This is a genomic window from Ruegeria sp. HU-ET01832 (genome assembly GCF_040371315.1).
In the GTDB taxonomy this organism is placed as follows: Bacteria; Pseudomonadota; Alphaproteobacteria; order Rhodobacterales; family Rhodobacteraceae; genus Ruegeria; species Ruegeria lacuscaerulensis_A.
Window position 1 is genome coordinate 1 of record NZ_BAABWL010000002.1, and the last position, 911,476, is coordinate 911,476.

The window sequence follows — 911,476 nt, forward strand, 5'->3', positions numbered from 1 at the left end:
GCGTCAGAAATCCCCTACACAGCCCGGTCAGACTAAAATTGATCCCCCGGATCAAGGGCTTAACGTCGCAACCGCGCCATGCACACAACCTGAAGGTCAGAGGCGCAAATCCTACTCCCGCAACCAATCTCTAAAACCAGAAAACAATAGATTACACGCCGCCTTCGGGCGGTGTTTGTATTTGACGTGTTGGAGCGTGGTGCTACAGCGGTGCTACGCAACAGAGCAAAGAACAGCACACTAATTGAACCAAAACGAACCACTGTAGTCGCCGATTCTCTACGCTGAAGAAAAACCAACCCACAGTTTCCGTGGGTACTGTCAGCCAAGTGTAACTGCATAGCTCGTTGACGTTTGCGTAAGTATTTTCTGCTTGTTCGAAACAACCCACGCGACCGAACCGCGCGAGTCGGGTTATCGATGTGGCAGCCGGTCAGGATCAGCAATCGGGATCCCGCCGCAACGATTCAGAGTTAGAGGGCTCAGAATCGATTAATCACTGAGTGCTAAAAAATGAATTTCAAGCTTGGTGGAAACAATAAGTGAATAACTTGTATGTGGATCACCAATTCATGTTCAAAAATGACCGTAGTCAGCGAGGAAAGACAATTAGCTTAAAGCATGTGACACCAAGTTTCCGTGCCCCTAATCGACTAAACCAAACAAGTAGGTTGTTTAGTTCGGAAAAATAATACGAGCACAGCAGCATTTCAAGTGTTGGAAATACAATGGAAAAATTGGCACACATACCGCTAGGATAGCGTTCGCGAGTACTCGTCTCACCGGGTATGACGATGCCGCAGAGTCTCGGGTTTGAAGACGGTACAAGCTATCCGATTAAAAGAATGTGTCCCAAAATTGACAAAATTCGTTCATTTCCAGTTCATTTTAAGTTCATTTTGGTGTAAGTTATTAACTGCTTTTTCAAATTGTTCACGGTTCCACCAGTTATGAGTTGTTCAGATGGGTACAGATTTTGAAGATTTGACCGAAGGAAAATCGGTATTCCTTTCGATAAAGCGAAGCCAGCAAACCAGCGATGACGCATGTGGATTGATGACCCGTTTCCGTAGCGAGTCCGAGGGTGCGGTTCTGGTTTTGGTCGCCATGATGATCATCCCGATGCTTGCATTTATTGGATTTGCGCTGGAGCTTGCGCTGACCGAGAATGTTCGGGTCAAACTGCAAAATACGACGGACGCGGCCAGCCTTGCCTCGGCGGATCTTGAGCAGGTTTTGGATCCTGAAGATCTGGTCGAGGATTTTTTTGAAAAAGCAGGGCTTGCTGCCAACCTGAAGAATGTCTCGATAGTAAACACGCCAACTGAACGGACGATTAGAATTACTGCGGGCGAAGAAGTTCCGGCTTATCTAACACAAGTTGTGGGTTGGGAGTCATGGGATGTACCCGTTGTTGGTGCTGCAACAGAGTCGCGCCAGGATCTGGAAATTGCAGTCGCCCTGGACAATTCCGGTTCGATGTCGTGGGCGCCAGGGGCTACCAGCGGGCCAGCTGCCACACCGTCTCGGATGGATTTGTTGATTCCAGCAGCCCAAGCATTCGTAGACGCTGTCCAGCCCCGCCCGGGTCAGCCTGGTAACACAACGATTTCACTCGTTCCATTTGCAACCCAGGTTTCCGTTGGTGAAGCATTGCTTAGCAACTTCACGGTCAGTTCTGAGCATTCCACTTCGAACTGCGTGACCTTCAGCAACGCTTCCGACTACCAAACGACAGTCATCCCTACAGATACGACCCTATCCAGAACAGCGCACCATGACGCCCGAGGGCTTGGCAGCGATGTCACTCAGTTTGGCGCAGTTTGCCCAACTGACTCTGCTGTACGTGACATTGTTCCATGGGCGGAGGATCCCGAAGTTCTTAAGGCGCGTATCCGAGCAATGCAGCCTTACGGTTTCACTTCGATTGAAATGGCGGCGAAATGGGGCGCTGCCATGCTGGATCCGTCGTTGAGACCGGTTTTGTCATCCTTGTCAGGAACTGCCGGATTTGAATACTTAGCCGCTCCGGCCGCACGAAACGTTCCTGATGACTTCACCAGCGCCGATACGGTAAAATATCTGATCGTGATGTCAGACGGCGAGAATACGCAGAGCTACGACATCAAACCCCCCTTTCGCAGTGGCAATTCGCCGGTATTCAACGTGCCAGGAACGAACAGGTATGCCTATTTCAGGAACCGTCGCGGGCCATTTGATTACTATCACGTCCCGGGTAACTTCTGGAGCACGTCGCCAGGCGGAGGAGCCGTCCGTTTGACTTGGCCAGAGGTCTGGGCAGCTATGCCAGTACGCCGATTTGTAAACGACATACTTGCGCCAGCGGATACCCGGCGATCGGCCAACAACCATTATAATCGGATCGTCACATCAACCCTAAACACGACGAAGAACCCTCGTACCTCCGCGATCTGTCAGGCGGCCAAGGACAGTGGTATCACTATCTTTACCATCGGCATGGATACCTATGCGCAGGGCGATGCCACTCTTTTGGACTGTGCCTCGTCCCCCGCCTTTTTCTATGACGTGAATAGCCTTGATATTGCTTCGGCCTTTGAGTCGATCGCGCGGCAGATCAACCGCTTGCGATTGACACAGTAACGAGGGCGGAGGGTTTTGATCATGACTACCATTCGTAACGACAAAAATATGGCCGTATCGCAACAACCAGAATCCGATGCGAACAGCGGCTTTGTGACCAGACTTCGAAATTGGCGAAAGAACGAAGTGGGCGCAGTGCTGGTCGAATATGCGTTCTGCTTACCGCTGCTTTTGTTGATCTGCTATATGACGCTTGAGTTCAGCTTTCTGAAGATGCGTCAGATCTCGCTGGATCGTGTGACGGACCAGACTTTTCGCGAGCTACGCCTCGGATTGATTCCCGATCCGGATCACGAAAAGGTCAAAGATGCTATGTGTGCCAAACCCTTGGCGCGTTTCATCCTTTGGAATTGTTCGGACAACCTGTTGCTGCAGGTGCGCGAGGTAGAAAGATCGGTGTGGAACTTGGATCTGGGTCAAACCAATTGCCTCGATACGACACCGGAAGACGGTTATATGCCGCCAATTGATTTCAGTACTGGAATCGAGAACCAGTTGATGGTGGCGCGGGCCTGCCTGATTCAGGGCTCATTGTTTCCCCCGATCAACGCGCTGCGATCGCTGCCGCGGTATGACGAGTTCGGGAATTTCGCCCTTGTGTCCAAATCAGCCTTTGTGAACGAGCCTTTCTGACATGTTTAACCAGTTGAACAGTTACGTCCGCGCCGTGTCTGGCGCTGTTGCCCGCCTTAAAGCAGATACAAGCGGTGCCGCGCTTGTCGAAATGGGAATGGTGTTACCGTTTCTGATCTTTTTGACGGCCGGAGGTATCGTTGTGCAGGATGCGATACGGGTTACGTATCTGCAGTCTAAGGCAGCCTATACCGTATCTGACATGGTCAGCCGGGAAGACAATTTCATCGATTCAGGCTATTTCGACGGTATGGACAGCATTTACAGGTTTCTGACAAACAACAGCTATCCAACCGAACTCAGGATGTCGACGGTCGAGTGTACGGCAGATTGCGCGGATCAGGCGCAGCGTGTTTTGGAATTCTGTTGGTCCGAGTCGACCGACGGGCTGACGGATCTCACAAATGCGCAGATGATCTTCTACGCGGACCGGATCCCGCTTTTTGCTGAGGGTGACACGTTACTCATGACCGAGGCGTTTCTGGACTATACTCCTTGGTTTGGCGATTTGATTATCTCAGCCCAAACCTTTGATTCGATTGCCTTCACTCGCCCGCGTTTGGCACCGCAAATTAAGTTCGATACGGGCGCCATAGATACGGACGGTAACCAGATCATCCGGGATTGTTTTAACAACTAATTCAAAGCCCGGATGCCACCGACGATTGTGCCTCTGCCGTTCGGCTTAAACGACGTCCTGTAGTAATTTCCAAGGCTGCTAAAATTTTCGGTGAAGTAAATATAAATCTTTGATTTAAAACACACTTTCAACACATGCCGTGCACCTCTACGGTCCTGATGCCGACTAGCTCTGAACCCGTGTTTCATCGGGTTGGAGAAAAGGGATGTGGAGCTGCGGAGCGAAACTACGGGTGGAAGGTCGCAAAACCAACCGGTACCGTGCCGGTCTGGTCATGTGTCTTGCTTGGGTTGGCTTGCTGTGTCTGCCGACGGTCAGTTTGGCGGAAACGTTTAACTCCTTCGTAGTTGGTAATGATCGGGGTGGATATTTACACGATCGCATTGTCGAGCTGGAGAATCTTCAAAGACATGGGGTTCAGATCGAAATTCGCGGGCGTGTCTGTTTTTCGACCTGTACAATGTTTCTGGGCTTGACCGGTACGTGCGTTGAACCACGCACGGTTTTCGGGTTCCATGGTCCTTCACGTGGGCGGCGCCGGTTGTCGAAAGAGGATTTTGACTACTTTAGCCAAGTCATGGCGGCATATTACCCCGAACCTTTGCGATCATGGTTTATGGAGACTGGACGCAACAGAATTCATGGCGTGCACAAGATCAAAGGTGCCGAGCTGATACCTCCGACACGGGCGAAATACCCGTCAAGCTTGGCATCCCACCGAAACCCGATAGCGGGAGTCTCGACCGCATGTGCGGTGATGCATGCGTGCAAACGGTGAGACACGACCGTATCCATGGCCTTTATGGCGGTGACAAGCTCTCGCGGTTTTTGTGGTCGCGGCATCCGGAACAGATTTTGCTTGGATGAAAGGGACGTCCACAGTTGTTCCAGCATCTCTTCATCTTCGCCCGCCCCGTTTGTGAACAGCGTGACGGGTTCTTGTCGGGTTTGGAACTCGGCCAGAATCGACTGGTATTGAGATAGGGACTGTCGGAAGCCAAGCGCGTCTTGATCGGTATGGGTTTTGATGGCCGCCGGGTGTGCGACACCCAATCCGATGGTTCCCGCAACATCGGCTGGCGGTGGAGGCAAGTCCAAATTGCCCGCGATGAGGGCCGGATCAGGAACAACGTGAATCTCTGGTGTGTTCAACCCTAGTGTTTCGTAGTGCTGACGAAGATTGTCCGCCGACCCCTGATCGCGAACAGACACAAAGCACAATTTGGTCGAGCTCAATAGATCGGCGAAAACCGCAAGACCGCGGGGTGACCAGGTTTTTGCGACGCCAACGGAATGTAGGGCGATGGGCAGGTCGCGCCGCTCTGCTTCATGCACGACACGGGATATCTTGAAGGGAAAATTCAGGTTGGCATCGCTCAGCAACTGACCTCCGCCAATCACGACGGCCGTGGCGTCGCCAAAGCGATCAGGGATCAAGGGTTCAAGCCGTTTGCGGATTTGTCGCCTGACAAGTCGGGTCGCAAGGTGTTGAGAGATGCCTTGGGGCAACCGGTTTAGCAGGGACAATAGTAAGGTCCGGGCACCCTTTGGTGGTTTGGCAAACGTCTGACGCCCCGCCAGGTCCAACCAACACATATAAAGACCTTCGTTTTGGCGACGCAACTCAGTTGTCAGACAATCGGCGATCAAACCGTCCCCGAGATTGGGGCTATGCATGACTGCGGCCAATACGATCTTCATCCCGTTCCCTTTGATACCAAAATGTTTGCCAACAGCGCCTGATCCGGTCCGAACCGGTTTTGCAGGTCTTCCAGAGTCTGCGCCTTGGGCGCGGCAGGGTTTGATCCGGCATCAGAGGTGAACAGGATTTTCGAAACCAGCGAATTGCTTTTGACCCTGGATACGACGCCGGGCAACCCAAGACGGCGGACCGCCCAACCGCTATTGCGCAATAGGCCGACAAGCATCGGACTTCGAGCGGCCTGTGCTTCGAGGATCCGGTCGTCATAGGACAGGGTGTCCATGAAACGAATGCCCAGTGCTTCGCTCATGGCGCGACCAAACCCATGTGGATCTGATCTGAGTTGCCCGAAATCCAGAACATGCACGCGATCTTTTCCAAGGTGGCGCATGGCGTTCTGAACGTGCTTGCCGAACAACGAGTGTTCGATGATCTGCGGCTTCTGGTGTAAGGCGTCTTCGAAACTGGCAGTCGTCCGGCCAATCTTTCGCAGGTATTTCCAATGAGAGACGCTGCGCGAAACCGGGTCGCGTACCGTCACCAGAAACCGGCTGTGCTGTGGCAGATCTTGCGCAATCCTTTGCAACACCACCTCGGAATAAAGATAATCGTGGCAGATCTCACCGATGCGTATGGCGTTGGTTTCGTCGGGAAATTGACGGCGGTACCAGTCCGGACCTTTGTCGTAAAAGCGGTCGAAATAGAAAATCTCTTTCGCGGTGGCCAGAGCGACATCGGGATGCTGGTTCAAAATATGCCAAATCCAGGTCGAGCCGCATTTGTCGCCCCCCAGATACAAAAAGTTCACGGGGCTTTTTTGATCGCTCATGCCCGTGGCTCCTTTGCAAGGAAGGATAGGTTTACCAGTCCGGAAGAGATCCCTGTTTTCCGGAAAACATAAAAATAGGCAGCACAGTTCAGAGCAATCAGGTTCAGGCTTATGCAAAACGCAGCGCCCATGGTCCCCCAAGCCGAAACGGAAAAGGGCAAGGCCGCCAAGGACAGACCGGTTGTGACGGACAGCATGACAAAGTGCACCCGCTCATGTCCCGACATCTCCATGATCTGGGTCGTCGGCCCTGAAAAGGCGCTGACAAGATAGCCAAAGCTGATCACGATCAACTCGGGGTGAACCACTGCGTATCCGGGGCCAAACAGCTCTAATATGTGGTCCCCCCACAGAACGAATATCAGGAAGCTGACCAACGTTGGCAGGCCCAGCATCAGGCTAATCCGGCGACAGGTGGTTTCCGCACCATTGTGATCGTTCCTGCCAAACTGGGCCGCCAGCAAGGGGGCTGCGACGATGTTGATCGCCATCAGGAACAGTTCAAGCACCATGGCCGTGCGCATTGCGGCAAAAACGGCACCCACCATAGCGGCAGGAAGCAGCCCGCCAAGGATGACAATCGCCACGTTGCGCCCAGCCGCGTTGACAACCGAGTTTCCCCACATCCCCCATGAGGCCGACAGCCATTTGCGTTTCTCACTGAAATCGGCAGGCCCGCGCAGCAATCGCACCGGGTTTGTCAGGGGGAGCAGAAAGGACTGCGCCAATGTCAGCACGATCAAAAGGCCCGACATGGTCAACACTGTGGTCACTGCATTCAAACCAGGCAACCATCCGGATACCGCCAGAGCGGCCACTGAGATCACGATCAGGCGGAACAGGATGTCCCTTGGAACAAGTGCGATCCAGACCGAACCCGCAGCCCTTTGTGGATTGGGCTGAAACTCGGCCAGAGCCAGCGCAACCGTCAACAGGGCCGCAGACCACAAGAAGCCCTGCTGGTTTGCGAAGGACGGCAGGGCGTATGCCGTCAAAGCCAAGCCCAATGCCGCTATGATCGAACCGCTTAGGACAATGGCATAGCTGAACCGCAAAACGCCCCGGGCTTTGGCGTCCTCTTGTTCGTGCAAATAGAACGAAGCAAAGCGCAGAATGACACTGCGTTGCCCGATCGACCCGACAATCGCCAATATAGTCGCCAATGAAAACGCAAAGCTGAACTGTCCAAATCCCACGTCGCCAAGGCTGCGTGACAAGGCGACGAACATCAGAAATGAAAGCCCCGCCGCTCCGCATTTTATACACAGAGCGGCTAGGCTTCTAAGGGCAAACCTTCTGCCCGAGGTCTTTGTACCCGTGTTAGTGTCGCTTTGGAGCATTATGCGCGGCGCAGGTCCGGGGCGGTCAGGTGCAGTTCTTGCCTCACCAGATCCGCGATTTTGGCCTTGAAGACCCATTGATCGAACCTGGCCGCATGCGCGCGTATTTTCGAAGGTGCATTGGTTAGCGCCACGTCGCCCTCAAGCGCATCAATCGCGGCATTCAACGCTGTCACTGTCTGGTCGTGAAAATGCACGCCTGAAACACCCGGCAGCACTGTATCCAATGCTCCGCCGCGCCCATAGGCCACCACTGGGCGCCCCGAGGCCATCACCTCGACCGGGATGATCCCGAAATCTTCTTCCCCGGGGAAGACCAGCGCTTTGCAGGTTGCAAATTGGCGTTTCAGCTCCGCAAAGGGCAAACGCCCAAGAAACGTGATGTTGTCTTTGGCGTTTTTCGTCAGCTCTTCGCGCAGTTCGCCATCGCCGACGACAACCAGTTTACGCCCCGAAGCGTTAAAGGCATCAATGGCCAGATCGGCCCGTTTATAAGACACCATTTCCCCCGCCAGAAGATAGTGATCGCCGACGTCGTCCGAGATGCTGAAGTCATCGATTTCGACGGGCGGGAAAATGACATCTGCTTCGCGCCTGTAATACTTGTTTATGCGCTGGGCGACGAAGCCCGAATTTGCCATGAAACGGTCCACCCGTGCGGCGCTGGTGACATCCCATATCCGCAGCTTGTGCGCCACAAACGGCATTGCCAGACGGGCGAAGCGACCGGCAGAGGCGCGATAGATGTGATAATGGTCCCAGATATAGCGCATGGGCGAATGACAGTAGCACAGATGCACCGCGTCGGGTCGGGGGATGATACCTTTGGCCGGGCCACTTTCGCTGGACAGGATCACGTCGAACTCGGTCATATCCATAAGCTCAAGCGCCATTGGCATCAGAGGCAGGTATTTCTGATAGTGCTTTCGCGCGCCGGGCAGCTTCGAGATAAAGGTTTCCCGAACCTCGTGCCGTCTGATCCTGTCACTGACCTGAGCGGGGTCGTAGACATGGGTGATTATGACCGCGTTCGGAAACAGCTCCAGAAGGCTTTCGACAACTTTTTCGCCTCCACGCATGCCCAAAAGCCAATAGTGAACAATTGCCACCCGAAGCCCCGCCAAATCGGCCGAATTCCTCTCGGAATGCTCGGTTGGAAGCGCTTTAAAATCTGTCATTCAAAAAACCTGTGAAACTGACAGCGCTTCAATACCGCGCTGCCGTCAAGTTGATGCGATCAGTCCCGCGCATAAACGTCTTCGTATCGAATGATGTCATCTTCGCCGACATAGGCCCCGGTTTGAACTTCGATCAGTACCATGGGCACTTTGCCCGGATTCTCCATCCGGTGGACCGAGCCGAGCGGTACGTAAACGCTCTGGTTCTCGGTCACCAGTTTTACGTCGTCGTCGATTGTCACTTTTGCGGTGCCTTCGACCACGATCCAATGCTCAGAGCGGTGGACATGGCTTTGCAGCGACAATGACGCGCCGGGATGGACAAGTATCCGCTTGACCTGAAAGCGGTCACCCACAACCAGGCTCTCAAACCACCCCCAAGGCCGATGGTCCTTGGGGAATTGGGTGGCCTGCGCAGACCCCTTGGCCTTAAGCGCGGAAACGGCTTTCTTGACATCCTGCGCTCGGGACTTGTCTGCCACCAGCACCGCATCATTCATCGCGACGGCCATGATATTGTTCAACCCGATACCCACGACCTCAAGCCTGTCGCTGTCCGACCGTAGCAGAGTGTCATGACAGTCGATGGCGGTGGCATCTCCGGTGGTCACGACTCCGTCGGCATCTGGCCCGCTTTCGCGCCATACCGCGTCCCAGCCGCCCAGATCCGACCAGGCTGCATCAAACGGAACCACGGCTAGGTTGTCCGCCTTTTCCATGACTGCATAGTCGATCGAGATATCCTCGGCCTTCGACCATGGTTCAGCCGCAAGACGCAGAAAGCCCAGGTCAGGTTTGGCGACGTCCAGCGCTTTTTGTACCGGCTCCAACAGCGTTGGCGCATGTTTTTCGAAAGCTGCGATGATATCGGTCGCGCGGAACAGAAAGATACCGGCGTTCCATTTGAAATTCCCAGCTGCCAACATCTGAGCCGCCCGCTTGGCATCGGGCTTTTCCACGAATTGCTTCAAAGGAACAGCGGCGCCGTCGGTGCCGGGTTGTTCAGCCAGTTCCAGATATCCATAAGCCGTTTCCGCATGTGTCGGCGTTATGCCAAATGTCACCAGTTGCCCCTGCGCCACCGCATCTAGACCCTGTGCCACAGCAGCGTGAAATGCTGCGACATCAGGAACGACGTGGTCAGACGGTGCAACCAACAGCACTGCGTCTTTGTCTTCAGCATGCGCATGAAGGGCGGCAGCCAGAACGGCTGGGGCGGTGTTGCGGCCCTCGGGCTCGATCAGGATGGCTCCGGGGTCGATGCCAACGGACTGCAATTGCTCGGTCACGATAAAGCGAAAGTCCGAGTTGGTCAGAACCATTGGTGCAGTGCATTGCAGCTGATCGTTGTCAGCGGACAATCGCAGCGCCGAGCTTTGAAACAGGGTATTGTCCCCGATCAGCGACACGAATTGTTTTGGATAGCTTTTGCGGGAAAGCGGCCACAAGCGGGTTCCAGAGCCTCCGCACAAAAGAACGGGAGTAATCTGCATGATGGTTTCACTCAATCAAACCTAGGTTGTCTTTGGTCCTAGAGAATGGCCTTTCCTTTGACAAGCTAAGGGGCATGTTTGCGATGTAGAATTCTCATTTTTGATTGAGTTCGTACATTTTTGACTCACCCGCTATCCAAAAGGTGAAACTCATGTGCTCAAGACTGCCCTATCGCCGTTTGGACGACACTAAGCATTTGTTTCTAAACGCCGAAAAGAGTTTGCAGGCGATGATTAAAAAATGATCGCCAGAGTCAAAAAACCGTGCAACCAACCCGCTAAGCCAGATGAACAATTTGACTGAACAGTAAAAAAATGCTCGCATCCCAAAAAACAGGAGAGTGTCATGGCTGATCATAAATTATCGCGAAGGTTATTGCTTGCTGCCGTTGCGGCGGCGTCCACTTTGTACTCTGCCGGTCTGGCGGCGGCTGAGACGGTCAAGGTGGCCGCAATCTACACTCTGCCGGTGGAACAACAGTGGATCAGCCGCATCCACAAAGCGCTGAACGCTGCCGCCGAGCGCGGCGATATCGAATACGTATTCTCGGAGAACGTGGCCAACACGGATTACGAGCGGGTGATGCGCGAATATGCTGAACAGGGCTCGCAACTGATCGTGGGCGAGGTGTTTGGTCTGGAACGTGCGGCGCGCAAAGTGGCCAAGGATTATCCTGACACGGCATTTCTGATGGGATCGTCCTTCGGTCCTGTGGGGCCGAATTTCTCGGTCTTTGACAATTGGATTCACGAACCATCCTATCTGACAGGCATGGTTGCCGGTGCCGCGACTGAATCAAACGTGATCGGTATGGTCGGCGGTTACGCCATCCCCGAGGTAAACCGCCTGATGAACGCCTTCATGGACGGCGCACGCGAGGTGAACCCGGATGTCAAATTCCTCGTGACCTTTATCGACAGCTGGTACGACCCGCCTAAAGCTAAGGAAAGCGCGATCGCCATGATGGATGCAGGTGCGGACATCATGTATGCCGAACGTTTTGGTGTATCGGATGCAGCGGTTGAGCGCGGCGTCAAGGCCGTTGGCAACGTCATCGACACGTCGGGCGACTATCCGGGTACGATCATGGCATCGGCCTTGTGGCATATGGAGCCGACAATCGACAAAGCCATCGCCAACGTTTCCAGCGGCACGTTCGAGGCGTCGGATTACGGCCAGTACAGCTTTATGGGCTATGGCGGTGGCTCGATGGTTCTGGACGAGGAGCTGGTGCCTGCTGATGTTGTCGAAGCGGTCAATGCCCGTCAGGCGGAAATCCTTGATGGTCTGTTCCGCGTGAATGTGAATGACGATCGCCCGGTCTCGGACCAGTGATCCTTTTCGGGCCGGTCTGTGATACCGGCCCATTTTCCAAATGACCAAATCCACAGTTCTGAAACTCAACGGGTTGAGCAAGCATTTCGGCCCGGTCATCGCCAATGACAACGTCCACCTGAGCCTGAACAAAGGTGAGGTTCTGGCATTGCTGGGCGAAAACGGCGCGGGTAAGACCACGCTGATGAATATGCTGTTTGGGCATTATTTGCCCGATTCAGGCTCTATTGACGTAGCGGATGAGGCCGGGCATCTGCACCCCTTGCCGCTGGGCCATCCGCAGGTGGCACTGGCTTCGGGTGTGGGAATGGTGCATCAGCATTTCACGCTGGCCGAGAATATTTCGGCTTTGGACAACATTACGCTTGGGTCCGAACCATTGTTTGCCTTGCGCCGCAAACGGCGCGAAGCACGCCGCAAGATCGAGGCGATCATGGCGCAAAGCGGCCTGACCGCTCCCCTGGACACACCGGTCGGGCGTTTGTCAGTGGGTGAGCGTCAGCGTGTCGAGATTCTCAAAGCCCTCTACCGCGACGCGCGCATTCTGGTTCTGGACGAACCGACTGCCGTTCTGACCCCGCAAGAGGCCGACACGCTGTTCCAGAACATTCGACAGATGACGGACGAGGGGCTGTCAGTCATTTTCATCAGTCACAAACTGCGCGAAGTTTTGTCTTTCTCTGATCGTATCGCTGTGTTGCGCCACGGGAAGAAGGTCGGCGAGATGTTGACTGCGGATGCCGACGAGAAATCGATCGCACGCATGATGGTTGGTGCCGACACGCCCGAGCTGGCCGGGTCCGAACTGACACCGGGTGATCCCGTGCTGACCATGTCCGACGTTTCAGTTCCAGGGCGGTCCAAACGGGACACATTGACCGGGGTGAACCTGACTGTTCGTGCGCATGAAATTCTGGGGATTGCCGGTGTATCGGGCAACGGGCAAAGCGGTCTGGCCAACGTCATTGCGGGTCTGACACGGCCAGAACAGGGTCTAATTCGGGTGGATGGAGTCGAAATCACCTCTCCGACCCCCGCCAAAATGGTGGGTGCAGGCGTTGGCCGGATTCCCGAAGATCGGCATCACGAGGGGATCGTAGGGGCCATGAGCGTGGCCGAAAACATGGTGATAGAGCGGTTAAACGACCCCGAGGTTCAGTCCTATGGTTTGTTGCTGCGGGAAGATATCCAAGACAACGCCGCGCGGCTGTCCAAAGCCTATGACGTGCGCGGACCGGGTGTTGATGCGCCAGCGCGCTTGTTGTCGGGGGGCAATATCCAAAAGCTTATTCTGGCGCGTGTGTTTGACCGCTCCCCGCGCCTTATTCTGGCAAACCAACCGACACGTGGTCTGGACATGGGCGCGGCGGCAGAGGTCGGCAAACGTTTGCTGAACGCACGGGCGCGTGGCGCTGGTGTGGTCCTGATTTCCGAGGACCTTGATGAATTGCTATGCCTAGCGGACCGCATCGTTGTGATCCGTGACGGCGAATTGCATGAAGCCCCCGGTCGCGACCGCGAGCAGATCGGACTGATGATGGCAGGAGAACCAGCATGATCCGCATCGAACCGCGCCAAACCCAGTCGCGGGCTTTCACTCTGGGTGTGCCCATCCTGTCCGCCGTGATCGCGCTGGGCTTTGCTGCCATTCCCCTGCTGGCTGCGGGTGCAGATCCGATCACTGCATACGCCGAGATGTTTCGTGGCGTCTTTGGGTCGGTCTTTGCCTTCTCTGAGGTGCTGACGCGGGCGACACCGTTGATCTTCACCGGCCTCGCTGCCGCGTTGGCCTTTCGCGCAAAGCTGTGGAACATCGGGGCCGAGGGACAGCTTTATCTGGGCGCTATGGCCGCCGTGGCTATTGGATCTGGGGTGCTGGATATCTCTGGCATCCTTCTGTTACCGCTGATCGTTCTTTTGGGCGCGGCGGCGGGGGCGGCGGGGATGGTCGCCCCCACTTATTTGAAAACCCGCTTTGGTGCGGATGAGGTGGTCACGACGCTGTTGCTGAACTTCATTATCCTGATCTTCGTTCAGATGATGCTGGAAGGGCCATTGAAAGATCCGATGGGGTTGGGTTGGCCGCAATCTGCTCCGGTTTTGGAACAGGGAATGCTGCCTCCGTTGTTGGACCGGATGCGCGTTCATTCGGGGCTTATTTTGGCTCTAATACTTGCCGGATTGGCACAATTCATGTTGGCGCGATCTGTATGTGGCTTCCGCCTGCGCGCAGTCGGAGAGAACGCCGCCGCCGCGCGTCACGCAGGGATCAACGTGAACCGATCGCTGTTCGGCGTGGCCATTCTGTCGGGTGGTCTGGCCGGGCTTGCGGGTGTCAGTGAAGTCGCAGGTCTGAAAGGATACCTAACCGCTGATCTGTCGCCGGGCTTTGGCTACACGGGCATTGTCGTCGCCATGCTGGCGGGGCTTTCGCCGGTGGGGGTTGTGATTGCTGCGCTGTTTATCGCCTCAATCTTCGTGGGCGCCGACAGTATGAGCCGGGCCATGGGTGTCTCGTCGTTCCTGGCGGATCTGGTCGTTTCAATGTCGTTGCTCTGCGTTCTGGTCGGCGGGTTCGTGGCGCGGTATCGCATCGTCCGGGCCAGCACCACGAGGGCTGCGTCATGATGGATATCCTCAACATCCTGCTCTCTGAAAGCTTTTGGGCTGCGTCCCTGCGTATTGCCACACCGCTGATCTTTGGCGTGCTGGGCGCGCTGATCTGCGAACGGGCGGGCGTTTTGAACCTTGGAATCGAGGGCATCTTTGTCGTTGGCGCCATGTGCGGCTGGATGGCCGTCTGGTTGGGTGCTGGCTTGTGGGGCGGTGTTTTGGTTGCCGCGTTGGCCGGAGGGTTCTTCGGCTTGCTGCACGCGATCCTGACGGTGCCTTTGGGGTTGTCGCAGCACGTCTCGGGGTTAGGGATCACGTTGTTTGCGACCTCGGCCAGCTATTACACCTATCGCACGGCGCTGCCGAACGTTTCGTCACCGCCGAGGATCGAGCCGTTTCAGCCACTGGATTTGCCTGTGCTGTCAGATTTACCTTTTTTAGGGTCCGTTTTGTTCCAACAGACGGCGCTGACATGGCTTGCGCTGCTGCTGGTTGTGGTGGTCTGGTACGTGCTGAACCGCACCGCGCTGGGCGTGGCCATCAAGGCCGTGGGGGACAACCCCGACAGCGTCGATGCGCAGGGCCTTTCGGTCTATGGGCTGCGGATCGGTGCCATCGTCGTGGGTTCGGCCCTGATGGCTCTGGGCGGAGCCTTCCTGACCATGAGCGCCTTTGACGCTTTCTTTTTCGGTATGGTCAACGGGCGCGGCTGGGTCTGTATTGCGCTGGTCATTTTCGCCAGTTGGAGGCCGGGCAAGGCGCTGCTGGGCGCGCTGCTATTCGGTGCGTTCGACGCGCTTCAGGTACGCTTGCAAACCGAGGTTGGTGCGTTGGTCCCCGGTCAGGTCTTCCTGATGGTACCCTATGTCCTGTCGATCATCGCCCTTGTGATCGCCGCGCGCTCGGCCGATTATCCACGAGCATTGCTTACCCCATGGTTTAAAGGTCAACGCTGATTATGGTCGATCTGCTTATCAAAAACGCCACCTTGAAGGACGGTCAGACCGGCATGGATATCGCCTGTCAGGACGGCAAGATTACGGCGGTCGAAGCCGGGATCACCACCGACGCGGCAGAAGTGATCGACGCCCAGGGTCAGTTGGTCTCACCCCCATTTGTCGATCCGCATTTCCACATGGACGCGACCCTATCACTGGGCAATCCACGCATGAATGTCTCGGGCACGCTGCTTGAGGGGATCGCGCTGTGGGGTGAGTTAAAGCCGTTGCAATCGGTCGATGACATCGTCGCCCGCGCGTTGCGCTATTGCGAGCTTGCCGTAGCCAAGGGCATCGGCGCGATCCGCAGCCATGTGGATACTTGCGATGATGAACTGAAGGGCGTGCAGGCGCTGTTGCAGGTACGCGAGCAGGTAAAAGACTATTTGGACCTGCAATTGGTGGCCTTCCCGCAGGATGGTGTGTTACGCGACCCGACCGCGATGCAGAACACACTCCGCGCGCTGGATATGGGCGTTGATGTGGTGGGCGGTATCCCGCATTTCGAAAGGACCATGTCGGATGGGGCGGAATCCGTCCGACTGCTGTGTGAAATCGCGGCTGAACGCGGCTTGATGGTCGATATGCACTGTGATGAGAGCGACGACCCCCATAGCCGCCATATCGAGACGCTTGCCTATGAAACCCAGCGATTGGGGCTGAATGGCCGGGTGGCGGGGTCTCATCTGACGTCGATGCACTCGATGGACAATTACTACGTTTCGAAACTGATCCCGCTGATGGTCGAGGCCGGGGTGCATGCGATCCCGAATCCTCTGATCAACATCATGCTGCAAGGCCGCCATGACAGCTATCCCAAGCGACGGGGCCAGACCCGCGTACGAGAGTTGCGCGATGCGGGGATCACGGTCGGGTTCGGCTCTGACTGTGTGATGGATCCCTGGTATTCGCTGGGCAAGGCCGACATGCTGGACGTGGCCTTTATGGGGTTGCATGTGGGGCAGTTATCCAGCCGCGCAGACATGGCATGGTGTTTCGAAGCAGTAACTACGAATTCCGCCCGCATCATGGGGTTGGACGGATACGGTGTGGCCAAAGGCTGTGATGCGAATTTCGTGCTGTTGCAAGCGGCAGATCCGATTGAGGCGATCCGCTTACGCGCGCACCGGCTGGCTGTGGTGCGCAAGGGGCGGGTGATCTCTCGGTCGGCCCCGGTGACGCATGATCTGAGCCTGCCGTCCGGAAAAAGAACGCTGGACGAGGCTCGTGTTCCATTTGAAGGATAGTTATCAAACCTTCGGCAGCGGCAAACATCCCGGCAGGCCCGCCGGCAGAACCAGCCTTGCTCCGCTGGCGTAGAGCGATTTGGCGAAGCCCGGAACGTCCGAGGCCACTGTGATGCTTAACCGCGAGGCCGTCAGCACCGCTGTGTCGTCAGGAAGGTTCCGAAGTAACCCGTCCTGCGGTAGCACCACTACATAGGCCGGAGCTTCGTCCGTCAGCAGGGCAACGATTACAAGCGTCGCTATCCAGCCCAGCAACACCATGGGCAAGGTGGTTAGGATCGACTTAATAGTCATGTACGTGTTCCAGCGTCAGACCCGAGCTCTCTAGCTGGCGCAGGGTTTCGAGAAGAGCCGGAACCTTTACCACGATCAGATGCCGATAATCCCCATATCCCTGACGAGGGGTACTGAATACGGAACCTGCTGTGGTTGGTTGATCCGAAATAGCGGTGAACATTATGTCGTCATTACCCGCGATCTCGACCACTTCCAGCCCGTCGCGGGCCATCTGAGCCAACAGATTGGTCAGGGTACGGTAGCGGGGAGTTTCAACTTCAGTCCCTTCTGGTCGAATGGCGATAACCTTAACATCCGTATAGCCAGTGATGTCCTCATCTGCGGCCAGGATCATTCGCAGGGTCAGTTCATCGGTGCCCACCTGCGCCACGGCTTGTTCAATTACGCCAGCATAGGCGTCTTTCGCCGTATACTCCAACCCCAGCGCAATGGCCCGTTCGCTGTCACGCAAAGATCCGGTGGATTGTTCCAACAGGGCTTGTGCGTCTTCGGCAAATGGCCATTTGTACCATGGAACCTGCTGCAGGAATTCTGCATATGAAGAGGCTTGTCGCGCAGAAAGATCGTCAAGTGGTGCTCGATCAGGTTCGCGCAGTGCGGCAAACAGGCGGCCCACCGTTTCTTCATAGGCAGCTTTCATGGCCAATTCGGTGGTAAAGCTGGTGCCGATAACGTAGACCATCTGTTTGGTGGGCCAATCAATCTCACCATGGGCCGAGGCGTTTTCAGTCAGGGCACAGAGCGATGTCCAGAACCCGGTGATCCCCTGCCAGAAGCCGTAATCATGCGGGTCTCCCGTGCTGATAACCTTGGCATAGTCATCATAGGCATGAACGATATGCCATTCGGGATAGGTCATTAGTGTCCGCGTTTCCGGGCGGTGATGTTCCGGGGGCAGAAGCGAAGCGTATGATTGCGGCTGTGCGGTGCCTTTGCAGCTTGTTTCGACATAGATGATGGGTGCGGCCAGTGCGATCACGATAACAACAACGAGCAGAACCAGGCGCCGAAGCCAGCGCAGAAGAAACCTCACGATGATCTCATTGCGTCACGCAGTCCGGCCCAGGCGGCGATGCCGCCCAATGCCAGATGCGGAAGATTGGCAAAGATACGCCCCAGCGACAGGTCCATCCCGGCCGACGGATTGGTGAAGATGCCCAAGTCCAGATAGCCGTAACCGGTGAAAAAGCCGAAGACGCCATCGCCCAGATAGGCCAGCCCGAACAGGATCAGGAACGTGCGCGCCGCTTTGTGCGACATGAGCCCCGCGATCAAAGCCCATAGGGCCGAGGCCACGTGTAGCGCGTCGTCATAGATATCCAGCGCGAAAATACCGAAGGCCAGCCCGTTTTCATCAGTCAGGCCGGGCACATAGTTCAACGACGCCGCAATCATCAGCGCGACGAAATAAACGATACATAGCTTTTGAAGGTTCGTCATACTTGCCCCAGATAGCTGTCCCAAAGGTTGTTTCGCAGCACCAGTTGCGGGTCGAGCGTACGCTTGACCCGCGCGAATTCTGCTGCGCGCGGATAAGCGGCTGTCAGTTGATCCAGCGTGGCATGCGGGCGGTAGGGCAGGTAATAGGCCCCTCCGATCTCAACAATCCGGTCAATCAGAGCGCGAGTTATGCGGGCCATGTCGGCCTCGCCCCGCTGCGTCATTTCCTGGCTGAAAGACATCACAGCGGCGATCCGGGGTTCCGAGGCAAACGACAGCACTGCCTGTTCGTCCTGTGCAACATAGCGCAGTGTGACATTCAGGAATTCCTGGTACGAGGCCGGTATCACTTCGCGGCAGGCAGTCAGGAAATCATCAAAGGCGTCGAAGCCCACGAAGTATTCGTGCAGGATATCCGTGCGATCCGGGTTGCGGTCATCCAGCGTGACGACGGGTTCGTTAATCAACGAATTCCGTGTCGCCTCGCCACCGCCCAGGGCCGGGCCCAGTTTGGTTTCGTTCCACCAGCGGAAGGTCTTGAACGCCTCGCTGCCCAGTTGCGCCCGATAAAGGCGGCTGGCTGCGTGTGACATCCACCCCGATCCCGCCGCAGGGGGCAGGTCCGACTGATCATCGGTTTCGCGATAGGCGATCAGCAGGGCGTGTTCGAAGAACGTCTCACGTTCAACATTCAGGCGACCATAGGCCATCGTGACAGCTGGATCTTCGACAGCCGCTTTGAAGCTGTCGGCAAAAGCGGTCGCCTCCATCACGTCAAAAGACGGTGTCAGTCGGGTATTCGGGACCATCTCGACCTCAAGGTCCACGATTAAGCCGATCAGCCCGTAGCCACCCATGCCGAGGTTGAACAGATCGGCGTTTTCGGTGGGTGAACAGGTAACAAGCTCTCCGGATGGCAACACCATGCGCAGTGACCGCACCGTAGATCCCATAGGACCGAAGGGCACCGGCCATCCGTGTGCATTGACCGAATAGGTCGCAGCAACGCCGAAATCATGGTTTGACTGCATGACCTTTGGCGAAAATCCTGCAGGGTCCAGCGCCGAGATCACCTGAGACCACCGCGCGCCCGCATGCGCCAGATAGGTCTGCGCGGTACTGTCCATCTGAACAGAGCCATTATCGAAAGTCAGCGCCGTGCCGTTGCGCGGAATGGCCTGACCGCCCATCGAGTGTCGGGCCGCGCCCACGTTGACCGGCCGCCCATCTGCCTGCGCCCGCGTCAACTCATTTCGAATTGCGGTCACAAGCGCGTCGCCGGCATCCTCGGTTATGACCAGATGTTTGTGGATCGGGGTCGGTGACAGGCCGCTGGCATCGTTCATGATCTTCGCGTCTTGGGGCGCAAAGGTGCGGTGCGTTCCGTCATAACTTGGCAAATCGGCGCCAAGCAAGCGCGACAGGCCCCAACCGGCCACCCCTCCGGCGGCAATCAAGGCGGCTCTTCTGGTGAATGTGCTCATGAATCGGCCTCGTCAGGTCGTGCGTTTGAAAGGGTTTGCAATATCTCGATCAGCGCGGCCTGAAACGCCTGTGGGTCTTCAAGCTGAGGGATATGTCCCACGCCCTGAAGCGCCCTGTATTGCGCATCGGGGATCAAGGTCAGCAATTCCTGGGCCTGTTCCAAAGGCGTCACGGTATCTTCAATACCCCAAATCAGACCGACCGGCAGTTGCAGCGCTTGCCAGTTCTCGGCTCGGGTGCTGAGCGCATTTTGGGGCGGAACCAGCAGCTGGGGTAACCAGTCTGCCACCGCGTCAGTATATCCGATGCGGGCCATGGGTTCTAGCAGCAGCGCGGTGACATCATCCGTCGCTGCGGACTTGATGTGCAGGAAGCTGCGCAGGAAAGCTTTGGTCAAAATCGGATTCGACACCGTGGCCGAGGCGATAAACGGGCGCACAGTGTCGCTTTGCAGGTAAATCGGGGTCTCGGTTGGTGGATCATGCCTGCCAAGGGCTATCGCTCCGTTCACTACAACAAGGCCCGACACCAGATCAGGGCGGCGCATTACGGCTTCGACAACAGGGCCTGCCCCGATGGAATGCGCGACGGCTATTGGCTGGTTGTCCAATGCCTCAAGCAGGGCGATCACACTATCGGCTTGTTTGGGGCGGCTGTAATCGCTGTCGTCAGGGTGTTGTGACCATCCAAACGGGGGCATATCAAACGCGATTGCGTGAAAGCCTGCGTCCGCGACGGAATCGAGCGTAGGAAGCCACAGGCCGGACCAGGCTGCCGTACCGTGCGCAAACAAGACCGGAGCGCCAGTGTCAGGGCCACGTTCCAGCACAAAAACGGCACCTTCGGCTGTCTCGATCAACTGGCCGCCCAATGGCAGTTCCTGCCCCAAAGCGATGGTTTCGCGGTTGTTTGCAACAAGGCGCAGCCCGATCAGAACCATCGCCACAAGGAGCAAACCCGTAAAAACAAATCTAAAAAATACACGCATTGAATTTATAGTTGGGCGCTTGAAGTTTTAATGCAACCGAGGAAAACCTTACCGTTCCAAAGCGTGTGATTTTGGCAAAAGCTGACAGATCTCCGGCAGCTTGCTAGGGTAGTTTTACTTTTAATCGGAGTTTTTTTGCATGCTTTTCATAACCAACAGATTCCCGACCCAAAGCATTCGTACCCGACGCGGGCGCCGGTTCACTTTTGACCTCAACAACAATGCGCCGTCCAATTCGGTGTTCTATTGCGAAAAGGGTGAAGACGAACACCATACCGAAATCACAAGTGCCGAATTGTTGCGGCGGGTCCGTGACAGCGATTGCCGCCAGATTCTGCTATACCTGCATGGGTTCAACAACCTGCCTGACGATGTCCTTCGAACCACAGCCGAGCTGCAACGCCTGTGTGATCTGGCCGATCCGGGCGAAGTGATGGTGCTGCCACTTATCTGGCCCAGTGACAACGAGCATGGGATCGTTCAGAAATACTGGGACGACCAGAAATCCGCAGACCAAAGCGGGTATTCCTTTGCGCGCGTGTTGGAGCGGTTTCTGGAATGGCGCAACAGCGCCGAGAATGAACCTGACGTGGCCCCGTGTCTAAAGCGGATCAACCTGCTGGCGCATTCAATGGGCAACCGCGTGTTGAGGCAAACGCTGATCGAATGGGACCGCTATGATCTGGCCTCGGGCGTGCCGCTATTGTTTCGTAACACGTTTATGGTCGCAGCTGATGTGGTGAATGAAACGGTGCACGAAGACGAACCGGGAGTTCTGGTCAGCCATGCGTCGCGCAATGTAGTGGTTTATTTCGCGTCAGACGATCTGGCGCTGCGGGCCAGTAAGGCGGCGAACCTCAAGAATAAAGTGGCCTCGCGGCGATTGGGGCACACAGGCCCCGAAAACATCGACCGAACGCCACGCAACGTGTTTCAGGTCGATTGCGATGACGTCAACACGCGCTATGATAGCCCGACAGGTCACAATTATTTTGGGCCGGTAACGCCGGGCGGTGAGCCCGGACAGGTGTTCAAGCATATCTTTGACTGTATTCAATCCGGACGTGTCTTCCCCCATGAGGAATATCGCAGGTCCGTTATTCTGCCTTCACCCTAGACGATGAGTAGACCCTAATAAGGTCTATGGATGAATTTCATGGCTATCTATCCGTTTTGATCACAATCTGGTGTTGCAACTGTGAAAATGATCTGGATGATCAGGACCACCAAGGCCACGGAATTGGCCTGCCGCCTGGAATGGCGGCGCTAACAATAAACGGGGAGATCAAAATGATCCTGAGAAACTTGATGTTGGCTGCCAGCGCCACCGCGCTGATGGCCACAGGTGCTTCGGCTGAAACCCTGCGCTGGGCGCGCGCTGGTGACGCGCTGACGCTGGACCCGCATTCGCAAAACGAAGGTCCGTCGCACACCATTCGGCACCAAATGTATGAGCCGCTGATCATTCGCGACGTAACCGGCGCGTTTGAGCCCGCGCTGGCGACCGAGTGGGGGCCCAAGGCCGATGATCCGAACGTCTGGGTTTTCAAGCTGCGGGAAGGTGTAAAGTTCCACGACGGTGCTGATTTCAACGCCGAAGACGTGGTGTTCAGCTTTGAGCGCGCCAAGCAGCCGAACTCGGACATGAAAGAGCTGATTGGCTCGATCACCGAAGTGCGCGCGGTTGACGACTACACCGTCGAGATCGTCACCGATGGTCCGAACCCGATCCTGCCGTCGAACCTGACCAACCTGTTCATTCTGGACAAAGGCTGGGCCGAGGCCAATGACACCGTCAATGTGCAGGATTTTGAGGGTGGCGAGATCACCTATGCCACCACCAACGCCAACGGCACGGGGCCGTATAAACTGCAAAGCCGCGAGCCTGACGTGAAAACCGTGATGGTGCGCAACGACGACTATTGGGGCATCGACCAGTTCCCGATGGAAGTGACCGAGATCATCTATACTCCGATCCAGAACGCTGCGACGCGTGTGGCAGCGATGCTGTCGGGCGAGGTGAACTTCCTTCAGGATATGCCCGTGCAGGATATCGAGCGCGTCAACGGTGCGGATGGCCTGATGGTCAAGCAAGCGCCGCAGAACCGTGTGATCTTCTTTGGTATGAACCAGGGCTCGGATGACATCGAAGCGGACAACGTGGACGGCAAGAACCCTCTGGCCGATGTTCGTGTGCGTCAGGCCATGTCGATGGCGATCAACCGTGATGCGATCAAACAGGTCGTGATGCGCGGCCAGTCGCAGCCTGCGGGCATGATCGCACCGCCCTTCGTGAACGGTTGGACCGCTGATATGGACGGCGAATCCTCGACCGATCTGGAAAAGGCCAAGGCCCTGATGGCCGAGGCAGGCTATGGCGACGGATTCTCGCTGCGGCTGGACTGCCCGAACGACCGCTACATCAATGATGAGGCGATCTGTCAGGCGGCCGTCGGTATGCTGGGTCAGATCGGCGTGACTGTGAATCTGGACGCTAAGCCCAAGGCGCAGCATTTCCCGCTGATCACCGACAGCAAGACCGACTTCTACATGCTGGGTTGGGGTGTGCCGACATATGACTCGGAATACATTTTCAACTTCCTGGTCCATGGTCGCGAAGACGATATCGGCACGTGGAACGGCACCGGCTATCAGGACGATGCGCTGGATGCGAAGATCAAGTCGCTGGCCTCGAACACCGATCTGGACGCGCGGAACGCCGACATCGCCGACATCTGGCGCGTGGTGCAGGACGAAGCGCTGTACATCCCGATCCACCACCAGGTTCTGAACTGGGGTATGGCTGATGGCGTGGGCATTGAAGTGGATGCGGAAGACCAGCCGAAGGTCAAATACTTCACCATGAACTAAATCGGTTCGATTGCGAACAATGCAGGGCGCGGTTTTCGCGCCCTGTTTTTTGTTTCGACCTGAGATTTCCTTGCGCAGGCGAAAAAAACCAAGAAAACTTGAACGCAGAGAACACGGAGAGACAAAAATGATCCTTAGAAACAGTGCCATTGGCCTGGCCCTGCTGGTTGCGACCAGCGTTCAGGCGGCCGAGTTCAAATGGGCCTCGACCACCGATCCGCAGACTATGGACCCACACGCCGTCAACTCGGCCCCGGTTCTGGGTTTTCTCAACAATGTCTACGAAGGGCTGGTGCGCCGCGGCAAGGACATGACAGTCGAACCCGCGCTGGCCGTAAGTTGGGAGCCGATCGGAGAGGGTGAAGGCTGGCGATTCAAGCTGCGTGAGGGCGTGACCTTTCACGACGGCAGCACGTTCGATGCGCAAGACGTGCTGTTCAGCTATCAGCGGGCCTCGGATGAGTCGGCGGATACGCGCAGCTGGTTTGCGCCGGTTAGTGAGGTGATCGTGGTCGATGACTACACGGTCGATATCATGACTTCGGCGCCGAACCCGCTGTTCCCGTCCTCGATCGCCAACTGGATGATCATCGATCAAGGCTGGGCCGAGGCGAATGACGCCGTGGTGCCCGATAAGGAAACCGGCAACTACGCCACGATCAATGCCAACGGCACCGGCGCGTTCAAGGTGACAGCCCGCGAACCGGGGCTTAAGACCGTGTTAGAGCCGCATGGCGACTGGTGGGGCGAGGTCGAACACAACATTACTCGCGCCGAGTTCAACCCAATCCAGAACCCAGCGACTGCCGTTGCGGCGCTGCTGTCGGGTGATGTGGACATGATCAATCCTGTGCCCATTCAGGACGTTGCACGCCTCAAGGAAAACGCCGATGTGGACGTCATTCAGGGGATCGAGGCGCGCGTGATCATGCTGGGTTTCGATCATGAAGCCGAAACGCTGAAATACACCGATGACGCGGGCAAACCGAACCCGTTCCGTGATGCGCGGGTCCGTCAGGCGGTGGCGCAGGCGATCAATGTGGATGCAATTCTGGCCACGATCATGCGCGGCAATGCCGAAGCCGCCTCGCAACTGGTAAGCCCGGCTATGAGCGGCTATTCCGCCGCCAATGCAGATCGCCCCGCCTTTGATGTCGAAGGTGCCAAGGCCCTTCTGGCCGAGGCGGGCTATGGCGATGGGTTCTCGTTCGGGCTGAAGTGCCCCAATGACCGCTATCTGAATGACGAACCGGTCTGTCAGGCCGTCGTCACCATGCTGGCGCAGATTGGGATCACGGCGGAACTGGATGCCATGCCCGTCCGCAACTACTGGCCAGAGCTGCGCGAGGATAACTACGACATGTATATGCTGGGCTGGAGCCCCGGCACATTCGACGCCGAACATCCCGTTCGCTTTCTGGTAGCCACGCCCAACGAGGAAAAGAAGCTGGGCAGCTGGAATTTCGGCGGATACTCGAACGAACGGGTGGATGAACTTTTGCCGATGATCCAATCCGAGCTGGACGCGACGAAGCGTCAGGCCATGCTGGATGAGGTGACGGCCATCTATCAGGACGATCATGTCTATGTGCCGATGTATGTTCAGCCTCTGGTTTGGGGGACCGGTAGCAATATCGACCTGACACAACGCCCGGATAACTTCTTCATCCTGCGCTGGGTTACGGTGAACTGACCGCATGGGCGTTATGATTGCCGGGGTCTACCACGTGGACGACCCCGCCCCCGACACATCGCTTGACGGCGCATACCGTCGTCAAGCGTCGACCATCCGCAACGCTCTGCCAAACGGCCCTTATGAGCCGGGGCGGTTCCACCTGTATGCCGCGTGGAATTGCCCTTGGGCGCATCGGGTCCTGCTGACGCGCGCCGTTAAGGGATTGGAAGATGTGATCACGGTCGCCTATGCTCGCCCGCGTCGCACGCCGGACGGTTGGGTGTACGACATCGAAGGGGAATATGCCGACCCTGTATTCGGTGTCACCGCGTTGCATCAAGCCTATGCAAAGGTTGATCCTGCTTATACCGGGCGCATCACCGTGCCTTTGTTGTGGGATCGCGCCGAAAACCTCGCGGTGTCGAATGAATCCGCCGATCTCGTGCGTATGCTGGGCAAGTTAGAAGGCTATGGCCCCAATCTGGCCCCGCCAGACAAGTTGTATCAGATCGATGCCTGGAACGACAAAATCTATCCGCGCCTGAACAATGGCGTCTATCGCGCCGGGTTTGCCCGCACGCAAGAGGCGTACGAGGCCGGGTTTCACGACGTCTTCGCCATGCTGGACGAGATCGAGGCGCATCTGGCCACTAATCGATACCTGTGCGGCGACGATCTGACCGAGGCCGACCTGCGCCTGTTCCCGACCCTGGCGCGGTTCGATGTAGCCTATCACTATGCATTCCGCTGCAATTTGCGGCGTCTGGTGGACTATCCGCATCTGTGGGGTTATGCGCGGGATCTGTATGCCCGACCTGAAATAGCCCGAACAGTGAAACCCGAGATCTATAAGGCCGGATATTTCTCACCCTCCGAGTTGCGAAACCCGCTGGGGATCGTGCCATTGGGGCCACAGATAAACTGGGCTGAGCCACAGGATCGGGTCAGCTTGTCCTCTGCGACATCTTGACCATTTGGACAGGGCGTGCGTAGAGAGGCAGATCAACGGGGAAACTAAATGTTCGCATATATCGTTCGAAGGATGTTCCAATCCGTGATCGTGCTCTTGGTCGTGGGTCTGGTCGCTTTTTCCATGTTCCGATTTGTCGGCGATCCGATCGACAACATGCTGGGGCAAGAGCGCACCCAGGCCGATATCGACCGGCTTAGGGGCGAGCTTGGGTTGGATAAGCCCTTCCCGGTCCAGTATTTCAAGTTCCTGCAAGGGGCCGTTCAGGGCAATTTTGGCGTCTCTTACCGCCAGGGTCGTCCGGTTTCGACCATCATCGCAGAACGTGCACCCGCGACGCTGGAACTGGCTTTTGTGTCAGGTTTCCTGGCCATTACGATGGGCATTGCTCTGGGCGTGTTCACAGCGATCCGACGACAAGGGATCGCGGCGAATGTGATTATGACCGTCAGTTTGATCGGGGTTTCGTTGCCGACCTTCCTGATCGGGATTTTGCTGATCTATATCTTCTCGGTCGAACTTGACCTTCTTCCCAGCTTCGGGAGGGGCGAAACCGTTATGATTGGGAACTGGTCTACGGGCTTTTTGACGTCGTCGGGCCTTAAGGCGTTGATCCTGCCTGCGATCACGCTGGGCCTGTATCAGATGACGCTGATCATGCGGCTTGTGCGGTCCGAGATGCTGGAAGTGTTGCGCGCCGACTACGTTCGTTTTGCCCGTGCCCGCGGATTGTCGGACCGGGTGATCAACTTCCGCCACGCGCTGAAGAACACACTGGTGCCGGTGATCACCATTACCGGTTTGCAACTAGGCTCGATCATTGCGTTCGCCATCATCACCGAGACGGTGTTCCAATGGCCGGGCGTCGGTCTGCTGTTCATCAACGCGATCCAGTTCGTCGATATCCCCGTCATGGCCGCCTATCTGATGCTGATTTCGGTCATGTTCGTGACGATCAACCTGATTGTCGATCTTCTTTACTATGCTATTGACCCGCGCCTGCGTGTCGACGCGAGGGCCACATGACCGATATTCTCGATACCCCCAAAGCGCCGGAAAAGTCGCGGTTCGCCAAGTTCTGGGACGGCGACTTCGCATGGTCCTTTCGGCATTCACCTGTGGCTATTGTCGCGACTCTGGTTGTCGCCATACTTGTGCTTTCGGCGATCTTTGCGCCGCTGATCGCGCCCTACAATCCGTTCGACCCGTCCTCACTGAACCTGATGAACGGGTTTACGCCGCCCGGAACACCCAACGCCTTTACGCAGGAAACCTTTCTGCTGGGCACCGACGATCAGGGGCGCGACGTATTCTCGACCATCCTGTACGGGATGCGCGTTTCCCTGTTCGTGGGCGCATCTGCCGTGCTGTTGGCCTTGATCATCGGCATCGTTCTTGGGCTGGTCGCGGCTTATTTCGGCGGCTGGATTGAAACGCTGATCATGCGGGTCGCCGATGTGCAGCTGACTTTCCCGGCCATTCTGGTCGCCATGTTGATCTTTGGTATCGCCAAAGGCGTCACCCCGCCGGAATACCGCGATGAGATGGCGATCTACGTCCTGATCGTCGCCATTGCGCTGTCTGACTGGGTCCAGTTCGCCCGTGTTGTGCGTGGTGCGGCGTTGGTCGAGAAAAACAAGGAATACGTCCAAGCCGCCCGTCTGATCGGGCGCGGATCTTTCCCGATCATGTTCCGCCATATCCTGCCCAATGTCCTCAGCCCGGTTCTGGTGATTGCCACGATCTCGCTGGCGCTGGCGATCATTGCCGAGGCGACGCTCAGCTTTCTGGGTGTGGGCGCGCCTCCGACCCAGCCGTCTTTGGGCACACTGATCCGCATCGGGCAGGGTTTCCTGTTCTCGGGTGAGTGGTGGATTCTGTTCTTCCCGGCCTGCACTCTTCTGGCGTTGGCCTTGTCTGTGAACCTGCTGGGCGACTGGCTGCGCGATGCGCTGAACCCCAAGCTGCGGTGATTTTATGAGCCTTCTGACGATCAATGACCTTACGGTCGAATTCCCGACACGCCGCAAACTGTTCACTGCCGTGGACCATGTGGACCTGTCGGTGGAACCGGGCGAAATCCACGGTCTTGTGGGCGAATCCGGGGCCGGTAAATCCACCATTGGCGCCGCCATCATGGGCCTGCTGGATCGCCCCGGCCGTATTGCCAGCGGCACCATCCGGCTGAGCGGTGATCAGATCAGCGGTCTGGACGCCGACGCGATGCGTGGGCTGCGCGGCAAAAAGATCTCGATGATCTTTCAGGATCCGCTGACCTCGCTGAACCCGCTGTTCACCGTGCGAGAGCAATTGGTCGAGACCATTCAGGCGCATCTGGGTGGCTCGGACGCCGAGGCCAATAAACGCGCCCGCGATCTGATCGACCGCGTGGGTATTCCCGACCCTGACACGCGGCTGGATCAATATCCGCACCAGTTCTCGGGCGGGATGCGGCAGCGTGTGGTGATCGCTCTGGCCCTGTGCACCGAGCCCGACGTGATCATCGCGGATGAACCGACGACCGCGTTGGATGTATCCGTTCAGGCGCAGATTCTGGACCTGATCAAGGAACTGGCGACCGAGCGGCAGGTAGGGGTCATCCTGATCACCCACGACATGGGCGTGATTGCCGACACCACCGACAAGGTGACGGTGATGTATGCGGGTAAAGTGGTCGAAAGCGGCCCTACGTCTCAGGTCATGGGCCAGCCGACCCACGAATACACCAAGTCCCTGATCGCCGCCGTACCGCGCCCAACACTCAAACTGCACCGGTTTCCGCAGATTAGCTATGGCGGGCGCGAGACCCGCTTTGCGATCGAAGACATGGCCCGCCACTGGCCCAAGGTGGACAATGACACCAGCAAGCCGGTGTTTGAAATCCGTAACCTGACCAAGAAGTTCCTGCAAAAGCGCGGACTTCTGCCGTGGGACCGCACCTATTTCACCGCTGTGGACGATGTCAGCTTTGATATCCGCGCAGGCGAGGTGTTTGGCGTTGTGGGTGAATCCGGCTCGGGCAAGTCCACCGTCGCGCGCATGATTGCGGGGCTTTACCCTGTTGATGGCGGCACGATCACCTTCGAAGGGCAGACGGTCAGCGATCTGACCAACAAGGCCGCGCTGGATGCCTATCGCAAGAACATCCAGATGATCTTTCAGGACCCGTATTCCTCACTCAACCCCCGGATGCGGGTGGATGAGATTGTGGCAGAGCCGATCCGTCATCACAAACTGATGGACGGTGCTGACATCAAGCGCCGAGTGGATGAATTGCTGGATCAGGTTGGGCTGGGTCATGAGGCTGGGCTGAAGTATCCGCATGAATTCTCGGGCGGTCAGCGTCAGCGGATTTCCATTGCACGCGCGCTTGCCACGCAGCCGCGCTTCCTGATCTGTGACGAACCAACCAGCGCGCTGGACGTGTCTATTCAGGCCCAAATCCTGAACATTCTGAAGGATTTGCAGGAGCATCTGGGTCTGACCCTGCTGTTCATCAGTCATGACCTGCCGGTCGTGCGCCAGATGTGCGACCGAGTTGCCGTGATGAAACAGGGCAAGGTGGTAGAACTGCAAGAGACCAACGATCTGTTTGCCAATCCGCAGACTGAATATGCAAGCGAACTGCTGCGGCTGATGCCCAAACTGGACGATCTGTCCACCGAAGGGCTGAGCCCCGAGGCATGAACACCACAATCCGACCCGCCCGGTACATCAGACCCTGAAGGGTTTGTCGTGCCGCGGGGAGGTGCCGTTACGATAAATCACATGTCAGATTTCTGACAGCGGGCATGTCATACAAAAAAGCTATGATGCATATCCTAAAGAAGTAAATCTCAATACAGTGACCGGGCCAAACCGCTTTTCAAAAAGGCCGTGCCCGATGACTTCTTTGCCCCGCCCGCAACTTGGTGAGCCTTACTTGCTGACACCGGGTCCTCTGACGACGTCATATACCGTGAAACAAGCGATGCTGCGCGACTGGGGTAGCTGGGATAGCGACTTCCGCGCCATGACAGCCGAACTGCGCGCGCGGCTGCTGAGCCTGCTGGGCGACGGGCACGAGGCATATAATTGCGTTCCGATGCAGGGCTCGGGCAGTTTCGCGGTCGAGGCGATGCTGACCTCTTTCATCCCGCAAGATGGCAAGGCGCTAGTGCTGGCCAACGGGGCTTATGGCAAACGGGCGGCGCAGACGCTGGACTATGCCGGGCGGGCCTGTGTTGTGTTGGACAAGGGCGACTATCTGCCGCCGCGTGGGGTCGAAGTGGCACAATTTCTGGCTGATGATCCGGCGATCACCCATGTGGTTGCAATCCATTGCGAGACCAGCTCAGGCATCCTGAACCCTCTGCACGAGCTTTCACAGGCCACCGAAGCGGCGGGCCGCAAGCTGTTGATCGACAGTATGTCGGCTTTTGGTGCGATCCCGCTGTCCCCCAGCGAATATACGTTCGAGGCGATGGTTTCCTCGGCCAATAAATGTATCGAAGGCGTACCGGGTTTTGGTTTTGTGTTGGCCCGCAAAACGGCGCTGACCTCGGCCAAGGGGAATTGCCCCTCGCTCAGTCTGGACCTGTACGCGCAATGGGACGCGATGGAGAAAACCGGCCAGTGGCGCTTTACCCCACCGACTCATGTGGTTGCCGCCTTTCTGCAAGCATTGAACGAACACGCGGCCGAGGGTGGCGTGGCCGGGCGCGGCGCGCGTTATGCGGAGAACCGCGATGTGATGGTCGCGGGGATGCGCGCGCTGGGGTTTGAAACCCTGCTGCCGGATGCGTGGTTGTCGCCCATCATCGTGACATTCTTTTGCCCTGCCGATCCGCGTTTCGAATTTACGCGGTTCTATGATCTGATGAAGGAACAAGGCTTTATCATCTATCCCGGCAAACTGACCGAGGTGGACAGTTTCCGCATCGGCTGCATTGGCCGCATGGATGCCGAGGTCATGCGCGCTGTTGTGGCGGCAGCGGATCATGCGCTGAAACAAATGGGGGTGCGTAGCGCCGCACCGCCTGCAGCGGCAATCGCATCACGGATGGCGCAAGTCGGATAAATGACGGAAAAACCGTCGAAATGACGGAATAATCGATAACTTCGTCAAGATTGCCCCTGCGGACCGAACAGCCGTGCCTTCATACTTTCCCAAAACGAAAGAGGAGGCGCGTTTTGAGCTGGAATATTTGTGTCATCGGAGCAGGCAAGATCGGTCAGATGATCGCTGCCCTGCTGAAATCATCATCCAACTACTCGGTCACAGTGGCCGACCGCGATCTGGCCGCGTTGTCGGGATTGAACCGGCAAGGTATTTCCACACGGCAGATTGACGTCACCGATGCGGTGCAACTGACCAAGGGGTTGGATGGGTTCGACGCGGTGATCTCGGCCGCGCCTTTCTTTCTGACGCCGCAGATCGCCAAGGCGGCCAAAGATGCCGGTGCGCATTACTTTGACCTGACCGAGGATGTCGCCGCCACCGATGCCGTGCGTGATCTGGCCGAAGGCAGCGAAACCGCCTTCATGCCGCAATGTGGTCTGGCGCCGGGTTTTGTCGGCATCGCTGGGGCGGCGCTGGCGGCCGAGTTCGATACACTGGACAGCCTGCATATGCGGGTAGGGGCGTTGCCTCTGTTCCCGACCAACGCGCTGAAATACAACCTGACATGGTCCACCGACGGGCTGATTAACGAATACTGCAACCCTTGCGACGCGATCGTGAACGGCGCACGGGTCAAGACCGCCCCGCTGGAGGATTACGAGCGGATCGGCCATGACGGGGTGGAGTATGAGTGTTTCAACACCTCGGGTGGTTTAGGTACGCTGCCCGAAACGCTGGACGGCAAGGCGCGGGCCGTGTCCTATCGCTCGATCCGGTATCCGGGACATTGCGATATCCTGAAACTGTTGCTGAATGATCTGGGGCTGGAACGTCGGCGCGATCTGCTCAAGGATATTTTCGAGACCGCCCTTCCGCGTACGGATCAGGATGTGGTGCTGGTTTATTGCACTGCCAAAGGCCAGATCGACGGGGTACTGCGCGAGAAATCCCTTATCAATAAAAGCTATGCCCGCACCATCAACGGCCAGACTTGGAGTGCCATTCAAGTCACCACCGCCGCCGGTGTTCTGGGTGTGGTCGATCTGATGCGCACCGGTGCGCTGCCTTCCAAGGGCTTTGTCCGGCAGGAACAAGTGGTCCTGTCCGATTTCCTAAACACCGAATTTGGCCAGCTGTACCGCGCTGGCGATGCAACCCAACAAAACAAGGCGGCCTGAGATATGAAAGACATCGTGATGACTGCGCAAACAACCCTAGCCAATCTGGACCTGACAGTCGCAGAACTAACCGGCGGCTCGCTGGCCGTGCATTCGCCCATCGACGGCAGCCTGTTGGCCGAGGTGCATGAAACCCCGGCGGGCGACATGGAGACGGTGTTTGCCAATGCCAAAACTGCATTCAAAGCCTGGCGCACCGTGCCCGCCCCGCGCCGGGGAGAACTGATCCGCCTGCTGGGCGAGGAACTGCGCGCCGCCAAGGACGACCTGGGCGCGCTGGTCAGTTGGGAGGCGGGCAAGATCACCTCCGAAGGTTTGGGCGAAGTGCAGGAGATGATCGACATCTGCGACTTTGCCGTGGGTCTGTCGCGGCAGCTTTATGGTCTGACGATTGCGTCCGAGCGCCCTGGCCACCGGATGATGGAGACGTGGCACCCGGCGGGGCCAGTCGGCGTGATTTCGGCCTTCAACTTCCCGGTTGCGGTGTGGTCGTGGAACGCGGCGATTGCGCTGGTCTGCGGCGATACGGTGATCTGGAAACCGTCCGAAAAAACACCACTGACCGCGATGGCCTGCCAGAAGATCTTTGAACGCGCGCTAGCCCGTTTCGGCGATGCGCCCGACCATCTGCTGCAAACGCTGATCGGCGGTGCCGCGCTGGGCGAGGCGCTGGTGGCCAGCGAGGATGTGCCGGTGATCTCGGCTACCGGCTCCACCCGCATGGGCCGCGCGGTGGCACCCGTGGTGGCACAGCGGTTCGGTAAATGCATTCTGGAGCTGGGAGGCAACAATGCGATGATCGTTGGCCCCTCGGCCGATTTGGAAATGGCGGTGCGGGCGATTGTGTTCTCGGCGGTGGGCACAGCCGGCCAACGCTGCACCACGTTGCGCCGCCTGATCGTACATAACTCAATCCGCGAGGAACTAGTGGGCCGCCTGAAGAAAGCCTATGCCGGTCTGCCCATCGGCAACCCGCTGACCGAGGGCACGCTGATTGGCCCGCTGGTCGATGAGGCCTCGGGCGCGGCCATGACGGCCGCGCTGAAGGCCGCCGAGGCCGAAGGTGGCGCAGTGTTCGGCGGCCAGCGCGTCACCGAGGGCGTGCCGGATGGCGTCTATATGCAGCCCGCTATTGTCGAGATGCCGGGCCAGACGGCCACCGTAAAGACCGAGACCTTTGCGCCGATCCTCTATGTGATGGGCTATGATGATTTCGATAACGCCATCGAGATTCAGAACGACGTGCCACAAGGTCTGTCGTCCTGCGTATTCACCCTGAACATGCGCGAAGCGGAACAGTTCCTGACCGCAGCCGGATCGGATTGCGGTATCGCCAACGTCAATATCGGTCCGTCTGGGGCCGAGATCGGCGGAGCCTTTGGCGGCGAGAAAGAAACCGGCGGCGGGCGCGAAAGCGGATCGGACGCGTGGAAGGCCTATATGCGGCGCCAGACCAATACGGTGAATTACTCGGCCGAACTGCCGCTGGCGCAGGGCGTGAAGTTCGACATCTGAACAAGCAGCCCGGCGGCGCAAAACAGCGCCGCCGGATCAATCCGCGAAAAGGTAATCCAGCTGCATGATCGCTTGCGCCTTTTCTTTCGATACACGCAGAAACCGGGCAACCGCAGCCTCGTTCTCGGCCCGCGAATTTGTCTCGCGCAAGCGTGTGTATTCATCAAGTGCGGCGCTTCTGATCAATTCAGATTCATAGGCCAAGGCATTGCGCAGCGTTGGCACCAATGGCGCAACAGTGTCCGCAGGACTATCCACTCCGGCCAATCCGACACGTCGGGCATGACCGATCAGGTAGTCGTCAGAATACTGACATTCTATCTCTAACACATGAGTTTTGGCTTGATCGGCGCAGAAATCCTCGATGATGTCCAGGTTGGCCGGATCGACGCACAAGACCAGAGCATCACTTTCAAAGCTTTCAAACAGCATCCGCACGACGGCACGCCGGTGGCGCGACCGTTTCAATAATGTTGTTTCTATACCGCCCAAGTCGGGTAATTGGGTATCATCTTCGTTGAACAGGTATTCGACGCAAGGAACATCCGTTTCCGTGGCGATTTGGTCGACAAGGCGCTTGGCGACATGCCACTTTTTGCACACGACCACGAACAGCTCGCGCTCGGACCCCAGAGTATTGCTGGCTTCCCAGAAGCGTTGCCCATGTCGGCGCCCAACACGGCCACGTCCTGTCAGAAAGCTATAGAGGTTGCGCCCTTCGTTCGAGATCGGGAAATCAACGCCCTTGGTTGCATAAAGTCGGCCCAAACGTTCTTTCAACTCGTGAGCCTCTGGGCTGATTTTGCGGGCGAACAGGTAATCCTGACCCAACAACATGTCATAGTGATCGTTGTAAAACGTCACGGGCATCCCGTAGTCCGAGAACATCAGGAAAGTTGGGGTGCGGTTGTCGATCTCTTCTTTTGGCACAAGATGGCGAACAAGCGTTTGAAAAAACGTCTCGTCCGGAATCCAGGTGGTTGAGAAAAACCGTTTCACGTCCGGCCTCTGGCGCAGGAAATCCAGGATCATCTCGATCGTGCGGCGGCGCAGGCACCACCATTGGCTGCCGATCATCACCTGAATATCCGCCGGAACCTCGCGGGTCAGGCCAAAGCGTTTCTGCAATTCGTATGAGGTATAGAAGGGCCAGCTTTGCGTGCGTTCGTTGAAGAAATGGCGATAGATCAGCCGGTCTTCCTTCATCCCGGTTTTGATCCAATTGCTTTCGAAGAAATCGTGGCATTCCACGATATCCATGTCCTGCTCGGCCAGAAAACGATGCGTGTATTCCGCAGTCTTGATGGCCATGCAATCGCCGGACAGCATGTAGAAATGCGTGGCCCGAGGAAACGCATGCACCGCAGCCTGCAAAGCGTACAGTGTCGCTTGAACTAGGGACCACTCCCCCCAACCGCACTTGATCCGCTTGCCGGCAAAGGTCACATTCGGATTGTCTTTCAGCGCATCCTGTATGCGTTGAAACGCCACCGCATCGGCGCGGGCATCAAAGTGTATAGACATACAGTCACCGGCCGCAGTCAGCTGTTCGGCCTGCGCTATGATTGCGTCCGGATCTTTATGACACAGAAGGATATAGGCAATGCGCGCCATGTTGGTTCATTGTTTCCCATTTTCGCCCGGTGCCACCCGTGATACTGAGGATGAACGATTGAATAAACAGAATATTTTTGGTTTTTTGCAATGAAATGCGAGTGCGGCAAACCGCATAGGAGGCTTGCAGATGGGTTTTCCCGGAACATGGATGACCGAGAGTGAAAGCATGGTGTACCGTGTGGTACCGAAATGCGCCTGCTCGACCATCGGGCAGATCATGTACTATTCGGATCACGGTCAGTTTTTTGAAGGTGACATCCATGACGCCAAGGATGGGATGCACAAATGGGCTTTTGATGGCAGTCAGGGGCCGATCTCGGACAATGTCAGGTCTCACGCGTCTTACGCGTTCACATGCGTTCGCAATCCTTACACGCGGATTCTCAGTTCGTTTTTTGACAAGATCTGCGGGATTCAGCGCAACGGCAAGCGCTATCGCGGCAATCTGGTGCCGACGCTGATCTATAATTATGGGATTGAGGTTGGCGGCGATGACGGCAAAGGTGAGTTCGACCAGATCGCCAGTTTCCGCCGGTTCTTGCTGTTCGCGCGGGACACGATCCGCTGGCGCAGACCGATGGACCCGGATATTCACTGGTCGGCCATGTCAGGTCATGTCTCGACCTTTATCGTCAACGGTGGGCGGTATGACCGGATTTTCTGGACCGAAGCGTTCAATGACGGGATGCAGGATGTCCTGGACCATCTGGACACGCCGCACGCTGTGGACCTGTCCCAGATCCCGCGCTTCAACGAATCCGAAGGCCACGGCCCAAAGCGGGCGCACCCGGTCGAGGACTACTTCGACGATCTGTCGATGCATCTGGTCTATGAAATCTACAAACAGGATTTCGAGCTGTTCAAATATGATTTCGAGAACCCTGCGAACAAAATGCCAATCGGCGAGATTGATCTGGACGAGGTTCACGCCAAACTGGGCGATTGAGGGGCCGCAGGCGCCCCCGGGCAGAGATGCATTTGTCTAGGGCATGATTTGCACATTAGCGTCTGCTTTGAGTCCACTTTGATCTACGCTGTGCATTGCACAAGCGGAGTCAATGCGCAGAAAGCGGACTTCTCGCAGTTAGGCGAATACCCCCGTGCGGATAGTCATTCGGGCATTGGTAAAGGTCTGAAAAGCAACCACAGCAGGCCAAACAGATTGCGCTTAAACTTATGGAAATCTGCTAACTGGTATCGCTAATTGCGACTTGTTGACCGCAAGGAGGAGAGTACACCTGCTTCTAGTCGCGTCTAGGCTGCTATGCGTGAGGTTTCGTTTGTTGGACTCAAGTTTGACAGGCGCTTTCGCAGCGGCAACATTCTCAGGAGACGCTGGTGAAAACCGGCCACTAGCACAGGAAATCCATCTTTTTCTCGGAGCAGCAAAAAGACAGAGAATCCAGTAAGCCTCGTTCTCGGATAAACTGACGTTTCGTGCAATTAGCGACGCGTCTTCAATAACGCCATAGCAAGCTCACTTCGGTGTTTCGCCAAAGAAACCTCCAAAATATGCGCTCATTGCCAACAACACACCAACCAGTATCACGATCACAAGCAGTGCCCCGCTACCTTTGGCAAAATATCCCAATGAAACTAAGCCAACCACGAAGATGCCGACTAGAAAGTAGAGTACCGTATTGTCCATCTTTACCCCCGAATGAGTTGTCTAAACTCAACAACTACATGCTCCACAAAAAACGATCCAAAGACCGCTAAAAAAGGTGACGTCAAACCGCTTTCGGTGACTGTCGAATGCCGCTCAGCGTGGCGAACAAGACCGGGACCAGAATCATTGTGAGCATCGTACCCACCGTCAAACCGCCCATGATCGTGACAGCAAGACCGACCCAAAACACGTCTGGGAGTAGCGGTATCACACCCAAAACGGTAGTGGCGGCGGCCAGTACGACGGGGCGAAGTCTTGAGGCCCCGGCATTCAAAACGGCGTCATAGCCCGGCTGACCTTCGGCCAAGTTATCGTTGATCTGATCGATCAGAACGATTGCGTTTTTGATCATCATGCCCGCCAGGCTCATGCCCCCGAGCAATGCAACGAACCCAAACGGTGTATTTGTCAGAAGTAGGCTCGGAACAATACCTATCAGCACAAAAGGTACTGTCAGGAAAATGACCAACGGTCTGCGGTATGAGTTAAATAGCCCAACGACAATCAGTGCCATGATCGAAAACGCGGGGATCATACCCGGAATCAAAGACGCTTGCGCAGACACTGTGTCCTCGTACTCTCCACCCCATTCCATGCTGTAGCCCGGTGGCAAGTCAGCCTCCAAAGCTTCAAAATCGGCAAGAACTGCGGCGCGATAACTTGGCAGAGTTACGCTATCGATTGGATTGGCTTGCACAGTCAGAACACGGCGCCGGTCGCGACGATTGATCGTTGGATCTTCGGGCTGAATATTCACGCCGCGTACAACCTGTGCCAATGGGACAGGCTCAACAGAAAACGGTGACTGAAGTTGCAACAGTTCAAAGTTGTCGACGGCTGCCACATCTTCTGTGCCAGGCCGAACGATGATTGGCAGCAACTCGTCACCTTCGCGGTAGAGGCCGACCGAACGCCCGTCAAATGCACGTTTTGTTGTGTTTCCGAGATCTTCATAGGTGATACCGGTCCACCGTGCTCGGTCCTGGTCATAGTCTGGGACAGTTTTCAGGACACGGTTGCGCCAATCGGTGCGCGCCACTTTCGTCCATTGATGCTGATCCAGTATCGCAACTGCTCTGTCACCAATTTCGCGCAGAGTCTCAGGATCAGCATCCGATGGGCCGATGATGCGGTTCTCGAATGCCCAGGTGTTGCTGGGGCCCACACCGAATTGACGTGTGAAAGAGGTCGCCTCAGGCATGTTGGCTGATATCCAAAGCGATATCTCTTTGGTCATCTCGGGAATGTCGCGGTAATCCTCTACATTCACAATGACTTGCGCGTAGGACGGGTTGGTTCCCTCGGGGTCGACCGGCAGGTAGAAACGCGGCGGGCCAGCTCCGATAAAGCTGGCGATGCCGGTCACACGATCGTCCATTTCAACCTTTTCTTCGATCCGTGAGATCGCTTCTGACACGGCTTCAATCCGAGTTCCCTCGGGTGCGTAATAGTCGATCATGTATTTGGTCATCGACGAGGTCGGGAAGAACAGCTGTGTGACAGAGCCAAAGCCAACCCCGGCAATGACCAAAGCACCCAAAGCCACCCCGATCGTCAGATAACGCACGCGGATCGCCGCAGCCAGAAAGCGGCGGTAAATCGCATAGAAACCGGTGTCAAAGGTCTCGCTTGCTCCACCTTTTGGCTCCGGTAGCATGGCAACGCATTGCAGTGGCGTAACCGTCATCGACAGCAACCAACTGACCAGCAGCGCGATCCCGACAACTGAGAAGAGTGTTCGGCAGTACTCCCCTGCGCTCTCGACAGATGCAAAGATCGGGTAGAAAGCCATGACCGCGACAAACGTGGCCCCAAGCAACGACATGGCAGGACGCGTTGCGGCTTCAATCGCAGCCTTTGCTCGGTCCATTCCTTGCGACATCCGTACCATCGCGCCGTCCGCTACGACGATCGAGTTGTCTACCATCATGCCGAGCGCAATGATCAATGCACCCAAGGACATGCGCTGAAGATCTATGCCAAGTGCTGCCAAGGGTATGAAGGTGGCAAGGATTGTTAGAATCAGCCCGCTGCCGATGATGATCCCCATCCGAACACCCATCGCCAAAGTTAAAACGACCAGGACGATTGCGACGGCTTGGGCAAGGCTCACAAGAAAACTGCTGACCGCAAGGTTTACGTCATCGGATTGCCAATGAACCCGTTCAACCTCGATGCCCATCGGCAGGCTTGCGATCAGTTCTGATACTCTCGCATCTACCGCCTCACCAACACTGACAACGTTGACCCCAGACTGGAAGGATATGGCCAACCCAATAGATGGAAGGCCATTATAGCGCATCATAGTTATCGGTGGGTCAATGTAGCCTTCTTTAACCTCAACTATGTCGCCCAGCCTTAGCAACTCTGGCCCACGACGTTGACCGCTTTGAGCCTGATCCAGACCACTCGGTCGGACGACTAGATCTGCGATGTCAGTTGGGCTTGTGAAGGTTCCGCTGGGCGCTATGCGCATGCGGTAGTCACCGACGTTTACCCGCCCTGCATCCACGATCGCATTCTGGGTCTGTAAGGTGTTGAGAATTGTCTGAGCCGAGACTCCCAATGCGGCCAAGGCTTCTTCCCGTGTTTCCAGATAAATCACCCTGTCGCGTTCGCCCCAAAGATCGACGCGGCCGACACCGTCGATTAACGAGAGCTCTCGCTTGAAATCTTCGGCATACCCATCAAGCTCCTGAGCGGAGAACCCATCGGACGTCATCGCCAGCAGTAGACCGAAGACATCACCGAAATCATCGTTGATGGCAGGACGACCCGCGCCAGGGGGCAGGTCTGTTTCCACGTCTCTGACTTTCCGACGTAGTGTGTCCCAGATTTGCGGTAGCTGGTCCGACCAATAGTTCGGGCGAATTTCGACTTTAATCGTCGACACACCCGCCCTGCTTTCGCTCGAGATGTAATCAATCTCCTTAATTTCCTGGAGTTTCAGCTCGATCCGTTCTGTGATCTCTTGCTCAACTTCTTTAGGGCTGGCGCCGGGATAGAGGGTGGTCACAACCGCAGTTTTGATAGTGAACTCGGGGTCTTCTAGCTGCCCCAGACTAAAGAAAGCCGAAATGCCGCCCAACGTAAGCATGACTACCGTGAACCAAACGAATTTGGCGTTGCGGATGGAGAACGCCGCGAGACCCATTACTCTGTATCCTCGGAAAGTCGAGAAACTTTTTGGCCTTCTCGCAAAGAGTTCGCTCCGGCAGTGACGACCACATCACCAAATTCCAGACCTTCACTAACGGCCACCCCTTGCGACCGGGGCGTGCCAAGCGAAACCTTCCTTGCCGTTACGGTTTCTGAGCTGGCATCGAATACCCAGACATGCGGATCTGTTTCCCCTTCAGGCACGAAAACCGCGCTGGCAGGAACCATGATCGCATCGAATGGTTCGTGCCCTTCCTTTGGCTGGCCACGGACGCGCCCTGCCATACCCGGAAGAACAATTGCGTCTTCCGGTTGCTCCATAATCAACGTGACAGGGAAGGTTCGGGTCGTCGCCGAAGCCTCTGATCCAATCTCGCTGATTTCCGCCGGTAGAACCACATCCCCCAGAGCATCAAAAGTAACGGTGATGTCTTCAATGTGGGGGATCAGGGCGATGTATCGTTCGGGGATATCGATCACCACTTCGATGCGTTCGGCATCCAGAATGCGCAGCACCGGAGTCTGAGCGGCGACTTCTTCGAAATCTTCAATGTATTTGCCGACAACACGGCCATCGAACGGTGCCGCCAAACTCGTATAGGTTAAATCCAGAGTGGCTCTGTCCAGAGCGCCTTGAACAGAATTGATGGCCGCCTGAGCGGATGTCTCGCCAGCGATAAATCGGTCGAGTGTAGCCTGAGCAGCAACGTCCTTTTCGACCAGCGATCGTTGCCGATCTGTTTGCAACTTGGCGTTCTAAAACGTTGCTTGTGCGCTTGCTAGTTCGGCGGTAAGCCGGTCTACTTCAGCCTGGTATGGAGCTGGATCCAAGGCTGCCATAATGGCACCCTTCGTTACAAGGTCGCCAACCTGAACATCGACGCCAACAACATTGCCCGGTACGCGAAAGGCCAAAGAGACTTCGCGCGCGGCCCTGGCTGTTCCGACAAAATATCGGTCATGCAAACTGGAGAGGTCGGAAATCTCGATGGCTCTGACAGGTCGAATAAGTGTTTGGGTCGCATCTTCTTCCTTCTCCCAGCAGCCGGTAAGCAACACGAAGGCAAATAGCCAACCAAAAATTCTCTTCATATCCCTCTCCCGTGCCTTCCGCGTTCCTTACTTCGTCGCTGTGAAGGTGGCCTAACTTGCGGATTTTGCGCCTAAAGCTGTTACAATTGTACGCGCTTACCAAACAAAGTCAAAAATACGAATTAGTTAAAGTGAGGCGGAGAGAGACCCGAGCACTTCTTGTCAAACTGAATAGACAACTTCGCAATACGTCGTCGTCTCGGTGCTGCTGTTTGTCTTATCGGCAGCTCATAAGGCCGCATTTCGAGTTAGTGTAGCTGCGTTAAAAGGTAAACGCGCGGAGGTTACACTGCGACTCAGCAAAGCCAAGGCGGTCGTCCGGACCAACGTGTGGAGCGGAAATGTCCGCTTTCTCGCGAACCGCTGCCAACGCTTACTTATTAGCTAATTGCAGCTTTGTCTGCAGAACCGTCATTCAGCCCAGGTGCGGCAAATGTCTGCTCCGAGCCTAAACCAAACGATGCTACACTCTGACCAAACGGTTGCTCTGTGCGCATCTATGCCAGATCAGGCATCCCGCACTTCGGAAATCGATGTTTCGCTAAGCTTCTGGATAAGGCTCTGTTCGATTTCCTCAAGGACACCGGATACGCGTTTTTGCAACGCGTGCTCGACGGAACATGCAGGGGCTTCGCTGATCTCGTCAGAAGCGACCAAACGCTCATCAAGGGCAAGGTAGACATCGGCCAGGGAAATTTCTTGCGGTTTGCGGGCGAGGCGCCAACCGCCTGCGTGACCCTTCTCCGAGGTCAGCAGACCCGCCTCTCGCAGCCTTCCTAGCACACGGCGGACCACAACAGGATTGGTGCCCGCGTGATCTGCGATGTCGGACGACGTCCGCACGCGGTCCGGCTCTCCGGCCATATGGCTGAGTGTATGCAGAGCAAGCGACAGGCGAGAGTTTCGTTTCATGTGCGGTTTTTCTCCAAACGGATCATACACGTAACTTTTGCAGTTGCATTGGTCTAGTAACTGCGTAAGTTGCGAGAAATATCACATCAGCTTTGGAGCGGTTTATGTCAGATGAACGTCTTCCGGTCACGGTGCTTTCCGGCTTTCTGGGTGCGGGAAAAACAACTCTTCTCAACCGGGTTCTCAATAATCGGGACGGAAGAAAAGTCGCGGTTATCGTCAACGATATGTCGGAAGTGAACATTGATGCGGACCTGGTCCGGGCCGATACCGAGCTTAGTCGAACGGACGAGACGCTGGTGGAGATGTCAAACGGTTGCATTTGCTGCACCCTGCGTGATGACCTGCTTGACGAAGTGCGCCGCTTGGCCACAGAGGGGCGCTTTGACTATCTTCTGATCGAATCCACAGGGATATCCGAACCACTGCCCGTCGCCGCCACTTTCGATTTCAGAGATGAATTCGGGGAAAGCCTGTCAGATGTGGCTCGGCTCGATACCATGGTCACGGTGGTTGATGCCGTGAACCTTCTGAACGACTACGGCAGCCACGATTTCCTGAGCGATCGCGGCGAAACCATGGGCGAAGAGGACGAACGCACCCTCGTGCATCTGCTGACAGATCAGATTGAGTTTGCCGATGTTGTCATCTTGAACAAGGTCAATGATGCAGGCCCCGAAAAGGTCGACGCGGCGCGCAAGATAATCCGAAGCCTCAATGCCGATGCGGAAATCATCGAAACCAACCAATCGCAGGTTGCAGCTGAAAAGATCCTCGATACAGGTCTTTTCGATTTCGAGCAGGCACATGAACATCCGATGTGGGCAAATGAGCTGTATGGTTTTGCTGACCATGTGCCTGAGACAGAGGAATATGGTGTGGCCTCCTACGTTTACCGTGCAAAGGCTCCGTTTATCCCTGAAAAAATTCTTGCAGCCTTGAACGATGACATGCCGGGCGTCATCCGGGCTAAAGGTCATTTCTGGATCGCAACCCGACCAGAATGGGTGGCGGAATTTTCGCTGGCTGGATCGTTGTCGAGCATCAAGCCCATTGGAACCTGGTGGGCGAGCGTGCCCAAAGATCGCTGGCCCGAACATGTCGCGGCATCTGGCTACATGAAACAACATTGGGCAGAGCCTTGGGGAGACCGGCGGCAGGAACTGGTTTTCATCGGTGCGGGCATTAACTGGACCGCTCTGAAGGTAAAACTGGATGCCTGCCTTGTTCCGACTGTCGTGGCAAGCGGACCAGACGCCTTGCCGCTTGACCTGCCCGATCCGTTTCCGGGGTGGCGTCGCGTTGAGGATGCAGCATGAATTTTGCCCGGAAGAAGATCAAGGATGCCGCCATTGGTGTCGGTATCGCAGATGATCCAACGGCCTTGAGCACGTTCCTGAAGCCCGGCTGTGCAGCTGCGATCTGGCGTCGGCAAACGCCGCCAGAGGTGCAATCCTGGTTGGATGGCGTTGACGTCGAAACTCTGCCTCGCGCTCGGGTTATCCTTCCGGCGCATGCAGTTGGTGAAACGGTCCAGCGCCTCTTTGACATGGCCAATTTGCCCGCCGGGGCGGAACGCGACTGGCTTCAGGCGGATATCGCTGGGCTGGCCGACATGTTCTCAGACTTGATGACCGCCAGTTTCCTGCGACTGCGGTTGGACGTCGTAACAACCAACGCCTGTCGCAGGTTTCACATCGACGCCATCACTGCACGGCTTGTGTGCACCTATCGAGGCACCGGAACGCAATACGGAATATCGACCGACGGTACCGAACCGAAACGTGTGTTCACGGTTCAAACCGGCTCACCCATCCTCTTGCGTGGAACGCTTTGGCCTGCCGAGACACCTTCGGGTTTGCTACATCGATCGCCGCCCATTGAGGGAACAGGCGAAACCCGGCTCGTCCTCGTTCTCGACCCCGTGACCGATCAGGAAGATGAAATATGAGCGGCAATCTTGAACAAAGTAGCCTCCGCCGCAAACGTCGGACTCGTGATCCCATGTCAGCCTTTGATGGCCTGCCAGCGCCTCTGAGACTGTGGTTGTCAGAGGCTGCCTTACCCTGGTCTCCCGTATCTGCACGCCGTTTGTGGTCGAAATCGTGCGCCAAGGGCCTGACAGAAGAAGAAACGCAGGCGTCGCTGAACGTGGCCGAGGCTAAAACGCTTGCCCGAGATCGGCATTCGACACTCTTTGATTTCAACACGCAGAACTGAAAAGTTTTACGAAGAATTGCCATTGGTGAAGCCGCAGCGAAAGCGCGGTTTTGTCCGCATGAAATAACAAAAACGGCCCACCCTAAAGGTGGGCCGCTTTTTTCTTGAGCGGTGTCTAACTCAAACCTGGCGCACAGCCCCTTTGGCGGCGCTTGTGGTCAGTTTGGCATAGGCTTTCAGCGCCGTGGAGACTTTGCGTTTGCGCGGAGCGGCAGGTTCCCAGCCTTTTTCATCCTGCTCGGCGCGGCGGGTAGCCAGTTCTTCGTCCGAGACCGCCAGATGGATCGAGCGTTTGGGGATGTCGATCTCGATCTTGTCACCCTGGCGCACCAGACCGATGACGCCACCCTCGGCCGCTTCGGGCGAGACATGGCCGATCGACAGGCCCGAAGTACCGCCCGAGAACCGCCCATCGGTCAGCAGCGCGCAGGCTTTGCCCAGACCTTTGGATTTCAGGTATGAGGTCGGGTACAGCATTTCCTGCATCCCCGGACCACCGCGCGGACCTTCGTAGCGGATGACGACCACGTCGCCCTCTTTCACCTTGCCGGTCAGGATGTCGTTCACCGCCTGATCTTGGCTTTCGCAGACATAGGCCGAGCCGGTGAAGGTCAGGCTGGCCGGGTCCACACCGGCGGTTTTCACAATACAGCCGTCGCGCGCGATATTGCCGAACAGAACGGCCAGACCGCCATCTTGACTGAACGCGTGTTCCTTGGACCGGATCACGCCGCCTTCGCGGTCGGTGTCCAATTCTTTGTACCGGTTGGACTGGCTGAATGCCTGCGTTGTGCGCACTCCACCGGGGGCCGCTTTGAACAGGTCTTGCGCCTTGGGGTTATTGGCAACCTTGATGTCCCAATTGGCAATCGCTTCACCCATGGTGCCGGAATGTACAGTGCTGCAGCCCTCGTGCAGCAAGCCAGCGCGGCTGAGTTCCCCGAGGATCGAGAAGATGCCACCGGCGCGGTGAACGTCTTCCATATGCACATTCTCGGTATTGGGTGCGACTTTGCACAGACACGGCACTTTCCGGCTGAGCCGATCCATGTCGGACATGTCGAAATCCACGCCGCCCTCATGCGCGATGGCCAACAGGTGCAGCACGGTGTTGGTCGAGCCACCCATGGCGATATCCAGCGACATGGCGTTTTCGAACGCATCAAACGTGGCGATTTCGCGGGGCAGGAAGCCTTTTTCGTCGAGATCATAGTGGCGCTTGGTGATCTCGACGATGCGGCGACCGGCTTCAAGGAACAGCTCTTTGCGATCCGAGTGGGTGGCGAGCGTGGACCCGTTGCCCGGCAGTGCCAGACCCAGCGCCTCGGCCAGACAGTTCATCGAGTTTGCAGTGAACATGCCCGAGCACGACCCGCAGGTGGGGCAGGCATTTTCCTCGATATGCTGGACCTGCTCGTCGGTGAACCGGTCGTCGGCGGCAGCAACCATTGCATCCACAAGGTCGATTTTCTTGGCGTCCAGATCGGCGATGTCGATCTTGCCCGCCTCCATCGGCCCGCCCGAAACAAAGATCGCAGGGATGTTCAGGCGCATGGCGGCCATCAGCATACCTGGCGTGATCTTGTCACAGTTGGAGATACAGACCATCGCATCGGCGCAATGTGCATTGACCATGTATTCTACCGAATCCGCGATCACCTCGCGCGAGGGCAGCGAATACAGCATCCCGTCATGGCCCATGGCGATGCCATCATCCACGGCGATCGTGTTGAACTCTTTGGCGACGCCACCGGCCTTTTCAACCTCGCGCGCGACCATCTGGCCAAGGTCTTTCAGGTGGACGTGACCGGGCACAAATTGCGTGAACGAGTTGACGATGGCGATGATTGGCTTGCCGAAATCGTCATCCCCCATGCCGGTTGCGCGCCACAGGCCGCGGGCGCCGGCCATGTTGCGGCCATGAGTAGAGGTTCTGGATCGGTATAGTGGCATGACGCTGTGTCCCTGTTGCCTCGGGTTGCATGTCTTGGGGTTCGTACGTTATAGCGCACGTACCACATGTGCGCTATAACGCACAAGAGGATTCGAAAGACGAACGACATGGCACAGGACGACATTACGCTGAAACTACGGGATGTGCGCGCGGCCTCTGGGCTGAGCCTGTCCAAGGTGGCCGAGATGACAGGTGTCAGCAAAGCCATGCTGGGCCAGATCGAGCGCGGCGAATCCAGCCCGACCATTGCGACCCTTTGGAAGATCGCCAAAGGGTTTCAGTTGCCGCTCAGCGCGCTGATAGGATCGTCGGTGTTGCGTGACCCTACGGATGAAAGCCTGTTTCGAACCGTGACTTTCCCCGGCAGCATCGAGGTCAAGATCGTCTTTCCCTATGATCCTGTTCTGGGTGCCGAGACCTTTCATGTCGATCTGGCTCCAAATCAGAGCCACGAATCCGCTGCCCACGCCGCAGGCGTTACCGAAGAGGTGTTCGTGCTGAACGGATCGCTAGAGATTCTGCGCGATGGCGAATGGGTGCCTTTGCAATCCGGGCAAGGGCTGCGGTTTGCCGCCGATCTGCCGCATGGCTATCGTGCTGGACCGCAGGGTGCCGCGTTTCTGAACATGCACCACTATGGGCAGGCCGGTTAAGCGGTCCGCTGCCCCCATCCAGTCTTGAACCTGCACCCCTGCGCGTATAGGGAAAACCCAAGCTCGCTTAGGGGAGGCTTTGATGCAGGACGATCCGAAAACCCTCGTTTCTACCGACTGGCTTGCGGCCCATATGAAAGACCCGGACCTGCGGGTTCTGGATGGGTCGTGGTATCTGCCTGCGCAGAACCGCGATGCCAAGGCCGAATATGACGCGGCCCATATCCCCGGTGCGCGGTTCTTTGATATTGATGAAATCTCCGACCGGCGCTCGGACCTGCCGCATATGGCGCCCCCGGTTGAAAAGTTCATGTCACGGATGCGGGCCATGGGCGTGGGCGACGGCCATCAGGTTGTGGTCTATGACGGTGCCGGGCTGATGTCGGCGGCACGGGTCTGGTGGCTGTTCCGTCTGATGGGGCAAGAGAACGTGGCCGTGCTGGACGGTGGCTTTCCCAAATGGCAGGCCGAGGGCCGCGAGATCGAAGACCTGCCCCCGGTAATCCGTGACCGCCACATGACTGTGCGCGTGCAGAACCATCTGGTGCGGGACGTGACGCAGGTCTCGGCCGCTGCCAAGCTGAATGACCACGAAATCATCGACGCACGCGCGGCTGCGCGCTTTGCTGGCACTGCGCCCGAACCGCGCGAGGGGCTGCGCTCGGGCCATATCCCGGGTTCGCACAACGTACCTTTTGGCGAATTATTGAACAAAAACGGCACGATGAAATCGCCCGAGGATTGCCGCGCCGTGTTCGAGGCCGCAGGCGTTGATCTGACAAAACCCGCGATCACCACTTGCGGGTCGGGCGTGACCGCCGCGATCCTTAGCCTGGCGCTGGAACGCTTGGGCAAGAAAGACCATTCGCTTTATGACGGCTCCTGGGCTGAATGGGGTGCCTTCCCGACCCTGCCCGTCGCAACCGGAGAGAACTGATGTTCGAGAACCTCAAACCGCAGCCCGCCGATAAAATCCTGGCGCTGATGCAGATGTACCGCGAAGACCCGCGCGATCAAAAGATCGACTTGGGTGTGGGCGTCTACAAGAATGCCGAAGGCGTGACCCCGGTGATGCGCGCCGTCAAGGCCGCCGAAAAGCGCATTCTGGAGGAACAGGAGAGCAAGGCTTACACAGGTCTGGCAGGTGATCCGGCCTATGCCGATGCGATGATTAACCTGATCCTTGACGACGCCGTGCCGCGCGGCAATATCGCTGCCGTGGCAACGCCCGGTGGCACCGGTGCCTGTCGTCAAGCGTTCGAGATGATCCGCATGGCCAACCCTTCGGCGCGCGTCTTTGTGTCGAACCCAACATGGCCGAACCATCTGTCGATCCTGAACTATCTGGGGATGGAGACGGTTCCCTATCGGTACTTCGACGGTGAGACCCGTGGCGTTGATTTCGACGGTATGATTGCCGATCTGAAAACCGCCAAAGCAGGCGACGTCGTGCTGCTGCATGGCTGCTGCCACAACCCGACCGGGGCCAACCTGAACATGGTCCAATGGCAAGAGGTGGTGAACGTCATTAACGCGCTGGGCCTCGTGGCGATGGTCGACATTGCCTATCAGGGCTTTGGTGACGGGCTTGAGGAGGACGCGCAGGCAACCCGTCTGGTGGCCTCGTCGGTCAAGCGTTGCCTGATCGCGGCGTCCTGCTCGAAGAACTTCGGTGTTTATCGCGAACGGACTGGCTTGCTGATGGCGATCAGTGATGACGCAGCGCAAACGTCGCTTAACCAGTCGACGCTGGCCTTCCTGAACCGTCAGAACTATTCCTTCCCGCCCGACCACGGCGCGCGGGTTGTGACCACGATCCTGAATGACGACGCCCTGCGTGCCGACTGGGCGGCCGAGCTGGAAGAGGTCCGCCTGTCCATGCTGGGCCTGCGTCAGCAACTGGCCGATGAGCTGCAGCGCCTGACCGGATCAGACCGCTTTGGTTTTATCGCCCAGCACCGCGGCATGTTCTCGCGTCTGGGCGCAGCACCTGAATTGGTCGAGCAACTGCGCAATGATCACGGGATCTATATGGTGGGAGACAGCCGTTTGAATATCGCTGGTCTGAACTCCAACACGGTGCCGATTCTGGCCAAGGCAATTGTCGACGTAGGCGTTTAAGCCTATCTGAAACGCATATCAAAGCCGCGCCCTAGGGCGCGGTTTTTTTCATGCCTGTATGATCCAAAGAAAAAGCCGGGCGCGAACGCCCGGCTTTGGTTTGGGTATCTCAGCGATATTAACCCTTCGAGAATTCCGGGTAGGCTTCCATGCCCAGCTCGGCCATGTCGAGACCGTTGATCTCGTCTTCTTCACTGACACGGATGCCAAGGGTGGTCTTCAGGATGACCCACAGGATCAGCGCGCCGACAAAGGTGAACACACCGTAAGCTGCGATGCCCAGCAGCTGAGTGCCCAACGAGGCTTCACCATAGAAGATCACGGCGATGGTGCCCCAGATACCGGCGAACAGGTGAACCGGGATCGCACCGACAACGTCGTCCAGCTTGAACTTATCCAGCATCGGAACCGCGAAGACTACAATGACACCGCCCACGGCACCGATCCAAAGTGCACCGAACAGGGTCGGGGCCAGAGGTTCAGCCGTGATCGAGACCAGACCGGCCAGCGCGCCGTTGAGCACCATGGTCAGGTCAGGCTTTTTGTACAGCAGTTGCGTCAGGATCAGCGCGGCTACGGCACCGGATGCAGCGGCCATGTTGGTGTTGGCAAAGATGCGCGACACGTCGGAAACGTCACCCACGGTGCCCATTGCCAGCTGCGAGCCGCCGTTGAAGCCGAACCAACCCAGCCACAGGATGAACGTACCCAGGGTTGCCAGCGCCAGGTTCGAACCGGGCATCGGGTGGACTTTACCGTCTTTGTACTTGCCGATACGCGGGCCCAGAACGATCACGCCTGCCAGAGCGGCCCAGCCGCCGACCGAGTGTACAACGGTCGAACCAGCGAAGTCCGAGAAGCCAGCTTCAGACAGCCAGCCGCCGCCCCACTGCCACGAACCAGAGATCGGGTACAGGATGCCGGTCAGAACAACGACGAAGATCAGGAAGGGCCACAGCTTGATACGCTCGGCTACTGCACCTGACACGATCGAGGCCGTTGCGGCAACGAAGACCAGCTGGAAGAAGAAGTCCGATCCGATCGAGGCATAATCCAGCGCCGCATCCGCAGACGCAATGCCAACCGGATCAAGAACGGTCTGACCACCAAGGGAGAAGAAACCGTTAAAGTCGCCGGGATACATCGTGTTGAAGCCAACCAGCCAATACATGATCGCCGCAATCGAAAACAGCGCGATGTTCTTGGTCATCTGCATCGCCACGTTCTTGGAGCGCACAAGGCCACCTTCCAACATGGCAAACCCGGCCGCCATGAAGAAGACCAGGAAACCGGCCATCAGGAACAGCAGAGTGGTGAAGATATAGCCCACGTCCTCCATCGACGAAGGCGGGTCATTAGCGAAGGCAGCCGCAGGAAAGGCGACCAGCACAGCGGCTGTGGTTAGAATTCGGTTTAGTTTCATTGGATATCTGTCCTTTTACGGGTGGGGGCGCCTTACAGCGCCTCTTCGTTCGTTTCCCCGGTCCGCACGCGCAGGGCCTGCTCGACATCAAGGACGAAAATCTTGCCGTCGCCGATCTTGCCGGTCTTGGCGGTTTTGGTGATGGTTTCGACGATCTGGTCGGCCATCGTGGCGGGCACCACGATTTCCAGCTTGATCTTGGGTACGAAGTTCACGGCGTATTCGGCGCCGCGGTAAATCTCGGTGTGACCGGACTGCGAGCCGAAGCCCTTGATTTCGGTCACCATCATGCCGCGCACACCGGCCTCGGTCAGTGCCTCGCGCACCTCCTCCAGCTTGAACGGCTTGATTGTCGCAATGATCAGTTTCACGTTGATCCCCTCTGCTTCCCGGTCTGTCCGGCTTGTTTGCACTCGCAGCAAAAAAGCCTGACTGGCCGCGTTTAGGAACGCCGAGAGCAGCCAAACGCTGGGGAAATTTGCGGCGAGGTGCACAATTTTTGCACAGAATGAGGACAACGCCTAAAAATTGTGCACAATAAGGAAGCGATTTACCTGAAATTCAGACCTCAACTTCATTGGTCGGGCAAGGTATGGTGGCTCAAAACGATAACCGGGCAGAGTTCGGAAATGACAGATTCCAGGCGTCGCAAATCCCCTTTGGTTGCGGACAAAAGATACCCGTCCAAGGGTCGTAAACCCCAGGCGACCAAGCGCACCGCGAAACCTGCGGGCAAGAAGGCTGTCGCACGCAAGACCACCACCCGAAAGTCCACCCGTAAGAAAACACGTAAGAAATCAGGCGGCAAAGGGGGCGGATTTTTCCGCCGCCTGTTCCGTTGGCTCTGGCGTATGGTCTGGGGCGTGACCTGGCGCGTGGGGGCCGTGTGCGCGCTGTTGCTCGCGTTGGCGATCGGTGTTGTCTACACCTCACTGCCTGATGTCGATTCGCTGTTGGACGGACGCGCACGGGGTTCCGTGACGATGCTGGACCGCGAGGGTAAGGTCTTTGCATGGCGCGGCGACCAATTCGGCGGTGTGATCACAGCAGATACCGTTTCACCGCATCTGAAACACGCGGTCATCGCGACCGAGGATAAACGGTTCTACCGTCATTTTGGTGTCAGCCCTCGTGGTGTGGCAAGTGCCGTGCGTATCAACCTTAGCGAAGGACGGGGGCCGTTGTCGGGCCATGGGGGCTCGACCATCACGCAGCAGACGGCCAAGCTGTTGTGCCTGGGCGTGCCTTACGATCCTGCCGAGTGGGAGTCAGAGGCCGCATACGAGTCCGATTGCCGACAGGGTTCGCTCTGGCGCAAGGCAAAAGAGGCCGTCTATGCGATGGCGATGGAGGTGAAATACTCCAAGGACGAGATTCTGACGATCTACCTCAACCGTGCTTTCCTTGGCGCAGGCGCCCGCGGGTTCGAAGCCGCCAGCCAGCGTTATTTCGGTATTTCAGCGGCCGAGGTTTCACCGTCCGAGGCGGCGATGCTCGCGGGCTTGCTGGTTGCTCCCACCCGCTATGCGCCGACCAATAACCTGCAACGATCGCAGGACCGGGCGCGGCTTGTTGTTGGGTTGATGGAGGATCAGGGATACCTGTCCACCGCGCAGGCCAGCGAGGCGCGCGCACGGCCCGCACAACTGTCCGAGGCCGCGGCTGCGCGCGCAGGCGGGTATTTCGCCGATTGGGTCATGGCCAGCGGACCCGAGTTCTTTACCCGAAACACCACTGAGGATGTGGTGATCCGCACGACTCTGGATCAGCGGCTGCAGAAGTCGGCGGAAGAAGCGTTGCAATATATCTTTCAGGAAAAGGTGCGTGAAGGATCCAAGGCTCAGGCCGCGATTGTTGTGATGTCGGCGGATGGTGCGGTGCGCGCGATGGTCGGCGGACGCAAGACCCGCGTCTCGGGTGCGTTCAATCGCGCCACACAAGCACTGCGCCAGACCGGATCATCTTTCAAACCTTTCGTCTATGCGACTGCGCTTGAGCTGGGCTATTCGCCGCTGGATACGGTGATGGACGAACCCTACTGCATCGATATTCCCGGTTCGGGACCATGGTGTCCCAAGAACTATACCAACAAGTTCTATGGCCGGGTGACATTGGCAGACGCACTGATGAACTCGCTGAATATCCCGGCGGTGAAGGTGGCCGAGATATCGGGGCTTGAAAACGTGCGCACTGTTGCCAACGGGTTTGGCATCGCAAACGACTTGGCCGAGGGGCCAGCTCTGGCGCTGGGCGCGTCCGAGAGTACGCTGATCGAGATGACCGGCGCTTATGCGGGTATCCTGAACGGCGGTTCGTCGGTCGAGCCTTATGGCCTGACTGAACTGAAGCTGTTGGGCGATGAAACGCCCGTCATGGTGACGACAACTGGTATCGGCGAGCGTGTGATCAACGATAAGGCGGCCAAGCAGCTGACCTGGATGATGGAGCGTGTGGTGTCCGAAGGGACCGGCGGGCGCGCGAAACTGCCGGGTTGGCAGGTGGCAGGCAAGACAGGTACAACGCAGGCCGCTCGGGATGCGTGGTTTATCGGCTTCACGGCGGATTACGTGGCTGGTGTATGGATGGGGTATGATGACAACACGCCCCTATCCGGTGTTACCGGAGGTGGTTTGCCCGCCGAGATCTGGAAAGAGACAATGGTCCGCGTGACCGAGGGGATGACGCCCACACCACTGCCGATGTTGGCACCGGACCCGCCCGTCAGGACCGCTCAGCCACAGCAACAGCGTCGTAAAAAGCAAACCGGTTTGGATCGGGCCATCAATAACCTGCTGAACAACATTTTCGGGAATTGACCGGCCAAAGAAAAAGGCGGTGCACTGGGCACCGCCTTTATTTGACTTGGGTCGAGGGGATTAGACGCTTTCGTCTAGCGCCGCCAGAATCGCGTCACCCATTTCAGTGGTCGACACAGGCTGTACGCCCTCTTCGGCCAGCAGGTCAGCGGTGCGGACACCATCGGCCAGCACTTTTTCAATTGCCGCTTCCAGGCGATCCGCCTCATCTCCTTGATCAAAGCTATAGCGCAGCGCCATAGCAAAGCTGAGGATACAGGCAATCGGGTTGGCCTTGCCCTGACCCGCGATATCGGGGGCCGAGCCATGCACGGGTTCATACATTGCCTTGGGGCGACCGTTGGCCATCGGTGCACCCAGCGAAGCGGAGGGTAGCATCCCAAGCGAACCAGTCAGCATCGCCGCACAATCCGACAGGATATCGCCGAACAGGTTATCGGTGACGATCACGTCAAACTGCTTGGGCGCGCGCACCAACTGCATCGCGCCGTTGTCAGCATACATGTGGGTCAGCTCGACCTCGGGGTAATCGGCGGCCACACGGTCTACGACCTCGCGCCACAGGATGCCCGATTCCATCACGTTGGCTTTCTCCATCGAGCACAGCTTTTTGTTCCGGCGCATCGCCAGTTCAAAGGCCGAGCGCGCGGCGCGTTCGATTTCGGACTCGGTGTAACGCTGGGTGTTGATGCCCACGCGTTCATTGCCTTCGTTGAAGATGCCGCGCGGTTCGCCGAAATAGACGCCCGAGGTCAGCTCGCGCACGATCATGATGTCCAGTCCGGCCACGATGTCTTTCTTCAGCGACGAGAAATCCGCCAGCGCGTCAAAGCACTGGGCCGGGCGCAGGTTAGAAAACAGGTCCATTTCCTTGCGCAGGCGCAACAGGCCGCGTTCAGGTTTTACGCTGAAATCAAGATCGTCGTATTTCGGGCCGCCCACGGCACCCAGCAGAACCGCGTCCACCTCTTGTGCCTTGGCCATGGTTTCATCCGAAAGGGGCTTGCCAAGCGCGTCATAAGCGGCACCGCCGACCAGATCCTCGCTCACGTCAAAGTGAAGGCCGCGTTTGTCGCCGAACCATCCGATGATTCTGCGCACTTCGGCCATAACTTCCGGGCCAATTCCGTCTCCGGGCAGGATGAGGAGCGAAGGGTTGGACATGAAGGATCTCCTTGCGTTTCGTCGCACAGGGCCTAGCGTCTGGACCCGAGCGGGTCAATGAGACGATCCAGCCAAGTCACGAGGAAAACACATGTTAACACCGGGAAATCCTGTTCCAGGCCTGAAAATCGATACCGTCAGCCACGGAAGTTTCGATCTGGATGCCGATAAGGGTGAAAACGGCACGCTGGTGATTCAATATCGCGGGCTGCATTGCCCCATCTGCATCAAGCAGATTTCCGAGGTAGGGGCCGCGCTGGACGATTTCGCCGCTCTGGGTGTCGAGGTGATCATGGTGACCACGGATACTGCTGAACGTGCTGCGGAAACTGCCGAAAAAGCCGGGGTGTCGAGTCTGCGTGTGGGTCACAGCCTGCCTTTGGCCGCCGCGCGTGAGGATTGGGGGCTGCAAATCTCAACCGCGCGCGAGGGCAGTACCGAGCCCGCGATGTTCGCCGAACCCGGCCATTTCTATATCGGGACAGACAGAACGTTGTACTATGCGTGGCAGCAGACAACGCCGTTCGGCCGCCCGGCCATTTCTGATATCGTCGGCGGCCTGAAATTCACGTTAGGCAATGATTACCCGCCGCGTGGCACCTATACCGGCCCGCTCTGATTGAATTCTGTAACACAGCCCGGATATCTGCTGGTCCGGGCTGATGTCCTTTGCGGGGTTTGTATTACTGCTGATATCGCTTTTAGAGCCTCTAAGGCTGGGCCAGGTCGACCCATACCAAACGGTGGCGACTGGCTGCTTGCGCCTCTTTTCGCAAGCCTGTGTCTGTGTCGGGCCAATGAATGCCCGCGTCCACCACGCGCAAATGCGTCGAAGGCAGAACGTAGTCGACCCGCATTTCCCCAACTGCTTTCCAACTGACTGTGGCCGTGTTGCCGGTTGGGTCCGCAGGCTCGGGGTCTTGCAGACGTTGGTCTTCTAACAGCATGCGAATGGCCTCTTTGCGCCCTTCACCCCGTGACGGGTCCAGGTTTGCGTCTCCGGCAATGACGAAAGCCGCGTGGGGTGGTGTGCCGATCCGATCGTCTAAAAGGGCACGCCACAACAGGATTTCATCTTTGTTGCGCAGGCCATTGCGGTCTTCAGGCCCGTCGAACACCGGCGGCGCCGCGTGGAAGGTTAGCAGGTCCAATGGCCCAAAGGGCGTTTCGATCGGAACAACCCAATGCCCGACCGAAGACAAGCGCTGAACGCGGTGCGCCGCGTCGGATGGGAAGGGGGCACCATCCTTGACCGGTAGCTGCGCATCGGGTGCATTGCGCCACAGCAATGGCGTGAAATCCTGAACGCCTTCACGCACAATGGGATAGCGGGACAGAACTACTATGCCCGCCTGACCAGTAAAGCGACCCCAACCCTGAGCGTCTCCGGGACCATGTGTGCGACCATCGCCATCCAGATCCAGATCGGTTTCCAAACCTGCGTTTGGTTGCGCGGAAAAGTGGTGCAAATAGTCCAGCCCAGCCAAGCGCAGCTCGGACTTCAGAGCAGCAAGCACTTCGCCATTCAGGTCCCAGTCGACACCCTGAAGCGCAACGATATCGGGGCGGGTCCGTGTCAGAACCGCGACCACGGCCTGTACCTGCGTATCGCCGCGCCGAATATCGCGCAGCAGCAGGCCCGGGCCGTCACGGCTGAGTTCGGTGTTGAAGGAGGCTACACGGATGGTGTCTGCCTGCGCCGCAAAGGGCAGCAGCAGCAAAAGCAAGACGCGGATCATGCGGTCTGTGTGGACTCGGTTGTTGAATATGCGCGGCGCTTTTCGACGATCAGGTTCGCGATGCGCAGGGTGGCCATACCACGCATTATCATACTAGCCGGCAGGAAGGCCCAGGCGCTCATGGTCCAGATCAGCGTCTGCGGGTTACTGAGCGAGATCGGATTCGCATAGTCGGTCAGCAGTTTGATCAGCGCCGGTATCAGGAAGGGCAGCAATACTCCGATCGAGATATTCAGACGACCGTCTCGCTGCAGGCGGGTGACGACGTCTCCGCCTTTGGTTGGGTCGAACAGGGGTAGGTTGGTCCAGACATTGAACGCGCCATTGCCTGTGGGCCACCCGCGCAGTTTAACCGCATATGCAAAGCTGCCGATCGTGGCCAGCGCAGCCACATACGCAACGCTGGCTGAAATGCGAACCAGTTCGGTCAGTGGAATGCTTGCGTCAACGGGCAGCATTAGAACTATCAGCCGAACGGGCGAATACGGGAAATCGACGACATTCGCGACACCAACGCCTATCGTGTAGAATACCTCGGTCAGAGCGGTCGGCGCGTAGGCATTCTTGCAGATCAGTGTCAGGAACATGATCATCGATACAAGTCCGACGAACCTCAGGCGGTTTACAGGCGGCGCATCTCGGAATTCGATAAAGCTGGGAAAGGCCGAGTTATATTCGGCAAAGGTCAGGAAAAACGCGAGAATGGCGAGAAACACGACGATCTCGGTCCCATTCGTTGACGATACGGGCAGATACAACGCGGGGGTCAGCACCATCAGTGCAACCAATATCCCCCGAATTGCCGCCCCTGTTGTGCGCGCAATCACTATCCGAACCCTTTCAAACTGGATAGGCCGATTCTTTGCCGACTTCTTTCCAACTTGTGCCCGCCGTTGATTATTCTGACGGATGCCTCTTTAGCGCCAACACTGGCCCCCTAAGGCACTTCGCTCAAGCCAAGGTGCAGAAAACACGCCATTTTGGGCAAAAAGATGGCAAAACTGGTGCGGGTTTGCATCATTCGTGTCGCAAATCCGACGCGGTATTTAAGATGCCCGCTACATGTTGTGGTTGCGTTAATCTCGACCCCAAGAATGCGAAAGGGGCCGCTGACGCGACCCCAATAAGTTGAGTGTTTGCAGAATCGAAAGAATCAGACCCAGGGGCGGGCCTGGCTTGCGTGATCCTCGAACTTGTCGATGTGGTGATCTTTCTCCATGGTCAGGCCAATGTCGTCCAGACCGTTCAGCAAGCAATGTTTGCGGTGCGGGTCGATGTCAAACGTGATCTCGACGCCGTCCGAAGTGGTGATCTTCTGCTCTTCCAGATGCACGGTCATGCGGGCGTTTTCACCCTTATGCGCGTCATCCATCAGGATCGCATGGTGCTCGTCCTCGACCACGATGGGCAGGATACCGTTCTTGAAACAGTTGTTGAAGAAGATGTCGGCAAAGCTGGTCGAGATCACGACCTTGATGCCGAAATCCTTGATCGCCCAGGGCGCGTGTTCGCGCGACGAGCCGCAGCCGAAATTGTCGCCGGCCACCAGAATTTCGGTGTTGCGATAGGCGGGTTTGTTCAGAACGAAATCTTCGTTCTCGCCGCCGTGGTCGTGATAGCGCATCTCGTCAAACAGCACGACGCCAAGGCCGGACCGTTTGATCGTTTTCAGGTGCACTTTGGGGATGATCATATCGGTGTCGATATTGATCAGCGGCATTGGGGCGGCCACCCCGTGGACTTTTTCGAACTTTTCCATCTCTACACTCCTGCAGGGGAGGGCCGCGCCCGTGCCCTGCTTTTAAGCTTGTTTCGCTTCTGTGGTTTCGTCAGGTGATAGGGTGGCATCGGGGTTGTTCTTGACGAAGAACGCCATGAAGACCAGACCAAGCCCGTTGAACAGCATCTCGATCCCCAGCAGAATGCCCAGCAACTGGAACAATACCGCAGGGTCGGTGGCAGCAAAGCGCCAGATCAGGACAGCCAGAACAATCGACATCACGCCCGAGATCAGCGTTGCCCAGAAATACTGTGTGCCACGCATCTGGAACGACAGGATAACCCGGGCGATACCGCCAGCCAGAAACAGGATCAGGCAGACGGTTGCCAATGTCAGCGTGCCCTCAAGCGGATGCATCCAGAAGGACCATCCAAGGAACACCATCACCACACCCATGATAAGCGACAGGATCTTGTTACCGGTGCCCTCGACCGTAAAGCCGCCGACAATCTGCAACACACCCGAAATCAGCAGTAACACACCGGTTACCACCGTTACTGCAATAGACGCCACCGCGGGCGCGCCCAGCACAAAGATGCCAAACGCGATGGACAGAAGCCCCAACAGCAGCCATTTGATCCAGTCACTCATCAGTTCAATCCCTCAAATATTCAGATATGAGGGTACCTTACATCAATTCACGGACGTCTGTCAGCCGTCCTGTGAGTGCCGCAGCGGCAGCCATGGCCGGGCTTAGCAGGTGGGTGCGGCCTCCGCGGCCCTGACGGCCTTCGAAGTTGCGGTTCGAGGTCGCGGCACAGCGCTCGCCCGGTTGCAACTGGTCGGGGTTCATCGCCAGACACATGGAGCATCCCGCCAGACGCCATTCGAATCCGGCCTCTTTGAAGATATCTGCCAGCCCTTCTTCCTCGGCCTGCAGGCGCACAAGGCCCGAGCCAGGCACGACCATGGCGCGCATTCCGTCCTTGATCTTTTTGCCCTTCAGGATTTCAGCAGCTGCGCGCAAATCTTCGATCCGGCCATTGGTGCAAGACCCGATAAAGACGGTGTCGATTTCCACATCGCTCAGCTTTTGACCGGCTTCCAGACCCATATACTCGATCGAGCGGCGGGCCGCGTCGACCTTGCCACCTTCGAAATCTTCGGGGTTCGGCACGGTTGCGGTGATCGGCAACACGTCCTCGGGGCTGGTGCCCCATGTGACGACGGGCGCGATGTCTTCACCGCGCAGGGTGATAACTTTGTCGAAATGCGCGCCTTCGTCGGTGTAGAGCGTTTTCCACCAGTCCATCGCGGCTTCCCATTGCGCGCCTTTCGGGGCGTGGGGGCGGCCTTTGACATATTCGAACGTGGTCTCGTCGGGGGCGATCAGGCCCGCGCGGGCGCCACCTTCGATCGCCATGTTACAGACGGTCATGCGGCCTTCCATCGACAGATCGCGGATCGCTTCACCGCAATATTCGATGACATAGCCGGTGCCGCCAGCGGTACCGGTCTCACCGATCACGGCCAGAGTGATGTCCTTGGCGGTCACGCCCGGCTGCAATTTGCCGGTGATTTCCACCTTCATGTTCTTGGATTTTTTCTGGATCAGGGTCTGCGTGGCCAGAACGTGCTCAACCTCGGATGTGCCGATGCCGTGGGCCAGCGCGCCAAACGCGCCGTGGGTGGCGGTGTGGCTGTCGCCGCAGACAACGGTCATGCCGGGCAGGGTCCAGCCCTGTTCGGGGCCGACAATGTGGACGATGCCCTGACGCACGTCATGCACAGGATAGTAGTGAATGCCAAAATCCTTGGCGTTCTTGTCCAGCGCCTCGACCTGAATGCGCGATTCCGGGTTCTCGATCCCGTTCACACGGTCCGGCGTGGTGGGTACGTTGTGATCCGGCACGGCGATGGTTTTTTCCGGCGCGCGCACTTTGCGGCCCGCCATACGCAGCCCTTCAAAGGCCTGCGGGCTGGTCACTTCGTGAACCAGGTGGCGGTCAATATACAGCAGGCAGGTGCCATCATCGGCTTCGTGCGCGACATGGGCATCCCAGATCTTGTCATAGAGTGTTTTGGGGGACATCGGTCCTCTCCCGTATGTAATGAGAAATGGCTGGCGAAATGGCTCAGGCCGCGGATAGCCGCGCCAGAACCGTGCGGGCAGCGCCAAAGAACCGTTCACGCAGACGCGCGCGGTCTTCCAGGTTCTGAATTTGGGCTACAGTGAGTCTCATGGCGTCCAGATATATCGCGGCTTGCCGTCAATCAAGGTTCAAAACTGCGTCAGGCTTGCATCATGGGGCTGTGGTGTCCAAGCTGGGGGCATGAATCAAGACCTGATCCCCAGCTCGCTGTCGGACCTTTATGACAACATGGTCGCGGGCTTTTCGGTGCAATTCGAAAACCTTCTTGAACTGGTGGTCACGCCGGGCTGGCGTCAGCACCAGCTGGTGATCATTCTATTGCTATGGGCTTTGGCATTTGGCCTTAAACTTTTCACGCAAGGCCGGTGGGATTCTTGGGCGCGGGCGCGCACGGGGTGGCCCAAATGGCGTTTGCGCGTTTTAGTACAGCTGATGCAGCGCTTGACGCTGGTCTATTTCGTAGTGCTGTCCTGGGCACTGTATCTGGTCATGCAGCAGATCACATGGCCGTCCCGCAGCTATATCATTGGCGTTATCGCGACTTTGGCGACGGCGTGGTTGGCCATAGCGCTGGTGGCGCGACTGGTGCGCAACCGGACGCTGCGGCGGATCTTCAAATGGGCCATGTGGGTCTATGCAACGCTTGTTGCCCTGAATCTGACTGATGACGTGGCCGAGTTTTTGGACGGAGTCGCGATTTCTATCGGAGATCTGCATATCTCGGTGCTGGGGATCATCAAGGCGACGCTGTTGATCGGTGTTCTGCTGACGTTGGCGCGTGTGGGTACGCGCGCAGCCGAACGTGGTTTGAAAAACAACGACGACATTACGCCTTCCATGCAGGTGCTATTGGCCAAGGGCATTCAGGTGGTTTTGTATGGTGCGGTTTTCTTGGCAGCCATTCGAACGCTGGGCTTTGACCTGACCGGGATTGCGCTGTTGTCAGGTGCCATCGGTGTGGGCATCGGGTTTGGGCTGCAAAAGGTGGTGTCTAACCTGATCTCGGGGATTATCATCTTGATGGATCGCTCGATCAAGCCGGGCGATGTGATCTCGCTTGGCGATACGTTTGGGTGGATCAATGCGCTGGGCGCGCGTTATGTCTCGGTCGTGACACGGGATGGGCGGGAATACCTGATCCCGAACGAAGATCTGATCACCAGTCAGGTCGTGAACTGGTCGCATTCCGACAAGTTCGTGCGGCTGGATCTTGAGTTCGGCACCAGCTACGACGACGACCCGCACCAGGTACGTGCAACGGCCATCAAATCAGTAAAAGCGGTAGGTCGGGTTCTGAGCGGGGGTCTACATGAACCGGTCTGCCATATTACCGGTTTCGGGGACAGCAGCGTCGACTATGTACTGCGCTTTTGGATCAGCGACCCGACCAAGGGGCTGACGAACATCCGTGGCAATGTCTATCTGGCGCTGTGGGATGCGTTTAAAGCCGAGGGGATATCTCTGCCTTTCCCGCAGCGTGAAGTGCGACTTTTGTCCGACGCAGAGTAGCAACAGATCGCATTGGAGTGACCCTACGTTGCGCGGCGGTTCATTGAAATGTTGCATTCCCCTTGTTACCCTATTAGTACCCCGGCGCCGGGATTTGATGGCGTGCAGCAAAGGAGGACTATGTCCTGTCTCTACATACCCAGGCGGGTTTGCCCGCCGATGACGGGGCCAGCGTGATGGCCCACTCTCAGTCAATCAGCGACAAGCTGCTTGAGCGTATCCTTTCCTCACTTTCCGATGACAAGGCCGAAGACGTCGTGCAGATCAACCTGCAAGGTAAGTCTTCTGTTGCGGATCACATGGTGATTGCCTCGGGTCGGTCGACCCGTCAGGTGGCGGCCATGGCGGAAAAGCTGACGGATCGCATCAAGCAGGAATTCGGTTTCACCTCGAAGGTCGAAGGCAAGGATGCCGGCGACTGGGTGCTGATCGATACGGGCGACGTGATCGTCCATATCTTCCGCCCCGAAGTTCGTGAATTCTACCAGCTGGAAAAGATGTGGCTGCCTGCGGGCGGCAGCGCCTCGGCCAACTGAGGCGCCATCCCGGCCCCTGTTGAAGGGTCGGAGGCGAGAGAGACATGCGCATCAGCATAGTTGCGGTCGGGCGATTGCGCGCCGGACCCGAAAAGACCCTGCTTGACGATTACCTGACCCGATTTGACCGGACCGGCCGCGCGCTGGGCCTTGGTCCCGCGCGGGTGATTGAGGTTGAAGACAAAAAAAACGCAGGCATGGGGGCTGAGGCCGCGCTGCTACGCAAGGCGCTGCCCAAGGGCGCGGTGATCTGTACGCTGGACGAACGCGGGCGAGTGATGTCCTCGCCGGATTTTGCCAAAAAGCTGGGCGGCTGGCGTGATGCCGGGCGGCAGGATTTGGCGCTGATCATCGGCGGGGCTGACGGAATAGACCCTAATCTGCGGGATGAAGCGGATTTTTCCATCTCATTCGGGTCGATGGTCTGGCCCCATATGCTGGTCCGTGTGATGCTGGCCGAGCAACTCTATCGGGCCGCGACCATTCTCTCGGGCGGCCCTTACCATCGGGTCTGATATGGCGCAGCTGTTGATCGTCTACCATTCGCGTACTGGCGGGGCCCGGCAGATGGCCGAAGCCGCAGCGCAGGCCGCGCGGGATGAGGCGGATGTGGTTCTGAAAACCGCGGATCAGGCCGGACCCGAAGACTTACTGCAAGCCGACGGCTATATCTTCTGCGCGCCTGAGAATCTGGCCGCTATTTCGGGTCTAATGAAAGAGTTCTTCGATCGCAGCTACTACCCGGTTCTGGGCGGCATTGAGGGCCGCCCCTATGCGCAAATGGTTTGCGCCGGGTCCGATGGCGAAAACGCCGCCCGCCAAACCGCCCGCATCGCAACGGGCTGGCGGTTGAAAGAGGTGCAGCCGCCTTTGATCATCTGCACCCATGCGCAAACGCCCGAGGCGATATTGGCCGAGAAAACCATCCCCGACGCCCAGTTGGACAACTGCCGCGAATTGGGTTTGGCCATGGCCGCTGGGTTGGCGATGGGGGTCTTCTGACCTCAGTTCAGATCGACCACAAAGGTCTCTTTGGCCCAGCCGTCCGTGTTGGTGCGGGCTTGCACCTGAACCTGCGCCACTCCTTCGGGAATCGCCACACCACTGAGCGATCGGGTGAAGGGTTGTTCATTCTCATGCGGGTGATGCAGTACGCGCATCCCTAGCTCTTTCCCCTCCATATCCAGCACGCGCCAGCCATCTGCGTAGTCATCCCAACCCGTTTCGGGATGGAGGACGGTGACATCGAATCGCCATGTCGCGCCGCTCTGTTTGGCAGTGACGGCCTCGATCACGGGATCATCGGCAAGGGCGGGGGTGGCCAGAAGGGCGGTCAAAACAAGATATCGCATGATGTGAACTTAACCCCATTGATGCAGAGTGGTGATCACGATCTGGTGTTAAGCAGCACCGTGCGCGAATGCGATGCGAACTCGCGCCGATACAGCATCGCCAGTGTTGCTACGGTCCCCGCAATCAAAGCTACAGGCCCTAGAATCCACGCCACGGCCGCCAGTGCGAAATACGTCGCCCGCAGGCCGCGATTAAAGGCGCGGGCGGCGGTAACGCAGATCTCGGCTGCTTGCCCGGCACGGGGATAAGCGGTGGGATCATCGGGGTCATTTGGGACGGCGGCCATCAGCACGGCGCAATAGCCAAACAGTCTATGCGCCCAGACATATTTCAGAAAGGCATTGGCCAAAAACAACAGGATGATCAGGATCTTGACCTCCCACACCAACGCGGGTGCGGTCCCAAGGGCCAGATCCTGCGCCAGTCCTGCCAACCGTTCGGTATTGCCCAACAGGGCCAGCCCACCCCCGATGGCGATCATCGTAGTCGAGGCGAAGAATGTGCTGCCCTGTCGCATCGTGCCCACCACTTGCGCGTCAAACATACGCGGCTGGCGCGTGACCATTTCCTTCATCCAGTCCCGGCGATAGCCATCCATGATCATCCCGACCGAGGGTTTTTCAGGGGGCGGATTTTCGATCCGCCAGCCGATCCACAGCCACGCGCCGATCAGCAAGGCGATGCCGATAAAATCGAGTGGCGCGAAGGGCAGAGACTGATCAATCCAGGACATAAGCGTGACACTAGGTTGTGACGTTAGAACTTGCCAGATCAGAAAATTGGTAATATTATTTTACCAAACTGGAGGGCCGCCATGGAAATGCCAAAGCCAAACCCCGACATCCTGCGTCGAAAGGACGTGGTTCTGCGCCGATTGCAGCAGGTTCTGCCAGAAGATGCGGTGATCCACGACCCGGCCGAGACGCGCGCGTATGAGTGCGACGCGCTGACTGCTTATCGCTGCCCTCCGATGTTGGCGGTGCTACCGTCTACGACGTCTGAGGTCTCGGACGTGCTGCGCATCTGCAATGAAGAGGGCGTGCCGGTGGTTCCGCGCGGCTCGGGCACGTCGCTGGCAGGTGGGGCGTTGCCCACGGCGGACAGCGTCATTCTTGGCATCGCCCGAATGAATGAAGTTCTGGAAACCGACTATGATAACCGCTTCATCCGCGTTCAGACCGGCCGTACTAATCTGAGTGTAACCGGTGCCGTGGAAGAAGATGATTTCTTCTATGCCCCCGACCCGTCGTCGCAGCTGGCTTGCGCGATTGCGGGCAATATCGGGATGAATTCGGGTGGGGCGCATTGCCTGAAATACGGTGTGACGACGAACAACTTGCTGGGCGTCACGATGGTGATGATGGATGGCAGTGTGGTCGAAATCGGTGGCGCGCATCTGGACGCGAGCGGGCTGGACTTGCTGGGCGTGGTCTGCGGATCCGAGGGACAGTTGGGTGTCGTGACCGAGGCGACGCTGCGCATCCTGCGCAAGCCCGAAGGCGCGCGGCCCGTTCTGATGGGCTTTGATGGTAACGAAGTCGCCGGGCAATGTGTGTCTGATATTATAAAATCGGGTATCCTGCCGGTGGCGATCGAGTTCATGGATGCGCTGTGTATCAAGGCGTGCGAGAACTTTGCTCAGGCCGGCTACCCCGACTGCCACGCCTTGCTGATCGTCGAGGTCGAAGGCTCTGAGGCCGAAATCGACTATCAGCTGTCCAAGATCATAGAGATTGCTAAGCGTCACAACCCTGTCGAGCTGCGCGAAAGTCAGTCCGCAGAAGAAAGCGCCAAGATTTGGCTAGGGCGCAAATCGGCCTTCGGCGCGATGGGTCAGATGAACGACTATATGTGTCTGGATGGGACCATCCCGGTCTCGGCATTGCCGCAGGTTTTGCGCCGTATCGGAGAGCTGAGCGAGGAGTATGGCCTGCCCGTGGGCAACGTGTTCCACGCGGGCGATGGAAATATGCACCCGCTGATCCTTTTCGATGCCAATAAACCCGGCGATCTTGAGAAATGCGAAGCGTTCGGAGCGGATATCCTAAAGCTCTGCGTGGATGTGGGCGGCTGCCTGACCGGCGAGCATGGTGTGGGCATCGAAAAGCGGGATCTGATGTCGCATCAATACGCGCCTGCGGATCTTGAGGCGCAGATGGCCGTCAAGGATGTATTCGATCCGAACTGGTTGCTGAACCCGGCCAAAGTGTTCCCATTGGATGTTTCTCAGCCCCGCCGCGAGGCGCGGATCGCTGCAGAATAGGCTCTAATAAAGAAGAAATATGATGAAACCCAGGACTGAGGCCGAGCTGGCCGAAACAGTGGCCGGGCTGCAGGATCCCGTGCGAATTGCCGGTGGCGGCACCCGTGGGATCGGCGGTCCAGAGATGACTATCGAAACCGGCGGACTTAGCGGGATCACCCTGTACGAACCGGGCGCGCTGACGGTTGTGGCGCAAGCCGGCACCCCCGTGGCAGAGATCGAGGCCGCGTTGGAGGCCGAAGGGCAGCAACTAGCGTTTGAGCCGATGGATCATCGCGGTCTGTTGGGTACGAATGGTGCACCGACCATTGGCGGTGTCGTGGCCGCCAATATCTCGGGCCCGCGCCGCATTCAGGCCGGGGCATGTCGCGATTTCCTGCTGGGTGTGCGCTATGTCGATGGCAAGGGCCAAGTGGTCAAGAATGGCGGGCGGGTGATGAAGAACGTCACCGGCTATGATCTGGTCAAGCTGATGGGCGGGTCGTGGGGCACATTGGGTGTGTTGACCGAAGTGTCGCTGAAAGTGCTGCCCAAGCCACAGGCGGTGGCGACGTTGGCAGTGCGAGTTGCGGATGCATCCCGTGCGGTGGGGGCATTGTCTGCGGCCTTGAAATCCCCTTTCGAGGTCTCGGGTGCGGCCTTTGATCCGCAAGACGGTCATGCTTTGCTTAGAATTGAGGGTTTCGCTGACTCCGTGGCGTATCGCGTTGGGCAGTTAAAGTCGGTTTTGGCGGAATATGGGGATGTCGCGGAGCGCGACGGTTCGGCCGAGATTTGGCAGGCCATTCGGGACGTATCGGCGTTTCACGGGCATGAAGGAGATGTATGGCGGATCTCGGTCAAACCCTCGGATGCGCCTGGGATTGCGGCGCGGCTTGGGGCGGATCAGACTCTGTTCGATTGGGGTGGCGGGCTGATTTGGGCGCTGGTGCGCAAAGGGGACGACCTGCGGGCACGTCTTGGGGCATTTGACGGCCACGCGACCCTGGTCAGGGCAGCGGCCGAAACGGTTGAGGCCCTGGGGCGGTTCCAGCCGGAAAGTGCCGGGATTCAGGCTCTGACACAGAGCATTCGTCAGCGTTTCGACCCGCGCGGGTTGTTCAATCCGGGATTGATGGGGTAGGCCGATGCAGACGACATTCACCGAAAAACAACTGCAAGACCCGGCGATCCAGCGCTCGAACCAGATTCTGCGCAGTTGTGTGCATTGCGGCTTTTGCACCGCCACATGCCCCACCTATCAGGTGCTGGGCGACGAGTTGGACAGCCCCCGCGGGCGCATTTACCTGATCAAGGACATGCTGGAGAACGAGCGTGTACCGGATGAAAAAACGGTCAAACATATCGACCGCTGCCTGTCCTGTCTGGCCTGCATGACCACTTGTCCATCCGGTGTGCATTACATGCATCTGGTCGATCACGCGCGCGAATATATCGAGCAGAAGTACAAACGTCCTTTCACCGACCGCGCTCTGCGATGGGTGCTGGCGCAGATCCTGCCTTATCCGATGCGGTTCCGCTGGGCTTTGATCGGGGCCAAGCTGGGCCGTCCGTTCAAATTCCTGATGCCGGATGCGCGGTTGCGGGCGATGCTGGATATGGCGCCAAAACATATCCCTCCGGTCAGTCGCAATGATGATCCGCAAAGCTTTGCCCCCAAGGGTGCGCGCAAAAAGCGTGTGGCGCTGATGACGGGATGCGCTCAGAAGGCGCTGAACACTAATATAAACGATGCCACCATCCGCCTGCTGACCCGGCTGGGCTGCGAGGTCGTAGTAGCCGAGGGCGCGGGTTGTTGTGGGGCGCTGACGCATCACATGGGCAAGTCCGATGACAGCCACAAAGCGGCCGCTGACAATATCCGCGCTTGGGTGGCCGAGATGGACGGGGACGGGTTGGATGCCATCGTCATTAACACATCGGGTTGTGGGACGACCGTGAAGGATTACCGGCATATGTTCCGCAATGACGCCTTGGCCAAGGACGCGGCGCGAGTGTCGGATATCGCCATGGACATCAGCGAGGTGCTGATGCAGTTGGACCTGTCTGAGGGCGCGGATAAGGGCATGACTGTCGCCTACCACGCGGCCTGTTCGCTGCAGCATGGGCAAAAGATCAAGACCTTTCCAAAGGATCTGCTGAAACGCGCGGGTTTTTCAGTGGTTGAACCCGCCGACAGCCATCTGTGTTGCGGCAGCGCGGGCACGTACAATTTGATGCAGCCCGAAATCTCGGGCAAGCTGAAACAACGCAAGGTTAGAACGTTGGAGGCCAAGAACCCCGACGTTATTGCCGCAGGTAATATCGGATGTATGATGCAAATAGGGTCGGCCACCGAGGTTCCGATTCTGCATACGGTCGAACTGCTTGATTGGGCGACCGGAGGTCCGCTGCCGCGGGCTATGCAGCAGGACCGCAGGCCAGACCGAGAGGTGCCGATCTTAAGGTAGGTATCTGATGCGGCAGCGCTAGACTGTCGCGATCGGATTCGACCCGACAGGCAAGCGCCCTAATTTCGCCCCACGTGGCGCGTAGGAGGAAACGTACCAAGCAACGTCGGAGAAGCGCTTGCGACACTGGTTGAAGGTTCTGACACTGGCTTTGATGCCGATGGCTGCGATGGCGCAGGATTCCAGGTTGAAAAGCCTGGATACGACTGATGCGGGCCGCGCGTGGATGGCGGTTGGACGCCTGGATATTGGCGGAACGGGGTTCTGTACTGGTACTCTGATCTCGCCGACGCTGGTTCTGACGGCTGCGCATTGCCTGTTTGACAAAGCCACAGGTCAACGTGTGGATTTGTCTGATGTCGAGTTTCTGGCCGCATGGCGACTTGGGCGCGCATCTGCCTATCGCGCCGCGCGTCGAGCGGTTGTGCATCCGAAATTCCAGTATGGCGAAGATGCGACCGCAGCCCGCATCGGCAATGACATTGCGCTGATCGAGTTGTGGCAACCGATCCGAAACACAACGGTTATTCCTTTTGAAACAGGTGATCGCCCTGCCCGAGGGGAAGAGGTTGGTGTCGTATCCTATGCGCGAGACAGGGCCGAAGCTCCGGCGCTGCAAGAGGTGTGCTCAGTCATGAGCCGCAGGTCCGACGTTCTTGTCATGTCTTGTGACGTAGAGTTCGGGTCCTCTGGTGCGCCAGTATTTTCCTTCGAGGGTGATCGTCCTCGCATTGTGTCCGTGGTCGCCGCAAAGGCAGAATTTGACGGACAGCGCGTGGCGGTCGGAACAACGGTCGAAGATTCTCTGACCATTCTGCAAAGGGAATTGTCGGCGGGGCGTGGCTTTATCGCCAAGACCCCGCAGGGCGCCGCGCGAAATAATGTTGGCGCAAGGTTCGTCAAACCATGATCCGTGCATTGCTGACTGCTTTGTGCCTTATCGGCCTAGCGACCGCATCTTTTGCACAGAGCGCAAAGCGAAAGCTGACCGACCGGGATGATCTTTACGGTTGGGAGGCTGTGGGGCGTCTGGATATCGGCAACCGAGGGTTTTGCACCGGCACTCTGATCGCGCAGGATATTGTCCTGACCGCTGCCCATTGTGCGCTGGATCGGGGAACCGGGCAATTATATGCACCCGGCCAGTTAACATTTCGGGCTGGGCTGAGCGATGGTGAGGCACTGGCCGAGCGCAAAGTCGAACAGATCGCCATTCATCCCGACTATACCAAGCACGGTGGGCTATCGGCCGAGGCTGTTCGGATTGACGTTGCGCTGATGCGGCTGGATCAGCCGATCCCGTATTCGGTGGCCAATCCTTTCGCCCTGCACAGCGGGCGCGTTTTGGGCAATGAGGTCAGCCTTGCTTCGTACGGGCGCGGCCGGTCCGAGGCGATAACGCGGGAACGCTCTTGTCGTATTCTGCAGCGCCATCAGGGATTGATCACGTTCAATTGCGATATCACCTTTGGGTCGTCCGGTTCGGCCTTGCTGGCCCGGAGCGGGTCACGCTGGCAGATTCTCTCCGTAGTATCCGCGGTCGGCAGCGACGGGCGGCAAAAGGTCGGGTTCGGGATGGAATTGTCCGGAATAGTGTCGGAATTGAAGGCCGCGCTGCGTCGGGACGCGCCGCAACCCAAAGCCGAGATCCGACGCTTGCAGGTCGGTTCGGGCAAGTCCAATTCCGGCGCGAAATTCATCAGCTCGGGCGGGGGTTGAACTCGGTCAAATCGTTACCCATCTGAACTGTATCGGGTCGCCAATGATGGGGCCTGACACAGCAAACGCCCGTCCAAACCGGAGGGCATATCGTAGATCGCTCAGATGAGGATACACCACATGCGTAGTTTTGATTTTGCACCGCTGCACCGCGCCACCATTGGCTTTGACCAGATCGCCGACATGATGGATCGCGTTCTGACCAATGACGTGGCCCAGCCCAGCTATCCGCCTTACAACATCGAAAAAACCGATGCCGACACCTATCGGATTTCCGTCGCTGTCGCCGGTTTTGCCGAGGCCGATCTGTCGGTTGAAGTAAAAGAAAACGCCCTGATCGTGGCCGGTAAGAAAGCTGCCGAGGACAAGGACCGTTCCTACCTGCACCGTGGCATTGCCACCCGTGCGTTCGAGCGCCGCTTTGCGCTGGCAGATCACGTGCGCGTCACCGGTGCCAGCCATGAGAACGGGATGCTGAACATCGACCTCAAGCGCGAGGTGCCCGAAGCGCTCAAACCGCGCCGGATTCAGATTTCGTCTGGTCAGGCCATCGAAAAGGACGTGGTTGACGCCAAAGCCGTGAACTAAGGCCGTCCGACCACCGCGATAGTCCTGCCTCTCGGGGCTATCGCAGACTGCACGCCCCGCGTTCCTCCAGACGCGGGGCGTTGTTCCCCAAACCAATATCTATCCTGCGCAATAGTGCAGAGGTTGAATGTTCAACGAGCTACTTGAACCCAGCCATCTTGATCTGGGTCAGTTCCGTGGTGGGTAGGGGTTCGTTGGGACTTACATGACCAAAAGTAAGGACAACTGAGTGCGAGTGAATGGAAGGAATGTGAAATGAAGAAAGTAACTATATCTTGCCTGCTTTTGGGCACGCTTGCTTTGGCGGCGTGCGGGGCGCCAACGACGCCAACACAGGCCCAGGTCCAACACGATGCGCGTTGCGCAGCAGGTATTTTGGGCGGCGCGGCTCTTGGTGGCGTTGTCGGTAATCGCTTCGGCGGCGGATCAGGCCAAACACTGGCGACTGCGGCAGGTGCCGGACTTGGAATGTATGCAGGTCAGTCGGCTTGCAACTGACGAAAAGTTACATGCTAAAAAGTTTAGCGCCGCGCAGGTAATGCGCGGCGCCAATAATTTAGGAATATGTGCTTCAGTTCCCAGCCGTCACCGACCCGATCGACCAGAACATCGTCTCGCCCGAGGCATCGTCGACGCCGTCATTGTCGGTCATCACAAACGCCTCGCCCGAGGGTAGGATGGCAAGACCTTCGATCTTGTCCAGAACATAGCCTCCGGTCGAGGTCAGGTCAGGCAGCAGGTCGCGAACCTCTTCCTTGCTGACCACTGGCAGGGGGCCGCCCAGCGGGGCAGGGGTCATTTCCGACAGTGGGACGCGATAGACCTTTTTGGTCACGGCGCGGTGGTCGTGCTGGTTGTCGCGCTCGATCACATAGACATGGTCGCCGAAGGCCACGATTTCCGACAGGCCGACCCAACCGGTATCCGGGTCCGCTTTGGGGTAGTGAACCGCGCCCCATTCTTTGGTCTCAAGGTTATAGGCCACCAGTTTCACGTGGTTTTCCGGGTCGTCCTTCCATTCACGCTGAACGGCCATCCACAGAGTGTCACCGACGCGGGTGATGCCCTCGAAGCCAAAGCGTTTCTCGACCGCCATCAACTCGGCAGGCAGGCCGATCTCGCCTTTGCGATCCTTGATCTTGCCCTCGGCTGAAACGTGGTAGATCGCGTGCGGGATCACACGGTCAGTGCGACCTTCGGATGCGACGTAGAAGCCACCCTTGCCGTCCAGCGTGATGCCCTCAAGGTCCAGCTTCTGCGCTGGGTTGCCATCCTGACGGTGGATGCGGATCACGTCCACGATGCGCGCGGGTTGCTGGCTGGGGTCGATCTTGAAGATCGACGGCTGGAAGCCGTAGAAGCTGTCATTGACCGCATAGATCATGCCGTCTTCATCCGCCACCAGACCGGACAGCGCACCCCATCCAATCAGCTCATCCGCGCCTTCCGATGTCAGGTGCGGGTAGGCGGCGGGCGCATCCTGATATTCGAAGATCGACACATGTGCACGCGGGCCACCATCTTCGATCAAGTCTTTTTCGTTGGCCGAGATCAGCAGGTTCCGCTCGGGGATTGCCACATAGCCTTCCGGACCAACGCCCGAGGGCAGCAGTTGTTTCAGAACCGGGCTCGCAGGGTCGGTGGCGTCATAGACCCCCACGACCGAGGCGCGCTCGGCCCCCACAAAGATCATCGGAGTACCGCCAAAGGTGGCTGCGGTCACGCTTTCCGGCTCAACGCCTTTGCTGTCCGAGCGTTTGTCAGGGTAGTGGCCGATCTGAATGATGGCCTTTTCGAAATCGGTGCCGTTTTCGTAAACAACGGTCCCGTCCTTGTGGAAGATCGTCCAACCGCGCGAGCCGCCCTCGTAATCGCCTTCATTGGCGGTGGCGAAGTGGTTGTCGTCGATCCATTTCACCGCGTCCGGCTCGCGCAGACGGCCCGGCTGGCTTTCGGTGAAGATCAGCGCGCCGCGCTCATCGGTGGCGTCGATGCCTTCCAGATCCACGCTGCCGGCCGAGAAATGGCTGATCACGGTGCCGTCTTTGGCAACAACCGCGATGTGGTTGTTTTCCTGCAGGGTGACGACCGTTTCGCCAAGGCCGTTGATATCCACGAACTCGGGCTCGGGATCGGTGGGCGCAACCTCGGCCAGGCCGGTCAGCGAGGCCATTTTCATGCCTGCGCAATCCAGCGCGCCATCTTTTAGCGGTACCAGCGCCAGCTCACCTGCGGGCAGCTGCGGGATGATGCCATCGTTGAGGTCTTCGTCCCGCTCATTTTCTATCGCCACAGCAACAAAGCTGGCATCGGGAGCGATGGCGACGCTGTCTGGCTGACCGCCCAGATCACAGGCGCCGGTCTGCGCCTTTCCCGCGATATCGACCGAAATAAGTTTGCCCGACGGGGCGGTATAGCTGTCCGAAGTGTTCACGCCAACAAAAGCATTTGCGCCAACGATCCCGACTGAGGTCGGCTCGCCACCAACCTCCATCGCACCCAAGGGCGCAGGGTTCGCGGGATCGGTGATGTCGACCATGCCGATCACGCCCAGCGGGCTGTCGGTGTAGACCAGCGTCATGCCATCTGCGGTCGCCGCGATGATCTCGGGCGAGGTTTCGCGGGTGGTGTCCGCGCCTTCGGCCATGTTTTTCACCACGGGGAAGGATGCAATTCGGTTGAAATTCATCTCTGCCAAGGCCTGACCAGCAGTCAGAGCAAGGGCAGATGTCAGGCAGACAGTGCGCAACGACATCGGTGGGTTTCCTCTTTTCACTCGGATGCGAGGGGGATGGACCGGGATCGTTGCGGTGTTGTGACAGTTTGGCTTCAGTTTTGTGACAAACGCGGCCACTACCGGGGCAGTGGCCGCGAAGAGTTAGACCGAAAGACAGACGTATTTCATCTCAAGGTAGTCCTCCATTCCGTGATGGCTGCCTTCGCGACCCAGGCCGGACTGTTTGACACCGCCAAAAGGCCCAACCTCGGTCGAGATGATGCCCGTGTTCACACCGACTATGCCATACTCCAATGCCTCGGCCACCTTGTAGACGCGGCTCAGATCTTTGGCATAGAAGTAAGAGGCCAGACCAAAGATCGTGTCATTGGCCATGGCAATCACGTGATCTTCGTCCTCGAATTTGAACAGCGGGGCCAGCGGGCCGAAGGTTTCATCCTGCGCGACCATCATGTCCTGCGTCACGCCAGTTACGATGGTGGGCTGGAAGAAGGTGCCACCCAGATCATGCGGCAGACCCCCAGTCAAAACGGCACCGCCCTTGTCGGTGACGTCCTTGATATGCTCTTCGACCTTGGCAACGGCCTCTGCGTTGATAAGCGGGCCCGTGGTCGTGCCTTCGGACAGGCCATCACCAATCTTCAGCGCCTCAACGGCGGCTTTCAGTTTAGCCGCGAAAGCGTCATAGACACCTGCCTGCACGTAGATACGGTTCGCGCAGACACAGGTCTGACCATTGTTGCGGAACTTGCACAGCATTGCACCCTCGACCGCGGCATCCAGATCTGCGTCGTCAAACACGATGAACGGCGCGTTGCCGCCCAGCTCCATCGAGCATTTCATGACCTGATCGGCCGCTTGTTTCAGCAGGATGCGGCCCACTTCGGTCGAGCCGGTAAAGGTCAGTTTGCGCACGCCGGGGTTTTCGCAGAACTCCTTGCCGATCTCGCTGGCGCTGGAGGACGGCAGCACGTTGAAAACGCCCGCCGGAATGCCAGCCTGTTCGGCCAGAACGCCCATGACCAGCGCAGACAAAGGTGTTTCCTTAGCAGGGCGCGCAACAAAGGCGCATCCGGCGGCCAGTGCCGGCGCGGCTTTGCGCGTAATCATCGCGTTGGGAAAGTTCCACGGCGTGATCGAGGCTGCAACGCCTATGGGTTGCTTCAGAACCATGATCCGCTTGTCGCGCTGATGGCCCGGGATCATTTCACCGTAAACCCGCTTTGCCTCTTCGCCGAAGAATTCGATGAAGGACGCACCATAACCGATTTCGCCAATCGCTTCAGCCAGCGGTTTGCCCTGTTCGGCGGTCAGAATCTTGCCCAGATCCTCGGCGTTTTCCATCATAAGGTCGAACCAGCGGCGCAGGATAACTGCGCGTTCTTTACCAGTCAGTTTGGCCCATTCCTTTTGCGCTGCCTCGGCCTGCGCAATCGCACCTGCTACCTGCGCGCGGCTTAGGTCCGCGACCTCGGCCACGACATCTCCGCGCGCGGGGTTCGTGACAGCAAAAGTGCCGTTGTCGCCGTCCACCCACTGACCGCCAATATAGGCCTTGGTTGCTAGGAGATCGGGGTTTTTCAGGATGGATTTCAGATCGGTTGTCGTGTCCAGCATAGCTTGGCCTCCGGCAGGAATTTAGAGTTGTCGCACACAAACAGGTGGGGTCTGGAATGTCTATGTCCACAACCCGTCAGGGATCAATCCAGATTTGATCAAAAGCGGCACTCGGGCGCGAAAGATCGCGCCTATCTTTTTCGGGCCGAGTTTGCCACAGTTTGCAGGAATTTTGTCTCTCGGGGGATGTAAATAGATGTAACATTCCCTATCTTATTGGGTAATTGAACAAAAAAGGGGATAGTGCAGATGTCGAACCATAAATTTGACGCGTTGATCGAAGAAACGCAGGCAAAAGTCCGCGAAAGCCAGTCGCAGATCGAAAACCTGACCTCGCGCATTGACGCCGCCCGGGCCAAGATTGGCACGGCCGAGGCCGAGGCCGATATCGACATCGAAAACGCTACGCTGGAAGATGTGCACGCCCATACTGAAGTGATGAACGCCAATATTGCCGAGCTGATCATGGGTCTGGATGACGTCACCAACGCGTTCTCCAAGGATTTCGACGAGATGCGCTCGAAAACCGGGTGGGAGAGTTTTGTTGGCATCTTCGCCAGGGGCAAGTCCGAATCCATGCGGCAGGAGCGGATGCGCACCGCCAATATCGACGACAAGCTGCAGGACCTGATCGCCAAATCCGACGTGATCGTGAAACTGCTGGAAGGGCAGCTGTCCGTGCTGGAGGAACAGCGCGTGAAGGTCGAGGACAACCTGACCGGCACGCTGGATGATCGTGAGGCGACAGTGGCCGAACTGGAAGCATTGCGGGCTGAAATTCAGGGCATGGACCCGACCATCATTACGCTGGAAAACAAGATCAGCGTCGAACAGGACGCCGCCGCGCGCACTCAGCTTGAAACCGAGCTGGCCGAACTGAACAAGCAATACAACGCCAAGGTTCAGGAAGAGCAGGTCAAGCTGGCTAAGTCGCAGACGCTTGAGCGTTACATTGAAAAGGGCAAGACTTGGGTCGATTCACTGCAGAACCAGGCGGCGACGCAGATGGTGCTGATCAACAAGCTGCAGACAGACACGCAGCAGCGCGTGGTGCTGTACGATGCCCTGACCAAATCGCTGAAAACCGCACAGCAGCAGGACGTGGCCCACCGCATCAACGAGATCGGCGTGCAGACCGACCAAGAGGCGCAGACGGCCATGGCCGCCATCGGCACAGCGACCAACCAGAAAATGGCCGACATGCTTGAGGCGCACGAAGGCCACATGGTCTTTGCCCGCGACGTGCTTGAAAAAAAGGCCAAGGCAGACGAACGCTTTGCCCGCCGGTTTGCCTCGATTGTCGAGAAGCATGATAAGAATTTGTATGGGGGTTAAGTGAGTTTTGCTCGCCAGCAGTTCCTTTTGCTAGCTGCAAGCCTTGGACCGTTAGAGCTGCCGAGGCTACTGGAGCAATTGGGGATAATCGACGAGAAACCGGCTTATCCGGAAGCAGTCCAGACTCTGATGATAATGGTCGTAGCAGCTTGCCTTATTAGGCTTCTGTGCTGGCTGAGTTGGGGCAGCGAGAGAGGGCGTCGTTTTCAACGCCGAGTTGGAATTAACCCCGAGGTGGTTCTGCACAGCATCGGTTCGCCTCTGTATAGATGGTGGTTTCACATCGACAGGAATGGAAAGGGCTTGGACACTCCAAGATGAACGAAACTAACCCCACCCAAGACCATGTCGGCCTGACCGACACCTTCGCCTCGCGTCGCTATTTCCGCAAATTCGAGGTGATCACCGTCCACCTCCTGCGCGTGGCCGCGACGATGGAGGCCGAGGGCGCGATCAGCAAGCAAGAGGTGCGGATCGTGTCGCGCTACCTCTCGGGGTTGCTCTATACGTTCCGGGCACTGTCCATGAAATACCTGCTGGTCGGGCGTGATACGGGGCGGTTCTTTGGCAGCCTTGCCATGGACAAGCGCGACAGCGGGTTTCCGGTGGCGGCCGAGTTGCTGACCATGGCCAACGACGCGCAGCAGGCGCAGGTGCATCTGGCCAATATGCCATCAGCCGACGATCTGAAAACCGACATGGTGCGCACCATCATTGGTGACCGCGAGATACCGACCAAGCTGCAATTCGCACTGTCGCAAAGGCTCTATTACGAGGAATTGCTGAAAGGACAGCTGTTCTGGGCCCGTAACGATCCCGAATGCCATTGGCTCGGGAATGAAGGGGATCGGCGCAAGTTTCTGATCCACTGGGCGGTTTATGACAGCCAGATCAACCTGCCAGTCATCTACATGATGAAGTTGGAGGACAGCGGGCGCACGGCCCTACCCAAGGACCAGCGTCGCTGGCCCGAGGTGCAGGCGCATCTGATGGCGCAGTCTTTGGGCGGGCTGAAGCTGGTGACGATCGCCACGGGCTTCGATCAGGATTTTGACGACCTGCACCCCAAACACCTGCGCCGCATCCATGTGGGCCCGATGTATTCCTCGGCCTATACCGAGCAATCCGGACCCCTGCGGCAAGTGCTGGAGGACTCGCAGGCTCCTGAAGGTCAGGATTGGGCGCTGGCCTGGACCATGGAACAGTTGGAAAGCGAGGACGTGATCGAAGAACGCGCTGGGTGGTTCTCGACCGTCGAGCGCGAGGTGTTCGCCTTGGACCCGTTCGGCGGGCAGGGGGCCGAGACCGGAGCGACGCAAACGCAGCGGTCGATCATCCTGCCCCAGCGTCCGTTTCAGGTTCTGGCCGAGCGCAGCCCGCCGGGGTTTGCTGATGTGCGCAAATTCGTTGTCAGCAAGACGGGGCAGGTGTTGAGATACTAGTTTTTTCGCATCGGGCGGAAGTATTTTTGAACAGAAGAAGCAACGGCGGTTTTTTAAATGAGTTTGACGTCAGATCAGATGGAATTGCGCGAAGACGATCTTCGCAAGCATTACCCGGCAGCGACCGCTTTGCTGAACGGGTTCGAACACGCGCCGCGGATTGCCAAACCGGTTGAGGCAGCGGTCGAGCGTTCTCCGGGTGTTTCGACCGGACGGCGGTTTCGATCCACGACGCCGGGGCTGGTGACGCGGCGCACCGCGCGCGCGGACGGGGTGCATCTGGTTGAGCGGATCGAGGCCTCGGACGACGGCGATACGCTGGTCTCACCACCGCAAGCCACAACGCAGCAAGCCATTCGCCGGGCGATTGCGATCGCTCTGGCCGTGGCCGAGGCTTATGCGGAACAGACCCCGCTGGCCAATCTGAAACGCGCCAACCTGGCGGGGGATCTGCCCGCCGCGCGCAAAACAGAATTCTCGGAATTGCTGACGGCTGAGGCTTTGATCACGTCCCATACCTTCGGGAATGCGCTGGCCTACCTGATGTCTTCGCATCTGGGCGAGACCACCGTCGACCTCGGCGAGATCGAAGAGGTCCTGACCGACAATGGCCAGCTTGCGTTGCATGGTGCCCTGTGGGAACTGGATCAAGTGTTGGCGAAACACGCCCCCGACGACGCGCATCTGATCGCGGCTACGAGCGCCTATGCCGAACAACTGATGGACAAGGCCGCCCTGCGCGCGCAGTCGGCGGATCATCTAGCCCCGTTCCAGAACGCCGCGTGGCATATCGAGGCGGATGACCTGACGATCCGGGGGTTCGAACCCGCCTCCAAGGCCAAATCCACCACCCTGACCATGACGTTCAAGAAGCCGAACGAGGTGGTGGGAAACCACATCGCCAAATATCAGGCCATGAAGCTGGCCAAGATGCTGATGGCTTATGACTTTGACCGCCGCCTGAACCCGTTTGCGGAACTCGGCGGGTTCATCTTTACCTTCATGGGCGACGGCAAGCCGGGCACCGGCAAGACCACCCTGATCCAAATGATGGCCGGGCTGATCAACGATTATTGCCAGAACGCGGGCTATCCTTTCCGCTATCAAAACCTGAGCACCGACAATATAGACAGCTATCAGGGCAAATCCGGACAGAACGCCAAGGCGTTTATCAACACGATCATCGACCCCTCGGTTATCGGCTTTGGCACCATCGACGATATCGATCAACTGGCGGGTAAACGCGGCGACCGGCAGTCCTCGGCTGGGCAGCTGGAAATCACCGCCGTTCTGATGGAGAGCTTTGCGGGCGCCAACACCGTCGTGCGCGGCAATTGCACCTTTGGCATGTTCTCGAACTATCCCGAGAACGTGGACGATGCTCTTCGCCAGCGGGCGGGAGCGCGGTTTCTGGTGGACGGGCCGCAAACGCGCGAGGACTACATCGACATTCTGCACCTGTTGATGGGCCGCAACCACGACATCCCGTTGGGGGAACACGAGGCTTATGCCGCGCAGGAGATCAAAAAGGCCGTCGCTGCCAGTTTTGAAAGCCACTCCCACCCGCATGAGGACGCCTTGCTGCAGGTTTATAATCGGGTTTCGGGCGAGATCGGCCAGATGGACACGATTGCCAAGCTGGGCACCTACCTAAAGGCGATCCAGCAGGCGGACGAGCGGTTTACGGGCCGCGCCATCAAGAACATCACCGACGCGGTCAAGGTCCGCGCGATGGATTTCGAACTGCCTGATGAGTGGATGGAGAACCCCGACCTGTTCCTGTTCCGCGACTACGACACCAAGAAGGCCATGATTGAGGACCTGCGCCAGCCGATCACGGTGGACATGGTGATGCAGGAAGTCAACCGCTACGCCGACAGTGAATTCCGCTATGCCGACAAGAGCGACGAGGTCGCCATCGAGAACGCCGTCCGAGAAATGGGCCGGATGGAAGAAGCCAAGCGGCGGTATCTGAAGGGGAAAACATGACCGGCGGCTTGATCCTGATCTTCGGATCGCTGATCAGCGCGTGCCTGTTTTTCGGCATTACGGTCGCGCGTCGCCGCGCGGCTGCCCGACCCGCCTTTAGAATGTTGGCACTAATTATTTTCGCGGTTGCTTACGTCTGGAGCGCGTTGTTTGAAATCTGGATCAACGGTGCCTCGGTCCTGCGCCCCGCCTCACTGGTCCACGCCTTTGGTCCGGGTCAGGCCCCTTCACATTTTCTTGCGCAGGCGTTGTTCTGGTTCGTCCCCGCAATGATCTTGTCCGGCGGAGCGTATGCAGTAACGCATCGCCGGAAAAAGGACGTAATGACATGACTTTAACTCTCGCAATCTCTGGTTTGGCGCTTGTACTGGGCCTGATCCTGCCCCTGCGTTGGGGTGTGTTCGGATTTCTGGGCGCCGTCGCGGTTCTGTATCTGACTCAGTTCGGTGTGAATGCAGGCAGCGGCTTTGAAGGCGCGTCGTGGGACGAGACCCTGATCCTGTTTGAAGGCAGTGTGGTGTCTTATATCGGCTTCAACTTGCAGATCACCGCGCGGGCGTTTGCGCTGCCACTGTTGGTGCTGGCAGTTGTGGTTGTTGGTCGTCTAAATAGAATGATGAGGTGACGAACTTGAGAGCGATCATCGCCGCAGTCTTATTTGCAGTCATTCTGGCTGTATTTATGACCACCACTATTTGCGGTTGGGACGGGCTGATGCCCGAAAACTTCCGGGTCATTCGTAGTTGCGGCACAACGGATTCACCAAACGAAGTTTTTCTCAGCTTCCTAGTATTTGGGTGTTTCCTCGGCGTGATCTTATCAATTTTGCTTCTTCTGGAGCGATGGGTTTTCAAAAGGTATCTTCCATGATCCGTCTCATCGAAAAAGGCCTGATGTTTGGCAACCTCGTCCACATTTCCAGCCCGGCCTTGGTCGAGCGGTATAACCGCGCTTTGCAGCATCTGACGGGCAAGACCACTGATCTGACAGATTTCCATGTAGATATCTCGGGCTATTCGCCCGAAGTGGGCCAGGAATTGGACGACCCGCTCTACCTCAACCCCAACGGGGTCAACCGGCAGTTCATCCTGTTGACGACCGAGCAAAAACGAGCGCCGTTGCTGAACGTCAAATTCTCGACCTCGCGCGATATTCTGCGCGAGTTCATCGAGATGAACGAGGCGCAATTGTTCGCCCTGACCGCCACGGATGCGGTGGCCGGAGAGCTGGTGAACTCGGTCTTCAAACTCACCACGTCCGCCGATCTTCTGAACTTACGAAAGATTGAGATTGAAGCCGACACGGTGGGCGGCACTCTGCGCAGGGCCGAACAACTTGCAGGTATGGTCGAACAGTTCAAAACCCAAGAGGACGCCTGGTTCGACGATGTGCTGATCGCCAAAATGATCGAAACCGCCAAAGAAACCGGCGACGTCACTCGCAATCCGATCCACCTGCGCCACACCGCGTTTGAGCAGCGCAATTTCTGGACGGCGCATTTCGGTGGGCTCTACCTGTTCCCCGACCTGGACTATCCGGCGGCGATTTGCATGGGCGACCGGGCTGATGATTTGCCGTTGAACCACGTGTTCGATCCGGTTCAACGGCACCAGATCGCGGCGTTTCTGAACGACAACAATCTGGTTGAAACGATTATCGAGGCGCGCGGTGTGAACTCGGCTGCTGTGTTGCAGCAAAAGATGGATTTCCTGACCATCCATGCCGCCGCCGACGCGGGCGTTGACCTGACCGGGTTGGACCGCAGCGACATGCGCCGTCTCGCCCGCAACCACGCCGGTCACTTGCCCGAGGCCTATCATGGCCTGGCCCAGTTGCTGCGCTGGGCTAGTGACGGGGGGCCGTGGCCGCGGATCACCTCGGACCACCCAGCTTATTTCTATACGCTGCGCGCCGCCGATACGCCGAACCGCGATCTGGTGAACATGCTACTGGCCGAGCTGGCCCCGCTGGACCCGCGCCAGATGTTCATCTGCCACAAAGAGCTGTTCTATCGGACCTATTCCACTTGGCCGGACACCAAGAAAGCCTATGTTGCCGACTTCCTCGCGCGCGAGTATCAGGTGGACAAAGCCGGTGCCCGCGCCGCGCTGTTCGGTCATGAACCGGATATGAGCGGCACCGACCGGGTCAGCGACGCGGTCATCGCGCGGGTCGGCCCTTGGGGCGCGGTAGGGAGAAGCTGAATGATCGTCGCAATCCGTTTTCTGATCCCCTTACTGGTAATTCTGACAGTGATTTATGTCGGGTTGTCGATCTATTCCCGTCTGATACGCCGTCGTAAACTGATCGCACATTGGGAAAAGAAAGGGCTGCACGGCGATCGTGACGCATTTCTACAGCGGGGGATGCGGCAGTATGATAACTCGTTTCGAAAGAAACTGTTGCTGGGTGTCTATGTCATCCCGCTGGGGGGCATTGCCCTGCTGATCTATATAACAAATTTCATGTGAGGGCCGAATAGATGGTCTATATCAAATGGGCATTCATCATCGTCTTCTGGGGGCTGGTTGCTTCGGTTCTGGAATACACCCTGCCGCAGCAGGATGTGGTGCGGATCGTCAAGACCGAGGTGCGGCGTGTCGATTTCGGTGAGAACTCGATCTTCTGGGCGCAGCAGGATACCGGGCAAGAGGGCGCGCAAACCGTCAATCGCGATGTGCGCTTTGTCGAAACCTTCCGCCCTAATGGCAAACCGCGTGTTTACCGCAATGAAGATACCGGCTGGGGATGGCCACCATACTTCAAACTCGATAGTTCGAACCTGCAGGCCGAACTGACCAATTTGGTCTCGACTGCGGATAACCCGCAATGGGTGGTGCTACGCCATTACGGCTGGCGCAATCAGCTAATGTCGATCTTTCCAAATGCTGTTTCTGTTCGCCCGGTCGATAGCCCCGATGTGCGGCTGATACCTTGGTTCAACATCATTTTCCTGACCGTCTTTTTCGCGATCGTCTGGGCCATATGGGTGCGTTGGCGCAGGTTCCGCGCGGCACGAGTCGATCCTGTGATCGAAAACGTCGAAGACGGGTTATACGCCGCCGGGGATGCGATTGGAGAGCAAAGCAGCAGGTTCAGGAAGTGGCTGGACAGCTGGAAATCCAAGTAATGCCCGTTCTTCTTTCGGAAAAGGTAAGATGGGGCCCATGGACCCGCCGCACCCTTAACGCACTACAAATTCCGCGTGCAATGCCCCAGCGGCTTTGATCGTTTTCAGAATATCGATCATGTCGCGGGGGGAAACGCCTAGTGCGTTCAGGCCGGCAACAACCTCTGATAGGGTTGTTGCCTCGGGGATTTCGGCCAAACCAGTCCCTTCTTCTTCTTCGATCCCGGCGATCGTTCGGGGGACAACAACTGTTTCACCACGCGCAAACGGGTTGGGTTGTACTGCAATAGGTGCTTCTTCTACCGTGAGGGTCAGGTTCCCCTGCGAGACTGCAACGCGCGAAATGCGGACTTCTTGACCCATGACAATCGTGCCAGAGCGCTGATCCACGACGACGCGCGCTTTGGTTTCCGGCTCAACCAGAATGTTTTCGATCCGACCCAACGCATGCGCAGTCGAGATCGACTGTGTCGCGGCAATGTTCAACTCCACCGTGCCAGAATCTCGCATGATGGCAACGGGGCGATTAAATTCCGTGTTGATTGCAGACTCAATCCGGCCAGCAGTAGTAAAATCCGGCTCTCTGAGCGCCAGCCGCATTTGTGTCAGTGACGAAAGGTCAAAATCAATCTCGCGCTCGACCCTCGCCCCAGAGGGGATGACGCCAGAGGTCGGAACCCCGCGCACGACAGACGCGGCTTCGCCCTCGACAGCAGCACCACCTGCCAGAACGGTGCCTTGGGCGACCGCATAGATCTGACCGTCCGCTGCGTTCAAGGGCGTCATGATCAGGGTGCCTCCTAAAAGACTGTTGGAATCCCCGATGGCTGAAACCGTCACATCAATCTGGCCACCGACCCTGGCAAATGGTGGCAAGCTGGCGGTTACCAACACGGCGGCCACGTTCTTGGGTCGAAAATCCTCACCGTTCACGTTCACGCCCAAACGCTCGAGGATGTTGGACATGATTTCCTCGGTGAACGGGGAATTGCGCAGCCCATCCCCTGTTCCGTTCAGGCCAACCACAAGGCCATAGCCGACAAGGTCATTTCCCCGAACACCATCAAAGTCCACGAGATCTTTCAACCGGATCGCGCCGGCCGAGGCCAGACTAGGCAGCAACATCAAAATGAAAACCAGAACTCTCATCTCAGGAAGTTCACCAGTGACAGGTTCGCGTTGCGAACGGTTACGGAATACAGGCTTTCCAATTGAAACTGGACTGTCTGCAACTGCGCAGCGGTTTGATAAGGGTCCGCGGCAATCAGTTCGTTTCGACTGAATTCAAGGCTTGTCATTGCTGCGCTGTTGCGTGTTGCCGCCTGATCAATTCGGGCTTCTGCTGCACCGACCAGAGCGCGCAGGTTTACTGTTTCATTTTGCGTGTTGGCCAGATCGACACCCAACTGCTTGAACAGCGCGGTTCGTTGATCACGGCCGGAATCTGCGTAACCAGCCCATCGCCTACGGTGAGAATCGCATAGGTTTCAAACGCCGAAGAAACCGGCATCCCATGGACGATCACCCCCATGATCAGTCCCATCACAAGGTTCAACAACGTGATCAGCAGACCCGCAACCGCGTCTCCTTTGACGAATTTCGATGCACCATCAAGTGAGCCGAAAAAGGTAGTCTCTTGCTGTTCCCGTTCGCGCCTTTCCTTGGCCTGTTGATGGTCGATGGCACCGGCGGACATGTCGCTGTCGATGGCCAGTTGCTTGCCCGGCATCCCGTCCAGCGCAAAGCGCGCGCCGACTTCGGCCATGCGGGCGGCGCCCTTGGTGATGACCATGAAATTCACGATCAGCAGCACGCCGAATACCACGAGACCCAGAAAGATGCTGCCGCCCATGACGAAGTTAGCAAACCCCTCAATCACGTCGCCCGCGGCGTTGGGGCCGGTATGGCCCTGACCGATGATCAGCTTGGTCGAGGACACGTTCAGCGATAGCCGCAACATAAGTGAGGCCAGCAGGATCGTCGGGAAGGATGAGAAATCCAGCGGCCGCTCGACAAACAGGGTCAGCGTAAAAATCAAAATGGCCAACGCGAATGAGGCCGCCAACCCAACGTCCAGCACCCAGGCTGGCATCGGCAGGATCATCATTACGATGACCGTCATCAGAGCCACTGCCAGCAGTACGGTCGGGGAAAACAGGGAACGGGCGTCGATCTTGGGCACGCGAGGCTCCTAGTTGAAGGAAATGAAGGCAGAGGCAGATCCGGTCGCCGGCATCAGCGACCTAAGCGCGCCAGCGGGCGCTTGGTCGGCCCGCAGCGGGATCAGCGGAGACGCCGATCCGGTAAACGGATAGCGTGACGCGATGGCGCGTGTTTCGTTGTAGTCCAACTGCGCCAAGACACGCTGGAACCTATCAGAATAGGTCTGTGCCAAATGGGGTGTGCGCGAGTGGTATGCCCCCGCAGCCGCGGTCCACGAGCCGAGCTCAGCATAATGATCTTTCAGGAACCGTGCGGCGTAAGTGGCGTTTTCATCGGGGTCAAACATTGCGTCGATGGAACGGAACGCCTTGCCATGCCAGCGGTAGTTGATCTGGAAACATCCAATGTCAAAGCTGCGTTTTCCTGCCTTGAAGATATTGAAAACATAAGACTTTGCCTCAAACTCGGATTTGAACCAAAAGCCCTTTCCTTCGACATTGATGGCCCACGGCCAAGGCGAAAGCCGTCCGTCAATGGCGCGGCCTGTTTCAACGCGTGTTATGGCGTGCAACACCTCAAGCGGGACGCCTTCGGACGTAGCCGCGCGCTGGGCGGCCCGATCGCATATGTCTGCAGTGCGGAGGTTGGGTATGGCGAGCGCCTGTTGACCCACGCAAAGCGCAAGCGCCAAAAGTCCTGAAATCGTGCGATGGGGCATTCTGCCGGTCCGGGATTCTGATCAATCCGGGTCAGGTTAGCTGCGGCAGGGTTTACAGAGGGTTAGCGCCCAATCATTTCCGGTCGATCCTGCGGCCAAAAACAACGCTGGTATTGGTGCGCAGAACACCGGGGATTTTAGCCAATTCGTCAACCAGAATATCCAGGTCCTCGATTCTGGGGGCTTCGGCGGACAGAAGCAGGTCAAACTCGCCATTGATCGACAGACACCGCTTGACCTCTGGGTAAGCCTCAAGCCGTTTGATGATGCGGGTCGTCTCTTTCTGTTGAACTTCCAGCATCACCACGACCTGAACACGCGGGGTGTCTTCGGCCTTGTTGAGCACAACGGAATACCCTGCGATGACTCCGCTTTCCTCCATCCGCCTGATCCGCTCATGCACGGTTGTGCGTGCCAACCCAAGTTTGGCTGCGATCTTGGTAGTTGATTCCCGCGCGTTGTGTTGCAGTGCGGCGATGATACGACGGTCTAGTTGATCCATAACGACAAGGTGTAAGGCAGAGTGGGGCACAGCCTCAAGGCTTGGACGCATCTTTACCTGCGGTTCCCTCGGGTGATTTTTCAGGCCACAGCACACTGACAATGACAAGACCAGCAAACGCAGCAATGGTCATCCAAGTCAGCGTCACTGCCGTGCCTTTCGTTGTCATTAGCCAACCGGCCAATGGATAAAGCATCAGCCAGCATAGATGTGACAGTGTAAACTGCGCGGCAAAAACGGCCGGGCGGTCTTCTGGTTTCGCGGATCGGGACAGTAAGCGCCCGGACGGTGTCAGGGTGGACGAATACCCAAACCCAACGCAGGCCCAGATCAAGGCGAGTGTAGGGAGTGTCATCGGGAAATTGGCAAACAGATAAGCAGCCATGGCCATGAAAATTGTGCCTGTGGTGGCCCCGAACAGCATAACCGAGCGGTCCCGAAACCTGTTCAGCAAAGATGGCAGAGTGATGGCTGCCAGCATTGATCCCCCTCCGAATCCGGCCAAAGCCAGTGCGACTGCGCTTTCCGGTAACCCCATATCGGTGCGCACGATGACGACTGTGTTCACGATGACCATCGCGCTGAGGGCGGCAGCGGTCCATGTCAGGGCCAGCAGCGCCCGCAGACGCGGAGTGTTCAGGTAGATACGAATGCCACGGGTTGTGCGGTCGTAGATCCCGCGGGGCCGTGTCGGCATCGGCGAAGGCAAGGCGACCGAAACGACCAGCAGAGCAGAAGCGACAAAGCCCAAGGCGGTGCCCCAGAACAGGTTGTCGAAGCTGACGATAGTCAGCAAAGCTGCAGCCAAGGATGGGCTCAGGACACTTTCCATATCATAGGCCAGCCGGGACAGCGAAAGGGCCTTGGTATAATCCTGTTCGTCAGTCAACACGTCGGGGATGGTGGCCTGAAAGGCCGGAGTGAAACCGGCAGACGCCGATTGCAGGATGAAGATCAGCACATAGACCTGCCAGACTTCGGTTACGAAGGGCAGGAACACCGCGACGGCTGCGCGCACGATATCCAGCACAACAAGCATTTTGCGCCGATCGACGCGCTCGGCAAACGCCGCAGCCAGTGGTGCTACGGTGACATAGGCTACCATTTTGATTGTCAAAACAGTTCCAAGCACCAATGCTGCAGCGTCTTGTGCGAGGTCAAAGGCCAGCAAACCCAAGGCAATTGTTGCCAACCCGGTTCCGGTCAAGGCCGCGACCTGCGCGGCCAGCAAGTGGCGGTAGGTTCGGTTGCGCAGCACGCTCAGCATTTGCGATACCTCGGGGTTTCCTAAGCGCGATATTAACGACACGGGGGTGGCCGCCATTTTCCAGCACTGGAACGCGAGGTCAATAAACCCGCGCATATAGGCCGCGTTCCACGGATGGCGTTGAGTTTACGGATCAAACCGCCTATCTCGGAGGCGAAATCGCACAAAGGACAAGCTCGTTGGCCAACCATCTCTATAAAAACGACCTGCCGGACGGGTTGGACCTTGGCCCTGTCGTGGCCATCGACTGCGAAACCATGGGTCTGAACCCGCATCGGGATCGCCTGTGCGTGATCCAGATGTCGGGTGGCGACGGAAACAGCCACATCGTACAAGTGGAAAAGGGTCAGACCAAAGCCCCGAACCTGTGTGCGATGCTTGAAAATCCCAATGTGTTGAAACTGTTCCACTTTGGCCGTTTTGACATCGCCGCGATGTACCATGCCTTTGGTGCCCTGGCCGCGCCTGTCTATTGCACCAAGATCGCCAGTCGTCTGGTGCGCACCTATACCGACCGTCACGGACTGAAAAACCTGTGTCAGGAGCTGATCGGCGTCGACATCTCGAAACAGCAACAGATGAGCGATTGGGGAGCGGAGACCCTGACCGACGCACAGTTGGAATATGCTGCCTCGGACGTTTTGTACCTGCACCGCCTGCGCGAGGCGCTGAACGGGCGGCTGGCCCGCGAAGGCCGAACGGAAATGGCTCAGGCCTGTTTTGACTTCTTGCCGATGCGTGCGAAACTTGACCTCGCCGGTTGGCCCGAAACGGATATTTTTGCGCACTCATGACCGATACCGAAGCTTTCCTGAGAACCGCCCGACAGGTCGTCACCGACGAGGCCCGCGCGCTTGACGTGCTGGCCGATAGCCTGAACGAAGATTTCGCCGAGGCCGTGCAGCTGATCTTGCAGGCGACAGGCCGTATCATCATCAGTGGCATCGGCAAATCCGGGCATATCGGCCATAAGATTGCGGCGACATTGGCGAGCACCGGAACACCCGCTTATTTTGTTCACCCGGCCGAGGCGAGTCATGGCGATCTGGGAATGGTGTCCAAAGAGGACGTTGTTCTTGCGATCTCGAATTCGGGCGAAGCGCCTGAACTGGCAAACCTTCTGGCTTTCACGCGCCGCTTTGGCATTCCGCTGATCGGCTTGTCCAGCAAACCCGAAAGCACGCTGATGAAACAAGCGGACGTGCATTTGCTGATCCCGTCGATGGGCGAGGCGTGCGGGTTTGGAATGGTGCCTTCCATCTCGACCACGCTGACGCTGGCGATGGGGGATGCGCTGGCGATTGCGCTGATGAAGTATCGAGATTTCAAGCCCGAGGACTTTCGCGCATTTCATCCCGGCGGCAAACTGGGTGCACGGCTTAGCACGGTGCGAGATTTGATGCACACGGGCAGTGCTTTACCGTTGTTGGCGTCAAACGTCGCGATGAGCGACGCGCTGATCGAAATCAGCCAAAAAGGCTTTGGCGTCGCCGGCGTGACAACGGCTGACGGACAACTTGCCGGGATCATCACCGACGGGGACCTTCGTCGCCACATGGACGGTTTGCTGACCAAAACCGCAGTTCAGGTGATGACGGAAAACCCGACCACTATTGGCCCCGACGCGTTGGCAGAAGAGGCAGTGGCCATCATGAATGATCGTAAGATTACGTCTTTGTTCGTTGTCGAACCGGATGCAGACGGGCAGACGCTGGGCCTGCTGCATATCCACGACTGCCTGCGCGTTGGACTGGGTTAAGAGGGCGCGACCGTGGACAGCCATTCACGCATGGTGCAATTCCTCAAGGTGCTGCTGCCGTTGGTGGCCATCGTGATGCTGTCCACCGTGTTCCTTCTGTCCCGCAGTATCGAAACCGACGTCAAAGTTCCCTTCACACAACGCGATATAGAAGAACGTCTGGCGGATCAGATCGTGACTCGGCCCAATTATCGCGGAACCACGCGCAAGGGCGAAGAAGTTCAGATCGAAGCAATCCAGGCCACACAAGGTACCGAGAACTCGGTCCCGACAGCATCCGAGTTCCGTGGGCGGCTGGGGCTGTCTAACGGGGGTATTATCACTCTGGATTCGAACTCGGGCATGATCCGTCCTGACAAGAACACTGCGACCTTCATCGGTGATGTGGTGATCACGACCACTGACGGAATCGAAGTGACCACGAATTTGCTGAACACCGCGCTGGACGAGATACGCGGCGACACTCCGGGTCAGGTCAATGGGACCGGAGTTATCGGAAATTTTTCAGCAGGTCGCATGACCTTTGGGGCCGAAAAAAAGGACGGCCCGGTCCATATTATTTTTACAGACGGCGTGAAACTGATATACGAGCCGAAAAGAGCAGAAAGATAGCCTGTGTTCGATTTTCGAATTGCCCTTGTCGGAATTGCCTTGTTGAGCAGCACTTTTTCAGTGTCCGCTCAGGAAACACAAGTGGCGTTTGGCGCACAAAAAGCTGACCCCAGCCTGCCAGTCGAAGTCACGTCTGAATCGTTGAACGTGAATCAGGAAGATGGCTCGGCCGAGTTCATTGGCAATGTAATTGTCATTCAGGGTGAAATGCGCCTGACGGCCGAGCGCGTGCTTGTCATCTACAACGCGGATCGGTCTGGCATTGAGCGTATGGAAGCGACCGAGGATGTGGTTCTGGTCAGCCCGCCAGATGCAGCTGAAGGGGATTGGGCCGAATATACCATCGATTCGGGTGTGATCGTCATGCGCGGCAACGTTCTGCTGACGCAAGGGCCAAGTACGATCAGCGGCGACCAGATGAACGCCAACCTGACGACAGGTACGGCGACCATGACGGGCAACGTTAAAACCATTCTGCAGCAGGGTGCCAACTGATGGCTGGACCGAACCTGAAACTGGCTCAGGGCAGTTCGGGGCTCAGGATCGAAAAGCTGCGGAAGTCTTATCGGAAAAAGACCGTCATCCGAGATGTGTCAATGACGTTGGACCGATCCGAAGTGGTCGCGTTGCTGGGGCCGAACGGGTCCGGCAAGACCACCACTTTCTATTCTGTTGCAGGGTTGGTTTTTCCCGAAGCTGGTCGCGTAACCATCGATGGGCAGGTGGTGACGACCCTTCCAATGTATCGCCGGGCGCGGCTTGGGATCGGATATTTGCCGCAAGAGATGTCGATTTTTCGCGGGATGAGCGTTGAAGACAATATCTCGGCTGTTCTGGATATCACTGTGGGGCACGCCCATCGCCGCAAAGAACGCCTGGAAGAGCTGCTGTCCGATTTCTCGATCGAGCATCTGCGCCGTGCGCCCGCGTTGGCCTTGTCGGGTGGTGAGCGCCGCCGGGTCGAGATTGCGCGTTGTCTGGCTGCCGATCCAAAGTACCTGTTGCTCGACGAACCTTTTGCCGGGGTCGACCCGATCAGCGTGGGTGACATCCGTCATCTGGTCGCTGATCTGAAAAAACGCGGGATCGGGGTTTTGATCACGGATCACAACGTGCGTGAAACGCTCGAGATCGTGGACCGCGCTTATATTTTGCATGACGGTCAGGTACTTATGTCCGGAACACCGGACGAAGTCGTTGAAAACGAAAACGTGCGGCGCGTCTATTTGGGCGAAAACTTCCGTATTTCATAGGTTTGCGCGGTATTGCGCCGAATGCATGGCGGAAATCTCGTATATACACGCCTGTTTTGATTGACTCTTCCGCCGTCTCTTGCCTCAATTGGGTCATGGCATTTTTTCGGTTCCAGTCTGGATCACGATGCCCCTTCTTGGAAGGGATCAAGTTCCGGCTACCGCGGAACATGCCGATACCCCCCACCCGATAAAAAGAAGCGCGCTGTGTTACGCAGCGTCAGAATGGGTGTGAATTGTGAAGGAGATCACATGCGTTACCAAATCAGCGGAAAACAGATCGACATCGGTGAAGCACTTCAGACCCATGTGCAGACCGAACTTGGCGAGGTTGTGGGCAAATACGCCCAGCGACCGACCGACGCCAATGTCGTCTTTTCCCGTTCTGCGCATGAATATGTGTGCGAGACCACCGTACATCTTTCCACCGGCCTGACGGCGCAGGCCAAAGCCCATGCTACCGAGATTTACGCGGCATTCGAGGGGTGCTGTGACAAGATGGAAACACAATTGCGCCGCTATAAACGCCGCCTCAAGGATCACCACAAGGATCGGGTCGAGCCGGTTGAACTCTTCGGAGCTTCCTCTTATATCCTCGCCTCTGACGAATCTGAGTCGGCAGATGAGCCAGAATCTCTGCAGCCGATGATCGTGGCTGAGATGGAAACCAAGATCCCATCGCTGAGTGTTGGTGAAGCCGTTATGCAGATGGAATTGGCTGGTGCCCCGGTGCTGGTGTTCCGGAATGAGAACAAGGATGGATTGAATGTCGTGTATCGTCGGGAAGACGGTAACATAGGCTGGATCGATCCATAACAGGCAAGATTAGAAAGGCGTGCCCCTGCATTGGCAGGGGCTTGCCATTGGAGCAAAATCATGGAGCTTTCGAGCATTCTGAAGCCCGAAGCAGTACGTGTATTGTCAGCCGCTTCCAGCAAGAAGCGGCTGTTTCAGGAAATTGGCGATGTTGCTGCGGCAACCCTGGGCCTGGACGAGCAAACTGTCGTTGATGGTCTGCTCGAACGTGAAAGCCTTGGGCCCACGGGTGTGGGCCATGGCGTTGCGCTTCCCCATGCGCGTCTGACTGAAATCGAACAGGTCGCTGGCGCGTTTGTCATGCTGGAAAAGCCCATCGATTTTGGCTCGGTTGATCGTCAGCCAGTCGATATCGCCTTCGCGCTTTTCGCACCGGAAGAAGCGGGTGTAGACCATCTGAAAGCGCTCGCGCTGGTGTCTCGTACCCTGCGTGACACAGCGGTTTGCGCCAAGCTGCGGGCCAACCCTGACCCGGTCAAGCTCTATGCAATCCTAACCGAGGCGCAATCGATGCAAGCGGCCTGATCCTGCGCTTGAAGCGTACTAACGAAAAAGCCCCCGATAATCGGGGGCTTTGTTTTTCCACGCTACGGCGGTGGTCAGCCGCCGGTTCCCATTTCCAACGTCCACCAGATTTTTCCACCCGATTCTTGATGCCAAGCAAATCCCATCTGCGTGGCTTGAGGGTCCAGTATCACTGATCGTGGACCGGGTTCCTGCATCCAGGCAGCCAATGTCTCGGTTTCGGTTTCGAAGGTTTCCGAAATAGCTTCGCCCAGGAATGTGCCGTAATACCCAACGCGCGCGGCCCGATCTATTGGGGATGATCCATCGGACCCAAAATGCCATGGCCGGTTTTGGCGTGCCATATCTTTGGAATGTGTGGCAGCCGCAGCATTGAGCTGTGAATTCAGTTGCACAGGCTGCAGACCCGAAGCCTGCCGCAGTGCGTTAACCGAATCAAGCATGCGGAACTGCAGCTTTTCGGGATTGCCGCGAATCTTGTAAACGGTGGGCAGCGGACGGCCATCCGCACCAATCGTCGTGGTTGAGCTTGGGGTACAAGCCGCCACAGCAGCAAAACATAAGAACAGAAGTGTAATAATACGCGTCATGGTCGACCTGATTTTTGTGTCATCTTACGCAATAGCGCGACCAACGGGCTTGGGCAAACCTGCAATGGCTGATTCCCGCGTGATTTTGCCGGTTTGATTTGCGATTGACGTATTCAGGCAATAAAATGCGTCAAATTCCTTTTCTGGTTTAGCAAAGGACCGACACAAATGGTCAAGAAACTCATTCCTTCCTCGCGCCGCGGATTTCTGGTCGGTGCGTCCGCCTTTCTGTCTACTCCGGCGATTGCTCAGTACATTCCGGGCGATCCTCTGCGTCCGGCACCCGAACCCGAACCGCAGGTGCGGCGAAACATTTCGGGTTTCCGTGCTTTGGACTGGCAGCCCTATTTTGACAACACGCGCAATGGCGCAATCCTGGTCGATACCGTTTCACGGGCACTGCATTATTGGTCAGACGACCAAAGCGTGTATAAACTCTACCCATCATCGGTTCCGCTGACCGAAGAACTCACGCGTCGCGGTCGCACAAGCGTCATTCGCAAGGTCGAAGGGCCCAGCTGGGCGCCGACACCTTCGATGAAGAAGCGAAACCCCGAATGGCCGGACTATATCCCACCGGGTCCAGATAACCCGTTGGGAACGCACGCTTTGTATCTAAGCTGGAAGTACTACCGAATCCACGGAACCCACGATACGCGCAAAATAGGGCGTCGGTCTTCGAACGGATGCATCGGTCTTTTCAACGAAGATATCGCCGAGCTGTTTTCGATGGCGAAGGTTGGCACTCAAGTGTTGCTAATTTGACGACAAAACCGCGCATGAAGTCGCTTGCGAAGCAACTTCCATTTGCATTCCAGTTGGATAGCTGGTTAGAAAAAAACACGAGGTAAGTCTTGGGTGTGCGGTTTCGCTATCTGAAACCGTGCTTATTCTGGAGGTTAATATGAAGAAACTCGTTCTCGCCGCTGCACTGACTGCTGCTGCTTCGACCGCTTATGCTGGCAACCTGGAAGAGCCGGTTGTTGAAGCACCTGTTGTTGTCGAAGAAACTCAGGGTTCGTCGCAGGGCATCATCCTGCCGCTGATCCTGCTGGTTGTTGTTGCAGCAGCTGTTGCAGCAAGCTAATTCGATACGAATTATCCAAGAAAAAGGCGGTGGAGAAATCCATCGCCTTTTTTGTGTCTGTTCGCCGGCCCTGACAGAGCTGGTCAGTCCAGCCAGCCTTTCAAATTGTCCTCGATTACTTTGCCCAAAGCAGCAATGTGCGAATCGTCGTCGTTGAGGCAGGGAATATAGGTAAAGCTCTCGCCGCCGGCCTCTTCAAAGCTTTCCTTGATCTCTTCGTTGATTTCTTCCAGCGTCTCGATGCAATCGGCCGAAAACGCAGGCGCGATCACCGCGATATTCTTTTTCCCCTGACGCGCCAGTTCTGCCACGTGATCGACCGTGTAAGGCTTCAGCCATTCCTCGGGGCCGAATCGCGACTGGAAGGTTGAGACAAGCTGATCATCCGCCCAACCCAGCCGTTCTTTCAGAAGGCGAGAGGTTTTTGCACATTGGCAGTGATAGGGATCGCCCTGCTGCAGATAGCGGTCCGGCATTCCGTGATAGGAGCAGACCAGAATATCGGGCTTGGTCTCCATCGCGGCGTAGGCCTGTTCCACCGACCCGGCCAAAGCGTCGATATAGGCAGGTTCGTCGAAATAAGCCGGAACCGTGCGGCTGGCGGGTTGCCAAGCCTCCTCCATCAGGGCGCGGAAGAACTGGTCATTGGCAGTAGCGGTCGTTGCACCCGCGTATTGCGGGTAGAGCGGAAAGAACAGGATGCGATCACAGCCCGCGGCCACCATCTCGCGAACTTTGGATTTGGTTGAGGGGTTGCCGTATCGCATACAGAAATCGACCATCACCTGATCGCCATAGCGCGCCTGCATCGCATCGCGCATCTTGGCTGTTTGGTCCTTTGTGATTGTCATCAGCGGGCTTTCGCCCTTGTCGTGGTTCCAGATCGACTTGTACGCCTCGCCCGAGCTGAAGGGCCGTTTGGTCAAAATGATCCCCTGCAGGATAGGCTGCCATTTCCATTTCGGATAGTCGATGACGCGCTGATCCGACAAGAACTCGTTCAGGTAACGGCGCATGGGCCAATACGTATAGTCGTCCGGCGTGCCCAGATTGGCCAGAAGAATGCCGACGCGGCCCATTTTCACCTTCGGGTGGTCGGCAGGGGCATGGGCGGGGCGAGTGGCGTCAAACATGAGGGGCTTCCTGAATTTCTTTGTACCGGGCTGAGATAAACGGATTTGTCCAGTCGTCAATCGGTCAGTTTGCCCTCTTTTGTGCCCAGCGCTTCAGCAAGGCGGGTTTGGGCCGATCCAGGGCGCAGGGGCTTTTGCTGACTGTCATCAGGGGACCAGCCGGTCAGGCAGATCAGTTCATAGGTGGTGTTCAGCCGCCCTTCGGGCGTTGCAAAGTGATCGGCGTATATCTGCTGGGCGCGGTCAAAGACCTGTCGCCGGGTGGGGCGTTTGATGCGGTCGGTCAGGCTGTTGGTCTCACCCATGGCACGCAAGTCCTGCATCAGGTGCCGCAGGTCGCGGTATTCCGCCGTCAGTCGCGCCGTATCTGCCACCGGCAAGGCCAGCCCGGCCCGTTGCAGCAAGCCGCCCAAATCACGCAGTTCGCCCATCGGTGCGATACGTGGGCTGAGCCCGCCAGAGATTTCGATCTCGGCCTGTCCCAAAGCGGCGCGTAGTTCGTGCAAGGTTTCCCCGCCTAGGCAGACCACCAGCAGCAGCCCGTCAGGCTTTAGCGCCCGATGGCATTGGATCAACTGGCCTACGGGGTCGTTGGCCCAGTGCAGCGCCAACGCGTGGATCACCAGATCATGCGCGCCAGGGATCAGGTTCAGCACCTCATCATCCGCCACGATCTGCGCTTTTGGCATCACATCTCGCCAGACATGGGCGAAGGGCGTCACCACAGCCGGAGCCGTAAAGGTTTTGTTAACCATGCTGAGTCGATCCTGAACCTCGTCCACGGCGGCGCGGTGCAAGAACAGCGCCTCGTCCCGCGCGCGGGCGCGATGCAGGGTCAGGGCCTTGCGGTCGAACAGAGAGGGTGCGTTGGAAGCAGGCAGTTTCATAGGGCGCAAGTATCGCATCTGGCCGCGGATTCAAACCGCCCTTCAGATGATCTATCCACCCCGCTGCATGGGGTGTGGAGAGCTGACCGAGTCCGATTTCGGCCTCTGCGGCCCCTGTTGGCGCGACACGCCCTTTATCGGAGGGGTGGTCTGCGAAAGCTGCGGAATGCCTCTGCCTGGTGTGGCAGATGGCCACCGGATTGAATGCGACGACTGTATGAAAACGCCCCGACCATGGCAGGACGGACGCTCGGCGCTGTTGTATGATGGTAAGGCACGGGGGCTGATCCTTGCGTTGAAACATGGCGACAGGCCGGAATTGGCACGTCCGGCGGCGCGGTGGATGGCGCAGGCGGGTCGAGATTTGTTCCGCGACGATATGTTGCTCGCCCCGGTACCTCTGCATTGGTCCCGATTGTTGAAACGGCGCTATAACCAGTCGGCCCTGCTGGCGCAGCATCTGGGGCGGCACACGGGGCTTGAGGTCTGCCCTGACCTGCTGATCCGATGCATCAAAACCCCGGTTCTGGATGGAAAAACCGCCGCGCAGCGGGCCGAGACGCTGGAAAACGCTATTGCGCCGCATCCCAAACGCTTAAACCGGATGCACGGGCGGGATGTGCTGTTGGTGGATGACGTGATGACCTCGGGCGCGACGCTGGCGGCTTGTGCGCGAGTCTGTCTTGCGTCGGGCGCAAGTCATATTTTCGTGTTGACCCTAGCACGCGTTGCCAAGGATACCTAATTCGCGCAGGATTACGCGAAACCCGAAGGGACGACTTATGAAACCGGTTGAGATTTACACATCGCCTCTGTGCGGCTTCTGCCACGCCGCCAAACGCCTGCTGAAACAGAAAGGCGTCGAGTTCAAAGAGGTCGACGTTCTGATGCACCCCAAGCGCAAGCCCGAGATGATCAAACGTGCGGGCGGCAAACGCACCGTGCCGCAAATCTTCATAGGCACCCAGCACGTGGGTGGCTGCGATGACCTGTACGAGCTGGACCGTCAGGGCAAGCTGGACCGTCTGCTGGCGGCATGAAGACTGCGCTGCTGCAGATCACCTCGTCGGATGATCCGTCTGATAATCTGAACATGGTGCGCGCCCTGATGGCCGAGGCTGCCGGGCAGGGCGCGCAGTTCATTCTGACGCCTGAGGTGACGAATTGTGTGTCTAATTCCACCACGCGCCAGCGCGAGGTTCTGCAGCACGAGGAAGACGACCAGACGCTGGTGGGTCTGCGCGATCAGGCCGCCGCGCTGGGCGTTTGGCTGCTGATCGGCTCGCTTGGGATCAAGACGCATGACGCCGATGGGCGCTTTGCCAACCGATCCTACATGATCGACCCGCAAGGGCAGATCGTGGCGCGCTATGACAAGATCCATATGTTCGACGTGCAGGTCTCAGACTCCGAGACCTTCCGCGAATCGAAAAACTACCGCCCCGGCGACCGGGCGGTGATTGCGCAGACCGATTTCGGCAAGGTCGGCATGGCCATCTGCTACGACATACGCTTTCCGCATCTGTTTGCCGCCTTGACGCAGGGCGGGGCGCGGATTCTGACCGTTCCGGCGGCATTTTCGCCGGTCACCGGCAAGGCGCACTGGGAATCGCTTCTGCGCGCACGGGCGATTGAAAACGGAGCCTGGGTACTGGCCCCGGCGCAAACCGGCGCGCATCCGAAAACCCGTGGCAAGACCCGCCACACCCACGGTCACAGCATGGTTGTGGCCCCATGGGGAGAGGTCGTCATCGACGCAGGCACCGATCCGGGCATTCACATTTTCGATTTGGATGATAGTTCTGTGACAGAGGCGCGCCGCCGCGTGCCCTCATTGACGCACCTGCGGGCTTTTGACGGCCCCTGATCCAGAGCCGGACCCAATGACGGACGACACCAATGCCCTTGCGGTCACGCTGTTCAGCGAGATCCTGACCGCCGACCAGCTATTGCGCAACCGACTAAGCCGGGTGCTGCCCAAGGGCATGGAAATCTCGCATTTCTCGGTGCTGAACCATCTGGTGTTTGTCGGCGATGAACGCACACCGGCGCAACTGGCCAGCACCTTCCATGTGACGCGTGGGGCGATGACCAACACTTTGGCCAAGCTGGAATGGGCCGGATACATCCACATCCGTCCCGACTGGGACGACGCCCGCCGCAAGATGGTCGCCATCAGCCCAGCCGGTCGCCGCGCCCGCGATCAGGCGATTTCCTCGATTGCACCGCTGATCAACCGCGTGGTCGGAGAGTTAGGGTTGGAGCGGGTGCGCAGCACGTTGCCCGTGCTGCGGGATTTGAGGTTGCAGTTGGAGGGGGAGTAGCCTCACCCGGGCTTCACACTCGCCGTCACATAATTCACGCTTAGATCGCGGTCCGAGATCGACCAGCTCCACAGGATCGGGTTGAAGACGAACCCCTTGCGGTCCACTGGCTCCAGCCCGGCTTGGCGCAGCAGGTCGAACAGCTCATCGGGGGTGATGAACTTGTTCCACTCATGCGTGCCGCGCGGCAGCCAGCGCATGACGACTTCGGCCCCGAAGATGGCCATCGCATAGGATTTTGGGTTGCGGTTTATGGTCGAACATACCTGCAACCCGCCGGGTTTTAGCAACTGTTGTGTTGCGGTGAGATAACCCAGAGGGTCGGCCACGTGTTCGACCACCTCCATATTCAGCACCACGTCGAATTGCTCGCCCGCGGCGGCCATGTTCTCGGCGGTGGTGTAGCGATAATCGATCTCAAGCCCCGACTGCTCGGCATGAATGCGGGCTACGGGTAGATTGCGCTCGGCGGCGTCTGCGCCCACGACCGTCGCGCCCAGACGCGCCATCGGTTCGCTCAGCAGCCCGCCGCCGCAGCCGATATCCAGCAGGCGCAGGCCCTCGAAAGGTTTCGCAGCCGTCAGGTCACGGTCAAATTCACCCGCAATCTGCTGTGTGATATAGTCCAGACGGCACGGATTGAGCATGTGCAAGGGTTTGAATTTCCCATGGGGCTCCCACCATTCTGCGGCCATCGCCTCGAATTTTGCGATCTCGGACGGGTCCACCGTGTTCGGATGCGCTTGCATTCCTGTCTCCGTGTGCTCTTTTACGTTTAAATACTATATAGGGCCCTAATGGATAAGTACCCGGACCAAAAGCGCGCAGTTCAATATCTGTACCCGCCGATCGACCCGTTCGATCAGCGGATGGTCGATGTGGGCGACGGGCACCGTATTTATATGGAGCAATGCGGCAATCCCGAAGGGCTGCCAGTTGTGATCCTGCATGGCGGCCCCGGTGGCGGGTGCAGCCCGGCGATGCGGCGCTATTTTGATCCGCGTGTGTTTCGGGTGATTCTGTTTGATCAGCGCGGGTGTGGTCGGTCGCGGCCGCATGCCTCGGTGGTGGATAACACGACGTGGGATCTGGTGGATGACATCGAGCGTCTGCGGACGTTGCTGGATATCGACGACTGGACGGTGTTTGGCGGCAGCTGGGGCGCGACGCTGGCGTTGGTCTATGCGCAGGCGTATCCGGACCGGGTGAACCGGCTGGTGCTGCGCGGTGTGTTTCTGGCGACGCAGGCCGAGCTGGATTGGTTCTATGGCGGCGGCGCGGGCAAGTTCTGGCCCGAGCAATGGGCGAAATTCACCGCTCTGCTGACCGAGGATGAGCTGTCGGATACCATAGGCGCCTATCACAAACGACTGTTCTCGGGCGATCGGGCGACGGAAATCCTGTATGCGCGGGCCTGGTCGGCGTGGGAGAACGCGCTGGCTTCGATCCATTCGCACGGTTCTACAGGTGAAAGCCCCGGAGAATACGCGCGCGCCTTTGCGCGGCTTGAAAATCACTATTTCACCCATGGGGCTTTCCTTGAGAAAGACGGGCAGATTTTGGATCAGATGGACCGAATCGCCCATATCCCCGGACATATCGTGCAGGGGCGCTATGACATGATCTGCCCGCCGCAGGCCGCGTGGTCTTTGGCCGAACGCTGGCCCAATGCCGAGCTGAAGATGGTGCGCCAAGCAGGTCATGCCCTGTCCGAGCCCGGCATCAGCGCCGAGCTGGTGCGGATCATGGACCGTGTAGCGGAGGGCATCGCATGACCCGGATGGACCGTCGTGCCTTATTCGCCTCGGGTGCTGCGGCGGCTTTGCTGGCGGCCACAGGGGCCTCGCTGGCAGATACGCCCAAAAAGGGCGGGACGTTGCGACTGGCCGTGCCGCGCGATGACAGTTTGGAACAGGTGGCGCGTGGGGCTGTCTTTGATACCCTGACCGAGATCGCGCCCGATGGCACCCTGCGCGGCGAATTGGCGAGCGGGTGGCACACGGATGCGGATGCGCGGGTCTGGAGCTTTGATCTGCGGGCTGATGTGGCATTTCATGACGGTGCGGCACTGAATGTGGCGGATGTGGTGTCGGTGCTGCAACAGGTCGGGCAGGCCGAGGCTCTGACGGCAGATTCGGTGCGGCTGGAACTGACCGAGGCGAATCCCGGCTTGCCTTTCCTGTTGGCTGATACCCGGTTCGTTATCACGCGCGATGGGCAGGGCGTGACGCCCTTGCACACCGCCAATGGTACCGGATGCTACCGGGTGAAACGGGCCGAGGATGATCGGCATTTTTTTGGCCGCCGGGTGTCGGATCACTACAAGGACGGACAGGCCGGTTGGGCCGATGCGCTTGAGGTTATTGTGATCCCTGACGCCAAAGTCCGGGCCGAGGCGTTGCGTGACGGTTATGTGGACGTGGCGGCGCTGCCCGACAGCGATGGCCTGAAGGATCAGCGCGGCCTGCGGTACCACCCCAGCCAAGATGACATGGCGCTGGCCGTGGCCGGACAGGTGGGAATGCCGCGCCAGATCGGGGGGCGTGCGCTGGACGATGGGCGCATTGCAGAACGGTGGTGGCTGGCCTGACCTGATCACGTTTCACGCCGGGGGTTGCAGACTCGGCAACTCCTGCGTATATGCAGTTGCAACAGCGGCGCGTTGGACTTCTGGTCCAAAGCTCCACCGGAAAATACGACGGGCCGCGCGCCCGTTTTTTTGTGCCCGATTGAAGGGTAGAGACCTGAATGACAAACGACCTGATAGCCAAAGCAGCCATCGACCGGCGACTGGCAGAGATCATCACCCCCGTGATCGAGGATCTGGGGTATGAGCTTGTCCGTATTCGCTTGATGAGCGGCAAGACCACCACGCTGCAGATCATGGCCGATAAGCCCGATGGCGGCATCGAAGTGGATGACTGCGCCGAGATTTCCAACGCCGTCAGCGCTTCGCTGGATGTCGAGGACCCGATTCTGGACGCCTATACGCTTGAGGTGTCGAGCCCCGGTATCGACCGGCCTCTGACCCGTCTCAAGGATTTTGAGATGTTCGAAGGCTATGAGGCCAAGATCGAAACCGCCGAGCTGATCGACGGCCGTCGCCGCTTTAAGGGCGAATTGGCCGGGATCGAAGGGGATGAGGTTCTGATCAACATCCCCGAAGGGTCTGAGACGATCACAATCGGTCTGCAATTCGACTGGTTGAGCGACGCCAAGCTGGTTTTGACCGATGACCTGATCAAGGAAATGCTGCGCCAGCGCAAAGACGCCGGTGCCCTGAACGAAAACGCTTTCGACGAGATTGAGACCGAAGGGTCCGAAGAGGAGACGAACTGATGGCAATCACCTCAGCCAACCAGCTGGAGCTGCTGCAGACCGCCGAGGCCGTGGCCCGCGAAAAGATGATCGACCCCGGTCTGGTTGTCGAAGCGATGGAAGAATCGCTCGCCCGCGCCGCCAAGAGCCGCTACGGCGCCGAGATGGACATCCGTGTCAGCATCGACCGCAAGACAGGTAAGGCGACCTTTACCCGCGTCCGCACCGTTGTTGAGGATGAAGAGCTGGAAAACTATCAGGCCGAGTTCACTGTCGAACAAGCCAAGCAATATATGGAAAACCCCGAGGTCGGTGACGTCTTCGTCGAAGAAGTTCCCCCGGTTGAAATGGGCCGTATCGCAGCTCAATCCGCCAAACAGGTGATTCTGCAGAAGGTCCGCGAAGCGGAACGTGATCGTCAGTACGAAGAATTCAAGGATCGCGCAGGCACCATCATCAACGGTGCGGTCAAGCGCGAAGAATTTGGCAATGTCATCGTCGATCTTGGCGGGGCCGAGGCCGTTCTGCGTCGCAACGACAAGATCGGCCGCGAAAGCTATCGCCCCAACGACCGCGTGCGCGCCTACATCAAAGAGGTTCGCCGCGAGGTTCGTGGTCACCAGATCTTCCTGTCGCGCACCGCGCCGGAATTCATGGCCGAGCTGTTCAAGATGGAAGTGCCGGAAATCTATGACGGCATCATTGAGGTTAAGGCTGTGGCCCGCGACCCCGGTTCGCGCGCCAAGATTGCCGTGATCTCGTATGACGGCTCGATCGACCCTGTCGGTGCCTGTGTTGGTATGCGCGGCAGCCGTGTGCAGGCGGTTGTGAACGAACTGCAGGGTGAAAAGATCGACATCATCCCGTGGAACGAAGATCAGCCGACCTTCCTTGTGAACGCTCTGCAGCCCGCCGAAGTGTCCAAGGTGGTTCTGGATGAAGAAGCCGGAAAAATCGAAGTTGTGGTGCCTGAGGAGCAGCTCTCGCTGGCAATCGGTCGCCGCGGTCAGAACGTGCGTCTGGCCAGCCAGCTGACCAATCTTGACATCGACATCATGACCGAGGCCGAAGAATCGGCACGTCGCCAGAAGGAATTCGAAGCCCGCACCCAGCTGTTCATGGAAACGCTGGATCTGGACGAATTCTTCGCGCAATTGCTGGTCTCGGAAGGCTTCACCAACCTCGAAGAGGTGGCCTATGTCGAGCTGGACGAGCTTCTGGTCATCGACGGCGTGGACGAAGGCACCGCGCAGGAGCTGCAGACCCGCGCGCGTGAATTCCTGGAAGCACAGGCCAAGGCGGCTCTGGACGCAGCCCGTGCGTTGGGCGTCGAGGACAGCCTTATTGAATTCGAAGGCCTCACACCCCAGATGGTAGAGGCGCTGGCCAAGGATGACGTGAAGACTCTGGAAGACTTCGCCACCTGCGCCGACTGGGAACTGGCCGGTGGCTGGACCACGGTCGACGGCGAGCGCATCAAGGATGATGGTGTTCTGGAACCTTTCGGCGTGACGCTGGAAGAGGCACAGGACTTGGTCATGACGGCACGGATCATGCTGGGCTGGGTGGACCCGGCCGAGTTGGAGCAAGCCGACGAAGAAGGCGAGATCGAAGAGGAGGCCGAGGCCTGATCTCAGGGCCTCGGGGTGCTGACATGGGTCGCGGTGGCGTCCATAAGGATCGGTCGGACGGACCCGAACGCAAGTGCATCGCCACGGGCGAGGTTCAGCCAAAATATGGGCTGATCCGCTTTGTAATGGGTCCGGACGGTCAGGTCTTTCCCGATGTTGCGGCGAAATTGCCGGGGCGCGGGGTCTATGTGGCGGCGGATCGCGCCGTGCTGGACAAGGCCGTTGGCAAAAAGCTGTTCTCGCGCGGGTTCAAGACGCAGGCGACTGCGCAAACGGACCTGGCGGATGAGGTTGAAAAGCAAGTCGCGCGGCGGGTGATCGAGTTGATTAGCCTGGCGCGCAAGTCCGGTGACGCGGTCGCTGGGTATGAAAAGGTCAAGACGTGGCTGGACCGGGAAGAGGCTCAGGTACTGATTCAGGCCAGCGATGGATCGGGGCGCGGCAAGTCGAAACTCAGCACGCCGCACTTCGGAAAATACATCGGATGGCTGACAGCGGACGAGTTGGGGGCGGCATTTGGGCGCCAAACCGTGATTCATGCGGCGCTGGCCTCTGGCGGACTCGCCAAACGTGTTGTAGAGGAAGCGCAGCGCCTGCGTGGCTTGCGCGAAACGGATGACGGCGGCAAGGGCCGCACGGAAGGGTAAGAAGCTTTATGAGCGATAGTGACGGCAAAAAGACATTGGGTCTTCGTGGCGGGGCACGCCCCGGAAATGTGAAACAGAGTTTCAGCCACGGACGCACCAAGAATGTCGTGGTGGAAACCAAACGCAAACGCGTGGTGGTCCCCAAGCCGGGTGCCGGAAAGCCGGGTGGCGGAGCAACGCCCTCGGGCGATCCGTCGCGCCGTCCTGCCGGGATCTCCGACGCCGAAATGGCACGCCGGATGAAGGCGCTGCAGGCCGCCAAGGCGCGCGAGGCCGAAGAGGCCGCCGCCCGCGAGGCTGCTGAAAGAGCGCGTGAAGAAGAACGCGCCCGTCGCCGTGCCGAGCAGGAAGCCAAGGAACGCGAACAGCGCGAGGCCGAAGAGAAAGCCCGCGCCAAGGCCGAAGAGGAAGAGCGCAAGCGCAAAGAGGCAGAAGAAGCTGCCAAACGCGCGGCTGCCGCCCCGGCCCCGGAAGAGCCTAAAGCGGCCCGCAGCCCGGCCAGCAAGCCTGCGCCTGCGGCTGCTCCGCGCAAGCAGGACCGCGAGCGTGATCAGCGTGGTCGTGGCAAAGGCCGCGACGACAACCGCCGTTCGGGCAAGCTGACACTGGGTCAGGCCACTGGTGGCGAGGGCAACCGCCAACGCTCGATGGCTGCGATGAAGCGCAAGCAAGAGCGCGCGCGTCAGAAAGCCATGGGTGGTTCGGTTGAACGCGAAAAGGTGATCCGCGACGTTCAGTTGCCCGAGGCGATCATGGTCTCGGAGCTGGCCAACCGTATGGCCGAGCGTGTGGCTGACGTTGTCAAATCGCTGATGCAGATGGGCATGATGGTCACGCAGAACCAGACCATCGACGCTGACACTGCGGAACTGATCATCGAAGAATTTGGCCACAAGGTCACACGTGTTTCGGACTCAGACGTGGAAGACGTCATCAAAGAGGTCGAAGACAGCGAAGACGATCTGCAGCCGCGCCCGCCGGTCATCACCATCATGGGTCACGTTGACCACGGTAAGACTTCGCTGTTGGACGCAATCCGCGACGCGCGCGTTGTGGCCGGTGAGGCCGGGGGCATCACCCAGCATATCGGTGCCTATCAGGTAAAAACCGAAGGCGGTGCCACGCTGACCTTCCTGGATACTCCGGGCCACGCTGCGTTTACGTCGATGCGCTCGCGCGGGGCTCAGGTCACGGATATCGTGGTTTTGGTTGTGGCTGCCGATGACGCCGTGATGCCGCAGACGATCGAGGCGATCAACCACGCCAAAGCGGCCCAGGTGCCGATGATCGTGGCGATCAACAAGGTCGATAAACCCGAAGCCAACCCCGACAAAGTGCGCACCGACCTGCTGCAGCATGAGGTGATCGTCGAGAAGATGTCGGGTGATGTGCAGGACGTTGAGGTTTCGGCCCATACCGGTCAGGGGCTGGACGAACTGCTGGAAGCAATCGCGCTGCAGGCTGAGATTCTGGAACTGAAAGCCAACCCCGACCGCGCCGCCCAAGGTGCCGTGATCGAGGCGCAGCTGGATGTGGGCCGTGGCCCCGTCGCCACCGTTCTGGTTCAAACCGGCACGCTGCGTCAGGGCGATATCTTCGTTGTGGGTGAGCAATACGGTAAGGTCCGTGCGCTGATCAACGACAAGGGCGACCGCGTGAAGGAAGCTGGCCCCTCGGTTCCGGTCGAGGTGCTGGGTCTGAACGGCACACCCGAAGCGGGCGACGTTTTGAACGTGACCGAGACCGAAGCACAGGCCCGTGAGATCGCCGAATACCGCGAACAGGCCGCCAAGGACAAACGTGCTGCCGCTGGCGCCGCAACGACCCTTGAGCAGCTAATGCAGAAGGCCAAGGAAGACGAGAACGTCAACGAACTGCCAATTCTAATGAAAGCAGACGTTCAGGGCTCGGCTGAGGCCATCGTTCAGGCGATGGAGAAAATCGGCAACGATGAGGTACGCGTGCGCGTGCTGCATTCTGGCGTTGGTGCGATTACCGAGACTGATGTCGGTCTTGCCGAAGCATCCGGTGCACCTATCCTCGGCTTCAACGTCCGTGCGAACGCCTCTGCGCGGAACACTGCGAACCAGAAGGGTGTGGAAATCCGCTATTACTCGGTGATCTATGACCTCGTGGATGACGTGAAAGCGGCAGCCTCGGGCCTGCTGAGCGCCGAGATCCGCGAAAAGTTCATCGGTTACGCCGAGATCCGCGAAGTCTTCAAGGTCACCGGCGTCGGCAAGGTTGCTGGCTGTCTGGTCACCGAGGGTGTGGCCCGTCGTTCCGCGGGCGTCCGCCTGCTGCGCGACAACGTGGTGATCCACGAAGGTACGCTGAAGACGCTCAAGCGCTTCAAAGACGAAGTGGCCGAGGTTCAGTCGGGTCAGGAATGCGGTATGGCGTTCGAGAACTACGACGATATCCGCGCGGGCGACGTGATCGAAATCTTCGAGCGCGAAGAGGTTACGCGGACGCTGGATTGATCCGCTACGGTAAAGAAATCAGAAAACAGCGGTCCTTTGGGGCCGCTGTTTTTCTTTTGGGGGGTTACAGCGAAGAAATTCGGGGCTTTCTGGGTACATTTAGTGCACTCAAGCAAAGCATCCTTGCTCTCTTTCCAATCAACACTCACCTGAATTCGACAGGGCGAGGCATAGTTGTCTTAAACATATAGACACTGGATGCTTGGGTCTGATTTGTTACGCGTAAAGACCGAGAACGTGCAACTGCTATCGGCCGGTAAGAGATCGGGTGACGTCTTTGGTTTGATATAACTCGGAGATTCAATTGATGCGTTTTCTTGCGGTATTCCTCTTCTTCATCGCGCTGTCCGTTGGGCCGTCTGCTGCGCACGAACGGTTTGCTTTGGTGATCGGCAATGCCGGTTACACAAGTGTCCCGGCACTTGATAATCCTGTGAACGATGCGCGCCTGATGAGCGATGAGTTACGGGGCGCAGGATTTGAGGTCACGACGCTGACGGACGTGAGCCTTGATGAGATGACGGGTGAAGTTGATACTTTTTCCAGCAAGGTACGTGCGGCGGGGTCCGAGGCGCTGGCCGTGTTTTACTTCGCGGGGCACGGCGTACGCAGTGATGGTTTCAACTACCTTCTTCCCCTTGATGTAAACATTCAGTCTGAGGCCGACATTGCAGGCCAAGCTGTTCCGGCAGAATGGGTTCTGGACCGCATTCACACGCCACAGGCGGTTAGCGTTATGATTTTGGATGCCTGTCGCGACAATCCATTTGGTGGCCAAGCGGACGTGAATCTGGATGTGGGTGACGGGCTTGCACGTATGACTGCGCGCACCAACAATCTGATCGCGTATGCGACAGGGCCCGGCGAAGTTGCCTTGGACGGGACCGGAACAAACAGCCCTTACACCGCCGCGATTGCGCGTGCCATCAGAACCTCGGGCCGGCCTTTGGAACAGATGTTCGAAGAGGTGCGCACGGATGTGATCAGTGAAACGGATGGCATCCAGACCCCTTGGGCACGGTCGTCGTTGAATATAACGATCGGTATGAAAGACCCAACAGCGTCGCAATAGGGAAATCAGCCGTGATCAGCACGTCAGGGCTAGGCAGATAGTTACCGAATTTATCCCAAACCCCGACCGTATCCCTAACGCGGTGCTGCCAAGAACGTCGCCGGATGCATGATGATGTCAAAATGCTGCACCCCATTTTGCAGATCGAAGCTGACCGAATGCCCGGCCTTTCGAAGCAACTCGGCATAGTCTCGGCTTTGACGGATGAATTCGGGTGTGTCGCGCTCACCCACGGTCACGCGATAGCGGGGGCCGGGGGCCGGGAGGTGTCGGATGGGCGACAGATCGTGCACCTCAACTGGTGTCAGTTGTAAGGGTTCGTTCACAGGCGTTAGACTGATCGGTTCCAGATCATAGACGCCGCTGATCAGGATCACGTCGCGCACCCGAAGCCCCGCGCGGGCCAGCGCATCGGCTGAGGTGGCCATGACCATACTCGCCAGTTGCGCCCCTGCACTGTGGCCGGACAGGGTGACTCGTGACGGATTAAACCCCAAGTCAGGCGCGTTGGCGGCTAACCAAAGCAGGGCGTTTCGGCACTCGTCGATCATGTCACCGATCCGCGCATCCGGGGCCAGTGTGTAATTGAGAGTCGCAAAGGAGTACTCGGCTTCAACCAACGCAGGGGCCATCATTGCCGATTCGCGCTGACTTAGGGCTTGCCAATATCCTCCGTGGATGAACACATGCAGTGGCGCACCTGTGCCTTTCGCGGGGAAGAAATCCAGAACCTGTGCGGTACTGTCCCCGTATGAAACGTTGCCGATCACATCCATCTGCGCCCGGTACTGCGCACTGAGCGCGGCGTAACTGTTCAGATAGGGTGTCAAGTCGCCGCCGATCATCGACCGGGGAGAGTATTCCTGATCCAGTTCGGCCTGGGTGAAACCTCGGTACAGCATGGGCTACTCCTGATCCGCATACATCAATTCGGTGCGCACATCGTAGAGATCATGAAAGAACCGCAAATCCAAGGCTTTGCGCAGGAAGGACACGCCGCTGGACCCGCCAGTGCCGGGTTGGTTTCCAATTACACGCTCGACCGCGGTGACATGGTCAAAGCGCCAGCGCTGGAACAGCGATTCCACATCCATCAGTTTTTCGGCCAGCGCATACAGATCCCAGTGCTTGTCCGTGTTGCGGAACACTTGCACCCACAGTTTCACAACACGCGGATCACCTGAATAGGGCTGCGCATAGTCGCGGTTCAGCAGGTCATCGGGAACATCAAATCCCTGCCGCGCCATCATCTGCAGCACTTCGTCATAGAGCGAAGGTTTGGTCAGCGCGGCGGTCAGCATCTGTATCACTTCGGGGTCATGAGCGTGCACTTTCAGGGTCGCGGCGTCCTTGTTGCCCAGAATGAACTCGATCTGGCGGTAGCCATAGCTTTGGAACCCCGATGAGCTGCCAAGGGCCTGCCGGAAGGTCATGTAATCGGCCGGGGTCATGGTCAGCAGGGTTTCCCACGCGGCGATCAACTGCCGCTGGATTGCCTTCACCCGGTCCAGATTCTTCATTGCCGGGCCGAAGTCGTCCTTTTGCAGAAAGTGGCGCACCTCGACCAGTTGGTGGTGCATCAGCTTCAACCACAGCTCGCTGACCTGATGGATGATGATGAAAAGCATCTCATCGGGTTGGGCCGGGTCTTGAAAGGTTTTCTGCAGGTTCAACAGCGTCTTGAGCTGAAGGAAGTCGCCATAGCTTTTGCGGTGGGTCTGGGTGAAATCGGTCACAAGGGATGCTTCGATTCCACGTTCCAGATATCTTTCAGTCTTGTCGCTCATGACGCCCCCTTGATGCGTTATTTCGCACCTGTCTAAGGCGTCATTTTGCAACTATCCAGCGCGTCAGGTCCAGTCTAGCACCACCTTGCCCGATTGGCCGGATTTCATCGCGGCGAAGCCGTCGGCAAAGTCGTCGACTTTCATTTGGTGCGTAATCACCCGGCTGACATCCAGACCGTTCTGCAGCATGGCGATCATCTTGTACCAGGTCTCGAACATCTCACGGCCATAGACGCCCTTGATGGTGATCGCTTTGAACACGATGCGCGACCAGTCCACAGGGGATTTTCCGGGCGGAATCCCCAGCAGAGCGATCTTGCCGCCCATCACCAGTGCCTCGACCATCTGGTCCAGCGCGGCTTGCGAACCGGACATTTCCAGGCCCACATCGAACCCCTGCGTCATACCAAGATCCGCAATGACATCTTGCAGGTCTTCATTCGAGACATCGACGCTGCGCACGGTTGGCACCACATGTTCGGCCAGTTTCAGGCGGTCGGGATTGATATCGGTGATCACCACATGGCGCGCACCGGCATGGCGGGCCACGGCTGCCGCCATTATGCCGATGGGGCCAGCGCCGGTGATCAGAACATCCTCGCCCAGCAAATCAAAGCTGAGCGCGGTGTGAACGGCATTGCCCAACGGATCGAGGATTGCCCCGATCTCATCCGGGATATCGTCGGGCAGCGGCACCACGTTAAAGGCGGGCAGTTTCAGGTATTGGGCAAAGGCACCCTGTTCGTTCACGCCAATTCCGCGCGTGCCGGGGTCCAGATGGAACTTGCCCGCGCGGCTTTGGCGACTGTCGTTGGTGATCAGATGCCCCTCGCCCGAGCATCTTTGACCGACTTCCAGACCGGTTACGTTTCGCCCCAATTCCACGATCTCACCGGCGAATTCATGGCCAGTGATCATCGGAACCGGCACCGTGGCCGAAGCCCATTCATCCCAGTTCCAGATGTGAATGTCGGTGCCGCAGATGCCAGTCTTGTTGATGCGGATCAGAACTTCATCTGGGCCGATCTCGGGCACCGGGGCCTGCACCATCCACAGGCCCTCTTCCGGTTTGGATTTCTCGAGCGCTTTCATAGTGTTGGGTCGCATCGAATTACTCCCACAAATCGGTCGACAGGTATTTCAACCCGCTGTCACACATCACAATCGCAACGCAGCCGCCCTTTTCCGGGCCGCGCAGCAGTTCGATCGCTCCGGCAAGGTTCGCGCCCGCCGAGTAGCCCGCGAAAATGCCTTCTGTTCGGGCCAGTAACCGCGCCCCATCCCGCGCCGCGTCGCCTGATACGGACAGATGCCCGGCCAATGAGATACGGTTCAGGTGAACCAGATCATCCATTGCGTATCCGCCGCCTTGGATTGGGTGATCGGGGTTGGTGATGGCTTCGCCAGCGATGGCCCGCGCGCCTTCGGGTTCCACGGCGTAGCAGCGCACGCCATGCGGTGCGAGAAAAGCCGCGGCCCCGGCCAGAGTACCGCCAGAGCCCGCAAAATCGCAAAAGGCTGTGACGGTGCCACCGGATTGCTCCCAGATTTCGGGTCCGGTGCCGGTTACATGGGATTTGGGATTGCCGGAATGGCCGAATTGATCAGCCCGAAAAGCGTCGCGCTCGGCCGTGATGCGTTGTGCGGTCTCATCCACCAGCGCCAGATCTGCGCCCGATACCTCGCCAGGTTTGCTGCCCTCGGCTTGCGGCACGATCACGACTTCGGCCCCCAAGGCGCGCATCATGCGCGCGCGCTCGACCGAGTTTCCTGCGCTCATCACCGCTACAAAAGGATGCCCCAGAATGCCGCAGACAATCGCCAACCCGGTGCCCATATTGCCCGAGGTTAGCTCAACGATCGTCTGCCCCGGTGACAGGGTGCCATCTGCGCGGGCCAGTTCGATGATCGACCTTGCGGCGCGGTCTTTTTTCGAGAACCCCGGCAACAGGTAATCCAGCTTGGCCAGAATGCGCCCGTCCAGATCCAGGTGCTGACAAATCCGTGACAGGTCTACAAGCGGGGTATTCCCAATCGCGTCGATTACAGAGGATAGGATCACGAAATCACTCCTAATTCTTTGCCGACCTTGCCAAACGCGGCCAAGGCGCGGTCCAACTCGTCGCGGGTCAACGCTGCGTTCATTTGTGTTCTGATCCGCGCCTGTCCGCGCGGGACGACCGGGAAGAAAAAGCCCGAGACATAGACGCCCTCGTCAAACAGCCTGTTGGCCATGTCCTGCGCCAGCGTCGCCTCGCCCAGCATCACCGGGATGATCGGGTGTTCGCCGGGCAGCAGGTCAAAACCTAGTTTTTCCAGACCTTCCCGCCAGTAATTTGCGTTTTCAAACAGCCGGGTACGCAGGTCCGCACCTTCTTCGACAAGGCGAATGGCCTCAAGCCCGGCAGCGACAATCGACGGCGGCAGCGAGTTCGAGAACAGATAGGGCCGCGCCCGCTGCCGCAGCAGGTCGATCACTGGCTGCGGCCCGGCGATATAACCGCCGATTGCCCCCCCAAGTGCCTTGCCCAAGGTTCCCGTCAGAATATCCACCTCGACACCGAAATGATCCGGCGTACCCGCCCCGTTTGGCCCCATGAAGCCGGTCGAGTGGCAGTCATCTACCATGACAATGGCGTCGTATTCCTTGGCCAGCCCTGTGATTTCGGGCAGGTTCGCCAGATAGCCGTCCATGGAGAACACGCCGTCTGTCGCGATCATGACATGGCGCGCGCCCTCGTTGCGGGCGTGTTTCAGCGTCTCTTCCAGCTCTTTCATGTCATTATTGGCATAGCGGTAGCGTTTCGCTTTGCACAGCCGCACGCCATCGATGATCGAGGCATGGTTCAAGCTGTCCGAGATAATAGCGTCCTCGGGGCCCAGCAGCGGCTCGAACAGCCCGCCATTGGCGTCAAAACAGGCGGCAAACAGGATCGCGTCATCCTTGTTGAGAAATTGCGCCAGCTTCTGCTCCAACTCGCGATGAATATCCTGCGTGCCGCAGATAAACCGGACCGAGGCCATGCCGAAGCCTTTAGGTTCCATCGCGCCTTTGGCCGCGTCAATCAGGGCCGGGTGATCGGCCAGACCCAGATAGTTGTTGGCGCACAGGTTGATAACCTGCCGCTCGCCCACCGTAATCTCACCGCCCTGAGGCGAGGTGATCATGCGTTCGCGTTTATACAGACCCTCGGATTCGATCTGCGCAAGTGTGTCCGTGATGTGGGACAGGAATGCATCTGCCATGGCGGTCTCCGTTACTGTGAGTCGCACGTCTAACATAACGGAAAAGATTCCCAAATGGGGGAATTACAATATTTGGGAAAAAAATCCGTGAAGTCGGATTTTTCTGAGATCAGGCGTTTTTGACAATCAAAAAGACGCGGGCGGGACCGCCGGCAGCAATCGAATGCGTGACATCCGCCGCGTAGCGGGCGGTATCTCCTTGCTGCAGGTCACGGGTAGCGGTGCCCGAGGTTATGCGCACTGCGCCATCCAGAACGGTCAGCTGTTCCTGCGCGCCCCTTGCATGAGGTTGGCTGTTCAAAGCGCCGTCAGCGTCAAAAGCGATGTCATAAACCTCATGCCCGCCAGCCTCTTCGGGCGGGGACAGAATGCGGATGCGGCAGTTCTGACCCATATTGTCGATGCTGGGCACCTCGGTCTTGCGCAGAACTTCGATATGGTCCGAGGTCTGCTCGTCATCCAGCAACCCCGCGAAATCCACCTGCAGCGCGCGGGTCAGGTTCCACAGCGTCGAGATGGTGGGGCTGCTTTCGCCGCGTTCGATCTGGCTGACCATGGATCGGGACACGCCGCTGAGATTGGCCACGGCTTCCAGAGACAGGCCCTTGGCGCGGCGGGCCTCTTTCAGGCGGGCGGGCAGGCGCGTCAGGATATCGTCTGTGTTTTCCGTCATGGCGGAATCTGATGCGCTTTTCGCGATGGGTTGTCAATTCTGCTTGTGACAGGACGTCCCATGGGACAGCCTGACGGCACAGATGCATAGTGCCGCCAAATCCAATTGGGAGAAGAGACATGAAAGATATCGTCATTCTGGATGGGGCCCGCACGGCTGTTGGGACATTTGGCGGGGCGCTGGCTTCGACCGCGCCGATTGACCTGGCGACCGTTGTGACCGAAGCCGCGATGGAGAAGTCGGGTGTTGAGGGGGCTCAGATCGGCAACGTCGTGTTCGGCCATGTGATCAACACCGAGCCGCGCGACATGTACCTGTCGCGTGCGGCGGCGAAACAGGCGGGTATCCCAGTTGAAACCCCCGCGATGAACGTGAACCGTCTGTGTGGTTCGGGAGCGCAGGCGATTGTGTCGGCGGTGCAGTCGCTGATGCTGGGCGATGCCGAATTTGCCGTGGCCGGTGGTGCCGAAAGCATGTCGCGCAGCCCCTACATCTTGCAGCAGGCGCGCTGGGGTGCAAAGATGGGCGATATCAAATCGCTGGACATGATGCTGGGCGCGCTGAATTGCCCCTTTGGCACCGGTCATATGGGTGTCACGGCTGAGAACGTCGCGGATGAGCACCAAGTCACGCGCGAGCAGATGGATGAGTTCGCCCTGACCAGCCAGACTCGTGCTGCTGCGGCGATTGAGGCCGGATACTTCCAAAGCCAGATCACGCCGGTTCAGGTCAAGGTCAAGCGCGACATGGTCGATTTCATGGTCGACGAGCATCCCAAGGCGACCTCGATCGAAGCACTGGCCGGTCTGCGCCCCGCGTTCAAGAAGGATGGTCGGGTGACAGCAGGCAATGCGTCGGGCATCAATGACGGGGCGGCGGCGATGGTTCTGGCCACGGCTGACGCGGCTGAAAAGGCGGGTTTGAAGCCCAGGGCGCGTATTCTGGGGTACGGCCACGCCGGAGTGCGCCCCGAGGTGATGGGCATTGGTCCGGTGCCTGCGGTGCAGAACCTGTTGGCCCGCACTGGTCTGTCGGTCGAAGATTTCGATGTGATCGAAAGCAACGAAGCCTTCGCCTCGCAGGCGCTGGCCGTGAACAAAGAGCTGGGTCTGGACGCTGCCAAGGTGAATCCGAATGGTGGCGCGATTGCGTTGGGTCACCCTGTTGGGGCAACCGGGGCGATCATCACGCTGAAAGCTCTGTACGAGCTGGAGCGGATTGGTGGATCCAAAGGTTTGGTCACCATGTGCATCGGCGGTGGTCAGGGTATCGCCATTGCCTTTGAGCGTCTCTGAGTTGAGATGTTGGTGGGGGGCTGTCTGCCCCCCATCGCGCCTTTGGCACGATTCCCCCCGAAGATATTTTTAGCCAGATGAAGAGGCGGATCAGGTCTAGCTGAGCGCCGTTAGGATCAGGACAAGACCCGCGCCTGCGGCTGCGCCGAGGGTTACGGGCAGTACGACAGACCACAGGCGTGAACCTTTAGGCTCGTCTTTCTGGGTTTGCGCGATCAGCGCGTTTTCGACCAGAGCAGGTAGACGGGGGCCGAAACGAGCCAAGACCATTGCGGTTTTGCCGAAATCGCGCAGGGCCGCGCGCGGGCCAATGGATTTCTTGATGTAATCCTCAACCACGGGGCGGGCGACTTCCCAGATATTGATATGCGGGTCCAGTGACCGCGCGACGCCTTCAACCACAACCATTGTGCGTTGCAGAAGGATCAGCTCGGTCCGGGTTTCCATACCGAAGCGTTCGGTCACTTCGAACAGGTAATTCAGCAGGCGGCCCATCGAGATATGGGTGGCGTCCATGCCGAAGATCGGTTCTCCGACAGCGCGCAGGGCGCGGGCGAATTCGTCGACGTCCTGGTTGGCGGGGACATAGCCGGCCTCGAAATGTACCTCGGCCACGCGCTTATAGTCGCGTCGAATGAAGCCAAAGAGGATCTCTGCGTATACCCGGCGGGTGTATTCGTCGATGTGGCCCATGATGCCGTAATCATAGGCGATGACATCCCCATTGGCGGCGACCTTGAGGTTGCCCTGGTGCATATCGGCGTGAAAAAAGCCATCGCGCAGCGCGTGCAGTAGGAACAGGCGCAGGACACGCTCGCCCAGATCGCGGCGGTTGTGGCTGGCTGCATCCAGCGCGTCATTGTCGCCCAGAGCAATGCCGTCGGCCCAGCTGAGCGTCATCACCCGGCGCGCGGACAGGGACCACACCACCGGCGGCAACCAGAAGCCTTCGTCATCCTTGGTGTTGGCGGCGTATTCCGAGGCTGCGGCACTTTCAAGGCGCAGGTCCAGTTCACCGCGCACGACGCCGTCGAAATGTTCGACCACCTCCATCGGGCGCAGGCGGCGGGCACCGGGGGCGCAGAGCTGTACGATGCGGGCGGCGAAATAGAACGCATCCACATCCTTGCGGAAGGCACGCTCGATGCCGGGGCGCAGGACTTTGACGGCGACGTCTTCGCCGGTGCTGGACAGTTTCGCCTTGTGGACCTGCGCGATGGAGGCGGCGGCGATCGGGTCGCTGAATTCGTCGAAAATTTCAGACACGGGCTGGCCCAGTTCCTTTTCGACCTCGGCCATTGCCTCCGCCTTGGGGAAGGGCGGCAGTTTGTCCTGCAACACCCGCAGCTGTTCCGCCAGTTCGTTCCCGACAACATCGGGACGGGTCGAAAGCACCTGACCGAATTTGATATAGGCCGGACCCAGCGCCGTCAGGGCGCGGGTGGCGGGCGGCATGTCCGGATCGCCCTTGTATCCCAGCCATTGAAACGGCTTGCCCAGAGCGTGGGCCACAAAGCGCAGCGCGCGTGGGGCTTCGAACGCGTCCAGAACCACGTTCATGGCGCCCGTGCGCTCTAGCGTGGCGCCTGTGCGGATCAGGCGAATGATGTTGTGAGGACCCCGCATTTAGATTTTCCAGCCGGAATGCAGCGCGGCGATACCCATGCTGAGATTGCGGTATTTGGCGTTTTCGAACCCGGCGATGCGAACCATGTTCAGGAACGTCTCCTGATCAGGGAATTTGCGGATTGACTCCACCAGATACTGATAGCTGTCGTAATCATTTGCGATCAGCTTGCCCATGCGCGGGATGACGTTGAAACTGTAGAGATCATAGAGCTTTTGCAGCCCGTCATTGGGCAGTTGGCTAAATTCCAGCACCATCAAGCGGCCGCCGGGCTTCAGCACGCGATAGGCTTCGTTCAACGCCTCTTGCGGGCGGGTCACGTTCCGGATGCCGAACGAGATCGTGTAGACGTCAAAGGTGTTATCCTCGAAGGGCAAGGACATCGCGTCGCCCACCACCCAGTTCAGGCTGTCAGACATCTGATCAGCCTCGGCGCGCTGGCGGCCTTCGACCAGCATCGGCTCGGTCAGGTCCAGAACGGTGGCGTGGCCGTGGCCCGCGCGTTTGAGAAAGCGAAACGAGATGTCTCCGGTACCACCTGCCACGTCCAGCAGCCGTTGACCGGGGCGCGGGGCCAGCCAGTCCATCATCGCGTCTTTCCAGACCCTGTGGATGCCCATCGACATGACATCATTCATCACGTCGTATTTTGACGCGACCGAGTTGAAAACGCCCTGCACGCGGCCCGCTTTTTCCGCCTCGGGCACGGTTTCGAATCCAAAATGTGTGGTTTTGTCGTTGGAGTCGGACATGTAAGACGCCTTTGTCTGTGTTGCTCATCCTTATAGGCCGCGCGGCGGGGAAGACAATCGCGCGAAAAGGTAGCAGGTGCACGGAACCGTCCGGCGTGCCACATATTTTCCTTAGTCGCGGTGTAAGATGCGGATAGTTTTAGAAGAAGTTAGATTCAAATGTCGAATTATTCGAGTTTAGTGGCCGTATCAGGCGTGGTCCTGTCATTTGCCTTTATTATCTGGCGCGTTCGTGCCGTTTTTCAAACTTTCATGCGATTCCATCGGGCGAAGGGGTTCGGTGACAAGATGGACGCCGCAGCACGTCATTTCCCCAAGGATATATTGGAAGAATCAATGCTGCGCGCCGGCAGCGAAAGACCTGCACAACGCTCTCTGACCCGCATGACATTTCGCACGGCGCCGGGCGTTATCGTTGTTACGATTTTGGTGTTGGCCGTTTTGTTCTTTATCGGGTTCATCAGGCCCGAGCTGGCTCCGAACGAGATATTCATCCCCGTCAAGGATGCTGAAACTGCGGTGCTGATCAAGCTGGGACTTGTTGGGTTGGTGATCTACACATTGATCTATCATCTGGCCAATTCAACTTCGATCGATGGGGCCGAGCTGACGACCATGAGTCCGCTGTTTCAGCGTCGGACCTATGACCTGAATAAGCTCTGCCAGATCAGATTGAGGCACAATGGGAACTACGTGCTGCGTTTTTCAGATGGGAAGACAGCGCGTATTCTGAAATATGTTACCGGACATGATGAAATGGTGCAGGCGCTGGAACAAGCGCTGGCAGCAAATCAGGAGAGCACATGCCGGAACTTCCCGAAGTCGAAACGGTCCGCCGTGGGCTGAGCCCCGCGATGGAAGGCGTGGTGATCGAACGGGCGGACGTGAACCGCCCGGACCTGCGCTGGCCTTTTCCGGATCGAATGGCCGAACGCTTGACAGGCCAGCGCGTGGACAGGTTGCGGCGGCGTTCAAAGTACATTCTGGCTGATCTTGGCAGTGGCGAAACCCTGTTGATCCATCTTGGCATGTCCGGGCGGATGACCGTGTCGGGCGATCCGCTGGGGCAATTCGTGCATGATCATCCGATGCCGGAAAAGCACGATCATGTTGTATTTCACATGGCCAATGGCGCACGGGTGACATTTAATGACCCGCGCCGGTTCGGTGCGATGGATCTGCTGCCCACTGCAACGGCCGAGGACCACAAGTTGCTGTCGGTTCTGGGGCCGGAACCCTTGGGCAATGACTTCCACGAACAGCACTTGGTTGATGCGTTCAAAGGCAAGAACACGCCGGTCAAATCAGCGCTTCTGGATCAGGGAATCGTTGCCGGATTGGGGAATATCTACGTGTGTGAGGCGCTTTATCGCGCCGGTGTGTCGCCACGTCGCAAAGCCGGGCAGATTTCGGTGCACCGAGTTGCGGCCCTTGTTCCGATCATTCGGCAGGTTCTGCAAGACGCTATCCGGGCTGGGGGGTCATCCTTGCGTGATTTCCGTCAAGCCGATGGAGAACTTGGATATTTTCAGCACAGCTTTGACGTTTATGGCCGTGAAGGCGAACCCTGCCGCACCGAAGGTTGCGGTGCCGCCATAAAAAGAATCACTCAGTCCGGTCGCTCATCCTTCTATTGCGCGCAATGCCAAAGATAACTTGATCCAGCTTTTGCGCGTGATAATGAATCGTATCTGAACGGAACAACCGGAAGCTTACACCTCATGGCTTTTGAGACGATCATCGTCGAAATCGAAGACCACGTCGCGCTAGTGAAACTCAACAGGCCGGACGCAATGAATGCGCTGAACAGCCAGTTGATTGCTGAATTGTGCGAAGCGCTGGAAGACGCCGACAAGAATGACAAGGTGCGCTGCATCGTCATTACGGGCTCGGACAAGGCTTTTGCCGCTGGCGCGGACATCAAGGAAATGTCCGAGATGAGTTTTGTGGACGTCTACACCACGAACCTTTTCGCGGATATCAACGACCGGGTCAGTGACATCCGCAAGCCTGTAATCGCGGCTGTTGCGGGCTATGCGCTGGGTGGCGGTTGCGAATTGGCGATGATCTGCGATTTCATCATTGCGGCAGATACCGCAAAGTTTGGGCAGCCGGAAATCAATCTTGGCGTTATTGCGGGCCTTGGCGGCAGCCAGCGTCTGACCCGCTTTGTGGGCAAGTCCAAGTCGATGGATATGAACCTAACCGGCCGCTTCATGGACGCAGAAGAGGCAGAGCGTGCCGGGCTTGTTAGCCGCGTCGTGCCTGCCAAAAAGCTGTTGGAAGAGGCAATAGCCGCAGCTCAAAAGATCGCCGAGAAATCGCAGCTGAGCGCGATTGCCGCGAAAGAGGCGGTGAACCGCAGCTACGAAGTGTCGCTAAGCGAAGGGTTGTTGTTCGAACGCCGTGTCTTTCACTCGATGTTCGCCACGGAAGATCAGAAAGAGGGTATGGCAGCCTTTCTGGAAAAGCGTGCGGCGCAGTTCCGCGACAAGTAAGCCATCAAGGTGGGGAAAGGCGGGCGTGTGCCCGCCTGTTTCATACCTGCTGTGCGCGGCCAAGAATCTGCTTGGCAAACCCCTGCAACTTGGATAGTACACGCCGCTATACATGCGCGTGCGGCCCGCTTGGCCCGACTCACACTCGTGATTTCTGATCCGGTGCGGATTTTCCGTGGCGCGCTTTCGATAAAACCGTACCGAACAAAGGTCAGAGACACATGGCTAACTCGCCCCAGGCAAAGAAACGCGCACGTCAGAACGAAAAGCGTTTCGCAATTAACAAAGCACGTCGTTCGCGCATCCGCACTTATCTGCGTAAAGTTGAAGAAGCGATCGCATCCGGCGACAAAGATGCGGCAACCGCAGCTCTGCGCGCTGCCCAGCCCGAACTGATGCGCGGCGTCACCAAAGGCGTTTTCCACAAAAACACCGCATCGCGTAAAATGTCGCGTCTGTCGGCCCGCGTCAAAGCGCTTGGCTGAGTCGCGATTTGATCTTTGGTGACCCTAGGTCACGTAAGAAAGACTGAACTATTTAAGGGGCGTCGCGCAGTGCGGCGCCCTTTGTCTGTTGCCAGAATACCGCGTCCTCACGAAACCGAGAGATTCTTTCGCGCTCAGACCCGAGTCAATATCAGAGTTTCGTTGAAGCGACTGCCGACCTCTTGTTACCACTGAGTCAGCGATTCACTCGCTTGGGGGGACAGGCTGTTTCTTTGGTCAGACTGACGGGCATCAGGATGATCTGGAGGCGAATGTTGGTAACTCGGGGACAACCGATTTGCTGATCTGCTGTGGGACTTGGCGCGGCCAGGATTCCAGCCCTGTCGAAAATTGAGATTGCGTTGCGCAACCTGAAAAAGGGATGCCCTGCTGTGGGGCATCTGATCGTCTGGTTATGCACGCCGTCAAGGACGAAAGCGCCGAATCTATTTGATTCGGTGGGTGGGGGCCCTTTGTCCGAGTGAACGCGCATACCGGGGGACCGGACATAGAAATAAGGCCGACAGGCCAATAAAGAATGGGATGCGTGAGGCGCTGAATGACACAAGAGAAATGGGGACTACTGCAAAACAAACTGCTCAAGGCGATCGGAAAGAACAATTACACCACATGGATTGAACCTCTGCAGTTCCAAGAGGTCCAGGACGGTGTCGCTGTTTTCTCGGTGCCGACCAATTTCATGGGCAATTACGTGAGCCAGAATTTTGCAGATCTCATCCTGTATGAGATGAACACTGCGGGAGAAACCGTCCAGCGACTGGCCTTTCGGGTTGCCGCCAATTCGACCGCACGGCCCGCGAATGTTGCTGAAACTAATTCGGTAGAGATCGCACAAACACCGGAACCTCGAATGTCCGTGGGATCAAGCGAGGCGCTGGAATCACTGCAAGCGGCGCCTTTGGATGCCCGATTCACCTTTGACAGCTTCGTGGTCGGTAAACCCAACGAGTTGGCGCATGCTGCGGCGCGCCGTGTCTCGGAAGGTGGGCCTGTAACTTTCAACCCGCTGGTTCTGTATGGCGGTGTCGGTCTGGGTAAAACGCACCTGATGCATGCGATTGCCTGGGAACTGAAAACCAAACGCCCCGAGTTGAATGTTCTGTACCTGTCGGCGGAACAGTTCATGTACCGGTTCGTACAGGCGCTGCGTGAACGTCGAATGATGGATTTCAAACATCTGTTCCGTTCGGTCGATGTGCTGATGGTCGATGACGTTCAGTTCATCGCGGGCAAGGATTCCACGCAGGAGGAGTTCTTTCACACCTTCAATGCGTTGGTGGATCAGAACAAACAGATCATTATCTCTGCCGACCGCGCTCCGGGTGAGATCAAGGATCTGGAAGACCGCGTGAAGTCGCGTCTGCAATGTGGTCTGGTCGTTGACCTGCACCCCACCGACTATGAGCTGCGTCTGGGCATTTTGCAGAACAAGGTTCAGCATTACAGCACTACCTATCCCGATCTGCAGATCGCTGATGGCGTGCTGGAGTTTCTGGCCCACCGTATCTCGACCAATGTGCGGGTGTTGGAAGGCGCGCTGACTCGTCTGTTTGCCTTTGCCTCGCTCGTAGGGCGTGAGATCGACATGGAGCTGACGCAGGATTGCCTGGCCGACGTACTGCGCGCGTCCGAGCGCAAAATCACCGTCGAGGAAATTCAGCGTAAGGTTTCGGATTACTACAATATCCGTCTGAGCGATATTATTGGCCCCAAGCGCCTGCGGTCTTATGCTCGTCCGCGTCAGGTCGCGATGTATCTGTGTAAACAGCTGACCAGCCGGTCTCTGCCTGAGATCGGTCGTCGCTTTGGCGGGCGTGACCACACCACCGTTATGCATGGTGTGAAGCGCATCGAAGAGCTGAAAACCACCGACGGCCAGATCGCCGAAGACGTGGAAATGCTGCGCCGGTCACTCGAAGCGTAGGTTACATCGGCACGAACATCAAAACGCCCCGGATCCTCACGCCCGGGGCGTTTTCTTGTGCGAAAATCTCCACGGTCGGCTATGAACTGTGCCCACGCGGCCACGCGGCCCTTGACGCCTCGGGCAATCCGACTCAGAAATCCATAAAAAATCCTTGTGCCTCAGGGTGGAACCGCTAACGTGCCAGTCCCGCCCATTTCGGCACGCAAGTCAGAGGAATTGAGGGTATGAAGATCAGCATCGAACGCGGCACCCTTCTTAAGGCCGTTTCTCAGGCCCAATCCGTTGTGGAACGTCGCAACACCATTCCTATCCTTGCCAACGTACTGATCGAGGCCGAAGGCGATCAAGCCATGTTCCGCGCCACCGATCTGGATATCGAGGTGGTCGATAAGGCCCCCGCACAGGTCGAACGGGCCGGTGCGACCACCGTGGCCGCTACCACCTTGCATGAAATCGTGCGCAAGCTGCCCGATGGGGCTTTGGTGACGCTGACCGCCGACAGCGCCGCAGGGCGTCTGACGGTCGAGGCCGGGCGGTCGAACTTCTCGCTGGCGACGCTGCCGAAAGAGGATTTTCCGGTGATGGCGTCCTCGGAGTATCAGTCGAACTTTACAGCCTCGGCTGCACTGCTGCGTCGGCTGTTCGACAAGTCGAAATTCGCGATCTCGACCGAAGAGACGCGCTATTATCTAAACGGCGTTTATATGCATGTGGCCGATGGGTCCGAGGGCGGCAAAGTGCTGCGCTGCGTGGCCACCGATGGCCACCGTCTGGCGCGCATCGACGCGGATCTGCCCGACGGCGCGGCAGATATGCCGGGCGTGATCGTGCCCCGCAAAACCGTGGGTGAGCTGCGCAAGCTGCTGGACGATGACGAGATGGACATCGCCGTGTCGGTCAGCGAGACCAAAGTGCGCTTTGCCACGCCCGATATTACGCTTACCTCGAAGGTGATCGACGGTACCTTTCCCGACTACACCCGGGTTATTCCGCAGGGCAACACGCGCCAGTTGGAAGTGGATGCTGCCGAATTCGCGCAGGCCGTGGACCGGGTTGCGACTGTTTCGTCCGAACGCTCGCGCGCGGTGAAGTTGCAGTTGGATGCGGATAAACTGGTTCTGTCGGTCAATGCGCCCGATAGCGGAGCGGCTGAGGAAGAACTGGCCGTGGCTTATGGCGATGAGCGGCTGGAGATTGGCTTCAACGCGAAGTACCTGCTTGAAATTGCGTCGCAGGTGGATCGTGAGAATGCGGTGTTCTTGTTCAACTCGGCCGGTGACCCGACCCTGATGCGCGAAGGCAATGACCAAAGCGCGGTGTATGTGGTCATGCCGATGCGTGTCTGATCGCGCTGAAACCTTCTGATGAAAGGGAGGGGTCATGGGTTTGACCCTGACCGAACTGACGGTCTCGCATTTTCGCTCGCACAAGCTGGCGCGTCTGGCTTTGGACGGGCGGCCTGTGGCGATTCACGGGCCGAACGGGGCGGGGAAGACCAACATTCTTGAAGCGGTGTCTCTGTTCTCGCCCGGTCGCGGCATGCGCCGGGCGAGTGCGGCTGAGATGACGCGCCGCCCTGAGGCGCTGGGGTGGAAGCTGTCCGGTCTGCTGAACGCGCAAGGGCAGAATTACGAGATCGAGACATGGTCCGAAGGCGGCGCAGCGCGGCAGGTTCGGATCGATGGCAAGGCGGCCAGTCAGATTGATCTGGGCAAGCTGGCGCGTGTCGTGTGGCTGATCCCGTCGATGGACCGGCTGTGGATCGAAGGGGCCGAGGGGCGGCGACGGTTTCTGGACCGTATCGCGCTGAGTTTTGATCCCGCCCATGCCGAGGCTTCGCTGACCTATGAAAAGGCAATGCGCGAACGCAACCGCCTGCTGAAAGAACAGGTGCGCGATGCCCATTGGTATGCCGCGTTAGAAGGGCAGATGGCCGAGACCGGGCACCGCATCCACGCGGCGCGGCTGGCGGCCTTGGATCACTTGCGCGCGGCGCAGGATCAGGCCGAAACCGCGTTTCCGTCCGCTGATCTGGAGCTGGTTCAGTCCGAAGGCGCGATGCCGGACACAGTCGAGGACCTGCGCGAGGCGCTGAATGAAAGCCGGTTTCGCGATCTGGCGGCGGGCCGGACCTTGGTGGGACCGCATCGGTCTGACCTGTACGGCGTTTTCGCAGCCAAGGGTGTTCCGGCCAGGGATTGCTCGACCGGAGAGCAAAAGGCCCTGCTGGTCTCCCTGATCCTGTCGAATGCGCGGGCTCTGGCCGGGATAGTGGGTGCGCCGCCGATTGTTTTGCTGGATGAGGTGGCCGCCCATCTGGATGCCGGACGGCGGGCCGCGCTTTATGATGAGATCTGCGCGCTGGGTGCTCAGGCCTGGATGACGGGCACTGGGCCTGAACTGTTTGCCGAACTGGGGGACCGGGCCCAGACGCTGACTGTCAACGACAGCGACGCGGGCTCGGTCGTGACTTAGGCGGGTTCTCCCACTTTACGTTCCCACAGGAAGCCGCGCATCACCTCGTCGACGGGGGTTTGGGCCATGTGGTTGACGTAGTTCGACATGGTTTTCTGGGCCAAACCCAGCACCACGTCCAGAACCGCGCGATGCGAATAGCCCGCGTCAAAGAAGGCCTGAAGCTGTTCTTCGGTCGGGTTGCCACGGCTTTCCATCACTTGCAGGGTGAAGGCGCGCAGCGCCTCAAGCTTGGGTGAGGGCAAGGGGGTTTCGTTGCGCAGAGCCTCGGTGATGTCGTCCGAGATTTTCATCATCTTGGCGATGCCGGTATGGGCGGGCACGCAGTAGTGGCATTCGTTTGCAACGTTGATGGTCTGCCAGACGACGGTCTTTTCGTCATTGTCGAAATCGGTCTGCAGGAATAGGCCATGCAGAAGCTGATAAGCTTCAAGGTGCTGTGGGCTTTCTGCCATGACCTTGTGAAGGCCGGGAAGGCGGCCAAAAGCGGCTTGCGACTTTTCCAGTAGCGGTTTGGACCCTTCGGGGGCGGATTCGAGGTCATGAGAGGGGAAGTTTGCCATGTCAAAGCTCCTGTTTCTGGCGAGGTGAATCACATTTAGGCTTTCTTGAGCGATCACTCAAGTATATATTTGAGCAGACGCTCAAGAATTGGTGACTGCAATGCCCCGCAAACCTTCATATGACCGCGATGCTCTGATTGCGCAGGCTCGGGATTTGTTCTGGCAACAAGGCTGGGCGGGAACTTCGTTGAAGGATCTTGAAAGCGCGCTGAATCTGAAGCCCGGCAGTTTCTATGCGGCGTTTGGCTCTAAGGACGCTCTTTATGCGCTGACACTGGAGCGGTACGCGCAGGACGGCGTGGCGCGTCTGATGGCGATGGCGGATGAAATGGGTCCGCTGCGTGCGCTGAAGGCGCAACCCCATGTGGTGATCGACGAGCGCGAGATGCCCGCGCGGGCCTGTATGCTGGCCAAAACCTATGCCGAGCTGCAATCCAAAGGACATGATCTGGCCGATAAGGCCGGGTGCCACATGGCCGATATGAAGGCGTGTTTCGCCACTCTCTTTCGGCGCGCGCAACAGACCGGAGAGATCGGGCCAGACCATGACCCTGACCGTCTTGCCGCGCGCTATCAGTCGGACATTCTGGGTCTGCGATTGTCGGCCGAACGCAGGGATGTGAATGCGGCTGAAATTGCCGAGGACATAGCTGCAGATCTGGATCGGCTTTGATCAGCTGAAAACAACCCGTGACAGCACAAAATGTTGGGGGATGGCGTGACATTCCCCACCAGAAAACGTATAAGTTACCAAAATAATATAGGTACTAACCGCATGTCCGAAGACGCACAGGCACCACAGGAATATGGCGCTGATTCTATCAAGGTTCTCAAAGGCTTAGAGGCTGTCCGCAAACGTCCCGGTATGTATATCGGTGATACAGATGATGGCTCGGGTCTGCACCACATGGTGTATGAGGTCGTGGACAACGGAATTGACGAAGCGCTGGCCGGTCACGCCGACCATGTGACCGTGAAAATCCACGCCGATTCCAGTGTCTCGGTCAGCGATAACGGGCGCGGTATTCCGGTGGATATCCACCCCGAAGAGGGTGTGTCCGCCGCCGAGGTCATCATGACCCAGCTGCACGCGGGCGGTAAGTTCGACAGCAACTCGTACAAGGTGTCGGGCGGTCTGCACGGCGTGGGTGTTTCGGTTGTGAACGCCCTTTCAGATTGGCTGGAACTGCGCGTCTGGCGCAATGGCAAGGAACACGTTGCGCGCTTTGAGGGTGGCGAGACGGCGGAACACCTGAAGGTGGTTCAGGAGTGCGGTGACCGGACCGGGACCGAGGTGCGGTTTCTGGCCTCGACCGATACGTTCTCGAACCTCGAATATTCGTTCGATACGCTGGAAAAGCGCCTGCGCGAGCTGGCCTTCCTGAACTCGGGCGTGCGGATCATCCTGATCGACGAACGCCCGGCTGAACGGCTGGAGACCGAACTGTTCTATGAGGGTGGTGTTAAGGAATTCGTCAAATACCTTGATCGTTCGAAGACGCCCGCGATGCCCGAACCGATTTACATCAAGGGTGAGCGCGACGATATCGGCGTGGAAATCGCCATGTGGTGGAATGACAGCTATCACGAGACGGTTCTGCCCTTTACCAACAACATCCCTCAGCGGGACGGCGGCACGCACGTGGCGGGCTTCCGGGGTGCTTTGACCCGGACAATCAACAACTATGCGCAGTCCAGCGGGATCGCGAAAAAGGAAAAGGTCAGCTTTACCGGCGATGATGCGCGCGAAGGTCTAACTTGTGTGTTGTCGGTCAAAGTGCCCGACCCGAAATTCTCATCCCAGACCAAGGACAAGCTGGTGTCGTCCGAAGTGCGCCCGGCGGTCGAAGGCCTGATGAACGAAAAGCTGGCCGAGTGGTTCGAGGAAAACCCGAACGAGGCCAAAGGGATCGTCGGCAAGATCATCGAGGCTGCGCTGGCCCGTGAGGCGGCGCGCAAAGCCCGTGAACTGACCCGTCGTAAGACGGCGATGGATGTGAACTATCTGGCCGGGAAGCTGAAAGACTGTTCCGAGAAAGACCCGTCCAAGACCGAAGTGTTTCTGGTCGAGGGGGACTCGGCTGGTGGGTCTGCGCAGACGGGACGGGATCGTTTGACGCAAGCGGTTCTACCCCTGCGCGGGAAAATCCTGAACGTCGAACGCGCGCGGTTTGACCGGATGCTGTCCTCTCAAGAGATCGGCAATCTGGTGATGGCGCTGGGCACCGGCATTGGCCGTGATGAGTTCAACATCGAAAAGCTGCGCTACCACAAGATCGTCATCATGACGGATGCGGACGTCGATGGCGCGCATATTCGAACTCTGTTGCTGACCTTCTTCTACCGGCAGATGCCGGAACTGATCGAGGGCGGATATCTTTATATCGCACAGCCACCGCTCTATAAGGTTTCACGTGGCAAATCAGAGGTTTACCTGAAGGATCAGGCGGCGCTGGACGATTACCTGATCAATCAGGGCGTCGAGGGCGCAGTGCTGAAACTGGGCTCGGGTGAGGAAATCATCGGGCAGGACCTGACCCGTGTGGTGGACGAAGCACGCCAATTGAAACGCGTTCTGGACGCCTTCCCAACGCATTACCCGCGCCACATTCTGGAACAGGCCGCTGTTGCGGGGGCCTTTGTGCCGGGTGCGGTCGATGCCGACCTGCAAGGCGTTGCCGACAAGGTCGCCGCCCGCCTCGACCTGATCGCGCTGGAATATGAACGCGGCTGGCAGGGCCGGATCACACAGGATCACGGCATTCGTCTGGCCCGCATCCTGCGCGGCGTGGAAGAGGTCCGCACTCTGGACGGCCCCATGCTACGCTCGGGCGAGGCCCGCAAAACCGGCAGCTTCACCCAAAGCCTGCAAGAGGTCTACAACACCCCCGCCACGCTGGTACGTCGCGACCGGATGCAGGCGATCCACGGCCCGCTGGACCTGCTGCGCGCCATTCTGGAAGAGGGCGAAAAGGGCCTGTCGCTACAACGTTACAAAGGTCTGGGCGAGATGAACCCTGATCAGCTGTGGGAAACAACGCTCGACCCGGATGCGCGTACCCTCTTGCAGGTGCGTGTGGATGACATGGTCGAAGCGGATGATCTGTTCACCAAACTGATGGGCGATGTGGTCGAACCGCGCCGCGAATTCATCCAGCAAAATGCCCTGAGCGTGGAAAATCTGGATTTCTAAAGCAGTGTAGGTTTGCGCATAACACTTCGCGCACCCCATAAGTTTGCGTAGTTTGCCCATAGTTTTGCGCTGCGCGATTGTCTGCCCTAGCGGTGAATTCAATCAGTTTTTGGCGTAGTCGTTGCTGTTATGGCCCTTTGCGTTGCTCAATCCCGCAAAGGGCCCCCCTAAGGAACCTTGGGTTCCATGCGGCCTTTTTGCTTGGATTCTCGCGAAGGTCTGCGACGCGCAGAAAGCAGACTTCGCAAAGTCTCCGTTCAAAGTTTCGCCTGCCTAACCTGACCGGCCCGGAGCCGCCGTACGTTCAGGCGTATCAAGCTACCGCGCAGCTTCAGGAAAGCAGTCATTGAAGTGTCTGCTCAAGCTACCTACTGGTTTGCGCAAAATAACTGCAAACTTGTCAACGATTTGCCGGGGAGTTCTTGTCACAGCTAGTACTTTGATTCATTGCTGAGCACAGCGTGCAGGTCAAAAACGATTGTTTGGGGTTACGTCTGGTGAACAAGGATCGACGTGACCGTCTGCACCTGCCATAAACTGTTCATTCAATTTAGTGGCGAGTATTTTGCGAATGGGCATTGATAGGGCCGAGGTAAAGAAATTTCTTAGAAATTGGGCAAACACTGAATCGAAACCCCACTTTGCGGTTTTGGTCGAAGGGCGTTGGGGCTGCGGGAAAACTCATTTTGTATTGCAGTTGTTAGAAGATGAGTCGTTCACAGACCGCAAACCCATCTACCTTTCGGTGTTTGGTATCCCCGACGTCCAGTCATTGGAGACCAACCTCTTTTTTTGCATCTAGGCCAACGGGTAGCCAGCGCCTTGGACAAGAACTTCTTTGACTTCGATACGTCCGTTTGCACTGGCCATGTTAGTGGCATCGCCCGTCGTCACAAATAGCGTTCTGCCATCTTCACCACCTAGCATACAGGCAATGCCGCCTTGGGAAAGGCTGACCCCATCGACAATTTCACCTGCCGGAGAAACCCGTAGGACTTCTGCTCGCAAAGGGTTCGCGACCCAGATATGGTTTTCTTGATCCAAGCAAATTCCATCCGGAACGACACTCCGTGCAAACATCGCTGCCGTGTCTTCTACGATGCCCAAATTGTCAAACTCGATGAGTGATCGTCGAGAAACCAAATGTCCTGAATTATCGATGTTGAATTGAGTTATCCTGCCAGCGAAGGTCTCTGCCACCGTTAACACGTCTCCAGTTTGAGAGAGTGAAAGCCCGTTTGGAAAAGCCAGGTCTTCGGCAATTATTTGCGCCTTCCCATCGCAATCAATAGCGACCAGCCGACCTACAGAGTAAGGATCTCGTCCGACAAGAAACGCGCTGTCGGACACAAAAATTCGATCTTCTTGTCCTACTATAAGTTCATTTGGGTACTCTGCAATTCCGTCAAGGCCAACCCAATCTTCGAACTCATTATTTCCGGGTCGCAATATCAATACTTTTCGATGAAACGCCGCGGCAACAACTACGCAACCGTTACTTAGAAACCCGATACCGGCTGGACCGCCATCGACCGGGTAAACCTTCGCATCTGAACCGTTCTTGTAAAGAGACCGGACGGTCCCGACTTCTGCAAACGCTTCTGAAACCCAAAGCTTGCCATCGTGCCAACGGGGGCTTTCCGGCCAAACGAGACCATCCCGGATTACCGAAGTCTCGAAATTCGAATTCATAAACCAATTTCCTTTTTTGTCCTTGACAATAACGACGACGGCAACTCTCCAAATTGCCTTTGAAATTGTTCCGCGAACCGACCAGATTTGCTGAATCCCAGCTCAAGCGCCACTTGTTTTACTGAATGCGGTAGGTTGTGAACGTCAGACAGACGGAAAAGCGCTGCATCCAAGCGAATTTTCTGTAAACAAGCATGTGGGGGTAAACCCTGCTGTTCCATAAAGCACTCAAACAGACGGGTTTGCCCAACTCCCGTGACTTTACAAAGTTCAGAAAGACTAGGCACCTTGGCGCCATTTATTTGCATGGCATAACTTAGTGCTTCTCCGACGACGTCACTAGACCTCCTGATACGGCCTGTGCTCCGACTCCATTTAGTGCATGTTGGCAAAAGTTCGGAAGCTATCTGATCGATGATTTCCTGCGACGTTAAATCGGTTATATATTGCCCTTTGAAGTGCGCAATTTCTAGTTGCGGCATTTTGCTGTCCGAATTCACTGCGTTCAGTACCAATCGAAGAAGGTAAGCAGTTGGGCGGAGATTTAATTCTTCAATTGCGAGATCGTCTTCCATGTGCCCGGTCAACGAGCGCATTGTGTCGAAAATTACGTTTTTAGGGACGCCTATAGTCAGCGCATCGCGATCCCTACCACGCCCGAAGTAACCATTTGGACAATCGGAAACCACGGCGTCACCGACCGTAAGTTCGCGCCCATTGAAAAAATAGGAGCCACTCCATTTCAGAGGGATGTGAAAAACAAGCCAGGCTGGATTGGGAACCGTGTATGCCGAGTATTCTTGACTTATGATTGTCCGCGCGATGACTAAGTTTTTGCCCCGTGCATGAAGCGCAACGATGTTGGGCTTCCCACCATTTTTGTATGTAATTCCGGCCTCTAAAACTGGCATCCCGCGGGATGAGTGCTGTAGAGTCGCAAACTTTTGTAAACGGCTGTTTTGCAGCAGTTTTGCGGACTTATATGTGTTCATTGCGTTATTCAAATGCGGTGCTTCCGAAAACTTGCTTTACGTTTTCCAGGATATCATAAACACGAAAAGGCGTTCGCTGAAAGAAACGGGTCAGCGTAGCGAAAGATTTGGGCCCAACTTCCTAGCAAGAAATCTGTCAATGCGCGCTACAAATTCCCTGAAGGGCCTTTCGAATGGGTCGGCTTCGACAATCAGAAGAGGCAGACAGGGAGCAGAATAATTGCGCTATTGTATGGCATTGTGTCGTTGTGCGGCAAAATATTGCGTAATGCTTGCCGGTTTTTGGTTTGTTTTCGCGCCAGGAATGGCGTTTTCACAATCTGCCAGCGAGGCGCTTTCCGGCCCCGATGCCACAGATAACGTACTCGCCCGCGATGCTGCGCCGAAGGACGACCTTTTGGACATCGATGCCCAAAGGCCATTTGACGCATGGAAAACAAGATTGAACCAACGGACAGGTTTGGACTTTGGACTCGATTACAATGCTCTCGGTTTTGTGGCTTCCAACAGTCTCGGAGATGACACCTCGGCTTCAGGCGCATTTCGTGTATTTGGGACTTGGGAACTTGTGAACCGAGACGAAACGGACACTGGCCAATTAATTTTCAAATTTGAGAACCGACACTCATTTACGGATGTGCCGCCGACGGGATTTGGGCCAGAAATTGGATATGCAGGATTGGTCAGTTCTGTTTTTAGTGACGATCAATGGCGGCTAACGCATTTTTACTGGCAACAAGACTTCGCTCAGGATCGAGGAACTGTGTTTGCAGGCTGGTTGGACGTGACGGATTACACCGATGTCTACGCGCTGGCGAGCCCGTGGTCGGGCTTTTCCAACTTAGCGTTCCAAACAGGCTCCGGAACTATTGGCGGGCTTCCTGATGGTGCACTAGGTGTAATGGCCGGAGGTTTCTTGAATGACAACTTTTACATTTCTGGCAGTATCGCCGACGCTAACGCCGACGCGACAGATCCGTTAGAGGGGTTTGATACCTTTTTTAACGATTTCGAAACGTTCAAAACGCTTGAATTCGGTTGGACAGAAGGCAGGAAAGCCCTTTTTACCAACCACGCGCATATCACTCTTTGGCAGATAGATGCACGTAAAGATGCCGGAACTCCGGAAGGCAAGGGAATCGCGTTCTCTTATATGAACGTTATTGACGGCACGTGGCTTCCGTTTCTTCGTGGCGGTTGGTCGGATGGAGGCGGAAGCCTCTACGAGGCCGCAATTTCCGGTGGGTTCGGCTATTCTCGCCAACTCGGCAGGGACCTTTTGGGCGTGGGTCTGAATTGGAGCAAGCCAAATGAGGACACATTTGGCCCTGGGTTGGACGATCAACTTACCGTCGAGATATTTCAGCAATGGCAGATAACCGAGGGTATTGAGCTAACTCCTAGTGTGCAGATCATCCATAACCCAGCGTTGAACCCGCAGGAGGATACGATAGCGCTGTTTGGTCTTCGCTTCAGAGCGGCATTCTAGCAAGGCACTTTGCCTTCTAAACTCGAAATTTTGGAATTCTTCGGAGGTCGAAATGAATACGTTCAAGCTTACGACTTTGACGGTGGTATCTGTCTTGTCTCTGGCAAGTATAGGGAACGCGCAACAATACGACATGGTCATTCTAAACGGGCGCGTCATGGACCCAGAAACCATGTTGGACGCTGTATTGAACGTCGGCATTAAGGACGGGATAATCCAAACAATTACAGCCGAAGAAATAACTGGTGAGAAAACGATCTTTGCGCAGGGCCACGTCGTCGCACCTGGTTTCATTGATTTTCATTTCCATGCTTTGGACGGATTGTCATTGAAACTCGCTGCTCTCGACGGTGTCACAACGGGCATGGACCTCGAAATCGGAGCGATCAACGTCGATCAATGGTATTCAGCTAAGGAAGGCACATGGCCTCTCAACTATGGCACAGGTGTTAGCCAAGAAGGAGCGAGGCTGCGTGTTCATGATCCCGAAGTTGCGATTAATGGCTGGTATGATGCGCCACTTATACTCGGCGGCCTACGAGCTGAAGCCTGCGCAGACGGCTATTGTGGCTGGCAGGACGGTCGTAGCGATCTCGATCAACTAAACCAAGTGCTTGAGATAATTGACGAGGAGCTCAAAGCGGGTGCTCTTAATATCTCATCGACTGTTGGGTACATGAGCAATGGCCTTACAACCTTTGAGATGTACAAAACTCAAGAACTTGGTGGAAAGTACGGTCGTTACCTTGGAGCACACGTTCGCTTTCACGGCAGTCCTCGAACTCCGGAGGCACAACTTGGTTTCGATGAAATCCTATCAAATGCTATGGCTCTCGATGCCCCTGTAAGCCTGTTACACAATAATGACTACGGTTGGTGGGAAAACGAAGAAAAGGCGCAATCAGCACGTGCCCAAGGGTACAATGTTTGGACAGAATACTACCCCTATACCGCCGCTTCTACATCGATTTCATCTGACTTTTTTTTGCCAGAGACTTTCATGGTTCTCAGTGGCGGCGCTCCCTATGAGGAGGTTATGTACGATCCAATCGCCGACAAATTTCTTACGCAAGAAGAATATGAGGCAACACGCGATAGCGATCCTAGCCGACTGGTTGTTGTTTTTAGTCCCAGCCGAGCGGAATGGTTGCAGTACTGGTTACGCATGCCACACATGATCGTGGCATCAGACTCAATTTACTCAGGCAAGGGGTTGGACAGTTGGGATCTAGACCCCTCTGAATATGCCGGTCACCCGAGAACTGCTGGTACACATGGTACTGTGTTGCGACTGGGGCGCGAACAAGGTGTTCCGTTAATGTTTGCACTTGCGCAAATGTCCTATTGGCCCGCGAAGCACTTGGGTGACACCGGGTTGAAAGATATGCAGATGCGCGGCCGTATTCAGGAAGGAATGGTAGCGGACATTACAATTTTTGATCCCCAACGCGTCACCGACAATGCAACCTTTAAAGCCGGTGAACAGGGAACTCCCACAACTGGCATTCCATACGTTATCGTTAACGGGCAATTGGTCGTAAACGAAGGTCAATTCCAAAAAGTATGGGCTGGTCAACCAATTCGCTTTCCCGTGGAAGATCGTGGGATGCATGAAACTTTGACAACTGACGAATGGTTGCAGCAGCGCGCAATCTCCACGATCAGCGTACTTCAAGATGGTGCGGATATCGTTGAAGCTTCGGACGAGGAGTAGAAATGCGAAGGTCTCGCCGCCCAAATGGAAGCTTGCGCCGATCCTCAGTAGTAATCGCAGTGTACCTATGCTGTATCTGCGGTTTGCCATCAGAAAGCGGTGCGTTGGACGATAGTTTTGTTTTGGGGACGCCGAGCATGAAAACTCCTGCGGAAAAAGCTTCTATGCCAAACGACGGAAAAACGCTCACGATTGCCGTAACGGGGAATCGAGACACTAGTTCCCCTCGTAATGCCTCGGATTTGTCCCGAAAGGCGATTGCACAGAGTCCTTCTTTGAAAAGTCTCGATGATTTTTCAAGAATGGTCGGGATCGATGCCGCAGTTTTAAGCGCATCCATGAACCAACAAAGAGGAGTAAAAGCCGACTTCTCTACTTGGTTTTTCTGTCAGATTCATCAGACTTACGAACTCCGTAACCGCCAAACCGTAAGACTAGACACTAGAAAAACATCGGGGCTTAAACGAATTTTTAAAGACGCGAACGTAGAACCTTGAGATCATTAGCAGCCGTTACCCGCTTCGAGGTTTTTGGTGAATACGTCTAAGGCATATTTTCCAGCTAAAACTACTTCAGTTGGTGGTCGTGGAATGAGTGCAAAACTCGAAGGAGAACCTTTTAAAAACCGCTTATTGATCGCGGCCGTTTTTTTCGCAAGCTCACTCGGTGGTTCAGCTTACGCAGACGGTCAATTTGTTGGCATGACACCAAGTTTCATCCCCAGTCACTTCGGTCTCGGATTTGGAAGTTATCCAGAACATATCGGGTCTGAAAAAAACGAAATCGGCTTCGCACCGTTCGGCAGATATTCATGGGGAAAAAATCGTTATATTGCATTGGAAGTAAACTATGCTTCCATGAACCTTTTAGAACACAGAAATTGGCGCTTCGGCCCTGCGGGAATGTGGCGATTTGGAAGAAAAGACGTTGATGACCCTGTTGTTAACGAACTGCCAGACATTGACGGTTCGTTGGAAGTTGGGTTTTTTGGTGCTTTTGAGCAAGTCGGCGAAGATCCAAGAGATCGATGGTGGTTCGGCGGCAACATCACTCAAGGCATAACTGGTGATAACAATGGTTACACTATTACCGCTTCTGTGCGGCGCTGGATGCCGATTGGCCGTTTCTCTGCTTTTGGCCTTTCTCTTGGTACGACTTATGGTTCCTCAGATTACATGGACACCTTTTTCTCTGTTGACACAACGGGTTCTGATGCCAGCGGTTTACCCGTTTTTCAGGCTCGTTCTGGCATAAGGGATGTGCGCGTTGCAGCGATCTTCATGCAACCTGTAAGCAGAAAGTGGGTCATTGGTGGCGGTCTACTTTACAGCCGCCTTTTGGAAGACGCAGCAAACAGCCCAATTGTGTCCCAAAGGGGTGATCCTGATCAACTCGTATTCGGGTTCGGCTTGGCACGCGGATTCTAGTTTTTTGCACTTCCTTTGGCCAAGATACCCGCCAACACAAGAAAATAAAATGCCGCTGAATTACAGCTAGGCAGTTGCGAAATCTGACAACACCGCCTTTTGCATTCTTGGTTTAGTATCGCTATTTGCCTTTTTCTTCGGTAAGCGTGCAAGACCAAAATCAGGAGGCATAAGCGTGCAAAAGTAGAACAAAGACCAAGACCACTAGAAGTGCCGGCCCATGCCGCAAATAGTGAAACAACACTAGTCCATCGCAGATTTGACGGGCTTCGGCGAGCATCGCACCTCGAAGACTTTTTCGAGAGCTACCCACTGCACCGAAATCGGATGTTGAGATGGCTCGGGTCAACTTCCGCTTTATCGGGCAAAGCTTCGCTTCTCTGCCGCGCAGCATCCCGACTGTACTACGTCAGCGATGCGCAGGAAGCGGACTTTGCAAATTCTGGCGCGCAGCCTGTATCAAACTTGAAGAAGCCGTTTTTTATGCAGTGTCATTCAGGCAGCCCGGCCGCGCGTAATCCTTCTTGAAAGCGGCTTTGTCCGATTGGATCGGTAATCTGAATAAAGCTGGTGGAAATGCTCGCATCTGGCATCCGTTCCAAAATGGCTTCAATTGCTAAGTTCGCATTTTCGGCATCTCCGAGTTGGCCATAGACAGCCGCACGCCACCATAGATTTCCAATAAAGCGTGGATTTTTTGCCCGAGAAATCTCAAGATGTTCCAGCGCTTCTTCGTAGCGACCTTGCAGATATATGGCTTGCCCCAACAGCTGGTCTGCCAGCCAATTGTGATAGGGATTCAAGCGCACTGAAAGACGAAGCAGTTCTTCGGCTTCCCTGCCGCGACCAAGAAAAATCAAAGCCAATGCCGAGCGGGTCAACAGTTGCGGATGTGCGGGTTCAAGCTCCATTGCGAGCGTAAACTGCTCAAGCGCCCCTTCATAGTCACGCAGGTTCAATAGTGATTGCGCAAGGACCTGACGCGAGTACCAGTCACTGGGTTCAAGACGCACGACTTCCTGCGCAATATCAAGACCAGTCTCCAGAGCAGTTGTCGGGTCGTCGGCAACTCGAAAGTACCCAGTTTGCGTCTCAACAAATCCCAACAAAGCTTTGGCTCTCACAAAGTTGGGATCCAGTGCAAGTGCTTCTCGAGCCAAAGCGCGCGCTCTTTGATAGGAAGCTGGGGTATTTACCCAACTTGCCTCGTCCGCGCGCGCCCAGAGTAAAAAGGCTTCGGGGTTCTCAGTGAAGCGATGCTGGCCCGTGACGCGTTCCAAATCTTCAGAAAACTGCTGCGCCAATTGTTCCACGAGTGAGTCCTGAAGCTCGAAAACGTCAGCGGACGCGCGATTAATCCTGTCGCTCCACATTATTCGCCCGGACAAGGTATCGATCAGTTCGACGTCGACGCGCACCTGTTCGCCTGAACGTCTCAATGAGCCGCGCACAACGTGAGCAACGCCCAATTCTTCCGCAACGGAGGCGGGACTGGTGTTTTGGTCGCGATATCGTTCTGTCGAACTGCTAGCAATTACGAAAAGCCCGTCTACCCGTGCAAGAGCACGGGTCAGATCCTCGGTAACTGCATTGGCCAACAGCGTTTCTTCTTCAGAGCTTGATAGTGTCTTGAAGGGAATAATTGCAACCGATGGCTTATCGGGCAGTGCTAGCTGCATTCTTTCTAGCGACGCCGCTTCCATCTCGCTGTGACGCAATTGCTCCCAGGCTGAGGGGCCAAAAATGAGTAATGCCAACAAAATAATGCCCGCCGCAATCGGTTTCCAGAAACGCCTTTGCCGCTTGAACAGAGCCTGAGTTTCTGAGACTGTGTTTGAATCCACCACATTGAAAACTCGAACCGGGCGGGCAATGTTCTTTACCTGAACTTCCCCAAGATCTTGTAGAGTGATGTCCAATTTATCGAGGATCTGGTCCCGCGCCGAGCGTGAGATTGCGATACCACCGGGCTCTGCCAAAGCCTCGATCCGCGCCGCTACATTGATCCCATCTCCGTGAAGATCATCTCCCTCGACGATGACATCACCCAAGTTAATCCCGATCCTTAACGTAAGGTCGTTGTGATCGGAAAAGCTCCTTTGAATTGACGCCGCGCATTCGACAGCTTCGACAACAGAGGCGAATTCAGCCAGATATCCGTCCCCCATTGTTTTGAACAAACGTCCGCGATGACGTTCGAAAGCCGGTGCAATGATTTTGTCAAATGCTGCGTTCAAAAGCGCTCTAGTGCCAGTTTCATCACGCTCGATCAGCGAGGAGTAACCGACCACGTCGGCGGCGAGTATCGCGGCAAGCCGGCGCTCGACCCTGACCTCAGTCATAATTGTTGTCCAATGCGGCCATACTCAACAATTGCTTAAGTTCGATGAGATTGCACGTCTCACCTTAAGTATACACGTACAAAATCACAGCCCAACAAGGAGTTCCGAAACCGCCATAGATTATTTTTGAGCTTTCTTTTTAGGGATGTTCTCAAACAAAAAAGATGCCGGAACCAGTGCCGCAGCGCTAAAGTCGACAAAAAACTTGGTCAAACTTCGTAGGCTGACGCCTTACAACACAATACAATTGCTCTGGCTCAATTTGGCGTCAGGAGCTTCGTTCGGCTAGGCGCTAATCTGTTGATGGAACTTGCTATCACGCCGCTCCGCCAGAGCTTGGCGCACAATTTGCACAGATGACGACAAAAACAAACCTGCCATGATCGTCGCGACGATGAGGTCGGGCCATCCTGTGGCTGTGCCCCAAACGCCGAGAGCGGCAAACATCACTGCCACGTTCCCGATGGCGTCATTGCGGGAACAAAGCCAGACGGAGCGGACATTCGCGTCTCCATCTTTGTACCTGACGAGCAGAAGAACACTGGCAAGGTTAGTAAGCAGAGCAAGGAACCCCACCACCCCCATGATTTCAGCCTCAGGAACTCCGACGTAGAACACGCGATAAACTGTCGATCCGAGCACCCATGAACCCATCAGAAAAAGGCTGAGACCTTTGGCTAAAGCAGCATTTGTGCGTGCACGGATCGACGCACCAATTACAGCCAGAGAAATGCCATAGGTCAGGGCATCTCCCAAAAAGTCGAGTGCATCGGCCTGTAATGCCTGAGATTTCGCATAGTGCCCTGCGGTCATCTCGACCACGAACATTGTGGCATTGAGTGCAATGACGATCCACAATCGCCTTTTGTAATCATCTGAAACGCCGTCAAACTTAGCGCCGTGTCCACAACATCCAGACATAGTTAGGCCTCTTTGAATCTGTCTTTAGCATAGTGTAGTGTCTCTAGTGACTAGAGGTTCAAGGGGTAATTTGATGTTTTCGATTGGTGACTTGTCCAAGCGCACAAAGGTCAAGATTCCGACCATTCGTTACTATGAGGAAATGGGGCTGCTCAGTGCGCCAGAACGCACCGAAGGCAATCAGCGGCGTTACGATGCGGCGGGAATGGAACGCCTTAGTTTCATCAAGCACGCGCGTGACCTTGGGTTCTCGCTGGAGGCGATATCTGAACTGATCGATTTACAAGGCCATCCGGATCGCTCGTGCAAAGCCGCAACCGATATAGCAGCCGCTCAGCTCTCGGAGGTCCGGGCAAAAATCAAAAGGCTCCGCGCACTTGAGAAAGAGCTGAACCGGATTTCAAAAGGCTGTAGTGGAGATGGGGTTTCAGAGCACTGCTACGTGCTTGCTTCACTCGCCGACCATGATCTGTGCCGTCACGAACACTGATCTTTGGAAGCTGATTTTGCCTTTAACCGCAGCACGAACTGCCTACTTGAATTGGCGGGCACGGGACAGTTGCGTAGGAACAAAAAACACAGCAATCGCCTTCTAAAGGCTTCAAGACTGCTTTGCATGATTTGCATTCATAAAACCACTGGCACGAGTCAGTTGGCATTTTCTCGATTTCAACGTGCCCACACCGAGGGCAGGTCAAAGTGCTATCCAGCACCACAGTTTGTTTTGTCATTGTCTCACATCTGCATGATTAGATAATCGTTGATTTGAGCCTCATTGAACACGATGACCCATGCCAGCGCGGTGATCGCCGTGCTTCCGACAAGCCACCATTTCAGGTTTGCCAACGTCCCGTTTCGATGCGCTACGAACCACGAAACCGCGATCAGCGCTGTTGAGATGGCGAGAACATAGTAGCTTGCTGCCGCTATTTTTCCGAATATCGCCAACCAACTGCCACCCAAGCCGAGCAACATCATGGCCATTGGAAGAACACAGCATGTCGCAACTCCCAGAGCGGAAACCGATCCCAGGTAGCTGAGGGTCAAATACTTCTTCATCTTTCGCTCCCTGGGTACTCGATTTGAATGTGTTGAGGCACCGGCATTCAGAGCGTATAACTCCTGTAGTAACTACAGGATCAAGCGGAGGCACTTCACATGATTGCGATAGGTGAGGCTTCTCGGCAAAGCGGGGTTGGAATAGAAACCATCCGCTATTACGAGCGCGAAGGTATCGTACCGAGACCCGCGCGAGCTCTGAACAATCGCCGCCTCTATTCAGCAAGCGATGTTGGAAGACTTCGATTTTTGAAGAAATGCCGCGACCTGGGGTTTCCTCTCTCAGACGCAAAAGCGCTTTTGGAGTTGTCAGAAGGAAGTGCCGAAGACTGCCGATCAGTGAAAGAACTGGACGAGACACACATTGCCAGCGTTAGAAGCAAGATTGATGAGCTCAGACGTCTGGAGCACGCCTTGAGTGAGCTTACGGCCAATTGTGATAGCGGAAACGTTCAATGCCCGATGCTGCAAAGACTGAGAACGATGGATGATATCTGACTCTGGCCACTGGGTGGAATCAAAGTATCTGAGATTTGGTCAGATCGCGTCAGACCAAGGTCTGTGGTGCGGTAACAGATTGTAGTTCATAGTCGATTTCACGATGAGAGTGAAAGTAACTGACCTGACGATTGGCAATTGGTCGTTGTCGCGAGTGTTTCTTGCGGCCAGCATCGTTGTGATGGGCACTGCTACCGCAATTGTCGGGGTCTGGGTGTCAAATCGAATCCAGAACGCAGTCGTGCAAAACTCCGCCAACTCTGCGGCTCTATATATGGAAAGCGTGGTATCCCCGCTCAGCCAGGAATTGGCTCATGGCGACCGCATTTCTGAGCAGGCGAGCCTGGCGCTGGACGAGATTTTTATGACCCAGCCAATGCGTGACCGCATCGTCTCCTACAAATTCTGGAAGCAAGGCGGTGTGATTGCGCATGCCTCGGATACAGACATCATTGGAAACCGTTTCAATCCAACGGATGACTTAAGGCGGGCGTGGAGCGGTGATATCTCCGGCTCTTTCGAAGAGCTTAATCATGCCGAGAGCGCCGCCGAGGCGGCATTGGGGATACCATTACTTGAAGTTTACAGCCCCATCCGCGAACTCTGGTCCGGCGAAATCATCGCAGTTGCGGAGTTCTACGAAAGAGCCGATCAGCTGGAGATAGATTTGGCCAAGGCCAGGCGAACAAGTTGGTTGGTCGTCGGTTCCGCATTTCTGGCAAGTACTATTGTTCTGTATTCCATCGTCGCAATTGGTGACAAAACAATTCGACGACAGGGGGCTCTTCTTAAACAGCGCCTGACAGAAAGTGAGAGGATGGCCGAGCAGAATGCCCGGCTGCGGTCGCGTGTAGTCGAGGCGTCAGAAAGATATGCTACGCAAACAGATCGGTTCCTCAAGAAACTCGGTGCCGAGCTACATGATGGTCCTGCGCAGTACCTGTCGCTCGCCGCTCTTAGACTGGAGGCGGCGTTTTCCGAAGAGTCCGAAAGGCCTATGGATGCAGAAGAAATTCAGCAGTCTTTGCAAAAATCTCTTGCTGAGATTCGTGCAATATCGCGAGGGCTGTCCGCGCCAGATATCGACAGCCTGTCATTCGTCGATGTTGTAAAGAGAGCAGTAGAGGATCATGCCGAACACAGCCCGTTGCGACCAGATATTTCATTCCAAGGTAGCCAGGCCCCAGAGTTGTCATTGTCGGACAAGCTGTGCGTTTTTCGGTTCCTTCAGGAAACGCTTTCCAATGCCGCAAGATATGCTCCAGCTTCCAAGTGCACGGTTATCTCTGAGGCGCAGAACGACCGCATAGTTGTAAAGGTCAAAGACGACGGACCTGGATTTGACAGGTCAGAAGAAACCGCGTTGCGAGACGATGGTGGCCAGGGGCTTATGGGCTTGCGAGATCGGGTCGAGAGTATTGGTGGCAAGTTCGAAGTCGTATCGAGACCGGGTGAAGGCACCACCATTGCTATGACACTCTTTCCCAGAAAGTTAGGCACATCATGACTACATCCGTCGTAATAGCTGATGATCACCCGATATTTAGGGATGGTTTGCAACGCACGTTAGATGAAGCTGATGGTTTCGAAGTTTTGGCCGCTGGGTCCAACGCTGAAGAGGCAGTATCGCTGGTCGGCGCGCATCAGCCGGACATAGCTATTCTTGACCTTTCTATGCCCGGCGGTGGAATAAATGCGACACGTAAAATTGCGGCAATGGCAAATCCACCCGTCATTGCAATCTTGACGGTCTCAGAGAACAGCAGCGATGTCGCGGACGCCTTAGAGGCGGGCGCGATTGGGTACATTGTGAAGGGAGTAACCGCGAGCGAATTGACCGCTTCCCTACGCAGCATCGCCGCAGGTGAAGGGTTCGTTTCTCCGGGCTTGGCCTCGCGAGTATTGCTGCAAATCAATGCTGACAGCGGCATGTCTATAAACAGCAGCATTCTCGATGACCTTACGCATCGTGAGGAAGAAATACTGAGACGTGTAGCCAAAGGACTGAGTAATCGTGAAATCGCTGACGAGTTAGACCTTCAGGAAAAGACCGTGAAGCACTACATGACGGCAATCCTGTCCAAGCTTCATGCGCGAAATCGGGTAGAGGCCGCGCTCATTGCCCATGATGTTTGGAACAAGGGAGATTAACAGCGGTCTCTTTATCGACGATGGCGGCCCCTCTCTATGAGAAGCCGCCAACAGATTATCGACTGGTGTTGCTGTTCAATTGGCAACCGATTGTAACCTCTGGCGATCAGAGGCCGTTGCATTTCTCTCAACAACAGTCCGGTTGTACGGGTCTTTCAACTCGTAGCGCCCAAACTCGATCTCCTCTTTCCACCCATTGGCATAGTTTACTTCGATATTGTTGCCCTGGCGTTCGATTTTCGTGGGCCGACTTCCAGTAGTGCCGCCTTGCCCAGAAGAACGCACGCTGTCGATTGAGATACCATTCGCCAAAGACCGAAGCCTTGAGACGTCAGCACCGGTCGCAGGGCGCTCCTCAACAGTTCGGTTCTGCGCATTCTTTCTCTCATACCGCCCGTTTTCGATCTCCTCCTTGGTTCCGTCGGCGTAACGTACTTCAATGCCATTAGCGTTTGTTTCGACCTTTGTTACCCCAGCCGAACGCGACGGTTTGCCCCCTGCTTGAGACCGGTCCTTCTTTCCGCTGCCTCTATTGGAGCGTTTCGAGTCGTCATCGTCATCGTCGTCATCGTCGTCGCGACCACTTTTGCCTGACCCTGAATTGTCGTCACGATCATCATCTCGGTCGTCGTCGCGATCATCGTCTCTATCGTCATCACGATCATCGTCCCGGTCACCACCACGGCCGCTACTACCCGACCCCGAGTTGTCGTCCCGATCATCATCTCTGTCGTCGTCACGATCATCATCCCGATCATCGTCGCGACCATCCCCGTCTTTCCCCTTGCCGCTCTTGGCAAAGGCATATGACGGTTCAAAATGTAAGCGACCATCGGCATCGAACGCTGGCACATAAGGCGTCGCCGCAATCAACGAAGCCAACGCCGCTGTACTAAGAAGTTGACCCAGCTTTCTTTGAATTTTCATTTTCGCCTCCAATTCTGATCATCACGCGTCGTGACATTGAAGACAGGTTACTTCTGGTTCGGCTTTCCCACATCGGGCTTAGGTCTGACGAATTTCAAGCCGAACGTCTTAGTCAGATCAGTCATACTAATAGAGTTTTGCTGACCCATTTGACCAGTTTAGTGGGAATTAACCCCGTCACCCTTCAACTCGTCATCAGGTTCGAGGTGAATGACAAAGACGGAACCCGGATACAAACGATCCAATTCTTCCTCGATGTCATTGCAAATATCATGCGCCGCGCTGACTGGCATTGTGCCGTCCACAACAAGATGAAACTCCACGAAGATGACATTCGCGGATCTGCGCCCTTTGAGGTCGTGATACTCTAAGGCTGTGCCGAGGTTTGCTTCGATTGCATTAGAAACAGTCTGCAAGTCATGTTCCGACAGGCTCACATCCATCAGGCCATCGACGGACGACCGAATAACTTTCCAACCCTCCCACAAGATGTTCAGTGCAACGAGAATTGCCAGAATCGGATCGAGGATCAGCCAGCCGGTGACAAGCGCCAGTATCAGACCTGCAATGACACCAACTGAAGTCATGACATCTGTAAAAATGTGCCGGGAGCTTGCCTCCAATGCAGGCGAACCCTCGCGCCTGCCGATTTTGAGCAATAGGTAAGCCCATGCGCCATTCACACCCGTTGCAATAACATTGACGACGATTCCAAGCAGCGGTGCATCCTCAAGATGCGGGTTTGGGAGCGCCAGCACAGCTTCTCTGATGATCAAGAACGCCGCCAGCACAATCAGTACGCCCTCGACGACGGCAGAAAGATACTCGGCTTTTTTGTGACCAAAGGGGTGGTTTTCATCAGGGGGTTTATTGGCAACCCGAACTGCGAAGTATGCCAGCAACGCCGCAACGACATTCACGGTAGATTCCATTGCGTCCGACAGCAATGCCACCGAGCCTGTCAGCCACCAAGCCAACAGTTTTAGAGCCAGTACCGCAATGGATATCGGAATGGACCAAAGAGCGATTTTTTGTGTCATTCCGTCACGACCCTTAGTCAATCGTTACAAATGATCCTGGGAACAGGTGAGCGCCCGTACTTAACACGTAAGACAGGAGTTGGGTAATAATGAATAGGGCCACAGGGTCGGTCATGCACGACCGGCTGTAGTGAATGGCTCCAGCACCATAGTGTCATACATCCGTTGCTTGGATGGACCTGATGGTTACATAGAGCTAGCATCTGTGATCAAACAGTACGAAGGGAGACACACATGTCGAAGTTCACCAACAGAAAAACTGCTCATGGGGTTGTTGCACTCGTAATCTGCTGTATCGCTGCGACTGCACACGCGCAATCGGCAGGCGAGGAGATGTCGTTTTTCATCACTAGTGTGGGCAAGGGGGACGGTGCAAATCTAGGCGGCCTCGAAGGCGCCGATGCTCATTGCAATGCGCTTGCTTCCGCGACCGGTTCTACCAAGACTTTTGCGGCCTATCTGAGCACCTCAATGTCCATTGATCGCAGCACCGACCCAATGACAATCACCAATGGCGTTTCTGCTCGCGACCGGATCGGATCGGGTCCGTGGTACAATGCCAACGGAGAGCTCATCGCCAACAACGTTGAGGACCTGCACAGCAACAGCGTGAACATTAATCTACAGACCGCGCTCGACGAAAATGGTAACCCTGTCAATGGGCGTGGCAGTCAGCCAAACAAACACGACATTCTGACCGGCTCCGATTCCGCGGGATACTTCTCGACGGCAGGAGGCGACACAACATGCAGTAACTGGACTTCGAATAGTGAAGATGGATCTGCGATTGTCGGGCACCATGATCGTGTAGGTCTCAACGATGCTCGAAACATGATATCCTGGAACTCATCGCACGGCTCGCGCGGTTGCGGAGAGGAACATCTGCCACGTTCAGGCGGGGCAGGTCTGTTTTATTGCTTTGCAACGGACTAATCGGGCAGCATTGGTACGCGTGACGCCCGCATTGAACCTGACATTACCAAGTCAGTTTGGGGGATAGCGTTTTGGAAGCGGTTTTTGGGCGGAAATAGTCTAGATGCCGCTTCGTTGCGAGTTTACTAAATTGCAATGCTTGGGTGAGAAGGTTCAGTTTGGGCTGCTTCAAGTCACTTATTTGCAAGTCAGCGAAAGGCGCATCCGAGGAGGATACTGGACATTGCAATGTTTGGCCGGTTCCCGAAAGTCGACATTGCCGTGGGCGACACTGAACTCAAAGGTGTTCATGTTGCATTGTGAATTAGCGGCAGCGACAAATCAGGGTGCAGTCGTCAACGTTGTGGGGAACGCTTCGAATTGACCCTGCGACGTGCTGATGTCAAGCGGCAAACGTAGTCATACTGCGATCTTGGAAACTGTTATGTTTATTGGCCGCTTCGTTTGCAATTTCAGGCGATTCTCACCGTCCAGGATTGGATTTCGCGATACTGCAAAGCAGATCAACATGTCGATCCAACCAATCCTCGTCCAGTGCCTCGTAACGAATGAGCTTGCGGAAATAAGGTGCCGCGATTGCCAGTTCTATGAGCTGGTCAACCGGAACGTCGGCGGTGATCTCACCACGATCTATTGCTGCTGCAAATACTGCTTCAACACTTGCGAACCTGTCTTTCATGAATTCAGTGATCACCAACCGCGCTTCTTCGTCGGTGGACGCAGCAGCGACCACCTGAGGCGCGATTTGGCCCCACGGTGTGTCATTCAAGGCTCCCATCAGTACACCGAGTAACCAGCGCAAGTCAGATCGTAGCGGGCCATCGGTTTTGGGCGGTATGTTTGGCGGTGTTGCGATGCGCCGGAATGCTGCATCACGCAGACTGCGCGCATCTGGCCAGTGCCTGTAAAGTGTACTGCGCGAAATGCGCGTTGCCTTTGATACTGCGCCATGAGTTACGTGCAGCACGCCTTCATCCATCAGTATCTTTTGCGCAGCATCAAGCGCAGTCTGTCGTGTGGCGATCAGCCTGGGATCTTCTTTCAATCACTCCTCCTATAGAACAATTTGTTGCATAGTAGAACATTTTGTCCTAAAAGTATGGTCGGCCAAAACCTAAATCCCAAAACTCAATTCCACAAACACGTCTTGTCAAAATAGGAGCGTATCAATGTTCAAAGTGGCAGCAACCCCGCTGGCGGTACTCTTAACGATGGGCGCGACAACCGCATTGTCCGAGAGTGGCAGCTACGAGCTGGATCCTGGACACAGCCAGGTATTGTTCAGCTACGACCACATCGGTTTCTCAGAAACGTTTGGAATGTTCTCAGGTTTTAGCGGCGAGATAGAGTTCAACGAAGATGATCCGTCTGCGTCGTCTGTCACAGTGTCTATGCCTGTAAAATCCATGATCACGGGCTGGGACGCCCGTCTGCAACACTTCATGTCCGATGACTTTTTTAGCGCGAGCGACGGTGACGTGGTCACTTTCGCCTCAACCAGCATTGAAGTGACCGGTGACAATACCGCGAATATTTCTGGCGACCTGACCATGAATGGCGTCACCAAATCTGTTGTTCTGGAAACAACGCTTAACAAGTCAGCGCCATACCCGTTTGGTCCGAAAGAGGGCACGCCGACCTTGGGGCTGGCTGCCACGGCGACTATCGTGCGGTCTGAATTCGGACTTGGGGCATTTGCGCCAGCGGTGAGCGACGAAATAGAGCTCTTGATCAATATCGAAGCATTAAAGGCTGAGTAATGTGTGCAAGGGCGCTGATACTGCGCTGAGCGCTCATTCTCAACTATTGACGGGCTGGCAACAAAATGAATGTGTTCCTTAGACTACTGGCGGTTGCTGCGATAGCGGTGGCGTTGACGTGCCCGTTGGCATTCGCACAAGAGCGCTCCTTGCCGGAGCGCACCTCACCCCGCCCTGAAACGACAAGCGGAGTACCGCATACTCAGATTGGTGTCGAAATTGATGCCGATTTGGCCAAGCTATTGCTGGAGCGTGTTGCGCAATTCCCAGGGGTCACGCTTGGCCCAACACGCATATCGCTTCCGGGCGCGATTGGCTTTCAGCTTGATCCCGACATGTTGTTGTCCCAACCGAACTCTATCGTCGGTGGGTTTGAGTTTGCGCACATGCATCCTGATGGCAGTTTGCACGCTTCGCTCGACCCAGAAATGGCTCGAAGGGCAATTGAGGCTGGCTGGGCCGGAGCTCACCCTTGGTCCAAGCAACGTCCTGGGTGGAGCGGCTTTGTCATGATCTATACTCCAACCACACCCGAAGAGCTGGATGTCGTCATCGATCTGGTTGAAAGCTCGTACACCTTCATCACCGGCATCGCTCTGGGCTAAACACCCACCTGCTGACCTTTCCGTTGCTGACTAATGCGCAGGTCAGTCAAAATTCAGTTTTACCGGAATTTCAGATGATTCATGTCCCACCGCTCTAGACGGGCCGAATCCAGAGATGTGGGGCAACTTCAATGGATGCAACTAGGATCGTTTGCTTCGACACATCCTCGTAACTTGTCAAAACTACATACCCCCAGTAGATATTTGGTATGTTTCGCTTGATCCTGTCGATACTTCTTGTTGTTGCATTCTCTGGCGCATCCGCAGCGTCCGTGAAGCATGGCTTGATCCATGGATCGGATCATTCTGGTCATCATGCTCAAATGGCGGACGACGATCCGTTGGCTAATGCCGAGAAAGCTGTTGCGGATTGTTGCGACACCACCAGCGGCATGGGTTCAGCATCCTGTTTTAGTGATCTTGTCGCCACGGCGGGGATTTCGCCGATTGCTCCATTGGTGATCTCAGTTGGTGGTGTGACGCACGCTGCTTCCGATTTTTCGGGCCTCGCACTGAGCGTCCCCACCGGTCCTCCGAAAGCCTGAACGGCAACGGGCGCCCGCCCGCAATCCGTTCAAATTTCACATCAAAGGACCGACAGACATGATCACACGTCGTCACTTCACCACACTGTCCGCAACTGCTCTCATCGCGACCGCTCTTCCCGTCCGTGCAGTCACTCCAATGCACGTGCTCAGCTCACCAGGTTGCGGATGTTGTCACGCCTGGGCCGACTTGGCTCGCGCACGTGGCTACGCCGTAACCGTTGAGGAACTGACAGACCCCGAGGCACAGAAGTCAGCGCGGGGTATACCGCTGAACCTCGCATCCTGTCACACCATTGAAGCCGATGGTTATGTCTTTGAAGGCCATGTGCCGTTCGAAGCACTGGAAACCGTGTTGAAGGATCGGCCTGACATCACAGGGCTAGCTGTTCCTGGCATGCCAATGGGCTCTCCTGGTATGGGCGACGATCCTTCCGCCCGCTACGACGTCATCGCATTTGGGGGAGATGCCGGGACCGGAACGGTGTACTACCGCGCGGGCACAGCTCAGCCGTTCGACACCTGATGGTAGGGCGCACAACACTCTTGGTTACCGGTGGGCTTGCGCTCGCCGGTTTCACCGTAGCGTTCGTTCTGGCCCAAGCCTCTGAAGCGGTCGGTCTTTTGACACCTGATGACGCGGAAGTTGTCGCCATTGGCCAAGATATTTACGCGGACCAGTGTGCTGCCTGCCACGGTGAGAACCTTGAAGGACAGCCAAACTGGCGGAAACACGGCGAGGATGGTTTGCTACCAGCACCGCCGCATGACGCCACAGGGCATACGTGGCACCACGATGATGAAGCGCTCTTCACCTTGACCAAATTTGGCCTGGCCGGACTGATGGAAAATGCGCCCCCAACCGGTATGCCGGTCTATGAAGGTGTGCTCAGCGATCACGAAATCATAGCGGTCCTTTCTTATATCAAGTCAACCTGGCCCAATGACCTTCGTGAGTACCACGATGAGCTGAATGCCCAATCCGAATAGAGGAAAACTCAGATGATCAAACAAACTCTTGTTGGCTTGGTCGTAGCAATGGCTCCAATAATTGCGGCCGCGCATTCCAAGTCCGAAGAAACGACGCCGGCTGACGGCGCGACTGTCACGGACGTGCCGGAGCTTACCATGCGGTTCGATGATCCGATGCGCATTATCTCGGTCACGCTGACCTCATCAGATGGCGAAGTCGAAATTGACCGCGAAACGGGTATGGACCCCGCTACAGAATTCCGGGCTGTGCCGTTGGAAGAGCTCACACCGGGAAGCTACCGCTTCGACTGGCGCGGTATGGCTTCCGACGGTCACCCGATGCAGGGCAGCTTCTCTTTCACAGTCGCTAAATGACTGGACTGGCCCCCATTGACTGTGTTGTCGTCTTGGCCATTTTGGCGAAAGCACTTGGCTACGGATCGGTGTTGCTAGCGATGGGTAGCGTCCTGTTCACGGCCCTCTTTGCCAAGCGCGCTGAAAAGTCTGTTTTACGCCTTGCGCGGCACCTCGCGGTCGGAGCTGCGATTGTCGGTTTGTCCGTGCTTGCTTTACGTTTTGGCATCAGAGCAGCGCGGATATCCGGGATGGGCTTTGAGGGCGCGACGGACCCAATGATGCTTGGTTTTGTTTGGGATAGTCCGCTTGGCACCGCCGCGATTTGGCGAGGGGTGGGTGAATTCGCGATATTGGCAATCCTGCTCCCCCGCGTAGGGCAGTGGGTCGCTTTGGTGGGTTGCCTCGCCATTGCGATTTCATTTGCCCAAGTTGGGCACTCGCTCGGAGAGCCTAGAGCGGTTCTCGCGGTCTTGCTGGTTCTTCATCTGATGGCTGCCGCGTTTTGGGTCGGTGCTCTCCTACCCTTACGCAAAGCAGCGCTCACTTCCACTGGAGCCGATCTACTGCACCACTTTGGCAGTGTCGCTGCTTATGGAGTTGCCGTCCTGCTTGTTGCGGGCGCAGCGCTCGCGTGGTTGCTTTCGGGCTCCGTAGCCGCCTTGTTTGGGACGGCATATGGATTGGGGCTTTTGATCAAGGTCGTGATCGTTTCTGCCCTCCTTGGCCTCGCGGCGCTGAACAAGCTGAGATTTGTTCCGGCTCTCAGGACTGAGAAGCGTGGCGCGGAAATTGCTCTCCGGTGGGCGATTTCAATGGAGATGTTGGCTATTGTCCTGATCCTGTTTGCAACGGCGACGCTAACCAGTGTGACGACACCTCCCATCAATCTCTGACGCCTTTTGGTCCAAATCCGGAAACGCAAAGCCTTGTTGCGAGTGTCCGTTAAGGGCTGCGAACTGACGCTGATGCCAAGGGCGGAGAGCGCCAGAAAGAGCCCTGAGCGAACCTCGTATTCAGGCAGTTGGAGTAGAGGGCCGCATCATCTATCGTCGAACGCATGTCGGACAAGGGACAACAGTTGCAACGAAGGTTGGCGGCGATACTAGCTGCGGATGTCGTTGGGTATTCGGCGCTTATGCACCAAGATGAGCAAGCCACAATTCTCATGCTTGATCACCTGGAAAGCGACATCGTCACCCCAACGATAGCAGGCCAGTCAGGTCGTGTTGTGAAGAGCATGGGCGATGGTTGGTTGGTGCAATTTGACAGCGCGGCGCAAGCTGTAACCGCAGCAATGCAGCTACAAGAGCAGTTGGCTGAACACTCGTTAATGAACATGCGGATCGGTGTTCATGTGGGTGACATCACAGAAAAAGGTGATGACATCCTAGGTGATGGTGTAAACATTGCCGCACGGCTTGAGAGCATTGCGCCAACCGGTGGCATCGCAATTTCTGAACCCGTACATTTGAACCTTGAACACACTCTGGCAGACGCTTTCAAAGCAGTTGGGAAAAAGAAGCTCAAGAACATCCAGCGCAGCTTGGATGTGTGGATTCACGATGGACCACACCTGGGTGTATCGCAAAGTTCGCCTTCTTTCACAGAGACGAGCTTGCCAAAGCTATCCATCCATCCTGTCATGTGCAGCGACCAACGCACTGAATTACAAGAAATGGCCGCAGCTCTCACTTCAGATTTCGGTTCTTATTTTCGAACGATCAACTGGTTAAACGCAGCGATATCTTCCACAGAACCATCAGAGGGATATGCACTTCGTGGCGTGCTGCGTGGACACGGAGACCGATTGCGCCTGGAAGCCCGCTTAAATGACTCTTCTGGTTCCGAAATCTGGACCCAGAAGTTCGACGGTTCGGTCGAAGCAATCTTTGATTGGCAAGACGAGGTCGTAGAAAAGCTGTTGGATGCCGTCAGTGGGATCTTGATCCAGTCGCTGACCGCAAAGCTCTCGGCTTTGCCTGAAGACGAACTGACTGCCGAACAGTGCGTCCTGATGGGCATGATCACATGGTCGGAGGCCAGCATCGACAGCTATGAAGAGACGTTGTCGTACCACGCCAGGGCCATCGAAGCCAAACCAACCCTCGCTGCCGCCTATGCCGAAGCTATTTGGACAATGAATGGCGCGAGAACCTATGATCTTCGTCGCCAGCTGTCATCCTACTACCAGAATCTGCCACACTGGATCGAGGCCGGTCGACACATGGCAGGTCAAAGCCCAACGCTTGATCTGAGTATTGCAGTGGCTGACTACAATGTTGACGGGGACGCGGATCGACTTTCCGTGGCGCTTGAGCAAATACGGCAACGAGCGCCATTAGATGCCCGCCTGCATTTGTTTATGGGTTGGGGGTACAACTGGGCCGGTTTTCCTGAAATGGCACTAAGCTGTTTTCAGACAGCGCTTCGGTTGGGCCGATATGGAGCCGTTTTCGTGGGTGCTTCCGGAGGTGCCGCCACCTCTTGCGTAATGCTGGGTCGAGACCGCGATGCCATCGCCTACGCAGAGGCAGGTTTGCGCTTTTCAAAGAACTATGCCGCACTTCACAGCACGAGGGCCGCTGCTCACGCAATGCTTGGGGAACCTGAAAAAGCGTCTGAGGCTTTAGCGCAAATGCTGCAAATGGAACCTGATGAAACGATCTCGAAATGGCGTAGCAACGTTGACTATGGTAGCTCTGAAGGCGCTGAACGCTACTTTGAGGCGCTTCGCCGCGCAGGGTTGCCAGAATAGCGGTGCCGGAACCAAGTTGAGTTTGTAAAATCGGTGGCTTGGTTGCGTATCTCAGTAACTGCAAAGCTCGGAATTGAATGTCGGCTCCGGGCTGGTTGCGGTCAACCATGCTTATCGTAAAGACTGGTAGTACATGGTTCCGCAGAGCAGTGTTGGGGAAATGCTTATCCGGGACGCTTTGGTTCCTAGCAGGAGAGGCGCTTAGAAGAAGCGCGCACTACTACAACAACAGTCGCCATATAAGACATCTTATATCAAACATTGGGTAATGGCGGCAGGTAAGCTGTACTAGCGGTCTGGGTCTGTATCGAGTTTGCCCCAGAGATCGTCAACCAGATCTGAGAAGCCATCATTCGAGGCCTCCTTGGGCAGTAGACCAGCTCTTCGCCGGCGTTCGACCTCAGCCATTAGTTCTTCCTCTGTGGCTGTCTCAACCACGTCACATCGAAGAGCTTCGATCTCGTCTGCTGTCCACCACTCAAATTTGTCAGCGTAGAAGCCCAGGGAATAAGGCTCGTCATCAGAAATCTGCTTGATCACAGCATTCCAATCTTCGCTCTGGTTCGATTCCTTTTCGACCCTCTCATCTAGTTCGCGGATAGACTTGCGGATCATCGGCAGCAGCTCTGCCTGAACGCTTTCTTCACCTACACCAGTCCCTGCAAGCCAAAGGTCTGCGATCTTGCGGACGAGCGCCCAGGCCGTCTGATTTCGAGGGTGGCCTTTAATCCGGCCGCCGAGACCTTTTTCTTGAATGCCAAACCGCTCGGCAGCACGTTCGTTCATCCGGATATTGTAATCGGACACGTCCGCGAGTTCTGAAACGTTCTCAGCCACAGCTCGGGCGACCTCTTGATCACCAACATAGACAACCACCTTCAACATTCCGCTACGCCTTCCTTCGCCGGTTCATCACTCGGCCCAGGTGGCTGTTGTCCAGATCTCGCATGATCCTTTGCACTCGCTCCGGATCGACTTCGCGATCTTTTCCGGCAGTGTGGACGATGTGTCTGACGTAGATCGCCAACGCGACAATGATCACGGCGGATAAGATCAAGCTGAAATGCTCGGCCCCCATCACTAAGCCTTCTTCCTTGGGTCTTCGATCCCGAGGTCGTCGAACACGTTGCCGCTACCATCAGTGATCTCGACATCATCGTCGTCAGTCACTAGATCCCAGGTGTTCTCTTTGACCCATTCATCCCGCCATTTGGGCGCATCGGCCGGACGCTGTGCAAAATCGGCGATTTGCTCGAAAATCATTTTGCGCAATGCAAGCCAGACCTCCGGATCCTCTCTGCGACGAGCTTGCAACTCTGCGATCAAGGCATCCAGAGGAACATCCTGTAACGGGCGCCCGAAGATCTCTTCTTCTGAAAAATCATCTGTCATCACTCAACATCCTCGACACTGATCGCCAAGACTAAGATCTTGTTTGGTTTTACAGTGATTTCTTTTCCTTCAATCGCTCGAAGTTGGCCGTTCACCAAAGTCTCGCAGATTACGAAAATTGGGATTTCCTCTTCTGTAGTCTCGTCACTCATCTGGCTTACCCTTCGGATCAGGCACCTTTCGCGCCCGGATCTCATCCGCTGAGATCGGCTTGGTTAGTTTTGCTCGACCGGCCGCAATTTCAGCCTCCCTAAGCCTAAGCAAACGCAAGGTTTGTTCATCCAGCTCAACGTCGTCGCCATCACCCATCAGACTTCTCTCGAGTACAGTAACAGTGAGAACAGAGCACTTGTGATTTGTCAGTTGTCCGAACGATATCGCCTACGTGGCCGCACTCTTCACACGTCACACCGCATCGAAATTCCATCCAATCAGCGTACTCCTGAATGAGATCGTGGTATCGACTGAAACCGATACAAATCTTGCCATCCTGGCCTTTCTTAATGTCCGAGATCTGAATAGTTCCAGGGTCCAGTGCCCTGAAATCCTGACTGAAGGAAAGCTTGTGGAGTGCTTGCGAAATCATGACGAGCCAGCCCTTTCTGACAGCAGGAACAAGAGATGCGCAATCCGGAGAAACGAGGTCTGGATAGTTTTCCACAATGTCCAGCCTCAGGCTGTCGGGCCAGGATTCTTCGGCGCCCTCAAATCGCCGCCGCAGAGCATCATTGTAGCACCAGCTGCAAAGCGTCGTCACAAACCCAAGGATGCTCTGGCGTTGGGCAGAATTAGAACAACCTTCACAGGTTTGCTCAATCTGATCGACATCCCATTGAATCTCTTCACTCGTAGCCTGGTTGCAGCCCGGGCCCTCATAGACGCGCAAGCCTCCCCATTTCTGCTTGATCTGAACGATAGACGGGCGTTCATCACCAAACAGGTCGGGCTGCTCGTCGATCAACCTCTTCACTTTCTTAAGTGCAAGCGTAAGCTGCTTCGCCCACCCGGCACGATGCTCACCAAGCTGCTTGAAGACGCTTCCATGAATATCGTTCCAGTCGACAACACTGCTCATCACTGACCTCCGGGCGTGCGCCTCTTTGAGATCGTGTGAAACCTCCGCCATAGCAGTCATCATACGGTCGACCACTTCGCGGTCATCACACTCGACATGCAGACCCTCGGTCGACCATGTGACGTCAGAGACGCGCGGAGCTGGGTAGTTGTGCGCCATCACCAAACGCATCTCTTCGGCGTACCAGGCGTCAAATGAGCGGAGGTCATCTGGAGCTCCATGGTCCTCGATCACACCTCGAACCTTTTCTCGGAATTCCTTCCAGCTCTTTTCGACATCATCCATCAATCACATTCTCCAGAACTTGGTCTTGTTGAGATGGAAGACCCCTCTCGAGATCTGGCAAGCCGGACCAGCCTTCGGGTGTGCGTCCGAGGCTCTCCTCGACCGATTGCTTGATGTCTTTGAAATCAATTGCGTTCGTAACTTCGTCCGCCATGTCGGACACCTCCTGAGGATGGTAGGAGGCGTCGGAATCGAACCGACTCGTGCACTCTAATCTGGAGCAATTACAAGGATATAAGCCTCGCCCGCATACCAATGCTGCCTCCCACGGATTTTGCGTGGGTTATCGACCTCAGGCCGATATTCGATGGCAGTGGATGCGTGTTAACGTCATGACCGAAAGCTGAACCAGTTCGCATAACCATGTCAAGACAGAGCGTGCTGCACTTAGAAATTCACCGCGTAGTTCTGGGAACCTTCTAGCTTAGCGTGTGCCCGATACACTGATACATCTTATTTTGCGGGTCAGTACAGCGTCGAGTAGCTCTCAGACAGCGAAGCGATTCGATACCCTGTGATCCGGAATCGAACTCAGAAACTCTGTCGATAGTTCGCTCTGAACCGACGCGCGTCTTTTGATATGCGTCTGATGCGCTCCGTTCTGGAGAAATACAAAAGTCTTGATCTGAACAAACCTCAGCGGCAGCATTGACCTGCATCTTTCGAAAATGGAGATCCCGGTTGCAAGACTTTGTAAGTCTCATTCCATTTAGCGTCTCGAGTAATTTGTGATGATACGTTCCTCACCTGAACTGCTGGCAGTTTCGAGGCGTTGGTATGAAATACTCAGAACCAAGAAGAATACTGACGAGTTGCAGGATTTTCCGTCGAAAGCAGATGAACTAAGGTTCGTTGGGACAGGCGAAGGTGAGTTTTGGAGCGGGCAAGCAGTTCGCGATGGGGTTAGCGGCTTTTTTGCGGAGATCCCGGCACCCGTCGTTTTCGAAGAAGTTGAAGCTGAGGCCTTCGAAAACGGAGAAACGGGATGGTCATCCTTCGTCCACAAGATTCAGTTTGTCGGCTTTGATGAACCCGTCTTCTACCGCACCGTCCTGATTTTTGTCCCGGAGGGAGCGGCATGGAAGATCATCAATCGCCACGCCTCAGTGCCAACTCCAAATATTGAACTCGTGGGTAAAGAGCAGCTGGCCATCCAAAAGCTGGTTGATGCTGCGCGCGAAGATGGACCCGAGCTGATCCAAACCGAAGGTTTGGCTTCGGTACTTTTCACTGATGTTGAGGGCAGTACAACGTTGGCGGAGGCTTTGGGCGATCAGCATTGGTCGATGCTGATCGAAAACCACTTCCAAGTCTTGGCGGCGATCATTGAAAAGTATCATGGCCAGTTCGTGAAGTCTCTTGGAGACGGAACGTTGTCCGTCTTTCCGTCCGCGAAAGAAGCACTAACAGCAGCTATCAAGATTCAGGGGGCTATTGCATCGGCATCCGTGGAGCCATCTTTCGGTGTTCGGATTGGGATTCACACTGGTGATGTCGTTCAATCTCGTGGAGATTTCTTCGGTACTGTGGTCAACAAAGCGTCACGGATAACGACCGTTGGTGCGGCAGGCGAGATACTCGTGTCAGATGCGACTCGCGCCATGGTCGGAGGACGAACCGATTTCTCATTTTCTGAAATAGAGCCGAGACTCCTGAAAGGTCTACGCGGTCACCACGTCTTATATCGGCTGGAGTGGCAAGATTGAGTATTGCGGCTGCTCTAACGCCGACAAACCACACAGATACCCAGCAGAGCAAAGTCGCAAAACGTCTTTTGCTACGCAGCACGCCTCACATCGCCAGCAATTCCCGATGAATTGCGACCATCGCCCAGGTGTCGCGCGTGCAATACGCCACAAGATCAGCATATACCTTCTCGCGCGCTGGATCATCCGGTTCCGTCAGTGTTACGTCCTTCCAAAGGCGAGACGCGCTCGCCCCCTCTTTGATGTCCAGATCATCGTATGAAAGTTCTGGCAAAAACGCTGGAAGAACGGCCTTGATAGAGGCGCTTCCCTTGAACGCGGGATCGTTGATCACTTCATCCGCAAACGGCTTCATAAGATCTACAACGCGGGCGTTTAGGCCTTTCAGGAACTCTGCATGCTCTGGATAAGTTTCCGCCATTTCCGTATTGCGCGATTTCTCGAACGGAGCATACCAAACCACTACAGAGCCAACGTTTCCTATGTCCTCACGAAGCCTTTTCAGCAAGGCTGGCATTGGGTTACTGGCGTCTCGGTGGAGATACTCCCTGTGCTCAATTTCTCCGCCAGGCTCATGCTGGATATGCAAGGAATACTGGAAAGCCACTTGCTGATAGGGACGCGTTCCGTCCCAGGGTGGCAGCAAACTCTGAGATGTCTCGTAGTCAAAATAGTGAACCGGATAGACAATCTCGCTCAGAAACCTGCTTAACTCCTGATGATCGATTGTGCGTTCACCGTTCGCCACTGTTCTCAAGTAGCGCTGTGTCGACTTGCCCAACACAGATGGATCACTGATCTCGTCAATCTTTGTGATCCCATTTGCGATGAGTTCCGAGGCTTTTTCCGCATTCATGAACGGAAGGCGGTGGATACTGTCATGCGCGAGAGGTGGGTCGAATTTTTCGCGGATCTCCAGCCATTCACCATAGGATTTAAGGCGCGCACGTTCGGGGGACGGATCAGGCATCGTACCGCTGGCAACGACGCTCAATGCCTGATCGATAAGCGTGCGTGTTTTTTCGAGCTGCTCAGTCACCGCATCCGTGATGTCAGTGATGCCGACAAGCTCTTGCGGATTGATTTCGCCGTTTCTGACGTAATCACGGTTCACATGTGCAACTTCGCAGCGCGTAATGGGGAACCCGGCCGCCTCAATCACGACACGCTGGAATGCGAGATCAAAAGTGTGCTCGGGTTTTGCAGAAGTCCCGCTCTTGATCTCTGTCAGAACGTACCCATCATCACTGCGGCTCACGATGTCGGAGATGCAAGTTATGGTTCCATCTTCATAGCGTCCCTGCGCCACTGCGTTTGCACCGTTTCTCCAAGCCTCCAAAGTACGCGCGGGCAGAGCCTGGTATTCTGAAAAATCTGAAAAACCGAGGCGAACGAGATCACCAAAAAGCTCCTCTGCATATGGTTCAAAGGCGTGCCCCTCGTCAAAGCGTGCTTGCAACGAAGGGTCAATTGGCGGCAACAGATGCCTGGCATGCTTCTTGATCCAGAGCCAGGCAGGGTGCCTGAGAAACAACATGTAGTCTGATTTGGATAGCATCGTGTAATTTGCATTCCAGAATTGGTGAAACCAGTGGAAGACCATCATGGTCAGCTATTGAGAGTAACTTTTCTTTGGTGCAGTCGGCGTTACCACTCTACCAAAGCCTCATGTAAATCGTACCGATAGCTCGGCGTCCATCACGCCACCAAAACCAGCTGACCATTCTTCACCTGGAGACACTGGCCATGCGTCTGTCAATGTGCCAGTTGTGACTAGCTCGCCTCCCTGAAGCTGGTCGTCTTTGAAAAGCAGAGACACAAGATGAGCCAGGACTTTAATTGGGCCGCCGAGCGCGTTTTCACCCTTGCCGGCCTCGATAGCCTCGGTGCCCTTGAACAACGCTAGTGGCACTTCGGCCAAGCCGGTCAAGATATCATGCGTCGCCTCGATTTTGTCGCCAAGAACAAGGCAGCCGTGCAATCCTTGTGCTGCGATTGAGTCTTCGACCGAGAATTTCCAGTTGGGATAAATCGATTGGACGATTTCAAATCCTGGAGCGACCCACTCCACGCAACCTGCCAACTGCTCATCGTTCATTTCAGCCGTCGGTGTATGTCTAAGGCCGAGTACGATTTCTGGTTCAATCCTCGGTTCTGAATACCTTGCCAAGTTTACCGGCTGATCAGTCGAAAACAGCCCATCTGCGTGGACCTCTCCCCAAATGGGTTGATCCACACCGTAAACAGGCCAAATCGTGCGGTTCGTGAAGCCGACTTTTCTGCCAACTCTTTCTTTGTCCAGAATCTCGCGGACACGACTAGCAATCGAATAAGCGTCATCCAGCGATAGCTGTCCTGCCTCTGAAGACAGTTTAGGTATCTGCTGGGCAGAGGTCAGGGCATCAGCAATTGTCTGAGCGTTAGATTCAATATCTCTTGTCATATTCGCATTATACGCTCCGACGGCTGGATTGCGATGCAAGCGAGGTTTTGAAGGGCCATCGTCGGAAACTCAAAGGCTTGCAATGAAAGTGTGGATATGCCTCATTAACCTTCTGAGAGATGACAACCTTCGGTTGATGTCTATTCTTCAACTTAACCTTGGTTGGAAACCAGCTTCCCACTCGGAAGAATTCCTCTAAGGCTTCAAGATGTGCCTGGCGCTACTGCCGCTTTCGTTTGACCGAGATAATGCATCCGGAATGCTTCGGGTGCCGTGCTGGTACATCACGAGCCATCGCATCCACATTTCCAAGGTGTCGTAGTGCCCCGCTGTTCAGCAACACGCCGCGCCCGGCATCATACCGACGTTGCCCAAATCCGCTGGCAACGCATTCCCAGTCTTCCTTGGCCGCCGCGTTGCGGAATCTCGGTAGGTCGTGCGGATCATGCCGCCCAGGTGTTGCTGCGACGTGATCGTGTTTCTTCGCATTGCTTTGGTGGGTTATATGGTGGGTCACTTGAGTTGTTCCAGGTCGCTGGACAGTACCGGTCGTCGGCCTCGGCTTAGGGCGCATGATTGTCACGACGCCTTGTGGTTTCGGATGCCCTGGGACGGCCACGTGAGTTGCCGTAGGTTTTGGTGTCAACTGTGGAACCTGGCCAGGAACCGCCGTGGGAACCTGATTGGGGGTTGCTGTTGGGACAAGCGGTGGCGTCGCTGTTGTACCGCTGGGTTGCGGAACACGGCCGGGCACTGCGACCGGAATTTGGTTTGGTGTTGCAGTCGGGACGAGCGGTGGCACAGCAGTTTGACCGGTGGGCTGAGGCGGGACCTGACCAGGAACTGCGACTGGTATTTGGTTTGGTGTCGCGGTGGGCACAAGTGGCGGCACCGCTGTTGGGCCGGTAGGTTGAGGCGGAACCTGGCCAGGGATAGCTATCGGAACTTGATTGGGAGTTGCAGTCGGAACTTGCGGCGGCACCGCGGTAGGCCCGGTAGCCAATGGCGGAACCTGATTTGGAACGGCTGTCGGAACCCGGTTTGGAGTCGCATTTGGAGTCAAAGGCGGAGCTAGGGTCGGCGCTACTACCGGCGTGGGAACCTGACCGGGAACCGCTATTGGTGTCGCGATAGGAACCTGACCGGGAATTGCGTTCGGAACCGCGCCCGGCGCAAGGACTGGAACAGTAACGGATGTGGGCGTTTGCTGGGTTCCCTTAGGCGGCAACTGATTTGCTACCGGCTGAGTTGGGCCGGTAATTTGATTACCTGTTCCTTGCCCACCGGCCTGCCCGCATCCTTGGCTTGACTGGTGAGGATTCCCCACGCCACGGCACCACCCGTACTGATTTCCGCCGGCAACGACCTGTGTAGCGGCCAGTTCTGCAATCAAACAAGCTGTTGTAAGTAACGCAATTCTGTTCAGTTTCATAACATCCTCACCAACTTGTTGTCAGAGCAAGATACGCGCCAGGATCGCCAGAGTCGGTCAAAGGACCGTCTCTCAAAGGGACACCGACATATCCGGACAGGAATAAGTTTTGCTTAAACTCAACGTCCAGCCCCAACCCGGTCGATGCCAGTGTTGCACTTCCCACTTCGAAACTGGCGGGATCATTATTCGAGATGTAACCAACGTCGAAAAAAGCGAAGGGCGTCAGACGATTTACGCTCTGCGAGCTTGGGAAATAGGAGTGAGATACTTCGAAGATTGCTGAGATCCCTGAATCACCATCCACTTCGTCAAAGCGGTATCCACGCAACGCATAACGATCACCAAGGAAGTACTCTTCGACAGAGGGTAACCGGTCTGTTGTGTACTGACCCCAGATCTCTGTCCGCCAAGCTGTGTTGGGCGATAAGCCCGGTAGGGGGCTTTCATATCCGATGCCGCCCCTCAAATGCCAGAACGAAGAGTCCCCGTCATCAAAATTCGCGTCTGTCGTGTCGTTGTCATTGTCACCAAAAGATAAGGTTAGCCCCGCTTCCAGAGCTTGTCCCTTTGGATAGTTTTGCCCGTAAAGATATGTAAGGCCAACGACACTCGCGTCACTGGATAGTGGAACGCCACCACTGACTGAATCCGCTTTTGAAAGGCGATAGTCCAGCAGAAGATATCCATAACGGGCCACATCGCGGATCACGGGGTAACCCATCGCGACTGTGAAGTTCTCGCCGTCAATATCTGTTCTCGCAAAGTCCCCTGAGAGGTCACGTTTTGCGTTTATGTTCCCGTAGAAGATCTCACCGTACAGACCATTGCTGTTCAGCGGCGTGCGATAGGTAAGAGCGCCCCATAAAGAGTGCTCATCGTCTTTGTCCCAATTGTAATTGCCTGATCCCTCAAATCGCAGCATATCCCCGACGGTCAGCGTTGAATAAAACTCTTGCACGACATAGAAGCTTAGCGCTTCTCCAAGCTCACGCGGAGGGTTGTCGAGTGTCGCACTACCGGCTTGTTTTCGCAGTGGCTCTCCCAATACTCTCAGCCGAGCACCAGCCTGATCCGGGTAATCAAGTTCGGTCGACAACTCCAAGTCAGGTATGTCCTCGGCTAGCATAACCGCCCGCTCAAATCGTTTCAGCGTTATGGGATAGGAGGTGGTGAGGGGCTGAAAAATCTTCTCTAGGGTTTGGAACGTGCGCGTATCTACACCTTCAATTTCGATGGTTTGAATGCGCCCTTCATCAACAATTATGCTCTGCCCATCGGGGCCGGGCCAGGCCTCAGCCAAGAAGTAACCGTCTTCTCGGTAGATCTGCGTGATCGTTGATGCGACATCCACTGCTGTGATGCGCCCTGACCGATCAAAAGCCAACTGACCGGCAAACGTTAACAGCTCATCCGTATCATATACCGTTACGCCGCTGACAGAGTGCTGTGATGCGATGTCCCAGGTTTGGGCAATGCTGTATTTTGGAACTGCAACAAAGGCCACTAAAGTGCAAATGATCGCAATTACAACCGAATTGGATACGGGCATTATCGATAACCTTAAGGTGACTGAGCATGTTGAAGCCCAACGTTATTACATGGTTCGCATGTGTGAACCTGACGCTATTCGAATATATTGATGGGTGATGTTTTTTAGAAACATATCGAACAGAGCGCAGATTTACTTAATATGCTGCACATAAGACGGCACTCATTTACACAACCCCGCTTTTCAACCACGCAGAGTAGAGAACTAGTAGGACAGTCCTCACAACTCCGGTTGCTCAAAAACATAAAGCCGCGATTTCTTGGCATCATCTGTCAGGATATAGAGAAGCCCTCTGATCTCATCGAGAGCGATCCCTTCGGGATGTTTAACTTCTTTTTGTTTTCCATCTTCTGTGAACGTCAAACTGATAGACTTTACGGACTTGGATTCTGGATTGTAGATGAAGATCTGACGGCCTTTGTCACTCACAATCCAAAGAGAACGCGAGGACCGGGACCATGCCAGGCCGCTCAAATCCAGTTCATCATCATCTACACGCTCGGAGATAAAACCTGCATCGCGGGCTAAAGGAATGATCTCAATAATTTCGTCTAGCTCTGGCGATAACACCATTAACAACCTTGGTTGTCCCTCAATGCCAACGAAGACCCGCCCGGATTCCGGGTCAACGGCGATACCTTCGGGTCCCTTATTCAAAGGGTTGCCGACGAGTAATTCAGCGGCGGTCGGGTAACCTTTAAGAGATGCGAGAGGTATTGTCGTCAGTTGAGTGGGGTCAGTTGGGTGAACGACTAGGATTGATCGGTCAGTTTCTTGAAGCACCAAAACAGACCCATCTTTTCGAGGTGCAACACCCTCCAAATCTGATCCTGCCAATGCTGGCAACTTGAAAGAGTTTCCTAATACCCCGTCGACTCCGAGTAGGTGCAGTTTAGGTTCGGCATCACTTACAGACCACAAGAAGCCTTCAGTGTTAGACATTGCCAAACCGGAAGGCTCTGAAAATCCCTCTGATTTGTCTGCCACCTTGAATTTATCGACCAGAACCAAACCAGCACTTTCGGCGTAGGCAAAATCGGTCCAAGGCAAGAAGGCTGCCGCAACCAAGCTGGCCGTAAAAGCGAGTCGTCTAAGTTTGCAGAAACACCGTGAAATTGTAGGTTTTGACGGAAACACTTTGTTTTCTGCCATTCAATTTTCTCGCGCTTGGACCATATCCTTGTATCAGCGTTCGTATCACAGTCCGGACGCGATGTCCGAAGAATGCACGGTAATCTCTTTACCTGATCCCGCCTGTTGCGATTGAATTGAATAGGGCACGATGTGCCTTTGGTGAAGCGTAAGCCTTTGGCGTGAGCAGGAAGGAAGACAAGTTGAATACGACCCTCACATTTGTGACCGTGTTGTTGATGCTGCTGTTGCCAGGTGCTGCGGTGTCACAAGTCGACCCTGCGACGATGCTGGCCGGGGCTTCGGAATCGGAAATTCTCATCGAACGCCAGTGGACGCAGTTTCGTGGCAAACAGGAACTGTATTTCTTTACTCTCGATGTGATCGTCACGATCATTCTGGCTGGCTTGATCGTCTATCATCCGGTGAGACGTAAAGCCCGTAGAAGTGTCAGCGATATCGTCATGCCGCGACTGTTCTTCCTTTATGCGCTTGTCGGCATGGCGGTTGGGTTTCTGGTCGTACAGCACGGATCGATGATCGGGTTCGTGATTTTTGGAATAGGAGCTCTGTTAAGGTTCCGATCAAATATGGATGACCCGGTCGACACGGTGGAAATGATTATAGTCACCGTGCTTGGGCTGGCGGTAGGGCTGGGCTTACCCTTGATGGCCACACTGGTGGCGGTTGTATGTTGGTGTTTCATTTGGCTCGGTGGGCGAAACAAGGGCGTGGAAATTTCGCTCAAGGCTTCAAACGAAGAGCACTCATTGAAAGTCAGCGGGGACATTGAAGCCATGGCCGCAGACGCTGGCTGGAAGCTGGTCAGAAAACACCACGTCCCCGGAAAGTCTCGCGTCTCATTGCTTTTCATCACCTCGGGAGGGCTTTCAGAAGCCCGGATAGAAGAGATGATAAACGATCTGGTCCCTGATAAAGTTGAGCTGAAACTCAACCTCTAGTCATTTCACAAGGTCCAAACGTTTCAACACTGCATTCGGGGATCTGATCTCTTCCGGAAGCGACTTGAAATTTACCGACCTTTCGAAGTCAGGTCCTCGATATACTGCTATCCCAAATTTTCCGTTTGGCTGGAACGTAACATGAGTGAAGCTGTGAGGTGATCCGGCTTTTGATCCGATAAGCCGTCGCGGGCCACCTCCCAAACAAGCTTGGGAGACGTAAGTAACACCATCTTTCCAACCCGGATAGAAGGCATGATGGTGGCCTGACAGATGCAGAACCACACCGCTTTCCAAATAGATTTTTTCAAGTGTTGGGTCACCGATGATTTCGCGTTCACGCTTGATCGCGAAGGGCCAAAGTGGGAGGTGACTGAAAGTGACAATCGGGTCTCCACTTGTACCCAGTTCCACAAGTCGGTCCTGCTGATCGCCGGACAGCGGCCCTAGGGTCGTAGCATCCAGAGACGCAAACGTAATGCCTTGCATCTCAAATGCGTAGAAGAACGGGTAGTCATCTGAAACCAGGAAGTCGACGTCTGGCTTTCTCGGCGTCCATTCCTCTGCGTATATTTTTCTTTCACGCTCGAACCCTCGGTAAGCGGAGGCGTCATGGTTTCCCGGCGTGACCGCAAACGGAATTCCGGCAGCCGTTAAAGGATCTGATACCGCCTCATGAAACGCTTTCCACATTTCCCTGACCTGTTTGTCGGACAAGTTGGGAATGCGCTGTCCCGCAACCATATCTCCGGTCGAAATAACCAGATCTGGATCAATCTCGACTATCCGCTCAATCGCCTTGTCGACGCGGGCATCGTATTTTACCGAACCGTAGCTTCCGTTCAGATCCGATATGACGATGACATCCAATGCCGCGGCCTTGCAGGCTAGCAGAGCTGTCCAAATGCACGCCGCAAAAAGGGTAGAAAGGTTACGGGTCACTACAGTCTAAGGCCTCTTGCTCGGCGTCGCTTGTCAGAAAAAATGCGGCGGGATCCAAATCGAATATCAATTCACCATTTGAACAATTGCTCTGGAGGATGGACGTTGCCAGCGCGGTATTTTTGACGACTTGTGCAATCTGACTGTCTGACAGCCCAAGGCTTTGCGACAGCCAGTTATAAACCGGGCCTTGAGTTTGAAGCTCACTATTCAGCGCAACCAAGCGTCGGTATGTGCTTGGAGAGAAATGCCGCATTTTCTCTAGCATTTGAGTAGATTTCGCGAAGTTGGCATACTCAACCCGCCCACCAGCATCGTTGTCGTTTAGATTGCTGCGACGGATCAATAATGCGTCGGCGGGAACGTCTCCATCGTTTGGCTGATGGTGCTTGGCCTTCCTATGCTTCAGGTCTCCGTCTTCGACCCAATACCAATAGGGTGTGAAGTCTATGTTTCCTACGCGGTCCTGCTGGCTAAAGATGAAATCTAGGAGAACAATCTCGGTAAGTTCTTGCATCCAAAATGCCATCTGTTGGTCGCTGACATCGGGGCCGAGATCCTTGTTGATCATCCGGTCTCTTCGACCTTCTCTGACGCCCTCTGCGATTGCCTCTGACAATGGTTTTGAAGACCGCAAAGCTAAGAAAGCGGGCGTTTCCTGAAAATCACGGTTTTGGCCTTTCCCCCAACCAGATTTACGGGTGCCGTTGATTTCCGAGCCGTATCGATGCCCAGGGCTATCAAGCAGTACACCGTATATTTGCGTTCGATCCGAGGTGAACAGATCATCGGTTGGTTGGTATGAGTTTGGGTCGGCATCCGCAGCCGCGAAGACCCGCCAGCCTTCGTGGTTCATGCGCCCGCCATGAGAGCCACCAGAAATCACGAGGCCAGGCTCTGCGACTTCGGAAAAATGCGCCTGGGCGTCCATGCTGCGCCAAACGGCGACTGGAACTTTGACAGTCGTGTCGAAATATCTGGAGAAATGATAGTAAAGCAGCGAAGAGGTGGAAAACGTTCCACTAGTGCCCTTTTGGTTCATGGTGGATTTGAATTTGGCCACCCTGTCCTTGGCCAGATCTTTCGCCGCCTTCCCCTCTTTGCAAGCGTTTCTCTCGAACTCAGAACGGTTCCCCGCGTAGGGCCCTTCCGAAATATCGTAGACGGCCATTCCTGGGCTGGTACTCCAGGTTTTTGGGCAAATAGCAATTTCGGAGGCATAGAAATCGATCTCGCAATAGGCCGTTTCTTCCTCAAGATCGCTGTTCTTGTACTCGCCCGTTGGAACTTTTTCGATCCGAATACAGCGTTCAGTAATGCCGTTGGGGCTATCAAATGTCGTGGCTTCACCTAGAACATTGTCGTTCGCCCACACGACAGTGGGTGCAATGAGAGCAAGTGACCCCAGAAGATTGAACTTCATTTGGATAGTCCTCCCGGTATCATTTAGGGCAAATCGCTGCCTGTTGTTCGGTGGAGATTTTTAACTTTGGGTCGACACTGAAGTTGGAGAACTTTGAGTCAATCCACTTGTCGCATCCGCCTGAACAAGGCGCCCCGTTTCGGGCCTCATTCCAATAATCCTTGGCCCTTTCTTCTGTCCAACCGCAAAACTGAACGAGCGCCATCGCCGACAATGCACCTGAGGAATGAACCCCCCACATACAGTGCACCAGAACAGGGCCCTTTCCAGGGTTTTCTATCACCTCGTGTATGGACGCCATAACAGCACCGGGTCGGGAGGATCTGGCGCTTTGATAGTCAAAGGATCCGTTTCCACAACTGGTGCGACCGTATTCAGTGTTTTTGCCAAAGTCGGCATAAAACCCGATTGAGAACCCTTCACCACATAGAGTTTCGCGTTGACCTTCACTTAGGCCCGTTCGCTCCTTGTCGCCGCCTTTGAAACCAGAGCGATACAATACTCCACTTAAGACTGGGCGAAAGAAAGCGACACCATCAACACCGCCGTTGCTACCCTTTGAAAGCAATTGACTGTCGCTTGGGCCACCGTTTCGACTGGTCACGTCAGAATTGGCAGCGGTTGCGAGAACACCAATGAATATGAGGGACATCAAAAACCGCATGCCAGCTCCTTCCTATTTTTCAGCCTGTTATGCTCAAACTCTTCCCACTTAGTAGCCTTTTGGAGCGGTTCATTATTGGCAGCTATATCGAGTGGACGATAATCTTTCCGCCGTGAAGCATCAAATCGGCCACACCAGATTGATGATAAAGACGACAACGAAGTAGGCCAGAAAAACTTTCCAGTTCCATTGGTGCTTGTTTTCTTCGTTTATCACGCCGGCCGATTTCAATGCCAGGTTTGTGACAACTAGAGCGGCAATGATGACCGCCGCATGAGCCAGGTCGAAATGCAAACTAAAGCTCCCTTTCGCAGATGTTTGATTGATGAAAATGTGTCAGCAGTCACCTGATGGCAGCATAGTCACATCTGAGTACCTTCCCTCAGACGTCGTTATCCGAGCACAGGCACCAGTATCCTTGTTAAACCAGTACGAGGTCAGCCCTTCACTGCGGATGAGTTCAAATCCGAGACTCTGGATGCCCATTTCAGCTTGGCCCGCTCTTGCCCCTTCAAATGACGAAAGATCGCTGGAGCTGCCCACAGTTGGTGCACTTGCATCCACTGATCCGCCACTGTCGTCGCATGCTGCAAGCACAGTAATACACGCCGTGCCGATCACCAATTGGACCTTGGTTTTCATCTGTTTTTCCCTCGCTTTTTTTGGACTTGTGTTCCAGGGTTTCTGATTGATCACCTATTCAATTCCGAAAATGACGTTGTAATCGACTGAAGAGTTGCTGCGATTGATAACTTCCACGACATGATCACCGGATTGCCAAAGTTGTCCTCGATACTCCTTGTCCGCCGACATCAATCCTAAGAGTTCAGAACCGTCGGGGTTACGAATAACGTAGTCCAAGGAGCCATTTCGCGGAGCAACGCGGACGTAAAGAAACTGTTCGTTTTTGGCACCCAAAACGTATTGCTGCGACGCTCCGGGCGCGAGTTCACCAACGAGTTCGGCGCCGGTGGAACCAGCATCGAATTTGACACGTTGGCTACCAGTAGACCCGGCGGCGCCTGCCATGGCTCCACCGCCATCATCCATCGCTTCGACAACCGACATCTCGCCGATGCTACCATCCTTGTACGCGATGCAGCGCCAAAGTGTTCCGCCTGCGTCTCGTAGCATGACGAGCGTGCCCGCTTCTGAGAACTCCGAGCTTTCAATCGTACCTGATTGACCGTCTGGTCCTCCAACCTGTCGCAAATGATCGATACACGCGTCGTCTGCTTCAGACATTGCAAAAGAAGCCGTGCCCGAGATTGCGAACATGGGTGTGAGGAGTTTGAGTAAATCGAGTTTCATCAGATGGTCCCCTGTTGGCTTGTCCTTACATTTTTGCTCCGTACAAAGCGGAACCTCACTTCGCGTCTCGTAACTTTGACAGAAATTCATCGCATGCCTGCGCGCTGCCGACGATCTCGTCCGTCGTTTCAATTCCTTGCAGTGACGCCATTTCGGAATTTACGCGGTTGAGGATCTGATCCGCTTGCTCGGCGGTGATAAGGTTCTCAGCTTGTGCTCCTTTCAATGTGGTGCAGACACCGGCGGACAAGCCTGTTGCAACGCCGACACCCACCGCGGCCCCGCCACCCAAGGTCATCGCCCCAACCACGCCGAGGACGAGCCCGATCACAATTCCCAAGATCACTTTCCCCATTTTTTTCTCCCTGTTGGTGAGAACGAGCTCAGCCTTCACTGCTGCCGCAAACTGCGTGCCCATCTACAAATCATGACCAGCACCAAAAGGTTGAGAGCCGGTGCAAGCGCCGCGAACCACGGCTTGGCTGCCTCCCAGACCAAGTCCGCCACAAGTATCCAAGGTAGTCCCAACGGCAGCAGGAACACTCCGGACAAAGGGTCTCGTTCCTGTCCCAACCAGCCAAATGTGCCCGTTAAGAACGCAACTAACGCAAACAGGTAAAGGACCGCGAATACGATGATGGTGGTTCTACAAACCAAGTCGAGCCTCAGCAGATCAAGCCAGTGCTGCGCAGCCGTTTTCAGCTACGCAGCAGACAGGTCACAATGCGCCTTCGTCGCCCAGGAACTCGATACCAGCCGTCGCGCCATCACTGTAAGCAATGCAATTCCAAGGAGCACGATCCTCGCCAACGCCGACTGTGACCTGTGTTCCCGCCTCGCTAAACGCGGATGAGAGCACCACGACTTGCGAATTGTTCGTCGTGTTGGCTACATCTCGCAAACACGCCTGCTGAGCCGGCGTGAGCTCGGCGGACGCGCTTGATGTACTCGTATCGTCGCAGGCCACAAGCAGTGCGAAACATGTCGCGCCTGCAATCATCACCATCTTGTTAGACATTTTCTTCTCCCTCTGGTTCCCTTGAAATTAGTGAAATTGGATGCGCTTGTTTGAAGCTCTCGCGTCAGAGCAGGCTATGGAACATACTTCGACCCTGTGATTTCCCTTTCCAACAACTTGTCGCGGGGGGGGGCGGGCAGAGCGATTTTACTTTGACTACCGAGACCGCCGACAACGTGTGAAAGCTGAATGACGACACTGGCAATAGCTCGAGCGAATTCTGGAAATAGGGCGAGTACGTTTAGTCTGAGCATCGCGTCCTCCCAGCGCTCAATCATTGTAAAGTGCCTTCCGACCGCCAGCATTCACTCCAGCAGTCGGAAGGGCTCGGCACAGCGAGCAGCAACGACAACAACGGAGGTAAAATAAAGTTGTGTCGAATTCGCATGTTTGAATCTTATTTTTTATAAATCAACATTTTTTCCGCGCGTAAATTTCGCTACCTTTTTGAAAGATAGGTTTTTAGCGTTCAAACAAAAATGGAAGGCGGAAAAACCCAGAAGGGCGAAGGCGTGCTTTTGGGTCCGCGAGGCGTTCTGAGGCCGCACAGAAACTAAGAAAGGATTGAAAAATGGGATTTGGTGAAGCCGTTAAAACGTGTTTCTCGAAGTACTTCCAGTTCTCCGGCCGGGCTTTACGCTCAGAATATTGGTGGTTCTTCTTGTTTGTGGTTGTCGTGAGTGCTGGTTTAGCTGTGCTGGATACGATCATATTCGGGACCAACCCCGAAACAGACCAGGGATCTCGGGTCCTGTCCTCTGTTTTCCAGCTGGCTGTTCTCATACCTATGCTGGCCGCCGGTTGGCGAAGGCTGCATGATACAGGACGACCTGGCTGGTATTTGCTGCTGCCGATGGCGCTCAGCATTACAACGCTATTTGTTATGCTGGGTGGGGTAGCGTTCTTTTCGGTATTGGAGCAAGGGACCGAAAACCCCGATGCATTACGGGGACCCGCGGCAGTCTTGGGCGTGACCGGTATCGTGGTTGTCTCAATTCTTCAATTGGTTCTGTCTATCCTGATGATCTGGTGGCTGACGCGACCTTCCCAAGAAGGCGCAAACGAATACGGCGAACCTGTTTCCTGATCTGGCTGTCCGGGCAATTGGCTGGAACTTCTGCTGAACGACAGTGCGAACCGTAACTCAATGGAGAGAAAAAATGAGCTGCAAAACCATTTCCATTGGAATGCTACTTATGGCAGTGGCGACCACAGCATCAGCGGAGTGGTCGTTCAGCTCAGGGCCCAACCCCAATGCGTTTATTCAGACAGGAAACATGACGCTGGAGCTTCAGTGCAACCGTATCCGCTTTGCTCCGGCTGGATACGAGGACAGCCAGGACATTATGGACAAGCAGGGGCTGTCTATTCGTTTTTTGAAGAACGGCACAACCGAGGTTGGTGCTTTTCAGGTTGGCGCTGAAAACGCTGCCTTGCAGATCGTCGACAATTATCCCGTCGAGATCAGTTTTGATAGTCAGCAGGACTATGGTTTTGTACTGGACCAGCTTGCGGCCAATGCGGCGGTCAATCTGTCGATGATTGATCAAGATGTCAGCTATGGGATCTTTGACTTGAAAGGTTCCAGCGCGGCAATTCGGTCCCTTCGTTCCGCGTGCGATTCAGATCCTAGTCTGGGGGCTTCTTACGAAGCACCCGAAGGCATCGTCTATTGTGGTGGCGGAGCGATTGAGCGCGTGATCGAACCCGTAATTTTGGACAATCCGGAGGGAGAGTGGGACGCACGAGTAACGGTCAACGGCGAGTCGATCAGAGCCATGACGGCCTACAGTTACTTTGGAAACTATGAGCCGCCGGCCGGATTTGTCGTCGCGCTGCTTGGGGAAGACAGGTCCGAGTTTCTGATTTTTAGCGAAGGCTCGGCAAACTGGCTGGAATACGGGGACTATAGGTATGATCAATGCAATTGATGCCCCCCTCCAACCGATTTCCCAATTGGTAAGCCAGTTTAAATGTTTGGTTTCCTCGATTGTGCTGGGTTCGGGTCTAGTTTGGACCTCACCAGCGTTCGCGGCTGACGGTTCGCAACTTCCAACCGGTTTGCGGGCGAAGGTTGATCTGGCGGCACTGGCCTGCGCAGAGTTCAACAACGGTCAGTTTGACTTAGATTGGGGCGCGGTTGAAAGGGTGGATCTTGACGGAGATCTACAACGCGACTGGGTTCTGAATGAGTCTGGTTTTGCGTGTTCGAGCGCCGCATCTCTTTACTGCGGCACTGGCGGATGCATGTCGCACTTCTTGATTGAAGAGGAGGTTCACTCCTTGCTCAACCAGGGCTGGACGGTCGTTGACTTCGGGCGTCAACGCATTGTCCTTGCTGACGTCCACGGAACCAATTGTGACGGAATAAACCCGACGCCTTGCACAACAGCCAGTGTTTGGGATGCGGAAGCTAAGACGTGGCGCTCGTCTGCTGGCGATTGGGAGTAAGCTGCAATTGGGCACCGCAGATAGCCAAACTACGATCACGTTGGGGTGTTGTTAGGCAAACTTACCTTCGGATGTATTCCAACAGAAGCTCTGTGCGGATCCCAGAATTGCTTTAAGGTTGCGTATGCACCGTTAGGTTCCTCACTTTGAGACAAAGCTATCCAAAGCAAGACTGAAAGAGAATTGAATGAAACGCCTGTTTCCATCTCTGCCTGAGAACGCGACGCTTGGAAGTGTCTATCAAGCCTTTCCAGACAAACTTTCGCCGCTTTGCGCGTACGAAAGCCTGGTTATGAGGGGCGAGAGCGACCTCTCGGTTGCTGAGCGTGAACTAATCGCAGCTTATGTCTCTGGCTTGAATGCTTGTGCGTATTGCCATGGGGCGCACATCGTTTTCGCCAAAGCCTACGGCATTGAGGTCGAGACAATCGAGGCACTGATGGAAGACCGCGATGCAGCACCCGTCGAAGACCAACTCAAACCGTTACTGGCATACATTGAAAAGCTCACCGTCTCACCATCCCGAATGACGGAAGCCGACGCAAAAGCAGTCTACGCGGCAGGCTGGTCGGAGAGTGCGCTGTTCGATGCTATCCAAGTTTGCGGTGTCTTTAATCTCGTGAATCGCTTCATAGAAGGAACAGGTGTCCAAAGCCCTGGCACCGACCCAAGAGAAGCGGACGAAGCCACTTTAAACCGATGCCGCAGTGACAGCTTCTATACCGATTTCGGACGAGAGAACGGCCTCAACATCCCTTGAATTGATGTTGTTCTAACGTTTCCAATCGGAAATGGTTTTGGCTGCGTCGCAAAACTCTTGCGTCAGATCAATGCCTCTAACCTTAGCGCTTGCTTCTTCTGCAATTGTTTTGGTGACCCCACCCAAGCCACTACCAATATCAAGTACATTCGCGCCTGTCGTTAACTTCAGTTTCTCCAATAACTGTAAAGTCGTCTGTCTGCCTCGGAAATGGTACTCATTGATTGGTTAGAAATCCGCGGCGCGTAGTTTCTTCGGGTCAATGCTCGCGGCCTTCAGGCTATCAGCTATCTGGTCGATCAGCCTGCGGCTGGGACCATAGTAGTCGGAAACTTGCTCTCTCATTCTCAACCCCTTTTACCAATCATGTTGAATGCTACTGAATGCCCATCAGATCAAAACTCGCGGAGGGTCGGCAGGCACTCGAGTGCTCAAGGTAGAGCTTCGAACCAGTCTAGCACCGCGTCCCGCCAGCCCTCCGGAACGCCGTGTCCGCCTTTGGTGACCTTCAACCGAATCGAGCCGGCCTCACAGTCCATCCAATCCTTCTGCATCGAACCATCGTCGCCAAAGCTGTTTTCCGCGCTACCTAAGCAGGCGTTTTCTCGGCGCCAGACGTCCAAGCCCTTCATGACGTTACCCTGGTGAAAATCGACACCCTCCCATGTCAGCTCTCGGCCTTCGAACGGCACCATTCTGTCTTTGAAGCCGTGTACGTGAAACAGGTGAACTGGCGCATCGCACTCAGTGGTCATAGGCTCCCAGAACGCCCCAGCCGCAGCGGCAAAACCTCTTGCCATCTCTGGCGCTTGGCACGCAATGTCCCAGACCATCGAGCCGCCGCGGGAGAAGCCTGCGATCAGTATTCGCGACGGGTCAATTCCGAAGCGCTCCACCGCGTCGGCGCGTACGGCGTCGATAAAGGCTACATCATCGCGCGCCAGGTCATATCCGTCAGCCACACCCCAATCGAGGTCTTTGTCATTAATACTGGGCTGCCCGCTCGGCATAATCACCGCGTAGCCACGCCGGATGAAAGGGTCAACATAGGCGGAATTCTGGATCATCGCCTTGCCAGACCGTCCATAACCGTGCAACCAAATGACGGCAGGTCGTTCATCCGGAGCCTCTGGCAGGGCCACGTAGTATTTACCGCCTTCCAGTGTGCACGGTGCATCTGGCGCACCACACTCTCCATCAGAAGCGAGGGCAGCGTTCGGCTTCGCAGCAATAACAGCAATGGCAATACCGAGCGTCAAAATGCGATTGCGCGTTTCGGGTCGCATCAAAAGTGTACCTCTGTGGTTAGGTCACAGAAGATCATAGCACAGCGTTGCGCATCTCCGAAGGCAGCGGCCAAGCGTTTGTGAACCATCTGAAGTCTAGGCAAAGTTGGCCGGTCTATCTCTATCCAAATGAGTAGTTATGAGCTTGGGAAAGAACTTAGATTTTGTTCGAGAACCCAGGTAACTTTCATTAAAGTGGTACGGGGGGACTTATGGAACGCCGTCTAACTGCCATTATGGCTGCGGATTTTGTGGGATTCTCACGCCTGATCGAGCGTGATGAAGAGGGCACCATTACAGCGCTAAAGGGCTACCGAAAACTCATTGATGGCCTCATCTCAAACTACGGTGGTCGCGTGTTCGGCAGCGCGGGTGACAGCGTCATCGCTGAATTCACAAGTGCAACGGACGCGTCCCGCTGTGCATTGGAAATTCAAAGAGAGCTGAAGGTCCGGAACCTCGATCTGCCGGAAAAAGGGCGCATGAACCTTCGTATCGGAATACATCTCGGTGATGTCGTGGCAGATGGCGATAACCTGCTGGGAGACGGTGTCAACATTGCGGCTCGGTTGGAAGCAATCGCACCGCCCGGAGGCCTTTGTGTTTCCAAAGCAGTTGCCGATCAACTTTCGGGAAAGGTGGACGCGGAATTTGCGCATGCTGGCGCCCATGAATTGAAGAATATCGCCAATAAGGTCGAGGTTTGGACCTGGCCTCCGGAACTTGCGGTCAAACCCAAGCGCAGCGCAGCGATCCGATGGACTGCCGCGACGGCTGTTGTCGCCACAGCTACCGCGATTTCAGCATTTTTTGTATTTGGAAGAGATGATCCGCGCGACCTTCCGTCAGGTGCGCGGATTGTCATTACACCTTTTGAAACAATCGGGGAAAACAAGGAAGACGAGTATTTCGCTGAAGGTTTGACGCGTGATCTTAACGCCTTGTTGGCGAAGTTCTCTAACCTGTTTGTTATAGCTCCCGAAGCTGGAGCCGACTTCAGCAGTAACAAAGATTGCGAAGCGATCAGGGATGCGTTAGGGGCCGATTACATACTTGGCGGCACGGCCCAACGGTCTGACTCGAAACTGCGGGTGACAACTACATTCATCAATGCAAGGACTTGCCGTCAACTCACACCGCCGGGCCCCTTTGATATGGACCTCAGTATCGCAAATGTCCTGGATATCCAGGTTGAGATTGCAAGAAAGGTCGCCTCGCAAATCGGTTCAAGCGATGCCCCGTTGTTCAACACTTCTGTACAGCAGGCTATCCGCGACAAGGCACCGGAAAACCTGGAAGCCTATGAATGTTATCTGTTGGGATTCTGGTTTTATCAAAGTTTCAGCATTGAAGCGCATCGCAAGGCTCGGGACTGTCTATTGCGAACCGTGAAGGAAGAACCTGGTTACTCTCTTGCTTGGTCGCGATTGGCCTTTAACTATCTCGAGTCTAAGAAACGATCATTCGACACCGATCCGGATTGGGCAAATAAGGCCCGAGACGCCGCCACACGTGCACTTGAGGAAGACCCGGACAATGCGGATGCGCACTACGCCCTGGCAATCCTCAGCAGAATGACGGGAGAAGACAAGGCGGTCTTCTTTGAACACGCAAAGAACGCCACGGAGCTTAGTCCCAATGATTCCTGGATCCTCGCGGATCTGGGTATCTTTCTTGCTTACTCCGGCGAGTTTGAAAAAGGTAAAGAGTGGATTTCCCGCGCAAAAGACCTCAACCCCAAACTTCATCCTGGCTACGATAACGCTTGGGTGCTGCACGCGATCTTGCGAGGCAATTATGATGAGGCACAAAAAGTCATCTTGAGCTGGGGTACGCCGAAATCCACCATGTCGATGGCAACCCTGACTGCAAGCTATGCTTTGGACGGCGAGCAACAAAAGGCGCAAGAGATGGCGCGACGCTTGCAAAACGAACACCCGGAGTTTCTTGACGATCCACGCTCACCGTATCGAGCGCGTGGAATGCCAACGGAGCTGATCGAAAAGATAATGGATGGGCTTCGCATTGCCGGTATTGAAGTTTCAGAGAACTAACGCCGCGATTGCTTGCAAACATCGCTTTCAGAATGGCGGGCGTAGAATGTTTGTAGCGGCTCTGGAACCAAGTTGCGTTTGCTACCTAACGCTGTTGCCGACACCGAATAAGGAGATTCGTAATTTCTAAGGACAGTTTTGCGGACGCAGAAATTGGAAGACACCTAGCGGACGCTGCACGTCGTTGCCGCATGGTTTTCTTCACTGGATTGCCGGCATCTGGAAAGTCATTCCTATTGCGCCAGCAAATATCCATTGCGATCTCCTTGGGACGTCGCGTGCATATCATGCGTTGGGATAAGGGGCTCGCGGCGTTTCAGACCGAAGACATACTAACAAAGTATCCAGATGTTTCGGATGGAACTCATCCGTTGATCCGAAGGGCCGCCGGATTGTGGGGCCGGAGAACCTTAGCGCGATGGCAGGTGGAGAATTCCGATCCCACAGACATGATTGTGGGCGAAGTCCCTATCATCGGAAACAGGTTTTCAGAGTTCATCCAGGCGCAGCCGGATCAGATTGAGCCTGCCTTAGCTTCCGAGGAAACCAAATTCATCTATCCGGTTCCCACAAAGGGCTTACGTGCCAATCTCGAAGCTATTCGAAGATCTACGTTTGCGAACCCCGGACATCCTGAAGAGGCCAGGGACGCGCCACCATCCACAATGGAACTGGCTTGGCGTTTGACGTGTGCCAAGGCCGCAGAATTGGGCTTGATCTCTGAAGCGGATATTCATTCTCCGTACGAGGAGATGATTTATGTGCGGTTTTTTGAGCACCTGCTGCAACTCCGACACGCCATCAGAATTGGGGTCGATACGATCTATTCAAATGCAGGGTCAGCCCATGATCTGGATGCGGACGCCTTAGAACTCAGTGCTAGCTCAGACGAAGTAAAGTACGCAATCGCAGAGGTAGAGACTACTTTTACAGCCGAAGAAGCCGCCCGAGAAGTTGAAAACTGGTATCGGGTGTAGTCTCGGACAAAGGTCTGTTCGGTTAGCATTTCGGACTTTGCAAATTTACGAGAACGGATCAAAGGAAATTGCCTTTCACCAAACGACGAACATGCGGAGGTGAGGTGAGGTGAGTGACCTTTGCCAGCAGGTGGCTCACTTCAATATCGTCAAACAAGGCGCCAGGTTGCACGAGAAGGTCTCGTGTTGGTACTTACTCAATGGCTACAACACAGGTGCGTGGCTGTCACTTCCAGCTTGCAGCTGAATTTGGCGTGATCTAATCGCCTTGTTCGGCCGATTGTCACCAAGTGTCGTCAGAACCTTCCTGGATACAGACTCATCATGTTCTGCACGTCAAGTTCACTCGAAAACGCAGCGGGACTACTCCAGATCACGTCATTAATATAGTCGCGTTCCGCGTGAAGATTGTTGGCTGTAGGCCGCGGCTTCCGGGTTTCGGGGCAGGCTCTTTTGGTCCAACCGAACAGTCCATCAAATACGGTCCAGATGCTGGGTGACATTGTATGGGAAGCCATCTCATGGTCCTTTTCGAGTTACTTGCGCTGTCGCAACAAGAGTAACTGTTCACCCGTTTTTCTGGTATCCGGCACAAAATTGTGCTGTTCTACAAAAATGAAGAACGGGTTCCGAAATTGGTCGGATATTCGTGTGTTCCTCTCTGTCTTCAGAGAAGGGTCGACGCTTGCGGCCTCCAGAAAGCTAAAGGTCTCCCAACCAACGGTTGCCCGACGCATTGATGTTCTCGAAAGAGAAACAGGCTTGACGCTTTTTGAGCGCGGTACGCACGGGTTCAAACCGACCCCAGAAGCCCTTCGCCTCGTTCCCCTCGCCGAAGCAATCGAGACTTCAGTCCTTGAATTTGCCGATTGCGCGAAAGAATTGACGTCGACACAACCCATCCGTATCACCGCTTACTCAGCAAACTTCTCTGCACGCATGATTGAAATCGTAAACGAGTTTTCCGCCGACAATCAGGATGTCGCATTCGAGTTTTTGTCCAGCGTTCGGGCGCTGGACCTGATGGCGGGCGAGGCCGACATTGCTTTGCGCCTTGCAAGAACTGAACCTGATCCTGACCTGATCTGTCGTAAGATCAGCACGGCCCGCTGGTCTTTGTTCGGCAGCAGAAATTACGCGGACAAATTTGGCTTACCGGGGTCAACGAATGATCTGGCCGGGCATCAGTTTGTTACCTTTCAGCGGGACGACGTACCAAATGTATTCCACGAATGGTTGACCAATCACGTGGAGCCGGACCAGATCGTCATGTCTTTCACTGAACTGGAGCTAATGCATGCGGCGATCAGGTCAGGGCAAGGCCTTGGAATCAGCAATGTCAAGCTGGTGGAAACAGACATGTCTTTTATCCGATGTTTCGACGAAATCCCCGAACTTGCGGTGCCGCACCTAATGCTCATTTCGCCGGAAGCCTATCGTCGGCCAGAGGTTAGAGCCTTCGTTAAGTTCTTCGCACCTCGTTATGCGGCAATCTACAAGTAGTTATTTAGGCAAAAAAGGATTGAGAACACGCGAACAAGCTAGTTTGCATGTACGCCACGACCGCAATTGCGAATAGAAGCTTTATGTGGCGAGCCCAAGGATACTCTTGAAGATGGCAAAGGGAGGTCGAATTGATCGCCGCGCCCAAGTCGCTGCAAACCGCCTTAACTCCGACATGCCATCACGTGGTGCATGACCAGGTTAAGAACTTCAACATCGTTCTGGTTAAATGTCTGGTATCGGAATTTGACCGTTCCCCGGTCTGGCTTCGAACGTGATGGTGTAATTGCTTCAACCGTGACGCGCACGCTGATCGTGTCACCGGAATACACCGGAGCCAGCCACCGTACCTCGTCCATACCATGTCCACCCAGATTGGTGCCGGTAAGTACACCAGTGTCGCGGAACAACCTGAAAGTAAGCGCTATTGTTTGAAATCCACTGGCGATGAGACCGCCGAAAATCGACTCTGCGGCAGCCACTTTGTTAACGTGGAAGGGCTGCGGGTCATGAACCAGTGCGAAGTCAACAATCGCTCCCTCGGTCAGCGTAACGCCACCGGTTTCGAAAGTTTCGCCAACCGACAAATCGTCGATGTATTTTCCGCTGGCCATGGCAAAAGTATAGTTTGATGCACACTCAACCGTCAACGCGGAGTCACGCTCGGCAGCCACTAATGCCGCATTGTCTTTCGACCATGGCAAAGATCGTAATTGAGAACTGAGCCAGTGGTCGTTGACCTATGCCGCGGCGACAAAAAGGTGCGCTTCTTGCGGTACGTGCAATACGCCTTCATTGTCATATCTAGACAAAGCGTCTGCAACCTCTTCCACGACCTTGTTGGTGACGTCATCACCTGCATCCCTAAGATCAGTTTCGATTGGCAGCGCCATGATTTGCGCACGAAGGTCAATAAATCTTCGCTCTAGTACCAATGGCTCGTGACGAGCTATCTTGAAGCCTGCATCGACCAACAAGTTCGAAATGAGGTCCCCATCTCGAAACGAAAAAGGCGCTCTGGCCTTGACTGCGGCATCTGTTCCAACATGCTGTTCGAGAGCTTTTGCAAGTGCTCCATTGAAGGGCGACACAGCGCGCCAACATGTCAAAAACAGCTGACCGTCATTGCGCAAGATCCTATGAACTTCTTTCAACGCGGCGGATTTGTCGGGGAAGAACTGAAGCCCCTGTTGTATGAAGGCATAGTCAAACGTAGCATCTCCATCACCCATCCTCTTAACGACATTACCGCGATGATCGCTAACCAAAGGATCAAATAACTCTCGACGTAGAACACGAAGTTCGCCGAGAGTCCTATTTTCATCTGCCTTAATCTGGCCTGAGTAGTTTACTACATCGGCCGAGAGTACTGCGGAAAGTCTGCGGTCTCCATTCATGTCTATTGGTAGCGCAAATTACGCTGCTTGGAAAAGACCACATGATTTCCTGAACGTCGCGCATGTCCTATTGAATGGCTTGGTGCAAAACTGAAAAGCGTGACTGTGATTGTCTGCTTCGGGCTGCCATCGGCCCATCCGCACACCGCAGAGAATGATTAATTCGAGCCCAGTGCGGACGCAAAGTTAGATGGGCAGACGGGCGTGGATCTCAATCGGGGCTATCAATCCGCCTTCTATGTTTCGCACCATGTTTTGGACCTTTAGCGCTGTGTCGTCGCCCATGATCAGATGCAGGCCAAGATGTGGAGGACCATCCGCACGGCTTTGCGCAGCCGCCAAATCTTCAAAGAATTGTTTGGCAAACACGGTGCGGTCGATCCTATCGGTCAATTCGAAACCAACGGACTTCAAAGCCGCCTCATATGTCTCTGGTGGTGCAAGCGCACTCTGATCCGAAGTCGAAGCCCAAGGCGCTGGATAATCCATATTGCCCTCGCCGACTTGCATCACATCGTAAATCGCAAAAATACCCCCTGGTTTAAGCACACGCATTGCCTCCCGCGCGATGCCAACTTTGTCCGCAATGTTCATGCCGACGTGGATCATGTAAGCAGCGTCCATCGAGTCAGATTCTAACGGCAGATCAAGTACGCTTCCTTCGATGAGTTGAACCCGATCCGACATGCCCGTCCATTCTGTAAGGGCGCGTCCTGTTTCCACAAACTCGGCGGTTAAATCGATGCCGGTCACATGAGCCCCAGTGGCCGCTGCTACATAGCGGGCAGGACCACCGAGGCCACATCCAAAATCGACAACCCGACTTTGGGGCGAAAGGTCTAAAGCCTTCACAAAAGGTTCGGTCGCAAGGCGTCCGCCAATGTGAAACTCGTCAACCGGCGCCAAAGCGTCGCGAGAAATCGGTGGGGTCAAGTCCAGTGCTGCGCAACCATCAGAAATTCGCTTTAGCAAGTGACCAGAGTGGTAGTGGTGCGCGACTTTATTGGGATCGGTCATGTTGAAGCCTCCCTAACTTATGCCTCTATGGTAGACACGGTGATCTTGAATGTCAGCTCCGTCCGCTTATCCGGATTTGAAAAGTCCAGTTGCGAATGTCTGTCTAGGGCTGACTATCTACGCCAGGCATCGTCCGCCAAAATCATCGCTCATCTCCTTCCTTCGAGGCCTTCGCTGCTTGGTAGCAGGTCCACAACCGCTCCACCTCATCGAGCGGATCGTCACTGGACCGCTTGTGTGAATTCAGCTGCTGTTTCATCGCTCGACGAGATGCATCATCCTGTATGATCTGGTCCGCACGGAGCACATCGACTTTTTGAACGTATTCAACATCTGCTTCTGCCAGCAAGCGCTCCAGTAGTCCTGACGTTGAAGAAGAATCTGAATAGATCCAACCCGCCGGGCATTGGTCGATGATGCCCAAAACCTGGCTTGCAACATCCACGGCAGGTGGAGCCGTCGAAAGGTTGATTGGAGATGCGTCCAAAACCTGATGTGACCAGTTCAGGGGTCGCGACCCGTTATGACAGGTGCTTTATCATCTTTATGTCCGCCATCGCCCTCGCGACAAAGTTTTTGTTTCGGTCATAAATCGAAACTTTGGGTAATCGCCGTCGAACAGATAAAGCTCGATCCAAAAGTTCTGGGCCATTAGGCCAGGCGCGTAAAACAACCGCTAGCGCTGCGCGGGCTTACTCTGGCGCCGAACCAACGGTTAAAATCTTCCCATTGCTCCAAACTAGCGCCTCGTAACAAACCTCGGCTCCTGCGCCTCCGCACCAACCACCGTCTCGTCCAATAAGCAGTATACGGTCAGGCCCCCAGTCAAAAAGACGCCAACCCGTTACCTGCCACGACATGATCTCACCGTCGACGATAAGATTGAGCATGCACCCCCCTGTTCCGCAGTACATAGAGGCAGCAGAAGAACAGGAATACTGGCTTTCATCTACGAGTTCAGCCTTAACCGTGCCAAACTGGGAGCGCAGCTCGATCTCGGTCACAGCGTCACCCTGATCAAACTCTCCATTCTCGAAGTCTTTGCAATCAGCAGCTGCGCTTTCGATGATCCGTTGTGCTTCCTGAGAGGAGGCCAAAACTGTTGTGGCGCAAAGCATCACGGCGACCATTGATGCCAGAAGCGTTGCAAATACAAATTTCACCCTTTTCATGCTGTCCTCTTCGTTTGAATTCAGTGATATCCCGCCAAAATAGCATCGTAAGAGGTGGTTTCGCCGAAGTTTTCCATCACCCATTCCGGATCGTAGTAGGTGTCGAGATAACGATTTCCGTCGTCACAAAGAATAGTGACAATGGAGCCAGATCGTCCGGCAGCCTCCATCTCTTGCGCAATTTGCAAAGCCCCCCAAAGGTTTGTGCCTGTTGATGGGCCTGCCCGCCGCCTGATCCGATCTTCAAGCCAGAGCATAGTCGCAATGCTTGCCGCATCGGGCACTTGGATCATACGGTCGATTACATCTGCCAAAAATGACTTCTCTACCTTGGGACGTCCGATACCTTCAATACGACTTGAACAGGGGCGGGTCAGGGTCCTGTCTCCAGTTCGAAAGCTTTCAAAAAACACTGAGTTTTCGGGGTCCACAACAACCAACTCACTTTTAAAGCCCTTGTAGCGAATGTACCGCCCCAGCGTTGCTGAAGTTCCGCCAGTGCCCGCGCTCATCACAATAACCGATGGAATTGGATGTGGCTCTCGTTCCATCTGGCGAAAAAGGCTTTCTGCAATGTTGTTGTTTCCTCTCCAATCCGTCGCCCGCTCGGCGTACGTAAACTGATCCATGAAGTAGCCACCGACTTCAGCTGCCAGTTCAACCGAGGCCTGGTGCATGTCCGGCGCCGCATCGACGAAGTGGATTTCCCCACCTTGGAACCGGATTAGGTCGATTTTGCTCTTGGCGGTAGATTTTGGGAGAACCGCGGTAAAAGGCACTCCGATCATACGGGCGAAGTAAGCTTCTGAAACGGCGGTGCTGCCAGACGAGGCTTCGATTACACGTGTCTCTTCCCATATTTTCCCGTTTACAAGCGCATAAAGGAAAAGCGAGCGTGCCAGCCTGTGCTTGAGGCTGCCAGTGGGATGTGTACTTTCATCCTTGAGATAGATGTCTACGCCCTTCAGCCCCCGGACGGGAAGCTTGAAAAGGTGCGTATCGGCAGAGCGGTGAGCATCTGCATTGATCTTGGCAATCGAATCCGAAATCCAACGGTCCATGCCTCTACTCAAACGCCCTGTTTAGGGCCCGTCAAGCTTGGGAAAATCGTCTTTGAAATTCATGGGGATGCAAGCATGCGTCACCAATAGGACCGACTGTCCATCTAACGGGCAGGAATACCTATCGTGCCAGATTGTGCTTCAATGAACAGCCAGTGATTAAGAGGGAAAAATGTTAGGGTACTGAAGGCGACGACTTGAACCCCAAGGAGAACCAGGCCGAATACATGAATGAGTGCAGGTATTTGATCTTCGTAAGCAAGCAGCAGAATTGACACGATCTGGCCGATGCAAATTGCTGCAACAAATATTCCAATATCAATCAACAAAAAGTTGCGCTCAAATATCGCTGTGTATGCTGTGAATACTATTACAATTAAAATAGCAGTAATTGCGAGGCTAACTCCTTTAGCACTAAATACGTCCCTTCTTGTAAGTCGGGGTGGAAGCGGCATTAGGCAGGCCCAAAACAAGCCTGGCCAAAAAGCCAGCTTTAAGTGTTCCCAAATTGACTCGTTGACAGCTGCCACAAGCGCCATTGGCGTCCAACTTCCAAGCAAAACAAATGCAAAGTGCAGCCCGGACCCAAGTAGGATCATTAGGATCGCCCCTATCGCTTCGAGCCAAACTATTCGGGACGAAGCTTCCGGCATGTTTGGATCTCCCAATCCTGATTGTCGAATACTCTGCTTAGATTCTCAAAAGTGAAATGCCCGCAGACATAGAAGGTCTAGAAATAGCTTTCACCCCCCCTTGGTGAGCGGCAATGTCCAAGTTCTTGTAAGAGTCTGTAAAGTTGACCCTTCCTGATTTTTAACCCCAGTTGCTGTCATTGCCAGGTGCTACAATAGACCGTAGGCTGGATTAAAATCCGGGGTTGAGCATGCACGATAAAAGGTGGGAAATATTATCGGTTGGATTTATTGCTCTGGCCACAGCGTCGTGTACAGATCTGTATCCTGACGCCGACGTCATGCCCACTCGCGCTGATGGGGCAGCCTTTTTCTCAGAAAACTGTAGTTCTTGTCATGGTGTGGATGGCAGAGGCGGTGGCCCGGCAAGCAGCGGTCTTTCCGTTGCGCCAACAGATTTGACAACATTGAGCGCGAAGAACGGAGGCACTTTCCCTCAAGCACGGGCCCTAAGCTACATCTATGGCGACCCAGGAAACAGCCATCTTGCTCGGGTTATGCCGGAATTTGGCGGGGAAATGGCGGAAGACCTGGTTCCGGTTGAAATCGAGGGTGTCTTGACGCCCACACCGCGCGAGTTAGCAGGGTTATTGTTTTTCTTAGAAAGCATCCAACAGTAGATTAGTGTTTTTGGCGCTAGGTCAGCAATTGATCGTTTGCCGGTGTTCTGGACCTGCACCTTTTTTTGACCCGGTGACAATTCCAGGCCTAGCATTGTGAAGCGCCGTGCTCTGCTAGGCGTAAGCAGTCATTCAAAATCATTTGGCCGAATTGGCGTGTCGAGTCCAATTCTGGCAGACTGCGAAGTGACATATGATTTATGTCAAAGAGCCGAGCGCTTTCACATGCTAAATTTCGAATGTTAAATGGTGAAGCTGTTCTGAGCTCGTTGCTGCCTGTCCCCATCAATCGGTTTTGGGCCATAGGATAGCAAGTGTTATATGGTAAAGGACCGACGTTGACCGGGGGAAGATGTCGGTCCATTTCTGTTGTAATAAACTCTCGTTTGGCAAAGGACCTCCAACTTATGAGGTACTTTATGATCGTTGCAAGCATAGTAATTTCTTCGGTTCCAACGATATCTGCGGCCGACGAGTTTTTGGACTTTGGGAAAGACCTTTTTTTCGAGCATTGCACCAGGTGTCACGGAGTCGATGCGACAGGAAATGGGCCTGACGCCACTGATTTGAAAACAGTGCCTGCTGATTTAACAAAGATTTCCGAACGCAGAGGGGGTGTGTGGCCCATGTTGGAGGTCATGTCGATCTTGGACGGTTATTTGAAAGTTCAAGAACCTCGCGATGACATGCCTATTATCACCGAGTTGAACGACGGCCCTACTGTCGAATTTGATACGGGGAATGGTTTGGTTACGCGTATTCCTTCCAGACTAATCGAAATTGCTGAGTATTTGGAGAGTATTCAGTCTCCGAAGCCGGAACGATATGTTCCGTGAAGTTCTGCTTCGCAGTTGAGTACGCAAAAGAGTGCTGCGTTGGGCGGGTGCCGTAATTGCCTGGAAGCAGCGAATATACGGATCGACTTGTAGACGATGCCGTCGCGGTCTGGCCTAGCTTGCTTCAATATCAGGTCTCGCGCTTCACAGCGGTCTAATCCAAGACTTCTTGTAGTACCTCACCGCTCGCACCATTAGGACGTGCCGTACTTAATAATGCAGACAGTGTGGATGCGATAGCAGTCGTACAAACCCGGCGTGCAACCCGTTGCGGTTTTAAGTTCGCTCCAGCAAAGAAAATCGGCACATGTGTGTCACCGCGCCACGGTGACCCGTGGGTGGATGTGACGGACAGACCATCGATGTCTGCGATGAACCAGCCGGGTTTGAAAATTACGTATATGTTCCCGGATCGGGTGGGGTGGTAGTTGTTGCGGACCAAGCGCATGATGTCGGTATCGGGTAGGAGGTTTGCTTCGATAGCCGTACTGGGGACGGCGAATGCCACATCGGGAAAGGATAGAAGCTCTTCTGCAATAGCTGACTCCAGCGTGGATAAATCAATATCAATGCGAGCCAATACTTCGGGGGCGATATTGAGATAGGGGTGATTATAACCTTCAAGCAATTTCCCGGTGATCCCAAACCGCTCCTTAAGCTTGGCTATCTGTTCCGTCGGGTCCCATGTGTCCGGAGCAACAAGGCCAGTTCGGATGCCAACACTCTCCAAATAGCCCGGCGCATCGGTGGTGCCGTGGTCCGCCGATAGAACGATCAAAACGTTTTCCAGCCCAATCCGTTCGTCGATAAACGCGAAGAGAATCATGAGAGTCTGATCGAGGCGGTATATCGTATCCTCGGCTTCAAGACTGGAGGGGCCAAACACATGGTTGACGTAATCCACGGACGAGAAGCTAATCGCCAGATAATCCGTTACCGCATCTTGCCCGATATCCTCGGCATCAATCAACCGTTTGGCAAACTGCGCCGTCAGATCGTCGCCAGCAGGACTAAGCGTTAAAAAGGTCGTAAAGTAGGGATTTTCCAGCGGGTCAAACCCATTTTGCGTCGAAGAATAGCGATGAGGAAAGGTTATGCCGAACCCGGCAACATCCGTCTCCCATGGTTGGTTGTCACGGTCGCCAAAGAGATAGGCTTCCTTTGGGTGCATCAACTCCCAAGAGGTTCCTTCAAAGGATGCGCTCGGCGATGCGTCATTCCATGAGGAAACCCAATCCGGGTATTTGTCATAGTAATAGGAGCTTGTGACAAAACGATTTGCGGCTTTTGAGAACCAGAAGGCTTTGCCGCTTTGCCCCGCCATTGTAATTGCCCCACGGTCTTTGATTGAAACTCCAAAGACCTTGGCCGCACCAGCAGTGGAAGCGCTTAATTCATCCGAAAGCGTCGTAACAAGTATAGCGCGTGGTGACCGGCCATCTGTGCCAGCTGCCGCCTGTGTTGGGTCAATTTCAATATCGTCATTGACACCAGCGCCATCTCCAAGAAGCGGAGCGGTGCTGTCTTCAACGTTGTAGACAACGCGGTCCAAGGTTCTGTCGAACCAGATATTTCCGATCATCCCGTGTACTGCCGGAGTTGCCCCGGTCGCCAATGTGGCGTGTCCGACAACCGTCTCTGTATTGGCATGGCAATGATGGGCGTCCAGATAGTGTACACCGTTTTCCAGTAAATACTTAAGGCCACCCTCCCCAAGATTCTCAAAGTAGCGTGTCGGCAGATCGCCCCGAAACGCGTCGACGGTTAGCTGCAAAACGAGACGAGGAGGTTCTTGTGCGTACGCAGGAGTGACTGCAACCAACCACAAAGACAAACAAGCTCTCAGTGTTTTAGGCACAGTGTTTCCTTTCGCTGTATTGCGCAGCAGGTTGGCGGCAACCGCAATTGCGCGCTAGAACAACCCGTTTCAATACCAAACTGATAACAAAAACGCTTCAAGTCTACTTCTTCCGCCCTATCGCGAAAGAGCCTGCAACACCCAAAACGGTGTTCATACAAACAATTGCTTGGAACTGAGGTGTCCGGATCGTTTTTGATCCAAAACAAGGCTTTGAGTCTTTTGAGACACTAAACTCTGCGCCAGAAACCCTGTCTCAGGTAAAACGCTATGACCAAAAACCTATCGGTTTTTCTTATTTTGGCTGGTTTGGTAATTGCTGGTGCGTTGCTGTATGTCGTTGTTGCCGAGGATGGCGATGAATTGCCGGTCGGATTTGTGCAAGGAAACGGGCGGGTTGAAGCGGAACAAGTCGAAATAGCACCAACTAATGCAGGTCGGGTTGCGAAGGTAACGGCAACAGAGGGCAGTATGGTTGCAGCCGGTCAAATCCTGGCCGAAATGGACATAGACGAGCTATCTGCCGCTCTGGACCGGGCTAGAGCCGAAGTAGCCTTGGCAAATCAGACAAGGGCCGAAGCAGATGCGCTCGTTGTGCAACGCGAAAGCGAACAGCGCAGGGCTGAGCAAGAGCTTGATCGTGCCACGGCGTTGCTGGCAGGACAAAATATCTCCAAAACTATTTTTGAAGATCGCGATACCACTCATAAGGTTGCTACAGCAGTATTGGGCGCCGCCAAAGCCCGAGTTGCAACCGCAGAAAGCCGTATTGCTGCCGCTGAGGCGGGAGTGCGCAGGATTGAGGCACAGATTGAAGACAGCGCTCTAGTGGCACCTTTGCCGGGACGCGTGCTTTACCGGCTCGCAGAACCCGGAGAGGTGGTTGGCGCGGGCGAACCAATCCTCACTATTCTTGGCCTTGAGAATGTTTACATGGAAGTTTTTCTTCCGGCGCGTGAAGCCGGACTTTTGCCCATTGGAGCTGAGGCTCGCATCGTGCTCGACGCTTTGCCGGAATATGCGATACCTGCATACGTGAGCTTTGTTTCTCCCGAGGCACAATTCACCCCCAAACAGGTCGAGACCCTGGATGAGCGAGAGCAACTGGTTTTTCGCGTTCGCGTCCGTATCCCAATAGACTTGGTTGAAAGTCGGATTGAGCACGTCAAAACCGGTCTGCGCGGTGTCGCGGTGATCCGGCTGAACCCAGCCGCTGCTTGGCCTGAGGCGCTTGAACAACGCATCCCAGAAGAGCTGTTCGAATGAGAGTTGAGGATGACGCCTGCGATATTCACATTTCAGGTGTTACGCACCGTTATCGCAAGCATGTCGCATTGGATTCTGTTTCGTTAGAACTGCCAGGCGGCCAGCTTGTTGGCTTTATCGGGCCGGATGGGGTGGGAAAGTCTACACTGCTTGGTTTGATCACCGGCGCGAAGAAACTGCAGTGCGGCAATATCGACGTTTTAGGCGGCCCGATTGGCGATTCTGGTCATCGACACAACATTTGCCCAGCCATCGCGTTCATGCCGCAAGGGCTGGGTCGAAACCTGTATACGGAGCTGTCTGTACGCGAGAACCTTGAGTTCTTCTCAGGTCTCTTTGCTCAAGGGCATGCAGAGCGGGATGACCGTATCGCAGCGCTATTGGCTGCGACAGGGCTTGCGCAGTTTGAAGACCGTTTGATGGGCAAGCTCTCGGGTGGGATGAAGCAAAAACTAGGTCTTTGCTGTGCGTTAATCCATGACCCCAAACTTTTGGTTTTGGATGAGCCAACGACCGGGGTCGACCCGTTGTCGCGTCGGCAGTTCTGGGCTTTGATTGATGCAATCCGAGCAAAAAGCCCCGAACTGTCGGTATTGGTTTCAACGGCGTACATGGAAGAAGCCGACGGTTTTGACCGGATTGTCGCGATGGACGCGGGTCAAGTCATCTTTCATGGGAAGCCCGCCGAATTGAAAGGGAGTGATGACGACCTCGAAATTGCATATCGGCGTCTGAGAGCACGGGAGTTGCCTGTCGAACCGGCGGGGAAAAACAAAACGAATGGGAAGATCGAAGCAAGCCCAGTGATAGTTGCGCGTGGACTGACACGACGCTTTGGTGATTTCACGGCCGTAGACAACGTCGACTTCACAATCAATCGCGGAGAGATATTCGGGTTTCTAGGATCAAACGGTTGCGGCAAGTCCACGACAATGAAGATGTTGACTGGCTTGTTACCATCCAGCTCAGGTGAAGCACTGCTGTTTGGCAACCCTGTCGATGCATATGACCGAAAAATGAGGCGTGAAATAGGCTACATGAGCCAGGCCTTTTCCTTGTATGGCGAGTTGTCGGTCCATCAGAACCTACAATTGCATGCGCGGATATTTGCAATTGCCAACCGAGAACAACGTGTTTCGGAACTCACTGAGCGCTTTGGGCTCGAAGAGCACCGGCATACGTTGGCGACGGCACTGCCTCTAGGGATCAAACAGCGACTGTCGCTAGCCGTAGCAGTGATCCACCGTCCGCGGGTGCTAATACTCGACGAACCAACATCCGGTGTGGATCCAGAGGCGCGCGATTCCTTCTGGGACTTGTTGACTGAGCTTTCGCGAAATGAGTCGGTAACGATCTTTGTGTCCACTCATTTCATGGGTGAGGCGGAACGCTGTGATCGCGTTTCGTTTATGCATGCTGGTAGAGTTCTAGCGGAAGGTACTCCGGCTGAACTGATCGCCGTCGAAGGGGCGAAAAACCTTGAAGACGCCTTCATTTCGATATTGGAAGCAGCAGAAAAACCAGTCTCTGTTGTCGCGCCAGAGGTCGGTTTTAGGGCCAGATCCCACGCCGGGGGAGGAGCGTTTTCTCGTGTATTGGCTTATACGCGGCGCGAGACCGTTGAAGTAGCTCGTGACCCGGTGCGTCTGGCTTTCGCGTTTCTGGGTTCTGCTATTCTAATGTTGGTTTTTTGCTTTGGAATTACGCTGGATATCGATGAGCTTGAATTCGCGGTACTTGACCTTTCTCAGGGGCCGGAGAGTCGTGCTTATGCGGCTGAATTCGCCGGATCGTCCTACTTTAAAGCCACATCGCCGCTGCAAAGCGCCAGCGAAGGGCGCGACCGTCTAGTGTCAGGTGAGGTCTCTCTGGTTGTTGAGTTACCACCTGACTTTGACCGAAAGATGAGTACGGGTGAACCAACCCAGATACTTGCAACTGTAGACGGTGCTATCCCATTTAAGGGTGAGACGGTTGAAGGTTATGTTTCCGGATTGCACCAATCATTTCTCGCGGAATATGCCCTTAACAATGGCAAAAGCCAGATAGATATCGCCAAGATCGAACCCCGGTTTCGCTACAATCAGAGCTTTGAGAGCATCGCCGCGATGGCTCCAGCAATGCCTGCTATCCTACTGATTATGTTGCCAGCTGTTTTGACTGCCGTAAGCGTAGCAAGGGAACGAGAGCTGGGGTCAGTTGTCAATTTCTACGTGACACCAACCACGCGGCTTGAATTCCTAGTCGGCAAACAAATTCCGTACATTTTGATCGCCTACGCAAATTTTCTGCTTTTGGCCGGAATGACCGTTTTTCTTTTCGGGGTGCCGTTAAAAGGAAATCCTTTCCCTTTGGCTGTTGGTGCCCTTCTTTACGTTTGGGCAACGACATCCTACGGGCTGTTGATCGCTACAATGACATCCAGTCAGGTGGCCGCGACATTTGCAACTGCCATCGCCTCAGTCGTCCCAACAATCCAGTTCTCAGGCCTGTTGCAACCTGTTTCAACGCTTGAAGGAGGCGCACAAGTGGTGGGCTCTCTTTGGCCTTCCTCATATTTCCTACACCTAAACTTCGGTGCCTTCACTAAAGGTTTGGGTTGGGAGGCCCTTGCGCCAGACATTCTGGCCCTCGCCTGCTTCGGACCAGTTCTGACACTGATCGCAGCCCTATGTCTTCGAGCGCAGGAGAAGTGAATGCAACGCTTCTACTGCATATTCTGGCTAGGCTTGAAGGAAGTGATGAGCCTGCGCCGTGATTGGGTGATGATGGCATTGTTGGTTTGGTCTTTCACGCTGGCCCCGATCATGGAAGCAACGGGAGTGGCAAGTTCTGTAAACAATGCCTCGATAGCGTTTGCGGATGAAGACGACTCGCCACTTTCTCGAGCACTTGCCACCGCGTTTTTCCCACCAGAGTTCCAACCGGTCGTCCAAATCGAACCCGGAAAAGGACCTGCCTACATGGACGCTGCGCGCTTTATTTTCGTTGTGGCTGTGCCCCCCGGATTCGAGAAGGATCTGCGCGCAGGGCGCAGTCCGGAGATTCAAGTTCTTATTGACGCAACCGCTATGGAACAGGCCGGTATTGGTGCAAACTACATCACCAGTATCTTGAGCGCTGAAATACATCGCTATGCAATTGGTATCGATCTAGTAGATGCTCCCTCAATCAGTGTCATTCTAAGAAGCGCCTTCAACCCAAATAGAGATACTGTACGTTTTGCTGGTATCGTTGCTCTGATTGGCCAGATCATGTGGCTCACAACCATTTTGACCGGAGCGGCAATGATTAGAGAGCGAGAGCACGGGACTATTGAACATCTCCTTGCCATGCCGCTTGCCCCATTTGACATTGCTATTGCTAAAATTTGGGCGAATGCAGCAGTGGTTTTGGTAGCGGCTGGTCTTTCACTAACCTTTGTGATGCAGGGTTCTCTGGGCATTAGTATCGCTGGATCCAATATGTTGTTTTTGGTTGGCACGGCGTTGTTTCTTTTTACTGCGACGGCGCTTGGGGTGTTTCTGGCAACCATTGCGCGCTCTATGGCGCAGTTCGCGCTTCTGGTCATGTTGATTGTGCTGCCAATGCTAATGCTGTCAGGTGGAGAGACCCCAATTGAAGGGCAGCCGGCGTGGTTGCAGGCAGGTACTTTGGTTCTGCCGTCACGCCACTACATGTCAGCAAGTCAGGCTATTGTTTTCAAAGGCGCTGGTATTGAGACTGTCTGGCCGGAATTCGTTTGGATGACGTTGTTGGGAACGGCTTTGTTGTTAATGAGTTTACGGCTTTTTCGGCGTTCTCTTGCGCAGATCAGCTAGCGCTCCAATCTGTTGGCTTTGACAGATTGGAGCGCTAGCTACTCCGCCTCTGAAGACAGTTTGGATATCTGCTGGTCAGAAGTCAGGGCATCAGCGACTGTATGAGCGTTAGCCTAGATATCTCTAGTCATGTTCGTACTATAACCGACGTTAGGTGCTAAGTGATAAGCTTGCGACGCAGTCTTTCAAAGCGGTTGTTCGCGGCCGGTATTTGGTCCAATTCAAGCTGAGCTCGCATGTGCCAAAGCAGCGTTCAAAAGCGGTCTCTTAAAGCATTACTAGCGGCTTCTTCCTACTTTGAAACTTTGACTTCGATGAGTTCTGGCTACATTCCAGAAAGCCCAGCGTTGGTATTCAATAGAAACTGGCGGAAAATTGGGCTGCTAGCCGCCCCAATGCCACGAGCGTTTTCCCCAACCGCTGCGGCCTCCACGACCGGAGGAATCAAACCGCGTTTGTCTTGGTTGATTAAGTAACGGCGAACCCTTGACACCAGTTCTTCCCGAATTTCAGGCGGGAACGCGCCATCGATAAAAATGGCCTCGAAGTCGATGACAGCACAGATTGAAAGAGCGGCCTTAGCTAATTCTTGCGCCGTGGTGCCAATCCATGGTTCTACATAGCGAGAAATGCTGCTCCAATTCTGCGGCTTCTTCCATAGAATCCCCGGGTCGACACCCGCTTCTATCAATCGGTCCTCAAGCAAAAACAGCGACGCCGTGTCGATCAGTTGCTGACTCTCACCCAAAGGACCGGTCGTGCGCATGGCGCCCAATGCACCGGCATTGCCTTGGTTGCCTTCGAACACGGTGCCGTTCAATGCAACGCCGCCGCCGATCATTGAGCCAATAAAAAAGTAGAAGTAGTCACGGTATTCTGCCCCACGCCCATAGAGATGCTCTGCGTGACACGCGGCTGTTGCGTCGTTGACCACAAAAACCGGCAAATCGCTGAACTTGGCGACCTCGGAAAAGAAATTCACATTTCTCCAAGACCGAAATTTTTTTGCAGCAAGCCCAGACAGATCGTGCCATTTCCAAAGTTCAAATGGGGTCCCGATACCGATCCCACAAACACGATCACGAAGCCTTTGGGGCTCGTGGGACAGAAGCGTTTCCAAACCAGTCTCCAAAAAACCGAAAATGACCTCTGGTAGCGGATAGTCATAAGTCGTGGAAAGTTGGCGGCGCGGCGTGCCAGTAAAGTCGATCAAGAGCAGATCGGCGCTACGCCGCCCGATCTTCATCCCAACCGACAAGATGCCTTCCGGATTTAGTTCCATAGGGATTGAGGGCTTTCCAACCTTCCCGCGCAGTGGGGTTCCACGCTTGAGAATTGTGTCTTTTTCAAGCTTGCGCAAAATGATTGATACGGTCTGAGGAGATAGGCCTGTTAATCGCGCAACGTCGGCGCCTGCGGCGGGCCCATGCCGTTGTAAAACTGTCAAAATCAGACGTTCGTTGTGATCGCGAACCCCGCTTTGACTTACCCCCCCGGTCAGTGTGTTGAGCGCCTCTCTTTCCATAGCCTGAACATAAACACCTTATTTTCTTATGAAAAGGTGCTTAGGTAAATTAATAAATAAACTTTATTTATTTATTGACAGAAAGGCTAGAATCGCAGTTTCTTGAATAAGACCTTCATTGGAGGATGAGGGCGAGTCTCGTTGGCTTGCCATGCGGGGCATCAACAATTTTCTGGGAGGACTACATGAAAAATCTATTCAAGATAGCCGCATCTGCTACCGCGCTTACGGTGGCTGCCGCATCTGCCCACGCGGCCGGAGAAACCGTTTGTCTGATCACGAAGACAGATACCAATCCATTCTTTGTAAAGATGAAGGAAGGCGCAACGGCCAAGGCTGAAGAGCTTGGCATGACCTTGAAGGCCTTTGCCGGTAAAATCGACGGCGACCATGAAACTCAAGTTCAGGCCATTGAAACTTGTATTCTCGACGGCGCAAAGGGAATTCTCCTGACGGCTTCGGACACAAGTTCGATTGTGCCCGCTGTTCAGCAGGCGCGTGATGCTGGCTTGCTGGTTATCGCTCTGGACACGCCACTAAGCCCGATTGATTCCGCTGACGCAACCTTTGCGACAGACAACTACAAAGCTGGCCTATTGATCGGGCAATGGGCGAAGGCAAAGATGGGCGACGCAGCGGCTGACGCAAAAATTGCGACGCTTGATCTTAACGTCAGTCAGCCAACCGTGGACGTTCTCCGCAATCAGGGCTTCCTCGACGGCTTCGGTGTGGACCTGGCAGACCCCAATGTCATCGGCGATGAATCTGATGCACGATTGGTCGGCAGTGACGTGACCGACGGCAACGAAGAAGGTGGGCGCCGCGCCATGGAAAACCTTTTGGCCAAGGACTCGACGATCAACGTTGTTCACACGATCAATGAACCGGCAGCGGCAGGTGCTTATGAGGCTCTGAAATCCATTGGGCGTGAAAACGATGTACTGATCGTTTCGGTCGATGGTGGCTGCCCCGGTGTACAAAATGTGCAGGCCGGAGTTATTGGAGCTACAAGTCAGCAGTATCCGCTTTTGATGGCTTCGCTTGGGGTCGAGGCTGTTAAAAAGTGGGCTGAGGAAGGCGTAAAGCCAGAAAACACGCCCGGAAAAGACTTCTACGATACCGGAGTCGCTCTCATCACGGACCAACCTGTTGATGGCGTGGAATCGATTTCGGTCGCCGAAGGCTTGGAGCTCTGCTGGGGCTAAATCAGACCTAGTGTATGAGGCGCATGAGAGCGCCTCATCACTCCTTTCACCAGCAAACCGAAACTTCCTGTACACTCATCTCGTGGGCATTACATCGCCCGCGAAAAGGGGGAGATATGTCCGAAGCAAACCAGAGCGCCAAGGAATTTGAATCCGCTGCCAGCAGGACAGAAACTGTTGCAGCTTTTGAGGACCATCGGCGTGGCGTTTTGGGGAGGTTGCAGCATCTTCTCCACGTCAACCCATCTTTTGTGCCGCTTATCGTTCTGGTCGGTGCGATTTTGATTTTCGGACTGCTATTGGGATCGAAGTTCTTTTCGCCTTTTGCCATGACCTTGATCCTCCAGCAGGTTCAGATCGTCGGAATCGTGGCCGCAGCTCAAAGCCTGGTTATTCTGACCGCCGGCATCGATCTGAGCGTTGGCGCAATTATGGTATTTTCTTCTGTTATCATGGGGCAGTTCTCTTTCCGATACGGCATTCCAGTGCCAATCGCTGTAATGTCCGGGCTTGCGGTTGGAACCTTGATCGGAGCACTGAACGGCTGGCTTGTCAGCCGCGTTAAACTTCCCCCCTTCATTGTCACACTAGGGATGTGGCAGATCGTACTGGCGACTAACTTCCTGTATTCCGCGAACGAGACTATTCGCAGTCAGGATATCGAAGCCAACGCTCCCTTCCTTCAATTCTTCGGAACCAAGTTCAGCATTGGTGGAGCGACCTTTACTGTCGGCGTCATTTTCATGCTCGCCCTGATTTTTGTGTTGGCCTATGCACTTAAACACACGGCTTGGGGAAGGCACGTCTATGCCGTGGGTGACGATCCTGAGGCGGCCGAACTGTCAGGTGTCAACGTCCATCGAACACTCATGTCCGTCTATATGTTGTCAGGCTTGATTTGTGCCTTCGCGGGCTGGGCTCTGATTGGGCGCATCGGATCAGTCTCGCCAACGTCCGGCCAATTGGCCAACATTGAAAGCATCACTGCTGTTGTGATCGGAGGTATCTCTCTGTTCGGTGGACGGGGGTCCATTCTGGGGTCACTATTCGGCGCACTGATCGTCGGCGTGTTTACTCTTGGGCTAAGGCTGCTCGGCGCAGACGCGCAGTGGACCTTCCTGTTGATCGGTCTTCTCATCATCGCAGCGGTCGCAGTCGACCAGTGGATCAGAAAGGTATCGGGCTAATGTCAGACACAACTCCAGTCGTCCAAGGGCGCGGGATCGTGAAGCGCTATGGCCACGTCACCGCCATCGACCATTCCGACTTTGAGCTGCGGAAAGGAGAAATCCTTGCAGTTATTGGGGACAACGGTGCGGGTAAATCTTCCATCGTCAAGGCGATTTGCGGGGCCACCATCCCGGATGAGGGCGAGATTCTGATCGAAGGGAAGAAGGTAAACTTTACCTCTCCAATCGACGCCCGCAATATGGGTATCGAAATCGTCTATCAACAGCTTGCCATGTCTCCTGCCCTTTCGATTGCGGACAACATGTTCATGGGGCGCGAGATCCGCAAAAAGGGGTTCATGGGCAAATACATGCGTCAGCTCGACCGGCCAGCTATGGAGAAGTTCGCCCGTGAAAAACTGACCGAGCTTGGCCTTATGACAGTACAGTCGATCAATCAGGCAATTGAGACGCTGTCTGGCGGCCAGCGTCAAGGCGTTGCCGTTGCGCGCGCAGCCGCCTTTGCGACCAAGTTCATCATTATGGATGAACCGACGGCTGCTTTGGGCGTGAAGGAAAGCCGCAAGGTGCTTGAGCTGATCCAGGACGTACGGGCGCGTGGTATTCCGATCATTCTGATCAGCCACAATATGCCGCATGTCTTCGAAGTCGCTGACCGAATTCATGTGCACCGGCTCGGTAAAAGGCTCTGCACGATTGATCCCAAGGACTACACGATGTCCGACGCCGTGGCCTTTATGACCGGCGCCAAAGAACCACCAGAAGAAGACGCCGCGTGATCGAACAGGATGCAAAGCGCGTGTGCGACCTGATCTTCTCCCGGAAGCAGGTTGGGGTTCGGACGATTGTCGCAATCTCCGGCCCCCCTGCATCCGGAAAGTCGACCCTGGCAGAATCCGTTGTGCAATTGCTGAACGCAAAACAGAACTCGGCGGTTCCTTTAGCCACGTTAGTGCCTATGGATGGCTACCATTTAGACAATCGTGTACTTGAAACACGAGGATTTCTGGCGAGAAAAGGCGCGCCAGAAACCTTCGATGCAATTGGGTTTTGCAATGCAATAAAAAAGTTACAATCCGCACAGCATGAATCATTTCACCCCAGATTTGACCGTCAAATGGATCTCGCCATTGCCAACGCGATTGCGGTTCACCCCGACACTCGGACTGTTGTTGTTGAAGGGAACTACCTTCTGATGGATAGCGACCCGTGGAGAACATTGGCGGATGTCTATGCCGCAACGGTTTTTGTCAGCCCAACTTTGGAAGAACTCGTAAAGCGGTTGCATCACCGCTGGATCAAGCATGGATTTGATCCGAAAACCGCGTTGCAACGCGCGAAAACGAACGATCTGCCCAACGCTGAACGTGTCATCCGTGATAGTCGGAAAGCCGATCTTACACTGAACCAGAATTACACCGAATTCGGGATGCGCTACGCATTCTGAGTTTGCGCATTGGATTCACCCATCCGTTAAAGCAGCACCTCTAGGCGGGTTTTACCGCGTCCCATCCATGTAGATCCGAATCGAGCCGAATTTCTGCTTGATCTGGCCGACCGATGGATAGCTTTCCTCACGCCGGTCGCAGTGCTTCTTGATCGCTTCAAAGCACTCGGTGACAATCCGAACCCAGCCCAGATTGTCTTTTCCGAGGTGCTTCTCAACCGAGCGGCGGATGTCATCATAACCGAAGGTGTTAGTCATCTGCCGGATCCCCGGTTCTAGGGGGGTCGGATTCTTGCACTGAAGCGATTTCCTCTAGCGCGGCAATGAGACGATGCAGGCCTTTTTCTGCCTCTGCCGCCACCGTCAATTTGAGAGCAGAGAAGTGTTCGTCCGGTAAACCATTCCCTGCTTTATGCTTCCCAAGCTGGAGAGGTGATGACACCTCAAGGTCGCTTTGGGTTGATTGATGATCCTGAAACCTTCGACATCGCGCCTTTCAAACCCAAATCGATCTCATTGCATTTGGAGTTCATGTACACTCGGTCGCTTTTTGCGACTGGAGATATGAACCGTCAAAGCGAAATCCTGAATCAGGTCGCCGGGTTGATAGATGACGGAAAGATCAGATCCTCAGCGACCGATACACTTGGTAGGATCAATGCTACAAACTTAAAGAAAACGCATGCTATCCTTGAAAGCGGCAGGGCCAAAGGAAAGCTCGTGCTTGAGGGTTTTTAGATGCGAATTGAGCGGCTGGATCATGTGAATATCGTGACGACTAGGTTGCCTAAGATGGTTACTTGGTATGAAGAGGTCTTGGGTTTAAAACTCGGGGTCCGCCCTGATTTTCCGTTTACTGGAGCTTGGTTGTATGCGGGTGATCACGCCGTGGTTCACCTTGTGGGTCACGAAGGAACGCCTAATGTCGGCTCCGAAGTGAAGCTCAAGCTCGAGCATTTTGCGCTCTCAGCCACAGGGTTGAGAGCATTCGAAGAAAAACTGATCTCGTGTCAAATCCAGTATCGCAAAACTGATGTCCCGGGGGCTGGAATGGTCCAAATCCATGTGGCCGATCCTGATGGAAATCACATTCACATAGACTTTGAAGAAATCGAGTAAGGGATAAACACTCGAAATAGTCGGAACGCAAAACTAAGCTCGTAAATTCTTGCCGATTAGTGATCGAGATCATTACCGAGTTGCTTCCAAGAATTACCCGGACCAACATTTTTGGGCGGTACAAGCGTAGAATTGGAGATCAGCATGCTGGACCTCGAAACCAACAAGAAGAATGTCATTGCTTTCTACGAAATGATGTTCAATGAGTGTCGGCCTGCGGAAGCCATAGATATCTTTGTTGGTGATACCTATACGCAGCACAACCCGCATGTTGGCGACGGCAAGCAAGCCTTTGTCGAATATTTCGAACGCATGGCCGCCGAATATCCGGGAAAGCGTGTGGATATCAAACGTGCGTTTGCTGAAGACGACCACGTTGTTCTGCATTGCCACCAAATCTGGCCCGATGGTCTCGAGTACGCAGGTATCGATATTTTTCGCCTGGATGCTGAAGGTAAGGTTGTCGAACACTGGGACGTTCTTCAGGAGGTTCCGGCAAACAGCGAGAATGACAATGGCATGTTTTGACTTAACCGTTCTGACAGTGGTGCATGGAACTTCGAAAGGTCCTGTCGGCTAAACCACGATAGTCAAAGGGTATAAGTCTGATCCAAGAAACCCGCCGAAGCGTATCTATCAAGAACCTTTTAGAAAGGAGATAAATATGCTCCCGAAGAGTATTCTCGCGGCGACCCTTGGATTATTTGCAGCTACTTCGCTTCAAGCCGGTGTACAAATTCGCTTTATAGAAGGAGCACCCAAGGACCGTTTTGTTCTGACAAACGTTGGAGCTTGTGAAGTAGAAGCCTCGATCCTCAAAATTGACTTGTCGCAATCAGCTGGACGTCTGATTTTCGACGTCACCGACAAGGGCGCGGGTGTAGAGGTCTACCAACCTCTCGAATTCGTTGAAGGTGCGGATGCTCTGCGGCAAATTCCAGCGGTCGTGGACGGGCAAGATACAATAGAACTTGAAATCGCCTCCTTCGCAGCCGGGGACACACTCGCCTTTACCATCGATGTCGATGATACTATCGGGCAACGCGAAATCACTGTTACAGGCTCGGAGATCGAAGGCGCCACGGTGTCATATACCGTTGCGGAAGAGACCAGTACTGCGACCTTCTCTTCGGACGCGCTTGTGAACGTGACGACCAGGGACTGCTGAAAGCCATCCTACAATGTCGAATTGGTTGATCCGCATAGCATTCCTCGCGCTTATGTTGGGAGGCGGCATCCTGATCGGAACACTGACCGCACCTGGCGAATGGTATGCTCAGCTTTCTAAACCGGCTTTCAATCCACCTAATTGGATTTTCGGGCCGGTTTGGACGCTGCTATATGTCTTGATCGCTATGGTTGGTTGGCGTCAGTTCGAAGCGGACCGAAGCTCGACCGCCATGAAGCTGTGGTGGGCGCAGATGGGTCTGAACTTTTTATGGTCCCCAACCTTTTTCGTACTGCAACTGCCGTGGTTTGCCCTTTTGGTCATTGTCGCGTTGTTGGCTGCCATCGTCATGTTCATCACTCAGGTTAGGAATTCAGATCGGGTCTCCGCACTGTCTTTCCTGCCGTACTTTGCATGGGTCGCATTTGCCACGGCGCTGAACCTTTCCATTGCGATACTGAACTGACAAGGAACAATATGCGTGCAAACTTCATCGGGCTTGTTTCAGGTCTTGTTATCATCGGATGCACAATGGCTCAGGCTGATGAAAAACTGACTGAAGACTTTTCCAGGTCTCCGGAGACGCGTTGGGACTACGTTGCCGACACCGTCATGGGAGGAGTTTCCTCAGGACAGGTGCAGTTTCGTTCGGAAGGTGGTGTTGAATTCGCGCGGCTGACCGGAACCGTGAGTACAGAAAACAACGGGGGCTTCATCCAGTTCCGACGCAAGTTGTCTGAGCGACTGGATGAGGCTGTATCAGGCGTCAGGCTATTGGTACGGGGAAACGGCGAGCAATACTTCGTTCACCTCAGAACACGTGGCACGGTGCTTCCGTGGCAATACTACCAGGCCGCGTTCGCAACTTCTGAAGACTGGACCGAAGTCTATTTGCCTCTGTCAGGCTTCAAGGCTTCAGGTGCCATGTTGCGCGCTATTCCCGATGCGGAAGCAATAACCTCAGTTGGGGTTGTAGCCTTCGGGCACGATCATGAGGCCAGCGTAGATGTCAGCGAGATTGGTTTCTACTGAAGGTCGCCCGGGTGCAACGCTCCAATCTTCGTTGAACCAGCCAGATCAGGCGACTCAAAAAAAGCATGCGACAATGCAAATCCAATAGCCTTTGCTCATCCTTTGCAAGCGACTAACTTGGGTCCATGGAAGAAGTCACTCGACTAACCGAATGGATGATCACAGAAGGTCGTCGCTCCGGCGATCCTGTAAAAGTGGTGTCACACTTTTGTTCCTCCTTGGTCGAAGCCGGAGTTCCGCTGTGGCGAGTTAACATTGGCCAGCGCTTTGCCAATCCACTGCTTATTGCTTGGGGCGTGGTTTGGACGCCCAACGGCACCGACAGCTACGATGTCACCCATGAGACGACGTTGACAGATGGTTATGTCGGGAGCTCATTTGAGTATATTCTGGCGAATAGAAAGCCGCTTCACAAAAGTCTCCAGCAACTGGACTCAGAAACAGAGCATTCATCCTATTTGGAGTTTGCAGAGCAAGGCGGCACCGACTACTACGCTACTTTGCTTTACTACGGTGATGGATCGCTGCATGGTTGTACGTTCGTTACACAGGTGCCGGATGGATTCTCGCCGGAACATCTAAGGCTGATTGAAGCGGTCTTACCTGCCCTATCTTCCGCTCTTGAACCTGTGACGATGCGAAAATCGTCTAAAGGTCTACTTCGAACCTATTTAGGAGATGGACCTTCTGAGGCAGTCTGGAGCGGCAACATCAAGCGCGGTGAGCGAACAACTCTGGATGCCGTGGTTATGTTCTCTGATCTGCGAGGCTTTACGGCACTTTCCGAAACCTTTACGGAAGAAGAAGTTTTCGACACGCTCAGCGACTATTTTGATCTGGTGGTCAACGCCGTGGAAGACAACGGTGGAGATGTCCTCAAGTTCATGGGTGATGGCATCCTGTCGATCTTCACAATTGAAGCTCAAAAAAACCATGCCGACCGTTGCAGAATGGCGGCTCTTGCAGCGCAGAGTGTGCTGAGTGGTTTGAAAGCTCTCAACACTAGACGAGACGAGTTCCAAAATCCGCCCTTAGACATTGGAATTGGGATCAACGTTGGGCAGGTCAGTTATGGTAACATAGGCAGTCCCGGCAGGCTTGATTTTACGGTTTTGGGCGGTGCGGTGAACGTCGCAAGCCGAATTGAAAACTTAACAAAATCAATTGGTCAGAGAGTGTTGGCGACGTCAGCCGTTGCATGTGCTGCACCGAACATGTTCGTTAGCTGTGGCGATCACGAAATACGCAGCCTTGCTCAGCCCATTGAGCTGTTCTTTCTCACTGAAGGGGCGCAATAATCAGGTATTTTTTTTAAACAGCATACCTTTCCGGGAGCATTCTGAGTGTTTGCAAGAACCATAGCCGTACTGATCTGCGCTGGGGCTTCTCCGGCCACGGCATTGGAGCTTCGCGAAACTGGGCGCTATGAGCTCAATCAGCCCGCAAGTCTTGACTACGATCCAACGTTTTGTGGGTTGTGGATCGCGAATGAGGGGCCCGAGGCCATTCTCGTTACATTGCAAGGTGATGAGTTGCGCCGCATATCCAGCGATCTCTTCCGTATCAAGGCAATTGCTATCGAAGGAGATCACTTGTTGGTAGGCGACGGTCTTGGCAGCCTCCAACGTGTCACGAAGGAAGGAGTCACTTTAGGAGCACCCTTTGAACTTGAAGGTGGATTTGCGGATACCGAAGGGATCGCGATCGATGCAAAGGGGCAGATCGTGACCGTAGAAGATGATCCGGAACGGTTGTCTTGGTTCACTTCAGAAGGCTTCCTTACGGCAAGGTTGGATACCATGAAGCTCTCTCCCCCCTTAAGCGAGGCACAGGGCATCGCAATTGACCCACGCACCGGTCACATGTTGATCGTTGATGACTGGGAAGGGTCAAACAGCCTGTATGAGTTCACGGCAGATGGCCAACTGCTCGCCCAGCAAAGCCTGTTGGAATTCGGAACTGACCCGGAAGGCATCGCCATTAGGCCGGGATCTAACCAACTGTTCGTGGCGTTCGACGGTGGCGCGAAGATTGTGACATTTGACTACACACCCACCTTGCCTGAAGGATCGCCGCCGCTGCCGCCGGGCGCGGATTGCATGATGTTCTGAGAGCTTTTCTGTTTGCTTGGGTCGACGCAAGTTTCCGCTAGTCGCGCTCGCTGTCCAAAGTTTCGCGTATAAGCGTCAGATTAGGCAGCGTTTCACGAAACAGCTCAGGCCCGAGTTCGGACAACACCGGACCGAGGGCTACCGACATCCGGTCCATACACGTTTCCAAAAACTCAGCGCCTTGCGGCGTGGACCGGGCAATTTTCGAACGCTTGTCATTGGGGTTGGTTTCAAGGGTAATCAGGGCATGATTTTCTAGGCTCGCGAGCATGTGCGTCATCGACGTCTTGGGCACTTGAAAAGCGTTCGACAGCTGTAGTGGCGTTTCCCCCTCGGGGCGCCGGACCAGGTGGCCCAATATGCCAAACTGGGTAGCGGTCATTCTGCCAGGTAAGAACGCTTCAAGCTTGGTCGAGATCAGCTGGTTGATGATCCCGACCTCGGTGAAGAACCGGTAGACTTCGTTGGTCTCATCTTCAGGCTTCATTCAGAATTCGTGTCTCCAGAGGCCAACGGGGCGTGGCAATTGGTTCAGGCCCATACCCCAAACGCAACAACATTTGCACCGTGTGGCCTGGTGACGCAAGAAGCTCATGCGCAAGATCGTATTCATCGGCCATCTCGGGATATTCCTGAAGGGCCTGACTGACCGGATGCACGCCCAGACCTATTTCGGTTGTCTTCAGGTAGAAACGCATCAATTGACGTCCGGCTTCGAGTTGATCGCTTCGCGTGTTTGTAGCTGTCGTGAGGACTGCGTATTGCGCGGTCGCGTCTAGCATAGCGAAGTAGCCTCGCATGTGAGACTGAGTGCCTGGGTGGTCAACATTCATAAGGGTCTCATTGTCCAATAGGCCAGTAAGTCGCAGCGTTTCCAGCATGGGATCGCGTAACTCAATCCCGTCGGGGTTGGCGTTGATTTCTGCTTTCCCGATCCGCATGAGGTCGACGGATTCTTTCAAGGTCTGCGGTGTTCGCATTTCGATTTCGAAAGCGCGTTTCGTAAGGTCTCGAATACGGGTCACCAAATCTTCATCGGTAATCAGGGTGGCGTAGTTTTCAAGGACCGACACTTCCGTCTCGGACAGCCGCTGTTCAGTGTACGGTTCTTTGTTGGAATGCCGTTTGAGGATTTGATCTGATAGTGGATCGGGTGCTCCGCCAGAAACAAACACTGCTTCTGCGATTGGTCCGTCATCCCCATCAGGCAGTAACTTGACCTCGGTATCAAATCCCTGTGCACCTGCAGCCAGGACCATCGTCTCAACAAATGCGCCGAGGCCAATATAGAGCTGGCGGTGGTAAGGATCGGTTTCCGGAAGCTCGCGATCTGTATCGCGGTGGATGCGAACCTTGTCTTGCCCAACTAACTCGACCAGCCAAGGTTGCAAGTTGTGCGGGTTAGGGGCGAGAATCGCGTAGGACAAAGCGGCTTTGCGGGGGTCGTCATATGGTTGTGGCGTCCACGGAGCCAGCGCGTCATGCGGTGTGCGTGTCGCTAGGAACCCAACCGCGCCCGTTGCCGCCAGTATTGTGCCTCCGCCTAAAATCTTGAGAAAACGTCTTCGATTTGGCATCTTGAGTCTCCAGTAGTACGATATCGAACTAATATAATCCGAAATCGTACTATTTCAACTCCATTGATGCAGTGGTTGGTTGAGTGACCCGAAAAAAGTAAATCAGAACAGCCGGCCTCTACGATAGACTGCCGTGTTAGACAGGTGTTCGGAGAGCCTTTTGTGCCTAAAAAAGCAGCTATTCTAGTTGATTAACGACCGGATGCGAGAAGATCAGAGGCTGTTAAGCCGATGCTTTTCGAGGATGCCGCAAAGCATAGCCTGTGCTTGCAGCCTGTGTTCTCGATGACGTTCACGGGCGGCATCTGGACGACCTTCACTAATCGCTTGAAAAACAACCCGGTGATCTTCGTTGGATTTAACGGGCAGGGGCCTGATGAACAACGTCGTTGCACGCGCGCGGCGGACTTGGTCGCTCATCATGGCAACAATCGCTTCGACTCGTTTGTTGCCGCCCAACCGAACGAGCTCTTGATGAAACAACTCGTCTGCCTCTGCCCACGCTTCAAGGTCTTCGGCTTCGATGGCTTGGTCCATCTTCGCAATTGATCCAGCGAGTACCGCCAGTTCATCTTCTGAATAACCCGCTTCGGCAGCGCGCTGTGCCGCGAGACTCTCAAGTTCCGTCAGGATGTCGTAGATTTCACGCATATCATCTGATGAAACAGGCAGTATCCGAACGCCCTTTCGGGGTCGCATTTCCAGCAACCCCTTACTTTCCAACATCAGCGCAGCTTCCCGTATCGGGGTGCGGGACATGCCAAGGGTCTCGGCGAGTTCCGACTCCAGATGGTCAGTTCCGGCCGCAAGTTCGCCAGACAGGATCATCCGCCGCAAATCCCTAACAGCGCGTTGTGTATTGGAAAGAGTTTTTGCGTCCTGATCCTTCACGGTGTCTCCAGGTTGATTTTTCGTCCTTCCGCAGCTGAGAGATAGATATTCTCTTCAATGCGGATCACATCCAAATAGTCTCGGGCCGTGTTTTCCAAAGGCGTGCCCAGTAGAAGGCCCGAAATAACGTGACTTTGCAAGGCGTGAACGCAGTCTCCTCCAAATCCATCATGATCGCTTGGAGGTAGAATCTGCTGTCTCTCCTGTTTTCCAAACGCGCGGAGGTCAACGGAACCGTCGCCGTAAAGAACTAGTGCTCCTTCCGTTCCTTCGATGAGAGCTTCGCCCATGGTCTGACGCGGGTTTTTGGCGCTGTGGTCAAGGCATCTGTTGCCATCGAACAGAGTTTTCAAACCGTTGGGGTGGTCAAACAGGATGTAACCTGCGTCCTCGCCCGCGATAACGGGGTTAACTTGGCGCAAGTCCGCATAAACTGCGCTGGGCGCATCGAACAAAAATCGGAATGTGTCTACCCAGTGAACCGCTGTCTCATGAACTAGGAAACGTGGCATTTTCTGAAAGTACGGCTGCCGGTCCAGGTAGGCTCGCGGTCCCTGTCCGTCGCCGGGCCGAAGCCGGAAAGTCGCTTGTAGAGGTGTTCCAATTCGACCCTCGGTCATCGCCACCTTGATTGCACGATACCAAGGCTGAAAGCGAAAATTCTCATGCACGACAATAGTTGCACCTACCGCTTCAGCCTCTGAAACGATCTTCTCCGCTTCATCCAGAGACATGCAGAAAGGTTTTTGGCAGATCAGCCATTTTATGCCCGAATGCAGCGCAGTTCGAATGGCGTCGGCCTGCGCCACAGGTGGAAGAATGATGTCCACGAGATCTGGTTTTTCCGTCTCCAGCATTTTTGACAGATCATCGTAAGCGGCCAGTCCTGTTTCCTTCGCCTTGTTGATATCACGGTTGCAGGATGCAATCAGAACCGCTCTGGGCATTCGGGACCAACTTTCGTAGTGGAACCTACTGAAATACCCCGCACCCACACACGCGACCCTGATGGCTTGTTGAGTATTCATGCCCGCAATGCTTCCAATACCGATGAGGCTGCGTCCTGCGTTCCGGCGGTGCCACCTAGGTCATGAGTCAGGTTCTGTCCGTTCGCAGTCACCTTTTCCACGGCTTCACGCAACCGTTCGCCGTCGTTGGACAGGCCTGGGTGATCATGGGTCAACCCCAACCATTCAAGCATCATTGCTGCGGACAGGATCATCGCAAAGGGGTTGGCAATACCCTGTCCTGCAATGTCTGGAGCGGAACCATGGCAGGGTTGGAATACAGCGTGATTCAATCCGATATCCGCTGACGGAGCCAGTCCAAGACCGCCCATGAGACCTGCACCAAGGTCGGAGAGGATGTCTCCGAACATGTTCTCGGTCACCATGACATCGAACTCCCAAGGTTTTTGGACCATCCACAGTGCGGTGGCATCAACATAAGCATGGTCTGCCTGCAAATCGGGATGTTGGGCGGCTTCTGCATCAAACATCGATCTGAAGAATGCAAAGGCGCGGAATACATTGGCTTTGTCGACACATGTAACTCGACCCTGACCGCGCCCGGTTCTTTTGCGGTTCTGGGCGAGTTCAAACGCGAAACGGAACAGTTTTTCGGACACCTCACGAGTGATCAGCAGAGTTTCACGTGCTTCGTCTTCGGTAACTTCGCCAGCGCCTTGGGTGAAGAACAGTCCTTCTGTGCTTTCGCGTATCAAGACAAAGTCGATCTCTTTTCCGGGAGGCAGCGCCAAGGGGGTCATTTGTCCACTGCTTACCTTTACTGGTCGTACACCAGCGAAAAGTCCCAGTTGCTTTCGCAGATCGATTTGCGGTGAAATCTCGGTTCCGTCAGGGTATCGAACATCTGGCAAGCCCATTGCAGACAGCAGAATCGCGTCAGCGCTGCGTGCAGTTTCGAGTGATCCAGCCGGAAACGATTCTCCAGTTTTGGCGTAGTGGCCTGCACCTGCCGGCGCATCTGTAAACGCCAGTTCGTAGGTGCGGTTGCCGAGCGAGAGGTGGTGCAGAATTTCAAGCGTAGGGGCCATAATTTCAGGGCCGATCCCATCCCCGTGGAACACTGCGACATCGTAAGTCTTTTTCATTTTGGCCCGCTTCCTTCCCGTTTCGCATTCATAGCGCGATAGCAGCTTCCACTACAGTCCGTTGACAACGCATTCTTTAATGTATACGCAAATAAATGCAACAATAAACGCAAAGTTGTTTGGGAGGACTTGGAAATGAAACGAAAACTAGGGCGGTTGGTGGTCGCAGCGGTGTTGGCGACCGGTATTACTGGGACGGCGTCTGCGCAGGATTACCCCTATCGTGATATCACCACAGCTGTGGTCTGGGGGGCCGGTGGCGGGACGGACACAATCAACCGTATGATCATGGCTGAAATGGAAAAACACCTTCCGGTCTCGATCAATGTGATCAATCAAACAGGTGGTGTCGCGGGTTCCAACGGTATGGTCTACGTCATGAACCAACCAGACGATGGCTACACATTGGTTGGCCTGTCAGAGTCTAACGTCACCGCTGCCGTGCAGGGTGGTTGGGATAAGAAATTTGATTTTTGGTACCCGTTTATCGTTGGCGGATCACCTGATCTGATCTCGGTCCCGGCAGACAGCCCTTACAATACTCTGGAAGAACTGGTCGACGCTGCGAAAGCTGCTCCTGGGACTATTCCGGCTGCGGCTTCCGGCGCAGGTTCGATCCACCACTTGAACCTTCTGGCCATCGAAAAAGGATCCGGTGCAGAATTCAAGTTTGTTCCATACAAAGGCTCAGCGCCAGGGCAGGAAGCAGCGATAGCGGGTGAAGTTGCGTTGGTTGTGACTTCTCTAGCTGAACAGGCCGCGTTGATCGAAGGCGGTCAACTTAAACCGCTTGCGATGTTGACGCCCGAAGATGCGCAGATCGCAGGGGCAACAGTGCCTTCTGCCTTTGGCATTTATGACGGTCTCGATCAGTATTTGCCGCTCAAGCAGGCCATCGGGTTTGCAGTTCACAGTTCAGCCGGGGACGACGTAAAGGCCGCGCTTGGTAATGCCTTCGAGCAAGCGATTGCCTCCGACACCGTCGCTGAATGGGCCACTGCAAACAATTATGATGTCGGTGGTCAACACGGCGAAGAAGCTCAAGAGCTGTTTGCGAACCTCGAAGCTACCTTTGCCTATACCTTGCAAGATCTGGGCGCAGCGACCGTAGATCCGGCATCGCTGGGTATCGAGAAGCCATAATCCTATCACTTTTTCAAGGGCGCGCCTGATCGCGCCCTTTCTGACAAGAGGCAGGCAATGGACAAACCTGACGATACACTGATCATGCGGGCGCGCGATTTCTGGGCATCGATTGGTCTGATAACAATTTCCACTTTTTTCCTTTGGAAGACGTCGGACATCCCGCTTTGGGGTGAAAACCGCGCAGGTGTAAATGGGTCTGATTGGTACAACTCGGCAGCAATTGTACCGCTGTTCATCTTCGGTGGATTGCTTGTCTTGTCCTTCGTGTTGCTGGCGATTTCGATCCGTTCAGGAGGAGCCCAACACGCGCTCAGTGCTTTAGGGGTCGGATGGGATAAGTCGGAAGCCTATCGAGCTTCAACCATAGGCCTGATTCTTCTTGCATATGTCGTCGGGCTGGTTCCCAGAGTGGACTTCATTCTGTGCTCTGGGTTGCTGATCACGGCTTTGACTTACGGTTACTACGGGGGTCATGCGCGGCGTGCTTTGGTGGCTTGTATAGCAGTTGTCGTCGCCGGTTTGTTTGCGTTCGCCGTGTTTCCTGCTCAGGCGGATTGGAATGCACACGCTGATGATTGGTTCACACTGGCCTTGTGGGTGGCGTTAACACTAGTGGTATTGACCAAAGCGGCTTCAGAGCGCGTTTTGCGGTTCGTTCCATTGGTAGCAATACTTGCCCCGCTCATCCTCGTTTGTGCGATGGCCTTTGTTTTCCGGCAGAACGTGCCCGCGCGCGGCGGGCTGATCTTCAAGCAAATCGAATACCACTACTACGTGACGCTTCGTCCGCTGTGGAAAGACTGACCGGATGGACTTTATCCTTTCGCAACTGGCTGGGTTTGGGACCGCATTCGTGGGCCTGGCAGTAGACCCGCTGACTTATCTGTATCTGATCGCTTCCGTGTTCCTGGGCATCACGTTCGGCGCATTACCCGGCCTTACGGCAACCCTGGCTGTGACGATCCTGACGGGTTTCTTCGGCAACAAAATCCCGCTCGACTATTCGCTCATCGCTTTGCTCGGGGCCTATGTCGGCGCGATTTACGGCGGCTCTTATCCGTCTATTTTGCTGAACATTCCGGGCACGGCAGCCAGCGCGGCGACTGCCATGGATGGCTACCCTCTGGCCAAAGCGGGTCGAGGGGGCGAAGCACTTGGGCTGACCACGACGGCCAGCTTCATTGGCACAGTTATCGGGACCATCACGCTTTTGATTTTCGTGTGGGCTCTGCTCTTGGTTTCAAAGAACATCGCAAGCCCGGAGAAAGCATTGCTGGCCCTGTTCGGCATTCTGCTTTCTGGCACTTTGATGAGCGAAGACCTGGTGATTAAGGGATGGATCGCCGGTTTGATCGGGCTTGCGATGTCCATGGTGGGCCTCGACCCTCTGTTGTCTGAGCCGCGCTATACTTTCGGCTGGTCCTATCTGATGAGCGGGTTTCAGGTCGTGCCAGTTTTGATGGGGGCCTTTGCCATTCCCCAAATCATTGACGGTTTGAGGCACGTTGAGGCCGGGAAAGTTCTGGCCCTGAAAGGTCGCATTTTTCCGAACCTTCGCTCTATTCGGCTCTACCTGCCTACCATTGGCCGGTCAGGGGTGATTGGGACTGGAGTAGGAGCGCTTCCTGGCGTCGGCGAAGATGTCGCCGGTTGGGTCAGCTACGGTGTTGGCAAGACCGTTTCTGCCGAGGGCGACAAGTTTGGAAAAGGGTCATTGGAAGGTCTGCTGTGCTCTGAAACAGCAAATAACGCCTGCATTGGGGGCGCGCTGATCCCGCTTTTGGTTTTGGGCATTCCCGGTTCACCACCCGCCGCGGCTTTGATGGGGGCTTTCAAGATCAACAACGTGATCCCAGGTCCGACGATAGACCCCGAGATCATTCTGCGCGTGGTTGCAATTTTGGTGCTGGCCTCCCTGACAATGTTCTTAATGGGCCTGTTCACTGCTCGGGTCTTTATCAAAATACTCGCCATCCCGCAGACCATCTTCTTGCCCGTCGTTATGGTTCTGACAACCATTGGGTCTTTCAGCGTTGGTGGTGGCATCAATGATCTTTATCTGATGCTTGGCGTCGGCGCGGTTGCCTATTTCATGAACCTGATGAAGTACCCAATCGCGCCGTTGGTGATAGGCGTTATTCTGGGTAGCCTGTTTGACGAAACCTTCCGTCGGTCGCTGTTCCTGTCGGATGGGGATCTTTCGGTCTTCTTTTCTCGGCCTGGTGCGGCCATTCTGCTGGTGCTCAACATTGGTCTGATCCTCAGCCAACTGCCCGTCGCGAAACGCGTTTTCTCACGCCTAAAAGGAATTTCAGTCTGATGTTTGCGGTTACTGTCACCTTCACTCTCAAGCCCGGTAATAGAGATGTCTTCTTGCCACTTATGGTCGAAAACGCTTCAACTTCTTTGCGTGAAGAAATCGGATGCCGGCAGTTTGACGTATGTCTCGGCGACGATCCTGAGACAGTTTTTCTCTATGAGGTTTATGATGACAGCGTGGCGTTCTCTGCCCACCTAGAAAGCGCGCATTTTCAGTCCTTTGATACGGCAGTGGCTGATATGATCTCCACCAAGGTGGTACACCAGTATTCCGAGGTCATCCAATGAACGATTGGGAAATCCATGCCGTGAAATACGCGGACCGCAACGCCCGGACGCGAGCTGATAGTTTCATCATCGATGATAATCACGACGCTCCCCATGCGATGGACTATTTCGTTTGGGTGCTCAAACGCGGCAGCAAAGTCATTCTGGTCGATACTGGTTACGACTCCGATGAGGCAGCCGCTCGTGGTCGTCCCATCGCGATGGACCCTCGCGAGGCTCTAAGCCCTTTAGACATTATGCCAGAAGCTGTGACTGAGGTCATCGTGACCCACCTTCATTATGACCATGCAGGGGGGCTGCATATGTTCCCTAACGCGAAATTGCACATGCAGTCGGCGGAAATGGCCTTCGCCACAGGTCCATGCATGTGCCAGGATCACCTGCGTGCGCCTTTCACGGCTGGCCATGTCTGCGAGGTCGTAAAGCGTCTCTATTCAGGCAAGGTGGTGTTCTACAATGGAGAAGCCGAGATTGCAGATGGGGTAACGGTGCACTGCATCGGAGGGCATTCGCGTGGGTTGCAATGCGTTCGCGTAAGAACGGCAGCCGGGTGGATGGTACTCGCCTCTGATGCCTCGCACTATTACGAGAATTTCATGGCGCGCAAAGCTTTTCCTATCGTCGTCGACCTGCAAGACATGATGGATGGTTTCGAGACACTTGAGAGGTTGGCCTCGCATCCTAGGCTTATCGTGCCCGGCCATGATCCACTTGTGCGTGAGGTATTTCCCGTAGGCGCGGCACCGCATATCCATAGGCTGGATCCAGGGCCGACGCGGGACATTGAACTATGAAAATCGGTGTCATAGCGGACGACTTCACTGGTGCGAGCGATATCGCGAACACCTTGGCGAAGGGCGTTGAGCCGGAAGGTGGGTTACGAACGGCTCAATTTCCGGGTATTCCGATGACCCCAGCCAACGAAGAGATCGAGGCGGGCGTCATCTCGCTCAAGAGCCGCACTGCACCGGTCAAGGAAGCCGTTGCAGACAGTCTGAGTGCCTTGAGGTGGCTCGTGGACCAAGGATGCCAGCAGTTCATCTTCAAATATTGCTCGACATTCGATTCCACGATGGAAGGAAATATCGGCCCCGTTGCGGAAGCGCTGGCCAACGAACTGGGCGCGCAAAAAGTGACTTTCTGCCCGGCCTTTCCGACAACGGGACGCACGGTCTATCACGGTCATCTTTTTGTGTTCGGCAAGCTGTTGAACGAGTCCGGGGTGGAAAATCACCCCCTTACTCCGATGACGGATGCCAACATCAGGCGTTGGTTGCAGCATCAGACCCAAGAAGCGGTTGGGTCGGTGTCAATTGACGCCGTGAAGCAGGGACCAGAGGCGATTTCTGATGCGTTGCGGAACGCAGACGGGCGCTTTGTGATCGGTGATGCGATTTCGGATGAAGATTTGTTGGCCTGGGGCGAAGCTCTAAAGGATGCCAAGCTCATTACTGGGGGGTCGGGTATAGCGCTGGGTCTACCAAGAAACTTCCTGAGAGAGGCTTCATCCAAAAGTGTTGGCATTGCGTTCACTGGTATCGCAGGGCCCGCCGCTATCCTTGCAGGGTCTTGTTCAGGTGCGACACGCGGGCAGATCGATGTTCATGCGGAATCCAATCCGACGTTCGCCATTGATGTTCCAGGTGTCATGTCCGGGGATGTGACCACGCAAACGCTTCTGGATTTCTTTGAAACGCATCCGGGTCAGGCGCCGCTCGCGTATTCATCAGGAAGCCCGGATGATGTGCGCGCGATCCAAAGTCAATTCGGTCAGGAAGCTGTGGCGGAAAAGCTGGACAATCTCTTTGCTGAAACTGCCCGGGAACTTGTCCAAACGGGCTATAAGCGCCTTGTCGTTGCCGGAGGGGAGACGTCGGGAGCTGTCGCCAAGGTCGTATCTGAGGCACTGGGGTCTCCTGCCATGTCAATTGGTCCAGAGATCGACCCGGGCGTGCCAGTCTTGAGCGTTGGAAAAACTGAACCCATTGCGCTGGCTCTAAAGTCTGGAAACTTCGGCGCTCCGGATTTTTTCGCGAAGGCCCTCAGAATGATGGAGGTCGGTAAATGAGTTCTGAAGAACTGGCGCTGCGACAGCAGATGTCGGAACTGTGCGCCTCGCTGTTTGCGCGTGGCTTTTCCGTCGGCACTGCGGGCAATGTCTCTGCCCGGCTGCATAACGGAATCCTTATGACACCTACCAACTCGACTTTGGGGAATATCGATCCCGAGCGCATCGCCAAGATTGACTTGGATGGCAACCACGTCTCCGGGGACAAGCCGACCAAGGAAGTCTTTCTGCATCAAGCCTTCTATGAGACAAGACCAGAAGCGGGCGCCGTGGTTCATCTGCATTCGACCTGGGCCACCGCACTGTCGTGTCTGGAAGACACCGATCCAGACGACTGTATTCCACCGCTTACACCATACGTGGTCATGCGCGTCGGCACGGTCAAACTGGTTCCATACGTCAAGCCGGGTGATCCGAAATCAGGTGATCTGATCCGTAAACTGGGCGGCAAATTTAGTGCTGTTCTGTTGGCCAATCACGGACCTGTCATATCGGGAAAGGATCTCTTCTCGGCGGTCTGTGCAGCTGAAGAGTTGGAAGAAACAGCTAAGCTGCTCGTGGCATTGCGGGACATGCCAACCCGGATGTTGGATGCAGCACAAGTCGCAGAACTCAAAAAGACTTTCGGAAGGATGTAATTCTACACCGAAATGGGGGCGTGCAAACTTTTGGGCAAATCGTGCAAAATTATGCGCAAATACGGCGCAAAGTTATGGGCAAGCACACTGGAATTTGATGAACGAAATCAATAGCAGGAGCGCAGCGTTATGAGCGCGCCTACAAGCAGTATAGGCGCGCGCATAGTATTTCGCGCACCTCATAAGTTTGCGTATTTTGCCAATATTTTATCATCTTCATGTCTGACATCGCCCTCGCGACAAAGCTTTTGTTCCGTAAACCGCGCAATACGTCAAAGTTCACCGACTACTCGGCCAGGGAAATTTCGTGGTTGCTTTTGGCCATGTAAAACAAGACGAGGATGATTGGGCCGTCTTTGACTTGTTCCGGCTGAAGCGTGGAAAGATCGTCGAACATTTGATGTTCAGGAACAGATCGGCCCGAAAGAGACCTGGAACAACTCTGGCAAATTCTAGGGGAGTAGAGTGTAACAGCTTATCTGGCGGAGGCCGATGATGATTTCTTTCTCAGGCAAAGGCGCGTTGATGTCGGGTCAACATTCCAGAAATCGAATGGTTGTCTTTGACTGAACCAGCGCGATAGTCTGATTGCATCTAAGGATTGGCGGAACATGTGTGGAGCTTTGAATGAACAGGTTGGTGTTATCAGCAATGGCATTGATCTCCACTGGCGCGGTGTGGGCCGCCGGTATGGAACGGTGGGGTGAATCCGGCGACTGGACAATCCTTATTGATGCCGAAAAGGGCAATGGCTGTCTTGCGTGGAAGCCCTTTGAAAATGACATGACCGTTGAAATCGGCGCAGCACCTAATCAGGACGGCGGCTTTTTTGGCGCTTTTAATCCGGCCTGGGTGCAAATCGAAGAAGGTGCGACCGGGATCGTACAGTTCGATTTTGGTGATGCGAGATTCGAAGGCGAAGCGGTGGGTGTCTACAAGAATGGCGTGCCCGGTGGTTACGCCTTTTTCGACAACCCGGCATTTGTAACCGAGTTTGGAAAACGCCAAAGCGTCACGATTATTGGCGAAAGCGGGACCGAGGTTGAACTCGATCTCAGCGGGTCTGCCAAAGCCATTGAGGCCGTTCTGACGTGTCAGGCCGAACAGCCGGAACCACTAAAGAACTAGGTCGCGTCAGATCACTGCAATTGGTTGATATCAGGCACGCAGGGTTGCCTGTCGACAGGCATAGCATCGGCGCCGTCTGGAGCTTTGTTTCTGGACCCGCCTACATCCAGCTTGAACTTTGGCGACGAAAGTTGGCCAGTCACATCAAAGGGCCAAGCGCTTCTGGATAAGGGTTTGCCAACGCGCCGCGGCTCAGCTCTGATCGCAATGCTGTCGTTCCGCCAGTCCACTTGTCCCCTGGCCACCAATTGAACCGATCCTGTTTCAATGACGATAGAGTTTGAACTGACTCGCCCGGCTTGGATGTCAACCGGGGCAACCACGCAAGTGATGTCGGTGTAGCCTTGTCTGAACTCCTCTGAAAACAGCCAGGGGAAAATGCCTAGCCCCGCCAGCTCCAATAGGCTGGTGCTGATATAGCCCTGCGACATCGACAAAGACGCGTTGCCGCGCATCGAGTTGATGAAGGCTTTGCCGGAGCTGGTGCTGCCAGAAACGTTGAACTCTCCGCTCAAACGGCCATAGGCATCAATACCAATTCCCAATTCATCAAGGATCTCACCGAATTCCCATCCCGAGGTTGATCCCGACAATGAAAGCCAATCGGGTGAATCAATCAGGTCCATGACCGCCCGAAGGCTGAAGTTTCCGCCACCGTAAGCCATCTGAAGGGGGCCGAAATCCACGGTTCCTTCTTTTGCTGACAATTGGCTTGAAACAGACGTTACACCTTGCTGGCCTACAATCTCTTTGAATTCGATCTGTACCTCGACGTCAGCTTCTCGTAGCACGCGCTGCACATCCAGAAGATCGGCAGGTTTCCCTTTTTCCTTTGGCAATACCAAGGGCTGCACGTCTGTCTCCTTCGGTAAAACTAAAGGTTGCACTTCGGCTTCAGGTTCTTTTGAGGTCTCCCCTACCAGACTTTTCAGTTGGTTCAGCACCGCAGTCAGGTTCTTCAGGTCGTTGAGATCGAGCTTTTCGCTCGTGATGTTGCCCCGAACAACAGATGTGCCCTCGGGGAAATTAGCGTTCAAAGTCGCAAGGAGATGCGAAGACCCGGCTTCGAACTGGATTGCGGCATCAAAGTCTTCGCCCTGTTTGGAGGTTTCAGCATCGATAGCTAGTGCCCCGAGCTCGACAGGTTGTAGATTAACTGCGGTCAGAAACTCGACGCTGTCGTCGACATCCAATTCCACATCAAAATCGAGACCGGCCAGCCCTTTTAGCTCGTTGAGGGATAGTGCAAGATCAAGCGCCCAGAGATCGGTGTCGTAAGTGGTCGCGTTAAATCTGTTGAGAGAAACCGGCCCGCCCGCATTGGATACGTTGAAGTCGGCTTTGATGCCGCCGAACTGGTCAACGTAGTCTTTATCGAGGTTGGGCAAAATCAACTTGGCGGGCCCGTTTAGCTCCCCATCGAAAGTTACGTCCTGAAGCTGAAGCAGATCGAGGATTTCACCTTCGGCTTTCAGGACAGGCTCTTCAATTGGACCGGCTTGTAGCTCAATGCCCAACATGGCGAGCCGTCCGTCTGGCATGCGGCGAATGCTTTCGATTGAGGCTGGGCCGATTACGTCTAGCCCTTGGTCAAATGCATTGGTTTGGAACAGCAACTTCTCGAATTCGAAGGAAGCCAGAGATCCGACCATATGCATTTCAAAGCCGGTGAATTTCAGATCTTGGATACGTTTTGCTGCAGGCGGCGGCTGTCCTTCGGGATGAAGCCGTGCGTTGAAAAACAGATCGACGCCTTGTGCGGTGTAGAGGTCATCTATTGCGCCCTCAGCTTCGAGCTTCTGCCCATCTTCCAGGCTGACGGTGGTCTTAAACGCCTCGATCTTCAGAGCGTCCTGAGACACAAGCTCTGCTTGCAGCTGACCATTGCCTTCCAGAACGCGTTCCAATCCTATGACATCTAGAAAGTCACCGAATTCTCCGGTGTCCATCTCCAATACAGCCCGATAGCCGCCCCCTTCGTCTGCCGATAAGGGCTCGCCATCGTAGCTGACGGTTATTTCTCCGAAATTGGCCCGTGTGGTAAACGGTGCGTCATGGGGGTAGTCGCCTTCGATTTCGAAGCCTTGACCGTTGACGGAGCCGGAACCAGCGACCTTTGTTCTTTGTCCATTATCTACTTGTTCGAGCGCGAGTGACTTAAGGTCAAACACAAACGAGAAGCCCGAGACCTTGTCGTCGATGTTTAACCCGATTGACGTGAAGCTGACGTTCTTGTCGCTCAGGAAGGTCAGGATTCCGCTGCCTTCTGTGTCGTTCTCATTGGTACTATCAGCGCTAGCGACGTCTTTTGGACCATCCGCTGATACAGTTTCCTCGGACAGTGGTTTGGGTGTTGGCCTGTCTTTTCGCCAGCTTGTGGTGCCGTTTTCGGCTGTAAGAATATTTGCTTGGAGGCCTTCCACGACGAGATTGTCAAAATGCAGACGCCCGTTGGTCAAGGCGATAATATCCAACTCCAGTTCTAACAGGTTCAATTCTACAAGAGGTGACTCCGGCATTGTCAGGCTCGGGATAACCACCTCGCCGACGTAGATGTGACTAACACGCCCAAGCGCTACGCTCACATCATCGTTTACTAGAAGGGGCCGACCAATTTGTTCCGAAAGAACTTTTTCTACAAGGTCGCGCCGCATGTCCGAGAACATCGGAGCCGCAAGCAACAACCAAACAAATGCGACCGTTGTGAAAGCGAGAATTGCGACAAGCCCAATTATTCTAATAAGCCAAACCTTCATGCGCTCCTCTATCGCCGCTTTCGCCGTTCAGTCTTTCACGAGCAGCAATTTAGCCCACCAGCTTGAACGCTCGTTCTGAAACATATTCTGATCAATTGGTTCGTGTCACTAATCGTCTCTGATAACCCCGCCAGTCGCCTTGATCCTTCCCATCAATACACGTTCTCTATTGGTTGAAGCCTCTTCGGAAGTCTGGATTGGTCCAAAAGTCTGAACGTCATCGACCTTCATAGTGAACGCAGCCTTCATGAGGACAGTACCATCAACAACCAGCATTTCCTTCTGCGTCGGCTCGATCCTGATTTGACCAGTTACAACGATGGGTTCGTAGAACGTTGATGGCGTCCATGAATCGCTTAGGTGCAAACGCACCATCTGGTTCGGAGGTGGAGGTGGTACGTGGCTACACATTCCACGTTCCGGCACGATATATGCCATTTGGGAACCATCTTCGTCGCGGGGTGCCGGGATCACAAAACCGCCCAACGAAACGATCATGCCGTCGATGTCGATGTTAGCGGCCGTGCCCGCCTTTTCACGTCTTTCCATCACGACCCAGCGTTGGGAAATCAGCCAGTTCGCATCAACGCCTTCCTCAGCAAGGGTTGCTTCGGTCGCCTCGATATCCACTTGAAGCTGGTCCAACAGCTCTGGCGACGACCCGCCTTTTTCTTGCTGCGCGCGCAACCGGACCAATTTTCGAAGCGTGTTAAGCTGTTTGCCCGTCAATTCGACGAATGGATCTTCGTAGTTCTGAGCAGTTTCATCGATCAAGTCAGCCCATTCGATACGTGTAACTTCTGAGTGAACCGGCAAAGCCAAGAAAAATGCGAGAACTGTTGGAACAAGTGTCAGTTTGGCTCGAATTCTCATTTTGAGAAGTTCCCATTTGTAGAGCTAGGGATGCGCGGGGTGCCGAGGTAAATTCACCCCGCGCGACACTCAATCGAGTGTATTCTTGTAGATCAAACCATCTTTCATGATCAGGTCGATGTTGTTGGTGTAGTCGACCAGGATCTCGGCATCCTCGACCGGGTTTCCCTCGACCAGCAGCAGATCGGCGTACGCGCCCTGTTCGATCACGCCCAGCGGACCTGCTTGATAGGGGTTGAGTTTTCCTGACAGTGCCAGAAGTGCGGCCGATTTTGACGTGGCTTGTTGCAGGATTTCGTACGAAGTCCACGCCTCCAGCCGGTATTTGAACTCATCATTCTGCTTGGTCAGAGCCACCGGGTCGCCGATGATATCGGTCGAGAATGCGACGTTTTCGATCTCGTATTCTTTCAACAGTTTCATCTGATTGCGCGCACCGGCCTGAACATCAAGGAATTTGGGAGCTGCCGCAGGGCCAAGCGCCTTCTTCACAACTTCCTCATCAAGCCCAAGCAGAGTATAAAACGGGACAATCCAGGCGCCAGTGTCCTTGATGGCCTGCGCCGATACTTCAGTCATCAGTTGCCCATGTTCTATGCTGATGACGCCCGCTTCCAGTGACCGCAGGATCGAGTCGTCGTTATAGGCGTGGACCATGACATAGGTTCCCCAATCAGCCGCCGCGCGAACCGAAGCCTCTAACTCTTCTGGCAATCCTTGAACGGTGTGCAACGGATCAACCGAAGATGACACACCACCGCCTGCCATTACCTTGATCTGCACCGCGCCCATGCGCAGTGCTTCTCGCGTTGCCCGCAGTACTTCGGGCACGCCATCGGCCAGGAACTCGACGTGCTGGTTAAAGAAAGACGGCTGCGCCCCCATGAAGTTCGGGTGGGGTTCGGTGTAGACCCGATGCTCGCCATGTCCGGAAGTCTGCGAAATGACTGGCCCTGATGCATAAATCCTTGGCCCCACGGCCTTGCCGCGGTCTATAGCTTTTTGCAGACCAATTGCCGGGCCGCCCGCGTCCCGAACGGTTGTGAAACCACGCAAGAGCATTTTCTCGGCTTCAATTGTGGAAACCGCGCCCCAGTACATCCAGTCAAAGTTGTCCCTCAAATCTGCGACGGGCTCGGTGATTGCCATATGCACGTGGGCATCGATCAAGCCTGGCATCAGTGTTCGACCTCCGCCGTCAATGATCTGAGCATTGGCGACGGCCAACGGTTCTGACGATACTTCTGCGATCAGGTTGTCCACGACCAGAACGTTTGCGTTCTCAATTCGCTGTTCATCAACGCCGTTAAACACGTGGATGTTGGTAAAGAGGATCGGAAAGCTCTCTTCCTGCGCCAAACCTTGGCCCGCGATTGCCAGGCTTGCAGAAAAGGCTGTCGTGGCCACCAGGTGTTTGAGTTTCGGCGTCATCGAAGTTCTCCAAATGCGAATCACAAATGTATATTTCTGAATGTGATTTTAGAGTGATCGCCGAATATTGCCTGACAGTATGGCAGATTTCGCCAAACTGATTTGGCATTCTGCAAGCTTTTGGCGCCTTTTTGTGTGTTTACTGTCTTTCTGTCGTTACCTTCATGATATTTGAGGGCGACATGGACGCATTTGACCAAAACACAAAGAAGGCCTTGCCGTTGGTTCGGGCATCGGTTGCTGCACCCGTGGTAGCTGCTTTACGTGGTGCCGGTGTTGAACCGTCCTTCGTTCTAGACCCTCTGGGCGTAAGCGAATCCCAAGTGATGGATCGCCAGAATTTCTTGCCACACGAGACGATCTATAAAATCCATCAAGCCGCTGCTGATGCAACAGCACCAGACTTCTGCGCGCAAGTTGGTCAATCACTCGACCTTGTACGGTTTCTTCCTCTAGGTGACATGTTGGCCGAGGCGTTGACGCTGGGCGACTTCTTTACGCGCTACACTCAAGCAGTCTCGAAAGAATCCAACGCGGTCACGCAATCGCTGCTTGTGGAAGGCGAGCACGCTTATTTCAGTGCTAAACGGAATTTCAACATTTCGGTTTCCCCCGGACAGACCGATGCATTTCTGGCGAGCATTTGGATATCACTACTGCACCGGGTTATGGATTTCAGGTGGGATCCGAGCCAAATCATTTTACGGGTAAGCGAACCAGACGTGCTACCTAGGCACTTTCATGGTGTTCAAGCCATAAAGTGCAGCCCACAGGGATTTTCGATCCGGTTTCCCTCAATCTGGCTGAGCCATCAGTTGCTATCGGAAACATTGGAAAACCCGTCAGACCTGACACGTGCTACCCCCGAGCAGCATGCGCCTCAAGATTTCTTAACCGGGCTTCAGGGCCTGATCCGAATTCATCTTGGCGAAGCAGGATTTGGTGTAAACGAACTGGCGCGCCTATGCGGTTTCCACCGGGAGACATTGAACAATCGGCTGGTCCCTTACGGGCAATCGGCCTCTCAGGTTATGTCTGGCGTCAAACTGGAAGAAGCAAAGAAGCTGCTGGGTCCAGCAGGAAAGTCCGTTAGTGAGACCGCACTGCGGCTTGGATACGCAGACCCCACTGCGTTTTCGAGGGCCTTCCGAAAATGGTCAGGAATGTCGCCGTCAGCTTATAGGAATTTGGTGAAGGCGCAGGCCTGACCATCTCGGTGCCAATGTTGATCGAGGTTTTTGTGCTCACCACAAGATTGCACCAATTAGTGGTTTTAAATGCTCGGCAGGAAGATCGCTGAACTAATCCCAAGTAATTGTCAGTGACCTTGCATCCTTCTTGTTGGGCTTGAATTTCGTTCATCGAAGTGCACTTTTGATTGGAAAATAACGATTTTATTTGAGTGGTTTGCACGACGCCGTCGACATCCCAGCGTCCTGTTTTTTGATCATGCCGACGACCTGCGGTTCCGTGAAATAGCTCTTTGCATCCGTTTGATTCTTCAAAAGGTTGAGCAAACTCTACATTTGAACGAGGGACGATTAGGGTGGCAGATCACCAGGGGCGCAGCTTTGCTGCGGCTGACTTGTCATGCCATCAGCAGCGAACGGCATTGAACGAGTATCCAAGCGACTTGGCTCCCTTTCCCGCCCAATATTTTACCATGGCTACATTCGCTTGAATGTTTAGGGCTCAGCCGTCAGCCTTTTGGCTCCCAACCAGCGTCTTTCATTGCCCGCCCGAGTTCCTCGCCGTGTTTGGGATCAGCGAACAGTCTTTGAAAAAGCAAATCAACGCGACTGTCGGGCCATTCGCGCGAAAGTTTTTTTGACAGGGTCTGCGCTTCGGCGACGTTGCCCAGCATCTGATGTGCCGCCATCAAGTAAGCGACCGAGACGGGCCCAACCGGGCCTCCTTTTTCGGCCACGTGTTCGAAGGTGGATACTGTGCCTTTGTAATCCTTGAGGTGGAACTTTGCAGACCCCATCGCATTTTGAAACACGTATCCCCTCTCTAGATCGATTTTCGAGAGCGCCTCTTTGCTGATGGAAACAACGTGCTCAAATGAGCCCGAATAGAGAAGGATCAGCGAGACGAATTCCAGCACGTGCACATCATTCGGGGCCAAGCGGCGCGCTCTCTCCGCGAAGTCCGTGGCTTCTGGCCAATTGCCTTTGGCGAATTCAACCCACGCCTTGGCAGCTTGGCTCCAACCTGTTTCAGGTGCCTGCTCGAGCGCCATTAGGGCCTGACTGTCTGCGTAGGCAAGCATGTCGCGGGTCAGGTCCGGATCCGGTGTAACCACTGCCATTGTCGCGGCGACCTGGGCAGCTCCGGCATATCCGCCGAAATAACTGGGGTCATTCTTGATTGCACCTTCGAACATGATCAAAGCGGCATTCAACCGTGCGGGCTCCAGGGCAGGAAAAATCAGATCCCGACCTGAATTGGCGAGGTTTACAGCTTCAAGCCGCATTGGGGATGCATCGAAAATGGCGCTGCGCTCATCTGGGCTAAGGCCATCCACCATTGATCGACCCGGCGCGTCCCTTTTGGGCGATGTCAGCATAAGTACCGTAGCGAACCCGACTAGAACGACAATCCCTGCTGCGCCAATGCCCGGACGATGCCATGCGCGGGCCTTGATATGCGGCGCCACTGGACTGTCAGGCATGACCCCGCTGGGTACCCTTACTGTTATCTGAGGCGCATACCCCCCCTTGGGTAAGTCGAACAGTGTGTCCTCATTCCGGCCAACGTCGGCATAGTACTCTGACAGCTTGCGCCTCAGGCGACCTGCGTCCACGCGTACAACGTTTTCACGGCGCGCCATCTCGGACATCGTTCCCCCATACACATCCATAGCGATGGTCTTCGCCCGGATATCATCGGCTCTGCCCCTCAGAGACTCTTCGACCACATAGATCAGGAAGTCCTGTAGTCGCTGCGAACCCGCAAAGGTGGAAGATTTGACAAGTCGCTGCAGCGCCGCCCGCACATCTTTGGCGTCCGGCGTCTGGCCCTTATTCACAGTCAGTGATGTATTTCCAGATAACTTCATGATTACAGCAGGTTAGACCTATGATTAAACCGTATTATGCCCCGATAAACCTTTTGTGAGAAGAAAATTCCGCGAACAGTTTGGGAACCATGTCGATCCAACAAACGAGCGTCAGAATTGAAAGGCTGTTCTCTTGATACAGAATTTCCCGACCACCGATCCGCCATTGCGGATCTTCGGCGCGTGGATGCGGTGTTCGATGAGATTTGCCGTGACTACCAGCTTTTGTGTGGGGAGCATCTGTCAATGAATTCTGAGCCCGGAAGTCGGTCATATCTGATTACCTGCGATATCCGCGAAACCCTAAGCGGTCTTCGGGGTGAAATCGTTCAGGCGCTTCGGCGCGCAGGAAAGATGTAGTTCAAAAATGGGGAAGGGATACCGATGAAATCACTGTTGCAACATGCTTCGGTCATGGTGCTGATGGCTGGCGCCAGTTTGGCGCAGGACACGCCGCCCATCATTCATGATGGAGAGTTTCAGTTTCTTCGCGCGCAGTTCGGCGAAGAATGGGACGCTCAGGATGCGGAAATTGAAGCAAAACTTGCCGAGATCCGCGAAGCCAAAGGCGGGCAGCCCCCCAATTTTCTATATATTTTGATTGACGATGTAAGCTTTGGTCAGATGGGCAACCGGACGATGAACTACGTTACCGGTTTCGATACGCCCAACATCAACGACTTTGCCACGGAAGGTATGTCCTTGATGAGAATGTATACCGAGCCATCCTGCACTCCGACACGAACGGCCATGTTGACCGGTCGTCATCCCGTGCGTGCGGGCGTTGAAGAGGTCAAAGTCGCGCTGGTCGGCGAGGGGCTTGCGGCTGAAGAAGTTACCATCGCTGAAATTCTGAAAGAAAAAGGATACAACACGTCGCATGTCGGGAAGTGGCATCAGGGCGACATTGAGGAAGCTTATCCGCATAATCAGGGTTTTGACTGGGCGGCATTTCCGTTGCATCAGCAAGTCCAACTTAGCCTGATGACAAGGGATGCAATGGTGGCCAACAATATGCTTGGCTTTCATCCGTCGGGGCAGTCCAACCAGTTCCAGTTGGATCAGCGTTTCAAGCCGTACGGCCTTGTAACTGGGGTTGAAGGCCAGGCCGGTGGGATTGCTCGGGAAGTCGACATGGCGCCCGGCGAGGAATGGACGCAGGCGAAATACGAAGAAATGAACCTGCGCTACCAGCGTCAGGCATTGGAGCAGTTAGAGCAGTTGGCCGCGCAAGACTCCCCGTTCTTTATGCAATACTGGCCGCTTTACCCGCTGAATTTTGCTTATCCTGATCAAGCCGTTTCAAGAAATGGTGGGTTCCATGCTGACAAGTTGCAGGTTCTGGATGGCTGGATCGGCGAAGTTTTGGACAAACTGGATGAAACGGGTGAGGCGGACAACACCGTTGTCATGATTATGGCTGATAACGGCTTGATGTATCATTACGAGGGTACTTCGGGACTGAACCAGTTGATCTATCGCGGGGGTAAGACCCAACACCTCGAAGGTGGTGTGCGCACGGATGCGTTCATCCGGTGGCCCGGTGCAATTAAGCCGGGCAGCGCGGCGGGCGACATCGTGCATGTCTCGGATCTGTTCACAACCTTCGCGCGCATTGCAGGTGCGACTGACCAAATTCCGCGCGACCGTGTGATTGACGGGATCGACCAGACCGCGCTGTTGCTTGAAGGCGAAGGTAATTCCCGCCGCGACTATGTTTATGTTTACGAAGGGCCGGTATTGCGCTCGGTGGTCAAGCAAGAGTTCAAGATGCATCTGGCTGCCCCCGGTCAACCCGGCGCTGCAGCGCCTGTGTTCAACGTTTACCGTGATCCACGGGAAGAGCATCCGCTTGTCGGGTATTCGTTGTGGTCGGGGGCGTCTTTCCAGGACATGGTAAAGCGTCATCAGAAAACCATTGCCGAACATCCGCATCTGCCGCTTGGAAAAGGTATCCCCTATGAAGGGATCGAGAACCTGCGTCCCGAGAGCGAATTGACCCGAGAGATTTTCGCCAGCTGGCAGTGACAAACGCAGGGCGGTGGCAAATTGGCCGCCGCCGTCCCGATCGCCCAAAATCGCGTGGTTTAGATAAGGGCTCGTCGCTTGGTGGCAGGAGCTCGGCCAGAATAGAGCTCAAGGCACTCAGCTTCTGGAAGAGGGCGCCTGTTCGGTTGGTTATCGTCCGCAGGGTGGCAAAACTCACGGCCCCGGTGTTGCCGTTTGCGAAGCGGCAATGATCGGGCGCGCTTCTGATTGCCCGACAATCTGGGCACCAGTGTCGAACAGCAGTTTGAAAGTTAAAAGCGGCTAAATTCCAAGGAAACTTCCATGCAACATCTGCAATTACTCGTTGCCGTGGCGCTTGCGACGGCCCTAGTCGCAACACCTGCGCCTGCTCGCGCTCAATCTTTGCCCCCACTTGGGCAGGATGAGCGGGGGTGGCGACACGCGGCTTCGGTCTTCCTGTTTGCACCCCTGCGTACCACCGGGACATCCACTGTTGCGGGGCAATCAGTAGAGCTTGATCTGGATATCGGAGACGTGCTGGACGCGCTCGAGTTCGCGGCTTCAGGCCGGTATGAGGCATGGAATGGGAACTTTGGGATCATAATTGACGCCAACTATGTCGGCATAGAGCAGGATACCACATTGCCCAGCCCTTTGGGCGCACGCCTTGATGTCGATGTACGCCAAAAGTGGTTTGGTGTTCTTGGCGCGTACCGGGTCATGGACGGCACATATGGTGACAGAAAGAAACGCTATGCAATCGACCTGCAGGGCGGGTTGCGATACAACTCTATTCGCCAGGAAATTGAGCTGACAAACCCAGGTCCGGTAAGCCCACCTGTGTTAGGCGGGGATCAGAATTGGATCGAACCTGTCTTTGGCGCACGCGGCATGTGGCGGCTGAACCAAAAATGGACCGGAATTGCATCGGTTGAGCTTGGCGGCTTCGGTACAGGAGGTAACGACCTCCAAATTGGCGCAAATGTTGGGTTCGACTATCAGCCGTGGGAAAAAACGGCGCTTACTTTTGGATATCGGTATTTTAGCGTCGACTACAGTGACACGCTGAGTTCCGGAGAATTTGCCTATGACGTCGACCAGCATGGGCCATATTTTGGCATCAAGTATTTCATTCAATAAGCAGGTGCACGACCTTCGCGACTGCGGGGTTTCAGACCCGCGTCCTGGAAACGGTTAGGGCGAAAAGCTGTTGCCTATAGCGAAAAAGGCCCCGGCGTTTCCACCGGGGCCTTCATCATGGGAAAGAGCGATGGATTATTCCGCGTCTTCTTTCTTTTCTTTCTTTTCGGGAACGATCTCTTCACCGGTTTCCTGATCGACCACTTTCATCGACAGGCGAACCTTGCCGCGGTCGTCAAAGCCCAGCAACTTGACCTTAACTTCCTGACCTTCTTTCAGAACATCCGAGGGGTGGTTCAGGCGGCGGTTTTCGATCTGGGACACGTGGACCAGACCGTCGCGCTTGCCAAAGAAGTTCACGAAGGCACCAAAGTCGACGATCTTGACCACTTTGCCGGTGTAAATCTGACCTTCTTCCGGCTCGGCTACGATCGAATAGATCATGTCATAGGCCTTCTGGATCGACTCTCCGTCCGGCGAGGCGATCTTAATCACGCCGTCGTCGTTGATGTCGACCTTGGCGCCCGAAACCTCGACGATTTCGCGGATGACCTTACCGCCCGAGCCGATCACTTCGCGGATCTTGTCGGTCGGGATGTTCATGGTTTCGATGCGCGGGGCGTGGACCGAGAATTCGTTGGTCTCGGACAGGGCTTTGCCCATCTCGCCCAGGATGTGCATCCGGCCGTCCTTGGCTTGCGCCAGGGCTTTTTCCATGATCTCGGGCGTGATGCCCGCAACCTTGATGTCCATCTGCAGCGAGGTGATGCCGTTTTCGGTACCCGCCACTTTGAAGTCCATGTCGCCCAGGTGGTCTTCGTCACCCAAAATGTCCGACAGGATGGCATAGTTGCCGTCATCTTCCAGGATCAGACCCATGGCCACACCGGCAACCGGTGCTTTCAGCGGAACGCCCGCATCCATCATCGACAGCGAGCCGCCGCAGACCGACGCCATCGAGGACGATCCGTTGGATTCGGTGATCTCGGACACGATACGGATCGTGTAGGGGAAGTCGGTCGCCGCAGGCAGAACCGCCTGCAGGGCGCGCCATGCCAGCTTGCCGTGGCCGATCTCACGACGACCGGGGCCACCTACGCGGCCAACTTCACCAACCGAATAGGGGGGGAAGTTGTAGTGCAGCAGGAAGTTCGATTTGAAGTTGCCGTGCAGCGCGTCGATGAACTGCTCGTCATCACCGGTGCCCAGGGTGGTCACGGCCAGCGCCTGCGTTTCACCACGGGTGAACAGGGCGGAACCGTGCGTACGCGGCAGCATCGAGGTTTCGGCCACGATCGAACGGATATCAGTGGTCGAACGACCGTCGATCCGCTTGCCACCTTTAACGACGTCACCGCGCAGGATGCCGGCTTCCAGCTTTTTCATCGCCGAGCCAAGGTTGGCGTCTTCCAGCTGTTCCTCGGTCAGGGCTGCCTTGATGGTTTCGCGGGCAGCAGAGACGGCGGCGGTGCGCTCTTGCTTGTCGGTGATCGCGAAAGCCGCGCGCATCTGCTCTTCACCGGCTGCAGCAACAGCGGCATACAGGTCCGCATAGTCGGGAGCTGCGAATTCAAACGGCTCTTTCGCGGCGTCTTCGGCCAGCGAGATGATCAGGTCGATCACCGGCTGAATCTGCGCGTGCGCAAAGTTCACCGCGCCCAGCATTTCAGCCTCAGAGAGCTCATACGCTTCGGATTCCACCATCATCACGGCGTCTTTGGTCCCGGCGACAATCAGGTCCAGACGCTGTTCAGGGTTCAGGCGCAGGTCCTGCATGTCGTCCACTGTCGGGTTCAGGACGTATTCGCCATCCACGAAACCAACGCGGGCACCGGCGATAGGGCCCATGAACGGCGCGCCGGAAATGGTCAGGGCAGCAGACGCCGCGATCATCGCCACGATGTCGGGATCGTTGACCAGATCGTGAGACAGCACGGTGCACATGACCAGAACTTCGTTTTTGAAGCCGTCAACGAACAGCGGGCGGATCGGACGGTCGATCAGACGCGCGGTCAGCGTCTCTTTCTCGGTCGGGCGCGCCTCGCGCTTGAAGAAGCCACCCGGAACTTTACCGGCGGCATAGTATTTCTCTTGGTAGTGTACGGTCAGCGGGAAAAAATCCTGACCGGGTTTTTGGCTCTTGGCAAAGGTCACGTTGGCCATGACGCTGGTTTCGCCCAGCGTGGCAATCACGGTGCCGTCGGCCTGACGGGCAACCTTGCCGGTTTCCAGTGTCAGCGTCTCTTCGCCCCACTGCATAGATTTCTTAGTTACATCAAACATATGCGTATCCTAGAACGGAGCACTCCCGCCCCTGCGGGTCTCCGGTTTGCATGGCGGCCCCATTGCCGCCGACCCCATTTATCTTCCATTCGAGTGCCAGGGTCAGGGCACAACGTCTCAGATACCCGCGCGCATACATGAGATTGGTGTCAAAGGGAAGGGATAAGGCAGCCGAGGGCGTTTGGGTTAACAGCCGTCGTAATTCTTGTTGCCGCTTGCCGTTATCGTGTAGGTCCCGCCCCGTGGACCTGTATAGCATTTGGAGTAGGTTCGCCTGACGACGGGCGTGGGTCGGCGGTATGTCGATATCTTTCGGATTTGCGTGCCCCACTCGCAGGCGAGGCCGTCGCCATCTCCATCAAGATTATGAGGGTCGGAAACCGGACCACCAGAAGCCAAAAAGAACTTCTGAGCCGCCGCGCCGGTTGGAAAGTCGCTGCAATCATATGTGTCTACGCTGGGCGCGTCGGACCTTGAATAGATTGTCTTCCCAGCCGTCGACACACTGAATTGACCGTAGTTGCCCAAAGTGCATTGGTTTACCCCGCGCTCGGCCAGTTCTGCTTCGATCATGAGTTTACCGCGGGAGGTGGTTTGCGGCTGAAAGTAGGCACCGCACAATTCTGAAGTCGATGCCTGAGTGACTTTCGAAGACAGAGCCTCGGGTGAGAGCAGGTCAGCGGAGCAGGCAGTGATTAACATTATGGCAAAATAGAATGAAAGGCGCACTAGAGTCCTCAATTCGGCTAAGTATATGCTGGCGTTGATCGGAGGCGAATGGTCAAAATGGTTTAAGTCAAATTCAGGATTGAGAGCCTAGCCTACTGAGTGATTTTTGAAAGAGGCGGGGGTAACCGGCTCGCAATAATTGCAGGCTTGCACATTGATTTATTGCGCTAACATTCGTCCAAAAGAATGCATTTTGGGAAATATTGCTTTGCGTGTAGGCTGTTAGCACTGAACCCGCGGTCGAAAAGACGGAACGACGCCAAGGGGGTACGATATTCTTGTCCGTCAGCCGACCGACTACCTTGGCGTTTGCACCTAGCGGACAGAGGGGCTTCGAATGGCTCAAACCAAGAAAATGCTGGATCCCGATCCAAGGATCTATGACTTTGAAACAGAATACGAATTGGGGCAGGACAACGTTCGCCCGTTCGGTCTGGATATACACAATCCGGTCTTTTTGATCTCAAGCATCCTGATCTTTGCGTTCGTCCTGATCGCTCTGGCCAACCAAGAGGCAGCCGCAACGTTTTTTGGGTGGCTCAGGCCATGGCTAACCAGCACGTTTGACTGGTTTCTTGTCTTGTCGGTGGACGCCATAACCTTGTTCTGTCTGGTGTTGATCGTTCTGCCTGTCGGCAGCGTGCGCATTGGCGGTAAGGACGCCAAACCAGACTATTCCTATGCCGGGTGGATCGCGATGATGTTCGCGGCCGGTATTGGTATCGGCCTGCTGTTTTTTGGCGTGATGGAGCCGGTTTATTACAACTTCGCCGAGGGCGGCAACGCCGTACCGCTGGGCATTGATATCGCTGTGCCGGGCAATGAATACGCGGGCGTTGTGGGTACGATCCACCACTGGGGTCTGGAAGGCTGGGCAGTTTACGCTGCCGTGGGCCTGAGCCTTGCGATCTTTGCCTATAATCTGGACCTGCCGTTGACCCTACGGTCGGCCTTCTACCCGATCCTCGGCGAACGCGTCTGGGGCTGGTGGGGTCACATTATCGACACTCTGGCGGTGTTTGCCACGCTGTTCGGCCTGACCACATCCCTGGGTCTGGGTGCGCAGCAGGTTGCAGCCGGGTTGAATGAGGTGTTCGGCATCGAACCCAGCCCGACCGTCGTTGTCCTGCTGATCATCGGCATCACGCTGATCGCTCTGGGCTCGGTCCTGATGGGCATGGATGCCGGCGTGAAACGGCTGAGCGAGATTAATATGATCATGGCCGTAGGTCTGTTCATCTTTGTGATCGTCGTCACCGGCGTCGGAACCGCCATCGCGCGGTATTTCAACGTCATGGTGGATTACGTGACGCACCTACCGGCCTTGTCCAACCCGTTCGGGCGTGAAGATACCAGTTATTTCCATGGCTGGACGACCTTCTACTGGGCGTGGTGGATCGCGTGGTCTCCGTTCGTGGGCATGTTCATCGCCCGCATCTCCAAGGGTCGCACGGTTCGCGAGTTCATCCTGTGTGCGCTGCTGGCACCTACTGCAGTCTGCGCGCTTTGGATGTCGACCTTTGGCGGAGCGGCCATCGACATGCTGAACGCAGGCGGCGCCGAAGGCGTCCGCGCCACGGTGATCGACAGCTATGCGCCCGAGGGCGCGCTGTTCGGCTTCCTGAAAGAGTTGCCGTTGTATTCGATCGTGGCCCCCATCGCACTGGTTCTGATCGTGGTGTTCTTTGTCACCTCGTCGGACTCGGGCTCGCTGGTGATCGACACGATCACGGCGGGTGGCAAGATGGATGCGCCAGTGATCCAGCGCGTGTTCTGGTGTACGCTTGAAGGTTTGGTGGCGATTGCCCTATTGCTGGGTGGCGGTCTGTCGGCCCTGCAGGGCGCGGCGGTGTCAACCGGTATCCCGTTCACGCTGGTCGTTCTGATGATGTGCTACTGCCTGTGGCTGGCACTGAAATCGGAAAAGGCCAAGATGTAAGACCGGGAGCTGTCAAAAAAGCGAAATGCCCGCCCTTTGGCGGGCATTTTTTTCGAAAGTGACCGTCGACTAAGGGCCCACTTTCACAATTGCTGCGCTACAGCCAAAGGTCCGCCTTTCGGTAAGATAGCCAGAGCCTAACCTGTGACCTCTGCCTCATTGGTTCATCTGTTGAAGAACTCTGCAACGGCATCGGTCGATGCTTTCACAGCTTCGGGCTTGTAGTAGAAGTCTACATGGCTGAACTCGTCAAAAGCTACTTCCTCGTGCTCGTTAGTCAGCTTCTCGATGAAGGCCGTTGAGCAAATCGCAGTGACTGCAGTTGTGCCGTAGATAGTCAGAGACGGTTGCGTGATCTTGTCGGCGTAGGCTTCACAAATCGAGAACAGCGACTGCATGGGCTGATCGCCAATATGCATGTTGGTGTAGTTTGGAACCGCAACCGGGCCTTTGGCACCGTCACGTCCGTAGTAGTCGTAAGTTTCCCCCGCCATTGGGTTGATACCAAGGTCGATGAAGTCTTGTCGGGACATCTCGTCGTTTAGGCCGAAGGGGGCAACGAAGTCTGGTTCGCCGGTCTCATATTGCTTTTGCATCGAGGCGTTTGCGGCCTCGATCATCTGGTCGACCATGTCGCGGTCGGTCCACTGGAACGCGTTTGAGGCCATCATGCCCGAGACCATCGCAATTTTCTTGATGCGGTGGTCGGTCACCGCTGCCGATGCAATGGTCTGACCACCCTGACAGACGCCGAGGCCGTAGATTACCTCAACGAAGGGTAACGTGCCCAAATAGGATACCGCGTCCCATGTGTTTTCGATCAGGCGGAAGTTATAGCGCGACTGTTTGTGTTCGCCCGGAAGCGCCGGGGAGTCGCCCATGCCGAGATAATCGAAGCCAAGATAGATGAAGCCGCGTGCCGCCATTTCTGGCCCATAGGTTGCCGGAATTTGGTCCTTTACCTGCGGGAAGGGGCTGGCCCCTACGATGGCCTTGTAGGTCTTTGTCTCATCAAAGCCTTCTGGCAGGTAAAGATCACCTGCCAAATCCACGCCAAAGGATTTGAAGGTCACTTGGTTTTTGCCAGCAGTGAAAGTTTTGGTAGCCATGATCCAGGTCCTCTTGGGTTGGAAGGCACATTGCCTTGCAAAAGTAAATTATGAAGTTTACTTATGAGAGGATGTGATGATTGTAAACAGGTGATTTTACTTTTGAGGCGAAAACCGTGAAACGTACTGAAAAAAAACGGAAAGATATCATCGACGCAGCCATCGATGAGTTCAAGGAACAGGGGTTTCTGGGGGCGAAGACCACCTCCATTGCCAAAAAAGCGAACGTATCGAGTCGCACGCTTTACAATCACTTCGAAAGCAAGGAGGCGCTGTTTGACGCGATTTCAGAGATCATGTTGGAACAGAACCGGAGCATGGAGCCGGTCTCCTACGACCCAGAGCGCGACTTTGTTGAGCAATTGAGGGATGCTTTGTGGAAGTATATCGCCATCATAACGGAAGAGACGGCGATCGGCTTAAATCGTATGGTCTTGTCAGAGTTGATCCGTGACCTCGACCGGTCCCGAAGTTTTTTCACAGAGACCGAAACCCACGACTACCCGATGACGCGGTTGATCGAAGAAGCCATGGACGCAGGCGTGATCCGCAAAGCCGATCCGGTCTTCGCAACTAACCAACTCCTGGCGCTCGCGAAAAACTTCTTTTTCTGGCCAGAGTTCTTTCTTGGTGAGAACCCAACGCCAAGAGAAATTATGGATGACTGCATCGCAATGTTTCTAGCGCACTACAAAGCGGAGATTTGATCGGTCATCACCGACGGAAAGAAAGCCCCTCGCGGTTGACACCGCCGAGTGCTACTGGCGCTATGCCGTGACGGTGCCGCCGAACTCGTAAAGCCACAAATAAAACGCCCACCAAATTGGCGGGCGTTCAAATCGGAAATATCCGGTTTCAAGTCTGTTGCAAGAAGCGTTTAGCGGCGGATGCCCAGCTTTTTGATCAGGTCCTGATACCGTGCTTCTTCCTTGCCCTTCAGGTAGTCCAGCAGCTTACGGCGCTGGGCGACCATTTTCAGCAGACCGCGACGCCCGTGGTTGTCTTTTTTGTGGGTCTTGAAGTGCTCGGTCAGGGTGGTGATGCGCGAGGTCAGGATAGCAACCTGGACTTCAGGCGAACCGGTGTCGCCTTCTTTGGTTGCGAATTCTTTCATGACGCGTGCTTTTTCAGCGGCAGTAATCGACATCGGGGTCTCCTTGTAAAAGGTTAAGGTTGATGGCGCAGGCCGGGATGTCGTCCAGCACAGGCCCATGGAGAAAACCGCACCGATTCCGATGCGGATGCGCGCGTATAAGCGGTATTGGGAGAAATGGCAAAGAGATTCTGTGACGCTCAGCCCTGCGTCATTTGACCCAGTGCGTTCAGTTGCGCCAGATCTCCTTCGGAGATCAGCTGGATATCATCGGGGGTCAGCCCCTCGGCCTTTAGCAGCTGAGCAATGGTCTGGCCGTTGATCGTGACATTGGTCAGACTGTCATCCTCGGTATCCGGTTCGATCTGAATGTCGGGGTCTTCCTCACCCTCCCACGAGATCAGCAGCTTGTCCTCACCCGGTTGGAAGTCCATGACAGTGACGGCGGCGTCATCTTCTTCGGGCGTGATCACGATGTCATCCTCGCCTTCGCCGCCGGTGACGATATCCACGCTTTCGGCCAGAATCGTGTCATCCCCTGCGCCGCCATTGAGGAAATCAACCGCATCCCCATCCGCGCCATCCTGCCCGATCAGCACGTCATCGCCATCGCCACCAAACAGAACGTCTTCGCCTTCGCCACCGTCAAGATGATCGTCCCCATATCCCCCATGCAGCGCATCACCGCCCGCATCCCCGGTCAGAGTGTCATCGTCCTGCCCGCCGTAAAGCTCGTCCTCACCGTCGCCGCCTGTCAGGGTGTCATCACCGAAATGACCAAACAACGTGTCGTCGCCCTGATCACCAGAGAGCTGGTCGTCGTCGTCCTCACCATGCAGCACGTCGTCATCAAGGCCGCCCGTGATAATGTCATCCCCTTTGCCGCCGTGCAGCACATCTTCGCCCGCGCCGCCGATGATGGTGTCGTCGCCTTCATACCCGTTAATCTGATCGTCGCCGTCCTGCCCGGTCAAAAGGTCGGTATCTTCGGACCCGGTGATGATCAGATTGCCGCCTTGCTCCGAAAGCACCGATCCGGTCGAGATTTCCCAGGTTTCGGGGGCGTCGATATTCTCATCCATGTCCAGCAGGTTGCCCTCGGACAGGTCGACGGGTTCCTCTTCCTGGATGTCGTCCTCTTCGACCTCTTCCTCGGGCTCAAACACATCGCTGATTGCATAGGCTGCACCGCCCATGGCGGCCAGACCGAGTAGTCCGATCAAGAACATGGCAACCCTCCGTGAACGCAGTTCTCCGAGGGTGATTTATCCTATTTTCGTAAGGCTTTGGTCAAAGGCAGGTTGGACTCGTGGTTAACTGTTTGTCACCACGGTTCGGGCTGCTGGGTATAGGCGATGTACAGAGGGTGCTTTGGATGCCCCGCCTTTGTCAGCCCCAGATGGAACAGCGGTTGGCCGGTGCCGCGCAGCAGCGCCTCGACCGCCGGGCCGCGATCCAGATGCGCGCCATGGGTGCCCCATGCGGCAATGACCTGATCCGCCCATTCGACACCGTCTAGAATGGCGGCGTCATTCGCGGGGCCTACCGGATCGGCGGCGGCGCGCATCTTGCGTGGGTCAGTATCGCGCCAGGCAAAGATATTAGTTACCTGAAACGCACCGAACCCCAACGCCCGCGCGCGCCGTTCGCAGCGCTCGACCGTGGGGTCATTCTGTACCTCGGTCGCGGTCGAGGGGTTCAGCATCACAAACAGCGCCTTGCGCCCGCCCGCATCCCACACGCGGGTCAGGCTATAGCGATACTTCTCGCAATCGGAGTAGACGGCGGTCGAGGGCGCATCGCCCTTGGTATGCGTTCGGGTGATCATGCCCCCGCCTAACACGGAGTTCAGGAGACGAACACCCGGCTGGGGTGCAATTCGCCGGATTTATAGATGCCCACTGCTACGGCTTTGCCTTCGAGCGAGGCCCAAGCCTCGTCGCCATATTCCACGTCGCTAGCCAGTACCATACCCGGATTGCCATTGCGCAGGCGGGTGGCGCCCTCGGGCGTGCATTTCAGCTCGGGCAGGTCGGCGAGGCCGGTTTCCAGCGGGTGCAGATAGGCGTCCAAGGCTTCGGTCTTGGCCATCTCGTCGATCTGTTCGATGCTTATCCCGTCTTCGACCTCAAACGGGCCGGACCAGATGCGACGCAGCTCTTTGACATGGCCGTGGCATCCCAAAGCGGCACCCAGATCGCGGGCAATGGAGCGGACATAACCTCCCTTGCCGCAGGTCATTTCCAGCACCACGTGATCGGCGTCGGGTCGGTCCACAAGGATCAGTTCCTCAACCCACAGAGGCCGGGCAGACAGTTCCACATCCTCACCATCGCGGGCCAGTTTATAGGCGCGCTGGCCGTCGAGTTTTACGGCGGAGAACTTGGGCGGCACCTGCATGATGTCACCCAGAAACGGCGTCAGCGCCTGTTTGATGGCGTCATCTGATGGACGCGCATCGCTGGAGGCGATCACCTCGCCCTCGGCATCGTCGGTGTTGGTGGCTTGCCCCAAACGCACAGTGAAGGTGTAGGCTTTCAACGCATCGGTGATGTAAGGAACGGTCTTGGTCGCCTCACCCAGAGCCACGGCCAGAACGCCGGTTGCCTCGGGATCCAGCGTGCCCGCATGGCCTGCCTTTTTCGCGTCCATCGCCCACCGCACCTTGTTGACCACAGCGGTTGAGGTCATGCCCGCAGGCTTGTCCACCACCAGCCAACCGGAAATGTCGCGGCCCTTGCGTTTGCGTCCCATATCACACCTTGATTCATGCTAAGGCGCGCGGGGTAGCGGATCACATGGGCGCTGTCAATTTACGGGTGCGCTTTCGACCACACCCACGATCGGCCCCAGCGAGAACCCGATATCCGAGCGGCCCTCGGCCCGGTCATACATGCGCGAGATATTGCCGTCGAAGAACAGCGCGTTGGGCGTTTTCAGCACGTCCCGAAACAGGCTGCCAAACTCGTGGAAGGTGACATAATCGTCCGAGATCGCGAATACCGCGCGGGTGCCATCAGCACTAGTGCCCACCCCATTGCGTACGAACAGCGAGGTCGAGTCGGGCAGAAAACGCGGATGCAGTTCTCCGTCGATCACCAACATGGGGCCGGATTGAGTGGCAAAGCGGCAGTCCGGCGCTTGATCGACGAAATCTAGCGTCTCAAACACGTCAGCGCGGCCGTCGCGGATACAGAACACCCCATTGGGTAGAAGGCCGAAATTACCGGGGCCGGGGTTGGAGATGACGCGCATCTGTTCCTGCCCGTCCTCGACATAATGACCCACGGGCGAGCGATCGTCGTGATACATGCCCGCATTCATCGCAAAGGCCAGACGTTCACCACCGGGGGCCAACGCCTCGTTGACCGAGGAAAAATGCCCCAGCAGATCGCCACTGTCATCGTTCAGAAACAGGCGCAGGTCTTCATTGGCGGCGTCCACTTCACAAACAGTATAGCGCTTGCCGTCGTGGGTGACTTTCTCGCAGCTTACCGCACCGGCTTGCGCGGCCCATAGGAGCGCGCCCAATGTGGCCAGCGTGCGGATCACTCGTCCAGATCGCGGCGCACCGCGTCCTGTTCGAACATGCGGCGGGTGTCGTCCAGACGGTCAAACGTGTCATCCAGACGGAACCGCAGATCGGGGGAAAACTTCAGGTTCAGCTTCTTGCCGATCATGCGCCGCAGCTCACCTTTGTTGCGGGCCAGCAGCTCGATCACGTTCTCTTGCCCCTTGCCGCCCAAAGGCAGCACATAGGCGGTGGCGATCTTCAGATCGGGCGAGGTGCGCACTTCGCCTACAGTGATCGACATGCGGTTCAGGTCGGGGTCGTGGACATCTCCGCGCGCCAGAACCTCGGACAGGGTGCGGCGGATCAGTTCGCCGACACGCAGTTGCCGTTGGGACGGGCCGGGGCCGTCGTGGAATTTGTTCTTTGCCATGACTTCGATCTAAGCCCAAATCCCACCTTTGCCAAGCGGGCGCGAACCGGGTAGGAGGCTTTGAGCCGACTAATGCGAAAGGACCAGCGCCATGACCCATATTCCGGGGATCGTCATCACAGGGGCTTCGGGCCGTATGGGGCAGATGCTGATCAAGACCGTGTCTGAGAGCGATCAGGCGCGTCTCGTCGGTGTTGTTGAACGTGCGGGCCATGACTGGATCGGGCAGGATGTAGGGACGGCTATGGGCGGTTCAGCGCTGGGCGTCACAGTTACCGATGATCCGCTGGAGGCCTTTGCGCAAGCGCAGGCGGTGATCGACTTCACCGCGCCCGAGGCAACGCTGGAGTTCGCCGCGCTGGCTGCGCAGGCGCGCTGTGTGCATGTGATCGGCACCACCGGCATGACGGATGAACAGATCGCGGCGCTGGAACCTGCCGCGCGCCATGCGGTGATCGTGCGGGCCGGAAACATGAGCCTCGGCGTCAACCTGCTGGTGCAGCTGACCAAAAAGGTCGCGGCCGCACTGGACGAAGATTTCGATATCGAGGTCATCGAAGGCCACCACCACCACAAGGTCGACGCGCCCTCGGGCACGGCCCTGATGCTGGGCGAGGCCGCCGCCGAGGGGCGCGGGGTCAACTTGGCCGATGTGTCCGACCGGGGCCGCGACGGTATCACCGGCGCGCGCAAACGCGGCGACATCGGTTTCCACGCGATTCGCGGCGGAGACATCGTGGGCGAACATGACGTCCTGTTCGCCGCGCCGGGTGAACGTATCGTCCTGCGCCATCTGGCCACCGACCGCGCCATCTTTGCCCGCGGCGCGCTGAAAGCGGCGCTGTGGGGGCAGGGCAAAGCGCCGGGTCAGTATGACATGGTGGATGTGCTGGGCCTCTGAGCCATAGACGCGGAGACCAAAGGCGCTAGGGTCAGCTTATGCGAACCGTGAAGTCTCGCGTAGTTTTGGGCTTGTTGCTGGTGGTGTTCTATCTGACGCTGCTGCCTTTCGTCGTACATGGTTTTAGCATGATCCGTGTCGGGCTGTCTGAAGACGCGGCGCAGCAAAGCTATTTGTTTTCAGACGGGCAGGGCGTCGGCAATTTGGCGATGCTGGTGCATATATTCGCCGGGACCGTATTGGTCGCGCTTGTCCCTTTGCAAGTGCTGCCAGGCTTGCGGCGGAAATACACCCGTTTCCATCGCATTTTGGGCCGAGTGCTGGTCACACTTGCACTGATCACGGGTTTGGCCGGGATGACCTATATCCCCCTGCGCGGCACGATCGGAGGTCCGGTCATGTCGGCGGCCTTTTTCCTTTATGGGCTTTGCCTGTTCACGGCAGCGCTGATGGCGGCGCGTATGGCGTTGAACAAAGACCGTGCCGGTCATTGGGCTTGGGGCCTGCGCCTGTTCTGGCTGGCGCTGGGATCGTGGCTTTATCGGGTGCACTACACGATTTGGTATCTGCTGACCGGTGGGCTGGGGTCCGAGCCCGATTTCTCGGGCCCGTTTGACCTTGTACAGAACTTTGCGTTCTACGTGCCGTATCTGATGGCCGTTCAGCTATGGGTTACTCGCAAGCGGCGGGCGCATACTGGGGCTTTGCCTACACTTCCTTAATCTTGTCCGCGCGCAGCGGGCAAGACAGGTAGACGCCGAACTCTTTCCCGATATCGGCGCTGACGCGCGCATGAACTGCGCCCTGACGGTCAAGAAACCGCTGGCTGTCTTGGACCGGGAAAATTCCCTCGTGCCAGATGCCGGGATGAATATAGAGCCCGCGTGAGCCGTCGCACCAGAAGGCCACGACCTTCTCGGGCGTCAGGTTGTCGCCGGGCAGGGCAGCAGGAACGATGAAGGGCTTGTTGTCCAGGGGCCAGAACATCTGACCGCCATCCGGGTGATAGTTCATGTGCCACAGCAGGACCTGATCACGAGGCGCGGTTTGGCGTGCGGTTTGCGCCTGCTGCGGATCGGCGGACCAGCCCAGAACATAGTGGCCTTTGACCGCCTCGTTCTCGCCATAGAGCACGTCGCCTTGCCAGTCGCATTTGAACGTGCCTTCAACCCAGCCGCCTTCGTCGCCGGTGCCCTCGTCGATGGGCCGCCAGCCTTGCTGCGGCCAGCGGGTGATCTCGATCTCGAACCCTTGAGGGTCATCGACCAAACAACCATAGCCTTTGACGGATGCATCGGTGGCCCGGATCAGGGGCACCTCGTGCCAAGGTAGGGACGGCTTGGTGCTGGCTTCAAAGATGTATTCAGGCGCGGTCATGCGGCCCCCATATGCTTATCGACCATGCGCCGCACCATCGGGGCGAAATGGGCGAAATCGGGGGTTTCCATGCCCGCGCGTTTGCCAGCCTCGTCCAGATAGCGGACCTGAATGATCTCTTTCAGGTTCGGGTTGGCCTCGAACGCGGCCACCTCTTCGGGGTTCATCGGGCCGCCCTGCAACTCCAATGTGTGGACCGAGGCGGTGGACAGCCGGTTGAAATACTCGGGCTTGGTGGCGCAGAGATAGCGCTTGGCCGCCACGTGATACCGGCAGCAATCGGTGATGACGGACGGGAAGAACTGCTCCAGCACTTCGGCACCTGCATCCTCGTGGTGGCGGTCTTCGGTGTCGTCGGGGTGATAGGTGCCGAACTCGGACGTAAAGTGGCCGATATCGTGCAGCAGGGCGCCGACGATGATTTCCTCGGGCATGCCGTTCTGTTCAGCAATCGTGGCCCCTTGCAGCATATGTTCGGCCATGGTGACGGGTTCGCCCAGATATTCCTCGCCGCCGCGGCGGTCGAAGATGTCGCCGATGAAGGCCACGATATTGTCGCGGTTCAGGGTCGAGAAATCGGGTTTCATTCCGCCGCCTCCGGCTGTGCCATTTCCATCGCCGCCAGTGTGGACAGCAAGCCATCCTTGTCGGCGTAACACCCCTGCAACCAGCGCGATCCAGTGCCGGAATAGCCCAGCCGCGCATGCAGGACGCGGGTGTTGTCGACGATGAAGCTCTCACCTGGTGCCAGTTTGAAGGACACACCCATGGCCGGGTCGTCGATGATGTCGCCAAGCTGACGATAGGCGGCGTAATAGGCCTCCATCCGGTCGAACGGGATATCGACAAACGGTGCAGAGGAGCGGTTATTGAACCGGATGCTGACCAGCTCGCCATCCGGTGACAGCTCGATCATCGGGCGGCGCGACCGCAGGCAGACGCCGTCTTCGCCCTTGTATTCGAACCGCGCCGGGTATCCGGCCAGCAGGGCAAAACCATCGGGGTTCTGATCGCGCAACTTTTCGGCGGCGCGGAAGCCGTCCACCACGATGGAATCGCCGCCCTCAGCGCTGTTTTCCAGACAATATAGGATCTGCAGCGTGGGCACCGGATCGCGATAGGGATTGTCGGTATGGGCCTGCAATCCCAGCCCGGTAAAGGCAAGGTTGGTCGGGTTCACCTCGGTGCGGACCTCGAAATAGGGGCCGTAGTTGGTTTCGCGCACATAGCCGAACAGATCAGCCACCTGCAGCAGCGATTCCGGTTCGGTCGAGCCGCCGGCCAGCTTGGCAAAGCCGAACTCTGCCACGGCGGCCAGCCAGTCGCGCTTGGCCTTGGGGTCGGCGTGGACTGCGTTCCAATCCGCGCTGGGCGGGGTCAGAGTGCTGTCCCATGTGGTGAGGCCGGGGGCGAGGCGACCCCTCTTTTCAGTATGGTCATGGTCATAGATGTGATCGGCCAGCCAATGGGCGGGGAAGGTCACCGTCTTGCCTTCGGGCTGGAAGGTGACGCTCAGATCGCCGTTCAGAACTTCGGCCGCGCTGACCGAGACATTGACGGGAATGTCCCCGATGGTGATCAGGCGCTGACCATTGCCCGGCGCGCGGGTGTCGGGGTCCAGCGCATTGTCGCGCAGCCAGATGGCGTGAAAGCGCGCTTGTGTGCCATCGGCAAATTCAACAGTCACGATCTGCGTGGTGTGAGTGGCGGTGCGCAGCATGAGGTCTCTCCTGTTCGGCGCGGGCTATGGTTGAGGAGATACGCCCCTCGTGGCATTACCACAATTAAACCTTATTGCGACTGAGGGATGGAAAAACTTATGGCTCGGAAAAAGATCGGATTGCCACCTCTGGACTGGTTGCGCGTGTTTGAGGCCGCCGGTCGGCTGGGCGGATTCTCTGCAGCGGCGAAGGAATTCGGGCTGACGCAGGCGGCGGTCAGTCAGCGGATCGCGAACCTTGAGGCTTGGCTGGGCCGGACCCTGTTTGTCCGCGAGGCACGCGGCGTGTCGCTGACGGTCGAAGGCGAAAGCTATTTGCCGCTGGTGCAGGACAGCCTGCAGGCGTTGGAACGCAACACCGAGGATTTGTTCGGCAAAGCCCCGCGCGAACTGCGCGTGGCGGGGCTGTCGTCGAACATCCACGCGCTTGTGGTTCCGGCGATCCCCCGGTTTCAGCAGATGCGTCCCAAGGTGCGGGTGATGACGGATTCTGTCGCGCGGCGGTCATCGCTGGACGAGGAACGCACTTGGCTGCAGATCCGCTACGGGCGCGGTGCGTGGCCGGGGCGCGGGGCTGAACGGATCGCGCTCGAGGTTCTGGTGCCCATGGCCGCCCCCGGTGTCTACTGGGGAGCCCCCCTGATCGACCTGCGTGGCGAGCGACCTGCCTGGCGCGACTGGGCGCGCAAGACTGGCCATGACGATCTGCCGCCTTCGGTGATCAGCTTCGACTCGATGGAACACGCCCTGTCGGCAGCACGGCAAGGGATGGGGGTGGCGTTGGGGTCCGAACCTCTGGCGCAGGCCGATCTGCAGGCCGGGCGCTTGCGGCGTCTGGACTTGCACGCGCTGAACACGAAAGACGGCTATTGGCTGACATGGCCCGAGGATCGGGCGAAATCCAAAAAACAGCGCGCGTTGATTGCCGATTTCCTGACCGCGCTGCGGGGCTGAGCGGTCAGAAATCGATCGCGATGCCCTTCTTCTCCCAATCGCCATAGCGGGCGGGGTCGGGGCCGTCGCGGCCACCCAGTTCCTTGGGCTGCTCTTTCGCCTCGGCTGCGGCCTTGCGGCGGCGGTCCTCGGCCTCGGCCAAAGCGCGTTGGGCGGCGGGCGGCAGGTCTTTGCGGTCGTCGCTCATGAGATCGGGTTCCTTTCCGTGCTAGGGCTTGATATACGCCCCCGTCCGCGTTTGGCAATGCGGGCGAGGGTCACATCAAAGGCGGTTCCATGTCCGACAACGCAACAGCCGCGCGGCGCAGCGCGATCTATCTGCTGGATCAGATATTGGGCGAAGGGCGTCTGTTGTCCGAATGTCTGGCCGCCGGCGCATTGGACCGGCTGGACCGCGAAGACCGCGCCCGCGCACAGCGCCTGACGTTGGAAACCCTGCGCGGGTTGGAACGCGCCGACCGTCTGCTGGACAACCATTTGAACCGGACCCCTGCGTTGACCGTACATAACGCCCTGCGTCTTGGCGCAGTGGAACTGTGTCACGGCGAGGCCGCGCATGGGGTAGTCAATTCTATGGTCGAGATCGTTGGCCGGTCGCGCAAACATGGCCGCCTCAAGGGTCTGGTGAACGCGGTGCTGCGCAAGGTGGCCGCTGAAGCGCCCGAGGCATGGCCCAAGATGCGCGTTCCTCGACTGCCCAAATGGCTGCGCGACCCGCTGACCGTGGCTTGGGGCCCTGATGCCATCACCGGTATGGAGCAAGCGCATTTCGCAGGCGCGCCGCTGGATATTACCGTCAAACCCGGCGCCAACGGCCCCGGTGAGACGCTGCCCACTGGCTCGCGCCGGGTACAGGATGGGGGGCAGGTCTCGACCTTGCCGGGGTTCGACAATGGCGATTGGTGGGTACAGGATGCTGCTGCAGCTATCCCCGTTCAGGTACTTGCACCGAAGGCCGGAGAGAACATACTTGACCTCTGCGCCGCCCCCGGTGGGAAAACCATGCAGATTGCCGCGGCCGGAGCGAACGTTACAGCGCTTGATGTGTCGGATTCTCGGTTAGAACGTGTGCGCGAGAATCTCCAACGAACGGGGCTGAAAGCCAAGGTCATCGCTGGTGATGTGCTAGAGCATCAGGGCCAATACGACGCGATCCTGTTGGACGCGCCCTGTTCGGCAACCGGTACGATCCGCCGCCACCCGGACCTGCCCTTTGCCAAGGATGGCTCGGAATTTGGCGGGTTGATCGAATTGCAGGCACAGATGCTGGCCCATGCGTGGGGCCTGCTCAAACCCGGCGGGCGGCTGGTTTACTGCACCTGTTCCCTGCTGCCGGACGAGGGTGAGGTTCAGATCGAAGAAGCGTTGGATCTTTTCCCGGACATGCAGGTCGACCGCGAGGCGCTGGATATTGCTGGCATCGACAAGGTTTGGATCACCGAAGAAGGCGGCCTGCGCCTGCGGCCTGACTATTGGGCGGATCGGGGTGGTATGGATGGTTTCTATATCGCGTGCCTGAACAAATCTGCCTGATGCGACGCTTTTCGATGACATGACGCGCGACGCGGTTTATCGTTGCGCTTAGGCGCCAGCAGAGCGCACAGGGCAGAGTAACGGGCGGCATGTCAAACAAGGATACCATGGCAAACCGGTGGACGCGGTTTCAAAACCGCCTCTACGCGCGGCTCAGTCAGCGGCGCAAACCCGTCAGTGGTTTTGTGGGTGAGCCCGAACCCCGGACGATTGGCGCGTTTGCCCGGGGTCGACAGCTGGTCGCCGGAAACCTTCTGTTTGCAGGTTTTCTGGTCGAGGCACAGGATACCGAGCTATGGGATGTTACGGCCCCAAGTGCCGGTTTCGACAATGAACGGCACGGGTTTGCATGGCTCGATGATCTGGCGGCCGTTGGCGACATGCGTGCGCGCGAGAAGGCGCAACGCTGGGTCTGGGGTTGGATTGCGGCACATGGGCGCGGTCACGGTCCCGGCTGGGCGCCTGATCTGACCGGGCGTCGTGTGATGCGCTGGGTCAACCACTCTGCCTTTTTGTTACGTGGTACGGATGAAAAACAGCGCCAGCAGTTTTTTCGAGTTTTGTCGCAGCAGACTTGGTTTCTGTCCAAGCGCTGGAAAGCCGCCACGCCGGGATTGCCGCGGTTCGAAGCTTTGGCGGGTTTGGTTCAGGCCGGTCTGGCGCTGGAGGGTCTTGAACATATGGCAGACCCGGCCCTGCGCGCTTTGGCGCGGGAATGTGACAGTCAAATTGACCCTAAGGGTGGTTTACTGACCCGCAATCCAGAAGAATTGCTTGAGGTTTTCACGTTGCTGGCCTGGACATCCGCAGCACTCAGCGAGCTAGGCAGGGGGACGCCCGGCGCACAGGCGGGTGCGATCAAGCGGATGGCCCCCACACTGCGCTGTCTGCGGCACTCGGACGGGGGACTGGCGCGGTTTCACGGAGGCGGGCGCGGGCTAGAAGGACGTTTGGATCAGGCGCTGGCGCAAAGTGGCGTGCGGCCACATCATGCCACTGGCCTGTCGATGGGCTACGCGCGCCTTTATGCAGCGCGAACCAGTGTAATCGTGGATGCCAGCGCACCGCCCAAGGGGCCAGCGTCGTATAACGCGCATGCCTCAACCTTGGCTTTCGAACTGACCTCGGGCCGACGCCCCCTGATCGTGAATTGCGGATCAGGGGAAACCTTCGGCGCGGAATGGCGCCGGGCAGGACGCGCAACCCCGTCGCATTCAACCTTGTGCCTTGATGGCTATTCCAGCGCCCGCCTGACCAGCCCTGACCACCGAGGAGCCGAAGCCCTGGTCGATGCACCGACTGATGTTCCGAACGAATTCGAAGAATCCTTTGAAGGTGCGAAGTTCATGGCCGGGCATGATGGCTATTCGAAAGTGTTCGGCCTGACCCACGCCCGTACGTTCGAACTGCGCTTTGACGGGCGCGAACTGGTTTGCGAGGATATTCTGCTGACGTCGGATGACCGGGCAAAACGACAATTCGACAAGGCGATGAACGCCTCGAGCCTGCAAGGCATCGGATTCGATATTAGATTCCACCTGCATCCCGACGTTGATGCGGCGCTGGATTTGGGCGGCGCGGCGGTGTCAATGGCGCTCAAAAGCGGTGAGATCTGGGTATTTCGTCATGACGGGGTGGCAAAACTGACTGTCGAACCAAGCGTTTATCTTGAAAAAGGGCGTCTAAAGCCGCGCGCGACAAAACAGATCGTTCTATCTGGCCGCGCAATGGAGTATGCGACGCGCATTCGGTGGACGTTGAGCAAGGCACAGGATACAGCCTATGCCGTGCGCGATGTGCACCGGGACGAGCCCGATTTCGACTGACGCCAAAAGGACCTTTGGACCCATGACCGACCTTCACCTCGTGCGCCGCGCGCTGCTTTCCGTATCCGATAAGACCGGATTGATCGATCTGGGCAAGGCGCTGGCCGAGCGCGGGGTCGAGTTGTTGTCAACCGGCGGCACCGCAAAGGCCCTGCGCGAGGCGGGGCTGGACGTGAAAGACGTCAGCGAGATCACCGGTTTTCCCGAAATGATGGACGGCCGGGTCAAGACCCTGCACCCGATGGTGCATGGCGGGCTGCTGGCGCTGCGTGACAACGACACCCATGTGGCCGCGATGACCGAGCACGGGATTAGCGCGATCGACCTGCTGGTGGTGAACCTCTACCCGTTCGAGGCGACCGTGGCGAAGGGGGCTGGATATGACGAATGTGTCGAGAATATCGACATTGGCGGCCCTGCGATGATCCGCGCGGCAGCAAAGAACCATGCCTTTGTAAACGTGGTCGTTGATGTCGAGGATTACGACAAACTGCTGGGCGATATGGATCAGCACAACGGCGCGACCTGCCCGAAATTCCGCCGCAAGCTGGCGCAAAAAGCCTATGCCCGCACCGCCGCCTATGACACCGCCGTGTCCAACTGGCTGGCCGACGCGCTGGAGCTTGAGGCCCCCAAACGCCGCGCCTTTGCGGGTGAGCTGAAACAGACCCTGCGCTATGGCGAGAACAGCCACCAACAGGCGGCTTTCTACACCGACGGCACCAATCGGCCCGGCGTTGCCACGGCGGTGCAGCATCAGGGCAAAGAACTCAGCTACAACAACATCAACGACACCGACGCAGCCTTTGAACTGGTGGCTGAATTCGACCCGGCGCAAGGTGCTGCCTGTGCTATCATCAAACACGCCAACCCCTGCGGTGTGGCAACGGGCCCCACGCTGATCGATGCCTATAAGGCGGCGTTCGACTGCGACCGCACCTCGGCCTTTGGTGGGATCGTGGCGCTGAACCAGCCGTTGGATGCGGAAACCGCGCAGGAAATCACCGGGATTTTCACTGAGGTTGTGATTGCTCCGGGCGCGTCGGATGAGGCCAAGGCGATCTTTGCTGCCAAGAAGAACCTGCGTCTGCTGACGACCGAAGGGCTGCCGGATGTGACCGCAGGCGGCAAGACCGTCCGTCAAGTGGCCGGTGGCCTGCTTGTGCAGGACAAGGACAATGGCTTTGTCGGTATGGATGACCTGAAAGTGGTCACCAAGAAAGCGCCAACTGATGAACAAATGCGCGATCTGCTGTTTGCTTGGAAAGTGGCGAAACACGTCAAGTCCAACGCCATCGTCTACGTCAAGGACGGCGCGACAGTGGGTGTGGGTGCTGGCCAGATGAGCCGCGTGGACTCGGCGCTGATTGCGGCCAAGAAAGCCGAGCGTATGGCCGATGTGCTGGGGCTGCCGCAGCCGTTGACCATCGGCTCGGCTGTGGCGTCGGATGCGTTCTTCCCCTTCCCCGACGGTTTGATGGAGGCCGCCGAGGCCGGCGCGACCTGTGTGATCCAGCCGGGTGGTTCGATGCGTGATGACGAAGTGATCGCAGCGGCGGACGAGGCCGGTCTGGCCATGGTTTTCACCGGTATGCGGCACTTCCGTCACTAATGCGCTGTCGCTTGCTCCTTTTGGCTGCGCTTGCGGCGTTCGCGATCGACCAGATCAGCAAATATCTGGTCATCCACGTCATGCGCGTGGCCGAGGGCGATATCGACGTTCTGCCGCCCTTGCTTGTGCTCAAATACGGCGAGAATCGGGGCATCAATTTCGGCTTGTTTCAGGGCGATAGCGACGCGGCGCGCTGGGTGCTGATCGGCGTGTCCGTTGCGATCTCGGTTGCTGTGTTGATCTGGCTGATGCGCTCTGCGCCATCAAAGCTGATGCTGTTCTGCGGCGGTTTGCTGATCGGCGGAGCGTTGGGCAATGTTGTTGACCGTGTGCTCTATGGTTTTGTTCTCGATTTTCTGAACATGTCATGTTGCGGCATCAACAACCCATATGTTTTCAACCTTGCCGACGTGTTCATTTTTGCGGGGGCCATAGGGCTGGTGCTCTTCGACAGCAAAAAGCCCTCGTGACGCGCTCGTCGATATGCGTTAAAACGCCCGAAACAGGCTGGAGACTCTGATGCGGTTGCCGCGTTCCATATTTGCTGTGACATTGGCCTTTGCGGTTGCGGGATGTTCCGATATCGGCCTGCGCCACCTTGAAGCGCCGGGGCCAGGGCCGGACGAGTTTTCCGTGCTGCCAGTCAAACCTCTGACGCAGCCTGAAGATTATCAGTTTCTGCCTGCTCCAACCCCGGGCGGTGGTAACCTGACCGACCCAACGCCAACAGCCGATGCGGTTGCGGCGCTTGGCGGCAATCCGGCAGCTCTGAATCCGAATACGGCGATTCCATCGACGGATGCCGCGTTGGTGACAGCCTCAAGCCGCTACGGCGTCCCGTCCAATACCCGTCAGGTGGTTGATACTGAGGATGCCGAGTTCCGTAGGAAGCAAGGTCGACTGACCCGTTTGCGTTTGTTCAAGATCGACCGCTATGAGCAGGTCTACCGGAAAGAGGCGCTGAACGCGGATCAACAGAACCAGGCGGCCCGTCGTGCAGGTATCGAAACGCCTTCGGCCCCTCCTTTGGATGAATAATCCTTAACTTTTCGTCATCGGCCTTGAACCTGCGCCGCACCACCGTAGTTTGAACCTCAGCAAACTATACGGAGGATGCCCCATGGTTCGGGCCTTGGCATTGTCGGCTGCCCTGATCGCCGCCACCCCGGTCTTCGCCGAGGATGGGCAGGAGGCGGTCACTACCTTCACGCTTGATAACGGCATGGATGTCGTGGTGGTTGAAGATCACCGCGCCCCTGTGGTGCAGCATATGGTCTGGTATCGAGCAGGGTCTGCGGATGAGCCGATTGGGTCGTCTGGTGTGGCGCATTTTCTGGAACATTTGCTGTTCAAAGGCACGGATACGCTTGCACCGGGTGAGTTTTCGGCCACGGTCGCAGCCAATGGTGGTAATGACAACGCTTTCACCTCCTACGACTATACAGCGTATTTCCAACGCGTGGCCTCTGACCGACTAGAGCTTATGATGCGGATGGAATCCGACAGGATGCGCAATATCCGCTTGAGTGAGGAAGATATTCTTACCGAACGCGACGTGATCCTTGAAGAGCGTAACCAGCGCAAAGAAAACAACCCGCGCGCCCTGTTCAGCGAGCAGATGAGCGCGGCGCAGTACCTCAACCATCGCTATGGTGTGCCGATCATCGGCTGGCGGCATGAGATGGAGACACTGGACATGCAGGATGCGCTGTCCTTCTACCAGACCCATTACGCCCCCAATAACGCCATTCTGGTCGTTACCGGCGACGTCGATCCCGATGACGTAAAAACCTTGGCCGAGAAATACTATGGCGTCATTCCGGCCAACCCAGATCTGCCCGAGCGCATAAGGTCGCAAGAGCCGCCTCAGACCGCAGCGCGGAGGCTGACCTATAAAGATCCGCGCGTCTCGCAACCCTATGTTCAGCGTAGTTATCTGGCGCAAGAGCGCGACGCGGGCGCGCAGGAAAAGGCTGCGGCGTTGTTCCTGCTGGCCGAGCTTTTGGGCGGGGGCAATACGTCATACCTGTCCGAAAAGCTGCAGTTCGACCAGCAGAAGGCGGTCTTCAGCGGTGCGTTTTATCGCGGGACGTCGTTGGATAATACGACCTTTGATCTTGTGGTCGTCCCGGCGCAGGGCGTGTCTTTGCAAGAAGCCGAAGATGCGATGGATCAGGCTGTTGCGGATTTTATTGCCGAAGGTGTGAACGAGGAAGACCTGGATCGCATCAAGATGCAGTTGCGGGCATCGCAGACCTATGCGCGTGACAACGTGGACGGAATCGGCAACCGCTATGGCCGTGCTTTGACCACCGGTTTGACAGTCGAAGACGTGCAGGCCTGGCCCGATATTCTTCAGGCCGTTACCGGCGATGAGATCATCGCGGCCGCACGCGAAGTCTTTCAACTCGAAACATCAGTCACCGGGTGGCTGATGCGCGACGATGAGGTGACACAATGAAACGGATCTTTGCCACTCTGATCGCTTTCATTATCGCTTTGCCCGCCTGGGCCGAGATCGAAATTCAGGAAGTCACGTCGCCCGGGGGTATTACCGCCTGGCTGGTCGAGGATCATTCGATTCCCTTCACCGTGATCGAGTTGCGGTTTCGCGGCGGCACCTCGCTAGATGATCCGGACAAACGCGGTGCAGTATACCTAATGGCGGGCCTGATCGAAGAAGGCGCGGGAGATATGGACTCGCGCACTTATGCTCGCGAGTTGGAATCTCTGGCCGCCTCTTTCCGGTATAACGCAACTGACGATCAGGTATCGGTGTCGGCGCAGTTTCTGACCGAAAATCGCGACGAGGTGGTCGATCTGCTGCGCGTTACTTTGCATGAGCCGCGCTTTGATCAGGACGCTGTGGACCGCGTGCGGGCGCAGGTTCTGTCTGGGCTGCGCTCGGATCAAACCGATCCCAATGACATTGCCGGTCGCAACTTTGCCCGCATGGCCTATGGTGATCATCCCTATGGGTCCGAGGGCAAAGGGACCATCGACAGCGTGACCACCCTGACGCGGGACGATATTGTCACGGCCTACGAAAATGTGTTCGCCAAGGACCGCATGTATGTTGGCGCAGTTGGCGACATCACGGCCGAGGAACTGGGCGTGCTGCTGGATAAGCTGTTGGCCGACCTGCCCGCAAGCGGCAAACCGATACCGGGCCGTGCTCAGGTGACCATTCCCGGTGGTGTAAGCGTGGTCGAATTCGACACTCCGCAATCGGTGGCATTGTTTGGCCATGAGGGGATCGACCGTGATGATCCCGACTTCTTTGCGGCCTTTGTTCTGAACCACATCCTAGGCGGGGGTGGTTTTGAAAGCCGCCTGATGCATGAGGTGCGTGAAAAACGGGGCCTTACCTATGGTGTCAGCACCTATCTGGTGCCCAAGGATCTGGCCTCGGTTTATCTGGGATCCGTGTCTTCGGCCAATGATCGTATTGCCGAGGCCGTCAAAGTCATTCGTGACGAATGGGCCCGCGCGGCAGACGAAGGTGTGACGCAGACGGAATTGGATGATGCAAAGACCTATCTGACCGGTGCCTACCCGTTGCGCTTTGACGGAAACAGCCAGATCGCGTCGATCATGGTTGGGATGCAAATGGAAGACCTGCCGATCGACTATATCGCGACACGCAACGATCAGGTGAACGCCGTTACGTTGGAGGATGTGAACCGCGTTGCATCCGAGCTGTTGGATCCAGAAGGGTTGCATTTCACCATTGTCGGCAAACCCGAAGATCTGGACGGTTGATCCGGTTAGGCAGCGGCGGGTCTTTTCTGGGCCAGTAACGTATGCTTGTTGCTGCTTAGCAGCTTTTGCCGCGCATGTCTGAAATGCGCGGCCTTTAGCGCATCATCAATATGTCTGTTTCGTTTGAGCAAGCGCGTCAGCTTGATGTTGTCGAAAACCAGGCATCTGGTCGGTTCGGTTGCGATGACGGTGGCAGTTGCGGGAAGGCCAAGGCCGAAGGTCAGCTCTCCGAGTATTTCATCCGATCCGCAGCAGTTGATCACGTGACCGTCTTTCAGGATCGTGGTTCGACCGGTCAATACAAATCCCAGAAAATCGGTGGTCTTGCCTTCTTCGATCAGGATATCCCCGGTTGGGAACTCTTTCACGGTGGCCGTATTCAGCAACCTGCGGGCCTGATGGGGTTTTAACGATTCCAGATGTAATGCGATGAATTGGCGCTCGTCCTCCGAGAACCGCACCAAGTGCCGGGACAAGTAGCCTCGCAATAGACCAAGGACCGAGATCAGAATATATGCCATCTGGATGATCGAACCGGCCAGATTGAATTCTTCAGCCATGCTGATCAGGACGCAACTGGCGGCGATAATGGTCAGGACGGGGTAAAGGATACCTGTTCCCCTGATGACACCCATCTGCAGCATGAAGTAGTTCAGAATGTACAGTCCGGCGCCGCAGACGCCAACCAACGTGACAATCTGTAAAGAGGTTGAGAAATCAATCGGTAAACTCAGCATGAAAAAAGGCCCATTCTAGATTAGAATGGACCTTACGTTGGGTCAGGCAAGCGGCTTTGTCTGTGACCCCATTCACAAAATGTCTGCACATGAGCGGGCTTTCGCCTGCGTTCTGTATCGCTTTACTCGCCGTAGGGCACCCAGATGTTCTTGACCTCGGTCGCGGCCTGCAAAAAACGGCGTGTGTGGTCGATGCTCCAGTCGGTTGTCGCGCCGTTATTGACCCATGTACGTTTCAGGTTCCCTGCAGATACAACCTCAATCTCTTTGGACAGGTCAGTGGACGAGAACGTCCAGACCGCATCCACGTTCATGTGTGAGGCAAGTGGTTTCGCCAGCTCCGCGTGACTGCCGGTCAGGATGTTGACCACCCCTGCGGGTACATCCGAGGTTTCAAGGATCTGATAGAAATCCGTCGCCGCCAACGGATAGGGCTCGGATGCGGCCAGCACCACCCGGTTGCCCATCGCAATTGCGGGGGCCATGGTCGAGATCAGGCCCAGCAGCGGGGCTTCATCCGCGCAGAGCGCGCCGATCACACCGACGGGTTCCTTCATCGCAAGGGCAACGCCCCGGATCGGGACGCCATGCACCTGACCGTCATACTTGTCGGCCCATGCAGCGGCGGTGAACAGGCGCTGAATCGAGGTTTCAACCTCGGCCGCGCCGGTTTGGCCGCCGGTCATGGCGTCGATCCGGGCGGCGAATTCATCCGCGCGGGCCGAGAGGTTTTCGCCGATGTAGTACAGGATCTGCGCCCGCAGATGGCCGGTGGTCTTGGACCAGCCTTTCGCGCCTGCCGCGGCCTCAACCGCGTTGCGCACGTCTTTGCGGTTGGCCAGCCCTACATGTCCCAGCAGGCCGGATTTGCCCCCGACGGGTTTCGAATAACCGCCATCGGGCCGTGCCTGTTTGCCGCCCACATACATCTTGGCGGTGCGATCAATAGGATCAACCGGCGCGCCTTGGCCCATTGCAGCCTCGACCTTTGCCAGCGGCTTGGTCTTGCCTTTGGGCTTGGTATAGGCGGCCAGCCCTTCCCAGCCGCCTTCACGGCCAAAGCCGCTTTCGCGTACTCCGCCGAACCCGGCAGCGGCGTCAAACAGGTTGGTGGCATTCACCCAGACCACGCCCGCAACCAGCTTGGGCGCGATATCGAGCGCTAGGTTTACGTTCTCGGTCCACACGGTCGCGGCCAGCCCATAGCGGGTGTTGTTGGCCAGTTCGACCGCCTCAGTAGGCGTGCGGAAGGTCGAGGAGACCAGAACCGGGCCGAAGATCTCTTCTTGCATCAGCGGATCGGATGTCTCCAGACCCGAGATCAGCGTGGGCGGATAATAGCAGCCGTTCTCGGGCAGCGCGCAGGCCGCCTGATAAACCTCGCCTGCGGTGTTGCTGTCGACCATGCCTTTGATCGTCTGCAACTGGATCGGGTCCACAACCGCGCCCACGTCGATGCACTTGTCCAGAGGATCGCCGATGCGCAAGCCGTCCATCCGCGCGCGCAGCTTGGCGTGGAATCGGTCGGAAATGCCTTCCTGTATCAACAGGCGCGAGCCCGCACAGCAGACCTGACCCTGATTGAACCAGATCGCATCGACCAGCCCTTCAATGGCGCTATCGAGATCGGCATCGTCGAACACGATATAGGCGGATTTACCGCCCAGCTCCAACGTCAGTTCCTTGCGGGATCCAGCAGTCGCCTCGCGGATGCGTCGCCCAACGGTGGTTGAGCCGGTGAAGGCAACCTTGTCCACGTCGGCGTTGACGATCATCTCACCCACCGCGCCGTCGCCGGTGACGATATTGACCACGCCCTTCGGCAGTCCGGCCTGCGTGCAGATGTCAGCAAACAGCAATGCGGTCAGCGAGGTATACTCGGCAGGCTTCAGAACCACCGTGTTCCCCATCGCCAGCGCGGGCGCGATTTTCCACGCTAGCATCAGCAACGGGAAGTTCCACGGGATGATCTGCCCGCAAACGCCCAGAGCCTGGGCATCGGGCAATTCGCTTTCCATCAGCTGCGCCATGCCAGCGTGGTAATAGAAGTGCCGCTGGGCCAGAGGGATGTCGATGTCGCGCGATTCACGGATCGGTTTGCCGTTGTCCAGGCTTTCCAGCACCGCAAACAAACGCGAATGCTTCTGCAGCAGGCGCGCAATGGCATAGAGATACCGCGCACGTCCCGCGCCGCCCAGTTTCTCCCACTTCGGCTGTGCTTTCCCGGCGGCGGCCACCGCGGCGTCCACATCGGCCTGTTTGGCTTGGGTCAGCTTGGCCAACACCTCTCCGGTCGCCGGGTTGCGGCTGTCAAAGCCTTTACCGGGTTTGGTGAAGGCCCCGTCGATATAGTGGCCGAATTTGTCACCCTGATCGACCAGCCAAGCCAGCGCCTCGGCTGCGCTTTCGGGGGCTGGGCCGTAATCCATGGTTTCGAAAATCTCTTTGACTGTCATTGTTCTTGTCCTCAGCCCATGGAGTGACGGTAGCCAGCCGAGTACGCCCCGGTGACATAATGTTCCAACTGCCGCTCGATATCGCCCAGCAGTGACGAGGCGCCGAACCGGAACAGGTCCGGCTCCAGCCAGCGATCGCCCAACTCGTCCTTGATCAGCGACAGATAGACCAGTGCATCCTTGGCCTTGGAAATCCCGCCCGCAGGTTTGTAGCCGACGCGGTATCCTGTGCGGTCATAGTAATCGCGGATCGCGCGGATCATCACCAGCGACACGGGCAGGGTAGCGTTGACGCTTTCCTTGCCGGTCGAGGTCTTGATGAAATCCGCCCCCGCCATCATGCACACGACCGAAGCACGCGCGACATTGCGCAGGCTGCCCAGCTCTCCGGTCGCCAGAATGGCTTTGACATGGGCATCGCCACAGGCGGCGCGGAAGGCCTTCATCTCGTCATACAAAGCCTGCCAGTCACCCGACAGCACGTGACGGCGCGAGATCACGATGTCGATTTCCTCGGCCCCGGCCTTCACGCTTTCTTCGATCTCGGCCACGCGCAGATGGAACGGCGACAGGCCCGCCGGGAACCCGGTCGAGACAGCAGCCACTGGAATGCCAGTGCCTTTCAACGCCACAACAGCGGGTTCGATCATGTCGTGATAAACACAGACCGCGCCAGTGGTGATCGGCGGCATATCCATTGCCTGCAGCAGTGCGGGCGCAACGGGCTGGCGCGCCTTGGCGCACAGGCGGCGCACTCGGCCCACCGTGTCATCGCCCGACAACGTGGTCAGGTCGATCATCGTGATCGCCTTCAGCAGCCATGCGGCCTGATAGTCTTTCTTTACCGAACGACGACCGGGCAGGGTTGCGGCACGGCGTTCAATGGCCGAGGTGTTGGCCTGCACGGCGCGCACCCAGTCCAGATCCAGATCCATGCCCGGATTGCGGGGTTCGGTCACTTGCGGCAGATGCGCGGTGCGCACGGCGCTTTTAGGGCTCTGCGTTTCCATTCTCACATCCTTTGGGAGGTTTGCGCCAAAATCGCACGGGTTGCGCCCAAATGAAAGGCAAACCGGCAATTCAAAGACAACTTTTTGTCCATTTGGTCAAAAATAAATGCTTTGTTGCGAATAATTCGCAATAGCATTGACTAAGTTGCGAATGGTTCTCATATTAATGGTCGTGGGGATATCAGATCGGGGTCTGACATGATTCGTCGTAACTTTCTTGCTGCGTTGGCTTTGGCTGTCGCTTTGCCAATTTCGGCCCATGCCGAAACGCCACTGAAAGTGGTTGCGACAACCGGTATGATTGCCGACGCCGTGCGCCAGGTCGGTGGCGATCAGGTCGAGGTCAAGGGCCTGATGGGCCCCGGCGTCGATCCGCACGCCTATCGCCAGACCCGCAGCGACATCGTCGCCATGACCCGCGCGGACCTGACCCTGTGGCACGGCTTGTATCTTGAGGCGCAGATGGAGGATTTCTTTCACGACCTATCCCGCAAGCGCAACGTGGTGGCCGTGGCCGAAGGGATCGACACGTCCAAGCTACGCGCCCATGACGATTACGCCGACAAATACGACCCGCATGTGTGGATGAGCCCGGCCCTGTGGCGCGACGTGGTGGTTCAGGTGCAAATTGCGCTGACCGACACCCGCCCCGAAGCGGCCGAGATTTTCGCCTCCAATGCGCAAGCCCATCTGGCCGAGATTGCTCAGTTGGAAGCCTACGGGAAACAGATGCTGGCCGCCGTCCCAAAGGACAATCGCATTCTGGTGACGGCCCACGACGCATTTGGCTATTTCGGTGCGGAATACGGCTATGAGGTGTTGGGCATTCAGGGCATCTCGACCCAGTCCGAGGCCGGTCTGAACCGGATCGGCGAACTGGTTGATACGCTGGTTGATCAGCAATTGACAGCGGTGTTCGTGGAAAGCTCGGTCTCGGATCGGTCCATGCGCGCGCTGATCGAGGGTGCCGCGGCCAAGGGGCATCAGGTGGATGTGGGCGGAGAGCTGTATTCCGACGCCATGGGCGAGCCGGGCACCTATGAAGGCACCTATATCGGAATGCTGGATCACAATATCACTGTCATTGCCAGCGCGCTGGGTGCGGATGCACCGGCACTGGGCATGAATGGCAAATTGTCGGCGGGGTTCTGAGATGACACTTGAACTGGCCGCAAATCACGGAGTTTCGGTTCAGGAAAATGGGCTGGGCGGTAGCCCTCTGGCCGTTCGCGGGCTGACCGTGTCTTACGGTCAGAAACCGGCGGTATTCTCGGTGGACATGACGGTGCAGCCCGGTGCGATGACGGCCATTATCGGGCCGAACGGCGCTGGCAAGTCGACTATGCTGAAGGCTGCGTTGGGGATTGTGCCCGCGCTGTCGGGCCAGGTGACGGTTTACGGCGACGCGCTTGAGAAACAGCGCGCTCGCATCGCCTATGTCCCGCAGCGCGCCAGCGTCGATTGGGATTTCCCGACCCGCGTGATCGACGTGGTGCTGATGGGCCTCTCACGCGAATTGGGTCTGTTGGGCCGCATTCGGGGACGCCATCGCGCGCAGGCTATGGATTGCCTGAACCGTGTTGGTATGCGTGATTTCGCGGATCGTCAGATCGGTCAGCTTTCGGGCGGTCAGCAACAACGTGTCTTTCTAGCCCGCGCTTTGGCGCAGGGGGCTGATCTGTATCTGCTGGACGAACCCTTTGCCGGGGTTGATGCAGCCACCGAAAAGGCCATCATCGCAGTGCTGAAAGCGCTGAAAGAGGCCGGGAAGACCGTGGTTGTCGTGCATCACGATCTGGCCACCGTCACCGACTATTTCGACCATGTCTTCCTGATCAACACCAGCAAAGTGGCCGAGGGCCCGGTGGATCAGGCCTTCACCGCCGAGACCCTGCAAGCCGCCTATGGAGGCCGTCTGGCGACTGCCCAGATCGACCAGATCTCGCGCGCGTTGGGGTAATCCATGCTTTGGGACGCCTTGACCCTTCAGCTGGGCTATAACGCCTCGCTGGTCGCCATCGGGGCTGCGCTGCTGGGCGTGTCGGCGGGGGTGACAGGGACGTTCCTGTTTCTGCGCAAACGCGCGCTGGTCAGCGACGCGATCAGCCATGCAACGCTGCCGGGTGTGTGTCTGGCCTTTATGGTGCTGGTCGCCTTTGGCGGCGACGGGCGTAATCTGCTGGGACTGCTGGCTGGTTCGGCCCTGTCGGCTTGGGTGGGCCTGCTGTGCATGAACTGGCTAACCCGCCACACGCGACTGGCCGAGGATGCCGCGATTGGTGCGGTTTTGTCGGTATTCTTCGGCTTTGGCATAGTGCTGCTGACTGTCATCCAGACCATCGGCGTGGGCCGTCAGGCGGGGCTTGAAGGGTTCCTGCTGGGCTCGACCGCCGGGATGCTCTGGGCCGATGCGCTGGTCATCGCGCTGGGCGGGGCGGCCACGCTGGTGCTGGTAATGATCCTGCGCCGGCCCATGACCATGGTGGCCTTTGACCCCGAATATGCCGCCGCCCGGGGGCTGCCGGTGCATCGCATCGACCTTGCGATGATGGGGCTGGTGATGGCCGTCACGGTGGTGGGGCTGAAAATCGTCGGCCTGATCCTGATCGTGGCGCTGCTGATCATTCCCGCTGTCACGGCGCGGTTCTGGACCGAACGGTCCGACCGCGTGGTGCTGCTTGCCGGGATTGCCGGAGGGGTATCGGGCTATGTGGGCGCGGCGCTGTCGGCCTCGGCCCCTAACCTGCCGACGGGTCCGATCATCGTGCTGGTAAGCTTTGCCCTGTTTGCCCTGTCGCTGCTGCTGGCCCCGGTGCGCGGCGTTCTGGCCGCCGTGCTGCGCCATTTGCGGTTTCAGCGCCGGGTGCATATCCGTCAGGGCCTGCTGGCGCTGGCGCAGGGGCAGAAGATTTACGAGCCTCTGACCCTGCGTCTGTTGAAGCGCGCCGGTCTGGCCCGCGCCGATGGTGTCGCGACCGAGGCTGGGAAGGCCCGCGCCGCCAAGGCCCTGCGGGATGAAAAACGTTGGGAAATTGTCCGCGCGGATCAGGCGCATGAGGCAACAGCGGCGCTGTACGACGGGTTGCGTGATATCGAGACTGTCCTGACCCGAGACCAGATCGCTGAAATCGACCGTCAGATCGGCGGCCCACAGGGGGTGATGGCATGAGCGGTGAAGAGTTTGTCCCCCTGTCCCTTACGCCCTTGCTGATTGGCACATTCGCGGCGATTGCCTGCGCGTTGCCGGGTAATTTTCTGGTGCTGCGTAAACAGGCGTTGATCGGCGATGCGATCAGCCATGTGGTGCTACCGGGGATTGTCGTGGCCTTTATCCTGACCGGAGCAATATCCACATGGCCCATGATGCTGGGTGCGGCGGGGGCCGCAGTGGTCGCCGTGGTAATGATCGAAGCGATCCGGAGACTGGGCCAGATCGAACCCGGTGCCGCGATGGGTGTGGTCTTTACCACCATGTTCGCCGCCGGGGTGCTGTTGCTGGAACAGACCGATACTTCGACCGTGCATCTGGACGTGGAACATGCGCTCTATGGCAATCTGGAAAGTCTGATCTGGCTCGACTCAGTGGGTTGGTCTTCGTTGCTGGATCTGACCGCGTTGGCTGGGCTGCCACCTGAACTGCCGCGCATTGCCGCGACTTTGCTGGGTGTAACGCTATTCATCTGGTTGTTCTGGCGACCGTTGAAGATTTCCACCTTCGACGAAGGGTTCGCCCGCACTATCGGCATCCGCACGGGGGCGCTGGGCCTGGCGCTGGTGGTGGTTGCGGCGATTGCGGCGGTGGCGGCCTTTGACGCGGTGGGGTCGATCATCGTGATCGCCATGTTCATCTGCCCCCCCGCCGCCGCGCGGATGATGACCAACCGGTTAGAGAGTCAGATCGCTTGGTCCGTTGCCTTTGCAGTGGTTTCCGCCGTTGCGGGCTATGTTCTGGCAGGCTATGGGCCGCTTTGGTTGGGTATGGCCGATGCAGTCAGTGCGGCCGGTATGATTGCTGCAGTCGCTGGTTTGATCCTGGCCGCAGCTGCGATATGGGGGCCGTGCCGGACCCGCGCCGGAGCGCCGAGGCAACAACCCGGTATCGGCTGAACTCCGCCCAGATTTACGCGGTGGTCACAGTTAGCAAGCCTCAATGTGGGTTTCGTGTTACGGAATGTTCACATAAGGCGAACGACCACCACTCACTTTGGACCGTTCGGGCAATCGTTGCCTCTGTGTTGCCACGACGGCTGACACGACGATTGTCCGAACGCCCCCCTCATTCCTTAAACAGTTCAGCGTAAATCAGTGGTAGAATCGCGCACGCATGTGCTAGGTCTAGGGGTATGGCGCAGGCAAACCCCAATATCAGCGATACCCGTCCCGTAATACGACAGTTGGACGATGCTGCGATCAACCGTATCGCGGCAGGCGAAGTGGTCGAACGTCCGGCCTCGGCAGTCAAAGAGCTGGTGGAAAACGCCATTGATGCAGGGTCCAGCCGGATCGCCATCGACATTGCCGATGGGGGTAAGACGCTGATTCGCGTCACCGATGATGGTTGCGGGATCGCGGCCGATGATCTGCCACTGGCGCTGTCGCGCCATGCGACCTCCAAGATCGACGGGTCAGACCTGCTGAACATTCATACTTTTGGCTTCCGGGGCGAGGCGCTGCCCTCGCTGGGCGCAGTAGGTCGGTTGACCATCACCAGCCGCGTGGCCGGGGGGGAGGCAGCGCAGATCAACGTCTCAGGCGGCAGGATGGGGTCGGTCAAACCCGCTGCCCTGCGCACGGGCACGGTGGTCGAGCTGCGCGATCTGTTCTTTGCCACGCCCGCCCGGCTGAAGTTCATGCGCACCGACCGGGCCGAGGCGCAGGCGATCAGCGACACAGTCAAGCGTTTGGCCATGGCCGAACCGTCGATCACCTTTACCCTGCGCGATGTCTCGGGCGGGGGCGAGGGGCGCGTAACTTTCCGCGCCGACCGCGAGAATGGCGATCTGTTCGATGCGTTGCACGCCCGTCTGGCCCGCGTGATCGGGCGCGAGTTTGCCGAGAACGCTCTGCAAATCGACGCCACGCGTGAGGGGATCAGGCTGTACGGATACGTCGCCCTGCCGACCTATTCGCGGGGCGCGGCGGTGGCGCAGTACCTGTTCGTCAATGGCCGTCCGGTGCGGGACAAGATGCTGACCGGAGCGCTGCGGGCGGCCTATTTCGATTTCCTCAGCCGGGATCGCCATCCGGCAGCCGCGCTGTTCATCGACTGTGATCCGACGCTGGTCGACGTGAATGTGCATCCGGCAAAATCCGAGGTCCGGTTCCGCGATCCCGGCGTGGCGCGGGGGCTGATCGTGTCTGCCCTGCGGCACGCGCTGGCCGAGGCGGGGCATCGGGCCTCTTCGACCGTGGCCAATGCGACTTTGGGCGCGATGCGGCCTGAACCGGCACAGCCTGCGCCCGCGCGGGTCTATCAGATGGACCGGCCGTCGCTGGCGGCCCGGCAGGCATCCTATCAGGCGCAGGCTCCGGGCTTTGCGGAACTGTCGCAAGATTACAGCGGCAGCATCGTGGAGCCCGCACCCGTTGTCGCAGAAGGACCCCCGGCGCAGGATCTGCCGCTGGGCGCGGCGCGCGGGCAAGTGCATGAGAACTACATCATCGCCCAAACCGCCGATGGAATGGTGATCGTCGATCAGCACGCCGCGCATGAGCGGCTGGTCTATGAGAAACTCAAACGCCAGATGGCGGAAAACGGCGTCGCTGCGCAGGCGCTGCTGATCCCCGAGATCGTAGAACTGTCTGGCAGCGATTGTGCCCGCCTGATGGCCGTGGCCGACGACCTGACCCGCCTTGGCCTGACGTTGGAGCCCTTTGGTGGCGGAGCTATTGCCGTACGCGAAACCCCAGCCATTCTGGGCGAAGTCGATGCCCGCGCGATGATCCTGGATATCCTTGATGAACTGGCCGATCAGGGCGAAAGCCAGACGGTTCAGGCGCGGATTGAGGCGATCCTCAGCCGGGTGGCCTGTCATGGATCGGTCCGGTCGGGCCGCCGGATGCGGGCCGAGGAGATGAACGCCCTACTGCGCGAGATGGAGGCGACGCCCCATTCCGGCCAATGCAACCACGGGCGGCCAACTTATGTGGAACTCAAACTGTCCGATATTGAACGGCTGTTCGGGCGCAGTTGATCCCTCCACCTGCGTGCGGTATGAAGAATAAAACAAGAACATCCGAGGCGACATGATCGAGATTGCTGGCACCCAAATCGCCCTAAACGACCCCGTGATTCTGATCGGCGGCGGGTTGGTGGCGCTGATCCTCTTACTGCTGTTTCTGTCGCTGCGTGCGGCGCAGCAGTCCGCCCGCATGGCTGAACCGCTGGCGCGGCAGATGGCGCATTTGGGTCAGCATGTGCAGCAATTGGGACAGGGGCAGGAGCAACTCCGTGGCGGGTTGCAGCATGTTTCAGACACGCAGGCCAATGCGCAGGTACAGGTGATCCAGACGGTCGAATCGCGCCTGTCCTCGGTGCAGCAGCAGATGAATGACCGGCTGGCGGATAATGCGATGAAATCCGCGCGTGCTTTGGCCGAGATGCAGGAGAGGATGAAGGAATCGCTGCATGGCTCGTCGAAACAGACCGCGACCTCGCTGACCCAGCTGCAGGAACGGCTGGCGGCCATCGACAAGGCTCAGGACAATATCACCAAACTGTCAGGCGATGTGCTGTCGCTGCAGGATATCCTGTCGAACAAGCAGACGCGCGGCGCTTTTGGGGAAATTCAGCTGAATGATATCGTGTCCAAGGCGCTGCCCTCGGACAGTTTCCGACTGCAGGCGACCTTGTCGAACGGGCGGCGCGCCGATTGCCTGATAAACCTGCCGAACCCACCGGGCCCCATCGTGATCGACAGCAAATTTCCGCTGGAGGCCTATGAGGCGCTGATCGGATCGGCCAACGATGCCGAGCTGAAGGCAGCGGTGCAGATGTTCCGCAGCACAGTTCGCAAGCATATCAACGACATTGCCGAGAAATACATTCTGGATGGCGAAACCGCCGATGGCGCGCTGATGTTCCTGCCGTCCGAGGCGGTTTATGCCGAGCTGCACGCCAAGTTCCCCGAATTGGTGCAGGAGAGTTTCAGCAAGCGCGTCTGGATCGTGTCGCCTACCACCTGCATGGCGACGCTGAACACCATGCGCGCGATCCTGAAAGACGCGCGGATGCGCGAGCAAGCGGGTGCCATTCGCAAGGAATTGGGGATGCTACACAAGGATGTGGAGCGTCTCGGCGACCGGGTGTCCAATCTGGACCGCCACTTTGGACAGGCGGCCAAGGACATCTCGGAAATCAAGATCAGCGCCGAAAAGGCTGGCCGCCGGGCGCAGCGGCTGGACAATTTCGATTTCGAGGAACTGGCCCCGGACGATCACTCCAATGTGGTACCGCTGGGCAAGACAGAAGGTTAGCCGCTACTGGATCGACAGGTCCAGATTGTAACCGACCGTCTTGCCGGTATCGCGATCATTGCCCATCAGGTAAACGCGGATCGTGTAATCTCCGCTTTGGGGCAGGGCGATACGCGCGGTGTTGCCGTCGATCGAACCGATATAGATCGCCTCACCCTCGCTGCCCGGTGGCAGGATGTTGAAATAGATCACGCCGTTGCCATTGGTATCGCTGACCTTCAGATCGGCGAAAATCTCTTGACCGGCCTGAGCGCCCAGCTTGTAGTCGAAATACTCGTCCCCGGTGATGGTGCCGTTGACCATCGTGCCGTAATTGCCGGGTTGGAATTTGACCTCGGCGACGCGTTGGGCCGAGGCCGAAGTGGCCAGACCCAGGATTGCTGCGATAAAGATCAGGCGTTTCATCATGCACTATCCTCCGACGAATGACGGCAGCTTAGCACAACGTGTCTCTGCCGTCAGATTCGTAGAAAAGGCTGGAACAGGCGCGGCATCAGCTTGTTGAACTTCAACGGTGCGTCGGTCACGGCCAGACAGATGCAATCCTCGGACATATCGGCCGTGGGCGTGTGATGCAGGTCCTCGTCTGCGATTTCCACATCGCCGCGGGCGAAATGGTCGACCTCATCCGAAAACGCCCCTTGCAAGACCATTGTCAGCTCCATCCCGTTGTGGCTGTGGTCCGGTACGGCGGCCCCAGCGGGGATAAACAGCAATCGCGCGGTTGCTTCACTAGTAGTCGGCAGGATAGCCTGTTTCACACCCATGCCGATTGAGCGCCACTTGATCGCCTCAACATTTCCGCCCACGTAATCCTGCAACGGAGCAGGCAGGACCGAACATCCCGGTTGGGCTGGTTTTGCAATCGGTGCACCTTGCGCAATCAACGCCATAGTTGCCGCAAGCGATCCGTCGCTCATCCGAGCGGCGCTTTCCTGATCTTCCAGGACACAGCCCCCGACGGCATCAAAGCTTTCGGCCCGCGCGCGGCAGTGGTCGCACAGAGACAGATGCGTAGCGACCATGAGGTCGAACGCTTCGGGCAGATTGCCTGCGGCGTAAGCCATCAGCAGGTCATCCGTCAGGTGATGTTTTATGTTTTTGCTCATCGTCGTTGTCTCAATTCATCGAATGGCGCAAGCGGTCCAACGCCAATCTAATTCGCGATTTGATCGTGCCCAGTGGTAATCCGGTTTGCGAGGCAATTTCTCGGTGGCTCAGGTCACCGAAATAGGCCTTTTCGATCAATTCTCTTTGCGCCTCTGGCAACGCGGTCATCGCGTCGCGCAGCTGCGCGGTTTCCTGTTGCAGCGCCATAATGTCGTGCTGGTCCGGCTCGGCCTCGGGTCCCCATCCCAGATCTTCGGGCTCGGGGCGGCGTTGCTTGCGCAGCACGTCAATGCGCTTGTTCCGAGCAATCGTGAACACCCATGTGGCCACCGTTGCGCGGGCCGGATCGAACAGATGCGCCTTGTGCCACAAGGTGGCCATCACCTCTTGCGCACATTCCTCGGCCAGGGTCACGTCCGACCCCGATTTTATCAGGAACGCTTTGACCCGAGGCGCAAAATGCTGGAACAGCTCGGCAAATGCCGCCTGATCCTGCGCGTCGCGGATACGGGCAACATGGTTAACCCACTCCGTTCTGGTCTCGCAATTGCCGTCTGCGTGGTTCACCGGTCGTCCTTTTACTCGTTGTTTCCCGCGCGGGGGCATAACAACGGGCTTTTCAGCCACCGGTTCACCCAAGCTCGCGGTATCGATCTCGGTAAACATACTCTTTTTACGCGGGCTGTCCCAACTTGGATCACTAAGCACGAAAATTTTAATCCAAACGAGCTGTCTTGTCGTAGTATCCCTATGAATTGGCCGCAAAAAATAAGCGCTGTTTGATCAAATCGCGGGCAGAATGGAAAATGTGGAATGAACCGGATAGACCATATTGCAGGGCAAACCTATCATGGGCGTAAAGGGGCCATCGAAAACGCATTTCGTTATTCGGTCGACTACATCCTGTTTGACCCCGAGAAAAAGGCCGCAACGCCGCGTCTGTTTTCCTTGAACGGCGCAAACATTACGAACTGGAGAGATAGGGACCACGGCGGTGCGCCAGGTAAGGGGCGCGGCGCGGCTTGGTTGCGTGAACAGTTCGATGCGCTGGGCGTTTTGCAACCGGCGCACATCATGCTGCTGACGCAACCCCGTGTTCTGGGCCATGTGTTTAATCCGGTCAGCTTCTGGTTCTGTTTCGATGATTGCGACAACCTTTACTCAGTGGTGGCTGAGGTAACGAACACTTATGGCACGCGGCACAGCTACCTGTGCCACAATGCCAATTTCGCGCCCATCCAACCCACTGATCGCATCGTGGCAGACAAGCTGATGCATGTATCGCCATTTCAGAAGATCGAAGGCTCTTACACGTTTCGATTTGACTACCGCGCTGACCGGGTTGGTATTTGGATTGATTATGGGCGCAAGTCAGGGGGGTTGATTGCCACTCTTACCGGCCCAAGGGCACCTTTGACCGATCGCGCGATCCTCTGGTCTTTGGTGCGACGTCCGTTTGGGGCGCGGCGTGCCTTCACTTTGATCGTGTGGCAGGCGCTTAAACTGAAATTAAAAAAGGCCCAATTCCGTCCTTTCCGTACCGCACCCGTTCCGGATCATCCGATTTCTCGGATACGCAAGTCATAACCCGCCGCTGTTTGCGTAAGATCAAAGACTCAATCCTTTGAGAATGGTTCTGGTAGTAAGTAAGTCGCGAACACGAGGAGTTGGGACATGTTGGAAATCTCGGCAAGAAAAATAGCTCAGGTCGCCATGATGGGGCGTGAACTGGACCGGGCCGAGGGCGAATTGCGCGCTTTTATTGGCCGGATGAGCGAAGACGAGCAGGCCGAACTGGTTGCCGTCATGTGGATCGGACGTGAAAGCTTTTTCGCGGATGATCTGGCTGAAGCTGTCGCGACCGCCAAGTCCGAGGCGTCGACTCCTTGCGCGGACTACTTGATTGGAACACCGCACCTGTCTGACCATTTAGAAAACGGTTTGGACGCCTTGGGCATTTCGGTTGAAGACATCGAAAACGATCTGATGTAAGGTCGTGCGCTCCGTAGGCGATCCGCAGCGGGGTCGAAAGACCCGACACGCGTCCAGAAATATGGCCTGGCCTATTCTTTTAGTGGCCGACAGTACTTGCCGAGCCAGTACGCCAAGGCCGTCAATCGAAGATCGTTCAGGCCCTGACCTCACGGGCACGATGACTGAACATTGCCTGACCTGATTGAACGTCTGTCCGGAAATCCGCCACTCGACCGGGAAGCGAGCGATAGAACTGACGCAAGCCAGGCTCGATTTCGACCGCGATGGCCAAACAGTGCCCGCACAACTGCTCGATCCTATCGTACGGCTGCCGGTCTCGGATTGCGGAAATAAGTTCGTTATGTGCCTCTGAAAGCCGTTGAAACGACGCGCTGTCCAGCACGGTGTTGTCTCCGATAAGAACGAACACCGCTTCGAGATCCGTTTTGCCTTTCAGATCGACAAATCCGGCTTCAAGCATTGCCATATCCTGATGCGCTGCGTTGTAGACTGAGTGCGAAACAACGATGTCGTAATCGACATGGCGACAGCTTTGTTCAATGCGGGCCGCCACGTTCACTACATCACCGATGACCGTATAGTTGAACCGGCTGCGTGATCCGATATTGCCGACGCAGGCGTGTCCCGTGGCGCATCCCGTGGCAAGGGCAATCGGTGGTCGGTCCTGCATCACCTTCGACGCGTTGAATGCAATCAGAGCTTTGCGCATCAACAATGCCGCGTGCGCAGCGCGACAGGGGTGGTCTTCTACCGGCAAAGGCGCATTCCAAAACGCCATAACTGCATCGCCTATGAATTTGTCGATTGTGCCTCTTTCATGCAAGATCTGGTCGCCCACCTGCGAGAAAAGTTCGTTCAGCAAGGTCACCAGTTCGGTTGCGGACACGGATTCAGAGAGTGGAGTAAATCCCCGTATGTCCGAGAACATGACCGTGATCTCCTGCGTCTCGCCGCCTAGTTTCAAACGGTGGCCGGACTGCTCCATTTCGTCGAGGATTTCCGGTGCTACGTAATGTGAAAAAACCTTGCGGATTTCGTGCTTCTCACGCTCGGTTGAGACAAAGAGATACCCGGCTAACAAGCCGAAATTGGCCATTCCCCCAGCCAGAGGGAACGTCACATCAAACAAGATCAGCTGATTTTGAAAAGCAAGCCAACTTGTGCCGATGACCACAGCAGCGGCTAAACCCCCAGCAACAAATGATGCAACTGCCCCAAAGCTGGACATGACAGCGATCACGATCAGGCCGAGCAACACGAAAGACAGCAGCTCCAGCGCAGCGGTTACATCTGACCGGCTCAGCATTTCGCCGGTCAGGATCTGTTCCAGCAATTGTGCGTGGATGGAAACGCCGGGGACGGACTCGCCAAGTGGCGTCTGGTGCATGTCGAACAAACCTGCTGCAGAAGTGCCAATCAAAATGATCCGGCCTTCGATTTCAGCTTGCAGCGCGGGGTCATCAGGACTTGTCATTACGTCATTGGCCGACAGGTAGAGCTCGGGTTGGTCGCGCCTGTATCTGATCCAGACCTCGCCGTTTTCAGTGGTCGGCAACCGAAAATCACCAAGCTCGACCGCAAGCATAATGCCCTCTTCATCGGATGATCCCTCGGCCAGCACAAAGGGCGCGCCGATTGCCACCCTGAGTGCTTCGATGCCAAGGCCGGGAAGTGGACCGCTGGGGCCGTTCCAAAGAACCGGAACGCGCCTTACAACGCCCGTTCCCCCCAGGGGTGAGACATTCACACCGCCAATGCCAGCAGCGCTGCGCCCCAGAGGCGGCGCAATTGGCGTCCAGAACGGGACAGAGACCAGCCCGGATGCCGGTTGTTCACCGACTTCAATAATGCCTGCCTTCGGTGTAATTTTGGCACCTTCCTGCGAGACCCGGGCAGCAGTTCCCAAGACAACGGGCCAATTCGCTACTTCCAGACCGAACAGAACGTCGTAGTCCATCTTCTGTGCATGGTGTACGACCGTCAGAACACCCGCCAAGGCAGGGTCGTTTAGCAACCGCGCAGGCGAGTATCTGTCGGGCTCGACAAACAACATATCAAAAGCGATTGCCGCAGCGCCGCTTTCGCCCAGGTTTTGCACCATCTGGGCCAATAGCGTTCGGGGCCATGGCCATTGGCCCCAGACCGCCAGGGTTTCTTCGTCAATGTCCAGAACGCGGATCGGCAAGTCCGGGTTGTATTCGCGCGGTGAAACACGTTGCAGCAGGTCGAAGTAAATCAAACGGCTCATGCGAATGGGATAAGGGTCAATGACCCTGATGAAGCAACCGATCAGTATCAAACCCAGCCCGACCAGGCGAAAACCGCGCCGCCGTCCCGTTTTTTCTCTGGATTTCCCGGTCAAGTGTGCCTCCGATAACATCGGGCGAGGGTTGCCCGGTTTGGGTTATCAGCTCGCTGACGCGTCTGCGTGCGCTGGCACGTCACTGTGCCGTAGAAAGGGCGCATGTACTCAAGCGTCGCCCCTGTCTCGCTTACCTTTCCCGCGCCCTTGACCTTTCCCGTGCCCTGGCCCCTTGCCCTTTCCGGGGTTGTTAACCCCACCAGATGGCCCGCCCCGACCTGCTGGGTTAGAACCATCAGCCTGACCCGACCTGCTTTTTGGGTCCGAAGGCTCCGGTGCAGGCGGCTCGGGCGCAGGCGGTTCGGGTGCAGGCGGTTCGGGTGCAGGCGGCTCCGGCGCAGGCGGTTCAGGTGCCGGTGGTTCCGGCGCAGGTGGCTCAGGGGCGGCGGGGGGGTCAGCTGCCGGTGGGTCTGCACGGGGGGCAGCAGTGATTTTTGCTTGCTGCCGGATGCGTCGCGGTGTCGGTGCGTCGGACTTAATGGGTGGCAATGGAACGGATTCAGCTGCGCAGCCACCAATCCCGACTTTAAGCGGGCTTAGTAGTTCGTCTTGAGACTGTACGAAAGGAAAGCCAGTCTTCAGCGCCAACTCGTATTGTTCCTGATCTATAGGTCGACCAACATTGCCGCGCTGAGTGGTCGCGAACAGACTGCACTGTCGCCCAGTGGAGCGGCATGTACCGCCGAGGCCACACATTCGAACAGTGCCATCCAAAACCAGCATTGCGCTTTGCGTTCCGGGAACAACCCACATGTCGAACGTTGTGCCCCGAACAGCCATGGTGGCTGTCGGGGTTTGGATGGAATATGCCCTTTTCTTACTTTTACCCGAGATGAAGCGAAAACTACCGCCCAATGCCTGAACCGCAAAGGACTTTGCTTTTTGCTTGCCGCGCAACATGGTCACATCAAGTACCATGCTGGCGTTCGGTCCGATCGCTATTTTGGTTTCATCGACAAATATCAATTGAACCAATCCATTTTGGTCGGTTGTTATGGCGTCGCCAGACTCGACCTCCATACCGGACCGTAAGGGCTTTGATTCTCCGCTTCTGACGATTTGTGCGCCTTGTTTGACACCGACGACTTTTCCTATGTTGGCCCAGACTTGCACAGGTACAAGCAATATAGACAACACAACACAAAATACTTTTAACCAGGCCAAGCTTATATACCCCCAATAGCTTAGAAATGGGCTGAACGCCCACTGCCCGGTTTTGCCCCATTAAATTTAATCTTATCGGCTTCTTAAATATGTATAAGCAAATATGCCTTAAACCATGTCCTGTTGGCAAGTTTTCTGACTCGCCCTGCTTCCACACCCAACTCGGCGTCATGCGTTGGAACGGTTTCTCGGCGCGCACTTACGCCAACTCGGTGTGTCTTTTACGAATTCTGATGCCACCTTTGGGTCGTAAGTTAGAAAAATACCAGCAGCTGGGAAAATCGCCTTGTAACTGGTCGCCGGGCAGGGATATACCGGCCAACGGAGACGTGGCCGAGTGGTCGAAGGCGCTCCCCTGCTAAGGGAGTAGGCGGGAAACCGTCTCGAGGGTTCGAATCCCTTCGTCTCCGCCATCAAACCGATATACGCATTCTGGCTAGTCATTGAAAAATATGGCTATTTTAGAAAATCTCTTCATCAGGGATGTGAATTGGGCATTGTTCTGCTGCACATCTTGCTGCACAATTTGCCTCACAACAGGTTTTTTTGGTGTAGAATGAGCTTAAAACTAAGAGGGAAATCTTACTACTTGTGCAGAAGAGTCCCTCGTCGGTTTGCCGAGGTCGAATCTAGAGCAGCCGTATGGGTTTGCCTCAAAACCGACTCAAAATCTGTGGCTGAGCAGAAGGCCTTGGCGGTCTGGCAACAGCTCCTAGATGCTTGGGAACTCAAAGTGCATGGCCAAAGTGAAGACGCCGAGATCAAATTTCGAGCGGCCAAAAATTTGGCTCAAGCACGTGGATTCAACTATTTGCCATCAACTTCTGTTGCGCAGCTTCCTTTGGCGGAGCTGTTGAACAGAGTGGAAGCAATTTCCGTATTGGAAAACCGACCTGATACAATCGAAGCCGGCGCATTGCTTGGCGCAGTTCCGGCGCCAAAAATCACAATCAGTCGCGCCTTGGAACTTTATTGGGAGCACACAGTCGATCTGACGCTCAACAAAGACGACGATCAAGTCCGTCGGTGGAAGAACCCGAAGAGAAAGGCCATCCAGAACCTGATCAACCTGATCGGAGACAAGCCCATCTCAAAAATCACCCGGCACGACATGATCGAGTTTCGGAAATGGTGGATCGACCGAATTAAAGAAGAGGGTCTGACCCCAAACAGCGCAAACAAGGATTTTACTCACGCATCGTCCGTCTTGCGGGTGGTGAATGACATGGAAGGCTTGGGGCTCGATCTTCCACTGTACAAGTTGAGTTTAAAGGATGCCGCCCAAAAAAAACGCCCTTCGTTTTCTACAGCATGGATCAAAGAGCAAATCCTAAAGGAAGGCGCCCTAACTGGTCTCAATGGAGAAGCGAAATGCCTCCTGTTGGGAATGATCAACACAGGATACCGACCATCGGAGGCTGCCAACCTGACGCCGCCACAAATTCGGCTGGACGCAGACACACCACATATTTCCATCGAGCCCGTTGAAAGGGAACTAAAATCCGAAGCTTCGCGCCGTGAACTCCCTTTGGTAGGAGTCAGCTTGGAAGCTTTCAGGAACTATCCAGGCGGGTTTCCGCGTTACAGGGGCAAAGACTCGCTCTCAGCGACAGTAAATAAGTTCCTCAGGGAAAATGGGCTACTGGAAACTCCCGACCACACGATGTACTCACTTCGCCATTCGTTTGAAGACAGAATGATCGCAGCTGAAGTCGATGATCGAATCCGGAGAGACTTGTTTGGGCACACACTTAATCATCAGCGTTATGGGCAAGGCGCGACTTTGGAACACAAAGCGCGGATTCTTCAAAGCATCGCGGTTGCCTGAGCAATTCTTTTGGCGCGATCCAACGGGTTAGCTTTGATGCGACCTTCCAACTGTTTAATTTCAATTTCAATTCGCTCAAAGATTGGCAAGTAGACTGGGTCTGCCGCGGCAAGGGTAGCTGTCGTAACAAGCGCGTTGTTGAGGCGCTTCAGCAGAGCATAAAGTTCGGAGTTTGAGCCATGGAAATCCGAAGGCAGCAACAGGTGTTGCTCGCCTTTGAAGTGATCGGATTTCAAGGGAAGGTTCATCTTGCTTTTTACGTCTCAAAGGGTCGAGTTGATTGGCAGGTATTTGGTTGATGGCCAAAAGGGTTTGGCCGGAATTAATTTGCAGCTTCAAATCCCCTGCCGGATAGACCCCAGCAGTTTTTCGGATTTAAGGTGACTTGTAGGGCGTTGGGCTAGAACATCTGGCTAAACCCAACGTCGTTGCTCTTGTTATCCGAACGAGGCAAAATTCTCTTACGGCATTTGCCAGAAATCTCTCAGTGCCCTTCGCCTCGGCGAGCACGACGAACAAGCTCTGAAAGCAAGTTTTGGATAGCGGAAAGTGAGGGGTCACTTTCAGTATCCAACTGTTTCACGACGTATCTGATGGAGCGCTCTAGATGCTTGAGGTCCATCCCTTCTGCGACATCCCGCAATTCGTCGAGCTGCTGGAGTTGCATGAAGTACAAATCTGCGCCGGAACCCGCCGAATAAGCGACGTGATTGAGTTGCCTATGGCTCCACTCGGCAATAGCAATCTTGAAACAACGGTTTGCTTCCAAGCCGAATGCAAACACGCTTTGATCCTTGACAGTGAATTCTTCAAGGCTGTCCAGCTCTGCTAGAATGTCAACGCGGGGCAGGAGTTGAAGGTATTGCAAATACAACTCCTCTCTTGTGCTAGACGCTTGAGGTTTCCCAGAATTTTGTTCCACACTCATAAGCCAATCTCCTGAATGTGGTTTTCAGCTCTCAAAAGGGTTTGCACTGCAATTTCGAAAGCAGAGCTGCTTTCTCTAGGCAATTTTTGGAGCTCCGCGGTTTCGACGCAGGTCGATACTTTGCGCGAGGCACAGCTTCTCTGTTTCCGCAGATGCGGATTAATGTGTCTATCCATCTCTCTTTCCTTTTTTTCGCGGCGCAGGATGGGGTACTTCAGTTCTAAATGCACCCAGGCGTCGCGGCGTTTTCGATAACTGAGTGTTGCGCAGTAATACTTCGATGTCAAATTCGGACAGCGCTTAACATACTGTTATTTATAACATTTTTCCAGAGCTCGTTCGAAGAGTTACAAGGATAGCCAAGAATAGAAGTGCGCAAATCTAGCTTTCGAAGTGCTATTGGAAAGGATAGTCAAGAATAGAGCGTTGCTCTTGTTGCATATTAGATATGCAAAAAAATCATATCAACTGGTGTGATTTCCTAGAGTAATTGAAAAAAACAGTGAAAAACTCTCTCTCAGCGGTACTGGATCCAAGCGAAACAGCTTTAAGGTTGCAGCCCAAAGAACGAAGCGTTTGGGTGCTTTGGTGCTAAAGCGGCCTCCTGTAAGTTGCTTTTATCCGGCATTTTCTCCCGCTAATGTTGGAGCGAAAGGCCGTGCACATGCTGAAGGCTTTTAACAAAAACAAAAAAACGGAGTTCGAGCATGAGTACGACGCCCCAACCTGGTTCCGTTGTCGAGGTTCGCTCAGCGATATGGAAAGTTCTTGGACTGACCAACCTAAAGGGTGGCGACAGAGAGGTGTATTGCCGCGGTATTTCAGGGCTTGTGCGCGACAAAGAAGCTCGCTTTGTCTGGCGTTTGGAAAAGAACGCTCGTGTTCTAGATCCCTCTGCTGTGAGCTTAGTGCCTGACACCTCCTCGGGCCTTATGGACACGAAGCTCTTCCTCGAGGCGGCATTTCGGCAAACGGCTACCACAACACGGCAGCCTTTGACCTTTGGCCAAGCTGCCATTGACGACTTGTCGTTTCAGCATTTGCCAGTTGAGCGCGCGCTTTCACAAGATCGCGTGCGTTTGTTGATTGCCGATGACGTCGGCCTTGGCAAAACACTCGAAGCAGGAATGATAACGTCTGAACTGGCATTGCGTGGGCGCGCTGATCGCATACTGGTAGTTACGACACGTGCGATGCTCACGCAGTTCCAAAAAGAGTTCTGGACCCGATTTTCGATCCCGTTGTCGCGTCTTGACAGCGCGGCTATTCGTCGGATGCGCAACAAAATTCCCGCCCACTACAATGTCTTTGACCAATTTGACCGCTCGATTGTGTCAATAGACACTTTGAAACGAGATGCGCAAATCCGGGCCGCAATCGATGCATCCTATTGGGACCTGATCATTATCGACGAAGCCCACAATACGGCGCGGCGCAAAAACACTGCTGGCACCAACTCTCAACGGGCTGAGCTTGCAAAATTGCTTTCTCGCCGAACAGACTCACTACTCCTGTTAACAGCAACACCGCATGATGGATCACATGAAAGCTTTGCAAGCTTGATCGAAATGCTTGATCCAACTCGCGTGCCCGACCCCACTAAGCTCAAACGCGAAGACATCGAAGATCTGGTCGTCAGGCGCTTTCGTTCCTCTCAAGAGGTTATAGAAGATCTGGGAGAGATCGTGCCGCAGAGAAAACTGATCAGACGAGATTTTCCTCTCAGCCCTGAAGAAGAAGAAGCATATCAATCGATTGCAGATCTTCATCTGGATCTTGACGAAGAAAACAAGCGCGGTCGCGCAATTGACCTCTTTCGTACAACCTTGGCAAAGGCCATTTTTTCTAGCCCCACCGCCTGTCTGGAAACGCTGAACAATCGCATTCGGGGTATCGAGAAAAAAACGTCTCGCGGCACCGAAGAAGATCGAGAACGCCTGCAAGCGCTTGCCGATCAGGTTGAAAAAATCGGTGTTGGCGAATTCAGCAAGTATCAGGATTTGCTGGAGGCTTTGAAGGCGGCAAAATGGACCGGAAGCAAGAAGCGCGACCGCCTTGTTATTTTCTCAGAGCGCATCGCTACTGTGTCCTGGCTTGCCGAACGGATGCAGGAGGATCTAGGGCTCAAAGAAGATCAGATTGCTCGAATTGACGGCGGTAGTGTTGAAGCCGACATCAAAACCCAGAAGGTCATTGAGGATTTTGGGCAGGAAAACTCATCTATCCGGGTTTTGATTGCGTCCGATATGGCCTCCGAAGGCCTTAACCTTCACTTCCAATGTCACCGGCTGATCCATTTTGATCTGCCCTGGTCTCTACTGCGGTTTCAGCAACGCAACGGTCGGATCGACCGTTACGGGCAGGACCGCGCACCGCAGATCACATATTTTGTTGGAGAAAGCACCCACCCAAAAGTTCGCCAGATGTGGGTTTTGGACAAGCTCGTTGAAAGAGATGAGAAAGCCCAGGAAGGTGTAGGTGACCCTGCTGTTTTCCTTGGCCAAGGGGATGCCGAAGGTGAGGAAGTTGTTACCGCAGAGGCCATCGCGTCAGGTGCCGGTGAGGACGCGTTTGAACGCGATATGGATGAGCGCGCGTCGCAAGCAAAAGCTCTCGATGATGCTTTTGACGCGATCTTTGGGGACTATGCTGACAACGTGGATGAACAAACGAGTGCCGTCTCAACTACAGAGGCGAAGCCGCCGAGACTGTTTGCAGACACGTTTTCTTATACGGGCAGCATGTTGGAACGGCTTGGTCGACCAGAAGAGCAGGTATTTGATACGCCTCCAAGCATCTCTGAGGCTCAACGCCTCATAAAGCTCCAGATACCAGACGATATGAAAGCACGTGATGGCTTCGGCTATGCAAGTGTTGGGGCGGTTGATGGGCGGTACATGCCGGCAGAGGCAGTGGATCGCTCTGGCAAGGTCGAACTGACAGATCAGGCGGATACAATTACCAGGGCCATTAATGAAGCGAAAATGAGAGAGCGGTCCTGGCCAGACGTCCAGTATCTTTGGGATGGGCACCCAATTCTGGAGTGGTTTGCCGACCGCTCTAATACGTTCTTTCCTCAACACTCCGCGCCGATTGCCTCGCTAAAGGGCCGACTTGCTGATGGCGAAATAGCTTTCGTCATACACGGAGCGGCCCCTAATTCACTGGGTGCGCCAGTGGTTGACCGGTGGGCTGTGGTCGTTCGGACCCCCGCCGGTGAATTGCAAGTTGAGGAAATCGATGAATTTCTTACACGTATCCAACTCAAACAGAATACACCAAGTCAGCCAATTACTGGTCAAGAGGCAGCTCAAAACGCTCTACGCTCGGCCGTAGACTTTTTCCAAACCCATTTGCGACAGCTCCGGAATCAAAGAGCCGCAGAAATCGAGACGGAAATGAACGGGGTTCTCGAGCGCCTATCAAAGCTGGAACTTCGGCACAAAGCCCAATTGGACTTTGATTTTAGCGAGGTCACCACGAATGAACGCGCTTTGACTACGGCTCAAAAGCGCGCACTGACTCTGCGGCAAAATAAAGAGAAGGGAATAGACCGCCTTTTTGAGGACTGGACCGAGTGGTTCGAAAGAACGCGCAAGGTTATTGATGACCCCAATCCGCATGTCGACGTCAAAGCAGTGTTCGTAGGGTAAGCTTATGGAACTCATTGGAATTGAAAACGAAGCAGAGTTTTTTCCTTCCGGAACGCTATCAGACGTTCTGAAAGAAGAATTGGCCGATATCACTGCCCGTTGGGCTGGTCTGGAAAAGAAAAAGCACCCAGTCGAACGTTTGCAGGGTGTTTCCGGCACGACGTTGGATGCTTACCGACAAATTCGTGCATCAAGTGAAGCGTCGAAAAGGTTAGGGCTCACGCAGGAGACTCGCTTCAAGGTTTTGGAAGCGCTCGGCTATGAGTGGAAACGGGAAGCGATGCCCGCGGGCTTGGATGGCCAGACACTGATACCGCTTCTCGGCAGAGTCTCAAATGCAGATGGAAAAGATGCGCTTTGGATAATCGAAGCTCCGGTTCCAAGTAACGAGGACGAAGCGTCTGACCCGTTGGATGCGAAGTTTTCCAAAGATCAGTTTGCAGAAGAGGACCGGGACGCGGCTCTATTGGACCAGACAATCGGCGAGTTTCTGGCCAAAGGCGTGTTTGAATTGCCGGATGGACCCAGAAACGTATTGATTGTTGGTCTTTCCCAACTTGTCCTTGTCGACAAACGCAAATGGCCTGCGCGTTCGGTACTTCGCTTCAATTTGCAAGAGATCTTTGCACGATCCGAACGTGACACGCTGGTTTTGGTGGCTTGCCTGATTGCAAGAGAGGCTCGGGTGCCTGAGCAAGGCGTGCCGATTTCCGACAGACTTGAAGAAGAAGCTCAGCGAAACGCTAATGCGGTGACATCATCTCTCAAGAAAACAGTGCGAGATGCTATTGAGCTGCTGGGGCAAGAAGTTCTCGAAGTCACCGAAGGCAAGTTTCCGTCGAATTATCCTATCAAGTCCAAACGCGGTGTCTGGATAGAAGGTCCAGACCTGTCTCGTGAATGTTTACGATATATGTATCGCTTGCTGTTCATGTTCTATGCCGAAGCCAACCCGCGGCTCAGCCTGCTTGATTTGAAAAACCCGATTTACAACTCTGGATACTCTCTGGAAGGCCTGCGCGATTTGGAATCCGTTCCGCTTAGAACCACCGCGGATCGAGCCGGGACGTTCCTTTGGGAAAGCCTGCAAACGACTTTGAACTTGCTCTACACCGGCCTTGATCTAGTAGACGACGCCAAAGGTACAGGGCTCCGCCTACCGGCGGTGAAAGTGTCCTTGCTTGATCCGCGGAGCACGCCGCTCCTGAACAGCCTTAGTCTCCGCAATGAGGCTATGCAGAAGGTCATTCGGCTTCTGTCCCTGCGCTCCACCAACAAAAGTACGGGACGCATTTCCTATGCCAAGCTCGGAATCGGACAGTTAGGTGCCGTCTATGAAACACTGATTTCCTTTACTGGGGTTGTTGCCAAGAATGATCTGATTGAATTGCTTCCCAGCAAAGGTAAAAAGTCCGATGCCGATCCAGACGCTCCAGTAAATCGCGTAGATGAAGTAGATCCGCTTGCACCCAGTTGGTTTGTGGAACGCCGTCGTCTTCTGAACGGTGAGTTCACCTCTGAAGAGGTGGTGTTCAAAGGCAGCGAAGCACTTGTCTATCCGAAGGGGACATTCATCTATCGCCTTGCGGGTCGAGATCGAGAAAAGTCGGCGTCCTACTATACCCCTGAACCGCTGGCCAGATTGCTAGTAAAACACGCTCTCACGGAGCGCTGCAAACATCTCAGTGCGGATGAACTGCTGGAGCTGAAGATCCTTGAGCCCGCGATGGGATCGGCGGCCTTCCTGGTCGAGACCACAAACCAGCTGGCGGACCTCTATCTGGACCGCAAACAACAGGAGTTGGGCAAGACCATTCCGCAAGACCAAATCGTCGTCGAGAAGCAAAAGGTACGCAGTTTCATCGCCGACCGAAATTGCTTCGGTGTCGACTTGAACCCTATCGCGGTTGAACTCGGCGCGATCTCGCTTTGGCTCAATGGCCTGCACAACAGTACGTTTTCGCCGTGGTTCGGAGACCAGTTGCATGCCGGGAACTCGTTGCTGGGCGCACGAAGGGCGTCCTATGATCCGAAGCTCACGACAGCATCTAGAGCGGCAGATCTATGGCTCAATGCCAAGCCGCAGGAGATAGGCTGGCGCAGCAAGTTGCCAGTAGGCCAGATCTGGCAGTGGCTACTCCCGGCCAAGGACATGGCCAAATTTGATGGCGACAAGACTATCAAACCTTTTGCCGAAGATGAGCAAAAGCGGATCAAAGATTGGCGCCAAGGCGGGTTCTTCAAAAAACTTGAAAAGCACGAAGTCCAATTGGTCCAGAAACTCAGCAAAGTGGCTGAAGCTTTATTCGAACAAGTCGCCGATGATCTGGAGAAGACCCGTATTTCTTCCAACGACGAGATTACCATTTGGCCCGATCATGAAATGGCTGGCAACAAGCGGATGGATTTCCATGCCAAGGCAAAGCTGACCGCGCATTTGGTTGGCGATGATCACGCCACTAATACCCTACCTTACAAGCGGCTCAAAACGGCGATGGACGCGTGGTGCGCTCTGTGGCTTTGGCCGTTGGATCAGGCGGACAAACTGCCATCGCGGCTCGAGTTCCTTAACGGCATGGCCATGATCCTTGAGGGCGGGTTTTCTGCTGACGGATCGCTTGAAGCACCAAGTATGTCAGAGTTCTCGGACCCGGAACTGGATTTCTTTGACCAGCTTGAACCGGATGCCCCCGCGCGTGATCTGTTCAAAGCAGCGGACAAGACCCAAGACCTGCTATTCCGCGAAACCAATGTCGAGGCGTTGATCGAAACCTTCGACTGGCTTGGCGTGGCAACCGAAGTGGCTGAGCGGGAACGCTTTGTGCATTTCGATCTGATCTTTGCCGATGTAATGCGCGCTCGCGGTGGGTTCGACGTGATCGTTGGGAATCCGCCATGGGCAAAGCCCTCCTGGAATGAAGGGTTGGTGCTGGCGGATATTGATCCCTATCACCGTGGTTTGTCAGCTACCGAGGCACGGGATGTCTTGGGCGAAGCACTTGAAAAGGCGCGTGGCGTTGCGCGGTTCTCGCAAGAATATGTTTCGACAAGGGGAGCAATGGCGATCACAGCCTCGGAAGTGATGCAGCCTTTTGCTGGCGGTGGTTCGAACAATCTCTATCGGTGCTTTGTTGATCTCTCTTTCCGGTTGACCGCGCCTCAGGGCTATGCCGCGCTTATCCACCAAGATGGGCATCTTGGGGATCCCAATTCTGGGGAGTTCCGGTCGCATTGGTATGCGAGAACAGTTAGCCACTTCGAATTTATTAACAGAATGAAATCACGCAATTTTGCAGAAGTTGACCACAACGTTCGATTTAGTTTGAACATCTATCGCGGCGAACCAACTTTCGACGGGTTTGATAAGTTCACATATGCGTTTGCAGCTTCTCAAGTGGAAGACTCTTATGCTGATCAAGACGGGTTGGGTGACCTCCCAGGTATCAAGAACGACGAGGGAAACTGGGATACACGCGGTCACCGTGACCGGATCATGCGGATTGATCGTGATGCGCTGTCAGTCATTCATGCGCTCTCAGAAGAGGCAGATGTTCCCGTCGAACAAGCTCGGTTTATTCAACCGTTTTCGGCCCGCACACTAGATGTGTTTAAGCAAATGGCAAAGTTCCCGAAGCTGGACGCCGCCATTCCAAAGAAGTTGATGCCAGGTGGTGAAGAGGTGCCGCTGTGGCAGATGTCAGCGCATTGGCACGAAACCGGAGCGCAAAAAGATGGTACAATCAAACGCGCGACCGAATTTCGAACTGCGGAAGCATCTGTGCTGCAAGGGCCGCTCTTTCACGTTGGTAACCCACTATATAAAACACCCCGTGCCGTCAGCCGAACCAATGCCGATTACGATGTGATCGACCTGACCTCTGCGCCGGATGACTATTTGCCGCGCACGAATTATGGACCAGCGGTAGAGATGTCCGAATACCGCCGCCGTATGACACGCTGCCGCTGGGACTCCACCAAGAGTCATACAGATTTTTATCGGGTGGCATTTCGCAACATGATAGCCCTAAACGGTGAACGGAGCTTGATCTCAGCGCTCATCCCTCCCCAGATCGCACACATTCATAAAGTCGAGAGCATTGTTTGCGAAAGCGAGAAAACGACTCTTTCGATCCAGTCCATATCATCCTCAATCCCCTTTGATTTTCTTTTGAAAGCGAGCGGTAGAGGAGACCTGTTTGCTTCTGACATCGCTCGTTGGCCCTTCCCCGACCTCGGTGACAGCTGCCTGCATCGTACATTACGACTGAATTGCCTAACATCCGCCTACGCTGATTTGTGGAACCGAAATGCCCCTGACTTGCAACCAATGCCTTGGTCCACCGATGACCCGCGTCTCACACTAGCGAGTTCAGCCGAAGGTCCCTCAAATTGGGACCGACGCGCGGGTCTTAGAACGGAATTCACCCGTCGCATGGCGCTTGTTGAAATTGATGTGTTGGTTGCGCAAGCGCTTGGCCTGACTCTTGACCAGCTGATCGAGATCTACGGCATCTACTTCCCTATTCTGCAAGAAAACGAAGCCGGCACATGGTATGATCAAGAAGGACGCATTGTTTGGACATGTTCTCGAGGCCTGCCAGGCGTCGGGCATCTTACAAAAAACAACAAAGGGGTGATGACAAAGCTAGGTGAAGCTGAATGGCTTTCAATTCTTTCCTCCGACCCCGATGAGTTGATCAGCAATGCAATTGACGATACCCAACCCGGTGGCCCCCGCGAAATCACTCGCCGCTTTGTCGGCCCCTTCACCCGTTGCGACCGCATCGAAGACTACAAACGCGCCTGGGCTCATTTCGAGGCGCTGAAGGCGCAAGGGGGCAGCTGACATGAACCCGATCCTGCTCAACCGTCATGTGCAACAAACCCTGCGCGAACTGGTTCATTCCACGCTCAACACCTCAAGCAAGTCGTTTGAAGGGATCGTGGAGCGGTTTCTTGATGCGCCCGATAATTTCATCAAGGGCCCCTGGATCTCGGTCGATATGCCCTTTCGCCAGATTGACGGGGCCGCGGATGGGAAATGGGATCAGCCCTTTCCAGAAGTGCCACTGAAGTTTCCGCCCTATCAGCACCAGATGGACGCCTTTGCACGGTTGAGCGGTGATGAGATGCGCTCGACCCTTGTGGCGACAGGCACGGGGTCTGGTAAGACAGAAAGCTACCTCTGGCCGATTTTGGAGCATTGCCGGCAACACAAGGACGAGCCGGGGATCAAAGCGATCCTGATCTATCCGATGAACGCTTTGGCAAGTGACCAGGCGCGGCGGATCGCAGCGGCGATCAATGATCTGCCGGGATTGGATGGCGTCAGGGCAGGTATCTTTGCAGATGCTGAGCCAAAAAACCCCACGATGGATGTGACACCGGACAGCGTGATCACGCATCGCGATACAATGCGGAAGAACCCACCGGATATCCTGCTGACCAACTACAAAATGTTGGACTACTTGCTGCTGCGAGGGCGGGATAAACCGCTGTGGGATCAGAATGCTCCCGAAACTTTAAAGTTTCTAGTCGTAGACGAGATGCACACTTTCGATGGCGCACAAGGGGCCGACCTGGCGTTGCTGATACGTCGCCTGAAGAACCGCCTGAATACTCCGGACGGGCATCTGACTTGCGTTGGCTCATCCGCCACATTGGGCTCAGGCGATGGGGCCAAAAAAGAGCTGCGCGAGTACGCCCAAACGATATTTGGGGAGACGTTTGACGAAGATGCCGTGGTTACAGAAACCCGGAAATCTGCTTCTGAAGTTTTTGATCACCCTGAATACACAGATCGCCCTGAACCGGATGACATTCGGGCGGCTCTGGGTGCTGCTGAAGACATGAGCCAGGCGGATGCGGCGAAACATCTGGCCCTGTGCCTGTTTCCAGATGCTTCCGACCCTGACTTGGAGGCGCTTTATTCTGGAGACCCATCATCGCCTGAATGGCGCGTATTACTGGGCAATCTGCTAAAGGAGCAACAGCTCGCACAACGTACGTTGATGATCATTGCTGAACACACGGGGCCTGCATCGCTGGAGGATGTGGCCAAGGGATTGTCATCAGTCAAGGCTCTGAGAGGCTGGTCCGAAGGCGATCACCATGCTTTGGCAGAAATGATTGTTGCCTTGGTGGCATGGGCAAGATCAGAAGGCGGACGCCCTCTATTCAACGTTCGACTCCAGGTCTGGATTCGTGAAATGGCGCGGATGGTCGCGAACCTGCCAAGGTTGCAAGCAGGGCTGAAGAAATCTCCAATTGACCTGATCCATGCTATCGATCTTGATACGCAAGCTTTGCGCGGAACGCTGCCGGTTGTGAATTGCAACAGATGTGGAACAAGCGCGCATCTGGGACGTCAAAATGCAAACTCCACATCGTGCTGGGCGCCTCTTGAGCAACTCTATGAAGAGTTCTTCTCCTACGACGATGGCGGTCGATTGAGGCTCTTTTTTCATGAAGACTTGGATCGCAATCTTTCTGCCACATCAAGTGGTAACCGGATTGTTCCAGGTATGCTGGATTCTGAAAGCATGGAGTTCAGCCCCTCGAACCATGACGATTTGGAAGTTGGGCCAGCCTCGCCCGTTTGGATGTATGATCCAACAGATGACAGTGGGCGAATGGATGCGACATGCCCCGCCTGTGGCCAATCTCGTGGCCTACTGCTTTTTGGGATGCGGGCGGCACGGCTCACGACCGGCGTTACTGGAACTATGTACTCCTCCGAGCAGAACGAGGAGAGTGCGGAGGCCAAGCCCCGATTTCTGGTCTTTTCAGACTCTGTTCAGGATGCGGCTCATCGCGCCGCTGTTGCAGAAACCCGCAATACGCTTTCTGTCTACCAAAAATCATTGTTCCAAGCTTTGACCAAGGCCTCTGAGGGAAAACTATCTCTGCATGACGTGATCCAGACTGTTCCACAGGAACACCTGGCAAATCTCGGTGGAGACAAATTTACCGCCACGTTCATTCCCAAAGAACAAACCTGGCGCCACCCTTATGTGGATCTCACTGAACACGGTGTATCCATCACCGACCCGGTGTTTCTGGATCATATGGCTATGCGGTTGGGCTGGGAGTATTTCGTTGATTTGAGTTACAGATCCCACTTCAACCACACATTGGAACTCAACGGCGCAGCAGCAGCGGATGTGCCGGCGGAACAGTTGCGAGACAGTGCTGACAAACTCGCGCAGCAGCTCAAAAACGCGTTCAGCGGCGCCCCTGAAGTGCCAGCCACGGACATGATGCGGTTTCTTTTGGGCCTTTTGCAGCGTATGCGACGTCAAGGATCTGTTGCCCACCCGTATGTTGAACTCGCTGCTGAAGCGTCTAGCGGCTCCTATGGAATGAACTGGTTTAGTGCAAGCAGCAGGCTTGGCCTTCAACGTACAGGCACTCTTCCGACACCGAGCGCGATTCGAGGCGCTGCACCAATTCCTATTACCTTGGGAAAAGCGCTAGCGGGTGTTGAGAAAATCACTCGAAAGCACATCGTGAATTGGTATCGGGACTGGCTATTTCGTTGCTTATCGGAGGTAGATATTCGCATCGCAACGGATCCGGAGGAGGTATACAAACTCGCGCTTGACCGCCTGTGCTCTGACGGTCTCATAAAGAGGGTCGATGGTGCGGATGGTTCTAGGCATGTTTGGCTTGTTGATCCCAAGAACATCGCGGTGTCCTTGGCGACTTCTCCATTGACTTGTGATACTTGTGGCCGTCGCGAGTTAACGCTTTCAGATAATCAGGAGCTTCTTGTCGGCTCAAATTGCCCCAAAATTGGTTGCAAGGGGCACCTCTATGCAGCTAACACACCGGATCGTCCTGCATTGAAGCGTTCATTGCATTCTGATCGAAACCACCGAGTCGTTGCCCGCGAACACACCGGTCTCTTGGACGCGGACCAGAGGCATCTGGTCGAAACAGGCTATATCAATGAAGAAACGGCTTGGGCTCCAAATTTGATTTCTGCGACGCCGACCCTCGAAATGGGTATAGATATTGGGGATTTGTCCACTCTGCTGCTCGGTTCCGTGCCGCCTGAGGAAGCCAACTACGTGCAACGCATGGGACGAAGTGGGCGAAGGGACGGCAATGCACTGAACCTTGTTCTGGCGAATGCGAGGCCCCATGACATTCAGTTTTGGGAAGATCCAACGCCCATGCTGGCAGGACAGGTTAGCCCGCCAGGGGTGTTTCTTGCGGCCGAGGAAGTACTTCTGAGACAGGTGACGGCATTCACACTTGATGCCTACGTCCTAACGGTCGGTGGCAGTGACGACTACGGCAAAGTGCGAGACGTCCTCAAATCCAGAAAAGGCGGGGTGACAACCGGCTTTCCGATTGAATGGCTCGAGATGGTCAAAACCAATGGAGCAGATCTCGCAGAGCAGTTTATCAGACGGCTGCCAGAAGACGTGCAATCCAGAACTGATTTGTGCGACCGCATCAAACAGTTTCTGGCAGCGACAGATGACCGTTCTCTTCCCTGGCGCATCATGTCTGTCTTTGACAGTGCGGAGGAGGAGCGCGCCCGTTTGGTCGAAAAACGAGACGAGGCGACCCAGGAGCTTGCGAGTCTGAGAAGGCGTGAAGCGGAGCTCACAATCGACGAGTTTGAAAAACGCAAAAATGACATTGAGCGGGATCGAAAAGAAATCAACGCGATGATCCGCCAAGGAATCGATGACGTTCAAGTGATCAAATTCCTTACAGACAAAGGCGTTTTGCCCAACTACGCATTCCCTGAAGAAGGCGTGAAGCTCACATCGATATTGTTCCGTCAGGACAAGAATTCCGGGCAACCTGATGAGCCTCGTCAACTCGAATACTCGCGTCCGGCCAGTTCAGCTCTGTCCGAGTTTGCACCGGGTCAATATTTTTACGCCAATGGCCGACAGGTTCGGATAGAACGCATCGAGATCGGTAAGGAGGATTTGTCGGTTTGGACGTTCTGCCAATCCTGCTCGTATGTAGCTCCACGCCTTGAATCGGGAGGTGCAACAGGAAACTGCCCTAAATGCGGGGATAATATGTGGGTCGACAGTGGATCCGAGCATAATGTTGTTAAGCTGAAATCCGTTATTGCCGCGAACAGTGAGGAAAAAGCCGCAATCCGTGACGGGGACCAGCGGGATCAGCAACTCTTTGACCGGGAGTTGACACCTTTCCATGCGGAAGCCGACATTTTGTCTTCCTGGTTCACAGACAAGGATAACGGTGCGCCTTTTGGGTTTGAATTCATACCGGATTGTACCTTCCGAGATTTTAACTATGGATCGAAGTCTTCTGCACCGATTGGACCAACTATTGCTGGCTCAAAGCGTGAATCCCTACCGTTTCTGATTTGCAAACACTGTGGGACGTTACAAAAGCCGCTTCGTCAGGACGGTGACCCTGGTGTGCACCCTCCCAGCTGCAAAGCTTTGCGAGACGACATCGAGCGCTCTGATTGGGAAACCGAGGTATTCCTAATGAGAAGCTTCGAGACCGAAGCGATGCGTATTATCATTCCAGTGGCCGGGGACGCTGATCACAATGACCTCAAGAGTTTTGTTGCAGCCATAAATCTCGGTATGCGACGCCATTTTGCAGGCAAGGTAGATCACATCCGGTCGACGGTTTATGAAGCCCGGCTGGATAGCCAGGTTTCCGTTCGAAGTTTGTATCTTTATGACGCAGTTCCGGGGGGCTCCGGCTATCTCCGACAAATAGCTGAGCATCCCGACACCATGAAATCGATTGTTGTAAACGCAATCGAAGCTTTGAGGGAATGCCGTTGTAATCACGATGTGCCTGAGAAAGATGGGTGTTTCCGGTGTGTGAAACCCTATCGCAGTCAATTTGGACGGGGCGAACCAAGTCGTGATCGCGCCCGGGCACTTATGGAAAGCACGCTAGGTAAATGGGATAGCCTGACCCAAACAGCGCGAAACATCGACGAATCCATCATGGGTGCATTGGTCGATAGCAAGTTGGAGGCGCGCTTTCTCAATGCGCTTATGAAGGTCTACGGTGAAGCCGCTTTGAAGCCTCAAGTTTTGGAAGGGGGGCGTAGAGGATATATTCTTCGTGTAGACACTGCGGGCAAACCCAAACTTTGGACAGTTGAACCTCAGGTTCAACTGGAGACGCGTTTCAAGGGGGTTCCCAAGAAGCGCGTCGACTTCCTGATGACTCCGTTAACAGATGTGGCCCGTCCGCCTGTTGTCATCGAAATGGACGGCTATGAGTATCACGCCGACACAATTGAACAGGATCTTTTGGACCGCATTGATATGGTCCGTTCTGGTGAGGTCAGGGTCTGGACGCTTGGGTGGAAAGATCTCGATGATACGGTAGATCACACGGTAAACCCGTTCTTAGAAAGAACCTTTACAGCTCGCCAGGCCGGAATCCTTGGACAGGTTCTCGCAATTGAAGTTTTTAAGGGGTACAAAGATCCCATCAAAAACTTGCAGTCTCGATCCAGTTTTGAGGGCTTTGTGAACTTCATAAACTGTGGTGACGAAACTGACTTGGGCGCTTGGTCGGTACTCATGCGCTGCTTTGTGAAGTCAGAAAATCGCATTTTTAACGATCTTCCAAATGTTGCCCAACTTAGCGACGCAAGCAGGGTTTTTCTGCAAGATGCGAGTGCTGCCTCGCACTTTGGCAATCAGCAACTTGAGCTGTTTGTGTCCTGCAATGAACGACCGCCCTCAGAATGGAGCAACGAGTTTGGTGATCTGCGCTGCGTGTTGAAGGCCCACCTTCCAGACGCTTCCGGTTCGACCACTTCAAAAAAAGTGTTGGAAGACATCTGGAGAGGACTTTGGAGAGCGGTGAATTTCCTACAGTCAGTGCCCGGCTTGCACATCGACATTGCAGGTCTCGATACACTTCTGCCGCCAAGTCTGACAGATGTAGCGGAATCTGAAGAAAACAACGATGAGGCATGGCTTGAAGCACGTACGCTGTGCGATGAAGACTTCCACCCATTGATAGATGCGCTTATCGCGGCCGGGGTAAAAGGCCCTGATAAGATCGGCGAAGATCTCATGGTGTCCGGCCGGGTCGTCGGCGCGATGGAATTTGGATGGTCCAAGCACAACTTATGCGTGTCAGAAGAAGCTCATGACAATACCGGGTGGAAAACTCTGACCTTTATCCCAGAAGTGAGCCACGTAAGCGAAACCATCGCCGAAATCCTGAAAGCAATTGAGGAGACGAGCAAATGAACCAACCGATTGCGAAACGGGTTTCGTACGACATCGGCTGCATGAAGAGCCTCAGGAAACTTCCAGATAAAGTTTCGCTTAGATTCATGGATATGATGACCCGCTACATGTCGGCCCCTGAAAGCAACGGGTTGAACCTTGAGACGGTCGAAGGTTCAAAAGACAGTTCCATAAAGTCTTTGCGGGTGGATCAAGGCTACCGGGCAATAGCTTTCGAGCTGGGCCGTGACATCATGTTTGTGCATGTTGGCGAGCATGACAAGGCGTACCGATGGGCGACAGGGCGACGGGTGAAGCTCGACCCTGCGACCAATCGTGTCCGTATTATCCAGGAAATTGACGCTGAAACTGAAACACAAACCGCTGCGGCTCAACTTGGATTGTTTGATGGTTTCGCGGATAAGAAACTCCGCGCCTTGGGCATACCGGATGAAGAACTACCCGCCATTCGGAAAATTACCTCATTTGAAGAACTTGAAACGGACGAAGATAAATTTGACCCCCTCAGCTATCAGGTCCTTTATGCATTAGCAGCGGGTTACTCCGAAGAAGAAGTCTACGCGATGACGGGCGTTGTCGAAGGTGGTACGGAAGAAGCTAACCAAGGTGACGGCGACGTTTCGTTTGACAAGCTCATTGAGACCGATGAAAGCCGGCAGACCATTTTCATACCTGAAAGTGAAGCGGAGCTAAGGCGCGTTTTTGAGGAAGGGCTCGAAGGTTGGCGCGTCTTCCTTCATCCCGAGCAGCGTAAGCTAGCGTATCGCGATTATAACGGCCCGGCTATGGTACGCGGAGGTGCTGGCACCGGTAAAACCGTTGTTGCAATGCATCGTGCGAAACATCTCGCGGATCAAATCGCGGCTGATCCGAGGCGGGTCGGAGAGAAGGTTCTATTCACAACCTTCACGACAAGCCTGGTGCAGGATATTCTTAACAATCTTCGCACACTCTGCCCTGAACACTTAGATTCAAAGCCGGCAAGGATTGAAGTGATTAACTTGGATCGTTGGGTGTCTCAGTTTCTGAGACGAAAAGACTTTGGCCGGCAAGTTGCGTATTCCAGCGAAGCGCGTAATCAACTTGAAGAGATTTGGGGGGAAGTGTTTGAAGTACATGAATTGCCAGAAAACCTGAACGAAGATTTTGCAAAAGCTGAATGGGTTCAGGTTGTTCAGGCGAAAGGACTGACAGACAAAAGGGCTTACCTGAAGGTTTCGAGAGCGGGGCGCGGCACGTCACTTGATCGACGAAAAAGGGCCACCTTGTGGGATATTTTCTCGGACTATAGAGCCCGCGTGGTCAGCGCGGGCCTGGCCGAAGCAGATGATGCTTACCGCGAGGCGGCCGAGTTACTGTTATCTGAAGCACCAAACCTGCCTTACGCCGCCGTCGTTGTGGATGAAGCACAGGATATGGGTGAACAGGCGTTCAAACTGATTAGGGCCATCGTCCCGGAAAAAACGACCGGTGATAAAAACACGATCTTTATCGTTGGAGATGCGCATCAACGAATTTATGCCCGTCGTGCCAGCATGTCCGCTTGCGGCATAAACATCCGCGGCCGCTCACGCCGACTGCGACTGAATTACCGTACAACACAGGAAATCCGTGCCTGGGCCGTATCAATCCTGGAAGGTGTGAGTGTCGATGACCTTGATGAAGGTACGGATACACTGAAGGGATACGTAAGTTTGTTGAAAGGGCCAAACCCCGAGCTTTCGTCCTATCCATCAGAAATCGAAGAACTGACTGGTCTGGCCGATTGGGTAAGTAAGGTGATTTCTTCTGGAACAGCTCCTGAAGACATTGGCATCCTTTGCAATCGCAGAAAGGACATTGCGCGTGTGGAGGATGCTCTTCATCGGATAGAGGTTCAAACTTTAGAACTTAAAGCTGGAGAAGCTGATAGCCGTGACAAGCCCGGGGTGAGAATTACAACAATGCACCGCGCCAAAGGCCTGGAGTTTTTTGCCGTGGCAATTCCGTTCATGTCGAAATCTGCTTTTCCTCCGAAAATAGCTATAGAGTCTGCCGTTGATGATGCGGATTTGCATGACATCATCAACCAGTACCGTTCCCTTTTGCACGTGGCAGCCACACGGGCCAAAAAGGAGCTTCGCGTCTCATGGTCTGGGGAGGTAACCGACTTGGCAGTAGTTGGCCCTAGCGAATAGTTCATTGCAATTACGGAACTCGAGCTTTGTGCGTATGTGTTTCGCAGACGGGGGAGATGGTAGTCCCTTTCCTCACCGGTCTAGACGGTGTTTTCCGTTCTTTCGGTGGGGTCTGTCTTTCTGAAAGTGTTGAATTCTGGAAGCGGCGACCGGCTTCTGAATTGCTCAGAAAACCTGCGCGATAGGAGAGGAAAGCAGGACACTAAATTGTAGTGTTAAATGATTAGAGGACCTTTTTTTCGTAGTGTTTTCTGTTTCTTAAACCATCAGTTCGTAAATAACTGTCAAGTGAGAGCTCATTTTATCGAGAAAATGCGTCACTTTGCGTCTTTCAGCGAAGTTGGGATCTTACTGTCCTGAATGCCACAATGTGACCTGGACAGGTTGAAAACAAACTGGCAATCGCGCAGAACATGTCCAGAACACGCGCCCTGCCGCCAAAAACAAGAAACGCACATGAAAAGATCGAGCGCAACCTTCCAGGCTCCCCGTACAACCCGAAGCAACCGGATCTCCGGTGAAATGTTATCCAAGAACTTGGCGGTGGCTGAGACCGTCGCAGATGTCTTGCGGGACAGAGGTGAAAAACAGGAAGGGGCAAGCGGTCGAATACGGCAACCAGGTTATCTTTCTTACCAACCTCTTGGAGAAGGCAGAGGATACGAAAGCCCCTCTGATTGGGTCGCGCGCCTCAAGCGATACAGCGCGGATATTAATCCTGAGTACAGATGTCCGGCTGCTCTCGTGGATCTAAACCCGTCGCGGAAGATGACCTGTAATGCTCTAAAATTGATGCATTTCATCCTGGCCTCATGCGCCCATGCAAAATCGAAAAAGGTCAGCCTGAAGAAAGGAACCCTGTCAGATTTTCTTGGAGCAACGACACCACGTGTTGTTGATGCGATCCGCACACTGAACGAGTGCCAGCTCACACTGAATGCACTATCGGTAAAGTCTGGTTCCAAGTCACACCAATCCAAATTGCTAAAGAAACTGGATGTCGGAAGATACATGGTGTCTGTAGAACTTTCCGACCCCGTCTGGTTGGAGCTGCGCAACCCTGGTTTCTTTGCTTTCGTCGACCTTCAGGTCGTTCGAAATCTTAAGTCAACTCATGCGATCTTGTTGACCCCTCTCGCTTCGCTTTTGAGCGTTTTGCAGCGCGACACCAGGTTCAAGCTCCAACGTCATACCAACACCGCAACAGGAGCACACATAAGTACGTTTTCAATTGAAGTCTGGCCTTCAGAGTTCATGCAATGGCTCGGGTATACACCGAACGAAAACGTGCATCGGGAACCTGCAAGATTGGTTAAGTCCGTTTCAAACGCACAAAAGCAGATCGAGAAAGCCTTCGGCAAAGATACCTACGCACCGTCGTTCTCAATGAGGCCCTTCGAGGATTACGAAAATTTCAAAAGAGATCTAAGCAAGCCCGACAAAACAAAGCTCAGGATCACGCTACGACCTGCGGCTCGAAACGTGATGTATGAATTCATGGATCGAGATATCTATGAGCAATTTAATCTCAGTGCGCCGAAAGACCTCTACATTAGCCCAAAGAGGTTTGTCGCCATATTGGATGCGCTTCATCTGGATGTATCCGCAGATTTCCTCGAGGCGCATATGAGTGCGGTTCAGCTGGCTTGGAAACACTTCCTCTATCAGAAATACCAGAATGGTGTGGCGATTGAACCAATCAATGGGCCGCAATTGATCTCAGAGTTCATCGATGAATGTCTTAGTTTTGGTGTTCAGACTGGACAAGCAGATCAGTTGGTTGCTGCGGAGCTGGCGTTTGAGGATATTGTTTTTGGCCGGTTGAAGCCCGTTTCAGGAGCAGATGAAACCGATGAGGACGATCTGGGCTCGGTGTTTACCCACCACCTCTCAGAAACAACGCGGGAAACTGCTCTCGTTGGGCCTGTACGACGTGAACGGCGTGATGCAAACGTTCTCACCAAGTACCGGATCAAAACCAGTGGTGATGGCAAGCATTGGAAGTTTGACGATGTCGTATTCGAAGACCGGTTGAACCCGAAAACCAAGAACATGGAAAGAACTTACCTACCGATAAGCGACATCGTTTCGGGTAAGGTCAATCCACAGACCTACGCATTCCGAAACGTCCATCTCACAAGCATGGAAAGGTCAACTTATTTTGAGATCCAGACGCGCACCGAGCGTCTACTTGCACGGGATTCAAGCAAAGCTGCTCCCTGACCGATTGCGAAAGTCGACCGATGGAAAAATGCTCCATTAACATTGCTCAGTTACCATCTGACGCCTTTTGGTCGGCGTTCATCGACATTATGTGCAGAAGTAGGAACGACAAGTTCTGAAAAATTCAAACCAGCTTGAAGGTTACTCGTTTTCGTATTGCTTGCTTAAGGCGTCAAAGTCCGCGTCCAAGACGGTTTTCAAGACCTGTACGTGTGCTTTGACCTGCTCTAGATCCCAACCGTCGACCATGACAAAAACCCAGCCGGAACCACCCGCAGGTCCTTGGTCAGGCGGGCAGTCATACAAAGCGGCCACACTCGGCAGTGCGCTAATAAAGGTCTCCACGGAATAAGGGTCCGCTTGGAGGTCAATGGTTTCACTTTCGCATTGGAACTGGAGTCGCCGATACAGCGCTCCAAGCTCATCTGCCATAGTCGCATATCCAGCCCAATCAAAGTCGTACAATGGCGCAAGCTCTTCGCCGGTCATAAATTCCCCGTCAAAGATGTTCCCAAGATATCCGGGAGTTTCCTCGACGGGTATTGGATCGCCGTTTTCATCGGTGTATTTGACTTCGTCCATCACGCCCGTCCTCCCAAAGTTACAGCCACTCCTTTAAATCACCTGTTGCTCGAGGCCCCAGTAAAATTCTCGAAGTTCTTTGAGCAATTCTTGATTATCCAATCCTTCGGAACTCATCGCCCGGAGTTCAGCATTAACTTTTTCTAGCGTCGTCCATTCAGATATTGTCTCAACTGGCATAAGCCATTTTTCTCGGACGTAGTCGCGGAACTTTGCCAGATCATTTTTTGATAACAGATCTGGCCGGTAGAATGCCACGATGCGCCGACCCAGCTGCCTCAAGCGCGGATCCGACAAGTTCGAAACAATCTCACCCCGACGTGACCATTCGCTTGAATGAAATTCTTCAAGAAGGTTTTTGTCTGAAGCAGAATAGAAGCTGCCATAGATTTGTTTTTCAACCGGTCTTTGCAGCCTATCTTCCTCGTCCAAGAAACGTCGCGCCATGGCTTCGCCCACTCGGCCTTGGAATTCTGGAGCCTCCGAGATTAGTTTTGCCCTTCGCAGAATTTCGTTACTTGGATTGCGAGTGTTGAGAAGCGCTGGAGCTTTGTTTGTGGCTATGCCCCTGATAATTTTGGGGGACGCGTCTACGGCAGAAAACAGTTGGTCATCATCCGCGTTTAAGAAATCAGATGGATCAGCTGCCTCCAGGTCGAAAAACCCGGCTTGTGACTTGTTTCCGGCAGAGTAGCCGCAAAAGCACCCAACATATGTTCGGGGTTCGCCTCCTCCAAACCGGACCACCAGTTCTTGCGGGTGAAAGGTTTCGAGTTTGGATTGAACATTGGCTTTATGGGCGTTGTCTAGCAATTCGGCCCACAGGTCCGGGGCTTTTGACGCGATCAAACGCGCGATGTGAATTGTTGCTTCGACATCCCCGAGCGCGTCATGCGCGTTATGGGAGGTAAACCCGTTTGTCGGCGCTAATTGGTCCAGTTTAAAAACTGTGCGCCCCTGATCGTTGTTCGGCCAAATCAGTGTATCAGGGGTGCGAGTTCGAACAGCGTATACCGCTGGTAAGATATCAAATCGCGTGTTTCCGTGAAACTGCGTCGCGTAAACATCCGGGATTAAATTCTGATAGAAGCATTGCCTTAGGAATTCCTCGTCAAACTTCATGGAGTTGTATCCGGTCCAGATGGCAGGGGACCAGGTCTTGATCAATTCTGAGAGCTTCTCAGCAAACTCCAACAATGTGGGAAGACTTGTGTCCGTCAGCTGCGCTGGAGATACCCCCGTCACGAGCAAAGCTTGCGGTGAAGGCAGAATGTGTGGCGCCAGGCGACATCGCAAGTTGACGCGTTCTTTCTCTGCAAAGTTCTCGTCGGTGCGGATCGCGGCAAACTGGAGCGGCTGATCGTATTCCGGCGAAATTCCCGACGTCTCCAGGTCATAAAATACATAATCCATGCGTCATCACCTTGTTGGGAAAAGCTTCAAGCCAAACGCGCGTTTCCTCTGATCCAAGCTTTCATATACTCTAGATCGTCCTGTGAAAGGATTGGATCCTTTACCAGTTTGTAACCTGCCATTCGCTCCTTGTGCTCACTCTTAAGCATCGAGCCATCATAGAACGTTCTCAGAGATAGGATCGGGTGCGCTCGATGATGGTAATCGCGTGCTCCAGCATTTGCCCGCAGCATTCGAGCCCAAAAGGCTCCATCAGCATAGGGCACGATCAAATCATATGTTTTGTCTTGGTCCAGTTTGGACATTTCAAAAAATTGCCGGAGTTGGCGTGCGCTCATGAGTATTTCCCATACGTCAGAAATGAAATTGTCCGGTGAAATGAGCTCCCGCTCTAACATCCTTGTTAACGTGTGGTGGCTCATATGAGCCGCAGTCATGATAAATACGCCTGGTTCTTCAGAACTGCTCTCAAACTGTAGATCGGTCAAAAAAACGGAGCGCTCGGGTTTGTCGAAATGCAGCGTTTCTGCTTCCGCATTCTCAAAGATGTGTGCCTCAAAAGCTGTAGTGACAGAGGAGGCAAACGCAATTTTCAAGTCCTCGCGCCAAATTGGCGCTTTCGGACGTTCAAAGGGAGGATTGATCAAAGGTGCTACTCTATTGAGAGTCCATTCCGGGACTTCAGAGTTGCTCGTTTGTTCAAATATTGCTTGCGCTTCTCTCGCCTTGCCACTTTCCAACCACTCTCGTATCGAAGCGTAATCTGGCAAGTCTTTCATTAACTTTTTCGCATGCCGCTTGGCCAGTTTTTCATCCATTTTGGTCTCTGCTCTACTCGTAGGCTCTAATGAGGTGTTTGCTTACAAAAAGGTTTGGGAGCACCGGCAAAATTGCACGGTTTAGCCTGGGTTTACTTGAAATCTGTCCAAGCTGTACTCAGTTGGATTCGTCCGCTTCAAGTCCCTTTTTCACCAATTCCCTGATCGCCTTCGTTCGAGCCCTGATCCTGTTTTTGAAACCCCAATTATCGATTGCATCGATCTCGTCCTGGGGCAGGTAGATGTGGAGTCGAACGCTCTTCTCCTTTGTGACGTCATCCGGCATGTCGAGCCTCCTTTGACCCAAGATGTAACTCATAGGCTTTTGTGTCAATTGTGTGGTTGACACAAAACAAAAATTTTGACACAAAAAGCCCACTTAGCACAAAACTGGAGGCGCTCATGTTTGGGATTATCAAAGTAGCGTATCACCAACTGCATATCATTGCGGTTATCATCCATGTCGTGCTCGTTTTCGGCGAGCTGCTCCACGTCATTCCCCTCGCGTAAAGGAGCCAGACGATGATCCAGTGCCTTCAGATAACAGGGCCGGTGCAGCCTCAGGTCTTTACCGTTCAATCAACGCCTGAATGACCTAACGCGTGGCAACCGTCGCAACTTAGGCTGCACCGGCTCCTCAATTTCCTTACTCACTGAAAACTTCAGTAGAAAGAACTTCGTGTCGTCGGCTTGTCGACACATCCAGCAACCGATTTCATATTCCTTTGCCTCAAGGTTCACGATGCCAGACAGGTGAGGTAAGCGTTCGGATTTTCGGTTTTTCAGAACTGTCAGTCTCGCTTTGTGGGTTATCCTGACGCCTGATCTTCGTTGATGAATTTCAATATCGATAGCGGCTTGGGAAGGCAGCGTGACCGCGACAGTCGCTGTCGCAAGATACCTTTTGTGACCAAAGTCAAGAATGCCCAACCACTGTGAGTTTGATGACCCTTTGTGAACTCTGTTTTGAAAGAGTTCTGCAATTCCAACTTCTGACATGCGCCATGCTCATTTTATTCGAAGAGCAAATGTCATTCGACTTGCAAAACACAACGCATGGATGGTTTTGGAGCTGATTTGTAAATTGCGTAACCCCGGCAAACTCTTTGATTACGCACAATACAAGTTGTGCCGCTAGCACACTAAGCTGGAGCAAACCTGCATGAAGAAAACAAAGTGCCGTCAATCGGAGCCAATTGGCCTGCGCATCGACCCAATGTTGAAACAGTTACTGATCCAAGAGGCAAATGCACAAGGGGTGTCACCGACATCCTGCGCACGTCAGATTCTTGCCGAAGGCCTGAACTATAACGTTAACCTGCCGGCTCAAGCGTCGCCCAAACGTCATCCCAAAAAGGCTGTTTCTGCCGACCTGCACAGAGCGGTCGCGTTTCTTGCGTGCATGCAAGATGCCCGCCGTGAGTTACGCGCCATCTCGTGGTCACTTCGACAACACCAGGCACCCTGGTCGCAAAAGCTCGCCGCGATTTTAGCTCTCAAGCAGGTCAACATGACCTTGTCCCGGCTTCAACACAGCCTGATCGGAACGAAGGAATGATAATCAAGTCGAGTCGCGTTCGAACAGAGCGCACAGCAGCAATGGCAAGGTATCTTTCTGCTCAGGGCGCAAACGAACGGATCACGTGGCAATCGGGTATGCCCGAAGATATTCAGATAATGGGGGAGATATCAAAGCTTGCTGGCAAAACCTTTTCCGTCCGACATGTCGTCATCTCACCCGGCGCAAAAACCTGCAATCGAGACCTGGTAAAAATTCTTAAAGAGATATGCCTCGAGTATAATGTGCCATCGGCCGTTGCACGTCGCCTATGCATTGTTAAGCATCAAAAGGCTCGAGCGGGTTCAGACGTAAAAGTGCATTGGCATGTCGCGCTTTCGGAAACAGATCCTATTTCGTTGCGAACCATGGAAAGTTCTTTTAGCCGCATTCGGGACGAAAAGCTCTCCAGAATTGCTGAACTCATCTTGGGTCATTCCGTAACACCAGGTCGCTTCAACAAGGAGATTTACCAAACTCTATCCCGGGAGCGAAAAGACCTGGACCTCAAACCGTTTCGGCAGGCTCTGCGAAGCGAATGCAGGAGGGCCGGGCTGGAGAGTTCCAACTGGCTTCACGTTCGCCGGATACGAAAAAAGCATGCACCTCAGCGTGATCCGGATGCGCTCTCTACACCGTCACCGCGGAACACCCTATGGGGCATGTCCCCAGAGCTTTGAAACCTTTGCAAAACTGTAGCCAAGTCTTGTTCCACAAGCTCACGCTCAGACATCAGCCTTCTAGCCAAAAACTCAACCGTGTTGCGTTGAGAAACCAGGATGTTCCGGGCCTGCCGCTGCGCGGCTTCCAAATGCGCCATGATCCTCTTTGCGATGTTGGTATCTTGCAACAAGGCGTTCAGGTTTTCCTCAGTAACTGGCCTCCAAATCAGCGGCTCCAGCCCAAACCCGTGTTGTGTTTCCAAACGAGCGGCCAAGAAGGTCGCTTTGCTCAGGTCGCTTTCTCGTCCGCCCCCTGCGCCGGTGGATACGGAAGAGAGCATTAAATCTTCAGCTTCGCGCCCGGCCAACAAGGTGGCCAATTGTGCTTCCATCTGTGGCAGTGTCGGGTTGGGATGGCTTTCACGAAATGTCACAGCCCCGCCGTGATGTCCAACTTCTGCGCGCAGAGGCACGCCCAGACCTAGCTTGAAACCCACAACGCTGTGCCCCGCCTCATGGTAGGCAATCCTCGCGATGTCCTTTTGGGAGCTTTGGGGACAAACAGCAGTCGCCGCCTCCAAAAGATCTTCATCGCTCAAATCCCGACCATTTCGGCGTGCAAGACTTCCGGCATGCCGTACAAGCGCCGCCGCATCCGCACCGCTGCAACCGAGAAGATGTGAGGCAGCGCCTACAATCGCCGTTTGAGAAACGACCGACCCAGCATGCTCGGACAGAATTGCCGCAAGCGTAGCTTTACCCGGCAACTTCAATGCAACCTTGAGATCAAATCTTCCGGAGCGCACAAGTGCGCGATCAAGTTTTTCAGGATGGTTGCAAGCACCAATAACCAAGACACCTTGGTTCTTTGTTGCCCCGTCCATCGCTTCCAGGAGGCCATTCAAAGCGGCGCGCGTGTAGTTCGCATTCTCTCCAGTTGCGGTCGCGCGGTCTTCAAAAGAGTCAATTTCATCAATGAAAAGCACGGAAGGCGTGCGCTTGCTCGCATCGCCAAATGACCGGCGCATTGCTGCCAGGAAGTCTCCGAGATGGCCATGCCGCTGCCAATCGGAATAACTGGTCGCGATGAAATGCGCACCAATATGTTCCGCAAGCTTGCCGGCCAGAAACGTTTTTCCCGTACCTGGTGGGCCGTACAACAAAACACCTCTTGGAATATCATCCCAGCCAAGTTCGCCATGGTCCCATGCCTGCATGTCAGCAGCTAGTTGCTCCAGTTGGGCTCTGCTTGCTCCCAGCCCTTTCACTTCGTCCAACGCCTGATGGCTCGTAGAAATTTCATTCCCTGCTGCGAAACTTGAAATTTTCGCCACCATTTCTTGGAAGTCAGTATGTCTCACTGAAACTGCCAATTGATCCGGGGTCAGGAGTTGCAAAGCGTCGTCGACAGGCAGTTTGTGGTCGGCGACTCTGATTGTGCGATCAGGTTCTTTCCGATGGACTACTTGGTGGAGTGTCAAGACGACTTGTCTGGAGACTTTTGCTAGCCGCACAACTTGTGAGACAGATGACCTGAAAGGCGCGGGAATGGACTCTACATCCCGAACAACACAAATAACAGGTTGTGCATTTGAAATACCCTCCTTGAAGGAGTTCTGGAATTCTTTGTGCCGACTAATGGGGTTTCGCGAAACGCCGCTGAATCTGTCGGTCAGCACCGAAACTGCTGGCAGGTATCTATAAGCCCGGCGCATTGCAGGAAGCAGTCCACTTTCAAGTGCATCTGCTACATGCTCGATCCAATCCGGATCAGGTGTTTCAATCACTGTTACACTGAACGGGTCAAAAAGGGAGCCCACCAGCGTTGTGGTCTCAGCCTTTTGAGAAACAAAAAACAGGATCAAAGCCGCAGTTGAGTGAATATTCAGTAAGGACCGTTGCGTAAGCCATTTTACACCCGGCTCGTTTTCTTCAACTTCTTCTGTCCATTCAGAAGAAAGAACGTCGCGCGTGTCTAGTTCTCGCAAGGCTTCGCCAAGCCATGAATCTAGTTCAAGAGTATTGGTGGAAGAGTCTTTGACAACACAGGTCACTGTGCATTCCTTTTTCGCATACATTCTGAAACAGCCAACAGCGCACGCAATACGAGCGCTAAAAATCAGCTGAGAGATATCAGCTGTGCCAACGCGTATTCGCGCGGATCAGTAGAAAAAGCGAAACAGGACAAAAATATCTCCAAAAAGGGATCTCAAATTACTACCATTTGTTATTATTATCAAGCGCAAAGCTAGAAAATTTCTCGATCCGCTTCGGTTTCAAGGTTAAGATAGCTTGGATCGCTTGAAGGTTGGAACGTGAGCTGGAAAAGACTGCTCACGAGCTTAACTGAAACCAAGCACGAGCTGGTTTATGGATACCCCGGGCGAAAACAATATTCAGGTGCTTTCAGACTAGCTTTGACTATCACCTTTAGTGCAATCCGTTCATGGAATAAACCGCGCCTGAAGTAGCGCATTGGCGGGAATTCAAAACTTTTCGGCGTCACAAAAAAAGCGATCCCGCCTTGTCGACCTCATATTTGGTTTGAACTTGAATGACGCGAGACACCATGCTTCCGGCACCGCCCATCCGGTAATCCACCAGTCAGCGATCCAAGCCGAGAGGCACTGCTAGTGTCGTACTTCGCAGGTTTCAGTCGTTGTTAGATTTGGTTTGCTGGAAGGAAGTTACATGCACCTAAGAACAAAACATGAAATCGCGACGCTATTTGTATTGGCTGAAAAAACCATAGACCATAACGGCAAACGTGGTTTCTTTGGCAAAGACAAAGGCGCCGAAGCTGCGAGTTTGATGATAGACCAATTGGATCGCGTTGTGAAAATTGCGCTTCAAAACGGCGATCTAGAAGAAGCAAAATTTACCGAAATCATGAACCTCATCAAAAGGGGCACAGAACACGCGCGAATTCGTGATGATGCAAGTCACGTTTTGTCGCGCGTGATTGCTAACAAGTGTGGTTTCGATTTTGACCAGCTGTTGGAACATAAAAAATCTGAAGAAACAAAAAGGATTGCTGAAGAGATCGAAGACGCTTTCGACAATCTCGTTGAGTTTGCCCTTGCTCTGTCAGACGGAGACAAGAAACGTATCGAGTATTGGGGCGAGCAGCGGAACTCCTCCTACGACACTTTGTACCGTTACAATGTAGAGGAAAAGGAAATCGAGCGTCGCGTCGCAGAAGAACTGGCAAGCGCGCAGGAAGCAATCCGGCTAGAAAACGAAACCCGTCGCGCACTTAGGACACTGACCTATGCCCGCATGGAATTGCAGGCCAATGACCTCGACACGAGTACAAATGGGCAGATTGAGGCGTTGCGGCTCCTACGCGAAAACGGTGTCACCGGCCGAGAACTTGAAGAAAAGATTCAGGAGACACGGGAAGCAGTTGTTAGCGCAGCGCGAGGCGTACTTGAGGATTTTGACGCTGAGACGGTTATTGATGACGCGATTTTTGACATCGCTTATGTCGAATATGGAAAGAAGACCAACCAACAACTGGATGAACAGGACTACAAAGATGTAATCACTGCGGTCGAGACACTTCGGCGGCTTAACGTAAGTGAGCAAGAGGCGAAGCTACGCACTGAAGCTGAGGTGGAGAAACTAATGTCTGACGATGCCCAAAAAGCGGCTGTTCGCGAGAGTGAAATTAAAGCTGAGCGTGAAAAATTCGACGCCTCCGCCCTGGTTCTCGCAACCCACCGACGAGCGGTTCAGACCGCCAACCGCACGCTGCCTTCTCATGAGCGCGTGAAACCCGGGCCGGAAACTGATGTGCAAACACCTGAAGGTCGCGAAGCACGCGAACACCTTCTCGAGTATTTCACGCCCGAACAAGTAGAGAAACTCATTGAAGTTCAGTCTGGCGAACTTTGGTACTCCGAAGCACTTGAAAACGCTCGAAAGTCTCAAGAGGAGTATTGGGGAACCTCTGCACATGAGGCTTCAGAACTAACCAGAGAACAAATATCCGACATGCGCTCTGTTGGCCATTTCCCTCCGCAACCGGAAGGCTTTCCGCTGATAGCCACGTCTGTAGATTTCTGCTTCTATATCGATCCTTCAAAAACCCGGAAGCCTATTAAAAGTTGTCCCAACTGAAACCCATAAACCCCGTGGATTTCGACGACATTGACTTGACCAATCTTCAGCTGGATGTGTGAGTTGACCTGAATTCCCTACTGAGGCAACTGCTTTTGCAAAAAAATAGGGCCAAACCATAAGGAAAGAAAGTGACGTCGGTATGATTGAAAGAGAGACCATCCTCGAATGGGCGGTGAAAACCCTCGAAGAAAATAACGTCCCGATGCACGTAAACGATATTGCCGCGGAAATAGCCGGCCGAGACCCCGGGCTTGCCATGTCAGGTGCTGATCTATCAGCGCGTCTGCAATCGGTCCTATTGAGCGAAAGTAAAAAGAAGGGCTCCAGAATAAAGAAACCGCTAAACAGACAAAAAAAACCTCGGAAGGGCATGTATAGGGTTTCTAAAGCGCCTGCGCCAAAACTGAAACCAAATACTCCGGTTCATCCAATCAGTACACAGAACACTGGTGCGGCTGGAGAACACGCAGTCGTTTCGGAGTTGCTGTACAGAGGTTTCAATGCTTCGAAAATGGCAGTCGACGACGGCATTGATATCGTAGCGTCAAAAGAAAACTCGTTCTTTCATATTCAGGTTAAGACATCTAACCAAAATAAGAGCGGCTCGTTTTCCTTTACGGTTCCTAAGAGCAGTTTTTCGGCGAAAGACTGGCAGAGCACGTACTACGTTTTTGTTTTGAGAAGACTGCTGGCGAACAGATACATAAATGACTTCATTGTTTTGCCAAACAGCATCTTAAATCATTATGTCTCAACTGGTGTAGTTAGCGGGAAGAATTCGATCTCGCTTACTGTAACCTGTGAAGGGTCAGATCTGTTCAAGGTCAACAAATCTGAAGACGTTACCAAATACGTGAATAACTGGAGTGTAATGAAGGGTGGATAAGCGCGCTACTTTGGCAATGCAAACGCACCTATAGGGCAATAAACTTGACTTGAGACAACTTACTCAAAGCGTTGGCTTGTGCCAGGTTCATTCGCAAGACAGCAACTTGTGTATTATCACCCGGATAGAAACCTTCGACTAAGTCTATGTCGAGACAATCCGGGATTCCGTTGAGAGAAAAGAACCTGAAAGCCTCCAGAAAAGGATTTCCGGACTCGCCCGCGTAGTCCCAATCTTCTGCGTCCGGGCATTCTAGAAGCCAGGAATTTATCGAGCGTAATACTTCCGTTTTGTCTCCTGTTACGTTGAGTGTCTTAAGGATATCACTCGGTTCGTTGAAATCTTCCCTTGCTGACAAGATCTTATTTAAGTCGTCCTGCTTTTTCGATGTACCCTGTTCCAATTCATACCAAAGCTCGTCATCCAATTGCTCGATCAGTGTACTTAGTGGATCGCACAATGAGGCTTCTTGAATTGCTTTTTCCAAGCTGTCGAAGCTGCTGAAATCAAAGAGTTCAGATCGGGTCTCGACCTCCTGCGGCATTTGAGTGGCTATTTGACCCGTTTCCATATCTACATAGAGATTTTGCAAAACCTACTTCTCCATTTCGCGGCAAACGAACAAACCGGTTACCTTATTCTCACCAGAAAAACCTACGACCGCACTCAAGATACACAATTAAGAGCGCAATTTGGCGTACAATCAAAAGACTTCGACACATAATCGAAAGCCCAGCTCTTGTAGCTTTTTGTTCGCATGGCTATCTTGCGTTCGTGTGAAGAGATCAGCAAGCGCTGACGGCAACCTGTCCCGGACAAGGTGCCCCCGTTTGACCGGCACACGGCCGAACCATGGTTTGGCAACATCGGGGACCAAGATCCCAAACCTGTAGCATAACCGCTCTTGCGGTCACGCTCGTCTGTCGAGCCGTACCTGTAAGTCGCGGATGACCGCCGGGGTATCGACCGCCTGAGACATGCATGCGACCGGTGCGATTTTTGGTCGTGAGCTATTGCCGCTCACCTGACGATGACTGAAGGCACAGTCGAAACCTAACGCGCCAGCTTCAAACGTATTAATGCGATTGAACAAAAATGTTGGATTGATCCAACGTTTCGCGCGCCAAAACAAGCAATTAGCGATAGAGGAGACAGTAATGACAATTTCTTTGGCGTGGTCGTCCTGGCGTGAATGGACCCCACGAGAGGACAATTCAATACCACCAGAAATACGTCCCGGAGTCGTTTTCGAAGCCGATGTGCACGCGCCACCGCAATGGGCACTCCGTAATTTTTATTGGGTGACCTGGGGCGAGCGGCAAACAGGGGTCGTTGTCGATGGAAGCTCTTGGATGATGTACCCGGTGGACGTGGATATCGCTCGAGTCTGGCGCTACCGCGTCTTGATCGAAACTCAAGCAAAATCAGATGAAACCGAATACGAACTGGTCGCTTGAATCACTGACACAATATGGAATTTTCGAACACAGTTGGGTCGATTTATCGCCTTCGGAGACATCGATAGACTTTCGTGTTCATCCGGTAAAATTCGTGGTCACTACCAACCCTATTATTGAAAGGAGGCGTTGAAATGCAACAGCCCCAACTTTGCGTCTCCGTGTCTGGAATGACGTCTGGAATTAGAACAGCGGTTAACGACATCAGAGAAAGACTTATGCTCCAGGCACCAGATTGCGTGCCCTCAAATTTTGACGGACCAGCACAAGTTGTTCTCATGGAGTACGACCATTGTGCCGACAGAATGTTTTACTCCGTCTACTCAGGAAGAGCTTTTCACCAACAAAACTACAAGGGCCCAATGGGCAATGGATGGATGCAGCCTGAACAAAAAGCGGAGTTTGCTTGGAGAGAAGGAAGCTTTCTCAGGGTTAGTGAGTGGAAGCCTGCAAGTGGGTTTGAGTTTCTGATCGACCCCAAGCACATTTGGATAGATGTCGCCTACCAGCAGGAAGGAATTCCAGAAGTCGAGGGCTTGTGCGACCACGAAGATTTGCTCGAACCTTTCCTATTGCACGGTACTCCCATGGAGGCAGAACAAGCTGCCTCCGAACTCAGTTATTGGAATGACTGGAGTGGATTTCAGGAAGAACTACCGTTCGAGTACCTTCCGAGACATTATGATCATAGACCTGACTGGGAATACTCCCAGACGGTCCAGTACTACCCACTGCAAATCCCATTCACACAAACAAGGCCTGCTACCGATCCATAAAGCAGACTTATCATAATTCGAGGCACAATGACGGGCGGCAAAGCTGTGCCACACAATGGACTGACCCGGAGCCTCTCCAATGAGTAACCAGAAACCTGAGAGCAGAGCTCGCTTGTACAGGCTGCACTTTAGGCGGCGAACGACCAGTGCAACCAGCGGAATGATTTGGGCAAATGCGGCAAGTTGGGTATTTCGCCAAACGCCGAAACCTCGGCATGCGGAAGGAGGGTATACAGGCTTTGAAATTGAAACCCTGCAACACCCAATTGAAGCAAAGCTTGCGCTTGAAAAAGCAACTGGAGGCATATGGGAAATGCACCTTCTTCAATCCCGCCCGGCAGAAAGTGGAGAAGGCGAAGGCATTTGCAAAGGAGAAAACCCTTGGAAAAACGGTTGGCCTGAATCAGATTTTCAGACCGATTGATACCCGTTCGGTCAACGGTGTCGGCCAGAGTGCATCATTGAGACAACATCTAGGCGTTCGGAGAAATGCTTGTTCCGGATTTGATCCGGCTACTGGATAATATCGTTTCCGATTTCGGACCCTCTGAAACTCCAGAGTGGTCTTTATGTCGCAAATTGGGCGATTGGGGATGTGCTTAGGCGTTTGTACCAGGAACGGGGTTTGCTCGGTGGCCGGGTCAAGTAACCTTCAGGTGAGAAGTGCGACTGATCGCAGGCATCAAACCTTAAGTCCCCGAGGCCTTGCGAAACAAAAACACTGACCATTTGTTTTGCCTGCTTCAACTGATTGCAGCAAAAAAGGAACTCGAATGTATCACATCATACCGGACATACACGGGCAGGCCGACAAGTTAGATGATGCTCTGGCCCAACTTGGTTGGAGAAAGTCAACGGCTGGTTGGCAGGGTCCTAGCCCGGCTCAAAGGATCATGTTTCTTGGAGATTTTATCGACCGAGGCCCTGAAAACAGGCGTGTCCTAGAAACAGTACGGTCGCTAATGGACAGCGGCAAAGCCGAAGCTGTCATGGGTAACCATGAGTTCAATGCAATCCACTTCCACACAGAAGTAGATGGCAAGCCGTTGCGAGAGAGATCGCGGAAAAACATTGGCCAGCACCAGAGCTTTCTTGAAGAGTTCCCGATAAATAGCTCTGAAGCTCGCGAAGCAATCAAATGGATGATGACACTTCCGTTATTTGTGGAAAACCAACAGTTCCGAGCCGTTCATGCGTGCTGGTATTCCCCGGCCATTGATCTTCTGAGGTCCGAACTTGCTGGCTCACGTTTAACCGACGAGATGTTGCAGCGCCCTTCTTGGCAAGACGGAGATATCTGGGAAGCGTTGCAGTGCGTCACGTCCGGCGTCGAGTTTGAATTACCAACGGGTTACTCCTTTTTCGACAAAAGCGGATATGAACGACATCATATTCGAATGGGCTGGTGGCTATACGGCGCCAAAACCTGGAAAGAAGTCGCGCGAAGCGTACCTGATGCCTCTAATTTGCCGGACGGCGAAATTCCTAGTAGCGCCGCAAAATTTGTATACAAAGACACCAAACCCGTCTTTTTTGGGCACTATTGGTTAACTGGTACGCCAGCTATCGAGGCGCCCTATGCTCTTTGTCTCGACTATTCAGCAGGAAAAGATGGGCCGCTGGTGGCATATAGGTTTGATCCGCAACAGTCGGCAAATGACGTCCGGAACATCTTTCGCCCTGTGACGGATTTGAATCATGGACGAGGTTGAAAGCATGAGCGAATTTCCAAAAGCTGGCCCGGTTAGCGTGATAGTCGAGTGGGGTTATGACCTTCACGAGATTGTTCTATCAAAGAAAAATTGGTCATTGATACTACGCGGCAATCCGCTTCGAATTCGCTCGCGTGGCTATTATGAAGGTGCCGACCAATGGGAGTACTGGAATTTCGCCGGTGGTCTAGACGGAGCGCTTTTGGTCGAGTACGGCGAGGACGGCGCGGTAGGGTTTGAAGGACACTTAAAGGACGCGTTTGTTAAGGCCACAGGGTAAACTTTATTGGACTCAAGGCTAAACTGAATGAGTTAAAGGCGAAAAGTGGATCGTACGAAAATGGAAAGTCCTCTAGGAATATTCCGTGACAGGTCCCAACGAGCCGGATGACGAATTGACAAAATTCTCAACTTGGATAGGGCTGTTCCCTCGACGCATTCGAATGGATAGCAATGGGATGGCACCCAAGCTTACCGAGATGCCGTCAGCCAAGCGCCAGTCGCCTTGGTAAACGCAACACTGAATGAAGAACAAGTTGCGTTAGAAGGTAAAAGGTAAGGGCACCCACCGCGGACAACCAAGCTGTTTCCCGATTGGCCGTGATCCCCGGCTGGAAACCCTCCAACGTTTTTTGCCCCGTATCTGAATGTTCCAGAATGCTTAGCGCCGTATAAGCATAGCTAATCGGGTTTGCGTCACCGATTAAGGTTGCATAACTCGAAAGACTGTCGTGACGCTTAAATATCGCGTCCATCCGCCGCCCCCTGGACTGAACAAAAGGGTCAGGGTTCTCTAATAGGCGATTGATTGCGTTCTCAACGGTCAAGCCGTTCTTACGTGCGTCAAACTCAAATTCCTGAACTATGCCTGAAAGCTCCGTCAACGCGCCACTTAGATATTGAATGTGTTGCTGTTTGAAGTGAGGCAGCTGCGAAAAGAAGATCGCGCCCGACAAAGTCACTACAACAAACAACGGTGTTTCAATTAGTCTCCGCCACATGCATTTCTTCCTTTGAGTTCAGTCACTTTTGAACTTGCGTTCTCCTTTGAATGTGAGATCTGCTGCTCCGATTTTCTTGCGATTTCACGCCACTTTGGCATCACTTGGTGCCAGAGTGCCCTTAATTGTGATTGAGGCTGTGGAGTCCTCGCGCTCTCGATACCCTTTACGACAGATGTCCTGAAATCTTCATGTCAGCCATCGCTCTCGCTGCAAATGTATTATTCTGGTTATGAGCCCAGAGCCTAAGGCTGTTAGGTATCTCCAAGATCACCAAAATCATGCTCTCCACTGAGAAACCCGTTCCCGAGGTTCCATTTGTGAAACCCTGACGGCAGGCGCTGGTTGGATTGAACATATTCTTCCAAAAATGCCCTGATTCTCGTTCTTTCGGACGGGCGATGTATCCCGGCAACTCCTCGCGTCAGGTGACCATCAAGTTTGGCGCAGTATTCTTCAATTTTTCTTTGAAAAGGCTCGACTATCAGAGCCCGGCCCTGACTCTCTTTTCGTCTTCGCCTCTGCTCTCTTCTGAGCAGTAACACCTCTCCTCGGCGAAATTGATCGGAAAGCTCTGTGTCAAAAGGCAGTAGCGTCTCTGCAATCTTGTCAATATCAAATTCTGACAGCTGCTCGCCGATGCCCTCCAGCATTTGACACAGTTCATGGTACAGATCTGCTCCACGACGTAACCCATCGACCGTTTCAAGGTGGATTTCATCCACCTTGTCCACTGGATCTATCATTTCTTGCTTTGCTGACAGCGAGTAAGCCCCATTGGCGTGCTGTTCAACTATGAAGCTCCATGACCATTCCTGTCCAACCATGTTTCCACTAGAAAATCGAAGAACTTCTTTTTGCATCGCTCACCTTTCAATTCAGATGTGCCGGGTTCATCCACAAGGAATAAGTCGGCATCCGAACCCGCCCTCTAAGTTTTATTATTCACGCGCATCAGGCGGGACTACTTTACCCGCGTACTAACTATAACTACGCAGTGCGACACTGAGAGGCCTCCTCTGACTGGTCCAATTTGATTTTAATTCATCATTTGCCACTGATCCATCGGGATGATGGTTTCAAAGCTTGTGGGCGGTAGCTCAGAGCACTGTGGGGCTGGATTGTGTTGTAGTGTTTCCTCCATTGCTCTATTCGCGAAGTAGCTTTGGAGCTTAAGAAACAAAAATTTTTCTCTAGAACCCGACGAAATATCAGTCGGAACGTGCAATCTCTTTTTACAACTACGCGAGAAAAGAAACGCTTAGGACATCGTCCCAGTTTTTATTAAGAAGGGTTCTCCAAAGGAGTGAAACAGAATATGGACTGGTTTCAAGCGATTACAGGTTTTGCAGAGCAAGGCTACGCAAAAACGCGGTCTCTCCTGTCAATACACGACGGATATCTGGTCTCTGAAAAAAGTAATCGAAAATGTGCAGTCGGAAAGCTGACTTTAACTAGCCTCAATACTCTTAGAACGTCGGTGCCGCATCCCTGCGATAGGGGTATGCTTACAGTCACAAATGCGAGCGCCGATGTGCGCGAACTCCATAGCGTTCCAGAAAACAATGGGGCGGTTTTTCAAGTAGCCTCTCAGTTCAATATGTTGGAAATGATGGACCCTGATATAACGCCAGAGGACGGGGTTACGCGGTATCAGTTTGACAAAACTCAAGGCCCTGCCTGCGCAATAGCCGGGGGAGCTGCGACTATATTTCGGAATTACTTCGCGCAAGTGGGCGAGAAATCCGGACAGACCGCAACTAATCAGCTCAATGGATTAGGAGAGCTTGCTGCCACACTTGGTGATCATATGGGGAAGAATGGCGACGAGATATTGCCTGTTCGAAACGGCTATACATTACCGAGTTATGGTTCCTTGGTTGATGTCAACCGAGCATTGGAAAACTTGAACGCACAAAGCTTGAGGAATTTGGAGGGGGCTCTGGAGGTTGGTGTTCACGTTGATGTTGAGGTGACGGATCAGACGAGTTCGAACCCCAACTCCGTAACGCAAGTATTCTGTTCGGCCATGCCAGTTGGCTATTCTAACGTTAACGCATCTCTTTGGGAGCCGCTGGCTCGATTGATTTTGAACTCAGCTTATGAAGCTACGCTTTGGACCGGGCTACGGAACAAACTTGAAGGCCGATCTCAACGTGTGTTCCTCACTCGCCTTGGCGGTGGGGCCTTCGGCAATCGAGATTCTTGGATCGACGATGCCATGAAAGCGGCGCTCGCCAAGTTTCGCGGCAGCGGTTTAGAAGTAATCATTGTAAGTTATGGTGAGCCGCCGCAATCAATGCTGGCCTTGTCGCGAGAATTTGGAGGTAACTGAAGTGTCCTGGGATATGTCGTCTGACAAAAGCCGTAACGGCGCCTTCAGGAACCTATTGAATTCGGTTACACTCGACCTCGAACGTCGGGCGGAAGAGCTCTGGTCAGTTTTGCCTGAACCCAAGTCGGAAAGTGCAACGGCTATCGCTCAAAGACTTGACCTAAAAACGTCCGGTCGAGCTGTCATACAAGACTTGCTACACTTAATGATCGCAGAACACGCTGAATTTAGGAGAAATTTGCTAGTACAATTTGGCTCATACGCGGACGCCAAAGGCGTGGGAACGGGAATGCAGATTGACAACCGGGAGCAAATGGCATCGCATCTTGCAGCACGTCGCATGGAAGCTCGTTTGGCAGGACGGACACCTCCGAGCGACTTCGATGGATTGGTTGAGGATTGGATGAAAGTCTAAATTAGCGGGCCTTAGGTTCCAGCCGACTTTAATTTCATCCAGGGCAAGACGGTCGCTGAGAGGAAGACCGTGGGGGAATCGAACCAACTCATCTGTTGCGATTGGTCAAAAGACGCACACTCAGCGCACGCCGATCAATAATCTCGGCTTGCCGTGGCTTTTTAATGAATGGCTGAAGACGCTCCAATTGATCGTCAGTCAACCAGAATAGTTTAGTCTTTAGCAGCACTTGAATCTCAGTGGCTTAACTCGCGCAGCCGAAATGCGGGCAGGCAGATTAATGGGCTCCCCAACCTAGTAAATCAGACAATATGATTAGGCCAAAGTGCAAGTCTATGGCGATCAACTAAAATTACGCCATTTTCTTCTGCAAGTTTCCGTGCTCCCGTCGTGAAACCTTCTGCATTGGTTATGACAACGCCAATCGACCCTTTATCCGTGGGATATCGCGTTGCCGCGTGCAACACTTCATGTACAGGTTTTTCATTCAGGTAGCGCTCATCCTGATTGGTGAATTTACACTGGACCAGAACAACATCTCCTCTCTCAATATGTTCCATGTGCAGATCGAGACCGCCGTCACCAGATGCCGGCGTATCAGAGACTCTCCATATTCCGACGGACTTGGCCATATTTCTCGTCCAGACCTCGAAGGCCTTCCAATCGAGGCTATCTATCTGAGAAATATCGAACTTATTCTCGTTGGTTAATCCGCTGATCATAGCACTTTGGTCTGAATCAAAATCTTCAACCGGCATCAAAATATCGCGAAATAGCTTTCGCTTTCGGATCATTATGTCGTTCAGAATGCAATCAAAACTCGCGCGTTGATGATACGGGTGAACAGCAATAGGGATGTGGATAGTTACATCACGATCCTGACCAATTCGATATATTCGGTCGTTGCACTGTTCCTCGATAGCGGGATTCCACCAGCGCGATAAGTGTATGATGTGTGTCGCAGCAGTCATGGTGATCCCAACTCCCGCAGATTTCGGGGACAGAATTCGAATGTCAAACAAACCATCCCCACGCGTGTTTTGGAACTGTTGGACGATCTCGCCGCGTCGACTTGGCGACGTTTGCCCATTGATGATTGGAATATCAGGAAGATTATATCTTCTCGACAAAAGTCGCCTGAGCTGATGTTGCATTTGATGTGTTTCAAGAAACAACAACACCTTTTCACCTTTCTCACTCAGGCTGTCCAATATCTTCAGAGTCTGCGCAATTCTTGCAGACCTTTCAGCTAAGGCCGCGAGAGGGTCTGGATCATCATCCAATTGATCAAGACTACCAGGATACAGGGAAACAGTTCTAAGCTGATGTAGCACTTTGAGGGCCTTGCCTCGTGTCTCGCTCCTTAGTTTTGGAAAAATCATGTCGTACGCCTGAGCTTGCAAAGTCGGCATTGCTTCAGGGTAAAAGCGATAGTTCTTAAGCGGCAATTCGGCGACAGTTTCGCTTTTCATTCTGCGGATACCTAGCGCAGGCGCTGCCAGGTCGTCTTGAGTTTTGTAATAGCCCACATCAAAGATCTGTTTATTTAATTCACGGTATTTCGGCTCTGTTGCGTCCTTATACTCGCCGGCGAAGTCCTTCAGGCTACCGAACGAGCCTGGTGCCAGAGTATCCATAATGGCCCACAACTCAGTAATTGAGTTTTCTACGGGCGTTCCTGTAAGGCCAATCTGAAAATCAGCTTTAAGAGACTGAGCTGCTCGATGCGCAAGTGTGGTAACATTTTTGATTGCCTGAATTTCGTCAAACACGACGGCACCAAAATCGATCTTTCCGAACTCTACTTGGTTTTGAGCCAAAGTCGTGTAAGTCGTTAGAACCCATATCAGCTTGTCATTTGGGTTTGAGAGGCCCTCAAGGCCCAGGTCCATGTACTCAGAACCATCATGTGCAACACGTTTCAGGTCTTTTAGTCCTGAGCCATAGGCATCAATTCTCGTGCCCAGTCCAAACTGACCGTCCATATGCGTTTCAACCTCATGAGACCAGTTTCTCAGAAGCGTGGTTGGCGCCACTACTAGGAGGGGTTTTTTTTTCGACGGCGGTGCCGCCTTCATGTTCTCCTGAAGCCAAGCCAGGAAAGACATGGTCTGAAGGGTCTTTCCGAGCCCTTGGTCGTCAGCGTTCAGGATTCCCGGCAGCCCACCAAGATATGCGTCCACCTGCCAATCCATAGAAGTTTCTTGGTGGCTCATAAGCGACGTCATTATTTGGGAGGCTCGGTTTTGACTTGTATATCGCTCTCGGGGGAAAACCTGCCTACGATACTGTTCCTCTTCAAAATTGTCTTTGACCAGAAGAACGGTGTGTTCACCTGGTTGCTTTGGAGGATTGGCTCCCCCATCCGGAGTTTCTGGTGAAATCACAGAGACAAGCTGTGACAATACAGATTTGACCGCTTCGGTTGCCGGAATCTGTCTGCCGTCGAATTTCACTGTCTTTTGTCCGGCTCCGATGGCCCGCTCGATTTCCTGACGAAGGTTGTCGATTTCCTTCGGTGGAATGGTAACAAACTCATTTCCCAGATAAATTCCGAACTCCTCTGGTTCCCACGAATTGGGTTGTTTCTTTATCCAGGGGACAACTGGCGGCTCCCAAAGGCCAAGACCTGTCACTCGATCAGAGTATTCGCGTGTTTCAACAAAAACCGACGAAATGAGCCTTTCCAACTGCTCTTCTTGTATGTCATCAGCCAAGTCTTCGTTCGAGGTGGACTGAATTTGCTCTCTATAAAGTCCAACAAGAGCCTTGGCCGGGTTTCTTGCAAATTCCTCCCGCTCTTCGGGCGCCGCAGACTCCAGAGACCGAATATGATCCACCGCCGGGAATAGTGTGTCGTCAATTAAGATGTACTCGCCGGAGGCCAACAAGTACGTACGCTTTGCGGGCGCCGATGCGAAAAAACCTTGGCTTGGGTGGCTTTCAAAAACAACACGCTCTTCGCTATTTAACAGACTGTCTTGCTCACTGATTGTCTCATTTTGCGAATCTGGGCATCTCTCAAACAATACCGGAGTGATCTTGTACCCATTTTCATTTTTGAATTCGACCGACACCGAAAGCGCTCGTGCCAGGCGAACTTTGAATTGGGAAAGCGCACCTTCAAGCTTCACTTGCAGTTGGTTGCTTTTCTCAGGATCGCTTCCTTCGTCTCCAATTGACGAAAAGTCTTCTTCTGAATTGAGGCTCTCGCTAGTTTGCGTTCCATTGATCAAGGAAAGAATGTCCGCGACCAGATTGACTCGTTCCTGAACGTTGCTCTTCTTGTCATCGCTCAACTCTTCGAGACGTTCCAAAATGGTAAAGATTGGATTAGGAATTACCCAGTCCTGTCCTTCTGCCCGTAAGATGGCGCCGAAGCGTTTTGTGAGAATGGGGCGACCTTCAACTTGCCAAACTGGAACAACCTCAAAGTCATGGCTTGCAAGACTTCCTCTTTGTTGCAAGCTGAACTGAAACTCTGGGTTCGTCGGTAAATTCAGAGCTGTTAGTGTGTTGTTGCTTAACTGAGCCAGCATCGCATGCTGGATAGTGATCACGCCGTCGCTCTCAGCGATTAAACCCGGCTCTGCTTCTTTGAGACGCAGCAATTCAAAATAGGCGAGCGCACCCGATGCCCCTGAAGCTTTTGACCACTCGCGCAAATCACTTGGTGTCAGCTTTCTAGACATGCCGAAAAGACTACGAGTCTCTTCTACGAACTTGATTTCCACACCATATTTGGAACGCTTGAATTCAGTCTTAAACACTTCTCACCGACCTACTTGTTTCGACGTATGTAGTCCCGAGTTTTTTGCATCCAGCGATTGTTCACATCATGTGTGAAAGCTTCGTCACAACGTGAGGCTGGCACTACTAATTGGTGGTATTGATAGTCTCGTAGGCCCAGGTTGGGACCTCTACTTGACTGATCTTTGAAAAATCGAACTTTGAAACTGTGGGTTCCTTCAACGACGGTTAGACGACCAATTCTCATAATAAAATAACATTTTTCTCCACTATCGCTTATTTTTCCGTGAGTTTTGAAGGTTGGATCGCTGTATTGCTTCGCCAAATTTTGGGCGATCCTTTGACCGTCCCAATTCAACACAACCCATGCATCATCTATGAGATCGTCTTTGTCTGCCTCCATCCAGAACTTTCTACGCGGTTCCCACATATGGCTGCCCTCAAACCGGTCGATAATATCGAAGAAGACTTTGAGGGATTTGCTCGTCAACCAACGCTTGACGATGGCCAGAGCTTTTTCAGATACACCAGACCACGCCGGTAAACTGACTCTGGGGTCATTATAAGTGTCGACCAAAAAACGCTCCAACTGATCTCTGAGCGCAGCAGGTCCGCCTTTTGCAAATGGGAGCACTAAGGCGTCAACACCTTCAGCCCTGCCAATCTCAGCTTTGGTTTGTTGGTCAGGTCGCAGCCATTTCATTACTTTGTTGAAAGTTTCTTCATCGAACGCGTTTAGTTCGCTGGACAGCTCTTCGAGCATCGCTTTGAACGCCGCGAAATAGAGCCCTTGAGCATGAGGAGACCAGGCTCCGAGCTGTTTGAGTTCCGCATACGGATTGGCGGACTTTGCCATGCGCGATCCTAGTTGGAGATGACCGACGTTGGCATCAAATACATCAACACAATCAAGGAGTTCTTTTTGCCCCACGAAGTTTTCACTCGCTTTGGACTTAAGCGTCTCCTTTAGTTTGATGGCCCTTGGTGTGTTTGAGCCATATGTCAGTAGGTACGCGTCTAGTGCAGCGCGGCAATAGTTTTTCCTGTCTGTAACCTTGAGGGTCTCCAACAGGATTTCGCAGACATTCTCCCATCGGTTTTCTGACAAGTCTTCACTTGAAAAGAAGGACCGCAGTAGGTCCGATGCTTCATGCCAGGGATATCTGTCCCAGTTATTGCTGGAGTATCGCGTCTCAAACTCCGTCAATCTCTCCGCGAGATCCGTTGGACTGGAACTCTCAGCCCCAACTCCATACATCATTTGAAAACGCTTTACCGCACGCTCGAGATTGACAGTGTTGCCGCTTCCATCTCTCAGTTCCGGAGGTGAATAACTTACGAGAAGATCGGACAGCTTTCTAGGTTCCATCATTCGCCCACCGACCTCTTAGCTGCATCCTGAACCGCTGCCACAAGCTGCTTGGCTTCACCCAAGTCCTTGGGCGTGGTCATGATGAAACGAAGATCGATCCGGCGATTAGCATCGCGAGCGCTGGATGTATCTTCGAATTCCACGGGGCGCGTGGCAGCATACCCCGAAACAGACAGGACTGGTTGTCCAGAGATTGACTGTTGATTCTTTTGATTGAGAACGTAGTTGGCGTTTAGGTAGGTGCTCAGCGCTGGGCGATGCAGTACAAATTCACGATAGGTGGTTGCCGCACGCTTGGCAGAAAGATCCAAGTTGTCACGAACGCTGCCCGATGGTCTCACAGGAATAGCGTCTGTATGTCCTTCTATCTGGATGGCCTCAACAATCGACAAATGTTGATTGCAGCTCTCATCGATGGTTGAGAACTCCCCCAAAGTAAAACAACTCAATTCTTCCGCAAGAATATCAGCGACCAACTTCATCCTGTCCCTGACCTGTGGTGTAGGTTCGAAGCTGGCGCTCCGAAAACGGATGACGTTTTCGTCAAATCTAATTACGCCACTAACTTCATCTACTTCTACCTTGATACCATTTTCGAGCAGCCGCTCCTGAATTGTGGAAAGCAGTCTCCGTCGCGTCTCTGAAATATTCGCCAAAGTATCGGATAAACGCTCTTCAGATTGTCGACTTTGCTCCAATGCGGCCACGACTTCTCGCAACCTTTGATTGTCCGTCCTCAGCGCTGCAATCCGATCTTCCAGTGTGGCATCACCGTCCAGTTCAAACTCTAAGGTTGCAATGCGGGCTCGGAGCGTCTCGTTTTCATCTTTCAAGCGCGCATTCACTGCTTTGAGATTGTCAATCTCTACAGTTGCCGCGGCATACAGTTCTCGGATTTTGCTCTCGCTGGCCAAAACATCCTTCAATCGCTGTTTAAGAATGTCATTCTCGCGAAGCAACTGAGCGACAAGACTGGTTTTTGCCTCGAGGGCGCTCTCCAGTTCCCCGACGCGTTCACTCAGCTGTTCGTTGGCGTTCGTTAGAACCGCATTTTGGTCTATCAAATCTGCAATTTTCTCATCACGAACCGAAACTTCGTATTCGAATTTTTCTCGTGAAACCGTGTCTTGATTAACAAATGACTTTGCGAAAAAAGCCATCAAGATCATCACGATGAATAAGATAGAGATCATCAAGTCGGTCATCGAGACGAAAACCGACTCTTCTTCTTCTTCTCTTTGGTATCGACGGGTAAGAATTGCCATGACTAAGCACTCATTCTCACGGGTTCAAACTCGCTCAAACCGTCCATTACACTCTGGATGGACTGAATGCCTTGGGTGAATTGGCCGTTAATGTCATCGGCAAATGCTTTTACCTGCTCTTGGGACGCCACCAACCCTTGTGAAATCTTCTCGAACGCCTTGCCAAGCCCCGCATCAATGTCTTCTACGTCAGATACAACAGTCTTAAGTTGTTGCATCGTTAGATCCAGCGCTTTCATCGAGCCATCAACGCTCGTTTTAGTGGTTTCCATCAAGGCGACATTGCTCTCAAGAGCCCGTCGAATGGTCTCGTTGATGGCCACAATGCGTTCAACGCTGCTTGCAATTGGTTTGCCTGCCTGAACAAGCGAATTGGTTGCTTGAGACAATTGGTTTGCCGCGTCGGTCTGGCTGCCAGTTGCAGTTTCAATCGCCTGTGCATGCCGACCTAGTTCCCGGTTTGAGGCCGCGAGGTTTTGAGACATCTCGCGGATCGGACTAGCAAGCTTATCCTCAATTCCTTCCTGGAAATTTGCAAGATTTTCGAGAATGGTTCCAGTCACGTCAGAAAGACGAGAGTTAAGATCGAGGCTAGCCTTGCTCAAACTATCAGTTGCGTGGTCCCCGATGGCGGTTACCGTTGCAGTGGCCTTCGCTGAAGCAGCATCACCAGCCTCTGCAATTGAGCCGACCAGGTTCTGGGCTGCTTCGGAAAGGTCTGCGGCCGCGCTCTCCAGCTTGCTGCTGCTTTCACGCGTATTGCTTTCGATGGCGGCCAAAAGGTCTGCCATCGCTCTTTGACCCTGTGCCCGCTCAACTTGCATTTGCTCTTGTGTCGCCTGACTTTGTTGCTCCATCTGCAATCTGAGGGCTTCAGCAACACCATTTAGATTTGCCACACCATTAGCCATTTCCGACCCAATCGAGCCTCCGCTCGAAACGAGTACGTCTGCTACGTCAACCAGTGTTTTGTTGATTGTGCCAAGTGTGTTTGACATCTCATTCAAGCTTTCATTTAGCTTCGCATGCAAGGCCTCTCCAAGGTTGGAAACCATCCCGCGAACCTCATTTTGTGAGGTATTTCCCATTGTCTCAAAGACTTCGCCAAAGTTTTCCGAGATCACTTGCCCGACGTGAGCGCCGACTTGGGCACCCAGATCGTTTCCCAGAACTTTGAGTTGTTCGGATTGTTCTTGAACCGCTTTTAACTGTTCTGCCGCAATCTGTTCCGGTGCTTGAAACAACACGCGGTACTCAATTTCATCCGCCAAACTGGCGATCACATGGTCAAGTTGGTAGGTCCGGTATCGGTAGTAAATTCCAAAAATGATGGATGCGAACAAACCCGACAAAGACATAATAAACTTTGATTTTGCTGTATTCAGAAACAACCCCATTCCTTGGTTGTCGAACGCAAATACTCCTTCTTTCCCAACCAAGACTCCAAAAGCGGCGATAATTCCCAAAAAGGTCAAGAATAGCCCTACGGAAACAAATATGCCTGGTAAATGACGCCAAAACCCATGATCAAAGCCCAAGTCCACACTGTTGAAGAAGTAACTTGGACGCACAGTGTTACGGATGACTTGGCCACTTGTGTGCACTTCAGGGAGTACCAGCGTTTCCGCATACTCGTCCCATGCTCTTTTTATTGCCCAGTCAAAAGGTCGGCTTTTTCGCTTTTCGTATGGAACTGAACTGGTCAAGCTTTCATTGATGCTTTGAAATTCACTCGTAAAGTCTGACCGAGACGAGCTTAACTGAATAACCTTCAGAGCACTTTTAACCGCTTTTTGCCTCTTTGCGCTTACGAGCTGGAATGAAATAATTGAAGCGACAAGCGCGCAGAGAATTAGACCCGCGGCAAGACCCGCGGCCCCCGGGCTGGCGACAGCACTCGAGATACTGAGCACAAAGCTTTCAATATTCCCCCCAAATCCTAAGCCGTTCATATTCATTCCTTTTCTCATTCCAAGGTCAAAACTTGCTTGGTTGCTGACCACAGGTTTACCCAATACGAAGCCTCCACTCTGCTTGGCAGCAAAAGTGGGCGAATCTATGGACCTAAGCTGGATTGCGCTCCCGGTTACAAAAGAGCGCTGAGGTGGGATTCACCTGTCATTTTATTCATTTAGTAAATATGCTTCTCGATGCTTTTGCACTTTGCACAGAGCGCCAAAAACTTTTTATTTTCTGCCAATTTCACTTTTTCTGTTTTGTTTGGAGTACTTTGCACACCTTGAATTAGCTTTGCTAGCGAGGTTTCGAAGTGGCATTTTTTTCCATCGGTTTAGCCAGCGTAGCCGAAATCTCTTCGTGGCTAACTTGATTGCTTCAATGCGCCTCAGAGTAATCGCGGGGTGCGAGACCGCTCCAACGTTTAAACGCCGTTGAGAACGCAGCTTGATCGGCATAGCCGAGAGCAAACGCAATTTCGGACAGCGCCATGTCATCTTTTATGAAAGTCTTTGCCAGATCAAATCTCAGTTCGTCTACAATTGTTCGAAAAGTGAGACGCTCTTCTTTTAGCCGGCGTGCGAAGGTCCTTGGGCTCATACCAAGACTAGCGGCAATTTCATCCGCTGACAGAATTCGCGCAGGCAGCGCCTTGGTCAAAAGACCCTCAGTCCGCGACCTAAGCGATTGTTTTCCCTCCCCGCGTTCTTCCAGTAAACGCCCACCATACTCGGTTAGGTGCTCTCTCAATCGCAGATCATATGTAGGTATAGGCAGATCCAACGTGGCAAGCGGTAATATGATCTCCAAGCTTTCTGTTCCAAAAACTACCGGGAAACCTGCCAATTTTTGAAACTTTTCAGCTGACTTCTTAACCTCGTGATCAAACCGAATTTCTAGAGGATAAAAGTCGGTTTGCGTGATCGCTCTCATCCGCGATAGGACACCAAACAACAGGAACTCCGTATGCCGATGAAACTTTGCGTAGCTCGGGTCCTTCCAAACCACTTCGAAAGAGGCTGAGTTGCTAGAAATCCTTAGACTGTACTGAACGGCTGGGTCGATGATGTCATGAAAACGCGCTGTATTTTCAATTGCGGCCCTCAAGTCCTTTGAGTATTTGCTAATATAGCCTGTAAGACTATTTGACACTCGCCAAGTAGACCCGGCTCTTGCTGCAAATGTTATGTCTCCAAGAGCGTCACAAGCTTCCCGCACGAACCTTGCTTCTTTGTCATAGTCGAAGTATTTCGCGTCAAGTAAAGCATCTTTGGGTGATAAGCCGCTGTTTTTTAAAACTTTTCGGGTGATTCTTTTATCAATAGCTGACTTTTCCAGTTCAGCTACCAAGTGCCGAAGCCGACTTGCATCTACCTGCATCGTCTCGCCTGAAACTGCAATCAATGTACTCTCATTTCACGGACGGAAATTACATATGCAAAAGCTTGCATCATCCTCAAACCGTGTTCAAGGCGCTCGGTGAAGACTTCCGCCTTTCTTGCTAGTTTCGTTAGGCAAAAGGCTCAGACACTAAACGATCAAGTTTTTCTCGATAGGCGCTTTTTGAGTTCTAGGAGTTCAGGGGCGGCCTCACTCAGGGTAGGCCTAGACGCTGCAAATTCACTCTCGATTTCTTCGAGACGTGATTTAACGACCCTATTTACAATGTTGCGGAACTTGGTGTCATTCTGCGACCGCTTATAGTCAGTCCCAACCGAAAGGTTTTTTGATTGAGGAGTGTTTGACCGTACAGCGGATGCAGCAAACCAAGCTAACCGCGGTGTCCACTTTTCTCCAATGGCCGTGGTAATCAAGAGTTTGTTCAATAAGCGACTGATTTCTGCCGCGGATCCAATTCCGTTTTTTCTTGCCGCTTCGATCACAGTTTTGATTTGCTTTGCCTGATCGATTTTCCCGTACTTCAAAAAGTCCAAATGCGGTTTGTCAGCAGTTGCAATTCGAGGAGGGTGCTTTTTGTAGATGTCATGCATACTGATTTTTGGACTAGAAGAGCGCTTTTGCGCTCCTCGCTGCATTGACCTAACTTTCGCTTTACTCAAAGTGTCTCCATTTCTTCGTCGGAATCCGTTTGGTTGGTCTCAACGGATGGTTCAATCGGTTCGAGGTGAACAAGCGCATCTCGGAGACCTTGTGCGACTTTCTGCCAAACGTAGATTTGTTTCTGAACTCGTTCACCCCGGCTCGGCATCGTCAGCAACTCTTGTTGCTTTTCGGAAGCGAGCGCGTGCAACCGAAGCAATTTATTAAATTCAGCCTTTTCTACTTTTACTGCTTCTGTCCGTTTCACAATCATGTCTACTTCCTACGTTAGTACCACTGCTCTGAAAATGGTGCTAAAGTAAGGGGACGACTTGCGAAAGTCGGTCAACTTTTTGTTTTGAGGTGTCATCTGGAAAGATAAAAATGACCGGCTGAGATCATCTTGCCGTTCACGCAACTCGAGACTCTGCCGGGCGAAAAACGAACTTTGGAACAACCACTGACCACTCATCCCTGACAGGAGCCCGATGGTCTTGATTATTTGAAGGGTCGTTTGTTCTGGACACCATCCAACCGACTTCTGCTCTTTCACAAATATACCCCTTGGGCGGCGAGAATGCGCGCGCCATAGAACCAACGACGTCTCCATTTTGATTTCTCAGCTGCCAATTAACCCAGCCATTGCCTTCGTTGAGGGTTAGACGAAGGCCGTCGCCCGTTTGAGCTCGAGATAGAGCACGATAACCAGCAGAATTGTCAGGTATCCTCCCACCGAACCCAATATTAACCTCGCGCATTGATGCAGTCCGGTAGAGCCGTTGAGTGGCTACGCGATTATAGGAAGGCACCTTTCCAGGTCGTCGTAAGAAAGCCTGTGCCATTTCCTCCGGAATGAAAGCTTGACGATCTGCACCTTCCAAAAGACACAAGGAGTTACGAGCGCGCGTCATCGCGACATAAAAGAGCCGCCTCTGTTCATCGGGGTCCTCGTTTGCTTTTGACTGCCAGGCGTCATCCAGTACCACCACATGGTCAAACTCCAACCCCTTGGCGGAATGCGCGGTTACAAGAGTTAGACCCTTCCCGGCAATACCGTATTCACGGCCCCATTCCCCAATCCATGACAACGCATCTTTGGCTGAAATATCACCAACGCCGAGATCTTCCCTCATTTGTTCAGTAAGGTTGCCCAAGGTGCTCCACACAGAGCTTGTTCCCTGCGATGCGATCCATTCTTGCATTTCTGAGATAGCCACCATTGGTGTTTCTCGTGCTGTCAGCCAGTTTGCCAGTCTTTGATATTCCATAAGCTGCCAAAGGGTCGGGCGGTCTCTGACCTCGCGGCGATCCACAACAGGAATACCCAGGCTTTCACAATAGCTTCGCACTGGGTCTAGTGCACTCCAGGTGCGGGATATGACAGCTGCGTTGTTCCAGGCCCAATTGCCTGCAAGTGTGGACAAACGACTAAGTTCTGACACAGCTGCAACAGCCTGGTCAGTCTGATTGGTCAGGCCAGTTAAAACCTGGACACGGCCCCGTCCGACAGGGTCTCGGTCGGACAATAGCCCTCCCTCTGGGCGGTTTTGTCGTAATGCGTCAATTCTGATCGGATGATCGGTCTTCATTCTGTCTCTTGCGGGACCGATTACTAAGTTGGAAGCTTCAATAATATTCCCGGTCGATCTGTAGTTTTGGGTCAGATAGCTTGGTCGAGCACGAAAATCTTCTGAGAACTTTCTGATAAACTCCACTGACGCACCATTGAACCCGTAGATCGCCTGGTCGTCGTCACCTACCGCAAACAGTGTTCTGCGATTGTCCGGGTCGCTTCTGGCAAGGCCTGCTATCGCCGAAATTAAGGCATACTCGTCTGGTCCGATATCCTGGTACTCATCGACCAGTATCCACCGGTATCCCTCCAGCAAGCTTTCTTTTGCTAGGGCATCACTTTGCATGATCCGAACCGCCTCGCGCAGAATTGCGCGAAAATCCTCACCTTTTGGCCTTTCTCCGACGAGACTTCGTCCTGTCAACCAAAGCGCGAGACCATGACAGGTTCGGACGGTGACCCGCCGCGCGCTGTCTCCCACCAGGTTTCTCAGCCGTGATCGAATTTCCTGAGCTGCGTGCTGGTTATATGCAAGGGCGATGATTCCGGCCGGGTCTTCCCGTCGCACAGAGAGCAGGTACGCAATACGATGGACCAACACGCGGGTTTTCCCGGATCCGGGCCCTGCGAGCACAAGTGCGTTTGCCTCTTGTCGGTCGTCAGCCACAATGCGCATCTGGTCTGGTGCGCGAAGATCATCAACAATCTTCGCATAGAGCTCCGGCTGAACAGGTCGTTCCGTTTCGGGTTGCTTCATATCTGGTAGCCAGCGCGCAACAAATGGGGCCGTTTCCATATCAAAATAGTCCCGCACCAAGCTTTGCGCCTGATCGCGGTCCTGAATAGCCAATTCCCCATAGCGGGACATGATATGAACCTGCCTCGTAAGTTCGGTATAGTGGTCCTCCAGCGGCTTGAAATCAGCTTCTGTGAATGTACGCGGCTCGGGCGTTAGTTTAATGGTAATAGCCGGAGCAAAGAGAAAGAGACCAGAACCAACAAACAGAACATCCATTGCATGCATCCACAGCAACGTACGGTCCACGACGCGCGTTCCCAACTCCGCAATCAAGAAACGCATTTCCATGTCGTTTTGAATAAGATCGTAGAGTTCAGTCAAAGGGACTGGGACAGGCAGCGATCCGCCTTTGGCACCCTTTTCTAACTTACTCTCTAAGTTCGCCGCGATCATGCTGGCCACTGAATGGCGTCTATCCGCGACGCTGCGAAGCTCATCGAAAGTTCCGTTTAAGACGAGATGAACTCTTTCACGATCAATGGGTCGCATACCAATCGGAGGTATCTCTTCTAAATCTCGTCGGCCATCGGTTGCTAGTGTCCGCAGAAGTCGCAACAATTGATCCGGTCGGTGCCCGATCTGACCTCGGTCTCGTAGATCCTGGGCTAAACGTCTCAAGTTGATCACAACGCCTTCCGGTGGTGCCGTTGCAAGATCGGCCTGCAATGCCTCAAGCATCTCTCGCTCCAAAGATGCCACGCGAGCCAGCTTTTCACGAGACGGATTCTGCACCCCATGTGCAATGTAGACCACCAGGTTCGTGTCTCTCGCAATTAAGCCAATGCGATCAAGATCACGCAGGATTTCGCGCACTTGCCAGCCTGATCGCGAAACGATGTCTGCAATGTCATCTATCGTAAAGCTTTCTGTCGGAGCAGCTTCAAGCAGAACCGTCAAAATCGAAAGCGCCGCTTTGCCTCTCGCCGCTGCTATACCATTTGCTCTCAACTCGCTCTCGGCTTCTGCAACGGTTCGGACCCGCAGGCAGGATGGCTCAACTGTCACGCGATTGGCACCTCGCGTGAGCAAACCAGCCTCCTCAAGCCACGCAATGGCAGTTATGGCTCGTGTTCGTCCCGCTCCGTTATGCCCCGCAGGTATGCCGGCTCGTCGCAATAGATCATCTACCTGAACGACGAGTTCGTCTTCTTTTGCGAAACGCTGCGCCATATCTCGAAGTGTTTTAAGGACTCGCCCGACCTCTCGCCGCGATAGTCTGTTTTGAGCCTGACGCTGAAAATGAGCTTCGACTTGAGCGGGATCATAAAGAAGGTTGCATTTTGCGTATTCCCCGTCACGACCTGCTCTCCCCGCTTCCTGGAGATAGTTTTCCAAAGATCCTGGGACATCCGCGTGAACAACCAAACGAATATTCGGCTTGTCAACTCCCATGCCAAAGGCATTTGTAGCGGCAATTGAGGTCAATTTTTCGTCCAGATAGTCTTCCAGCACATGTTGCCTGACCTCGCGACCTAACCCCGCATGATAGGCTGCCGCGTCGACCGGAATCGCCTTTAAAACTTCAGTTACTCGTTCAGTTTCTGATCGGGTCGCGCAATAGACCAAGCTCGCCCCATTCTCTACTTGCTCTTGTACTGTTTCGCCCACAACCCCAAGCTTGGACAGCTTGGTAATTGGCGCAGCACTGAACTCCAAATTGGTTCTCGAGGCACCACCATTTATCAGGCAAACATCTCTTTCGGTGACCGACTTAATCTGATCACATATATCTTGGACAACGCTTTTTTTGGCTGTGGCCGTCACGCACAAAACTTGTGGCGGAGGATCGTCCCCACCGATCTCCGCGAGACATCGAACGGCGTATCTATAATCGGGCCTGAAATCATGACCCCATTTACTGATGCAGTGTGCTTCATCGAAAACCCATAACCCGATTTTTCGACTGTCTATCGCTTGCCGAATGGTCACGTTACGGAGCTGCTCGGGCGCGATCAGCAACATGCTCGCATCACCGTAGGTGACCTGGTCCAGCGCTTCTTGTCGATGCAGCGGAGAAAGAGAACCATTTATCACGACACAGGTGTCAACACCGTGATTTCTTAACAACCCATCGCGCTGATCCGCCATCAAAGCAACAAGAGGCGAAATAACAACTGTTAGCTGGTCTAGTGCGTCATGTCGCTCAAGGGCAGGTAACTGGTAGCAGATCGATTTTCCCGTTCCAGTTGGGAGAATACCAAGGACATCTCTTCGCTCCAATACGGCGTCGATAATCGCCTTTTGCATTGGCAAGCCGTCTTTTGTTTTCGGAGATGCTCGAAAGTCTTCGTAGCCAAACCAGCGTCTCAGCGAACCCTTGCTGTTTCTCCGTGTTGCGCACCATTTGCAGCTTGCGCTTTCGCAGGCACTACCTCTCAGCAATTCCAAGGCTGATTGAACACTTGGAAACCGGCGCCTTACCCAAGGCGAAAAGCCAGCCCCGGGCCGCCTCGATGCTATGCGGTTCAGCAGGTATGGGACGGACGGATCTCCCTCACGAACCAATTCAAGCAATACATCAATTTGAGCTTCGCAAATTCGACCAGCAGTCAGTCGCTTTACAGCCCCATCGCGCTGTTCTCTGAATGGCGGGCTTCGATCCAGCAACTCAGAAAACACTTTGCCCTTCGCGAAAGCGGCATGATCGAGCGTTGCCCCGTGAAGCGCAGTTGCAAGATCTGGAGAGGATGCCAAACGGTCTCTCAGCGCCGATTTAGCGTCGCGATAAAGTCGCAAAGCAGCTTTTGCATCCAACACTGGGTCGTTTGGCTCCGCCGCTCCAAGCGTGCCGTCGCGATTTATTTTTTTGAGCCGTAGTGACCTTGGTTCAGGCCATGCGAGCGCTGCAAGCCAAAGAGTATCAACGTGTAGAATTTGGTCGAAATGATGACTCGGCTGATTGGCCAACAGGTGCGCCAGATCAAAAGATCCAAGATTGTGGCCAACTACGAATTCCGCACCCTGAATATACTTGATTAAGCTATTGGCGCCCTTGCTTGCGTCTGAGCCTCGCCAATGGAATGTCTCTTCGCTGTCTGAGCGAATAGAGCCAATAGCAATTATTCTCGAGGTTTCCGGACAAACCTCGAGATCAATCGCAGCTATCTGCTGCACGCAATCAGCGTCGCCTATTGGTACGTTTCTTTCCATCTGCCTTTCATAAGGTCAATTTAATTCAATGAAGTGCGCTTAGTGCCACAGAAAAAAGTCAATAATTTGAATACGATCAAATCGCGTGTATCTCACGCAACACTGGCAGCTCGACACTTCTAAAATGGCGGATCAGTAAGATCCCAATCCTCTACGTTGGATATTTGTGATCCAGCATTTATCGGCTCTGAGGGACGCTCTTGTTCGTTGGTTTGTTCCCGTTCAAGTTTGAAAAGTTTGCAAGCAAAACCATCCAGCACCACCTCGGTCCTGTAGCGCTTTTCCCCTGCTTTATCGGACCAGCTTCTTGTCTGGATCTTGCCCTCAACGTAGATCTTTGCCCCTTTTGGGAGTTGTTCAGCTACCTTGACTAAGTCTTCACGATACACTGCAACTGAATGCCACAGAGTACGCGATTTCAGCTCTCCGGAAGCGCGATCCTTCCAGCGTTCGTTGGTTGCAAGACTTAGATTGCAAACCTTCTTCCCAATAGAGATTTCATTGATCTGTGGATCTCTTCCGAGATTCCCTACCAAGACAACTTTGTTAACACCTGCCAACGTGAGTCCCCTCTCTCAACTTGTTATAGCGCTGCCATCCCAGGTAGTTTTCAGGGCTGTTCTTGCCTTTGCTTGCACCTTGGGAGTACTTTAAGTACAGCTCTGCATCCTCAAGCCCAGAACCGCTGCGTTCGAACAGATCCATGAATGCAGCCGCACGCTCCGTCGCCAAAATGCTTCGTTGCATATCTGTCAGATCGCGCCGAATTCGTGTTCCAACCAAACAATCTGATGCTTCCAAAGCAGCACGCGTATCCCAAGACCAACGTCGGTAATACGCGAGGTGGATCAGTAAATCGGCAGGCATGTGGTCTTCCACCTGGCTTGCCCAATGCTCGACAATGCGCCGCCCAATTTTGATCGAAGCAGACCAATGCTCCGAAAAGTTCTCTAGCATCTTTACGGCTGAGTAGACTTTATGTCTCGTCTCACGATCAGTCCGCGAAAACTGCGTTGTCCACGCCCATCTGACCAAGCGAAGGTGATCCAGGTTTTGAATAGAAACAACTGGGAGACCATTGCCCGAAAGTTCGTTGATGATTTCTCGACGTTCGTCGGCCGGAGTCTTCGTTGTTCGGATCAGATTGTGTAAAGCGTGATCCCTTGGAACAATTACGATCCAATTCGAAAGAGCCTGTCGCAGAAGTTTCCTGACAGCTCCGTTGGCGTCAGAAACTTCGAATCCTGCGTTGTCTACGCCTCGTACAACATATTCGTCTTCGTTGTACGGATTGTACAAAAGAATGCCGTCTGTTGGACAATCATCGTTAGTCTTCCAAACATGGAAAAACTCATGTAATTCAAATTTATCGTCCATAGCAGTCTCCGCATGCGCAGTCTAATTCTACCTGTTGAATTGAAGCGTAGGTTACTTGTGAAAAGCGGCCAATTGCTTGTTCGGAAACGCCACTCTCTTGAATTTCGGATGTTTCACACTGTTCTTTAGGCAGTAGAAACACCGTTCTGGCTTATCCCTCAGTATCAGCTTTGCAGGTAGTCCAATGTTTGACTTCGATAATGTTCCAAGATTTTTGAAACGGTTCGAGTACTCCGAGGCTACAACGCTCGGTTTCTGCTACTTCCTTGGTCTGACGGCGCTGGTCGCCAAAGGAGAAGAGACGACTGTCACCGATATTCAGAGTCGCCTCGCTCAACTTCCTTCAGTAGACATTGATGCGGAGATCGACACCCTGCTGGGGCCTCTGGATGATCGTGACCTTTACACGGTGTTTGACGAGCTGGTGTGGCGTTTTCGAGGTGAGTTTGAACCAAGAGAAATAAAGGTAAGTGAGACTGCTGAACCGGTTTTTGTGTATGAGTTTCGCAATCACGGTCGCATTTTCTCAGATTCCAGAGAGGTTAGTGACTTACACAGTGCTGAGGAGATCTTCTCCGAAGCTATGCGCATGTTTGGAGAGCCATTCGTAGAGAGCGGATATGACCCGGTGAAGTGCTTTAAAACCGGTCTAATTATTGCAAATCTCAGGATACATGCGGATACAAAAACTTCTCATGCCTCTTTCGCTTTTGTCGAAAAATTCTTGCCTCTGGTTTTTGGCGCGGCCCACCGGATGGCGCGCGCACCCTTTATAGATTGGAGTCAGCATCTGGATGTGCAAGTTCCACTTCAAGTGTTTCTAACGGGAGTGAATCCTGACCTGGGAGAAATGATTTGGGCGTATCAATCTCACTTCCATTACAAAGACGGAAATCTGAAGCCGGGCGTAACCGAATTGAATGATCTGGATTATATGGCTGGTTGCAAAGAGGCGGCGATCACTTTTTTTGAGAAGTACCCAACTCAATGCATCGAACTAGCTTCGCAAAAGTTTCATTGGAACTCATTTTCGCCCTTAAGAAACGGTTTTGACGAACGTGGCGCCATCTTGGACGTACTTCACAATACGCTTGGTTATAGCAGTGGTGAGAACAGCAGTTATTCAGATCAATGCACGCGCAAGGCACTAATTCTATTTGGCTACTTCTGCTCTTTATGTGAGACGATCCTGCTCGAGCAAGGCAAGACCCAAGAGCAGTAACTTCATCACCATCAGATCCATTCAATTGTGTTGATCGGAATGTACCAACGGCAAAATGCTGCGCAAGCAATGATGCATCGAGGCGCAACCTCGAATAATCCGGCAGGCCAAGAACAAGTTAAGGAGTAGGTGGTGGTGCTTTCCTTCCTTCCTTATGCTGGGTTTCATCGACATCATGATAAACTACCCGGACGCGGACTGGTGAAAACCTCACTTCGCTTGGATACGGGATTGATCCCGACACTGTGCCCAAATAACTATTCAATTCGGCAACGCAGGTTAGGAAGCGACGTTCATGTCCAGATTTAATCCCCACGAAAATGCACCCCCTGTTTACGATGCTGCCAGTACCTGGGTTGAGACGTGCCTAAAAGAAGACGGTTCGTTGTTTTCGGAAGGAAAAGAGTTATGGACAAAGGATCTTTTTGACGAGCTCGATCTCCACTACGTTCAGAACCTCGATGAGGGCGAAGGTAGCTTTTATGAGAAGTTGGAGGCACAGCTTTCACAATGCTCGCCATTTGCCAAACAGCTTATGGCAGAGGTGACGTGGCTGATCTTGTTGTTCGCGTCTCGAATTTCTCCTGCGAAGAAGCGCGCAGATATTCAATTAATCTGGTCATGGTCTGACGAAGAATTGGATATGAACCACCCCTTGCTGGCAGAAAAAGCTTTGGGAGGTATTGGCCATACAGGAACTGCATACAACACACAACGTTGGCGGGAGTACATATTTTTAATCAACCTGTTGCGTGACTTTAAGTCTAAGTCGAAGGTTGAGCAAACACAGCTGATGAATGGTCCTTGGGATTTCAATGATTGGTTGCTGGGGGTCGCCGACGGAACCAACCGCCAACTTCGCCATATCCTTGCGAACTTGGTGTTTCCGGATAATTTTGAGAGAAGTAGTAGTTTCAAAGACAAAAAGCTTATTGTCTCGGCATTTCGAAGTACTCCAATGAGAGAGGTCAACGGCTGGGAGCCGCAGCGTGTAGATCGCGAGTTGTTTGATCTTCGCAACGAGATCGAAGGTCAGAGACGGGATCAAATTGACTTTTACCAGGAAGAATTCGTTGGAGACTGGAGGCCAACAAAAAGCAAAAAGCTTCCGGACAAAGCTGAGAGGCCGGCATCTTCAACGGCGCTAGAAATCAAAGATGAAATCGTTGAACCTTTTGCCAACGGCATCGCTAGCTCTCTAAACACCATATTATATGGCCCACCGGGAACAGGGAAAACCTACGAAACGGCGAGGCGAGCCGTCGCGATTTGCGATGGGATAATCCCGTCTACGCGTTCAGAACTCATGGATCGCTACACGGAGTTGCAAAACGAAAAGCGTATCGAGTTTGTGACGTTCCACCAGAGCTATAGCTATGAAGAGTTTGTAGAAGGGCTGCGACCGGAAACCGGAGACGAAGACACCGATGGAGTCTCATCCGCTGGTTTCCGCCTTTCACCACGTTCGGGAGTGCTAAAGCGTATCGCCGAGCGCGCTCGACAAAAACCCGCGAAGCTCGCCAACCAGAGCGACTACTCTGACAGAAAGATCTTTAAGATTTCACTGGGGCGCGCCTGGCATGCTGAGGACGAACCAATCCGCAGCGAAGCCTACGAGAAAGGCCTGATTTCATTAGGGTACGGAGGCGAAATAGACTGGTCTGACCCTCTGTATGACAGTTTTGAGAAAGTTGGTGAAAAGTGGCGCAGCGAACCCGGAGAAAGTGAAGCGACTGGAAAAAACCCAAATATCGAATTTATTAATCAACTTAGAAATTTGATGAGAGTCGGGGACATCATCATTGCCAGCCAAGGCAATCATCGTTTTCGGGCGGTAGGAGTGGTCACCGGGGAATACGAGTTTGACCCGGATGCCCATCACCCGCATCGACGTAAGGTGGAGTGGCGATGGCAGTCCGAAGATGAAAATGGCCTGGAAGTGGGAGATATCTATGCAAGCAATTTCTCTCAACAATCAATTTACCAACTCTATCCCACAAAAATCAATTGGCCCAACTTGTTGGCCTTCCTGGAGCCAGCCACGGCGGCGGAGCCGCACCCGTCGCATGTTTTAATTATTGATGAGATAAATCGAGCAAATATCTCCAAAGTCTTGGGCGAGCTTATTACGCTGCTTGAAGAAGACAAACGCGTTGGCGCGTTAAACGAGCTATCCGTAATACTTCCTTACTCCGGCGAACCGTTCTCCCTACCGTCCAACCTATACATTGTTGGAACAATGAATACCGCTGACAGATCCATTGCATTGCTGGACACCGCTCTGCGGCGGCGGTTTAGGTTTGAAGAAGTGCCGCCAAATCCAGAGGTTCTTGAGGGTACTATCGTTGAAGGTGTCCCAGTTGATCGCGTTCTAAGGGCCATTAACCAGCGTTTAGAGTGGTTCTTGGGTGCAGATCATTTGATCGGGCATGGCTATTTCACAGGCGTGCAAAACCTGGCACAACTCGACGGCGTGGTTGCCAGTAAAGTTTTGCCATTGTTGCGGGAATACTTCCACGAAGACCTGGGGCGCGTTCGATCTATTCTTGGAGGCGGGGACAGTTTTTTGCGTCGCGAACGCATCCCGGTTCCGCCCGGGATGCAATCAGCTTATGAAGAGCCCCGATTCAGGTATGTCGATAACTACTTGGAATTTGGAGAGTATGGCTCGGATGCATATGATGAGCTCCTGGCCGTTGGTGCTGATCGGGGTGAATGAGCCTAATGATACCAAGTCAAGCTCGCTTGCAAACGTGGGTCACTAGGGAGTGGAGCTCCCTTCCAATAGGTCAACAAGGCGTTTCTGACGAGCAAGCTGAACGATTTCAAACAGCGGCAGAGAAAGCAGCCACAACTTTGCGGTTGCCACAAGGCTCAGTTCTGAGCCGTGTTGGAAACACCTTGAAAGCCGGGCAGGTTTGCGGCGTTTTAGCGCTATCAGGTCAGGCTATAGAAATTTTGCCAAAGATAGAGGGGCTGACCGAAGGCCGTAGCAGGCACACTCTTGTTAGAATGTTGTCAGCAACTCATGACCTAAGGATTTCAGACGGAGACCTGGCTCAATTCGACACACAGAAACACGACATCCTTGAGCTTCTAATTCGGGTATTTGTCCGTCGCCTTAGAAAGGCGGTACGGGGCGGTTTACAAAGACAGTACCAGAACCACGAGGATGATCTGCCATTCGTACGTGGAAATTTGGAGGTAGTGAGGCAGCTAACAAAGAGACCAGTAGCTCCAACGAAGCTGTTTTGTCGATTTGATGACCTGTCTGAAAATACGGCTCTGAACCGCTTGATAAAGGCGACGTTGGAAATGCTAGTGCGCGTATCGAGATTACAGGAAACGCAGCGAGAGCTTCTCCAGTTGTTGGATACATTCGGGAAAGTGGGATCTTCGATTAGTCCCTTGGAAGAACGTATTCAGTTTGATCGAACGACTACAGTTTTCGGCGATTTGATCCCACTTGCGCGACTACTGCTGAGCGGCAACTGGCAAAGTACAAAGCGCGGAGCTTCCTCAGGAGTTTCTCTCCTTTTCCCAATGAATAATCTGTTTGAGCGCTACGTCGCCACACGAGCTCAAAAAACATTCGGAATCGACATCGTTAAAACGCAAAATGCTCGACATCATGTCCTGCAAAACAACTTGTTTCGCATGATGCCCGACATCGTTTTCGACTACAAATCTGGACCGGTAATAATAGATACAAAGTGGAAAGAGCTGGACCCATTAGACCGTCGCAAGCTGGGTGTTGCTCAGTCAGATGTTTACCAGATGCTTGCCTACGGTCATGGGTATTCTAAACATGGCGCTAAGCCTAGGCTTATTCTGCTGTATCCTCATCACGCGAGTTTAGGCGGCCCAGAAGGTATTCTTCGAAAATGGGTCACCTCCGGTTCGGAGATGGATTTACTCATCTGCACCGTTGATTTGTCCGAGCGAAAGTCACCTCAGGATTGGAAGCAGCTTTTGGGCAACGTCACCGGGACAGTGCATCCATCTGTGCATCAACTCACGACTACTTTTCATAGTTGATTGAGGAAGACATTTGCCTTGAGAATTGAGTATTTGCCCGCCGCTATCGCTCAAACGACAGAGTTATTTGTCCGTTGTCAGATGATTAGTGGCCTGATCTAGGAGAGGATCTGGCTCAAACCGTTGGTTTGCTAACGCCGATGTTTCGCCGGCTCTTTGCGCCTTTTTGATACACCTGAATAGACCTTTAAAGTGTCGACCCTGTTTGAGCTCGATCAGAAGAAGCAGAATCCTCATAGGCAGAAAATACATTCGTTCAGTGCCATGTTGCAGCGAAACAGCTCCTGCTTTCTAAGACCAGGCCAAGCAAAATGTTTAGGTAAGGGTAATCATGGGAAACTGGCGAAATACGAAATTTTTGGATCTAGCCCGTCAGTACCCATCGGCTTTGTGCCCAAAAAAGACCTTCGTCACATCCTCGATGATGTCCCAAGTCACACGACTTCCATCCAGTACAAAGAGACTGTCCCCTGGTTTGAGCTCGCTAATCTGACCGCTCACCATATCGATCAAGCGAAAGCTCCCCGAAAGAATGGTCATCAGCTCATCCCCCTGTTCAGTGCATTCAAAAACACCTTTGGTACATCGCCAGATACCAGTACGGGTCGTATGCCCAACACCCCCGGCGTCTATGCGGCCCGCCGCGCGAGGGTTGCCGTCCTTGATTTGATAATCACTAAGTGGGTTGTCGAAGGGCCAATCAATTAGCGGTCCCACATCAACCCCGGGTTTGTACTTCAACATCTCTCAATCCGATTTGCCGCAAGTCAGCGGAGAATGACGATCCCGCGCCGTGTATACCGTGACATAGACGCAGATTTCCACATCTTGTCTTGAAGACACAAAGTTGTCGACCTGGCCTTACGTCAATGGGCAGAGCTACAGTCGTCGAAACAAGTCCTAGCTCCTCGCTAAACCTATCGCGTAACTCCCTAGACACCTGCGCTTTACCGACAATAGCCGGCCCGTTTCAAGCGTGATTTCGCCGCTGGGGTCTCCAAATGCTTGTATCGCCCACCCGAGTACCTTGCGCAATCTAAAGCGTGACCCGCAGCGATTACGGCAGCTCCAATGTCTTGACCGTCGGCATAGCAGACTCCAACCCAACGGTCATACGTTCGCTCACCGTTGAGCTTGCACTCAACGTCCTTGCCTCGCAGAAAGTTAACCATCCAGCGTTTAGCGTCTTGACCGGAACGAGTACCAAGCTCCGGTGCGTCCACTCCGTTTAAACGGACAGGAGTACCATCGACAACGATTGTGTCTGCGTCACGTACTTGGAGGCCACCGGCTTCGGCAGTCGTGGCGAACAATGCCAAGGCAATGGTTAGCTTCTTCAACAAGGCGAAGTCCTCGGTGTTTCTTGTTAATCGATTATTTGGGTTGCTAAGCGTGTATCCACGAGTTCTTCCTCGACAAGCGCATAGATTTCCTCGGGTGGAGTATTCAGCGAAAATAGCATCAACGACGGGTCCACGCCCATGTCGATAAGATGCTGCATGGTTTCTCCTTGTCCCTTTTGGATACCTTCGACAGCGAAAACGACAGGAATTAATCGAGGCTGGTCGTAGTAGTGCTGATGCATTCCCACAATGCTGCGAAGTGAGACGGTGCGTTCTTGCCCGCCCGCTAAGATGTAAGGACATGACGATACGCACATCGAGCCAGCCAGAACGGCGGTAGAAAGCTCGGCACCTCTCATCTGCTTACCAATGGACAGCGCCTCAGAAACCACTCCTCCCGGGCTGTGGAGAGCCACAAGGTCGGGCTTCTCCTGCATGTCGGACAAGTACGAAGCGAAGCGGGCCGAGTCGTCCACCTCTATCTGGCCGCTAAGAAGAAGTACCCTTCCTAGTCCTTCGACTTCCTGTACTGAGAAGTCCAATCGGTTTGGAAAAGCCTCTGGCACGGGTACATCCAGAGGACCATCCTGAGGCAAAAGCGACGGATCGCTCCGATCAGTGCGATACTCTCGACGCTGATCTCCCGGGGATATCGGACCAGTCGGGAGTTCAACACGCTCCTTGAACGGGCTGGAAATGACGCCGAGAACGTCCGACGCTATTAAAACGCCCGCAATTGCGAATTGTAGGATAAGAACGTAGCGCAGCCCAGAACGTGGATCGAGACGATTTAGTAAGTTCATCAAGTTTCATCTTTTTGTGGATTGGCGCGGTTGAGGATAGCTGCGTCTGCCACGCCCATTGTCGCCTCCACGTCCTTCATGGCGTTCATTGCGGCTCTGAGGTCTGCAAGCGTCAAAGTATCCTCGATGCTCATACCGTCCTTACCACTGCGGATTGCGGCCTGTGTGATAGCCAGCACAAACACCAACACGGCGGGCAACAAGTCGATGGCTATAGCTCCGGCCCACGAAGGTACGAAGTTGTGGGCGTACTTGATTACTGCATCGGCGCTGGAAATCGGGTTGTACGCCGTCTCGATAGGCGGCTCCATGTCAAGCACCTCGTCCGCAGCGTTCTTGAGTGTCTTGCTGCGTTGGTCCAGCGCATTCAAAACTGAGTTAATTGTCGATGATTGCGCATCTCTTACATCGGAACTGCGTCCATCAAGTTCGGGAAGTACAACCGAGGATGGCAGGTCCTCAGCAGCGCGGGCGACAAGTGGTGCTACGCTGTACTGGTTGAGCCGCGAGATCACACCTGCCAACTTCACGCTTTCCTCAGAAAACTGAACCGAGCGGCGATCTACTGGACCAGGTGCAACGGTAAGCTCACGCATCTTTGCGAGGATTTCGTTGCCCTGTTGGAAGGCTTCCTCGATAGGTTCTTGTTGTGCAGCGATTTGTTCCTCGAGGTTACGCAATTCCTCAGCCTTTTGAGTGAGAACACGGAATACGGCACCTCGACCAGCTGTACCTGATAGATCACCAGACTGCTCAAGTTCCGCGAGTTCTACAAAACTCTGGCGGGCGCGTTCCACCTCGCGACCCAACGCCTGTCCACTCAGAGCTATATCATTAGCTTGCTCAAGAGCCGCTTGGTAGTCTCTAACTGTGTTTTCCAAGTGTTGCTCAACCGCGGCGGAGCCTGCGAGAGCGGCAGCGTTAAGCCAGCTGGACATGGCGATAATGGCGACGGAGCCAACAATTGTGGAGATCGTCAGACCAATGAAACCACTGGCCGTGCGCATCGAAGGCAGCAGCCGAAGCATATAGCTCCAAAAGACAAAGATGCCGACAGAAACGGCAATTGAATATGCGACGGCGGCGAAGAAAGAGACTGCACCGTTGTCTTCCAAAAGCGAGGAAACACCGAGATAAGTGTAAATACCAGACGCTATAGCTAGGACGCCCAAAGCCGCGGGTGTAAATGTGTCCAGCCAGGCTAAATGACCTTCGAGTTCTTTAGCGGTTCTAAGTCCCTTTGCTTCCTCAGCCGTCAAGCGATCCTTGTTCTCCGTCATAGTACGCCTTGCTCCACACTCATCACGCGATAGTTCGTCACTTAATCAGTTGTTAAGACTTTTCACCCTGGGTTGCATATCTGGACGTTAAGAAACGATTGCTTTTGTAAAACTGCCAGTCTTCTGTGAGTTTCTGCCAACTTGCGCCACCAGTCCTAGTAGATGTGAATAGTAGGAACTAACTGAAACACCGGTTGTTATTCTGAGAGTTTCGATAGGTAGAGATCAGCTGCATCGCTGTCCGATGCGTGAAAACGCCCAGCGGGATTGAGTAGCCTCATCTGACTGGTCCAATTTGATTGTTAGTGCATCATTGGCCTGTGATCCATCGGTATGATGGTTTCGGGCGCTGGCGGGCGGTGTGGATCGCGCGATAACAACGTGAAATTGCTTGGATGCCAGTAAAAAGTGGTTCATAAAAAATTCCCGACCGGGGTCACGAATGTACAAGTTTCCTCGCCGGATTTCAGCAGGTAAACTTCTGGTTGAACTGCCATGAGTACGGGGGCATTGTCTGGGCGTGAAGTGGCCGTATTGGTTAGGCTCAAATTGATCGGGTTTTTTTGTCATGGACAAAGATACAAGAAATACCGCCCAAGTTGAGCGCGCTACGGCATGGATAGTTCGGTCAGAACGCCTTTTTTTGACGCCAATGTCAAAGCCACAGATCTTAGCGCTCGGGCGATTCCAGCTAAGTATTCAATTGGTCAATTGGTGATGTGACCATGAGCTTGTTTCAGGAGAGTCTTTCATCAGCGATTGGCGACCAAAAGCATTTTGTCGCGGAGCGAGACGTGCTGCGTGTTTCGGGTCAAGTTTTGAATACTCATCAAGACCACACCTTTAGCGCAGCACGTAATTTGGCGTTAGAATGGGTCAAAGAACGTTCTGGTGGCAAACTTCCGAAAGACGCTTGGAAATTCGCTGATTTCAGGACCGATGTTGCGGGACGAAACACAGAGTGTTTGGCGCAAGACTTTGATGGTTTGGAAGTTTGGTCCGTGAGGGCCGAGGATCCGGATGGAAAGGTTCCGGGGCGGAATTGGAAGACCGAAGTTACTTTCGCAAGAGAGCCCAGCTCTCGCATCATGTTTTCCCTACGTCTTCGGGTCTCCAGTCATGTGCTCGATCAGAACTTCACTCCTGCAAGTCCAAGACTTGTTTCTTCAATAATAGATGAGTTGGGACTCAAGCTAGGCGATCATTCATGCAGTACGACACCGATCACCGTTCGAGATCACACAAGCTACGATCTGTTTGTCGAGCACTTGCTTGCGACGTCTCGAAAGACGCCACTGGTCGTACAGAGCTTTGTGCCGAACCATCGCGGCATCAATGTGTCGGCCATTTGTCGTCGCTTGGCCGGTTTGGCGCATGTCTACTCGATAAGTCCGGTTTTTGCCCGGAAACTATCCGACGAGATCGGCAAGGAACTGTCTGTATTTGATGGCGGGGTTAGAATCTACACACCAGATTTCGAAGTTGCCGATGACCCTAATGGCCATAGACTGTTTCTCAGGCGCTTCATTCAGCAAGGTGATAACCAAAGGCTCGTTGAACGCCACATCGCGCAAGACGTGGCGGCTTTGGGTCTACGAAGCAACAGAATTGGCAAAGAGGTTCTGGCTTTTTCTGATGTTTCCGCCCGCCTCTACAAGTATCGGGCAGATCAAAAAGGCAAACTGTTGGCGGCGGGTCGCGCTGAGGAAAATGATGAACTGATCATGAGCCTACGAGAGCAAGTGCGCTCTCTTGAAGAACAGGTGACAGAGGCAAAAGAACTAGAAACAATCGCACTCGAAGAGAACCAAGCATACCGCGAACGAGCTGAAGACGCAGAGTCCCGCGCTCGCGCATACACGAGCCAAATTCAAGGCCTCAAGGCAAGCCTGGCTCAGAATGCGGGCGCATCCAGCAGAGAAGTAGCGCGCCCCGAAGATTGGCCAAGCTTCATAGGCTGGGTGGAAAGTACCTTTGCTGGCCAGATAGTCCTAACCGGCGCAGCCAAGAGAGAAATCAAGAAAGCTCAATTTACGAATATTGAACTGGCCTGTGATTGTTTATCTTGGCTGGCGACGGACGGGATCAATTCAAGAGTTTCGGGTGCGGATGGAGCGTCCACGAGGGAAATGCCGGTCGCGGAGGGCGCCATTCATGCTCATTGCGGCGGTGACGCGTATGATTTTGATTGGCAGGGGCAGAGGCACACTGCTGATTGGCATATCAAAGGCAGCAGCAGTCGGGACCCCAAGCACTGTCTGCGCATCTACTTCGCTTGGGACGATCAATCACAGCAGATAATCGTGTCACACATGCCGTCTCATAGAACTACAAGTATGTCATGAACTTGCCTGAAGACCTCGTTTTGGGCTGCTATCGGCAACTTGCAAGACCTTGAGTGGCGGTATGGGAAAGTCTTCGATTGCGTCTGATGGGCCGACGAAGCGGCGCTTCGCACATGTCGAGGTGCTCCTGCTCGAGGAGATGTCAGGCGCGGTTACTCCTAGCTTCTTGCCTCACTGAGAGACACCTTTCTTAATGCGCTGAAGTCGTGCAGGCAAAAAACTCGACTTAGAGAGAGAAGTAAATGAACGCAAAAATGAATCCGAAGTCACTAAAAAAGGCACTCCTCGATAGACGCCTACGCGCGGAACTTGATTGTTTATTGCGAGTGCGTCCCTTCATGAACGAGGGAAAGCGTGATGAAGGATGGATGTGTAGGGAGCACTCCTTGATCGTGGCCTGCATAGCAGCCCTTAAGGGCTTCGTGCCGCACATCTGTTGGGGAAAGATGTTCGTCACTGGAGCAGACTATGAAACGGGTGAACTCAAGCACTTGAGGGTCGATACACATTCTTGGAACGCCATAGATGATTTTGGCTTTTTAGACCTGAGCATCAGTTTGAAAAACGGGGAGCACTCTGGATGGCGTAATTGGAAAGCCAACTGTATGCTTCAAAACAAACTCTACCCACAGGATAACGCGGATTTTTTTTACTTTGTTTCGCATGATCGGGCGAGGTTCGAACATGCTGCAACTCTATCAATCCAAACAAAGAAACCCACAATCGCTTATCTTGGAGAAGAAATTGCGATTCTGGCATCGGACTATCTTCGGGGAAGCACAAAGTATGTTAACTCGCCGCTCACTGACGAGCTCAAATCCCTGCCAAAGTTTGATGAAACCATTTATCTCAAAGCAGCATGGCACGTTTGGCTTGTTCTAAATCGAAAGACGAAACCGCTACAAGGAGTCTCTCGCCTGGAAGCCTGGTCCCACATATCAGAAAATTACGAAGGTGCTGATGCTCGATTACTTTCATTGACAGGGAAACTCCCAGCCAGTTAGGCATCTAAAACTTTCTGTTCACGGGCCATCTTCGAATATGTACGTGAACGAACGAATGTTCAGTGAAAAATTGTTATCTGAGGTTCTGCCGGCGAAACCAGGAGTTGGAGGGGGCCCAACTCTTTCGTATCTCGTCTATGACGCGATGAGCCAAGCTGAAAGCGGAAGTCAATCAGCTCCGAACTCAATCCAAACTCGGAGTTAAGAGACACCGGCCTTGTACGTTCTGATTGCAGCTACTAATTTTGCCATGCGTTTTCGTGACAAAGCTGCTGCGGTGGCTCAGCCCATGAACGTTACTGAGAAAGAACGCGAGCACATTTGTGACCTGAGATGCGCCTTGGACCCGGACCTGGTAGGAACACATAAACTACCAGAATTAGTTCGCTAGTAGGTCTTTGGGAAAATCACTCCGTGTGTCCGCAATGGAGGCTTGCATGGAAGAGATCAAAACGGTCGCTAGGGAAATCGCCATATTCTTGGAAGAAAACCTTCCTTCGCTTGGCGACAACTGGTGGGCCACCCACGTCATTGATAGCCTAACTTTCCAGCAGCAACGGATTGTAACAGAAAAAGGCATCAAGTCGCTCAAAGGATTGGATCTTGCGGCGCTTCTTCGTGTGCTTGATCGAAACTGGTTTGAGTTAAGCTCGAAGTGTAACTTGGCGAGGGAAGGTCGGAACTGGATAAAAGAGTCACAATCAGTTCGAAACAAGTGGGCCCACTTATCCACTGAAGCAACTCCACCCTCTGAGTCATACCGCGACCTGGATACCCTCTGGCGTTTGATGGATCTCGTCGATGCTTCAGAAGGAGCAAAAGAACTCTTAGCTGCGCATCGAGATGCGGCCTTGGAGCAAATGAAATCACGTGAAGTTGCCTTGCCCGGAAGTATCAAAGCTCCTCAAGAACATGAGCATTCATCTGCGTTGAACCCATCTCCCAACCCGGCCGCCTTTTCTCCAGGAGATATGGTAGTCTTAAGAGCTGAGCCCGACAGAGTTATGGCCGTGATTTCCGTCCATCTGGACGGGGCTGAGCCGAAGTATACGGTTTTTGCAGACGGCAAAACGAGTACACTCTACGAGAGCCAGTTGGCTCAGCCGGAAGAAGTCAGCGGTTTTTCCGGGATTTCGTCCTGTGCAGATGTGCGATCAAGTATAACCTCAGCGCATGTCCTCTCTCCTTCGGCCTCTAATCTGCTGTCCGTGGGTTCTGGGCGGGTGAACTTTGTTCCGTACCAGTACCGGCCCGTGCTCAAACTCATTAACTCCGACAGGCCTCGAATTCTGATTGCTGATGAAGTCGGCGTCGGCAAGACAATCGAAGCGGGATTAATCCTCAAAGAGTTGAGAGCCCGCTTGGACATCCAATCAGTTCTGGTTGTCTGCCCAAAAGCTCTCGTTGCAGAACGTAAGTGGTTCAATGAGATGAAGCGGTTTGACGAGAGCTTCTTTTCGCTCGATGGGAAATCGTTCCGTCACTGCCTCGCAGAAGTCGATTTGGAAGGCGAGTGGCCGGATAACTATTCGAAGGCAATACTTCCATTTTCTCTGTTTGATTCGGACCTTGTGTTTGGCGGCGACGGACGCGGCAAGCGCAGGAAGAAACGCGATGGTCTTCTGGACCTCAATCCACCACCTCAATTCGACCTAGTTATCGTCGACGAGGCTCACCACCTTAGAAACAGCGACACTTTCCTGCACCAAGGCGTCAAATTCCTGTGCGATCACGCTAAAGCGGTCGTTTTGATGACCGCGACGCCGGTGCAACTCGGAAGCGATGATCTGTTCACGCTATTGAATATAGTTCGTCCCGACTTGATCATTGACCAAGCCAGCTTCGGGCAGATGGCGGAACCAAACCCCCACATTAATGCAGCGGTTCAGCATTGCCGTTCGGCAGAATCCGAGTGGGCCGGCCTTGCCAAGGCAGAGCTTGATGCAGCAGCGAACACGGATTGGGGCGCGAAATTCCTCCGAGAGTCACCAGATTTCCAATCCGTGTATGACAGGCTGCTTGATGATGAAATCGTTGAAGAAGACCGAGTGGTTTTGACACGCGATATCGAAGAGCTATACACGTTCAGTTCGATAATTAATCGTACCAGGCGTAGAGATATCGGGGAGTTCACGACGCGTAAGCCGGAAACCATCGAGGTTCCATTTTCGAATGCGCAGCGCGAACTCCATGACCGTTTGCTGTTCATCATCGCCCGAATTCTGGAACGCACGCACGGAAGCCAGAATGTGAAGTTCATGATGACAACAATCAGACGTCAGGCCGCGAGTTGCTTGTACGGTCTGGCGCCACAGTTGTCAGACATGTTGAACCACAGGATCGATGCCCTCGAGATCCTCGAAGCTAACGATGATGCCCGAGACGTTGATCTTGGTTTTTTGGAGGGTGTCCGATCCGAGATCGGAGAAATCATCACACTTGCGGAAGACTTGGATCCACATGACGAGAAAGCGGCAGCCTTTCTACAGGCTATCGTCGAAAAGTCAGAAATGGAGAAAAACAAGGCCCTCGTATTTAGCACCTTTAGGCATACGCTGAGCTATCTCTCGACCAAACTGTCCGAAACCAGCGTCAGGTTTGGGCTGGTCCACGGTAACGTTCCTGATGAAGAGCGGGCCGAATTGCGCAGGCGGTTCTCGTTACCCAAGGAGGACTCCGACGCGATTGATGTGCTACTGTCTTCCGAGGTCGGGTGCGAAGGGTTGGATTTCCAGTTCTGTGACTTGCTGGTAAACTACGACATTCCGTGGAACCCGATGAAAGTTGAGCAACGCATTGGGCGGGTCGACAGATACGGCCAGGAAAGCGAAGCCGTCGCGATTCTTAACTTCATTACACCAGGCACCGTCGATGCTGATATATACCAGCGATGCCTCTGGCGGATTGGTGTTTTTCAGAGCGCCGTTGGGGGTAACGAAGAGATCCTCGGCCAAATTACGCGCGAACTCCACAGCATTGCAGATAGCTTTGATCTAACCGCCGACGAAAGGGCCGAGCGCCTTCAGCAGATCGCTGACAATGGTATCCGCAAGATCCGTGAAGAAAGAGACCTTGAAGAAAAGCAAGCGCAGCTGTTTGGCCTCAATCTCCCGGGAAAGGCTTGGAACGACGTCGTTGAAGGTGTGACCACCACCTGGCTGTCAGACACCGCGCTCGAGCACTGCGTGCGCCAGTACCTCGCACGGAGGCTGAACAGTGATGGGACGCGTCTCAGCAAGCAGAAAACCCTCAAAACCTTGCGCTTGGACGAAAGCTCACGAGGTTATCTTCTCCAGGATTACAAACGCCTTCCGAAGTCGACAGGGGCAGAGACGCGCGTCTGGGAAAAGTGGTTGAGGGGGCATCAAAACTCCCTGCAACTGACCTTCGACCAAGAAACAGCGGTGGCCAACCCTGGGGCGGTACATTGCACCCTCACTCATCCATTGGTGCGTCAGGCAGCTTCCTATCTTGGTTTCTCTGAGCCAACTCAATGTTCGCTAGAAATTGTCTACAACTCGATCTTGGCTGGCAGATACAGGTTCGCTCTGTATCGGTGGTCTCGAAAGGGAATACGTCCGGATGAGGAAATCGTGGCGGTTGCTGATGATCCGACAATCGAGTCCAGTCTCTTGAACCTGATTGCGGCATCGTCTGACTCTCATGATCCAAGTGAAGCGACTGACGAAGAACAGCAGGCCTTGGACACGGCGCACTATGAGAAATGGTCCCGAGCAAGGGCAGAACACATCGCCGAGAATGAAGAGTTCGCTGAACACCGCATGCAGAGTCTGGTTGCCAGCCATCATGCACGAACATCAGTGATTAAGGACCAGATCGCGCGCACATCGAATGATAAGATTCTCCGCATGAAGGAAAGCGAACTCGCGAGAGCGGAGGCTGATTTCGAACGCAGTAAAGTCGATATCAAAGCGGCAGCGAAATCTGGCGACATCGTCGCCGAACTCGTCCTCTATGGCATAATCGAAGTAAAGTCCGCTTCGCAGATAGGTGAAAGTTAAGATGAACTCGGAAGTCGTTGCCGCCGTTCGCAGAGAAAGAGAAGACTTGGCCCGAGTGCTGAAAAAGCACAAGGGAATTAGAAAGATCGTAGAAGATCTGTACCCGGATAGCGCTCATTTCATTTACGAACTGCTCCAGAATGCTGAAGACACGGGGGCAAACGAGTGTGCTTTCACTTTGTGTGAAGACCAGCTGGTCTTCGAGCACAATGGCAGCCCATTCACAGAAGCCAATATCGAGGCAATAACTGATATTGGTGAGGGCACCAAAGAAGAGGACGAGGACAAGATCGGCCGGTTTGGAATAGGCTTTAAAGCAGTATTTGCTTACTCTGAGACTCCAAACATTTTTTCTCCGACATACAGCTTCAGAATCTCTGACCTTGTATTGCCCTCGGCTATTATTAACCCGGACCCTGGATCACAAAAGACTCGTTTTGAGTTCCCGTTTAACAATCCAAAGAAACTGAAATCCGTTGCGTTTGAGGAAGTTAGACATGCGCTAGAGGAACTTGCAGAAAACACACTTTTGTTCCTGCCCAACATCGAATTGATCTCTTGGCAGGTCAAAGGCGGTCGATCTGGAAGTGTCATGCGGGTCTCGCACTCTGAACATCATATCGAGATTGTTCGGGAAGACGAGCGTTCAACAGGAGGCTCTTTTCACTTTGTTAAAGTCGAAGAAAAAGTGGACGGGCTGGGAAATCGAAAGATTGCAATAGCATACGCCTTGGAGCCGCGAGCCGAGGATCAAAGTTTTGATACGACTGTTCCGATCAGTAAACAGATGCGCCTTGCACCAGCGAGACCCGGAAACGTATCAGTCTTTTTTCCGGCCGAGAAAGAGCGATCAGGCTTGAGGTTTCACATTCATGCACCGTTCATTCCAGAATTAAGCCGCGCTAGCATCAAGGATACACCTGCAAACGAACCTCTTCTGGATCAATTGGGTGTTCTTGCCGCCAAATCTCTTTATGTTCTGCGAAACTTGGACCTGCTAACAGTTCAGGCTCTCGCGATCTTCCCTAATTCGACGGATGATATTCCCAAGCGCTACCAGCGCCTTCGCGAAGCGATTGTTGCTGAAATGAACCACAACGCGCTAACTCCAGCGAAAAACGGTGGCCATAAACCGGCTTCAACACTGGTTCAGTCACGCGCCGCTGTGAAAGAGCTGCTGACAGATGATGATTTGTCGATCTGGATCAACAAAGACTACTCAGAGGGCCCGTGGTGGGCGATGTCAGCGCCTCAAAAGAACAGCAACAGTGATAGGTTTTTAAGCGATCTGGACATTTTGGAGTGGGACGTTGAAGAGTTTCTCGACGCCATAGATAACAATTTCGTAGAGGCCTATCGATGGATCTATCCGTTCGACGACTTTTCCAAATGGCTTGAGGCAAAACCAACTGAATGGCTACAGCGTTTTTTTTCGTTTCTGTGGACTATTTTGGAGCCAGAAGAGGATGTTGTGAGAGCGCGAAATTGGAGAATCGTGCGCACCACCAACCATGGCTTGTTGACGCCTGAACAATGCTACTTCGAAGGTTCCGAGGCGCGTAGGTTGGGGCTCCCAACCGTCGATCCGGATACTCTCTCCTCCGAAAAGAAAGGTAAGAAAGGTAAGAAAGGTGGCCAACAGGGAAAATCTAGACGCTTTCTTGTGGGGGCTGGTGTCCGAGAGGTCGGGGAAGCCGAAGAAATCCGGTTTGTTCTAGAAAGCAAGTACGGAAGTTCAGCCCCAGAATTTGATTGGCTAACCCACATTGCTGATCTAAACCAATTTGCCGACTATCTTGAAAGTCACCCGCGTGACGTATCTGTATTTCGCGATTTTAAGGTTTTGCGCGATACCACGGGTAATCCCCGATATGCGTCAGAGATGTTTTTAGATGCTCCGTATATGGACACGGGAGTGCGTCATTATTTCGAACGACTCGAAGACTCGGATCGGGTGGGAATATCGACGAACTACTGGAGAAAGATCAAGAAAGATAAGTTCATCAACTTTGCTTCGAAACTGGGTGTCGCGACGCAAATTGTTATCGAAAAAACAAGCTGCCGCTGGAATCCAAACAGGGATTTATATTACGGTGGATATGGGAGTCGAACGTCTTATGAAAGAGATATCGACTACAAAATTCCATACCTAAGGGACATGTTGGCGGAACCGTCGAAGGAATTGTCGCTCGTAATCTGGGAGACGATTTCATCGGCGCAAATTGACTGGACTGAAGCAAGGTACTGTAGGAATTACAATACCTACTACCGAACCGGAGTTTCCCAACTCGCGCATGTATTGAGGGATAACGCTTGGATACCTCAGGAAAGCGGGGAGTTCGTCCGGCCAGCTGATGCATCCGCATCTAAGCTTCCTAAAGGTTTTAAGTTTGACAAGGGATGGGGCTGGCTTGAAGCGATAGGCTTCGGCAGCGAAGAAAAAGCGGCTCTTGAACAAAGGAAGGAGACTGAACGGATCAGGGCTGAAAGGAACCAGAGAGCTCAGGAGTTCGGTTTTGAAACTGCTGAGGATGCAGAACTAGCGCGAGAGTTGGTCACAAGCATACCAAGGGACGAGTTATCCCAGTTGCTCGCTGAACGACGGGCCGCGGCCGAGTTCGAAATGCCCGACAGACCTTCAAAAAATGCCCAACGAAGAGCTGCAAAGGTCGCCGAAAAGGCCCGTGATGCTGAGACGCGCGAAACCGAAGTCCGTAATCGTTCCGTCTCACTGACAAAGGCGCAGGTAAAGGTGGAGGCAGCTGCCTACTTGCAAGACCAATATACCAATGCGGATGGTGTAATGGGCTGTCAAATCTGTAAGAAGCCGCTACCGTTCTTACTCGCGGACGGGAGCCCCTATTTTGAGAAAGTCGAGTTTCTGGGTGGGCTGAACCTTCGACATCACCAGAACTACCTAGCACTCTGCCCCAACCACGCGGCAATGTATGAGCATGCCAACGGCTCGAAAGGGATGCTGCGAGAACTGTTTGACGGGCTCGACGGACAGGAGCTCACACTTTCGCTGGGGCAGGCTGAGACTTCGATCTACTTCACCCAAGCTCACATGATTGACCTACGCGCGATCATTAAATCTGAGGAAGTTGATAAAATGGATGCCACAACCTAGCCGGAACAACCCTGACAGCACGGACACGAAATGGAGCAGGTCGATGTATTACCCAGATTTGTATGTTGAACGGTTGACGAATGCGCACCGATGACAAAGACTTAGGTGGAATACTGCTCCAAGGTGAGACAAAAAAATGACAGCCAAGTACACGATTGAGAAACACGGATTTGAAGAAATCGACGTATCTGAGGGTATGACGAACGCAGCTGCTTATACAAAAGAGTGCTCTGGTTCTCGTTCCGATTGCTGCACTCGAACTTGCAGCGCGGACGCAACATTTGTTGCAAGCGATGAAGACTGGGCCAGGTTTCTCGACGTGCGAGGCGGCCAGATTCAGTATTGACTACGGCTGAAGACAATTTTGGCTCGCTCCGACTGTGGCTGAGGGACGGAGTAGATGTTTACATCTCGCCTGACAACGTTGCGCATGTTGTTTTCCTTTCGACTCGAAAAAGACTGCGCCTCAAAGTATCGCCCTCTTTGATCAGTTCTCTTGAATGGCTTGACGGCTCGGCGACGGTGTCTGAGCTTGAAGAAAAATTCAGTGAAGATACCCATGCATCATCCTTGGTAGATTTCCTGTACTATCTTTATGGGAAGGGTGTTCTTGTCGAGAAAGACTGGATGATGGATGGGATCTCCCCTGAATGCGCATCGAGATTTTCGCGGCAGCTGAACTTTTTCTTAGACATTGAAGAGTCTACTGGTGCTGCTTTGGAGCTGCTTCGACGGTTTATGGAGTGCAAGGTCGCACTAATTGGAATTGGATCTGTCGGAAGCTGGATCTTAAAAGAGTTGGTGCAGATTGGGTTTCAACGATTTGTGCTAATCGATCCAAAGCCGCTGACATCCGGTGACAGGGTAAGAAATGCACTATTCGATCATGCGTTGGTAGGCCTGCCGAAAGCGGTCGTAGCTGATCGTTTCATTCAGGGGCAAGCCGTTAACCCTGAAACATGGGTTCGGACACTGCCTTTGGACATTTATACAGATGTCGAGTCGCTTATCGGGAGCGATGTTGACCTCATTATCAACACTGCTGACGAACCTTACATTGGTGCAACAAGCATCAAGCTCTCGCGATACTGCGTAAAGAAGGGGACGCCACTTCTAGTTGCCGGTGGGTTTGATGCACACCTTGCCAGCTTGAGCGAAATGATCGTACCGGGAAGAACTCCTTGCTCAGATTGCTATGCAATGCATTTCGAAGAAGCGTTAAGTGACTGGAAACCGATGTCGCACCCAGTTACAGATCGCCTCATGGGCTTCGGAGGACTGCCATCTCTGTCTGTCTTTGCCGCCTCAGCGGCGGTTCTAAAAATTGTAAGGCTATTCTCAGAAAAGGGGGGCGGCGTCGAGAGAGGTCGGGGAGAGTTCCTATTCGACAATTACGCAATCGATAGCTTTAAGGTGGAGCGAAATCCGAAGTGCCCCGCCTGTGGTGAAGCAATGCCCTTAGAACTAAATGACATTTAGATATGAAAGTTCCGGTCGCTGGCTAATACGTCCTTCTGTCTCCGTCATTCCTTTAGGAGACGGTGTAGTCGATTTCTTTCAGTCCTCGACTAGGCGATCAATGCGGTTTCGCGTCACTTCAGAGATTGAAGCCGCGATAATGAAACTAGATGGTGAAACTAGCATCGTAGAAATCAGCTCCGGAAACGGCGCGTGTCTCTCGCAACTAGAGAATTTCATTGAGATACTCCATGATCGGTGTGTCGTCGAGCCAATGGAGCTACGGCAGGCCATAAATGACAGTCAGTTTTACAGACTGTTAAACTTTCTTGGGGACTACTTTCCAGCTGAAGAAGTGTTTGGTGCCTTTGACAAGGTGCGCTCTGCGAAGGTTGCTGTTTTAGGTTGCGGTGCGGTCGGCAGCTGGACGTCTTTACAACTAGCACATTCCGGCTTTCAACATTTCATCCTAATAGACAGTGATATAGTCGAAGAATCCAATCTGAACCGTTCTTTGTTCCTCGCCGAAGATTTGGAGTTACCTAAGGTTCAAGCTCTTACCAAGGCGATTCACAGAGTGTCGCCCGATTGCACGGTTTCGAGAGTTCAAAAAAAGATATCAATGGCCAGCAGTTTGAGCACAGTGCTTACTGAGGCCGCGCCAGACATTGTCGTGAACTGTGCCGACGAGCCATCGGTGGATGTAACCAGCGAATGGATCAATCAGTATTGCCAGGAGCACGGTGTTCCCTATGTGATCGCCGGGGGCTACAATCTACACCTAAGCTTGATCGGGATGACAGTGAGACCTGGCGTTTCCGCTTGCTACAACTGCTCTCGACTAACGCTAGATGAACTCGAGGATACGTCCCTTCGCGGTGTAAAAAGGCTCTGGCGGCCGAAGCGCAACTTGGGAAGCTTGGCGCCGCTAGCTGGCGTTACTTCATCGTTGGCAGCCTCGGAAATTCTAAGACTGGCCGTGCAGTCCGAAAGGCTCGTACCCGCAATGCAAAATCGTCGGGGAGAGTTCAATTTTCTGACCAATGAACTCTCTTATGTTAGTCTTCCTCCTCGGCCCGAATGCGGATGTATAGAACTCGCAAGAAAGACTGGCTGATTGAAAGGTCCACTGCATAATTTGACCAAATTGATGGTGTGTGGGCCCTGTATTTGGTTTAGTCATGCTGCACATTTTGCTGCACAAAATGCTGGACAGCCCGCTTTGAATATTACTTAAAGTATTGATATTAAATGCATAAAATTCTCCTAGATTTCTGAGTGGCGGACTTCGTCTCCGCCATCTACCCATTTTGATGAGTTGGTGTGGCATGTTTAATTTGCCGTAAATTTATAAATAATCAGCACTTACTGTCTCTTAGTGCAATTTTGAATTTTACTGAATTACCTTTAGTGTGATTCATTGAGTGGTATATTTTGTGGAATTTTTTTGGCAGCGTTAAGCGGGAAGCTGACAAAGAAGTTGGTAGAGAATCTAGGTCCGGGTCGTCATGGCGACGGGTCAGGTCTGTACCTTGTTGTCGATCCGACGGGCGCACGGCGCTGGATTGTGCGTGTAACGGTCAAAGGGCAAAAGAACCGCAAGGGCGCACCGCTGAGAACGGACTTCGGTTTGGGCGGCGCTGATGTCGTCACTCTGAACTAAGCGTGGAAAAGAGCCCTCGAATATCGACGCATGGCTAAGTCCGGACTGAACCCGCGCTTCAATGCCCAACGTAAAATACCTACTTTCGAAGAACTCAGCCGCCAGGTTCACATTGACCGCCTACCGACGTGGAAGAATGCCAAGCATGACCAGCAATGGCTCAATACCTTGCGCGACTACGCGTTCCCCAAGATCGGCCGCATGCCTGTGGACAGCATTGATCAGCCCGAAGTGCTGACGTGCCTGTCCCCCATCTGGACCGAGAAACACGAAACCGCAAAGCGATTGTCGCAACGGATCAAGTCGGTGCTCGACGTGGCAAAGTCCAAGGGCTTCCGCTCGGGCGAGAACCCGGTGACCGCTATCCGCGAAGGCAAGGTGCTGCCTACCGTCAAAGCCAAGGTGCAGCACCACGGCGCTATGCCGTGGCAAGAGGTGCCGGCGTTCTGTGCCGAGTTGCAGACCCGTCCAGCCATGGCAGCCAGACTGTTCTAAGTTTTTACGTGTGGAAGTTTTATCAAAAAATTATTGAGTAATTCATATCCCGCCAATCTTCGGTCTCGCACCTGGATCGATATCGCAACAGGAGCGCTTCAGCCCTTACGAGAACGTTGATAATCGCAACTGGATTACCTTCAGAGGTCCATCGCCAACCGAAATTTTGGTGGGGAGCCAGAAAGCCTTCTCTTGTCCATCGCCCGATGTACAAGCTCTACATGGAATCTGTTGTGACCTTCTCACCCCAGAGCAAGTGTGACCGCAGGCTGCTACAGTGGACTCCATTCGGTCAAGCGATGATACTCGTGAGAGGCTTCTATGCGCTCGAAGCTGACACCCGACAGATTTGACTGAACCGCTGTCAGCCTATTTTAGAGAAAAAGGGAATTTCATATGAACAGATGGTTTTTTTCTGGGTTCGCATTGCTGGTTTCAGCCTGCAACCCACCGTCCCAGGCTCCATTGGTAACTGATGCGAACGGTCAGACTGCCATCCAAATCAACACAAGCGGGCTTACATGTTACGAGTCGACCTGTCTGGAGATAACAAGGGGCAGTGTTCGCGCGATCGGACACAAGAGAGCTCGCATCCCAAAAGGTATCGATGTCAGCAGCGGGACCGTTACCCCAGACGAGTTTAAGCGGATGCGCCAATCAGCTATGTTGGCGGGCGGACCCGGTTCTGGCAATCGGTAAACAAAGGAGGGGTCGCTTTATGTTCAACGATGACGTCCAGGCACGATGCCCAGAATGCGGATCGCCGGATACGGTGATTACAGGTGAGAAAGCCGCCATTAATGCATGTGGGTACGAGGAGCCTTTTCTGCTCGATGAGGAGTTGCGCGACGGAGCGCATGACCTTGTGGCCAACTCGCAGACAATGGCACGGGCGAGAGACGTTCTGCAGCGATGGGATTTTGCAGGGTAAATTGCTGGCTGATGAGGCCAGAAAGCCGGAAAAGTTAAAACACGCAGTAAGGGTCTTTCAGGGGCGAAACGACGGCCGCGCTCTGGAGGCGAAAGATTTGCTGCATCCATTTATATGGGCGTAGAATTGGTCAGGATAAAGCTCTAGAGGTGTCACTCCGCGGCGAGCCGCTCGGTAAGGTTCAAGCGCTTCACTCTGCGCGCGCTGCGCTGTAATCCTCGTCCGAAACATGCTCCATCCAATCCGCAGTCTTGCCCTCGACAGACGTCTGCACAGCCAGATGGGTCATCGCACAGTCTGGCGACGCGCCGTGCCAATGCCGCTCTCCCGGCGCGAACCACACCGTATCGCCAGGGCGCAACACCTGCACTGGCTGCCCCTCAGATCCAGCCAGCCCCAAGCCTGACAAAACATGCAGCGTTTGACCGGCAGGGTGCGTGTGCCAAGCTGTCCGTGCGCCGGGCTCAAAAGTCACAGTAAGGACCTTGACCGGCGAGGGATCATTCCCTGTTACAACAGGATCAAAGCGGACGGTGCCGGTGAAATACTCATTACCGGGGAATTGAGAGGGCCGGTCCCCGGCCCGGTGAATCTCCATGATGTGCTCCTTTGTTGCGCTGCTCTTGGGGACTTAGCAGAGTTCCGATTTCAAACCCAGAAGCGGGCCGGCTCGACGCGGCAATCTGAGCATCATTGTCGAATGCCCATAGCGCGACTGGAACCGGTCATCGGTTTGAGCGGGACCTACGTCCGAGTTGCGGACGATTCGGTCATTCGCTGCTCTGGGTATGATTGTCCACTTTTTGGGCAGCGAATAAATTGAGCGAAATTGAGTACTGTTCGATAGGGAACAACTTAGGAAGAAACGCGGGTCTGATATTTCTGGATACAGTTTCTGTCGAACGCTCAAAGAGACGAACAACTAGTTAACGAGTATGAGTTCCAATCTACCCAACTGCACCGCTCTGAATTTTTGAGAGTTAGTCAAAAGTAGTCTGATCAAGCAGATTGTGGGCGTTGTTCACGTCGACTGTTAGCTCTCCTCCTATGATAGTTTCTAAGACAGCATTTAAGCCAAAGTTGGGAGTGGGGGTCTGTCTAAAATTTTGGCAACTCTTTATGTAGTCTACAACAATCCGAAGTTCGTACATCCTGGCCTGCTGCCGTTTTGCCGTGTTCAAAGCCTCACAAAACTCTACTTCGGCGAACCGACTTTCAGAAATTGCGAGCGCATAAACGCGGTCGGTCTCAGCTTGCGCCCATCCTTCGTTTGTAAGGCTTTGGTACCTGCGGGCCTCGGCTAACAACTGCAAAGCACTTTCCCGATCACCCGTTTTCAACGTGAGTTCTGCAATCATCGTCAAAAAGAAAGGTTTGTAATTCCCAGCTCCGCTGGCCCACCACGCTTCCGATGCTTGTCGCAATGCGTGGATGTTTTCGGGCTCAGGGGAAAGGTAGGCATCCACCCAGCTTCGCCAGAGCGTTGCAGTCAGCGACATGAAGGTGAACGAATGTTTTGAAGACAGTTCCTCCAACTGATTTGCGGCTTCAATGACTTTTCCAGGTTCGCGGCGCAGAAGATAGAGCATGCACAGGTAAGTTAGCGACTGTGCTATGCTGTGCGCATGCTCCAGCTTTTGAGCTGCAGCAACCGCTTGTTTTTGTATCTCAAGTGCTTTGTCTGGCGCACCGCGCATCCATACAGCCATGCTTAAAAAGCACGACGTTATCGCTGCGTGGTCCGAACCGTATATGTAGGCCAGGTGCCCATCGCGTTTCCGACTGTAAAGCTCTAGCGCTTTGCTCAAATGCTCGTATGCAGGGTTTAGTTCTCCAATGTGAAACAGCACTGCACCCATGGCTCGATGCCCTACCATCTGATGGTGGGTCTCGCCCGTTGTATCTGCCAAATTCAGCAAGTGCGCTGCAACACTTTTGGCTAAATCATACTCAGCACGCACCAAATGGAAGGAATACAAGCCATTCAAAACAGGGAACAGATGTTCTGTTTCGTCCACCCGTTCACACAAGTCGCGTATTCTTGCATAAACGGTCCCTGTTTCATCGGCGGCTATTCCTGCAGTCGATCGTAGAACACCTGCTCTGAGAACCTGAACCTCAATTTCTTTCTGATCCCGCTCAACACCATGAGACAGTTGACTCAACTGCTCGATCGCCAACGAAAGCTGTGTGTTCGCCTCGATATTGGCAGAACGTTGGACTGCGCGTTGGCCTGCGAGATAGCGATAGTCGATTGCCTCTTTGCTCATACCTGCCATCGTGTAGTGGTGCGCAAGTATTTCCGGACTGGCATCGCCAATATGGGTCGATTTGCCACTTAACGCTCGCGCAACACGTGCGTGCAAGACCCTGCGCTCGCTCTTCAAGAGACTGTTGTAAGCTGTGTCGCGAATTAGGGCGTGGCGATAGCTGAAAGTTTCAAGGTTTTCTTCTTCAGAAACTGTCACAATGCCTGCGTCGACCAAAAGTTCCAATCCCGTGCGCAACGCCTTGTCGCTGATCCGAGCGACCTTGGCGATCAACGGAAAAGAAAATTGAGGTCCGATAACCGCCCCAATCTGGGCGACCTCCTTGACGGAACTCAGTCGGTCAAGCCGCGCCATAAGTGCATCATGCAACGTGCTTGGGACCGAGCTTGCCGGGGACGCCCCACCCTTCGAGTATGCGTCCCTTCCTTTTGTCAAAACCCCTGATTCCAATAGATCTTTTGTCACTTCTTCGACATATAGCGGGACGCCATCGGATCTGGCAGCGACGACATTGTACATTTCGTCAGAAATCGAATGCCCTTTTGCAACTTCGTCAACAATGCTTTTGACCTGGTGAAAGTCCAATTGCTTCAAGACCAATTTAGAAAGGTTGGATTTCAATGCCCAACCCGGGTCAAATTCAGGTCTGAACGTCATCACGACCAATACTGGAAGGTCATGAATCCGATCAGCAACTCGGTCCAGCAACAATTTAGTTGTCGGATCAATCCAATGTGCGTCCTCAAACAAGAGCAACACTGGCTTTTCCTCAGCCTGCGAAGTCAGATTGCCCAACAGCATTTCTAAGGTCTGATCCATGAGTTGCTGTGGCGTCAGATTCAGTTCACCCAATTGGTCTTCAAAAGGAACCGAAAGTAGGGACGCGGCCAGTTTCAGTGTGTGATCCGAATGGTCTCTTAGAACAGAGGATATCTTTCTGAGTTTCAATTCGTTTTTGTCGTCTGAACGAAGGCCTGCAGCATTCTCAATTTGGCGAATGGCCGGATAAAACGCACTCGCGTAATGGTAGGGAGAACACTGATATCGCGTTTGAGTGTGCGACATCGTCGGAATGCTCTGCCTTAATTCTTCGACTAATCTAGACTTGCCAATTCCTGGCTCGCCGGACACAAGCACAACTTGTCCTTGACCGCCACTTGCCAACTTCCACTTTTCATTGAGAGTTTCATATTCTGCGGCGCGTCCGATCAAAGGGTTCAGTAACTCGTCTTCCTCTGCCATGAAACGGCTGACTGTTTCCCGTGCTCCTGTCACCTGCCAGGCTTCGACCTCGCTGGCAAAACCTTTAAGCTTGAATGCGCCACGCAGAACGTATTCGAAAGCATCAACCGCCAAATGATGAGTATTGGGAGCGACGACCAATGTCCCGGGTTCAGCCATTGCTTGTAGACGTGCGGCTAGGTTCGGCGTCTCGCCCATCGCCGTTCCGTCCTCAAACATTTTTTCACCACGTAAGTCACCGACAACAACCAACCCAGTTGCGATCCCAATTCGGACATTCAGTTTCGCATGAGTGCGGATAGCTGGAATTTCCTCGATAATACGAAGACCTGCGCGAATGGCTCGCTCTGGGTCATCTTCGTGCGCATAAGGAAACCCGAAAAAGACCATTATCCCATCACCATAGTAACTTGCGATGTGGCCATCAAAAGCTGCCACCGACGCAGCGCAGGTTTCTTTGAACAGTCGGAGTACTTCCGCCAAATCTTCCGGATCGACGCGCTGGGATATTTCCGTTGATCCAACCAAATCTATAAACATGACGGTAAGCTGCCGGCGCTCAGCGACGATCGCGGGACCTAACGCAGTGTTGTGCGGGTAAGTCTCTCCCTTTGCTTCAGCTCGAACAGCTTTCATGAAACGGCGCCTAGGACCTAGGGGAAGCCCGATTTTAGTAAGATCTTTGTCCGTTAATTCGGTTAGATCGCCTAGTTCGATTTCATGTTCTGCAAACGACCCAGCATACTTGGACAAGCCATGTTTCTCTAGCCAGCGCGAGATTTCAGACATTTGATCCTTTCGCGTGCGGCGACTGCAGAACTATCACCTGCGATGCACCAGCATGCATCCCTTTCTCCGGTTGGTCGTTGCGGTTTACTGAGTCGCAATTTCCGCGCACTTGAACTATTTTTTCGCATTGAAAATCACCGTGTCGGATTTGGTCAAGGACTTCGTCGCTCTGGATGGGACGGGTTCTTCGGCATCGGGTCGGTACAACGTGATGGTATCGTAACATAAATATTTAGTGCGGTTCCGTATTCAGTGGATAGCTGTATTTCTGCTATGGGCTTGGAACAGTCGTTCGCTGCACTCGGCGTGAATGACTTCTATGCGGACTTAGCTGCCATCAATATTTGCCCGAAGCCAATTTTTTGAAGTTGCAACACTTGCTCAAGGCGAACATCTGTGCTGCCTACAATGCACGAATAAATTTTTTCAAGATTTCGTGGATTCGCTGGAGCAACACCTCAAACTTATTTGGTGCAGGCAACCCGAACAACTCGGTCCGCCTCGCATTTGTTTCTCTTGGTGCAATCGCCTTCAGAATTTCTACCGCTCTCATAGACACATATTGGTGGATTTGTTGACCAACCCTCCGGCGTTGCTACACTCCACCGCTGTGGCTGCCGCACCGTTGGTGGCTGAAACTGCCACAACAAGGAAGACAGTTCCTGCCGATAGTTTTGCCATATATTCAGGAACTAAAAGAAACGTCAGAGTACGCGCGCAAGGAATGCCTTGGTGCGCGCTTCTTGCGGTGAGGCGAAGAGCTCCTCGGGTGGCCCCTGCTCCAAGATTCGGCCAGCATCAAGAAAACACACCTTATCTGCCAGTTCCCGGGCAAAGCCCATCTCATGCGTGGCAAGCACCATCGTCATACCCTGCTGCCGCAGATCACGTAATACGTCGAGAACCTCGCCCACCAGTTCAGGATCAAGTGCGCTTGTGATCTCGTCAAAGAGCATGATCTGAGGGTCCATTGCCAGCGCTCGGATGATCGCCACGCGTTGCTGTTGCCCACCTGACAGTTGGTCGGGATAATGCTCCATCCGGTCGCTAAGCCCAAAGCGTGAGAAAAGCTGTGCTACCCTGGGGCGCAAATCCTCTCGGCTCAGGCCTCGCACGCGGCGCGGGGCGAGCATGACGTTCTCTGCCGCAGTCATGTGGGGAAAGAGGTTGTAGCTTTGGAAGACAATGCCGATCTCTTGGCGCACTGGCTGTGGGTCTAAGCCCGGCTCGGATATGTCCCTCCCATCCAGCCAGATCGTCCCATCATCGATAGGTTCCAACAGATTCATGCAGCGCAAAAGGGTGGACTTGCCCGAGCCCGAAGCGCCGATCAGACACACCATCTCGCCCTCGGCCACATCGAGATCAATGCCCTTGCAAACTTCGTGATCATCGAAACGCTTGCGGATACCCCGTAACGACAACTTCGGCTTCATCTGCGTGCCCGGTTCTGCTTGTTCATCAAGTAATCCGCATATCGCGTCGCGGGAACGGTCAGCGCCAGGAAGATGAGTGCCGCACCTACATAAGGCGTAAAGTTCGCGTAAAGTGACTTGTAGACTCCGGCCTGACGGAAAATCTCTACCGGACCGATGAAAGACAAAAGTGCCACATCCTTCTGCAAGGCGATGAACAAGTTCATATTGGCGGGCACCACGTTTCGAATGGCTTGCGGCAACACAACAAATCGCATTGTGTCTTGATCGCTCAGACCCAATGAGACGGCGGCGGAACGCTGCGACTGGTGGATCGAATCGATGCCAGAGCGAATAACCTCAGCGACATAGGCTGAGTAGACCAATACCAGCGCCAAGGTCCCCCAGATATAGGGGCTGTTCCAAGGCCTTGGCAGGCCCAGCCCGGGCACCCCGAACCCGATGATGTAGATGACAAGAACCACCGGCAGGCCACGAAAGATGTCTGTGTAGGCAATCCCAAACAGGCGAAGTGGAAAAAGCGCAGGTGCACGGGTGTCCCTGCAGAGTGCGATAGCGAGGCCGGTGACTGCGATGAGCGGGGCCGACCACGCAAAAATCATCACGTTCAACAGAAATGCATCAAGCAGCCCAGGAAACGTCGCTACAAAGACACGGCCATTGAAGAAGGCACGCTGCACAGCATCCCAACCGGGTGAGAGCGGAAGTAGAACGACAATGGCCAGCACCACGCTAATGGTAGAGATCAGCGCGATGCGGTTTGAGCGTCGACGCACTCCGGCTTCATAGACCTCGCGGCGCGTTGGCGCTGCGGCAGACCGCCTGGCCGGTCTGTTCTGCACCGATGTTTCGTCCATTTATTTAATGACCGGAACACCTGTGGCCTCTGCCAGCCACTGGGTCTCGATCGCGGCAAGTTCACCGCTTTCGGTCAGTTCCGAGATAGCAGCGTCGACACACTCCTTAAGCGGGTTGCCCTCTTCCATCAGAAGGCCGAATTGGTCGGGGCTATCTGATTGCTCCGGCGGGAATTGGCCCAGCAGCACACCGCCTTCTACAACCACTGCCGACAGATAGAGTGCAGTGGGTAAATCATAAAGAGCAGCGTCGATCTGACCGGCCATGATTGCAGCATTCACGTCGGCATTGTCGTTATAAAGTAACGGGTCACTTGCTGGCTGAATCACATCGTTGAGAATTGGAAGCGCAGTGGTGGTGGCCACGGCCCCCCAATTCAATCCCTTGAGACTATCCAGCGTCGCCTCGGCTCCAGCATCGACCACATTTTGGGTTGTCAACACCGCCATGGCAGAGCTGTAGTATGGCAGACTGAAATCAATCATTTCCTCCCGTTCGGGGGTAATAGAGTACTGCTGGATGTTAAAGTCAAAGTTCTTTGCACCCGGTTGTATCGCTTCATCAAAGCTCGTGCGTACCCAAGTGACATTGTCCGAACTGAATCCCATTTTATCAGCGATGGCATAGGCTACCGCAGCTTCGAACCCCTCGCCGTTTTCGGGCGCGTCGTCCATTACCCACGGATAGTAGGCTGGGTTGCCTGTGGCGATGGTCAGAGTTCCTTCTACAAGGGTCTTGTCCGCCGCGCAGACCCCATGGCCCGCGGCGTGTGCCGTCGTCGCAGAGACAATCAAGGCCAGAGCTGTGCTGGAAAGCAGTTTCATCAAAGCGTCTCCCTGTTTTCTGATTGGCGACAGGTTCCTACGGGTGAAGAGATTTGTCTAGTGTGAGGACAAGTTGGATAGCCATCCAAAAAGCCATGACCGCCTATCGACGCCAAAGTAACAGAGATCTCCCGACTGCTTTGGGCTCAGAGCAGTCGTTCGCGGCGCAGTGCATCAGCGACCGCTGTGTAGACCAAGCCGACGTTCAACGTTAGCTAGCGAGATGGCCAGTATGCCTTGAGATGTTTCGTCATGACACGAGACCCAGCTGCTGAGCGATAGAAGCAGCATCGTAGTAATCCCGACCTTCTACTACTTTGCCATCCTTGACCCGCATAACACTGCAATAGCGCGTCTCTTGCCACCTACCAGTTGGTTCGAACGATCCAAGCGAAGACTCAAGAAGGCCGGTATGGGTTCCGCGATTAATAAACTCAACCACTGCTCTGTCGCCATCTACTACTACGTTTGTGACCTTCACCTCTCCATCGGGGAACGCGCGTCGCCAGCGTTCATAGTCCATTCTGTAGCCCTCAGGTCCGATCTGGCTCTCGCTTCGTGGGATATCCTCGAACTGGCAGTCGCTCGCAATAACAGCAACGCCGCGTTCGGGATCACGCATGTCCCAAGATTCGTGGAATTGCCTTACGATCTTTTCGGTCGGATGCATTGCCAAGCTCCTTTGCGCGTATGAACAAGAAGAGTATCAATCGGAGGCGGCCTGTCCACTACTAGGCCCAACGCGAATCCAAAGCAGCCGCTTGCGGTTCCCTCTGGCGCGGCCAAGTAGGTTAAATGCCTATTTTGCGGACTTTTCTGCAGCTTGCCGATCTTGAACCAAGGTTTGTTTTTCTAATCGCGAAGGCGGATGCCCGTTAGTCAGGGTACAACAGTTCGATCAAAAGCCGCTCGGGCGCGCCATGAACTCTTAGCCTGAGCGCTCCAGCCGGCCCGCAAAAGCCGCGTAATCCAGTGTTGGAAAAAACAAGTTGGTCGGTAACAAAAGGCTGGTCGTATTCATGAATAAGCTTCATTTCCGGGTTGAACAGCGAGAACCGAATGGCGTTCTCCGGCACCCAAGAGATGTCGAGCTGATCAACCAGTGACGTAGAGCTGTCTTTCGGTAGTTGTGTCGGGTCAGAGTAAGGTGTGTTTATGCAGACAAACCCGACGTCATCCCGGAAAGCGGCCGCCAACGGGATGGGTATTTCTTTCTCACGGAAGTTTTGAAGCTCTGCCCAGTTCCAGGGAAGGCTTTGTCTTTGAATCGTGAGCCAAACTCCAATGATGACGAGCGCGATGACAAGCGCAAGCATGATGGTTTTGAAGGCGGCTGACCTTAGCATGATCGTAGTCTAGCGGTAGGTGGATACAGCCAACACCAAAAAACAATGCTGGAAGGGTAAGCCGTCTTTTCTGTCCTTGACCCGCTTGCGCCCGCCGGCCGCTTGTGACGCATCCGTCGGATTTGCGCGCGATGCGACGTATAATTGATGAAGGCTAGCCGCCGAATTTGGGATAAATGAAACCGTTCACCGGGTAAAAACTGCCATATCTCCCCGGATGGCTTTCAACCCGGACCAACGTCCAATCGTTGTTTTTGGATACATCCTTGACGCCCATTTTCAATGATACCTTGTTGCGGTGCCAGTTGGCATGGTTCACGATGACTTCCCTGTCGGTGATAACATCGGATACGACAGCCACGTGACCAAGGGGCATCCCTCGGGTTGCTCTAAAGGACATGACCGCTCCGACAACCGGTTCACTGCCTCGCTCAAAATTATTGCGCGCTTTGCCCCACCAGTCCTTGGCGTTTCCGCGAATTTCGATGCCACTTAGGTTGCGTGCGTAGGGTACGCACCACACCCTTTGTCCTCGAGCTTGTTTTTGTGAGACCTCGAGCAACGCCATGGACTGACGTTCCCGGTCGAGATCTGCGTCCTTTGAACTCTGAGCACAGGCAGATACAAGAACAAAAAACCCCATCGCAAACGCAGTACGCGCAGCGCCGGGTAGGCGCTGCCATTTGGCATTCGTTTTGCTGTCGCTGTTTTGCAAGAAACTACATTGCCGGTATGAGTGGTTCTAGAGTTTTAAGGCGATCTTTCGGCCTGTGAAAAGAGCCCAGTTTATTCCCCGGCAGGAATTTGCCAGGTGGTGTTCACGATCTGCGGGCCGAGCGAGAGGCTTTGCGAAGTCAGCTTTCCGTGCGTAGTCGCCGTCGGTTGACCGCGCTGCATCGGTAACCAGGGACCCGAAGAAGACGTTCTGTGCGTAGTTCCTCAGTGACCGCTGCGCCAACGTTCCTGTCAGTAGCGTTTTTTGTTTGAACAGCGGATCTCAGTACTTAGCATTGGCGCAAAAGTACATTGGCTGTAGAACGGACAATCGCTGCGCATTGTAAATGCCTAGTTTTGTGAACCTAGGCAGTCGCGTCGAAGTCTGCGTGATAATGCTCTAGATTGTATCCTATCAGCGGCCAGTCGCGTTTTTTCGATAAAGAACGATTAATTCAGCATTCTTTCCGAAACGTCCTCAAGAATAGCGTGCAGATCAAACTCTTCGCCTTTTTCCGCAAGTCTCCTATCGTGCAGAATGAAAGACAGCCCGTGCACGAAGCTCCACAACAAAAAACCACGACGACGGACTTCTTCTGTGATTCCCGGTTCCCCAAGGCATTTTGCAACCTCAGTTAGCAGAATAGAAAAGTTTTGCTGACCGCCTTCTTCCAGTCGGGGATCCGCGATGCGGTCCGTAAAGCCGCCAAATTTTAATCTGAATATCCCGGGCTCACTTAAGGCGAAAGCAATATACTCCATACCGATTGCAGTAATGCGCTCGGGAGATCCATCAGGAATGCCGTCAAGCGCTGCTAGCATTTTGCTTCGGTGACGGTCCATCCCTTCTAGAACTGTCGCGACCAGCATTTCTGTCTTATCTTTGAAGTGTTTGTACGGTGCCGCAGTCGATACGCCCGCCCGTCTGCAGGCCTCAGAAACGGAGAACCTGTCTGGTCCCTTCTCTTCAACCAACTGCCGCGTTGCCTCGATCAGCGCAGCGCGGAGATCGCCGTGATGGTAGGCTTTCTTGCTTACTGAATGGCTGGTTGTTGCGTGATATTTTTCTGTGCTGCTCATGATCCAACATGTGCCAGATCACGTATTCCTTGTCAAAGTGAGAACTTCTAACATATGTTAGAGATGCTAACTTGATGAGGTCCCCAAATGTCGAGTCCTGCGGATTTATCAACTGAAACGACCAAGCCGAACCTATTTTCGCGTATGCTGCGCGGTATTGCGCGTCTCTTGGTAACTATCTGCTTTATTGCCGTCGCTGCTGCTGCAGTTTACCTAGGCGCTTCAGAGCTTAATCGTAGGGCAGATGCCGTTCCTTCACCGGAAGCGGCCGCAGTGACCCCTGTTTCAGCAACGCTCATCACGTCGGAGAGCGCTTACACGGTCGACCGTGTATTCATCGGACAAGTCGAACCTCAGCGTTCAGCGGATATCTCTTTCGAATTGAATGGTACGCTGGACCACATCCTGGTGGATGAGGGTGACGAGGTCGCTAAGGGCCAGCTTCTCGCAACACTGGATGTAGCTTTGTTGGAGGTCGAACGCGAAAGACTGTCAGCATCACGCGATGCCATTGCAGCCCAACTTGCATTCGCAAAGAAAACCGTCGAGCGAAACTCTAAACTCATCGAGCAAGGCTTTACCAGTCAGGCCCGCCTCGATGAGGTAGTTTCCCAGCAAGATGAATTGCTTTCCAGAATTGGTGAACTGGATGCGGGATTGCGTGACGTCACCGTTCGGATCGCGAAATCCAGCATCGAGGCACCTTTTGCGGGTCAAATAACCGCCCGGCACGTGGACGGCGGAGAGACTTTGCGTTCGGGCCAGTTGGTTTTGGGAATAGTCGAGGTCGTGTCGCCGCAGGTTCGGATCGGTATCCCGCTCGACGTTGACCCTGCGTTGCTATCCGACGTTGAAATTGAAATAGAAGATCAAAGCTATAGGGCTGACCTTGCAACTTTGCGACCCGATATTGATCCGGTAACCCGAACCCGAACTGCGCTTTTCGATCTTAGGAACAGACCGGACGTTGCCTTCGGACAAACTGCCCGGGTGCATGTACTTGATCCCGTCCAGAACGCAGGAACCTGGGTGCCCACGACTTCACTTAAAGAGGGGACGCGCGGGCAATGGACGTTGCTGGTTGCTGACGCGCAGAAGACTGTGCGACTGGCAACGGTCGAAGTGCTTCATGCCGAAGATGACCGTGTATTTGTGCGAGGCGCTTTTCCTGAAGGCACCGTCCTGATTGATCAAGGGCCGCAGCGCGTTACCGTCGGTCAGCGCGTCGACTTCAGCATTGGCGAGTGACGGAGCGACATGATGGAAACCCTTACCTTTCGCCATCCCCGGCTCGTCGCCCTCATAATTTTGGTGCTTGTATCTGCAGGCCTGTCTTCGTTCCTATCACTGGGGCGGCAGGAAGACCCAACGATTACCAACCTCTTCGCTACTGTTACGACGCAGTTCCCGGGTGCAGACCCTGAACGGGTCGAAGCGTTGGTTACTGCAGAAATCGAAGAAGAGCTTCGGAAAATTGCCGAGGTGGATGAAATCAGTTCTGTATCCCGCTCGGGCGTTTCGGTTGTTTCGGTGGAATTGCTCGAGACGCTGGACGAGGCCACGATTGAGCAGGTTTGGGCCGAGGCTCGGGATGCGGTTGAAGACGCTCGACAAAAGTTTCCGAGTGGAGTGGGGCAGCCGGAATTCGATGCCGAGGGTATTTCTGCCTATTCTGCTGTTATTGCGGTCGCGGCCGAAGAGCCTGACTTTCCGATAACTTTGCTTTCGCGTCATGCCGAAGCGCTGGGTGACAGATTGCGCGCGATACCTGCTACGCGGGCAGTGGACTATTTCGGTCAGCCGGAAGAAGAGGTGCTCGTAAGTGTCGATATGGACAAGGCCGCTGCGCTTGGGCTTGGCGCCGCAGAAATTTCGCAGAGAATCGCCGAAGCAGATGGAAAGGTTCAGTCTGGGCGGTTGCAGTCCGATGTCGACCTGACCATAGGCATCAGCGGTGAAATTGAAACTCTGGACCGTATTAGGAGCATCGTCCTGCGTGAAAACGCGGAAGGTGCCGTTGTGCAGCTCGGAGATATTGCCAGCGTGGACCGTGGCGCGCGCGAACCGCAGTCTTCAATCGCGTTTGCCAACGGCAATCCGTCCGTTCTAGTCGGGGTACTGGCGCAGGATGGCGTACAGATCGACCGCTGGACCGGTTTTCTTCGGGATGAGCTTGAGGCCGGGACCGCATCAGTACCTTTGGGCATGAAGGAAATACTGCTGTTTGATCAAAGCCAGTACACGACGGATCGTTTGTCAGAGGTTGGGATCAACATGGCTATTGGCGTGGCTCTGGTCGTGGCTGTTTTGTTCATTACCTTGGGGGTGCGGGCAGCAGCGATTGTCGCTTTGGTGTTGCCGGTTGTCTCATTGGCAACTTTGGCAACAATGAACATGATTGGATTGCCAATTCATCAGATGTCCGTAACGGGTCTGATTGTTGCACTCGGTCTGCTGGTTGACGCAGCGATCGTAATGACCGATGAAATTCGGCGCCGTCTGCAGGATGGGATGGAACGGCTTGCGGCCGTGCGAGATGCTGTTCGCCGGTTGGCTACGCCGTTGCTGGCGTCGACTGTGACAACGGCGCTTGCCTTCACGCCGATGATCTTGCTTCCGGGGCCCGCTGGCGACTTTGTCGGTGCTATCGCTATAGCCGTCGTGCTTATGCTTGTCTGGTCCTTGGTTGTGGCGTTGACAGTCACTCCAGCCGTTGCCGGCTGGTTACTATCCGATCGCCCTGACGCAGGAATGCTGAGCCGTGGTATCAGTATCCCCCCGCTTACCCGCTTGTTTGAGGCGTCAATTCGATTGTCCGTTGCTAATCCGGTGCGATCCATCGCGTTGGCATTGGTCTTGCCCGTGCTTGGCTTTGCGGCCTTTCCAACCCTGACTGCGCAGTTCTTTCCGGGCGTCGACCGAAACCAGTTCTATATCGAGGTCGACATGCCAGGTGGAACTTCAATCGCCACCACCGAAGCAACCGCGCGACAGATTGACGAAATCCTACTGGTCGATGACGGCGTCAAGAGTGTTTACTGGACTGTGGGTGAGTCTGGCCCGGCATTCTACTACAACATCGTTGGTAACCGTTCTCGCGAGCCTGGGTTTGCACAAGCCATGATCACGACCGACACGGCCGACGACGCTGCCCGCCTTGTTGGAGCGTTGCAGAACCGTCTAGATGTCGACTTTCCTGACGCTCAGATCATCGTTCGCAATCTTGTACAGGGCCCCCCAGTCGCCGCACCGGTTGAAGTCAAAATTCAGGGACAGGACATCACGGTTTTGCGCGATCTGGGCGACGAAGTGCGTTCGGTCATGGCAAATCTCGATTTGGTGACCCAGGCGCGTGCGAGTGTGAACGGAGGCAATCCCCAAATTCGGTTCGAGATTGATGAAGTCAAAGCCCGTCTGCTGGGGCTGGATGTAGCGGATATAGCTGGCCAGATGGACTCGGCGCTTGTGGGCATTACCGGCGGATCACTGATCGAAGGGACAGAACAACTGCCAGTACGCGTTCGCTTAGGCGACGAGGTACGTTCAGATCTTAGCGCAATTGTCAGTATGCCGATCCTTTTGCCGAACGCTGCTGAAATATCTGCGATCGGAGTTTTTCCCGGTGTACCGTTGTCAGAACTAGCCCGGCCAGTGATCGAACCGGCCGAAAGCGTCATAACCCGAACGGATGGCACGCGCGAGAACACTATACAGGCGTTTATAGTGCCCGGTGTTTTGCCTGAAGAAGCATTGCAGGACATATTAGCGGCGCTTGACGCGTCGGAGTTTGATCTGCCGCAAGGCTACAAGATGACTTTAGGCGGCGACAGTGATGCTCGATCCAATACCGTGGGTAATCTGCTCGCGTCCGTGGGTTTGATCGTAACACTTTCCGTCGCGACCATCGTGCTAACCTATAACTCGTTTCGCCTGACACTTGTGACCTTGGTCGTTTGCGTTCTGTCCGCAGGCCTTTCAATGTTGTCGCTGGCAGTTATGCAATTCCCATTTGGAATAAACGCGATAATTGGGGTCATTGGTTCAATCGGGGTTTCGATCAACGCTGCAATCATTATCTTGACCGGGTTGCAACAAGACCAGCAGGCCAGCCAGGGCGATCAGGCGGCCATGGCTCGCGTCGTTATTGGTTCCAGCCGTCACATTGTCTCGACTACGGTCACAACATTTGGCGGCTTCCTGCCTCTGATATTGGGCGGAGGTGCATTTTGGCCACCATTCGCCGTGGCAATCGCCGGAGGCGTTCTGTTGTCAACCGTTGTATCGTTTTACTTCACTCCACCCGTTTTCGCTTTGGTGTATCGAGGAACATTCAACAAAGTAAATTCGGCCAATCACGACCATTCTGAGCCCTGCAATGATATTGTTGCACTTGTGGCGGAGTGAGGATTGAGTCGCCTTCTATAGGCGGGTTGTAATGCTTCGATGTGGTCGTTGTTCAACGCAAGCTTTCTAATCTGCTTCGTCTCGTAAGTGGACTTTGCGCAATCTGCTTTTTCTAGAATCTACTGCACTTGGCTATCGCGGCGATAGCCGTTTTGAGCTCATCGGCGGCATACGTTGAGCTCTGCATGAGTGGCTTCAATGAGACAGCAAGCGGATCATCTGCTTTGCTTGAACCTCGGTTTAAGCTCCGCCTGACATTAGGATCGGTGTGGTACATTTGGTGGTGGTTCCAAAAAAACATTAAATATTGTTTATATTTAATAATGCTTTAATGGATTAGTTATACTGCCTTCGTCTCCGCCATCAACACAGAATTTGTGTGCTCTTCCGCCTATTTTGATGGTTTCTTGTGGATCGAGTTGATCACAACACGACATTCCAACCCGCCCAGCACCTTTGATCTGCCCAGATCCAGCTTGGCTCCGTATGCATTGAGCAAATCGACCGCAATCGCCAAACCTAGTCCTGTTCCAGCGACAGAGGTGTCTAGTCGCCCGCCTGATCGAAGAGCTTCGCGCCGGTCATCCTCGGGGATACCCGGTCCGTCGTCTTCGATATGAATTTCAATACTGTTCCTTTTGGCCATCGCCGAAACACGCACAGTTTGACGACACCATTTGACAGCGTTGTCCATCAAATTACCCAAGACTTCCTCGATGTCCTGGGGATCCATCCGTACCCAAAGGTTTTTTTGTCGGATGACTTCGAGCTCTTTGCCGTCACGTTCGGCCATGCGAGAAAACAGGCGCGACAACCGGTCCACCGAATTGGACAGATCTGCGCGCGAATGGCTAAGTTCGGCTGTGTTCATAGCCCTCATTCGTGCCAATGAACGACTGAGTTGAGCGTCTATCCTGTCCAGTGCTTCCTGCGCGGTGTCGATCGTGGCGCCATGTTCAGCAAGGCTGCTCAATTCATTGCGAAGGATCGCTGTCGGCGTCTTGAGCGCATGCGCGAGGTCGGCAGTTTGTCGACGCGACCCTGATACAATATCCCGATTACGCCTTGAAAGTTTGTTGAGGTCGTCGACCAATGGCGACACCTCATCAGGATAGTCGTCAGGCTTGAGCCCCTCATCCGTGTCCCAGCGATGCGCAACATCCGTGCGAAGTTTGCGAAGAGGGCCCATGATCGCAGACATCAAAAGCAAAGATCCGGCGACCCCTATCAGGCCCACCAGAGTAAACACCGGCAGCAGGCTGCGCTGCGCGGCCCGGCGCTCGGCAATGAGCTCGTCGCGACTCTCGGCTACACTGACGCCCCATACGGTTCCGTCCTCGTACGAGATTTCCTGATAGATACTGCGCAGAGCTTCACCTTCAGGGCCGGTTGTGTTCCAGAAGGTTGCGGACGCCGTGGCAACGACAGGTTCCGCGATGGTTTCATCGAACAGAGAAGCCGAGGTGAAAACCTCATCGCTTCCGTTGGTCACCTGCCAATACCGCCCTGAATAAGGTGTGCCATAGGCCGGATCGAACATCAGATCCTGCAATGCATCCGGGTTGTCTGTCGTGACACTTAGCCCGACAACGAGCTGCGTGTGGCGGTCACGCAGATTGGAGTCAAATTGATCCGAGACCCTTGAGTTGATGTAGGATAGAACTGCCAAAGTGCCCACCGCAACCGAGATGGCACCCGTGGCAACGCCGCCCAGCAGGGCTCGTTCCCTTAGTGACAGCATCAGGCGCTGTCGATCATATAGCCGCGCCCGCGTACGGTTTTGATCAGTTCGGGACCCAGCTTTTTTCGAAGACGTGTGATGAAGACAGCGATCGTGTTCGAATCCCGATCACCATCATATTCGTAAATATGCTCGGAAAGCTCGGTGCGCGAGATCAGACGGCCGCGGTTATGCGCCAGATAGGTCAGCACAGCAATTTCCTGTGCAGTCAGATCAACCGGAACGTCTTTCGCTGTTACTCGTCCGTTTTTGGTATCCAGTGATACACCCCCCATCTCGATCAGGGGATTAAGCTGTCCGCTTTGTCGCCGTAGGATCGCACGCACTCTGGCTGCCAGCTCGGGCATATGGAAGGGTTTGGTCATGTAGTCGTCGGCGCCAGCATCCAGACCGTCGACCCGTTCGCTCCAGCCATCCCGTGCAGTAAGGATCAGCACTGGGGTCTTGACGCCGTTTGCGCGCCATTCCCGCAAAACCGAGATACCGTCCCGTTCCGGCAGACCGACGTCCAAAACGATCACGTCGTACGGTTCAGTTGATCCAAGATGAAGCGCCTCAAGCCCATTGTGGGCTACGTCCACAACCCGGCCTTCGGCGTTCAGAAGTTTTTTGATCTGAGCGCAAAGATGCGGCTCATCCTCTGCAAGCAATACTCTCATAGGTGAAAACTACAATGCTTCGGCGAAATGTTCATCGGTTATCTTCCGCGTCCGCCATTTCCGTTACCGTTGCCGCCGGAGTTACCACCACCGCTGTTGCCGCCGCCGGAGTTACCACCACCGGAGTTACCACCGCCGCTGTTACCACCGCCGCTGTTGCCGCCGCCGGAGTTACCACCACCGGAGTTACCACCGCCGCTGTTACCACCGCCGCTGTTGCCACCGCCGCTGTTGCCACCGCCGCTGTTGCCGCCACCAGAGTTTCCACCGCCGGAGTTGCCGTTGCCGCCGGAATTACCATTACCACCGGAGTTGCCTTTGCCGTTTCCACCGGCATTGTTGTTTCCGCTGTTGGCCCGGTTTCCAGCTTGGCTTTTGGAATTGGCCGATTTGCCGGTATTCGCCTGAGCCGCTTCTCGTATTTGCCGACCAACACTAGATCGATTCGACACGACAACGCCGGTCTGGGCATCAACAATAACACTTATAATGCTGCCGTTGGGTTTTTTGACCAGAATCCGGTAGTAGACCCTGTCCGTCTGGAACGCGCGTGCATCCACAGGAGTGCCGCCAAACACTTTTTCAACGCCACGAATAACTCTTTTCAACCGAATTGCACTGCCAGTCTTTGTCGCCTGGCGTAACTCGGACTGCTTAAGTTCGCGCGCGTCAGCAAACCCCTCACCAGCCATGAGAAGGGTGGCAAAAAGCGTTACTGCTACAAGCTTTAACATCACGGTCACTGTCTTTGCGTAGATCACCCTAAAGATTAATTAATTCTATGTGAACTAGTGATGAACAAACAGTTTTTCGTGTGTTCAGTGTGCATCATGTCAAATGCAATCAAAGGGGTGATTCTGCCTCTGGCGACTAAGTGGGGGCTGTCGTTCGGAATATTTCGATCCGCGAGGGCCAAAGTAAATGCACATGAAGATCAAGACGACAAACCTCCTGAAAGCTTCTGCTGTTGCCGTGGCCTTAGTTGGCTCTGCTGCTGTTGTTATGACGGTCGCGGTGCCTGAACCCGCCTTTGCCAAAGGGGGGCAAGGCAATGGCGGGGGCAACGGTGGCGGTAAAGGCAATGGCGGCGGTAACGGTGGAGAAAAAGGTAACAGCGGCAAAGGGAATGGCGGCCAAGGCGCAGGCAAAAATGATGGCGCAAAGGGCAAAGGGGGGCTCAACCGTAGCGGTAAGAAAACCGCGGGGTCGGGAAGTAAGTCGCTTGGGGGAAAAGGCTTCTCTTTGAAGGATTTTTTCCAAGGCAATAAGTCGTCCAAGAAATCGTCCAAGTCCAGCCGTTCCGTATCCTCTGGCTCTCAGCAGAAAGATGCCGTGACCGAAGTGACAACATCTGTTCGGCCACAGGGCCGGAGCAAAAAGGTCAAAGCGTCCGAGCTTCTTCAGGCCCATCCTTCTGAACTTGGTGCCTTGAATGCGGCCAATGCCAGCCCGACAGCGTTGTTGAATGCCTCTCCGAATTCCCGTGTCGGCCGGATCGCAATCTATCGTGATACCGTGCTGGCAGGTTTTGCCCTCGAAGAGGATCTGGAAGAAGCGATCGAAACGCTTGCGGGCCTGGAACAGCCCGATCGTACAACCGATGAGATCGAAGATGCGCTTGATGAAGCGCAGCAAAATGTCGACGAGAAACAAGAGGTTGTCGACGGTCTGGAACAAGACCTGGCGGATGCCGGTGGTGAGGATGAAGCAATCGAAGAGGCGTTGGGCATTGCAGAAGCAGAGCTTGCGGAAGCCATAAACGAGGAGCAGGAAATTGCGGATGAGTTGCAGGATGCTGTCGACTACAACGATGCGGTTGCAGAAGTTGAAGATCTAACTGAGCAGGTTGAACAGCAGCCAGACCTGGAGCGTGAGGCGCTTGAAGATGCAGCGAACAAACCTGTAACCGACGAAGTGGAGGCGACGGTGCGAGCCATGCTCGGGCTCGAATAAGACATGATCTCATTGCCCTGAATCTCACGGAGGCAACGAGAGCCGGGCCAGCCTTTATCATCCACCTACAAAACATTGGCTGGCCCGGTAATCGACTAATGGATGTGAACTGAAGACGAAAAGGATCGCGCACCCGTACTCACTCTAGGCGCGAATTAAAGCCCGCTCTTATTGTGAGCGGGCTTTTCCCTTTTTTGGGGGCGAGCAGCACCAGAATGTTGGTCCGAAATCACTTGGGCGCGGCGTGTTTATTTTCTTCCTGAAACCGCATTTCTCTGACGATGCCCGCAAGCGTAATGTTGATCGGAGGAAAACGTTCACGACCCCGCATTGCCACCGCAGGGCTGCTGCTGCACCTGACCGACTTAAATGTGTATCGCTCCACCGAAGACCACGGTGTTGCAATCAATATGGCAGACTTTGTCATGTTATTCCCTTTGCAGAATCTCGGGGCGACTAAGGTGTTCAGATTCAATTAATACGAATTGTGCCAAATCTTGATTGAATGAAGTGCGAATACATTATTCAACTTCCGTTAAAGTTGTTGCGAAAATGAGAACAACGCCACTTTAATTCGCCGAATCGACGTAGCCGTTCCCAGCGTGGGCAAATAGGCTTTGGTTTTCGGGAGTTTTCCAATTGTTCCAGTCCGCCCCAAATACCGCAATTTTCAAGCTATTTTTTCAGAGTATTAATTGAAAATGAACCGATCAGGGGGATTCTCAACGCAGTATGAATTTATTTAACTAATTGTTATTGAACGACTAATTAGAGCCTTTTTCTGTAGGAAATCTTCGTTAATTTTCAGTTCATTTCACATTCATTTATTGTAATCTAAACACCCGATTTGTGGCAAATTGGGGACAAATTCTCAGGCAATGGTGAAAAAAATTTACGTTGCCCCGGAGATTCAAATGCCCAGAATTCGGACTCGAAGACAACTGAACTCAATTTTAAGTGGTCCTTCTAAAAAGGGACGTTTCGCCACTGGCGAAGATGGCGCTTTGACGATTTTTGCGCTTTTCGTCTTTCTCATGTTGCTGGCCGCTACGGGAATCGCAGTTGATGTCGCCAACTATGAGCGCGACCGCGTTAAGCTACAGTGGGTTCTTGACAATGCGGTGCTTGCTGCCGCCAACCTCGAGCAGACACTGCCACCAGAGGAAGTGGTTAATGCGCATCTGGCGGCGCAGGGGCTGTCGGAGTACCAAAGCTCAGTAGCTGTTCAAGAGGCGTTTCAGGACCGGACGGTCGCCGCAGCGATCGGGGCAGAATACGATACAAAATTCATGCGCCTGAGTGGTATCGACTCTATTCCTTTGGGTATCGGAGCCGCGGCCAATGAAGCTGCGCCCCATACCGAGATCTCATTGGTGCTGGATATTTCGGGCAGTATGGGCAGCAACAACCGTGTCGATTTGATGCAAGCTGCCGCCAAGGCGTTCATCACCAAAAGTCTTAGCCGAAATGAAGACCCCACAACGGGTACCAAGGCGGACAAGCAGACTTCGATCAATGTCATTCCTTTCGCGGGTCAAACAAACCCGGGGTCGACGATGTTCGAATACCTGGGTGGTGAACGGTTTGGCACGACCACAGAAGAGGGGTATTTCCCGACCTGGAAGCAGGATATTTCCAACGTTGTCTTCTGGTTTGACACAAGCGGCGACGGTTCACCGGATTACTCTGTAAAGATTGACAGCTTTCCGGACAACGACGTGGATGGTTTCGACAAAGACGACGTCGACACCTACTATTACTACGTCAAGGATTTCGCCATCGAGAACTCTGTCCTGACCGAAGACGCAGAACTGGTTGGTGCTTCGATCAAGGGTGGTAAGCAAGCAACCGAATACTACAGCGTCACGGGTGACATGGAAGCCAGCGAAACTAAATTTAACAATGTCGATGCTGAATTGCAGTTCAATGATTTCCACTCATACTACCAGACCATCCCGAACAATGAATCGTCCTGTCTGGAACTTTCATATTCCGATTTCATGACGTCGCAATTGCCATCCGGTTCGACCGAGCAGGTGCCGTACTTCGTGAATTGGGACTATGACGAGACCACGCAGAACTGGGGTTGGTGCCCGGATGACGAGATGAGCATCAAATACGCTCAGAACGACGAGGTCACTCTGCACAGCTTTATTGACAACCTGCGTCTGTTCGACGGCACTGGCACCAATTACAGCCTGAAATATGCGCTGGCTCTGCTGGACCCGTCCTCGCGCGATGCCTTTGCCTATCTCAGCACAATGGGTGAGGTTCCGGCTGAATTCGCGAACCGTCCCCTAAACTGGGATCATGAGGACACGTCGAAATACATCGTCATCATGACCGATGGCCGGACCAGCCCGCAGGTTCGCCCAGCTGATGAAATGGAAGAAGAAAACGGTCTGACCGAGCTGGTCTCGCGCCCGTCCGAAGACACGACCATTACATCGTCACAGGTTACCAACTTGCAGCTGTTCAAACAGCAGTGTGAGCTGGCCAAGGCGAACAACGTGATCATCTATGCGGTTGCGTTTGAAACTTCAGATCAGGCGGCGGCCGAGGTTAAGGCATGCGCCTCGTCGCCTTCGCACTACTACGAGGTTACCGGCGAAGAGATCATCGACTCGTTCGTGTCGATTGCCGGTTCCATCCAGAAGCTGCGGCTGATCCAGTAACCATGCAAAAGGAGCACACGTGATGTGCTCCTTTTCGTTTTCCCTCTACCGCTCGGTTCCGAAAGGGCCGGGCGATTTTTTTTGCTTTAACCCAGCAGTGTGGCGGTTTGGGCTTTGTCGAAGCCCCAAATCACTGCGCGCTCAAAGTTGGCGCAAGGCAAACCAAAATTCGGCACATCCAGTACGCGCGAACGGTGCTGAATTTCGAAGTGTCAGGCGCTGGATGGGGTCGTTCAGGAATAGCCCAAAACTTTACGGGCAACGCGGAAGCATTCCAGAGCCTGTGGAACGCCGCAATAGATACCGATGACATGGATGATGGCGCGGATCTCTTCTGGTGAAACACCGTTGTTGATCGCGCCTTTGCAGTGAATTTCCCACTCATGCATTTTGCCCAGGGCGCCGATCATCGACAGGTTCATCATCGACCGTGTTTTGGCGTCGATGACATCATCACCCCACCCAAAGCCCCAGCACCATGCTGTCATTGCTTCTTGGAATGGGCGGGTGAAGTCGTCAGCCGCCGCGAGGTTCTTTTCGACATATTCTGCGCCAAGAGTGTTTTTGCGTTGTTCCAGGCCTTTGAGAAACAGGTCTTCGTTGAACAGGTCTGACATTTTCACCTCTGAAGTTTTGTTTGTACGCTAAGCGTCGGGCCAAGAAAATTCGACCTATTTTCCTAGCCTTTAAGCAGGTCAGCCATCAATGGCGTCGCGCATCCATTGTTGCAACCGTGCGATTGAATGTTCGGACATAACCCCACAGCCGGGATCCAGCACCAGCGGTCCGGGGCGATAGCCGCGGGATTTCAGGCCGCGGTGGACGGATTCGACCAGACGGATATCCTCTTCGACCGTTGTCTCGCGGTCTTGCACGGCCAGTTGGCGGATGACGGCGCTTTCCGATCCGCCCTCGGTGTACCAGCCGCGCCAGACGGTGCAGTGATCGGCGTCATTCGCGCGCCAGTGATAAGTGTTCAGTACGTTACCCGGATAGCACTGGAACGAGAACATCGGCCACAGGAACCACGACTGGTAGTCGCCCGCGTGAGGCACGGACATGTCGATGGGGTAGGTCATCTTGTCGAGGCTCTGACACTCGGTCGTATGACGCAGGACATGGCCGCCGCTGGCGTCGGGCTGAATGTCATAGGTCTCGGGCTTGACGACGCCTTCGGCAAAAGTCGGGTGGTTGGTCGGGCAGTGATAGCATTCCGAGTAATTCTCGATACTGACCTTCCAGTTGCAGTTTTCCGGGATTTCCACCCATTCCAGCGGTTCCAGGTCGTCGATATGCGGCACAAACGCACGGATTTCCTCGCGCACGCCGGGATACCAATCGTCCATGGGGGCTGCATCATCGTCGAGGTTGACGAAGATGAAACCGTTGAAAACTTCGGTCCGGACCGAGGTCAGGCAGATCGCGCTGCGGTCGAAACCGGGAACCGACTTGATATTCGGGCCGGCGCGCAATTGGCCCGTCAGTTCATAGGTCCAAGAGTGATAGGGGCAGACGACAACGCGGGTATTGCCCGCGCCACTGACCATCTCATGCGCGCGGTGTTGGCACACATTGTAGAATGTGCGGATTTCCCCGTCGCGACCCCGAATGCAGAACAGGTTCTGGCCTGCGATTTCGAACGCGAAGTAATCTCCCGGTTCGCGCACCTGCGCCACGTGGCCCGCGAATTGCCAGGTTCGGGCCAGCAGCCCCTGCATCTCCTGCGCGAAAATCGCGGGGTCGGTATAGTATCGCGCGTCCAGTGAATGGGTCAGGGGTGCGTTCATTCGGGCTCCTCCGCGTAGAGGCCAAGTTGGTGTCTGCGTTGATGAAACCGCTCCACCCGCTCGACGATTTCGTCGCTGGAGACGGCCACCACAAAGGACAGCAGCGTTTCCAGCAGAGCGATGGTCGAGACGGAGGAGGGAAAGAACTGCGGTGTATCGGCTGCCACGACAAAGCCGTGCTGCGCGTTCAGAATGACCGGGCTGGCCGGGCTGTCCGAGATACCCACGACGGTCAGGCCCTGTTGCCGGGCCAGCTTGATCGCGTCGATCACCTCGGTCCGGTAGGGGTGGCAGGTGATGGCGATCAGCACGTCCTGTTCATCAGCCCAGGCCAGATCGTCTACCGGAGTTGATCCGGGACGGGGGATGGCGTGGAATTGCTTCATCCCCGTCGAGGCCAGATAGGTGAAATTGCGCGCGTTCGAGTTGTTGACGCCCACGCCCAGCGTGAAAATCTGGCGGCAATTCCATATATCTTCAGCCGCCGATTGCAGGCGCTCGGCATCGATCCCGGCGAAGGTGTCTTCGATATTTCGGATCGCGGCGCCAATCATGTCAGCATAGAGCCCGCCCAATTCGCCAGACTTGCCAATGTCCTGCAACCAGCGCGCGCGATCCGGAAACGACGCGGTGCCGCGCCGAATCGCATCGCGGAACGGGGCGCGGAAATCCTCGTACCCTTCGAACCCCACCTGCCGCGCCATGCGGACAAACGTGTTGGGCTTTACTTTTGCGGCCTCGGCGATCTCGCGCACGGTCGAAACCCCAACATCTGTTGGGTTTTCCAACACGTAGCGTGCGGCCTTTTGCGCCTCGGGTGTCAGGGCGTCCCATTCTTCCGTAAGGCGGTCGAGAACGATTGATGATACATTTGTGTCATTCATGATTGACGATGGTACAAATGTGGAATTAGCCTGTCGAGCAGAAAAGCGACTCGGGAAGAGGAAATGTCATGTCCGAGAAGAAATTGCCCACCCACGCCCGCGTGGTCATTGTTGGAGGCGGCGTCATGGGGGTCGGTCTGGCCTATCATCTGGCGCATGAGGGGTGGGGCGATGACACCGTCCTGCTGGAAAAGGCCGAGCTGACCAGCGGCAGCACGTGGCACGCGGCGGGCCAGATCACGCATTCGACCTCAAGCTTTGGGCTGGGCAAATGCGTGGACTACAATATCGGTCTCTATTCCGGCGCGTTGGAGGCTGAAACCGGCCAGCCGGTCACATGGCACGGCTGCGGCTCGTTCCGCTTGGCCTATACCGAGGATGAGATGGACTGGCTGCGCCACACCTTGTCGGTGGGCCGCTCGCTGGGGTTCAACATCGAACTCGTGGGCCCCGAGAAAGTGGTCGAGTTGCACCCGTTCTACAATCTCGACGGTGTGTTGGGTGCGCTGCATACACCCGACGACGGCCATGTGGACCCGACCAACGTGACCATGGCGATGGCGACGGGCGCGCGCCAAAAAGGCGTCCGCATCTTCCGCAACTGCCGCGCTACCAACATCACTCAGGCCGAGAATGGCGAGTGGGTGGTTGAGACCGAGATGGGCACCATCACGTGTGAGCATGTTGTGAACGCGGGCGGCACCTATGCGCGGCAGATGGGTGAATGGTCAGGGCTGCAATTGCCGATGACCTCGATGACCCACCATTACTTCGTGACCGAACCGGTGCCTGAGTTCCAGAATCTGGACAAGGAACTGCCAGTGATCCGCGATGACCGCAAAGTCTCGGGTTATATCCGCATGGAGCAGCAGCGCGGGCTGATTGGCATTTACGAGAAAGAGAGCCCGAACTCGGTCTGGCATGATCATTGCCCGTGGGAATACGAGAACTGGCTGTTCGACGCGGATTACGACCGTGTGATGCCGTGGCTTGAGGAAAGCCTGAACCGTATGCCGATCTTTGCCGAACTGGGCATTCAGCGTGACGTGCACGGCGCGATCTCGCACCCGCCGGACGGCAACCCGCTGATCGGGCCTGCGCCGGGTGTGCAGAACTACTGGTGCTGCTGCGGTACGCAGATCGGCATTGGTTGGGGGCCGGGTCTGACGCGTGAGTTGGCGCGCTGGATGGTGCATGGGGCCGCCGAAATCTCTATGCGCGAGTTCGATCCGCGCCGGTTCGGCAGCTATGCCACGAAGGACTGGCAGGTGATTAAGGCCGAGGAAGATTACTGCCTGCGCCACGAAATCCCCTTTCCGCATTTCAACCGTCTCGAAGGGCGTCCGATCAAGCCATCGCCCCTGTATGAATTGCTGAAATCCAAGGGCGCGGTGCATGAGGAAGTCTATGGGTTCGAGCGCCCCCGCTGGTTCGCCCGCGATGGGGTTGAACAGCGCGACCATTATTCCTTCCGCCGCACGCCCGCCGACGACATGGTCGCGGCCGAGGTCAAAGCGGTGCGCGAACGCGTCGGCATCATGGATGTCACCGCCTTTACTAAGGTCGAGGTTTCGGGGCCGGATGCCTACGCCCTGCTGGATCGGCTGACGGCCAACCGGATGCCGCAAAAAGTGGGCTCGATCACGCTGACCCATATGCTGAACCGCCGGGGCCGGATCGAGTTGGAGACCACGATTGTCCGCATGGCTGAAGATCGCTTCTATCTGGTATGCGCCGCGTTCTTCGAACAGCGCTTGCTGGATCACCTGACGCAACAGCGGGCGGATGAGGATGTTCAGATTACCGCCCTCTCGTCCGATTGGTCAGCCTTGTCGCTGAACGGTCCCCGATCGCGGGACGTACTGGCGCGCTGCACCGATGCCGATTTGACCAATGTCGGGTTCCGCTGGTTGTCCGCGCAGGAAATCACAATCGCAGGCCACAAGGTCTGGGCGTTCCGCATGTCCTATGCCGGGGAACTGGGCTGGGAGTTGCACATGCCCAACGCCGCTTGCCTCGACGTTTACAACGCACTTTGGGGTGCGGGTGAGCCGCATGGCATCGCCGACTACGGCAGCTTTGCCATGAACGTGATGCGGATGGAGAAAGGCTTCAAAGGCGCGGGTGAACTAACCAATGAAGTCACATTGGCCGAGGCGGACGTGCTGCGCTTTGCGCGCACCGACAAGAAGTATCTGGGCAAGGACATGACCCTAAACACCGACCTTCCGTGGATTTGCGCCTATCTGGAAATCGAACCGGATGGTGAGATCGACGGCCATGGCGGTGAGGCAGTGATGCTGAATGGTCGCGTGGTCGGCTCGACCGCTTCAGTGGTCTATGGGCATACCGTCGGCAAGATCCTCGCCTTTGCCTATATCAAGCCCGAGGCCGCCACGCCCGGCACCGCATTGCAGGTCGTGATCCACGGTCAATCCCGTGCAGCGCTAGTGCTGGGCGAACCGGCCTATGATCCGCAAAGCCTGCTGCCACGAACCGACGCTGCACTGGAGGCCGCGCAATGATCTTGCCTGATAGAATGAAAGCTATGGTCACGATGGGCCATGGCGGTCTCGAGCAGATGGTGCTTCACCCAGACTGGCCTCGCCCCGAACCTGCGGCTCATGAAGTATTGATCAAGGTCGCCGCCTGCGGTCTGAACAACACGGACGTCAACACGCGGTCGGGTTGGTATTCCAAGACAGTCACCGACGCGACCACCGGCGGCGCGTTTGATGAGGTGGGTGAGGAAGACCCCACCTGGGGCGGCAACCCGATCACCTTCCCGCGCATCCAGGGGGCGGATATCTGTGGCTATATCGTAGCCGTGGGCGCGGGTGTCGACCCCGCCCGTATCGGTCAGCGCGTAATCACCGATGGCTGGTTACGGGACCCGGATGATCCCGACAACAAGGACAAAACCGGCTACTACGGCTCGGAACGGGACGGAGGGTTTGCCGAATACGCCACCACTCTGGCCGTGAATGCAGTGCCGATTACCTCAGATTTGTCGGATGCGGAACTGGCGACGTTTTCTTGCTCCTACTCAACCGCCGAAGGGATGCTGACCCGCGCCAATGTCACCGAGAAAGACACGGTTCTGGTGCCCGGAGCCTCGGGCGGTGTCGGCGGCGCCTTGGTGCAACTGGCCAAACGGCGTGGCGCGCGCGTTGTCGCAATGGCGTCCGAGGCGAAACATGCCGACGTCGCTGAGCTTGGTCCTGACATGATCCTGCCGCGCGCACCAGAAAACCTGCGTGCTGCGCTGGGTGGTGAAAAAATCACGGTAGTCGCCGACGTAGTAGGCGGCCCCTACTGGCCGACCCTGATCGACATCCTCGAGCGCGGCGGACGCTATACTTGCTCCGGAGCCATCGCGGGCCCGATGGTTGAGTTCGACTTGCGCACCTTCTATCTACGCGACCTGACCTTTACCGGCTCGACCGTGATTGACCCGCAGGTCATGCAGAACCTCGTGAAATATATCGAGGCGGGTGAGATCAAACCGGCTATTGCCGCGACTTATCCTCTGGAGGAGCTGCGCGAGGCGCAAGCAGCTTTCATCGCCAAGCAGCACACGGGCAATATCGTGGTGATCCCATGACTTTGATTGATGTGCTGAACGCCGCGCGACAGCTGCACCAAACGCATCCTGATCTGGCTGCGTTCGGTGATTGGCCAGATGATCTGTGCGCTGTTGACGTGTCGCCAAACGCGATCCCGGCGGTTCCTCTCGTGCAGGCGATCCAGTCCGATGCCGGGCCGACCCAAGCCCTTACGAAGGCGATCTGCGCAACCGCGCATCTCGCCGATTGGAAGCTGACTTACACCGAAGACGAAGTCGGTGCCGACTTCCTGAACCGTTTTGGCTATTATGAACTGTTCGGTCCCACGGGCCATTTCCACTCAACAAAGCTGCGGGGCTACGTGGCTTTTTGGGGTGAGGGATTGGCCTATGATTGGCACAGCCATCAGGCCGAAGAACTGTACCTCATCGCCGCCGGCCGTGCGAGGTTTCGGGTCGAAGGCAATGACGCCGAACTGACCCCCAACCAAACCCGGCTGCACACCAGTTGGCAAAGTCACGCAATGACAACCACCGACAGCCCCATCCTGACCTACGTGTTGTGGCGCGGCGAAGGGTTGGATGCCTTGCCCCGAATGGACGCCGCATGAAAATCACCCGCATCCGCATCTATCAGACCGGGCTGCCCTATGTCGGTGGGGCTTACGTTTGGGGTGCGGGCAATGCGATTGAGACGGCCATCGCCTCGGTTGTGGTGATCGACACCGATGCTGGGTTGCAGGGCTGTGGTGAGTTCACACCCTGCGGCGAAAACTACATGGTCGCGCATTCCCAAGGCGTTCCTGCTTTGGCCGCTTTGGTCGCCCGCAAGTTGCTGGGCGAGGACCCACGGCAGGTTGGGCGGATCGAACAGCTGATGGACCATCTGGTGCAGGGGCACGGCTATGCCAAGGCACCGTTTGATGCAGCCTGTTGGGATATTCTGGGGCAAGCCTGCGCGCAGCCCATCTGGATGTTGCTGGGTGGCAAGCTGACGGATGGTGCCCCGATGTATCGGGTGGCGCCGCAAAAGGTAGTGGATGAGACCGTGGCCGAGATGAACACATATCGCGATCAGGGCTACCGTCAGTTCCAGATTAAGGTAGGCGCAGATTGGGCCACGGATATCGACCGCATCAGGGCCACGGTCCCGTTGCTGCAACCGGGTGAGACCGCCATGGCCGACGCCAATCAGGGCTGGCGCGTGGACAACGCGATTCGGGTGGCTCGGGCGACGCGTGATCTTGATTTTATCCTCGAACAACCCTGCAAAACGTATGAAGAGTGCCAACAGGTTCGCCGCGTGGCCGAACAGCCGATGAAGCTGGACGAATGCCTGACTGGAATGCACATGGCGCAGCGAATCGTCGCGGATCGGGGGGCCGAGATCTGCTGCCTGCAGCTTTCCAATCTCGGCGGGCTCAGCAAGGCACGACGGGTGCGTGACTATCTGATTGAAAACCGTATTCCCGTGGTGTCCGAGGATACATGGGGCGGCGAAATCACCACTGCCACCGTCGCCCATTTTGCCGCCTCGACGCCCGAGGAATACCTGCAAAACACCACAGACCTGATGAACTACAACACCCGCTCGACCGGATACGGCGGGGCTGTGTCGCGAAACGGCAAGCTATACGCGCCAGATGCGCCAGGGTTGGGTGTTACCCCGGATTTCAAAAGCCTCGGTGCGCCCGTGGCAGAGTACGCGTTATGAAGATCAAAACCATCATCGTTTACCAGATCGACCTGCCGCTCGAGCATCCATATTGGCTTTCTGGCGGGCGTTTGAAATTCGAAACGCTGGACGCAACGCTGGTGAAGATCGAAACCGATACTGGCTTGATCGGCTGGGGCGAGGGCACGCCCTGGGGCCATACCTATGTGCCGGCCCACGGTCCGGGTATCCGTTCGGGAATCGAGACCATGGCCCCGTTTATTCTGGGCCTGGATCCGCGCCGCGTGCTTGATGTGGAACGCGCCATGGATACGGCGCTGCCCGGCCACCTCTATGCCAAAAGTCCGATCGACATGGCCTGTTGGGACATCGCCGGGCAAGCAGCGCGCTTGCCAATTGCTGATCTGATGGGCGGCGGTTCCCGCACCCCACGCCCGATTGCCTCGTCCGTCGGTGCCAAAACCGCTGAAGAAACGCGCGAGGTGATGACCCGCTACCGCGACCGGGGTTACATCGCCCATTCGGTCAAAATCGGCGGAGACGTCGAACGCGACATAGCCCGCGTTCAAGATGTTGAAAGCTTCCGCCGCCCCGGCGAGATTGTTCTTTATGACGTGAACCGGGGCTGGACTCGCCAACAGGCGCTGCGCGTGATGAAGGCCTGCGAGCCTTTGCAGGTGATCTTCGAACAACCCTGCGAATCCCTCGACGACATCGCCGCCATCTCGGGTCGCCACGCCTCACCCGTCTCAGTGGACGAAAGCCTCGTAACCCTGCAAGACGCCACCCGCATCGCGCGCGACGGTCTTGCCGAGGTCTTTGGCATCAAGCTCAACCGTGTCGGCGGCCTGACCAAGGCAGCCCGAATGCGCGATATCGCGCTGGCCCACGGGATCGACATGTTCGTCATGGCCACCGGAGGCACTGTCCTTGCCGATACCGAGGCCCTGCATCTGGCTGCCACCATCCCCGATCAGAACTGCCATGCCGTCTGGGCCTGTCAGGACATGATCACCGAGGACATCGCCAACGGACGCGGTCCCCGCAACAATAACGGACACCTCCACCTGCCCGAAACCCCTGGCCTCGGTGTCCACCCCGACGAAGACACCCTCGGCCTCCCAGTTGCAACCTACGAGGCCCCGCGATGATCCGCCCCTTCATCTGGCTAGAAATATCTCGGGGTGTGAATTGGCCGAAGGCCAAGAGAGGGGCTGGCCCCTCTGACTGCACAACATCAACACCCCAAGGACGGCCTGAATGAAAATCACCGCCATCACCCTCTGGTCCGTCGACCTCACCAGCCACGAAACCTACCATATGGCCGAGGGCAAAACCTGCGCCACCGTCAAAACCCATGTGCTTTGCCTTGAAACCGATACTGACCTTAAAGGATGGGGCGAGATCTGCCCGATTCCCCACTATCTGCCCGCCTATGCCGATGGCGTCCCAGCGGCGATCACCGAAATGGCCCCGGAGATCCTCGGAATGTCGCCCTTCGGGGCCGATGTCCCGATGCGCAAGCTCGACGGGTTTCTACAAGGCCACCGCTACGCAAAATCCGCCGTCGATCTTGCCCTGTGGGATTTATTCGGCCAAGCCACGGGCCAGCCGGTCTATGCGTTGCTGGGCGGGCGCACGCGCAAGGACATGCCGCTCTATCACTCGATCACCTGCATAGACCCCGATGAGATGGCCCGCATCGCGCAGACCGCCTATCAGACCGGCATACGTCAGTTTCAGGTCAAGCTGGGGGTCGAAGCCGACTGGCAGGCCGATGCCGAACGCCTGACCAAAGTGCGCGAAGCTGTGGGGCCGGGGCCAATCGTCTACGGAGACTGGAACTGCGGCGCATCGCGCCTGCAGGCCACACGCACGGGCCGCGCCGTCACACATCTGGATGTGATGCTGGAACAACCCTGCAAAACTCTGGAGGATTGTGCCGCCGTGCGGCAAGCCACCGGCCTGCCGATGAAGATCGACGAAAACGCCCATGATTTGGCCTCGTTGCTGCGTGCACATGAATTGGGCTGCATGGATGCGGTGGCGTTGAAATTGTCCAAGTTCGGCGGTCTGTCGGCCATGCGCCGCGCGCGCGATCTGACAGTGCATCTGGGGGCCGAAATCTGCGCCGAATGCACATGGGGATCCGATATCGTCACCGCCGCCGCGTTGCATTTCGCGGCTTCGACTCCGCATGGCTCGTTGATGAACACCTGCGATCTGTCCTCATACGTGAGCCCGCGCCTCTGCCCGGATGCACCCAGCCGCAAAGACGGTCGCATCGCCCCGCCCGAAGGCCCGGGTCTGGGCGTGACGCCCGACCTGGAAACCCTTGGTTCCCCGATATTGGAGATTGCCTGAGATGCTCAAGATCAACACTCAATCCGAATGGATCGCCCGCGCCAACGCCGCATTGCCCGCCGGGGGATTTGGCAATTTCGACCCCGGCATCATCATTGCCCGTGGCGAAGGCAGTCGCGTCTGGGATGAGGACGGGACCGAATATATAGACTATCTGATCGGCTCTGGACCGATGCTGCTGGGCCACGGCCACCCCGAGGTGATGGAGGCGGTGCTGGAACAACTGCCCAAGGGCATGACTTTTTTCGCCAACAACGCCAAAGGCATCGAACTGGCCGAGGCAATCATCGACGCCATGCCGTGCTGCGAACAGGTGCGCTTTGTCGCCTCGGGTGGCGAGGCCGACATGTACGCCATCCGCTTGGCCCGCGCCTATACCGGGCGCGACAAGATCCTGAAGTTCGAGGGCGGCTATCACGGTATGAGCGCCGAGGCGCAGATGAGCCTCGCCCCCAGCCGCCATGTGAACTTCCCACAGGCGGTGCCCGACAGCGCCGGCATCCCTGCGGGCGTGGCCGAGCAGATGCTGATCGCACCGTTCAATGACCTTGAGGCCGTTGCGGCGTTGTTGGACGAACATGACGATATCGCCGCGATTATGGTCGAGCCGCTGCAACGGATCATTCCGCCAATGCCCGGATATCTGCAAGGTCTGCGCGCATTGTGCGACAAACACAATGTCCTGCTGATCTTTGACGAGATCGTGACCGGTTTCCGCCTCGCTTATGGCGGCGCGCAAGAGAAATACGGCGTGACGCCCGATATCTGCACGCTGGGCAAGATTACCGGCGGTGGCTTCCCTCTGGCCGCGCTGGGCGCAAGCACCGAGATCATGAAGCATTTCGACAAGGCACAGGTCGGCGAAGACGGCTGGCTGATGCAACTGGGCACATTGTCGGGCAATCCGGTTGCCTCTGCCGCAGGGTTGAAAACGATGGAAATACTGCGCCGTGAAGGTACCTATGAGCGTCTGAGGACCATAGGGGCCGCGTTGCAACAGATGCAGGTTGATGCGCTGACAGCGGCCGGTATCCCGCATCAGGTTTGTGGCGATGAAACTCTGTTTGATATCTATTTCACCAATGCCCCGTGTCGCGATTATCGCAGCTCTCGGCACGATGACCCCCGACGCAACGTGGATTACAACAACAGCTTACGGGCGAGTGGCATCTTTAAATCGCCCGGAAAGCTCTACCCTTCCCTTGCGGTAACTGACACGGATATTGAAATGACAAGGGAAGCGGTCAATACGGCGGTCGAGTTGATTGCCAATAGATGACCGCACGCTGCGCAAAAAATGGGACGGGCCGCTGTCAAATCAATGACAACGGCCCTAACTGATCGGATCTCAGGATCGGGTCTCACCCCCTCGAACACCACTTAAAACGGTACAGACTTACAAAACTTTCGACTTATTTGAGACCGAGCCGACTTCACAACCGGTATGCAAGCGTTATGCCTGACTCATCAGGCGACGGCAGTGAAGTAGTTCACATTGCGTGGATTTTTTTTAGTTTCGCCAATCAAAGAATCCGGCACCCGCCTGTGCAAGCAGGGTTTTAGCAACAGTGCGGCCCATTTCGACGCCGTCTTCAATCGATCCTTCAACATCTTCGGTGATCGCCTCAGACCCATCCGGGCGCAAAACCTCGCCCCTCAGGTGAAGTTGACCTGCATTGATCTCAGCTAGACCCGCGATTGGCGTTTCGCAGGAGCCGTCCAGCGCAGCCAGCAATGCGCGTTCGGCGGCCAAACGCTGCCCCGTTTCAATGTGGTGAATCGCTTCCAGCATACCCGCAGCACGGGAATCGTCGCTGCGGCGTTCGATGCCAATGGTGCCCTGTGCGATGGCGGGCAGCATGTCCTCTGGTGCAATGGCGGTGGCGGGGACGTCTTGCATGTTCAGGCGGCGGATGCCGGCCATGGCCAGAAAGGTACAATCGGCCACGCCGTCCGCCAGTTTCTTCAGCCGCGTCTGCACGTTGCCTCGGAATTCCACTATGTTCAGGTCAGGCCGACGATTCAACAGCTGCGCACGGCGGCGCAGGGATGAGGTGCCGACGGTGGCACCCCGCGGCAGGTCGTGGATTGATTTCAGGCTGGGCGAGATGAACGCGTCGCGCACATCTTCACGCGGCAGGAAGGTGTCCAGCACCAGACCTGCGGGCTGCTCTACCGGCATATCCTTGGTGGAATGCACCGCGATGTCGATATCGCCGCGCAGCATCGCCTCTTCGATCTCTTTGGTGAACAGACCCTTGTTGCCGATTTCTTTCAGAGGGCGGTCTGCGTCGATCATGGCGCGGTTGTCGCCGGTGGTCTTGATGACCACGATCTCGAACGCCTCTTCGGGCAGATCGAACGCCGCTGCCAGCCGCTGCCGGGTTTCATAGGCTTGCGCCAGCGCCAGAGGCGATCCTCGGGTGCCGATCTTTAGAGGTTGGGCGGGGGAGGGCAGGGTCAATGTCATGGCCTCAGCTTTAATCGCGTCACATTGCCCTGACAATGGGGGCAGAGCTTGACAAATTGCCACTGAGGGCCGACCCGTGGCGCAAACCAGATTATTGGGGGCAAAGATGGCCGAGACAAAGAAGATACTGCGCGCATTGGCAGGTGAAGTGCAGGATGTGCCGCCGATCTGGATGATGCGTCAGGCTGGGCGGTATCTGCCCGAATATCGCGCGACGCGGGCGCAGGCGGGGGATTTCCTGTCGCTGTGCTATAACCCCGAGCTGGCGGCCGAAGTCACATTGCAGCCGATCCGTCGCTATGGGTTCGACGCGGCGATCCTGTTTGCCGATATCTTGTTGGTGCCGCAGGCGCTGGGTGCGGATTTGTGGTTTGTCACCGGTGAAGGCCCGCGCCTGTCGACCATAACCCAACAGGCCGACTTTGACGCGCTGAAGCCCGTGGATGCGATTCACGAGACTTTGTCGCCGGTCTATGAAACCGTGCGAATCCTGTCGCGGGAATTGCCGTCCGAGACGACTCTGATCGGTTTCGCGGGCGCGCCCTGGACGGTGGCCACCTATATGATCGCCGGGCGCGGCACGCCGGATCAAGGCCCGGCCCATGCCCTGCGCGAGGGCAATGTGGCGTTGTTCGAGGCCCTGCTGGATCGGATTACGCTGGCGACGATCGAATATCTGTCGGCCCAGATCGAGGCCGGGGCCGAGGTGGTCAAGATCTTTGACAGCTGGGCCGGGTCCCTGAAGGGCGAGGCATTCCAGAAATATGCGGTCGAGCCGTGCCGTGTGATCACTCAGGCCATCAAAGAACGTCATCCCGGAATTCCTGTCATTGGTTTTCCGCGCGAGGCCGGTAAGGGCTATGTCGGGTTTGCCAGGGCGACAGGTGTGGATTGTGTGGCGCTGGACAACTCGGTCGCGCCGGATTGGGCGGCGGCCCATGTGCAGGTGGATGGTTGTGTGCAGGGCAATTTGGCCTCGTCCCATATGGTGACGGGTGGTCAGGCTTTGGTGGATGAGACGCGTAAGATTGTTGAGGCGTTTTCCAAGGGGCCGCATATTTTCAATCTGGGGCATGGGATCACGCCGGATGCGGATCCTGAGAATGTGCAGCTGATGATTGACACGGTGCGTGCGCGTTAAGCTGGGTGGAAGGGGGCCAGCCCCCTTCTTGGCCTGCGGCCAATTCATCCCCCGAGATATTTTTGGCCAGATGAAGGGCGGATCAGTCTTTGGTGTCGAGGTCGGCGAGAATCTCGGCCCGGTGTTCACCGCGATTTGGGCTGGGTTTTGGTTGCCAGTCATGGGTAGAGAATCGTGGGGCGGCGCGGGCTTGCAGGGTGCCATTCTGAGTTGTCCAAGTTTGGCGGCTTTGGTTCATTGGGTGGTCAAGTGCCTGTTCGGGGCTGAGGACCGGCGCGACGCAGGCGTCTGAGCCGTGGAACAGATGTTCCCAGTGGTCGCGCGGTTGTTGGGCGAAAATCGCTGTCAGGCGTTTGGTGAGCGTGGGCCAGCGCGTGCTGTCATACTGCTGTTCAAAGTCCGGGTCTTCTGACAGGCCGAGTAGCTGCAGGAATGTGGCGTAGAATTTGGGCTCCAGGCATTGCACCGTGATGAAGCCGCCGTCGGCGCAGCTGTAGGTGCGGCTCCAATGGGGGCCGTCGAGAAGGCTTTGACCTCTGATTTCATCAAGATTTTCGGTTTGCCGCAGGCTCATCAGCAGGTTCATCATATGGGCCGAGCCGTCGTAGATGGCGGCATCGACGACGGTGCCTTCCCCTGTCTTTTGAGCATGTAGCAGGCCGGCCAGGAGGCCCGCCACCAGATACATGGCGCCACCGCCGATGTCGCCCACCAGAGTCGCGGGAGTTTGTGGCGGCTGACCTGCTTGCGACGCGTACCAGAGCGCGCCGGACAGCGCGATATAGTTCAGGTCATGCCCCGCGGTGTTGGCCAGCGGGCTGTTCTGGCCCCAACCAGTCATGCGGCCATAGACCAGTTTGGGGTTCAGGGCGTGGCAAGGAGCCGGGCCGAGGCCCAGCTTTTCCATGACACCTGGGCGGAATCCTTCGATAAGTGCATCTCCAGACGCGATCAGGCGTTGGGTGATGTCCAGATCGTCTGAGTCTTTCAGATCCAACGCAATCGACCGTTTGCCGCGATCTAGCACCGATTGCTGGGGCATTCCGGGTGTTCCTGCCCCTCCCTTGCGGTGGATGGTGATCACATCTGCGCCCATATCTGCCAGCAACATGGCGGCGAAGGGGGCGGGGCCCAGCCCTTCGAATTCGATGATCCGAAAACCGTTCAGCATTTTGCCGCTCCTATAAGTATCGCCGCAGGGTTTCGGGAATGCCGGCGAATTGCAAGCCCGAGCAGGGTTCGGCAAAATCCGCGTAACGGCCGGTGCGGAATGGGTCTGTTCTGCGCTCGCCCACCGGGGTAGGGTCGCCGTCAGGACAGGGAAACAGCATGACTACCATTCTTTCGATCAGGGATTTGCGAAAATCCTATGCTGACGGGTTTGAAGCGCTTAAGGGCGTGACTTTGGACATTCGGCAGGGTGAGATTCTGGCCTTGCTGGGTCCGAATGGCGCGGGCAAAACAACTCTGATTTCAACCATCTGCGGAATTACCACGCCGAGCTCGGGTACAGTTACGGTCGGAGGGCATGACATCCAGTCCGACTTTCGCGCTGCGCGCCGGATGATCGGCCTTGTCCCGCAGGAGATCGCGCTGGAGCCATTCGAAAAAGTCTGGAACACGGTACGTTTGTCGCGTGGGCTGTTTGGCTTGGGTCGAGATGACGCGCGGATCGAAGAGATCCTGCGCAAGCTGTCCCTGTGGGACAAGCGCCGCAACGCCATCAAAGAGCTGTCGGGCGGGATGAAGCGCAGGGTGCTGATCGCAAAAGCGTTGGCGCATGAGCCGCGCGTGCTGTTTCTGGATGAACCCACCGCCGGTGTTGATGTCGAATTGCGCAAGGATATGTGGGAGATCGTGGCCGAACTGAAACAGGCGGGCGTCACGATCATTCTGACCACTCATTACATCGAAGAGGCCGAAGCAATTGCCGACCGCGTTGGTGTCATCGACAAAGGCGAATTGCTGCTGGTGCAGGACAAGAACACTCTGATGGCGCAAATGGGCAAGAAGCAGATCGAAGTCATGTTGACCGATCCCATCACGTCGATCCCCGACAGTCTTGCAGCGCATAACCTGACGTTGAATGGCAACGGCGATGCCCTGATCTATACCTACGATACCCATGCCGACCGCACCGGCATCACCACGTTGCTGAACGATGTGGCGCAAGCCGGGCTCATTCTGCGCGACGTGCAGACCCGTCAGTCGAGCCTGGAAGAAATATTTGTCAATCTGGTGTCGGGAGAGCCCGCATGAACTGGTCCGCAATCGCTGCTATTTACCGGTTCGAAATGGCCCGGTTCTTCCGGACGCTGGCACAGAGCTTTTTGTCTCCGGTTCTGTCGACCTCACTGTACTTCGTAGTCTTCGGCACTGCGATCGGCAGTCGTATCCAAGAAGTTGAGGGCGTATCCTATGGCGCGTTCATCGTGCCGGGTTTGATCATGCTGTCGGTGGTGACGTTGTCGATATCGAACGCGTCTTTCGGGATTTATTTCCCCAAATTCCTTGGCACGATCTACGAGCTGCTCTCGGCCCCTGTGAACTTTATCGAGATCGTGATCGGCTATGTGGGGGCGGCGGCGACCAAGGCGCTTTTCGTAGGGGTGGTGATCTTGATCACGGCGACGTTTTTTGTGGATTTACGGATCGAACATCCGCTGGCGATGGTGGCTTTTCTGGTGCTGACTTGCCTCAGTTTCTCATTGCTTGGATTCATAATTGGCATCTGGGCAGGCAACTTCGAGCAGATGTCGCTGGTGCCGCAACTGGTGGTAACGCCGTTGATCTTTTTGGGGGGCACATTCTATTCGATCTCGATGCTGCCGCCGGTTTGGCAAACGATCACATTGTTCAATCCGGTAGTCTATCTGATTTCAGGTTTCAGATGGTCGTTTTATGGGCTGGCGGATGTGCCGATAGGCTTCAGCTTACTGGCAATCGTGGTCTTTACAGGCATTTGCCTTGGCATCATCTGGTGGATTTTCAAAACCGGCTGGCGCATTCGCAGCTAGGGTACGTTTGGCGTTGCATTTTTGCCCATCAACTCCGGGAAATGTGATCCGGCTGCATCTAACGTTCAAACGGTCCCTTGTTTAGCACAATGGCGCACTCTACATCGGCTCCCATGAAACTCAGCCTGCCCTTTGTCAAAAAGCAGCCATGCGTGGCCATTGTGCGTCTGTCCGGAGCCATCGGAATGGCCGGCCGAGGGTCGATGTCCGACACGTCGCTAGCCCCGGTTCTTGAGAAAGCCTTTCGCAAAGGCAAACCCGCCGCCGTCGCGCTCGAGGTCAACTCGCCTGGTGGCTCACCGGTTCAAAGTTCTTTGATCGGTGCGCGTATTCGGCGGTTATCTGAGGAATTAAACGTTCCTGTCATAGCATTTGTCGAAGACGTCGCCGCCTCGGGCGGGTATTGGCTGGCAGCTGCAGCTGACGAGATTTATGCCGACGACAGTTCGGTTCTGGGGTCCATCGGAGTGATCTCATCCGGCTTTGGCGCGCATGTACTTTTGAAACGTCAGGGGATCGAGCGGCGCGTGCATACGGCCGGAGAGTCGAAATCCATGCTCGACCCGTTCTCGCCCGAAAAGAAAGAGGACGTCGCCCGGCTAGAGCGCCTTTTGGGTGATATTCACGAAAATTTCATCGCCCATGTCAAAACCCGGCGTGATGGAAAACTGGATGAGAGTCAGGACCTGTTCACCGGCGAGATTTGGCTGGCGCGTCGCGCGCAGGAATTGGGATTGATCGACGGGATTGCTCATCTGAAACCCAAGATGCAAGAGCGGTTCGGCGACAAGGTAAAATTCCGGCGCTATGGGTTGCGGAAACCTTTGTGGTCCCGGTTCGGTGCTTCTTTGGCACAGGATGCGATTGCAGGGCTTGAGGAACGCGCGGCCTATGCGCGTTTTGGGTTGTGACGTGATTATCAAGATTGTCACCCTCTTCCTGATCGCCATGGGCGTGTTGGCCATGTTTGGTAAGCTGCGTTTTCCCGGACAGAAAAGGTTGCAATCGGCACGGTGTCCGCGCTGCGGGCGGTTCAGGATCGGTAAAGGCCCCTGCGCCTGCAAAAAAGGAGGCCGTACATGACGGCATGGCTGTTATCCGGCCTCGGATTGCTGATCCTGTTGCTGGCAGGGGATGCGCTAGTACGTGGTGCGGTAAACCTGAGCCTGCGTCTGGGCGTACCTGCGTTGATCGTCAGTCTGACGATCGTGGCCTTTGGCACTTCGGCGCCTGAATTGTTGATCGCTATCAGTGCGATCAAGGAAAACGCGCCGGGTATTGCGCTAGGGAACGTGGTCGGGTCTAACACGGCCAACATCCTGCTGGTACTGGGCCTTCCCGCGTTGCTTGCCACTTTGCACACAAGCGAATGCGACAGCCGCAAGAACTATGTCTTCATGATCATGGCCACAGTGTTGTTTATTGGGTTGGCTTTCTTGGGCGAATTCAATCTGGTCAGCGGAGGTATCCTGCTGGCTGCACTGGCTCTGGTCCTGTTGAATGCCTTCCGCGAGGCCCATGCCCATCGGAGAGCCTGTGGTGAGGCTTGCAACGATGACGAAGAACTGGATGGTCTCGAAGAGGCCGACCCGGATATGCCGTACTGGAAGGTCGCGATCTATCTGCTGCTGGGTCTGATCGGATTGCCGATGGGCGCGCATCTGCTGGTCGAAAACGCAACCGTGATCGCACGCACCTATGGGATCAGTGAAACGATTATCGGTCTGACTTTGGTGGCGGTCGGTACGTCTCTGCCCGAATTGGCCACGACTGTTATGGCGGCGTTGCGGCGTCAGGCGGACGTTGCGCTAGGTAACGTGATCGGGTCAAACATGTTCAACCTGTTGGCCATTGTCGGTATCGCGACATTGGTCGGACGAATTCCGGTTGATCCCGAGTTCCTGCAATTCGACCTGTGGGTCATGCTGGGCGCATCATTGCTGCTGATCCCGTTCGTGTTTTTCAAGAAAGATATCACGCGAGTGTGGGGCTTGCTGTTGACCCTGCTCTATGCGGTCTACATCGTCACATTGCTGGCGTAATGTGACGGAGAGTCCCCGATGACCCGAGCCCTTGTAACCGGAGCAGGTATTCGCCTTGGCCGGGCCATGGCCTTGTATCTGGCGCAGCGTGGATATGATGTAGCTGTCCACTTTGCTTCGTCCGAACAACCGGCGTCGGATGTCGTGGCCGAGATACGATCAATGGGTCGCAATGCTGTTGCCCTACAAGCCGACCTGCTGGACGAGGCGCAGGTGAACGCCCTGTTGCCCCGCGCGGCCGAGGCATTGGGTGGGTCGATCACCTGTCTGGTCAACAACGCCTCGATCTTTGAATACGACAATATCCAAACGGCCACGCGGCAAAGCTGGGACCGGCACCTCGAAAGTAACCTGCGCGCGCCTTTTGTGCTGACCCAGGCGATGGCTGAACAAGGGTTGCAGCCCGACACCGATGCGGCCGGCGAACCGGTCGCAACCGGTCTGATCGTCAATATGGTCGACATGCGGGTACGCAAGCTGACCCCCGAGTTCATGTCCTACACCATCGCCAAGATGGGCCTGTGGGCGCTGACCCGCACTGCTGCGCAAGCGTTGACCCCGGCGATCCGCGTCAACGCAATCGGTCCCGGCCCCACGATGCAGGGGCACCGCCAAAGCGTCGATCACTTCAATGCGCAACGGCGGAGCACGGTATTGGAGCGCGGCGCGAACCCTTCGGACATCACTGCCGCGCTGGGGTATTTTCTGGATGCACAGGCGGTCACCGGGCAGCTTTTATGTGTGGATGGCGGGCAGCATCTTGGCTGGCAAACTCCGGATGTTTTGGGCGTTGAATAGGTAATTCTCAGATAAGTTTTGCACCGCTCTCATTTCCGTTACCAACACGTTACAAAAATGTATTGTTTTTCATGCACTTGTCTTGATTTAGAAAAAATAACATTGAAAAACAGACGGTTAGGTTATTGCCTAATTTTTGTGCAAATCAAGGAATCCTTAATGAATTAAGGGAAAATCGCGATACCCGGAAACTTATCTTCATACTTATCCACAGAAACCGTGGATTTGTTTTCTCTTGATCTGAGGCGCTCAAGATTGCAGCCATGGTCAGGGAATCATATTTCAGACACATGACCGTCCAGAACGAATCGAACTCCGAAACCCAAAGCGTTGGATACGAATGTATACAGCGATATGTGAAAACGCTGGACAGCTCTCCGGGCGTTTACCGGATGTTGGATGCCGACAGTCGGGTTCTTTATGTCGGCAAGGCGCGAAACCTGAAGGCGCGGGTGTCGAACTATACGCGGCCCGGACATTCGGGGCGGATCGAGAAGATGATCGCCGCGACGGTTTCGATGATGTTTCTGACCACGCGGACCGAGACCGAGGCGCTGCTGCTGGAGCAGAACCTGATCAAGCAGCTCAAGCCCAAGTACAATGTGCTGCTGCGCGACGATAAGAGTTTTCCGAACATTCTGGTCGCCAAGGATCATGGGTTTCCGCAGATCAAGAAACATCGTGGGGCGAAGAAAGAAAAGGGCGCCTATTTTGGCCCATTCGCCAGCGCCGGAGCGGTGAACCGGACGCTGAACCAGCTGCAAAAAGCGTTCCTGCTGCGTAACTGCTCGGATTCCATGTTCGACAGCCGGACGCGGCCCTGTCTGCTGTATCAGATTAAGCGCTGTTCTGGACCGTGTGTGGGGTTGATCTCGGAAAGCGATTACGGCGAAAGCGTCAAGGATGCGGAACGGTTCTTGTCGGGCCGGTCGACCAAGGTGCAGGAAGAACTGGCCGAACAGATGATGGCCGCGTCCGAGGCGATGGAGTTCGAACGCGCCGCCAGCCTGCGCGACCGTATTCGCGCGCTGACGCAGGTGCAGACGTCCCAAGGCATCAACCCGCGCGGCGTGGCCGAGGCGGATGTGATCGGCCTCTATATGGATAGTGGGCAGGCCTGTGTGCAGGTGTTCTTTATCCGGGCCAACCAGAACTGGGGCAACAAGGACTTTTACCCTCGGGTCGGGGCGGATGTGTCACCTGCCGAGGTGATGGAGGCGTTTCTCGGTCAGTTCTACGACAACAAGGAACCGCCCCGTCAGTTGATCCTGTCAGATGCGATCGAGAATGCCGATCTGATGCAGGACGCGCTGTCGGAAAAAGCCGGACGCAAGGTTGAAATTCTTGTCCCTCAACGGGGCGAGAAACAAGAACTGGTCGCCGGAGCCCTGCGCAACGCACGCGAGTCACTGGCACGGCGCATGTCGGAAAGCGCCACGCAGGCCAAACTGTTACGTGGTGTGGCCGAGGCGTTTGATCTGGACACGCCACCCGAGCGGATCGAGGTCTACGATAACAGCCATATTCAGGGCACCAACGCGGTGGGCGGCATGATCGTGGCGGGCCCCGAGGGGTTCATGAAAAACGCCTATCGCAAGTTCAACATCCGGGGCGATGATCTGACCCCCGGCGACGATTTTGGCATGATGAAAGAGGTTCTGACCCGCCGTTTCACCCGCTTGCAAAAAGAAGACCCAGACCGAGACAAGGGTCATTGGCCCGACCTGCTGTTGATCGATGGCGGCGCGGGGCAGGTGAGTGCGGTACATGAGATAATGGTCGAACATGGAATCGAGGACATCCCGATGGTCGGCGTTGCCAAGGGTGTGGACCGCGACCACGGCAAAGAGGAATTCCACCGCATCGGTCAGCGAGCCTTTGCGCTGAAACGTAATGATCCGGTGCTGTATTTCATCCAGCGTCTGCGGGATGAGGCGCACAGGTTCGCCATCGGCACCCATCGCGCCAAACGGGCAAAGGCGGTTGGGGCGACGCCTCTGGATGAAATCCCCGGCGTGGGCGCGGCGCGCAAACGCGCTTTGCTGACCCATTTCGGCAGCGCTAAGGCGGTCAGCCGGGCCAATCTGGCGGATCTGAAAGCGGTGGACGGGATCTCAGCCGGGTTGGCGCAGAAGGTCTATGATTTCTTCCACGACAAGGGCTAGGCCCGCCGCCCGCGCCACAGGATATACAGCCCCGAGGCCACGATCAGCGCCGACCCGATCCACATGGTCTGGTCCAGCCGCTCACCAAACATGACCACACCCAACCCGATGCCGAACAGCAGTCGGGAATAGCGGAAGGGCGTGACGGAAGAGACCTCACCCGTGCGCATCGCCTTCATCAGCGAGGCATAAGCCATGACGCCCATCACGATTGCGCCGGTCATATGCAGGCTGACTTGCGCGCTTAGGGGCTGCGTTGGTGTGCCTTCCCAAAACCGATAGGCCAGACCGGCGATGATGATACAAAGGAAACCGTAGAACCCCAGCACCTCGGTCCCCAGTGACGCGGGCGCGGCGCGGCTGGCCAGATCGCGTCCGGCAAACCCCAGCATCCCCAGCACCGCAAGGATGGACAGGGCCGAGAAGCTGTCCCCGGTCGGTTGGATGATGATCACGACGCCGACAAGGCCGATCAGAATGGCGCTCCACCGGCGCCAGCCGACGGTTTCGCCAAAGACCAGTGCGGCCCCGGCGACGACGACCAAGGGCGTAGCCTGCAGGATCACCGTGGCCGAGGACAGCGGAGTAAGCGCGATGGCCAGCACATAGAACAACCGCCCTAGGATTTCGAATACCGCGCGCACCTTCATCGGGCGCGAAAGTACATCGGCTTGAAACAGCCGTGTGCCGCGCATCAGGGCCACCACTGCATATATCACCGCGCCGCCTGCGCCGAACAGAACCAGCACCTGCCAGATCGGAATCGCCGCCGAGGCCGCTTTGATCAGCGCATCCTCAAGCGCGAACAGTGCCATTGCGGCGATCATCCATGCGCTGCCGATCAGGTTCGATCGGGGGTCGGTTTGAATGTGACGGGTCATGTATCGCTCTGTCTGGGCCAGCCGCCAATCTGACCGCAAAGCCCGCGCGCGCCAAGCCGTGTGATCGGGGTTGCGACCCTTTGACCCCGAAGGCCACAACTGCCTGTGATCGGGTCAGATTTTCAATGGTCCATCTTTTATGTCCTGAACCGGCGATGTAGAGTTTTCTTCATGAAGTGGAACTTGCCCAATATCCTGACCGTGCTGCGCCTTCTGGCCGCCCCCGGTCTGGCCGTGATGTTTTTGTATTTCACCCGGCCCTATGCCGACTGGTTTGCCCTGATCCTGTTCATGTCAGCGGCGATCACCGACTGGTTCGACGGGTATCTGGCCCGTGCTTGGAAACAGGAAACCAAGATCGGAGCGATGCTGGACCCAATTGCCGACAAGGCGATGGTAGTGATCGCGTTGATGATCCTTGTGGGCTATTCGACCGAGCATTGGACGCCTTGGCTGGTGCTGCCCGCCACCGTGATTCTATTCCGCGAGGTCTTTGTTTCGGGGTTGCGGGAATATCTGGGCGATGTGGCGGGAACTTTGAAAGTGACCAAGCTGGCCAAATGGAAGACCACAGCGCAGATGTTTGCCATTGCGGTTTTGTTTTCACAGGGAATTTTTGAACACTACTTTGTCATGGCCACGTTTGGCATGGACCCTGCGACCATTGATCAGGTTCTCATTGGACAGCTTGAGGACGTAAACCACGTCCGCTGGCATCTGGAAGGTATGTTCTGGTCGGGCCGGATCGGTCTGTGGCTGTTGTGGATCGCGGCGACGCTGACGTTGATCACCGGCTATGACTACCTACGTAAAGCCATGCCCCATCTGAAGGAGAGCTAAGCGATGGATGTGCTGTATTTCGCATGGGTGCGCGAACGCATCGGTCTGCCCAAGGAAAAGGTCGAAACACAGGCCGCAACCGTATCCGAGCTGGTCGCGGAACTGACCGCGCGCGAAGATCGCTACGCCGCCGCTTTTGCCGACCTGTCGGCGCTGCGCGTGGCGCTGGATCAGGAACTGTCGGACTTTGACGCCCCTTTGTCGGGCGTGCGCGAAGTTGCGTTCTTTCCGCCGATGACAGGTGGCTAAGATGCGGATCGTCGTACAAGAAGCCCCTTTCGACATGGGGGCCGAGGCCAACGCCTTTGCTGCCGGAGATGAGGCCGCAAATGGGGCCATCGTAACCTTCACCGGCGTTGTGCGCGATCTAGCTACGGGCGATTTGGACGTGATGGAGATCGAGCATTATCCTGGCATGACCGAGCGCGCCCTGACCAAGATCGCCGAAGAAGCACAGTCGCGCTGGTCGCTGGGCGATGTGCTGGTGATTCACCGCCACGGGCGGCTGGCTCCGGGGGATCGGATCATGATGGTGGCCACAGCCTCGCCTCATCGCAAGGACGCGTTCGAGGCGGCAGAATACCTGATGGATTATCTCAAGTCCCGCGCGCCGTTCTGGAAGAAAGAGATCACCAATTCCGGTGCTGACTGGGTCGCTGCCAAGGACGAGGACGAGGACGCGCTGACGCGCTGGTGATTTAATCCGCGTTGTTGATCCGCCCGCGCAGCTCTTCTGCCTCTTGCCTCGCTGCGCGCAGCCCATCCATGGCCGCGGACAGCTCGGCCTCGGTTTGCGTCAGCTGGTTGGTCAGTTCGGCCTCGCGCTGCTGCAGATAGGTGATGGCCTGATCGCGGGTTTCCTCGGCCTCATGCAACTCCTGGCTCATGCGGTCCAGATCGGCTACGTCGCTTTGGCGCACGCGGGACAGGCGATGGGCCAGCCAGTTGGCGAACCACCCCATACAAAACGCTGCAAACAAAATGACGGCGGTGGCGATGATGAATTCTAGTCTGTTCAACTTACTGGTCCCCTGCGCCGGTTTCTTCGGAGTCTGTTTGTGCGTCTTCTGACGGCTGTGTGTCCTGTTCCAGCGCTTCCAGTCCCGTCTCGGAATTGGCGACGGGTTCAGGGCGGATCAGGCGGAATTCAATCCGACGGTTTTCTTCGCGACCTTCCTCGGTGCCATTGTCGGCGATAGGTTGCGTTTCGCCGTATCCCACTGCCGTGTAGCTTGCGGTGGGAACGCGCCGTCCGCGCAGCTCGTTTAGGATGGACTGTGCCCGTGACTGGCTGAGCTGCTGATTCATCTCTTCCCGGCCTTGACTGTCGGTGTGGCCCTGGATCTCCATCCGGATTGGGCCGCATTCGCGCAGAATGTCGGCGATCTGGTTCACAGTATCACGCGAATCCGCCGCCACCGTGGCCGAGCCAGGTTCGAAGGCGATCTTGCTGGACGTCTGAACTTCGGCAATGCGGTCTTCGCATTGCTCGGGGTCTGGCAGTGCGTCTTCGGGTTCAGGAGGTTTCTGGTAGGTGATCGAAAGTGTGTATTCCTGCGCTTCGCCTAGCTTGTCGGACAAAAGGCCAGCGATGCGCGCTCTGGTGTCGGGTTCATGGCTGACGCCGATCAGCATGACATCGTCCGGCGTCACAGTCAGAGCACCATTGTGCAGTAATGACAGCGCCTCAAGCCCGGCCAGGACACGCACGGCCCAGTCGGTGGGTAGGTCAGGCACAACGCGAGTTGCGGTATAAACCTGTTCCGAGCCAAACGCCGCGCGGGCATAGCTGTCGACCATGTCCCTAAGGGTTTCATCACCCAAGCGTCCGCGCATTTGGACCAGCCCTTCGGGGCTGCGTGTGGCGGAAAACTCGGGTGGGCCGGTGGGTTCGTCGGTTTCAGGCTCGGGCAGGACGGCGTGAAGGGCGAAGACCTCGGGCAGCGCATTCTCAAGCTCGCCTACCACGCGGTCGAACGTGGCGGCGTTCGTACCCATCTCGGCGACCAGCGTGATGTCGGCGTCAGACATGGTCACAGATCCCAAACCGATCTGAGCCAACGCCTTGATGCTGAGCGTTGCGGCCTCGGACCAGCGGGGTGATGGAACGCCCAACCCGATCGTGCAGGTGTAGGGTCCGGTCAGCCCTGCCGCTTCGGCCGTTGCAATGATGGCGTTTCGGGAATCCTGATCAGGCGCCGAACACGCGTCGAAATGACCGCCTTCGGCATCGACAATGTAGCGCAGCGTAAACGGCGTGATCACCGGCCGCGGGGCCGTGATCGACAATCCGATCCTAAGGCTGGGTGGCGCAGCGCGCGTCAACTCCTGCTCAAGCCGTTCCTTTTCCTGCTGGCTGTCGGCGATAGCGGTAATCTTCACCAACCCCGGACTGGCCGAAATCTTGGCGCGTGGAAGCCGAACAAGGGCTTCGATCGCGTAGGTTAGTGCCTCATCCCAGCCTTTGGGCTTGGGATAGTCGGCGGTCTCAAGAAGGTCCGATACATTGTCCCCGTCCAACCGATGCAAACGCTCCATCAATGCCTCGCGGTCCTGGCTGAGCGGGACCAGACCTATCACCGAAATACCGCTGTCATTGCGCAGAATTTCGGCTGAAAACTTAGGTGGTGCCAATTGGGTCGTGGGTGCGACTTCCATCTCGTCAATAACGCGCGAGGTGTCGACTTCGGTGCCGGCAGCGGTCAGGGCGCTGAAACGCGCGGCTTCGTCAGCAGCGGTGCCAGTCAGTATGACGCGCAAGCCGTCAGATTCGACCTCGGCCCAGTCATGGCCTTTCAGATCAAGCGCGCGGCGCACCACGAATTCCGATGCCTCTTCGACCTTGGTGACCGAGTAACTGGCGGCCAGCAGAGACAGCCCGGCAGAAACCAGGAAGATAAAGGCAACAGCTAGGAGATAAGGCAGGCGCATGTGCAGACAGAAGACTCCTCGGGTGATTGAGCCGGACTCTTACAGAGGCCCGGCCCGAGGTGCAATCAGACCAGCAAGGCCACGCAAAGGAAGATCAGCGGAATAAGGCCGGTGTCGCGATTTGCGCGGAACAGTTGCAGCAGTTTGGCGTTGTCCTCGGTGTCCAGTCCGCGCAATTGCCACGCCATGTGCCACCCCATCGCCCAAGGCCCGGCCAGCGCAACAAAAAGCGCCATGATCGAGGCCTGAGTCGTTGCCGCGTCGATGATCGCCAGCCCCATCAACGACACTGTCGCAACGAGGAAGTATTTCAGCCATCTGGCTGTATCCGAACCAAACAGGCGTGCAGTGGATTTGATGCCGATCAACTCGTCATCTTCGGCGTCCTGATGGGCATAGATCGTGTCGTAGAACAGCGTCCAGGCGATTCCGGCCAGATAGAGCGTGATCGCGGGCACCCCGACCGTTCCGGTATGCGCTGCCCATGCCAGCAGAATGCCCCAGTTGAACGCCAGTCCCAAAAACACCTGGGGCCACCATGTAAAGCGTTTTGCGAACGGATATATTGTCACCGGCAACAGCGAGAGGACACCCATCGCGATCGCAGCTTGATTGAAGGTCAGCAGAATACCCAGCGCCAACAGGCATTGCAGCCCCATCCAGACAACCGCTTGTCGTACCGTGACCTGACCTGATGGGATCGGACGCGACCGAGTACGCTCGACCTGAGCGTCGAACTCGCGATCAGTGATGTCGTTCCACGTGCAGCCCGCGCCGCGCATCAGAAAAGCGCCGATTGCGCAGCCAACGGCGATCCAAAGGTCTTCCCATCGCGGGGTGCCATCGCTGAGGATGGCCAGCGCAAGACCCCACCAGCAGGGAATCAGCAAAAGCCATGTGCCGATGGGCCGGTCTGCGCGGCTTAGGCGCAGATAGGGGCGGGTGAAGGCGGGCGCATGGGTGTCGACCCAGTTGCCGCTTACGGCATCAGCGACCTGACCGTCTGGTGTTGGGGCATTGCCTTGCATATTAAGGTCTCATGAGTGCAAAGATCAGACTGTATGTAGAGCACCCTTTGGGTCCGGGGCAATCGGTTCCTTTGGCGCGTGATCAGGCCCACTACCTGTTTGGCGTCATGCGGCTGGCCGTGGGCGGGCAGGTGGCTCTGTTTAACGGCCAAGATGGCGAGTGGCTTGCCAACGTAGCCGAGGCGGGCAAGCGTGGCGGCGTGCTGTCCTGCGCCCGCCAGACCAAACCACTGCAAATGCCGCCCGATCTGTGGTTCCTGTTTGCGCCGATCAAAAAGGCGCGCACCGATTTCATGGTCGAAAAAGCAGCCGAGATGGGGGCTGCGCGTATCCTGCCCGTGCAGACTGAATTCACCAATTCCGAGCGTATACGCCAAGACCGCCTTCAGGCGCATGCCGTTGAGGCGGCTGAGCAATGCGGCGGAACTTACGTGCCCGAGGTTTCCGATCTGCAGCGGCTTGATCGCGTGCTGGATGCGTGGCCAGAAGACCGACAACTGATGTTCTGCGACGAGGCAGAGGTTGGGTCGACCCTGCGATTGGCAGCCAATGAAACGGGCCAGCCCTGGGCCATTCTCATCGGGCCCGAGGGTGGGTTTTCGGATCGCGAACGGACCCACTTGTCTGGTCTTCCCTACGCACACGTGGTCAGCCTTGGGCCACGTATTCTGCGCGCGGATACAGCAGCGGTGGCGGCACTGACCATGTGGCAGCAGGCACTGGGGGATTGGTCATGAGCTGGCAACAGGCCCAACAAGAGGACGTGCCACGCATCACCCGGTTTTTGTCCGACCACATTCAGACCTCGATGTTTCCTCTGGCCAATCTGCGGGATTTTGGTTTGAGGGGCACGGACCCTCGTGCTTTGAACGTCTGGACTTTGGGTGACGGCCCGCGCGCGGTCTTCGCGATCACGAATGAGGGCATGGTCCTGACCCAGTGCCCGGACTGTTCCGATGACGAGCTTATGGCCGCGATTGACCTGATCCGGGGGCGCCCCTTGTTCGGCATCGCCGCCGAGGCGGCTCAGGCGCGGCGTATCATGCAGATGGCGGGATGGGCCGGCAGACCCGCGACGCTCAACAGTGATGAACCGGGCTTTACGCTGGACCTGACGCAGCTTGTCGTGCCGGACACGACGGGCGCTATGCTGGAACCCTTAAGCGGGTTTTACGGGGACATTGCCGAAGGCTGGCGGACCGACTATTTGATCGAGGCGATGGATTTCGATCCCGCCCGCGCACGCAAACAGGCGCGTAAGGACTTTGTCGCTTATACCCAGCGCAACTCACATCGAATATTGCTGATCGACGGGCAGCCCGTGGCCATGACCGGGTTCAACGCACGCTTGCCTGACGTTGTCCAGATCGGAGGGGTCTATACCCCGCCCGAACTGCGTGGGCGGGGGTATGCCCGCTTGGCGGTTGGGTTGCATCTGCTTGAGGCAAACGCCAGTGGTGTGTCCCGTGCCGTTCTGTTTGCTGCTTCTGATTCCGCAGCGCGTGCCTATATGGCTATTGGATTCAAACCGGCAGGGCAGTTTTCACTGATCCTGTTCAAAGACCCAAAGGACCCGGCATGAGCTTTATCCGACCCGAAGCCAAACTGACCCTGTGGCGCTGGCGCGAAGTGTTGGTTGCCGTGGCCGTCCTGCTGGTTGGCCTTAGCTGGATCAGCGGCCCCGGCGGATTGCTGGGCTGGATGGGCTGGGTATTGGTCGTTGTCTCTGTGGCTTTGACCGTGATCGGTGTACAACGCGCGCGGTTTCGCACTGGCGCGGGTGGTCCCGGAGTTGTCACCATCGACGAAGGGCAGATTACCTATCTGGGCCCGCTGGACGGCGGCATGGTCGCCGCACGCGAGATCGAACGGCTGGCGCTGGACCCGACTTCGAACCCGGCGCATTGGGTGCTGTCTCAGCCGGGCCAGCCAACGCTTCACATTCCCGTGAATGCCGAAGGTGCAGAGGCGCTGTTTGATGTGTTCTCGAACCTGCCGGGGCTGAAAACCGAGCAAATGCTGGCCGAACTGAACGGCGGTGCGGTGCATCCGGTAGTGATCTGGGAAAAGCGCCCGATGCGCCCGGCGCATCTGCGGCTGCATTGACACTGGCGGCATTTCCCCCCACGACTGACCCAAAGACAGACACATCAGGATCGGAGAGCGGTTCATGTCCATCCCCCAGTCCGGCGGCGGGCCGATCGAACGCCACGAACAGCTAGCGGAATATCTGGAATCGGGCTGCAAGCCCAAAGCCGATTGGCGCATCGGGACCGAGCATGAAAAGTTCGGCTATTGCAAGGACACGCTGAAACCGCTGCCGTTCGAGGGCAAGCGTTCCATTGTTGCGGTGCTTGAGGGTCTGCGCGACCGCCATGGCTGGGCCGAGGTGCGCGAGGGCGACAACCTAATCGGTCTGGAAAAGGACGGCGCGAATGTCAGCCTGGAACCCGGCGGTGCGCTGGAACTATCGGGCGCTCCGCTGGAGACGATCCACGAGACCTGCGATGAGGTGAACACCCACCTGCGCGAGGTGAAGGATATCGCCGATGAGATCGGCGTGGGCTTCATCGGTCTGGGTGCGGCTCCGATCTGGACCCATGACGAGATGCCGTTGATGCCCAAGGGCCGCTATCGGCTGATGAACGACTACATGGAAAAGGTCGGCACCATGGGCCGCGCCATGATGCGGCGTACTTGTACTGTTCAGGTCAATATCGACTTTGGGTCCGAGGCCGACATGGTCCAGAAACTACGTGTCGCGCTGGCCTTGCAGCCGGTGGCGACGGCGCTGTTTGCCAATTCGCCATTCTTCGAGGGCAAGCCCGACGGCCAGAAAAGCTGGCGCAGCCATATCTGGCGGCATCTGGACGATGCGCGGACGGGCATGTTGCCGTTTGTGTTCGAAGAGGGCTTTGGGTTCGAACGCTATGTCCAATACGCGCTCGATGTGCCGATGTATTTCGTCTATCGCGACGGGCAATATATCAACGCGCTGGGCATGTCCTTCCGCGATTTCCTGCAGGGAAAACTGCCCGCGCTGCCCGGCGAGACACCGACGCTCAGCGATTGGGCCGACCACCTGACCACCGCTTTCCCCGAGGCCCGCATCAAGAAATACATGGAGATGCGCGGCGCCGATGGCGGCCCGTGGCGGCGCCTATGCGCGCTGCCTGCCTTCTGGGTGGGTCTTACCTATGATCAGGGCGCGCTGGATGCGGCCTGGGATCTGGTCAAAGGCTGGGACGCGGACACCCGCGAGGAACTGCGCGTTCAGGCGGCGGTTCAGGGTCTGCAGGCGCAGGTCGGCGGCATCAACATGCACGATCTGGCGCGTGAGGTCGTGGCGATCTCCGAGGCCGGCCTGAAATCCCGCGCCTTCCCCGGCGCAGGCGGTCTGGTGCCGGACGAGACGCATTTCCTCAACGCCCTGAAAGAAAGCATCGAGACGGGCAAGGTGCCCGCGGATGAGTTGCTCGATCACTACAATGGCGACTGGAACGGCGATCTGACCCGGATTTATCCCGAATACAGCTATTGATCAGCACCGTCCCGCTTGCATTCGCAGGGCTGGCCCGATAGCAGGTTGGCGACCAAATTCAGAGGGCGTCATGGACGATCTTAAGGCAAAATATCTGGGCCAAATCGCCGAGGCCGGTGACGAGAACGCGCTTGAGGCGATCCGCATCGCCGCCGTGGGCAAAAAAGGCGAGGTCGCGCTGAAGATGCGCGAGCTGGGCAAAATGACCCCGGAGGAACGCCAGGTTGCAGGCCCCGCGCTGAACGCTCTGAAGGATGAAATCAACTCGGCGCTGGCCGCCAAAAAATCCGCGCTGGCCGATGCCGCGCTGGATGAACGTCTGCGCACCGAATGGCTGGACGTTACCTTGCCGACCCGTTCGCGCCGTCAGGGCTCGATCCACCCGATCAGCCAGGCGACCGAGGAACTGACCGCGATCTTTGCCGAACTGGGTTTCTCGGTGGCTGAAGGGCCCCGGATCGAGGACGACTGGTATAATTTCGACGCCCTGAACATCCCCGGCCACCACCCCGCGCGGGCCGAGATGGACACGTTCTACATGCACCGCGCCGAAGGCGACGACCGCCCGCCTCATGTGCTGCGGACGCATACGTCGCCGGTACAGATCCGCTCGATGGAGAAACAGGGCGCGCCGATCCGCGTCATTTGTCCTGGCGGTGTGTATCGCGCCGATTATGACCAGACCCACACGCCGATGTTCCATCAGGTCGAGGGGCTGGCTATCGACAAGGACATCTCGATGGCGAACCTGAAATGGGTTCTGGAAGAGTTCGTGAAAGCCTTCTTCGAGGTCGACGACGTCGAGCTGCGCTTCCGCGCCTCGCACTTCCCCTTCACCGAGCCGTCCGCCGAGGTCGATATCCGCTGTTCTTGGGATAACGGCCAGCTGAAGATCGGCGAGGGCGACGACTGGATGGAGATTCTGGGCTCGGGCATGGTCCACCCCAAGGTGATCGCCGCCGGTGGTATTGACCCCGAGGTCTATCAGGGATTTGCATTCGGGATCGGGATCGACCGTCTGGCGATGCTGAAATACGGCATTCCGGATTTGCGGGCGTTCTTTGATAGCGACCTGCGTTGGCTGCGGCACTATGGGTTTGCGGCGCTAGATATGCCGAACCTGCATGGTGGCTTGAGCCGGTAAGTGTATCTGCTCGGCGTGTATTTCTCGAAATACTACGACTGGTGTTATGCGTTCTCTGGGCGTAACCGCAGGTGGGTTGGCGCGGGTCTTCTATTTTCCTGGTTTCTTGTTTTCTGTGTGATGGCCAGCTTTTTGCCGGGATGGATGAGTGTTCTGATTTTGCTTGCAATGTCGCCATTTCAAGGGCTTTTTATGCTGGCATTTCATCGGGTCTGGGAGAAACAGGACCAAGTTGAAAGTGGTCGACGCAATCAACTTTGGAAAACCAAGAAACTGCTTGGCCGTTTCGAGAAATTAGCGCGGAGCAAAGGCCGATAGGCCGCCGCGCTATCGGTCGTTCATTGTGGCGCCACCGGTTCGAGCCCAATGGACGACACCGCCCGGACGGGCTGGCGCTTTATCTCCGCCAGCGCAACGCTCGAATAGTACACGGATTTGGCAGGCATAAAGTGCTCGGCACAGCTGGCAGATCGCCATCCCGCGGTCTGGCGATAGTGCTACTTGCGCTCTGTCCGGAGGGCCGAAATCTGCGCGTGTTACAGTTTCCCACACTGTTGTGACGTGACAGTTGGCGTCAGGCGGCTAGGCTCCGGCCTATGATTTACCGACTGCTTTTCCTGCTGATGACCGCCACCCCTGCACTCGCCATGGGTCCGTGGAAAACCGATTGCCATGGCGACACAGCCTGCGAGCTCGGAGACCGCTCGTATCATGTGCTTGAGCCTGAGGGGTGGGACGGGGAAGCCCCTCTGCCCGTTCTGTTGCACTTCCACGGCTGGGCGCGGCAGGGCACTGTGGTGGTGAACCATCAGCGCATCGCCGGGGCCACAAAACTGCGCGGAGTGTTGCTGGTGGCCCCCAACGGCTTGGGCAAAAGCTGGGACTTCTGGACATCGGACACGCGCGACGTTCCCTTTGCCGACGCGGTGCTTGAGGATTTGGCCAAGCGCTATCCGGTTGATCCTGAACGTATCTACGTCTCGGGTTATTCCTTTGGCGGCGCGATGGCGTGGCGCTATGTGTGCCAGTCGGGCAATGACATCGCCGCGCTGTTGGCCGTTGCGGGCAGCATCCGCCAGACCGAGGACTGCCCCGAAGCCCCGCGCGAGGCGCGCCATGTGCACGGCCTCAGCGATACGGTGATGGATTTCCCTTATGGCTCCAATGGGGACACGACCTATCCTGTGGCGCTGTGGCGGGCGGCGTATGAGTGCCACGATGCCACCCCGCGCGGCGATTGGAGCGTGGTGCCGATCCTGACCCTCAGCCGGGTGGAGTGGACCGATTGCGTGCGCGGGCAGGTGACGCTGGACACGCATCCGGGCGGGCATTTTATCCCCCATGGCTGGATCGGGCGGCAATTGGACGAGCTTTTGGGCCGCACCCCCACCTATCCGTGACGCGCAGCGCTTGCACCTCGGCGCATTCTTTGTCATTGCCTGTGCCGACTGGATGTTTGCCAAAAAAGGCCCCGAGCAATGAAATTCACTTTGTCCTGGCTGAAAGACCACCTCGACACGGACGCGTCGGTTGATGAGATCGCCGAGGCGCTGACCGACCTCGGGCTAGAGGTCGAAGAGATCGTGAACCCGGCGGACCGGCTGGCAGGCTTTACGCTGGGCCATGTGAAACACGCGGAAAAGCATCCCGACGCCGACAAACTGCGGGTCTGCACAGTGGAAACCGACGAGGGCGATCTGCAGATCATTTGCGGCGCGCCGAACGCGCGTGAAGGCATCACTGTCGTGGTTTGCAAACCGGGCATGTATATCCCCGGTCTGGATATCACCATCAGCGTCGGCAAGATCCGGGGCGTCGAAAGCTTTGGCATGATGGCCTCCGAGCGCGAGCTGGAGCTGTCGGACGAGCATGATGGCATTATCGAACTGCCCTCGGGCGAGGTCGGTGATCGCTTCGTCGACTGGTTGGCCGAGAATGACCCGTCCCAGGTCGATCCGATGATCGAGATTGCGATCACGCCGAACCGCCCCGATGCGTTGGGTGTGGCTGGCATCGCACGTGATCTGGCAGCGCGCGGTGTGGGTACGCTGAAAGAGCATATCCACGCGCCAGTGCCGGGGGATTTCGAATGCCCGATCAAGGTGACGATTGACGACGACACCCTGGACGGCGCGCCGCATTTCACCGGTCGTGTAATCCGGGGCGTCAAGAACGGCCCCAGCCCGCAATGGCTGCAGGATCAGTTGAAGGCCATCGGTCTGCGTCCCATTTCGGCGTTGGTGGATATCACCAACTACATGACCTTTGACCAGAACCGCCCGCTGCACGTGTTTGATGCGGATAAGGTGCAGGGCCACCTGCGGGTTCACCGCGCCAAGGGTGGTGAAACGCTGGTGGCGCTGGATGAGAAGGAATACACCCTGCAGCGCGGTATGATGGTGATCTCGGACGACAAGGGTGCAGAATCTATCGCGGGTATCATGGGCGGCGAGGAAACCGGCTGTACCGATGAGACGATCAATGTCTTCCTTGAAAGCGCCTTTTGGGATCATGTGCAGATCGCCCTGACGGGCCGTGCGCTGAAGATTAACTCGGACGCGCGTTACCGCTTTGAACGCGGCGTTGACCCGCAATTCACCCGCGAAGGGCTGGAGCAGGCAACCCAGATGATCCTGGATATTTGTGGTGGCGAGGTATCCTCGGTTGTTGAGGCTGGTAAGGCCCCGAACCACGCGCGCGCCTACAAGCTGGATGCGGCGCGGGTGCAGTCGCTGGTCGGGATGGACATACCCGAAAGCGAACAGCGCCAGACCCTGACCCGTCTGGGGTTCCGCCTTGAGGGCGAGATGGCCCATGTGCCCAGCTGGCGCCCCGATGTCATGGGTGAGGCCGATTTGGTGGAAGAGGTCGCGCGGATCGCATCCCTGACCAAGCTGCAGGGCAAACCGCTGCCGCGTGTGACCGATGGCATCCCCAAAGCGGTGATGACCCCGACACAGCGCCGTCAGTCGATGGCGCGCCGGACCTGCGCGGCGCTTGGGTACAACGAATGTGTGTCCTATACGTTCATTGATCAGGCCTCGGCCGCCCTGTTCGGCGGCGGCGATGCCGCGACGCAGCTGGAGAACCCGATCTCCTCGGAAATGAGCCATATGCGCCCCGATCTGCTGCCCGGTCTGCTGCAGGCAGCCGCCCGCAATCAGGCACGCGGCTTTGCCGATGTTGCTCTGTTCGAGGTTGGCCCGGTTTTCCACGGCGGCGAACCCGGCAATCAGAAAACCCAGATCACCGGCCTGTTGGTGGGTCGCGACGGACCCAAGGATGTGCATGGTGCTGCGCGCGCGGTAGATGTGTTTGACGTCAAAGCCGATGCCGAGACGGTGCTGGCCGCCATCGGTGCCCCCGCCAAGGTGCAGGTCCTGCGCGATGGCGATGCGTGGTGGCACCCGGGTCGTCACGGCAAAATCTGCCTTGGTCCGAAAAAGGTGCTGGGCGTGTTTGGTGAGTTGCACCCGCGTATCTTGCAGGCGCTGGATATCAAAGGTCCGGCGATGGCGTTCACCATCTGGCCGGACGAAGTGCCTCTGCCCCGTAAATCCGGGGCCACTCGTGCGGCGCTTGAACTGCGTGACTTGCAGGCGGTGGAACGTGACTTTGCCTTTGTCGTTGATGAAGGGGTCGAAGCTTTGACCCTGGTCAATGCAGCGGCGGGTGCGGATAAGGCGCTGATCGACGATGTACGCGTGTTCGATGAATTCATCGGCGGCAGCCTGGGTGAGGGCAAGAAATCGCTGGCCATCACCGTGCGTCTGCAACCGACGGACAAGACCCTCAAGGAAGAGGATATCGAGGCGGTCGGTCAGAAGATCATCGCCAAGGTGTCCAAGGCCACGGGCGGTGTTCTGCGCGGTTGATCCGAGACACGATAACAAGACAAAGGGGCCGGACGTGCCCCTTTTTCATTTCACGAGGAGCAAGACATGCTGAACGTTTACCTTTCGGGTGAGATTCACACCGACTGGCGCGACCAGATCATCGAGGGCGCGCAGGGGCTGGATATCACCTTCAACAGTCCTGTAACCGATCACGCTGCCAGCGACGATTGCGGCGTGGCCATTCTGGGGGCCGAGCCGAACAAATACTGGCACGACCACAAGGGCGCGATGGTCAATGCCATCCGCACCCGCAAAGGGATCGCAGATGCGGATGTGGTCGTCGTGCGCTTTGGCGAGAAATACAAACAGTGGAATGCGGCCTTCGACGCAGGGTACGCTGCCGCTCTGGGCAAATCCCTGATCGTGCTGCACGGCCCCGACCATCAGCACGCACTGAAAGAGGTCGACGCCGCAGCTCTGGCCGTGGCCGAGCACCCCGCGCAGGTGGTCGAGGTTCTGCGCTATGTTCTGACCGGGCAACTGCCCGGATAGCGGTCGATGGGGCGGGGCAATGCCTCGCCCCCGATCTGCTTTAGCTAGCCGCAGGGATAACCAATCCGCGCTGGACCGCTGGGCGGTCCAGAAAGCGGTCCACGTATGGCTGAAGGTTGGCGAAATCAGACCATCCAAGCAGCTCTTTCACACCGTAATAGTCCAAGCCTCGCAGCCACGGTACAATGGCGATATCGGCAATTGAATAACTGCCCGCGATCCATTCCTGCCCTTCAAGCTGGGTGTTTAGCACATTAAGCAAGCGCTTGGCTTCGTTGATGTAGCGTTCGCGGGGGCGAGGGTCTTCGATCTCGCTACCGGCGAATTTGTGGAAATAGCCAAGCTGACCGAACATCGGGCCAAGGCCACCCATCTGGAACATCAGCCATTGCGTCACGCGAGCTTTGTCCGCTGCGGTCGCGCCCATCAACTGATCGCTTTTCTCTGCCAGATATAGCAGGATTGCGCCGCTCTCGAACAGGGATACAGCCTCGCAATCCGGGCCGTTGGGGTCAATAATCGCCGGAATTTTGTTGTTTGGATTCAGCGACAGGAACTCGGGGCTTTTGACATCTGAGTCCGCCAGCGTGACCAGATGCGCTTCATAGGGAAGGCCGATCTCTTCCAGCATGATCGAAACTTTGACACCGTTTGGCGTTGGAAAGGAATAAAGCTGCAACCTGTCGGGTGTCTGGGCAGGCCAGCGGCCGGTAATTGGATGAGTTGAGGTGTCAAGCATGGTGCGCTCCTGAATGCGGTTCCGAGTTGAGGTAAGCACTGGCTAAATGTGTTACCAGTAGAGCACCTGTGCATTCCCGGTCAGTTCTTGTGCATTTCGCAACAGAGGGGAAAACCAGATCATTCCGCACCTAGACCAGAGGGGTATTCTCGCTCACAATCTTGTGCATCCCGCGCGCGTGTCGCGGGTTTTGCATAGCTAGCAGAAGGAGAAGCGCGTGGACGAGGTCGTAACTCAGGTAGGGGCGTTTGCTCCGCTTATCATGAATGCAGTCAAGGCACTGATTGTTCTGATTTTGGGCTGGATCGTAGCCGGTGCGATAGGCGGTATGGTGCGCCGGCGCATCAACGCGACCCCGCAGATTGACCCAACCCTAGGCAACTTTATGGCCAGCCTAGTGAAATGGGCTATCCTGGCGATGGTTCTGGTTGCCGTTCTAGGGATTTTCGGGATTGAGGCCACAAGTATTGTTGCCATTTTGGGTGCGGCATCACTGGCCATCGGTCTGGCGCTGCAAGGGACGCTCAGCGATCTGGCGGCGGGCGTGATGCTGGTGGTGTTCCGGCCTTACAAGCTGGGTCAGTATGTGGATATCGGCGGTACTGCAGGGACAGTGCAAGACCTGAACCTGTTCACGACCGAATTGGTAACGCCGGATAATGTGCAGATCATCGTGCCAAACGGTCAGGCATGGGGAACGGTTATCACCAACTACTCGGCACATGACACGCGACGCGTGGACCTGGTTTTCGGGATTGATTACGGCGACAGCGCAGATCAGGCGATACAGATCATTCTGGATGTGGCCAAGGCCGATGAGCGTATTCACAACGATCCCGAGCCTTGGGTGCGCGTGACCAATCTGGGCGACAGCTCGGTTGATCTGACGGCGCGGCTGTGGTGCGCCACTGCAGATTATTGGGACGTGAGGTTTGAAATCACGAAAGCCGTTAAAGAAGCGTTCGATGCCAAGGGTGTATCGATTCCCTATCCGCATTCGGTCGAGATCCAAAAACAGGCATAACGCTCACGCCCGTCATACGGGCATTGAAATGCCCTTTTCCGGTTGGGCCCAGCGCCGCGCTGATCGCGCGGCGCTTTTTCGTTTGTTGCAACGTTGGTCAGAGGTTCGACCGCGCCGCGCGATCAGCGCGGCGCTGCGCCCAACGCTGTAAACGCACTCGTCAGAGTGCGCTTTCAGGGGCGGGAGTATCTTAGGCCTTGATGACGACGTTGGGGGACACCACGTCGATCCCAAGAGCTTTGCCGACGGCGTAGTAGGTCAGCTGACCCGCATGTACGTTCAGTCCGGCCATCAGATGAGGGTCGTCCTGACAGGCCTGTTTCCAGCCTTTGTCGGCCAACGCCAGCATGAAGGGCATCGTGGCGTTGCCAAGCGCGATGGTCGATGTGCGGGCGACAGCTCCGGGCATGTTGGCGACGCAATAGTGTATGATGCCATCAACATCATAGATCGGTTCGGCATGGGTCGTCGCTTTCGACGTTTCAAAACACCCACCCTGATCGATCGCAACGTCGACAAGGACTGCTCCGGGTTTCATGGTAGAAAGTTGCGCGCGGGTCACCAGCTTTGGCGCAGCCGCACCGGGGATCAGCACCGCGCCGATCACCATATCGGCGGATTGGATCAGCTCGGCCGTTGCGCCGGCTGTCGAGTATTGGTTCTTGAACGTCCCGCCAAACACGTCATCCAGATAGCGCAGGCGCGGCAGCGACCGGTCAAGAACCGTCACGTCTGCCCCCATCCCCGCGGCGATCTTGGCGGCATGTGTTCCCACGACACCACCGCCAATGACAACAACTTTCGCTGGACCAACTCCGGGAACGCCGCCCATCAGAACACCGCGCCCGCCATTGGCCTTCTGCAGGGTCCACGACCCGACCTGCGGGGCGAGGCGACCTGCAACCTCGGACATGGGTGCAAGCAAAGGCAGCCCCCCATTGGCATCCGTTACAGTCTCGTACGCGATAGCCGTACAACCCGAAGCAAGCAGGTCATGGGTCTGGTCTGGGTCCGGGGCAAGGTGCAGATAGGTAAACAGCAGCTGTCCCTCGCGCAGCATCTTGCGTTCGCCTGCCTGCGGTTCTTTGACTTTGACGATCATATCGGCAGTGGCGAAAACTTCGGCTGCGGTGTCGACAATGCGCGCTCCGGCTGCGACGTAGTCGGCATTGTCAAAACCCGAGCCCTGACCGGCTCCGGTTTCAATGATCACCTCGTGGCCGCGCGCGACCGCTTCTTGCGCAGCGTTCGGGGTCATTCCGACGCGAAACTCCTGCGGTTTGATTTCTTTGGGGCAACCGATCTTCATTTGGTCTCTCCGTTTGTAAACTGCTTAAATAATGGGCAACTTTGCGCGCAATTTCTGTGAAACTCTGCCCGTGTGAACGCTTCAATTCCGAAAAAATTTCGGTATTTTGGCCCAAACTTGCAAAAGGATTGCGCAGATGGCCATTGATACGACGGATCGAAAGATTCTGGCGGCATTGCAGCGTAACGGTCGGATGTCGAATGCAGAACTGTCCGAACAGGCCAATTTGTCGCCTTCGGCCTGCCACAGACGGGTGCAACGGCTGGAATCCGAGGGCTTTATTCGCAACTACGTTGCCCTGTTGGATGCACGCAAGATGAACGTGCCGACGACCGTCTTTGTCGAGATCACTCTGCAAGGACAGGCTGAAGAGGTTCTGGATGCCTTCGAAAAGGCCGTTGCCCGTATTCCGGATGTTTTGGAGTGTCACCTTATGGCGGGAACGGCGGACTACATCTTGAAAGTCGTCGCCGAAAACACCGAGGACTTTGCCCGCATCCATCGGCAATACTTGTCGCGACTACCCGGAGTGGCGCAGATGCAAAGTTCGTTTGCGCTCCGAACCGTGTTCAAAACCACGGCCTTACCGGTTTGATCAGGCCGGTCCGGGATAGGTGAACAGCACCAAATGCGCGGCGTTGAAGCAGAAATGCATGAGGACAGGAACCCACAGACGTCCGGTTGCATAATAACCCAGCCCGCAAGCCGCGCCCAGAATGGTTGCGAAACCTGCCAATGCCGGTCCTCCGCCGACGTGAACCAAACCAAACAGAAGGCTTGCAGCAGCTATCCCCAGACCCGCGCCAAAACGGGAAGAGATCAACGATTGCAAATAGCCGCGAAAAAACACCTCTTCCGTCAGGCAGGTCAGGAACAGATTGGACAGCGCGAAGATCACCCACCAATGGGGCAGGCTGATCTCGGGGCGGATGGCATTGACGGCAGAACCCAATGCCAACAGCGCAGGCAGCAAGGCGAAACCAACTGCCAACGGGATTTTGCGCAGTGCCACAGCCCCACCAATCATGCTGGGCCACGCCAAAGCCACGGTGAACAGCACCATGGGCTTGTCCAGGTTCAAGTACATCGTGAAATCGCGACTTAAAGGGCCAGATTGAACCTGATCAAGGACCAGAAGGTTGTGAAATCCCGGGACCAGATGCGCCCCGAGCGCGATGCACCATATGACGAGTGCAATATGACCAAGCGCGGCCCACACCCCGGACAGGTTGCGCAGCATCAACGCTCCTGCAAAACCGACAGTGACCACCCCTGCCGCGATCGGCGTAACCAGCCCCAATGTCAGCGAGACCGCTCCGAAAACCCCCAATAGTCCCATACCCAAAACCTGTTTGCCTGACACGGTGCTGACCATGGCAATGATCAGCAAGAGCCACGGCCAGATCGTGGGTAGCAATTCGAAAAATTGGGTCAAAGTCGCGCCTTTGCAGTTCGGTTTGCGCCTTGATGCCGTGGTTGGGCGCGTTCTGGCAAGACAGTTCAACAGTGAACGGGCTGCGGATTTGCGTCACAGTGATCTTGTCGCCGTAAGCTGTTAGGCTTAGGAAAAGACCTTCATCAATTCATCCGATGACATCAGGCGGTTACATGCGCCCGATACGGTCCGAACCCGGGAATTTGTAAGGAGCAGACCTTGGCTGACGAATATAACGACGCCTCGAAAGACTGGCTTGAGGCCGAGCTGGAAGACACGCTGGACGAAGATTTCGAGATCGAGTTCAGCGAGCCCATGTTGTCGATGGAAATCCGCAAGATCTACAAGGATCAGCACCCCGAGATGCTGGACCGCAAGGTCTATTTCCGGAACCTGCTGCGTCTTCAGGCCGAGTTGATCAAAGTGCAGGATTGGGTGCAGCATACCGGGGCCAAGGTTTGTATCCTGTTCGAAGGTCGCGACAGCGCGGGCAAGGGGGGCGTGATCAAACGGATCACGCAGCGCCTGAACCCACGGGTTGCGCGTGTTGTTGCTCTGCCCGCGCCAAGCCGTCGGGAACAAAGCCAGTGGTATTTCCAGCGATACGTTCCGCACCTGCCTGCAGCGGGCGAAATCGTGCTGTTCGACCGGTCATGGTACAATCGCGCGGGTGTCGAACGGGTCATGGGCTTTGCGACCGAAGATCAGGTTGAACAGTTCTTTCAGGACGTTCCCGAATTTGAACGGATGCTGGTGCGTTCGGGCATTATTTTGCTGAAATACTGGTTCTCGATCACCGATGAAGAGCAGCAGTTGCGGTTCCTCATGCGCATCCACGATCCGATGAAGCAGTGGAAGCTGTCGCCGATGGATCTGGAATCTCGTATCCGGTGGGAGGCCTACACCAAGGCCAAAGAAGACATGCTGTTCCGCACCAACATTCCGGAAGCGCCATGGTATATCGTCGAAGGCAATGACAAAAAGCGCGAGCGTCTGAACTGTATCGAACACCTGTTGACCAAGATCCCCTACACGGATGTACCGCAGGAAAAGGTCAACCTGCCGGATCGCAAGTACAACCCGGAATACGAACGCCGTGTTCTGCCAGACGAATTGCACGTGCCAAAAATATACTGATCGGTCCGAAAGGATGCGAAGCAGCGATCTGCTTCGCATCAGGTTGGGGCGTCAGGCCGCGTCCATCATGCAATCGACGCTGAAGAAGGTGAGCGAAAAGAAGTCTTCTGCTCCGCCAGACGTCATCTCGGGACAGATTGGTTCGTCCGCAACCGGGACTGAATCATCTACTATGACGAAATCCATGTCGTCCTGGGTCTCAAGCGGGGTCATGTCGTCATCATTCCACGCGAATTGATCGAAATCTTCTTTTAGCTGCTGAATGAATGCGTCTAGTTCAGTAAGAAAAGCCGCAACATCGAAGCAATCTGCATCAGCGTCTTCGGTGTCCGGCTGTTCAGGGGCCGGATCGCCGTTGTCGGTAACGTCAGTACCCGGCTGTTCTGGGGCTGAGTCGTCGGTTTCGGTAAGGTCAGTATCTGGCTGCTCCGGAGAAGGATTGTCCGTTTCTGTGACGTCAGTATCCGGCTGTTCGGTGACCGGGTCTTCGGTCTCGGTCACATCAGTATCGGGTTGTGCGGGGTCTGGCTCTGCAGGTGGGGTAGGCGCCATGGCTGTGCCGCCGCTGTCCAGCATGACTGCCGCATCAGTTGTGGCAAAGTTCTGCGTGACGATCACGGCGTCAGATCCCTGCATATCGCCGGTCTCGATACCGATGCCGATGTATTTGAAATCGGGGTTCAGAATATTCGCGCGATGACCGGGGCTGTTCATCAGGCCCTGGTGCAGTTGCGCCACGTCGTCGCTGATCCCTGGCGCGCCACGTTCCGATTGCCAGGCTATATTCTCGCCAGTTCGCCAACTGCCTTCAAGATCGAACCCGGCCGCCTGCATCCGCTGGGTGGCGCTTGATCCGCCTGACCCGGTGTGGCTGAACGTGTCAGTATCCAGCATCCAGCTGCTGTGATCTTCCGACGAATCGTTGAGCTGCGTTTCAAGCTGTAATGGGTCCAAGCCACGGGACGTACGCTCTTGGTTGATCAACGCCAGCATTTCCCGTTCTACTTGACTTGCTGCAGACATTTTTGCCTCCTTAAGTTGTTGTGTCCGAATGGACGGACCCACTTAGAGAACCGGCAAAAGACATGAACAGGGAGGTCGGAAAGATCGGCGCATTTCGGCGGGAGGGCGCACCGAAAAAGAGATTCGCCGCGCTGGATAACGCCGAGAAAATGGCAAATCAAGGTCTCGGCGAGTTGTTGCGATCGCTAAGAGGCGGGACTGGCGAAATCCCTCTTAAAAAACGACAAACCCCCGGGCGGGGCCTCGGGGGTCGTCAAATAGTGTCATCCAAAGCTGGACGAGCATCAGGTGCTTAGAGCAAACCTTCGCGCTGTGCTTTCTTGCGTGCCAGTTTACGGGCACGGCGGATCGCTTCAGCTTTCTCGCGCGCTTTTTTCTCGGACGGTTTCTCGAAATGTTGCTTAAGCTTCATTTCACGGAACACGCCTTCGCGCTGCAGCTTTTTCTTCAGGGCACGAAGCGCCTGATCGACGTTATTGTCGCGAACACTAACCTGCATGTGGTTGTCACCACCTTTCTAGATAGAGTTGCAAGGAAATTGCAGGAGGTGGCCGTATAGCAAAGCCGCTCTAACTTGTCTAGTACTGGTGCCAGAACCCGGAGAACCGCCATGACCATATCCTACGAAGACGCCAAAACCCAGCTTTTGGACGCTATGCTGGCCCATGTGCCGTTTGATGGCTGGTCGGAAACCAGCTTTCGCATGGCCATCAGTGACTGCGGTATTGATGAAACGTTGGCACGGTCGATCTGTCCTCGTGGTGCGGTTGATATGGCCCTGGCTTTTCATGCCCGCGGGGACGCGGCGATGGCAGAGCGTCTGAAAACCGAAGATTTGAGCGATCTGAAATTCCGTGACCGGATCGCTGCTGCTGTCCGGTTCCGTCTTCAGGCGGTAGAGGACAAGGAACTCGTGCGTCGTGGGATGACGTTGTTTTCTTTGCCGATGCACGCGGCTGATGGGGCCAAGGCGATGTGGCAGACCTGCGATCTGATCTGGGACACGCTTGGCGATACATCGGACGATGTGAACTGGTACACCAAGCGGGCGACGTTGTCGGGGGTCTATTCCTCGACCGTGCTGTTCTGGCTGGGGGATGATTCGCCTGACCACCAGAGAACGTGGGAGTTTCTGGACCGCCGCATCGACAACGTCATGCAGTTCGAAAAGCTCAAGGCGCAGGTCAATGGCAACCCACTGTTCAAGCCCTTTCTTGCGGTGCCGAATTGGTTGGCAGGTCAGGTTAAAGCTCCGATGAAGATGCGGGCTGATCTGCCGGGAATGCTGAACCCGCGCAAGTAAGCGTCTGGGCCTTTCCGATTTCGCCTGTTAGGCATTGGGCAAAGGAGAATTGCCCATGACCCAGACAATGCGCGCTGTAGAAATCACCAAACCCGGCGGGCCCGAGGTTCTGCAGATAACGGACCGACCGGTGCCTGAACCTGCTGCGGGTCAGGTGGTGCTAAAGGTGGCCTATGCCGGGGTAAACCGTCCGGATGCGCTGCAGCGGGCGGGTGCGTATGATCCTCCTCCGGGTGCCAGCGATCTGCCGGGGCTTGAAGCATCGGGTGAGGTCGTGGCCCTAGGTTCCGGCGTTCAAGGGCTTTCAGTTGGTGACCAGGTTTGCGCCTTGTTGCCCGGCGGCGGCTATGCCGAATACGTTGCTACGCCCGCTGCCCATTGCTTGCCGGTGCCAGAGGGGATGGGCCTGAAAGAGGCCGCGTGTCTGCCCGAGACCTTCTTTACCGTCTGGTCCAATGTCTTCACACGCGGCGGTTTGAAAGCGGGCGAGCGATTTTTGGTTCACGGCGGCTCCAGCGGGATCGGAACAACGGCGATCCAGCTTGCAAATGCGTTCGGCGCACGGGTCTTTGCCACCGCCGGATCGGCCGAGAAATGCGCCGCTTGCGAGAAACTGGGGGCCGAGAAGGCGATCAATTACCGGGATGAGGATTTCGTATCCACCATGCGCGCCGAGGGCGGGGCGAACCTGATCCTCGATATGGTGGGCGGTGACTATATCCCGCGCAACGTCAAAGCTCTGGCCGAGGAAGGGCGGCTGGTTCAAATCGCCTTCCTGCAGGGCCCCAAGGTCGAGCTGAACTTTGCCATGATGATGGTGAAACGCCTGACCCTGACCGGCAGCACCTTGCGTCCGCAATCCGATCTGGCCAAGGCCAAAATCGCCCAGGACCTGCGCGAGGCTGTCTGGCCGCTGCTGGATGCAGGCAAGATTGCACCGGTTATGGACAGCGAGTTTGATATGGCCGAGGCCTCAGCGGCCCATGCACGGATGGAAAGCTCGGGCCATATCGGCAAGATCGTTCTTAAGATCGGCGGCTAGGCACCGTCTTCCAGTTCAGGTCACGGCGCAGCGATACAGGTGCCATGTGGCGTGGCCCAGAACCGGAATGACAACAATCAACCCCAGTAACATCGGGATCGCGCCCAGTATCAACGCACTGGACACAACCAGACCCCAGGTCAGGATGACCGATGGGTTGTGCCGCAGAACGCGAACCGATGTCACTACGGCGAGCGGCACCCCGACTTTGCGGTCAAGAAGCAAGGGGAAGCTGATCACGCTTGTGGCCAATGCGACAAGAGCGAAGAAGATCCCGACCAAGATGCCAGACAGGATCATGACCCAGCCTGCCTTTGTTGTGAAGACTTGGGTTAAGAAAGTGCTGAACGAGGTCGGCGGATCAGGACCCAATGTCTGAACATAAATGCTCTGCGCGACCATCAACCAGATCAGCAAAAGCGCCACCAGATAGAAGCCCAGTGTCAAAATGGCCCCGAACGAGGGTGACCGGAATACACCAAGTGCATCCAGCCAATGGGCTTCGGCCCCTTGCTCGCGTTTTCGGCTGATTTCATAAAGACCCACGGCCGCCACAGGCCCGATCAATGCGAAACCTGCGATCAGGGGGGCCAGTAAAGGTATCATATTCCGGTTCAGGCCGAACCCGAACATCAGCAAGCCCGCCAGAGGGTAGATCAATACTACGAAGACCGCATCTGCGCGGGTTTCCATGAAATCTTCGGATCCGGCTCTCAGACACGCCCAGAGGTCGCTGAAACTTAGCGTCTGAACCTTGGGCATTTTGGGTGTCCCAGCGCCGCCAATTCCGGTGACGCTCTCTGCAACATGATCACTGGTGGCTCCCAGCGTTTGGGCCGCCCAGCTGATCGGATTTCCAATCGTCCTGACCATCGTCATCCCCTCGCGTTTGCCTATCAGCGCCGCAGAGATGATCCGGTACGAGTTGCCTTTGGCCGGACCAGCCGGCAACGCTCAAACACCAGTATAGCATAATTTTTTGCGTTTGTGTCGCCTTGGACCTGCTTGTGCCGATTGCTCTGGATCGCAGGCGTGTTAGCTTGGCCCCAGGTTACAGGAGGTGAGTATGCAGCAAACGGCACGTACCGTCGTCATTCACGAACACGGCGGCCCCGAGGTTCTGAAGATCGAAGACCGCCCGATAGGCGATCCTGGACCGGGCGAAGTTCGCATTCGTCATCAAGCCTGTGGATTGAACTTCATCGATGTCTATCAGCGGACCGGTCTCTATCCGATGGACCTGCCGCACGCGTTGGGAATGGAGGCGTCTGGGGTGATCGAAGCGGTGGGCGAAGGCGTCACCCATCTGCAACCGGGCCAACGCGCAGCCTATGCGGCTAACCCCTCTGGTGCCTATTGCGAGGCGCGCGTGATGCCGGCCGCACAGGTTTGTCCTTTGCCTGATGATATCTCGTTTGATGCGGCTGCGGCCATGATGCTTAAGGGGATGACTGTCGAGTATCTGTTTCACCGCACGACCCCGTTGAAACGGGGTGACACCGTTCTGTTCCACGCCGCCGCCGGTGGTGTCGGGCTGATTGCGTGCCAATGGGCCAAATCCGAGGGGATCAAGCTGATCGGTACGGCTGGAACGGATGAAAAATGCAGTCTGGCTCAGTTCAACGGGGCGACACATTGCATCAATTACCGGACCGAGAATTTTGCCGAGCGGGTCGCCGAGATCACGGGTGGCAAGGGCGTCGATGCGGTGATGGATTCGATTGGTGCGCAGACATTTGCCGGGTCTTTGGAATGCCTGAAACCTCTGGGTATGATGATTTCCTTTGGCAATGCTTCAGGGCCGGTGCCTTTGATGGATATAGCCATTCTGGCCAAGAAAGGCTCGCTCAAGATCACGCGACCGACTTTGTTTACTCACACCGCCGATCACGCCGTCTGTCAGGCCATGGCGCGGCGCCTGTTCAACAAGGTGCAGGGGAATGAGGTGAAAATCCACATCGACCAGCGCTTTCCGCTTGAGCAGGTCGCCGACGCCCACCGCGCGCTTGAAGCCCGTCAGACGACAGGAAGTACGGTCTTGGAGCTATAGTCCGGCAAGGTCCCGACGTGTGTCGGGACCGCTTCTGGGGGCGCTAAATCAAAACCGATAGGCCGCACGGGCCTGAAAGGTTGTGGCGTCAACATCAACGCCGGATGAATTGAAATCGTTAAACTCGTGATACAGGATTTCACCGCCAATGCTGACGTTGGGTGCCACAATATGTTCGTAACCAGCACCGATAAACCAACCATTATCGCTGCTCAAATTGTCGGTACCAGCCTCGGCATATCCGCCGATGCCATAAAGCAAACCCACTGACGTGACCTTGTAGCCCGCACGGGCCTTGATGCGCCAGACGTCCTCGACCGTGGCCGCGCCGCCCAGATCAACATCGGTCCAGTCATAGTCGAAGCCGCCACCTACGACCCAATCCCCCAGATCGTAATCATAACCCAGAATGATGCCGCCGATCGCGCCGTCTCCATCGATGCCAGAGACGTTGGTGTCGATATCGGCATAACCAACCTGCAGACCGCCGTAGAAGCCCGTCCAGTTGCCAGAAGACTGCGCAACAGCGGATCCTGTGGCCAGAAATGCAATGCCTGTCGCTGCTAAAAGACGTTTATTCATATTGTGTTCCTTTCCCTCAAATTGATTTTTTGTGCCGACCCACGGATGATCGTGCGCTCACATACTTGAATACGTTTGAGCGAGAGGCTGGATCATTCACGGGTTAAAGCGCGAGGTCGACGCGGGCATCCGCAGCACGGGCATTCCGGACAATCCGAAGCAGAGGCGGTTAGGGAAAGTGTGTGAGTGAATTGAAAACAAAAGAAAAACGGCGGCAGAATGCTCTGCCGCCGTTGTGTTGGAGTGCGTAGGCGGATTATTGCGCCTGCAGTTCTGCCGGAGTTTTGTCGGCAATGTCTTTCCAGTTGGCGTCCGCACGCTCGTTAAAGCCCGGGATGTCGCCTTCCCAGCGTTCCTGAATGTCGGCCGACAGGTTCAGGTACAGCTTGTTGTCAACGATTTTCCAGTAGTTCGGGTCGCCGTCAAACTTGAAGCCCATCGCGGTGCCGAATGCGCAGTAGCCGCCATATGCGGGCAGGTACGCTTCGGGGTTTTCTTCGAACGCGACTTTGTTTTCTTCGTTTGCAAAGCGGTACAGAGCGTCGTTGTGCAGCGCGGTGATGCGGTAGTCGCCCTTGGTGGCTTCGCCAACGGTGAAATAGGCAACCGGGTCATAACCCTGCAGCGCCAGACCGGTCGAGCTTGCGTTCAGGTCAACGCCTGCGGCCATCGCCGTGCTTGCAACTGCAACAGACAGCGCAACGCCGCCGATGAGGGATTTGATCTTGTTCATGGTTTTCACCTTTCGTGAATTGAGCCACCGGACGACACCCTGAATTGTGCCTGAGTGGCCCTTTCGATTTTGTTCCGTGCGGTCGGCAATTGGCCGTCACGACACCGAAGTGGGTAATGCTGTGATCACGTTCAAAACAATCAATTGTGATTGTGCGTAATAGAATAGGTTTTGTGCAAATATGCAGAGTAGAGTTTAGGAATCGGGCGCAAAACTAACAACGAATTCAATCACTTTATCAGCCGGCATCTCACACGGGCGCAGCAATGCACCACTATTTGCCGTCATGTACAGGTTCAGGCTGATGTAATCGGTCCCGCCAAGCTCGTGTGCTACCAGCTTTATGGACTTGCCGCCTGCCAGCGCGGTTCGGCTCACGACATAGCGACGCCCGTGGCTGCGCCCAGTTGACGTTCCAAGCGGGATGCGAAAAATCGCCGCCAGGAACGGCGCCAGCGCGGTCAAGACTTTCCGATTTTGGGTTCCGTTCCGGCCCGGATGCGGGCGATATTTGCCCCGTGGCGCCAGTAGACCAGCAAGGTCAGGGCCACACCCAATCCAAACGCCGTGCCATTGGTCAGAAACATCACCCATATCGTCGACATCGCGGCAGCGCTTAGCGCTGCCAAAGACGAGATTCGCCAGACTGCTGCGGCAAACAGCCATGTCAGGCAACAGGCAACACCGACCCGCCAGTCCAGCATCAGCCATAGCCCAAGGAAGGTTGCAACACCTTTGCCGCCCTTGAAGCCAAGCCACACTGGAAAGCAGTGACCCAAAAAGGCGGCCAGCGCAGCGATTTGTGCAGCGTCTTCGCCAGCCACGATCCGGGCCAGCAGGACGGCCATCGCGCCTTTTGCGGCGTCAAATATCAGCGTCAGCGCGGCGGCGCGCTTGTTCCCGGTGCGCAGCACGTTTGTGGCGCCAATATTGCCCGATCCGATATTGCGCAGGTTGCCGAGCCCCATGACTTTGGCGACAATCATACCAAAAGGGATAGACCCCATCAGGTAACCCACTGCAGCCCAGAGGATAAGTTGGGCCATGGAACTGTCGAACGGGGGCATCAGGGTCTCCGGTAGATTTCTTGACCTGCGACGTAGGTTGCGGTGACCTTACCCTGCATGCGCTGGCCGTCAAACGGTGTGTTCTGCGATTTCGATTTCAGGCTGAAACGATCCAGCACAAAAGGCACATCCGGGTCGAACAGGACCAAATCGGCGGGTGCGCCTGGGGCCAGACGCCCACTGTCCAACCCCAGCCGTTTTGCCGGGTTCAAAGCCATCGCCCGGAACAGGGTCGAAAGATCAAGCTGTTCGGCATGGTAAAGGCGCAGTGCGGCAGGCAACAGCGTTTCCAGCGCAACCGCCCCCGAGGCCGCTTCTTCAAAAGGCAGACGTTTACTTTCTTCGTCCTGCGGCGTGTGCATGGAACTGATTGTATCAATCAGTCCGGTCCGCACCGCCTCGATTACCCCCTGCCGGTCATCCTCGGACCGCAGAGGCGGTTTCACCTTGAAGAAGGTGCGATAGTCGGCCACGTCCAACTCGTTCAGCGTCAGATGGTGGATCGATGTGCCTGCGGTGATGTCCAACCCGTTGCGTTTGGCGCGTTCCAGCGCGGGCAGGGCGCGGGCGGTAGTGATCTGATCGGCATGGTATTTGGCCCGGGTCATTTCCAGCAGGGCGATATCACGGTCCAACCCCATGCGCTCAGCCATGGGCGAAACGGCAGGTAAACCACGCAGCGCGGCGAACTTGCCGCTGGTAGCGGCCGCTCCGGCGCTGAGGCCGGGCTCCTGCGGATGCGCAATCACCAGTGCCCCGCAGGATTTCGCATAGGTTAGAGCACGGGAAAATACCTTGGTGTTGGCGATCATGTGATCGCAATCGGTGAAGGCCACGGCGCCTGCGTCTTGCAGAAAGCCGATCTCGGTCATCTCGCGACCCTCGCGCCCTTTGGTCAGCGCTGCCATTGGCAGAACATTCACCGGCGCATCTGCTTGTGCGCGGCGGGTAACGAATTCAAGTGTTTCCGGCGTGTCGATCGCTGGGCTGGTGTCAGGTCGGGTGACGATGGTGGTCACACCTCCGGCAGCGGCGGCCAGACCTGCAGATTTATAGCTTTCTTTATGCCGTTCGCCTGGCTCGCAGACCTTGACGCCGATATCCACGATGCCGGGGGCGAGGCACTGCCTGCCGCAATCGATCATCTGCGCGTCCGTTGTAGGGGCTGCGCCTTTGCCGTGGTCTTTTATCTTACCGTCTGCAATCAGAAGCCAACCGAGGGTGTCCGTTCCCGCCTCGGGGTCGATCAGTCGGGCATTGGTGAAAATCTGGGCGGTCATGTCTGGGCCTCTCGGGCTTTGGTCAGGGCTTCCATGGCGGTGTCAGGGGCGGGGAGGTATTCGAATACCAGGAAACGCAGTTGCGAAAACACGATGTTGCGTCCGTTGCGATAGAATTTCAGGTCGGGATGAATGGACAAGGATTTTGCTTTAAATATCTCGCTGATCCACCAGACGTTGCGATTGGTCACAACATAGACGCGCCGCGTGCGGATTAACCGTTCCCACCATATGAAAAACGCCAGCAGCAGCGTGCATCCGATAAGCTTCCAATAGTCGCGCAAAGTCTCCGCGAACCAAGGGCTGGCAATCCAACCGAGCGCAAGGCAGGCAATTAGAATGCCATATGCCCATCTCAGGCGCGGAGGAAAGTACCCCTGGTAAGGCCGCCCATGCCACAGCACCTGTTCAGTGTCGGGTATTTCCTTGCGCCACCAGTCGTCGCTCATCCCATGGCCCTTTCGATGGTGGCTTTGGTGGCGGCGGGGTCGGCTTGGTACTTGATCAGGTGCTTGTCGCCGCTTTTGGTGACAACCTGCACGAAACTGCCCATCGTGTTGACGGTCTCGATCTGGTTCAGGGCAATAGTGCGTGGGCCGGGGCCGGTGAGGGTGGTGTCCGACATCTCCCACGTGTTTGTCAGCTCTTCCGAGGCCAGATACCACGCGCGAAATCCAATGGCGGCTAACCCTGCAGGTGCGCCGGTCCAGACATAGGGATTGCCGATCAGCCACAACACGATCATCGCCCCGGCCATCGCAATAGCTGCAAGGGTCAGGTTGGTCTGGATATAGGCACTTCGATGTGGCGTGAAGACTACAGGATCAGCCATAGGGCACCTCCGACAATAAGCAATGCGATCACCGCTAGGATCGCGGACCCGATGCGGCGCGGTGCGTTGTTTTCTACGGGGTTCTGGGGGGCCGAGAAGGGCTTGGCGCTTTCGGTCTCGATCACACTGCCGGTCCAGTTTGTTGCCTCTTCGGTGTATAGCCCCAGCAGGCGCACCCTTGGGTCGGGGTTTAGTGTCGCGGCTTGACCGCGAAAAGCTGCGCTGCGGACGGCCATGACCCAGCCTTCGATAGCATCCAGCATTGTGCGTTTTAGCTGATCCTCGGACACACCGCCGCCTTCATGCAAATATCCATGGAGCCCGAGGTCTTCGAGGTCCGAGACCGGAAAGATATCGATCTGCCCTGTATCCAAACCATCGACCCCAAGAACTGTATCGGCGGCACCAGGTTCGCGCAGGAACTTTGCCTCTTCGGGGCGCATGTCCAGCGTGAACAGGCGGATCACACCGCGTTCATGGGGGGCAACGGTCAGGTCGCTCATGCGGCCTCGCGCAGGTTGCGGGCTAGTAGTTCCATCGCGGCCATGCGGACGGCGACGCCCATCTCCACCTGTTCCTGAATGACGGACCGGTTGATGTCATCGGCCAGCGTGCCGTCGATTTCCACGCCGCGGTTCATCGGGCCGGGATGCATGACGATCGCGTCGGGCTTGGCCAGCGCCAGTTTCGCCGCATCCAGCCCGTAGCGGTGGTAATATTCGCGCTCCGAGGGGATGAACCCGCCATCCATCCGCTCACGTTGAAGGCGCAGCATCATGACGACGTCGACGTTTTGAAGGCCCTCATTCATGTCGTCGTAGATCTCGGCCCCGAACTCGGCAAAGGTCGAGGGCACCAGCGTCGGTGGGCCGATCAGGCGGATGCGGTTTTCCATCTTGCCCAGCAGGATCAGGTTCGACCGCGCCACGCGGGAATGCGCCACATCCCCGCAAATTGCGATGTTCAGACGGTGCAGGCGGCCCTTTGCACGGCGGATGGTCAGCGCGTCCAGCAGCGCCTGCGTGGGGTGTTCGTGCTTGCCGTCGCCCGCATTCAGCACGGCACAATTCACCTTTTGCGCCAACAGGTCCACCGCGCCGGAATGCGGGTGCCGCACCACCAGCAGATCGGGATGCATCGCATTCAGCGTCATCGCCGTGTCGATCAGGGTTTCTCCCTTTTTGATCGAGCTGGCCTGCATCGCCATGTTCATCACATCCGCGCCAAGCCGTTTGCCTGCCAGCTCAAAGCTGGCCTGTGTGCGGGTCGAGTTCTCAAAGAACATGTTGATCTGCGTCAGCCCCGACAGCACATCGGAATGCTTGGTCGATTGGCGGTTCAGATCGACATATTTTTCGGCCAGATCCAGAATGGCGGTGATATCGGACTGCGACAGATGCTCGATGCCAAGAAGGTGACGATGGGCGAAACGCATGGGCGGGCTCCTGTCTGACAATCGAGCCGCTTATAGAAACCTGTGGGTGCTAAAGCAACCTATGGTTCAGAGCCTTCGGGCAGTTTCTCACATCCGCCTTCGGGCAGGCATCGCTCGCCGGGTCTGCACCATTTGGCATTGCCGCAATCGACCGCTTTGACCGGGACGCAGCCCTGATTGGCCGAGCATTTGAAACCCTGCCGACATTGTGATCCGGTCTCTTCGCACAGGAACCAGCCGGGGCGGGTGCATCCACCGCCGGGCAGGCAGCTTGTGCCGCTGGCGCAGGTGCGGCCATCGTCGCATTTTGGCCGGGGCAGAGTGAATTCCAGCTGGATCGCTTCGCATTCGCCACGCCCGTTGCAGGCGGTGCCGCTGGGGCAGTCCAGACTGGACCGGCACTTGTTTTCGCCCTTTGGGGCACATCTGCGATTGCCGACGCAGCGTTCAAATGGACCGCAGGAAAAGCCGCCGCCGCAATAGGTGCCACCGGGCGGGATGCAGTTTCCGTCAAAACTGCAGCGTTGTCCAACGGGGCAGCAATTCCGTCCACATCTGAGTTGCCCCGCGCGGCATTGGTTCTGGATACGGTTGCGCTGTTGGAAGCCGTTGCGATCTTGGATACCTCGGTTCTGAACGCCGAAACGGTCGTTCACCTGCGCAAAGCCAGAGGTGCTGACGGGGATCAGCAGCAAGATAACCAGAAAGAATCGAATAAGGCTCGGCATGAATAGTGCCATGGTCTGCCCGGTTGCCGGGTCGATCAAGTGCTATTCGCTTTCCCTCGGTCAAAAGCTGGTTAGATTGTGAGGCATGGAATCGGCTTTGGATTATCACACGGCGCGAGCCCTTTTGGACTGGCAGATCGAACTGGGCGCGACCGAGTCTATCGGGGATGTGCCGATAGACCGCTACGCGTTGCCTGACACCGCGCCCAAGGTCAAGAAACCTGTGGCGCAGGCGGCGCCGGAAAAACCCAAACAGGTTGATCCGTCTGCGGTGGCCAAAGCTGCGGCTCAAGGCGCGGGATCGCTGGATCAATTGCGCGCGACCATGGAGGCGTTTGACCATTGCGAGCTGAAGCGCGGGGCGCGGCAGTTGGTGTTTTCCGATGGCACGCCGGGGGCGCGAGTGATGATCATCGGCGAGGCTCCGGGGCGCGAGGAAGATCGCGAAGGTAAACCCTTTGTCGGCCGCGCGGGTCAGTTATTGGACCGGATGTTAGCCGCGATTGATCTGGATCGTCACAAGAACGTCTACATTACCAATGTGCTGCCATGGCGGCCTCCGCAAAACCGGGATCCCAAGCCCGAAGAGATCGGGATGATTAAGCCGTTTCTGGAACGGCACGTGGCCTTGGCCAAGCCCGAGGTTCTGGTGGTCATGGGCAATATCAGCTGTCAGGCGGTGCTGGGCAAACGCGGCATCACCCGACTGCGCGGTCACTGGGATCAGGCGATGAACCTACCGGTGATCCCTATGTTCCACCCCGCCTATCTGCTGCGCCAGCCACAGGCCAAACGGCAAGCGTGGGCCGATTTGCTGGAGCTGAAAGCCCGGTTGGAGGGTAAGTGATGCGCATTCTGGCCTTTTCCGACCTGCATATGGCCCTCAACCACGCCAACCAACTGGTCACAGCTAGCGCCGAAGCTGATTTGGTGATTGGCGCCGGGGATTTCTGCAAGATGCGGCAAGGTTTGGACGAAGCGATGGAGATGCTGTCCGGTATCGCCTCGCCTTTGGTTTTGGTGCCCGGCAATGCCGAAAGCGCCGAGGAGTTAACACAGGCCGCGCCGCAGGGTGTTCATGTCCTGCACGGCTCGGGCATGACAATAGACGGCCTGCGCCTGTTCGGTCTGGGTTACGGCGTGCCGCTCACACCGTTCGGAGACTGGTCCTGCGACCTGACCGAGGCCGAGGCGACCGAGTTGCTGGACCGCTGCGATGGGACTGACATCCTGATCTCGCATTCTCCGCCCAAAGGCTATGGAGATGTGACGTCGACCGGTGATGCGGTAGGATCTACCGCCGTGCGTGACGCTATTGAGCGGCTACAGCCACAGTTGTCGTTGCACGGGCATATCCACGACAGTTGGGGATATCGCGGTACGCTGGGACGCACTCAGATCGCCAATCTAGGGCCGCGCGTGAATTGGTTTGAGGGTGCGGCATGATTGAAACTGTCACCTTACTGGCTTTCATACCGGCGGCTTTGGCGCTGAACTTCACGCCGGGCGCGGATATGATGTTCTGTTTCGGGCAGGGTCTGAAATCGGGGTCTAAACCGGCCTTGGTGGCCAGTGCTGGCGTCTCGGTCGGGCTTATGGTGCACGTCCTGCTGGCCGGGCTGGGGCTGGGGGCCGCGGTGGCGGCGCTGCCGTGGCTGTTTGACGTGATCCGCTGGATGGGCGTGGCCTATCTGCTGCATCTGGCCTGGGGCGCGATCCGAAACGGGGCTATATCTGCAGAAACACCCGCCAGACCCGCACATCACGCTTTCAGGGATGGCATGGTGGTGAACCTGACCAATCCCAAGGTCATTCTGTTCGTGCTGGCCTTTATCCCGCAATTCGTAAATCCGGCCCTTGGTCCGATCTTGCCGCAATTCCTGATCTTTGGCGTGGTCATTGCGCTGGGTGGGTTTGTGGTGAATGGGCTTGTCGGGGTGTTTGCCGGCAACGCTGGCAAGGTTCTGATCTCGAACCCGCGCGCCTCGCGTATCATGGGCTGGGTGACAGGAGGGATTTTCACCGCCCTCGCCATCCGGCTTGCCATTATGGAAAGGGCTTGACGCAAGATGTCACGCATCGACGAAACCAAAGACTTCATTCCGGTACGGATCGCGGTTCTGACCGTCTCGGACACCCGCTCGCTGGACGAGGACCGCTCGGGGCAGACACTGGTGGAGCGTATCGAAAAGGCAGGTCATTTGGTGGCGGACCGCAAGATCATCCGCGATGAGCGCGCTCAGATTGCTGATCAGTTGCGCGACTGGGTCGCAAATCCGGATATCGACGTTGTGATCTCGACCGGTGGCACTGGTCTGACCGGGCGCGATGTATCGGTCGAGGCGCATCGGGACGTCTATGAGAAAGAGATCGAAGCCTTCGGAACAGTGTTCACGATCGTGTCGATGGAGAAGATCGGCACTTCGGCCGTTCAATCCCGCGCCACGGGGGGCGTGGCCGGCGGCACCTATCTGTTCGCATTGCCCGGCAGCCCTGGCGCCTGCAAGGATGCTTGGGACGCGATTCTTGAAAAGCAGTTCGACTACCGCCACCGTCCCTGCAATTTCGTGGAAATAATGCCAAGATTGGACGAACATCTGCGACGGAAGTAGACTGGTCGCACGTTCAACTGTTCATAACCGCTTTGTGGCTTGGCATTTTTGACCGCACAGCTACCTTTTGCGGCAGGTAGCCTGATGCAACCGGGGTAAGTGCAATATGCGTTTTCTGAGGCAAAGCCTTGTCGGAGTGTTTCTAGCGTCTTTGACGCTGGCTCTCTTGTTTGCGGCCGCCCAGATTATTGCGGGCGCGGTTCAGGATTTGTTGACGCGTGAAGACGCGGCCCCGCAGGCGCGTGAACGTATTTTTGCTGTTACGGTTCGTCCAGCCGAATTGGAAACCGTGACACCCTATCTCGAGGCATTTGGTGAAGTGCAAAGCCGCAGACGCTTGGAACTGCGCGCGGCACTGGGCGGGCGCGTAGTGTCTCTGTCGGATGACTTCGAGGATGGTGGTTCCGTTAGTGCCGGCGAGGTTTTGGTCGAACTGGACCCCGCCGATGCGCAATCGGCGCTGGATCGGGCCAAGTCAGATCTGCTGGATGCCCAATTCGAAGAACGCGACGCCGAGCGGTCTTTGTTGCTTGCTCAGGATGAGTTGAATTCGGCCGAGGCACAGGCAGAGCTGCGTGGGCGTGCCATGCAACGGCAAAAAGACCTGCAAAGCCGGGGTGTTGGCGCCGCGGCATCGGTAGAAGAAGCCGAATTGGCCGAAGCTGCAGCACAGCAGGCCGTTCTGGCCCGCCGGATCGCCTTGGCGCAGGCCGAGTCGCGGGTGGATCAAGCCACAACTTTATTGTCACGCGCCCGTATCGCGCTTGAGGCCGCCGAACGTGATTTGGAGGACATGACCGTCCGCGCCCGTTTTGGCGGGACATTGACGGATGTAACGCTGGTCGAAGGCCGTTTGGTATCCGCCAATGAAAAACTGGCAGAACTGGTCGATCCGAATGCGCTTGAAGTCGCGTTCCGCGTTTCGACCGCGCAATTCGTGCGTTTGCTGGATGCCGAAGGCGATCTGATCAACGCACCTGTCACGGTCTCGCTTGAGGTCACGGGCACTGATCTGTCCGCTACTGGTCGAATAAGCCGCGATAGTGGGTCAGCCGGCGAGGGGCAAACGGGGCGCTTGCTTTATGCGCGGATGGACAACACGTCGGGTTTCAAACCCGGTGACTTCGTGACAGTGACCGTGCAGGAACAGCCATTGGACAATGTAGTGCGGCTGCCATCTTCGGTTTTGGATGCGGTTGGCACGGTTCTGGTGCTGGGCACGGATGACCGGCTCGAAGCTTTGCCGGTCGAACTGATCCGTCGTCAGGGAGACGAGGTTTTGTTGCGGGGCAAAGGTCTGGACGGCCGCGAGGTTGTCATCGGGCGCACGCCGTTGCTGGGTGCTGGTGTTCGTGTCCGCCCCTTGCGGATCGAAGCCAATGCCGGGGCTGAACCCGATTTGGTCGAGCTGTCGGACGAGCAGCGCGCGCAGCTTGTCGCGCAGGTCGAGGCCAGCGACAAGATGCCGAAGGATATGAAAGACCGCGTCCTGGGGCAGCTCAGCGAGGCGAAAGTTCCGGCATCTCTGGTGCGCCGCATTGAAAACCGGGCCGGAGGTTAACCGCTATGATGCGCGAGATCCCCGGCGCGGCAAGCGGTATACTCAGCTATTTCACCCGGCATCGCACAGTGGCGAACCTGTTGCTGCTGGTTTTGCTGGTGCTGGGTGTGGCGGCTTTGCCCAACATGCGGGCGCAGTTCTTTCCAGACGTCATCCTTGAACGTGTTGACGTCGACGTCGTGTGGGAAGGAGCGGGCCCCGAGGATGTGGACAATGGCATCGTTCAGGCGCTTGAGCCTGCGCTGCTGGCGGTTGAGGGCGTTTCCAGTACCGAGGCGACCTCGCGCGAGGGGCGGACCAGCATTCGGCTGGAGTTCGAGCCGAATTGGGACATGTCCCGCGCAGTAGAAGAAGTCAGAACAGCTGTTGATGGCGTGACCAACCTGCCAGAAGATGCCGAAGAGCCTACGATCCGACGCGGTGCGTGGCGGGACCGTGTAACGGATGTGGTGGTAACCGGGCCTGTTGCCCCGGATCAGCTTGCCAAATTCACCGATGAACTGATCAACCGCCTGTTTGCCGTGGGTGTTACACGGACGACCATCCGGGGGCTGGCTGCACCGCGCGTGGTGGTCGAGGTTCCGACCGCGCAGTTGATTGCCAACGATATCACACTGTCCGAGATCGCGACCGCCGTTGCGGCCGAAGTCACGGCTAACCCCGCTGGGGATGTTACGGGCGCCAATGCCCGCATTCGCACTGGCACCGAGAAGCGAACACCTGAGGAAATCGAAGGCATCCCGCTGCGCAATTTCCCTGACGGGTCCAAGTTGCTGATCGGCGACGTGGCGCAGATCCGCCTTGAGGGCGTTGACCGAATTCGCAGCTATTTCGTAGGTGAAGATCCAGCGATGTCAGTGCGGGTGGATCGCTCGAACCTAGGGGACGCGATCGAGATTCAGGGCACTGTCGAGGAGGTCGTAGCCGAGATGCAGGCCAGCTTGCCTGCAGGCGTGTCGGTCGAGCTGATCCGAACCCGCGCGCAGGCAATCACCGACAGGCTGGACATCCTGATCGACAATGGCCTCATGGGCCTGGGGCTGGTTGTGTGTCTGCTGTTTCTGTTCCTGAATGCGCGTATCGCGTTCTGGGTGGCGGCGGGGATCCCGGTGGCGATGTCTGCGGCGATTGCTTTCATGTATATTGGCGGGTTGTCGATCAACATGGTGTCGCTGTTTGGTCTGATCATCACGCTGGGTATCGTTGTGGACGACGCAATTGTTGTCGGTGAACATGCCGATTTCCGTGCTCGTCGCTTGGGCGAGGCCCCGATGGTGGCAGCTGAAAGCGCAGCGCGGCGCATGGCGATGCCGGTTTTTGCCGCGACCCTGACAACGGTCATTGCCTTTTTCGGTCTGACCGCGATTGGCGGCCGGTTCGGCGAGTTGATCCGGGACATTCCCTTCACTGTGATCGCAGTTCTGATCGCCTCGTTGATCGAGTGTTTTTTGATCCTGCCGAACCATATGGCCCACGCCATTGCACATTCCGCGAAAGAACACTGGTATGATTGGCCTAACCGGGTCGTCAATCGCGGGTTCCGCTGGGTGCGCGATCAGTTGTTCCGCCCATTCATCGCATGGGTCATCTGGGCGCGTTATGTCGTTGTGGCGCTGATGATCCTGATCCTGGCAAGTCAGGCGGCGCTGTTCATCAAAGGTGATGTGAACTGGCGATTCTTCAATGCGCCCGAGCGTGGTTCGGTCACCGGCAATTTCATCATGGCAGAAGGCGCGACGCGTCAGGACACTCTGGCCATGATGCGTCAGTTGCAGACTGCCGTGGACGAATTGGGGCAAATCTACGAAGAACGCCATGGGCGCAATCCCATTGACTATGTCTTGTCCGAGATTGGCGGATCGGCGGGTCGCGGACTGTCTGCGGCGGATGGCAAGGACGAAGATCTTCTCGGCGGCATCTCGATCGAGTTGATCGATGCCGATCTGCGCCCCTATTCCAGTTTTGAATTCGTTGGCGAATTGCAGGATTTCGTCCCGCGCCATCCCAAGGTCGAATTGCTCAGCTTCCGTGGCTGGCGGTCGGGGCCGGGTGGTGATGCGATTGACGTGCAGTTTTATGGGGCAGACGTAGACACGCTTAAGGCCGCATCCGAAGACCTTCAGGCCGAGCTTTCGAAATACCCCGAAGTCTCGGCGCTGGAGGATAATCTTGCCTATGACAAGGAAGAGTTCATTCTGGATCTGACGGCGCAGGGACAAGCACTGGGCTTCCGGATTGAAACACTTGGCCGTGTGTTGCGCGATCGTTTGAACGGGATTGAGGCCGCGACCTTCCCCGACGGTCCCCGAAGCGCTGAAATCCGGGTCGAATTGCCCGAGGACGAGCTGACTGCCGATTTCCTGGAACGCACACTGATGCGGACTCCGGATGGCGTGTATGTGCCGCTGGCCGATATCGTATCGGTTCAGCGCAAGTCAGGGTTTTCGACTGTCCGCCGTGAAAACGGCCTGCGGGTCATCTCGGTCAATGGCGACATCGCGGAAGACGACCCCACCCGCGCCGAAGAGATAAACCGCGCGATGAGCGAGGAAATTCTACCCGACATCGCCGCCAAACGTCAGGTCGAATGGACCATGGCGGGTTTGAGCGAGCAGGAGGATGAGTTTCTGTCCGAGGCCCGCACCGGTCTGATCTTGTGTCTGACCGGAATCTATCTTGTTCTGGCTTGGGTCTTTGCCAGTTGGACGCGACCTCTGGTCGTTATGGCGATTATTCCGTTTGGGTTGGTTGGAACGATCTGGGGCCACTACATCTGGGAGGTGCCGCTGAGCATGTTCACCGTTGTAGGGCTGCTGGGGATGACCGGGATTATCATCAACGACTCGATCGTTTTGGTGACGACGATTGATGCTTATCAGCAGGATCGCGGGCTGGTGCCGTCTATCATCGAAGGAACCGCAGACCGATTGCGTCCGGTTATGCTGACAACGATGACGACTGTTCTTGGCCTGACCCCGTTGCTGTATGAGGGGTCGCAACAAGCGCAATTCCTCAAGCCGACGGTGATTACTCTGGTCTATGGCCTGGCCTTCGGGATGATTTTGGTACTGGTTCTGGTGCCGGCGCTGTTGGGCATTCTGAACGACCTGTCGCGTCCGATCACGGCTATGCGGCGCGCGGTGCGCGCGCCTGACCGGGTGGTGCAGGGCGCTCTTGCCGCCACCGGTACAGCGTTGCTGGTTTGGTTCGGCATAACCATGGTGCTCCCGGTCATTACGGGTGCGCCTTTGGGTATATTGTCTCGGCTTTATGGGTCTGCGGACGGCCTCGTAGCCCTGCAAATGGGGCTGGGCGCATTTGTTGTGGGAGCGGTTGTCATTCTTGTGCTCAGCATCGCCGCGTCTGGCCTGTTTTTCGCACGACTCAAGGCCCGCTCGGCCTAGTTTCGGCGCAGCGCCGTCTCCAATAGATCATTGACCCGATTGCTCATGGGCAGGTCACCGCGCCGTATCTGTTCCAAAGGAAACCAACGCGCATCCAGCGCATCGTCGCCTGCAACAGGCTGCCCGGACTGGTATGCGCACACCACACCAACCAAAAGATAATGCGACACTACAGCACCGTGCGAGTCCCGTCGCAACAGATCCAGATTGTCCAGATAATGCAGAGGCTTCGCCGTGACCGAGGTTTCCTCATGCAATTCGCGTTGTGCGGCTTGCAGAACCGTTTCGCCCCATTCCACATGACCGCCGGGAAAGCCCCACAATCCGGCGTCTGGCTGTTTGCTGCGTTGCACAAGCAGAACCTGCGCGTCGTGTATGACGACGGCCAGTGCCCCGATTTTTGGCGTTTGAACCATCGGGATCAGCCTGCGCTGCACCCTTTGATGTCAACCGCGTGATTTGCGCCCAGAACGGTGATCCTGATCTCGGACCGCTCCAACGCAAAGGGGGCCCCGGATGCGCTGATCACTTCGGACGTAGCAACAAGCGTGTCACCCTGGCGCTCAGTGTCGGGTTGTGATGCCCAAAGAGTGGGATTGCCGGGCTCAATCACTGCCAGTTCCTGACCGCCAGCCGAGGGCATCGTCACCCGAGCTTCGATCTGCATCCCGTCCGATGTCGGTGTCAGGCGGCAGCTGGCCTGAGCGACCCTTGCCTCTTTTGCGGAATAGGGGCGCTGCGCGAGCGCTGCGGCAATTGCCGGGTTGCGCCCGGCATCGGCGTTCAGCTTGTGATCGAAGTCCAGTTGTGCCGGGATGCAGACTTCCTTGCACACGCCAAGATCCATCGTACCTTTCAGGTGCACAGGTTGGCTGGGATTCTTCGGTGTAATCTCAACCGGCAGAACAAGCTGGTCTTCGTACCCGATGGATTGCAGTCCATTCTGGACAAAGACTTCAGGGGTTGGCCAGGTAATCGACACGTTCCCAACATTGTCGGAACTGTTCCAGTCGAAATGCGGTGGAATGCCTGCATCACCGGGCGCGCGCCAATAGGTTTTCCACCCATCATCCAACGTCACCCGCACAGCTGTCATATAGGTTCCCTGCGTGGTGCGACCACCGTCGAGAATATCCAATTCTGCCACGGTACCAGTCACCTGAGCGGATGCCGGGGCAACAAATCCAAGGGCGAAGGTCAATGCGACCGCTGAGACTGTCATATGTACGTTCATAACCTATAAATGCGCGGTCCCGACGCAGATTCCAAGTCACGTTCAGGTCACTCGAATGAAATCTGCGGAAATCTGCGCTGATCTCTTGCCAATCGCCGCCGCTCGGGGCCATTGTTGAAGGGCACCAAGCAAGAGATGCCATCTTATGGACCTGACCGGAAAACTGTTGATTGCGATGCCGGGTATGGGCGATCCGCGCTTCGATCATTCGGTGGTATATATGTGCAGCCACGGAGATGATGGGGCGATGGGTCTGATCATCAACAAGCCGTCAGACCTGCGGATCAAGACTTTGCTTGGGCAGCTCAACATCGCCTGCCGAATCCCTGTCGTGGGCGAACGCCTCGTACATTTTGGTGGGCCGGTCGAGATGTCGCGCGGCTTTGTTCTGCACAGTTCAGACTATGATGCGAATCTTCATTCGATGAAAATTTCGGATGATTTCAGCATGACCGCGACATTGGACGTCCTTGAAGATCTGGCCTCGGGTCGTGGTCCACTCAATTCGACATTGGCGCTAGGCTATTCCGGCTGGGGTCCGGGCCAGCTTGAGGATGAGATCGCCATGAATGGCTGGCTGACCACGGATGCGTCCTCGAAACTGGTGTTCGACGTCCCCGATGACGATAAATGGGAGGCCGCGCTTGCCACTTTGGGTGTTGATCCGTTGACTTTGTCGGCCAGCGCCGGGCGTGCCTGATCAGCGATCGCGCGGTGCAGCGGCGCGGCGCAGACGGTCATTGATTGCTGCCCCAAGGCCGTGATCTGGGATTGGCGAAACCGCAATCGGTCGACCGGTGGTATTCAACTGGTGCAGCGCTGCAAACAGGTTAGCGGCGGCTTCGACCAAATTGCCTTTAGCCGACAGGTTGAGGTCGCAAGGAACAGACCCAAAGCCCAATAGCACCTCGTCCCCCTGAGTGGCGTCAGCGTTCAAGCGAACCGGGGCATCGGGCGCGTAGTGGGATAGTAACTGGCCGGGTGCTGTCAGCAGATCTCCGGTTTGATGTAGATGGAGGCGGGTGTTCAGGGTGCTCTCGATCTCTTCCAGCGCGACGCCGCCGGGGCGTAGCAAGGTTGGCTCACCGGCCAGTCCGACGATGGTCGATTCCAGACCGACCCCGCACGGGCCGTCGTTCATGATAGCGGCAATGCGTCCGTCCAACCCGGCCCGCACATGATCAGCGGTTGTCGGGCTGATTTGCCCTGACGGGTTCGCTGACGGCGCCGCAACGGGCCCGTCAAAGGCTTCGAGAATAGCGCGTGCCGTTGGATGGGCCGGAACGCGAATGGCCAGTGTATCTAGTCCAGCGGTCACCAGAGACGACACTTGATGGTCAGCGCGCAATGGCAAAACCAAAGTCAGCGGGCCGGGCCAAAAAGCATCTGCCAGGACCTGTGCCTGATCGGACCACGTCACAAATCGTTTTGCGGCGTCGACCGATGCGGCATGCGCGATCAATGGGTTGAAACTGGGGCGGCCCTTGGCTGCATAAATGCGGGCCACGGCCTCTCCGTTGCGGGCATCGCCGCCTAGCCCGTAGACTGTTTCGGTCGGGAAAGCGACAAGATGTCCTTGCCGCAGCAGGTCCGCTGCCTGCGCAATTCCGTCTGGGTCGGCGAACAGTTCGTGTGTTCCGTTGGGGATCATGGGTGGTGACGCCGCGTTTTGATTGCTTGTATCATGGGGACAGGTACGTAATCGTCCAAATCCAGATGAATAACGGTGGGCGCTGGGTTTTCCAACCCCGCCGTTGCAGACCTTTATACAGCCCCGAGGTGAAGCCATGCCATATCGCGCACCAGTCTCTGACTACGAATTCCTGTTCCGCCACGCGGTCGATTTCGGACAGATCGCCGCCACTGACAAGTTTTCGGAAGCCAGCGAAGACGTGGTCAGCGCGATTCTGACCGAAGCTGGAAAGATGTGCGAAGAGGTCATGGCCCCGCTGCAACGCCCCGGCGATCTGGAGCCGGCGCGGCTGGAGAACGGTGTTCTGCGCACCTCACCGGGTTATGGCGACGGCTGGAAAGCAATTGCCGAAGGCGGCTGGATCGGAATGAGCGCGGATCCCGAATATGGTGGCATGGGCCTGCCAATGACTCTGACAACCGCCGTAAACGAGATGATGTCAGCGGCCTGTCTGTCACTGCAATTGGCTCCGCTGATGACGCAGGGCCAGATCGAAGCGTTGGAACACCACGCCAGTGATGCGCTGAAGGAGCTGTACCTGCCCAAGATGATCGCGGGCGAGTGGTCAGGCACCATGAACCTGACCGAACCGCAGGCCGGTTCGGATGTGGGTGCGCTGACATCAAAAGCGGAACCCAATGGCGATGGTACCTATGCGGTGTCGGGCCAAAAAATCTACATCTCTTGGGGCGACAACGACTTTGCGGAAAACGTCTGCCACCTTGTTCTGGCGCGTCTGCCCGACGGCGTCCCTGGTACCAAGGGGATTTCGCTGTTCCTGGTACCCAAATACCTACCGGACGAAAACGGCAATCCCGGCGTGGCGAATGACCTGAAAGTGGTTTCGCTGGAACACAAGATGGGCCTTCACGGCTCGCCGACCTGCGTGATGCAGTATGACGGTGCCAAAGGCTGGCTTGTGGGCAAGGAACACGGCGGTATGGCCGCGATGTTTACCATGATGAACAACGCGCGTCTGGGCGTGGGTGGTCAGGGCGTTGGCGTGGCCGAGGGTGCCTATCAGCACGCATTGGCCTATGCGCTGGAACGCAAGCAGGGCAAGACGCCCTCGGGGACGATCATCGACCACGCCGATGTACGGCGGATGCTGATGTGCATGCGTGCCGACACGTTTGCGGCGCGGGCGATCATGCTGGCCAATGCGGCGGCGATCGACATGGCGACGGCCACCAATGATCCCGAATGGGTGTCGCGCGCTGCGCTGCTGACCCCGATCAGCAAGGCGTTTGGAACCGAAACAGGCATGCGCGTCTCGGAAGAGGGCGTGCAGGTCCACGGTGGAATGGGCTTCATCGAGGAAACCGGCGCGGCGCAGTTCTATCGCGATGTCCGCGTGACAGCGATCTATGAGGGAACCAACGGCATTCAGGCGATGGACCTTGTGGCCCGCAAGATGATGGATGGCGGCGAAGCGGCCAGCCGTCTTCTGGACGAGATCGAGGATCACGCTGAAACGGCCCGTGCGACCATGCCGGAACTGGCCGGTCCGGTCTGGGAAGCCACCGAAAGCCTGCGCGAGGCCACCGAGTGGTTGGTGTCGCAGGCCGACATGAACAACCGTTTTGCCGGTGCCGTGCCCTATTTGCATGCCTTCGCCCGCATTTTGGGCGCGCATTACCACCTGAAGGCGGCGCTGGCCGAGCCCGAAGGTCCGCGCTTCAAGCTGGCGCGCTTCTACATCAACGCACTGCTGCCTGAATACGCAGGTCTACTGGCGCAGGCGCAAAACGGGGCCGAAGATGTCTACGGTCTCAGCGCAGAAGAACTGGCCGCCTGATGGACGGCCAGAGCCCTTTGACGATCCGTTATCCCTGGCCCGAGGCTCCGGCCCCGGGCGAGGCGACTGAGGTCGCCGAAGGCGTGCTGTGGATGCGCTTGCCGCTGCCCATGGCGCTGGATCACGTCAACATCTATGCGTTGGATGATGGTGACGGTTGGACGGTGATCGACACCGGTCTGTCCTCGAACAAGACGCGCGGCATATGGGCTGATTTGATGGCGGGCCCGCTGGGCGGCAAGCCGGTCAAACGGGTGGTGGTGACACACCACCATCCTGACCATGTCGGCAATGCCGGTTGGTTCCAGTCCGAACACGGGGCCGAGCTGGTGACGACCCGCACCGCATGGCTGTTTTCGCGGATGCTGCAGTTGGACGTGCAGGAAACCTGGCCGACCGAGACGCTGGATTATTACCGCAGCGCCGGGATGGATGCGGATTTCTTGGCCAAACGCATGACCGAACGGCCGTTCAATTTCTGCGACACGGTCTATCCGATGCCGCTGGGCTTTACCCGGATCAAGCAGGGCAGCGTGATCCGAATGGGCGGGCGCGATTGGGACGTGCATATGGGCAATGGCCACGCCCCCGAACACGCGACCTTCTGGAGCCGTGACGACAATCTGGTGATCACCGGCGATCAGATCCTAAGCTCGATCAGCCCCAATCTGGGGGTTTATGTGACCGAGCCGCTGGCCGATCCGGTGGCCGAATGGCTTGAGGCCTGTGAGCGGCTGCAAGGGTTGGCGCGCCCCGATCACCTGGCGTTGGGCGGGCACAAGCTGCCCTTCACTGGCCTTCCGCTGCGGATGAAGCAACTGATCGACAATCACCATAGTGCGTTGGAGCGTCTGCAAAACTATCTGGACACACCCAAAACCGCCGCCGAGTGCTTTCCGCCCCTGTTCAAACGCCAGATCGGCGATGGCGAATATGGGCTGGCGCTGGTCGAGTCGGTTGCACATCTGAACCATCTTTATCACATTGGAGCGGTGACCCGGACGCGGCGCGCAGACGGGGCGTGGGAGTTTCAACGCAAAGGGTAATGCCATGGACAAAATCGAAACCTCGGCCGAGGCAGCAGAAGCGGCGGCCTTGCCCCGCTGTTACGAAGTCCATGCCAACCCTGACGCTCAATCCGGCACACAAAATCTGCCCGACACACTGCAAAAACCGGTTGAAAGCAAAAGCCCGGCGCAATGGGCCTATGAGCGGCTGATCCTTTATATCCAGAATTTCGAGAAAACGCTGGATGCCGATCACGAGGTCGCCATGGGCTTCACTGGTGGCGATGCAGGCGTGATGCGGATCGAAGGGATGGGCTATTTCGACCCTGATATGATCACCTTTTATGGCTCGGACGGGCCCGGCGCGCGGACGCAATTGGTGCAGCATGTCAGCCAGCTGAACGTGATGCTGCGCGCCCTGCCCAAATCGGTCGAGGACAAGCCAGCCAACCGCATCGGATTCCGTCTGGCGGCCGATCTGGAAGAAAGCTGAGCGTACATCTTGCAATTCACCTCTGCGCGGCCTTGAATATGTTGGTCATTCAAGGGGAACGCTGGTGAGCCTTTTTTCAGCCGTTACAACATCCTATCGCGGCGCCTGGGCGCGACGACGTGTCTTTGTGCCGATCTATCTGGCCGTGCGCCTGCTGCTGGTTGCGCTGATCGCGCCGGGGGTGGCGATTACCGTCAATCTGGCGGTGTCGCTGTCAAACCAGACCGCGCTGACGGATCAGGCCATCGCCGCGTTCATTCTGTCTCCGGTCGGGTTCGTGGCGGCTGTAGTGGTGCTTAGCCTGTTTCTGTTGGCTGAAGTGCTGGTCTTTTCGGTAATGGCGGCCTCGTTGCGAATGGGTGAACGTGACCCATGGCGCGCGGGCAGTTCCGCCATTGGCCTGATCCTGTCGCGCCTGCCCGCTCTATTCGGTTTCGCGGTGCGGTTCGTGTTGCGGGTGTTGCTGTTGGTTGTGCCATTTGCCGCTGTCGCGGCGGTGATCTCGTGGTGGACCCTGACCGAATATGACATCAACTATTACCTGACGTTCCGCCCGCCATCCTTCCTTGTGGCCGTGGGCCTGATCGGCGCGGTGGTGCTGGTCATGGCTTGGGTGTTGATCCGCAGGCTCTCGGCCTGGGCGCTGAGCCTGCATCTGGTGTTGTTTGAATCCGTGGCCCCCGCCAGCGCCTTCAATGTCAGCGCCACCCGGATGGAGGGTAAGCGCGGGCGGCTCAAGCTCGAACTGGCGATCTGGCTGGGCCTGCGCATTGTCATTGCCGCGTTGATTGCGACGGTGGCGGGGCTGTTGTTCGATCTGGTGCCGCTGCAGGGGGCGTCTCATCTGAAACTGGCGCTGATCTACAGTCTGATCGTAGCCGGGCTGTGGTCTCTGGCCGGGCTGGTTCTGGCCGCAACGGCGCTGGGCGCGCTGGCGGTGCTGCTGGATGGGTTTTTCGAGATCAAGACTTCGGAGCCCCCGCATCCCGAACCGGGCAATCTGCGCGTGCCGCTTCTCGCCGCTCTTGGCGGCGCAGCGGTGGCCGTGGTTGCCGGGCTATGGGTCGGGCAGGAGGTGCTGGACCGTGTCGATGCCCCCGACCGGGCCGAGGTGATCGGCCATCGGGGGGCTGCAGCGTTGCGGCCGGAAAACACCATGGCCGCAGTTCTGAAAGCCATTGAGGACGGTGCCGATTGGGTCGAGATCGACGTGCAGGAAACGGCAGATGACGTGGTGATCGTGGCTCATGACAGTGATTTCATGAAACTGGCGGGCGTGCCCACCAAGGTCTGGGATGCCACGATGGAAGACGTGGCCGAGATCGACATCGGCAGTTGGTTCGATCCTGAATACGCCGACGAACGCACCCCGACTCTGCGACAAGTTCTGGAGGCAGCAAAGGGCAAGGCCAAGGTCATCATTGAGTTGAAATATTACGGTCACGACGTCGATCTGGAAAATCGCGTCGCCGCGCTGGTGGAAGAGTTCGAGATGCAGGACGACATCGCCACCATGTCGCTGAAATACCCCGCCGTGCAGAAAATGGAAAAACTGCGCCCTGACTGGCGCGCCGGTGTTCTGGCCGCCACGGCGGTCGGAGATCTTTCAGGGCTTGAAGGTGAGTTTGTGGCCGTCAATGCGGGCATGGCGACGCCGGGGCTGGTCCGCAGCGTGCAGGCGGCGGGCAAGGATATCTATGTCTGGACGGTGAATGACCCGCTGCAGATGTCGGCCATGGCCTCGATGGGGGTAGACGGGCTGATCACCGATGACCCGGCGCTGGCCAACGAGGTGTTGCGCATCCGGGCCGAGATGGGCCCGGCTGAGCGCCTTTTGCTGTGGCTTGCAACTACTTTTGGCATGTCCGTGGACAAACAGGCGATGCGCGATGCAAGCCCGTAAACTGGCGCTGATCCTGTCGGTTCTGGCCAGCCCGGTCGCGGCGCAAGATTTCATGCGCAGCCTCGAACTGCCCGCCCATCGCGCGCTGATCGCGCAAAGCGAGGGAGCAGATTTAACAGTATTCGAGACTGATGGATGCTCGGGCGGGTTGTCGACCAGCTGGCGGTTCGTGGCCGAGACCTTCCCGAAGTTCCGCGCTTTGTATGAAGCGCACCCACCCTGGGAATACTGCTGCGTGGCCCATGATCGGGCCTATCACAACGCGGGTGCAGCCCTGCGCGCCGAAGACAGTTATGACGCGCGCCTGTCAGCGGATGACACGCTCCGCGCTTGCGTGAAACAGCACGGCACTGAGCACGCCGAAGAGTATTCCGTCCGCTATGACATGACACCCGACCAGATTCGCACCGCCCATTCCGTGACAGCCGAAGCGATGTTTGCGGCTGTTCGATTCGGCGGCGCGCCCTGTTCTGGCCTGCCGTGGCGCTGGGGCTTTGGGTATCCGGGCTGTTCGGTGTTCCAATCTGCGGCCCCTGCGCGCGAATGACGTGGTGACAGCCCTCGCGTTTTCGATTACCAACGTCTCAAACACGCGAATTGGGAATCTTTCACATGGCTGAATACAAGCACGGCGAAATGGACATCAAAGTTCAGGAAAAAACATTTGACGGCTTTATCAAGGCGACCACGTGGTGCGTCGTAGCCATTGCCTTCCTGTGCCTGTTCCTGGCGGTTTTCGCTTCTTAAACCTTAAAATCGGGGTCCATCGTGATCAGGATAGTGATTGCCTGCCTTCTGGCAGCAACGGTGGCTGGCTGCGTGGGCCCTCAACGCCCGCAGGCCGATTTCTCAGAGATTGCGGCCCGGTCCTATAGTGATCCCGGCCCGTCGACCCTGACGCTCTATACGATGATCAGCACGCGCACCGGTTCGGGGGCGCATACCTCGTTGATGATCAGCGGCAGCGAGCGGGTGATTTTTGACCCCGCAGGATCTTTCCGCGCCGATGTGGTGCCGATCAAGGATGATGTGCTGTATGGCATCACTCCCAACGTGGAGCGCGCCTATCGCAGCAGCCACGCGCGCGAGACGCACTATGCCCGCATACAGACAATCGAAGTGACCCCGCAACAGGCCGAAATCGCGCTGCAACTGGCCAAACAATCGGGCCCGGTGGCGGGGGCGTTTTGTACCAATTCAACCGCGCAACTGCTGCAGCAGGTGCCGGGGTTCGAGCAGATCAGCACCACCTTTTACCCGGTGAAACTGTCCGATCAGTTCGGCCAGATACCGGGCGTGGTGACGACGGAATACCGCGAGAATGACTCGGCTGACTTGCAAGCTGGGTTGGCAGCGAACAATGCCCTGCTGAACCAGCAGGACACGGCCCTAGCCCAGTAGATACAGCAAACCGTAAAGGGTTCCGGCCCCGCTGAAAATCGCGGCGATCACGTTCTTGGTCCAAAGCCCCACGGCCACGGAGACCGCGGCAGCCGACATGCGCGGTATGTCCGGCTGGCCTTCGGTCGCGGTTGGCCAGACCACCAGCGGCGCAATCAACGCAGGAATGATCGCCACGGCGGTATAGCGCAGATGGCGCAGCAGCCAGGGAGGCATCGGGCGGTCTCCGACCAATCCGATAAAGACAAAGCGCAGCCCATAGCTGCCGATCGCCAGTCCGATGATAATGGTCCAGACGGTAACGGGATCTGGCGGGGTCATGTCCGGGCCTTTCTGCGCTCGGCGATCAGTTCGGCCTGAGCGCCTGCGATCATGCCCGCGCATCCGGCGATCAGCAGGCCAAGGTTATAGGGGACGCCGACGGTGAACAGCGACACGACAATGGCCACAAGGGCCGCGACCACATGCGGTAAGGTCCGCATCATCGGCCCGATCATGGCCAGAAAGGTGATCGGCAGTGCAAAATCCAGCGCCCAGCTTTCAGGAATACGCGTGCCCAGCACCGCCCCCAGATAGGTCGCCAAGATCCACAGCGGCGTGATCGGCGTGACTGAGCCCACGAAATAGGCCATTCGCTGCGGCACGCTCATGTCGGGCTGTTTTTCGAACTGGATGATCGAGCTGGCATAGGATTGATCCACGGTCAGATAGGCCGCGAATGCCCTCTGCCACATCGGCGCGGCCCCCAGATAGGGCGTCAGCGAGGCGGAATACATAGCCATCCGCAGGTTCACCGCCAAAGCCGAGATCAGGATGATTGCCGTCGGCGTCTGGTCCTGCAGCAGTTGCAGCGCGGCAAACTGCGCCGCCCCGGCAAAGACGGTCGCGGTCAGCGTCATGGTCTGCAACAGGTTCAGCCCGGCCTCGGTCGCGAAGACGCCGAACAGGGTGCCAAAGGGGATCGCCACGAAGATGAACGGCGTCCCGTCGCGAAAACCCTTCCAGAAGTATGACTTGGATGTGGTGTCTGCCATGGCTAAATCCTATGGTGATGCCCGCAGCAGTATCTGTCTTACGAAGGGGTTGCAATTGGCCACGGAACTCGATCTTTCGGACTACATCATCGCCCCCGATCCCGGCGCGGTCCGCCTGACCCGCGCGGTTGAGGGCGTGGACCAGAATGGTGAGGTCAGCCATATCTCGGTGGTTGAGGAGCGGCCGCTGACCATTTTCCTCAACTCGCAGGAAATCGTGACGGCGATGACCATTGGCGACTATCCCGAATATCTGGCGCTGGGGTTCCTGCGCAATCAGGGGATGCTGCTGGCGGATGACGAAATCACCCGCGTTGATTATGACGATGATCTGGAAACCGTGGTCGTGCGCACGGCGCGTGAAACCTCGTATGAGGACAAGCTCAAGAAAAAGACCCGCACCAGTGGCTGCGCAGTGGGCACGGTCTTTGGCGATATGATGGAGGGGCTCGAGGGTGTGCGCCTGCCACAGGTTCAGGTTCGGACCTCGTGGCTGTATGATTTGGCCGCCAAGATCAACCGCACGCCGTCATTGTACCTTGAAGCCGGGGCGATTCACGGCACGGTGCTGTGCCACGAAAATCGCCCTCTGGTCTATATGGAGGACGTCGGCCGCCACAACGCCGTCGACAAAATCGCGGGTTGGATGCTGTCCGAAGGCGCGGAGGCAGGGGACAAGATCCTCTATACCACCGGGCGCCTGACATCCGAGATGGTGATCAAAACGGCGATGATGGGCATTCCGGTACTGGCGTCCCGGTCCGGGTTCACCGCCTGGGGCGTCGAGATCGCCCGTGAGGTCGGCCTGACCCTGATCGGCCGGATGCGTGGCCAGCGGTTCGTGTGTCTGGCGGGCGAGGACCGCCTGCTGCGCGACATCGACCCGGCCAGCGTGGCGGTCGAGGACAAGAAACATCGACGGAAGAGTGCGGGATGACGTCCGAGACCCTTTTACACCTTCGTGCTTCTTCTGGTTGCGATTTCAATTTTGCCGCTGAGTTTTATCGTCTTTCGGGTCCGCGCGCAGAGCAAGCGCAGAATCATTGAGCAGATGGCGCAACTGGATACAGACACCCGCAGCAAATTGGATTGGCGCGCGACCGAGTATGTCGGAACCTTCGACGTGCAAGCCCCAATCCGGTTGGGGTGGCAAGCTTGGGGGCTGCTAACACAACGGCAGAACCTCGTCTTGCAGCGAGTCCTGCTGCACGGTTTGCCAAATCTGTCCGCGATACCAGATGAGACGGTGAAATCGGCCCGCGCCTATCGCCGCTTCTCTATCTTTCTTTATGCGCTTTTTTCAGTCCTTGTTTTCTTGCCCGCACTGATTGGCCTAAGCGAAGACTTGGCTGAGCTTACCGGTTCTTCGACGGGTTTTTGGCGCATTATTCTTGTGTTGTTTCTGGGTGTTTGGGTGTTTTTACCTTCTGAAGAATTTAAGAAGTGGCCAGAAATTGAGGGCATCCAATGACCAAACCCCTCGGAGTGATCCTCGCCGGTGGATTGGCGACCCGGATGGGTGGCGGCGACAAAGGGCTGTTGCAGATCGGTGGCCAGAGCCTGATGGCGCATGTGATCGACCGGCTCGCCCCTCAGGTGGTCGGGCTGGCGCTGAACGCAAATGGTGATCCTGATCGGTTTGCCGATCTGAACCTGCCGATCCTGCCGGATACGATTGACGGCTTCGCGGGCCCTCTGGCCGGGGTGCTGGCGGGGTTGGACTGGGCGGCGACACAAGGCGCGGACTCTATCATCACCGCGGCTGCCGATACGCCGTTTTTCCCCCGTGATCTGGTGACGCGATTGACCGAGGCTGCGCAGGGCCAGACCCACCCGCTCGTGCTGGCCACCACGCCGCGCAGGGGGGACGAAGTGCTGAAATCCGGCGGGGGCAAACGCATCAACCGGCACCCGACCTTTGGTCTATGGCCCGTGGCGCTGCGCGATGATCTGCGGGCGGCGCTGCAGGACGGTTTGCGCAAGGTGGTGATCTGGACCGACCAGCACGACGGGCGCGAGGCGCTGTTCCCCGCCGAGCCGTTTGATCCGTTCTTTAACGTCAACACGCCCGACGATCTCGCGCGGGCCGAACAGCTGCTGGAGCAGGCATGAGGGTTTACGGCGTCACCGGCTGGAAAAACGCCGGCAAGACTGGTCTGATGGAGCGTCTGGTGGCAGAAATCACCGGGCGGGGGTTTACTGTCTCGACCCTTAAGCATGCGCATCACAGCGTTGATGTGGATCAGCCCGGTACTGACAGCTATCGCCACCGCACGGCAGGCGCGTCCGAGGTGCTGCTGGTCTCGGGTCAGCGTGTCGCCATCATGCAAGAACTGCGCGGCGCGCCCGAGCCTTCGATAGACGACCTTTTGGCCCGCCTGACTCCGGTCGATCTGGTGCTGATCGAAGGGTTCAAGCGAGAAGGCCATCCAAAGATCGAGGCGTTCCGGGCCGAGGCCGGAAACGCGCTGATGGCCCCCGAAAACCCGACGATCCGCGCCGTGGCCAGCGACACGCCGCTAAGCGTAGAGCAACCGGTTTTCGACCTGAACGACACAGCGGCGATTGCCGATTTCATCTTGCGAGAGGTGGGGCTATGACCAAACCCGACATTGCGCCCCCACCCCTGCGCAACGATTGTTTTGCCTTGCCCGCCGGGGTGAACTGGACCCCGGTCGAAGATGCGCTGGCCCTGTTGCGCGACCGGCTGACCGTGGTTGCAGGCGTGGAAACCGTGCCTTTGGTGCAGGCCACCGGCGGGCGTATTCTGGCGCAGGAGGTTATCGCCCAACGTTCGAATCCGCCGCAGCCCAATACGGCGGTGGATGGCTATGGCTTTGCCGGGGTCGCGCTTGACGGCCCGCAGGTGATGCCGCTGCATCCAGGGCGCGCGGCGGCTGGGATACCGTTTGATGGCACGGTGCCTGAAGGCTATGCGTTGCGTGTGTTGACCGGGGCGGCACTGCCTGCGGGCGTGGATACAGTCATTCTGGAGGAGGACGTGACCGTTCAGGACGGCCACATCGCTTTTCACGGGCCGCTGAAACGCGGCGCAAATACCCGCAAGGCAGGCGAGGATGTGGCTGAGGGCGACGCGGTTCTGCCCGCCGGACGTCGTCTGACCCCGGCTGATCTGGCGCTGTTGTCGGCCACCGGTCTGGCCGAGGTTCCGGTGCGCAAAGTGCTGCGCGTGGCGGTTCTGTCCACGGGGGATGAACTGGTCGAACCCGGTGAATCCGCCGGTCCGGGCCAGATTTACGATGCCAACCGTCCGATGCTGTTGTCCTTGTTGGAACGCATGGGGTTTGAGGCAGTCGATATGGGCCGGGTGCCCGACGACCGCGAGGCGTTGCGGACTTGTCTGAACCAAGCCGCTGTACGCGCGGATGTGATCCTGACCAGTGGCGGCGCGTCTGCCGGGGATGAGGACCATGTCTCGGCCCTGTTGCGGCAGGCAGGGGCGATGCAGGAATGGCGGATTGCGTTGAAACCCGGTCGCCCTCTGGCGCTTGGGGTGTGGGACGGAACACCTGTGTTCGGCCTACCCGGAAACCCGGTGGCCGCGTTGGTTTGCACGCTGATCTTTGCGCGCCCGGCCTTGGGCCTGATGGCGGGCGAGGGTTGGTCGACCCCTCAAGGCTTTGACCTGCCCGCCGCGTTTGAAAAGCGTAAGAAACCGGGCCGCCGCGAGTATCTGCGCGCCCGCATCCGTGATGGCCGGGCTGAGGTGTTCGCCTCCGAGGGCTCAGGTCGGATCAGTGGGCTAAGCTGGGCTGAAGGGCTGGTCGAGATTGGGGATGGCGCGTGCCATATCAAACCGGGCGACATGGTCCGGTTCATCCCCTACGGCAGCTTTGATCTTTAATCGAAGGTTCCAGCCACTCGACCCAACAACATGAACGCCCGCGCGGTGCGCGTGTCGCCAAGCGCGGTCAAGTCGGCATCGCTGGCCTCGGGCTCGAACTCGATGATCATGTGGTCGAACCGGCGCAGAAAGTGGTGCGCGGCATCGCGGAAGATGGGATCCTGCTTCATCCGGGCTGACGTCAGCGCCAGTGACGAACGGTCCCTTATGCCGCCCAAAGCAGCCACGGCACGCCCGCGTGATCCTTGCGCAAATTGCCGCCAGATTTCCGGACGCGCCATGTCGGGGCGCAGGTCATCCATGTAGATGCCTTCCTGACTGAGCAGGGTCAGCACATCCTGCGACGCCTGCACCAGCTGCGCGGTCTTGCGGTCTTTCAGCGCCAGTCTCAGGGCATTGAACCCTTCGGTGTCTTCCTGCGTTTCAGGGAAGTTCAGGGCGCGGATGAACACATCCGTCCCAAGCGGAGGCGCGATGTCTTCGGCCTGTGTTCCAAGTTCCAGCGTGGTCTGGTCGCCGTTTGCATTCGGGATCTTGCCCCGAACAGGCTGAGTCCGATGCGTGGAAAACGTGGCCAGGGTACTTTCTGTCTTTTTGGCTGTCTCGACAATTTCGTCCAGTTTCTTGGACACATTGGGCTCATAGCCGCTGGAGGCGCGCTGCTGCTGAGCGATCAATGCATTGCGAATCGCGTCGATCGAACTTTGCAGCCGCGCGCTTTCTTCGCGCATGATACGGCTGGCGCGCAGTGCCGTGGCTGCCACCCAGATCATGGCAATCGGCATGAAAACCGCCAGCAGCGTTACCACGAAACCGCCGCCTTCTATTTTGCCGGGCAACACTAGGAATACGACCGACACGACCAGCCAGATAAGGCTGAGAACGATGGACGCGATTTCGATTTCGGTCAACGTGGGTTCCGCTGGCCGGTCATACATACCAATCGGTGTGGGCCGTTCGGTTTCGTGCTCTGGCGTGGACTCGGACATTGTCGGCGCTTGGCTTAGGCGTACTCGATACTCAGGATTTCATAGGAACGTACACCACCAGGGGTGCGGACTTCGACACTGTCACCTTCTTCCTTGCCGATCAAGGCGCGGGCGATAGGAGATTTGATATTCAGCAGGCCACTTTCGATACTGGCCTCATATTCACCCACAATCTGCCAGGTCTTTTCCTCGTCAGTGTCCTCATCGACCAAAGTGACCTTGGCGCCGAATTTCACAGCACCGGACAGTTTTGCTGGGTCGATCACGTCGGCCAGCGACAGGATACCTTCCAGTTCTTTGATGCGGCCTTCGATAAAGCCCTGCTTTTCACGCGCCGAGTGATACTCGGCGTTTTCCTTCAGGTCGCCCAGCTCTCGGGCCGAGGCGATGGCTTCGATGATCGCCGGGCGCTCGACGGATTTGAGGTTTTTCAGCTCCGCCTCGAGCGCGGCATTGCCCGCAGGCGTCATGGGAATCTTTTCCATATTCTCGTCGTCCACGCATAAATTGAGTCGCCCCGCCGCACGAGATTGGCGCCGGGGCGAATGATTGGGTCGTCAAGTACCTGACCCAAATGGCGCGTGAAATGCAAGGGGGCTAAATCACGCCAACGCGGATTACAGCCTACGTGTAGCTAATCACCTCGAATTCGATCCCGTTGTCGTCATCAAAATAGAACCTTTTGCCCGGTTCGTAATCAGCATGCGACGTTGGCTTGAATCCTGCTTTGATAACGCGGGCTTCGGTTTCGTCGATATCTTCGACCAGAACACCAACATGATTAAGCCCACCAACGATGTCATAGCTGCTTTCTTGTGATGGTTTGGGATCGCTGGGTGCGTAAAGCGCCAAATATGTGTGCGCGCTGCCCACATGGACCGTATATCCGCCCGCGATGGCCGGTCCTTCCCAGCGGGTTTTCCAACCAAAGACTTCGTGCATCCATTTGGCCGAGGCCTGAGGGTCGCGGACGGTAAAGTTGGTGTGTTCAAGCGTCGCCATCATGGGATCTCCTTTTTTCATCTTGAGGCGTGTCGCGACTCACCGTAATTTCTAAACCTAACTTTAGGTCAAGGTATTTGTTGGAGGATAAGTTGGCGTTATCGGAGGGGCTGGCCATTGGCGCTTTGGCCCGGCGCACGGGATTGGCGGTTTCGGCCATTCGCTACTATGAGGCGCAAGGGTTGATCACCCCGTGGCGCAATGCGGGCGGGCAGCGGCGGTATCAGCGCGCTGATATCCGGCGGCTGAGCTTTGTCATGATCGCCCAGCAGTTCGGTTTGTCTCTGCCGGAAATTCGGCAGGTGTTGTCGGGCCTGCCGGGCAATCGGACGCCAACACCAAAAGACTGGCAAAAGATCAGCGTCGGGCTGCGCGCGCATCTGGATCAGCGAATCGAGACGCTGACGCGGTTGCGTGACAATCTGGATGGATGCATTGGCTGCGGCTGTCTGAGCTTGCCCAAATGTGCGCTTTACAACCCGGATGACCGGGCCAAGTCAAAGGGAAGTGGCCCCAGGTACCTGCTGGGGGACAGCCCGGACGCATGATCTGCCGCATTGCGGCATTGTTACGCCGTGTTCTGATTGACCAAGGACTTGGTGAACATGTAGTCAGCAGGGAAAGAAAATTGCGCCGAGCACGTGCACAAAGCGCCAATTCGGAAAGTTAGCTAAGGAGCCCGCGATGGCCGATATTGAACGCGAAGCGATGGAATACGATGTGGTGATCGTGGGCGCAGGCCCGGCCGGTCTGTCTGCAGCCATCCGTTTGAAACAGCTGGATGCCGATCTGAACGTTGCCGTTCTGGAAAAGGGCTCGGAAGTCGGGGCGCACATTCTGTCTGGTGCGGTGCTTGATCCCTGCGGCCTGGATGCTTTGATCCCGGACTGGAAAGAGAAGGGCGCGCCGCTGAACACAGAGGTGCATGAAGACAATTTCTATATGCTGGGTGAGGCCGGTCAGATCCGCATCCCCAACTGGCCGATGCCGCCGTTGATGAACAACCACGGTAACTACATCGTGTCGATGGGCAATGTTTGCCGCTGGATGGCCGAACAGGCCGAAGAACTGGGCGTAGAAATCTTCCCCGGTATGGCCTGTTCCGATCTGGTTTACGGCGAAAATGGCGAAGTCAAAGGCGTGGTGGCCGGTGTCTTTGGTTTGGAAGCCGATGGCTCATATGGTCCGAACACCGAGCCGGGGATGGAGCTGCACGGCAAATACGTCTTCCTGTCGGAAGGTGTACGTGGATCGCTGTCCAAAGAGGTTATCGCCAAATACGACCTGTCAGCGGGCAAAGAGCCGCAGAAATACGGCGTTGGCATGAAAGAAATCTGGGAGATCGACCCGGCCAAGCACAAAGAAGGCTCAGTCACACACACGATGGGCTGGCCTCTGGGCAGTAACGCGGGTGGCGGATCGTTCATCTATCACCTGGAAAACAATCAGGTCTATGTCGGTTTCGTGGTTCACCTGAACTATAAAAACCCGCACTTGTATCCCTACATGGAATTCCAGCGCTTCAAGCACCATCCGATGGTGGCTGAACTGCTGAAAGGCGGCAAGCGCGTGGCCTATGGCGCCCGTGCGATCACCGAAGGGGGCTATCAGTCGATGCCGAAACTGGTTGCGCCGGGTGTGGCGCTGCTGGGCTGTTCGGCGGGTATGGTCAACGTGCCGCGCATCAAGGGCAACCATAACGCGATGCTGTCGGGCAAAGCCGCAGCCGAGGCCGCCTTTGACGCCATCAAAGCCGACCGTTCGGGCGACGAACTGACCGCATACGAGACCGACGTGCGCGAAGGTGCCATCGGCTCCGACCTGAAAAAGGTGCGAAACGTCAAGCCGATCTGGTCGAAATGGGGCCTGACCGCATCGCTGATGCTAGGCGGAATGGACATGTGGACCAACACGCTGGGCTTTTCGTTGTTCGGGACAGTTGGCCACGGCAAGAACGATGCCGAGGCGACCGAGGAAGCCAGCAAGCACAAGCCCATCGACTATCCAAAACCAGATGGCGTGCTGTCTTTCGACCGCCTGACCAACGTATCCTTCGCGGCTACCAATCACGAGGAAAGCCAGCCTTGTCATTTGAAACTGGCCGACCCGGCAATCCCGGTCAGTGTCAACATGCCCAAGTTCGACGAACCTGCGCAACGCTATTGCCCGGCGGGTGTCTACGAAATGGTCGAGGATGAAAACGGTCCGCGATTCGTCATCAACTTCCAGAACTGTGTTCACTGCAAGACCTGCGATATCAAGGATCCCAGCCAGAACATCACCTGGACAACGCCGCAGGGTGGCGACGGACCGAATTATCCCAACATGTAAGCGAAAAACGGGCAATGGCAGGGTCGTGAAGGCTCTGCCATTGCCTCTTTCCGGCCGAAGCCCTAGCTTAGACAGCAGTCAACAATGGCAGGGCAGGATTTTGGTGGTATCCTTCTTACGTCGCGCGGCAGTTGCCGCGCTTCTTTCATCGGCCTTTTCGTTTCCGGGTTTTGCGGATACTGGATCCGGAGCGTATCTGGCCGGACGTCAGGCAATTTTCCAGAACGATTACTCCGCGGCCGAACAGTACTATGCGCAAGCTCTGCGTGCCGACCCCGAGAACGGTAAGCTGCTGGAAAGCGTTGTGGTCGCACGGCTGTCGCTGGGCCAGATAAAACGCGCGTTGCCGGTCGCCCAAGCGATTGAAGAGCTCGGTATACCCAGCCAAGCGGCCCGTATGGCCATTGCAGTTAACCTGCTGGCCCAGGGTGAGCTGGATGAATTCCTGTCCCGTGACCCGGAAACGCAAGGCATAGGGCCGCTCGTCGACGGATTGCTGTTGGGTTGGGCCTATGTCGGCCAGGGCGCGATGACCAACGCGATGGAGCAGTTTGATACTGTTGCCACTCAAGAAGGGCTCACCGAATTTGCGCTTTACCACAAGGCGCTGGCCCTGGCCTCGATCGGAGATTTCGAAGGGGCCGAGGCGATCTTTGCGGCCAATGACAGCGCGATTGCGCGCTTTACCCGACGTGCCGCACTGGCCCGTACCGAAGTGCTGTCGCAGCTGGACCGCAACGAAGATGCGTTGGTTTTTTTGGATGAAGTCTTTGTCGCAGGAAGCGACCCGTCCATCGAAGGGTACGAGGCGCGTCTGAAAGCTGGAGAGACTTTGCCCTTTACCCATATCGGTTCTCCGCAAGACGGCATGGCCGAAGTGTTCTTTTCTGTCGGGGCAGCTCTCAGTCGCGAAGCCGCACAGAACTATGTCCTGCTTTATGCTCAGCTCGCGGCCTTTCTACGCTCGGATCATGTCGACGCGATCCTGCTGAGTGCTGAATTGCTGGATGGGCTTGAGCAATATGATCTTGCGGTCGAAGCCTATCGTAAAGTGCCTGCGACCAGCAGCGATTACCATGCGGCTGAACTAGGCCGCGCCGAGGTTTTGGGCCGCGCGGGCAAGACAGATGCCGCGGCCGAAGTTCTGCAGAACCTGGCCGCCAAAAGCCCTGACCTGCCCAGTGTGCATGTGGCGCTTGCCGATCTGCAGCGCCGCGAGGAAAACTACGCGGCTGCAGTGGAAACCTACAACACTGCGATCGAACTGATCGATTCGGGTGTGGGGGGCAATTGGTTCCTGCACTACGCCCGAGGCATCTCGCACGAACGCCTCAAGCAGTGGGATCAGGCCGAAGCCGATTTCCGCCGCGCGCTGGAGCTGAATCCAGATCAGCCGCAGGTGTTAAACTATCTGGGTTATTCGCTGGTCGAGCGTCAGGAAAAGCTGGATGAGGCGCTGGATATGATCGAACGCGCAGTGGCTGCTCGCCCTGACAGCGGCTATATTGTTGACAGTCTTGGCTGGGTTCTGTTCCGTTTAGGCCGCTACAACGAGGCGGTCGAGCATATGGAGCATGCGGTCGAGCTGATGCCTGTCGATCCGGTCGTCAATGATCATCTGGGCGATGTCTATTGGGCCGTGGGTCGTGCGCGCGAGGCCGAGTTCCAGTGGAAACGTGCTCTGTCTTTCATCGATCCCGAAGACACGGATGGCGAGGCCGATCCGGACCGTATCCGCCGCAAGCTGGAAATTGGACTGGACGCGGTTCTTTTCGAAGAAGGGGCCGAGCCCCTGAAAGTGGCCAATGAAGGCTGAGGCGTTTGCCCCCGCCAAGATCAATCTGACCCTGCATGTGACTGGCCGCCGCGCGGATGGTTATCACCTGTTGGATTCTCTGGTGGTCTTTGCTGATGTGGGTGACACGCTGCAGTTCACTCCTGGCGATGCCCTGACGATTGCAGTGACGGGTGAACACGCCGATGGCGTACCAGCAGACAGCCGAAATCTGGTTTGGAAAGCCGCACAGGCGGCGGGTTGGACCGGCCATATCGACCTGAACAAAGTGCTACCGCATGGCGGCGGCATTGGGGGCGGGTCCTCGGATGCGGCGGCGACACTACGGATGGCGGCAGAGCAGGGTAGGACAGTCTCGCCCGACGTGGCCCTGTCACTGGGGGCTGATATCCCGGTCTGCGTAACGGCTCGGGCCATTCGGATGCGGGGCATTGGGGATGATCTGACGTCCGCTTCGCTGCCCTCTCTGCCAGCTCTGTTGGTTAACCCTGGCGTCGAAGTACCCACCGGGTGCGTGTTCGCGGCATTGAAAAGCCGCGACAATCTGCCAATGCCTGCAGAGATCCCCGAGTTGGAGACTGTCGAAACCTGCGCCGATTGGTTGCAGGATCAACGCAACGACCTTGAACCGCCAACAACGGGCTTGGCCCCTGAGGTCGCCCGCGTTCTGGATGAACTGGCAGGCACGAAAGCGGCCCTCATGGCCCGCATGTCAGGGTCGGGTTCGACCTGTTTCGCGCTTTATCCCACGATGAAAGACGCGCATTTCGCCGCCTATGAGATTGGTGCGGCCCATCCCGATTGGTGGTGCCGCGCGACTCAGCTTAATTGAGGCGCGAGACCACGTAGTCGGCAAGATCACACAACAGCGTGCGGATCTCGTGATCAGGCAGAGCCTCCAGCGATGCTTTAGCCTTGTTCGCCCAGCCGAATGCATCCGCCCGCGTTGCTTCAAGCGTGCTGTACTTGGCCATCAGCCCAAGCGCGTGGTCCAGATCACCCTCTTCCTGACGACCGCGTCCGATGGTGCGTTCCCAGAAGGCGTGTTCGTCGGGCGTGGCCTGCGCCACAGCTTTGATCACCGGCAAGGTCAGCTTACGCTCGCGGAAATCGTCGCCCACGTTCTTACCTGTGGCTGCGCTGTCGCCTTGATAGTCCAGCAGATCATCCGCAATCTGGAACGCGATCCCCAGCGCGTCGCCATAGTCATAAAGCGCCTTGACCTGTTCCTCGGTCGCGCCTGCGATCACGCCGCCCACCTCGGTCGCGGCCGAGAACAGCGCCGCCGTCTTGCCGCGCACAACCTGCAAGTAAATCGCCTCGGTCGTGCCCAGATCGGTCGCGGCGGTCATTTGCAGCACTTCGCCCTCGGCAATCGTGGCCGAGGCATTGGCCAGAATATCCAGGACCCGCAGCGAGCCGGTCTCAACCATCAACTGAAAGCTGCGAGAGAACAGGTAGTCGCCGACCAGAACGCTGGATTTGTTGTCCCACAGCAGGTTCGCTGTGGGCCGCCCGCGCCGTTGGGCGCTCTCGTCGACCACATCATCATGCAGCAGGGTTGCGGTGTGAATAAACTCGACCGTCGCGGCCAGACGTACGTGGTGATCTCCGGCATAGCCAAACAGCCGCGCCGCGGCCAAGGTCAGCATCGGGCGCAGGCGTTTGCCGCCAGCCTCGACCAGATGCGCGGTGACTTCGGGAATGCGCGGCGCGTGTTCGGACGCCATGCGCGTGCGGATCAACTCGTTGACCGCGCCCATCTCGCCCGTCAGGATTTCCGCCAAACGCTCATGCGGTTTTGTGACCGTGTCGATATTCATCACACCCTTGATACAAGGCTCGACATCGCGGCCGCCTTGCCCTTACATCCATCCCCATGAAAGAACTTTTGCGCAGCACTGATCCGACGATTCTGGCCTTTGCATCCGCCCTTCTTGAGGGCGAGGATATAGACTGCTTTCAGATGGACGTAAATATGAGCATCCTCGAAGGTGGCATCGGAATCTTCCCCCGCCGCTTGATGGTGCGCGCCGATGACCTGACCCGCGCCGAACGTGTCATGCACGACAATGATATCCCTTTGGGTCGATGACACTGTTTGCTGACGCCGACCTGACCCGAAACGACTTTTTGGGCGGGCGTGTGCGCCTGTGGCAACCCATAATGGGCTATCGCGCAGGCGTGGACCCTGTTTTACTGGCCGCATCTGTACCCGCAATACCCGGTCAGACAGTTCTGGAGCTGGGATGCGGTGCCGGTGCTGCTGTGTTTTGCCTGATGGCCCGCGTACCCGATCTGCAGGCTGTGGGGGTCGAGTTGCAGCCTGCCTATGCCGATCTGGCGCGTCGGAATGCCGCCGAGAATTCCATCTCGCTTGAGGTTTTTGAGGCTGATCTGACCGCTTTGCCGTCCGATCTCAAACAGCGCCAGTTCGATCACGTTATTGCGAACCCGCCCTATTATCGGGCCGGAGCCCACAGCCCGGCGGCGGATGAAGGCCGTAGCGCTGCATTGGGTGAGAACACGCCGTTGAACCTTTGGATCGAGACTGCGGCCAAACGCCTTGCCCCCCGGGGTTATCTGCACTTGATTCAGAAAGCGGACCGGCTATCAGATATGCTGACCGCCTGTGAGGGGTGCTTGGGGTCTGTCGAAGTATTGCCGTTGTCCGCCCGTGTTGGTCGACGTGCTGAACTGGTTATTCTGAGGGGCAGAAAGGGCGGAAAAGCCGCGTTTCAATTGCATGCCCCGCTGGTTCTCCATTCAGGTGAGCGCCATGAGGTAGACGGTGACAGTTATACTCCGCCAGTTTCGGCCGTATTGCGCGAAGGGGCTGGCTTGCCCGGATTTTCCAGCTGACAGGCATTAACCAGCCGATTTTGTCGGATTTGTTATATTTTCTATGCACCCGCAGCGTGACAGGATGGAAACGATGTGCTCAACTTCTTACGTGAAACTCAGACATCAACAGAGGAGTACCGCCATGAGCGTGAGCGCACACCTGACCGAACTTAAGAAAAAGCACGAAAACCTCGGTCTTGAAGTTGAACAAGCACAACGCTCGCCTGGTATCGACGACCTTCACATTGCTCAGCTCAAAAAACAGAAGCTAAGGCTCAAGGAAGAGATTGAGCGATTGTCGAGTTAACGACGCATACTGGCCCGGGCGGCGATCAAAGCGCCGCCAGTGATTAAAACGGCCGCGATCGCCAGACCCCAGCTTGGGGCGGCGATCCCGGCGACCACCAGAACAAGCGTAGACAGAAGCGGGGCCGCGTAAGATGACGTGCCCAGAATTTGAATGTCTCCCTGCTTGACCCCGATATCCCAGACATAAAACGCCAAGCCAACGGGCCCCAGCCCAAGAGCTATGACCGATCCCCAGCCCAGGATGGTTTCTGGCCAGACGGTCTCTTCAACGGCGATGTGCAAAAGGCCCGAGGCAACAGCCGTGGCCACACAGAACACAGCGACCGAACTGGTTGGCGTGTCGCCCAGACGACGCGACAGCACGGAATAGCCTGACCATGTCAGCGCGCACATCAAGGCCAAGGCATACCCCGGCAGGTGTTCGGTCTGAAAACCGCTGCTACCGCCACCCGCGATGATCACGGCGGCCCCGGCGAAACCCAGGCAGGCCCCGATCAGGTGGCCGATGCGCAATTGTTCTCCGGGCAATAGCCCCGAGAACAGGACGATCAGCAGAGGCCACAGATAGGCGATAAGCCCGGCCTCTGCGGCAGGGGCCATTCGCAAAGCCGAGAAATACAGCGCATGATAGCCAAAAAGACCGATTGTCCCGAACAGATAGGTCGTCCAGGGGATTTCTCGAAGCTGGCTCAACCCGCCTGTGGCCCATGTCCAACCCAATCCCAGCGTCCCCCCGATGGAAAAGCATAGGGCGTTCAGTAGCAAAGGCGGCGTGGGCGCGGACCCAACTGTAAAGAGGGCCAGCAGGGCCCAAAGCAGGACGGCGACAAAGCCGATTCCAGTTGCGCGCGTTCTTGTCACGGTGCGGGCACCTCTTCCACCGGAATGATTTCGAACTCATCCGACAAATGCGCAGTCTTTTCAATCTCGGACATGAACCAATCGCGAAACGCCGCAATCTGAGGTCTGTTTTCGGCCCCTTTCAGACACAGGAACCGGAAGCGGCCCATGGTCTCGATTGCGACCTTGAAGGGGGCGACCAGTCGGCCTTCTGCCAGATCCTTGATAATCATAGCCCTTCGACCGAGCACGACGCCCACTCCGGCAACTGCCGCGTCAATCGCATGATCCGCGTTGGAAAAATGCGCGCCGTGCTGTGGGTTGAAGTCTACCCCGACAGCCCGAAACCAAGTGGGCCAGTCAGATGGGGGCCGCAGAAACGCAATCGAGTCGTCAAAGATCAAGGGGGCCTCCCGCAGGCTTTCAGGCGATGGGAATTGTACGGCCAATTCCGGGGTCATCACCGGGGTCAGCCATTCCTTGCGGACGGGGACGGAATAAAGCCCTTCATCCCCGCCATAGCCAAAGCGGATCGCCACATCCACATCGTCCCTCTCGAGGTCCATGTTACGTAATGTGGCCGAGAACTTCAGGTCGATCTCTGGATGCGCGCGGGCAAAGTCATAGAGCCGTGGAGCCAACCATTTGGCCGTCAACGCCGGGCCCGCCGTAACGGTCAGGCTGGTGTCATTGCCCAGCCGCCGGGCCGCCTGCCACGCGGCTTGTAGCTTGGCGAATCCGTCTGCCGCACCGGGGGCCAAGGCGCGCCCGGCTTCCGTCAATTCTACCGCCCGGTTGAGGCGACGAAACAGGGGGCGTCCCAGATGCTCCTCCAGCGATTTGATCTGAAAGGACAAGGCTGCGGGCGTGACATGCAGTTCTTCTGCAGCCTTGGAAAAAGACATGTGGCGCGCGGCGGCATCAAAGGCCCGTAGGGCGGTAAGTGGCGGTAGGTAGTCGCTCATAGGGTAAGAATATCTTAACTGGGATCAGAAGAAAGCTCGTTTGTCGGCCGTAAAAATAAGCCTCATATAGATCTCAAGTCAAACAACGCTGAACTGAAAGGAGATATTCCATGATCGAGGCAACCTCCAGCCCATCTGTCGCCCGCGCCTTTCGGCGTGCCCATTTCGAACGGTCCCGCGCGATCGGTGACTTGGTGAAATGGCTATTCGGTTCCCGCTGAGCGCAGCGCGCGCGTTCTTACGGGATAAAAAAGGGCCGGTCTTAAAAGACCGGCCCGTTTTCGTTTTGCACAGGGATCAGACGAAGAACTGCGCACCGTTGGCCGAAATGGTCGAGCCATTGATGAATTGCGAGTCGTCCGATGCCAGGAAAGCCACGCAGCGTGCGATTTCCTCGGGTTCACCCAAACGTCCTGCGGGGATTTGGCCGATGATCGACTCGCGTACCTTTTCAGGCACAGCCATGACCATCTCGGTTGCGATGTAGCCGGGGCAGATGGCGTTTGCGGTGATGCCGGCGCGTGCGCCTTCTTGGGCCAGCGATTTCACGATGCCCAGATCACCCGCCTTGGTCGCGGCATAATTCACCTGTGCGAACTGACCTTTCTGACCATTGATCGAGCTGATGACGATGATGCGGCCGAATTTGCGTTCGCGCATACCGGGCCAAACGGGGTGGACGGTGTTGAACACGCCGGTCAGGTTGGTGTCGATCACCTGATGCCACTGTTCCGGGGTCATCTTGTGGAACGGGGCGTCGCGGGTGATGCCCGCGTTGGCGACGACGATGTCGATGGGGCCAACCTCGGCCTCAACCTTTTCGATACCCGCTTTGGATTCGTCATAATCAGCCACGTTCCACTTGTATGTGGCGATGCCGGTTTCCTCGGTGAATTTTGCGGCCGCTTCGTCGTTTCCGGCATAGGTGGCTGCAACATTATACCCTTCGGCTTTCAGCGCCTTGGAAATTGCTGCGCCGATGCCGCGGGAACCGCCGGTGACGAGTGCTGTACGTGCCATTTAGGCTTCCTCCAATTTAAGTCGTCTTGGTAATGCTGTTACTTTGATAGGTAATCTTGCGCAATATTGTTTCGCCGAGAATCTTCGAAACCCATAGGGCAATATCGTCGCATCTTTGGGTCAGCCCCAATGTAACAAAAAAGGGCGCCTGCGGGGCGCCCTTTCTATGTTCAATGCTTAAAAGCTTAGTCGCGCTCCACGCACAGGGCGACGCCCATGCCGCCGCCGATGCAAAGGGTCGCCAGACCCTTTTTCGCATCACGGCGCTTCATTTCGAACAGCAGCGTGTTCAGAACCCGGCAGCCCGAGGCACCGATTGGGTGGCCGATGGCGATGGCGCCACCATTCACGTTCACGATCGACGGATCCCAACCCATGTCCTTGTTCACAGCACAAGCCTGTGCGGCGAAGGCTTCGTTGGCCTCGACCAGATCCAGATCGTCAACCGACCAACCCGCTTTCTCCAGCGCTTTGCGCGAGGCATAGATCGGGCCGACGCCCATGATCGACGGGTCCAGACCCACAGTGGCGAAGGACGCGATGCGGGCCAGAGGCTCAATCCCGCGCTTTTCCGCATTCTCGGCCGACATCAGAAGTGTCGCCGCCGCACCGTCATTCAAACCGGATGCGTTCGCCGCCGTAACCGAACCCTCTTTGGTGAAGGCAGGGCGCAGTTTGCCCATGGCCTCCATGGTTGCGCCGTGGCGGATATATTCGTCGCTGTCCATCACGATGTCGCCCTTGCGGGTCTTGATGGTGAGGGGCGTGATCTCATCCGCGAACTTACCAGCCTTTTGCGCAGCTTCGGCCTTGTTCTGGCTGGCGACGGCAAATTCGTCCTGCATGTCGCGGCTGATTTGCCATTGCTCGGCTACGTTTTCAGCGGTCTGACCCATATGATAGCCGTTAAATGCGTCCCACAGACCGTCGCGGATCATGGTGTCGATGTATTTCATGTCGCCCATCTTGTGACCGGCACGTAGTGCTGCGGCGTGGGGCGACAGGGTCATGTTTTCCTGACCGCCGGCGGCGACAATATCGGCATCTCCCAGTTGGATGTGCTGTGCGCCCAGGGCAACCGCCCGCAGGCCCGAACCACAAACTTGGTTGATGACCCATGCGGCGCTTTCTTTGGGCAGACCCGCGTTGATGTGCGCCTGACGCGCAGGGTTCTGACCCTGTGCTGCTGTCAGAACCTGACCCATAATGGTCTCGCTGACCTCGCTCTTTTCGATGCCTGCACGTTCGACAACGGCTTCGAGAACGGCGGTACCCAAGTCATGCGCGGGTGTGTTTGCGAACGAGCCGCCAAAACTGCCGACACCAGTGCGTGCTGCGGATGCGATTACTACGTTGGTCATTAAGACAATCCTTTACCGTCAAGGTTCTGTGGGAAACGTGACGGCGCAGGCAACAGGGAAAGGTCCCTATCGGTTCAGAGCGCCTCATGATCCCCCGCTCCAACTGATATTGGAATAACGCAATGCTGCTGCTGCAGCAACGGTCAGCTTGTCTCAGGTAGGGTGCCGCTAGGTAATGGAGCTCACCCCGCTGTTTTTATTTCGTTTTTTGTCTTCCAAGGGGCGGACACCGTGGGGGCGCCGAACAAGAAACCTTGAAGGCAATCGACGCCGTTAGCGACCAGAAATTCTGCATCTTCTTTGGTTTCGACCGATTCGGCTGTAACCAGAATTTCGAACTCGCGCGCGACGGCAATAAGCGCGCGAACCAGGGCTTGATTGTCCGGATTCGCGCTGATCCCACGTATGAACTGGCCGTCAATCTTGGCTGCATCAAACAAAAATTCGCGAAAATGCCGAAAGCTGAAATTGCTGGCGCCAAAGTCGTCCAGTGCAAAGGCGACGCCGCGCGGCTGCATCCGGTCCATGAAGTCCATGACCAGTTCTGGAACTGTCATGGCAGAGTTTTCCGAGATTTCCAGGATCAGCCGCTCTCCGATACTGGTGTCTCTCTTCAGGAATCTTTCGAGGACGCGCGACCATCTGCTGTATCCAATTGATCGTGCCGACATGTTGACGGACATGCGTATCTCCGGATTTCGGGCCAATGCGCGCAGCCCCATTTCCAGCGCGATACAGTCCAACTCGCGGCCAATTGGCGTGTTTTCCAGTTGAGGCATAAAGTCTCGCGCCGGTATCACCCGGCCGGTTTCATCCAGAACCCGAATGAACCCCTCGTAAAACGCGACACCATGCGGAGGGTTCGCCTGCATCACGGGTTGAAAAGCCAGTTTACATTGTTTGTGCTTCACAGCGTCGGTTGCCATTTGAACCGTTGACGCATCTCGAGAGATCACGGCCGCATTTAACGGACTATCGGACCCTTCTGGCAAATCCGCGAGTTTCTTGTCCGTCATGCGTGGTCCACCTTTTACCGTCATCGGTCATGGGTGGATTTCAGGACAAACTTGTGAATTTGCGGTTAATGCCGCTCGATTACGTTAGCGCGCGATCGGCGACATCCGTCCGGCCGAAATGGCCGCCCCGATCACCGCTCCGGCAAAGCCGAGGGCCATCATGGCAAAACCGAGTGCCACGATCGGAGACGCTGCGCCGTTCAAAGCGGTCATCATGGCGATAACAAGACCCGTCAAACCCAACACTGTGGATATGGTCACTAAACGGGTCATTTCGGGTCTCCTGTCGGATGGCTACATATCAAAGTGATATGGGCGACGGTGACCGGTTTTCAAGGAACGACCCCAGGTCGGTCGGCGGGTTCAAGCCTGTTTTGCCTCAGAATCAGGCGCTTCGGGCTGGAAACGCTCGAATCCGGGCGTTCCACGATCTTCGGGATGCATTGCGATGTGCTTGGCTTTGATCTGATCCGAGTTGTCACGGCTGCCGTCATGACTGTAGCCGGGCGGGGCAAAGCAATAGGCCATTCGCTGACGAAGGCTAAGGCCGGGTTGTGTTGCGTCGCGCCAGATCCCGACCCATTCATGGAAGGCCACGCGAAGCGGGTTAAAGGTACCGATATTATGGACCAGCCCGAAATCGACGCGATCATCCTCTTGCTCGGGTACGAATGTACCAAACATCTTGTCCCAGATGATGAAGACACCAGCATAGTTGCAATCCAGATAGCGCGCATTTCGGCCATGATGGGCGCGGTGGTGGCTGGGTGTGTTCATCACCGCCTCGAACCAGCGCGGCATTTTGCCAATCGCTTCGGTGTGGATCCAGAACTGATAGATCAGGTTCAGTCCGCCCACGAACAGCACCATACCCGGGTGGAACCCCAACAGGATCAGAGGCGCGCGCACCACCATCATGAAGGTGAAAGTATAAGTCCAAGTTTGCCGCAGCGCAGTCGTCAGGTTGTAGTGCTGTGAGCTGTGATGATTGACGTGGCTGGCCCAGACCCAGCGGATGCGATGACCGAACCGATGAACCCAATAGTACCTTAAATCGTCCAGTACAAAACACAGAATGATGACCGGAATCGAGGTGCCCAGGTTCAAGGGCGTGACCTGCCACAGCCACATGAAGAACGCATAGGCGATAAAGCCCAATAACAGGCCCGAGGCGATATTCCCCGCACCCATGATCAACGAGGTCACCGCGTCGCGCGTCTCGTACCGGCCACCTCTGCCTTTGACGGCGATCCAAAGGAACTCGGCCAGAATGGCGGCGATAAAGAAAGGAACGGCCCACTGAACAGCGTCGGGGAAGGTTACTTGGTCGGTCATACGGGCTCCATCAGGTTTTGCCAGTGCTGGCGCTCGAAATCGTCAAGACGGATAAGAACTTTGGGTGTGGCGAAATCGTGAAACCGGATTTCAAACCCTTCGGCGCGGTCAAGCCTGTCAAAATCCAGAAGGTGACGCGCCACGGTGTCGGCGCCGAACGACCAGACAAGGCCGTTGCCCGCAGGTGTTCGGATCAAGGCCGTATGGCCGTCATTGGTGATTGTTACATCAACAACCTCGTCGCCGGGTACGTGTCGCAACCAAGCGGCTTTTGCGCTGTCCGGGGTTAGCTGCGTGATACGAGACTTGCCCGCAAGATGCATCATCAAGGTGATCCCCGCGATCCCCCCGATCACCAGAACCAGCAATATTCCAAGCGGCATGGCCATCCTCCCGCAGGGCAGAGTGCAAGTCGCTTGCGGCAGTGTCAAAGGTGGCGTTGCGTAAGCCTCTCGCAGAAAAAGACCGGCCCGCGAGGTACGGACCGGTTACCGCATTTTCAAAGTCGACTGCGATTAGCTTTCGCCGCCCACCAATGCGCCGACAATTGCTTTGGCACTGTCGGAGTTCCATTCGGCATCGCCGATCAGGCGGGCTATTTCATCCCCGTTGGGATCAAGGATCACAGTGATCGGCAAGGCAATCACGCCAAATTCTCGCGCCACAGCCGAGCCCGCGTCCTGATGGCGGGGCAGGTTGTCGATGCCGTTTTCCTCGAAGAACTTCTTGATCCCGGCGGGCGAATTGCGGCCGGTGGCCAGCGTCACGACCTCGAACTTGTCGCCGCCGAACTCTTCCTGCAGCTCAGCAATCTGTGGCATTTCCTTGCGGCAGGGTGCGCACCACGTGGCCCAGAAATTCACCAGAACGTATTTGCCCTTGTAATCAGCCAACGTTGCGGTGCCGCCGTCATCTTCCAACTGGAACTCAATGGGGGCCTTGGGCTTGGGTTCCTTGTGCAAGATCAGGCGTTTTAGAGTGCCGTCGCGCAGCGGCGCCAGAGTTTCGGCATCTGCGGCCAAAGCGGCATTTGCACCTAACGCAAGGGCCATATAAAGGGGGATCAGACGAAATAGGCGCATATCAACTCCGGGTTTTCTTACATGACCGATCAATCCTCGAACCAGATGTGGGGCGGCCGCTTTGCCGCCGGTCCAGACGCGATCATGGAGGCAATCAATGCCTCGATCGGGTTCGATCAGCGGATGGCAGCCCAGGACATCGCAGGCTCGCGCGCCCATGCCGCCATGTTAGCGGCCACAGGCGTCATAAGTGATAGTGATGCGCAGGCTATTCGGGAAGGGCTGCTCACAGTCTTGTCAGAAATCCAGTCCGGTTCGTTTCAGTTTTCGACCGCGCTGGAAGATATTCACATGAATGTCGAGGCGCGCTTGAAAGAAGTCATCGGAGAACCCGCGGGCCGTTTGCACACAGGCCGCAGCCGCAATGACCAAGTCGCGACCGATTTCAAACTTTGGGTGCGTGATCAGTTCGACGCTGCGGAAATCGGCCTTCTGGCCCTGATCCGGGCGTTGTTGACACAGGCCGAGGCTGGGGCGGATTGGGTCATGCCCGGTTTCACTCACTTGCAAACGGCGCAACCCGTCACATGGGGCCATCACATGATGGCTTATGTCGAGATGTTTGGCCGCGACCTTTCCCGTGTCCGTGACGCCCGCGCCCGGATGAACGAATCCCCACTGGGTGCGGCGGCGTTGGCAGGCACATCTTTCCCGATCGACCGCCAGATGACGGCTGAGGCATTGGGCTTTGACCGTCCCGCCGCAAACTCGTTGGATGCAGTCAGCGACCGGGATTTTGCGCTGGAATTCCTGTCGACGGCCTCGATCTGCGCGGTCCACTTGTCGCGCTTCGCAGAAGAGCTGGTGATCTGGTCGTCGGCCCAGTTCCGGTTTGTGACGCTGTCGGATCGGTTCTCGACCGGCTCTTCAATTATGCCGCAGAAGAAAAACCCCGACGCGGCCGAACTGATCCGCGCCAAGGTCGGCCGGATCTACGGCGCGAACACCGCGCTGATGATGGTGATGAAGGGCCTACCGCTGGCCTATTCCAAGGACATGCAGGAAGACAAGGAGCAGGTCTTTGACGCCGCTGACAACTGGATGCTGGCACTGGCCGCGATGGAGGGGATGGTTAAGGACATGACCGCCAATCGCGACAGTCTGGCGGCTGCAGCAGGCTCGGGCTTCTCGACCGCAACAGATCTGGCCGACTGGCTGGTGCGCGTTCTGGGCCTGCCATTTCGCGACGCGCACCATGTCACCGGGTCGCTTGTGGCCATGGCCGAAACCAAGGGCTGCGATCTACCTGATCTGACGTTGGACGACATGCAATCGGTCCACGGCGATATTACCGATGATGTCTATTCTGTCCTTACGGTCGAAAATTCGGTAAACTCGCGACAATCCTACGGCGGTACGGCCCCCGATCAGGTTCGTACCCAGATCAAGCGATGGAAGGCTCGGCTGTAATGCGGATTGTGCAAGTTCTGGTTTTGATTGCTACCGGTTTCGGCCTTGCGGCCTGCGGAGCGGATGGCGAGCCAATCCAACCCACAATGAGCGCGAATATCGGTGTCGGAAGCAGCGGTACTTATGGTGGCGTAGGCGTTGGGCTGCGCAAAGGCGGCCTTGGTGTCTTTTTGGGGCTGTAACTGCGACGGCCTTGCTTGACGCACAACGTTTTTCACACGAGAGCAAAATGAAACTGACCGGCCTTATCCTGACCCTTGTCGTGCTTGCGGCATGTGACCCGAATTATGCACCACGCCCAGATCCAGAACCCGAAACCAGCGGTTCTGGCATTTCGATTTCCGGTTATGGTCGGGTGGGTGTGTCGACATCCAACTAAGGCAACGTTGCAAGTCGCACGGAATCCATTGATCCGCAGACCTCTTTTGGTCTAAGCGCGCAGGTATGGATCACTTTCTCTACCGCGACGGCGCGCTTTTCGCCGAAGATGTCCCGATTTCCGAGATCGCAGCCGCGGTCGGAACCCCGTTCTATGTCTATTCAACGGCAACTCTGCTGCGGCATTTCAAGCTGTTTGACAATGCGCTGGACGGGATGGATCACCTTGTCTGCTATGCGATGAAGGCCGCCAGCAATCAGGCGATTCTGAAGACGCTGGCGCAGGCGGGCGCGGGGATGGATGTAGTCTCGGGCGGGGAATATCTGAGGGCCAAAGCCGCAGGCGTGCCCGGCGACAAGATCGTGTTCTCGGGTGTTGGTAAAACAGCGGATGAGATTCGCACTGCGCTGACCGGCGGTATTCGCCAGTTCAACGTGGAGTCTGAGCCCGAGATGGAAGTGATCAACGCCATCGCCTTGGAATTGAGCGTGATCGCACCGATCACCGTGCGGGTGAACCCGGATGTGGACGCCAAGACCCACGCCAAGATCGCCACCGGCAAGTCGGAAAATAAATTCGGCATCCCGATCGCGCGCGCCTCTGAGGTTTATGCTCATGCCGCCACCCTGCCGGGTCTGGATGTGATTGGTATCGACGTCCATATCGGCTCGCAACTGACCGAGCTGGCACCGTTCGAGCTGGCCTATACCAAGGTCGCCGAACTGACTGAACAGCTGCGCGCCGAAGGCCACAATATCCGCCGTCTTGATCTCGGAGGCGGGCTGGGCATCCCCTACACCCGCGCCAATGACGCGCCGCCGCTGCCGGTGGAGTACGGCGCGCTTATCCAGAAAACGCTGGGCCATCTTGGGTGCGAGATTGAGATCGAACCGGGCCGTCTGATCGCGGGCAATGCGGGTTTGATGGTCAGTAAGGTGATCTATGTGAAATCGGGCGAGGGCCGCGATTTCCTGATCCTTGATGGTGCGATGAACGACCTGATCCGCCCCGCGATGTATGAGGCGCATCACGACATCGTCGCCGTGAACGAACCCGCGCCGGGAGTAGAACAGCAACCCTATGACATCGTGGGCCCTGTGTGTGAAACGGGCGATACATTCGCCAAACAGCGCAACATGCCGCCTCTGGCCGCTGGTGATCTGGTCGCTTTCCGCAGTGCCGGAGCTTACGGAGCGGTAATGTCCAGCGAATACAACACGCGCCCTTTGATCCCAGAAGTTCTGGTGCATGGGGATCAATTTGCAGTTATTCGTGAACGGCCAAGCTTTGACGAAATCATAAACCGCGATACCATACCCGAGTGGCTTTGACGCGATTGGCGCGCGGGCCTGCTGACGGAGGCTCGCCTTTATGGCCAAACAGACCTTGCCGATCCCAAGACTGTCCCTGTGGCTGACGCATGCGGGTATGCTGGCCGAACGGGTTTGGCGTGCATTTTGGCCTCTTTTCTCGGGTATTATGGCCGTTTTGGCCGCTTTGATGCTGGGCCTGCAAGATCTGGTATCAGTTGAGACCGTATGGATTATCGGTTCTCTGGCCGTGCTTGGCCTTATGGCGGCCTTGGCGTTTGGAGTGCAGCGATTCCACCTGCCGACTCGGACCGAGGCGCTTGCGCGTTTGGACGAGACTCTGCCTGGTCGCCCCATTCAGGCGCTGATGGACGATCAGGCCATTGGGGCAATGGATGCGGATTCGGTGGCGTTGTGGCATGCGCATCAGCGGCGAATGGCGCAACGGGCGGCGCAGGCTGATCCGGTCAAACCCAACCTGCGTCTGGCAGATCGCGACCCCTATGCATTACGCTATTCTGCTTTGCTGGCTTTGGTTGTCGCTGCCTTGTTCGGGTCGTTCTGGCGAATTGGGTCGGTGGCCGAGATGGCGCCCGGTGCGGCCGTCGCTGGGCAGGGTCCGACGTGGGAAGGCTGGGTGGAACCTCCGCGCTATACCGGATTGCCGACGCTTTATTTGGCGGACCAATCCGATCCGACACTATCTGTTCCACAAGGCAGCCGCGTCACCCTGCGGTTTTATGGCGAAGTCGGCGCACACAGCCTGACCGAGACGACCACTCCGCTTGGCACCGAGGCTGCAACTGAACCCGAACAGGAATTTGTTGTGGACCGGTCGGGCGAGCTGAAGATCGAAGGCCCTGCGGGTAAGGACTGGGCGTTGAAGGTCATAGCCGATGCCCCGCCGATGATCAGCGTGGCCGACATTGCCGAGGCCGAGGCCGGGGGGCAGATGAAGCTGCCATTCGCAGCCAGCGATGATTATGGCGTCGTGTCCGGTGCGGCCGTGATTGAGTTGGATCTGGCTTCGGTTGATCGTCGTTACGGCCTGACAACAGACCCCGAGCCGCGCGAATCCATTCAGGTCGAGCTGCCCATGCCGATCACCGGTGATCGTGCGGATTTTGTCGAAGACCTGATTGAGGATTTTTCACAGCATCCATGGGCACATCTGCCTGTTAAAATCTCTCTGACAGCGCGTGACGCTGCGGATCAAGAGGGGCAGTCAGAGCCCTACATGACCGCTCTGCCAGCTCGTCGGTTCTTTGATCCGTTGGCCGCGGCGATCATAGAACAACGGCGAGATCTGCTGTGGTCGCGTGAGAACGCGCCCAGAGTGGCCCAGCTGTTGCGGGCCGTTTCGCATCTGCCCGAGGGGTTCTTTCGCTCGGATACCGCATATCTGCGCCTGCGGGTGACCTTGCGCAGGCTCGAAACATTTACCGAATATGATCTGAAGCCGAAACAGCAGGAAGAGATCGCGCAATCGCTGTGGGAATTGGCGGTTCTGATCGAAGATGGGACGCTGGCTGATGCGCTGGAGCGTATGCGCCGCGCGCAGGAACGTCTGACCGAAGCGATGCAGAACGGCGCGTCGGACGAAGAAATTGCCGAGCTGATGCAAGAACTGCGCGAGGCGACGCAGGACTATATGCGCCAGCTGCAGCGCCTAGCGCAGGAAAATGGCGAAGGTGGTGAAAACCAGCAAGGTCAGAACGGCGAGACCATGCAAATGACGCAGGACGATCTGCAACGGATGATGGATCGCATTCAGGAGCTGATGGAACAGGGCCGCATGGCCGAGGCGCAGCAAGCTCTGGAAGAGTTCCAACAGATGATGGAAAATATGCGAGTCACCCAAGGCCAGGGTCAGGGGCAGCAGTCCGAAGGCCAACAGGCCATGGAAGGTTTGGCCGAGACTCTGCGCGAGCAGCAGGGCCTCAGCGACCAGGCATTCCGGGATTTGCAGGAGCAGTTCAACCCCGGCGCGCAGGCCGGTGAAAACCAGGGCAACGAGGGCCGCAATGGAGGTCAGGGCCGCGGTGAAAGCCACGAAGGCCAAGGGGGTCAGGGTCAAGGTTCGGATCAGGCTGGTGAGGGCCAGCAGGGCCAAGGGTCACTGGCCGATCGCCAGCAGGCCCTGAGAGACGAGCTGGGACGACAACAGCAAAACCTGCCCGGTGCAGGAACGCCCGAGGGTGACGCCGCGCGGGATGCGTTGGGACGCGCTGGACGCGCCATGGATGAGGCCGAGCAAGCGTTGCGCAATGATGAATTGGCCGACGCAATCGACAACCAGTCCGAAGCTATGGAAGCTCTTCGCGAGGGAATGCGTTCGCTTGGTGAAGCGCTGGCTCAGAACCAACAGAACCAACCGGGTCAGGGCGCACAGGAAGGCGACATGCAAGCCAACAATCGTGACCCGCTTGGTCGCAGCCCCGGTTCTTCAGGCACGATTTCGACTGATGACAGCCTGTTGCAGGGCGAAGATGTCTATCGCCGCGCGCGCGAGTTGCTGGACGAAATCCGCCGCCGCACGGGTGAGTCCGATCGCCCCGATATCGAATTGGAATACCTCAAGCGGCTTCTCGAACGGTTCTGATTACAGGATTAGCTTCCTGATCCCGTCTGTGCCTCAAGCCACAAACGGGCTTGGTCGACCAGCGAAACATAGCTGCCCAGAACCGGATCGGCTTGCGGTACGGCTTCGGAAATCTGCTGCGCGTTGGCATAGAGCAACAGCAAAACAACACCGATGACGATGGCGATCACAAAGCCGCGCTTGAAGCCGCTGCCCGAGCTGCGTGGCAGGGGCTGAACCTCATTTTTCTTCGCTACAGGTTCATCGCTGCGCAGGCTCGAGTTTATTGCCTCAACATCCGGTAGCGGTTCGACTTCGGCTGCATCCTTTGCTGCCTCGGTGCGGGTCAGTTCCTTGATACGTTCCTCGGGATCGGGCGCCTGCGGAGGATCCAGGCCCAGATCGGGCTGGGTCTCAAGGTTTTCGGCTTCTTTTGCGCGTAGATCAGCCTCGCGTGCGGCCTCTTCCTTAAGAATACTGGCAACGTCAGGATCGACATGGACAGATTTCTGCGTGTCTTCCGATTTGGCCGGTTGTTCAGCCGCAACGTCGGGTTTTTGTGGCGCAGGGGCCAGAGCCGGTTCGTCGACCGGCGGAGCAACCGGAACGGTCTCGGGCTCAACCTTTGACTCAACCTCTGCCGTATCGGCTACGGGGTGTTTGCTTTGAAACCAGGTCTTTTCACAGTTCGAACACTGCACATCCCGCCCCTCGGCGGGAATGACCTCATCTGGAACCTCGTACTGGGCACTGCAATTCGGACATGTAAGACGCATGCTGCCTCCGGGCCGGGGAACTGGCCTGATAATAGTTTTTTCAGGGATGATATTCCGTTAAGACCTGACAGCAAAGGGTGTTTTCGGTTTCGCCAGCTAAGTGTCACCAATTCGACCCGGTGCAGGCATTGAAACAACAACGACGCTCGGGCAAGAAGAGCGGTAAGCAAACTGGGGGCTTTCGTGATCGAGCTGGAAAATGTCAGCTATACTTATGGTGGTGGCGCCCTGCTGAGCGATGTATCCTTACGGTTGCAGTCCGGATCATTCCATTTTTTGACTGGTCCGTCGGGGGCAGGGAAAACGACGCTGCTCAAACTCTGCTATGGCGCTTTGTTGCCGACGTCGGGTCGGTTGTCCGCATTTGAACAAGACATTGCCGGGCTGGACCGGGACCAGATGGCGCTGCTGCGCCGCCGGATTGGTGTAGTGCATCAGGATTGCCGATTTCTGGATCACATGTCCCTTGCCGAAAACGTAGCGCTGCCGCTGATGGTGTCAGGGCGCGGTGAAGCTGCGCAACAAGAGGACCTTTCGGAGCTGCTGAACTGGGTTGGTTTGGGAGACCGCAAGGACGCGCTTCCGCCGGAACTGTCCGGGGGTGAGCGCCAACGCGCGGCACTGGCGCGTGCGGTGATTCTGTCTCCTGACGTCGTTTTGGCAGATGAACCCACCGGCAACGTTGATTGGGAAATGTCCCAACGACTGCTGCGCCTGTTGGTCGAGTTGAACAAGATGGGTAAGACGGTGCTGATCGCTACGCATGACCTTAGCCTGATACGGGCGGCCAAAAGTCAGGTTCAGGCACGGGTGTTGCGTATTTCTCAGCGACAAGTGCAATTGGCGGGGGCGGATCTATGAGTAGCGGTGCCATCCGCAACCTGTTGACGCGGGACACCAGCGCTGATCGAGTTGTCCCGCCCACCGGCTATACTGCGCAACTGACCGTGTTCGTGTCAGGCGCTATGGCGTTCCTGGCCGTTTTTGCCTTGGCTTTGTCACTAGCTTCGGGACGGTTGGCGGATCGTTGGGCTACCGAGCTGGCCGGGGCGGCGACCCTGCGCATCAACGCGCCCGCAGATCAGCTTGCGGCCCAAACCGAGGCTGCGCTGGCCGTTCTGTCGCAAACACCTGGCGTGGCGTCAGCCCGTGCTTTGACGGCCGAGGAACAAATCGCCCTGCTCTCTCCTTGGTTCGGTTCTGATCTGCCACTGGACACGCTGCCGGTCCCGCAATTGATCGAAGTGATCGAAGGCGAGCCCGGTATGGATGCCGCAGGTTTGCGTCTGCGCCTGGGGGCCGAGGTGCCCGGAGCGGTGTTGGATGATCATACCCGATGGCGCGAGCCTCTGGTGGATGCGGCGATGTCCTTACGCAGGCTGGGGTGGGTCTCGATCCTGCTGATCGGGGGCGCTACAGCGGCGATGATCACGCTAGCGGCCAATGCGTCGCTTGCCGCAAATGCCCAGATCATCGAGGTTCTGCGTCTTGTTGGGGCGCAGGACCGGTTTATCGCCAATGCGTTTGTCAGGCGGTTCACGTATCGTGCGTTCTTTGGGGCGATGGTTGGAATGTTTCTTGGTATGACCGGTGTTCTGCTGTTGCCCGAGGCTTCGGATGAAGGTGGTTTTTTGACTGGGCTTGGTTTCAAAGGGGTCGGCTGGCTGCTGCCAATCCTGATTCCGATACTGGGGGCCACTGTCGCGTTTCTGGCGACATGGAGCGCCGCCAGCCGTAAACTGAAGGAGCTTTCTTGATGGCAACAGCGGTTCAGTGGTTTCGCTCTTTGGTTTTCATGATCGTCATCTATGTTTGGATGCTGATCCTTGGTATCGTCTTCGCGCCCTACGCCATTTTTGCAAAGCAGGGGGCTCGGAAGGCGTGCAAGTCCTATGCGCGGTCTACTATGTGGCTGGCGCGTTGGATGGTTGGTATTCGATGCGAAGTGCGTGGAACCGCGCCAGTAGATGAGGTTGTCGTAGGCGCGAAGCACCAGTCTTTCTTGGATATCATCATGATCTTCAACGCGATGCCGCAGGCCAAGTTCATCATGAAACGAGAGCTTATGTGGACCCCGATTATCGGAGTTTACGCGCGTCGTTTGGGGTGCATTCCGGTGGACCGCGGTAAAAAAGGTGCGGCGGTGGCAAAGATGGTCAAAGACGTCGCGAAAGAATTCTCCGAACCCGGTCAATTGGTCATCTATCCCCAGGGAACGCGCGTCGCGCCTGGGGTGCAGAAACCTTATAAGGTGGGCACTGCGGTCCTGTACGAGGGGCTGGGTTTTCCCTGTGTACCTGTCGCCACAAATGCAGGTGTGTTCTGGCCACGCTCGGGCATCATGCGTAAACCCGGCCTGGCGATTGTCGACTTTCTTGATCGGATCGAACCGGGTGTTGAACGGGGTTCATTTTTGGAACGCCTAGAAGATGTGATAGAGGATCGCTCGAACACGTTGATGAAAGAAGTGGGGTTTGATCCTGATGAATTTCGTTGAGGATATCGAAACCCTAAAGGGTTTGTATGGTACGCCGGCGGCACCTTCGCTGCGCAAGGTGGTGCACAGGATAACGCCATTGTATCGCCAATGGATAATGGCCTCACGCCTATGCGTTCTCAGCACTGTGGGCCCCGAAGGCGTAGATGGCAGTCCACGCGGGGATGACGGCCCGGTGGTTCTTGAATTGGATCCGCACACAATTGCTATGCCGGACTGGCGCGGAAATAATCGCCTCGATAGCCTGCACAACATAGTCCGCGATCCTCGCGTATCACTGATGTTCGTGGTGCCCGGTTCCAACAACGTCGTGCGCGTGAACGGAACCGCCAAAGTGACTGCTGACGAGAATCTGGTAGCTCGGTTCGAAAAACAGGGTAAACGACCGACCACCGTGATTGTCGTTCAGATCGCCGAAATCTATTCGCAATGCGCCCGCGCCTTGATGCGCGCTCGAACCTGGAACAACGGGGACGAGACGGCCGATCTGCCCACAGTTGGTGAACTTCTGGCCGAAGCGTCAGATGGAGACGAGGGCGGCGTGCGCTATGACCGGGAGTGGGGCGCACGCGCCGGACAAACGATGTGGTAAGCAGAATGTTAAATTGCGGCTGCTCCGATCTTAGCGATATGTGAGATCCATTGTTCCACGATGCCTTCTTTGGGTTGGCTCGCCCCGGCGAAATAAGTGAATCGGGTCGGTTTAAAGCCGACAAATCCAAGAATCTGACCTTTGATCTGCCTTACCAGAGCCTGCCGGTAGACAAGCCGCATAAACCAGCCAGGTGTGTCTGATGTCAGGATCACGCGCGCTGTGCGGCCGGAAAGTAAGGGTGCGGGCAAGCCTGCCAGGGTGGTGTTTCTGGTGTCAAAGGTTCGGCCGGGGATGAACATCCGGTCTATCATTCCCTTCAGCTTGGCGGGAAGACCACCCCACCACATGGGTGTCGTCAAAACCAGATGATCACTCCATTCGACGTCTTGCAAAACCTGCTCCAACACCGGCTCCAACGGTTTGAAATTCTGGTAATTGCCCTGGCCAAAGTCGTGATCGAACTGCAGTTCGCTCAGATGAACCATCCTTATTTCATGTCCTTTGGCGCGTGCAGCGTCTGCGTAGGTCTGTGCGAAAGTCCTGGACAGGCTGTTTTCAGCCGGGTGCCCATCAAGGATGAGGATCTTTTTGAGTTTCATTTGATTTCTCCTAAAATTGACCACGGTCATTTATTTAGAATCAAAAATGACCACGGTCAATAAAAAATTTGACCACGGTCAAAAACTGTGCGAAAGAACCTTATGCAAAAACGTACTTTGAAAACTCGAGCGCGCCTGTTGGCTGCTGCGGCAGAAGTTGTTGAGAGCGGCGGGTTTGAAGCTCTGCGCGTTGAGGAAGTGGTGCAGACTGCCGGCGTCGCAAAGGGCACGTTCTTTGCGCATTTCAAGGACAAGGACGCCTTGATGGAAATCCTGATTGGCGAAAAGCTAAGCGCGTGTTTTGATTCTGTCGAAGCTGGATCGTCCCCGCAAAACGTGCACCAAATTGTAGTAGCGTTGGAGCCGATACACAGTTTTATGATGTCCGAACGCTATGTGTTCGATCTGATACTGCGTTATTCAGGGGCGGCGGGGATCGCTGAAATAGGCCCGATTGCGCAGTGTTTCGAAAGGTATTTCCGTCTGGTTTCCGATTGGTTGAAAACCGCCCAATTGCGTCAGGATATTCCGGCGGACCTACAGGCCGAAGGGGTTCAGGCCTTTGCCTTGCAAGCGATGTCGCTGAAATTCTGCGCGCTACACTCGGCCAGCACGTTTACAGACCGACTAGAGGGATATTTGATAGCGTGGTTGACCCCGGCAAAGTAGTCGCCGGGGTCACATAACTTAACTGTGGATCGGACCGTCGCCGCAGGCCAGCGCCGCTTCGCGTACCGCCTCGGAATAGGTCGGGTGGGCGTGGCAGGTCAGGGCCAGATCCTCGGCCGAGGCCCCGAATTCCATTGCAACGCAGACCTCGTGGATCAGATCACCCGCTGCGGGGCCGATGATGTGGGCGCCAAGAATGCGGTCGGTCTCTTTGTCGGCCAGAATCTTTACGAACCCATCAGCGGCAAAGTTCGCCTTGGCACGTCCATTGCCCATGAACATGAACTTGCCGACCTTATAGGCGCGACCTGCAGCTTTCAAGGTTTCCTCGGTCTCACCTACATTGGCGACCTCCGGCCAGGTGTAGATGACGCCCGGAATGACGCCATAATTCACATGGCCATGCTTGCCCGCGACCTGTTCGGCTGCGGCCATGCCTTCATCCTCGGCCTTGTGGGCCAGCATCGGGCCCTCGGTCACATCGCCGATGGCATAGATGCCGGGCACGTTGGTCTGCCAGTCGGCCCCGACTTTGATCTGACCGCGCTGGGTCATCTCGACGCCCAAAGCCTCTAGTCCCAGACCGTCCGAGAATGGCTTGCGCCCGGTGGCGACCAGCACGGTGTCAGCCTCAATCACATGCTCGCTGTCATCTTTGCGCAGCTTGTAGGTGACCTTGGCTTTGGTCTTGGTGGCCTCGGTCTTTTGCACGGCGGCGCCCATGACAAATTTCAGGCCCTGCTTCTTGAGGATACGCTGGAAGGTCTTTTGAACCTCGGGGTCCATGCCCGGCGTAATCACGTCGAGGAATTCGATCACCGTCACCTCGGCCCCCAGACGCTGATAGACCGAGCCCAGTTCCAGCCCGATTACGCCCGCGCCGATCACGACCATCTTTTTCGGGATCTTGCCCAGCGACAGCGCGCCGGTCGAGGTCACGACGACCTTTTCATCCACCTCAACTCCGGGCAGCGAGGACGGCTCGGACCCGGATGCGATGATGATGTTCTTGGCGGTATGAACCTCATCCCCCACTTTGACCTGACCGGCGGCGGGGATCGAGCCCCAGCCTTTCAGCCAGTCGATCTTGTTCTTCTTGAACAGGAACTCGATGCCCTTGGTGTTGCCGTCGATTACTTCATCCTTGTAGGACTGCATCTGCTTCCAGTCGACCGAGGGGCTTTTACCTTTGAGGCCCATCTTGGCAAAGTTATGCTCGGCCTCGTGCAGCTGATGGCTCGCGTGCAGCAGCGCCTTGGACGGGATGCAGCCCACGTTCAGGCAGGTGCCGCCCAGCGTGTCACGCCCTTCGACAACGGCAGTTTTCAGGCCCAGCTGGGCGCAGCGGATGGCACAGACATAGCCGCCGGGGCCGGCTCCGATTACGATGACGTCATAGTTTGCCATTCAAATGGTCCTTTGTTGTTCTATGGTGTGGGCGTGCGCCCTGATCCCTAGGCGTTTTATTCTAACCTGAGAAACACGGTTAAAACAGCGCCGCAAGCAGCATTGCGACAGTTGCTAAAAAGCCTGCCATCCAGATGATTGTGCGCCACGGTGTCCAGCCCAGCGCATAGGCCGGAACATAGAGAACGCGCGCGATCAGAAAAATCCAGGCGGCAGTGGCGGTGAATGAGGTCGACTGTCCGGTCACGGTAATGACAAGGGCGGCAATGGCGAACAGGGTCAGCCCCTCGGTCATGTTGCTGAGCGCGCGGTGCATCCGGCCCGACGCTCCGGGGCGATCAACCTCCGTGTCGCGGGGGCCAATGGCTTTGTTCAGGTCAATCTTGCCGTGGCCGACGGCCAGATATGCGATGAACTGAACGACCCAAAGCAGGGCAGCCAGGGTAAGAACTGTGGTTTCGGGGGTCATGTCTACCATCCGGTATTCGTTGCAGAGCCTGATCGCGGCAAACTGTGTCAGAGCCGCGCCATTGTGCAGGGCGCGGCGAGTCGCGCCTTAAAGCGCTTGAAGGTAAAGGTAAGCCGTTGCCAGGAATCCTGCCAGCCAGACAGTGGTGCGCAGGAACGGAACGGGGATGGCAAAGGCGTAGATCGGCACAAAGGCGATCCGCGCGAGCAGAAAGATCTGTGCCGCAAACAACGTACCACCGGTAAAGGCGTCTTTGGCAGACAGGATTAAAACTGCAGGGGCGAACAGGGCCATGGCCACGACGGAATTTGCTAGTGCGCGTTCCACTCGTCCGGCAACTCCGGTCAAAGGCGGCATGTCATCGCGCGCGCCACCCAGCGTCATCAGCCCGACCTGAGACATTGCAGTCAGGACATTCAGCAGCACCACAACGATGACCACAAGGCCATAGAGGGCAAGTATCGAAAGCTCGGAAGACATGATGTTTATCCTTTTGTAAATCTCAGTCCGGTCTTGCGATTACCATCCGCCGGGGGTGAAGGCAGGCTGGGTTCACAGGTATGTGCGTGCCCGTGTGCGAGATCGTCCCGCACACGGGCTGTTTCAGAGTCAGACAGGCTGCAGCAGTTTCACCTGGATATGGGCAACGCCGCCGCGTTCGTGGTGCATCGCCAATTCCTGCGAATCCAGAAAAGCACGGGCCTTGTCCAGATCGCGCACCTCAAACATCGCGATGGCGTGGTCGCGCTGATCGGGGTCGCGCCAGACGTGCAGGTCATGGATACCTGCCGCTTTGCGCATAGGCTGATCTTCGCGGAAAACGGTCAGCCAGGCATCGAAATCGGCTACATCGGCCTGCCAGAGAACATGGGTTGCCATGATTACAGATCCATCAGCAGGCGGCGCGGATCTTCCAACGCCTCTTTCACGCGCACCAGGAAGGTTACAGCGCCTTTGCCGTCGACGATCCGGTGGTCATAGGACAGCGCCAGATACATCATCGGACGGATCACAACCTGACCATTGATCGCCATCGGGCGATCTTGGATCTTATGCATGCCCAGAATACCCGATTGCGGGGGGTTCAGGATCGGCGAGGACATCAGAGAGCCGTAAACACCACCGTTCGAGATGGTGAAGGTGCCGCCCTGCATTTCCGCCATCGACAACTTGCCGTCACGGGCGCGTTTGCCCTTTTCGGCGATGGCTTTTTCGATCGCCGCGAAGGACATGCTGTCAGCATCGCGGATGACCGGAACCACCAGACCGGTCGGCGTACCGGCGGCCACGCCCATATGGACGAAGTTTTTGTAGACAATGTCGGTGCCGTCGATCTCGGCATTCACCTCGGGCACTTCTTTCAGCGCGTGGCAGCAAGCCTTGGTGAAGAAGGACATAAAGCCCAGACGCACACCGTGCTTCTTCTCGAACTGGTCTTTGTACTGGTTGCGCAGGGCCATCACCTCGGTCATGTCCACCTCGTTATAGGTGGTCAGCATGGCGGCGGTGTTTTGGCTGTCTTTCAGGCGTTTGGCGATGGTCTGACGCAGGCGGGTCATCTTGACCCGTTCCTCGCGCGCGGCATCGTCAGCGGCCACGGGGGCACGCGGCGCAGGGGCCGGAGCGGGAGCCGCGGCGGGCGCAGGGGCCGCAGCGGTTGCCACCGCGCGGGCCACGTCTTCTTTCATGATGCGTCCGTCACGGCCAGTGCCGGTGACCTGATCCGCCGACAGGCCGGCCTGCGCCATCGCTTTCTCAGCCGAAGGCGCGTTGGACACGTCCTTGCCGGTGGCCGCCGCAGCCGGGGCCGCCGCTGCTGGAGCGGCCGCCGGGGCCGCAACAGTACCTGCGCCCGAGATCACGGCCAGCTTGGCCGAGGCATCCACCGTGGTGCCTTCGGGGGCGGTGATTTCGGCCAGAACGCCCGCCGCCGGGGCCGGAACTTCGACCGAAACCTTGTCGGTTTCCAGCTCACACAGCATTTCGTCCTGCGCGACGGCGTCGCCAACCTGTTTGAACCATGTGGACACAGTCGCCTCGGTCACGGATTCGCCCAGTGTGGGGACCATCACGTCGACACTGTCGCCTGATGCTGCCGGGGCCGCCGCAGGGGCCGGGGCTGCCGTCGCAGGGGCAGGGGCCGCGCCTTCGCCGGCTGCAATCGTGGCCAGCAGCGCGTCAACACCAACGGTTTCACCTTCGGCGGCGACGATTTCACCCATCACGCCAGCGGCGGGGGCGGGGACCTCGACGGTGACCTTGTCGGTCTCTAGCTCGCAGAGCATTTCGTCAACTGCCACCGCATCTCCGGGCTTTTTGAACCAGGTGGCAACCGTGGCTTCAGTGACCGACTCGCCCAGCGTGGGAACACGAACTTCAATGGACATCATTACTTTCCTTCAATGCTCAGCGCTTCGTTCACCAGCGCTTCTTGTTGGGCTTTGTGTTGGCTGGCCAAACCCGTCGCGGGCGAGGCCGAAGTGGCGCGACCGACATAGCGGGGCCGTGTATGTTTGGCTTTAATCCGGGTCAGAACCCATTCGATGTTGGGTTCGATAAAGGTCCAGGCACCTTGGTTCTTGGGCTCTTCCTGACACCAGACGATCTCGGCGCCCTTGAAACGCTCAAGCTCGTTGATCAGCGAGTGCGCCGGGAAAGGATAATATTGCTCGATCCGCATTAGATAGACGTCGTCGATGCCGCGCGCGTCGCGTTCTTCCAGCAGGTCATAGTAGACCTTGCCCGAACACAGAACGACTCGCTTGATCTTGTCATCCTTGACCAGCTTGGTGTCAGAATTGCCATGCTGCGCGTCATCCCACAGCACCCGATGGAAGCTGGATCCGGTGGTGAAATCCGCAGCCGTGCTGACGGCCAGCTTGTGCCGCAACAGCGATTTCGGCGTCACCAGGATCAGCGGTTTGCGGAAGGTCCGGTGCAGCTGACGGCGCAAGATGTGGAAATAGTTCGCAGGCGTCGTACAGTTTGCCACGATCCAGTTGTCCTGACCGCACATCTGCAGGAACCGTTCCAGACGCGCTGACGAGTGTTCGGGGCCTTGCCCTTCGAACCCGTGCGGCAGCAGGGTCACTAGGCCAGACATCCGCAGCCATTTGCTTTCGCCCGAGCTGATGAACTGGTCGAACATGATCTGCGCGCCGTTGGCAAAGTCACCAAACTGCGCTTCCCACAGGGTCAGCGCGTTGGGTTCGGCCAGCGAATAGCCATATTCGAACCCAAGCACCGCATATTCCGATAGCATCGAGTCGATCACCTCGTATTGTGACTGACCGGCCCGGATGTTGTTCAGCGGATAGTACCGCTCTTCCGTTTCCTGATGGACAAAGCCCGAATGGCGTTGGCTGAACGTCCCGCGTGTCGCATCTTGGCCAGACAGACGCACCGGATAGCCTTCGGTCAAAAGCGAGCCGAAGGCCAGCGCCTCACCCGTGGCCCAGTCAAAGCCTTTGCCATTGTCGAACATCTGCTTTTTGTGGTCCAAAAGACGGCCCACTGTTTTGTGCAAAGCAATGTCTGCAGGAACATGGGTCAGGGCTTTGCCGACCTCGGCCATAGTTTCTGGCGTGATCGCGGTATCGCCCCTGACATATTCGTCTTTATTTTTGTCCAGATGTGACCAGCGCCCGTCCAACCAGTCGGCCTTGTTGGGCTTATAGTCTTTCCCGGCCTCGAACTCGTCATTCAGCTGCGCCTGGAAGGCGGCTTTCATATCCTCGATCTCGCCTTCGGGGATCAGGCCGTCTTTGACCAGACGCTCGGTATACAGCGACAGCGTGGTCTTATGCGTCTTGATCTTCTTGTACATGATCGGGTTGGTGAACATGGGCTCGTCGCCCTCGTTGTGACCAAACCGGCGGTAGCAGAAGATGTCGATGACCACATCCTTGTGGAACTTCTGGCGGAACTCGGTCGCGACCTTGGCGGCGTGAACCACCGCCTCGGGGTCGTCACCGTTCACGTGGAAGATCGGTGCCTCAACCATCAGCGCGATATCGGTGGGGTAGGGGCTGGAGCGGCTGAAGTGCGGCGCAGTGGTGAACCCGATCTGGTTGTTCACCACGATATGCATGGTGCCGCCGGTTTTGTGACCGCGCAGACCCGACAGGCCAAACCCTTCGGCCACAACACCCTGACCAGCGAAGGCCGCGTCGCCATGCAGAAGGATGCCCATCACAGCGGTACGCTCGTTGTCTTTCAACTGATCCTGTTTGGCGCGGACTTTTCCCAGAACGACGGGGTTCACCGCCTCAAGGTGCGAGGGGTTGGCCGTCAGCGACAGGTGAACGCTGTTGCCATCAAACTCGCGGTCGCTCGAGGCGCCGAGGTGGTATTTTACATCGCCTGAGCCATCCACATCTTCGGGCTTGAAGCTGCCGCCCTGGAATTCGTTGAAGATCGCGCGATAGGGTTTGCGCATCACGTTGGCCAGAATGTTAAGACGGCCTCGGTGCGGCATCCCGATAACAATGTCACGCACACCCAGCGCGCCGCCGCGCTTGATGATCTGTTCCATCGCGGGGATCAGAGCCTCACCGCCGTCCAGGCCGAACCGCTTGGTGCCCATGTATTTGACGTGCAGGAATTTCTCGAAGCCCTCGGCCTCGACCATCTTGTTCAGGATGGCTTTGCGTCCTTCCTTGGTGAATGCAATTTCCTTGCCGTAGCCTTCGATCCGTTCCTTCAGCCAAGCAGCCTGTTCTGGATCTGAGATATGCATGTATTGCAGCGCAAAGGTGCCGCAATAGGTGCGTTTCACGATATCGACGATCTGCCGCATCGAGGCCATCTGCAGGCCCAGCACGTTGTCGATAAAGATCGGCCGGTCCATGTCGGCCTCGGTGAAGCCATAGGTCTTGGGGTCCAGCTCGGGGTGGTTGGTCGCGGCGCGCATTCCCAGCGGGTCCAGATCGGCGGCCAGATGGCCCCGGATACGGTAGGCCCGGATCAGCATCAGCGCTCGCAGGCTGTCCAACACCGCGCGCTTGATCTGGTCTTCGCTGACCTCAACACCTTTGGAGGCCGCCTTGTCCTTGATCTTTTTGCCCGCCGCTTTGGCGTCAATCTCGGCCCACTCGCCCGTGAGCGCCCCGGTCAGATCGTCGGCTGGCTGCTGCGGCCAGTCGGTGCGCGCCCAGGATGGCCCCTCGGCCTCGCGCTGCACATCCGGCGAGGCATCGCCCATGGCGCGAAAGAACTCGGCCCAGGCCGCATCAACCGCGTTCGGGTCGCGTGTGTATTGAGCGTAAAGCTGCTCCAGGTATTCAGCGTTGTGCCCCTGCATGAAGCTTGAGGCATGAAAGGCGGAGTTGGGCGAGTGCTCGGTCATTGGGTTACCTCATATGGGTTGGGACCGTATTTGTTGGTGCCTGGCTGGCTGGGGCGGGTCAGCCACCACAGCACCAGAAGCGGCGAGATCATCAGGATTAGAAGGGTGGGTATAACAATCAGTAAAGTCGCGCGGGTGAACAGGACATCCAGGTTGCCGCCATGCTGGAAGCTGGACGCCATGCCGATACCGAACACCAGCACCGCAACGGCCCCGGCCATCAGGAGCAGCGGAAACAGAGCATAAAGCCCGCTGCGTCCGGTATCATGCATTCGCCGCCATGCGACCGCGAGATGCGGGAAGAAGACGATTAGGCTGACAATGCTCTGCACCGGTTGACTCGATGTGGCAGCGACGGATTTCGTCGTTTCGGTCTCGGTCGTGGCGACTTGCGTGAAAAACTGAAGGTCGATGAAACCTGCGATGAGGCTCCAGATCACGATGAACAGGAAAAAGAACCAATACTCAGACCGCGAGGCGCGACCCGAGAACGTGAAGAGCTTGGAGAAACAGGTGCGGATGGCATCGGAGAAGGTCATGGCGATTTAAACTCTTCCTCCTCTTTAGTTTACACCGGTGCAATCAAACGTAGTTTGACGACGTTCGAGCAACCAGTAGTAACGTCCCACTTGCACGTCTGAAACCAAACGCGCTTTTCCGTCAAATTGTGAACACCATAATTCGGCCGCTGCACGCATTTCGTCGTCGTCAACTCGAATGTTCAGATAGGTGAAAGCGATCTTGTCGTTCTCTAGTAAATCTGTTTCGGCACCATCGAGGCCTGGAATAGCTCGAACAACGAATTGATCCCTTGGAACAATACCAGAGTTTTCGGATGCAACAGATGTTCCTAGAAAAGAGAGCAAAATTAAGAGACCCGCACGGTGGGCACCGCCGGGCATCGCCCAACCCGCCCCAAAGGGCGGGTGCTTCTTGCCCACCCCTTGGGCGGGCGCTGCCCTCAGTTCTGAGATCAGCGCCTGTTCCATTTTACCCAATCGCTTCCAGCACGGCCTCACCCAGCGTTGCCGGGCTTTCTGCCACGACGATACCGGCCGAGCGCATGGCTTCGATCTTGTCCTCGGCACCGCCTTTGCCACCGGCGACGATCGCGCCTGCGTGGCCCATGCGGCGGCCCGGAGGGGCTGTGCGGCCTGCAATGAAGCCAGCAACCGGCTTTTTGCGGCCCTTCTTGGCTTCATCCGCCAGGAACTGTGCGGCTTCCTCTTCGGCTGAACCACCGATCTCACCGATCATGATGATCGAGTGGGTCTCGTCATCCGCCAGGAACCATTCCAGCACGTCGATATGTTCGGTGCCTTTGATCGGGTCGCCGCCGATGCCGACGCAGGTGGACTGGCCCAGACCCACGTCAGTGGTCTGTTTGACAGCCTCATAAGTGAGGGTACCGGAACGAGACACAACGCCGACCGAGCCGCGCTTGTGGATGTGGCCGGGCATGATGCCGATCTTGCAGGCATCCGGCGTGATGACACCGGGGCAGTTCGGGCCGATCAGGCGCGATTTGGAGCCTTCCAGCGCGCGCTTTACCTTCATCATGTCCAGAACCGGAATGCCTTCGGTAATGCAGACGATCACTTCCATCTCGGCGTCAATCGCTTCGAGGATCGAGTCAGCTGCGAAGGGCGGCGGGACATAAATCACCGAGGCGTTCGCTTCGGTCACATGCTTGGCCTCGTGGACCGAGTTGAACACGGGCAGGTCAAGATGGGTCATCCCGCCTTTGCCGGGGGTCACGCCGCCGACCATCTTAGTGCCATAGGCGATGGCCTGTTCAGAGTGGAATGTGCCCTGCGAGCCGGTAAAGCCCTGACAGATCACTTTGGTATTTTCGTCGATGAGGACTGCCATCTGGCGTTCTCCTTTATAGGGCGGGCCTCAGCCCACCGAAATCTTGGGAAAGATGGGCCGAAGCCCATCCAACGGGATGACATCAGCCTTTGACGGCCTTCACGATCTTCTCGGCACCGTCTTTCAGGTTGTCCGCTGCGATCACGTCCAGGCCAGAGGTGTTGATGATCTCTTTGCCTTTCTCAACGTTCGTGCCTTCCAGACGCACGACCAGCGGAACCTTGAGGCCGACCTCTTTCACCGCGGCGACAACGCCTTCGGCAATCACATCACAGCGCATGATGCCGCCGAAGATGTTGACCAGAATGCCTTTGACGTTCGGGTCCGAGGTGATGATCTTGAACGCCTCGGTCACTTTCTCTTTGGTGGCACCGCCGCCCACGTCGAGGAAGTTGGCAGGCTCGGCACCATACAGTTTGATGATGTCCATGGTGGCCATCGCCAGACCAGCGCCGTTCACCATGCACCCGATCTCACCATCCAGCGCGATGTAGTTCAGGTCGTATTTCGAGGCTTCGAGTTCCTTGGGGTCTTCTTCGGTTTCGTCGCGCAGCTCGGCGATGTCGGGGTGGCGGTAAACCGCGTTGCCGTCAAAGCCCAGCTTGGCGTCCAGCACCTTGAGGTCGCCGCCTTCGGCCACGATCAGGGGGTTGATCTCCAGCATCTCCATGTCCTTCTCGACGAAGGCCTGGTACAGCTGACCCATCAACTTGACGCATTGCTTGACCTGCGCGCCTTGCAGACCCAGCGAGAAGGCGATGCGGCGGCCGTGATAGGCCTGATAGCCGGTCACAGGGTCCACCGAGAAGGACAGGATTTTCTCGGGCGTGGACTCGGCCACTTCTTCGATGTCCATGCCGCCTTCGGTCGAGCAGACAAAGGAAATGCGGCTGGTCTGGCGATCCACCAGAAGGGCCAGATACAGCTCACGCTCGATGCCGGAACCGGCCTCGATATAAATGCGGTTGACCTGCTTGCCTGCGGGGCCGGTCTGATGTGTAACTAGCGTGCGGCCCAGCATCTTTTTGGCTTCTTCGGCGGCCTCTTCGACCGATTTGGTCAGACGGACACCGCCCTTTTCACCGGCGTCGGCCTCTTTGAACGAGCCCTTGCCGCGGCCACCTGCGTGGATTTGGGCTTTGACAACCCAAAGGGGGCCATCCAGTTCACCGGCTGCGGTTTTGGCTTCCTCGGCGCGCAGAACCGCGCGACCTTCGGAGACCGGAGCGCCATAGCTGCGAAGAAGAGCCTTGGCTTGGTATTCGTGAATATTCATCGAAATTGTCCCGTCTGACTACGATTAGATCGTTATAGGGGTGTCTGGGGGACAAGTTTAAAGGTTTTTTTGCCGCCGACGCAGTTTTTAGCAAAGATTTTCAGCATTTGTGATCACAGTATTTTCTGGTGTGATCACAAATTTTGTAGGCGGCGTACGTTGATTCGATATCTGGATGCGCATGGCCATTGGTGCCAACAAATAAAGGATTTGCGACGTTTGCGCCAACATTGGCGACAAGTCTAACATCAGCCTTGATTGCAAAAGAAAACCGGCCCAAAGAGGACCGGTTTTTTTGAATTTTGTGCTGTGGAAGGATCAGGCCAGAGAGCTGTCGATACCCTTGCACGCTTCGATCAGGCCCTTCACAGCGTTGACCGAGTTGTCGAAACCGGCTTGCTCTTCTTCGTTGAGCTTAATGTCGACAACACGCTCGATGCCGCCTGCGCCGATCACTGTGGGGACGCCGACATACATGCCATCTACGCCCAGCTCACCATTGCAATAGGCGGCACAGGGCAGAACGCGCTTTTGGTCTTTCAGATAGGCTTCGGCCATTTCGATCGCCGAGGTGGCCGGAGCATAGAAGGCCGAGCCGGTTTTCAGCAGTCCAACGATTTCGGCACCGCCGTCACGGGTGCGCTGAACGATGGCGTCCAGTTTCTCCTGTGTGGTCCAGCCCATTTCAACCAGATCGGGCAGCGGGATACCGGCAACGGTCGAGTAACGCACCGACGGCACCATGGTGTCGCCGTGGCCGCCCAGCACAAATGCGGTCACATCGCGCATCGAGACGTTGAATTCTTCCGACAGGAAATGGGCAAAACGGCCCGAGTCCAGAACGCCGGCCATGCCGCAGACCTTGTTGTGGGGCAGGCCCGAGAATTCGCGCAGCGCCCAGACCATTGCGTCCAGCGGGTTGGTGATGCAGATGACGAACGCATCCGGAGCATTGGCAGCGATGCCTTCACCCACGGATTTCATGACCTTCAGGTTGATGCCCAGCAGGTCGTCGCGGCTCATGCCCGGTTTGCGGGGCACACCGGCGGTGACGATGCAGACGTCCGCGCCTGCGATGTCTTCGTAGGACTGGGTGCCCTTCAGCTTGGCGTCGAACCCTTCGGAGGGGCCGGATTCTGCGATGTCCAGCGCCTTGCCTTCGGGGGTGCCTTCGGCGATGTCGAACAGGACGACGTCACCCAGTTCTTTCATTGCAGCGAGGTGGGCGAGCGTGCCGCCGATCTGACCTGCGCCGATCAGCGCGATCTTGGGTCTGGCCATGTGGAAAATCTCCGATGGGGTTAGAAATCGCGGTTGTGCTAGTCGGTAAAACGGATTTGTGCAAGGGTTGTGCTGCGTGGCATACAACCGCATACCGTATTTGTGCCGTCCGAGGGGCGCGATTCCTGAAGTATTCGGAAGACTAAATGTTCGAACTGGACCTGATGTTTTTTGCCGTGGCGATCCCGGCCGTGATCTTCGCCGGCATTTCCAAGGGCGGGTTCGGGTCGGGCGTGGCCTTCGCGTCTTCGTCGATTCTGGCGCTGATCCTGACGCCGGGACAGGCGCTGGCGCTGATGCTGCCGATCCTGATGGTGATCGACGTCGCCACGCTGAAACCCTATTGGAAACGCTGGAGCTGGCCGGATTCGCGCCTGCTGATCCTTGGCGCTGTGCCTGGCATCGCGCTGGGCGCTTGGCTGTATCGCGTGACAGATGACGATTTGCTGCGTCTGCTGATCGGGGCGATCTCGGTCGGGTTCGTGGTCTGGCATGTGGCGCAAAGCAAGGGCTGGATTCGCGGCTTTGCCAACCGGCTGCCACCCTCGGCCGGGCTGTTTGCGGGGCTGGTGGCTGGGTTCACCAGCTTTGTCAGCCACGCCGGCGGCCCGCCCGCAGCCGTATACCTGCTGTCGCAACGCCTGACGAAGACCGAGTTTCAGGCCAGCACCGTGCTGGTTTTCTGGGTCATCAACGCAGCGAAATTCGTGCCCTTCGCCTATTTGGGCCTGTTCACATGGCACACGGCGCTGGCGGATCTACTACTGACCCCTTTCGCCATTCTTGGCGCGTGGCTGGGCGTCCGGGCGCATTTCATGCTGTCAGAGCGCCTGTTCTTTGGCATCGCTTATGTCCTGCTGACCCTGACCGGCAGCAAACTGATCTGGGACGCGCTGACCTAGACGTTGGGCGGCAGCGCCTCGGCCATGTCCTCATAAGACCGACCGGACGCGATCAGACAGGTCATTCCGTCTGGCATCGTCACCGTGATCGTCCAACTACCGCTTGTGTCCGAGGCATAGACCTCCATCACCGCGCCTCGGCGCGCGATGCCGATGCCCTGACGGGTCTCGCCATAGGTTTCGGTCAACCGCTTGACCACGTCTTCGCGCGGGGCGCAGTTCCGGGCCTGTACCTGCTGGGCGGCCAGCACCATGATGCCCAGCCCCATCGTCATCTTGAACAGCGTCTTTTTCATCCGTGCACCCTTTCGATTCCATCTGCCCCAAAGGGTGCAGGCGAGGCACCGAAATCCGGTTAAGCCAACGCACGTTGCGTCGCTTATGCTGCAATGCGGCGATTTTGCTCTTGAACTTTCCGGCAAAAAATGCCCCATTCCGCGCAACTTTATTTCTTAAGGGAGAGGCCAATGGACCCCCGTCAGCGCCCCTATCGTTCTGTACTGTATATCCCCGGCTCGAAAGATCGGGCGCTGGACAAGGCGCGCACCCTGCCGGTCGACGCGATCATCTTTGATCTGGAAGATGCGGTTGCCGCGGATGAAAAAGAGAACGCGCGGGAAACGCTCAAGGCCGCTTTGGCCGCGGGCGGATACGGCGCGCGGGTCAAGATCGTGCGCATCAACGGGTTGGACACCAAATGGGGCCGTGCTGATGCCGAGGCCGTGCGGGACATGGATGCCGATGTGGTTCTGTTGCCTAAGGTGAACTCGGCCGCTGATGTAGACGCTCTGGCGGCGATCACCGGAGATATCCCGATCTGGGCGATGATGGAGACACCGCGCGGTATGCTGAACGCCGCCGAAATTGCCGCGCATCCGCTGATGGCGGGGTTTGTGATGGGCACCAACGACTTGGCCAAGGAATTGCAGACCCGTTTCCGTCCCGATCGCCTGCCGCTGATGACCTCTCTGGGCCTGTGTCTGCTGGCCGCCAAGGCCGAGGGCCTGATCATCGTGGACGGCGTTTATAACGCCTTCAAGGATGACGAGGGGCTAGCCGCAGAATGTACGCAGGGCCGCGATATGGGCTTTGACGGCAAGACGCTGATACACCCGGCTCAGGTCGAAATCACCAACGCGGCCTATGCGCCCTCGGATGCGGAAATCGACTTGGCCCAACGTCAGATCGCTGCTTTTGAAGAGGTCGAGGCGCAAGGGCAAGGCGTTGCTGTCGTGGATGGCAAAATTGTTGAGAACCTGCACGTTGCAACCGCCCGCGAAATTCTGGCAAAAGCAGAGGCGATTTCAGCTTTGCAAGCGGGGTAAGCCAGCATGGGCTTCGTTCTTCTGATCCTTGGTGTGGCGCTTTGGTGGGCCGCACATCTGTTAAAACGCGTCGCGCCTACGCAGCGCGAGGCCATGGGCAATGGCGGCAAAGGTGCGGTGGCACTGGCGCTGGTGGCGGCGATTTTGCTGATGATCTTCGGCTATCGCATGACCGATTTCATCTATGTCTGGGCGCCGCCCACATTCCTGATCCACGTCAACAACCTGCTGGTGCTGATCGCCATCTTCCTGATGAGCCCCGCACCCAAGAAAGGCCGCCTGCTGAACAAGCTGCGCCATCCGATGCTGGGCGGGTTCAAGCTGTGGGCCTTTGCGCATCTGCTGGTAAATGGCGATCTGGCCTCGATCATCCTGTTCGGCGGATTGCTGGCCTGGGCCGTGGTCGAAGTGATCGTGATCAACAAGTCCGAGCCTGACTGGACACCCGGTGAACCCGGAACCTACGGCAAAGACGCGATGTTCTTTGTGGCCTCGATCATTCTGCTGGGTGTCATCGGTTATATTCACGGGCTGGTCGGCCCGTCTCCGTTCGGATCGTGAGGGGAATAAAATGGCAAAACTCTATCGTCTGCTGACGGAAGAGGACACCTCGGCCTTTTGCCACAAAGTGTCCGACGCTCTGGCCAAAGGGTGGGAGCTGTATGGTGACCCGTCCTATGCCTTTGACGCCGCAAACAACGTGATGCGCTGTGCGCAGGCTGTGACCAAAGAGGTCGCGGCCGACTATTCACCCGATATGAAACTGGGACAGCAATAATGGCAAAGACCAATCCGGGCCGCTTTTTCGAGGACTATTCCGTCGGGCAGGTGCTGCAACACGCGGTGCCGCGCACCGTTACTGATGGTGAGCGGGCGCTGTATCACGCGCTCTATCCTGCGCGTCATGCGCTCTATTCCTCGGACGAGTTTGCCCGGGCATCCGGCTTGCCACAAAGCCCGTTGGACGATCTGGCGGCGTTTCATGTGGTGTTCGGCAAGACAGTGCCGGATGTCTCTCTGAATGCAGTTGCCAATCTGGGCTATGCCGAGGGGCGCTGGCTGAAACCGGTTTATGCTGGCGACACTCTGCGGTCGGAATCCGAGGTGATCGGGGTCAAGCAGAACTCGAACGGCAAAACCGGGGTGGTTTATGTGCGCACCCGTGGCCTGAATCAGCGCGATGAGGCGGTCATGGAATATGTCCGCTGGGTGATGGTCCGCAAATCAGACCTGTCCGCCCCCGCACCCGACGCAGTGGTGCCCGAGTTGAAAAAGGCGTTGGAGCCAAGCGATCTGGTCATTCCGCAGGGTTTGAATTTCTCGAACTACGATTTTGCCCAAGCCGGTGAGGCGCATCGCTGGGGCGATTATGAGATCGGCGAAAAGATCGACCACGTGGACGGGGTCACAATAGAAGAGGCCGAGCATATGCTGGCCACCCGCCTTTGGCAGAACACTGCCAAAGTGCATTTCGACCTGACCTTCCGCCCCGAGGGACGTCTGATTTATGGCGGTCACGTGATCTCTATGGCGCGAACATTGTCTTTCAATGGTCTGGCCAATGCACAGATGGTGGTGGGCCTGAATGGCGGCGCGCACGCCAACCCGTGTTTTGCGGGCGATACGATCAAGGCGTGGTCCGAGGTTCTGGACAAGGCCGAAACCGGCGTGCCCGGCGTGCGGGCGATCCGTCTACGCTTGGTCGCAACAAAGTGCGGCGAACCCTTCCTGCTGAAAAACGAAGACGGGCGCTATATGCCCAACGTGTTGCTTGATCTGGACTACTGGGCATTGATGCCCGTTTGATACCTACCCACATTCATGTGATCGCAGCCCGCGTCATTCGTGCTAGGCTGCGGTCATGCGCGCGTTCCGATCCATAGCTTTGAGTTTTTGCCTGGCTCCACCCGCCATGGCCTGCGATCTTGCGCTGGCGTTGGCAGTGGATGTCTCTGGCTCGGTTGATTCCTCGGAATACCGTATTCAGATGGACGGGTTGGCTTCGGGTTTGCGCGATCCCATCGTGTCCGAGGCACTGGTGCGTGGTCAGGCTCGCTTGATGCTTGTGCAATGGACAGGCGCCTCGCGGCAGAAGATCACAATCCCCTGGACCAATATCGACAGTTTCGAAACGCTGGATCGGTTTGCAGATCAGGTGGCTGCTGGCCCGCGCGTCTGGCGTAATTTCTCGACCGCAATAGGCGAGGCCCTGGAAATGACGCTGTCGAGTTTTGACGAAGTCGCCACCTGCAAAAGGCATCTTATCGATATCTCGGGCGATGGAACCTCTAACGAAGGGGTTGAGCCTAGCGAGATACATGAAGTTTTGCGTAGCCAAGGCGTAACCGTGAACGCGATTGCGATCGAAGAAAGCGAACCAGACCTGACCGCCTACTTCTTTGAAAACGTGATCGTGGGCGAAGGGGCCTTTGTGGTCTCGGCTGCGGGGTTTGAAGACTATCCCGAACGTATTCGCAAGAAATTGTTGCGGGAAGTGACGCAGCAAACCGCAGGTCTGGACTGAGTGAATGCAGATTCGGAAGTCGCGGCGCTAACACTCGATGGACTTGAATTCATTTGTGATCACGTCATTATTTTGTGTGATCACAATTCTCAAATATGCGTCATTTTGCTCCAATATTAGGCTTTTTTGCATCTGCAGCACGTGACAGAGTCGCAAAAAACAGTAAAACGTTCGGTAGCCAACCGAAAAGGAGCCGCCATGGCCGATGTTAACCGGGGCAATCGCCCGTTATCGCCGCATCTGTCGATTTATCGCCCGCAGTTGACCTCGGTCACCTCTATTCTGACCCGTATCACCGGGAACGCGATGATCGTGGCAGCCTTGCTGATCGTATGGTGGTTTCTGGCCGCCGCAACCTCGCCCGAAGCATACGAGCGTGCGAATTGGTGGCTGACATCGGTTTTGGGTGATCTTGTGATGGCTCTGTCCCTGTGGGGGTTGTGGTACCACACGCTGGCAGGTGTTCGGCACCTGATCTGGGACAACGCGAAGGGGCTGGAGTTGCCGGTCGCGGAGAAGCTGGGTTGGGCGGTTGTCATCGGGTCGGTTGTCCTGACCCTGCTGACCCTGATCATCGTTGCGTAAAGGAGGCCAGACATGCGTTATCTGACAGACCGCAAACGCGCCAGTGGCCTTGGATCGGCCAAGGCAGGCACAGCTCATTTCTGGCGGATGAAGGTCAGCTCGGTGGCGTTGCTGATCCTTGTTCCGCTGTTCATCTTCACCTTTGGTCCCGTGCTGGGGCATCCCTATGATGTGGTGCTGGACTACTATTCGCGCCCGTTCCCGGCGATTGTTGCGGCACTGACGTTGGTGATCGGTATGAAACACTTCGCCGAAGGCGCACAGGTGATGCTCGAGGATTATACCCACGGCACGACCGAGAAGGTCCTGATCATCCTGACCACCTGCTTGTCCTACGGCGCGGCTGCGGCGGGCCTATTCGCCATTGCCCGCATTGCCCTCTAATTCCCGGAGCTGAAAGAAATGGCTGCATACGAATACGAAACGCACGAATATGACGTGGTCGTTGTCGGCGCCGGTGGGGCGGGTCTGCGGGCCACCCTGGGCATGGCCGAACAAGGGCTACGCACTGCCTGTGTAACCAAGGTTTTTCCGACCCGCTCGCATACAGTGGCGGCGCAGGGCGGCATTGCCGCGTCGCTTTCAAACATGGGTCCGGACCACTGGCAGTGGCACATGTACGACACCGTCAAAGGCTCGGACTGGCTGGGCGATACTGACGCAATGGAATACCTCGCGCGTGAGGCGCCCAAGGCCGTGTACGAGCTGGAGCACTACGGTGTGCCTTTCAGCCGGACCGAGGAAGGTAAGATCTATCAGCGCCCGTTCGGTGGCCACACCACCGAATTTGGCGAAGGCCCTGCGGTGCAGCGCACCTGTGCGGCTGCTGACCGGACCGGCCACGCGATCCTGCATACTCTGTACGGGCAATCGCTGAAGAACAACGCCGAGTTCTACATCGAATACTTCGCCATCGACCTGATTATGTCCGACGACGGGCAGTGTCAGGGCGTCGTCTGCTGGAAGCTGGACGACGGCACGATGCATGTCTTCAACGCCAAGATGGTGGTGCTGGCGACTGGTGGTTATGGCCGGGCATATTTCAGTGCAACCTCGGCCCATACTTGCACCGGCGACGGCGGCGGCATGGTGGCCCGTGCAGGCCTGGCCTTGCAGGATATGGAGTTCGTGCAGTTCCACCCCACCGGCATCTACGGTTCGGGCTGCCTGATCACCGAAGGTGCCCGAGGCGAGGGCGGATACCTAACCAACTCGGAAGGCGAACGGTTTATGGAGCGCTATGCGCCCCAGTACAAAGACCTTGCGCCACGTGACTATGTCAGCCGTTCGATGACGATGGAAATCCGCGAAGGCCGCGGCCACGGTGACAATGGCGACCATATCCACCTGAACCTCAGCCACCTGCCTGCCGAGGCGCTGGCCGAGCGTTTGCCGGGCATTTCAGAATCTGCGCGCGTCTTTGCGGGCGTGGATGTCACCAAGGAACCGATCCCGGTTCTGCCGACGGTTCACTACAACATGGGCGGTATCCCCACAAACTATTGGGGCGAGGTTCTGAACCCCACTGCCGATAACCCAACCGCCGTGGTTCCCGGCCTGATGGCTGTGGGCGAGGCCGGGTGTGCCTCAGTTCATGGGGCAAACCGCTTGGGCTCGAACTCTTTGATCGACCTTGTGGTCTTTGGCCGCGCGGCCGCGATCCGGGCCGGTAAGGTTGTAGATGCCGAGGCTGCGAATCCGGTGCTGAATCAGGCGTCGGTCGATAAGGCTTTTGACCGGTTCGATACGGCACGCAACGCCAATGGTTCGATTCCGACCGCCGACCTGCGGCTTGAGATGCAGAAAACCATGCAGGCTGACGCGGCAGTATTCCGTACCGCCAAGACCATGGCCGAAGGCGTCGAAAAGATGACGGCCATTGCGGCTAAGATGGATGATCTGAAAGTCACCGACCGCTCGTTGGTGTGGAACAGTGACCTGATGGAGACGCTGGAACTGGGCAACCTGATGCCGAGCGCATTGGCAACGATCGTCGGAGCCGAAGCGCGTAAGGAGTCTCGTGGTGCCCATGCCCATGAGGATTTTGCCGAGCGCGATGATGAGAACTGGCGTGTTCACACCGTTAGCCGGGTCGAGGGTAATAAGGTTGAGCTCAGCTATCGCCCTGTGATTGCGGACCCGCTGACGACCGAAGCCGAAGGCGGCATCAGCCTCAAGAAAATCGCACCGAAGGCGCGGACCTTCTAACGCATTTGTTTAAAAACCACGAAAAAAGCCACCCATAAGCTGGGTGGCTTTTTTTATGGGGCAGTCTCCCTATGTGAGTTCTGCGAGAGCTTGCTTCAACTGACCCGAAATATGGGCTGGTTGGCGGGCAACAGCGAATTGCAAGCAGGCTCGGCGTTTTTCGTTCAGTTCGTCTTTTGACATCTCCATCACCCGCATCATCGTCCGGATCAATCCGCGCGGGTTTTGCGCCGGATACAACAGGTCATGACAGGCTTCGGGGGTCGTGTGTTTGTGTGGTTCAATGTCCGGACCAATGATCGGAAGTCCGAAGGTTTGGGCCAGCATGGCAGTTCCCGACGTAAACGTGTTCATTGATGGCAAGGTGTAGACATGCGATTGCGAGAAAATCGTGGGAATTTCGTCGTCCGGAACACGGTCGGAAATCACGGTCACATTCGGATTCACCTGCATTCGACGCATTAGCCTGCGTCCCGAGCGAAAGACTTTCCCGACCACCGATAGCTCGAACGAATGTCCGCGATTGGTCAATTTGCGGGCGGCTTCATGCAGCTTGTCCAGGTCACGATTTCCACGCATTGCACCAAAAGCCAGGAACCGGATCGGTTGGTTTACGGGCGCTGACCGGTTAAGCGTGACCTCTGTCGGCTCATAGACGCCAAGGTAACTTGGATGGGGAATCAATCGAATCTTCTCTGAATCTGCACCATATTCCGAGATCATGTGACGCGCCGCGTGGGGTGTATGCACATGAATCAGGTCAGACATCTGAGTCAGTTGCTGGCGAATCTGCCGAAAATTGTCGGTAAGCTCGGCCTGCGAATGCGCTGCCTGGTTGTGGATGGTCCAAATCAGACGCCCGCCGTTTTCCCGGTAGCGCTCTAGCCCTCGTTTGACTTCATGAAAAAGCGGACTTGTGTCATCGGATTCGGCGATACGGAACAGGCGGTCATCCCAATGAAGATGAATAATCCTGTGTGCTGCTCTGAAATCGGGGTTTGCGAATTGCGCAAACGAAACCTCGCGTGGGGCGGACAGAGTGAATTCGGGGCTGCAAGCCGAATACATCATATCCTGATAAGGGTTCTTCGTGCCGTATGGGAAATTGGCGACTTTGGTTTGCATTTAGAGTCCCGGATACTGCTCATCATTTGCGGGGTCTTGCCTGATTGCTAAATCCCGGTGCATAGGCGAATTTGCCTAATTTTATTGGGTGTTTTCAAGGCTAAATGGTTGGCTTTCAGCGGTTCTGAGTGTATCAATGCGCAGGAATTTAGCGAGGTCGGAAATGGTACAGCTCACCCTGCCAAAGAATTCCCGGATCACAACCGGAAAAACCTGGCCCAAGCCGGATGGCGCAACCAATGTGCGCAAGTTTCAGATCTATCGCTGGAACCCGGATGATGGTCAGAATCCTAGGGTTGATACCTATTTCGTTGATATGGACAACTGTGGTCCAATGGTTTTGGACGCACTGATCAAGATCAAGAACGAGATTGACCCAACCCTGACTTTCCGCCGGTCCTGCCGCGAAGGCATTTGCGGATCCTGCGCGATGAACATCGACGGGATCAACACGTTGGCCTGTATCTATGGCATGGATGAGATCAAGGGCGATGTTAAGATTTACCCGCTGCCGCATATGCCGGTCGTCAAGGACCTGATACCGGACCTGACGCATTTCTATGCTCAGCATGCCTCGATCATGCCGTGGCTGGAAACCAAGACCAACCGCCCTGCGAAAGAGTGGAAGCAGTCCATCGAAGATCGCAAAAAGCTAGATGGTCTATATGAGTGCGTGATGTGCGCGAGCTGCTCGACCTCGTGCCCCAGCTATTGGTGGAATGGCGATCGCTATCTTGGACCCGCAGCATTGTTGCACGCCTATCGCTGGATCATCGACAGCCGTGATGAGGCCACGGGTGAACGTCTGGACGAGTTGGAAGATCCCTTCAAACTGTATCGTTGCCACACGATCATGAACTGCGCCAAGACTTGCCCCAAGGGTCTGAACCCGGCCAAGGCGATTGCCGAAATCAAAAAGATGATGGTCGAACGGGCAGTTTGATCACAGTTTCAAAAAATGACAAACCCTGGGATGGAAACCTCCCGGGGTTTTTCGTGTCATGCGGGTATTGAAATATCGGAGTACCTCAATGACTAGAATGCTGACAAAGGTTTTTCCCCTCGTTGCGCTCGCGGTTGTGTCCGCATGCAGCGGATCAAGTGGCAGCCGGGCGGACCTTGTTTTCAAACAGGTGGATTGCGCAAATCAAGCCGGGATTGAAGGCCAATTCACCACTCAGATTGTCCGTAAGGATGGCAAACACACCGAGGTGTTTGTTCCGGGCAACGGGGTTAGCGAAGCGCAGGCCGCCCAAGCGAATGCCTGTGTCACCGCGTAAATCAAATGACCCGCAAGGTTGGCAAAACCATATGCCAGCCTTGCATGCAAATGAGGAATGGCGAGACTGCAAAAAGATGAGGTGACCCCCGCAGCTTGACAGCCTATTTTCCGCACAGGGAGGAGTGATGGAACCGGAATGGGATCGCTCCGATGCAAGTGCAAGAATCTGAAAACAAATCGAACGCAGCTGAGGCGCTGGCGCTTTTGGAACAGGCGTGGGCTTACTACATGCCTGAACCCACCGAAACTGCAGAGCTGCGCGAACCTGAGCTTTTTGAATACGCGAACGCGGCTTGATGCGATGGGCGGAATGGGCAATGGATAGCCATGCCTGTTCTGTTGCTTTTACTTGCCGCCGGTGTTTTCGCCTACCTTTATTGGCGGTCCAGAACGACGTCACTGTCCCGCGATTGCCGGTGGCGTCAACATCGAAAGGAAGGCATCTGGGTCTGCGCGTTTTGCTGCGCTCAGCATGAGGGTAAAGACGCGCCGAACATATGTCTTAGAGAGCGCTAAACAAGCAGGGCAGTTTCGCCCTGCTTGAATCTATGCTGCGGGAAAGGCTGCATGCAGAGCGATCTCGACCATATCGCCAAAGCTGCTTTCACGCTCGGAAGAGGGCAGAGCCTCTCCGGTCAGCAAGTGGTCCGAGACGGTGAGAACGGCTAGTGCCCTGCATTGATGGCGGGCGGCCAGAATATACAACTCGGCAGCTTCCATTTCGACGCCCAGGATACCATGACGCACCATCTGTTCATTCAAGTCGGGGCGCTCATCATAAAAAACGTCGGACGAGTAAATGCCCCCTACATGGGTCGGCGTACCCTTTGCGGCTGCAGCCGTCGCGGCGTCTTGCAACAGGTCCCAATCCGCACACGGGGCAAAATTCAGCTCTTTCATGATCCCGCGGGACGGCGTGCTAAGCGTGGTCGATGTCATGGCAAGGATCACGTCGCGGATATTGACCTTATCCTGCATGCCGCCGCATGAACCGATGCGGATCAGGGTCTTGGCTCCATAGTCGCGGATCAGCTCGTTCACGTAGATCGAGAGCGAAGGCATACCCATCCCGCTGCCCTGAATGGTTACGCGGTTGCCCTTCCAGGTCCCGGTGAACCCCAACATGCCGCGCACATTGTTGACTTGTTTTACGTCGTCCAGAAACATCTCTGCCGCCCATTTTGCCCGGTATGGGTCGCCGGGCAAAAGAACCGTTTCTGCAATTTCGCCTTTTTCGGCACCAATATGAATTGTCATGTCAAAGTTAATTCCTATCAGATTTCCAAATCGGCTATATCCGCTCCGGAATTGAGCGCGTCATGAACCCATTGCGGTTTGCGTCCGCGTCCAGACCACGTTTGAGTTGGCTCAGAAGGGTTGCGATATTTGGCATTTGCTTTTGGTTTGCTGCCCGATCCGATGCCGCCATCCGACAATTCAGACAAGGAAAAGCCGAATTCTGCCGCAGCTTTTTCTGCAGCTTTCAAAGCCTCTTGCCGTTCGCGTTTTTCTGCTTTTATCAATGCCTTATCTAACTGTCCGCGCAGGTCAATCAGCTCTTTGCGCGACATTTTTTCAAGGTTAATCGCCATTCGTGCTCTCCCAGCCCAAGTTTTATTACGGCGTTTTCAAAGCAATGCCGTAAATCTAACAACGGGCGATATCTATCCCAATTTACCATGGAATAGATATGGAAAAAGAACAGGTAATGCGACTGTTATTGAGCGGCGATGTTTTGAGGGTCAACCAGCGTAACAATATCCCCCATTATTGCGTTCAGCTCAAAGTTCTTGGGGGTATAGATTTGCGCGACGCCCATTGCCCTCAGCTTTTCCGCATCATCTTCGGGGATGATCCCGCCGACAATTACCGGAACTTCTAAGCCGGCGGCATTCAGGCGCGCCATGACATCCTGCACCAGAGGAATATGGCTGCCCGACAAGATCGAAAGGCCAATCACATGGGCCTGATCTTCCATTGCTGCGGTGACGATTTCTTCGGGTGTTAGGCGGATGCCTTCATAGCTGATGTCCATGCCGCAATCGCGGGCACGGAAAGCGATCTGTTCCGCGCCGTTTGAATGGCCGTCCAACCCTGGCTTGCCGACCAGAAACTTCAGACGACGACCCAGCTTGTCGCTGACCGCATCCACAGCGGCGCGCAGGTCTTCCAAACCTTCGGTTTTGTTCGATACCGACCCGGACACACCGGTCGGCCCACGATATGTGCCATAAACCTTGCGCATTTCTTCGGCCCATTCGCCAGTGGTGACACCGGCCTTGGCAGCTGCGATCGAAGGCTCCATGACATTCGCGCCAGTCTGCGCCGCTTCGCGCAATGCCGCCAACGCTGCTGTAACGGCGGCGTCATCGCGCTCGGAGCGCCATACGTTGAGACGGCTGATCTGCTCATGCTCGACCGCTGGATCGACAACCATGATGCCGCCGTCCTCGGTCTGCAGCGGTGAGGGTTCACCTTCGGTCCACTTGTTCACGCCGACGACAACGGTTTCATTGCGTTCGATGCGATTCAGGCGCTCGGCGTTCGAGTCCACCAGACGGGATTTCATGTATTCGATCGAAGCGACCGCACCACCCATCGAATCCAGATTTGCCAACTCGGCGCGCGCGCCTGCTTTCAGTTCTTCGACCTTGGCGTCGACAGCGGGGTTGCCGTCGAACAGATCGCCGTATTCCAGAAGATCGGTCTCATAGGCCAGAATCTGCTGCATCCGCATCGACCATTGCTGATCCCATGGGCGGGGCAGACCCAGCGCCTCGTTCCAGGCAGGCAACTGAACCGCGCGGGCGCGGGCCTTTTTCGACAGAGTCACGGCCAACATCTCGATCAGGATGCGATAGACGTTGTTTTCTGGTTGTTGCTCGGTCAAGCCGAGCGAGTTCACCTGCACGCCGTAGCGGAAGCGGCGGAACTTGGGATCTTCGACCCCGTAACGGTCTTTCAGAATCTCGTCCCAAAGATCCACGAAGGCGCGCATCTTGCACATCTCGGTGACAAAACGGATGCCCGCGTTCACAAAAAACGAAATCCGACCGCAGAGCGCGGGGAAATCTTCGGCCGGTACGCGCGGGCGCAGCTCGTCCAGAACAGCGATTGCTGTTGCAAGGGCATAGGCCAGCTCTTGTTCAGGTGTCGCGCCAGCTTCTTGCAAGTGATAGGAACACACGTTCATCGGGTTCCATTTCGGAACGTTGGTATAGCAGTACTCGGCCACATCCGCGATCATCTTCAGCGACGGTTTCGGCGGGCACACATAGGTGCCGCGGCTCAGGTATTCCTTGATCAGGTCGTTCTGAACCGTGCCCTGCAGCTTGGACACATCCGCGCCCTGTTCCTCGGCCACGGCGATATAAAGCGCCAACAACCATGGTGCGGTTGCGTTGATGGTCATCGAGGTGTTCATCTGCTCCAGCGGAATCTGGTCGAACAGAACCCGCATGTCGCCCAAGTGACTGATAGGAACGCCGACCTTGCCGACCTCGCCGCGCGCCAACGTGTGGTCGCTGTCATACCCCGTCTGAGTCGGCAAATCGAAGGCCACTGACAGCCCCGTCTGACCCTTTGCCAGATTGCCGCGATACAATGCGTTCGACGCCTTTGCGGTGGAATGACCGGCATAGGTTCGGATGAGCCAGGGGCGATCTTTCTGCGTCTGCGTCATAACGGGCCTCGTGTCCTTGGTGGGCAATAAAATTACTCTGAAGGCTTCTAAAGCGCAATTTTTGGGATATGTCAATTCGCTGCGATGCGGCATATGCAGTTCTTGTGATTGTAGGACGCAACGTTTGCTGTCAGGGTGCGCGCATGACTGAGACCGTGGAGCTTCCGCTTTGGCTGTTTTTGCTGATCCTGGTGTTTGCCGCGGTCACATTTGCTTCGCATTTTCTGTTTCCGTCCGTGCGGTGGTTCTTTCGTCGTCGCCTTGAGCGTGCGGTGAAGCGCCTGAATACGCGGCTGCAGCGCCCGATTCAGCCTTTTAAGCTGGCCGAGCGGCACGACATGATCCAGCGCCTGATTTACGACCCCCAAGTGGGACAAGCTGTTCAGGATCATGCACATGAAACCGGCGTCCCCGAAGCGGTGGCTTTCGAAACCGCCCGCCGTTACGCGCGCGAGATCGTGCCATCTTTCTCGGCGGTGGCGTATTTCAGTTTTGCAATTCGGGTCGCCCGCATGCTGAGCAATGCGTTCTACGATGTGCGCCTCAGCTATCAGGATGAGGAGGCGATAAAAAACATCGACCACGACGCAACCGTTGTGTTTGTGATGAACCATCGCAGCAACATGGATTACGTTTTGGTCACGTATCTGGCCGCGCAGCACTCGGCGTTGTCCTATGCGGTGGGCGAGTGGGCGCGTGTCTGGCCGCTCAGCCGCCTGATCCGGGCCATGGGCGCCTACTTTATCCGTCGCAGATCGGGCAGCGAGCTCTACCGGCAGGTCCTGGCCTGTTATGTGCGTCACGCGACCGAAGCAGGGGTAACGCAGGCTATGTTCCCTGAAGGGGGATTAAGCCTAAGTGGTGCTCTGGGGCGCCCTAAGCTGGGTCTGTTGAAGTATATTCTGGATGGAACCAAACCGGATGGACGAGATGTGGTCTTTGTGCCTGTCGCGCTGAATTACGACCGGGTTCTTGAAGATACGATCCTGACAAAGGCTGCGCTGGGGAATGAAAGGCGTTTTCGCGCCCGTATTGGGGTGATCACGGGTTGGATTCTCAAGCAGATCGGTCGCCGTCTGATCGGGCGGTACACTCGGTTTGGACTCGCGTCGGTGCGGTATGGGAAACCGATCTCGTTGCAGGAGTTTCGTACCGAGCATGAGCGGGACGTCATGACGGATCTGGCGCGTGCCCTGATGGGCCGTATCAAAGATGCTATCCCGCTTGTCCCTCTGCCGGCGATCTGCAAGCTGATCCAGGAACGTGGTGAATTGCTGGAAGATGACGTCCGACGTATTGTTTCGGATTCCATGCGACGCGACGGAACTTCGGCAGATCCAGATGACACTGTGATTACCCAAGCTCTGGACCAACTCGTGCAGAGGCGGATCCTGAAGCAGGTGGACGGAAAAATATCCCAATCTGGTCAACGGGTTGACCTGTTGAACTACTACGCGGCCTCTGCGCGGGAAGATATCGAGTTTGGAGATGCTGCGCCAGCAAAAGAAATTTCTGCATCCGCTGGGTCATAAAATTACAAAATAGATGCAAATTCTATTGCAATATTGCTCGGGTCCAAATATCTCATCTGGTAACGCAGGCGATTCTGCATCGCGGCGAAGGGTTAGATAAAAGGAGGCCAACATGGCTCTGGACACCGAAAGCGGTATCGCGTCCTACGACGCGCCGGAAAAAGACCTCTATGAGATGGGCGAAATCCCTCCGATGGGATTTGTACCTAAGAAAATGTATGCGTGGGCGATCCGTAAGGAACGCCATGGCGAGCCGGACACGGCCATGCAGCTGGAAGTGGTCGATGTGCCCAAGCTGGACAGCCACGAGGTGCTGGTTCTGGTGATGGCGGCCGGTGTGAATTACAACGGCGTCTGGGCGTCGCTGGGTAAGCCGATCAGCCCCTTTGACGGCCATGGTCAGCCCTTCCACATCGCGGGTTCGGATGCCTCGGGCATCGTCTGGGCCGTGGGTGAGAAAGTCACCCGCTGGAAAGTGGGCGACGAGGTCGTGATCCATTGTAATCAGGACGATGGTGACGACGAACACTGCAACGGTGGCGACCCGATGTATTCGGACAGCCAGCGCATCTGGGGTTACGAGACGCCCGATGGCTCGTTTGCGCAGTTCACCAATGTGCAGGCCCAGCAGCTGATGCCGCGCCCCAAGCACCTGACCTGGGAAGAAAGCGCCTGTTACACGCTGACGCTGGCCACCGCCTACCGGATGCTGTTCGGTCACGAGCCGCATGACCTGAAGCCGGGTCAGAACGTTCTGGTTTGGGGCGCGTCGGGCGGTCTGGGTTCTTACGCGATCCAGCTGATCAACACCGCAGGTGCGAATGCGATCGCTGTGATCTCGGACGAAAGCAAGCGTGACTTTGTGATGGGTCTGGGTGCCAAGGGCGTGATCAACCGCAAGGATTTCAATTGCTGGGGTCAGCTGCCTACAGTCAACACGCCGGAATATGCCGAGTGGTTCAAAGAGGCCCGTAAATTCGGCAAAGCCATCTGGGACATCACCGGCAAGGGCGTCAATGTCGATATGGTGTTCGAACACCCCGGCGAAAGCACCTTCCCTGTCTCGACCTTCGTGGTGAAAAAGGGCGGCATGGTCGTGATCTGTGCTGGCACCACCGGATACAACCTGACCTTCGACGTGCGTTATATGTGGATGCACCAGAAGCGCCTTCAGGGTTCGCACTTTGCGCATCTGAAACAGGCATCGGCGGCAAACCAGCTGATGGTCGAGCGTCGTCTGGACCCCTGCATGTCTGAAGTCTTTGCGTGGAACGAGCTGCCCGAAGCCCACATGAAAATGATGCGCAACGAGCATAAGCCCGGCAACATGTCGGTTCTGGTTCAGGCTCCGCGCACCGGAATGCGTACCCTCGAAGAGGTTCTGGACGCACGCGGGTAACCGGCCTGCTTCTCTAGAAATTGCGCCCGCGAATCGTTAATTCGGTTCGCGGGTGCGCTGCGTTTTGGGCGCGGGTGATCGTTTTCAACGACTTGCAAAACCCGACCCCGCTATTTTTGGGGAGTAGAAACCAGTGAATAGCCGCAAAAACACTGCACATGTTATGGTTGTGTTAACCCTTCGTTAACCGTTTCGGAGCGACTCTAGATGGCGAAAAATGAGTGGATACTGGACGTTTTGTCGGATCTCAACGCATTCGCCGTTGAGAACGGTTTGACCGCGCTTGCCGAGCACTTGGATGACACCAAGCTGATCGCAGCGGCCGAGATTGCGTCCTTGAAGGATGAGGCTCGGACGCCCGCGAATGGGAACAACACCGGATATGGCTCAGGTCCTGGAGGACTTGGAAAACACCAGCACGCTTGATGAATTAAGCGATGTTGCCGTCAGGTTGCGCGACCGGCTACAGGTTGAACATCTTATATATCATTGGGTTGATGGGGCAGGTGACCAGTACGGTTATACCACCTATCCCGACGCCTGGGCAGAACGATACCGCGAGCGGAATTACCACCGTATTGATCCGGTAATTCTGGGTTGTTTCCAACGCTTTCACCCGGTGGATTGGAAGTCCTTGGACTGGTCGGGCAAGGTGGCGAAGAATTTTCTTCAGGATGCGCTCGAACACGGGGTGGGCAATCAGGGCTATTCTATCCCGATCCGAGGTCCTAATGGTCAGTTTGCCTTGTTCACCGTTAACCATTCCTGCGACGATAACAGCTGGAAAAGATTTATTGATGCGCATGGGCGCGAGCTGATTTTGATTGCTCATTATTTAAATCGCAAAGCGCTTGAATTTGAGACCGACCGTCAACCGGACGCGCCGCGTGGATTGTCACCCCGCGAGGTGGACGCCATGACCCTACTTGCGCGGGGCTACAGTCGCGCACAGGTGGCGCATTCTCTGTCGATCTCCGAGCATACACTGAGGGTCTATATCGAAAGTGCCCGTGCCAAACTTGGGGCACAGAACACGACCCATGCGATCGCAACAGCGTTAAGCCGGGGATTAATAGTCGTTTAACGGCCGCGCGCACCTCGAACGGTAAATTAACCACGACTTCGTACCCCCTTCGTTCCTGCACAGGACGACAAGGGGAAATGTCATGTTGCGCTATTTGTTTGCCGACGAACTTAACAAGTTTCCGGAGCTCGCCGACGGAATGTTCCGCGACCGAGCCGATCAGTTCAAAACCCGACTGGGTTGGGACGTATATGTCAATGAAAGGGGGGAAGAGCGGGATCAGTATGATGATCTGAATCCGCTCTATGTTATCTGGGAAGAAGAAGACGGTGGTCATGGCGGCTCGATGCGTGTGTTGCCGACAACCGGACGCGTCATGGTAAACGAAGTCTTCGGACATTTGACCGGAGGTGAGCCGATCCACAGCCCACTGATCTGGGAGGTAACGCGGTTTTGCCTGTCGCGCACCGCTAGCCCGCATACCGCCGGTGCTATCATGCTGAGCGGGGGCGAAATCATGGAAGGGTTCGGCCTGACCCACATCGCCGGCGTGTTTGATGCACGAATGATCAGGATTTACCGGCTGATCGGGTCGTCTCCGGTGGTGTTGGGGTCGCAAGGAACGGGGCGTGATCAGATTTCGGTAGGGCTGTGGCCTTATTCTTCTGACGATTGCAACCGTGTGGCCGAACGGGCCGGTATCCCGCGTGAACTGTCGCGTCTTTGGTTCAAGACCGCTTTCGGAACCGCGCGACAGCATCGGTTTGCTCTGTCGGCATAACTTGCGGAAAAGCGGAAACCGCATCTGGTGATAGCTGGCGCGGCCTTGTAGGGTCGCGCCATGTCTACGCCCCTCGTGACCTTCTCGGACGATCAGGCCGCCGCCTATGACAACATCGCAGAGATGTTGAGGTCGGCAGGCGTTGATCTGGATGACGATGCCTTGCTGAAACTGCCGGGCAACGGAAAATCCGGTGTGATGGCGGTGATCGGCAAGGCTGGGTCGGGCAAGACGCTGCTGTTGGCCGAGCTTTATAAGGCGCTGGCTGAAACTGGCGTTCAGATCGTCTCGGGCGATTTTGAAAGCCGCAAGGCGCGGGACAAACGCAGCCTTGCAATTCTGGCCCCCACCAACAAGGCCGCCAGCGTATTGCGGTTGCGCGGGGTTCCTGCGACCACAATCCACCGCATCCTCTATACCCCGGTCTATGACCCAGAATATGAGCGGATTGCCGAGTGGCTGGCCGGAAACGACGAACGCCCCGAGATCGAGGGGCTGACGGACGAGGCACTGGACCGTGCCGCCGCGTTTTATGAAAACAACAAGTCCATTCCGGGTGCTTTGGCCGCGGCGGGGCTACGTGGTTCGGATTTCATTACTGGCTGGAAGCGTCGGGAAGAACCCCTGGATATCGGGTTCGTGGACGAAGCTTCGATGTTGGATGACCGGCAGTTCGAGGACCTGCAGGAGATTTTCCCAACGTTGTTGCTGTTTGGCGATCCGGCGCAGCTTGCTCCGGTCAATCAATCGGGCAGCATGGTATTTGATGGTCTGCCCGAGCCGCGTAAGCAGATCCTGCACCGGGTGCACCGCCAGACTGCAGACAACCCCATTTTGGATTTGGCCCATGCGCTGGCGGACCCTGCCATGGGGTTTGAAGATTTCGAGCGTCTGGTTGAACAAACGGCCCGGCAGGATGACCGCGTCGTGTGGGGGCAGCGGGTCGAGGTTGATCTGATGGCCCGCAGCCCGGTTCTGGTCTGGCGCAATGCGACCCGCATTCGTTTGATTCAGGCATTTCGGCAGGTGCATGGTGCCCCGGATACCGAATTGCTGGAAGGCGAGCCGCTGATCTGTGATGGGATCGAACTGCCCTTGAAGCATCGCAAGAAGCGTCTGGACCTTGAGGCGCGCGGGCTGATCAAAGGGGCGCAGGTTGTTTATCTGGGGCCGGGTCGCAAGCCGGGTTTTTCGCGCCTGCACGTCATGGGGGCCGAGGACCCGCAGGTCAGCGCGGCCTCGATCGTGAAAATCGAAATGCCAGATGAGGAAGAGCCGTTCATCCCCTATGCCGCCCGCATGGGCGCGACCTTTCTGCATGGGGCGGCCGTGACCATCCACAAGGCGCAGGGCTCGCAATGGGACACGGTGCAGGTCTTTGCACCCGATATCTACGCGGCTGCTCGGATGGGCCGAACCGAAGCGGGGCAGCCCCTTTGGAAACGTCTGGCCTATGTGGCCATCACGCGTGCGCAGGAACGGTTGATTTGGGTGGTACGGAACCGTTTGGCCAAGCCGACTTATCCTCTGCGCGTGGATGATCTGAGGGCGGTTCCAGCGGCCTCGCTGACATTGGAGGCGGAAGAGACATGAAGACGATCATCGTAACCGGCGCAAGCTCTGGCATAGGGCGCGCCACAGCCGAGCTGTTTCTGAATGAGGGCTGGACCGTAGGTCTGTTGGCCCGCAGTGCCGATAAGCTGGACGAAATTGCGCAACAGCACCCCAAGGCGATCGTTCTGGCTGCCGACGTGACGGATCCGGTTGCGGTATCTCGGGCCTTTCGGACGTTTTCCAATAGGGCGGACAGGCTGGATGTCCTGTTCAACAATGCGGGTATCTTTGCCCCCGGCGGCACCATTGATGAGATCGCGTTGGAAGACTGGTACCAAAGTGTAAACGTCAACTTGAACGGAATGTTCCTATGCGCGCGCGAAGCCTTTCGGATCATGCGACACCAAACGCCTCAGGGCGGCCGGATCATCAATAACGGATCGATTGCAGCCCACGTGCCGCGACCAAACTCGGTGCATTATTCGGCAACGAAACACGCGATCACTGGGTTGACGCGTAGCCTGTCTTTGGATGGGCGGGCATTTGGCGTTGCCTGCGGTCAGATCGATATCGGCAACGCGCGGACGCAGATGGTGCAGGATTTGGTAGACAATGCCGTCGCAGCGGGGCAGCAGCCGGACCCCACGATGGACGTTGGTGACGCTGCCCGTTCGGTGCTTCACATGGCCAGTTTGCCGCCCGATGCGAATGTTCAGTTCATGACAGTTATGGCGACCACGATGCCTTATATTGGGCGTGGGTAACTCAGGTTTCGCGTAGTAGCCGGAAGGCGGTAGAAGCGCCCCAGCCAGCGGCAATCGCGATGACCAGAGACATCAGCCCATACCAGACGGGTTGTTCGCGGGACATTGTATAAAGGAACCGTTCCAGCCCCACTTTGCGCACGTCGATGATGGTTTCAAACTGCGACACGACTGCGCCGCCACGGGTGAGGAAAATGCGCGCCGCGTACTCACCTTCGGTCAGGTCCGCTGGCATGTCGATTGAGGTCCGAAATAAGGTTTGTTCGTCCACTGCAACCGTGTCCTCGCGGATGGAATACAGCCCTTCGTCTTCGCGGATGCGCACCACGGCATCGGCGAAATCCTGTGCTCCGCGAATGTGCATCGCTGCACCGACAGACCGGATCGCACGTTCAATCGAGACACGATAGCGTAGGTCTTCGGTATCCGATAGAATGTCGTCCAGCGGCGCGCTTGTTGCGACGGCGTAGAAACTGGGCGCAAGGTCGACCAGAACGCTGTCGGTATTGATCCAAATGCCAAGCTTGCGCTCTTTTCTGCGGACGGTCACCGGGCTGGATGGCCCCGCAACGGCGACGATGACCTCAAGCGGGGGACCGGACGGAATGGGTGTTTCGCGTTTGACGGCCCCGAAAATCAGAATCTCTGACCCGTCAAACGTGGCTGTGATCGCCACACGATCCTGGCTAAGGCCAAGAACAACGGATTCTTCTTCGGCCAACGCGGGTGTCACGCACAGGGCAAACAAAAGGATCAGGCGTTTCAGCATGATCAGTGCCCTCCTTCCACGCCCAGCGAATACAGCTCGGACGGTTCCAAAAGCAGATCAAGCGCCAGCTTTCCGCAAACGACCAAAACCAACGCAGCCAGCAGAACGCGCAGCTGCTCGGCCGGCATACGCGCGCCGATCACCGTGCCGATCTGCGCGCCTATGACGCCTCCGACCAGCAGCAGAACAGCCAGAACGATATCAACCGTATAGTTCGTTGTCGCGTGCAGCATCGTGGTGAACGCTGTTACGAAAATGATCTGAAAAAGCGAGGTGCCGACGACAACTTTGGTGGGCATTCCCAGCAGATAGATCATAGCAGGCACCATGATAAAGCCGCCTCCGACCCCCATGATCGCTGAAAGAACCCCAACGCACAGCCCTACCACAATTGGCGGGATGACCGAGATATAAAGGCCCGAGGTGCGGAAACGCATTTTGAAGGGCATGGCATGAACCCAGCCACGCTGTCGTCGTTTCGCAGGCGCAGCGCCACCTTTTTTGGACTTTCGCAGCGCATTCAGGCTTTCGATGAACATCAGGCTGCCGACCACGCCCAGGAAAACGACATAGCACAGGGTAACCAGCAGATCGACCTGACCAAGACTCTTGAGGTAGTTGAATACCACTACCCCAAGGGCCGCGCCCATTAGGCCTCCCGTCAGTAGGACAGTGCCCATCTTGAGGTCGACAGTCTTACGTCTCAAATGGGCCAGAACACCGGAAAACGAAGAAGCGACGATTTGGTTCGCCTCGGTTGCCACAGCAACGGCCGGAGGGATGCCGATAAAGAACAGAAGCGGCGTCATCAGGAACCCGCCGCCGACGCCAAACATGCCGGAGAGGATACCGACCATACCGCCCAAACCCAGCAGCAAAAAAGCGTTAACAGAGACTTCGGCGATAGGAAGGTAGATCTGCATGGGGCACTAGGTCTTGTTAACAGGTGTGTTAGGTGATGATATGCCGTCCGTTTCCGGAAATAGCTTTGAATTCTGCGTGAGGCGTGGCTTTGAACCCATTGGGCAATTTACCCGGGTGGGTATGTGTCCGGAATTGGCTGGCACAGGAAACACTCGCATACCTCTTTAGAGCGTCTGCGGCATGCAAAATCAACTGTGCATGCCGCTCTGCAGCGAACAGGACTGAAATCTGTCCGAAACTGGACTTATCACCGCTCTTTTACATAGGGCTCGCCACCCGCGCGGGGTGGAACGGCTTTGCCAACGAACCCGGCCAGAATCACCACGGTCAAGATATAGGGCAGGGCGTCCATGACCTGTACCGGGATGACAACGCCGCCCAGATCAATATTCTGGAATCGCAGCGCAACAGCCTGAAGCAAACCGAACAGCAGACACGCACCCATCGCATGCCAAGGCCGCCATTTGGCAAAGATCAGCGCGGCCAGTGCGATGAAACCCCGTCCGGCGGTCATTTCCTTGACGAACCCGGCTTGCAGGGCGGTCGCCAAATAGGCGCCGGCGATCCCGCACAGCACGCCGCAAATCGCCACGGCGGCAAAGCGCAGCCCCACGACCGAGACACCTGCGGTATCTACAGCGGCCGGGTTTTCGCCCACTGCCCGCAGGCGCAAGCCAAAGCGGGTGCGGTAAAGAATCCACCACGTCAGCGGTACCATCAGGAAGGCGACATAGACGAGGATGGAATGCCCCGACAGAAGCTCGGAGTAGATCGGTCCAACGATGGGTACGCCGCTTATGGCGTCGGCAAAGGGGAAGTTGATCGGCTCGAACCGGCCGCCGCCGAACAGGGACGGAGTTCGCCCGCCCTGCTGGAACCAGCTTTGTGCGACCAGAACGGTCATCCCCGAGGCCAGGAAGTTGATCGCGACGCCCGAGATCAGCTGATTGCCCCGGAACGTGATCGACGCAACGCCATGAAGGGCCGACAGGATCAGTGAAGCCCCGATTCCTGCCAGAAGGCCCAGCCAGACCGAGCCGGTCACAGCGGCCACGGCGGCCGAGAAGAAGGCGGACATGAGCATCTTGCCCTCAAGCCCGATATCAAAGATGCCAGCGCGTTCCGAATAGAGCCCCGCCAGACAGGCCAGCAGCAGTGGTGTTGCAAGTCGGATGGTCGAGTCGAGGACTTGGATGAGGGTTACGAAAGCTTCCATCACTGCGCTCCTTTCCGCAGGCTCAGGAACAGCTTTTCAAGCGGCATCCGTACCATGTTGTCCAACGCTCCGGTGAACAGGATCACAAGGGCCTGAATGACCACGATCAGCTCCCGCGGGATCGAGGTCCACAGCGCAAGTTCTGCACCGCCCTGATAGAGGAACCCGAACAGGATCGCTGCAAGGAACACCCCGAACGGGTGCGACCGCCCCATCAGCGCCACGGCGATGCCGATGAAACCTGCGCCCTCGGTCGAGTTCAGGACCAGACGCTCTGCCTCGCCCATGACGTTGTTGATGGCCATCATTCCGGCCAATCCGCCCGAGATCAGCATGGCGATGATGGTAATGCGCACCGGGGAAATCCCGGCATAGACGGCCCCGGTTTCCGAATGGCCATAGGCGCGGATTTCATAACCCAGCCGCGTCCGCCAGATCAGCGCCCAGACCGCGACACAGGCCAGCAAGGCCACGAAGAACGAGATATTCGCGGGCGCGCCCCGGAACAGAGCATTCTCGGCGGTTGAGAACATCGACTGGAAGGTCGGCAGATGCACCGCTTCGGGGAAGCGTGCGGTTGCCGGGTCTTGCGAGCCCTGCGGGCGCATCACGTTGACCAGCATATAGTTCAGGAAAGCTGCCGCGATGAAGTTGAACATGATCGTGGTGATTACGATGTGGCTGCCGCGCTTGGCTTGAAGATAGGCGGGGATTGCCGCCCACATGGCACCGAACAGGGCCGATCCGACACAGGCGGCCAGCAGGGCAATACTCCAGTGTGGCCAGTCGATATAGAGGCACACCATGGCAACGCCCAGACCGCCCAGCATGGCCTGACCTTCGCCGCCGATGTTGAACAGACGCGCGTGAAATGCCACGGCTACGGCCAGACCTGTAAACATGAAGTTGGTCGCGTAATACAGCGTATAGCCCCAGCCATAGGTCGACCCCAGCGCGCCGGTGACCATCAGGTTCACGGCTTCGATGGGGTTTTCACCAATGGCGAGGATCACCAGCGCCGAGAGGATTGCGGCCAGTATCAGACTGATCAGCGGGATCAGAACGACATCGGCCCATTTGGGCATTTTATCCATGCTTCACGCGGCCTTTCCCGCAACACCGGCCATCAGCAGGCCCAGCTCTTTTTCATCCGTCTCATGGGGCAGGCGTTCGCCCATGATATGTCCGTCAAACATCACCGCAATCCGGTCAGACAGCGAGAAGATCTCTTCCAGCTCGACCGAGACCAGCAAGATCGCCTTGCCCTGATCGCGCAGAGCGACGATCTGTTTGTGAATGAATTCGATCGCGCCAATATCCACGCCGCGGGTGGGTTGACCGACGAGCAACAGATCGGGGTTCCGCTCGATCTCGCGCGCGACGACGATTTTTTGTTGGTTTCCGCCCGAGAAGTTCTTGGCCGCAAGCCAGCCATCGGGTGGGCGGACGTCGAACTTTTCCATCTTGGCCTCTGTATCAGCGCGCAGGGCGGCGTTGTCCATGAACAGGCCCCGCTTGTAGGCCGGGTCGAGGTGATAGCCGAAGGCCACGTTCTCCCACGCGTGAAAGTCCATGATCAGACCTTCGCGCTGGCGGTCCTCAGGTACATGCGCAATCCCTTGCGCACGGCGGGTTTGACCATCCGAGCCCGCCCCGCTCAGCGCCAAAGGTGCGCCGTTCAGGCGGATCGTGCCTTGACCCGGACGCATCCCGCCCAGAACCTCAAGCAGTTCAGACTGACCATTTCCGGCAACACCAGCTATCCCCACGATTTCACCCGCGCGGACGGTCAGGTCGATGCCTTTGACCCGCTCAACACCCGCACCATCGGTGACACTCAGATTTTCGATCTCAAGCACGGGCTGGCCCGGTTTTGCGGGCAGTTTATCCACCTGCAACAGCACTTTGCGCCCAACCATAAGCTCGGCCAGTTCCTGCGGGTTGGTATCGGCGGTTTTGACTGTGGCCGTCATCTCACCACGCCGCATGACCGAGACGGTGTCGGTGTTTTCCATGATCTCGCGCAGCTTGTGGGTGATCACGATGATCGTCTTGCCCTCGGACCGCAGCCGGTCGAGGATGCGGAACAGCTGATCGGCCTCGGCCGGGGTCAGAACCCCGGTAGGTTCGTCCAGAATCAGGATCTCGGCCTTGCGATACAGGGCTTTGAGGATTTCGACACGCTGCTGCATGCCCACGCCTATTTCGTCGATACGCTTGTCAGGGTCGACGAACAGCTCGTATTCTTCTTCCAGCGCTTTCAGTTCTTTACGCGCTTTGGACAGCGAGGGGGCAAGCAGCCCTCCGTCCTCGGCACCCAGAACGATGTTTTCCAGAACGGTGAAGTTTTCCACCAGCTTGAAATGCTGGAATACCATCCCGATACCTGCCGCAATCGCAGCCTGACTGTCGGGAATTTCGGTCTTGTCACCGTTGATCCAAATCTCGCCCTTATCGGCCTTGTAAAAGCCGTAGAGGATACTCATCAGCGTGGATTTGCCCGCACCGTTTTCACCGATGATCCCATGGATCGATCCGGGGGCGACGCTGATTGAAATGTCTTTGTTGGCCTGAACCGGCCCAAAGGCTTTGGAAATCCCTTTGAGCTCAATGGCGGGGACGGTCATGTCTTGTCCTCAGATTGCCGAAAGGGCCGCATGGCGCGCGGCAGAGTGGAGGCCGGGCGGAGGCCAAAACCCCCGCCCGCGCGATATCAGAACTGCAGTGCGGGGCAGCTGTCGTTCTCGTAGTAGCTGGTCACCGTGACATTGCCGTCAATGATGTCCTGACGCGCCTTGTCGACCGCGCCTTTCATCTCGTCCGAGACCAGCGACGCGTTGTTGTCGTCCATGGCAACGCCCACGCCTTCTTCGGCCAGACCCATGGCGAAGACGCCGGTTTCAAGGTTCTCACCCGCTTTCATCGCGTCATAAACGGCGACGTCCACGCGTTTCAGCATCGAAGTCAGAACTTTGCCCGGATGCAGGTGGTTCTGGTTGCTGTCCACGCCGATCGACAGGATGCCTTCGTCTGCAGCGGTTTGCAGAACACCCACGCCGGTGCCGCCTGCGGCTGCATAGATCACGTCAGCACCTTGGCTGATCTGCGCTTTGGTCAGCTCGGAACCTTTCACCGGGTCGTTCCATGCAGCCGGAGTGGTGCCGGTCATGTTGGCAACAACTTCGATATCGGGGTTCACAGCTTTGGCGCCCTGGGCATAACCACAGCCAAAGTGACGGATCAGCGGGATGTCCATGCCGCCAATGAAGCCAACGGTGCCAGATTCAGACGCCATCGCCGCCATCATACCAACCAGATACGAGCCTTCATGCTCGGCAAAGCCGATCTGACGGATGTTCGGAGCGTCCAGCCAGTTCACGTCAACCGCGACAAATTTGGTGTCGGGGTAGTCGCCCGCAACTGCCGACAGCGGATCGGCCATGGCGAAACCCATTGTGATGATCGGGTTCAGACCGGCCTCGGCAAAGCGACGCAAAGCCTGCTCGCGCTGGGCTTCGGATTGCAGTTCGATTTCGCGATAGCTGCCACCGGTTTCATCGGCCCAACGCTGCGCGCCATTATGGGCGGCCTCGTTGAATGACTTGTCAAACTTACCACCCAGGTCAAAGATCAGGGCCGGCTCAGCCAGGGCCGCACCTGCGGTTAGTGCGACGGCTGCGGCGGCGCCCATCAAGGATTTCATCAGGGTCATTTGTTACTCCCGTTGTTATTGTCGGTCGGAGCCAAGATAGCCCCGTTCACCCACTAAGAGCGAGCATATCTGTTGTGATGGCGGGAATTAAGGCCGTTTGCAACAGCCGGGGTCAACTGATTTTTGACCACTTGGTCGAGAAAAAATTCGACGACTATTCAGGTCAAGTCACATTCCATCACGAGAGCGTCAATTTTCTGATTGTTTTCGCGCACATAGTACGATTTGCGTAATCCACAGGGGCGGTAGCCGCAGCTGTGGTACAAGGACAGCGCCGGAAGATTGTCCTGCGCCACATCCAGAAAGGCGCGCGTCGCGCCCAATCTTTGGGCCTTTGCATGCCACTCGGCCATACGGATTCTTGCGAGCCCCTGACGCTGCAGGTCAGGATGCGTCGCTATTGTAAGCAGTTCCGCTTCGTCGGCGATTACCTGAAACAAAGCAAAGGACGTCGCGATTCCGACTACGTGAGTAAAACGATTCTGCAGTAAATCCGCGAATTCTGCCTCGGACCACGGCCGGGATTGTGTAAAAGCCGCAGAATGGGTTTTGGCAAGGGCTTGCGGAGTCATCCGTCCAACAAAACCGGTGGCGAGTCTTTGGACGGGGCCGCATCTGCCGCGCGGATGTAAAGCGGCGCAGGCGCGCTGTTTGTGGTTTGCCACTTCTGAGAAGCCGCATTTGCGATCCCGCGAACCTGCACTTCGGGGTCATCGTTGAAAGCCAGTGGACTTAGTGATTCTGCCTGTTCAAGCGGGATCAAGGCCGGGTCTTGACCTTCGGGTGAGATATACACTTGATCCCGTGGTGCGCGAATGGCCGGTAACGCGCCTTGAGTTTCTTGCGCCAGCGCCTCAAAACCCGAAACGCCGACGGCCGGAACGCCAAGGCCCAACGCCAGCCCACGCGCAGCGGATACCGAAATTCGGATGCCGGTGAAATTGCCCGGCCCGATACCAACGCCGATGGCTGAAAGGTCTTTCCACGTGTATCCGGCATGGGTCAGCAAATCTTCCAGCATGGGCATCAAGTGTTCTGCCTGACCGCGTGTCATGGCGTCGACTTGAACCGCAATGATCTGATCTCCGCGTAACAAAGCGGCCGCGCAATGCGCGGCCGATGTATCAAACGCCAGAATCAGCGGGTCAGACGGCAACGGGGCGAACCTCGGTCACTTCAGGGATGTAGTGACGCAGCAGGTTCTCGATCCCCATTTTCAGTGTCAGGGTCGAGGACGGACAGTTCGCGCAGGCCCCCTGCATGTGCAGATACACAACGCCGCGGTCAAAACCATGGAAGGTGATATCGCCACCATCTTGGGCCACAGCAGGGCGCACGCGGCTATCCAGAAGGTCCTTGATCTGATTCACGACTTCCGCGTCTTCGCCGGTGTGTTCGGCATGACCAGATGCGGTTGTGGCGTCAGCGGCCATGACCGGCTGGCCCGACTGGTAATGCTCCATAACTGCGCCAAGGATCGCGGGCTTGATGTGGTCCCACTGAACATCGTCAGATTTGGTGACAGTCACAAAATCATTGCCAAAAAAGACGCCGGTTACGCCGTTGACGGTGAAAATCCGGTTGGCCAAAGGGGACTTCTCAGCCGCTTCTGCCGATGAAAAATCTGCGGTGCCCGCCTCCAGCACAGTTTGACCGGGCAGGAATTTCAGGGTTGCAGGGTTCGGCGTGGATTCGGTCTGGATGAACATAGCGCGGCTCCGTTTCAGTTGCCTCTGATATGCGGGTCCGCGCGCGGGAAGTCAAGATTTGGAACGATTCTAAATTTCAGCCGCCAGCTTTATCGCTTCATCTAGCCGGTCATCGCCCCAGAACAGTTCATCCCCGACCAGAAAACTGGGGGCACCGAACAGTCCTTTGGCCTGCGCGATCTCGGATTGTTTTTTCAACGCAGCTTTGATCTGAGGGTTTTGCGTCTGGCTCAACGTCTCTTCGGGCAATCCGGCGGCGGTCAGACAAGTAACCAGAACCGCGTCATCAGCGATGTTCTGGCCATGGGCAAACTCAGCGGAATAGACGGCGCAGACAAAGGCGGCTTTTTGGGCCGGGTCTTCGATGGCCAGCGTCAGGCGGGCCGCCTTCAAGCCGTTTTGCGGAAATGGATCGGGGCGCTGGAACGGCAGGCCGCGGTGGGCGGTCAGACGCTCCATATCGCGCCACATATACTGCCCTTTGGCTGGATAGAGGTTGAAGGGCGAATCCGTCCAGCCCTGTGCAAAAAAGATCGGGCCCAGCAGGAAGGGCTGCCAATCGACACTCACGCCATGCCGGGCGGCGGCCTCTTCGATCCGCATCGCGCTGAGGTAGGAATAGGTCGAGGCGAACTCGTACCAGAACTGAATGCTGCGCGGCATCTAGGTGATTTCTTCCAGTTTTTCCTTGCTCAGATCACCGGGGACGATGGTGATCGGGATCGGTAAACTGCCGGAGTTTTTGGTCAGTTGCGTCACCAGAGGACCGGGGCCCTTCTTTTCGACGCCCGCGCCCAGTACCAGCACGCCGATCTCGGGATCGGATTGCACGTGTTCGATGATTTGCGCCACTGGCTCGCCCTCGCGGATGGCCAGTTCCGGATCAACGCCCTGCTTGTCACGCATCCATTTGGCGAACACTTCGTAGTGGGCGTGGATGCGTTCACGCGATTCCTCGCGCATCACCTCGGCCACTCCGATCCAGTGGTTGAACTCATCGGGGGGAATGACCGACAGGATCGTCACGCCGCCGCCCGTATGGGCCGCGCGCATGGCTGCAAAACGCATGGCGTTCAGGCATTCGCGGCTGTCATCCAATACCACCAGGAACTTACGCATGGGTGTCCTCATTCATTTCGGGCGATCATGCCCGACCAAATGCGCGCTGGCAACCGAAGCCTATCGCGTGCTGGCAGCCCAGTCCCAATACAGCTCGCGCGCGCGCCGGGCGACGGGGCCGACCTGATATTGCGTATCCTGCAACGCCGTGACCGGGGTGATCTTGCTCATGTTGCCGGTCATGAAGACCTCATCAGCTTTGTGGAAATCCTCGAAACTCAGGATCGCTTCGTGCACGGTCACACCGTCTGCACGCAGGTTTTCGATGTGGCGTGCGCGGGTGATTCCGGCCAGAAACGTACCATTGGGGGTGGGGGTGAACACCTCGCCATCCCGGACCATGAAAATATTTGCGGTCGCGGTTTCGGCTACATGTCCCAAAGCATCCGCGACCAAGGCGTTTGAGAAGCCGTTGGACCGAACTTCATGCAACATCCGCGCATTGTTGGGGTAAAGGCAGCCCGCCTTGGCGTTTACAACCGCCGATTCCAGAACCGGGCGACGGAAGCGCGTGTAGCCCAGTGTCACCGACGCAGATTCGGGCGCCATTGGAATCTCTTCCAGGCAAATCGCGAAGCCCGTACTGTTCTCCAGCGGTACGATTGCCGTGCGGTCGCCGTCGAGGCCCCAATACATCGGGCGGATATACACCGCCGCGTCCGGCGCATAACTTTCCAGCCCTTCGCGGATGATCTCGACCATCTGCTCGGTGGTCACAAACGGCGTCAGCATCAAAGCCTCGGCCGAGCGGTTCACGCGGGCACAGTGCGCCTCAAGATCGGGGACCAGACCGTCGAAATAGCGGGCTCCATCGAAGACGGACGACCCCAGCCAAGCGCCGTGATCGGCTGCCCGCATGATGGGCGCATCCCCGTCATGCCACTGACCTTCGAAATAGGTGCGAATATTCTTGCCGACTGCCATCACGCCCTCCCAAGCTTTGCGGCAAACCTAGGAAGACGCCGCGGTAACGTCCAGAGCAATCAGCCCTGTTTTGCGCCAACCATGCCCACGATTTCGTAAGTTTGTTGCAGGATCGGGGCGGCAACAGCGCGCGCCTTTTCTGCCCCATTGGCCAGAATCCGGTCAATCTCGGCCTCTTCGCCCATCAGGCGGGCCATCTCGCCCGAAATCGGAGCCAGTTTCGACACGGCCAGTTCGGCCAGCATCGGTTTGAACTCGCCAAACTGCTTGCCGCCAACCTCGGTCAGAACTTGCTCGGCGGTCTGATCGCTGAGCGCCGCGTAGATATTGACCAGATTGCGCGCCTCGGGACGTTCGGACAGGCCATCCACATCCGAAGGCAGAGCATCGGGGTCGGTCTTGGCCTTGCGGATTTTCTTGGCAATCGTGTCGGCGTCATCGGTCATGTTGATCCGCGTCATATCCGACGGGTCCGAGGACGACATCTTGCGCGACCCGTCCCGCAGGTTCATCACGCGCGGGGCGGGGCCGCCGATGACGGGTTCGGTCACCGGGAAGAACTCGACGCCATAGTCATGGTTGAACTTGATGGCGATGTCGCGGGTCAGTTCCAGATGCTGTTTCTGATCCTCACCCACCGGCACATGCGTCGCGTGGTAGGTCAGAATGTCCGCCGCCATCAGCGCCGGATAAGCAAACAGACCCAGTGAGGCATTCTGAGCATTCTTGCCGGCCTTATCCTTAAACTGCGTCATCCGCTGCATCCAGCCCATCCGGGCGATACAGTTGAAAATCCAGGCCAGTTGCGTGTGCTCGGGCACTTGGCTTTGATTGAACAGGATGGATTTTTCCGGGTCCAGACCAGCGGCGATGAAACCGGCGCAGACCTCGCGGGTCTTTTCGCGCAGGCGGGCGGGGTCCTGCCAGACGGTGATCGCGTGCAGATCGACCATGCAATAGATGGTCTCAAAATCGTCGCCCTGCATATCCACGAACCGCTTGAGCGCACCCAGGTAGTTGCCAAGGTGCAGGTTCCCCGACGGCTGGATGCCGGAAAACACGCGCGGTGTGAACTGGGTGTCGGTCATCGAAGGGAACTCCCGTCTGGAAAAATAAGCCCCCGTCGCTTACCCATGAGGCAAAGGGACGTCAACAGCCGCGAAAGGCCAGCCCAATGAGCAGTGAGCATTATACACCCGCCGTGAACCCTCTGCCGCCCGTGGTGGCGGCGCTGGCCTTGTTCATCTTCGGGATCGAACTGGCCCTGACGCTGGGCTCGCGCGGGTTGGTCGGCGGGCCATCGGCCGTGGGCTGGCGGCTGGATGCGTTGCAGCACTATTCCTTTTCGCCGGACATTTTCGACTGGATGATGGAAAACGGGCGCTGGCCGTTTGAACATCTGATCCGCTTAGTGACATACCCGTTCGTGTCGGCCAATTTCACTCAGGCCATCTTTGTCTGCGTCTTTGTTCTGGCCATGGGCAAAATGGTGGCCGAGGTTTTTGGCAGCGTGCAGATGCTGGTGATCTTTGTGCTGTCGGGCATCGGCGGGGCGCTGGCCTATGCGCTGCTGCTGGACCCGCAATATCCGCTGGTCGGAGGGTTCCCACCCGTCTACGGCCTGATCGGAGCGTTCACGTGGATATTGTGGCGTAGGTTATCTTTGGTGGGCGAAAACCAGTCACGGGCCTTCAGCCTGATCGCTGTTTTGATGGGGATCCAGTTGTTGTTCGGTCTGATCTTCGGCGGTACGTTGGATTGGGTGGCCGATCTGGGCGGGTTCGCCACAGGCTTTGTTCTGTCATTTGTGGTTGGTCCCGGCGGTTGGGCCCGGATCATTGGCGGTATCCGCCGCGACTGATCAGGACCGCCGCAGGGCCTTTTTGAACTCGTTGATCTCGAAGGCGCGCAGCAGGTGGCCCAGCACAAAATACAGCACTGCCGCACAGATGATGAGGGCCAACAGTGCTACATAGCGCCAGCCTGGCAGGTGAAATGCCCACCCGAACAGGGAAAGCGCGGCAAATAGGCCAACGCCCATCCCAAGCGATGCGGCCACGATCCGCCATGCCCGGTGTTTGAACCGGTCATCAAAGCGCGCCTCCTCGCCCATGCGTCGGGCCCCGAGCGCGAGCAGTCCGACCATGGCCCACCCGGCGACCGAGGCCGCAATCGCAGGCGCAATCCAGCCCACCAGCGGATAAAGCCCAAAGGCCAGCCCCGCATTCACCACCATCGCCACCACCGCGTAGCGGAACGGAGATTTTGTGTCCTCGCGCGCGAAGAACAGTGGTTGCAACAGCTTTTGCAGCATGAAAGCCGGCAGGCCGACGCCATAGATCGCCACGGCCAGCGCGGTGGCGGCGGTATCCTCGGCGGTGAATTGGCCACGCTCGAACAGGACCGAGACCAGAGGGATCGGCATGATCACAAAGGCCACTGTTGACGGAAGGGTCAGCAGCAGCGTGAACTCTCCGGCGCGGGAAAAGGCGTTGCGGGCGCCGTCTTTGTCACCCGCACGCAGGCGGCGAGACAGGTCAGGCAGCAACACGATTCCAACGGCGATGCCCACCACACCCAAGGGCAGTTGATACAGCCGGTCCGCGGCAAACAACCAACTGACCGCGTTTTCGGTTTTTGAGGCCACAAGCTGCCCCACCACAAGATTGACCTGCGTCACCCCCATCGCCAGCGCGGCGGGGACGGCGATGCGGACCATACGCTTCATCTCAGGGCTGAGTTTCGGCAGGCCGGGGCGGATGCGGATACCTGCGCGCTCGGTCGCGACCCAGACCAGCGCAAGCTGCGCCACACCGGCCAAGGGGATGATGGCGATCAGCCAGCGGATGACTTCGCCACCCGACAGTGCTCCGGCGATCATGGCGGTGCAGGCGAAAATGTTCAGCAGAACGGGCGCTGCGGCAGCGGCCGCAAAGCGGCCCGTGGCGTTCAGAACGCCCGAAAACAGTGCTGCCAGTGACATGAACAAGATGTAAGGGAAAACCACGTAACCATAATCCACGGCCAGATCGAACCGGTCGTCGCCGTAAAACCCTTCGGCGGTGATCCAGACCAGTGCGGGCATGAACACCATCGCCAGCCCAACCAGCGCCAAAACGGCCACAGCCAGCAGGTTGAAGGCGTCCTGTGCGAAACCTTCGGCGTTCTCGTCCCCTTCCAGCCGTTTGGAAAACATCGGGACGAAGGCCGCGTTGAACGCACCTTCGGCAAAGAAGCGGCGGAACATGTTGGGCAGGCGGAAGGCGGCCACAAAGGCGTCCATCACCGGGCCCGGCCCGATAAAAGCCGTCAGCAGGATTTCCCGCAGAAACCCCAATATCCGACTGGCCAGGGTCCAGAACCCGACCGTGAATAGGCCCGAGAACAGCCGAATCTGCTTCATGATTCCGCGCGCTCGGCGCCCTCGGTGATGGCTTTGCGCAGCTTGGCTTCAAGCCCGCGCTGCTTGCTGTCCGAGTGGTATTTCAGCCCGAACATGTCTTTGACATAGAAGGTGTCCACCACCTGTTCGCCATAGGTCGCGATCACCGCGTTGGCGACATAGACATTGGCTGCGGCCAGCGTGCGCGCCAGATCATAGAGCAAACCGGGACGGTCCCGGGTATCGACCTCGATTATCGTGTAGATCTCGGACCCGTCATTATCAAAGATGATATGCGTTGGCACGTTGAAGGCGCGTTCGCGTTTCTTGATCTTGTCGCGCGATTTCAGCGCGTCACGCGCCACAACTTCGCCCTTTAACGTTTTGTGTATCATTTGCGTCAGGCGTGGCAGGCGGCTGGCTTCGAATGGGCGGCCATCTGCGTCCTGTATCCAGAATGCATCCGTGACATAACCATCCTTGGTCGTATAGCTGCGCGCATCGACCACGTTCGCTCCAACCAGCGCCAGCGCGCCAGCGATCCGCGCGAAAATACCCGGATGATCGCCCATGGCGAAACAGGCGCGAGTGGCATCGCGATCCTCGTCCGGTTGCAGGCGAATTTCCATCGCGCCCGCGTCGCCACTGTGATCCAGCGCTTGCAGCATCTCGGCAAATTCAACATGCGTCGACAGGTTAAGGCCCTGCCAATAGGGGTCGTAGTGCCGACCAGTCTCGGTTTTCAGGTCAGCCTTGGACCAATCGGCCAATTCGGCGCGCAGGGTCTTTTTGGCCTCGGCCCCGCGATTGGCACGGTTGAGGTCTTCCATCCCCGTCTCTAGTGCGCGCTTGGTTTCCGCGTGCAGGGCGCGCAGCAGGGTGGCCTTCCAGTTGTTCCACGTATCCGGCCCAACGCCGCGAATGTCACAGACCGTCAGAACTGTCAGCAGGTCCAACCGTTTGACTGTTTTCACGGCCTTCGCGAAATCGCGTACCGTGCGCGGATCGGAAATATCGCGCTTCTGCGCCATGTCGGACATCAGCAGGTGATAACGCACCAGCCATTCGACCGTTTCGCAATCAGCCTTGTTCAACCCAAGCCTCGGCGCGATTTTGCGTGCCATCTGCGCGCCGAGGATCGAGTGATCTTCGGGCCGCCCCTTGGCAATATCGTGGATCAGCAGGGCGACATACAAAACCTTGCGGTTCACGCCCTCTTTCAGGATCGACGAAGCCAACGGGAGGGATTCCACCAGTTTTCCGCGTTCGATCTGGTTGAGGTTGACGATGCACTGGATGGTGTGTTCGTCCACCGTATAGCTGTGATACATGTTGAACTGCATCATCGCGACGATGTGTTCAAATTCGGGGATAAAGGCCGACAGGACCCCCAGCTCGTTCATCCGGCGCAGGGCGCGTTCGGGGTTGCCGTGTTTCAACATAAGATCAAGGAAGATACGTTGTGCTTCCTTGTCTTCGCGCATGTCCTCATCGATCAGGTTCAGATTCGCTGTCACAAGACGCATCGCATCCGGATGGATCAGCATGCCCGTGCGCAAACCTTCCTCAAACAGACGCAGCAGGTTCACCTTATCGGACAGGAACTGGTCCGGGTCAGCGACGTCCAAACGACCATGAACGACTTGATACCCTGCCTTGACCCGTGGGCGGCGGCGGAAAATCCGTTCCAGCAGCGGTGCGCCCTTCATGTGTGCGGCTTCCAGCTTGGTCAGGAAGATGCGGGTCAATTCACCCACCATCGTCGCCTCGCGGAAATACCGCTGCATGAAAACCTCGACGGCACGGCGACCGGCGCGATCCTCATAGCCCATGCGATCGGCTACCTCGACCTGCATATCGAAGGTCAGGTGCTCAGTGGCGCGGCCCGTTACCAGATGCAGATGCGAGCGTACGGCCCACAGGAACTCCTCGGCCTCGTCGAAGGCTTTGTACTCGTCTTCTGTTATCAGCCCCAGCGGTACAAATTCAGACACGTCCTGAACGTCGTAGATGTATTTCGCGATCCAATACAGCGACTGCAGGTCGCGCAGCCCGCCCTTGCCTTCTTTGACATTAGGCTCGACCATATAACGCTGGCCCTGCTTTTTGTGGCGCTCGTCACGCTCTTGCAGTTTGGCTTCGATAAATTGACGTTCGGTTCCCTTGAATAACTCGTCCCGCAGGCGGGTTTTGAGTTCATCGCCCAAGGCCGTGTCGCCCGCCAGATAACGCTGCTCCAGCATAGCGGTGCGGATAGTGAAATCCTCGCCCCCAAGCCGCAGACAATCCTTGATGGTGCGCGAAGAATGCCCGACCTTCAGACGCAAATCCCACAGGATATACAGCATGGACTCGATCACGCTTTCGGCCCATGCAGTGATTTTGTAGGGCGTCAGAAACAGCAGATCGACATCTGACGCGGGGGCCATCTCGCCCCGCCCATAGCCGCCCACAGCCAGAACGGCGATCTTTTCGCCCTGCGTCGGCGTGGCCAGAGGGTGAAGATCGTGGCTTGCGACCTGCATGGCGGTGCAGACCAGTCCATCGGTCAGATAAGTGTAAGAATGGGTCAGCGGCCGTGCGTCGAACGGGCGTTGGAAAAACGCATCAGCGATGGCTTGCCGCCCTGCCTTTTGGGCATTCCGCAGAATGCGCACGCAATCGGCCCGGCGCGCGGTGTTGTTCGATACGTTTTCAAAGGCTTCCGACAGTTGCGCCAGAACGGCGGTGCTGTCGAATATGTCTTGGGCCGGGCAGATCAGCTCACCTTTTGGGGTGAGCGTCAGTGCCGGTCGATCAGAAACCGGCGCCTGAGAAGCTTTGTGGGGCAGGGTCAATCACTACTACCTGTTTGTTCTGGATCGTGGCAACTGCCAGACCGCGTTCGTTGGTACCGTTCGAGCGCAGGCGAAAGATGCCGCCCACGCCCTGGAAACCGGCATTTTGTGTCAGGGCCGAAGCCGTAAGCGCATCCGATTTACCCTGGCTGACCAAGGCTCCGATTGCTGCGATGCCGTCGTATGCCAGCCCGCTGATAGGGTGCGGTGCCTCACCATAGGTATTGTTGTACCGCTGACGATAGGATTGTGCCTTGGCCGGGTCGGGTAGCGCGAACCATCCCCCCTGCACGCCCGGCAATTCAAGCGTCTGAGCCGGAATATCCCAGCGTGTCAGACCGATATATTGCGTCGTTGCTGGCGAGACACCCGCCTCTGGCAGCAACTGCGAATAGAGTGGCAACGCACCAGCCGTGGTTGCCGTAAGGAACACCGAGTCAGCCGCCGACGCATCCACCGTGGCCTTGATTGTCGGAACCGAGTTGATCACGCCCTGCTGGGACCTGTCATAGCCGATTGTGCCTGCATTGTTGACGCGACTGTTACTCAGCGCGTTGGCGATGGCAGATTGTCCCAACTGGCCTGCCGCATCGTTGCTGTGCACGATGACCATGTTGTTTTTGCCCCGCGAACCGGCAAAATTAACGAGTCGGTTAGCCGTGTTGTCGAAGGTGGGGCCCAGGACAAAGACGTTCCCGCCCGCGATGCTGGTGTTGTTCGAGAAAGACAGGACATTCACGTTGTTGTTTAAAACGGCTAACCCTGCCGAGTTTGCTGCCTGCGCGTAAACCGGACCCAGGATAACCTTTGCACCATCCGCCACGGCCCGTTGGGCCACCTCGGCCGCCGTGTTCGAGCTGCCGCGCGTGTCATAAACCCGCAGGTCGATCTGCACATTTTGCAAATCTGCCATGGCCATACGCGCTGCGTTCTCAAGGCTTCGGGCCAAGGCCGCATCGCCCGAATTGGCCGATCCCGCCGGAACCAGCAGCGCCACAGGCACCGGCTTAGAGGTGTTAATCGATGGCCCTCCGCCCAGTCCTGATGTCTCACAGGCGGTCAGAAAAGCGGCGGTGGCCAAAACGGCGGCGGTTTTCGCCAGTTTGCGAACGGGCTTGCAAACGGTAAACATCTGAATGAAAACTCCCTGTCCCGGCGACTTGAAAGACGCCATTTTATTAAGTCGCGATAATAAACGTCACGCTGTGAGGGTCCAGCTTTGAATCACCAAAAAGTCAGATTGGGCTCGGGCCTGTATTTTGTTGCCACTCCGATCGGCGCGGCGCGCGACATTACGCTCAGGGCACTGGACGTGTTGGCCTCGGCAGATTTGATCGCGGCTGAAGACACCCGCAGCCTGCGCCGGTTGATGGAGATACATGGTGTTCCGCTGGAAGGCCGTCGTATTCTGGCTTATCACGATCACAGCGGCGCTGGCGCGCGACAGAAAATTCTGCAAGCTCTGGCGGATGGCAACTCGGTGGCCTACGCGTCCGAAGCCGGGATGCCTTTGATTGCCGATCCGGGCTATGACCTTGGCCGTCAGGCGGCCGAAGCGGGGCACACCGTCACCTGCGCCCCAGGTCCCTCGGCGGCTTTGATGGCGCTGACGCTTGCTGGCCTGCCCACGGATGCCTTCTATTTCGCTGGATTCTTGCCCAACACGTCGAACGCGCGAAAGTCAAGGATCGAGGCGCTGCGCGATGTGCCGGGCACACTGATCTTCTACGAATCACCCAAGCGCGTTGCGGCCTGCCTGTCGGACTTGGCCGCAGTGTTGGGTGACACAAGACAAGCGGCACTGTGCCGGGAACTGACTAAGAAGTTCGAGGAAGTGAAACGCGGAACTCTGGCCGAGTTGGCCGCTGATTTAAGCGGACAGACTGTCAAAGGCGAAATTGTCCTGCTTGTGGATCGCGGGCATTCGGAAACTGTTAACGAATTGGACGTAGAACAGGCTTTGAAGGAAGCCTTGGAAACTCATTCGGTTCGGGATGCGGCAGATCTGGTGTCGGATATGTTCAAACTGCCCCGTCGCCCGATCTATCAAAAGGCTCTGAAGCTGGGAAAGGGATGACATGTCCGCACGCGCTGTTCGAAGTTCAGTTTCTTATCAGGCAGGCCAATCCGCTGAATTGCAGGTGGCTACGGACTATGAACGTCGCGGCTATTCCATCGCACATCGCCGCTGGCGCGGGGCCGGAGGGGAGATTGACCTGATCGCGCGGGATGGTGACTGCCTTGTGTTCATCGAAGTTAAGAAAAGCAGCAGTTTTGACCGAGCTGCGGCACGGATCAACCAGCGTCAGATGAAACGGATCTGCGCCTCTGCTTCACAGTTTTTGGAAAATGAACCCGCAGGACAACTGACGAATGTGCGCTTTGACGCAGCGCTGGTGGATGCCACTGGCGCAGTCAAAATCGTTGAAAACGCCTTTGGACAAGCCTAACCCCCATTGAACCCTCGGGCTCGCTGGGCCATCTATCTGGCGTGAAACTGAGGGACACGCCATGAAAATCGCCTTTCAGATGGACCCAATCGGGGCCGTGGATATCAATGCAGACAGCTCATTCCGACTGGCCGAAGAGGCGCAGGCACGTGGGCATTCGCTGTTTTTCTACGGACCGGATCAGTTGGCGTATCAGGAAGGGCGCATAACAGCACGCGGCCATGACATGACGGTGCAGCGTGTGGCAGGAAACCCGGCGAAACTGGGGCCTGAGCGTGAGGTTGATCTGGCTGATTTCGATGTGATCTGGCTGCGTCAGGATCCTCCGTTCGATATGCATTATATCACGTCAACGCATTTGCTGGACCGTCTGAAGGGCAAGGCGCTGGTGGTCAATGATCCGTTCTGGGTGCGCAATTACCCCGAAAAACTGCTGGTTCTGGATTTCCCCGATCTTACGCCGCCGACGACCATCGCGCGTGATTTACAGACGATCAAAGCGTTCAAGGAAAAGCATGGCGATATCATTCTCAAGCCGCTTTATGGCAACGGCGGTGCGGGCGTGTTCCGGCTGGATGCCAATGACCGCAACCTGACTTCGCTGCACGAGTTGTTCACGGGTTTCTCGCGCGAGCCGCTGATTGTTCAGAAGTTCCTGCCCGACGTCAGCAATGGCGACAAACGGGTGATTCTGGTTGATGGTGAGGCAGTCGGCGCAATCAACCGTGTGCCTGCCAAGGGCGAGACGCGGTCGAATATGCATGTGGGCGGTCGCCCGGAAAAGATCGGCCTGTCCGACCGGGATTTGGAGATTTGCGCCGCCATCGGTCCGTTGCTGAAGGAAAAAGGCCAGATCTTCGTCGGTATCGACGTGATCGGAGACTATCTGACTGAGATCAACGTGACCTCGCCTACCGGCATTCAGGAGTTGGAGCGGTTCGACGGTGTGAACGTCGCGGAAAAAATCTGGCAGGCGATTGAGGCCAAAATCTAAGACGCCGCCCGGGCGCTGATGCGAAAGCTCAGCGCCTCGGCCACGTGAGGTCGGCGGATATCTGGCGCGCCTTCAAGATCAGCAACGGTGCGCGCGACCCGCAGGATGCGGTGATAGGCGCGCGCCGACAGGCCGAACCGTTCGGCGGCTTTCAGCAACAGCTCTTTGCCTTCGGCGTCGGGGGCGGCGATTTCCTCCAACAACTTACCCTCCATATCCGCGTTCTGGCGGGGCTCCATGCCCTCAAACCGCTGCGCCTGCACAGTACGGGCGGCTTCGACCCGTGCGGCAACCGTGGCAGAACTGTCCCCCGAGGGCGGCAGGTCCAGATCGGTGAACCCGACCGGAGGCACCTCGATCCGCAAGTCGAACCGATCCATCAGCGGACCAGAAATGCGACCCAGATAGTCCTCGCCACAGACCGGCGCACGGGAACAGGCGCGGGCGGGGTCCGTCAGATAGCCGCATTTGCAGGGGTTGGCGGCGGCCACCAGCATGAAGCGACAAGGGTATTTCACATGGGCATTGGCGCGGGCCACCATGACCTCGCCCGTTTCAATCGGTTGGCGCAGGGTTTCCAAAACGGTGCGCGGAAATTCGGGGAATTCGTCCATGAACAGAACTCCGTTATGAGCCAAGGAAATCTCACCGGGTTTCGCGCTTCGACCACCGCCGACAATCGCTGCCATCGAGGCGGTGTGATGCGGTTCTCGGAATGGGCGGGAGCGGCTGATCCCGCCTTCGTCCAGCAATCCGCAGAGCGACTGGATCATAGAGGTTTCCAGCGCCTCGGATGGGGCCAAAGGCGGCAGAATTCCCGGCAGACGCGCGGCCAGCATGGATTTGCCCGACCCCGGCGTGCCGATCATGATCAGGTGGTGTCGCCCGGCGGCGGCAATTTCCAACGCGCGTTTGGCCCGTTCTTGCCCTTTCACATCGCGCAGGTCGCGCGCGCTGGGCGCAAGGCTGACCTCGCCGGGTTGGGCGGCGGATAAAGGGGCCTGACCTGAGAAATGCCGCACCACATCGCCCAGTGATGTGGCCCCGATAACCTGTGTAGCATCGACCCAAGCCGCCTCGGCGCTGGAGGCTTTGGGGCACAGCAGCGCGCGATCTTCGGCGGCGGCGGTCATGGCAGCGGGCAGAGCGCCGACCACGGGTACAAGCGATCCGTCCAGTGACAGCTCACCCAGCGAAACCGCGCCTTCGGCGGCGTCGGGAGGGATTATTTCCAGTGCGGATAGCAGCGCGACGGCGATGGGCAGGTCGAAATGGCTGCCCTCTTTCGGCAGGTCGGCAGGCGAGAGGTTGATGGTGATGCGTTTCGACGGCAGAGCGATGGCCATGGAACTGAGCGCGCTGCGCACGCGGTCTCGGGTCTCGGACACGGCTTTGTCGGGCAGGCCGACGATGGAAAAAGCGGGCAGGCCCGGCGCGACGGCGCATTGCACCTCGACCGGGCGGGCCTCAACCCCTTGGAAAGCGACGGTATGAGAGCGGGCGACCATGAACGACCTTTTTGGTTAACAGGTCGTTGCTGGCACGCAGGCGGTTTAGGAATCGTTAACGCCTGCGACCATGGCAGAGAATTTCGGCCAAGCGCCCGGGTCTGCGGCGGTTTTGTCACGGCAGAACGGGTTGCAGAAGCCCCAGATGCGGCCGTCCAGTTCAAGGAAATCTGTCACAGGGTCGCCGGAATAGGGGCATGTGGTGTTGACCGAGGGGCCTGCGTCCACAACGCGGGCTACGGGCGAGCCGACTGGCCAGGGTTGTGTTGCCAATCCCAGTGCGTAGGGGAAAGGGTCATAGGACACAGTCAATCCCATCGCGCGCCATTGGCGGACGGACAGGCCTGACAGTAGGTCAAGGCAATAGACCCGGTTTGCGTCCGAGACTGGCAGACCATAGCCGATAATCCGCGCGGCCACCGGCGTATAGAAGACATCCGCCAGGGAATAGTCGCCAAACAGCGGACCGGAGGTGGCCCCGGACACGCTGCGAGAATGGGCCCATAGGGTCTCGATCCGGTCAAGGTCGCGCAGGGTATCTGCTGAGGGTTCAAACCCGGTCCAGCAATGGTGCAACTGCATCGGGCATTCGCCGCGCAAGGCGGTGAACCCGGCCACCATCTCGGCGCATAACCAGCGCGCGGTGGCGCGGGCGGCTGGATCTGCAGGCCACAGCCCGGTGTCGGGATGTCGTTCGGCCAGAGTTTCGGCCATGGCGAGGCTTTCGCCTACCACCGTCCCGTCGGGCATGCGCAAGGCGGGCACCAGACGGGCGGGGGCGAGTGGCTTCACATCCTCGGCCATGGTGCCGGAATAGAGGCCGATCATTTGGGTTTTGTAAGGCAGGCCGAACTTTTCCAGCATCAGCCAGCCGCGCATGGACCAGCTGGAAAACAGGCGGTCTCCGATAAACAGATCATAGGTCATGCACGCAGGATGGCGTGGCCCGGCACGGCGGTAAATCAGAGATTTGTGCGCTGGTGCATCACGCGAGGTGATTGATCCGCCCGACCGACCAGCGATCCCCGTGATGGGTCAGTTCCGTGACCGAGAGGTTGTCGATCTTGTGGCTGAACGCCTCTTGTGCCGTCACGTCCAGCGCGCGCTGTACCTGTGTCAGGATCACGCCGAAATGCACCACGATGACCAGATCGCGCCCGCTATGATCGGCAATCAGCCGGTCGATCACGGCATCTACCCGCGTACGCACCTCGTTCCAGCTTTCGCCGCTTGGGGGCCGCACGTCGCCGGGATTGTCCCAATAGGCGAAGGCCAGTTCCGGGTCTTCGGCCTCAATCTCGCGGAAGCCGCGCAGCTCCCACGTGCCGAAATTGATCTCGCGCAGGTCGGGGTGATGGGGCAGGCGGGTGCGTGTTCCCTGAATGGCCGAGGCCGTATCCGCGGCGCGGGACAGGTCTGATGAGATAACAACCGCATCAGACGGCAGATGGTCATGCAAGCGCTGGATCGCCACTGTGTCGCTGAGATCAGCGGGCAGGTCGGACCAGCCGACCATGGTTTTGGCATGGGTCGGGCCGTGGCGGACAAGATGCAGGCGAGTCACGGCAGCTGTCCTTTCAGTACCAGAGGCAGCCCGGCTGTGACTTGCACCGCCAGATCGGCCTGCGCGGCCAATGCGATGTTCAGCCGTCCCTGTGCCTCGCGAAAGCGGCGGGACAGGGCGTTGTCGGGGACAATGCCTTGGCCGACTTCGTTCGATACGACTACAATCTGGGCTTTGCAGGTATTCAGCGCATCCAAAAGCAGGGCTTGTTCTTGTTCCAGATCGTTTTCCGCCAACATATGATTGGTCAGCCACATCGTCGCACAGTCAATCAGACAGACCTGATCCTGCGTCAGAGCGGCCAGAGCAGGGCGCAGGTCGAACGGAGCCTCGATCGTCGTCCAACCCTCCCCTCGTTGCTTCACGTGCGACTTCACCTTTTTGTGCATTTCATCATCAAGCACTTGTGAAGTCGCGAGGTAGATGCGGCTTTTCCCTGTTGAAACAGTGAGTTGTTCGGCAAATGCCGACTTTCCCGAGGCTGCTCCGCCTATAACAAAGGTCAAATCCGAACCCACTGGTGTTACCTTCCATGTGATCCACCCGGTTTTGTCCTGCGTATCGACCACAAGTCGACAAGGCAAGGCTGGCTAGGCCTGCGAAAATGGGAGGCTTCCATGGCTCTGGATAATACAAACGATTTTTCGATGTCGCGACAGGCGATGAAAGCGGAACTGCTGGATGCAGAAACCGAGCTGAAACTGGCGTATGCGTGGCGAGATCATCGCGACGAGCAAGCCCTGCATCGCTTGATTACCGCCTATATGCGGCTGGCGATTTCCATGGCGGCCAAATTCAAACGCTACGGCGCGCCGATGAACGATCTGATCCAGGAGGCCGGTCTGGGCCTGATGAAAGCTGCCGACAAGTTCGATCCTGACCGGGGCGTGCGGTTTTCGACCTATGCAGTCTGGTGGATCAAGGCCAGCATTCAGGATTACGTGATGCGCAACTGGTCGATGGTGCGCACCGGCTCGACCTCATCCCAGAAATCTCTGTTTTTCAATATGCGTCGTGTGCAGGCCCGGCTGGAGCGTGAGGCCGCGTCGGATGGAATGGATTTGGACCGCCATCAGTTGCATCAAATGATCGCCGCAGAAATCGGTGTGCCTTTGCGTGACGTCGAAATGATGGAAGGCCGCCTTTCGGGATCGGATTTCTCGCTGAATGCGGTGCAATCTGCGGATGAGGATGGTCGCGAGTGGATTGACGCGCTGGAAGATGAGCGCGAACAGGCTGCCGAAATGGTCGAAAACAGCCATGATATGGAACAGCTGCGCCATTGGCTGGTCGCCGCGATGCAATCGCTCAACGAGCGCGAGCGGTTTATCGTCCGCGAACGGAAACTACGTGAGCCTTCGCGTACCTTGGAAAGCCTGGGGCAGGAATTGGGTCTTTCAAAAGAACGGGTGCGTCAGCTTGAAGCGGCGGCATTCGTAAAAATGCGCAAGAACCTTGAAGCGCAATCGCGCGAGGTGCAACACTTCATCGCATGAGACAGTTTGCGATTCTGCTGTGCGCGTTTGTGGTTGTAGCCGGTATAGGCCGGGCTGAAGGTTTGATTCCGGATGACGTCGCCGATGCGATGCGTGCGGCTGACGTGGTGATCCTGGGTGAAATCCACGACAACCCGCAGCATCACATCGTCCAGAAAGAAGCATTAGAGATCGTCAACCCCTCGGCCGTGGTCTGGGAAATGGTCACCGAAGAGGGCGCGCAACGGCTGGCTCAGAAAGCTGCGACCAACCCCGAGGAATTGGACCGTATTCTGAAATGGGCCGAGATGGGGTGGCCTTCCCTCAGCATGTATTACCCGGTCTTTCAGGCTACTGATGCGCCGGTCTATGGGGCGATGGTTCCCCGTGCGGCGGCGCGCGCTGCAATGGAACGGGGTGCTGCCACGGCGCTGGGCGCGGATGCGGCGCGCTATGGGCTGACAGTGCCTCTTTCGGCTACGGATCAGGCTGCACGCGAGGCCGATCAACTGGCGGCGCATTGCGATGCGCTCCCGCAAGAGGCGCTGCCTCAGATGGTTGCAATCCAACGTTTGCGCGACGCGGTTCTGACGCGTTCGATCTTGCGTGCCGATGACGAAACAGGCGGGCCGATTGCTGTGATCACCGGAAATGGGCATGCCCGCAAGGATCGCGGGATTCCAACTTTCACGTCCCGGCTGCGCCCTGGTTTGAAAGTCTTTGTGTTGGGGCAGTCGGAGGATGGCGCGATCTCAGGCGAGTTTGACGCGGTGATCGACAGCCCTTCGGTCGAACGCGAAGACCCCTGTCTGGCATTCCAGACGCAGAATTAACCGCTGGAACTGTCTGGCCTGCTTGCCTAATGTCAGGGCCGACCGGGACGGGAAGGGCTGAACATGCTGGCATCGAAACGAATTCTGCTGATCATCGGCGGAGGCATCGCAGCCTATAAATCACTGGATCTGATCCGACGCCTGCGTGAACGCGGCGCGGCTGTGACCCCGGTTCTGACCCGCGCGGCTGAGGAATTCGTGACCCCTTTGTCTGTGTCTGCCTTGGCCGGAGAGAAGGTCTATCGCGATCTCTTCGATCTGACCGATGAGGCCGAGATGGGTCATATCCAACTGTCCCGCTCTGCCAATCTTGTAGTGGTTGCCCCGGCCACTGCCGATCTGATTGGCAAGATGTCCAGCGGGCTGGCCAACGACATGGCCTCGACCCTGCTGATGGCGACCGACACGCCAGTTCTGTGTGCCCCTGCGATGAATGTGCGGATGTGGGATCATCCGGCGACGCAGCGCAATCTGGCGCAGTTGCAGGCGGATGGCGTTCGCTTTGTCGGCCCGAACGAGGGCGATATGGCCTGTGGCGAATACGGCCCCGGCCGCATGTCCGAACCGCTGGAGATCGTCGCGGCGGTCGAGGCGCAGCTGGGCGGCGGCCCCTTGCAGGGCAAGCGTATTCTGGTCACTTCGGGCCCCACCCATGAACCCATCGATCCGGTGCGCTATATCGCCAACCGGTCCTCGGGCGCGCAGGGAACGGCGGTGGCGCGGTCGCTCGCTGCGCTGGGGGCCGAGGTGGTGTTTGTCACCGGCCCGGCGGATGTGGCTCCGCCCCAAGACGTGCAAGTGGTTGCTGTCGAGACCGCGCAACAGATGTCGGATGCGGTGGACGCCGCCTTGCCCGTGGATGCGGGCGTGTTTGCGGCGGCTGTGGCGGATTGGCGGGTGGCCAGCGCCTCGGACCGGAAGCTGAAGAAAACCCGTGACGGCCTGCCCGCGCTGGAATTTGCGGAAAACCCAGACATTCTGAAACGCGTCTCGCATCTGGAAACGGATCGCCCCGCGTTGGTCGTGGGCTTCGCCGCCGAGACCGATAACGTGATCGAACACGCGACCGCGAAGCGCGCGCGTAAGGGGTGTGACTGGATTGTGGCCAATGATGTCAGTCCCGCCACCGGCATCATGGGCGGGTCCGAGAATGCGGTTACGCTGATTTCGGACGCAGGGGCCGAAGAATGGCCACGTATGAGCAAGGACGCTGTGGCCGAGCGGTTGGCGCGCAAGATCGCCGACGCGCTGAGCGCGTGAGGGAAAGGAAACAAGATGGTTGCAATTCGCGTTATCCGCGAGGACGGCTCTGACCCCTCAGTACCGTTGCCGTCCTACGAAACCACCGGCGCGGCGGGGGCGGATGTGCGGGCCAACCTGCCGGGTGGTGCGTCGATGACGTTGGAGCCTGGCCAGCGCGCCTTGGTTCCCACCGGCCTGCGGATCGAAATCCCGAATGGCTATGAGGTGCAGGTGCGTCCAAGGTCCGGGCTGGCGTTGAAACATGGGATCACGCTACCCAACACGCCGGGTACGATCGACAGCGATTATCGCGGCCCGCTGGGTGTGATCGTGCTGAATGCCGGGCAGGAGGTGTTCGAGATCATCCACGGCGAACGCATTGCGCAGCTTGTCGTTGCTCCGGTCGTTCAGGCCACGTTCGAAACCGCCGATACGCTCAGCGACACCGAACGCGGCGCGGGTGGGTTCGGCTCGACCGGGCGCGGCTGATGCTGTTGGTTTTCATTCTGGCTGCCGGGCTGTGGGGCGTTGGCTATCTGGCTGGCGTGTCGCGCACCGCGCGGATGACATCCGTCGGCGTTTTGCTGTTGGGCGTGATCACGGCGCAGCTGGTTCTGCCGGACGGGCACCCCTTGCGTCAGGCGACTGGCGGCTCTGCAGCGATGTGGCTGATCTTGGGTGGTTTCGCGGTTCTGGTTCTGGTTTATGGAAGGGTGCTGAAAGCGTTGCGAAACCGTGCAACGCCCGCCACGAAGGAGCCCGCCATGCCATCCGACCAATTCTCTGAGACCGAACTGGAACGTTATGCCCGCCATATCGTACTGCGGGAATTGGGCGGGCCGGGTCAGAAAAAGATGAAACAGGCCCGTGTGCTGGTCATTGGCGCTGGTGGTCTGGGCGCGCCCGCCCTGCAATATCTGGCCGCAGCCGGGGTTGGAACCATTGGTGTGATCGACGATGACGAGGTCGAGAACGCGAACCTGCAACGTCAGGTGATCCACCGCGACGCGGATATCGGGATGCCCAAGGTGTTCTCGGCGCAGCAGGCCATGCAGGCGCAAAATCCTAATGTGATCGTTCTGCCCTATCACCGTCGTTTGACCGAAGAGATCGCGCAGGATTTGTTTGCCGATTTCGATCTGATCCTCGATGGGACTGACAATTTCGACACTCGCTATCTGACCAACCGCACGGCGGTTGCGCTGGGCAAGCCGCTGATCTCGGGTGCGCTGTCGCAATGGGAAGGGCAACTGAGCGTCTTTGACCCCGCTCATAACGCCCCCTGCTATCAGTGTATCTTCCCCGAGGCTCCGGCCTCCGGGCTGGCTCCTTCCTGCGCTGAGGCAGGCGTGATCGGCCCTCTGCCCGGCGTTGTGGGCTCGATGATGGCGGTTGAGGCGATCAAGGTGATCACCGGGGCGGGGCAGGCCCTGCTCGGTGAAATGCTGATCTATGACGCGCTTTATGGTGAAAGCCGCAAGATCACACTGTCACGCCGCGCCGATTGCCCGATTTGCGGTAAGTGAGCGCGCGCACTGGATCATTCCACTTCGTGTTCCTAGGTTGTGCTCAAAGGAGAGTTTCATGACCAACCCGATCCTGTCCGACTGGACCACACCGTTTGAAATCGCGCCCTTCGACACGATTGCCGACACCGATTTCGCCCCCGCATTGGACGCCGCCCTACAGGCTCACAACGCGCAGATCGACGCGATTGCAGGCGATCCCGACGCGCCGAGCTTTGCCAACACGGTCGAGGCGCTTGAGGCTGCGGGTGAGCAATTGGACAAGGTCCTGTCCGTCTTTTTCACCGTGGCCGGGGCCGACAGCAACCCGGCGCGTGAAGAGCTGCAGCGTGATTTCTCGCCCAAGCTGGCGGCGCATTTCTCGGGCATTTCGTCGAATAAGGCGCTGTTTCAGCGGGTGGCCGACCTGTGGGCCCGAAAGGATGATTTGAACCTGACCGATGAACAGGCGCGGGTTCTGATGCTGACCCATCGGGGCTTTGTGCGCGCGGGCGCAGCGCTGACCGGCGATGCGGACGAGCGGATGCAGGCAATCAAGGCGCGGCTGGCCTCGCTGGGTACATCTTTCACCCAGAACCTGCTGGCGGATGAGCGCGCGTGGTTCATGCCCCTGTCCGAGGATGATCTGGATGGTCTGCCCGATTTCGTCGTGGATGCGGCCCGCGCTGCAGGTCAGGAAAAGGGTGCGGACGGCCCGGTTGTGACCTTGTCGCGGTCGATCATCGTGCCGTTCTTGCAATTCTCGCCCCGTCGCGATCTGCGCGAGGTGGCGTATAAGGCCTGGGCCGCGCGTGGCGCCAAAGGGGGTGAAACGGACAACCGCGAGATCGCCGCTGAAATCCTTTCCCTACGCGAAGAACGCGCCAAGCTGCTGGGTTATGACAATTTCGCGGCCTACAAGCTGGAAACCGAGATGGCCCGCACACCAGACAAGGTGCGCGACCTGCTGATGCAAGTGTGGGAGCCCGCCAAGGCCCGCGCGGATGCGGATGCCGAGACCCTGACGCAGATGATGCAGGCGGATGGGGTCAATGGCCCACTGGCCGCGTGGGATTGGCGCTACTACGCCGAGAAACGCCGCAAGGCCGAGCATGATCTGGATGAGCCGGCGCTGAAACCCTACCTGCAGCTGGACCGGATGATCGAGGCCGCCTTTGCCTGTGCCAACCGTCTGTTCGGGTTGGAGTTCGCGCCGCTGGATGTGCCCCTTTACCACCCCGATTGCCGTGCGTGGGAGGTCACGCGCAATGGTCAGCATATAGCGGTATTCATCGGGGATTACTTCGCGCGCGGGTCCAAACGATCCGGCGCGTGGTGCAGCGCGATGCGGTCGCAGGCCAAGTTTCCTAAGGTGCAAGCTCCGGTCGTGATCAATGTCTGCAACTTCGCCAAGGGCGATCCGGCGCTGCTGTCATATGATGATGCGCGGACACTGTTTCATGAATTCGGCCATGCGCTGCATCAGATGCTGTCAGATGTGACTTATGAAAGCATCTCCGGCACATCAGTGGCGCGCGATTTCGTCGAACTGCCCAGCCAATTGTACGAACACTGGCTGGAAGTGCCCGAAGTTCTGGCCGAGTTCGCCACCCATGCCGAAACCGGCGCACCGATGCCGCAGGACATGCTGGACAAGGTGCTGAAGGCCGCCAATTTCGATCAGGGGTTTCAGACGGTCGAATATGTCGCCTCGGCGCTGGTCGATCTGGAATTCCACGACGGTGCGGCCCCCGCCGATCCGATGGAGAAACAGGCAAAGGTGCTGGAGGGTCTGGGAATGCCCCCGGCCATCGGAATGCGCCACGCCACCCCGCATTTCGCGCATGTGTTTGCGGGCGACGGCTATAGCTCTGGCTATTACAGCTATATGTGGTCCGAGGTCATGGACGCCGACGCCTTCGCTGCCTTTGAAGAGGCTGGAGGCGCATTCGACCCCGACCGCGCCAAGGCGCTGGAGGAAAACATCCTGTCCACCGGAGGCTCGCGCGAGGCCGAAGACCTGTATCTGGCCTTCCGGGGCCGGTTGCCGGGGGTCGAGGCGTTGCTGAAAGGACGCGGGCTAGTAGCCTAAAGCGCGGTCGACGAGGTGCAGGTAGGGTTCGCCCGCCTCGCCACGTCGAATGTTCTCAACGATCACCTGCGCGGCTGTCACTGGCCGCGTTTCCGAGGCGATATGCGGCGTGACCGTCACATTCGGATGCGCCCAATAGGGGTGGTCGATTGGCAAGGGTTCAACCCGGAAGACGTCCAGCGTGGCGTGGCCTATATGCCCAGCGTTCAGCGCATCCAGCAGGGCGTCGTCGTCGATCAGAGGGCCTCGGCCCGGATTGATCAGACATGCGCCCTTGGGCAGTAGGGCGAGGGTTTCCGCGTTCAACAGGTTCTCGGTCGCAGGGGTGTCGGGCAGCAGCAGAACGGCGATTTCGGTGCTGGCCAGCGCGTCGTGCAGCCCTTCATCGCCGTGCAGGCAGGTGACGCCGGGGATGTCCTTGGGCGAGCGGCTCCAGCCCGTGACGTTGAAACCCAACGCCGCCAGTGCCCGCGCGGATGCCTCGCCCAACATGCCAAGGCCCAGAATACAGACGGTGCGTTCAGGGGCCAGCGGTGGGGCCTCGGGTGTCCATGTGCCGTCTTGCAGGGTGATATGGCGGTCTATCCCCAGATGATAACGCAGCACATGGCCGACAACCCATTCGGTCATGCCTTGCGTCAGCCCGTGATCGACCATCCGCGCCAGCGGGACGGTCAGAGAGGCGTTGCCCGCGATCTTCTCGACCCCGGCCCAGAGGCTAAGCACGGCCTTGAGGTGCGTATAGGGGGTGAAATCCAGCAGCCCTCCATTCGGGGCATAGACCACATAGTCGACCTGATCGGCCGGCAGGTCGGTGGCAAGATGGGCATCCACGCCTGCTTGTTCCAACCCTTTGGTCAGCAGTGGTTCATACACGGGCCACAATTCAGGGCGCGCGGAAAACAGAACGTTTACGGGCATCGGGGGCCTTTCAAATCAGCGGGGACGGTGGATATGGGCGCTTTGCACAATACCGAAGGCCGCCATCAGAACAAGCATCGCCGAGCCACCGTAGCTGACCATCGGCAGGGGTACGCCCACCACCGGGGCCAGCCCCATCACCATCGACATGTTGACCGCGAAGAACAGGAAGAAGTTCAACGCGATGCCCAGCGTCACCAGCGACGAGAACCTGTCCTTGGTCGACAGTGCCGTGACCAGGCAGAACACAAGGATCAGCCCGTATAGCGTCAGCAGGGTGATGCCGCCGACAAAGCCGAACTCTTCGGCCAAGGTGGTAAAGATGAAATCGGTGTGTTTTTCCGGCAGGAAGTTCAGGCGCGATTGCGTGCCTTGCATGAAGCCGCGCCCATTCCACCCCCCTGATCCCAGCGCGATCTTGGACTGGGTGATGTGATACCCTGCGCCCAGGGGATCGGTCGACGGGTCCAGAAACGTATCAATGCGACGGAACTGGTAGTCTTTAAGCAATTGCCACTCGGTCCCGCGGCTGTTGAACACAGTGGCGATCAGGCCGACCACCGCCGCGATGACGGCGGCAAAATAGGCCCAGTGGACACCGGCCAGGAACATCAGTCCTCCGCCCGCCGCAAGCAGCAGGATCGACGTGCCCAGATCGGGTTGCTTCAGGACCAGCGCCGTCGGGATCAGGATCAGCGCAACCGGGATCAGAACCCATATAGGGCGTGAGGTTTTGTGCGAGGGGAGCCAGTCGTAGTAAGCGGCCAGTACCATCACCAAAGCCACTTTCATCACCTCGGAGGGTTGCAGCCGCATGAAGCCCAGATCAATCCAGCGCTGTGCGCCCATACCGATTGTTCCGAAAAGCTCAACCATGATCAGCAGCCCGATCGAGCCCAGATAGGCCAAAACAGACATGTTTCGCCAGAACCAAATCGGAACCAGCGCGATGATGAACATTACTGTGAGGCCCAGACCAAAACGCTCCATCTGGGGCTCGGCCCACGGGGTCCAGGATCCTCCGGCCACGGAAAACAGCATCAGGAACCCGGCGCTGGCTGTGCTGATCAGCAAAAGCGTCAGGGGCCAGTTCATGTACAGGAACTTGCGGAACCCCGATGGCGTGGATTTGACGGCGTATTCAAGATAGCTCATGCGCGGTCCTTTGTGGTTGGACGCGCTTTGGGGCGGCGGTCGCCTTCAAGCTGTTTCTGTTGTTCCTTTATGCGTTCCCGGTCTGCGACAGGATAGGCTTCGAGTGGGGGCGTGCCGTTGTAAAGCGCCTGTAGCATAATATCCCGCGCGACGGGTGCGGCGGCCTTAGAGCCGCCTCCGCCGTGTTCTACAACAACAGCGATTGCGTATTTCGGTTTGTCATAGGGGGCAAAGCTGACGAACAGCGCGTGGTCGCGGCGTTCCCATGGCAGGTCTTCATTTCGGATCACGCCTGCGGCACGTTCGGCCTTGGTGATGTTGCGCACCTGACTGGTGCCGGTCTTGCCAGCCATGCGCAGATCGTCAGCAATGATGCGGCTGCGATAGGCGGTACCACCCCGGTCATTCGAGACCGAGAACATGGCCTTGCGCACCTGTTCAAGATTGTTCGGGTTCACCGCCAAAGGTTCACCCAGGCCCGAGGGTTCTTCGACCCCATTGATCGAACGAACAAGTCTTGGCTTCACTTCACGTCCGGTGGCGATCCGTGCAGTCATGACCGCAAGCTGCAGAGGTGAGGCCAGCATGAAACCCTGACCAATCGACGCATTTGCTGTGTCGCCTACAAGCCAGCTTTCACCGTGTACCCGCTCTTTCCATGCCTGGTTCGGGGCCAGCCCGGCTGCAACTGCCGACATCGGAATGTCATGTTTGACACCCAGCCCGAAAACACGCGCCATGTCGGAAATCTTGTCGATACCGGTCCGCAGTGCCACATCGTAGTAATAGACATCACAGCTGCGCTTGAGCGAAAGGTTCAGATCGACTGTCCCATGCCCGCCGCGCTTCCAGCAGTGGAAGCGGCGGCTGCCCACCTTTAGATGGCCGGGGCAATAAACGGTATTGCCGGGGCCGATCACTCCGGCCTCAAGCGCGGCCATGGCGGTGATCATCTTGAAGGTTGATCCCGGAGGGTACGTGCCTTGGACTGTCTTATTCGCAAGCGGGCGGTAATTGTCTTGTGTGAGGGTTCGGTAATCCCCAACCGAGATACCGCGCACAAATAGGTTCGGGTCAAAACTGGGGGCAGAGCTGATCGCACGGATATCGCCGGTCTCACAGTCGATCACCACCGCCGCGGCGCTTTCACCCGCCAAACGGGCTTGCGCGTATTGTTGCAGATCGGCATCGACGGAAAGTTGCAGATCGGCGCCGGCCTCGCCTTCTTGCCGGTCCAATTCGCGCATGACGCGACCGGTGGCGTTGACTTCGACCCGCTTGGCCCCGGCCTTGCCGCGCAGGGTGCTTTCCTGCTTGGCCTCAAGTCCAACCTTGCCGATTTGAAAGCGGGGGATGCGCAAAACCGGCTCGGGATCGTCGATCTGGCTTAGGTCATAATCACTGACTGGGCCGACATATCCGACCACGTGGGCAAAATCCTCGTAGCGCGGATATTGCCGCGTCATGCCGACTTCGGGTGTCACCCCCGGCAGGGCGGGCGCATTGACAGCGACTTTCGAGATATCCTCCCACGTGACCTGATCAGCCAACGTGACCGGAAGAAACGGGGCTGAACGGCGCATCTCGGTCTTGGCGCGTTCCATTTCGTCTTCGGTCAGCGGAATCAGGGACGACAGCCGCGTCAGTACTTCGTCCACATCGCCTGCGTCCTCGCGGACCATCACGATACGGTAGGAAGGTGAGTTTTGCCCGATGACCTGACCGTTTCGGTCATATATACGTCCGCGCGTCGGAGGGATCAGGCGAATGTTGATGCGGTTTTCTTCGGCCAGCAGGCGGTATTCATCGGCCTGATCGACCTGCATATAACGCATGCGGGCGGCCAAACCCCCGATAAAGGCAGCTTGCAACCCGCCAAGAATCAAGGCCCGACGGGGTAAGCGTTTATAGGCCAATCCTTGTGACTTGGGCTTCTGTTGCTTCATCAGCGTGCCCCCATCGTGCCGGTTTCGGCGGCGGATATGCGTTGAACGCCGAATGCGCTCTGTGTCAGCAGAACGATCAAGGGGTAAATAGCTATTGTTAGAACCACTTGAATCACGACTGGCCCCAATGCCGCCTGTTGCACGGACACAATAGCAAGAATAACGCGGTTGAGCACAAAAACTGCCGTGATCACGACCGCTGATGTCATCCACTCACTTGGAAACCCGGCATCCCTCATGCCCAGCGATGCTGTTCGCAGATAGGCCGCGCCAATGACCACCAATGCCGCCAACAGGCCCGGTGGACGCTGAAGCAACAGGTCGGCGGTCAGCATCACAACCGCTATCAGCGGAATCGGCACAAATTCGGGCCGGCGCATGACCCACGCGAACGTCAACGCGATCAACAGATCGGGAAAGGGCCAGCGGTCCGGTTTTGTATCCAGCGGAAGAAGATGCATGAACAAGATCAGCATTGCCAGAAACAGATACAATGCACGCTTGGTCCAAAGCTGAGACGCATTCCTATCCATCTCCGACCTCTGCTGGTGTCAGGGCGGCTTCGGGACGTCGTGGTCCGACGATATCCCCCGAGTCTTCGATGGCAGGAGCCGAGTGGAACCTAAGAACACGCAAGAATTCCAGCCGTTCGAAATCCGCAGACAAGCGTACGCGCAGACGCCCGCCCGGATCGGCCGTGATCTGGCCGATCAGCAGGCCGCCGGGAAACACTCCGCCATCACCTGACGTGACAACACGGTCGCCCGGTCGTACAAGTTCGCGATTTTCCAGAAACTCGACGGCGGGTGCGGATGTGTTATCGCCCGCGATCAGTGCAGTCTGGCCCGAAGGCTGAATCGTCGCGGGAATAGCGCTTGAGGCATCGGTCAGCAGGATGACCCGGGCCGTGTCGGGGCCAACGCCCGAGATGCGCCCCACCACGCCAATACCGTCCATCGTTGCCCAGCCATCCATTATGCCGTCGCGTTCACCAACATTCAGCAAAACCGATTGCCGAAAGGGCGAGCCACTGTCGGCCATAACGACACCGGTGATATAGGTCAGGCGCGGGTCAAGCCGTACGTTGTTGAGGTCCAGAAGACGCGCGTTTTCCTGTTCCAACTGCAGGGCGGCCTCTTTCCAGGCGCGCATCAGGCGCAACTCGCTGCGCAGTTCCTGGTTCTGTTCGCTCAGCCGCTGATAGCTTTGGAAGTCACGGGCCAGATTGACGATTCCAGTGACTGGCACCATCGCCCATTCCATCGAGGGCACAACCTTGTTGACCACTTGCGCGCGGAACCGTTCAACCCGAGGGCTGTCGATGCGCCAGACGAGAAAGATGCCCAACAGGCAAAGCACAACAATCCCCAGCAACAAGCGGCGCAGAGGTGCCGTGTATTCATCGCGCTGTGATCGGTCGTTTGCCACAGGTTACCTTCCCGTGCTGCTCTTGCCCGAATTCTTACCCCGAAAAGGTGCGCGCCTTAGCTTTCGTAGTCAATCGCGTGGCGCAGTTGTTTTTCGTATTCCAGCGCTTTGCCGGTGCCCAAAGCCACACAATTCAGGCTTTCATCGGCAATCGACACAGCCAGACCGGTCTGTTCGCGCAGGGCAAGGTCCAGATCGCCCAGCAGCGCGCCGCCGCCGGTCAGCATCACGCCCCGGTCCACGATGTCGGCTGCCAGATCGGGCGGTGTGGTTTCCAATGCAGTCATCACCGCTTCGCAAATCTGCTGGACAGGTTCTGAAAGGGCCTCGGCCACTTGGGCTTGGCTGATCTCGATTTCTTTGGGCACGCCGTTCAGCAGGTCGCGGCCCCGGATATGCATTGACTGGCCCCGACCATCGTCTGGCATCCGGGCGGTGCCGATGGTGGTTTTGATACGTTCTGCAGTAGATTCGCCCACCAGCAGGTTTTGCTGACGCCGCAGGTAAGAGATGATCGCCTCGTCCATACGGTCTCCGCCCACGCGGACCGAGCGCGCATAGACGATGTCGCCCAGCGACAGAACGGCCACCTCGGTGGTGCCGCCGCCGATATCGACAACCATGTTGCCGGTCGGATCAGTGATCGGCATGCCAGCACCAATGGCGGCTGCAATCGGTTCGGCAATCAGGCCCGCGCGGCGCGCACCTGCCGACAGAACCGACTGGCGGATCGCTCGCTTTTCAACCGGAGTCGCGCCATGGGGTACGCAGACGATGATTTTGGGTTTCGAGAAGGTCGAGCGTTTATGCACCTTGCGGATAAAGTGCTTGATCATTTCCTCAGCAGTGTCGAAATCGGCAATCACGCCTTCGCGCATCGGACGGATCGCCTCGATCGAGCCGGGGGTCCGGCCCAGCATCAGCTTGGCGTCCTCGCCCACGGCCAGAACCTTTTTGACGCCGTCCTTGACGTGATAGGCCACCACCGAGGGTTCTGACAGGATAACACCGCGTCCTTTGACATAAACCAGCGTGTTCGCCGTCCCAAGGTCAATCGCCATGTCCGCTGTGAACAGGCCGCCCAGATTGCCAAAGATTCCCATGTTTTCAATGATCCCGTTCGTCAAAATTTCCACTGCCCGCGACTCGACGGTTCCGGGACGGATGTCTTATAGGGTGCCATCTCGCCCGGTAAAAGGGCTGATTCCGCGTCAATCAGCACCTTTCCGCCTTAATGATAGGGACTTTAGAAGGCAACATGCTCTCATATCAACATATTTACCATGCTGGAAATCTGGCTGATGTGCAAAAGCACGCTTTGTTGGCATGGGTGCTGGAATATTTGACCCAAAAAGAGAAACCATTGACCTATCTCGAAACACATTCAGGTCGTGGTTTGTATCACTTGGACGCGGATGAAGCAGTGCGAACAGGCGAGGCTTTGGCCGGGATAAAGCGGGTGCAGCGCGAAGGTTGGTTCGCAGCGGATCATCCGCTGTCTCGTGCGCTGACGCAGGTTCAGGCGACACACGGACGGCACGCCTATGCGGGTTCACCCCTGATTGCGGGTAATTTGCTTCGCGATCAGGACAGCATGCATTTGGCCGAATTGCATCCACAAGAATTCGGCGCCTTGTCGCTGGCCGTGTCGCGGTTCGGAGCAAAAACCTACAAGCAGGACGGATATGAGTTGGCGCATTCGCTGCTGCCGCCAACGCCACGGCGAGGAGTTCTGTTGATTGATCCGAGCTACGAGGTGAAGTCAGAGTATGACCGGCTGCCGGGTTTTATCTCTAAAGTGCATCGGAAATGGAACGTAGGCGTTATTGCCTTATGGTATCCAATCCTTGCGGACGGGCGGCACAAGTCGATGGTCGCGGCGCTGCAAGGGCAAGACTTACCAAAGGTCGAGTGTCACGAAGTCCGCTTCCCTGCCGCGCGCGAAGGGCATCGCATGATCGGATCAGGGATGTTCGTTGTAAATGCGCCGTTCGGAATTGCGGATGAGATGCGCCGTTTGGATGCGTTGTTTGCCAAGCTCTGAAGATGCCTGAATACACTTGATCAGGGCATTTGCGTCTTCGCGATACACGCCTTGGGTGTTTTTACAAAATCTGTTTTGGAAATGGGGTGTTCGGTCCTAGACTTTGGTCAGGGAGGTGCGCGATGGATCGCCGACTAGCCACGGTTCTGGCCGCTGACATGGTGGGCTATAGTCGCCTGATGGAAGCTGATGAGCAAGGCACGCTTGCCCGCCTGCGCACACACCGGATTGAGTTGATCGACCCTGCCATCGACAAGAACCGCGGAAAGATCATCAAGACGACGGGCGACGGAATGCTAGTTGAATTTCCCAGTGCCAGCGACGCCGTAACCTGTGCTGTCGAAGTGCAGAACCGGATGTTGCGTCGCAATGCGGATGTCTCGAAGGACCAGCGTATTCACTTTCGTATCGGCATAAATCTGGATGAGATCATTTTCGAGGATGGCGATATTTTTGGTAGCGGCGTCAATGTTGCGGCCCGGCTTGAGCAATCTGCAAATGCTGGTGAGGTTCTGATCTCGGGCGCGGTGCATGAACAAGTCTCGGACCGATTGGCGTTGCAATATGATGATCTAGGCGATCTGACACTTAAGAACCTGTCTCAACCTGTTCATGCCTATCGGGTCGCTTTGGATGGCACGGTTGCAGACGATGCGTCAGCAGGTGACGGCGATACCAAAGTGGTCAAACCCTCTATCGCGGTTTTGCCCTTCGCAAACATGAGTGGAGATACCGAACAGGAGTTTTTTGCCGACGGCCTTACCGAAGATTTGCTGACCGAGTTGAGCCGCCGGCATGAGCTGTTCGTGATCTCGCGCAATTCCAGTTTTGTCTACAAGGGACAGGCTGTGAATGTACGCGAAGTGGGTGCTAAGCTGGGTGCGCAATACATCGTCGAAGGTAGTGTCCGAAAGGCTGGCAACAGGGTACGTGTCACCGTTCAGCTGATTGATAGTTACAGTGATGGCCATGTCTGGGCTGAGAAGTATGATCGGGACCTGGATGACATTTTCACAATACAGGACGAGGTTATCTCGGCCGTGGTTGCCACACTTCCCGGTCGTATCGAAGCCTCGCAGCAAGAGGGGCTGACGCGCAAGAAACCTTCCAGTTTTGCAGCCTATGAATGCGTTTTGGCCGCGAAAGTCCTGCACCACCGCAGCACGCGCGAGGATAATGCCGAGGCGACAAAGTTGATCGATCGCGCTATTGAACTGGATCCGGATTACGCGCACGCCCATGCCTGGAGCGGTTGTATCCGCGGTCAGGCCTGGGGATACGGTTGGTGCGATGATCGTGAAGCCATGCTGGGCGAGTGTGAAAAGGCGATCCTCAAGGCCGCTTCTCTGGATGATAACGACGCGGATGTTCATCGTTTGATGGCTGCGGTAGAGATTTTGCGAAACAACCTTGGCCGGGCGCGGTATCATCAGGAACGCGCGCTGTCGCTGAACCCGAATTACGATCTGGTTGTGGTTCAGATGGGCGAATTGCTGACATGGTCGGGTCGTGCCGATGAAGGTGCCGAGTGGATACAAAAGGCGATGCGTCTGAACCCTCACCACCCTGCACGGTTCTGGAGCCATCTTGGAAAGGCGCGGTTCGGTGCTAAGAAGTATGATCAGGCATTAGAGGATTTCGCCCGGTTGCCTGCCCTCGACTCGCTTCAGAACGCATATGTCGCTGCCTGCCATGCGTGGCTGGGAAACCAGGTCGAAGCGCGAGCGTACGTTGACGCAATTTACGAGGCCCAGCCAGAGTTCAAGATCGCTGATATTGAAGGCATGCTGCACTACGCCAGCGATGAAGATTTTCGGCATTTTGTGGATGGGATGCAAAAGGCCGGGTTGTCCTGACCTTTGCGACGAAAAAGCGGCCCGCAAAGACGGGCCGCCGTTCGGTCAGGTCAAGTCTTTGTAGCTGATCTCGCGCGCATCAGCGCCCGGACCCGCTTTTTCACGCCTTACAATCAGGCGGTTCAGCGCGTGGATGTAAGCTTTGGCCGAGGCGACGACGGTATCGGTGTTCGCGGACTGACCGGTGGCGATCATGCCGTCCTCTTCCAACCGAACAGACACCGTGGCTTGGGCATCGGTTCCTTCGGTCACTGCGTGGACCTGATAGAGTTGCAGATGCGCTTTGTTGGGATAGATCGCACGGATTGCCTTGAAAGTCGCGTCCACTGGACCGTCTCCATGTTCGGTGGCGATGATATCTTTGCCGTCCATCTCAAGTTCGACCGTAGCCTCGGCTTGGCCGCCTGTGCCGCAGGTCACCTTCATCGACACGAGCTGCAAATAGTCGTCGTGCTGATCCATGGTCATCAAGGCAATGAGGTCGTCGTCAAAAACCTCTTTCTTGCGATCGGCCAGATCCTTGAACCGAACAAAGATGTCCTTGAGCTGGTTGTCGCCCAAATCAAAGCCCAGGGTCTCGAGCTTGTCGCGCAGGGCCGCGCGGCCCGAGTGTTTGCCCAACGGCAAAGACGTGCCGGACAAGCCGATATCCTCGGGGCGCATGATCTCAAAGTTTTCGCGGTTCTTCAGCATCCCGTCCTGGTGGATGCCGCTTTCATGCGCAAAGGCGTTCTTCCCGACGATGGCTTTGTTGAATTGCACATTGAACCCGGACACCGTCGCCACACGACGCGAGATATGCATGATCTTCGTGGTGTCGATACCCGTGTGCCACGGCATGATGTCATTGCGCGTGCGCAGGGCCATCACGACCTCTTCCAACGCGGTGTTGCCGGCGCGTTCGCCAAGACCATTGATGGTACACTCGATCTGTCGCGCTCCGCCCGCCACAGCGGCCAGCGAGTTCGCCGTCGCCATGCCGAGATCGTTGTGGCAGTGGGTGGCGAAAACCACCTCATCTGCACCCGGTACGGTCTCGATCAGGCGTTTGATCAGGTCGGCGCTTTCGGCCGGAGCGGTATAGCCCACCGTGTCGGGGATGTTGATCGTCGTCGCGCCCGCCTTGATCGCGATCTCGATCACGCGGCACAGGTAATCCCACTCGGTCCGGGTGGCATCCATCGGCGACCACTGCACGTTGTCGCACAGATTGCGTGCATGGCTGACCGTTTCGTGGATCTTCTCGGCCATCTCGTCCTGGGTCAGGTTCGGAATGGCGCGATGCAGCGGAGAGGTGCCGATGAAGGTGTGAATACGGTTCAGGCGTGCGTGTTTCACCGCCTCCCAGCAGCGGTCAATGTCTGCGAAATTGGCGCGGGCCAGACCGCAGATACGGCTGTTTTTCGAGCGCTCGGCAATCTCGCTGACAGCTTTGAAATCACCCTCGGAGGCGATGGGGAAGCCGGCCTCGATGATGTCGACGCCCATTTCGTCCAGCAGCTCGGCAATTTCGAGCTTTTCGTTATGGGTCATGGTTGCGCCGGGGCTTTGTTCGCCGTCGCGCAAAGTGGTGTCAAAGATCAAGACGCGGTCTTGGTCGGTCACGTTGGTCATGGGAATCTCTTTCTTCTTCTGTCCTAAAGCCTATGGCGCGCGGGCGTCCTCCTCTGAGCGGGCGCGCCGGATGGCACGCTCAGAGGCGGATTAGGATCAGTAGGCCACGCAGCGACGCACCGCGTAGGGCGGTGTCGGCAACAAGGATATCTGCGCGGTTGATCATGGGTTTGAGGTTATACAGACAGCGCTGCGAATGAAAAGACGGAATTTGCAGCTTGTTACCGGTCGTGTTTGTTTTTCGGGAAATATTGATTGGTGAGGGCAGGCTGCTAGGTGAAGAGGCATGCAAACGGCACTTATCATCGGCGCGTCCGGAGGGATCGGTTCAGCCCTTCACGCGCGGCTACTTGGGCAATCTGTTTCAGTTACGACCCTGTCGCGGTCTGCGGACGGGTTCGATTTGATGAATCCAGACAAATCCAACGCGATTCTCGGCACGCTAACTGGCCCTTATGACATGATCTTCGTCGCGTCCGGCGCGCTTGAGATCGAGGGGGCCGCGCCGGAAAAGTCGATAAAGGCAGTGTCTGCGCAGGCCATGATGGATCAGTTCGCGTTGAACGCGGTAGGCCCCGCTTTGGTGCTGGGGCACGCAGCCAGACTGATGCCCCGTGACAGGCGCTGCTTGATTGCCGTGCTTTCGGCCCGTGTAGGGTCCATCGGCGACAACCGGTTGGGTGGATGGGTCAGTTACCGCGCGGCCAAGGCCGCCGTGAACCAGATTGTGCATACAACCGCGATCGAATTGGCGCGGACGCATAAACAAAGTGTGTGCGTGGCATTGCATCCTGGCACGGTTCAAACTGCGTTCACCGAGAAATACGTAGGTCGTCATCCGGCAGTTAAACCGGACAAGGCGGCTCAGAACCTGCTGGCTGTGGCTCAATCACTGACCCATGCTGATACCGGCGGCTTCTTCGATTGGGCGGGTCAGACCGTTCCGTGGTAGCCTGAGCTACCCGTCCGAGGGCGTCTCGGTCGGTTGGGACGCGGGCGGGGTTTCCTCTGGCGCTGTCGTCTCAGCCTCGCCGCTGCTGGGCAAGACGTCGTTTTCCCAGGTGCCAGTCTCGACCTCCCCATTGGCATAACGCATGGTGCCGTCACCGTGGCGTTTATTGTCGCGGAAATTGCCCTCGTAGACGTCGCCGGTGGCATAGGTCGCGATACCCTTACCGCTGATTTTTCCGTCAACCCACCCACCGGTATATGTGAAATTGCGTGCCGTGGTGACGGTACCTTGGCCGTGCCGCTTGCCGTTCAGGAATTCGCCTTCGTAAACTGTGCCATCCGGAAAGCTGGCTTTGCCAGTGCCTTGGCGGTTTCCGTCAACCCATTCGCCCTCGTATACATAGCCATTGGCCAATTTCAGAACACCTGAGCCATGGCTCAGGCCGTTTCTGAACTGGCCCGAATAGACCACGCCGTTGGGATAGGTGACGGTTCCGCGGCCTTCGTAGATGCCAGCGATCCAGTCACCGTCGTATACAGTGCCATCCGGGTAAGTGTGTGCGCCTTTGCCGTGGGGCAGGTCGACGCTGAAATCCCCCACATAGACCGAGCCGTCAGGATAGGTCATCTCGCCGAACCCGTCGATCTGGCCTCCGGACCATTCGCCGTTATATTCAAACCCGTCTGCGCCAACAAAGCGGCCCTTGCCTTCTCGACGGTCATCGACATACGCGCCTTCGTATGTCGTGCCGTTCACATAGGTCGCCTTGCCGGTGCCCTGACGGCGCCCGTCCACCATGTCGCCTTCGTAGACGTCTCCGTTCGCCAGAACCTGCCGGCCTTTTCCGGTCATCCGACCTTCAAGCCACGCACCGCTATAGGTCATGCCGTCGGGAACGGTCAGAGTGCCTTCTCCATGGCGCTGCCCATTCAGGACGTCGCCTTCATAAACGTTACCGTTTGCCCAGGTGATTTTGGCCTTGCCCTGCTTGACGCCCTCGACCCAATCACCGTCATAGGTGTAGCCGTTCGGATTGGTCAGAGTGCCTTTGCCGTGACGCTTGGCATCTTTGAACCCACCTTCGTACCGTTGACCGTTCGCATAAGTCGCAATGCCGGTGCCGTTGATCGTGCCGTTAGCCCAGTCGCCCTCATAGCTGCCGCCGTCAGTATAGATGATCTTGCCACGCCCCTCGGGCTGACCCTTTGCAAACATACCTTGGTAGATCGACCCATTCGCGTATCGGGCAATGCCGCTGCCTTGAATTTCGCCTTCGGACCACTGGCCAGTGTATTCGAACCCGTCCGGTAGGCGATACGTGCCGGTTCCGTGGCGCAGGCCGTTCAGAAACGTACCTTCGTAGACGCCGCCGACCTCATCATCGGCCGTGATCACTTGTCCTTCCTGCGCGCTAACGGTTCCGGCCATCAAGGCCAGGGCCGTTACAGCAATTGAGGTGCGGAATGCATTCATGATCGTTCCAACCTGCCCGGTTATCATCCTTTTGCGCAAAACTAAGATACCGCAGGGGGCAGGGCAACGGCTTTTGCCGCATTTGCCTTTCACTCGCGCCGCGATCTGCTAAATGGCATAAGACTGACGAGGGCAAGAGGGCAGCATGGCCGACCGTTTCCGCATCACTCTGGCGCAACTCAACCCGACTGTGGGGGATATCGAAGGCAATGCGGCGCAGGCGCTTGACGCATGGGAACAAGCGCGCGCCGCAGGGGCCGACATGGTGGCGTTGCCGGAAATGTTCATAACCGGGTACAATACGCAGGACTTGGTCATGAAGCCTGCTTTCCATCGCACGGCCATGGCCGCTGTCGAGGCTTTGGCCGCGAAATGTGCAGATGGGCCTGCTCTGGCGATCGGCGGGCCTTGGGTGGAAGACGGCCATCTATACAACGCTTACCTGATTCTGAAGGGCGGCAAGGTCAGTAGCAAGGTGCTGAAACACCACCTTCCCAATGAAACCGTATTCGACGAAGTGCGCCTTTATGATTCAGGCCCTTTGGGGGGGCCTTACTCAGTTGGCAATACGCGCATCGGCAGCCCGATCTGTGAGGACAGTTGGCATCCGGATGTGGCCGAGACGCTGGAAGAGACCGGGGCCGAGTTCCTGCTGATCCCGAATGGTTCGCCCTATTTTCGCGACAAATACGATATCCGCCTGAATCATATGGTTGCACGTGTGATCGAGACCGGGTTGCCCCTGATCTATCTGAATATGGTCGGTGGACAGGACGACCAGGTATTTGACGGCGCGACTTTTGGCCTGAACCCGGGCGGAGAACTTGCTTTCCGAATGCCCGTTTTTGACGCGGCCCTGGCTCATGTTGATCTGGAGCGTGGGGACGACGGGTGGCGTATCGTTCCGGCAGATATCGTGCCGCAGCCCGATGCATGGGAGCAGGACTACCGCGCCATGGTCCAGTCTCTGCGTGATTACATGGGTAAAACGGGGTTCAAAAAGTGCGTGCTTGGACTGTCCGGGGGGGTGGATTCGGCGCTCGTTGCCGCGATTGCCGTGGATGCGCTTGGGGCCGAGAACGTGCGCTGTGTCATGCTGCCGTCGGAATATACCAGCCAGGCTTCGCTGGACGACGCCGAGGCCGTCGCCAAGGCGCTGGGCGTGCATTACGACTATGTTCCGATTTCGGATAGCCGGGCGGCCGTTACTGGGACTCTGTCCCAGCTCTTTGCCGGGCGGGACGAGGATCTGACCGAGGAAAACATTCAATCCCGTCTGCGCGGGCTGCTGCTGATGGCGATATCAAACAAGTTCGGCGAGATGTTGCTGACCACCGGTAATAAATCCGAGGTCGCCGTGGGCTACGCCACGATCTACGGCGATATGAATGGCGGCTATAACCCGATCAAAGATCTGTACAAGACACGGGTTTTCGAAACATGCCGTTGGCGGAATGCCAATCATCGCGACTGGATGAAGGGCCCCAATGGCGAAGTTATTCGGCCGTCGGTTATCGACAAACCCCCCAGCGCCGAGCTGCGCGCGGATCAGAAAGACAGTGACAGCTTGCCGGATTATCCGGTGTTGGACGCGCTTTTGGATATTCTAGTCGATCAGGACGGCTCGATCGCTGATTGCGTTGCTGCTGGTTTTGACGAAGCGGATGCCCGCAGGGTCGAGCATCTAATCTATATCTCAGAGTACAAGCGGTTTCAGTCTGCGCCCGGAACACGTCTGACAAGTCGTGCCTTCTGGCTGGATCGCCGCTATCCGATAGCGAACCGGTGGCGCGACCGCTCCTGAGATAGATTGTCGGTAATCCCGATCCAATTTCCCTAACTGTGATAAAGTGTTTCCACTCAATCCCCTTTGAGTGGGGTGGTAGCCCTTGTTTGGCAGTTTTCCTTGTCGACAGGCCGCTTTTTCGCCACATTTTAGCTGTATTATCGCCCAATGTCGGGCGGGTGTGACGCAATTGGGTTGGACAAACCGGACGGTTGACTCGACCAGGTAAGTTTGCGCGTCGCCTCAGATGTCTGTGTTAACGATTTGGTATCGCCATGCGTGAGGAATACGATAAACCGCTGCATTCTCCGTTACCGTGGAAGTCCATGGAATCGGAAGGTCAGGTTCTGGATGAAACCAAGCTGGACCTGGCGATTGCCGACCTGATGAACCAAGAGCATTCGGTCAAGTCGGAACCAGAGCCAACACCGCCAACGATTCCGGCATCCGAGGACAAGCCGCAAGAAGCTGCGCCTGACACTGTCATCGGGTTTTCTGCCTCTCTACGGCAAAAATGGGCTGAACTGGTCGGGGCAGCCTGAGCTTTTACGTTTTTTGGAAACTGTGCGCGATAGCCACAGATCACGAAAATAGTAACAACCACGACTTCGGTCGTATTGCCACTGGTTGTGCGACGGGCATTCATTGCGGTCCGAGCAATGATAAAAGAGCGGTAGATGCCCGGCCCGAAACCCACCCACGTGGAACCAGATTTGAACCTTCCGAAATCCGTGGATGTCGTGGTGATCGGAGGAGGAATTATTGGTGCCGTAACCGCTTTGGAGCTGTCCGAGCGGGGCGCACGGGTTCTACTTTGCGAAAAAGGCCACATAGCTGGTGAGCAGAGCTCGCGCAATTGGGGTTGGGTGCGATTGGGTTTGCGGGATCCTCGCGAAATTCCTTTGATGCTGGAGGCCCAGAAACTCTGGGATGGGCTTGATGACCGTGTCGGGCGCAAAACCGGATTTACCCGGTCAGGAATTCTGTTTGGTGCTTCGGGTCGCCGCGGGGCCCAAAACCTCGAACGGTGGGCGCAGCATGTTGAGGGATTGCAGACAGGCGCAGAATTGCTGTCTGGCACTGAACTGGACGCTGTGTTGCCGGACCACAAAACTGGATTGAACTACGCGCTTTACATGCCTCGCGATGGGCGGGCCGAGCCGCAGTGGGCAGCCCCTGCGATCGCCGAGGCAGCCCGCGACAGGGGTGCGGTGCTCATGACCAACTGTGCAGTGCGCAGCGTGGATGTGCAGGATGGGCGCATTGCCGGGGTTTTCACTGAACGCGGCCGTGTCGCCTGTGATTCCGCGGTATTGGCAGGAGGTGCCTGGTCCCGCCTTTTCGCAGGCAACGCGGGTATAGATTTGCCACAGCTCAAAGTGCTGAACACGGTGTTACGGGCTTCTCCGGTTGCAGGTCCCGAGACAGCTTTATGGTCGGACGACTTCGCAATTCGTAAACGTGCGGACGGAGGGTACACAATAGCATCTGGCCATGAGAATATGGTGGATATCGTCCCTGACAGCTTTCGATTGGCCCGGCGTTTTCTGCCCGCATTTCGGCAGGAATGGCGATCACTCCGGTTCCGATGGTCCAAACGTTGGGCGGTCGAAGCACAAGAGGACAGATCGTGGCTGCCTACCGATGTCACGCCGTTCGAGCATACCCGCGTTCTGGACCCCGATCCTTCGGGCAAGGTTCTTCGCCGCGCTTGGGCGAGTGCGCAGAAAGCAATTCCGGCCTTACAGGCAAGTGAACTGGTTCAGAGTTGGGCGGGGATGATCGACGTTACACCCGATGCCATACCTGTCATTTCGGGTGTGGATATGATGCCGGGTATGTTCATCGCCACGGGATTTTCCGGCCACGGCTTTGGCATAGCGCCCGGCGCGGGCCGCCTTATGGCTGATTTGGTCGCGGACACAACACCATGTGTTGATCCGGCCGCGTTTCGTCTGTCACGTTTTACCGATGGCTCACGCGTGCGGCCGGACCCAGGATATTAAGGGTTAGCCCATCATCTGATAGCTGATGGGGACAAAGCGGAAACCATCCCCGCGTGTTTCAACAAAACCTGCTGCAGGGAACGGCATATGGAATCCGATCATCGGGACTTTATCTGCGGCCAGCATACCCAAAACCTTACGGCGTGATGCTGTGGCTGCAGCCTTGTCCATGTCAAAGCGAACCTCCCATTCGGGATGCGCGAAAGACCAGACATAGTGGTTTGCGAGGTCAGCAGTCAGAACCAGACGCTGCCCGTTGCTTTCAAGGTGATAGACAGTGTGGCCCGGTGTATGGCCATACGCCGCGACGGCTGTGATGCCTGATGCGACTTCTCCGCCATCGCCAAGGAATGTCATCTTTTCAGCTTGCGGAGTGACCTTGGCGGCAACCAGATCGCCGACGCGGTTCCCTGCATCCTGAGCTGCCCAGAAATCATATTCGGGCGAAGCGGTCACAAAACGCGCGTTGGTAAATGTGGGGGCATCATTGGTTGTCATGCCGCCGATGTGGTCGGGATGCATATGGGTGAGCACGACGACGTCGATCTGATCAGCGGTAACCCCCGCATCCGCAAGAGCGGCCTGAATACCGCCCTGACCCAAGCCGGTGTCGAACAGAACCAGCTCGGATCCCGTGTTGACCAGCGTCGGGGTAAAGAAGAATTGTGCTTGGTCGGCAGGGATGAAATTGTCGGCCGAGACCTTGGCAAATTCCTCGTCCGAGGCACCGCCGCCGAAAATCTCTTTGGCGCCGTCACGCGGCAAACTGCCATCCAAAAGCGAGGTGACCGTGAAATCGCCCAGTTGAAAAGATTTGGCGATTGTCGAGTTCGCTTTGGTTTCGTTCGTTGCTGCCAGCACCGGGGTTGCAGCGGCGGCAAAAGGCAATGCTGCGGCTGATCCGAGCGCTGCGCGGCGTGTCAGTTTGATGGTCATGTCTCATTCTCCCTGTCAGAGCACCAGTTGTAATCCTAGATCGGTGAAGGCCACTTGCCAGTTCACACATCAGTGAAATGGGCTGCGTGAGCGAACATAGCATGTTAATTTTTGCTCATGTTACGATCCGCGCCGGATCTGAAGGCAGATTTGTTTCCTGCCGCCCCGTTTTCCTGCATGTGCTGGACAAAATGCCCATCCTGTGACAAGAGCCGCGCCAACAGGAGACACCTATGACAACCACCCGTTTCGCCCCGTCGCCCACCGGTTACATCCATGTGGGCAACCTGCGCACCGCGCTGATGAACTATCTGATCGCTCGCAAGGCAAGCGGCACGTTCATCCTGCGCATCGACGACACCGATCCCGAGCGGTCGAAGGAAGAATATGTCGACGCGATCAAGCAGGATCTGGAGTGGCTGGGTTTGCATTGGGACCGGGTCGAGCGTCAGTCCGACCGTCTGGATCGCTATGCCGAAGCAGCCGACAAGCTGCGCGAGATGGGTCGTTTCTATGAGGCATTCGAGACACCGACCGAGCTGGACCTGAAACGCAAGAAGCAGCTGAACATGGGCAAGCCGCCGGTCTACGACCGCGCCGCGCTGAACCTGTCGGCGGCCGAGAAAGAGGCTCTGCGCGCGGAACGTGGCAATGGTGTGTGGCGCTTCAAACTGGATCACGAGCGGATCGAGTGGAATGATGGTATTCTCGGCGGCATCTCGATTGATGCGGCGTCAGTGTCTGATCCGGTGCTGATCCGGGGGGATGGTCAGGTTCTGTACACCATCGCGTCGGTGGTCGACGATACCGAGATGGGCGTGACCGATGTGGTGCGCGGTTCGGACCATGTGACCAATACCGCGACGCAGATTCAGATCATTCAGGCGCTGGGCGGAGACTGCCCGCGCTTTGCGCACCACTCGCTGCTGACTGGCCCGCAGGGTGAAGCGCTGTCGAAACGTCTGGGTACGCTGGCCTTGCGCGATCTGCGCGAACAGGGCGTGCAGCCGATGGCTCTGCTAAGCTTGATGGCGCGTCTAGGGTCCTCTGATCCGGTCGAATTGCGTTCGGACATGGCCGAGCTGATTGACGGGTTTGACATTGGCCGTTTTGGCGCGGCACCGACCAAATTCGACGTGCAGGACCTGTTTCCGCTGACCGCAAAACACCTGCAATCGTTGCCACTGGCCGATGTGGCCGATGCGGTCGCCGATGCGGGTGTCCCGGCTGAGCTGGCCGAGTCGTTCTGGGCCATGGCGCGCGAGAACATCACAACTCTGGCTGATCTGAAGGGCTGGTGGGATCTGTGCCGCGACGGGGCCGAACCTTTGATCGCTGACGAGGATCAGGCATTCATCGCCGAAGCCGTTGCGCTGTTGCCAGAAGGACCGTTTGATGGTGAGACCTGGGGTGCCTGGACCAAGGCCGTCAAAGAGGCCACGGGCCGCAAAGGTAAGGGGCTTTTCATGCCGTTGCGCAAAGCGCTGACAGGGATGGAGCGCGGACCGGAAATGGCGACTTTGCTGCCTTTGCTGCAAGTGATCCGCGCGCGCGGGTGATAAATGCGCTCTGCGGCGTGCGTATTTTCTACCAAAGAATGGCCGGGCAAGCGTTCCCGGCCTTTTTTACAAAGAGTGGACCAGTTTTGCAGAAAGATGCTGCAGGCGGGTATCCACAAATTCGGTCTCATTCGGTTTCAACTGCTGGTGGCGCGGATAGCGAGGTTCGGCGCGGTCGTTCAGGATCGGAGCATCCCATCCATCAGTGGTGGCAAAAAAGCGGTCCGCCCCGGCTTCGCCAAAGGCCCGCAGATAGCCTTGTACAACCACGTCGATATAGCTGAGCAGCAAGGGATGGCGATTGGTCGGTTCGGCGTGACGGCCATGAGGCACTGCATAGACGGCGATTTCCACATCATGAGTCAGGGGATGTGTCACGGCTTGGGTTGCGGGTACTCGGTCATAGGCCCATTCGCGTTCATCCAGAGCGGCCCAATCGTTTCGAGGCACATGTGCGATCATACCTTCGATTTCGCTGTTCGGATCAGGGATGGCCGTTAGAAATGCCACCGGGCGAAGGTCCGTATGCCGCCACGCGCGGCGCCAGCCCTTCAGGCGGGCAGGGCGGGCATCCGGAAAATCGTGGGTCGCAAGGTTGACCAGGCTTCCGTAGCCAAAGAAGTAAGGGTCTGCCATGTGCCACTGTGTCCTTTGCGCCGATTGATGTATGTCAAACCGCTTTTTTGCAGGACATGCAATAAGGTCGCATCTTGAAATTTGGGAGGCGACCATGCGCATTACCAAACGGACGAATATTGCGGTGCGCCTGCTGATGTATTGTGCCGCGCATCAGGACAGGCTTGTGACCAAATCCGAGATTGCCGAAGTGTGCAACATCTCGGAAAACCACTTGGCGCAGGTGATCAATCAACTGAGCCAGCTTAACTATCTTAGCACGCAACGGGGTCGAAACGGAGGCATGACGCTTGCCAGACCCGCTGACCAGATTCGTATCGGGTCGGTCTTTCGCCATGTCGAAGGGAACCTGCCGCTGGCCGAGTGTTTTGCCGATGCAGACAACACTTGCCCATTGACCGATGCGTGCCGTTTGCGGTTGGCGCTGCAAGATGCTGCCGAAGTGTTTTATGCGTCGTTAGACGACATCACGCTGGACGCGCTGGTATGCGATAACGACCAACTGTTGCAGATACTGCAACCCGTGGCCTGCGTGCGATAGGATCAGTCACTGGCGCGCAGAATGCGGGCCGGTCTCACCGCGAGAGGGCGCAAAGCGAAGATCAGACCTGCGCCCAGCGTGACCAGAACTCCGGCCAGAACAATGCCAATGGCCGAGGGCCAGATGACCGCAAAACGAGTGTCAAAAATATAGGTGGCGACGGCCCATCCGCCCAGAATACCCGTCAACAGTGCCACGCTTCCGGCTGCTGCCCCCAAGAGAGCTGCGCGCATGGCGAAGCTGAGCAGGATGCGACGCCTGTCAGCGCCCAGCGTTTTCAGGATCGCGGCTTCATATCGTCGGGCCGGTTCGCCCGCCGCAGCGGCGCCGATCAAAACCAGAAACCCGGTCAACAGCGATACGCCTGCGCCGTAAGAGGTCGCAGCGGCCAGACCGGCCAGTAGGTCTGATACCCGGTCAATTGCGTCGCGCACCCGAATGGCAGTGATATTGGGAAACTGCCCGGCAAGGTCACGCAGTATCGGACCTTCGGCCTGTTCTTCGGCGTAGACTGTCGCGATGAAACTGTGCGGTGCTCCGGCCAAGGCGGACGGGTTTATCGACATGATGAATCCCATGCCAGCATTGGAAAAGTCGACTTCGCGCAGGGATGTCAGCTCTGCCGTGATGTCGCGCCCGAGGATGTTGACTGTTAGCATGTCGCCAAGGTTAAGCCCCATCTCTTCGGCTTCTTCCGCGGCGAAACTGACCTGAGGGGGGCCTGCATAGTCCTCGTCCCACCAGTCCCCTTTGGTGACACGCGCGTTGCTTGGTGGCGTTGCTGAATACGTAACGCCTCGGTCGCCGTCCAAAACCCAGTGATCACCCGCCACATCACGCGCAGGGCTGCCGTTGATCTGAGTGATGATGCCGCGCAGCATCGGAGCACTCTCGATGCGGTTGACCGCCGGGTCGGTTTCCAGACGTTCGAGAAAGCCGGGCATCTGGTCTTTTTGGATGTCTACGAAAAAATACGACGGTGCCACATCCGGCAGATTTCCCGAGATCGCATTGCGAAGTGTGCCGTCGATCTGACCAACTGCCGCCAAAACAGACAATCCCAGCCCAAGCGAAAGAACAACCGACGCTGCCCCTTCCCGTGGATCGGAAATGGCCGACAGCGCCCATCGCATTGCGGGTTTACCGCGTGCCCAGGGGGCGCTGACACGAGCCAGCTTGCGGATGGCAAATGCGGATAGGGCCAACAGCGCCAGCGCGCCGACCAACCCTCCGGCAGTCCAGAGCGTCAGGCGGGTCGATCCGCTGAACCAAGCTGCAGAGGCAACAAGCAATCCCAGCCCGATGACCGTCGCCATGAGGAATACAGGGCGCGGAAAAACGCGTGCCGATGAAAGGGCATCGCGGAAGAGTGTTGCCGCGCGGACCTGTTCAGTGCGGGCCAATGGCCAAAGGGTAAACAAAAACGCAGTTAGCACTCCATAAAGTGCCGCCTCGGCCAGCGGTTTGGGGTAGACAGAAAACACTGCGGGTACGGGCAGGCGCGCCTCGATCAATGGGGCAAGAAGCACCGGTGTCAGACCACCCAGCACAAGGCCCAGCAGGATCCCGATACCAGACAGGATCCCGATCTGGATCATATAGGTTTGGAAAATTGTTGCTCGATCCGCACCCAGTGTGCGCAGCGTCGCAATCGTTTCCGTTTTTTGTGACAAATAGGCCCGTACGGCGGCTGATACGCCGATACCTCCGACAGCCAGTCCGGACAGGCCAACCAACACCAGAAACGCGCTGAGCCGATCTACGAACTCTGCGATGCCGGGTGCCCCGTTTCGGGCGTCGGTCCATCGCATTCCGGTGCTGTCGAACGTCTTTTCTGCGGTCGTGGCCAGCTGGGCAAGGTCAGTGTCGCGTGGCAAGTCCAACCGGTACTTGGTTGAAAACAGTGTTCCGGGTGCCAACAACCCCGAACTGCCCAAATCCTCGGTGCGAACCAGTGTGCGTGGGCCCAGCCCGAACCCGTCTGCCGCTCCGTCGGGTTCATGGATAAGCGCAGCTGTCAGTACAAAGCCTTGCGAGCCAAGAGCAAAAGTTTGGCCTACCGAAAGGTTCAATCGGTCCATTAAAGACGGGTCCATGACCGCACCGGGCAAACCCTGATCGCCCTCAAGAGCTTGGGACAGAGTCATGGTGGGCTCTAATACGGTTTCGCCCACCAAAGGATAGGCATCGTCCACGGATTTTACTTGCGTCAGCGCGCGCTGCGCGGTCTCTGCCTGTCCGGTTACGGCCATCGACCGGAAATCGACGACTTCGGAGGTTGCCTCGGCCGCCTGTGCCATCCAAGCACGCTCATCGTCGGACGCGAAGCGATAGGTGAACTCTAACTGTGCGTCTCCGCCCAACAACGCGGCCCCTTCCTGTGACAGGCCGCTCTGAATTGCGTATCTGACCGAGCCAACAGCTGCGATGGCAGCCACCCCAAGCGCCAGACAGGCAAGGAAAACGCGGAAACCACGCAAGCCGCCGCGCAATTCGCGCCGCGCTAGCCGCCCCGCAAGGCGCAGGCTCATTCGGCGGCCTCTTGCCGTGTGTCTTCGGTAATCCTGCCATCGCGCAAGCGGATCACACGGTCGCACCTACGGGCCAGGCTATGGCTGTGGGTTACAAGAACCAATGTCGCGCCGTGGCGGTCCCTCAGGTCAAAAAGAAGATCGACGATTGCCGCGCCGTTGGTTTCATCAAGGTTTCCAGTTGGCTCATCCGCCAGCAATATTTTCGGTCGAGGAGCAGCCGCGCGCGCAAGTGCGACGCGCTGTTGTTCGCCACCCGACAGCTGTGCAGGGTAGTGTTCGTGCCTGTGGGAAAGGCCGACCGCATCCAATTCCGCTTGCGCATGGGAGAATGCATCTTTCTGGCCGGCAAGTTCCAGCGGCGTCGCTACATTTTCCAATGCCGTCATGGTTGGGATCAGGTGAAAGTTCTGGAACACCACGCCCATCGTGTTTCGACGGAACCGAGCCAAAGCATCTTCGTCCATACGGCTCAAGTCCTGGCCGAGTGCGCTGATCTTGCCGCTGGTTGCCCGTTCCAACCCACCCATCAGCATCAGCAGCGAAGACTTGCCAGACCCGGACGGCCCAACCAGCCCCAGAGTTTCATTCTGTGCAACCGAAAGAGTGATGTCATGCAGGATATCCACCCGACCGGCATTGCCATCCAGCGATAAAGCGGCATGTTCAAGGGACAGAACTGGTAGAGTCATGGGGCGATCCAAAGCGGGGGCGTTGATGATTGATATGGAGCGGTTATGATGTTGCGCAAGGCTTTGATCACGGTGCTTTTTGCCTGCTGGGGCGTCATGGCAACAGCGGAAACCGTTGTAATTGCCGCATTGGGGGATTCCCTGACGCAAGGGTACGGCCTGCCAGAGCGTGATGGGTTTGTGCCGCAACTTGGCCGTTGGCTTGAAGGTCAGAATGCTGACATCCGCTTGATCAACGCCGGTGTTTCAGGCGACACGACCGCTGGCGGTGCGGCAAGGGTGGGGTGGACCCTGACCCCCGAAGTTGACGGGTTGATCGTCGCGCTTGGCGGAAATGACCTATTGAGGGGAATCGACCCGGCCGTTTCACGCGCCAATCTTACAGCCATCCTGAAAACCGCGCAGGAGGCGGGTGTTGAGGTCTTGCTGGTCGGCATGCAGGCCCCGGGCAACTACGGAGCTGAATACAAGGCGGCCTTCGATCAGATGTACCCTGATCTTGCGCAGCAATTTGACACCGCTTATGCCCCTAGCTTTTTCACGGGTCTCACATCTGACGCAGACCCGAATGCAGCGCGCCGATTTATGCAACCTGACGGCATCCACCCCAATGCCGAAGGCGTTGCGTTAATCGTTCAGGACCTTGGGCCTTACGTTCTGGATCTTGCCAATTAAGCCCTAGGATGGATCAAACAACCGTAACCACGGTTCCGATCGGCACACGTTCGTAAAGATCGACAACATGTGAATTCAGCATCCGGATGCATCCGTTTGATGCGGCGGTGCCAATCGTCTGTGGCTGCGTGGTGCCGTGAATGCGAAAATACGTGTCGACCCCGTTCTGAAACAGGTACAACGCCCGCGCGCCAAGCGGGTTGTCCCCTCCGCCGGGTTGGACGTAGTCGTTATCCTTGAAACGGGCATAGGTTACCGGCTCGCGCTCGATCATCTCGTTGGTGGGGCGCCATGTGGGCCACTCTTTCTTGACGTCGATGGTCGCTGTTCCCGTAAACTCGAGCCCTGCTTTGCCGACTCCGCAGCCATAGCGAATCGCCTTGCGCGGTTCGGTCACGAAATACAGGTAGAAAGACCTCGGTACGACCAGAAGCTGGCCGGGCAGGAATTCTTTCTTGATCCGAACGTACTGGGGCGTCGGGTCGTATTCAGCAGTCTTCGTTTTTGCTGATGCAACGCCCGGCACAAGGCTTAGGGCGGTGGCGCTTGTCATGAAGCTTCGGCGTGTGAACATGTCGTATCTCTTCACTCGAAAAACAAAATCTTGAACAGAGTGTCGGAATGATATCCGATCCGGTCAATCTGCGGTGAAGAGTAACTGAAATGTGATGTCGTCAACGGGCCACACTTTTCGGGCCCTTTGAGAAAAAGGGCAGAGGAAAGCCTCTGCCCTTTCAATGGCTTATGCCAGTTGAATGTCGTCGGCGCTTTCGCGGCCGTCACGACCCGAGCGCAGCTCGTACGTGACTTTCTGGTTGTCGGCCAGACCGGTCAGGCCCGAACGCTCGACAGCCGAGATGTGAACGAAGATGTCTTTGCCGCCATCTTCGGGTGCGATAAAGCCGTAGCCTTTGGTGGTGTTGAACCATTTAACGGTGCCTGCGGGCATATCCGTATTCTCCTGTTTGGTGCTGCCCACGGGGATGCGGCAGCCTGGCGTCGTAGTCTGGATCGAATGACTGAGCGCCGAAAGAGGAGACAGTAGGTCGAAATAGAAAAACGTTAGCCCTTTGGATATGGCATTGGTGTAGGGATGTGGCAAGGGTGATCGTCTTTGTGTACCGTAATCGGTTCATAAGGCGTCATCGATCGCCCGAGTTAGCGGGTTTGCGCTGGCCTTCCGCTTTGCACCTAAACCGGAAGCTTGGCGACAATATCAGCGAATTTGGGTGATGCTATGAAACACCTTGGCAGTTCTTCGACAATTTCATCAATCGAATCGTAGACTTGGCTTGCCGCCGACCTGAGTTCAGTCGGAATCTCTTTGGGCGCGCGCTGTTCACGTTTCGGGAGCTTCATTTTCAGGCCGGTAAATTCCGATATGTCGTTTTGATGATCCCATATCGCATCATAGTGAACGCATAAAACGGGGACGCCCTCAAATACGGCCCATTCTTTTATCTGCTTGGCTTGTTGCAGAATATCCCGCTGAAACAGATCGCAATATTCGCCAGTCGCACGAAGGTGATAAAAATGCTGTCGGATCCAATCTTCGCCATACCGCTCTTTTGCCGAATAGACGGAAAAGGCCGAATCTTTGGTGGAACCGAAGCAAAAGACCACTCTGGTTTCGGCCGGCCACTCTAACAACGCCTGCGGAAAATCATGGGTCTTGTAGATGAACGGCGCTTTGAATTCGGCGTCCTTGAGACGAGCAACGAAGGCCGAGCGTTCTACAGCTGAAGGGTTTCTTTTTCAAAGTGCCTTGCTAAGGGCAAGATACGTCACGGTACTTCCGGATCGACCGTTGCTTGCGACTATGACGCAATGGTCGCGGTCTGATGTCTTTCCAAACCTTGCAATGCGTCCAATCGCCAAGAACAGCGATTGGAACACACGTTTGGAAATTCGGGTTCTCACCGGGCAAACTTCTTATGCTTCAACCGCTTGGGCTCCAGCGCGTCCGGTCCCAGACGGCGCTTTTTATCCTCTTCGTAGTCCTCGAAGTTGCCCTCGAACCACTCCACATGGGCATCACCCTCAAACGCCAGAATATGCGTGCAGATACGGTCGAGGAAAAAGCGGTCGTGCGAAATCACCACGGCGCAGCCGGCGAAATCGACCAGCGCGTCTTCCAGCGCGCGCAGGGTTTCAACGTCCAGATCGTTGGTCGGTTCGTCGAGCAGCAGGACGTTGCCGCCTTCTTTCAGCAGACGCGCCATGTGGACGCGGTTGCGCTCACCGCCTGACAGCAGCGAGACCTTTTTCTGCTGGTCGCCGCCCTTGAAGTTAAAAGACGAGCAATAGGCGCGGGAATTGACCTGTGCGTCGCCCAGCTGGATGATCTCGGCCCCGCCGGTGATCGCCTCCCACACAGTGTCGTTGTCCGCCAGATCGTCGCGGGACTGGTCGACGTAAGACAGCTGTACCGTGTCGCCCAGCGTGATGGTGCCGCTGTCGGGTTGTTCCTGACCGGTGAGCATCTTGAAGAGCGTCGATTTACCCGCACCGTTGGGGCCGATGACGCCCACAATGCCGCCGGGGGGCAGTGCGAAGTCCAGCCCTTCGATCAGTTGCTTGTCGCCCATGTGTTTCGATAGACCCTCGACCTCGATCACCTTGCCGCCAAGGCGCTGGCCGTTGGGGATGACGATCTGGGCACGAGTCAGCTTTTCGCGTTCGGACTGCTCGGCCAGCTCGTTATAGGCGTTGATCCGGGCTTTGGACTTGGCCTGACGGGCCTTTTGACCCTGACGCATCCATTCCAATTCGCGCTGCAGGGTCTTCTGTTTGGACTTGTCCTCGCGGGCTTCCTGCTCCAGCCGTTTGGCTTTTTGTTCCAGCCATGCAGAATAGTTGCCCTCGTAAGGAATGCCGCGGCCACGGTCGAGTTCCAGAATCCAGCCGGTGATGTCATCCAGGAAATACCGGTCGTGCGTGACGATCAGGATGGTGCCCTTGTAGTCGATCAGGTGCTGTTGCAGCCAGGAGATGGTCTCGGCGTCCAGGTGGTTGGTCGGTTCGTCGAGCAGGAGCATGTCGGGCGCTTCCAGCAGCAGCTTGCAGAGCGCCACGCGACGTTTTTCACCGCCCGAGAGGTTGGCGATGTTGGCATCGTCCGGCGGGCAGCGCAGCGCCTCCATCGAGACGTCGATCTGGCTGTCGAGATCCCAGAGGTTCTGGCTGTCGATCTCGTCCTGCAGCTTGGCCATCTCATCGGCTGTTTCGTCCGAGTAGTTCATGGCGAGATCGTTGTAACGGTCGAGGATCGCTTTCTTCTCGGCCACGCCCAGCATAACGTTTTCGCGGACGGTCAGCGATTCATCCAGCTGCGGTTCCTGAGGCAGGTAGCCGACCTTGGCACCTTCGGCGGCCCATGCCTCGCCGGTGAAATCCTTGTCGAGACCGGCCATGATCTTCATCAGGGTCGATTTACCCGCGCCGTTGACGCCGACAACACCGATTTTCACGCCGGGCAGAAAGCTCAGGTGGATGTTTTCAAAGCACTTCTTGCCACCGGGATAGGTCTTTGAGACACCCTGCATGTGGTAGACATATTGATAGGCGGCCATGTCGCGTCCTCTGGGTCGGGGAAATTGGGTTGATCCGCTTGATATCCAAGCGGGGCGGGCGGGGCAAGCTGGTGGTTTTGTGAATTTTGCATTCGGATGTGCGGCGGTAGTTGTCCGATTGTAGCAAAGGGGGAAGCATGGCGGATTTGGCGGCACTGATTGCAGGATGGGCCAAGCCGGGTCGGCTGGAATGGATTGGTCTGCGACCTGATCGCAGGGCCGAGGTTCAACCGGTTGATACTGTTTTGATCTCCGCCGATGGTTTGGAAGGCGACCGCGCTCGTGCGGGCAAGCGTGCCGTGACCCTGATCCAGCAGGAGCATCTGGTCGCGATTGGATCGTATCTGGGTCGCGGGCTGGTCGCGCCTGAAATCTTGCGGCGCAATCTGGTTGTTTCAGGGATCAATCTGGCCGCTCTCAAGGGGCGCGAGGTGCAAGTCGGTGAAGCGATTTTGCGCTTTACCGTGATCTGCGCGCCCTGCAGCCGGATGGAGGAGGCTTTCGGTAAAGGCGGCTATTCTGCCGTGCGCGGCCACGGGGGCTGGTGTGCTGAAGTCGTCAAGCCCGGCCGGGTCGTGCTGGGCGATGTCGTTCAGCCCGTTGATTGACAAGCCGTCCCAGTTCTGAACAACAGCACAGGATGGAACGTTTTGCCATACCATACGCGAGGCCCGGTCAGGTAATCGGTCTGTTCGGGGGGTCTTTTGATCCACCGCATCAGGGACATGTTCATGTCACGCGAGAGGCTATGAAGGCATTTGGATTGGATCGAGTATGGTGGCTGGTATCCCCCGGAAATCCCCTGAAAACACGAGGACCAGCGCCATTGGCGGAGCGTGTCCACGCCGCGCAGAACGTGATGCAGCACCCGCGTGTGGAGGTCACGGATATCGAGGCGGCGACGGGGACCCGGGCGACCGCAGATACTCTGGTGGCATTGCAGCGACTTTATCCGCAGGTGCGGTTCGTATGGATCATGGGGGCTGACAACCTTGCCCAGTTCCACCTCTGGCAAGATTGGCGAACCATCATGGATAACGTGCCTGTCGGTGTTGTCGCACGCCCAGGTGATCGTATTTCAGCGCGAATGTCTCCGGCGGCCAAGGTCTATGCGACGTATCGCATAGACGGGCAGGCGCGGCATCTTCTGGGGCGGGCGCAGGCCCCGGCGTGGTGTTTTGTCAATGTCCCAATGCTTGATGTGAGTTCAACTGAACTTCGCAATCGCGGCATCACGGCGAATGGGGTGTTGCCGGAATAGCCCCCACCGGAGCATAATCCTTTTGACCGGTTGTTCGCCCGCGATCTGTAGGATTTTAATTGGCTATGGCTGATCGTTTCACACGTCGTTTTGTTTTGGCTGGCCTTGGGGCAGCGATGGCTCCGGGCGTTGCCCTGGCGAACGCACCGCTGGTTTCCCTGCGGCCGCAACTCCGGGGCGCGCAACCGCTAGGGGCGGAACGTCTGATACAAGCTGCGGGTTTGCGCGGTGAGGTTGCTTTCGCCGTTGCCGATGCGCAGACCGGGGTCGAGTTGGAAGCGGTTGGAGGAGATCTCGGCTTGCCACCAGCGAGCGTGGCAAAAGCACTGACCGCGCTTTACGCGTTGGATGTTCTGGGCCCGGAATTCCGCTTTGAGACAAAGCTGGTTGCGGATGGCACCATTGAAAATGGCGTTTTGAATGGCGACCTGATCCTTGTGGGTGGCGGCGACCCATTGTTGGATACAGATGCCTTGGCAACGATGGCAGCCAATCTGCGCGAGGTTGGGATCACCGAAGTTCGGGGCGCATTCAAAGTGTATGATGGGGCGTTGCCTTACGTGTTCAGCATTGATCCAGGGCAACCTGACCATTTGGGTTACAGCCCTGCCATCAGCGGGATATCCCTAAACTTCAACCGTGTTCATTTTGAATGGAAACGGGCCGGAACCAACTACGATGTGACCATGGATGCGCGCAGCGCGCGGTATAAGCCCGCGGTGGACATGGCGACGATGTGGGTCGAAGCCCGCAAAGCCCCGATCTACACCTATGAAGCCAGTGCCCGGCAGGATCGCTGGACTGTTGCGCGCGCTGCCCTTGGCAACGGCGGAGCGCGATGGCTACCGGTGCGCAAACCCGCCCTTTATGCGGGAGATGTGTTTCGGACGCTTGCCCGATCCAACGGGATTGTCTTGGATCGGGTGCAAGTGACGCGCCAAGCGCCAGTCGGTCTTGCTTTGGTTGTGCATAACAGCGATCAGCTGGACAGCATTTTGCGCGGAATGCTCAAATACTCAACCAATATCACTGCCGAAATGGTGGGTATGACGGCATCAAGAGCGCGTGGCGCGGAATTGCAGAGTCTGACGGATTCGGCAGATGAGATGAACCTTTGGGCCGCCGAGACTTATGGGGTTGATGGCGTCGCAATGGTGGATCACTCGGGATTGGGGGATGCGTCGCGCATAGCCCCAAGCGCTCTGGTCAAGATGCTGGTCGAGGCGCAAAAATCTGGCGCGCTGCGTCCATTGCTGAAACGGTTTAATCTAACTGACAGTCAAGGCCGGCCTGTCAAGAACCACCCAATCAAGGTGGACGCCAAAACCGGGACGTTGAATTTCGTGTCCGGCCTGGGTGGATTTATTACGACGCCTGACGGGTCTGAACTGGCTTTCGCCATCTTTACCGCCGATGTTGATCATCGCGCAAAAATACCACGCTCTCAACGCGAACGCCCGTCAGGCGCACGAAGTTGGAATAGCCGGTCGCGCAGATTGCAGCGCGCCCTCATTGCAAGATGGGGAACCCTAAGCGGCAGTTAAGTCGTGTGACGCGCACGCGCGCCACGCTCGATCGCTGCAGCATGCAAGCGGTCGATATTCAACTCGTACCGGATTTCTTCCAACAAACGCAGCTCGGTTTCCGCCAGCGACCCATCAGCGGCTGCCACGTCGCAGGCCAGTGCATAGGCTGTTTCGTTCAATCGCGCGGGCAGGTTTTCGCGGATCAGGCCGAACAATGCGTCTAACCCGTCCTCTTGCTCGAAAAGGTCGAACACGATTTGCGATACGCGCCGGGTGCGGTCGGCATCGTATTCTGCAAAAACCGGGAGCATGTTCACCGCGCCTTCGATTTTGACCAGTTCAGCCGTGCGAATGGTTTCGTCCGACGCTGAAATCGCCACCATAATCGCAACAAGGCAATCCTGTGGGGACATCGGGTGAGGCACTTGATCGGTCATGGCGGGGTCCTGATAAAGCTGTTCTGAGGGCGCACGATAGGAGGGACCGGGATCGGGTTCAACGCATTTCGGCGGCCAAAGCGTCACAGGATGGGCAGAGGTCCGCGCGTTTTCGTCTGACGTAACACGAAATTGCTGCGGGTATCTCTTACGAGGCCGGACTTCAGTAAGCGCTGCATAATGAAATGCTCAAGGTCTTCGGGCGTACGCGCATAGACTTTCAAGATGAAGTCGTGATCTCCGGTAATCGATGCGCATTCGACGATCTGGGGTTCTGTCTCGACCAGACGCAGGAAGGACGCGATGCTGTCTTCTTGGTGGTCTTTCAGGGCGATGTGAACGTAGGCGATCGCGTTCAGCCCCACCGATTTTGCGGGTACGCGCGCGGCATATCCTGCGAGGACGCCTGTGGCCTCAAGATCTCGCACACGCCGCCAGCATTGCGAGGCCGACAGCCCGGTCCGGTCGGCGAGATCCTGCATGGACAGACGTCCGTCTGACTGAAGCTCTTGTAGAATGGCGATGTCGGCAGACTGAAGGATTTGGGTCATAACTTAAGAATTATCGAAATGTTTTGGTCAAAAATCTAGCAATTACTCACGCCATGAGGTCAATTTTACCACGAGTATGGGCTAAAATTCTATCAAGGAGGACGTTCCATGCCCAAATCCACCAAATACGTGGCCAAACAGGCCGACGCGCGGGGCCATATTGCTTATACTGCCGAAGAGGATGCGGTTTGGGCGGACCTTTATGCAGCGCAGCAGGAAAATGTGCAGCGCTACATGGCGCGTGAATATCTGGACGGGTTGAAGCGGTTGGAGATGCCCGAAACCCGCGTTCCGTCCTGCGCGGATATATCCGAGCGTCTTCTGGACCTGACCGGGTGGCGGGTTCAACCGGTTCCGGCGCTGATCGGGTTCAAAACCTTTTTTGGTATGCTGGCGGATCGAGTTTTTCCTGCAGCCTCGTTCATCCGGTCGCGCGAGGATTTTGACTATATTGAAGAACCCGACATCTTTCACGAAATCTTCGGCCACACGCCCCTACTGAGCGACCCGCGTTTTGCGGCTTTCAGCCATGCGATCGGCAAGGCCGGGGTGCAGGCGGGGGACAAGGACTATGCGTGGCTGATACGCCTCTATTGGTTTTCGGTTGAATTTGGATTGCGCCGACAGGACGGGCAGATCAAGGCGCTGGGCTCGGGGCTGGCGTCCTCGCCCACGGAACTGGTCTATGCTGTGGAAAGCGACATTCCTGACCGGGACCCGTTCGATATTCTGACAATCTTGCGCACGCCTTATCGGATCGACATGCACCAGATGGGGTACTTTGTACTGGGCGACCCCGAAGAACTGTTTGCCGCCGCTGATAGGGATCTGCTGGCTGATGTGCATCAGGCAAAGTGTTTGGGTCTGTTGCCTAATAAGTTTCCACCGAAAGTAACGGCAGCCGAGTAAGCCGCAGTCAGGGTTTCCGTTCAGAAAAACAGCGCGCTTTATTGACTCATGCTGCACCGGCACAATAGGAGGGGCCGGTCGGGCCGCATGGGGCGTCCGGCGCTGTATTTCCCGATGGAGCACCTAAAAAATGTCTGAACTGCGTGAAACCGCGATGTCGTCCAAGGCTTGGCCTTTCGAAGAGGCGCGCCGGGTCCTCAAACGCTATCAGAAGGGTGCGCCTGAAAAGGGGTATGTGCTGTTCCAGACCGGCTATGGCCCGTCGGGCCTGCCGCATATCGGTACCTTTGGCGAGGTCGCGCGGACCTCGATGGTGCGGCATGCGTTTGAACAGATCAGCGATATCCCGACCAAGCTGATCTGCTTCTCAGATGATATGGACGGGTTCCGGAAGGTGCCGACCAACGTGCCGATGCAGGATGAGTTGAGAGAAGATCTGCATCTGCCGCTGACCAAGGTGCGCGACCCGTTTGGCACGCATGAAGGCTTCGCGCAGCACAACAACGCGATGCTGTGCGACTTTCTGGACAGTTTCGGGTTCGAGTATGAATTCGCCTCGGCCACTGATTACTACACCAGCGGCAAGTTTGATGAGACGCTGCTGATCGCGCTGGATCGCTTCGACAAGATACAAGAAATCATGCTGCCGACCCTCGGGCCCGAGCGGCGCGAGACCTATTCATGCTTCTTGCCGATCAGCCCGAAAACCGGCCACGTGCTGCAAGTGCCGACGCTAGAGCGTAACGTGGCCAAAGGCACGATTGTCTATCAGGAGCCTGATGGCGAAAAGGTCGAAATCCCGGTCACGGGAGGCAACGTCAAGATGCAGTGGAAGCCCGACTGGGCTATGCGTTGGGCCGCGCTGGGCGTGGATTATGAGATGTCCGGCAAAGACCTGATCGATTCAGTCACGCAATCGTCGAAAATCTGCCGGGCGTTGGGCAAGCAGCCGCCCGAGGCGCTGAGCTATGAGCTGTTCAATGATGAGCAAGGGCAGAAGATCTCGAAGTCCAAGGGCAATGGCTTGTCGATGGAAGAGTGGCTGACTTATGCCGCACCCGAAAGCCTGTCGTATTTCATGTACCAAAAGCCCAAGACGGCCAAGCGTCTGTATTTCGACGTCATTCCCAAGGCGGTGGATGAGTATCACCAGCAATTGCGCGCCTATCCCGGGCAAGAGCTGAAGGCGCAGTTGAACAACCCTGTCTGGCATATCCATGGCGGTGAGGTTCCCGAATCCACGCTGATGGTGCCGTTTGCCATGCTGCTGAATCTGGCTTCAGTATCTGGTGCCGAGGACAAAGAAGCGCTGTGGGGCTTTATCCGCCGCTACGCGCCGGAGGCTACGGCTGAGACCCATCCCGATCTCGATCAGGCGGCGGGTTTTGCGGTTCGCTACTTCAACGATTTCGTCAAACCCACCCGTCAGCATCGCGCGCCGACGGATCAGGAACGCGAGGCGCTGGAGGCGTTGAAAGCTGCGCTTGAGGCTTATGACGGCCCGATTGAGGATGAGGCGCTGCAATCGGTGGTCTATTCCATCGGGCGCGAGCGGTTTGATCCGATGCGCGGCTGGTTCACGGCCCTGTACGAAGTGCTGCTGGGTGCGTCGCAAGGCCCGCGCTTTGGCGGGTTCATCGCACTGTATGGCGTGCCCGAAACCATCGCTCTGATCGACAAGGCTCTGGCCGGAGAACTGGTCTGATTTGACCTGATGCCGTGTGGGGCTACCCTTGGTTTAGGAGGTAGCCCCATGCGTCGACTATTGCTTGCTTTGTCCCTGAGTGCCGGTCTGGCCACGGGTGCGTTTGCCCAGAATGCCGAGATCGAGGCCAATATCGCCGCCCAGATACAGGCGTTTCAGGCGGATGATTTCGCCACTGCGTTCACATTTGCCAGCCCCAACATCCAACGTCTGTTTCAGACGCCCGAGAATTTCGGCGTGATGGTCAAGCGCGGCTATCCGATGGTTTGGCGTCCGTCGGATGTGCGGTTTCTGGAACTCCGCGAAGTCTCGGGTTTGCTGTGGCAGAAGGTGATGATCACCGACGTCGACGGCCGGGTGCATATTCTGGACTATCAGATGGTGCAGCGTGAAAACGGCTGGAAGATCAATGGCGTGCAGCTTCTGGGTAACGGCGATCCGTCGGCCTGATGCAACACCAACGTGCGCTGGCATGAGCGTTGGTTAATTCCTTTTCCTTACTCAGACTTATGCGTTCGGGGCATTCCCCCGGACACTGGGTTAATGCGCGTAGCTTTTGGCTGTGGCGCGATTGGGAAAGGGATTTCTATGAACAAGGCAATCACCGACGGCATGGTGTTCATGCCGCCTGCTTTCGCAAACGGTTTGAACGTCTGGTCCAGCGGAGACGGCACGCCGGGGTCGCCCACTTATGACGGATCGGGCACTGGCGCGTTCGTTCCTGCGGATGCGGATTTTGGCGGCTGTCTCGAGATCCTGAAGGTCAGCGCCACGCAAAAGCTGCGGTACATGGGTCAGACACCTTTGCAGCCGGGGTGTTATCTTCAGATCAAAGCGAGGGTGAAAGCGATCAGCGGTCCCTTGCCCGAAGTTCGGATCGCCGCATGGGCAGGGGGTGCAGGTGACAGGAGTGATCGAACAAGGCCCCGCAACCCAGCTTTCGGGATATGGCAGGGTTCAGGAAATCACCGCGATTGTTGGCACGGGTCAGCGCAACGGTGTTGATATGCCGTGGGGCGTCGCAGCGCTGTACGGCCACTTCGGATTGGACTTGGTCGGGTCAAACGGTGCCGTTGTTCGCGTTGATGATATCGAGATCACCGATGTCACAAGTGTTTTCCTACGCGATATGATCAGCCTTGTGGATGTGCGTGACTTCGGTGCGATTGGTGATGGCGTCGCAGATGATACGGCTGCATTTGTGGCTGCTGATCAGGCGGCGGCCGGGCGCCGTGTTTTCGTGTCAGAAGGGACATATGCGCTGACGCAAAACACGACCATCGCCTCTGAGATCGAGTTTGAAGGCACTGTCACAATGCCTGACGACAAGATGTTGCTACTGACGAAAAACTTTGACCTGCCCGCCTACATCACGGCTCTTGGGGACGAAGAGCTGGCCTTTAAAAAAGCGTTTCAGGCGTTGCTAAACAATTCGGATCATGAATCGCTAGACATGGGTGGGCGCAAAATTTCGGTCAACGGTCCGATAGATATGGCTGCGGCGGTTCCAAACCGACAGAGTGGTTTTTCCACGCGCCGCGTCATCCGAAACGGCCAGTTTGATGTGAAAAGCAATTCGGCTTGGGATACCGAAACTTTCACTTCGGTCGCCACCTATAACCCTTCGGACCCGACTCGCCTGACCAATGTCGCCAATGTGGCCAATATACCAGTTGGTGCGTTGGTTCAGGGAAACGGCGTTGGTCGCGAAATTTATGTCCGGTCCAAAAACGTGGGCGCGGGTGAAATTAGGTTGAACGCCCCCATTTTTGACGCCGCTGGCACCCAAAATTTCACGTTTTATTCGTTCAAGTACCTTTTGGATTTCATCGGCTTTGGCACTCTGCGCAAGTTCGGCATGGAGGAGATTGAGTTTCAGTGCAACGGTCGCTGTAGCGCGATCCGGCTTGCTCCGTCCGGGAGTACCTTTGCGGTGGCCAACTGTTTCATAAGCCGTCCGAAGGACCGGGGCATCACCTCGATTGGAACGGGATGTCAGGGAATGCTGATTGATAATTGTCAGTTCCTGTCGAGCGAGGAGTCGTTCAATGTGCCGGCCCGCAGGTCCATTGCCTTGAATGCGACGGCCAATGACGTCAAATTGCGACACAACCGAGCTGTCAGGTTCCAAAGTTTCGCTGTTCTGGCGGGGACGAACAACCTGGTGCTTGGTAACCATTTCTTCCAGGGCGACAGTATTGCCCAAGGCGTGCGCAGCGCAGGGCTTGTCATGATTGGCACATACAACAGCTCGACCATTTCCGAGAACTACGTCGACAACTGTTTTGTGCAATGGACGAACGAGAGGGATGCGAACCCGACTTACACGGCCGGGTTTTCGTTCAGTGCCATGACCATCACAGACAATATCTTTTACTGCAACGAGGTTGCGCCGTGGTTCAGCAATATCGTGATCCGCCCGCATGGCCCCGGGCATTTCCTGAATGGAGTCGTCATTGCTGGGAACAAATTCCGGTCGGTCAACGGGACTATTGATCGGGCTGAACGCGTGGACACGACTTTTGCGGGGCTGAACCATTTTAGGCATCTGAACGTAAGTGTCAGGGACAACACGTTTCACGGCGTTACGACCAAGGTCGAAAATCCTTTGCGTTTGCGGTTTTCGCAGAACTCAAACTCGCAAGTGTGGGGAGTTTGGGCTCAAGGGCGTTTACCATTTGGGGGAAAAGCACGTGGGTGTGATGCGGTCACAGTCCTGGGGCCGCTAAGGAATAGTTTTGGGCAAATCGTGCATGACACGCCTTATGTCCAACTTGAGCAAGGTGCAGGCAATGACGTGATCAACCTTCGCTGGTCGCAGTCACTTCGCGGAACGGTGTCTACCATGATCCGAATGGAGGTCTGATCTGCGGGTTTCAGAAATCCGCCCATATTGCGACCTTGATGCCCGTATCATCGCGGGCATCTTTTCGTTCCAACCCCAGAACCCATGTTGTCGGACTATCCTGCTTGCGGATCATGACTGAAGGGCGCACACGCCAATACAACGGGTCCCCTGAGCGATAGGATGTTTCTATCTGCAACAGCGGGTTGAGCAATCTGGGTGCGGACAGACCGGTCGTAATATCCAGCTTTCTGAAAAGCGCATCGTGAGTTCGGTATTCCAGCGTTGTGTCAATTGCGACCCACCCGCTGCCCCAGCCAGTCTGGAAACCTTTGCCGTAGGACAGTGTCGCCTTGTAAAGGGCCCATGCGTCACGGTGTCGGTGATGCACTCCGACGCCGAACTCAGCTGCAAAGCGCCCTATATTTTTCAAATCGGCAACCGGAACGCGGGCGAAAGCGGTGGCGTGCCCATAAATGTCACGGTTTTCTTCAAAGTCGAAACCCAGTGTCAGGTTCTCGCGGTACCCCCACTCCGCATACAGAGCTGACTTATAGTCGTACCCGTAGTCATCTTTGAAAACTGTGACCGACGCGGCAGCAAATGCCGAGTCCTTGGCGCGCAGCCAGGCGCCGGGCCACGCGGGGGACGCCATAAACAACAGAGCAAAAAGACAGCCAAGCCGGAACATGCGCAAAGCATCGGGCAGCATGGTTAACGGATCGTTAGTTATTCTTACTTTTTTGCAATTACCGGTTTGTGGCGCACCGTTCAGGAAACCCCGGGACCTTTTTAGAACTTGTGTTAGGCTCGACCAGAACAAGGGAGATTCCAGATGCCGCACATCGCGAAAAATGCCAGCGTCCAGACCGTAATCACCACATTCGAGATGACGCCGGGCACATGTCATGACCTGCTTGAAGCGCTGACCGATGCCTATGCCGAGTTCATTTCCAAGCAGCCGGGGTTCATCGCCGCAGGTTTACATGTCAATGATGCACAAACCCGGATTGCCAACTATTCGCAATGGGAACGGCGCGAGGATTTCCTGGCCATGCTACGCACACCGGAAATGCGCGACCGCAATCGTAGAATAAACGAAATGTGCAAAAGCTTCGAGCCGGTGATGTATGACGTTGCCGAAACATTTGGTACTTAGTGACCTAAATCAAAGCCGACCCCTTGGTATTGGTGCAAATTTCCGATGAATGAAACGGAGGTACGCGTCATGTATCACAATATTTTGGTCCCGATTTCCTTTGATGCAGAACGGGATATTTCCGGCCCTTTGAAACTGGCAGAGGTTTTGGCAACACCAGATGCTCAGGTCACTCTGCTTCACGTGGTTGAACATATCCCCAACTATGCGATCTCGTACATGCCACCCGAGTATCTGACCGAGGCGCGTAAAGCGCTTCAGGCCGAGTTGGACAGCCTTGCCGCCAAATTGCCCAATGCAAAGGGTGTCGTGATCGAGGGGCATTCAGGCCGTACTATCCTGGATTGGGCCAGTGAGCATAAACCTGACTTGATCATTATGGCATCGCACCGCCCAGGTATGCAGGACTTGCTGTTGGGCTCTACGGCGAACCACGTTGTGCGGCACGCGGCGTGTGCGGTTCATGTTGTGCGTTGATCGGCTCGAATATCTTCAGGGGCAAGGCGCCATGCCTTGCCAAAACCGCCATTCAACAGCGCGTCAGTGACTGCAAAGCGGACAAATCTGAAATCCGAAAAATCGACATACAGCTTGGCTTTTGGGCGTTGGCTTAGGTAGCTGTCACGTAGGTCAAAGTGTTCAGGTGTACCGGGCACGACAAATCCGGCTTGCGCATGCAGGGTCAGACGCGGATGGGTCAGCGGATCGCCGGTGTCGCCGGGTTCACCAACTAAAATGGCGCAGTTTGGATATGCGGTCAGGGCGCGCGTATGATCGGCTAACGCAGAGATCAGCGTCATGGGCAACCCATCTGGTGCCATGGCCAGCGCGATCCGAGAGACAGATGGCAACCCTGTATCCGGGCGGTTTACCGCCAACGCCCCGAAGGTCGCCGACGCAATAAGGTCGTAGGCCAGTTTTCGGGCGTAATCATCTACGGCTCGAAAAGGGTTCGTTTCTGTCATTCTTTGCCCCGCCTGCTCTGGTCCAAATTACTTTAACCTTTGATGTCTCGGTTCGCGACAGTTCCGATCACCAAAACTTAATCACTCGTGTTCGGACTCAGGGGGCTCGGAATTGCCGCAAACCGTGTATACTCAGACCGTATGACGACCCGAGAATCCTCCCTGCGTCCGGTCTTTACCGATCCGACCTGCCCAGAACGCCAGCGGCGTGCGGAAGTGACCCGTAAAAGGGCGCTGTCACCGGTTCGGATTATGCTGATGATTCTGATGCTTCCGGTCACAACTGCGGCGATTGCGCTGAGCGTGTTCATACGCACATCGGATTTTGAGCGGGAAGAGGCCGTGTTTCACCTTGCTGCGCTTGTCGGAGGGTGCCACGCGGCGCAAAAAATCCTGCCCGGTCCGTATTACGAAGGGCAACCTGGCTATCATTTGCGCAATGACCCGGATGCAGATGGAATCGCATGCGACTCTGGCCGACAAAGCGCGGTAGAGACGCCTTTGCAAGCGGAGAAACAGGTCGGTAACGCCAAATTCCTGCGCCCCTGATCCCTGCATGACCCGCGACGAGTTCAACCGTTTCTGCGACACTCTCAAAGCGACCACCCATGTGGTGCAATGGGGTGATGCGGATGTTTGGAAAGTGGGCGGCAAGGTGTTTGCGATCTGCGGCTGGAACAATGGCCAGGATGCTTTCACCTTCAAAGCCACCGATCTCGCCTTTGAGGTTCTAAGCGACGAGCCCGGTATCCGCCCAGCGCCCTATTTGGCTTCGCGCGGGATGAAATGGCTGCAGGTACACGAGGAACGCGGGATGAGTGACGCGTCGCTGCGCGAACATATCGTGACCTCTTATGATCTGGTCGTTGCGAAGCTGACCAAAAAGTTGCGGGCAGAGCTGGGGGTTTAACCCTTCATCGCCTGCAGCAATTCCAGCAACTGTTTGCGGTCATCATCATCGGCATAGTCACCGATAGCCAGACGCTCGGCAATGCGCAGGCGCAGGCGTTCCTGTTGGGTGCGGACCTCTTCACCTGCGGTCTCAGCCAGGGTTTTCATGATCGCCGCCACGGCCTGCTGGCGCTTGGTGGTTGGGTTGGCGATGTAATCCACAAGGCTCTGCTGCCCGGAATCGAGGATGTTTTCGGCCAGATCGCGCAACTGCTCACCATTGGGCAGCAGCGGGGCGGGTGTATCTTCGGGCGGCAGGATTTCCGGCGCGCTGCGCGGGGTTTCGGCCAAAGCATTCGCGCCGTCGACAAAGGCCTCGGTAATCATCCGCGTGATCCTGATCGCGCGCGAGTCCTTGAACAGGGCCGAGGCGATGGCCACGCCGTAGTCGGTATAGACCCAAGGATTGACTCGCCGCCCGCCGCGGCCCTTGGGTTTTGAGATCACATTTTGTGATTGCAAATCGGCGACTTCGGCATCGGTCAGTTGAAAGCGGTAGCCCTCGAACAGGTCCTTGTTGCGCGACACGGCCTGATTGAAGGCGCTGACGGATTTTCCATAGAACTGTGCCAGATCCTCGGCCAGCACCACGCGGGTGCCACGCACGCGGTGAATGGCGCTTTGGACCTCATGCGTGCTGGGCAAGGTGTTCGTCATGGCAACCTTTTGGAATCACAATTTGTGATTTCAAACGTGAAGCAGAGAGCGCCGGGCTGCAACTGTGAAGTGTCAGCCGTCGCAAATTGCTGAGGCTTAAAGTTGAAATTACCTCGAAAAACAAACTCTCAATATGAGATTATTTGGCGGCGTGTTAATATGTTCTTGGCGAGGTTGCATAAACCCAGCACAGCGCAATCTCGTCCCATGAGGGAGGAAAATGATGTTTGCGCGAATTACTCAATTTAAAATGAAGCCCGGCACCCGTGACGCCGCAACTGAGAAGATGAATGCACTGAAATCCGAAATTATGGGCATGCCCGGCATGCACAGCTTTACCAATGTCATGAATGAAGACGGTTCAGGCTATGTGATCTCGGTGGTCGAGAGTGAGGAAACATCGAACGCGAACGCCTCGAAAGTGGCCGAGCTCTGGGGGCATTTTGCTGAATTTATGGAAGGCCCTCCCTCACCAGTTGGGTATGATGTGATTGCCCATTGGGATAAGGGGTGAGCACGGACCCGCGCGAGAAACACTCGCGCGGGGTATAGGCGTTCGAGACTTATACAATCAAACTAAATACCGTGGAAACGCGCTGAGGCAAAAATCAGGAATGGTCATATTCCGGATGGGTTAGGACAGTTGAGCCCCAGCACATTCGCGGAAAATCCGCACCGGGTCAGCAGCGCCGTCCAGCGAGAATGTCGCCACATGATCCTGTGTGAATGCGTAGGCTATTTGGTTGTACTCCAACCCATCAAGAACGTTTCCGAAACCCGTATTTGTAACCGTCAATGACTTTGCGTCGTCGGAAAGAACATGGTGGGATGTGGCAATTTCGATCGGGGACGATCCTTCGAAGCGCATTGCGAACCACGGGGTCTGTGTCCAATCAGAGTTCGATTGGGTCACGGTGATTGTATAAAGCGGCTTGGACGGCTCGTAGGTAAGGAATATTTTTGCTGCGTCGGTCTCGTGCGAAAGCGTGCAAATTTGACCAACGGTTGCATCCCACGCGTAGGCAGGGGTGCTGAGGATCATTAATAACAAAACGGCTCGCATAACCTGAACCTAGCTACAGAACGCAGCTGGGCAAGGTGGCAGAATCAAATTTCGCCATGCGCGGCATCTTTGAATTACGTCTTTAACGGTCTACCGTTTCCTCCGCTTCACATTCCCACCCCGCTGGCCCGGCCTGCCAGCCGTTGACCGTCCGCGCGCATTCACTGCGTCTTCCGAGGCCTTCTCGACCGCCCATTGGCGCGCCATGGGGTCGTCGGCGACGGCCAGATCGACCGCTTCCAGACGTTTGATCTCATCCCGGATGTTGGCGGCCTCTTCAAATTCCAGATTCTCGGCAGCTTTGCGCATTTGTTCGCGAAGGCCGTCCAGATGCGCCTCAAGGTTCGCGCCGTGCATCGGTTTGTCGATGGTGGCGGTGACACGGTTCATGTCGACGTCGCCCTCATAAAGCCCGGCCAGAACGTCCTCGACATTCTTCTTCACCGTCTCGGGCGTGATGCCGTGTTCCTCGTTATAGGCGATCTGCTTGGCGCGGCGGCGGTTGGTCTCATTCAGCGCGCGTTCCATAGAACCGGTGATCTTGTCGGCATACATGATCACCCGACCATCGGCGTTCCGCGCGGCGCGGCCGATGGTCTGAACCAGAGAGGTCTCGGACCGCAGGAAGCCTTCTTTGTCGGCGTCCAGAATGGCGACCAGCCCGCATTCCGGGATGTCCAAACCTTCGCGCAGAAGGTTGATGCCGATCAGGACGTCGAAGGCCCCTAAGCGCAGGTCGCGCAGGATTTCGATCCGCTCGATCGTGTCGATATCCGAGTGCATGTAGCGCACCTTGATGCCCTGTTCGTGCATGTATTCGGTCAGGTCCTCGGCCATGCGTTTGGTCAGCGTCGTGACCAGCGTACGGAACCCGTTGGCGGTGACTTTGCGTACCTCGTCCAGCAAGTCATCGACCTGCATGCTGACGGGGCGGATTTCGACCTCGGGGTCCAGCAGGCCGGTGGGGCGGATCACCTGTTCGGTGAAGACACCGCCGGTCTGTTCGATCTCCCACTTGGCAGGGGTGGCCGAGACAAAGACGGATTGCGGGCGCATGGCGTCCCATTCCTCGAACTTCAGCGGGCGGTTGTCCATGCAGGAGGGCAGGCGGAACCCGTGTTCGGCCAGCGTGAATTTGCGCCGATAGTCGCCCCGGTACATGCCGCCGATCTGCGGGACGCTGACGTGGGATTCGTCCGCGAAGACAATGGCGTTGTCCGGGATGAACTCGAACAGGGTCGGGGGCGGCTCGCCCGGCGCGCGGCCCGTCAGATAGCGCGAGTAGTTCTCGATCCCGTTGCAGACGCCAGTGGCCTCGAGCATTTCCAGATCGAAATTGGTGCGCTGTTCCAGACGTTGCGCTTCCAGAAGTTTGCCTTCGCCAACAAGTTGATCCAGCCGGATGCGCAGTTCCTTTTTGATCCCGATGATTGCCTGCTGCATTGTCGGTTTCGGCGTCACGTAGTGGGAGTTCGCATAGACCCGCACCTGCTCCATCGTCGCGGTGCGCTCGCCGGTCAGCGGGTCGAATTCGGTGATCTGTTCCAGTTCTTCGCCGAAGAAGGACAGCTTCCATGCACGGTCCTCAAGGTGGGCGGGCCAGATTTCGAGGCTGTCACCGCGCACCCGGAACGACCCGCGCTGAAACGCCTGATCGTTGCGGCGGTATTGCTGGGCGACCAGATCAGCCATCACCTGCCGCTGATCATATTCGCTGCCCACCTTCAGATCCTGCGTCATCGCCCCGTAGGTCTCGACCGAGCCAATACCGTAGATGCAAGACACCGAGGCTACGATGATCACGTCATCGCGTTCCAGCAGAGCCCGCGTGGCCGAGTGGCGCATCCGGTCGATCTGTTCGTTGATCTGGGATTCTTTTTCTATGTAGGTGTCGCTGCGCGGCACATAGGCCTCGGGCTGGTAATAGTCATAGTAGCTGACGAAATACTCGACCGAGTTTTCGGGGAAGAAGCCTTTGAACTCACCATAGAGCTGCGCGGCCAACGTCTTGTTGGGCGCAAGGATGATAGCGGGGCGCTGGGTTTCCTCGATCACCTTGGCCATAGTGAAGGTCTTGCCCGTGCCGGTCGCGCCCAGCAAAACCTGATCACGTTCACCGTCCTGAACGCCGCCCGCCAACTCCTTGATGGCGGTGGGCTGGTCCCCTGCGGGCGCAAAATCAGTTTGCATGACAAACGCCTTGCCGCCTTCCAGCTTCAGGCGGGCGCGGACATCTTCAGAGATCAGTTGCGTCTTGTCGGAATGTGCATAGGCCATAAGGGGGGATTCCTTTCGCGCCTGATTTTGGTCTGTTTTTGTTCTTGTTCAAGAGGGCATTTCCAATCGCTTCAATTGCGACAATTGCGGGCTTGTCCGGGCGGCGCGTCTGACGCATAAACACCCCTAGCCAAGCGAGTACGGAGAGGCGACATGCGCGCACGGATTTACCAACCTGCAAGGAATGCCATGACTTCGGGAATGGCCAAGACCCGCAAGTGGGTTCTGGAATATGCCCCTGCGTCTTCGCGCGAGGTTGATCCGCTAATGGGTTGGACGTCGTCGTCCGATACGCAGACACAGGTGCGCCTGAAATTCGATACCAAGGAAGAGGCGCTGGACTACGCCAAAGACAACGGTATCGAAGCCATTGTCAGCGAGCCGCATAAGCGCAAACCAAATCTGCGTGCACGTGGGTATGGCGAGAACTTCGCTACCGACCGGCGCGCGCCCTGGACGCACTGAATGGTCCACATTCGCCTGGCTGATCCCACCTCGGATGGTGTGCGGCAACTGGTGCAGGCTCACTTTGCACATAGTGAAACGGCAGGACCGGCTGAAAGCAATCATACTATGGATGCGCAGGGACTGGCCGGGCCGGACATGCGGTTTTGGGCTGTGTACAACGACAGCGGGCCTGTCGGATGCGGCGCGCTGAAAACATTGCCGGACGGCACCGCCGAGGTGAAGTCCGTACATGTTCTTTCATCTGAACGGGGGAAAGGGCTGGCGCGCGAGATAATGAACCACCTAGCGAATTTGGCGCGGGCCGAGGGCGTTTCGGCATTGGTTCTTGAAACCGGAGCGGCGCATCTTGGGGAATATGACGCCGCACGTAAGCTCTATGAAGCTCTGGGCTACGCATATTGCGGACCGATTTACGGATATGAGGCAGACCCAAATAGCGCGTTCATGCGATTGGACCTTAACCCAAAGGCTTGAAACTCGGCCGCGCGTCAGGGTCGCAAATACCGCGTTGACTTATGGGTTGGCGTTGTCCAATAAAAGCGAACTTGCGCCCACGTAATTCAACTGGATAGAATATCCGACTTCTAATCGGGCTGTTGGGGGTTCGAGTCCTCCCGTGGGCGCCATTTCATCTGACGGCTGAGTCTTGACTAAAAAAGACCGAACCCTTGGCGACTAGCCAAGGGGATTTGCCAACACTGTCGCGATGGCTTGTGCCTATTTGGCGAGAACCAGCCGAGCCAGAAAATACAATCCAACCACTGTGATGATCAGGAAAACCGGGTTCCCGACGATTTGACCGATCCAGGTTGATACGCCGAATTCTCCGAAATTGAACCCGCCCAAACTGAATTTCGATGTAATTCCATAATCAAACATTTTGACAGCACCCCACAAAACAATGGGTCATTATGACATAAATTTTGTAAAAATTCTTCGTCTCAGGTGAGTGATACGTAAGTGTCTGAAAATTAAGATCTTACACCACCCATGTTTTTTGGGAGCGTGAAGGCGCGCCACCAGAATCACCCAGGTTTCAGAAGGGTTTCTGACTTCGAAACGTTTGAAATCGTGAAGGTATCATTCGATCTTCGATCTGCAATCGAGTCTGAGTAGAGCTTGTGACTTGCAATACGGATGCCCCGACCGCGAGAAAAAACGTTGCAACCGGTTGCAAAAATGAACATTGTTACGCTGAGAAGAGGATTCGGGAGGCCTCCATGCTAAATATCGGATTACTGGGAGCAGGACGTATCGGACGTGTGCATGCAGATGCAATCGCCGGTCATCCCCAGTCCGAGTTGGTGGCAATCTCTGACGCAGTGACCGAGGCGGCGGATACTCTGGCGACCCAATACGGTGCCAAAGCGGCCAGTTCTGAAGAAATTATCGCTGATTCCTCGATAGATGCGGTCCTCATTGCTACGCCAACCGACACGCATTCTGATTTGATCCAAGCCGCAACCAGCGCAGGAAAGGCTGTTCTGTGCGAAAAGCCCGTGGATTTGGATCTGGAGCGTGCTCAAGCCTGTCAAATGGCGGTTGCTGAGACAGCTCAACCTGTGATGATCGGGTTTAATCGTCGGTTCGATCCCAGCTTTTCGGCCCTTAAAGCTGCGGCTGATCAGGGGGAGATCGGAAAGCCCGAGATGCTATCTATCACTAGCTTCGATCCGGCGCCTCCTCCGATCAGCTATGTCAAAGTGTCAGGCGGCCTGTTCCGCGACATGATGATCCACGATTTTGATATGGCGAACTATTTGATGGGGCAGTTGCCGGAACAGATTTCTGCCATTGGCAGCGCGATCGTCGATCCCGAAATCGGACAAGCAGGCGACGTGGATACGGCTGTTGTAACAATGACTTACAGCAGCGGTCAGATCGCCGTCATCAAGAATTCACGGCGTGCGGTCTACGGTTATGATCAGCGGATCGAGTTGTTGGGGTCCGACGGATTACTGCAAGCCAACAACGTATTGGAAAACGCTGTGGTGAAATCCACGGCTCAAGGCGTCACAGGTGCCAAGCCAACGTATTTTTTCCTTGAGCGTTATATGCCAGCGTACCGCGCCGAATGGGATGCGTTTGTGAGGGCAGCGCAACACTCATCAACTATGCCGGTCACTCTTGCAGATGGAGTGGCCGCCCTAGCCATGGCCGAGGCCGCGACCCTTTCGCTGCGATCTGGTCGGGCAGTTACCCTATCTGATGTTTTGAAACCGGTTGCAAAATGAGTCGATATACGGAAACTGGGAACAGCTCCGTCAGCTTCCGGAGTGGAGGAGATTCGGTCCGTCCGAATGATTGGGGCTGAGACCCCGGCAAAAAAGACAAACTGTTCTTATGGGAGGAAACCAAATGAATAAGTTCGTAAAAAGCGCTCTGGCGGCCAGTGCGATGGCGCTGGCGACCGTGACCGGCGCGGCTGCGGAGGGCGAGAAGTACATTCTGGTCAGCCACGCCCCTGACAGCGATAGCTGGTGGAATACGATCAAAAACGGCATCGCCTTGGCGGGCGAGCAGATGGGGGTCGAGGTGGAATACCGTAACCCTCCGACCGGCGATCTGGCGGACATGGCGCGGATCATTGATCAGGCGGCTGCCTCTGGCCCGAATGGGATCATCACCACGCTGGCCGATCCAGACATCCTGGAAGGTCCAATCCGGGCTGCGGTGGATTCCGGTATCGACGTTATCATCATGAACACCGGCACGCCTGAGAAAGCGCGCGAAGTGGGCGCTCTGATGTATGTTGGCCAGCCAGAATATGACGCGGGCCTCGCTGCCGGTCAGCGCGCCAAGGCTGATGGCATCGGGTCGTTCCTCTGCGTGAACCACTACATCGTACAGCCATCCAGCCAGGAGCGTTGTCAGGGCTTCGCCGATGGTCTGGGCGTCGAACTGGGCGAGCAGATGATCGACGCGGGGCAGGACCCTGCCGAAATCAAGAACCGGGTTCTGGCCTATCTGTCGGCTAACCCGGACACCGACGCTGTTCTGACACTTGGCCCGACCTCGGCTGATCCGACCATTCTGGCGCTACAGGAAAACGGCATGGCCGGTGACATCTACTTCGGCACATTCGATCTGGGCGGTGAAATCGTCAAAGGTATCAAGGACGGCACCATCCAGTGGGGCATCGACCAACAGCCCTTCCTGCAAGCCTATCTGCCGGTTGTAGTTATGACCAACTACCACCGTTATGGCGTTCTGCCGGGCAACAACATCAACTCAGGCCCCGGTTTCGTAACCGCAGACGGTCTGACCAAGATCGAAGAGTTCGCGGGCGAATACCGCTGATCTTCTCAATCACAGCGGGCACCAATTGGGCGTGCCCGCTGTACCCCCAAAACTCAGAACCCCGCGCAAGGGAGGACAACGATGTCTGAGTCAGTTCAATCCACGGCAGGCGGCGACGAACGGATCAAAGAGATCTCACCACTGCGCCGCGCTCTGATCCGCCCCGAATTGGGTGGGATGGTCGGCACTGTCGCCGTATTCACCTTTTTCCTGCTGTTCGCCTTTGACAGCGGCATGTTCACCGCTCAGGGGGTCATGAACTGGTCGGTCGTTTCAGCTCAGTTCATGATCATTGCTGTTGGGGCCTGCCTGCTGATGATCGCCGGTGAATTTGACCTGTCCGTTGGGTCGATGATCGGGTTTGCGGGCATGATGATTGCTATTTTCTCGGTCACAATGAGCTGGCCGGTCTGGATGGCTATCATAATCACGTTTGTCCTATGCGTCGCCATCGGAGCGCTAAACGGCTACATCGTTGTCCGAACAGGCCTGCCCAGTTTTATTGTTACGCTGGCGTTTCTGTTCATTCTGCGCGGATTCACGATTTACCTGCCACAGACGATTGAACGTAAAACCATCATCGGCGGGATCAAGGACGCAGCCGAAGGCGATTGGCTGGCATCTATCTTTGGCGGCAAGGTCGGGCAGGGCCTGTTCGTTTGGCTGGGTGACAACGGTATTATCGAGGTTTTCGAACGGGGTACGCGTCAGGGTCAGCCGGTGGTGGACGGCATTCCAATGCTGATCATCTGGGCTATCGTAATCATCATCTTTGGCCATGTGCTTTTGACCAAGACCAAATTCGGCAACTGGATTTTCGCAGCTGGTGGCGATGCCGAGGCAGCCCGGAACTCGGGTGTTCCAGTCAACAAAGTCAAAATCCTGATGTTCATGTTCACGGCCTTCTGCGCGACGGTTTTCGCCACCTGTCAGGTGATGGAGTTCGGATCAGCCGGTGCGGATCGTGGTCTGCTGAAGGAGTTCGAAGCGATCATTGCTGTGGTTATCGGTGGCGCATTGCTGACCGGCGGCTATGGCTCGGTCCTTGGCGCGGCGCTCGGCGCGCTGATCTTTGGTGTGGTTCAACAGGGACTGTTCTTTGCCGGCGTGGAAAGCTCTCTGTTCCGGGTGTTCCTGGGCGTGATCCTGCTGGGTGCGGTGATCCTGAACACCTATATCCGTCGCATCATCACAGGAGAACGCTGAGATGACCGAAGATACCAAGTTCCATCATGGCGACGCGCAGGATCAAAAGCCGATCATTCGGATGGTCGACATCCAGAAACATTTCGGCTCGGTCATTGCGCTTGCTGGTGTCAGCTTTGACCTAAAACCAGGGGAGTGTCACTGCCTTCTGGGCGACAACGGTGCGGGCAAGTCGACCTTCATCAAGACCATGTCCGGTGTGCACAAGCCAACAGCAGGCGAGATATTCTTCGAAGACAAGCCTATGCACTTCGAAGACCCGCGCGATGCGATCTCCGCTGGGATCGCAACGGTGCACCAGCATCTGGCCATGATTCCGCTGATGAGCGTCAGCCGCAATTTCTTCATGGGCAACGAGCCGACGCGCAAAGTGGCCGGGATCAACTTCTTCGATAAGAAGCTGGCCGATGAGATCACCATGGAAGAGATGCGCAAAATGGGCATCAACCTGCGTGGTCCGGATCAGGCCGTTGGCACATTGTCTGGGGGTGAGCGTCAGACGGTGGCAATTGCGCGGGCTGTGCATTTCGGCGCTAAGATTCTGATCCTGGACGAACCGACCTCGGCCCTTGGTGTGCGTCAGACCTCGAATGTTCTGGCGACCATCGACAAGGTGCGCAGTCAAGGTGTGGGCGTTGTCTTCATCAGCCACAACGTGCGTCATGCTCTGGCCGTGGGGGACCGCTTTACCGTTCTCAATCGGGGTCAGACTCTGGGCACTGCAAAACGTGGTGAGATCACACCAGAAGAATTACAGGATCTGATGGCAGGTGGTCAGGAACTGGCTCAGCTGGAAGGCTCACTTGGCGGAACGGTTTAACGCCGTTCCCCCAACCCTGGGCTCAAGCGTCCAACATTTAACGAAAATTCTGGAATGGCCAAATTGGCCTTGTGTTGAAAGGGATCACAATGGGCAAAACAGTCCGACTGACCACAGCGCAAGCTTTGGTGCGCTATCTGGGCGCGCAATTGAACGAGGCTGGAGAGCCGTTTATTGCAGGCGTCTGGGCCATCTTTGGCCATGGGAATGTGGCTGGGCTGGGCGAGGCGCTGCATGCAGTGAAAGACAGCTTGCCCACCTATCGCGGCCATAACGAGCAGACCATGGCCCATTGCGCGATTGCCTATGCCAAGCAAAAGCGGCGGACGCAGACGATGGCGGTGACGTCCTCGATCGGGCCGGGGGCCACGAATATGGTGACGGCGGCAGCGTTGGCCTATGTGAACCGCCTGCCGGTCTTGCTGTTGCCCGGCGACGTGTTTGCGACACGGGGGCCTGATCCGGTTCTGCAACAGCCCGAGAATTTCAGCGACGGTACGGTCAGCGCCAATGACTGCTTCCGCCCGGTCAGCCGTTATTTCGACCGGATCACTCGGCCTGAACACCTGCTGACCGCTCTGCCGCGGGCGTTCCGCACCATGACGGACCCCGCGGATTGCGGGCCGGTCACGTTGTCCTTCTGTCAGGACGTGCAGGCCGAAGCTTATGACTATCCCGAAAGCTTCTTTGAGCCCCGCGTCTGGTATCAGCGCCGCATCCGCCCGGATGAAGGTGAGCTGGCCCGCGCAGTGGCGGCGCTAAAGGCGGCCAAACGGCCGGTGATCATCGCGGGGGGCGGGGTGCACTATTCGGATGCGACGGAAGCGTTGCAAAGCTTTGCGGAAATGCACAACATCCCCGTCACCGAAACGCAGGCGGGCAAGTCCGCGTTGGCCTGGGACCATCCGTTGAACCTGGGCCCCGTTGGCGTGACTGGGGGTGAACCGGCCAATGATGTCTGCGCCGAAGCTGATCTGGTTTTGGCAGTAGGGACGCGGTTGCAGGATTTCACAACTGGGTCATGGGGCCTGTTCTCGAACCCGGATCGCGAGATGGTGTGCCTGAACACCAACGCCTATGACGCTGAAAAACACGGCGCGATGCCGCTGCAATCGGACGCGCGCGTGGGTTTGGAGGAGTTGGGCACTTCCCTTCAAGGCTATCGCGCCGATCCGGTTTCGGACACGCTCAAGGCGGATTGGTACGGTAAGGTCGATAAACTGACGGACGCGCCCGGCGACGGGAACGCTCTGCCGACGGATATGCAGGTGGTGGGCGCAGTCCAGCGCGCCTCGCATTACGATACGGTGGTGATGTGCGCCGCTGGGACCATGCCGGGTGAACTGCACAAACTGTGGAAAGCCCCGCGCCCTGGCGCATATCACATGGAATACGGCTTCAGCTGCATGGGGTACGAGATCGCGGGCGCCATGGGCATCAAGATGGCCGAGCCCGAGCGCGACGTGATCTGCTTTACCGGCGACGGCACCTATATGATGGCCAATTCCGAGATGGCCTCGGCCGCGATGATGGGTGTCTCGTTTACCGTGGTGATCACCGACAACCGGGGCTTTGGTTGCATCAACCGCCTGCAGATGGGCACCGGTGGGGCCGAGTTTAACAACCTGTTGGACCATGCGGTGCATGAGAACCCGTCCAATATCGACTTTGCCGCTCATGCGGCGGCGATGGGGGCGGCCTCGGTCAAGGTCGGCTCGATTGCCGAGCTCGAGGACGCGCTTGCCAAACGCGCCGATATCAAGGGGCCGTATGTGGTTGTCATCGATACCGATCCCTACCCCTCGACCGAATATGGCGGCACGTGGTGGGAAGTGGCGGTGCCCGAGGTCAGCATCCGCCCTGAAGTGAACGAAAAACGCGCGGCTTACGAGCTGGCGATCAAGGAAAGAAATACCAAATGAGCGTGAAAATCGGAATCTCTCCGATCGCGTGGCAGAATGATGATCTGCCGGATCTGACGGCTGCGTACACCATGGAGCAGGCGCTGAAGGAGTCGCGTGAGATCGGCTATACCGGCGTCGAACGCGGCCAGCGGATGCCCGGCGATACTGAAGGTTTGCGCGCCTATCTTGAGGCGAATGACATTGCGCTTTGCGGTGGTTGGTGTTCGGGCGCGTCGCTGGTGAATGATTTTGCCACCGAACGCAAGGCTGTGCGCGAACAGGTCGAACAATTCGTGGCGCTGAACAGCCCCTGTATCGTATACGCCGAATGCTCGAACACCGTTCAGGGTCAGATCGGAACGCCGGTGAACGACCGCCCGAAACTGTCGAAGGATGAAGTTCTGGCCTACGCCGCTAAGATCAGCGAATTGGCCAAGTGGATGGCGGATCAGGGTATGCCCATGGCCTATCACCATCACATGGGTACGATCATCGAAAGCGAAGATGACGTGAACTGGCTGATGGAAGGGTCGGGCCCCGAGGTCAAGCTGTGCTTTGACACCGGCCATTTGCTGTTTGGCGGCGGCGATGTGCTGGCCACCCTGAACCGCTGGGGCGACCGGGTGCATCATGTGCATTTCAAGGATATCCGCCCGCAGGTCGTACAGGATACGCGCGAGAACAATCGCAGCTTTCTGGATGCCGTCATTGCTGGGGCCTTCACCGTGCCGGGAGATGGCTGCATCGACTTTCAGGCCGTCGCAAACGCGCTGAAGACGATGGATTACCGCGGCTGGATCGTGGTTGAGGCCGAACAGGACCCCGCCAAAGCGCCACCCTACGAGTATTCGAAGAAGGGTTACAAACACATTGTCGAAGTCTGTGGGGAGGCTGGGCTGACGATCACTGCATAACTCACCGCCCGATGGGCAACACCGAAGCCATGAGAAAGGAGAAAATCATGGTAAGCCAAGAGCTTGGATATGTCGGATATTTTGACCGGGAATCCTGTGATCTGGATGAATTCAAGGTGTTGACCTCTCAGGCCCTACAGGCGTCAGCGGTGCCGCATGCGGCGGGCATTGAAAAGAACGTACCCGTTTATGACATGAGTGCCCTGCGGCCTGCGCTAGAGGATGGCGCGCGGCGTCAAGCTCTGCTTGCGGAATGGGGGCAGGTGTTGAACAGCTCGGCCGGGGTGATCGCGCTGAAAGGTGCTTATGCGGATACCACCGTGATCGACCGGGCGACGGAGGTGTTTCAACAGATCATCGACGAAGAGCGCGAAGGTGGGGCAGGCGAAGGCGATCACTTTGCGGCCTCGGGTGCCAACGACCGGGTGTGGAATGCGCTGCAAAAGCAATGCATGAAGGATCCCGAAGGCTTTGCGCTTTACTTCGGCAACACCTCGATTGCCGCCGCGTGCGAGGCGTGGCTGGGTCCGAATTATCAAATGACTGCGCAAGTCAATCAGGTTCGCCCCGGTGGTAAGGCACAGCAAGCGCATCGGGACTATCATCTGGGGTTCCAAAGCGCCGAAAGCGCGGCGCGGTACCCGGCCCATGCGCATTTGGTGACAGCGATTTTGACCTTGCAGGGCGCGGTGGCTCATTGCGATATGCCGGTCGAAAGTGGCCCGACCAAGCTGTTGCCGTTTTCGCAGCTTTATGCGCCGGGCTATCTGGCGTTTCACGATGCAGCCCATCGCGATCATTTCGAAGCCAACTACATCCAGCTGCCACTGGACAAAGGCGATGCCGTTTTCTTCAACCCGGCGCTGTTCCATGCGGCGGGCGAAAACCGCAGCGCGGATATCAACAGGATGGCAAACCTGCTTCAGGTCTCTTCAGCCTTTGGGCGCGCGATGGAGGCCATCGACCGGCGCGCCATGTCGCTGAGGGCGTTCCCGGTGCTGGTGGCGCTGAAGCAGCGTGGCGATTTGTCTGGGCCAGAGCTGGAAGCGGCCATCGCGGCCACTGCCGAGGGGTATCCGTTTCCGACCAATCTGGATACGGACCCACCGGTTGGCGGAAACGCTCCCGCCAGCCAAGCCGATATCCTGCGCAGTGCGGTATCCGAAGGGTGGACAGAAGAACAGCTGGCACAGACGCTTGCAGCGCTGGAAACCCGACAGGCAGCATAAGGCAATATCGGGCGGGCGAACATGCCCGCCCAACACGGAGAACACGAGATGGCGGACCTTTTGAAAAAACCCTTCGGCACGCGCGGTAAGGTGCACGATATCACCCCGGCCAGTGCCGGTTGGCGCTATGTCGGGTTTGGTCTCTATCATCTTCGCGCGGGCGACACAGCTTCTGAGGTGACTGGCGACCGCGAGGTTATTTTGGTCATGGTAGAAGGCAAGGCGCAGATCACCGGAGCCGGACAGGACTGGGGCGTGCTGGGCGACCGGATGGACGTGTTCGAAAAGACCCCTCCGCATTGCCTGTACCTGCCCAACGGGACCGACTGGCAGGCGGTGGCGGAAACTGATTGCGTTCTGGCCGTGTGTTCCGCCCCTGGCAAAGGCGGACATCAAGCGCGTAGTATCGCGCCGGACGGCATTACTCTGACCGAACGGGGCAAGGGTACCAACACGCGCTACATTAACAACATCGCGATGGAGGGCGAAGACTACGCCGACAGTCTTCTGGTAACCGAGGTCTTTACACCCAATGGCAACTGGTCCTCTTTCCCAAGCCATCGCCATGACGAGGATGATTTTCCCCGCATCACCTATTTGGAAGAGACCTATTACCACCGCCTGAACCCCGCCAACGGGTTCGGCATTCAGCGCGTCTATACCGATGACGGCCAGTTGGACGAGACGATGGCTGTAGCCGATGGCGATGTTGTGACCGTGCCGCGGGGCCATCACCCTTGCGGCGCGCCCTATGGGTTTGAGATGTACTATCTGAACGTCATGGCAGGCCCTCTGCGCAAGTGGCGGTTTGTTCCGGCCCCTGAGGTCGAATGGATCATGGAGCGAGATAGTTGACCCAAGATTTTGCGAACTACCCCAGTTTGAAAGGCAAAACCGTCGTAATTACCGGCGGCGCCGGTGGTATTGGAGCGCGGACCGTCCGGGCGTTTGCCCAGCAAGGCGCGATAGTCGGGTTTCTGGATATCAACGCTGATGCCGGGCACGCACTGCTGGCCGAGCTGGAAGGCGAGCATGCATTCGCGCAGTGCGATCTGCGCGACGTCGACGCGCTGCGCGACGCACTGGAGCAACTGTCCGAGGAACTGGGCCCGGCGCATGTTCTGGTCAACAATGCGGCCCATGATGATCGCCACGTCTGGCGCGAAGTCACGCCGGAATATTGGGATGAACGTATGGCGACGAATATCCGCCACATGTTCTTTGCCATTCAGGCTGTTGCGCCCGGTATGATCGCGGCCGGCGGCGGCTCGATCATCAATCTGGGTTCGAATTCCTGGTGGGAATGTGGCGCAGGGTTCCCGGCCTATGCCACGGCGAAATCCGCCGTGCATGGCTTGACCCGCACAATGGCGCGCGAATTGGGCGATCACCGCATACGCGTCAATACTGTCGTTCCCGGCTGGATCATGACCGAGCGCCAAAAGGACCTGTGGGTCACGCCCGAGGCGCTGGCAAAACAGGTTGACCGCCAGTGTCTGCCGGACCCGATCGACCCGGTCTATGTGGTGCGGATGGTGGTTTTTCTGGCCTCAGACGATGCCGCCATGTGCAGCGCCGGGAATTTCATGGTCGAGGGTGGCTCGATCTGACCCTGCTCTTTCGCGGCATCCGGCTTGTGGGGGCCGCGACCCGTTGACCATGTGTGTCTTACTTCTGCGGTGGTGCCCCAAAAGCGCGGATCACGGCGCGGGCGGCGGCCTCGACCGGGTCTTGCGTTTCTTTCAGGATAGTCACGCGATCAAATCGGTTTGGGTCGCTGTTGACTGCTGCGCGTAGGGCATTCCCAAAGGCCATCCGCAGTTCGGTGCCGATGTTGAACTTGCAGATCGACGTGTCGCGCGACAGCCGCGTGCGCTGTTCCACCGGGACGCCCGAGCCGCCATGGATCACCAAGGGGACCTCGGTCAATGCGTCGATTTCGGCAATGCGGGCCTCGTCCAATCCGCCTTCTTTGTCTTGTTGCAAATGTACATTGCCGACCGAGATCGCCATCGCATCGACACCGCTTTGCCGGGCGAATTGCGCCGCCTCGGCGGGGTCAGTTCCGTTCGAGCCTTCGCCGCCGGAATAGCCGACAAATCCGATCTCACCTTCACAGGAAATCCCAGCCGCATGAGCCATTTCAGCAATGGCGGCGGTCTCGTCGATATTCTGCTGCAAAGGCTTGCGAGACCCGTCGAACATCACCGACGTAAAACCGCTGTCCAGCGCGATCTTGCACTCCTCATACGTATAGCCGTGATCCAGATGCGCCACGACAGGGGCCGAGGCGTTTTCAGCCAGGTGCCGGAACATTTTTCCCAGAATGGGTAAGGGCGTATGCTCGCGACAGCTTGGTCCGGCTTGCAGGATGACGGGCGCATTTTCGGCTTCGGCTGCGGCCACATAGGCGCGCATGTCCTCCCAGCCCAGCGCTACCAGCCCGCCAACAGCATAGCCCTGCTCGTAGGCCGGTTGCAGCACATCTTTCAGCGTAACAAGGGTCATTTGAACTTGGCGATCATGTCTTTGATGCCCGGAATCGTTTCGATCTGATAGGCATGGGTGGGTTGGAAGTACTGCACCAGAGACCGTTGGGTCAGGCCACCGAGGATGGTGAAGTAATACATCTCGTACCCTGGCAAGACGCAGCAGGGGTGATACCCGGTGTCTATACAAACAGTCGAGCCATCGACGATGTGATAAGCATCGCCAGGGGCGTTATCTTCGCGCTGTAACATCTGCAGACCCGAGCCCCAGTTGGGTTTGAAGCGGAAATTATAGGTCTCATCATGCCGCGTCTCATCGGGTAGGCGGTTGGTGTCGTGCTTGTGGCTGGGGAACCCTGACCAGCCACCTTGACCGACGGTGAACAACTCACTCACCAGCAGCCGGCCCACTTTGTCGTGCTGCTTTTGACCTAGAATATGTTTGATCTTGCGATGGGTCTTGGTGTCATCGCTGCCATATTGCACAAGGTCATGTTCACGCACGTCGAAAGGATCCAGCACCTTGTCGTATTTCGCACCAGCTACAAAGACCTCGGCGGATTCAGATACGCAGACCATTTGCGCTTTGGCACCCACGGGAACATAGGCCCCTTCGGGTTCGCCATCCCAGACGTCTTCGCCCCGGTTTCCCAAAGCGGGGAAGGGGACGCCTTCCACGTCGACATCGACGCTGCCGGTTGCCGGAACAATGCAGGTTTCATATCCGGGTACCTGATATTCGAACGCCTCGCCCTTTTTCAATTTGACGATGTTGAAATAGTTCAACGGCACTGTCGGGTCATCAGTATCCACAATGGGTTTGTTCTGGTTGTCGAATGGGGCAATATGCATGAGACCTCCTAGGTCGTTGGACCGGGATGGGACGCCAGAAACGCATCCAGCTCAGACGTCGTTGGCATGGCTGGAGAGCATCCGGGTTTAGACACGACAATGGACGCACAGGCCGACCCGCGCATCACCGCGTCTTTCAGCGGATACCCCGCCGCGATCGATGCCAGCAGACCTGCCATAAAGCTGTCGCCAGCGCCCACAGGTTTGATCGCGTCGACAGGGTAGATGCCGGTTTCGATTTCTTGTCCGTTGGCCAGTGTTACTGCGCCTTTTTCACCCATTTTGTAGATTACGACGCGCCCCGGTTTCCCAGCCAGTTCTTGCGCTTTGGCAAAGCTCTTTTCTATACCGCCAGCCATGAAGCCGAATTCTTCATCGTTTCCGACAATCAGGTCGCTGGCCGCGCCCGCGCGCGACAAAACATCTGCCGCCACTTCCGCAGACGGCCAGCTGTAAGGACGGTAGTCGATGTCGAAAATCACCGGCAATCCGGCCGAGCGGGCGTTTTGAAGGGCGCGGAATGTGGCGCTGCGCGAGGGTTCAGCCGCAAAGACAGTTCCGGCGGACAGTACGGCTGTGAATGAAGTGTAATCTACTCGGTCGACGTCTTCTTCGGTGACCTGAAAGTCGACCGCTCCGTTCCGGTAAATGACGTTCTGGAAATCCTCGGTCCGGCTTTCATACAGCGCCAGAGAGGTGCGATGTTCACCCCCCAGAACGCGGATGTAAGATGTGTCCACTCCGTAATGGGCCAGCCTGTTCATGCAGAACCGCCCTACCGCGTCATCCGAAAGCGACGTGACCAAAGATGCCTGACTGCCAAGTTTTACCAGCCCGGCGCAGATATTGGCCGAAGATCCCCCCAGGTCGGCTCCAAAGGCGCCGGCATCTTCGCTTTTGACACCGACAGGATCTGCAAACAGGTCAATGCCCGCGCGCCCGAAAACAGCAAATCGGTTTCCTTTGATCCCATCCATCAGGGTGCTCACGTCGTGTCCTCCGGCGAAATAGGGCGGGCAGGGATGGTTGGTCCTTGCGTTGAATCGATTCACACGATACTCATTTTGCAACCGGTTGCAAATACAATGTTCGGAGCGGTTGCAAGTGCCAAAAATCGGAATTGGAATCGTCGGCGGCGGCTATATGGGCAAGGCTCATTCGGTCGCTATGGCCGCGGTGGGGGCGGTGTTCAACACAGCATTGCGACCCCGACTTGAGGTGATCTGCGCGTCGACGTCGCAGAGCGCAGAGCGGTATCGCGCAGCGTATGGATTCGCGCGGGCGACCAGCGACTGGCGCGCCTTGGTCGCCGACCCAAAGGTCGAGGCAATCGTGATCGCCTCTCCGCAGTCTACGCATCGCCAAATAGCCGAGGCTGCCATTGCGCTGGGCAAGCCGGTGTTATGCGAAAAGCCTCTGGGCGCTTCACTGGAGGACAGCCGCGCCATGGTGGCAGCCGCTGAAGCGGCCGGCGCAATTAATATGGTTGGGTTCAACTATATTCGAACCCCCGCCAGTCAATACGCACGACAGTTGATTGCCAGCGGCGAGATTGGCGACGTCACCTGGTTTCGAGGGGAACATACCGAGGATTTCTATGCCGACCCTCAGGCCCCAGCGACCTGGCGCACGACGGGCATGGCAAACGGCACTATCGGTGATCTGGCCCCACACATGGTCAACGGTGCGATGGCACTGATCGGGCCTATCACCCAGGTGATGGCAGATGTGGAGACCGTCCACCGCCATCGACCGGGCGGAGAGGTCACGAATGACGACCACGCCCAGATGATGTGCCGGTTCGAAAATGGCGTCATGGGGAACCTCTATTTCAGCCGCGTCGCGACGGGACGGAAGATGGGGTACGCCTATGAGATCTCTGGCACCAAAGGCGCGATCCGCTTTGATCAGGAAGATCAGAACGCCCTGTGGCTGTACCGCCGCGAAGGGCCTGAGGCGTCGCGGGGCTTCACCAAGATCCTGACCGGTCCGGCGCACCCGGACTATGAGCCCTTCTGTCAGGGACCGGGCCATGGCACCGGGTATCAGGACCAGATCATCATAGAAGCGAAGGATTTCCTTCAGGCCATCCATACAGGCCAAAGCTTCTGGCCGACCTTCCGCGACGGGCATGAGGTGAACCGCGTTCTGGCGGCGGTGCTTGCGTCCTCGAACCAGCGGCAATGGCAGGACGTCAGTCAATTCTGATCGAATACACGACAAGACAACAGAGAGACTAAGATCATGGCAAAGCTGAAATGGGGCATGATTGGTGGGGGTGAGGGCAGTCAGATCGGGCCCGCGCACCGGTTGGGCGCGCTGGCCGATGGGATGTTTGAATTCACCGCGGGCGCGTTGGACCATCGCCCAGAAGTCGGGCGAGAATATGCGCAGCGTCTGGGCGTGGCGCAGGACCGTGCCTATGGCGACTGGCAAGAAATGTTGGCTGGTGAAAAAGACCGCCCCGACCGCATTGATCTGGTGACGATCGCCACCCCGAACGCGACCCATTTCGAGATCGCCAAAGCCTTTCTCGAGGCCGGTTTCCACGTGCTATGCGAGAAGCCGATGACCATGACCGTGGAGGAGGGCGAAGAGATCGTGCGCGTGGCCGAAGCCTCGGGCAGGATCTGCGCGGTGAACTATTGCTATTCCGCCTATCCGATGGTGCGGCAGGCCCGTGCGATGGTGCGGGCGGGCGATATCGGCAAGGTGCGTCTGGTGGTGACGAATTTCAGCCACGGCCACCACGGCGATGCAACTGACGCCGACAATCCCCGCGTGCGTTGGCGCTATGACCCAGCAATGGCGGGCGTCTCTGGTCAATTCGCCGATTGCGGTATCCATGCGCTGCATATGGCGAGCTTCATCAGCGATGACGAGGTCAAGACCCTGTCGGCGGATATGGCCTCGACCATCCCCAGTCGCAAGCTTGAGGATGACGCCATGATTAACTTCCGTACCGAAGGTGGCGCAGTGGGGCGGTTGTGGACATCCTCGGTGGCGATTGGTCGGCAGCACGGATTCGACATTCAGGTCTTTGGCGAAACCGGTGGTTTGCGCTGGGCATCCGAGCAGCCCAACCAGCTTGTCTATACCCCGGTGGGAGGGCGCACTCAGATCATCGAAAAAGGCGAAGGGGGTTTGCACGATGACGCGCAGCGCCTCTCGCGCGTAGCGATTGCCCACCCCGAAGGGTTCCCGCTGGCGGTGGCCAATATCTACTGCGATCTGGCCGATGCCATCCAAGGAGAGACCCGAGACGGGCTGCCAACCCCTGCCGACGGCGTCCGATCCATCGCAGCCGTTCACGCAGCAGTGGCGTCGTCCAAAAACGGTGGGGCTTGGACAGACGCGCGCCCACCGATGTTTCGCTGATTAGGGGCGGGGGCGCAATGTGCCCCGCTCAATCACCCGACAGGGAAAGATGCGGGCTTCGGGGTAGCGGTCGGGGTCTTTCAACATCTCTTCCACAAGATCGACCGACGCCGTGATGATCTGCTTGATCGGCTGGTGGATTGTCGTGAGGTCAACGCTTTCCCAACGCGACATCTCCATGTCGTTCAGGCCGATGATTCCGATATCACGACCCGGCTTTATCCCGTGATCGCTCAAGGCTGACAATGCGCCGATTGACAAAATATCGTCGCCACAAAAATACCCCTCGGCAGGGGTATCCGCCAACAGACGCAGCATTTCGGCGCGACCTGCCTCGAACGAATAGGCACCCGCGAAGGAATGCGAAACGTTCAGGTCGGGGTGTTTTTCGACCTCTTCCATGAAGCCGCGATAGCGGTCCATGGCAGAGGTCGCATCTTTGGGGCCACCCAGATAACCGATGCGTCTGTACCCTCTTGTAAGCAACTCTCGTGCAGCCATGCGCCCACATTCCACGTTGTCGATCCCCACCACGTGAACTTCGGGCGACGTGGCAGAACGCCCGAATGTATGCACCACGGGAACGCCTGCATCGTGGAACGCCTTGGCAAAGCTTGGCGGCAACGTCGAAGAAGCCACGATGGCCGCATCGACCGAGTATTGCCGCAACATCCTGACAGAGTTTGCGGGCTGAACTTCGTCCGTCAGGTTGACGATCAGGGGCCGCAGGCCGCGTTCCTGAAGGGTGCGGGTGAACAGATCAAACACCTCAAGAAATATGGGGTTGTGAAAGTTGTTCGAGATCAGGCCGATCAGTTTGGTTCGCCCCGTTGTCAGCGACGACGCCAAAGCATTTGGGCTGTAGCCTAGTTCGGCAGCGGCCTTTTCGACTTTGCTGCGGGTTTTGGCTGAAACCGAGGCGCCTTCGGTAAAGGTGCGCGACACAGCAGACCGCGAAACTCCGGCCAGCGCCGCGACATCTTTCAGTGTGACACTCATGATGTGGGCCTAATCGATTTTTGGGAAGAAATTGGTGCGGTCATGAGGAAATACTACGCAATATTGAACCGCGGTTGCAATCGGTTGCAACGGCATCGTTGCAGCAAGAGCAAAGAAAACTGGGCCTGTATGCGAAAACTTGGTCGACCCCAAGGTTAGCAGAAACAGGTATCATCGACACAAAAGGCACTTTCGGCTGCATCAGACAGAAAAGTTGCGGCCTGATCTTTCCTGACGCATCAGGCAAAATAACGGGCCGCTGCTCACGCTAGTCAACGTCCTCAAAGCTTGATTACAGCCATCTTGTCCTGAGTCATGTCATGCATCGTATAGCCGATGCCGCCCGTGTTGTATCCTGATTGCCTCCGTCCCGCGAAAGGCATCCAATCGACCCGGAATGCCGAGTGATCGTTCACCATAACGGCGGTTGCATCCAGATGTCTGATGGCTTGCATGGCCGTGTCCAGAGCTTTGGTGAAGACAGCCGCCTGAAACGCGAAAGGCAGGCTGTTGGCGGCGGCGAACGCATCCTCGATCCTGTCGTAGCTATAGACGCAGACCACGGGTCCAAAGACTTCGGATGTTGAAACCCGAGCGTCGGCGGGTGGGTTCAGCAGGACGGTGGGCGCATATGTAGTCGGGCCCAGCTTTCGTCCGCCAGTCAGCAAGGTTGCGCCACCCTCAACGGCCTCGTCCACCCATTCGGCAACGCGATCAACTTCACCTGGGCGGATCAGGGGGCCGCATTCGTTATCTTCCTGACGCGCATCGCCAACCTTAAGTGCGGACGCCGCCTTGGCCAGCTTTTGCGCAATGTCCTCTGCGATGCCCGTGGGCGCGAAAACGCGCTGGACCGAGACGCAGACCTGCCCGGAATGATAGAACCCGCCTTTGGTCACGAGTGGGATCATTCCCTCAATATCGGCGCTTTCATCCACGATCACGGGTGCGGCCCCGCCATGTTCCAGCGCACATCGCACTCCGGGGGCCAGCTTGGACCTCAGCATCCAACCCACCTTGGCCGAGCCGATGAAAGAAAAGAACCCAACGCGCGTGTCGGTGATCATCTGCTCGGCCACGTCGTTGTGGCAAATCGCGAGGTGGCACCAATTCTCAGGTAAACCGGCCTCATGCAGAATTTCGACAAATGCCTTGCAGGACAGTGGCGTATCCAAAGCGGGTTTGACGATCACTGGGCAGCCTGTAGCCACTGCGGGGGCGACTTGGTGAACGATCAGGTTGAGCGGATGGTTGAACGCGCTGGCCGCGACAACCACGCCTATCGGTTCGCGCTGTGTAAAGGCGACCCGACCCGAGCCCGCCGCTGTCAGGTCCATCGGGATTTCTTTGCCAGCCATATGGCCAATCTCGTGGACGCACAGCTCGACCCCGTCGATTGCGCGGGTCACTTCAATGCGCGCGTCGACCAAAGGCTTGCCACCTTCGCTGGCGATCAACATCGCCAATTCGTCGGTCCGTTCAGACATGATACGGGCGGTGTTTTTCAGAACCTCGATCCGCTGAAAGGCCGGCAACCACGCGTCGCGCGACCGGTGTAAACCATGGGCCACGCCCAACATGGAATCCACATCATCCCAGGTGTTGATCGCAACATTGCCAATCTTCTCAAGATCAAAAGGGTTGAGAACGTCCAGAGTGTCGCTCATATCAGGCACACCTTTGCAGCCAGCTCATCAATCAGAACACGCTGGTTTTCGCTGTAGTCCACCGGCACGTCAATCAGGTGAACGCCGCCCGCCTGGAACGCGTTTTCGAAGGTTGGGATCAGATCCTCGGTACGTTCGATCCGATGGCCGGTCGCGCCGTAACTGTTGGCGTATTGCACGAAATCGGGGTTGTCGAATTCCAGCCCCCAGTCGTCGAACCCCGCATGCGACTGCTTCCACCGGATCATCCCGTATGAGCTGTCATTCAAAACAGTCACAACCAGATTGAGGCCAAGTCGAACCGCGGTCTCAATTTCTTGACTGTTCATCATGAACCCGCCGTCGCCACAGATCGCCATGACCCTGCGGTCGGGGTAAAGCTTGGCCGCCATCATGGCCGAAGGCAACCCGGCCCCCATGGTGGCCAGAGCATTATCCAGCAGAACGGTATTGGGCTGATAGGCAAGATAGTTTCGCGCGTACCAGATTTTATAGATGCCGTTGTCCAGCGCAATGATATCGCAATCGCCCATCACTCTGCGGGTATCGGCTACAAAACGCTGTGGGATTACGGGGAAACGTGGGTCATCGGCACCTTCAGATGTATGCTGGTCGGTCTCTTGCTTGACGCGCTGGAAATAGCTTCGGTCGAAATCTAGCGGGCCGCCCAGTTTATCACCCAGCCGTGCGATGGATTGTGCCAAATCACCGACGACTTCGACCTGCGGGAAATAGACCTGATCGACCCGCGCGGCCTTGTAATTCACATGGATCACCTTGGTGCCGCCTTCCTCCATGAAGAAGGGCGGTTTTTCGACCACGTCATGGCCAACATTGATGATCAGATCGGCCCGTTCGATGGCGCAATGCAGGTAATCGCCATCCGACAGAGCAGCCGTCCCAAGAAACAGGTCGGATCGTTCATCCACCACGCCCTTGCCCATCTGCGTGTTGAAGAAGGGGATCTGCGTGTCTTCGACAAATTTGCTTAGCGCGCTGCGAGCGTGCTTGCGGTTGGCTCCGGCACCCAGCAGCAGCAAGGGCATCTTCGCCGACCGGATCATTTCAGCGGCTTCGTTCAGGACCGTGTCGCCCGCGACAGCGTAGTGGCGCGGATGCGGCTCGAGCACATGTTCCGTTGTGTCTTCAGCAGCGATATCTTCTGGCAATTCAAGCAGGACCGCGCCAGGGCGTTCCTCTTGTGCGACGCGGAACGCCTCGCGGATCAGGGACGGGATGGTGTTGCCGTGAACGATCTGCTTGGACATCTTGCAGATCGGGTCGAACAGACCGACCACATCAATGATCTGAAATTGGCCCTGTTTCGACTTCTTGATGGGCTTTTGGCCTGTGATCATGATCAGAGGCATGCCGCCCAGATGCGCATAAGCGGCAGGAGTCGCAAAGTTGGTGGCCCCTGGCCCCAGTGTTGCCATGCAAACACCCGCCTTGCCGGTCAAGCGCCCGTAGGTCGCCGCCATAAATGCCGCGCCCTGTTCATGGCGGGTCAGGACCAGCTCAATCCTTGAGGTCCGTAAGGATTCCAGCACATCCAGGTTTTCCTCACCCGGTACGGCAAAGATATACTCGACCCCTTCGGCCTCAAGCGCTGCGACGAGCAGATCAGAGGCTTTTGTGACAGACGGTGCGTTTTGCGAATGATCGGACATGATGTCTCCTGATAGCGCACCGGATCCGCGCACGAATCCGGCGGTGGCGAAGGTCACAATTGAACTGAGATGAATGGTGCGATGTTATTCCGCTGCTTGCAATTGCGCAGGTTCGGGATACAGCTCGTGCATCGAAACGGATCGGCCATTGTCCAACACGATACGCGCATGGTGTCGTTTCAGCTGGCGCGGTTCGGCCACACCGCAGCTGTGGGCGATTATGCCGACCTCTTTCTTCATGTTCCGGGCATAGCTTGCCACACGTTCCGATTTACTGGTTGGATCAAGGCCGAACTGCAGCTTGGTATTGTGCGTGGTGATTCCGGTCGGGCAGGTATTCTTGTTGCACTGCAACGCTTGAATGCAGCCCAGTGCAAACATGAACCCACGCGCTGAATTCACAAAATCCGCACCCGCGCAAAAGGCCCATGCCACCTCGGACGGGTTGATCATCTTTCCGCTGGCGCAAACTTTGATCCTGTCGCGAAGCCCGTTCTTCTTCAGCATATCTACAGTCAGAGGCAGACTTTCGCGCAGTGGCATCCCCATGTTGTCAATCAGGCTCATCGGGGCCGCGCCGGTACCGCCATCCGAGCTGTCGATGGTCACAAAATCCGGCGCGCTTTCTGGCCCACGTTTCAGAATCTCTGCGCACAGATCGTCAAAGAACCCATACGACCCTATAACCGCTTTAAAGCCGACCGGCTTGCCGGTGATGTCGCGCACATAAGCGATCATATCCAGCAGATCGCCCACGCTGTCGATTTCTGGGTGGCGGTTCGGGCTGATCGCGTCCTGACCTACTTGCAACCCGCGGATTTCGGCGATGTCCTCGGTCACTTTGGCGCCGGGCAGGATGCCGCCTTTGCCGGGTTTGGCGCCTTGGCTCAGCTTGATTTCAAACATCTTCACCGCATCATGGGCCGCGACAGTGCGCAACTTGTCCTCGTCAAACCCACCCTCGGGTTTGCGCACCCCGAATTTACCGGTGCCGATCTGGAATACGACATCCGCACCGCTTTCCAGATGATAAGGCGATAGACCGCCCTCGCCGGTATTGATCCACATGCCCGCTTTCTTCGCCCCTTGGGACAGCGCCCGCACGGCTGGGATCGAGATCGCGCCATAGCTCATGCCGGAAATGTTGAACATTGAATCCGTCGTATAGGGGTGGCGTGCAAAGGGGCCAACTGTAACATCCGATGGTCCTTGCGCATCCTGTTCCAGTGTCGGGAAGGGGCAGTTGGCGAAATATACGGTACCCGTGGGGCGTAGATCCCGTGTCGAGCCAAATGCGACGGTGGAGTCCACGTTCTTCGCAGCCCGGTAAACCCAGGATCGTTCCGCCCGGTTGAATGGCATTTCCTCGCGGTCCTGGGCAAAGAAATACTGACGGAAGAATTCCCCCATATGTTCGAAGAAATACCTGAACCGGGCCACAACCGGATAGTTCCTTCGCAGTGTACTTTCCGTTTGTGTCTTGTCCCGAAAGTAGGCGACGACAACCCATAGAGCCGCAAGTCCGACAGCAAAGACAAAAACCAAGGACAGGATTTCCAAAACGCTGAGGAGGGACGTTGATAATTGCGACATGGCTTGGCTCGTCTGTTGTGATCGACCAAAATTCGCCAGGATCAAGCGGACTTCTAAGTCGAAGAATAAGGATGCAACCTAGATTGGGAGTTCCGAGTCTTTGTTCCAGCAGCAATCACGATTTTGCTAATAAGCGTCAACAAAGCCGTGATGGCGAAAGCCTGTTCACTTTTATATTGGCCTCTGTTTCCCAGAACACTTTTGTTTTTCTTAGCTGATGAGCAGTGCACACACATCTTTGGGGATTAGTACTCAAAGCTTAAGCACCTCAGGCTCCGCCGGATCGTGTGTGCTCACAGAGCGGTCACACAGGTTTGACCCGCTGTCGTCCCGCGCTGTGTTAGGCAAAAGCACTCACATTTTTTATGTCCACGTCCTCAACGCAAAGGCCACCAAAATGATCCGAGTCGTCCTCATCACTGCCAGCATACTCTTTGTGGCCGCCTGCGAAGGTCCAAGCGGCGGCAGCGCAGAAAATCAAACGCAAGAGTTCGAAGAGAGCTTTCGCAATCAGGGCAGCTGATGCTCCAACGTCGGGCTGAATTCGTTTCGGCCCGACGTTTTTTGGGGCAGACGCCGCAAGACTGGTAGAACAATAGGTTCTGAAACCGCGCACCTGTCGTGCGTTTTGCAGTATCAGAGGTTACGCATTCTGAACCACGGGTTGTTGGGCATCTGAGCTTGATGACAGGTTCAATCCACCTATCTGCGCCAGCAGGTCCACAATCCTGTCGACGCTCTGTCTATGTTTCAGAGATGCAAAGACAAACGGCCGCCCGTTGCGCATCCTCGTCGCGTCGCGGTCCATGACGTCCAGCGATGCACCGACATGGGGCGCTAGGTCGGTTTTGTTGATGATCAGGATGTCGGATTTGGTGATCGCGGGGCCACCCTTTCTGGGGATTTCTTCGCCAGCAGCCACGTCAATCACATAGAGCGTCACATCCGCCAATTCCGGACTGAAGGTGGCAGATAGGTTGTCGCCGCCGCTTTCGATCAGAACAACGTCGACATCGGGGTGCCGGGCCTGCATTTCAGCCACGGCCGCAAGGTTGATCGAGGCGTCCTCGCGGATCGCCGTATGTGGGCAGCCACCGGTCTCGACACCGATGATCCTGTCTTGGGGCAGAATCTGCATCCGCATCAGGGCCTCGGCGTCTTCACGGGTGTAGATATCGTTGGTAATTACACCGATCGAAAGACGGTCGCGCAGTGCCTCAGACAGTGCTGCGGTCAGCGTGGTTTTGCCTGCGCCGACAGGGCCGCCAATGCCCACGCGCAGAGGGCCGTTCATGCTGGTCATGTTCGGAACATCCTTGAATATTGGGTTTCATGTTTCATCGACGCAATGTCCGACAGGAAAGCTGTGGACGTCAGATCGTCCAGTGTCGCATCCAGAGCGTCCGTTGCGACGTGCTGACATAACGGAGTCAGATCTCGGATCAGGCGTTGGCCTTCGGTTTGTCCCAAGGGCACCAGACGCATTGCGCATGCGACCAGATTGGACATGAAGGCTTGCAGATACATCTGTGCCGTCAGCGGCAGAGGCAGGCCGTTCAGTTTTGCGGCATAGCCCAGAGCCACGGGATAGGTCAGGGATGGCAGGTCAACTGACCATACTTCTGCCGTGACAGTGCTAAACGCTTCCCCCAAAAGGCGCGTTTCCATCAAACGCTCGGACGAGGGGCAAAAAGCGCGCGCCATCCTGTCGATTTCAGCAGTCGCATCCGCCGACCCAGCGTGGGCAGCGGCCAGAAAGATGCAATCGGCGCGCCCTGAGCCCTGCTGGATCACATCGGCTATCCACTCCTCCGTTTCGGCGGCCGAGGAAACGCTTCCACTTTCAATGGCCCATTCCAGACCGTGGGAATAGGCGAAGCCGCCCACAGGGTATGCGGGCGACAGCCATTGCGTCAGCGTCAGGATATCGGCGTCAGTGGGCGTGGCCATGGGTCCTGCCGTGGCCATAGGCGCCACCTTCGGGGGTGAAAGGCTCGCGGATTTCGCACACAGTTGCCCCCAGTTTCAACAGCATATCGCGGATGACGTGATCGACCTGTACCAAAAGGCGATCCGGTTCTACCTGACACGGTGTGTGGCGGTTGCCGATATGCCACGCGATGCGGGTGAGATCGTCGGATGTGACCTGAAGCAGCGCTTCAGGCGCGGCCTGAATGAGAACCTCGCGCCCGTCTTCCAGAACCAATGCGCCGCCATGGTCCAGTGATGTGGTCTGGGACAAATCAATAAGGATTTGTTCGCCGCTGTCGCAGGTCAGAACTTTGCGACGCAGAAAACGGTCTTCGTAGGTAAGCGACAGGTGATCAGCGGGATCACCGTGCGTATGGTCACTGTATCGACGAGCAGTGCAGAGCAGGGAGGTCATAGTTTGGCCCCCTCTGCAGCGCGTGCGGTCAGAGCCAGATCGAGTCCGCAAACACCCTGTGAACGATCCGGTCGCGGGTCAGGCCGCGTTTGTGCAGTTCCTCGTCGCTGAGCGATTGCAGGAACTCGACTTGCCGAACCCGTGTCTGAGCTTCGGCCATGCGGAACAGCATGGAATTGACGCGTGTTGCGAAGTTTGCGATCAGGCCGAATAGCGAGAACCGCGTCGGGGTATGAGTTGCTGAATGTGCCATTTGGACCCTCGTTTCCGTTGGTCCTCCCATGAGCTTTAAAATGTGTCATGTCAGCCTCATTGAGTAGTGGGTTTTTGGTCATGGCCGCGTTGCAAATGCCGCAACGCAGCACAATTTTTGGTCAAAACATAAAGTACCGCTGGGCCATCGGCAGAACCTCGGCCGGTTGGCAAGTCAGCAATTCGCCATCTGCGCGGACCTCATAGGTTTCGGGGTCAACCTCCACCTGCGGCGTTGCGTTGTTCAGCAGCAGGTCGCGCTTGCCGATGTTGCGGGTGTTTTCGACGGCAACGGTTTGCTTGGCCAGTCCCAGTGTATCACCAATCCCCGCAGCCTGCGCCGCGCCCGAGACGAATGTGATCGCGGAATGCTCGACCGAGCGCCCATAGGCCCCAAACATAGGCCGACTATAGACCGGCTGCGGTGTGGGGATCGATGCATTCGGATCGCCCATCTGCGCGCAGGCAATGGTGCCGCCCAGCAGAACCATCTCGGGTTTGACCCCAAAAAAGGCGGGGTTCCACAGCACCAGATCGGCGCGTTTGCCTTCTTCGATACTGCCGATCTGATGGCTCAACCCGTGGGCAATCGCCGGGTTGATCGTGTATTTGGCGATATAGCGGCGCACGCGCATATTGTCGTTCTCGCCGGTCTCCTCGGGCAGGCGGCCGCGCTGTTTCTTCATCTTGTCTGCGGTCTGCCATGTGCGGATCAGAACCTCTCCGACCCGACCCATGGCCTGACTGTCGGACGCGATGATGCTGAAGGCACCCATATCGTGCAGGATATCCTCGGCGGCAATCGTCTCACGCCGGATGCGGCTTTCGGCAAAGGCCACGTCCTCAGGGATGGATTTGTCGAGGTGGTGGCACACCATCAGCATATCCAGATGCTCCTCAACCGTGTTCACGGTGAAGGGGCGCGTCGGGTTGGTCGAGGACGGCAGAACGTGGTTCTCGCCACAGATCTTGATGATGTCCGGGGCATGGCCGCCGCCTGCGCCCTCGGTGTGGAAGGCATGGATCGTGCGGCCCTTCATGGCGCCCACGGTGTTCTCGACAAAGCCGGATTCGTTCAGCGTGTCAGTGTGGATCATCACCTGCACGTCCATCGCATCGGCCACCGTCAGGCAGCAGTCGATGGCGGCAGGGGTTGTGCCCCAATCCTCGTGCAGTTTCAGAGCACAGGCCCCCGCGTTGACTTGTTCTTCCAGCGCGGCGGGCAGCGAGGCGTTGCCCTTACCCGCAAAAGCCAGATTCATCGGAAACGCGTCGGCGGCCTGCAGCATCCGCCCGATATGCCAGGGGCCAGGTGTGCAGGTGGTGGCCAACGTCCCATGGGCCGGGCCAGTGCCGCCGCCCAGCATGGTGGTCAGGCCGGAATGCAGCGCATCTTCGATCTGTTGCGGGCATATGAAATGGATATGGCTGTCGAACCCGCCGGCGGTCAGGATACGCCCTTCGCCCGCGATGGCCTCGGTGCCGGGGCCGATGATGATGTCAACACCGGGCTGCGTGTCGGGATTGCCGGCCTTGCCGATCTTGGCGATGCGTCCGTCTTTCAGACCCACATCCGCCTTGTAGATGCCCGAGTGATCCACGATTAGCGCGTTGGTGATGACCGTGTCCACGGCCCCCTCGGCACGCGTGGCCTGAGACTGCCCCATCCCGTCGCGGATCACCTTGCCTCCGCCGAATTTGACCTCTTCGCCGTAAAGCAACGCGTTGTCTCCGGTCCCCCCGGTTGCGGCGGCCCCCGCGCGTTCTGCGGTCAGGTCGCGTTCGACCTCGATCACCAGATCGGTGTCGGCCAGCCGCAGTTTGTCGCCGGTGGTGGGGCCGAACATGGCGGCATAGTCAGAGCGTTTGATTGTTGCTGGCATCAGAGTGACCCCATGACCTTCTGGTTGAACCCGTACACCTTGCGCGCCCCTCCGATGGGGATCAGCGAGACCTCGCGCGCCTGACCGGGTTCGAACCGAACGGCGGTGCCCGGCGCGATGTCCAGACGCAGGCCATGTGCGGCGGCGCGGTCGAAATCCAGCGCCGGGTTGGTTTCGGCGAAATGATAGTGCGAGCCGACCTGAACCGGGCGGTCGCCGGTATTGGCGACCATGAGGGTGATTGCCTCGGCGTTCGCGTTCAGGGTGATCTCACCCTCGGCTGGGAACAGCTCTCCGGGGATCATTTGTTTAGCTTTACCATCAATGCGACGGCGGCCAGCGCGACAACCGCCAGACCGACGCCCAAAGTGGCATAGTCTGTGCCATGCGCGTGGACATGTGTGCCGTTGTGGGCCGCAGCGGGGCCAGCAAGGATCAGGGCGGGGAAGAGCATACGGGTCATATCAGTTTTCCTTTGTTAGCGAATAGGGTTGTGGACGGTCACCAGTTTGGTGCCATCAGGGAAGGTGGCTTCGACCTGAACTTCGTGGATCATCTCGGGTACGCCTTCCATGCATTGCGCGCGGGTGATCACTTCGGCCCCGGCTTGCATCATGTCAGCCACCGATCGGCCGTCACGCGCACCTTCGACCACCGCGTCGGTGATCAGGGCGATCGCCTCGGGGTGGTTCAGCTTCACGCCGCGGGCCAGCCGTTTGCGGGCGACCTCGGCGGCCATGGCGACCAGCAGTTTGTCTTTTTCTCGGGGGGTCAGGTTCATGTCAGATCATCCAGCATCGGGGAAGCGTGTCATTGTTCAGCCGCCGTAGCATCGGCATCAGCGTGCGGCGGAGGGTAAAGCTGTTCTCGGCCAGCACCCGGATCACCAGCAGATCGTCCTGGATCAGCGAGGCTCCGGCGGTGTCGGGCAGCATGTCGCGGATGGGGCCCAGCTGGCCTTCGGCGGTGGGTGAGGCAAAGGCCACCAGCGCCATTGCCCCCGCACCGCCTGCAATATGCGGTTTGGACAGATGGGCGTGCAGATCACCTGTGAATTGCATCGCGTCCAGAAACAGGGGGGTGCCATCGCGCAGGATCTCGATCCGGTCGCGCAGGCGGATGTCGGTCAGGGTCTCACCCATGGCCATGCGGCCAAAGACCAGCGGTTCCACCATCAGCGCGGTGGCATCCGGGGCAAGGTCGATCTGCAGCCGACGATCCAGCGCGCTGCCGTCGAACAGGATGGTTTCCTGAGGCAGCCAATTCAGCCGCGCGCCCGAAGCGACGTTCAGGTGGTTCACGATCTGACCCGAGGGGCCGGGTTTGGCTTTGTACGCGCGTTCGCAGGCTTGAGTGGTTAGCGTCAGAGTCGTGTCTTTGCCCGCGTGGCCGGTAAAGCGGAAAGTGTCACCTCCGGTGATCCCACCTGCGGTGTTCAGCAGTACAGCGTCTAACGCGTCACTATCGGTGCGCGGGAACAGGCATTTGAAAGAGCCTGACTGCCGGAATCCATCCAGAACCGAGGTTTTGCCCAATCGTTTGGCACTCAGCCGAATCGCACCCTGTGCGCGCGGCGGTTGCGCGGCCTGCGTGGGCAATATCGAGGCATGATGTGTAATGGGGCACCTGCGGATCACGTTGTTATGCCGCCTGTTTCACCGTTTGGGCGTCGGAACTCTATTCTTCCGTGTCGGATTTGGGTGGTGTTTCGGCGTGACGGATTAAATGTTAGGCGATTGCGTTAAGGGCTGCCTAAAAAATGAACAAAATCGGCGGATCGAGGGAAATGATCTGTCAACCAGTTGCTAAATTCTCTGCGATGCAGAAACCGTATGGGTGCCCGCCACGGGGACGATCCCTGGGGGTGTGTGACGGCTGCGCGAATTGGACCTCGGACACAACCGCCACACGGAACGCAACAACAGTTGCAGGGATCAGGTAGAAGAAAGGCGCGCTGCTGCGCAAGCCCTCACCTGCGCCCTGCCAGGAGGATCTTTATGACATCTCTCAAATCCACACTTGCCGGTTCGCTTGTCTTTGCTTCCATGGCAACCGCCGCGCTGGCCGAAGAAGACACCATCAAGGTGGGCGTGCTGCACTCGCTGTCGGGCACAATGGCGATCTCGGAAACCACGCTGAAAGACACTATGCTGATGCTGATCGACCAGCAAAACGCCAAGGGTGGCCTGCTGGGCAAACAGCTTGAGGCGGTTGTCGTCGACCCCGCATCGGACTGGCCGCTGTTCGCTGAAAAAGCGCGCGAGCTGCTGACTGTGCATGAGGTGGATGTGATCTTTGGCAACTGGACTTCGGTCAGCCGGAAATCGGTTCTGCCCGTGATCGAAGAGCTGAACGGCCTGCTGTTCTATCCGGTTCAGTACGAGGGCGAAGAATCGTCGAAAAACGTCTTCTACACCGGCGCCGCGCCGAACCAGCAGGCGATCCCTGCGACTGACTACTTCCTGGACGAGCTGGGTGTCGAGAAATTCGCGCTGCTGGGCACTGACTATGTGTACCCGCGGACCACGAACAACATTCTGGAAAGCTACCTGAAGGGTAAAGGCATCGCGGACGAGGATATCTTCGTCAACTACACACCGTTCGGTCACTCCGACTGGTCCAAGATCGTGGCGGACGTTGTCGCGCTGGGCGCGGATGGCAAAAAAGTTGGCGTGATCTCGACCATCAACGGTGACGCAAACATTGGCTTCTATAAAGAACTGGCCGCTGCGGGCGTCTCAGCCGATGACATTCCGGTCGTGGCCTTCTCGGTCGGTGAGGAAGAACTGTCCGGCCTGGACACCACCAACCTTGTGGGCCATCTGGCCGCGTGGAACTACTTCCAGTCGGCAGATACGGATGCGAATGCCGAATTCGTCGAGACATGGAAAGCCACCATGGGCGACGAGCGCGTGACCAACGACCCGATGGAAGCACACTATATCGGCTTCAACATGTGGGTGAACGCCGCGACAGAAGCCGGCTCGACCGAAGTCGACGAGGTGCGCGCTGCGATGTACGGCCAGGAATTCCCGAACCTGACCGGCGGTACGGCGGTCATGCTGCCGAACCACCACCTGGCAAAACCGGTTCTGATCGGTGAGATTCAGGAAGACGGTCAGTTCGACATCATCAGCGAGACAGATGTTGTGCCGGGTGATGCCTGGACCGACTTCCTGCCGGAATCGGCGGTTCTGATCTCAGATTGGAAAGAGCTGGGCTGCGGTATGTACAACACCGAGACCAAGACCTGCGTTCAGACGCTGTCGAACTACTAAACGACACGCAAGGCGGGTGTGATCGCCCGCCTTGCCCTTAAGACACCTCGGGTTTCACCACATGTTACGACTATTCCTTGCGGGCCTCGCAATCCTATGCGCCTGCCTGACTGCCAACGCGCAAGAGGGCGGTTTGCAACCGATCCTGCAAGAGCATCAGGAGATCATCGCCAAAAGCTCGCGCAAGACGATCGGGCCTGCCATTGACGCGATTGCAAGCAGTGGTTTGCCGCAGGCGCAGGTGATGCTTGAGACATGGGCCGCCAAAAACGTGTGGATGCGCAAGTCCGACGGCCTGTTCTTTGCCGGCAAAAAGGGTGAAGGGCGGTCGTATGAGCTGACCGACTTCGACACCGGAGAGGTCGTCGGGACGTTTGAGAAATCCGACCTGAAACAGTTGAAACCCAATAGCGGCATCCGCGCGATGATCGGCACGGCACTGGTACAATTCCAACTGACCGACCCGAATCGTGCAAAACGACTGGCCGCTTTGACGTCTATCCAACGCGATCCCGAGGGCGCTCTGCTTGAGCCGCTGCGCGCGTCGATTGATGGCGAACCCGATGCCGATCTGAAAGCGCAGAAACAACGCCTCGAGCGGTTGCTGACCATCGGCTACGACGAAGATATTGCAGCCCGTGTGGTCGCGATTGAGGAGATGTCCGACGATCTGGGTGTGGACGTGCGCGCGGCTTTGAACCCTCTGGTCGTGACCAGGCTGCAAACGGCGACAGACTTACCTTCGGATGTGAATATCGCCGGTGTTCTGCAACCCGGCTCGGATGACCTGTCGCGTGATGCGGCCTATGACCTGTTGGTTGCCAGCGATTTGGCCGCGCCGCGTGTTTCGGCGGATGACATCCGTGCGGCGTTGGCTGCCAATATCGACGGAGGCCGCGTGGGCGGTGTTCCGGTCGCGCAACTGAACTCCGACGCCGCCCGCGCGCAGGCTTATGCGGCGCTGGCCGAAGCCGGAACTGTTCCCGCGTTGATAACGCAGACTGACATCGATGCAGCGCTGGGCGCGCATGTGTTCTTTGAAACCTATGCCGAGCCTTCTCCTGAAGTCACAGCCGCCGCCGAAAAGGCGCTGGACCAAATCGAACTGAAGGTCGGCCTGAACCAGACCCTCGACCTGACGCTGGACGCGATTTCTCTGGCCTCGATCTATTTCCTCGCGGCCATCGGTCTGGCCATCACCTTCGGTGTGATGGGCGTCATCAACATGGCCCATGGCGAGTTCATCATGATGGGCGCTTACACCGGATATGTGGTGCAGCAGTTCATCCCCGATCATACGCTGTCGATCATCGTAGCGATCCCGATGGCCTTTGCCGTCACCTTCGCCATGGGCGTCGCGATGGAGCGGTTGGTGATCCGTTGGCTGTATTCGCGTCCGCTGGAAACGCTGCTGGCGACATTTGGTATCTCGATTGCCCTGCAGCAGTTGGCCAAGAACATCTTCGGCACGCAGGCCCGCCCGCTGACTGCGCCCGGCTGGCTGGACGGAGCATGGGTGCTGAACGATGTGGTCTCAATCAGCTATATCCGCATTGCGATATTCGTGCTGGCGATGATCTTTCTGGGGCTGTTCCTTTATATCATGAAACGCACACGGCTGGGGCTTGAGATGCGCGCCGTGACGCAGAACCCGCGCATGGCTGGGTCTATGGGCATCAATCCGGGTCGGGTTAACATGCTGACCTTCGGGCTGGGCTCGGGCATCGCCGGGATCGCGGGTGTCGCGATTGGCCTGTTCGCCAAGGTGACCTCCGATCTGGGCAGCGACTATATCGTGCAGAGCTTCATGACGGTGGTTGTCGGCGGTGTCGGCAATATCTGGGGGGCACTGGCGGGGGCCGGCATGATCGGCTTCCTGCAAAAGGGGATCGAGTGGATGAACCCGTCGAACACCCTCGCGGCGCAAACCTACATGATCATCTTCATCATTATCTTCATTCAGTTCCGGCCAAGGGGCATCATCGCCCTCAAGGGCCGCGCGGCGGGGGATTGAGCCATGGAACGTAGCTTTGTCGCCAAAAATCCCTCGGTGCTTGTCTTTCTGGCCATCCTGTCCTTGTTCACCTTGGGCGTTACCGTCCTGTCCGAAGGGTTCGGCATCGGCGTGATCTCAACCAGTTTCGTCAAGACGCTGGGCAAGACCCTGTGCCTGTGCCTGATCGCCGTGGCGATGGATCTGGTCTGGGGCTTTACCGGCATCCTGTCCCTTGGCCATTTCGCCTTTTTCGGGCTGGGCGGCTACATGATCGGCATGTGGCTAATGTACGAACGTACCCGCCTGATTGTGGTCGAGTCACTGTCGCAAGCCGAAATTCCTCCGACGTCATCCGAGGTCGTGGACGCCATCGGCACGCAAATCTTCGGCGTCGTCGGGTCGTCCGAGTTCCCGCTGATCTGGGCCTTTTCCGACAGCCTGTTCCTGCAACTGGCACTGGTCGTGTTGGTGCCCGGACTTCTGGCGCTGATCTTTGGCTGGCTCGCGTTCCGCAGCCGGGTGACGGGTGTCTACCTCTCGATCCTGACCCAAGCCATGACCTTGGCTCTGGCGCTGTATCTGTTCCAGAACGACAGCGGCTTGCGCGGCAACAATGGCCTGTCGGGCTTGCAAAACCTGCCGGGTGTCACTGCCTCACAGGACGTGGTGTCGGTCTGGTTCCTGTGGGCCTCGGCACTTGCGCTTGGCTTGGGATACATGCTGGCGGCATGGGTGGTGTCGGGCAAGTTCGGCTCGGTCATTCGCGGCATCCGCGATAACGAGGCCCGGGTGCGGTTCCTTGGCTATTCAGTCGAGGTCTACAAACTGGCCGTCTTCACCCTGACCGCCTGCATCGCGGCCATTGCGGGCGCGCTTTATTACCCGCAGGCGGGCATCATCAACCCCGAAGAGATGGCCCCCATCGCTTCGATCTATCTGGCCGTCTGGGTCGCCATCGGCGGGCGCGGTCGCCTGTACGGTGCCGTCATCGGCGCGGCGTTCGTCAGCCTGCTCAGCACATGGTTCACAGGCGGGCAGGCTCCGGACATTCCGCTGGGGTTCTATACAATCAAATGGGTCGACTGGTGGCAGGTGCTGCTGGGTTTATCCTTCGTGTTGGTCACACTGTTCGCCCCGCAGGGGATCGGGGGGCTGTTCGACCTCTGGACCAATCGTCGCGCACCGCAGCGCCACGGCGCGGCCCTTGGGCCCGATGAAAGCGCACTGCGCGAGAAGGAGGCCACGGAATGAGTACTTTGCTAGAAGTCAGCGGCGTTTCCGTCTCCTTCGATGGGTTCCGCGCCATCAACAACCTGTCTTTCCAGATCGGCAACGCAGAATTGCGCGCGGTGATCGGGCCGAACGGCGCGGGCAAGACCACTTTCATGGATATCGTCACCGGCAAAACCCGACCCGACGAAGGCCGCGTCATATGGGGCGAGAAATCCGTATCCCTGCTGCGCATGAGCGAGGCCAAGATCGCGCAGGCCGGGATCGGGCGGAAGTTCCAGAAACCTACAGTGTTCGAAGACCAGAGCGTGCAGGAAAACCTGCTGATGGCGTTGAAGAACAAACGCGGATGGCTGGGCGTGCTGTTCTATCGCCCTTCAAAGGGTGATCTGGAGAAAGTCGAGGAACTGGCCGCCGAGATGGGCTTGAAGGACGAGTTGATCCGCAAATCGGGCGAACTCAGCCACGGGCAGAAACAATGGCTCGAGATTGGGATGCTTCTGGCACAGGAGCCGCGCTTGTTGCTGGTCGACGAACCCGCCGCAGGGATGACGCCGCAGGAACGCGAACACACCACCGACCTGCTGGTGCAGGCCGCCAAGACCCGCGCCGTGGTTGTCGTGGAACACGATATGGAATTCGTCCGCCGCCTGAACTGCAAGGTCACGGTGTTGCACGAGGGCTCGGTTCTGGCCGAGGGGTCTCTGGACCACGTGACATCAAATCAGGACGTCATTGACGTCTATCTGGGGCGTTAGACAATGCTGACACTGACTGACTTGACTCTGCACTATGGGCATTCGCAAATCCTGCACGGCATCTCGATGCAGGCTGCGCTGGGCGAGGTGACCTGCGTAATGGGCACCAATGGTGTCGGCAAGACCAGCCTGATCAAGGCGATTTCCGGTACCCACCCGCGTTCGGGCGGTGGGTTGGAGCTGAATGGCGAAGTGTTGCCGCCCTTGCCCGCACATAAGATGGCATGGAAAGGAGTGGCGTATGTTCCGCAGGGTCGCGAAATCTTCCCATTGATGACTGTTCGCGAAAACCTTGAATCCGGGTTTGCGTGCTTGCCGAAGGACGAGCATTTCGTCCCGGACGAGATTTTCGATCTGTTTCCCGTCCTGAAGCAAATGCAAAATCGCCGGGGAGGCGACCTGTCGGGCGGCCAACAGCAACAACTGGCAATTGCGCGTGCCTTGATCACCAAACCCAAACTGCTTTTGCTGGACGAGCCGACCGAAGGTATCCAGCCCAATATCATCCAACAGATTGGCGATGTCATTCGGCATCTCAGAAGCAAGGGTGAGATGGCCATCGTTCTTGTCGAACAGTATTTCGACTTTGCCTACGACCTTGCCGACCGTTTTGTCGTGCTCAGACGTGGTTCCATCCTGATGGAAGGCGCAAGGCAGGACTTGTCGCGAGAGCAGGTTTTACAGGGCGTGACGGTCTAACGTCTAGCAACTTAAGACGAAAAACGCTGTACGGCCCCCGAGCGAGCGAGGGGTCGTTTTGCATTTTGTGGCTTAGGTTTTCCGGTCAACTTCGGAAAAGTGCACTAATTTTCGGTGTTTTGTCGGGCTTTTGGGCTTACGCGAGCTGTCAAAGCACGATTCGTGTGGGTGGCGAATCTGTGAATTTTTGTGTTTGGCGGTCATGTTCAGCCTAACTCTGGCCACAAATCCGCCCAAGTTGAAAAAAAATTCCCGTTATGCGGGAAAACCTTTTCGTTTGGGGGGAAGTTCCATCGCGACTCGCTTGGTATCAATTTTGTTAACGGGGATGTGAACCTCGTGTGTGTGCGGTCATTTCGCACTTGGTAAAACAGTCTGGAGTACAAATTATGAAGAATTCAATTCGCAAGATTTTCCTGAAACTGCGTGAAGACGAGCGCGGTGCGACCCTGGTTGAATATGGCATTGCCCTGTTCGTTGCCGTTGTTGTTGGTGGTACGGTTTTGACCGGACTGGCTAACGTTACAAGCGACAACTTCTCGGATGCGGTTAGCGCCTCAACTCGTACTGGCAACACCGACTAAGTCGACAGGCGTGATAATCTGATTTCCCGCCGGATACTGGCGGGAAATCAAACACTTATAATTTTGTCAGTTTGAAAGCCGATTTGTTCATCAGAAAAAAGCAACTCGCCTACACCTGACAACAATTGCCGACTTCGGAAATTGGAGGGCACTATGCGCGTTAAGTCTTTTTTGATGACATTCTTGGGTGTCGGTTTGGCAGGCGGTGCCGTTCTTATTGCCCAGGACCAAATTCAACGAAATCAGGAAGCCGCTGCAGACGCATCTATCGTCCGCGTTGTTGCAGTTGCTGAAGACATTCCATTTGGAACGCCGATCGAAAGGTACAAGCTGACCACGATCGAATGGCCGGCAGAGTCGGTGCCGACTGGCGTGTTTACCAACTTTGATGATGTTCTACCTGAACCCGGAGCAGACCCGCGCCGCGCAAAGCGCGCATTGGCACAGGGTGAGATTTTGCTGGCTTCAAAGGTCTCGGACTTTGGTGAGAAAGTCACGATTGTACAGACGATCGGGGAAAACAACCGGGCGGTTGCCATCAGTGTTGATGCGCAAACCGGCGTTGGCGGTTTCGTAACACCTGGCGATTTTGTAGATATCGTGTTGACCCGCGGGTCCAACGATGAGCTGCGCGCCATTACCATTCTTCAAAATATTCGCATTATCGGCGTCGACCAGACTGCGGACGAGGAACTGGATCAACCCGGTATCGCACGGACCGTGACGGTTGAAGTCACCCCGCAACAAGGTCAGCGTTTGGCCTTGGCGCAAAAGGCAGGCCAGTTGAGCCTCTCACTGCGTTCGCTGAACACAGAAGACGATGAGCCGCTCGAAGCAGTGCGCCTGAGCGATATTCTTCTGGAAAAGTCACCAGCAGAAGATGGTGAACCGCAGCCGATTGTCAAAGTACGTCGCGGTATTTCCGAGGTCGAGGAGTTCAGGGTGGAAAATCCCACTGCGGCCTCTGCCGAACAGGACGTCCCCGTCACGGACACGTCCGGGACAGTGAACTAAAGCACGGAGAGTTTGGGAGGTTTTGACAATGTTTTCGGTTAAAGAGTTCAAAAAAGAAGAAGACGGCGCAATTCTGGTTTTTGTTGGAATGAGCCTGGTTTTCATCTTCGGCTTTGTCGCGCTGACTTTTGACCTTGGCCGTGTCGTTTCCACCCAAACCGACCTTCAGTCCTATGCTGATCACGTTGCGCTGGCTGCCGCCGGTGAACTGGACGGCGAAGGAGATGCGATTACCCGGGCTGAGGCCGCTGCCGCTGCGATGATTGCAGACGAACAGTTTTTTGCCGAAGGCGATCGTGCATTGGCCTCGGCCGCAGACTTCGATATTCGGTTTTTGACCGGTTTGCCCAATGACGCGCGCGACGAAGCCTCTGTCGCCAGTTTTGTAACAACCGATCCGACTTTGGCCGTCATGGCTGAGGTTACTGCAACGCCCCGGACAGTTTTCCTTCCATTCTCGCGCGCTTTGGCAACTCTGCTTGGTGCGACCCCGCAAGATGCCGAGGTCAGCGCACAGGCGATTGCAGGTTTCACGGCCTACGCGTGTGACGTGACTCCGCTAATGTTCTGCATCCCTCCGGGTTGGACTGCTAACGCGAATATCGGATCCACGATCAAGCTGCGCACTGGTCAGGCCAATGCTGAATGGGGTCCGGGTAACTTTGGGTTTCTTGACCCGACCGATTTTGGCATCAATCCGGAGGGGCCATGTGCGGGGCTGAACGGCTCGAACCTGTACATTTGCCTGATCGCTGCCGAAGGTAACAAAGGTCGTTGCGTCGTGCAGCGGGGTGTTGATACCGAACCCGGTCAGCGCCAGGGCATCGGTGGAGCAATCTACAACTCGCGCTTTGACTATTTCACGTCGACCCTGAGCAATAAACGCAACGATCCCGCGTATGCACCGGGGCCGCAGGTTATTTCCGGTTGGACCCAATCCGCTGGCAACGGCAATGGCAATGGCAATGGAGGTGGCAACAGCTGCATCAGCGGTCAGCCGACAGCTTCTCTGGACACTATGCCGTTCCCGCCGGATGACTGTTTTGCAACTGATACCTGCGGTTCGCTAGTCCCCAACAGCGGTGGTCGGTTTGGAAATGGCGATTGGTCCAATGGTCGTCAGGATTATCTGGATGTGAACTATGGCGCGGGCCTTGATCCTTTGAACAATCCGCTGCCGGTAAACAATTCCGACGGAGCCAATGTGATCCGTAACATGCCGACTGGACTGCCATCTGCAGGCGGAACAACGCGCTACCAAATGTATCTTGAAGAGATCAATCAATTCTCAGGCGGTCCTATCCTGTCTAATCGCTCGGAAACAGGGCGCGCGCAGTGCGCCACGCCTGCATCGACTGATCCCGACCGCCGCACCTTTATTCTGGCTGCGATCGACTGCGCCGCGAACAACGTTCAAGGCCGTGCCTTAGATGTTCCGGTTGAGGAATATGTCAAAGGCTTCATGATCCAGCCTCTGGCGAATTCATCGGGTACCGATTTCGACATTTACCTTGAAGTGGTCGAACAAGTCGGCGGCGCCGGTTTGGGCGGCAGTGAAGATGACGGTATTTTCCGCGATGTCGTGAGGTTGTACCGGTGAAACGTTTGATCTCGCATATCCAACGCCTCAAGCGCTGTGAATCTGGCGCACCGATGGTCGAATTCGCGATGATTCTTCCGCTGCTGCTGCTGTTCATTGCAGTGATTATCGAAGGCAGCCGGATCACCTGGGCACATCAGGCGGCTGCTGCCGGTGTCCGCGACGCCTCCCGGATGATCGCAAGGACGGCTCCGATTGATTTGTGTGCAACGGCCACTGGGCCGGTCACACTGGGCGGTGACTACGAAGTGACAGCGACGACAATCGTCACAAACCAGCTTGGCGGCACCTCGATCATGCCGATTGGTACATCCGTCGTGGACGTGATCCCCACCTGCCTGCGTCGCAATGGCGCCTATAGGGTCAACCCGGCCTCGGTGGTGGAAGTGACCGCTCAGGTTCGCGTCGAGTTCTTGTTTGGCAACGTTTTCAGCTTGTTCGGTGGCGCTCTGGGCCCGTTGAACATGGAAATCTCGGATCAAAGCAGGGTGTTTGGCATATGACACGTTTGGTTGACATCTTTCGCAAATTCCGTACGCAAGAACGCGGTGCAGCCCTTGTTGAAATGGCGCTGGTCGTTCCGATGTTCCTTCTACTGATGTTTGGCATCGTGGATTATGGTCGCCTGTACTGGTCGACGACAACTGCTCAGAAGGCGATGCAAAAAGCAGCACGGCTGGCAACTGTAGGTCCTGCGCAGTGCGGAGCATTGCCTGCGTCACATGAGTTGGTAAACAATCCAACAGGCACTCCTCGGTTCGGAACCTTGTGCCGCGTAGGTGGCATCTGTGAAGTGCCGAACTTGCCTGTCCCGTGCCGTCTGGACACAAGCACTGCCTACGGTGAGCGTATCTGGGATGAAATCCAATCGCTTCTGCCACCGGGCACAACCCCGACGAATGTGCAGTTCGCCTATACTCACGATCCACGCTTGGGTTTTCTGGGTGGCCCTTATACGCCAGTTGTTACGGCCGAATTGATTGATGTGGACTTCGATTTCGTAATGCCGCTGGCCGGACTGGCAGCACTGGCTTCCAATAGCCCGGCGGTAACTTCAAACACCCCAAATAGTATTTCCCTTCCCGCGATGAGCACTTCGGTTCCTGCCGAAGACTTGGGCATCGGGGCAGCAGAGTAAGGAGAAAGATAATGAGTGGAAAACAGATTTCAGTATTGTTGATTTCGCCCGACGAAGAGATCTACTCGGCGATTGAAGGGTCTCTTGCTGAACAGGAGAACTGCCAGTTCACTGGCCGAAAAGACACGGTCTCGGGTGTGAACGGTTCGGCCATCTCGCTTACGGCGCTGAATGATGTGGTTCTGTTCGACGTCGAGGAAGACAGCGACAAAATGCTGGAAACAGCACAGAGCATCTGCGATGCGCGGATGCCCAACGCAATTATCATTGCGCTGGCCCCGGAAGATCTGCCGCTTGAAAAAGCTCGACAGCTTAAGAAATTGGGCGTCGATGACGTTTTACCCCGGACCGCGATCAACGAGGAGATCGTGCCGCAGGTTGATGCGATCCGGACTCGTCGCCAAGCTCAGTTGCCTGCGGTTTGGGGCGGTCATGCAACGCTGGGCAAAGTGATTGCCGTGGCAAAATCTCGTGGTGGTGTTGGTTCTTCGCTTGTGGCTGCAAACATGGCCAACGAGTTGCAGCAGAAAGAAGGTTTCTTCAAGAAGAAAGCGGCCAACGAGGTTGCAGTGGTTGATCTGGACTTCCAGTTTGGTTCCATCGCGGCCCTGATGGACGTGGAAGAAAGCGATGCCATGTGGCGCATGGCAATGGACGAAAGCATTCCTGACACTGCGTTTCTGGATCAGGCAATGGCCAAAGCACCATGCGGTGTAGATGTTCTGGCAGCTCCATCACGTTATGGCCCGCTATCTGCCATCAAAGCCGAACAGATTGACGCTATTCTGGACAGTTTGCGCCGGTCTCACGACTACGTTGTGATTGATCTGCCGCGTGCTTTGGTCGAGTGGATCACTCCGGTGCTCGCTCAGGCGGACCGGCTGTATCTGGTTACGGATGTGGCCGTACCGTCGGTGCGCTCTGCCCGCAAGCTGATTGATTTTTATCACAGCGAAAACCCGGCTTTGGACATTCAACTGGTTGCAAGCCTTGAGAAAAAGCCCTTGTTCCCCGCGGCCCATCACCGCGCGGCGACCAAGCTACTTGAAAAAGACTTCTCGTATTGGGTGCCAAAGGACGAGCGTACAGTGCGCGAGTCCGTTGATCGAGGCGTTCCCTTGCAGGACGTGTCCAACCGGGCACCAGCGACACGGGCGATCAAGAAGCTGGCGGATGACACGCGGGCTTCTCTGCCGCCGCGCGTGAACAGCTGACGCCCGTTCCCCAAGCCGTGATGTAAGATAAAGTAAAAGGTTGAAAGAATGTTTCGTGAATTTGACAGAACGAGCCGTACAGCACCCAGCGCACCCAAGGTCGTTCCCTTGGATACCAAGAAGCTGGACTCTAACGTATCAGACATCGCAGCCTTTGAAGCCGAGAAAAAGGTCGTTGATCGCGAAAGACAGCAGGATCGTATTGACCTGAAGGCGCGGATGCACAACTCGCTGCTGGACAAGCTGAACCTCGCTGTAATCGACAAGGTTGAAGAGGACACTCTGCGCGGCGAGATTGGCAAGCACGCTACGGATCTGTTGCGCCATGAAGGCCGTGCGATGCGCAGCGAAGAGATCAAAGAGCTTGTCGAAGAGCTGATGCATGAAGTCCTGGGCCTTGGCCCGCTCGAGCCGTTGCTGGCCGACCCGACGATCAACGATATCCTGGTCAACGGCCATGAGCAGATCTTTGTCGAACGCGCTGGTATCCTTGAAAAAACTGAAGCCCGGTTCCGTGATGAACGCCACCTGCTGCGTATCATCGACAAAATCGTTAGCCGGGTTGGTCGCCGTATTGATGAACGTCAGCCTTGGGTGGACGCGCGTCTAGAGGATGGTAGCCGTGTGAACGCTATTATTCGGCCTTGCGCTTTGGATGGCCCTGCCCTGTCGATCCGTAAATTTGCACGCGTTCCTTTGACGATGCAGCGTTTGGTGAACAACGGCGCCCTGAACGACAGTGCCGCAAATCTGCTGAGAGGGCTGGTTGACGCCAAGATGAATGTTCTGATCTCGGGCGGTACAGGCTCTGGTAAGACGACGATGCTGAACGCGCTTTCTTCTTACATTGGTGCGAACGAACGGATCGTGACAATCGAAGATGCTGCGGAACTCCAGCTGCAGCAGGAACATGTGCTGCGCATGGAGACGCGTCCGGCTGGTCTGGACGGAACAGGAGCTGTGGCGCAGCGTGACCTTGTTCGAAACGCGCTGCGGATGCGCCCGGACCGTATCGTCGTGGGCGAGGTACGCGGTTCGGAAGCCTTTGACATGCTGCAGGCCATGAACACAGGCCACGACGGATCGATGACTACGGTCCACGCGAACAGCCCAAGAGATGCCCTGTCGCGTGTCGAACAGATGGTCCAGATGGGTGGAATGGAACTGCCGCATTCGGCCATTCGCGCCACCATTGCCTCGGCAGTGCACTTTGTTCTGCAGTTGAACCGCATGTCAGACGGTACCCGCCGCGTGACTTCCATTGCTGAAGTGACCGGCATGGAAGGGGACATTGTGACCATGCAAGACATCTTTGTCTTCAAGCGCGAAGGTAAAGATGAGAACGGCAAAGTTTTGGGACGGTTCATGGCAACCGGTATCCGGCCGAAGTCGAGCGAAGCATTGGCCGCTGCTGGGGTAGACCTGTCCACCGTCCAGTTCACCTAAGGAGGCGGGTCATGTTCGAGCAAATTCGATCATTCTTTTCCAATCTCGATATCAACGGAATTGTTGGGCCCGAGATGGAAATCTTCGGTTTTGATGCGCGCTTTGTTCTCGCGTTGGCTGTTTTCCTGGGGGCTCTGATCGCATGGGAAGGGCTGCGGCAATTCCTGCGGCGGGGTGAAAACCGTGAAGAAGCGATCAATCGTCGCGTTCAGTTGCTAAACGAAGGTAAGAGCGGCGAAGATGTTTTAAACCTGCTTAAACCGCAGGAAGCCAAACCGCTGATCCGGAATTTCCCGTTTGTGGGGGATCTTCCGGCAGCGTTGAAAGCGTCCGGTTTGAACATGGCCCCCGAGGTATTCCTGATAGCTTGTGCTGCGGCCTTTCTTGTCTGCGCAATTGGCGGTTCGCTCGTGTCCAACCCGGTGCAGGTTGTGCCAATCTCGGCCGTGGTTTTCTTGTTTGGCCCGCTTGTTGTCCTCGGAAGCACGTTGAGAAAGCGTAAGGCCATGCTGATCAAGCAACTGCCTGATGCGTTGGACCTTATGGCCCGGGGTTTGAAAGTTGGGCATCCGCTGAACACGACGTTGCAGAGCGTTGCCGAAGAGATGCCTGATCCTATCGGCACCGAGTTCGGGCTGATTGTCGACCAAGTTGCCTACGGCGAAGAACTGCCGGATGCCTTGAAGACCCTTGCTGAGCGTATTGACGAAGAAGACATTCAGTACCTAGCTGTTGCGTTGATGATGCAGCATGGTACGGGGGGTGATCTTGCCGGAATCCTCAGAACTCTGGCGCGGGTTATTCGCTCGCGGATGTCGCTGCGTCGTAAAGTCAAGGCGATCTCGGCAGAAGGTCGAATGACCGCATTTATCCTATCCAGTATTCCCGTCCTCATTGCCGTCTTTATGACGATCATGACGCCGACCTACTACGGCGATGTTTCGGATGCTCCGTCGTTCTGGCCGGTAATGGGGTTGATCGCCGCGGCAATAGTTCTGAATGCCATCATATTGTTTAAGCTGGTGAATTTCCGGATATAAGGAGTTTCCCCGATGGAATATATCAACTCTATTCTTGCTGACGAAATTGGGTCACAAATCCTTTTGCTTGCAATTGTGGTCCTTGGCGCAGTGCTCGCCTTTTTCGGAATTTCGTCCACTTTCAGAGAACGTTCAACCGCTGCCGATCGCATGGCGCCAAGCCGGCCGCGCCAAAATCTGGCTCGGGGAACGCCAGATAAACTGGAAGGCGAAACGCCGACCGGCCTGAGCGCAGCGCTTATCCCAGCCGATGCAAGCGAGCGTCTCGAAGTCGGGCAGGTGCTAGCCAAGTCTGGCTTTCGCGGGAAGAACGCGATTGCGGGTTACTACTTTATCCGGTTGGGCCTGGCGACGTTTTTGCCGATGACCTTTATCTTTTTGCTCAACTGGCAGCCGCCGAACAACTTTGGCGCGCGGATTGCAGAGTATATGGGCGGTCTGGACTTGCTGGCCACTCTTAGAAACGTAGTCATTTTGGGTGCGATCGGGTTCTACGTTCCTCATCTGTGGATGAAAGCCCGCATCAAAGAGCGCAAATGGCAGATGGAGAGCGCCTTCCCGAACATGCTGGATCTTCTGCAGATTGGGATCGAAGCTGGTATGGGATTCGATCAGGCGCTGCTGAAAGTGGCCGTCGAAATGCAATTGGTTGCTCCAGAACTGTCTGAAGAAATACTGATCGCGCTAAGCGAGATTCAGGCAGGCCGGGATCGTGACACAGCTCTTATGCGTATGGCGCGTCGAACCGGGATCGAGGAAATGAGTGCTTTTGTAAGCGTTGTTCTTCAGTCGACCCGGTTTGGTGTTCCGCTTGCTTCTGCCTTGAACACTTATGCAGAAGAGATGCGAGAGCTGCGTGAAGTGCGTGCTCAGGAAAAGGCCAATAAGCTGCCTGTTCAAATGTCTGCGGTCTTGGCGACCCTGATGTTGCCAGCTATCGCAGGTCTGATCCTGGCTCCTGTTGTGATCCGTTATATGGAGACCTTTGGTGGAAACTAAGGCTCAATTCGGTGTTAACTGAAGGACAGAATGCAGGGTCAAAACCAGCCCCGAAGACCCGATCGCGATCCCCATTGGAAACTCTCGCGATTGGGCAGTTGATTTGAAGCGCGGAGACAGGGTTTTGGCATAACGTCGTACCAAGGCCATCCCAACAAGCCCCAGACCCATACCTGCGGCCAAGAGCAATAAATAGTCGGGAACTGCTGGGCTTGGAACAATGAGAAACACGACAGGAAGCATCTTGGCGTCCCCGCCGCCCAGCCATCTGACTGCGAACAGGCCAAAGCAAAGCAGAAAGCACGCTCCGCCAATCATGAGGCGCATGAACAACTCGTGCCATTCCAGAAACGGGGCGGTGGCCACGAAAATGACCAGGCCGATGATGCAATAGGTGTTAGGAATTCGCAGCTGAGTGAAATCAGTCCACGCTGTAGCCGCAAACAGCGGCGCGAACAGCCATAGGGCAATCCAATTTTGCCAGTCTAATTCAGGCATTAAGCCCTTGCTTGATGCAGTTTCCCGTACAGCGCCTCGCGCTCTTCGACCGACACTAGTCTGCGTGCCAGCATATGGAAATTATCCAGACCGGTTTTCGAATAGATATGTTTGAGGTGTGTCCTGACAGTTGCAGGTCCAATTCCCAACTCAGCTCCGATACCTTGGGATGATATGCCACGAGACACCAATACGCACACACGCCATTCGGCACGGGTAAGCCCGGCAGGGTTTTCGGTGCTCAGGATAGGCACTTCAATACTTGTCTTGCGGATGGTTGCGACGGTCTGCCGGGACAATGCCTCGGTCACAAGGCCAGCGCGCCGGCTCTGAAACGTCTCGGATAACTGTGGAGCAATCTGTTCGATTGCCTCCTTATAGCCGGGTTCGGGATTCTGACCAAAGTGCAGCTCAAGAAAGTCTATTTCGCCAGCCTGATGGTCCAGACACAGGAACAGGATGTCCGAGATTTTGCGATGCGCAATCCAATCCGTCAGGACCGGTGACAGTTTCGCAGGGTCCTCGCCATCTTCACGCAAACTGAAAACAGATGCCCTTTTCGGCACGTTGCGAAAAGGTCCAAGCGCGTCATTGGCATAGGACAAGAACAGAGGGCGGCTGATTGATGGATCGCGCGTGTCCGAACGCGCGGCCACCCTGTGGGCGCCTTTGTTCAGCCACAAACGGCTTATGACGGCGCAGTCTGCGCCGAAGGCTTCCACTATACCATTGAGAGCTGCGTCCAGAACAAGGCCGCCCTGACTCCAATGAATGAAATTTATGATTGCTCGTGCATGAAGCGCATTTGGCAGCCACGCTCCAGTTTGAGCCTTCCCCCCATTCATACTTCACCATTCCATACTAATTACAACAAAAATGCGGCTTACGCCAAAAGCGGACAAATGCCCACTCGATTCTTTAACGATTCTTTTGAAAGTCTAACGTACCACCTAAAAAATTAACTGAAAATTAATGGAACATAAATTTAGAGCAACGAACGAAAGTTGTGACTTTATGGCCTCCTTTCTGGGGACAAACGAGCGAGCTCCTTTAGACTGTTTCTTTCTTGGCGTGTTAAGCGCTCTGGCTTGAGTCATTATGAGTGTTCATAATGTGAGTTATGACGATAAAAAAGTTCATCAAAGATCAGCAAGTTTAAGCTCTTCAGAATGTGCTCTCAGGTGTTTCAATGTGGCGCGGATAAGTGTCATTATGAGAACTCTTCGCATTTGGCCCTAAGGGCGCATCTTGAATCAGCTAGCTTGGCGACGGCTTTAGGCTTTTGACAAGAATATTGGATTCACAATTAAACCTCTGTAATTAAAAAGTAAAAAACTCAAAAATGACCAAACATTAACTGATTTTCTCATTTCTTGTGTATTTGTTTACCTAACATCGTTGCAAGTTTAATAGGTTGTTGAGAAATTTTCGGATGGGCCTCCATACTCATAGAACGCAGAAATGCGCCTTCACTCGCTGGAAGAGGAGCCAGAGAGTGAAAATTGGGAAATGGGAGGAATGAATGACTAACAAATCTGTCACACGCCGCGGCGTGCTGAAGTCCGGTGCCGTTGCGGGAACCGGTCTGGCCCTGCCTACGATCTTCACCGCTTCGTCAGCAGCAGCCTACACTAACGAGCCCACAGGGTCTTCGGTTACCCTTGGTTTTAACGTTCCGCAGACCGGGCCATATGCCGAAGAAGGAAATGATGAACTTCTGGCGCAACAGCTGGCGGTCGAGCATCTGAATGGCGAAGGCGATGGCGGTTGCCTGAACACCTTTACGTCCAAGGCGCTCAAGGGGAACGGTATCCTTGGCAAAAAGGTCGAGTTCGTAACCGGTGATACACAAACCAAATCGGATGCAGCCCGCGCTTCGGCCAAGTCGATGATCGAAAAAGACGGGGCCGTGATGATCAACGGCGGATCGTCCTCGGGCGTGGCCGTTGCGGTTCAGGGTCTTTGCCAAGAGGCAGGCGTGATCTTTATGGCGGGTCTGACCCATGCCAATGACACCACCGGTAAAGACAAGAAAGCCAACGGTTTCCGCCACTTCTTCAACGCCTATATGTCGGGTGCCGCGCTGGCGCCGGTGCTGGCGGCTGAGATGGGCAAGGAACGCCGCGCTTATCACCTGACAGCTGACTACAACTGGGGCTGGACCCAGGAAGAGTCGATTGTTGCTTCGACCGAAGCCTTGGGATGGGAAACGGTCAACACAGTCAAAACACCACTCGCGTCAACGGACTTTTCGTCCTACATCGCTCCGGTTCTGAACTCGGGCGCGGATGTTCTGGTTCTAAACCACTATGGCGGCAACATGGTGAACTCGCTGACCAACGCGATTCAGTTCGGCTTGCTGGACAAGGTGGCCAACGGCAAGGACTTCAAGATTGTCGTGCCGCTGTATTCCGAACTGATGGCCGCTGGTGCGGGTGAGAACATCAAAGGCGTTCTGGGTTCGATGAACTGGAACTGGCAGCTGCAGGATGAGGGCACCAAGGCCTTCGTGAAATCCTTCGGTGAAAAGTACGGCAAGCCGCCATCCAACTCGGCCCAGACCTGCTATGCGCAGGTTCTGCTATATGCCGATGCGGTCGAGCGTGCGGGTACGTTCAACCCCTGTGGCGTTGTCGAAGCGCTGGAAGGGTTCGAGTTCGACGGTCTGGGCAACGGTAAGACGCTGTACCGCGCCGAAGACCACCAGTGCTTCAAAGATGTGCTGGTCGTGCGTGGCAACGAAAACCCGACCAACGCCTATGACACGCTGGAAATCGTCGAGGTGACCCCGGTCGAACAGGTGACCTATGCACCTGATCATCCGATGTTCGCCGGCGGTGACCTGGGTTCCTGTAACTCGGGCGCATAATCCGCGCCTCAGAATTTTCGACGAAAATTCTTGTACCTGAAACTGGGCTCTCCTGCTGACGCAGGGGAGCCTGCCTTGAAGGCAACAAAAGGGGGGGGACAATGGACGCCATACTTCTTCAAATCCTAAACGGGCTCGATAAGGGATCGGCATATGCGCTTATCGCGCTAGGGCTGACGTTGATCTTTGGCACGCTGGGTGTTGTGAACTTTGCCCACGGGGCTCTGTTCATGATCGGCGCTTTTTGTGCTGTTACCCTGCAAAAGCTGTTTAGCCTCAGCTTTCAGACCATCGACGAAACCCAGACGGACTTTCTGGGTAATCCGCTGAAGGTCGAGACACCTTATGTCGAGGCGTGGTTCGGTCCCGAGGTCGGTGCGTCAATCATCGACTGGTCGGTGCCTCTGGCGATCTTGTTCGCGATCCCGATCATGCTGTTGGTCGGCTACGTGATGGAACGCGGGCTGATCAAGCATTTCTACAAACGCCCCCATGCGGATCAGATCCTTGTGACATTTGGTCTGGCTATCGTACTGCAAGAGGTCGTCAAGTATTTCTTCGGGGCCAACCCGATCCAGACCCCGCCGCCCGAAGCGCTTAATGGCTCTATCGATTTGGGCACCATGATCGGGTTCGATCCGAACGCAATCATTTATCCGATCTGGCGTCTGGTCTATTTCGGCTTTGCGGTTGCCATTATAGGTGCAGTCTTCTCATTCCTGCAATTCACCACCTTCGGCATGGTTGTTCGCGCAGGTATGGCCGACCGGGAAACCGTGGGTTTGTTGGGCATTAACATCGACCGCCGATTTACCATCATGTTCGGGATCGCTGCGGCGGTGGCAGGACTGGCCGGGGTGATGTACGGGCCGCTCAATCCGCCGAACTATCACATGGGGATGGACTTCTTGGTCCTTAGCTTTGTTGTGGTTGTTGTAGGTGGCATGGGATCGCTGCCTGGTGCCGTGTTGGCGGGGTTCTTGCTGGGGGTCCTCGAGAGCTTTGCCTCGACCACTTGGGCCACGACCACGATTCCGGGCATCAACCAGATCATCATCTACCTTGTCGCCATCATTGTGCTGCTGCTGCGGCCACGCGGGCTGATGGGGCGCAAAGGCGTGATGGAGGACTAATCCATGTTTGGACTGAACAAGAAAGACACCGGGCTGCTGATCATCGTTGGGATTCTGACGCTACTGGCCCCCTTCATCCTGAACCCGTTCCCGGCGGACAGCGCCATGGCGCAGTTCAACGCGGGCTACCCCGACCTGATGCAGCGGTTCGTGATCTTTGGCATCTTCGCCATCGGGTTCAACATCCTGTTTGGCCTGACCGGATACCTGTCCTTCGGCCATGCGGCCTTTCTGGGCGTGGGATCGTATTCGGCCGTTTGGATGTTCAAGCTGCTCAGCTATAACGTCATCCCCGCCATCGCGCTGAGCGTGGTGATCGCTGGGTTGTTCTCTTTGCTGATCGGTTATGTCAGCCTGCGGCGGTCAGGGATTTATTTCTCGATCCTGACGCTGGCCTTCGCACAGATGAGCTTTGCGCTGGCCTATTCGGTGCTGTCGAACCCCAAATTCAACCTGACCAACGGGGAGACTGGCCTTCAGGTCTATGCAGATGACCCGCAGATTCTGCAGGGGGCCAATGCGCCCGACCTGCCGCACCTTTTCGGATTACCCATGCGCGCGACCTACACGCTGGACATTGGCGCGTGGAGCTTTGACTTCAACGCAGGCTACTACCTGTGTGCGGTTGTCATGATGGTCGTGTTTTATCTGGCGATCCGCATCTTCCGGTCGCCTTTCGGGATGATGCTGCGGGCGGTGAAGTCGAACCAGCAGCGGATGAACTACACCGGGCTGAACTCGAAACCCTATACGCTGGCGGCCTTTGTGATCTCTGGCATGTATGCCGGTCTGGCTGGTGGCCTGATGGCCGCGATGGATCCGCTGGCCGGGGCCGAGCGGATGCAGTGGACGGCCTCGGGCGAGGTGGTTCTGATGACCATCCTTGGGGGTACCGGAACGCTGATCGGTCCGGTTCTGGGCGCGGGCTTCATCAAGTATTTCGAGAACATCTTCTCGAAAATCAACGATAACGTCCTGCACAGCTGGTTTGCCTTCCTGCCCGACGGGTTGGAGGACGCGGTGGTGTTCATCATCCACCCGTTCATCGGCAAAGGCTGGCACCTGACATTGGGTATCCTGTTCATGTTGGTGGTGATTTATCTGCCTGGCGGCCTTGTCGAAGGCGGACAGCGGGTATCGAACTGGTTCAAACGTCGGAAATCCGGTGCGGATGATGCGCCTTCGGGCAAAACCGAGCCAGCGGAATAAAGGAGGCGACTATGGCAATTCTACGTGTAAAAGACGTCAGTAAACGCTTCGGTGGCCTAAAGGCGCTGACGGACGTGAACCTGAACGTCGAGGAAAATTCGGTTCATGCCATCATCGGCCCCAATGGCGCCGGCAAGTCGACCCTGCTGAACTGTCTTGTGGGTAAACTGATGCCGGATGCCGGGTCGGTCCTGTTTGACAACAATTCGGTGCTAGGGCTCGAGCCGTTTCAGATCAACCAGATGGGCATCAGCCGTGTGTTCCAGACGCCCGAGATATTCGGTGAGCTGACGGTGATGGAGAACATGTTAATCCCGATTTTCGCCATGCGAGACGGGGCGTTTCGGATGCACGCCTATGAGACGATTGCCAATGAAAAGGACATCGTCGAACAGGCCGAAGCGATGCTGGTCGAGATGAACATGGCCGACAAGCGCGAAATGCACGCCGCTTCCTTGTCGCGTGGTGACAAGCGTCGGCTTGAGATCGGCATGTGCCTTAGCCAGAACCCGCGTCTGTTGCTGCTGGATGAACCCACGGCTGGTATGGCACGAGCCGATACCAACAATACGATCGACCTGCTGAAACAAATCAAGGATGAACGCGACATCACCATCGCGATCATTGAGCACGATATGCATGTGGTCTTCAGCCTTGCCGAACGGATTACCGTGCTGGCACAGGGCACACCCTTAGTGGAAGACGTGCCAGAGAACATTCGCGGTAACCCCAAGGTTCGCGAAGCCTATCTGGGCGAGGCAGCGTAAGGAAAAGCTATGAATCAGAAACCGGACTTTTCGAAAAACGCCAATATGGCCACAACTGCGCCCGCCTTTCTTTCGGTGTGGGATATGCATTCGTACTACGGCGAAAGCTACATCGTTCAAGGTGTCAGCTTCAACGTGCACGAGGGCGAGATTCTGGCTCTGCTCGGCCGGAACGGGGCTGGTAAGACCTCGACCCTACGCTCGATCGCGCGTCTTGGTGACCCCGAAGTGCGCCATGGCGAGATCTGGCTGGACCACCAGCCTCTGCACAACAAAACAAGCTACGAGGCCGCAGCGGCAGGTCTTGGTCTTGTCCCCGAGGATCGCCGGATCATCCCTGGCTTGACGGTCGAGGAAAACCTGCAACTTGCTCAGATTGCGCCACCAATTGGCTGGTCGCTTGAACGTATCTACGAGTTGTTCCCCCGTCTTGGCGAGCGCCGCAAGCAAGAAGGCGTGACCCTGTCAGGTGGTGAGCAGCAAATGCTGGCCATAGCGCGTGCATTGGCACGCGACATCAAGGTTTTGCTGTTGGACGAGCCCTACGAAGGATTGGCCCCGGTGATCGTGGATGAGATCGAAAAGACTCTGATCCACGTAAAGCAACAGGGCATGACGACGATCATCGTTGAACAAAACGCCGTGCGTGCATTGGAATTGGCCGACCGCGCAATCATCCTGGATACAGGTAGTATCGTGTTTGACGGCACTGCCAGCGAAGTGCTGGAGAATACGCAACTGCGTGAGGAATATTTGGCGATCTGATCAAGACAATCCGTTGCAAAGCGTTAAGGCGGGGTGGGGAACCACTTCGCCTTAGTTGTTTCAGGGCTGCAAAAAGGGCGATTGAATTCGAACGACGGTTGGAGGTTTTCCTGCCTCTACGGGAAACCCCCAATATCTTGCAAATACGAAATACCTTAATTGTAAATCATCCAAGGTTTTACCAAGGACATTTCCCCCTTTGAGGGGCTGGCTTCTTACCCCCTCGGCCGGCCCCTCAGTTCCTTGGATCAGGCCGTTTCTTCCAGTTTTGATATCGCTTGCTGGACCAACGAGGGCAGCTTTTCGTTGTGGTCGTAGTTAAGTGCATGAGGGATTTCGGATACGGGTGACTTCCGATACCCTTCGGTGAACAGCAGAAACGGAACCTGCGCACGTTGCGCGGTTTCGGCATCGACTTCGCTGTCGCCAATAAACAGGCGCGGACCGGTTGGGGTGACGGCGGCGAAACTGGCGTGAAGATGCGCGGGGTCGGGCTTGCGTGTGTTCAGAGTATCACCGCCAAAGACGGTTTCGAAGTGATGAGCGAGGCCCAAATCCTGCAGAATATCGCGGGCGGGGGCCTCGGGCTTGTTGGTGCAAATGCCCAACACGCATCCCATATCGCGCAGCTTCTGTAGCGCCTCGGAAACACCGGGATAGGGTACGGTCAGCGCACTGGATGCGGCGGAATAATGTGCAAGTGTACGCTCAGTCAGTTCTGCATGGCGATCAAGTGGCATGTCGCAATGCCTGATGACACGTTCGACCAATTTGGGAAGGCCATTCCCAACGAATTGCTGGATTGTCTTTTGTGGAAGATGGGGGCGTCCCTCGTCCTGCAGCATGCGGTTCGCGGCGGCCGCGATATCAGGCAAACTGTCGATCAGCGTTCCGTCCAGATCGAACATGAGCGTTGCAGTCATGGAAAACCTCGGGCGTTTGAATTGTCGCATCAGGCTTAGCCCGATCGCCAAAGCAGCGCAATTCCACGCGGATGAATGAGGTATGATTTTGACGCTTGACATACCTGAGTAAAATTATCAGATTAAGGATCAAGACACCAAGCCAACCCGGATTCGGGTCAGCCAGCCACTGAAAACGCGAACAGAAATCGGCCTTTCGCCCGTGACCCTCTGGAGTTGACCTGATGAATGTGCAGAACCCGAACCCCACGCAATCCTACCCCGTATCCATGCTGCCGGCACATAAAGCCGAAGAACTGACGAAAGGCGGAAATCTGGCTCATATTGAGCTGGGTGATCAGCTTTACACCCTGCGCATCACCCGCGCTGGCAAACTGATCCTGACGAAATGAGCGCGCGTTTTGCCCGCGGCGGGGCTACCGTTGGTCGACTGGCAGACCTTAGCCCTATTGAAGCCAGCGCGGTTCTGTACTTGCGGCAGTGGAGCGATGCAGCGTTGGCGCGCGCAGATGGTTTGGCGCAAGAATCCGATCAGGACAGTGTCGCGACGAGTGTTATGGATCGCTTGTGTTCACTCTGTGCTCATCATGGCAGACGACCGTTGATCCGCCACGGACTGGGGTGTTCCTGTCTGGGCGCGGATGAGAACTGTTTCGCGCAGATGATCGCCGCAGCCTCGGAAGGTGCGCGCGAAGACACAATGATGTTGGCGGCGCTTATCGTCCGTCCGGATTTCGCGCCCGCCCTTGCTGCCTTGTCCGAGGAATTGGCGCTGGCATTGCGTCGCATGTCAGTCGCGGCCCCGCTTCCTTCGACCGGCCACGTAACCCCCTCTGCCGTGTTGCATTAACAGCTCGGTCAGGCTCAGACCCCCGTCCCAGTTAGGCCGGGGGTTTGTTCATTCAGCAACACCCGCAACCGGCATGGTGGTGATCGCAGGCGGGGGCAGGGGCATAGTCGCCGACCTCGGTCAGCACATCACGCAGCGCCCACAGGATCATGTCGACGTCATCCGCCTCGATCGTCAGGGGCGGGCGGATTTTCAGGATATTGTCCTTGGGCCCTTCGCTGCCGATCAGGATGCGGTGATCGCGCATCCGGTTCTTGACGTATTTGCAAATCTCGGTGCCCTCGGAGCCGTCGGGGTTGATCAATTCGACCCCCAGAAACAGGCCCATGCCCCGCACGTCGCCAACACAGCCGAAGTCGGCCTCGATCCCGCGCAACCCGTCCATCAGCTGCGCGCCCATTACGCGGGCATTGTCCTGCAGCCCCTCGTCATCGACGATGTCCAGCACCTCTTTCCCGATCCGGCAGGACAAGGTTGATCCACCAAAGGTCGAGAAGAACTCGATCCCGTTGTCAAAGCTTTGCGCGATTTCTTTGGTGGTGACCAACACGCCCAGAGGGTGCCCGTTGCCGATGGGTTTGCCCATGACCAGGATATCAGGCAGGGCGCCCTGATGCTCAAAACCGAAATAATACTCACCCAGACGTCCCAGCCCAGTCTGCACCTCATCAGCGATACAGACCCCTCCTGCGGCGCGGATTTTTTCATAGACCGCAGGCAGATAGCCTTTGGGCGGGATAATCTGCCCGCCGACCGAGGGGAAGGTCTCGGCGATGAAACCGGCGATGCCGTGGCCCTTGTCCTGCAAGGCGGCAATCGCCGGGTCCACAAGATCCGCGAATTTTGTAGCGCGGTCGGGATCATCGCGCTTGAATGATCCGCGATAGTCGTCAGCCACTTCAACCAGTTCGACCCAAGCCGCCTGACCCACGCCGCCGGGTTTATTGAACTTATAGGCCGAGATCGCGACCGCCGCATTCGTATTGCCGTGATAGCCGTGATCGGGCGTCACGATCCCCTTGGCCCCGGTATGGGCGCGGGCAAGCCGCAGGGCCAGCTCGTTCGCCTCGGTGCCGGAGTTGACGAAGAAACAAACCTCAAGGTGGTGGGGCAGTTTCGAGAGTACCTTATCGGCAAAAGCGGTCTGCGCCGGGTGCAGATAGCGCGTGTTCGAGTTCATGCGCCTCAGCTGATCCGCCGCCACCGCCTGAATGCGCGGATGCGCGTGGCCCACATGGGGGACGTTATTATAGGCGTCCAGATAGGGGCGACCCCATTCATCGAACAGGTGGTGTTTCCACCCGCGCACCAGCATGACCGGGTCGTCATAGGTCAGACTGAGGTTGCCGCCAAAATGGTCGTGCCGCCCCTGCAGGATCGCCTGCTTGTCGGTCGGTTGATAGAACACCTTGTCATCAGGTAGGTTCAGCAAGGCCGCCGGGTTGGGGCAAACCGCGTGCCACAGCTCCATCTCATCGGGGTCACCAACGCCGGGCCAGTCGTTCTGCATCCCGTCCGTGGTCATCGCCAGCTGGAAATGCACATGCGGGGCCCAGCCGCCGTTCTGTGTGGCGTCCCCCAATCGCGCGAACGCAGCGCCCTGCGCCACCGGATCACCGGGTTTCAGCCGATCACAGACCTCGGGGTCCAGATGACCATAGAGCGTATAGAACGCGTCCCCCTCGGGCGTTTCGTGATGCAGGATCACCACGCCGCCATAGTCCAGATGGGCGTCGCGGTTTTCCACCGCCTCAACCCGTCCGCTCATCGGCGCGTGCAACACGGTGCCCGCCTGGGCGAACACATCCACCGCCAAGTGCACCGTGCGCCGGTCCGAGGCTTTCCACGGCCCCTTACGGAACCCCGGCTCGGCATAGATCAGGCGCGGCTCATTGTAATAGCCCAGCCACAGGCCCTCGCCATATTCCTCGCCCACGCGGGCGGCCTCGGCCAGTGGCATATGAAACGGGTTCTGCGGCCAGACGCAGTTTTCCACCGACAGCGACCCCATCGGAAGATCAGCCAGATCTTGTCCAAACATCGGTGCGAACTGTCCGCGATGCGCGGCCAGATAGTCGAGGACGCGCTCGGCCCCATCTGTCACAGGCAGCCCGCAGGCCACGCGCAGCCGCGCCGCCATTAACCCGCCATTGACTGAAGCGTTCTCAAGAAACCGCCAGGCCGGGGCCTGGCTGATGGTCACATACGGATCATCCGGGTTGTCGACGGCCATCAGAGTCGAGTTCACCACCGACACCGCCAGCCGCATCCGCAACAGCGGCCAGATCAGATCAACCTCATCCGCGCGCAAGCGGTTCGCGGCGTGATAGCCCTGCACCAAGGCGGTCAGCGCGCGTTCGGGCTGAGGATGGTCCAACACGATATAAGCCCCGGCAATCGCCAGATCGCAGATGCGGGGTGCCGCGCACATATCCCCCAGATCAATCAAGCCCGAGACGCTCTGCCGCTGGCCCATCTCACCCTCGACCAGAACGTTATAGTCATTGGCGTCATTGTGGATGGCTTGTTTGGGCAATTCCGTCAAAGACGCCTTGATCGTATCAAACCCGGCACAAACCTCGGCCAGCAAAGCGCGCCGCGCCGGATCAGAGATCGCCTCAAGCTGATCCGCAACCCAACCCGCCTGCATCATGTCCCACTTGAAACCATCGCGTTGCAAACCGTCATGCGAGAACCCTTCCAGCGCACGGTCAGTCGCCCCCAACGCACGGCCCAGCTTCAGGATCAATGCCTCGGATTTCGGCGCGGCCTTGGCATAGCACTCGCCAGGCAGACGCTCCAGCAGCCAAACCAACCGGGGCTGTCCGTCCGGATCCGCAATCTCGGGCAGCAGACTGCCGTTCAGATCAGGGAAAACCTTGGGAAACGGCAGACCCGGTGCCTCAGTCGCGATATGCTCCAGCGCCTTGACCTGAAGATCGACGAATTCGGCCTCGCAGCCTGCGCGCATGACCTTCAACACATAATCCTGACCATTGGTGGCATGGACGATGAAATTCAGGTCATACTCGCCATCCAGTCGCGTCAGCTTGGCCTCCAGACCCCAATGCTGGCGCAATGCATCGGCCCAGAACTGCGTCATGTTTTCCATTCCCAAACCTGCCCCGATTGCAAACGGGATCCTCTTCATCTGGCTAAAAATATCTTCGGGGGGAATCGCGCCTTGGCGCGATGGGGGGCAGACAGCCCCCCTGATCAATTACCCCAAAGCGCGCAACCGCTTGATCAACGAGGACGTATCCCACCGCCCGCCGCCCAGCTTCTGCACATCCTTGTAGAACTGATCGACCAAAGCCGTCACCGGCAGAGATGCCCCTGTTTCATCCGCCGTATCCAGACAAATCCCCAGATCCTTGCGCATCCAGTCGACAGCAAAACCATGGTCGAAATGGTCGTCCAGCATCGTCTCGTAACGATTGGCCATCTGCCAGCTGCCGGCCGCCCCCTGGCTGATCACCTCAACGACCGAGCGCCCGTCCAATCCGGCCTTTTCAGCGAAATGCAGAGCTTCACTCAAACCCTGCACCAAACCGGCAATGGCGATCTGGTTGCACATCTTGGTCATTTGACCTGCGCCGCTGTCGCCGATGCGGCGGCAGATTTTGGAATAGACCTGCATCACCGGTTCCGCTGCATCATAGGCCGCTTGATCCGCACCACACATGATCGACAAGACCCCATTCTCGGCCCCAGCCTGACCGCCCGAGATCGGAGCGTCCACAAACGCGATATCTGCGGCTTTGCCTGCGTCGTAGAGCTCACGCGTCACCTTGGCGGATACGGTTGTGTGATCGACAAAAATCGCCCCCTCGGACATGCCGTGAAACGCGCCGTTCTCTCCGGTGCAGACCATGCGCAGGTCATCGTCATTGCCCACGCAAGCTATGACAAATTCCGCGCCCTCAGCGGCTTCGCGCGGCGTCGTCCCCATTGATCCACCATGTTGGGCCACCCAAGCTTCGGCCTTGGCTGTGGTGCGGTTATAGACGGTGACATCGTGGCCTGCAGCCTGTAGGTGACCGGCCATCGGATAGCCCATTACACCCAAACCCAGAAACGCGACTTTTGCCATGTGGAGATCCTCTCTGCTGTCCGACAACCACCTAGCGCAGCAGTCCGGAATGTTCAGCAGAGACAAATCAAAGCTGCGAGGAAAGGGCAACCCTGTGCTAAGGGTTCCCACCCAAATCTTGAAGGATTGGACAGTCTGGACGGTCATCGCCTGCGCAGGCGTCCACCAGATGACCAAGCGTATCCCTCATCGCGTTCAGGTCGGCGATTTTGGCCTCGATCTGCGCCAGATGCGCGCGCGCGATTTTTTTCACATCAGCGCTGGCGCGGGTCTCGTCTTCGTACAAAGCCATCAGGGTCCGGCAATCTTCGATGGTGAATCCCAAGGCGCGGGCGCGGCCCAGAAAGTTCAGCTTGTGCACGTCCTGGCTGCGAAACACACGGTACCCGTTGTTGTCCCTCAGTGGTTTAACCAGCCCGATGTCTTCGTAGTAGCGGATCGTCTTGGCGGGCAGGCCTGTCCGGGTCGAAACATCTCCGATATTCATGAGGTCACCGTCTGAGGTTGGTGTTCTGCCTGCCGCTCGGGTAGCGTGGCCCGCACCCGTCGCAGGCGCAGGGCGTTGGTCACGACAAAGACGCTGGACAAGGCCATCGCCGCTGCCGCCAAAGCTGGGGACAGCAACGGTCCGCCGAAGGGGAACAAAACACCCGCCGCGACCGGAATCAACACTGCGTTATACCCGAATGCCCAACCCAGGTTCTGGCGGATGTTGCGCATTGTCCGGCGGCTGATCTCGACCGCATTGGCGACGCCGCGCAGATCTCCGGACATCAGCACAACATCGGCCGTTTCGATCGCCACATCCGTGCCCGTGCCGATGGCAATTCCAGTATCAGCAGAGGCAAGCGCAGGCGCATCGTTGATACCGTCACCCACAAAGGCCAGCGCACCGAACCGGTCGCGCAGTGCGTTGACCGCGTTTAGTTTGCCGTCGGGCAGAACCTCGGCGGTGACATGATCTATACCCAGCTTGTCGGCCAAGGCTTGCGCAGTATGTGCGTTGTCTCCTGTGACCATGGCCAGAGTCAGGCCCATCGCGTGCAACCGGTCTAAAGCCTCGGCCGTCCCCGGCTTGATCGGATCGGAAACCGTCAGCAAAGCAGCAGCCCGACCGTCCACGGCAACGAACAAAGGCGTGGCCCCTGCGGCGGCGCGTTGATCTGTCTCGGGCGTCAGCTCAGACAAGTCCACGCTGCCCTGATCCATAAACCGAGGCGACCCGATCAACACCTCGCGCCCTTCGACCACGGCCCGCACGCCCAATCCGGTCAGAGACTCAAATTCGACTGGCTGCAGCAGATCCGCAGGTCCGGCGCGTGTGATCGCGGTGGCAATCGGGTGCTCGGACCGCGCCTCAATCGAAGCGGCCAGACGCAGAACATCATCGCGGTCGAATCCGTTGACGGTGGTGATGCTTTCCAATTCGGGCCGACCCAGTGTCAGAGTGCCAGTCTTGTCCAACGCGACCACCTTTGCCTGCTGCAACTGTTGCAGCGCGTCGCCCTTGCGGAACAAAACACCTAACTCAGCCGCGCGCCCGGTGCCAACCATGATCGAGGTCGGCGTCGCCAGACCCATCGCGCAAGGGCATGCAATGATAAGGACCGAAACACCGGTGACCAGCGCCATTGGCAGCGCCGGCGCGGGCGCAAAGATCAGCCAGACCGCAATGGTCAGCAGCGCAATGACCAGCACGGTTGGAACGAACCAAGCAGTGATCTTATCGACCAACCCTTGAATTGGCAGCTTAGCGCCCTGCGCCTGTTCGACCATGCGAATGACCTGCGCCAGGACCGTGTCGGCCCCAACCCGCGTTGCACGGACGCGCAACGCGCCGGTGCCATTCACCGTGCCACCCACAACCGGGTCGTCTGGTGCTTTGCCGACCGGAATGGGTTCGCCACTGATCATGCTTTCGTCAATGTATGACGTACCCTCCAGCACCACGGCATCCACTGCGACGCGTTCACCGGGGCGGATTTGCAGAATGTCACCCACCACGATCTGGGCAATGGGACGATCTACAGTGGCACCACCTTGTTCAACCCGAGCCGTCTTTGGTTGCAGGCCCACCAATTTGCGGATCGCAGCGCCGGTGCGGCCCTTGGCTCGCGCCTCCATCGCGCGCCCCAGAAGAATAAGGACAACGATGACCGAGGCGGCCTCGAAATACACATTCGCGCTGCCTTGCGGCAGGAGACCCGGTGCGAATGTGGCGACAATCGAATACAAGTAAGCCGCACCCGTGCCCATCGCGACCAGCGCATTCATATCCGGTGCGCGGCGTAACAGGGATGGAACACCCTTTGCGTAAAACACTCTTCCCGGTCCAGCCAGCAAAGCCGTGGTCAGCGCGAACTGAATCAAATAGCTGGTCTGCATCCCTATGGTCTGATGCACCCAGTGATGAAAGGCCGGGACCATGTGCCCACCCATTTCAAGGACAAAGACGGGCAGAGCCAGTACCGCAGCTATGAGGGTCGTGCGCGTCAGTGCTGTGGCTTCTTGCGCCTTATCCGTCGCTCCCTCATCCACCGGCGCGACATGCGCTGGATAACCCGCGTCAGTGCATAGCCTGGCCAAGGCTAAGGGATCGCTGGCCCCCTCAACGTACTGAATTGTTGCGCCTTCGGTAGCGAGGTTGACTTGGGCGCTGATCACGGCCGGGTCGGCCTGCAAGACACGCTCGATCCGGTCCACGCACGAGGCGCAGCTCATCCCCTCGATCTTCAGCGATGCTGTGGCTGTTGCGGCGGGATATCCGGCGGCGTCCAGCGCATCGGTTAGCCGGGTGATCGGGCCGTCGTGGGTAACCTGCGCCACTTTGGTTGCGAAATTCACCGAAGCATCGGTCACACTATCCACGGCGCGCAGGGCGGTTTCGACACGTCCCACGCATGATGCGCATCCCATTCCGGTTATGTTCAGCCTGGTTTCGTGTACGGCTGTCATCCGACTCATCCCGTGTAGATCTTCGTTCCTTTAAATGGGGGTTCCAGTCACGGGAAGGTCAAGGGGTTGCGTGGGTTTTCAACGCATAGCTGCCATGCGTTTGGGGTCAGCGATCTGAAAAAACCTCGAGCAAAAGCGAGTTGTATTGGGCGGGCGGCGCGCTGCGGACAGCTTCTGGAGACGCGAAAAACCCCAGCATCAGAATGGCCACACACATCAACATGCCAAAAAGGCAGAAACTGGCGAGGTTCAGTGTCGAACGCAGCATGATGGTAATCCCTGTTTCCAATGTGAGGGCGGATCGCAATTCGGTTCAGCCCCGTCTTGCCAGTTCCTGTTTTAATTTTTCGTTCTCGGCCTGAAGTTGCGCCAATTGCTGACCAAGCGTGTTCAGATGGGGGCGCAGTTCGGCCTCGGTAAAGCGAGGTGTGATATGGCGGGGGCAGTTCCAGTCCAGCCCCTCGACCCGGATGATCGCGGCGCGTTCCGCGGGCGTTTCCGCCCCGTCGGGATAGAGGCTGGCGGCGGCGGCTTCGCCTTCGGTAAAATCGACCCGACCCAGTATTTTCAACCGCCGTTGGTTGGCGTAATCCATCAGGATCATGGCAATCCGGTCGTTTCCGTCCAAATTTCCGCGAGAGATATACTGTTTGTTGCCCGAGAAATCGGCGTATCCGATGGTTGTCGGCCCAAGCACCCTTAGAAACCCGATTGGCCCGCCGCGATATTGCACATAGGGCCAACCGGTCTCGGACACAGTAGATTGGTAAAACCCGTCCCGCGCCTCGATAAACGCTTTTTCCGCAGGGCCGATCTGATGCCCCTTTTGTGGCCCGCTTTCTATGAATTTGGCATAGGTCTTGGCCGATCCCATTCTTTCCTGATGGGCGCGGACGGCGGAAGTAAAGGTCAGTTCAGAAAAGGCGCGGGGCATGGGTGATCCTTTCTAGAGACCCAGATCAGACAGGCCGGGGTGGTCTTCGGGTCTGGGGCCTTGGGGCCAGTGAAACAGACGATCTTCTTCGTCAATCGGCAGGTCATTCAGCGAGGCGTGGCGTTTGGCCATCCGGCCATCTTCGGCAAATTCCCAGTTCTCGTTGCCATAGGACCGGAACCACTGACCGCTATCGTCATGCCATTCATAGGCATAGCGTACGGCAATTCGGTTTTCTGTAAATGCCCACAGTTCCTTTATCAGCCGGTAGTCGAACTCTTTGTTCCATTTGCGGGTCAGGAAGGCGTGGATGTCTTCGTGGCCCGACAAGAATTCGGCGCGGTTCCGCCATTGGCTGTCCTCGGTATAGGCGGGTGTCACAAGATCGGGGTCGCGGCTGTTCCAGCCGTTTTCCGCCATACGGACTTTTTGTGTGGCGGTCTCAAGGGTGAAGGGTGGCAGAGGGGGTCGGCTCATATCTTGGTCTTTCAGGTCAGTGCGGCGGCAAGCAGCGCAAGGGTCAACAGGAAGGGGACATACTGAGGGGAAAATGGGCTGTTGCGGCGTTTCATCGTCTAGCTCCAAGGTTTACTGATCGGTACATCTTGAGGTCAATGTGTACTGATCGGTAAACTTTTGCAAGTCTCAATTTGAGAAAATTTTTGAATGACCTTTAAAGAGCTATAATCTAAAGGCTTCAGGGGTTGAGTTCCCGGCAATCTTGTCGCGAAATGAAACCATGGTTATGTACTGATCAGTACACTCAGGAGCCGAATCATGCGCCCGAACAAACGCGACGAGCTGGTCCGCAATGCTCTGCAGGTTTTTTACCGGGATGGCTTTCACGCCACCGGTATGGACAAACTGGTGGCAGAGACAGGTGTGTCGAAGACCTCGATGTACAAGCATTTCCGAACCAAAGAGGAATTGATCGTTGCCGCCTTGCGCTTGCGGGATGAGAATTTCCGCAACTGGTTCTATGGCCGGATCGACGCGCTTGCCGACACGCCCGCGCAAAAACTGCTGGCCAGTTTCGATGCCTTGGGAGAGTGGTTTGAAGAGGACGGCTATCGCGGATGCATGTTCATCAAAGCCGGGGCCGAATATCAGGACAAAGACCACCCCATCCATCTGGAAGCAGCCGAGCACAAACGTCTGCTGCTCGAATATTTCACTGATTTGGCCCGCGACGCAGGCGCCCGCGAGCCTGAAAAGCTGGGATGTCAGATTCTGCTGTTGAAAGAAGGAGCGATTGTCACTGCTGTTCTGCTTAAAAGCTGTGATCCTGCGCGCGACACCAAGGAAGCAGCGCGGGTGTTATTGGCGAATGCGCTGCCGGTCTGAGGCGTTACGTTTAAAAGACGTTGCGTAGCAAAGCTCCTGGCGCATTGGATTGCCGGATCGCGGGGGTTACCTTCAAGGAAACTGACTTGAGGGGACACGAAATGTCTTTGTTTACGAATTCCGCCAATTGGGTAACCGAAGAACATCGGATGTTCGCAGAGATGGCGGACCGTTTCATGCAGGATGAATTGGTCCCCAACGCCGAACGCTGGAACGATCAGGGGCAAGTTGATCGAGCGTTCTGGCACAAGGCTGGGGAAATGGGTCTTATGGCCGGGTCGATTTCCGAGGAACATGGCGGTGTCGGGGGCGGTCTTGGTTTCGACGCGGTTACGATGTACGCGCAGGCGTCGCACGGAGATTGTGGATGGGGTTACCCGATCCAATCGATTGTGACCCATTACATCACCGCTTATGGCAGCGAAGAGCAAAAGCAAAAATGGCTTCCCAAGCTGGCTTCGGGCGAAATGGTCGGCGCGTTGGCGATGACTGAGCCGGGAACTGGTTCCGATGTTCAAGGCATTCGGACAACTGCCGAGAAAGATGGCAATTCATACCGCATTAACGGCTCGAAAATCTTTATTACTAACGGTCAGTCGGCTGATCTTATCCTTGTCGCAGCAAAAACGGACAAATCGCTGGGCTCGAAAGGTGTTTCGTTGGTGGCGGTCGAGACCGGAGGCGCGGAGGGGTTCCGGAAGGGGCGCAACCTCAAGAAGTTGGGGATGAAGGGCAACGACACGGCCGAACTGTTCTTCGAGGACGTAAAGGTGCCGATGACCAACCTGATCGGCCCGGAAGAAGGGCAGGGCTTTTATCAAATGATGAAGCAGTTGCCGTGGGAGCGTATGACGATTGCGATCATCGCACTTGGCGCGATCGACTTCGCGATTGCCGAGACGGTGCGTTACACGCAAGAACGCAAAGCCTTCGGTCAGCGGGTTATGGATTTCCAGAACACACGATTCAAACTGGCCGAGTGCAAAACCAAGGCCGAGGTTCTGCGCAGCTTTGTGAATGACTGTATCGCTCGGCTTGAAGCTGGAACGCTGGACGCAGCGACGGCATCGATGGCCAAGTATTGGGGTTCCGAGGTGCAGAACGAAGTCATGCATGAATGCCTGCAGTTGTTCGGAGGCTATGGGTTTATGATGGAGTACCCAATCGCGCGCCTCTACGCCGATGCGCGTGTTCAAATGATCTATGGTGGCACCAATGAGATCATGAAGGAACTCATCGCACGTTCCTTGGACACATAAAGCCCGACGGGATACTCCCGCCCGTCGTCGACGTTTCTGAAGAAACATCTCCTTTCGTTGGGCCGGGCAGGCGCGGGCGCAGCCCGCGCCTGCCCGGCCCCTGCTGTCCGCGGGACGCAAGGCCTAAGGCCGCGCAGTTTTGCTCGGTAAGTCTTGTGTATTGGTTCAGGCTAAAGAGATTTGATCCTGTAGCCATGTTCGAAACGATCGGAGCGGTTCAGATTCCGCTCGGGATTGGGGCCAGACAAGAAAAAAGTCGCCAAGGCTGACACTCGGGCCGTTCCATGCAAGCACCAGTTTGCCTGTTTTCAAGTCGTTTTCGATCAAATAAGTCGGCAGCAACGCGACCCCCAGCCCGTGGATTGTCGCCTGACCCATCGTCGAAAACTGGTCAAATAGCATGCCAGAAATACCGCTAACGGACCGGCCTTGTACAGCGAACCACCTTTCCCACGCATCTGGCCGCGTTTCCAAGTGCAGCAAGGGTGCACTCAAAAGCCAGTCGGGGTTATCGTTCTGTGTCGGAAGCAGATCTGGCGCGCAGACCGGCAGAACATCTTCCCGCATGATCGGCAAGTAATTCACACCGGCCCATGTCCGCCCGCCAAAGTGAATCGCGGCGTCGAAGTGTTCGTTTTCAAACTCAAACGGTCTAAGACGCGTGTTCAGGTTTACGGTGACTTCGGGGTGTTTGCGGGCGAAATCCTGAAGGCGGGGGGCCAACCAGTGCATCCCGAACGCTGGCAGAATCGACAGATTGAGTGAGCCGCCGGTCGGGTTGGCCTTCAGCTTCAGAGACGCCTGAGCAAGCTGACTCAGGCTGGACCGGGCGACCTGAACATATTCTTTTGCCGCGGGCGTCAGGTTCAGTCGCATCTGGTTGCGTTGAATCAGATCGACGCCCAGTTGCTCTTCCATCGCCTTGAGTTGTCGACTGATCGCGCTTTGGGTCAACGACAGCTCTTCGGCTGCAGCCGAGGCGCTGCCTAGCCGGTCTACCGCTTCCAAAGCCAGAAGCGACGGGATTGAGGGTAGGAAACGACGGGGCGCGATCATATGATAAATCCTCATACCTTTGGGACGGAATATCACTGGCATTTGCGCTGCGCCAGCCCGATACACATCACAGGCATTTCCTTTGCTTAAGCTGCTGAATGCCTGCAAGAAGGGGGCGCTGTATTTCTGATGTTGCCGCCAGGTTGAACCAAAAGGACCCGCAAATGGATCGCGCTCAGATCGTTCATGAGAATTTCCTGACCCGTGTTGCGCAACGCGATTTCCCCCATGGTACGTCTCCTCAGTCGGGACTGACTGCGCCCGAAGCGGTATCTCTGTTTCGCTCGCAGGTGCTAAGCCGGGCGCTGGATCGCACCAGCCGCGCAATGCAGAAGGCGGGGCAGGGGTTCTATACCATCGGCTCATCCGGGCATGAGGGGATGGCGGCTGTGGCCCATGCACTGCGCCCCACGGATATTGCGTTTCTGCACTATCGCGACGCCGCCTTTCAGATCGCGCGGGCCGAGCAGGTGCCGGGCCAGCAGATCGCCTGGGACATGCTGCTGAGTTTTGCCTGTTCTTCCGAAGACCCCACCTCGGGCGGACGGCACAAGGTGCTGGGGTCCAAGGCGCTGACCATCCCACCGCAAACCTCGACCATTGCCAGCCATCTGCCCAAGGCGGTGGGCGCGGCCTATTCCCTAGGCGCGGCGCGGCGGCATGACCCCGAGCATCGTGAACTGCCCGAGGACGGCATTGCGATGTGTTCTTTCGGAGATGCCTCGGCCAACCACTCGACCGCGCAGGGGGCGATCAATACGGCGGGCTGGACCAGCGTGCAATCAACGCCCCTGCCTTTGTTGTTTGTGTGTGAGGATAACGGGATTGGCATCTCGGTCAAAACACCCAAAGGCTGGATACAGGCTTCGATGGAGCATCGCCCGGGCATCACGTATTTTCAGGCTAATGGGCTGGATATCTACGAGACCTATGCCGTCGCGCAAGAGGCCGCCGATTATGTGCGTACCCGCCGGAAACCTGCCTTCCTGCATCTGAAAACCGTGCGCCTTTACGGTCATGCGGGGGCTGACGTGCCCACCACCTATATGCCCAAATCCGAGGTCGAGGCAGATGAGGCTAACGATCCCTTGCTGCATTCCGTGCGCCTGCTGGATCAGGCCGGGGCACTGTCACCTGATCAGGCGCTGAAGATATACCAGGACACTTGCGCCCGTACCGATCGGATCGCTGCCGAGGCTGCCACGCGTCCTCATCTGGGCGGCGCTGCCGAGGTGATGGCCAGCCTGATCCCGCCCAAACGCGACTGCAAACCTACCAACGGACCCAGCGCCGAGGCGCGCAAAGATGCGTTTGGCGGGGATATGCGAGCAATGAATGACCCTCAGCCCATGAGTCGCCTGATCAATTGGGCGCTGACTGATCTGATGCTGGAACATGGCGAAATCGTCTGCATGGGTGAGGATGTTGGCCGCAAGGGGGGCGTCTACGGCGTCACGCAAAAGCTGCAACAGAGGTTCGGGCCGGACCGGGTGATCGACACGCTGCTGGATGAGCAATCGATTTTGGGGCTGGCGATTGGCATGGGCCATAACGGGTTTGTGCCGATCCCCGAAATCCAGTTCCTCGCTTATCTGCACAATGCCGAGGATCAGATCAGGGGCGAGGCCGCGACGCTGCCGTTTTTCTCGAACGGGCAATTCACAAACCCTATGGTCGTGCGGATTGCCGGGCTGGGCTATCAGAAGGGGTTCGGCGGGCATTTCCACAATGACAACTCGCTGGCCGTGCTGCGCGATATTCCCGGAGTGATCATTGCTTGCCCCTCGACCGGGGAAGACGCGGCGCAGATGCTTCGTGAATGTGTCCGTTTGGCACGCGAGGAGCAACGCGTTGTGGTGTTTCTGGAACCCATTGCGCTTTATCCCATGCGTGATCTGCATGAGGCGCAGGATGGGGGCTGGATGACGACTTATCCCGCGCCGGATCGACGGACCGCGCTGGGTGAGGTGGGGGTGCATGGCGACGGCACCGATCTGGCCATCGTGACCTATGGCAACGGGCATTACCTGTCGAAACAGGCGTTGCCAGAGTTGGAAGCGGCGGGGCTGAACGTGCGGATCATCGACCTGCGCTGGCTGGCCCCGTTGCCGATGGATGCCCTGCGCGCGGCCACCAAAACATGCGCGCATGTTTTGGTCGTCGACGAATGTCGTCGCACCGGCAGCCAGTCTGAGGCGTTGATGACTTTCTTCGTCGAAGAAAGTCCCGCCACCCCAATCGCCCGTGTTGTCGCCGAGGATAGTTTCATAGCAACCGGCCCCGCCTATGCTGCGCCCTTGCCGTCAAAAGACGGGATCGTTGCCGCCGCATTAAACCTGACCGGAGGCCGCGCATGACCCGTACCGCTGTTCTGATCTGCCCCGGTCGAGGCACCTATAACAAGCCCGAGCTGGGCTATCTGCACCGTCACCACGCGCAGCGGATGGACCTGTTTCACAGCTTCAATGCCCTACGTGCCGAGGCGGGGCAGCAGGCTGTGACTGCGTTAGATGGGGCCGACCGGTTCACGGTCAATACCTATTCGCGCGGGGATGTGGCTTCGGCTCTGATTTATGCGGCGTCTTTGGCGGATGCGCAGGCCGTGGCTGATGATATCGAGGTTGTTGCGGTCACGGGGAACTCGATGGGCTGGTACAGCGCGCTTGCTGCGGGCGGTGCGTTGTCGCCGCAGGACGGGTTTCGGGTGGTGAACACCATGGGCACGCTGATGCAAGATCACCTGATCGGCGGGCAATTGGTCTATCCATTCATCGGTGACGACTGGGTAAACGACTCTGCTCGGAAGGAGGAGTTGCTAACCGAGGTCGCGCGGATCAATGCGCAGGATGGCCACACGCTTGGCCTGTCGATTGATCTGGGCGGGATGCTGGTTCTGGCCGGGGATGAGGCGGGGCTGACTGCGTTCGAGGCGTCTCAGCCCGGCCAGCAGGACCGGTTCCCGATGCGTCTGGCCAATCACGCCGCGTTTCACACGGCGCTGCAAGCCCCGGTCGCCGCCGAGGGCCGCGCGCGGTTGGGGGCCGACCTGTTTGGCCAGCCCGAGCGCCCTCTGATCGACGGACGCGGCAAAATCTGGTGGCCTGCAGCGACGGATACGCAAGCGTTGTGGAACTACACTTTAGGTCACCAAGTCACCGAACCCTATGACTTCACCCGCGCCGTCCAAACCGCAGCGCGCGAATTTGCACCGGACCTGTTTATCGTTGCCGGACCCGGGGCAACCCTTGGGGGCGCAGTGGCACAGTCTCTGGTATTGGCGGATTGGCGCGGCTTGGCGAACAAACCCGCGTTTCAGGCGCGGCAGGATGCGCAACCCTTCCTGATTGCCATGGGCCGCGATGATCAGCGCGCACTTGCAACCGGCTGATACAGTCTTGATGATCTGCTTATTCGCAAGGAGCCCGACGTGAGCGACCATGACCAGTCCCTCTGGCTGAATACCGGTAAGGAGCATGTGGCCAGTAGCCTTTTGACCAGTGATCTGGCGGTTGATCTGGCTGTGATCGGTGGTGGGTATACTGGCTGCTCGGCGGCTTTGACGGCGACGCAGTCCGGCGCATCGGTTGCTCTGCTTGAGGCGCAGGAAATCGGGCATGGTGGATCGGGCCGAAATGTCGGCTTTGCCAATGCAGGTCTGTGGCTGCCACCGGACAAAATTCGTGCGTTTTTGGGAGAGGCGGCAGGCGACCGCCTTATCGACCTGCTAGGGGCTGCGCCGGGCGATGTGTTTGACCTGATCCAGCAACATGGGATCGACTGTTCGCCCGTGCGCAACGGTACCCTGCACTGTGCGCATTCGCCTGCCGGGCTTAAGGACCTGAAAAACCGGCATGCACAACTCAGTGCGACCGGTGCCCCGATTGAGCTTTTGTCAGCCGACGAAACCCGCCAGCGCACCGGTAGTGCGGCTTTTCACGGTGCGGTTTTTGATCCGCGTGCGGGGACGATCCAGCCGTTGGACTATGTCCGCGGGCTTGCGCGTGCGGCAGTTGAGGCGGGGGCGCAGGTCTTTACGCAAAGCCCGGTTCAATCGCTGTCGCGTGACGGCGATGTGTGGGTGTTGACCACAGCAGAAGGTACTGTTCGGGCCAAAGCATTGATCCAGGCCACAAACGCTTATCACCGGGGTTTGCCCGGAACGGCGCCTGCATATGTACCGGTTTACTATTTTCAGTTCGCGACAGTCCCGCTTTCGGACAACCTGCGCGCCAGTATTCTGCACCAAGGCGAGGGTGCCTGGGATACTGGCCTGATCATGACCTCGTTCCGGTTGGATCACGAGGGACGCTTTATCATCGGGGCGATGGGCGATCTAGGGCATGCAGGTAGCGGGGCCCACAGGGCGTGGATCAGACGAAAGATGGCCGAGCTTTATCCGCAACTGTCTGACCAGCCCCTGACCCAAGGTTGGCATGGTCGCATTGCGATGACGTCAGACCATATTCCCAAGATCACGCAGATTGGCCCGAATGCCTTGGCAGCGCATGGGTTCTCGGGCCGTGGTATCGGCCCGGGTACCGTTTTTGGCCGTCAAATGGCCAAAAGCCTGTTGCGCAACGATCCGGGTCTGCTGCCTGTCCCGGCAGTTGCTGAGTACTCGGAAAGTTGGACCGGCCTGCGGCGCGCCTATTTCGAGACAGGCGCGGCGCTTACGCATCTGATTAAGGCGCGGTTCTGATCCTAGACGGATCGCGTGATGCCACCGTCTACGCGTATGTTTTGCCCTGTGATGTAGCCTCCGCCTTCGGACGCCAGCATTGCCACGATCGAGGCGATCTCATCATAGCTGCGCCCATAGCGGCCCAGCGGGATACGGGCGCGGAACTCTTCTTTCTCGGGCAGGCTGTCGATAAAGCCGGGCAGGACATTGTTCATGCGGATATTGTCGGCGGCGTATTGGTCCGAAAACAACTTGGTAAAGGCGGCCAGTCCGGCGCGGAACACGCCCGACGTTGGGAAGACCGGGTCCGGTTCGAAGGCGGCGAAAGTCGAGATGTTGATGATCGACCCGCCCCCTTGCGATTGCATGATCGGCGTGACAAGGCGGGTTGGGCGAACGGCGTTCATGAAATAGACGTCCATGCCTGTGTGCCAATCCTCGTCCGTCAGCTCCAGTACCGATGCGCGGGGTCCATGCCCGGCCGAGTTGACCAGAACGTCGACCCGCCCCCAATGGGTCATCGCGGCGTCGACCAGCTTTTGCAGATCTTCTGTAGATTGGTTTGAACCGGTCACGCCAACACCGCCCAATTCATGCGCCAGTGCCTCGCCTTTGCCCGAAGAGGACAGGATACCGACCTTGAACCCGTCTGCAGCCAGCCGCCGGGCAGAATCCGCACCCATGCCGCTGCCACCGGCTGTGATAAGCGCCACTTTGGTCATGTGATCTCTCCGTTTGTTGATGACCCGAAAATGCGCCTCGTCGGCGCATTTGACTAATCAGTTCTTCTGTTTCTATGTTGTAGAAAATCTACAGGATGGTCATATGACCGCATTACCCCCGCTCAATGCCCTACGCGCGTTTGAAGCCTCGGCGCGACATCTCAACTTTCGACTGGCAGCAGAAGAGTTGGGCGTGACGCAAGGGGCGGTTGCCCAACAGGTGCGCGGACTAGAAGCGCGATTGGCCGAGAAGCTGTTTGATCGCCTGCCACGTGGTCTTGCGCTGACCGAAGCCGGACGCAGGTTTCATGCCCCTCTGCGCCGCGCTTTTCGTTTGATCGAAGAGGCGGTCACCGATCTGTCCGGCGACAGACATGTTACGATTTCGGTCACGCCCAGTTTCGCGTCGAAATGGTTGGTGCCACGGCTAAAGGACTTTTCCTCGCGGTATCCGGATATCGCCGTTCAGATCGACGCGCGCGAGCGGTTGGCAGATTTCAAAAGCGACGGGGTCGATATCGCCGTGCGACAGGGTCGATCCCCATTTGGCAGCGACTTATCATCGGTGCCTTTGTTTTCGACTGAATTCATTGTGGTCTGTAGCCCTTCGTTGGCCACCCAAGTCAAAGCGCCGCAGAACCTGTCAGGCGCAATCCTTTTGAACGACACCCACGGTCTTTGGCCTCTGTTCCTTGATCGGGCCGGAGTCGTCGGCAAGCCACGAATGATGAACTTTAGCCAGACAAGCCTTGCCATTGACGCGGCTGTGTCCGGGCAAGGGATAGCGCTGGCCAATGCGCCATTGGTCGCGGCCGAACTGGCGTCAGGACGCCTTGTTCAACCTCTGCCTGACGTATTGGTCGAGGATCTCGGTTTTCACATCGTCGTGCCAAAACGCCCCCGACAACCTGAACTGGTTGAGGTGGTGCAAAAATGGCTTTTATCTCAGGTCTGAAGGGCGCGCGCGGTGGACTCGATCCTGTTACGTACCCAGCGATGAGCAGGATCGTTTGCCGACCTTTGATGCCAGACCATGTAGATCGAGACCGGCTCGCATTTAAACGGCAAGGGCGCGCAGTCCAGCGCAGCCAGTGGCCCGCGTTTCATCAACGCGGTGTCGGTCGAGATCAGGTCGCTGCCTTTTACAAAGGATGGGATGGCGTTGAAATGAGGCAAGGTGACGGTGGGTGGTCTGATCTGGCTTTGGTCTACGCCCCGCATCACCGCTCGCGAACTGCGGCCATCGGGAAACCGAACGTCAACATGTTCAGTCGCACAGTAGGCGTGCCAACTGTCCGGCGGACAGCGTCGTTCTGCATCGTAAAAGATCATCAATGGGCTGCAGAGAATACGTTTCTGAAAGATGTCCGGCCCATCCGGCGGCAGGGGCGTCAGCATCAGCTGGCACCGGTCGCTGCGCAACAAGTCCGGATCGGGAACACCCGAAGGTATGAACCCTAGCCGCAACCGGACGCCCTCGGCTCGTGTGGCGCGCAGCAGTTCGGGAAAGATCAGTTCGCGCGGCATGTCGTTGGTGGCGATCTGAAATTGCATGTCCTCGAGCATCGGATCAAACGGGCGATTTTCGGTCAGCGCCCGCATTGCATCCAGCACGTTTTGCGCTGGGTCTTTCAGCGACAAAGCCCGTTCGGTCGGGGTCAGCCCCTGACCTGAGCGGACAAACAGCGGATCACCTAGAACCTGCCGCAATTTGGCCAGCGTATGGCTGATCGCTGATTGCGTCACGCCCAACCGGTCGGCCGCTTTCGATACCGAACTTTCTTCGAGAATGGTCAGAAACACGCGCAAGACCTTACCGTCCAGATCAGTAAAATCAGTTTTCCTCATGACGTGTATGATTATTCATGAATGGATTTGCAGTCCAGTGCGCAATAGGTGACTGTCATCATCAGGAGGTGTGCGATGGGAATCCGCTTTTTCTCGGACAAGAACCGCCCGGTTCATATGGGGCAATACCCGCTAGAACGGTTGGCACGGCAGTCGGATTTGCCTGATCTTTACGAGGTGATGCCCATGCCAACACTTGGCTTTCATCGCCCTGAGTGCCCTGAGAGCATCGTCAATGCGATGGGCGAGTTTCAAGCGATGCTGGATACAATCCGGGATGGGTTCGTGAATCCGGTGGAGTCCGAGGTGCCTGCCGATCTGACCGGTCGTGCCAACCATCTAAAAGCGTTCGGCTATTTCAATGATGCCTCAATGATGGGGTGTGGTCCTCTGCCGCCCGAGGCATTGCTGACCGAACCCCGCCGAAACCCCGATGTCGACCGTCTGGCCCATGCGCTGAAAACACGGCAGACCAAGACATTGGCTTCGGGGATCGACCTGATCATGGCCGATCTGAAAGAAAGCATGGAGGCCAAACCGCGCCCCATGGACACCCATCGCCATGCGATTGTCTTTCTGTACGAACACAACCGCGACCCGGACCCCAACGAGCCCGGCGCAGATTGGATCATGGATGCGCAAGACCACCGCGCTTGTCTTCTGGCGACCGAAAACGCCGTGGTCATCGCCAACTACATCCGCATTCTGGGCTTTGACGCGCGGGCGCATACGGTCATGTCCTCTGAGGTTGATCTGGGTAAGCTGGCCGTCGCGGCGGGGCTGTGTTCGGTCGAAGACGGAGAGCTGGTCGCGCCGTGGCTGGGTAAACGGTTCGGACTGGCTGCGGTCACGACCGAGATGGAGATCGCCCACGATCAGCCCCTGCGCCCCATGACGCAGCAGCCGTGGTTTCCAACCCAAGGTCCGGCGTGGTGGCTGGGCGCGGGCTTTGCCAAGAACGCGCTGAACCGCGACCCTTATGCCAAACGGCGCTATGTGGACGGGGCGCATCCGTTTGAGACCCTCAAGCGGGTGGAAAAACCTACAACTTATATCGACGAGGAAAACGTCGCCCGGGTCCCCAAGCGTGCCGACATGTTCGCCCGCGCGCAGTTCGGGGATATGGGTAAGCATCTGCAAGACGGGGCCAAGGGCGGGTATTATGTACGCAAGGCCGCGCCCAGTACCGCGCAACGCCGCGCGCTGGGCGCGTTCGTGTTGCTGCAGGATGGGGAAAGCGCCGATACCGCGCCACCAACCGACGCTGCACGCAATGCCGCGAATATCAAGGCGGCCACGTATTTTCTGGGGGTCGATGCGGTGGGCCTCAGCCGGTGCCCGGACTGGGCGTGGTACTCGCATGACGCAACGGGCGAGGAGATCACGACGCCCCATGACCAGGCCATCAGCATGATCATCGACCAGGGTTATGAGACGATGGAGGGCGCCAGCGGCGATGACTGGATCAGTGTCGCGCAGTCGATGCGCGCTTATCTGCGGTTTTCGTTACTGGGTGGAGTGATCGCGCAACAGATCCGCAATCTGGGCTATAAGGCCCGCGCGCATACCGTAATGGATGGCGAGGTGTTACAGCCGCCACTGCTGTTGTTGTCTGGGCTGGGCGAGGTCAGCCGGATCGGGGAAGTGATCCTGAACCCTTATCTGGGGCCCCGCCTAAAATCCGGCGCGGTGACGACGGATATGCCTATGTCGCATGACAAGCCGATCGATTTCGGTCTGCAGACCTTCTGCGAAAGCTGCAACAAATGCGCCCGCGAATGCCCCTCGGGTGCGATCACTGCTGGGCCGAAGCTGATGTTCAACGGCTATGAAATCTGGAAATCCGACAGCCAGAAATGCGCCACCTACCGGGTGACCACGCCGGGTGGGGCGATGTGCGGGCGGTGTATGAAGACCTGCCCTTGGAACCTTGAGGGCATCTTCAAGGAACGCCCCTTCCGCTGGGCCGCGATGAATATTCCCAAAGCCGCGCCCGCGCTGGCGCGGTTGGATGATGTGGTGGGCAATGGCGGGCTGAACGATGTCAAGAAATGGTGGTGGGATCTGGAGCTGCAACCGGACGGTGCCTATCGCCCGACTGACCACCCGCTGAACCGGCGCGATCTGCAAACCGACTTGGACCTGAAATACGAGGATCAGACTCTGGCCGTTTACCCTGCCTATCTGGCCCCGCACCCCTGGCCCTATCCGTTCGCCATGGATCGCGAGGCTGGGATTGCCGCCTATGAGGCCATGGTCACGGCCGAAGAATACAAGGCGCGCAAAGCGGCGGGTGATCTGTCGGTGATCCACCGCTATACCATCGCGGGCGATGCCCCGGTTATGCGCGTCGCACTGACCAAGGTCGACAAGATGACTGCGGATGTGACCAAGTACGAATTCTCGACGCTGGACGGCTCACCACTGCCCGAATGGACGGCGGGCGCGCATCTGGACGTGCTGGTCGCGCCGGAATTCCTGCGGCAGTACTCTATGTCCGGTGACCCATCCGACCGCGCCACCTATCAGATCGGTGTATTGCGTGAGGATGAGGGGCGCGGCGGCTCGGCCCTGTTGCACCGGATCTTCAACGAAGGGCGCAAGGTCTTCATCTCGAAACCCATCAACCATTTCGAATTGGACGAGGGCGCAACCAAGACCTTCCTGATGGGTGGCGGGATCGGCATCACTCCGATGATCGCTTTTGCTCACCGTCTGCATGCCTTGGGCAAACCGTTCGAGCTGCACTATTCCGCCAGTACCCGTGCCGGTGCCGGGTATCTGAAAGATCTGGCAGCGATGCCTTGGGCGGATCACGTGCACTATCATTTCTCGGACGAAGGCACACGGGCCGATCTGGAAGCCGTCCTGTCGGGTTATCAAGACGGTTGGCACGTCTATACCTGCGGTCCTGACCGCTTCATGGACGGAGTTATGCAAGCGGCTGAGCGTCAGGGCTTTCCCGAAGAAGCGCGGCATCTGGAGTATTTCTCGGTTCCCGAACAGCCGGACTATGAGAATCACGCCTTCACCCTGCGGCTGGCAAAATCGGGTCGAGATCTGACTGTACCCGCCGACAAAGATGCAGCGCAGGTGCTGAACGAGACAGGCATTCACGTGGATGTGAAATGCGCCGACGGCATCTGTGGGGTCTGCAAATGTAGCGTGATTTCGGGTGAGGTCGAACACCGCGATTTCGTTTTGTCCAAGAAACAACGTGAGAGCGCTATCATCCTATGCCAAAGCCGGGCGGCGCAGCCGGATGGTGTGATCGAGATCGACCTCTGAGCCAAGGTCAGGAAACGACTTTTTTATCTCAAAAATTGGTCGCTCCAACCATGGACGTTGGGGCGCCGCTGCACTAACGTCCCTGCCGAACCCTAGTGAACCCTGATCAACAGGTGCGAGGTATTTTCATGGATTATCACAGTCCCGCCAGTTTTGCCGAGGCGTCGGCTCTGGCTGCAAACGCAACGGGCGTCACCCGCTTTCTGGCCGGTGGAACGGATGTTCTGGTGCAGTTGCGCTCGGAACTGGTCACGCCCGATACGCTGATCGACATCAAGAAGATCGACGGTGTCAGTGACATCACCCGTAATGCAGACGGCAGTTGGACCCTCGGCGTTGCCGCAACCGGTGCCGAGATGAGCGAACATGCTGAACTGAGCCGCGACTGGCCCGGCGTGGTTGAGGCGATGGACCTGATCGGTTCGACTCAGGTGCAGGGGCGGGCAACGCTGACCGGAAACCTGTGTAATGGCTCTCCGGCGGCGGATTCTGTGCCTGCGATGGTTGCCGCTGGTGTGACCGTTTCTGTCACTGGCCCAGATGGAACGCGTGAGGTGGCTGTCGAGGATATCCCAACGGGACCCGGCAAGACCTCACTTTCCAAGGGTGAGGTGATCTCGGCCGTAAACATCCCTGCGCGCGGGGACAATGCGGGTGACGCGTATCTGCGGTTCATCCCCCGCACCGAGATGGACATCGCCGTTGTTGGCGTGGGTGTCAGCCTGCGTCTGGACGGTGACACCGTGACCGAGGCCCGCGTCTCGCTGGGGGCTGTTGCACCAACTGTCCTGCTGGTTGAAGAATGTGCCAAGGCCATCATCGGCAGCACTCTGGACGATGCTGCGTTGGACGCGCTGGCGGCTGCGGCATCGGCCGCCTGTAACCCAATCGACGACAAACGCGGCACGATCGAATTCCGCACCGAGGTCGCAGGCGTTCTGGCCAAGCGCGCCGCGAAAATCGCCTATGCCCGCGCGAAGGGAGAGAAAGCATGAGCAAGCTCCAAGTAACGACCACCGTGAACGGCGATGAGGTCGATTTTCTGTGCGACCCGCGCGAAACCCTGCTGGATTGTCTGCGCGACAAGCTGAACCTGACCGGCGCGAAAGAGGGTTGCGGTACTGGCGATTGCGGCGCGTGCTCGGTCACGGTTGATGGCCGTCTGGTCTGTTCCTGCCTGATGCTGGGCGCTGAGGCCGAGGGTAAGACCATCGAAACCGTCGAAGGTATCGCGGATGGTGACGTGCTGCATCCGCTGCAGCAGAAATTCATCGAACATGCAGCCCTGCAATGCGGCATCTGCACGCCGGGCATTCTGGTGGCGGCCAAATCGCTGTTGGAGAAAAACCCCAACCCGACCGAGGAAGAAACCCGGTATTGGCTGGCGGGTAACCTCTGCCGCTGCACCGGCTATGACAAGATCATTCGCGCCGTCATGGAAACGGCAGAAGAATTGCGGGAGGCTTCGTAATGGCTCTGGACGATCGTAAAACGGATTTCACTTTTGTCGGCACCCGTCCGAACCGCCCTGACGGGTTGGACAAGGTGACGGGCCGCGCCAAGTTCGGCGCGGATATGTCTGCGCCCGGCATGCTGCATGGCGCGATCCTGCGCTCACCCCACGCCCATGCGCGGATCGTGAAAATCGACACATCGAAGGCTGAGGCGCTGAAAGACGTCAAAGCCGTCGTGACACGCGCTGATTTCGCCGACGTGCCGTTCAAGCCGGGTTTGGCTGGCGAATTCTGGAACGTGCTGGAAAACGTCATGGCCGGTGAGAAGGCTCTCTATGATGGACATGCGGTGGCTGCGGTGGCGGCAACTTCGGCGCTGGCCGCGCGGGATGCGCTGAAGCTGATCGAGGTTGAGTACGAGGTATTGCCTCATGTGACCGACGTTGACAAAGCGATGGCCCCGGATGCACCGGTCATTCGCGAAGGTGCGGCGGATTATTCCGTGCCCGAAGGGATGCACCCCAACGTTGTGCGGTATCACGAAAGCGGTCATGGCGATGTCGACGCAGGCTTTGCCCAGGCCGATTTGGTCCTCGAAGATAGCTTTGTCACCGAGGCGACCCATCAGGGCTATATCGAGCCGCACGCCTGTCTTGGCCTGCTGGGCAATGACGGCAAAGGTGAGCTTTGGTGCACTACCCAAGGCCACTGGATTGCGCAAAAGACATGTGCGGCATTGCTGGGCATCGAAACCTCGCAGCTGCGCGTTACCGCGTCCGAGATTGGCGGTGGATTTGGCGGCAAGACCACGGTCTTCATCGAACCGGTCGCGCTGGCGCTGAGCCGCAAGGCGAACCGCCCGGTCAAGCTGGTCATGACCCGATCCGAAGTGTTCCGGGCGACAGGGCCGACCGCCTCGGCCTCGATGGATATCAAGATCGGCATGAAGAAGGACGGCACGATCACCGCCGCGCGGGGTGAGTTCCGTCTGCAAGGCGGCGCGTTCCCCGGTGCGCCGGGCGATATGACCGCCATGTGTGCCTTTGCGGCCTATAACCTGACAAACGTCAAACAGATCGGCTATGACGTGATGGCCAACCGCCCCAAGCAAGCCGCTTATCGCGCGCCGGGCGCGCCGATGGGGGCTTTTGCGGTCGAGTCGGTCATTGATGAGATGTGCAACAAGCTGGGTCTCGACCCGATCGAGGTGCGTCTAAAGAACGCCGCGCATGAGGGCACCAAGGCCAGCTATGGCCCGCGTTATGAACGCATCGGTCTGGTGGAAACGCTCGAGGCCGCCAAGGCGCATCCGCATTATTCGGCGCCGTTGAAGCCGGGGCAGGGACGCGGCGTCTCCTGCGGTTTCTGGTTCAACCACGGGGGTGAAACGTCGGTAACCTTGGCGTTGTCCGAAGACGGCTCAGCCCAGTTGATGGTGGGCACGCCCGACATTGGCGGCTCGCGCGCGTCGATGGCGCTGATGGCGGCCGAGGTGCTGGGCATTCCATATGAGAACATCCGTGTCACCGTCGCAGACACCGCAACGCTGGGGTATAACGACGTCAGCCACGGTAGCCGGGTGACCTATGCTTCGGGTCTGGCGACGATCAAGGCGGCGCGCCATGCTGTCGAAAAACTGTGCGAACGTGCAGCGGCCAAATGGGATATCCCGGTTGAAGCCGTGAAGTGGGAAAACGGTTGCGCCGTGCCTTCGGGCCCGAACGCGGGTGACTTTGACCCGATGCCGTTGGCAGATATCACCGCCAAAATGGGACGCACCGGGGGTCCGATCTCGGGCCATTTTGAGGCGACGCCCGAAGGCGCAGGCGTGTCCTTTGGCACCCACATTGTTGACGCTGAGGTCGACCCGGAAACCGGCAAGACCACGATCACCCGCTATACGGTCATTCAGGACGCCGGTAAGGCGATCCACCCGACCTATGTCGAGGGCCAGTTCCAGGGCGGTGCCGCGCAAGGTATCGGCTGGGCGCTGAACGAGGAATATATTTATGGCGAGGATGGACGGTTGCAGAACTCGATCTTCCTTGATTATCGCATTCCGGTCGCCAGCGACCTGCCCATGATCGACACGGTGATTGTCGAAGTGCCCAACCCCGGCCACCCCTTCGGTGTGCGCGGCGTGGGTGAGACGGGCATCGTGCCGCCCTTGGCCGCCATCGCCAATGCTGTGTCCAACGCGGCTGGCGTTCGGATGAAGCAACTGCCGATGTCCCCGCCGCGCATTCTGGCGGCGCTCAAGGACAATGGTTGAGGTCCACCTCTGGTCCGGCCTCCGGTCTTTGACCGGGGGTCAGCAGGTGGTGGAGGTCGAGGCCAAAACCACCGGCGATCTGCTACGGGAACTGGTCAGGACGCATCCGCAACTGGAAGGCCCAATTGAGGCGGGCGTGTCCATCGCCATCGACGGACGCGTCATCGCAACCGGTCTGACCGAACCGATCCCCGAAGGCAGTGAAGTTTACCTGATGCAGCGTTTGCGCGGCGGTTAGGACGGCGACCAAGGCTCGCGCCCGACCATGCGGTCGGCCTCGGCCGTGATGTCATTCATATGTTGTTCAAGGCTGAGGCGCAGGGCCTCGATCTGCTCGTCCGAGGCTTTGCGCGGCACGGTTTCCTTCCATTCCCGGCAAATAAACACGCCCTTGTTGCGCCAGGGACGCGGCATTAGCAACCGGTCCCATGTGCCTGCCTCGCGACCATGTTCCGCGGAAAAGGTAATCCCGAACACCCGCTTGCCCGAGGTCCTTGCCCAGACCAAGGGCACCGTGGACAACACCCTTTCCGGACCGCGCGGACCGTCGGCGGCGATGCCGATGGAAATGCCCTGTTTGATCTTGCCGATCACCGCCCGCGACACGGCAATGTTGTTCGATTTCTTACTGGTCATGGCGATCGTGTCCATACCGAACAGCTTTTGCACTCGACCAACCATGCTGCCCGCGCGCGCAGACGAGGTGATGGAGCAGATGGGCCCCTTGTCCAGCGGGTAGAAATAGGGCGATTGCGCCAGCCTTTGGTGCCAAAGCACCACGATGACCGGTTCGCCCTGTTCGGCCAACTGGTCCAGTTCCTCATAGCCAATACGCTGCCATTCGGTGTTGCGATGGACCAGCCGGATGTACCACGCAATGCGCCGCGCGGCCCAGTTCAACAGGGCTTCACTATCAGCGATCTTCTTGCGGATACTCACGGGCGGGGTCCTTCTGCCAAGCAAATTGTGTCTTATAGAACTCAACGCCATGCGCAACTTGTTTGTCGCATAGGTTTAGAGCAACAGAATCTGAAAAAGCCTCTTGAGTCCGCCGCGCGGCTGGCATATCTGATGCGCACCTTAGGGGTATAGCTCAGTTGGTAGAGCGACGGTCTCCAAAACCGTAGGTCGCGGGTTCGAACCCTGCTGCCCCTGCCATTAAAATCAAACACTTAGACGCGTTTGTATTTGCCTACCCGAAATTTTTTGTGCGGTTTTTTGTGCGTTATTCAAAAAAACAGAACCCGATTCCATTGCGTCTAGTCGCATGAAACGGTTTGCAGCTTGGGTTCGATTTTCTTGTGCTGATAGTTGAATATGAACACAATTAGAATCATCTAGTGCGGGAGCACTGGTATCTTGGCATGCATCCAAGACCCCTCACCTATCAGCGGCAGCAAAACGAAACGCGAGCGACATAATAGCGTTGGCCTTGGCCATCTGTCGCTTCAGAATTTCCGCCAGCTTCTTCAATATGTAGGGATGTCAATACACAACTAACGGCCGGTGTTGACACTGCGCGTAGAACGGGCAGGTTCGTAATAGAATTACGAGGCTCAGATATGGACGCACCTATTATCCAACTTGTGCTTTTTCTCTTGTTATTGATTTTCGTGATCTGGCTCTACATTCTGCCGATCACGATGGCGGGACGCCGCAACCGATCCGGTCTCATCTGGTTTCTGATAGGTCTTGTCGCATCACCCTTATTGGCGATCCTGTTGTTGCTTGCATTGGGTGACGCACCAGGACGACCGACGGCCTGACCGTACGCGAAGATAATGTAATTTGCTCCAAAATCCCTGACGACGGACGTTCAATTTGGGCTATTCCTTCGCATTCCGGTTTCCTCGGCCCAGCGATTGGCATATTGTCCGGTGAAACACCCAAGGGCCGGATGAGGATACATGTCGCGTTTCGATGGATATTTCCTGCGACAATTGCTGATTCTGTTCGGCTTTTTCACTCTAATTCTGGTGGGGGTCTTCTGGATCACTCGCTCGGTTAGCCTGTTTGACCGCGTAATCAGTGGCGGACAGTCGGCGCTTGTGTTTCTGGAATTTACCGCCCTGACTCTGCCGACGCTAATCCGAACCGTGATGCCAATGGCTGTATTTGCTGCGGCCGTCTACGCAACCAACCGGCTGAGTCGTGAAAGTGAATTGACCGTAATGCTGGCGACCGGGTCCAGCCCGTGGCGCCTTGCGCGCGCGGTTTTCCTGTTTGGTCTTGTGTCTGGCGCCATGATGGCGTCGATCAGTATTTTCCTGCGCCCTGCCTCGGTCGAACAGCTGGAACTGCGTCAGGCCGAAGTCGCAGGCGACGTGACCGCTCAACTGTTGAACGAAGGTGAGTTTCTGCACCCGACCACTGGCGTCACGGTATATATCGGTCGGATTGACCTGGATGGGACTTTGCACGAGGTCTTTGTGTCCGACCGCAGGGATGAGGCAACTCCCGTGAGCTACTCCAGTAAAACGGCCTATCTGGTCAATGGCGGTTCGGGTATCCATCTGGTTATGGTGGACGGTGTTGCTTTGCGCCTGGATCAAGAGGGCAAAACGCTTTCTTCGACACTGTTTGAGGACGCCTCGTACGACATCTCAGGGTTAACGAACACCAATCGGATGACAGAACGAAGCCTCGAGGCGATCCCGACCAATGAGCTTTTTCAAAACCGGGCGGAAATAGCAGCGGCGGAAGGATTCACTGAGGGTGAATTGATCGAGGAGCTGCATCAGAGGTTCTCGTGGATCGCCATTTGCGTCGCCGTTTCAATGGCCGGATACGCAACCCTGATGCTGGGTAGTTTTTCGCGATTTGGCCTATGGCCGCAAATCTTCGGTGCCTTTACGATTTTGGTGCTTTTAGAAGGTGTGCGCGGTTTTGTTTCGCCCATTGTCGTTGCCGATCCGGGGTTGTGGATCGTGCTGTATTTGCCAGCAATTATCGGTATCCTGATATCATGTCTGTTCCTGCTAATCGCAGGGAGGCCGTTGGTAAGAGGACGGTCCAGACTGCGGCAGGCGTCTGCGGCTTAGACAGGTTTTCTCAGATCAGTCAGGCAATCCCGAATGTTGTCAAACGCGGGGCTGGAACGGCGCGTGACCAGATAGAGTGGCAACATCAGATCTCGCGCGTCGGGCACAGCCGTCAATTCGCCAGATGCCAGATGGTCGGCGATAACGTAGTCTGGAAAATAGCCGATCCCGCCCCGCCGCAGGATATAGCGAAGCGCCATCATGCAATTGCCCAGAAACACTGTTTGTCCCGATGCACTGCGCGCGGTTGAGCGAACATGGTCCTGATAGACCTCACCCAGTTCCAGGTTGACGAACACCGGGTCGCCGCCCGAGCCTGCGGATTTGACGAGCCGCAAGCGCTCTGGGGCTAGTTCGTCAGAAATGATCCGTGTGTCTGACGGTTTTTCGTGGGTAAGGGCCGCGTCCAATACATGTGTGGCGACCGCGTCGATCATGTCCAGATCGTGGTCGTAGTTAAGGGTCAGTAGCAACTGGCCCAGTTTCTGCTCAAATCGAACAGCAAGATCGACAAGCAATGGATCCCAGATGCTGAGTTGCGCTCCAAGACGCAGAGCTATCCGGTTTGTCGATTGAGCAGGCAGATCCCGCGAAGCAAAAGACCACAGAGACAACATCTGCTCGGCATAGGGGCGGAATTGTCGACCAAAATCAGTCAGGGTGGTGCCACCTGCACCGCGGTTAAACAGCTGTTTTCCAGTCGCTTCCTCGATCGACCGGATACGGGCACTGACTGCGGTCTGTGTCACGTTCAGCTTGCGGGCGGCGGCGTGGAACCCTCCGGTTTCGGCCACGCATAGGAAAGTCTCGAGCGCTGTGATTTGCATGTTGAAAGTATTTTTTCATCGAATTGATAAAATCAAATCATTTTTTTGGAGGCATGGTTCCGCGCTACTCTGTGGTGAACGATGTGCATAAGGACCGTGTCATGCTGGACAAAAGCCACAAACCCACCTGGACCAGTTTCGAAGAGGCGACGAAAGCCGATTGGGATGCGGTCATGGAGTATGAAGAGGCGTACAATGCCGCTTTGCCCGACCGTATTCTGGACGCGATCCGGTCGCTGGACGAGGAATGGACGCCATACCCGGTCAACCGCTATCAGCATAGTTTGCAGGCCGCGACCCGCGCCTATGAGGATGGGGCTGATGAAGAACTGGTGGTCGCTGCCCTGATCCATGACACCGGCGATATCCTGTCGCCATACAATCACGGTGAGCTGTCAGCGGCGATGATGAAGCCCTATGTCAGCGAGAAGACCTATTGGATATTGAAACATCACTGCGTGTTTCAGGGTTACTACTACAACCACCATCTTGGCGGCGATCGAAACGCCCGCGACAATTACCGCGACAGCCCGTACTGGGAAGACTGCCGCTATTTCTGCCATGAATACGATCAGAAGGCGTTCGACCCGAACTACCCGACCAAGCCGCTGGAGTTTTTCGAGCCCATGCTGCGTCGCGTATTGAACAAGGGCGAGGGGCACATGGAATTGCACGAGACTTCCGAAGGTTAACAGGACGCCATCAGCCGATAGACGATCTGCGCGGCGGTGAAATCCCACGCCGCGTTGCCATCGGGGGCCAATTCGACCACGTCGAACCCCACGCATTTGCGGCCTTTAAGGGCATGTTCGACCAACCGCAGGGCTTGGTAGTAACCGAGCCCGCCCGGAACCGGGGTGCCGGTGGCAGGCATCAACGAAGGGTCCAGACCGTCCACGTCAAAGCTGACATAGACCAGCTCGGGGAAGTCCTCGGGCAGGTCGACGGCATGGACATTGCCTGTGACCAGCTCCTCGGCATCCACATGGAAGACGTGGTTTTTCAGACGGCTTTGCGCCTCTTGGGTGGAAAACGCGCGGACGCCGAATTGGGCCAGTTTGATGCCTTCTTCAGCCAGCAGATGCATAACTGACGCGTGCGAATGCTTCTCGCCCTGATAGGCATTGCGCAGATCCGCATGGGCGTCGATCTGGACGATGCCGACGGGTTGGTTCAGCGCCCGCGCCACACCCATCACTGCGCCGTAGCTGAGCGAATGTTCCCCACCCAGCGCCACCGGCACTTTGCCTGCGCGAATGGCGGCCTCGGTGCGTTGGGCAAGGCGTTCCATCACGTCAGGGAGGGGGCCTTCGCAATCCAGCGGGTTTTCGGTGAAAATGCCCTCGACGCAGGGCTCGGTATGGCCGGTGATACGCTCCAGTTCGTTGCTGGCTTCGATGATGGCCTCGGGGCCTTTGGCGGTGCCCGAACCGTAGGACACGGTGCGCTCCAGCGGCACCGGGATCACGCGGAACCGCGCGTCTTCGGTGCGCTCGGACGCGGTGAGTTCACTGTCGAGGAAAATGCTCATGAGAGGCGGTCCTTAAAGTCGTCATAGCCGAATTGTTTGATGATCTTCAGCTCGTCCGTTTCGCTGTTCCACAGGGCGATGGTCGGCAGGGGCACCCCGTTGAACGTGTTGGTCTTGACCATCGAATAATGCGCCTGATCTAGGAAGGCAAAGCGCTGCCCTATCTCCAGCGGCTGGTTCCACGTGTAGTCGCCGATCACGTCACCGGCCAGACAGGAGGGGCCGCCGAGGCGGTAGGTATGGCCTGCCTCGGCCTCGTCCATCAGGGTGGGACGGTAAGGGGCCTCGATCACGTCGGGCATGTGGCAGGTGGCCGAGATATCGGTGATGGCGAGATTCATGCCATTGATCGGTAGGTCGAGGATTTCTCCGACCAAAATACCCGCGTCCAAGGCGACGGCCTCACCGGGTTCCAGATAGACGTCGACGTTGTACGTTTCTCGGATGGCCCTGATAAAAGCGATCAGCCCTTCGCGGTCATAGTCGTCGCGAGTGATGTGGTGCCCGCCGCCGAAATTCAGCCATTTGAGCTGCCCGAGGAAGGGTTTAAGCTTCGGCTCGACCGCAGCCCATGTGCGCTGCAGAGGCTCAAACCCCTGTTCGCAGAGCGTGTGCATGTGAAGCCCGTCGACGCCGCTCAGGGTCTCGGCGGTGAGTTGGCTGACGGGTGTGCCGAGGCGCGAGCAGGGCGCGCAGGGGTCGTATTTGGGGATCTCGCCTTCAGAATGTTCCGGGTTGATACGCAGGCCGACCTGAACGTTCGCGGCTTGCGCTTTCGTGAGAAACCGGTCCTTTTGCGCGGGCGAATTGAAGATGATGTGGTCCGACAGCGACAGGATTTCTTCGATATCCGCGTCTTTGTAACCAGCGCAGAAGGTTGCAACCTCACCGCCATATTCTTCGCGGCCGAGGCGGGCCTCGTAGATGCCGCTGGCGCAGGTGCCGCCGAGGTGCTGGCGCACCAGCGGGGCGAGCGAGAACATGGAGAAGGCCTTGAGCGCGCTCAGGACATGCGCGCCAGATTGTGTGCCGATATCAGAGAGGATGCGTAGGTTTCGCTCGATCGCCTTTTCGTCGACCACGAAGCAGGGAGTGGGGACGCGGCTGAGGTCGAAATTGCGAAAGGCACCGGCGTCGCCGGCTTGGGTGGTCATCATGTCGGACATGTCAGGCGTCTCCGATTGTAGAGAGGCCGGGGGGGCCAGCCCCCCGGTCCCCCCGAGGTATTTTTGGCCAGATGAAGCAGGGCGGCCGTGGGGACCGCCCGCGCGGATCAGAAGGTGACCGGGCCGTCGAGTTCGTGGACCTGCCACGGCAAGCCGTGGGTGTTCAGCATGTCCATGAAGTCATCGGGATCGAGCTGTTCCATGTTCCAGACGCCGGGCTCGGTCCAGTTGCCTTTCAGCACTTGGGCCGCGCCGATCATTGCTGGAACGCCGGTGGTGTAGCTGACGGCCTGGCTACCGACCTCGGCATAGCATTCCTCGTGGTCGCAGATGTTGTAGATGTAGAAGGTCTTTTCGCCTGAGCCATCCTTGGCCTGACCTGTGGCGATGTCGCCGATGCAGGCTTTGCCCTTGGTTTCCGCGCCCAGATCGCCGGGATCGGGCAGCAGGGTTTTCAGGAACTGGATCGGGATGATTTCCTTGCCGTCATGCATCACTGGATCGATGCGAGTCATGCCGATGTTCTCCAGCACCTTGGCGTGCATGATGTAGGCGTCGCCAAAGGTCATCCAGAAGCGCGCACGCTCGATCTCGGGGAAGTGGGTGCTGAGGCTCTCCAGTTCCTCGTGATACATCAGGTACATGTTCTTGGGGCCGATGGCGGGAAAGTCGAACTCGACTTTGTGGGTCATGGCGGGGGAGTGTTGCCACGCGCCGTTTTCCCAGTGACGCACTTCGGCCAGCACTTCGCGCAGGTTGATTTCCGGGTTGAAGTTGGTGGCGAATTCCTGATCGTTGCTGCCGCCATTGGCGTCCAGAACGTCGATCTGGCGGATCGTGTCCAGCTTGTGTTTCTTCAGCCATTTCGCGAAGACGGATGTCACGCCCGGATCGAAGCCCGAGCCGAGGATGGCGGTCAGGCCGGCCTCTTTGAACCGCTGCTGATAGGCCCATTGCCAGTGGTATTCGAACTTAGCCTCATCCTCGGGCTCATAGTTCGCGGTGTCGATGTAGTGGATACCGGCCTCAAGGCACGCATCCATCAGGACCAAGTCCTGATAGGGCAGGGCGAGGTTCACAAGGATTTCCGCACCGGTCTCTTTGATCAGCTTGACCGTGTCTTCGACCTTGTAGGCGTCGAGTTCGGCGGTCTTGATCTCGACCCCAACGCGTTCTTTCACGGCTGCGGCGATGGCATCGCATTTCGATTTCGTGCGGCTGGCCAGAGTGATCTCGGTGAAGATGTCCGAGTTCATCGCCATCTTATGCACGGCTGCGTGGGATACGCCGCCGGCGCCGACAACCAGTGTTTTGCCCATGGTCTGTCTCCTTCTTATTCGTAATAGGTGTAGCCGTTGATTGAGTCGCGATAGGCGCTCATCAGGGATTTGCGGTCTTTTGCCATCAGAGTACCGGTCGAGATCGCCTCGTCCACCATTTTGCGGAAGGCGGCGACGCAGTCTTGGGGATCGAACTCGACATAGGACAGGACCTGACTGATCGTATCGCCCTCTTGTTCATGCAGCAGGTCGAAGCCGCCATCGGCGCGCAGGTCGATGGTGACGACGTTGGTGTCGCCAAACAGGTTGTGCAGATCGCCCAGCGTTTCCTGATAGGCACCGACAAAGAAGACGCCCATGAAGTATTCGCCGTCTTCGGGCAGGGAATGCACCGGCAGGCTGGGCGAGACGCCATCGGCCAGAATGAACTGGTCGATCTTGCCGTCGCTGTCGCAGGTGATGTCGCTTAGCACAGCGCGGCGGTCCGGCGTTTCGTTCAGCCCCTGCAGCGGCACGATGGGGTGCAACTGGTCGATGGCCCAGACATCGGGCAGGGATTGGAATAGCGAGAAGTTGCAGTGGTAAATATCAGCCACTTTCTCAAGCTGGTCGTCCACATCCGTGTCCAGTTCCTCACTGGCCGCCAGCGCCTTGAGGCGGGCCATCAGCGACAGGTAGATGCGTTCGGCCCGGGCCATCTGGCGCAGGTCGACATAGCCCCGGCGGAACACGGCGCGCAGTTCGTTGCGGTAAAAGGTGGCGTCGTTCCAGCATTCCTGCAGACGGTCTTGGCTGAGGTACCCGTGAACGGCGGCAAGGTCGGCGACCATGTGATGATCGTCGGGTTCAACCTCGGGGCCGGTGGGAGCGTCATAGAGGGTGCTCTCCAGCACGTTGAAGACCAGCATAGACGAGGTCGCCACCACGGCGCGCCCGCTTTCGGTGACCAGCGTGGGGTGCGCAATTTCGGCCTCATCCATGGCATAGGCGACGGTTTCGACCACGTTGGCGCAGTATTCCTCGACCGTGTAGTTGATCGAGTTCTCAGCGGCCTTTTTCTCACCGGTATAATCCACGCCCATACCGCCGCCGAGATCCAGATGGGTCAGCGGCACACCCTCGCGCGTGAGTTCGGTGTAATATCGGCACGCCTCGCCCACGGCGCGGCGCACGTCGTTGACGTCCTGCACCTGCGATCCCAGATGCGAGTGTTGCAACTTCAGGCAGTGCAGCAGCCCCGCCGCCTTCAGCTTGTCCACCGTGGCGACCAGTTGGTCCGTGTTCATACCAAAGGCCGAGCGGTCGCCCGAGCTTTCTTCCCATTTGCCGCTGATCTGGTTGGTCAGTTTCACCCGCACACCGATCAGGGGTTCGATGCCCAGTTCGTTGTAGACCTCGATCACCGTGTCCGCCTCTTTCGGGCTTTCCAGAACGATGACGGTGTTGAAACCAATCTTGCGGGATAGGATAGCCAGCTGGATGAACTCGGCATCCTTGACGCCGTTGCAGACGATCAGCGCCTCGGGGGCCAGACGATGGGCCAGCGCCACAACCAGTTCGGGCTTCGATCCGGCTTCAAGCCCATAGTTGTATTTCTTGCCGAACTCGACGATGCGGTCGACCACCTGTGCCTGCTGGTTGACCTTGATCGGAAACACGCCGCGATAGGGGCCTTTGTAGCCCACCCGCGCGATGGCGTCGGCAAAACTTTCGTTCAGATGCGCGATCTCATGTTCCAGATAGGAACTGACCCGCAGCACCATCGGCGCCTTGATCCCCCGGTCATCCAGATCGGCCAGAATACCCGGCAAGCTGATCGCAGCCGCGTCGGGGACCAGTGGGTTTCGCAGGCCGATCTCGCCCTGCTCTGTCACCTCGACAAGGCCCTTGCCCCATTTCTCAACTCCGTAGATGGAATGCGGTGCGTCGGGCGTCTGTTTCAATCAAGTCAGTCCTTTGATCCGTGGGGGTGCGGTTTTGCGCTTGCCCATACGGCAGCAGTTTGATTCGTCCAAGTGTAATCTATGTGACGGGAACTGACGAAGTTACGCGCAAGTGCAGACCGGGATCAAGTGATTGTCCCAATGGCAGTCTGGGTGGGCTGAGATGCGGACTGAGGAGGTGAAGGCTCCGATCTGCCCGGTTCCGGTGGTAAAGACAAATCCCGTGGGGCCGGGGCCGATGCCGCAGACATCCTCAAGACTGAGAGCGGCGGTCAGCGCGCCGGCAGTGACGTCGAATTGATGCAACGCATTGCCGCGCGGGCATGTGATGGCGACGCTTTGGCCGTCTTTAGTAAAGGCGATGCTGCCGGCGTAGCCCTGAAGCGTGTTCTGGTCGGCTGCTGAGGCGGCCAACAAGCGGGGGTCCTCGCCGCGCTGGTGTAGACCCAGTAGCGGAGGATGCTGCGTCCTGTCCCCCTGCCATTGCATCGCAAACGCCACCAGCCCGTCAGACCGCACCGCCAGATGGCGGATCGAATTCTTGTGCAGCGCTCTTGGCAGCGTGACCTGCTCTAGCACCGTGCCCGCCAAGTCCAGATAGGCCAGGCTTGGCTGCATCACGGGTAGGTTCAGCTTACTGCGCCCGGTCTCGGGGTGGGTTTCGATCCCGCCATTTGCCACGACCAGCGTCTTGCCATCAGGCATCAGGCGCACGTCATGCGGACCAACCCCGCCCGAGGGAAACTCGCCTTGTCGTGAATATGTCGCCGTGTCCCAGACGCCGATCACACCCGTGCCCGCCTCATAGTCGTTTTCGGTAGTGAAGAGTTGCGAGCCATCCGCTGAAAACACGCCGTGGCCATAGAAATGGTGACCTACGGGTGCTTTCAGCCGCGCCATCTCAGCACCTGCCGCGCAGTCGATGACCACAGCGAAAGTACCTGGTCGTCGGGCAAACGCGACGGCCTGCGCGCGGGATGGGTGGGCAGCTGCAGCATGGCCACGAGCTGGCAGCGGAAGGGAAAACTGAATGTCACCGTCTACTGCTAGCCCGACAAGCCGGTAGGAGTCGTCTGGAAAGAGCGCAGCGGCAAGAAAATCAGGCGCGCCGACCGCTGCCCAACCGCGCTTCGGGACGAGACCTGTAGCCACCAGGCCGGCCAGAAAATGACGTCGGTTGGTCATCCGTCAATCCCCGTCCAATGAGTTGAACCCGGCGCTGATACCCAAAGTCGGGCCTAGCCGAGTTGCGGCAATCTGACGGGCATCTTCGATTGACTGCTGCAGAGCCTCGATACGAAGCCGTCCTTGCGGTGACGACACTCCGTCAAGTGTCGGATCATCCAAGGATTGTGCGCGGAGGATTGCTTTATCCAATGCACGATTGAGATCGGCCGAAATTTCGGGGTGGTTTGCGGATAGATGTGTTGCCAGGTCTCTCAGTGCGATCAAAGATAGCTCTACGTGCCTCAGCGAGCGGCCAGAGCGACGTGCCTCGGCGCGCTTGGGACGGGGTCGATCGAAAGTCCCCATCGGACGCCCCAAACGTGTTTGGGCGGTGAATTCCAGCCCTGTGACCAGCGATTTATATAACTCTTGCAGGGCTTCGTCATCCGAGCGGTAAGGGCTGTCGGCACCTGGCTGGGACAACGATGGCGCATAGACTTTCCATTCTTCCGACATGGCGTTGGCATTGCTGTTGATGTCAGTCGTGATGGCACGAATGAGCGCGCAACGATAAACCTCTGTACCCTGGTCCGAAAAATGAGGTTCGAAAATCATCTGTTCCAAAGCAAAAAATCCGCGACCGGCGATCGAGGTTTCAGCGAAGAGTTCAGGGGTTTCGACAGCGGTGTCCTCCGAAGCAATCAGCCCGGACAACGCTTTGGCTGTGAACCCCTTGGTGTCGGGCCAGAAAGCCAAAGCAAACGCACGATCGTCCACTTCGGATGGACCAAACCTAAGGTGGCTGGCGGAAATCCATTTGTCGAAAGCAGCGTGATAAGCGGCGCGCAGTTCAGACGATTCAGATGTACAATCGGCCTGCGCTGTTGCGGAGAGCACAAAGGTCGACTCTGACAATTCAGAAAATCTGGGCAGTATGTGTTCTTCAGTCACATCCGCAAGAACTTGCCCACGATCCTGTGCCGACACCACTGCAGGCAGACATATTGATAGGGCCAAAGCGAATTTACGCATCATAGACTCTCTAGAAAGCGGATCAGGGCGTCGCGATCGGGTTTTGGCATGGCAGTAACTGCGTCACGAGCGGCCTGTGCTTCCCCTCCGTGCCACAAGATCGCTTCGAGCAGCGAGCGTGCGCGCCCGTCATGCAGAAACTGGGTATGACCCGAAACCTGTTGTGTCAGGCCCACTCCCCACAGAGGAGCAGTGCGCCATTCCCGGCCTGTGGCCCGCGCTTCTGGGCGGTTGTCGGCCAAACCTTCGCCCATATCGTGCAGCAACAGATCGGTGTAGGGCCAGATCAATTGGAAACTGTGCTCGGGGCGGTCTTCCAAGCGGTGGGTCACATATGACGGGGTGTGGCACGACGTGCATCCCGTTTCGTGGAACACCTGTTTTCCGCGGAGAACTTGTGGATCGCCCAAGTTGCGACGCTCGGGCACCCCCAGATTCCTGCTGTAAAAGGTGATCAGGTCCATGCCTTGCTGGTCGATCTCGAAAGTGCGGTCGTCGCGATCGCCATGCGGCGCCTTCACGCAATCCACCTGCAATTCAGTACAATCGCCGTGGCCAGCAGGATAAAGCGGGCTTGAAATTCCGATATCTCCGGCAAAGGCCGCTGCCGATTGCTCCATGATCGTGGGCATTCCGGCTTTGTGGCCAAAGCGGCCCGTCATGGGCTTTGCATATTCTATGGCCCAAACGATATTGGGTCGTCCGGAAATGCCGTCTCCGTCTGCGTCGTCGGGATCGGCCTTGGCCAGTAGGTCTTCGACCGGAATCGCTTCCAGCAATCCCAAGCCGATCATTTGTGGCGCGACCCGCGGGCTAAGCATGGCCTGAGGGTGTAACGGCCCGTAACCCAGATCTGCGGCGACATATGTCGGTTTGCGCAGCGTGACAGTTTCGCCATCTGCAAGCGTAACGGGGACGTCCTCATAGGTGATGTCCAGCCGGTATTCCGCCGGATGGCCGGGCAGCGCCAGATCTTGCATCTGCCCGCCATAGTTTGGTTCAGGTTGCGTGGCGATGTAATCTTCGATCTCGGTAGGGTTGGCCCCGCCGGGGATCGATATGCGCAGGAACATCGACACGGCACTGTCATTCAGCCTATTTGGCGTATGACCGCGCCCGTCTTTGATGTGGCATCGCTGGCACGACCGCGCATTATAGAGTGGGCCCAGCCCATCTGACGCCAATGTCGATGACGGAGAAGAGACCCAGAGTTTTTTAAAAAGCCCATTGCCGACCTTGAAGTCCAGCTCCTGTTCGAATTCCAGATTGCCTGACGGTTGCGAAAACGCGTCCGCATCCGTGCGCAAACGAACAGTCGCCGCCCCTGCGGGCAATTCTTCGAACTGTTGCGGTGCGCTGAAGTCTTCAGGCGGGGCGGTCACTTTGGCGATCCGCGCGGCCTCGTCGTCGGTTCTCGGCAGAAAGTTGAGGTGAAGGTCCTGCAATTCGCCGGACAGTGAGGGGGTGGCCGCCAAAGCCGCCACCGCCAAGATCGAAAGTTTACTCGCCTTCGTCCATTTTCGATGCGTTGAGATGCGCATAATTGGCTTCGCCAATCCTTTCATACAGATCAAGCTGCGTTTCGAGGAAGTCGATATGACCCTCTTCGTCGCTGATCAATTCTTCAAACAGGGACATGGTTACGTAGTCCCCGGCTTCGCGGCAGAATTCGCGGGCCTCAACATACAAAGCGCGCGCGTCGTGTTCGGCGGCCAGATCGCATTCCAGCGTTTCTTTGGGCGTTTGTCCGATCCGGAGAGGGTCCAGCTTTTGTAGGTTGGGGTGGCCTTCCAGAAAGATGATCCGTTCGATCAGCTTGTCTGCGTGGCCCATCTCTTCGATACTTTCCTCGCGGCTTTTCTTGGCCATATGGCCAAGACCCCAATCTTCCTGCAAACGGTAGTGCAACCAATACTGGCTGACCGCTGTCAGCTCATGCCGCAGGGATTTGTTGAGGTATTCGATTACTTTGGGGTCGCCCTTCATCTGCACTCTCCTGTGATACTTCGCTGCGCAACGCGCGAAGTTGCATGGGGACTTCCAGCTTATCGCTGGAACGCATCGTGTCTAGGAAAAGTGGCATGCATCCGCCACAATCCGCTGATTTTCCAAGGGCATGATAGATTTTGCCCGGGGTGATCACTGCATGGGGGTCCGACGCGCGCATCCAGTCGATCGCGGCATGGATTTCGGTGTCCGAGATGTTCGTGCAATGGCAAACGATCATGGCAAGGTGCCTTAGGCTGTTAATCTGACTATAATAGTAGGTTAATTGACAGAAGTTCTGCGTCATACTGTCATTCAGCTCTCAAAAGCCCGAGAGGCGGCGGTGAGCCGCCTCTCGGCCAAGGTCACTGAAATACTGCGTTCGGGTTATCCAGACTGTCCGAACCTTCGATGCTGATCTGATCCAGCTCCAGCGTCGTAACGATCCGTTCGATTGTTTTGGTCTGGTCGACCAGACCGTTCACGCCGCCCATGATCAAGGCTTCGCCACCTTCGTTGCCGCGTTCCAGCATCTGGTCATAGGCAAAACCGGCTTCAGCAGTCGATTTGATCAGGCCCAATGCCTGCATGGTGTTGGCCAGCTTAACCTTCATCTCGGCGTCCAGCGCCGGGTCGGTCGCGGTGACCAGATCGGACAGTGATGCCCCTGAAATCGGAGTTCCATCGATCCGGGTGTAGCTGCCTAGATAAACGTTCTGGATGCCCAAGCCGTCGTAATAGTGGCTGTTATGGGTGTTGTCAGAAAAACAATCATGCTCTTCTTCAGGATCATTCAGCATCAGGCCAAGACGCATCCGCTCGCCCGCCTGTTCGCCATAAGACAGCGAACCCATACCCGTTAGAATTGCGTTGACACCTGCAGCTTCGTTTTCGGTCAAAGCAACGCGCGCGTCACCACCTTCGGCCCACTGGGTTGCCATCCACTCCAGGTCGCTGACCAACAGGTCGGTGGCTGCGCTTAGGTATTGACCGCGTCGGTCGCAATGTCCGCCGGTGCAGTCGTCACCTTGGGCATAGTCGGTCCACGGACGGTCACCTGCGCCAGCATCATGGCCGTTCAGGTCCTGACCCCACAAAAGAAACTCGATCGCGTGATAGCCAGTGGCCACGTTTGCCTCGATCCCGTCTGCTTCGTGCAGGGTTTCGGCCAGCAATTCAGGTGTGATTTCCGATGCGTCGATTGTTTCGCCCGACAGCGTAAAGCTTGGATTGGCGATGACGTTCAGTGCTGCAAGCTCGTTTTCATCGGACGGCCCGTCGTAGGCGGCATCGACATAGTCGATCAGACCTTCGTCCAGAGGCCACGCGTTCACCTTGCCTTCCCAGTCATCAACAATGGCGTTGCCAAAGCGGTAGACCTCGGTCTGTTGATAGGGAACACGGGCGGCGATCCATGCCGCGCGGGCAGTGTTCAGGGTTGCATCTGACGGGTTGGCAATCAGCGCGTTCACTGCAGATTGCAACGTCTGGGCTGCAATCAGGCTGTCTTCATACTTGGCTTCGGCAATATTGGCGTAAGTGGTCAGAACATCAGTTTTCGCCGGGGCAGCGACCGCAGAAACGGCGCAAAGTGTCAGGGCGCTTGTGGTTGCAATCAATCTGGTCATTGGGGGCAGGTCTTTCATCTCAGAAATTCAGATCCGGCGCCACGAAAGCGTCGGCTGCCTGATAACTGAGTGAATTAGTCGACTATGTCAACCTGAGTTTTACTGTCAGGTATTAGGGTGTGGAGACTTCCCCAAATATAGTGGGCTTCCATCTTCAAGGCCGCACCTGTAGGAGGTACGACCAGTTTAAGTTAAAGTTAGTTGATTGGTTTTTTTGTGCGTAGGATTTGTTTTTCGACTGTTTTCGCGGCACTGTCGTTTTTATTTTTCAGCCAGGCTGGTCCGGCAACAGCGTGGCGCGATAGAGAGCCGAGTGGTGAAGCAGTTCACTCTGGTTCCGGCTTTCTGATATCCATGACAGTCGCCACTTTTGATGTGCTAGGGGACGTCTCCGCCAGTGGGGTTGCAGACGACAACGCGCTGATCGCTCGGGCGATCTCGGAATTGTCAGACCCTTATGGATTTTTGGGCATTCCGGTCGAGGCCGAGTGTTCAGTGACGTCTGCGCGTGTGGTTCTTTCGGGTCACGGGCTAGGTCGCGGGACGTTGGTGGCCGGTGATGTTTTGGATTTGAAGTTCGAAGCGAAATATGAAGTTGCGTGCCAGGATGCAGCCGTGTTGAAGCGATTTGGGGAAACTCTTACCCCTTTTGCCAACACCAAAGGTTTCAACATCCATATGGCAGATGCGGGTCTATCCTTGCAAAGCTCCTGAAGTGCGGAGCCAAGCTGGGCGTCAGGAATTACTTCAGCCCGGCTCAGTCTTTAAAGGTAATGCGACTCCAGACGCAGTCATGATCCGACAGCGGCTTTCCATCTTTTGATATGGACGTCACGATACCTGTCTCTAACGGGGTCAGTTTCCGACCAGCCAGCCAGTCCAGTTTCATCTGACGTTCGGGATGCGGCGTGATAAGGCTGGGGCGTGTGGTGAAACCCGGCGCGGTGAAACCCCAATCATAGCCCTGAGATTCGGCCAATCCGAACAGGGTTTCGTCCCTCCAGTCAAAGGCGGGGGGTATATGATTGCCGGTGTTCAGGTCTCCTCCGATCAGAACGGGCAGACCGGGCGCGAATTCGTCTATAGTTTGCAACAGCTTCTGGAATTGACCGAAACGATGCGCAGCATCGGCATTGCTTTCCAGATGTGTGGACACCAGACATACAAGCCCACGGTCGGTTGGAACCACCGCAGCGATCGCCATGCGACCTCCGATTCTTGGCTGCTCTGGGTCAGCGGCGCCGGAATCGGTGCAGAACCAGTGTCCGTGATCGTCCAGCCGGATCAGCGCCGTACGTTCGAACGGAACCGAGGACAAGATCGCGTTGCCATGCCAACCGAGAGAATTGGTAGCGTCCGTGCAATAGGAGCGTTCGGTTGCTCCGCCCAAGCCAAGCTCGTGAAACTCGACTCCAAAAGCATAGGTCATGCCAAGTGCGCTTGCCATTGCCTCGGTCGTGTGCCGTTGCGCCGTGCGGGCCATGCCGTGGTCCACTTCGGACAACAGAACGACATCAGGAGAAACACTTTGCAGATGCGCGGCCGTCTCTTCCGGAAACAAACAGCGCTCAACGTTCCAGGCGGCGACCGTGAATTGTGACGGCAACTGGTCTGCCTTAGGTGTTCCACCGACCTGGACAGCATTCAATGCCGGAAGATCATCAAGCAAATGGCGGTGTGATTGCGCCGTGCGATCCGCCGACAGGATTGCGGCCCGCTGGTTCGGTGAAACCGCAGGTAGCGTCGCAAGGGTTTGAGTAATCACAGTCGCAGCCCCGTATCCTTGTCGAACAGGCGCAATGCTTCGGGCTTCAACTTGATCCGTGTTTCCCCTGTATGGGCTGTATCTTCTTTACCAATCATGACCGAGAACGGCTGGTCTTCGATCCGCCCATGCAGCAGGCGATGAGCGCCCAATTCCTCAAGGATATCAACATGAAACTTCACCTGGCCTTGGTCGTCCAGCTCTACATCTTCGGGGCGTATTCCCATTGTGATCGGGCCGCTAAACGCCTCAGGGGCGACCATTAACCCGTCATACCCATTTATTTTGACCTGTTTCTGATCGATTTCAGCCCGGATCAGGTTCATCGGTGGTGCCCCCATGAACGAGGCCACAAAGGTCGAGGCGGGGTTGTGATAGATCTCGGACGGAGTGCCGATCTGTTCGATCCGGCCCGCGTTCAGGACGATGATCCGGTCGGCCATCGTCATCGCTTCGACCTGATCATGGGTCACGTAGACGGCTGTGGTGCCAAGGCGGCGTTGCAGGGCCTTAATCTCGATCCGCATCTGGTTGCGCAGTTTAGCATCTAGATTGGACAGCGGCTCGTCAAACAGGAACAGCGCCGGGTCACGCACGACGGCACGGCCCATGGCGACGCGCTGACGTTGGCCGCCCGACAGCTGCGCTGGTTTGCGGTCCAGATACTCGGTCAGATTCAGCATCCGGGCGGCGTCTTCGACCTTGGCTGCGATATCGGCGGCCGGGGTGCCGCGATTCTTGAGGCCATAGCCGATATTCTTGCGCACCGTCATATGCGGATATAGCGCATAGTTCTGGAACACCATCGCGATGTCACGGTCCGCCGGATCCACGTCATTGACCACCCGGTCGCCGATTTTCAGCGTACCTTCTGTGATTTCCTCCAACCCCGCGATCATCCGCAGCAGGGTGGATTTGCCACAGCCCGAGGGGCCGACCAGCACGACAAACTCGCCGTCCTGAATGGTGAAGCTTGTGGTCTGAACCGCCTTAAAGCCGTTGGGATAGACCTTGCGGATGCCCTCTAATGAAACCTGAGCCATGCGCGTATTCCTTATTTATCGGATTCTGTGAGGCCCTTGACGAACCAGTTTTGGAAAAAGACGACGATCGCCACGGGTGGGATCATCGCGACAATGGCCAGCGCCAATGCCTGCCCGTGTTCTGGGATCTGACTATCTGTGTAGGACAGCACGATCTGTTTGATGCCCCGGACCAGGGTGAAAAAGCTCTCATCCGTCGTGATCAGTGTCGGCCACAGATATTGGTTCCAGCCAAAGACAAACATGATGATGAAGATCGCAGCGATCATCGTTCGGCTAAGCGGCACAAGGATATCGACAAAGAACTTCCATGGGCCTGCGCCGTCGATCCGGGCGGCCTCGGCCAGCTCCTCAGGGACGGACATGAAGAACTGACGGAAAAAGAACGTGCCGGTTGCGGATGCGATCAGCGGTACGATCAGACCGGTATAAGTGTTTGTCAGGCCCAGTTTCTGGATCGCCTCGTATGAGGGCAGGATGCGGACTTCAAGCGGCAGCAGAAGCGTGGTGAAGATGACCCAGAAGGCCAGCGTCGCGAACCGCAGACGGAAATAGACGATGGCATAGGCCGCCATCATCGAAATCACGATCTTGCCCACCGCAAAGCCGATGCCAAGGATGAACGAGTTCATCAGCATCAGCGTACCATCCACCGTCTGGGTGAACCCACCCTTTTCGAACATTGCGGCATGGAAGTTCTTGCCCAGATTGTCGCCCAGCGTCAGCTGCAACCCCTCGCGGTGGATCGTCACCGCGTCATGGCTGGCCGTGGTCAGCGCCAGCAGCGGTGGTATCATCATCAGCAAAGCGCCTAGGATCAGGACGGTGTGATCGCCGATCGCGCCCCATTTGATGCGGCGGGGACGATGGGTTTCAGCGGGAGTTTCGAGTGTTGTCTCAGCCATGTCCAAAGCCCTTACGTATAGTGAATCCGGCGTTCCACCAGCCGGAACTGAAACACGGTCAGCAAAAGAACCAGCACCATCAGGATGACCGATTGCGCCGATGATCCGCCCAGGTCGTTGCCTCGAAAGCCGTCCAGATAGACCTTGTAGACCAGCGTCATCGGGTTGTTGCCCGGCTCGCCCTTCATCAATGCATCGATGATGCCGAACGTGTCGAACAGGGCGTAGGTGATGTTGATGATCAGCAAGAAAAATGCGGTGGGGGCCAGCAGCGGGAAGGTTACCTGCCAGAACCGTCCGGTGGCGGATCGGTTGTCGATCATCGCGGCCTCGCGCACCGATCGGGGGATGGATTGCAGGCCCGAGAGGAAGAAGATGAAGTTCACCGGGATCTGCTTCCACACGGCCACGATGACCATGGCGGTTGCAGTTGCGTTGTAGTCCACGCCCAGTTTGAAATCCCACCCGAACATCTGAAAGAACTTGGTCAGCGGTCCGGTGCTTTGATCAAAGAACAAGATACCCATGAAGCCGGCAACGGGCGGCGCGATGGCATAAACCCACATCAGCAGCGTGCGATATGTCTTGGCGCCTCGGATTACCTTGTCTGCCTTCACAGCCAGCAACAGCGCGATGGCCAGAGAGAAGAACGTCACCAGAACCGAGTAGATGATCGTAAATCCGGCGACACGCTTGTACTGGTCGTTGCCCACAAGCGACGTGTAGTTCTCGCCACCCACAAAGGTCGAGCCAAACCCGAAAGGGTCCTGCAGATAGAATGAGGATTGCAGTGCCCAGCCCGCAGGCCAGTAGAAAAAGATGGCGATGATCATTAACTGCGGCAGCAGTAGCGCCACAGGCAGCCAGATATTGTCGAAGCCCGCACGTTTCATTGAGTGGTCCAGTAAGAAAAAGAGCGATGGCCGCGCCGTGACAGCGCGACCATCCCTGGGGGTGATACGGGTGCTTAGCCCTGGGTCTTGGCGAAGCGGGCCAGCAGTTCGTTGGCTTCCTCTTCGATGGTTTTGAACGCGGTTTCCACGTCAGTCTCACCTGTCAGGATACGGCCATATTCACGGTTCATGATGTCGCGGATCTGAACGTAAAAACCCATGCGGTAACCCTTGGTGTTGTCGCCCGCCTTGTCTTGCAGCTGGTTGACGCCAACTTCGGCAGCCGGGTAACGGTCATAGTGGCCGTCTTTCTTGGCAACTTCATAAGCGGCCTCGGTGATCGGCACATAGCCGGTTTCCTGATGCCAGAAATACTGGGTTTCAGGCGCGGTCAGGAAGCGGAAGAATTCGGCCGTGGCTTTGTTCTCCTCGTCCGATTGGCCGGACATGGCAAACAGAGCGGCACCACCGATGAAGGTCTGTGTGGGCTCGGCGGTCACTGCTTCCCAATAGGGCAACTCGGTCGCGCTGAATTCGAACGGCAGATCTTTCTGCAGCAGGCCGCCGAACGAGCCCGAAGAACCCAGCCACATGGCAACTTTGCCTTCCTCGAACGGCTTGGCGTTGTCGCCCCAGCCGGTGCCGTACCATTCGAACAGACCGTCGTCTTTCCACTCGGACACAGCGGTGAAATGCGCTTTGATCGCGTCGTTGTTCACCAAAATCTGCGTGTCGGTGCCGTCATAGCCGTTGTTGTTGGTCGCAAACGGCAGGTTGTGGCGCGACATGAAGTTTTCGGTGAAGATCCAGGGCAGGTGCGACTGGCTTAGCGCGATGTAGCCTGCGTCTTTCAGCGCGGGGGCGGTTGTCGCCTGGAACTCTTCCCAGGTTTTCGGCGGGGTAACGCCTGCCGCTTCCAGCGCGTCCATGTTGTAATACAGGATCGGCGTGGAAGAGTTGAAGGGCATGCCGATCATCTTGCCGTCGCTGTCGGCATAGAAATAACGCACACCGGCGATATAGTCGTTGATGTCGAAGTCGACGCCATTGTTGGCCAGAAGGTCCTGAACCGGGATGGTTGCGCCCTTAGCTCCGATTACGGTCGCGGCACCGGCGTCGAACACCTGCATGACGTTGGGCTGTTCGCCCGCGCGGAAGGCGGCGATACCTGCGGTCAGGGTTTCTTCGTAGCTGCCTTTATAGACCGGAGTGATCTTGTATTCGTCTTGCGAGGCGTTGAAATCCTCGGCCAGTTTATTGACGGTTTCGCCCAGCTGGCCGCCCATGGCGTGCCACCATGTGATCTCGGTTTCGGCAAAGGCCGCGGTCGCGGAAAACGCGACAGCCGCAGCGGTTGCGCAGAATGTCAGGTTGGTCATGTCTCTCTCCGGTTTGGTGGTTCCCGCGCTTGCGGCCAACACACCAGTTCGCGGGGCTGGTGCCCCTTGCAGCATAAAAAAACAGAGCAAACGGGCATGGTCCGCCTGCGAATGCACAGTGTGTGCACACGTGGTCACATACGCGGTTCCTGTGACAGTTCGGTGAAAGATTTATTGCAATATTGACAAATTATATGGAAACGGAGGACAGCTTGTGGGTGGCTGACGACAACAGTAAACCTGCCGAAAGGCCCCGCCGTGTAACGGCGCAAACCGTCGCTGACGCCGCCGGGGTTTCGCGGTCTGCCGTGTCGCGCGCGTTTACTCCGGGCGCGTATCTTGACGCGGGTAAGCGCCGGAAAATTCAAGAAATTGCGACACATATGGGGTATCAACCAAATGCGTTGGCCGCAGGGTTGAAGGGCGGACGCTCGCATCTTGTGGCGGTGTTTATTGGCAATATGCGCAGCGCGTATGACTCGGAATTCGTGCATCGCTTGGTCGGTCGATTGAATGCTTTGAACAAGTGGCCGGTCCTGATTGATGGCGAAGATGATCGGGCCGGCTCCGCCATCGACCAGGTGCTGCGCTACCCGCTGGACGCTTTGATTCTGCGCGGCGGCAGTATGCCTGAGTCGGTAGTGACGCAATGCAGTAAATTCGGCGTCCCAATGATCTCATCAGGGCGCATCGTAGATGCATTAGGCGTAGACAATGTATGCTGCAGAAACGCGCGAGGTATGCAGATAGCGACTCGGGTTTTGGTTGATCGCGGTCGTCAACGATTTGGGTATATCGCGGGCGCAACAGGGTTTGGGTCCTCCGCTGACCGCAAAGCTGGCGTGATGCAAGCGCTGGGGGATGCCGGTCTTTCTTTGGTGGCAGAAGAGGTCGGAGAGTTCACAGTTGAAGCAGGATACCGTGCAGCGATGAGGATGCTTGAAGCCCACCAGCTGGACACGTTGATTTGCGCCAATGACGCAAGCGCCATCGGTGCCCTGACAGCTGCGCGAGAACTTGGCTTGGATGTCCCGGGATCTTTATCGATTGTAGGCTTCGATGACATTGAAATGGCGGGCTGGCCCATGTTTAACCTCAGCACAGTAAACAATCCAATTGACGAGGCTGTCGAGCAGGTGATCTGGCTGCTAGAGCGGCGTCTTTCCGACCCGGCAAAAGAAAGTGAGACAGTGTTGATTGACCCCTTCTTCGTTCCGCGCGGGACACACTGAAACGTGTGGGAAGAAATGGTAGCGGAGGAGGGACTTGAACCCCCGACACGCGGATTATGATTCCGCTGCTCTAACCAACTGAGCTACTCCGCCATGGGTGAGAGGCGATTTAAGCGAGGGGCCCAAGAGGGTCAAGAGGGAAATGGCCCCGGTGCGAGATTCTTTTTTAACCCAGTCTCACGTCGTTCCGGTATCGGAGTTATCCACCTCTACTGCGCTTTTGGCGATGCGACGAATGAAGTCGGCGCAGGTGTCGGGTGCGGTTATCGGGATCATGTGACCCAGCCCCTCAAGCCGCTCTTCGGACAGGCCGAATTGAGCCATCGGGGCGCCATGTGCCTCGGGTGAAAGGATCGCGTCCTGTGCGCCATACAGGATGCCTCCGGGGGTTTTGAGGTCACCGTAGCGGGCCACTTGCCCCTCAAGGCTTTCGTCAATGCCGACAATGTCCTGCGAGGCGGTTATGAATGCCGAAGCGCGCAGGCCTAAAGCCCCACCAGCGCGGTCGAGAAAATCACTAGGTGCCGGTTCGGGATCAAACACCGCGCTAAGTGTATGTGGAGCAGTTTTTGCGGCAATTGGAACGGCAATGGTGTTGCCGATAAAGGTGCGCAGCCATTGGGTGCGGATCTCTAGCGGTTTAAACACAGTGGGCGGCCCGGGCATCACCTGTGTCAGCGGGGCCAGCAGGGCCAATGCTTTTGTTTTTTCAGGATAGTCCAATGCCATGGCCAATGAGACCGCCCCCCCGAGCGAATGCCCAACAAGGATTGCATCAGACACGCCTTTGTTTTCCAGAAACTCCTGTATCATGCGGCCCTGTTCCGGTAGTCGGCCCAGTTCAGCAGTATCGCGGGTTGAGTAGCCGCAGCCGGGGCGGTCCACAGCGAGGACGTGGTAATCATCGGCCAGCAGGTCGACCATCGCATAGGTATAGTGTTGCAGCTGCCCACCGAGGCCATGAATCAGCACAAGCGTCTGTTTGGAAGGGTCGCCTTTTTCGACATAGTGGATATTGCCCCCACGCACAGGAGTGATCTGACCCAGTTGAGGAACACGGACAAGCCCGTCGCGGGTCAGTTTTCGGGTCCAGACATTCATGACCACGAAAAATGCGGCGATCAGAAGGACAAGGATCAGAATTACGTTCATCTCAATTCTCCGCGTGTTGGGAAGGAAGGGGTTGGTAATGTTCTAACCCCGAGCGCGCCAGACGCTTTTCAAATTCGGATACAGTGCCGGGCCATAGCGTGGTGTTGCGGCCTTGTGCGTCCTGATACCATGACGTACATCCGCCCGCCTGCCAAACGCTGTCCGTGTGCCGGTTCTGCATCTCTTGATTGAAGGCTGCCTGTTTTTCGGGGTCGGGCGTTACAACCTGCAGACCGTCGCGCTGCATTTCGTCCAAAACGCGGCCGATATGGCGAACCTGTGCTTCGATCATCAGCACCACAGAATTGTGCCCCAATCCCGTATGGGGCCCAAGCAGAATGAAGAAGTTCGGGAAGCCTGCAATCGCAGTGCCCAGATTGGCTTTCATTCCGTCAGCCCATGCGTCGCGTAGGCTTACACCGTCGTCGCCCGAGATATTCAGGTATTCGACCATATCGGTGACGTGAAATCCGGTGCCCCAGATCAGTATATCGGCCTGCGATTGGGATCCATCCGCAGCCGTGATCTGATCGCCCTCGATTGAGGTCACGCCCTGCGGCACAACAGACACGTTGGAACGCGCAAGAGTTGGATACCAGTCGTTCGAGCTTAGGATACGCTTGCAGCCAATTTGGTAGTTGGGCGTAAGCTTGGCGCGCTCGTCCGGGTCACTGATTGCCTTTTCCATGGCAGAGCGCCACATCTTCATGGCAAAGTTCACAGCGCCTTTTTCTCCGCGAAATACCCGGTGGCGGTATTCGAACACCATGTAGATCAGCTTGCGGCGCAATTTGGGTAATATGGGAACACGCTGATACAGCCTGCGGACCCATGGCGCGATTGGGCCATCCGGGCGCGGCAGAACATATGGGGCGCTGCGTTGGTAGATTGTGACATGCCCCGCCATTTTCGCGATCTCGGGGACGAATTGGACTGCGGAGGCTCCGGTGCCGATCACCGCGATACGTTTACCCGACAAAGAGACGTCGTGATTCCACTGGGCAGAGTGGAAACTTGGCCCCGTAAAACTGTCCGCGCCGGGGATATCGGGAATGCTGGGCACGTGCAGTGCGCCTATGGCGGAAACCAGTATCCGCGACGACCAATGCTGCCCGTCTTCGGTTTCAACCTGCCATTGGGCTCCGTCCCACCGCGCGGATTTAAGCTGTTGATGAAAATGGCACAGATCGTACAAGCTTTCGTCTTGAGCGACTTTACGCAGATAAGCCTGGATTTCCGCCCCGCCTGCGTATGCGCGGCTCCAGTCGGGGTTCAGATGAGTGGCCATTGAATAAAGATGCGAAGGCACATCGCAGGCCACGCCGGGATAGGTGTTTTCACGCCATGTGCCGCCGATATCGCCCGCTTTTTCAAGGATCGCGATATCGGTAATCCCGCGCTTACGGGCCTCAATCGCCATAATCAGCCCCGAGAACCCGGCACCAATTATCAGCATGTCGGTCTTATGTTCCATGCGCCCCTCCCAAAACGATCCAGATGGTATGTGAAGGATATAGGCAGGGCAGGGCGCGTGGATAGGGTCTCGTAGGGTCAGGGGTAGATCACGGTTCGATCAGGCGCGCAGTTTTTCACCTTTTGCATCGAACGGAGGCTCTTGCAGGATGGTGGCCTTGTGCGGGTGGCCCAACACCATCACTTCGACCTCATCACCGGGTTGAGCGTTTTTGACATACCCAAGCGCCAGTGACATGCCGACCGTGTACCCATAGGTGCCCGACGTTACACGACCGATGCCTTCACCGTCTTTGAAGATCGGCTCACCGCCGGTCGCGTCGGCGTTGGACGCGGTCACGTCGGCCTCATCCAGATGCAGCAGGACCAGCTGCTCTCGGGCAGGGTTTTCAAGAACCTTTTGCGCGGCCTCCTTGTTCAGGAAGTCTTTGTCGAACTTGCACAAACGATCCAGCCCAACCTCATGTGGCCAGTATTCGGGGCTGTATTCGCGGCTCCATGACCCATAGCCTTTTTCGACCCGCAGCGACATCAGCGCGCGGCTGCCCACTGGGCCTGCACCGAATTCTTTGCCAGCTGCCAGCAGCGCCTCATAAAGCTGCGCCTGATCTTCGGTCTTGCAGTGCAACTCCCACCCCAAATCACCGGTGAAGGACACGCGAAGGGCCAGAACTTCGACGCCTGCAAGCTCGATCATGACCGAACGCATGAACGGGAAGTCCTCGGTCGCCAGTGACGCGTTGGTCAGGCGCTGTAGGATCTCACGCGATTTCGGACCGGCGACGTTAAAGCCGCACATCGCTTCGGTGTGGCTTTCGAATGTGGTGCCTTCGGGCAGCGGAACCTGCTTGAAGAAGCGTTTGTGATACCGCTCGGCCATGCCCGATCCGATGATCCAGAACTCATCCTCGGCCATGCGGGTGACAGTAAAGTCACCTGCAATGCCACCGCGTTTCGAGATCAGCGGCGTCAAGCAGGACCGGCCAACTGCCTTGGGCATGGTGTTGGCGAAGACTGCATTCAACCAGTCCTCGGCACCCGGCCCTTTGCAGACGTATTTGGCAAAGTTCGAGATATCGATGATACCCGCCCGCTCGCGCAACATCTTGCATTCTTCGCCCACAGGGGCCCACCAGTTCTGGCGGGTAAAGCCGTTGGTATCCACCGTGCCCGGCTCATCCGCGAACCAAAGCGGATGTTCCCAGCCAACATTCAGGCCGAATACCGCACCCATGGCCTTTTGGGTCTCATAGATCGGGCGCACGCGGGCAGGGCGGCCAGCGCCGCGCTCCTCGTTCGGGAAGTGAATCGCAAAGCGGTGGGCGTATTGGTCCTGCACCTTGGCTTTGGTGAATTCCTTTGTAGCCCATGTGTCGAACCGGGCCATATCCCAGGCGAACATGTCGTATTGGGTTTCGCCTTCGATGATCCACTGTGCCGCCATCAAGCCCATGCCACCGGATTGAGAAAAGCCGGGTATGATGCCGTTGCAGCAGAAATAACCGTCCACCTCGGGCACCGGCCCCATCAAGACATTCGAATCCGGCGACCAGATCATCGGGCCGTTGATGACACGCTTGATCCCGGCCTCACCTACGGCAGGCAGGCGCTCGATGGCGTTCATCATGTTCTCTTCGATCCGCTCCAGATCGTCCGGGAACAGGTCATGGGCAAAATCCAGCGGCGTGCCGTCTTCGGCCCAGAATTTCATGTCTTTCTCATAAGCACCGACCAGCAGGCCGTTGCCCTCTTGCCGCAGATAATATTCTCCATCCCGATCACTGACCGAGGGCAGGCGGGTGCCATGCGCCTGCACATCTGCCATTGCCTCGGTCACGAAATACTGGTGTTCGGTGGGCTGCAGAGGCAGCTCGATTCCCGCCAGCCGCGCCACTTCGCGGCCCCACAGACCGGCGGCATTCACAACCCAGGGCGTTTTGATGTCACCTTTGGGGGTGCGCACGATCCAGCTGCCATCCTCTTGCTGATCGGTCGCTGTGACGGGGGTAAAGCGATGGATCTCGGCCCCGCGCTGGCGCGCGCCCACCGCATAGGCATTGGTCACGCCCGACGGGTCCACATTGCCGCCATCGGGTTCGAACATCACGCAGCGGATGCCGTCATAGTTGACCAGAGGGTTCAGGCGTTGGGCCTCTTCAATGCTTATCTCATAGAAATTCATGTCATATAGCTTGGCCTTGGCCGCCTGCAGGCGAAGCTGATGCTCGCGCTCTTGGGTCTGCGCCAGATAGAGCGAGCCGGGCTGGAACACGCCGCAGCTTTGGCCGGTCTCGGCCTCAAGCTCTTTGTACAGGGTCATGGTATAGTGCTGAATGCGGCTGATATTGGTGCTGTCATGCAGCCCGTGGATGTTCGCCGCCGCGTGCCAAGTTGAGCCCGAAGTCAACTCGTCCCGTTCCAGCAGCACCACATCTGACCACCCCAATTTGGTCAGATGATACAGGATAGAACACCCGATCACCCCGCCGCCAATTACCACCGCCTGTGCATTCGTTTTCATGAGCCTGCCATATCCAAGTTGGGTTCTTCGCGCTTTGTGTCACCAAGGGTGTTGCGCGGACAACGGACATAAATTTCAAGTTGAGTTGAGCGAGTTTAACCTGACGCTAATCTCAGAATTCCAACCGATGAGCGCGCCCGTAGGCGGCCAGTCGCGCGTTCAGGGTCTTTGCCTCAGGCGCGCCGGATTCCAGAGCGAACACAAAGGCATGGGTCAGATAGAAACAGGCCGCGTCGATATCCTGCACCGCTTCGCGTTCGTCTGCGGCAATCGTATAATAGCGAATGAGGGCGCCATGATCGTTGTGATCATGGGCCTCAAGCAGCAGGCGATCCAGATCGGTCTTGTCCATCGGGTCTCCGTCAGGGCCGATCAGCAAAGCAAAAAGCCGACTAGCCCGCTATCTTACTCTGCGCGACCGTTTTCGATCTGCGAGGCAACCCAATGGTGGAAGTTATGGGTCGGACCGTCCATCGCGGGCGAAAAACGACCTCCGTCGAACAACACTCCGTGGCGGCCTTTCTGCATCCCTTCGACTACAAAGACGTCTTCTTCGAATACGGTCTTCCACAGCTGCGCATTCGAGGCGCGCAAGCCGTCGTGCTGTGGTGTCTCGTCGATGCTTTTCGCATAGTAGAGCTCGATGTGTTCGACCGTGTTTTCCTGGTCGACCGGCTCCAGCACAATTGCGAAGGCGTGGTCTCGCTGCACGCCCAGCAGGACATTCGGGTACAGCGCCACATATTCCGCGCCCTCATTCCATTTGTCGCTCAGGCCGTCAAAATCATCAAAGGTAGCGCCGTCTTGGTCGGTCAGCTGTCGATAGACCAATGTGCCCTGACCCGAGTAATGCCCGCGCTCTTCGATATTGTAATGGTCTTCCAACCGGGAATAGCTGTTCAGGCCGGGGTGGACCCAAGGCAGGTGATAGCTTTCGCAATAGTTTTCGACTGCCAGCTTCCAGTTGGTCTTGACCTCAAGCTTGAACGAAGAGGTCTCGCCACCGTGATGCACCGGTTTGTCGAACTCTTTCCAACGGTCCATTAGCGCGGCGTGGGCGTTCTCGAATGCGGGGGCGTTGCCGTCCACGTTTACAAAAATCACGTCGCGCCAGACATACGAGCGGACCCGGACAAGACCCAGATCTTTGCGGTCAACATCCTTGTGTGTGTTGTGGCCGGGGCCGCCCACATGAGGGGTCGCGCGTAGCTCGCCTTTCAGGCTGTAGCACCAGCTGTGGTAGGGGCAGCGGATCGCGCCGCCGATCTTGCGGGGGGTGTCGACCAGTATCATGCCCCTGTGGCGACATGTATTCTGAAATACACCGATTTCACCATCCCGGTCGCGCACGATCAACAGGGGCATGCCCAGAAAATCGACCGGTTTGGCATCGCCTTCCTCGGGAACGTCCTTGCCGAACCCGATCCCTGACCAGTTCGCATATAAGACGGACTTGCGTTCCTCGGCAAAGACGACCGGGTCGATGTAATGCTCGTTCGGCAGACCGTTGGCCACATTCAGATCGGCCAGAACCGAGGACAGCGGGCTATATTTGTTCATCGGGCTCTCCTGAGGGTATTGCTGGATGCGTTTCATCCGTTTTGGCGGAAGGGCCTGCCTTTTCTCAATATCAGAAAACCTCATCACTGGGTGACTTCACCTAAACCGAACCATCCCGTACCTCTTGAAGGATCCAGTTTTTCAACGCGCGCGCGCTTTCAGACAGTTCGTCATCCGGCCGCCCTACAAGGTAGAATTGGTTAGGCGCGGTCAGGTGATGCGGCCCAAGGGTCACCAGTTTTCCCGATTGCAGCATGGGTTGAATAAGGCGCTGCCAACCAAGCACCAGGCCCGCCCCTTTGCGCGCCAGCTGCAACGCTACCGAATAGCTGTTCACGCGGGATACGATCGGGATTTTACCGGGGTAGCCAAGCTGCTGGAACCATTCGGGCCACGTGGTCCAACTGCGGTCATCCGATTCAAGATGAATCAGGCGCTGCGCGGCAAGCTGTTCCAGATCGGCGCCGGTCAGTTGCCGGGCCAGTTCAGGGCTTGCCACGGGGGTCAAGTGGTCGCGAAACAATGGTGTATGCGATAGGCTCGGGTCACTATCGCGACCATAGCGAACGAAAAAGTCGATATCCGGCCGGTCACGGAATGGTCTGTCCTGCGCGATTTGATCCACGTTGACCTCGGGCATCTCGCGCCAGAATCGGATCACAGCCGGCGACAGCCACAGGGCTGCTACGGCGGTCGTGGATCCGACAGTGACCTTACCCACCGACACGCGACCACGAATTGTGGCCAGAGTCTTTGAGATGTTGGAAAACGAAGATGACAGTGCCTCGAACAAGGCTTTTCCGTCTTCTGTCAGTTCAACCCCGCGATGCTTGCGTTGAAAAAGGGCCGTTTCCAAATCGCCTTCCAACGCCTTGATCTGGTGGCTGACAGCGCCGGGCGTCACCGATAACTCTTCGGCCGCATTCTTGAAACTCAGATGCCGCGCGGCGGCCTCGAACGCGGCAAGCGTTGTCAGCGGGGGTAGGTTGTAGTGACGTCTGGACATGATTGCAGGGACCTTGGGCAGTGCATTCGCATGAGTTTAGTTCATGTCAATATCGGGGTATCCGTGCAAGAAAACCAGTGTTCTCAGGTTTTTTGAAAGCGATTGGACAAAGCGATCAACCGGCTTGCGGCCCCGCACGGACGCCCGGGGTGACGGTATTCAAAGCAGGCATCTGTGTCGTTTCCTGCAAACAGGTTTCGCAATCAGTGACGTAGGACGCCTCCGAATCCCTCAATCTGGACCACAAGATCGGAGGACTGCCCAATGAACATTCGCACCGCAACCCGCGCCGGAGGCCGTCAGGCCCGCCGCGCCCTGCGCACCGCGCCGAACTTTGACATGCTGCCTGGCCTGACCCGAGGCATTCCTTTGTGCGAAGTTATGGATGGTGCGCAAGTAGACCGTATCGATGCGGCCTCGATGGACATTCTGGAAAATGTGGGTGTTCAGTTTCGAGACCCTATCGCGTTAGAGGATTGGAAACGGGTTGGGGCCAAGGTCGAAGGAGAGCTGGTCTATCTGGACCGCGGGTTGGTGCGTCAGCTGATTTCCTCGATCCCAAGCGATTTCACCTATCACGCGCGCGATCCGCAAAAGAATGTGCGCTTGGGCGGACCGCATTCGATCTTTGTGCCGATGACCGGGGCGCCGTTTTTGCGCGATCTCGATGACGTGCGCCGCAATCCGACGCTGGATGACCTGGCGATGTTTCATAAGCTGTCGCATATGCTGCCAGCGTTGCATTCCAGCGCGCACCACATTGTCGAACCCTATGACCACCCGATCAGCCAGCGCCATCTGCGGATCACCTATTCGTCGATGAAACATTCCGACAAGACTTTCATGGGCATGACCACCAGCCCCAAAAACGCCGAGGACGTGATGGAGATGTGCGCCATTCTGTTCGGCCAAGACTATCTTGAGGATCACCCCGTCACGACCGGTAATTGCAACGGCAACTCGCCACTGGTCTGGGATGAGACGATGCTGGGCGCGATGCGGGCGTTTTGCCGTCGCAATCAGCCGGTTCTGTGTTCGCCCTTCGTCTTGGGCGGCGCAAACACGCCTGCCAGCGTTCCGGCCACGGTGGCGCAGCTGAACGCCGAGGCGCTGAGCGCGCTGGCCTATACGCAGGTCATTCGCAAGGGCGCACCCGCGATCTACGGGCATTACCTGTCAACCGTTTCGATGAAATCCGGCGCGCCGATGGCGGGCACACCCGAGATCAGCCTGATGAATTTCATGATCGGCCAGATGGCGCGGCACTACGGGGTGCCGTGGCGGACCTCGAACACATTGGGCGGGGCCAAGACCTTTGACGCGCAGGCCGGATACGAATCCGCCACTACCTTGCAGGCGGTGATCCATGCGGGGGCCAACTATATCTGGCATTCGGCGGGGTGGAATGAGGCCGGGATGCACTGTTCCGTGGCCAAGTTCATCGTCGATGCCGAACAATGCGCGATGGCCTATCGTATGGCCGAGGGGCCGAAGTGGGGTGATTTCGATCAGGCTTTGGCGGCTGTGCCGGATGTTGGCCCCGGCGGGCATTACCTCGGCCATCCACACACGCAGGACAATTTTCAAAGCGCCTTTTTCATGCCCGAACTGTTCGACAACAACTCGATCGAGCAGTGGCAGGCCGAAGGCAGCATCGAGGTTACGGAACGCGCCCTGAATCGCGCCAAAACTCTGCTGGACGAATATCAGGAACCGAAACTGGACGAGGCGAAGGATGAGGCCCTGTTGGACTATATCGCCCGGCGCGAACGCGAAATCCCGGCCGCTGACGAGTTGAATCAAAGCTACTGAAATCATCTCCCCCGAAACTTGCCCGCCCGTCCCATCGGACGGGCTTTTTCAAACCAGAGGTACTATGGACCTGACAGGAAAAACTGCCCTTGTGACCGGGGCCGCAGGCGGGATCGGAGCCGCCATCGTGCAACGCTTGCGCGCCGCCGGGGCACAGGTTGCCGTGGCTGACCGCGACGTGGCCGGGATCGCTGCCGACGCCCACTTGCCCGGAGACCTGCTTGACGCATCTTATGCCGACACGCTGCCGCACGCCGCCTCGGATGCGCTGGGCGGGTTGGACATCGTGATCAATAACGCAGGTGTCATCACGCGCGGGGCCGTGACCGAGACGACGGACCCGGACTGGGTGCTGTCGCTGGGCGTGAATGTCGAGGCCCCGTTCCGCATCTGCCGCGCCGCCATCCCGATCATGACTGCAGCGGGGGGCGGTGCCATCGTGAACACTGCGTCTTGCTGGGGTTTGCGCCCCGGCCCGAACCACGCTGTCTATTGTATGACCAAGGCCGCCATTGCCTCGCTGACGCAATGTATGGGGATGGATCATGCTCATCAGGGTATCCGCATCAACGCGGTTTGTCCGAATGAGGTGAACACGCCGATGTTGCGCTCGGGCTTTGAAAAACGCGGTTTCGATCCCGACAGCGCCGTTGCCGAGTTGGGCCAAACCGTCCCGCTGGGCCGCATCGCCGAGCCCGAGGACATTGCGGATGTGGTGATGTTTCTGGTCTCGGATGCGGCGCGATATATCTGCGGGGCCTTATTGGAAGTGAACGGAGGCAAACCCGTCGCATGACCCGTTTTGAAGGAAAAACCGCCTTGGTGACAGGCGGGCGCAGCGGGATCGGGCGCGCCATTGCCCAGCGTTTGCTGGATGAGGGCGCGCAGGTGTTCACCGCGCAGCGCGGCGCGGATGCCAATGGGCTCGAGGCCGATTTCAGCGACCCGAACAGCCCGCAAGCCGTGGTCGATCAGGTCGTCGACAGGGCAGGGCGGCTGGATATCCTGATCAACAACGCAGGCATGATGCAGGAGGCCCAGGTTGATGAAATGAGCCTTGAGGATTGGCAGCGCACTCTGACCGTCAATCTGACCGCGCCGTTTCTGCTGATCAAAGCCGCGCTGCCGCATTTGCGAAAGGAAGGGGGCAGCATCGTCAATATCGGCTCGATCGAGGGTTTGGGCAGCAATCCTGGCCACGCCGCCTATTGCGCCTCAAAGGCCGGGCTGCATGGTTTGACCCGCGCCGTTGCCGTGGATCACGGGGCCGAGGGCATTCGCTGCAATGCCGTTGCACCCGGTTGGATCGACACGGAACTGAACGTGGATTTCATCGCCTCGATGCCGGACCCCGAGGGGTTTTCCGAGGATATCAAACGCATCCATCCCGTCGCACGCACTGGCCAACCCGCCGAGGTTGCGGCGTTGGTCGCGTTTCTGGCGTCGGACGAGGCCAGCTTCATCACCGGCCAGATCTATACGGTTGACGGTGGGCGTATGGCGAAGCTGAGCTTGCCGTAATCACTCTTTCCGTGCCTTCCATTCTTTCCACCGCAACACCGCATTCGCGCCCAGTTCTCGGAAGGGTTGAGGCGGCAGGCGTTTCGGGGGCTGTTCCGCCTCAAAATGACGGGTGATGTCCGAGCTGTGTCCGCAGGCCCGTTCGGCTGCCGCAATCCCGGTAAGCGTCCCGCGCGCGGTGCCTAGCCCATTCTGGACGCAGCCGGAATAGACACCGGGTTCAATCTCGCGCGCGACGGATACACCGTTGAGGCTCAGGCACAGATGACCAGCCCATTGGTATTGCATTTGCAGACCCGCCAACTGCGGAAACCGCTGATCGAACTTGCCTTGCATGACGCGGGCGGCCCGGTTTAGATCGCGCGCTTTCGCCGCCATACCGGGGCGCAGCGCGGCGCAGGTGCGGGTAACGATCCGGTTGCCGCCCTGACCGCTATCAATCCTACGCATCGTGGTTCCCATCGGGTCGGACGGGGTCACACCCCAGCGTGACTGCCCGCCGATATGGGACATCTGCTCGGCGTCCAACTCGGGCGTCATGGCGGCAAAGAGGAACAGTTGCATCAGCCGGTCGGTCTCGATCCCGAAGCTTTCCAGATGCCCGTTCACCGTCAGGATCACCGTGCCTGTGCCGACCGACCCTTGCGCCGTTTGAACTTGCCACGCGTTGTCTTGTTTCTGAAACCCCGTGACAGCCGAGTTTTCAAACACCGCGACCCCATGTTCGACCAGCCCCGCTGCCAAGCCGCGCACATAGCCCGCCGGTTGCAGCATCACCGTCCCCGGCGTGTAAAGTCCCGAGCGATAGTGGCGAGACCCGGTCAACTCATGCATCTGCTGTGGGTCCAGCATTTCACTGGTCTCGCCGAGACTGGCCAGATGTTGCGCGTAGCTTTCGTTATGAGCGTGACCGGCTGCGCTGACCGCGCCATTCACCTTTCCCGCCGGGTCGAAATAGTTCGGGTCGATCTGGTATTGCGCAACGGCCTCACGGGCAAAGGCGATGGCCTGCCGGTTCAGCGCGATCATCGCCCGGTCATCGCCCACTCCCGCATAATCATCCGAGGCCAGATCATGCGGCAGGTCGATCATAAAGCCCGAGTTCCGCCCCGCAGCCCCCTCGGCGACACGTCCGGCCTCCAGCGCCACGATCTTGGCGTCGGGCTGCAATTGGGTCATCCGCCGCGCCGCAGACAATCCGGCAAACCCCGCGCCAATGATGGTGAAATCGGCGGTAATTTTGGTGTCCAGTTCCCGCGCGGGCGGGGGATCGCCAAGAAGGACGCTCCACGCCGCAGGCCCACGGTGCCGGGGCAGGGTGCGGGCGGTGTAGCTGCTCAATCCACCGCCTCATCCGCGTCATCGGCCAGATCAATCCAGATGGTTTTGAGCTGGGTGTATTGATCATGCGCGTGAACGGAATTATCGCGCCCGCCAAAGCCTGATTGCTTGTAGCCGCCGAAGGGCGTGGTTATGTCACCCTCGCCAAAGCTGTTCACCGTGACCGTGCCCGCCCGGATCGCCCGCGCGCCGCGAATGGCGCGTTTGACATTGGCCGTGAAGATCGAGGCGCACAGGCCGTACTCGGTGTCATTGGCGATCTTGATGGCCTCATCGAAACCGGACACCTCGATCACCGACAGCACCGGGCCAAAGATCTCTTCGCGCGCCAGCACCGCGTCGTTGCCGGGCACCTCGACCACCGTGGCCTCGACAAACCCGTCCTTGGCAGTGCCGCCGATCACGACATTCTCGGCCTGTTCCAGATAGCCGCAGACCTTGGTGAAATGCCCCTCGCTGACCAGCGCGCCCATGCGGGTTTCCGGGTTCAGAGGTTCGCCGATATTCCACTGTTTTGCGTGATGGGCGATGCGTTCCAGCAACTCGGCCTTCACGTCCTTATGCACGATCAACCGCGACGAGGCCGAGCAGTTCTCGCCCATATTCCAGAACGCGCCATTGACGATATGCGCGGCAACACGGTCGAGGTTTTCGGCATCGTCCATCACGATGGCGGGGTTCTTGCCGCCCATCTCAAGCACCACCTCTTTGGCATTGCTTTCCGCCGAATAGGTCAGGAACCGCTTGCCGGTGACAGTGGAGCCGGTGAAAGACACCATGTCGATATCCATATGCCGCCCGATGGGCTCGCCCACCTCGGTCCCGCCACCGGGCACGATGTTCAGCACACCGCGCGGCACCCCGGCTTCCTTCGCCAGTTCGGCCAGCCGCAGGGCGGTCAGCGTTGTTTCAGCTGCCGGTTTCACCACCACCGAACAACCCGCCGCCAGAGCAGGCCCGATCTTCCACGTCAGCATCAGCAAAGGGAAGTTCCAGGGCAGTACCAGACCCACGACGCCAATCGGCTCACGCACCACCATGGCGATGTGATCGTCGCTGGCGGGCGAGACCTGATCGTAGATCTTGTCGATCGCCTCGGCGTGCCATTTCAGGCAGTGAATGGTCTCGGGCACGTCCACGGTTTCGCAGTCGTAGATGGTCTTGCCGCTGTCGATGCTCTCCATCACCGCCAGCTCGCGGGCATTGCGCGTCATGAGCTTGCAAAGACGGATCAGCACGTCCTTGCGTTCGGACGGGTGGAGTTTCGACCAACGGCCATCATCAAACGCCTCGCGCGCCTTTTCGACGGCAAAATCCACATCCGCCGCACCACAGGCGGCGATATCTGTCAGTTTCGCGCCTGTTGCGGGGTTCACCGTCGCAAACGTCTGGCCCGAGATCGCGGGGCGATAGCCGCCGTCGATGAACGCCCCTGTGGGCAGGTCCAGCCCCGCAGCGATGGATGTGTATTCGTCCTGTGTCAGCAGTTCCATGCTTTATCCCTCCGCCACGATGTCAGCGATTGTCTTTTTCAAAACGCGCGTCACCTGTTCCAGCGCGCGCTTGTCATCCTTGTTCAACCCTTTCAGCGGAGGCCGCATCCCCCCCGCATCAATCCCGTTCATTGTGACGCCGTGCTTGATTGTCTGGATGAACTTGCCGCCCTGTTCCAGCACCCGCATCAGGGGCATCATCGCTGACATTATCCGGCGACCTTTGGCGAAATCGCCTTCGACCACGCAGGCTTGATACAGAGCCACATGCTCGGCAGGCAGAAAATTCGATCCGCCGCAGACCCAGAAGGGCGCACCCCAGGCGAAGAATTCCAGTGCCTGGTCATCCATGCCGCAGCCCAGCTGGATATGAGGGTAGTCGCGCGCCAGCAGATGAACCCGGTTGATATCGCCCGAGCTTTCCTTGATGCCGCAGAAGTTGCGGCTACGGCCCACGCGGTCAAGGAACTCCTCTCCCATCATCGTACCGGTGCGGTGTGGATAGTTATACAGCATGACGGGCAGGTCGGCGGCCTTGTCTATGGCCAGCGCGTTCAGCGCGTTTTCCCGGTCAGTGGGCACCGCATAGGGCGGGCTGGCCAGCAGGATCGCGTCCGCGCCGATCTCTCGCGCGCCCGAGGCCAACGCAATCGAATCCGCTGTCAACATCGCGCCGGTGCCGACCACCAAGGGCAGACGGCCCTTCAACTGCTGATGCGTGAAACGCGCCAGTTCAAGCCGTTCTTCGACCGTTTGGGCATAGTTCTCACCCGTTGATCCGCCCGAGATCAGTCCATGCACGCCATGGTTGATCAGAAACTCGATCACCTGCGCCAGAGCATCCCAATTCACGGACCCATCGGCGTGGTAGGGCGTGACTACGGGGGTATAGATCCCCTCAAACTTGAAAATCGGGTTCATTGCGTCCTCATGCAGGTTTCGACAGGGGCGCGCCCATGGGCACATCCAGCGCGTCAGGCATCACGAACAGCTCAATCTGATCGCGTGACAGGTTCCAGTGGTCTTCGGCCAGCTGCGCAGCAGCCGCCTCATCGCCCGCCTCGATGGCGGCGATGATGGCGTCGTGCTGGGTGCTGGCCTGGGACAGGTTTTCAGTCATTTTGGCGGTCTGTGGCCGATAGAACGTCATCCCGATCCGGGCGTGATCAATCAAAAGCCGATTGAACGAGGGCAACAGGTAGACATTTCCCGACATCTCGCCGGTCACGTCATGGAACCGATTGTTGGCCAGCGCGCGGTCCTCGGCGGACCCAGCACGCAAGGCGGCCTTGAATGCCTGCTGAGCATCTTTCAGTGCGTCGATCTGCGCGCGCGTGGCGTTCTGCGCGGCCAACCGCAGGATGGCACCGTAAACCATCGGTGCGGCCAGAAAGAAATCGCGTAGGGTGGTATATGACATCTCGGACACGCGCGCAGACCGGTTGGTGCGCAGGTCCAGATAACCCTCACCGGCCAGTTGTCGGAACACCTCGCGCAGGGGCGTGCGGGACAGGCCGAACGCATCAGACAGATGTGCCTCATCCAGATCGGTTCCAGGCTGCAGGCGCAGGGTCAAAATACCGACCTTCAGATGTTCGGTCAGGTCCGCTTTGCGGGATTTGCTGTCGTCTTTCACCTGGTCCGCTCCATTCTTGATCGATTCGTGTCTGGTCTTTCATTCTGTATTCTATAAAAATACAAGTTGTATACAGAAAAGAATCGTGCAGCATAGCGCCCCATAGAAACCGGATCTGTTCATGCGCAAAACGCGGCACATCACCTTCATCTTGATCGAGGAATTCTCGCACCTCGCATTCTCCTGCGCGGTCGAACCCTTGCGGATCGCCAACCTGGTGAGTGAGCAGACGCTTTATGATTGGACGTTAATTTCAGAAGATGGAGAGAGGGCTGTTTGCTCGAACGAACTTGTGACGCTGGTGCATGGTGGTTTGGGCGATCTGTCAAAGACGGATCAGTTGTTCGTTTTGTCCGGCATTCATATGCGCAACCACGTCACCCGTTCGCTTTTGGCTACTCTTCGCCGGGAACGGGCGCGGGGAACCGCCATTGGTGCCTTGTGTTCCGGCGCGTGGCTGCTGGCCGAGGCGGGGTTTCTAGACGGAATGCAGGCCGCGATCCATTGGGAGTACCATGACGCCTTTATGGAAGCATTCCCCGAGGTGAATCTTGTTCGCAGTGTCTTTGTGGCGGATGAAAAGCACATAACCGCATCCGGAGGCACAGCGACTGCGGACCTGATGCTGCACCTGATTGAGCGGGATCACGGCGAAGAGCTGGCTGTCGCTGTGGCCGACCAGATGGTTTACAACGCCGTGCGAAATGCGACCGCTAAACAACGCGTATCGCTGCAATCTCGCAACGGGATGCGCAATGCCCATCTGGCCAAGGCGATCCACATAATGCGCGATTGTATCGAGTCTCCGATTTCTCCATCGCAGATCGCCGATGGGCTTGGCATTTCAACCCGACAGTTGGAGCGTTTGTTCGGCAAATACCTAAACACCTCACCTAAGAAGTATTTCATGGAACTGCGGCTGGAAAAGGCGCAAAGGCTGTTGCTGCAGACCGAAGCCTCGGTCACAGAAGTTGCCATGGCATGTGGTTTCGAAAGCCCCGGTCATTTTTCGCGGGTGTATCGCTCAAGTTTCGGGGTCACGCCGCATGCGCAGAAAAGCAAGATCGATTGATTTGTGGTGACGGGGGGAGCCGCTCTGTCAATTGGCGAGGTGGGCTGGACATGCGCTCACCCCCGTGTTCCCGCTTGTACCCCCTCGTTAAAATCCAACTGGTCAACAATTCCGCGAGATTGACTGTGTTTAAACCTTAATATGGGCGTAACTATTGCCAGAACATGTCATCTCCGCGCTGTTTTTTGGCGCGGAAGCGATCATCCTGCCTCATTTCAAATGCCTCTTCTGGGCCACAGTTTGGCCCTTAAAGATAAGTTAATCTTAGGCATGTTTGCCTTAAGCGCGAGTTTGTGGCACTTTTGTAAAGTCAGAAATCAGACTGACATGTTAATTTATGGCAGAAAATCACATTCGAATGGCCTTGAAGTTTCCCATGTCCTTCTCAGGAGTTAAAGCTGGAGGACCGAAATGAATTTAGAAACTCAAGAAACTGCAATTTTCTCGGGTTTGCACGGCTTGCCTGTCGAACAGCGCGAGGCGCAGATTTGTGAAGCGGCACAGTCAGCCCAAACGGCATTCGAACAGATTTCCCAAAGCGCATCCTGCAACATGGAAGCGAGTGGTGATTTCCAGAAACGGGTTTTCAAAATTTTTCGGTGGTATTTCTTGTCTGCCTTCTGCACCCGGTTGTTGTCCGAATCCGTCCATCGGCTTGAGCATCAGACCCTGCAGGTATCTATGGATATATGCAGCGCGGTCAAAATGATCCTTTCCGAAAGCGATGTGGAAGAGTCGATGGCGCTGGTTCGGGTTGAAAAGACTTCTCCGATGGTGGTCAGGGCCAACGACATCGGTGCGCGCGGACATACTGTGGGATGGGTCGCCGCTGGGCTGCACGAAAAAGGCCGGAGCTTTCCGGGCGAGATTGAAAATGCTCTGGCAGGAGCGTTGGCTGCGTCCCGCCGTCTGAACTAATTTATAGCTCTGAAGTGTTCAATTGCGCGGCAAATGGCGGTGATGCTGCGCAATAACGCTTTGTCGGCGCAGGGACATTAGACTTAATATCCGCACATCTACATATTGTATTGTAAGGTGGTGCTGCTGGAGAGAATTGAACTCTCGACCTCTCCCTTACCAAGGGAGTGCTCTACCTCTGAGCTACAGCAGCGCTGTGGGCGGGTGATTAGACTCAAACGAAACGCGGCGCAAGGGTGTCTGGACGGTTTTTTTCGCCTCCTGTAGAGAAAGATCATGGCAGACAAAGATACACCAAAAAAACACGGCAAATCCGGCGATCCGCGCGAGGAGCGACTGAAGGCTGCGCTTAAGGCGAACATGGCGCGACGTAAGGCGCAAGCCAAGGCGCGGGCGGTATCCGGAGAGAAGACCGATAAGGACGAGGGATAAGAGCACATGGATTCGATTCTGGTTACGGGCAATGGTCCGTTGAACGGTCAGATACCGATTGCGGGGGCCAAGAACGCATGTCTGACGCTTATGCCAGCGACGCTGCTAAGCGAAGAGCCGCTGACGCTGACAAACGCACCCCGGCTGAGCGACATCAAGACGATGACTGCCTTGCTGCAATCGCTGGGGGCCGAAGTGTCGGCGCTGCAGGACGGACAAGTGCTGGCCATGTCCAGCCACAACCTGACCAGCCATACCGCTGATTACGAGATAGTGCGCAAGATGCGCGCCTCGAATCTGGTGCTTGGTCCGCTGCTGGCGCGTTTTGGTGAGGCCGTGGTCTCGTTGCCCGGCGGCTGCGCGATTGGTGCGCGACCTATGGATCTGCATGTCGAGGGACTTGAGGCGCTGGGCGCTGAGATCGAGTTGAAAGACGGGTATCTGCACGCCAAAACGTCGGGTGGGTTGAAAGGGGCCGTGCATGAGATGCGGTTTGCCTCTGTCGGCGCGACCGAGAACATCGTCATGGCCGCCACGCTGGCCAAAGGCACCACAGTGCTGAAAAACGCCGCGCGTGAGCCCGAGATCGTCGATCTGGTAGAGTGTCTGCGGAAGATGGGTGCGCAGATCTCGGGCGAAGGGACTTCGACAATCGAAATTCAAGGCGTCGACCGGTTGCACGGTGCGACCCATCAGGTTGTAACGGATCGGATCGAACTGGGCACTTATATGTTGGCACCGGCGATCTGTGGCGGCGAGGTTGAACTACTGGGCGGACGGATGTCTCTTGTCGACTCTTTCGCCGCCAAGCTGGATGCTGCAGGCATTGATGTCACGGAAACCGCAAACGGGTTGAAAGTTGCGCGCAAGAACGGACGCGTACGGTCTGTCGATGTTGTAACCGAACCCTTCCCCGGATTTCCGACCGATTTGCAGGCGCAGATGATGGCGCTGATGTGCACTGCCGAAGGCGTGTCCGTTCTTGAAGAGCGGATTTTCGAGAATCGGTTTATGCACGCTCCTGAGCTGGTACGTATGGGGGCCAATATCGAGGTCCATGGCGGTACCGCTACGGTTACGGGCGTCGAGCGTCTGAAAGGTGCACGGGTTATGGCGACGGACCTTCGCGCCTCGGTCTCGTTGATTCTGGCCGGTTTGGCGGCCGAAGGTGAGACGACTGTAAGCAGGGTCTATCATTTGGACCGGGGATATGAACATGTGGTGCGCAAGCTGGAAGGCGTGGGTGCAAAGATTGAACGGATCAAGGGCCAGTAATGACAGACGCAAGTTTCCACGACGGTCGTGAGGCCCCGCTGAACCTGGGGGCAGAGGATGCGGATGACCTTCAGGTGATTTCGACCCTGACGCAGGACGCGGTGTTTCCAATCACAGAGATGACATGGCGTCCGTCGGAGCGTCGATTTGGTCTTTTGCTGAACCGGTTCCGCTGGGAAGACAAAGATGCTGCAAGCCAACGTGACCGTCCGTTTGAACGGGTCCGAGCGCTGCTTGTTTTCGATTCCGTCCTGTCGGTTGCCAGCCAGGGGGTGGACCGCAGCGACAAGGACATGGTTATGTCCCTGCTGTCGGTTGATTTCGAGCCCGGCGAAGATGGCGCCGGTCATATTGTTTTGACGCTGGCCGGGGACGGAGCGATCCGTTTGACGGTCGAGGCTCTGGACGTCACCCTCAAGGATGTGACCCGGCCCTATCAGGCACCTTCTGGTCAGGCTCCGCATCATCCGGAATAAACGGGGCATAGCACAAGCCTTTGCCGGACCCTCAACGGGTCTGGTTTTGCGTTCGGCGACCGTGTTCGACGTGTTTCAGGTCAGTCAGGTGTTGATCCGGTCGATTACCTACCTTGGTGCAGCAGATCATCGGAAAGATCCCGATCTGCTGGCGGCATGGAGTGCGAACAAAGACCCCCAGACGATCCGACGCTGGTTGCAATCGGGAACCGAACTTTGGTTGGCCGAAATGGACGGCCAAATCTCGGGCGTCGGGGCTCTGCGCTTCGGGTCGGAAATCGCGTTGTTGTATGTCGATCCGGCCTATGTTCGGCGCGGTGTCGGGTTGGCCCTGCTGGTTCGAATGGAGCACGAGCTTGCGCAGCAAGGCTGCACAATTGCGCATCTGAACGCCACCGCAACAGCGCGTGCATTCTATCGCCGATATGGTTGGCAGGATGCCGGTGGCCCTGAACATTGGTGCGGAATGCGACATTATCCTATGCGCAAATCGTTGCACCCACCAGACGAAGGGTTGAGGCCATCTGCTGCGAGCGATATGTCCCGATAAAATCCCGTTCGGAGTGCCTGCTCATGCCCGTTTTCCTTGATACGACCTCACCCGAGTTCGAGCTCGCCTTTCAGGCGTTGTTGTCAGCAAAACGCGAGGACAGCCCGGATGTAGACGCGACTGTGGCTGAGATCATCGAAGATGTTCGCAGTCGGGGCGATGCTGCGGTGATCGAGCTGACCGCGAAATTCGACCGGCTTGAGTTGACGCCTGACACTCTGGCCTTTTCTGCCGAAGAAATCGCGGCTGCGGTGGCGCAGGTCTCGGATGAGGATCGCGCCGCGCTGGAGCTGGCCGCCGCGCGCATCCGCGCCTATCACGAAAAGCAGTTGCCCGAGGATCACGAATGGACGGATGAAGCCGGGGCGACTTTGGGCTGGCGCTGGTCGGCGGTGTCTGCTGCGGGGCTTTATGTGCCCGGCGGGCTGGCGTCCTACCCGTCCTCGGTTTTAATGAATGCGATTCCGGCCAAGGTGGCGGGGGTTGAAAGCCTAGCCATCACGGTGCCGACGCCCGACGGGGTGGTGAACCCGCTTGTCCTGCTGGCGGCGCAGCTTTCAGGTGTGGATACAATCTATCGCATCGGTGGTGCTCAGGCGATTGCAGCGCTGGCTTACGGTACTGATTCCGTCGCGCCGGTGGACAAGATTACCGGCCCCGGCAACGCCTTTGTCGCTGCTGCAAAACGTCGTGTGTTCGGCAAGGTGGGAATCGACATGATTGCGGGCCCGTCCGAGATTCTGGTCATCGCCGACAAGGACAACGACCCAGACTGGATCGCGCTGGATTTGCTAAGCCAAGCCGAACATGACGAAAGTGCACAGTCGATCCTGATCACCGATGATGCGGCGTTCGGGCAGGCGGTGGCCGAGGCCGTGGACAAGCGGCTTGAGACATTACAACGTCGCGCAATAGCTGGCCTCAGCTGGCGTGATTTTGGTGCGGTGATCACTGTGCGTGATCTGGACGAGGCAGCAGGCCTGTCCAACCGGATCGCCCCGGAACATCTTGAGCTTTGCGTGGGCGACCCTGTGGCGCTTAGCAAGAAAACCGTTCACGCGGGCGCAATTTTTCTGGGTCAATACACTCCTGAGGCCATCGGCGATTATGTGGGTGGTCCTAACCATGTTCTGCCCACGGCGCGCTCGGCGCGGTTTTCTTCGGGGCTCAGCGTGATGGACTTTCTGAAACGCACGACACTCAGCCAGATGACACCTGCTGCGCTGCGGGCCATCGGCCCTGCGGCCGAACAACTGGCGCAATCGGAAAGCCTTGAGGCACATGGCTTGTCGGTCACTGCAAGATTGAAACGCTTGAACGACTAATTGGCTATGGTTTGAGGGTCACAACGCCCTGCGCCATTCTCATTCATTAAACAATATGTCTTGATCTTACTCACGGAACGGAGGCGTCTTGCTGACGTGGCAACGTCGGAAGAAGTAAGTTTGGAACGTGTAGCAACACTGTGGATCGGCAAGCGGTTCAGCTATCTGGAGCACCTTTGCCTGAAGTCCTTTGCGGATGTCGACCAGACGCCCATTGTTTACCACTATGGCGAGCTTGAAGACATTCCGGACTATGTCGAAGCGCGTGATGCGCGGGAAATCTTTGATGTTTCTGAAATTTACTGTGACCCGATCACGCGATCAGTTGCCGTTCATGCCGACCTTTTTCGTCTAAAGCTCATGCAACAGACCGACTATATCTGGGTCGATGCGGATGCCTATGCCCTTCGGCCATTCGAAACCAACGCAGGATATCTTTTTCCAAGAGCGAATTTGGCGCGGCAGCGCATGATGAACGGCGTTGTCGCGTTGCCGCGCGACAGTTCCGCGCTGCAAAAGATGTGTCGCTTTGCCTTTGAAAGCGATCTTGTTCCATTCTGGTGGTCGGAGGATCATCAGAAGGTGTATCGCGAACTCTACGGCCGTTCCTCATATTGGAGCCTCCCATTGTCAACTCTGGGACCACCACTTTTTTTCCATTGCATTTATGGCTCGCCAGAACACGACATGAATTCTGCCCGAACCGAGCTGTATGCCGTACCTTTAAGGCATCGCAGGTTGTGGAATGACCCGGATATGTCAAAGCTCGATTTTTTGGAGTGGCAAAACAAAATGTCGATCCATTTCTTTGGTTCGTGGTTCCGAAAGATGTTTCGTGAAATGGAGATCAACCGGGGGTCTTTGGTCGATACACTCCTATCAAAGCACGGGATTGACCCCGCCAAACATCCTTTGTGACGAATTGGCCTAGACCGATTTTCTGCGCGTTGCCCATTCACTTTTCTTACGATATGGCTGTCTCAACCCTTATGGACCAGACACCCATGACCCGTATTTCGCATATCGAACTGGACGACCGAAACCTGCCTCCGCCGACGCCTGAGATCGAACAGGAGCGCAAGGTCGCGATCTATGATCTGCTTGAGGATAACAGCTTCGCGCTGCCCAAACGCGATGACCGTGTTGTGCCTGATGGCCCCTACCACCTGCAGTTGTCGATCCGCGACAAACGGTTGGTTTTTGACGTTGCCACTGAGGCCGAAGAAAAGGCGGCCGAGTTTCATCTTTCGCTGGGGCCCTTCAAGCAAGTGGTCAAAGACTATTTCCAGATTTGCGAAAGCTACTTTGATGCGGTGAAGTCGCTGCCACCCAGTCAGATCGAAACCATCGACATGGCGCGGCGCGGCATACATAACGAAGGCAGCCGGGTCCTGCAGGAAAGGCTTGATGGCAAGGCCGAAGTGGACACCGATACAGCCCGCCGCCTGTTCACGCTAATTTGCGTATTGCACTTTGGGGGCTGACGGGTGACGTCTCTGCCGCAGTCCATTCTGTTCTGTTGCGACCACAACTCGGTTCGGTCCCCGATGGCCGAAGGCATCATGAAAAAGTTCTACGGCACCGGTACCTATGTGCAATCTGCCGGTGTCCATAACGATCTGGAGATCGACGGTTTCTGCGTCGCCGTCTGCCAGGAAATCGGCGTTGAGCTTTCGCGACACAGGTCGCGTTCCTTCGACGAGATGCAGGAATGGGGCGATGACCTCAGCTCGTTCGACCTGATCGTCGCGTTGTCACCCGCCAGCCAAAGGCGAGCGTTGGATTTGACCCGTATTTTTCATCTGGATGTCGATTATTGGCCAATAATGGACCCTACCGGACTGGGCGAAAGCCGTGAAGACAAGCTAACGCACTACCGACAGACCCGCGATCAGATCATCAAGCATCTGAAGGACCGCTGGGGTGAACCGACGGAGTGACCATGAACCAGACCGTGAAAACCTATTTCGACGCCTTCAATGCAGGCGATGTCGATGGCATGTTGGCCTGCCTGTCCGATGACATTGCCCATCACGTGAATGAAGGGCAGATTCGTGTGGGCAAAGAGAAGTTTTCCGCCTTCTGCGCCCATATGAACCGCTGCTACCGCGAGAACCTGACCGATATCGTGGTGTTCGACGCCGAAGGTGGAACCCGTGCTGCGGCGGAGTTCATCGTGAACGGCACCTATATGGAAACCGATGAAGGCTTACCCGAGGCGCATGGTCAAACCTACCGTCTGCCCGCCGGGTCGTTCTTTGACCTGAAGGACGGGAAAATCACCCGGGTCACTACCTTCTACAATCTGGCTGATTGGACCAAGCAGGTCTCGAATGGCTGAGGTCTCAGCGGTCCACCCCCTGACCGGAGCGGCGCTTGAGGCCGCGCTGGACGATGTGGCCCGGTTGCGCATCAAGGTGTTTCACGCGTGGCCCTATCTCTATGATGGGGATCTGAGCTACGAGCGGAAATACCTGCAAGCCTACCGCGACAGTGCCCGATCCATCGTGGTAGGGGCCTTTGACGGCGACCGCCTGATCGGGGCCTCGACCGGCGCGCCGCTGGCCGATCATGCCGAAGATTTTGCTGCGGCCTTTGACGGGTCAGGTGTGGATTTGTCGGATGTTTTCTATTGCGCCGAATCTGTTCTGCTGTCGGACTACAGAGGGCAGGGCGTTGGTCATAAATTCTTCGATCAACGCGAAGCCCACGCTCGCGCTTTGGGCTTTACGAAATGCGCCTTTTGCAGTGTGCAGCGCCCTGTCGACCATCCGATGCGACCAGAAAGCTATAGGCCTTTGGATGCGTTTTGGCGGACACGCGGGTATGAACCCTTACCCGGTGTCGTGGCGCAGTTTTCGTGGAAGGATATCGGAGAAGACGGCGAGACGCAGAAACCGTTGCAGTTCTGGATCAGGGATCTGAACGCGTAGCTGCGCCTTTCGGTGTCAGTGTGTCTGTTTGCGGCTGAGAAGGCCGTACTTCACCGCCCATCCGCGAAAGGACCGGCGTTTGGGTTTTTCCAGTCGAACCTCGGATTTTGTCTGTGCCCCGCCTTTGCGATTGAATTCGAAAACGTCAATGACACGTTCGGCGCAGCCGCAGGCCTCACCCATACCGACCTTGGCGAAATAGAACTTTTCGAAGCTTTCGGGGTTTTGCATGGTGATCCTCCTGACCCTATTGAACCAAGTCTGGATCGGTAAGCCAATTCACTTTCCCGTCGGGTCTCGGCGGGGTCTATACATTTCGCGCGATCCTGTCCTAGGGTCGCTTCAATCCAATGCTGAAGGACGCAGCCCATGAAAGTCGCAACCGCCGCCTATGACCTCGACTGGCTCGACAGTTGGGCGCAGTATGAGGACAAGCTGAACCGCTGGGTCAGTGAGGCCGCTGGGGAGGGCGCCGAGTTGCTGGTCTTTCCCGAATATGGCGCGATGGAGCTGTCGACGTTGGACGGGGCCGATGTGGCAGGCGATCTGGAACGTTCGATCCGCGCGGTGTCGGACCGGATGGCAGATGCGCAGGCCCTGCATCAACGGCTGGCGCGCGAATATGGCACCTATATTCTGGGCGCGTCTGCGCCGGTTGTGGATGGGCCGGGCCGCCCGTTGAACCGAGCGGCGCTTTATGCGCCCGATGGCCAGCACGATCACCAAGACAAGCAAATCATGACCCGGTTTGAGCGTGAGGCTTGGGATATTGCCCCCGGCGGACCGTTGAAACTGTTCGACACCAAACTGGGCAAGATCGGCGTTCTTATCTGCTATGACATTGAGTTTCCCCTGCTGGGTCGCGCGCTGAGTGAGGCTGACCTGATCCTTGTACCTTCATGCACCGAGGCGCTCTCGGGCTATTGGCGGGTGCGGATCGGCGCGATGGCGCGCGCGTTGGAAAACCAATGCGTGACGGTTATGGCTTCGCTGGTCGGCAGCAACGAGTGGTCCGATGCCGTGGATATGAACACCGGCACGGGCGGTATCTTCGGCCCGCCTGACAAAGGGTTCCCCGGCACCGGCGTGTTGGCCGAAGGACAGTTGAACCAACCCGGCTGGACTTACGCCAATATCGACCTGTCGACCATTGCCGAGGTCCGCGCTGATGGCCATGTGCTGAACCGAACCCATTGGGATGAGCAAACGCCCCGAGTCGAATCGGTCACAATCTCTGCTCTTTCGTGATTCCGGCCTTGAAATAAGCCCGAAATAGGCTCATTTAAGCGCACATCCTCGCAGATTCTGCGAGTGCAACGTAAATGTGGAGACAACATGGCCAAGGAAGATACGCTCGAATTTCCCGGTGTCGTGAAGGAACTCCTGCCTAATGCGACGTTTCGGGTCGAGCTGGAAAACGGCCATGAGATTATCGCACATACGGCAGGCAAGATGCGCAAGAACCGCATCCGTGTTCTGGCTGGCGACAAAGTTCAGGTCGAGATGACCCCCTATGATCTGACCAAGGGTCGGATCAACTACCGTTTCAAGTAACGCCTTTTCTCATGGCGTTTATCCTCGGATCGGGCAGCCCAAGGCGGCTGGACCTGTTGGCTCAGCTTGGCGTGCAGCCCGATGCGATCCGCCCCCCTGACATCGACGAAACGCCCCTGAAGGGCGAACTTCCGGTTCCCTATTGCAGCCGCATCACGCGCGAAAAAGTACAGGCGGTGCAGGCGGATGGCGACGATATCACGCTGTGTGCCGATACCACCGTGGCGCTGGGTCGCCGCATTCTGGGCAAGCCCGAACATGCAGGCCAAGCGGCCGAGTTTCTGTACGCCCTGTCCGGGCGTCGCCACCGGGTAATTACCTCGGTCGCGGTGCGACGCGGGGATCGGGTGCTGCAACGCGACGTGGTCTCACAGGTCAAGGTCAAGCGTCTATCGGATGTTGAGATCAACGCCTATCTGGCGACTGGAGACTGGCAGGGAAAGGCGGGCGCCTATGCTATTCAGGGCCCTGCCGGTGCGTTCATCCCGTGGATTTCGGGATCGTTCACCGGTATCGTCGGTCTGCCCCTGTCTGAAACCGCCGCCCTTTTGCAAGGTATCGGCTATCCCCTGTATCGTGAGGCATCATGAAGGGTCGTACTATCGTTCTGGATCACATCAACGACCGCGAGGCGGCCGCGTTGATGGTCGACGGCAAGCTGGATGATTTCCTGATCGCCGCCGATGCGCCTGCACCGGGCACAATCTACCGTGCTCGCGCAGATAGGCCCGTAAAAGGGCAGGGCGGCATGTTCCTGTCGACACCCGACGGCCCCGCGTTTCTGCGGCAGGTCAAGGGGCTTGCCCCCGGTGCGCTGCTGCTGGTGCAGGTGACGGGCTATGCCGAGCCGGGCAAAGCCCTGCCCGTGACCGATCGTGTCCTGTTCAAAAGCCGTTATGCGATTGTCACCCCCGACGCGCCCGGTCTGAACATCTCGCGCTCGATCCGCGATGACGATGAGCGTGACCGCCTGCTTGAGATCGCGCACGAGGTGATGGAAGGCAGCGATTACGGCCTGATCCTGCGCTCGTGCTGCGCGGGTGAGGATGCAGGTGAGATTGCTGAAGATATCAGCACCATGCTGGCCCACGCGGACGCTGTGGTGAATGACCCCGGAACCGAGCCGGAACTGCTTCTTGAAGGCGACGGGCCTCATGTTCTGGCCTGGCGCGACTGGACCGACCCGGCCGAGGTCGAAACCCGCGCAGGTAGTTTCGGCACCCATGGCGTGCTGGAGGCATTGGACACGGCCCGCGGTATCTCTGAGCCTTTGCCTGGCGGAGGGCACCTCTACATTCAGCCTACACGCGCATTGGTCGCCGTCGATGTTAACACTGGTGCCGATACATCTCTGGCGGCGGGTACGAAGGCCAACTTTGCCTGCGCCAAAGCGCTTGCCCGCGCCTTGCGTGTGCGGGGTTTAGGAGGGCAGATCACGCTTGACCTGGCGCCGATGCCCAAGAAGGACCGCAGAGGATTCGAATCTGCGCTACGCTCGGCCTTCAAGACCGACCCGATCGAAACAACACTGGCAGGCTGGACGCCGCTAGGGCATTTTGAATTGCAGCGCAGACGGGCTCGGTTGCCGCTGAGCGAGGTGCTGAAATGACCTGTCCGATTTGTGCTGAAGACACTGTTCAGGCGTACCGCCCGTTTTGCTCAAAACGTTGTGCCGATCTGGACCTTGCTAAGTGGTTGAACGGTTCATATGCGGTCCCGTCTCAGAGGGAGGAAGACGCTGAGGCCGATGTTGAGGGCGAAGAAACCGCTCATTCGCGTCCGCATTGAAAAAATGTAAAAAAGGCTCTGGACACTGCCAGTGGCAAGTCATAGAACGCCTCCACCCAACGGCAGCAGCCGTTCCCGTGCCCGGGTAGCTCAGGGGTAGAGCAGTGGATTGAAAATCCTCGTGTCGGTGGTTCGATTCCGCCCCCGGGCACCATTTTTTCCGAGACGCGTTTTATCTAACAATCTGTTTTATAACAGTTAAATGTAGACTTCCTCTGCTTGGTTGATTGGGAAAGGGGCTGTTTGCTCCACAATTTGCCCCACAATATGCTCCGCTCACGATATGTAATTCACATGGAAAATGTCTCGCACCTGTATAGTGTTTGATTTTCCTTTGTGGTCAGGATGGGTCGGCATCATCAATGTCTGCAAAGGCTCTCATCGCAATCCCTGTACGAACTTCCGACTGAACCACTTCGATGGGGTCCATTGGCCCTGCTGAAAAGTTTTCCCTCATCTGCTCGCACTCGTGAAATGATAGCACGCGGGACTTCGATCCAGTTTCATGGCGAAGAATTGAGTGGTGGCGGTCATGGTCACCCACTTTCACCAAGCGCTGAAGCATCGGGACTATCTCTGGTGGCGCAGTGCCGTCTTCAAGTTCGCGACGCTCAAAAACCTGTCCGAGTAAGCTACAGACGAAGCCGATATCCGGAAGAATGCGAATGGCAAACCGCCGCGCGCGTTGGGCGGTGCTGGAGTTGGGAGCGGGTCGTTTCTTCTTGATTTCGTTTGCGATTACAAATCCATGTATGAACGTCTGAATATCAACGAGTGATTTCCCAGAACACCACATTTCTACCATCGTTTTGATAGCTCCGATCACTGGCCCGACTGCGGCGTCTGGATCGGGATGGTCTTTCCACGCTCGGCCAAAAACTGTGTCTAAAGAGTTCGGTCTAATTAAGAGCAAAAGGTCTTGGGAGCTCTGTACGGTTGTATCAAGAAGCCAAGAAATCCATTCAGAAGTTTTAGTCGCGGTCAAAGGGGCGTTGGGCGCGGACATGTGTAGATGCTCGACAAGTGCAGGCGGCACTCCGTTCCTGACGGCCATCTCATGTTGCCAATCGGTTACTGGCGGATCTGTTAGACGATAGGCCGCCGCTTCAAGCGCCTGCCTGCGAGCCTCCAGCCACGCATCAGCAGCAACTTTGCTATCGGTCTTGCGAACATAATAGCCAAGCGAAGACTTGGCTACAGCGTCAAATCCGGTCGTTCCATCTTCGGTGACCGCACGTAGTCTTCGGATCATTGCTTGAGTTCGAGGGTCCGTTTCAACGTCGGTTTCGATATGATCAAGCAGAAGGGCAACCGGGTCATGGACCACATCGCAAGCATCTTGGTCCGAAAAAACTACTGGCAGCGGCGCCTGTTCCGACGCGAAGTTCACATCAGTCAAGTCAACAGCTATGACTTTTGCGGGAATCACTACTGCGATGCCAGTCGCTGCATAGGCTGCGCGCCCGGCTCGCCCGAGAGCATTCAGGATTTCATGCGGCTTTAGATCCTTGCGTGGATTTCCATCCGGATCATCTTCGACGCTTCTGTCCGTTCCAGCAAGGATCACGACATCGCACGGTAGGTTCAAACCTTGCGCGATAGTGGACGTCGCGGCGATTACGTTGAGACACAAAGCCGCGCTGGCAGCGCGCCCATGAGCTCGAAATACACTTTCAACGAGATGTCGTTCAGTGGGAAGCAAATCGCCGTTGTGGACAGCTGCTCGACGGCCGGCAGGAAGAAAAGCTGCCTCAACAGATCCGACATCTGCGAGAATTGCTTCCATAAGGGCAGATTGATGGTCATCAAGCGAGGTATCTGCTGGTTCGAGAAGGCTGTCTACACTATCAGCAATACTGCCGCATCCTCGTGTATCCTGGCAAAAAACTATTACCCTTTTGCCAATGCCAGCAAAATCTGCTGCGATCTGAGCAGCCACGATGTTGCGATTTGAAGTCAAATCGTTTCGCTTGTTCAATGTCAAAGGGGGCGTCGCTTCAGACAGTGGTCGAATTGCCAACTTTTCGGGTCGTTGTGGGTGCCATCCAGCAATCAGCGAAAACAGACCATAGGGACGAGCAGGAACGAACTTGCTTCCTTCTTTCATTGCCGTGGTCGCTGACTCGAAAATCTCTTTGCTGTCGTAGATCGCGCATGAACGAAGTTGACGTGTGGGCTTCCAGGGATCGTTGAACGCCTCCACCTCTCTACCGGTGATACTGATCAGCCATTCTTTTATCTGCTCTCCGTTAGAAACCATCGCGGAAAGGAGCAGAAGGTCCGCATCAGGGCGCCGCACAAGAAACGTCATCAGGGCGAGCATCGCGTCTATCGATCTGCCATCGGCTGAAGTGAGCTTTTCGGCCTGTGATGCACCAATCAAATGGAATTCGTCGAATACGAGCAATCCAACGTTTTCAAAAAGCTCAGGAGCTGCACCAAGTAGCGCAAGGCATCGTTCTGGTGTCATGACCGAAAGAGGAGGTAACCTCTCGCCGAGTTCCAATAGCTCCAGATCCTCTACGCTCTTTGGATCCAAGTACCCAACTTCGTCGGACAAATCTGTTTCAACTTGGTCGCAAAGGGCATGGGTCGGAGCAAGGTATACAACGCTTTTGCTCGCGCACCGAGTAGCGGCGATTTTAAGTACCGAAAGGGTGGTTTTGCCAGAACCGGTTGGCGATGTCATAACCATGGATTGCCCGCAATCCAGATACCCGGTTGAAATGGCATTTTGGTGGTTTGACCAAAGGAACGGTCGGCTCCGGCTTTGGGTTGCCAACCATTCCGTCCATTCATTGCTGTTGGCACCCTTAGGAACAGGGGTTCGCACGAGCATGGAGGCACGAACACTACCAACAAGGCGTGACATCAACTTCGCAAGGTGGTGAGGCCCTGCAAACTGCATATGCAAGGGCCCTGTCAGCACTTCCGGCGTTGCTTCATCGGTACTTATTGAAAGCTCAATAACTTGATCGAGGAGGTTTGGAACGGCGGCATCATCTACCTCCCCTGCATGCGCTCCTCCAAGGGCTTCATTGGCAAGCATTTGAAGCGCACGAGAGCATTCCCGATAGAGCAAATCTGTGGCGGTTTCCCGGCTGTCGTCCGTGATGATCCGGTCGGCATTCAAATCACGATCAACAAGCTTGTTGAGTTCACTGCGTGCAAACTCGCGTACCGATAGTATGAGTGACCTTCGAATCGCGCTTTCTTCTCCTTTCGCCCTGAGCTGCCTCGCTGCTTCCGCAGCATCTGCAGTCCTTTCCGCAATCAAAAACAAAAGAGTGCTGGATATTGTTGCATCAATTGCATCACTCGTAAGAAGCGTTGGAAGATCTTGTCTACGTTCAAATGCTTGCGCAATGATCTGGTGAGCGCTGGCTGCAACAAACGCGGAAGCTCGAGTTTGTTCTGGTTGGAGGCCCAACGCGACGTAAGCCTCGAAAGTTGCGGCAAGGCGTCGAACACGATCAAGGGTCGCAACCAAATCCTCGCCCTCCCGAGCTTGAACTCGGGCAGTTGCCAGGACGACGTGTGCCTCGGTTAGCAGCTCGTCAAGGATTTCGGGATTAAGGCCGGGAAGTTCTGGGGCTTCCTTCAAGAGCCTTCTGGAACTCGCGTCAAACATGTCCTTCTCCGGCTTCCTTGGTGATATCGTGCACTCGGTTGATGACCGCGGCCGCCAGCTCACTTAGGCCAATACGGACATCTTCAAACGGTAGGATGCTACCCGTTCTGGATTCGATGCCACCGGGAGCAACGTCCTGAAACCCGGTTAGGACATGTTCAAAGCTACCATGGCGCCGGATGTTCTCGCCGGTCGCTACCGAGACGCGGAATTGGCGGACTTCTTCCCAAAGAGCATCGTCCACAATAGCTTCGGCCCGGTCCTGATCTTCACCGGCGACACGGCCTACCAACGTCGTCAGGTCGGCGAGAATCTCATCGTCTCGTTCTCCGGCGCGGATTGATTTGATCTCCTTCCAGACACTACTCGTGATGAGCGTCCTTGGTGCGATGGACGCTTTGTCCTCACACAAGACTATTCTTTCGAGCGCGTCGTTTTCTTCACTCATCTCGATGATGAAGCCATCGAACCCTTTATCAGCGCTTCTGACATGCGGAGGCGTTTGAGTACCATTTGGTATGCTCAAGCGCGCAGCAATCCACGATAGGTGCTGAAAAAGTAGTCCGTCACGTCGCTCGACTTCCTTTCTGGCCATCTTTTCAGCTTTCTCTTTCTCTTCTTGGGAGCCGTCTTCAATTATCTTTGTGTATTTTGGATCAGGTGCTGTGAGTTTACGGATTACATTCTCCGCGACCCTTCCCGGAGGTGACCTGCGCTTCGGTTCGAGCGCATCAATGACGTTTTGAGCGTTTCTCTCTTGTCGAAGGTAGAGGTACGCGAGCGCGTCAATCAGTTGAGGCGCTACTGGGTCGCCTAACGACCATTCATTCAGATCGCACTCAGCAGATTCACACGAATTGATTTGGATTGGCATACAGGTTTCCTGTGGTTTTCTGATGCGACAGAGAGCGGTGGGACCACTTGGTGAAAGCACTTTCTGAAGTGAGTCCTTGCGGAACTACGATGCAAGTTGAAGCGTCTCGAATGATTGATAGAGATCAGGAAGATCTGTGTGGTTCACTCGAAACTGGTTTCTCTTTTTTTGCTTCCCATTCTCGACCTTCACAGCGGGATCAAGATAAACACTGCCTTGGTTTAGAAGTTTCATAAACCTAAAGAAATCAGTGCCTTGGCCAAGCTGCACTCTGTCGGCGTAGCGATACTGCCGTGGGTTGCCGGAGGATTGAGAAGGAAGGTACGCGGCCTGTGCATGCTTCCGATTCCAGTGGTTCAGCAGATTTTTGAATTCCCAGCCTGCGGCAACGCGATCGTCCGGGGCGATCAACAATATGCTACCGCCCATGTCTTCAATTTTGCCCTTGTCTGGGTCGTATCCTTCAATAATCATTCGAACAGATGTGCGAGCATGTGCATGGGCTCGGTTTCTGTAGATACCGCCAAAGTTCCGACGCCCCGGTCGACCCTTAGTATCGTCATAACCAAAGTCTTCCATGAACACTGCGAAGTTCTCGGTGTACACTCCTGAAGTTGGTTCAGGAGTCATTAGCGTGACCGGGGACGTCGCCCGAAAATTCACGAAATCCCGAACGGAATACTGCTTGATTTCCCATCCGAGGAAATCGGGCTCAGCGATTCCGTTTGGGATGATCCCTAACTCAGCTTCGAGCGTATATCCGCCACCATTTTGCGCTGAATATGCCCGGGTTGATCCATCAGAGTGCATTCGTTGCCCGGGGATCCAACCTTTTCGGTGAATTTTGCCAAGTGTTGAGAGCAGGATCTCTCGAGGATCACGACTGTCAGTGGTCATCAGTCTTGTGATGTTCGAGAACACACCTTCAGAAGGAAATTCTCCCTGATTGTCCAACTCGGTGACTATTTCAGAGTCGGCAGAATCTACGTAACCAAATACACGACCGTCGGGCGAGACTCCGAAAAACATTACTCGTCCTTCATCGCGGGAAGTCATGAGCCCCTTCGGGGCTTGGCTGGCATTCCTCAGGAAGCCGGACATTCTAACTTCTGGATATTTTGGATAGAGAATTAGCTGGGCATGTGGCGCCCTTGCTGTTCCTTGGCTATCAATCCAGTAAAAATTCACAGGCGCTTTGTCGCGACGCCGAATGGAACCTGCCTTCTTGGAAAAATCAGTTTCGATATCACCATGCGGTATGATGTTGAGCGCGTCAAAGCCGCCGCCGAGATATAGCTGATTTTTTGAGTTGTCATTGGGAGCAAGGCGTTTTGCGTATATCCGCTTTGCCCCTGCATCCTGCATTGCTTTAATTAGGTTCCTCAGGGAGGAGAACATGAATCGACGCCTCTGATTTCAAATGATTTTTCGTCAGAGGACAACCATTGGGAGAGAGAGTCAATAACAGTTTCTTGCTCGATTTTCTTGGAGCCGCGGATGGCACACTCCCAAACTATCGCGACTCTCCAACCTATCTTCTCAAGTTCGGCTGCCGTTTCGAAATCGCGCTCTCTATTCGTGGCGATTTTGTTTTTCCAGAACTCTCGCCGCGTGCGCGGCAACCGGAAAAGCTCACAGTCATGACCGTGGAAGAAGCATCCTCTAACATCAATCAGCGCCCTGTATCGGCGAAAGATGATATCAGGGGTCCCGGGTAAAGTCCGATCATGAAGGCGAAACCGAAAACCGCGAGCATGAAGCCCGCGGCGGATTAGAAGTTCTGGCCGTGTGTTCTTGCTGCGAATTGCCGCCATGTTGCGGCTGCGCGTCTCTTGGTCATGAACATCAGACAGAGATTGCCTCCTTTGGACGGTTGTCCATTACGTGCGCAAGGTGAGGCGCCATAATCCGAGCGACTTCTTTGAAAACGGGTACTGCTACGCTGTTCCCGAACTGTCGATACGCTTGGGTGTCGGATACTGGAATTCTGAATTCGTCAGAATACCCCATGAGACGGGCGCATTCGCGCGGCGTTAGGCGTCGAGGGTTCTTATCGTCGCCCTGATCAATCAGTATCTCGGAGCCGTCTTTGTGGTACCGAGCCGAAAGTGTTCGGGAAACGTCATCAGGACCAACCAGACCAAATCCGAACCCATTGCCTGCGGCTTTATGCTTAGCAGCGTAGTTCTGCAGGTATCCCCATAAATGATCGGATAGCGTGTATTTGGGATTCACCAAGGCGTCAGGGCCCTCAGTGTAGGGGGGCTCACTGACTTCTGTTCCATCCTGAGGGTGGAGTATGGACCCCAATTTGACACTACCCTTGGGCTTCAGTTGAAGATCTTCAAATGTAAACCCAGTATCTTCCTTGAAGCCGACGATAACGATCCTCTGGCGGTGCTGAGGAACAAAATGTTGTGCGTCGATTACCTGCGCTTTCACTGAATAACCGAGTTCTCGCAAGGATCCGATGATCACTTCAAAGGTCTTGCCCTTGTCGTGGCTCGTTAGATTTTTGACGTTCTCGAGCATGAATGCATCAGGGTGATGATGCTCCAGGATCCTGACGACATCGAAGAACAGGGTCCCCTGAGTTTCACATCGAAACCCATGCTCTCTACCAAGTGAGTTCTTTTTGGAGACACCTGCCAAAGAAAACGGCTGGCAGGGAAACCCTGCGCAGAGCACATTGTGCGACGGGATATCTTCAGCGGCAACTTCGCGAATGTCGCCGGCTATCGGTCGATTGTCACGGTAGTTGGCTTCGTAAGTTTGCTTAGAGAACTTGTCCCATTCGCTGGTGAACACGCAGTGCCCACCAATACTCTCCATGGCTTGACGCAAACCACCGATTCCGGCGAAAAGATCAATAAATGTGAAGCCTTGGCTCATCCTGGTCGCACCTCATTTTTGAACACTATATCTGGGTATTTCAGCTTGGTCCAGGCAAGTGATAACAACAGACCAGCCAGCTTTCCACAAATTTGTTCATATTTCGTTCCCGTGTGGATTGAGCCTCATTCGGTTGCGTTGTCGTAAATGTCTTCTGTGACGTTGCACAACCCCAGGAAATCTCTGTCGCTCCTTCGCGAAATCTTCGCATGCAACTTTTCCATGGCTTCGGTTTTCTTCTTGCCGTCTTCGAGCGCTTCAATGAGAGCCAGAATGGCGGCACCGTAGATAATTTTTTTTCGCGTTTCATCGCGACGCCGTTGCTTGCTCGCCCGGGCTTGAAGGTCCCTGAGCCTCGCGCGCATTTGCGCGATTTGTTGATCCAGATCCGCCATTTCGTTCTCCCTTGATTGAGGTGGTCGAACAGGAAATGCGGCCTGGATCCCGGCTTCGCTACCCGGGCGGGAAAATGTGGCTTCGCCAGGCCTCCTCGTGAGCGGCCGTCCGCATGCCCGCTGGGCAATGCGCGCAGTTACGCAAACTTGGGGTTTGCCTGCGCGCCTGCCGCGGGCTTTTTTGTGCGGAGATCGGGTTGGGGCCCGATGTCCTTTATATGATACACCCCGCCAGCAGACTCGAAGTCATCCTGCATTCTCGTGCCGACGGTCGCTCCGCCGTCAAATCCGCCGCCTACACCGCGCGCACCACCTTCCGGGATGCGCGGGTTGGACGACGGTTTTCGTCGGGCAGAAAGGGTGGCCTCCTGTCTCATGAATTGATCAACTGGACAGGAAACGCCGAGGAGCTCTGGAACGCTGCTGAGCGTTCGGAACGCCGAAAGAATGCAAGAGTCATCCGCGAACTGCGCCCATCCCTGCCCCGCGAGCTACCGCTTCCCGAGCAGGTCCGGCTTGTCCGCGGCTTCTGCCTCTGGCTTCGCGATGAATACGGCGTTGCCGTTCAAGCCGACATTCACGCGCCGCGTTTCTTGTGCCCTGAGGAAGAGAAACGGCACAGCGCGGGCAAACTCGAACTGACGCGAGAAGACTACGAGCAGAGGCTCTTCGATCCATCGAAGACCAATCTGAATTTCCACGCCCACATCCTGATGACGACGCGGAAGGTTGATAGGATCGCGGGCGATTTTGGTGAGAAAACGCGTGTTCTTGACGACAGAACTTCAGGCCCCGGAGAAATCAAGCGTATCCGTGGAGAATGGGAAAAGCGGACCAACGCGGCCCTGCGCAAGATTGGCTCTCCAGCGCGGGTTGATCTTCGTTCGTATGCCGAGATGGCCAAGACAGGCAATGCTCCGCAAGGCCTGGCAAGACAAGATCATGTCGGGCCGCGCAGATCTGCCAGGTCGCGCCGCAGACTGCAAGAAAGCGGAAGCGACGACACAGTTGCCGGAGTACGGCGCCACGCTGTCCAAGAACACAATTCAACACTCTGGCACTCTTGGTTGCAGCTGCGCGCCCTGGAGCGTCAGAGAGACGACCTCGAAGCGGAGCGTATCGCGCGGGAGAGAGGCTGCCCGCAAGAAAACGGCCAGCGATGAGAAACGTCGAATGCTGGAGGCGATATCCGAGCGCGAAGTGAAAGCTGCGCTGGAAGCTTCGTCGCAAATAGAATGTCTCAGAACTGAGACAGCATACCAGAAAGCGGTTCGATGGGCGACAGTCCGCATCATACACCGTTACGCCGCTGACAGAGTGCTGTAATGCTATGTCCCAGGTTTGTGCAATGCTGTATTTTGGAACCGAAACAATGGCCACAAAAGTGCAAATAATCGCAAGTACAACCGAGTTGGCCACAGGCATTTTCTACAACCTTTGCATGATTCAGAATGTTAAAACCCAATCCTATTACGAGGTTTGAATGTCTGAGCTTGCCGATATTCGAGTTTGATCACGACTGGTGCTTTCGAGATACACAGCGAACAGGTTACAATGCGCCTTCGTCACCCAGGAACTCGATACCAGCTGTCGTGCCATCACTGTAAGCAATGCAGTTCCAAGGAGCGCGATCCTCGCCAACGCCGACTGTGACCTGTGTTCCCGCCTCGCTAAACGCGGAAGAGAGCACCACGACTTGTGAATTGTTTGTTGTGCTGGCTACATCTCGCAAACACGCTTGCTGAGCCGGCGTGAGTTCGGCGGACGCGCTTGATGTACCCGTATCGTCGCAGGCCGCAAGCAGTGCGAAACAAGTTGCGCCCGCAATCATCACCATCTTGTTGGTCATTTTCTTCTCCCTCTGGTTCCCTAAAAATTTTGTGAAATTGGATCTACTTGTTTGAAGCTCTCGCGTCTGGGCAGCCAAATAAAACATACCTCGATCGTGTGACTGCCTTTCCTAAAACTTGCCGCGGGGGGCTTGGTCGGTGGAACGACATTTCGTTCACTACTAGGGTCGCCAATAACGCGTGATGGTCGAATGATGTCGATGGCAAGAGCTAGAGCTAGCTTTGGAGAGAGGGCGAGTACGTTAAGTCTGGGCATCGCGTCCTCCCAAGGCTCAATCAGTGTAAAGTGCCTTCCGACCGCCAGCACTCACTCTAGCAGTCGGAAGGGCCCGAGACATCGGGCAACAACGACAACAACGGAGGTAAAATGAAAGTTGTGTCAAATTCACATGTTTGAATCTAATTTTTAATAAATCAACATTTTTTCCGCGCGTAAACTTCTTTACGCTCTCGTACGATAGGCGTCTGTCCTCAAACAAAAAGGTTAGTGGGCGCATCAATAAGCGCGCGTGAGTTCTTCTGAGCGGCGAAACGTTTTTCGGCGTACAGAAAGTCAACAAAGGAGTGAAAAATGGGATTTGGTGAAGCCGTTAAAACGTGTTTCTCGAAATACTTCCAGTTCTCCGGTCGGGCTATTCGCTCAGAATACTGGTGGTTCTTCTTGTTTGTGGTTCTCGTGAGTGCTGGTTTAGCTGTGCTGGATACGATCATATTCGGGACCAACCCTGAAACGGGGCAGGGATCTCGGGTTCTGTCCTCTGTTTTCCAACTGGCCGTTCTCATACCCATGCTGGCCGTCGGTTGGCGGAGGCTGCATGATACAGGACGACCTGGCTGGTATTTGCTGCTGCCGATGGCGCTCAGCATTACAACGCTTTTTGTTATGCTGGGTGGGGTGGCGTTCTTCTCGGTGTTGGAGCAAGGGACAGAAAACCCCGATGCATTGCGAGGACCTGCGGCCGTCCTGGGCGTGACCGGTATTGTTGTTGTCTCAATTCTTCAATTGGTTCTGTCCATTCTGATGATCTGGTGGTTGACGCGCCCTTCGGAAGAAGGCGCAAACGAATACGGCGAACTTGTTTCCTGACCTGGTTGCCGGGGCAATTGGCTGGAATCTTTGCTGAATGACTGCACGAAACGTAACACCATGGAGAGAAAAAATGAGGTTCAAAGCGATCGCCATTGGAGCGTTGATGATGGCAATGGCGACCTCAGCATCGGCGGAGTGGTCGTACAACACTGGGCCTAATCCCAATGCATTTATTCAAACCGGAAACATGACGATGGAACTTCAGTGTAACCGTATCCGCTTTGCTCCGGCCGGATACGAGGACAGCCAGGACATTGTGCAGAAGCAAGGGCTTTCCATTCGTTTTTTGAAGAACGGCACCACCGAAGTTGGGGGATTTCAGGTTGGCGCAGAAAACGCTGCCTTGCAGATCGTCGACAACTATCCAGTCGAGATCAGTTTCAATAATCGGCAGGATTATGATTTTGTGCTGGACCAGCTTGCAGCAAATGCATCGGTTAATCTGTCCATGATTGATCAAGATATCAGCTATGGAATCTTTGACTTGAAAGGTTCCAGCGCGGCAATTCGATCCCTTCGTTCTGCGTGCAGCTCGGATGATAGCCAAGAGGCCTCCTACGAAGCACCTGAAGGTATCGTCTATTGTGGTGGCGGGGCGATAAAACGCGTGATCGAACCCGTGATTTTGGACAACCCTGAGGGAGACTGGGACGCGCGAGTAACAGTCAACGGTGATTCAATCAGAGCAATGACGGCCTACAGTTACTTCGGAAACTCTGAGCCGCCGGCCGGATTTGTCGTAGCCCTACTTGGGGAAGACAGGTCCGAGTTTCTGATTTTTAGCGAAGGCTCGGTAAACTGGCTGGAATACGGGGACTACAGATATGATCAGTGCAATTGATGCTGCCTTCCAAACACCTTCCCAAGTAGTGCGTCAATTGAAAGGTCTAGTTTCCAGGTTTGTGCTGGTCTCTGGTCTAGTATGGAACTCACCAGCTGTCGCGGCTGATTTATCGCAACTTCCGCCCGGTTTGCAGGTGACGGTTGATCTGGCGGCACAGGCCTGCGCGGAGTTCAACAACGGTCAGTTTGACTTAGACTGGGGTGCGGTTGAGAGGGTCGATCTCGACGGAGATCTACGACGCGACTGGGTTCTGAATGAGTCTGGTTTCTCGTGTTCAAGCGCCGCATCTCTTTATTGCGGAACTGGCGGATGCATGTCGCATTTTTGGGTTGGTGAAGAGGTGCATTCCTTGCTCAATCAAGGTTGGGCGGTCGTTGATTTTGGGCGCCAACGCGTTGTGGTGGCAGATATTCATGGATCCAATTGCGACGGAATAAACCCAACGCCTTGCGTTACGGCCAGTGTTTGGGACGCGGAAGCTAAAACGTGGCGCTCGTCTGCTGGATATTGGGAGTAAACTGGAATTGGGCACCGTATTAAAGCCTGAGAGCCTGTTTGTTCGATGGGTTCTCTGTAGCATGTAAACTTAAGGGAAAATCGTGCATAGCTATTCGCAAACACCGCACAGAGTTATGGGCAGGATTTTAAGATTTTCTTCAATGAAATCAATGATGGGAATGCAGCGCTTTCAGCGCACCTAAATCCGGTCCCGGAAATTACAAAGTCCTGTTACGAATGTCCGCTTTGGGCTGACTGCGGTCCTTTGGAGAAAAAATGCGGATTACAGCAATGTCCCGCAAAACGGTTGCTCATGCCGAGTGTAGCGAATGTCTGCTTCGAGCCCGAAGGTGACCTTGTTGGGCTGACAGAACATGAGTGTCACGTTAAGTTCCCAGAAACGGGAGGCAACTAATGGACAGACGGCTAACCACTGTGCTTGCAGCTGATATTGTCGGCTACTCAGCACTGATGGATCGTGACCGTGAAGGTACGATTAGTGCGCTCAGATCATTCCGTGAAGAAACGCTCCAATTGCTGCTAAAGGCCCATGGAGGGACAATGATCAAAAGCTTGGGCGATGGTTGGATCGCCGAGTTTAAGTCCACGTCAGACGCTGCAGATTGCGCCATTGCAATACAGTTGGCGCAGAAACCAGACAGTATCAAGCTTCGAATTGGCGTCCATACCGGCGAGGTTGTCACCGAAGGTGATGATATTTTTGGTGATGGAATAAATGTCGCTGCTCGTCTCGAAGCTATGGCCGAGCCGGATCAGGTTTTGATATCGGACACGTCTCACAACAGCCTTGACCGAGGCGACGCTTCCAAATTCGAAGGCGGCGAGCAGACAGAACTCAAAAATATCACACGTCGTATCGGTGTCTGGTGTTGGCCCAAGGGCACTTCAGCCAATCTGTCACAAATGACAGATGTCAGACCTGGGATTGCAGTGCTTCCATTCGACAATATGTCTGGGGATCCCGAACAGGAGTTCTTTGCAGACGGCATCACCGAAGACATCATCACAGAGTTGTCTCGTTTCCGATGGCTGATGGTTGTGGCCCGAAATTCGTCCTTCACCTTCAAAGGTAAAAGCACGGATATCCGCGAAGTCGGTCGCATACTGGGAGTGCGCTATGTTCTCGAGGGTTCAGTCAGACGAGCAGGTCAACGCGTCCGCATTACAGGACAGTTGATTGATGCGGAAGACGGCAGTCATCTCTGGGCAGATCGCTTCGACGGCGTGCTTGATGATATTTTCGACCTTCAAGACAAAGTCACATTAGAGGTTGTAACGGCGATAGAGCCATCTCTAAGGCACGCCGAAACCAACCGTGCGCGAGCGAAACCTACGGATAATTTGGAAGCTTATGAACTTTACCTTCGAGCGCAGTCGCATTTCCATCTTTTAACGGATAAAGACAACCGAGAGGCCATACGATTGACGACCCTCGCATTGGGTCGTGACCCAGACTATGCGTCCGCATCAGGGTTGTTGGCTTGGTTACATATTCAACGAATGGTTCAAGGGCTTGAGCCTATTGGCGAAGGCCCGAAAGAGGCCGTAAAGGCAGCCGAGCGGGTACTGTTGAGCGATCGTGCAGACGGGATCGCGCTGGCGTATGCTGCGCATTCGATCTCAATGCTGGCGCGGGACTTGCCACGCGCGCGGGTTGCTTTCAAACAAGCTCTCGAGCAAAACCCAAACGCAGCAACAGTTCACATGCTGGCATCCATCAACCTTTTTCTTCTTGATCGGCCGGAGGAGGCACTAAGTCACGCGATTCAGTCTGTCGACCTGAGCCCGCACGATCCGTTGCGCCATGCTGCTTACATTGCTCAGGCAAGCGCACTCTTTCATCTTGGGCGCTACGAGGAATCGGTTAAGGCTTGCCGAGATGCCTTATCTGTGCGTTCAAGCTTCGTAATGACTCATCTCATGCTGATTGCCGCTCTGGGACACCTCACTGATGATGATGCGGCTCGCGAGGCGGTTGCGAATCTTCAGGCGTTGCGCCCAGGGCTGACCGTAACCTCAGCGCAGACTCAGTTACCAATATTTACTGTTCCATCTTGTGCAAACAATTGGCGTGAAGGTTGGTTAAAAGCAGGGTTACCTCAATAGGTAACTGGTAAAGTTGATAAACATAGATTCACGCCACTCCACGCGAAGCTAGCGAAACCTCAGAAATGTAAAACCAAGAAAACTGAATACCCGAAGCAAAGGCTTTTTACCCCTTGCCACGTTCAAAAACCTTACTGTTCCGCGTACCAGACATTCACTGACTTCTACCGAACGTCTGCACCGAGCCCAAAGCGATCATTGAAAATTTACGAAATCCGGACGACTGTGGGATAGGATACCGCGAGAAGCGCGGCAATTTCACACAGCTTTCAGAGGTCAATGTTTGGTGCCGACAGATGGCTATGGTCTTTGGCGCTGATTGGCGTTTTATCGGCTCAAGACTTTGAAAACGGCCTGTTTGTCCATAAATCAAGTAACGTTTCCGCTATCTTGGTCTGGTGATGGGCATAGACCACCACGTCGAGCTTTTCCTGGCCCAGTTGGTTGCGTAGGGAGATCAGCTCGCCGCTTTCAATTTCCTTGTGCACCATACTGAACGGCAGCCAACCAACACCGAGACCATTCAGGATCATTTCCTTTGCTCCACTTGAAAAGGCCGTCTGGCAAACGGGGTTTTTGCTTAAATCGGCGGTTCCGAACGGGAGTTTGCTCTTGTTCAATGCTTCGCCGAAATAGCTGTTTTCGGGATAGACGATCGCTGGCGTATCCAAAGGCACGTCGCCGTTTCCGCGCACTGCATACCGCAATCCGCCACCGATGACCGGAATAAGGTAGTCGTGACCCCAAGTGCCGCGACGTATGCCTGCTCCGAACGGCATTGGGGCGACGGTTTGCGCCTCGTAGCATAGCAGCATGTTGGTATCGCCGCGCAGGAACAGAGTGACGCAATCGTTCAGATTGGCAGTCCTGAGGCGAAAACGGAGCCCCTTGAACGTGGCACGTGCACGCAATGCCATATCAGGGAAGGTGGAGACGACCGATGCGTGTGTCGCGGCGATCGTCACAATCGAAACGGTGGGGTCATGTTGCGCAATTTTTGTGCGCAGGTCATTTAGCCTTGCGATCAAAGAGCGGATTTCGGCCTCGTTAGAGGCCAGTGCTGGACTGATCTCGACCCGGTTCGATTTGCGATCGAGAACTTCAATCCCCAGCCACTCCTCAAAACTGCGAATACGCCTTGAGAACGCTGGTTGTGTGATGTTTCTGCGGGCCGCGGCCCGTGTCATGTTCCGCTCTTCCAGAAGGGCCAGAACATCGTCAAACCACAGCATATTCATCCGCAACTCCCGAGTACCCAAAGAAAATGTATGAGCAGCCTGCGCAATATGCACTGTTTTTCTTCTTTTTCTTTTGAAAGTGTTTGGCTGTTGGCAAACGCAGGGAGAGTGTGGTGGCGGAGACAATTCAGATGACCGGCGGTGACAAGATGATCGCGCCGGAGATGGTTTTGAGCTTGTGCAAGGAGCTATCGCTGACACTGGCGAAATTTCCCCGGGTATCGCTTGGTCATCTTCCTACGCCTTTGGAGCCGATGGATCGCCTGAGTGAGGTTTTGGGTGGTCCACGTTTATGGGTCAAAAGGGATGATTGCACCGGCCTCTCGTCGGGTGGGAACAAGACTCGTAAGCTGGAATTTCTGATGGCTGACGCTGTCCAGAAAGGTGCAGATACCATCATCACGCAGGGGGCGACGCAATCCAATCACGCGCGCCAGACAGCAGCGGCGGCCGCAAAACTTGGCCTTGCGTGCCATATCCTGCTTGAGGATCGCACGGGTTCTAATGATCCGAACTATATTCTGAATGGAAATGTCCTGTTGGATCGTTTGCATGGCGCCAGTGTCTCCAAGCGTCCCGGTGGTGCGGACATGAACGCAGAGATGGAAGCCTGCGCCGCGCAGATGAAGACAGAAGGCAAAAACCCTTACATCATTCCCGGCGGTGGATCGAACCCGATCGGGGCTTTGGGCTACGTGAATTGCGCGCGCGAGTTAAACGAACAGGCCGCCCATGCCGGGTTGAAAATTGACGCGTTGGTACATGCGACCGGCAGCTCGGGCACACAAGCCGGATTGGTCGCCGGTCTTGCCGCACTGGAAAGTGACATTCACCTTTTGGGCATCGGCGTGCGTGCCCCACAAGACAAACAGGAAGGCATGGTCCATGATCTGGCCGTACGTACTGTCGAGTATATGGAGACGGGTACGCCCATTGCGCGCGAAAATGTACGCGCAAATTGCGACTACGTCGGTGCAGGATATGGTCTTCCCACCAAAGGGATGATTGACGCGCTTAAGCTGTTGGCCCGCACCGAAGGACTTTTGTTCGACCCGGTCTATTCAGGTAAAGGATTGGATGGGCTCATCGACCAAACCCGCAAAGGCTGTTTCGATGGTATGGACAATGTCGTTTTTCTGCATACCGGCGGAAGCGCAGCCCTGTTTGGCTATCCCGAAACTTTCGAACTTCCTGGCTACGTGGCCTGAAAATAAACAACAAACCAACGAGGAGATATCAAATGAAACTAAAAAAATACTTGATCAGCGCGGCTTTGGTTTCAGCTCTCGGCGCACCACTTGCCGCTGAAGAGGTTAAGATCGGTGTTCCTACTTGGACCGGAGCACAGGCCATTGCCCATGTCTTGGGTGAGATCGTGACCACCCGCATTGGAGGCACGGTGGAATATGTGCCCGGCAACAATGCCACGATCTTTCAAGCGATGGATCAGGGTAAGGGCGATATCGACGTTCACCCCGATGTATGGCTGCCAAATCAGGAAGCGTTTACCAAGCAATATGTTGATGGTGCTGGCACAGTGACGTTGTCATCGAACCCATATCAGGGCAATCAGGGGTTCTGCGTCTCCAAAGACTTTGCAGCAGAGATGAACATCACCGACATCGCGGATCTTGGACGCCCCGATGTGGCGGCTGCGATGGACAGCGATGGCAATGGTAAGGGTGAGATGTGGATCGGTGCGCCCGGCTGGGCCTCGGCCAATGTCAACGAGGTGAAGGTGCGCGACTATGGCCTGTTGGATTTCATCGATCCGATCCGCGCCGAGGAAGCTGTGAAGACCGCGCGCATCAAGGACAGTATTGCCAAAAAAGAAGGATATGCCTTCTACTGCTATGAGCCGCATGCTGTTTGGTACATGTTTGACGTAGTGATGCTGACCGAACCGACTTATGACCCTGAAAAATACGTGATGGTGCAACCCTCCGACGACCCTGACTGGTACAACAAGTCGATGGTAGCCAGTAAGGACGCTCTGAAGGAAGTTCAGATCGCCTGGTCCAACTCGCTTGCGGATCGCTCGCCGGCGATTGCGGAATTCTTCGCCAACTTCGCGCTGACCGCCGATGACGTTAGCTCGCTGGCCTTCGAGATCAGTGCCAATGGGCGCGATGCTGAAGAAGTTGCGGCCGAATGGGTTAACGCCAATTCCGAGCGCGTAGATGCGATGCTGGGTCTCTGAGCCAGGCCAAAAAACAACGGGCGGCACTTGGCGGTGCCGCCCCACTTGAAGGCACGTACGGGTGGGCGGATGAGCGACGAGACTGTAATCGAAATTTCCAACATCTGGAAAATCTTCGGGGCAAAACCCGAGGCCGCTCTTGAAGCCATTCGTGCGCGGGGGCTGACCAAGGCTGAAGTCCTTGCTGAATTCAACGCGGTGGTGGGTGTGGCCGATGTCAGCCTCGACGTCAAACGCGGTGAGATCTTCTGTATCATGGGCCTATCAGGGAGCGGCAAATCCACGCTCGTGCGCCATTTCAATCGCCTGCTCGAACCAACGGCCGGCAAGATCGAGATCGAAGGCACGGACGTCATGGCACTCGGCACAAAGGAACTTCAGGCTTTCCGCAACCGGAAAATCGGGATGGTCTTCCAGAATTTTGCGCTGATGCCCCACCGTTCAGTCCTTGATAACGTAGCAATGCCCCTGGAAATCCGCCAAGTCGCCAAGAACGAGCGCATGCGGCAGGCGGCCGCCATTCTCGACATTGTCGAATTGGGGGCTTGGGGGTCGAAATTCGCTCACGAACTCTCTGGCGGCATGCAGCAACGTGTGGGGCTTGCCCGTGCGCTCGCGGCCAACCCTGATGTTCTACTGATGGATGAGCCCTTCTCCGCACTTGATCCCCTGATCCGGCGGCAGTTGCAGGATGAGTTCATCCGGCTGTCCAAAATCCTCAAAAAGACCACGATCTTCATCACTCACGATCTGGATGAGGCCGTCCGTATAGGAGATCGGATTGCCATCATGCGTGACGGCAAGATGGTGCAGATTGGCTCGGCGGAGGACATTGTCATGCATCCCGCTGATGACTACGTTGCTGATTTCGTGGCCGGGATATCGCGCCTGAAGGTAGTGCATGCTCATGCGGCGATGCAGTCCTTGGACAGCTACCTCGCTAAGCACGGCCCACTGCCGGCTGACATCGACAGGGTCGACCACAATGAGACACTTTCCGCTTTAATTACACGAGCCATCGACGACGAGCGGCCGGTTCTGGTGTCCGAAGGCGGCGAGGACAGAGGTGTCATCACTCGCGCAGATCTGTTGCGCACCGTGATTGAAGGGACGGAAATGTCATGAGCGAAGATCTTGGTGTGAACCCCCTTGAAGACACAGAAAGCGAAGCCGCGCAGGCCTATGCCGAGGAACGCCGAGAGAATATCCGCACCTTTGTGCGCACCAGCCCCGACTACTACATCCGCAACTTCGACAAGATCGGGGCGTCCGCACGCTTTACGGCAACCTTCAACGCGATGGCCGGGCTTTTTGGTCCGATCTGGTTCGGCGCCCGCGGCCTTTGGTCATGGGCATTGGCCTTTCTTGTCGTCGAAGCGATCGGCTTTGTGCAGATCGCGCGGGGCTTGTTCGGAGATCTGGGAGCAGACGCGATGGCCCGTGTGACCTCGATCGAAGGTACGCTCGATTTGCGCTACCAGCAACTCGCGGCCGCGCAAGAGAGCGGCTCGGATCGAGCCGCAGCCATCCAGCGCCAGATCGAAGGTCTAGAGGCCAATATTGAAGGGTTCCGCGCTGAGGCAGATTTGCTCGCTGCGCAAGGCCCATCGATTGCATTCACCGGTGTCGTCATCTTGCTTGTAGCAAAGCTCATACAGGCTGTGGCCGCCAATTGGGCGCTGGAGGCCCGCTTTTCTGACTGGCTCTCAGATCGCACCATTCGCTCCGGCATGCCGGTCAGCCAGATTGTTTTCAGCGCGGGTTTCATGATCCTGTTGGTCGCGACTGCAATGGTCCACTACAGTTTCCCGGGCCGTTTTTCATTTCTTAGCGAATTCCCGACAGATAACTCAATCCGCCTGGCCAGTATTGACAGCGTAGAGGGTTTTATCGCCTGGTGCGTCGCCAACAGTGTGGCGTTCTTTGACGGGCTCACCGCAGCCATTCGCTGGTTGCTGGATGCCATGGAGGTTGCGTTAGTTCAGACCCCTTGGATCGTGGTGGCCGCGCTGATCATTCTTTTGACCTGGCTTACCGCTGGCTTGCGCATGGCTATATGGTCTGGCGCCTTTCTGGCCTACATGGGTCTCCTCGGTTTCTGGGAAAAAGCTATGACCACTTTGGCGCTTCTCGGCACTGCGGCGCTGCTTTCCATCGTGATTGGCATTCCTCTGGGCATGTTTTCTGCGCGTCGTCCGCGCTTCTACGCTGTCATCCAACCGATCATGGATTTCATGCAGACCATGCCTGCCTTTGTCTTCATGGTGCCTGTGATTGCCTTTTTCGGGGTCGGCAAGCCAGCGGCAGTTATTGTCACTATGATCTTCGGCGGGACACCCGTGGTACGCCTTACCGTTTTGGGCCTGCGTGGTGTTCCTGAAAGCGTGCGTGAAGCCGCGATCAGTTTTGGCGCCAACAAGTGGTACCTTCTCACCAAAGTTGATCTGCCGCTTGCCAGCCCGTCCATTCGCGCAGGCATCAACCAGACAATCATGCTGTCACTTGCCATGGTCGTGGTGGCCTCGCTTATTGGCGCGAAAGGGCTGGGCGAAGACGTTCTGGAGGCGCTGCAATACGCCAATGTAGGCCAGGGTATCCTCGCGGGCTTTGCCATTCTCTTCTGCGCGATGATCCTTGACCGGATCGTTCAAGGTCAACGAAAGTGACCCCCCTTGTCCTTGTCCATGGTTTCATGGGAGGCAGCGCACAATGGGATGGATGTCGCGATACACTGCAGCAGCATGCTGATGTGATTGCCGTCGACCTGCCCGGGTTCGGAGCAAATGCCCATCTGCCACCAATTGACAGTATTGGCGGATATGCGGATTGGGTCGCCCGGCACCTCCGCGGCCTTGGAGTAGAGGAATACCATCTGCTGGGTCATTCCATGGGCGGTATGATCGCTCAGGAAATTGCCTTGCGCGACGGTGAAAGGATTAACCGACTTGTGCTTTACGCGACTGGCGCGGTCGGTGTTTTGCCGGGGCGGTTCGAGACTATTGAGCACAGTAAAAGGCGCGCTGGGAAAGACGGCCCGGCGGCCACCGCACGTAGGATCGCAGCGACTTGGTTTCTGGATTGTGAAGCTGCAACAGGATATGAACACTGCGCTGGGATCGCTGCTAAAGCCAAACTGGCCGCCATAAATGCTGGGCTTGAAGCCATGCAATCCTGGTCAGGAGAGCAGAACCTTAGCCGGATCCGGCAGGAAACTCTTGTGCTCTGGGGCGATCAAGATCGGACATATCCGTGGAGCCAAATTCAAATGCTTTGGGAAACAATTCCCAATACGTTGTTGGCAGTTGTGCCAGGTTGCGCTCACGCTCTACATGCCGAGAGACCTGATTTTTTCACACGTTTAATCTCCGACTTTTTGGACCGCTGAGCAATACCAACAACTTGGACTTTTGCAGGGCGGCAGCCAAGATCAGCTTTGTCCGCACACCGGTCGTTCACTGAATTTTTCTGAGCGACCGCACTGAGCCCAAAGTTGTCGCTTAAAAAGCGAGCCAGGAGATTTGAGAGCCCATTAGGTAAACCGCTATTCCTAATCGTGCAGAAGCACTTCTGAGAGTAGTGTCATCCTCCCGTCATGCCAGCTACGTTGACATAAAGGGCGTACACAGAATGGCTTGCTGCCATAAAAAGCCGGCTGTTGGCACGGCCTCCAAAGCAGAGATTGGCACATCGTTCAGGCAAAGCGATGCGACCTATGGGAGTTCCATCAGGGGCAAAGACCATCACTCCGTCCAGTTCGGCATCACCCATGCCCCAACCGCACCAGAGATTACCGTCCACATCCACGCGGAACCCGTCAGGCGTGCCAGAACCTGCATCGATTAGCACACGCTTGTTCTGGATCGAGGCACCATCCGTGTTCACGTCATAAGCCAGTATCTTTCGAGACGGTTCACCACGCGATTCAACAATGTAAAGCACGGTCTCATCGGGGCTGAAGGCCAAGCCGTTTGGCCCTAGAATGTCATCGGCTACGACTTTCAGTTTTCCGGTGTCGGGGTCCACTCGGTATACGTTCTGGCCTAACTCTGGTTCGGCGCGATGACCCTCATAGTTGCCCGAGATGCCAAACGGTGGATCGGTGAACCAGACACTGCCGTCGGATTTGACGATCACATCGTTGGGCGAGTTGAGTCGCTTTCCGTCAAAGCTCTCGGCCAGCACAGTGATTGAGCCATCATATTCTGTACGCGTAACCCGTCGTCCACCGTGCTCGCACGTTATCAGACGACCTTGCCTGTCCCGGGTCTGACCATTGGCGAAATTCGACGGCTGGCGAAACGCCGATGACTGTCCGGTAACCTCGTCCCAGCGCATGATCCGGTTATTCGGAATATCACTCCATAGCAGATAGCGCCCGTCACCGAACCACACTGGCCCTTCACACCAGCGACAACCAGTTGCCAATCGTTCGACGCCGGCCAACGGCAGCTTGTATTTATCAAACCGAGGATCGAGTGTCACAACGGAGGGATCTGGATACCGTTGGGATGGTTGCCAGCTATTTTCGAAGTCATTTTTGTCCGTCATAGATCGTCCTCAGTCTGGCGCCTGCTCAAGCTATGTGACTGGTCTTGAATTGAACAGGGCAGGCTATGCACTCGGTCCAAAGATCGACCAGCCTGTCGCACGAACTAACTCCTGAAATGCGATAGTCGCCAAATGGGAGTTGCCTTTTTGATCTAGCCCGGGGCTCCAGGCGACTACAGATGCGATACCAGGTACAATGCACAGGATTCCGCCACCAACACCGCTTTTCGCTGGAAGGCCAACACGGAAGGCGAACTCACCCGAGGCATCATAAGAACCACACATCATCATCAGTGCGGTTACTCTTCTGGCTCGCTGTGCCGACAATACTGTGGCACCGGTGGCCGGATTTTGACCCGCTGCGGCGAGAAAGCGGCCCGCCAATGCTAGCTGTTCACATGACATTGCGATGCTACATTGGCGAAAGTACAGAGACAAAACATCCTCTACCGGCGCGTTTAGATTTCCTTCCGCCTGCATAAAATGCGCAAGAGCGCGGTTTCTGGACCCAGTTCGCATCTCAGACTCTGCAACTGACGCATCGACCTCGATCGAGTTGTCTTCCGAAAGCTCTTGGCACAATGCCAAAAGGTCGTTGACTGCTTCATCAGAAGAACGGTCTTCGAGCAGAACATCTGCCACTATGATCGCGCCCGGGTTGATAAACGGGTTCCTTGGGATTCCGCGTTCGTGTTCAAGCTGAACGATTGAATTGAATGGATCGCCGGAAGGTTCCCGACCGACTCTTTGCCACAAAGTGGCACCAACCTGTTGAAGCGCCAATGTGAGCGAGAACACTTTTGAAATGCTCTGACTCGAGAATAGCGTGCTCGCGTCTCCAGCGGAAATTAACGGGCCGTTGATTGGTGCAATGGCAATACCGAATTGGTTCAGATCAACTGTGGCGAGTTCTGGAATGTATTGCGCTACTTTCCCCCTTTCGGACATGCCGGCAATGCGATCTGCGATATCGTCCAAGACTTCCTGAAGCCGTTCGCTATCGGTGGTTTTGAGTATCGGCATGGATCTCCTCCGTCCAGACAGTGTGATCTACGCCCTTACTAAACTCGGGAAATTTGCTTGCGACAAAGCGAGGTTCAAGGTTCTGTCGGCGTTGCGAAAAATAGTCCACCGTTAATTTGTATACGGTGCCAGACAGGAGCACTATTGCCACCAAATTGATGGTTGCCATTATTCCCATGGCGGCATCCGCGAAATTGAACACTGTGGCAACAGCTTGCACAGCGCCCCAAACAACCATTGCAAGGCAGCCCAAACGCAAGATGTAAATCGGCAGCTTCCCTTCCAATTTTAAGAAAGTCATCGCGTTTTCGGCATATGAGTAGTTGCCAAGTATGGATGTGAAGCCAAAAAAGACGATAGCAATCGCGATAAAGTGGCGACCGATTTCGCCGAGATGGACCGCCGCCGCGTCTTGAGTCAGTCGCATACCCGTAGGACCATCAATTTCGATTGCGCCCGACAAAAGAATTAGCAATGCAGTTGCCGTCGCGACCAAAATTGTATCCACAAAACACCCGAATGCCTGAACGAAACCTTGGCTGGAAGGGTGGTGGGGCTCAGGTGTGGCAACCGCTGCAATGTTCGGTGCTGAGCCCATGCCCGCTTCGTTGGAGAAAAGTCCCCGTTTTATGCCGTTAAGGGCAGCAGCCATGACGCCGCCTGTCACGCCTCCGGCAGCTTCTTGAAGGCCAAATGCCCCTGCAACAATCGACCACAACATAGCGGGTACTTCGGAAATGTTCAGGACTACCACAACACAGGCAAGCAAGAGGTAGAGACCTGCCATGAGCGGCACGACAATCTCAGCGAACTTTGCGATGGTCCTTATTCCACCGAATATGACCACGGCTGCGGCTGCGGCCAGCGCTATGCCAACGATCAATTTGTTCAACCCGAACGCGCCTTCGAAAGCTTCGGCGATCGAGTTGGATTGGACGGCGACAAAAACCAAACCAAAGCTAACAATCAGGCAGATCGAAAAAATGACTCCGGCCCAAGGAGCATTCAAGGCGTTGGCCATGTAGAACGCTGGGCCTCCTCTGAACCTGCCGTTGGACGATGTGACTTTATAGAGTTGGGCCAAAGTACTTTCAGAATAAGCCGTGGCCATTCCAACCAATGCTACGATCCACATCCAAAAGATGGCGCCCGGACCTCCTAAGGTCAGGGCCACAGCTACGCCAGCCAGGTTTCCAGTGCCGACGCGTGAAGCCAAGCTTACCGTCAGCGCTTGAAACGGAGTAATACCTCTTTTGTCCGTGCTCTTCGAAGACGTGAGTACGCGCACCATTTCCCCAAAATGAAGAAACTGAAGTGCGCCAAGACGAATTGTAAAAAAGATACCGGTTCCAAGAAGTCCGTAAATTAATGCGTAGTTCCAAAGAACCGTGTTTATGCCATTAACCAATACTTCCATAGCACGCCTCTTAATAATTCAAACACTTCCCGGAAGACAAAAACAGTCTGCCTAGTTTTTCATCATGCACAAAGATGCGAAAATTGTCAGGAATAAGCTGCGCGGTATCAATAAAAGGTTGACGTGGATAGCACTGAAATTGAGGCACAGGCATATAGCTACGTATCCATTTGGCAATTCGCTCAGCAGTAGTTCACGCCAAGTGCTGCGAACGACAGCGTCGAACCCAAAGAGGCAAATGCTGCGCTTTATGCGACTGTCCCATTTGATTGGATTCTTCGGAAAGCGGCAAAGCGTTCGTACAATCCCAGTGCAGCCGACGGCTGCTACTAGCACAAAGCAGAAATGCTTTAAGGGCAGCGTGCTCTTAAGTTGTCCCGCGCTTTTTCAACTATTTGCAGATAGGCAATTCTAGTGGCCGTTGTTTAGGCAAGGAAGCTCTCCAACTATTTATGATCGGTTGGAGGCTACTTTTGGGCCAGAACTTTGGTGCGCCTATTGCTTGCAAGCAAGCTGCGTTCCAATAAACTCCTGCCCGCGATAGTGATTTCCCCTTTTTCACAGCCTTAGCGACAGCATTGATATCCTTGGATTCCGGGTAGATATACAGGGTCGTCGGATTCCCTTCCACAAGCGCCAATATCTCTTTTGAGGCCGACTGTGACCAGGTTGTGCAGCCATTGCTACGGCCGCCAGTGTAGTTCACAAGTTTTCCGTAGGGGACATAGCCGTCGTTGTCTGCATGATTGCTTCGAGGACTTTTGAACCTACATTGCCACTTAAGGAAAACAGCGGGATGGCCTCCAATGGCGCGCTCGCGAGCATTGCTCGTTTCTCCTTCCCCATCAAACAAAAGAAAGGTGCGGTAGAACGGCTGCGTTTTGCCGGAATGACTGTAATAACCTTTAAAGGACGTGCGGGTTTCAGCCGTCACATAGGCACCTCCGGCGGTAAGTTTAGATCCTTCTGCATTGCTGAAGTTCTTCGCGCATTGCCGACCATTCGAAAAATTGGCGCCCCTTAGTTTTCGGCCATTTCCATAGCCGGACGAAACCGCTCGGAAAGAATTTTGTGACTCGCAGATGACGTAAAACCGCTTCGCGGGATTGCCGTTTCTTGCAGTGCTGGGGCGGGTTGCATCCTTGGCAAAGTAGCAGGGGTTCCTTACTTCGCCTCGTCGTACTTTCTCTATGTAAAGCGCTCGCGCCCTGTTCAAAACGATCGGCGCGATTTGGCCGTCACCCGTACCCACGTGTTTTTGTAACCACACTGGGACATCTTGCGATATCGCCTCGACGCGCTCTGGGAGGACGCCTGCCGAGATGGCAATTGTAGTGGCAGTGAGTGCGAGACGGAGTGAATTCGGTAGCAACTGGAGATCTCCTGCTAGAATGTCCTCCTGGCCAGTCTAACACAGTTCTTATACTTCACGACGCCAGCCAGGTGTACCAACGAAGCTTCGTGTTGCCACAAATCCCACACTACGTTTTTTTGGGGGGCTAACACTTTGCGCAATTAGGCTGCCATGTTGCGTAGAATTCTGGACATTCAGAGTTTTGCTTCCAAATAAATGCTATGACCACACGTCGAAAGTTCCTGTTCTTAACCGTAACCGCAATGGCTGCTCCATACATAGCGCGGGGACAAACGGTAGCGCTTAATAATGTGATAAGCGGTCTGCCGCAGTTGCATTCACTTCAAATTCAACGCGGAGATGAAGTCATTTTCGCTAAGACTCAACAGGGTGCAGGCCTAGACAGGCCAGCTAACATAAAGTCCTGTTCGAAAAGCATTGTGGCTCTGTTGCTTGGGACGGCGATCGATCGGCAGGAAATCCCATCTGTAGACGCCACCCTGCGGGAGGTCGCTCCGCAGCTCTTGCCTGCCAATGCTACACCCGGCACCGAAAGCATAACCATGGAGGACCTAGTGACGCTGCGAGCCGGTCTCGAAAGAACCTCTGGCAGTAACTACGGGGAATGGATCAGCTCTCCTAACTGGGTCGCGGATGTATTGACACGGCCGATGGTTGCTGAGCCAGGACAACAGATGCTCTATTCCACTGGATCAACTCATGTTCTTGGTGCAGCGTTGACCGAGGCTGCCGGCCAAAGTCTTTTGACGCTCACGCGTGAGAGGCTGGGAATACCTCTTGGTATTGAGATACCTGCTTGGACGAGAGATCCACAGGGTTACTACCTAGGAGGCAATGAGATGGCAATTACTCCAAAGTCGATGTTGAAGATCGCGGTGTTGCTTCGGGACCGCGGGGCCTTTGCTGAAAGGCAAATTATTCCTGAAAGCTGGGTCTTGGAATCGACCAAGCCATATGGCCGCTCGGCTTTCTCTGGGTTAGACTATGGGTATGGTTGGTTTCTGACCCCTTCGGGTTATGCTTTGGCGCGTGGGTACGGAGGGCAAATATTAGCTGCTCATACTGACCGAAACCTAGCCGTAGCAATCACATCTGATCCTACTCGTCCTGCTCGTTCCGGAGGATACTTTGGAGAATTGGTAAGATTATTGGACGGTCCAATCTTGAACGCCACCTAATTAGAACTTTCTGTGGAAGTCGCCGAGTACGTTACAAGGGTCAATATCCGCAACCGGGGCGTAGCGCATTAATGTTGTCGATTTTCCTTGATTGAGCCCCATCCAGTTGAGGAAATCGACGTGGAATTTAATGGCCACGTCGACAACACGGTCATACCCAGATTGGATGGAGCTCGCCGGATTTCCTCCTCCAAGTTCGGCGAGCAATTGAAAAAACCTTTCCAGAAACAACTATAACTGAATGGCTCTCGCAGCCAACATTAACCAAGGCTGTACGATCACAGTTAAAAGTCAGCTTTGTCCGCAGAACGGTCATTCGTCGCAACTCTGTTCAATGTCTGCTTCGCGGGACTTTGCAGACATCCGCAGTATTGCTTCAAAGGACCGCAGTCAGCCCAAAGCGGACCTTCAAAACCGAGTTTGCAATGTCCGAGAGGCGAACAAGTTCGTTCATCCGCATTTAGCGCTGCAATACCTGCAACCGGCCCGGCCGGGCATTTTCGGCTAAAAGTCCATTCGAACAAACCTAAAAGCAGTTTGTTAATTGGGTTTTGAAACAAATGCGCTGGTTTCTGGGTTTAGATCATCATTCGGATCCGTGAAAACGCCAGCTGGAAAGGAAACCGAGATGGATCGATCCTTTGTATCAAGGCAGAGCATGTGGTTATTGTCCCCGTCACCCAGATCGGCAAGCGCCGCGGGAGTTACTATGCGTTGAGATCCATCCTCGGCCTCTACGATGATCCTGTACAGATCACGTTCCGCATCGCCAGGTTCCTTGCCGTTCGCCAGCGTGACGCCACCCGCCCAAGTTACCCGAATGGCCTGTACGATGTTGTCACTTGGACAAAGGCTTCCTCTGGTTCGGCGTGGTCCCAAATTTCCGACGAAGGTCCAATCTTCAACAACCTCGGCAAAGATCATTGACGGCCCGTCTTCCAGCGGAGTCACGGCTACAGTGGCACCTCGAAAATCAAGTGTTCCATCGATGGAATGAAGGTGTCCAATAACCTCGACTTGAACAGGTGGATCCTCGGAAGCGCTCCCAAAATCCCCGATGAGAAGCACCGTGCGCAATTCACCGGGATCGGTGGCAGGCAATACTGATGCGCAATGCATTGTTCCGATCTGGCCTGATTTTGTTACGACTCTGAAGTCACCAGCTTGCAAAGTTTCCAGATCTACCTCGGCAGAAAAAACAACAGGCATCCCGTCTTTGCCCCTGGAACCTCTGCAAATGAGATTTGCTACTCGAGGCAACGCCTCGAGCCCGTGGAACGCAGAAAGCAACTCGGCATCTCGTCCTCCAGCTGAACTCGGCAATCCGAGGTTTGGGGTTGTGTCTTCAAGTTCTCGACTTGAAACGTCCTGCGCGCGCACAGCCGTTCCCGACAGGGCAATCGCAGTGGCAAGTGCAAGCAATCTGATCGCTTGGCTCCATTTCCTAAACTGCTTAAGCAATAGGGTATTTCTCCACTTTTTGGTCCTCAGCGCTGTGGGCTTTCGAGCTGTTACGTGTTGGAATTCAACAAAAAACACGCGAACAAGTTTTGTCGAACTTGCCGCTATGCGCTTGCTAACAACGCATCGGAAAGCTCGTAATCCGAAAGAGCTCCGGGTGCGCCTATTGCAACAAGCCTTGTTTCGGGTTTTCGGTGGCCCCATGCGCCATCCCTTGCGATGTCCATGCGTTTTCCCACTACCTGTACAAGAATGCGATGATCTGGATCCTCCTCGCTAAAAACAAAGCCCTTGAGGCGATAAACGTCGCCGGGAAGCTTTCGAATTGCACTCCGAAGAGAAGACAAGCTTATCGGGCTTTCAGCTTTCATCATAGTTGTTGAGAAGCTGTCCGAGTGATCAGAGTGGTGGCAACCACAATCCGGTCCATGCTCGTGATGATCGGGTACTTCTGTTTCTAGCTGTTCGGCGGCAAAACGACCAACGGAAAGAAGTATATCCAGTGGAACGTCTGCGTTGACGGCTTCGACCAGACGATACCGACGGAAGCGAGACCCGAGCCAATCGTGCACCCTTTGAACAGCCGCCCTGTCGACGAGGTCGACCTTGTTCAAAATAACCATGTCCGAGAACGCGATTTGACGGAGCTTCAGTTCCATTTGTTCTGGCGCAGAAAAGAGCTGTTCCGCATCGACCAGGCACATGAGGCTGTCTAAGCGGATCATATCCCGAAACTTTTGATCGGTGAATGTCATTGCAATTGATGACGGGTCCGACACTCCGCTTGCTTCAAGGACGATGTATTCCGGTTTCTCAGGCCGGGCGAGAACAGCCTCTACCGTTTCGATCAGGTCATCTCGGATCGAGCAGCACACGCAGCCATTTGCCAAACTCATCACATCATCTTCGAGACCGACGACCAAGTCGGCGTCTACGTTTATTGATCCAAAGTCATTCACCAGAACCGCAACCCGCAACCCGTGATTGCCTGTCAGGATGCGGTTCAAAAGTGTTGTCTTACCGGCTCCGAGAAAGCCGGTAAGGATCGTTACAGGAATTGCGGATGACGACCCAAATTCGATCATGTCGTTACTCCGCCTTCTTCTTGCGGTTCGGGATCACGTCATCGACCTTGATTACGAAATCGCTGGGCCACTCGGGATCGGGGGCCCGGAATACGTCAGCTGGATAGTATTCTTTAGGATCGATCTCCATATCGCGGTATTTCTGGTCTTGCTGTTCGGCACGTGACGACCGTGGTGCTGGCGGCTTGATTTCATCCGGCAATGTGATCTTGCCTTCTGCTTCCATTTTGCCCAATTCGCGGAATGGGGCGACCGAGCCGGATTTTCCAGGAAGCGTCGCCTTGCGATACCAGATTGCATCTTTGGTGACATTGACGACGGCGACGTCCAACCCCCAGGCGAACAGCCCATCATAATGGGCTCGGATTCCCGCCAGCATTTCGGCATCGATATCCTCGTCTTGCGTATAGTGGGTCACCATTGCAAGCCGTGGGCGCGCCTCAGCCATCATCTTACCGACCGCATAGTGCGATGTATGATGCGTATCGATTGTATAGTTGAACAGCTCTTGCGGCAGACCGTACTTGTAGGTCATCAACTGGCCGATATCCTGTCCGGACATTTCGGTCACAAACACATCGACGCCTTTTCCGTATTCAAGACTCAGTTCATCGGGGCGGCCGTCGCCGGTCCAAACAAAGCTCAGTCCGTTCCAATCCAGCCGATACCCGACTGCACCGTCTTTGGCGTGGCTACGAGGCCAGGACCGAACAGTCACGCCATCTTGGTCATAAACAATACCGCCTTCTTGGCGGAAATCGAATTCGTTAACTTCGATCTCGTAGCCGTCCCCAATCGGGAACACATCGAAGGCCTCGAGATGCCATTTGAGCATCTGCTGCATGCCTTTCACCATTCCGGCAGTACCAAGCTCGGGTGTCCGACCAGAAGGGCCGTGAATGCGCAGCGGCGTGTATCCACCAGACCAAGCCCGGAACGGGTAGATGTAAGGGATGTCTGCATAGTGGTCGACATGCAGGTGTGTGATGAAGATGTCGTTGATCAACTGCCCCGGAACCTGCATCCCGATAATGTTGCGGACGCAGCCCGAGCCGAAGTCGAAGAAGAAACGCTTTCCGTTACCCAGTTCGACCATGATACAGGTGCCAGCCTGATCTTCGCGGGGCGGAAATGGGGTGGAACCACAGAACGATATCCGCATTTCGTCGGGCCCGAGGTCCTCGGATAGCGGGAAATAATTCGCGTTCGAGCCCGTCATGTATTTGGTAGGACGGAAATACTCTGGCAGAGTGATGCCCCCGGCAGGCCGACCGCCGTAAGGGTTCTTTAGACTTTCGCCTAATGGCCCATCACCGGGGTGCGCCTGTGCAGCTCCTGAACCGTAACTAACGGCACCGGTTGCGACCGCACCTGCTGCCAGTCCCTGCATAACGTGTCGCCGGGAAGGGTTTTCAATTTCGTCAGATTTCTGGATCTGTTCGTTCTTAAGTTCTTTGCCGGTGTCTTCTTTTGTCATGGCTGTGCCCTTAGTTGGAAATGCTACGAAGGTTGCGCTTCACCATCCGGCGAAGCTCGTTCACGAGTTCGGATCTGATGTGGGCCCATTCCGCGCGCTCTGAGGCTGTGATCGATGTGTCATCCAACAGCGCAGTAACTTTCTTTAGGTCTTCGATTGCCTCACTAGTTAACGCATCCGTTTCGGTACGCCCTGAAAGCGCATAGGAAAGATCTGGAAGCTCATCACTCAGTTCCCAAGTCACTGGATAATCCCCGGTTCTCACTATCTATTCTCACATCAAGATGAGTGCGGTTGACGATATACGCCAAGTGAGTCACCGTGAGTTGGGGGTGAGTTTGCTTTGAACCAAGCTAATGAATTGCCGATAGATCAAGATGTTGCACCACCATCGCCGGAGCTTGTCCGACAGGCACTTCAGGGCGTTGTTTCCAGCGTCGCGTTCTAGGCTTCGCCTCGACTTCAGCAGTTCCTTTCTTACGTGGTCGAAGAAACTCTCGCCGGTCGCGGTGCTCAGATTCGTGGCAAAGCAATCGCGGTTGAAGTCTACGGTCGGAGTATTGATGGCACTGGTGGTCGAAACCTTGTCCGCGTCGAAGCCAGACGGCTGCGACGACTGCTAAATGAGTTTTATGAAGATCAATGGGACGGTCAGGGAGTTCGAATTTTTGTTGATTCCGGCGGATACAAGCCGCGGTTTTCGCAAGGAAGTACGACAAGAAGCGACAACTCAAATGCTCAGGACAGCGAATTGCTTGGTGGGCATCGACGTCTACAGCAAGTGCTCCCACTTGGGCTGGGTTGCCTGGCGTTGATTGTGGTGACAGGCTTTTGGTTCACTCGGGATAACAAGGTGGTCTTGCCCACAGCTCAATCCATCGAACAGGCTGAGCGAACTGCTCTTGGCGAGCAGTCTTTGACAAGGCTTCAAGCGGCTAATCTTGCGGATCAGGCCCGAGGAATGTTTTTTCCTGTTTTCGACGTCAAGCGCCAGCAAATAGCACTGGGAATGTTTCAGCATGCCGCGGAGCTCGACCCCGCACTCTCGGACGGTTATGCCGGATCGGCACAGGTCCTGGCGACTTTGGCCATGCTGTCCCCTGATGAGGCACAAAGAGATGCCCTCTTTAGCCAAGCTTCCGTGATGTCGGAAAGAGCGCTTGATCTATCTCCCACTGACGCATGGGCAAACGGTGCAAATGGTTGGGTGTTGGCCACCCAAAACAATCCAGTCGAGGCTATGAAATACGCAAGACTGTCGGTCGAGCTTGCGCCGAATGATGGTCATATTCTGGATCTTGTCGGCATCACCGCCATCATGGCGGGTGCCCCAGAACTTGCGGCTGAGGTTAGCGATCCAGAAAGATCAAGGTCAGGATCGGGCCGCTTTGGCGCACGAAACATCTGGGGTGTATCGCAACTGATGCTCGGGAAATACGAAAAGGTAGTAGACGCCTTTAAAGGAGCGCCCGCAGCCGGTGCGCCTGTGAGTGCTCCTTCTCTCCTGTTCCAAGCCGTTGCGCAGGATCAGTTGGGACATACCGAAGAAGCTCAGCGACTTATCACCGAAATGCGCAAAACGTGGCCGGAGTTTCCATCTGAGTTTCTTGCCGGCAGGATTTTCCAGAATGATGACGCAACGCGGCAAGCGATAGTGGATACTCTGATCAGATACTGATGAAACGCGTCGCATGGTTGTCGACGCAAAGTCTGCTTTCTGCGCATTGCTGTCATTGGGGCAACGCGCAGCACCGGCCAAAGTGGGCTCTCAACAGACTTTGGCCGTAGCTGCAATGAATGGCGGCTACCGGTATTGGGTCAGAAATGCTTGACGTTTGGGTCGGAATTGAATGACGTGATTTCCCCATTTATTGGGTTTTTGTGCGTCGATTGAGTCAGAAATTAGTGACGTTCCATAGTCTTTGTGAAGCGACACATATTTCTGCCACCAGCGACAGAACCTTACCATTTTCGCCTCACTTCCTTCATCCAGCACCTTACCCCTGATGGCTAGAGGCGTTTGGCTCGTCCAAATCCCGCTGGCCCAAAAACAAGTTCGGCGGAGCAGGCTGCGCCGTTACTTTTTCCGCCACAACACGTTGTTTTTCTAAAGTATCGTAGGCAATGTCCAAAACGGGGGCGGTCGGATGACAAAAAGTGACGCCAACCTCATGGACCCTACGAAAAGACTCAATGATGCACCCAAGTGCACAGCAACGGCACAGTCCACCGGCAAGCGGTGCAAAGCTCCGGCGGTTCGAGGCTGGCGTGTTTGCCGAATTCTTGGTGCAGGCGGCGGGCATGCATCAGGACCTGACCATCTGTCCTGGCGACATGGACAAAGGTCCAGAGAAGCTGAGGAACTGCGCAAGACCATCAATGAATTTATCCGAACAGACAAGACGCTGCAGAAGCTGATCCATTGATTGGGCAAGGGCTGGTAACCGACACAAAGTAGTCATTCGACAGAACTAGTCGGATGTCTGCACCGAGCCCACTTTGACCGATGCTGCGCGATGCCCCAATCGCAGCAGTGCGCAGAAAGCTGACTTTGCAATGTCTTGGGTACAGGTCGTAACAGAAGTCTATTTTCTCAGTATTCCGGGCCCAGCCGTCTTCAACCCAACCGTTTATTGAATCTTAGAGTGGCCGCCAACAATCCGAATACCGCAAATCCGATCATCCAGAGAATACCCCAGCGCAACTCGTAGAGCGAGGCGTCACGTAGGACCACGCCGCGGATCATGTCCATGAAATGGGTTGCCGGCAGGATCTGGGCAATCACCTGGACGGGTTTTGGCATGCCGTCGAAAGGGAACATGAAACCCGACATCAGGATCGAGGGAAGTAGGACGAAGATGGTCATCTGCATCGACTGCAATTGATTCTGCGCAAGAGTAGAGATCACCAGCCCAAGTGACAGGCTGGCAATGATGAACAGCAATGTCACCACCAGCAAAACGCCCAGCCCGCCATTGATCGGAACATCGAACAGGAAGTGACCAAGGCCAAGGATAATTGCGACCTGTATCAAACCCAGAAAGATGTAGGGGATGATTTTGCCAACCATCAGCTCGATCGATTTGATCGGGGTGTTGATCAGCATCTCCATATTGCCGCGCTCGCGCTCGCGGACGATGGCGGCCGAGGTGAACAGGATCATCGTCATAGTCAGTATGACACCGACAAGGCCCGGCACGATATTAACCGCCGATCGCTGTTCAGGGTTGAAGTAGAGCGTGACTTCGAACGTCGGTACTTGCCGGTTTGGAGGCTGTTTCAGCAATTCGGTCAAGGGCATCGTTCGCAGAGATTTAATTGCGCTGGCGACCATCGTGTCTGAGCCATCTACGATCCAATGGGCAACAGGCCGGCTGCTGGTCTGAACCGTTGCGTTGGGCAGGCTCAGCCCTACGGACGGGCTGCGGGCAAGGCGTTGGCTGACGTCTTGAGGTATGATCAGCGCGGCACGCACGCGGGATTCGGTGATCGCGCGCTCAGCTTCTTGAGGGGTGGTCAGTTCTTCGGTGATGGTGACGACCTGCGTGGCCTGAACGATTTGCGCCAGCGTGCGAGACAGCTCGGTTCTGGATTCATCTACCAGCGCGACGGGCACGTGACGCAAGTTGGTGTTGATCGCGTAGCCAAACAACAGCAGTTGGATTAGCGGGATCATGATGACCATGGCGAAAGTCATCCGGTCCCGCCGCAGTTGCAATAGCTCTTTCTTTAGCACGGCGACTATGCGGCGCGCAGAGATCACGGTTCATGCTCCCGTGTTGCACTGACGAAGACGTCTTCCAGATTTGGGCGTTGCGGCGTAAGCGACAGGTCCGGAAACCCAACAAGCTGCTTTTGCAGCATTTCCGCAGGCTGAGTCTCGGACTTGTCGACAAGCACACGCAGCCGCGAACCCACTTGTGCTGTCGAAAGCACCTTGGGCTTGCCGTCCAACGCGTGTTTGACCTTTCGCAGGTCGGGACCCTCAACTTCGACAACATCGGCCTGCAAATCATCCATCAACTGACGCGGAGACCCGTCTGCCTTTTTGACGCCATGCTGCAGGATCGCTAGCCGGTGGCAACGCTCTGCCTCGTCCATGAAATGGGTGGATACAATCATGGTCGCGCCCTGATCGACCAGATCGAACAGTTGCTCCCAGAAGGTGCGGCGGGTTTCGGGATCAACGGCCGAGGTCGGTTCGTCCAGAAACAGCAGTTTCGGTCGGTGCATCACAGTGGCCGCAAGCGCCAGCTTTTGTCGTTGTCCGCCGCTCATGCTGCCACTGAGCTGATGGACGTTCATCGTCAGGTCGTAGGTATGTAGCAGCTCGTCGATCCGGCTTGCGGCCGATTTCGCTGGAATGCCATAGATTTCCGCTGCGAAGCGGAGATTTTCCAGCACTGTCAGATCGCGGTAATACGAGAAAATTTGAGTCATATAGCCGATCTCGTTCTTAAGCGGCTCTGCTGCCTCGGGCATCGACCTACCCAATACCGAGATCGCCCCACGACTGGGGGTCAGCAAGCCGGTCAGCATCCGCATGGTCGTGGTCTTGCCGCAGCCATTGGGGCCGAGAAACCCGTAAATCTGGCCCGTTCTGATCTCAAGGTCCAGATTGTTGACTGCGGTGTTTTCCCCAAACCGACGGGTCAGACCCTGCGTTGAGACGACGACATCGTTCATGGCATGGGAACCTGCACTGGCACACCGGCGGGCAGGTCCGGTGTTGCAGTGGGCAGGTCAATCTCGGCCAAATAGACAAGCCGGGTTCGGTCATCCTGGTTCAATCCGTAATATGGCGTGAAAGAAGCGTCGTCGCTTATCCAGCGGATCACGCCGTCCAACGGATCGGCTAGCCCGTCAACGCGCACTTCCAGCGTGTCGCCGGGTTTCAGATTGACGCGATGCGGCTCCGGAACATAGACGCGCGCGTAAGGCGTCTGGCCTGTGACCATCACGGCCACCGGGCTACCGGATGTTACGCGTTCGCCCAAATTCCACGGCAGGGAATCCAGCACGCCGTCGCGGGTAGCTGTAACCGTCAAGTCGTCCAAAACGGTTTGCTCGGCGGAAACCATCGCTTCGGCGGCCCGTACGTTGGCTTCGGCAACCGCAAGGTCTTCGGGGCGGGTGCCGTTCTGCAGCTCTTTCAGCGATTGCTGAGCGCTGGCCAGTTCTGCCCGGGCAGAATCGCGCAGGGCCAGATCATTTGCCACCTGCGCTTCGGTCACGACCGAGTTCTCGACCAGTCTGGCGTTTCGGTCATAAATGGCTTCGGCATCGGCAAGGCGTGCAACAGCGCCCGCGACTTTGGCTTCGGCTATCGCAATCTCCTCCTCACGCGGCCCCACCTGCAGTTTCAGAAGCGTGGCCTGCGCCTTTTCCAGCTCAGCCTGCGCCAGTGCCAGCTTTGCGCTTTGCAGGGTGGGGTCAAGCTGAACCAGCGTGTCGCCTGCCTTGACCACAGTTCCCTCTGCAACCGGTAATTCGACGACGATTTCGCTGGCCGTCGCGGTCAAGGCCACCCGGTCGCGCGCCAATACGCCCAAAGCAACGCTGGTATCGGATCCGGAGCACCGGTCCAGAAATGCGGGCAGTACAGCCGCCAGTATCAAGGGTATCGGGATCATCAGATTCAACAGTGTTTCCCTCCGGTGCTTGGCCTTTGAACGCGCTGGATAATTGTCAAAGCATACAATCAGGAAACCCGATTTATGTATACGGCTCAACCGCTACACGTCGCAGCACTGGTTTATGTGAGCAGTCGTGCCAACCACTCCTCCAGTTTTTCTCCGATCAGATGGGGGTTATCCTCCTGCAGGAAATGAATACCTTTCCCGATATCCACCACTTCCAGATTCTGGATGGTCTGACGGCACCATTCGACCTCTTTAGGCCCGATGGTGCCTCCGGGCGTGGCGTGGAACATCAGCATCGGGGTTTCTGTGTCACCCAGCCAGCGGCTATAGGCGCTGACGATCTCATGAACGTCAGAAGGCGTACCATCGATCGGAATTTCGCAAGGCCACATACGAACCGGCTTGCGGCTGCGCGCTGTGGGAAAAGGCGCACGATACTGCGACATTTCTTGCGGTGTCAGATCACGCACGATGGCACTTGGCAGAATTTTTTCGACGAACATATTCAGCCCCGAGATCATCAGCCACCCAAGACCGGGCGTCCGCATCATGCGAAACCCGGCGCGGAAATCTGGCGGAAATCCGGCCCAGGTCATTGGACGCACGACACCTTCCATGAAGGCAATGCCGCGTATGTTCTCAGGATGCCGGTGCGCATGATGGAACCCCAATGCGGAGCCCCAATCATGAATGACGAGCGTCACGTCTTTCAGTCCCAACGCCTTGATGAACCCGTCAACGTAGGGAACGTGGTCGACAAAGCGGTAGGGAATATCCGGCTTATCCGACTTGCCCATACCGATCAGATCCATTGCGATAGCGCGGTTCTGCCGGGCGGCGTAGGGGATGATGTTGCGCCAAAGATAGGATGAGGTCGGATTGCCGTGCAGAAATAGAACGGGCGCGCCTTCGCCTTCGTTGACATAGTGGATGCGCTGCCCATCCACCTTGACATACTTCGATTCAAACGGGAAGTCGGGTGAGATCTCTTGTTCGGTACTCATTGAGCCGCCCTTTCAGCATTATGCGTTTCTTCGATCAAACCCAGCGCCTCATCATACCATGCGGGGCGGGACGCCCAGCCGACAATCGCTTTACCGGGTTGGGACGGCGGGCGTGACAGGCTGCCAAGGGGACAGCCTGGAACTTGCCGTTCCGTGTCTCGAATGGCAGCGTCGTCCCGCAGTTTCGGCAAAACACCCGACGAACTTGGGAATTGGGCACATCGAAAGATGTAAATTGCTCTTGGCCTTCCAGCCATTCGATCCGGTCGGGCGAGGTGAACGCATTCGCAACATGGGCCGAGCCCGAGGCCTTCTTGCAAAAGTTGCAATAGCAGAGTTTGAAGGCGGCCATGTCGTCCTGCACTCGATAGCGCACTGCGCCGCAGACACATTGCCCTTCGATCTTGTTTGGGTGAACCATCGGAGCGCTTTTCTCAGCCGCGATGCGAAAAATACGCGCGGACAGATGCGGTGAAGGTCAGGCCCATGCTGATGATCGCGATGACAAAGCCGATGACCGAGGTGGCAGGGATCGAGACCAGAAAATCAATGGCAGTCGCAGCGCGAATACCGATCAGGCTGCGTTTGAGGATGGACGCAACGATGCAGGAAAATGTCAACATGTACCCCAGCATCGTATAGAGCATCAGGCTGGCGGCCTGTGGGCCGACCAGCTCTCCGACCTGCAGGCCGTAGAACTTGAAGGCGGCGAAGAAGCCAAAGGCCAGCAGGATTTTCAGCGCGTTCAGGATGAAGATCACGCGCAAAGTGACGGGCTTTGTGGCCCCGGTTGTCGGGTCAATGGCGGTCATGACAGGTCTCCGTTTCAGCTGGGTCGCACGGTATTTGCCGCCGTGCGTCTACGATGCTATCCATGTGGATAGGAACAAATTACTATCCACCCGGATAGAAAATGCAAGGAGAAATCTGTGGCGCGCAAACGGAAGACGGATCACGACAGTGCGGTGGCAGGGGCGCTGGACCTGTTCTGGCGGCGCGGATACCACGGTGCCAGCACGCGGGAGCTTGAGCAGGAGACGGGGCTGACCCGGTTCACACTGCAAACCACCTATGGTGGGAAGGAGAAGTTTTTCCTAAAGACCCTTGATACTTATCTGGACAATGCCGAGGCCCGACATTTCCCTGATCCCGAAACCTATTCGCTGGATGATCTGGCTGGTTGGTTTCGGGGCATCGCGTCAACCGAGCGGATGCCAAAGATTGAGGATGCCGGGTGTCTTGCCTTTAATTCGATCAGTTCATTCGATCGCTCTGACCCAGAGGTCAACGCGCGAATCGAGCGGTACCTGACCGCACTGGAGGGGCGGTTTGCGACGATACTGAGGCGAGCAAAGGCTGACGGGGCCATCCGTTCCGAGGTCGATCCGGATGAGGCCGCACGGGTGCTGATAGGTCTTTTGCTGGGCCTTCATACGATCATGAAAGCTCGAACCTCGGATCAGTTTCCGCGGAGCTACGCCGAGGCAGCGGTCAGGCTGATTGAAGGATGGAAGAACCAGTAAGTTATCCAACGAACAGGCGCGCCTAACCTCTTGTGGCGTAAGAACTGCGCGCCGGCAGCGAATTTCTGGATGGTGGACTGCCCCCGCTGTATTCCGGTTGGCTGTTGAGTGACCGCGATGGTGAAGCCGTAGTGCCGCGCGCGCAGCTTGTTCAACGGCAGGTTTGGGCCGTCATCACAAATCCTAACGAACTGACTTATCCGTAGCTTTGCCCCGCGCTGCGGTAATTGATGCACTACACAGCGAAAGACTGGTTCGAGCCCAACGCGGTCCAGCACCTAAATCCATAATTTTCTCGCACCGGCGATAGCCTCAAACGTCGGTCAATTTTACCATAGTAGCAGGCTTGCTTTTTGCGCTTCGAAACCTTTTGGCGTCGGAAAAAGCGAGCGCATCCTGGCAACAAGTTCAATCTCGCCATCCAGCATCTTATGGACTGTGTCTAACCAGTTGTTGAAAGTTTCAGAGTCCCAATAATCCTGAACTGCAGCTTCGTTCCTGAACACTTCGTAGAAATAGAAACGATTTGGATTTGTCTCATCCACCATAATTTGAAGCTGGAAAACTTCGGGTTCTTCACTGACAACATTTTGCGCTTGGAAGATGCTGGCCTCCAAAAAGGACTGCCGAAACTCGGGCTTTACGTTGATTACGAAGAACCCGCCAAACATTGCATCGTCCATATTTGTCTCCCTCATTGACCTAAAAGCGGCGAAGGTCGCAAAACACACCTGTCCTGCTGAATGGCGTTAACCTACAGCACTGCGATACCCATGAACCTAAGCGGGTATCCTTTCTTTATCTGCTTCACGCCATCCTAGCGCGCGTGCAAGTTCGTGTGACATTGTGGTAAGTGTATGCCCAATCTTTTCTCGCTTCGAAGGTGTAAACACCCGAAGAGACGCCGTAGCGCCGATTGAAAGCGTTGCACCAACACCTGTCTTAGTCAGCGTTGTTGCGACAGAACTGATCCCGCGCTCGAGCTCTTCAACACATTCGGCATACCCTTTGGCTCGAATGACATCGAGTTCCGCGGCCAGATCCTTAGGGTCTGTAATCGTGCGATCTGTGTACCGCTTAAGCTGCCCATCCAATCGGTCTTGAGACAGCAGCTCTGGGGACACGGCGGCGATTGCCTTGGCGCAAGAGCACGCATGCATTGGTCGTTTGCCCATACCTGGATGAAGAAAAGACACGCCCGTCTGCGGTGTCTCCACATGAATAATCTCAACCCAATGGCCCCGTAGCCGAGACAAGAAAAACGCAGCGCCGTAGTCATTCGCGGCACCAGAGAGGAGAGGCGCAATCACTTGCAAAAGAGCGGGATCAGAGTGATCGCTCAACGTGATACGCTTTAGCCTGTTCCCAATCGCGAACTCACCTCGGGTTGGTGATTCAAGGAGGCCGGATGAAACAAGGTCTTGAACCAGCCTGTAGGCCGTCGGTTTAGGTATATCGGACTGGGCGCAGATATCCGCTACGGACGCACGTCCTTTTTGACCAACGATTTCCAAAATTAGCGCTAATCGTTCGAGATGCATTTTTCTCACTTTATGATAACTAAATTTTCGATATACGATACAATTTAGGGAATCAAGGGAGGAGCACTCGATGGATGGACAATGCTGTGGGCCGGGCTTCAAGAGTCCGCAAGAAGCCATCAAAGCCCCCCGAGAAAAGCTACTCTACACGATCGCCATCTACACTGGGACAGGGATCCAGAAACCTGATTACCTTGCTACAGTGGATGTCGACCCTGACAGCCCGACCTATTCCCAGGTAATCCATAGGCTGGAAATGCCGGGGATTGGGGACGAGCTTCACCACATGGGGTGGAACGCCTGTTCGTCCTGTCACGACGACGGCTCGATGTCCCGCAAATACCTGATCCTGCCGGGCGTACGCTCTAACAACCTTCACATCGTTGATACAGCCACTGACCCGCGTACGCCGCGGTTGCATAAGATCATCGACGGGGCCGAAATCAAGGCCAAGGCAGATCTATCGGGCCCGCATACGGTGCACTGTTTGGGCTCGGAAATCATCATTTCCTTCCTTGGAAATGCCAAGGGTGAGGCTCCTGGAGGCTATCTGCATCTCGACAAAGAGTTCAACATCGTCGGTCGCTGGGAAACCTCGATGGGCGATATCAAGTTTGGCTACGATTTCTGGTACCAACCACGCCACAACGTGATGGTCAGTTCCGAATGGGCTGCGCCCAATACCTTCATGCCAGGCTTCGATCTGGAAGAAGTGGGCCATCTGAAATATGGGCGGGAGCTGCATTTTTGGGATTTTGAAAAGCGCGAACCAGTCGAAAGCTTCTATTTGGGTGAAGACGGACTGTTGCCACTGGAAGTCAAGTTCCACCATGACCCCGACAGCACGCATGGGTTCTGTGGCGCAGCTCTTTCGACCAATGTGATCCATTGGTGGCAAGACGATGCTAAAAAGTGGCGGTGGGAAAAGATCATCGACGTGGAAAACGAGATGCACCGCGAATGGCCGATCCCGTTGCCGGGGGTTATGTCGGCGATCCTGATCTCGATGGACGACAAATACTTGTACCTGAACAATTGGCTGCATGGAGATATGCGCCAGTATGACATCACCGACCCGCATAATCCCAAGCTGACCGGCCAAGTGTTTATGGGGGGCCTTTTGGGTAAAGCTCCGATCGTTAACGGGGTTGAGGTCGCGGGTGGTCCGCAAATGTTCCAGCTCTCTCTCGACGGACGAAGGCTTTATGTCACGACCTCGCTGTTCTCGACTTGGGATAATCAGTTCTATCCCGAGATCCGCGAAAAGGGCGGGGTTATGGTGATGATCGATTGCGACCCTGAAAACGGCGGTATGAAGATCAACGAGGACTTCATAGTGGACTTTGGCAAAGAACCGAATGGTCCATCGCGCTGTCACGAGAGCCGGTATCCGGGCGGTGATTGCACAAGCGACATCTGGCTATGACTATGTATACCGTGACGATCGCGAACAGAGATGGCGCGCAATACTTTGTGGATGCGCGGCGTCCACTTCTGGAAACGCTGAGAGAACAGGGCGTCGACTTGCCTTTTGGGTGCAAGTATGGCGGCTGCATTACCTGCGCGGCAAAACTACAGACTGGCGCGATCGATCAACGCCGACAGGTTGCGCTGAATAATCGACAAATCGCGAACGGCTATGTCATCCTTTGCGTCGCGCGTCCGACATCCGACATCACGCTTGAGATCGGGGTCGAGAGCCATGACAAGCTGTACCGCAATCCGTTTCTCGACCCTCTCAAACCCCACGAACTCAAGGCTGACATTGCGACGCCGAAGGAAGGTTAACCGATGCCCGAGGCAGGTATAGACCGCATCTACGATTACGACCCCAAATACCTCGCCGACATCCTGGAGTCGGTTAAAACCATTGCAATGGTGGGGGCTAGCGCAGACAAAACGAAATTCAGCTATGGCGTTCTGCGACAGCTGAGTGAAATCGGCTATGATATCCTACCGGTGAATCCTAACCCGAATGTTTCGGAAATTAGAGGGCTCAAGGTCTACCATTCGCTGGAAGAGATCGACAAGCAAGTTGATATGGTAGACGTCTTCCGCCCAAAAGAAGAGCTTTATGGCTTTGCCGAGAAGGCCATTGCAATCGGGGCAAAAGTTCTTTGGGGTCAAATCGGCGTGTACGACGACAAAGCAGCGCAACTCGCCGAAGCGGCGGGCCTTAAAGTCGTGATGAACCGATGCCCCAAGATTGAACTCTTCCGCCCGTTTTGGAAGCCGCGCCTGGACCTAAAGATATGATGGAAATTCGATTGGTAGCGGTCTCTTCAGCATCCAATAAGGGTGCCAATTGAGATATTGTGCTTACGGAAGAGAAGACACGTAATCCTGCCCGCATTGCGAAATCCGCATACTCTAAACCCAAGGTGGCCGTTTTGTTTAAGGAACCAACGGCCACCTTGTCCGCGAACCGGATATTCAGGCTACGTCCCAGCGCCGCGCGGCGGTGAACGGCAGTTTTGTCCGCAGAGCAGCCATTCAAAGAAGTAGCAGCCAACTTCGACTTTGCGGACAAAGCGGTGGTTCAGACTCAGCCGCGAGAAAACCTCCGCTCACATATGGCAAACTGGCTCGATGCTGTGATCAGAACCTGACCCTAAACGCCAGCCCAACCAACGGCGCAGTGTCATAGCTTTGCCGACTGATTTCTGCTCCATTCGCATCATCTAAAGTCAGGCGGCCATCAAATTCTACGCCCGCAAACACGCTCATTGAAACCCCAGGATTCGGATTGTACCGAAGAGAAAGAACTACAGGGATACTCTTATCTTCACCCACCCCATCCGGGGCGAGGCCATCCCCATCCAACCTGAAACGAATTCTCTCTGATCGTGCGGTTAACGAAAGGTCGATAGCCTCATTTAGAGCGTAGCTCAGCGACAATCCGGGACCTTGCGTTGCTCCGACCCCAGAGCCAGTGTTGAAATTCCAGCGGTCATTTATGTCCCAGTCGATAAGCAGAGCCGGAAAAAAATCAGTACCGCTTTCGTCTAATTCGGAAAACGCACCAAAGGCTGGGCCTATCGTTAGGCGCTCGTTCAGTTGCCATGCAATACCTGCAAAAACACCGTAGGTTCTACCGTCAGACGAGGAGGCCCCGCTTTGGTAGTCCCATCTGATCTGTGGCGATACAAAAACCGTTGTTGTATCCCCCACACGAAACCGGACAGGAACAGCTACGCGAAGGTCACGTATGTTTTCCCATGGCTGGTTGTTCGATTGGCTGAAATTATAGTCCAGCTTGCCAAAACTGGTGGAAAGCCCAACGCTGCTTCCGCCTTCTAGATTGTAAAGTGCGGTAGCGCGTAGAAACGCTCGACTTGCAGAGAACTTGCCTCCGCCACTCAAATCCGCATCCCCTTGAAACGCGGCAAGCCCATCAACCTGATACGCCCAGCCTAACTGAGGCTGGGCGGCCGACGGAAGCGAAGTGAACCCAAGAAAAACAAATCCAAAGCAGCACGTTAGAAGAAGGTTTTTCATCTGACATTTCCCACGTGAGACTGGTTTCCTTTTGGGATGCCATTGCTGGACGAACGGTTCAAGTCCCATACCCGCACAATCATCTGGGTGCTTGCGCTTTGTGATGAATGGGCAGTGTGATCCGGCTGGAGCGGTTTTTCATGGCAGGAGTTCCTCGATCTCGTTGGTAATGGACGCCGAAAGCGGATCAACGATCGAGCCGTATGTTTCGACAGCTGTACCACCAAGGCCAATCAAGACCTTGTTGAAATTCCACCTTGGCGCGAATCCTTCCACCTCTTTCAAGGACCGTAAGAAAAGGTGAGCGTCAGCGCCAGTCACGTGTGTTATCACGCTCATTGAAAAATCGCTACCGTATTGCAGTTCGCAGAAATTGCGCACTTCGTAGTTGGTTGCCAGTTCTTGCTGGAAGTCATCCCTAGGGACCGCGGCGACAACCAGCCCGCGGTTGCGATACCGATCATAAAGGTCTTGAAGCCTCTGGTATTGACGGGCGAACGCGCATTGGGATGCCGTATTGACAACTAGAACCGGTTGACCATTCCAATCTGACAAAGACAAGGTTCCCCCGTCGATCGAGTCAAACTTCGCGCCAAGCTCAACGGCGCGCACTTGTTCGCCTAACAAGAGCAAGCCGCCAAGCACAATTATCCGCAACACTCCACGCCTCCATTTTCATAGTTGGATACGGAAGAACAATGCGGACGGATTTCATTTTGAGGACATAGCGCGCGGGTCGCGTGCAACTGCCGGCGGTCGCAACTCAGAGATAGAAAATTGGGGATGTTCGAAAGCTCAATTCAGGCCCATGATCAAAAATTATCTGTTCCTCAGTGGTAACGTCAAAATGGTTTTATCCAAATGTATTTGAAATAGGTCGTCGCTAGGGCGCAAAAAATCATACCAGAACTAGGAATGCATTCGGCACTTTGAGAAGCGCAATACTGTAATTTGCACCTCTTCACTTTGAACTTCCGCGCTAAGGCGGGCTTTAGACGCAATAAAGAAAAAGACGTTTTCTGCAGGCTAAACAACGCCTGCATTGCTGACTTGATCGCTTTCGATACCGGTCAGATAGCTACCCGTGGATCAACGCCGAAGGGTCAACCGATTTGCCTGCAATGGTCGTAAATTTGGCAAACTCAATTTGACTTTTCTGTTGTTAAGCAAACTTCTACTTGCAGATCATTTTGTTGAAACTGATCCTTGGTCCACAACAGTTGAAGGGAATAACAATGTCGCACACGCCTCGATCCTTTTCTCACATAGGTCTTTCAGTGCCGGACGTGGATGAAGCAGTAAAATTTTATTCCGAGGTATTTGGCTTCTACGTCATCATGCCGCCAACGGACGTTCTGGAGGATGATAGCGATATTGGTGTAATGTGCACGGATGTCTTTGGACCAGAATGGAAAAAACTGCGCATAGCTCACATGGCGACTGCGGACCGCGTTGGGATTGAAATTTTCGAGTTCGACGGGAACTATGCGCCCGAAAACAACATAGACTACCGGCGCAATGGGACATTTCACTTTTGCATCCAAGATCCCGACGTGGAAGGTCTGGTGAAAAAAATCGTAGCGGCGGGGGGAAAGCAGCGGATGCCCATTCGTTACTACTACCCGGGCGATAAACCTTACCGGATGGTCTATGTAGAAGATCCATTCGGTATTGTGTTCGAACTGTACAGCCATTCCTATGAATTGACGTATTCGTCCGGTGCTTACAATTGAGAAACAGTTCAATTTGAAGGCTGCTTTGGCTCCAAATAACCGTTCTCTGCGTTGCAGCGTCTCTTGAGTTTTTGAGCGACTGCTTTCAGGTCTGAGTGGGACTGCCCTGCGGACTTTGCCGCCATTGGCCCGCTTTCACCGAAGGACCGCAGACAGCCTAAACCGGACATTCGCAACAAGACTTTGCAATTTTCGAGATGCGGGACGTTGGCGACAAAAAAGACAATACTAAAACTCTGGTTTACGATAGGATAAACCGTTGCCTATACGGCCAGTTTTTGATTTCAACCTAGTTCAAGCGCTCTTGGTTTTTTTGCGCTACCAACTTAATCTTTAGGGATACTTGAACCGAAGAACTCGAACCTTCGAGTGCCACCCACTGTGATCGGTTTCTCGTTGGCAAAAAGACTGCTATCAAATGAGAACGAATTATCTGTTCCGATCATCTGAACGTGAGAATAAATGCGCTTAGCTCTTTTCATTCTCTTTCCGATTATGTTTGTCGGGTTGCTTGTTTTTCTGATCTTTGGCTTGAAACCGCCCAACAGTATTAAGCTGGCTGCTGGTATAAGCGGCGGCGGATATTGGCAAGTTGGACAACTCTACAAAGCAGAACTTGCACGTGACGGCATTCAGGTAATTTTAGTTGAAACCGAGGGGTCTGTTGAGAACATTCAGAAACTTGTTTCTGGCGAAGTGGATGCCGCATTTGTTCAGGGTGGCCTGGAAATACCTCAGGACGAAAACTTACAGTCTTTGGGCGCCATTTTTCTTGAACCCATGGTGGTGTTCCGCGGAAAGTCTAGTCCCGTCGGGGCCAATGCAGGAGAATGGGGAGACATTCGCTTAGCTGCAGGAACCAAGGCGTCCGGTACTCGCGCCGCCGCTTTAGCGCTAATTGAGGCCGCCGAGTTGCAAAATGTCGGCATAAACCTCGTCGACGTCGGGGGCAATGATGCGATAAAGGCGTTATATGCCAACGAAGCGGATGCGGCGTTGTTTGTCGCTCCACTCGATGCACCTTACCTTATGGATGCAATTTTTGATCCAGAAATCATTTTCGTCCCTATGGCTTTGGTCGATGCCCTTGCATTGAAACTTTCCGGAGCGAATTCGGTAACTGTACCGGCAGGATCAATCACACTTGACCCTCCGAGACCACCAGAGGACGTCAAGATCTTAGCATTGCGAGCTTCACTTATCGCCGCATCCGATCTGCATCCTGCAGTAACCGATAGGTTAGTGAATGCAGCAAAGAACATTCATAGCGAACCTAGTATTTTGCAAAGTGCGCGCGAGTATCCGAACACGGCTTCGCCGCCTGTACCACTGAACAAAATTGCCACAGAACTCATAAACTCTGGGCCAAACTTTTTGCATGGCGTCTTGCCATATTGGATCGCAGCACAGTTTGGCAGCGTACTGTTATTGCTGTTGCCTTTGTTGTTCTTAGTACCGTTTTTACGGATCGTCCCGTCCAGTTACGTGTGGTTTCAAAAGCGCCGGGTTTGGCGTTTTTATCAGCGTATCACGGCGCTTGAGGAGGAACTCAGCAAGGCACAGACCTCAACTGAGGTAGAAGAAGTCGCCAAAAATATCGAAGACGTGGACACCGCCCTTGCAAATCTGAATCTGCCGCTCGCATACCGCCAGGGAGCATATGATGCACGTTTGCACATAGGCCTAATTCGACAGGAGATTGCGCGTCGTCAAACTGCAAAAAGTTGATGAAACCTCAACGTTCGCAAGCATACCACGCTAAAACACCTTTTTTATTTGAGACTTCGATACAGGTGTGTGCTTTAGTTATTGCGTGTACGCCGCTTTGGGGTCGCAGCCATCGTTCGTAGAGTTTAATTGAGCGGCTGCTGTGCTGGACGAATAGAGTTCAGATTTTGCGTCATAGTTACTTGTATTGAGCGTTGTAAACTTTGAGCAAAATATGAGGTTAGGAAATGATCCGTTTAGCATCTATTCTGACTATCGCGCTTGCGGCTGGTGCGCACGCCGAGGACGTCCCAAGCACTCAACCTGGCGACAGAGAATATTCCCCCTACCCACAACAAAACTTCCCTAATCAGGTCTATTTCGGCGACACTCACTTGCATACATCATACTCTGCCGATGCCGGTATGATCGGCAATGTACTTGGCCCTGATGAAGCATACAGGTTTGCCAAAGGGGAAGTCGTTACATCCAGCACTGGTGTCGAAGCGAGGTTGCGCCGACCATTGGATTTTCTGGTTGTTGCCGATCACGCCGAGAACCTTGGTCTTGCGCCGCTGCTCTCAGCCAAAGATGCCACGCTGCTCTCCACGGAGTTTGGCCAGCAACTGAACGCGGCTGTCGAAGCTGGTGATCCCGTCGGCGCATGGTCCATTTGGAGCCAAGCCAAGTCCACTGGCACAGACCCATTGGCGGATTATCAGGAGATTTACCAATCAGCGTGGAGCAGCATTACCTCCGCCGCTGAGGCACACAATCAACCGGGTTTTTTTACCGCGCTTATCGGGTTCGAGTGGACCTCAAACCCACAGCGGAACAACCTGCACAGGAATGTCATATTCAACGGTGGCAAAGAGGGCGCTGACAAGATCATCCCGTTCTCGAACTTTGATAGCTTCGACCCCGAAGACCTTTGGGCATGGATGGAAAAAGCCGAAGAGACAACAGGCCAAAAGCTGCTTGCGATCCCGCACAATGGCAATTTGTCCAACGGGTTGATGTTCGACGAAGTGCGCTTGTCCGGCGAACCGTTCGATGTTGAGTATTTCAAACAGCGTGCCAAGTGGGAACCGATCTACGAAATCACGCAAATGAAAGGTGACGGCGAAGCACATCCCATGCTGTCACCAGACGATGAATTTGCTGACTTCGAAACGTGGGACAAAGGACAACTTGGACCAGAGCCCAAGACACCGGAGATGCTTCCACGCGAGTATGCGCGGGCAGCATTGCGGCGGGGGCTTGGATACGAGGCGGAAACAGGGACAAACCCATTCAAATTTGGCGTGATCGGTTCAACCGATGCTCATACATCGCTGTCCACGGTTGGCGAGGACAATTTCTTCGGGAAAGTCGCGGCTGTTGAACCTACTGCTGACCCGATCCGATTTGAAGAAGTCGTCGGCGGCATTGGCGGGGACGAGAGTGTTGCCCAATATGCATGGCAGACTTCGGCGTCGGGTTTGGCGGCCGTTTGGGCAAGGGAAAACACCCGCGAGGCCATTTGGGATGCTTTTGCTCGGAAGGAAGTCTATGCGACCACGGGGCCGCTCATGCGTATTCGTGTTTTTGCCGGATTTGAATTCGACGAAACAGACCTGCCACGTGCGGATTTTGCCGCGTATGGATATGAAAATGGCGTCCCGATGGGGGCGGATTTGCCAGCGGATAGTGACGGTCGGTCTCCGCGCCTTCTCATCCGTGCGCTCCGTGACCCCGATGGGGCCAACCTCGACCGTATTCAGATTGTCAAAGGCTGGCTGAACAGTGACGGCACAACGTCGGAACGTGTTTATGATGTTGCTTGTGGCGGGCGTGAACTTCTAAACGCGGCGTGTGACGGCCCGGTTGGCAATACGGTGGATGTAGAAAACGCGTCTTGGACAAATGACATCGGCCAGGCAATTCTCACCGGATATTGGGAAGACCCGAACTTCGACCCAACGCAAAACGCGTTTTACTATGTCAGAGTGCTGGCAATACCAACGCCGCGATGGACGACATACGATGCAAAGGTGTTCGGAACGGAGATCCCAGACGAAGCACCGCACTCGATACAGGAGCGGGCCTACACATCACCAATTTGGTACACACCCAGGGATGAGTGATATCAGGTTAAGACTAAAAAATCACTTCGTCTGTTCTGGGCTCACAGCAGTCATTCGGCAATTTCAGATGAAAGACCGCTCTGCGAACTATCCGATCATTCAGTTTAAACGTGTTAAGGCAGAAGAATGGATCAAACCGTAAGATGGACAATTTGCTCGAAGTCACAATGTGTGTTGCAAGAGCGATCCAGGCTGAACCTGTTCGGGTACACGTAACCATCGAATTGAAGCTCGTTACACGATCCGCAAATAGTGGCCTCAGCAAAGCAGCAGAGCTTAAGCGCCACTATCAATCCAAACATTATTCCACCGGTGACCAATTAGTGTCTGGATCATAGGCAGTAATTTCAGCAGCAATACTGAGTGTTTCAGGGCCAAAATCTGCCTCGTAGACTATGCCGTTTTCGCCAACCAGAAAGGAATGGACACCAGTTTCTCCGTAGTCTGCCGGTATTGCCAGCAAGGCATGTCCTGCAACGAAGTGATCCCCGACGAAATAAGGGTAGGCACCCCCAGGAGCGTTAGGACCCTGCTCTTGCAGGATTGTGTAATAATAGCCAAGAAACGGCTCGGCTTCATAGTCAGCCTGACCGTCACTCCACCCCGAAGCTGCAGCGCGGGCGAGAGCTGCACCGACAAAGCTGTCTTTACCGGGCCAGAATAGTCCGTTTTGCTCTTCGGGATCAGAAATGATCGTCTGAGCGAATTCCATAACGCCATTCCCGTTATGGTCCACAAGCCGGAAAGCTGCCTGCAGGTCAACATAGGCCTCAAGCAATTCGATCACTTCCAACTCATTCAAGCCTATTTCACGAGCTGAAAGTTCCTCGATACCAGCCTCCAGGTCAAAGCGCCAACCGTCATCTTTTCGCAGAATTGGGATAGGGAAAGGCCAACCGTCTTCACCCAGAAGAAGTACAACGCCATCGTCCTCAGGCCGGAAACGATACCCCTCTGCATACATGCCAAGCATTTCCTGCCTTCTTTCTTGATCTTCCGCCGGATCACCCGTTCCAACCAGATCTTCGGCTTCAGGCCCGAAAATTTCGATCAGCTTGCTCTGATCATTAGCCTTCAACGCATCAACAAAAGCATCCAGTGCGGTTTGCGGCGTATCAAATCTGGCTCCTTCAGAGAGAGCCGGGCTGGTGGTCGCGGCAAGCAACAAAATTGAAAATACTGATCTACGCATCTTACCGTCTCCGCTTGCCTTTAGCGGCGTGTCCACGCTTGGACGCGCTTTGAGTTCTGCTGCCGGACGCCTTTTTCTTCATCGCTTGCCCTTTGGATGCCGCGGGCTTGCGCTGCGTCGATGCGGCTTTCTTCGCCTGCGGCTTCTTGGCGGTCTGCGGTCTTTGTGCGACTGGCTTTTTCGCTGAATCTGGACGTTTGGTACGATCAATGGCCTGTTGCTTTGCAGCGGCCTTGTCCCGATTAGCGTTTCCCCGGTTCGCTAGTGCCCCGCCTGCTACAGCCCCTGCACCGGCACCGACCGCAGCTGCTGCCGCCCCGCGGTCCCGGCTGATATCTGCAGCACCAGATTCTCGGCTCAACTTTGCACGCAGCTCATCCGTGCGACCGTCAGGACGGCTAACCGGCAAGTCGCCGCGGCCACCTTCAGGTCTTTTATGATCCGCTATTTTGTTCCGGGCCTCCTGTTGCCGGTCAGGATCGGGGTTCCATCCGATATCCGTTCGGTCACCTAAATCTATATCATTGCCGATATTGACGTTGCCATCGACGTCTATGTCGATGTTTGGATTTCTGTAAATAGGACCACCGCCCCAGCCACCGCAATTTCGGCACCCCCAGTAGTCATACCAATCATCGTCGTCGTCAAAAATTTCGTCGATCAGGGCAACGGCGCCAAACGTTAGTAGTGCTGCGCCCACAACATCCCCGGTTGACGGGCCAGTATAAACCGTCTCGGGATTGTATTGTGGGACGTATACCGTTTCGGGTTCTGTCGGTGTAATTACTACTGTGTCGTCGTCAGACACTTCGACAGTTTGCTCGGGACCTGAAACAAGAGCGCCGCTGTCAATTGCCTGATCCCGCATGACCTGCACGGCATCCATCACATCATCGGACTGGGCCAACATGGCTGTGCCGACTGTCTCGGTCCAGTCGATATGGGTGGCCATCTGCCCAACAACTTCGGGAAACGCCGTCGCCAATACGCTGACAGAAGGATCCCATCCCATTGCTTCGATTTCCGGCTCAAGTTCAACGGGGTCGCGGTCGGCGTTATCCAGCAAATACCGCTCAGCCTTAACAATTTCCAATGGCTGGGTGGCCGCCACAAATATCTGTATGAGTAACGTGTCGGGATAAAGAGCAACCGGGGCGACCAATGTCTGCAACTCAGCATCAGTTAGCAGGCTGGACGAGGTTGCAGGGGTATCATCTTTTCCCGCCACATCTTCGGACGACTCTTGCGCTAACGCGAAAGTAGATACGCAAACACCGAATGCAATTAATAGAAACCTAAACATATTGCGATCCTTCGATTTCTTGAAGGATCACCTATGACTGCGATTCTGGCAACCGGTCAGTCAAATAGATGGTTTTGGGATAATAATGGCCCCCAAATCAAGTTTGAGCGAGTGTTCGCTTTGGCTCGAAGAAGACGTTCACTGCACTTTGTTTGAGTGTCTGCTATTCTTAGTTACCGGTCGTTCCGTCATGCTCGAACCTGAGGCTTTGCAGCGCCAGTTCCAATGATTAGTGTGGTATGTTTAGTGGTATGCATTTTAGCTTCTAAGATTTTATAAATTTTTAACAAAAAGTCATATAAAGTGTATAGTTGCTCCTCGGTCCGCCATTTGTGTCCTTGTCAGGCGACACATAGTTCTGCCACCAGCGACAGAACCTTGCCATTTTCGCCTCACTTCCTTCATCAAGCACCTAAACCGATTTCAATGATCCTGACTTCTCTTTTGGGAAAATCAGGGCTGAATTGCAGATCAGACGCCGAAGGCGCCTGTTCCTGCTGATCTGCCACGTGGCGAACGCGTATATCGGCATTCAATTTTGACTCGCTTAGTGATGAGCAGGCCCCGGCGCTTCAAGCGTCCTCTAATTGATGGGAAATTGGATCCCAAGATCAAAGCGGAAACCACCCGCACAGCGACCTGCAGTGGAAACCGCCGCGCAAGTTCACAAGAGCCAAAAACCAATACCGCTTAGTTGTCCGGTGAAACGGGGGCTGGATCACACACAAAACAATGCCTCGCATTCGTCTGGGTGGAAACTCAACGAGTCTTTTGCCAGTGAAGACTTGTTTTGTCGCGCCAACACAATTGAAAGCGAAGCGTTGTGGTTTAGGTCTCCTAAGCGAACTTCTGAAGAGACGCTCGAACGTCAGGGGGTACGGCTGTAAAGCGAACGGTAAAGCATCCGTCCTGATCGTTTTGATCCAGTACTTTCGCAAACACCGTCAGGGGTTCGGTAGAACCGTTTGCTTGCGTGATTTGAATTTGCAGATCCGTAAGGGGGCTGGGTGCCTCTGTCGTCATAATACAGGCTTCCGACGGGGACAGTTTAAAAAGCTTGCCCTCTTGGGTGTCGCCAACGACTTGCTTGCCAACGACGGTCCTAAAGTGAACGGGTAGAGGTGGATTTATCTCGACCAATTCGACCGGTTGAGCGGACAGGCTGATGTCGTAAGTTCCACCCACGCCAAAAAGTTCGTGCAGCACCAGCGGCTTGCCAGCACCCTTGGGTTCGACTGTGCGCTTGCTGCCAAGTTCCAGAGGCGCTCTTGACGACTTGAGTGTCTCATCTGCAATCAGAATTTGCCCACCGACAGTATAGCTTTCGATCCGCGCCGCCAGATTGGTCGTGCTACCGACAACACTGTATTTTGCGCGCTTGTCCGAGCCGATGTTTCCGACCACAACTTCACCTGTGTTCACCCCGATTCCCATCTCGATTTCAGGAAAACCATTCGCGGTGTTCCACTCGTTCACCCGCACCATCCGCTGCTGCATTTCCAAAGCACAGGCCAGGGCGCGTTCAGTGTCGTCGGGTCTTTGCAGGGGGGCGCCAAACACCACAAGGATTGCATCACCGATAAAGGCATCAATCGTGCCGTTGTATTTCTGAATGACGTTTGTCATCTCACTGAGATAGCTGTTCAGCATAGCCACGATGTTTTCTGGCGGCAGTGTGTCGGACAAGGTCGAGAAACCCCGCAGGTCTGACATCAACACCGTGACCGTCGTTTTCTTACCGCTAAAGTCGATCCCGTCCGCAGATTTCAACAGTTGATCGACGACTTCGCTGGCCAGAAACTGGCCAAAGGTCTGTTCTAAGAACTTGGCGTGAACCTCAAGTTGTTCGGTGCGCTCGCGGACTTTGTCTTCGAGATGTTCAACGATCTCGGCATTGCGCATAGATACCGCAATCTGACCCGAAAGCAGTGAAAGCAAATGAGCGCGTTCAGGTTTAAACGCTGCACTGACCAGATTGTTTTCCAGAAATACAAGGCCGATCAGTTCGTTCTGGTGCAGGATCGGCTGACACAGAACCGAACGTGTTTCGTTTTCCTGGACATAGGCGTCCACCATGAACCGCTCATCAATCTGAGCGTCGTCCACGAGGACAACATCATGCGTACGCGCCGTATAGTTGATCACGCTGGCCGGGACCAAACGTGCGCCTTCAACCGAGTCGAGCCGAACGGGTTCCTGAACGCCAGTTCCGTCGGATATGACGCTAACCTCGGTTTCGATCACCAGATCGTCCCCGCGCGCCAGTAATAGAACGCCGCGCTGCGCACCGGCGTTCTCGATCAGAATTCCAAGCAGCCGATCCAATAGGCGCCCCACAACCACTTCGGCTGAAATGGTTTGCGCGGCCTTAAGTAAGGTGTTCAGGTCAAGATCTTGCCCAAGCAAGTGATTGGTCGCGACTTGCGTACTCGCAGAAATGCTTTCTGTCACAGGCTGGCTGGTGGCGCGACGCTCGCGATGTTCGGCAAGCAGTTGCGGGAACTCCAGCTCAAGCTCTTCGACCTTGCGTTGAGCCCCCCAAAGGCGGTAGGCATGTCGTGCATCCCGCAGATACATCATCCCGATCCGGGCATTCGGTCGTGGGGTTATGATGTACCGCGCGGCCAGTTCGCAGGCCAACGCTTCGTCTTGAAGGAACCGACCTTTTTGAGCCGCCTCAATAGCCCCGTCAAACAGATCGAGGACTTCGACATCTTTGCCATCCAGACGTGCGGCTTCAGCAGCGACCATTAGGCGTTTGGCTTCAAAGTTATCTGGGCCGGACTCAGCCCATTGGCCCAACCTTTCAAGATTTGCATCAAGCTGGGCTCTGAGATCCGGGTCGGGGTCACCGTGCTGCAGAATAGCCGCAATGGACAGAGACTGATAAAGCAGGTGATCGGCAAGACAAGGATGGTTGATCACAAAGCTCAGAAGGGGCTCGACGAGTTTTGTCTCGAGCAGTGCGTCATGAGGGCGTCCAAAGACATACAGAGCCTGAGCTTTCAAAATCCGATAGAAACAGATGGCCATGGACATCTGGTTCTGCTCGCATGCTGACAGAAACGCGGCTTCATCCAGGTCGTCAATGGAGAAATCGGCACTGGATTGCGTGCGCCCGGCCAGGGTCGAAAGCCCCAGACGATAGGCGTTGATACCTGCGGCTGCCCCATGGTTCTGGGCTTTGTGCAGAGCGTCCAGTTGCGCGGGCATCGCATCCAGAACCTGGTCCAGCGGTTTGCCGGCAAAACTGTCTATCACGACCCGGTACATGACCAGATAACCGGCCCACAAGATATCGCCCGAGTTCATTCCCTCGCGATAGCCTCGTTCGATCACCGGAATCGCATTGCGAACATGTTGGACCCACGGGATCAACTCGACACCTGTGACCAGGCAAACGGTTGCAGTCGGCGCACGCGCTCCGAACTTGTCACACAACCGCAGGGCCAATTCCCCAAAGGCCAGGCCTTCGCGGTACTTGCCCATGAATGCACCGATGATCAGGCCAAAATTGGCAAAGAACAACGCGGATTCCGGTGCGTTGCCATGCTTGAGCGACAGTTGAACCGAGGTGCCGACGATCTGTGGGAAAAGTTCCTGCCTGTTCAGGAAGGCCGCAATGGTCAAATGCCGCAAACAACGTTGGGCCAGCGCGATTTCGGGGCTGTCCACGTCCGGGTTTCCGAAAAGATCTGCAGGGTTGCCTTCGCCCAGCATACCGGCTGCCTGACCGATAGCGTTTTGCCCAGCTTCTTCGAGGTTCTCGAGGCTCATCTGAACCCCGACAAGCTCCAGCGCTTTTATCCCTGCATTGATGGCTTCGTCGAACTCCATCAAAAGGGTGTGCTGGGCGATCCGTGTAAAGTAGATCTCGGCTTTCTCTAGGTCGGTGCGCGCATGTTCAAGGGTTGCGTTAACGATTTCGGTGCAACGTTCGAAATTACCAGTTAGATATTCCAGAGATGCTGACAGGTTTTGGGCCTCGAACATCAACTCGTAATTCTGGTGCCAGCCGTCCGACCCCAAAAGCTCTGAGGCGGTGTTCACGAAAGACAGCGCGGCACCGTAAGCGGCCGAGTCAAAGGCCTTGCGGGCGGCGATCAGGTCAAGATGGGCAAGATCAAGCTGTTCTGCTCGGTCCTCCATATCGTCCCGGCCGATATTCAACTGATCCACCACCTCGAAGATACGGTCGTTTATTTCATCTTCCGTAAGCCGGGCTCTCAGTTGGCGTCCGATTGCAAGGTGCACGCTGCTGTGGCCGTCTGTTTCGATTAGGCCATACGCCGCCTGTTGCACTCTGTCGTGCTGAAATGCGAAATCCCGAACGACAAGCGGCGACAGCGCGTTGTCCATTTCCGTCACCACAAGATCGGACAATGGCTGAATCATCTCTTCCCTAATCGCGGGCAACAGACATTCAAATGCTTGTTGAGGTTCGATCTTGAGGATCAGTGCCAGTGTTTCAATATCGAAACGGTTGCCAATACAGGCCGCAATTTGCAGGACGTTCTGCGTATCCTGTTGAAGGCGCCGCAGTTTTTCAAGCAACAGATCAACCACGTTGTCGGTTATTTTGGCAGCGCGGATCGCCTGGATGTCCCAAACCCATTTCGCGGGTTCACCGTTTGACTCGGATTGCTGGGTGATCAGTTTTTCATGGTGCAGATCCGTAAGGAACTGACGCACGAATAGAGGATTACCCTGCGTTTTTTGTACCACAAGTTGCGCTAGGTCGATCAGTCGTGATGCGTCGGCGTGTAGCGTATCTGCAATCAGGCTGGCGATATCCGACATACCCAATGGGGCAAGGGACAGGCTGGACAGACGTCCCCCGGCTTCTTTTACAGCATCCAGAGCGCGGGTCATCGGATGCATCGCGTCCACTTCGTTGCTGCGGTACGCTCCGATCAGCAGAAGGCGCCCGATTTCTTCATCGGTCAAAATCACGGACAACAAACCAAGCGTTGCGCTGTCGGCCCATTGCAGGTCGTCCAGGAAAAGCACCACAACCCGGTCATGTGCACACAAAGCACGCAAGAACCGCCGAACTGTTTGATTGAAACGGTTCATCGACTCGGCGGCGTCCAGTTCCGGCGCTTCCGGCTGCGGGCCGATGATCAGTTCAAGTTCGGGTACAACGTCCAACAGAACCGAGGCGTTGGGCGCCAGGGCTTCGTTCAGTTCTTTGTGCCAGGTGGCGTGGCGTGTCTGGCTTTCGGTCAAGAGCTGCCGCACAAGGTCTTTCAGCGCGACTGTCAAACCCGAATATGGGTCGTTCTTCTTGAACTGTTCGAATTTGCCTTTGATGAAATACCCGCGTTCACGGGTGATCGGTTTGTGGACTTCGTTGACCAGCGCTGTCTTACCAACGCCTGAATACCCTGAAACCAGCATCATTTCAGCCGGTCCCTGCCGAACGCGTTCAAAGGCCTCTAGCAAGGTGCGCACTTCGCGGTCGCGGCCGTATAGCCGCTGGGGCACAGTGAAGCGTTCTGTCTGGTCCCGACGTCCCGGTTCAAACCGGTCCAGGTTCACGCCAAGGCGAACGGCTTCGAGATCGGCAATAATTCCCGCGGCGCTCTGGTATCGGTCTTCAGCCTTTTTGGCCATCATACGCCCGACAATCTTCGACAGGGGCAGCGATACATCTGGATTGCGGCGATGCGCCGGAACCGGTTCACGCGCTACGTGGCAATGCACCAGTTCCAGCTTGTCTTCGGCCTCAAACGGGGGCACGCCGGTCAGCATTTCGTAGAAAGTCGCACCCATGGAATAAAAGTCGGTGCGATGATCAAGGGTCCGGTTCATGCGTCCGGTCTGTTCCGGCGAGATATAGGGAAGCGTACCCTCCAGAACTTCAGGGCTTTTCAGAACAGGATGTTCGGTCGAAAACTGAGTCGCAATTCCAAAGTCGATCAGTTTGACCTCTCCCGTGCCGGGGTTGATCAATACGTTCTGAGGTGAAATATCCTTGTGAATGACGTTGGCTTGGTGGATGCCCTCTATGGCGCGGGCGATCTGCAGGGCGGTCTCAAGGAATTCGTCATGTGACAGCGCCCGGCTGGAGAGCAGTTCACCGACTGAAATGCCATCGAAGTCTTCCAGCACCATCATCAGCGATTTGTCGTGACGATTGAGTTGAAGGGCACGGATCACGCCCGGCAGGTTCAGGCTGTTGGTAATCTCAAACTCGCTGCGGTATCGCGCAAGTCGGCTGGCGCTGGGGAAGTCGTTCTTGAGGATCTTGATGACCACATGTTCCCCATCCGAGTCCCGTGTTGCGCGAAACACAAAGGAGTTGGTGCCTTCATAGAGACGTTCGGACAATTGGAAGCCCGGGACGAAGGACATATTGATACTAGACATGTGTGCCGTTACCCGCCGACGTATTGTTTGCGTTATAATAGCCTATACCATGGCCAACTTGTGCAAAATTTAGTTCCGAGAAGTTTCCGAACGGGATGAATTTAGTCAGCTTGGGCAAGATGTCCTGCTCCCAAATATCCTGTTTCGTGCAAGCGCCGATTTCCGTGCCCGGTAAGTCGCGTCCGACATCCAGAAAATCACTCATGGCACCGATATGCCCCCTCAGGTACGCGTGTTTCCCGGCGTACTCAAGACTGCGCGCAGCCAAATCCCAGAATGGGCTTTTCCAGCGTGAACCACGCACATAGTGCCAGGCGATAAACAACGAGTTGCGCAGGACATAAGCCCGCATTGTTCTGTTGGCATGATCGACGGCTTGGATATCTGTTGTACTTTGGGGGTGATGGTCCGTCATCCAGCGCTGCGCAATACGGACCTGCATGATCGTTGCGCCAATGGCGGTGGCCTCAAGCGGTTCAACGAACGAGGCTGCGTTGCCGATAGTAAAGACGCGCCCATCAAACCACGTGCGCCGCATGAAATTCGGAAAACTGACCCGAACGCGAATTTCGGCCAGTTCCGCACCTTCTTCTTTGAGGAAGCTGTCGAAATCCGCCAATACGTCCTCATCGCTGCTTAGCGAGGGATTGAACACATATCCGCACGATGTCCATTCCCTGAGCGGTATCTGGAAGATCCACCCGTGTGGCCGGGCAACGATACGGGACATGCTGGTGTCCGCGCTAGGCGGAAGGCGGCGCACCATCGCGCGGCCTGTCGGGATCCAATCCATTCGGATTATGTCAGGGTCTGCCGGTGCTTGATCCCACGCCCCTGGAGGAAAACCGCGCGCGTCCAGAACGTAGTCGCAGTGCAGATGGCTGCCATCCTCAAAACCAATGTTCACGCCGCCGGGCAAGCTGTCCAACGAAACCACCCTCGCATCCATCTGGGTCGCGCGCACATGGTCTCGGATAATGCCAGTCACGCGACCGGCGTCAAAGTGGTATCCGAACAGGCGCGGTGGCTGGAAGCGGTTCACGAAATCCACGTCCCGCGATCCCCAGCCTTCATAATAGGACCCCGATTTGACCGTCGCGCCGCACCGTTCCGCGATTTCATCCGGGCCGACGCCGGTGACTTCGTCTAGCCACAACGGGAAACGTGGTGTGGTTCCCTCACCAACGCCGATCGTCGGAATGCGGGAATCGTAGATATGCCAAAGCTGCGCCTTTGGGAAATAGCGGGTCATATGGGCCGCAGCGATGAATCCGGCGGTGCCTCCGCCCAATACAGCAACTTTCATGCTACGGCCTCGTTCAAAAAGGATTCGGGTGCGCGTAGCATATGCTGAAACTCCAGCAAAACTATGGCCAACGCTGGGTCAAATGGCGCGGCTTGAACAAGGCTTTCGATCTGAGGTGTCAGGTTGGTATTTGCTTCAGGGTCTGTCCATGTTCCGGTGGCAATGCGCCAAGGCCATTCATTGTGCCGGGCCAATTGAGACTGGAAAGACCGCGCGTGTGGTTCTGGCTGATCCAACCATCGCGAAAGCAGCTGGACCCCCCGCGCGGCCGCAGTCATTCCTAGCCCGGCATAGGGATCCAGCGCGCAAACACTGTCGCCGAGAGCAAACAGGTTTTCGGGCCACGAGGGATAGTCCTCATACCGACGTCGACGGTTTGCCGTGCGTCCAAACAAATGCGGCGGCGCGACTGTTTCGGCGTGTTCCAATATGTCGCTCAAGGTGGGGTCGGACAAACCAGCCGCCAGCTTCAGTACACCCGGCCCATCAGTGGGCAGAGGTTCAGTTTCGGGTGTTTGCAATACCACGCCCCAAAGGTCATTTTCAGCACGCATTATCATTCCCGCACGTCCGCTCGATTGGCGGGTAGGGGCCAGCGCAAGCCCTTGCCAGTCAGGGGCTTTATCCGCAGGTAGGCGAACCCAAAGTGAAACGTATTGCCGACCGGGCGCGATCTCGGTTCGGGTGATGTGATGCGTGTCTCCGAAGTGCTGGGCTAGCCACCGCGGCAGACGCGAGGCCGCGCCGCTGGCATCGATGACAAGGTCGGCATTGTCCAAGACCTGAACAACGCCCGTGGTCGTCTGAACCCGGACACCAGAGACGCGCGATGCGTCTGGCGTGAGCGTCAGACCCATGACGCGATCGCCTTGCCGGATGCGTATATTTCCGGCGCGGCTCAGTAATCGGGTCAGCGCCGTTTCAATCAGGCACCGCGAAGCGCCGTACAGGGTTATGCCGGTTTCAACCCTCGGGAGCCATCCCGAAGATACCCGCATCGCGACATCCGCGCCCGCATCGTATGGTACTGCACCCAGCGCGATCAATTCCGCGCGCCAACCGGGCACCAGATCGTCAAACGCGCGGGCCCCGGCACCCATAAGCATGTGCAGGCAATGGCTTTGCGGTACGGCTGAGCGGGCCGCTGGGGCGCTGCTGTTTGGTTGGGCATATTCAGACCGTTCAAGCACCGTGACGCGCGTATACCGGTCTTTCAGCATATGGGCGCACAGCAGCCCTGCTATGCCGCCACCAATTACCAGCGCATGTGCGCTTTCCTTGGTTGGCGTAAAGGGCTGAGAGGCTGCTGGCGTGACCATGCGTGTCAGAATGCGTCCTTGGGGACATCATAAGAGATGCGTTCGAAGGTCTGCGACACGACAAACTGAAAACCATTGGTTTTGCCTTCCTCATCCCGCGGGACAAAAGGTCCAATAATGCGCCGTTGGTTGGGATTCAGGAAATACTGGTTGTTGTAGTAGTCCCCGGTCGGAAAATTGAGGTGGAACAGATACGTCCCCGGTGAGCTTTCGACACCGTGGACCTTGACCGCGCCAGTAATCGATTGGCACGATTTGCCATCAACCTGCAGTTCAAATTCTCGCAGCACAAAAAGGTTTTCAAGGGCTTTTCCGTGTTCGTGTTCCTGGATCAGTTGGTCAAGGCTGCCAAGGTCTTCCTGCCGGTAGTGCATGACCTTCCCGGGCTCTTTCCAGTCGATGGTCAGGATGCTTGGGCCAGTGTACAGGTATTCACCCTTGTTATCGTAGACGATCGAATGACCGGTCCACATCCCGATCATAATGTCGAAAGGGCGGGCATAGTCAAAAGGGGTAGGGCTGATCATAACTGAAATCCTATTTGGTTGCGGTCAAAACTGTATCACATGCGGGTTCAGGTCGTTCTCTTGCGTCCGCTCAGCAAGCCAACCCTGCTCTACGGGAACGTCATAAAGCCGTCCGGGGCCGAACCGGGCCCAGAAGTGGCGCAAGCCCGGTGCAACGACCCGCACAACCGGGAAATTCACGTCCGGTCGGGTCTGATCCAGTACCAGAACGTCGATGTTCTTTGCTTTCAGACGTGAGAGGCAGGTCTGGATATCCTCAAGCACGTCGTCAGCTGCGAGGCTGTGCGTGCTGTCCAGCGCAAGCATGGGCTGCGTTTCGTCGGGCACAAGGTAGCGCGCCTCATGCAGCCGTGTTGTGCGCCACCAATCTATTGCATCCGAATTGCCAAGATAGCTTTGCTGCATAGTTGCGCCACACGTTTTAGGAACGGCTTCAAGGGATTGGTTTATTTCCGTCAAAGCTCGCGACAGGGCAACCTCTGGGTCGAGGTGACAACCAAAGCCGTAGATGATGTCTTCTTCTTGTTTGTCTGTTCGGGCCGAGATCGCTGCGAATGTTGGGATGCAGATATCGCTTGTAACGTCTATCACCGTGAGGGTTCGATGCAGTTGGGCATAGTGCGCAGACAGGTCACGACCGTAAGAGTCGCGCGCAGCGGCCAGGTCGACGCCTGGCCGGTTCAGCCGGTTGTACCACCAGATCGCGACAGCGTCGCGTTCGATCAGCTCCAATAGCCCCTGCAGAATAGCTTCTTCCAGTGTTCCGCCGGCGGCACAGCCGTTAGAGTCGGCGCGGCCGAAACTTGGGCCGGGTCCTCGATAGCCAAAATAGCACATGGAGGTCGGCAGATGGCGTATGCGCGCTTCTCCCAATGACCAGAGTGGCGTCCATTCAATTTGCGCCTCAGGGTCGAAAGGTTCAGGCACCCAATAGGCCTTGTGCGTCTTGCGATTAAGCTCGGCCCGATCGGCAAACTGCTGGGCGCTATAGCCCTGACACGCGTTTGGCAGGATCGCTCTGTCTAGGTCCCGGTACCGGGCAAGATGCCGAGGTTCCGAGCCGTCAAACACTCCGCAGTACCGTTCCAATGATTCAGCTATCGCGCTGATGCGAGCCTGTTTGGGGTTGCGCCCCTTGCCGCCAGACCGTCGCCGCAGACCCTCGCGCAGGAAGAACTTGCTGTCGTGCAAATCCGAGAAGTTGTGATCGGCGGAATAAGTCGGTGTGATCCACTCGGGGCTGCCGTCTGGCCCGCTGCGGATACCTGGTTCCAGCGCGCCGACAATACCGGTGATCGGACTGACATGCCTGTCCAGAGCAGCCTGAATATCGGCGGGGCGGCGCGATCTGTGCCCGCCATCTGTTCCTTGCAGCTTGGGGCGGGATCGCAGAACCGGTCTATCGGGTGTCGTTTGCGTCTGTGCGGGATCGCCACATACTGGGCATTGAGGGCGACGCGTCAGAACATGGGCCTTTCGTTGCATTGACAGATGATCTGTACTGATCACTCGGTCGGCCAACATCTCTGGTCGGCCCGTTCCGATCCAGCGCGCTACTTCCGTCGCGATTTCGGCCAAGGCCGCAAATTTTGACGCGGCAAGACTACCTTGCGGGGCCAGCCGCGCTTTGTCCAAGCCATTTAAACGACCAATGTGGGTATCGACCCTCCGGTGCCACCGAAGGCGCTGCGTCAAACATTCAAGACATGCGGTTTCGCCGGGAACAAACGCCGGGCCCAGCCAACTTTCCATTCCGCCAGGGCTAACCAGTATCCATGGTCTTTGTTCTGCGACGGCCTTTTTGTTCCACTCGGCCAAGTCCCGGTTTAGGTAATCGTCTGCAACAACGACACTCAGTTCACCGCGATCCGCGACACAAAGCCCGTTCCTTTCAAGCAACATGCGCAGATCTTCGGCAGTTCCATCGTCGCAGATTACATCGACCGTCGCGTTTGCTAGACGCTCCGCCGCTTGCGACGGCAATGCCCCAGCGCATTCCCAGAAGGCTTGCTGCTCGCGGGGGATGGGGGCCGTATCTTCGGCTAGAAAGCCGCGCTGTTTCAGAATGTCCAACGCTGAGAATATGTCGGCACTGAGATAGCGCCGGCACAGTTGGTCAAATATGTCGTCAACCAGAAAAGACCCGTCCAGCAATGGTGCCAGATCCGAGAAAATTGGGCTGGTCAGGCAAACATGGCCCTTGTGGCTGAAAAGGTACAAGCCCTCTTCCGGGACAACGATCGCCTCTAGGCTTGATTTAAACCGCGGTGCCGCAATGGCACTGGCATACATTGGGGCCCATGCCCTTAGCAGCACGCCGGCGGAGCGACTGCGGTGTTATGCTCATGCAAATCATCGTCATGCACACCGTCTGGCCGGTCGCCGACGTTTACGATCTGAGTGAAGGTTTTGCCTATCTCTTCGCCATATGCTTTAACCGCTGAGGTCGGGTCCTGCTCTAGCAGCGTCCGGAACTCTGGGTCTTTCCAAGCCTTGGCGTGCATTTTGCCCCAGTCTTCATTTGTTGGTGCTGTCATGGAACATCCCTCCCTATCTTAGGTCGCCTTCCGCTAATCTGCATTAGGCCTTAGCGTTTTGTTAACCTTTTCACAGGCTAAGGAGTCGATCAAGGTGCGAGTTGGGTTTCTGTTGTCTTGTTCACAACCGGTTCATCTACATGTCTAAATTCAGGTTTGGTTTCTGCTGATAACTTCAAACTGTCCTTCAGTCCCTGCTATCGGGCGAAGAGTGTAGTTTTGCGCAATTACTTGAATTATAACGGCCATCTGCAAAAGTGACTGAGCGGCCGCGACGCAAACTCTTGGACCTGCCCCGAAAGGAATATAAGCTTTGGCTGAGTTGGGCTTTACGCGGCCCGCGGCAAAGCGGTCGGGTTGAAACTGGGATGGCTGAGCAAAGTAACGAGGATCCCGATGCAGCAACTCCGGGCTGATCCAAACCCCAATACCTTCAGGCAGTTGAAAGTCATGCAGCGCAAAGCTTTTGGCGATTTCTCGGTAGAGAATAGGTGCAGGGGGCGACAGGCGCATCGACTCGCGAAGGATTGCCACCGTATCGCTTGCGCCAAGGGTCGCAACGTTCAGGCGTTTCTCTTCATCAAAAGCCGCCGCCTCGGCATGCAGCCCTTCATGCAACTTGTGGCTGGCGACATCGCGCCAAAACTGGGTCAGGGCAAATGGAATCGTGAGATGCCCGGCAAACAGCATCTGAACAATCTCGCCAGTAACATCTTGCCTAGACAGAATTTCAGGTGCGTTGCGCTGGGCCGCAACCAATGCCGACAGAATGTCACCGCGATCGACAAAGTCGTCAAACCGCGCATGGACAAGGGCAACTACATTGTCCATACGCGCGGGCGCACGAGGACGCGTCATCTGCAGTGCTCCGGTGACATGTCTCAGGGTTGCGGTGAAATCCTCGCCATAGGCTTCCTGCATGGTCACAAATCCACTGCCCCCGTGGTCCGTACCAAAGCCCTGAACGTCGGCATCCAACACGCTGCGCATTGCGAGGCGACTGATCAGCAACCGAACCTCGTGGGGCAGGTCAATCTGTTCACCGCCTTTCCAGCGCGCTATGGTTTCATGTGCAAGCTCAGCCGCCAAAGCCAGCCGAGGTGCGCGCAGACTGCTGCGAAACAACGGCAGCAAAACCTGTCGTCGAGCTCGCCAAGTCTCGGGGTCATTCAGTGTTGTCAGGCCGTCGCCCCAATAGCCTGTATTCGAATCTCGCAAAAAGTCGGGCTTACGCAGGTCGGCCTCGTGAAATCGAAGCAAGGCTCGCACCATATCGGCGTCGTGCACAAAGACGATCGGGCCAGCACCCAGGTCAAATTGCGACACGCTACCGAACGTGTCGAACAGGTATTCCAGAAACGTCAGCGGGCTGCGTTGGAAGAACTGTGCGTTCAGACGCGCGTGTTGAGCCTCAACCGGGCCGGGCGGCAAAGTCACGGCGATAGCCTGGCAGGAGGAATATGATGGAGCGACCGACTATCTGGGCCTATGGGCTGGCGCCTGATGTTCTGCTGGAAACGATAGCGGGGGAAACGAGGCTCAATAGTCCGATGGGGTCGATCAACCTGACAGACGATGCCCATGTGACGCTTGCCCAGAAGCTTGCGCTGGGCTTTATGAGTGAAACAGACCTCACGAATTTCGTATCCGGAAACCCGGCGGCAGAGGATGTCTGTGCATCGTTTTTGTTTCGTCTGGATCAACGCGGGTTTCTCTGTCGGTTCGTTATGCAGGATGACAAGCCTATCGCGGTTTGTGTTCCGCAACGCTCCCCTGTCTCGGGCCTTCCGAATTTCACGCCTAAAAACAGTCTCAGGCTGTCTCGTGAAACACTGTTGTCTCCGCAAAAGCAAGGGTTGCAGGCGCGGGTACCAGGAAGCTGGGCTTCGATGCAACTTTTGGACGCCAAACTGTCGCCGCTGATTTTCGAGCTCTCTGCCGGATCAGATTTCGCAAATGCAGCAAACAGTGTGCCCGAGATTGAGCAGGAAGTTTTCGAGGCTGTTATCTGCCTGTTTGCTTGGTGCGGTTTGCTGGAGTGCGACGAAAAACCCGCTGCGCCGGTTCACGAAACCCTATTTGTCGAGCGCACCCGCCTAGGGTTCACCCGCGCGCATATTGGCAAAACCGGAGCAGCGCAGCGCCCAACCCAAGCCCCAGGCAATGATCCGGAAATAGTCCTGCCGAAACATGATTTAGCCGCCCTTGCCGCAGGTGATCCTCCGTTCGCCGTGGTGTCCCGCAATCGCCAGAGCCGCCGTGAACAAGGGCGCACACCAATTGCGAAGGATCAAGTGAGCGAGTTGTTGTTCCGGTGTTTCCATCCGTTGGGTCAACACCATTCTTATCCGAGCGGAGGCGGCCTTTACGCGTTGACCGCGTATCTTTTGGTCAATCGTTGCGAAGGTCTAGAAGCCGGTCTGTACGTCTATGACAGTGCTGAGCATGGCCTTAACATGATCGCAGAAGTTAACGCCCTGTTGTGTAGCATGTTGAAGGACGCCGCCGCGTCGGCGAACCGCTCTGAACATACGCAAGCTCTGCTACTGCTTTCGGCGGATATGACTGCCGTCCGAGCGGCCTATGGCGATTTGGCCTATGCGTTGGTGTTGAAAGAGGTTGGCGCGGTTTATCAGAACATCCAACTTGTGGGTACGGCGATGAAACTGGCGACCTGTCCTCTGGGAACGGCAAACTCGGTTGCGTTCGCGGCTGTTAGCGGCCGTGACCTACACAATATGCCTTTGGTTGGGGAAATGATGATTGGATCAATCGAATAAGCGGCCGACGACCCCTGCAGAATTTGGCTGGCCACGTCTGTTTCAAACCACCTATCAGTTCCTTTAACTGAAACAATGCTGATGAGCCGATACAATCGATGTGGCCCGCCCCTTTGAAAAAACGGTTTGCGCAATGAAATTATCCAGTGAAACACCGGCACTGCTGCGTGTCAGATAATTTGACCCTTAGGGGCCTCTGGCGCTGCCAGAAGAGCACATGCAGTTGCGTTACATGTTCCGGCTGATTGAGAACACTCGAGGCGCTGTACCCCTTCCGTTAGCTGACGAGATTTCCGGTCTGGGCGTTGCGGTGAGAGCACGGCAGGCTCTCCGATCATGCCCTATAGCTAGCAAGCTCATTCCAAAACAATTCAACTGCGGCAGACGTGTTCTGCGACTTGCGCGCCGCACAGATGTTCCATGTCAAATTCTGTTTCATCGACACGGGTCTGACAGTCTTTGTGCGGATTAGTTCCGCGAACGTGTCCGGCATCCCTCCCACCACGAAGTCAGGCTCCGCCAACAGTCCGGTCAGGAGGTTATAGTCGTCGCATTCGATATGCGGCTGTGAATTGACCTTTTCGACGGCCTCAACACCGCCACCAAGTGCCTTCGTCAAGGCAGCTTTCCAGTGTTTATGCAGATGCGGTGACGCAAAGGGAAAGTCGAAAATACCTGCCATGGTTTGCGGACCGCGCTGGTGAATCTCATGGTCTCGATGAGCGACGAATTGGATAGTCTGCTTCTCCATCACCATGATCTCGACGTCTTCGGCTTCGGGTGTGTAGGTCAGATCGCCGAGGAACACGTCGAATTCGCCCGCCTGCAATAAGTCAAGTGGACGCGCGTAGGCACTTACCAGAATTCGGAAACGCAGGTCAGGTATCGCCCGTCGCACGACGCGTAAGACAGGCAGGATCAAAGTTCTTGTGGTGAGCGGCCCGCACCCAATTAGCAAAGTGCCCGGCCCGGATTCACGCAATCCAGCCACGCGAGTTGCATAGCGGTCAAGATCTTCGCGCAGCGCCTTAGCGATAGGCAGAAACTCCTGCCCCGCGCGTGTCAACGTGCTGCTGTTGCGGCTGCGATGGAATAATATAAGGCCCGTGTGATCCTCAGCCTGCCCGACATAGCGGGACAAGGACGCGTTCGAGACACCCATCACACGAGCCGCATTTTGAAAGCTGCCGGTTTCCGCCAATACCAGAAAGGCGGTCAATGCGTTTTCGTTCATCGTGCAGCCAATTTCATTTCAAGTTTCGTGTTTTAGATTTCACAATATGAAATCATGGTAAAGCTCTGTTGCGACAAGAAAGTCTCAATCGTTATCCCTGACGGACCCTTCGATATTTCCACCATCGAGATCTTTTTCTCAGTCCACAGAGGTAACAATGTTCGCTCTTAGATCTATAGCGGTATCCGCCACGCTGGCCACGGCGACGGTCTGTGCCTTGCCAGTATTGGCCGAAACCGATCAGCCCAATATTCTTGTCATCATGGCCGACGATGTCGGCTGGGCCAGTCTTGGCAGCTATCATCAGGGTGTGAAAAGCATCCAAACCCCCAATCTTGATCAACTGGCCGCCGAGGGTATGCGTCTGACGGATTACTATGCGCAGCCAAGCTGCACTGCCGGGCGATCCGCCTTCATCACCGGACAGTTGCCGGTACGTACCGGAATGCACACGGTCGGCCTGCCCGGAGACCCTGAAAAAGGTCTGAGCGAGGATGATCCAACCCTGGCCAATATGCTGAAGTCTCTGGGCTATAAGACCGGGCAATTTGGCAAGAACCACCTGGGAGATATGAATAAATTCCTGCCGACGGTGAAAGGTTTTGATGAATATTGGGGCTGGCTCTATCATCTGAACGCGATGGAATACACATCCGATCCAGACTGGCCTAAGGACCAGAACTTCAACGATACATTTGGCCCTCGGAACATCATTCTTGCCTATGCCACGGATACAGTCGATGAAGCGGTAGATCCGCGTTGGGGTTTGGTTGGCAAACAACGCATCATCGACGATGGCCCCGCCCCGCCCGAGCGGCAAAAGACGCTGGACGACGAAGTGACAGCCCACACGCTGGACTTCATCAACCGCGCAGTCGACAGCGAAACGCCGTTCTTTGTCTGGATGGCCCCGGCGCGCGCGCACGTCTGGACGCATCTGAGCCCCGAATACGAGGCCATGCTGGGTGACGGGCGCGGCCTGCAGGACGTCGTGATGAAAGAGCTGGACGACAACGTGGGCAAAGTCATGGCGCGACTGGAAGAATTGGGCGTCTCGGACAACACCATTGTTGTCTTTACGTCTGACAACGGACCGGAAACCATGACCTGGCCGGACGGTGGAACAACACCGTTCCATGGCGAAAAGGGCACAACCTGGGAAGGCGGCTTCCGCGTCCCTGCCATCATTCGCTGGCCCGGTAAAGTTCCTGCCGGAACTGTGAGCAACGGTATTTTTGCCGGGCTTGACTGGATGCCCACCCTCGTTGCCGCTGCTGGCGGGCCCGATGATCTGACCGGTTCATTGTTGGAGGGTTACGAGGGCTATCAGGTGCACCTGGATGGGTACAACCAACTGTCGTTCCTTACTGGTGAGGGGGAGAGTAACCGGGAAGAGATCATCTACTATGAGGGCCCCGATCTGCAAGCCGTGCGCCATGGCGATTGGAAAGCACATTTCACGATCCAGACCGAAGGTTGGGCAGGGCCAAAAGAGGAGCTGAACGCCCCTTTGCTGTTCAACCTGCGTCGCGATCCCTACGAAAAAGCGGCCGAAGAGTCGGGGATGTATACACGGTGGATGGGCAACAAAATGTGGGCCTTTGGTCCTGCTGCCAAAATCGTCCAAAACCACCTGTCTACGTTCAAGGACTATCCTCCGCGGGGTTCGGACATAACCAATCAGTCTCACGTCGAAGAACAGATTTCGACCGAAGGCGGGATGTCACAGTAGAAATCAATTCTCGGGAGGCACCAAGCCGTTGTCTCCCGATCCTTAATAGAACTCGCGGGAAACACCTGCTGACGGAGGTCCGCTTCCTCGATAACATCTTTGTCGAGCGGCTCCGGTGGTCGTTGAAATACGAATGCGTCTACCTGCACGTCTGAGAGACCGGATCGGATGCAAAAGCGGGCGTTGAGAAATGGATCGAGTTTTACAACCAAAAGCGTCCTCATTCCGCTCTTGGCGGCAAGCCACCAGCCGTGATCTATTGGCTGCGAAAGAAAGGAATAAAACCAAACCAATCATCAGGAGCAAAAAGTAGCTTAATCTACGCCGCAGACTGTCCAATAATTGGGGGGAAGCTCAAAGTTCTGCGATGCGGTAAGCAAGAATTTGTGTGCACAAGGTGTGTCAAGTCTCGGACGAAAGCCCAAGGAGCATGTCGGCAGAGCGGTCCGCAGCAACTAGAAAGACTAGCTGACGGACACAATTAGCTCTGCCCTCAAGTCGCGCCTACAGTGTTTTCTTATAGAACTCTGTGTAGTCAGCATCGTACACGAGTTTCTCAACTGGTAGATTCAAAGCCGCGCGCAATTTATTGGCAATATGGCGTCGCGACCAGTTGACGGCAGCAAGCCCCGAGCCATGATCGCTTTCAAGCTCCTCAATCAGAGTTGCAATTTGATGGTACAAGTCATCCTTCGGCGTATCAAACGCTAGCGCGGCTGCCGGGACAGCTGCGGTTAAGGTCATTCCGGACCCCGCTGCCAAAAGGGTGCGGCGGTTTATTGAAAGACGGTCGTGAGAGTTTGTCATAGAGAAAGTCCTGAAAATTGTGAAAAAGCCCGACCGCGTAGCGCACGCCGGGCCGGGTGTCGTTACAGGTCTGCAACATCGCCGAGATTGATTCCCAACGCGTCCGCGATGCCCTGCGCATAGGCCGGATCGGCCCTATGACAGTTACGGATGTGACGGTGCTTGATCTCGATACGAGCCGGAGCGATGGCTCGCGCTGTGTTGTCAAACAGCTGCTGTTTCTGATCATCAGTCATCAATTGAAACAAGGCACGGGGTTGCGAGTAGTAGTCTTCATCCTCGCGATGGTTCCAGTGATCGGCCTGACCCTCAAGCGACAAGGGCGGTTCGGAAAAATCGGGCTGTTCTTGCCACTCTTCGAACATGTTCGGTTCATAACCCAGAGTAGACCCATAGTTGCCGTCGACCCGCATCGCGCCATCGCGGTGATAAGAATGGAAAGGACAACGCGGCGCGTTGACCGGAATTTGCGAATGGTTCACGCCCAGCCGGTAGCGAGCTGCGTCACCATAGGAAAACAGCCTCCCCTGCAACATTTTATCCGGTGAGAAACCGATGCCTGGTACTACGCTGGAAGGCGCGAACGAGGCCTGCTCAACCTCCGCATAATAGTTTTCGGGGTTCCGGTTCAGCTCGAACTCACCAACTTCGATCAGAGGATAGTCCGCCTTGGGCCAGATTTTGGTCAGATCGAACGGATTGATGTGATAGCTGCCAGCTTCTTTCTCGGGCATGATTTGCACAAACATCGTCCACTTCGGAAAATTGCCCTGCTCGATGTTGTCATACAAGTCACGCTGGTGGCTTTCACGGTCTGCAGCGACGATTTCAGCGGCATCGGCATCGGTCAGGTTCTTAATCCCTTGCGCGCTTTTGAAGTGGAACTTGACCCAGAAGCGTTCGTTGTCTGCATTGATCAGGCTGAATGTGTGGCTACCAAAACCGTCCATGTGCCGATAGGTTGCGGGTAGGCCACGATCCGACATCACAATGGTGACCTGATGCAGGGCTTCAGGTAGGTTAGTCCAAAAATCCCAGTTGTTGTCTGCACTACGCATGTTTGTGCGCGGGTCTCGTTTGACCGCGTGGTTAAGGTCGGGAAATTTCAGCGGATCGCGCAAAAAGAAGACCGGGGTGTTGTTGCCGACAAGATCCCAATTGCCTTCATCAGTATAGAATTTCATGGCAAAGCCACGAATGTCTCGCTCAGCATCTGCCGCTCCGCGCTCACCCGCTACGGTTGAAAAACGAACGAACATCTCTGTCTCTTTTCCGATTTTGGAAAAGATGTTGGCGCGAGTGAATTTAGTGATGTCATGGGTTACCTTGAACGTTCCGTACGCTCCGGAACCTTTGGCGTGCATGCGGCGTTCCGGAATCACTTCGCGGTCAAAATGTGCCATTTTTTCTAGAAACCAAACATCCTGCAGCAACGCGGGGCCGCGACGACCTGCTGTCATGATGTTTTGGTTGTCAGGGACCGGGGCCCCGAATGCGGTGGTTAACTTAGGTTTCTTAGCCATTCACTTTCTCCTCTATTTGTGCGTCGAAGCTATCGTCAGGGGAAATTTTGTGAACCGGGCTAAATTCAACTTATGATCGTATTTTAAACACGTGTTAGGGATCAAATTGTGTAAAAATATTTTTGAATAAAAGTCCAAAATGTAGCTTACTTACAAGCTGACGAAGGGGACTGTTGCATTAATCTATTTGGTCTGGATTTGCGCGGGCGAGCGTCGATGAACTACGCGGCTTCGAATAGCTTTGCGATGAACTGGAGCTCTCCAAGAATGCCTGATTGTTTGTGACGAATGTGGCCTTGTTTGAGGGTCTCCAGGCCGCTTAGGGTCGCTTTGGCCGTTCGCAAAGAGCGAAAGCTTTGGCGGTATCCAAACAGTCTTTTCATGGCGGCATGATAACTCTCGATCAGATTGTTTCGACACTTTCGGTCGATGTGCCGAGTGCTGTCAAAATGCGGATCATAACGATGATTGATTTCGCGAACGACACGCCGATACTGTCCACCTTGGTGTGGACAAAGCCGGGTGAGGCTGCCCTGACGCTTTGGATGGTTATGATTGCAGCGGGACAAACGTTCCCGTGTTAAGCGAGTCATCTGTTTCGTCTGCCGCTCACACACCTACGATCGGAGCTGACTGACGGGTTGCGATGCTAGCAAAGGCCCTGAGAAGGGCACCGTTCCCTCAAGGGCAACTGGAGCTTACACGGCGGGGTCTTCCAGACTTCTGGTAGCGGCAATGTCCGCGCAGCCCGAGAGAACCAGCGTGTCACATACTTGTCATATTTGTGCGTTAGCCAAAAACTGAAAAAGAGAAAACACAGGAGGCTCCGATGACCTCTCTCAATATTCAGCTATGGGAGCTGATTAAGACGCACAAGATGCCTGATGATGCTGCAGGCAAACCGTTCATTGAACAACTGATGGACGAATACCGCATCTCTCTCGATACCGCCAAAGTAGCGATCGCCGAATATCAAAAATTCATGTATCTTTGTGCTACACGGCACGAGCGTAACGTGCCCTCGAAGGCGGTGGATTTGGTGTGGCATTTGCATATGCAGCACAGTCGCGACTATTGGGATGTCTTTTGCAAGAAGCTGGGCAAGCCCGTGCACCACAATCCTGGTAGCCTGGGCGCGCAACATCTGGATGACTACAAGTCCACCGTCAAAGCCTATTCGGCCCTGTTCGGAACGCCCCCAAAAGGGATCTGGAGACAAAAAGACAGGCTTGGAACTTTTCTGATGTTGATCTTCTTGGCGGTGTTCATTTGCATCGGCGGTAGCTCCATCGTGCAAAGTGACAATCTACTATTTGGATTTCTTTGGCTGACTGTACCGGTCGTTTGTTTTGTGATCGCCCTCAACAGCCTGACGTCGACAAGTGAACTCACGCTGATATTTGAAAGCGGCGACCCGTTTGCCGACGACGATGCAGGTGATTGTGGTTCGGGCGATGGCGGTGGTTGCGGCGATTGAGCCGTAAGTCGTGCATGCTGGTTACGGTTGCTCAGGGTCGTAGTACGCTCAAAGAATGACAAACTCGCCCTTGATCGATTTAGCCTAAAATCCCAATCCGATCCGCGAGGCCGCAAATCATGCGCAGAACGACCAGCGCAAGATTGACAAAAAATCTCAAATATCAAACCTGCAACGATGCGATCCCAGCCAATTGATACAGCCGGGCCGATAGAGGGTGATGAAAATCTTGTGCCACCAGGTGCGACACGCCGCGTCAGCCTGAAAATGGAAGAAACACGCAGATTTATGGAAGAACTATGGAGGATTTTCCAGTTAGGCTTTGGTGGAACCTAGGGGAAACGCCGCCGAACGCCTAATTCACTGATAGTAAACACTATTGTAGTGTGTTGGTTTGCAGTGTGTCTCACCTTAGTGCCACACTCCAATATGCACAACCTCTTCCGCCAAGCTGTGCACATCAAAGCGTGCAAACCTCTTTACTGCCCTGCTTGGTCTACTGTTCAGACCTACTGCTTTTTCCATTTTGAAGTGTTGCGAACGATGTGGAGCGGTTGTGTACAGGTCTGCTCGGCAACTACCTTATTCACGCCGTACTAGTTGGTATCAAAGCCACTTCGCTATCTGCAGCGAGATTGGTCTTTTTGATTTCAATCAGTTATATTCGAATGTGATCACTTGGATTTTTGGGGGTACAGGTGAACGGTTCTATTTCTGATGAGGCGATGGCGAGGCTCCCATTCTGGGTAACACCTCCGGGGGAGACAGACGGGTTTCTGATCGTTGTCGGATTGGTTCTAGTCATAGTGCTACTGGGTTTTGGTGCACTCTACTTCACCGTACAGGCCATTCCAGACCGCATGGCAGCAGGTGCTCATAAGGTCCAAATGCAGTTGGTCGGTGTGCTTGGGTTGATCTCTCTCTTCACCCTGAACAACGCTTTCTGGATCGCGGCTATTTTGATTGCTGCCGTGCCGTTGCATGAAATCTTTCCACTCAAGACCGAAGTAGACGTCTCGGAGAGCGACGATGCTTGAGTTGGTCTTCTCTGCACTGATCACAATCGTCCCGGATTATCTGTATCGCCGCTACAAGCAAGGCAAGCGTTGGGGGCACGAAATAACCCTGTTCAATGTCTGGTATGAATTGCGGTGGGGTTTGACCGCCTGTGCAATATTGGCTGTGACGCTGATCACGGTGATCTTCTATTTCCACCCCTCAACGCGGAATGTCTCTGCGGCGTTTCGCACAATTACTATTCTGTCGGATCGCGCGGGGAGGGTCGCGGAAGTCTATGTTGCCAATAATGGCCACGTGAATGCTGGTGAGGCCATTTTCCGACTGGACACCACACGGCAGGAGGCGGCAGCGGAAACGGCTCAGCGGCGTATCGAAGAGATTGAGGCGGCTTTGGGCCTGACCGCAACGGAAGTCGCGAGCGCCACCGCTCGGGTTGAAGCGACAGAAGCAGACCTTGCTCAGGTGGCGAGCGATTTGGAGCGACGTCTGGAGCTTGCGGAACGAAACAACACCGTTGTTAGTGAGCAGGAATTGGAACGTTTGCAAACAGCGGTGTCCGGCGCGGAAAGTCAGCGCGCAGCCGCTATTGCCTCCCTAGACGGTGCCAAATTGCGCCAAACCACCCTTCTCCCTGCACAGCTTGAAACTGCACGTGCGGTTTTGAGCGAGTCGGAGAACGAGATATCAAAATCCACTGTGTTTGCCGAGGTGGATGGGACCGTAACTCAGTTCCTCCTTAAGCCGGGCGATATCGTTAACCCAATTCTACGCCCTGCCGGGATTTTAGTGCCTGAGGTCACGGGACAGGGGCGTTTTATCGCTGCTTTTGGTCAGATTTCTGCCAGTGTACTAAAGCCGGGTATGCTGGTGGAAATTACCTGCGCGTCTAAACCGTTGACCATCGTCCCGATGGTTGTGGATGACGTGCAAGGGGCGATTGCTGCGGGGCAGTTCCGACCGGGTGATGCGCTGCTGGATCAGCAGGATCGAGCGCGACCCGGTACAGTTACAGCGTTCCTAGCACCTATTTTTCCAGAGCATCTTGATAGCATCCCGCCCGGTAGTGCGTGCGTGGGCGTTGCGTATACGAGCCGAGCAAAGGAAATAGACGCTGGTGAGATCACCGGCCTGCCGGCCTTCATTGCAAGGATTGTGGATGGCATGGGTATAGCAAATGCAATTGTCTTGCGTGCGCAAGCCATCCTGCTTCCGGTGAAGACATTGGTATTCAATTAGGCCCCAACCGGCAGAGAGGTAGAGTTTCGCTATGGGTTGCGACGCCAGCTACATTTGCACGTTTCTATCGGTTTTCTTCTACGACCTAATCTACCTGTCACCCATAATTGTGTTTTTATTGGTTCTGGTTAGCACACTGGGGATATCGATTGGCAAGATCGAAGGCTGGTCAACTGGATCGAGCCTCTACCATGCGTTTATAAACGCTACCACGGTAGGTTACGGCGACATTAAACCTGAGAAACCTGCGAGCCGGGCTTTGGCCGTTATAAACGCATTTGTTGGGCTGATCTTTGCCGGAATTATTGTCGGTATAGGCGTCCATGCCGTCGAGACCGCGATGACAGCTGAGTTCTAATTTTGCAGGCTGAACTAGTCGGTTGAGATTGCGCATCCGCACATTGCCGCTGGCGTAAGGTAGCGAGTGTAATGTCGGCAAACTGGGCCTACAGCCTTCTACTGGTGCGGAAGGTTGCGGCTGGCCTGCATTTGCTGAACATCGTCGGGCCAAGTGGAGCGTATGTAGGCCAGCACGTCCCATATGTCTTCGTCAGTCAGGGTGCCTTCAAAGCCGGGCATGCCACTGTTGAAGTCTTTAATACCACGTTCTGCCAATGCGTCTGCTCCACCTTGTTTGGTATACTCAAACAGTAGCTGGTTATCATGGTGCCATGTGTGCCCTGTCACGTCATGTGGTGGTGCAGGTAACACTCCGTCATCGTCGGGTGTTTGCCAGTTGGGTTGGCCTTCCAGATTAACTCCATGGCATGAGGCACAGTGCTCTGCGTAGAGTTCCTGCCCATTCGCAAGGTCTCTGTCTATCAACTCATGATCTGCAGCGACGCTAGTACCAATACTGCATATAGCGAGTGTACACAGGTGTTTGTTCATTTCTGCCTACCTTAACTCGGAAGTGTTAATACGCTGGTGAGTGTCGCCGTTGTCGCCAAAACCACTAATACGACTATTGCCTCCGCCTCGATAGATCGGGCGAGGTGCCGCGCTGCCTTAGCCTCTCCACTTTGCATGGCGGGAACAAATCGAAGCTTGTTGGCAGCGGCGAGGATCATCAGCAACGCCACAAGAAACACTTTGAGCAACAGTGCCCGCCCGTAGCCAGTAAACAAGAGCCCTTGGAGATTGCCGACAATTAACCAAGCAATCCATAGGCCCGCACCGATTAAAGTCGGCACAACCAATGCAGCAGTTTGCCCAAACCTATGACCTAATTCAGCAGCATCTGACAGGTGTTCAGGCATGAGAGCCATACTCCGCAGCGGGCTAAAGATGCCCACCCAGAAGGCTACACATAGATATCCTCGTCGCTTCAGAGCGGACCACAACTGCAGCATCGCGGGGCGAAATAAGCTTGCAACAGGCAAGGCTTCTTCAGGATGTTCTGGGTCGTCACGCCCAGCTCAAAGGGCTTGAAGAATTGTCCGCACTCCGTGCGGAGGTCGAGGAAATGCGACGTACGGATAGAACGACCGCCGCAATTGACAAGTCACTGCTACCAAAATGGGGCCGCCTGAGCGAGGAACAAAAATGAAGAGAGGGTCATGGACAGACAACGGAGGAATGGCTGGAACTCGCCTGCCCATTTCTGATAGCACCGCCATCAAGGCTGCACTAAAAGCCGCAATCGAAGCGGCTGATAGGTTAGAGATATCAATTCGGCATTCTGAAAAGATAGGCGCTCTGCCTCCAAACCTAATGTCTGGTCAGCGTGAACTCTACGAGGCAAGACGACTACTGGCTTCGGGTATCGCGCACCTAGGAGAAAAGCGTTATTAGCAACACTTGTACGAACTGAAGCAAGAAGACGCATTTCCCGCTTCAGTAAAATTTTCCGCGAAGAAGACGTTCAAGCAAGTTGCAGCGAATGTCTGCTTCGAGCCCAAAGTGCAAATTGCTGAACCGTGCATCAATGCCGGAAATGCGCAGAAAGCAGACTTTGCAAAGCACAGCGTGTGGCCACTGCCGGCGTTACCAGCGAGAAGACACGGTGGCACCGGAACGGCTATTTGATTTGTCCTGCAACTTAGCCAGACGGCGTCCTCGCGCTTTCGAGACTTTCGAGCCGTTGGAGCTGGCTGCCAACGTGTTCCGTGGGAATCGAAATTGATCAAGACCAGCTTCGTCGAAATACTGGTTTTACTATTCGGCGCTGAACCAAATCGGCGATGTGTAAGCACGGTCTTGGACTTCTGCGGGAACCGCCTCGGGCAGCGGTATATCGTAGAAAGCTGCGTCTATGGTGGTCCATCGCGGCTTTGGAATTTCGATCACTCTCACATAGTAAAACGCGTTGTTGTTCGGGTCAAAATCTGGGTCTTGCCAATAACCTGCGAGCTCCACGGAACCGATTGAGTTGCTGTATGTCGCGCTTTCGATGTCTACCGTCGAGCCTACTGGTTCGCGTGCGCGGCCATCCTCTCCAATCTCTCGGCCATCGGAGACGGCCACGTCAAAGATCCGCTCATGGGTTTCGCCACTCTCGTCGATCCAGCCTTTGATAATTTGGACTCGGTCGAGGTTCGCGCCATCTGGGTCGCGCAGCGCCCGGATCAGGAAGCCGGGAGAAACCCCATTAGGCGCGTTCCTAAGATCTCCGCCCATCGGCACACCGTTCTTATACCCGTTGGATACAAAATCCGAGGCGTACAGATCATCGGCATCAAAATCCCAGCCGCCAAAGACCCGGACTCGCATTCGCGGCCCGGTCGTAGCGTAGGCCTCTTTACGCTTGATTGCTCCGTGGACTTCCTCGCGGGTGTTTTCGCGGGCCCAAACAGCAGTGAGGCCCGCAGCCGATTCTTGCGCCGTAATGATACGCAATGCCGGGTCTTCGGCCGGGATTACATCAAAGCTGTGACGGTTCGCTGAAGGCTCTGTGTGTTGGTACTTACCAAAGTAGTTGTCCTCCCGAGTGGTTGGGAGCGCGGTGTGCGTGTCCGTCGTGCCGTAGAAGCCGAACTTGAATGGGTTAACGCCTGTCTTCCGCTGAACTTCGAGCCCGACCTTCAACGCAGAGCGCCCATACTCGTAGCGCAACATTTCAGGGGTCTTTGCGACTGTGCCCGAGATGTTCGCAACGTCCCAGGTTTCGAAATCCGCAAACTCATCATCAGGTGACAGGAATGGGTGCGTTTCCTCATCACCTTTAATCTGGGTTACCTCATGCATCGGTTCCCAACGAATGCGTTTGGCGGCGTATTCCGCATCCATAGGTGTGCCGTCGAATTTTGTGGGCGCGAACATTATTCCATTGGATATATTTCCGTTATGGGGAACAGATACTGCGCTTCCACCCGTCTCTTCTTCGTACGCAGCCAGATAATCCCACAACGGCTCAGGGTCTTCGCTTTCAAAATAGGTAAATGGGCGGGTTCGACCGGTCTTATCGGCGCCGTCTCCGAAGATCACCACCCGGTGGAGATTGTTACCTCTTGGAGTTGATGTCCACTCGTACCCAGCCAATGATGTGAAGACGCCGGGTTCGTAGTATTCGTCGACCGTTTCCACGATGTGTTGCCAAAGGTCACCGTCCAAATCCAATCCAGCGGTCGGGTCTCGCCCTTCGATTGATGCGATTTCGATGATATCAGCGAACGCCTCCATTCGACCTTCTTGCCCGGAATTGAACCTTTCGTAGGTCAAACGACCCCACTCGTCAGCCAAAAGCCGAGGGTCAGCTGCTCGAACGGCGGTCGCAAGTCCCAACATTTCCGCGTGTTCAGTAATTGCGAGGAAATCGAGGGGCCTAATGAGTTGAACAGGTTGCCCAGTGTTTGAAGTTATCCTCTCACCGCGGGCCACGCGAAAGGCGTCGTGGATGTTCAAAGAAGTCCCAACAAGTCCTGCGTCGAATGATATTTCAGTGTGGAAGTGAAGATCACCAAATAGAACTTCATCAGGATAAGATCGGTCAACAAACGGAGAGTAGGTTTGTGCGGGGACCACCGTATCAGGAGGCACTTCGCCTTCAAAGCCAATTGCTTGCGTTCCAAATGAAAGCGCTAAGGCGGTTGCAGCATGCAACATAATCGTGGGTTCAAAATGAGTTCTCATGACTGCCCCCAGACAAAAAAATAATGTATATGTATACGAGAAAGCATGCATAAAATCAAATATTCAAGTGAATGGGGTCCACCGTCTCCCATCCACGCGCGTGGACCTATCTAAGACTCGATTTTGTAGGTCTGCTTTTCGTTGTCTGCGGTCCTTTGGAGTAAAAATGCGGATGGCTGCAAAGTCCCGCAACTCGGACATCCGCATAGTCATTTTCGCTGCGTCTGGGCTGAACGTCTGCTTTTCTCACTGCGGCACGGCTAACCATTTTGGCGTTCGCGTTGCTGCACTTGCGAACTTTAGCGCAGGACCGCTTCCGGTTTGGGCTCGAAGCAGTCATTCGTTGCGCAGTGCAGCAATGACCGTTCTGCGGACAAAGTAGCCGTTTGGTTTCGCCACTCACTGACTACCTTTCGTTGAAATGTAACTAAGACCTTTCGAAGAGCACTTTTCCATAAGTTGGGGGATGGCCCACTCACAAACCACCCCCCAGCCGCACTGGACTACAATTGTCCAGGACGGTTGACTAAAACCCTTCAATTGCGGTTTCGACCTCGCCACAAAACTTATCAATATCGCGCTCAAGCATATCGCTTTCTCGGGTCTCATCTCTGACCGCAGATAGTTCATCTACAACAGCCAGCAAATCTTCTTCTGGAGCTGCCTCTGCGATGCGCACCAAAGCGCGAATAAGGGCGGCCGTTACGAGGCCATTACCCCGGGCAGCGCGTCTTAGAGCTGGCATAGAGTCGTGAAACAGTGCCTCAGCCGTGATGGACGGGTAAACCACCCGTACGTTTCCGTCATCATCCCGATACACACCCGTGCAGAGCTTTGACGACCACGCTCGAGCCAGAGACGCCGACAGTCGGTCGATGCAGACTATTGCGGTAAACGTGTCGTTGACACCCGGTGACAACGCCCGAAGTGCGATTTCAACGAGAAGATGGACAGAAAAGCGGATATCGCCATTAGGATCTCGCGCGGAGATTAACGGAGCTGCCGCTTGCACCAGATCATTAAGACTTTCGTCACTATCACCATAAACCTTGGCCAAAGTGTCCGATGGAACCATAAAGTCTCCTGGCTGCACATCAAAAACGACGACTGCTCCGGCTTCCTTGGCCGCACTCACTAGACCTTCGGTATTGATCGAATTCACATATCCAGTGCCCGAAGCCAAGACTTGGCGCTTGTCTCCCTCCTCAGGGACTGCCTCTGAAGATGGAGTATCTGCGCTGTTTTCGATTGCGGTGCTGACTTGGCGATCCAAGGCCTCAGAAATCCGCGCCGCCTCCTGATCAATGGTTACGCGCGTCGATACTGTATGAACGAAGAGCAACAGCAAAAGAACTGAGATGATCGAATAGACTATTCCAATCGCAACGGCCAAATTTACGGATGTGTCATCGCGTATCAGCCACAAGAGCAACAAGCTGTATAAAAACGTCGCTCCAAGTGAGCCAACTGCAATCTGATTTACCCTGTCTTCGCCAAAACGCTGCAAGAGCCTGGGCCCAATTGATCCGGCTGCTAAGGTGTAGACCAGCAAAACAATGGAATAGACCATGACCAACGCGGACATGGATGCTGCCGAGATTGCGCTTAGTATATCGCTCGCAGTACGATTAGAAACGCTCAGCCAATCGGAAGCGGACCAACCCCAACTCGCGAGCGCTTGCTCCGTCTTGAAGACAATCCCAGCCACCAAAAGCCCTGAAAGACTAATGGCGGCAGGGATAGTTAGGAACCCACGAAAGTACCTCACTAATTCTCTAGGTGTTTGCATTCCGGTCTCCATTTACGACACGAGCTTTGTTCACAAACACAGCTCTACGAGAACCGGTCGGCCGCTTTTTTCAAAGCACTCTGCATATCGCCCCATGCAGCCTCGTAGCCCTTTTTGACATCTTCCCAGGCCTCGTCGCTAGTCGACTTCAAATCATTCAGTTGAGCCTCTGCGTCAGATCTTGCCTTGTAGAGCTTGCTGAGCTGCTCCTCGAGCTCGAGTTTGGCGTCCGCTTCGGCCACCTTCAGCTTGGCTTCGAGAACATCAATCTGGGCATTCCAACTATCCAGTTGCAGCTGTGCCTTTTTCTCGTACCCAACACGTGTCATCGTTTTTCCTTTCTTCGCAAACCTTGGTTCAAATCGAGGGGAGCCGCCAATTAGGCCGCAACAATTGCCTTGAGCATCCAGACAGCTTCCTCATGCTTCGCCATCCTGGCGTTCATCAGATCCTCTGTAGCTCCATCGCCATAACGGGCTGCGGTCGCGGCAGTCTCACGCAGGTTCCGAGCAATCGCTTCGTTGTCTGCGACCAATTGTTTGATCATGCCCTCTGCATCTTTAACCGTCTCTTCTTCGGTCAGCTTGGCTTGGCTAACCATGTCCGTGAACGAGATCGGTGCCACCTGACCCAACGCACGCACACGCTCGGCCAATTCATCCTCAGCTTCGAACAGGTCGCGATACTGACGCTCTGTTAGTTCATGGATCGGCAGGAATAGCGGGCCCACGACGTTCCAATGTGTGCCTTGTGTTTTCACCATCAGGACCATGGTATCGGCCAGTACTTCCGTCACCGCGTTGGCGATCCAGGCGTTCTTGTCGATGCCTGTGTCGTTGGTTTCTTCCTGAACTTCAGACTTTAAGACTTGCTGTATCATTTTCACTCCGTTTCGTTGCTTGCGGAGTAAACCTAAGAGCAATTCATAAAATTTCAAATAAAATCATATACTTAATTTAGGTATCCGACACATCATGGGGCGCTTCATGATCCTGGGTATCCGGCACAACATGCCAAGATTGATGTAGACACACAGGTCCATTGCCATACATGCTTGGAGTAACTGACGTAAGCTACTGAGGTCATGCCAGTGTCTGATCAAAATCGACCGCCAAAGCGCACGGAAAAACTGCAACTGATGCTCGACCTCGAAGAGCTTAAAGCCATTGATGATTGGCGGTTCGAGAACAGACTGCCATCCAGAGCGGCCGCCATTAGAGAACTCATCCGCCGCGGTCTGATTTCCAATGAGTTTGAGGAACCACCTACTGATGCGCCTTCCGGTGAGTTTCGTGTTGTGGACGAGTGAAAAGACTATTCGCAGAACATCCCAGCGAAGTCCCAGTAAGGTTCGCTGTATCGCGCGCTCGGTTTTTTTGGATACCGCATAATGCTCGATCTTCTTTCAAAGAAACTGTGTCCGCTTCGGGCTCGAAGCAGTCGTTGTTTGAATTCAACTCAATGTCTGCTTTGCGGACTTAGCTGCCGGATGCTGATGCAGAAAACATCGCGCGCCCTCACCAACCAGATCGCAAAAATACTCGCGGCAATGCAGCGCGATTTCCCGAAAGCGGACGTCCAAATCACGCAAATCGACCGAAATCCAATCCGGACATTAGCTACGCTCCAGTTCTATGTCTCACATGCGGACACACCGGAAATTCGTAAATAGCTGGATTCCGCAGCCTACTCGATCAGCATGTGGATCTCAGCACGTACATCGGAGTTGCAAAATCCTGTTCTTCGGCCAAAGCTCGGAAACAACCTTAGTAGAGTTGAAGGAGACCCCATGGCTAATCTGGGCACACGTCCGATCAGGACGCGCGACGACATAGCCGAGTTCGAAGCCGAGATGACGCTCGACGAACGGTTGCCCGAGCAAAGCATCTTGGAGGTCTTTGAAAACAGTGCTGAGCGTGATCCCGATGCTGTTGCACTGACGATGTTGATGACCGGAGCACCAGATGAGCAGCCTCGTCGTGTCACCTACGGCCAGCTACTTGGGCAGATCCGGCGCGCAGCAAATCTTTTTGCCGAGATTGGAGGGGAGGCACCGGGCGTGGCGTATATGTTGCCCGCTTTGGTTGAAACACACGTCACGCTTTGGGGCGCAGAAACGGCTGGTTACGCTGTGCCCATAAACTTTCTTTTGCAGCCTGAGAGCATAGCAGAGCTTATCAAAGCGTCGGGGGCGAAAATCCTCGTTACTCTTGGCCCACACCCACAACTTGACATCTGGCAGAAAGCTTTGGCATTGAGGGAGCAAATCCCGGACCTCGTGCTGGTACGCGTTTCTCCCCCGGGTACGCCTGCTGAAGCCGGGGTGATTGACCTCACCGAGGCATTGTCTGACCAACCACAGGATCACCTGGCATTTGGGAAGGCCCGGAGCGGTTCTGATCTGGCGGCCTATTTTCACACCGGGGGTACAACGGGCGTTCCAAAGCTTGTTGCACACACGCATCGCAGTCAATTGGTTGCAGCTTTCGGGGGCGCAGCTATGTGTGGTTTTCGTTCGGATGATGTTTTTACGGCCACGTTCCCGCTTTTCCACGTCGCCGGCACGATTGTGGGCGGGCTCAGCTGTTTCATGGCAGGCGTAGAGCTGCTTGTGATGACGCCCGCGGGTTTGCGTAATCCATCGGTGGTCGAAAGCTTCTGGCGGCTTGTCGCAGATCACAAAGTCACGATTGTCGGAGGTGTTCCAACCGCGATTGGGGCGATCCTGCAGACACCGATTGGTGATAATGACGTCTCGGGCGTGCGGGCGGGTGCAACCGGCGCATCACTGCTTCCACCCGCCGTCGGGCAACGCTTCAAGGAGGTCACGGGCTGCACTTTGTTCGAAATTCTTGGCATGACAGAAGCGTCCGGACTGATCAGTATCGACCCACTGGGTGGTTCTGGTACTGCGGGCTCAGTGGGTTGGGCGTTGCCATACACAAGAGTCGACGTTCTGAAGCTGGAAAGCGATGGCCGTCTGGGAGAGGAATGCGAGGTCGGCGAAATTGGTGTAATTGCAATTACAGGCTCCCACGTGTCTCCAGGATACAGCGAACCGAGCTTCAACACTGGGGTATTCGACGAGGGTGTCCTAAACTCGGGCGACTTGGGATACAAAGACGCTGATGGCTGCCTGTACGTTGCTGGCCGTTCGAAAGACCTCATTATTAGAAGCGGTCATAATATAGATCCGGCCATGATCGAAAACGCGATGAGCACCCATCCCGCTGTCGCGTTGGCCGCTGCGGTCGGGATGCCTGATCCTTATGCCGGAGAACTGCCCATGTGCTTTGTTCAGGTCCACACACCGGATGATGTTACGGTCGAGGAACTCATGGAACATGCTCGGCAGACCATCGACGAAAGACCGGCATGGCCCAAAATCATTGAAATTGTTGATGAGATCCCCCTGACGTCCGTGGGCAAGATTTTCAAACCCAGCCTGCGATGCGATGCTGCAAAGCTGGTCGTGAAAAATCTGCTTCGTGACGAACTTCAGGTGTCTAATGCCGATGTGCAGGTGGAGGCTGGAGGGCCACGCGGGCTTTGCGTGACGGTGAAACTGAATGATGCAAACACGACGTCCGGACCTCTTGTTGAGCAAAAGCTCAAGGATTTCCTGTTCGAGACGCGCATTTTGGGAGGATCGTAAAACGCGCTCGTCCTCGCTACGCGAGTTTCCGATCGCAAAATTTATTGCGCCGCGGACGCCCATTGTGCGAGCCTTTTAAACGATCGTATTGTTCGGGGAGGGCAAAATGGCGGTTCCGTTGGGTGTGATATCGGTCTTCGTCGGTCTGGCAATATGGGCGGGTCTGGCTGTTCATGCGGTCATGAAGAGAAAGTTCGTGCCCGTACTTCTCTTTGGCATTCTGCTGATGCTGTACTTGAACGCCGGATACGTCATTTACGGCCCCGCGGCCTCCATAGCTAACTTTGTCGGTATCTATGACGTGTTGATCAATTTGGGACTGAGCGATCCGGTGAGTGCCGCTGCCGTCTCCACGTGCCCAGACAATTCCTGCTCTGTCTGGGGCAACACATTCACAAACCATCCTGCGTGGGGCGTTGCCTTTTATGATCGTTTTGCGAATGGACCAGAGCTGAGATCGGCTCTGCTGCTTGGGCATGTCGTCTGCAATTCCATTGTTTTTGTGCTGATGCACGTACAAATGTTCTTTCCCGGTGGTCGGGGGGCGAACCACGCGATCCTTGGGCGCATCAGCTTTGGGATACTGACAGTTGGTGTTGGTTGCGCTGCGATACTCGCGGCCCAACACGGTCCTGTTGGAGAGTACGGCGGGGCCCTGTCGACATGGGGCTTTTTCTCAATGTCTATCTTCGTCTATGCCACCGCTGTTATGGGAATACTGGCAATAAGACGACAGGATACAGCCCAGCACCGTATCTGGATGTGGCGCTTTGTTGGTTCGATGTGGGGATCATTCTGGTTGTTTCGTGTTCTACTTTTTGTCATCGATCCGCTGTTTCGCGACATCGAAGCCCTCGCGATCCAGATTTGCATTTGGGGATCGGCGCCGGCTGGCATTTTGATTGCTGAGATGGTTCGAAGACGAGTCGATGAACGGGATGAAATCGCACCAGTCTTAGCTGAATAGGCTTTTTGTGCATCATCAGATTCACGTATGGCGATCCATAAGCACCATTCGAGACGGTCTCAAAAAGAGGCTGCTTAGGGCTCTGAGCGGTTGGCGAGCCAGGATTGTCCCAACGACAGCTTCCGAAATCTGAATGTCAGCGCATTGGGTGAAGACGCTGAAAACGCCCGGTCATCTCGACGATTGCAATGCCTGCTTTCGGGAGCAGTCCACAGTTCGAACCGCTGCGGTGCCGCAAGTCCGCTTCGAGCCCAAAGCTGACGTTACTTATCCCGGCCACGCAAATGTCTGCGATGACCTCATCAGTGCATCAAGTGCAGGCGAATGTTTTCGGCCTGGGACTGTAAAGGCCGCGATGGTTCTGGAAACTTCTGGCTCAACAAGCGGGCGCTGCAACAAGCCCGGTAGAGTAACCGAGTACTCAGGCATAAAGGCAAAACCAATGCCCGCAGCAACCATTGCTTGTACCCAATCTTCTCGCTCAGACCTGAAGCGAGCGTACAGTTCAACGCCTTTTGACTGACAAACCGACATTACCATCTCGCGCAACTCACAGGCCAAGCGGTCAACGTAGTTTTCTTGTGATAAGTCTTGGAGCGAAATTGAGTTGAGTTGTCCAAGGCGGTGTTCCGGCGGAAAAACAACCACATATCTTTCGACGTAAAGTGGTCTAGCCCTAAACTCTTCTTCCAGTTCTTCAGTCAGCGTCATCAAAGCGACATCAATATCACCATCAGAAAGTTTTTTCTTTAGGTCCGACGCGCTTGCTTCATTGACTGACAACTCCAAGCCGCTGTGGTTTTTCTCGAATTGAGCTAAGAAGCGAGCAAGGCGAACGTGCCCAATTGTTGATAGGACACCCAAGCGCAGCGGTACTTTTTCCAGCAAACGAAAATTCTGAGCCAGCGCTTGTGTAGCTGCTGCTTCGTCGACGATGTGCTGTAGATGCGGCAGCATAGACTTCCCAAAGTCGCTAACCAGTATTTTCCTACCTTCCCGATGGAAAACCTGTGCGCCCAGTTCGGTTTCTAGTGACTTGACGCCCTTTGTAAGCGCTGGTTGGCTCACATTGCATTCTGCAGCAGCTTTGGTGAAATTCAGATGCTTTGCGGCAGACAAGACATATCTAATCTGAGACATCTCCATGTTGGGGCACCTCGTCACTGATAGCTAATAACAATCATTACGCAGGATACACCCTTTTATCCAAACCTGGAGTTATTAAGTCATAAGGTATCGATAGTTCCCCGAGCCACCGCTCCGTGATGCAATAGATGCACTGGTTTTGACTGTTCGGAAAGGGAGCGAAATGTCTGTTTTTATGGTCGAAAGAAACCTTAAGGGTATCAGCATGGATGACTTGGGTGCAGCTCAAAAAGCCGCGATAGCAACAGCACAGAAAATGACAGCAGAAGGCGACAAGATCAGCTATGTTCGTTCAACATTTGCTCCCGAAGACGGGCGCTGCATGTGCTTGTTTGATGGTGAAAGTGCCGATCAAGTTCGTCGATTGAACGATACCGCTGGGCTTCCTTACGAAAAGGTCGTGGCGGCAATGGACCTTACACCGTAACGGCTTGTATGCCTTATTGTTTTATTGGGCCCTGAGTACATGCTCGAGGGCCCTTAGCAATGGTTGAGCAGCTCGGGGTAGAACTGCAGGTTCGTCCCGCAGATACTTGCTACACTGAGTTTTGCGGAACGGCAGCACCTTATCCAATGCAGACTAGAATTCTTCCCGTTTTAGCTTCAAAAAAGTCTAGCTCAGGCTCCTGGGAGTTCCGCTTACACACTGCGACCACAGACTACCGGATGAGTCACTTGGTTAACCGATCTTCTGAGTATACAATCGGGTCGATAATCGCGACTATGTCGCTGCCGCTATCCTCCAAGCCAAGTTTTTCGCACAACCGTGTTGAGGCAGCGTTGCCAGAAGCGATGCCCGTCTTGAACCCCGTGGCGCCAAGCTTTTCATGCGAGTGTATTAGAGCTTTGGCACCCAGGACTTTTGCAATACCTTCACCCATGCGTTCAGGTTTGGTCGAGAGTTGCCCCCATTGCGCGCGACGATGCAGCCTACTGCTGGGCGGATGGCACAGAACTGAGCCCGCAGTTGCAACGGGAGAACCTAAGCTGTCAACAACGACCATAGCAAACCCGGGACGAGACACTCCGCGCATAACCGGCCCTATTGGCGGCAAAACACCGTGGCTCATCGCGACTTCTGCGAAAGCTTCAAGCCATTCTGGTGGAGATTCGCGATCAATCACACGTACTGTCAAATCCTCGGGTAACGCCTGTTCGGCGATTAACTTCCGAGCGATGTCAACACAGTTCAGCCCGCCAAGATAACAAGCGATTGCGTTGGTTTTTAATCCTTTACTTTCAATGACTTCTCGCGTCCTTGCCACCTCCTGACGCGGTATGCTTTCTATCGCCGTGATGCCAAGTATTCGGGCCATTGTAACGGCATCATCCAAAGCCCCGCCGTACTCGTTGGCAATTTGAATACCGCGCCCATGGCTACAAAATCGAGGGTCATCACCCAATAGCTGGATAAGATGCTCACCCATGGTCGACATGCGTCGCTGGCCTTCGCTTCCGAATGCTTCCATGAGAGTTTCCTCGAAGTAGCACTAAACAGTTCAGAGATGATCGATTAATAGGGGGCGTGCAGTCAAGCGACCGTCACGCGCTAGACTGTTAAGCAAAGAGAGTTTTTGGGAAAGGGCGCATGGCAGCTATGTCCGCAGAGCGGTCGCTCGCGGTATTCGGGCGGACCGCCGCATCGAGCCCGTCGCCTACCTTGGAGCACAGGGGTGAAACTGGTTGTTTAGCGCACCAAGCTAGGAGGCGATAGCAGTGCTGTGATACAAAAGGACTGAACGCTCGGTACAAGACTCCCTGCGCTCATTGTGTCAAATCGGTCTAAGGTCTCAGTATCGAGCTGGTTCAATGCGCTTTTTAGACAAGAAAGTGTCTCAGTATGATTGAGTTCAGCAGGTCTCCACTTTTAGATAGCGTTGCTGCTTGGCTGATGGGGTGCGGTCTTCGCGATACCAAGGCCGAGGATGTGGTGCGAGGCTTTGGCAACCGTCTGGTTTCCGCTGGTGTCCCTGTTGCTAGGATCAACGTCGGGGGCATGGTCCTGCACCCAATTTTTGGCGCTTTGAATGTGCTTTGGACGGTCCGCGACGACCAAGCCAAAGTCGAACTAACGCCCAGGGACCAGCTTGCGACAACTGGATTCCGCAATACACCTTTTTTCGATTTGGCGCATAACGGCGGTTCCTATCGGCGCTACAAATTGGAGGATGGGTCGGTCGAGACCAGTTTTCCGATCCTGGAAGAGCTTCGTTCAGATGGCGCAACGGACTATCTGGTTCAGTTTGAAAGCTATCATCGCGATGACGCTAGCCGATGGTCGGATTTTCCGCCTGGAATGGAGGGCGTTATGATGTCGATTTCTACACGACGTATAGGCGGATTTAGCGACTCTGAAATCAACTATATCCGAGCACTCATGCCTGCCCTTGCACTGGTAATAAAAAACGCTCAATCGCGCATTCTTGCGCAAGGTCTCATGGATGCCTACCTAGGAAGCTACTCTGGAAACCGTGTCTTGGATGGTGTAATCGAGCGCGGCGATGGAGGGGCAATCGACTGCATTTTGTTTTATTGCGACCTTAGAAACTCCAGTCGGATGGCAGAAGACATGCCATTGAATAGATATCTTGCGTTAATTAACGACTATTTTGATTGCACGGCCGGGGCAGTAGAAGATCACGGCGGTGAGATCCTTAAATTTATCGGCGACGCTGTTATGGCAATCTTCCCAGTAGACGAAAAGTCGAGGCCGGCAGTCGACATGAGCCGTGCCGCATTGTCTTCAGTGTTGGAGTGCTTAGCTCGCGCGAGGGAAAAGAACATCATTTGGCAAAAGTACGGCGGCAGAATTGAATTTGGAATTGCCTTACATCGGGGTTCCGTAATGTATGGAAACGTCGGCACGGAACGTAGGCTGGATTTCACCACGATTGGCCCTGCGGTAAACCAAGTCAACCGGCTTGAGGGTCTGTGTAAGTCTCTTAAAACACCTTTGGTAATGTCCTCGGAATTCGCAGCAGATGTTGCAACGCGGCTTGAGCCCTTGGGGCAACACCAGCTGGCAGGTATGTCGCAATCAACACAGGTTTTTACGCTTCCAGAGTTCGCACCACCGGTCGAGAAAAGTAGCTCAATTGATCGGTCCAAATGAACGATTTTTTTGATCTTAAGTAAGTCACTTCGGATTTCTGCAACAAATGATGAACGACTGCTTTGTCAGTACTGCGGTCTTTGATGCACTATGCAGCAAAAGACTGCTTTGAGCCCGAAGGCGACTTAGAAATTAAGTGCAGCATTTGTCGCTAAGGGCGGCAAACGGAAGTTCGCTGCGGATAGCACGGAGGTCTCCTTTCCCATCGATTGCTCCCGGCGAAGGGCTCGCCGGTTCATGCATCTCTTCGGCATTACCTTGGGCGACCGAGGTCCCAAGAGATTTCGGTAGCTGAAAAGTCGCAGCGGGGTCAGGCTAATCTGCAGGCGCACCGGCAATTTGGGCCTCTTGTGCCTCCTTCTTGCGCCAATCTTTCGGGGACATGCCGAAGTTCCGCGTGAAAGCACGGGTCAGGGCCGATGTTTCGGATAAGCCGACCAATTGGGCAATCTCTTTGATCGAGTGATCAGACCCGGTGAGCAACTCCGAGGCCCGTTCCATCCGGAGTCTGTTGATCACCTTGGAAGCCGTTGTCCCGTAGGAGGACAAGCGCTTGTTGAGCACCTTGGTGGTGATGCTGCACATCCGGGCGGCCTCGCTCACCGTCAGCGCCGGATCGGACAGCCTTGACCGCACGAGAATTTCGAAGCCTTCGAGGTAGTCCAGGGGCACATCGACCTGAACCGGTTCTTCGATATCATTGTCGTGGTTCGCGAGGACCTCGGGGTTGATTGGAAGCGACAACCAGGCCACCGGAAAGCGGATCGAGAATCCCCTGTTGTTGCACTTGATGCCCCGCACGCCATGAAACTGCTCCGGCAATAGGGTCGGGTCACACAGGCGCAGAACAACCTGGGTTGGATCCCATCTGAAGTCGAGAACGCGGTGCAGCAGGGAGATCCAGATCCCAACGAGAAAGGCGTCCGAATGGCTCGGCGACGCCTCGGGTTCGAAGTTGCGGCTGGTGGTGAAGTAGGCGTGTTCCTCCTCGATCACGAGCCGGAAGGACACCGCGTTGCTTTCCTTCGAGACGATCTGGGTGAACCGGGTGAAGAAATCGCCAAGGGTCACCGACTGGCCGAGGAGCGCGCCACGCGGCAGGAAGTTCAACAGGTCTGTCTGTTGCCCAGCCAATGCGCAGATATCTGGCCGTGTCACATCGGCGATAGTGGTCAGCGCTGCATAGACCGTGTCATGCGGGATGAAGGCGGCCGGGTTCAGGACCTGTTCCTCGCACAGACCATGCAGCCCAAGCGCGAAGGCGGGGTCCACATCGAGCCGCCGCATCATCGCCACGACCGGACCGAGAACCGTAGCACGCACGAGGGACAATCCGTCCTTTTGTTCTCCTTGCGGCATCCACATCACCCTTTCGCTCTCCACCACGCTACGGGCGCGCGCGCCTGAAGGCCAAGCAGAAATTGGCTGAAATTGACCGGATCGGGTCAGAAAAACGCACCACGGGATCAGCGGGTCAAAAGAATCTCGGGGCACATGTGCATAGTGGGAGGACCGGTCCGCAGGAAGACCGACCCTTGGGAGGACACCGAATGACAACACTCAACCTGAAGGCGTTGCTGCCGGCCATGTCCATGGCAGTTGCGTTGACGACCACCGCTATTGCGCAGGATATCCCCAACATTCCATCAGAGGTCACGCTGTTCAAAAACGTGATGGTCTTCGACGGGGTGAATGACGGCTTGAAAGATGTCGACGTGCTCGTCGTCAAGAACAAGATTCACAAGATTGCAGAGGGCATTCCCGAATCCGGGACATGGGAGGTCCAGGTACAGACAAGCGGAAGCAAGCGCCTGCCCGACCCTGTTGGCGGTATCGACGGCTATTCTTTCACTGTCCAGACCGAACGCGGAATCGAGACCAAAGAGGTCGAGGTCAATGTGATCGACGGCGGCGGACGCACCTTGATGCCGGGCCTGATCGACAGCCATGTGCATGTGAATATGTACAAGGATGGCACGATCCCGGGCCTTCAGGACACGACTTGGGAAGAGATCGGCGCACGTTCTGCGGCCTTTGCGCAGGAAATGCTGGCGATGGGCTTCACAACGGTGCGCGACATGTGCGGTGCACATGGTGGACTTCGTGCGGTAATCGACGAGGGTTCGCTTCCCGGACCACGGATCTACTCATCCGGTGCCTGCCTCAGCCAGACCGGTGGTCACGGCGACTGGGGGATCGCCGGGCAGCGTAAGAACGAAAGCAATCTTGAACGTCTGGAGATCACGCGGCTTGTCGACGGCCCTGCCGAAGTACTCCACGGCGCGCGGCGTAACTTTGCGCTTGGGGCCAACTACCTCAAGATCATGGTCAGCGGCGGTGTGACCTCTATCAAGGACCCGATCTACCAGTCCGCCTTTACTGACGCGGAGATCGCCGCAGCCGTCGAGGTGGCCGGGGACATGGACTCCTATGTCGCCATGCATGTCTTCATGGACAGCGACCTGTCGCGCGCGCTCGATCTCGGGGTCAAGGTGGTGGATCACGGCCTGACCATCACGGAGCCGACCATGCAGAAGCTGGTGGAAAAGGGGGCATTCTTCTCGCCCAACTTGACCGCGCTGGCGCCCGAGGCGCTGGAGCATCCGATGCATCAGGACCCGACCTTCCCGCCGACGGCGAAGTTCCTGTGGTTGCGGAAAAACAGCGAGCAGTTGTTTGATCTGGTGCGGAAGTACAAGCCGAAGATGGTGTTCGATTCCGACTACGTGCTGCTGACCGGTGTGCCGTACCGGCAGTCGATGGACTTCACCAAGGCTTTCATGGCGCGTGAGTTCGGCAACCTCTGGGCCTTGCAGATGATGACCTCGAATGGCGGCGAGCTGGCCGCGCTGACGGGACGCGGAAACCCCTATCCCGAAGGCAAGCTCGGCGTAATCGAAGAAGGCGCCTATGCCGATATCCTCATCGTTGACGGAAACCCGCTCGAAGACATCACGGCCATCGGCGCTGTCGATACATGGTTTGATGCCGAACCGCGCGGGCAGGAGGTGCCGAGCATTCGCGTGATCATGAAGGACGGCAAGTTCTACAAGAACACGCTGGACTGAACGTTTCGGCGGGGCGCTGGCCCCGCCGTCAACCTTCCGGAGGGGCAAACTCATGAAGCATATTTTCAAGTCCACATTGCTGGCGGGAGTGGTGACGCTCGCCGCAGGCATGTCCTTTGCGCAGGACGAAGCGCTGCCGCAGACCCTGTTCACCAATGTCCATGTTTTTGACGGCGTGAACGAGGCGCGGATCGAAAACGCCAGCGTTCTGGTCGAAGGCAACCTGATCAAGGAGATTTCGACGGACGGGATCGAAGCGCCCAACGCAACCATGATTGACGGCGGCGGGCGCACGCTCATGCCGGGGATGCACGACCAGCATGTGCACCTTACGGTTTTCAACCCGCTCAGCGACGGGTTGCGCCAGAACATCACGCCCTTCCATCTTGGCGGCGTCGCAACGATCCGGTCCGAACGCATCCTGATGAACGGATTCACGACGGTTCGCGATCTGGGCGGACCGGCAAAGTCCATCGCGCGGATCATCGATACCGGCATGTTCCCCGGCCCGAGGATCTATTCTTCCGAGGCTTTCATCACGCAGACATCGGGCCATGCCGATTTCCGTAAGCTGAACGACCGGCATCCTACCCTGTCGGGGCAAGGTCCATTGCATTGGGTCGACACGGATATGAGCTTCATCGCGGATGGCCCGGAGCAGATCCGCATGGCCGTGCGCGAGAACCTGCGCCGCGGCGCAACCCAGATCAAGATCATGGTCAGCGGTGGTGTGACCTCGGAATTCGACCCTCTGCATTCACTGCAATATCAAGACGACGAAATCCAGATGGCGGTGAAAACGGCCGAGCAATGGGGCACCTACGTGACCTGCCACGTGTTCACCGAACAGGCGATCCGCAACTGTATCGACAACGGGGCAAAAACCGTCGAGCACATCCCGTTTCTGACTGCCGAAGTGGCCGAAGAGATGGTCGACAAACAAGTCATGTTCGCAACTGCGGTAGCACCGGTCTACTCGGTTTCAACCGAGCAGGCAGAGGCGTTTTATACGCCAGCCTCGTTCGCCAAATGGAAGAGCGTCCGTGACGCCGCCGCCAACATGATCGAGGTGATCCAGACGACACCGGGCATGATCGACCTCTACACGCTAGGCACCGATCTCATCAACAACTGGGACCAGACACTTGAGCAGGACAAGAAAATGAACGACGAGTTCAAATACCTGCACGAGGCCAAGTTCAAACCCTTTGACATTCTGCGGATGGCCACATCGAACGGCGCCCGCATGAACCGGCTTACGGGCCTGAACAACCCGTACCAGGATGGCCCGCTCGGCGTGGTCGAGGAAGGCGCTTACGCGGATCTCCTGCTGGTCGATGGCAACCCGCTCGAAGACATCCTGCTTCTGGCCGATCCTGATCCCAACCTGAAGGTCATCATGAAGGACGGCGTGATCTACAAGAACACGCTGGACTGAGGTGAGCACGGGGCGGTCTCCCTCGTCCGCCCCGCGTTTTCATCCGACACAAGTATCCGGGAAAGGACAGACTGTGAAACATCTCGCCTTTGGTACTCTCATGGCCCTCTGCGGCTCGATGGCCACCGCCGAAGACGCTGCAAACATGCGCACCTTTCTGTTCATCGGCACTTCCAACAGCGCCGCCTGGGAGATGCAGATCGCCAATCCCGGAGACCGCGCGGCCTCGGTGAAAGGTGGGATCGAGGCGCTCGGTGGAGAGCTTCTGAGCTACTACTGGGGGCTGGGGAACGGGAAGAACTACATCACCGTGGCCCTTCCGGACGACCCGACCTTCATCCAGGCCTTTTATGTCAGCCGCCTCGGCGACGGGCTGCTGACCGAATACCAGATGATCGAGTTGATGAGCAGCGCCGACATGGCCGAAGCCCTCGAACGGGTGCAGGAGATCAAGGCGCAGGACGATCTCAAGTAACCGAAAGACGACGGAGAGGACGACACAATGAAACGAACAACAGGGCTTGCTCTTGCAGTGGTGGTTCTGGGTGGCCCGGCAATTGCTCAATCCGCGCCAAGCGACGAGGAGATCGCCGCCCGCATCGAAAAACTGGTCGAGATGGCCGACCCGCGCGGCGATGAGGCGCGTAGGGGCGATCTGGCATATCGGGAGCGCTATGCCGACGCCTTCATGATCGACGCGTTGGCGGTCGGATCGCCGGGGTTCGAGAGTATTGCTTTCCTGCTGAAGGATTGGGAGAGCCTTGCGGATCATTACGAGGGGTCCGGGTTCGCGGCCTTCAGCACGACAATTTCGAACGGCTCGGAAGGCGCGCTCGCGGTGCTGGAACGTATCGACGTGATGCAGAAATGGGTCGAGGAGAACGCTGAGCGCTTCGTGATTGCCACGACCGTTCAGGATCTGCGGGATGCCAAGGCTGCCGGAAAGGTCGCGATCATGCTCAATTCCCAGAGCATGGACATGCTGGATGAGAACCTCGAAAACGTCCAAAGATACTGGGATCTCGGCATCCGGCAGATGAACTTCAGCTACAACCAGACCGGCGCCTATTCCGCCGGCATGGTCGCCAACGATCCGGCTATTCCCGATAACGGCGTGACCGAGTTGGGCTACAAGGTCGTCGCCGAGATGAACCGTGTTGGCATGATCGTCGATTGCTCGCATTCCTCCTGGCAGACCTGCCTTGACGCCGCCGAGATCACCGCGAAGCCGATGATGATCTCTCACAGCAACTCTGATGCGCTCTTTGGCAATTTCCGAAACGTCACGGACGCGGCCATCCGCGCGGTTGCGGCAACCGGCGGCGTGGTGTGTGTCAATTTCCTTGGCGGCTTCCTGAATCCGCAAGGGGACGCCACCCCCAAGGCGATAGCCAAGCATATCGACTATATCGGCCAGATGGTCGGCAAGCAGGCGACATGTTTCGGTGTTGACTACGTGGAGAACTACGGTGTCGCCCTCGGTCCGATCATCAGCAACCCGGAGAAATACCCGCCGGCGCAGGGCTATGGCCTGCCGACGCAAATGGCGCCGCCCGCCGATGCCTGGGCTGTCGCGCAGGTTCTGGAAGACGAGCATGGTTGGAGCGAGGCCGAGATCCGCGCGTTGATGGGCGAAAACCTCATGCGCGTCTACGAGGCCAACTGGGGCGGGTAGGTCTTCTCCAAGGCTGCGAAAGTGTTGCGTTGGGCGGTCAATTGATCGCCCGAGCAGGGGACGAACAGGGAATGGAACACCAGATGATATTCAACCATGCCCGCAGGGGCCGGCGACACTCATGTTGATGATCGCAATTGGCCTGCTGTCCGCGTTCTTCTTGTTCGCCAGTTCGATCAAGATCCTTGGCTGGCAGAAACTCATCTTCGAAACGCAACTGGCGATGTTCGTCAAATACGGGCTGAATCGTCAGATCATGGCGCTTGTCGGGGTCGTCGAGCTGTTTGGGGCGGTGGCGATCTGGTTTCAGGGCAGCCTGCTCGGGCCGCTCGGGGCCGCCGCCCTTCTGGGCACGTCGCTTGGCGCAATCGGCTGCCACCTGATCTGGGACACATGGAAAGACGGCGTGCCCGCCATGATTACCGCCACCTTGTCGGCCTTGGTTCTCTAGTCCGGTCGGGATGTGGTTCTGGCGATACTTGCATAAACAGGCCGAAGAAAACCAAAAGCAACAAGAGAGAACTGACATGGGACAGGCAAGGCTTCTCGGTACGGTCATCGTTGCTGGCTTCTGGGTCTCAAGCGGAGCCATCGCGCAGGAAAGCCCGCCACCCTCCGCCCTGGAGGCCGCCGCCGCAGTCTCGCTGGGTGGCCCGGCCTCCACGCAGGCCCAACTGGAGCAGGACCGGATCCGACGGTTGCAGGACTCTCGCTGGCCGGGGCTGGATGCCGCATTGGACCCCTTCGAGGCATCGCGACAAAGCTTTGCCGAACGCACCGGCCTGAACCTTTCCTTCGATTACCAGGCCTATTATCAGTCTGCGACCGAGAGCCTGACCGATATCGAAGAAGCCGCTTTGGGCCAGGCCCGCATTCTTGGCCAGTGGACGCTGCTCAACCGCGGTGGTGAAAACCCCGGGCAACTTGTCTTCTCATTGGAGAACCGCCACCTGCTTGGCACAGACATTGCGCCCGGAGGGCTTGCCGGAGAGATCGGCTATGCGGGCGTCACCGCAACGACTTTCAGTGACACCGACACGACCCTCTCCGTCGCCTACTGGTCCCAGACTCTCGCCGGCGGGCGGGCCGGCTTCGTGGCCGGCCGGATCGATCCGGGAGACTACTCGGACATCCTCGGCTACGTGAACCCACGCACCACGTTTTCCAATTTCTCGATCCTGTTCAGCCCGGTCCTGCCGCTCCCCGATCCCGGCTTCGGAATCGCGGGGGGCGGTTTCCTGACCGACCAGATCTATGCCCTCGGTGTCTTGTCGGACACGAACGGCTCGCTGACCGATGTCGAGTGGTTCCCCGGTGGCCCCGAATTCTACAAATACGCCGAGATCGGATGGACCCCCGAACGCTCGAAGCGTTTTCTAACCAACGTTCACCTCGGCGTGTTTCACGTCGACGAACGCGCAGAGGCGGGCCTGCCGGAAAGTTACGGGGCGATCCTGTCAGCCAACCACACGATAAACGAGGAGTTCATGATCTACGGACGTTTCGGCTGGTCGGAGGGGGAGGCGCCGATCGCCCGGCGTGCGGCCAATGCCGGTCTTTTATGGCGGCCGGGCCTCTATGACGACCTGTTCGGGTTCGGCGCAACGGTCGCTGCCCCGGTGGATGAAACACTCGACACCCAGACGACGATGGAAGCCTTCTACCGGTTGGACCTGTCGGACAATGTCGCCCTGACGGCGGATGTCCAGCACCTGATCAACCCGGGCTTCAACGATCAGGACCCGACCGTGTTCGGCCTGAGGCTGCGGATCAATCTTTGACCCGCAATGACTTTCGGCGCGCATTCCCGATGCCCGGCGTCCGTGCCGGTTGTCGAAGCGGTGCCTGGTCAGGCAGTGAATTGACCTGCCTGGTTACAACAGTCTGCGGCTTGATGAACAGAAACCTGCGTGTTCAGCGTATGTAGCTCAACTTGCCGACTTGCTGTGTTTCCGAAAACTGCCGTTCCCGGTGTGTGACCCAAGAGTCCGCTAAGGGCCGATTGCGACCTCTTGCACTAAGAGACCGATTGGCGGCTTCGTCCGCAAAACAGACGCTCGCGAAAATTCTGCGAATGATCGCTTCGAGCCCAAAGGCGACTTAGGCTACGGGCGCAGCATTTGTCGTTTTGGGCGGAACGCGGTCTTTCGCTGCACGTGCAATGGAAACCTTTCTTCGGGGGAAAGCGGGCGTTGGATTTCGTCCAATGCACGGGGGTGTTGCATTTAGACGCCGGGGAATTCGCCAATACCAGCAGTCGGCTTTCCAAGAACATGCTGTTTTTCTGTCTCAAATCTGAGCGTCCCGAAATCTCACAATTTAAATTTTTCGGGGAAAAGTCCGCACAAGAAACGTCTGATAAGATCAACAGAGCGTCGTCGTGAAAAACCCTGCATATCTGTTAGGTAATTGACCCACATACCTTCCAGCAAAGCCAGCGTTCCGGCAGTGGCATCGTCCACCAAGTTTGGGTCACGCTCGTTTTTTTGAGCTATCTCCTTAAACGCAAGCCGCAATGTCTCGACAAGTTTTTGATCCTGAGTGCTGCTGTAGCGGGCAATGCCTGGGTGTGAGCTCGCGATGCCGCGAAATGCATGCCAGATTTTTGTACTTCTTGGATTGAGCAGTGCTTCGGACAGATCCGCCTCGATCACAGCCATCACTCGGTCTTCGGGCGATGCATCCGAGCCCAGATCGGTCATTTTGTCCATCTCGGAATAATATTGGGCACTGAAATGCTGGGCTGCTGCCGTCAGCAAATTGTCCTTCCCGCCGAAATGCAAATGGATCATTCCGCGTGACAAACCAGAACGCTCGCAGATGCAGCTGACCGTCGTATCGGTGACTCCAATATCCGCGATAGAGTCCAGAGTCGCCTTGATCAGAAGTTGCTTACTGGCATCTGGATCACGTTTCGAGCCACGTTTTCTTCCTCTAACGTTTTCCACTTTATTCAATAATTCCATTTCCTTGATAGCATCACTCAAGTCTTTCTCACAGGAAGATTGACACGAAAGACCGTTCTGGCGCAACATTTAATGGACGATCGTCCATTAGTGACTCGTGAAAATCCGGATGGGAGTTTGGGTAATCTTTCGTAGCGAAGCATCCCGGGGCTATACCCTCAGCGCACCAGCCACGGCTTATGTGGGCTTTCTGGTGGCGGCTCCGTTGTTGATCCTGATCGCCTATTCGTTCTGGACGCAAACCTACGTAACGCTCGACAAGACGCCGACACTAAAAAACTATAGCGACGCGTTTGCTGATCCTCTGGTTAGACACTTAATGCTAAGGTCGATCTGGATTGCCGGAGCAGTTACAGCAGTTACTGTCGCATTGGCATATCCCATCGCTTATTTCATCGCGATGAAGGCCCGTAAAAAGACCATCTGGCTTCTGCTCATCACCATTCCATTCTGGTCTAGCTACCTCCTGCGTGTATTTGCGTGGAAACTCATCCTGGGGTTCAACGGCGTAATGAATTCTGCACTGCTGATGCTTGGTCTGATCGACGAACCGCTCGACTTCCTTCTCTACAATGAATTTGCAGTCGTGCTGACGCTTGCCCATGCTTGGGCGCCATTTGCGATCCTGCCGATCTATGTCTCATTGCAGAAGATCGATCCGAGCTTACTAGAAGCCGCCACCGACCTCGGTAACAGCCCTTTTCAACGCTTCATGCGGGTGACGCTGCCACTAACCATCCCGGGGATCATTGCTGCTTGTCTGATCATATTTATTCCCACGGTAGGTGACTATGTGACCCCGGCACTGGTTGGCGGGTCGGATGGAAAGATGATCGCCAACCTTATTCAGGTGCAGTTCGGGGCCGCCAACAACTGGCCACTCGGCGCCACCCTTTCACTGATCGCGATGCTATCGGTTGGCTTTGTCGCTATAGTGTTTGTAATTACCGCCACCCGGCTAGGGAGGCGGATAAGATGAGACGCCCTTCGACCCTGACAGCCTACGCCTTTCTGTATTTGGTTTTTCTTTACTTGCCGGTCCTTTTTCTGCCCTTGTTTTCATTCAACAGCGGCACAATCGTTGCCTTTCCCATCAAGGGCTGGACGCTGGACTGGTATCGGAAGCTGGGCGAACAGGATACCTTGATCCAGGCCCTTTGGAATTCGCTTGGCGTCGGCACCGTCGTGGCACTTCTTTCTACCGCTATGGGATTGTTCGCCGCCCGCGCCTTTGTTCGGTACCGTTTTCGGGGTCAGCGTGCTGCCGAAGGTCTGGTGATGCTGCCTTTGGTTATACCGGGCATTATCGTCGCTTCTTCAATGCTGGTTCTGTTTTTGTTTATCGGCCTTAAGCCGTCTTTGCTGACCGTCGTTCTGGGTCATACATTTCTTGCGCTGCCGTTTTCCGTCTCGATCCTGAAGTCTGCGTTTGATGACTTCGATGCGTCGCTGGAGGAAGCATCATACGATCTAGGTGTCGGCGTGTTCGACACCTTCCGCCGCGTGACGCTTCCGGTCGTTTCCCCGGGTATCGTCGCAAGTTTGCTGGTCACTTTCACAGTCAGCTTCGACGAGTTCGTGCTCGCCTTTTTCCTGTCCGGCAACCAACCAACCTTGCCAGTCTACATCTGGAGCCAGATTCGTTTCCCCGCCAAGCTTCCAAACGTTTTGGCCTTAGGCTCTATCCTGCTGCTTTCATCGGTTCTACTTTTGGTGCTGGCCGAGTATTTCCGGCGCCGCTCATCCGCATCAGGGGTCCAATGACAGAAAAAAACATCATCGAACTCAGGGGCGTCGAGAAACGCTATGGCACTTTTCTTGCGGCTAGCGGGATCGACCTCGATCTCAAGGAAGGCGAGTTTTTCTCACTCCTCGGCCCATCGGGATGCGGCAAAACCACGGTATTGCGGATGATCGCTGGTTTCCAAGAGCCGACCAAAGGCACCGTACTGATCGACGGTCAGGATATGGATGGTGTGCCTGCCAACAACCGCCCGACGAACATGGTTTTTCAGAGCTACGCCATCTTCCCGCACCTGAATGTTGGAAACAACGTGGCTTATGGATTACGTGGCAAGGCCCCCAAGGCCGAAATCGACCAGCGTGTGGCCGAAGCCTTGGAAATGGTCGAGCTGGGCGGTCTTGAGGATCGCGGCGCAAGTGAGCTGTCAGGCGGGCAGCGGCAAAGGGTGGCGCTCGCCCGTGCGCTGATCATGCGACCCAAAGTATTGTTGCTAGATGAGCCCTTGTCGGCCTTGGACAAGAAGCTGCGCGAGCAGATGCAATTTGAAATGCGTAATCTGCAGCAATCGCTGGGTATCACCTTTGTGATGGTCACACACGACCAATACGAGGCGATGACAATGTCTGACCGCATTGGCGTGATGTTCAATGGGCGGCTAAAGCAGGTGGATACGCCAACAACGCTTTACGCCCGGCCCTGCGATCAGCAGGTTGCCAGTTTCATCGGTGAGATGAACATTTTGCCTGCCCAGTTGCTTGAGGAAAATGGCGATACGCTTTCAATCGACGCGAAGGCCTTTGGCCAAATGGAGATTGAAAAAAACCCCAACGTCGCAACCAGCGCCCGAGATATGAACATCGGTATTCGACCCGAACAATTGGAAATCACCTCTGAAAAACCCGAAGACTATCCATCAACTGTTCAGGGCAAAGTCAGCAACGTCGCCTTCTATGGCGAGAACATTCACTACCACATTCAGGTTGCGGAAACCGACAAGCCGATCTCGGTCTCGGTTCCGAACTACTTTCACACGGTTGATTTCAATCGCGGCGACGCAGTTTGGCTGGGAGTCCAAAGCGCCAGCGTGATCGATCTTGGCACTGACACAGAATAAGACAATGGGAGGAAAAAAATTGAAACTTCAGGGAATTGCGGCCTTCGCATGTGCGACGGCAATAAGTACAGGAAGCGCCAGCGCCGGTGGAGCTGATCTGACGGTATTTGACTGGTCGGGATATGAAGACCCGGGATTCTTTGCCAGCTACATGGAAAAATACGGGAATGAAGCACCGAGCTATTCCTATTTCGGTAGCCAGGAAGAAGCCTTTACCAAGCTAAGCTCCGGATTTACAGCTGATTTAGCGCATCCTTGTTCCGACGCGGTCAGAAAATGGGTCGCAGCCGATCTGATTCAGCCGCTGGACGAAAGCAAGCTGACCAATTGGGCGGATGTGCTGCCCGAGATCAAGGAGGTCGACGCCATCGTTCTGGACGGCCAGCTTTACATGTTGCCGTTCGAATGGGGGAACACGGGTCTTATCTATCGCACCGACAAGATCTCGGGGGACGATATCTCACTGCAATTGCTGGCCGACCCGGCCTATGCCGGTAAGATCGCTATCCCGGATGCCGCATCATCTGCTTATGCGTTAGCGGCGCTGGCTACTGGAAATGCTGACGACTACACCAACTTGAGCGATGAGCAGTTCAAGGAAGCGTCTGACTTCCTGCGCTCGATCCACCCGAACATGCGCTTTTACTGGTCCGACGCAGGTCAGTTTGACCAGGCCATGACCAGCGGCGAGATCGAATTCGGTTGGGCCTGGAACCAGTCAGAACTAAACCTGATCTGGAATGAGGTGCCTGCCGCGATGATGCGAGACGTCGACAAGGGTATCGCGACCTGGGCGTGCGGCTACGTGCATCTGAAATCATCCACGACACCGGTCGATCAGGTCTATGATCTGTTGAACGCGCTTACCGACCCGGCCAGCGGTCAGTACATCATCGACAACTGGGGCTACCCGCATTCGAACGCAAAAGCGTTCGAAGTTGCCGATCAGGCCAACATCGAAGCCTATGGTTTCTCCGATCCAAAAAGCTTCTTCGAGGGCAGTTTGTTCTTTGATGCGGTGAACCCCGAGCTTGAGGCAAAAATGCTGGCGGAGTTTGAACGGATCAAAGCCGGCTTCTGATTCAACAGTATCTCCGGGGCCAACCAGCCCTGGAACACAAACACAGGAAAACGCGTGAACATGCCAGACGCGAACCCATATGCTATGCTCTTGGAACCGGTTCAGATAGGGCCAGTCACTGCCAGGAACCGCTTCTATCAGGTGCCTCATTGCACCGGGCTGGGGCACCTCCGACCAAGGGCGGATGCTGCCGTTCGTGGAATGAAGGCCGAAGGCGGGTGGGCGGTGGTTTCCAATCAGGAGACCGAGATTCACCCGACTTCTGACCTTTCTCCTTACGCCGAAGGGCGGCTATGGGACGCGCGCGATGTGCCCGCGTTGCGGCTGATGACAGACGCAGTGCATGCACATGGTGCGCTGGCGGCTATCCAGCTGGTTCATAACGGCAATCATGCGCAAAACCTGCTTACCCGCGCCCCGGTTCTTGCACCTTCCGAAATGTCTGTCGACACTACACACCCCAAGCAGGCGCGGGCTATGGATAAAGCCGACATTCGGGAATTTCGCCGTTGGCACCGCGAGTCCGCCTTGCGCGCGAAAGATGCCGGATTTGACATCATTTATGTGTATGCCGGGCACAACATGACATTGGCGCAACATTTCATGCTGCCGCATATGAACCAGCGTAGCGATGAATATGGTGGGTCGCTCGAAAATCGCGTGCGTCTGACACGTGAACTGCTGGAAGACACTCACGAAGCCGTGGGCGACAGCTGCGCTGTGGCGTTCCGTTTTGCTATTGATGAGATGATGGGTGCCGGGGGCATGCAGGTAGCAGAAGAAGGCCGCGCCGTTGTCGAGCTTTTGGCCGATCTTCCTGACCTATGGGATGTGAATGTGGCTGACTGGTCCAATGACAGTGCCACGACTCGTTTTCAGCCAGAGGACGGATATCAGAACGCGTTTCTGTCCCACGTTAAACAGATCACCCAAAAACCTGTGGTTGGTGTCGGTCGCCTGACGTCCCCCGACATGATGCTGTCGATGGTCAAAAAAGGAATTGTCGACCTTATCGGTGCCGCGCGGCCATCCATTGCGGACCCTTTCATACCAAAAAAGATCGGGGAAGGCAGGATCGACGAAATCCGCGAATGCATCGGCTGCAATATCTGCGTGTCGTCGGACAATCTGGGTATCCCGATCCGATGCACTCAAAACCCTACGATGGGTGAGGAATGGCGACGCGGTTGGCACCCCGAGATCATCGCGCCGAAAAAGAGCAACGCGGATACTTTGGTTGTTGGCGGTGGCCCTGCCGGTCTTGAATGCGCCATGCAGTTGGCAAGGCGAGGATATCAGGTGACCTTGGCCGAAGCGTCAGCCGAATTGGGCGGGCGGGTTACGAAGGAAAGCAAACTTCCCGGCCTCGCAGCTTGGTCCCGCGTCGTCGACTATCGTCTGCATGATTTAAAGCAACGCGGCAACGTTCAGCTTTTCACTGACAGCAGGCTTGATGGCGATCAAGTGGCAGAGCTGGGCGTCGAACACGTCTTTGTAGCCACCGGCAGCCTTTGGCGAACCGACGGCATGGGCCGTAACACCCAGCGCCATGTGCCACAGATCGAGCAAAGCGCCAATGTGCTGACGCCTGATGACATAATGAATGGTGTTCTACCGCCTGATGGCCCGGTCATGATCTATGATGACGATCATATCTATCTGGCAGGAGTGATCGCCGAAAAACTGGCGACGGCAGGATACCAGGTGGTCTTTGTCACGCCGGAGAATTTGGTTTCAGCTTACTCCATCAATACTTTGGAGCAGCCTCGCATTCAGGCCCGTCTGATGGAGCTTGGTATCGACATTCGTTGCAATCAGGTGCTGACGGCGGTTCAAGGTGACATGGCCCGCATCGGTTGTGCCTTTACTGGTCGCGAAATGGATATTCCATGTGCCTCGACAATTCTGGTCACTGAACGTCAGCGTGAGACGACGCTATATGACAGCTTGCGCGGGCTCAGGTTGAAAACCGTCGAACTTATTGGCGATGCCGCTTCTCCAGGGCTGATCGTCGACGCAGTCTTCGCGGGCCACCGCGCGGCCCGTGATTTTGAACGCCCCAAGGCAGAAGCAGACCAGGATTGGTTTCGCCGCGAGATAATCGATTTGGAGGAAACGAGATGAACAGCCGACCGTTTGAGTTGGATGCGCTGATAGCCTCGCACCAGTACGGCCACGCCCTGCCGCGCGAATTCTATACCTCCCAAGACATCTATAACTATGACATCGCCAGGGTCTGGAACCGCAACTGGCTTTGGGCAGGTCACGTCAGTCAAATCCCAAGCCCCGGTGACTACTTCCTGTTAGACTATGGCCCGGAGAGCATTATCGTTGTTCGCGACCGCGATGGCGACATTCGTGCTCATTTGAATGTCTGCCGCCATCGCGGATCTCGCGTCTGCACTGAACAATCCGGCAACGCCCGCGTTCTTGTTTGCCCCTACCACGCATGGACATATGAGCTATCAGGAAAACTTCGTGCAAGCCACAATATGGGGGAACAATTCGACCCGTCAAAGTTTGGGCTTCTTCCCGTTCAGGTGAGTGTCTTCAAGGGCCTGATCTTTGTCTGTGCCGATGCAAACACCCCATCACTTGATCCTGTCCTCAGCAAACTTGAGCCACTCGTCGAACCCTATGGCCTGAACGATTTGAAAGTAGCGCATACCGCGTCATTTCCTGTTCCCGCGAATTGGAAACTAGCGGTTGAGAACTACCTTGAATGCTACCACTGCGGGCCAGCTCACAAAGAGTATTCTCGCTCCCATAGCTTGAAATCACCGCAAGACATGGCTGGTTTGGTCGAACCGCTAAAGGCTAGGGCTGTAGAAGCCGGGCTGTCACCCAATGAATTGACTCTTGTCGGCGACGCTGCGCTGACCCCATTTACCAGCGGGTACTATCGTCGCTATCCGCTTTACCAAGGCTACAAAACCGGCAGCCAATCGGGCGAGGCACTTGCACCATTGCTTGGAACGCTCAAAGGCTTCGACGGTGGCGCAACTGACTTTGATATTGGTCCGTTGAATTGGTTCCTGATTTATTCGGATCACATGGTCGGCTACCGCTTCATTCCACGAGGCTTACAGGAAACCGACATTCAGGTGGTCTGGCTGGTTCGCGCTGACGCCGAAGAAGGCGAAGACTACGACAAAGAAGACCTGACCTGGCTTTGGCATGTCACATCTTTGGATGACGAACGCATCATTCGCCACAACCAGTCCGGCGTAAATTCTCAATACTTCCAACCGGGCCCCTTGGGCGAGATGGAAACCTCGATCCAGGACTTCTACGATTTCTATTTCAACATGATCAGCCCGGACCCAGAACAAAGGATGTCCGGTCATGGCTGAGGCAAAATCACGCCGTCGCGGCGGCGGCGGACGCGCCGCGCGCATCAAGGTTCAACAGGCTACCACGGGCAATGAGGCCGTACGTGGAGGCCTAAGTGGCGGCCGCTATAAACCGCTGACCCAAGCAGATATGGAGAACATCCATCAAGCGGCCTTAACCGTTGTGGAAAACACGGGCGTTACCGACCATTTCCCGGAATTGCTTGATCTGGTGCTTCCCAAAGGCGCAGTTTTGAATGACCTCAATAGGCTGTGCTTCCCCCGCGCCCTTATGGAAGACATCCTGGCGGCTGCCGCCAGAGAGTTTTATGTCTATGCCCGCGGTGAGCGTGCAGGCAAAGACGACATGCATTGCTCGGCCGAGAGTGTCTATTTCGCCAACTCTGGCACCGCCGTCACAACCTTCGATTCCGAGACCAAGTCCTATCGTCCATCGGTTCTGCGCGACGTTTATGATTTCACCCGACTAGTGGACCGCTTGGACAACATCCATATGCTGGGCGACACAGTTTTGGCCACCGACGTGACCGATGATTTCGCTCACGACATGAACACCATATATGCGATGCTCGCAGGCAGCCAAAAGCCTGCCTGTCTGACCTTTCGCGACCGCAGCCATATCCCGCATGCCATCCGCATGTTTGATTTGGCTCACGGTGGTGAAGGGGCTTTCATGAAGAAGCCAAGCGTCATATTTGGCGGCTGCCCAATGGTTTCCCCCTTGCGGATCGGCAAGGAGAACATGGAAATCCTGATTGATACTGCCAAACTTGGTCTAACTGTCGATCTGGCCGTGCCTCCTCAGGCCGGGGCCACAGCCCCCGCGACGCTTGCGGGAACACTGGTGCAAACCGTGGCCGAAACGCTGGCCTGTGTTGCCATTGTAAACCTCATCACACCGGGCTGTCCGGTCTGCTTTGCCGCCTGGCCCTTCATCACAGACCTGCGTAGCGGATCGTTCACCGGCGGCAGCGGTGAACAGGCTCTCATCGGGGCGGCAGCCATTCAGATGGGCAATTTCTACGGCCTTCCCACATCCGTTGGCGCAGGCATGACCGATGCAAAAATACCCGACGCGCAATACGGGTTGGAAAAAGCACTGACCTTCACGCTTGCCGCCCATGCCGGTGCCAATCGTTTGTGCGAGTTCGGCGGTATGATGGGTAGCCTGATGGGATGCAGCTTTGAAAGTATGGTCATCGATGACGAAGCGGGTGGTATGATCCTGCGATCGTTGCGCGGGATAGAGGTCACGGATGAAACCATGGCGGTAGATGTGATCCACCAGTGTGCCATCGACCCAGGTCATTTCCTCGGTAACCCTCACACGCTGAACTATATGAACACCGAATTTGTCTACCCGCGGCTCATGGATCGTGAGCGTACAGATACATGGGAAAACGAAGGCAAAACTGATCTATTGGACCGCGCCCGTGACAAGGCCAATTCCATTCTCGACAGCCATTTCCCCAACTACTTCGGCGCCTCAGACGCTCAGGTGCGCGAAGAGTTCCCAATTGTGATGAGCGCAGAAAGCATGGCCCGCCGTGGATAACTCTAACGCCAAGCACTGGGACAACGACCATTTCCTGCACCCGTGGGAAGGAATGGCAACTTTGGGCAAAAGCGACCGCACTTTTATCGAAGGTGCCAGCGGCATCCATGTGGTTAACGAAATAGGCGAACGCTTGATCGACGGACCAGGCGGGATGTGGTGCACTCAGATCGGTTATGGGCGAGAGGAGATGGCCGAGGCCATGGCTGAGCAGGCTCGAAACCTCGCCTATTTCTCTCCCTTCAACAACGCCAACTCAACTGCCGCGCTGTTCGCACGCGAAATCGCCAAACGTGCGCCGGGCGACTTGAACAATGTCTTTTTTACCACCGGCGGTTCGACTGCGGTGGATACGGCCATCCGCTTTGTCCACTTTCGAAACAACCTTTTGGGTCGGCCCGAGAAAAAGAAGATCATTTCAAGGCAAAAAGCCTATCACGGAAGCACTTATCTGGCGGCCAGCGTCAGTGGAAAAGAGCGTGACAGGCTTTGGCTAGACAAGGCGGATGACCTCGCACATTTCCTGCCCGACGTGAATCCGCTCTACCGTTCACCTGGTCAAAGCGACGAGAGTTTTCTAAAGGAGAAAATTTCCGATCTTGAAAACGCCATTGTAGCTCTTGGCCCCGAAAACGTTGCCGCTTTTATCGCCGAACCGGTTCTGGCATCTGGCGGCGTGATCGTGCCGCCGAATGGATACCACAAAGGCTGCCTAAACATCTGCAAGAAGTATGATGTTCTATATATCTCCGACGAAGTGGTGACGGCATTTGGGCGATTGGGCCATTGGTTTTCGTCAGATGCTGTTTTCGGCATTCAGCCTGACATAATCACTTGTGCCAAAGGAATAACATCTGGGTACGCGCCGATGGGTGCCGCGGTTATCTCTGACCGATTGATCGCAGACGTTGGAGGAAAAGATGCGACCTTCTCAAATGGCTACACCTATTCTGGTCATCCGGTTAGCGCGGCTGCGGGTTTGAAGAGCATTGAGATCATAGAGCGGGAAAAACTTCTCGAACACGTTCAAAAGGTCGCTCCGGTTTTTCAGGATCAGCTGCAGCATTTGCGACAGATTGATATCGTTGCCGATGTGCGCGGGATGGGGTTGATGGGATGCGTACAATGCTCAGTCGATGGTGATCCCCGGAGTGATCTGGGATGCGACTACGAGATTGGCGGCCAGATCGATATAGAATGCCAAAAACGTGGGTTATTAGTTCGACCTATTATCAACATGTGTGTTCTTTCACCGCCCCTTATCATCAGCGAAAGTGAAATTGAGCAGATGTTTTCTATCTTGCGCAAGGGGCTTGAAGCGACACGAACGTGGCTTGGCGGAATCAGTGAACAATGAAGAGCTTGCGCCACTATTGCGGATGTCCGCAGACCGGTATGCCACCGCAGCATTTGAATTCCGTCCTAAATGTCCGCAATGGGCCGTTGTCACACATCCCGACAAAATGACTTATCGGCAGCTTTGTCCGCAAAGCGGTCGCTCGCGACATTTCGGCGAATGTCTGCTTCGAGCCCAAAGCGGACACCAAAACACTAAGATCTATCTCGCTCAGCCCCCCAGACGCCAAACAAATAGCTGTACCACAATGTGCCACCCCTAGCGACCTCTCGTACGAAAAATTAGGGATCGGGTAGAGGCGGGATGGTGCGTAGATACATCACGATAGCCTCAAGGTCTTCGGGCGCCATTGTCGCATAGTAGGCGTAACCCATCGGCGGTTGCATTTGTGTCCCGTCTGGGCGTTCACCCGAAACGATCATGGTTTTCAGCTCTTCATCCGTATATCCGATCAACCCATCTTCGTGGCTGGTGATATTGGGAGCGACGGATACCCCCCACGGTCCATGGAACTCGAACCCACCTGCGCCAAGATGAGTTTCGAACATAGGACCCTTGGGGCCGAATGTCGTATGGCATTCCGTGCAATGCGCGACTGGCCCTGCGAGATATGCGCCATATTCGACAGTTGCGCCTTGTGGTGGCGCTGAAACGGTATCAATCGGCGGACCGTAGTCCGGAGGAAGTGGAAAGCCATACGTTGAACCGGGCGTCTCATTGCCACTCGAAGGCATTGTTCTGAGAAACATAACCATCGACATGACGTCGTCGTCACTCAGGCCGCGATATAAGCCGATCGGCATAGGCGGCCCTATGACCGTACCATCTGGACGAATACCTTCGCGTATCGCTCGGGCAAGCTCTTCGTCACTCCAATCCGCAACCCGGCTACCGGGTGTTATGTTGACAGCCCAGGCCTCCATCATGTCGTTCTTTTCAACCATCATACCGCCCAACTCGTTGGACATATCAGGCCCACTTGGTCCTTGAGGTGTATGGCAATTTCCGCACGCCGCAGGACCACGGACGAGGTATTCACCACGTTCCAAACTCGGTTCGGACATCGCCGCAAACGGAAAAGAAATAGCTGAAATAGCTATGATTAGTTTATGCATAATTTGTCCCCCCAACGTTGGGTGTGAACCGGTCAACAATAAAATACTCTTTTAAAGTCCCAACAATTTGAGATTATACATTACTTTGAGAAAATCCAAAAACTATGCCGCTCCACTTTCGCTTCATTAACGAAACTTCCGTTTGATCTGCAGGCAAAAAGTGATTTGTAGAGTTCTTTCCAACCTCCTGAAGCCGATTGCATAGGGCGAGCTTTCACCCATGATGAATGCCATCAGGAGGTTGGATTTAGGTAAGCCTAATTTGTGCGGGCTGGTCCTAGTCCCGCATTGGCGACAACCAAACCAAGTTCTTCGTCTGAAACCGATCCAGAATACTTGTCCCGCGGAGGCATAGGTCTGGTTTTCCAATGTGGTTCAAACGTGAAGCTGGACATTTTTCGACCGTCCACCAATGCACCGTTCCCTGCGCCCAGTGCGTAATCATAATATAGTTTAAGAATCTCTTCTTCCGTCACCTGATCAGTCGCTGCGTGTTTCAAACAGGCAGCTCTCCATTTTTTGACACGGGCATAATCGTCGCCAATCGGCAATTCGAAATCCTCATAGTAGTCAAGAAACCAAAAACGCTTGAATACCGGCGTAAAAACCGCCTCTGCTAATCCGAATTCATCAAATAAGAATACCCCGTCCGGATTGTGGGCAAGCAGGAAGTCGTTGAGATCGCGGTACAGTGCAAGCAGCTTTTCGTTGTGCGCATCTTTCTGCCCTTGGTCCTGGTTCATGACATAGACATAGCCTGCCATCGTGAATGGACCCTCCTTGGCAATCAACATAGACTCCACTGCATGTTCGCCGGGGTCAGAGCGCCGCAGTTTTGGCCCCTCAAGTACTTCATCAAGGTAACGAAGAATAACCAGACTTTCCTTTACAATCTGACCTTCTGCGGTTTCGAGAACTGGAAGCGCCGTTGTTCCTCGTGTTTTTCTTAGAAGCTCTGGATCGCGAGGTTTCGTGATGTCCACGACGCGGAATTCAACTGCATCTTGCAGACCTCGAAGTGCCAACAGAATCTCAAGACGCTGAGAAAAGGGGCATACAGGGATATGATAGACGGTATGCTTTGCCATATTGATTAATCCAGTGGAGAGCCGATGAAGGTCACGTCGTGTTGCTACCACTTTAGGCTAAGGATTGTTTGCCACAAAGAAAAAGCCTGCAATGTCTTCAAAGTAGACATCTGCCACGATTTAGAAAATGACCGCATCGAGCCTCGAACGGGCTTCTTTACGTCTCATTAATCCGGCAATCCTGCGGCTTTCAGGCCCGCCACAATCTTTAGTCTGTGCTCTTCCTTTGCATAGGGCAATTGGGAATTCAGCGTGGATACCGTAGCTACAGGGATCAATTCGAGAAGTATCGAACCGGCCTCCTCTGCTTCTTGTAATTTTCCCTGCGCCGTTCTTACCGCCGACAAAAATATATAGTTCATAGGAAACTGAGGCGCGTTTCGTATTGCTGCCTGCAAGTATTCGATAGCTTCTTCATAACGGTCAAGCTGCAACATTAGGTGACCATAATTAAGAAGGTAAATGGGCGGAGTATGTGGTTCTAGCCGCATAGCCCGGTCCATTGGCGCAATTGCTAACTCCGGTGTTCCCGCGTAGATAAGTGAAGAAGCCTGCCACAGATGTCCATCAGAGGAATTAGGGTCCAATGATAAGGCTGTTTCATGCTCAGAAAGAGCTCTTTCGAACCCATCGCCCCACATATGCATCCAACCCAGAAACGCGTGGGCGGCAGCAAGGTTTGGGTCTATCTTGGCGGCACGTTCGGCCTCAGCCAATGCTTCGTCGAACGCATTGTGGTGGCTGTTCCACTTGAAAAACCAAGCATGGAATTTTAAGTAGCTTCTAACGGCCATAGCATAGGCGAAGTTTGGGTCAGCTTCTAAAGCTTTGGTGAATATTACCTGCGCTTCGGCGTTGGCTTGCGGACCCGGTTCACGATAGCGCAGTCGGCCTTTGAGAAACCAGTCACGCGCTTCAGTGTTTTTTGTGTATTGACTGCCAAGACGATTTTCCTCGCCTTCCCGCAATTGTATAGACAGCGCGTCGACAATTTCTCTTGTAATCTCGTCTTGCAGGTCAAAAATATCTTCCAGCGTTCCGTCTCTGCGATTGGCCCAGACGTGACTTCCATTCGCTGTTTCAATTAACTGAGCGTTCATGCGAACCCGGTTGCCTGCCTTACGGATACTGCCCTCAAGAACATAGTGCACACCCAACTCCTTGCCGACGCGTCTCAGATCTACTGCCTTGCCTTTGTAAACAAAAGAAGAGTTGCGACCGATAACTAACAAGCCAGACAATTTTGAGAGGTCGGTGATCAGGTCCTCTGTCATGCCATCTGCGAAGTACTCCTGCTCGGCATCGCCTGACATATTGTCAAATGGCAAAACAGCTAAAGACGGAATGTCTGGCAGGCGAGGGGCCGAAATTAGTTCTGAATCCGATGTGGGCTTTTGAATAGTTTTGACATCATTCGCCTCGCCCACCCATTTCCAGACGCGGATTGGCTCAACGATGTTTTTAACTAGCTGGTCACCCGCGTCTTGAAAATGCACATTCAGCCGGTGCTTGATTTGTTCATGGACTGACGCCGAAATGCAAATCCCGCCAGGATCGGAAAGTGTCTCCAACCTTGAGGCCACGTTGACCCCATCGCCATGAATGTCGTCGCCTTCCACGACGACGTCACCGATATTGATGCCGACGCGAAAAATAATCTCCTCATCAACTGGGAAGTTTCCGTTGCGTGAATGGATGGATTTTTGAATATCGTAGGCGCATGAAACCGCGTCGACAGCGCTTGCAAACTCCGTCAGTACTCCGTCGCCCATCCATTTGACCACTCGACCTTCGTGTTTTGCAAAGGCGGGCTCGATGACGTTTTGCCGTAGTTCGCGCAAGTGCTCTAACGTCCGTTCTTCATTCGCGCGGACGAGGTGCGAGTAACCCACGACATCTGCTGCAAATATTGCAGCAAGTCTTCGTTTCATGCACGCCCCTCCCTAAACAGGGTAGATTAGACTCACCAACAACTGAAATCCAGTTTTTGATTGTATCTCCCGCTCAACAAGATTGCGGCGGCTAAGCTAAACACTATCGGCAACTATTGGTTCTTGAAGCAACAATGCCGTGAGAGAATTTTCATCCAGCGCCGCTGCTATAGCGCGATGTAAAAACCAGAAACTACAACGTGTTTTCGAGCTGGAGGCCGCATTGATATGTTCTGGTGTGCACCGAATTAGTCACGCATTTTCAGTGCAGTGAAAGTTGTGTCGATGAGTGTCGGCTTTGTCCGCATAGCAGTCGCTCACACCGAGTGCGGCGACTGTCTAATTCGGAGTCCACTTTGACCGATGCTGCGCGATACCCCAATTACAGCAATGCGCAGAAAGTGGATTTTGCAAAGTCTGACAATATCTAGCCTCCAAGCCCTGAGTCAAAAACGAAAATCATCGGGCGAAAAGCAAAGCAACGAGCGCAACTACGCCCGATGTAGATGCGCTTGTCAGGTTGCACGAATGGTCATAGTGCATGGATATCGAACAGATCAGAGAAACCTTTGATCTTTGTTCTACCAAATGTCTCCAACACATTTGCCCCTTCCAACAGATCGTAGGTTTCTTGATCAATCAAAATACGGCTTCCGTTTTTCTGCGTTTCTGCCTCGAGGCGAGCAGCAAGGTTCACGGTCGATCCGATACAAGTATACGTCGCTCGATTGTCCGTACCGGCATAGCCGGCGACCACTTCTCCAGTAGCTATTCCGATACCGATTTTTAGGTTACTTTTCCCTTCTGAGCGCCGTTCGAGATTCAAAATCTCAATCATGTTGTGCATTTCATGCCCTGCCGCCACCGCACTTTGCGCGGAGTTTGGCAGCGGTTGCGGAACTCCGAAAAGAGCCATCAAACCGTCTCCCAGCATCAGGCTGACAATTCCGCCGTTGCTAGTAACAGCCTCGAACATCAACGTGTAGAAGGTGTTGAGAAGGTCAATTGTTTCCTCGGGAGCGAGGTTCTCCGATAGGGCCGTAAATCCAGCCCTGAGATCATCCGCCTTGCGGTGATGTTGTACATCCGATTTCCGCTCTCGCTTCGGAATGTTGAAGACCTACTGCATGAACGCGGGATCGATGTCAGCCATGAAACTGTCCGATATTCTTGGCGCAGGTTCGGGCCGGTGTTTGCCGCTGAGATCCGACGAACGCGTGTTCAGCAACAGCGCGCATTCTCGAATTGGAAGTGGCACGTGGACGAGGTCTTTGTGAAGGTGAATGGCAAACGCCACCATCTCTGGCGTGCGGTCGATCACGAAGGTGAAGTGCTGGAAGCGATTGTTACAAAACGCCGAAACAAAGCTGCAGCGTTGAAATTTCTTAAGAAATTAGTGAAACGCCACGGCAAAGCTGAAGAAGTAGTCACAGATCGCTTAGCATCCTACAAGGCGGCGCTCAGAGATTTGGGCGCTCTGGAAAAACAGCAGAAGGGCAGGTGGCTCAACAACCGCGTCGAGAACTCGCACCTACCTTTTCGACGACGCGAACGCGCGATTCAGCGTTTCAGGTGCTTGCGAAGTTTACAGAAATTCGCCTCCGTCCATTCCTCCGTCTACAATCACTTCAACCAGGAACGATCGCTCACCAGCCGAGACATCTTCAAGCTGACCCGCAGCGCTGCTCTCGCCGAGTGGCGTCAACTTTGTTCCGGATAGGTTCGCAGTTTCCGCGGCAAACTGAGACTGGTTCGAATTCGTCTGACGGCACCTCCAAACCTGTCTCCGGATCGATGACCCGCCCGTTCGTTATGACTATATCGTAGTCCTGCGCTGAGCAGGTCGTGGCAATAGCCACAAAGATTGCAGAAACAAATGTGCGGTACATGAGTTTGACCTCCGTGTTTCCAGCGTAAGGCGATAAAGGAGCAGATCAATTTATTGTTTTGCCTGGGTCTGCTCTTACTGCTTTCCGTCCTGAATAGCCCTCTGAGCAAATGCACCAATGTCTGCCTGGAACCCAAAGCCAACGCCAGTCACTGGTGCTTGAGTATTACTTTGATGATTGAGCTGGATACATAGAAGCAAAGTGGTGGTCGGTGTTAGGGTTTTTGAGTCAACACCTGACCTCGGCTTGTAAACGAGATCCCTTGAGTGCCGCTTCCTCCAACCATGATCGCTTCTACGATAGGGGGTAGTACCGGAACTTCTGCCGACCAGGTGACTATGAAATTCGCGCCAATCCCGTCTCCGACGCTACCAATAGGTACAAGCGCATTCATCGACCCAAATGGCATCAATTGAACGGGCTCATTTATGAGAGTTTCCAGAAGTTGCCCCGCTCTGTCGTAATATTCAACACGCTCAACTTTGATCTCTGATTGAAGACTAATGTTGTGCACAACTAGCGTAGACGCGAGCGGTTCGCTGCGCCCCTCCTGCGTGAAAACTCGCGAATAAGAGGGAACATAGATGACTTGAGATGTAACACTCTCCGAAACTTGTGCGAATGAAAGGCTTGGTACGGTCGTCAACGAAACCAAAACCATTGAGAACGACCAGAAAGATCTGCGGGAGAAAAACTTCATGTAGGCGCATGCTCCGTTTCTTCTGTCTTCAAAATGAGCATACGGATGACAAGATTCGGCGCAAGAATATGTCCGCTTTGTCCGCAAAGCGGTCATCGGCTCGTTCTGATCGGACGTCCGACTTGATCAGAAGCGGCCATTGAGTGTTTTAAACTGCAGTTTGAGATGCGCGCGATCGGTTTCTACGATGGCAAAGTCAGTAAAGTGCGCTGGTTGGCAAGGTGCCGATGCCTGGTGCGGGAGGGCTGGATGGAGACTTCACCATGTCCAGTATTCAGCTTCCAATAGTCAGACCGTCTCAGCCGCCGTGGAACAAGAAACGACTAATTGGTCAGAAACGTCCACTCCTGCCAAGACAGGTTTGGGCAATTCGTGCGCGGATCGAACTCGCCGGGAACCCGCGCAACCTTGTGCTGTTCAATCTTGCTATCGACAGCAAACTTCGCGGTTGTGATCTTGTTCGCCTGAAAGTGGCGGATCTGGTCGTTGCCGGAGCAGTTCGAGACCGCGTATCGATCGTCCAGAGCAAGACAGGCAGGCCAGTTCAGTTCGAAGTGTCCGAGAACACGCGAAGATCGATTTTAAAGTGGGTCAGATCGCCCGCCATGCTTGGTTGCGAGTTCCTCTTTCCAAGCAGGTTCCACAGTTCATCGCACATTTCGACTCGGCAATACGCACGTCTCGTGCGCAGCTGGGTGTCGGTCATCGGACTGGATCCTTGTGGGTACGGAACGCATTCTCTTCGGCGGACAAAAGCTGCGCTGATCTATCGGAAGACTGGCAACCTTCGGGCCGTCCAGCTCCTGCTTGGACACACCAAGGTTGACAGCACGGTCAGGTACCTTGGGGTCGAACTCGACGACGCGTTGAGCATCTCGGAGAAGATCGACATCTGACGGTTTGACGGACGGCAGCAGCCGTTCGTCATCTCAAAATGGGTTCGGAAGTTTAGGCGCGAACGGCCGCTCCTTCGGATACCAGACTTTGGATTATTTGCTTTAAATGACCGCCATGCGGACAAATTCGCCATTCGCTGCGGTTTAACCAATGGTTCACGAACGCGTGATCACCGTTGCGATAGTGAGGTCGAGAAACGACTTACCTATCAGTAGGTAAGTATAGCCAATTTGCACATACACAGTGACAATGGAGGGAGACCAAACCATGCGCGTGAACGCCAACTTCAATGAACGTACCCTTATACATTTTGAAGAGAACGATTGGGTCGCATCCCCGATGCCCGGAGTTGAGCGCAAAATGCTTGACCGAATTGGAGAGGAAGTAGCTCGCGCCACCACTATCGTCCGTTTTGCGCCTGGCAGCGCTTTCTCTTCCCACACGCATGACGGTGGCGAAGAATACCTGGTTCTTGACGGTACTTTTAAGGACGAAGACGGTGATTTTCCAACTGGTTCCTACGTGCGGAACCCGCCGACGTCGTCTCATACACCTGCAGCACAGGACGGCGCGACAATTCTGGTAAAGCTCCACCAATTCGATGCTAGCGACCGCGACCAGGTCCAGATCGACAGCGGCAAGGCAAGCTGGATTGAAGCAGCAGATGGTGTCTCCAGGTTGCCCCTTTACACAGATGTACGTGAAACTGTAGCGATGGAACACTGGGATGCAGGTACAGTGCGCTCTTTAGATGCCTCAGGCGGGCTTGAGGTCTTTGTGATTGATGGGAGCCTGAACGAGGGTGGCGATACCCTGTCCCGCTGGGATTGGTTACGCCTACCCGTCGGGGCGAGTTTCGAGGCGACCGCTGGCGCTAACGGGGTGCGAGTCTGGATCAAGACCGGCCACCTTAGTCACGTCGAAGAGAGCGCGGCATGAAGCGAAACGCAGAGATTGTCATCGTCGGCGCAGGGTTGTCCGGCCTAGCTTTGGCGCATGCGCAGAAGCTTGAAGGGCGCGACGTGCTTTTGCTAGAGGCGCGCGACCGAGTAGGCGGTCGCATTCTCTCACAGGGCGGCTATGACCTAGGCCCTGCTTGGATTTGGCCGCACAACCACCGCATGCTATCCCTCCTAGACGAGCTTGGGCTGCGAACATTTCCACAGTACAGCGATGGACGATTGGCGTTCGAGGATGCTCAGGGAAATGTGCGTCGTGACTTCGATTTCGCCCCCATGGGTGACGCGCTTCGCGTTTCAGGCGGACTCGCTCAGATAACCGACGCTCTCGCCCAAAAGGTTGTTGGTACGCTGTGCCTTGGCCGCGAAGTTCGGCGTATGATCGAAGAAGACGAATTCGTGACCTTGAGCGGAAACGGGTTTTCATTGCGCGCCGACTTCGTTGTTTTGGCGCTACCCCCGCGCCTCGCTGCACAGATAGGGGCGGTCGTTCCGGATGTTCCAACTTGGATGGCCGGACATGCCAAACTCGTTGCTGTTTACGACACTCCATTCTGGCGCGACGCGGGCCTGAATGGCGACGCAATCTCTCATCAAGGTCCGCTGGCTGAAGTCCATGACGCGTCGCTTACGGACGGCACCCAGGGTGCTCTGTTCGGCTTTGCCATGCCCGGCACGGCCCGACAATCCGGATTCGAAGCGCAAGCGGTGGCGCAACTGGTCCGCCTGTTTGGCCCCAAAGCAGCCGAGCCGCTCGGCGTAATCGTCAAAGATTGGAGCGCCGACATGGCAACCGCCACGTCTGCCGACCTCAAGCCGCTTAGCTCCCATCCTATGTATAGCAAACTAACTCCTACTCGGCGGGTGATCTTTGCAGGAACTGAAACCGCTCCGTCTCACGGTGGTTTCCTCGAAGGCGCTCTTGAAGCCATGGATGCAGCGCGGCAAGAATTGTCGAGGGTGATGGTATGACATCAGAAGAGAAAATCCTCGTCGCCGCCGAGGCGCGGGTCCGCACTGGCGGCTACAACGGCTTTTCGTTCCGAGACCTTGCGCGCGACACAGGGCTGACCAGCGCAGGCGTACATCATTACTTTCCGACCAAGGCCGATCTGGTCGCTCGACTGGCCAGAAATTACACGTCCCGTTTTCTTGACGCTTTGGATGAATGCCCGTCTCATGCGCGTGTCGCGCGCCTACGCGAGCTTTTCGCGGAAAGCTTGCGCCAGGACGGAAAGATGTGCCTTTGTGGGCTACTCGCAGCTGAAAGCGGAGTTCTGCCTGAACCGGTAACGGAGGCGGCAAGAATGTTCTTTGCAGCATTGGTCGATCGGCTTGTCAGCGCATTTCCGGACAGCGACGATCCGCTTTCTGACGTACTAGCAGTGCTCGCGACGCTGGAAGGCGCAGCACTACTTGCGACTGTGCAGGGTGACCCGGACGTCTTCGAAAAAGCAACGTCCGCTTTGGGCTCAATGCGGCCATTCGCGGATTTCACCTGAATGCCTGCTGTGCGGACAATGCTGCCGTTTCTCATGAACTGGCTTTAAACCGAACAATCGATTAGCCTTATCATTGATTTATTCACAGATTGATTATGGGCATGAGCAACCAAAATTTTCGCAACGCTTCACCAACGGATGCAACCCGCTGCTTTGAAATCGAGACGCTAGCCTACGACGGCGATGAAGCAGCGACACATGAAAAAATTTCCAAGCGCATCGTTGAGTATCCGCAAGGCTTTTTGATCCTCGAAGTCGACAACCAGATCGTTGGCTTCATAAACAGCGGATGCGCGTATGATGTTGAAATGTCTGACGAAGACTTCAAAGAACTCATCGGGCATGACCCGGCTGCTCCAAATGTCGTGATTATGTCAGTGGTAGTAGATCCGGCACATCAGGGACTTGGCTTGTCCACCACGCTAATGTCTGAATTCGTTAAGCGTATGACTGACGCGAAAAAAGAAACCATCCATCTTATGTGCAAAGAACACCACGTCCCCCTCTATGAGAAGTTTGGCTATCGGTACACTCAGCCATCCAAATCTGATCACGGTGGAGTGCGGTGGCATGAAATGATGATGGACCTTCCTAGAGACTGAAATGGTAGGTATGGGCTCGTTGCGGACGAAGCCGTCGTTGTTCGCCTTGGTTAACTGGCGCGGGCGACGATCAAAGATGCAGGAAGCGGCGCGTGCCACTTGTCGCCGTGACCGAAGCGCTCGCGAACTTTTTCGGCCACCGCTGCCTTGATTGCCGAGTTGTTCTCTGTTGGTTGCTGCGACAGCAAGTAGCCACCGCGAGGAGCCCCGTTCTGGAAAATCTCAGCTAGGGTTTCCGGACTATCCAATACCCAGAAGCAGTCGATCTGTTGTTGGGTTTCCACGTTGAACCCCGCATCCGACAAAATAGAACTTGCCGCTTCCTGATTTGCAAATTGATGGAAGTTCGGGCTGTCAGGCATCTTAACAGAAGGGTCACCGTGTTCTTGGACGCAGCTGTAAAATACCTGAAAGACCGGGGAGACATCCGGACCACACCATGACGTCATAATGAATTGCCCATGAGGCTTCAGAACCCTACGAATTTCCGAAAGTGCTTTTGGCTGATCGGGAACGTGCATTAAGCCAAAGCTGCAGACGACACTTTCAAAGCTCCCATCGTCGAAAGGCAGGTCTTGTGCGTCAGCTTCAATGAATTCTCCGGCTGGAAATCTATCGCGTGCGTGCGAAAGCATCTTTGTAGAAAAATCTGCCCCGGTTACTAAGTGCCCGGCCTTGGCAATTGCTTCGGTGACATTGCCTTGTCCGCAACAGAGATCGAGAACCCTTTCATTGCTGCCAATACTTGCCAAGATCGAAGGAATGGCCATGTCACTCGCTTCGGAGAACATAGTCACGTAGCCTGATGAAATTGTATCGTCAGACCAACCTTTCGTTTCCAATTCCGCAAAGCCCTCGTAGGTAGCCATTCTAACCCCTCCAAATTCACTTCGTGCTTATGCCTCCAGCATGAACAATCGTATATTAATGCGCAATTCTCGGAACAAAATTGTCTGCCTTGGGCTCGGTGCGGACACTCAGCAAAATTCAGCGAACGACCGCTATGCGGACGAAGCTGCCGATCGTACTTCACAAACCAGCCGCTAGGTCGAATCCCCCAAAATTTGAAAAACCGCGGATTGCCTCACGAGTCTGTGGGTAAATTCCTAAGGGCTTCGAACTATCGGTTATGCAACTCCTAATGGTCAATCCGATTTTCCGGGGCGTCGAAATCTGAACGGACGGGTGCGGTGTCGTATAAGATGTTAACGGCGCTGATCTGATCTAAAGTCTCCGTCAAGTCGAACATATCAATCGTCTCGATCGTGCCGGGAGCGCTTCCTCTGACCGTGCGAGTATACGCCATATAAAGTGCAATCTTGTTGGGATTTGAACTACTCAAAAGTACATCTCTGAGGACCATCTTGCGATCTGAAATCACCTGAAAAACATATGAATAAAACTCACGTGCCGGTTTGTGACCTGAAAAAGACAGTGGCGGATCTAGCCACATACGAAAACGCAAACCAACCCGCTGTTGGGGTGCAAGCCGTTCTCGTAAACGGCACGTTAGTTGTTGGTGATGGTGAACTCAAAATAGACGCTGACTCAGGTCAACCAATCCGCCGTAAGCTCGAAAGATAAGGTGACCGCTTTGGGCTCTAAGCGGACTTTCAGCGTTTTCGCCTGAATGGCCGCTTTCCAGCCAGCGATTGTACCTACCGGCAGTACCCGGCGCGTCTCAACCGAGATTTGGCCGCGGATGTCTCCAAATGCCTATAGCGTCCCCCCGAGTACCTCGCGCAATCCAGAGCATGCCCCGCAGCAATCACAGCAGCACCAATGTCTTGTCCGTCCGCGTAGCAAACACCGACCCACCGATCATGGGTGCGTTCGCCATTAAGACTGCACTCGATGTTCTTGCCGCGAAGATAGTTCACCATCCAGCGTTTAGCATCCTGACCAGAACGAGTGCCAAGCTCCGGCGCATCCACGCCGTTCAAACGGACAGGAGTGCCATCGACAACGATCGTGTCCGCGTCGCGCACTTGGAGGCCACCGGCGGCTGCGGTAGTGGCGAAAAATGCGAAGGCAATGGTTAGCTTCTTGAACAAGGCGAAGTCCTCAGTGTCTCGTGTTAATCGACTATTTGGGTCGCTATGCGGGTATCTATTAGTTCTTCCTCGATAAGCGCATAGATTTCCTCGGGTGGGGTGTTCAGTGAGAACAGCATCAGTGACGGGTCCACACCCAGGTCAATCAGATGCTGCATCGTCTCTCCTTGTCCCTTCTGGATGCCTTCTACTGCGAAAACGACAGGTATTAATCGAGGCTGGTCGTAGTAGTGCTGATGCATACCTACAATGCCGCGAAGAGAGACGATGCGTTCCTCACCGCCTGCAAGAACGTAAGGACATGACGATACACACATCGAGCCAGCTAGAACTGCTGTAGCAAGCTCAGCACCTCTCACCTGCTTACCAATGGACAGTGCCTCGGAAACCACTCCTCCCGGGCTGTGGAGAGCCACAAGGTCGGGCTTTTCCTGCATGTCAGACAGGTACGAAGCGAAGCGGGCCGAGTCGTCCACCTCTATCTGGCCGCTAAGAAGAAGAATTCTCCCCAGCCCTTCGACTTCCTGAACTGAGAAGTCCAATCGGTTTGGAAAAGCCTCTGGCACGGGTACGTCCAGAGGTCCATCCTGGGGCAAAAGCGACGGATCGCTACGATCAGTGCGATACTCTCGACGTTGATCGCCGGGAGATATCGGGCCAGTCGGGAGTTCAACGCGCTCCTTGAACGGGCTGGGCAATACACCAAATACGTCCGACGCTATTAGAACGCCCGCAATCGCGAGCTGCAGGATCAGTACGTAGCGCAGCCCTGAACGAGGATCGAGACGACTTAGTAAGTTCATCACGTTTCATCTTTTTGTGGAGTGGCACGGTTGAGGATAGCTGCGTCGGCCACGCCCATTGTCGCCTCTACGTCCTTCATGGCGTTCATTGCGGCTCTGAGGTCAGCAAGTGTCAGAGTATCCTCGATGCTCATACCGTCCTTACCACTGCGGATTGCGGCCTGTGTGATAGCCAGCACAAACACCAACACGGCGGGCAACAAGTCGATGGCTATAGCTCCTGCCCACGAAGGTACGAAGTTGTGGGCATACTTGATTACTGCATCGGCGCTGGAAATCGGGTTGTACGCCGTCTCTATAGGCGGCTCCATGTCCAATACCTCGTCAGCAGCGTTCTTGAGTGTCTTGCTGCGTTGGTCCAGCGCATTCAAAACGGAGTTGATTGTGGACGATTGCGCGTCTCGTACGTCGGAACTGCGCCCATCAAGCTCTGGAAGTACAACCGAGGATGGCAGGTCCTCAGCAGCACGAGCAACAAGTGGTGCCACGCTGTACTGGTTGAGGCGCGAGATAACACCCGCCAGCTTCACGCTTTCCTCGGAGAACTGAACCGAACGGCGATCCACTGGACCGGGGGCTACAGTAAGCTCGCGCATCTTTGCGAGGATTTCGTTGCCTTGTTGGAAGGCTTCCTCGATAGGTTCTTGCTGCGCCGCGATCTGCTCTTCAAGGTTTCGCAACTCCTCAGCTTTTTGTGTCAGAACACGAAACACGGCACCCCGACCGGCGGTACCTGAGAGGTCTCCGGACTGCTCGAGTTCAGCCAGTTCTTCAAAACTCTGGCGGGCGCGTTCCACCTCCCGACCCAACGCTTGGCCGCTAAGAGCTATGTCATGGGCTTGCTCGAGAGCAGCTTGGTAGTCACGGACAGTGTTTTCCAAGTGTTGTTCGACTGCTGCCGAGCCTGCGAGTGCGGCTGCGTTCAGCCAGCTAGACATGGCGATAATGGCGACAGAGCCAACAATCGTTGAGATCGTCAGACCAATGAATCCACTAGCCGTACGCATTGAAGGCAGCAGACGGAGCATGTAGCTCCAAAACACGAAGATGCCGACAGAGACGGCGATTGAGTACGCAACGGCTGCGAAGAAAGAAACCGCACCGTTATCCTCGAGCAATGAGGACACGCCGAGATAGGTGTAGATCCCAGATGCGATGGCTAGGACACCCAAGGCCGCGGGGGTAAACGTGTCCAACCACGCAAGATGACCTTCTAGTTCTTTTGCGGTCCGAAGTCCCTTAGCTTCCTCAGCCGTCAAGCGATCCTTGTTCTCCGTCATTCTACAACATGCTCCACACTCATCACGCGATAGTTCGTCACTTAATCATTTATTAAGACTTTTCACCCTGGGTTGCACATCTGGACGATACGAATTTATTGCTTTTGCGAAATTGCCATTCTTCTGCGATTTTCTGCCAAATTGCGCCGCCAGCTCTAGAAGACGGGAAAAACATCAACCAGTTGAAATTCCGATAGCTATTCTGGGAGTGGCCATGAACATGGATCACATGCCTCGTTGTCACACGCGTGAATTCGCTCAGCGGGACAAATCAGTCACATCTCCCTGAGTGAATATGAGGTGTCCCTAGCGTATCAACCCGGACGTGTGCTTGGTTCGATCCTGATCCAGTGCGAAAAACTTGATTGACCTAACTCTTGGAGACCTAGCTCATGGAAATCTTGATAGTTTTGGGTTTGGTTTTGGCTGTTGTTGCGTATTTGGCAATTCGCAGTAACAGGCCAGTCGATACAACTACTCCGCCGAGTCAGTCAGGTAGGCATGAGAAACCTAGATTGACCACGAACCAACGGCAGCGCACATCGCAGCCAGAGCGTTTTGATCCAGACCATACAGTCCCGAAACCCGACGTCACGATACTATCGGGTTCAGCCTACGTTGTAGATGGCGATACACTGGTCATTAAGAAAACACAGGTTCGTCTGTTTGGTGTCGATGCTCCCGAGATGAACCATCCCTATGGAAAGAAGGCGAAATGGGCGCTCGTTTCGCTTTGCAAGGGTCAAAAAATTAGGGCCGAAGTGACCGAGCAAGACACCCACGGACGGACTGTTGCAAAGTGCTACCTTGAGGATGGTCGTGATCTATCCGCTGAAATGGTCAAACTTGGTTTAGCGATAGACTGGCCAAAATTCTCCGGTGGACAGTACCGGTCTATGGAAATGCCCGACGCTCGAAGGAAGCTATGGCTGGCAAACGCGCGGCAAAACGGACACATGGGGCTGTGGAAGCAATACGACGCGAAGCAGGCCGCTCGGAAAATGAACAACTGACAGTACATCCAAAGCCGTAGCTGATGTGGCGCAAGTAGGAGCGGCCAAGGAGTTAACCCTGAGCCGCTTGAAACCTTTGATTTGAGGTTTTGAATTTGTCCATCGTCACCTCAAACTCTCAGGCATGGCTAAGTTACGGCTACGCGCAATCGCGCGAACTTCGGCGCTCATGACCATGTGGGCGTTGTTAAGGGCGCTTACTAAATCGGCCCGTTCCCAATGTCCGGGTTTAATCCACTGATCAGGATAAGCTGCTTCGATCTGGCGAGCTTCTGCGCGTACCTCACTGGCAACCTGCTTGATACCTGCGAGAATAGACAGAGTGCGCTGCCAGACCTCAGCGTCATCGGTAAGCGGTCCCGGGGTGGGCTTGGTTTTGGATGTCATGGTTTCATGGTCCTTTGATCTGAACGGCCTCATTGAGCCGCTGGGTTGAACAATGAGTGCTGCTGGAAGATCGACCGGGCATCTCGATAGAAATCCATCTTTGGCAAGGTCGTTCCCTTCGAGCGGCGCAGCATGTCCCGCCAGATCGGTAGTTGCGTATGGGGATCGAGTGGATCATCTGTCAGATGCTCGAGGGCGATCACTGCGGATTGATCGTAGCGATGCCGGGTAAGACGGCCTTGAAGACGCGTGAGCATATCGTCGATCTTCCGGTCGATTACCTCGTCGCGGCGTTTAACGATCAGGTTTTCGGCCTTGGGCATCGGGGTGGATGCCTTCGCGATTGCGTCGAGGTCTGCCTTGTGCTGGCGGGTTCTGCCGTGCAGCGGAGTGTGTTTTTGGTAGTGACGTTTAGCGTCACCTATTGTGATGGCGTTGGCCATTTGGAGGAGTCCTTTGTGGAAGCCTCAAAACCCCTGAAACAACACTTACCTACCGACCCCTGCGGAGGGTCGATTTTGGCATTGGAAAAGCCAATAAAATCAATGGATCACGGGAGGTGTTTTCGGGGGTCGAGGGTCGTTATTGGTGGGTGTCAGAGTGTGCCGACTGTCAGTGCCTCGGTTCGGTCGAGGCGATCTTCGAGTTCAGCCTCTGCAGCTTCATCTTGTTCGTGTTGTTTGTGGGTGTATTTCTCGAGGCTCTCGTCGATCTCGAGGGGGACACCGAGTGTATCCGCGAGTTTCTGATAGAGAGCCTCAAGGGCGCCACGCTGGGCAGTCGTGAGAGTCTCAGAGAACTTGCCGGTCTCCCGGTCTCGGCCCCCCACTACGCCGATCTGGATATGGCTTCGGGTGAAATTGTCGCGACCGACTGCGCCACGCGTCAGGGGGTGTCTACAGAGTTCGAGCGTGCCATCGAACTGTACCAAGTAGTGCCAGTCAATCCCGAGGCGACCGGTCTTGGCGTGTTCGATATCAATGATTGCCGCGTCGATGCGTGGATCAGGTGGATGATGGGTGTACCTTACAACTAAGCCGGCGGTCTTCTCGCGGGGCAACGTAGCGAACATCGCTGTCCTCAGGTAGGTGTCGGCTCTCTTGATCCTGAGCATCGGCCTTGGTTCCTTTATTCACACGTTCTGCCCATGCTTCGAGTTCACTGAGCGTCAACCGCCCCGCCCCTGTTGGTGAACGACCGTCTTCAATCAGGTCGACGGTTGCATAGAAGTAATCCGGGTCGGCACAGGTGCGGGGCTGGATACGGTTCAGGACCAGAGTGATATCTACGTCCCAAACCATGTCTGATAGATTGGTCATGCTCTTGTCATTCGTCCCGAGACAGAAGATCAGTGACCAAGCTGCTCACGGATGTGCTGCGCGAACTCGGTCCAGGTGATGCCGTCCGCGCGACCCGCTGCCCGATCCACGGCAAACTGGCGAACGCAACGATCAACACCGGGATGCGTGTCTGATGCCTGTTTCAGGAAATCGAAGCCATCTTGTCCAAGTTCCTGCATTGCGCTCTGTGTTGCTGCGTCGGTAATTGTGCTTTGGACATTCGCGAACATGGCGCGAGTGCTACCATCCACGTCTAGCTCCGATACCGAACCCTCAGCCAAACCGCGCATGGTTTCAGTAACCTCATCGACGGACATACCGGACATAGCAATCTGACCGAACGCTGTTTCATACGTCTGGGCTTCTTCCATCGTCATGATGCTGTCATCAAGCGAGGTGTTCAGCCCGTCGATGACATTGTCAAACTCTGCATGACCCGTGTCGCTGCCTGTGGGTTCCTCTGGCGTCTCGTCTACTGCCGCCGCCTGTTCCTGCGCTGCCCTTTGAGCCGCGCCAATCGACAGACCTTCGTCAAAGACGGTGTTGAGCAATCCAAGTTCTTTGGCCTGCGCGACCTTCATCGACATGCCCTGTACGTTGATCACGTCGCTGTCTCTGAGATCGCCCTGTGAGTGAACATCGCGCTGCGTGTTCTTGGTGTCGCGGACGGTTACGCCCCCGCTTACGTAGTCTGCGCTTGAAGCATATGATTTGGAGGATGGCATCGATTGTGCGGTGGCATCGCCGCCACCGAGGGTTACTCTTTCAACCATGTTTCTTGTGTCCTTTGGAATGGGTTGGTTATCGAAGACCGAGTTCGATCTCGGCTAACTCTTGCGGTGTTGGTGGGTTTTTGACAAAGGGCAGGCCGTCGATTGCTTTGCCTTCATCAAGGCTCATCAGGTGTACCGGGCAGAGCTTCGAGATTGCCTCGACCGAGTATCCGCGAAGTCGAATGCGGGAATACGCAAGGATGAGACGCAGCTTCGTGTCATCGTCCAAGTCTCTTTCGTGTATCTGCGAAAGCGCGGAGACTTGTCCGTCCCTTGCGCATAGTTCTAGGAAGGCCACGCCGACGGCGCTTTCCTTTACTTTGTTGCTCATCTTGCGTGTCCCTCGGGGTTTTGCGTTGCTGCGTTCATCGAGTTCTCCCTCGAGTATCTCGACCTTGTTCTTCCATCGAGCGAGCGTCTCTTCGGCCTTGATAGTCTCGCGTTGTTTAGGGGTGAGTTCGGCCTGCCCAATCCCATGAGCTTCGGCACAGGAAGGACAGTTGTATTCATCGCCGAACGGAGCCGGGAACTTCACACCGCACGAGATGCAGGACTTGTAGTTGATCCTGCGGTTCTTAGAGATGCACCGGTCGCACCTCGATGCTTTTGGCTTGTGGGTTTCAAACTCGACACCACACGCGTTGCAGGTCTTGAGGTACATCTGCCGGGGTGGCTTCTTGGTTTTTGCTCTACGCTGTGGTGGGGGCATGTTGGGTGTTCCTTACGTGTCAAACAACCAGCTTGGGTCTGGCATCCGGGGTGCTTTCAGCACTGCGTTGGATTTTGGCAGGGGTGACGGTCGGGGTGTCAGATCGGACACGGGGTCGATGCCCTCGGGCCATTCACCGGAGATCAGACCAGAGGAACGACGGATTGCCTTGTGGTATCTCAGGGGTATCGCCGAGGACCTCGGCAAGACGTGATCGAACAGGCTATCTCCGAGGAAGTCGGTACGCATTGAGCGCAGTGGTACGGAGACCGGTGGATGTGCATCACCAGAGGCTAGGAGACGAACGTACGCGGTCACGATGGATGCGGTTAGGTCTCGGTCAGATCGACGCAGGCCGAGCTTCTCAGCGGCGCGTAGGGCGTGTGTGCCGACAATGGCGAAGTCAGCGTAGCTCAGGCGGTATTTCGAGTATCGAACATCACTGGTAGATACCGCATCCTTTTGGCCAGGAGGGACGCAAAGACCTTGGCGACCCATGAACGTGCCACCAGCAAGGAAGACATTGTAACGATGACCAGTATCGAGGAACTCCCGAGCGAGCGTGTAGTGGACGAAAGCCCTACCGATCACCGACGGGTTAGGTTCATACCGTCTACCGACCAATAGATGCGGCAACCTTGCCCTTGCTCGACCGTATTTCAGCGGAGCCATTCTGTACGTTGGGCGATCATCCCATTCACCGACCCGATGGCGTGTGCCTCGGGCAAACCGAACGGCCTCGGCGATCTCTGAGGGTGTCGGCTTGATGTTCTTTAAGACCGACCGAGCAACTGTGTTGATCGCACCACCGGACATATAGCCACCGAGAGGAACACCTCGGTTACTGACGACCGATTGGCAGCGAGAACACAGGCCCCATTGCCGAGGTAAGCGCTGTCTGAACTCGTAGGCTGGTAGTGGCTTGTCGCATGTAGCTAAGGCACAGGTGATCATTGTGGCCTCGCTAAGTTGTACGTTGGGATAATTCGGGGGTCTCTGCGATACAGTCACCAAGGAACAGAGACCCCCATCGGCCCGTCCATGTGTCAAGCTCACAAAGACAACACGAACTGAGTGAAACGGTAATAGGTCTCACTACATCGACCCGTCAGGCAAGACAGGGGTGCGTGTGAGACCTGAACCAGCATCGACCAAGGACCGAGATCGATGCGGTATAGGGATTAGGATTGATGGTTGCCGGTGATGGACATTCACCGGACGTACACTGACAGAGAACTGTGAAGCCTAGATAGGAACCTGATCGTGTAACTAGAGGTAAATCTCTTGGTATCTGTTATTCATAAGGGGGCAGTAATTCCAACCCATTGATTTAAAACGAGGTGTACCTTGAGAACTACTTACCGGTGATGATCATCATCGATCATCAGCACAGAGGAAATACTGGGGGTGAACCTGAGGTAGTGCTTGGGATGAAACAAAGCGAAATAACTCCTGGTTCTTCTCTTACTTCATTGGGGAGGGAGAATTGGTTTGAGCAACAATGAATGCTGAGGTTATGCCGCCCGTTGAGCCGATGGTGATACCTAGAGGTATAACTTACGTTTCTTCTGTTTCATGAGGGAGCTGTAATTCAGAACCCTTGTTTCATAGGGCCTTCGGGTAGTCCGGTCCCGGCCAGCAGATCTCCAGTCGAGACGTTCCGAGTGTTTACTCAGTGGGGAGGAATTAGCCCACAGACCTGTGGCTTCTTGCCCTTAGTTTACGGATACAAAACGCTGCACTGAAAGGACAAGAACACACGCAATGCGAGAAGAGAACTAAGTGTTCACCTCCAATCTGTCGATAATCCGTTTCACCTGAGCGGCACTCCAAGCACCGCCCCGAGCAGTCGCCACGCCAGCCTTATTAAGCTCCGAAGCGATCTCCCGCAGTGACCTCCCTGCGTCTCTCAGAGGCAACACAAGGCCCCGCACCTTCTCAGCCCTTGCGGCAGCGTTGGCCCTCACAACTTCGTTCCGCTTCATCGTAGCATCACGCATACCGCCGAGCTTCTGACCTCGGGCCTTTGCGGCCTCTAGCGCCGCCTTGGTGCGTTTGGAAATGAATTCGCGTTCCTGTTCCGCTAAAGCCGCATAGACGTGTAGCTGGAACTTGTCGGCATGGGGCATCGAAGCGACACGCAAAGACAGCTTCTTGTCGTCCATCAGCGTTGCAATGAAGGATACCTTGCGCGACAGGCGGTCCAACTTGGCGACCAGCAACTCGGCCCCTGTCTGCTTCGCTAAGGTGATCGCGTTGGTTAGCTCCGGGCGCTCATTGTCTGCCCCGCTCAGTACGTCTGTGAACTGTCCTATGACCTCGAAGGGTTCGTCTGAGTAGTTAGCCAGGAACAAGTCTATGTCCCGTGTCTGCGCCTCTAGGCCAAGCCCAGAGCGCCCCTGTTCGGTTGTGGATACACGTCGATAGGTGACGTACTGCTTCATTGATTGGCCTTCCTCTGATGGCTCAATTCAAGCAGATAGGCGGCTATGTTGCAATCGTCAAGGAAGGTTGTGGATGTTACAATCGAGGTAGGCTTGCAGTACGGGCCGGTCTTGATGAACTCTTGGGGTAATCGCAGTGGGGCTATGGGGGGAGATAGGAAAGGTCAGGTGATGTCAAACAGACTTAGATTTTTCTTCTAAAAACGATTTGGTGTGTTGACGGCGTTCTGAACAGGCAAATGCACCACTGGATGGGAATCCGCCCAAATAGCCTGAGGTTACCTGGACAGACGGTCGTTTCGATATTGAAACCTATCGGATTGTTTAGGTAAGTCAAAGGTCGAGGATTTCGAAAAACGAGCAATGATTTCATGAGCATACGTGACTACCTTGAAAGGCAATCAGAGTATCAGTGTCAAATCCAGATGCCTGATAGCTACGATCTGGAACTCCTGAGACCGATGCGCTCCGGCTCGTGTTTCCTTACTTCAAACAAAAGCGTTCTGCGAGGCGATGGCGAGTTCGTGTACGTGCATACTGCGGACTTTTCCGAGAACATAATCGACGGAAAAAACTGCTTCTTGTGTGGATGCTATCCTGACGGGGTTGAGTTCAACAATGAGCATGTAATTCCCGATTGGCTGCTCAGATACACCGGCATTTCGAATATGAGCATTACTCTCCCCAACGGGCGAGACTTGCGATATTCAAAATACAAGGTTCGCAGTTGTGTGCATTGTAATTCGTACCTCTCCAACAATGTCGAAGATCAGATCAGCCCCATAGTCAAACGTGGATTTGAGGCATTTCGGGATTTCGCCGATGATAACCCGAAGCTGTTATTTCAATGGCTCTGCCTCATCTACTACAAAGTCCATTTCAGAGACTTTTCGCTTAGATACAATGTGGATCGACGTGAACATGACGCCCCTATTGGTGCTTTGTATGCTTGGCCAAACTTCCATCATATCTTCTGCGTTGCCCGTTCAGTGCTTTTCAACACAGCTTTCTCGGATGATGTAATTGGGTCAATGAAGATTTATCGTCTCGAAGATTGGGAAAGCCACGGTTCGTATGATTATCGAGACCACTGGACCACGGACACTATGTTCATTCGGATAAAGGACATTTGTATCTACGTTTCCTTTACGGACGCTGCAGCCGTGAACCACATGACGCAGAGAAAGTTCGAGCGAGTGCCGAGCAGCCTGAATTTCATTCAATCAATCGAGATATTCGGCGATTTTGTGGCGGCTAAATTGCACTTCAACCAGCAGCACAATTTTCGCTCAATCTATTTTCCCGAAAAGGACTGCCTACTGATAAAAGCTGAAATAGCCAACGATTTTGATTGGCACGATTTGGACCCGGGCATTCGTGGTTCCGCTCAGGTGTTCGCCTTCACTCCTGACTTCGGTAAGTTCACCATATCTGGTCTTGATCATGAAGCGACGTTTAATGAAATTGCATCTGGCGAGAGGACATTCTTCCCGGAGGGCGAAAATGGAGGACTCTCGTTAGTCGAGCAAACTCCACCAGTTGACCCCGACTACGCAAAAAGGTTGTCGGACGAGGCAGCGGACCGCGCCGGGGTGCAAGACGCATTTAGACGAATGACCAAGGGCTTCTTTGAAGGCGAGTAGCCGGTTTCGTTTGTCCTGCAAAGCAACGGAAAATGAACTTTCATTAGATCTGACTAACATCCAACTCTGCAAATTGGATGTTGTCTATGGCGTCCTTTAAGAGACCCAAGCGATAAACTCCATCGCCATACCGCCCTGCCATGCCTAGCTCAGCGTGACCTTGTATTGCGTTCATAATGTGCGGAAGAACGCCGCCATTGCGGCATGCATCCTCAAAATTGTGCCGAAACGAGTGGAATGATGTCTTCTCTGTTTTCACACCGATACGCTCGAGGTATCGACTAAAGAACTTCGAGAACTCCCCTGAGTGATAACCGGAGGCATCTATCTTGAGTTCAGAGAAGAGTTGCCGTTCACCGCTATCCCGCCGTTCTTCTACGAACTCAAGGAACCCAAGCTCAACAAGTTGCCGGTGAACTGGTATGCGCCGCCTTCCGCTCGCTGACTTGACCTTCTGATCCTCTGCTTCGTCCGTGATATCTAGGAACACGATCCCGTCCTCTTCGCGTACATCACTTACTTTCAACTGGCAGAGTTCGTTGAGCCTTGCCCCTGTGAACAACCCGAGGAGCGGCAACCAGTACCGCGCGGTTCCACGCATGGAGTGATCCCCCGGTTCCGCGCAGAAACGCTCAGACCGGCATCCAGTGTACAGAGGGCTATTGAATAATTTGGACAACTGTTCCGTGCTGAACGGGTCGCGTTGCTCACGCGCGTTGACCGTCTCCTTGATCGTCAATCCTTTGAACAACCCGGTTCTGATACCGTCATGGTGCGCCTCAGCCCAATTCCAGAAGGCACCGACCCTTCGTAACGCTTTGTTCAGTGTAGCACTGCTCATCGGTGGCATGCCTGTCGCAGCGGCCTTATCGGCGGCCTCTAGGATCGAAAGGTTTCTGACCTCGGGTTTCTTCTTCCAGTTCGCTGGGAGCTTGAGCAGGACTGCCTTGAAACGTCGAGCATCGTCCTTGTTGTACTGAGAGAGGGCTTTATCGCCTGCGATCTCCTTGAAGGCGGATATCCAAGCCAAATGATCATCGCGTACCTTGGGTGACCATGCGCCTCGTGACTTCTCCGCTTCCCAACTCGTTACCGCCTCAGACAGGAGAAGACCCTCCGAGTCACCGTCAGTTCCGCGAGGGGTAACCTCGGGGTAGGGCGGGGTAGAAACTGGGTTGCCAAGGTCTCTATCCTTCGTCGCCTCATGGGCTTCCACAGATGCCTCTTGGAGCGCCCTGATCAGCCTTGGCCAACTTGGGGAACCCTCGGCCAATTTCAGGTCAATGCCTTCCCACGTAAGAATCTCCTCGGCCTCTGATCGGAAGAACTTATCGCGTTTGCCTCGAGCGAGGTTGGTTCGGTTGACCTCGTTCATGTCTTGGTTGACCTGTTGCCATTCCTCAAAGGTTGGGCGTGGTTCATAGGCGATGAGTTCGTCTGGATCGTCTGGGTCCTCGAAGCCTTCCAACCGAGCCTCTTCGTCCTCATCCAAGAGGTGATGCAGGTAGGCTTGCTTTGCTCGAGCTATCTGGATGAGGGTCAGTTCGTCCAGAGGCGCTTCCGCATCCTTCTCCTGTTGCCTGCTCAGCGCTCTCCGGTGTTCCTCAAACAGGCGGTCAATGCGGGCTGCTTCGATACGGACCCTAACGAGAGCCTCAGCCCTGTTTTTGGTGCGTAGAGAGAAGGTTTCTTCGACTTTGCCGTACGAGTCAGCAATGTCCTTCGGGACGGCTGCACGGTGATAATAGGTTGATCCACGGCGATACAGGCGGGGGTGTCCAGGCATCTTCTCAAGAGTCCTCACTGTAACACCTCAATGTAACAGACCCTCGGGAAAACCATTGAAAACCATGAAGTTATTGAGTTCAAAGCATATCATGGAGATTTGGTGGAGCCTAGGGGAGTCGAACCCCTGACCTCTTGCATGCCATGCAAGCGCTCTCCCAACTGAGCTAAGGCCCCATCTAGGGACTGCCGAAGCAGTGGACGGACGTTTATGAGACGGCGGCAGCGAGTGCAAGTCCAAAAATGGATTCTGGCAAAATCTTTCCGCTCATCGTCCCGGAAGGTTCGAGGCGGCGCTGGGCCGCCTCTGAACGGTATTAGTTTTCGTCTTCAGACGACATGTCTTTGATGTCGTCCAGAGAGACGTCATCATTGTTGTCGTCATCATCATCCAGCAGGTCATCGTCCAGATCGACGTCGACATTGTCGTCATCGTCCAGAACAATATCCTCGTCCGACGCATTCTCGCGCGCTTTGGCCGAGGCCGCATCTTCCGCGTCAGCCGCAATCATCCGGCTTTTGCCGGTGTCCAGCTCAACGATCTCGCCGGTATAGGGGCTGACGATCGGGTCCTTGTTCAGGTCGTAAAACCGCTTGCCGGTTGTTGGGCAAACGCGCTTAACGCCCCATTCTTCCTTGGGCATGTGAAATCCCCTTGATATCAGGTGAGTCGTAATAACGATTCAGGTCACGTGCCACATGCAGCGGGCACTGTCAAAGCCTTTGCACAGGAGAACATAACCAATGGGAGAGCACGCACTGCCCGGCACACCCCGTGTGCGGCTGACACTGCGCAAATCAGCGCGTGCCAGGCGGATCAGCCTGCGGATTTCCCAATTGGATGGACGTGTTACACTAACTTACCCCGATGGTGTGCCCGAGTCTGAGGCGTTGAAGTTTGCGCATCTCAAGGCAGAGTGGATACGCCAACATCTGCAAGATCGTCCGGATCCTGCGGTGGTGCAATTTGGTCAGATGTTGCCAGTCGAAGGAACCGAACGGCGAATCGTCCCAGCAGAAGGGCGGCGCGTGCTTCTCAGAGGCGACGAAATCGCCGTGCCCGAGGGCGCCGAGGCAAAGCGTTTGGCCCGGTTTCTGAAAGAGCTCGCTCGCGACCGGTTGACCGGTGCCTGCGATGACTACGCGGCGATGTTGGGGCGCAGTTACTCTGGCCTGACTATTCGCGATACGCGGTCGCGTTGGGGGTCATGCAGCTCGGCTGGTGGTTTGATGTTTTCATGGCGGCTGATCCTCGCGCCGTCTGAAATTCTGCACTATGTCGCTGCACATGAAGTGGCCCATCTGGTCGAGATGAACCATTCCCGAGCGTTCTGGGCTCAGGTTGAACGGATATTTGGTGACTACCGTGAACAGCGGCGTTGGTTGCGCGACAACGGGGCGCAGTTGCATCAGTACAGATTTGACGCTCCTGTGAGTTGACCCCAAATCAATTTGTGATCACATGGTCAAATGTTAAACACGCGTTCTTCCGACTCGCAGACAGCTACGCATGACAGGGTATATCGGACCCTGCGTGCGCGGATCATGCATGGGGAAATCGCTCCGGGTCATGCGTTGACCCTGCGTGGGATCGGTAAAGAATTCGGGGTGTCCATGACGCCCGCACGCGAAGCTGTGCGGCGTCTTGCGGCCGAAGGCGCCTTGTTCCTGTCCTCATCCGGGCGGGTGTCGACACCAGAGTTGACCAATGACCGTATCGAGGAACTTGCAGCTCTGCGCGCGCTGCTAGAGGTCGAGCTTGCCAGCCGGGCCCTGCCGCGCGCGCACATGGCCCTGATCGACCGATTGCAGAGCATCAACATGACCGTTGCCGAGATGGTTACCAAGCGCGATGCCGTTGGCTATATCCGCACAAATCTCGAATTCCACCGCACTTTGTACCTGAGGGCGCAGGCTCCAGCGATGCTGGCGATAGCCGAGACTGTGTGGCTGCAACTTGGGCCGACCATGCGGGCGCTTTATGGGCGGCTGCGGCGTACAGAACCCCCGCATTATCACAAACTGATCATCGCCGCGCTCAAGGCCGGGGATGAGCCCGGTTTGCGTCTGGCGGTGCGTTCGGACGTGACGCAGGGTCTGCGGATGCTGGTAACTTAAGCGGCGATTTGCCGACATTGCCGCGTGCGTTTGTTTCGATACAGCAGTTCTGGCTTGGACGGGTGGTCTGGGTTACTCTGATCCCAAACCACAACAAGAGCAGATTTCAATCATGATCAATCGTCGGGTATTTTCTGTCGGTCTTGGATCGACCCTCTTGGCCGCCTGTTCAGGTGGCACGCAAACCACAGCTCCTGCATCGCGGATGCGGCCGGTTCCGAATGCCGGGTGGGACGCCTGGGTAGCCGGTTTCAAAACTCGCGCCGCATCGCAGGGGATTTCGCAAACAACCCTAAACCGTGCGTTCCAGGGGGCAGGCTATTTGCCCGGAGTTATCGAACGTGACCGCAATCAGGTCGAGTTCAAGCGTTCGCTCGAGGATTATCTGGCTATCGCAGCCTCGGATGAGCGGATCGAGACAGGCCAGCAGATGATGGTTCGGCACGCCGCAACTCTGTCGCAGATCGAGGCGCAATATGGTGTCGACAAAGAGGTTGTCGTCGCTGTCTGGGGGTTAGAGAGCCGATATGGCGCGCGGCGCGGGGATGTGCCGGTGGTTTCGGCAACGTCTACATTGGCCTATGACGGGCGACGCGGTGCGTTTTTCGAAAAACAGCTGATCGCGGCGCTTCAGATCATTCAGGCGGGGGATACGACGCCGGACAAGATGACCGGCAGTTGGGCCGGTGCAATGGGGCATACTCAATTTATCCCGACCTCGTATCTGGCCTTTGCCGTGGATCATACTGGCGACGGCAGACGTGACATCTGGTCCGAAGACCCCTCGGATTCGCTCGCGTCGACAGCGGCCTATCTGGCCCGTTCGGGATGGAAGCGTGGGCAGCCCTGGGGGGGTGAGGTCGGCACGGTTTCCGGTACACCCGTCGCGGTGCTGCAGCCGCAGGTGCCGGGGCCGCGCATTGCCGTGTTTCGCAATTTTCAGGTGATCAAGCGGTACAACAACTCGGATAGCTACGCGATTGGAGTCGGACACCTGTCTGACCGGATCGCGGGGGGCGCGCCGTTTCAGGCCTCGTTCGGGCCGGATGCGACCGGGCTGACGCTGGAGGACCGCAAAGAGCTGCAGCGCCGTCTGACCGCTGCGGGTTACGACACGCAAGGCGCGGATGGGGTGATTGGTAACAACACTAAATCCGCCATCAGCGGCTATCAGAGCGCCAATGGCCTTCCGGTGACCGGAGAGCCCTCGGTCGCGCTGTTGCGCAGGTTGGGCGGCTAGGCGCTTTAGGCTGCCAGACCTTTCGAGCCGATATCCAGGAATTTCTGGCGGCGGTCGCGTATCAGGGCTGCCGGGTCTTTGCCGTCGAGCTCTTGCAGCATCGAGGCAATCGCAGCACGCACCGAATCAACAGTGGCCGAGGGATCGCGATGGGCCCCGCCCTTGGGCTCGGTAATGATCCGGTCGCAGACGCCAAGTTTGTATAGGTCTTGGGCGGTCAGGCGCAACGCCTCGGCGGCCTCGCGCATCTTTTCGGCATCTTTCCACAGGATCGAGGCACAGCCCTCGGGCGAGATCACCGAGTAGACCGAATGTTCCAGCATCGCGACACGGTTAGCCGTCGCGAACGCAACCGCACCGCCGGAACCTCCTTCTCCGATGATCACGGAAACCAGCGGCACACCGATCTTTAGGCACATCTCGGTTGACCGCGCGATGGCCTCGGACTGGCCGCGTTCCTCGGCCCCTTTGCCGGGATAGGCCCCGGCCGTGTCGATCAGGGTGATCACCGGCAGGCCAAAACGTCCCGCCATTTCCATCAGGCGAACGGCCTTGCGATAGCCTTCTGGGCGAGCCATGCCGAAATTGCGCTCGATCCGCGATTTGGTGTCTGATCCCTTTTCGTGGCCGATCACCATCACGGGCTGATCGTTGAGCCGCGCCAATCCGCCGATCACCGCGAGATCGTCGGCAAAATTGCGGTCGCCGGCCAGAGGGGTGAACTCGGTAAACAGCTCTTTGACATAGTCCTGACAATGAGGGCGCATGGGGTGCCGCGCCACCTGGCATTTGCGCCACGGGGTCAGATCGCCATACAACTCATCCAGCAGCTTGGCGGCTTTGGCATCCAGCGCGGCGGCTTCTTCGGCAACGTCCATTTCTTCGTTGGCGCGGGCCAGCGCGCGCAGTTCCTCGGCCTTGCCTTCGATCTCGGCCAGCGGTTTTTCGAAATCCAGATACTGGGTCATGACGCCTCTCAACGCGGAAGTTCCCTGCTATATGACCTGACGTCGCCTGGGATGCAACTCAGCAAGATTTGTGGATCGGCAATATGTTTGTGTGAGGGGGCAAGGAAGAAGGACGAAACCGGATGGCAAACAGCTATGAAACCCGCATCCTGCGTGTGCTTGAATATATCCACGACAACCCCGCAGGGGATCTGTCTTTGGATGCACTTGCGGATGTGGCGGCGATGTCGAGATTTCACTGGCACCGTGTGTTTCGGGCAATAACGGGCGAAACCTGTGCGCAGGCAGTGCGTCGGATCCGTTTGCACCGTGCCGCCAGCCGGTTGGTGCAGACCGACGTGCCGGTTGCGCAGTTGGCCAACGACGTTGGTTATCCGAACCTGAACTCCTTCGAGCGGGCGTTCTCTGACGCCTATGGCATCAGCCCTGCAGCCTTTCGAAAGGCCGGTCTGTTCCTGCCAGCACATCCATATTTCAAAGCAGGAGACTACCCGATGCACCCCGTTGAAACCCGTACCGAACCTGCCCGCCGGATTGTCGCGTTGAAGCACCGCGGCAACTATGCCGAGATCGGCAGGAGTTTTGAAACCTTCGGCGCGTTGTGCGAATCCCGCAAGCTTTGGCCTCAAATGGGCCCGGTCATTGGTCTTTACCTAGACAGCCCCGACGAGGTGCCCGAGCAGGACCTGCGCAGCTACGCAGGCGCGGAATACCGTGGAGACGCGGCCCCGGACGGGATGGAAGACCTAAGTATCCCCGGCGGTAAGACGGCTGTCTTGCGTTACAAAGGTCCGTATTCCGGTATTCACGCCGCCTATCACAGCCTGTTCGGCAATTGGCTGCCGGACTCAGGCGAAGAGCCTGCGGATCGACCCTGCTATGAGATTTACCTCAACGACCCACGCGATACGCCGCCCGATGAATTGCTTACCGAAATCTGCCTGCCGCTCAAGTAAATCAAGCAGGCCAAAGGACCGGATAGAGGGACGCAACCAGCAGCGTGGCCATGGTCCAATTGAAAACCAGCAAGCGGCGCGGGTTCGTGAGGACTCGCGCCATTTGCTGCCCAAGTACCGTCCATGTGCTGACCGATGGCAGATTGACGGCGCCAAAGACCAGAGCCACGATCAAAATGGCCTCGGGCGTGCGGCCCGGTGAATAGGCCGTGGTCGCTGTCAGGGCCATGGCCCACGCTTTGGGATTAACCCATTGAAATGCGGCAGCTTGCAGAAACGTCATGGGCGTTCCAGCCTCGGCCGCTTGACCTGAAGGTGCGGCATTGGCGATTTTCCAGGCCAAGAATAGCAGATAGATTACGGATGCGATTTTCAGCACCGTGTAACTGGTTGGGTATTGGTCGAAGACAGCCGCCAGACCCAGCCCAACTAAAACAACCATGAAAGTGAAACCCAGTCCGATCCCAAGCATATGAGGGATTGACCGGCGGAACCCGAAATTTGCACCCGAGGCCATCAGCATCAGGTTGTTCGGTCCCGGTGTAATGGAAGAGACAAAGGCAAAGATGATCAGGGCCAGAAGCAAGTCGTAGGTCATGGCGCGCAGCATTGCCCAGAAAACGGCAAATGAAATTGCAATATTGTGCGCGTGTCTTTATTTTTAGCAACAAATGTCGAAGATAGATCAAATAAACCAACATATATTGCGCGAATTGACCCGAGATGGCCGTATCAGCAACTTGGAATTGGCCGACCGAGTGGGCCTGTCCCCCTCGGCTTGTTTGCGCCGAGTGCAGGAGCTGGAGCGCTCAGGCGTAATTTCAGGTTACCGCGCAGTGTTGAACCCTGCGGCGTTAGGGGTGGGCTTTGTGGCCTATATCGGTGTGGGGCTGGGCGAGCATACAAAAGCGGCGCAGGAAGGGTTCGAACGCGCACTGCAAAACGCGCCCGAAGTGGTTGAATGCCACAACATCACCGGGACGATCGAGTACCTGTTGCGCGTAGAGTGCCAAGATCTGCCCGCCTACAAAACATTCCACACCGACGTTTTGGGAACACTGCCGCATGTCACCTCGATCACGTCATACGTGGTGATGGGTTCTCCCAAAGACATGCGCGGATGACTGCGAAAATGTGATTGTTAACTCTCTTGCCGGGTAATTTCCGACGTCCTAGTGTTGAACAAATGTCCCAACCAAGATGGGGAATAACCTCAAAGGGACCGTATCAGGGAGAAGAAAATGAATCTCGTTCGAACCGGAGCACTTGCCGCTGCCTTGGCGATTTTCGCCGGGGGTGCGTTGGCTGCACCCTTGAAACTGCAACCGGCAAACCCGCAACCTAATCCCAAACCCGGATTGGATGTGAAATACGCATGGGAAGGGAACCCTCCTCGCAAAATTCAAAACTTGGCCAAAGTTGGTTTTCTTCTGAAGAAAGCCAAGTCAGGTAAACCACTGCGTGGCTTGGATTATCGTGATACGACCGAAGGCGATCCGGTTTTGACATTCAATGAGGCGTTCAACGTCGCAGCCGAAGTCACTGGGTATATCAAGTTCGACTCACCCGGTGTCTATGAGCTTGAGACTTGGTCGAATGACGGTATCGACGCTTGGGTCGGGGGGCAGCAGATCGGCTATGTCAATGGGCGGCAAGGCTGCGAAGCCAATCAGAGAACCGAGGTCGAAGTGCCACAAGCCGGGTGGTATCCGCTGAAGATCACATATTTTCAGAAATATGGCACATCCTGCCTGATGATGAAATCGGGCAAGAAGGGCGAGCGTTTTACATGGACGCCCAACGACGTCTTCGGTCGGTAAAGAAAAAGGCGCCCCGCGGGGCGCCTTGCTTCGTTAACCGTTGGCGGCGATCAGTTCGGCCTGTGCCACGATCACCTCTGCCTGTTTGATCGAGGCGATATCGACCAGACGCCCTTTGTAGACTGTTGCGCCTTCGCCATTAGCCTTGGCCTGTTCCATTGCCGCCAGGATCTCGCGCGCCTCGGACACCGCTTCGTCCGACGGGGTGAAGACCTGATTGGCCAGCGCGATCTGCTTGGGGTGAATCGCCCATTTGCCCACCATACCAAGCGTGGCCGAGCGCTTGGCCTGTGCGATATAGCCCTCATCATCCGAGAAATCGCCGAACGGGCCGTCAACCGGCAGCACGCCATGGGTGCGGCAGGCGGCAACGATGGCGGCTTGCGCCCAGTGCCACGGATCGGACCAGTGCTTTTCGCCCTCGCGCAGCATGTAATAGTTTTCCTGCGTGCCACCGATGCCGGTAGTTTGCATCCCCATCGAGGCCGCAAAGTCTGCTGCACCAAGGCTCATGGCCTGCAGACGCGGGGAGGAGGCCGCGATGGCTTCGACATGGGCGATACCAGCGGCGGATTCGATGATGACCTCAAAGCTGATGGGCTTGGTGCGGCCCTTGGCGCGCTCGATCGCCGTGACCAGCGCGTCAACGGCATAGACGTCCTCCGCACAACCCACCTTAGGTATCATGATTTGGTCCAGACGGTCGCCGGCCTGTTCCAGCAGATCAACCACGTCGCGATACCAGTAGGGCGTGTCGAGGCTGTTGATGCGGACGGACATGTATTTGCCGCCCCAGTCGATTGTGTTTAGCGCCTCGATCACATTGGCACGGGCCACGTCCTTGTCGGTGGGGGCGACGGAATCCTCAAGGTCCAGATTGATCACATCGGCCGCCGAGGCCGCCATTTTCGGGAACAGCTTGGTGTTCGATCCGGGGCCAAACAGCTGACAGCGGTTGGGGCGGGCAGGGGCGGCGGGTTGAAGGCGAAAGCTCATCTGGACCTCGTGCGAGTAAGGAAATTACGATTTTCTTGCCTCATTGGGTATTAAATTGCGCAAGCCTGCGCAAGCGCCTTTGTGCAGTTGCGGCATTGCATTCGCAGCATTCACTAAAATACGCTGCGTCCCCGGTGGTTAAAGTTTAATCGGTTTGAGAACATGAAAGATTTTTGCGGAATTTTGGGTAGCTGTGCAAGAATTTCCCAACCGGCCTCATGTTGCCCAAGGAATTCGCGAAACTCTCGCCTGCCGGCTCCACTAGGCTGCGTCGGAATCAAAGGAGTGCACCGCAATGATCGAGACACCGTATCTGTTGTTTTTGGGCGATGCGCCCGACCAGTTGGCCGCGAAAGTCGCCATCGGCATCCGGGACTGGCGTCCCGAGAACGCCGTGGGCCAGTACCGGATGGAGGGTTGCAAGGCCGATCTGGGCATGACCGACCTGACTCTGGCCGAGGCCAAAGCCGCCGGGGCGAAAACGCTGGTCATTGGCGTTGCCAACCGGGGCGGTGTGATCAGTGCAGCGTGGAAGAAAGTGCTGATCGAGGCGCTTGAGATGGGGTTTGATCTGGCTTCGGGCCTACATAACCTATTGCGCGATGAGGGCGATCTGGTGGCCGCGGCGCAAACCCATGGCTGCACGTTGCACGACGTGCGTGTGCCGACTGTTGGCTATCCGATTGCCAATGGTAAAAAGCGCAGCGGCAAGCGGTGTCTGGCCGTCGGGACCGATTGTTCGGCGGGTAAGATGTACACCGCCATGTCGATGGATGCCGAGATGCGCAAGCGGGGCATGAAATCCACCTTCCGCGCCACGGGGCAGACGGGCATCCTGATCACTGGGCAGGGGGTTCCGCTGGACGCGGTCGTGGCCGATTTCATGGCCGGTGCGGTCGAATACCTGACGCCAGAGAATGACGCCGATCACTGGGATCACATCGAAGGGCAGGGGTCACTGTATCATGTGTCCTATTCCGGTGTAACCATGGCGCTGATCCACGGCGGCCAGCCCGATGCGCTGATCCTGTGTCACGAACCCACACGGACCCATATGCGCGGCTTGCCCGAATATTCCCTGCCGTCGCTGCCGGATCTGCGTGACGCGGCACTACCACTGGCGCGGATCGCCAACCCGGCCTGTCAGGTTGTCGGCGTGTCGATTAACACCCAGAACCTGAGCGAAGACGACGCGCGCGCTTATATCGCCGAGGTTGAGGCCGAGTTAGGGTTGCCCGCCACTGACCCGTACCGCTTTGGCGCGGGTAAGCTGGTTGACGCGCTGGCGGCGCTATAACACGGTCTGGCAAAGATTTTTCGTCGAAAAATTTTGGTCGCTCTGCTGGGGAAAGGTGTGTGATGCGGATAGACATTTCGCGGGATGTGTTTCGGTTGGCGCAGGTGTTCACCATCTCGCGCGGGTCGCGGACCGAGGCCAAGGTGCTGACCGTTCGGGTCTCGGACGGCGCGCATCAGGGCTGGGGAGAATGCGTGCCCTATGCGCGCTATGATGAAACGCTGGAGTCGGTCGAGGCCGAGATCGCGGGCTTGCCTGCGGACTTCACTCGCCAATCCCTGATGGATCTGCTGCCTGCTGGGGCGGCACGGAATGCCGTGGACTGTGCGCTATGGGATCTGGAGTGCAAGCGTGCAGGCAAACGGGCGTGGGACTTGGCTGGTCTGCCGGTGCCCAGCCCCGAAATCACCGCCTATACCCTGTCGCTGGACACACCCGAGGCGATGCAGGCGCAAGCCGCCGCCAATGCGCATCGCCCGCTTCTTAAGATCAAGCTGGGCACGCCGGACGACATGCCCCGGCTTGAAGCTGTGCGCGCGGGCGCGCCGAAGGCGCAGATCATCGTCGACGCGAATGAGGGTTGGTCGGCCGCTGTTTATGCCGACCTTGCCCCGCATCTGGTGCGTTTGGGTGTGGCTCTGGTCGAGCAACCCTTGCCTGCCGGTGAAGATGACGCGTTGATCGGAATGGAGCGTCCGGTGCCCGTGTGCGCCGACGAGTCCTGTCATGATCGCAGCAGCTTGCCCGGCCTCAAGGGCAAATATGATGTGGTCAACATTAAGCTGGACAAAACCGGCGGTCTGACCGAGGCTCTGGCGCTGCGGCAGCAGGCGCTGGCCGAGGGCTATAAGGTCATGGTCGGTTGCATGGTTGGCAGCTCGCTTGCGATGGCCCCTGCGACCTTGTTGGCGCAGGGTGCGATGGTAACGGACCTTGACGGTCCGCTTCTTCTGGCCGAAGACCGCACCAACCCGCTGATTTTTGATGACGCCGGAGTGCATCCGCCAAAAGCGGCGCTCTGGGGCTGAGGAGAGTGACATGACCCGCACCGTTTACGTGAACGGAGAGTATCTGCCCGAGACCGAGGCCAAGGTCTCGATCTTTGACCGTGGTTTCCTGATGGCCGACGCCGTTTATGAGGTTACCAGCGTGCTGGACGGCAAGCTGATCGACTTTGACGGCCACGCTGTGCGTCTGAAACGCTCGCTGGACGAGCTGCAGATGGCCGAGCCATGCAGCAAGGATGAACTCCTGGCTATTCACCGCAAACTGGTCGAGCTGAACGGGATCGAAGAAGGTCTGATCTACTTGCAGGTCTCGCGTGGCAGCGACGGGGACCGGGATTTCGTGTTCCCTTCGGTCGATACCAAACCGACGCTGGTTCTGTTCACCCAGAACAAGCCAGGATTGGCCGACAGCCCGGCGGCGCATAAGGGCGCTAAGATCATCTCGATTGATGACATTCGCTGGGGCCGCCGTGATATCAAGACAGTGCAGTTGCTGTACCCGTCGATGGGCAAGATGATGGCCAAGGCCGCCGGATGCGATGATGCGTGGATGATTGAGGATGGCTATGTCACTGAAGGCACCAGCAACAACGCCTATTTCGTAAAGGACGGCAAGATCGTGACCCGCCCGTTGTCCAATGACATCTTGCACGGGATCACCCGCAAGGCTGTGTTGCGTATGGCTGCCGAGGCGCAGATGGAAGTCGAAGAACGCCTGTTTACGATCGATGAGGCGAAAGAGGCGGATGAAGCGTTCACCACCTCGGCCAGCGCCTTTGTTATGCCAGTGGTCGAGATTGACGGTGTCGCGCTGGGCGATGGTACGCCGGGAGCGATTGCCAAACGCCTACGCGAGATTTATCTGGATGAAAGCCGCAAGGCGGCGATCTAAGGAAAAGGCCCGCCAAACCGGCGGGCCTTTTTGATTTCAGCGTTCAACCTTTTTTGGTGACGTTTTCGTCAAAGGCGACCTCGAAGGCGGCCTGTTTTTCGGGGCTGGCTTCGGTCTGATAATTGGCTTTCCACTCATCCATGGTCATGCCGTAGAAAATCTGACGGGCTTCGTCCTTGCCCATCTCGATGCCTTTTTTGTTTGCGGCTTCCTGATACCAGCGCGACAGGCAGTTGCGGCAGAACCCGGCCAGGTTCATCATGTCGATGTTCTGCACGTCGGTGCGGTCTTCCGTCAGGTGCTTTTGCAACCGGCGGAAGGCTGCGGCCTGAAGTTCGATTTCGGTTTGCTTGTCCATGTGCTGACTCCGGATGACAGTATCGTTGTCCTTGACCTAGCGGCCCGGAGGCGATGTTTCAACAAACAGGATGTCAGGCCAGTTTCAAGGCCAGCCAAGGTACGATGCAAAAGATCAATGTAAGGACCTTGTAGTTGGCCAGATACCGGAAATACGCTCGTTTCACTTCCGACCGCTCCATCTGGAATAACTTGCTGTGAATGCCCGCAATCTGCTCCTGCCGCAGCAGGACCATTAATGTTGTGAACAACAGTACTGCGATGTTGAGCGCGGCCATCCAACCAAACACAGAGGTTACGAATTCCTGGGTCATGGCGATCCCCTTTCGACGAATATATGGGGATCAGGTGGTATCCTCACAATGACGTGTGATCAAAGGTCGCTGGTATCCAGTGCGTCCTGTAGCACAACGGCCAAACGTTTCGCCCAAGCCCGTTGTCCAGCGTGATCGGCGATCAGATCATTGCGCAGCTCGATCAGGGCATTGGGGCGACCAAAGGCGGTGCAGTGCTTGTCGATGGCATCTCCGGGCAGGACACCGGTATAGGGTTCGTTTACGCCGACGCACAGGTCGTCTTCTGCCTGCAACCGGGTGATCAGCGGGCGCGCAAAACGCTCGTCCGGGGTGTGCAGCACGCCCACATGCCACGGGCGGGGGTCGCGCCCCCGCAGCTGTCGGGTAAAGGAGTGCATGGACACAATCACCGCATGGGGTAAGGCCGCCAGCTCGGCCAAAGCATTGTGATAGGGGCGATAACACATGTTCAGCCGCCGTTCCCGCTCGGCCACGTCGGCGTGACGATTGCCGGGGATGATCGACCCATCATACAGCTTCATCAGCAGGGTCGGGTCATCCTCGCCCCGGTTCGGGTCGATCACAAGACGCGAGAAATTGGCCGCGACCACAGGCGCGTTCAGGATTTCCCCAAGATGTTTCGAGACCTCGTACGCCCCCACGTCATAGGCGATATGACGCTCCATATCCTCGCGCGGAAGGCCGAGGTCTCCGCCGTTGATGTCGTGTGGGACGGTGTTGGTGGCGTGGTCACATGTGATCAGCCAACGCGAAGGGCGATCTGCGCCGTGGATAAAATACGGAGAATACGTCATAAGCCTGTCATCTGGTTCGTCGCAGGTGTAGGGCAGTTGCTAATAAAAGGGAATTGCGCAATAAGCAGCTTGAAGCAATGTTTGCGGTAACATTTGCGCGACGCCCAGGGAATACGTGAGGAGAGCACCAACAATGCGACGCCTGAGAAATGTGAAAATCGTGGCGACGCTGGGTCCGGCGTCGAATGACTATGACATGATCCGAGCCCTGCACGAGGCCGGGGCCGATGTGTTCCGCTTGAACATGAGCCACGGTAGTCATGATGAAATCCGCGAGCGGCACCGGATTATCCGTCAGGTTGAAAAGGATCTGGACAGCCCGATTGCCATTCTGGCCGATTTGCAGGGACCGAAACTGCGTGTCGGCGTCTTTGCCAGCGACTCTGAGGAATTGGAAGAGGGGGCGGCGTTCCGGCTGGACCTTGACCCGGAGGCCGGGGACATCAATCGCGTTTGCCTGCCGCATCCCGAGATTTTCGCCGCGTTGGAACCCGGCGCACGCCTGCTTGTCAATGACGGTAAAATCCGCCTGATCGTGCAGGAGTGCGGTCAGGATTTCGCCAATTGTACCGTTGAGGTGGGTGGCACGATCTCTAACCGCAAAGGCGTGAATGTGCCTGATGTCGTGCTGCCGTTGGCGGCCCTGTCGGCCAAGGACCGCGACGATCTGGAATTTGTTTGCCAATTGGGTGTCGACTGGCTGGCGCTGAGCTTCGTGCAGCGCGCCAAAGACGTTTTTGAGGCGCGCGCGCTGGCCGATGGTCGGGCGGCGATCCTGTCCAAGATTGAAAAGCCCGCCGCGGTCGAGGCGTTTGACGACATTCTGGATGCGTCTGACGGTATCATGGTGGCGCGTGGCGATCTGGGGGTTGAACTGCCGGTTTCGGCCGTGCCGCCGATCCAGAAACGTCTGGTGCGCAAGTGCCGGGGCGCGGCCAAACCGGTGATTGTCGCGACGCAGATGCTGGAAAGCATGATTGAAAGTCCAATGCCCACGCGGGCCGAGGTTTCGGACGTGGCAACCGCGATCTATGAGGGCACCGATGCTATAATGCTCAGTGCCGAGTCGGCTGCGGGTTCTTACCCGGTCGAAGCCGTGCAGACAATGAACAAGGTCGCCATCGAGGTCGAGGCGGACCCAACATATGGCCAGATTATTGCCTCGTCTCGTACGGCCAAGGGGACAACGATCGCCGATGGGATCGTTGCCGCTGCGCGCGAGATTGCAGAAAAGACTGATATCAAGGCGATCTGTTGCTTCACCCAAAGCGGGACTACTGCTTTGCTGACTGCCCGAGAAAGGCCCGAAGTGCCGATTATCGCCATGACCCCGGCCACCGGCACTGCGCGGCGACTATGCCTGAGCTGGGGGTGCCATTGTGTGATGACGCCCGAGCTGGAGCGTTTCAAGGGCGCGGTTGTGAATGCAGCCCGTGCAGCTCGTGCTGGGGGCTTTGCCGCTGAAACTGATCAGATCGTGGTGACTGCTGGTGTGCCGTTTAATGTGCCGGGCACCACCAATATCCTACGTATCGCGCCCTGTGATGAGCGTTTGATTTACAACACAGATCCGGGTTGAGGATCTGCATTGCTCAATAAATAAGCAAAATATACACTTTAAAAACATATATATAGGTGAAATTTGAGGGCAATCTGCAGTTTGCCCTCTGTTTTTCGCTGTTTTTCTCGGATACTGATTTTCACGGGTAGTCTATTGAATTCGTTCCAGACTCCGGCTGCCCGCCCGGGGGCACGGGCCCCGGTATAATCAACAATATTGGAGAAACGTCATGACAACCAAGATTGTCATCGGACTGGACGGGACAGAAACCGGAGAGCGCGCGATCGCCTTTGCCAAAGACCTGGCTGAGCGGATCGGAACGTGTGAATTACTTGTGGTTTACGTCATCGAATGGTCCCCTTTTACCTTTCAGACACCGGAAGAAAACGCCCAGCGACACAAGCGGCGCGAAGAAGAAGTTGCATTGGCGACTTCGCGCATCGTTACGCCTGCGGTTGATGCTTTGACCTCAGGCGGGTTCACGGCCCAGGGCATCGTGCGCCACGGCGACGTGGCCGAAACGCTGAACGCTATCACGGTGGAAAACGGTGGCACCCAAATCATCGTCGGGCGCGCCTCGGCGGATGGGTTCAAGAAACGGCTGTTCGGCAGTTCGACCCAGAATCTGGTCATGCATGCCGATGTGCCGGTCACGGTCGTGAACTGAGGGGAGCGATGAAAATGAATATTTATCAGAAAACGGCGCTGGCCGCCGCCGCGATGCTGGGTGCCAGCCCTGCGATGGCGCAAGAGGCAGCCGGTCTGGACGACAAGATCAATCAGGCTTTTGCCGATTTTACCGGCCCGTTCGTCAGCTTTATCTTCGCGCCGTTTCCCGGCACTGGCTTCCCATGGATCGTGGGGTGGCTGGTTGTCGCCGCGACGGTCTTTTCAGTGTATTTCGCCTTTGTGCAGTTCCGTTTCTTCGGGCACGCGATCAGCCTAGTCAAAGGCGATTATTCCGACCCGAATGACGCCGGCGAAGTCAGCCACTTTCAGGCGCTGGCGACTGCGCTTTCGGGTACGGTCGGTCTGGGCAACATTGCCGGTGTGGCAGTGGCCATCGGGATCGGCGGGCCGGGCGCTACTTTCTGGATGATCATGGCGGGCCTTCTGGGCATGGCCTCGAAATTCACAGAATGTACGCTGGGCGTGAAATACCGAAATGAATACGACGACGGCACCGTGTCCGGTGGCCCGATGTATTACATGTCCAAGGGCTTTGCTGAACTAGGCCTGCCGGGTGGCAAGATTCTGGCGGTTCTGTTTTCGATCTTCTGTATCCTTGGCGCGCTGGGCGGGGGCAACATGTTCCAGGCCAACCAGGCGCACCAGCAGATCGCGGGCATCGTCGGAGATTATCCCGGTTGGATCACCGGTTTGGTCTTTGCGGGTATCGTATTCGCTGTGATCGTGGGTGGCCTGAAGTCCATTGCGCGTGTGACCGAAAAAGTCGTGCCGTTTATGGGTGTCATGTATGTTCTGGCCGCTCTGGTCATTATCATCATGCATGCGGATCAGATCGGGTGGGCCTTTGGTCAGATTTTCGCAGGCGCCTTCACCGGCCTCGGCGTTGCTGGCGGTATGGTCGGTGCGCTGATTCAGGGCTTCCGTCGTGCGGCATTCTCGAACGAAGCGGGCGTGGGCTCGGCTGCGATCGCGCACTCGGCGGTGAAAACCAGCGAGCCGATCACCGAAGGGTTCGTGTCCCTGTTGGAGCCGTTTATCGACACGGTCGTGATCTGTACCATGACAGCGCTGGTAATCATCATCACCCAACAGCTGATCGTTGATCCGGCAACTGGCCTGTACGTGCTGAACGAAGCGGGCAACGGTATCGCAACCGTTGACGGCAATTCGGGCGTCAGCCTGACCTCGGCGGCCTTTGGCAGCGCCTTTGGCTGGTTCCCGTTCGTGTTGGCCATCGCGGTGGTTCTGTTCGCCTTCTCGACCATGATCAGCTGGTCCTATTACGGCCTCAAGGCCTGGACCTACCTGTTTGGCGAGGGTCATACCAAAGAGCTGATCTTCAAGATTATCTTCTGTGTGTTCGTGGTGATCGGTGCGGCGGCCAACCTTGGTCCGGTCATCGATTTCTCGGACGCGGCGATCTTTGCCATGGCGGTTGTGAACGTCTTTGCGCTGTATTTCCTGATGAAGGTCGTGCGCGAAGAGCTGGCGAGCTATGCGGCCCGGCTGAAAAGCGGCGAAATCCGCAAATTTGGCCACTAAATCATTTCACCGGGGCGGTCTGCGCCGCCCCGGTGCCTGACCAGTTGCAGAATCCGCAGATTCTGGTCCAAACCCCCTTGCCAGTATGATCGAACTTGCGTAAACGGCGCATCTGTTGCGTGACCGGCCGAGATGGCATGCCGAGTCGCGTCTGAAACCGAACCCTGGAAGGAGACGGAAATGCCTAAGATGAAGACCAAGTCGAGCGCCAAGAAGCGCTTTAAGGTGACTGCGACCGGTAAGGTCCTTGCTGGCCAGGCCGGCAAACGGCACGGCATGATCAAGCGGACCAAAAAGTTCATCCGCGACGCCCGTGGCAACACCACCCTGTCCGCCCCCGACGCCAAGATCGTCAAGGGCTACATGCCCTACGACCGCTAAGAGGAGATACCAACATGTCCCGCGTTAAAGGTGGAACCGTAACTCACGCCCGTCACAAGAAGGTTATCAAGGCCGCCAAAGGTTACTATGGCCGCCGCAAGAGCACCTTCAAGGTTGCCCGTCAGGCCGTCGACAAGGCCAACCAGTATGCAACCCGCGACCGCAAGAACCGCAAGCGCAACTTCCGCGCGCTGTGGATCCAGCGTATCAACGCTGCTGTCCGTTCGCATGACGAGGCTCTGACCTATTCCCGCTTCATCAACGGCCTGAACCTGGCCGGTATCGAAGTGGACCGCAAAGTTCTGGCCGACCTGGCCGTGCACGAACCGGAAGCGTTCGGCGCGATCGTCGCCAAAGCTCAGGCCGCTCTGGCTGCCTGATCCTCTGATACAGAGACAGTGAATGAAAGGCCGTCCCATTCGGGGCGGCTTTTTTGTTCGGCGGTTGTCTGAAAGTTGGCTTTGCTCTGCCGGCAGACTTATTTGTCAGGAAATGTTAGATGTCGAACCACTGGTTAAACTAATTTCTTCGGGGTCGGCGACATGCTTGAGTTTGATGAGGAGACAACCCGTCTTTTGGATAGTGTCTATGAAGGCGCCGACGTAACGCGTCGACGTCGCGGTTCCTTTGATGCGCTAAAGCCTTCCCCCGGTGATACAATAGCGGACATAGGATGCGGCAACGGCCTATTAACGGCAGAGCTAGCTCGGGCAGTTGGTGGAACCGGCCATGTCATAGGAATTGATCCTAGTGACGCTATGCGGCATTCGGCCGAAAATAGATGTCAAACTTATGATTGGGTCAAGATCGTTGAAGGCGAAGCCGGACGCCTTCCCGTCAAAGACGCCTCGGTTGATAAGGCCGTATCAGTGCAGGTGTATGAGTACCTGGACGATATTCCGGCCGCGGTGGGCGAAGCCTATCGGTGCTTAAAACCAGGGGGGTTGCTCGTCATAGGCGATATCCATTTCGACAGTTTGATATGGTTCAGTGAAGATCCTGCTCGGATGGCGCGAATGGTAAGGGCATGGGATGAGCATTTTGTTGAGAGAGGAGTGCCTGCTCTTTTGCCTCCAATCCTGACGGATGCTGGTTTTGAAGTGGAGGGAGTAGCTCCCGTTACCGTTTGCGATACTCAACTCCGGCCAGATGGGCTGGCCAATATGTTGATTGTCCTGATGGAAAGGTTCACTAAGTCCAAGCAGCTTTTGCCTGATGAGGAAGCGGCCGCCTGGGCAGATGAACAGAGAGCCTTGGCTATGCAAGGAAAGTTTTTCTTTTCTCTAACTCATTTCGTCGTCAGCGGCCGTAAGCTATAGCAACGGAGCAGTAGAGCTGTAGTTAGTTCGTTGTCTCTCGTTACGACCAAAAAAACCGGCGCCATGGGCACCGGTTTCTGCGCTGTAATCAACTAGTAGTCTACCCAAACACACGCCCGAGCGCACCGTCCACCGCGTCGGTGATTTGGTCAATATCGTCCGGAGTGGCAATCAGCGCGGGTGAGAAGCACAGCGTGTTGTTCTTGCCCGGGACCGAGCGATTGGTCACACCGATGATTACGCCCTGCGCCATGCAGTCGGCCACAATTGCTTGTGCCATCTTTTCGTCCACCGGCTCGCGGGTGGAACGATCCGCAACCAGTTCTGCGCCAAGGAACAGGCCCTTGCCGCGCACGTCGCCGATGACTTTGTGCTTTTCCATCAGCTCTTGCAGGTTACCCATCATGCGCGCGCCCATGTCGGTGCAGTTTTGCAGCAGGTTTTCATCTTCGATGATCCGCATGTTCTCGATCGCCGCCGCCGGGCCTGCAGTGCAGCCGCCGAAGGTAGAGATGTCGCGGAAATAGTTCATCGGGTCGTCTGCATTGTCTTTGAACATGTCAAAGATTTCCTCGGTGGTGACCATGCAAGCGATGGCGGCGTAACCCGAGGCGACGCCCTTGGCCATGGTCACAAAGTCAGGCTTCACACCATATTGCTGATAACCAAACCATGTGCCGGTGCGGCCAACACCGCAGACAACTTCGTCGATATGCAGCAGGATGTCGTACTTGTCGCAAATCTCCTGCACGCGCTGCCAATAGCCTTCGGGGGCCTCAATCACACCACCGCCAGCGGTCACGGGTTCGAGGCACAGTGCGCCGACAGTATCGGGGCCTTCGCGGACGATGACCTCTTCGATCTGATCAGCAGCCCATTCGCCGAAATTCTCTTCGGGGGCGCCGTCCAGCTCGTGCTTGCGGTATTCCATGCAGTGCGGCACGCGCACAAAATCCGGCGCGAAGGGGCCGTATTGCGCGTTACGCTCATCCTGACCACCCGCCGACATCGCCGCGAGGGTCGAGCCGTGGTAGTCGCGATCGCGGTAAAGAATCTTGGTCTTCTTGCCGCCGTATTTCTTGTGGGCGATCTGGCGGACCATCTTAAAGGCTTTCTCATTCGCCTCAGAGCCTGAGTTCATGTAGTAAACGCGGCTCATCCCCGGCATCTTGCTGATCAGCTTTTCCGCAAAGATCGAGCCCGGAATCGACCCGGCCGAGTTGGCGAAGTAACACAGCTTCATCAGCTGGTCGTAGACCGCCTTGCAGATCGATTCGCGGCCATAGCCCACGTTGACCGTCCAGACCCCGCCGGATACGGCATCCAGATGTTCCTTGCCGTTCTGGTCCCAAACGCGCATGCCTTTGCCTTCGACAATGATGCGCGGATCATTGGTTTCAAAGGGTTTGTGCTGGATCAGGTGGTGCCAGATATGGGCGCGGTCGGCTTCGACCACGCGGGAAAGATCGTTTTCGTTGAACGTGCCGTCCATGACATGTCCTTTCACAAAGTATGGGTGCGCAAGGTGCGGGAGCTGGGTCCCGGCCTGTGTGTTCTTGATGGCTCAGATCACCGCGAATGGCCATCCGTAGATAGGGCCAGATTGCATCATCGCGTATCGCCAGTCCATGACTGTGCGCGTATTTCTACGAATTTGTCTTGCCTGCGGGATTGTGATCAAGTCCCGTGCAATAAGGGAGGGGTAGCTGATGACCGAAGCCAATATTTATGAGCGTCACCTGGACAGGAACCGGGCAAATTATACGCCCTTGTCGCCGCTAAGTTTTATAGAGCGGACTGCGCAGATTTATCCCGTCTATCCGTCCGTAGTTTACGGCGCGCGCCGGTACACATGGGCCGAGACATATACCCGGTCTCGCCGAATGGCTGGCGCTTTGGCCGCGCGCGGGATCGGCAAGGGCGACACCGTCTCGATCATCGCCGCTAACATCCCCGAAATGTACGAGGCGCATTTCGGTGTCCCAATGTCCGGGGCGGTGCTGAACGCCATCAACACGCGACTGGATGCACCGATCATCGCGTTTATCCTGAATCACGCAGAGTCCAAGGCCCTGCTGGTTGACCCAGAATTCTCGGGCGTCGTCAAAGAGGCGTTGAAACAGGTCGATCACGACGTACTAGTGATCGACATAGAAGATGACAGCTTTGAGGGCGGTGAAAAGCTTGGGGCGCTGACCTATGACGCGCTGCTGGCTGAAGGCGACCCAGAGTTCGCGTGGTCTTTGCCAGATGACGAATGGGACGCAATCACCCTGAACTATACGTCGGGTACAACGGGCAATCCCAAGGGTGTTGTGTACCATCACCGGGGTGCGATGCTGAACGCGCAGTCTGATCTGTTGGATTGGGATATGCCCAAACACTCGGTCTATCTGTGGACCTTGCCAATGTTTCACTGCAACGGTTGGTGTTTCCCATGGGCGATGGCGGCGAATGCGGGGGTTTCGGTCTGCTTGCGCGCTGTGCGGGACGAGCCGATCTATGCCGCTTTCCGCGACGAAAAGGTCACGCATTTCTGCGGCGCGCCGATCGTTCTGAACATGCTGGCAAATGCGCCGGATCACCTCAAGGATTTCGACCACCAGATCAAAGTGATGACCGCTGGTGCTCCGCCACCTGCGGCAGTTATCGCGAATATGGAAGGGATGGGGATCGAGGTCACCCATGTCTATGGGCTGACTGAGACATACGGCCCTTCGGTTGTCTGCGCCTGGAAAGACGAGTGGAACAGCAGGGGCGCGGACGAACGCGCTGCGTTGAAGGTACGGCAGGGTGTGCGGTACACGGCTTTGTCCGGGCTGATGGTAGCCGACCCTGAAACGCTGGCCCCCGTGCCTGCCGATGGCGAGACCATGGGCGAGATATTCATGCAGGGCAATGTGGTGATGAAGGGGTATCTCAAGAACCCAGATGCGACCGACAAGGCGTTCAACGGCGGATGGTTCGCCTCGGGCGATCTGGGGGTGATGCACCCCGATGGCTACATTGCGCTCAAAGACCGGTCCAAAGACATCATCATCTCGGGGGGCGAGAACATTTCATCGGTCGAAGTGGAAGATATCCTGTATAAACACCCCGCCGTGATGGAGGCTGCCGTGGTCGCCCGGCCCGATGATAAATGGGGCGAGACGCCCTGTGCATTTGTCGAACTCAAGCCCGGCGCGCAGACGAGTGACGCAGACATCATTGCATTCTGTCGCGATCACATGGCCCATTTCAAAGCGCCCAAGACGGTGGTGTTCGGGCCGCTGCCCAAGACGTCGACCGGCAAGGTTCAAAAGTTCAAGCTGCGGGATCAGGCTAAAGCGCTGGGCTAAGCACCCATTCGTTCAAAGATCGACAGGTCCAGCTTCAGCATCTCGCCCATCCAGATGGCGCGATCCCGGTGGTCCTCAAGATGCTGGCCGGTTTCGGGATGCGTAAAGATGGTCAATCCTTGCCGGTTCAGCATCAGCCATGGAATGACCTGATCGAAGGCGTCCGGGGCAAATGCCAATTGGCAACTCCAACGCGGATGCGGGCCGACATTTTTGGCGTGCATCCGACCTATCTCAACAGGGAACGAGCGACCTGCTTCTTGGCAAAGCTGTTGCGCGATTGTTTGAGTATCAGCATCGAAATAGACATGGGCGTGATAGCCGGTGATCTCGGGCATAGGGGCCTCCATTCTTGCTGAGAAGACTTTATGCCACCGCGGTTCTATTTCCTACTAACGTGCGCACACAGACCCTGTGCGGTCAGTCAGGCGCGTGCCGGTCCGGGTGCGCCTGTGCAAAAGCGGGCAGGTCTGCGCAGGCAGCGTCGACACTCAGGATACGGGGTAGCCCGGTCAGATCGACCTGCCAGCGACGTGCGTTGTATAGCTGAGGGATCAGACACAGATCGGCCAAACCGGGCTGTGCGCCTGTGCAGTAGGGGGATTGTTCAAAATCGCCCAAAAGGGTTTCGAACGCCAAAAGGCCGGGGCGGATGAAATGGCGCATCCAGTCGCCGGGCATATTGTCGGCATCGTGGCTCAGCGAGGTAGCGTGGCGCGCAACCGAAAGGTTGCAGACCGGGTGCAGATCCACCGCGATGGATTGTGCCAGGGCCAATGACTGTGCGCGGGCTGCGGGTTCAGCGGGCAACAGACCCAGCCCCCGCGTGTTGTCCAGATAATCTATGATCGCCAGCGATTGAGTCAGCCGCAGGCCGTCAATCTCAAGCACGGGAACCAACCCTTGCGGATTACGTGCCAGATGCGTGTCAGACTTTTGGTCACCACTGGCCAGATCGATAGAAACCGCGCGATAGGCGACCCCAGCCAAATTCAGCGCGATGCGCACGCGGTAACTGGCTGAAGAGCGCCAGAAGTCATACAGTATGACGCTCATCCTTACCTCCTGTCAGTTTTGGTCGTCAGGTAATTCTGCCGTTTTCAAAGCCTGAGACAAGACGTCAGCGTCACCGATATGGTTGGCCAGCACCAGAACCAGTCGTGCGTTGAGCGCGTCGCTGTCTGTCTTGTCCAGCCCGTCATGCAGGGCCAGCAGGTTGGCATAAAAGTCGTCCGCATTGTCGAAATTCGGTGTGAGGATCAAGTCAGCCATCCCACTTACTCCTTTCCAGTGGCACGGCGCATCGCCTGCCGAAACGCGTTTTCTTCGAAAGTGTCCCGCCGGACGGCCACATGCTGGTCGGGGCGGATCAAATAGACGGCGCTGTCCGCATCCCCCAAATAGCGACGCTTTAACTCCAGCGTCAGGTCATCCTTCACGGACAATGCCAAGCGCGTGGCTTCGATACCGCCTTCTTCGAGGCGCTCAGGCGCTTCGGCGTCTATCGTCAGCAGCGTAAATTTTCCGGCCAGTTTCGGCAGCAGGAATTCGTCGCCCAAAGGCGCGTCCGGACAGGCCGAGCCCGGGCATGTGATATCTGGGCCATTCAATGCGTCCGCCGAACTGAGCGATGATCCCTTGTACGTGCAGGGCGCGCTAAGACGTCCGGAATTTACCAGAGGGCGTGCGAATTCGTAATGCTCGCTCAGGTCCAGTACCGCGTCGCGCAGCAAACGGGACATTTCGGATTTGGGCGTGATAAAATCGGTCGAGCGGGTCGACATAGTGATGTTCTCATCTGCTGCCTGAACGCGCTCGCGGCTATAACTATCCAGCAGCAGTTCAGGTGCTTTCCCGTCGATCACCAGTTTCAGCTTCCAGCACAAGTTGTCGGTGTCCTGAATGCCCGAATTCGCCCCGCGCGCGCCGAACGGGCTGACCTGATGGGCGCTGTCCCCGGCAAAGAGGACACGTCCATGGCGGAACCTCTCCATTCGGCGGCACTGGAATGTGTAGATCGAGACCCATTCGAGTTCGAACTCCACATCCTCGCCCAGCATCGCCTTAAGGCGAGGGATGACGTTTTCGGGGCGTTTCTCGCGCTCTTTGTCGATGTCCCATCCCAGTTGCAGGTCAATGCGCCAGACACTGTTAGGCTGTTTGTGCAATAGGGCGGACTGGCCCCTGTTGAAGGGCGGGTCGAACCAGAACCAGCGCTCGGACGGGAAATCGGCCTCCATCACCACATCGGCGATCAGGAAGTTGTCTTCGAATATCCGCCCGTCGAAATCCAGCCCCAGCATCCGTCGGGTCGGAGAATGCGCGCCATCGCACGCAATCAGCCAGTCGGCTTCGACGTTATAGGGGCCTTCTGGCGTTTCGACTTCAAGCTTGACGTGGTCGTCATGGGTGCCGATCGCCTCGACCTTGTTGCGGCCGCGAATTTCGATCGGTGCACCTTCGGCCTGCAAAGCGCGGACACGGTCGACCAGAATTTTCTCAAGATGATATTGTTGCAGGTTCACGAAGGCGGGGTTGGCAAAGCCTTTTTCGGGCAGCAAGTCGAACTCATAGACTTTGCGGTTGTCGAAAAAGACCTTGCCCGCCTCCCATTGCACCCCGGTTTCGGCCATCGGATTGCCGCACCCCAACCGGTCGGCGATATCCAACGTGCGTTGCGAAAAACAGATCGCGCGGCTGCCAAAGCTGACCTTGTCGTTGTCGTCCAGAACAACGACCCCAACACCTTGCTGGGCCAGGTCGATGGCTGCGGTCAGGCCGACCGGACCGGCACCAACAACGATGACCCTGTGGCGTACAGGTGTCGCAGTGTCCTGATCCGGGCCGCGCTCATAAGCGTAGAGCGGTGTTTCGAAGATCTTGTTCATGGTTTCTCTCCCCGATGCGTTGACGCAACTGCTTGCCTCTGACGAGGCCAAGCCAGAGCCCTATGGGAATGGTTCCATCGAATACGCCGACGAAAAACGATCTGGATCAAATGCGACGGTTTGTCCTTAGTCTTGCAGGGCCTCCCACATGTCCAGATCGCGTTGGGCGGTCCAGATGCGTGGCGTGTCAATACCGCGCGCCTCGTCATAGGCGCGGGCTACGTTGAAAGGCAGGCAGTGTTCATAGATCGCGTAATCCGCGAATTTCGGGTCACATTCGGCGCGCACGGCGTCCCATGCTTCTTTCAAAGAACCACCACGTGCCGCGACTCTTGCGGCAGGACGGTATGTGCTGTCGACGAAATCGCGGGTGCTCTCGATAGCTGCATTCACCATCTCCTTACCGATCAGGGCGTCTCCGCGTCCCGGAGCGATGGCGTCGACATCGAACAGGCTGATTGCATCCAAGGTATCACCCCAATCACCGAAATGCCCATCGCCGCAGTAGCAGGCCGAGCGGTATTCGACGATGTCGCCGGTGAACATAACGTTCTGATCGGGTACATGAATGACGATATCACCCGCCGTATGAGCGCGGCCCAGATGCATCAGGTCAACCCGACGATCACCCAGATAGACCGTCATCGTATCGCTGAAGGTGGTGGTGGGCCATGTGAGGCCAGGAATGCTCTCGTGCCCTTCAAACAGGCGGGGGAAGCGTTGGAATTCGCTATCCCAATCCTCCTGCCCGCGCTCCACGACCATCGCGCGGGCCATGTCCGACATCAGGATCTGCTTTGCTCCATACGCGCTGGCGCCCAGCACACGCACGGCGTGATAGTGGGTTAGCGCAACGTGGGTGATTGGCTTGTCAGTGACCGAGCGGACGCAGTCGATGACTTTTTGTGCCAAACGCGGTGTCGCTTGGGCCTCGATGATCATGACGCTGTCATCGCCGATAATCACGCCGGAATTCGGGTCGCCTTCGGCGGTGAACGCATAGAGCCCGTCACCGATTTCGGTAAATGAGGTCTTCTTCTCGGACATGTCCCCCTGGGACGCGAATGCTTTGGCCATGTTGGGTTCCTTATCGTGCGAATGGGTTTTCTAGTGCGGGCAATACTGTTCCCACGCAATCGCCAAAGCCGATCGTATAACCGTCGCCTTTTGCCGCGCCGGTCACGGTCATGGTGTCGCCGTCTTCGATAAAGCTGCGGGTCTCGCCCGTGTCCAGCGTCAGCGGTTCCTTCCCGCCCCAGCTGAGTTCTAGTAACGAGCCGCGTTCAGGTTTCGTTGGCCCCGAGATGGTGCCTGAGCCCAGCAAATCACCAGTATTCATTGGGCAACCCGACGTCGTGTGGTGCGCCAGTTGCTGCGCGGCAGAGTAATACATCTCACGGTAGTTTGTGCGGGCGATGGTGCTTGCTGGTTTTCCGGACGGAGCCATCGTGATGGAAAGGTCGATGTCGTACAACATTGGGCCGCAATCCTTGAGGTGATCTAACAGCTCATGCTCGCGCGCGGGTGTGTCACAGCGAAAGGGCTCAAGCGCTGCCTTGGTCACGATCCACGGGCTGATCGACGTTGCTGTGGCTTTGGCCTGAAACGGTCCGAGCGGCTGGTATTCCCACGCCTGGATATCGCGCGCGGACCAATCGTTGAGCAGAACATAACCAAAGATGATATCGTCCGCCTCTTGGACCGAGATCGGACCGTTCGATGGTGTGCCTACGATGGCACCCATCTCAAGCTCAATGTCAAAGCGGCGGCTGGGCAGAAAGGCGGGACGGTCGTGATCGGGCGATTTCAGCTGGCCCCAAGGACGGCGAATATCTGTCCCTGACACAACGACAGAAGAGGCGCGGCCATTATAGCCGATCGGAATGTGCAGCCAATTGGGGGGCAGGGCATTCTCTGACCCGCGGAACATGGTGCCGACATTTTGCGCGTGGTGACGACCTGCATAGAAGTCTGTGTACTCACTGACCGCGAAGGGCATATGCAATACGGTGTCGCTCTGCGCCACAAGCAGAGGCTCAACCCTGTCTTGCTCTTCTGATCCCTCGGCCAAAAGGCTGGTCAGGCGCGCGCGAAGGGCAGCCCAGACGGCGGGTCCTTGCTCCATCAATGGGTTCCAGAAGGGCAGGTCGAACAGGGGTTCGTCAATCAGGTTAATCAGACCTTCGGCCTCGGCGCTGGTGATGTCGAAAATCATGTCCCCGATTGCAACGCCACAGCGCGGCTCGGCACCTTCTGTCGCGAAAACGCCATACGGTAAGTTGTTCAGCGGAAAGGGGTGACTGGCATCATTTGCTGAGTTCACCCAGGATTTCGTCAATGGCATCTGAGGTCCTTGTTCGTCTGGTTTATCGCGCATCCTGCAGGGATTTCAGCCCCAACAGGACCGCCGCGAGTATCATGAAGCTGCCGCCGATCCGGTCCAGCCAAAGCCGGGCAGGTCCTTTAAGGCGCGCGGCCAGCCAACTTGCGCTGCCGCCATAGGCGGTAAGAAACAGCCCGTCGAGCGTGAGATAGGTGACCGATAGAATGGCGAATTGCGGCCAGAACGGCAGAGCACCGTCAATGAACAGCGGGAACAGGGCCGCAAAGAAAACCACGGCCTTGGGGTTTGCCGCGGACGTGACGAAGCCTTGGATCCAAAGGGCTTTACGGTTGGCCTGTGGCGCGGCCCGAGTCGTTTTTCGCTCGGCTTTTACGATCATCTTGACGCCGAGAAAGATCAGATACGAGACCCCCAGACATTTGATGACCGCCAAAGCAGTGCCTGATGCCGCAATGATTGCAGCCAAACCAAGGCCAGCAGCCAACATTTGCAGTAGGTTCGCGCTCAGATCCCCGGCGGCGGTGAACAGGCCGCGCTTTAGGCCATTGGTTGCCGAATTGGACAGCATCAACAACTGACTGGGTCCAGGTGTGCTCATCAACAGCAGGACGGTCGCGACATAGGTGATCCAGATATCCAAGCTCTTCACTTTTTCCCGGGCGTTCCGTCGAACTTTTTCTCAAGAGAGGTCCAACAGTCAATGTAGTCGTCCTGCAGGGGCGCTTCGTTTGCGGCAAACGGGGTCAGGTGCTGCGGAAAGCGGGTTTCGAACATGAAGGACATGGTATTGTCCAACTTGTCCGGCCCGAGGTTTGCATTCGACGCTTTGTCAAAGGCTTCGCGGTCCGGCCCGTGTGGCAGCATCATGTTGTGCAGGCTCATCCCGCCGGGAACAAAGCCCTGAGGTTTGGCGTCATATTGGCCGTAGATATTGCCCATTAGCTCGGACATGATGTTCTTGTGATACCAGGGCGGGCGGAAGGTGTCTTCGGCCACCATCCAGCGTTCGCGGAACAGGACAAAGTCGATATTGGCCGTCCCCGGCTGACCTGATGGGGCCGTCAGCACGGTAAAGATCGACGGGTCGGGGTGATCAAACAGGATCGCGCCGACCGGGCAATAGGTGCGTAGGTCGTATTTGTAGGGCGCGTAATTGCCATGCCATGCGACCACGTCCAACGGGCTTTGGTCGATTTGCGTTTTATGGAACTGCCCGCACCATTTGACGGTGACGGTCGAGGGCACTTCTCGGTCTTCAAACGCCGCGACCGGGGCCTTGAAATCACGCGGGTTGGCCATGCAGTTGGCTCCGATCGGGCCACGGCCCGGCAGTTCGAATTTCTGCCCGTAGTTTTCGCATACAAAGCCGCGCGCAGGACCGTCCAGAACTTCTACGCGATACACAAGTCCGCGCGGTAGAATGGCGATCTCTTTGGGTTCCAAATCAATGATCCCCAGCTCAGTTGCGAAACGCAGGCGGCCTTCCTGTGGCACCACCACCAGCTCGGAATCGGCTGAGAAGAAATACTCGTCCACCATGGAATCTGTGACCAGATAGATGTGGCTGGCCATGCCCACTTGCGTGTTTACGTCGCCCGCCGTGGTCATGGTGCGCATACCTGACAGCCATGTCAGGCCCTCGTCGGAATGCGGTACTGCATTCCAGCGATACTGCCCCAGGCTGATCACATCGGGATCGACGCAAGGGGCAGATTTCCACAATGGCAGATCGACCTTCTCATACCTGTGTGAATGCTTGACCGAAGGCCGGATGCGATAGCACCACGTCCGTTCGGGCGGGTTTGCAGTAAAGGCCGTTCCGCTCAGCTGTTCACCATAAAGGCCGTAGTTACAGCGTTGTGGGCTGTTCATCCCTTGCGGCAACGCGCCGGGCAGGGCCTCGGTTTCAAAGTCGTTCCCGAAGCCGGGCATATAGCCTACATGTGTGCCAATGGTGCTGCTGGCTTGGGTCATCTGGTGTGGATCAGTCGGACGGTTCATCCTGTACTCCTCCTCATTGTTGCTTGTGAAATAATAGTTGATTTTGTAACTAACAAGCATGACCGACACTGAACCCACAAAAAATGATGCCTTTGATCTGCAGGATTTCCTTCCTTATCTGCTGAGCAGAGCGGCCGAAGAGTGCTCGTTGGAGTTTCAACGGGTCTACAAAGAACGGTACGGGATGCTTCGCACCGAATGGCGGGTGTTGTTTCATTTGGGTAATTACGGTGAGATGACGGCCAAAGAAATTGGTGAGCGGGCTCGCATTCACAAAACCAAGATCAGTCGCGCCGTCAGCAAGCTTGAGCAACGGCGATACTTAACGCGTACACCCAGCCAGAATGACCTCCGGGTCGAGCATCTGACGCTGACCTCGGCGGGGCAGTCGGTTTACCGGGACCTGCGCGAGGTCGCCAAGCGATACGACGCCAGATTGGCGAACATGATAGGGCTGGATGACGCCTCTCAGCTCCGCGGGATGTTGAGAAAGCTGGCGGATATGGGGTGACCTCTGGTAATTGTCGTCCATTGCCCCCAGATGACGTGCAGAGCGGACATAGGATAACAATAAATGACAGCCCCGAACCCTAACGCGGCGAAATCAACCGATTTGATCAACTGGATAGTGACACGCGGCCTTGAGGGCGCGGACAAGGAAGAATTGCTGGATGGGTATTGTACCCGTCTGGTCGAACTTGGCGTGCCATTGATGCGGTTTCACGCGGCCCAATCGGCCCTGCACCCTGTCTATGGCGGTACTGGCTACAGCTGGTATCAGGGACGAGGTGGAGATTATCAAAAATTCAAGTATTCCGAAGATGTCAGCGAGGATTGGCAGAACAGTCCTTTGTTCGCGATCCTCAATGACGACATCGACTATGTGCATGAACGCATTGTCGATCAGAACGAACCCAGTAAATACCCTCTGATCAATGAGCTTCGAGAGGTTGGTGCAACTGATTACTATGCCACCAGCGTGGCTTTTGACGTGCCAACGCACAACATGCCGCCCGATGCCAAAAAGACGGTGGACGGGGTGCTTTTGTCCTGGACTTCGAACGCGCCGGAAGGGTTTCGAGACAGCGATCTGGAACTGATCCACACCGCGTTGCCTCATCTTGGGTTGGCGCTGAAATCGGCTTCGAATGCACGAGTCTCCAAAGATCTTATGCGTGTGTATCTGGGCCGCGATGCCGGCCGCCGTGTGCTGTCCGGCGAGATTCGACGCGGGTCATTGCAGCAAATCGATGCAGTGATTTGGAATTTCGACCTTGAAGGGTTCACCAGCCTGTCCGAAGAGCTGCCGGGAAACGAGATCATCGACATGCTTAATGATTACCTGGCGGTTGCGGTGGGCGTGGTGCATGACAACGACGGAAATATCCTGAAGTTCATGGGCGACGGGTTGATGGCCATGTTTGATGTTGGCGATATTGACGCGGACGCGCGGGCTGCGCTTAAGGCTGTGCCGTTGCTGCAATCCCGGATCGAAGAGTTGAATGTCGCGCGCGAAGCAGATGGTTTGCCGGTGGCCAATTACACGCTGGCCCTGCATTCCGGCGAAATTCTCTACGGCAATATCGGGTCGGAAAGCCGGTTGGATTTCACTGTCATTGGTCCGGCGGTGAACCAGACTGCGCGTATTGCCGGGATGCATCGGTCTTTGGGTCAGCGCATTTTGATCTCGGATGACGTGGCCCGGGCTGCTCAGCCTTGCGGCAAGGAATTGATCTCGGTCGGGCGCTACATGCTACGTGGCGTGCCCGAACCGAAAGAGCTGTTTACGGTCTACCGGCCAGGAGATTAGGCGTCGGCTGCGAGCGCACCGCAGCCGGTTCCGCTTAACATCAGAAAATTGATACTGAAGAAAGGTTGTCAATGAAGGCGTCGATCCAGTCGATCTGCTGGCATGACAGTGAACGTCCCTTGTATGATTAGCGGCGTATTCGATTATTAAAAACGGCCATCATCGAATTTCTTAATCGAGACACGTCTTCGTCTACTGAAGTGGATGGGTCGCATTCGAATGGCGGCAGAACCTCGACCCGGATCGTTCCACTTTTTGGGAGGTGTTTGCCGCGTGGCAACAGGCGGTCGGAATCGTGGATGACGATGGGTCGGATTGTCCGGCCCGTATTGCGCGCGGCCAATACAGCTCCCGCCTTGAAGGTGCCAAGACTTTCGGACCGGGTGCGTGTGCCCTCAGGGAAAAGCACGACAGAGCAGCGTGCGGGCATTGCTTGGATAGCAGCGGTAAGTGTTTCAAGCGCTACACTGCCGCTCTTGCGGTCAACCTCAACAAGCCCGGCGCCCTTGAACCCACGGCGTAAAAGGGCCGCGTCGCAGAGTTCTTTCTTAGCGGCAAAGGTGATCCACTTGGCCTCTGGCAGAGCATCCATCAGGGCGAAGCCATCCAGATGGCTGCGGTGGTTGATCACAATGATGCTGCCGGTGTCAGCGGTTAACATTGCCACTTCTGCCTGTGTCATCTCGGTCCGGATGCTCAGCAACCATAAAAGCCGCGAACAAGCACGTTTGACCAGTCGCCAGTACCAGCCGCGAAAGCCCCGCCGTTTACTGCAGAGTAAGGGCACAAACGCAACGAAAAGGAAATAAACCGGGCCCAGCAGGAACAGCGTCATGCGCTTGAAGATGCGCACGCCGGTTGAGTCTATTGCCGCAGGTGCGGCTCGTTCTTCCGGACGTTGGAGTGACATGGATTCCGTTGCAAGTGTTGCTGTCCTGGGGATGGCCACAAGGGTCCTTCGTCTGGCTTTCGCTGCCTGCCCTCTGAGCGCGTGGCCTGACAAACACCCAGCGCACTGCCTCTATGGGGCAATGGCGAAGACACATCAACAAAAAGTCGCGCACAGACTAGACTTCAATGTTTGGTTAGGACTTCAAAAGCGGATACTTCGCCGGGCGCGAATGTCCAGAAACACAGTTTGTGACAGTTCGACCCGAGGGCTTGGGCGGTAGAAAACTCCGCAAATTTGACTTGCGAGAGGTACCTAAAAGTCGATTTCGACGCCCGGCAGGTTCAGCTCTTTCATCATGTCTCGCAGTTCCTGACGGGCCGCGATGTTCGAGATGTTGAGCTGTTTGACCCCGATATCCTTGAGGTCCAGCAAAGTCAGGCCGCGTGGGAAAAGTTCGCGAAAGACGACCCGCTCGGAAAAGCCCGAGGCCACGCGGAAGCCGATGCGCTGCGACAGCATCTCAATCGCGCGCTGCATTTTTTCCTTGTTGACCATGCGCTGAGTTCCGACACGGTTTCTTACGACGACCCAGTCAATGGGCTTCAATCCGGCCTGTGCTCGCAACTGGCGCGCGTTCCATACCATCTCGGAATAGACCGAAGGACCAAGGATTTTCTCGCCTTTCGAGTCAATGCGGGCCAGCAAGTCAAAGTCGATGAAACTGTCGTTCAGCGGTGTGATCAGCGTATCGGCCAGCGAATGTGCAACCTGGCTGAGACGGGTGTGCGAGCCTGGGCAGTCGATCAGGATGAAGTCACTGTCGCTTTCCAGTTCTGCCACGGCGGCTGAAAGGCGGTGGTCATATATGTTCTCGCCCGGTTTCAGTTTGGTCGCGTCAATCTCGGGCAGGTCATGATGGCGGGGGCTGGGAAGAGACAGGTCCGAGTTTTTCAGGAAATTGGCACGGTTTTCGAAGTAACGGCCAAGGCTGCGTTGGCGCAAATCCAGATCCAGAGTGCTGACCTTGTGACCTAGCCGCGCTAGTGCAGTGGCCACATGCATCGAGACGGTCGATTTGCCCGCGCCGCCCTTCTCGTTCCCCACTACGATAATGTGTGCCATGCCTGTATTCCCAAGTCCCGCCGTGTTTGACCACACGTTGTTGAACACCACTATATGTTGTGGAAACGTGGAAGGGAAGAACCCGAAACGCCATTCTGAAAGCCTGTTGCGAATTCATAGACCCAAGAATGGACGTGCTGCTTGCCAGTTTAGCACCCTTGTCTCACTGTGGGTCTGAGGCAGCAGCGGGAAGGGCTTGAGATGGAACAGATATTCCTGAATGTGCTGAATGTGGTGCTGCCAGTACTTATTTGCGCGGGGATCGGTTACGTTTTGGCCATCACTCGGGCGCCTTTCGACAACACAGTTGTTGGCGGGATCGTTTCTCGGGTCGGGTATCCGACGCTGATTATCTCGCATCTGTCGACAACGAATATTGCCGTTAGCACATTTGTCGACGTCATGACTGCCGCGGCTCTGGCGATTGCGGGCTTCGGCATTTTGGGATTGGTCGCGCTTAGGGCAATGCAGTTGCCGGTGCGGGCATTTCTGACTCCGTTGATGCATGGGAATGTCGGGAATATCGGTCTGCCGATTACTCTGCTGGCGCTGGGCGATGCCGGGATGGCCTACACGATGGCGTTCGTGGTCGTCGTGTTGATCAGTATCTTTACCGTAGGCATGTGGATACCGGCCGGAGCGTTCTCGGCCAAAAAGCTGGTAACCTCGCCTACTATCTACGCTGTCGCCATTTCGCTGGGCCTGATGGCGACTGGGTACAGCTTGCCTGCACCCGTGGCCAAATCGTTCGACATCCTGGGCGGCCTTTCGATCCCACTTATGCTTTTGACGCTGGGCCACACACTGGCTGGCCTACGCGTTCAAAGCTTGGGCCGGTCAGTGGTACTGACCATGTTGCACCTTGGGATGGCGGTACTGATTGCCTCAGTGTTGGTTTGGACCTTCGGGTTCACAGGGGCTGAACGTGGGGCGGTCATCCTGTGTTGTCTGATGCCGTCATCGGTCGCAACTTATCTGTTCATTGATCAGCACATGCCCGAATACGGACCGGACGTTGCGGGGTTCATTCTGGTTTCGACATTGGTAACCATTCTCGTTTTACCGTTGGCGTTGTCTTACTGGATCTGACCTTATGTCGAAGGATGAACTCTGCTAAGATTCTGATGTGGCGGGTAAATACCCAGCGGATACGAGGGCTTGGCGATGTCGGATGCGAAATCACCTCAGCACAAAGCGCGTGTTGTTTTGGCAATGACGGCGATTTGTATGATGGTGGTTGGTTTCAATACGACGGCTGTTGCCACGATCCTGCCCAACCTCAAGGCCGAGTTTGACCTTACTCCCGCAGAGCTTCAATGGGTGATGGCGACCTATACCGTCGCTAGTGCTTCGCTTGTTACAATTGTTAGCCGACTGGGCGATATAACGGGCAAAATGGGCGTGTTCTTTTTTGGAATGATAGTGTTTGCCCTTGGTTCAGCGACTGTACTGTTTGCGCATGACGGCGCGATGCTGCTGAGTGGACGCGCCGCGCAAGGGGCAGGGGCAGCGGCTTTGTTCGGAACGTCTCTGTCCTTGCTGACGGCTGCAACGCCCGAAGATCAGAGGGCAAGCGTCACCGGGGCCTGGGGCGCAATTGTAGGGTTGGCGATTGGCGTGGGCCCTATCTTGGGTGGGGCATTTGCTCATTACATCAGCTGGAGAGCCGTTTTTGCCACCGACCTGATCTTGCTGGCCGGCGCTTTTGCCATAGGTCTAAGGGTCAGCAGGCGGGGCTATGTACCCGACACGCGGCTTGCAGGCGCAAGATTTGACTACGTTGGCGCAAGCGCTGTTCTATTGTTTCTTGGGCCGTTGTCTTTTGCACTCAGCAATGGCGAAACCGCTGGATGGGATACGCCTTCGACATTGGTGCCGCTGGCGGTCTCCGCATTCGCAATGGTTTGTATTGTCATCGCTTCGCACCGCAGCCAAGACCCTCTGATCGAACTGCGATATTTTCGCCATCCACGTTATTTCATGGCTGCGGCTGGCATGTTTTTGACCGGGTTTACCCTGTTCGGATTTTTCGTCTATTCCAACACGTTCGTCCAGTCACCCGACGCCTTCGGATATACGTCGGTCGAGGCCGGGTTGGCGATCATGCCGCTTAGTCTAAGCATGTTTGTCATTTCGGTCACCGCGCCGCGTTTCCTCGCGCCCTACAGTTTCCAATGGCCTGTTGCGATAGGGTTGGGGTTGATGGCGGTTGGGTTCCTTTCGCTGACCGCAACTACGAACACAACACAATACGCCGAGATTTGGTGGAAACTTATGATTGTCGGCATTGGTCTGGGTGTCTGTTTTTCATTGCTGCCACGCCTTGGGTTGCGCCTGCTACCCGAAAAGCACGTGGGGCAAGGTTCCGGTGTGATCAATGCGTGTTTGTATTTCGGCGCTACCCTTGGTGCCGTCGTTTGTGGCCTGGCCGAGGCCCTTACAACCCGTAAGGGACTGTCAGAAGTAATCAATGCCTTGCCTGTCGGATCGGCCCCGCGAGAGGATCTGGCACATGCGCTCACCCATGGCTCACCCAGTCAGATTCAGCAGATTCTGGCGGATCTGAAGCCAAATGCCGGAAGCGCGCTGGCCCAGGCCCTTCGGGATCTTCAGGACAATGCCTTTGACAGCGCCATGGTCTTTACAGCGATGGCAGCCTTGTTGGGGATGGCGTTGGCGCTGCTATTGCTGCGTGGACCAATTCCACCACTGCACAGCGCTGCCGATCTGACAGCCAATTAGACTAGAGCCACTAGCGTCGAGGAGCACCCAAGTGGGATGGTCACTTGGGAAATAGGGATCAAATTAGGATGTGAGCATTGGCTATTGAAGGCATTTCCCCTGCTGTTAGCTTTCCCGAAATTGGGACTGTAGAAAGCCCCGCTGTTTTCTATGACGGGCGGACTGTATTTTTGTCTTACGAAATTGCGCCGGTGTCGGGCGGTGGGGTCGCGATACTGAAATTTGATGATGTTATCGAATTTCGGATAGACCCATTGAATGTCGAAGGTTTGCGGGCCGCCGAGTTCCCCGTCAAACCATGGGACTTTCAAGAGGTCACGGGATCAGAAAAAACCGAACGCTGGAAGGCTTTGAAACCCCGCTTTTGGACGATCTCCTTCAACGATGAAACGATAGAGGTCGTCTTCAAGCAAGTTGAACTGATTAACCGAACACGTGAAGCCACAGCTCCTGATGCGGCTTTGATGGAGCTGCTCGCATCGAACAAGGCGGATCGATTCCAACCGTAGCCAGCGCCACATGCCGCTGAGAAGATAAACAAAAAGGCCGCCCCTTGGGACGGCCTTTCGCATCTGAAATGGATCTGGCTTAGAAGCCCAGACCTTCGTATTTCTTCTTGAACTTCGACACGCGGCCGCCGGCGTCCATCAGGCGGGCGCCGCCACCGGTCCATGCGGGGTGCACGGAGGGGTCGATTTCCAAGGCCAGCTGGTCGCCTTCGGCACCCCAGGTGGATTTCATCTTGATCACTGTGCCATCGGTCAGTTTGACGTCGATGAAGTGATAGTCGGGATGGATGTCTTTTTTCATCTTTCCGCTCCTTACGCCTCGGCGCCTGCCTTGGGCTTGTAGTTGGTGACTTCGGCGATACGCGCGGATTTACCACGGCGCGAACGCAGATAGTACAGTTTGGCGCGACGGACGCGGCCACGGCGGACAACGGTGATGCTGTCGATGTTGGTCGAATGCAGCGGGAACACACGTTCCACGCCTTCGCCAAACGAGATTTTGCGGACGGTGAACGAACCGGCGATGCCGCTGCCACCTTTGCGCGCGATGCAGACACCTTCGTAGTTCTGCACACGGGTACGCGACCCTTCGGTCACTTTAAAGCCGACACGGATGGTGTCACCGGCTTTGAAATCGGGGATGTCTTTCCCCAGGGCGGCAATCTGTTCCGCCTCAAGCTGTGCGATCAGGTCCATCGCATTCACTCCTATCTGCTCGTGGTTGGTCCACGAAGTTTGGGCACGGGCTGAGAGCTCTTGGTCTTCACCGGGTCCTGCATGCAGCCCGCCAGAGGTCAGATCGAATGTTCCTTAGTCCAGTTTGTTCCGCCGCGCCGTGGCCGAAGAAAGCCGGGCGTCACGACATGGACCAAACCAAAACACCGGAGTCGCATGACGCGGCACCGGATTGCGGTCGTTTAAGGGCATTATGTGCAGGGATCAAGCCCAAAATGCTGAGAAACGGTGGGATTCCGCCGCCTCAAAACAGCATCGTTGCTTTGATCCGTCGATCAGGCATTCTGAGGGCAATTACAAGAGCAGTCATTTCAAACAGGAACTGATCATGCGCACTGCATTGATGCTTGCTGTCGCGGCTTTTGCCATCCTGTCCTGCGGTCGCAGCAGCCCGCCGCCGCAACAGGTCGAGGCCAACGCGTTTCTGGACACGACCTCACCTGCGGTGATTTTCCCGGCTTTCGGCGATGCTGATCCGCACCCGTGGGAGGGGCGCCATCCAGGCCACTATCCCGTGCACGGGCTGGACGTGTCGCGCTGGCAAGGGCCGATTGACTGGCAAAAGGCCAAGGCATCGGGTGTCAGCTTTGTGTTCATCAAGGCGACTGAGGGTGGTGATGTAGCTGATCCGATGTTTGCAAGTCACAGCAGCGGAGCAAAGGCCGCTGGAGTGCCTTGGGGGGCCTATCACTATTACTATTTCTGCCGCCCAGCGCGCGAGCAGGCGCAGTGGTTCATCCAGAATGTTCCCAAAGGATCGGACCTTCCGCATGTTCTGGATATGGAGTGGACGCCCCATTCCAAGACCTGCACTCTGCGCCCAGACGGTGCGACCGTTCGCGCCGAAGCTCAACGGTTTCTCGATATTCTCGAACGTCATTATGGGCGGCGTCCGATTGTCTACACGACTGTGGACTTTTATGCTGACACAGACATCGGGCGCCTGCCCAAGACAGAGTTCTGGCTGAGGTCCGTCGCCGGGCATCCAAGGAACGTTTATCCCAATGCGATTTGGCGGTTCTGGCAATACACGGGCACGGGGCTTGTGCCCGGTGTGCAGGGACCAGTGGACATCAACACCTTCAACGGCCCGCCCGAGATCTGGGCGCGGTGGAAGAACGGCTAGTCTTCGGACTTGGCTTTGGAGTAGGCGTCCCACAAGTCGGGGCGGCGCTCCTGTGTGATCCGCTCGGACATCTCATGCCTCCAATTGGCGATACGGCCGTGATGGCCCGACATCAGAATGTCCGGGATCGGGCGGCCCTTCCATTCGGCGGGGCGTGTGTATTGCGGGTGTTCCAGCAGGCCCGAGGAAAAGCTCTCCTCCTCAGCCGAAGCCTGATTGCCCAAAACGCCGGGGATCAGCCTTACGGTGGCGTCGATCAAAGCCTGCGCGGCAATCTCACCGCCGGTCATGACGAAGTCGCCCAAGGAGACCTCTTGCACGCCGTAATGCTCCAGAACGCGCTCATCGACGCCTTCGAACCGGCCACACAGCAGGGTCATGCCGTCACAGCGCGCCAGATTCTGCATCATGCGCTGATCCATCCGGCGGCCACGCGGGCTAAGGTAGATCAGCGGCCAGTTACCCCGCACCCCCGCCATCGTGTGTTCAATCGCCTCGCCTAGTACATCGGCGCGCAGCACCATGCCCGCGCCGCCGCCGGCGGGCGTGTCATCCACATTGCGGTGCTTGCCGACGCCGAACTGGCGCAGATCGACGGTTTCCAACTGCCACAGACCCTCTTGCAGCGCCTTGCCGGTCAGGCTTTCGCCCAACACACCGGGAAAAGCTGAAGGGAACAGAGTGATGATCTTAGCCTTCCACACCCCGTGCAAGTCGGGCGTTGGGGTCAGCAGCTCACGCGGTTTCAGGGTCGGGCGGATCGCCTTGCGCCCATGAGATTTCGACGGTTTTTCGGTCATGTCGCACCCATCAGCGCCTGCTGCGCCCGTTCAACTACGGCGGCCTTTTGCGCGACCAAGGCGGTTTCGTCCAGACGTGATCTGTTCAGGTCCAGCAATTCGGCCAAAACGTTCTCGGGCAGTCGAGTGTTCGATTTGGAGGGTGGGAGCAGCTGTTGCGCCTTGTCATAGGGTAAGTCCAGATAATCGGCAAAAGGCGTACCTGGCCCGAATTGGCGCAATTGCAGCTCTTCCAGCCATTCCGTGTTCACGGCGACGGTGGGCAGCTTGTCACGGATTTGGTCCACGGTCTCTTGCAACGATGGCAAATGGTCGATGCTGTCTCGGAATGCATCGAAATCCTGAACTTGCCGCATTCGCTGCAAATCATGGGCCCAAAGGCTGCGCAACCAACTGCCACGCTGACGCAAAGACAGGTAAAGCGTGATCTCGACCTCTTGCCCGGAAAACCTCTGGTGGATCGAATCCACAAGACAGGCGGCCAGATCGGGGGCTGCCGCATAGCCCTGTTCCAGATTGCGACTGGGGCGGAGGCCCGCGAAGTTTTCCTCGCTGAGGATCATCCCGCGCTTTTCCCCGAAATCCAGCGTGTCGAGGAAGTCGCGCATCTGGCTGCCGAACTCGGACAAGGTGCCGACGGTGCCATAAACGGAATGGTTGGTCGCTGCCCGCGACAGGCCCGAATTGCGCGTTCGATAGGGCAGGACCAACGCGAAATGCGGCCAGATCAACTCGCGATTTTCATAAAGGAAAGACTGTGCCGCAGTGGTGCCGGTCTTGTGCAGGCCCAGATGCAGCAGGACGCGGCGCATCAGATCAGCCCTTCGGGCGGGTCGGCGATGATGCGGCCTTGATCCAGATCGACCGTGGGGACGGCCTCAAGCGTGAAGGGTAGCAGAACGGTCGCCTTCAGTCCCGGCCCGTGTAGTTCCAGCAGGTCGGCAGCGCCGTGGTTTTGCACCGATTTTACCCGGCCCAGCAGGGTGCCGCCGGTGTCATAGACCTCAAGCCCGATCAGGTCGGTGTGATAGAATTCATCATCGGGCAACGAGGGCAGTTGATCACGCCGCGCAAACAGACGCAGACCTTTCAGCGCATCGGCTTGTTCCTTGGTTTCAACTCCGCCCAGACGCGCCGCAAAGCCGTTCTTGATCGACCGAGTCAGGACCAGCGGATAACGATCGCCACCGGCCTCGTCCGTCAGGGGGGAATAGGCCTCGATATCCTCGGGGATGGCGCAATAGCTCTTTAGCCGCACTTCACCGCGTACGCCATACGATCCCGCAATGCTGCCAACGCAGATCAGATCACTCATTTGCCCCATCCGTCACACATAGCCCGTCATCCCATTGTCCGATCCCTTCGCAGGCCTCGCGTTGGTTCGAGCGTTCGAAGAACACGCCGACAATAAAGGCGATCATCAACAGGATGGGAAGGCGTAATAACCCGAACATGCGCCTATCGCACCTCGATGGGCAGGCTGTCGTCGCGGCATTCCCAACCGACCTGTTCCAGCTCGGGCGTGTCCGATTGCGTTTCTGGCAGGCCAACGCAGAAATAACCGATCAGGCGCCAATCCTCGGGTACGTCCAAATCACGCGCCATCTGGTCCGGGTCCAGAATGGATACCCAACCCAACCCCAGACCTTCGGCCCGCAAGGCCAGCCAGAACAGGGTGATGGCCGAAACCACCGAATAGCGCCGCATCTCGGGCATCGTGTCTGCGCCCAGACCTTGCCCCTTGTCCGTGGCATCGTCGCAGAACACGGCCAGTTGGACCGGGGCCTCTTGCATCCCCGACAGTTTCAGGCGGCTGTAGAGTTGCGCCTTTTCGCCGGAATACCCTTCCAATGCCTGCGCATTGGCAGTTTGAAAATTTCGCAGCGCCGCGTCGCGCGCGGCCTGACTTTCGACGCGGATCACGCGCCAGGGTTCGCTCAGCCCCACCGAAGGGGCTAGCCGAAACGCGTCGAGGCAGCGCGTCAGCACTGCCTCGTCAATCGCGTCGGTGCGGAACCGACGCACATCGCGCCGGAGCCGCAGCAACAGGTCAAACTGCGCGCGAAAATCGTCAGTGAAAGTCTGATCCCGCACGCGCCTGCCTGCTTATTCTTCTGCAGCCGGTGCAGCAGCAGCTTCTGCCGCCTCAGCAGCCTTGGCCGCTTTCTCTTCGGCGCGTTCCTGAGCTTTCTTGCCCGGGGTACCCTTGTTGGGGTTGTTGCGCTCGGCTTTGTCGCGTGCGCCAGCTGCTTCCAGCATACGTGCGATCCGGTCGGTGGGCTGGGCGCCCTGGTCCAGCCAGTACTGGATGCGCTCCAGGTTCATTTTCACGCGCTCTTCGCTGTCTTTGGGCAGCAGCGGGTTGTAGGTGCCCAGTTTCTCGATGAAACGGCCATCGCGAGGCATACGGCTGTCAGCCGCAACGATGCGATAGAAGGGACGTTTTTTCGAGCCGCCGCGGGCGAGACGAATTTTCATTGCCATGGTGGTATCTCCTTAAGATGGCGTGACCGGTCACGGACCGGGTATTCTATGGGTGGAAACGACGGGTCATTCCTGATGTTTCCGGTGGTGTCGGATGACTTCCTGAATGATGAAATTCAGGAAAGCCTTGGCGAAGTCGGGATCCAGATCGGCCTCTTTCGCCAGGTCTTCAAGCCGAGCGATCTGCGCGGCTTCGCGCGTAGGATCGGACGGGGGAAGGTCGTGTTCGGCCTTGAGCTTGCCGACGGCCTGAGTGTGCTTGAAACGCTCGCCCAGCGTATAGACAAGGATCGCGTCCAGCCGGTCGATGCTTTCGCGATGCTCTTTCAGCAGCGCGGCAGCTTGTGCTACGGGGTCGGTCATTGGGCGGTCCTCTCAGCCGTCAAAGCAGGGTCGGAAATATCGAGTTTCGGGTGCCGCCAGACCTGACAGGGTGTGCCAACGACCTCGCCTTCACGCTCAAAGGTGGCGCCAAGCCGTTTCGCCAGCGCGCGCGAGCGGTCGTTGTCATGGGCAATATACGAGATCGGAGCGTTCACGCCGTTGTGGCGCGCGGCATAGGCGCGGGCGGCAGATGCAGCCTCAAACGCGATGCCTTTGCCTTCGAACCCACCCAGAACGACCCAGCCGAGTTCGGGCTCATCCCAGCCAGGCGCGTTGATGATGCCAGTCCAGCCTGCAAACGCATAGCTGGCTTTGTCGACGATATGCCAGCCACCATAGCCCAGAACGGCCCAATGTCCGAACCGACCCATGAACGAACGCCATGTTTCCAATGCCGTTTTTGGCCCGCCGACCATATGGCTGCGCTCTGTTTCAAAGAATGCGGTCATGGCAGGCAGATCGTCAACATGCGGCGCACGCAAGATCAGGTTCTCTGTCTCGACAGTCGGGATCGTATAGGAGATCATGCGTAAGCCTCCATCCCGCCATTCACCAGATCGGCAGGGGCAGGGTGCCGCCAGACCTGCATCGCGCCAAAGGCAGGGTGGTCATAGGTGTAGTCGAACTTGGCGCCCAATCGGTCCGCGACGGCCTTACTGGCGGTGTTTTCCGGGTCAATCATGGAAACGGCTGTTTCCCAACCCAAGACTTCGTAGGCATGAGACCGAGCAGCCAGCGCCGCCTCGGTGGCATAACCTTTGCCGGTTGCGTCGTTCATCAAGGTCCAGCCGATTTCGGGTTCTGGCCAACTATGCGGAAACCACAGACCAACGTGACCGACATATCTGCCGGAATCTTTTTCTTCGACACCCCAGAACCCGTAGCCGCGCAAGACCCAATGCCCCAAAAGCTGAGCCATCAGGCGCCAAGTTTCATCCGACCGCTTCGGTCCGCCCAGAAACTTCGACGCATCCGATGCGAAAAATTCCGCTTCGGCGTCGAAGTCTGACTCGGACAGGGCGCGCAGGATCAGGCGCTCGGTCTCAAGCCGGGGGATATGAGGGGTGAGGGTGTTCACTTTTTCTTCCCGAACCCGCTAAGGCCCGGAGGCAGGGCCATGCCGCCGCCCATTCCGGGCATGCCACCGGGCATCTTGCCACCCATCGCCTTGGCTGCAGCCTCAAGCGCCTTGGGGTCCATGCCTGCGGCCATGTCTTCGGGCGAGGGGCCGCCTTTGCCGAACATGCCTTTCATGGCCTGTTTCAGCATCTTGCCTTTGCCCATTTTGCCCATCTTCTTCATCATGTCCGACATCTGCCGGTGCATCTTGAGCAGCTTGTTGAGGTCGCTGACCTCCATCCCCGAACCCGCCGCAATCCGTTTCTTGCGGCTGGCCTGCAACAGCTGAGGGTTGGCGCGTTCGCGTTTGGTCATCGACTGGATCATGGCGATCTGCTGGCGCAGGATCTTGTCGTCCAGACCGGCCTGATCCATCTGCTTGGCCATTTTACCCATGCCCGGCATCATGCCCATCATGCCCTGCATGCCGCCCATCTGGATCATCTGTTCCAGCTGCATTTTCAGGTCGTTCATGTTGAACTGACCTTTGACCATGCGCTTCATCATGCGCTCGGTCTGTTCGATCTCCATCGTTTCCTGGGCTTTTTCGACCAGGGCAACAATGTCGCCCATGCCCAGAATACGACCGGCGATCCGGTCCGGCTCGAAGGTCTCAAGCGCGTCCATCTTCTCGCCCAGCCCGACGAAGCGGATGGGCTTGCCGGTGACTGCGCGCATCGACAGCGCCGCACCACCGCGCCCGTCGCCGTCCATCCGGGTCAGAACTACGCCGGAAATGCCGACCTTGGCGTCGAATTCTTCGGCCACTTCAACAGCGACCTGACCAGTCAGGCCGTCGACCACCAGCAGGGTTTCGCGCGGATCGACCACGTTGCGAACCTGCTCGACCTCATCCATCAGGACTTCGTCGATGTGCAGACGGCCCGCGGTATCCAGCATGTAGACGTCATAGCCACCCAACGTTGCCTGCTGCTTGGCGCGCTTGGCGATATCCACCGGCTTTTGACCAGGTACGATCGGCAGCGTATCAACGCCGACCTGCGTCCCCAACACGGCCAGCTGATCCATCGCTGCCGGGCGATAGACGTCGAGCGAGGCCATCAGAACCTTCTTGCCCTCTTTCTCTTTGAGGCGTTTCGCCAGCTTACCGGTCGTGGTCGTCTTGCCCGAGCCCTGCAGACCGACCATCAGGATCGGGGCAGGCGGGTTGTCGATCTTCAGCTTGTCGGGGTCTTCTTCGCCACGCAGGGTATCGACCAGCGCGTCATGGACGATCTTGACGACCTGCTGGCCGGGGGTGATCGACTTGGTGACGGCCTGACCGGTCGCCTGTTCCTGCACTTTCTTGACGAAGGCACGGGCCACCGGCAGCGAGACGTCGGCCTCAAGCAGGGCAACGCGAACTTCGCGCAGGGCGGTTTTGACGTCTTCCTCAGACAGAGCGCCCTGTTTGGTCAGCCGGTCAAAGACGCCAGAAAGGCGTTCGGATAGATTTTCAAACATGCCTTCGGCCTCCTTAGCCGGTTATCTGGTGGCGCCTCCTAGATAGGATGCGTCGGTTAAATGCACAAACGCCCCCTCCCACTGAATTTGACGTGGGGGTCATGCCAAATGGCATTGCCCCCACGGGCGAAACTCGCTGGTGGGGGGCGATCCCTTAACGACTGAAGGGACCGGAAGATCAGACGCTTCCGGATGTTTGAAGGGGGCTTTAGGCCGATTGGCTGTCAGAGTCAACCGCTCGCGCCGGAAGCCAGTCATTGACCGCGTCCACCAGCCGCTGCGCCCCGTGCCCGCTTACATAGGATTCGACAATCGGGTGTCGGCCTGCACTCATGCCCTTTTCCAGGATCAGAACGGGACGGTGCATCTTGGACGTGGTTCTGTCGCGGGTCGATGTGGTGGTTTCCACCTCGGCATGGGACAGGTTCGACAGCTCATGTTCTACGGTGTCATAGCCAAAGACGGATTGGCGGCGGATCAAAACGCTGTTGCTGGGTCGATCCAAAATCACCTGTACGCGCCGCACAAAGACGCAGAAAGCGCCGATGCCCATCCCGCCGCCAAACACAGCAAAGAACAGACCGAACAGAATGCCCTCGCCGCCTTCGGTTGCCATGAACAGGCCAGCGCCGACAAAGGCAAGGATGAAGAAGATCAGTGAGATGCCAATGAACCAGGGCGTATTAGAAAGGATCAATTGGTTCGGAGTATTGCGCGTGACTTTCATGGCGGCACGCTAGCACTGTATTCCGACGCTGTCTGGCTTGAATTTGTCCGCACGTTGCGCGATGAGCACGCCAAACAGGAGTTACCCATGGACGCATCATCCGCCTTTCAGGACACATTACCGCTGAGTTCCGACGCGCTACTGGCGCAACTAGACGATTGGGGCCTGACTTATACGCTGCACACCCATGTGCCGCTGCGCACGGTTGAGGATTCAAAGGCGGTCGAGGATCAGTTCATGGTGCCCGGCGAAAACGCGTTGCGGGTCAAGAACCTGTATCTGCGCGACAAGAAAAAGCGGAACTATCTTGTAACGCTGGAGCAGAACGCCGAAATCGACCTTAAGGCGCTGGGGGCTGAACTGGGTGTCGGTAACCTGTCCTTTGGGTCGGCGGATCGTTTGTTGCAGAACCTTGGTATCCGTCCCGGCGCGGTGAGCCCTTTGGCGATGATCAACGGGGTGCAGAACGAGGTACGGTTCTTCATGGACGGCGCAGCCAAGCAGGCGGATGTCATCTATATGCACCCGCTGGTCAATGACCGCACCGTTGCAATGCCACGGGACGATCTGCTGGCGTTTTGTGATCGTACCGGGGTCGAGATTAACTGGTTGCCCTGATCAGTCCCCTAGCGCTTGGGCCAAGGCGGCCGAGACATGTGCGGCGGAAGGGTTGATGAAAAGATGCCCGTCTGCCTCAAACACCGGATCGTCCAGATGGTTGGGGAAGGCTAAAGGCAGTTCGGTGCAGGCCAGCAGGATCGCGGTGCCAGTGCGCGCATGTTTGTTGCAGAACGCAAGCAAACGGGCATGCGCTTCGTCGGACGCCCCACCGTAAAAGTCGCTGTCGATCATCGCTTGCATCTCGGCGATCTCGGCGTCGGGCAGCCGCTTGTTGGCGACAACGCCATGTTCGGCCAGCTTTTCGGCATAGTTGGTCGCTTCCATCGTGACGGTTGTTCCCAGAACCAGCGCCTCAGAGGCTTTGGTGCGCGCTGTCACCTCTGCAGTGGCGTCGAAAATACTGAGAATCGGCATCGCCACGCCTTGTCGTATCGAATGAAGTCGAGCGTGGGGCGTGTTGGACGCGATGATGCCGAAATCACATCCGGCCCGCTCCAACGTCAGCAATGCCTCGCGAAAGACTGCGTCGAAGGCCGACCAACTCTCCTCGTCCCCGGCGATACCGCGCAAAGCGCGCGTTTTGGCCTGCGTGACGGATTCGATGGTCATCGGAGGGATGGGCAGCGGAGATGTATGACCCCGTTCAGCGAAATGGCGGCTCGCGCCCTCGGCGATGGCGCGGTAGTAGTCCACGGTCGAGGCCCAGCCCACACCGCCCAGAATTCCGATTTTTTTCATGCCCGGTGTCCAGTCTGCAATTGTCTGTTCAGGTGCAGACTGGACGTTTTAGGGCGTAACGGTCAATCAGGCCGCCAATTCCGAAACAGCCTTTTGCGCGTTGCTAAGGGTCGTTTCAGCGTCCAGTGCCATTTTATCGGCTGCGATGACGTCGACATTATGAATGCCGATGAAGCCCAGAACATGCTTGGCATAGTCGGTGGCAAAGTCGATCTCGGACCCGACTGCGGTGCCGCCAGAAGCGATGGCCAGAACTGCGCGTTTGCCGTCCAACAGTCCCTTTGGGCCGTTTTCACTGTAGGAAAAGGTCAGTCCGGCGCGGGCGACCAGGTCGATCCACGCCTTGAACGCCGCAGGCACCGAGAAATTATAGATGGGCAGGCCGATCACGACCGTATCAGCTTCTTGCAGTTCCGTCACCAGAGCGTCGGAAAGGGACAGAAGGTCACGCTGGACCGCGTCGCGCTGATCGGCGGGAGTGAAATTGGCATTGATCCACGCTTCGGTCAGTAGCGGTAGCGGAGTCGCCAGGTCGCGGCGGATGATACGGCTGGCACCAAGGTGCTTGACGATACGGTCAGAAAGGTCACGGGTCGTTGATCCTGTTCGGCGGGCCGAGGCGTCAATGTGCAGAACTGTGTTGGTCATGATGGTCTCCTTCAGGCGGTGAATTCTGTGTCTGGTCCCAATATGAATGTTGCGTTGGTGAACAAAACTCTGATATCCCAACAGTAAGTGTTAAAATTTGCACAATGGACAAGATGCAATGGACAATTGGGATGAAGTGAGAACCGCGTATCAGGTGGCGCGCATGGGGACGGTCAGCGGTGCCGCCGAAGTGTTGGGCGTTCACCACGCCACCGTTATCCGCCATATCGACGCGATCGAGGCGCGGCTGGGGGTCAAATTGTTCCAGCGCCACGCCCGTGGATACACGCCGACCGAGGCGGGCGACGACCTTCTGCGCGTAGCGCAAGCGACCGAAGATCAATTCAACCAGTTGGTTGGGCGCATGAAAGGCCGCGGAGACGACGTATCCGGAGAGCTGGTGGTGACTTCTCTGTCCTCGTTGGCGCCGTTGGTTGTGCCGGTGCTGAGCACATTCCAGCGCCTGCATCCTGATCTGATCGTCCGCTATCTGACCGGTGACCGTCTATTCCGGCTGGAATATGGTGAGGCACATGTGGCGATCCGCGCCGGGTCGGCGCCGGATCAGCCCGACAATGTTGTGCAGCCATTCATGAAACAAGAGGTCGGCTTATATGCGAGCATGGCATACATCGAACGTCACGGCAAACCAGCCGGGGTCGAGGATTTTGCCAGCCATTTCTTTGTCAGTACCGATGACGAAACCAGCCGCGCGCCGTTTTCGCGTTGGTTGCGCGAAACGGTCCCTGCTGATCGCATCACTTTTCGCTGCACCAACAATTTCTGCATCCGCGAGGCCGTTCTTTCTGGAGCAGGCATTGGTTTCATGGCGCGGTGGGAGGCTGCCCGTGACCCCAATCTGATCGAGGTGATCCCGCCGCTGTCCGAGTGGTTCGGCAACCTTTGGCTGGTGACGCATGTGGATTTGCACCGCACGACCAAGGTGCAGTCGTTCCTTTCCTATCTGAAAGAGCAATCCAAAGGCTGGCAGCAATGACCCCTCCGGCGCGTGGCCATTTGGCCATGCTGGTCTTTTCTGCCTTGGTCGCGGGCAGTTTCTCACTAGGCTCAATGATTGCCAACCAGATCTCGCCCGAGGCGGTCACTGCCGTGAGGTTTGCAATTGCGGCCATCGTGATCGGGGCAACAGCGTTGATGACCACAGGCTTGCCGCGCAGCGCTGCGCAAGCTCCTTGGCGTTACCTGGTGTTGGGCGGGCTTTTTGCGACCTATTTTGTTCTTATGTTTCACGGGCTGAAGACCGCCCCTCCGGTCAGCGCGGCTGCGGTTTTTACCCTGACTCCGGTTTTGTCAGCGATCGCCGGATGGTTTCTGTTGCGTCAGGTCACCACGCCAAGGATGGCATTGGCGCTAAGCATTGGGGCCGTTGGGGCGCTTTGGGTGATCTTCCGGGCGGATTGGCAAGCGTTCACGGCTTTTCAAATCAACAAGGGTGAGGTCATTTATTTCTGGGGGTGTATAGCTCATGCTGTTTATACGCCGATGGTGCGTAAACTGAACCGCGGCGAACCCGCCGTGGTGTTCAGTTTCGGAACCATGGTAGCAGGTTGCCTGCTTTTGACGATCTATGCGTGGTCCGACATTCGCGACACCGACTGGGCCAACCTGCCCATGATCGTGTGGATCGGGTTGCTGTATCTGTCGATCTTCGCGACCGCCGCCAGTTTTGTTCTGGTTCAGTTTTCGGCCCTGCGTCTGCCGTCGGCCAAGGTTATGGCCTATACTTATCTTGTCCCCAGTTGGGTCATTCTATGGGAGATTGCGCTGGGCAACGGCGCCCCCGTGGCACTGGTTTTGGTCGGCGTCGCTCTGACATGCGTTGCATTGTTGATGCTCCTCAGGCCCGACGGACCCAAAGGGGCGGAACCTGTTTTTAAGGCCGATCGAAACTGAACTGAAGGTTGCTCAACAGGCCGAGGCCGCAAAACGTCTCGACCTGTGCGGCATGAACCGTTTGCGTCATCCTTAGAAGAGATAGATTTGGTTTTGGCAGCATACAACGAAACATGCGCCTGCCATTGTCAATTGGTCAGGTGTCGTCTGTCAAAGGCAATTGGCTTTCCAGAAACCGTTCGAACGCATCCAGGTTGACCGGCTCGAATTGTCCGAACCCCTGCATCCAGACCGAGGCCGACCGTAGCGCGTCGGGTTCCAGCTTGCACCATTTCACCCGGCCGCGTTTTTCCTGGCTGATCAGCCCGGCCTTGGTCAGGATCATCAAATGCTTCGAGATCGCGGCCAGTGACATCTCGAACGGTTCGGCAACATCGGTGACGGCCATGTCATCCTCCAACAGCATTGCAAGGATGGCGCGGCGTGTGGGGTCGGCAAGGGCCGCGAAAACGGTATCGAGATCACTGGACATGCTTCCGCTCAATCACAGCGGTCTGCTTTGGTCAACCATTTGGTTGAATATGGAAGATCCGGTCCATTTATGCCCGCGCAGGATCAACGGGTACGCCTGCGGCGAGACAGTGGAATATTTTAATATTTAAAATCAAAGGCTTAAATGCAATTCGAGTGCGACCTATACACCGTTGACTCTATGCCCGCATCGCCTTAGCACCCTACCCAAGACTGTGCGAGGGAAACGCCCGTGACCGATGACGACCAAAAGCAGCGTATGGCGCAGCTGGAGGCCAAGATCGACGCGGCGAAAAAGGCTAAACAGCCCCCCAAACGCGCAGACAGTGACATATCCGGTGGCGAGCTTGCCTGGAGGATGGTCATCGAAATGGTATCTGGTCTGGGGATCGGGTTTGGCATCGGATACGGGCTGGACAGCCTGCTCGGGACGATCCCGATCTTTCTGGTGCTGTTTACATTGCTGGGCCTTGTCGCGGGCGTGAAGGTTATGCTCCGCAGCGCGAAAGAGGTCCAAGAGAAACAAACGGCGGCGACGGCTGCCGAGAAGGACGAGAGGGACTGAACGTGGCAACCGAGACCACCGCAGCAGAAGGCAGCAGCCTGGTATTCCACCCGATGGACCAGTTCATCGTCAAACCGTTGTTCGGCGACGGTGCGGTGGGCATGTTCACCATCACCAACGTGACGCTGTGGCTGTTCTTTGCGATCGTAGCGATTGTTCTGCTGCTGATCGTGCCAACCTCGAAGCGTGCGATTGTTCCGACCCGGATGCAGTCGGTGGCCGAACTGGCCTACGGCTTCATTTACAAGATGCTGGAAGACATCTGCGGCAAGGAAGGCGTCAAGTTCTTCCCCTATGTCATGACCCTGTTCATGTTCATCGTGACCGCGAACTTCCTGGGCCTGATCCCGACCTCGTTCACCACCACATCGCATTTCGCCGTGACCATCCCGCTGGCGCTGGCTGTCTTCCTGACCGTCACCATTCTGGGATTTGTCAAGAACGGCGCGGGCTTCCTGAGCCTGTTCTGGGTCTCCAGCGCGCCGATGGCGCTGCGCCCGATCCTGGCGATCATCGAGCTGATCTCGTACTTTGTGCGCCCGGTCAGCCACTCCATTCGTCTGGCCGGTAACGTCATGGCGGGCCACGCGGTGATCAAGGTGTTCGCAGGCTTTGCCGCGATTGCCGTGATCTCGCCCGTGTCGGTTCTGGCAATCACCGCAATGTACGGTCTTGAGGTCCTGGTGGCCTTTATCCAGGCCTACGTATTCACCATTCTGACCTGTGTTTACCTCAAGGACGCTCTGCATCCGCATCACTGATTGGGTCTTGCACCCAGCACAGGAACGATAACCAAACATCGAAACTTCCAATTCGTAAGGAGATACATCATGGAAGGCGATCTCGCACACATCGGCGCAGGCCTGGCAGCAATCGGTTCCGGCGCAGCCGCAATCGGGGTGGGCAACGTTGCAGGCAACTTCCTGGCCGGCGCCCTGCGCAACCCTTCGGCGGCTGCTTCGCAGACCGCAACCCTGTTCATCGGTATCGCATTCGCAGAAGCCCTGGGGATCTTCGCATTCCTGGTCTCGCTGCTGCTGATGTTCGCCGTCTAATCTGCGGAACCTGATCCTTACGCGCAGGTGGGTCCAAGCCATAGCGGCCCACCTGTTGTAAAGACAACGTTCCGACGGAGGACATCATGGCGACTGAACCCCTAGCCAAAGAAGTAGCAGGCTCCTGTGTTGACTCGTATGGGTCGGCCATCGGGATGCCGCAGCTCTGCTTTGATTGGTTCCCCAACCAGATTTTCTGGCTGGTCATCACGCTGGTCGTCATCTTTCTGGTCCTGTCCCGCGTGGCTCTGCCCCGCATCGCGGCAATCCTGGCTGAGCGTCAGGGGACCATTACAAATGACCTGGCTGCGGCCGAAGATCTGAAGGCCAAGGCGGTCGAGGCCGAAGAGGCCTATAACAAGGCGCTGGCCGATGCCCGTGCCGAAGCGCAGCGTATCGCTGCTGAGGCGCGCGCCGAGATTCAGTCTGGTCTGGATGACGCGATTGCCAAGGCGGATGCTGAAATCGCTGCAAAAGCGGCTGAATCGGAAAAGGCAATTGCCGAAATCCGTGCCGGTGCGCTGGAAAGCATTCAAGTGGTTGCCAAGGATACGGCAGCTGAACTGGTTACAGCACTGGGTGGCGAGGCGGATGCCAAAGCCATCGACGGTGCCGTTGACGCGCAGATGAAAGGATAAGTGACATGCGGAATACTCTTGCCCTTATCCTGACCCTCGGCGCTGCCAGCCCAGCGCTGGCCGCAAGTGGCCCGTTCTTCTCGCTTGGCAACACCGACTTTGTGGTCCTGCTGGGCTTCATCGTGTTCATCGCGGTTCTGTTCTACTTCAAGGTGCCCGGCATGATCGGTGGCGCGCTGGACAAGCGGGCCGAAGGCATCAAGTCCGAACTGGACGAAGCCCGCGCCCTGCACGAAGAAGCGCGTAGCTTGCTGGCCTCGTATGAGCGCAAGCAGCGCGAAGTGCAGTCTCAGGCGGATGCCATCGTGGCAGCAGCCAAGGACGATGCGGTACTGGCAGCTGAACAAGCCAAGGTCGATCTGGAGAAGTCCATTGCTCGTCGTTTGGCGGCAGCACAGGACCAGATCGCATCGGCGGAGGCTTCTGCCGTGAAAGAGGTGCGCGATCAGGCCATCACCGTTGCTGTTTCCGCGGCCAACGCGGTTCTGGCAAAGCAGATGACAGCTACGCAGGCCAACAAGCTGATCGACGCGGCCATCGCGGATGTAGGCGAAAAGCTGCACTGACCGCTGAACATAATTCGAAACCTTGACCCGAAAGCCCGCTTTCGGGTCAAGGCGCTTTGAAAGACCCCTCGCCTGAATTGCTGGAATTTTGATGAACATTCTCGGCATTGTTCGAAATGGTGGAGAATCCCTGACCGCAACGCTCTTGCGCATCGAACAGCTGCGGGCGCACCTTGAGAGCAGTCGCGTGATCATCGCGACCAACGATAATAAAGACAATACCGACGACATCCTACAAGATTACGCGGCTCAGAACGCGGGAGTAGATGTGCTCTTTCTGGACAGTATGTTGGACCTGTTCGATGAACGCGTAGAGCGTATTGCCGTCGCCAGAAATGCAGTTCTTGAACATCTTCTTGCCACCAATCCGGTCCATCCTTTGACACTGGTTCTTGATATGGACGGCCCCAATACGCAGATGAAAACAAGTCAGGTGTTGAGCGCGGCGGCGCGTCAGGTGCCACAATGGGACGCTGTGTTTGCAAACTCATTGCCTGCATATTATGACCTTTACGCCTTGCGATGTGCGGGCTGGAGCGATCAAGACCCGTGGCGAGAGCTTACGGCGCTAACGCGACCACGGATGTTGCGCAGTGTCTGGTGGCGACGGATGCAGCGGAAAGTCATCTATAGTCGTCAATACTCAATACCAACCGACGCGCCTCTGATTGAGGTGGAGAGTGCTTTCGGCGGGTTGGGCTTGTATAAGACCGAAGCTTTGCGCGGTGCGACGTACCAGCCACGGGATGAGACCGGTCAAATCACCTGCGAGCATACGACTCTGCATCATTCGATGCGAAGCGCGGGAAAACGTCTTTTTATTGACCCCGGTCTTTTAACTTTGGCGCAAACCGAGCATATGGGCCCCGGCAGCGGAAAGCGCATTCCAAAGAAGCTGTTGCAATGATCGGCTTGTCAGAAATGATGCAGTCGCACAGAAACACTTTTTTGCACCAATGCAGCTTGGTCTTGGGTGGTAGGATTACGCATGACGAATATGCCCAAGATAAGTCTGGTCGTTCCAAACCTGAACTGCGCCGAATTTCTTGAGCAGACCATTGCGTCAGTTGTCAGCCAGTCTTACCCCAGTCTTGAGCTGATCTTGTCGGATGGGGGAAGCACAGACGGGTCGCTTGATATTGTCGAAAGATATCGCGGGGCATTCACACATATCATATCCGAGCCGGATACGGGTCAAGCCAACGCGGTCAACAAGGGGTTTGCTCTCGCCACTGGCGAGGTCATGGGGTGGATCAATTCCGATGATGTCCTAATGCCGGGAGGGCTCGGACTTGTTGGGTCTCTTTTTGCGCTAAAGCCAAAGTTGGACTGGGTGACGGGCAAGCTCACGACGATAGACGAGGCAGGACGTATTTTGGCCTCTCGACGCCCAAGGCCAATTTCGTATCAACGGTTTCTTGCGGGCGACTATCAGTGGGTGCAGCAGGAGTCGACATTTTGGCGACGCAGCCTTTGGGACAAAGCCGGAGGACAACTTGACGAGCGCCTGTCCTTGGCTGTGGATGGCGAACTTTGGCTGCGGTTTTCACGCTATGCCGAACTGATCCCCGTTCACGATAAGATCGGTGCGTTTCGGTTCCGCACAGGCCAACGTTCAGAAGCAATAGACGCCTATCATGCAGAAATGCTGGTTGTAATAGCCAATGAAAAGCAGAGTGCAGATAGCCCTGACGCCGTTACGAAATCCGTTCTGGCCGCGCCTACCAAGCTGCGTAGTTGGTTCGAAGCTGATAGCAGTTTTCCCGGACTGACCGATTGCGATCCAAAACCGATAAAGAACGTGAGTCTTTGGAAGCACAGGTTTGCACGAGTTATTCGCAAGCTGTGACCATTGCTGAAACTCAGGCGGTGCCGCGTACCAGGTCAGCGTGTTTCGTGATCCAGCCGTTGCCTTGCGATTTCTTCGTTCCGTAAGGCTTTTTGGTGATCCTGTGTGCATTGCTGAACGAAATTCAAGTGTCTCTGGACGGCTTCGCGGGCGCCTTCTGGGTCACGCGCCTGTAGCGCGGTATTGATCGCTCGATGCTGGTCCAAGATGGCTTCTCGGGTTGTGCGCTGATTGAACATCATTTGGCGGTTGTAAAAGACGCCCTGTCGTAACAGATCGAACATCGACCGCATCATATGCAGCATAACGACGTTGTGGCTGGCCTCGATGATGGCCATGTGGAATTGGGCGTCCAGATTAGCCTCATCTTCCGGCGCATTGCGGGCATGGGCGGCCTCCATCTTTTCAAAGATCGTATGGACAACTTTCAAGTCGCTTTCAGATCCCATTCTCGCTGCGCGCTCAGCTGCCAAGCCCTCCATATCCCGTCGGAATGAGAGATAATCGAAAACAGCCTCTTCATGGCTCCCGAACAGTCGGATCAGAGCAGGGGAAAACGCCGAGCCCAAGACCTCGGCGACGTATATGCCCGAGCCTGCTTTAGCCGTCAGCAACCCTTGTTCTTGCAGTTCCGATATCGCATCCCGCAGCGACGGCCGCGACACGCCCAGCCGCTCGGCCATTTCACGCTCGGCAGGCAGTCGTTCGCCCGGGCGCAGGATGCCCCGAAGGATCAGCAGTTCGATCTGTCGAACCACCGCGATCGATAGCTTTTCGGTCTGAATTTTTTGAAAGGGCATCGGGACACTTTTCCAGATTGGTCAAATCATATGACCACGGATTCAGGCCCGGTTCAAGAATGCCTAGAAAGGACATAACATTACTAGGTCAGCAATATTGACATTAATGCATTATCTATTACGCTGCCTCTAAACGGAGGAGCCTTATGTCAACGCCAGATTTGTTTGCGACCAGGGCCTCACGGATGAAAGCCTCAGAGATTCGTGAATTGCTGAAGCTGCTGGATCAGCCGGGGATTATCTCGTTTGCCGGGGGTATTCCCGACCCGGCTTTGTTTCCTGCCGATGCCTTTGCCAATGCGTTCCAATCGTGCCTTGGGGATGGGCCTCATGCGCTCCAATATTCGGTCAGCGAAGGATATCTTCCCCTTCGTGAATGGCTTGTCGGACATATGCAGCAGATCGGAATCAAATGTTCCGCGGAAAACATCCTGATCACGTCGGGTTCGCAGCAAGCGCTGGATTATTTAGGAAAACTTTACCTGTCCCCCGGAGACACAGCCTTGGTTGGCTGGCCGACCTATCTGGGCGCAATCAACGCATTCGACGCATATGAGCCCCGTTTTGATCGGTTGGACTTGAAGGCGAACCGCCGGGCGGCTGAATATGCAGCTGCGTCCGGTGATGGAAAGATCAAATTCGCTTATTTGTCCCCGGATTTCGCAAACCCGACGGGTGAAACTGTTGACCGCGCTACACGTGAGGCACTGCTTGATCTTGCTGAGGACCTGAATATCGCAGTGATCGAGGATGGCGCGTATCAGGCCTTGCGCTATGACGGTGAAGAAGTTCCGCCGATTCTTGCCTTGGAGCTTACCCGAAAGGGAACGATCGAGGCGTGCCGGACAGTCTATTGCGGCAGTTTTTCGAAGACACTGTCGCCCGGTTTGCGCGTGGGTTGGGTTGTTGCTTCGCGAGAGGTCATTTCGCAGTTGGTTTTGGTCAAACAGGCGGCTGATCTGCATTCGCCAACGATCAATCAGATGTCGATCAACGAAGTAGCACGTGCTTGTTTCGACACGCACATCTTGCGTGTGCGCGCAACGTATCGCACGCGGCGCGATGCGATGCTGGACGCTTTGCGGCGGGAAATGCCCGAAGGGGTGCAATGGACCAAGCCGGAAGGCGGAATGTTCGTCTGGTTGACCTTGCCCCAAGGACATGACGGGGCCGATCTTTTGTCACGGTCGTTGGAAACGGTACAGCTGGCTTTTGTACCTGGGCGCGCATTTTTTCCTGATGGCTCGGGTCGGAATACAATCCGGTTGAGTTTTTCCAATTCGGACGAGGCCACGATACGAGAGGGTATTAAACGTCTGGGTCAGGTTCTGCGCCACTAGTGGAAAGGGTTTGTTAACCATTCCACCTCACCATAGAGAACATGATCCGATACTTCGCCCTGCTGGTCCTGGCTGCATGTTCGGCGGGCACGCCTCATTTCCGCGATGTGCCCGCGACGCGTGTGGCGGTGAATGGTAGTGTCTTTGACGTGCGCGTGCGCGATGATCTGGCCGAAGCAGTGCGGGTGAACATGCAATACGCCCCGCGGCTCGGACCGATCCGTGGTCGCGCTGCTCAGGCGATGGCACAGGTTTCGGGGTGCCCAATTCTGGATGTGCTGGGCGATGCCGCTGTGACGATTGGGGTGTTAGGTTGCGACCGAGAGGCGGGTGAGCGCTTGCTGCAGACTGCGGTGGCCATCCCGAACTACGAATGCGTGGACACAGGTATTTTCGATCACATCGGCGATAGCTACGGTTATCAGGTGTTCGAGTGTACTGCCTACTGACATACGCGAATTCCTGCGTATTTTGCCAAGATATTGTGGATAACTTGGGCTGATATCCCATATCCTGCGCAAGTTCGTTGACTCGACCCCAATCCGTTGCGCAGACTTCCAGCGTATAGGAATCACGGGACTCATTGCCTTTGCGTTTTAGCAAACTCAAACTCACCGGCTTCAAAAGCTTTGTCGATCCGACCGATCTGATTATCGCGGACGGGCTGACCGGTGTGGTGGGACCGAATGGTTGCGGCAAGTCCAACCTGTTAGAGGCGCTGCGTTGGGTGATGGGCGAAAACCGCCCCAAATCCATGCGTGGCGGCGCGATGGAAGATGTGATTTTCGCCGGGGCGGCCACGCGACCCGCGCGCAACTTTGCCGAAGTGGTCCTGACCATGGACAATTCGGAACGGTTAGCGCCTTCGGGGTTTAACGACACCGATCAGTTGGAGATCATCCGCCGGATCACCCGCGATGTGGGCAGTGCCTACAAGACCAACGGCAAGGATGTGCGGGCGCGCGATGTTCAGATGCTGTTCGCGGATGCTTCAACGGGGGCGCATTCGCCCGCGCTGGTGGGGCAGAACCGGATCGCCGAGCTGATCAACGCCAAACCCCGAGCGCGGCGGCGCATTCTGGAAGAGGCTGCGGGGATCTCGGGTCTCTATCAGCGGCGGCATGAAGCCGAGCTGAAGCTGAAGGGCACGGAGTCCAACCTGACTCGCGTTGATGACGTGTTGGAACAGTTGGGCACGCAGCTGGCGCAATTGGCGCGTCAGGCTCGTCAGGCTGCGCGCTATCGCGAGATTGGTGAACAGCTGCGGCAAGCCGAAGGGATGCTGCTGTACCGACGCTGGAAAGAGGGCGACATGGCCCGTCAACAGGCCGAGGAAAAGCTGCGCGAACGGATTACTGAGGCCTCGCGCGCCGAGGCCGAGGCGCGCGCCGCCGCTGCCAAACGTGCCGAGATTGAGGAGACCCTGCCGCCCCTGCGCGAGGAAGAGGCCATCTCAGCCGCTGTGTTGCAACGTCAGCAGGTGCAGCGGGACCAGCTTTCTGATCAGGAAACCCGCGCGCGTCAGACGATTGAAACCCTGACCAACCGTATTCAACAACTTGGCAATGATATCGAGCGTGAAAGCGGTTTGAACCGTGACGCGGGCCAGATGATCGAACGCCTGGAATGGGAAGCCCGCGAGCTGGCCAAGGCGGCTGAAGGTCACGATGACAAGGTGGCCGAGGCGGCGGAAATCGCGCGTGAGGCGGCCTCGGTGCTGCAGGATCGCGAGGATCACCTCTCGCAACAGACCGAGGATATGGCCCGTCTGGTCGCCCGTCACCAATCGGCGCAACGTTTGGTCGAGGACAGCCGCAAAACGCTGGCCCGGTCCGAGGGCGAAGAAGAAAAGGCGCGCGGTGCCGTGAATGAGGCGCGTGAGGCGTTGACCCGCGCGGCCGAGGCGTTCGAGGCCGCGCAAGAGGGTGAAGAAGAAGCCCGCGAGGCCGCCGAGGCTGCCGAAGAAGCGCTGGCCGCAGCCGATGAGCTGCGTAGCGAGACGCAAGCGCGTGAGGCTGAAGCTCGCGCGCAACGGTCCGAGGCAGAGGGTGAGTTGGGGGCCATTCGGGCCGAGACCACCGCTTTGGCCAAGCTGGTTGAACGTGACACCGCTGAGGGCGGGCAGGTGATGGACCTGCTGCGCGTTGCTCCGGGCTATGAAAAGGCGCTGGGTGCCGCGCTGGCGGATGATCTGCGCGCGCCTTTGGTCGACGGTGACGGGCCGTCGGGCTGGGTGGAGGTCGCGGAGTACGACGCGGATCAGCCCTTGCCTGAAGGAGCTGAACCTTTGGCGCTGCATGTGTCGGGCCCAGATCGCCTCAGCCGTCGGATCGCACAGATCGGATTGGTTGACGGGGACCAAGGCGCACGGCTGCAGGCGGCGTTGAAACCCGGTCAACGGCTGGTGTCGCGCTCGGGCGATCTGTGGCGTTGGGACGGGTTCCGCGCCTGGGCCGAGGACGCGCCTAGTGCAGCCGCGCTGCGGCTTGAACAGCTAAACAAGCTGGAAGCGTTGAAACAGGAACTCACCCGGACCGAGGCGCAGGCCGATGGCGCGCGGGCGGCGCATGAGGCCCTGTCGCAGCAACTGGCCGACGTGACCGAGGCTGACCGCCGTGCGCGCGACGCGCGACGGTCCGCCGATCAACGTATGGCCGAAACTGCACGCGCGCTCAGTCGGGCCGAGGCGGATCGCAATCTGGCGCAGGGCAAGCTGGAAACCCTGACGCTGGCCGTGGATCGCCACAAGGAAGACGCCATGTCCGCCCGCGCCCAACTGCGCGAGGCCGAGGGCGCGCTCGCTGGCTTGGGCGATCTGGACAGCGCCCGCGCGCAGGTCGAAGACATCAAACAAACTGTCGAAGCCGCTCGGATCACCATGCTGACCCACCGCTCGACCCATGACGAATTGCGCCGCGAGGGCGAAGCACGGACCCGTCGCAGCCAGGAGGTCAAGAAAGACCTCAGCGGCTGGAAACACCGATTGGAGACGGCGGAAAAACGCATCTCGGAACTGGCTGAGCGCAAGGAAAGCTCTGAGGAGGAGCTGACCGACGCGATGGCCGCCCCCGGCGAAATCGCTGAGGCGCGCGAGGAACTGAACGAACTGATCGAAACCGCCGAAACGCGCCGGGCAGAGGCTGCTGACAAGCTGGCTCAAGCTGAGGCTCAGCAGCGCGAATGGGTGATGGCCGAACGTGATGCGGAACGTCTGGCCTCGGAAGCGCGCGAAAGCCGGGCCGCCGCCGAGGCACGCTGTGACGCGGCCAAGGAAAGCGTAACCGCCGCTGCGGAACGCATCGCCGAGGATCAGCAGCTGACGCCAAACCAGTTACTTAACCAGCTGGACGTGAACCCCGACCAGATGCCCGCCGCCGACGCGCTGGAGGCCGAGGTTAACCGCCACAAACGCCAGCGCGACGCGATGGGGGCGGTAAACCTGCGGGCCGAAGAGGACAGCAAAGAAGTCCAGGAAGAATTCGACACGCTGAACAGCGAAAAGGCCGATCTGGAAGAGGCGATCAAAGCCCTGCGCAGCGGCATCGCCAGTCTCAACCGTGAAGGTCGCGAGCGTCTACTGACCGCGTTTGAACAGGTGAACTCGAACTTTGCCATGCTGTTCAAGCACCTGTTTGGTGGCGGTGAGGCCAATCTGGTCATGGTTGAAAGCGACGATCCGCTGGATGCGGGGCTTGAGATTATGTGCCAGCCACCGGGCAAGAAACTCTCGACGCTCAGCCTGCTCTCGGGCGGTGAACAGACTCTTACTGCAACCGCGCTGATCTTTGGTGTGTTCCTTGCCAACCCCGCGCCGATCTGTGTGCTGGACGAGGTCGATGCGCCTCTGGACGATGCTAACGTGACGCGTTTCTGCGACCTGCTGGATGAGATGTGCCGCCAGACCGACACGCGGTTCCTGATCATCACCCACCACGCGGTGACGATGGCACGGATGGACCGGCTTTTCGGTGTGACCATGCAGGAACAGGGCGTTAGCCAGCTGGTTTCGGTCGACCTGAAGAAAGCCGAACAGATGGTCGCCTAACCTTTCACTGCAATGTCATGCCTGTTGCAGAGCAGTTCGGTCTAGACTGTAACCATGACGCGACTATTGATCCTCGCCTTGCTGAGTGCTGGCCCCGCCCTTGCCGCCGAATGGCCCACCAAACCCGGAGACGTCCCCCTGTCGTCCGAAGAACTGGATGCCTTGGCTGGACGCACGCTGACCTTCTTTGATGACGGGCAAGCCAAATTTTCGGCTGGAGGCTCATATTCCTACACCTACGCCAGCGGAGACGCCGCCTTTGGCACCTATTCCATCGCCGAGGACGGCAGCGTCTGCATCGCTTACCGCAACGGGTTCGGTCGCTGCGATTTGTACGTGCGCAGCGGCGACCGGCTGATCCTGATTGACGAAAAAGGGGATCGATATCCGGTCCGGCCGGAATGAACCGGATCGGGTGTATCCCTGTTCACATGCCTTTCGGTCACGTTACAAACGAACAAGACGTCCTTGACGGATACTCGGTCTGAAGGAAATCCCGTCATAGGTATCGGTTGACCCGAAGCGCAGGGACTTTTTTCCAAGTCGTTAGTGCTTCTTGAACGAACCGCTGTCTGAGGCTCAGGTTTCCGCGCATTGCAGCTCAAAACCACGCGTTCAGCTGAGCGTTATGCTTTTCAGCATATTTGGGTGGGTTTCAGGTGTGAATATGATGCGCGCTGTGTGTTGAATTGGCATTTCCCGCGTTGTTCTACTCAACAGGCTTTGCGAGAACTAACCGTTTTTCTTAACTGGTTATATCTTCGCGGTAGTAAATGTCGCGTCCGATATCAATACAAACAAAGTCATCCGGAACCGGAATCATCGCGCGTAGAAACGAATGTGGGTAAGCGAAGAAATTGAAGTGTGGATTGAAAGTATACAGGTATTCTCGTTCGCGCGGAACGATTATAATCAGTCTCTTACGAGTGATGCGACGTAGTTCGGCAATTGCTGCGCGGTAATCCAGAATATGTTCGATCACATGCGTGCAAACCACGTTGTCGAATTCACCGTCCTCAAAAGGCAGTTCCTCGATGCGAGCTGAAATGCCTTCGATCCCTTCCAATGCGGCGGCATCATCTACAACGAAATCTACGCCAACCTTACGGGTCAGGCCGGGGCGACGTTCAGCCAGTCTGGTCAGTAGCGCACCGGTGCCACATCCGACATCGCAGATTGATCCTTCGACCAGTTCTTGTGCAATCTTGTTGATACACTTGTCAGAGCAGTCAGTCTCGTCATGAACCCTTGGATGCTCGCGGTAGAGTGCTTCGTACTCATCATTTGTCAGAAAAGGGGCGCGACTACGGAAATCGGCAAGCCGCGATATGTGCTTTCCCCAGGCTAATTCGGCCAGAATGCGGAACAAAGCGGAGTCTCGAACAAACGCGGGAAGGATGTCCTCGAGAACGAAGCGCAGTTTGTTGGTTGTTTCTCGTCGCATTGGGTTTCGGCTTGGGTTTGGTCAATTACCACACCCGTTATACGTCCGATCCGAAGTGGGTCCAGAGGCTGGCGATCTTCATGGACAGAAGAGGAAGCGATCGAATGCATTTGCTGCGATTAGGCAACATTCTTCCGCGACGGCAGCCTGCTAGTGGCAAACGTCTTGCTGAACAGCATTGCCAGGCCCAACCTGCAACCGCATTTGGACACGGGACTTGTTGTTTTGAAAACTGTAGAACCCGAAAGGACTCTGCCTGCCAGCTTGCGAGTGGCGGTGATATTGCCAAGTTACAATGAAAGTGTGGCCATCGGTCCAACAGTGACAGCATTTCAGGATGCTTTGCCAGATGCTACCATTTATGTCTTTGACAATAATTCTACTGACAACACAGCGCAGGTGGCCAAAGAAGCAGGCGCTGTTGTAGGGTTTGAGGCCAGCCCGGGGAAAGGTAGCGTTGTCCGCCGGATGTTGGCCGACATTGACGCGGACGTTTATGTCATGGCTGATGGCGATGCCACCTATGACGCGGCCAGCGCACCGGCCCTGATAGAGCGGCTCGTGTCCGGGAATTTTGACATGATCACCGGAAATCGGAGCAGTACAGAGCAAGCGGCCTACCGTCCAGGTCATCGGTTCGGAAATCGAGTTTTAACAGGTTTGGTTGAATGGTTATTCAAATGTAAGGTCGGAGATCTGCTTTCAGGATACCGCGTGTTCAGTCGCCGCTTTGCAAAGACTTTTCCTGCTCATTCCCGTGGTTTCGACATCGAAACCGAATTAACGGTTTTTGCGTTGCAACTCAGGCTTCCGATTGATGAGATGGACACTCCATA

The 911,476-nt window shown here is 56.3% G+C and carries 880 protein-coding genes, 8 tRNA genes, 6 pseudogenes and 1 riboswitch (1 of these 895 cut by a window edge); of the genes and pseudogenes, 469 read left to right on the forward strand and 425 right to left on the reverse strand.

What is annotated here, in order from left to right; all coding sequences use genetic code 11:
• Positions 1–984: 984 nt before the first annotated feature.
• From ABWV79_RS05310 to ABWV79_RS05320, 3 genes are read left to right on the forward strand one after another with little or no spacing between them, the layout of a single operon-like run.
• Positions 985–2,622 carry a TadE/TadG family type IV pilus assembly protein gene (locus ABWV79_RS05310; protein WP_353390803.1) on the forward strand — a complete coding sequence of 546 codons (1,638 nt, stop codon included), beginning with the start codon at positions 985–987 and terminating at the stop codon, positions 2,620–2,622.
• Between the two features lie 21 nt (positions 2,623–2,643).
• Positions 2,644–3,255, forward strand: a complete 612-nt coding sequence (locus ABWV79_RS05315; protein WP_353390804.1) for a TadE/TadG family type IV pilus assembly protein — start codon at positions 2,644–2,646, stop codon at positions 3,253–3,255.
• 1 nt (position 3,256) lies between these two features.
• Positions 3,257–3,895, forward strand: coding sequence for a TadE/TadG family type IV pilus assembly protein (locus ABWV79_RS05320; protein ID WP_353390805.1), 639 nt, complete (start codon positions 3,257–3,259; stop codon positions 3,893–3,895).
• Between the two features lie 639 nt (positions 3,896–4,534).
• Here ABWV79_RS05320 and ABWV79_RS05325 read toward each other — a convergent pair.
• Genes ABWV79_RS05325 through ABWV79_RS05345 form a run of 5 tightly spaced genes read right to left on the reverse strand, consistent with a single transcriptional unit; the run spans position 4,535 to position 10,437 of the window.
• Positions 4,535–5,596 carry a polysaccharide pyruvyl transferase family protein gene (locus tag ABWV79_RS05325; RefSeq protein ID WP_353390807.1) on the reverse strand — a complete coding sequence of 354 codons (1,062 nt, stop codon included), beginning with the start codon at positions 5,594–5,596 and terminating at the stop codon, positions 4,535–4,537.
• Complete coding sequence (locus tag ABWV79_RS05330) at positions 5,593–6,426, reverse strand: sulfotransferase family protein (protein ID WP_353390808.1); 834 nt, start codon at positions 6,424–6,426, stop codon at positions 5,593–5,595. The genes ABWV79_RS05325 and ABWV79_RS05330 overlap by 4 nt, the downstream gene beginning before the upstream one ends.
• On the reverse strand, positions 6,423–7,844 hold the full coding sequence (locus tag ABWV79_RS05335; protein ID WP_353390809.1) for a lipopolysaccharide biosynthesis protein: 1,422 nt from the start codon (positions 7,842–7,844) through the stop codon (positions 6,423–6,425). Before ABWV79_RS05335 ends, ABWV79_RS05330 begins: the two co-directional genes overlap by 4 nt.
• Complete coding sequence (locus ABWV79_RS05340) at positions 7,766–8,944, reverse strand: glycosyltransferase (RefSeq protein WP_353390810.1); 1,179 nt, start codon at positions 8,942–8,944, stop codon at positions 7,766–7,768. Before ABWV79_RS05340 ends, ABWV79_RS05335 begins: the two co-directional genes overlap by 79 nt.
• A 59-nt stretch (positions 8,945–9,003) precedes the next feature.
• A complete protein-coding gene (locus ABWV79_RS05345; protein ID WP_353390811.1) occupies positions 9,004–10,437 on the reverse strand; it encodes a mannose-1-phosphate guanylyltransferase/mannose-6-phosphate isomerase in 1,434 nt (477 codons plus the stop codon).
• A gap of 346 nt (positions 10,438–10,783) precedes the next feature.
• On the opposite strand from ABWV79_RS05345, the gene ABWV79_RS05350 reads away from it, so the two are divergent.
• The 5 genes from ABWV79_RS05350 to ABWV79_RS05370 are packed head-to-tail and all read left to right on the forward strand — an operon-like array spanning position 10,784 to position 16,631.
• Complete coding sequence (locus ABWV79_RS05350) at positions 10,784–11,773, forward strand: BMP family protein (RefSeq protein WP_170353890.1); 990 nt, start codon at positions 10,784–10,786, stop codon at positions 11,771–11,773.
• 40 nt (positions 11,774–11,813) lie between these two features.
• Positions 11,814–13,331, forward strand: coding sequence for an ABC transporter ATP-binding protein (locus ABWV79_RS05355; RefSeq protein WP_353390812.1), 1,518 nt, complete (start codon positions 11,814–11,816; stop codon positions 13,329–13,331).
• Positions 13,331–14,401 carry an ABC transporter permease gene (locus ABWV79_RS05360; protein ID WP_502949854.1) on the forward strand — a complete coding sequence of 357 codons (1,071 nt, stop codon included), beginning with the start codon at positions 13,331–13,333 and terminating at the stop codon, positions 14,399–14,401. Before ABWV79_RS05355 ends, ABWV79_RS05360 begins: the two co-directional genes overlap by 1 nt.
• Positions 14,401–15,342, forward strand: a complete 942-nt coding sequence (locus tag ABWV79_RS05365; RefSeq protein WP_170755424.1) for an ABC transporter permease — start codon at positions 14,401–14,403, stop codon at positions 15,340–15,342. Before ABWV79_RS05360 ends, ABWV79_RS05365 begins: the two co-directional genes overlap by 1 nt.
• A 2-nt stretch (positions 15,343–15,344) precedes the next feature.
• Entirely contained in the window at positions 15,345–16,631 is a 1,287-nt protein-coding gene (locus ABWV79_RS05370) for an amidohydrolase family protein (RefSeq protein WP_353390814.1), read from the forward strand.
• A 3-nt stretch (positions 16,632–16,634) separates the two neighbouring features.
• On the opposite strand, the gene ABWV79_RS05375 is transcribed toward ABWV79_RS05370, so the two are convergent.
• The 5 genes from ABWV79_RS05375 to ABWV79_RS05395 are packed head-to-tail and all read right to left on the reverse strand — an operon-like array spanning position 16,635 to position 20,793.
• Positions 16,635–16,925, reverse strand: coding sequence for a hypothetical protein (locus tag ABWV79_RS05375; protein WP_353390815.1), 291 nt, complete (start codon positions 16,923–16,925; stop codon positions 16,635–16,637).
• Positions 16,915–17,961, reverse strand: coding sequence for a hypothetical protein (locus tag ABWV79_RS05380; RefSeq protein WP_353390816.1), 1,047 nt, complete (start codon positions 17,959–17,961; stop codon positions 16,915–16,917). The genes ABWV79_RS05375 and ABWV79_RS05380 overlap by 11 nt, the downstream gene beginning before the upstream one ends.
• Complete coding sequence (locus ABWV79_RS05385; protein WP_353390817.1) at positions 17,958–18,368, reverse strand: DUF4383 domain-containing protein; 411 nt, start codon at positions 18,366–18,368, stop codon at positions 17,958–17,960. Before ABWV79_RS05385 ends, ABWV79_RS05380 begins: the two co-directional genes overlap by 4 nt.
• Positions 18,365–19,852 carry an FAD-binding oxidoreductase gene (locus ABWV79_RS05390; protein WP_353390818.1) on the reverse strand — a complete coding sequence of 496 codons (1,488 nt, stop codon included), beginning with the start codon at positions 19,850–19,852 and terminating at the stop codon, positions 18,365–18,367. The genes ABWV79_RS05385 and ABWV79_RS05390 overlap by 4 nt, the downstream gene beginning before the upstream one ends.
• The gene (locus tag ABWV79_RS05395) at positions 19,849–20,793 is read right to left on the reverse strand and encodes an alpha/beta fold hydrolase (RefSeq protein WP_353391693.1); all 945 of its coding nucleotides are present in this window, start codon (positions 20,791–20,793) and stop codon (positions 19,849–19,851) included. Before ABWV79_RS05395 ends, ABWV79_RS05390 begins: the two co-directional genes overlap by 4 nt.
• Before the next feature lie 187 nt (positions 20,794–20,980).
• Between ABWV79_RS05395 and ABWV79_RS05400 the strand changes: the two genes are divergently transcribed.
• The 10 genes from ABWV79_RS05400 to amaB all read left to right on the forward strand — a co-directional run bounded on the left by ABWV79_RS05400 (position 20,981) and on the right by amaB (position 34,151).
• Positions 20,981–21,958 carry an alpha/beta hydrolase gene (locus tag ABWV79_RS05400; RefSeq protein ID WP_353390819.1) on the forward strand — a complete coding sequence of 326 codons (978 nt, stop codon included), beginning with the start codon at positions 20,981–20,983 and terminating at the stop codon, positions 21,956–21,958.
• 173 nt (positions 21,959–22,131) lie between these two features.
• Positions 22,132–23,712 (forward strand): ABC transporter substrate-binding protein, encoded by a 1,581-nt coding sequence (locus ABWV79_RS05405; RefSeq protein ID WP_170353871.1) that lies wholly within the window; start codon positions 22,132–22,134, stop codon positions 23,710–23,712.
• Positions 23,713–23,839: 127 nt separating this feature from the next.
• Positions 23,840–25,405, forward strand: coding sequence for an ABC transporter substrate-binding protein (locus tag ABWV79_RS05410; protein ID WP_353390820.1), 1,566 nt, complete (start codon positions 23,840–23,842; stop codon positions 25,403–25,405).
• 4 nt (positions 25,406–25,409) lie between these two features.
• A complete protein-coding gene (locus ABWV79_RS05415; RefSeq protein WP_353390821.1) occupies positions 25,410–26,357 on the forward strand; it encodes a glutathione S-transferase family protein in 948 nt (315 codons plus the stop codon).
• Between the two features lie 48 nt (positions 26,358–26,405).
• On the forward strand, positions 26,406–27,383 hold the full coding sequence (locus tag ABWV79_RS05420) for an ABC transporter permease (protein WP_170353866.1): 978 nt from the start codon (positions 26,406–26,408) through the stop codon (positions 27,381–27,383).
• Positions 27,380–28,330, forward strand: a complete 951-nt coding sequence (locus ABWV79_RS05425; RefSeq protein WP_170353864.1) for an ABC transporter permease — start codon at positions 27,380–27,382, stop codon at positions 28,328–28,330. The genes ABWV79_RS05420 and ABWV79_RS05425 overlap by 4 nt, the downstream gene beginning before the upstream one ends.
• A gap of 4 nt (positions 28,331–28,334) precedes the next feature.
• Positions 28,335–30,044: an ABC transporter ATP-binding protein gene (locus ABWV79_RS05430; protein WP_353390822.1), complete on the forward strand. Its 1,710-nt coding sequence runs from the start codon at positions 28,335–28,337 to the stop codon at positions 30,042–30,044.
• Between the two features lie 196 nt (positions 30,045–30,240).
• Complete coding sequence (locus ABWV79_RS05435) at positions 30,241–31,416, forward strand: 2-aminoethylphosphonate--pyruvate transaminase (RefSeq protein WP_353390824.1); 1,176 nt, start codon at positions 30,241–30,243, stop codon at positions 31,414–31,416.
• Between the two features lie 113 nt (positions 31,417–31,529).
• Entirely contained in the window at positions 31,530–32,636 is a 1,107-nt protein-coding gene (locus ABWV79_RS05440; protein ID WP_170353859.1) for a saccharopine dehydrogenase family protein, read from the forward strand.
• An 18-nt stretch (positions 32,637–32,654) separates the two neighbouring features.
• Positions 32,655–34,151, forward strand: coding sequence for an L-piperidine-6-carboxylate dehydrogenase (gene amaB, locus ABWV79_RS05445; protein WP_480846880.1), 1,497 nt, complete (start codon positions 32,655–32,657; stop codon positions 34,149–34,151).
• Positions 34,152–34,187: 36 nt separating this feature from the next.
• Here amaB and ABWV79_RS05450 read toward each other — a convergent pair whose 3' ends face one another.
• Positions 34,188–35,765 (reverse strand): DUF5928 domain-containing protein, encoded by a 1,578-nt coding sequence (locus ABWV79_RS05450; RefSeq protein ID WP_353390826.1) that lies wholly within the window; start codon positions 35,763–35,765, stop codon positions 34,188–34,190.
• Between the two features lie 130 nt (positions 35,766–35,895).
• On the opposite strand from ABWV79_RS05450, the gene ABWV79_RS05455 reads away from it, so the two are divergent.
• On the forward strand, positions 35,896–36,714 hold the full coding sequence (locus ABWV79_RS05455) for a sulfotransferase family protein (RefSeq protein WP_353390827.1): 819 nt from the start codon (positions 35,896–35,898) through the stop codon (positions 36,712–36,714).
• A 531-nt stretch (positions 36,715–37,245) separates the two neighbouring features.
• Here the strand turns inward: ABWV79_RS05455 and ABWV79_RS05460 are convergent.
• The 5 genes from ABWV79_RS05460 to ABWV79_RS05480 all read right to left on the reverse strand — a co-directional run bounded on the left by ABWV79_RS05460 (position 37,246) and on the right by ABWV79_RS05480 (position 42,600).
• Positions 37,246–37,416, reverse strand: a complete 171-nt coding sequence (locus ABWV79_RS05460; protein WP_170353852.1) for a hypothetical protein — start codon at positions 37,414–37,416, stop codon at positions 37,246–37,248.
• Positions 37,417–37,498: 82 nt separating this feature from the next.
• Positions 37,499–40,591, reverse strand: coding sequence for an efflux RND transporter permease subunit (locus ABWV79_RS05465; protein WP_353390828.1), 3,093 nt, complete (start codon positions 40,589–40,591; stop codon positions 37,499–37,501).
• Complete coding sequence (locus tag ABWV79_RS05470) at positions 40,591–41,343, reverse strand: efflux RND transporter periplasmic adaptor subunit (RefSeq protein ID WP_353390829.1); 753 nt, start codon at positions 41,341–41,343, stop codon at positions 40,591–40,593. The genes ABWV79_RS05465 and ABWV79_RS05470 overlap by 1 nt, the downstream gene beginning before the upstream one ends.
• Positions 41,344–41,352: 9 nt before the next feature.
• Positions 41,353–41,688 (reverse strand): biotin/lipoyl-binding protein, encoded by a 336-nt coding sequence (locus ABWV79_RS05475; protein ID WP_353390831.1) that lies wholly within the window; start codon positions 41,686–41,688, stop codon positions 41,353–41,355.
• A gap of 507 nt (positions 41,689–42,195) precedes the next feature.
• Positions 42,196–42,600, reverse strand: coding sequence for an RrF2 family transcriptional regulator (locus ABWV79_RS05480; RefSeq protein ID WP_170353847.1), 405 nt, complete (start codon positions 42,598–42,600; stop codon positions 42,196–42,198).
• A gap of 104 nt (positions 42,601–42,704) precedes the next feature.
• Here ABWV79_RS05480 and ABWV79_RS05485 point away from each other — a divergent pair, with 104 nt between their 5' ends.
• From ABWV79_RS05485 to ABWV79_RS05495, 3 genes are read left to right on the forward strand one after another with little or no spacing between them, the layout of a single operon-like run.
• Complete coding sequence (locus ABWV79_RS05485; RefSeq protein ID WP_353390833.1) at positions 42,705–43,919, forward strand: GTP-binding protein; 1,215 nt, start codon at positions 42,705–42,707, stop codon at positions 43,917–43,919.
• Positions 43,916–44,551, forward strand: coding sequence for a DUF1826 domain-containing protein (locus ABWV79_RS05490; protein ID WP_353390835.1), 636 nt, complete (start codon positions 43,916–43,918; stop codon positions 44,549–44,551). Before ABWV79_RS05485 ends, ABWV79_RS05490 begins: the two co-directional genes overlap by 4 nt.
• Positions 44,548–44,820, forward strand: a complete 273-nt coding sequence (locus ABWV79_RS05495) for a DUF6525 family protein (protein WP_353390837.1) — start codon at positions 44,548–44,550, stop codon at positions 44,818–44,820. Before ABWV79_RS05490 ends, ABWV79_RS05495 begins: the two co-directional genes overlap by 4 nt.
• Positions 44,821–44,940: 120 nt before the next feature.
• On the opposite strand, the gene ilvD is transcribed toward ABWV79_RS05495, so the two are convergent.
• Positions 44,941–46,773 carry a dihydroxy-acid dehydratase gene (ilvD, locus tag ABWV79_RS05500; RefSeq protein ID WP_170353840.1) on the reverse strand — a complete coding sequence of 611 codons (1,833 nt, stop codon included), beginning with the start codon at positions 46,771–46,773 and terminating at the stop codon, positions 44,941–44,943.
• A 108-nt stretch (positions 46,774–46,881) separates the two neighbouring features.
• Between ilvD and ABWV79_RS05505 the strand changes: the two genes are divergently transcribed.
• From ABWV79_RS05505 to ABWV79_RS05515, 3 genes are all read left to right on the forward strand, one after another.
• Positions 46,882–47,427: a helix-turn-helix domain-containing protein gene (locus ABWV79_RS05505; RefSeq protein ID WP_170353838.1), complete on the forward strand. Its 546-nt coding sequence runs from the start codon at positions 46,882–46,884 to the stop codon at positions 47,425–47,427.
• 82 nt (positions 47,428–47,509) lie between these two features.
• Entirely contained in the window at positions 47,510–48,364 is an 855-nt protein-coding gene (gene sseA, locus ABWV79_RS05510) for a 3-mercaptopyruvate sulfurtransferase (protein WP_353390839.1), read from the forward strand.
• The gene (locus ABWV79_RS05515; RefSeq protein ID WP_353390841.1) at positions 48,364–49,548 is read left to right on the forward strand and encodes an amino acid aminotransferase; all 1,185 of its coding nucleotides are present in this window, start codon (positions 48,364–48,366) and stop codon (positions 49,546–49,548) included. The genes sseA and ABWV79_RS05515 overlap by 1 nt, the downstream gene beginning before the upstream one ends.
• 118 nt (positions 49,549–49,666) lie before the next feature.
• On the opposite strand, the gene ABWV79_RS05520 is transcribed toward ABWV79_RS05515, so the two are convergent.
• Entirely contained in the window at positions 49,667–50,971 is a 1,305-nt protein-coding gene (locus ABWV79_RS05520; protein WP_170353832.1) for an ammonium transporter AmtB, read from the reverse strand.
• A gap of 32 nt (positions 50,972–51,003) precedes the next feature.
• Positions 51,004–51,342, reverse strand: a complete 339-nt coding sequence (locus ABWV79_RS05525) for a P-II family nitrogen regulator (RefSeq protein WP_058273036.1) — start codon at positions 51,340–51,342, stop codon at positions 51,004–51,006.
• Between the two features lie 258 nt (positions 51,343–51,600).
• On the opposite strand from ABWV79_RS05525, the gene ABWV79_RS05530 reads away from it, so the two are divergent.
• Positions 51,601–53,787, forward strand: a complete 2,187-nt coding sequence (locus ABWV79_RS05530; RefSeq protein WP_353390844.1) for a transglycosylase domain-containing protein — start codon at positions 51,601–51,603, stop codon at positions 53,785–53,787.
• Positions 53,788–53,847: 60 nt separating this feature from the next.
• Here the strand turns inward: ABWV79_RS05530 and leuB are convergent, their stop codons facing one another.
• Positions 53,848–54,951 carry a 3-isopropylmalate dehydrogenase gene (leuB, locus tag ABWV79_RS05535; RefSeq protein WP_353390846.1) on the reverse strand — a complete coding sequence of 368 codons (1,104 nt, stop codon included), beginning with the start codon at positions 54,949–54,951 and terminating at the stop codon, positions 53,848–53,850.
• A 91-nt stretch (positions 54,952–55,042) separates the two neighbouring features.
• Here leuB and ABWV79_RS05540 point away from each other — a divergent pair, with 91 nt between their 5' ends.
• Complete coding sequence (locus ABWV79_RS05540; protein ID WP_353390848.1) at positions 55,043–55,570, forward strand: redoxin domain-containing protein; 528 nt, start codon at positions 55,043–55,045, stop codon at positions 55,568–55,570.
• Positions 55,571–55,661: 91 nt separating this feature from the next.
• Here the strand turns inward: ABWV79_RS05540 and ABWV79_RS05545 are convergent, their stop codons facing one another.
• The 6 genes from ABWV79_RS05545 to ABWV79_RS05570 form a co-directional block, all read right to left on the reverse strand.
• Complete coding sequence (locus ABWV79_RS05545; RefSeq protein ID WP_353390850.1) at positions 55,662–56,690, reverse strand: endonuclease/exonuclease/phosphatase family protein; 1,029 nt, start codon at positions 56,688–56,690, stop codon at positions 55,662–55,664.
• Positions 56,687–57,517: a hypothetical protein gene (locus ABWV79_RS05550; RefSeq protein ID WP_209195591.1), complete on the reverse strand. Its 831-nt coding sequence runs from the start codon at positions 57,515–57,517 to the stop codon at positions 56,687–56,689. Before ABWV79_RS05550 ends, ABWV79_RS05545 begins: the two co-directional genes overlap by 4 nt.
• A gap of 326 nt (positions 57,518–57,843) precedes the next feature.
• Entirely contained in the window at positions 57,844–58,449 is a 606-nt protein-coding gene (gene leuD / locus ABWV79_RS05555) for a 3-isopropylmalate dehydratase small subunit (protein WP_353390852.1), read from the reverse strand.
• A 42-nt stretch (positions 58,450–58,491) separates the two neighbouring features.
• The gene (locus ABWV79_RS05560; protein ID WP_209195589.1) at positions 58,492–59,061 is read right to left on the reverse strand and encodes an HdeD family acid-resistance protein; all 570 of its coding nucleotides are present in this window, start codon (positions 59,059–59,061) and stop codon (positions 58,492–58,494) included.
• 37 nt (positions 59,062–59,098) lie between these two features.
• Positions 59,099–60,502 (reverse strand): 3-isopropylmalate dehydratase large subunit, encoded by a 1,404-nt coding sequence (gene leuC / locus ABWV79_RS05565; RefSeq protein WP_170353822.1) that lies wholly within the window; start codon positions 60,500–60,502, stop codon positions 59,099–59,101.
• A gap of 43 nt (positions 60,503–60,545) precedes the next feature.
• Positions 60,546–60,653, reverse strand: coding sequence for an isopropylmalate isomerase (locus ABWV79_RS05570; RefSeq protein ID WP_170675431.1), 108 nt, complete (start codon positions 60,651–60,653; stop codon positions 60,546–60,548).
• 90 nt (positions 60,654–60,743) lie between these two features.
• Here ABWV79_RS05570 and ABWV79_RS05575 point away from each other — a divergent pair, with 90 nt between their 5' ends.
• The 4 genes from ABWV79_RS05575 (at position 60,744) to ABWV79_RS05590 (ending at position 63,610) form a co-directional block, all read left to right on the forward strand.
• Positions 60,744–62,072, forward strand: a complete 1,329-nt coding sequence (locus ABWV79_RS05575; RefSeq protein WP_170755335.1) for a mechanosensitive ion channel family protein — start codon at positions 60,744–60,746, stop codon at positions 62,070–62,072.
• Between the two features lie 176 nt (positions 62,073–62,248).
• On the forward strand, positions 62,249–62,608 hold the full coding sequence (rsfS, locus tag ABWV79_RS05580) for a ribosome silencing factor (protein ID WP_170353820.1): 360 nt from the start codon (positions 62,249–62,251) through the stop codon (positions 62,606–62,608).
• 44 nt (positions 62,609–62,652) lie between these two features.
• Complete coding sequence (rlmH, locus tag ABWV79_RS05585) at positions 62,653–63,123, forward strand: 23S rRNA (pseudouridine(1915)-N(3))-methyltransferase RlmH (RefSeq protein ID WP_170353819.1); 471 nt, start codon at positions 62,653–62,655, stop codon at positions 63,121–63,123.
• Between the two features lies 1 nt (position 63,124).
• Positions 63,125–63,610, forward strand: coding sequence for a flavodoxin family protein (locus tag ABWV79_RS05590; protein ID WP_353390856.1), 486 nt, complete (start codon positions 63,125–63,127; stop codon positions 63,608–63,610).
• Positions 63,611–63,612: 2 nt separating this feature from the next.
• On the opposite strand, the gene ABWV79_RS05595 is transcribed toward ABWV79_RS05590, so the two are convergent.
• Positions 63,613–63,960 carry a hypothetical protein gene (locus ABWV79_RS05595; RefSeq protein ID WP_353390858.1) on the reverse strand — a complete coding sequence of 116 codons (348 nt, stop codon included), beginning with the start codon at positions 63,958–63,960 and terminating at the stop codon, positions 63,613–63,615.
• A 35-nt stretch (positions 63,961–63,995) separates the two neighbouring features.
• Positions 63,996–64,694 (reverse strand): DUF599 domain-containing protein, encoded by a 699-nt coding sequence (locus tag ABWV79_RS05600; RefSeq protein ID WP_353390860.1) that lies wholly within the window; start codon positions 64,692–64,694, stop codon positions 63,996–63,998.
• Positions 64,695–64,775: 81 nt separating this feature from the next.
• Between ABWV79_RS05600 and ABWV79_RS05605 the strand changes: the two genes are divergently transcribed.
• The 7 genes from ABWV79_RS05605 (at position 64,776) to ABWV79_RS05635 (ending at position 71,479) form a co-directional block, all read left to right on the forward strand.
• Positions 64,776–66,224 carry an FAD-linked oxidase C-terminal domain-containing protein gene (locus tag ABWV79_RS05605; RefSeq protein WP_353390862.1) on the forward strand — a complete coding sequence of 483 codons (1,449 nt, stop codon included), beginning with the start codon at positions 64,776–64,778 and terminating at the stop codon, positions 66,222–66,224.
• A gap of 22 nt (positions 66,225–66,246) precedes the next feature.
• On the forward strand, positions 66,247–67,347 hold the full coding sequence (locus ABWV79_RS05610; RefSeq protein ID WP_353390864.1) for an FAD-binding protein: 1,101 nt from the start codon (positions 66,247–66,249) through the stop codon (positions 67,345–67,347).
• Between the two features lie 4 nt (positions 67,348–67,351).
• The gene (gene glcF / locus ABWV79_RS05615; RefSeq protein WP_353390866.1) at positions 67,352–68,674 is read left to right on the forward strand and encodes a glycolate oxidase subunit GlcF; all 1,323 of its coding nucleotides are present in this window, start codon (positions 67,352–67,354) and stop codon (positions 68,672–68,674) included.
• 118 nt (positions 68,675–68,792) lie between these two features.
• On the forward strand, positions 68,793–69,584 hold the full coding sequence (locus tag ABWV79_RS05620) for a trypsin-like serine peptidase (protein ID WP_353390868.1): 792 nt from the start codon (positions 68,793–68,795) through the stop codon (positions 69,582–69,584).
• Positions 69,581–70,393 carry a trypsin-like serine peptidase gene (locus ABWV79_RS05625; protein ID WP_170353812.1) on the forward strand — a complete coding sequence of 271 codons (813 nt, stop codon included), beginning with the start codon at positions 69,581–69,583 and terminating at the stop codon, positions 70,391–70,393. Before ABWV79_RS05620 ends, ABWV79_RS05625 begins: the two co-directional genes overlap by 4 nt.
• 120 nt (positions 70,394–70,513) lie before the next feature.
• Positions 70,514–70,981: an Hsp20 family protein gene (locus ABWV79_RS05630; protein WP_209195578.1), complete on the forward strand. Its 468-nt coding sequence runs from the start codon at positions 70,514–70,516 to the stop codon at positions 70,979–70,981.
• A 255-nt stretch (positions 70,982–71,236) separates the two neighbouring features.
• Positions 71,237–71,479, forward strand: a complete 243-nt coding sequence (locus ABWV79_RS05635; protein WP_170353810.1) for a glycine zipper 2TM domain-containing protein — start codon at positions 71,237–71,239, stop codon at positions 71,477–71,479.
• A gap of 73 nt (positions 71,480–71,552) precedes the next feature.
• Here the strand turns inward: ABWV79_RS05635 and ABWV79_RS05640 are convergent, their stop codons facing one another.
• Positions 71,553–73,736 carry an esterase-like activity of phytase family protein gene (locus ABWV79_RS05640; RefSeq protein WP_353390871.1) on the reverse strand — a complete coding sequence of 728 codons (2,184 nt, stop codon included), beginning with the start codon at positions 73,734–73,736 and terminating at the stop codon, positions 71,553–71,555.
• A gap of 123 nt (positions 73,737–73,859) precedes the next feature.
• Complete coding sequence (locus ABWV79_RS05645) at positions 73,860–75,335, reverse strand: NAD-dependent succinate-semialdehyde dehydrogenase (protein WP_353390873.1); 1,476 nt, start codon at positions 75,333–75,335, stop codon at positions 73,860–73,862.
• Positions 75,336–75,584: 249 nt separating this feature from the next.
• On the opposite strand from ABWV79_RS05645, the gene ABWV79_RS05650 reads away from it, so the two are divergent.
• The 9 genes from ABWV79_RS05650 to ABWV79_RS05690 all read left to right on the forward strand — a co-directional run bounded on the left by ABWV79_RS05650 (position 75,585) and on the right by ABWV79_RS05690 (position 83,231).
• The gene (locus ABWV79_RS05650; protein WP_353390875.1) at positions 75,585–76,670 is read left to right on the forward strand and encodes a coiled-coil domain-containing protein; all 1,086 of its coding nucleotides are present in this window, start codon (positions 75,585–75,587) and stop codon (positions 76,668–76,670) included.
• A 317-nt stretch (positions 76,671–76,987) separates the two neighbouring features.
• Positions 76,988–78,112: a hypothetical protein gene (locus tag ABWV79_RS05655; RefSeq protein ID WP_353390877.1), complete on the forward strand. Its 1,125-nt coding sequence runs from the start codon at positions 76,988–76,990 to the stop codon at positions 78,110–78,112.
• A gap of 57 nt (positions 78,113–78,169) precedes the next feature.
• Complete coding sequence (locus tag ABWV79_RS05660) at positions 78,170–80,101, forward strand: AAA family ATPase (protein WP_353390878.1); 1,932 nt, start codon at positions 78,170–78,172, stop codon at positions 80,099–80,101.
• On the forward strand, positions 80,098–80,433 hold the full coding sequence (locus tag ABWV79_RS05665; RefSeq protein WP_353390879.1) for a hypothetical protein: 336 nt from the start codon (positions 80,098–80,100) through the stop codon (positions 80,431–80,433). The genes ABWV79_RS05660 and ABWV79_RS05665 overlap by 4 nt, the downstream gene beginning before the upstream one ends.
• Positions 80,430–80,726, forward strand: coding sequence for a hypothetical protein (locus tag ABWV79_RS05670; protein ID WP_170353801.1), 297 nt, complete (start codon positions 80,430–80,432; stop codon positions 80,724–80,726). Before ABWV79_RS05665 ends, ABWV79_RS05670 begins: the two co-directional genes overlap by 4 nt.
• A 5-nt stretch (positions 80,727–80,731) precedes the next feature.
• Positions 80,732–80,971, forward strand: coding sequence for a hypothetical protein (locus tag ABWV79_RS05675; RefSeq protein ID WP_353390880.1), 240 nt, complete (start codon positions 80,732–80,734; stop codon positions 80,969–80,971).
• Complete coding sequence (locus ABWV79_RS05680; RefSeq protein ID WP_353390881.1) at positions 80,968–82,305, forward strand: DUF6638 family protein; 1,338 nt, start codon at positions 80,968–80,970, stop codon at positions 82,303–82,305. The genes ABWV79_RS05675 and ABWV79_RS05680 overlap by 4 nt, the downstream gene beginning before the upstream one ends.
• Positions 82,306–82,572 carry a hypothetical protein gene (locus ABWV79_RS05685; protein ID WP_170353799.1) on the forward strand — a complete coding sequence of 89 codons (267 nt, stop codon included), beginning with the start codon at positions 82,306–82,308 and terminating at the stop codon, positions 82,570–82,572.
• Positions 82,573–82,583: 11 nt separating this feature from the next.
• Positions 82,584–83,231 (forward strand): DUF1523 family protein, encoded by a 648-nt coding sequence (locus ABWV79_RS05690; RefSeq protein ID WP_170353798.1) that lies wholly within the window; start codon positions 82,584–82,586, stop codon positions 83,229–83,231.
• 54 nt (positions 83,232–83,285) lie between these two features.
• Here the strand turns inward: ABWV79_RS05690 and ABWV79_RS05695 are convergent, their stop codons facing one another.
• The 6 genes and pseudogenes from ABWV79_RS05695 to ABWV79_RS05720 form a co-directional block, all read right to left on the reverse strand.
• Positions 83,286–84,380, reverse strand: a complete 1,095-nt coding sequence (locus tag ABWV79_RS05695) for a flagellar basal body P-ring protein FlgI (protein WP_353390882.1) — start codon at positions 84,378–84,380, stop codon at positions 83,286–83,288.
• Positions 84,377–84,637, reverse strand: coding sequence for a flagellin (locus tag ABWV79_RS05700; protein ID WP_353390883.1), 261 nt, complete (start codon positions 84,635–84,637; stop codon positions 84,377–84,379). The genes ABWV79_RS05695 and ABWV79_RS05700 overlap by 4 nt, the downstream gene beginning before the upstream one ends.
• Positions 84,638–84,660: 23 nt before the next feature.
• Positions 84,661–85,413: pseudogene (locus ABWV79_RS05705) on the reverse strand (FHIPEP family type III secretion protein); the annotation flags it as partial.
• A gap of 9 nt (positions 85,414–85,422) precedes the next feature.
• Positions 85,423–86,112 (reverse strand): lytic transglycosylase domain-containing protein, encoded by a 690-nt coding sequence (locus ABWV79_RS05710; RefSeq protein ID WP_353390884.1) that lies wholly within the window; start codon positions 86,110–86,112, stop codon positions 85,423–85,425.
• Positions 86,113–86,185: 73 nt separating this feature from the next.
• On the reverse strand, positions 86,186–86,665 hold the full coding sequence (locus ABWV79_RS05715) for an Lrp/AsnC family transcriptional regulator (RefSeq protein WP_353390885.1): 480 nt from the start codon (positions 86,663–86,665) through the stop codon (positions 86,186–86,188).
• Positions 86,649–87,881, reverse strand: a complete 1,233-nt coding sequence (locus ABWV79_RS05720) for an MFS transporter (protein WP_353391695.1) — start codon at positions 87,879–87,881, stop codon at positions 86,649–86,651. Before ABWV79_RS05720 ends, ABWV79_RS05715 begins: the two co-directional genes overlap by 17 nt.
• 179 nt (positions 87,882–88,060) lie before the next feature.
• On the opposite strand from ABWV79_RS05720, the gene ABWV79_RS05725 reads away from it, so the two are divergent.
• The 7 genes from ABWV79_RS05725 (at position 88,061) to ABWV79_RS05755 (ending at position 92,846) form a co-directional block, all read left to right on the forward strand.
• Entirely contained in the window at positions 88,061–88,675 is a 615-nt protein-coding gene (locus ABWV79_RS05725; protein WP_170353777.1) for a ribonuclease D, read from the forward strand.
• The gene (locus ABWV79_RS05730; protein WP_353390886.1) at positions 88,672–89,640 is read left to right on the forward strand and encodes a KpsF/GutQ family sugar-phosphate isomerase; all 969 of its coding nucleotides are present in this window, start codon (positions 88,672–88,674) and stop codon (positions 89,638–89,640) included. The genes ABWV79_RS05725 and ABWV79_RS05730 overlap by 4 nt, the downstream gene beginning before the upstream one ends.
• Positions 89,641–89,652: 12 nt before the next feature.
• A complete protein-coding gene (lptC, locus tag ABWV79_RS05735; protein ID WP_353390888.1) occupies positions 89,653–90,252 on the forward strand; it encodes an LPS export ABC transporter periplasmic protein LptC in 600 nt (199 codons plus the stop codon).
• Positions 90,253–90,255: 3 nt separating this feature from the next.
• Positions 90,256–90,747, forward strand: a complete 492-nt coding sequence (locus tag ABWV79_RS05740) for an LptA/OstA family protein (protein WP_353390889.1) — start codon at positions 90,256–90,258, stop codon at positions 90,745–90,747.
• Positions 90,747–91,505, forward strand: coding sequence for an LPS export ABC transporter ATP-binding protein (gene lptB / locus ABWV79_RS05745; RefSeq protein ID WP_170755376.1), 759 nt, complete (start codon positions 90,747–90,749; stop codon positions 91,503–91,505). Before ABWV79_RS05740 ends, lptB begins: the two co-directional genes overlap by 1 nt.
• 252 nt (positions 91,506–91,757) lie before the next feature.
• Positions 91,758–92,321: a ribosome hibernation-promoting factor, HPF/YfiA family gene (hpf, locus tag ABWV79_RS05750; RefSeq protein WP_170353773.1), complete on the forward strand. Its 564-nt coding sequence runs from the start codon at positions 91,758–91,760 to the stop codon at positions 92,319–92,321.
• Between the two features lie 60 nt (positions 92,322–92,381).
• The gene (locus tag ABWV79_RS05755) at positions 92,382–92,846 is read left to right on the forward strand and encodes a PTS sugar transporter subunit IIA (protein ID WP_170353772.1); all 465 of its coding nucleotides are present in this window, start codon (positions 92,382–92,384) and stop codon (positions 92,844–92,846) included.
• 74 nt (positions 92,847–92,920) lie between these two features.
• On the opposite strand, the gene dalA is transcribed toward ABWV79_RS05755, so the two are convergent.
• The gene (dalA, locus tag ABWV79_RS05760; RefSeq protein ID WP_353390891.1) at positions 92,921–93,436 is read right to left on the reverse strand and encodes a divisome-associated lipoprotein DalA; all 516 of its coding nucleotides are present in this window, start codon (positions 93,434–93,436) and stop codon (positions 92,921–92,923) included.
• Between the two features lie 168 nt (positions 93,437–93,604).
• Here dalA and ABWV79_RS05765 point away from each other — a divergent pair, with 168 nt between their 5' ends.
• Both ABWV79_RS05765 and ABWV79_RS05770 read left to right on the forward strand, forming a co-directional pair.
• Complete coding sequence (locus ABWV79_RS05765) at positions 93,605–94,201, forward strand: L,D-transpeptidase (protein ID WP_170353770.1); 597 nt, start codon at positions 93,605–93,607, stop codon at positions 94,199–94,201.
• 139 nt (positions 94,202–94,340) lie between these two features.
• The gene (locus ABWV79_RS05770; protein WP_010442520.1) at positions 94,341–94,523 is read left to right on the forward strand and encodes a hypothetical protein; all 183 of its coding nucleotides are present in this window, start codon (positions 94,341–94,343) and stop codon (positions 94,521–94,523) included.
• An 83-nt stretch (positions 94,524–94,606) separates the two neighbouring features.
• Here ABWV79_RS05770 and hemH read toward each other — a convergent pair whose 3' ends face one another.
• Both hemH and ABWV79_RS05780 read right to left on the reverse strand, forming a co-directional pair.
• Positions 94,607–95,656: a ferrochelatase gene (gene hemH / locus ABWV79_RS05775; protein ID WP_353390893.1), complete on the reverse strand. Its 1,050-nt coding sequence runs from the start codon at positions 95,654–95,656 to the stop codon at positions 94,607–94,609.
• 56 nt (positions 95,657–95,712) lie between these two features.
• The gene (locus tag ABWV79_RS05780; RefSeq protein WP_353390894.1) at positions 95,713–96,543 is read right to left on the reverse strand and encodes a methyltransferase domain-containing protein; all 831 of its coding nucleotides are present in this window, start codon (positions 96,541–96,543) and stop codon (positions 95,713–95,715) included.
• A 46-nt stretch (positions 96,544–96,589) separates the two neighbouring features.
• Here ABWV79_RS05780 and ABWV79_RS05785 point away from each other — a divergent pair, with 46 nt between their 5' ends.
• From ABWV79_RS05785 to ABWV79_RS05800, 4 genes are read left to right on the forward strand one after another with little or no spacing between them, the layout of a single operon-like run.
• On the forward strand, positions 96,590–97,288 hold the full coding sequence (locus ABWV79_RS05785; RefSeq protein WP_353390895.1) for a ComF family protein: 699 nt from the start codon (positions 96,590–96,592) through the stop codon (positions 97,286–97,288).
• Positions 97,289–97,325: 37 nt separating this feature from the next.
• Positions 97,326–97,583, forward strand: coding sequence for a glutaredoxin 3 (grxC, locus tag ABWV79_RS05790; protein ID WP_170353766.1), 258 nt, complete (start codon positions 97,326–97,328; stop codon positions 97,581–97,583).
• Complete coding sequence (locus ABWV79_RS05795; RefSeq protein WP_353390896.1) at positions 97,580–98,410, forward strand: carbon-nitrogen hydrolase family protein; 831 nt, start codon at positions 97,580–97,582, stop codon at positions 98,408–98,410. Before grxC ends, ABWV79_RS05795 begins: the two co-directional genes overlap by 4 nt.
• 16 nt (positions 98,411–98,426) lie before the next feature.
• A complete protein-coding gene (locus ABWV79_RS05800; protein ID WP_170353764.1) occupies positions 98,427–98,867 on the forward strand; it encodes a MarR family winged helix-turn-helix transcriptional regulator in 441 nt (146 codons plus the stop codon).
• A 2-nt stretch (positions 98,868–98,869) separates the two neighbouring features.
• On the opposite strand, the gene ubiG is transcribed toward ABWV79_RS05800, so the two are convergent.
• On the reverse strand, positions 98,870–99,616 hold the full coding sequence (ubiG, locus tag ABWV79_RS05805) for a bifunctional 2-polyprenyl-6-hydroxyphenol methylase/3-demethylubiquinol 3-O-methyltransferase UbiG (RefSeq protein ID WP_353390897.1): 747 nt from the start codon (positions 99,614–99,616) through the stop codon (positions 98,870–98,872).
• A gap of 48 nt (positions 99,617–99,664) precedes the next feature.
• On the opposite strand from ubiG, the gene pip reads away from it, so the two are divergent.
• The 7 genes from pip to ABWV79_RS05840 all read left to right on the forward strand — a co-directional run bounded on the left by pip (position 99,665) and on the right by ABWV79_RS05840 (position 108,018).
• Positions 99,665–100,642, forward strand: coding sequence for a prolyl aminopeptidase (gene pip, locus ABWV79_RS05810; RefSeq protein WP_353390898.1), 978 nt, complete (start codon positions 99,665–99,667; stop codon positions 100,640–100,642).
• Positions 100,639–101,457, forward strand: a complete 819-nt coding sequence (locus ABWV79_RS05815) for an ABC transporter substrate-binding protein (protein ID WP_353390899.1) — start codon at positions 100,639–100,641, stop codon at positions 101,455–101,457. The genes pip and ABWV79_RS05815 overlap by 4 nt, the downstream gene beginning before the upstream one ends.
• Positions 101,458–101,615: 158 nt before the next feature.
• Positions 101,616–102,206 (forward strand): ribosome maturation factor RimP, encoded by a 591-nt coding sequence (gene rimP / locus ABWV79_RS05820; protein ID WP_170353760.1) that lies wholly within the window; start codon positions 101,616–101,618, stop codon positions 102,204–102,206.
• Positions 102,206–103,816 (forward strand): transcription termination factor NusA, encoded by a 1,611-nt coding sequence (gene nusA, locus ABWV79_RS05825; protein ID WP_353390902.1) that lies wholly within the window; start codon positions 102,206–102,208, stop codon positions 103,814–103,816. Before rimP ends, nusA begins: the two co-directional genes overlap by 1 nt.
• A gap of 23 nt (positions 103,817–103,839) precedes the next feature.
• Positions 103,840–104,463 carry an RNA-binding protein gene (locus tag ABWV79_RS05830; RefSeq protein ID WP_353390903.1) on the forward strand — a complete coding sequence of 208 codons (624 nt, stop codon included), beginning with the start codon at positions 103,840–103,842 and terminating at the stop codon, positions 104,461–104,463.
• 8 nt (positions 104,464–104,471) lie between these two features.
• Complete coding sequence (gene infB / locus ABWV79_RS05835) at positions 104,472–106,946, forward strand: translation initiation factor IF-2 (RefSeq protein WP_353390904.1); 2,475 nt, start codon at positions 104,472–104,474, stop codon at positions 106,944–106,946.
• A 307-nt stretch (positions 106,947–107,253) separates the two neighbouring features.
• Positions 107,254–108,018 (forward strand): caspase family protein, encoded by a 765-nt coding sequence (locus ABWV79_RS05840; RefSeq protein WP_353390905.1) that lies wholly within the window; start codon positions 107,254–107,256, stop codon positions 108,016–108,018.
• 74 nt (positions 108,019–108,092) lie between these two features.
• Here the strand turns inward: ABWV79_RS05840 and ABWV79_RS05845 are convergent, their stop codons facing one another.
• The 6 genes from ABWV79_RS05845 to ABWV79_RS05870 form a co-directional block, all read right to left on the reverse strand.
• Positions 108,093–108,920: an alpha/beta hydrolase gene (locus ABWV79_RS05845; protein ID WP_353390907.1), complete on the reverse strand. Its 828-nt coding sequence runs from the start codon at positions 108,918–108,920 to the stop codon at positions 108,093–108,095.
• Between the two features lie 3 nt (positions 108,921–108,923).
• Positions 108,924–109,805 carry a tryptophan 2,3-dioxygenase gene (locus ABWV79_RS05850; protein WP_353390908.1) on the reverse strand — a complete coding sequence of 294 codons (882 nt, stop codon included), beginning with the start codon at positions 109,803–109,805 and terminating at the stop codon, positions 108,924–108,926.
• 63 nt (positions 109,806–109,868) lie between these two features.
• The gene (gene tdh / locus ABWV79_RS05855) at positions 109,869–110,897 is read right to left on the reverse strand and encodes an L-threonine 3-dehydrogenase (protein WP_353391697.1); all 1,029 of its coding nucleotides are present in this window, start codon (positions 110,895–110,897) and stop codon (positions 109,869–109,871) included.
• A 19-nt stretch (positions 110,898–110,916) separates the two neighbouring features.
• Complete coding sequence (locus ABWV79_RS05860) at positions 110,917–111,867, reverse strand: PLP-dependent cysteine synthase family protein (RefSeq protein ID WP_353390909.1); 951 nt, start codon at positions 111,865–111,867, stop codon at positions 110,917–110,919.
• Entirely contained in the window at positions 111,864–113,051 is a 1,188-nt protein-coding gene (locus tag ABWV79_RS05865; protein ID WP_353390910.1) for a glycine C-acetyltransferase, read from the reverse strand. The genes ABWV79_RS05860 and ABWV79_RS05865 overlap by 4 nt, the downstream gene beginning before the upstream one ends.
• A 109-nt stretch (positions 113,052–113,160) precedes the next feature.
• A complete protein-coding gene (locus tag ABWV79_RS05870) occupies positions 113,161–113,724 on the reverse strand; it encodes a helix-turn-helix domain-containing protein (protein ID WP_353390911.1) in 564 nt (187 codons plus the stop codon).
• A 119-nt stretch (positions 113,725–113,843) separates the two neighbouring features.
• On the opposite strand from ABWV79_RS05870, the gene ABWV79_RS05875 reads away from it, so the two are divergent.
• A complete protein-coding gene (locus ABWV79_RS05875) occupies positions 113,844–115,019 on the forward strand; it encodes an acetyl-CoA C-acyltransferase family protein (protein ID WP_353390912.1) in 1,176 nt (391 codons plus the stop codon).
• Positions 115,020–115,115: 96 nt separating this feature from the next.
• On the opposite strand, the gene ubiB is transcribed toward ABWV79_RS05875, so the two are convergent.
• Positions 115,116–116,645: a 2-polyprenylphenol 6-hydroxylase gene (gene ubiB, locus ABWV79_RS05880; RefSeq protein ID WP_353390913.1), complete on the reverse strand. Its 1,530-nt coding sequence runs from the start codon at positions 116,643–116,645 to the stop codon at positions 115,116–115,118.
• Positions 116,646–117,398, reverse strand: a complete 753-nt coding sequence (gene ubiE / locus ABWV79_RS05885) for a bifunctional demethylmenaquinone methyltransferase/2-methoxy-6-polyprenyl-1,4-benzoquinol methylase UbiE (protein ID WP_170353748.1) — start codon at positions 117,396–117,398, stop codon at positions 116,646–116,648.
• Between the two features lie 159 nt (positions 117,399–117,557).
• Between ubiE and ABWV79_RS05890 the strand changes: the two genes are divergently transcribed.
• The 7 genes from ABWV79_RS05890 (at position 117,558) to recF (ending at position 124,804) form a co-directional block, all read left to right on the forward strand.
• Entirely contained in the window at positions 117,558–118,244 is a 687-nt protein-coding gene (locus tag ABWV79_RS05890) for a hypothetical protein (protein WP_353390914.1), read from the forward strand.
• Positions 118,202–119,053 carry a bifunctional DNA-formamidopyrimidine glycosylase/DNA-(apurinic or apyrimidinic site) lyase gene (gene mutM / locus ABWV79_RS05895; protein ID WP_170755397.1) on the forward strand — a complete coding sequence of 284 codons (852 nt, stop codon included), beginning with the start codon at positions 118,202–118,204 and terminating at the stop codon, positions 119,051–119,053. The genes ABWV79_RS05890 and mutM overlap by 43 nt, the downstream gene beginning before the upstream one ends.
• 66 nt (positions 119,054–119,119) lie before the next feature.
• Positions 119,120–119,896 (forward strand): acryloyl-CoA hydratase, encoded by a 777-nt coding sequence (gene acuK / locus ABWV79_RS05900; RefSeq protein ID WP_353390916.1) that lies wholly within the window; start codon positions 119,120–119,122, stop codon positions 119,894–119,896.
• Positions 119,897–120,117: 221 nt separating this feature from the next.
• Positions 120,118–120,381, forward strand: coding sequence for a 30S ribosomal protein S20 (rpsT, locus tag ABWV79_RS05905; RefSeq protein WP_170351928.1), 264 nt, complete (start codon positions 120,118–120,120; stop codon positions 120,379–120,381).
• 559 nt (positions 120,382–120,940) lie between these two features.
• Complete coding sequence (gene dnaA, locus ABWV79_RS05910; RefSeq protein WP_170353743.1) at positions 120,941–122,326, forward strand: chromosomal replication initiator protein DnaA; 1,386 nt, start codon at positions 120,941–120,943, stop codon at positions 122,324–122,326.
• 227 nt (positions 122,327–122,553) lie between these two features.
• Positions 122,554–123,675 carry a DNA polymerase III subunit beta gene (gene dnaN, locus ABWV79_RS05915; protein WP_170353742.1) on the forward strand — a complete coding sequence of 374 codons (1,122 nt, stop codon included), beginning with the start codon at positions 122,554–122,556 and terminating at the stop codon, positions 123,673–123,675.
• A gap of 34 nt (positions 123,676–123,709) precedes the next feature.
• Positions 123,710–124,804, forward strand: a complete 1,095-nt coding sequence (gene recF / locus ABWV79_RS05920) for a DNA replication/repair protein RecF (RefSeq protein WP_353390917.1) — start codon at positions 123,710–123,712, stop codon at positions 124,802–124,804.
• Here the strand turns inward: recF and ABWV79_RS05925 are convergent.
• Positions 124,801–125,367, reverse strand: coding sequence for a carboxymuconolactone decarboxylase family protein (locus tag ABWV79_RS05925; protein ID WP_353390918.1), 567 nt, complete (start codon positions 125,365–125,367; stop codon positions 124,801–124,803). The two genes, recF and ABWV79_RS05925, sit on opposite strands and share 4 nt — an antisense overlap.
• Before the next feature lie 100 nt (positions 125,368–125,467).
• On the opposite strand from ABWV79_RS05925, the gene ABWV79_RS05930 reads away from it, so the two are divergent.
• The 3 genes from ABWV79_RS05930 to ABWV79_RS05940 all read left to right on the forward strand — a co-directional run bounded on the left by ABWV79_RS05930 (position 125,468) and on the right by ABWV79_RS05940 (position 129,362).
• Positions 125,468–126,040 carry a TetR/AcrR family transcriptional regulator gene (locus tag ABWV79_RS05930; protein ID WP_353390919.1) on the forward strand — a complete coding sequence of 191 codons (573 nt, stop codon included), beginning with the start codon at positions 125,468–125,470 and terminating at the stop codon, positions 126,038–126,040.
• Positions 126,041–126,142: 102 nt separating this feature from the next.
• Positions 126,143–128,560 (forward strand): DNA topoisomerase (ATP-hydrolyzing) subunit B, encoded by a 2,418-nt coding sequence (gene gyrB / locus ABWV79_RS05935; protein ID WP_170353738.1) that lies wholly within the window; start codon positions 126,143–126,145, stop codon positions 128,558–128,560.
• 571 nt (positions 128,561–129,131) lie between these two features.
• Positions 129,132–129,362: a P-loop NTPase fold protein gene (locus tag ABWV79_RS05940; RefSeq protein WP_353390920.1), complete on the forward strand. Its 231-nt coding sequence runs from the start codon at positions 129,132–129,134 to the stop codon at positions 129,360–129,362.
• Here ABWV79_RS05940 and ABWV79_RS05945 read toward each other — a convergent pair.
• A complete protein-coding gene (locus ABWV79_RS05945) occupies positions 129,359–130,252 on the reverse strand; it encodes an SMP-30/gluconolactonase/LRE family protein (RefSeq protein ID WP_353390922.1) in 894 nt (297 codons plus the stop codon). The two genes, ABWV79_RS05940 and ABWV79_RS05945, sit on opposite strands and share 4 nt — an antisense overlap.
• On the reverse strand, positions 130,249–131,244 hold the full coding sequence (locus ABWV79_RS05950) for a helix-turn-helix domain-containing protein (RefSeq protein WP_353390923.1): 996 nt from the start codon (positions 131,242–131,244) through the stop codon (positions 130,249–130,251). The genes ABWV79_RS05945 and ABWV79_RS05950 overlap by 4 nt, the downstream gene beginning before the upstream one ends.
• A 220-nt stretch (positions 131,245–131,464) precedes the next feature.
• Here ABWV79_RS05950 and ABWV79_RS05955 point away from each other — a divergent pair, with 220 nt between their 5' ends.
• The 4 genes from ABWV79_RS05955 to ABWV79_RS05970 all read left to right on the forward strand — a co-directional run bounded on the left by ABWV79_RS05955 (position 131,465) and on the right by ABWV79_RS05970 (position 135,874).
• Positions 131,465–132,733 carry a carbohydrate porin gene (locus ABWV79_RS05955; protein WP_353390924.1) on the forward strand — a complete coding sequence of 423 codons (1,269 nt, stop codon included), beginning with the start codon at positions 131,465–131,467 and terminating at the stop codon, positions 132,731–132,733.
• 52 nt (positions 132,734–132,785) lie between these two features.
• Positions 132,786–134,447, forward strand: coding sequence for an amidohydrolase family protein (locus ABWV79_RS05960; RefSeq protein ID WP_353390925.1), 1,662 nt, complete (start codon positions 132,786–132,788; stop codon positions 134,445–134,447).
• A gap of 137 nt (positions 134,448–134,584) precedes the next feature.
• The gene (locus ABWV79_RS05965) at positions 134,585–134,944 is read left to right on the forward strand and encodes a hypothetical protein (RefSeq protein ID WP_353390926.1); all 360 of its coding nucleotides are present in this window, start codon (positions 134,585–134,587) and stop codon (positions 134,942–134,944) included.
• 93 nt (positions 134,945–135,037) lie between these two features.
• Positions 135,038–135,874, forward strand: coding sequence for a MipA/OmpV family protein (locus ABWV79_RS05970; protein ID WP_353390927.1), 837 nt, complete (start codon positions 135,038–135,040; stop codon positions 135,872–135,874).
• Positions 135,875–136,365: 491 nt separating this feature from the next.
• On the opposite strand, the gene ABWV79_RS05975 is transcribed toward ABWV79_RS05970, so the two are convergent.
• Positions 136,366–138,216 carry an adenylate/guanylate cyclase domain-containing protein gene (locus tag ABWV79_RS05975; RefSeq protein ID WP_353390928.1) on the reverse strand — a complete coding sequence of 617 codons (1,851 nt, stop codon included), beginning with the start codon at positions 138,214–138,216 and terminating at the stop codon, positions 136,366–136,368.
• A gap of 285 nt (positions 138,217–138,501) precedes the next feature.
• Complete coding sequence (locus tag ABWV79_RS05980; RefSeq protein WP_170676360.1) at positions 138,502–139,137, reverse strand: cation efflux transmembrane domain-containing protein; 636 nt, start codon at positions 139,135–139,137, stop codon at positions 138,502–138,504.
• Between the two features lie 73 nt (positions 139,138–139,210).
• On the opposite strand from ABWV79_RS05980, the gene ABWV79_RS05985 reads away from it, so the two are divergent.
• Positions 139,211–139,627, forward strand: coding sequence for a MerR family transcriptional regulator (locus ABWV79_RS05985; RefSeq protein WP_170492529.1), 417 nt, complete (start codon positions 139,211–139,213; stop codon positions 139,625–139,627).
• 22 nt (positions 139,628–139,649) lie between these two features.
• Here ABWV79_RS05985 and ABWV79_RS05990 read toward each other — a convergent pair whose 3' ends face one another.
• Positions 139,650–139,868, reverse strand: coding sequence for a GDCCVxC domain-containing (seleno)protein (locus ABWV79_RS05990; protein ID WP_254429233.1), 219 nt, complete (start codon positions 139,866–139,868; stop codon positions 139,650–139,652).
• Positions 139,869–139,872: 4 nt separating this feature from the next.
• Complete coding sequence (locus tag ABWV79_RS05995) at positions 139,873–140,196, reverse strand: hypothetical protein (protein WP_170724270.1); 324 nt, start codon at positions 140,194–140,196, stop codon at positions 139,873–139,875.
• A 99-nt stretch (positions 140,197–140,295) separates the two neighbouring features.
• Here ABWV79_RS05995 and ABWV79_RS06000 point away from each other — a divergent pair, with 99 nt between their 5' ends.
• The 3 genes from ABWV79_RS06000 to ABWV79_RS06010 all read left to right on the forward strand — a co-directional run bounded on the left by ABWV79_RS06000 (position 140,296) and on the right by ABWV79_RS06010 (position 142,845).
• Positions 140,296–140,694 carry a MerR family transcriptional regulator gene (locus ABWV79_RS06000; protein WP_353390929.1) on the forward strand — a complete coding sequence of 133 codons (399 nt, stop codon included), beginning with the start codon at positions 140,296–140,298 and terminating at the stop codon, positions 140,692–140,694.
• Between the two features lie 103 nt (positions 140,695–140,797).
• Positions 140,798–142,201 carry a sensor histidine kinase gene (locus ABWV79_RS06005; protein WP_353390930.1) on the forward strand — a complete coding sequence of 468 codons (1,404 nt, stop codon included), beginning with the start codon at positions 140,798–140,800 and terminating at the stop codon, positions 142,199–142,201.
• On the forward strand, positions 142,198–142,845 hold the full coding sequence (locus ABWV79_RS06010; RefSeq protein WP_353390931.1) for a response regulator: 648 nt from the start codon (positions 142,198–142,200) through the stop codon (positions 142,843–142,845). Before ABWV79_RS06005 ends, ABWV79_RS06010 begins: the two co-directional genes overlap by 4 nt.
• A gap of 75 nt (positions 142,846–142,920) precedes the next feature.
• Here ABWV79_RS06010 and ABWV79_RS06015 read toward each other — a convergent pair whose 3' ends face one another.
• Positions 142,921–143,772 carry a hypothetical protein gene (locus tag ABWV79_RS06015; RefSeq protein ID WP_353390933.1) on the reverse strand — a complete coding sequence of 284 codons (852 nt, stop codon included), beginning with the start codon at positions 143,770–143,772 and terminating at the stop codon, positions 142,921–142,923.
• A gap of 158 nt (positions 143,773–143,930) precedes the next feature.
• On the reverse strand, positions 143,931–144,812 hold the full coding sequence (locus tag ABWV79_RS06020) for a cation diffusion facilitator family transporter (RefSeq protein WP_353390934.1): 882 nt from the start codon (positions 144,810–144,812) through the stop codon (positions 143,931–143,933).
• A gap of 234 nt (positions 144,813–145,046) precedes the next feature.
• Between ABWV79_RS06020 and ABWV79_RS06025 the strand changes: the two genes are divergently transcribed.
• A complete protein-coding gene (locus tag ABWV79_RS06025) occupies positions 145,047–145,745 on the forward strand; it encodes a hypothetical protein (RefSeq protein WP_170494982.1) in 699 nt (232 codons plus the stop codon).
• A gap of 463 nt (positions 145,746–146,208) precedes the next feature.
• Here the strand turns inward: ABWV79_RS06025 and ABWV79_RS06030 are convergent, their stop codons facing one another.
• Entirely contained in the window at positions 146,209–146,790 is a 582-nt protein-coding gene (locus ABWV79_RS06030) for a TetR-like C-terminal domain-containing protein (protein ID WP_170494985.1), read from the reverse strand.
• 124 nt (positions 146,791–146,914) lie between these two features.
• Between ABWV79_RS06030 and ABWV79_RS06035 the strand changes: the two genes are divergently transcribed.
• The 8 genes from ABWV79_RS06035 to ABWV79_RS06070 all read left to right on the forward strand — a co-directional run bounded on the left by ABWV79_RS06035 (position 146,915) and on the right by ABWV79_RS06070 (position 152,739).
• Positions 146,915–147,505, forward strand: a complete 591-nt coding sequence (locus ABWV79_RS06035; RefSeq protein WP_170475543.1) for a YceI family protein — start codon at positions 146,915–146,917, stop codon at positions 147,503–147,505.
• A gap of 149 nt (positions 147,506–147,654) precedes the next feature.
• Entirely contained in the window at positions 147,655–148,110 is a 456-nt protein-coding gene (locus ABWV79_RS06040; RefSeq protein WP_353390936.1) for a luciferase domain-containing protein, read from the forward strand.
• 209 nt (positions 148,111–148,319) lie between these two features.
• Positions 148,320–148,655, forward strand: coding sequence for a hypothetical protein (locus tag ABWV79_RS06045; RefSeq protein ID WP_353390937.1), 336 nt, complete (start codon positions 148,320–148,322; stop codon positions 148,653–148,655).
• A 58-nt stretch (positions 148,656–148,713) separates the two neighbouring features.
• Positions 148,714–149,181 (forward strand): DUF411 domain-containing protein, encoded by a 468-nt coding sequence (locus ABWV79_RS06050; protein ID WP_353390938.1) that lies wholly within the window; start codon positions 148,714–148,716, stop codon positions 149,179–149,181.
• Complete coding sequence (locus tag ABWV79_RS06055; protein WP_353390939.1) at positions 149,181–149,645, forward strand: c-type cytochrome; 465 nt, start codon at positions 149,181–149,183, stop codon at positions 149,643–149,645. The genes ABWV79_RS06050 and ABWV79_RS06055 overlap by 1 nt, the downstream gene beginning before the upstream one ends.
• A 12-nt stretch (positions 149,646–149,657) precedes the next feature.
• Entirely contained in the window at positions 149,658–150,002 is a 345-nt protein-coding gene (locus tag ABWV79_RS06060; protein WP_353390940.1) for a copper resistance CopC family protein, read from the forward strand.
• Positions 149,999–150,877, forward strand: a complete 879-nt coding sequence (locus ABWV79_RS06065; protein WP_353390941.1) for a CopD family protein — start codon at positions 149,999–150,001, stop codon at positions 150,875–150,877. The genes ABWV79_RS06060 and ABWV79_RS06065 overlap by 4 nt, the downstream gene beginning before the upstream one ends.
• A gap of 164 nt (positions 150,878–151,041) precedes the next feature.
• The gene (locus ABWV79_RS06070; RefSeq protein ID WP_170694764.1) at positions 151,042–152,739 is read left to right on the forward strand and encodes an adenylate/guanylate cyclase domain-containing protein; all 1,698 of its coding nucleotides are present in this window, start codon (positions 151,042–151,044) and stop codon (positions 152,737–152,739) included.
• Between the two features lie 288 nt (positions 152,740–153,027).
• Here the strand turns inward: ABWV79_RS06070 and ABWV79_RS06075 are convergent, their stop codons facing one another.
• The 7 genes from ABWV79_RS06075 to ABWV79_RS06105 all read right to left on the reverse strand — a co-directional run bounded on the left by ABWV79_RS06075 (position 153,028) and on the right by ABWV79_RS06105 (position 155,758).
• Positions 153,028–153,624, reverse strand: a complete 597-nt coding sequence (locus ABWV79_RS06075; protein WP_353390942.1) for a hypothetical protein — start codon at positions 153,622–153,624, stop codon at positions 153,028–153,030.
• Positions 153,625–153,819: 195 nt separating this feature from the next.
• A complete protein-coding gene (locus ABWV79_RS06080) occupies positions 153,820–154,131 on the reverse strand; it encodes a hypothetical protein (protein ID WP_353390943.1) in 312 nt (103 codons plus the stop codon).
• Positions 154,131–154,283 carry a hypothetical protein gene (locus ABWV79_RS06085; protein ID WP_282121530.1) on the reverse strand — a complete coding sequence of 51 codons (153 nt, stop codon included), beginning with the start codon at positions 154,281–154,283 and terminating at the stop codon, positions 154,131–154,133. The genes ABWV79_RS06080 and ABWV79_RS06085 overlap by 1 nt, the downstream gene beginning before the upstream one ends.
• A complete protein-coding gene (locus ABWV79_RS06090; RefSeq protein ID WP_282121531.1) occupies positions 154,276–154,440 on the reverse strand; it encodes a hypothetical protein in 165 nt (54 codons plus the stop codon). The genes ABWV79_RS06085 and ABWV79_RS06090 overlap by 8 nt, the downstream gene beginning before the upstream one ends.
• Positions 154,433–155,491 (reverse strand): hypothetical protein, encoded by a 1,059-nt coding sequence (locus tag ABWV79_RS06095; protein ID WP_353390944.1) that lies wholly within the window; start codon positions 155,489–155,491, stop codon positions 154,433–154,435. The genes ABWV79_RS06090 and ABWV79_RS06095 overlap by 8 nt, the downstream gene beginning before the upstream one ends.
• Positions 155,484–155,645 carry a hypothetical protein gene (locus tag ABWV79_RS06100; RefSeq protein WP_282121533.1) on the reverse strand — a complete coding sequence of 54 codons (162 nt, stop codon included), beginning with the start codon at positions 155,643–155,645 and terminating at the stop codon, positions 155,484–155,486. The genes ABWV79_RS06095 and ABWV79_RS06100 overlap by 8 nt, the downstream gene beginning before the upstream one ends.
• Positions 155,646–155,664: 19 nt before the next feature.
• A tRNA-OTHER gene (locus tag ABWV79_RS06105) sits at positions 155,665–155,758 on the reverse strand.
• Between the two features lie 464 nt (positions 155,759–156,222).
• Here ABWV79_RS06105 and ABWV79_RS06110 point away from each other — a divergent pair.
• Entirely contained in the window at positions 156,223–157,197 is a 975-nt protein-coding gene (locus tag ABWV79_RS06110; RefSeq protein WP_353390946.1) for an adenylate/guanylate cyclase domain-containing protein, read from the forward strand.
• A gap of 85 nt (positions 157,198–157,282) precedes the next feature.
• Here the strand turns inward: ABWV79_RS06110 and ABWV79_RS06115 are convergent, their stop codons facing one another.
• The 5 genes from ABWV79_RS06115 to ABWV79_RS06135 form a co-directional block, all read right to left on the reverse strand.
• The gene (locus tag ABWV79_RS06115; RefSeq protein WP_353390947.1) at positions 157,283–158,803 is read right to left on the reverse strand and encodes a DUF2779 domain-containing protein; all 1,521 of its coding nucleotides are present in this window, start codon (positions 158,801–158,803) and stop codon (positions 157,283–157,285) included.
• A 60-nt stretch (positions 158,804–158,863) separates the two neighbouring features.
• On the reverse strand, positions 158,864–159,640 hold the full coding sequence (locus ABWV79_RS06120; protein ID WP_271952844.1) for a 2-keto-4-pentenoate hydratase: 777 nt from the start codon (positions 159,638–159,640) through the stop codon (positions 158,864–158,866).
• Between the two features lie 220 nt (positions 159,641–159,860).
• Positions 159,861–160,157, reverse strand: coding sequence for a hypothetical protein (locus ABWV79_RS06125; protein ID WP_282121536.1), 297 nt, complete (start codon positions 160,155–160,157; stop codon positions 159,861–159,863).
• A 922-nt stretch (positions 160,158–161,079) separates the two neighbouring features.
• Positions 161,080–162,624: a ShlB/FhaC/HecB family hemolysin secretion/activation protein gene (locus ABWV79_RS06130; protein ID WP_353390948.1), complete on the reverse strand. Its 1,545-nt coding sequence runs from the start codon at positions 162,622–162,624 to the stop codon at positions 161,080–161,082.
• A 219-nt stretch (positions 162,625–162,843) separates the two neighbouring features.
• A complete protein-coding gene (locus ABWV79_RS06135; protein WP_353390949.1) occupies positions 162,844–163,776 on the reverse strand; it encodes an SdiA-regulated domain-containing protein in 933 nt (310 codons plus the stop codon).
• A 182-nt stretch (positions 163,777–163,958) separates the two neighbouring features.
• Between ABWV79_RS06135 and ABWV79_RS06140 the strand changes: the two genes are divergently transcribed.
• The gene (locus tag ABWV79_RS06140; protein ID WP_142639636.1) at positions 163,959–164,717 is read left to right on the forward strand and encodes a DUF4956 domain-containing protein; all 759 of its coding nucleotides are present in this window, start codon (positions 163,959–163,961) and stop codon (positions 164,715–164,717) included.
• On the opposite strand, the gene ABWV79_RS06145 is transcribed toward ABWV79_RS06140, so the two are convergent.
• The 8 genes from ABWV79_RS06145 to ABWV79_RS06180 form a co-directional block, all read right to left on the reverse strand.
• Complete coding sequence (locus ABWV79_RS06145; RefSeq protein WP_353390950.1) at positions 164,718–165,587, reverse strand: metallophosphoesterase family protein; 870 nt, start codon at positions 165,585–165,587, stop codon at positions 164,718–164,720. It lies immediately after the preceding gene.
• 61 nt (positions 165,588–165,648) lie between these two features.
• Positions 165,649–167,082 carry a hypothetical protein gene (locus tag ABWV79_RS06150; RefSeq protein ID WP_353390951.1) on the reverse strand — a complete coding sequence of 478 codons (1,434 nt, stop codon included), beginning with the start codon at positions 167,080–167,082 and terminating at the stop codon, positions 165,649–165,651.
• A 19-nt stretch (positions 167,083–167,101) separates the two neighbouring features.
• Positions 167,102–167,746 carry a protein-tyrosine phosphatase family protein gene (locus tag ABWV79_RS06155; RefSeq protein ID WP_353390952.1) on the reverse strand — a complete coding sequence of 215 codons (645 nt, stop codon included), beginning with the start codon at positions 167,744–167,746 and terminating at the stop codon, positions 167,102–167,104.
• A 120-nt stretch (positions 167,747–167,866) separates the two neighbouring features.
• Positions 167,867–168,040 (reverse strand): hypothetical protein, encoded by a 174-nt coding sequence (locus ABWV79_RS06160; protein ID WP_353390953.1) that lies wholly within the window; start codon positions 168,038–168,040, stop codon positions 167,867–167,869.
• A gap of 42 nt (positions 168,041–168,082) precedes the next feature.
• A complete protein-coding gene (locus ABWV79_RS06165; RefSeq protein ID WP_170493936.1) occupies positions 168,083–168,388 on the reverse strand; it encodes a hypothetical protein in 306 nt (101 codons plus the stop codon).
• 54 nt (positions 168,389–168,442) lie between these two features.
• Entirely contained in the window at positions 168,443–169,057 is a 615-nt protein-coding gene (locus ABWV79_RS06170) for a hypothetical protein (RefSeq protein ID WP_353390955.1), read from the reverse strand.
• A 55-nt stretch (positions 169,058–169,112) separates the two neighbouring features.
• On the reverse strand, positions 169,113–169,475 hold the full coding sequence (locus tag ABWV79_RS06175) for a hypothetical protein (RefSeq protein ID WP_353390956.1): 363 nt from the start codon (positions 169,473–169,475) through the stop codon (positions 169,113–169,115).
• Between the two features lie 300 nt (positions 169,476–169,775).
• On the reverse strand, positions 169,776–170,075 hold the full coding sequence (locus tag ABWV79_RS06180; RefSeq protein WP_353390958.1) for a hypothetical protein: 300 nt from the start codon (positions 170,073–170,075) through the stop codon (positions 169,776–169,778).
• Positions 170,076–170,646: 571 nt separating this feature from the next.
• Between ABWV79_RS06180 and ABWV79_RS06185 the strand changes: the two genes are divergently transcribed.
• The 4 genes from ABWV79_RS06185 (at position 170,647) to ABWV79_RS06200 (ending at position 173,286) form a co-directional block, all read left to right on the forward strand.
• Positions 170,647–171,162 (forward strand): DUF805 domain-containing protein, encoded by a 516-nt coding sequence (locus ABWV79_RS06185; RefSeq protein WP_353390959.1) that lies wholly within the window; start codon positions 170,647–170,649, stop codon positions 171,160–171,162.
• Between the two features lie 73 nt (positions 171,163–171,235).
• Entirely contained in the window at positions 171,236–172,006 is a 771-nt protein-coding gene (locus ABWV79_RS06190; protein ID WP_353390960.1) for a hypothetical protein, read from the forward strand.
• Positions 171,990–172,526, forward strand: a complete 537-nt coding sequence (locus ABWV79_RS06195) for a hypothetical protein (RefSeq protein WP_353390961.1) — start codon at positions 171,990–171,992, stop codon at positions 172,524–172,526. The genes ABWV79_RS06190 and ABWV79_RS06195 overlap by 17 nt, the downstream gene beginning before the upstream one ends.
• A gap of 187 nt (positions 172,527–172,713) precedes the next feature.
• A complete protein-coding gene (locus tag ABWV79_RS06200; RefSeq protein WP_353390962.1) occupies positions 172,714–173,286 on the forward strand; it encodes a carboxymuconolactone decarboxylase family protein in 573 nt (190 codons plus the stop codon).
• Positions 173,287–173,298: 12 nt separating this feature from the next.
• On the opposite strand, the gene ABWV79_RS06205 is transcribed toward ABWV79_RS06200, so the two are convergent.
• The gene (locus tag ABWV79_RS06205) at positions 173,299–173,466 is read right to left on the reverse strand and encodes an SAM-dependent methyltransferase (RefSeq protein WP_353390963.1); all 168 of its coding nucleotides are present in this window, start codon (positions 173,464–173,466) and stop codon (positions 173,299–173,301) included.
• 251 nt (positions 173,467–173,717) lie between these two features.
• Positions 173,718–174,572, reverse strand: coding sequence for a CE1 family esterase (locus ABWV79_RS06210; protein ID WP_299637033.1), 855 nt, complete (start codon positions 174,570–174,572; stop codon positions 173,718–173,720).
• Between the two features lie 212 nt (positions 174,573–174,784).
• Here ABWV79_RS06210 and ABWV79_RS06215 point away from each other — a divergent pair, with 212 nt between their 5' ends.
• The 3 genes from ABWV79_RS06215 to ABWV79_RS06225 all read left to right on the forward strand — a co-directional run bounded on the left by ABWV79_RS06215 (position 174,785) and on the right by ABWV79_RS06225 (position 179,106).
• Complete coding sequence (locus ABWV79_RS06215; RefSeq protein WP_353390964.1) at positions 174,785–176,626, forward strand: adenylate/guanylate cyclase domain-containing protein; 1,842 nt, start codon at positions 174,785–174,787, stop codon at positions 176,624–176,626.
• Positions 176,627–176,817: 191 nt separating this feature from the next.
• Complete coding sequence (locus tag ABWV79_RS06220; protein WP_353390965.1) at positions 176,818–177,603, forward strand: hypothetical protein; 786 nt, start codon at positions 176,818–176,820, stop codon at positions 177,601–177,603.
• 615 nt (positions 177,604–178,218) lie between these two features.
• Positions 178,219–179,106: a LysR family transcriptional regulator gene (locus ABWV79_RS06225; RefSeq protein ID WP_353390966.1), complete on the forward strand. Its 888-nt coding sequence runs from the start codon at positions 178,219–178,221 to the stop codon at positions 179,104–179,106.
• Positions 179,107–179,270: 164 nt separating this feature from the next.
• Here the strand turns inward: ABWV79_RS06225 and ABWV79_RS06230 are convergent, their stop codons facing one another.
• From ABWV79_RS06230 to ABWV79_RS06260, 7 genes are all read right to left on the reverse strand, one after another.
• Positions 179,271–179,780, reverse strand: a complete 510-nt coding sequence (locus ABWV79_RS06230; RefSeq protein WP_353390967.1) for a MaoC family dehydratase — start codon at positions 179,778–179,780, stop codon at positions 179,271–179,273.
• Positions 179,781–179,846: 66 nt separating this feature from the next.
• Positions 179,847–180,503, reverse strand: a complete 657-nt coding sequence (locus tag ABWV79_RS06235) for a methyltransferase domain-containing protein (protein WP_353390968.1) — start codon at positions 180,501–180,503, stop codon at positions 179,847–179,849.
• Positions 180,504–180,689: 186 nt separating this feature from the next.
• Positions 180,690–181,520, reverse strand: coding sequence for a class I SAM-dependent methyltransferase (locus tag ABWV79_RS06240; RefSeq protein ID WP_353390969.1), 831 nt, complete (start codon positions 181,518–181,520; stop codon positions 180,690–180,692).
• Between the two features lie 142 nt (positions 181,521–181,662).
• Entirely contained in the window at positions 181,663–181,965 is a 303-nt protein-coding gene (locus ABWV79_RS06245) for a hypothetical protein (protein WP_353390970.1), read from the reverse strand.
• Between the two features lie 247 nt (positions 181,966–182,212).
• A complete protein-coding gene (locus tag ABWV79_RS06250; protein ID WP_299641617.1) occupies positions 182,213–182,692 on the reverse strand; it encodes a hypothetical protein in 480 nt (159 codons plus the stop codon).
• Between the two features lie 20 nt (positions 182,693–182,712).
• The gene (locus tag ABWV79_RS06255) at positions 182,713–183,753 is read right to left on the reverse strand and encodes a PLP-dependent cysteine synthase family protein (protein ID WP_299641619.1); all 1,041 of its coding nucleotides are present in this window, start codon (positions 183,751–183,753) and stop codon (positions 182,713–182,715) included.
• Positions 183,754–183,857: 104 nt separating this feature from the next.
• Positions 183,858–184,406 (reverse strand): DUF6512 family protein, encoded by a 549-nt coding sequence (locus ABWV79_RS06260; protein ID WP_353390971.1) that lies wholly within the window; start codon positions 184,404–184,406, stop codon positions 183,858–183,860.
• Between the two features lie 230 nt (positions 184,407–184,636).
• Here ABWV79_RS06260 and ABWV79_RS06265 point away from each other — a divergent pair, with 230 nt between their 5' ends.
• Together ABWV79_RS06265 and ABWV79_RS06270 are read left to right on the forward strand one after the other, a co-directional pair.
• Positions 184,637–185,065: a c-type cytochrome gene (locus ABWV79_RS06265; RefSeq protein ID WP_299641624.1), complete on the forward strand. Its 429-nt coding sequence runs from the start codon at positions 184,637–184,639 to the stop codon at positions 185,063–185,065.
• A gap of 419 nt (positions 185,066–185,484) precedes the next feature.
• Positions 185,485–185,901, forward strand: a complete 417-nt coding sequence (locus ABWV79_RS06270; protein ID WP_353390972.1) for a cytochrome c — start codon at positions 185,485–185,487, stop codon at positions 185,899–185,901.
• A gap of 154 nt (positions 185,902–186,055) precedes the next feature.
• Here the strand turns inward: ABWV79_RS06270 and ABWV79_RS06275 are convergent, their stop codons facing one another.
• A complete protein-coding gene (locus ABWV79_RS06275) occupies positions 186,056–187,759 on the reverse strand; it encodes an alkaline phosphatase family protein (protein ID WP_353390973.1) in 1,704 nt (567 codons plus the stop codon).
• A 270-nt stretch (positions 187,760–188,029) separates the two neighbouring features.
• On the opposite strand from ABWV79_RS06275, the gene ABWV79_RS06280 reads away from it, so the two are divergent.
• The 3 genes from ABWV79_RS06280 to ABWV79_RS06290 are packed head-to-tail and all read left to right on the forward strand — an operon-like array spanning position 188,030 to position 192,846.
• Entirely contained in the window at positions 188,030–189,025 is a 996-nt protein-coding gene (locus ABWV79_RS06280) for an HlyD family secretion protein (RefSeq protein WP_353390974.1), read from the forward strand.
• Entirely contained in the window at positions 189,022–191,721 is a 2,700-nt protein-coding gene (gene rbbA / locus ABWV79_RS06285; protein ID WP_353390976.1) for a ribosome-associated ATPase/putative transporter RbbA, read from the forward strand. Before ABWV79_RS06280 ends, rbbA begins: the two co-directional genes overlap by 4 nt.
• Positions 191,722–192,846, forward strand: coding sequence for an ABC transporter permease (locus ABWV79_RS06290; RefSeq protein ID WP_353390977.1), 1,125 nt, complete (start codon positions 191,722–191,724; stop codon positions 192,844–192,846).
• Between the two features lie 325 nt (positions 192,847–193,171).
• Here ABWV79_RS06290 and ABWV79_RS06295 read toward each other — a convergent pair whose 3' ends face one another.
• Positions 193,172–194,371 carry an ROK family transcriptional regulator gene (locus ABWV79_RS06295; protein WP_170353724.1) on the reverse strand — a complete coding sequence of 400 codons (1,200 nt, stop codon included), beginning with the start codon at positions 194,369–194,371 and terminating at the stop codon, positions 193,172–193,174.
• Between the two features lie 185 nt (positions 194,372–194,556).
• Between ABWV79_RS06295 and ABWV79_RS06300 the strand changes: the two genes are divergently transcribed.
• The 4 genes from ABWV79_RS06300 (at position 194,557) to ABWV79_RS06315 (ending at position 198,213) form a co-directional block, all read left to right on the forward strand.
• Positions 194,557–195,576 (forward strand): sugar ABC transporter substrate-binding protein, encoded by a 1,020-nt coding sequence (locus ABWV79_RS06300; RefSeq protein ID WP_170353723.1) that lies wholly within the window; start codon positions 194,557–194,559, stop codon positions 195,574–195,576.
• 116 nt (positions 195,577–195,692) lie between these two features.
• Positions 195,693–196,763, forward strand: a complete 1,071-nt coding sequence (locus tag ABWV79_RS06305) for an ABC transporter permease (RefSeq protein WP_353390979.1) — start codon at positions 195,693–195,695, stop codon at positions 196,761–196,763.
• Positions 196,763–197,545 (forward strand): ATP-binding cassette domain-containing protein, encoded by a 783-nt coding sequence (locus ABWV79_RS06310; RefSeq protein ID WP_353390981.1) that lies wholly within the window; start codon positions 196,763–196,765, stop codon positions 197,543–197,545. Before ABWV79_RS06305 ends, ABWV79_RS06310 begins: the two co-directional genes overlap by 1 nt.
• Positions 197,542–198,213 (forward strand): nucleoside/nucleotide kinase family protein, encoded by a 672-nt coding sequence (locus tag ABWV79_RS06315; protein WP_170353721.1) that lies wholly within the window; start codon positions 197,542–197,544, stop codon positions 198,211–198,213. Before ABWV79_RS06310 ends, ABWV79_RS06315 begins: the two co-directional genes overlap by 4 nt.
• Positions 198,214–198,264: 51 nt before the next feature.
• Here the strand turns inward: ABWV79_RS06315 and ABWV79_RS06320 are convergent, their stop codons facing one another.
• Positions 198,265–198,471 carry a hypothetical protein gene (locus ABWV79_RS06320; RefSeq protein WP_353390983.1) on the reverse strand — a complete coding sequence of 69 codons (207 nt, stop codon included), beginning with the start codon at positions 198,469–198,471 and terminating at the stop codon, positions 198,265–198,267.
• A 147-nt stretch (positions 198,472–198,618) separates the two neighbouring features.
• Between ABWV79_RS06320 and ABWV79_RS06325 the strand changes: the two genes are divergently transcribed.
• The 8 genes from ABWV79_RS06325 (at position 198,619) to ABWV79_RS06360 (ending at position 203,643) form a co-directional block, all read left to right on the forward strand.
• Positions 198,619–198,951 (forward strand): zinc-binding dehydrogenase, encoded by a 333-nt coding sequence (locus tag ABWV79_RS06325; RefSeq protein ID WP_353391699.1) that lies wholly within the window; start codon positions 198,619–198,621, stop codon positions 198,949–198,951.
• Positions 198,952–199,332: a VOC family protein gene (locus ABWV79_RS06330; protein ID WP_353390984.1), complete on the forward strand. Its 381-nt coding sequence runs from the start codon at positions 198,952–198,954 to the stop codon at positions 199,330–199,332.
• Positions 199,333–199,476: 144 nt separating this feature from the next.
• Positions 199,477–199,860: a nuclear transport factor 2 family protein gene (locus ABWV79_RS06335; protein WP_170353717.1), complete on the forward strand. Its 384-nt coding sequence runs from the start codon at positions 199,477–199,479 to the stop codon at positions 199,858–199,860.
• 136 nt (positions 199,861–199,996) lie between these two features.
• Positions 199,997–200,500 (forward strand): aggregation factor core, encoded by a 504-nt coding sequence (locus ABWV79_RS06340; RefSeq protein ID WP_353390985.1) that lies wholly within the window; start codon positions 199,997–199,999, stop codon positions 200,498–200,500.
• A 13-nt stretch (positions 200,501–200,513) separates the two neighbouring features.
• Entirely contained in the window at positions 200,514–200,966 is a 453-nt protein-coding gene (locus ABWV79_RS06345; RefSeq protein ID WP_353390987.1) for a TspO/MBR family protein, read from the forward strand.
• A 65-nt stretch (positions 200,967–201,031) separates the two neighbouring features.
• The gene (locus ABWV79_RS06350) at positions 201,032–201,532 is read left to right on the forward strand and encodes a CIA30 family protein (protein WP_353390989.1); all 501 of its coding nucleotides are present in this window, start codon (positions 201,032–201,034) and stop codon (positions 201,530–201,532) included.
• Positions 201,533–201,657: 125 nt separating this feature from the next.
• Complete coding sequence (locus tag ABWV79_RS06355) at positions 201,658–202,830, forward strand: adenylate/guanylate cyclase domain-containing protein (RefSeq protein WP_353390990.1); 1,173 nt, start codon at positions 201,658–201,660, stop codon at positions 202,828–202,830.
• 45 nt (positions 202,831–202,875) lie between these two features.
• A complete protein-coding gene (locus tag ABWV79_RS06360; RefSeq protein WP_353390992.1) occupies positions 202,876–203,643 on the forward strand; it encodes a hypothetical protein in 768 nt (255 codons plus the stop codon).
• 37 nt (positions 203,644–203,680) lie between these two features.
• On the opposite strand, the gene ABWV79_RS06365 is transcribed toward ABWV79_RS06360, so the two are convergent.
• From ABWV79_RS06365 to ABWV79_RS06385, 5 genes are all read right to left on the reverse strand, one after another.
• A complete protein-coding gene (locus ABWV79_RS06365) occupies positions 203,681–204,130 on the reverse strand; it encodes a MarR family winged helix-turn-helix transcriptional regulator (protein WP_353390993.1) in 450 nt (149 codons plus the stop codon).
• Positions 204,120–205,220 carry an Acg family FMN-binding oxidoreductase gene (locus ABWV79_RS06370; RefSeq protein ID WP_353390994.1) on the reverse strand — a complete coding sequence of 367 codons (1,101 nt, stop codon included), beginning with the start codon at positions 205,218–205,220 and terminating at the stop codon, positions 204,120–204,122. Before ABWV79_RS06370 ends, ABWV79_RS06365 begins: the two co-directional genes overlap by 11 nt.
• A 213-nt stretch (positions 205,221–205,433) precedes the next feature.
• Positions 205,434–206,111: a GntR family transcriptional regulator gene (locus ABWV79_RS06375; RefSeq protein ID WP_170756439.1), complete on the reverse strand. Its 678-nt coding sequence runs from the start codon at positions 206,109–206,111 to the stop codon at positions 205,434–205,436.
• A complete protein-coding gene (locus ABWV79_RS06380; RefSeq protein WP_353390995.1) occupies positions 206,108–207,139 on the reverse strand; it encodes a Gfo/Idh/MocA family protein in 1,032 nt (343 codons plus the stop codon). The genes ABWV79_RS06375 and ABWV79_RS06380 overlap by 4 nt, the downstream gene beginning before the upstream one ends.
• Positions 207,136–208,224, reverse strand: coding sequence for an isocitrate/isopropylmalate dehydrogenase family protein (locus ABWV79_RS06385; RefSeq protein ID WP_170353707.1), 1,089 nt, complete (start codon positions 208,222–208,224; stop codon positions 207,136–207,138). Before ABWV79_RS06385 ends, ABWV79_RS06380 begins: the two co-directional genes overlap by 4 nt.
• 135 nt (positions 208,225–208,359) lie before the next feature.
• Between ABWV79_RS06385 and ABWV79_RS06390 the strand changes: the two genes are divergently transcribed.
• From ABWV79_RS06390 to ABWV79_RS06425, 8 genes are all read left to right on the forward strand, one after another.
• On the forward strand, positions 208,360–209,367 hold the full coding sequence (locus ABWV79_RS06390; RefSeq protein WP_353390996.1) for a Bug family tripartite tricarboxylate transporter substrate binding protein: 1,008 nt from the start codon (positions 208,360–208,362) through the stop codon (positions 209,365–209,367).
• A gap of 57 nt (positions 209,368–209,424) precedes the next feature.
• Entirely contained in the window at positions 209,425–210,174 is a 750-nt protein-coding gene (locus ABWV79_RS06395; RefSeq protein WP_170353705.1) for a hypothetical protein, read from the forward strand.
• Positions 210,175–210,178: 4 nt separating this feature from the next.
• The gene (locus tag ABWV79_RS06400; RefSeq protein ID WP_353390997.1) at positions 210,179–211,690 is read left to right on the forward strand and encodes a tripartite tricarboxylate transporter permease; all 1,512 of its coding nucleotides are present in this window, start codon (positions 210,179–210,181) and stop codon (positions 211,688–211,690) included.
• Complete coding sequence (locus ABWV79_RS06405; RefSeq protein WP_353390998.1) at positions 211,690–211,977, forward strand: putative quinol monooxygenase; 288 nt, start codon at positions 211,690–211,692, stop codon at positions 211,975–211,977. Before ABWV79_RS06400 ends, ABWV79_RS06405 begins: the two co-directional genes overlap by 1 nt.
• Positions 211,974–212,771 carry an N-acyl homoserine lactonase family protein gene (locus ABWV79_RS06410; RefSeq protein WP_353391000.1) on the forward strand — a complete coding sequence of 266 codons (798 nt, stop codon included), beginning with the start codon at positions 211,974–211,976 and terminating at the stop codon, positions 212,769–212,771. The genes ABWV79_RS06405 and ABWV79_RS06410 overlap by 4 nt, the downstream gene beginning before the upstream one ends.
• Positions 212,768–214,045 carry a 3-oxo-tetronate kinase gene (otnK, locus tag ABWV79_RS06415; RefSeq protein WP_353391001.1) on the forward strand — a complete coding sequence of 426 codons (1,278 nt, stop codon included), beginning with the start codon at positions 212,768–212,770 and terminating at the stop codon, positions 214,043–214,045. Before ABWV79_RS06410 ends, otnK begins: the two co-directional genes overlap by 4 nt.
• Complete coding sequence (otnC, locus tag ABWV79_RS06420) at positions 214,042–214,683, forward strand: 3-oxo-tetronate 4-phosphate decarboxylase (RefSeq protein WP_353391002.1); 642 nt, start codon at positions 214,042–214,044, stop codon at positions 214,681–214,683. The genes otnK and otnC overlap by 4 nt, the downstream gene beginning before the upstream one ends.
• Before the next feature lie 651 nt (positions 214,684–215,334).
• Complete coding sequence (locus ABWV79_RS06425) at positions 215,335–215,811, forward strand: hypothetical protein (protein ID WP_353391003.1); 477 nt, start codon at positions 215,335–215,337, stop codon at positions 215,809–215,811.
• An 11-nt stretch (positions 215,812–215,822) separates the two neighbouring features.
• Here ABWV79_RS06425 and ABWV79_RS06430 read toward each other — a convergent pair whose 3' ends face one another.
• The 3 genes from ABWV79_RS06430 to ABWV79_RS06440 form a co-directional block, all read right to left on the reverse strand.
• Positions 215,823–218,567, reverse strand: a complete 2,745-nt coding sequence (locus ABWV79_RS06430; RefSeq protein ID WP_353391004.1) for an AsmA family protein — start codon at positions 218,565–218,567, stop codon at positions 215,823–215,825.
• Between the two features lie 108 nt (positions 218,568–218,675).
• Positions 218,676–219,440 carry a DUF3299 domain-containing protein gene (locus ABWV79_RS06435; RefSeq protein WP_353391005.1) on the reverse strand — a complete coding sequence of 255 codons (765 nt, stop codon included), beginning with the start codon at positions 219,438–219,440 and terminating at the stop codon, positions 218,676–218,678.
• 69 nt (positions 219,441–219,509) lie between these two features.
• Positions 219,510–220,871, reverse strand: coding sequence for a metal-dependent hydrolase family protein (locus ABWV79_RS06440; protein WP_353391007.1), 1,362 nt, complete (start codon positions 220,869–220,871; stop codon positions 219,510–219,512).
• Positions 220,872–221,053: 182 nt separating this feature from the next.
• On the opposite strand from ABWV79_RS06440, the gene ABWV79_RS06445 reads away from it, so the two are divergent.
• A complete protein-coding gene (locus ABWV79_RS06445; RefSeq protein ID WP_353391008.1) occupies positions 221,054–222,079 on the forward strand; it encodes a helix-turn-helix domain-containing protein in 1,026 nt (341 codons plus the stop codon).
• A 491-nt stretch (positions 222,080–222,570) separates the two neighbouring features.
• Here ABWV79_RS06445 and ABWV79_RS06450 read toward each other — a convergent pair whose 3' ends face one another.
• A complete protein-coding gene (locus ABWV79_RS06450) occupies positions 222,571–223,932 on the reverse strand; it encodes a tetratricopeptide repeat protein (protein WP_353391009.1) in 1,362 nt (453 codons plus the stop codon).
• Positions 223,933–223,966: 34 nt separating this feature from the next.
• Positions 223,967–224,206, reverse strand: coding sequence for a hypothetical protein (locus tag ABWV79_RS06455; protein WP_353391010.1), 240 nt, complete (start codon positions 224,204–224,206; stop codon positions 223,967–223,969).
• Between the two features lie 110 nt (positions 224,207–224,316).
• Between ABWV79_RS06455 and ABWV79_RS06460 the strand changes: the two genes are divergently transcribed.
• Both ABWV79_RS06460 and ABWV79_RS06465 read left to right on the forward strand, forming a co-directional pair.
• Entirely contained in the window at positions 224,317–225,960 is a 1,644-nt protein-coding gene (locus ABWV79_RS06460; protein ID WP_353391011.1) for a sulfatase-like hydrolase/transferase, read from the forward strand.
• A 303-nt stretch (positions 225,961–226,263) separates the two neighbouring features.
• Positions 226,264–227,082, forward strand: a complete 819-nt coding sequence (locus tag ABWV79_RS06465) for a hypothetical protein (RefSeq protein ID WP_353391012.1) — start codon at positions 226,264–226,266, stop codon at positions 227,080–227,082.
• A 135-nt stretch (positions 227,083–227,217) separates the two neighbouring features.
• Here ABWV79_RS06465 and pnp read toward each other — a convergent pair whose 3' ends face one another.
• On the reverse strand, positions 227,218–229,365 hold the full coding sequence (gene pnp / locus ABWV79_RS06470) for a polyribonucleotide nucleotidyltransferase (protein ID WP_353391013.1): 2,148 nt from the start codon (positions 229,363–229,365) through the stop codon (positions 227,218–227,220).
• Positions 229,366–229,551: 186 nt separating this feature from the next.
• Entirely contained in the window at positions 229,552–230,067 is a 516-nt protein-coding gene (locus tag ABWV79_RS06475; protein WP_353391701.1) for an excalibur calcium-binding domain-containing protein, read from the reverse strand.
• Between the two features lie 364 nt (positions 230,068–230,431).
• Here ABWV79_RS06475 and ABWV79_RS06480 point away from each other — a divergent pair, with 364 nt between their 5' ends.
• Positions 230,432–232,033 carry a BCCT family transporter gene (locus ABWV79_RS06480; RefSeq protein WP_170353689.1) on the forward strand — a complete coding sequence of 534 codons (1,602 nt, stop codon included), beginning with the start codon at positions 230,432–230,434 and terminating at the stop codon, positions 232,031–232,033.
• A 164-nt stretch (positions 232,034–232,197) separates the two neighbouring features.
• Here the strand turns inward: ABWV79_RS06480 and ABWV79_RS06485 are convergent, their stop codons facing one another.
• Positions 232,198–233,142, reverse strand: a complete 945-nt coding sequence (locus ABWV79_RS06485) for an alpha/beta hydrolase (protein ID WP_353391014.1) — start codon at positions 233,140–233,142, stop codon at positions 232,198–232,200.
• Between the two features lie 116 nt (positions 233,143–233,258).
• Here ABWV79_RS06485 and ABWV79_RS06490 point away from each other — a divergent pair, with 116 nt between their 5' ends.
• Positions 233,259–233,849, forward strand: coding sequence for a TetR/AcrR family transcriptional regulator (locus tag ABWV79_RS06490; protein WP_170755976.1), 591 nt, complete (start codon positions 233,259–233,261; stop codon positions 233,847–233,849).
• 170 nt (positions 233,850–234,019) lie between these two features.
• Here ABWV79_RS06490 and rpsO read toward each other — a convergent pair whose 3' ends face one another.
• The 6 genes from rpsO to rbfA form a co-directional block, all read right to left on the reverse strand.
• Complete coding sequence (gene rpsO / locus ABWV79_RS06495; RefSeq protein WP_039528663.1) at positions 234,020–234,289, reverse strand: 30S ribosomal protein S15; 270 nt, start codon at positions 234,287–234,289, stop codon at positions 234,020–234,022.
• A gap of 146 nt (positions 234,290–234,435) precedes the next feature.
• Entirely contained in the window at positions 234,436–235,464 is a 1,029-nt protein-coding gene (locus ABWV79_RS06500) for a calcium-binding protein (protein ID WP_353391016.1), read from the reverse strand.
• 95 nt (positions 235,465–235,559) lie between these two features.
• Positions 235,560–236,063, reverse strand: coding sequence for a DUF1643 domain-containing protein (locus ABWV79_RS06505; RefSeq protein ID WP_353391017.1), 504 nt, complete (start codon positions 236,061–236,063; stop codon positions 235,560–235,562).
• Between the two features lie 20 nt (positions 236,064–236,083).
• Positions 236,084–236,989 carry a tRNA pseudouridine(55) synthase TruB gene (truB, locus tag ABWV79_RS06510; protein WP_353391018.1) on the reverse strand — a complete coding sequence of 302 codons (906 nt, stop codon included), beginning with the start codon at positions 236,987–236,989 and terminating at the stop codon, positions 236,084–236,086.
• Positions 236,990–237,043: 54 nt separating this feature from the next.
• Positions 237,044–237,787 carry a phosphodiester glycosidase family protein gene (locus ABWV79_RS06515; protein WP_353391020.1) on the reverse strand — a complete coding sequence of 248 codons (744 nt, stop codon included), beginning with the start codon at positions 237,785–237,787 and terminating at the stop codon, positions 237,044–237,046.
• Complete coding sequence (gene rbfA / locus ABWV79_RS06520) at positions 237,784–238,179, reverse strand: 30S ribosome-binding factor RbfA (protein ID WP_353391021.1); 396 nt, start codon at positions 238,177–238,179, stop codon at positions 237,784–237,786. The genes ABWV79_RS06515 and rbfA overlap by 4 nt, the downstream gene beginning before the upstream one ends.
• A 91-nt stretch (positions 238,180–238,270) precedes the next feature.
• Here rbfA and dapB point away from each other — a divergent pair, with 91 nt between their 5' ends.
• Both dapB and ABWV79_RS06530 read left to right on the forward strand, forming a co-directional pair.
• Positions 238,271–239,080: a 4-hydroxy-tetrahydrodipicolinate reductase gene (gene dapB / locus ABWV79_RS06525; RefSeq protein WP_353391022.1), complete on the forward strand. Its 810-nt coding sequence runs from the start codon at positions 238,271–238,273 to the stop codon at positions 239,078–239,080.
• Between the two features lie 38 nt (positions 239,081–239,118).
• Positions 239,119–239,802 carry a DUF2306 domain-containing protein gene (locus ABWV79_RS06530; RefSeq protein WP_353391023.1) on the forward strand — a complete coding sequence of 228 codons (684 nt, stop codon included), beginning with the start codon at positions 239,119–239,121 and terminating at the stop codon, positions 239,800–239,802.
• On the opposite strand, the gene ABWV79_RS06535 is transcribed toward ABWV79_RS06530, so the two are convergent.
• Genes ABWV79_RS06535 through tmpA form a run of 3 tightly spaced genes read right to left on the reverse strand, consistent with a single transcriptional unit; the run spans position 239,789 to position 242,177 of the window.
• A complete protein-coding gene (locus ABWV79_RS06535; RefSeq protein WP_353391024.1) occupies positions 239,789–240,457 on the reverse strand; it encodes an ureidoglycolate lyase in 669 nt (222 codons plus the stop codon). The two genes, ABWV79_RS06530 and ABWV79_RS06535, sit on opposite strands and share 14 nt — an antisense overlap.
• Entirely contained in the window at positions 240,454–241,044 is a 591-nt protein-coding gene (gene tmpB / locus ABWV79_RS06540; RefSeq protein ID WP_353391025.1) for a (R)-1-hydroxy-2-trimethylaminoethylphosphonate oxygenase, read from the reverse strand. Before tmpB ends, ABWV79_RS06535 begins: the two co-directional genes overlap by 4 nt.
• Positions 241,041–242,177, reverse strand: a complete 1,137-nt coding sequence (gene tmpA / locus ABWV79_RS06545) for a 2-trimethylaminoethylphosphonate dioxygenase (RefSeq protein WP_353391026.1) — start codon at positions 242,175–242,177, stop codon at positions 241,041–241,043. The genes tmpB and tmpA overlap by 4 nt, the downstream gene beginning before the upstream one ends.
• Positions 242,178–242,276: 99 nt before the next feature.
• Here tmpA and ABWV79_RS06550 point away from each other — a divergent pair, with 99 nt between their 5' ends.
• Entirely contained in the window at positions 242,277–243,131 is an 855-nt protein-coding gene (locus tag ABWV79_RS06550; protein WP_353391027.1) for a LysR family transcriptional regulator, read from the forward strand.
• 4 nt (positions 243,132–243,135) lie between these two features.
• Here ABWV79_RS06550 and ABWV79_RS06555 read toward each other — a convergent pair whose 3' ends face one another.
• The gene (locus ABWV79_RS06555; RefSeq protein WP_170353677.1) at positions 243,136–243,318 is read right to left on the reverse strand and encodes a DUF1674 domain-containing protein; all 183 of its coding nucleotides are present in this window, start codon (positions 243,316–243,318) and stop codon (positions 243,136–243,138) included.
• 89 nt (positions 243,319–243,407) lie between these two features.
• Here ABWV79_RS06555 and ABWV79_RS06560 point away from each other — a divergent pair, with 89 nt between their 5' ends.
• The 7 genes from ABWV79_RS06560 to ABWV79_RS06590 all read left to right on the forward strand — a co-directional run bounded on the left by ABWV79_RS06560 (position 243,408) and on the right by ABWV79_RS06590 (position 251,864).
• Complete coding sequence (locus ABWV79_RS06560; RefSeq protein WP_353391028.1) at positions 243,408–244,664, forward strand: RsmB/NOP family class I SAM-dependent RNA methyltransferase; 1,257 nt, start codon at positions 243,408–243,410, stop codon at positions 244,662–244,664.
• An 89-nt stretch (positions 244,665–244,753) separates the two neighbouring features.
• Entirely contained in the window at positions 244,754–246,490 is a 1,737-nt protein-coding gene (locus ABWV79_RS06565; protein WP_353391029.1) for a heparinase II/III family protein, read from the forward strand.
• A 22-nt stretch (positions 246,491–246,512) separates the two neighbouring features.
• Positions 246,513–248,102 carry a bifunctional phosphoribosylaminoimidazolecarboxamide formyltransferase/IMP cyclohydrolase gene (gene purH, locus ABWV79_RS06570; RefSeq protein ID WP_353391030.1) on the forward strand — a complete coding sequence of 530 codons (1,590 nt, stop codon included), beginning with the start codon at positions 246,513–246,515 and terminating at the stop codon, positions 248,100–248,102.
• A complete protein-coding gene (lspA, locus tag ABWV79_RS06575) occupies positions 248,102–248,572 on the forward strand; it encodes a signal peptidase II (RefSeq protein ID WP_353391031.1) in 471 nt (156 codons plus the stop codon). Before purH ends, lspA begins: the two co-directional genes overlap by 1 nt.
• Before the next feature lie 49 nt (positions 248,573–248,621).
• A complete protein-coding gene (locus ABWV79_RS06580; protein WP_170353672.1) occupies positions 248,622–249,140 on the forward strand; it encodes a DUF3035 domain-containing protein in 519 nt (172 codons plus the stop codon).
• An 82-nt stretch (positions 249,141–249,222) separates the two neighbouring features.
• Positions 249,223–250,563, forward strand: a complete 1,341-nt coding sequence (locus ABWV79_RS06585; RefSeq protein ID WP_170353671.1) for a M16 family metallopeptidase — start codon at positions 249,223–249,225, stop codon at positions 250,561–250,563.
• The gene (locus ABWV79_RS06590; RefSeq protein ID WP_353391032.1) at positions 250,560–251,864 is read left to right on the forward strand and encodes a M16 family metallopeptidase; all 1,305 of its coding nucleotides are present in this window, start codon (positions 250,560–250,562) and stop codon (positions 251,862–251,864) included. The genes ABWV79_RS06585 and ABWV79_RS06590 overlap by 4 nt, the downstream gene beginning before the upstream one ends.
• Before the next feature lie 5 nt (positions 251,865–251,869).
• Here ABWV79_RS06590 and ABWV79_RS06595 read toward each other — a convergent pair whose 3' ends face one another.
• The 3 genes from ABWV79_RS06595 to deoC all read right to left on the reverse strand — a co-directional run bounded on the left by ABWV79_RS06595 (position 251,870) and on the right by deoC (position 256,067).
• Entirely contained in the window at positions 251,870–252,601 is a 732-nt protein-coding gene (locus ABWV79_RS06595) for a Crp/Fnr family transcriptional regulator (protein ID WP_353391033.1), read from the reverse strand.
• A 122-nt stretch (positions 252,602–252,723) separates the two neighbouring features.
• Positions 252,724–255,057 (reverse strand): aldehyde dehydrogenase family protein, encoded by a 2,334-nt coding sequence (locus ABWV79_RS06600; RefSeq protein ID WP_353391034.1) that lies wholly within the window; start codon positions 255,055–255,057, stop codon positions 252,724–252,726.
• 11 nt (positions 255,058–255,068) lie between these two features.
• Positions 255,069–256,067 (reverse strand): deoxyribose-phosphate aldolase, encoded by a 999-nt coding sequence (gene deoC, locus ABWV79_RS06605; RefSeq protein ID WP_353391035.1) that lies wholly within the window; start codon positions 256,065–256,067, stop codon positions 255,069–255,071.
• Between the two features lie 198 nt (positions 256,068–256,265).
• On the opposite strand from deoC, the gene ABWV79_RS06610 reads away from it, so the two are divergent.
• The 6 genes from ABWV79_RS06610 (at position 256,266) to ABWV79_RS06635 (ending at position 263,543) form a co-directional block, all read left to right on the forward strand.
• Entirely contained in the window at positions 256,266–257,219 is a 954-nt protein-coding gene (locus ABWV79_RS06610) for a metal ABC transporter solute-binding protein, Zn/Mn family (RefSeq protein ID WP_353391037.1), read from the forward strand.
• Position 257,220: 1 nt separating this feature from the next.
• A complete protein-coding gene (locus tag ABWV79_RS06615) occupies positions 257,221–258,027 on the forward strand; it encodes a metal ABC transporter ATP-binding protein (RefSeq protein WP_353391039.1) in 807 nt (268 codons plus the stop codon).
• A 3-nt stretch (positions 258,028–258,030) separates the two neighbouring features.
• Complete coding sequence (locus ABWV79_RS06620; protein ID WP_353391040.1) at positions 258,031–259,236, forward strand: metal ABC transporter permease; 1,206 nt, start codon at positions 258,031–258,033, stop codon at positions 259,234–259,236.
• Positions 259,233–260,174: a metal ABC transporter permease gene (locus ABWV79_RS06625; protein ID WP_353391041.1), complete on the forward strand. Its 942-nt coding sequence runs from the start codon at positions 259,233–259,235 to the stop codon at positions 260,172–260,174. Before ABWV79_RS06620 ends, ABWV79_RS06625 begins: the two co-directional genes overlap by 4 nt.
• Before the next feature lie 236 nt (positions 260,175–260,410).
• A complete protein-coding gene (mutL, locus tag ABWV79_RS06630; protein WP_353391042.1) occupies positions 260,411–262,261 on the forward strand; it encodes a DNA mismatch repair endonuclease MutL in 1,851 nt (616 codons plus the stop codon).
• A gap of 52 nt (positions 262,262–262,313) precedes the next feature.
• Complete coding sequence (locus tag ABWV79_RS06635) at positions 262,314–263,543, forward strand: DNA recombination protein RmuC (RefSeq protein ID WP_353391043.1); 1,230 nt, start codon at positions 262,314–262,316, stop codon at positions 263,541–263,543.
• Positions 263,544–263,546: 3 nt separating this feature from the next.
• Here the strand turns inward: ABWV79_RS06635 and ABWV79_RS06640 are convergent, their stop codons facing one another.
• The 3 genes from ABWV79_RS06640 to ABWV79_RS06650 are packed head-to-tail and all read right to left on the reverse strand — an operon-like array spanning position 263,547 to position 265,319.
• Positions 263,547–263,951, reverse strand: a complete 405-nt coding sequence (locus ABWV79_RS06640; RefSeq protein WP_234899431.1) for a hypothetical protein — start codon at positions 263,949–263,951, stop codon at positions 263,547–263,549.
• Between the two features lie 50 nt (positions 263,952–264,001).
• On the reverse strand, positions 264,002–264,652 hold the full coding sequence (locus tag ABWV79_RS06645; RefSeq protein WP_170756004.1) for a ChrR family anti-sigma-E factor: 651 nt from the start codon (positions 264,650–264,652) through the stop codon (positions 264,002–264,004).
• A 10-nt stretch (positions 264,653–264,662) separates the two neighbouring features.
• The gene (locus ABWV79_RS06650; RefSeq protein WP_170353969.1) at positions 264,663–265,319 is read right to left on the reverse strand and encodes a sigma-70 family RNA polymerase sigma factor; all 657 of its coding nucleotides are present in this window, start codon (positions 265,317–265,319) and stop codon (positions 264,663–264,665) included.
• 147 nt (positions 265,320–265,466) lie between these two features.
• Between ABWV79_RS06650 and ABWV79_RS06655 the strand changes: the two genes are divergently transcribed.
• Together ABWV79_RS06655 and ABWV79_RS06660 are read left to right on the forward strand one after the other, a co-directional pair.
• Positions 265,467–266,240, forward strand: coding sequence for a DUF1365 domain-containing protein (locus ABWV79_RS06655; protein ID WP_170353658.1), 774 nt, complete (start codon positions 265,467–265,469; stop codon positions 266,238–266,240).
• A gap of 87 nt (positions 266,241–266,327) precedes the next feature.
• Positions 266,328–266,645, forward strand: coding sequence for a DUF3775 domain-containing protein (locus tag ABWV79_RS06660; protein ID WP_353391044.1), 318 nt, complete (start codon positions 266,328–266,330; stop codon positions 266,643–266,645).
• Between the two features lie 136 nt (positions 266,646–266,781).
• Here ABWV79_RS06660 and ABWV79_RS06665 read toward each other — a convergent pair whose 3' ends face one another.
• Positions 266,782–269,010, reverse strand: a complete 2,229-nt coding sequence (locus tag ABWV79_RS06665) for a CHASE2 domain-containing protein (protein ID WP_353391045.1) — start codon at positions 269,008–269,010, stop codon at positions 266,782–266,784.
• A gap of 275 nt (positions 269,011–269,285) precedes the next feature.
• Here ABWV79_RS06665 and ABWV79_RS06670 point away from each other — a divergent pair, with 275 nt between their 5' ends.
• Entirely contained in the window at positions 269,286–269,441 is a 156-nt protein-coding gene (locus ABWV79_RS06670; protein WP_353391731.1) for a hypothetical protein, read from the forward strand.
• A gap of 277 nt (positions 269,442–269,718) precedes the next feature.
• Here the strand turns inward: ABWV79_RS06670 and ABWV79_RS06675 are convergent.
• Positions 269,719–270,030, reverse strand: a pseudogene (locus tag ABWV79_RS06675) (FecR family protein); the annotation flags it as partial.
• Positions 270,031–270,497: 467 nt separating this feature from the next.
• Between ABWV79_RS06675 and ABWV79_RS06680 the strand changes: the two are divergent.
• Both ABWV79_RS06680 and ABWV79_RS06685 read left to right on the forward strand, forming a co-directional pair.
• Positions 270,498–270,587, forward strand: a tRNA-Ser gene (locus ABWV79_RS06680).
• A 143-nt stretch (positions 270,588–270,730) separates the two neighbouring features.
• A complete protein-coding gene (locus ABWV79_RS06685; protein ID WP_353391046.1) occupies positions 270,731–272,002 on the forward strand; it encodes a DUF6538 domain-containing protein in 1,272 nt (423 codons plus the stop codon).
• On the opposite strand, the gene ABWV79_RS06690 is transcribed toward ABWV79_RS06685, so the two are convergent.
• Both ABWV79_RS06690 and ABWV79_RS06695 read right to left on the reverse strand, forming a co-directional pair.
• Positions 271,981–272,250 carry a hypothetical protein gene (locus tag ABWV79_RS06690; RefSeq protein ID WP_353391047.1) on the reverse strand — a complete coding sequence of 90 codons (270 nt, stop codon included), beginning with the start codon at positions 272,248–272,250 and terminating at the stop codon, positions 271,981–271,983. The two genes, ABWV79_RS06685 and ABWV79_RS06690, sit on opposite strands and share 22 nt — an antisense overlap.
• A 236-nt stretch (positions 272,251–272,486) precedes the next feature.
• Positions 272,487–272,930, reverse strand: a complete 444-nt coding sequence (locus ABWV79_RS06695) for a hypothetical protein (protein ID WP_353391048.1) — start codon at positions 272,928–272,930, stop codon at positions 272,487–272,489.
• Positions 272,931–273,637: 707 nt separating this feature from the next.
• Here ABWV79_RS06695 and ABWV79_RS06700 point away from each other — a divergent pair.
• The 5 genes from ABWV79_RS06700 to ABWV79_RS06720 all read left to right on the forward strand — a co-directional run bounded on the left by ABWV79_RS06700 (position 273,638) and on the right by ABWV79_RS06720 (position 292,217).
• On the forward strand, positions 273,638–276,583 hold the full coding sequence (locus ABWV79_RS06700; protein ID WP_353391050.1) for a helicase-related protein: 2,946 nt from the start codon (positions 273,638–273,640) through the stop codon (positions 276,581–276,583).
• Positions 276,584–276,587: 4 nt separating this feature from the next.
• Complete coding sequence (locus tag ABWV79_RS06705; RefSeq protein ID WP_353391051.1) at positions 276,588–281,429, forward strand: Eco57I restriction-modification methylase domain-containing protein; 4,842 nt, start codon at positions 276,588–276,590, stop codon at positions 281,427–281,429.
• 1 nt (position 281,430) lies between these two features.
• Positions 281,431–287,817 carry a DEAD/DEAH box helicase gene (locus ABWV79_RS06710; RefSeq protein WP_353391052.1) on the forward strand — a complete coding sequence of 2,129 codons (6,387 nt, stop codon included), beginning with the start codon at positions 281,431–281,433 and terminating at the stop codon, positions 287,815–287,817.
• Positions 287,814–289,994: a UvrD-helicase domain-containing protein gene (locus tag ABWV79_RS06715; RefSeq protein WP_353391053.1), complete on the forward strand. Its 2,181-nt coding sequence runs from the start codon at positions 287,814–287,816 to the stop codon at positions 289,992–289,994. Before ABWV79_RS06710 ends, ABWV79_RS06715 begins: the two co-directional genes overlap by 4 nt.
• 456 nt (positions 289,995–290,450) lie before the next feature.
• Complete coding sequence (locus tag ABWV79_RS06720) at positions 290,451–292,217, forward strand: hypothetical protein (RefSeq protein ID WP_353391054.1); 1,767 nt, start codon at positions 290,451–290,453, stop codon at positions 292,215–292,217.
• A gap of 141 nt (positions 292,218–292,358) precedes the next feature.
• Here ABWV79_RS06720 and ABWV79_RS06725 read toward each other — a convergent pair whose 3' ends face one another.
• From ABWV79_RS06725 to ABWV79_RS06740, 4 genes are all read right to left on the reverse strand, one after another.
• A complete protein-coding gene (locus ABWV79_RS06725; protein ID WP_353391055.1) occupies positions 292,359–292,799 on the reverse strand; it encodes a hypothetical protein in 441 nt (146 codons plus the stop codon).
• Positions 292,800–292,832: 33 nt separating this feature from the next.
• Positions 292,833–294,212: an exonuclease domain-containing protein gene (locus tag ABWV79_RS06730; protein WP_353391056.1), complete on the reverse strand. Its 1,380-nt coding sequence runs from the start codon at positions 294,210–294,212 to the stop codon at positions 292,833–292,835.
• Positions 294,213–294,238: 26 nt separating this feature from the next.
• Positions 294,239–295,030 carry a hypothetical protein gene (locus tag ABWV79_RS06735; protein ID WP_353391058.1) on the reverse strand — a complete coding sequence of 264 codons (792 nt, stop codon included), beginning with the start codon at positions 295,028–295,030 and terminating at the stop codon, positions 294,239–294,241.
• A gap of 118 nt (positions 295,031–295,148) precedes the next feature.
• Positions 295,149–295,316, reverse strand: coding sequence for a hypothetical protein (locus ABWV79_RS06740; protein ID WP_353391059.1), 168 nt, complete (start codon positions 295,314–295,316; stop codon positions 295,149–295,151).
• A gap of 876 nt (positions 295,317–296,192) precedes the next feature.
• Between ABWV79_RS06740 and ABWV79_RS06745 the strand changes: the two genes are divergently transcribed.
• Positions 296,193–296,588, forward strand: a complete 396-nt coding sequence (locus ABWV79_RS06745) for a hypothetical protein (protein WP_353391060.1) — start codon at positions 296,193–296,195, stop codon at positions 296,586–296,588.
• 607 nt (positions 296,589–297,195) lie between these two features.
• Here ABWV79_RS06745 and ABWV79_RS06750 read toward each other — a convergent pair.
• Complete coding sequence (locus ABWV79_RS06750) at positions 297,196–299,304, reverse strand: AAA family ATPase (RefSeq protein WP_353391061.1); 2,109 nt, start codon at positions 299,302–299,304, stop codon at positions 297,196–297,198.
• A gap of 637 nt (positions 299,305–299,941) precedes the next feature.
• Between ABWV79_RS06750 and ABWV79_RS06755 the strand changes: the two genes are divergently transcribed.
• Together ABWV79_RS06755 and ABWV79_RS06760 are read left to right on the forward strand one after the other, a co-directional pair.
• Positions 299,942–301,372, forward strand: a complete 1,431-nt coding sequence (locus ABWV79_RS06755) for a hypothetical protein (RefSeq protein WP_353391062.1) — start codon at positions 299,942–299,944, stop codon at positions 301,370–301,372.
• A gap of 142 nt (positions 301,373–301,514) precedes the next feature.
• A complete protein-coding gene (locus tag ABWV79_RS06760; protein ID WP_353391063.1) occupies positions 301,515–302,261 on the forward strand; it encodes a group I intron-associated PD-(D/E)XK endonuclease in 747 nt (248 codons plus the stop codon).
• A 28-nt stretch (positions 302,262–302,289) separates the two neighbouring features.
• Here the strand turns inward: ABWV79_RS06760 and ABWV79_RS06765 are convergent, their stop codons facing one another.
• On the reverse strand, positions 302,290–302,853 hold the full coding sequence (locus tag ABWV79_RS06765) for a hypothetical protein (protein ID WP_353391064.1): 564 nt from the start codon (positions 302,851–302,853) through the stop codon (positions 302,290–302,292).
• A gap of 177 nt (positions 302,854–303,030) precedes the next feature.
• A riboswitch (SAM-I-IV-variant riboswitch) is annotated at positions 303,031–303,139 on the forward strand.
• A gap of 279 nt (positions 303,140–303,418) precedes the next feature.
• Here ABWV79_RS06765 and ABWV79_RS06770 point away from each other — a divergent pair.
• From ABWV79_RS06770 to ABWV79_RS06790, 5 genes are all read left to right on the forward strand, one after another.
• On the forward strand, positions 303,419–303,718 hold the full coding sequence (locus tag ABWV79_RS06770; protein ID WP_353391066.1) for a hypothetical protein: 300 nt from the start codon (positions 303,419–303,421) through the stop codon (positions 303,716–303,718).
• Between the two features lie 134 nt (positions 303,719–303,852).
• Complete coding sequence (locus ABWV79_RS06775) at positions 303,853–304,494, forward strand: hypothetical protein (RefSeq protein WP_353391067.1); 642 nt, start codon at positions 303,853–303,855, stop codon at positions 304,492–304,494.
• A gap of 79 nt (positions 304,495–304,573) precedes the next feature.
• Positions 304,574–304,918, forward strand: coding sequence for a hypothetical protein (locus tag ABWV79_RS06780; RefSeq protein WP_353391068.1), 345 nt, complete (start codon positions 304,574–304,576; stop codon positions 304,916–304,918).
• A 349-nt stretch (positions 304,919–305,267) separates the two neighbouring features.
• Positions 305,268–306,206 carry a metallophosphoesterase gene (locus ABWV79_RS06785; RefSeq protein WP_353391069.1) on the forward strand — a complete coding sequence of 313 codons (939 nt, stop codon included), beginning with the start codon at positions 305,268–305,270 and terminating at the stop codon, positions 306,204–306,206.
• Complete coding sequence (locus ABWV79_RS06790) at positions 306,193–306,486, forward strand: hypothetical protein (RefSeq protein ID WP_353391070.1); 294 nt, start codon at positions 306,193–306,195, stop codon at positions 306,484–306,486. The genes ABWV79_RS06785 and ABWV79_RS06790 overlap by 14 nt, the downstream gene beginning before the upstream one ends.
• 205 nt (positions 306,487–306,691) lie before the next feature.
• Here ABWV79_RS06790 and ABWV79_RS06795 read toward each other — a convergent pair whose 3' ends face one another.
• Positions 306,692–307,207, reverse strand: coding sequence for a DUF2937 family protein (locus tag ABWV79_RS06795; RefSeq protein ID WP_353391072.1), 516 nt, complete (start codon positions 307,205–307,207; stop codon positions 306,692–306,694).
• Positions 307,208–307,341: 134 nt separating this feature from the next.
• On the opposite strand from ABWV79_RS06795, the pseudogene ABWV79_RS22295 reads away from it, so the two are divergent.
• Positions 307,342–307,443: pseudogene (locus ABWV79_RS22295) on the forward strand (IS5/IS1182 family transposase); the annotation flags it as partial.
• Between the two features lie 18 nt (positions 307,444–307,461).
• Here ABWV79_RS22295 and ABWV79_RS06800 read toward each other — a convergent pair.
• A complete protein-coding gene (locus ABWV79_RS06800) occupies positions 307,462–308,070 on the reverse strand; it encodes a hypothetical protein (protein WP_353391073.1) in 609 nt (202 codons plus the stop codon).
• A 184-nt stretch (positions 308,071–308,254) separates the two neighbouring features.
• Positions 308,255–308,485, reverse strand: coding sequence for an integrase core domain-containing protein (locus ABWV79_RS06805; RefSeq protein WP_353391703.1), 231 nt, complete (start codon positions 308,483–308,485; stop codon positions 308,255–308,257).
• Positions 308,486–308,525: 40 nt separating this feature from the next.
• On the opposite strand from ABWV79_RS06805, the gene ABWV79_RS06810 reads away from it, so the two are divergent.
• Entirely contained in the window at positions 308,526–309,542 is a 1,017-nt protein-coding gene (locus ABWV79_RS06810; protein ID WP_353391074.1) for a hypothetical protein, read from the forward strand.
• Positions 309,543–310,259: 717 nt separating this feature from the next.
• Here the strand turns inward: ABWV79_RS06810 and ABWV79_RS06815 are convergent.
• The 10 genes from ABWV79_RS06815 to ABWV79_RS06860 form a co-directional block, all read right to left on the reverse strand.
• Complete coding sequence (locus tag ABWV79_RS06815) at positions 310,260–313,727, reverse strand: SNF2-related protein (protein WP_353391075.1); 3,468 nt, start codon at positions 313,725–313,727, stop codon at positions 310,260–310,262.
• Between the two features lie 11 nt (positions 313,728–313,738).
• On the reverse strand, positions 313,739–315,079 hold the full coding sequence (locus tag ABWV79_RS06820; RefSeq protein WP_353391076.1) for an EH signature domain-containing protein: 1,341 nt from the start codon (positions 315,077–315,079) through the stop codon (positions 313,739–313,741).
• Positions 315,076–316,344 carry a hypothetical protein gene (locus tag ABWV79_RS06825; protein ID WP_353391077.1) on the reverse strand — a complete coding sequence of 423 codons (1,269 nt, stop codon included), beginning with the start codon at positions 316,342–316,344 and terminating at the stop codon, positions 315,076–315,078. The genes ABWV79_RS06820 and ABWV79_RS06825 overlap by 4 nt, the downstream gene beginning before the upstream one ends.
• Before the next feature lie 2 nt (positions 316,345–316,346).
• Positions 316,347–318,359, reverse strand: a complete 2,013-nt coding sequence (gene zorA / locus ABWV79_RS06830) for an anti-phage ZorAB system protein ZorA (RefSeq protein WP_353391079.1) — start codon at positions 318,357–318,359, stop codon at positions 316,347–316,349.
• A 319-nt stretch (positions 318,360–318,678) separates the two neighbouring features.
• Positions 318,679–319,650, reverse strand: coding sequence for a helix-turn-helix domain-containing protein (locus ABWV79_RS06835; protein ID WP_353391080.1), 972 nt, complete (start codon positions 319,648–319,650; stop codon positions 318,679–318,681).
• A gap of 188 nt (positions 319,651–319,838) precedes the next feature.
• Positions 319,839–320,360: a hypothetical protein gene (locus ABWV79_RS06840; protein ID WP_353391081.1), complete on the reverse strand. Its 522-nt coding sequence runs from the start codon at positions 320,358–320,360 to the stop codon at positions 319,839–319,841.
• Positions 320,357–320,614, reverse strand: a complete 258-nt coding sequence (locus tag ABWV79_RS06845; RefSeq protein ID WP_353391082.1) for a hypothetical protein — start codon at positions 320,612–320,614, stop codon at positions 320,357–320,359. The genes ABWV79_RS06840 and ABWV79_RS06845 overlap by 4 nt, the downstream gene beginning before the upstream one ends.
• A gap of 136 nt (positions 320,615–320,750) precedes the next feature.
• Positions 320,751–325,862: a RecQ family ATP-dependent DNA helicase gene (locus ABWV79_RS06850; RefSeq protein ID WP_353391083.1), complete on the reverse strand. Its 5,112-nt coding sequence runs from the start codon at positions 325,860–325,862 to the stop codon at positions 320,751–320,753.
• Positions 325,863–325,981: 119 nt separating this feature from the next.
• A complete protein-coding gene (gene ssb, locus ABWV79_RS06855; RefSeq protein WP_353391084.1) occupies positions 325,982–326,422 on the reverse strand; it encodes a single-stranded DNA-binding protein in 441 nt (146 codons plus the stop codon).
• Positions 326,409–327,239 (reverse strand): hypothetical protein, encoded by an 831-nt coding sequence (locus tag ABWV79_RS06860; RefSeq protein ID WP_353391085.1) that lies wholly within the window; start codon positions 327,237–327,239, stop codon positions 326,409–326,411. The genes ssb and ABWV79_RS06860 overlap by 14 nt, the downstream gene beginning before the upstream one ends.
• Before the next feature lie 184 nt (positions 327,240–327,423).
• On the opposite strand from ABWV79_RS06860, the gene ABWV79_RS06865 reads away from it, so the two are divergent.
• The 3 genes from ABWV79_RS06865 (at position 327,424) to ABWV79_RS06875 (ending at position 332,499) form a co-directional block, all read left to right on the forward strand.
• Entirely contained in the window at positions 327,424–328,461 is a 1,038-nt protein-coding gene (locus ABWV79_RS06865; protein WP_353391086.1) for a hypothetical protein, read from the forward strand.
• Between the two features lie 295 nt (positions 328,462–328,756).
• Positions 328,757–331,180, forward strand: a complete 2,424-nt coding sequence (locus ABWV79_RS06870) for a DUF8426 domain-containing protein (RefSeq protein ID WP_353391088.1) — start codon at positions 328,757–328,759, stop codon at positions 331,178–331,180.
• Positions 331,177–332,499 carry an McrC family protein gene (locus ABWV79_RS06875; protein WP_353391089.1) on the forward strand — a complete coding sequence of 441 codons (1,323 nt, stop codon included), beginning with the start codon at positions 331,177–331,179 and terminating at the stop codon, positions 332,497–332,499. The genes ABWV79_RS06870 and ABWV79_RS06875 overlap by 4 nt, the downstream gene beginning before the upstream one ends.
• 372 nt (positions 332,500–332,871) lie before the next feature.
• On the opposite strand, the gene ABWV79_RS06880 is transcribed toward ABWV79_RS06875, so the two are convergent.
• The 4 genes from ABWV79_RS06880 to ABWV79_RS06895 all read right to left on the reverse strand — a co-directional run bounded on the left by ABWV79_RS06880 (position 332,872) and on the right by ABWV79_RS06895 (position 335,925).
• Positions 332,872–333,243, reverse strand: a complete 372-nt coding sequence (locus ABWV79_RS06880; protein WP_353391091.1) for a cupin domain-containing protein — start codon at positions 333,241–333,243, stop codon at positions 332,872–332,874.
• A gap of 203 nt (positions 333,244–333,446) precedes the next feature.
• On the reverse strand, positions 333,447–333,842 hold the full coding sequence (locus tag ABWV79_RS06885) for a thermonuclease family protein (RefSeq protein WP_353391092.1): 396 nt from the start codon (positions 333,840–333,842) through the stop codon (positions 333,447–333,449).
• Between the two features lie 23 nt (positions 333,843–333,865).
• Positions 333,866–334,645, reverse strand: coding sequence for a COG3904 family protein (locus ABWV79_RS06890; RefSeq protein ID WP_353391093.1), 780 nt, complete (start codon positions 334,643–334,645; stop codon positions 333,866–333,868).
• A complete protein-coding gene (locus ABWV79_RS06895) occupies positions 334,645–335,925 on the reverse strand; it encodes a hypothetical protein (protein WP_170668597.1) in 1,281 nt (426 codons plus the stop codon). Before ABWV79_RS06895 ends, ABWV79_RS06890 begins: the two co-directional genes overlap by 1 nt.
• A gap of 725 nt (positions 335,926–336,650) precedes the next feature.
• Between ABWV79_RS06895 and ABWV79_RS06900 the strand changes: the two genes are divergently transcribed.
• From ABWV79_RS06900 to ABWV79_RS06940, 9 genes are all read left to right on the forward strand, one after another.
• Positions 336,651–338,270 (forward strand): hypothetical protein, encoded by a 1,620-nt coding sequence (locus ABWV79_RS06900; RefSeq protein WP_353391094.1) that lies wholly within the window; start codon positions 336,651–336,653, stop codon positions 338,268–338,270.
• Between the two features lie 242 nt (positions 338,271–338,512).
• On the forward strand, positions 338,513–339,274 hold the full coding sequence (locus tag ABWV79_RS06905; RefSeq protein ID WP_170668599.1) for a hypothetical protein: 762 nt from the start codon (positions 338,513–338,515) through the stop codon (positions 339,272–339,274).
• A gap of 437 nt (positions 339,275–339,711) precedes the next feature.
• On the forward strand, positions 339,712–343,296 hold the full coding sequence (locus ABWV79_RS06910) for a helicase-related protein (RefSeq protein ID WP_353391095.1): 3,585 nt from the start codon (positions 339,712–339,714) through the stop codon (positions 343,294–343,296).
• A 1-nt stretch (position 343,297) separates the two neighbouring features.
• The gene (locus ABWV79_RS06915) at positions 343,298–346,426 is read left to right on the forward strand and encodes a sacsin N-terminal ATP-binding-like domain-containing protein (protein ID WP_353391096.1); all 3,129 of its coding nucleotides are present in this window, start codon (positions 343,298–343,300) and stop codon (positions 346,424–346,426) included.
• 342 nt (positions 346,427–346,768) lie between these two features.
• A complete protein-coding gene (locus ABWV79_RS06920; RefSeq protein WP_353391097.1) occupies positions 346,769–347,905 on the forward strand; it encodes a ThiF family adenylyltransferase in 1,137 nt (378 codons plus the stop codon).
• A 139-nt stretch (positions 347,906–348,044) separates the two neighbouring features.
• A complete protein-coding gene (locus tag ABWV79_RS06925; RefSeq protein WP_353391098.1) occupies positions 348,045–349,001 on the forward strand; it encodes a HesA/MoeB/ThiF family protein in 957 nt (318 codons plus the stop codon).
• Positions 349,002–349,364: 363 nt separating this feature from the next.
• Positions 349,365–349,547, forward strand: a complete 183-nt coding sequence (locus ABWV79_RS06930; protein WP_353391099.1) for an Arm DNA-binding domain-containing protein — start codon at positions 349,365–349,367, stop codon at positions 349,545–349,547.
• A 30-nt stretch (positions 349,548–349,577) separates the two neighbouring features.
• Entirely contained in the window at positions 349,578–350,042 is a 465-nt protein-coding gene (locus tag ABWV79_RS06935; protein ID WP_353391100.1) for a tyrosine-type recombinase/integrase, read from the forward strand.
• Between the two features lie 718 nt (positions 350,043–350,760).
• Positions 350,761–350,973 carry a hypothetical protein gene (locus tag ABWV79_RS06940; protein ID WP_353391101.1) on the forward strand — a complete coding sequence of 71 codons (213 nt, stop codon included), beginning with the start codon at positions 350,761–350,763 and terminating at the stop codon, positions 350,971–350,973.
• Between the two features lie 190 nt (positions 350,974–351,163).
• Here ABWV79_RS06940 and ABWV79_RS06945 read toward each other — a convergent pair whose 3' ends face one another.
• The 9 genes from ABWV79_RS06945 to ABWV79_RS06985 form a co-directional block, all read right to left on the reverse strand.
• A complete protein-coding gene (locus tag ABWV79_RS06945; RefSeq protein ID WP_170353652.1) occupies positions 351,164–351,571 on the reverse strand; it encodes a (R)-mandelonitrile lyase in 408 nt (135 codons plus the stop codon).
• Between the two features lie 382 nt (positions 351,572–351,953).
• Complete coding sequence (locus tag ABWV79_RS06950; protein WP_353391102.1) at positions 351,954–355,274, reverse strand: adenylate/guanylate cyclase domain-containing protein; 3,321 nt, start codon at positions 355,272–355,274, stop codon at positions 351,954–351,956.
• 704 nt (positions 355,275–355,978) lie between these two features.
• A complete protein-coding gene (locus ABWV79_RS06955; protein ID WP_170355770.1) occupies positions 355,979–356,710 on the reverse strand; it encodes an amino acid ABC transporter ATP-binding protein in 732 nt (243 codons plus the stop codon).
• Complete coding sequence (locus ABWV79_RS06960; RefSeq protein ID WP_353391103.1) at positions 356,707–357,567, reverse strand: amino acid ABC transporter permease; 861 nt, start codon at positions 357,565–357,567, stop codon at positions 356,707–356,709. Before ABWV79_RS06960 ends, ABWV79_RS06955 begins: the two co-directional genes overlap by 4 nt.
• Positions 357,568–358,392 (reverse strand): ABC transporter substrate-binding protein, encoded by an 825-nt coding sequence (locus ABWV79_RS06965; RefSeq protein WP_502949850.1) that lies wholly within the window; start codon positions 358,390–358,392, stop codon positions 357,568–357,570.
• Positions 358,393–358,642: 250 nt separating this feature from the next.
• The gene (locus ABWV79_RS06970) at positions 358,643–359,062 is read right to left on the reverse strand and encodes an ester cyclase (RefSeq protein ID WP_170353650.1); all 420 of its coding nucleotides are present in this window, start codon (positions 359,060–359,062) and stop codon (positions 358,643–358,645) included.
• 205 nt (positions 359,063–359,267) lie between these two features.
• Entirely contained in the window at positions 359,268–359,738 is a 471-nt protein-coding gene (locus tag ABWV79_RS06975) for a hypothetical protein (protein ID WP_353391105.1), read from the reverse strand.
• Positions 359,739–359,892: 154 nt separating this feature from the next.
• Positions 359,893–360,453, reverse strand: coding sequence for a CHAP domain-containing protein (locus ABWV79_RS06980; RefSeq protein WP_353391106.1), 561 nt, complete (start codon positions 360,451–360,453; stop codon positions 359,893–359,895).
• 449 nt (positions 360,454–360,902) lie between these two features.
• A complete protein-coding gene (locus tag ABWV79_RS06985) occupies positions 360,903–361,532 on the reverse strand; it encodes a TetR/AcrR family transcriptional regulator (protein WP_353391107.1) in 630 nt (209 codons plus the stop codon).
• Between the two features lie 87 nt (positions 361,533–361,619).
• Between ABWV79_RS06985 and ABWV79_RS06990 the strand changes: the two genes are divergently transcribed.
• Both ABWV79_RS06990 and ABWV79_RS06995 read left to right on the forward strand, forming a co-directional pair.
• On the forward strand, positions 361,620–362,780 hold the full coding sequence (locus tag ABWV79_RS06990; RefSeq protein ID WP_353391108.1) for an efflux RND transporter periplasmic adaptor subunit: 1,161 nt from the start codon (positions 361,620–361,622) through the stop codon (positions 362,778–362,780).
• A 12-nt stretch (positions 362,781–362,792) separates the two neighbouring features.
• A complete protein-coding gene (locus ABWV79_RS06995) occupies positions 362,793–365,936 on the forward strand; it encodes an efflux RND transporter permease subunit (protein WP_353391109.1) in 3,144 nt (1,047 codons plus the stop codon).
• 391 nt (positions 365,937–366,327) lie between these two features.
• Here ABWV79_RS06995 and ABWV79_RS07000 read toward each other — a convergent pair whose 3' ends face one another.
• Genes ABWV79_RS07000 through ABWV79_RS07010 form a run of 3 tightly spaced genes read right to left on the reverse strand, consistent with a single transcriptional unit; the run spans position 366,328 to position 369,070 of the window.
• Positions 366,328–367,677, reverse strand: coding sequence for a sensor histidine kinase (locus tag ABWV79_RS07000; RefSeq protein ID WP_353391110.1), 1,350 nt, complete (start codon positions 367,675–367,677; stop codon positions 366,328–366,330).
• Positions 367,677–368,336, reverse strand: coding sequence for a response regulator transcription factor (locus ABWV79_RS07005; protein WP_170353643.1), 660 nt, complete (start codon positions 368,334–368,336; stop codon positions 367,677–367,679). Before ABWV79_RS07005 ends, ABWV79_RS07000 begins: the two co-directional genes overlap by 1 nt.
• Positions 368,337–368,374: 38 nt before the next feature.
• The gene (locus tag ABWV79_RS07010) at positions 368,375–369,070 is read right to left on the reverse strand and encodes a PepSY domain-containing protein (protein WP_353391111.1); all 696 of its coding nucleotides are present in this window, start codon (positions 369,068–369,070) and stop codon (positions 368,375–368,377) included.
• Positions 369,071–369,263: 193 nt separating this feature from the next.
• On the opposite strand from ABWV79_RS07010, the gene ABWV79_RS07015 reads away from it, so the two are divergent.
• Together ABWV79_RS07015 and ABWV79_RS07020 are read left to right on the forward strand one after the other, a co-directional pair.
• Positions 369,264–370,289 carry a hypothetical protein gene (locus ABWV79_RS07015; protein WP_353391112.1) on the forward strand — a complete coding sequence of 342 codons (1,026 nt, stop codon included), beginning with the start codon at positions 369,264–369,266 and terminating at the stop codon, positions 370,287–370,289.
• A 1,004-nt stretch (positions 370,290–371,293) separates the two neighbouring features.
• Positions 371,294–372,964: a pilus assembly protein TadG-related protein gene (locus ABWV79_RS07020; RefSeq protein WP_170527277.1), complete on the forward strand. Its 1,671-nt coding sequence runs from the start codon at positions 371,294–371,296 to the stop codon at positions 372,962–372,964.
• Positions 372,965–373,197: 233 nt separating this feature from the next.
• Here ABWV79_RS07020 and ABWV79_RS07025 read toward each other — a convergent pair whose 3' ends face one another.
• The 3 genes from ABWV79_RS07025 to ABWV79_RS07035 all read right to left on the reverse strand — a co-directional run bounded on the left by ABWV79_RS07025 (position 373,198) and on the right by ABWV79_RS07035 (position 375,635).
• Positions 373,198–373,581, reverse strand: a complete 384-nt coding sequence (locus ABWV79_RS07025) for a carboxymuconolactone decarboxylase family protein (RefSeq protein ID WP_170353640.1) — start codon at positions 373,579–373,581, stop codon at positions 373,198–373,200.
• Between the two features lie 78 nt (positions 373,582–373,659).
• Positions 373,660–374,751 (reverse strand): aromatic ring-hydroxylating oxygenase subunit alpha, encoded by a 1,092-nt coding sequence (locus tag ABWV79_RS07030; RefSeq protein WP_353391113.1) that lies wholly within the window; start codon positions 374,749–374,751, stop codon positions 373,660–373,662.
• Complete coding sequence (locus ABWV79_RS07035) at positions 374,748–375,635, reverse strand: MurR/RpiR family transcriptional regulator (RefSeq protein ID WP_353391114.1); 888 nt, start codon at positions 375,633–375,635, stop codon at positions 374,748–374,750. Before ABWV79_RS07035 ends, ABWV79_RS07030 begins: the two co-directional genes overlap by 4 nt.
• Before the next feature lie 68 nt (positions 375,636–375,703).
• Between ABWV79_RS07035 and ABWV79_RS07040 the strand changes: the two genes are divergently transcribed.
• The 7 genes from ABWV79_RS07040 (at position 375,704) to ABWV79_RS07070 (ending at position 384,518) form a co-directional block, all read left to right on the forward strand.
• A complete protein-coding gene (locus tag ABWV79_RS07040; protein WP_353391115.1) occupies positions 375,704–378,160 on the forward strand; it encodes an FAD-dependent oxidoreductase in 2,457 nt (818 codons plus the stop codon).
• A complete protein-coding gene (locus tag ABWV79_RS07045) occupies positions 378,157–379,239 on the forward strand; it encodes an alcohol dehydrogenase family protein (RefSeq protein ID WP_353391116.1) in 1,083 nt (360 codons plus the stop codon). Before ABWV79_RS07040 ends, ABWV79_RS07045 begins: the two co-directional genes overlap by 4 nt.
• Positions 379,236–379,811: a dimethylsulfonioproprionate lyase family protein gene (locus ABWV79_RS07050; RefSeq protein ID WP_353391117.1), complete on the forward strand. Its 576-nt coding sequence runs from the start codon at positions 379,236–379,238 to the stop codon at positions 379,809–379,811. Before ABWV79_RS07045 ends, ABWV79_RS07050 begins: the two co-directional genes overlap by 4 nt.
• Positions 379,808–380,914, forward strand: coding sequence for a mandelate racemase/muconate lactonizing enzyme family protein (locus ABWV79_RS07055; RefSeq protein WP_353391118.1), 1,107 nt, complete (start codon positions 379,808–379,810; stop codon positions 380,912–380,914). Before ABWV79_RS07050 ends, ABWV79_RS07055 begins: the two co-directional genes overlap by 4 nt.
• Positions 380,911–382,026: a mandelate racemase/muconate lactonizing enzyme family protein gene (locus ABWV79_RS07060; RefSeq protein WP_353391119.1), complete on the forward strand. Its 1,116-nt coding sequence runs from the start codon at positions 380,911–380,913 to the stop codon at positions 382,024–382,026. Before ABWV79_RS07055 ends, ABWV79_RS07060 begins: the two co-directional genes overlap by 4 nt.
• A gap of 109 nt (positions 382,027–382,135) precedes the next feature.
• Entirely contained in the window at positions 382,136–383,239 is a 1,104-nt protein-coding gene (locus ABWV79_RS07065) for a mandelate racemase/muconate lactonizing enzyme family protein (RefSeq protein WP_353391120.1), read from the forward strand.
• Between the two features lies 1 nt (position 383,240).
• Entirely contained in the window at positions 383,241–384,518 is a 1,278-nt protein-coding gene (locus tag ABWV79_RS07070; RefSeq protein WP_353391121.1) for an aspartate aminotransferase family protein, read from the forward strand.
• A 231-nt stretch (positions 384,519–384,749) separates the two neighbouring features.
• Here ABWV79_RS07070 and hemC read toward each other — a convergent pair whose 3' ends face one another.
• Positions 384,750–385,709 carry a hydroxymethylbilane synthase gene (gene hemC, locus ABWV79_RS07075; protein WP_353391122.1) on the reverse strand — a complete coding sequence of 320 codons (960 nt, stop codon included), beginning with the start codon at positions 385,707–385,709 and terminating at the stop codon, positions 384,750–384,752.
• 106 nt (positions 385,710–385,815) lie between these two features.
• On the opposite strand from hemC, the gene hemE reads away from it, so the two are divergent.
• The gene (gene hemE, locus ABWV79_RS07080; RefSeq protein ID WP_353391123.1) at positions 385,816–386,850 is read left to right on the forward strand and encodes a uroporphyrinogen decarboxylase; all 1,035 of its coding nucleotides are present in this window, start codon (positions 385,816–385,818) and stop codon (positions 386,848–386,850) included.
• 82 nt (positions 386,851–386,932) lie between these two features.
• On the opposite strand, the gene ABWV79_RS07085 is transcribed toward hemE, so the two are convergent.
• A complete protein-coding gene (locus ABWV79_RS07085) occupies positions 386,933–388,021 on the reverse strand; it encodes a CaiB/BaiF CoA transferase family protein (protein WP_353391124.1) in 1,089 nt (362 codons plus the stop codon).
• A gap of 158 nt (positions 388,022–388,179) precedes the next feature.
• On the opposite strand from ABWV79_RS07085, the gene ABWV79_RS07090 reads away from it, so the two are divergent.
• The 6 genes from ABWV79_RS07090 to uvrC all read left to right on the forward strand — a co-directional run bounded on the left by ABWV79_RS07090 (position 388,180) and on the right by uvrC (position 394,872).
• Positions 388,180–389,109, forward strand: a complete 930-nt coding sequence (locus ABWV79_RS07090; protein WP_353391125.1) for an ABC transporter ATP-binding protein — start codon at positions 388,180–388,182, stop codon at positions 389,107–389,109.
• Complete coding sequence (locus ABWV79_RS07095) at positions 389,106–389,867, forward strand: ABC transporter permease (protein ID WP_170353627.1); 762 nt, start codon at positions 389,106–389,108, stop codon at positions 389,865–389,867. The genes ABWV79_RS07090 and ABWV79_RS07095 overlap by 4 nt, the downstream gene beginning before the upstream one ends.
• A gap of 113 nt (positions 389,868–389,980) precedes the next feature.
• A complete protein-coding gene (locus tag ABWV79_RS07100) occupies positions 389,981–390,778 on the forward strand; it encodes a S49 family peptidase (RefSeq protein ID WP_170751957.1) in 798 nt (265 codons plus the stop codon).
• Between the two features lie 168 nt (positions 390,779–390,946).
• A complete protein-coding gene (locus ABWV79_RS07105) occupies positions 390,947–391,909 on the forward strand; it encodes a calcium/sodium antiporter (protein ID WP_353391126.1) in 963 nt (320 codons plus the stop codon).
• A gap of 18 nt (positions 391,910–391,927) precedes the next feature.
• Complete coding sequence (locus ABWV79_RS07110; RefSeq protein WP_353391128.1) at positions 391,928–392,707, forward strand: SDR family oxidoreductase; 780 nt, start codon at positions 391,928–391,930, stop codon at positions 392,705–392,707.
• A gap of 290 nt (positions 392,708–392,997) precedes the next feature.
• Complete coding sequence (uvrC, locus tag ABWV79_RS07115) at positions 392,998–394,872, forward strand: excinuclease ABC subunit UvrC (RefSeq protein ID WP_353391129.1); 1,875 nt, start codon at positions 392,998–393,000, stop codon at positions 394,870–394,872.
• Here the strand turns inward: uvrC and ABWV79_RS07120 are convergent.
• The gene (locus ABWV79_RS07120) at positions 394,869–395,753 is read right to left on the reverse strand and encodes a DMT family transporter (protein WP_353391130.1); all 885 of its coding nucleotides are present in this window, start codon (positions 395,751–395,753) and stop codon (positions 394,869–394,871) included. The genes uvrC and ABWV79_RS07120 overlap by 4 nt on opposite strands.
• Positions 395,754–395,924: 171 nt before the next feature.
• Here ABWV79_RS07120 and pgsA point away from each other — a divergent pair, with 171 nt between their 5' ends.
• The 3 genes from pgsA to ABWV79_RS07135 are packed head-to-tail and all read left to right on the forward strand — an operon-like array spanning position 395,925 to position 397,290.
• Positions 395,925–396,593 (forward strand): CDP-diacylglycerol--glycerol-3-phosphate 3-phosphatidyltransferase, encoded by a 669-nt coding sequence (gene pgsA, locus ABWV79_RS07125; protein WP_353391131.1) that lies wholly within the window; start codon positions 395,925–395,927, stop codon positions 396,591–396,593.
• 3 nt (positions 396,594–396,596) lie between these two features.
• Positions 396,597–396,842 carry a molybdopterin converting factor subunit 1 gene (gene moaD, locus ABWV79_RS07130; RefSeq protein ID WP_170353620.1) on the forward strand — a complete coding sequence of 82 codons (246 nt, stop codon included), beginning with the start codon at positions 396,597–396,599 and terminating at the stop codon, positions 396,840–396,842.
• A 1-nt stretch (position 396,843) separates the two neighbouring features.
• Positions 396,844–397,290 (forward strand): molybdenum cofactor biosynthesis protein MoaE, encoded by a 447-nt coding sequence (locus ABWV79_RS07135; RefSeq protein WP_170751946.1) that lies wholly within the window; start codon positions 396,844–396,846, stop codon positions 397,288–397,290.
• 1 nt (position 397,291) lies between these two features.
• Here the strand turns inward: ABWV79_RS07135 and ABWV79_RS07140 are convergent, their stop codons facing one another.
• The 3 genes from ABWV79_RS07140 to ubiA form a co-directional block, all read right to left on the reverse strand.
• Positions 397,292–397,612, reverse strand: coding sequence for a hypothetical protein (locus ABWV79_RS07140; RefSeq protein ID WP_170353618.1), 321 nt, complete (start codon positions 397,610–397,612; stop codon positions 397,292–397,294).
• Position 397,613: 1 nt separating this feature from the next.
• Positions 397,614–399,524 (reverse strand): OmpA family protein, encoded by a 1,911-nt coding sequence (locus ABWV79_RS07145; RefSeq protein ID WP_353391133.1) that lies wholly within the window; start codon positions 399,522–399,524, stop codon positions 397,614–397,616.
• A gap of 65 nt (positions 399,525–399,589) precedes the next feature.
• A complete protein-coding gene (gene ubiA / locus ABWV79_RS07150) occupies positions 399,590–400,552 on the reverse strand; it encodes a 4-hydroxybenzoate octaprenyltransferase (protein WP_170353616.1) in 963 nt (320 codons plus the stop codon).
• A gap of 11 nt (positions 400,553–400,563) precedes the next feature.
• On the opposite strand from ubiA, the gene ABWV79_RS07155 reads away from it, so the two are divergent.
• The 9 genes from ABWV79_RS07155 to ABWV79_RS07195 all read left to right on the forward strand — a co-directional run bounded on the left by ABWV79_RS07155 (position 400,564) and on the right by ABWV79_RS07195 (position 409,625).
• Positions 400,564–401,289, forward strand: coding sequence for a 16S rRNA (uracil(1498)-N(3))-methyltransferase (locus tag ABWV79_RS07155; RefSeq protein ID WP_353391134.1), 726 nt, complete (start codon positions 400,564–400,566; stop codon positions 401,287–401,289).
• Entirely contained in the window at positions 401,286–402,134 is an 849-nt protein-coding gene (locus ABWV79_RS07160) for a GNAT family N-acetyltransferase (RefSeq protein ID WP_170751940.1), read from the forward strand. Before ABWV79_RS07155 ends, ABWV79_RS07160 begins: the two co-directional genes overlap by 4 nt.
• Entirely contained in the window at positions 402,131–402,658 is a 528-nt protein-coding gene (locus ABWV79_RS07165) for a hypothetical protein (RefSeq protein ID WP_353391135.1), read from the forward strand. Before ABWV79_RS07160 ends, ABWV79_RS07165 begins: the two co-directional genes overlap by 4 nt.
• 64 nt (positions 402,659–402,722) lie before the next feature.
• Positions 402,723–404,093, forward strand: a complete 1,371-nt coding sequence (locus ABWV79_RS07170) for a glutamate--cysteine ligase (RefSeq protein ID WP_353391136.1) — start codon at positions 402,723–402,725, stop codon at positions 404,091–404,093.
• Positions 404,094–404,163: 70 nt separating this feature from the next.
• Complete coding sequence (gene pheS, locus ABWV79_RS07175) at positions 404,164–405,237, forward strand: phenylalanine--tRNA ligase subunit alpha (RefSeq protein WP_353391137.1); 1,074 nt, start codon at positions 404,164–404,166, stop codon at positions 405,235–405,237.
• On the forward strand, positions 405,238–405,555 hold the full coding sequence (locus ABWV79_RS07180; RefSeq protein ID WP_353391138.1) for a hypothetical protein: 318 nt from the start codon (positions 405,238–405,240) through the stop codon (positions 405,553–405,555).
• Between the two features lie 278 nt (positions 405,556–405,833).
• A complete protein-coding gene (locus tag ABWV79_RS07185) occupies positions 405,834–406,637 on the forward strand; it encodes a CE1 family esterase (RefSeq protein ID WP_353391139.1) in 804 nt (267 codons plus the stop codon).
• Between the two features lie 78 nt (positions 406,638–406,715).
• Positions 406,716–409,112: a phenylalanine--tRNA ligase subunit beta gene (gene pheT, locus ABWV79_RS07190; RefSeq protein WP_353391140.1), complete on the forward strand. Its 2,397-nt coding sequence runs from the start codon at positions 406,716–406,718 to the stop codon at positions 409,110–409,112.
• A gap of 66 nt (positions 409,113–409,178) precedes the next feature.
• Positions 409,179–409,625: a YtoQ family protein gene (locus ABWV79_RS07195; RefSeq protein WP_209195403.1), complete on the forward strand. Its 447-nt coding sequence runs from the start codon at positions 409,179–409,181 to the stop codon at positions 409,623–409,625.
• Positions 409,626–409,665: 40 nt separating this feature from the next.
• On the opposite strand, the gene ABWV79_RS07200 is transcribed toward ABWV79_RS07195, so the two are convergent.
• Positions 409,666–410,364, reverse strand: coding sequence for a glutathione S-transferase family protein (locus ABWV79_RS07200; protein WP_353391141.1), 699 nt, complete (start codon positions 410,362–410,364; stop codon positions 409,666–409,668).
• Positions 410,365–410,626: 262 nt separating this feature from the next.
• On the opposite strand from ABWV79_RS07200, the gene ABWV79_RS07205 reads away from it, so the two are divergent.
• Entirely contained in the window at positions 410,627–411,388 is a 762-nt protein-coding gene (locus tag ABWV79_RS07205) for a mechanosensitive ion channel family protein (RefSeq protein WP_502949855.1), read from the forward strand.
• 190 nt (positions 411,389–411,578) lie between these two features.
• On the opposite strand, the gene ald is transcribed toward ABWV79_RS07205, so the two are convergent.
• On the reverse strand, positions 411,579–412,697 hold the full coding sequence (gene ald, locus ABWV79_RS07210) for an alanine dehydrogenase (protein WP_353391143.1): 1,119 nt from the start codon (positions 412,695–412,697) through the stop codon (positions 411,579–411,581).
• Positions 412,698–412,833: 136 nt separating this feature from the next.
• Here ald and ABWV79_RS07215 point away from each other — a divergent pair, with 136 nt between their 5' ends.
• The gene (locus ABWV79_RS07215; protein WP_170353602.1) at positions 412,834–413,292 is read left to right on the forward strand and encodes an Lrp/AsnC family transcriptional regulator; all 459 of its coding nucleotides are present in this window, start codon (positions 412,834–412,836) and stop codon (positions 413,290–413,292) included.
• Here ABWV79_RS07215 and ABWV79_RS07220 read toward each other — a convergent pair whose 3' ends face one another.
• Positions 413,293–414,132 carry a CPBP family intramembrane glutamic endopeptidase gene (locus tag ABWV79_RS07220; protein WP_353391145.1) on the reverse strand — a complete coding sequence of 280 codons (840 nt, stop codon included), beginning with the start codon at positions 414,130–414,132 and terminating at the stop codon, positions 413,293–413,295.
• 219 nt (positions 414,133–414,351) lie between these two features.
• Between ABWV79_RS07220 and ppk2 the strand changes: the two genes are divergently transcribed.
• Positions 414,352–415,269 carry a polyphosphate kinase 2 gene (gene ppk2 / locus ABWV79_RS07225; RefSeq protein ID WP_170353600.1) on the forward strand — a complete coding sequence of 306 codons (918 nt, stop codon included), beginning with the start codon at positions 414,352–414,354 and terminating at the stop codon, positions 415,267–415,269.
• 51 nt (positions 415,270–415,320) lie between these two features.
• On the opposite strand, the gene ABWV79_RS07230 is transcribed toward ppk2, so the two are convergent.
• Positions 415,321–416,292, reverse strand: coding sequence for a CAP domain-containing protein (locus ABWV79_RS07230; protein ID WP_353391146.1), 972 nt, complete (start codon positions 416,290–416,292; stop codon positions 415,321–415,323).
• A gap of 292 nt (positions 416,293–416,584) precedes the next feature.
• Complete coding sequence (gene rpsU / locus ABWV79_RS07235; RefSeq protein WP_005614280.1) at positions 416,585–416,791, reverse strand: 30S ribosomal protein S21; 207 nt, start codon at positions 416,789–416,791, stop codon at positions 416,585–416,587.
• A 111-nt stretch (positions 416,792–416,902) separates the two neighbouring features.
• Between rpsU and ABWV79_RS07240 the strand changes: the two genes are divergently transcribed.
• Together ABWV79_RS07240 and ABWV79_RS07245 are read left to right on the forward strand one after the other, a co-directional pair.
• On the forward strand, positions 416,903–417,595 hold the full coding sequence (locus ABWV79_RS07240) for a COQ9 family protein (protein ID WP_353391147.1): 693 nt from the start codon (positions 416,903–416,905) through the stop codon (positions 417,593–417,595).
• 55 nt (positions 417,596–417,650) lie between these two features.
• Positions 417,651–418,637 carry an NAD(P)H-quinone oxidoreductase gene (locus tag ABWV79_RS07245; protein ID WP_353391148.1) on the forward strand — a complete coding sequence of 329 codons (987 nt, stop codon included), beginning with the start codon at positions 417,651–417,653 and terminating at the stop codon, positions 418,635–418,637.
• Between the two features lie 15 nt (positions 418,638–418,652).
• Here ABWV79_RS07245 and ABWV79_RS07250 read toward each other — a convergent pair whose 3' ends face one another.
• Positions 418,653–419,510, reverse strand: a complete 858-nt coding sequence (locus ABWV79_RS07250; RefSeq protein ID WP_353391149.1) for a DUF2189 domain-containing protein — start codon at positions 419,508–419,510, stop codon at positions 418,653–418,655.
• A 193-nt stretch (positions 419,511–419,703) separates the two neighbouring features.
• Between ABWV79_RS07250 and ABWV79_RS07255 the strand changes: the two genes are divergently transcribed.
• Entirely contained in the window at positions 419,704–420,687 is a 984-nt protein-coding gene (locus ABWV79_RS07255) for a quinone oxidoreductase family protein (RefSeq protein ID WP_170353595.1), read from the forward strand.
• Between the two features lie 48 nt (positions 420,688–420,735).
• On the opposite strand, the gene ABWV79_RS07260 is transcribed toward ABWV79_RS07255, so the two are convergent.
• The 10 genes from ABWV79_RS07260 to ABWV79_RS07305 form a co-directional block, all read right to left on the reverse strand.
• Positions 420,736–421,269 carry an outer membrane protein gene (locus ABWV79_RS07260; protein ID WP_353391150.1) on the reverse strand — a complete coding sequence of 178 codons (534 nt, stop codon included), beginning with the start codon at positions 421,267–421,269 and terminating at the stop codon, positions 420,736–420,738.
• A 256-nt stretch (positions 421,270–421,525) separates the two neighbouring features.
• Positions 421,526–422,002, reverse strand: a complete 477-nt coding sequence (locus ABWV79_RS07265; RefSeq protein ID WP_170353593.1) for a YHS domain-containing (seleno)protein — start codon at positions 422,000–422,002, stop codon at positions 421,526–421,528.
• Positions 422,003–422,197: 195 nt separating this feature from the next.
• Positions 422,198–422,467, reverse strand: coding sequence for a hypothetical protein (locus tag ABWV79_RS07270; protein WP_353391151.1), 270 nt, complete (start codon positions 422,465–422,467; stop codon positions 422,198–422,200).
• A complete protein-coding gene (gene plsY / locus ABWV79_RS07275; protein ID WP_170353591.1) occupies positions 422,464–423,069 on the reverse strand; it encodes a glycerol-3-phosphate 1-O-acyltransferase PlsY in 606 nt (201 codons plus the stop codon). Before plsY ends, ABWV79_RS07270 begins: the two co-directional genes overlap by 4 nt.
• Positions 423,069–424,349 carry a dihydroorotase gene (pyrC, locus tag ABWV79_RS07280; RefSeq protein WP_353391152.1) on the reverse strand — a complete coding sequence of 427 codons (1,281 nt, stop codon included), beginning with the start codon at positions 424,347–424,349 and terminating at the stop codon, positions 423,069–423,071. The genes plsY and pyrC overlap by 1 nt, the downstream gene beginning before the upstream one ends.
• Positions 424,346–424,798 (reverse strand): hypothetical protein, encoded by a 453-nt coding sequence (locus tag ABWV79_RS07285; RefSeq protein ID WP_353391154.1) that lies wholly within the window; start codon positions 424,796–424,798, stop codon positions 424,346–424,348. Before ABWV79_RS07285 ends, pyrC begins: the two co-directional genes overlap by 4 nt.
• Positions 424,795–425,181, reverse strand: coding sequence for a hypothetical protein (locus tag ABWV79_RS07290; RefSeq protein ID WP_353391155.1), 387 nt, complete (start codon positions 425,179–425,181; stop codon positions 424,795–424,797). Before ABWV79_RS07290 ends, ABWV79_RS07285 begins: the two co-directional genes overlap by 4 nt.
• Positions 425,166–425,684, reverse strand: a complete 519-nt coding sequence (locus ABWV79_RS07295; RefSeq protein WP_353391156.1) for a hypothetical protein — start codon at positions 425,682–425,684, stop codon at positions 425,166–425,168. Before ABWV79_RS07295 ends, ABWV79_RS07290 begins: the two co-directional genes overlap by 16 nt.
• Entirely contained in the window at positions 425,681–426,616 is a 936-nt protein-coding gene (locus tag ABWV79_RS07300) for an aspartate carbamoyltransferase catalytic subunit (protein WP_170353586.1), read from the reverse strand. Before ABWV79_RS07300 ends, ABWV79_RS07295 begins: the two co-directional genes overlap by 4 nt.
• A gap of 59 nt (positions 426,617–426,675) precedes the next feature.
• Positions 426,676–427,356, reverse strand: a complete 681-nt coding sequence (locus ABWV79_RS07305; protein ID WP_170353585.1) for a scavenger receptor class F, member 2 — start codon at positions 427,354–427,356, stop codon at positions 426,676–426,678.
• A gap of 73 nt (positions 427,357–427,429) precedes the next feature.
• Here ABWV79_RS07305 and ABWV79_RS07310 point away from each other — a divergent pair, with 73 nt between their 5' ends.
• The 6 genes from ABWV79_RS07310 to ABWV79_RS07335 all read left to right on the forward strand — a co-directional run bounded on the left by ABWV79_RS07310 (position 427,430) and on the right by ABWV79_RS07335 (position 434,921).
• A complete protein-coding gene (locus tag ABWV79_RS07310; protein WP_353391157.1) occupies positions 427,430–428,191 on the forward strand; it encodes a uracil-DNA glycosylase in 762 nt (253 codons plus the stop codon).
• On the forward strand, positions 428,191–428,790 hold the full coding sequence (locus ABWV79_RS07315; protein WP_353391158.1) for a metallophosphoesterase family protein: 600 nt from the start codon (positions 428,191–428,193) through the stop codon (positions 428,788–428,790). Before ABWV79_RS07310 ends, ABWV79_RS07315 begins: the two co-directional genes overlap by 1 nt.
• Positions 428,787–429,407: a LysE family translocator gene (locus tag ABWV79_RS07320; protein ID WP_353391159.1), complete on the forward strand. Its 621-nt coding sequence runs from the start codon at positions 428,787–428,789 to the stop codon at positions 429,405–429,407. Before ABWV79_RS07315 ends, ABWV79_RS07320 begins: the two co-directional genes overlap by 4 nt.
• 6 nt (positions 429,408–429,413) lie before the next feature.
• The gene (gene moaB / locus ABWV79_RS07325; protein WP_170353581.1) at positions 429,414–429,956 is read left to right on the forward strand and encodes a molybdenum cofactor biosynthesis protein B; all 543 of its coding nucleotides are present in this window, start codon (positions 429,414–429,416) and stop codon (positions 429,954–429,956) included.
• A 106-nt stretch (positions 429,957–430,062) separates the two neighbouring features.
• Positions 430,063–431,517, forward strand: coding sequence for an efflux RND transporter periplasmic adaptor subunit (locus tag ABWV79_RS07330; protein ID WP_170353580.1), 1,455 nt, complete (start codon positions 430,063–430,065; stop codon positions 431,515–431,517).
• Positions 431,518–431,522: 5 nt separating this feature from the next.
• Entirely contained in the window at positions 431,523–434,921 is a 3,399-nt protein-coding gene (locus ABWV79_RS07335; RefSeq protein WP_353391160.1) for an efflux RND transporter permease subunit, read from the forward strand.
• On the opposite strand, the gene ABWV79_RS07340 is transcribed toward ABWV79_RS07335, so the two are convergent.
• Positions 434,918–435,337: an NUDIX hydrolase gene (locus tag ABWV79_RS07340; RefSeq protein WP_170751889.1), complete on the reverse strand. Its 420-nt coding sequence runs from the start codon at positions 435,335–435,337 to the stop codon at positions 434,918–434,920. The two genes, ABWV79_RS07335 and ABWV79_RS07340, sit on opposite strands and share 4 nt — an antisense overlap.
• A gap of 5 nt (positions 435,338–435,342) precedes the next feature.
• Complete coding sequence (locus tag ABWV79_RS07345; protein ID WP_353391161.1) at positions 435,343–436,143, reverse strand: protein-disulfide reductase DsbD domain-containing protein; 801 nt, start codon at positions 436,141–436,143, stop codon at positions 435,343–435,345.
• A gap of 157 nt (positions 436,144–436,300) precedes the next feature.
• On the opposite strand from ABWV79_RS07345, the gene ABWV79_RS07350 reads away from it, so the two are divergent.
• Entirely contained in the window at positions 436,301–436,855 is a 555-nt protein-coding gene (locus ABWV79_RS07350; RefSeq protein ID WP_353391162.1) for a YqgE/AlgH family protein, read from the forward strand.
• Here ABWV79_RS07350 and ABWV79_RS07355 read toward each other — a convergent pair whose 3' ends face one another.
• Positions 436,856–437,806, reverse strand: a complete 951-nt coding sequence (locus ABWV79_RS07355; RefSeq protein ID WP_353391163.1) for an L-threonylcarbamoyladenylate synthase — start codon at positions 437,804–437,806, stop codon at positions 436,856–436,858.
• Positions 437,807–437,942: 136 nt separating this feature from the next.
• Between ABWV79_RS07355 and ABWV79_RS07360 the strand changes: the two genes are divergently transcribed.
• The 7 genes from ABWV79_RS07360 to ABWV79_RS07390 all read left to right on the forward strand — a co-directional run bounded on the left by ABWV79_RS07360 (position 437,943) and on the right by ABWV79_RS07390 (position 444,450).
• The gene (locus tag ABWV79_RS07360) at positions 437,943–439,646 is read left to right on the forward strand and encodes an acyl-CoA dehydrogenase family protein (RefSeq protein WP_353391165.1); all 1,704 of its coding nucleotides are present in this window, start codon (positions 437,943–437,945) and stop codon (positions 439,644–439,646) included.
• On the forward strand, positions 439,646–440,692 hold the full coding sequence (locus ABWV79_RS07365; RefSeq protein ID WP_353391166.1) for an MBL fold metallo-hydrolase: 1,047 nt from the start codon (positions 439,646–439,648) through the stop codon (positions 440,690–440,692). Before ABWV79_RS07360 ends, ABWV79_RS07365 begins: the two co-directional genes overlap by 1 nt.
• Before the next feature lie 4 nt (positions 440,693–440,696).
• Positions 440,697–441,146, forward strand: a complete 450-nt coding sequence (locus ABWV79_RS07370; RefSeq protein ID WP_170353572.1) for a DUF6173 family protein — start codon at positions 440,697–440,699, stop codon at positions 441,144–441,146.
• A gap of 64 nt (positions 441,147–441,210) precedes the next feature.
• The gene (locus ABWV79_RS07375; RefSeq protein WP_353391167.1) at positions 441,211–443,049 is read left to right on the forward strand and encodes a glycerophosphodiester phosphodiesterase family protein; all 1,839 of its coding nucleotides are present in this window, start codon (positions 441,211–441,213) and stop codon (positions 443,047–443,049) included.
• Complete coding sequence (locus ABWV79_RS07380; protein WP_170751876.1) at positions 443,036–443,596, forward strand: hypothetical protein; 561 nt, start codon at positions 443,036–443,038, stop codon at positions 443,594–443,596. The genes ABWV79_RS07375 and ABWV79_RS07380 overlap by 14 nt, the downstream gene beginning before the upstream one ends.
• A 65-nt stretch (positions 443,597–443,661) precedes the next feature.
• Positions 443,662–443,796, forward strand: coding sequence for an aa3-type cytochrome c oxidase subunit IV (locus ABWV79_RS07385; RefSeq protein WP_170353569.1), 135 nt, complete (start codon positions 443,662–443,664; stop codon positions 443,794–443,796).
• Between the two features lie 21 nt (positions 443,797–443,817).
• Entirely contained in the window at positions 443,818–444,450 is a 633-nt protein-coding gene (locus tag ABWV79_RS07390; protein ID WP_353391169.1) for a hypothetical protein, read from the forward strand.
• On the opposite strand, the gene ABWV79_RS07395 is transcribed toward ABWV79_RS07390, so the two are convergent.
• On the reverse strand, positions 444,439–444,771 hold the full coding sequence (locus ABWV79_RS07395; RefSeq protein ID WP_170353567.1) for an AzlD domain-containing protein: 333 nt from the start codon (positions 444,769–444,771) through the stop codon (positions 444,439–444,441). The genes ABWV79_RS07390 and ABWV79_RS07395 overlap by 12 nt on opposite strands.
• A complete protein-coding gene (locus ABWV79_RS07400; protein WP_353391170.1) occupies positions 444,768–445,484 on the reverse strand; it encodes an AzlC family ABC transporter permease in 717 nt (238 codons plus the stop codon). Before ABWV79_RS07400 ends, ABWV79_RS07395 begins: the two co-directional genes overlap by 4 nt.
• Between ABWV79_RS07400 and ABWV79_RS07405 the strand changes: the two genes are divergently transcribed.
• From ABWV79_RS07405 to ABWV79_RS07425, 5 genes are all read left to right on the forward strand, one after another.
• The gene (locus ABWV79_RS07405) at positions 445,483–446,421 is read left to right on the forward strand and encodes a formate dehydrogenase accessory sulfurtransferase FdhD (RefSeq protein WP_353391171.1); all 939 of its coding nucleotides are present in this window, start codon (positions 445,483–445,485) and stop codon (positions 446,419–446,421) included. The two genes, ABWV79_RS07400 and ABWV79_RS07405, sit on opposite strands and share 2 nt — an antisense overlap.
• Positions 446,422–446,535: 114 nt before the next feature.
• Positions 446,536–446,955: a hypothetical protein gene (locus tag ABWV79_RS07410; protein WP_353391172.1), complete on the forward strand. Its 420-nt coding sequence runs from the start codon at positions 446,536–446,538 to the stop codon at positions 446,953–446,955.
• Complete coding sequence (gene mobA, locus ABWV79_RS07415; protein WP_353391173.1) at positions 446,952–447,596, forward strand: molybdenum cofactor guanylyltransferase MobA; 645 nt, start codon at positions 446,952–446,954, stop codon at positions 447,594–447,596. The genes ABWV79_RS07410 and mobA overlap by 4 nt, the downstream gene beginning before the upstream one ends.
• On the forward strand, positions 447,593–448,084 hold the full coding sequence (mobB, locus tag ABWV79_RS07420; protein ID WP_353391175.1) for a molybdopterin-guanine dinucleotide biosynthesis protein B: 492 nt from the start codon (positions 447,593–447,595) through the stop codon (positions 448,082–448,084). The genes mobA and mobB overlap by 4 nt, the downstream gene beginning before the upstream one ends.
• Entirely contained in the window at positions 448,081–449,349 is a 1,269-nt protein-coding gene (locus tag ABWV79_RS07425; RefSeq protein WP_353391176.1) for a molybdenum cofactor synthesis domain-containing protein, read from the forward strand. The genes mobB and ABWV79_RS07425 overlap by 4 nt, the downstream gene beginning before the upstream one ends.
• On the opposite strand, the gene ABWV79_RS07430 is transcribed toward ABWV79_RS07425, so the two are convergent.
• The 3 genes from ABWV79_RS07430 to ABWV79_RS07440 form a co-directional block, all read right to left on the reverse strand.
• The gene (locus tag ABWV79_RS07430) at positions 449,346–450,338 is read right to left on the reverse strand and encodes a hypothetical protein (protein WP_353391177.1); all 993 of its coding nucleotides are present in this window, start codon (positions 450,336–450,338) and stop codon (positions 449,346–449,348) included. The genes ABWV79_RS07425 and ABWV79_RS07430 overlap by 4 nt on opposite strands.
• A 14-nt stretch (positions 450,339–450,352) precedes the next feature.
• Positions 450,353–450,823, reverse strand: coding sequence for a transcription elongation factor GreA (greA, locus tag ABWV79_RS07435; protein WP_170353560.1), 471 nt, complete (start codon positions 450,821–450,823; stop codon positions 450,353–450,355).
• Positions 450,824–450,962: 139 nt separating this feature from the next.
• A complete protein-coding gene (locus ABWV79_RS07440) occupies positions 450,963–451,343 on the reverse strand; it encodes a VOC family protein (RefSeq protein WP_353391178.1) in 381 nt (126 codons plus the stop codon).
• Positions 451,344–451,432: 89 nt separating this feature from the next.
• On the opposite strand from ABWV79_RS07440, the gene soxR reads away from it, so the two are divergent.
• The 4 genes from soxR (at position 451,433) to ABWV79_RS07460 (ending at position 456,298) form a co-directional block, all read left to right on the forward strand.
• Positions 451,433–451,888, forward strand: coding sequence for a redox-sensitive transcriptional activator SoxR (gene soxR / locus ABWV79_RS07445; protein WP_170353559.1), 456 nt, complete (start codon positions 451,433–451,435; stop codon positions 451,886–451,888).
• Positions 451,889–452,024: 136 nt separating this feature from the next.
• A complete protein-coding gene (locus tag ABWV79_RS07450) occupies positions 452,025–453,671 on the forward strand; it encodes an electron transfer flavoprotein-ubiquinone oxidoreductase (RefSeq protein WP_353391179.1) in 1,647 nt (548 codons plus the stop codon).
• Positions 453,672–453,771: 100 nt separating this feature from the next.
• On the forward strand, positions 453,772–455,487 hold the full coding sequence (locus ABWV79_RS07455; RefSeq protein ID WP_502949851.1) for a tetratricopeptide repeat protein: 1,716 nt from the start codon (positions 453,772–453,774) through the stop codon (positions 455,485–455,487).
• Positions 455,477–456,298: a 4-(cytidine 5'-diphospho)-2-C-methyl-D-erythritol kinase gene (locus tag ABWV79_RS07460; RefSeq protein ID WP_170353557.1), complete on the forward strand. Its 822-nt coding sequence runs from the start codon at positions 455,477–455,479 to the stop codon at positions 456,296–456,298. Before ABWV79_RS07455 ends, ABWV79_RS07460 begins: the two co-directional genes overlap by 11 nt.
• Here the strand turns inward: ABWV79_RS07460 and ABWV79_RS07465 are convergent.
• Positions 456,291–457,289: a polyprenyl synthetase family protein gene (locus ABWV79_RS07465; RefSeq protein ID WP_353391181.1), complete on the reverse strand. Its 999-nt coding sequence runs from the start codon at positions 457,287–457,289 to the stop codon at positions 456,291–456,293. The genes ABWV79_RS07460 and ABWV79_RS07465 overlap by 8 nt on opposite strands.
• A gap of 56 nt (positions 457,290–457,345) precedes the next feature.
• On the opposite strand from ABWV79_RS07465, the gene ABWV79_RS07470 reads away from it, so the two are divergent.
• From ABWV79_RS07470 to ABWV79_RS07480, 3 genes are all read left to right on the forward strand, one after another.
• Complete coding sequence (locus ABWV79_RS07470; RefSeq protein ID WP_170353555.1) at positions 457,346–457,561, forward strand: putative signal transducing protein; 216 nt, start codon at positions 457,346–457,348, stop codon at positions 457,559–457,561.
• Positions 457,558–458,328 carry a tRNA1(Val) (adenine(37)-N6)-methyltransferase gene (locus tag ABWV79_RS07475; RefSeq protein WP_353391182.1) on the forward strand — a complete coding sequence of 257 codons (771 nt, stop codon included), beginning with the start codon at positions 457,558–457,560 and terminating at the stop codon, positions 458,326–458,328. The genes ABWV79_RS07470 and ABWV79_RS07475 overlap by 4 nt, the downstream gene beginning before the upstream one ends.
• A 124-nt stretch (positions 458,329–458,452) precedes the next feature.
• Positions 458,453–458,617, forward strand: a complete 165-nt coding sequence (locus ABWV79_RS07480; RefSeq protein ID WP_170353553.1) for a YdcH family protein — start codon at positions 458,453–458,455, stop codon at positions 458,615–458,617.
• Here the strand turns inward: ABWV79_RS07480 and yddG are convergent.
• From yddG to ABWV79_RS07525, 9 genes are all read right to left on the reverse strand, one after another.
• Positions 458,614–459,480 carry an aromatic amino acid exporter YddG gene (yddG, locus tag ABWV79_RS07485; RefSeq protein WP_353391184.1) on the reverse strand — a complete coding sequence of 289 codons (867 nt, stop codon included), beginning with the start codon at positions 459,478–459,480 and terminating at the stop codon, positions 458,614–458,616. The genes ABWV79_RS07480 and yddG overlap by 4 nt on opposite strands.
• Entirely contained in the window at positions 459,477–460,424 is a 948-nt protein-coding gene (locus ABWV79_RS07490) for a transcriptional regulator GcvA (protein ID WP_353391185.1), read from the reverse strand. The genes yddG and ABWV79_RS07490 overlap by 4 nt, the downstream gene beginning before the upstream one ends.
• A 297-nt stretch (positions 460,425–460,721) precedes the next feature.
• The gene (gene phbB, locus ABWV79_RS07495) at positions 460,722–461,444 is read right to left on the reverse strand and encodes an acetoacetyl-CoA reductase (RefSeq protein ID WP_170353550.1); all 723 of its coding nucleotides are present in this window, start codon (positions 461,442–461,444) and stop codon (positions 460,722–460,724) included.
• 185 nt (positions 461,445–461,629) lie between these two features.
• Positions 461,630–462,805, reverse strand: coding sequence for an acetyl-CoA C-acetyltransferase (locus tag ABWV79_RS07500; protein ID WP_353391186.1), 1,176 nt, complete (start codon positions 462,803–462,805; stop codon positions 461,630–461,632).
• A gap of 182 nt (positions 462,806–462,987) precedes the next feature.
• Positions 462,988–463,821: an EAL domain-containing protein gene (locus ABWV79_RS07505; RefSeq protein ID WP_170353548.1), complete on the reverse strand. Its 834-nt coding sequence runs from the start codon at positions 463,819–463,821 to the stop codon at positions 462,988–462,990.
• An 84-nt stretch (positions 463,822–463,905) separates the two neighbouring features.
• Positions 463,906–464,094: a hypothetical protein gene (locus ABWV79_RS07510; RefSeq protein ID WP_353391187.1), complete on the reverse strand. Its 189-nt coding sequence runs from the start codon at positions 464,092–464,094 to the stop codon at positions 463,906–463,908.
• Positions 464,095–464,184: 90 nt separating this feature from the next.
• Positions 464,185–465,156 carry a sterol desaturase family protein gene (locus ABWV79_RS07515; protein ID WP_353391188.1) on the reverse strand — a complete coding sequence of 324 codons (972 nt, stop codon included), beginning with the start codon at positions 465,154–465,156 and terminating at the stop codon, positions 464,185–464,187.
• Positions 465,153–465,539, reverse strand: coding sequence for a hypothetical protein (locus tag ABWV79_RS07520; RefSeq protein WP_170751835.1), 387 nt, complete (start codon positions 465,537–465,539; stop codon positions 465,153–465,155). The genes ABWV79_RS07515 and ABWV79_RS07520 overlap by 4 nt, the downstream gene beginning before the upstream one ends.
• A gap of 132 nt (positions 465,540–465,671) precedes the next feature.
• The gene (locus ABWV79_RS07525; protein ID WP_209195353.1) at positions 465,672–466,238 is read right to left on the reverse strand and encodes a TlpA disulfide reductase family protein; all 567 of its coding nucleotides are present in this window, start codon (positions 466,236–466,238) and stop codon (positions 465,672–465,674) included.
• 21 nt (positions 466,239–466,259) lie between these two features.
• On the opposite strand from ABWV79_RS07525, the gene argH reads away from it, so the two are divergent.
• The 5 genes from argH (at position 466,260) to ABWV79_RS07550 (ending at position 471,939) form a co-directional block, all read left to right on the forward strand.
• On the forward strand, positions 466,260–467,648 hold the full coding sequence (argH, locus tag ABWV79_RS07530; RefSeq protein ID WP_353391189.1) for an argininosuccinate lyase: 1,389 nt from the start codon (positions 466,260–466,262) through the stop codon (positions 467,646–467,648).
• Positions 467,648–467,830 (forward strand): argininosuccinate lyase, encoded by a 183-nt coding sequence (locus ABWV79_RS07535; protein ID WP_170353542.1) that lies wholly within the window; start codon positions 467,648–467,650, stop codon positions 467,828–467,830. Before argH ends, ABWV79_RS07535 begins: the two co-directional genes overlap by 1 nt.
• Positions 467,831–467,877: 47 nt before the next feature.
• Positions 467,878–468,027 (forward strand): hypothetical protein, encoded by a 150-nt coding sequence (locus ABWV79_RS07540; protein WP_353391190.1) that lies wholly within the window; start codon positions 467,878–467,880, stop codon positions 468,025–468,027.
• A 65-nt stretch (positions 468,028–468,092) separates the two neighbouring features.
• The gene (gene lysA / locus ABWV79_RS07545; protein ID WP_353391192.1) at positions 468,093–469,358 is read left to right on the forward strand and encodes a diaminopimelate decarboxylase; all 1,266 of its coding nucleotides are present in this window, start codon (positions 468,093–468,095) and stop codon (positions 469,356–469,358) included.
• 40 nt (positions 469,359–469,398) lie between these two features.
• The gene (locus tag ABWV79_RS07550) at positions 469,399–471,939 is read left to right on the forward strand and encodes a TIGR02302 family protein (RefSeq protein ID WP_353391193.1); all 2,541 of its coding nucleotides are present in this window, start codon (positions 469,399–469,401) and stop codon (positions 471,937–471,939) included.
• An 8-nt stretch (positions 471,940–471,947) separates the two neighbouring features.
• On the opposite strand, the gene ABWV79_RS07555 is transcribed toward ABWV79_RS07550, so the two are convergent.
• Complete coding sequence (locus tag ABWV79_RS07555) at positions 471,948–472,694, reverse strand: zinc-ribbon domain-containing protein (protein WP_353391194.1); 747 nt, start codon at positions 472,692–472,694, stop codon at positions 471,948–471,950.
• A 183-nt stretch (positions 472,695–472,877) separates the two neighbouring features.
• On the opposite strand from ABWV79_RS07555, the gene ABWV79_RS07560 reads away from it, so the two are divergent.
• From ABWV79_RS07560 to ABWV79_RS07575, 4 genes are read left to right on the forward strand one after another with little or no spacing between them, the layout of a single operon-like run.
• The gene (locus tag ABWV79_RS07560) at positions 472,878–473,555 is read left to right on the forward strand and encodes a cell division ATP-binding protein FtsE (protein WP_170724088.1); all 678 of its coding nucleotides are present in this window, start codon (positions 472,878–472,880) and stop codon (positions 473,553–473,555) included.
• The gene (locus ABWV79_RS07565; RefSeq protein ID WP_353391195.1) at positions 473,552–474,451 is read left to right on the forward strand and encodes a cell division protein FtsX; all 900 of its coding nucleotides are present in this window, start codon (positions 473,552–473,554) and stop codon (positions 474,449–474,451) included. Before ABWV79_RS07560 ends, ABWV79_RS07565 begins: the two co-directional genes overlap by 4 nt.
• Positions 474,451–475,191 carry a lysophospholipid acyltransferase family protein gene (locus ABWV79_RS07570; RefSeq protein WP_170751819.1) on the forward strand — a complete coding sequence of 247 codons (741 nt, stop codon included), beginning with the start codon at positions 474,451–474,453 and terminating at the stop codon, positions 475,189–475,191. Before ABWV79_RS07565 ends, ABWV79_RS07570 begins: the two co-directional genes overlap by 1 nt.
• Complete coding sequence (locus ABWV79_RS07575; protein ID WP_353391197.1) at positions 475,178–475,783, forward strand: pyridoxamine 5'-phosphate oxidase family protein; 606 nt, start codon at positions 475,178–475,180, stop codon at positions 475,781–475,783. Before ABWV79_RS07570 ends, ABWV79_RS07575 begins: the two co-directional genes overlap by 14 nt.
• A gap of 8 nt (positions 475,784–475,791) precedes the next feature.
• Here the strand turns inward: ABWV79_RS07575 and ABWV79_RS07580 are convergent, their stop codons facing one another.
• On the reverse strand, positions 475,792–476,385 hold the full coding sequence (locus tag ABWV79_RS07580; RefSeq protein ID WP_353391198.1) for an NAD(P)H-dependent oxidoreductase: 594 nt from the start codon (positions 476,383–476,385) through the stop codon (positions 475,792–475,794).
• A gap of 102 nt (positions 476,386–476,487) precedes the next feature.
• Here ABWV79_RS07580 and ABWV79_RS07585 point away from each other — a divergent pair, with 102 nt between their 5' ends.
• Positions 476,488–477,054, forward strand: coding sequence for a TetR/AcrR family transcriptional regulator (locus ABWV79_RS07585; protein WP_353391199.1), 567 nt, complete (start codon positions 476,488–476,490; stop codon positions 477,052–477,054).
• A gap of 18 nt (positions 477,055–477,072) precedes the next feature.
• Here ABWV79_RS07585 and lpdA read toward each other — a convergent pair whose 3' ends face one another.
• The 11 genes from lpdA to mdh all read right to left on the reverse strand — a co-directional run bounded on the left by lpdA (position 477,073) and on the right by mdh (position 488,706).
• Positions 477,073–478,461 carry a dihydrolipoyl dehydrogenase gene (gene lpdA, locus ABWV79_RS07590; protein ID WP_353391200.1) on the reverse strand — a complete coding sequence of 463 codons (1,389 nt, stop codon included), beginning with the start codon at positions 478,459–478,461 and terminating at the stop codon, positions 477,073–477,075.
• 79 nt (positions 478,462–478,540) lie between these two features.
• Positions 478,541–478,930, reverse strand: coding sequence for an MAPEG family protein (locus tag ABWV79_RS07595; RefSeq protein ID WP_353391201.1), 390 nt, complete (start codon positions 478,928–478,930; stop codon positions 478,541–478,543).
• Between the two features lie 87 nt (positions 478,931–479,017).
• Entirely contained in the window at positions 479,018–479,410 is a 393-nt protein-coding gene (locus ABWV79_RS07600; RefSeq protein ID WP_209195342.1) for an MAPEG family protein, read from the reverse strand.
• Between the two features lie 129 nt (positions 479,411–479,539).
• The gene (locus ABWV79_RS07605; protein ID WP_170353529.1) at positions 479,540–479,809 is read right to left on the reverse strand and encodes a hypothetical protein; all 270 of its coding nucleotides are present in this window, start codon (positions 479,807–479,809) and stop codon (positions 479,540–479,542) included.
• 2 nt (positions 479,810–479,811) lie between these two features.
• Entirely contained in the window at positions 479,812–481,317 is a 1,506-nt protein-coding gene (gene odhB, locus ABWV79_RS07610) for a 2-oxoglutarate dehydrogenase complex dihydrolipoyllysine-residue succinyltransferase (protein ID WP_353391202.1), read from the reverse strand.
• Between the two features lie 2 nt (positions 481,318–481,319).
• Positions 481,320–484,277 carry a 2-oxoglutarate dehydrogenase E1 component gene (locus tag ABWV79_RS07615; protein WP_353391203.1) on the reverse strand — a complete coding sequence of 986 codons (2,958 nt, stop codon included), beginning with the start codon at positions 484,275–484,277 and terminating at the stop codon, positions 481,320–481,322.
• The gene (locus ABWV79_RS07620) at positions 484,274–484,816 is read right to left on the reverse strand and encodes a DUF805 domain-containing protein (RefSeq protein WP_353391204.1); all 543 of its coding nucleotides are present in this window, start codon (positions 484,814–484,816) and stop codon (positions 484,274–484,276) included. The genes ABWV79_RS07615 and ABWV79_RS07620 overlap by 4 nt, the downstream gene beginning before the upstream one ends.
• Before the next feature lie 24 nt (positions 484,817–484,840).
• On the reverse strand, positions 484,841–485,266 hold the full coding sequence (locus ABWV79_RS07625) for a hypothetical protein (protein ID WP_353391205.1): 426 nt from the start codon (positions 485,264–485,266) through the stop codon (positions 484,841–484,843).
• Between the two features lies 1 nt (position 485,267).
• Positions 485,268–486,149, reverse strand: coding sequence for a succinate--CoA ligase subunit alpha (gene sucD, locus ABWV79_RS07630; RefSeq protein WP_170353524.1), 882 nt, complete (start codon positions 486,147–486,149; stop codon positions 485,268–485,270).
• Positions 486,150–486,231: 82 nt separating this feature from the next.
• Entirely contained in the window at positions 486,232–487,425 is a 1,194-nt protein-coding gene (gene sucC, locus ABWV79_RS07635; RefSeq protein ID WP_170353523.1) for an ADP-forming succinate--CoA ligase subunit beta, read from the reverse strand.
• A gap of 318 nt (positions 487,426–487,743) precedes the next feature.
• Positions 487,744–488,706 carry a malate dehydrogenase gene (gene mdh, locus ABWV79_RS07640; RefSeq protein WP_170353522.1) on the reverse strand — a complete coding sequence of 321 codons (963 nt, stop codon included), beginning with the start codon at positions 488,704–488,706 and terminating at the stop codon, positions 487,744–487,746.
• Between the two features lie 146 nt (positions 488,707–488,852).
• Here mdh and ABWV79_RS07645 point away from each other — a divergent pair, with 146 nt between their 5' ends.
• Complete coding sequence (locus tag ABWV79_RS07645; protein ID WP_353391207.1) at positions 488,853–489,608, forward strand: sulfite exporter TauE/SafE family protein; 756 nt, start codon at positions 488,853–488,855, stop codon at positions 489,606–489,608.
• Here ABWV79_RS07645 and ABWV79_RS07650 read toward each other — a convergent pair.
• Entirely contained in the window at positions 489,605–489,904 is a 300-nt protein-coding gene (locus ABWV79_RS07650; RefSeq protein WP_353391208.1) for a hypothetical protein, read from the reverse strand. The two genes, ABWV79_RS07645 and ABWV79_RS07650, sit on opposite strands and share 4 nt — an antisense overlap.
• Positions 489,905–490,075: 171 nt before the next feature.
• Between ABWV79_RS07650 and ABWV79_RS07655 the strand changes: the two genes are divergently transcribed.
• The 8 genes from ABWV79_RS07655 to sdhA all read left to right on the forward strand — a co-directional run bounded on the left by ABWV79_RS07655 (position 490,076) and on the right by sdhA (position 496,250).
• Positions 490,076–490,933: an HpcH/HpaI aldolase/citrate lyase family protein gene (locus ABWV79_RS07655; RefSeq protein ID WP_170751793.1), complete on the forward strand. Its 858-nt coding sequence runs from the start codon at positions 490,076–490,078 to the stop codon at positions 490,931–490,933.
• Positions 490,934–490,939: 6 nt separating this feature from the next.
• Positions 490,940–491,494, forward strand: coding sequence for an NnrU family protein (locus ABWV79_RS07660; protein ID WP_353391209.1), 555 nt, complete (start codon positions 490,940–490,942; stop codon positions 491,492–491,494).
• 10 nt (positions 491,495–491,504) lie between these two features.
• Positions 491,505–491,711, forward strand: coding sequence for a DUF1737 domain-containing protein (locus ABWV79_RS07665; protein WP_170751789.1), 207 nt, complete (start codon positions 491,505–491,507; stop codon positions 491,709–491,711).
• On the forward strand, positions 491,711–492,739 hold the full coding sequence (locus ABWV79_RS07670; protein WP_353391210.1) for a MaoC family dehydratase: 1,029 nt from the start codon (positions 491,711–491,713) through the stop codon (positions 492,737–492,739). The genes ABWV79_RS07665 and ABWV79_RS07670 overlap by 1 nt, the downstream gene beginning before the upstream one ends.
• Positions 492,740–492,794: 55 nt before the next feature.
• Positions 492,795–493,457: a DUF1194 domain-containing protein gene (locus ABWV79_RS07675; RefSeq protein ID WP_353391212.1), complete on the forward strand. Its 663-nt coding sequence runs from the start codon at positions 492,795–492,797 to the stop codon at positions 493,455–493,457.
• Positions 493,458–493,655: 198 nt separating this feature from the next.
• Entirely contained in the window at positions 493,656–494,042 is a 387-nt protein-coding gene (gene sdhC, locus ABWV79_RS07680) for a succinate dehydrogenase, cytochrome b556 subunit (RefSeq protein ID WP_353391213.1), read from the forward strand.
• Between the two features lie 12 nt (positions 494,043–494,054).
• The gene (gene sdhD, locus ABWV79_RS07685) at positions 494,055–494,426 is read left to right on the forward strand and encodes a succinate dehydrogenase, hydrophobic membrane anchor protein (RefSeq protein WP_353391214.1); all 372 of its coding nucleotides are present in this window, start codon (positions 494,055–494,057) and stop codon (positions 494,424–494,426) included.
• 18 nt (positions 494,427–494,444) lie between these two features.
• Positions 494,445–496,250, forward strand: a complete 1,806-nt coding sequence (gene sdhA, locus ABWV79_RS07690) for a succinate dehydrogenase flavoprotein subunit (RefSeq protein ID WP_353391215.1) — start codon at positions 494,445–494,447, stop codon at positions 496,248–496,250.
• 69 nt (positions 496,251–496,319) lie between these two features.
• Here the strand turns inward: sdhA and ABWV79_RS07695 are convergent, their stop codons facing one another.
• A complete protein-coding gene (locus tag ABWV79_RS07695; protein WP_353391216.1) occupies positions 496,320–497,375 on the reverse strand; it encodes a glycosyltransferase in 1,056 nt (351 codons plus the stop codon).
• Between the two features lie 163 nt (positions 497,376–497,538).
• On the opposite strand from ABWV79_RS07695, the gene ABWV79_RS07700 reads away from it, so the two are divergent.
• The 3 genes from ABWV79_RS07700 to ABWV79_RS07710 all read left to right on the forward strand — a co-directional run bounded on the left by ABWV79_RS07700 (position 497,539) and on the right by ABWV79_RS07710 (position 498,954).
• Positions 497,539–498,318: a succinate dehydrogenase iron-sulfur subunit gene (locus ABWV79_RS07700; protein WP_170751781.1), complete on the forward strand. Its 780-nt coding sequence runs from the start codon at positions 497,539–497,541 to the stop codon at positions 498,316–498,318.
• A gap of 88 nt (positions 498,319–498,406) precedes the next feature.
• Positions 498,407–498,655 carry a hypothetical protein gene (locus ABWV79_RS07705; protein ID WP_353391217.1) on the forward strand — a complete coding sequence of 83 codons (249 nt, stop codon included), beginning with the start codon at positions 498,407–498,409 and terminating at the stop codon, positions 498,653–498,655.
• Between the two features lie 152 nt (positions 498,656–498,807).
• Complete coding sequence (locus ABWV79_RS07710) at positions 498,808–498,954, forward strand: hypothetical protein (protein ID WP_170751779.1); 147 nt, start codon at positions 498,808–498,810, stop codon at positions 498,952–498,954.
• Between the two features lie 249 nt (positions 498,955–499,203).
• Here the strand turns inward: ABWV79_RS07710 and deoD are convergent, their stop codons facing one another.
• The 3 genes from deoD to ABWV79_RS07725 form a co-directional block, all read right to left on the reverse strand.
• A complete protein-coding gene (deoD, locus tag ABWV79_RS07715; protein ID WP_170353507.1) occupies positions 499,204–499,914 on the reverse strand; it encodes a purine-nucleoside phosphorylase in 711 nt (236 codons plus the stop codon).
• A 17-nt stretch (positions 499,915–499,931) separates the two neighbouring features.
• Positions 499,932–500,249, reverse strand: coding sequence for an H-NS histone family protein (locus ABWV79_RS07720; RefSeq protein ID WP_170353506.1), 318 nt, complete (start codon positions 500,247–500,249; stop codon positions 499,932–499,934).
• A 125-nt stretch (positions 500,250–500,374) separates the two neighbouring features.
• Positions 500,375–502,339 (reverse strand): methylmalonyl-CoA mutase family protein, encoded by a 1,965-nt coding sequence (locus ABWV79_RS07725; RefSeq protein ID WP_353391218.1) that lies wholly within the window; start codon positions 502,337–502,339, stop codon positions 500,375–500,377.
• Between the two features lie 143 nt (positions 502,340–502,482).
• Between ABWV79_RS07725 and ABWV79_RS07730 the strand changes: the two genes are divergently transcribed.
• The 7 genes from ABWV79_RS07730 (at position 502,483) to ABWV79_RS07760 (ending at position 509,393) form a co-directional block, all read left to right on the forward strand.
• The gene (locus ABWV79_RS07730; RefSeq protein ID WP_353391219.1) at positions 502,483–503,871 is read left to right on the forward strand and encodes a 1-acyl-sn-glycerol-3-phosphate acyltransferase; all 1,389 of its coding nucleotides are present in this window, start codon (positions 502,483–502,485) and stop codon (positions 503,869–503,871) included.
• Positions 503,872–503,983: 112 nt separating this feature from the next.
• Positions 503,984–505,270 (forward strand): crotonyl-CoA carboxylase/reductase, encoded by a 1,287-nt coding sequence (gene ccrA / locus ABWV79_RS07735; RefSeq protein ID WP_209195320.1) that lies wholly within the window; start codon positions 503,984–503,986, stop codon positions 505,268–505,270.
• A 207-nt stretch (positions 505,271–505,477) separates the two neighbouring features.
• A complete protein-coding gene (locus tag ABWV79_RS07740) occupies positions 505,478–505,696 on the forward strand; it encodes a hypothetical protein (RefSeq protein WP_353391220.1) in 219 nt (72 codons plus the stop codon).
• Positions 505,635–506,354 carry a helix-turn-helix transcriptional regulator gene (locus ABWV79_RS07745; protein ID WP_353391221.1) on the forward strand — a complete coding sequence of 240 codons (720 nt, stop codon included), beginning with the start codon at positions 505,635–505,637 and terminating at the stop codon, positions 506,352–506,354. The genes ABWV79_RS07740 and ABWV79_RS07745 overlap by 62 nt, the downstream gene beginning before the upstream one ends.
• Before the next feature lie 82 nt (positions 506,355–506,436).
• Positions 506,437–507,075: an acyl-homoserine-lactone synthase gene (locus ABWV79_RS07750; protein ID WP_170353501.1), complete on the forward strand. Its 639-nt coding sequence runs from the start codon at positions 506,437–506,439 to the stop codon at positions 507,073–507,075.
• 60 nt (positions 507,076–507,135) lie between these two features.
• A complete protein-coding gene (locus tag ABWV79_RS07755; protein ID WP_170353500.1) occupies positions 507,136–508,668 on the forward strand; it encodes an ATP-dependent DNA helicase in 1,533 nt (510 codons plus the stop codon).
• Positions 508,665–509,393 carry an SDR family oxidoreductase gene (locus ABWV79_RS07760; protein ID WP_170756379.1) on the forward strand — a complete coding sequence of 243 codons (729 nt, stop codon included), beginning with the start codon at positions 508,665–508,667 and terminating at the stop codon, positions 509,391–509,393. The genes ABWV79_RS07755 and ABWV79_RS07760 overlap by 4 nt, the downstream gene beginning before the upstream one ends.
• Before the next feature lies 1 nt (position 509,394).
• Here ABWV79_RS07760 and ABWV79_RS07765 read toward each other — a convergent pair whose 3' ends face one another.
• The 13 genes from ABWV79_RS07765 to trpS all read right to left on the reverse strand — a co-directional run bounded on the left by ABWV79_RS07765 (position 509,395) and on the right by trpS (position 520,854).
• A complete protein-coding gene (locus ABWV79_RS07765; RefSeq protein WP_353391222.1) occupies positions 509,395–510,162 on the reverse strand; it encodes a TIGR02186 family protein in 768 nt (255 codons plus the stop codon).
• A gap of 2 nt (positions 510,163–510,164) precedes the next feature.
• Positions 510,165–511,085, reverse strand: a complete 921-nt coding sequence (locus ABWV79_RS07770; protein ID WP_353391223.1) for a sulfite exporter TauE/SafE family protein — start codon at positions 511,083–511,085, stop codon at positions 510,165–510,167.
• A 248-nt stretch (positions 511,086–511,333) separates the two neighbouring features.
• Entirely contained in the window at positions 511,334–512,302 is a 969-nt protein-coding gene (locus tag ABWV79_RS07775; RefSeq protein WP_353391224.1) for an ABC transporter permease, read from the reverse strand.
• Complete coding sequence (locus ABWV79_RS07780; protein ID WP_353391225.1) at positions 512,302–513,396, reverse strand: ABC transporter permease; 1,095 nt, start codon at positions 513,394–513,396, stop codon at positions 512,302–512,304. The genes ABWV79_RS07775 and ABWV79_RS07780 overlap by 1 nt, the downstream gene beginning before the upstream one ends.
• A 3-nt stretch (positions 513,397–513,399) precedes the next feature.
• On the reverse strand, positions 513,400–514,929 hold the full coding sequence (locus ABWV79_RS07785) for an ABC transporter ATP-binding protein (protein WP_353391226.1): 1,530 nt from the start codon (positions 514,927–514,929) through the stop codon (positions 513,400–513,402).
• Positions 514,930–515,015: 86 nt separating this feature from the next.
• Positions 515,016–516,014 carry a BMP family lipoprotein gene (locus ABWV79_RS07790; protein ID WP_170353493.1) on the reverse strand — a complete coding sequence of 333 codons (999 nt, stop codon included), beginning with the start codon at positions 516,012–516,014 and terminating at the stop codon, positions 515,016–515,018.
• Between the two features lie 158 nt (positions 516,015–516,172).
• Positions 516,173–516,586 (reverse strand): GNAT family N-acetyltransferase, encoded by a 414-nt coding sequence (locus ABWV79_RS07795; protein WP_170353492.1) that lies wholly within the window; start codon positions 516,584–516,586, stop codon positions 516,173–516,175.
• Positions 516,583–517,170, reverse strand: a complete 588-nt coding sequence (tsaB, locus tag ABWV79_RS07800) for a tRNA (adenosine(37)-N6)-threonylcarbamoyltransferase complex dimerization subunit type 1 TsaB (RefSeq protein ID WP_170353491.1) — start codon at positions 517,168–517,170, stop codon at positions 516,583–516,585. The genes ABWV79_RS07795 and tsaB overlap by 4 nt, the downstream gene beginning before the upstream one ends.
• The gene (locus tag ABWV79_RS07805) at positions 517,160–517,723 is read right to left on the reverse strand and encodes a NifU family protein (protein WP_353391227.1); all 564 of its coding nucleotides are present in this window, start codon (positions 517,721–517,723) and stop codon (positions 517,160–517,162) included. Before ABWV79_RS07805 ends, tsaB begins: the two co-directional genes overlap by 11 nt.
• A 69-nt stretch (positions 517,724–517,792) precedes the next feature.
• The gene (locus tag ABWV79_RS07810; RefSeq protein ID WP_353391228.1) at positions 517,793–518,386 is read right to left on the reverse strand and encodes a 2-hydroxychromene-2-carboxylate isomerase; all 594 of its coding nucleotides are present in this window, start codon (positions 518,384–518,386) and stop codon (positions 517,793–517,795) included.
• Positions 518,387–518,842: a universal stress protein gene (locus tag ABWV79_RS07815; RefSeq protein WP_170353488.1), complete on the reverse strand. Its 456-nt coding sequence runs from the start codon at positions 518,840–518,842 to the stop codon at positions 518,387–518,389.
• Positions 518,843–518,902: 60 nt separating this feature from the next.
• Positions 518,903–519,766, reverse strand: coding sequence for a branched-chain amino acid aminotransferase (locus tag ABWV79_RS07820; RefSeq protein ID WP_353391229.1), 864 nt, complete (start codon positions 519,764–519,766; stop codon positions 518,903–518,905).
• Between the two features lie 59 nt (positions 519,767–519,825).
• A complete protein-coding gene (trpS, locus tag ABWV79_RS07825; protein ID WP_353391230.1) occupies positions 519,826–520,854 on the reverse strand; it encodes a tryptophan--tRNA ligase in 1,029 nt (342 codons plus the stop codon).
• 86 nt (positions 520,855–520,940) lie between these two features.
• On the opposite strand from trpS, the gene ABWV79_RS07830 reads away from it, so the two are divergent.
• Positions 520,941–521,627, forward strand: a complete 687-nt coding sequence (locus ABWV79_RS07830; RefSeq protein ID WP_353391231.1) for a rhomboid family intramembrane serine protease — start codon at positions 520,941–520,943, stop codon at positions 521,625–521,627.
• Here ABWV79_RS07830 and murJ read toward each other — a convergent pair whose 3' ends face one another.
• From murJ to ABWV79_RS07845, 3 genes are read right to left on the reverse strand one after another with little or no spacing between them, the layout of a single operon-like run.
• The gene (murJ, locus tag ABWV79_RS07835) at positions 521,628–523,169 is read right to left on the reverse strand and encodes a murein biosynthesis integral membrane protein MurJ (protein ID WP_353391232.1); all 1,542 of its coding nucleotides are present in this window, start codon (positions 523,167–523,169) and stop codon (positions 521,628–521,630) included.
• A complete protein-coding gene (locus ABWV79_RS07840) occupies positions 523,166–525,985 on the reverse strand; it encodes a [protein-PII] uridylyltransferase (protein WP_353391233.1) in 2,820 nt (939 codons plus the stop codon). The genes murJ and ABWV79_RS07840 overlap by 4 nt, the downstream gene beginning before the upstream one ends.
• Entirely contained in the window at positions 525,945–527,117 is a 1,173-nt protein-coding gene (locus ABWV79_RS07845) for a penicillin-binding protein activator (RefSeq protein ID WP_353391234.1), read from the reverse strand. The genes ABWV79_RS07840 and ABWV79_RS07845 overlap by 41 nt, the downstream gene beginning before the upstream one ends.
• 87 nt (positions 527,118–527,204) lie before the next feature.
• On the opposite strand from ABWV79_RS07845, the gene rsmI reads away from it, so the two are divergent.
• The 3 genes from rsmI to gshB all read left to right on the forward strand — a co-directional run bounded on the left by rsmI (position 527,205) and on the right by gshB (position 529,429).
• The gene (rsmI, locus tag ABWV79_RS07850) at positions 527,205–528,062 is read left to right on the forward strand and encodes a 16S rRNA (cytidine(1402)-2'-O)-methyltransferase (protein WP_353391235.1); all 858 of its coding nucleotides are present in this window, start codon (positions 527,205–527,207) and stop codon (positions 528,060–528,062) included.
• A 1-nt stretch (position 528,063) separates the two neighbouring features.
• The gene (locus tag ABWV79_RS07855; protein ID WP_353391236.1) at positions 528,064–528,435 is read left to right on the forward strand and encodes a YraN family protein; all 372 of its coding nucleotides are present in this window, start codon (positions 528,064–528,066) and stop codon (positions 528,433–528,435) included.
• Positions 528,436–528,496: 61 nt separating this feature from the next.
• Complete coding sequence (gene gshB, locus ABWV79_RS07860) at positions 528,497–529,429, forward strand: glutathione synthase (RefSeq protein WP_353391237.1); 933 nt, start codon at positions 528,497–528,499, stop codon at positions 529,427–529,429.
• Here the strand turns inward: gshB and ABWV79_RS07865 are convergent.
• The 4 genes from ABWV79_RS07865 to cobU are packed head-to-tail and all read right to left on the reverse strand — an operon-like array spanning position 529,426 to position 533,019.
• Positions 529,426–530,937, reverse strand: coding sequence for a YifB family Mg chelatase-like AAA ATPase (locus tag ABWV79_RS07865; protein WP_353391238.1), 1,512 nt, complete (start codon positions 530,935–530,937; stop codon positions 529,426–529,428). The genes gshB and ABWV79_RS07865 overlap by 4 nt on opposite strands.
• Positions 530,938–530,982: 45 nt before the next feature.
• A complete protein-coding gene (locus tag ABWV79_RS07870) occupies positions 530,983–531,864 on the reverse strand; it encodes a glutathione S-transferase (RefSeq protein ID WP_353391239.1) in 882 nt (293 codons plus the stop codon).
• Positions 531,865–531,922: 58 nt separating this feature from the next.
• On the reverse strand, positions 531,923–532,501 hold the full coding sequence (locus tag ABWV79_RS07875; RefSeq protein ID WP_353391240.1) for a histidine phosphatase family protein: 579 nt from the start codon (positions 532,499–532,501) through the stop codon (positions 531,923–531,925).
• A complete protein-coding gene (gene cobU / locus ABWV79_RS07880) occupies positions 532,498–533,019 on the reverse strand; it encodes a bifunctional adenosylcobinamide kinase/adenosylcobinamide-phosphate guanylyltransferase (protein ID WP_502949852.1) in 522 nt (173 codons plus the stop codon). Before cobU ends, ABWV79_RS07875 begins: the two co-directional genes overlap by 4 nt.
• A 99-nt stretch (positions 533,020–533,118) precedes the next feature.
• On the opposite strand from cobU, the gene ABWV79_RS07885 reads away from it, so the two are divergent.
• The 6 genes from ABWV79_RS07885 to ABWV79_RS07910 all read left to right on the forward strand — a co-directional run bounded on the left by ABWV79_RS07885 (position 533,119) and on the right by ABWV79_RS07910 (position 539,648).
• Positions 533,119–533,997: an RNA polymerase factor sigma-32 gene (locus ABWV79_RS07885; protein ID WP_353391241.1), complete on the forward strand. Its 879-nt coding sequence runs from the start codon at positions 533,119–533,121 to the stop codon at positions 533,995–533,997.
• Positions 533,994–534,809: a ChaN family lipoprotein gene (locus ABWV79_RS07890; RefSeq protein ID WP_353391242.1), complete on the forward strand. Its 816-nt coding sequence runs from the start codon at positions 533,994–533,996 to the stop codon at positions 534,807–534,809. The genes ABWV79_RS07885 and ABWV79_RS07890 overlap by 4 nt, the downstream gene beginning before the upstream one ends.
• Positions 534,810–534,872: 63 nt before the next feature.
• Positions 534,873–536,069 (forward strand): bifunctional phosphopantothenoylcysteine decarboxylase/phosphopantothenate--cysteine ligase CoaBC, encoded by a 1,197-nt coding sequence (coaBC, locus tag ABWV79_RS07895; RefSeq protein WP_353391244.1) that lies wholly within the window; start codon positions 534,873–534,875, stop codon positions 536,067–536,069.
• Positions 536,070–536,084: 15 nt separating this feature from the next.
• Positions 536,085–536,540, forward strand: coding sequence for a dUTP diphosphatase (dut, locus tag ABWV79_RS07900; RefSeq protein ID WP_353391245.1), 456 nt, complete (start codon positions 536,085–536,087; stop codon positions 536,538–536,540).
• Entirely contained in the window at positions 536,540–537,577 is a 1,038-nt protein-coding gene (locus tag ABWV79_RS07905) for a HesA/MoeB/ThiF family protein (protein ID WP_353391246.1), read from the forward strand. The genes dut and ABWV79_RS07905 overlap by 1 nt, the downstream gene beginning before the upstream one ends.
• A 58-nt stretch (positions 537,578–537,635) precedes the next feature.
• The gene (locus ABWV79_RS07910) at positions 537,636–539,648 is read left to right on the forward strand and encodes a M3 family metallopeptidase (RefSeq protein ID WP_353391247.1); all 2,013 of its coding nucleotides are present in this window, start codon (positions 537,636–537,638) and stop codon (positions 539,646–539,648) included.
• Here ABWV79_RS07910 and ABWV79_RS07915 read toward each other — a convergent pair.
• From ABWV79_RS07915 to ABWV79_RS07940, 6 genes are read right to left on the reverse strand one after another with little or no spacing between them, the layout of a single operon-like run.
• Positions 539,637–540,569, reverse strand: coding sequence for a 2-hydroxyacid dehydrogenase (locus tag ABWV79_RS07915; protein ID WP_353391248.1), 933 nt, complete (start codon positions 540,567–540,569; stop codon positions 539,637–539,639). The two genes, ABWV79_RS07910 and ABWV79_RS07915, sit on opposite strands and share 12 nt — an antisense overlap.
• 15 nt (positions 540,570–540,584) lie before the next feature.
• Complete coding sequence (rodA, locus tag ABWV79_RS07920) at positions 540,585–541,724, reverse strand: rod shape-determining protein RodA (RefSeq protein WP_170353468.1); 1,140 nt, start codon at positions 541,722–541,724, stop codon at positions 540,585–540,587.
• Positions 541,721–543,670 (reverse strand): penicillin-binding protein 2, encoded by a 1,950-nt coding sequence (gene mrdA, locus ABWV79_RS07925; RefSeq protein WP_353391249.1) that lies wholly within the window; start codon positions 543,668–543,670, stop codon positions 541,721–541,723. Before mrdA ends, rodA begins: the two co-directional genes overlap by 4 nt.
• The gene (locus ABWV79_RS07930) at positions 543,670–544,203 is read right to left on the reverse strand and encodes a rod shape-determining protein MreD (RefSeq protein ID WP_353391250.1); all 534 of its coding nucleotides are present in this window, start codon (positions 544,201–544,203) and stop codon (positions 543,670–543,672) included. Before ABWV79_RS07930 ends, mrdA begins: the two co-directional genes overlap by 1 nt.
• Positions 544,196–545,098: a rod shape-determining protein MreC gene (mreC, locus tag ABWV79_RS07935; protein ID WP_353391252.1), complete on the reverse strand. Its 903-nt coding sequence runs from the start codon at positions 545,096–545,098 to the stop codon at positions 544,196–544,198. Before mreC ends, ABWV79_RS07930 begins: the two co-directional genes overlap by 8 nt.
• A gap of 56 nt (positions 545,099–545,154) precedes the next feature.
• Positions 545,155–546,201, reverse strand: a complete 1,047-nt coding sequence (locus ABWV79_RS07940; protein WP_039523195.1) for a rod shape-determining protein — start codon at positions 546,199–546,201, stop codon at positions 545,155–545,157.
• A gap of 155 nt (positions 546,202–546,356) precedes the next feature.
• On the opposite strand from ABWV79_RS07940, the gene ABWV79_RS07945 reads away from it, so the two are divergent.
• Complete coding sequence (locus tag ABWV79_RS07945) at positions 546,357–547,142, forward strand: 23S rRNA (adenine(2030)-N(6))-methyltransferase RlmJ (protein ID WP_353391254.1); 786 nt, start codon at positions 546,357–546,359, stop codon at positions 547,140–547,142.
• A gap of 122 nt (positions 547,143–547,264) precedes the next feature.
• Positions 547,265–548,998, forward strand: a complete 1,734-nt coding sequence (locus tag ABWV79_RS07950; RefSeq protein ID WP_353391256.1) for an adenylate/guanylate cyclase domain-containing protein — start codon at positions 547,265–547,267, stop codon at positions 548,996–548,998.
• Positions 548,999–549,043: 45 nt separating this feature from the next.
• Here the strand turns inward: ABWV79_RS07950 and ABWV79_RS07955 are convergent, their stop codons facing one another.
• Positions 549,044–550,612 carry a 2-isopropylmalate synthase gene (locus ABWV79_RS07955; RefSeq protein WP_353391258.1) on the reverse strand — a complete coding sequence of 523 codons (1,569 nt, stop codon included), beginning with the start codon at positions 550,610–550,612 and terminating at the stop codon, positions 549,044–549,046.
• A gap of 286 nt (positions 550,613–550,898) precedes the next feature.
• Here ABWV79_RS07955 and ABWV79_RS07960 point away from each other — a divergent pair, with 286 nt between their 5' ends.
• Positions 550,899–551,564 (forward strand): SDR family NAD(P)-dependent oxidoreductase, encoded by a 666-nt coding sequence (locus ABWV79_RS07960; protein WP_353391260.1) that lies wholly within the window; start codon positions 550,899–550,901, stop codon positions 551,562–551,564.
• 6 nt (positions 551,565–551,570) lie between these two features.
• Here the strand turns inward: ABWV79_RS07960 and ABWV79_RS07965 are convergent, their stop codons facing one another.
• The gene (locus ABWV79_RS07965) at positions 551,571–553,037 is read right to left on the reverse strand and encodes an MORN repeat-containing protein (RefSeq protein ID WP_353391262.1); all 1,467 of its coding nucleotides are present in this window, start codon (positions 553,035–553,037) and stop codon (positions 551,571–551,573) included.
• A 145-nt stretch (positions 553,038–553,182) separates the two neighbouring features.
• On the opposite strand from ABWV79_RS07965, the gene ABWV79_RS07970 reads away from it, so the two are divergent.
• The 3 genes from ABWV79_RS07970 (at position 553,183) to ABWV79_RS07980 (ending at position 556,829) form a co-directional block, all read left to right on the forward strand.
• Entirely contained in the window at positions 553,183–554,841 is a 1,659-nt protein-coding gene (locus tag ABWV79_RS07970) for an NAD+ synthase (protein WP_353391264.1), read from the forward strand.
• Between the two features lie 257 nt (positions 554,842–555,098).
• The gene (locus ABWV79_RS07975) at positions 555,099–555,365 is read left to right on the forward strand and encodes a hypothetical protein (protein ID WP_353391266.1); all 267 of its coding nucleotides are present in this window, start codon (positions 555,099–555,101) and stop codon (positions 555,363–555,365) included.
• Between the two features lie 135 nt (positions 555,366–555,500).
• Positions 555,501–556,829: an NAD(P)/FAD-dependent oxidoreductase gene (locus ABWV79_RS07980; RefSeq protein ID WP_353391268.1), complete on the forward strand. Its 1,329-nt coding sequence runs from the start codon at positions 555,501–555,503 to the stop codon at positions 556,827–556,829.
• Between the two features lie 3 nt (positions 556,830–556,832).
• Here the strand turns inward: ABWV79_RS07980 and ABWV79_RS07985 are convergent, their stop codons facing one another.
• Positions 556,833–557,765, reverse strand: a complete 933-nt coding sequence (locus tag ABWV79_RS07985; RefSeq protein WP_353391270.1) for an MBL fold metallo-hydrolase — start codon at positions 557,763–557,765, stop codon at positions 556,833–556,835.
• A 233-nt stretch (positions 557,766–557,998) separates the two neighbouring features.
• Between ABWV79_RS07985 and gltX the strand changes: the two genes are divergently transcribed.
• A complete protein-coding gene (gltX, locus tag ABWV79_RS07990) occupies positions 557,999–559,324 on the forward strand; it encodes a glutamate--tRNA ligase (protein WP_353391272.1) in 1,326 nt (441 codons plus the stop codon).
• A 66-nt stretch (positions 559,325–559,390) separates the two neighbouring features.
• Here gltX and ABWV79_RS07995 read toward each other — a convergent pair whose 3' ends face one another.
• Positions 559,391–559,960: a gamma-glutamylcyclotransferase family protein gene (locus ABWV79_RS07995; RefSeq protein ID WP_170353455.1), complete on the reverse strand. Its 570-nt coding sequence runs from the start codon at positions 559,958–559,960 to the stop codon at positions 559,391–559,393.
• A 94-nt stretch (positions 559,961–560,054) separates the two neighbouring features.
• On the opposite strand from ABWV79_RS07995, the gene ABWV79_RS08000 reads away from it, so the two are divergent.
• Complete coding sequence (locus tag ABWV79_RS08000; RefSeq protein ID WP_170353454.1) at positions 560,055–560,501, forward strand: RrF2 family transcriptional regulator; 447 nt, start codon at positions 560,055–560,057, stop codon at positions 560,499–560,501.
• A gap of 2 nt (positions 560,502–560,503) precedes the next feature.
• Here the strand turns inward: ABWV79_RS08000 and ABWV79_RS08005 are convergent, their stop codons facing one another.
• Both ABWV79_RS08005 and ABWV79_RS08010 read right to left on the reverse strand, forming a co-directional pair.
• Positions 560,504–563,032 (reverse strand): ABC transporter permease, encoded by a 2,529-nt coding sequence (locus ABWV79_RS08005; RefSeq protein WP_353391275.1) that lies wholly within the window; start codon positions 563,030–563,032, stop codon positions 560,504–560,506.
• A complete protein-coding gene (locus ABWV79_RS08010) occupies positions 563,029–563,724 on the reverse strand; it encodes an ABC transporter ATP-binding protein (RefSeq protein ID WP_353391277.1) in 696 nt (231 codons plus the stop codon). Before ABWV79_RS08010 ends, ABWV79_RS08005 begins: the two co-directional genes overlap by 4 nt.
• Positions 563,725–563,772: 48 nt before the next feature.
• Here ABWV79_RS08010 and ABWV79_RS08015 point away from each other — a divergent pair, with 48 nt between their 5' ends.
• Positions 563,773–564,399: an arylesterase gene (locus ABWV79_RS08015; protein WP_353391710.1), complete on the forward strand. Its 627-nt coding sequence runs from the start codon at positions 563,773–563,775 to the stop codon at positions 564,397–564,399.
• A 13-nt stretch (positions 564,400–564,412) separates the two neighbouring features.
• On the opposite strand, the gene ABWV79_RS08020 is transcribed toward ABWV79_RS08015, so the two are convergent.
• From ABWV79_RS08020 to ettA, 4 genes are all read right to left on the reverse strand, one after another.
• The gene (locus ABWV79_RS08020) at positions 564,413–564,973 is read right to left on the reverse strand and encodes a L,D-transpeptidase (protein WP_209195271.1); all 561 of its coding nucleotides are present in this window, start codon (positions 564,971–564,973) and stop codon (positions 564,413–564,415) included.
• Between the two features lie 168 nt (positions 564,974–565,141).
• Entirely contained in the window at positions 565,142–565,348 is a 207-nt protein-coding gene (locus ABWV79_RS08025; protein WP_170350547.1) for a cold-shock protein, read from the reverse strand.
• 242 nt (positions 565,349–565,590) lie between these two features.
• Positions 565,591–566,022, reverse strand: a complete 432-nt coding sequence (locus tag ABWV79_RS08030; protein WP_353391279.1) for a hypothetical protein — start codon at positions 566,020–566,022, stop codon at positions 565,591–565,593.
• Positions 566,023–566,315: 293 nt separating this feature from the next.
• On the reverse strand, positions 566,316–567,971 hold the full coding sequence (gene ettA, locus ABWV79_RS08035) for an energy-dependent translational throttle protein EttA (protein ID WP_353391281.1): 1,656 nt from the start codon (positions 567,969–567,971) through the stop codon (positions 566,316–566,318).
• Between the two features lie 137 nt (positions 567,972–568,108).
• On the opposite strand from ettA, the gene ABWV79_RS08040 reads away from it, so the two are divergent.
• From ABWV79_RS08040 to dacB, 3 genes are all read left to right on the forward strand, one after another.
• Entirely contained in the window at positions 568,109–568,579 is a 471-nt protein-coding gene (locus ABWV79_RS08040; protein WP_353391283.1) for an MOSC domain-containing protein, read from the forward strand.
• 32 nt (positions 568,580–568,611) lie between these two features.
• A complete protein-coding gene (locus ABWV79_RS08045) occupies positions 568,612–569,232 on the forward strand; it encodes a nicotinate-nucleotide adenylyltransferase (protein WP_353391285.1) in 621 nt (206 codons plus the stop codon).
• A gap of 65 nt (positions 569,233–569,297) precedes the next feature.
• The gene (gene dacB / locus ABWV79_RS08050) at positions 569,298–570,776 is read left to right on the forward strand and encodes a D-alanyl-D-alanine carboxypeptidase/D-alanyl-D-alanine endopeptidase (RefSeq protein WP_353391287.1); all 1,479 of its coding nucleotides are present in this window, start codon (positions 569,298–569,300) and stop codon (positions 570,774–570,776) included.
• On the opposite strand, the gene ABWV79_RS08055 is transcribed toward dacB, so the two are convergent.
• Together ABWV79_RS08055 and ABWV79_RS08060 are read right to left on the reverse strand one after the other, a co-directional pair.
• A complete protein-coding gene (locus tag ABWV79_RS08055; RefSeq protein WP_170353444.1) occupies positions 570,773–571,195 on the reverse strand; it encodes a tellurite resistance TerB family protein in 423 nt (140 codons plus the stop codon). The genes dacB and ABWV79_RS08055 overlap by 4 nt on opposite strands.
• 83 nt (positions 571,196–571,278) lie before the next feature.
• Complete coding sequence (locus ABWV79_RS08060) at positions 571,279–571,746, reverse strand: Lrp/AsnC family transcriptional regulator (RefSeq protein ID WP_353391289.1); 468 nt, start codon at positions 571,744–571,746, stop codon at positions 571,279–571,281.
• 99 nt (positions 571,747–571,845) lie between these two features.
• Here ABWV79_RS08060 and phhA point away from each other — a divergent pair.
• The 4 genes and pseudogenes from phhA to ABWV79_RS08080 form a co-directional block, all read left to right on the forward strand.
• A pseudogene (gene phhA, locus ABWV79_RS08065) lies at positions 571,846–572,655 on the forward strand (phenylalanine 4-monooxygenase); the annotation flags it as partial.
• A 130-nt stretch (positions 572,656–572,785) separates the two neighbouring features.
• Positions 572,786–574,360, forward strand: coding sequence for a lysine--tRNA ligase (locus ABWV79_RS08070; protein ID WP_353391291.1), 1,575 nt, complete (start codon positions 572,786–572,788; stop codon positions 574,358–574,360).
• A gap of 48 nt (positions 574,361–574,408) precedes the next feature.
• Positions 574,409–574,810 (forward strand): DUF4864 domain-containing protein, encoded by a 402-nt coding sequence (locus ABWV79_RS08075; RefSeq protein ID WP_170353440.1) that lies wholly within the window; start codon positions 574,409–574,411, stop codon positions 574,808–574,810.
• A 138-nt stretch (positions 574,811–574,948) separates the two neighbouring features.
• Positions 574,949–577,226, forward strand: a pseudogene (locus ABWV79_RS08080) (glycosyl hydrolase family 28-related protein).
• A 10-nt stretch (positions 577,227–577,236) separates the two neighbouring features.
• On the opposite strand, the gene ABWV79_RS08085 reads toward ABWV79_RS08080, so the two are convergent.
• Entirely contained in the window at positions 577,237–577,917 is a 681-nt protein-coding gene (locus tag ABWV79_RS08085; RefSeq protein WP_353391293.1) for a nitroreductase family protein, read from the reverse strand.
• 123 nt (positions 577,918–578,040) lie between these two features.
• On the opposite strand from ABWV79_RS08085, the gene ABWV79_RS08090 reads away from it, so the two are divergent.
• Positions 578,041–578,364, forward strand: a complete 324-nt coding sequence (locus ABWV79_RS08090; protein WP_170353438.1) for an antibiotic biosynthesis monooxygenase family protein — start codon at positions 578,041–578,043, stop codon at positions 578,362–578,364.
• A 69-nt stretch (positions 578,365–578,433) separates the two neighbouring features.
• Positions 578,434–578,841 carry a universal stress protein gene (locus tag ABWV79_RS08095; RefSeq protein ID WP_170353437.1) on the forward strand — a complete coding sequence of 136 codons (408 nt, stop codon included), beginning with the start codon at positions 578,434–578,436 and terminating at the stop codon, positions 578,839–578,841.
• Here the strand turns inward: ABWV79_RS08095 and ABWV79_RS08100 are convergent.
• Positions 578,826–579,329 carry a HugZ family pyridoxamine 5'-phosphate oxidase gene (locus ABWV79_RS08100; RefSeq protein ID WP_170353436.1) on the reverse strand — a complete coding sequence of 168 codons (504 nt, stop codon included), beginning with the start codon at positions 579,327–579,329 and terminating at the stop codon, positions 578,826–578,828. The two genes, ABWV79_RS08095 and ABWV79_RS08100, sit on opposite strands and share 16 nt — an antisense overlap.
• A gap of 258 nt (positions 579,330–579,587) precedes the next feature.
• On the opposite strand from ABWV79_RS08100, the gene ABWV79_RS08105 reads away from it, so the two are divergent.
• Positions 579,588–579,878: an excalibur calcium-binding domain-containing protein gene (locus tag ABWV79_RS08105; RefSeq protein ID WP_353391296.1), complete on the forward strand. Its 291-nt coding sequence runs from the start codon at positions 579,588–579,590 to the stop codon at positions 579,876–579,878.
• Positions 579,879–579,885: 7 nt separating this feature from the next.
• The gene (locus tag ABWV79_RS08110) at positions 579,886–580,239 is read left to right on the forward strand and encodes an MmcQ/YjbR family DNA-binding protein (RefSeq protein WP_170353434.1); all 354 of its coding nucleotides are present in this window, start codon (positions 579,886–579,888) and stop codon (positions 580,237–580,239) included.
• Here the strand turns inward: ABWV79_RS08110 and ABWV79_RS08115 are convergent.
• Positions 580,236–580,937, reverse strand: a complete 702-nt coding sequence (locus ABWV79_RS08115; RefSeq protein ID WP_353391298.1) for an ORF6N domain-containing protein — start codon at positions 580,935–580,937, stop codon at positions 580,236–580,238. The genes ABWV79_RS08110 and ABWV79_RS08115 overlap by 4 nt on opposite strands.
• Before the next feature lie 220 nt (positions 580,938–581,157).
• Here ABWV79_RS08115 and ABWV79_RS08120 point away from each other — a divergent pair, with 220 nt between their 5' ends.
• Positions 581,158–581,451, forward strand: coding sequence for an antibiotic biosynthesis monooxygenase family protein (locus ABWV79_RS08120; RefSeq protein WP_234899364.1), 294 nt, complete (start codon positions 581,158–581,160; stop codon positions 581,449–581,451).
• 120 nt (positions 581,452–581,571) lie between these two features.
• Here ABWV79_RS08120 and ABWV79_RS08125 read toward each other — a convergent pair whose 3' ends face one another.
• Together ABWV79_RS08125 and uvrB are read right to left on the reverse strand one after the other, a co-directional pair.
• Positions 581,572–581,979 (reverse strand): hypothetical protein, encoded by a 408-nt coding sequence (locus ABWV79_RS08125; protein ID WP_170724097.1) that lies wholly within the window; start codon positions 581,977–581,979, stop codon positions 581,572–581,574.
• A gap of 111 nt (positions 581,980–582,090) precedes the next feature.
• On the reverse strand, positions 582,091–584,277 hold the full coding sequence (gene uvrB, locus ABWV79_RS08130; protein ID WP_353391302.1) for an excinuclease ABC subunit UvrB: 2,187 nt from the start codon (positions 584,275–584,277) through the stop codon (positions 582,091–582,093).
• 153 nt (positions 584,278–584,430) lie between these two features.
• Between uvrB and ABWV79_RS08135 the strand changes: the two genes are divergently transcribed.
• The 3 genes from ABWV79_RS08135 (at position 584,431) to ABWV79_RS08145 (ending at position 585,371) form a co-directional block, all read left to right on the forward strand.
• Positions 584,431–584,742 (forward strand): ETC complex I subunit, encoded by a 312-nt coding sequence (locus ABWV79_RS08135; RefSeq protein ID WP_170353429.1) that lies wholly within the window; start codon positions 584,431–584,433, stop codon positions 584,740–584,742.
• Positions 584,743–585,219, forward strand: coding sequence for a GNAT family N-acetyltransferase (locus ABWV79_RS08140; protein WP_353391304.1), 477 nt, complete (start codon positions 584,743–584,745; stop codon positions 585,217–585,219). It begins immediately after the preceding gene.
• A 75-nt stretch (positions 585,220–585,294) separates the two neighbouring features.
• Positions 585,295–585,371 (forward strand) — tRNA-Arg (locus ABWV79_RS08145).
• 91 nt (positions 585,372–585,462) lie between these two features.
• Here ABWV79_RS08145 and ABWV79_RS08150 read toward each other — a convergent pair.
• Positions 585,463–585,624 (reverse strand): hypothetical protein, encoded by a 162-nt coding sequence (locus ABWV79_RS08150; protein ID WP_353391306.1) that lies wholly within the window; start codon positions 585,622–585,624, stop codon positions 585,463–585,465.
• Positions 585,625–585,965: 341 nt separating this feature from the next.
• On the opposite strand from ABWV79_RS08150, the gene iolG reads away from it, so the two are divergent.
• From iolG to ABWV79_RS08195, 9 genes are all read left to right on the forward strand, one after another.
• Positions 585,966–586,979 (forward strand): inositol 2-dehydrogenase, encoded by a 1,014-nt coding sequence (iolG, locus tag ABWV79_RS08155; RefSeq protein WP_353391308.1) that lies wholly within the window; start codon positions 585,966–585,968, stop codon positions 586,977–586,979.
• Positions 586,980–587,142: 163 nt separating this feature from the next.
• Positions 587,143–588,045: a sugar ABC transporter substrate-binding protein gene (locus tag ABWV79_RS08160; RefSeq protein ID WP_234899385.1), complete on the forward strand. Its 903-nt coding sequence runs from the start codon at positions 587,143–587,145 to the stop codon at positions 588,043–588,045.
• 81 nt (positions 588,046–588,126) lie between these two features.
• Positions 588,127–589,251, forward strand: coding sequence for an ABC transporter permease (locus tag ABWV79_RS08165; protein WP_170353424.1), 1,125 nt, complete (start codon positions 588,127–588,129; stop codon positions 589,249–589,251).
• 1 nt (position 589,252) lies between these two features.
• A complete protein-coding gene (locus ABWV79_RS08170; RefSeq protein WP_170353423.1) occupies positions 589,253–590,071 on the forward strand; it encodes an ATP-binding cassette domain-containing protein in 819 nt (272 codons plus the stop codon).
• Between the two features lie 89 nt (positions 590,072–590,160).
• On the forward strand, positions 590,161–591,993 hold the full coding sequence (gene iolD / locus ABWV79_RS08175; protein ID WP_353391309.1) for a 3D-(3,5/4)-trihydroxycyclohexane-1,2-dione acylhydrolase (decyclizing): 1,833 nt from the start codon (positions 590,161–590,163) through the stop codon (positions 591,991–591,993).
• Positions 591,990–592,889, forward strand: a complete 900-nt coding sequence (gene iolE / locus ABWV79_RS08180; protein WP_353391310.1) for a myo-inosose-2 dehydratase — start codon at positions 591,990–591,992, stop codon at positions 592,887–592,889. The genes iolD and iolE overlap by 4 nt, the downstream gene beginning before the upstream one ends.
• Positions 592,890–592,936: 47 nt before the next feature.
• Positions 592,937–594,118, forward strand: coding sequence for a phytanoyl-CoA dioxygenase family protein (locus tag ABWV79_RS08185; protein WP_353391311.1), 1,182 nt, complete (start codon positions 592,937–592,939; stop codon positions 594,116–594,118).
• A 48-nt stretch (positions 594,119–594,166) separates the two neighbouring features.
• Positions 594,167–594,973, forward strand: coding sequence for a 5-deoxy-glucuronate isomerase (gene iolB, locus ABWV79_RS08190; protein ID WP_353391713.1), 807 nt, complete (start codon positions 594,167–594,169; stop codon positions 594,971–594,973).
• Positions 594,970–595,728 carry an SDR family NAD(P)-dependent oxidoreductase gene (locus tag ABWV79_RS08195; protein WP_353391312.1) on the forward strand — a complete coding sequence of 253 codons (759 nt, stop codon included), beginning with the start codon at positions 594,970–594,972 and terminating at the stop codon, positions 595,726–595,728. The genes iolB and ABWV79_RS08195 overlap by 4 nt, the downstream gene beginning before the upstream one ends.
• A gap of 58 nt (positions 595,729–595,786) precedes the next feature.
• On the opposite strand, the gene ABWV79_RS08200 is transcribed toward ABWV79_RS08195, so the two are convergent.
• The 3 genes from ABWV79_RS08200 to iolC are packed head-to-tail and all read right to left on the reverse strand — an operon-like array spanning position 595,787 to position 598,436.
• Positions 595,787–596,626, reverse strand: a complete 840-nt coding sequence (locus ABWV79_RS08200) for a class II fructose-bisphosphate aldolase (protein WP_353391313.1) — start codon at positions 596,624–596,626, stop codon at positions 595,787–595,789.
• Positions 596,623–597,459: a 5-deoxy-glucuronate isomerase gene (locus ABWV79_RS08205; protein WP_170353416.1), complete on the reverse strand. Its 837-nt coding sequence runs from the start codon at positions 597,457–597,459 to the stop codon at positions 596,623–596,625. The genes ABWV79_RS08200 and ABWV79_RS08205 overlap by 4 nt, the downstream gene beginning before the upstream one ends.
• 8 nt (positions 597,460–597,467) lie before the next feature.
• Positions 597,468–598,436 carry a 5-dehydro-2-deoxygluconokinase gene (iolC, locus tag ABWV79_RS08210; protein ID WP_353391715.1) on the reverse strand — a complete coding sequence of 323 codons (969 nt, stop codon included), beginning with the start codon at positions 598,434–598,436 and terminating at the stop codon, positions 597,468–597,470.
• Positions 598,437–598,563: 127 nt separating this feature from the next.
• Between iolC and ABWV79_RS08215 the strand changes: the two genes are divergently transcribed.
• Both ABWV79_RS08215 and ABWV79_RS08220 read left to right on the forward strand, forming a co-directional pair.
• Positions 598,564–599,667: a Gfo/Idh/MocA family protein gene (locus tag ABWV79_RS08215; protein WP_353391314.1), complete on the forward strand. Its 1,104-nt coding sequence runs from the start codon at positions 598,564–598,566 to the stop codon at positions 599,665–599,667.
• Between the two features lie 36 nt (positions 599,668–599,703).
• The gene (locus tag ABWV79_RS08220; protein WP_353391315.1) at positions 599,704–600,837 is read left to right on the forward strand and encodes a Gfo/Idh/MocA family protein; all 1,134 of its coding nucleotides are present in this window, start codon (positions 599,704–599,706) and stop codon (positions 600,835–600,837) included.
• On the opposite strand, the gene ABWV79_RS08225 is transcribed toward ABWV79_RS08220, so the two are convergent.
• The 13 genes from ABWV79_RS08225 to ABWV79_RS08285 form a co-directional block, all read right to left on the reverse strand.
• Positions 600,838–601,836 (reverse strand): LacI family DNA-binding transcriptional regulator, encoded by a 999-nt coding sequence (locus ABWV79_RS08225; RefSeq protein WP_353391316.1) that lies wholly within the window; start codon positions 601,834–601,836, stop codon positions 600,838–600,840.
• A gap of 281 nt (positions 601,837–602,117) precedes the next feature.
• On the reverse strand, positions 602,118–603,503 hold the full coding sequence (locus ABWV79_RS08230) for an aldehyde dehydrogenase family protein (RefSeq protein WP_353391318.1): 1,386 nt from the start codon (positions 603,501–603,503) through the stop codon (positions 602,118–602,120).
• Entirely contained in the window at positions 603,500–605,173 is a 1,674-nt protein-coding gene (locus ABWV79_RS08235) for an acetolactate synthase large subunit (RefSeq protein WP_353391319.1), read from the reverse strand. Before ABWV79_RS08235 ends, ABWV79_RS08230 begins: the two co-directional genes overlap by 4 nt.
• 84 nt (positions 605,174–605,257) lie before the next feature.
• Positions 605,258–606,766 carry an FMN-binding glutamate synthase family protein gene (locus tag ABWV79_RS08240; RefSeq protein ID WP_353391320.1) on the reverse strand — a complete coding sequence of 503 codons (1,509 nt, stop codon included), beginning with the start codon at positions 606,764–606,766 and terminating at the stop codon, positions 605,258–605,260.
• A 643-nt stretch (positions 606,767–607,409) separates the two neighbouring features.
• The gene (gene ureG, locus ABWV79_RS08245; RefSeq protein WP_170353409.1) at positions 607,410–608,069 is read right to left on the reverse strand and encodes an urease accessory protein UreG; all 660 of its coding nucleotides are present in this window, start codon (positions 608,067–608,069) and stop codon (positions 607,410–607,412) included.
• A complete protein-coding gene (locus tag ABWV79_RS08250) occupies positions 608,066–608,734 on the reverse strand; it encodes an urease accessory protein UreF (RefSeq protein WP_353391321.1) in 669 nt (222 codons plus the stop codon). Before ABWV79_RS08250 ends, ureG begins: the two co-directional genes overlap by 4 nt.
• Positions 608,700–609,152, reverse strand: coding sequence for an urease accessory protein UreE (locus ABWV79_RS08255; protein WP_353391323.1), 453 nt, complete (start codon positions 609,150–609,152; stop codon positions 608,700–608,702). Before ABWV79_RS08255 ends, ABWV79_RS08250 begins: the two co-directional genes overlap by 35 nt.
• A gap of 28 nt (positions 609,153–609,180) precedes the next feature.
• A complete protein-coding gene (locus ABWV79_RS08260) occupies positions 609,181–609,405 on the reverse strand; it encodes a DUF1127 domain-containing protein (RefSeq protein WP_170751626.1) in 225 nt (74 codons plus the stop codon).
• A 121-nt stretch (positions 609,406–609,526) separates the two neighbouring features.
• Positions 609,527–611,287, reverse strand: coding sequence for an urease subunit alpha (gene ureC, locus ABWV79_RS08265; protein WP_170353406.1), 1,761 nt, complete (start codon positions 611,285–611,287; stop codon positions 609,527–609,529).
• On the reverse strand, positions 611,287–611,592 hold the full coding sequence (locus tag ABWV79_RS08270; protein ID WP_170353405.1) for an urease subunit beta: 306 nt from the start codon (positions 611,590–611,592) through the stop codon (positions 611,287–611,289). Before ABWV79_RS08270 ends, ureC begins: the two co-directional genes overlap by 1 nt.
• Positions 611,589–611,750, reverse strand: a complete 162-nt coding sequence (locus tag ABWV79_RS08275) for a peptidase M23 (protein WP_170353404.1) — start codon at positions 611,748–611,750, stop codon at positions 611,589–611,591. Before ABWV79_RS08275 ends, ABWV79_RS08270 begins: the two co-directional genes overlap by 4 nt.
• Before the next feature lie 15 nt (positions 611,751–611,765).
• Complete coding sequence (locus ABWV79_RS08280; RefSeq protein ID WP_152460019.1) at positions 611,766–612,068, reverse strand: urease subunit gamma; 303 nt, start codon at positions 612,066–612,068, stop codon at positions 611,766–611,768.
• A gap of 1 nt (position 612,069) precedes the next feature.
• On the reverse strand, positions 612,070–612,924 hold the full coding sequence (locus tag ABWV79_RS08285) for an urease accessory protein UreD (RefSeq protein ID WP_353391324.1): 855 nt from the start codon (positions 612,922–612,924) through the stop codon (positions 612,070–612,072).
• Between the two features lie 360 nt (positions 612,925–613,284).
• On the opposite strand from ABWV79_RS08285, the gene urtA reads away from it, so the two are divergent.
• The 14 genes from urtA to ABWV79_RS08355 all read left to right on the forward strand — a co-directional run bounded on the left by urtA (position 613,285) and on the right by ABWV79_RS08355 (position 628,283).
• Positions 613,285–614,565, forward strand: a complete 1,281-nt coding sequence (gene urtA, locus ABWV79_RS08290) for an urea ABC transporter substrate-binding protein (protein ID WP_353391325.1) — start codon at positions 613,285–613,287, stop codon at positions 614,563–614,565.
• Between the two features lie 61 nt (positions 614,566–614,626).
• Positions 614,627–616,579 carry an urea ABC transporter permease subunit UrtB gene (gene urtB / locus ABWV79_RS08295; protein WP_353391326.1) on the forward strand — a complete coding sequence of 651 codons (1,953 nt, stop codon included), beginning with the start codon at positions 614,627–614,629 and terminating at the stop codon, positions 616,577–616,579.
• A gap of 3 nt (positions 616,580–616,582) precedes the next feature.
• Entirely contained in the window at positions 616,583–617,812 is a 1,230-nt protein-coding gene (urtC, locus tag ABWV79_RS08300) for an urea ABC transporter permease subunit UrtC (protein ID WP_353391327.1), read from the forward strand.
• Positions 617,809–618,549 carry an urea ABC transporter ATP-binding protein UrtD gene (urtD, locus tag ABWV79_RS08305; protein WP_353391328.1) on the forward strand — a complete coding sequence of 247 codons (741 nt, stop codon included), beginning with the start codon at positions 617,809–617,811 and terminating at the stop codon, positions 618,547–618,549. The genes urtC and urtD overlap by 4 nt, the downstream gene beginning before the upstream one ends.
• Positions 618,550–618,552: 3 nt before the next feature.
• A complete protein-coding gene (gene urtE / locus ABWV79_RS08310; protein WP_353391329.1) occupies positions 618,553–619,248 on the forward strand; it encodes an urea ABC transporter ATP-binding subunit UrtE in 696 nt (231 codons plus the stop codon).
• Positions 619,249–619,637: 389 nt separating this feature from the next.
• The gene (locus ABWV79_RS08315) at positions 619,638–619,832 is read left to right on the forward strand and encodes a Flp family type IVb pilin (protein ID WP_170353398.1); all 195 of its coding nucleotides are present in this window, start codon (positions 619,638–619,640) and stop codon (positions 619,830–619,832) included.
• A gap of 153 nt (positions 619,833–619,985) precedes the next feature.
• Positions 619,986–620,846, forward strand: coding sequence for a Flp pilus assembly protein CpaB (gene cpaB, locus ABWV79_RS08320; protein ID WP_353391330.1), 861 nt, complete (start codon positions 619,986–619,988; stop codon positions 620,844–620,846).
• 28 nt (positions 620,847–620,874) lie between these two features.
• Positions 620,875–622,446 carry a pilus assembly protein TadG-related protein gene (locus ABWV79_RS08325; protein WP_353391331.1) on the forward strand — a complete coding sequence of 524 codons (1,572 nt, stop codon included), beginning with the start codon at positions 620,875–620,877 and terminating at the stop codon, positions 622,444–622,446.
• Positions 622,443–622,949, forward strand: a complete 507-nt coding sequence (locus ABWV79_RS08330; RefSeq protein WP_353391333.1) for a TadE/TadG family type IV pilus assembly protein — start codon at positions 622,443–622,445, stop codon at positions 622,947–622,949. Before ABWV79_RS08325 ends, ABWV79_RS08330 begins: the two co-directional genes overlap by 4 nt.
• Positions 622,946–623,584 (forward strand): TadE/TadG family type IV pilus assembly protein, encoded by a 639-nt coding sequence (locus ABWV79_RS08335; RefSeq protein WP_353391335.1) that lies wholly within the window; start codon positions 622,946–622,948, stop codon positions 623,582–623,584. The genes ABWV79_RS08330 and ABWV79_RS08335 overlap by 4 nt, the downstream gene beginning before the upstream one ends.
• A gap of 11 nt (positions 623,585–623,595) precedes the next feature.
• Positions 623,596–624,798: a CpaE/TadZ family protein gene (locus tag ABWV79_RS08340; protein ID WP_170527250.1), complete on the forward strand. Its 1,203-nt coding sequence runs from the start codon at positions 623,596–623,598 to the stop codon at positions 624,796–624,798.
• Positions 624,799–624,846: 48 nt separating this feature from the next.
• Entirely contained in the window at positions 624,847–626,244 is a 1,398-nt protein-coding gene (locus tag ABWV79_RS08345) for a TadA family conjugal transfer-associated ATPase (protein WP_170751600.1), read from the forward strand.
• 11 nt (positions 626,245–626,255) lie between these two features.
• Positions 626,256–627,284 carry a type II secretion system F family protein gene (locus ABWV79_RS08350; RefSeq protein WP_170353391.1) on the forward strand — a complete coding sequence of 343 codons (1,029 nt, stop codon included), beginning with the start codon at positions 626,256–626,258 and terminating at the stop codon, positions 627,282–627,284.
• Between the two features lie 12 nt (positions 627,285–627,296).
• Positions 627,297–628,283, forward strand: a complete 987-nt coding sequence (locus ABWV79_RS08355; RefSeq protein WP_170353390.1) for a type II secretion system F family protein — start codon at positions 627,297–627,299, stop codon at positions 628,281–628,283.
• A 3-nt stretch (positions 628,284–628,286) separates the two neighbouring features.
• On the opposite strand, the gene ABWV79_RS08360 is transcribed toward ABWV79_RS08355, so the two are convergent.
• Positions 628,287–628,781 carry an A24 family peptidase gene (locus ABWV79_RS08360; protein WP_353391336.1) on the reverse strand — a complete coding sequence of 165 codons (495 nt, stop codon included), beginning with the start codon at positions 628,779–628,781 and terminating at the stop codon, positions 628,287–628,289.
• Positions 628,781–629,437, reverse strand: coding sequence for a helix-turn-helix transcriptional regulator (locus ABWV79_RS08365; protein WP_170353388.1), 657 nt, complete (start codon positions 629,435–629,437; stop codon positions 628,781–628,783). The genes ABWV79_RS08360 and ABWV79_RS08365 overlap by 1 nt, the downstream gene beginning before the upstream one ends.
• 866 nt (positions 629,438–630,303) lie before the next feature.
• On the opposite strand from ABWV79_RS08365, the gene ABWV79_RS08370 reads away from it, so the two are divergent.
• The 5 genes from ABWV79_RS08370 (at position 630,304) to ABWV79_RS08390 (ending at position 635,524) form a co-directional block, all read left to right on the forward strand.
• Positions 630,304–631,650, forward strand: coding sequence for a substrate-binding protein (locus ABWV79_RS08370; protein WP_170353387.1), 1,347 nt, complete (start codon positions 630,304–630,306; stop codon positions 631,648–631,650).
• A 101-nt stretch (positions 631,651–631,751) separates the two neighbouring features.
• Positions 631,752–632,783 carry a branched-chain amino acid ABC transporter permease gene (locus ABWV79_RS08375; protein ID WP_170353386.1) on the forward strand — a complete coding sequence of 344 codons (1,032 nt, stop codon included), beginning with the start codon at positions 631,752–631,754 and terminating at the stop codon, positions 632,781–632,783.
• A 3-nt stretch (positions 632,784–632,786) separates the two neighbouring features.
• Entirely contained in the window at positions 632,787–633,992 is a 1,206-nt protein-coding gene (locus tag ABWV79_RS08380) for a branched-chain amino acid ABC transporter permease (RefSeq protein WP_170353385.1), read from the forward strand.
• Positions 633,993–634,003: 11 nt separating this feature from the next.
• The gene (locus ABWV79_RS08385; RefSeq protein WP_353391338.1) at positions 634,004–634,759 is read left to right on the forward strand and encodes an ABC transporter ATP-binding protein; all 756 of its coding nucleotides are present in this window, start codon (positions 634,004–634,006) and stop codon (positions 634,757–634,759) included.
• A gap of 9 nt (positions 634,760–634,768) precedes the next feature.
• Entirely contained in the window at positions 634,769–635,524 is a 756-nt protein-coding gene (locus tag ABWV79_RS08390; protein ID WP_170353383.1) for an ABC transporter ATP-binding protein, read from the forward strand.
• Between the two features lie 248 nt (positions 635,525–635,772).
• Here the strand turns inward: ABWV79_RS08390 and gph are convergent, their stop codons facing one another.
• Positions 635,773–636,447 (reverse strand): phosphoglycolate phosphatase, encoded by a 675-nt coding sequence (gph, locus tag ABWV79_RS08395; RefSeq protein WP_353391340.1) that lies wholly within the window; start codon positions 636,445–636,447, stop codon positions 635,773–635,775.
• 224 nt (positions 636,448–636,671) lie between these two features.
• On the opposite strand from gph, the gene hemP reads away from it, so the two are divergent.
• Both hemP and ABWV79_RS08405 read left to right on the forward strand, forming a co-directional pair.
• Entirely contained in the window at positions 636,672–636,839 is a 168-nt protein-coding gene (hemP, locus tag ABWV79_RS08400; protein WP_170751582.1) for a hemin uptake protein HemP, read from the forward strand.
• The gene (locus tag ABWV79_RS08405) at positions 636,836–637,297 is read left to right on the forward strand and encodes a hypothetical protein (protein ID WP_170751579.1); all 462 of its coding nucleotides are present in this window, start codon (positions 636,836–636,838) and stop codon (positions 637,295–637,297) included. The genes hemP and ABWV79_RS08405 overlap by 4 nt, the downstream gene beginning before the upstream one ends.
• 52 nt (positions 637,298–637,349) lie before the next feature.
• Here ABWV79_RS08405 and ABWV79_RS08410 read toward each other — a convergent pair whose 3' ends face one another.
• The 7 genes from ABWV79_RS08410 to ABWV79_RS08440 all read right to left on the reverse strand — a co-directional run bounded on the left by ABWV79_RS08410 (position 637,350) and on the right by ABWV79_RS08440 (position 645,756).
• Entirely contained in the window at positions 637,350–640,409 is a 3,060-nt protein-coding gene (locus tag ABWV79_RS08410) for an aminotransferase class III-fold pyridoxal phosphate-dependent enzyme (RefSeq protein WP_353391341.1), read from the reverse strand.
• A 108-nt stretch (positions 640,410–640,517) separates the two neighbouring features.
• On the reverse strand, positions 640,518–641,390 hold the full coding sequence (locus ABWV79_RS08415) for an NAD(P)-dependent oxidoreductase (RefSeq protein WP_353391342.1): 873 nt from the start codon (positions 641,388–641,390) through the stop codon (positions 640,518–640,520).
• A 97-nt stretch (positions 641,391–641,487) separates the two neighbouring features.
• Complete coding sequence (cueR, locus tag ABWV79_RS08420; RefSeq protein ID WP_353391344.1) at positions 641,488–641,877, reverse strand: Cu(I)-responsive transcriptional regulator; 390 nt, start codon at positions 641,875–641,877, stop codon at positions 641,488–641,490.
• Entirely contained in the window at positions 641,874–644,345 is a 2,472-nt protein-coding gene (locus tag ABWV79_RS08425; protein ID WP_353391345.1) for a heavy metal translocating P-type ATPase, read from the reverse strand. Before ABWV79_RS08425 ends, cueR begins: the two co-directional genes overlap by 4 nt.
• A gap of 106 nt (positions 644,346–644,451) precedes the next feature.
• Complete coding sequence (locus ABWV79_RS08430) at positions 644,452–644,613, reverse strand: hypothetical protein (RefSeq protein WP_170751571.1); 162 nt, start codon at positions 644,611–644,613, stop codon at positions 644,452–644,454.
• Between the two features lie 45 nt (positions 644,614–644,658).
• Positions 644,659–645,279, reverse strand: a complete 621-nt coding sequence (locus ABWV79_RS08435; protein WP_353391347.1) for a pyridoxamine 5'-phosphate oxidase family protein — start codon at positions 645,277–645,279, stop codon at positions 644,659–644,661.
• 12 nt (positions 645,280–645,291) lie between these two features.
• Positions 645,292–645,756 (reverse strand): nuclear transport factor 2 family protein, encoded by a 465-nt coding sequence (locus tag ABWV79_RS08440; RefSeq protein WP_353391348.1) that lies wholly within the window; start codon positions 645,754–645,756, stop codon positions 645,292–645,294.
• A gap of 300 nt (positions 645,757–646,056) precedes the next feature.
• On the opposite strand from ABWV79_RS08440, the gene ABWV79_RS08445 reads away from it, so the two are divergent.
• Positions 646,057–646,623, forward strand: coding sequence for a TetR/AcrR family transcriptional regulator (locus ABWV79_RS08445; protein WP_353391349.1), 567 nt, complete (start codon positions 646,057–646,059; stop codon positions 646,621–646,623).
• 101 nt (positions 646,624–646,724) lie between these two features.
• Positions 646,725–647,882: an acyl-CoA dehydrogenase family protein gene (locus ABWV79_RS08450; RefSeq protein WP_353391350.1), complete on the forward strand. Its 1,158-nt coding sequence runs from the start codon at positions 646,725–646,727 to the stop codon at positions 647,880–647,882.
• A 165-nt stretch (positions 647,883–648,047) separates the two neighbouring features.
• On the opposite strand, the gene ABWV79_RS08455 is transcribed toward ABWV79_RS08450, so the two are convergent.
• Positions 648,048–648,938, reverse strand: coding sequence for a LysR substrate-binding domain-containing protein (locus tag ABWV79_RS08455; RefSeq protein WP_209195201.1), 891 nt, complete (start codon positions 648,936–648,938; stop codon positions 648,048–648,050).
• A 164-nt stretch (positions 648,939–649,102) separates the two neighbouring features.
• Between ABWV79_RS08455 and ABWV79_RS08460 the strand changes: the two genes are divergently transcribed.
• The 3 genes from ABWV79_RS08460 to ABWV79_RS08470 are packed head-to-tail and all read left to right on the forward strand — an operon-like array spanning position 649,103 to position 653,637.
• The gene (locus ABWV79_RS08460; RefSeq protein WP_353391351.1) at positions 649,103–651,295 is read left to right on the forward strand and encodes a dehydrogenase E1 component subunit alpha/beta; all 2,193 of its coding nucleotides are present in this window, start codon (positions 649,103–649,105) and stop codon (positions 651,293–651,295) included.
• Entirely contained in the window at positions 651,292–652,326 is a 1,035-nt protein-coding gene (locus ABWV79_RS08465) for an ACP S-malonyltransferase (RefSeq protein ID WP_353391352.1), read from the forward strand. The genes ABWV79_RS08460 and ABWV79_RS08465 overlap by 4 nt, the downstream gene beginning before the upstream one ends.
• Positions 652,327–652,365: 39 nt before the next feature.
• A complete protein-coding gene (locus ABWV79_RS08470; RefSeq protein WP_353391353.1) occupies positions 652,366–653,637 on the forward strand; it encodes an NAD(P)/FAD-dependent oxidoreductase in 1,272 nt (423 codons plus the stop codon).
• 2 nt (positions 653,638–653,639) lie between these two features.
• Here ABWV79_RS08470 and ABWV79_RS08475 read toward each other — a convergent pair whose 3' ends face one another.
• Entirely contained in the window at positions 653,640–654,341 is a 702-nt protein-coding gene (locus tag ABWV79_RS08475; protein ID WP_353391354.1) for an SDR family oxidoreductase, read from the reverse strand.
• Between the two features lie 103 nt (positions 654,342–654,444).
• Here ABWV79_RS08475 and ABWV79_RS08480 point away from each other — a divergent pair, with 103 nt between their 5' ends.
• Positions 654,445–655,296 carry a LysR substrate-binding domain-containing protein gene (locus tag ABWV79_RS08480; RefSeq protein WP_170353366.1) on the forward strand — a complete coding sequence of 284 codons (852 nt, stop codon included), beginning with the start codon at positions 654,445–654,447 and terminating at the stop codon, positions 655,294–655,296.
• Here ABWV79_RS08480 and ABWV79_RS08485 read toward each other — a convergent pair.
• Entirely contained in the window at positions 655,287–656,189 is a 903-nt protein-coding gene (locus ABWV79_RS08485) for a LysR family transcriptional regulator (RefSeq protein ID WP_353391355.1), read from the reverse strand. The genes ABWV79_RS08480 and ABWV79_RS08485 overlap by 10 nt on opposite strands.
• Before the next feature lie 75 nt (positions 656,190–656,264).
• Between ABWV79_RS08485 and ABWV79_RS08490 the strand changes: the two genes are divergently transcribed.
• The 5 genes from ABWV79_RS08490 (at position 656,265) to ABWV79_RS08510 (ending at position 663,441) form a co-directional block, all read left to right on the forward strand.
• A complete protein-coding gene (locus ABWV79_RS08490) occupies positions 656,265–659,477 on the forward strand; it encodes a reductive dehalogenase (RefSeq protein ID WP_353391356.1) in 3,213 nt (1,070 codons plus the stop codon).
• 128 nt (positions 659,478–659,605) lie between these two features.
• A complete protein-coding gene (locus ABWV79_RS08495; RefSeq protein ID WP_353391357.1) occupies positions 659,606–660,472 on the forward strand; it encodes an FAD binding domain-containing protein in 867 nt (288 codons plus the stop codon).
• Complete coding sequence (locus ABWV79_RS08500) at positions 660,469–660,948, forward strand: (2Fe-2S)-binding protein (protein WP_353391358.1); 480 nt, start codon at positions 660,469–660,471, stop codon at positions 660,946–660,948. The genes ABWV79_RS08495 and ABWV79_RS08500 overlap by 4 nt, the downstream gene beginning before the upstream one ends.
• On the forward strand, positions 660,948–663,203 hold the full coding sequence (locus ABWV79_RS08505; protein WP_353391359.1) for a xanthine dehydrogenase family protein molybdopterin-binding subunit: 2,256 nt from the start codon (positions 660,948–660,950) through the stop codon (positions 663,201–663,203). The genes ABWV79_RS08500 and ABWV79_RS08505 overlap by 1 nt, the downstream gene beginning before the upstream one ends.
• Entirely contained in the window at positions 663,196–663,441 is a 246-nt protein-coding gene (locus tag ABWV79_RS08510; RefSeq protein ID WP_170353360.1) for a MoaD/ThiS family protein, read from the forward strand. The genes ABWV79_RS08505 and ABWV79_RS08510 overlap by 8 nt, the downstream gene beginning before the upstream one ends.
• Here ABWV79_RS08510 and ABWV79_RS08515 read toward each other — a convergent pair.
• Positions 663,438–664,142 (reverse strand): lysophospholipid acyltransferase family protein, encoded by a 705-nt coding sequence (locus ABWV79_RS08515; protein WP_353391360.1) that lies wholly within the window; start codon positions 664,140–664,142, stop codon positions 663,438–663,440. The two genes, ABWV79_RS08510 and ABWV79_RS08515, sit on opposite strands and share 4 nt — an antisense overlap.
• 143 nt (positions 664,143–664,285) lie before the next feature.
• Between ABWV79_RS08515 and ABWV79_RS08520 the strand changes: the two genes are divergently transcribed.
• From ABWV79_RS08520 to lptF, 3 genes are all read left to right on the forward strand, one after another.
• Positions 664,286–664,361 (forward strand) — tRNA-Trp (locus ABWV79_RS08520).
• A 404-nt stretch (positions 664,362–664,765) separates the two neighbouring features.
• The gene (locus ABWV79_RS08525; protein WP_353391361.1) at positions 664,766–664,969 is read left to right on the forward strand and encodes a hypothetical protein; all 204 of its coding nucleotides are present in this window, start codon (positions 664,766–664,768) and stop codon (positions 664,967–664,969) included.
• Between the two features lie 141 nt (positions 664,970–665,110).
• Positions 665,111–666,244 (forward strand): LPS export ABC transporter permease LptF, encoded by a 1,134-nt coding sequence (lptF, locus tag ABWV79_RS08530; RefSeq protein ID WP_170527246.1) that lies wholly within the window; start codon positions 665,111–665,113, stop codon positions 666,242–666,244.
• Here the strand turns inward: lptF and ABWV79_RS08535 are convergent.
• Positions 666,241–667,071 carry a LysR family transcriptional regulator gene (locus tag ABWV79_RS08535; RefSeq protein ID WP_353391362.1) on the reverse strand — a complete coding sequence of 277 codons (831 nt, stop codon included), beginning with the start codon at positions 667,069–667,071 and terminating at the stop codon, positions 666,241–666,243. The two genes, lptF and ABWV79_RS08535, sit on opposite strands and share 4 nt — an antisense overlap.
• 101 nt (positions 667,072–667,172) lie before the next feature.
• Here ABWV79_RS08535 and ABWV79_RS08540 point away from each other — a divergent pair, with 101 nt between their 5' ends.
• Positions 667,173–667,763, forward strand: coding sequence for an HD domain-containing protein (locus ABWV79_RS08540; RefSeq protein ID WP_353391364.1), 591 nt, complete (start codon positions 667,173–667,175; stop codon positions 667,761–667,763).
• On the opposite strand, the gene speB is transcribed toward ABWV79_RS08540, so the two are convergent.
• The 10 genes from speB to ABWV79_RS08590 form a co-directional block, all read right to left on the reverse strand.
• Positions 667,760–668,602 (reverse strand): agmatinase, encoded by an 843-nt coding sequence (speB, locus tag ABWV79_RS08545; RefSeq protein ID WP_353391365.1) that lies wholly within the window; start codon positions 668,600–668,602, stop codon positions 667,760–667,762. The genes ABWV79_RS08540 and speB overlap by 4 nt on opposite strands.
• Positions 668,599–669,768 (reverse strand): carboxynorspermidine decarboxylase, encoded by a 1,170-nt coding sequence (gene nspC, locus ABWV79_RS08550; protein WP_353391367.1) that lies wholly within the window; start codon positions 669,766–669,768, stop codon positions 668,599–668,601. Before nspC ends, speB begins: the two co-directional genes overlap by 4 nt.
• 107 nt (positions 669,769–669,875) lie before the next feature.
• Positions 669,876–671,087 (reverse strand): saccharopine dehydrogenase family protein, encoded by a 1,212-nt coding sequence (locus ABWV79_RS08555; protein WP_353391368.1) that lies wholly within the window; start codon positions 671,085–671,087, stop codon positions 669,876–669,878.
• A gap of 14 nt (positions 671,088–671,101) precedes the next feature.
• Entirely contained in the window at positions 671,102–672,991 is a 1,890-nt protein-coding gene (speA, locus tag ABWV79_RS08560; protein WP_353391369.1) for a biosynthetic arginine decarboxylase, read from the reverse strand.
• Positions 672,992–673,093: 102 nt separating this feature from the next.
• Entirely contained in the window at positions 673,094–674,176 is a 1,083-nt protein-coding gene (locus ABWV79_RS08565) for a DUF1513 domain-containing protein (RefSeq protein WP_353391370.1), read from the reverse strand.
• Between the two features lie 3 nt (positions 674,177–674,179).
• The gene (locus ABWV79_RS08570) at positions 674,180–675,193 is read right to left on the reverse strand and encodes an imelysin family protein (protein ID WP_353391372.1); all 1,014 of its coding nucleotides are present in this window, start codon (positions 675,191–675,193) and stop codon (positions 674,180–674,182) included.
• Complete coding sequence (locus ABWV79_RS08575; protein ID WP_353391374.1) at positions 675,190–676,731, reverse strand: di-heme oxidoreductase family protein; 1,542 nt, start codon at positions 676,729–676,731, stop codon at positions 675,190–675,192. Before ABWV79_RS08575 ends, ABWV79_RS08570 begins: the two co-directional genes overlap by 4 nt.
• The gene (gene bfr / locus ABWV79_RS08580) at positions 676,691–677,176 is read right to left on the reverse strand and encodes a bacterioferritin (RefSeq protein WP_353391376.1); all 486 of its coding nucleotides are present in this window, start codon (positions 677,174–677,176) and stop codon (positions 676,691–676,693) included. The genes ABWV79_RS08575 and bfr overlap by 41 nt, the downstream gene beginning before the upstream one ends.
• Complete coding sequence (locus ABWV79_RS08585) at positions 677,124–677,417, reverse strand: (2Fe-2S)-binding protein (RefSeq protein WP_170724151.1); 294 nt, start codon at positions 677,415–677,417, stop codon at positions 677,124–677,126. The genes bfr and ABWV79_RS08585 overlap by 53 nt, the downstream gene beginning before the upstream one ends.
• A gap of 124 nt (positions 677,418–677,541) precedes the next feature.
• Positions 677,542–678,804, reverse strand: a complete 1,263-nt coding sequence (locus ABWV79_RS08590) for an imelysin family protein (protein ID WP_353391378.1) — start codon at positions 678,802–678,804, stop codon at positions 677,542–677,544.
• A gap of 354 nt (positions 678,805–679,158) precedes the next feature.
• Between ABWV79_RS08590 and ABWV79_RS08595 the strand changes: the two genes are divergently transcribed.
• Positions 679,159–679,518: a hypothetical protein gene (locus ABWV79_RS08595; protein WP_353391380.1), complete on the forward strand. Its 360-nt coding sequence runs from the start codon at positions 679,159–679,161 to the stop codon at positions 679,516–679,518.
• A gap of 43 nt (positions 679,519–679,561) precedes the next feature.
• On the opposite strand, the gene ABWV79_RS08600 is transcribed toward ABWV79_RS08595, so the two are convergent.
• The 5 genes from ABWV79_RS08600 to ABWV79_RS08620 all read right to left on the reverse strand — a co-directional run bounded on the left by ABWV79_RS08600 (position 679,562) and on the right by ABWV79_RS08620 (position 684,789).
• Positions 679,562–680,566: an endonuclease/exonuclease/phosphatase family protein gene (locus tag ABWV79_RS08600; protein WP_502949856.1), complete on the reverse strand. Its 1,005-nt coding sequence runs from the start codon at positions 680,564–680,566 to the stop codon at positions 679,562–679,564.
• Positions 680,566–681,612 carry a sn-glycerol-3-phosphate ABC transporter ATP-binding protein UgpC gene (ugpC, locus tag ABWV79_RS08605; RefSeq protein WP_353391383.1) on the reverse strand — a complete coding sequence of 349 codons (1,047 nt, stop codon included), beginning with the start codon at positions 681,610–681,612 and terminating at the stop codon, positions 680,566–680,568. The genes ABWV79_RS08600 and ugpC overlap by 1 nt, the downstream gene beginning before the upstream one ends.
• A gap of 11 nt (positions 681,613–681,623) precedes the next feature.
• On the reverse strand, positions 681,624–682,517 hold the full coding sequence (locus ABWV79_RS08610; RefSeq protein WP_353391385.1) for an ABC transporter permease subunit: 894 nt from the start codon (positions 682,515–682,517) through the stop codon (positions 681,624–681,626).
• Between the two features lie 11 nt (positions 682,518–682,528).
• Positions 682,529–683,410, reverse strand: coding sequence for an ABC transporter permease subunit (locus tag ABWV79_RS08615; protein ID WP_170353343.1), 882 nt, complete (start codon positions 683,408–683,410; stop codon positions 682,529–682,531).
• A gap of 74 nt (positions 683,411–683,484) precedes the next feature.
• Entirely contained in the window at positions 683,485–684,789 is a 1,305-nt protein-coding gene (locus ABWV79_RS08620) for an extracellular solute-binding protein (RefSeq protein ID WP_353391386.1), read from the reverse strand.
• A 218-nt stretch (positions 684,790–685,007) separates the two neighbouring features.
• Between ABWV79_RS08620 and ABWV79_RS08625 the strand changes: the two genes are divergently transcribed.
• Positions 685,008–686,021 (forward strand): LacI family DNA-binding transcriptional regulator, encoded by a 1,014-nt coding sequence (locus tag ABWV79_RS08625; protein ID WP_353391387.1) that lies wholly within the window; start codon positions 685,008–685,010, stop codon positions 686,019–686,021.
• A gap of 16 nt (positions 686,022–686,037) precedes the next feature.
• On the opposite strand, the gene ABWV79_RS08630 is transcribed toward ABWV79_RS08625, so the two are convergent.
• The 7 genes from ABWV79_RS08630 to ABWV79_RS08660 all read right to left on the reverse strand — a co-directional run bounded on the left by ABWV79_RS08630 (position 686,038) and on the right by ABWV79_RS08660 (position 693,733).
• Positions 686,038–686,114: transfer RNA gene (locus tag ABWV79_RS08630), tRNA-Met, on the reverse strand.
• Between the two features lie 84 nt (positions 686,115–686,198).
• Positions 686,199–687,173, reverse strand: a complete 975-nt coding sequence (locus ABWV79_RS08635; RefSeq protein WP_353391388.1) for an alpha/beta fold hydrolase — start codon at positions 687,171–687,173, stop codon at positions 686,199–686,201.
• Position 687,174: 1 nt separating this feature from the next.
• Positions 687,175–688,647, reverse strand: coding sequence for a flavin-containing monooxygenase (locus ABWV79_RS08640; protein ID WP_353391390.1), 1,473 nt, complete (start codon positions 688,645–688,647; stop codon positions 687,175–687,177).
• A 99-nt stretch (positions 688,648–688,746) separates the two neighbouring features.
• A complete protein-coding gene (locus ABWV79_RS08645; protein ID WP_353391392.1) occupies positions 688,747–691,167 on the reverse strand; it encodes a GcvT family protein in 2,421 nt (806 codons plus the stop codon).
• Positions 691,168–691,279: 112 nt separating this feature from the next.
• Complete coding sequence (locus ABWV79_RS08650; protein ID WP_353391394.1) at positions 691,280–691,519, reverse strand: hypothetical protein; 240 nt, start codon at positions 691,517–691,519, stop codon at positions 691,280–691,282.
• Between the two features lie 53 nt (positions 691,520–691,572).
• Positions 691,573–692,727 (reverse strand): aromatic ring-hydroxylating oxygenase subunit alpha, encoded by a 1,155-nt coding sequence (locus ABWV79_RS08655; protein ID WP_353391395.1) that lies wholly within the window; start codon positions 692,725–692,727, stop codon positions 691,573–691,575.
• 100 nt (positions 692,728–692,827) lie between these two features.
• Positions 692,828–693,733: a LysR substrate-binding domain-containing protein gene (locus ABWV79_RS08660; protein WP_353391398.1), complete on the reverse strand. Its 906-nt coding sequence runs from the start codon at positions 693,731–693,733 to the stop codon at positions 692,828–692,830.
• A 264-nt stretch (positions 693,734–693,997) separates the two neighbouring features.
• On the opposite strand from ABWV79_RS08660, the gene ABWV79_RS08665 reads away from it, so the two are divergent.
• The 3 genes from ABWV79_RS08665 (at position 693,998) to ABWV79_RS08675 (ending at position 697,066) form a co-directional block, all read left to right on the forward strand.
• Positions 693,998–695,545 carry a trimethylamine methyltransferase family protein gene (locus ABWV79_RS08665; RefSeq protein ID WP_353391400.1) on the forward strand — a complete coding sequence of 516 codons (1,548 nt, stop codon included), beginning with the start codon at positions 693,998–694,000 and terminating at the stop codon, positions 695,543–695,545.
• Between the two features lie 64 nt (positions 695,546–695,609).
• Positions 695,610–696,341 carry an SDR family NAD(P)-dependent oxidoreductase gene (locus tag ABWV79_RS08670; RefSeq protein WP_353391402.1) on the forward strand — a complete coding sequence of 244 codons (732 nt, stop codon included), beginning with the start codon at positions 695,610–695,612 and terminating at the stop codon, positions 696,339–696,341.
• Positions 696,338–697,066: an SDR family NAD(P)-dependent oxidoreductase gene (locus ABWV79_RS08675; RefSeq protein ID WP_353391404.1), complete on the forward strand. Its 729-nt coding sequence runs from the start codon at positions 696,338–696,340 to the stop codon at positions 697,064–697,066. Before ABWV79_RS08670 ends, ABWV79_RS08675 begins: the two co-directional genes overlap by 4 nt.
• Here the strand turns inward: ABWV79_RS08675 and ABWV79_RS08680 are convergent, their stop codons facing one another.
• Genes ABWV79_RS08680 through ABWV79_RS08695 form a run of 4 tightly spaced genes read right to left on the reverse strand, consistent with a single transcriptional unit; the run spans position 697,067 to position 701,536 of the window.
• On the reverse strand, positions 697,067–698,407 hold the full coding sequence (locus ABWV79_RS08680) for an NAD(P)/FAD-dependent oxidoreductase (RefSeq protein WP_353391406.1): 1,341 nt from the start codon (positions 698,405–698,407) through the stop codon (positions 697,067–697,069).
• Complete coding sequence (locus ABWV79_RS08685) at positions 698,404–699,900, reverse strand: aldehyde dehydrogenase (RefSeq protein ID WP_353391408.1); 1,497 nt, start codon at positions 699,898–699,900, stop codon at positions 698,404–698,406. The genes ABWV79_RS08680 and ABWV79_RS08685 overlap by 4 nt, the downstream gene beginning before the upstream one ends.
• 3 nt (positions 699,901–699,903) lie before the next feature.
• Positions 699,904–700,821 carry a dihydrodipicolinate synthase family protein gene (locus ABWV79_RS08690; protein WP_170751487.1) on the reverse strand — a complete coding sequence of 306 codons (918 nt, stop codon included), beginning with the start codon at positions 700,819–700,821 and terminating at the stop codon, positions 699,904–699,906.
• Between the two features lie 7 nt (positions 700,822–700,828).
• On the reverse strand, positions 700,829–701,536 hold the full coding sequence (locus ABWV79_RS08695; protein WP_353391410.1) for a GntR family transcriptional regulator: 708 nt from the start codon (positions 701,534–701,536) through the stop codon (positions 700,829–700,831).
• 121 nt (positions 701,537–701,657) lie between these two features.
• Here ABWV79_RS08695 and ABWV79_RS08700 point away from each other — a divergent pair, with 121 nt between their 5' ends.
• Both ABWV79_RS08700 and ABWV79_RS08705 read left to right on the forward strand, forming a co-directional pair.
• Positions 701,658–702,608, forward strand: a complete 951-nt coding sequence (locus ABWV79_RS08700; RefSeq protein WP_353391411.1) for a GlxA family transcriptional regulator — start codon at positions 701,658–701,660, stop codon at positions 702,606–702,608.
• A gap of 411 nt (positions 702,609–703,019) precedes the next feature.
• Positions 703,020–703,526: a hypothetical protein gene (locus ABWV79_RS08705; RefSeq protein WP_209195153.1), complete on the forward strand. Its 507-nt coding sequence runs from the start codon at positions 703,020–703,022 to the stop codon at positions 703,524–703,526.
• Between the two features lie 118 nt (positions 703,527–703,644).
• Here the strand turns inward: ABWV79_RS08705 and ABWV79_RS08710 are convergent.
• Positions 703,645–703,719: transfer RNA gene (locus ABWV79_RS08710), tRNA-Thr, on the reverse strand.
• An 83-nt stretch (positions 703,720–703,802) separates the two neighbouring features.
• On the opposite strand from ABWV79_RS08710, the gene ABWV79_RS08715 reads away from it, so the two are divergent.
• The 10 genes from ABWV79_RS08715 to ABWV79_RS08760 all read left to right on the forward strand — a co-directional run bounded on the left by ABWV79_RS08715 (position 703,803) and on the right by ABWV79_RS08760 (position 710,517).
• Positions 703,803–703,958 (forward strand): hypothetical protein, encoded by a 156-nt coding sequence (locus ABWV79_RS08715; RefSeq protein ID WP_170353278.1) that lies wholly within the window; start codon positions 703,803–703,805, stop codon positions 703,956–703,958.
• Positions 703,959–703,964: 6 nt separating this feature from the next.
• Positions 703,965–705,233, forward strand: a complete 1,269-nt coding sequence (murA, locus tag ABWV79_RS08720; protein WP_353391413.1) for a UDP-N-acetylglucosamine 1-carboxyvinyltransferase — start codon at positions 703,965–703,967, stop codon at positions 705,231–705,233.
• Positions 705,233–705,709 (forward strand): DUF2948 family protein, encoded by a 477-nt coding sequence (locus tag ABWV79_RS08725; RefSeq protein WP_353391415.1) that lies wholly within the window; start codon positions 705,233–705,235, stop codon positions 705,707–705,709. Before murA ends, ABWV79_RS08725 begins: the two co-directional genes overlap by 1 nt.
• 46 nt (positions 705,710–705,755) lie before the next feature.
• Positions 705,756–706,259 carry a GNAT family N-acetyltransferase gene (locus ABWV79_RS08730; RefSeq protein ID WP_353391417.1) on the forward strand — a complete coding sequence of 168 codons (504 nt, stop codon included), beginning with the start codon at positions 705,756–705,758 and terminating at the stop codon, positions 706,257–706,259.
• Positions 706,260–706,282: 23 nt separating this feature from the next.
• Positions 706,283–707,584, forward strand: a complete 1,302-nt coding sequence (gene hisD / locus ABWV79_RS08735) for a histidinol dehydrogenase (RefSeq protein ID WP_353391419.1) — start codon at positions 706,283–706,285, stop codon at positions 707,582–707,584.
• Positions 707,585–707,704: 120 nt separating this feature from the next.
• Positions 707,705–708,502 carry a hypothetical protein gene (locus ABWV79_RS08740; protein WP_353391420.1) on the forward strand — a complete coding sequence of 266 codons (798 nt, stop codon included), beginning with the start codon at positions 707,705–707,707 and terminating at the stop codon, positions 708,500–708,502.
• 86 nt (positions 708,503–708,588) lie between these two features.
• Positions 708,589–709,068: a UPF0262 family protein gene (locus tag ABWV79_RS08745; RefSeq protein WP_170353926.1), complete on the forward strand. Its 480-nt coding sequence runs from the start codon at positions 708,589–708,591 to the stop codon at positions 709,066–709,068.
• A gap of 3 nt (positions 709,069–709,071) precedes the next feature.
• Positions 709,072–709,524 (forward strand): arsenate-mycothiol transferase ArsC, encoded by a 453-nt coding sequence (locus ABWV79_RS08750; protein ID WP_170353273.1) that lies wholly within the window; start codon positions 709,072–709,074, stop codon positions 709,522–709,524.
• 2 nt (positions 709,525–709,526) lie between these two features.
• A complete protein-coding gene (locus ABWV79_RS08755) occupies positions 709,527–709,925 on the forward strand; it encodes a ketosteroid isomerase-related protein (RefSeq protein WP_353391423.1) in 399 nt (132 codons plus the stop codon).
• A complete protein-coding gene (locus tag ABWV79_RS08760; protein ID WP_353391425.1) occupies positions 709,918–710,517 on the forward strand; it encodes a GNAT family N-acetyltransferase in 600 nt (199 codons plus the stop codon). The genes ABWV79_RS08755 and ABWV79_RS08760 overlap by 8 nt, the downstream gene beginning before the upstream one ends.
• A 15-nt stretch (positions 710,518–710,532) precedes the next feature.
• On the opposite strand, the gene ABWV79_RS08765 is transcribed toward ABWV79_RS08760, so the two are convergent.
• Positions 710,533–710,748: a hypothetical protein gene (locus tag ABWV79_RS08765; RefSeq protein WP_170353270.1), complete on the reverse strand. Its 216-nt coding sequence runs from the start codon at positions 710,746–710,748 to the stop codon at positions 710,533–710,535.
• 138 nt (positions 710,749–710,886) lie between these two features.
• Between ABWV79_RS08765 and ABWV79_RS08770 the strand changes: the two genes are divergently transcribed.
• From ABWV79_RS08770 to ABWV79_RS08795, 6 genes are all read left to right on the forward strand, one after another.
• Entirely contained in the window at positions 710,887–711,765 is an 879-nt protein-coding gene (locus tag ABWV79_RS08770) for a carbon-nitrogen hydrolase family protein (protein WP_353391427.1), read from the forward strand.
• An 87-nt stretch (positions 711,766–711,852) separates the two neighbouring features.
• A complete protein-coding gene (gene infA, locus ABWV79_RS08775; protein ID WP_005978431.1) occupies positions 711,853–712,071 on the forward strand; it encodes a translation initiation factor IF-1 in 219 nt (72 codons plus the stop codon).
• 11 nt (positions 712,072–712,082) lie between these two features.
• Positions 712,083–712,661, forward strand: a complete 579-nt coding sequence (locus ABWV79_RS08780) for a Maf family protein (protein WP_170724113.1) — start codon at positions 712,083–712,085, stop codon at positions 712,659–712,661.
• Positions 712,658–713,680, forward strand: a complete 1,023-nt coding sequence (locus ABWV79_RS08785) for a ribonuclease E/G (RefSeq protein ID WP_353391428.1) — start codon at positions 712,658–712,660, stop codon at positions 713,678–713,680. Before ABWV79_RS08780 ends, ABWV79_RS08785 begins: the two co-directional genes overlap by 4 nt.
• Positions 713,677–713,859, forward strand: coding sequence for a DNA gyrase inhibitor YacG (locus ABWV79_RS08790; RefSeq protein WP_170353266.1), 183 nt, complete (start codon positions 713,677–713,679; stop codon positions 713,857–713,859). Before ABWV79_RS08785 ends, ABWV79_RS08790 begins: the two co-directional genes overlap by 4 nt.
• Before the next feature lie 79 nt (positions 713,860–713,938).
• Positions 713,939–714,013, forward strand: a tRNA-Phe gene (locus ABWV79_RS08795).
• 186 nt (positions 714,014–714,199) lie between these two features.
• On the opposite strand, the gene ABWV79_RS08800 is transcribed toward ABWV79_RS08795, so the two are convergent.
• The 6 genes from ABWV79_RS08800 to ABWV79_RS08825 form a co-directional block, all read right to left on the reverse strand.
• Complete coding sequence (locus ABWV79_RS08800; RefSeq protein ID WP_353391430.1) at positions 714,200–717,490, reverse strand: DEAD/DEAH box helicase; 3,291 nt, start codon at positions 717,488–717,490, stop codon at positions 714,200–714,202.
• A complete protein-coding gene (locus tag ABWV79_RS08805; protein WP_353391432.1) occupies positions 717,483–718,364 on the reverse strand; it encodes a hypothetical protein in 882 nt (293 codons plus the stop codon). Before ABWV79_RS08805 ends, ABWV79_RS08800 begins: the two co-directional genes overlap by 8 nt.
• Positions 718,365–718,448: 84 nt before the next feature.
• Positions 718,449–719,762, reverse strand: coding sequence for an MvaI/BcnI family restriction endonuclease (locus ABWV79_RS08810; RefSeq protein WP_353391434.1), 1,314 nt, complete (start codon positions 719,760–719,762; stop codon positions 718,449–718,451).
• A complete protein-coding gene (locus tag ABWV79_RS08815; RefSeq protein ID WP_353391436.1) occupies positions 719,747–720,178 on the reverse strand; it encodes a very short patch repair endonuclease in 432 nt (143 codons plus the stop codon). Before ABWV79_RS08815 ends, ABWV79_RS08810 begins: the two co-directional genes overlap by 16 nt.
• 31 nt (positions 720,179–720,209) lie before the next feature.
• Positions 720,210–721,256: a DNA (cytosine-5-)-methyltransferase gene (dcm, locus tag ABWV79_RS08820; protein ID WP_299666749.1), complete on the reverse strand. Its 1,047-nt coding sequence runs from the start codon at positions 721,254–721,256 to the stop codon at positions 720,210–720,212.
• 125 nt (positions 721,257–721,381) lie between these two features.
• A complete protein-coding gene (locus ABWV79_RS08825; protein ID WP_353391438.1) occupies positions 721,382–721,651 on the reverse strand; it encodes a hypothetical protein in 270 nt (89 codons plus the stop codon).
• A 113-nt stretch (positions 721,652–721,764) separates the two neighbouring features.
• Here ABWV79_RS08825 and ABWV79_RS08830 point away from each other — a divergent pair, with 113 nt between their 5' ends.
• A complete protein-coding gene (locus ABWV79_RS08830) occupies positions 721,765–722,814 on the forward strand; it encodes a MobA/MobL family protein (RefSeq protein ID WP_353391439.1) in 1,050 nt (349 codons plus the stop codon).
• Positions 722,815–723,200: 386 nt separating this feature from the next.
• Here ABWV79_RS08830 and ABWV79_RS08835 read toward each other — a convergent pair whose 3' ends face one another.
• Positions 723,201–723,500, reverse strand: coding sequence for a hypothetical protein (locus ABWV79_RS08835; RefSeq protein WP_353391441.1), 300 nt, complete (start codon positions 723,498–723,500; stop codon positions 723,201–723,203).
• A 572-nt stretch (positions 723,501–724,072) separates the two neighbouring features.
• Here ABWV79_RS08835 and ABWV79_RS08840 point away from each other — a divergent pair.
• From ABWV79_RS08840 to ABWV79_RS08855, 4 genes are all read left to right on the forward strand, one after another.
• Positions 724,073–724,588: a DUF805 domain-containing protein gene (locus ABWV79_RS08840; protein ID WP_170356931.1), complete on the forward strand. Its 516-nt coding sequence runs from the start codon at positions 724,073–724,075 to the stop codon at positions 724,586–724,588.
• A gap of 73 nt (positions 724,589–724,661) precedes the next feature.
• Positions 724,662–725,432 (forward strand): hypothetical protein, encoded by a 771-nt coding sequence (locus ABWV79_RS08845; protein WP_353391442.1) that lies wholly within the window; start codon positions 724,662–724,664, stop codon positions 725,430–725,432.
• A complete protein-coding gene (locus tag ABWV79_RS08850; RefSeq protein ID WP_353391444.1) occupies positions 725,416–725,952 on the forward strand; it encodes a hypothetical protein in 537 nt (178 codons plus the stop codon). Before ABWV79_RS08845 ends, ABWV79_RS08850 begins: the two co-directional genes overlap by 17 nt.
• A 395-nt stretch (positions 725,953–726,347) precedes the next feature.
• On the forward strand, positions 726,348–728,060 hold the full coding sequence (locus ABWV79_RS08855; RefSeq protein ID WP_353391445.1) for an adenylate/guanylate cyclase domain-containing protein: 1,713 nt from the start codon (positions 726,348–726,350) through the stop codon (positions 728,058–728,060).
• A gap of 335 nt (positions 728,061–728,395) precedes the next feature.
• Here the strand turns inward: ABWV79_RS08855 and ABWV79_RS08860 are convergent, their stop codons facing one another.
• Positions 728,396–729,298 (reverse strand): LysR family transcriptional regulator, encoded by a 903-nt coding sequence (locus ABWV79_RS08860; protein WP_353391717.1) that lies wholly within the window; start codon positions 729,296–729,298, stop codon positions 728,396–728,398.
• Between the two features lie 194 nt (positions 729,299–729,492).
• Here ABWV79_RS08860 and cuyA point away from each other — a divergent pair, with 194 nt between their 5' ends.
• The 5 genes from cuyA to ABWV79_RS08885 all read left to right on the forward strand — a co-directional run bounded on the left by cuyA (position 729,493) and on the right by ABWV79_RS08885 (position 734,883).
• Positions 729,493–730,506, forward strand: a complete 1,014-nt coding sequence (gene cuyA / locus ABWV79_RS08865; protein WP_502949857.1) for a D-cysteate sulfo-lyase — start codon at positions 729,493–729,495, stop codon at positions 730,504–730,506.
• 32 nt (positions 730,507–730,538) lie between these two features.
• A complete protein-coding gene (locus ABWV79_RS08870) occupies positions 730,539–731,498 on the forward strand; it encodes an ABC transporter substrate-binding protein (RefSeq protein ID WP_353391446.1) in 960 nt (319 codons plus the stop codon).
• Positions 731,499–731,567: 69 nt separating this feature from the next.
• Positions 731,568–732,623, forward strand: a complete 1,056-nt coding sequence (locus tag ABWV79_RS08875; RefSeq protein ID WP_353391719.1) for a quaternary amine ABC transporter ATP-binding protein — start codon at positions 731,568–731,570, stop codon at positions 732,621–732,623.
• On the forward strand, positions 732,620–734,164 hold the full coding sequence (locus tag ABWV79_RS08880; RefSeq protein ID WP_170356588.1) for an ABC transporter permease subunit: 1,545 nt from the start codon (positions 732,620–732,622) through the stop codon (positions 734,162–734,164). The genes ABWV79_RS08875 and ABWV79_RS08880 overlap by 4 nt, the downstream gene beginning before the upstream one ends.
• On the forward strand, positions 734,161–734,883 hold the full coding sequence (locus ABWV79_RS08885; protein WP_170356589.1) for an alpha/beta fold hydrolase: 723 nt from the start codon (positions 734,161–734,163) through the stop codon (positions 734,881–734,883). Before ABWV79_RS08880 ends, ABWV79_RS08885 begins: the two co-directional genes overlap by 4 nt.
• 194 nt (positions 734,884–735,077) lie before the next feature.
• Here the strand turns inward: ABWV79_RS08885 and ABWV79_RS08890 are convergent, their stop codons facing one another.
• The 4 genes from ABWV79_RS08890 to ABWV79_RS08905 all read right to left on the reverse strand — a co-directional run bounded on the left by ABWV79_RS08890 (position 735,078) and on the right by ABWV79_RS08905 (position 739,756).
• Complete coding sequence (locus ABWV79_RS08890) at positions 735,078–736,046, reverse strand: SMP-30/gluconolactonase/LRE family protein (RefSeq protein ID WP_170356590.1); 969 nt, start codon at positions 736,044–736,046, stop codon at positions 735,078–735,080.
• Positions 736,047–736,109: 63 nt separating this feature from the next.
• Positions 736,110–737,069: a glutaminase gene (locus ABWV79_RS08895; protein WP_353391449.1), complete on the reverse strand. Its 960-nt coding sequence runs from the start codon at positions 737,067–737,069 to the stop codon at positions 736,110–736,112.
• Positions 737,044–738,486 (reverse strand): alanine/glycine:cation symporter family protein, encoded by a 1,443-nt coding sequence (locus ABWV79_RS08900; protein WP_353391450.1) that lies wholly within the window; start codon positions 738,484–738,486, stop codon positions 737,044–737,046. Before ABWV79_RS08900 ends, ABWV79_RS08895 begins: the two co-directional genes overlap by 26 nt.
• A gap of 391 nt (positions 738,487–738,877) precedes the next feature.
• On the reverse strand, positions 738,878–739,756 hold the full coding sequence (locus tag ABWV79_RS08905; protein ID WP_353391452.1) for a hypothetical protein: 879 nt from the start codon (positions 739,754–739,756) through the stop codon (positions 738,878–738,880).
• A gap of 305 nt (positions 739,757–740,061) precedes the next feature.
• On the opposite strand from ABWV79_RS08905, the gene ABWV79_RS08910 reads away from it, so the two are divergent.
• Entirely contained in the window at positions 740,062–741,039 is a 978-nt protein-coding gene (locus ABWV79_RS08910; RefSeq protein ID WP_353391453.1) for a serine hydrolase domain-containing protein, read from the forward strand.
• 540 nt (positions 741,040–741,579) lie between these two features.
• Here ABWV79_RS08910 and ABWV79_RS08915 read toward each other — a convergent pair.
• The 4 genes from ABWV79_RS08915 to ABWV79_RS08930 are packed head-to-tail and all read right to left on the reverse strand — an operon-like array spanning position 741,580 to position 745,306.
• Positions 741,580–742,578: a hypothetical protein gene (locus ABWV79_RS08915; RefSeq protein ID WP_353391454.1), complete on the reverse strand. Its 999-nt coding sequence runs from the start codon at positions 742,576–742,578 to the stop codon at positions 741,580–741,582.
• Between the two features lie 26 nt (positions 742,579–742,604).
• Positions 742,605–743,585 (reverse strand): CobW family GTP-binding protein, encoded by a 981-nt coding sequence (locus ABWV79_RS08920; protein WP_170754787.1) that lies wholly within the window; start codon positions 743,583–743,585, stop codon positions 742,605–742,607.
• A gap of 4 nt (positions 743,586–743,589) precedes the next feature.
• Entirely contained in the window at positions 743,590–745,062 is a 1,473-nt protein-coding gene (gene gntH / locus ABWV79_RS08925) for a guanitoxin biosynthesis MBL fold metallo-hydrolase GntH (RefSeq protein WP_353391455.1), read from the reverse strand.
• Positions 745,063–745,072: 10 nt separating this feature from the next.
• A complete protein-coding gene (locus tag ABWV79_RS08930; RefSeq protein ID WP_353391456.1) occupies positions 745,073–745,306 on the reverse strand; it encodes a hypothetical protein in 234 nt (77 codons plus the stop codon).
• Positions 745,307–745,543: 237 nt separating this feature from the next.
• Between ABWV79_RS08930 and ABWV79_RS08935 the strand changes: the two genes are divergently transcribed.
• Together ABWV79_RS08935 and ABWV79_RS08940 are read left to right on the forward strand one after the other, a co-directional pair.
• Positions 745,544–746,740: a hypothetical protein gene (locus tag ABWV79_RS08935; RefSeq protein ID WP_353391457.1), complete on the forward strand. Its 1,197-nt coding sequence runs from the start codon at positions 745,544–745,546 to the stop codon at positions 746,738–746,740.
• A gap of 469 nt (positions 746,741–747,209) precedes the next feature.
• Positions 747,210–747,488, forward strand: a complete 279-nt coding sequence (locus tag ABWV79_RS08940) for a hypothetical protein (protein WP_353391458.1) — start codon at positions 747,210–747,212, stop codon at positions 747,486–747,488.
• 191 nt (positions 747,489–747,679) lie between these two features.
• Here the strand turns inward: ABWV79_RS08940 and ABWV79_RS08945 are convergent, their stop codons facing one another.
• The 6 genes from ABWV79_RS08945 to ABWV79_RS08970 form a co-directional block, all read right to left on the reverse strand.
• A complete protein-coding gene (locus ABWV79_RS08945) occupies positions 747,680–748,825 on the reverse strand; it encodes an ABC transporter permease (RefSeq protein ID WP_353391459.1) in 1,146 nt (381 codons plus the stop codon).
• Complete coding sequence (locus ABWV79_RS08950) at positions 748,822–749,748, reverse strand: ABC transporter ATP-binding protein (RefSeq protein WP_170356600.1); 927 nt, start codon at positions 749,746–749,748, stop codon at positions 748,822–748,824. Before ABWV79_RS08950 ends, ABWV79_RS08945 begins: the two co-directional genes overlap by 4 nt.
• Positions 749,745–750,695: an HlyD family secretion protein gene (locus ABWV79_RS08955; protein ID WP_353391721.1), complete on the reverse strand. Its 951-nt coding sequence runs from the start codon at positions 750,693–750,695 to the stop codon at positions 749,745–749,747. The genes ABWV79_RS08950 and ABWV79_RS08955 overlap by 4 nt, the downstream gene beginning before the upstream one ends.
• 122 nt (positions 750,696–750,817) lie before the next feature.
• On the reverse strand, positions 750,818–751,708 hold the full coding sequence (locus tag ABWV79_RS08960) for a haloalkane dehalogenase (RefSeq protein WP_353391460.1): 891 nt from the start codon (positions 751,706–751,708) through the stop codon (positions 750,818–750,820).
• A 34-nt stretch (positions 751,709–751,742) separates the two neighbouring features.
• Complete coding sequence (locus ABWV79_RS08965) at positions 751,743–752,129, reverse strand: GFA family protein (RefSeq protein ID WP_353391462.1); 387 nt, start codon at positions 752,127–752,129, stop codon at positions 751,743–751,745.
• Positions 752,130–752,142: 13 nt separating this feature from the next.
• Positions 752,143–752,520, reverse strand: coding sequence for a hypothetical protein (locus ABWV79_RS08970; RefSeq protein WP_170724740.1), 378 nt, complete (start codon positions 752,518–752,520; stop codon positions 752,143–752,145).
• Between the two features lie 117 nt (positions 752,521–752,637).
• Between ABWV79_RS08970 and ABWV79_RS08975 the strand changes: the two genes are divergently transcribed.
• Positions 752,638–753,231, forward strand: a complete 594-nt coding sequence (locus ABWV79_RS08975; protein WP_353391463.1) for a TetR/AcrR family transcriptional regulator — start codon at positions 752,638–752,640, stop codon at positions 753,229–753,231.
• Positions 753,232–753,560: 329 nt separating this feature from the next.
• Here ABWV79_RS08975 and ABWV79_RS08980 read toward each other — a convergent pair whose 3' ends face one another.
• Together ABWV79_RS08980 and ABWV79_RS08985 are read right to left on the reverse strand one after the other, a co-directional pair.
• Positions 753,561–753,914, reverse strand: coding sequence for a putative quinol monooxygenase (locus tag ABWV79_RS08980; protein WP_282153905.1), 354 nt, complete (start codon positions 753,912–753,914; stop codon positions 753,561–753,563).
• 96 nt (positions 753,915–754,010) lie between these two features.
• Positions 754,011–754,772, reverse strand: coding sequence for an IclR family transcriptional regulator (locus ABWV79_RS08985; RefSeq protein ID WP_353391464.1), 762 nt, complete (start codon positions 754,770–754,772; stop codon positions 754,011–754,013).
• A gap of 70 nt (positions 754,773–754,842) precedes the next feature.
• On the opposite strand from ABWV79_RS08985, the gene ABWV79_RS08990 reads away from it, so the two are divergent.
• From ABWV79_RS08990 to ABWV79_RS09000, 3 genes are read left to right on the forward strand one after another with little or no spacing between them, the layout of a single operon-like run.
• On the forward strand, positions 754,843–756,198 hold the full coding sequence (locus ABWV79_RS08990) for a selenium-binding family protein (protein WP_353391465.1): 1,356 nt from the start codon (positions 754,843–754,845) through the stop codon (positions 756,196–756,198).
• Positions 756,195–756,560 (forward strand): 2Fe-2S iron-sulfur cluster-binding protein, encoded by a 366-nt coding sequence (locus ABWV79_RS08995; RefSeq protein ID WP_282153907.1) that lies wholly within the window; start codon positions 756,195–756,197, stop codon positions 756,558–756,560. Before ABWV79_RS08990 ends, ABWV79_RS08995 begins: the two co-directional genes overlap by 4 nt.
• A gap of 3 nt (positions 756,561–756,563) precedes the next feature.
• Entirely contained in the window at positions 756,564–757,028 is a 465-nt protein-coding gene (locus ABWV79_RS09000) for a CoA-binding protein (RefSeq protein WP_353391467.1), read from the forward strand.
• A gap of 342 nt (positions 757,029–757,370) precedes the next feature.
• On the opposite strand, the gene ABWV79_RS09005 is transcribed toward ABWV79_RS09000, so the two are convergent.
• Both ABWV79_RS09005 and ABWV79_RS09010 read right to left on the reverse strand, forming a co-directional pair.
• Positions 757,371–758,270 carry a hypothetical protein gene (locus ABWV79_RS09005; RefSeq protein WP_353391469.1) on the reverse strand — a complete coding sequence of 300 codons (900 nt, stop codon included), beginning with the start codon at positions 758,268–758,270 and terminating at the stop codon, positions 757,371–757,373.
• 138 nt (positions 758,271–758,408) lie between these two features.
• Positions 758,409–758,915 carry a glutathione peroxidase gene (locus ABWV79_RS09010; protein ID WP_353391471.1) on the reverse strand — a complete coding sequence of 169 codons (507 nt, stop codon included), beginning with the start codon at positions 758,913–758,915 and terminating at the stop codon, positions 758,409–758,411.
• Between the two features lie 590 nt (positions 758,916–759,505).
• Here ABWV79_RS09010 and ABWV79_RS09015 point away from each other — a divergent pair.
• The 3 genes from ABWV79_RS09015 (at position 759,506) to ABWV79_RS09025 (ending at position 763,836) form a co-directional block, all read left to right on the forward strand.
• Positions 759,506–760,003, forward strand: a complete 498-nt coding sequence (locus ABWV79_RS09015) for a lactoylglutathione lyase family protein (RefSeq protein ID WP_170356644.1) — start codon at positions 759,506–759,508, stop codon at positions 760,001–760,003.
• A gap of 462 nt (positions 760,004–760,465) precedes the next feature.
• Positions 760,466–761,731, forward strand: coding sequence for a TAXI family TRAP transporter solute-binding subunit (locus tag ABWV79_RS09020; protein ID WP_353391473.1), 1,266 nt, complete (start codon positions 760,466–760,468; stop codon positions 761,729–761,731).
• Between the two features lie 227 nt (positions 761,732–761,958).
• Positions 761,959–763,836 carry a DUF3604 domain-containing protein gene (locus ABWV79_RS09025; RefSeq protein WP_353391475.1) on the forward strand — a complete coding sequence of 626 codons (1,878 nt, stop codon included), beginning with the start codon at positions 761,959–761,961 and terminating at the stop codon, positions 763,834–763,836.
• A gap of 301 nt (positions 763,837–764,137) precedes the next feature.
• On the opposite strand, the gene ABWV79_RS09030 is transcribed toward ABWV79_RS09025, so the two are convergent.
• The 9 genes from ABWV79_RS09030 to ABWV79_RS09070 all read right to left on the reverse strand — a co-directional run bounded on the left by ABWV79_RS09030 (position 764,138) and on the right by ABWV79_RS09070 (position 779,829).
• On the reverse strand, positions 764,138–765,028 hold the full coding sequence (locus ABWV79_RS09030; protein ID WP_170356619.1) for a DUF2950 family protein: 891 nt from the start codon (positions 765,026–765,028) through the stop codon (positions 764,138–764,140).
• Position 765,029: 1 nt separating this feature from the next.
• Complete coding sequence (locus tag ABWV79_RS09035; RefSeq protein ID WP_353391477.1) at positions 765,030–766,331, reverse strand: DUF3300 domain-containing protein; 1,302 nt, start codon at positions 766,329–766,331, stop codon at positions 765,030–765,032.
• An 837-nt stretch (positions 766,332–767,168) separates the two neighbouring features.
• Positions 767,169–772,703 (reverse strand): AAA family ATPase, encoded by a 5,535-nt coding sequence (locus ABWV79_RS09040; protein ID WP_353391479.1) that lies wholly within the window; start codon positions 772,701–772,703, stop codon positions 767,169–767,171.
• The gene (locus ABWV79_RS09045; protein WP_353391481.1) at positions 772,696–774,009 is read right to left on the reverse strand and encodes a tryptophan 7-halogenase; all 1,314 of its coding nucleotides are present in this window, start codon (positions 774,007–774,009) and stop codon (positions 772,696–772,698) included. Before ABWV79_RS09045 ends, ABWV79_RS09040 begins: the two co-directional genes overlap by 8 nt.
• On the reverse strand, positions 774,006–775,328 hold the full coding sequence (locus ABWV79_RS09050) for an FAD-dependent oxidoreductase (RefSeq protein ID WP_353391483.1): 1,323 nt from the start codon (positions 775,326–775,328) through the stop codon (positions 774,006–774,008). Before ABWV79_RS09050 ends, ABWV79_RS09045 begins: the two co-directional genes overlap by 4 nt.
• A 5-nt stretch (positions 775,329–775,333) precedes the next feature.
• On the reverse strand, positions 775,334–775,855 hold the full coding sequence (locus ABWV79_RS09055) for a hypothetical protein (RefSeq protein ID WP_353391485.1): 522 nt from the start codon (positions 775,853–775,855) through the stop codon (positions 775,334–775,336).
• A gap of 24 nt (positions 775,856–775,879) precedes the next feature.
• Positions 775,880–778,147 (reverse strand): TOMM precursor leader peptide-binding protein, encoded by a 2,268-nt coding sequence (locus ABWV79_RS09060; protein WP_353391487.1) that lies wholly within the window; start codon positions 778,145–778,147, stop codon positions 775,880–775,882.
• Positions 778,148–778,161: 14 nt separating this feature from the next.
• Complete coding sequence (locus ABWV79_RS09065; RefSeq protein ID WP_170754847.1) at positions 778,162–778,392, reverse strand: hypothetical protein; 231 nt, start codon at positions 778,390–778,392, stop codon at positions 778,162–778,164.
• A 150-nt stretch (positions 778,393–778,542) separates the two neighbouring features.
• Positions 778,543–779,829 carry a cytochrome P450 gene (locus ABWV79_RS09070; protein ID WP_353391489.1) on the reverse strand — a complete coding sequence of 429 codons (1,287 nt, stop codon included), beginning with the start codon at positions 779,827–779,829 and terminating at the stop codon, positions 778,543–778,545.
• A gap of 26 nt (positions 779,830–779,855) precedes the next feature.
• Here ABWV79_RS09070 and ABWV79_RS09075 point away from each other — a divergent pair, with 26 nt between their 5' ends.
• The gene (locus ABWV79_RS09075; protein WP_353391490.1) at positions 779,856–781,172 is read left to right on the forward strand and encodes a SagB family peptide dehydrogenase; all 1,317 of its coding nucleotides are present in this window, start codon (positions 779,856–779,858) and stop codon (positions 781,170–781,172) included.
• Positions 781,173–781,506: 334 nt separating this feature from the next.
• Here the strand turns inward: ABWV79_RS09075 and ABWV79_RS09080 are convergent, their stop codons facing one another.
• Positions 781,507–782,406, reverse strand: coding sequence for a LysR family transcriptional regulator (locus ABWV79_RS09080; protein ID WP_353391491.1), 900 nt, complete (start codon positions 782,404–782,406; stop codon positions 781,507–781,509).
• A 157-nt stretch (positions 782,407–782,563) separates the two neighbouring features.
• Between ABWV79_RS09080 and ABWV79_RS09085 the strand changes: the two genes are divergently transcribed.
• Positions 782,564–784,138, forward strand: coding sequence for an arylsulfatase (locus ABWV79_RS09085; protein ID WP_353391493.1), 1,575 nt, complete (start codon positions 782,564–782,566; stop codon positions 784,136–784,138).
• 80 nt (positions 784,139–784,218) lie between these two features.
• Positions 784,219–784,398, forward strand: a pseudogene (locus ABWV79_RS09090) (integrase core domain-containing protein); the annotation flags it as partial.
• Between the two features lie 244 nt (positions 784,399–784,642).
• Here ABWV79_RS09090 and ABWV79_RS09095 read toward each other — a convergent pair.
• From ABWV79_RS09095 to ABWV79_RS09105, 3 genes are all read right to left on the reverse strand, one after another.
• The gene (locus ABWV79_RS09095; protein ID WP_353391494.1) at positions 784,643–784,945 is read right to left on the reverse strand and encodes a hypothetical protein; all 303 of its coding nucleotides are present in this window, start codon (positions 784,943–784,945) and stop codon (positions 784,643–784,645) included.
• 62 nt (positions 784,946–785,007) lie between these two features.
• Positions 785,008–786,468 (reverse strand): catalase, encoded by a 1,461-nt coding sequence (locus tag ABWV79_RS09100; RefSeq protein ID WP_209195464.1) that lies wholly within the window; start codon positions 786,466–786,468, stop codon positions 785,008–785,010.
• A gap of 221 nt (positions 786,469–786,689) precedes the next feature.
• Positions 786,690–787,061: a DDE-type integrase/transposase/recombinase gene (locus tag ABWV79_RS09105; protein ID WP_353391496.1), complete on the reverse strand. Its 372-nt coding sequence runs from the start codon at positions 787,059–787,061 to the stop codon at positions 786,690–786,692.
• A gap of 236 nt (positions 787,062–787,297) precedes the next feature.
• Between ABWV79_RS09105 and ABWV79_RS09110 the strand changes: the two genes are divergently transcribed.
• The 4 genes from ABWV79_RS09110 to ABWV79_RS09125 all read left to right on the forward strand — a co-directional run bounded on the left by ABWV79_RS09110 (position 787,298) and on the right by ABWV79_RS09125 (position 790,559).
• Entirely contained in the window at positions 787,298–787,945 is a 648-nt protein-coding gene (locus tag ABWV79_RS09110; RefSeq protein WP_353391498.1) for a glycine-rich domain-containing protein, read from the forward strand.
• A gap of 698 nt (positions 787,946–788,643) precedes the next feature.
• Positions 788,644–788,982, forward strand: coding sequence for a hypothetical protein (locus ABWV79_RS09115; protein ID WP_353391499.1), 339 nt, complete (start codon positions 788,644–788,646; stop codon positions 788,980–788,982).
• On the forward strand, positions 788,975–790,201 hold the full coding sequence (locus ABWV79_RS09120) for an HlyD family secretion protein (RefSeq protein WP_353391501.1): 1,227 nt from the start codon (positions 788,975–788,977) through the stop codon (positions 790,199–790,201). The genes ABWV79_RS09115 and ABWV79_RS09120 overlap by 8 nt, the downstream gene beginning before the upstream one ends.
• Positions 790,202–790,232: 31 nt before the next feature.
• Entirely contained in the window at positions 790,233–790,559 is a 327-nt protein-coding gene (locus tag ABWV79_RS09125) for a potassium channel family protein (protein WP_170356636.1), read from the forward strand.
• A gap of 98 nt (positions 790,560–790,657) precedes the next feature.
• Here the strand turns inward: ABWV79_RS09125 and ABWV79_RS09130 are convergent, their stop codons facing one another.
• The 6 genes from ABWV79_RS09130 to ABWV79_RS09155 form a co-directional block, all read right to left on the reverse strand.
• Entirely contained in the window at positions 790,658–791,092 is a 435-nt protein-coding gene (locus ABWV79_RS09130; RefSeq protein WP_353391503.1) for a c-type cytochrome, read from the reverse strand.
• 11 nt (positions 791,093–791,103) lie between these two features.
• Entirely contained in the window at positions 791,104–791,460 is a 357-nt protein-coding gene (locus ABWV79_RS09135; RefSeq protein WP_353391504.1) for a CopD family protein, read from the reverse strand.
• 898 nt (positions 791,461–792,358) lie between these two features.
• Entirely contained in the window at positions 792,359–794,323 is a 1,965-nt protein-coding gene (locus tag ABWV79_RS09140) for a DUF3604 domain-containing protein (protein WP_353391505.1), read from the reverse strand.
• A gap of 475 nt (positions 794,324–794,798) precedes the next feature.
• Complete coding sequence (locus ABWV79_RS09145; protein ID WP_353391506.1) at positions 794,799–796,061, reverse strand: DUF2254 domain-containing protein; 1,263 nt, start codon at positions 796,059–796,061, stop codon at positions 794,799–794,801.
• A gap of 44 nt (positions 796,062–796,105) precedes the next feature.
• Positions 796,106–796,390, reverse strand: a complete 285-nt coding sequence (locus tag ABWV79_RS09150) for a sll1863 family stress response protein (RefSeq protein WP_353391507.1) — start codon at positions 796,388–796,390, stop codon at positions 796,106–796,108.
• Between the two features lie 50 nt (positions 796,391–796,440).
• Positions 796,441–796,941 carry a Dps family protein gene (locus ABWV79_RS09155; protein ID WP_353391508.1) on the reverse strand — a complete coding sequence of 167 codons (501 nt, stop codon included), beginning with the start codon at positions 796,939–796,941 and terminating at the stop codon, positions 796,441–796,443.
• Positions 796,942–797,151: 210 nt separating this feature from the next.
• On the opposite strand from ABWV79_RS09155, the gene ABWV79_RS09160 reads away from it, so the two are divergent.
• The 3 genes from ABWV79_RS09160 (at position 797,152) to ABWV79_RS09170 (ending at position 800,683) form a co-directional block, all read left to right on the forward strand.
• Positions 797,152–797,370: a hypothetical protein gene (locus ABWV79_RS09160; RefSeq protein ID WP_152456637.1), complete on the forward strand. Its 219-nt coding sequence runs from the start codon at positions 797,152–797,154 to the stop codon at positions 797,368–797,370.
• A 480-nt stretch (positions 797,371–797,850) separates the two neighbouring features.
• Entirely contained in the window at positions 797,851–799,716 is a 1,866-nt protein-coding gene (locus tag ABWV79_RS09165; RefSeq protein ID WP_353391509.1) for an AMP-binding protein, read from the forward strand.
• A 106-nt stretch (positions 799,717–799,822) separates the two neighbouring features.
• The gene (locus ABWV79_RS09170) at positions 799,823–800,683 is read left to right on the forward strand and encodes a DUF2306 domain-containing protein (RefSeq protein WP_353391511.1); all 861 of its coding nucleotides are present in this window, start codon (positions 799,823–799,825) and stop codon (positions 800,681–800,683) included.
• A gap of 267 nt (positions 800,684–800,950) precedes the next feature.
• Here ABWV79_RS09170 and ABWV79_RS09175 read toward each other — a convergent pair whose 3' ends face one another.
• On the reverse strand, positions 800,951–801,829 hold the full coding sequence (locus ABWV79_RS09175; protein WP_353391512.1) for a LysR family transcriptional regulator: 879 nt from the start codon (positions 801,827–801,829) through the stop codon (positions 800,951–800,953).
• 163 nt (positions 801,830–801,992) lie between these two features.
• Between ABWV79_RS09175 and ABWV79_RS09180 the strand changes: the two genes are divergently transcribed.
• Positions 801,993–802,256, forward strand: coding sequence for a DUF4242 domain-containing protein (locus ABWV79_RS09180; RefSeq protein WP_170383447.1), 264 nt, complete (start codon positions 801,993–801,995; stop codon positions 802,254–802,256).
• A gap of 244 nt (positions 802,257–802,500) precedes the next feature.
• Here ABWV79_RS09180 and ABWV79_RS09185 read toward each other — a convergent pair whose 3' ends face one another.
• A complete protein-coding gene (locus ABWV79_RS09185) occupies positions 802,501–803,265 on the reverse strand; it encodes a hypothetical protein (protein ID WP_353391513.1) in 765 nt (254 codons plus the stop codon).
• 404 nt (positions 803,266–803,669) lie between these two features.
• Between ABWV79_RS09185 and ABWV79_RS09190 the strand changes: the two genes are divergently transcribed.
• Positions 803,670–804,941, forward strand: coding sequence for an adenylate/guanylate cyclase domain-containing protein (locus ABWV79_RS09190; protein ID WP_353391514.1), 1,272 nt, complete (start codon positions 803,670–803,672; stop codon positions 804,939–804,941).
• A gap of 315 nt (positions 804,942–805,256) precedes the next feature.
• Here ABWV79_RS09190 and ABWV79_RS09195 read toward each other — a convergent pair whose 3' ends face one another.
• Entirely contained in the window at positions 805,257–806,300 is a 1,044-nt protein-coding gene (locus ABWV79_RS09195; RefSeq protein ID WP_170356693.1) for a helix-turn-helix domain-containing protein, read from the reverse strand.
• A 191-nt stretch (positions 806,301–806,491) separates the two neighbouring features.
• Here ABWV79_RS09195 and ABWV79_RS09200 point away from each other — a divergent pair, with 191 nt between their 5' ends.
• The 6 genes from ABWV79_RS09200 (at position 806,492) to ABWV79_RS09225 (ending at position 812,903) form a co-directional block, all read left to right on the forward strand.
• The gene (locus tag ABWV79_RS09200; protein ID WP_353391515.1) at positions 806,492–808,009 is read left to right on the forward strand and encodes an amidohydrolase family protein; all 1,518 of its coding nucleotides are present in this window, start codon (positions 806,492–806,494) and stop codon (positions 808,007–808,009) included.
• Positions 808,010–808,061: 52 nt separating this feature from the next.
• The gene (locus ABWV79_RS09205) at positions 808,062–809,447 is read left to right on the forward strand and encodes a metal-dependent hydrolase family protein (protein ID WP_170356695.1); all 1,386 of its coding nucleotides are present in this window, start codon (positions 808,062–808,064) and stop codon (positions 809,445–809,447) included.
• A 73-nt stretch (positions 809,448–809,520) separates the two neighbouring features.
• Positions 809,521–809,922 (forward strand): GYD domain-containing protein, encoded by a 402-nt coding sequence (locus ABWV79_RS09210; protein WP_170356696.1) that lies wholly within the window; start codon positions 809,521–809,523, stop codon positions 809,920–809,922.
• Between the two features lie 27 nt (positions 809,923–809,949).
• Positions 809,950–811,122: a dipeptidase gene (locus ABWV79_RS09215; protein WP_170356697.1), complete on the forward strand. Its 1,173-nt coding sequence runs from the start codon at positions 809,950–809,952 to the stop codon at positions 811,120–811,122.
• Between the two features lie 121 nt (positions 811,123–811,243).
• Positions 811,244–811,573 (forward strand): DoxX family protein, encoded by a 330-nt coding sequence (locus ABWV79_RS09220; RefSeq protein ID WP_170356698.1) that lies wholly within the window; start codon positions 811,244–811,246, stop codon positions 811,571–811,573.
• A gap of 76 nt (positions 811,574–811,649) precedes the next feature.
• Positions 811,650–812,903, forward strand: a complete 1,254-nt coding sequence (locus tag ABWV79_RS09225; RefSeq protein WP_353391517.1) for a carbohydrate porin — start codon at positions 811,650–811,652, stop codon at positions 812,901–812,903.
• 531 nt (positions 812,904–813,434) lie between these two features.
• On the opposite strand, the gene ABWV79_RS09230 is transcribed toward ABWV79_RS09225, so the two are convergent.
• Positions 813,435–814,109 (reverse strand): TetR family transcriptional regulator C-terminal domain-containing protein, encoded by a 675-nt coding sequence (locus ABWV79_RS09230; protein WP_353391519.1) that lies wholly within the window; start codon positions 814,107–814,109, stop codon positions 813,435–813,437.
• A gap of 88 nt (positions 814,110–814,197) precedes the next feature.
• Here ABWV79_RS09230 and ABWV79_RS09235 point away from each other — a divergent pair, with 88 nt between their 5' ends.
• From ABWV79_RS09235 to ABWV79_RS09270, 8 genes are read left to right on the forward strand one after another with little or no spacing between them, the layout of a single operon-like run.
• Positions 814,198–815,067, forward strand: a complete 870-nt coding sequence (locus ABWV79_RS09235; protein WP_170549885.1) for an ABC transporter permease — start codon at positions 814,198–814,200, stop codon at positions 815,065–815,067.
• Entirely contained in the window at positions 815,064–815,852 is a 789-nt protein-coding gene (locus ABWV79_RS09240; RefSeq protein ID WP_170752062.1) for an ABC transporter permease, read from the forward strand. Before ABWV79_RS09235 ends, ABWV79_RS09240 begins: the two co-directional genes overlap by 4 nt.
• Positions 815,849–816,946 carry an ABC transporter ATP-binding protein gene (locus ABWV79_RS09245; RefSeq protein ID WP_170752059.1) on the forward strand — a complete coding sequence of 366 codons (1,098 nt, stop codon included), beginning with the start codon at positions 815,849–815,851 and terminating at the stop codon, positions 816,944–816,946. The genes ABWV79_RS09240 and ABWV79_RS09245 overlap by 4 nt, the downstream gene beginning before the upstream one ends.
• Positions 816,947–816,965: 19 nt before the next feature.
• Positions 816,966–818,027, forward strand: a complete 1,062-nt coding sequence (locus ABWV79_RS09250) for an extracellular solute-binding protein (RefSeq protein ID WP_234899375.1) — start codon at positions 816,966–816,968, stop codon at positions 818,025–818,027.
• A gap of 60 nt (positions 818,028–818,087) precedes the next feature.
• Positions 818,088–820,151, forward strand: a complete 2,064-nt coding sequence (locus tag ABWV79_RS09255; protein WP_353391521.1) for an oxidoreductase — start codon at positions 818,088–818,090, stop codon at positions 820,149–820,151.
• On the forward strand, positions 820,148–821,380 hold the full coding sequence (locus ABWV79_RS09260; protein ID WP_171125941.1) for an aromatic ring-hydroxylating oxygenase subunit alpha: 1,233 nt from the start codon (positions 820,148–820,150) through the stop codon (positions 821,378–821,380). The genes ABWV79_RS09255 and ABWV79_RS09260 overlap by 4 nt, the downstream gene beginning before the upstream one ends.
• Positions 821,373–822,935, forward strand: a complete 1,563-nt coding sequence (locus ABWV79_RS09265; RefSeq protein ID WP_171239178.1) for a trimethylamine methyltransferase family protein — start codon at positions 821,373–821,375, stop codon at positions 822,933–822,935. Before ABWV79_RS09260 ends, ABWV79_RS09265 begins: the two co-directional genes overlap by 8 nt.
• 52 nt (positions 822,936–822,987) lie before the next feature.
• The gene (locus ABWV79_RS09270; protein WP_353391723.1) at positions 822,988–824,292 is read left to right on the forward strand and encodes an aminotransferase class III-fold pyridoxal phosphate-dependent enzyme; all 1,305 of its coding nucleotides are present in this window, start codon (positions 822,988–822,990) and stop codon (positions 824,290–824,292) included.
• A 281-nt stretch (positions 824,293–824,573) separates the two neighbouring features.
• Here ABWV79_RS09270 and ABWV79_RS09275 read toward each other — a convergent pair whose 3' ends face one another.
• The 4 genes from ABWV79_RS09275 to ABWV79_RS09290 all read right to left on the reverse strand — a co-directional run bounded on the left by ABWV79_RS09275 (position 824,574) and on the right by ABWV79_RS09290 (position 829,537).
• Positions 824,574–825,260 (reverse strand): c-type cytochrome, encoded by a 687-nt coding sequence (locus ABWV79_RS09275; RefSeq protein WP_353391524.1) that lies wholly within the window; start codon positions 825,258–825,260, stop codon positions 824,574–824,576.
• A gap of 404 nt (positions 825,261–825,664) precedes the next feature.
• Positions 825,665–826,495: a glutathione S-transferase family protein gene (locus ABWV79_RS09280; RefSeq protein ID WP_353391525.1), complete on the reverse strand. Its 831-nt coding sequence runs from the start codon at positions 826,493–826,495 to the stop codon at positions 825,665–825,667.
• 167 nt (positions 826,496–826,662) lie between these two features.
• On the reverse strand, positions 826,663–828,426 hold the full coding sequence (locus ABWV79_RS09285) for an adenylate/guanylate cyclase domain-containing protein (protein WP_353391526.1): 1,764 nt from the start codon (positions 828,424–828,426) through the stop codon (positions 826,663–826,665).
• A gap of 532 nt (positions 828,427–828,958) precedes the next feature.
• Positions 828,959–829,537 (reverse strand): adenylate/guanylate cyclase domain-containing protein, encoded by a 579-nt coding sequence (locus tag ABWV79_RS09290; protein ID WP_353391725.1) that lies wholly within the window; start codon positions 829,535–829,537, stop codon positions 828,959–828,961.
• On the opposite strand from ABWV79_RS09290, the gene ABWV79_RS09295 reads away from it, so the two are divergent.
• Positions 829,502–830,146, forward strand: coding sequence for an IS6 family transposase (locus tag ABWV79_RS09295; RefSeq protein ID WP_502949858.1), 645 nt, complete (start codon positions 829,502–829,504; stop codon positions 830,144–830,146). The genes ABWV79_RS09290 and ABWV79_RS09295 overlap by 36 nt on opposite strands.
• Before the next feature lie 383 nt (positions 830,147–830,529).
• On the opposite strand, the gene ABWV79_RS09300 is transcribed toward ABWV79_RS09295, so the two are convergent.
• Positions 830,530–831,015, reverse strand: coding sequence for a DUF3124 domain-containing protein (locus tag ABWV79_RS09300; RefSeq protein ID WP_353391528.1), 486 nt, complete (start codon positions 831,013–831,015; stop codon positions 830,530–830,532).
• Positions 831,016–831,278: 263 nt separating this feature from the next.
• On the opposite strand from ABWV79_RS09300, the gene ABWV79_RS09305 reads away from it, so the two are divergent.
• The 5 genes from ABWV79_RS09305 (at position 831,279) to ABWV79_RS09325 (ending at position 834,975) form a co-directional block, all read left to right on the forward strand.
• Complete coding sequence (locus tag ABWV79_RS09305) at positions 831,279–831,911, forward strand: tyrosine-type recombinase/integrase (protein ID WP_353391529.1); 633 nt, start codon at positions 831,279–831,281, stop codon at positions 831,909–831,911.
• Positions 831,912–832,179: 268 nt separating this feature from the next.
• Positions 832,180–832,851 (forward strand): cupin domain-containing protein, encoded by a 672-nt coding sequence (locus tag ABWV79_RS09310; RefSeq protein ID WP_353391530.1) that lies wholly within the window; start codon positions 832,180–832,182, stop codon positions 832,849–832,851.
• Positions 832,848–833,843 (forward strand): flavin monoamine oxidase family protein, encoded by a 996-nt coding sequence (locus tag ABWV79_RS09315; RefSeq protein ID WP_353391531.1) that lies wholly within the window; start codon positions 832,848–832,850, stop codon positions 833,841–833,843. Before ABWV79_RS09310 ends, ABWV79_RS09315 begins: the two co-directional genes overlap by 4 nt.
• Positions 833,840–834,373: a TetR/AcrR family transcriptional regulator gene (locus ABWV79_RS09320; protein ID WP_353391533.1), complete on the forward strand. Its 534-nt coding sequence runs from the start codon at positions 833,840–833,842 to the stop codon at positions 834,371–834,373. The genes ABWV79_RS09315 and ABWV79_RS09320 overlap by 4 nt, the downstream gene beginning before the upstream one ends.
• A 101-nt stretch (positions 834,374–834,474) precedes the next feature.
• Positions 834,475–834,975, forward strand: a complete 501-nt coding sequence (locus tag ABWV79_RS09325) for a GNAT family N-acetyltransferase (RefSeq protein WP_353391535.1) — start codon at positions 834,475–834,477, stop codon at positions 834,973–834,975.
• Between the two features lie 50 nt (positions 834,976–835,025).
• Here the strand turns inward: ABWV79_RS09325 and ABWV79_RS09330 are convergent, their stop codons facing one another.
• From ABWV79_RS09330 to ABWV79_RS09345, 4 genes are all read right to left on the reverse strand, one after another.
• Positions 835,026–835,844 (reverse strand): class I SAM-dependent methyltransferase, encoded by an 819-nt coding sequence (locus tag ABWV79_RS09330; protein ID WP_353391537.1) that lies wholly within the window; start codon positions 835,842–835,844, stop codon positions 835,026–835,028.
• A gap of 789 nt (positions 835,845–836,633) precedes the next feature.
• Positions 836,634–837,029, reverse strand: coding sequence for a thermonuclease family protein (locus tag ABWV79_RS09335; RefSeq protein WP_170647186.1), 396 nt, complete (start codon positions 837,027–837,029; stop codon positions 836,634–836,636).
• A 23-nt stretch (positions 837,030–837,052) separates the two neighbouring features.
• The gene (locus ABWV79_RS09340; protein WP_353391540.1) at positions 837,053–837,832 is read right to left on the reverse strand and encodes a COG3904 family protein; all 780 of its coding nucleotides are present in this window, start codon (positions 837,830–837,832) and stop codon (positions 837,053–837,055) included.
• Positions 837,832–839,112 (reverse strand): hypothetical protein, encoded by a 1,281-nt coding sequence (locus ABWV79_RS09345; RefSeq protein ID WP_170385602.1) that lies wholly within the window; start codon positions 839,110–839,112, stop codon positions 837,832–837,834. The genes ABWV79_RS09340 and ABWV79_RS09345 overlap by 1 nt, the downstream gene beginning before the upstream one ends.
• 392 nt (positions 839,113–839,504) lie before the next feature.
• Here ABWV79_RS09345 and ABWV79_RS09350 point away from each other — a divergent pair, with 392 nt between their 5' ends.
• Entirely contained in the window at positions 839,505–840,125 is a 621-nt protein-coding gene (locus tag ABWV79_RS09350; protein WP_353391542.1) for a thermonuclease family protein, read from the forward strand.
• Positions 840,126–840,230: 105 nt separating this feature from the next.
• Here ABWV79_RS09350 and ABWV79_RS09355 read toward each other — a convergent pair whose 3' ends face one another.
• Positions 840,231–840,512 carry a hypothetical protein gene (locus tag ABWV79_RS09355; RefSeq protein WP_353391544.1) on the reverse strand — a complete coding sequence of 94 codons (282 nt, stop codon included), beginning with the start codon at positions 840,510–840,512 and terminating at the stop codon, positions 840,231–840,233.
• Between the two features lie 29 nt (positions 840,513–840,541).
• Entirely contained in the window at positions 840,542–840,955 is a 414-nt protein-coding gene (locus tag ABWV79_RS09360) for a hypothetical protein (protein ID WP_353391546.1), read from the reverse strand.
• Between the two features lie 149 nt (positions 840,956–841,104).
• On the opposite strand from ABWV79_RS09360, the gene ABWV79_RS09365 reads away from it, so the two are divergent.
• A complete protein-coding gene (locus ABWV79_RS09365) occupies positions 841,105–841,548 on the forward strand; it encodes a hypothetical protein (RefSeq protein ID WP_353391547.1) in 444 nt (147 codons plus the stop codon).
• On the opposite strand, the gene ABWV79_RS09370 is transcribed toward ABWV79_RS09365, so the two are convergent.
• The 5 genes from ABWV79_RS09370 to ABWV79_RS09390 form a co-directional block, all read right to left on the reverse strand.
• Positions 841,517–841,831, reverse strand: a complete 315-nt coding sequence (locus tag ABWV79_RS09370; RefSeq protein WP_353391549.1) for a hypothetical protein — start codon at positions 841,829–841,831, stop codon at positions 841,517–841,519. The two genes, ABWV79_RS09365 and ABWV79_RS09370, sit on opposite strands and share 32 nt — an antisense overlap.
• A 29-nt stretch (positions 841,832–841,860) precedes the next feature.
• Positions 841,861–842,625 carry a hypothetical protein gene (locus ABWV79_RS09375; RefSeq protein ID WP_353391551.1) on the reverse strand — a complete coding sequence of 255 codons (765 nt, stop codon included), beginning with the start codon at positions 842,623–842,625 and terminating at the stop codon, positions 841,861–841,863.
• A gap of 28 nt (positions 842,626–842,653) precedes the next feature.
• The gene (locus ABWV79_RS09380; RefSeq protein WP_353391553.1) at positions 842,654–843,334 is read right to left on the reverse strand and encodes a hypothetical protein; all 681 of its coding nucleotides are present in this window, start codon (positions 843,332–843,334) and stop codon (positions 842,654–842,656) included.
• 12 nt (positions 843,335–843,346) lie between these two features.
• Positions 843,347–844,150: a hypothetical protein gene (locus ABWV79_RS09385; protein WP_353391554.1), complete on the reverse strand. Its 804-nt coding sequence runs from the start codon at positions 844,148–844,150 to the stop codon at positions 843,347–843,349.
• A 962-nt stretch (positions 844,151–845,112) separates the two neighbouring features.
• Positions 845,113–845,778, reverse strand: coding sequence for a recombinase family protein (locus ABWV79_RS09390; RefSeq protein WP_353391556.1), 666 nt, complete (start codon positions 845,776–845,778; stop codon positions 845,113–845,115).
• A gap of 371 nt (positions 845,779–846,149) precedes the next feature.
• Here ABWV79_RS09390 and ABWV79_RS09395 point away from each other — a divergent pair, with 371 nt between their 5' ends.
• Positions 846,150–847,421, forward strand: a complete 1,272-nt coding sequence (locus tag ABWV79_RS09395; protein ID WP_353391558.1) for a hypothetical protein — start codon at positions 846,150–846,152, stop codon at positions 847,419–847,421.
• Between the two features lie 43 nt (positions 847,422–847,464).
• Here the strand turns inward: ABWV79_RS09395 and ABWV79_RS09400 are convergent, their stop codons facing one another.
• From ABWV79_RS09400 to ABWV79_RS09410, 3 genes are all read right to left on the reverse strand, one after another.
• Positions 847,465–849,225, reverse strand: a complete 1,761-nt coding sequence (locus tag ABWV79_RS09400; protein WP_353391559.1) for a DUF6538 domain-containing protein — start codon at positions 849,223–849,225, stop codon at positions 847,465–847,467.
• 82 nt (positions 849,226–849,307) lie between these two features.
• Positions 849,308–849,383, reverse strand: a tRNA-Ala gene (locus tag ABWV79_RS09405).
• A gap of 140 nt (positions 849,384–849,523) precedes the next feature.
• Positions 849,524–849,850, reverse strand: coding sequence for a TIGR02300 family protein (locus ABWV79_RS09410; protein WP_170356065.1), 327 nt, complete (start codon positions 849,848–849,850; stop codon positions 849,524–849,526).
• A 100-nt stretch (positions 849,851–849,950) separates the two neighbouring features.
• Here ABWV79_RS09410 and ABWV79_RS09415 point away from each other — a divergent pair, with 100 nt between their 5' ends.
• From ABWV79_RS09415 to ABWV79_RS09425, 3 genes are all read left to right on the forward strand, one after another.
• The gene (locus ABWV79_RS09415; RefSeq protein WP_353391561.1) at positions 849,951–850,646 is read left to right on the forward strand and encodes a M48 family metallopeptidase; all 696 of its coding nucleotides are present in this window, start codon (positions 849,951–849,953) and stop codon (positions 850,644–850,646) included.
• A 30-nt stretch (positions 850,647–850,676) separates the two neighbouring features.
• Complete coding sequence (locus tag ABWV79_RS09420) at positions 850,677–851,324, forward strand: GntR family transcriptional regulator (RefSeq protein ID WP_353391563.1); 648 nt, start codon at positions 850,677–850,679, stop codon at positions 851,322–851,324.
• A 112-nt stretch (positions 851,325–851,436) separates the two neighbouring features.
• On the forward strand, positions 851,437–852,564 hold the full coding sequence (locus ABWV79_RS09425) for a lytic murein transglycosylase (RefSeq protein ID WP_353391565.1): 1,128 nt from the start codon (positions 851,437–851,439) through the stop codon (positions 852,562–852,564).
• Positions 852,565–852,569: 5 nt separating this feature from the next.
• Here ABWV79_RS09425 and ABWV79_RS09430 read toward each other — a convergent pair whose 3' ends face one another.
• Complete coding sequence (locus ABWV79_RS09430; protein ID WP_353391567.1) at positions 852,570–853,532, reverse strand: acetyl-CoA carboxylase carboxyltransferase subunit alpha; 963 nt, start codon at positions 853,530–853,532, stop codon at positions 852,570–852,572.
• A gap of 122 nt (positions 853,533–853,654) precedes the next feature.
• Between ABWV79_RS09430 and ABWV79_RS09435 the strand changes: the two genes are divergently transcribed.
• The gene (locus tag ABWV79_RS09435) at positions 853,655–854,488 is read left to right on the forward strand and encodes an AraC family transcriptional regulator (protein ID WP_353391568.1); all 834 of its coding nucleotides are present in this window, start codon (positions 853,655–853,657) and stop codon (positions 854,486–854,488) included.
• Position 854,489: 1 nt separating this feature from the next.
• On the opposite strand, the gene ABWV79_RS09440 is transcribed toward ABWV79_RS09435, so the two are convergent.
• Complete coding sequence (locus ABWV79_RS09440; protein ID WP_353391569.1) at positions 854,490–855,086, reverse strand: LysE family translocator; 597 nt, start codon at positions 855,084–855,086, stop codon at positions 854,490–854,492.
• Positions 855,087–855,159: 73 nt separating this feature from the next.
• Here ABWV79_RS09440 and ABWV79_RS09445 point away from each other — a divergent pair, with 73 nt between their 5' ends.
• On the forward strand, positions 855,160–855,612 hold the full coding sequence (locus ABWV79_RS09445) for an Lrp/AsnC family transcriptional regulator (RefSeq protein ID WP_353391571.1): 453 nt from the start codon (positions 855,160–855,162) through the stop codon (positions 855,610–855,612).
• Between the two features lie 117 nt (positions 855,613–855,729).
• A complete protein-coding gene (locus tag ABWV79_RS09450; protein WP_170754939.1) occupies positions 855,730–856,308 on the forward strand; it encodes a PA14 domain-containing protein in 579 nt (192 codons plus the stop codon).
• Between the two features lie 33 nt (positions 856,309–856,341).
• Here ABWV79_RS09450 and ABWV79_RS09455 read toward each other — a convergent pair whose 3' ends face one another.
• Positions 856,342–857,304 (reverse strand): L-malyl-CoA/beta-methylmalyl-CoA lyase, encoded by a 963-nt coding sequence (locus ABWV79_RS09455; RefSeq protein WP_170754941.1) that lies wholly within the window; start codon positions 857,302–857,304, stop codon positions 856,342–856,344.
• A 295-nt stretch (positions 857,305–857,599) separates the two neighbouring features.
• Between ABWV79_RS09455 and dgcN the strand changes: the two genes are divergently transcribed.
• The 3 genes from dgcN to ABWV79_RS09470 all read left to right on the forward strand — a co-directional run bounded on the left by dgcN (position 857,600) and on the right by ABWV79_RS09470 (position 860,500).
• Positions 857,600–858,601: an N-acetyltransferase DgcN gene (dgcN, locus tag ABWV79_RS09460; RefSeq protein WP_170787116.1), complete on the forward strand. Its 1,002-nt coding sequence runs from the start codon at positions 857,600–857,602 to the stop codon at positions 858,599–858,601.
• Between the two features lie 62 nt (positions 858,602–858,663).
• On the forward strand, positions 858,664–859,629 hold the full coding sequence (dgcA, locus tag ABWV79_RS09465) for an N-acetyl-D-Glu racemase DgcA (protein WP_353391574.1): 966 nt from the start codon (positions 858,664–858,666) through the stop codon (positions 859,627–859,629).
• A 10-nt stretch (positions 859,630–859,639) separates the two neighbouring features.
• Positions 859,640–860,500, forward strand: coding sequence for a D-amino-acid transaminase (locus tag ABWV79_RS09470; protein WP_353391576.1), 861 nt, complete (start codon positions 859,640–859,642; stop codon positions 860,498–860,500).
• Between the two features lie 43 nt (positions 860,501–860,543).
• Here ABWV79_RS09470 and ABWV79_RS09475 read toward each other — a convergent pair whose 3' ends face one another.
• The 3 genes from ABWV79_RS09475 to ABWV79_RS09485 form a co-directional block, all read right to left on the reverse strand.
• A complete protein-coding gene (locus ABWV79_RS09475) occupies positions 860,544–860,858 on the reverse strand; it encodes a DUF1244 domain-containing protein (RefSeq protein ID WP_353391578.1) in 315 nt (104 codons plus the stop codon).
• 73 nt (positions 860,859–860,931) lie between these two features.
• Positions 860,932–861,171, reverse strand: coding sequence for a DUF6868 family protein (locus ABWV79_RS09480; protein WP_353391579.1), 240 nt, complete (start codon positions 861,169–861,171; stop codon positions 860,932–860,934).
• A 59-nt stretch (positions 861,172–861,230) separates the two neighbouring features.
• On the reverse strand, positions 861,231–861,968 hold the full coding sequence (locus ABWV79_RS09485; RefSeq protein ID WP_353391581.1) for an N-formylglutamate amidohydrolase: 738 nt from the start codon (positions 861,966–861,968) through the stop codon (positions 861,231–861,233).
• 133 nt (positions 861,969–862,101) lie between these two features.
• On the opposite strand from ABWV79_RS09485, the gene pyk reads away from it, so the two are divergent.
• The 6 genes from pyk to ABWV79_RS09515 all read left to right on the forward strand — a co-directional run bounded on the left by pyk (position 862,102) and on the right by ABWV79_RS09515 (position 867,461).
• Positions 862,102–863,547: a pyruvate kinase gene (gene pyk, locus ABWV79_RS09490; protein WP_353391583.1), complete on the forward strand. Its 1,446-nt coding sequence runs from the start codon at positions 862,102–862,104 to the stop codon at positions 863,545–863,547.
• A gap of 211 nt (positions 863,548–863,758) precedes the next feature.
• Positions 863,759–864,196, forward strand: a complete 438-nt coding sequence (locus tag ABWV79_RS09495) for a universal stress protein (RefSeq protein ID WP_170356081.1) — start codon at positions 863,759–863,761, stop codon at positions 864,194–864,196.
• Between the two features lie 14 nt (positions 864,197–864,210).
• Positions 864,211–865,761: an alanine/glycine:cation symporter family protein gene (locus ABWV79_RS09500; protein ID WP_170356082.1), complete on the forward strand. Its 1,551-nt coding sequence runs from the start codon at positions 864,211–864,213 to the stop codon at positions 865,759–865,761.
• Positions 865,762–865,941: 180 nt separating this feature from the next.
• Positions 865,942–866,142: a 50S ribosomal protein L35 gene (gene rpmI, locus ABWV79_RS09505; protein WP_010443552.1), complete on the forward strand. Its 201-nt coding sequence runs from the start codon at positions 865,942–865,944 to the stop codon at positions 866,140–866,142.
• Between the two features lie 14 nt (positions 866,143–866,156).
• Entirely contained in the window at positions 866,157–866,522 is a 366-nt protein-coding gene (gene rplT, locus ABWV79_RS09510) for a 50S ribosomal protein L20 (protein WP_008756009.1), read from the forward strand.
• A gap of 162 nt (positions 866,523–866,684) precedes the next feature.
• Positions 866,685–867,461, forward strand: a complete 777-nt coding sequence (locus ABWV79_RS09515) for a methyltransferase domain-containing protein (RefSeq protein ID WP_353391586.1) — start codon at positions 866,685–866,687, stop codon at positions 867,459–867,461.
• A 100-nt stretch (positions 867,462–867,561) separates the two neighbouring features.
• On the opposite strand, the gene ABWV79_RS09520 is transcribed toward ABWV79_RS09515, so the two are convergent.
• Positions 867,562–868,953, reverse strand: a complete 1,392-nt coding sequence (locus ABWV79_RS09520) for an aminotransferase family protein (RefSeq protein WP_353391588.1) — start codon at positions 868,951–868,953, stop codon at positions 867,562–867,564.
• A 217-nt stretch (positions 868,954–869,170) separates the two neighbouring features.
• Between ABWV79_RS09520 and ABWV79_RS09525 the strand changes: the two genes are divergently transcribed.
• Entirely contained in the window at positions 869,171–870,799 is a 1,629-nt protein-coding gene (locus ABWV79_RS09525) for an acyl-CoA synthetase (RefSeq protein WP_353391589.1), read from the forward strand.
• Here the strand turns inward: ABWV79_RS09525 and ABWV79_RS09530 are convergent.
• The 8 genes from ABWV79_RS09530 to hmgA form a co-directional block, all read right to left on the reverse strand.
• Positions 870,796–871,137 (reverse strand): DOPA 4,5-dioxygenase family protein, encoded by a 342-nt coding sequence (locus ABWV79_RS09530; protein WP_353391591.1) that lies wholly within the window; start codon positions 871,135–871,137, stop codon positions 870,796–870,798. The genes ABWV79_RS09525 and ABWV79_RS09530 overlap by 4 nt on opposite strands.
• An 82-nt stretch (positions 871,138–871,219) precedes the next feature.
• Entirely contained in the window at positions 871,220–871,855 is a 636-nt protein-coding gene (gene maiA / locus ABWV79_RS09535) for a maleylacetoacetate isomerase (RefSeq protein ID WP_353391593.1), read from the reverse strand.
• A gap of 12 nt (positions 871,856–871,867) precedes the next feature.
• The gene (locus ABWV79_RS09540) at positions 871,868–872,071 is read right to left on the reverse strand and encodes a DUF2783 domain-containing protein (RefSeq protein ID WP_353391594.1); all 204 of its coding nucleotides are present in this window, start codon (positions 872,069–872,071) and stop codon (positions 871,868–871,870) included.
• A gap of 5 nt (positions 872,072–872,076) precedes the next feature.
• Positions 872,077–873,687 (reverse strand): FAD-dependent oxidoreductase, encoded by a 1,611-nt coding sequence (locus tag ABWV79_RS09545; RefSeq protein WP_353391596.1) that lies wholly within the window; start codon positions 873,685–873,687, stop codon positions 872,077–872,079.
• Positions 873,688–873,813: 126 nt separating this feature from the next.
• Positions 873,814–874,764 carry an MBL fold metallo-hydrolase gene (locus ABWV79_RS09550; protein WP_353391597.1) on the reverse strand — a complete coding sequence of 317 codons (951 nt, stop codon included), beginning with the start codon at positions 874,762–874,764 and terminating at the stop codon, positions 873,814–873,816.
• Between the two features lie 10 nt (positions 874,765–874,774).
• Entirely contained in the window at positions 874,775–876,031 is a 1,257-nt protein-coding gene (gene fahA / locus ABWV79_RS09555) for a fumarylacetoacetase (protein ID WP_353391599.1), read from the reverse strand.
• A gap of 22 nt (positions 876,032–876,053) precedes the next feature.
• Entirely contained in the window at positions 876,054–876,680 is a 627-nt protein-coding gene (locus tag ABWV79_RS09560) for a LysE family translocator (RefSeq protein ID WP_502949853.1), read from the reverse strand.
• Positions 876,677–878,032, reverse strand: a complete 1,356-nt coding sequence (gene hmgA, locus ABWV79_RS09565) for a homogentisate 1,2-dioxygenase (protein WP_353391601.1) — start codon at positions 878,030–878,032, stop codon at positions 876,677–876,679. Before hmgA ends, ABWV79_RS09560 begins: the two co-directional genes overlap by 4 nt.
• Before the next feature lie 58 nt (positions 878,033–878,090).
• On the opposite strand from hmgA, the gene ABWV79_RS09570 reads away from it, so the two are divergent.
• On the forward strand, positions 878,091–878,543 hold the full coding sequence (locus tag ABWV79_RS09570; RefSeq protein WP_353391602.1) for a MarR family winged helix-turn-helix transcriptional regulator: 453 nt from the start codon (positions 878,091–878,093) through the stop codon (positions 878,541–878,543).
• A gap of 63 nt (positions 878,544–878,606) precedes the next feature.
• Entirely contained in the window at positions 878,607–879,842 is a 1,236-nt protein-coding gene (locus tag ABWV79_RS09575) for an adenylate/guanylate cyclase domain-containing protein (RefSeq protein ID WP_170356094.1), read from the forward strand.
• 127 nt (positions 879,843–879,969) lie between these two features.
• Here ABWV79_RS09575 and ABWV79_RS09580 read toward each other — a convergent pair whose 3' ends face one another.
• The gene (locus ABWV79_RS09580; protein WP_353391603.1) at positions 879,970–880,752 is read right to left on the reverse strand and encodes a lysophospholipid acyltransferase family protein; all 783 of its coding nucleotides are present in this window, start codon (positions 880,750–880,752) and stop codon (positions 879,970–879,972) included.
• A 294-nt stretch (positions 880,753–881,046) separates the two neighbouring features.
• The gene (locus ABWV79_RS09585; RefSeq protein WP_170356096.1) at positions 881,047–881,856 is read right to left on the reverse strand and encodes a division plane positioning ATPase MipZ; all 810 of its coding nucleotides are present in this window, start codon (positions 881,854–881,856) and stop codon (positions 881,047–881,049) included.
• A gap of 201 nt (positions 881,857–882,057) precedes the next feature.
• On the opposite strand from ABWV79_RS09585, the gene ABWV79_RS09590 reads away from it, so the two are divergent.
• From ABWV79_RS09590 to ABWV79_RS09600, 3 genes are all read left to right on the forward strand, one after another.
• Positions 882,058–882,945 carry an AEC family transporter gene (locus tag ABWV79_RS09590; protein ID WP_353391604.1) on the forward strand — a complete coding sequence of 296 codons (888 nt, stop codon included), beginning with the start codon at positions 882,058–882,060 and terminating at the stop codon, positions 882,943–882,945.
• Between the two features lie 75 nt (positions 882,946–883,020).
• Positions 883,021–884,598, forward strand: coding sequence for an MFS transporter (locus ABWV79_RS09595; protein WP_353391605.1), 1,578 nt, complete (start codon positions 883,021–883,023; stop codon positions 884,596–884,598).
• Between the two features lie 77 nt (positions 884,599–884,675).
• On the forward strand, positions 884,676–885,107 hold the full coding sequence (locus tag ABWV79_RS09600) for a hypothetical protein (RefSeq protein ID WP_353391606.1): 432 nt from the start codon (positions 884,676–884,678) through the stop codon (positions 885,105–885,107).
• Between the two features lie 79 nt (positions 885,108–885,186).
• Here the strand turns inward: ABWV79_RS09600 and rpmE are convergent, their stop codons facing one another.
• A complete protein-coding gene (gene rpmE, locus ABWV79_RS09605; protein ID WP_170356099.1) occupies positions 885,187–885,408 on the reverse strand; it encodes a 50S ribosomal protein L31 in 222 nt (73 codons plus the stop codon).
• Between the two features lie 11 nt (positions 885,409–885,419).
• A complete protein-coding gene (gene rplS / locus ABWV79_RS09610; RefSeq protein WP_170328369.1) occupies positions 885,420–885,803 on the reverse strand; it encodes a 50S ribosomal protein L19 in 384 nt (127 codons plus the stop codon).
• A 367-nt stretch (positions 885,804–886,170) separates the two neighbouring features.
• Here rplS and ABWV79_RS09615 point away from each other — a divergent pair, with 367 nt between their 5' ends.
• On the forward strand, positions 886,171–886,968 hold the full coding sequence (locus ABWV79_RS09615) for a glycoside hydrolase family 25 protein (protein WP_353391607.1): 798 nt from the start codon (positions 886,171–886,173) through the stop codon (positions 886,966–886,968).
• Here ABWV79_RS09615 and trmD read toward each other — a convergent pair.
• From trmD to ABWV79_RS09670, 11 genes are all read right to left on the reverse strand, one after another.
• A complete protein-coding gene (gene trmD, locus ABWV79_RS09620) occupies positions 886,965–887,768 on the reverse strand; it encodes a tRNA (guanosine(37)-N1)-methyltransferase TrmD (RefSeq protein ID WP_170356101.1) in 804 nt (267 codons plus the stop codon). The genes ABWV79_RS09615 and trmD overlap by 4 nt on opposite strands.
• The gene (locus ABWV79_RS09625) at positions 887,765–888,580 is read right to left on the reverse strand and encodes a hypothetical protein (RefSeq protein ID WP_353391608.1); all 816 of its coding nucleotides are present in this window, start codon (positions 888,578–888,580) and stop codon (positions 887,765–887,767) included. The genes trmD and ABWV79_RS09625 overlap by 4 nt, the downstream gene beginning before the upstream one ends.
• On the reverse strand, positions 888,580–889,083 hold the full coding sequence (rimM, locus tag ABWV79_RS09630) for a ribosome maturation factor RimM (protein WP_170356103.1): 504 nt from the start codon (positions 889,081–889,083) through the stop codon (positions 888,580–888,582). The genes ABWV79_RS09625 and rimM overlap by 1 nt, the downstream gene beginning before the upstream one ends.
• Positions 889,076–889,222, reverse strand: a complete 147-nt coding sequence (locus tag ABWV79_RS09635; RefSeq protein WP_170356104.1) for a hypothetical protein — start codon at positions 889,220–889,222, stop codon at positions 889,076–889,078. The genes rimM and ABWV79_RS09635 overlap by 8 nt, the downstream gene beginning before the upstream one ends.
• 4 nt (positions 889,223–889,226) lie before the next feature.
• Complete coding sequence (gene bluB, locus ABWV79_RS09640) at positions 889,227–889,862, reverse strand: 5,6-dimethylbenzimidazole synthase (RefSeq protein WP_353391609.1); 636 nt, start codon at positions 889,860–889,862, stop codon at positions 889,227–889,229.
• 12 nt (positions 889,863–889,874) lie between these two features.
• Positions 889,875–890,252 (reverse strand): 30S ribosomal protein S16, encoded by a 378-nt coding sequence (rpsP, locus tag ABWV79_RS09645; protein ID WP_353391610.1) that lies wholly within the window; start codon positions 890,250–890,252, stop codon positions 889,875–889,877.
• Between the two features lie 66 nt (positions 890,253–890,318).
• Positions 890,319–890,615 carry a chorismate mutase gene (locus ABWV79_RS09650; RefSeq protein ID WP_170356107.1) on the reverse strand — a complete coding sequence of 99 codons (297 nt, stop codon included), beginning with the start codon at positions 890,613–890,615 and terminating at the stop codon, positions 890,319–890,321.
• A complete protein-coding gene (locus ABWV79_RS09655) occupies positions 890,612–891,163 on the reverse strand; it encodes a GNAT family N-acetyltransferase (RefSeq protein ID WP_353391611.1) in 552 nt (183 codons plus the stop codon). The genes ABWV79_RS09650 and ABWV79_RS09655 overlap by 4 nt, the downstream gene beginning before the upstream one ends.
• Positions 891,160–891,714 (reverse strand): GNAT family N-acetyltransferase, encoded by a 555-nt coding sequence (locus ABWV79_RS09660; protein ID WP_353391612.1) that lies wholly within the window; start codon positions 891,712–891,714, stop codon positions 891,160–891,162. The genes ABWV79_RS09655 and ABWV79_RS09660 overlap by 4 nt, the downstream gene beginning before the upstream one ends.
• Positions 891,711–893,219: a signal recognition particle protein gene (gene ffh / locus ABWV79_RS09665; protein WP_353391614.1), complete on the reverse strand. Its 1,509-nt coding sequence runs from the start codon at positions 893,217–893,219 to the stop codon at positions 891,711–891,713. The genes ABWV79_RS09660 and ffh overlap by 4 nt, the downstream gene beginning before the upstream one ends.
• Before the next feature lie 208 nt (positions 893,220–893,427).
• The gene (locus tag ABWV79_RS09670; RefSeq protein WP_353391615.1) at positions 893,428–893,946 is read right to left on the reverse strand and encodes a hypothetical protein; all 519 of its coding nucleotides are present in this window, start codon (positions 893,944–893,946) and stop codon (positions 893,428–893,430) included.
• A gap of 87 nt (positions 893,947–894,033) precedes the next feature.
• Between ABWV79_RS09670 and ABWV79_RS09675 the strand changes: the two genes are divergently transcribed.
• Positions 894,034–894,564 (forward strand): prolyl-tRNA synthetase associated domain-containing protein, encoded by a 531-nt coding sequence (locus ABWV79_RS09675; RefSeq protein ID WP_353391616.1) that lies wholly within the window; start codon positions 894,034–894,036, stop codon positions 894,562–894,564.
• Here the strand turns inward: ABWV79_RS09675 and ABWV79_RS09680 are convergent, their stop codons facing one another.
• Together ABWV79_RS09680 and ABWV79_RS09685 are read right to left on the reverse strand one after the other, a co-directional pair.
• Positions 894,565–895,305 (reverse strand): aspartate/glutamate racemase family protein, encoded by a 741-nt coding sequence (locus tag ABWV79_RS09680; protein WP_353391617.1) that lies wholly within the window; start codon positions 895,303–895,305, stop codon positions 894,565–894,567.
• Positions 895,306–895,371: 66 nt separating this feature from the next.
• Positions 895,372–895,953: an FMN-dependent NADH-azoreductase gene (locus ABWV79_RS09685; RefSeq protein ID WP_353391619.1), complete on the reverse strand. Its 582-nt coding sequence runs from the start codon at positions 895,951–895,953 to the stop codon at positions 895,372–895,374.
• 118 nt (positions 895,954–896,071) lie between these two features.
• Between ABWV79_RS09685 and ABWV79_RS09690 the strand changes: the two genes are divergently transcribed.
• Both ABWV79_RS09690 and ABWV79_RS09695 read left to right on the forward strand, forming a co-directional pair.
• Complete coding sequence (locus ABWV79_RS09690; RefSeq protein ID WP_353391620.1) at positions 896,072–896,950, forward strand: LysR family transcriptional regulator; 879 nt, start codon at positions 896,072–896,074, stop codon at positions 896,948–896,950.
• Complete coding sequence (locus ABWV79_RS09695; protein WP_353391621.1) at positions 896,947–897,867, forward strand: DMT family transporter; 921 nt, start codon at positions 896,947–896,949, stop codon at positions 897,865–897,867. Before ABWV79_RS09690 ends, ABWV79_RS09695 begins: the two co-directional genes overlap by 4 nt.
• A gap of 136 nt (positions 897,868–898,003) precedes the next feature.
• Here the strand turns inward: ABWV79_RS09695 and ABWV79_RS09700 are convergent, their stop codons facing one another.
• A complete protein-coding gene (locus ABWV79_RS09700; protein ID WP_170356116.1) occupies positions 898,004–898,339 on the reverse strand; it encodes an ArsR/SmtB family transcription factor in 336 nt (111 codons plus the stop codon).
• Between the two features lie 231 nt (positions 898,340–898,570).
• On the opposite strand from ABWV79_RS09700, the gene ABWV79_RS09705 reads away from it, so the two are divergent.
• The 7 genes from ABWV79_RS09705 to ABWV79_RS09735 all read left to right on the forward strand — a co-directional run bounded on the left by ABWV79_RS09705 (position 898,571) and on the right by ABWV79_RS09735 (position 903,011).
• Positions 898,571–898,903: an AtpZ/AtpI family protein gene (locus ABWV79_RS09705; protein WP_170356117.1), complete on the forward strand. Its 333-nt coding sequence runs from the start codon at positions 898,571–898,573 to the stop codon at positions 898,901–898,903.
• Positions 898,904–898,905: 2 nt separating this feature from the next.
• Positions 898,906–899,664, forward strand: a complete 759-nt coding sequence (locus tag ABWV79_RS09710; RefSeq protein ID WP_170356118.1) for a F0F1 ATP synthase subunit A — start codon at positions 898,906–898,908, stop codon at positions 899,662–899,664.
• 69 nt (positions 899,665–899,733) lie between these two features.
• A complete protein-coding gene (locus ABWV79_RS09715; RefSeq protein ID WP_005981269.1) occupies positions 899,734–899,958 on the forward strand; it encodes a F0F1 ATP synthase subunit C in 225 nt (74 codons plus the stop codon).
• 86 nt (positions 899,959–900,044) lie between these two features.
• Entirely contained in the window at positions 900,045–900,596 is a 552-nt protein-coding gene (locus ABWV79_RS09720; protein WP_353391622.1) for a F0F1 ATP synthase subunit B', read from the forward strand.
• Between the two features lie 5 nt (positions 900,597–900,601).
• A complete protein-coding gene (locus ABWV79_RS09725) occupies positions 900,602–901,162 on the forward strand; it encodes a F0F1 ATP synthase subunit B (protein WP_170356120.1) in 561 nt (186 codons plus the stop codon).
• A gap of 91 nt (positions 901,163–901,253) precedes the next feature.
• The gene (locus ABWV79_RS09730) at positions 901,254–902,069 is read left to right on the forward strand and encodes a hypothetical protein (protein WP_353391623.1); all 816 of its coding nucleotides are present in this window, start codon (positions 901,254–901,256) and stop codon (positions 902,067–902,069) included.
• A gap of 81 nt (positions 902,070–902,150) precedes the next feature.
• Positions 902,151–903,011, forward strand: a complete 861-nt coding sequence (locus ABWV79_RS09735; RefSeq protein WP_353391624.1) for a glycosyltransferase family 2 protein — start codon at positions 902,151–902,153, stop codon at positions 903,009–903,011.
• 35 nt (positions 903,012–903,046) lie between these two features.
• Here the strand turns inward: ABWV79_RS09735 and ABWV79_RS09740 are convergent, their stop codons facing one another.
• A complete protein-coding gene (locus ABWV79_RS09740) occupies positions 903,047–903,811 on the reverse strand; it encodes an FCD domain-containing protein (RefSeq protein ID WP_353391625.1) in 765 nt (254 codons plus the stop codon).
• Positions 903,812–903,957: 146 nt separating this feature from the next.
• Here ABWV79_RS09740 and ABWV79_RS09745 point away from each other — a divergent pair, with 146 nt between their 5' ends.
• From ABWV79_RS09745 to ABWV79_RS09760, 4 genes are all read left to right on the forward strand, one after another.
• Entirely contained in the window at positions 903,958–905,151 is a 1,194-nt protein-coding gene (locus ABWV79_RS09745; protein ID WP_353391626.1) for an aminotransferase-like domain-containing protein, read from the forward strand.
• Between the two features lie 41 nt (positions 905,152–905,192).
• A complete protein-coding gene (locus ABWV79_RS09750; RefSeq protein ID WP_353391627.1) occupies positions 905,193–905,600 on the forward strand; it encodes a hypothetical protein in 408 nt (135 codons plus the stop codon).
• Positions 905,601–905,740: 140 nt separating this feature from the next.
• Complete coding sequence (locus tag ABWV79_RS09755) at positions 905,741–909,196, forward strand: chromosome segregation SMC family protein (RefSeq protein ID WP_353391628.1); 3,456 nt, start codon at positions 905,741–905,743, stop codon at positions 909,194–909,196.
• 54 nt (positions 909,197–909,250) lie between these two features.
• Entirely contained in the window at positions 909,251–909,601 is a 351-nt protein-coding gene (locus ABWV79_RS09760; protein WP_353391629.1) for a hypothetical protein, read from the forward strand.
• Between the two features lie 340 nt (positions 909,602–909,941).
• On the opposite strand, the gene ABWV79_RS09765 is transcribed toward ABWV79_RS09760, so the two are convergent.
• Complete coding sequence (locus ABWV79_RS09765) at positions 909,942–910,640, reverse strand: class I SAM-dependent methyltransferase (protein ID WP_353391630.1); 699 nt, start codon at positions 910,638–910,640, stop codon at positions 909,942–909,944.
• A gap of 165 nt (positions 910,641–910,805) precedes the next feature.
• Here ABWV79_RS09765 and ABWV79_RS09770 point away from each other — a divergent pair, with 165 nt between their 5' ends.
• Positions 910,806–911,476 carry the 5' portion of a glycosyltransferase gene (locus ABWV79_RS09770; RefSeq protein WP_353391631.1) on the forward strand. It continues 400 nt past the right edge of the window, so only the first 671 of its 1,071 coding nucleotides appear in the window; its start codon is at positions 910,806–910,808; its stop codon lies beyond the right edge, outside the window.

Excerpts from the sequence above, each read along its gene's own strand:
- ABWV79_RS05315 (WP_353390804.1), top strand. The coding sequence starts at position 2,644 with ATGACTACCATTCGTAACGACAAAAATATGGCCGTATCGCAACAACCA.
- ABWV79_RS05320 (WP_353390805.1), top strand. The coding sequence starts at position 3,257 with ATGTTTAACCAGTTGAACAGTTACGTCCGCGCCGTGTCTGGCGCTGTT.
- ABWV79_RS05325 (WP_353390807.1), bottom strand. The coding sequence starts at position 5,596 with ATGAAGATCGTATTGGCCGCAGTCATGCATAGCCCCAATCTCGGGGAC.
- ABWV79_RS05330 (WP_353390808.1), bottom strand. The coding sequence starts at position 6,426 with ATGAGCGATCAAAAAAGCCCCGTGAACTTTTTGTATCTGGGGGGCGAC.
- ABWV79_RS05335 (WP_353390809.1), bottom strand. The coding sequence starts at position 7,844 with ATGGGTCTTCAAGGCCAAAATCGCGGATCTGGTGAGGCAAGAACTGCA.
- ABWV79_RS05340 (WP_353390810.1), bottom strand. The coding sequence starts at position 8,944 with ATGACAGATTTTAAAGCGCTTCCAACCGAGCATTCCGAGAGGAATTCG.
- ABWV79_RS05345 (WP_353390811.1), bottom strand. The coding sequence starts at position 10,437 with ATGCAGATTACTCCCGTTCTTTTGTGCGGAGGCTCTGGAACCCGCTTG.
- ABWV79_RS05350 (WP_170353890.1), top strand. The coding sequence starts at position 10,784 with ATGGCTGATCATAAATTATCGCGAAGGTTATTGCTTGCTGCCGTTGCG.
- ABWV79_RS05355 (WP_353390812.1), top strand. The coding sequence starts at position 11,814 with ATGACCAAATCCACAGTTCTGAAACTCAACGGGTTGAGCAAGCATTTC.
- ABWV79_RS05365 (WP_170755424.1), top strand. The coding sequence starts at position 14,401 with ATGGATATCCTCAACATCCTGCTCTCTGAAAGCTTTTGGGCTGCGTCC.
- ABWV79_RS05370 (WP_353390814.1), top strand. The coding sequence starts at position 15,345 with ATGGTCGATCTGCTTATCAAAAACGCCACCTTGAAGGACGGTCAGACC.
- ABWV79_RS05375 (WP_353390815.1), bottom strand. The coding sequence starts at position 16,925 with ATGACTATTAAGTCGATCCTAACCACCTTGCCCATGGTGTTGCTGGGC.
- ABWV79_RS05385 (WP_353390817.1), bottom strand. The coding sequence starts at position 18,368 with ATGACGAACCTTCAAAAGCTATGTATCGTTTATTTCGTCGCGCTGATG.
- ABWV79_RS05390 (WP_353390818.1), bottom strand. The coding sequence starts at position 19,852 with ATGAGCACATTCACCAGAAGAGCCGCCTTGATTGCCGCCGGAGGGGTG.
- ABWV79_RS05395 (WP_353391693.1), bottom strand. The coding sequence starts at position 20,793 with ATGGTTCTGATCGGGCTGCGCCTTGTTGCAAACAACCGCGAAACCATC.
- ABWV79_RS05400 (WP_353390819.1), top strand. The coding sequence starts at position 20,981 with ATGCTTTTCATAACCAACAGATTCCCGACCCAAAGCATTCGTACCCGA.
- ABWV79_RS05405 (WP_170353871.1), top strand. The coding sequence starts at position 22,132 with ATGATCCTGAGAAACTTGATGTTGGCTGCCAGCGCCACCGCGCTGATG.
- ABWV79_RS05410 (WP_353390820.1), top strand. The coding sequence starts at position 23,840 with ATGATCCTTAGAAACAGTGCCATTGGCCTGGCCCTGCTGGTTGCGACC.
- ABWV79_RS05415 (WP_353390821.1), top strand. The coding sequence starts at position 25,410 with ATGGGCGTTATGATTGCCGGGGTCTACCACGTGGACGACCCCGCCCCC.
- ABWV79_RS05420 (WP_170353866.1), top strand. The coding sequence starts at position 26,406 with ATGTTCGCATATATCGTTCGAAGGATGTTCCAATCCGTGATCGTGCTC.
- ABWV79_RS05425 (WP_170353864.1), top strand. The coding sequence starts at position 27,380 with ATGACCGATATTCTCGATACCCCCAAAGCGCCGGAAAAGTCGCGGTTC.
- ABWV79_RS05430 (WP_353390822.1), top strand. The coding sequence starts at position 28,335 with ATGAGCCTTCTGACGATCAATGACCTTACGGTCGAATTCCCGACACGC.
- ABWV79_RS05435 (WP_353390824.1), top strand. The coding sequence starts at position 30,241 with ATGACTTCTTTGCCCCGCCCGCAACTTGGTGAGCCTTACTTGCTGACA.
- amaB (WP_480846880.1), top strand. The coding sequence starts at position 32,655 with ATGACTGCGCAAACAACCCTAGCCAATCTGGACCTGACAGTCGCAGAA.
- ABWV79_RS05450 (WP_353390826.1), bottom strand. The coding sequence starts at position 35,765 with ATGGCGCGCATTGCCTATATCCTTCTGTGTCATAAAGATCCGGACGCA.
- ABWV79_RS05455 (WP_353390827.1), top strand. The coding sequence starts at position 35,896 with ATGGGTTTTCCCGGAACATGGATGACCGAGAGTGAAAGCATGGTGTAC.
- ABWV79_RS05460 (WP_170353852.1), bottom strand. The coding sequence starts at position 37,416 with ATGGACAATACGGTACTCTACTTTCTAGTCGGCATCTTCGTGGTTGGC.
- ABWV79_RS05465 (WP_353390828.1), bottom strand. The coding sequence starts at position 40,591 with ATGGGTCTCGCGGCGTTCTCCATCCGCAACGCCAAATTCGTTTGGTTC.
- ABWV79_RS05475 (WP_353390831.1), bottom strand. The coding sequence starts at position 41,688 with ATGAAGAGAATTTTTGGTTGGCTATTTGCCTTCGTGTTGCTTACCGGC.
- ABWV79_RS05480 (WP_170353847.1), bottom strand. The coding sequence starts at position 42,600 with ATGAAACGAAACTCTCGCCTGTCGCTTGCTCTGCATACACTCAGCCAT.
- ABWV79_RS05485 (WP_353390833.1), top strand. The coding sequence starts at position 42,705 with ATGTCAGATGAACGTCTTCCGGTCACGGTGCTTTCCGGCTTTCTGGGT.
- ABWV79_RS05490 (WP_353390835.1), top strand. The coding sequence starts at position 43,916 with ATGAATTTTGCCCGGAAGAAGATCAAGGATGCCGCCATTGGTGTCGGT.
- ABWV79_RS05495 (WP_353390837.1), top strand. The coding sequence starts at position 44,548 with ATGAGCGGCAATCTTGAACAAAGTAGCCTCCGCCGCAAACGTCGGACT.
- ilvD (WP_170353840.1), bottom strand. The coding sequence starts at position 46,773 with ATGCCACTATACCGATCCAGAACCTCTACTCATGGCCGCAACATGGCC.
- ABWV79_RS05505 (WP_170353838.1), top strand. The coding sequence starts at position 46,882 with ATGGCACAGGACGACATTACGCTGAAACTACGGGATGTGCGCGCGGCC.
- sseA (WP_353390839.1), top strand. The coding sequence starts at position 47,510 with ATGCAGGACGATCCGAAAACCCTCGTTTCTACCGACTGGCTTGCGGCC.
- ABWV79_RS05515 (WP_353390841.1), top strand. The coding sequence starts at position 48,364 with ATGTTCGAGAACCTCAAACCGCAGCCCGCCGATAAAATCCTGGCGCTG.
- ABWV79_RS05520 (WP_170353832.1), bottom strand. The coding sequence starts at position 50,971 with ATGAAACTAAACCGAATTCTAACCACAGCCGCTGTGCTGGTCGCCTTT.
- ABWV79_RS05530 (WP_353390844.1), top strand. The coding sequence starts at position 51,601 with ATGACAGATTCCAGGCGTCGCAAATCCCCTTTGGTTGCGGACAAAAGA.
- leuB (WP_353390846.1), bottom strand. The coding sequence starts at position 54,951 with ATGTCCAACCCTTCGCTCCTCATCCTGCCCGGAGACGGAATTGGCCCG.
- ABWV79_RS05540 (WP_353390848.1), top strand. The coding sequence starts at position 55,043 with ATGTTAACACCGGGAAATCCTGTTCCAGGCCTGAAAATCGATACCGTC.
- ABWV79_RS05545 (WP_353390850.1), bottom strand. The coding sequence starts at position 56,690 with ATGATCCGCGTCTTGCTTTTGCTGCTGCTGCCCTTTGCGGCGCAGGCA.
- leuD (WP_353390852.1), bottom strand. The coding sequence starts at position 58,449 with ATGGAAAAGTTCGAAAAAGTCCACGGGGTGGCCGCCCCAATGCCGCTG.
- ABWV79_RS05560 (WP_209195589.1), bottom strand. The coding sequence starts at position 59,061 with ATGAGTGACTGGATCAAATGGCTGCTGTTGGGGCTTCTGTCCATCGCG.
- leuC (WP_170353822.1), bottom strand. The coding sequence starts at position 60,502 with ATGTCCCCCAAAACACTCTATGACAAGATCTGGGATGCCCATGTCGCG.
- ABWV79_RS05570 (WP_170675431.1), bottom strand. The coding sequence starts at position 60,653 with ATGAGACTCACTGTAGCCCAAATTCAGAACCTGGAAGACCGCGCGCGT.
- ABWV79_RS05575 (WP_170755335.1), top strand. The coding sequence starts at position 60,744 with ATGAATCAAGACCTGATCCCCAGCTCGCTGTCGGACCTTTATGACAAC.
- rsfS (WP_170353820.1), top strand. The coding sequence starts at position 62,249 with ATGGCCCACTCTCAGTCAATCAGCGACAAGCTGCTTGAGCGTATCCTT.
- rlmH (WP_170353819.1), top strand. The coding sequence starts at position 62,653 with ATGCGCATCAGCATAGTTGCGGTCGGGCGATTGCGCGCCGGACCCGAA.
- ABWV79_RS05590 (WP_353390856.1), top strand. The coding sequence starts at position 63,125 with ATGGCGCAGCTGTTGATCGTCTACCATTCGCGTACTGGCGGGGCCCGG.
- ABWV79_RS05595 (WP_353390858.1), bottom strand. The coding sequence starts at position 63,960 with ATGCGATATCTTGTTTTGACCGCCCTTCTGGCCACCCCCGCCCTTGCC.
- ABWV79_RS05600 (WP_353390860.1), bottom strand. The coding sequence starts at position 64,694 with ATGTCCTGGATTGATCAGTCTCTGCCCTTCGCGCCACTCGATTTTATC.
- ABWV79_RS05605 (WP_353390862.1), top strand. The coding sequence starts at position 64,776 with ATGGAAATGCCAAAGCCAAACCCCGACATCCTGCGTCGAAAGGACGTG.
- ABWV79_RS05610 (WP_353390864.1), top strand. The coding sequence starts at position 66,247 with ATGAAACCCAGGACTGAGGCCGAGCTGGCCGAAACAGTGGCCGGGCTG.
- glcF (WP_353390866.1), top strand. The coding sequence starts at position 67,352 with ATGCAGACGACATTCACCGAAAAACAACTGCAAGACCCGGCGATCCAG.
- ABWV79_RS05625 (WP_170353812.1), top strand. The coding sequence starts at position 69,581 with ATGATCCGTGCATTGCTGACTGCTTTGTGCCTTATCGGCCTAGCGACC.
- ABWV79_RS05630 (WP_209195578.1), top strand. The coding sequence starts at position 70,514 with ATGCGTAGTTTTGATTTTGCACCGCTGCACCGCGCCACCATTGGCTTT.
- ABWV79_RS05635 (WP_170353810.1), top strand. The coding sequence starts at position 71,237 with ATGAAGAAAGTAACTATATCTTGCCTGCTTTTGGGCACGCTTGCTTTG.
- ABWV79_RS05640 (WP_353390871.1), bottom strand. The coding sequence starts at position 73,736 with ATGTCGTTGCGCACTGTCTGCCTGACATCTGCCCTTGCTCTGACTGCT.
- ABWV79_RS05645 (WP_353390873.1), bottom strand. The coding sequence starts at position 75,335 with ATGCTGGACACGACAACCGATCTGAAATCCATCCTGAAAAACCCCGAT.
- ABWV79_RS05650 (WP_353390875.1), top strand. The coding sequence starts at position 75,585 with ATGTCGAACCATAAATTTGACGCGTTGATCGAAGAAACGCAGGCAAAA.
- ABWV79_RS05655 (WP_353390877.1), top strand. The coding sequence starts at position 76,988 with ATGAACGAAACTAACCCCACCCAAGACCATGTCGGCCTGACCGACACC.
- ABWV79_RS05660 (WP_353390878.1), top strand. The coding sequence starts at position 78,170 with ATGAGTTTGACGTCAGATCAGATGGAATTGCGCGAAGACGATCTTCGC.
- ABWV79_RS05665 (WP_353390879.1), top strand. The coding sequence starts at position 80,098 with ATGACCGGCGGCTTGATCCTGATCTTCGGATCGCTGATCAGCGCGTGC.
- ABWV79_RS05670 (WP_170353801.1), top strand. The coding sequence starts at position 80,430 with ATGACTTTAACTCTCGCAATCTCTGGTTTGGCGCTTGTACTGGGCCTG.
- ABWV79_RS05680 (WP_353390881.1), top strand. The coding sequence starts at position 80,968 with ATGATCCGTCTCATCGAAAAAGGCCTGATGTTTGGCAACCTCGTCCAC.
- ABWV79_RS05685 (WP_170353799.1), top strand. The coding sequence starts at position 82,306 with ATGATCGTCGCAATCCGTTTTCTGATCCCCTTACTGGTAATTCTGACA.
- ABWV79_RS05690 (WP_170353798.1), top strand. The coding sequence starts at position 82,584 with ATGGTCTATATCAAATGGGCATTCATCATCGTCTTCTGGGGGCTGGTT.
- ABWV79_RS05695 (WP_353390882.1), bottom strand. The coding sequence starts at position 84,380 with ATGAGAGTTCTGGTTTTCATTTTGATGTTGCTGCCTAGTCTGGCCTCG.
- ABWV79_RS05710 (WP_353390884.1), bottom strand. The coding sequence starts at position 86,112 with ATGCCCCATCGCACGATTTCAGGACTTTTGGCGCTTGCGCTTTGCGTG.
- ABWV79_RS05715 (WP_353390885.1), bottom strand. The coding sequence starts at position 86,665 with ATGCGTCCAAGCCTTGAGGCTGTGCCCCACTCTGCCTTACACCTTGTC.
- ABWV79_RS05720 (WP_353391695.1), bottom strand. The coding sequence starts at position 87,881 with ATGCTGAGCGTGCTGCGCAACCGAACCTACCGCCACTTGCTGGCCGCG.
- ABWV79_RS05730 (WP_353390886.1), top strand. The coding sequence starts at position 88,672 with ATGACCGATACCGAAGCTTTCCTGAGAACCGCCCGACAGGTCGTCACC.
- lptB (WP_170755376.1), top strand. The coding sequence starts at position 90,747 with ATGGCTGGACCGAACCTGAAACTGGCTCAGGGCAGTTCGGGGCTCAGG.
- hpf (WP_170353773.1), top strand. The coding sequence starts at position 91,758 with ATGCGTTACCAAATCAGCGGAAAACAGATCGACATCGGTGAAGCACTT.
- ABWV79_RS05755 (WP_170353772.1), top strand. The coding sequence starts at position 92,382 with ATGGAGCTTTCGAGCATTCTGAAGCCCGAAGCAGTACGTGTATTGTCA.
- dalA (WP_353390891.1), bottom strand. The coding sequence starts at position 93,436 with ATGACGCGTATTATTACACTTCTGTTCTTATGTTTTGCTGCTGTGGCG.
- ABWV79_RS05765 (WP_170353770.1), top strand. The coding sequence starts at position 93,605 with ATGGTCAAGAAACTCATTCCTTCCTCGCGCCGCGGATTTCTGGTCGGT.
- ABWV79_RS05770 (WP_010442520.1), top strand. The coding sequence starts at position 94,341 with ATGAAGAAACTCGTTCTCGCCGCTGCACTGACTGCTGCTGCTTCGACC.
- hemH (WP_353390893.1), bottom strand. The coding sequence starts at position 95,656 with ATGTTTGACGCCACTCGCCCCGCCCATGCCCCTGCCGACCACCCGAAG.
- ABWV79_RS05780 (WP_353390894.1), bottom strand. The coding sequence starts at position 96,543 with ATGAAACTGCCTGCTTCCAACGCACCCTCTCTGTTCGACCGCAAGGCC.
- ABWV79_RS05785 (WP_353390895.1), top strand. The coding sequence starts at position 96,590 with ATGATCTATCCACCCCGCTGCATGGGGTGTGGAGAGCTGACCGAGTCC.
- grxC (WP_170353766.1), top strand. The coding sequence starts at position 97,326 with ATGAAACCGGTTGAGATTTACACATCGCCTCTGTGCGGCTTCTGCCAC.
- ABWV79_RS05795 (WP_353390896.1), top strand. The coding sequence starts at position 97,580 with ATGAAGACTGCGCTGCTGCAGATCACCTCGTCGGATGATCCGTCTGAT.
- ABWV79_RS05800 (WP_170353764.1), top strand. The coding sequence starts at position 98,427 with ATGACGGACGACACCAATGCCCTTGCGGTCACGCTGTTCAGCGAGATC.
- ubiG (WP_353390897.1), bottom strand. The coding sequence starts at position 99,616 with ATGCAAGCGCATCCGAACACGGTGGACCCGTCCGAGATCGCAAAATTC.
- pip (WP_353390898.1), top strand. The coding sequence starts at position 99,665 with ATGGATAAGTACCCGGACCAAAAGCGCGCAGTTCAATATCTGTACCCG.
- ABWV79_RS05815 (WP_353390899.1), top strand. The coding sequence starts at position 100,639 with ATGACCCGGATGGACCGTCGTGCCTTATTCGCCTCGGGTGCTGCGGCG.
- rimP (WP_170353760.1), top strand. The coding sequence starts at position 101,616 with ATGACAAACGACCTGATAGCCAAAGCAGCCATCGACCGGCGACTGGCA.
- nusA (WP_353390902.1), top strand. The coding sequence starts at position 102,206 with ATGGCAATCACCTCAGCCAACCAGCTGGAGCTGCTGCAGACCGCCGAG.
- ABWV79_RS05830 (WP_353390903.1), top strand. The coding sequence starts at position 103,840 with ATGGGTCGCGGTGGCGTCCATAAGGATCGGTCGGACGGACCCGAACGC.
- infB (WP_353390904.1), top strand. The coding sequence starts at position 104,472 with ATGAGCGATAGTGACGGCAAAAAGACATTGGGTCTTCGTGGCGGGGCA.
- ABWV79_RS05840 (WP_353390905.1), top strand. The coding sequence starts at position 107,254 with ATGCGTTTTCTTGCGGTATTCCTCTTCTTCATCGCGCTGTCCGTTGGG.
- ABWV79_RS05845 (WP_353390907.1), bottom strand. The coding sequence starts at position 108,920 with ATGCTGTACCGAGGTTTCACCCAGGCCGAACTGGATCAGGAATACTCT.
- ABWV79_RS05850 (WP_353390908.1), bottom strand. The coding sequence starts at position 109,805 with ATGAGCGACAAGACTGAAAGATATCTGGAACGTGGAATCGAAGCATCC.
- tdh (WP_353391697.1), bottom strand. The coding sequence starts at position 110,897 with ATGAAAGCGCTCGAGAAATCCAAACCGGAAGAGGGCCTGTGGATGGTG.
- ABWV79_RS05865 (WP_353390910.1), bottom strand. The coding sequence starts at position 113,051 with ATGGCAGATGCATTCCTGTCCCACATCACGGACACACTTGCGCAGATC.
- ABWV79_RS05870 (WP_353390911.1), bottom strand. The coding sequence starts at position 113,724 with ATGACGGAAAACACAGACGATATCCTGACGCGCCTGCCCGCCCGCCTG.
- ABWV79_RS05875 (WP_353390912.1), top strand. The coding sequence starts at position 113,844 with ATGAAAGATATCGTCATTCTGGATGGGGCCCGCACGGCTGTTGGGACA.
- ubiB (WP_353390913.1), bottom strand. The coding sequence starts at position 116,645 with ATGCGGGGTCCTCACAACATCATTCGCCTGATCCGCACAGGCGCCACG.
- ubiE (WP_170353748.1), bottom strand. The coding sequence starts at position 117,398 with ATGTCCGACTCCAACGACAAAACCACACATTTTGGATTCGAAACCGTG.
- ABWV79_RS05890 (WP_353390914.1), top strand. The coding sequence starts at position 117,558 with ATGTCGAATTATTCGAGTTTAGTGGCCGTATCAGGCGTGGTCCTGTCA.
- mutM (WP_170755397.1), top strand. The coding sequence starts at position 118,202 with ATGCCGGAACTTCCCGAAGTCGAAACGGTCCGCCGTGGGCTGAGCCCC.
- acuK (WP_353390916.1), top strand. The coding sequence starts at position 119,120 with ATGGCTTTTGAGACGATCATCGTCGAAATCGAAGACCACGTCGCGCTA.
- rpsT (WP_170351928.1), top strand. The coding sequence starts at position 120,118 with ATGGCTAACTCGCCCCAGGCAAAGAAACGCGCACGTCAGAACGAAAAG.
- dnaA (WP_170353743.1), top strand. The coding sequence starts at position 120,941 with ATGACACAAGAGAAATGGGGACTACTGCAAAACAAACTGCTCAAGGCG.
- dnaN (WP_170353742.1), top strand. The coding sequence starts at position 122,554 with ATGAAGATCAGCATCGAACGCGGCACCCTTCTTAAGGCCGTTTCTCAG.
- recF (WP_353390917.1), top strand. The coding sequence starts at position 123,710 with ATGGGTTTGACCCTGACCGAACTGACGGTCTCGCATTTTCGCTCGCAC.
- ABWV79_RS05925 (WP_353390918.1), bottom strand. The coding sequence starts at position 125,367 with ATGGCAAACTTCCCCTCTCATGACCTCGAATCCGCCCCCGAAGGGTCC.
- ABWV79_RS05930 (WP_353390919.1), top strand. The coding sequence starts at position 125,468 with ATGCCCCGCAAACCTTCATATGACCGCGATGCTCTGATTGCGCAGGCT.
- gyrB (WP_170353738.1), top strand. The coding sequence starts at position 126,143 with ATGTCCGAAGACGCACAGGCACCACAGGAATATGGCGCTGATTCTATC.
- ABWV79_RS05940 (WP_353390920.1), top strand. The coding sequence starts at position 129,132 with ATGGGCATTGATAGGGCCGAGGTAAAGAAATTTCTTAGAAATTGGGCA.
- ABWV79_RS05945 (WP_353390922.1), bottom strand. The coding sequence starts at position 130,252 with ATGAATTCGAATTTCGAGACTTCGGTAATCCGGGATGGTCTCGTTTGG.
- ABWV79_RS05950 (WP_353390923.1), bottom strand. The coding sequence starts at position 131,244 with ATGAACACATATAAGTCCGCAAAACTGCTGCAAAACAGCCGTTTACAA.
- ABWV79_RS05960 (WP_353390925.1), top strand. The coding sequence starts at position 132,786 with ATGAATACGTTCAAGCTTACGACTTTGACGGTGGTATCTGTCTTGTCT.
- ABWV79_RS05965 (WP_353390926.1), top strand. The coding sequence starts at position 134,585 with ATGAAAACTCCTGCGGAAAAAGCTTCTATGCCAAACGACGGAAAAACG.
- ABWV79_RS05970 (WP_353390927.1), top strand. The coding sequence starts at position 135,038 with ATGAGTGCAAAACTCGAAGGAGAACCTTTTAAAAACCGCTTATTGATC.
- ABWV79_RS05975 (WP_353390928.1), bottom strand. The coding sequence starts at position 138,216 with ATGACTGAGGTCAGGGTCGAGCGCCGGCTTGCCGCGATACTCGCCGCC.
- ABWV79_RS05980 (WP_170676360.1), bottom strand. The coding sequence starts at position 139,137 with ATGTCTGGATGTTGTGGACACGGCGCTAAGTTTGACGGCGTTTCAGAT.
- ABWV79_RS05985 (WP_170492529.1), top strand. The coding sequence starts at position 139,211 with ATGTTTTCGATTGGTGACTTGTCCAAGCGCACAAAGGTCAAGATTCCG.
- ABWV79_RS05990 (WP_254429233.1), bottom strand. The coding sequence starts at position 139,868 with ATGACAAAACAAACTGTGGTGCTGGATAGCACTTTGACCTGCCCTCGG.
- ABWV79_RS05995 (WP_170724270.1), bottom strand. The coding sequence starts at position 140,196 with ATGAAGAAGTATTTGACCCTCAGCTACCTGGGATCGGTTTCCGCTCTG.
- ABWV79_RS06000 (WP_353390929.1), top strand. The coding sequence starts at position 140,296 with ATGATTGCGATAGGTGAGGCTTCTCGGCAAAGCGGGGTTGGAATAGAA.
- ABWV79_RS06005 (WP_353390930.1), top strand. The coding sequence starts at position 140,798 with ATGAGAGTGAAAGTAACTGACCTGACGATTGGCAATTGGTCGTTGTCG.
- ABWV79_RS06010 (WP_353390931.1), top strand. The coding sequence starts at position 142,198 with ATGACTACATCCGTCGTAATAGCTGATGATCACCCGATATTTAGGGAT.
- ABWV79_RS06015 (WP_353390933.1), bottom strand. The coding sequence starts at position 143,772 with ATGAAAATTCAAAGAAAGCTGGGTCAACTTCTTAGTACAGCGGCGTTG.
- ABWV79_RS06020 (WP_353390934.1), bottom strand. The coding sequence starts at position 144,812 with ATGACACAAAAAATCGCTCTTTGGTCCATTCCGATATCCATTGCGGTA.
- ABWV79_RS06025 (WP_170494982.1), top strand. The coding sequence starts at position 145,047 with ATGTCGAAGTTCACCAACAGAAAAACTGCTCATGGGGTTGTTGCACTC.
- ABWV79_RS06035 (WP_170475543.1), top strand. The coding sequence starts at position 146,915 with ATGTTCAAAGTGGCAGCAACCCCGCTGGCGGTACTCTTAACGATGGGC.
- ABWV79_RS06045 (WP_353390937.1), top strand. The coding sequence starts at position 148,320 with ATGTTTCGCTTGATCCTGTCGATACTTCTTGTTGTTGCATTCTCTGGC.
- ABWV79_RS06050 (WP_353390938.1), top strand. The coding sequence starts at position 148,714 with ATGATCACACGTCGTCACTTCACCACACTGTCCGCAACTGCTCTCATC.
- ABWV79_RS06055 (WP_353390939.1), top strand. The coding sequence starts at position 149,181 with ATGGTAGGGCGCACAACACTCTTGGTTACCGGTGGGCTTGCGCTCGCC.
- ABWV79_RS06060 (WP_353390940.1), top strand. The coding sequence starts at position 149,658 with ATGATCAAACAAACTCTTGTTGGCTTGGTCGTAGCAATGGCTCCAATA.
- ABWV79_RS06065 (WP_353390941.1), top strand. The coding sequence starts at position 149,999 with ATGACTGGACTGGCCCCCATTGACTGTGTTGTCGTCTTGGCCATTTTG.
- ABWV79_RS06070 (WP_170694764.1), top strand. The coding sequence starts at position 151,042 with ATGTCGGACAAGGGACAACAGTTGCAACGAAGGTTGGCGGCGATACTA.
- ABWV79_RS06075 (WP_353390942.1), bottom strand. The coding sequence starts at position 153,624 with ATGTTGAAGGTGGTTGTCTATGTTGGTGATCAAGAGGTCGCCCGAGCT.
- ABWV79_RS06080 (WP_353390943.1), bottom strand. The coding sequence starts at position 154,131 with ATGACAGATGATTTTTCAGAAGAAGAGATCTTCGGGCGCCCGTTACAG.
- ABWV79_RS06085 (WP_282121530.1), bottom strand. The coding sequence starts at position 154,283 with ATGAGTGACGAGACTACAGAAGAGGAAATCCCAATTTTCGTAATCTGC.
- ABWV79_RS06090 (WP_282121531.1), bottom strand. The coding sequence starts at position 154,440 with ATGGGTGATGGCGACGACGTTGAGCTGGATGAACAAACCTTGCGTTTG.
- ABWV79_RS06095 (WP_353390944.1), bottom strand. The coding sequence starts at position 155,491 with ATGGATGATGTCGAAAAGAGCTGGAAGGAATTCCGAGAAAAGGTTCGA.
- ABWV79_RS06100 (WP_282121533.1), bottom strand. The coding sequence starts at position 155,645 with ATGGCGGACGAAGTTACGAACGCAATTGATTTCAAAGACATCAAGCAA.
- ABWV79_RS06110 (WP_353390946.1), top strand. The coding sequence starts at position 156,223 with ATGATACGTTCCTCACCTGAACTGCTGGCAGTTTCGAGGCGTTGGTAT.
- ABWV79_RS06115 (WP_353390947.1), bottom strand. The coding sequence starts at position 158,803 with ATGATGGTCTTCCACTGGTTTCACCAATTCTGGAATGCAAATTACACG.
- ABWV79_RS06120 (WP_271952844.1), bottom strand. The coding sequence starts at position 159,640 with ATGACAAGAGATATTGAATCTAACGCTCAGACAATTGCTGATGCCCTG.
- ABWV79_RS06130 (WP_353390948.1), bottom strand. The coding sequence starts at position 162,624 with ATGCCCGTATCCAATTCGGTTGTAATTGCGATCATTTGCACTTTAGTG.
- ABWV79_RS06135 (WP_353390949.1), bottom strand. The coding sequence starts at position 163,776 with ATGGCAGAAAACAAAGTGTTTCCGTCAAAACCTACAATTTCACGGTGT.
- ABWV79_RS06150 (WP_353390951.1), bottom strand. The coding sequence starts at position 167,082 with ATGAAGTTCAATCTTCTGGGGTCACTTGCTCTCATTGCACCCACTGTC.
- ABWV79_RS06155 (WP_353390952.1), bottom strand. The coding sequence starts at position 167,746 with ATGCGGTTTTTGATGTCCCTCATATTCATTGGTGTTCTCGCAACCGCT.
- ABWV79_RS06165 (WP_170493936.1), bottom strand. The coding sequence starts at position 168,388 with ATGAAAACCAAGGTCCAATTGGTGATCGGCACGGCGTGTATTACTGTG.
- ABWV79_RS06170 (WP_353390955.1), bottom strand. The coding sequence starts at position 169,057 with ATGAAACTCGATTTACTCAAACTCCTCACACCCATGTTCGCAATCTCG.
- ABWV79_RS06175 (WP_353390956.1), bottom strand. The coding sequence starts at position 169,475 with ATGGGCACGCAGTTTGCGGCAGCAGTGAAGGCTGAGCTCGTTCTCACC.
- ABWV79_RS06180 (WP_353390958.1), bottom strand. The coding sequence starts at position 170,075 with ATGTCTAACAAGATGGTGATGATTGCAGGCGCGACATGTTTCGCACTG.
- ABWV79_RS06185 (WP_353390959.1), top strand. The coding sequence starts at position 170,647 with ATGGGATTTGGTGAAGCCGTTAAAACGTGTTTCTCGAAGTACTTCCAG.
- ABWV79_RS06190 (WP_353390960.1), top strand. The coding sequence starts at position 171,236 with ATGAGCTGCAAAACCATTTCCATTGGAATGCTACTTATGGCAGTGGCG.
- ABWV79_RS06195 (WP_353390961.1), top strand. The coding sequence starts at position 171,990 with ATGATCAATGCAATTGATGCCCCCCTCCAACCGATTTCCCAATTGGTA.
- ABWV79_RS06200 (WP_353390962.1), top strand. The coding sequence starts at position 172,714 with ATGAAACGCCTGTTTCCATCTCTGCCTGAGAACGCGACGCTTGGAAGT.
- ABWV79_RS06210 (WP_299637033.1), bottom strand. The coding sequence starts at position 174,572 with ATGCGACCCGAAACGCGCAATCGCATTTTGACGCTCGGTATTGCCATT.
- ABWV79_RS06215 (WP_353390964.1), top strand. The coding sequence starts at position 174,785 with ATGGAACGCCGTCTAACTGCCATTATGGCTGCGGATTTTGTGGGATTC.
- ABWV79_RS06220 (WP_353390965.1), top strand. The coding sequence starts at position 176,818 with ATGGTTTTCTTCACTGGATTGCCGGCATCTGGAAAGTCATTCCTATTG.
- ABWV79_RS06225 (WP_353390966.1), top strand. The coding sequence starts at position 178,219 with ATGAAGAACGGGTTCCGAAATTGGTCGGATATTCGTGTGTTCCTCTCT.
- ABWV79_RS06235 (WP_353390968.1), bottom strand. The coding sequence starts at position 180,503 with ATGAATGGAGACCGCAGACTTTCCGCAGTACTCTCGGCCGATGTAGTA.
- ABWV79_RS06240 (WP_353390969.1), bottom strand. The coding sequence starts at position 181,520 with ATGACCGATCCCAATAAAGTCGCGCACCACTACCACTCTGGTCACTTG.
- ABWV79_RS06250 (WP_299641617.1), bottom strand. The coding sequence starts at position 182,692 with ATGAAAAGGGTGAAATTTGTATTTGCAACGCTTCTGGCATCAATGGTC.
- ABWV79_RS06255 (WP_299641619.1), bottom strand. The coding sequence starts at position 183,753 with ATGGACCGTTGGATTTCGGATTCGATTGCCAAGATCAATGCAGATGCT.
- ABWV79_RS06260 (WP_353390971.1), bottom strand. The coding sequence starts at position 184,406 with ATGCCGGAAGCTTCGTCCCGAATAGTTTGGCTCGAAGCGATAGGGGCG.
- ABWV79_RS06265 (WP_299641624.1), top strand. The coding sequence starts at position 184,637 with ATGCACGATAAAAGGTGGGAAATATTATCGGTTGGATTTATTGCTCTG.
- ABWV79_RS06270 (WP_353390972.1), top strand. The coding sequence starts at position 185,485 with ATGATCGTTGCAAGCATAGTAATTTCTTCGGTTCCAACGATATCTGCG.
- ABWV79_RS06280 (WP_353390974.1), top strand. The coding sequence starts at position 188,030 with ATGACCAAAAACCTATCGGTTTTTCTTATTTTGGCTGGTTTGGTAATT.
- rbbA (WP_353390976.1), top strand. The coding sequence starts at position 189,022 with ATGAGAGTTGAGGATGACGCCTGCGATATTCACATTTCAGGTGTTACG.
- ABWV79_RS06290 (WP_353390977.1), top strand. The coding sequence starts at position 191,722 with ATGCAACGCTTCTACTGCATATTCTGGCTAGGCTTGAAGGAAGTGATG.
- ABWV79_RS06295 (WP_170353724.1), bottom strand. The coding sequence starts at position 194,371 with ATGGAAAGAGAGGCGCTCAACACACTGACCGGGGGGGTAAGTCAAAGC.
- ABWV79_RS06300 (WP_170353723.1), top strand. The coding sequence starts at position 194,557 with ATGAAAAATCTATTCAAGATAGCCGCATCTGCTACCGCGCTTACGGTG.
- ABWV79_RS06305 (WP_353390979.1), top strand. The coding sequence starts at position 195,693 with ATGTCCGAAGCAAACCAGAGCGCCAAGGAATTTGAATCCGCTGCCAGC.
- ABWV79_RS06310 (WP_353390981.1), top strand. The coding sequence starts at position 196,763 with ATGTCAGACACAACTCCAGTCGTCCAAGGGCGCGGGATCGTGAAGCGC.
- ABWV79_RS06320 (WP_353390983.1), bottom strand. The coding sequence starts at position 198,471 with ATGACTAACACCTTCGGTTATGATGACATCCGCCGCTCGGTTGAGAAG.
- ABWV79_RS06330 (WP_353390984.1), top strand. The coding sequence starts at position 198,952 with ATGCGAATTGAGCGGCTGGATCATGTGAATATCGTGACGACTAGGTTG.
- ABWV79_RS06335 (WP_170353717.1), top strand. The coding sequence starts at position 199,477 with ATGCTGGACCTCGAAACCAACAAGAAGAATGTCATTGCTTTCTACGAA.
- ABWV79_RS06340 (WP_353390985.1), top strand. The coding sequence starts at position 199,997 with ATGCTCCCGAAGAGTATTCTCGCGGCGACCCTTGGATTATTTGCAGCT.
- ABWV79_RS06345 (WP_353390987.1), top strand. The coding sequence starts at position 200,514 with ATGTCGAATTGGTTGATCCGCATAGCATTCCTCGCGCTTATGTTGGGA.
- ABWV79_RS06350 (WP_353390989.1), top strand. The coding sequence starts at position 201,032 with ATGGCTCAGGCTGATGAAAAACTGACTGAAGACTTTTCCAGGTCTCCG.
- ABWV79_RS06355 (WP_353390990.1), top strand. The coding sequence starts at position 201,658 with ATGGAAGAAGTCACTCGACTAACCGAATGGATGATCACAGAAGGTCGT.
- ABWV79_RS06365 (WP_353390993.1), bottom strand. The coding sequence starts at position 204,130 with ATGAAGCCTGAAGATGAGACCAACGAAGTCTACCGGTTCTTCACCGAG.
- ABWV79_RS06370 (WP_353390994.1), bottom strand. The coding sequence starts at position 205,220 with ATGCCAAATCGAAGACGTTTTCTCAAGATTTTAGGCGGAGGCACAATA.
- ABWV79_RS06380 (WP_353390995.1), bottom strand. The coding sequence starts at position 207,139 with ATGAATACTCAACAAGCCATCAGGGTCGCGTGTGTGGGTGCGGGGTAT.
- ABWV79_RS06385 (WP_170353707.1), bottom strand. The coding sequence starts at position 208,224 with ATGAAAAAGACTTACGATGTCGCAGTGTTCCACGGGGATGGGATCGGC.
- ABWV79_RS06390 (WP_353390996.1), top strand. The coding sequence starts at position 208,360 with ATGAAACGAAAACTAGGGCGGTTGGTGGTCGCAGCGGTGTTGGCGACC.
- ABWV79_RS06395 (WP_170353705.1), top strand. The coding sequence starts at position 209,425 with ATGGACAAACCTGACGATACACTGATCATGCGGGCGCGCGATTTCTGG.
- ABWV79_RS06400 (WP_353390997.1), top strand. The coding sequence starts at position 210,179 with ATGGACTTTATCCTTTCGCAACTGGCTGGGTTTGGGACCGCATTCGTG.
- ABWV79_RS06405 (WP_353390998.1), top strand. The coding sequence starts at position 211,690 with ATGTTTGCGGTTACTGTCACCTTCACTCTCAAGCCCGGTAATAGAGAT.
- ABWV79_RS06410 (WP_353391000.1), top strand. The coding sequence starts at position 211,974 with ATGAACGATTGGGAAATCCATGCCGTGAAATACGCGGACCGCAACGCC.
- otnK (WP_353391001.1), top strand. The coding sequence starts at position 212,768 with ATGAAAATCGGTGTCATAGCGGACGACTTCACTGGTGCGAGCGATATC.
- otnC (WP_353391002.1), top strand. The coding sequence starts at position 214,042 with ATGAGTTCTGAAGAACTGGCGCTGCGACAGCAGATGTCGGAACTGTGC.
- ABWV79_RS06425 (WP_353391003.1), top strand. The coding sequence starts at position 215,335 with ATGGCATTGATCTCCACTGGCGCGGTGTGGGCCGCCGGTATGGAACGG.
- ABWV79_RS06430 (WP_353391004.1), bottom strand. The coding sequence starts at position 218,567 with ATGAAGGTTTGGCTTATTAGAATAATTGGGCTTGTCGCAATTCTCGCT.
- ABWV79_RS06435 (WP_353391005.1), bottom strand. The coding sequence starts at position 219,440 with ATGAGAATTCGAGCCAAACTGACACTTGTTCCAACAGTTCTCGCATTT.
- ABWV79_RS06440 (WP_353391007.1), bottom strand. The coding sequence starts at position 220,871 with ATGACGCCGAAACTCAAACACCTGGTGGCCACGACAGCCTTTTCTGCA.
- ABWV79_RS06445 (WP_353391008.1), top strand. The coding sequence starts at position 221,054 with ATGGACGCATTTGACCAAAACACAAAGAAGGCCTTGCCGTTGGTTCGG.
- ABWV79_RS06450 (WP_353391009.1), bottom strand. The coding sequence starts at position 223,932 with ATGAAGTTATCTGGAAATACATCACTGACTGTGAATAAGGGCCAGACG.
- ABWV79_RS06455 (WP_353391010.1), bottom strand. The coding sequence starts at position 224,206 with ATGACCGACTTCCGGGCTCAGAATTCATTGACAGATGCTCCCCACACA.
- ABWV79_RS06460 (WP_353391011.1), top strand. The coding sequence starts at position 224,317 with ATGAAATCACTGTTGCAACATGCTTCGGTCATGGTGCTGATGGCTGGC.
- ABWV79_RS06465 (WP_353391012.1), top strand. The coding sequence starts at position 226,264 with ATGCAACATCTGCAATTACTCGTTGCCGTGGCGCTTGCGACGGCCCTA.
- pnp (WP_353391013.1), bottom strand. The coding sequence starts at position 229,365 with ATGTTTGATGTAACTAAGAAATCTATGCAGTGGGGCGAAGAGACGCTG.
- ABWV79_RS06475 (WP_353391701.1), bottom strand. The coding sequence starts at position 230,067 with ATGTTAATCACTGCCTGCTCCGCTGACCTGCTCTCACCCGAGGCTCTG.
- ABWV79_RS06480 (WP_170353689.1), top strand. The coding sequence starts at position 230,432 with ATGGCTCAAACCAAGAAAATGCTGGATCCCGATCCAAGGATCTATGAC.
- ABWV79_RS06485 (WP_353391014.1), bottom strand. The coding sequence starts at position 233,142 with ATGGCTACCAAAACTTTCACTGCTGGCAAAAACCAAGTGACCTTCAAA.
- rpsO (WP_039528663.1), bottom strand. The coding sequence starts at position 234,289 with ATGTCGATTACTGCCGCTGAAAAAGCACGCGTCATGAAAGAATTCGCA.
- ABWV79_RS06500 (WP_353391016.1), bottom strand. The coding sequence starts at position 235,464 with ATGTTCTTGATCGGACTACTCGGTCTGGCCGCCATGGGCGGTGCAGCC.
- ABWV79_RS06505 (WP_353391017.1), bottom strand. The coding sequence starts at position 236,063 with ATGATCACCCGAACGCATACCAAGGGCGATGCGCCCTCGACCGCCGTC.
- truB (WP_353391018.1), bottom strand. The coding sequence starts at position 236,989 with ATGGGACGCAAACGCAAGGGCCGCGACATTTCCGGTTGGCTGGTGGTG.
- rbfA (WP_353391021.1), bottom strand. The coding sequence starts at position 238,179 with ATGGCAAAGAACAAATTCCACGACGGCCCCGGCCCGTCCCAACGGCAA.
- dapB (WP_353391022.1), top strand. The coding sequence starts at position 238,271 with ATGACCCATATTCCGGGGATCGTCATCACAGGGGCTTCGGGCCGTATG.
- ABWV79_RS06530 (WP_353391023.1), top strand. The coding sequence starts at position 239,119 with ATGCGAACCGTGAAGTCTCGCGTAGTTTTGGGCTTGTTGCTGGTGGTG.
- ABWV79_RS06535 (WP_353391024.1), bottom strand. The coding sequence starts at position 240,457 with ATGACCGCGCCTGAATACATCTTTGAAGCCAGCACCAAGCCGTCCCTA.
- tmpB (WP_353391025.1), bottom strand. The coding sequence starts at position 241,044 with ATGAAACCCGATTTCTCGACCCTGAACCGCGACAATATCGTGGCCTTC.
- tmpA (WP_353391026.1), bottom strand. The coding sequence starts at position 242,177 with ATGCTGCGCACCGCCACTCACACCACGCAGATCGTGACTGTTGAATTT.
- ABWV79_RS06550 (WP_353391027.1), top strand. The coding sequence starts at position 242,277 with ATGGCTCGGAAAAAGATCGGATTGCCACCTCTGGACTGGTTGCGCGTG.
- ABWV79_RS06555 (WP_170353677.1), bottom strand. The coding sequence starts at position 243,318 with ATGAGCGACGACCGCAAAGACCTGCCGCCCGCCGCCCAACGCGCTTTG.
- ABWV79_RS06560 (WP_353391028.1), top strand. The coding sequence starts at position 243,408 with ATGTCCGACAACGCAACAGCCGCGCGGCGCAGCGCGATCTATCTGCTG.
- ABWV79_RS06565 (WP_353391029.1), top strand. The coding sequence starts at position 244,754 with ATGTCAAACAAGGATACCATGGCAAACCGGTGGACGCGGTTTCAAAAC.
- purH (WP_353391030.1), top strand. The coding sequence starts at position 246,513 with ATGACCGACCTTCACCTCGTGCGCCGCGCGCTGCTTTCCGTATCCGAT.
- lspA (WP_353391031.1), top strand. The coding sequence starts at position 248,102 with ATGCGCTGTCGCTTGCTCCTTTTGGCTGCGCTTGCGGCGTTCGCGATC.
- ABWV79_RS06580 (WP_170353672.1), top strand. The coding sequence starts at position 248,622 with ATGCGGTTGCCGCGTTCCATATTTGCTGTGACATTGGCCTTTGCGGTT.
- ABWV79_RS06585 (WP_170353671.1), top strand. The coding sequence starts at position 249,223 with ATGGTTCGGGCCTTGGCATTGTCGGCTGCCCTGATCGCCGCCACCCCG.
- ABWV79_RS06590 (WP_353391032.1), top strand. The coding sequence starts at position 250,560 with ATGAAACGGATCTTTGCCACTCTGATCGCTTTCATTATCGCTTTGCCC.
- ABWV79_RS06595 (WP_353391033.1), bottom strand. The coding sequence starts at position 252,601 with ATGCTGAGTTTACCGATTGATTTCTCAACCTCTTTACAGATTGTCACG.
- ABWV79_RS06600 (WP_353391034.1), bottom strand. The coding sequence starts at position 255,057 with ATGACAGTCAAAGAGATTTTCGAAACCATGGATTACGGCCCAGCCCCC.
- deoC (WP_353391035.1), bottom strand. The coding sequence starts at position 256,067 with ATGGAAACGCAGAGCCCTAAAAGCGCCGTGCGCACCGCGCATCTGCCG.
- ABWV79_RS06610 (WP_353391037.1), top strand. The coding sequence starts at position 256,266 with ATGATTCGTCGTAACTTTCTTGCTGCGTTGGCTTTGGCTGTCGCTTTG.
- ABWV79_RS06615 (WP_353391039.1), top strand. The coding sequence starts at position 257,221 with ATGACACTTGAACTGGCCGCAAATCACGGAGTTTCGGTTCAGGAAAAT.
- ABWV79_RS06620 (WP_353391040.1), top strand. The coding sequence starts at position 258,031 with ATGCTTTGGGACGCCTTGACCCTTCAGCTGGGCTATAACGCCTCGCTG.
- ABWV79_RS06625 (WP_353391041.1), top strand. The coding sequence starts at position 259,233 with ATGAGCGGTGAAGAGTTTGTCCCCCTGTCCCTTACGCCCTTGCTGATT.
- mutL (WP_353391042.1), top strand. The coding sequence starts at position 260,411 with ATGGCGCAGGCAAACCCCAATATCAGCGATACCCGTCCCGTAATACGA.
- ABWV79_RS06635 (WP_353391043.1), top strand. The coding sequence starts at position 262,314 with ATGATCGAGATTGCTGGCACCCAAATCGCCCTAAACGACCCCGTGATT.
- ABWV79_RS06640 (WP_234899431.1), bottom strand. The coding sequence starts at position 263,951 with ATGATGAAACGCCTGATCTTTATCGCAGCAATCCTGGGTCTGGCCACT.
- ABWV79_RS06645 (WP_170756004.1), bottom strand. The coding sequence starts at position 264,652 with ATGAGCAAAAACATAAAACATCACCTGACGGATGACCTGCTGATGGCT.
- ABWV79_RS06650 (WP_170353969.1), bottom strand. The coding sequence starts at position 265,319 with ATGTTTACCGAGATCGATACCGCGAGCTTGGGTGAACCGGTGGCTGAA.
- ABWV79_RS06655 (WP_170353658.1), top strand. The coding sequence starts at position 265,467 with ATGAACCGGATAGACCATATTGCAGGGCAAACCTATCATGGGCGTAAA.
- ABWV79_RS06660 (WP_353391044.1), top strand. The coding sequence starts at position 266,328 with ATGTTGGAAATCTCGGCAAGAAAAATAGCTCAGGTCGCCATGATGGGG.
- ABWV79_RS06685 (WP_353391046.1), top strand. The coding sequence starts at position 270,731 with ATGAGCTTAAAACTAAGAGGGAAATCTTACTACTTGTGCAGAAGAGTC.
- ABWV79_RS06690 (WP_353391047.1), bottom strand. The coding sequence starts at position 272,250 with ATGAACCTTCCCTTGAAATCCGATCACTTCAAAGGCGAGCAACACCTG.
- ABWV79_RS06695 (WP_353391048.1), bottom strand. The coding sequence starts at position 272,930 with ATGAGTGTGGAACAAAATTCTGGGAAACCTCAAGCGTCTAGCACAAGA.
- ABWV79_RS06700 (WP_353391050.1), top strand. The coding sequence starts at position 273,638 with ATGAGTACGACGCCCCAACCTGGTTCCGTTGTCGAGGTTCGCTCAGCG.
- ABWV79_RS06705 (WP_353391051.1), top strand. The coding sequence starts at position 276,588 with ATGGAACTCATTGGAATTGAAAACGAAGCAGAGTTTTTTCCTTCCGGA.
- ABWV79_RS06710 (WP_353391052.1), top strand. The coding sequence starts at position 281,431 with ATGAACCCGATCCTGCTCAACCGTCATGTGCAACAAACCCTGCGCGAA.
- ABWV79_RS06715 (WP_353391053.1), top strand. The coding sequence starts at position 287,814 with ATGAACCAACCGATTGCGAAACGGGTTTCGTACGACATCGGCTGCATG.
- ABWV79_RS06720 (WP_353391054.1), top strand. The coding sequence starts at position 290,451 with ATGAAAAGATCGAGCGCAACCTTCCAGGCTCCCCGTACAACCCGAAGC.
- ABWV79_RS06725 (WP_353391055.1), bottom strand. The coding sequence starts at position 292,799 with ATGGACGAAGTCAAATACACCGATGAAAACGGCGATCCAATACCCGTC.
- ABWV79_RS06730 (WP_353391056.1), bottom strand. The coding sequence starts at position 294,212 with ATGGATTATGTATTTTATGACCTGGAGACGTCGGGAATTTCGCCGGAA.
- ABWV79_RS06735 (WP_353391058.1), bottom strand. The coding sequence starts at position 295,030 with ATGGATGAAAAACTGGCCAAGCGGCATGCGAAAAAGTTAATGAAAGAC.
- ABWV79_RS06740 (WP_353391059.1), bottom strand. The coding sequence starts at position 295,316 with ATGCCGGATGACGTCACAAAGGAGAAGAGCGTTCGACTCCACATCTAC.
- ABWV79_RS06745 (WP_353391060.1), top strand. The coding sequence starts at position 296,193 with ATGAAGAAAACAAAGTGCCGTCAATCGGAGCCAATTGGCCTGCGCATC.
- ABWV79_RS06755 (WP_353391062.1), top strand. The coding sequence starts at position 299,942 with ATGCACCTAAGAACAAAACATGAAATCGCGACGCTATTTGTATTGGCT.
- ABWV79_RS06760 (WP_353391063.1), top strand. The coding sequence starts at position 301,515 with ATGATTGAAAGAGAGACCATCCTCGAATGGGCGGTGAAAACCCTCGAA.
- ABWV79_RS06770 (WP_353391066.1), top strand. The coding sequence starts at position 303,419 with ATGACAATTTCTTTGGCGTGGTCGTCCTGGCGTGAATGGACCCCACGA.
- ABWV79_RS06775 (WP_353391067.1), top strand. The coding sequence starts at position 303,853 with ATGCAACAGCCCCAACTTTGCGTCTCCGTGTCTGGAATGACGTCTGGA.
- ABWV79_RS06780 (WP_353391068.1), top strand. The coding sequence starts at position 304,574 with ATGAGTAACCAGAAACCTGAGAGCAGAGCTCGCTTGTACAGGCTGCAC.
- ABWV79_RS06785 (WP_353391069.1), top strand. The coding sequence starts at position 305,268 with ATGTATCACATCATACCGGACATACACGGGCAGGCCGACAAGTTAGAT.
- ABWV79_RS06790 (WP_353391070.1), top strand. The coding sequence starts at position 306,193 with ATGGACGAGGTTGAAAGCATGAGCGAATTTCCAAAAGCTGGCCCGGTT.
- ABWV79_RS06795 (WP_353391072.1), bottom strand. The coding sequence starts at position 307,207 with ATGTGGCGGAGACTAATTGAAACACCGTTGTTTGTTGTAGTGACTTTG.
- ABWV79_RS06800 (WP_353391073.1), bottom strand. The coding sequence starts at position 308,070 with ATGCAAAAAGAAGTTCTTCGATTTTCTAGTGGAAACATGGTTGGACAG.
- ABWV79_RS06810 (WP_353391074.1), top strand. The coding sequence starts at position 308,526 with ATGGACTGGTTTCAAGCGATTACAGGTTTTGCAGAGCAAGGCTACGCA.
- ABWV79_RS06820 (WP_353391076.1), bottom strand. The coding sequence starts at position 315,079 with ATGATGGAACCTAGAAAGCTGTCCGATCTTCTCGTAAGTTATTCACCT.
- ABWV79_RS06825 (WP_353391077.1), bottom strand. The coding sequence starts at position 316,344 with ATGGCAATTCTTACCCGTCGATACCAAAGAGAAGAAGAAGAAGAGTCG.
- ABWV79_RS06845 (WP_353391082.1), bottom strand. The coding sequence starts at position 320,614 with ATGATTGTGAAACGGACAGAAGCAGTAAAAGTAGAAAAGGCTGAATTT.
- ABWV79_RS06850 (WP_353391083.1), bottom strand. The coding sequence starts at position 325,862 with ATGGAAAGAAACGTACCAATAGGCGACGCTGATTGCGTGCAGCAGATA.
- ABWV79_RS06860 (WP_353391085.1), bottom strand. The coding sequence starts at position 327,239 with ATGGACGATAAATTTGAATTACATGAGTTTTTCCATGTTTGGAAGACT.
- ABWV79_RS06865 (WP_353391086.1), top strand. The coding sequence starts at position 327,424 with ATGTTTGACTTCGATAATGTTCCAAGATTTTTGAAACGGTTCGAGTAC.
- ABWV79_RS06870 (WP_353391088.1), top strand. The coding sequence starts at position 328,757 with ATGTCCAGATTTAATCCCCACGAAAATGCACCCCCTGTTTACGATGCT.
- ABWV79_RS06875 (WP_353391089.1), top strand. The coding sequence starts at position 331,177 with ATGAGCCTAATGATACCAAGTCAAGCTCGCTTGCAAACGTGGGTCACT.
- ABWV79_RS06880 (WP_353391091.1), bottom strand. The coding sequence starts at position 333,243 with ATGTTGAAGTACAAACCCGGGGTTGATGTGGGACCGCTAATTGATTGG.
- ABWV79_RS06890 (WP_353391093.1), bottom strand. The coding sequence starts at position 334,645 with ATGAACTTACTAAATCGTCTCGATCCACGTTCTGGGCTGCGCTACGTT.
- ABWV79_RS06895 (WP_170668597.1), bottom strand. The coding sequence starts at position 335,925 with ATGACGGAGAACAAGGATCGCTTGACGGCTGAGGAAGCAAAGGGACTT.
- ABWV79_RS06900 (WP_353391094.1), top strand. The coding sequence starts at position 336,651 with ATGAGCTTGTTTCAGGAGAGTCTTTCATCAGCGATTGGCGACCAAAAG.
- ABWV79_RS06905 (WP_170668599.1), top strand. The coding sequence starts at position 338,513 with ATGAACGCAAAAATGAATCCGAAGTCACTAAAAAAGGCACTCCTCGAT.
- ABWV79_RS06910 (WP_353391095.1), top strand. The coding sequence starts at position 339,712 with ATGGAAGAGATCAAAACGGTCGCTAGGGAAATCGCCATATTCTTGGAA.
- ABWV79_RS06915 (WP_353391096.1), top strand. The coding sequence starts at position 343,298 with ATGAACTCGGAAGTCGTTGCCGCCGTTCGCAGAGAAAGAGAAGACTTG.
- ABWV79_RS06925 (WP_353391098.1), top strand. The coding sequence starts at position 348,045 with ATGAAACTAGATGGTGAAACTAGCATCGTAGAAATCAGCTCCGGAAAC.
- ABWV79_RS06935 (WP_353391100.1), top strand. The coding sequence starts at position 349,578 with ATGGCTAAGTCCGGACTGAACCCGCGCTTCAATGCCCAACGTAAAATA.
- ABWV79_RS06940 (WP_353391101.1), top strand. The coding sequence starts at position 350,761 with ATGTTCAACGATGACGTCCAGGCACGATGCCCAGAATGCGGATCGCCG.
- ABWV79_RS06945 (WP_170353652.1), bottom strand. The coding sequence starts at position 351,571 with ATGGAGATTCACCGGGCCGGGGACCGGCCCTCTCAATTCCCCGGTAAT.
- ABWV79_RS06950 (WP_353391102.1), bottom strand. The coding sequence starts at position 355,274 with ATGTCTGAAATCTCGCGCTGGCTAGAGAAACATGGCTTGTCCAAGTAT.
- ABWV79_RS06955 (WP_170355770.1), bottom strand. The coding sequence starts at position 356,710 with ATGAAGCCGAAGTTGTCGTTACGGGGTATCCGCAAGCGTTTCGATGAT.
- ABWV79_RS06960 (WP_353391103.1), bottom strand. The coding sequence starts at position 357,567 with ATGGACGAAACATCGGTGCAGAACAGACCGGCCAGGCGGTCTGCCGCA.
- ABWV79_RS06965 (WP_502949850.1), bottom strand. The coding sequence starts at position 358,392 with ATGAAACTGCTTTCCAGCACAGCTCTGGCCTTGATTGTCTCTGCGACG.
- ABWV79_RS06970 (WP_170353650.1), bottom strand. The coding sequence starts at position 359,062 with ATGCATCCGACCGAAAAGATCGTAAGGCAATTCCACGAATCTTGGGAC.
- ABWV79_RS06975 (WP_353391105.1), bottom strand. The coding sequence starts at position 359,738 with ATGCTAAGGTCAGCCGCCTTCAAAACCATCATGCTTGCGCTTGTCATC.
- ABWV79_RS06985 (WP_353391107.1), bottom strand. The coding sequence starts at position 361,532 with ATGAGCAGCACAGAAAAATATCACGCAACAACCAGCCATTCAGTAAGC.
- ABWV79_RS06990 (WP_353391108.1), top strand. The coding sequence starts at position 361,620 with ATGTCGAGTCCTGCGGATTTATCAACTGAAACGACCAAGCCGAACCTA.
- ABWV79_RS06995 (WP_353391109.1), top strand. The coding sequence starts at position 362,793 with ATGGAAACCCTTACCTTTCGCCATCCCCGGCTCGTCGCCCTCATAATT.
- ABWV79_RS07000 (WP_353391110.1), bottom strand. The coding sequence starts at position 367,677 with ATGCTGTCACTAAGGGAACGAGCCCTGCTGGGCGGCGTTGCCACGGGT.
- ABWV79_RS07005 (WP_170353643.1), bottom strand. The coding sequence starts at position 368,336 with ATGAGAGTATTGCTTGCAGAGGATGAGCCGCATCTTTGCGCTCAGATC.
- ABWV79_RS07010 (WP_353391111.1), bottom strand. The coding sequence starts at position 369,070 with ATGTTAAAGCTTGTAGCAGTAACGCTTTTTGCCACCCTTCTCATGGCT.
- ABWV79_RS07015 (WP_353391112.1), top strand. The coding sequence starts at position 369,264 with ATGAAGATCAAGACGACAAACCTCCTGAAAGCTTCTGCTGTTGCCGTG.
- ABWV79_RS07025 (WP_170353640.1), bottom strand. The coding sequence starts at position 373,581 with ATGTCAGACCTGTTCAACGAAGACCTGTTTCTCAAAGGCCTGGAACAA.
- ABWV79_RS07030 (WP_353391113.1), bottom strand. The coding sequence starts at position 374,751 with ATGAACGCACCCCTGACCCATTCACTGGACGCGCGATACTATACCGAC.
- ABWV79_RS07035 (WP_353391114.1), bottom strand. The coding sequence starts at position 375,635 with ATGAATGACACAAATGTATCATCAATCGTTCTCGACCGCCTTACGGAA.
- ABWV79_RS07040 (WP_353391115.1), top strand. The coding sequence starts at position 375,704 with ATGTCCGAGAAGAAATTGCCCACCCACGCCCGCGTGGTCATTGTTGGA.
- ABWV79_RS07045 (WP_353391116.1), top strand. The coding sequence starts at position 378,157 with ATGATCTTGCCTGATAGAATGAAAGCTATGGTCACGATGGGCCATGGC.
- ABWV79_RS07050 (WP_353391117.1), top strand. The coding sequence starts at position 379,236 with ATGACTTTGATTGATGTGCTGAACGCCGCGCGACAGCTGCACCAAACG.
- ABWV79_RS07055 (WP_353391118.1), top strand. The coding sequence starts at position 379,808 with ATGAAAATCACCCGCATCCGCATCTATCAGACCGGGCTGCCCTATGTC.
- ABWV79_RS07060 (WP_353391119.1), top strand. The coding sequence starts at position 380,911 with ATGAAGATCAAAACCATCATCGTTTACCAGATCGACCTGCCGCTCGAG.
- ABWV79_RS07065 (WP_353391120.1), top strand. The coding sequence starts at position 382,136 with ATGAAAATCACCGCCATCACCCTCTGGTCCGTCGACCTCACCAGCCAC.
- ABWV79_RS07070 (WP_353391121.1), top strand. The coding sequence starts at position 383,241 with ATGCTCAAGATCAACACTCAATCCGAATGGATCGCCCGCGCCAACGCC.
- hemC (WP_353391122.1), bottom strand. The coding sequence starts at position 385,709 with ATGACATTGACCCTGCCCTCCCCCGCCCAACCTCTAAAGATCGGCACC.
- hemE (WP_353391123.1), top strand. The coding sequence starts at position 385,816 with ATGGCCGAGACAAAGAAGATACTGCGCGCATTGGCAGGTGAAGTGCAG.
- ABWV79_RS07085 (WP_353391124.1), bottom strand. The coding sequence starts at position 388,021 with ATGCTGAACGGTTTTCGGATCATCGAATTCGAAGGGCTGGGCCCCGCC.
- ABWV79_RS07090 (WP_353391125.1), top strand. The coding sequence starts at position 388,180 with ATGACTACCATTCTTTCGATCAGGGATTTGCGAAAATCCTATGCTGAC.
- ABWV79_RS07095 (WP_170353627.1), top strand. The coding sequence starts at position 389,106 with ATGAACTGGTCCGCAATCGCTGCTATTTACCGGTTCGAAATGGCCCGG.
- ABWV79_RS07100 (WP_170751957.1), top strand. The coding sequence starts at position 389,981 with ATGAAACTCAGCCTGCCCTTTGTCAAAAAGCAGCCATGCGTGGCCATT.
- ABWV79_RS07105 (WP_353391126.1), top strand. The coding sequence starts at position 390,947 with ATGACGGCATGGCTGTTATCCGGCCTCGGATTGCTGATCCTGTTGCTG.
- ABWV79_RS07110 (WP_353391128.1), top strand. The coding sequence starts at position 391,928 with ATGACCCGAGCCCTTGTAACCGGAGCAGGTATTCGCCTTGGCCGGGCC.
- uvrC (WP_353391129.1), top strand. The coding sequence starts at position 392,998 with ATGACCGTCCAGAACGAATCGAACTCCGAAACCCAAAGCGTTGGATAC.
- ABWV79_RS07120 (WP_353391130.1), bottom strand. The coding sequence starts at position 395,753 with ATGACCCGTCACATTCAAACCGACCCCCGATCGAACCTGATCGGCAGC.
- pgsA (WP_353391131.1), top strand. The coding sequence starts at position 395,925 with ATGAAGTGGAACTTGCCCAATATCCTGACCGTGCTGCGCCTTCTGGCC.
- moaD (WP_170353620.1), top strand. The coding sequence starts at position 396,597 with ATGGATGTGCTGTATTTCGCATGGGTGCGCGAACGCATCGGTCTGCCC.
- ABWV79_RS07135 (WP_170751946.1), top strand. The coding sequence starts at position 396,844 with ATGCGGATCGTCGTACAAGAAGCCCCTTTCGACATGGGGGCCGAGGCC.
- ABWV79_RS07145 (WP_353391133.1), bottom strand. The coding sequence starts at position 399,524 with ATGCGCCTGCCTTATCTCCTAGCTGTTGCCTTTATCTTCCTGGTTTCT.
- ubiA (WP_170353616.1), bottom strand. The coding sequence starts at position 400,552 with ATGCAAGGCAATGCCCCAACACCAGACGGTCAGGTCGCTGATGCCGTA.
- ABWV79_RS07155 (WP_353391134.1), top strand. The coding sequence starts at position 400,564 with ATGAGTGCAAAGATCAGACTGTATGTAGAGCACCCTTTGGGTCCGGGG.
- ABWV79_RS07160 (WP_170751940.1), top strand. The coding sequence starts at position 401,286 with ATGAGCTGGCAACAGGCCCAACAAGAGGACGTGCCACGCATCACCCGG.
- ABWV79_RS07165 (WP_353391135.1), top strand. The coding sequence starts at position 402,131 with ATGAGCTTTATCCGACCCGAAGCCAAACTGACCCTGTGGCGCTGGCGC.
- ABWV79_RS07170 (WP_353391136.1), top strand. The coding sequence starts at position 402,723 with ATGTCCATCCCCCAGTCCGGCGGCGGGCCGATCGAACGCCACGAACAG.
- pheS (WP_353391137.1), top strand. The coding sequence starts at position 404,164 with ATGGACGATCTTAAGGCAAAATATCTGGGCCAAATCGCCGAGGCCGGT.
- ABWV79_RS07185 (WP_353391139.1), top strand. The coding sequence starts at position 405,834 with ATGATTTACCGACTGCTTTTCCTGCTGATGACCGCCACCCCTGCACTC.
- pheT (WP_353391140.1), top strand. The coding sequence starts at position 406,716 with ATGAAATTCACTTTGTCCTGGCTGAAAGACCACCTCGACACGGACGCG.
- ABWV79_RS07195 (WP_209195403.1), top strand. The coding sequence starts at position 409,179 with ATGCTGAACGTTTACCTTTCGGGTGAGATTCACACCGACTGGCGCGAC.
- ABWV79_RS07200 (WP_353391141.1), bottom strand. The coding sequence starts at position 410,364 with ATGCTTGACACCTCAACTCATCCAATTACCGGCCGCTGGCCTGCCCAG.
- ABWV79_RS07205 (WP_502949855.1), top strand. The coding sequence starts at position 410,627 with ATGAATGCAGTCAAGGCACTGATTGTTCTGATTTTGGGCTGGATCGTA.
- ald (WP_353391143.1), bottom strand. The coding sequence starts at position 412,697 with ATGAAGATCGGTTGCCCCAAAGAAATCAAACCGCAGGAGTTTCGCGTC.
- ABWV79_RS07215 (WP_170353602.1), top strand. The coding sequence starts at position 412,834 with ATGGCCATTGATACGACGGATCGAAAGATTCTGGCGGCATTGCAGCGT.
- ABWV79_RS07230 (WP_353391146.1), bottom strand. The coding sequence starts at position 416,292 with ATGTCTGCAGCAAGTCAAGTAGAACGGGAAATGCTGGCGTTGATCAAC.
- rpsU (WP_005614280.1), bottom strand. The coding sequence starts at position 416,791 with ATGCAGGTTAGTGTTCGCGACAATAACGTCGATCAGGCGCTTCGTGCC.
- ABWV79_RS07240 (WP_353391147.1), top strand. The coding sequence starts at position 416,903 with ATGACCATATCCTACGAAGACGCCAAAACCCAGCTTTTGGACGCTATG.
- ABWV79_RS07245 (WP_353391148.1), top strand. The coding sequence starts at position 417,651 with ATGACCCAGACAATGCGCGCTGTAGAAATCACCAAACCCGGCGGGCCC.
- ABWV79_RS07250 (WP_353391149.1), bottom strand. The coding sequence starts at position 419,510 with ATGGTCAGGACGATTGGAAATCCGATCAGCTGGGCGGCCCAAACGCTG.
- ABWV79_RS07255 (WP_170353595.1), top strand. The coding sequence starts at position 419,704 with ATGCAGCAAACGGCACGTACCGTCGTCATTCACGAACACGGCGGCCCC.
- ABWV79_RS07260 (WP_353391150.1), bottom strand. The coding sequence starts at position 421,269 with ATGAATAAACGTCTTTTAGCAGCGACAGGCATTGCATTTCTGGCCACA.
- ABWV79_RS07265 (WP_170353593.1), bottom strand. The coding sequence starts at position 422,002 with ATGAACAAGATCAAATCCCTCATCGGCGGCGTTGCGCTGTCTGTTGCA.
- plsY (WP_170353591.1), bottom strand. The coding sequence starts at position 423,069 with ATGCCCCCGTTCGACAGTTCCATGGCCCAACTTATCCTCTGGGCTGCA.
- pyrC (WP_353391152.1), bottom strand. The coding sequence starts at position 424,349 with ATGACCGCCCAGATTTTCACCAATGCCCGACTGATCGACCCCGAGGCG.
- ABWV79_RS07285 (WP_353391154.1), bottom strand. The coding sequence starts at position 424,798 with ATGAGCGACGACTGGTGGCGCAAGGAAATACCCGACACTGAACAGGTG.
- ABWV79_RS07290 (WP_353391155.1), bottom strand. The coding sequence starts at position 425,181 with ATGGCTGATCCTGTAGTCTTCACGCCACATCGAAGTGCCTATATCCAG.
- ABWV79_RS07295 (WP_353391156.1), bottom strand. The coding sequence starts at position 425,684 with ATGAGCGACCTGACCGTTGCCCCCCATGAACGCGGTGTGATCCGCCTG.
- ABWV79_RS07300 (WP_170353586.1), bottom strand. The coding sequence starts at position 426,616 with ATGCGTTTCGCCCATCGTCACCTTCTTGGCATCGAGCATCTGTCGCAG.
- ABWV79_RS07305 (WP_170353585.1), bottom strand. The coding sequence starts at position 427,356 with ATGGCACTATTCATGCCGAGCCTTATTCGATTCTTTCTGGTTATCTTG.
- ABWV79_RS07310 (WP_353391157.1), top strand. The coding sequence starts at position 427,430 with ATGGAATCGGCTTTGGATTATCACACGGCGCGAGCCCTTTTGGACTGG.
- ABWV79_RS07315 (WP_353391158.1), top strand. The coding sequence starts at position 428,191 with ATGCGCATTCTGGCCTTTTCCGACCTGCATATGGCCCTCAACCACGCC.
- ABWV79_RS07320 (WP_353391159.1), top strand. The coding sequence starts at position 428,787 with ATGATTGAAACTGTCACCTTACTGGCTTTCATACCGGCGGCTTTGGCG.
- moaB (WP_170353581.1), top strand. The coding sequence starts at position 429,414 with ATGTCACGCATCGACGAAACCAAAGACTTCATTCCGGTACGGATCGCG.
- ABWV79_RS07330 (WP_170353580.1), top strand. The coding sequence starts at position 430,063 with ATGCGTTTTCTGAGGCAAAGCCTTGTCGGAGTGTTTCTAGCGTCTTTG.
- ABWV79_RS07335 (WP_353391160.1), top strand. The coding sequence starts at position 431,523 with ATGATGCGCGAGATCCCCGGCGCGGCAAGCGGTATACTCAGCTATTTC.
- ABWV79_RS07340 (WP_170751889.1), bottom strand. The coding sequence starts at position 435,337 with ATGGTTCAAACGCCAAAAATCGGGGCACTGGCCGTCGTCATACACGAC.
- ABWV79_RS07345 (WP_353391161.1), bottom strand. The coding sequence starts at position 436,143 with ATGACAGTCTCAGCGGTCGCATTGACCTTCGCCCTTGGATTTGTTGCC.
- ABWV79_RS07350 (WP_353391162.1), top strand. The coding sequence starts at position 436,301 with ATGGACCTGACCGGAAAACTGTTGATTGCGATGCCGGGTATGGGCGAT.
- ABWV79_RS07355 (WP_353391163.1), bottom strand. The coding sequence starts at position 437,806 with ATGATCCCCAACGGAACACACGAACTGTTCGCCGACCCAGACGGAATT.
- ABWV79_RS07360 (WP_353391165.1), top strand. The coding sequence starts at position 437,943 with ATGCCATATCGCGCACCAGTCTCTGACTACGAATTCCTGTTCCGCCAC.
- ABWV79_RS07365 (WP_353391166.1), top strand. The coding sequence starts at position 439,646 with ATGGACGGCCAGAGCCCTTTGACGATCCGTTATCCCTGGCCCGAGGCT.
- ABWV79_RS07370 (WP_170353572.1), top strand. The coding sequence starts at position 440,697 with ATGGACAAAATCGAAACCTCGGCCGAGGCAGCAGAAGCGGCGGCCTTG.
- ABWV79_RS07380 (WP_170751876.1), top strand. The coding sequence starts at position 443,036 with ATGCAAGCCCGTAAACTGGCGCTGATCCTGTCGGTTCTGGCCAGCCCG.
- ABWV79_RS07385 (WP_170353569.1), top strand. The coding sequence starts at position 443,662 with ATGGCTGAATACAAGCACGGCGAAATGGACATCAAAGTTCAGGAAAAA.
- ABWV79_RS07395 (WP_170353567.1), bottom strand. The coding sequence starts at position 444,771 with ATGACCCCGCCAGATCCCGTTACCGTCTGGACCATTATCATCGGACTG.
- ABWV79_RS07405 (WP_353391171.1), top strand. The coding sequence starts at position 445,483 with ATGGCTAAATCCTATGGTGATGCCCGCAGCAGTATCTGTCTTACGAAG.
- ABWV79_RS07400 (WP_353391170.1), bottom strand. The coding sequence starts at position 445,484 with ATGGCAGACACCACATCCAAGTCATACTTCTGGAAGGGTTTTCGCGAC.
- ABWV79_RS07410 (WP_353391172.1), top strand. The coding sequence starts at position 446,536 with ATGGCGCAACTGGATACAGACACCCGCAGCAAATTGGATTGGCGCGCG.
- mobA (WP_353391173.1), top strand. The coding sequence starts at position 446,952 with ATGACCAAACCCCTCGGAGTGATCCTCGCCGGTGGATTGGCGACCCGG.
- mobB (WP_353391175.1), top strand. The coding sequence starts at position 447,593 with ATGAGGGTTTACGGCGTCACCGGCTGGAAAAACGCCGGCAAGACTGGT.
- ABWV79_RS07425 (WP_353391176.1), top strand. The coding sequence starts at position 448,081 with ATGACCAAACCCGACATTGCGCCCCCACCCCTGCGCAACGATTGTTTT.
- ABWV79_RS07430 (WP_353391177.1), bottom strand. The coding sequence starts at position 450,338 with ATGTCCGAGTCCACGCCAGAGCACGAAACCGAACGGCCCACACCGATT.
- greA (WP_170353560.1), bottom strand. The coding sequence starts at position 450,823 with ATGGAAAAGATTCCCATGACGCCTGCGGGCAATGCCGCGCTCGAGGCG.
- ABWV79_RS07440 (WP_353391178.1), bottom strand. The coding sequence starts at position 451,343 with ATGATGGCGACGCTTGAACACACCAACTTTACCGTCCGCGACCCTCAG.
- ABWV79_RS07450 (WP_353391179.1), top strand. The coding sequence starts at position 452,025 with ATGGCCGATATTGAACGCGAAGCGATGGAATACGATGTGGTGATCGTG.
- ABWV79_RS07460 (WP_170353557.1), top strand. The coding sequence starts at position 455,477 with ATGAAGGCTGAGGCGTTTGCCCCCGCCAAGATCAATCTGACCCTGCAT.
- ABWV79_RS07465 (WP_353391181.1), bottom strand. The coding sequence starts at position 457,289 with ATGAATATCGACACGGTCACAAAACCGCATGAGCGTTTGGCGGAAATC.
- ABWV79_RS07470 (WP_170353555.1), top strand. The coding sequence starts at position 457,346 with ATGAAAGAACTTTTGCGCAGCACTGATCCGACGATTCTGGCCTTTGCA.
- ABWV79_RS07475 (WP_353391182.1), top strand. The coding sequence starts at position 457,558 with ATGACACTGTTTGCTGACGCCGACCTGACCCGAAACGACTTTTTGGGC.
- ABWV79_RS07480 (WP_170353553.1), top strand. The coding sequence starts at position 458,453 with ATGAGCGTGAGCGCACACCTGACCGAACTTAAGAAAAAGCACGAAAAC.
- ABWV79_RS07490 (WP_353391185.1), bottom strand. The coding sequence starts at position 460,424 with ATGAGCGACTACCTACCGCCACTTACCGCCCTACGGGCCTTTGATGCC.
- phbB (WP_170353550.1), bottom strand. The coding sequence starts at position 461,444 with ATGGCACGTACAGCACTCGTCACCGGCGGTTCCCGCGGCATCGGCGCA.
- ABWV79_RS07500 (WP_353391186.1), bottom strand. The coding sequence starts at position 462,805 with ATGACCAACGTAGTAATCGCATCCGCAGCACGCACTGGTGTCGGCAGT.
- ABWV79_RS07505 (WP_170353548.1), bottom strand. The coding sequence starts at position 463,821 with ATGACGGACAAGAAACTCGCGGATTTGCCAGAAGGGTCCGATAGTCCG.
- ABWV79_RS07510 (WP_353391187.1), bottom strand. The coding sequence starts at position 464,094 with ATGACCCGTTTAGTGACCATATCCACAGTGTTGGGTTTGACGGGTCTT.
- ABWV79_RS07515 (WP_353391188.1), bottom strand. The coding sequence starts at position 465,156 with ATGACCGACCAAGTAACCTTCCCCGACGCTGTTCAGTGGGCCGTTCCT.
- ABWV79_RS07520 (WP_170751835.1), bottom strand. The coding sequence starts at position 465,539 with ATGCCGCTTGGAATATTGCTGGTTCTGGTGATCGGGGGGATCGCGGGG.
- ABWV79_RS07525 (WP_209195353.1), bottom strand. The coding sequence starts at position 466,238 with ATGCGCCTATTTCGTCTGATCCCCCTTTATATGGCCCTTGCGTTAGGT.
- argH (WP_353391189.1), top strand. The coding sequence starts at position 466,260 with ATGACCGATCAATCCTCGAACCAGATGTGGGGCGGCCGCTTTGCCGCC.
- ABWV79_RS07535 (WP_170353542.1), top strand. The coding sequence starts at position 467,648 with ATGCGGATTGTGCAAGTTCTGGTTTTGATTGCTACCGGTTTCGGCCTT.
- ABWV79_RS07540 (WP_353391190.1), top strand. The coding sequence starts at position 467,878 with ATGAAACTGACCGGCCTTATCCTGACCCTTGTCGTGCTTGCGGCATGT.
- lysA (WP_353391192.1), top strand. The coding sequence starts at position 468,093 with ATGGATCACTTTCTCTACCGCGACGGCGCGCTTTTCGCCGAAGATGTC.
- ABWV79_RS07550 (WP_353391193.1), top strand. The coding sequence starts at position 469,399 with ATGGCCAAACAGACCTTGCCGATCCCAAGACTGTCCCTGTGGCTGACG.
- ABWV79_RS07555 (WP_353391194.1), bottom strand. The coding sequence starts at position 472,694 with ATGCGTCTTACATGTCCGAATTGCAGTGCCCAGTACGAGGTTCCAGAT.
- ABWV79_RS07565 (WP_353391195.1), top strand. The coding sequence starts at position 473,552 with ATGAGTAGCGGTGCCATCCGCAACCTGTTGACGCGGGACACCAGCGCT.
- ABWV79_RS07570 (WP_170751819.1), top strand. The coding sequence starts at position 474,451 with ATGGCAACAGCGGTTCAGTGGTTTCGCTCTTTGGTTTTCATGATCGTC.
- ABWV79_RS07575 (WP_353391197.1), top strand. The coding sequence starts at position 475,178 with ATGAATTTCGTTGAGGATATCGAAACCCTAAAGGGTTTGTATGGTACG.
- ABWV79_RS07580 (WP_353391198.1), bottom strand. The coding sequence starts at position 476,385 with ATGAAACTCAAAAAGATCCTCATCCTTGATGGGCACCCGGCTGAAAAC.
- ABWV79_RS07585 (WP_353391199.1), top strand. The coding sequence starts at position 476,488 with ATGCAAAAACGTACTTTGAAAACTCGAGCGCGCCTGTTGGCTGCTGCG.
- lpdA (WP_353391200.1), bottom strand. The coding sequence starts at position 478,461 with ATGGCAAACTATGACGTCATCGTAATCGGAGCCGGCCCCGGCGGCTAT.
- ABWV79_RS07595 (WP_353391201.1), bottom strand. The coding sequence starts at position 478,930 with ATGACCCCCGAAACCACAGTTCTTACCCTGGCTGCCCTGCTTTGGGTC.
- ABWV79_RS07600 (WP_209195342.1), bottom strand. The coding sequence starts at position 479,410 with ATGTCTTCCGAGCTTTCGATACTTGCCCTCTATGGCCTTGTGGTCATC.
- ABWV79_RS07605 (WP_170353529.1), bottom strand. The coding sequence starts at position 479,809 with ATGGCAACCCATGTTCTCTGGCAGGCCGATGTAGCCGATTTCGATGCC.
- odhB (WP_353391202.1), bottom strand. The coding sequence starts at position 481,317 with ATGTCCATTGAAGTTCGTGTTCCCACGCTGGGCGAGTCGGTCACTGAA.
- ABWV79_RS07615 (WP_353391203.1), bottom strand. The coding sequence starts at position 484,277 with ATGACCGAGCACTCGCCCAACTCCGCCTTTCATGCCTCAAGCTTCATG.
- ABWV79_RS07620 (WP_353391204.1), bottom strand. The coding sequence starts at position 484,816 with ATGACCTTCTCCGATGCCATCCGCACCTGTTTCTCCAAGCTCTTCACG.
- ABWV79_RS07625 (WP_353391205.1), bottom strand. The coding sequence starts at position 485,266 with ATGGAACAGGCGCTGATCTCAGAACTGAGGGCAGCGCCCGCCCAAGGG.
- sucD (WP_170353524.1), bottom strand. The coding sequence starts at position 486,149 with ATGGCAGTCCTCATCGACGAAAATACCAAAGTGATCTGTCAGGGCTTT.
- sucC (WP_170353523.1), bottom strand. The coding sequence starts at position 487,425 with ATGAATATTCACGAATACCAAGCCAAGGCTCTTCTTCGCAGCTATGGC.
- mdh (WP_170353522.1), bottom strand. The coding sequence starts at position 488,706 with ATGGCCAGACCCAAGATCGCGCTGATCGGCGCAGGTCAGATCGGCGGC.
- ABWV79_RS07645 (WP_353391207.1), top strand. The coding sequence starts at position 488,853 with ATGTTCGAACTGGACCTGATGTTTTTTGCCGTGGCGATCCCGGCCGTG.
- ABWV79_RS07650 (WP_353391208.1), bottom strand. The coding sequence starts at position 489,904 with ATGAAAAAGACGCTGTTCAAGATGACGATGGGGCTGGGCATCATGGTG.
- ABWV79_RS07655 (WP_170751793.1), top strand. The coding sequence starts at position 490,076 with ATGGACCCCCGTCAGCGCCCCTATCGTTCTGTACTGTATATCCCCGGC.
- ABWV79_RS07660 (WP_353391209.1), top strand. The coding sequence starts at position 490,940 with ATGGGCTTCGTTCTTCTGATCCTTGGTGTGGCGCTTTGGTGGGCCGCA.
- ABWV79_RS07665 (WP_170751789.1), top strand. The coding sequence starts at position 491,505 with ATGGCAAAACTCTATCGTCTGCTGACGGAAGAGGACACCTCGGCCTTT.
- ABWV79_RS07670 (WP_353391210.1), top strand. The coding sequence starts at position 491,711 with ATGGCAAAGACCAATCCGGGCCGCTTTTTCGAGGACTATTCCGTCGGG.
- ABWV79_RS07675 (WP_353391212.1), top strand. The coding sequence starts at position 492,795 with ATGCGCGCGTTCCGATCCATAGCTTTGAGTTTTTGCCTGGCTCCACCC.
- sdhC (WP_353391213.1), top strand. The coding sequence starts at position 493,656 with ATGGCCGATGTTAACCGGGGCAATCGCCCGTTATCGCCGCATCTGTCG.
- sdhD (WP_353391214.1), top strand. The coding sequence starts at position 494,055 with ATGCGTTATCTGACAGACCGCAAACGCGCCAGTGGCCTTGGATCGGCC.
- sdhA (WP_353391215.1), top strand. The coding sequence starts at position 494,445 with ATGGCTGCATACGAATACGAAACGCACGAATATGACGTGGTCGTTGTC.
- ABWV79_RS07695 (WP_353391216.1), bottom strand. The coding sequence starts at position 497,375 with ATGCAAACCAAAGTCGCCAATTTCCCATACGGCACGAAGAACCCTTAT.
- ABWV79_RS07700 (WP_170751781.1), top strand. The coding sequence starts at position 497,539 with ATGGTACAGCTCACCCTGCCAAAGAATTCCCGGATCACAACCGGAAAA.
- ABWV79_RS07705 (WP_353391217.1), top strand. The coding sequence starts at position 498,407 with ATGACTAGAATGCTGACAAAGGTTTTTCCCCTCGTTGCGCTCGCGGTT.
- ABWV79_RS07710 (WP_170751779.1), top strand. The coding sequence starts at position 498,808 with ATGCAAGTGCAAGAATCTGAAAACAAATCGAACGCAGCTGAGGCGCTG.
- deoD (WP_170353507.1), bottom strand. The coding sequence starts at position 499,914 with ATGACAATTCATATTGGTGCCGAAAAAGGCGAAATTGCAGAAACGGTT.
- ABWV79_RS07720 (WP_170353506.1), bottom strand. The coding sequence starts at position 500,249 with ATGGCGATTAACCTTGAAAAAATGTCGCGCAAAGAGCTGATTGACCTG.
- ABWV79_RS07725 (WP_353391218.1), bottom strand. The coding sequence starts at position 502,339 with ATGACGCAGACGCAGAAAGATCGCCCCTGGCTCATCCGAACCTATGCC.
- ABWV79_RS07730 (WP_353391219.1), top strand. The coding sequence starts at position 502,483 with ATGACTGAGACCGTGGAGCTTCCGCTTTGGCTGTTTTTGCTGATCCTG.
- ccrA (WP_209195320.1), top strand. The coding sequence starts at position 503,984 with ATGGCTCTGGACACCGAAAGCGGTATCGCGTCCTACGACGCGCCGGAA.
- ABWV79_RS07740 (WP_353391220.1), top strand. The coding sequence starts at position 505,478 with ATGGCGAAAAATGAGTGGATACTGGACGTTTTGTCGGATCTCAACGCA.
- ABWV79_RS07745 (WP_353391221.1), top strand. The coding sequence starts at position 505,635 with ATGGGAACAACACCGGATATGGCTCAGGTCCTGGAGGACTTGGAAAAC.
- ABWV79_RS07750 (WP_170353501.1), top strand. The coding sequence starts at position 506,437 with ATGTTGCGCTATTTGTTTGCCGACGAACTTAACAAGTTTCCGGAGCTC.
- ABWV79_RS07755 (WP_170353500.1), top strand. The coding sequence starts at position 507,136 with ATGTCTACGCCCCTCGTGACCTTCTCGGACGATCAGGCCGCCGCCTAT.
- ABWV79_RS07760 (WP_170756379.1), top strand. The coding sequence starts at position 508,665 with ATGAAGACGATCATCGTAACCGGCGCAAGCTCTGGCATAGGGCGCGCC.
- ABWV79_RS07765 (WP_353391222.1), bottom strand. The coding sequence starts at position 510,162 with ATGCTGAAACGCCTGATCCTTTTGTTTGCCCTGTGCGTGACACCCGCG.
- ABWV79_RS07770 (WP_353391223.1), bottom strand. The coding sequence starts at position 511,085 with ATGCAGATCTACCTTCCTATCGCCGAAGTCTCTGTTAACGCTTTTTTG.
- ABWV79_RS07775 (WP_353391224.1), bottom strand. The coding sequence starts at position 512,302 with ATGGAAGCTTTCGTAACCCTCATCCAAGTCCTCGACTCGACCATCCGA.
- ABWV79_RS07780 (WP_353391225.1), bottom strand. The coding sequence starts at position 513,396 with ATGGATAAAATGCCCAAATGGGCCGATGTCGTTCTGATCCCGCTGATC.
- ABWV79_RS07785 (WP_353391226.1), bottom strand. The coding sequence starts at position 514,929 with ATGACCGTCCCCGCCATTGAGCTCAAAGGGATTTCCAAAGCCTTTGGG.
- ABWV79_RS07790 (WP_170353493.1), bottom strand. The coding sequence starts at position 516,014 with ATGACCCTGATGAAATCCTTGATGGGCGCCGCCGCAGCCGTCGCACTA.
- ABWV79_RS07795 (WP_170353492.1), bottom strand. The coding sequence starts at position 516,586 with ATGACTCCGCAAGCCCTTGCCAAAACCCATTCTGCGGCTTTTACACAA.
- ABWV79_RS07805 (WP_353391227.1), bottom strand. The coding sequence starts at position 517,723 with ATGTTCATCCAGACCGAATCCACGCCGAACCCTGCAACCCTGAAATTC.
- ABWV79_RS07810 (WP_353391228.1), bottom strand. The coding sequence starts at position 518,386 with ATGCCGCGCAGCATTCAGTTCTGGTACGAGTTCGCCTCGACCTATTCC.
- ABWV79_RS07815 (WP_170353488.1), bottom strand. The coding sequence starts at position 518,842 with ATGCGTAAGTTCCTGGTGGTATTGGATGACAGCCGCGAATGCCTGAAC.
- ABWV79_RS07820 (WP_353391229.1), bottom strand. The coding sequence starts at position 519,766 with ATGGCAGTCGGCAAGAATATTCGCACCTATTTCGAAGGTCAGTGGCAT.
- trpS (WP_353391230.1), bottom strand. The coding sequence starts at position 520,854 with ATGACCGACACCCAGTTCACACCGCGCGTGTTTTCCGGCATCCAGCCG.
- ABWV79_RS07830 (WP_353391231.1), top strand. The coding sequence starts at position 520,941 with ATGAGCAGTGAGCATTATACACCCGCCGTGAACCCTCTGCCGCCCGTG.
- murJ (WP_353391232.1), bottom strand. The coding sequence starts at position 523,169 with ATGAAGCAGATTCGGCTGTTCTCGGGCCTATTCACGGTCGGGTTCTGG.
- ABWV79_RS07845 (WP_353391234.1), bottom strand. The coding sequence starts at position 527,117 with ATGTTTACCGTTTGCAAGCCCGTTCGCAAACTGGCGAAAACCGCCGCC.
- ABWV79_RS07855 (WP_353391236.1), top strand. The coding sequence starts at position 528,064 with ATGTCCGCACGCGCTGTTCGAAGTTCAGTTTCTTATCAGGCAGGCCAA.
- gshB (WP_353391237.1), top strand. The coding sequence starts at position 528,497 with ATGAAAATCGCCTTTCAGATGGACCCAATCGGGGCCGTGGATATCAAT.
- ABWV79_RS07865 (WP_353391238.1), bottom strand. The coding sequence starts at position 530,937 with ATGGTCGCCCGCTCTCATACCGTCGCTTTCCAAGGGGTTGAGGCCCGC.
- ABWV79_RS07870 (WP_353391239.1), bottom strand. The coding sequence starts at position 531,864 with ATGACCTATGATCTGTTTATCGGAGACCGCCTGTTTTCCAGCTGGTCC.
- ABWV79_RS07885 (WP_353391241.1), top strand. The coding sequence starts at position 533,119 with ATGGCTCTGGATAATACAAACGATTTTTCGATGTCGCGACAGGCGATG.
- ABWV79_RS07890 (WP_353391242.1), top strand. The coding sequence starts at position 533,994 with ATGAGACAGTTTGCGATTCTGCTGTGCGCGTTTGTGGTTGTAGCCGGT.
- coaBC (WP_353391244.1), top strand. The coding sequence starts at position 534,873 with ATGCTGGCATCGAAACGAATTCTGCTGATCATCGGCGGAGGCATCGCA.
- dut (WP_353391245.1), top strand. The coding sequence starts at position 536,085 with ATGGTTGCAATTCGCGTTATCCGCGAGGACGGCTCTGACCCCTCAGTA.
- ABWV79_RS07905 (WP_353391246.1), top strand. The coding sequence starts at position 536,540 with ATGCTGTTGGTTTTCATTCTGGCTGCCGGGCTGTGGGGCGTTGGCTAT.
- ABWV79_RS07910 (WP_353391247.1), top strand. The coding sequence starts at position 537,636 with ATGACCAACCCGATCCTGTCCGACTGGACCACACCGTTTGAAATCGCG.
- ABWV79_RS07915 (WP_353391248.1), bottom strand. The coding sequence starts at position 540,569 with ATGCCCGTAAACGTTCTGTTTTCCGCGCGCCCTGAATTGTGGCCCGTG.
- rodA (WP_170353468.1), bottom strand. The coding sequence starts at position 541,724 with ATGAGCTATCTTGAATACGCCGTCAAATCCACGCCATCGGGGTTCCGC.
- mrdA (WP_353391249.1), bottom strand. The coding sequence starts at position 543,670 with ATGAAGCAACAGAAGCCCAAGTCACAAGGATTGGCCTATAAACGCTTA.
- ABWV79_RS07930 (WP_353391250.1), bottom strand. The coding sequence starts at position 544,203 with ATGGATAGGAATGCGTCTCAGCTTTGGACCAAGCGTGCATTGTATCTG.
- ABWV79_RS07940 (WP_039523195.1), bottom strand. The coding sequence starts at position 546,201 with ATGGGAATCTTTGGCAATCTGGGCGGCCTGTTCACAGCGGACATGGCG.
- ABWV79_RS07945 (WP_353391254.1), top strand. The coding sequence starts at position 546,357 with ATGCTCTCATATCAACATATTTACCATGCTGGAAATCTGGCTGATGTG.
- ABWV79_RS07950 (WP_353391256.1), top strand. The coding sequence starts at position 547,265 with ATGGATCGCCGACTAGCCACGGTTCTGGCCGCTGACATGGTGGGCTAT.
- ABWV79_RS07955 (WP_353391258.1), bottom strand. The coding sequence starts at position 550,612 with ATGACCAACGTGACCGACCAAGACCGCGTCTTGATCTTTGACACCACT.
- ABWV79_RS07960 (WP_353391260.1), top strand. The coding sequence starts at position 550,899 with ATGCAAACGGCACTTATCATCGGCGCGTCCGGAGGGATCGGTTCAGCC.
- ABWV79_RS07965 (WP_353391262.1), bottom strand. The coding sequence starts at position 553,037 with ATGAATGCATTCCGCACCTCAATTGCTGTAACGGCCCTGGCCTTGATG.
- ABWV79_RS07970 (WP_353391264.1), top strand. The coding sequence starts at position 553,183 with ATGGCCGACCGTTTCCGCATCACTCTGGCGCAACTCAACCCGACTGTG.
- ABWV79_RS07975 (WP_353391266.1), top strand. The coding sequence starts at position 555,099 with ATGCGTGAGGAATACGATAAACCGCTGCATTCTCCGTTACCGTGGAAG.
- ABWV79_RS07980 (WP_353391268.1), top strand. The coding sequence starts at position 555,501 with ATGCCCGGCCCGAAACCCACCCACGTGGAACCAGATTTGAACCTTCCG.
- ABWV79_RS07985 (WP_353391270.1), bottom strand. The coding sequence starts at position 557,765 with ATGACCATCAAACTGACACGCCGCGCAGCGCTCGGATCAGCCGCAGCA.
- gltX (WP_353391272.1), top strand. The coding sequence starts at position 557,999 with ATGACAACCACCCGTTTCGCCCCGTCGCCCACCGGTTACATCCATGTG.
- ABWV79_RS07995 (WP_170353455.1), bottom strand. The coding sequence starts at position 559,960 with ATGGCAGACCCTTACTTCTTTGGCTACGGAAGCCTGGTCAACCTTGCG.
- ABWV79_RS08000 (WP_170353454.1), top strand. The coding sequence starts at position 560,055 with ATGCGCATTACCAAACGGACGAATATTGCGGTGCGCCTGCTGATGTAT.
- ABWV79_RS08005 (WP_353391275.1), bottom strand. The coding sequence starts at position 563,032 with ATGAGCCTGCGCCTTGCGGGGCGGCTAGCGCGGCGCGAATTGCGCGGC.
- ABWV79_RS08010 (WP_353391277.1), bottom strand. The coding sequence starts at position 563,724 with ATGACTCTACCAGTTCTGTCCCTTGAACATGCCGCTTTATCGCTGGAT.
- ABWV79_RS08015 (WP_353391710.1), top strand. The coding sequence starts at position 563,773 with ATGTTGCGCAAGGCTTTGATCACGGTGCTTTTTGCCTGCTGGGGCGTC.
- ABWV79_RS08020 (WP_209195271.1), bottom strand. The coding sequence starts at position 564,973 with ATGTTCACACGCCGAAGCTTCATGACAAGCGCCACCGCCCTAAGCCTT.
- ABWV79_RS08025 (WP_170350547.1), bottom strand. The coding sequence starts at position 565,348 with ATGCCCGCAGGCACCGTTAAATGGTTCAACACCACCAAAGGCTACGGC.
- ettA (WP_353391281.1), bottom strand. The coding sequence starts at position 567,971 with ATGGCCGCCTATCAATATGTCTACCACATGCAGGGTGTCTCAAAGACC.
- ABWV79_RS08040 (WP_353391283.1), top strand. The coding sequence starts at position 568,109 with ATGGCGGATTTGGCGGCACTGATTGCAGGATGGGCCAAGCCGGGTCGG.
- ABWV79_RS08045 (WP_353391285.1), top strand. The coding sequence starts at position 568,612 with ATGGAACGTTTTGCCATACCATACGCGAGGCCCGGTCAGGTAATCGGT.
- dacB (WP_353391287.1), top strand. The coding sequence starts at position 569,298 with ATGGCTGATCGTTTCACACGTCGTTTTGTTTTGGCTGGCCTTGGGGCA.
- ABWV79_RS08055 (WP_170353444.1), bottom strand. The coding sequence starts at position 571,195 with ATGACCGATCAAGTGCCTCACCCGATGTCCCCACAGGATTGCCTTGTT.
- ABWV79_RS08060 (WP_353391289.1), bottom strand. The coding sequence starts at position 571,746 with ATGACCCAAATCCTTCAGTCTGCCGACATCGCCATTCTACAAGAGCTT.
- ABWV79_RS08070 (WP_353391291.1), top strand. The coding sequence starts at position 572,786 with ATGTCTGAACTGCGTGAAACCGCGATGTCGTCCAAGGCTTGGCCTTTC.
- ABWV79_RS08075 (WP_170353440.1), top strand. The coding sequence starts at position 574,409 with ATGCGTCGACTATTGCTTGCTTTGTCCCTGAGTGCCGGTCTGGCCACG.
- ABWV79_RS08085 (WP_353391293.1), bottom strand. The coding sequence starts at position 577,917 with ATGCTGCCCGATGCTTTGCGCATGTTCCGGCTTGGCTGTCTTTTTGCT.
- ABWV79_RS08090 (WP_170353438.1), top strand. The coding sequence starts at position 578,041 with ATGCCGCACATCGCGAAAAATGCCAGCGTCCAGACCGTAATCACCACA.
- ABWV79_RS08095 (WP_170353437.1), top strand. The coding sequence starts at position 578,434 with ATGTATCACAATATTTTGGTCCCGATTTCCTTTGATGCAGAACGGGAT.
- ABWV79_RS08100 (WP_170353436.1), bottom strand. The coding sequence starts at position 579,329 with ATGACAGAAACGAACCCTTTTCGAGCCGTAGATGATTACGCCCGAAAA.
- ABWV79_RS08105 (WP_353391296.1), top strand. The coding sequence starts at position 579,588 with ATGATTCTGATGCTTCCGGTCACAACTGCGGCGATTGCGCTGAGCGTG.
- ABWV79_RS08110 (WP_170353434.1), top strand. The coding sequence starts at position 579,886 with ATGACCCGCGACGAGTTCAACCGTTTCTGCGACACTCTCAAAGCGACC.
- ABWV79_RS08115 (WP_353391298.1), bottom strand. The coding sequence starts at position 580,937 with ATGACGAACACCTTGCCCAGCACGCATGAGGTCCAAAGCGCCATTCAC.
- ABWV79_RS08120 (WP_234899364.1), top strand. The coding sequence starts at position 581,158 with ATGATGTTTGCGCGAATTACTCAATTTAAAATGAAGCCCGGCACCCGT.
- ABWV79_RS08125 (WP_170724097.1), bottom strand. The coding sequence starts at position 581,979 with ATGATCCTCAGCACCCCTGCCTACGCGTGGGATGCAACCGTTGGTCAA.
- uvrB (WP_353391302.1), bottom strand. The coding sequence starts at position 584,277 with ATGGCCTATGCACATTCCGACAAGACGCAACTGATCTCTGAAGATGTC.
- ABWV79_RS08135 (WP_170353429.1), top strand. The coding sequence starts at position 584,431 with ATGCGCGCACGGATTTACCAACCTGCAAGGAATGCCATGACTTCGGGA.
- ABWV79_RS08140 (WP_353391304.1), top strand. The coding sequence starts at position 584,743 with ATGGTCCACATTCGCCTGGCTGATCCCACCTCGGATGGTGTGCGGCAA.
- ABWV79_RS08150 (WP_353391306.1), bottom strand. The coding sequence starts at position 585,624 with ATGTTTGATTATGGAATTACATCGAAATTCAGTTTGGGCGGGTTCAAT.
- iolG (WP_353391308.1), top strand. The coding sequence starts at position 585,966 with ATGCTAAATATCGGATTACTGGGAGCAGGACGTATCGGACGTGTGCAT.
- ABWV79_RS08160 (WP_234899385.1), top strand. The coding sequence starts at position 587,143 with ATGGCGCTGGCGACCGTGACCGGCGCGGCTGCGGAGGGCGAGAAGTAC.
- ABWV79_RS08165 (WP_170353424.1), top strand. The coding sequence starts at position 588,127 with ATGTCTGAGTCAGTTCAATCCACGGCAGGCGGCGACGAACGGATCAAA.
- ABWV79_RS08170 (WP_170353423.1), top strand. The coding sequence starts at position 589,253 with ATGACCGAAGATACCAAGTTCCATCATGGCGACGCGCAGGATCAAAAG.
- iolD (WP_353391309.1), top strand. The coding sequence starts at position 590,161 with ATGGGCAAAACAGTCCGACTGACCACAGCGCAAGCTTTGGTGCGCTAT.
- iolE (WP_353391310.1), top strand. The coding sequence starts at position 591,990 with ATGAGCGTGAAAATCGGAATCTCTCCGATCGCGTGGCAGAATGATGAT.
- ABWV79_RS08185 (WP_353391311.1), top strand. The coding sequence starts at position 592,937 with ATGGTAAGCCAAGAGCTTGGATATGTCGGATATTTTGACCGGGAATCC.
- iolB (WP_353391713.1), top strand. The coding sequence starts at position 594,167 with ATGGCGGACCTTTTGAAAAAACCCTTCGGCACGCGCGGTAAGGTGCAC.
- ABWV79_RS08200 (WP_353391313.1), bottom strand. The coding sequence starts at position 596,626 with ATGACCCTTGTTACGCTGAAAGATGTGCTGCAACCGGCCTACGAGCAG.
- ABWV79_RS08205 (WP_170353416.1), bottom strand. The coding sequence starts at position 597,459 with ATGCATATTGCCCCATTCGACAACCAGAACAAACCCATTGTGGATACT.
- iolC (WP_353391715.1), bottom strand. The coding sequence starts at position 598,436 with ATGGATGGGATCAAAGGAAACCGATTTGCTGTTTTCGGGCGCGCGGGC.
- ABWV79_RS08220 (WP_353391315.1), top strand. The coding sequence starts at position 599,704 with ATGGCAAAGCTGAAATGGGGCATGATTGGTGGGGGTGAGGGCAGTCAG.
- ABWV79_RS08225 (WP_353391316.1), bottom strand. The coding sequence starts at position 601,836 with ATGAGTGTCACACTGAAAGATGTCGCGGCGCTGGCCGGAGTTTCGCGG.
- ABWV79_RS08230 (WP_353391318.1), bottom strand. The coding sequence starts at position 603,503 with ATGAGCGACACTCTGGACGTTCTCAACCCTTTTGATCTTGAGAAGATT.
- ABWV79_RS08235 (WP_353391319.1), bottom strand. The coding sequence starts at position 605,173 with ATGTCCGATCATTCGCAAAACGCACCGTCTGTCACAAAAGCCTCTGAT.
- ABWV79_RS08240 (WP_353391320.1), bottom strand. The coding sequence starts at position 606,766 with ATGTCGCAATTATCAACGTCCCTCCTCAGCGTTTTGGAAATCCTGTCC.
- ureG (WP_170353409.1), bottom strand. The coding sequence starts at position 608,069 with ATGACCAGCATGAACGGCCCTCTGCGCGTGGGCATTGGCGGCCCTGTC.
- ABWV79_RS08250 (WP_353391321.1), bottom strand. The coding sequence starts at position 608,734 with ATGGCCACGGCAGGACCCATGGCCACGCCCACTGACGCCGATATCCTG.
- ABWV79_RS08255 (WP_353391323.1), bottom strand. The coding sequence starts at position 609,152 with ATGACCTCCCTGCTCTGCACTGCTCGTCGATACAGTGACCATACGCAC.
- ABWV79_RS08260 (WP_170751626.1), bottom strand. The coding sequence starts at position 609,405 with ATGGCACATTCAGCAACTCATACCCCGACGCGGTTCTCGCTATTCGGC.
- ureC (WP_170353406.1), bottom strand. The coding sequence starts at position 611,287 with ATGCCAGCAACAATCAAACGCTCTGACTATGCCGCCATGTTCGGCCCC.
- ABWV79_RS08270 (WP_170353405.1), bottom strand. The coding sequence starts at position 611,592 with ATGATCCCCGGAGAGCTGTTCCCAGCCGAGGGTGAGATCACCCTGAAC.
- ABWV79_RS08275 (WP_170353404.1), bottom strand. The coding sequence starts at position 611,750 with ATGACCCGTATGCTCTTCCCCGCCCTGATCCTTGCTGGCCCCGCTGCG.
- ABWV79_RS08280 (WP_152460019.1), bottom strand. The coding sequence starts at position 612,068 with ATGAACCTGACCCCCCGAGAAAAAGACAAACTGCTGGTCGCCATGGCC.
- urtA (WP_353391325.1), top strand. The coding sequence starts at position 613,285 with ATGACATCTCTCAAATCCACACTTGCCGGTTCGCTTGTCTTTGCTTCC.
- urtB (WP_353391326.1), top strand. The coding sequence starts at position 614,627 with ATGTTACGACTATTCCTTGCGGGCCTCGCAATCCTATGCGCCTGCCTG.
- urtC (WP_353391327.1), top strand. The coding sequence starts at position 616,583 with ATGGAACGTAGCTTTGTCGCCAAAAATCCCTCGGTGCTTGTCTTTCTG.
- urtD (WP_353391328.1), top strand. The coding sequence starts at position 617,809 with ATGAGTACTTTGCTAGAAGTCAGCGGCGTTTCCGTCTCCTTCGATGGG.
- urtE (WP_353391329.1), top strand. The coding sequence starts at position 618,553 with ATGCTGACACTGACTGACTTGACTCTGCACTATGGGCATTCGCAAATC.
- ABWV79_RS08315 (WP_170353398.1), top strand. The coding sequence starts at position 619,638 with ATGAAGAATTCAATTCGCAAGATTTTCCTGAAACTGCGTGAAGACGAG.
- cpaB (WP_353391330.1), top strand. The coding sequence starts at position 619,986 with ATGCGCGTTAAGTCTTTTTTGATGACATTCTTGGGTGTCGGTTTGGCA.
- ABWV79_RS08325 (WP_353391331.1), top strand. The coding sequence starts at position 620,875 with ATGTTTTCGGTTAAAGAGTTCAAAAAAGAAGAAGACGGCGCAATTCTG.
- ABWV79_RS08335 (WP_353391335.1), top strand. The coding sequence starts at position 622,946 with ATGACACGTTTGGTTGACATCTTTCGCAAATTCCGTACGCAAGAACGC.
- ABWV79_RS08340 (WP_170527250.1), top strand. The coding sequence starts at position 623,596 with ATGAGTGGAAAACAGATTTCAGTATTGTTGATTTCGCCCGACGAAGAG.
- ABWV79_RS08345 (WP_170751600.1), top strand. The coding sequence starts at position 624,847 with ATGTTTCGTGAATTTGACAGAACGAGCCGTACAGCACCCAGCGCACCC.
- ABWV79_RS08350 (WP_170353391.1), top strand. The coding sequence starts at position 626,256 with ATGTTCGAGCAAATTCGATCATTCTTTTCCAATCTCGATATCAACGGA.
- ABWV79_RS08355 (WP_170353390.1), top strand. The coding sequence starts at position 627,297 with ATGGAATATATCAACTCTATTCTTGCTGACGAAATTGGGTCACAAATC.
- ABWV79_RS08360 (WP_353391336.1), bottom strand. The coding sequence starts at position 628,781 with ATGCCTGAATTAGACTGGCAAAATTGGATTGCCCTATGGCTGTTCGCG.
- ABWV79_RS08370 (WP_170353387.1), top strand. The coding sequence starts at position 630,304 with ATGACTAACAAATCTGTCACACGCCGCGGCGTGCTGAAGTCCGGTGCC.
- ABWV79_RS08375 (WP_170353386.1), top strand. The coding sequence starts at position 631,752 with ATGGACGCCATACTTCTTCAAATCCTAAACGGGCTCGATAAGGGATCG.
- ABWV79_RS08380 (WP_170353385.1), top strand. The coding sequence starts at position 632,787 with ATGTTTGGACTGAACAAGAAAGACACCGGGCTGCTGATCATCGTTGGG.
- ABWV79_RS08385 (WP_353391338.1), top strand. The coding sequence starts at position 634,004 with ATGGCAATTCTACGTGTAAAAGACGTCAGTAAACGCTTCGGTGGCCTA.
- ABWV79_RS08390 (WP_170353383.1), top strand. The coding sequence starts at position 634,769 with ATGAATCAGAAACCGGACTTTTCGAAAAACGCCAATATGGCCACAACT.
- gph (WP_353391340.1), bottom strand. The coding sequence starts at position 636,447 with ATGACTGCAACGCTCATGTTCGATCTGGACGGAACGCTGATCGACAGT.
- hemP (WP_170751582.1), top strand. The coding sequence starts at position 636,672 with ATGAATGTGCAGAACCCGAACCCCACGCAATCCTACCCCGTATCCATG.
- ABWV79_RS08405 (WP_170751579.1), top strand. The coding sequence starts at position 636,836 with ATGAGCGCGCGTTTTGCCCGCGGCGGGGCTACCGTTGGTCGACTGGCA.
- ABWV79_RS08410 (WP_353391341.1), bottom strand. The coding sequence starts at position 640,409 with ATGGAAAACATGACGCAGTTCTGGGCCGATGCATTGCGCCAGCATTGG.
- ABWV79_RS08415 (WP_353391342.1), bottom strand. The coding sequence starts at position 641,390 with ATGGCAAAAGTCGCGTTTCTGGGTTTGGGTGTAATGGGCTATCCGATG.
- cueR (WP_353391344.1), bottom strand. The coding sequence starts at position 641,877 with ATGAATATCGGAGATGTTTCGACCCGGACAGGCCTGCCCGCCAAGACG.
- ABWV79_RS08425 (WP_353391345.1), bottom strand. The coding sequence starts at position 644,345 with ATGACAGCCGTACACGAAACCAGGCTGAACATAACCGGAATGGGATGC.
- ABWV79_RS08430 (WP_170751571.1), bottom strand. The coding sequence starts at position 644,613 with ATGCTGCGTTCGACACTGAACCTCGCCAGTTTCTGCCTTTTTGGCATG.
- ABWV79_RS08435 (WP_353391347.1), bottom strand. The coding sequence starts at position 645,279 with ATGCCCCGCGCCTTTTCTGAACTGACCTTTACTTCCGCCGTCCGCGCC.
- ABWV79_RS08440 (WP_353391348.1), bottom strand. The coding sequence starts at position 645,756 with ATGAGCCGACCCCCTCTGCCACCCTTCACCCTTGAGACCGCCACACAA.
- ABWV79_RS08445 (WP_353391349.1), top strand. The coding sequence starts at position 646,057 with ATGCGCCCGAACAAACGCGACGAGCTGGTCCGCAATGCTCTGCAGGTT.
- ABWV79_RS08450 (WP_353391350.1), top strand. The coding sequence starts at position 646,725 with ATGTCTTTGTTTACGAATTCCGCCAATTGGGTAACCGAAGAACATCGG.
- ABWV79_RS08455 (WP_209195201.1), bottom strand. The coding sequence starts at position 648,938 with ATGATCGCGCCCCGTCGTTTCCTACCCTCAATCCCGTCGCTTCTGGCT.
- ABWV79_RS08460 (WP_353391351.1), top strand. The coding sequence starts at position 649,103 with ATGGATCGCGCTCAGATCGTTCATGAGAATTTCCTGACCCGTGTTGCG.
- ABWV79_RS08465 (WP_353391352.1), top strand. The coding sequence starts at position 651,292 with ATGACCCGTACCGCTGTTCTGATCTGCCCCGGTCGAGGCACCTATAAC.
- ABWV79_RS08475 (WP_353391354.1), bottom strand. The coding sequence starts at position 654,341 with ATGACCAAAGTGGCGCTTATCACAGCCGGTGGCAGCGGCATGGGTGCG.
- ABWV79_RS08480 (WP_170353366.1), top strand. The coding sequence starts at position 654,445 with ATGACCGCATTACCCCCGCTCAATGCCCTACGCGCGTTTGAAGCCTCG.
- ABWV79_RS08485 (WP_353391355.1), bottom strand. The coding sequence starts at position 656,189 with ATGAGGAAAACTGATTTTACTGATCTGGACGGTAAGGTCTTGCGCGTG.
- ABWV79_RS08490 (WP_353391356.1), top strand. The coding sequence starts at position 656,265 with ATGGGAATCCGCTTTTTCTCGGACAAGAACCGCCCGGTTCATATGGGG.
- ABWV79_RS08495 (WP_353391357.1), top strand. The coding sequence starts at position 659,606 with ATGGATTATCACAGTCCCGCCAGTTTTGCCGAGGCGTCGGCTCTGGCT.
- ABWV79_RS08500 (WP_353391358.1), top strand. The coding sequence starts at position 660,469 with ATGAGCAAGCTCCAAGTAACGACCACCGTGAACGGCGATGAGGTCGAT.
- ABWV79_RS08505 (WP_353391359.1), top strand. The coding sequence starts at position 660,948 with ATGGCTCTGGACGATCGTAAAACGGATTTCACTTTTGTCGGCACCCGT.
- ABWV79_RS08510 (WP_170353360.1), top strand. The coding sequence starts at position 663,196 with ATGGTTGAGGTCCACCTCTGGTCCGGCCTCCGGTCTTTGACCGGGGGT.
- ABWV79_RS08525 (WP_353391361.1), top strand. The coding sequence starts at position 664,766 with ATGGACGCACCTATTATCCAACTTGTGCTTTTTCTCTTGTTATTGATT.
- lptF (WP_170527246.1), top strand. The coding sequence starts at position 665,111 with ATGTCGCGTTTCGATGGATATTTCCTGCGACAATTGCTGATTCTGTTC.
- ABWV79_RS08535 (WP_353391362.1), bottom strand. The coding sequence starts at position 667,071 with ATGCAAATCACAGCGCTCGAGACTTTCCTATGCGTGGCCGAAACCGGA.
- ABWV79_RS08540 (WP_353391364.1), top strand. The coding sequence starts at position 667,173 with ATGCTGGACAAAAGCCACAAACCCACCTGGACCAGTTTCGAAGAGGCG.
- speB (WP_353391365.1), bottom strand. The coding sequence starts at position 668,602 with ATGAGCATTTTCCTCGACAGTGAACTCACCGCGTCCGAGCGCACCGAA.
- nspC (WP_353391367.1), bottom strand. The coding sequence starts at position 669,768 with ATGTCCGACATGATGACCACCCAAGCCGGCGACGCCGGTGCCTTTCGC.
- ABWV79_RS08555 (WP_353391368.1), bottom strand. The coding sequence starts at position 671,087 with ATGGGCAAAACACTGGTTGTCGGCGCCGGCGGCGTATCCCACGCAGCC.
- ABWV79_RS08565 (WP_353391370.1), bottom strand. The coding sequence starts at position 674,176 with ATGACCAACCGACGTCATTTTCTGGCCGGCCTGGTGGCTACAGGTCTC.
- ABWV79_RS08570 (WP_353391372.1), bottom strand. The coding sequence starts at position 675,193 with ATGATGCGTAAATTCGCTTTGGCCCTATCAATATGTCTGCCTGCAGTG.
- ABWV79_RS08575 (WP_353391374.1), bottom strand. The coding sequence starts at position 676,731 with ATGCGCATCTCAACGCATCGAAAATGGACGAAGGCGAGTAAACTTTCG.
- bfr (WP_353391376.1), bottom strand. The coding sequence starts at position 677,176 with ATGAAGGGCGACCCCAAAGTAATCGAATACCTCAACAAATCCCTGCGG.
- ABWV79_RS08585 (WP_170724151.1), bottom strand. The coding sequence starts at position 677,417 with ATGATCGTTTGCCATTGCACGAACATCTCGGACACCGAAATCCATGCC.
- ABWV79_RS08590 (WP_353391378.1), bottom strand. The coding sequence starts at position 678,804 with ATGACCAGATTGATTGCAACCACAAGCGCCCTGACACTTTGCGCCGTT.
- ABWV79_RS08595 (WP_353391380.1), top strand. The coding sequence starts at position 679,159 with ATGACAGTCGCCACTTTTGATGTGCTAGGGGACGTCTCCGCCAGTGGG.
- ugpC (WP_353391383.1), bottom strand. The coding sequence starts at position 681,612 with ATGGCTCAGGTTTCATTAGAGGGCATCCGCAAGGTCTATCCCAACGGC.
- ABWV79_RS08610 (WP_353391385.1), bottom strand. The coding sequence starts at position 682,517 with ATGGCTGAGACAACACTCGAAACTCCCGCTGAAACCCATCGTCCCCGC.
- ABWV79_RS08615 (WP_170353343.1), bottom strand. The coding sequence starts at position 683,410 with ATGAAACGTGCGGGCTTCGACAATATCTGGCTGCCTGTGGCGCTACTG.
- ABWV79_RS08620 (WP_353391386.1), bottom strand. The coding sequence starts at position 684,789 with ATGACCAACCTGACATTCTGCGCAACCGCTGCGGCTGTCGCGTTTTCC.
- ABWV79_RS08635 (WP_353391388.1), bottom strand. The coding sequence starts at position 687,173 with ATGAACGTAATTCTGATCCTTGTCCTTCTGATCGCCGCATTTTTCGTG.
- ABWV79_RS08640 (WP_353391390.1), bottom strand. The coding sequence starts at position 688,647 with ATGGAACATAAGACCGACATGCTGATAATTGGTGCCGGGTTCTCGGGG.
- ABWV79_RS08645 (WP_353391392.1), bottom strand. The coding sequence starts at position 691,167 with ATGAAAACGAATGCACAGGCGGTGGTAATTGGCGGCGGGGTGATCGGG.
- ABWV79_RS08650 (WP_353391394.1), bottom strand. The coding sequence starts at position 691,519 with ATGGACAAGACCGATCTGGATCGCCTGCTGCTTGAGGCCCATGATCAC.
- ABWV79_RS08655 (WP_353391395.1), bottom strand. The coding sequence starts at position 692,727 with ATGAACAAATATAGCCCGCTGTCCTCGGTTCTGGCCGATCTGAATGTG.
- ABWV79_RS08660 (WP_353391398.1), bottom strand. The coding sequence starts at position 693,733 with ATGTCCAGACGTCACTACAACCTACCCCCGCTGACAACGCTTGCCGCG.
- ABWV79_RS08665 (WP_353391400.1), top strand. The coding sequence starts at position 693,998 with ATGAACATTCGCACCGCAACCCGCGCCGGAGGCCGTCAGGCCCGCCGC.
- ABWV79_RS08670 (WP_353391402.1), top strand. The coding sequence starts at position 695,610 with ATGGACCTGACAGGAAAAACTGCCCTTGTGACCGGGGCCGCAGGCGGG.
- ABWV79_RS08675 (WP_353391404.1), top strand. The coding sequence starts at position 696,338 with ATGACCCGTTTTGAAGGAAAAACCGCCTTGGTGACAGGCGGGCGCAGC.
- ABWV79_RS08685 (WP_353391408.1), bottom strand. The coding sequence starts at position 699,900 with ATGGAACTGCTGACACAGGACGAATACACATCCATCGCTGCGGGGCTG.
- ABWV79_RS08690 (WP_170751487.1), bottom strand. The coding sequence starts at position 700,821 with ATGAACCCGATTTTCAAGTTTGAGGGGATCTATACCCCCGTAGTCACG.
- ABWV79_RS08700 (WP_353391411.1), top strand. The coding sequence starts at position 701,658 with ATGCGCAAAACGCGGCACATCACCTTCATCTTGATCGAGGAATTCTCG.
- ABWV79_RS08705 (WP_209195153.1), top strand. The coding sequence starts at position 703,020 with ATGAATTTAGAAACTCAAGAAACTGCAATTTTCTCGGGTTTGCACGGC.
- ABWV79_RS08715 (WP_170353278.1), top strand. The coding sequence starts at position 703,803 with ATGGCAGACAAAGATACACCAAAAAAACACGGCAAATCCGGCGATCCG.
- murA (WP_353391413.1), top strand. The coding sequence starts at position 703,965 with ATGGATTCGATTCTGGTTACGGGCAATGGTCCGTTGAACGGTCAGATA.
- ABWV79_RS08725 (WP_353391415.1), top strand. The coding sequence starts at position 705,233 with ATGACAGACGCAAGTTTCCACGACGGTCGTGAGGCCCCGCTGAACCTG.
- hisD (WP_353391419.1), top strand. The coding sequence starts at position 706,283 with ATGCCCGTTTTCCTTGATACGACCTCACCCGAGTTCGAGCTCGCCTTT.
- ABWV79_RS08745 (WP_170353926.1), top strand. The coding sequence starts at position 708,589 with ATGACCCGTATTTCGCATATCGAACTGGACGACCGAAACCTGCCTCCG.
- ABWV79_RS08755 (WP_353391423.1), top strand. The coding sequence starts at position 709,527 with ATGAACCAGACCGTGAAAACCTATTTCGACGCCTTCAATGCAGGCGAT.
- ABWV79_RS08760 (WP_353391425.1), top strand. The coding sequence starts at position 709,918 with ATGGCTGAGGTCTCAGCGGTCCACCCCCTGACCGGAGCGGCGCTTGAG.
- ABWV79_RS08765 (WP_170353270.1), bottom strand. The coding sequence starts at position 710,748 with ATGCAAAACCCCGAAAGCTTCGAAAAGTTCTATTTCGCCAAGGTCGGT.
- ABWV79_RS08770 (WP_353391427.1), top strand. The coding sequence starts at position 710,887 with ATGAAAGTCGCAACCGCCGCCTATGACCTCGACTGGCTCGACAGTTGG.
- infA (WP_005978431.1), top strand. The coding sequence starts at position 711,853 with ATGGCCAAGGAAGATACGCTCGAATTTCCCGGTGTCGTGAAGGAACTC.
- ABWV79_RS08780 (WP_170724113.1), top strand. The coding sequence starts at position 712,083 with ATGGCGTTTATCCTCGGATCGGGCAGCCCAAGGCGGCTGGACCTGTTG.
- ABWV79_RS08785 (WP_353391428.1), top strand. The coding sequence starts at position 712,658 with ATGAAGGGTCGTACTATCGTTCTGGATCACATCAACGACCGCGAGGCG.
- ABWV79_RS08790 (WP_170353266.1), top strand. The coding sequence starts at position 713,677 with ATGACCTGTCCGATTTGTGCTGAAGACACTGTTCAGGCGTACCGCCCG.
- ABWV79_RS08800 (WP_353391430.1), bottom strand. The coding sequence starts at position 717,490 with ATGTTTGACGCGAGTTCCAGAAGGCTCTTGAAGGAAGCCCCAGAACTT.
- ABWV79_RS08805 (WP_353391432.1), bottom strand. The coding sequence starts at position 718,364 with ATGCCAATCCAAATCAATTCGTGTGAATCTGCTGAGTGCGATCTGAAT.
- ABWV79_RS08810 (WP_353391434.1), bottom strand. The coding sequence starts at position 719,762 with ATGTTCTCCTCCCTGAGGAACCTAATTAAAGCAATGCAGGATGCAGGG.
- ABWV79_RS08815 (WP_353391436.1), bottom strand. The coding sequence starts at position 720,178 with ATGGCGGCAATTCGCAGCAAGAACACACGGCCAGAACTTCTAATCCGC.
- dcm (WP_299666749.1), bottom strand. The coding sequence starts at position 721,256 with ATGAGCCAAGGCTTCACATTTATTGATCTTTTCGCCGGAATCGGTGGT.
- ABWV79_RS08825 (WP_353391438.1), bottom strand. The coding sequence starts at position 721,651 with ATGGCGGATCTGGATCAACAAATCGCGCAAATGCGCGCGAGGCTCAGG.
- ABWV79_RS08830 (WP_353391439.1), top strand. The coding sequence starts at position 721,765 with ATGCCCGCTGGGCAATGCGCGCAGTTACGCAAACTTGGGGTTTGCCTG.
- ABWV79_RS08835 (WP_353391441.1), bottom strand. The coding sequence starts at position 723,500 with ATGACCAACAAGATGGTGATGATTGCGGGCGCAACTTGTTTCGCACTG.
- ABWV79_RS08840 (WP_170356931.1), top strand. The coding sequence starts at position 724,073 with ATGGGATTTGGTGAAGCCGTTAAAACGTGTTTCTCGAAATACTTCCAG.
- ABWV79_RS08845 (WP_353391442.1), top strand. The coding sequence starts at position 724,662 with ATGAGGTTCAAAGCGATCGCCATTGGAGCGTTGATGATGGCAATGGCG.
- ABWV79_RS08850 (WP_353391444.1), top strand. The coding sequence starts at position 725,416 with ATGATCAGTGCAATTGATGCTGCCTTCCAAACACCTTCCCAAGTAGTG.
- ABWV79_RS08855 (WP_353391445.1), top strand. The coding sequence starts at position 726,348 with ATGGACAGACGGCTAACCACTGTGCTTGCAGCTGATATTGTCGGCTAC.
- ABWV79_RS08860 (WP_353391717.1), bottom strand. The coding sequence starts at position 729,298 with ATGAATATGCTGTGGTTTGACGATGTTCTGGCCCTTCTGGAAGAGCGG.
- ABWV79_RS08870 (WP_353391446.1), top strand. The coding sequence starts at position 730,539 with ATGAAACTAAAAAAATACTTGATCAGCGCGGCTTTGGTTTCAGCTCTC.
- ABWV79_RS08875 (WP_353391719.1), top strand. The coding sequence starts at position 731,568 with ATGAGCGACGAGACTGTAATCGAAATTTCCAACATCTGGAAAATCTTC.
- ABWV79_RS08880 (WP_170356588.1), top strand. The coding sequence starts at position 732,620 with ATGAGCGAAGATCTTGGTGTGAACCCCCTTGAAGACACAGAAAGCGAA.
- ABWV79_RS08890 (WP_170356590.1), bottom strand. The coding sequence starts at position 736,046 with ATGACGGACAAAAATGACTTCGAAAATAGCTGGCAACCATCCCAACGG.
- ABWV79_RS08895 (WP_353391449.1), bottom strand. The coding sequence starts at position 737,069 with ATGCCGATACTCAAAACCACCGATAGCGAACGGCTTCAGGAAGTCTTG.
- ABWV79_RS08900 (WP_353391450.1), bottom strand. The coding sequence starts at position 738,486 with ATGGAAGTATTGGTTAATGGCATAAACACGGTTCTTTGGAACTACGCA.
- ABWV79_RS08910 (WP_353391453.1), top strand. The coding sequence starts at position 740,062 with ATGACCACACGTCGAAAGTTCCTGTTCTTAACCGTAACCGCAATGGCT.
- ABWV79_RS08920 (WP_170754787.1), bottom strand. The coding sequence starts at position 743,585 with ATGATCGAATTTGGGTCGTCATCCGCAATTCCTGTAACGATCCTTACC.
- gntH (WP_353391455.1), bottom strand. The coding sequence starts at position 745,062 with ATGACAAAAGAAGACACCGGCAAAGAACTTAAGAACGAACAGATCCAG.
- ABWV79_RS08940 (WP_353391458.1), top strand. The coding sequence starts at position 747,210 with ATGACAAAAAGTGACGCCAACCTCATGGACCCTACGAAAAGACTCAAT.
- ABWV79_RS08950 (WP_170356600.1), bottom strand. The coding sequence starts at position 749,748 with ATGAACGATGTCGTCGTCTCAACGCAGGGTCTGACCCGTCGGTTTGGG.
- ABWV79_RS08955 (WP_353391721.1), bottom strand. The coding sequence starts at position 750,695 with ATGATCCCGATACCCTTGATACTGGCGGCTGTACTGCCCGCATTTCTG.
- ABWV79_RS08960 (WP_353391460.1), bottom strand. The coding sequence starts at position 751,708 with ATGAGTACCGAACAAGAGATCTCACCCGACTTCCCGTTTGAATCGAAG.
- ABWV79_RS08965 (WP_353391462.1), bottom strand. The coding sequence starts at position 752,129 with ATGGTTCACCCAAACAAGATCGAAGGGCAATGTGTCTGCGGCGCAGTG.
- ABWV79_RS08970 (WP_170724740.1), bottom strand. The coding sequence starts at position 752,520 with ATGACCGCCATTGACCCGACAACCGGGGCCACAAAGCCCGTCACTTTG.
- ABWV79_RS08980 (WP_282153905.1), bottom strand. The coding sequence starts at position 753,914 with ATGGACGATGCAATGTTTGGCGGGTTCTTCGTAATCAACGTAAAGCCC.
- ABWV79_RS08985 (WP_353391464.1), bottom strand. The coding sequence starts at position 754,772 with ATGCATCTCGAACGATTAGCGCTAATTTTGGAAATCGTTGGTCAAAAA.
- ABWV79_RS08990 (WP_353391465.1), top strand. The coding sequence starts at position 754,843 with ATGGATGGACAATGCTGTGGGCCGGGCTTCAAGAGTCCGCAAGAAGCC.
- ABWV79_RS08995 (WP_282153907.1), top strand. The coding sequence starts at position 756,195 with ATGACTATGTATACCGTGACGATCGCGAACAGAGATGGCGCGCAATAC.
- ABWV79_RS09000 (WP_353391467.1), top strand. The coding sequence starts at position 756,564 with ATGCCCGAGGCAGGTATAGACCGCATCTACGATTACGACCCCAAATAC.
- ABWV79_RS09005 (WP_353391469.1), bottom strand. The coding sequence starts at position 758,270 with ATGAAAAACCTTCTTCTAACGTGCTGCTTTGGATTTGTTTTTCTTGGG.
- ABWV79_RS09015 (WP_170356644.1), top strand. The coding sequence starts at position 759,506 with ATGTCGCACACGCCTCGATCCTTTTCTCACATAGGTCTTTCAGTGCCG.
- ABWV79_RS09020 (WP_353391473.1), top strand. The coding sequence starts at position 760,466 with ATGCGCTTAGCTCTTTTCATTCTCTTTCCGATTATGTTTGTCGGGTTG.
- ABWV79_RS09025 (WP_353391475.1), top strand. The coding sequence starts at position 761,959 with ATGATCCGTTTAGCATCTATTCTGACTATCGCGCTTGCGGCTGGTGCG.
- ABWV79_RS09030 (WP_170356619.1), bottom strand. The coding sequence starts at position 765,028 with ATGCGTAGATCAGTATTTTCAATTTTGTTGCTTGCCGCGACCACCAGC.
- ABWV79_RS09035 (WP_353391477.1), bottom strand. The coding sequence starts at position 766,331 with ATGTTTAGGTTTCTATTAATTGCATTCGGTGTTTGCGTATCTACTTTC.
- ABWV79_RS09040 (WP_353391479.1), bottom strand. The coding sequence starts at position 772,703 with ATGTCTAGTATCAATATGTCCTTCGTCCCGGGCTTCCAATTGTCCGAA.
- ABWV79_RS09045 (WP_353391481.1), bottom strand. The coding sequence starts at position 774,009 with ATGAAAGTTGCTGTATTGGGCGGAGGCACCGCCGGATTCATCGCTGCG.
- ABWV79_RS09050 (WP_353391483.1), bottom strand. The coding sequence starts at position 775,328 with ATGGTCACGCCAGCAGCCTCTCAGCCCTTTACGCCAACCAAGGAAAGC.
- ABWV79_RS09055 (WP_353391485.1), bottom strand. The coding sequence starts at position 775,855 with ATGATCAGCCCTACCCCTTTTGACTATGCCCGCCCTTTCGACATTATG.
- ABWV79_RS09060 (WP_353391487.1), bottom strand. The coding sequence starts at position 778,147 with ATGTATGCCAGTGCCATTGCGGCACCGCGGTTTAAATCAAGCCTAGAG.
- ABWV79_RS09065 (WP_170754847.1), bottom strand. The coding sequence starts at position 778,392 with ATGACAGCACCAACAAATGAAGACTGGGGCAAAATGCACGCCAAGGCT.
- ABWV79_RS09075 (WP_353391490.1), top strand. The coding sequence starts at position 779,856 with ATGGAGCGACCGACTATCTGGGCCTATGGGCTGGCGCCTGATGTTCTG.
- ABWV79_RS09080 (WP_353391491.1), bottom strand. The coding sequence starts at position 782,406 with ATGAACGAAAACGCATTGACCGCCTTTCTGGTATTGGCGGAAACCGGC.
- ABWV79_RS09085 (WP_353391493.1), top strand. The coding sequence starts at position 782,564 with ATGTTCGCTCTTAGATCTATAGCGGTATCCGCCACGCTGGCCACGGCG.
- ABWV79_RS09095 (WP_353391494.1), bottom strand. The coding sequence starts at position 784,945 with ATGACAAACTCTCACGACCGTCTTTCAATAAACCGCCGCACCCTTTTG.
- ABWV79_RS09100 (WP_209195464.1), bottom strand. The coding sequence starts at position 786,468 with ATGGCTAAGAAACCTAAGTTAACCACCGCATTCGGGGCCCCGGTCCCT.
- ABWV79_RS09105 (WP_353391496.1), bottom strand. The coding sequence starts at position 787,061 with ATGACTCGCTTAACACGGGAACGTTTGTCCCGCTGCAATCATAACCAT.
- ABWV79_RS09110 (WP_353391498.1), top strand. The coding sequence starts at position 787,298 with ATGACCTCTCTCAATATTCAGCTATGGGAGCTGATTAAGACGCACAAG.
- ABWV79_RS09120 (WP_353391501.1), top strand. The coding sequence starts at position 788,975 with ATGCTTGAGTTGGTCTTCTCTGCACTGATCACAATCGTCCCGGATTAT.
- ABWV79_RS09125 (WP_170356636.1), top strand. The coding sequence starts at position 790,233 with ATGGGTTGCGACGCCAGCTACATTTGCACGTTTCTATCGGTTTTCTTC.
- ABWV79_RS09130 (WP_353391503.1), bottom strand. The coding sequence starts at position 791,092 with ATGAACAAACACCTGTGTACACTCGCTATATGCAGTATTGGTACTAGC.
- ABWV79_RS09135 (WP_353391504.1), bottom strand. The coding sequence starts at position 791,460 with ATGCCTGAACACCTGTCAGATGCTGCTGAATTAGGTCATAGGTTTGGG.
- ABWV79_RS09140 (WP_353391505.1), bottom strand. The coding sequence starts at position 794,323 with ATGCATGCTTTCTCGTATACATATACATTATTTTTTTGTCTGGGGGCA.
- ABWV79_RS09145 (WP_353391506.1), bottom strand. The coding sequence starts at position 796,061 with ATGCAAACACCTAGAGAATTAGTGAGGTACTTTCGTGGGTTCCTAACT.
- ABWV79_RS09150 (WP_353391507.1), bottom strand. The coding sequence starts at position 796,390 with ATGACACGTGTTGGGTACGAGAAAAAGGCACAGCTGCAACTGGATAGT.
- ABWV79_RS09155 (WP_353391508.1), bottom strand. The coding sequence starts at position 796,941 with ATGATACAGCAAGTCTTAAAGTCTGAAGTTCAGGAAGAAACCAACGAC.
- ABWV79_RS09165 (WP_353391509.1), top strand. The coding sequence starts at position 797,851 with ATGGCTAATCTGGGCACACGTCCGATCAGGACGCGCGACGACATAGCC.
- ABWV79_RS09170 (WP_353391511.1), top strand. The coding sequence starts at position 799,823 with ATGGCGGTTCCGTTGGGTGTGATATCGGTCTTCGTCGGTCTGGCAATA.
- ABWV79_RS09175 (WP_353391512.1), bottom strand. The coding sequence starts at position 801,829 with ATGGAGATGTCTCAGATTAGATATGTCTTGTCTGCCGCAAAGCATCTG.
- ABWV79_RS09180 (WP_170383447.1), top strand. The coding sequence starts at position 801,993 with ATGTCTGTTTTTATGGTCGAAAGAAACCTTAAGGGTATCAGCATGGAT.
- ABWV79_RS09185 (WP_353391513.1), bottom strand. The coding sequence starts at position 803,265 with ATGTCGACCATGGGTGAGCATCTTATCCAGCTATTGGGTGATGACCCT.
- ABWV79_RS09190 (WP_353391514.1), top strand. The coding sequence starts at position 803,670 with ATGATTGAGTTCAGCAGGTCTCCACTTTTAGATAGCGTTGCTGCTTGG.
- ABWV79_RS09195 (WP_170356693.1), bottom strand. The coding sequence starts at position 806,300 with ATGCCGCAAGGAGAACAAAAGGACGGATTGTCCCTCGTGCGTGCTACG.
- ABWV79_RS09200 (WP_353391515.1), top strand. The coding sequence starts at position 806,492 with ATGACAACACTCAACCTGAAGGCGTTGCTGCCGGCCATGTCCATGGCA.
- ABWV79_RS09205 (WP_170356695.1), top strand. The coding sequence starts at position 808,062 with ATGAAGCATATTTTCAAGTCCACATTGCTGGCGGGAGTGGTGACGCTC.
- ABWV79_RS09215 (WP_170356697.1), top strand. The coding sequence starts at position 809,950 with ATGAAACGAACAACAGGGCTTGCTCTTGCAGTGGTGGTTCTGGGTGGC.
- ABWV79_RS09220 (WP_170356698.1), top strand. The coding sequence starts at position 811,244 with ATGTTGATGATCGCAATTGGCCTGCTGTCCGCGTTCTTCTTGTTCGCC.
- ABWV79_RS09225 (WP_353391517.1), top strand. The coding sequence starts at position 811,650 with ATGGGACAGGCAAGGCTTCTCGGTACGGTCATCGTTGCTGGCTTCTGG.
- ABWV79_RS09235 (WP_170549885.1), top strand. The coding sequence starts at position 814,198 with ATGGGAGTTTGGGTAATCTTTCGTAGCGAAGCATCCCGGGGCTATACC.
- ABWV79_RS09240 (WP_170752062.1), top strand. The coding sequence starts at position 815,064 with ATGAGACGCCCTTCGACCCTGACAGCCTACGCCTTTCTGTATTTGGTT.
- ABWV79_RS09245 (WP_170752059.1), top strand. The coding sequence starts at position 815,849 with ATGACAGAAAAAAACATCATCGAACTCAGGGGCGTCGAGAAACGCTAT.
- ABWV79_RS09255 (WP_353391521.1), top strand. The coding sequence starts at position 818,088 with ATGCCAGACGCGAACCCATATGCTATGCTCTTGGAACCGGTTCAGATA.
- ABWV79_RS09260 (WP_171125941.1), top strand. The coding sequence starts at position 820,148 with ATGAACAGCCGACCGTTTGAGTTGGATGCGCTGATAGCCTCGCACCAG.
- ABWV79_RS09265 (WP_171239178.1), top strand. The coding sequence starts at position 821,373 with ATGGCTGAGGCAAAATCACGCCGTCGCGGCGGCGGCGGACGCGCCGCG.
- ABWV79_RS09270 (WP_353391723.1), top strand. The coding sequence starts at position 822,988 with ATGGCAACTTTGGGCAAAAGCGACCGCACTTTTATCGAAGGTGCCAGC.
- ABWV79_RS09275 (WP_353391524.1), bottom strand. The coding sequence starts at position 825,260 with ATGTCCAACGAGTTGGGCGGTATGATGGTTGAAAAGAACGACATGATG.
- ABWV79_RS09280 (WP_353391525.1), bottom strand. The coding sequence starts at position 826,495 with ATGGCAAAGCATACCGTCTATCATATCCCTGTATGCCCCTTTTCTCAG.
- ABWV79_RS09285 (WP_353391526.1), bottom strand. The coding sequence starts at position 828,426 with ATGAAACGAAGACTTGCTGCAATATTTGCAGCAGATGTCGTGGGTTAC.
- ABWV79_RS09295 (WP_502949858.1), top strand. The coding sequence starts at position 829,502 with ATGTTGTACATCCGATTTCCGCTCTCGCTTCGGAATGTTGAAGACCTA.
- ABWV79_RS09300 (WP_353391528.1), bottom strand. The coding sequence starts at position 831,015 with ATGAAGTTTTTCTCCCGCAGATCTTTCTGGTCGTTCTCAATGGTTTTG.
- ABWV79_RS09305 (WP_353391529.1), top strand. The coding sequence starts at position 831,279 with ATGTCCAGTATTCAGCTTCCAATAGTCAGACCGTCTCAGCCGCCGTGG.
- ABWV79_RS09310 (WP_353391530.1), top strand. The coding sequence starts at position 832,180 with ATGCGCGTGAACGCCAACTTCAATGAACGTACCCTTATACATTTTGAA.
- ABWV79_RS09315 (WP_353391531.1), top strand. The coding sequence starts at position 832,848 with ATGAAGCGAAACGCAGAGATTGTCATCGTCGGCGCAGGGTTGTCCGGC.
- ABWV79_RS09320 (WP_353391533.1), top strand. The coding sequence starts at position 833,840 with ATGACATCAGAAGAGAAAATCCTCGTCGCCGCCGAGGCGCGGGTCCGC.
- ABWV79_RS09325 (WP_353391535.1), top strand. The coding sequence starts at position 834,475 with ATGAGCAACCAAAATTTTCGCAACGCTTCACCAACGGATGCAACCCGC.
- ABWV79_RS09330 (WP_353391537.1), bottom strand. The coding sequence starts at position 835,844 with ATGGCTACCTACGAGGGCTTTGCGGAATTGGAAACGAAAGGTTGGTCT.
- ABWV79_RS09340 (WP_353391540.1), bottom strand. The coding sequence starts at position 837,832 with ATGAACTTACTAAGTCGTCTCGATCCTCGTTCAGGGCTGCGCTACGTA.
- ABWV79_RS09345 (WP_170385602.1), bottom strand. The coding sequence starts at position 839,112 with ATGACGGAGAACAAGGATCGCTTGACGGCTGAGGAAGCTAAGGGACTT.
- ABWV79_RS09350 (WP_353391542.1), top strand. The coding sequence starts at position 839,505 with ATGGAAATCTTGATAGTTTTGGGTTTGGTTTTGGCTGTTGTTGCGTAT.
- ABWV79_RS09355 (WP_353391544.1), bottom strand. The coding sequence starts at position 840,512 with ATGACATCCAAAACCAAGCCCACCCCGGGACCGCTTACCGATGACGCT.
- ABWV79_RS09360 (WP_353391546.1), bottom strand. The coding sequence starts at position 840,955 with ATGGCCAACGCCATCACAATAGGTGACGCTAAACGTCACTACCAAAAA.
- ABWV79_RS09370 (WP_353391549.1), bottom strand. The coding sequence starts at position 841,831 with ATGACCAATCTATCAGACATGGTTTGGGACGTAGATATCACTCTGGTC.
- ABWV79_RS09375 (WP_353391551.1), bottom strand. The coding sequence starts at position 842,625 with ATGGTTGAAAGAGTAACCCTCGGTGGCGGCGATGCCACCGCACAATCG.
- ABWV79_RS09380 (WP_353391553.1), bottom strand. The coding sequence starts at position 843,334 with ATGCCCCCACCACAGCGTAGAGCAAAAACCAAGAAGCCACCCCGGCAG.
- ABWV79_RS09385 (WP_353391554.1), bottom strand. The coding sequence starts at position 844,150 with ATGTCCGGTGGTGCGATCAACACAGTTGCTCGGTCGGTCTTAAAGAAC.
- ABWV79_RS09390 (WP_353391556.1), bottom strand. The coding sequence starts at position 845,778 with ATGAAGCAGTACGTCACCTATCGACGTGTATCCACAACCGAACAGGGG.
- ABWV79_RS09395 (WP_353391558.1), top strand. The coding sequence starts at position 846,150 with ATGAGCATACGTGACTACCTTGAAAGGCAATCAGAGTATCAGTGTCAA.
- ABWV79_RS09410 (WP_170356065.1), bottom strand. The coding sequence starts at position 849,850 with ATGCCCAAGGAAGAATGGGGCGTTAAGCGCGTTTGCCCAACAACCGGC.
- ABWV79_RS09415 (WP_353391561.1), top strand. The coding sequence starts at position 849,951 with ATGGGAGAGCACGCACTGCCCGGCACACCCCGTGTGCGGCTGACACTG.
- ABWV79_RS09420 (WP_353391563.1), top strand. The coding sequence starts at position 850,677 with ATGTTAAACACGCGTTCTTCCGACTCGCAGACAGCTACGCATGACAGG.
- ABWV79_RS09425 (WP_353391565.1), top strand. The coding sequence starts at position 851,437 with ATGATCAATCGTCGGGTATTTTCTGTCGGTCTTGGATCGACCCTCTTG.
- ABWV79_RS09430 (WP_353391567.1), bottom strand. The coding sequence starts at position 853,532 with ATGACCCAGTATCTGGATTTCGAAAAACCGCTGGCCGAGATCGAAGGC.
- ABWV79_RS09435 (WP_353391568.1), top strand. The coding sequence starts at position 853,655 with ATGGCAAACAGCTATGAAACCCGCATCCTGCGTGTGCTTGAATATATC.
- ABWV79_RS09440 (WP_353391569.1), bottom strand. The coding sequence starts at position 855,086 with ATGACCTACGACTTGCTTCTGGCCCTGATCATCTTTGCCTTTGTCTCT.
- ABWV79_RS09445 (WP_353391571.1), top strand. The coding sequence starts at position 855,160 with ATGTCGAAGATAGATCAAATAAACCAACATATATTGCGCGAATTGACC.
- ABWV79_RS09450 (WP_170754939.1), top strand. The coding sequence starts at position 855,730 with ATGAATCTCGTTCGAACCGGAGCACTTGCCGCTGCCTTGGCGATTTTC.
- ABWV79_RS09455 (WP_170754941.1), bottom strand. The coding sequence starts at position 857,304 with ATGAGCTTTCGCCTTCAACCCGCCGCCCCTGCCCGCCCCAACCGCTGT.
- dgcN (WP_170787116.1), top strand. The coding sequence starts at position 857,600 with ATGATCGAGACACCGTATCTGTTGTTTTTGGGCGATGCGCCCGACCAG.
- dgcA (WP_353391574.1), top strand. The coding sequence starts at position 858,664 with ATGCGGATAGACATTTCGCGGGATGTGTTTCGGTTGGCGCAGGTGTTC.
- ABWV79_RS09470 (WP_353391576.1), top strand. The coding sequence starts at position 859,640 with ATGACCCGCACCGTTTACGTGAACGGAGAGTATCTGCCCGAGACCGAG.
- ABWV79_RS09475 (WP_353391578.1), bottom strand. The coding sequence starts at position 860,858 with ATGGACAAGCAAACCGAAATCGAACTTCAGGCCGCAGCCTTCCGCCGG.
- ABWV79_RS09480 (WP_353391579.1), bottom strand. The coding sequence starts at position 861,171 with ATGACCCAGGAATTCGTAACCTCTGTGTTTGGTTGGATGGCCGCGCTC.
- ABWV79_RS09485 (WP_353391581.1), bottom strand. The coding sequence starts at position 861,968 with ATGACGTATTCTCCGTATTTTATCCACGGCGCAGATCGCCCTTCGCGT.
- pyk (WP_353391583.1), top strand. The coding sequence starts at position 862,102 with ATGCGACGCCTGAGAAATGTGAAAATCGTGGCGACGCTGGGTCCGGCG.
- ABWV79_RS09495 (WP_170356081.1), top strand. The coding sequence starts at position 863,759 with ATGACAACCAAGATTGTCATCGGACTGGACGGGACAGAAACCGGAGAG.
- ABWV79_RS09500 (WP_170356082.1), top strand. The coding sequence starts at position 864,211 with ATGAATATTTATCAGAAAACGGCGCTGGCCGCCGCCGCGATGCTGGGT.
- rpmI (WP_010443552.1), top strand. The coding sequence starts at position 865,942 with ATGCCTAAGATGAAGACCAAGTCGAGCGCCAAGAAGCGCTTTAAGGTG.
- rplT (WP_008756009.1), top strand. The coding sequence starts at position 866,157 with ATGTCCCGCGTTAAAGGTGGAACCGTAACTCACGCCCGTCACAAGAAG.
- ABWV79_RS09515 (WP_353391586.1), top strand. The coding sequence starts at position 866,685 with ATGCTTGAGTTTGATGAGGAGACAACCCGTCTTTTGGATAGTGTCTAT.
- ABWV79_RS09520 (WP_353391588.1), bottom strand. The coding sequence starts at position 868,953 with ATGGACGGCACGTTCAACGAAAACGATCTTTCCCGCGTGGTCGAAGCC.
- ABWV79_RS09525 (WP_353391589.1), top strand. The coding sequence starts at position 869,171 with ATGACCGAAGCCAATATTTATGAGCGTCACCTGGACAGGAACCGGGCA.
- ABWV79_RS09530 (WP_353391591.1), bottom strand. The coding sequence starts at position 871,137 with ATGCCCGAGATCACCGGCTATCACGCCCATGTCTATTTCGATGCTGAT.
- maiA (WP_353391593.1), bottom strand. The coding sequence starts at position 871,855 with ATGAGCGTCATACTGTATGACTTCTGGCGCTCTTCAGCCAGTTACCGC.
- ABWV79_RS09540 (WP_353391594.1), bottom strand. The coding sequence starts at position 872,071 with ATGGCTGACTTGATCCTCACACCGAATTTCGACAATGCGGACGACTTT.
- ABWV79_RS09545 (WP_353391596.1), bottom strand. The coding sequence starts at position 873,687 with ATGAACAAGATCTTCGAAACACCGCTCTACGCTTATGAGCGCGGCCCG.
- ABWV79_RS09550 (WP_353391597.1), bottom strand. The coding sequence starts at position 874,764 with ATGGCCAAAGCATTCGCGTCCCAGGGGGACATGTCCGAGAAGAAGACC.
- fahA (WP_353391599.1), bottom strand. The coding sequence starts at position 876,031 with ATGCCATTGACGAAATCCTGGGTGAACTCAGCAAATGATGCCAGTCAC.
- hmgA (WP_353391601.1), bottom strand. The coding sequence starts at position 878,032 with ATGAACCGTCCGACTGATCCACACCAGATGACCCAAGCCAGCAGCACC.
- ABWV79_RS09570 (WP_353391602.1), top strand. The coding sequence starts at position 878,091 with ATGACCGACACTGAACCCACAAAAAATGATGCCTTTGATCTGCAGGAT.
- ABWV79_RS09575 (WP_170356094.1), top strand. The coding sequence starts at position 878,607 with ATGACAGCCCCGAACCCTAACGCGGCGAAATCAACCGATTTGATCAAC.
- ABWV79_RS09580 (WP_353391603.1), bottom strand. The coding sequence starts at position 880,752 with ATGTCACTCCAACGTCCGGAAGAACGAGCCGCACCTGCGGCAATAGAC.
- ABWV79_RS09585 (WP_170356096.1), bottom strand. The coding sequence starts at position 881,856 with ATGGCACACATTATCGTAGTGGGGAACGAGAAGGGCGGCGCGGGCAAA.
- ABWV79_RS09590 (WP_353391604.1), top strand. The coding sequence starts at position 882,058 with ATGGAACAGATATTCCTGAATGTGCTGAATGTGGTGCTGCCAGTACTT.
- ABWV79_RS09595 (WP_353391605.1), top strand. The coding sequence starts at position 883,021 with ATGTCGGATGCGAAATCACCTCAGCACAAAGCGCGTGTTGTTTTGGCA.
- rpmE (WP_170356099.1), bottom strand. The coding sequence starts at position 885,408 with ATGAAAAAAGACATCCATCCCGACTATCACTTCATCGACGTCAAACTG.
- rplS (WP_170328369.1), bottom strand. The coding sequence starts at position 885,803 with ATGGACCTGATCGCACAGCTTGAGGCGGAACAGATTGCCGCCCTGGGG.
- ABWV79_RS09615 (WP_353391607.1), top strand. The coding sequence starts at position 886,171 with ATGCGCACTGCATTGATGCTTGCTGTCGCGGCTTTTGCCATCCTGTCC.
- trmD (WP_170356101.1), bottom strand. The coding sequence starts at position 887,768 with ATGACCGAAAAACCGTCGAAATCTCATGGGCGCAAGGCGATCCGCCCG.
- ABWV79_RS09625 (WP_353391608.1), bottom strand. The coding sequence starts at position 888,580 with ATGCGCCGCGTCCTGCTGCATCTGGGCCTGCACAAGACCGGCACCACT.
- rimM (WP_170356103.1), bottom strand. The coding sequence starts at position 889,083 with ATGAGTGATCTGATCTGCGTTGGCAGCATTGCGGGATCGTATGGCGTA.
- ABWV79_RS09635 (WP_170356104.1), bottom strand. The coding sequence starts at position 889,222 with ATGTTCGGGTTATTACGCCTTCCCATCCTGTTGATGATCGCCTTTATT.
- rpsP (WP_353391610.1), bottom strand. The coding sequence starts at position 890,252 with ATGGCAATGAAAATTCGTCTCGCCCGCGGCGGCTCGAAAAAACGTCCC.
- ABWV79_RS09650 (WP_170356107.1), bottom strand. The coding sequence starts at position 890,615 with ATGACCGACCCCGTAGCACAAGCTGCCGCGCTGCTGAAAGAGCATCGC.
- ABWV79_RS09655 (WP_353391611.1), bottom strand. The coding sequence starts at position 891,163 with ATGATCTCCTATACGATCCCGACTGTCGAGACAGAGAACCTGATCTTG.
- ffh (WP_353391614.1), bottom strand. The coding sequence starts at position 893,219 with ATGTTTGAAAATCTATCCGAACGCCTTTCTGGCGTCTTTGACCGGCTG.
- ABWV79_RS09670 (WP_353391615.1), bottom strand. The coding sequence starts at position 893,946 with ATGAAAGTCACGCGCAATACTCCGAACCAATTGATCCTTTCTAATACG.
- ABWV79_RS09675 (WP_353391616.1), top strand. The coding sequence starts at position 894,034 with ATGGACGCATCATCCGCCTTTCAGGACACATTACCGCTGAGTTCCGAC.
- ABWV79_RS09680 (WP_353391617.1), bottom strand. The coding sequence starts at position 895,305 with ATGAAAAAAATCGGAATTCTGGGCGGTGTGGGCTGGGCCTCGACCGTG.
- ABWV79_RS09685 (WP_353391619.1), bottom strand. The coding sequence starts at position 895,953 with ATGACCAACACAGTTCTGCACATTGACGCCTCGGCCCGCCGAACAGGA.
- ABWV79_RS09690 (WP_353391620.1), top strand. The coding sequence starts at position 896,072 with ATGGACAATTGGGATGAAGTGAGAACCGCGTATCAGGTGGCGCGCATG.
- ABWV79_RS09695 (WP_353391621.1), top strand. The coding sequence starts at position 896,947 with ATGACCCCTCCGGCGCGTGGCCATTTGGCCATGCTGGTCTTTTCTGCC.
- ABWV79_RS09700 (WP_170356116.1), bottom strand. The coding sequence starts at position 898,339 with ATGTCCAGTGATCTCGATACCGTTTTCGCGGCCCTTGCCGACCCCACA.
- ABWV79_RS09715 (WP_005981269.1), top strand. The coding sequence starts at position 899,734 with ATGGAAGGCGATCTCGCACACATCGGCGCAGGCCTGGCAGCAATCGGT.
- ABWV79_RS09720 (WP_353391622.1), top strand. The coding sequence starts at position 900,045 with ATGGCGACTGAACCCCTAGCCAAAGAAGTAGCAGGCTCCTGTGTTGAC.
- ABWV79_RS09725 (WP_170356120.1), top strand. The coding sequence starts at position 900,602 with ATGCGGAATACTCTTGCCCTTATCCTGACCCTCGGCGCTGCCAGCCCA.
- ABWV79_RS09730 (WP_353391623.1), top strand. The coding sequence starts at position 901,254 with ATGAACATTCTCGGCATTGTTCGAAATGGTGGAGAATCCCTGACCGCA.
- ABWV79_RS09735 (WP_353391624.1), top strand. The coding sequence starts at position 902,151 with ATGACGAATATGCCCAAGATAAGTCTGGTCGTTCCAAACCTGAACTGC.
- ABWV79_RS09740 (WP_353391625.1), bottom strand. The coding sequence starts at position 903,811 with ATGCCCTTTCAAAAAATTCAGACCGAAAAGCTATCGATCGCGGTGGTT.
- ABWV79_RS09745 (WP_353391626.1), top strand. The coding sequence starts at position 903,958 with ATGTCAACGCCAGATTTGTTTGCGACCAGGGCCTCACGGATGAAAGCC.
- ABWV79_RS09750 (WP_353391627.1), top strand. The coding sequence starts at position 905,193 with ATGATCCGATACTTCGCCCTGCTGGTCCTGGCTGCATGTTCGGCGGGC.
- ABWV79_RS09760 (WP_353391629.1), top strand. The coding sequence starts at position 909,251 with ATGACGCGACTATTGATCCTCGCCTTGCTGAGTGCTGGCCCCGCCCTT.
- ABWV79_RS09765 (WP_353391630.1), bottom strand. The coding sequence starts at position 910,640 with ATGCGACGAGAAACAACCAACAAACTGCGCTTCGTTCTCGAGGACATC.